Below are 922,746 nucleotides of genomic sequence, written 5' to 3' on the forward strand. Positions count from 1 at the left end.
ATTGGCATTCCAGGTTTCAAAATTGGCAATTACACGTTTATCTTCAATAACCACTAAATCAATTTTGTCGTTGCACCATTTTATTGCTTCTTCAAGTTTGTTCTCCGGAATATTAAAAGCAAAATGATACATAGAATTAAAATCAGGATTTTCTATAAATTTTAAAATAGAACTTCCCGCTTTAACGGTAACCGATTGTGATGTTTTTTCTATAATTGGCAATTCGAGAATATCTCTGTAAAATGCCGTAGTTTCGGGAATATTGTTGGTTTGAATTTGAATATGCTGTAGTTTCATAATAGTAGGCTTTTATAGGGAAGCAAAGGCTTCATTTTGTTTCAAACAAATTTAAAAAACGGTTATAGAATTCTGATTAAGAAACTATTTTATACTTCAATGAAAGAATAAGAAATTATTATAAGAAGAAGTATCGTGTTAAAAAAGAGCTTTTAAATTATTATTAATGATAACACGAATAAATAATTTTTAGTATGTTTGAAAGTAAAAACGGATGAATGAATATCTAAAGAATTATTATAATATTATAAAAGAGAACATAACTATGTTTGCTATCGTGCCAACAATATTAGGCGGAATATGGCAAGTATGGATGTTAGGTTCTATTTCATCAAATATGATTCGTTTTTTTTCAATTTCACAATTGATTTCTGATGGTTTACTTGTTTTAGGTTTTTTTGTTTTTCCAGTTTCAATTGTTTTTCAAAATATTAAAAATAGAAGAAATTCTAAAACACCATTAACAGAAGCAAATACTAAATTCGAACATAACGTTGTAATTGTATCGTTGATTATTGCGATTATAATGATTGGATTGTTTTATGTTGCTATTGGTGATATTATGCAATTAAAAGATTTTAACTCTTTATGGAAGGCCTTGGTCCTTTTAAGCATTTTGACAAGTCTTATTTATGCATGTTTTGAAAAAATATTTGATAAAATGCTAACTTTTGGTCTATATGTATCGATTGTATTAATATTGAATATGACAATTACACTTATCTGTTTTTCGAAAGTTTCAAAAGATTTTTCAGGTATAGAAAATATTCAGGTTTTGCTTCATGATATTGAGAAAAAAGATTGTTATTCAAAAACTCCTGAAATCTTATATTTTAATGATAAATACATTTTTATTGCTTTAGAAAAGAAAGCCAAAAAGAGCATTTTGATAAAAAAGTTTGATGTTCTGTTTGAAGAGTAAACGTTATCCAAATAAAAAAAGTTTCAATAACTGTCACAAAAACAAAAAAGTAGCGTCTATTATATTTGAAAACCATTTGCTATGACAAAACTATTTATTTCGCTTACCGCAATTTTATCCTTTTCGTTTTTAACAGCACAAGAACAGACAAAGACAACAAAGGAATCAAGTGCTAAGATTGATCAATATTTAACTGAGGTTACAACCAAATATAGTATGCCCGGAATTGCTGTTGCGGTAATTAAAAATGGCAAGATCATTCACCGAAATAATTACGGAAAAGCAAATATTGAGTTTGATATACCAGTTTCTGATAAATCTATTTTTAGAATTTATTCTTTGACAAAAACGATTATTGTTACAGGAGTTTTTCAATTGATTGAACAAAACAAACTGGCATTAGAAGATCCTATTTCAAAGTATCTTCCTGATTTGCCAGCAACATGGAATTTTGTACAAATAAAACATTTAGTTTCACATTCTTCAGGGCTTCCGGATATTGTAAATTATGAACAATTGCAGGAAAATGAGGCTAAAGCAAAAGTTTTTGCTGATGCTATTCAATTTGAGAAAGGCGAAAAATATGAGTACAATCAAACCAATTTTTGGTTGCTTCAAAAGATTATAGAAATCATAAGCAAGCAAAATATTGAAACTTTTATAATTGAAAATCAGTTTGGAAGTCAAGCGGATAATAAAGATGTTTTTTTCTCTACAGATTCTCGAGATATTTTTGCAAACAGAGTTACGCCTTACAATAATTTTTCGGGCGGTAAAATGCAAATCGGACTTTCTAATAACGGAAGTTACTTGAATAGCTGTAATGGTATAAATATTACTATGGCTGAGTTTATAAAATGGGATAGTAAATTCAACGAAAATAAACTCATTAATGAGAAAACTAAAAACACAATGTGGACTTTATTTCCGTTCACAAAAACAGATTATAAATTTACTTTAGGTTGGGATGAACGCAATATAAACGGTCACATATCATATGGTTTTTCGGGAGGAAGAAGAGTTGCGTACAGAAATTTTCCGAAAGATAATTTGAGTATTATATTCCTGGCAAACGGAATTGGAAGTGATGCAAATGTCGAAGATATAATCAATCATATTGCTAATATTGTTGATAGTGATATCATAGATTATGGTTTTGTGGCGTATGAAACTTTAATGAAAAGTGCACAGGAAAACGTTTCAGGCTTAAAAAATACTTTTAATGCTTTAAAAAAAGATCCAAAATACGCTAATGTCAATTTAGAAGAACATCTTAACAGAATTGGATATGTACTTTTATATCACGATCAGAAAGTGCCCGAAGCAGTTTCGGTTTTTAGTCTAAATGCAAAAGAATATCCAAAATCAAGTAATGTTTATGATAGTTTAGCAGAAGCTTATGAAGTAAATAAAGATCTAAAAAATGCTTTATTGAGTTATACAAAAGCAGCAGAATTAAATACTGACGCAGATTATCGCACCAGAATTAGCAAGAAAATAACAGAGCTAAAACAATCGCTTAAATAAAACGGAAACTCAAATTTAGAGTTCAGTTCTAAAATAAAAAGCCTATTTCCAAGATTCGTAAATAGGCTTTTTTATTTTAATTCTGCAGCAATTAAGAAATTTTTAATGTGCTGCAATATTCCTTAATCATTTGTCTGACACGTCTGAATTCGCTTAAAATTTCTTCTTCAGTTCCTGTCGCTTTTGCAGGATCAGGAAAGTTTTGGTGTAGTTTTTTAGCTTTTGTTGGCAAAAACGGACAGCGTTCTTTGGCATTGTCACAAACGGTAATTACAATATCAAAATCAATATTTTCATATTCATCAACATGATTCGATGTATGATTTGAGATATCAATTCCATCTTCTTTCATCGTTGCAATCGCTCTTGGATTTACACCGTGTGTTTCGACTCCGGCGCTATAAATTTCGGCTTTATCATCAAAAAAATGCCTTAAATAAGCTTCGGCAATTTGACTTCTGCAACTATTTCCGGTGCAAAGTACGAGAATCTTCTTTTTCATAATTTTAAACTAATAACCAAATGATATTGATAATGCAAAACTTTGGTTCAAAGCCAAAAATAAGCTGCAATACAATAACAGATGCGGTGATGATAATTGGTTTTTTGTATTTAATTAATAGGTCGAACATATTCAAATCAAAATTTTGAAGGTTTTTTTATGCCTTTAAGCACAACATATTGGTAAAAAAATAAATCGGAAATGTATCTAGCGTGTCGTAGGTACGCAATGGTCATCGTTTTGTTTCGTACCTACGGCACGCTGTTGCGTTTTTAATCTAAATTACTACCAATATATAATGCCTAAAGGCATATTTTAATTCTTGATTTGAAAATATAATTAACAACAACCCGAATCTGGTGAACAAGAATTTCCTGAGTCTGTATGCAATTGAGTCAAGCTTATTTTTTGCTTTTGCGAAGGAATTCCGCACGCATCTTGCGCTAAACAAGCTGTAGTTTTACTTTTCAGAATAAAATTTTTACCATTGAATTCTAAATCATATCTGCCAATTGTTTCGCTTTGATATTCGACTTCGATCTCTAAATCTTCAATGTTTAATTTTTCTTCAGAAAGAGTAATGATATTCAAAAGTTTGGTTGGTTTTAATCGATGTTCAAAATCATCTGCATTCCAAAGCTGAAAGTTTACTGCTTTTTCATGACGAATTACGCCGCCACAATCAATAAAGTTTTTTGAGATCATTCCAACTTCTGTAACATGGAAATGTTCTGGAACAAAAGTCCCGTTTTCTAATTGAAATTCTACGTTTTCAAGTGTTGGAAGTATACGTTTAATGTCTGATAGTTTCATTGTTTTTGTTTTATAGGTTTAATGCAATATTACGATATAGATAATAAAAAAAATGTTTTAGCAACATTTCTGATCTTTAGTGACAGTAATAATATTCGAAAAATAAGCTTTTAGAACATCAAAAGTTTCCTCGTTGATGCAATAACAAATGGCATTTCCTTCGATATTACCTTTTATAAGTCCGGCATTTTTAAGTTCTTTAAGATGTTGAGAAACGGTAGGTTGCGCAAGTGGCAATTCGTTTACAATATCACCACAAATACATTCGTTTACTTTCAAAAGATATTCTATAATGGCGATTCTTGCTGGATGTCCTAATGCTTTAGCAATAGTTGCGATTTGGTTTTGCTTATCTGTAAAATGTTCTGTTTTAGTCGCTCCCATTGCTTTTATTTTTATATTGCAATATTACGATATAGTTTTTGAAATACAAATATTTTAAACAGTAATTTTTATTCGGAAATAATTTAGTTGTGAATAAAAAATAAAAAAGCCCATTTCAAATTAATGAAACGGGCTTTGCAGGTTTGAAATTTTATGGGGCAAATTACAAACTAAATTATTTCGGTAATGTTGGAATTATAATTCTTCGGGTTGGTGTACTCAACGTTTCTATAAAAGCCAAAAGATCATTAATTTCTTCTTTGTTTAAATCCAGTTTTTTAAGCATTGGATCCACTTTTGGAATCAAAGAATCGCGTTCTGTACCCAGATATTTTTTCTGAACAGGCGAGGGATTTCCTAAATTGTATAATTCTACAACATCCAATAAAGACGGAAAATGCCCGTGATGCATCCATGGTTTTGTGTTTACGACTTCACGCAGCGTTGGCGTTCTGAATTTTCCAATATCTGCTTTGTTTTTGGTAACATTATAACGCCCGAAATCTTCATTTTTTGTTCCAAATAAAGTTTGTCCGTCATTATGAAATTGATTGTCACTAAAATAAGGTGTATTATGACAATTGATGCATTGCGCTTTGGTTCTGAACAAATGCAAACCTTTTACTTGTGAGTCTGTATAAGCATCAGATTTTCCGGTAATAAACTGATCAAATTTACTTTTGGGACTATTTATTGATCTTTCAAAAGTTGCAATGGCATATTGTATGCGTTGCAGCGATACTTCTTTATTTCCAAAAGCAGCTTCAAAAAGAGTGTTATAGCCTTTAATTTTCGCAATTTTATCAACGGCAATTGTTAGTTTTTCGTTCATTTCAAGAGGATCTCCAATCGGAAATTGTGCTTGATCTTCTAAACTTTTTGCACGTCCGTCCCAAAATAAAGATGTGGCATACGCCGAATTTAAAATCGTCATCGAATTTCGTTTTCCCGTTTGGCGATCATGACCAAAAGAACGCGTTAAATTATCTGTCCAGCCCAATTCCGGATTATGGCAGGAAGCGCACGCAATTTGTCCGCTTGTCGATAACCTCGGATCAAAAAACAATATTTTACCCAGACTTTCTTTTTCCTTAGAATACGGATTATATTCAGGATAAGGCACAGCAGGAAGCAGTCCAATATCACGGAATGCTTTTTTGTCTATATTTTTATCCAATTCAGGCGTTGGCCAAGTAGATGGATTTCCGCTTGAATATAATTTTCGCAATTCCTGAACATCGATATAATCCGGTTGATCAATGCTTTTGTAAGCCGTTAAACTTAATAGGAATAAAAGAAGGATTATTGTTTTTTTCAATTTCATTTTTGTTTTTTTAGACGTAAACCTTTGTCAAAGTTTTAAACTCTGACAAAGGTGATTTGCGTTTAACTGCGACCGAAAATTTAAATTACGGCAAAGTAACTTCCTTAGGACAAGACTCGTTTAAAGGCGCTAATTTTGGATATGTTTTATTGTTATACATTCTGTATTGACATGAAACTGTTCCTCCAAAAAGTAGTTCGTTTGTTAGTTTTAATTCAAAAGAAATCTCAAACAAACCGGCGCTTATTTCTTTATAAGTTCCTTCTCCTGAAATCTCGATAACATGACCGGGTTTATCTTTTCCGTCAGGACCTTTTCCGCTTGGTGCAATTGTTATCGATTGCGGATTTACAAGTACGCTTCCATTGGTTTTACTAGTTCCGTTTTCTGGAAAAAATTCAAGCGCTGATGTGATATTAAGTCCGGGAGAATTTGCTCCGTTTACATTTTCGTTTGTAAACCATCTTTTTAAGTTAAAGGAATTTGTAGTCGAATTTCCGGTAACTACGTTAAATCCAATTTTAAAAGCATCATGATAGATATCATCATTTGTATTGCTTGTGCCGTTATCGCTATATAATATGGCATTTTCTGAATCTTTTGCTACGACAACCGGAAACGTAAACGCATTATAAGATTGCCAGCCGCAAGTACCACTTTTATCAAACCAGTTTTCGCCATAAGTCAGGTAAAATTTATTCGATAAATCGTAAAATTTAGAAGCCGGATTAGTTTGTATATCTCGTGGTGATTTGATTGGTTTTATGATTTGTAAAACGGTATTTCCGGTTGCGATATAATTTGTGGAATTAATCAGTGTAATTTTGGTTTCAAACCTCACATCATCGTTTTGTATGTCTTCTAAAAGTGTCAAATGATAGGTAACAGAACTTCTGTTATCACCAAATTCGTCATGACTTAATGCATATTCAAAACCATTTACAAATTTAAAAATAGATTGATTTTCAATTTCCGATGGAATAAATCCGTTAGGGAAATTTACTTTAAAATCGACCTTTTCGCCAGCAATTCCTTTTATGGTAATTTGTTTGTCAGGAATGGTATAAGTTGTGCTTATTTCTGCCAAATTAATGGTAAAAGTATTATTTGGTGCCGCTGTATTCAGGTTTCCAATATGAATTGCAGGATCAGAAGTATTTTCTAATTTTAAGGTTATAGCTTGTTTGTCTTTCCATCTTTTATCAAACGAAAGATAAATTGTATCGGTCAGTTTATTGCCTTCAAACAATAATTGATTTTCGGGTTCCACGCTAAAAGTATTGACATCGCCGGATGTTGCTGCGCTAAAATTGACTGTAACAGGCGATTTTAATGTTGTGGAAGTTAGCGTTACCGGAACTTTTAATTTCTTAATTGATTTATTGTCATAAGTTGTGGCTGGAGCCAAAGTTGTACTTACAGCAGGATATTCAAGCGGAACTCCTGCAGCAGTTGCCAGAAAATTGAAGCGTACAAAAGGTTCAACATTTTTAGAATCTAACCTGTAATCGTCCTTAGAACAAGATGCAAATAAGGCAACAACAATACTTAATACGGATATAATTTTAGTATGATTCATTTTGTTTCAAGTTTGGATTAAGGTTAATGTTGTAGCGTGGTATTGGCATTATATATTTTGGCGACGGATAGGTAAGTGAGCAATTAAGCGAAATACAACCGTCATTGCGTGAAATGTCTTTTTTGTTTCTGGCAATGTCAAAAAGTAAATGACCTTCAAAGCATAATTCTTTTCTTCTTTCTAGAAATAAAAGCTCTTCGAGATTGTTTGTGTCGGTCAATAAAGTTGCATTAGATCTTGCTCTGATTGTATTAATATCCGTTTTTGCCTGCTCCGGATTATTAAGTTTTAAGGCTGCTTCGGCGCGAATTAAATATTGTTCACTTAATCTAAAGGCAACATATCCGGGATTTCCCTGAAATTTTCTGGTAAAATAATATTTCAGGTTTTCGAATTGTAAATTGACAAGAGTTGGAATTGTTTTTTCCAGAAATAATTGTTTTCTGATATCATTACTTTCGTATAAATCCAATAAATCCTGAGAGGCAGCATAATCGCCATAAACAGTTGCAGAAGTATATCCGAAAGGAACAGATAATGATCCGCTGGCAGTTCCGTCAGTAGTTTTAGGAATCGTAAATTCAAGTAAAATTTCAGAAACAGGCAAATCCGGTTGTTCCCATTGTGCGATATAATCAGCTGAATTTACTAAGCTTACGCCTGAGTTTAAAATAATATCATTGGAAGTTTCGTAGGCGTTTTTCCAATCTTTTTTAGACAAATAAACCCTTGCCAATAATGCTTTTGCACTTGTTTTATTAAAATAAGAATAAGCGGGACCAGTCAAAAGCGAAGCTTCAGCATATAGATTTATTGCTGTTGTAATATCAGCGATTATCAAAGCATAAGTATTAGCAACAGTTTCTCTCGCCGGATAAGTAAGACCTTGTACTAATGAAGCTTTGTTGTAAACAATTCCTAAATGTGATGCGTCATCTGTATAACCGTAATTTTGGCTGTAAACTTCGCTAAGTAAAAAATGAGAATAAGCTCTAACAGTCAAGGCTTCGGCTTTTATTTGATTTTTTTCAGCTTCTGTAGCATCCGGCAATGCATCGACAAATTCTAAAATTAAATTCGATTGATTGATTGTGCTGTAACTATTGCTGTAAAAAGACGAAAAATTAGAATTATCAGATTGATCTTCAAAAGAATAAAGATTTGTAATAGGCGACGGAATACTAATTAAACCTAGCGAACTAGCTGTTGTTGAAGGTGTAAATTTTAAATTTCCGCCCTGAACATCCGCATAAACAGGGAAAACGCCTCCACGTACATTAGCTTCAAGACCTCGATACATACCATTTACGGCTTGTAGCATACCTTGTTTGTTTTTTAGCTGTTCTGTAATCGAAATTTGTGTACCAGGTTCTTGCTCCAGAAAATCACTACAGCCTTGCAAGGAACAAAGTAAGGTGAAAAGCAGTGCAAATTTAAATGCTGTTCTATTTTTAAAATATTTCATCTTTTTAAAATTTAGTATTAATTCCGCAGGAGATTGTTCTGGCTTGCGGATAAGTGTAATTAAATTCTCTGATACCATTCATTCCCGCCGGACTCTTTTCTTTGTACCAATACAATGCGTTCGAAACATCTGCAAAAAGGGTTAAAGTATCCAGAAAAGTATTTTTTAGCGGAACATTATAACTCAGGTTTATATTGCTGATTTTGATATAAGTAGCGTCATAAACATATTTACTCATATTAGATAATAAAGTATTGTTGCTAGGCGCAGGCTGCGAAACAACATCGCCCTGATTTCTCCAGTAATCGTATGCATTTACAGACATATTTCGGTTTGAAGTTGTTCTGGGTTTTGAAATCATTTCATCAGAAATCAATTTATCGCCACCCCATTGAAAAGCGCCTGTTACAGATAATGTAATATTGTTTAGCGTAAAACGATTGCTAAAACCTCCAAAAGCTTTAGGTTGTGTATCACCAATTGGTTCCCAATCAGCATTGGTAAACAATCTGCTGTAAGTTGCAGCATCATAAACTTGTCCATTTTTTTTAACCAAATCCCTTCCGGTTGCGGGATCAACGCCCACCCAATTTATACCCCAAATAGTTGAAGTACTGTAACCAATTTTTTGAGCAAGAGCAATATTAGCCAATGAATAATCGCTTCCTAAACCTACCAAATCCGTTACTTTATTGTCTACCGTTGAGATATTGAAAGAAGAAGTCCATTTGAATTTTCCTTTTTGAAACCATTTGATTCTGGTCGTAAACTCAAAACCTTTATTATACATATCTGCCGCATTTAATTGCACAGAATTATAACCTGTTTCGGTTGGAATATCCCGTGCAACAATCAAATCAGATAAACTATCATAATAATATTCTAATGAAAGTTCGATCGTATTGAATACATTAAAATCGATTCCGGTATTGAATTTTACGTTTTTCTCCCAACTTAAATTTCCGTTAGGAGAAACGCTTGATGAAGCACTTGTATCGCCATTATAACCATTTTGCAAAACAGTATAAAGACCTTTTGATCTATAAGAACCTATTCGAGAATTTCCGGTTGAACCATAACTTATTTTCAATTTTAAGAAATCAATCCATGAATTTGATTTTAAGAAATCTTCGTTGCTCGCAATCCACGCTAAACCCGCACCGCTATTGTAAGCAACATTTGTATCATCGCCAAAAACCGAACTTTCGTCACGTCTGAAATTGACTAACGCATAATATTTTTTCTTGTAATTGTAGTTGATCTGCGAGAACAAAGAAACTCTTGAATTGTAATTAATGTCAGATCCGTGAACCTGTCTCGTTTTACTTTCATCAACCAAAGGAGTTGCAGGATTATCATCTTGCATCGCATCTTCAACGCGATTAATTACGTTAGGATTTACAAATCCTGAAGCCGATGAATAATCAAAATTGGCTTTTTCTTCAGAAAGTTCAAAACCTACAACACCGTCTATCGCATTGTTTTTATTGATTTCTTTATTAAATAACATTTGTCCCTGCCAGTTCCATTTGGTAGCATTTCGATTATTTATAAGACGTCTTCCCCAATTGGGATATGTTTTTTCGTTCAGGACGAAAGTTCCATTGTTTTGCCCGCTTTCATTTTCTCCGGAAAAATAACGATCCTGAACTTTATCAATATAATCCAGACCAAATAAAGTCCCGAATTTTATATTTTTATTTAATTCATAACCTAAATTCAAACTTCCTAAGATTCCACGGCTTTCAGTTTCATTCTTATTTTGTTCAATTGCAGCCAAAGGATTTCCTCCGGTATTTCCTCCCGATACACCAAGATTTGAGTAAGATCCGTCTTGATTATAAGGCGAAATTGTTGGCAAATAAGCAAAATCATAATAAATATTAGGAGCATCTTTTTTGATATAACTTGGGTTTAATGACAAATTAATATCCCATTTTGAATGTCTATATCCTAAATTAATTCCTCCGTTAAGCTGTTTTGTAGTATTCCCTAATTGCGGTTCATCAATATTTAGATAGGTAATTGTGCTTCGATACGAGAAATCCGATGTAGCTCCGGAAACGCTAAAATTATATTTATTATAAATCCCGCTTTGGTTCAATAATCCAAACCAATCCGTGTTGATTCCATTGTAAGGAACCGGAACATAATCTGTAGAACTGTTTTTTAAGTAATCATTTCGCAAGTCCGTATATTGCGCGCCATTCAAATATTTAATTTGATTAATAGCCGATGAAACTCCAAGTTGGTTCGAAAACCCAAATTGAACTTTTCCTTTTTTACCCTTTTTTGTCGTAATCAAAATCACACCATTTGCACCATCAGCACCATAAATTCCAACAGCCGCGGCATCTTTTAAAACCGTAAAATCTTCAATATTATCAGGCGAAATCATTGCTAACGGATTCGATAATCCCTCAGACAATCTTCCTCCGTTAAAATATTCATTATCAATACCCGCTTGTTCACTCATAATTACGCCATCAACAATAATCAAAGGCTGAGTAGAAGTACCTAAAATAGAGTTAGATAAAGATTTTAAAGTTCCCTGACCACGAATATTAATTTTAACCGGACCACCAATTCCCGAAACATTTTCGACCAAAACCCCGGCAATTTGTCCTTCGACCATTTTATCAATACTTTCTGAGGCTTGTTGAACCGGAATATCTTTGGCGTTTAAGCTCGAAATACTTCCAACAACTTCCTCTTTAAGTTTTTTAGTTCCGTAAGAAGATGTAATGACAACCTGATTTAGCTCATCTGTAAATTCTTCCAGATAAAATGTAAACTCTTTTTTATTATCTGCCTTTATAGCTTGAGATTCCATGCCTAAAAAGCCAGCTTCAAGCACTATATTATTGATATTATTTCCTTTTAACTGATAAACAAATTTTCCGTTAAAATCAGTTATAGCGCCCATTCCGGTACCTTTTATGCGTATTGTTGCTCCGGCAAGCGGTTGTTTTTCTTTGGCACTATAAACGATTCCACTAATAAATCTTTCCTTCTCATCAGGATTTGAAGAAGTTGGAGCAGGAGTAGAGTTCGTTAATAAAACCTGCTTTTTCTGTATGTAAAAAGAAATGTTTTTGCCGCTAAATAATTGCGTTAATACAACTTCTAAAGATGCATTTTGTACATTAATATCCGCAAGTTGATCGGCATCAATTTTTCTTGCATTATAAATGATTCTAAAATCAGTTTGATCTTCAATTGATTTGATAATGAAGCTAATAGGTTTGTTTTTTAGCTGTAATGTTATGCCATTATTCTGAGAAAAACCTTTAAAACTGGATATGAGAAGCGCTAGGAAAAATAGAATTTTCCTGAAATTTGGTATCGTAAAAGTCATGTTTTATTTAGTTATGGAAGGATTGGTAATAGTAATAGTATTTTCTTCGATCGAATAATTAAATGGCGTGTCACGTTTTAGAAGTTCTAAAATGTTTTCGACACTTGAATCACTAATTTTAATCGTACCGGTAAAATTCTGTTTGGCCAAAACAGTATTTTCATTGATGATTTCGACATCATAAGTACGTTGAATTATTTTAGTGATCGTTGAAAATGGAGTATCTTTAAAAGCAAGTTCGCCCTTTGTCCATGCCGAATAAAAACTTGGATCAACTGCTTTTGTTGTAATTTTTTTAGCGTTATTTTGCCAGGTCGCCATTTGATTTGGAAGAAGTAAAACCAAATTTTCTTTGTTTTCAACTTCATACATCTGAATACTTCCTTCGATCAAAGTACTATTAACCGTTGGGTTTTCAGGATATGCACTGATATTAAATTTTGTTCCAAGAACTTCAATATCAACCTTATTGGCGTTTACAATAAACGGATGCTGTTTGTCTTTTGCGACTTCAAAAAAAGCTTCACCAGTTAGAAATACATTTCTTTTACCGTTGATACCAAATTGTTCCGGATAACGCAAAGTTGTTCCCGAATTTAAACTCACAATCGTTCCGTCAGAAAGTGTAAGTTTAAATCGTTTTCCGTAAGGAACTTTAAGTGTATTGTAAACCACTTTCTGATCCTGAACTTTTCCGAAGTAAATAATATGGTTTGGAAATTTCTTTGCAACCAAACTTCCTTTGTCATTTATAACCTGAGTTTGATTGTTTTTTGCGATGATTTCAGAACGTCCATCAGCCAATTCTAAAACAATTTCTTTAGATGATTTTGTTTTTTGACTAAAGTCGAAAGCCAGTTTTCCTAATCCGAATAAAACTAAAAATACCGCGGCATATTTTAAATACTGAATCGCATTATTTTTTGGTTTCATCGAAATTACCGAAACGGATTCAGTCGTAATTACATCCGAAAGAGTTGCTAAAGCCCAAGTTTTCTTTAAAGATATAAAGTGCTTTTTGTTTTCTTCAGAAGCATCAATCCAATCAAAAAGAGATTGAACTTCTTGTTCTGAAGCTTCATTAGAAAGATATTTATAAATAAGTTCTGATGTCATTATTTTGGTTTTAAACTTCTGGTTATAGTAAGTACACTTCAGAAATAAAATACCCTACCTTTTATTTTTAATTATTACAAATAAGGATAAAAATTAAGAATAAATAATCCGATAATTTGGTTTTTAAAATCTTCAAAGCCTTTGTCATGTGGGCTTCAACGGCTTTTAGCGATACTTGCATTTCTTCGGCTATTTCTGCATTTTTTTTATTCTCGAAACGCTTTTTTATAAAAACTTCTCTCGTTTTTGGCGGAAGGTCGCTTATTGATTCCTGAATTAAACGTTCTAATTCGGTTAATTCTAAAGTATCAAATTGTACCGAATTTAAGATTTCGATATCCAATTCACGCTCTTTCTGATTTAAAACCTCACTTTTAAATTTATCCTTCACTTTATTATGCCGAATCATGTTCAGACATTTTGATTTTGCATAAGTGTACAAGAAAGATTGTATTCCGTTTATCGATTCTACGGTTTCTCTGCTTTGCCATAAATGCAAAAAAGCTTCTTGCGCGAGATTTTCAGCTTCATCTTTATCGTAAATAAACTGAACGCTAAAAGCGGTAATTCGACGGAAGTATTTGTCGTAGAAATAAGTGAAAGCAGTTTCGTCTCCTTCTTTGAAAGATTCAAAAAGATTTAATTCGAAACTGTTATTAATGTTCATCAAACGAAATTTACTTTGGAAAAGCAATATCGGTAAAAATAAAAAACTACCAAGATTTGCCAAGAAAGCGGCAAATATAAAAGTTTATTTATATTAATTCTAAATAAAATTAAAATAAAGATTGTTTGAAAAAATATTAGTCAGAATTGGAGTAATTTTTTAAACCATATAAGTTATATAAGACAATATAAGTCACTTTGCTTAATCTTTTTAAATAATGAAACCATATAAGTGATGTAAGTTATTTAAGCGTAAAACGATACTTTTATATGAACTTATATCACTTATATGGTGAAAAATTATATGTTTTGGTTTCTAAAATTCCTCCATCCAAAACCAATCAACAACAAATTGAAAAGCAATAAAGGCAAAAATGCTTTCATAAAACTTATTTCTGAAGGATCATTGAATGTTTCAACTTTAAATTTAGACCAGTTTTCTTTGCTAACATCAGCATTATCAAAGATTTTTGGATAGAAATACAAACGCATTTTTTCATGGAAATGTTTGGTTTCTTTCAAAAATAAAAGCTGATTTCCTAAGTCAGATTTGGCAATTTCGTTCAACTGAATCTGAGTATGTAAAGTGGGAATAAATTGCGCAATCAATTGACTGGCTTTGTTTCGTTGTTGCAATTTAGTTTCTAATTCTCTCGATTGTTTTGCCGAATCGTCGTCGCCCGCTTGTTGCATTGCATAATACCAAAGCCAGCTAAACTCGGCGTTTGGCAAAGGATAATGTTTGAATTGTGGATAATGATGATAGAATTTATCCATCGTAATTTTTTTATCCATATCCCATTTTTCATGATAAGCATTTCGTTGTTTTACAGTCAATTCGAGAGCTTCTGGAATTGGATATTTATTTACAATATAAGTATTGATTGTTGCCGGTAAAATAATAATCAGAAACAACCAAATCGTCAATAAAATAACCGCATTAAAGTTCGAATGTTGTTGTAATGAAACAATAAAAAAACTTACCGCAAACCAAAATAAAATATAAAGAATTCCAAGTCCGTAAAAAGTGAAAAGTGATTTATCAAATGGAATATTCAGAAACAATATTGCTATAAAAAGTACGATCGTTAATAATGCAATCAGAGTTAAAATTCGAATATAAAATAACTTCAGAATGTATAGAAAGGTGTTTTGGCTTTGCGTCGCGACAATTTTCCAGGTTCCGCTTTCTTTTTCTTCCGAAATCAAATTATAAGAGAAAGCAATAATCAAAAGTGGAAAAAGATAAATCAATACAAATCCAAAATCGATATTTCCGGACAAAAGATTATTCGGATTATTGAGTTCTGAATCATATTTCTGAGCTTCAAGACCACGAATCGTTACACTTTGAATCGACGGATTTACATCGCGTTGACCAATTGCCAAACTATTAATTGGCAATGTTTTATTGACTAAAGAAAACTTGATATAATAGAGTAGAAGTCCAATTTCGTCTTTATGAAAAGCAGCATTTCTTGCAATATGTTCTTTTTGATAAATTGCCGCTTCGGTGATATTATTTTGTTGTTTTTGCTGAAATTGTTGTCCAATTAAAAGACTTATAAAACAGATAATCAACAGAAAAAAGAGTCCAATTTTGGTTCCTTTTGATCGTATGAAATTTTTAAAAAGTAATGCTAACATATTAAATGGCTTTAAGGTTTTTAGCGGCAATTCGAATGAAAATAAACAACAATATAATCCAGAGAAAAATGGAGATAAGAGCAATAATTTCAGATTTTAAAACATCCTGAATTCCTTTTGGTTCATAATGAAATTCTTCCAGATCGGCCCAATGTTCTTTGCCAATTGTCAAAGGTTTATCCGTTGGTTTTGGTTTATTATTACTGATATATTTTACCTGCAATGCATTCATTTTTTGCGCCATTTTATAGCGATAATCTTCGGCTTGTTTCTGGAAATCGATATACGAATCATAATCTGTATTGGACAATCCCATCGATAAGTTTTTGATAGCGATGTACGGATTTATAAAGGAAATTGTCTTAGAAAAACTGTTTTGCTTTTCATAAACCTTCAATAAATTTTCTAAATGCTGATTGTAGATTTTAGAGCTTATTTTCTCGCCTTCGGTCATAATAAATCCCGAATAATTAAAAGGAAGTTTCTGCACAGAATCGACTTTGTAAACACGCAAAAGCGAATCTTTAATAGCTTTATAATGCAAATCATTTGGATTATGACTGTCGCCTTGTTTCAGAATATCTTTCTCAATATCGCTATTGAATTGAATTTTTGAAGGCGCTTCATAAATATAAGCTCCAATTGCCTGAGTGGTTCTTGGCAGAATTATCGTGAAAACAAGCCAAATTCCAATCAATGAAATCAACGCTTTTTTGGATGTTTTGCTTGACGCCGAAATTAAAACGGAAATAACGCAAAAGAACATCAGATATATAAAATGAAACAGAATAAACAATACCATTTTGATTGTTTCATCGGCAGAAATGCTAAAATTTTGAAGCAATAACCAGATAAAAACAAGTACGATAATTGTTGGCAGAAAAAGCATCATAATAACAGAAGCGATTCCTAGTGTTTTACCAATTAGAAGCTGTTTCCAATTGATTCCCTGACTTAAAAGCAGTTTTAAGGTTCCGTTTTCTCTTTCGGCTGCGACCGAATTAAAGCCTAAGAAAAAGATCAATAAAGGCAATAAAACCTGTAAAACCATCGCAATACTGATTTCGCCAAAACGAAGCATACTGTTTGAAAATCCTGCTTCAGAGAAATTGGCGGTGTTTTGTTTGTGCGCTTCCAAGAATATGGCATTTCCGAAAAACGGTTCCATTCCAAATTCAAAAATACTTAAAGGCGTGCTTTTTCTAAAGGCAAAATTTCCGTAATGCGCCATTCTGTGTGGATTTTTGTCTGGATTTTTTAGCCAGTCTTCTCTCGATTCATGTTGGTATTTCTCACTGGTTTCGTTTTGATTGGTATAATTTTCCCAACCCGAAAACGCAGCATAAAGCAAAATAATACCAATGAAAAGCGTGATAATAAATACCGCTTTATTTTTAAAAACGGAGTTCTTTAAATGCTTGGCGATTAAAATTTCTATGTGTAATGATTTCATACCAATTAAAATTTATAAGTTACGGTAAGGCTGAAATTTCTTGGTGCTCCGGGAAATAATCTCAAATAATTTTGTGCGCCTAACCAATATGTTTTATTGAATAAATTGCCCGCATTCAAAGCAATTTGCATATTACTTTTGTTGGGTTTGTAATATAAAGCAGCGTCAAAAACGGTGAAATCAGGAAGCGTAAAAGCTCTTGTAAACCAAGGCACTTTGCTGCTTTGATATTGCATCCCAAAACCAACGCCCAAATCCTTCAAACCTGAATCGGAATTGAAATTATAGCGCGTCCATAAATTGGCGCTATTTTTTGGCGTGTTTTGTTTTCTGGCACCAATTAATGAAGGATCACGATCGTTAGTGATTTTGGCATCGATATAACTGTATGAAGCATTTATTTGCCAATCCGGAGTGATATAACCCGCAAGATCACACTCAAAACCACGGCTTCTTTCGGCGCCTCTTGTGACCAATAAATCCGGATTTGCAGCATCATTGGCATTCATTAGAATATTGCGCTGATTGATTTCGTAAACTGCTGCATTAAAACTCATTGAATTATTAAAGAATGTCGCTTTTACACCAACTTCTTTCAGATTACTTTCAAGCGGATCAAATAGACTTCCGGCGGGTAAACTTCCCGTTTGAGGCATTAAAGTCACCGTATTCGATTGTGGCTGATAACCTTCAAGATAAGTCGTGTAAACGTTGATTTCGTTGTTAATCGCATATGTAAGTCCCACGCGTGGCAACAATGCCGTTTTTTTTACCGTCAATTCCTTGTTGGTTTCATAATTGGTAATATCCTCAAACCATTCGTTTCGCAAACCCAATAAAAAAGTGAATTTTTCCCACTGAATCTGATCCTGAATATAAATTGCATTGGTAGTCGTCAACGCAGATGGCAACGCAGTTCTAACATTTAACGTGTAATCTTCAGGGCTTGTTAAGGTGTAAACAGGATTGTTTAAATTGAAATAATTGACATTTGGTTTTGGCAAAACAACTCCGTCAATTGTTGTAGTTTGGTAATTGGCAGCGTTTGCGGCAACAAAAGTACTTGCCACAGTTCCGTCTTTTAGCAAATAACCTCTTGCAGCATTTTGTCCGCCGCCTTTGGTTTTGTTCCAACTGCTTAAATCGTAACCTGCCAGTAGTTTATGTTTGAGTTTTCCGGTTTTTAAATCAAAATTAAAATAAGTACTTAAATTGTCAATGTCCCAATATTGCTGACGTTGCACAAATTGCATCATCGCCAGACTTGTAACAGGTTTATTGTTCATATCGACCGCAAAAGCATTTGTAGTTCTGTGTTCCTGAAGGTTTTCCGTCCAGGTTTGTTTCATATATTGAGCATTAAATCCAATTTTTGAATTGAATTTATGAGTGAAATTCGTCATCAAAATCATTTCTTTCGATTTAAAATAATCACTTGGAGCGCCCAGATTTAAACTAATTGGCGTTTGATTTAGATTCGTAACTCCGGCAACAGCACCAAAAATAGGTTGTCCGCGATCGAGAGTTCCCGTCATGTTGCTTAGAATTAATTCAGTATTAATTGCTGTTTTCTCATTCGGAATATAACTGAATGATGGAGAGATCAAAAACGATTTATTACTCACCAAATCCCGAAATGATTTTGCTTCCTGATACGCTCCGTTAACACGATATAATAAGGTTTTAGATTCGTTTAGCGGTCCTGTAAAGTCAAGAGTTCCGCGTAAAGTGCTAAAACTTCCTACGCTCAAACTCACTTCTTTTCGGTTTACTGCGAGAGGTTTTTTAGTCACCAAATTAATACTTCCGCCGGGATCAACTGACGAAAATGTAGCGCTCGAAGGACCTTTTATAACCTCGACACGTTCGATATTATTGGTTAAAGGCTGTAGAAAATAATACTGTCGTGTTCGCATTCCGTTTACAATCTGACCTTCTTCGTTTTGACTAATTCCGCGAATTGTATATTGATTGTAATAACTCGCCGGAATTACGCCACTTGCCATTTTTACAGCATCAGCAAGATAAAAAGCGCCTTTGTCAGCAATTAATTCCTTTGTGATTGTCGAGATAGATTGCGGAATATCTTTATTTAATGCGGCTGTTTTTGTCGCTGCAAAAGAATAATCGCTATTGTATTTTTTAGTCGAACGACCAATGATTTCAACAGTTTGAAGTTCATTTCGTTTAATAGAATCCTGGGCAATACTATCGTTTACTTTTTTATTTATGTTTTGCGATTGAATAAACTGCGAACTGCTGAATACTAATAGCATTAAAATTATATGTTTCATTTTTTTGGTTGGTTTTGAAAATGCTATTTCTTTTATACAGTTTGTAAATACAAGTTTTCGAGTTCGTTTGCCGATATTTTATCAGCTTCGATAACCGTTACTAAATTGCCTTGTTTCATGATTCCTATGTGTGTAGCAACTTCTCTGGCTCTGAAAATATCGTGTGTTGCCATTAATATTGCCGTTCCGTCTGCCGAAAGTTCTTTCAGGATTTGAGAAAATTCGTTTGAAGCTTTCGGGTCTAATCCGCTTGTGGGTTCGTCTAGTAATAATACTTTGGCTCTTTTGGCAATCGCAATCGCAATACCTACTTTTTGGCGCATTCCTTTAGAATATCCGCCAAGATTCTGGTCGTGCGCTTTGAGCTGTAAACCAGCTTTCGAGAGAAAATAAGTCAATTCTCCAGATGAATATTTAAATCCCGCCAGAGAAGAGAAGAATTTCAGGTTTTCTAAACCGGTAAGATTTGGGTATAACATTACAGTTTCAGGAATGTAAGCGACATATTCTTTGGTTTTTGAAGCATTTTCTATAACCGATATATTATTGATTTTCAGTTCTCCGTCTGTTGGTTCGATAAAACCTAAAAAGAGATTAATTGTTGTTGTTTTTCCGGCACCATTCTGACCTAAAAGCGCAAAGATTTCGCCTTGTTTAATGGTTAAATTCAATTTATTTAAGGCAACATAGTCGCCGTATTTTTTCGTAAGATTCTCAGCTATAAGCATGTTTTTATGTATTTGGGTGATTTTTTAGTTTTCGATCGCAGGATTTCAATCGCTGTTTTTGATACAACAACGACTTTAAAAATGGAGTAGGAGAAATGGATAGTTTACAACTATTGTGATAGAAGAATATCTATGTGAATTTGAAAAATAAGAATGCCTTTTTGGAAACTAAATGATAAGTCACTTTCTTTTGTATAGAAAGGAAATCAAATAGATTCACGAATAAGTTTGCCTAACTTCTATATTGAAGAATAGGTAAATTGCTTTTAATTTTTCGAATAAAATGTAGTAAACTATAAAATAGAAGGTGGTGCTCTAAGGGCAAAAAGACTGCCTTTAAAGAAGTTTGAAGCCATTTTTGTATAAAAGAATACATAAGAGGTTTCAGTAATTACTTTATGAAATGATAAAGTTTGAAATGAATTGGGAATAAAAGTGCTAAACGCAAAATGACAAACGTGACAATTATTGTCTACAGAATGGCTGTGTGTAATTTGCTTTTGCCCATCGACAGCATTGTGATGACACTGTTTTTCTGTTAGTTGTCGGTAAACATGCTCGTAAGAATGTATGGTCTGAAACAGCATTGCGAACAATACGGTTAAAGACATAAAAAGATTAATTAAGACAATTTTCTTTTTCATTCCTGTTTTGGCAATCAGCGTGTTTACTCGACTTCGTGAGTTATTAACTAACGCAACTTGGTTGCAAATATAGTTTTCTTATTTAGAAATACACTAATATAAAATATTATTTTACTTTTCACATGAATAATTTTAACACATAGAAACATAGATTTTTTAATTTCAATAAAGATCAAAATAAGCAAATCTTTGCTTCACATAGCTTTGCGATTTTGCTATGTGGTAATATTCAAATTGAAACGCCTTTTACACAATTTAAAACCTATGTTTCTATGTGTTAAAAGAAAAATCTAGAAATTACTATACAACAATTGAAGCGTATGAAAATCTGAAGAACCGTCAAAATATTTGTCCAATACTTCTTCAAATAATGGTTCTGAGTTTTGAATACTGGCAAATAATGTCATGCAAGATTGCAATTTTTCATCGTCTGGATTTCCGAATATATCTGCAGCAGTTTTTTCGTCTGTTTTGATTAATTCAGATGTAATTTCCAGAAGATGTTTCCCCAGAATTGGATGTTCTAGAAACGCGATTGCTTCGTCGGCATTTTTAATTTCGTAGAACTTTGAGGTATCGCAGGAACCAAGTCCTTTTATCTGAGGAAAAATAAACCACATCCAAGGAGATTCTTTTTTACCTTTTTTAATTTCGGAAAGTGCCGATAGGTATAATTTATTTTGTGCGTCTAAAAAACGTACTAATTCTTTATTGTTGTAGGCCATTATTTACTGATTTTATTTGGGGTCAATCAGGTCGTAAAACTACTGAAAATATGTTAAGTTGTACATTCTGATCAGCATTTTTGCATCTATTTTTTCAAAATATATTAAGTAAATAATATCCTGTAGTATTAATCGGAAAATTTTATTTTAATGTCAAAGATTAAAAGGATTTTTAGTGATTTATGATAATCTCGCAAAGTCGCAAAGACGGAAAGTTTTTATTGTAAGTTATAACTTGGCGTCTTTGCGGCTTTGCGCGAAATTCTCGGTGCTACGTCAAAAAAACTTAATAAAAAATCTCGCAAAGACGCTAAGTCGCAAAGTTTGTATTATAAGTAGCAAACTTGGCGTCTCTGCGACTTTGCGTGAAATTCTCGGTGCTACGTCAAAAAAACTTAATAAAAAATCTCGCAAAGACGCCAAGTCGCAAAGTTTTTTTATTCTAGATTGTAAACTTAGCGACCCTTGCGAAAAACCTTTGCAACTTTGCGGTTAAAAAAATTCACAATATTATTCCTGTTAACAAGGCTCTTTTTTGTTACAAAACTCAATAATCGTTAGTGTTCCCGTGATAATATCCCTATTTTTACTAATAGAGGATAATTATCAACTTAGATAATAATTAAATTTTTGATTTGACATGAACTTCAAAATATGTCAATTTCTATTAACGAGCATATCGCTCAATAAAAAAATAAATTATGAAAATAGGACTAATCGGATTCGGAAAAACTGGAAAATCAGTAGCATCAATACTACTCGAAAACAACAAATTTTGCCTGGAATGGGTTTTAAGACAAAGCACTGTTTTAGAACACAGATCAGTTCCGGAATTTTTTGGAGTTCAGTCAGACGAACCCGGATTAATTTACTCTAGTTCCAAAACTTCGGTAGAAGAATTGCTGGACAAACATCCGGTCGATGTGATTATCGATTTTTCGTCAAGCGAAGGAATCTATACTTATGGCGAAATTGCAGCGAATCGAAAGGTTAAGATTATTTCCGCAATTTCTCATTATAAAGATAAAGAACTACAATTATTAAAGAAATTAGCGCATAAAACGACCGTTTTTTGGTCTCCAAATATTACTTTGGGAGTGAATTATTTACTTTTTGCTGCCAAGTTTCTAAAGAAAATTGCGCCTTGGGTTGATATTGAAGTAAATGAAGAACATTTTAAAAAGAAAGAAGGAACTTCAGGAACGGCGGTTAAAATTGCAGAAGCTTTAGATGTTGACAAAGACAATATAAACTCCGTTAGAGCTGGCGGAATCGTTGGTAAACATGAAGTTATATTTGGATTTCCGTATCAAACAGTTCGTCTTATTCATGAATCGATTTCAAGAGAAGCATTTGGTAACGGAGTTGTTTTTGTTGCCGAAAACTTAGAAAACAAGAAAAAAGGATTGTATAATTTTGAAGATATTCTGACGCCTTACTTTGTAATTTAATGCTTTACACAATAAAACCCGACAGGTTTTTAAAACCTGTCGGGTTTACTAAAAGTTTAAAAAATATTTATTTAACACATAGAAACAGAGCGAGTATGGGGCAAAAAGGCTTCAAAAAAAGAACTGCATTTCTCTCAAAAAGATTGTTATGCTTATTTTTATTAATTGAAATGCCATTTTTTGAGTTACAATATCAATGTTTCTATGTGTTTTAAATAAATAATATGTTGTTATTTTCTAAAAATTAAAGCTTTAGCATATTCTGAATTCATTTTTGCAATGGAAAGAATAGAAATACCTTGCGGACATTCGATTTCGCAAGCTCTTGTATCTGAGCAATTTCCAAAACCTTCAGCATCCATTTGACTTACCATCGTTAAAACTCTTTTTGAAGCTTCTATTTTTCCTTGCGGAAGCAAAGCCAAATGTGTGATTTTTGCTCCAACAAACAATGCGGCACTTGCGTTTTTGCAAGTTGCAACACAAGCCCCACATCCTATACAAGCCGCGGCATCAAAGGAAGCTTCGGCAGTTTCATAAGATATCGGAATACTATTTGCTTCGGGAGCCTGACCCGTTGAAGCGCCAATAAAACCGCCGGCTTCAATTATAGAATCAAAAGCAGATCGATTGATTTTTAAATCTCTCAAAACCGGAAAAGCTTTTGCACGAAAAGGTTCAATATAAATCGTATCGCCATCTTTAAAACTTCTCATATGAAGTTGGCAAGTTGTAGTATTTTTTAATGGTCCATGCGCTCTTCCGTCAATCATAACGCCACATTGACCACAAATTCCTTCTCTGCAATCATGGTCAAATTCTATAACACGTTCTTTTTTCTGAATAAGAGATTCATTTAAAAGATCGAGCATTTCGAGAAAAGACATGTGCTCAGAAACATTATCAATTTCATAATCTACCATTTCTCCTTTGGAAGAAGTATTAAGTTGTCGCCATATTTTAAGATATAGTTTCATAGTTAATTATTAATTGTAAGTTGTTAATTATGAGTTTTTTGTAAGCTGTGAAATTGAGTTTTATTGATTGTTAATTAATAATTTACAATTAACAATCAATAATAATTATTTATAACTTCTAACTGCCAATTCAACTGATTCAAATACTAAAGGCTCTTTGTGTAATTCCGGTATTTGTTGTTTTCCTTTCCATTCCCAAGCCGAAACGTAACAGAAATCTTTATCATTCCGAACTGCTTCGCCATCAGGAGTTTGGTATTCTTCACGAAAGTGTGCGCCACAGGATTCTTCTCTTTGCAAAGCATCGTGACACATTAATTCAGCAAGTTCTATATAATCTGCAATGCGTCCGGCTTTTTCAAGTTCGCTGTTAACTGTGTCATCTCCCGTAATTAAAAGGTCTTTTTCAAAAGAAGCTTTTAGTGATTTGATTTCGTTTAAGGCGTCTTCAAGTTTTTCTTTACTTCTCGAAAGACCGCATTTTTCATAAAGTAATCTTCCAATTTTTTTATGGAAATAATCTGTCGAAAGTGTTCCTTTACTATTCAGAAATTTATCTAATTGTGTTCTTACTGAAGTTTCGGCTTCTTCAAAAGCAGGATGATTTATATCTAATTTTGGAGCATTTAATTCTCCTGCCAAATAATTCGGAATTGTGTAAGGCGCAATAAAATAACCGTCTACACATGCCTGAAGCAGCGAATTTGCACCAAGTCTGTTAGCGCCATGATCGGCAAAATTAGCTTCTCCAAGAGCAAATAATCCGGGAATCGTACTCATTAATTCATAATCAATCCAAAGTCCACCCATTGTAAAATGCGCCGATGGCGAAATCAGCATTGGTTCTTTGTAGGCATTGATTCCTGTAATTTTCTCGTACATCGCAAAAAGATTGCTGTATTTGGCTTCGATTTTATCTTTTCCCTGCGTTTTTATAGCATCGGAGAAATCCAGATAAATAGCATTTTTCATTGGTCCAACGCCATGTCCGGCATCAATTTGTTCTTTTGCAGCTCTTGACGAAATATCGCGCGGAGCAAGATTTCCAAAAGAAGGATATTTGCGTTCCAGATAATAATCGCGTTCGTCTTCGGGAATTGTATTTGGATCTCGGTCGTCTTTGGCGGTTTTCGGAACCCAGATTCGGCCGTCATTACGCAAAGATTCCGACATTAAAGTCAATTTAGACTGATTTTCTCCGTGTTGCGGAAGTGAAGTTGGGTGAAACTGAATCCAGCTTACACCAGCCATATAAGCGCCTTTTTTGTGTGCCCGCCAAATTGCAGAACTATTACAGCCCATTGCCAATGTTGACAGATAATATACTTTGCCATAACCTCCGGAAGCCAATACTACAGCATCAGCAACGTGACGCTCGAGTTCTCCGGTTTCAAGATTTCGCGCAATAATACCTTTGGCTTTTCCATCAATAACGACTAATTCCAGCATTTCATGTCGCGTGTACATGGCTACTTTTCCTAATGAAACCTGACGCAATAAAGCCTGATAAGCTCCCAATAAAAGTTGTTGTCCCGTTTGTCCGCGGGCATAGAAAGTTCTCGAAACCTGAACTCCTCCAAACGATCGATTATTAAGATATCCGGCATATTCTCTGGCAAAAGGAACACCTTGTGCAACGGCATGATCAATTAAATGTGCAGAACATTCCGCCAGACGGTAAACATTTGCTTCGCGAGATCTAAAATCACCGCCTTTTATGGTGTCGTAAAACATTCTGTAAGTGCTGTCTCCGTCGTTTTTGTAGTTTTTTGCAGCATTAACTCCGCCTTGAGCGGCCACAGAATGGGCTCTTCTTGGAGAATCCTGAAAACAAAATGATTTGATATTGTAACCTTGTTCAGCCAATGATGCAGCGCACGAAGCTCCTGCAAGACCAGTTCCTACGACTATAATGTTTAGTTTTTTTCTATTTGCGGGGTTTACAAGCTTAGCTTTTGCTTTATAATTATTCCATTTTTCAGCTAGAGGACCTTCAGGTATTTTTGAGTCGATCATTTTGGTTTTATTTAAAATGAAACTTGTATTAAGAAGCTGTAATTTACTACAAAAAAATGAATTTTAAAAGAAAAAAAGGTTATGATTTTAAAAATGCCCTGAGAAAAATAAGAATTCTTCACAGGGCATTTTTGGTATTTAGAAAAGTAAACTATTATTGTTTGCCTATCGAAATTGCTTTACTGGCGGCATTTGTTTTTACAAAATAGATTCCTGTTGGATGTTCTGAAATCGAAATTACACTTCCGCTTCCTTGTTTTATTTTAGTTCCTGAAGCCGAATAAACAGTCCATTCCAACTCTTTTGATAAATGGAATATTCCGGTTGATGGATTCGGAAAAACAATGATTTTATTCGATTCTTGATTTGGGTTTTCAATACCAAGGTTGCAATTGTGTACCATATATGCAACTTCTTTTTTATTGTCTCCAGCAGTATTACTAACGGTTAAAGAAACTGTTTTTGTTCCTTCGGTTGAATAAATTACGCTATGAGGACCAATTCCTGTTGCGGTTGGAGGTGTTTCGCTTTCGCCAAAGTTCCAAAGATAATTATCAACGGTTCCAAGTGAAACAGACGTAAAAGTAACGGGCGTATTCAGACATCCCATTTGAGAATTAACTTCAAAATCTGCAACCGGAGCTGTTGTACTTCCGGTTAGTACAAATTCCATTCTATTGACGTTGATATCTCCTTCTTCAAAAAATAAAGTAATAACACGAGTTCCCTGCGTTAAAGCAATATTAGGAATTGTAACGGTTTGCCACGCCTGAAATCCTGTAGTATTTGGGATATTTACGGTTCCTGTAATATTTACGCCGTCAACTTCAAGATGTAATTTTCGATTGGCATAAGGCGATGCAATTCTTAAATGGATACTATAATTTCCGGTAGTATTTACTTTTGAAGTGTATTTAAGCCATTCGTTTTTGCCAACATAAGCAAGGTTATATCCGCCTTCGCTACAAGCTTCAGTTCCTACGCCATCTCCGGCTCTGTAAACGGTATCGCCACCGCCATTAATGTCAAGAAAAGCGCTTGGACCAACATCGTAATTTTCGGCTTCAATTGTACCCGGAATTTGCGCTACGGTTCCTAAATATGGCGCATTAGGAAGTGTTGTTGCAGTATAAACCGCGGTATAAGTTGCCGTTCCTGTTGCCGGAGCTTTGAAGGTTTGATTGGCAGCTCCGCCATGATCCCAATGGTCAAAATCATATCTGATATTATTGATGTATTGTGGAGTAGGAGCGTTTAAAGTCTGTAATGCTGCATTTGCCACAACTTGTTTTGTTGATGGCGCTGTAACAGGTTTCTGATTGAATTCAAGAGCCAATAATGCCGGAGAACTTGTAACTGTTACATCGACTAAATTAGGTTTAATATCAACAAAAGTCGAAGCTGTTAAACCATTGCTATCAGTGACTTTTACTGTAAATCGATACCAGACATTTGGCGTTTTTTCACCTTGATTTGATGCTGTAAAATCACCTGATTTTGTGCCTTGCGGACTTGCTCCGGGATGCGAATGACCTGAACCCGGAATATCTTCGTGAAAAAGGTCAATATTCCATGAAAAAGCACTTGCAGGTAACGTTCCGTCTTCGATATCTGTTGCTGTTGCTTCAAAGTGGATCAAATCATCAGCATTCCATTTTAAAGTTGGCAAAGGCGAAACGATAGTAACTGTTGGCGCATTGCTAAAAGGTGTCACCGTTAAAGTCGCAGGATTACTGGTTTCATTGCCCGCAGTATTAGAAACTATAACGCGATAATCGCCTGCATTTGCATTGGTTACATTAGCAATTGTATATGTTGCGGCGTTTGCTCCGGGAATATTTACATTGTTGAATTGCCATTGATATGAAAGCCCAACGCCACTTGCAGAAACTGTAAAAGTTACCGGAGTTGTTTGCATAATGGTTTGCGAAACAGGATGATTTACAATCGTTGGCGCGGCAGTTGCAATATAATCCAGCTTAATTAGTGAACCGTTATTTCCGTAAGCACAATAGTAAATGTAGCCATCGTTGCCCAACATCATTCCGAGTGCTTGTTGCTGTGGCGCCGAATAAAATTCGGTAGAAACAGGATCAGCAACATTTGGATCAAACCAACGAATTGCATTTCGAACAAAATCTTTGATAATAAATTTCCCCTGAAGATCTGGATAACGAGAAGTTGTCGGGTTATAAAGTACGCCGTTTGTTAAAGCATTTCCAATACTTCCGGTTGCATATGTAAAAATCGGATTGGTAAATAAGTTGGTTTCAGTTTGTTTTCCGTCACCGCCTTGAGGATGTCCCCACGCATAGTTGCGAATTGTGGGATTGCTAATTTCGTTGATTTCCTCCCACGAAGTTCCAACATCCAAAACAAATAATTTATTGGCCGTTTTATTGGCTACAAGTCTCCACGGATTTCTGAAACCATAAACCCAGATGCTTTGTCTTTGCACAGAACCACTTCCGTAGAAGGGATTTCCGGGCGCAGGTTGTCCGTCTTCGGTTAAACGGAGGATTTTACCTTTGTACGTGTCAAGATCCTGAGAATTTGTGTTTTGCTGACTGTCTCCAACGGTTACGTAAAGAAATCCGTTAAAGAATTTTAGATCGCCGCCATTATGAAAACCGCCACCAATAGGTTCTAATAATAAAATCTCCTGTCGGCTGACAACCTGATTGGCATTGTCGATTTTTATTCTTTCGATTCGATGTCTGATTACGCCATCATTTATAGAGTAAAAGACATAAATATAGCCGTTTGTAGCAAAATCAGGATGCAAAGTTAAACCAAGTAAACCTTGTTCATTATCTGTTACGGTTTGAACGGTAAAAACGGTTGAAACGGCATTGTTTTGAAATACTTTGACAATTCCGCCTCTTTCTGCAATAAAAATTCGTCCATCAGAAGATTGTTCCAGCGAAAGTCCTTCTTTAATAACCGCTGTAGGAGCAAGGTTTTGTGTGATGTATTGGCAATTTCCCTTTAGGGAAAGCAATAAAAAGAAAGCACACAATAAAGGCGTTAATATTCGCCTCTTTAGAAAATAAGCAAGTAGATTTTTTTTCATAATTATTAAGAATGAATTTATAATTTGGGTAATCAAATGTAAACTTTTCTTAATAATTATTTTAGTTTCTTATATTATGTTTTTATGTAATTTATTGATTATTAGGTATTTTTGGTGATGTTGTGTAAGGATTTGATGTATTCTTTAGCTGAAAATATTATTTGATAAATTTTTCTACATTCGGAATTTTCTCTAATGATTTGGTGTTTTCCTCGAGAATTTTGGCTGCAGACTGATTTATTTTGCTTGCCGGAATTGTTTTCCATTTGTCTAAGTTTTTTTCGTAATCAACATTAAATAAAAAGCGTGATAAATCTCTGATTACACAATAAGCTGCAATAGAATGACCATTATCGCTATCGTAATTTCCGTTATTTATAAAAGACTGAATTCTTTTGTAAAGTCCGTCTTCAGAATAAAGGGATAATTCCGTCAATTTTCCTCTGTATTCTAAATCAGCAGAACCAACGCCTTTTAGTTTTGGGAATAATTTATAATCTGCAAAATGTCGTCCTTCATGACCAATATAACTTACTCTAAAGTTTTCCGATTTTAAATCGTATGCTTTTTTTACGCAAAACAAAGCTTCCTGAGTTGTCCAACCTGCTGGATAATAACGTCCTAAAGTGGCATATTCGCTCCAGGCTAAAGTTATAAAATCGTCCATAAAGTAGATTTTAATTGGAGTTTCTTTTCCTTCATAATTCACTTTATAGATCGTATCTTTTTCTGTTTTCCAAACTAATAAATCATAAAGTCCGCCGGTTTTTCCGAATCCAGTTGTATTATAACCTAAGTCTGAGATGTATTTTTTTTGGTAGACATTGATACTGTCTTCGTTAAGCGTTAAGTTCTTTGCAGCCGGAAGATTTGCTTTTAGAAAATTGGCGACATTTTTCATAATCAACGTATCGGTTTTCTTTTCTTTATTTAAGAAAGAGAATCTCCAATAATCTCGATAAATTTTTAAAAGCGCGTCTATTTTTGATTTTCGGGTTTCCAGGAAATCGCTTTTATCTGTTGCAAACTTAAATCGATTTTCGAAATTGGTTTTGAATTTTAAGTCTTTCTGCGCTATTTTTTTAGTGGGATCAATTTCGAGTAAAGGCAAAGCTTGTTTAGGATTTCCGTCTAATGCAAGGGCATAAATTTTAGTATAATTGAGTTTTATACTGTCATTTGGAGTAGTTTGCGCATTTATTTTCGAAAATGAAAAGAAATTGATTATCAGTACTGTAACTAGTTTTAAGATTCTCATAATAAAAATATCAAGTTAATTTTATAATGACTTTTTTATTATAGAGACGACTTTTTAGATTTTGTTACACTTTTGATTCTTATTTTATTGAAAAATTAAACCCGACAGGTTTTTAAAAGCTGTCGGGTTTGGATTTTGTTCATTATTAATGTCCAATGATCTCTTTTCTATGCAAAGTTCCCCATTCATTCAATGCGCCAATAACATTGTATAACGTGTGGCTGTGTTCAGTTCTTGCGTATTCTACAGTTGGCGGAAAAGTATCATAAACAGTTCTTGTAACCAGTTTGTTTATTTCCAGATCTTTAAGCTCTTTCGAAAGCATTTTATCTGTAATTCCGTTTATATCTTTAGAAATTTCCTTAAATCGTTTCGGTCTGTTTGATAATGCGATTAAAATGGGCAATTTCCATCTTCCGCTTAAAACTTCCAAAGCATCTCTTACGGGTAATAATGCTGCTAGACATTCTTCCGGTTGGTGCCCACAAGGCATTTCTTCTGTTAATTCACTCTTTGTTTTCATATGTATTGCGTTACTATCCTCAAGGATAGCGCTATCCTTGAGGATAGTACTATAAAAGAGATAGCAAATGTAGATAAGTTTGTATCGTAAACAAAATAATTATAAAAATGAGTAAAAAGATTCTGAATATAGTAACAAGCATCAAAGGAGATGCTTCATTTAGCAACAAATTATCGAATGCTATTCTTGATAAATTGAAAGCGGAATACAGCGAAATCGAGATTCAAACGCTTGATCTTTCTAAAACGCCTTTGCCTTATTTGAGCGAATTGGATATTAGTGCTTTTTATACTCCGGCAGATCAACATACAGAAGCTCAGAAAGAGACTCTGAAATATTCTGATGCTGCGACAAAAGATGTTTTAGAAGCTGATGTTATCGTTATTGGTGTGCCACTTTACAATTTTGGAATTCCGGCAGTTTTAAAAGGTTGGATCGATCAGGTTGCGAGAGCAGGAAAGACTTTTAGTTATGATGAGAATGGACCAAAAGGATTATTGACGAATAAAAAAGTGTTTTTAGCAATTGCTTCGGGCGCAATTTTTTCTGAAGGACCTTATAAAAGTTATGATTTTTCTGAGCCTTATTTACGCGCTGTATTAGGTTTCTTAGGCATAACCGATGTTACAGTTTTTCGCGTAGAAGGAACTGCAATTCCTGATTTTGCCGAAAACGCTTTACCTAAAGCGTTGTCTGCAGTAGAAGAATTTGCTTTTTAAAAGTAAAAATTACGAGAGTTGGACATTTTCGTATGTAGTAAACCCGACAGGTTTTTGGAACTTGTCGGGTTTTGTTTTTTATCAAATAAGCGTGTTAACCTTGGATTGTAACTTCCAGTAAACCCGACAGGTTTTTAAAACCTGTCGGGTTTGTCGCAGAATATGATGAGATCTTCGATTGCGAAATCTTTGTCAAAGTTTTAAACTTTGACAAAGATAATTACGTCTACAAACCGCAGTAAACCTGACAGGTTTTTAAAACCTGTCGGGTTTGAATATCGAATAGATTATTATTTCTCAATAATCATTGTAACGCCTTGTCCTCCGGCGGCACAAATCGAAATAAATCCTCTTCCGGAACCTTTTTCGTTTAATAATTTAGCCATTACGCCAATTATTCTTCCGCCTGTTGCAGCAAAAGGATGCGCGGCAGCAAGACTGCTTCCTTTAACGTTTAGTTTTTCTCTGTCGATTGCACCAAGAGGTTTTTTGAGTCCTATTTGAGCGCTTAATTCCGGACTTTCCCAGATTTTTAGAGTTGCAAGAACTTGTGCTGCAAAAGCTTCGTGAATTTCATAATAATCAAAATCCTGCAATGTCAAACCTGCTTTTTCGAGCATTCTGCTGGCTGCAAATAATGGTGCCAATAAAAGGTTTTGCTGATTTTTTACGTATTCAATTGCTGCAATTTCGGCAAAAGAAATATAAGCCAAAATAGGAAGTCCTTGCGCTTTTGCCCATTCTTCGCTTGCCAAAAGAATGCACGATGCACCATCTGTAAGCGGAGTAGAATTTCCTGCTGTCAAAGTTCCGTTTATTTTATCGAATGCGGGTTTTAGTTTTGCCAGTTTTTCAATTGTGCTGTCTCTTCGAAGGTTATTATCTTTTTCAAGTCCGCTAAACGGAGTTATCATATCATCAAAAAAGCCTTCATCGTACGCTTTTGTCATATTCAAATGGCTTCTTAGCGCGAAGTTATCCTGATCTTCACGAGAAATTTGATAATGTTTAGCCGTAATTTCGGTATGACCGCCCATCGAAAGTCCGGTTTGTGATTCTTCATTTTTAGGAACTAATGGCGACAAATCTTTTGGACGAAGTTTTAGAAACAACTTGATTTTTTCGCCTAATGATTTTGCTTGTCTGGCATTCAATAAAATCTTTCTAAGTTTTTCGCTTACCGCAATTGGCATATCACTAATCGAATCAACACCGCCGGCAATTCCGGATTCTATTTGTCCGAGAGCAATTTTGTTGGCAATATAAACGGCACTTTCTATTCCAGTATCGCAAGCTTGTTGTAAATCACAAGCCGGAGTTGCGGGATCAAGAGCGGTTTTCATGACACATTCTCTGATCAAATTATTATCATAAGTATGTTTAATTACAGCTCCTCCGGCAACTTCGCCTAACAATTTACCTTCGAGATTGTATTTGGTAATAAGTCCGTTTAAGGCAGCGGTCATCATTTCTGTATTTCCAACTTCGGCGTAAGCGGTATTTGCCCTTGCAAACGGAATTCGATTGTAACCTACAATAGCTACTTTTCTAACTGTATTGGTATTATTCATAATATGAGATTTGTTTTTGGAAGTTCTCTTTTTAAATTTTTCAAGTTTAAAGATAAGCAGACTTATTTATAATTGGAGTTTTTGTAAGATAATATTGTTTTAACTTTTTGAGAAGGTCACAAGTATTTGTTTTTATTTAGAATAATTAAAAATAATCTTGTTTAAGAAATATTTAGCATTTACTTTTGCACGAAAATCAAAACCAATTAAAAATGAATATAATGACCCTAAAAAAAGTTTTACTTAGTCTTATGTTTCTAACCTTCATTGCAAATGATGAGTCAGGAACTTGGAAAAGTAACAGGAAAGGTTTCGCTAAGCGGAAATGTTCCTGCTGAGAATATTACAGTTGTTCTGAAAGGAACAAGATATGTTGCCACGACCAATGAAGATGGACAATATGAGATTAAAAACGTAAAACCGGCAACTTATACAATTATCATAAGATCTGTTGGAATTCATAAAGTTGAAGACCAAATTGTGGTTACAGCAAAGCAAACGACGACTAAAAACTTTATGCTTTCTGAAAGTCAGGAAGATCTTGATGAAGTTGTGATTACAAAAAATAAATACAAACAAGATAAGCCTTCATTGTCTTTAAGATTGCAGACTCCTGTTTTGGAAATTCCTCAAAATATTCAGATTGTAAGCGCGCAGACTTTAAAAGATCAACAAATTACGAGTATGAGTGATGGAGTTATCAGAAACGTGAGTGGAGCGGTGCGTTTGGAACACTGGGGAGATTTGTATACTAATATTACGATGCGTGGTTCTCAAATTCAGGCTTTTCGTAACGGTTTTAATGTGGTTTCTTCTTTTTGGGGACCTCTTACTGAAGATATGAGTTTTGTAGATCATATTGAATTTGTAAAAGGACCGGCAGGATTTATGCTTTCGAGCGGTGATCCAAGCGGACTTTATAATGTGGTTACTAAAAAACCAACAGGAATTACTAAAGGTGAAGTTTCTGTTTTAGGCGGAAGCTACGATTTTTACAGAGTTAGCATCGATTTTGACGGAAAATTAGATAAAAAAGGAAAATTATTATACAGATTCAACGGAGCGGCTCAAAATAAAGGTTCACATCGTGCCTTCGAACACAACAATCGTTACGTAATTGCTCCGGTAATTTCATACCAAATTGATGATAAAACAAAGCTTACGGCTGAATATAATTTTCAATATGCAAACATGACTGAGGTTGGTTCTTACTATGTATTTGGTCCTAAATCTGAAGGTTATGCAACTTTGCCAGTTGGATTTACAATGACACAGCCAGGATTGCCTGATACTAATATTCAGGATCATAGCGGATATCTTATGTTCGAACATAAGTTTGATGATAACTGGAAACTGACGGCTCAAACTTCTTATTTTAAATATCTTCAGCAAGGGTATAGTTCTTGGCCAAGTGCTGTTGGATCAGATGATAATGCGCTTGGAAAAGGAAATATCATTAGAAATGTTGGAATCTGGGATGCAGAAAGTAATATGTATCTAGGTCAGATATTTGTAAACGGAAAGTTCAATACAGGATCAATTACACACAAAATATTAGGTGGTTTAGATTTAGGAAGCAAAGATTATATGGCAGATTGGGGACAATCTCATGATCTTGATACTGCTGCAAATCCGTTTAATGTTTATAATCCAAATTATGGAACTCCTTCGAATGGTTTTCCTAATTTCGATCATACAACACCACTTTCAGTGAGAGCTGGCGGGAAAATGAGTTCAGAGTATTCGGCGGCATATATTCAGGAAGAAGTTGGCTTTTTTAGAAATAGACTTAGAGTTACTGTGGCAGGAAGATATACCTGGATTAGCCAGACAAGCTGGGGAGAAACTCAGGCAGATAGTCATATTACGCCACGTATTGGTATTAGTGCTTCTATAACTGAGGATCTTGCAGTTTACGGATTATACGATCAGGCATTTTTACCGCAATCGGGTATTATTAAAAATGGAGATAAAGTAAAACCGTTAACTGGAAATAATCTGGAATTTGGTGTTAAAAAAGATTGGTTTGACGGATCTTGGAATACTTCATTATCTGTTTATCGCATTACAAAAGAAAATGAACTTACAGCTGATCCTACAAATGGTCCAAATGATATTTACAAAATTGTTTTGGGAGAAAAAAGAGCTGAAGGTGTTGAATTTGATGTTAGAGGAAGATTATTGGACGGACTTAATCTTGTTGCAAATTACGCTTTTACAGAATCTGTAGTAACAAGTTCAGCTATTTCGACTATAAGCGTAGGTTCTGTTGTTCCGGGATATGCTAAACATACTGCAAATGCATGGCTAAATTATACGCTTCAAAGCGGAAAACTTAAAGGTTTTGGCGCTTCCATTGGAGGAACTTATCTTGTAGGACGTCAAACGGATACATGGAGCGCAGGAGCTGAGAAGTTACCAAACTATTTCAAACTTGACGGTGGATTATCTTATGAAACCGGAAAGATAAAAGTTACGGCAAACGTATTTAATATCTTGGATAAATACCTTTACAGCGGATCTTATTATGAGTGGCTTTCTGCTTATTATTGGCAAACAGAAGCACCAAGAAACTTTAGAGTTGGTGTAACTTATAAATTCTAATATTTTTTTTAGCCCACGGATTTGGCGGGTTAAACGGATTTTTACTGATTTTTTTAATGTGAATCTTTGTCAAAGTTTTAAACTTTGACAAAGATATCGCGCAATCCTGAAGCTTTGGGACGTAAAGAAATTCGTTAATGTATAGCAAACCCGACAGGTTTTAAAAACCTGTCGGGTTTCGTTGTGTAATCTTTGTCGGATTACTAGTGTGATTTACTTCGTCTGTTCGCTATCGCTCGAGTCTTCTTTTGTTGAAAATAATAATAAAAAATCAGTAAAAATCCGTTTAACCCGCCAAATCCGTGGGCAAATTCGCAAAGAGTTTATCCTTTGCGTATCAACGGAATCACTTTTGAACCTATAAGTTCTATTGCGTTCATTAATTGTGTATGTGTAAGTCCTGCATTATCCATTTGAAATGTAAATCTTGAGATTCCGCCGAGTGCTTCGCTGTGTCTTAAGATTTTCTCGGCAACACGTTCCGGACTTCCTACGATTAAAACGCCTTGATCGTCAATAAGTCCGTCAAATTTCGCTTTTGTAACTGGTGGCCAACCGCGTTCGAGTCCTAGTTTTGTCCAAAGTTCAGCATAACCAGGATAATATTCTTCGACTGCTTTTTCGGTTGTGGTTCCAACAAATCCGGGAGAATGTAATCCTACTTTAAGCTCTTCTGGTTTGAAACCTGCAGCTTTTCCGGCTTCATGATATAAGTCGATTAAAGGGCGAAAACGATGTGTTTGTCCTCCAATAATAGCTACCATTAAAGGTAAACCAAGACTTCCGGCTCTCACAAAAGATTCCGGAGTTCCGCCAACGCCAAGCCAAACCGGTAATTTTTCTTGTATTGCTCTCGGATAAATAGGAAGATTATTCAAAGCAGGACGAAATTTCCCTGACCACGTCACAAATTCATTGTCTCTGATTTGTAGAAAAAGATCTAGTTTTTCTTTAAAAAGCGCATCATAATCATTCAGATTAAATCCAAAAAGGGGATAAGCTTCAATAGAAGATCCGCGGCCTACGACGATTTCTGCTCTTCCTTTCGAAATTAAATCCAAAGTTGCAAAGCTTTGATAAACTCTGACAGGATCTGCAGCACTTAAAACTGAAACGGCGCTTGATAATCGAATACGGCTTGTTTTTGCAGCAGCAGCACTTAATATTACAACTGTAGCCGAATCTAAAAACTCTTTTTTATGATGTTCTCCAATTCCAAAAACGTCAAGTCCTGCTTGATCTGCCAGTTCAATTCTTTGCAATAATTGCTCCATTGCATCAACACTGCTCAACGTATTATTGTCTCCGTACATTGCCGAAGCAAAACTGTCTATTCCTATTTCCATATTTTTTTATTTAGCTTTAAGCTTTAGGCAATATGCTTTAAGCTTTATAGCGTTTACGATTAGTTTAAAGTTTTAAGCAACATATTTTAAGCGTTTCCAAAGAAGCTTATAGCCTAATGCTTAAAGCCTACAGCCTTATCAATGTGAAAAACCAAACGAGACACTAATTAAAATGATCACAATCACAATTAGTGTAATGCCAACATAAAGATAATCTTTTTCTAAAAGGAAAGAAAATAAAGAAAGTAACACACGTAAAACGGGCGTTAGAAAGAGAAGAATAATTCCCACAAAGATCAAAGATTCCCCATTTCCCTGAATTGCACCATTATAAACTGCAGAAATTACTTCGAATATATTGCGGTCATTTTCATGAAATACCGAGTAGTTTTCAATATCTGTACTATGTCCGAATAAATAGACGATTCCGCCAATAAAAGCGACAGACAATGAAGTCCAAACGCCATAACGCAATAAATTACCAATTATATATTGAAAGTCTTTTTCTCCAAATTTTTCGTTTTGCATAACCTTAGATTTTTCCATTAATTCCGTTATAAATCATATTCACTGCAAGTACAAAAATCAGGCAGGCAAAAAATATTCTTAGTTTTTTAGGGTTTGTTCGCACTAATACTTTGGCTCCAGCCATAGCTCCAAACAAAACTCCAATCACAACAGGCATACAAATTCCGGGTTCAATATAACCTTTTTGAATATAGATTACAGAACTCGCCATTGCGGTAACTCCCATCATAAAATTACTGGTTGTGGTAGAAACCTTAAACGGAATTCGCATAATATTATCCATCGCAATAACTTTAAAAGCACCGGAACCAATACCTAATAATCCCGACATCATTCCGGCAATTCCCATCATACCAAAACCTCCAACGACGTTTTTAGTTCCGTAACTTACAATTTCACCATCATGCGTGGGATAAGTTCCGTTTAAGCGTAGTTTTTTGGCCAAAGGACTCGATTCTAAAACAATATGTTCTTCTTTCTTTCGAAGAGAATTTATAGCTGAGAAAATTAAAGTAAGACCAAATAATATGGCTATAAATGAAGTTGGCGCAATTGTAGAAAGCAAAGCTCCGCAAACGGCACCAATTGTTGTGGCAATTTCGAGAAAAATTCCCAGTCGCATATTTGTAATTCCTTCCTTGACATATGCAGAAGCCGAACCTGAAGAAGTTGCAATTACCGAAACCAAAGCGGCTCCAATTGCATAATGAATGTCAACACCAAGAACGACCGTTAGAAGTGGAATAATTATGATTCCGCCACCTAAACCTGATAATGAGCCAATAAAACCTGCTAAAAAAGCACCAAGAATCATAATCAGGGTAAATGTAAGTACTGTCATTCGAATAAATTTTGTTTGGCGCTAATTTACGAATAGAAATTTGGCAGAAGGATATTTATGGGCTTAAAAAATCCTTAAAAAAGGAAATAGTAAATAAATCAGATAGTTAGGTTTGGTAATATTAAGAGAATTAAGCTTTTATAAATGTTTACATAATTTTAATAATATATTATAGAATTCCCATGTTATGAATATAAATGATTGGTAGTCTCGTAATTGAATAATATTTTGTTTTAATTCTGTACCGTTAGGTACTAAATATTGGTAGAAAAAATAAATTAGAATAAAATTAGCGTGCCGTAGGTACGTAACTATTATTGTTTTGTTGCCTACCTACGGCACGCCGCAGAATGTTGAATCTAATGTTCTACCAACATTTAGTACCTAAAGGCACATTTTGATTTTTGGGTTATATTAAAATTAAAATTTTACTTCGGATTGTGTTTGTTATCTAAAGCAAAAGATGTTTTGCCAATTGCAGAAAGTAATAATGCGGCAGCAGAACTTGTAAAAACCGAATAATCAAAAGGTGCTTTTATAGAAATAGAAATCGCCATACTAAGAGCAAAAAGCAACATTAATCCCGAAGTTCCTAAAGCTACGATTCGGGTTTTGAATCCGATGATTAAGAATAAACCAAACAGAATCTCAAAAAAGGTAGCCAAAGCACCTAATATTCCGGCTACAGATTTACTGGCAAAAGAGTTTAGTGTTTGTGTATAAGCAATAAAATTATCCCAGTTTCCCCATGCAACACCTGGATCTCCGGGCGCGCCCCAAAGTCCGAAACGATCTGCAACTGCTGATAACATTGTGATTCCTAAAATAATTCTTAGAATTAAACCTGCTTGTGGTATTGTTATATTTTTCATTTTGATAAATTTTTATGTAAATGTAAAAATATGTTGGGTAACTTTACAGGCCAATTTATATAAAAACCACAGCCCAGATGTTGCCGTATAAAACTCTAATTCTAATTGATCGCGAATCGTCAGTGACACTTTATATACAAGTGTGCAATACTTTTATTTCGTTGATTACCAATGGTACTTTGAAACCATCGGATGCATTGCCAAGTTCGCGTGTTTTATCGGAACTAATTGGTATTAATAGAAATACGGTTAAATTGGCTTACGAAGAATTAATTAGTCAGGGTTGGGCAGAATCTATAGATCGGAAAGGCGTTTTTGTACTTTCGAAATTGCCTATAATTTCTAAAGTAAAATTACCTGAAACCAACAAAAATCAGTTTCAGGAAGGTTTTATCTGGACGAATACTTTTGAGAAAGAAGTAGAATCTTACGGAAAAAATATTCACAAAGATCCAATTGTTATTGATGATGGTTTTCCTGATGTTCGCTTGGCGCCAATAGACCAATTGATGCGCGAATACCGAAGTTTATCCAGAAAATTCTATGGGAAAAACTTTTTGAAATATGGCAGTACTTTAGGATCTGAAAATCTTAGAATTGCGATTTGTAATTATCTTTCGAACACGAGAGGATTAGTAGTTTCGCCTGAAAATATTATCATTACAAAAGGCAGTCAAATGGGAATTTATCTGGCGTCTCAGTTAATTTTAAATCCAAATGATACGATCGTTGTTGGTGTTTCAAGTTTTGCAACTGCCGATGATACTTTTAAATATTGTGGCGCAAATTTAGAACGAGTTCCTATCGACGATAACGGAATGGATGTTGATTATTTGCAGGAAATTCTGAAGCATAAAAAGATTAAAGCCGTTTATATAATTCCGCATCATCATTGTCCAACTGGCGTAACGATGAGTATGGAACGCCGTTTAAAGCTGCTGAATCTTGCGAAAGAATATCGTTTTGCGATTATAGAAGATGATTACGATTTTGATTTTCACTATGATAACAAGCCTTATTTGCCATTGGCGAGTATTGATCATAATCAAAATGTGATTTATATTGGCTCAATTTCAAAGACTTTTGCGCCCGCTTTGCGAATTGGTTTTATGGTTGGATCTCCAGCTTTTATTGAAGCAGCGGGATCTTTAAGAAAAATGATCGACAGACAAGGCGATACGCTTCTAGAAGAAGCTTTTGCAATTATGTATGAAAATGGAGAAATGGAAAGGCATTTTAGAAAATCATTGAAAATCTACAAACAACGCCGAAATCATTTTTGCCAAATTCTGAGTTCTGATTTTAAAAACGAAATAGATTTTAGAATTCCCGAAGGCGGATTGGCGGTTTGGGCGAATTTTCATGAGAAAATCAATTTGATAAAAATGTCTGATGAAGTTGGTAAAAAAGGACTTTCGATCAATAATGGCAATTTTTATAAAAACGATAAATTCTCTCCAAATGCTATTCGAATGGGTTTTGCTTCTTTGGCAGAAAATGAAATGGAAAAAGCGTTGGCAATCCTTAAAAGCGTACTTTAATAAGACTTCTGGACCACTATCGATTTTAGAATTGGGGTATTTTAGATCCTGATTACTGTTTTAATTTTGTATAAAAAACACATAATTATGGAGTCTATTTATCAGATTAAAAAAATCGAAACAACATCAGAAATCGAGAAATGTTGGGATGTCGCTTATGTATTAAGACCACATTTGAATAAAAATAACTGGAATGCGACGATTACAGAAATGATGCAAAACGAAAAGTACAGCATCGCCGGAATCATGGACGAAGATAAGGTTGTAGCTTTTGCAGGATATCGCGTTATGACTTCTTTGCACAGCGGAAACATCATTTATATTGATGATTTATGTACGTTAGAAAATTACAGAGGAAAAGGTTTTGCGACTCAATTACTAGATCATGTAAAAGAAATTGCTATTTCGCTTGGTAAAGAAGCTGTAGTTCTTGATACTGGTTTTACAAATAATACAGCCCAAAAAATATATTTAAAAAACGGATTTGAACTGACTGCGGTTCATTTGTCAAATAGATTAGATAAATAATAGAATTAAAAAGCTTTTTTGTCATTTCTGTAAAGGTTAGATATTTCGGTAACAAAATTTAACTTTAATAAATTTTGTTACGATGAGAAATAATAGTCAGGATTCCACTTTAGAACGAAACTATTTAGAGAAGTATCGTTTTTTAATAAAAGAATATGAGCAGGTAAAAAATAAAACTCATCCTTTGTATAAAAAGGTAATGGATTTTTATGCAGCAAATGACACTTGCCGCAAGAGTTTTTTAAAGTATTATAATTGATATAAGCAAAGTGGGAAATCATTGGATCTGCTTCCTCAGAAACGAGGTCCCAGATATAAAACCAGAAGACCGCTAGCTTTTATAGAGCAGAAAGTAATTGAATTACGAGAAAAAGGAAACAACAAATATGAAATTGTTAGTATCTTAAGGCCCAAATTAGGAAAGCATACACCATCATATTCTGGAGTTTATAATATTTTAAAACGTAATAAAATCAATAGATTAACTCCGAAGATTAAAAAGAATCATCAAAAAATAATCAAGGAAAGAATGGGAGAACTTGGGCATATTGATTGTCATCACTTAAGTAAAAGTATCATAAGAGGAGAAAGTAAAAAACGATATTTAGTTTGTGTAATTGATGATTACAGCCGGATTGCCTGGGCTGAAGTGATTCCTGATATTACCGCTTTAACCGTTATGTTTGCCACATTAAAATGTTTAAACATCCTGAGTGATCATTATGAGATAAAATTTGAAGAAGTATTGTCTGATAATGGACCTGAATTTGGAATCAAAACAAGTAAACAAAAATATCAGCATCCTTTTGAGAGAATGCTGATGGAATTAGGAATTACTCATAGGTACACAAAACCTTACAGACCACAGACAAATGGCAAGGTTGAACGTTTCTGGAGAACTCTCGAAGATGATTTATTAAGGGATACGGATTTTGATTCTCAAGAAGAATTAAAAGAAGAGCTATTGCAATATTTATATTATTATAACCATGAAAGACCACATCAAGGTATTGACGGAAAAAGACCAATTGAAATGATAAATCCGTTACCGAAATAAGTGACTTTTACAATTTCGACGGAGGAGAAATCACACGCGTAATTCGACAAAGATTGGCGATTTTAGGCATGAAGTTTCTTGTGTGATTTCTCCTCCGTCGAAATGACAAGATTGTGGTTCTGATATGTTTTATATTACAAAAAAAGCCTTCATAATTTGAAGGCTTTTTTGCATTTTATAGAAACTAATTCAATTCTTTGTCGATTAAATCTCTTATCGCTTGATGCGAATTATTTATAGATTCCTGATATTTTTCGGAATCAAAACTTTCTCCGTTTACAGCTACTGTGTGAATGTTGGTAATACCTATAATATTAAAAACGGTTTTTAGATAATTGCTTTGAAAATTCATATGCTCGTTATATTCTCCTTTTTCATAACCTTGAGCGCCTCTTGAAAGCAACAGAAATACAGTTTTATTTTGAAGTAAACCAATATAAGGATTCTGCATATTCTCCGGATTTAGTTTCCAGGTTTCGTTGACTCTTAAAACCTGATCAATGTAAGCTTTTAAACTACTTGGAATAGACCAATTGTACATTGGCGCACCAATTACAATTATATCGGCTTCACGCAATTCGGCAATATATTCGTCACTTGTTTTTAAAGCTTCAATTTCTTCCAAAGATCTTAGGTTTTCTGGTTTGAAAGCTGCTGCAATCCAATTTTCGTTGATATGAGGAACATGACTTTCACCTAAATCACGATAATTAATAAGGGCATTATTTTGGATGCTTTTCCAATGATCTGTAAATACTTCGGTAAGTTTTCTGCTTTTAGAATTTTGTTTTCTGGCACTTGAATTTACAACTAATACTTTCTTCATTTGAATAAATTTTTAAGCAAAAGTAAAATTATAGTGGACTGATTTTCTATACCAATTTATATAAAAACTACAGTCCAGATGAAGTGTCGCTAAACCCGTCTTCTTTGTCCTTAAAAGCCCAAGTTGCCATCGCTTCTATAACCGGCATTAAGCCATTTCCTGCGGCACTCAAACGATACGTTACATAAGGAGGAACAACAGGTTTGGCTTCTCTGATAACAAGATTATCGGCTTCAAGCTGCTTTAAATGCTGAATCAACATTTTCTCGGTTACGGCCGGAATTGCTCTTTTTAATTCGCTATAGCGTTTACTTCCGCCAGAAAGATGATAGATAATAATGGGTTTCCAATAGCCGCCAATTTTTTCCATAACATATGTTACAGGGCATTTTTCTAAGGCATATTGCTTATTTTCCTGAATAGTCGAAGATTCTTTAATTGCTGTCATTTGTGCATACTTTAGGGTAAGTACTTGTATAAAAGTAAGTACAAATATACCTTTGTTTCAGATAATAAAAAAATATAAAGCTATGAAAATTACAATTTTAGGTTCATTAGGAAATATAGGAAAACCTTTGACTCAAAAACTTATTGCGTCAGGAAATCAGGTAACAGTTGTGAGCAGTAACTCAGACAGAGTAGCAACTATCGAGGCTTTGGGAGCAAAAGCAGCAATAGGATCTGTTAGTGATGCTGACTTTTTGAAAAATACATTTGCAGAAACTGATGCTGTTTTTGCATTGACACCGCCAAATATGGGAGGATCAAATGTGATTGCGAATACTATAGATGCAGGAAAAGCGATCGCAACAGCAATTGCAGCAGCGGGAGTAAAACGTGTGGTTATGTTAAGTAGTATTGGTGCCGATTTACCTGAAGGAACTGGTCCAATTAAAGGGCTTTATAACATCGAGAAAATATACGAAACATTAGAAAATGTATCGGTTACTTTTCTTCGTGCCGGATTTTTCTACAATAATTTATATGCGAATGTTCCGATGATAAAAGGAGCGGGGATTATTGGTTCAAATTATGCAGCAGAAACTGTAATTCCATTTGTACATCCTGAAAATATTGCAACTGCAGCGGCCGAAGAGTTGGTAAAAACTACATCAGGAAAAAACATTCGTTATATTATTAGTGATGTTCGTACGCCAAATGATGTTGCAAAGGTTTTAGGTTTAGCAATTGATAAACCGGAATTACCGTGGATAGAATTTACAGATGAACAATCTCTTGGCGGAATGAAAGAAGCCGGAGTGCCGGAAGAAATAGCCGGATTATATACTGAAATGGGATCTGGTTTAAATAGCGGTAAGATTCAGAATGATTTTTTAAGCAATAAATTTTCTGTTGACGGAACAACAAAACTGGAAGATTTTGCAAAAGAATTTGCTGCGAATTTCTAATTAACACAAAAAGAGCTGATTGTAAAAATCAGCTCTTTTTATTTATAAGAAGTTTTTTGTTTTCGTAATATAAATAAAATAATGTAGTATTATTTTTACATATATTTTGTGCTATATTTGCACTTTTTTAAAATAGCATGAAATTATTATTTGTATTCGGAATTTTTATATTGTCTTTTTCTATAAATGCACAATCAGTTAATGGAGTTGTTAATGCTGAGGATGGAAAGCCTCTTACGGATGTAATGATTCGGAATTTAAGCTCTAAAACGCACGCACATACAGACATAAACGGAAAATTTATACTCGAAGGAGTTCAATTAGAAGATAGTTTACAAGTATCGAAGCAAGGCTATATTACTCAAAAAATCCAGGTTGCTAATTATGATTTTATAAATATTTCGCTTGACGAAAAACCTTTTTTGCTAGAAGAAGTAAAGATTACCAATAGCTTAAAATATTTAAATACTATTTCTAAAATAGATTTAGAAATTCAGCCCATTTCTAATTCACAGGATTTAATGCGCAAAGTGCCTGGACTTTTTATCGGACAACATGCGGGCGGAGGAAAAGCAGAGCAAATTTTTCTAAGAGGATTTGATTGTGATCACGGAACAGATATTAATGTTTCTGTGGATGGAATGCCTGTAAATATGGTTTCTCACGCTCACGGACAAGGTTATGCCGATTTGCATTTTGTGATTCCGGAAACGGTAGATAAAATAGATTTTGATAAAGGAGCTTATTTTGCCGATAAAGGCGATTTTAACACCGCAGGATATATAGGATTTAGTACTAAAAATGCGTTAGATAATAGCACTGTTTCTTTTGAATTGGGACAGTTTAATACTTATAGAACTGTTGCTTTATTTAATTTGTTGAATAAAGAAAATCAATCCGCTTATTTTGCCGGAGAATACATGATGACAGACGGTTATTTTGATGCTCCGCAGAACTTTAACCGAATCAATTTATTTGCTAAATATTCGGTTAAAATCAATAATGGCGATAAAATAGCAATCTCATTATCACATTTTACAAGCCAATGGGATGCCAGCGGACAAATTCCGGATCGTGCCGTTAATAGTGGCATGATTTCTCATTTTGGAGCTATTGATTCAAACGAAGGCGGAAACACTGGAAGAACGAATTTTAATTTGCAATATGATTCAAAAATTGATGAATATTCTCAAATTAAAAACACAGCATATTTAAGCAAATATGATTTTGAATTGTATTCTAATTTTACTTTTTTTCTAAATGATCCTGTTAATGGTGACCAAATTAGACAAAAAGAAAACAGAACAATAATTGGCTTTCAATCTGAATATGATCGAAAATTAAATGAAAAGTGGGTTTTTAAATTGGGCGCAGGATTGCGAAATGACAATAATAAAGATATTGAGTTGTCGCACACTTTAAATCGTAAAACAGTTTTAGAATATTTAAGTTTGGGTAATATCAATCAGAGCAATCTTTTTGCTTATACAAGTTTTGATTTTACGTCTGGAAAATGGTTAATTAACTCTGGTTTACGAGTGGATTATTTTAAATTTGGTTATGAAGATCAATTACTTCCGGTTTACAGTAATCAAACTCAAAGTAAATCAATAGTAAGTCCGAAGCTTAACTTTTTGTACACACAAGACAATACTTTGCAATATTTTCTTAAACTCGGAAAAGGCTTTCATAGTAATGATACTCGCGTTGTTGTGGCTCAAAAAGGACAAAAAATCCTTCCGGAAACCTATGGCGCTGATTTAGGAATCAACTGGAAACCTTTTCCAAGAATGATAATTAACTCGGCGATTTGGTATTTATATTTGGCGCAAGAGTTTGTTTATGTTGGCGACGAAGCAGTTGTAGAACCAAGTGGTAAAACACAGAGAAAAGGATTTGATTTTGGTTTTAGATATCAATTTACCAATTGGTTATTTTGGAATACTGATTATACATATACGCATGCACGCTCACTTGACGAACCTAAAGGAAATGATTATTTGCCGCTTGCTCCGGTTAATACGTTGACAAACGGAATTTCGGTCAAAGATTTAAAAGGTTTCTCAGGAAGTTTAAGAACTAGAATTTTGGGAGATCGACCTGCAAACGAAGATAATTCAGTAGTTGCAAAAGGATATTGCATCACGGATTTCTCAGTGAATCATCAAATTAAAAAAGTCTCAATTGGAGTGAATATCGACAATATATTTAATACAAAATGGAAAGAAACTCAATTCCTGACTGAATCAAGATTGAAAAACGAAACAGATCCTGTAGAAGAAATTCACTTTACGGCAGGAACTCCTTTTAATGCAAGATTAATTTTAAAATATAGCTGGTAAATTGTGCCGTTAGGTACAACACGTTGGTAGAAAAATAGAAATTCGAATGTATTTAGCGTGCCGTAGGTACGCAATGGTATTATTCGTTGTTGTGTTTCTACCACACACGAACGAGTTTCGCAATTTATGATTACCAATAATTAGTGTTTGAAAAATTATATTTCCTCTGTATATCCTACAGAATACTTCTCAAGTATATTTTTTACATTGCTAATAAAATTTTCTGTGTTTTTGATTTCGGGCTTAATTTCATGATCATAAGAGGATAAATGAAAGCGCTCCAACATATCTCTTTTTAAGTATTTTATCAAAGAATCAATACTTCGGGTATCATTTTGATGCTCTCTTTTTAATTCTCGTTGTTTGCTTTCCAGATAATCTAAAGCTTTTTTTAACTGCTGAACGTCTAATTCCTCCAATATATTACAATTTAAAATTTAATAAAAAACGATAATCTGGAGTGTGATAAAATTCAATATGCTCCAAAAACCAATACCATTTGAACCTATACCATTCCAGACTATCGTATTTCCCTACATACGTTGAATTTGACAGTTTAGTTTTACCTAAAAGCGTTATTTAACAGACTTTTAGCGTAAAATTAAAGTCTGTTTTTATGTATCTATTTGATTTTTAGTCTATTTGGTGATTTTTGTATTTTAAATGAGGTCTAAAAAAGAATATAAAATCTTTGATTTTTTAACAATTCTTCAATGTTTAGGTTGTATTAATCTATTACATTGATAGGATAATAAAAGTTTTATCGTTTTTTGCATAAAAATTAAAAATAACTCTTTAAATTTGCCCCAGAAATGAAAAACAATAACCAGAATAGAATGTATTATAGCTGCAGCATGATGATGTGCTGTGATTTTGCTATGCGTATGTTTTGATCTGGCTGATATAAAAATTAATTTATTTTAAGGCCTTTCATAAACAATTGAAAGGTCTTTTTATTTTAAAATTTATCAAATTCTAAAGCAATGAAACATTTTATTGCTCAAAATAAACCTGAATAAAAAAAATGATTGAATTAAAAAATGTAACTAAAAATTTCCATCAGAAAAACCGAATTGTTTCGGCTTTATCAGATGTTTCATTAAAAGTTCCTCCAGGGAAAATCTTTGGTGTAATTGGAACTTCCGGAGCAGGAAAAAGCACATTAATTCGATGTGTAAACTTATTAGAAAGACCAACTTCGGGAGAAATTATAGTAGATGGAAAATCGTTAATACAACTTTCAAATGCGCAGCTTGCAATTGAAAGAAGACAAATTGGAATGATTTTTCAGCATTTTAATCTGCTTTCATCCAGAACTGTTTTTGAGAATGTTGCTTTTCCGTTGGAATTAGTAGGAGTTTCAAAATCAGAAATTAAAACTCGTGTTTTAGAATTACTTCAATTAGTTGGTTTGGCCGAAAAAGCAAACGATTATCCTGCAAGTCTTTCCGGAGGTCAAAAACAAAGAGTTGCAATCGCGAGAACATTAGCCAATAATCCAAAAGTGCTATTATGCGATGAAGCCACCAGCGCATTGGATCCGGCGACAACAAGATCGATTTTAAATCTATTAAAAGATATCAATCGCCGTCTTAATATTACCATTTTATTGATTACACATCAAATGGAAGTTGTAAAATCTATTTGTGATGAAGTTGCTGTAATCAGTCATGGAAAACTAATAGAGCAGGGAAGTGTTGGTGAAATTTTTGCAGATCCAAAGCATGAATTGACAAAAGAGTTTATTGCGTCATCATTACATCTTGATATTCCAACGGTTTATCAGGAAAAACTTCAAAAGGAAGACGGCGAAGGTTTAAGTCCTTTATTAAGACTTGAAATGACCGGAAAATCAGTAAACGAACCTGTTATTTCTGAAGTTTCGAGATTATTCGATACCAATTTTAAAATTGTCAGCGCACAAATGGATCAGGCCGGAGATGTTAATTTCGGAGTTATGCTGATCGAATTGTCCGGTAAACGTGAAAATTACGAAGCTGCAATCCAATATTTTATTTCTAAACATATTAAAACTGAAATCATAGGTTATGTCTGAATCCATTTTTGAATTATTATTAAAAGGCACTTGGGAAACTATCGTTATGACCTTTGTCTCTGGTTTTTTTGGCTTTGCGCTGGGACTTCCAACAGGAATTTTGCTTTTTCTAACCAGAAAAAATCAAATCTTAGAACAACCTGTTTTAAATAGAACTTTATCAGTTTTGGTTAATATTTTTCGTTCAATACCTTTCATTATTTTGATCGTTTGGATGATTCCGTTTACACGCGCACTTGTAGGAACCTCGATTGGTGTTAGTGCAGCATTGGTTCCGTTAAGTATTGGAGCAGCGCCATTTATAGCGCGACTTGTAGAAAATAGTCTATTAGGTTTGCCTGCCGGATTAATTGAAGCTGCAAGAGCTTTGGGCGCAACTCCATTTCAAATTGTTTATAAAGTTTTACTTCCTGAGGCTTTACCATCATTAATAAACGCAGCATCAATCACATTGATCACACTTGTAGGATATTCGGCAATGGGTGGAGCCGTTGGAGCAGGCGGTTTAGGACAAGTTGGGTATCAATACGGTTATATTGGATATGATGCGGTAACGATGAATTCGGTTTTGGCATTGCTTGTAATATTGGTGTTTTTGATACAATTTGTTGGTGATTTTTTATCAAAACGATTTGATCATAGATAGGATTCAATTAAAAATTGAGAATTAAAAATTAAAAGGTAGAGGAATAGCTTTGAGATTTTACCGCAAAGTGCGCAAAGGTTTTACTCTTCTAAGTTTGTTAAAAACACAAAGTACGCAAAGCTTTGTGTTCTTTATAATGTGTTTTACACAACCAAATCTTAGTGAACTTTGCGAAAATCTTTGCGCACTTTGCGGTAAAAAAAACACATAGATTTCAATTAAAATTGAGAATTAAAAATTAAAAAATAGGAGAATAGCTTTGAGATTTTACCGCAAAGTGCGCAAAGTTTTTTTGATATGCTATGCTTGTTAAAAACACAAAGTTCGCAAAGCTTTGTGTTCTTTATAATGTGTTTACACAATCAAATCTTAGTAAACTTTGCGTAAATCTTTGCGCACTTTGCGGTAAAATACACACAGTGAACAGATAAATTAAGAATTAAAACACACACAACAGATAATAATTAAATTAAAAAATAAAAGAATGAATACAAAACTAAATTTTTTAAAAGCAGCCGGAATCATAGCCTTGTCATTATCATTGGCTAATTGCGGAAAAAGTAAAAACGACGATCCGCATCATATAAAAGTTGGTGTAGCTGCAGGACCGGAATATGCTGTGGCACAAGCAGCGCAAAAAGTAGCCAAAGATAAATATGGTTTAGACGTAGAATTGGTTTCGTTTAACGATTACGTAATTCCAAACGAAGCTTTGAGTCAGGGAGATATCGATGCAAATGCTTTTCAGCACAAACCTTATCTTGATGAGCAATCAAAACAACGCGGATATAAATTGGCAATTATTGCAAAAACCTTCATTTATCCAATTGCGGCTTATTCTAAGAAAATCAAAAACCTTTCAGAATTAAAAAACGAAAGCACGATTATTATTCCAAATGATCCAACAAACGGAGGACGTTCTTTGTTGCTTTTGCAAAAAAACGGATTGTTGAAATTGCGTCCAAATGTTGGTTTATTGCCTAAAGTAACTGATATCGTAGAAAATCCTAAAAACCTTAAGATTTTAGAACTTGAAGCGCCACAATTGCCAAGAGCTTTAGACGATCAAAACGTAACGATTGCAATTATCAACAATACATTTGCTTCTCAAGCCGGATTAGTTCCTTCGCGTGATGCTTTGTTTGTTGAAGATAAAGATTCACCTTATGTAAATCTTATCGTAAGTCGTGAAGACAATAAAAAAGAAGAGAAAATACAACAGTTTGTAAAAGCTTTTCAATCTGCAGAAGTAGAGCAAGCAGCCGTTCGCGAGTTTAAAGGCGGAGCGGTAAAAGGCTGGTAATTTCTTATTTACTATATGTTTTCAATTTAAAACTCATCATAATCTGATGAGTTTTTTTGTTTGTAATCACTTGAAATGAAGTCATGATTTGAAGATCTGATTTTCTTTAAAATTAAATAAAAGTTAAAATGTTTGTTTATTTAGACCGATCGGTCTTATCTTTGTCTCGTTAAATTTAAAGTCATGAGTAAAGCAGAACGTACCAGACAATTTATTATCGAGACATCGGCACCTATTATTAATAAAAAAGGAATGGCCGGTACTTCGTTGAGCGATATTATGGAAGCTACAAAGCTTGCGAAAGGCGGTATATATGGTAATTTTGAGAATAAAGAAGAAATCTGTACCGAGTCATTTTTGTATCTAAGATCACAATTAGCAGCCAAATTGGACGCTGCAGTTGCTCAGGGAATTTCGGCTAAAGCCAAATTTATAAACCTACTTGAAGCTTACGGAGATGATAAAAATACCGTTGGCGGTTGTCCGATTTTGAATTTTGGAGTAGAAGCAGACGACACAAATCCGGTTATTAAAGAATATGTGAAAAAATCGATTCATTCTGCTCAAAAAAGATTTTCAACTATTATCGAAAATGGTATTGCCAACAACGAATTATCCTCAAACATAAACCCCGAACATTTTGCCATAAAAGTTTTTGCAATGATCGAAGGCGCAATTTTATGTCGTGAAATATTGAATAATAATGAACAAATGAATATTATCCTGGATAGTATCAAAACTGAATTTGAAAGCTACGTATTGTAGTTTTTTTTTAACCATTTTTAGACCGATCGGTCTATTTATTAATAATTAATTTTTTGAAAATGAGAAATTTAAAAGAAAATCATAAAGGCTTTAGTACCTTTTTAGCTCTTGCCCTAATTCCTTTATCTGGTTTTGCAACCGATATTTATTTGCCGTCACTTCCTGCGATGGCAAAAGACTTGAATGTTTCGGCGTCAGCCATTCAGCTTTCACTCGTATTTTTTATGTTTAGTTTAGGTGTCAGTCAGATTTTTATAGGAAGCATACTCGATAGTTTCGGGCGTTTTAAGATTAGTATTGTTTCACTTGCTGTATTTTCTTTAACCAGTTTTGTTATTGCCATTGTGCCGGATATTTATGTAATATATGCGATGAGAATTATCCAGGGAATCGCCATTGCCTTTATTGTGATCGCTAAACGAGCGTATTTTGTAGATCTTTTTTCGGGCGATAAGCTAAAAAGTTATATTAGTTTATTTTCGATTATTTGGGCGTGTGCACCAATTATGGCGCCGTTTTTAGGAGGATATTTACAAAATATATTTGGCTGGAGATCTAACTTTTATTTTCTTGGCGGATTATCATTATTATTTCTGATTTTAGAACTTCTTTACAGCGGAGAATCCTTAAAATATTTTCATCCTTTTAAATTAAAAAATATTGCACAAACTTATGCAGGAATGATCAAAACGCCAGATTTTACATTAGGAATCGTAATTTTGGGTATTTGTTTTGGTCTGGTTGTTATTTTCAATTTGTCAAGTCCATTTATTGTAGAACGTGTTTTAGGATATTCCGCAGTTACAACAGGATATAGTTCTTTATTGTCTGGTTTATCTGTAATGACAGGCGGAATTATCTCGAAATCACTTATTCATAAACCTTTGGGCAAAAAAGTAACTATAGCAGTTTCTTTGCAGGCTGTTTTGGTATTACTTATGATTTCTACGGCTCCAATGCTTAGTAATATTTATACTTTGGTAGGTTTTACAATGGGAATAAATATTTGCGGAGGTTTTATTTTCAATACGATTTATGGATATTGTCTAAGTCTATTTTCTAAAAATGCCGGCGTAGCAAGCGGATTAACGGGTGGAGCAACTTATATGGTAAGTTCAGTATTCAGTTATGGATTTGTGAATTTATATGCCGTAAAAAGCCAATTATTGCTTGGAGCAGCAAACATTTCATTAATCATTTTTATCAGCGTTCTTTTTATCATTTTCAATAGATACAGATTAAATAGCATCCTTAGTAAAAGTCTTAGTTTCCAGAATAAATAAGAAGAATTTGATTTTGAATATATAAAGCAATAAATCAAAATATTGGCTGCGCAGAGATTCTTTTGATTTTTGCGCAGTTCTTGTATTTATAATATATAAATACGGTTCAATTTAGATCGTATTTTTTTATGCATTAGAAATTGAAAAGGATTATATTTGAGAGACCGAAATCTATTTTAGGTTAAAAGCCTTTAGACTATAATTATCAAATACAGAAAGTAATTTATGAAGCTCTTTTTTTCGAAAACACTATTATTTTTAATGTTCTTAACGTTATTTTCCTGCGAATCCAAAAAGCAAAAAAAGGAGCCAAAAGACTATAAAGCGGGAGTTATTTTGTCTTTTGATGATGCATATGTAGATGAATGGTATATGGCGGATCAGGCTTTGAAAAAATACGGTTGGAAAGCTACTTTTAATGTGTGCCGAATAGATTCGATTGGTGCTCCGGAGATCAAAAAACTGCTTCAAATGCAAAAAGAAGGGCACGAAATTGCGGGTCACGGATATCATCATTACAATGCTGTAAAGTTTGTGAAAAAACATGGAATCACATCCTATATGAATCAGGAAATTGAACCGATGATCGAGTCAATGAAAAAACATTCGTTTAAGGTGACCACATTTGCTTATCCTTATGGAGAAAGATCTGATGCGTTGGATAAAGCATTATCTGCTAAATTTAAAATTATCAGAGGAAGAGCTTTTGGCGGTGAAGTTCCTGAGAAGCAAGATAGTTACTTTAATAATTCAAAAATTGTATTTGCGTTTGATATCGATAACAGCCACATTCATTTTAGTATTCCGTATCTTTTAGAATTATTGGATTATGCCAAAAAGAATGATAAAATTTTGCTTCTTTGCGGTCATAAACCAGTCAAAAATGTAACTGGAAATTATCAGACAAAAATTGAAACTTTAGAGTTTATCTGCAAATACATGAAGAAAAACGATCTTAAATATTACACAATATCTGATTTAGAAAATTTGCTTCCGCAGAAGTAAATTGAATAAAAAAAATCAGCCTAAATCCGCGTTTTCGCTTTAGCGAATCTGTTCCATCCGTGTATAAATTTTGAACGCAGATGACGCGGATTTGCAAGCAAAAACGCGGATTTTAACTGATTTTTTATGGTTTTGTTTTTAAAGAATTAAGGTTTTATCACTTTAGCTAAAATTCTAGGTATTTGAATTAAATCATAATCGTCTTCAAAAACAATATATTGATTGTGCCACGAAGGAGAAAATTTATCTTTGAAGTTGCGTAAACCTTTATAATGAGAAAACGATTTTACTTTTTCATAAGCATATTTCATTGACTTTTCCTGAATGGTTTGCGGATTTTCGATTCCGCTCATTGGCGCTAGACCAAGATCGACATAAGTAATGTCTTTTGATTTAAGATAATTAAAAAGCGCGACCATAATAAAGTCCATAATGCCATTTGGAGCATCATCGGTTTTTCGGATTAAGTCATAAGTGCTTTCATTTTTTGCGTAATCGGGAATGATATTTATAAAGGCAAGAATTTTTCCTTCGCTGTTTTCGACCGTAATAATGGTTTGTTTTTTGAGTTCTTCCCATAGAAAAATTCCCTGCGAAAAAAGGATTTCTTTTCTCGAAGTTTCCTGAAGCCATTGATCGCTAACCGCTTTAATTTGCTGCAATAATCCGTCTTTTATTGGAGGTTCATTTACGATAGATTGCAAACCAAGATCTGTAATTTTCTTTAAACCATTTCGCAATGATTTCCGATTTTGCCCTTCGAGATGAAATTCTCGAAGATCAACAACCGCAGCTTGACCAAGAAAGAAGTATTTTTTGCCAATATCAGTGTAAACATTCAAACTTGTTTCAGGAATTCGGTAATACATACTTCTAAGTCCAAAATCGTAACAGAATTTATCAAATTCAAGAATGCAAAGTTTAATTTCTTCGGTTGAACTTCCAACAGGATTTTCTAAAGCAACAGCAAAATTCCCTGCTAATCTGTACGAAATAAAGGCATTTTTACTTTTCGAAATAAAGAAAGATTTATCAAAATAGGTTTTAAAATAACCCAGACTTGAGTTTCCGTATTGCTGCATTAAATTAGTTGCAATCTCTTTTTCTTCGTCTGTTGGAGTATTTCTTAAGATCGAAGGTTTTACCAAAGTATAGATTAAAAAGCCAAAAGAAAGGAATCCGCTAATCTTGAGCGAAATTAGAAAATGTGTCGCAAAAGTTCCCGTTGGATGCAGATTTTCGCTACCAATCAAGAAATAATTCTGAAGCGTATATCGAATCGATTCTCCTAAACTAAAATCGATATTAAAATGTTTTTTATCAAAGAAATAAAAACCAAGAATACCATAAATTAGAACGGCAAGAATGCTTAATAGCGAAGTTTGCAAACCAATAAGACCAAGCTTTGGATTTGTTTTTATATAATATTCTTTTCTCGTGGCGATTAAAACAAAAAGAACCAGAAGTGCAATAGTAGATTCCTCAAAATCAATTGCTTTTGTTAGATTTCCTATTAGAGAAATTACAGATAAAAAGATAGCAAACCACCACGCCATTCGGAGTCCTTTTAGCATAAATGCCGAAGTAACTAATAGAAATAATCCGGTTGTAAATACCAGATAATTTGAAGTACTTATAGCTTCAATAGGCAGGAAACTTTTAAGAATATGTAATCTGCTATGGATTGCGGGCGTGAGTACGGAAATAATATTGATAATACCAAGAATCAGCAAAAGCAAGGCGGGAATAACACGCAATAAGAGCTTCTGGATTTTGGAAACAAAAAGAATAATCCCTGCAAATAAAGGAAGCCAGAATTCAAAAAAGCGATAAAATAAAGTGATTGCAACTGCTTGCATATTATCAAAACCATACCGAATTAAAATATATCCCATAGAAACTTCGACTGCGCCCAAACCTCTTAAAAATGGGGAAATAATCAGGAAAATCACCGCAACAACATAAGCCATTGTTGCAGCAAAAAGAGACGACTCAAATTGAAGCGCTTTCATGGCAATGTAAATGTGCAGAATGCCAACGGCATCAATTACTACGGAACATAAGACTATTTTGAAAAAGCCATTTCTGTTTATTTTGTGTTCTTGTAAATCAAGTAAAAACGGTTCGATTTTAGGAAAATTTCTCAAGATAAATCTATAAAGTTTTCCTTTTTGAAGTAAAGAATTAAACAATAGAAAAAACAACGGAATAATGACGATTACAAGACCAAAAAACAACCATTCGTTATAACCAATATCTCCTTTTAACAAAGAAAAAAGAAATAATGGTATTGCAAAAAGAATTACGGAAAGAATTCCTGTAAAACCATAAATTGCTGAGGCTAAATGAACATCTGTTTTGGTTACGCCTTTTTTTAGCAAAGGTTCTGTGAAAAACAGAAGCGAGGTAATACCGCCAGCAGGAATAAATACACTGATAAAATTACGTTTCAGAAACAAATTTGTAGCATCTTTCAACGTGATTTTGGCGCCAATCGCTGTAAACGAAACGACATACATTAATCCTTGCAGAAAGATATAAGAAATAGTGACTAAGAAACCAATTAATATCCATAACGGGCTTGCTTCTGTAATGCTGTTTTTGATTTGATAAAGTTCAGTTCGTTCTTGTTTTATAAACCAAAAAGCAATTAGAAAAAAAATAAGCGTCAAGACAATCTGACCTAATAATTTGCCCTTTTTCGAAAAGAAATTAAACACTCCTTTTTTGAAAAAGGTTAGTTTGTTATTCGTGTCTTTTGGTTCTGTCATAATAAGCTTACTTATTTACTTTGTTATAAAAATACCACAATTATTTGTTATTTAAGAGACTTGATTGTTTAAAAGTCAGTCAATTAAGAATTATATAAGGAAAATTGGTGTTTCAATATGAATTAGGATCAAATTTTATATTTACAACGTAAAAACTTGTTAATACATCGGAAATGAATTAATAGAATAAAATTTTTGGTGTACATTTATACATCAATTTTGAGAAGATTATGGAAGATAAAAAACAAGTATTTCAGACGGAAACGAAATTGCGCTGGCGAACTTTTCAATGGTCAACGCGATTGATTATTTTTTTCTTATTAATGTTAATTCCTGTCTTTATTATCACACTGCAAAGAGGTTTGAAACCTGTATTGCCAATTTTGGGTAATGATCCTTCGACACAAAAATTATTAAGTCCAACTATTCCACAGGAACTTAGTGCAAAAGATCTTAGAAAATACAAAGGTTTTGATAGCTTTTTGAGATCAAAATCAAAAATGGAAGAGTTGAAAAAACAAAATCAGGCGGTTGATTTTCAGGAAATCAGAGCGGCTTTTTATGTAGATTGGGATCCGCAGAGTTTGTTTTCGCTTCAAAAAAATATTGATAAACTCAATATGGTAATTCCCGAATGGTTTTTTATAGATCCTAAAACTGATTTACTTCGGACTGAAATTGATACGGCAGCTTTAAAGATTATGAAGAAAGCCGGAATCAAAATTATTCCAATAATCAACAATATTAATGAATCGAAAGGTGGAGATTTTGATGGCGATTTGGTGCATCGAATTCTGCATGACAATGTAAAAAGAGAAAGGCTGATAAATGATATTGTAAAGAACCTGAAGCAATATAAACTTCAGGGAATTAATATTGATTTTGAAGAATTTAAAGAAAGTAGCGATGAACCAATAATCGCTTTTCAAAAAGAACTTTACGAAAAATTGCATGCACAAGGCTTAATTGTCACGCAGGATATTATGGCTGACAATGGTGATTTTAATATAAAAGCATTGGCAAAATACAATGATTATATGTTTCTGATGGCATATGATGAGCATTATGCAGGAAGTGTTCCGGGTGCAATAAGCAGTCAGAAATGGACAGAAAGAATCCTCGATCAGATTGCGAAAGAAATTCCATCGAACAAAATTATTCTCTGTTTTGCAGGATATGGATATGATTGGGAACAAAATAAAGAGGCAATAACGGTTACTTATGATGAAGCATTATCGCTCGCAAAACAATATGGCGCAACGATTACTTTTGACAATAATACTTACAACAATTCTTTTAGTTATAAAGACGGAAGAGGGAACAAACATCAGGTGTATTTTACAGATGCGGCGACCAATTTTAACACCATTCGTTTTGCAGATGAATACGGAACTGCCGGTACAGCATTATGGCGATTAGGCAGTGAAGACGGTAGATTGTGGCATTATTATAATCGAAGTTTGACAAACGAAAGTGTGGCAAAAAACGCATTCGATTTTAGAACTTTAGAAAAAGTACACATGATTTTTTCGACTCCGGATTATATTGGAGAAGGAGAAGTTCTGAATGTTTTGACAGATCCTCAACCGGGAAAAATTAAACTTCAAACTGATCCGAAAGAATCGATTATAACTGAGGAAAGTTATCTTGAATTGCCAACAAAATATGTAATCAGCAAGTTTGGAAATGTACATAATGAGGTTGTTTTAACTTTTGATGATGGTCCGGATCCAACTTATACACCACAAATTCTGGATATTTTGAAGCGTGAAAAAGTACCTGCAACTTTTTTTGTTGTGGGACTTCAGGGCGAGAATAATATTCCGCTTTTGCAGCGAATTTATACTGAAGGACACGAAATTGGGAATCATACTTTTACACATCCAAATATTGCATTGGTAAGTAAAGAACGAGCTTCGGCAGAAATGGAAACCACGCGTTTGTTGATCGAAGCAGTTACTGGCAGAAGTACCGTACTTTTTAGAGCGCCATACAATGCAGATGCTGAACCTACAACTGAAGCTGAACTTAGACCTGTTGCATTGAGTAAAGCCCAGAATTATTATACGGTTGGAGAAAGTATCGATCCCAACGATTGGGAAAAAGGAATTATCGCGGATAGTATTTACGCCAGAGTTATTAGAGAATATGAAGAAGATCCAAGCAAAGGGATAATTTTGCTTCATGATGCGGGCGGAAACAGACAACAAACTGTAGAAGCGTTACCGCGAATTATTAAATATTTTAAAGACAAAGGCGTTCGGTTTACGACAGTTTCTAAGTTGTTGGGGAAAAGTAAAAATGAAATTATGCCTAAAGCCAAAGGTAATTTAATGACGCTTGACAACATTATTTTTGGTCTTGGATATTGGTTTGGACACTTTATTACGGCTGTTTTCTGGATTGCAATTCTGTTGGGATTCTTTCGCATTTTGTTGATGGCATTCATGGCTTTTTACAAGAAATGGAAAGACCACAAACATCCTTTATCCTATACTACAGAAGGAGAAAATTATCCTAAAGTAAGTATTATTGTTCCGGCGTATAATGAAGAAGTAAATGCTGTAAAAACAATTCAGAATTTGCTGCGACAAGATTATCCAAGTTTCGATATTATTTTTGTAGATGATGGCTCAAAAGACAGCACTTTTTCTAAAGTCGATTTAGAATATAAAAATCATCATATTGTAAAAGTTCACACTAAAGTGAATGGCGGAAAAGCGTCTGCTCTTAACTACGGAATTTCTATTACAAACAATGATTTTGTGGTTTGTATTGATGCCGATACGCAATTAAAAACTGACGCACTTTCGCAATTAATGAAGTGTTTCAGGCTACAATTCAAAAACAATCAACAAGTTGGCGCCGTTGCCGGAAATGTAAAAGTGGGTAACGAAAATACGATGTTGGCAAGATGGCAAAGTATCGAATATACAACCGCGCAAAACTTCGACAGACGAGCTTTTGATTTGGTTAACGGAATTACGGTTGTGCCCGGTGCAATTGGAGCTTTTAGAAAAGAAGCGATAGAAATTGCCGGAGGCTTTACAACAGATACTCTTGCCGAAGATTGTGATTTGACCATTAGAATTTTGCGAAACAATTATCGCATTGTCAATTGTGTTGAAGCTGTTGCGGTTACAGAAGCTCCAGAAACTTTGAATGAGTTTATGAAACAGCGTTTTCGCTGGAGTTACGGAATTATGCAGGCATTCTGGAAAAATCGTGATGCTTGTTTTAATCCAAAGTATAAAGGTTTGGGAATGATTTCGCTGCCAAATGTGCTGATATTTCAGATTCTGCTTCCAATATTTGCTCCATTGGCAGATTTAATTTTGATTCTAAGTTTAATCTGGAATCATAACGATCCGGACAGTCTTCACAAAATCGCGATTTATTACCTGGTTTTTATGCTTGTCGATATGTTGGTAAGTGTAATTGCTTTTGTATTCGAAAAAGAGCGATTAAGCAAGTTAATATGGCTTATTCCGCAGCGATTTGTTTATCGTCAATTGATGTATGTAATATTGTTCAGAGCCATCAGAAGAGCCATAAAAGGAGAAAGTCAGAGTTGGGGAGTATTAACCAGAACCGGAAATGTGGGTTCATTAGATTAGTTTCTAAGAGGTTAGTCTTTTATAACAAAAATCTATACTAAAGTAACAATTCAAACGTTTTTTTATTTTCAAATGGTCATTTAAACTATATATTTGGATCGTGATATAGCAGGGTTTAGAAAAGGAAATTAGGTTAATAATAAAGCAATAAAAATGGTAGTTTTAGGAGACAAAGAGTATTATAAAGGAATTGGTAAAATCAATTTTGAAGGAAAGGATTCAGACAATCCTTTGGCTTTTAGATATTATAATCCTGACCAAATTGTTGCAGGCAAAACTATGCGCGAACATTTTAGATTTGCGATATCTTATTGGTATAGTTTCGGAGGTGCAGGATCAGATATTTTTGGACAATCAACTCAAACTCTTGCCTGGAATGAATTAAGGGAACCTATTCAGGCTGCAAAAAATCGCGCCGATGCTGCTTTTGAATTTATAAGCAAAATGGGATTTGATTATTATTGTTTTCACGATCATGATTTAGTTCAGGAAGGACAATCTTTTACCCAGTCGGAATTGCGATTGGCAACCATGACAGATTATTTGAAAGAAAAACAAGCAGTTTCAGGAATTAAAGCACTTTGGGGAGCTGCCAATTGTTTTTCGAATCCAAGATATATGAACGGCGCCGCTACAAATCCGGATTTTAAAGTAGTTGCGAGAGCTGCGGCTCAGGTAAAATTAGCGATGGATGTGACTATTGCACTTGAAGGCGAAAATTATGTTTTTTGGGGAGCGCGCGAAGGTTATTTGAGTTTGCTAAATACAGACATGAAACGTGAACTGGATCATATGGGAATGTTTCTGACTAAAGCAAGAGATTATGCAAGAGGGCAAGGTTTTAAAGGGAATTTCTTAATAGAACCAAAACCTATGGAACCGTCTAAACATCAATATGATTTTGATTGCGCAACGACAATTGGTTTCTTACGTGAACATGGTTTAGAGAAGGATTTTAAAATAAATATTGAAGTAAATCACGCAACATTGGCACAGCATTCTTTTCCGCATGAACTTGAAGTGGCAGCAATGGCTGGAATGTTAGGAAGTATTGATGCCAATCGAGGTGATCAACAAAATGGCTGGGATACTTCTCAATTTCCAAACAACATTCAGGATGTTACAGAAGCGATGTTGGTATTTCTTAAAGCAGGCGGAGTTAACGGTGGCGGTATAAATTTTGATTCGAAAATTAGAAGAAATTCCACAGATATGGAGGATATTTTTCTGGCACATATTGGTGGCGCAGATGTTTTTGCAAGAGCTTTATTGACTGCTGATAAAATTATTACTTCGTCGCAATATGAAAATTTAAGAAAACAACGCTACAGTTCTTTTGATAGCGGAAAAGGAAAACAATTTGAACAAGGCAAACTGAATTTTAAAGATCTATACACGATTGCAATCGAAAACGGTGAACTGGAATTACAAAGCGGAAAACAAGAGTTTTTTGAGAATATTATCAATCGTTATATCTAGTTTAGAAGAGTCATAAAAACACGAATTACACTAATTTTCACAAATTTTAAGGATTTGCTTCGTTTGTGAAATTAATTACACAAACTAATTAGTGGCAATTAGTGAAATTCGTGTTCAAAATCAAAAATCCCATTCACAGAAGCGAATGGGATTTTAAGTTTATAATTAAGGCAAATTGTAAACTTTAATTTTTAACGAATTTAAAGTTTTGCACCGAATTACCTTCTGTTGAAGCTTTTATCATATAAATACCTTTTGCAAGACCATTTACAGGAACTTCAGAAGTAATCATGTCTTCGGCAATAATAGTCGTTTTCCAAACTTCTTTTCCTGCTATATCGTACATAGAAAGCGCAACTGGACCATTTATGGTATGATCAAATTTTATTCTGAAAGTACTTGATGCCGGATTTGGAAACACATAATTGGTTGCAGCCGTTTTAAAATAATTAGGCGTGCTTAAATTTGTTGCTACCGAAATTGCATACAAAGCAGCATCAGCCTGAGGCAATTGAACACTTAAAGTTCCTTGCGATGTACTTGTCGCACCAGAATACAATTCTTTGACCGTATAATTTCCGGAAGCCAAGCCAAGACGGCTTAAATTGACATTGTTGGTTACTGCAGCATTGCTATAATTAAACACGGCAACATAAGTAACGCCGTTTTTTGTAGCCGAAAAAACATTGGCAGCATTATAACCCGTATTTCCATCAGCAGGACGAAATTGAATATCAGCGCGGGCAACATTCATAACATCATTATTTTGTAAAAGACTTTGTGCTTTTGCTTTCCATGCTCCCGCAACAGAGAAATCGTCACCAGTTGTAATCGTTCCTGTTACGACACTGCCTAAAAGTCGCGCACGATTTTCTCCCGCAGTAACAGTTCCAAACACAACATGATCCGCATCCAGATAATCATAAATTTGATTTTGCCACCAGCCATAAGTCGTGCTGTTAAGCGTATAATCGCTATCACCAATACTGCTGTAAGCATCGCAGGCAATACGGCGCATATGCACGTAAGGTCCCGTCGCAATATTAGGCGATATCGCAGCTTCGACTAACATTGTACCATTAATTTCGTCTACTAAATATTTCATTCCTTCCTGATAAGCCTCCATTCCGGTATGCAATTGGTAATTCACAAAACTATCTGCTTCGATACTGGCGTGCGTCAAAAAGTCGACTTTTACCATTTCAAAACCAGCGGCTTTAAAACGATTGATGAAATAATGTATTCTCGCCTTAGTTCCCGGACTTGTAGGATCCATGGCATATGCGCCATCCAATTCAAAAGGAGCGCCATTAACCGTAGTCCAACATTGATTGTAGTTGTACGAACTGCCTTCGACTTGACGATTGTATTTTCCCCAATCTACAAACGGAGCCCAATAAATACCTGCTTTAAAACCTTTGCTTTTAGCATAAGTAACAAATTGCGCCAATTGTGCGTCAGTCATATTATCCCAATACGAATCAAGATCTATAAATAGAGTATTGTCTTCGGTTTTAAAAGCCGGACAATCATTCTTAAAAAAGTCTACAACTGCATTAACCTTCGTTAAATTAATAGAAGTTTGCATTGCGCCCCAACTATTCCAGCCCATAGGTTTTGGTGCCGTCCAGTCAAAAATATATTTAGGTTGAAGCGCTGCATTTGCCTGAGCAAATTCCTCAAAACCAGTTCGCCAATCGTCATTTGCACTTATAATTACTTTAGGTGAAGGACAGCTTGTTTGACCAACATTTACCCAACCATGACCACGAGTATCTCTGGTAACTTCTTTTTTTGTCCATCCCGCAATAACCGAAACATAGGCAGATGAGGTTCCGCCACCATTTACGGTAATTCCTGTTTTCCATTTTGTGTGTTCAAGAGAACCAATAACCAATCCTTTTCGGTTTGTATTGTTGTAAATATTAGTAACCTCAGATGCAGTAAAATCTGCAGCATTAAGCGGATAAGCATTGTAACGAACCCATGCATCATTATCATAAGGCACAAAAACCGCTCTGGTATCTCCTGTGCCAAAGTTTGGTGTAACCTGATTACTTGTCAAAGGCGACATTTTGTAGCAATTAGAGCCATTTCCCGTAAGGACAACCTGAACGGCAAGGTAATTTTTGTTGGTATAAGTGTAGAAAATCTGCTGCATTCCCAACGTATAATTTCCACTTAAAGTGAAAATATGCTTCGTACCGCTTCCAATATTATCCGTAAAAGATTCTGTAGAATAAACCGCCGAAGCAAAATTGCTACTTACATATTGTTGATCGCTTGAGGCATAAGCAGATGCATTAGTAATTACTGTAGCGCCATTAAATTTTACGCTATACGTTTTGTTGGTTAAATTGTAAACGACGCTGTTATTTGTCCCAAAATTCACGGTTTGATTACTTGACGCCGCCATTGGAGTCAAAACAAACTTATCTAAATTTGGCGCCCAGGAATTTGTGTTATCCCAAAGCAGAGTAGTGGTTCCGCTGTTTAAATAAACACTAATGTTTTGCGAAGCTGCGGTACTCCAGCCTCCGCTAGGATCACACGGAATCGAAATTGCCGTTGCCGAACCTGCCGTTAAACGAATGGTTCGCGGATCTCCTGTACAATAAAACAATTGCAGTTTGTACCAGCCAGTTGTCGCCACAGAAACGTTTACCGAAACGCTGCTGTCACCGCCCAAATTTCCAACTATTTTGCCGGAACAGGCATCACAGTTTTGTATGTTGGCACTATTGGTGCGCGTGCCATTTTCGAATTCATAAGTTTGGGCCGAACTGCATAAGGCAAATAATAATACTATGACGGTAAGAAATGCTTTAACCGAAAATTTTTCTTTTGTAATTTTTTCTTGCATAATAATTTATTTTAAATAGTTAAGATGCAGTACTATACTATACTGTGCTACAATGATAAGAAAAATATTAATATGATGTATATAATGTTAAAAAATAAATGATTTAATTGTTTTTTAATGACTTAATTACGGTATTTGTTTATTGATAATGTTTGAAGAAGAGATATTTCGAGCGGGCCTAAAAAGCGAGTAGGACAACGCAAAACAAAATAATCCATGAAACAGATCTGTTTTTGACCAAATACAGGTAAAATTAATAACCAGTAATTATCAAAGGAAGCGGTTTTAGGGATATTTCAAAACATCTTAAACAAAGTAAATCAGTTTGATAAAATATTGATTTTTATTTTGTTAGTTAATTGAAAAACAAGTATTTATACTTGATTTGGATCGCTGTAAATGAATTAAATTTGATTCGAAAATTAATCAGGTTTTTAAAAAGCAGAACCTTTAACTACAAATAAAATCTACAGAGGTATTTTGATAGAGGTTCTATTTTTTAATAGTAGTAAAAAAGATTCATCCCCGAATCATTTTGAAATAATTAAGTGTAACCCCTAAAAAATCAAATTATGTTCTACACAGTAAAATCCGGCGACACGTTGTCAAAAATCGCTAAAAAGTTTTCGATTTCTATTGAGTTAGTATTGGCATTTAATAAGAATATTAAAAATGTCGATCATATTTTTATTGGTCAGCTCATTCAAATTCCGAATTTAGAAGATGTTCCTGAAAAGGAAGTAATTCCTATAACCGAAAGTCCCAATAAACTCATACAAAAGGCAAGAACGGCTGTTGGTAAAAAAATAAAGTATAAGTTAGGCGAGGGCGGAATAAATCCTTCTTTGGCTTTACCAACGTCTAATAATGAATGCGATTGCAGCGGCTTTATTTGCTGGGTTTTAGGATTATCCAGAAAGACCACAATTCCGTTTTATCAAAAATATGGCGGATGGATCTTTACGGATTCAATGGAAAAAGATGTTATTAGTAGCGCAGGTATTTTTGAAAAACTAAATATTCCCGAAGTGGGATGTATTGTGGTTTACGGCGCAGGTCCAAAAATTGGTCACGTAGGTATTGTATCTGAAGTTGAAAACGAAAAAATGAAGAAAGTGATTCATTGCAGTTCCGGAAATTATTCGAAATTTAATGATTCAATTTTGGAAACCGTGCCAACAGTTTTTAATCGCGCAGATGCTTTATGGGGAAGATTCTCAGGAATTTGATATAATTAATCTCGCAAAGGCGCAAAGGCGCAAAGTTTTTGTCATTTCGATTTCTGTGAAAAAACTATTTTTTAGGAGCTAATCCCGCTATCCGTTTCAATCTTTTGCGTCCGCCGCAGCGGACACAAAAGGATTTCCACTTCTATCGGGGCTAGGACAGTCGTTTTCATAATAATATTTTCGTCTAGTTTGTCATTTCGACGGAGGAGAAATCTCCACAAGTAGCTCCGTAATTAAAATCACCAATCTTTATCGAGTACTAAATTTATTGAATAGCCTCCTGCTTTAGCTGGAGGTTTTTAATTTACGCAACAATAAGGCTTTAGCCAAATTAGATATTTTTGGCTAAAGCCATCTCAGATTGATTTTATAAAAACTCCAGCTAAGGCAGGATCTAATAATCTAGTTTTATTTTTAAGATATTCATTTTTAACTATATAGGTTTCTGTTTTTTGTTTTTTTTAAGAAATTAGATATTAACTGATGTGTTTATGTATCTTTGCGCTCGCAATGGTTTAGCTATTCTTTTCGAGTTTAGCTGACGAAGAGGGAATCAGGTGCAAATCCTGGACAAGCCCGTTACTGTAAATTCCATGCAACATTTTGACTGATCCAATCGCTTTTTTAAGCTTTTGAAATCGAATCTTTTGCCACTGCATTTTTTCTGAATGTGGGAAGGCTGATCAAAATGGGAATAAGTCAGGAGACCTGCCAATGCTTATAATTTCAAACTCTCGTGGACCAGAGTTTTGAGACAAACACAAATATCAAACTAACATTTGATTTCGATTTTACCGTTAACAACTATTTAGTTAAATAGAGTATTTTTTATGCACTTATGTGAACATAGGCGTTTGCGTCTAATACATAGTGGATTTTTTGTACTTGCATGGATTTTATTTTTGAATCCGATGTATGGACAAGATAATCCTCTGAAAAATAATAAGGACTTAGATTCTTTAAAGAAACATCAATTGAATGAGGTTATTGTAACCACAAGCAAGCGTGAATTTAAAGTTGAATCTCCTATGCCTGTCCAAATATTGTCAGGAAAACAGCTTGAAAAATTAAATAGTCTTTCTGTTGCAGATGCTGTGCGTTATTTTTCGGGTGTTCAATTGAAAGATTATGGCGGAATTGGCGGTCTGAAAACTATAAATGTCAGAAGTTTAGGAAGCGCTCATACGGCGGTTTTTTATGACGGAATGACCGTTGGAAATGCGCAAAACGGACAAGTAGATCTTGGAAAATATTCATTGGATAATATTGAAGCGATTGAATTGTATAACGGACAAAAATCAACTATTTTTCAGCCTGCGCGTGGTTTTTTCGCTTCGAATACACTTTTCTTAAAAACAAAAATTCCTGATTTCTCCTCCGGAAGAACTACAAAAATAAGAGTTGGCGTAAAAACAGGTTCGTTCGGACTTTTTAATCCTTCTTTTCTGTATCAACAAAAATTATCCTCTAATTTCTCTCTTACAGCAAGTACAGAATGGCTTAAAGCCGATGGAAAATATAAATACAGATATCAAAAGACGAATGGTTATGATACAACGGCTGTCAGGCAAAATGGTGATATCACGGCTTTAAGAAGTGAATTAACATTACAGGCAAAAGTTGGAACTATGGGTCAGGCTTCGTTAAAAGCCTATTATTATGATTCTGAACGTGGACTTCCGGGAGCGATTTTAGCCAATAAATATGAATATGTGCAGCGACAATGGGACAGAAACTTCTTTGTTCATGGTTCTTTTCAAAATTCATTTTCGAAGAAATACGAACTACTTGCGAATATAAAATTCAGCAGAGATTATAATCGGTACATTGATCCTGATTATAAAACATTGCAAGGCGCACTGGATAATAAATATTATCAAAATGAATTTTATGCTTCTGTTGTAAATCAATATACGATCAAGGAATGGTGGAAAGTTTCTCTGGCTACAGATTTTTCGATCAATACACTTACTGCTAATTTATACCGATTTCCATATCCAACCCGATATTCTTATTTGGGCGCATTGTCTACAGAAATGCATTGGTCAAGGCTTGATATTCAGGCAAATTTGTTAGGCGCTTATGTCGACGAACAGGTTAAATATTATCAGCAAGGTGACAGTCAGCATGTTTTTTGTCCGGTTGTATCGGCTTCTTATCAACCTTTCGATACTAAAAATTTCAGAGTTAGGGCATTTTATAAAGAATCTTTCAGAATGCCAACTTTCAATGATTTGTATTATACTTTTATCGGAAACAGCTCTTTAAAACCTGAATTTACTACACAATATGATTTTGGTTCCACCTATATTATTGAACCGAAAAAGTTTCTACAATCAGCTTCTTTTCAGGCTGATGTATATTATAATCACGTAAAAGATAAAATTGTTGCGATGCCGTCTGCCAATTTATTTCGCTGGACGATGATGAATCTTGGTGAAGTAGATATCACAGGTTTTGAATTGAATACGAACTTCGTTTTACGTTTTCCGGAAGAAATATTTCTGGATTTGGGCTTGAGTTATACGTATCAAAAAGCAATTGATGTTACGCCAAATGGCACAACTTACGGAGATCAGATTCCGTATACGCCAATGAACAGCGGAACTGCAACTTCGTCTATAAGCTGGAAAAACTGGCAGTTGAACTACAGTTTTATTTATACCGGAGAACGATACAGTCAGAAAGCGAATATTCCTGTAAATTATGTAAAGCCTTGGTATACCAGCGATATGGCTTTGATTTGGGATGGAAAATTCCTAAAACTTCCAACAAAAATAGGAGCGGAGGTCAACAATATTTTCAATCAATATTATGATGTGGTTTTAAATTTTCCGATGCCGGGAAGAAATTATCGCCTGAGTATGTCGGTAAATTTTTAATGTAAAAGATATTAAATAATTAAATTTTCTATTATGAAAACAAACTTCAAGTTTTTGATCGTATTGGTTTTAATAGCCATGAGTTTTCAGGCGTGTCAGCAAGATGATCCTATTATCCCAGAAGAGGTGGTTGTTTTGCCTCCGGAAACGGTTACAACAGTCGACGGATTTTATCTTCTTAACGAAGGAAATATGAATATGAACAAATCGTCATTAGACTATTATGACTATAAATCCGGGACTTACAGACGAAATGTTTACGGTCAGGCAAATCCGGAAGCGACTTTAGGTTTGGGAGATGTGGGAAATGATATTGGTATTTACGGATCAAAAGTTTATGCTGTAATCAATAACTCAAATAAGATCGAAGTTATGGATGCTGCGACAACTAAACGTCTTAAAGTTATTGATGTGAAAAACTGCCGTTACGTGACTTTTGCAAACGGAAAAGCGTATGCAAGTGCTTACGATGGTGAAGTACAATTGGGAGAAAATTCTCCAAATGGTTTTGTTGCCGAAATTGATACGACATCACTTAAGATTACAAGAACGGTAAAAGTGGGACGTCAGCCTGAGGAAATGGCGATTGTTGGTGACAAATTATACATCGCAAATTCAGGCGGATATAGTCCGCCAAATTATGAAAGAACAGTTTCTGTAATTGATTTGAAAACTTTTACAAAAATCAAAGATATTGACGTTGCGATCAACCTTCACAGACTTAAAGCAGACGCTGACGGAGATATTTATGTAAGTTCTCGTGGCGATTATTACAATATTCCTTCAAAACTTTTTGTAATCGATACGAAAACGGATAAAGTCAAGAAAACCTTTGATATTGCTTGTGCCAATCTTTCTATTGTTGGAGATAAAGGTTATATAATTGGATCAGAATTTAGTTATGTCACTTTCAAATGGAAGATAAATTATTCTATGATCGACGTAAAAAACGAGACTTTACTTGAAGGAAGTTTTTTGCCTAAAGCAGTTAGCGATCAAATTAAAACACCTTACGGACTTGCAGTTGATCCTTTTTCGTTAAATGTTTACATAACAGATGCCGGCGATTATGTTTCGCCTGGAAAATTGTATTGTGTCGATAAAAACGGTGAAACTAAGTTTACTGTTATTACGGGAGATATTCCGGCTCACTTTGCCTTTAAACTCAAAAAAACAATCAAAAACAATCAATAACCTTTAAAATTAAAAAAAAAGAATGAAGAAGATTTTATTTACCTTGTCAATTGTCCTGTTTTTGGCGGGATGTTCTAAAGATGATGATGCTGTACAGAGTCCTCCGAAAATTGAAATTACGATTCCTGCAAATGGTTTCGTTACAGATAAAATGCAATGGTTCAGTGTTAAACCTCAAGTAGGGACCGATATAGAGAATACCTATAAATGGGTCGTAAATGGCAAGGAAGTGTCAACAACTGCTGATTTATCTTATGTATTTGCAGCAGCTGGAACTTATAATGTTGAATTTAAAGCTAAAAATGGAGTAGGCGAAAGCTCGAAATCATTTACTGTTACGGTAAACGATAAAGTGTATTTGAACAGAATCAAAAATGTGTTTGATTTTTTTCCGGCGCCGGGACAATTCACCAATGGTTTACCTGAATATGTTGCGGGAGATACTGATGAAATCATGCGCGCAAAAGCTGAAAAAGCAATCACGACCGATAATAGTATGATTACTCTTGGAGGATTTGGAGGTTATGTGACTTTTGGTTTTGACCATACGGTTGTTAATAAAGAAGGAAATGATTTTATCGTACTTGGAAATGCATTTTCAAATTGGGCAGAACCTGGAATTATAATGGTTTCTATCGATGCTAACGGAAATGGAAAACCGGATGATGAATGGTTCGAAATTGCAGGTTCTGAGCATAGCAAAGCAACTACAATTAAAAACTACGAGATAACGTATTATAAACCAGCTACAGAGCCGGAAGATCCAAGTGAACCAAATTATATTCGCTGGACGGATAATCAGGGAAAAACAGGTTATGTTTCGAAAAATCCTTTCCACAGTCAGCCATTTTATCCATCATGGAAAGGAAGTACGATTACTTTTAAAGGAACATTTTTGCAATCTAATGCCTTTGATCAATCAGGAACGGGAAGTTATTGGGTTTGTCCGGCATATGATTGGGGTTACGCAGATAACTGGTCTAATACTGATGACAAAGCGCAAATTAATATCGATTGGGCTATAAACTCAAAAGGAGAACCTGTAAAACTAAAAGGTATTGACTTTGTAAAAGTTTATAATTCGAATCGTGCAGAAGCGGGTTGGTTAGGAGAAGTTTCTACGGAAGTAACAGGATTTAAAGATTTGAATTTACCGTAAATTATTATTATTATTATTATTATTATTATTATTCAGAATCTTATTAAAGGAAATTAAATAGTAAACCCGACAAGTTTTTAAACGCTTGTCGGGTTTGTTTTTTTTTAGATTTCGGAATAAATTTATTCTTTATACAATATAATAGTTGCCTTATAACCAGTTCCAACATTCCATTGGCTGGCTTTGATTACTTCGCCTTTTTCATCATAAACCTGAAACTCGGCTGTATTTGGTGATGCAGAACCTTCGTTTAAGGCTTCAAAATCAATTTTGTTGATTCCTTTTACCAAAGTTATTTTGAATCCCTGAAATTCACCATTTAAACTTACTTCTTTTTCAATCACTTTATCATTCAGATAAACTCTGATTTTGTCGCCATCTACAAAAGCAGCATCACGATATCGAACTGACGAAACGGTTGTATTGGTAACATAACCGCCTAAATATTCATTTCTTCTATAAAAAATTCCTTCAACATTAGCTTCTTTTTTATAAAGACTATTGTTTTTGTAAAGGTCATCCGGATTAATTTTTAAAACCGTTGGATCTTTTACCGGCGGCGTATCTGTATTTGGAGGTATTTCTGTTGGTGGTAGATTTTCTTTTATTTCAGAATTGTTGGCCGGAATTGGCTTGTATTTACCATTTACTTCTTTTTGCGCATATCCATGTAGAGAAACCCCGGTTATTATAATTATAAACAATATTTTTTTCATACTTCCTGTAATTAATTTTAAAGCATTAAAAACGTATTAATGCCTATGTAGATAACATTTATTGATAGGTGTTTATTGCATTCGGCAAAAATTAATTGTCTTGTAAAGGAGACTTTTCATCAAAAGAATATTACCTGAACTTATATTCTAAAGTTAGTAAATTTTTGAATACGAATGTTTTATAAGTATAAGTCCAATTGAAGTTGTATTTATCCGAAGTTCTATTTTTGGTTTCTTTTTGTTTGTGACGAGATATCAATACTCTTTAAGATATTATAGCGAAATGTGACAATTGCAAGAAATGATTTTAGTCTAAATATCCCTTTTATAAAGAGATTTTAATCATGGCACATATGTTGGCTAAAAATAATTAGAAAATAGCAACGCAAATTTTTTGAATCAATATTGAGCAAAGTGCTATAAAAGACAGGCTTTTATTAAAATTAGAAATCAATATTATAAATTTTATTTATAAGACTACAAAATTATCAATTTGATTAATGAAGATAACCACCATACATTTGTCTCATCAAATCAGAACAATTATTTGAAAATCAAAAATTTATAACATTAAAAACTTTAGTCATGAAATTTACAAGAAACGCAAACGCAAACTGGAAAGGTACAGGAATGGAAGGAAATGGAACCATTACTACTCAAAGTACAACATTAAACAATGCACAACTGTCTTTTAAAACTCGTTTTGCAGAAGGAGTAGGAACAAATCCTGAAGAATTGATCGCTGCAGCACATGCAGGATGTTTTACAATGCAATTGAGCTTTTTATTATCAGAAGCAGGTTTTGTACCAGAAGATTTAAATACGGTTGCAAAAGTCACTTTTGAAGATGGTACAATTACCTTAATCACTTTGGAACTTACAGGTTCAGTTCCTGGAATTTCAGTTGAGGATTTTGAAAAAACAGCTCAAAAAGCAAAAGAAATTTGTCCAATTTCAAAATTACTTAATACTGAAATTGTTTTGAAATCAACTCTAGTTTTTTTATAATCAGTAGTTTAATAAAATTTAATAACTTTAATACACCTAATCATCCACATCTTAAATAATAAAAACATGAAAACAGCAATTTTAAAAAGACAATTGAATCGTTTATTCTTGTCTGCAGCATTAATTTTAAGTCTTTTGGTAGTAACAAATGCAAGTGCACAAACAGCGCCAACAAAGGTTAAAAATGTAGTTTTGGTACACGGAGCTTTCGCCGATGGTTCCGGATGGAGAAATTTATATGATATACTTTCGAAAAAAGGATATAAAGTGACAATCGTTCAAAATCCTTTAAGTTCTCTTGAAGATGATGTTGCAGCAACAAAAGTAGTACTTGACAATCAAGACGGACCAACAATTTTGGTAGGACATTCTTGGGGAGGAACTGTAATTACAGAAGCTGGAAATCACCCAAAAGTTGTTGGATTGGTTTATGTAGCGGCTTTTCAGCCTGATAACGGAGAAAATACTGTACAATGGTTACAAACTGCACCTCCAGCGCCAGAAAACGGTGTTTTGCCTCCAAACGATAAAGGAATTGTTTATTATGATGAAGCTAAATTTCACGCAGGATTTTGTGCTGATGTAAGCAAAGAACTAGCTGCATTTATGTACGCATCTCAAGGTGCTTTTTATGCAAAAGGATTTGGAACTCCTGTAACAAAAGCAGCATGGAAAGATAAACCTGCTTATGCAGTTCTTGCAACACAAGATAAAAGTATTGATCCTTCGATTCAACGTGCAATGTACAAACGTTCAAATACTAAAGTTACTGAAGTAAAAGGAAGCCACTGTGTTTTCATTTCTCAACCCGATGCAGTTGCTAACGTAATCATTGGTGCAGCCAAAGATTTAAGCAAAAAATAATACAAACATCTTACTCCCTAAAAAAGCCAAAATGCTGTAAAGTATTTTGGCTTTTTTTATGGTTTATAAGATTCAAGAGTTGGAATGTGCCTTTAGGTACATAATGTTGGTAGAAAACAGGATTTTTTTATGATTAAGATAAATTGAGAATTGCATTGTGCCGTTAGGTACATAATGTTGGTAGAAAATATGAATTGGGAACAGATTTAGCGTGCCGTAGGTACGCAACGAGTTTCGTTTCGTTTTGTTGCGTACCTACGGCACGTCAAAGAAGCTCTGCCTTAATGGTTTACCAACATTTAGTGCCTAAAGGCACATTATTTTGACTCTCGATCTTTGATTTGACATCTTTAACTTTTCTACCAACGTTTTGTGCCTAAAGGCACAACCCAATTCTTGATGAACGCAATTTGACTTCCGTTAAAAATTATCTCGTCGTTGCTTTTATAAAATAAGGAGAATCATTCCATTTGATTTTTTTATAGGCAAAATTTTGCTGTAAGGATTCCGGAAGGCAATTCCAGATTGCTTCATTCATTTTTTCGAGAAGTAATTTTTTCGAAAAAGTATCAGAAACTACAAGACTGATTTCGCGAACGGGTTTCGGTTCTTTAAAATGCTTAAAAAGTCCCGTTTCGACTTCATTAATCATCGAAAGTTCCGGTATTATAGCAAATCCTAATTGTGCTCTTACCAGATTTTTTAAGGTTTCAATTGAACTAATATCATAACTGAATTGTTCTTTTATTTTCCCCGGATTTTTAATGTCGCAAATATCCAGAAGTTGTGCATTATAGCAATATTCATTTTGGAGTAAAAGTAATTCGGCTCTGTCTGACGGCTGCAATTCATAATGAGATTCTGCTGCCATTGGATGTACAGTATTTAAATAAGCAACAAAAGGTTCTTTGAAAACCGGATGTTCTATTAAATGCGGATTTCCTGTTGGAGTTGCCATAATTGCGACATCAAGTGCTCCGGTCATAACATCATTCATAAGCTGACCTGTATTGGCTTCTTTTATAATGAATTGCATTTTGGGAGTTGCCTTTTTCATTGCCTTAATAAAAAGCGGAATCAAATAAGGCGATAATGTCGAAATAATACCGATTTTGACTTCTCCTTCAAGTTTATTCTTTTCATTGACCACAAAATCCCTGATTTCATCAGCTTCACGAAGGATTTTTTTGGCACGGTTTATAATCTCAATTCCAAGTAAAGTAGGAGTTAAGGGCACTTTATTTCGATCAAAAATTTTGATTCCAATTTCTTCTTCCAGATTTTTCAATTGAATCGTTAGTCCGGGTTGTGTTACCATACAAACTTCTGCAGCTCGTGCAAAATGGCGTTCTTCGTCTAATGCTACAATATATTTTAACTGCTGAATGGTCATCTTTATTAAATTTTTATATAAAGATAGAAAAATATTACTTTAAGTTATATTATTTACTATTTTTCAATGCATCTAAAAGTACTATCATATCAACAATGGCGTAAGTCGAAGAATAATCGGATACCGCATAAGGCAAAATCAAACTATTATTGTGAATAATTGCGCCACATGAATACACAACATTTGGTACATAACCTTCACGTTCGTCTTCTAATGGCGAAAGTAATGGCTCTTTAAGTCTTCCAATTTCTTTCGTTGGATCATCAAGATCAAATAACGAAGCGCCTATGCAATAACGTCTCATTGTACCAACGCCGTGCGTAATTACAAGCCAGCCTTCTTCGGTCCAAAGTGGAGATCCACAATTTCCGATTTGTGTAAATTCCCAAGTATAACGCGGTTCTTGGAGCAAAACAGGATTATTCCATTGTGTAACTCGATCAGAATACATGATGTAATTATTTACGCCATCGATTCTGGCGAGCATAGCAAATTTGCCTTTTATTTTCTTTGGAAATAACGCTAAGTTTTTATTTTGGGCACCGATACCATGCAAAGGCATTACTCTAAAAGTGTAGAAATCTTCGGTTGAGATAAGTTTAGGTAATATCGCATGACCGTTGTAAGCCGTATAAGTTGCCATAACTCGGGTAGAACCATCATCATCAGTAAAACGGACAAAACGGGCATCTTCGATACCGCGGCTTTCAGATTCAGAGATTGGAAATATAACACGTTCCGTAATATCAGAATCGTGCTTGAATTCTAAATCGTAGAATGATTTCGCCAGCCACATTATTTCGTTTAGAGCGATTCTTCTTTCTTCGCGAATCGAAGGATCACTTAAAGCTGTAGTAACCAGATTTTTCAATACAGCATACTCAAAATCATTTGGTAATTCCTGCATAATCTGCGTGATGTATTTGTCCTGCGTGTGCATTTCGGACAATTTCGATAAGAATCGTTCTTTATTGAAAGTTGATTTATGATTAATCTCGGCTTTATCAATATTATGACCAATTTTCATAACCTGCAGATTATTGTTTCTATCGAGAATTCCTCGTCTAAAAACAATTGATGAAATATGACCTTCACCCGTGGCTCTAAAAGAAATAATAACACGTTTTTCGCCTTCTTCAAGTCCTGACTGATCAAAATCTTCGACAATAGACGGATTAAAAATGGCAGCAGATTCTATCGCATATTCCATTGTGCAATAAGAACCTATAAGCATTTTTCTGTCCAGAGACATTGCTTCATAATCAATTTGTAAAGCTTCTATTAAAGGTCTTATTCGTTCGCAATGTTTAAAAAATATAGCCGAAATATTTCGATGACGTCTGGCAAACTCGCGAAGTGTTTGTTCTAAGGTTTCTAGAACTTGTTTTTCATCGAGCATCATTATGCGCAGGACCATTTGTTGGGTTCGTTCATCACCATTCATAAAATATCGGGCAACAACTCTTTTAGAATCTGGGCAAAATAATATATTTTTTCGGATGACTGGTACTCGCATAATAAATCTTTTTTTAATGTTAGAAAAATTACTTCAGATATACTACGTACAATTTTGTTCTGGAAAAAGTGGGGAAATAGAAAGAATTAAAACAAGATTAATACTATATATTGTAGTAATTATATACAAGTTAGTGATTTTGTTAAAGAAAAAAAAACTTTATTTTTTTATTCTTTTTCGATTTGTTAATCCCGTAGCTTCGAAATTAATCGATTCTTAGTATACAGAATAGCTCATTTTTGTCTTTTCGACAGAGGAGAAATCACACTAGTAGCTCGACAAAGATTGGTGATTTTGATTGCGATGGACGGATTAAAATCCATCCCTACAAAATAAATCGTTCCTGCGGAACTTTTTTAAGAGAACCGAAGGTTTGGAGAATATTGTAGGGATGGATTTTAATCCGTTCATCGCAAAGTGAGCACAATAATGTTATATTACTCCTCACTAATCTCGTAGCGCATTTCGGTCATTATTTTTTTGAAGCCTGCTTTTTCATAAGCACGAATAGCGGCTTCATTATTGGAGTAAACTTCAAGTCGGACTTCGGTGATTCCTTTTGATAAAATCCATTTCTTAAGATCGTTCAATAATAAATTATTGATGCCTCTTCCTCTAAACTCCGGTTTTACATACATAAAACCAAGATATCCATAAAGCTCATAATTTTTATAAGGTTTTGCAGATCGAATTTGCGCATATCCGCATCCAATAATTTCATTATTTTCTTCGATTACCAAAAGTTCTGTTTTTTCATCTGAGATAAAATCCTGAATATTATAATAGAAAATTTTCCCTTCTTTTAAGGTTGGATCAAAAGGACGTTCTGCTTCAACGAGAGATTGCAGAAATTCATTAAGTTTCGGCAAATCTGTGTTTGTAGCAGGTCTTGTAATTATGTTTTTATTATCTATATCCATATCTCAAATGTATTTAAAATAATTAAAAAGGAAAATAAAGCTGTGATGTGATTTGGATTTTTGCTAGACTTGATTTGCAATAACCAAATATAATTCGGCATAATGACTAATAAGATCGTCTATGGTAAATCCTCGATTCAAACCACTGGGATTTGGTAAAACCCAAACTTTGGAACCACAGAAATCTTCTTCTTGTAAACCCCATAAAATTTGCTTTTTGCCTGAAAAAGCTTTGTAAGCCGCTTTGCCAAGAAACGCGATATATTGTGGTTGAAATTGATTTATTTTGTTTTTGAAAATTTGGATAGAATCGCTAAACTCCTCTTTAGAAAGTTCATCTGCACGAGTTGTTGGTCTTGCGACCGCAGTTGTTAATCCGTATCCTAATTCCAAAATTGCGAAGTCGTTTTCGGGTTCGATTTGTTGTGGCGTAAAACCAGCCTGATGTAAAACTTTCCAGAAACGATTGCTTCTTCCGGAAAAATGATGACCGTCTAAAGCGGATTTTAAACCGGGATTAATTCCGCAAAAAAGGACTTTAAGATCTTTGTCAATAATATCGGTTAACATTGGTTATTGTTTGATTTTAATAATTTAAAACTTGTTAGGCTTGCTCACATATTTGTTGTCTTTTATACAAAAACGCCACGGCAAGAGTGCGTCTTCCTGAGCATATGCAACACCTACACGAGGAACAGCCACGATTTGATCATCAGTATATCGAATTCCGTGATCTTCGATCCAGATTTCTTCTCCGGCTAAATCTTTTCCGTTAAAAGAGCGATCAATTCCTAAAGCTTTGGCAGCAGAACCCGGACCAGATGAAATTGCCGCTTTAGTAATCGCCATTTTACGTCTTAATTCTATAATATCTTTGCCAATTAAAGGTTCAATTGCCCGAATTAAAACGGCATGTGGTTCTCCTTCAACAGAACTCACAATATTAAACAGATTATGGATTCCGTAGCAAAGATAGACATACGAAATTCCGCCCTGATTGTATAAAGTTTCCGTTCGATCCGTGCGTCGGCCACCGTAAGCATGTGAAGCTTTATCCTGAACACCAAAATAAGCTTCGGTTTCTACGATTATGCCCGCAGTTATTTCTCCGTCGATTTGGGTGAAAAGAACCTTACCTAAAAGGTCTTTAGCCAGAAAAAGCACATCCTGATTGAGGTAGTAAGAAAATTGTAGTTTCAAATGTTTTGTTTTTCAGATCACGAAAGTTAAAAAATAAATAGCAAAGTAGATAATGTTGTAAAGTGGTCTTTTAAAAAGAGAAATATTAAAAGTAACTTATCGTACTCATTAAATAAAAAACATCCCAAAAGAAATTTTCTTAATGGGATGTTTTTGTAATTTATAAATATCTGAAATCGATTATATGCGTATTTTAGTTTTCGCAGAAATCACCAATTTGCTGTAAATGTTTCTCTGTTTGGTATTTATTAAAGTTATCCCATTTAGGCGGCGAACTTGTTTTTTGTCCGTACATAGCATCCAGACAAACGTTGTTGTCTTTGTATTTATCATGTAAAACAGCAAGAATTTTAAAGAAAAATTCGTCTAATAAAACGATTGCTTCAAATTCAGATTTTAGAGTGTCATAATTAGAATCTGAAGGATTTAGTATTTGTAATAAATCTAAAACTTCTTTCTTTTCTTCGTCATTAATTTCAGTCGAATAACCCATTTTTAAGGTTTTAAAAACTAAATTATTCCAGGCTTTACTATCATGTGCCCATTGAACATCAGGCAGATTTAAGGAATGCTCACAAATCAAAATAATAGAAAAAAGAACATCATTTAAATATTCCGCAGGAAACTCATCAAAACTTCTGAATTCGAATCCACTTTGGTACATTTTTTCCTGATTAAAATCCAAACCAACTTCAGACAGCATTTCATATTCCATATCAGCTTCAATCTGATCGCGCCACCAAATGTTTTCTTCTTTTTCGAATTTTAGTAATTTTCTAAAATCATCAACTTTATAAGTTAGAATTTTACCTTTTGGCATTGCTTTATTATAAGTTCCAACGCCAATGTAACGTGACATCGCGTTTCTCATCGAACCCAAAGTAAATTTTTTGTCCAGACTATATTTATTACTTATAACTCCCATAATATCAGGACTTCCAAGCGTTGCAATAAAGAAAGGTTCAAACCATTGCAGTAAATAAATTGCGTTACCATGCGTTTTATTAAACTCATTATAATCAACAATTCGGCTATCTTCTGTCAATGACGGCAATGTAATATGAAAATGGTACGTTCCGTTGTTGAACAAAACAAGATTTTCCTGATTTGTCATGAACATGTTAAGACCATTGTTGTAATCCGGAAAGCTTAATTTTCCATCTAAAACAGCAGATTCATTGATTTTATCAAGAAATAGTTTTTTGGTAGCTTTTAATTCTTTGCAAGAATCAGCTATTGTTCTATTTTCAAAATATTTAGTTACAAATTCGATCGAATCACCATCAAAATGTACAGAACCCATAGTTTTGTTTCTTTGGGTAATCATACTTTGAATGTTATAAGGCTGATCTTCAAGAAAAACTTCCATGATAGATTGACCTAGATAATCAGGATTTTCGATTGGTTTTGCAATCACTTCACCAGTTTCAGTGTCTATTAATGGTTTTATTGGCGATAATGTTTTATGCTGAAAATTAATATCCAGTTTTTCAAGCGAATGACTGTTCATCATTCTGCTTACTGTGTAATTTTCGTTTATGTCAAAAGCTTTTTTCAAAACAGGAGTTAAACTCTCTGGTTTGTAGCATTTTCTGTAGTCGATACTATATTTCTCAAAGCCAATTTTTTCTTGTATAAATTCACCAGAGACAATTAGGGATTCTTCAAATTGCATGTAGGTTTCGTTTTCTAATCCTATTCCCCAATAATATTTTTGTGTCTGATTGTCTTTCATTTATACTAATTGTCTTTTTATAGTTAATTTAATTGTTTAAAATCACTGCTTTTTATTCGGAAAAATAAAACTAATCTACTAACAATCAGAGGCAAGAAATCTTTTAACGGATAAAGCATAATTGGTTGCATCCATTAAAAAAGTCTTGATTTACTTTTAAAATTGTATGAATTTATATTAGTTTTTAGAAATTTTCACTTGTATCGACTGAATCATTGATAAAATCAATATAATTTTATAAGTAGGTTATAAAATTAGTATTGATGTTAATTGCTTTTATATCAATAATTTAAGAAGATGAATAGCCGAATGACAACTTTTACTATTCCTGTTTTTTCCAAGTTGCAAAAGTAGTTTTTTATTATGTGATTTACAAATAGTTAACACATTGAAAATCAATAAAGTTTTTAGAGGTTTAAACAATTAAGGCAATTGTTTTTATTTATTCATGGTAATATAAGACATAAGAGGAATATAGCTCGTCATTCCACCAGTCTTCTCTAACTTCTGCAAAGTAATTATAATTTAGTTTTCCGGCTTGTGATTGTAGCGGATATACTACTTCGCCATTTTCTCGATATGCTTTATGCAAATCTGTTTCGGGAACAACGGGAACAATATGACCAGAAAGTCCTTTTTCTTTTCTTTTGGCACAAATAATTCCAATTCCGCCATTAGCGTTTACCTTATTTTGAAGTTCATCAACGGTAAATATTCTTTGCCAGCCAAAACTAACTCCCCATTGCAAAAACCAATCGTGTATAGCGCTGGAATAAATACGATCGACAGTTTGCTCAAAAACGGGTTCAACTTCTTGACCTTGTAAAACTTTTTCAAGAGATTCATCTGTCCACCAAACCGTTGGAAGATACACTTTCGAAAAATAACAATAATCGTAAGAGTAAACATTGCAATACGTATCTTCTACAGTTCTTTGATATCTAATATTGGTTTCAACATCAAGTTTTTCAATCAGTTTGGCAATGCTTTCTTTTTTAGTCGCAACATTTGTTAAATCTCTAAACGGAATAGTAGAATCCATAAGAGGTTTTTCTTTCATTTCCATAGAATCTAAGCGAGATTCAGGATCTGGTAATAAATCGACTTTCTTTATTTTATCGTTGGGTATTGTATTATCCTCTAAAGTTGATGACACTACTGATACGTTATATTTTTCCATTCTGACTTCTTAAAATTAATTGGTTTAACGGTGCGATAATTCATTATTTGTGACACGTTATTCTATTAACCAAAACGTAAATATATTTTAATCTTTTTAAAGAGCTGTATAAAAAGGCAAATTTTAGAAAACTTTTACAATTAATAGCGTTGGTTTAGGAGTTTCAAAACTGCTAAAAACTACTTTTATTAAGTGATTAAACACTTAATAAAAGTAGTTTTAATACTAATCAAGAGTTGAAAGTCTATAATTTGTGCCGCTAGGCACTAAATATTGGTAGAAAATATGAATTGGAATAAATTTAGCGTGCCGTAGGTACGCAATAGTTATCATTTTGTTGCGTACCTACGGCACGCCAACGTATTTTGAATATACAATGACTACCAATATTTAGTGCCTAACGGCACATTTTAACCTTGGGTTTATTTCTAATAAAAACCTCTATCTGATACTATTTTCCTGTTATTTTTAAGCTTTTGCCCAATGCTAATAACTCGCTACTTATTTTATTCCATTTTTTTAATTCAGAAATACTTACAGAATATTTTCTTGCGATGCTGCCCAAAGTATCTCCTTTTTGAATAACGTAATATTTTCCTTTTTCAATTGGTGCAGATTTTTTTGAGTTTGAAGTTTTAGATGCAATCATCATAGAATCCTGAGAAGGTTTCTCGCGCAAATTTGCTTGATATTCGGCGTAAGCATAAATTTTTTCTTCATTTGAAGTAAAAACAGCTATTTTATCCTGTGGCAATTTTAGATAATGTTTTTGTTTTTCATAAACAGGAACAATATTCAGTTTATACGAAGGATTTAATAATTCTAATTGCGCGATTGGAATATCGATCAAATCAGAAATTTGCTTGAAACTCATTTGCTTTTTGATCATTATAGTATCTGTTGCAAAATGTTTTACTAATGCTTTTTCGGGTTTAATTCCGTGTTCAGCATGATATTCATAAAGGTACATTGTAGCAAGAAAAGCAGGAATATAACCTTGTGTTTCTTTTGGTAAATTTTTTCGAATATTCCAGTAATTTTTTTGTCCGCCAGAACGGTTAATTGCTTTAGAAACGTTTCCTGGTCCAGAGTTATAAGCTGCCAAAACTAAATCCCAATCACCAAAAGCTTTATACATACTATTCATGTATTTTGCAGCAGCTTCTGTAGATTTTAGAGGATCGTGACGTTCATCAACATAAGAATCTATTTCTAGTTTATATTGTTTTCCGGTATTATACATAAATTGCCAAAGTCCTGTTGCGCCCATATTTGAAACTGCTTTTGGATTTAAAGCAGACTCTACAACGGCAAGATATTTGATCTCTAACGGAATTTTTTCTTTTGCTAAAGCTTCTTCAAACAAAGGAAAATAGTATTCTGAAGCAGCCATTAATCTACCAAATGATTTCTTTCTGTATTTTAGAAATGATTTAATAACGGTTTCAAGCTGTGGATTATATTCAATATTAAAAGGCGATTTTGCATTCATCGCGGCTAATCTCGATTTAAGTAATTCAGTAGGTAATTCTAAATCAATTTTTTGATCCAGAGCACTGTTTTCAATATCGGTCGTAAGCGTATTAGAAGTATCCAGAGTTGTTAATTCCTTCATCCATAAGCTATCAACGCGCGCAGACATATTGTTCTTGACAAATGTCTTTTTTACAGAGTCGAGATAAGTATTGTTTTTCTCTTTTAAAGTGATTGCCTTATTCTGACCAATTACTTGTGAAAAGAATGGAATTAAGAATAGGATATAAAAGTACAGTGTGGTATTTTTCGTTTTCATAATTTATAAGAGTTAATGCTTTGTTATTTAGGTTATTGCTTATGTAATTTCCTTTTTATTATAACGGCGCAAAATTACAATGTGTCTGCTTTTTATTATACCCATTATAAGCCATAAAACAATCAATATCAGACTTTTGTTAATTTATTCTGTTAAAGGTTTAAAATTGATTTAGCGTTAATATTTATCTAATTAGCTTTATGATTGAAGCATTAGTTTGAAATTAGAGTTTTCTCTATCTTTGCGCTTCAAAAAATTCCTCATGAATTCCTCAATCAAAGCCATTCACCCAATCTACAATCTGCAATTTGGATTAGTTTGTTTAAGTTCCTTACTTTTTTCAGCGAGTTTTAATATGTTGATCCCGGAGCTTCCAGAGTATTTGAGTAATATGGGCGGAGCTGAATATAAAGGATTGATTATTGCACTTTTTACTTTAACGGCTGGGATTTCAAGACCTTTTAGCGGTCGTTTGACAGATACTTTAGGCAGAGTTCCTGTTATGGCTGTTGGATCGATTGTTTGTTTTGTATGCGGTATTCTTTATCCGGTTTTAGGAACAGTTTCCGGGTTTTTATTCCTGCGTTTGATTCATGGATTTTCTACAGGATTTAAACCTACGGCAACGGCAGCTTATGTCGCAGATATTGTTCCTAGAGAGCGTTGGGGAGAAGCTTTAGGATTGCACGGACTTTGTTTTTCGATAGGAATGGCTTTAGGACCAGCGATTGGAAGTACCATTAAAATATATTCTTCGATGAACATGCTTTTCTATGCATCTTCTGTTTTTGCCTTGATGTCGATCGTAATTTTGATGAACATGAAGGAAACTTTAAAAAACAAACAGCGTTTTAGTTTGCGTATTCTAAGGATTTCAAGAAATGATATTATAGCCGTAGAAGTATTGCCGGCAGCTATTGTAACGTTTCTTTCTTATATGGCTTATGGCGTGATTTTGACATTAATCCCGGATTGGAGTCAGCATTTAGGAATCGCTAATAAAGGTTTGTTTTTTATGGTCTTTACGATTACTTCGGTAATGATTCGATTTGGAGCCGGAAAAGCATCTGACAAATACGGTCGTTTGCATATAATAGCAATTGGATTATTCTTTTTGATTATATCACTTTTCATTGTTGGATTCTCAACTTCGATCACAGGACTTTTAGTTGGATCTGCACTTTACGGAGTTTCTACCGGAATTGTTTCTCCGGCTTTAAACGCCTGGACGGTTGATATGAGTTTCGCTGATCATCGCGGAAAAGCTATGGCAACAATGTATATTGCTCTTGAAGCAGGAATTGGCCTTGGAGCACTTATTGCAGGATGGATGTATCAGGATGTGATTGCCAAAATCCCAATGCTTATGTACGCGAGCGCAGCAATGGTTTTTCTGGCTTTAGGATATGTTTTGATTCGTTTGCGAAAAGTCGAAAACGCTTAATAAATTCTAAATCTAATATTTAAATCCATTCTCCATCAGCATTATATTCATTTGGTAAATAGGTAAGATACTGAACCATTCTTGGATTTTTTCCCTTGTTTGCTGTAGCACAATGCGGTAAAGTATTATTCCAGATTATAAAATCGCCGGCATTTCCCGCAATAGGTTTCGGTTGTAATGTTGCAATAGCTTTATCTCGTGGATTTTCGTCTGGTTGGAGATTGTCAAGCCAATGATTTATCTCATTGTGAAATCCCGGAACACAATGAAAAGAACCTTCATCAATGCTGCAATCCGTGAGATAGAGTAGTCCCTGAAGTCCAAATTTTATTGGTTGTTTTAAACTCGTATCCCAATGAAGCGGACTTCCCAAAAAAGTAAATTCTGAGGTTTCAGGAGGATTGAAGCTTACTTTATCAATGGTTTTGTAAATTTTATCTGTTTTATAAAGCTGTTCGTATGCTTTTTTTATTCTTGGCGAAAGTCGGTTTTTATTTAAAGTTTCATGATCCGAAAAATTAAGCATTAAGCCTTTTTGATTTTCATGTCTGTTATACCAGGTTTCTTTTTTATTGGGATCCATTTCTAAGAAATCCCAAATTGCTTGTTGCGTAGCTTCGCAATCTTCTTTTGAAATCGCGTTTTTTACAATTACATAGCCGTTTTTATCCCAAAATTCAAGATCTTCTTTTGAAAGAACATCAGTAGTAAAACCGTCAGATTCGGAATTATTGCTTTTGTTTTTATTGTTTGCCCAAGTTTTAAATGTTTCTAAATCAGGATTTTCAAAGTATAAAAATTGCAGCGCATCTTCCATACCAATACCCAATTGATATAAAGCTTTTATTTCGTCGTCCCAGTTTTGAATTTCATTCGTTGAAGAAGTATTGGAAGGATTTAAAGTACGTTCCCATAATTTTTCAAGAATAGTAAAAGACTCTTTCATTTGGATAGATTTATAGTAAGAATTGGCTTATTCAAAAATAGCAATTATTAGTTTTCTATCTAAAGTATAAATACCTGTTTTAGTTTCTGAATAAAATTCCTCAATTATAAGAATAAAACTTTTGTTGATTAAATGACTGAAAAAACAGGTGTATTTACTTATGAAAGAATGCTTTTTATTGTATATACTTGCTCTGTTTTTTAGAGTTAATCGATTGATTACTAGTTGTTGTGTGTTGGGTTTTGGCAATGTCAGTAAAATAAAGAATTTGTTTTATATAAATCGAATAAGGAGTAAGCTAAAAATCCTTTAAAGAGTAGGCAAAACTTTAAAATTTAGAGATAATGGATGTAAGTTTTTTTTCTTCTACAATTGTTCAGGTTGCTCTTTCGATAGTCATTAGTTGGGCTTTATTTGCACTTCTTTGCAGTATGATTCTTGAAGTAGGAGTACAGATAAAAAGTGAAAGAGGGAGGTTTTTCAGAAACAAAATTATTGAAAAACTGTTTGATTTTTCTAATCAGATTAATTGGGGATTACTGATGTACAATAACAGTAATATTAAATTATTGACTAAATCTGAAAAAGCTCCTCCAACAGAAATCTGTTCCAAAACTTTGGCGGAAGTATTAATTGATACGGTTGCAAATGTTCAGGCTGCCAAAATACTTCGTCCAAACGATCCGGCTGAAACACCAAAATACACTAGTGATTTACTGAACAATTTCGAATTCTCTGTTACTTATTTAGGGCAAAGTGATTTGATTATAATGTTGAGAAATGCTCTCACAAAAGCAAAACTTAAAGCCGTAAATAATGACGGCTGCAATGAAACAACACTTTATGATCAATTGGTTACCGAAGTCACAACTTGGTTTGACCAATTCAACGACAGAACGAGTGCCTGGTATAAAAAGCTTTCCAGAAAACGCTTGTTTTTTATTGGTCTTTTTGTAAGTCTTGCGGTTAATGTTGACAGTATTGCTTTGTTTAAATATTATGAAAGTAATCCAACGGGAAGAGCAGGAATGATTAATTATTATTTAAAGAATCAAGTGCAATTAGAAGGTCTTAGCGCAAAATATGACACGATGAAAAAAGTTACTATTGTCAATAAAGCCGCCATCGATTCGACTAAAAAAGACATTAAAAACTTATCGAAACAAATAGATAGTTTAAAAAACAATCTTGATTTGCCTCTTGGCTGGAAAAAACCTATCTGTGAGAATATCAAAGACACTACAAAATGTGCTTGCAAACCTGCAAAAATTAATACAACTACTTCAAATAAGGAATCAGAAGAAAAGACGACATTATGTTCTAAACACGAGATTACGTTTTCCTGTATTTTGCTTAAAATATTAGGTTTGATTATTTCGGCATTTGTGGCAAGTTTGGGAGCTCCTTTTTGGTTTGATCTTTTAAGAAAAGCAACTTCTACAGCCCAAACAGTAATTAAACAAGTATAAATCATGAAGGATACTTATAAAAATGCTCACACGCATATATTCACAATGAATAATGCACCAAAAGATTTTCTGAAATTATATTTACCTTCAGCTTTGGTAAAACCAATTGATACTTTTACTAATACTGATCTGGGCGCCTGGATCGTAAGAGGTATTGCCGATAGTAGGATAGTAAAAGCTAAAAGATATGCAACGTTTCTGCAAATTGGCAAAAGCAAAGATCAGACGACAGTTTTTGAAAACCTTATGTCCCGATATCCTAATGAAACATTCGAATTTGTTACGCTGTGCCAAAACATGGAATATCTTGGTGTTGGCAGATCTGCAAGCGGATTTGAAGGACAAATTGAAGAAGTGATTCAGATAAAAAGAACTTACCCAAACAATATTTTACCATTTTTCGGACTTGATCCGAGATGGAAAGGCAGTGAGGATGAAATTCAAAAAACCGTAGAACGTTATTTTGAAACCCAAATTGAAGTTGCGGGAACTTATGTTTATCCTTTTCAGGGATTAAAAATCTATCCAAGTACTGGTCATTATGCTTTTGACAAAAAGCTAAAAAAAACCTTTGAATGGGCTGCCGCTAATGGCGTTCCTGTAATGACACACACGTATTATCTGGGTGGAATTTATAATTCTGATAAAAGTCATATCATTAATAATCTTAACCCAATTGATCCTTACACGGGAAAGGTTTATGGAGTACCTAAATTTATTACTGAAAAGGCAAGTTTAAGAGCTAAACTTTTGGGATTGGAAGAAAAACAAAATTGTAAATTGAGTTGTTCTTATTTCTTAGAACCACATTCTTATGAATCGATGCTTAGCAGTATTAAAGATCTTAAAATATGTTTTGCACATTTTGGCGGCGTACCTCAAATAAAAGAAGCAACTGATCCTAATAAAAAAAATATATACGCTAAACCTTATGGAGTTTTGGGTAAAAATTGGTTCAATCAAATACAAGATTTGATGACTCAATATCCAAATGTTTATACTGATATATCTTATAATTTGGCCGAATGTCTGGCAAAAGAAAATAATGGACTTTATAAGGAGTTTTTTAATGAGGCAGGTAAATCTTATGGGAATCAAATACTTTTTGGTACAGATTATTTTATGACTGAAAAAGATAATTTGGAAGAAGAAGCCGTTAAAGGTTTTAGAAACTTTGCTTCGGAATCTAAGCTTTCAGATGGAAAATCGCTTTGGGATAAAATGGCAAGAGACAATATTAACAGTTATTTGAAAAGCAAATATTATCCTTGATAGAAAGTATTTTCGAAATAAATAAAATGAAAAAAGCCTAAATCAGAACAGAATTTCTTTTGTTCCGATTTAGGCTAATTTATTATATTAAAAATAAATCCGTTGGGTGTAATTCAAAAAATAATCTAACACATAGAAACATAGATTTTATACTTAAAAAAGGAGACAAAAAGAAACACGTTTCTTTCACATAGCGTGACTATGTGTATTTAAAAAAAGTGAAACGTCTAATTTTCGACTCTATAAGCTATGTTTCTATGTGTTGCAAATAATTACACCCAACGGCTTAAAACAATTATTGCTTAATAACCGTAATTGCTTTTTGCATTCCCGGATAAGTAATAAAATAGATTCCGGTTTTTAAATCATTAAAATCAAATGTGTTTAAACCTTTTGTAACCGAATGTATTTCTTTTACAAGCGCACCGTTTTGGCTGTAAACCGAAATGCTTTCAGACGCAAGATCATAAAAATCGATATTTAGTACAGAAGTAAAAGGATTTGGATACGCGATTACTTCATTTGCTGTAATTTGAGCAATAGATTCTTCTTGAACAAGAGCTTTTTTAGCAGTCAACGGAGCGCTTACGCTAATAGTTGACGTTAAAAACTTACGGTGATTTGGCTCCACAACGTCCTTATTTTCTAAACCATCATTATACGGAATATCTGAACCCAAATCTGATACTAAATCTAAAGTAAATGATCCCGAAATATCAGCCGGAACATCAACAATACCTTCCGGTTTAAGGCTTGCTAAATTAGCATTAAGTAAAACTGGAGCAGTTGCACTTTGACCATTCCAAGAGTATAATTCAAACGTTCCTGTAGCAGCATAACTTCCGGCTACAATGATATAATTATTTGAAGCATTTTTGCCTAAACTTCTAATTCCGTGATTGTTCAGATTTAATTCGATTGGAGAACCAAAAACAGGATTAGCAGAAGGACTTCCGTTTCCAAACCAAGATTCAAAATTTTGCAAAGGACAAATTAACGCTTTGTTAGTTCCGCTTCCAACATACGGCGCTCTAAAACCAATATATAAAGTTGTTCCGTCAGGACCCATTTCCAAACCTTCAATATTAAAACCGTCTATACGTTTTGGTTCAATTCCTGTGGCAGCTTTTGCCGTAAAATTGTAACCATTATTATTTCCCCAAGTAATAAGTTTACTTCTAAGATTACTGTAATATCCAACAAAAACCAGCGTTGCATTAGCTCCGGTTCCCACAATATCCGTAGCAAAAATTCGGTTTCTGTCCGCTCTTGCTTCTCCAGATTTAGAATTACTCAAAGAACCAATCCAGTAAATACGATTTGGTTTAGTTGTACTTCTAAAAGACGCTTCAATATCAACTTCAGTTCCGCTTAAAGCTAAATATTGATTCACATCAAATTGATAAACAGAAAGTCCTGAATTGTTTCTGCTGAATAATTTAATCACATTTGTTTCATCATCAGCAGCAAACATATAATTCTCATCAATAGGAATTGCAGTCGAACCATCGGCAACACCAGCGTGATAAATATCTTTAAGAGAAGCTGTAGCCAATGCCTGAGAAACGGCTACGTTTACCGTTATAGATTTATTTCCGCCTTGAGCGTCAGTAACTTTTAAGGTTAAAGTCGAATATCCAACTCCTGTTGGGTTAATTCTGAATTTACGTGCATTACCAGTTCCCGTTACCGTAAAATTAGCATTTGGAACCACGCTTGTTTTAGAACTCGTCATAGAGAATGTTAATCCGTCAAGATTATCATCCGTCACCGTAATATCAAGACCGGAAACGATAAAAGGATCAGTATTGTTATTCATTACACAGCCCACTTTTGCAGAAGTAGTTGATAAATTCACAAATTTTGAAGCTGTAGTATTAAAAACTAAAGTTGGCGCCACATTTACAGCGCTATTTACCGTTACCGTTTTAACAGAAGAAACCGTTGTATTATTGCTATTATCAGTTGCTTTTGCAGTAATCGAATAAGAACCCGCAGCAACATTTGTCCAGGAATATGTATATGGAGAAGAAGTTACAGAAGCAAGCAAAGTAGATCCGTTAAAGAATTCAACTTTAGAAATTGTTCCGTCAGAATCTGTTGCAGTTGCAGATAAACTAACAGTTGCAGGAGCATTTCCGGAAACTGTTGGCGTAGCCAAAGTTACTGTAGGCGCAGCATTTGTTGGAGTTCCGTTATTTACCGTTACAGATTGAACTGATGAAGTTGTTGAAGCGCCACTATTATCAGTTGCTTTTGCAGTAATCGAATAAGAACCTGCGGCAACATTTGTCCAAGAATATGTATATGGAGAAGAAGTTACAGACGCAAGTAAAGTAGATCCGTTAAAGAATTCAACTTTAGAAATCGTTCCGTCAGAATCTGTAGCAGTTGCAGATAAACTTACTGTTGCAGGAGCATTTCCTGAAACTGTTGGTGTTGCCAAAGTAATTGTTGGATTAACATTCTCAACTGGCGTTCCTGCAATAGTTATTGAAGTCGAATTATAACTTGTAGTACTTGTTAAAGCCCAAGTACGAGCCGTTGTAAAAGTATTAGTTGAGGTATTGTAAACACCAGAAGTTGCTTTTACTAATTGATCGCTTCCAGGATCTGGCGCCAAATAAGAAGAAGTTTGTAGTTTTCCTCCATTATATTTTTCATTTACAGGCAATTGATAACCAGAACTAGAGCTTTTGAAAGCGCTTCCTACAGCATCACCAAAAAACAAAGCATCAACAGGAACTGTAGAAGACGAAATTGAAGAAGCTGTTACATCAAATACCGCAACAGCATCGGCATTGCTGCCGCCGTTTCCTAAAACTCCGGCAGTATTTTTAGAACCAAAACTATCTCCGGCAGTTGTTCCGGTGTTTTTAGTTTTTAAAGCAATTCCACCTTGGCTTAATGGCAACATCGAAGAACCTCCAACATAAACAACTTGTCCAGCCGTAACTGAACCTGAGTTGATTAAGAAAGCATAAGTAACAGAACTTCCAGCTTTCCATCCGTTTGAAGTTGCAGTACCATTATCTGTAAAAACAACTGTATAAGGTGTAGTTGCAAAATTAATTGTAGTTGTGGCTACAAGTTCAACATATTCTAAAGGAGAATCATCGCCATTAGGATTCGTCAGAATTTCTGAGATAAGCAAACCTTTTTGTGAAAAGGCATTATTGCAAATTAAACAAATTGCAAAGATTAAGAGTAGTTTTAGTTTCATTTTTGACAGTTTTTTTGTGTTATTTAAGTTGCGAAGATAGAATCGCAACATTACCTTAATAACATGAACTGATTAATGTATTGTGTTTGTAATGTTAAATTTTAATAGATTTTATATTCGAATAAGTAAATATTGAAAGTATGTTTAAAATTTTAAGATTTGTTCATCTTTAGTTTGTCTATTACTTCTGTTTATGCCTGTTTAGATAAAATTATTATTGAATTATAGAATTGTTAAGAATATGATTTTGTTCGAAATGATTCCGCCTGACGCTACTATTTGCGTTATTTATGATTCGCAGAATTCGTTAACTTTTAATTAAAAATTAAACAACCTTAGGTTAATATGCCTTTAAAAAAAGTGATTTCTTCCTATTTGGGAACATTTTTTTTCATTCGAAATCTAAAAAAAGAATAAGAACCTCTTCATTATTAGAAATTTATTATTTTCTAATAATTATATTTAAGTTATTGATTTACTTAGTTTTAGTAGCTTTGTGAAGCGCTTTTTTTATAAAAAATCAATCCAATTACTAACTTATTAGTAAAAATACTAATCAATTAGTTTGTCTACTAATTAATTAGTAGTATCTTCGTAAAAAGATTTAACCATGATAAAACTAGCCAAAAGAGAAGAACAAATCATGCAAGTGTTTTGGGATTTAGACAAAGCCTTTATAAGAGATATAATTCCATTATTGCCAGATCCAAAACCACACTATAATAGTGTAGCAACAATAGTCAAGATTCTTAAAGACAAAGGATTCCTGAATAGTGAAACTGCAGGTAATATGCACTGCTTTTTTCCGGTGATTAGTAGAGAAGAATACCAACAATTTGCATTGAAGGATATTGTTAGTCAATATTTTGATAATTCGTACCCAAGAATGCTTGCCTTTTTTGCAAAAGAACAAAAGCTTACAGAAAATGATTTAGATGAAATCGTAGACATTATTAAAAAAGGAAAAATATGATACCATATATTTTATACACAGCCCTTATTCTTGCAGCGTGTTTAGTGTTTTATAAACTGCTTTTGCAAAAAGAGACTTTCTTTTATCTCAACAGATATATATTATTGGCCTGTATGATTATGGCTTTTATTTTGCCACTTGTTCCGATTCCTCAGCAATTATCATTGAGAAAAACTGCAGTAGAAAAACCTGTTGTAGTTGCCAAAACTCCGGTTAATAAAATTGAAACGACAAAACCTCAAATACAATCCGTAGAATCAACAGTTGTAGAACAAACTAAGGAAACTTTTAAGATCGAATCAGTTATTCAATGGTTGGTTTATTTGTATTGGTTTGGCGTAATAGTTTTTGCACTTAACTTTTTAATGCAAGTTGTTTTATTGCTTTACAGAGCCTATTCTCAATCAGTTATTCAAGATGGGAAATTCCGTATTATCGAAATAACTGGTGACAAAGCGCCGTGTTCTTTTGGTAATAATATCTTTATCAATCCGGAGAAATATGAATGGGAAACCTACAATCAGATTTTGCTTCACGAAAAAATTCATATTGAGCAAAAACATACCATCGATCTTTTGCTTGCAGAGATGGTTTTGATCTTTCAATGGTTTAATCCGTTTGCCTGGCAATGGAGAAAAGCATTAGAAATTAATCTTGAATTCTTGACAGATGATCAAATGCTACAGCAAGATACTGTCGAAAAAGAAAGCTACCAATTTAGTTTACTAAAAGTAGCCGCGCCACAATTCCCTTTGAGTCTTACAACCAACTATAATCAATCATTATTAAAAAAACGAATCATCATGATGAACTCGAAAAAATCAAACGTGCACACCACTTGGAAATATTTTTTCCTATTGCCAATATTGGTGTTGTTTGCGTGCCTTTTTAATCAACCGGCAGCGCAAAGTCAAACTCTTACTTCTAAAGTAGAAGAACCAAAAGAGAATACAAACATTCAAAAAGGTATAAGAACCGAAGGAGATTGGTTTGCTACAATTAAAGAGAATACAATCAATATTCAATTTAAAAGTGACGAACATGACAATTCTAACAGCACTTTTCAATTGAGTGAATTTTCAAATTTACCAAGAGATAAAGAAGGTACATTTACCTTAACACGCGAAGCAGGAACAATGACTTTTGTGGGTAAATTTGAAGGAAACAAAGGAATGGGAACCTATAAATTTACGCCTAATAAAGATTATAGTCAAGCAATGTCTAAAGAAGGAGTTGTACTTAATGACGACAATGATCTTATGGTTTTCTTTATGATAAACATCAAAAAATCATATGTTCAAATGCTAAAGAAAAAAGGTTTCGATAATATTGACAAAGATCAGGTTATTCCACTTGCGGCTTTAGACGTAAATGAAGCCTATATTACATCGATCAAACAAGCGATTCCGGATATTGATTTAGACAATTTAATTCCTTTGAAATCATTAGATGTAGACAAAGCCTTTATCGAAGAAATCAGAAAAGCGGGTTATAAAGATGTTAGTCCAAGTAATATTATAGCATTAAAATCTCAGGGAATTGACGGGAAATATATTTCAGATGTTCGCAATTCTGCAGGAGCAGATAAAGACAAAGATGTAGATGAAGATATCATTGCTTTTAAATCTATGAATATCGATCAGGATTTTATTAATTCGTTTAAAAAATTAGGATATAATAATATTTCAAACAGTGATTTAATCGCAATGAAATCTTTAAATGTAACTGCCGAATATGTAAGCGGTTTTCAAAAAGCAGGTTATAAAGACATTAAAATAGACGATTTAATCGCAATGAAGTCCTTAAATGTAACGCCTGAATATGTTAGTAATTTTCAAAAAGCAGGATATAACAACATAAAACCAGACGATTTGGTTGCTTTGAGATCTCAAAATATTACACCGGAATTGCTGCAACAATATAAAGATCTTGGTTTCAATAATTTGGATATTGACGATATTATTGGTGCTAAAGCAACTGGCACAACGCCAACTTTCATAAAATCGATGAAAGGTAAAGGACATAATTTTAATGACTTACAAAAGTATATCGAATTAAAAACAGTTCTGGGTTATTAATAAAAAACAATCAGAGTTGTAAGACTATAAAAAGCCCAAACCGAAAGGAATGGGCTTTTTTAATTCTAATTATTTTCAACACATAGTAACATAGCTTTTAGAGTGGAAAATTAGACGTTTCACTTTTTTAAAATACACATAGCTATCTATGTGTTAGAAACAAGTTTCTTTTCCCCTTCTTTTTTGATAAAGAAAATCTATGTTTCTATGTGTTAGATTTTTTTTTTGAATTATACCTAACAGGTTATTTAAAGTAAAAAATGATATTATGAACCTAAAAATTGTTTTGGGTCATAAAAAAACTTTTCCTTCTTTATAAGTTCATTTTCCCAGATTTGATAGGCGATTTCTTCAATTTCAGAAACACGTCCATCTTTCCATTCAAATCTAAAAAACCATTGAATAACAACAGAATCACCATTAACAAAATAGGGGCGAACACATTTAGATTCTAATGATTTAACCTTCAGAAGAGTATTTTTTTCGTTTGCAACAAGAAGATCTCTGCCAATTCTTGGTTCAGATTGATTTTCCTGCATCGAAGCATCAATTGTATAAAATTTTTCAATCGCATTGTCATGTTCGTTAGATTCGACCATTGCGATAAATTGTTCTATTGTTTCTAATTTAGGCATGAGTTCTGGCTTTTAAATTTTGAATAGTTTCTAAATATCTATTTTCAAAAATGGATTGATTTATTGGAACAACAACAGATTGAAAGAGTTTCATTAAATCATCAGAATGATTTGCCGCTTTTTTTGTCTGAACATTATACGGAATAAACTTTATCCATAAAATAGCCTTTAATTCAGTTTCGTTTTCATTCCACATTTTCATTTCAACCAGCAAAAGATTATCAGTATATTGAATCAATTGCGACTCAATTAATACGGTTTCCATTGTAAAAGCCGGTTTTATATAACTGATTTGATTCGAGGCAACAACCCAACTAAGTCCGGTTGTATGCATGTATTTAAACACATCAAGATCATAATGTTCTGCAATTTGATCTTCGCGCGTATTAAGGAAATATTCTAAATACTTGGAGTTGTTTAAATGATTAAAAGGATCACAATCCTGAAATCTGACTTTTCTTTTTGTTTTTAATACTTTTTCCATTTTCTAAAATATATTACATCAAATACCGATCGGTATCTGAAAAGTTAAATTTTTTTTCTACTTCCTAATGCTTTCAATTAATGTATTATCTATAAAATCCATCGCGTTGTTTATATAGCTTTGGTCATTATGAGTAAAAGCAAGAAGCGAACTTCCTTCGATAAGCGATAAAATTATTTTTGAATATTTGACAGCATCTGTATTAGGTTGAATTTCATTATTAATAATACCATCGTTAAGAATAGTAGTTAATCCTAAAGTAAATTTTTGAGATAAATTTTGCGCCGCTTCAAATAGTAACGGATTATTAAATTTGGTATCAACACCAACACGCAACATTGGACATCCGCCTCTGTCTTTGACTAAATCATAATAGTTTCGCTGGTATTCTGTTATAGCATATAATTTATTTAGAGATCCTTCTGTACTGGCAACAATTTTGAATAAAGGTATTATTGCGATGCTTATATTGAGTTGAAATGACTGTAATGCTAAATCTTCTTTATTAGAAAAATTACAATAAATAGCCCCTTTTGTAAGACCGGTTGCTTTTGTTATATCTGTTAAACTAGTTCCAATATATCCTTGTTTATTGAAAATAGGCGCCACTTTATCCAGTATAAAATCGGAAGTATTCATAATTTTTATTTTAGAAATAAATAAGATCAGAACAAATATAAACATAAATACCGATCGGTATTTGAAAAATTTTATTTAATGTTTAAAAAAATATTCGATAGATTAAAAATAGAAAAGTAACGATACCATAATGATAAAATCGTATCATTTTGATAGTCTTATAAACAAGGAATAAAAGCTTGTTTACTTCGTAAGTTCAAGATAAACAAGTAGTAACGCTTATAGTTTCAGTATGATATAATTGTGGTATGTAGTTTGAATATTCAGTTTTATATTTCCAAATATCAAATATGAAACTCGAACTTCCCCCCATAGATTTTTCAGGCAAAGTTTTTTCATTGCCTAATTCAATTCCGAATAAAACAATTTTATTTCCGGACAATCAAATTCCCGAAGAATTACTCGATTTTACGATTGAGATTGCAAACGTAAATCATGTTTTTTGGGTAAAAGAAATTTGCGACACAACATTATCTTCTGCTTTAGCGCGGGGAACAGGAATCTCCGGTCGTTCTCCCGAATCACTCGAATCAAAAATAAAAAATGGTGAAGCCGTTATTGCTTTTGCGCCAGACGGATCTTGGGCAGGATTCTCGTTTATTTCTTCTTGGGAAAATGACAAATATGTTTCAAATTCCGGATTAATAGTCGCGCCACAATTCAGACATACAGGACTTGCAAAAAGAATTAAAAGAAAAATTTTCGAATTAAGCCGTCAAAAATATCCCGAAGCAAGCATCTTCAGTTTAACCACAGGATTGGCAGTTATGAAAATGAATCACGAACTTGGTTTTGAACCCGTTACTTATTCAGAATTGCCAAATGATGAGGTTTTCTGGGAAAATTGCAAATCATGCGTCAATTGCCCAATTTTGATGAGCAAACAAAGAAAAAACTGTTTGTGCACAGCGATGTTATATAATCCTAAAAATAAATAATAGGGTTTGTTTTTGGTCGCGAAGCAAAAAATTAAACACATAGAAACATAGATTTTCTTTATCAAAAAAGAAGATAAAAAGAAACTTGTTTCTAACTCATAGATATAGCTATGTGTATTTAAAATAAGTGAAACGCCTTTTTTAAGCAATCAAATACTATGTTTCTATGTGTTAAAATAATTGCATTTCAAGAGTTTTGTTTGATTTAAAGCTAATTAGAATAAAATAACAGCTATTTTGTTAAAAAGTTAACAATAAGTTAATATTCAATATTTAGAAAAAAATAGATTTTAGCTTCTATTTGGCAAATGTTAATTTTTAATAGCTAAAATGAAAAGAGCATTTTATTTGATAATAGGTTTTGTAGGTTTACTTACAGCGATTTTAATTTCGAATGTTTATGAGTCCAAAAAAGAATATGCAATTGACTATAATTTCGAAATTAAAAAAATTGATATTAAACAAAATGGATATATAATATTTTATGATAGCATTAGAAATGAATATGCTTTTACAAGCTATATTTTTGATAAAAATGATTGTATTGAAGAAGGAGATAAAATCGTAAAGAAAGCCAATTCAAAGCTTTTATATGTATTTAGAAAGAACAGGAACAATTATAAATACGAACTTTTTTTAACTAAAAAGGCAAAGAATTTTTTTGAATAATTTATTTATTGAATAGACTCTATTTAATAAACGTATTAAGCACAATCTTAAAAAGTTCCGTTTCTGCTTTTTCCAGCCATTCAAACGCAAGCATATCTTTGGTAATTATTTCGGCGCCATTTTGCTGCATTCTTTGTAATGCTCTTTCTTTATCAATTGGATTTCGGGTTCCCACAGCCGAATCCAATATAAAAACTTTATACCCTAATTCCAGAAAATCCAAAACCGTTTGTTGTACGCAAATATGAGCTTCGGTTCCTGCGACAATAATTTGTTTTCTTTCTTTTTGAATATGTTCCAGAAGATTTCCTTCGCGAACTGCCGAAAAATAAGTCTTTGTTACAATATCATTTTCTTCAAATTTTTCTCTGATTATCTCTGGTGTAGTTCCAATTTTTTCCGGAGAATGTTCCGTTAAAACCATTGGAATACCAATTGTTTTAGCCAAATCAATTGCCCAGATTACATTTTTCATTACGTCTTGATTTTCATAAATCTTTGGTAATAATTTTTCCTGTACATCAATGACAAGCAACGTAGAATTTGATGGTAAAATCTTCATGTACTTTAGTTTTTGGTTAGACAATTCAACCAAATTTAGTAAAAAAGTCGATTGCTTCACTTGCATTAATTAGTAAAGTGTAGTTCCTGAAGGAAATGCCATTAAGTTAAGCTTTTAGAAAATTAAATCCGTTTTTATCTGCGTTTTTACGAAGTAAATCTGTTTTATCCGCGTCAAAATTAGACGCTGATTTTACTGATTCGCTAAAGCGAAAACGCTGATAAAAACGGATTTTTCTAATTACTTTCCGGATTAAACAGTTAAGTAATCAAAAGCAAGGATATGACGGTTGATTTTGATGTCTTTTCGCAGAATGCATTTTTTTGTTATATATCATAAAAGGGAATAAAAATTAGCGAAATGTAGCGAGAAATAAAATATGTTTTAATGTTTAATGTATTGATAATTAGTATTTTGTATATTTGGCTTAATGATTGCCTGAATTTTCGAGATTGCAAAATTAAGGGCATAATTAGACTGATTTATTCTAAGAAATATCAGAGTAATAATTTGAACTTAAAAAACACACATCGTCATTGTCCATACTTTATTACTCATTAAATATTAAATCTTATGACAAAATCAAAATCCATAATTCTTATTCACGGAAATTTTGTAAACGACCTCACTTGGGCAAAATGGAAAACGCATTATGAACAAAAAGGGTACACGGTTTACACACCAGCTAATCCGGGACACGAAGGAGTTCCGGCAGATTTAAGAAATCAGGTTCATCCTGCACTTACCAGAACAGGATTTATAGATGTGATAAATAATCTTCTGGAGCTAATTAAAACCTTGCCGGAAAAACCATTAGTTATAGGACATTCTATGGCAGGAATGGCAGTAATGAAATTGCTTGAACTAGAGAAAGTTTCCGCAGCAGTAAGTATCGACGGCGCACCGCCAAAGAATGTATTTCCTCCGTTATCGACTTTAAAAGCAGCACTTCCTGCATTTGGTTTTTTTTCCAGCAAAAAGTATTTTTTGGGTAGCCGCGATTGGTACGATAAAAACTTTTTCAACACATTGCCGGAATCCGAAAGAGCAAAAGCTTATGATGCCGTTGCAGTGCCGGAAAGTTTTAAAGTAAACAGAGAATTGGTATTAAACTCTTTTTCTAACATTGATTTTAAAAAACCACATCAGCCCATTTTATTTATTGGCGGCGGAAGTGATAATATATTTTCGCCTGCGCTTACAACCACTTTAGCAAATAAATATTCAGATAAAAATAGTCGTGTCGATTTGAAGATCTTTCAAGGAAAAAGCCACTTTATTTGTGGTGAAAAAGGTTGGGAATCCGTTGCAGATTATATTTTAGATTGGTACGAAGGATTATAAAATTCTACAAAACACTTTAGTTTAGAAAACAAAGTTAAGTAAGACAAATTCAATTTTAAATCATTAATAAACCCATTAAACGAAATTAAAATGAGCAAGTTTACAGTAAAAGACGGAACAGAGATTTATTACAAAGATTTGGGAACAGGACAGCCAATTTTTTTTCATCACGGTTGGCCATTGTCTGCAGACGATTGGGATGCACAAATATTTTTTTTCTTAGAGCAGGGATATAGAGTAATTGCTCACGACAGACGCGGACACGGCAGATCGACACAAACTGCGACAGGAAATGAAATGGATACTTATGCTGCTGATGTTGATGAATTGACAACATTTTTGGGCTTAAAAGATGTAATACACGTTGGACATTCAACCGGAGGCGGAGAAGCGATACATTATGCAGCAAAATACGGAAAAAACAAAGTTTCGAAAGTTGTACTTATAAGTGCCGTAACGCCTTATATGATTGTTGATGACAATAATCCAAACGGAGTTCCATTGGCGGTTTTTGACGATATTCGTTTTAATACAGCTAATAACAGACACCAATTTTATATCGACATAACATTTCCGTTTTACGGATATAATAGAGAAGGAGCCGATATCAAAAAAGGGATTCAGGACAATTGGTGGCGTCAAGGAATGAATGGCGGAATTAAAGCGCATTATGATTGTATAAAAGCTTTTTCGGAAACTAATTTTACCGAAGATCTTAAAAGCGTTGACTTTCCTGTGTTGATATTGCACGGAGAAGACGATCAGATTGTTCCGTATGCAACGACAGCTTTGAGCGCAATCAAGCTTTTAAAACACGGAAAAATCATTACTTATCCTGGTTTACCGCACGGAATGCCAACAACTCATGCAGATACAATCAACGCAGATTTATTAGCATTTATTAAATCTTAGCAATCAAAATTCAAAACAACAAATACTTCTTGTTGTTTGTTTTTGTAATATCAAAACCTCTTCATTCCGAAGAGGTTTTTTGTTTTTGTTACTTTCACGGAAGTGATTTTTGATTTTAGGACACGATTTATTAAAGTATAATTTTCTGTTAAATAATTCCAGAATAAAATTTATTTCTGTTCTTTGCACCTTAGGATTTATTAAGAAAATGATTAAGGTAGTCTTAAGACGTTGCTTTTATAATGCAATATTATAAGAGACAACGAGTTTAGACTAATTATCATATTTAAGTTATGGACAATAGAAAGTTTATATTAAGTTTAAAAAAAGGTAATGAAGCTTCTTTCAAGGAAGCTTACCTTAATTACTATGATAAACTGATCAACATTGCCAGACGATTTAACTTCACAGTTCTTACTCCGCAGGATTTTGTTCAGGAAACTTTTTTAAGACTTTATAATAAAAGAGAATTACTTAACGAAGACGTTTTGTTTGACAAACAATTGTTCACGATTTGCAAGAACATTATCATCAATCACGTCAATCGAGAGAACAAAATCATTCAGCTTGATACTTTTCACGGTCAAGCCGAAGAAGAAGACACAGAAACCGAAGTTTTTGAAGAAAGACAAGAAATATTATATAATTTCATAAATCTTCTTCCGGAGCAACAGCAAAAAATATATACACTACATAAACTGGAAAACCTTAGCTATAAGGAGATTGCAGCAATGACAGAACTTTCTGAAAAGACAATTGCCAATCATATTTATCTCGCCAGTAAATTTATTCGAAAAAAAATCGAAAACCATTAGGAACTTTTGTGATCTCGTTTGTTATATATAAAAACGACATCATGAAAACCAATATAGAAGCTTACAAAACAGATATTACAACCAAGGAAGACGCACGTTTTATTGTAAGGCTTCTTCAATTTGTTATTTCTGATTGTATCATGAATTTTGATTTAGAAGATTCTAATCATGTTCTAAAAATCGAAACCACAAGAGAAATTAAAGAAATGGTTTATGGTGTTTTTAATAAACAAGGATTTTATTGTCAGAAACTTTAACGCCCCAAAGATATGAGTGATAAAAAAATAGAAGACGAATTAAAAAAGATCTGGGACGAAGTTCCTGTTTCGCACTCTGATAGTGAGAAAGAAGCTTCGTGGGAAGATTTTCAATCTAAAGCTTTTTCGGCAAAGAAGCCAAAATTTAAGATTTGGCGTTATGCGGCAGCGGCGGCAGTTTTAGTATTTGCATTGATTGGAACCGGAATTTATTTTAACAGAGATTCTGTAACGCAAAATACAATAGTTGCTACTAATGTAATTGAAAACACAACGTCGAAAATAAAAACGGTTTTCTTACCGGATAGTTCCAGAGTTGAGTTAAGTCCTAATTCTAAACTTACGTATGCCAATAATTTCCAGGCAAACAGAAAAATAGAAATTGAAGGAGAAGGATATTTTCAGGTTCAGAAAGACAAGAAACATCCTTTTCAGGTTTTTTGCAAAGAAACGACAACAACAGTTTTAGGAACTTCATTTACCGTAAAAGGAAATTCAGAAAACAGCGTGAGTGTTTCACTTTTTGAAGGAAGCGTTGAGATGAGCGTTAAAAATCAGGATAAAAAATGGATTCTCGTTCCGGGCGAAACATTTACCTATGCAAACAATACGGCCGAAGTAACTGAGTTTAGCAGGTTTGTAGATTTTGATAACCAAAAATTAACCGATGTAAGTACTTATATTCAGGAGAATTACGGTTATAAAGTGATAATTCCGGCAGAATATTCTAATCAGCGAATTACGGTAAGAATCAATAAAAAAGAAGATTTAAAAATAATTGTACAATTAATATCAGAAATGTATAACCTAAACTTTGAAATAAACGATGAATTAAAAGAAGTTACTTTTCAATAGAAAAGAAAAGGATGCACTAGCCGCGAAACTACACATCCTCCTCATAGTAAGGATAGTATGAAACTATTCCATTTAATAATATTCAAAAATACAAAATTTCATGAAGCATATAATTTCCGCATGCTTTTTTTTATTCGGTTTGAGTGCGTTCTCCCAAAACGTTACAGTAACGGTAGATAAAACGGTATCTTTAAAAGAATTCTTTAAACAAATTGAAAATCAAACCGATTTTAAATTTGCTTTTACAGATCAAGTTAATACAAGTCAGCATTATTTTACCCACCAAAAAACATATAAAAATATTGAAATAAAAGATCTTGTTAATGAATTAAATAAAACTGCAACAGTTCAGTTTTCGATCGTTGGCAACAACATTTTTGTGAAGCAAAAAGCAACGAAAACAGCTAAAAAAAAAAACAAGCTGACCGGACAGGTTTTTGACGATAATAATGAACCTATTATTGGTGCCAATGTTTATATAAAAGAACTGGAAACAGGCGTTACAACAGACAGAAACGGAATGTTTGCTATAGATCTGGATAAAGGAAGTTATACGGTTGCGATTAGTTATATTGGTTTAAAAAATAAAGAAACGAAAATTACCGTATCTGATGATTCAAGGATAAATTTTACAATGGACTCTGACAGTCAGGAGCTGGAACAAGTGATCATAACCTCTAGTAAAGCTGTTGATGTAAAGAATACTCAAATGAGTGTTAGCAAGCTTTCGATGGCAGAGATTAAAAGAATTCCGGCCGCTATGGGCGAGCCGGATCCTTTAAAATCATTATTGACATTGCCCGGAGTTACAAATGCCGGAGAAGCTTCGTCAGGATTTAATGTTCGTGGAGGTGCGGCAGATCAGAATTTAATTCTTTTGGATGGCGCTCCCGTATATGGCGATTCTCATATGTTTGGATTTTTCTCCATTTTTAATGCAGATATGATAAGCGGAATAGAATTATACAAAGGTGGAATTCCGTCTAAATATGGAGGACGCGTTTCTTCTATTCTTGATGTAATACAACAAACAGGTGATTTTGAAGAGTATAAAGTAAACGGAGGAATTGGTTTAATATCAAGCCGACTTTTGGTACAAGGACCAATCCAGAAAGGAAAAGGTTCATTTATAGTTGCGGGACGTACTTCGTATGCACATTTATTTTTGAAACTGGCAGATAACAGTAATTCTGCTATGTTTTATGATCTTAATGCCAAATTTAATTACCGTTTTAACGCAAATAACTCTATTGCTTTTTCGGGATATTTTGGGAATGATGTTTTTGATATCGATAATCGTTTTACGAGTACTTTTGGAAACACTATGGGAACCTTAAATTGGAAACATAAATTTTCGGATAACTTAAACACCAATTTATCCGTTTTCTATAGCGATTACAGATTTAATCTTGGCTTGCCTACAGAATTCTTTAAATGGAATAATAACATTCAGACTTCGGGACTTAAATATGCATGGAATCATACTGTATCAGAAAAGTTAAAACTAAACTACGGAATCGACGGTCAATATTATAACTTCAATCCGGGAACGGTAGAACCTACAAATTCAAGTTCACAGTTTAATTACAAACAATTAGATCGAAAATATGCTTTTGAATCTTCGGTTTATTTAGACTTCGAACATCAGATTACAGAAAAACTTAATTTAAGATACGGACTTCGCTACAGCATGTTTTATCGTTTAGGAGGCGAGGAAATAAGCACGTATGAAAATGGTCAGGCAGTAGTTTACAATCCGTTATATCATATTTATGAAAAAGGAACTCCAACGGGAACTATCTCTTATAAAAGCGGAGAAACGATCAGCAAATTTGATAATCTGGAACCGCGTGCAGCATTATCATACGCTTTTAACGACAATACATCTGTAAAAGCAAGTTACAATAGAATGGCACAATACATTCATATGTTGTCAAATACACAATCGCCTTTGCCAATGACAATCTGGACACCAAGCGGACCTTTTACAAAACCACAGATTCTGGATCAGTACGCAGTTGGATATTTTAAGAATTTCAAGGACAAAGATTATTCTTTTGAAGGAGAATTGTTTTATAAGAAAATCCAAAACCGTATTGATTATATAGACGGAGCAGATATTCTGGCAAATAATAATATAGAACAAGTAATCCTGAATGGTAAAGCGAGATCATACGGTATGGAATTATCGTTGAGAAAGAATACCGGACGTTTTACAGGTTGGGTTTCCTATACTTTATCAAGAGCAGAGCAAAAAACACCTGGAAGAACTCCTGAAGAACCAGGTATTGCAAATGGAGATTGGTATTTGTCAGGATACGACAAATTGCACAATTTGAGCATTGTAGGAAGTTATGAATACAGCCCAAAATGGTCTTTTAATGGAAATTTCACGTTGCAATCTGGTCAGCCGGTGACATATGCAAACGGATATTATGAGTTTGGCGGAATCAATATTCCTAATTTCTCTCTTAGAAATGAAAACCGTTTACCACTTTTTCACCACTTAGATTTGGCGGCAACTTATACGCCAAAACCGGACAAAAAGAAAGGATGGCAAAGCTACTGGGTTTTCAGTCTTTATAACGTGTACAATAGAAAAAATGCTGCGTCAATCACGTTTACAACAAATGATGATACAGGAGCAAATGAAACCAGAAGACTATCAATTTTTGGCGTAGTTCCTGGAGTTTCTTATAATTTTAAATTTTAATAAATATGCAAAGGATTAGAAAGTATAATTTTAAAAGTAAAGCGCTGTTTTTTTTAAGCCTTCTTTCGGTGTTGTTTTTTTCATCTTGTGAAGATGTTGTAAAACTTGATTTAGAAACCGGCGAAACAAAACTAGTTGTCGATGCAGAAATTATCTGGCAAAAAGGAACCACAGGAAATGTACAGGTTATTAAAGTCAGTAAAACCGCACCATATTATAATAATACAACACCAAAAGTTTCCGGAGCGCAAGTAAAAGTTGAAAATAGTAATGGAGACGTTTTTACATTCAATGAAACAGAACCAGGATCTTATGTATGTAACAATTTTGTTCCAGTTCTCAACATGGATTATACACTTTCTGTAACCGCAGAAGGACAAAGTTTTAAAGCAACCGAAAAACTAACATCTGTAACACCAATTGACAGAGTAGAGCAGGAAATCCATAAAGATGCAGTAGGAGACGAGTCGATCGAAATTGTATTTTATTATAAAGATCCAGTTGATCAGGCCAATTATTACCTGACAGATTACAGAGCTGATTTCCTTTTGTATCCGGAATATACACTTACAGACGATGAATTATATAACGGAAATACAATAAATAATCGATATACAAACGACGATGACAAAATACAGCCGGGAAAAACGATTAATATTACACATCGCGGTATTTCTAAAAATTTCTATAATTATATGAACCTAATTTTAGAAATATATGGCGGAAGTCCATTTTCAATTCCTCCCGGAAATATCAGAGGAAATATAGTAAATACTACCGATCCAAATAATTTTGCCTTCGGATATTTCAGACTTTGCGAAGCAGATAAAGTAGCATATCTGGTTAAATAACAACCCAATGCTTAAACACAATATTGTCATTTCGACGAAGGAGAAATCTTAGCAAGTAACTCCGCAACGAAAATCCAATCTTTGTCGAGCTTCTCGTGGAGATTTCTCCTTCGTCGAAATGACAAAATCTTTCTGATTTTTCATCGTTGAGAGAGATTTCTTTAAATACTTTACCAAAAAAAAAATTAAATAAAAGGTTTAATTGTACGTTGATTTGTAATTACATCTGGCATATAAATATTTATGTCAGATGTTTTTTATTTACATAATTTCGAAATACTTACTTGGAACAAAACCATCTTCATTTTTTTGAATCAATTCCATTTCTATTTTGTTTGAATTGTATTTTTGACCTCTATAAATCCATCTGAAAATATTAGGATATAGACTATTGTTTACAATATCTCTTTTGGCTATAATTTTTTCTTCTTTTAAATCATAAATAAAACAAAGATTAGAAAAAGCCTGAATAATTTGAATTTGCGTTGGATTAATAAAATAGGCCCATTCGATATCAACATCTTCAGTAAATTTTATTCTTTTCTTTTCTAAAGTTTCCAAATCGGTAACAACCAAACTCCTTTTATTGATCGCTAAATGATAATCAGGATAAAAAAAACTTCCAACCAACGAATCCATAACCATAGATTTATCAACTCTGTGATACGTATCTAAATTTGTTTTATGATAAGTAGAAATGTTTATTAAAAAAGAACCAAGGCTTGCAAGAAACGCAAAACTTTTAGTTGGATGTTCAACTTCAATCTTTTCATTTATAAAACATTGAATCCTTTTTTCTCCAAATAGTTCCTGCGTTCGGTTAAAATCATCAATCAAAACAGCATAATAAAAAATTACCAGACCATTATGAGGTTCTTCCCAACCCAAATATTTCAATTGTATTCTGTTGTTTAGATTTTTAATTAAACTTAAACTTTCAATTTGTTTTACTTGTATCATTTATTTATATCAGAAGCATTTTATGATTATAAAATTTATATCTTAAGAATTGACAATCTTAGTTTTACGGACAGTTTTTTAATTGAAAAAATCTCAATAATGCCAGTAAAAATAAGGAAAATCTACCTTTTTAGCTTTGCAATTATTTCATCCGTTAATAAAGGATTTTCCCAAAAACCTAAAACATACGTAATATTTTCGCCAAGCGAATCTTCCCCAGCAGATCTTGGTTGATATTCGAATTCCCAGCGATTAAATTCGATTCTTAAATACTCTTTATCATCTTCTTCGATAAAAATTATATCTGCTGAACTGTTATAAAGCGGATGAATTTTTAAAACACTCGTAAAATATCCTTCATACCTATCATGTTCGGCAATATCGAATTTATAGGTTTCCGAAAGAAAAAGAAATTCCTCTTTAGTAAAAGATTCATCTGCATTAATATAAGGATTTGCGATCAACCTTTTGCTAAAAATACGCGAGTTTCCACTAACGTCACTTTTACCAATAATACTAATCAACGGACGTTTTAATTCTTGTTTGACAGAAACGATTCCTTCCTCGACAATCTTTTCAGATCCATCGCCATATCTTTCCGTTTGAATACAATAAAATTGCTCTATTAGTTTCATTTATAATTGTTTATTGCTTTTTTTTAGAAAATTTCAAGAAAAGAATATTGCTCCATAATTTTCTCATAATTAACGGCGGGAGTTAAACCTTCTAAAAGTAGTTTTTCCTTCATTATTACAATTTCCTGAAAAACTTCTAAATCATAAAAGTGTACAATATCTTCTATAAGTTCTCTTTCGTTGATATAAAAAGTATATTCTCCACGATGTTTGAAAAAATCAAAAAGCAGTTTTTTTTCTTCAATACTAAATTCAGTATTATTGAACAGATATTTAAAAGGATCAACACCAATAATTCCGTTTAAAACTAAAATATCACAGTAAGATCCGGAATTTATTTCCTTAAAAGAATGTTTATTAAACTCTTCACGAGGAAACATTTTTGTCATCAATATTGTCCAATCTTTTATATCGAAATTTTTCCATATAATTGGACAAGAAAGAATTAAAGAAATATTAAATCCTTTATCATAGCTTTTGAAACAATAGGCAAGGAGATCAATCTTTTCAGCATTAGACAAATCATGAAGTTCATTTTCTAAACTATCTTGAAAACCTTTCAATAAAGGCGATGATTCGTATATTTTATGCGCTAAAACTGTTATTTTTTCCATCAAATCGATTATAAAAAAGCATGAATTTCTGTATTCTAAATTATTTCAGTTTCTTAGATTTTATCAGCTTAATTATTTCAAATATAAAGTTATTTTGATAGTGCCGGCAAAAAATAAAAGTAAATATAGTTTTGAGATTACTCCATAAAAAAAACACTCAGTACAAATTTTGCACTGAGTGTTTTTCTATAAAAGATAAAACCTAGGAATTAGACTTTAGTTTAAATTACCATTTTATGTACATACTTCCCCAAGAGAATCCTGCACCAAAAGCAGTTACGATGATATTATCACCTTTTTTGAAATCGTTTTTAAAATCCCAAAGGCATAAAGGAATCGTTGCTGCTGTAGTATTTCCGTATCTCTGAATGTTTATTTTAAACTTGTCAATACCAATACCAATATCCTCACTTACAGCCTGAATAATTCTCAAGTTTGCCTGATGTGGAATAACCCAGTCAACCATTTCAGGAGTTAAAGAAGCTTTTTCCATTAATTCCTTAGAAGTTCCACTCATGTTTTTTACAGCTTGTTTGAACACAGTTCTACCTTCTTGTTGTACAAAATGCTGTTTGTTATGAATCGTTTCTTCAGAAGTAGAAAGTAGAGAACCTCCGGCACGAACCGTAAGATATTCAGCTCCCGTTCCGTCAGTTCTAAAAATGTTTTGTTGAATTCCTCGTCCTTCAGTATTTGGCTGTAAAAGTACCGCTCCGGCTCCGTCACCAAAAAGAATACAGCTATTTCTGTCTTCATAATTAACGATAGAACTCATTTTGTCAGCACCAATAACGATAACATTTTTATATCTGCCGCTTTCAACGAAACTTGCACCAACAGAAAGTGCGTACAAGAAACCGCTGCAAGCAGAGTTAAGGTCAAATCCCCAGGCATTTTTCAAGCCCGCTTTTTCGCATACCAAACTGGCTGCAGGAGTTAAAATACGATCTGGTGTAGAGGTTGCCAAAATAAGACAATCAATATCAAGCGGATCTATTGCGTAGTTTTCAATTAAATCTTTAACAGCAAAAGAAGCCATATCTGAAGTTGCCAAAGCAGGATCGTCAAGTATTCTTCTTTCTTTTATACCCGTGCGTGAAGTAATCCACTCATCTGAGGTATCTACCATTTTTTCTAAATCAGTATTGCTTAAAACCGTTTCCGGTACATATCCCCCAATAGCAATAATGGAAGCGTTAAGTGTATTCATTTATTTATTGTTTCTCTATTGTGTTTTTTTTATTTTGATTCCCTGAGCAGTATTTCGCTTAGGTGATTTCTCAAAGTCAGATAAAGAAACTGTGAAGTAAAGAGAAGTTTTGTTTTTCTCTAATCAAAGTCATTCTTATAGTTATTTTTAATCAGGACAGTGAGAGGATTATTTCGCAGTAAAAACTAAAAAGATTTTACCCGAAACAAAAAAACTTTAACTCATAAACGAGCCTTATTTTTTTGGTGCAAAGATAGAAATGTAGTAGGAGCAAACCTAAATTTATTTGGCTGAAGACCTGCTTTACAGTATTAAAAAATTGTTAAACAGGCAAAATAATCAAAGTTCGGGGTCTTTTGGTCTGTAGTTTTATCAATACTTCTTATCGCGAAATCGATTTCTTAAAATGTGACTTTAACACTTTTGTTGTTTCAGAAAAAACTTAAAGAGCTTTATTTTAATTTTTGAAATTACTAAATATTTTTAAACACATAGAAACATAGTCCGGAAGCATCGTGATAAACTTAAAAAAGGCGTTTCACTTATTTGAATGCACATAGTTAGCTATGTGAAAGAAATGTATTTCTTTAATGTCTCCTTTTTTACACATAAAATCTATGTTTCTATGTGTTTAATGTTTTTTATAAATACACTTAATTGATTAAGAAGAAAGAAAGTGCTAAATGGAAATATTTAGCGCTTTTTTTCATTTTTTAGGGATTTAGAATTTCACTAAAAAACATGAAATGATCTTTAAATATCAGATGAATTATTTGGATAAATAGCCAGGCAGAAATCATAGAAATTCCCATAATTTTCACAACATAAAAGGCATTAACAGTCCAGCTTCTTAAGTATTTGAAGTAAACAATTGAAGTATTGAATTGGAAATCTATTTTAGTAATTATAAAAGAAACCCCAAATAGAATTAACCAACAGAGAAAGATTTTAGTTTCCATTTTATTCTATAGGTTTAAAAACTAGTTGAATAAAGTAAAATTACAAAATTTAATCCGTTTTTATTCTCTTGTTAAGTGAAGTTTGTTTTATGATAATGTAAACTTTTAAGACTCTTTCTATTTAGTGAATAGTCTCTTTTTCTTTAGAATTTTATTTTTAAATTTGATAGAAAATAACCAATAAAAACCAAGTATGAATCACTCGCAAAGCGTAACCGACTATCCAAATAATAATACCATTTTTATGGTTTGGAAATTTAAAAATGAGGCCAATATAAAGCCTGCATTTGAGAAAATTTGTGCATTGGTAAGTAATTTAAACAATTCTTATACAATTAGAATTCCAGACGGAAGAACAAGTTGCGTTATGGGAATTGGACACGATGCGTGGATAAAGCTTGGATTACCAACGCCTTTGCCTAAAGAATTAGTGAATTTTGAATCAATTGTAGGCGCAAAACATGCTGCAATTTCAACAGTTGGCGATCTTCATTTTCATTTAAGAGCTCAAAATGCGGCGATTTGTTTTGATATGGCAATGGCAATTTCAAATGTATTAGAATTTGTAGCCGAATGTCTTGAAGAAGTTCATGGTTTTAGATATTGGGACGGTCGTTCAATCATTGGTTTTGTTGACGGCACCGAAAATCCGATAGGCGAAGAAAGAGATTTTTTTGGCGTAGTAGGAGAGGAAGATTCTGAATATAAAGGAGGAAGTTATTTATTTGTTCAGAAGTATTTTCACAACATGAAAAACTGGGAAAATCTATCCACAGAAGATCAGGAAAAAGTGATTGGAAGATCTAAAATGAATGATATCGAAATGGCTGACGACGTAAAACCTACAAATTCGCATAGCGCACTTACCGCAATAACAGACGAAAATGGCGAGGATTTAAAAATTGTTAGAGATAATATGCCTTTCGGAAATCCCTCAAAAGGAGAAGTCGGAACTTATTTTATTGCTTACGCAAGCAAATTCAGCACAACAAAAAAGATGTTAGAAAACATGTTTCTAGGTAATCCTCCGGGAAATTATGATCGAATATTAGATTTTAGTACAGCACAAACCGGAACGTTATTTTTTGTGCCAACATTTGATTTATTAGATGATTATTCTGCGGAATAGAAGTTTTTGTTGTGAATGAATCTCACGTCGTGAATGAATCTCGCAAAGACGCTAAGTCGCAAAGTTTTTGTTGTTTCTCCCAAAGGGAGAAATGACACAAGAAACTCGTCAATCAAAATCGCCAAGGTTTTGTCATTTCGACGGAGGAGAAATCTTCGCAAGTAACTCCTCAACGAGAATCCAATCTTTGTCGAGCTTCTCGTGAAGATTTCTCCTCCGTCGAAATGACAAGATTGTGGTTAAGCTTTGCAAATTACAATCGACCTATTCGATCATAAATTTTAGGATCGTGTTTTTTGATTTTAATCTTCACATACTTTGATGCTGGCATATTACTATCCTTCACAACATTATTAACCGAAACCAGAACATTTGTTTCCGGAAAATAAGTAACCGTATTTTTCTCTGGTATTTGATACGAAACAATTATAAACAAAGGCGCAATTCGTTCGATATCGTCATCATAATTGAATAAATCGACTTTATCACCAGCTTTAAATCCTGCCAGATCAATATCTTTTTGATTCATAAATATTACTCTGCGTTCGTTTTTTATACCACGATAACGGTCGTCCAAACCATAGATTGTAGTGTTGAATTGGTCGTGCGTTCGTGTTGTCGCCATCATATATTCCTCAGGCGAAAGTTCATTGTTTGGTATTGTAGTTAAAGTAAAAGGCGCTCGATCACCAAATCTTTTCGTAATAAATTGTCCGTGTCGTGCGGCATTTGGCAGATAGAAACCGCCTTTTTCGCGTACACGTTTATTATAATCTTCAAAACCCGGAATACATTTTTCGATATCATCTCTTACCGCGTCATAACTGTCGTGATAACGTTTCCAGTCAATAACAGATTTGCTTCCTAAAGTTGCCATTGCCATTTTGCATACAATCTGCGTTTCATTAATAAGAGTATCAGAAACCGGTTTGAGCATTCCTTTTGATGACTGTACAACGCCCATAGAATTTTCTGTGGTTATAAATTGTGCTTCACCATTTACAATATCAATATCGCTTCGGGAAAGAGTGGGTAATATAAGTGCTTCTTGCCCGTGAATTAAATGACTGCGATTGAGTTTAGTAGAAACATTAACCGTTAAATTAAGTTTTCTTAAAGCACTCGCGGTATAAGTCGTGTCTGGCGTAGCTGATAAAAAATTTCCGCCCATGCAAAATAATAATTTCACTTTTTCTTCCTGCATTGCTTTAATAGCTCGAACGACATCATAACCGTGACTTCTTGGAGGATTAAAACCATAAAACGCCTGAAGGCGATCAAGCTGTTCGTCCGTTGGTTTTTCGTCAATCATCATCGTTCTGTTTCCTTGCACATTACTGTGACCACGAACGGGACAAACTCCTGCGCCGGGTTTACCAATACTTCCTTTTAGCAATAAAATATTTAGAATTTCTCTAATCATTTCGACGCCGTTGGGTTGTTGCGTAAGTCCCATTCCCCAACAAACAATAATTCGTTTTTTGAAAGCAATAATTTCAGCAGCTTCATAAATTGCTTCTTTCGAAACGCCTGAAAGCGAGACAAGATCATCAAGATTATAATCGTCAAACTGTTTCATAAAGTCTTCATATCCAGTCGTTTTCTCTTTGATGAAATCATAATCAAAGACTTTCTCAGGATTTTTATTTTCGAGTTCGAGTAATATAATTTCAAGAGCTTTTAGCAAAGCCATATCGCCGTTTATTTTTACAGGCAAATAAAGATCGGCAAGTTTAACGCCGCTTCTAATAATACCATTAATTTCCTGCGGATTTCGGAATCCCATTAATCCCGCTTCCGGTAACGGATTTATAGCAATAATTTTTGCTCCGTTTTTTTTACCTTTAGATAAAGCGCTCAACATTCTTGGCGCGTTGGTTCCGGGATTTTGTCCAATAATTACGATAACATCGGTGTCATAAAAATCGTCTAATGTTACGGTTCCTTTTCCAATACCAATTGTTGGTCTTAAAGCAGATCCGGAGGTTTCGTGACACATATTCGAACAATCGGGCATATTATTAGTGCCGTATTCTTTCGCAAAAAGCTGATAAAGAAAAGACGTTTCATTACTTGTTCTTCCCGAAGTGTAAAAAGCAGCTTCATTTGGAGATTCTAAAGCATTAAGATGTTCTGCTATTTTTTTGAAAGCATCATCCCAACTTATTGGTTGATAATGTGTAGCATTTTTAGGCAGATACATAGGTTCTGTCAATCGACCCATTTTACCAATCTGATAATCGTCTAATTTGGCAAGATCGTAAACGGAGTTTTCTTTAAAGAATTCAGCTGTAATTTTTTTGGTCGTTGCTTCTTCGGCAAGCGCTTTAGCACCGTTTTCGCAGTATTCGCCAAGCGGAGATCTCTCGTCATCTGGATCAGGCCACGCGCAACTTGGACAGTCAAAACCACCAACCTGATTCATCTTAAACAGCGCTTTTGTTCCTCTAACAAGCGTTTTTTCTTCGATAAGATCACTAAAAGCAGATATGACAGCAGGAACTCCCGCAGCCCAGTTTTCGACTTTGGTTAATTTCAGGTCTAAAAGTCTGTATGGATTTTCAGGATCCGGTAATTTTTGCGGGTCAGTATTTTTATCGTGTTGATCTTCTTTCATAGCTTTTCTATTTAATTAACACAGGAATAAAAGTGTTGAATAATGATTATTTTACTTTTTTTGGGATGATGATCTTCAATAAGTTTTTCAGTATTGATGCGAAGTTTCTATTATCACGTCATCACTGGAATTATAGATATTAAAACGATCTTCTTTCAGAAATCCCAAAAGTGTAATATTAAATTCTGTGGCTAATTCTACCGCAAGACTTGACGGAGCGCCAATTGCAGCGACAATCGATATTCCAGCCATAGCCGCTTTTTGAATTAACTCAAAACTGGCTCTTCCGCTAAGGAGTAAAATATGTTGGTTTAAAGGCAGTAAATCTGATGCCAAAGCGGCGCCAATTAGTTTATCCAAAGCATTGTGACGTCCTACATCTTCCTGCAAAAGCATAAGATTTCCTTCAATAGAAAAAAGTCCGGAAGCGTGAATTCCTCCAGTGGAAGCAAAGTCACTTTGGGCTAATCTTAATTTTTGCGGTAATTGATGTAAAATATCTATCGAAAGATTTAATTGAGGTCTGTTTTTGTGACTAAAAGAACTAACGGTTTTTATGGATTCAATCGAACCTTTTCCGCAAACTCCACAACTTGAAGAAGTATAAAAATTACGATCTGCTTGCATTAAATGCGGAATAAAATCTTCTTTAAGTTCAACAAGAATATTATTTTTCTTTTCGAATTTACATCCGGTTTGTAAATGAAAAGCATTTTTTACAACTTGATAAGACGAAATTATTCCTTCGGTAAATAAAAAACCTATGGCAAGTTCCGCATCATTTCCGGGAGTTCGCATCGTTACAGAAACGTTCTTTTGTATCCTTTGATTTTCCGGTCCGTATTCGATTTTTATTTCCAAAGGTTCTTCTACAGAAAGAATATCCGATACCGTTGAACTGCTGAAACCATTGACCTTTTTAATTAGTACTTCCTTAATGGAAACTAATTCCAAATTATTCATTTCCATCTAAGTTGATTATAAAAAGCTTAGTAAATTTAAGAAAATAAATCCTTAAATAATAAATCTTGCTTCTTATAATTGAATGTTATAAAGACGAAATATTAAGTGTCTTTTCGCTTTAAACAACGACCTCGAGGTTCGTCGCCTTCATGAAGTACAATATCAGAATGTAGAAATTGAGCGGCGTCGGCTGAATCTTTTACTTTGGTGGCGCTTCGTTCCAACATTTCGGCTTCAAATTCGGTTAAGACATTTTTTCTTATTCCGAGTTTTCTCCATTCAGATGAAGGTCTGCAACCTTTTGAAATTCCGCGAGCGAGCATAAGTGCATCGAGTAAAGCTTGGTTTGCACCTTGTCCTTTAAACGGACTCATAGGATGTGCGGCATCGCCAATTAAAGTTATTGAACCTGCGTTTTCCAACAATTCAGGCTGAAGTAATTCACGATCATAAACAGGATATCCTGAAATTTGAGCTTCGGCAGTTGCCAGTAAAATTTGCGGAATTGGATCGTGCCATTGTGTTCTTAAACATGCTTCTTCTTTAAGTGCTTTTGGACCTTTGGCACTTAACGCTTTAGCTTCGTATTCAGGCATCGGAAAACTAAGTTGCCACATTACAGAATCCGATTTATAAGGCATAATATAAATTCGTTCATTGCCATTTGCAGTTTGAAAAACCGTAGCAGAATCTAATAAAGAATTATCAAAATTTTCAAGCGCATTTAATGGACAAATACCCAAAATTACAATACAATCCAGATAACGTAAAGGAGCAGATTCTTCGCCAATAAGCAAGTTTCTGATCGAACTTCGAATACCATCTGCACCAACAACAAGATCGGCTTTGATGTTTTTTATTTCGCCATCGACTTGAAAGTTTAGCGCAATACTTTCGTCTTCACATTTTTTATAATCAATTAATTGATGTCCCCATTTTACGGCATTATCTCCGCCAAGTTGTTCCAATAAAGCCAAACGCAGCGATTGACGTGCGATATGCATATTAGAACGTTTTGTAGAAGTTTTCTCGTCTGATTGAATCCATTTTCGAATTCCCCATTCTCCAATAACTTTACCTTCAATAGTATGTACCAAATGTCTTGTTGAAATAACGCGGTCTTTTAGCGAAAAAATTCCTAACCCTTCGATGGCTTTACTCGCTTGTTGCAAAGTAAGTCCGTAACCTTGAGATCTGGCGTCAAAACTAGTATCACGTTCATAAATCGTAAAAGGAATTTTTCGATGTAAACAAGCTACAGCCAGAGCAACTCCGCCAATTCCGCCGCCAATAATAGCAACGTGCGGGTAGTTTTCTGTATCTGCAACAGGAGGATTTTCGGAAGGAATTAATCCAGAGCCGGAACATTTCGGGCAAATGTGTTGGTGTCCTTTTGGAGGAATTGGAGCGCTTGTTTCGCCATTTGTTCTTTCAAATTCGGCTAACGCATTTTGATAGCGAAGTTTTGCTTTTTTGGTGATTCCACGGCTTTTTTTGCCGCGTCCCTGACATTCTTCACAAATGATCCAACTCGTTCCTTTATTTTCTACTTCCACTTTATTTTGCCTGATCCAGACTCTCGTTATTTATATTTTCCAACATTTTGCTGTTTGTCACGGCTGTGCAAATTTAATATAAAAGATTGCGAGTACAAAAACTACTTTAGAACGCAATTTTCTAAAGCTTCAGTAAATCTTATATCTTTGATAGAGAAAATGAATAGTAGAAAACCCTGAAAAGATTATAATAATATGTTTGAATCACTTTTTAATTATTTAGAACTTTTTCAAAAAATACCTTCGGAAGATAAAAACAGCATTGAACAGATTTTAGAATATAGAACTGTAAAAGAAGGTGATATTCTACTTGAGGAAGGAAAAATTGCAAACGAAATTTTTTTTGTTTGTAAAGGTGTTTTGAAAATAGTAAGTATTAATGACAAAGGGAATGAAATTATCCATTTCTTTTTTAGTGAAAATCAGTTTTGTACGATTTTAAAAAGCTTTACTGAAAATATGTTTTCAACAGATAGAATTCAGGCAGCTTTTGACGCAGAAGTAATTGTTTTCAAGAAAAATAAATTAGAACTTTTGTATCAGGAATTGCCTTATTTCAAAAGCATTTTAGACAATATATTTCAACAGTCTTTGCTTAATAAAGTTGAATTACGTAATTTTTATCTTGGTGAAGATGCAACTTCACGTTATCAAAAATTTATTGTGAGACAAGCTAACATTGCGTCGAGAGTTTCACAAACCGACATTGCTTCTTATCTGGGAATTGCAAAACAATCCTTAAGCCGAATTAAAAAAAATACACTCTAAATTTGCTTTTTAACAATTGTTAAATCCTTTGTTTATCCCGCTTTCTACTTTTGTCCGACTAAAAAATAGTCAGGAACATTAAAAAAGTAAAAAATGGAAAATCTAAAAGGCAAAAAAGTAGTAATTATTGGCGGAAGCTCAGGAATTGGTTTGGCTACGGCAAAATCAATTGTTTCAAAAGGAGGAAATGTAATCATTGTTTCGAGTAATCAAGGGCGTATAGATAAAGCTTTACAAGAAATAGGCGCTGAAAGTATCGGATATGTGGTTGATGTAACAAATGAAATTCAGGTCAAAAATCTTTTCGAAAAAATTGGTTCATTTGATCATTTAATCTTTACTGCGGGAGAAAATCTTATTCTTTCAAATGTTGAAGATACTACTTTGGAAAATGCCAGAAATTATTTTAATATTCGTTATTGGGGCGCTTTTGCGGCTGTAAAATATGCTGCAAAGTTTATAAATCCTAAAGGTTCAATTGTTTTAACCAGCGGTATTGCAAGTAACAGACCCAATAAAGGTTGGGCTTTGGGCGCGAGTATTTGTGCTGCTATGGAAGGTTTTACAAGAGCAATGGCTATGGAATTAGCTCCAATAAGAGTAAATATTGTTTCGCCGGGAGTTGTAAAAACAGAACTTTGGGGCGGTATGTCAGAAAGTGACAGAGAAGCTATGTATGCCAATATCGGAAATGCATTGCCTGTTAAGCGAGTAGGTGAGGCGGAAGATATTGCTAAAACATTCCTGTATTTATTAGAGCAGGAATATGGAACCGGGCAAACATTAATTATTGACGGCGGTACTTCATTAGTGTAAACTACATTAGAAATAAATCTAAAACAACCTTCGGGTTGTTTTTTTATAGTATTAAATAGATGGATTCTATATGATTTTTATTATTTGGTTTTGAAAAAGAGAATCTACTAGAAATGATGTTAATTTTTTCTCATATTCTTATCATTATAGCTTTAAAATACAGACTTCATATCTATATTAATTCTTGATTTTTTATTTATTGTAAAATATTAAAGTATTGATTATTAGATTTTTAATATAACGAAAACGATATATTAACCTCGATTTTTAATCTATATTTTTTATTTGCTCTTTTTTAAATCTAGTTTCGTTGTACCCTTTTTTTAGGAACTAACTTACTAATTTTAAAAAACCGAAAAATTATGAAGAATCCATTACATTTTAATTTTTTTAGAAGAGAGAAATATTTCCATATCATATGGATTTTTTTTGTGCTCTTAACCTCAGGTTTGTATGCGCAACGAGGTTATTATGATGCGGCGTATAAAAGGTACGAAGCAAACGTTGGACAATTGTCTAACGGCGCTGCAACTACTTCAAAATCATACATTCAGTCAGATCTTCAATCTGAAGCGACGGATCAGCAATGTGTGAATATGTCTGCGACAAATGCAACAGTTCAATGGACGCTTACTGAAGCCGCAGATGGACTTGTAATTCGCTACAGCGTTCCTGACGGACAAACGGCGACTTTGGGCGTGTATAATGGGAACACAAAAATTACCACGCTAACTTTGACTTCAACTTGGTCTTGGGAATATTTGTGGAGCAACGGAAATCCTAATAATAACGGAATCACGAATCAAAATCCAAGAATGCGATTTGACGAAGTACGTTATAAACTTCCGAGTAAAATCGCGGTTTCGGGAACTTTAAAATTGGTACGCGAATCAGGGAATGTTCATGTAGATTTTGCTGAGATAGAACCAGTGGCAACAGCTCTTACAGCTCCGTCTGGTGCAGTAACTTATACCGGAAACGGAAGCGATCTTCAAACGTTTATTGATGCAAACGGCGGAAAAAAGATTTTTCTTCCAACTGGTGTTTATAGCGTAAATCGCGAATTGTATTTTGGTGTTGCCAATACTTCTTTGATAGGCGCGGGAATGTGGTATACTCAAATTAATTTTACGAATACGAGCAGCTTAAACGGAGGATTGCGTGCTAATGCAGCAGGAATTTCATTTACGGATCTTTATTTAACTACAAATTCGGCATCGAGAAGTAATTCTTATAAAGGTATAAATGGAGTTTTTACAGCTTCTTCAATTGTAAAAAATATTTGGGCAGAACATTTTGAATGTGGCGCCTGGATTGCACAATACAATACCGGAGGTCCTGCAATTGCTGATGGTTTTACGCTATCTCACTGTCGTTTTAGAAACAATTATGCTGATGGAATTAATCTTTGCAAAGGAACTGCAAATGCAATTGTAGAGCATTGTAATTTCAGAAATAATGGTGATGACGATCAGGCGATTTGGTCTGCCGATGGACTGGAATGTATCAATAATACGTTTAGATACAATACTTCAGAAAACTGCTGGCGTGCTTGTGGGCTTGCTATTTATGGCGGAAAAAATAACAAAGCTTACAATTTAATTATAAAAGACAATCTTGAAGCGGGTATTCGTGTGAGTAATAATTTTCCGGGAGCACCATTTAACAATGACGGAATGCACGAAATTCATGATATCACGGTATCAACATGCGGAACTTTTAATGATACTTACAACAATCCTGTAGCGGCGGTAGATATTTTCAGCGCTACAAATGCGGGAAGTCAGGTTAAAAATGTTCAGCTTTATAATATCGATATTGTGGATTCAAGAAACGATGCAATTTCGATAAGCAAAAGATCTGGAGACGGTATTTATAATCTTAGTTTCAAAGACATTACGGTTAACGGAACGGGTAAGGAATATCCAAACAATAATGCGCTTAACAGAAACTGGGGAAGAGGATATTTTGTACTTATCGCGGGTTCTCCTGCCGGAAACGGAACGTATTGCAACATGAATTATTCGAATAGAGGAGGAAATGCTGCAGCAAATGAAGAAATTAGTGCGATTGGTACATTCTCCTGGACAGCAGGAAGTAATTGTTCAAGTACGCCAGTTGCAGTAACAGGAGTAACGATTTCACCAACTACAGCAACTTTAGGCGTTGGTGCTACACAACAATTAACACCAACTGTAGCTCCGGCAAATGCTACAAACAAAACGGTAACGTATAGTTCTAATAATACAGGTGTAGCAACGGTAAATGGTTCAGGATTAGTTACTGCAATTGCTTCTGGATCTGCAACAATTACAGTTACAACTCAAGACGGAGCAAAAACTGCAACGGCTGTAATTACTGTAAATTCATCAAATATTGCGGTAACAAGTGTGAGTTTAAGTCCAACAACTGCATCATTAGCAGTGGGAGCAACGCAACAATTAACGCCAACAGTTTTACCTTCAAATGCAACGAATAAATCGGTTAGTTATGCCTCAAATAATAATGGCGTAGCAACGGTTAATGCTTCTGGTTTGGTGACAGCGGTTTCTAACGGAACGGCAACAATTACAGTAACAACTGTAGACGGAAGCAAAACAAGTACTGCTGCAATTACGGTTAGCACGGCAACAGGAAACTATTTTACAATCAAAAATAAATGGACTGGTAATTATTTATATGATGCCGGAGCGAATGTAGGATATGGTCCAACTGTAGCAAATAATAACTACAAATGGGAAAAAGTTGCGGTTGATGCTACTTATTATATTCTAAAAAATGTTGGTACAGGAGATATGATGAATATCGAAAACTTAACAGGAGCAGTGCAATGTAATGTTGGTTCTTCGGGTTGGTATAGTGCACAATGGTCAAGCGAAAATGTTGATGGAACTTGGGTAAGAATTAAAAACAGATGGCAAACCGGAAGTATGATTCATATCGAAAACCTGAATGGTTCTGCTCAATATGCCGGAGGTCAAAACAACTGGGAAAGTGCGCAATGGCAATTCCAAAGTACTTCGACATCAAAAAGAATAAATGGTATTGAAACAGAAGTAACAGTAGAGAATAATTCGCTGTTTAGTCTTTATCCAAATCCTTCGATCAACAATGAGTTTAATGTTGTTTTTCCGGAATTAAAAGCTGGTAATCAAGCAACAGTAACGGTTACGGATATAAACGGAAGAAAGGTTTTGGTAAACAAATTGAATGCATCTGCAAAAATTGACCATCATTTAACTTCAGGAGTATATATTGTTACCATCAGTTCTAATGAATTTAATGTTTCTAAAAAACTGATTGTGAAGTAATAATTTGAAATAGTAATAAACAGAAAATGCCAGAATTTTTGATCTGGCATTTTTTATTTACTTTTTAATCAATCGTATTACAATTGTAATTCTTTGGATGTTTTGACGTCTAAATAATCCCAGATATCGGTATCAAAATCAAAATGATTTTCGCCTCCATTTAGTTTATTTCCCCATCTTCCAATTAATGCAAGTCTGGCTGAATCTGATTTATTTACAGAAGCTGAATGCAAAATCAAGGAATGCCAAAGCATCAAATCACCTGCTTTACCAAAAAAAGGAACGGCTTCGTTTGAAATCGTATTTTTTATATTAGCAAATATCATGTCTTGGCTAAGAACGCCTTGAGCCATATAATCTTGTGGATTTTTCCTAAAATAATTCCAGGAAGCGATGTGACTTCCAGGCCAGTACATAAACGGCCCGCCAAACTCTGAGACATCTGATAAATAAAAAACAGAATTAACTAAAGTTCGAATAGCATCATAAACCGGAAAATCAAGATGTGGCGCTCTTGCACCTAACCATTCTGCTTCCTTGTCCGGCGATCTAGCTACAACTTCATTCTCACCGTGCCATAAAATGCTATCGGACAAACAATCGTATAAGCTTTTCATTTTGTAATGGAGCGTTGGCAATGGTTCATTCTCCAGAAAAAATTGGCTTGAAGGGATATTCTTCAAAGAATTAAACCAATCTTCATCAGAAACCGGATTCTGAAAATAGTTTAATACTTGTTTTTTCCATTCAGCAATTTCCTCCTGAACAAAAAAGTCTTTAATAATCAAAACTCCATCTCTTTTAAATTGTTCTATTTGATTAGCTGTTAACATAATTCAAGTTTTTATTTGATTAAAATGTTTATGAGAATTAAATATTTGGGATATTAAATTGTTTTTATCATTGTTTAATTCATATAAAGTCCATAAAACCTGAATCGCTGTTTCTAGTTTTATTTGGAAGATTGTATTTTCTCCGTTGGCTTCATTTTTTACTTCAGAAAATGCCGTTTCAAAATCTCCAAAACTGCCATCTGTACATTGTTGGTATAGTATAAAATCTAATCCTGTTTGAATTGCAAGTGACTCTTTACATTTTAAATAATTTAAAACTCGCAAACTTCTCATTGCTAATTCAAGATCATATAATCTCATAGTATGTATGGCCATTCCTTCAATTTTACTATTAAATACAGGATTATATTCGACTTCACAGGTTCCAAATTTTGATTTTATTTCTATTTGAGTAAGAACATTATTTATCATTTTGATGATATCCAGTTCAAATAGTGGAACTTTAAAATTAAGCGGAGAGATTTCATTTTTATCATTATCATCATCAAAAACGCAATTTAATAACACTCCATTTACAGAATTAGGATTGGCATCTTTGATTTCGTATAAAATGGAAGAATATTCTAAAGCAGCTTCTATCTGACCAATGCTGCCAAAATCCAGTATTAAAGAATTGGCTAAAATGCAATTAAACAAACTTTCTGAACGATAGTCAATTGGATTATTATTTCTAATAAAGTTTTGGATGAATTTTATTTCTTCTTCATTTCGATTTTTATCGATTAAAGTAATTAATTTGAGCAAAGCCAGAACTTTAATTACATTATCAGATTGTTGTATAGCATTATTTGAACGAATCCAGCTATATAAGTTTTCCGTGATTTTTTTGATAGAATTTTCCATAAATCAATTATTAATAAATTCGCAATCCAGCAATATTAAAGTCACAATTGTAGGATGATAAACATCATCAAAAAGAGGTAAGTTTTCTTCTAATGATTTGCCATCTTGTCTTTGTTTTACCCAATTTCTCCCGGGAATAAAGCCGCTTGTTTGCTGACTTTTGCACAATGTTGAAGCAATATCGCGATCTATTTCTGTAAATTGTTTTCGCAGGCAAAATTGATTAATTAATAATTCGGCAGTCAAATCCCAGTCTTGTTTTATTATAGACATAGACGTCGATAAATCAACATATTTTTGAACATTTTCATAATGCACTCCTAAAAATTGTTTCATATCTACTGATCCAAAATCCGAAAAGTGAAACAAAAGGTGCGTTAAACCATATAAATCCATGTTTTGGATATAAGACAATTTAGGAAGATTTATAAGGGAAGAATTTAATAATAAGTCGTCGTTGTTTGAAAAAGAATGCTTTAAATCGCAAGCTTCGATATAATATTTCATATCGAGTTTATCCCAGGCACTTCGTTCAACACGATCTAAATAGCCTCTGTCTAAAACCGTTTGTAAATCATTTGAAACTTCTTGTTCATTTATTCCAAAAGATTTAAGAACGGAACAAGCAACAACTCTATGTGGGAACAATTGGATTCTTCGTCTCGAATCAAAGAAAAAATTCTGACTATTAACAATAGAAATCCATGCTTGTTTTAGTTTTTCAATTTTAGGATGCTTCTTTAAAACAGAAGATCTTTGAGCAAGTCTTAAAGCTAATCCTAACTCAATTAATGCTTTTCTTGATAAATCGGCTTTAATATTTTCCGGCAGAATACCTGTGATAGAATCTTCGGCAGGTGTTTGAAATTTTTCCATATTAGAGTCAAGCCAATCTAAAACTCCTTCGAGCATATTATCTCGATCACTAGTACTAAAAAGTTTATTCATGATGTTATTTAGATTTAGGGGAAATGAAAAAAATAATGAGTGAGATTTTACTTCTCACTCATTAGTAGGTAGTTAATGACTTACAAAACCATGTTGGTAGACGATTGCGCTGTTAACTACAGGTCCGTTAGCATCACCATCTTTATGGGTTTTTTTAACTAAGAAGTTTGCAAATTCGTCCAAATTTGTTACGCCTTCTTTTTTCAACTGGCTAAGGATCTCTTCTTTACTGATTTTAATTTCTTTGCTCATGATTTCTAATCTTTACTTGTTTTTTCTTACTCATAAGGTTTTTCAGATTCCACCCCGTTTTTATAGTGGTTTCTGAACTCCACTGTTTTATATTATAATTTTTATAATGCTTTGATATAGCTCATATTATCTTTGAAGTATTATTTTGAAATAATATCATAAATAAATGAGAATAGTTTTATATTTATATTATAAAGCTACTGATTTGTAGTATTTTACAGATGTAAAAAGTCACGAGAACGACATTTTTTATACATGAGAAAGGAAATTCATGTTACGAGTTTGTTTTGTGAGTTTATTTTTACGATTAAAAATTGAATTGTCTGATATTCAAAAACTTAAAATATTGAATAGAAAAGCAATGTTATCTGAAACAGATTATTTTGAAGAAGTTTATTTCGAGCCTAGATTTATATTAAACTATCGAGAATATGTTGAAGAGAAGAAAAGATAAGCGAATGTATTTATTAATGACAGCTTGTTTGATTGTATAAAAAAAGCCAAATCTTCTGATCTGGCTTTTTTATTTACTGTCTATAATGTACACTGAAAAATGATTTTTCTAATTAGAAGTATAGATTCAATTTCCTTTTAACAAGTTGATACTTACCGTAGCGATATTAGCATCCGGAAATTGTTTGGCAAACGAATTATCGGGAAATAATCCTGCTTCTGCAGCAATTTTATTAAACACAGGAAGTTCAACAATATATTGATCAGAAAAACCGTGTGTAGCGTCGTAAGCTGTTGCAGGAGTTTTTCCTAAATTATTGGCTGCAAGTTTTGGATCTATGGTATGTAACTCAATTAGAAGTAAACCAAATTTGCGAACATATGGCGACCATTTTTGTAAATGTTCGAGAAGATTATCTTCGACCAGATTGTTGCTGATTCTTTTTCCTCTAAAAGCAAATGCACCGGTAGATTTACTGATTCTGTCTTTGTGAATCTGTTCCGGATCTGCCCAAATTCTATTGTGATCTAGAAAAGTTCTCACGTTAAGCAAGTCTTTCAAATCGATGTTATAATTTTCTTTTAAATCATCAGAAAGTAAATCGGGACGACCAATATCTCCCCAAATTACTTTTGCCCAAATATCTGCTTTTATAAGATTAGCTCTGGTTACTTTTAGCGCAGCCTGATTATAATCGGCGCCAACTAGAAATAATGGATAATCATCGAGCATTTTTCCTCTTAAGGTTTGTCTTTCGATTACTTCATAAATATGTTGTAGAAAAGCACCATTACCACAACCCATATCCAGAATTCCCTTGGGTTGTTGTTCAATTGGGAGATTAAAAAGACTAATAATAATTTCATCTACCACTTTAAAATAAGTATCGTGAGCACCGCCGCTTCCCCAAACATTCATTTCGCGATCAACGTGAATTTCATTTTCGCCATCATTTGTGGTTCTTAAAACGTTGGGATCTCCAAAAATTAATTCTTCAATTTTGGCAAATGTTGGTAAATACGAAACGGTAACGCCATAAGCACTGGCTCTTTTAGCAAAAAACAAACCGACTTCGGTAAATTGATAATTACCGTTTTTTTCAAGAAACCATCCAAGATGAACAAAAAAGTCTAATATCTTTTTGAAATTTTCAGGAGATTTATGAAATTCTTCCGGTCTGAAAGAAGTTTCCATAAAGTACTTATGAAACATTCCGTTCATCGCCAGACGAACAATTGTTGGACCAATCAAATATCCTTCTATATGTTTTAAAACTTGTTCCTGAATGCTATTTTTCAAAGCATCATCAGAAGGTTCTATTCCGTAATTTTTTTTATATTTTTCGAAAATAATATTGAGTTTTTCAAAGGGCGCATCATCAAAAAGACGGGAATGAAATTGGGTAGAAAAGTGCAATAAATCAACCACATCCTGATAAAGATGAAACATTGAAAAAGCTATTTCTGTTTTTTCATTTACAGAAATCTTAATTTCCTGTGTTTCGTTATTGACCTCATATTCTAAAAAGGCTTGCGAAGCCAAAATTCTCAAAGCAACATTCAGATAACCTTCATTTGCTTTAAAAGTAGTGACAAGCTCAGATAATTGAGTTTGTTTTTTTTCTAAGATAAATTCTAAAACGCCGTGATTCTTCAATGCGATTGCTACCGGAGCAACAGCTAAACCGTCAAGATGTCTGAAAATGGAGCTTCGGAGTTGTGATTTATCTGTCATAGTAAGAGATTGAATGTTTACTAAAAATAGTAAATTTTTTTAAACTGAGGATAGTCAGTTTTGTAGTATCTAAATATTATGATTTATTATTAAGAACTTATAATTGTCATTTACTCAGAATTTTATTCACATAGAGATAATTTTTTCCAATTTAGTACGGAAAAATTATACTATTGTCAACCTAATAATAGTTAGTATTATGGCAAAGTTGATTAAGGTTATGGATAGAAGAATACGGCTATAAATTAGTCATCTTTTTTATTTCGATCATTGAAATAAAGAATACCGATTACTATCAAAACTAGTATTGGTGTAATTAGACTATATATACTTTTAACAACAAATAAATTGTATAATAAAAGCGAAATACTAAGAATAGTAATAAGTATAAAAAAGTGATTTTTGTTCATGATAATTGTTTGCTATTCGTCCTTCACATCGTTATAATTTGTCAGTTTCGATTTTTATTCTCCCTACGTGGTTTCTTTTTATGAAATGAACCATAAACAAGATGCTTAAAAATGATAAACTAACCAATGATAAAGTAATATTGAACATATTCTTATTTGTAAAAGGGACAGTTGTAAATGTAGTTGTAATTAAAATGTTTAATATGCATAGAAGAATAAAAAATTTTCCTTCGTAAAAGGAGTTTATTAAAATCGAGATTATCAATAAATTTAAAAAAGCAAAAAAAAGAAAAACGATATTTATACAAGTAAAAACTGTAATATCTATTTTATGATTTAATAAAAAGAATAAAGGAAAACAAAATAATAAAATGGTACATGGTTGTTTTAATATATAAAGAAGCTCGTTTATTGTTTGTGTTGTCTTTTTATTGACTCTTGAGTTACTAATACAAAAAAAATTATATTTTTCACTTGGACTTGATGCAATAGTTTTGATTGCAATAAACCCATATATCACAGGAAAAGTTATAATATTAAATAAACTCGTAAGCAATATAATATCGATTAATTCTGAATGAATATATTTCATGAAAATTAGGTCGATAAAAATAATTGTCAGTACAAAAGCATAAAGGATAACAGATTTCATAATTTATTTTTTAGTTGTTTTACCCCAGCTCAAATGAGCCAGCTTATTTTAATTAATTAACAAGATGTAGCTGTCATTCATTTTAAACCAAGCTCTGTTTCTTCCATAAATTAAAATATTTTTCTTTTTTTGCTAATAAAAGATGATGATTACCGGACTCTATTATTTTTCCGTTTTCCATTACTAATATCTGATCCGCATTTGCTATAGTACTTAATCGGTGAGCAATAATAATTATTGTTTTACCTTGCTTTTTGAAATCATCTATAGTTTGTTTAACTATCATTTCTGAGTTTGTATCTAATGAAGATGTTGCTTCATCCATTAGTAAAATTTCAGGATCTTTGTAAAGTGCTCTTGCAATGGCAATTCTTTGTTTTTGACCTCCTGACAACATCGTGCCATTTTCACCAATCTGAGTTTCGAAACCATTTGGTAATTTTTCTACAAATTCAGTAATTCCTAATTGTTTGGATAAATCTAATATTCTGTGAATGTTTGGAAAAGAATCTCCTAAAGCTATATTTTCAATAATATTACCTGAAAATAAGTTAAGTTGTTGCGGAATTACTCCTATAGTTTTTCTTAAACTTCTATAATGTATAAATTGAGTATCATAATCACCAATATAAATTTTACCTTCTTTAATAGGATATAAATTTTGTAATAATGATATTAAAGTTGTTTTTCCGCTACCACTTTCTCCAACAATTGCGGTGGTCTCATTATTTTTAAATACGGCATTAAAGTTCTTAAACACTTCGATTCGGGAACCATATCTGAAACTCACATTTTCAAATTTTATATCTCCTGAATTTTCTTTAGGTAACTCAATTTTATTTTCTGTTTGTTCACGTTCTAAATCCATGATTTCAAAAAGTCTGTCAGCTGCAATTAATGCATTTTGAGCCGTTTTATTCATGCCAATCAAAGAAGCAACGGGAGATGTAAAATAGCCAATCAAGGCATAAAATGAAAACAATTCTCCCGGAGTAATAGCTCGGTCAATTACATAACCTGATCCAATCCACATTAAAATTATTGTAAAAGCAGAAGCTAAAAATTGTGTAGAAGTAGTAGCGAAAATTCCATTTAAACCAGATTTAAAGGTTGTAAATAATAGCTTTATAAATGAATTCTCCGTTTTTATATTTGAAAACTCTTCTATGCCAAATTCTTTAATAGTACGTATGTGTGTAACACTTTCAACCAATTGTGTTTGCAAACCGGCTGCATTTTCCATAATATTTCGTTCTACTTTTTTATTGAATTTATTCAAAACAAAATAAATTATCATATAAAACGGAATTACAAGTAAAATGACTAAAGCCAATTTCCAATAATAAGTGAACATTAAAGCGAATGAAAAAATTACTATAAAAATGTTTACAATCATATCAATTGCAACTTCATTAATGAATGTTCTAATTTTTACAGCATCATTTATTCTGGAGGTAATTTCTCCTATTTGCATCGTGTCAAAAAAGCGCTGTGGCAAATGCAGTAAATGTTTATAATATCCTAAAATTAGTTTGGCATCAATTAGTTGTCCCGTTTTCATTACAAAAATGCTTTTTTGAGAACCAATAAAGCCTTGTAATAAAATTACACCAATCATTGAAATACTCAATAAATTAAGTAATTTTCGATTGCCTTCGACTAGAACGTAATCTGTAATTTTTTGGATATAAATTGACATTGCCAATCCCAAAACTGTAAAAATAATTGCGCCCGTTAATGCCTGAATTAATATACTTTTATGAGGTTGAATCAAATGCCAAAAACGGGTGATAGGTGATGTTTTTTCATTGTAAGATCTAAAATCATCATTTTTAGCAAAAAGAATTAAAATACCTGACCAAATCTTTTGAAATTCTTCAAAAGTATAGACTTCCATTTTTCCAACACCTGGATCCATTACTGTAATTTTGGACTGATTTTCAACTTTTGATTTCTCAACTTTATAAATCACTACATAATGTTGTAGTTGTTCTTTTATAACTACATGCGCAATTACCGGTAACGGAATTTTATCTACAGAATCCAGACCTCCTTTTACTCCCTTTGCTGTAAATCCCATTTTTTCGGCAGCTTCAATAATGCCAAGAACATTGGTGCCACGTTTGTCTGTGTTAGCATATTGTCTAATTCGCGCTATAGGAAGATTAACTTGGTAATGATTTCCAATAGATGCCAAACAAGCAGCACCACAATCTTTAATATCATGTTGTTTAATTTTTATTGATGCCATTTTTTAGAATTAATTATCGATTGACAATTGTTTGGGATTAAGCCAGTCATCTACTTTGTCAAATAATAAATCAAAGAGACTTCTTCTGGTTATGATGTAACGTGTGGTGAGAGTCATTCCTTTTGAAACATTGGTTTTGTATCCCGATTTTAGTTTCATTTCGGTAGTATTTAATTCGCTTCGTACTTTAAAAAAAGTTTGATTTTCCTGAACAGATATATTGTGATCAATATCAATAACTTTCCCTTCGAGTAATCCCCATTGATTATAGTTGAATGCATCAAGCTGAAATTTAACTTTTTGATTACTATGAATAAGTCCAATATCATTTGGAGAAACCATACTTTCTACAATTAAATGGTCAATTGCTGAAATAGTCATTATAGATTGAGTTGCATTTAAAAATGATCCTATTTGCAGACCCGAAAAATTTTCAATCGTACCTGAAATAGGTGCTGTAATAACATAATTATTTTCCTCGACTTTAATTTTTTCGATACTTCCATTTAAGTTTTTGATTCGCTCTTCGAGATCTCTTTTTTGATTTTCCCAAGCTGCTTTTTGTTCACTTATATAACTTTTCAGAGCCTCATTAGCTGAACGTAATTCATATTCGTACTTTTCATATTCTACTTTTGCAATAATACTTTTATCATATAAACCTTTATTACGACTGAAGTTAATTTGTGCCTGTGAAACTTTACTCTGCAATTCATTTTTGCGAGATTGAAATTTTAAGAAATCTTCTCTTGCTGTTGAAGTTTTTAAAGTCGTTGTTTTACCTGATAAGATAGAATTTACATCTTGCAAAAGTTCAATAACAGAATTAGATACTAAATTTTGAGTTCTTTTCTCAGTCTCAAGGTTTTGCTTTGCAATTTTTAAAAGTGTATCACCTTTTTGTACTACAGCATTGTTTTTTAGATTCAACCAAATAATACGACCGCTTACAATAGCAGTAACAGGAACATTGTCTGTAGTGCTTCTTACGATTCCACGGCTTTGACTAGTAATGTCAACTTTTATAATGGGTAATAAAATCAAGAAAATGATAATCGTCAAAATGATAACTAAATAAATGGAAAAGCTTTTAGTTTTATTTTTAGAGATTAAATTTTCGAGAGTGTTTATAGGATCCGAACTGAAATTCATATGTTTATTTTAAGATATAATCATTTGTGCTGAATGTAAATAATAGTATATTACTTGTTAATTTTTGTTTTATTAAAGCCATTGCTTCTCTCAAAATTCATTATTTTTCAGCCCCGTAGCTATATATACATATAACTAGTTCCTTCAATAAGATTTTTTGAAAAATTGATTAGTTTTCAAATGAAATTTAAAAAGATTGCACTTAAGAACTAAATAAATACATTTTGATATTTAAAGAGATTCTTAGATTCTTCCTTTCATATGATCTCAATCCAGAAAGAATGATTTAATATTAGGGTAAAAATCTGTCAGAAATTTTACCAAATATATTATAATTAAAAATTTTAGAAATAATATCAAACGATGTTTTGTTTTTGTTGAAATATCCATAGTAGTAAAATAATATTTAAAATTGAGAAATTTTTATTACGCTTAAACCTTATTTATTTTTTAATGGGTTGCAAAATACAATGCCTCACCAAAAAATTTTCCAGCAAAATAAAACACCAAAGAAAATAGTATACACGTGTAAATTATAGTCAATTGTTTTTTATGCTTCTTACCTAAAAAAAGAACTTCAATAATAGATTCCTTATTTTTCATTTTCTAACACATTAATAATAACCATATATCTTGGTTAATGAATTTACATAAGTAATGTATAAGGGAATATATCCGCTTATACAGATTAACTACTCTATAATCAATACTATTATTTTGCCAATGTTCTGCCAAGAATTTCTCCTTTATCAAAGACATAAGCTAGTAATACCATGATAAGAAAAGCTGCAAATAAAATATAAAACGAGTTGCTCTTGTAAAACTTCATATTATGCTCTTTTTGTTATCAATATTAATTTTTAAATCGTGTTTTGCACATTGACTTCCCAAGTAAAATGCTAATGAAGCACCTAAAACTATAAGAATAAATAACTTGATGATTTTTTTTTCTCTCATATTAATAATAATTATAAATGATGTTTTTTGTCATATGATTCTTGTATTTCCTGAGTATTAAGCTTTATCAAATTTAAATTTTCGATTATGTTTTCTTGATCTGAACTGAAATACATTTCTTTTAAATTTTTTTAAAGGATTCATTGGCTTTAAAAGATATAAAAACGCGCAAGACATTAAAAACAACAATGTAGTTATAATGGATCCTTCAAATCCAAAATCTCCTCCGCTTAAAAAAAATGGTTTTTGAGGAACATATTCTAAAATGCTTATGACTTTAATACCACTGATATTACTACCCAATAGACAGCCAATTGAAAAATTCCAAAAAGCATGTATAAAACTTGTCAATAAAATAGAATTACTTTTTAAGTATATCAAACTAAAAAAAACACCCGCTATCGCAACATTAACCAACCCTACAACATTAATATTAGGATTGAATAAATGAAAAAAACTAAAAAGTAGAGAAACTAATAATACATCTTTTATTGAAATGTCATTAACCAAAACTTTGTACGGAATAAATCTGAAAAGAATTTCTTCTAACAATGCCGAAAGAAATATTAAAATAAAATAAACAATAATTTCAATATCCCAATTACTATAATTATAGACCTTGATTAATTTAAATCCAACAAGGAAAGAATATATAATAAAAGGTATCAAACAGGTAATCAAAATGGCATTATTATATAAACCTTTACCAAGAAAATTAGTTTTAAAGGTGTTAAATAATTTTTCTTTTCTGAACAGATAAAGTATATATATAAATTGAGGAAAGAATGTAGCTATCCATATTTTGTAACTGAATATTTTTGTATTTAAATCTTCAAAAACAATAAATATAAAAGGTATTGATATAAAAGAAATGATTAAAAATGCTTTTATGTAAAAGTTAAATATTTTTTTCATGTTGTGAATAAAAATAGTAGTATGCTTCAAGTTTTCACTAAAAGTTTAATACTGGTGCTTATTTTAAGATATGACCTGTAAGATATCCCAGTAAATAAATTGATACTGCTATCCAAATAATAATGCTGATGCGTTTTAATAATTTTTGATCATAATTCATAAGTTCTAAGGTATATGTTAGTTTAATAAATAAAATAATGCTTCACCATACATTTTATGTGTAAGGCATAAAAATACATACAGATTAATATTGTGTAAATTAATTATAATAAGCATTTATTTGTGTTTTATATCTGAAAAATCTCATTTATTTTTATTTGATTTCATAGATACATTAAATCTGGAGTATCATTTTTTTGAAAACTCCCATATTAATAAATTTAAGCAATACTCACCTTCTGATAAAAACGAAGGAGAATATTGCTTAACTGATAAAATTATTTTTTATAAATAGAACCAATAATGTACCCTAATACATATATAAATAAGGAGAGTATTATTACAATTCTTATTGTTTTTAATAATTTTGATGATTCCATAAAGTAATTTTATTAATTATATATTTTTATAAAACAACGCTTTTAATGTGTCGCATTATAATATCCCATAGCAAATAAACCTGGGGCAAATCCTAACAAAAAAGCACCCGCAACCATCCATTTTTCTGCTCGTGTACCTCCCTCAGTTACCATCATTTCATTAATTGTTAATTCAATAACCTCGGTTTTTTTTTGATCTAAATAATTTTCCATGATTCTTTTTATATTAATGTTTCGTAAAATATCCTATCGCATAACCTGTAGCATAGCAAGCACCTCCAATTTCAATAATTGCCAAAAGTAAAGGTAAAAATCCACCATCAACTTCTTGTACTTCCTGAGCATTAAGCTCTACTAAATTTAAACTTTCTAAATTCATAATATTTTTTTAATGTTAAATAATTTGTGACAATCTCTGCCACACATTCCTTAATGTTTTTCCGAGTAAACTTAGTTACGGAATCAACCCAGGTAATTGGCCAATTACATTTAGAAAAACGAGCTACTTCTTATCGTAACGTCTTACTGTAAAAAATGTCTCACTTTTCTGAAGTCAAAACTAGCTAAACATCGTACTGCTCGCAAATGTTGCCTATCGAAATTCAGGAATCCCGATACTTAATTCAGGAATTTATTGAAAATAAGAAGGTAATTATCTTTAAATGAATTAGTTATAAAATGCCTAAAAATACCTAATTTATCATTATAATTCTGTAAAGATGCTCTATTTTTGTAAGAAACCTTAATATATGTTTCTGCATAAACTTCAAAGAATCTTACTATTATTACTACTCCCTGTTTTTTTGGTTGCTCAGTCTACAAAAAAAGATCTTACAAAATTGTCTTATGATGAATTGCATCAATTATATTTTAAAAATGTAGGTAATCAAAAAGAACAAATACAATATACAAATGCCTATATGACTAAGGCAATAAGAGAAAATAATAACATTAGAAAAGCTAAAGCTAATTATCAAATTGCCTTGTTTTATTATAAGTCTAATGAGAATAAAGCGATTCAATATCTTGATAGTGTTATAAAATATTCGAAAGGAACAAATGATAAATTTTTTCCAGCCGCTGCTTATTGTGAAAAAGGTAATTTTCTCAAATACCAATTTAAGTTTAAAGAAGCCATGATTAATTATAATCTGGCAGAAAAAGTGGCACTGCAAACCAATATTGATTATTATTATACAGTAAGAGAATATATTGGTATTACCAAATCTGAAGACTTAGAAGAATATGATGAAGCATTAGAAATTTATAAGGAATGTTATCGATATTATAAAAGCAAAGACGTAAGAAGTTCAAAATATGCTGAAGATTATCAAAGTATCATTTTTGGAATCGCAGATTGTTATAAATCTTTAGAGAATACAGATTCAACTTCCTATTATAATGCACTTGGATATAACGAGTCTAAAGCAACAAAGAATGAAGAATACAAATATCTTTTTGTTTTAAATGAAGGTGCAAATCAAGTTTTAAAAAAGAATTACAAAGCAGCATTGGACAGTATTAATATAGCATTGCCTAAAATGATTGAATATGATAATATTGGTAATGTGCTGGCCGGGTATTATTATTTGGGGAAATCTTATGACGGATTAGGAAAAAAAGCAAAAGCGGCAGCAAATTATATTAAAGTAGATTCTATCTACAATATAACAAAGGAAATAAGTACAGAGTTTGTAGATGGGTATCCTTATTTGATTTCTTATTATAAAAATTTGGGTGATAAGGAAAATCAATTAAAATACATTACAGTTTATATGTCCATTGACAGTATTTTAAAGAAAAATTATCGGGAACTAAATAAGTTGGTATACAAAGAATATGATACTCCGCGTTTAATTTCTGATAAAGAAAGTCTTATTACTTCTCTCAATAATGATAAAATTAAAACCTACTGGGGATTAGGATTCTTATTACTAGCTACTATTGGTTTAGGAGGTTTTGCTGTACATCAATATAAAAGTAAAAAACGATATCGATCAAGATTTGAAAAAATAATAGAAGAAGCTAAAATTAAGGAGAATCCTGAATTTAAAAATGAAGATATAATAAAAGTGGATTCTATTAAAATCGAAGAAATTGGTATTGCCGAAGAGTTGGTAAATCAGATTTTAGAGAAGCTCAGTCTTTTTGAAACTAACAAAGGATATTTGGAATCGAATCTTACTGTACAATTGTTATCATCAACATTTGATACCAATAGTAAATATGTTTCTAAGATAGTTAATCTATATAAAGGAAAATCTTTTACACAATATATTAATGAATTAAGAATTGAGAATGCTATTAATCAATTGCAAAAAAATAACAAACTAAGGAAATATACCGTTCAGGCTCTGGCATTGGAATTTGGTTTTAATAATGCTGAATCTTTTTCGACCGCTTTTTATAAAAAAACAGGTATAAAACCAACCTATTTCATTAAAGAATTGGATTTGAACACAACTACTTGATAAGTTGTGTTTTAGTAAAATGCAGGAGATCGAAATTCCTGAATTCCGACAAGTAAATCAAATTTTTTGTTAGTTCAATGAGCAGAGGACTATATATTTGCGATCATATTTAGTAATCCAAAAAATAAATTGTAAGATGAAAACGAAAAATGAAAAAAAAAGTATAAATAAATTTGGTATTGAAAGATTTGAAGTAGCCAAATTAAAAAGTTTAAATTCAATAGTTGGAGGAGGAAAGACCACTACTGTTAATGACGATCCGTCCGATACAAATGATCATAAAGGAAAACAAAACTCAACTGAAAAATGCAATGGTTAGTATTTTAAATTTAATATTGATTCATGATTAAATTATTTTACATAATTATTCTATTTTTCCTTCTTTTAGTAAGTTGTAAATCTACTATAGAACCTAGTAATTTTTCTAAAATAACTATATTAAAAAAAGAACTTACAGCTACAGAATTAAAAATCTGGTATCGAAAAGATTATAAAGAAGACACTATTCCAGGTATTTCGTTAGATAAATGGTATCGTTTAAATAAAAAGCGCCCTAAAAGCAAAAGTATTATTGTAGCTGTAATAGATACTCAAATTGATATAAATCATGAAGATTTACAAGGACAACTTTGGACAAACAGCAAAGAAATTCCAAATAATGATATCGATGACGACCATAATGGTTATCTTGATGACATTAACGGCTGGAGTTTTACAGGAACCAAAAGCGGAGGTTATGTAGTTTGGAATAGATATGAATATGTTCGCATTATGCAGGAATGGGGACCATTATTTAAAGATAAAACAGAAGCTGAAATTGATTCTAAAGATCTTTATAAATACAAGGAATATCAAAGAGCTTTAAAAAAGTATCGAGAAAAAGAAAAATATTCAAAAAATTGGTTGAAATCCTTAAATCATGATGTCGCAGTTTATCCTTTGGTAAAAGATACTTTAAAGTACTTTTTTCCTAAAGAAGATTACACCTACAAACAACTGGATAGTTTGTATAAAATATATAAAATAAATGATAAAAGATACAAACAAAGACGTGATGATAATGATAGAGATCTGGGAGCGTTAATATCTTATATGATGGTTAATTTGAATACTGACGAAAGTACTTTAGAAGAATTAGTAGATCAAAAAACTCAGCTTGATTCTATTGTAAATAAAAACCTGAATTTAGATTACAATGAGCGTCTGTTAATAGGGGACAATCCTAATGTTTTAGAAAAAGGTTACGGCAATAATAATGTCAGTAATAATAAAGCAGGACATCGATCTATTCAGGATCATTGCACAAAAATGGCAGGAGTTATTGGCGCTAATAGAGAAAACAATATAGGAATAAAAGGGATTGTTCAAAACGTTAAAATCATGCCTTTGAATATTTCTCCATCAGGAGATGAACATGATAAAGATATTACCATGGCTATACGCTATGCTGTAGACAATGGAGCAAAGATTATTAATATGTCTTTTAGTAAGCAGTTTTCTTTGCATCAGGAATGGGTTACAGAAGCTTTTAAATATGCTGAAGAACATAATGTACTATTAATTCGCAGTGCTGGTAATGAAGGTGATGATCTTGATAAGGTAAAATATTATACAACAGATACTAATTTTGAAGATAACAAAGAATTTTGCTCCAATTTTATGGTAGTCGGATCTGTCAGCCATAAATTAGATAGTACTTTTGTTTCTGATTATTCTAATTACGGAAAACAAAATGTAGACTTATTTGCTCCGGGAGACGAAATATACTCGACTGGTGCAGGTAATAGTTACAAATTTGATTCTGGTACTTCAATGGCTGTTCCGATGGTTTCAGGAACTGCAGCGTTAATTTGGCTTTATTATCCAAATCTAACTGTTGCACAGGTAAAACAAATCATTATGGATTCAGGAACATCTTATGATTTGCAAGTTATAGTTCCAGGTACGGAAAATAAAAAAGTACCATTTTCGGAATTATCCAAATCAGGAAAAGTATTAAATGTTTACAATGCAATGCAACTTGCCGATAAGGTCAGTAAAAAGAAAAAAACAACGTCTAAATATTAAATAGACTTCAATTTAAGAAATGCTAAAATCAATTTATTTAATTCTTCTTTCAACCTTATTTTTAGTTAGTTGTAAACCTGTAAAACAATCAGATATTCCTTTTAAGAAAGACATTAAAAAAAAACTTACAGCTACAGAATTAAAAACCTGGTATCAAAAAGATTATCAAGAAGATGCTATTCCAGGTATTTCACTAGATAAATGGTATCGTTTAAATAAAAAGAAGCCTAAAACCGAAGTTATTGTAGCCGTTATAGATACTCAAATTGATAAAAATCATGAGGATTTGCAAGGACAACTTTGGACAAATAATAAAGAAATCCCTAATAATGGTATAGATGATGATGATAATGGGTACGTAGATGATACACAAGGATGGAATTTTACTGCAAAAAAAGATAGCTATATTGTTTGGGGAAATTTTGAATATGTTAGGCTAATAAGAGATTTTCAAGGCAAATTTGAAGGTCAAAATGAAACTACAGTTTCTAAAGATGATTTATTAAACTTTAAAGAATATTTACGAGCAAAAAAGAAGTTAGAAGAAGAAGTAACTTATTATAAAAAAAAGGAAGTATCTCAAAAATACGGTGTTAGTGTTTTTCCTATTGCTAAAGACAGTTTAAGACATTATTTCCCTAAAGAAGATTATACTATTGAGCAACTAGATAGTTTGTACAAGATTTATAAAATAAACGATAAAACATTGCGCCAACGTCGGGAAGATAATGACAGAGACTTAGGAGCAATGATTAGCTTTATGAAATTTAGGTTTGAAGTAGGTGAAAAAAGCTTATCAGATGTTATTGATTTTGAAATTCAAATAGATTCGATCTTAAATAAGAATTTAAATATAAATTTTGATGAAAGAAAATTTATAGGAGATAATCCCAACATTCTAGAAAAAGGATATGGCAGCAAGAATATAAGTATTTCGAAAGAAGGGCATAGATCTTTTCAGGATCATAATACAAAAGTATCGGGCATTATTGCAGCTAATAGAAACAATAATCTGGGAATTAAAGGAATTGCAGAGAATGTAAAAATTATGCCACTTACTATTTCTTACTCAGGAGATGAACATGACAAAGATATTGCAATGGCAGTATATTATGCCGTTGATAATGGCGCAAAAGTGATTAACATGTCGTTTACAAAAGAATTTTCCTTAAAACAACAATGGGTTTCAGAAGCTTTTAAATATGCAGAAAAACACAATGTTTTATTGGTTCATATTTCTGGAAATGAAAGTTTTGATATTGATAAAAATCCCAGTTATCCTAGTGATAATAATTTTGACGGAACTGGAGAGATTTGTAATAATTTTATTAATGTTGGGGCAACTTCAAATCGGGTAGACGGTACATTTCTTTATGAATTGTCTAATTATGGAAAACAAAATGTCGATTTATTTGCTCCGGGTGATGATATTTATTCGACTGCCGCAGGTAATACTTATGAATATGATTCCGGTACTTCTCTGGCAGCTCCAATGGTTTCCGGGACAGCTGCACTTATTTGGTCCTATTATCCTGAACTTACAGCTGCTGAGGTAAAACAAATTATTATGGATTCAGGTACATCTTATGATTTACAAGTTATAGTGCCGGGAACAAAAGATAAAAAAGTACCTTTTTCTGAATTATCCAAATCAGGAAAAGTTTTGAATGTTTATAATGCAATGCAACTAGCCGATAAGGTCAGTAAAAAGAAAAAATGATATCAACTTTTAAGATTACGTCTTTTTCTTCCTATGTATTAAGAACTCCTTTGTTGCCTTTGCCTTTGTATCTTAGCACAATTGAAAATTATTCAGAAGAAAAAGTAAAAGAGCTTTATCAAAATTCTTTAATCAAAGAAGCTATGAATTTGGCTTCGCCTGATTTAAAAAAAGAACTGGATAAATGGGAAAAAAAAGATTCCAATTTATCTGATGAAAAAGCAAAAAAGCTAGAGATTACATTTATAAAATATTTAGCCAGAATGTCTTCTAGATGTACACCTTTTGGTCTCTTTGCAGGTTGCTCAATAGGGGAAATAGTTGCCGAAACGAATATTATTCTGGAGGATTCGGTCAATTCTAAAAGATTTACTCAGTTTGATATGCAATTCTGGGTGGCTTTATTGCAAAATATTGCTAAACGAGAAAAAGCAATTTCTTACTTAAGATATTTTCCTAATTCTTCTATTTACGAATTTGGTGATTTCTACAGATATATAGAATACAAATACATAAAAACGACTCGAGAACATACTATTTCGGCATTGCGAAAATCCGACATACTTCAGGAAATAATACTCAAATCGAAATCAGGATTAACTATTGATGAAATGAATTCTTTTTTGGCTGAAAATGATTCTGAAAAAGAGGAAGCAGCAAATTTTATTCATCAACTGGTCAAATTTCAGTTTCTGGTAAGCGAATTAGATGCAGTTGTAACTGGCAATAACGAATTTGACAGGATCTTATCAATTTTAAGGAATATACCTGATTTAGAAAAAGAATATCAATTTTTAGAAAAGATAAACAAACAGGTTTTAGATCTCGATATTTCTTTAGTTCCAACAGAAAATCAATACTTAAATATCAAGAAAAGGATACATGAAGAAGGATTTGATTGTGATGAAAAATATCTTTTCCAAACTGATTTAAATACTGCGACAATAGCAAATAGCTTAGATAGAAGTACGGTAAAAAAAGTAACTCAAGGACTTTATTTTTTAAATGGAATACAGCCTAAAAAAGAATCTAAGAATCTAAAAACTTTCGCTAGAGAATTCTCCAAAAGGTATGAATCACAAGAAATGCCGCTTATGAATATCTTAGATACCGAAGCGGGATTAGGCTATCCGATAAATCATGATATGAGCGATTCTCATGAAATTTTAGAAGGCTTTTCTTTTAAACAAAAGAAAGAAAAAAACGAGAATCAAATCTGGAATTCATATGATTTAATACTAGAAAAAAAGCTTCAGGAATGTTTTTCAAATAATCAAACCACAATTACTTTATCCGAAAATGATTTCCCTGATTTTGACGCTGCTTTTGATAATACTCCTGTCACATTTTCGGCACTTATCGAAATTTATGAGGATGAAAAAATAGCTATAGAATCTTCAGGAAATGTAAGCGCTGCAAAATTATTAGGTAGATTTTGCAACGGAAATCCGGACATTCATAATCTGACTAAAGAAATTGTTGCGAAAGAGGAAGCTTTTCATCATGATAAAATTTTAGCCGAAATTGTTCATATTCCACAATCCAGAACAGGAAATATTCTACGCAGACCTGTTTTAAGAAATTATGAAATAGTTTATCTGGCAAATTCAGGTGTTGAAAAGGAAAATGTAATTGATTTAAATGATTTATTTGTATCGATAAAAGGCGATAAAATAATACTCCGTTCTAAAAAACTGAATAAAGAAATTATTCCTTGTTTGTCAAATGCTCACAATTTTTCTAGTGATTCATTACCTCTGTATCATTTTTTATGTGATTTGCAGGCTCAAAACATGAAACCAATCTTTAATTTTGATTGGGGGATTTTAGAATCTCATTATAATTATTTTCCAAGAGTAGAGTATAAAGAAATCATACTTTCAAAAGCAAAATGGATTATAATGAAAGAAGATATAATTCCTTTTCTTAAAGTAAATAATACTGATTTGTTTGAAGTATTTTCAAATTGGAGAATAGATAAAAACATTCCATATTTAGTTAATTGGGTGAATTTTGATAATACATTATTATTAGATTTTCGAACAGAAATTGGAATTCAGCTATTTTTAAAATCCACACAAAATAGAACTAAAATTATCTTAGAAGAATTTTTATTTGAAAATAATTCGATTGTAAAAAACAGCTCAGGAGAAGATTTTAGCAATCAATTTATAGTATCATTTTATAAAGAACAATCTTAAAAATGCAAAGAGTTTTTTGTTTAGGAAGCGAGTGGCTCTATTATAAAATTTATACAGGAGTTCAGACAACAGATCTTATTTTGTTTGAAAAATTTTATCCGATTATTTTACAATTAGAAAAAAGAAAAATCATCCAAAAATGGTTTTTTATTCGATATAACGATAATGATGCCCATTTTAGAATTCGCTTTTTAATAGAAGACAAAAAGAATTTATCAAAAGCTATTAATATGCTTTTTCCGGTTCTAAACGATCTGCTTCAGGAGAATTTAGTATGGAAAGTTCAAACCGATACTTATCAAAGAGAACTGGAAAGATATGGAGAAAATACAATTGAAGATTCTGAGTTTTTGTTCTGGAAAGATAGCGAAATGATAATTCAATATATTTCATTAAAAAAAGCATTTTCTGAAAAAGATATGGCGCTTTTATTCAGTTTCTGTTCGATAGATTCTTTTTTAAATTCTTTTGGTTTATCAATCTCAGATAAACTTAATTTAATGAACAGTTTGCAAATTTCTTTTAAAGAAGAATTTGAGGCAGATAAAACATTAAAAAGTCAACTTGATAAAAAGTATAGAGAATTACTGCCTACAATTGAGCATTTTTTTTCAGATATATCCAGAAAAGATTTTCCTGATTTTTTTGAAATAATTGAAAAAAAAGAAAATCAGATTGTAGAAAAAGTATTAGAAATTAAAGCTTCAATTCAAATTCCGATTCACGATTTTTTGGCAAGTCATATTCACATGATGCTTAATAGACAATATACTTCTAAGCAAAGAATGTATGAATTGGTTGTTTATGATCATTTATACAGATATTATAAAACTTTAAATTATAAGAGATTATACAAAAAGTCTTTATAAGATTATTTAAACACAACATTGTCATTTCGACGTAGGAGAAATCTCCATGAGAAGCTCGACAAAGATTGGCGACAATATTGAACGCGGATGACGCGGATTCGTTTTGCGAAAACACAGATTAAAACGGATTTTATTAGCTTAATATTCATTTCTACTCCATCGAAATTGTAAAACCTTTGCGATTTTGCAAGAGATTTATTAACCATTACAATATAGAATTTCCTTATACTTAATTACATTGCCTATTATTCTTCAATGCCATTTCTTTCCTTTTTTCTGATAAATCACTTCAGTTTAAACCCAAAATTTTCACCAGTATTTTATCATCCAAATAAAAATACATCATAATAATTCCCACAAAAAACAATCCATTTTTAGAGCATTTGCAAAATATTGTAATCCAAAACTATAATGATTTCAGAAGAAATTTGAAGAAAGTGGAGGTCAAATTATCATTTATTCAACAAAAAACGAGGTTCCTTTTATTAAATGCAGGATTTAAAACTATAGATTTTTCTGGTTTAAAGCAGTCAAATTACAATATTTCTTACAGGTGTTAAAAAAAGGAAATAGGTATTAACTCTTTTGTTTTTAGCGTTTTAAAGTTTTAGTAAAATTTTAATTAACATTTTTTTTGCAAAAAAAACGATTAAACTTTTGGAGTTAATATTTTTAACATACTTTTGTTCTATCAAATTAGTAGAGTTTAAAAATAAAGTAAATAAAAAAAGATTAAAGGTTAAGAAATACAATTCATTTTTTGAGCAGGCAAGAACCATTCGGTACTATATCCCTTCTGATTTTTCGGTGTTAAAAAACTCTTCAATCTCAAATTCATATAATTTTTCAATAAAGACGGACCTGAATTTTAGGGTCGAAATCTTGTAAAGACCAAATCAAAATAATAGTAATCCAAAAAAAAAAGAAAATGAAAAAACGAATGCAATGCAGTTAAAAAAAAACCATTTCTGTTGCAGCAGAAATGGTGAAGCTTAAAGAAATTGTACATCTCTCTATAAGGAAAGTGGGAGTGGAGTAAATCCTTCCGGACTTGCCTTATTTATTAAACCAAAACAAAGTAATGAAAAAAAAATTAAATAGATATGCATACCTATGCATTTTGTTAATTTCCATAGGGGTTAAGGCTCAGGAAACCAAACCGTTAATTCAGTCCAAGCTAGAAGGTATAGTGATTGATGCTGCTACAAAGGAGCCGGTTATTGGAGCTTCAATAAATATAAAAGGTACTACACACGGAGTTCAGACAGATTTTGACGGGAAGTTTTATTTCCAAACCGGACAAAAATTTCCTTATACTTTAATCGTAAGCTTTTTGGGATATAAAAGACTGGAAACTGTAGTTAATCAAAATTCGGTTGTAATTGAAATTACTCAGGAACAAAATGCACTTTCAGAAGTTGTAGTTACTGCATTGGGAATTTCAAAAGAAAAGAAATCTCTGGGATATACCACTCAGGCAGTTAAAGGGAAGGATTTGGGAGAAACTAAAGAAACGAACTTCCTGAATAGTCTTAGTGGTAGATTGGCTGGTGTACGTATCACGAATTCTCAAGGAGATATGGGATCTTCGCGTATTGTGATTCGTGGAGAAACGTCAATCGCTGGAAATAACCAACCTTTATTTGTGGTTGATGGAGTTCCGGTTGATAACTCACAATTAGGAAGCGTTGGTGGAGCAACCCGTGATTTCAAAAATGCGATTGCAGATATTAATCCACAAGATATTGAATCATTAACAGTATTGAAAGGTCCAAATGCTGCGGCACTTTATGGATCTCGTGCTGCGCATGGTGTTGTTTTGATTACTACAAAATCAGGAAAAAATCAAAAAGGACTTGGTATCACAGTTAATACTGGTATCACGGTTTCTGAGGTTACAACTTTACCTCGTTTTCAAAATTCATATGGTCAGGGATCAAACGGAAAATTTAGCTTTGTAGATGGTAAAGGTGGCGGAGTAAATGATGGTGTTGACGAAAGCTGGGGGCCAAGATTAGACGGACGTCTTATTCCGCAATTTAATTCAAATGGTGTAGCGGTTCCTTTTATCGCGCATCCTGATAATGTGAAGGATTTCTTTAATACAGGACTTACTTATGATAACAGTATTTCTATTGCAAAATCAGATGATAAATCAGATTTTCGTTTAGGAGTAAACAATCAAAAACAATTGGGAACTGTACCAAATAGTGAAGTAAACAAAACAAACTTTACAATTAATACGAATTACCAAATTTCAAAAGGTGTTAGAGTTGGTGTAAATGCCAATTATATTGTTACTGATGCTCCGGCACTTCCGGGTGGTCCATCTGGAAACCGTGCTGCGGGTGTAATGCTTCAGTTTCTTTGGTTTGGGCGTCAGGTAGATACTGAAGAACTTCAAAGAAACAGAGATGTAAACTGGAATAACAGCTATTATAGTAATCCATATTGGAATGCGTATTACAATACTACAAGTCAACAACGTAACCGTTTGATTGGAGATATCCATTTGGATGCAAAACTTGCGGAAGGATTTAATTTTAAATTCCGTACAGGAATTGATTATTACAATGATCGTAGAAAATACCAGATTAAATACGGTACAAACGGAACTCCTTTTGGATCATATGCTGAAGACGCTTATACTGTAAGCGAACAAAATACTGAGGGTATTTTTACTTATACTAAAAAATTAAACGATGATTTTAGTTTAGACGCTCTTGCGGGATTCAACGTTCGTACACATAGTGATGCAAACAATTATCAAAAAGCGCCACGTCTTGCTGTACCGGATTTATATACTTTGACGAATTCACGTGATCCGTTAACTTCATCAAATACGTATTCAAGATTAAAAGTTTATAGTGCATATGCATCGGCACAATTTGGTTTTAGAAATTATGCATTTTTAAACGTAACAGCTCGTAACGACTGGTCATCAACATTGCCAAGTAATAACCGTTCTTATTTTTATCCTTCTATTAACGGAAGTGTGATCTTAACAGATGCTTTGAATTTGAAAAGTAATACGCTTGATTTCTTAAAATTACGTGGTGGTTGGTCTGAAGTAGGAAACGACGCAGATCCATATCAATTGTCTACAGTTTACAATTTTCAAACGGCATTTGACGGAAATCCAATTCAAACTTCTTCTCAAAAGAAACTTAATAATAATCTGAAACCAGAAACTACACGTTCTACGGAAGTTGGTTTAGAAGCTTCTTTTTGGAAAAACAGACTTCACTTTGATTTTGCTTATTATAACACAAACAGTTTAGATCAGATTTTAGAAATCAAAACAACTGCTGCGAGTGGTTATAATTCACAATTAATCAATGCTGGAAAAATAAACAATCATGGTGTAGAAATTCAATTGGACGGAAATCCTGTTCAAACTGAAAATTTCAAATGGAATGTTGCTGTAAATTATGCAAAGAACATAAGCAAAGTTGAGATTTTGGATTATGACAAACAAATTCAAAACTACACAATTGGTTCTTCTGGAGGTGTTGATGTATTGGCATCTGTAGGTCAGGCTTACGGAGCGCTTTACGGAACTGCTTATTTACGTGACGCAAACGGAAACATTGTAGTTGGTGCAAATGGATTGCCAAAAGCAGATCCGCAAAAGAAAGTATTAGGACATTATACTCCGGATTATACTGGTGGTGTGACAAATACATTGACATACAAAAATCTTGAACTTTCATTTCTTGTTGATGCAAGTGTAGGTGGACAGATTTTCTCCGGAACAAACAGAACAGGTAATTATACAGGAGTATTGGCTCAGACTCTTTATGGTCGTGGTGCAGAAAATGGAGGTTTAAATTATTATGTAACAGGTACTACAAAAACTTTATTACCTGCAGGAACAACTGCTCCAACTGGTTCAGTAGTTTATGATGACGGAATGATCTTTAATGGAGTATATGCTGATGGAACGCCAAATAAGACATTACTTAGTGCGCAGGAATATTACAAAGCTTCATACAATATTAGCGAAGCTTACCTTTATAGTTCCACTTACGTGAAATTAAGAGAAGTAAAACTGACTTATAATGTTGATAAAAAACTAGTTAAGAAACTGGGATTAGCCGGAGCAAGTTTTACAGCTTCAGGTCGTAACCTGTTCTTTATTTACAAAGACGCACCAAATATCGATCCGGAATCGGCTTTTAACACTGGAAATGCACAAGGTTTAGAGAGTTTGTCTCTGCCAACTACCAGAAGTTTCAGTCTTAATGTTAATCTTAAATTCTAAAAACACGAAATCATGCTAAAAAAAATAGCTTATATAACTCTATTTGCATTGTCGCTGACTTCTTGCAGCAACGATTTGGATGAAATAAATAAAAATCCAAATGCAACCGAAACGCCATTGGCACCTTACCTGTTAACAGGATCATTAAAACAAGGCGCTGACTTATATTGGGGTTCAACAAATAACTTTGATTCGTCGTTATTGTTTGTTCAGCATTGGGCAAAAATTCAATATACAGAACCGGACAGATTCGATGTATCTAACACGTCTTTTACGACTTTGTGGAATACAGGATATGCAACTTTAATTACAGATTTGAACACGATTCTGAATTTTACAGATCAACAGGCAAATTCAAATTACAAAGGAATTGCACTAACATTGCGTTCATGGACATTTTTGTTGTTGACAGATGCTTACGGAAGCATTCCTTATAAAGATGCAGGTCAAAAAGTAACACCAACTTATAATACTCAAAAAGAAGTTTATACAGGATTACTTGAAGATTTGAAAAAAGCGCAGTCTTTGCTTGCTACAACAAACGGTGCTGTAACTGGAGATTTAGTTTATAAAGGTGATATCTTAAAATGGAAGAGATTTGTAAATTCACTTCGTTTGCGTATTGCATTGAGAATTTCAGACAGAGAACCTGCTTTGGCTAAACAAGCTGCAATTGATGCAACAACAGATCCAGCAGGAGTTTTGAGCAGTAATACTGATACTTTTCAGTTTGTTTACATCAGTTCTCCGCAACAAAATCCAGCTTCGGCATGGTTTGAAACGAGAGATGATTACCGTATTTCAAAAACATTAGTAGATAAATTATATGCATTATCTGATCCGCGTTTGCCAGTTTATGCACAATTGCCATCTGATGCAACTGTAGGTAAATATGTTGGTGGCGCTAACGGATTATCAAACAGTGATGCTAATAGTCAAGGTTTTGCCAAAACATCAAAACCAGGTAAATATTTCTTAACGTCAACTTCACCGGCTGTAATTGCTTCTTATTCTGAAACATTATTCAATCTTTCTGAAGCCGTTGCACGTGGATTTATTTCCGGAGATGCAGAGCAACTTTACAAAAATGCAATTACTGCTTCATTGAATCAATTTGGAATTAACGATGCAACAGTAGTTTCAAATTATCTTAATCAGGCAACTGTAAAGTACGATGCAACAAACTATGCTAAATCAATTGGTACTCAAAAATGGATTGCATTCTACGGACAAGGCCTTGATGCTTTTGTAGAGTGGAGAAGACTTGATTATCCGGTATTAACCGCTGGTCCTGCTACAGTTTTGGACGGACAGATTCCTTCACGTTTCTTTTATCCGGGTACAGAGCAATCGCTAAACGGAACTAGTTACCAAGCTGCAATCGCAACTCAAGGAAAAGATTTGTTGACTACAAAACTATGGTTTGATATAAAATAAGCCTGTTGTTTGTATGTCATAAAAAAAATATTAAACACATAGAAACATAGATTTTTTTAAGCAAACAAATACTATGTTTCTATGTGTTAAAATAATTACACTCGATTTTAGTGCTTACTAATAAAATCAAATAATGAAAAAATCCGCAAATGTCTATTATTGACTTTGCGGATTTTTTTATGTTTTTCAGATGATAAAGTTGATAAATTATAGCACTTAAAACTGAATTAACCAGTCTACAGAAAAAGCAATAATGATAAAAATATTGTGTACAAATACAAGTTGCAAATAATAACCTTTAAAGTTTTTAGTATGAGTTGAAGGTATAATTTCAACAAGAAAAGTCCAGCTTATAATTCGGATTAAACCATTTATGAAACCAATAAAAATAGTTGTCATCCATGAAATTTCTGCAAATTCGTTATACCAAAGCAAATAATAAATAGCGGCAAAACAAAGTCCAAAGCTGTGATGCAATATCTTTCCGGCTTTTACTTTCGCTTTAAGCGGTAAATTTATATCAATAGCAAAAAGAAGACTTGTAAGCAGAGCAGGTTCACGATAAAATTCATTGTCTGAGTTTGATAACGCCGTGTTGAATATTTTGAGAATACAACAGGTTAACAACCAGGAAATCAGAATTTGAAAAAGTAGGTATAAGATCATAAAAGGGCGTAAAATTTTTTACGCGGCAAATATAAGCATGAAAGTGATAAGAATAAAATTAAAATGGTTAGAATGACCTTTTCCTTTAAATATTCAATTAAACTAACGTCTTATTTTATTGGCATGAAGTACTAAAAATCACACCAGAATCTTTAAACCATCTCGAAGAAGGAAAGTCTGTTTTATCAACCTGAATGCATTTGAGATCATCATTTTTAAGAGCAGAAACATAAGATATAGTACTATTATTTCCGTTTTTGAGATTAAGAGAAGTCAATTCATTCGAAGAACAAGTTAAGCTAAGCAATGCGGTGTTATTGGATAAATCGAGAGTTTTCAGCCTGTTTTCTTCACATGAAATTCTGGTCAATTGGAGATTGTGAGACAGATCTAAATTTTCAAGTCCATTTTGCTCACAATGAAATTCTTTCAAAGCTGTATTTTTAGTTATATCCAAAGTTTTCAATAGATTAGAATTGCATTCAAGATACATTAAAAGAGTATTTTGACTCGGATCCAAACTAGTCAGTTTATTTGAACTGCAATTAAAATTCCACAAAACCGTATTTTTAGAGACATCCAAAGTAGTTAGCTGATTTGATACGCAGCTAAAATTATTCAGTACTTTGTTTGAGCTGAGATCCAATGTTTTTAATTTATTCTCATTACAATACAACAGTCTTAAATCTTTATTTTTAGTAATATCCAGATTTGTCAATTGATTATTGGCACAACCAAATTTTTCCAATTTCGGATTCAGACTTACGTCTAAAGAAGTTAAGAGATTATTACTGCAAAACAACTCGTCTAAAATTGCATTTTTAGATAAATTCAAAGTTGTTAATTTATTGTTGTCACATCGCAAAATTGTCAAAGCAGTATTTTTAGAAACATCTAAATCCGATATTTTATTAGATTGACAATCAATATAATCCAAAAGTAAATTTTTGGATAAATCGAGGTTTGTTATTTGATTGGCATAACACCCCAATTCGATTAATGAAGTATTTTTAATAACACTTAATTCCGTTAAGAAGGTATTGGCACAATATAAAGTAGTCAACGCATTATTTTCAGAAACATCTAAAGTTGTCAATTTATTACCATTACAATTTAAATTGGTTAGCAATTTATTTTTAGACACTTTCAAAGATTTCAAATTGTTATACTCACAATTCAAAGTCAGCAACGCTTTATTTTGGCTAATATCTAAAGAAGTTATATGATTACGCTGACAATTTAATAAAGTAAGTGCTTTATTATGAGAAACATCTAAATCAATACTATTGGCTTCACAATCTAATTCTTTTAAAGCCTTATTTCCGGAAATATCCAAAGTATTAAGATAGTTTTCCTCGCAATAAAGCGCAGTTAGATTTTTATTATTGCTTACAATTAAGGAATTTATTAGGTTTTTAGTGCAAACTAGTTTTGTCAAAGCTTTATATTCAGTAATATCAAGATTTTGAATTTGATTTTTAGAGCAGTTTAAGGTTTTTAAAGCGACAAAATCCTCCAAACCTTTTAAGTCTTTGATTTCATTATTCGAAACATCCAAATCTGTAATAGAAGCAATATTTGCTGTAAAGACTCTTCCGTCCGGTTCACCAGAATCATATTTTAGTGCAATTAAAGCTTTCTCAAAATTAAGATCCGGAATTACCGTATATCCGGGTTCAATTTCGGCACATATTATTCTGCATTTTGAAAAATCTGACCTATCATTTATATGATAAGGTTGACCATCAAAATCTGCGCTAATACATTTTAGATCAGGATTTTCCTCTGTAAACATATAACTTATAAGAGGACAATTTTTAATATTCAAATCAGTTAATTGATTTTGGGAACAATCAAAACCTTTTAAAGAAAGACTGTTTGATAAATCCAATGTTTTTAACTGATTTCCACGACATCCCAAATCTCTCAAAGCTTTGCTTGAGCTAAAATCCAATGCAGTCAATTGATTGTTGGAACAGTCAATTTCAATAAGAGCATTATTTTCCGAAAAACTTATCGTTGTTATTTGATTATCATAACATTGTAAAGACCCCAAATTAATATTCTGAGTTAAATTCAATTGGGCTAATTTGTTATATTGGCAATACAAAGTATTTAGATTTGTATTTTGGCTTAAATCCAAAAAAGTCAATTTATTATTAAAGCAATGCAAATATTCTAAAGCAATATTTTGACTCAAATCCAATGAAACCAATGCGTTGTGATCGGTAACTAACATGTTTAAAGAGGTGTTTTTACGTACATCTAAATTTGCTAATTTGTTGTTGGAACAATGTAACTGATTTAGTTGAATATTTTGCGTTACATCTAAAACCTTCAATTGATTATTATAACATATTAAGTGAGTAAGAATTGTATTTTTGGTTACATTCAATGATTTTAATTTGTTTTCGGAACAAGATAAAAAAGTCAAAACGGTATTTTTGCTAAGATCCAGTTTTGTTAATTTATTTTCGTAACAAGTTAAATTATCTAATGCTTCAAAATCTTGGATTCCAGTTAAATCAGAGATGTTTTTGTTTGAAATATTTAGTGATTTTACATTAGAAATTGCTGCGGTCAATACTTTTCCGTCAGGTTTACCAGAATCATATCCCAAATTTATAAGGCACTTTTCAAAATTAGAGTCGGGGATTAAGGTATATCCGGTTTTGGCTTGCGAAAACAAATTATTTGACGCGCAACAAAGCAAAATAACAAATAGTATTCTTTTCATAAATGTCTCTTTTATACCAATGGGAATTACTGAATATGATTTTTCAAACATAAACAGGTATAATAATTTTTGATGCTAATTTATTTCTGAATAATGAATGGAGTAGTATAAGCACACCTTACTGCTTTTCCTTTTATCTGTCCCGGAATCCATTTTGGCATTTTATTCAGGACTCTCAAAGCTTCTGCGCCTGAACCATAACCATAATCTCTCAGTACTTTTTGATTCGTAATTGTTCCGTCTTTTTCGATTATAAAATACAAATAAACTTTTCCCTGAAGTCTTTCTCCCTCGTCTTTTGGTGCCTTAAAGTTTTTATCTATAAACTTATTTCTTGCAGCCATTCCTCCGTTATAATCTGGCAGTACATCCAGGTCTACTGTATTATAAATCCAATTTTCGAGTATAGTTTCAGGTGTGATTATTGCTGGAGGATTGTATAGAGTACCAATATTTCCTGTGCCTTCGATTGGTTTATTGCCTAAATATTTAATCGTAACTATATTTGAAATTAGAGCAAGCCAATATCCTTCATCATTTTTAAGAAAATAATAATCAGATAAAGGAGTTGTATCTAAACCACAACCGGGTCTGTTTCCTGCTATAACCGCTAATATTTCGACATTCTTATTTTTTATTACTTTATTGGCGCCACTGTAGATATAATCTTTGTCTGCCAGAAAATTAAAAAATGGCTTAACGCTTTGTGCATCAATACCTTTTATTGAAATAAGCTTATCACTTCTATAATAAGTGTAAACATTATTTTTGTCTTTGTAACAATTCAGAATTCTTTCAAAAGTCTCAGCATCTGCAGTTGTTTCTTTACCATTGATATAAATTTTCTTATCAGATTCATACAACTGATATTCGTAAAGTTTCTTTGTTGTTGAATTGAAGATGTCTGTTTTAGCGTTTTTTGCAGCATTGATTTGCGTCTGAGATAGATTTTTATACATTTTCTTTTTAGAAAGATCGTAAGCCTGATTTTCATATATCAAATAGCGATAGGCTTGGCCAAGAAAAGTATTTTTGGACGAGACTTTTTTAGTATAAACAAATGGGAATTTTTTCGCTTCAGATTTTTGTGTTTTTTCGTTCCATACACGTTCATAAATTCCATTTTTATCAAAGTACCAATCTGAAAACGGAATAAGTCCAAAAGTTTTGGCGTCAACGTCAGGAAATGGATAATTTGCACCCGCATAAACCATTTTTCCATCAGAAATAAATCGGCTGTTTGCCTGATCCCAAGCTTTAATATTTTCTGGATTTTTTGCTGTCAGTATTGTTTTTTCACCATCATAATACACAAAATTCTTATCTATAGAATAATGTTGGGACAATGGTCGAATGGTATTTGCATCAATATTTGGAACAACAATCCAGCCTTTTAATGTCAATACTTCTTTTGAAGTTTTCATTAAATAATCATTTACAGAACGAAGCGTATCACCATTATGCAGACCAATCTCGCCATTTATATAAACATAGTTTTTGTCATAAATAATAGCTTCAAAAGTTTCTGAAAGTGAATTTACATCAGCATTTTTTATCTTTTTAAAATTGTAATAAAGATGATTTTTATCTTTAAAATAAAGTGTTGAATAATAACTGGCTGATCTGTAACTTTCGATATCAATATCTTCTGTAATTTCGATATTGTTTTTAAAAAGTTTATACTTTGTTTTCCATACCAAATCCGGGCGACCAAGGTATTCTGTATTCCTGATTTCGGCCAGGATTTTAAATCCGGTTGTATCAGTTGCTATAAAATCTCCATTATAATAAACACCATTTTTATCTAAAGCAAAAAGGCCATTATCATTATATCTTGGAAATGTAAAAGATTCAACATCTGCGTCTTTTAGAATTTTTCGCTCACTCACATTTTTTTGAAAAACAATATAATTTTTGTTTTTGATGTAAAGCGGAGCCATATAACCTGCACTTGGATATATTTCAAAAGTAGAATCTACAACAGGATCTATTACAGAAAAAGAATCCGGCGTTTGTGCACAGCTTAAATTTGAAAGCAATAAAATTGATAATACTAAAAGGTAATATTTATTCATGTTGTGGTATCTATTATGGTTTTTCGGTTCTCTTTATTATATAGATATATTAAAATCTAAAAAGGTTGGGAGAGGAGAAACTTTTTTTATTTTATCAATTATTGTGCTGTTAAAAATGCTAATATATAGATTAGTTTGCTAAAGTTTATTGTTTAATTTGCTGATAATAAAAGTTAATAAATGAGAAATGATTCCACCTGATTCTAAATCTTGAATTGACTTTATTTTTTAATTTTAGTTGTACGGAAAAAGTATAAAGTGACTTACATTTGGGTGAAAAATAAAGGTTATTTTTGATATTATTGTAAGTTGGCGATCTATAACAGCTTCTTAAAATTATTTTATGAATTTAAAAACTACATTTTTGTACAGATTACTTTTACCAATGTTGCTTTTTATTTTCATGCCGGCTATTCAGGCTCAAACCGCGTTGCAATTGAATTGGGTTAATGCATTAGAATCTAATGATGTATTTTCGGTTAGTGCTAAAAATATAAAAACTGATGCCATAGGTAATATCTATGTTGTAGGAACTTTTACTGGTACAGCCGATTTTGATCCAAGTGAAGCAATAGTCAATTTAACAAGTGCAGGGGAAGAAGATGTTTTTCTGGCAAAATATGATGCAAACGGAAAATATATATATGCCTGTGTCATAGGCGGAATCCAAACTGATAATTGTACAGCTCTTACTGTTGATCGTTATGGGAATGCATATATATCGGGAGTTTTTGAAGAGAAGATAAGTTTTACTTCTACAAAAAAAACAATAAAAAAGATTAGCGCCGGTGATTTTGATGGTTTTATTGCGAAATATGATCCTGATGGAAGATTGTTGTATGCAAATACATTTGGTGGTGTGGATCACGATTATGGAAAGGCCATTGCAGCAGACGATAATGGAAATGTATATGTCACTGGTAGTTTTACCGGAATCTGTGATTTTGATTTCGGAAAAGGAACAGCCAATCTCTCTAGTGAAAATGGTGCTCATTTGTTTTTTGCCAAATACGATGCAAGTGGCGAGTATGTATATGCAAAAAACATAAATGGCGTTAGTACCGGAATTGCTAATGATGATAAAGGCAACGTGTACCTTACCGGATATTATGAAAGTACTGCAGATTTTGATCCCGGAAAAGGAGTTGCAGCTATGAAAACTATTTATGGTCAGAATATTTTCTTTGCTAAATATGATGAGTATGGGAATTTCGTTTTTGTAAAAAATATTGGAAGCGACAGATCAAGAGATCTGAGCAATGCTATAGCTCTTGATCGTAGTGGTAATATTTACCTTACTGGGTTTTATGAAAACGACGCAGATTTTGATCCCGGAACAGGAGCCGCTATTTTATCTGCACCCAAACCATGCGCAATGTTTCTTGCGAAATATAATGCTGACGGAAATTATATTTATGCCAAAAGTATGTCCGGTGGAAAAGGTGTAATTGGTAATGCTGTGGCGGTAGACATTAGTGGGAATGCATATGTTACCGGTTCTTTTGAAGGTACGGTTGACTTTGACCCAGGTCCGGAATTCGCCAAGTTGACAAGTCCGGGGCGTACAAAAGAAATTTCAGGTTATGAAGGTGATATATTTCTGGCAAAATATGATATTTATGGAAATTATATTTATGCGAAATCTATGGGAGGCAAGGAGTATGATATGGGAAATGGTATTGCGCTTAATCCTGATGGAAGAATTTACGTTGCAGGGACATTTGACAGTCCGGCAAATTTTGACCCGATGAATAATGACAATGTTGTAAAATTAAAGAAGATGCCTTACGGTTCATTTGTAGCTTGCTATAGTGAATGTAATGTCAATGAAAATGAGATAATACAGACCAATTAGAATAGTTTTGATTTGATAGAAACCAACTTTCTACATCATATTTTATTATAATAAAACCAACCAAAAACCAAGTCATCCTTATGAAAGTAAAAATTTCATTGCTTATTTTTTTCATGTTTTTTACCGTAGTTGCTTTTTCGCAAAATATTACCGTTCAAACTAAAGTTTCTAAAGACACCATTGGCTATTTTGATGTCTTAAGAGTAAGCTTTGAAGCAAATAGTATTGGAGTTACACTTAGAGAACCTTATTTTGAAGATTTTACAATTTATAAGGGTAGCGACACAAAAATAGAACAAAGTTATATAGATGGTAAAAAAACGTCTAAAACGATTATTTCTTATCTTTTAAAACCTAAAAGAACTGGTAAATTAGCGATAGACAAGGCAGTTTTTGAGTATGATGATAAAATTTTTACAACAGATCCGGTTACAATAGTAGTAAAAGGAGATACCTTGACAAACGATCCTTCACAAAAAGACAGTAAGATATTTGTTTCTGCGCAAGTTTCCAATTACACACCATTTTGTTATCAGCCAGTAATGGTAGAATATAAATTGTATTTTGACGAAGATATCAAACCTTCAACAATTAGCTTTGATTTTAAGAAAGAATACACAGATAAATTTTTAATTTATTCTCTTAGTTCAGATGAATCAATTACTAAAGAAACAATTGGCGGAAAAGAATACAATAGTATTATCATAAAGAAAGACATAATTCGATTTAAAGATAAAGGTGAAACTTCTATTAATAATAATGTCGTAGTCGAATACAAAACAAGTAAACCGACGAAGGAAGATGAAAACTTTGAGCAGATTTCAGTAAAAAGTTTGCCAGTAATTTCAAAGAAAATTAAGTCGAAAAAAATGGAGAAAACGCCTAAGTTTCCTCATGATATTCAATCGTATGGCGATTATAAACTGGACGTGATTTATCCTGAATTCGCAAAAATCAGAAAGAATAAAATTTTCGAAATTACAGTACAACTTTACGGAGAAGGCTATATTGAAGATGAAATTTTACCACAACTTAGCATTCCAAAAGGATTTGAAGTTATTTCGAATATAATCGCAAATGATCCGGTCATGGAAGACGAAAAAATAAAATCTGTAGCGACAAGAACTTATAAAATAAAGCCTTTAGCAATTGGTAATTATAAATTTCGTCCTCTTAGTTTTTATTTCTACAATGAAAAGACAAAACAAAGAAAAGCTGCTTCGTCTAAAGAATTTACACTTACAGTGAAATAAAATCGGCGCTAGAAGATTTAGAAAATTGGCTTTTGTATTTCGATGAAAAGATTAACGTAATAACTTGTTTATTTTAGTGACTCCTTAGTCTTTACAAGCTTATCTCTTGTTCCCGTGGGTGCGAGCCACATATATTTTTTAAGAATTGTATCGTACATTTTTTTAATTGAATCAGGATCTTTATCGTCTGTTTTTTTAATGAGATTTTTTAATTCATCAGCATTACCATAAGTTGGTCTTTGTTGATATACTTCCGTAAAACAATTCAATGCTTCCTTCAAGTCTTTTTTATTTAGCGCATCAAAACCCTGAGCATAAATTACTTCTACGGTGGCTATAATGGCATTATCCTCTTTTAATTTTGAGTTTACTTCTTCTTTAAAATTATTTGGAGAATAAGTATAATTTAAAATATTGAGATATCTGCTTAGATCGTTAACCCTTTTATCAATATCATACAACGTTTTTCTTTTAGCATTTTTAAGTGTAATTTCCTCTTTTAAGGATTCATTAATTATTTTCTGAATATTTGCAATTTCGGGATCAGTAATAGAATCTGAAACTTTTGATACTTGCTTTTCATATTTTTTCTGAATAATTTTTAATTCGTCAAAAACAGCAGTATTTATGTCTGAAATTGAGGTTCTGTATTCGTCCATTACCGGTATTAATTGTGGTTGTGCATGAACAGTTGTTGGATCTCCAATGGAATTTCTTATAAACTCAATTACAGTTTTATATTCACTATATGTTTTGACATCAAAGGATGCATTTACTGGTATATTTAATCTCGCTTTGGTTCCTGTTATACCAATTGTTTTCATTGAAAGATCAACTTTAATTTTTCCAAATTCCACTTTTGCTGCCAGCTTTTCCAGACTTAAACTATTCTCTTCATTATCTTTATTAAGTTCAATTACAGAGATTCTAAATTCACTTCTTATCCCAACAGCATATCTTATTTTGGGTAAACCGGTACAGTTACAATCGTAATATTGCAAGTAATCAATTACGTTATAGAGATCTGAAGTTTTTAGTTCGTTATTTATTATCCCAAAAGCTTGCAGAGCAGTTCTATTGTCTCCTCTAAATAAATAGGTTCGGAATTGAAAGCCACTTGTCAGATCATCTACCTTTTCAGGAACAACTATTTCGCAGGGAGCAACACCTATTATATCGAGTATACCATTTCTAAGCGACAAATTATTTCCTGCTCCAAAATCAAATAATTTAATAATATGTTTGCCATTATCTAAGAAGATTTTTTCTTTTGCAGGACCTTTTGCCTGATTATACATCCTCCTGTATATTGGAGAAGTTTTTGGAATATCAAAAGTATCTTTTCCTGTTTTTGCAATAATTTGTTTCACAATCAAAAATTCCAGAATTGCCTGTGAGTAATAATTTTTATCAGCAACAATAGCGTTTAAGCCTAGAATACTTTTGTTTTTTTTGGAGAACTTTTCCCAATCTTCATTTTGACTATAAAGAGCCTGAATCAACAAAACGAATAATAATAGTAGACGTGCTTTCATAATAATAAGGTTTTGTGATTAGTTATTTGGTAATCATAAAGTTATGAAACAAAGCGCCTGTCAAACAACACGTATTTATACTGTTTTTTAGTCTTATAGAAAAGTTTAAGAATGATGTGTTTTTAGAAGTGATAGTGTTTCTAATGTAGCTAAAAACAAAAAAGTTTATGCTTTATGGGCATAAACTTTTTTAATATAACGTTCTAAAAAGAGTTTCTTAGTTTGTTCCCGCAGCGCTTTTATCCACAAGAAATAATAATTCTCCTGAAACTGGTTTAATTAACTGCATTGGGTAAGTTTCAGGATTATAATTTCCTGTTGTTACTTCCTTTAAAGCGTGTGCTTTTTTCTCTCCAAAAGCTACAACTACAATTTTTTCGGCTTTGTTTATTAATGGTGCCGTAAGTGTAATTCGGTGCATTTTTTGAGGTTCAAGATAATAAGCATCAACCCATTTTGTTTGTTCTTCTAAAACTGCTTGTCCAGGAAAAAGCGAAGCTGTGTGTCCGTCATCGCCCATTCCTAATAAGATAAGATCAAATTGGCCTTCATCGCCCAGAACTTTTCTAATAGATTGCTCGTAAGATACCGCATAATCTTCTGGTGTAACACCATCTTTATACATTTCAAAAATGTTTTCCTTCGGAACAGGAACGTGGCTTAATAATGCAGCATAAGACATTTTTGCATTGCTTAAATCATCATTCAAAGGTACCCAACGTTCATCGCCCCAAAATACGAAAACTTTACTCCAGTCTATTTTTGTTTTGTAAGCATCAGAAGCTAATAATTTGTAAATCCCTGCAGGAGAAGAACCTCCCGTAAGTACAACTGTGAATTTGTCTTTCTCTGCAATTGCTTTTTGTGCAGCTGTTACGAAAATATCGGCAGCTGTAGTATTAATTTCTTCGGTATTATTGTAAATCTTTATCATCTAAAATTTCTTCTTTCGTTTGTATGTTTGGAATCCATTTGTGACCCTGACGCGCCAAAAGTTCGTCAGCTTCTTCAGGTCCCCAGCTTCCTGCTTTGTAATTAGGGAAATTGGTTGGCGCCGTAGTTTTCCAAACTTGCTGAATCGTATCAATTGCATCCCAAGCTTGTTCTACCTGATCCCAACGCATAAATAGAGTAGGATCTCCTGCCAAAGCATCGGCGATAAGCGTTTCATAAGCTTCCGGTGACATTGTAGAGCAAGAGAAATAATCAAAAATCATTTCTGCAGGTCTTAATGAAAGTGACAGTCCAGGTTTTTTGGTCATAAACTGCAATTTGATATCCATTGCAGGCTGAATATTGATAATCAATCTGTTTGGTGTCATTCCTTCTTTTCCATAAGAAAATGCAGAATGCGGAACTGGTTTAAACTGTATAATGATCGAAGATTGTTTTTCCTGCATTCTTTTTCCGGTGCGTAAATAAAACGGAATTCCCTGCCATCTCCAGTTATCCAGGTAGATTTTCATGGCAACGTAGGTTTCGGTATTAGAATCCGGAGCAATTCCTTTATCTTCACGATATCCTACAACCGGTTTTCCTTTTATCAATCCTGCATCATATTGACCGCGAACAATATAGTGATCTACTTCATCAGGTTTAATGCGGCGAATTGATTTTAAAACATCAGCTTTTCGGTTTCTAATATCATCCGCTTCTAGTGAAGCCGGAGCTTCCATCGCTGTCATACATAAAATTTGAAGCAAATGGTTTTGAATCATATCTTTTAATGCGCCAACGCCTTCATAAAAGCCACCGCGTTCTTCAACGCCAACTTCTTCGGCAACTGTAATTTGAACAAAATCAATAAAATTACGGCTCCATAAAGGTTCAAACATCGAATTTCCAAATCGGAAAGCCAAGATGTTTTGTACCGTTTCTTTACCTAAATAATGATCGATTCTATAAATTTGTTCTTCTTGAAAAGTCTGCGAAAGCATTGCATTCAATTCAATTGCAGAAGCTTTATCGTAACCAAAAGGTTTTTCGATAATAATTCGATCTTGTTTTGGATTAGCTGCAAGACCAATTTTTTTAATATTACTTGAAATTGTAGTAATGAAAGAAGGCGTAATCGAAAGGTAAAATAAACGATTGGCACGTTCTCCAAACGCTTCATCGATACTGTTTATCTTATCGTTTAAACTTTGATAAGATTCTTCTTTGTCAATATCAAGACTGTGATAACTTATATGTGAAAGAAATTTTTGAGTTTCAGGATCTGAAAGTCCTTTTTTTCTTGAAAAGGTTTCCAGATTTTCTAAGACATAACTACGGAATTCTTCATTGCTTTTTTCGGCTCTTCCCAGTGCGATAATCTCAAACTTATCAGACATACGTCCGTCAAGATAAAGATTTTGAAATGCAGGAAAGAGTTTTCTTTTCGCTAAATCTCCGGTTCCTCCAAAAATCACAATGATTGTTGGATTTATATTTTTGAACTTACCCATTTGTGTGTGTTGTCGTTGTGTTGTTTAAAGTTCTTTATTCAGACCATTTTGTATGAAATACACCCGGAACATCTGTACGTTCGTAAGTATGCGCTCCAAAATAATCTCTTTGTGCCTGAATTAAATTTGTTGGAAGATTTTCTGATCTGTAAGCATCAAAATAAGCCAATGAATTCATAAGTCCGGCTACAGGTAATCCTTTTTGAACAGCAAATTGAATAACTGCTCTCATTCCTGCTTGGTTATTTGTCAATTCTGAAGCGATTCCAGAATCTAGAAGTAAGTTTGGTAAATCAGATTTTGCAACATAAGCTTTTCTGAAATCTTCTAAAATTGCAGCACGAATAATGCATCCACCGCGCCATATTTTGGCAACAGTTTCAAGATTTAATCCGTAATTATATTCTTTAGAAGCAGTATGAAGCTGTGCTAATCCTTGTGCATAAGTCACAACGATAGAAAAATATAAAGCCGATTTTAATGCGGCAATTGCTTCAGTTGTATTTACATCAGTTTTGGCAGCATCCCAAGTTAATTTTTTAGCAGCTTCAATTCTTTCCGGTTTAGTTTTAGACATATCGCGCATAAAAACTGCAGCATCGATCGTAGGAATTGGAACTTGCAAATCCATTGCGTTTTGAGAAGTCCATTTTCCTGTACCTTTAGATTTTGCCCAATCCGAAATTTTATTGATTAACGGGCTTCCGTCTTCGTCTTTTTCTTTTAAGATGCTTCCGGTAATTTCGATCAAATAAGATTTAAGCTCGTGTGATTGATTCCATTCCTCAAAAGTTTTCTGAATCGTCTCTTCATCAAGATTATAACCTCTTTTCATCAAGTCATAAATCTCAGAAATCAACTGCATAATTCCGTATTCGATACCGTTGTGAACCATTTTTACATAATTTCCGGCAGAACCGTTTCCTAGATATTCTACACAAGGTTCTCCATCAACTTTTGCTGCAATAGCTTCAAAAATAGGGCGAAGTCTTTCGTATGCTTTCTGATCTCCGCCCGGCATCATTGCAGGACCAAATCTCGCACCTTTTTCTCCGCCTGAAATTCCCATTCCAAAGAAGTGAATTCCCTGAGCAGATAATTCTAAAAATCTTCTGTCAGTATCTGTATAAAAAGTATTTCCACCATCAATTATAATGTCTCCCTTATCAAGATGAGGCAGTAAACTTGCTATTGCGCTGTCAACAGGTTTTCCCGCAGGAACCAGCAACATAATAGCTCTTGGTTGTTGAATAAGCGATACAAAATGTTTAACATCTGTAGTAGCTTCAATTATATGATCAGGATCAGCTTCCTGTTGAAGTGAATTAACTTTCTCAGTATCTAAATCTAAACCTGCTGCAGCAAAGTTATGACTCGCAATATTCAAAAGTAAATTACGCCCCATTACACCGAGTCCTACAATTCCAAAATCAAATTTGTTCATAGTTTTCAATTAACTAAAATTATTATAAAATGCTTTTCTAAATAGAAACCAAAGAAAATAGTAATCCATTTTCTTTCAGTTCGTTATCAAAAAAAGTTAGTTTTAATCTTATATTTTAAGATCTACAGCGCTAAGTTAGAGAAAAATGGTGAAATAAGAGGTGATTAATAATCCACTTTTAGGCTTATTATCATACTTTTTTTCTTGTGGAAATAAAAATTCAAAATCTGCAGTATTTCTATTTGTTCAAGATTTTCAAAAGCAAAGCTTAAACACAATTTTTTTGAATAGGCTCCAGCTTTAGCTGGAGTTTATATAAGATCAATTTGAATGGCTTTAGCCAAAACTCTGGCAAAGACGCAAAATCGCAAAGGTTTGTCATTTCGACGGAGGAGAAACCACACTAGGAACTCCGCAAAGAAAATCACCAATCTTGGTCGATGTGCGCGTGTGATTTCTCCTCCGTCGAAATGACAATATTGTGTTTAAACTTTGCGTCTTAGCGCCTTTGCGAGATTAAAAACATAGTAGAAAACAGCTTTAAAAAATCACTTCGATAGTAGTTCCTTTTCCTGGTTCAGATATTATTTTCATTTCTCCGTTTAGTGATTTTGCTCTTTCTTTTATGTTTCTCAATCCAATACCTTCTTTTATTTTTTCGACATTAAAACCAATTCCGTTATCCCAAATACGAATCGTGATTTTATCTCCAGTTTTTAAAAGCATTATATAACATCTTTCAGCATTCGAGTATTTATTACTGTTTTGCAACGCTTCCTGAATAATGCGATAAATATGTATTTTATTAGAACTTGAAACTGGCGACCAATCGATAAGTTTGTCAACCGAGAAATCAAATTTTGTATTAAACTGATTTTGTTGAGATTCTACCAGATTTTTTATTACATCAGTAAAACTATTATCTTCAAAAAGTTGGTTTTGTGTCAAGTTATGAGAAACTCTTCTAATTTCATTTTCCGTTTTTTCGAGCTCTTTTACAAGCTGTTCTTTTTTATCATCTTGAGTTGAATCCAGCTGAATTAAATTAAAACGCGTGGTAAAAACACTGTTTACAATTCCGTCGTGAAGTTCCATCGCAATACGATTTCTCTCTTCATTACGCACACATTCCGTTTCTGATTGTTGTTTTAATAAAAGCTGATAAATTCTTTCATTAGCTTCTTGTTGTTCTTTGATAAAAGAAAGCTCTTTGTTTTTTACTCTTAAACGATATATAATTATAAAGATTCCTAAAAAGAGAATTATAACCGCAGAACTAATGATAATAATGGTATTTCTACGAGATAAAATCTCATTTTTTTCCTCTACCTGATCCGTTTCGTATTCTATTCTTGCAAATTTGTCTTTTGTAATTCTTTCGACTTTCTGCAGACTGTCATTAATTTTTAAATATTGAGAAGTATAAAAGTTTTTGTTTTCTAAATCATTCGCCATCAATAACTTCAATGATTCAATGGTATGCAGATTGCTTTTGATTTCTTTAGACAATTTAAGACCTTCTTTCAGATAAGTCAATCCTTTGTTTTTATCCTTTTTATAAAGATAATATTCCCCAAGATTAATTTTACTCGATGCAATACCAATTGATACGTCAAGACTATCTCTTATTTTTAAGGATTCAAACAGAAGCTTGTCAACTCCTTTAAAATCGCCAATTTTCATTTTTGAATAAGCAAGATTATCCAATAACATCGCGTAAGATTTTGGATGTCTGTTTTTTATATCCTTTATTATCAAGCCTTTCTTGTACAAACGAATTGCTTCGGGATAGTTTTTTAGTTTTTCATAAACTCGTCCGATATTGTTAAAACAAGATATTCTCGATCTTTCAATTTTACTTTTAGGATAACCTTCTTTTTCTTGTTTTTCTAATTGTTTTAGAGCGAGATCAAAATATTTTAGAGATTCTGTGCTGTTATTAAGCTCTTTTAGCGAAATCGCCAATATTACATAACATTCATAAATTAGTCGTGTATTATTAGTTTTTATAAGTAATCTCAAAGCTTCTACAGCTTGTGCTTCACTTTCGGAAAAGATCCCGGCATCAAACAAAATTCCGGCTTTGTATAATTTTGTTCTGCCAATGTTTAGCGTATCTTTTATTTGAGAATATACTTTTTCAGATTGAGAATAGTAATTAAAAGCGCTGTCCAATTGTGATTCTTCATCATAATAATCTCCAAAATAATACAATGATTTTGCGATATGAGAATCGTCTTTTGCTTCGACAGATAAATTATGGACTTTTTTTACAGTAGTCAGGAATTTACTGTATTTATCGATACTATAATATTTACTTGCAATTTTGAAATAAAGATTTCTATTGATAGAATCGTTTTTGTGTTCTAATAATTGATTGTAGAGCGTGTCAATTATTTTATCTTTTTCGTCATTTCCAGCTGATGAAGAATCAAGATTTTTTAAAGCGATAGTAACATTTTTTTTTAATTCATCAGTTTTGTGTGCATCTTGGCACGCTGATATTTGAAAAAAAATAATTAGCAGTACTATTTTTAAGCTTGCTTTCAATGGTTTTTGGACATAGTGGTTATACTTCCAAAAATAAATATTAATAACCAGATAATAATAGTATTATCTGGTTATTAATTAAAAAATTTTAGCCTTGAGCTTTGTCTTTATCATCGACTCCATCAGCAGCCTTAGACGCATTATTTGTTGTATCGCCAGTAGTTGCTGACGGAGATAGCTTAGTTTCTTTTTTTAGAGCTTCAGTATTTGGTCCTTCAACACTGTCTGCAGTACAAGATGTCATTAAAATAATCGCTGTTAAACAGCCGAAAGTAGTTATTAGTTTTTTCATTAGAAAATAGTTAAAAATTAGAAAATGGTTTATTGTGGCATTATCCTAAATGGAATACCTTTTTTAGAAAAGTCGGGAATTGACCATTCTGAAATATTAAAAATGACATTGCATTGAGCAGATGTTCCCCCATTTTCAATACCAAATTTTAGAAGCTTCTTTGGTTAAAATCTGTTGCAAATTAAACGGATATGAGAGATAGAATAAGGAATTTCAGGCACGTTATAGTGAGCCTGTTTATTAGAATAGTTTTAAGTAGAATCTGCGTGGTGAAATAGGAGTATTTGAAATCTAAATATTGATTTTCCTGATTATTGCATCAACATTGTCTTTGTAAGTCAATGAAAACGGCAATATTTCATTGTAATTAAGATAACATTTTGATTTGCTCAAATGTATTCTCGATACATGATTGATGTTTACGATGTAGCTTTTGTGAATTCTCAGAAAGTAAAATGGCAAAGTGCCTTCAAAATGTTTCAGCGTTTTATAGGCATTAACCGTTTTGCCATTATCCATCTGAATATCTGTAGTATTATTATCTGCTTTTAAATAAGTAATATTTTGTAAATCAACAAATTGATAATCGCTATAGGATTTTATACAAATTGTAGAAACAACATTTGGAGGATTTCTTTTTTCGAATTTAAACAACATTTTTCCCAATTCATGCAAATGCAAAGGTTCAATCATATAATCTGAAAATCCTGATTGTATAGCAGTTAAGGCATAATCTGGCGTTGAAGCCAAAGCGATGAAATACGGAATGTAATCCAGATATTGAAACAACTCTGTTACCGTTTTAAAAAATGTTTCGGTATCTTTTGATTTAGCAGAAATGCGAAAAAATACCAATTGTGGTTTTATTTTTATAATTTGGTTTATCGCCGATTGACTATCTTTGACAACACCTGCGCAGAAATAATTAGGGAAATTGTCAAAGAGTTCCAAAGTTCCTTTGACATTAGTGGCATTGTCGTCGATAAGAAGAAAAGAAAATCGCATTAAATTACAGTAAGAATAAAAAGCTGCAAGCTAGGCAAGTAAATATTTTTTTTGTTGCAGAAAAACTGCTTGTTTTGTTAAAGTTTAAAAAAATATTTGAATGAATGTACTCATAGTAGATGATCATCCAATGACCGTTGAAGGTTATATAAATGCACTCTCAATGGCACCTTTTGCATTAAATTCTCCTATTTTTTCAAAAGCCCATAATTGCGAGGAAGCGTACAATTGCCTGACGAAAAACTCGTTGGCCAAAGGATCATTTGATATTGCTATAATAGATAAAGGTTTGCCGGGATATGAAGAAAAATCTATTCTGTCAGGAAGCGATTTGGCTGGATTTATTAAAGAAATCATGCCCAATTGCAAAATTATTATGATCACCGCACATACCGAAGTTCTCGTTGTTTATGAACTCTACAAAAATGTGCGATTGGACGGACTTATCATCAAAAACGATATTACGCCTGAGAAATTACAACAAGCTGTAGCAGAGGTTTTACAAGGCAATTCATATAAAAGCATTACAGTTCAAAACTGCATTAACGACATCTGGAAAAAAGAGTTGATGGTTGAAGATTATAACCGTCAGATTCTATTTTATTTATCCAAAGGTTTTAAAGTAAAAGAGTTAGAAGGAGTTATCTTTTTGACCACAAGTGCAATCCAAAAACGCATTATCAGAATGAAAAGAGCTTTTGACGTAACAGACGATTCCGGTTTGGTCAAAGAAGCCATAAAACAAGGGTTTATTTAAAACCACTTTCCAAAAATTAACAATATTTATCTAAAAACAACCTTCTTTGTTAAAGGTTGTTTTTGCTATGTATACAATTCATCTCTTCTTTATATGTTTGATAAAAATATCAATTATTTGCTTTTTTAACAGAAATCAAGTGCACATGATTAATGATGGAGAAGTGTTGGTTGCAATTTTTTAGAATTGAGGGAACATAAAGGAGAAAACCTTAAACCGGATAGCCACGTTAAGGTCTATTATAAACAACCTAAAACAAATAACATGAAAAAAGTAAAATTCGTTGGAAAATTAAGTTTAAACAAAGTTACAGTTGCAAAATTAAATAATGACCAAATGACTAAAGTTGTTGGTGGTGGAGACGAGCCTAAAAAACCTTCTACAACAAAGTTAACTAACAACACTTGTGGTTATTTGTGTACTTACTAAGACTTTTTAGTTTTTAATACTTTGTAACACCTTCCTGTTTTATCCTTGAAAAATGGGAAGGTGTTAAATTATAAGATCAGATGAAAATGAAATTATAATATTTCTTTAGAAAATGTGAATGCCCATATTTTTAATATTGATAGCATCATTAAAATTGTTTTAAGAATTCAGTGATATTTAATTGTATAACAAATGTGGAATAAAATTATAAAAGACGAGGATTTAGTAAGTAAAGTGGAGAAAAAATTAAAGGAAATTTCAAAATCCTTCGACACTTACGATGAATCAGATTGTTCTTTGTTTTTAGGACAATCAGGATTGGTATTGTTCATGGCTTATCATTCTAAGCATAAAGAACGCCTGAATGAAAGTGAAGCTTATGTTCAGGAATTATTTGATTATTTTCAAGAGCCGGATAACTTGAATTTCTCTTTTGGAATCGCCGGAATTTTACATACACTTTATCATTTAGAGAAAGAAGATTTTTTTGATTTTGAGGATAATATCAGCGATTTTGATTACTCAATTTTTCATGAATTTATTTCTAATGATACTTCTTTAGATTTTTTACATGGCAATACAGGCGTTGTATTTAGTCTTTTAGAACAAAATATTGGATCAAAATATGATTATTTATTTGATGCCTGGATAGCTTCTATAGATAAAATAAAAGAAAATGATCCAAATTTTTTAAAATGGAAAGTTGATTTTACATTGGCAAAAGATGAACATCCTACAGAAGGATATTCTTTTGGACTCGCGCATGGAGTTCCGTCAATAATTCTTGTTTTGCTAAAATTATTTGACAGAAAGAAAGATTTTAAACTATTACAATATTTAAATAAAAGCATTGACTTTTTGCTAAGCGTTAGATTTGATGCTTCGTCAGAATTTTATTTTCCAAGTCAATTAGTAAATAATGACAAAACGGACAGTAATCTGGCTTGGTGTTATGGCGATTTGGGAGTTGCAATGGCAATTTTTCAATATGCTAAATACTTTGATAAAAGAGAATTAGTAGAATTTGCATTAGAAATATTTACCAAGCATTCCTCAAAAAGAGATGTTCATACTTATACGGTTGTTGACGCAAGCATTTGCCACGGAAGCGCCGGTATTGCACATATTTACGCAAGAATTTATAACTATACTAATATCGAATTATACAGAGAAACGGCTGAATATTGGTACGGAATCACTTTAGAAAAAGCCGAATATCCAGATGGAATAGCCGGATATAAGCAATTTCACGGTAAAGATGAGCCATTAGTAAATGAATTTGGTTTGTTTGAAGGAGTTTCCGGCATCGGACTTTCTTTGATTAGTGCAATCAGCAATATTGAACCAAAATGGGACAGGACATTATTATTATCATAATTATATGAAATTTCATTCTAACTTTATTTTTCGCTCGCCATTTTATAGCTCAGAACAAAAAATTAATGAAACTAATTTTTTGGAAGCACTATATGTGGCCTCGCCGGCATTTTATGAAGAATTTCGAAAACATCTTAATAAACCTATTACTGATAATAAGGATCTAAAGAAAATCAATAATTCGTTATACAAATATCAAAGTCGTGCAAGTAATCGCTGCACACCATTTGGTTTATTTGCAGGTTTGAGTATTGGTAATTGGTCTGATGAAAACAAGATTGTACTTAATAAAGATTTAAGTAAAACCTTGAATAGAAGAACACGTCTGGACATGAATGTTCTTTTTTGGATCGCGCAGGAAATAACAAAACAATCTTTTATAAAACCTCATTTAAGATATTTTCCTAACGCAAGTATTTATTTAGTTGGCGATACTTATCGTTATATTGAATATTATTATCTTAATAACCACCGTTTTCATAAATTAAATAAAGTTGATTATTCGCCTTATTTGGATCTTATTTTAGAACAAAGTAAAAACGGATTAAATCAGGATGAACTGGTTGATTTATTGATTAATGACGAAATTAGTTTTGAAGAAGCCAATGATTTTGTTGAAGAAATAATTTCTTCACAATTGCTTATAAATGAATTTGAACCAACAATTACCGGAGAAGATTATTTCTCGAGATTACTCGAAAATCTGGACAATATCTTTAAAATAAATCCTGGAAATGAGCTAAAACATTTAATTAATTTGTTGGATTCAGTCGATGAATTAATCGAAATTAATGATGCATCAATTTTCAATTCTATTGATACGTATAAAAGCATACATCAAAAATTAAAAATCATTCTGCCGGAATTAAGCGAAACAAATTTGTTTCAAATTGATTTGTATAAAGAAGCTGAGACTGCGACTTTGAATAAATCAATACAAACACAATTACAGAATGCGATTTCGTTTTTGAATAAAATTACGCCACCGGAAATAAATTCAAATCTTGAGAATTTTAAAACCAGATTTGACGATTATTACGAAGGCAAGGAAATACCATTATTACTGGCATTAGATACAGAAACTGGAATTGGATATCCGCAAAAAGACAACGATGGAATTAACGATTTAATCGATACTATTTATGCAGATGTAGCAAGCAAGAAAGAAGAAATAAAATGGGATTCTGTACAGCCGCATTTACTGAAATTAATTATTAGCAGCATTAAAGAGAATAAAAAAGTTATTGAAATTAGCGAATCAGACTTTAAAGGAATCGATTTTTCAGATTCATTATTGACTTCTTCGTATTCAATAATGTTCAAAGTACTTAATGCCGAAACTAATAAAATTGCGATTTCGGGTACAGGTAATAGCAGCGCCATAAATTTGTTAGGGAGGTTTGCCGGAGGAAGTAAAAAACTGGAAAGTATTGTAAAAGAAATTGCAGTATTTGAACAACAACAAATGCCGGATAAAATCCTGGCAGAAATAGTGCATTTACCCGAAAGCAGAACCGGAAACGTTTTGTCACGACCAGCTTTTCGCGATTATGAAATTCCTTATTTAGCAAAAAGTTCTGTTGATGACGAATTTCAGGTTAAAATGGAAGATTTAGTGCTGAAATTAAGAGACGATAAAATTATTTTATTCGACAATCGTCTAAAAAAAGAAATTATTCCCCGTATGGGAAATGCACACAATCACAGCAATAATAGTTTACCGTTATATCATTTTTTAGGCGATTTACAAACTCAATATTTTACAAAAACAGCTTTAGGTTTTAATTGGGGAGTTTTAACGAATCAATTTAGCTTTTTGCCAAGAGTCGAATATCAAAATACCGTTTTATCTCCGGCAACATGGCAATTAAAAAAGCATGATTTAGAACCATTGCAAAATAAAACAGCAACAAATATTGAAAAACAAAAGCTCTTTTTTGATTTAAAAGAACGAATTGAATTGCCAAACAAGTTTTTAGTAATTGAATATGATAACGAATTATTGATTTCATGCGATAATCCAATTGCGGTTGACACCTTTATAGATCTTATAAAAAATAGAAATCAATTGACCATATTTGAATATTTATTCGAAAAAGATTCGGCATTAATTAAAGACACAGAAGGAGCAGAGTTCACAAACGAATGCATTGCAATTGTACTAAATGAAGCGACTAAAAAAGAATCGCCAAAAGTTATAGAAAAGAAAACTTTTGCAAGTAAACAAACATTTGGGATTGGAAGTGAATGGCTGTATTATAAAATTTATTGCGGTGTAAAAACAGCGGATTCTATTTTATCGGAAAAAATAAAATATATAACCGAAAAGCTTTTAAGCGAAAATAGTATTGATAAATGGTTCTTTATCAGATATGCAGATCCTGATATTCATCTAAGATTTAGATTGCATATTACTAATTTCGAAAAGTATGGCGAAATATTACAGCTCATAAATGCCGAATTAGAACCTTTATTAGACCAACATATTATATCTAAAATTCAAGTTGATACATACAAACGAGAATTAGACAGATATGGCGATAATAGCATTGAACTTGCCGAAGAATTATTTTATAATGACAGCGTATTTGTTACAGATATGTTGGAAATGATTGATGCTGATCATGGCGGAACAATTAGATGGCAAATGGCGATTCGATCCGTTGATGAATTTTTGAATGATTTTAAATTGACATTAGAAGAAAAATATAATTTGATAGAAATGCTAAGTAATTCTTTTTTTCAAGAACACGGTGGAAAACAAGAGTTGAAAACAGCTTTGAATCAGAAGTTTAGAACATTACGAAGTCAATTAGAAGATATACTTGATTCGAATAATGAAGAAGAAAAAGAATATTATCCAATTGTAGAATTACTTCAAATCCGAAGTCAATCTAATCAATTAATAGTGGATGAAATTCTAAAATTAAGAGATCAAAACGAGCTAAAAGTAAAATTGGGCGGATTACTTTCAAGTTTGTTGCACATGAATTTAGACAGACTTTTTATGGGACGCAATCGCACTAACGAGTTTGTTGTTTACGATTTATTGGCAAGACATTACAAAGGTAAGTTAGCAAGATTAAAATTTGATCGTAAAACTTCTTTAATAGATTCTGAACTTATGCAATTGCGTTAAAGTTAAAAAATTAAAAAAAGCCTTTCGTTTTGGAAGGCGCATCTTATCATTTTGATAAGAAAATATAAAGTATATAAAGATTTGGTTTTGTAATTATTTATTAGTCAGTAATTTGAGGTGTTTTGGAGTGGTTTGGCATAGCGTTTGTTTTTTATGGTTTTGAAATGAACTTATTGTCCCAAAACACCATCAAATTATTAGAAATATGAAAGCAAATAAAACAAGAAACAAAGAGATTACAAAACTTTATATGTCGAATAAATCACTGAAAAATAAAGATCGGACGATCAACTTAATGGTATTTTCTATCGTCTTTTTTATCGCTGTTTTACTAATCTCTCAAATAGTTTAGATAATATTTAATGTAGTTTATTTCAGAATGATAAAATTTTATTATTTTGGCAAAAACTTTTACTATATAATTTACTAAACCGAATACAACCAAACCATTATGAAAATTATAAACCCCATTATTGATCCAAAAATCAATCTAACATCGAAAAAAAGTTTCTTTTCAAGCTTATTTCAAAACAAAACAGAAGAACCTATTAATGCTACAATAGAAAAGCCAAATAAAGAAGTTCGTAAGAATAAATAAATTAAAAACCTCCAAATCAAACGACTTTGGAGGTTTTTTTTATTTTCTAAAATTATTTCTTTGCATATTGCCAGAATCTGCCTTTTCCTTCCGCAATCCATTCCAGAGATTGTTCAATTCGTTTTTGTCTTGTAGCATCAGTTTTAGCGTCGATTATCCAAACTAAATAATCTTTGCGATAAGCATCTGATTTCGATTCCCAAATCTCTTTTGCTTTTTTATTTGCGTTAAGCGCTTCAACTAAATAATCAGGCGTTTCGATCACTTTTGGTTTGTCAGATACAGGTTTTTCTTTTTTGATTCCATTCTCATTAATTGTCATTGCTTCTTTAAGGAGTGAAACCAAAACATCTTTTGATGGTAATTCAGACACAGATTTCAATTTATCCATGTAACCAAATTTCTTTCCCGCTTTTACACTTTCTGCGATTTCTTTGTCTTTTATAAATTCGGCTTTATAAATACTAAAGGAACAATGATTTTTGAAACCTGCAATCATACATAAATGATCGCCTTTATAAGAATAATGAGGCGTTCCCCATTTTATATCTTCCGCTGCATCCGGACAAGTTTCGTGAATAATTTGTCGTAAATATTCCAGAATTGGCTTCGCAAAACCTTCAGATTTTGCAATATATTCGTCTACTTTTGAATTTAATTGTGCCATTTTAATTTTGTTTTTATAATGGGAAATCCGCTGCTAAAGATAATCCGTATTTTTAAATTTCTCAAAATAATCACATTAATAAATGCAAAATAGCATTGATATCCAGATGGTTTTATTCAAGGTCTAATTTTTTTTATTAAGATATTCAAATGTTAATGGATAATTAAAATGTGAGATATTTAGCTTAGTTATGATACAATTTATATATTGTTTAAGTCTAATTAGTTCTTTTTCAGTTTTGTACTGTTAAATTTGATATATTTACACGAATAAATTAATTATATTAAGATGCAAGAAGGTACAGTAAAATTCTTCAATGAAGAAAAAGGTTTTGGTTTTATTACACCAAAAAATGGTGGTAGTGAAATTTTTGTTCATGTTTCAGGTTTATCAGAAAATATCCGTGAGAACGATGAAGTACGTTACGACGTAGCAGAAGGTAAAAAAGGACCTAATGCAGTAAATGTTGTGGTAGCCTAATACATTAGGACAAAGAAAAAAAAGCACCTGTCGAAAAACAGGTGCTTTTTTTTTGATGAAAAAACATTTAGATATACCTAGTTTTTATAATGGATTATTTGAAAACTTGATAGCGTTCAAATCAATAGTTTCAGGTTCCTGATCACTTATTTCAAATGAAACTTCGATTTCATTTTCAGATACAAATTTTATTGTTTTGCCACATCCGTGATTACAAGATTCTACAATTATGGGAAAATACAATTTTTTGTTTTTATCGTATCCGAGAATGTTATTTCGAAAATAACTGACAATTTTGAAAGAGTCATTTTCGATAAAGTCATTTTTATCATAGTTTCCATTAAATTTAAATAAATCTTCTGTATAATAAGTACTTGTAATAATATCAGGTGATTTTCCGTTTTTTGGCGCATTATCAGAATACCATTTATTCTCAAAATTTTTATAATAATTAATATCTTTTTCTTTTCCGGTTGGCGTGTAAATCCATTTGCTTTTGTTTGCAAACTCATACAATTCTTTCTTGATCTCAGGATTAGAATCCAAAATTTTATTTTCAGCAAAATCACCTTCAAGGGCTTCTCCGGATACTAAACTATGTTCCCCAATATATTGTAAAGTATAAAATTTTAGAGTATCCATATTTAACATTATAAAAATCAAATACTTACTAGGATCTCCATTGCCTAAAGGAGATTCCATAAACGAAAATAGAAAATAGTCTACGTTTTGAACCTTCTTTCTTACTCGACGCTTCGAATTAGAATCCATATATACATAATTGTAATCGCTTACAAGTAAAGTATCGGTCTTAATAAGTTGAAGTTTTTCTTTGTTTCTTTTATATTTTGAAGCTATCAGTACATTTTTATCACCATCAAGCAAAAATTCATCATCATCGCTGGCTTCGCTTCCTGATATTTCAATAGTCTCAGTATCATCCTCATTATTTATAGAGAATAAAGTTATTGTTTTATCAGTTACAGCTATTTTGGAGCTATCTTTTTTAGGAGTTGTATTTGCTTTATTATCAGCTTTTTTTTCATCATTCTTGCAAGAAGAAAAAGTAATAAGAGCTAAAAGAATTATGGCAAGTTGGTTTTTAATTGCTTTCAATTAATTGACAGTTTTTGGTTGATGGAAAGATAAAATTTATTTTATGATTTAAAAATAAAGTAGCCAAAGTCTTTTTAAAATTTTATAATTATTGCTTTAATATCTTGGAGTTGACAACTAAAATTTGCTAGTTTTACTTAAAAACAAATTGTGGTAAAAAAAGCACTATTCCTATTTCTTATTTCAATTCTTACAACATCGTGCAAACAAGAAATGAAAGAACCAATTAAAAAAATCCCCAAGGAAACTCAGAAAGTTGCTGAAGATAAAATTGAACCAGTAATTAATGATCAATTAACTGATTTTGTTGGATTATATGAATATGAAGATAAAGATAATCCAAAGGAAAGTCTTTTTCTGGTTTTGAAAATAGTTGACACTAAAAGCATTGCCAATTTTGAAGGATATGCGTGGGAAGAAAAAAATGAAAAAGGAGAAGTAGCTGAGAAAACATTAGCGGGATTACTTTACGGAAATACCGATTTGTTTCAGGATGTTAGAGAAGGTTATGCTCCGGGGTTTTTTGTTGCCAATGTACAAGTTGAACCATTTCGTAATACTGAATTAAAAGTAAGTATAGATGGAGATTCTTCGGCTATTTTCGAAGATCCTATTCCGCTAAGTATTAAATCAACCAAAGAAGCTTTAGCAAAAGGATATAAAATATGGGAAGTAACAGAAATGGATATTGCCAAAAATTTAATTTTTGAAGTAAAAAATTCTAATGAATTAATATTGAAATCTGATCTTGGTTCAGATGAAAAAACATTCAGTAAGACAAAATAATATTTAGAGAATTAAAATATGAACGAGCAACTTACTGAAATCATAAAGCAGGTTTATCATAAGAAAAACAGAAATCTCTTTACGTTTTTAACCGGCGCCGGAATTTCTGCAGAAAGCGGTATTCCGACTTATAGAGGAGTTGATGGAATCTGGGTAAAAGGAACGAAATTTCATAAACCGGAGGAATTTGGAACGTTTAAATATTTTAAAGAAAATCCCGAAGAAGTTTGGCAATATTCACTCTTTAGAAAAAAGATGTTTGAAAATGCGCAGACCAATAAAAGTCATCATGAAATTGCAGAAATTGAAAATTTGTTGCAAGACAGATTTCACTTAATAACTCAAAATATAGACAATTTGCACAGGCGTTCCGGTGTAGAAAGAATATACGAAATACACGGAAATAACAGAGAAATTAAATGCTCGAATGGTTGTAAAGAAATCGAGTTTTTGCCCGCAGAAATTGAAGGTAAAAACATAGATGAAGATCTCACAGAAAAAGATATCGAATTACTGAAATGCAAAGAATGCGGAAGTTGGATGAGATCAAATATACTTTGGTTTGATGAATATTATGATGAAAAGACAAACAAAAAATTCAGTTCTTTAAAAATAGCCAAAAACTCTGGAATTCTTTTTATTGTGGGAACATCCGGAGCAACAAATTTGCCAATGGCAATTGCAGAAACTACATTAAAATACGGAGGAACTATTGTTGATATTAATACTGAAGACAATTTATTTACAGCACTTATTAAAGACAAGAAAAATAAAATTATCATTCGGGAAACTTCAACCGAAGCTTTGAAAACAATTCGGGAAATATTAGAAAATATAACAAAAGAATAAACTGTTTTAAATGTAAAATTTATGTGCGAAACCGGAAAAGAAATTAAGCTTTGTACTTGCTTTCCAGCGACTATGAATAAGATTGTGCACCACAAAAATTCCAGAAAATCCAAAAATAAAAGGCGTAACGATTTTACTTGGACATTAAAAAGATGTTTGGGATTTAGTAACTCTACAATGGATGGAATGGGATATATGCCAGACGAGACTTTATCAGAAGATTTGACAAATGAAAAAATGCTTATTGATCTAAATAGCAGAAATTGTTTCGATTTTGATTATAAGCCTAGTGAAGGAGATAATCTCCAAATTTTTGGTCCGGAAATTTATGGGGGAAGACACTTATCTTTTATTTTTGAAAATGAAGAATGGATAGCTGATTCTTATTTAGCTTTCATGTATGAGCTGGAAAAAATAAACTATGGAAAAGTAACTTTTGAAGATAAAACGGAGAATAAAAATGATTAAAAAAATACTACTATTATTAATAACTTCTTTAATTATTACAAGCTGTAAAAATGAAAAAGAAGAGAATAAAGTTATAGTTACAAAAAGCGATAACAGTAAAAATTCGGAAGACCTTTTAGAAAAAGACAAAGATTCTAAAACCTTAGATTTACAGGATGAAAATAGCGAGGAACCACCTAAAGAATCACTTTTTAAATGCAAACAAAATGACAACGGTGTTTCAATATATGACGATCCTCTAAATAAAACATGTGTCTGTAATGAAAGCACCTTTGACAGCGCATATGAAATTTTTTATAAGGAATCACCGGATTACATTCAGCATAATTTATTAAAAAATTTGCCACAAGAAAATCACGTATGGAAAGCTGCCGATGCCGACGTTACTTATACTTGGATTTTGCAGGATACTTTAAAAATAAATATGTTTTTTCAAGGTGGCGAAAACAATTATGTGTTTTACAAAAACAGCGACGATAAAATGGAATACAAAGAATATTTATCGCTTCCTTAATTGAAATTTAATCGCAACTTAAACCATACAAATCTAATCCGCCTAGAAGTATCGTGTTGAATTTGTTGTTTTTTTGCTGAACCAGAACTCTTCTTTCAGGGAATTTACATTTTGACAGTTTTGAATTTTTCCCCCATAAGAAATCATCATTATAAGTAAAATATGCCGGACCATTATTAGCAAAAATTTTTACTTTGGTTGGATCGGTATCAAAATATCTATAAACCAAACTATCATCTATTTTTTGAATTTTATTTTGAACGGCATAATAATTCTTCCCGTAAGTTAGTTTTAATGGTTTGATGGAGCAGAGAAGAGGTTTACCATTTTTTGCGGTATCAAAATTTTTAATAGTCAAGCCAATAAAATTTTCTCTGCAATCGTCGATTCTGCAAACTACTTCATCGACAGTTACTTCTGAGAAACCTTTGGTTCCGTAAACATAGTATTTAGGCTCGATAATTTTCTTAATCTCTTTTTCTAATTCTTTACTTTTAATAAGCTGAACGATTCCTAAAGTATCATAATATTCGAACTTTCGTTTTTTTGCAGACCAATGATCATAAAAACCAGTTTCTAACGAATCGGTTTCGTTTATTGTGCGGTAGATTTTTTCGTATTCAGGATTTTTACCAGAATCAAATATTTCAACAACAATTGCTGTAGTATTATTTGCCAGATTGTAGACAGGATAAATCGTGTTATCTGTTATTTCTGCTTCTAGTTGTTTAGTATCGTTAGTCACATTTTGTAATTGAATATTCTTGATTTTGTTGTCTTTATCTTTACAGGAAATGAATAAGGAAAATGAGATAATGAATATTATAATAGTTGTTTTATGCATTGAAGACTTTTTTTAAATATTGTATGATTAAAAAAACAGAAAGATGATTAACAACAACCTATTATATCAACCGCTTTTTTTAGTTTTTTTGAATACCCAATATAAGTGGTATCTTCTTCTCCAAGTGAAATTATGAATAAAGGTCTTTTATCATTTTGACAATCAATAAAGGCATCATAATCTAGAAAATCGTCTTTTGATTGTCCAAAAATATCATCTTTTTTCATTTCATTTTTATCAGATACATTCTGAAATGATTCTTTACTTAATACGTCTTTAGCTTTAGTTAGAATATATTTTTCCAGTTCGGCATCACTTTTAATAAATTCTAAATCATAACCATTTATCAAATAATAAGTTTCGAATGATTTTTCATAAATCATTTCGCCAGCATTATTAAAAATTTGTAATACAGATGTGGTTTTGTTTATATTTCCTTTTGGAACATTAAATATAAATTTATCATCAGTCGATAAATCTGAAAATTTTGCAAAGAGAGAATCTCTAAACTCTTCTTTGAGTACAGTATTACTAGCATCATAATACACTGTTTCAGATGTTTTTACTACAGAATTCAAAGTGTCTTCTTTTGGTTCTATGTTTTTCAAACTATCACTTGCTATTGAAGCTTTTTCGGTTTGTTGTTTTTCAGCTCGATTGCAGGCATAAAAACATAAAATAGTAACAAGACAAATTAGAGTATTTCGAAGCATTATTGGCGATTGTATTTTGGTTATGGTTAATCCAAATATACAGAAGTATTTTAAAAAAAATCATCAGTTTTATAAAGATATTTAGTGCCTAATGGCACATTACAGCTCTTGATTTACATTATAAATAAAAAAAGGATATGCAAACAAGAATATAGTTGAGTGTTATATTTTCATTTGCATATTCAAGATAAAAAAGAAATTTTGCGGACACAAATATTATAAATAAATTTCAAACACGAATTGCACGAATTAGCACAAATTCTAATAAGTTAACCTTGTTTGTGAAATTAATTTCACAAACAAATTAGTGACAATTAGTGCAATTTGTGTTTTTCATATTTGTGTACACACGGTAGTTTATAGAGCAGTAATTTTTACAGAACTGGCTTTGTCATTAAAACTTCCTAAACAGCTATTATTTCCCGTTATTACAACAGATTCACCTCCATAATTATCGTTTTGATACATGGTGATTTTGTATCCGCTTTCTAATCGAACAGAAGACAAATCATCATTTACAATTCCGTAAGATTTTAGCTGAGCCAATGTATAATTACCAACAGGCAAAGCGATTGCATAACCTGTATAATTGCAATTTTGGTAAAGCGTTACAATACCTCCAGCCGAAGCATTGTATTTATTATCGGTATAAATGCGCGAAAGATTGCCTACGCCATCAAAATAATTATCAGCTAGTTTTGCAGGATCTGTTGCAAATTCGCCACCTTGTACAATCGCATCATTTCCATCATTCCATGCCCACGGAGCGTTTGCGCCGCCGGTTTTAAAATCATTTCCTGTAAATCCTCCGCCTGGACTAGAAAACAATTGTGTATTAAATCGTTGATCCCATAATCCGCCGCTTTCAAAAATATCGACAAGTTTATATTCCACATAATTATCATAATTATCAGCTGGTATTTGCGCCACTCCGCTTGAAGATGGATAATAGATAATTCCGTCTCCGTCAATATCGTGCTGCGGCCACGCTTTAAGACTATGGCCTTTAGAATCTTGTGCCGTAACAGGATGCAATTCTCCGTTAAAATCTCTCATTTGCAAAGTTCCGTCAATGCTTTCCAAACCGCTTACAAAAGAACTTCCGGACGGAACATACGAAAAGAAATCAGAGTGACTTACAGTAACCGCTCCTTTTAAAGTTCCATAAGTTGAACCATTTTTTTCTACAATCATTAATACACCTTCCAAATCATTTTCGTGCTGATCTAATGAATACAAAAGCGGATTATCTGTCCAATCTCTTGGAGAGAAAAAAGCATACGTAATGAACCAATGTGTGTTTGATTCTACTATCGAATAGTAACAATGTGCCGCTAAAGAATTGGCATAAGCCGGAAGATTATTCCAGTTGTTTAAGCCATTCCAGTCATTGTCGTAATTAATAGCCGTAAGATAATCTGATTTTCCTCCTTCGGAATACGTTCCTGTTGCATCTACATCTTTGTAATGAATTGGCGCCCATCTTCTTGCCAAATCAGAACTTGCAGCTGAACTCATTTTTTTGAAGCTTTTTTGTTCTTTTACCACAGCGGTAGTTTCTGCTTCGTCCAATGTCGTGTCCTGACAAGAGAATGTAATTGCAGATAATGCAATAATTAAGACTTTACTTAAAATCTTTTTTGGATTCTGTTTTTTCATAATTCTAGGTTTAATGGTTTATAATAGATTTAAATACACTGATTTTTATAAATTATGGATTAGCATTAGAAACTTGTTTTTGAATTATAATTCTTACTACTTGTAAGTACTGTAAAAGAGAAATCGTACTATCTGAAGGATATTATAATACCGTTAACAAAAAGTTAATAAGATTAAGATTATTTATTGCTTGCAAAGTCAGTAAAAGCGCTGAAGTATTTTAAGTAGATATCGCAGTTAGAATGGCGCGTGCATACAAGTTATAACCGTGATATTGGGAAGATTAAGATATGTTACCGATAAATTAAATTATGGTTAACTGGTTGTGTTTGATTCTATTTTAATGTAATTAATTCTCAAATTTACAAACGTGTCAATAAAGCATAAAACAATTTATTCTCTTATAATAGTACCTTAATAAACGTGCAAAACTACCTTATACCTTCAGAGATTTCATGGCTTTCTTTCAACAATTGTATTTTGGATGAAGCAAATGATGCCAATAATGCATTATACGAACGAATCAAGTTTTTAGCGATTCATTCCTCAAATCTGGATGAATTTTTTAGAGTTAAAATCAGAAAATTGCTGGTCAAAAATTCAAAGAAAAACAAAGATTTACTGGATAAGATTTTAGCCGAAATTAATCTTCAGCAAAATAGATTCGGAGCAATCTGGAACAATTCGATTGTGCCGGAATTATCGGCAAATAATGTAGTTTATTATGAAAATCAAGAGCTTTTAGAAGAACATTTGCATGAGATTGAATATTATTTTAAAAGTATTATTTTGTCTTATATTCAGGTAATTTATATAGCAGTAAACCTTCCAAAAACTTATTTTTTAAACAATAGAAGTTTATACTTTTTAGTCAAGCTAAAAGATTCGGCGGGCAATTATCATTATGCTTATTTAAATATTCCATCGGATAAACTGGATCGATATAAAAAATTGCAAAGTCTGGGAGATACACATTATATTATTTCGATTGATACTATTATAAAGAAATGTTTGTCACTAATATTCCCAACCGGAAAAGTAGTTTCATGCAATGCTATAAAGCTAAACAGAGACGAAAATTACCTTATAGAAGATGAAAATTCAGGAGATTTAATTGCAAAGATTGAAGCAAAAATCGAAGAACGAAAACGAGGTTCATCGACACGATTTTTGTACGATTATAATATGGATGCCGAAACAATTTCGGTATGTAAAAAAGCTTTCAGACTTCATAATAATGAAATGATAAAAGGAGGAAGTCATCACAATCTTTATGATTTATTTAAGTTTCCAAATCCTGTAAAACCAAATCTTCAGGGAGCAAATTATCCAGGTCTTCAACATTTGCCTTTTGAAAGCAATAAGTCGGTTTTTGAAATAATTGACAGACAAAACCAATTGCTTCATTTTCCGTATCAATCGTATTATTATGTGCTTCAGTTTTTTAATCAGGCAGCAATTAACAGAAATGTTCTTGAGATAAAAATTACTTTATATCGTATTTCATCAGAATCATTAATTGCAAATGCTTTGATAAGTGCTGCAAAAAATGGCAAAAAAGTAACTGTTTTTGTAGAAGTTAAAGCGCGTTTTGACGAATACAATAATTTATTCTGGTCGAGAGAAATGAAAAATGCCGGAATAAAAATTATTCAAAGTATGCCGAATTTAAAGGTTCATGCCAAAGTTGCAATGGTTACCATGAAAGATAAGTATGGAAACAAGAAACATTATAATTATATGTCGACGGGAAATTTTAATGAAAGTACGGCAAATATTTATTCTGATTTTGGATTTTTTACTTCCGAAAAAAGATATACAGATGATTTGAAAAAAGTCTTTGCATTCTTAAAAAGCAAGAAGAAAGCAGAAGCTCCAAAACATATTATGGCGGCAGGTTTTAATATGAAAGAGAAATTAATAGAATTGATTGATGACGAAATAAAAAACAAAAAAGAAGGAAAAGAAGCTTACATCTTTTTGAAAGTAAATGGAGTTGACGAAAAGGATATTATTGATAAACTTATTGAAGCAAGCAAAGCTGGTGTTGATGTAATCATGATCGTACGCGGAATTTGTACGTTGTTACCGGGAATTAAAAATGTATCCGAAAACATCGAAATTTACCGCATTGTAGATATGTTTTTAGAACATTCGAGAATATACAAGTTTGCAAATAATGGTCAGGAAAAAGTCTATTTGTCATCGGCAGATATGTTAAGTCGAAATTTAAACAGAAGAATAGAAGTTGCTTTCCCGATATATGATCAAAGAAATATCGCCGAAATAAATAAGATTATTGAATTACAATTGGAAGACAATACAAAACGCCGAAGTGTAAATAGCGAAGGAATTAACGAATTGGAAATCTTAGATTCCGAAATTCCTAGACGCGCTCAAACTGAAATTTATAATTGGATTGCTGAGAATAATAAAGAGGAATCTCAAGACTTTTAATTATCAAAAAACACCAAGATATTATATTAGTTTCATAAGAGAATTGGATCGTTTTCTATCCTTCTAAATTGGTTTTTTTGAAGTCTTATGCTTTTTATTTGGTGAAGACATTCATTCACGAGATTTTTTATTTCGAAGTAAGTGACATTATGAATTGAAGTAATCGAACTTTTGACCATGTCTATATAATTTCCGGCATCAATTAAATCTGTTTCGAGATTTTTAAGAATAGGTTTTTCGATACTTTTGCTTTTTTTGTAATAGTAAATGCAATTATGAAGATCTTCAATTTGACCTTGTAAATCAAATACTGCATTTTTTGAAATGGCACGTCTGTAATAATTCGAAAACTCTAAAGGATTTTCTTCGATCAATTTATCAAAATCTTCAATTGCCCGCGAATGTTTATTTAACTTTTGAAGACACTTTGCTCTTAACTTAAAGACTTTTAAATCAAATCTGGAATTTAACGAATTATCAAAGTATAGTAAAGCCTCACTGAATTTGTTCGACAAATAAAGTTTTTTCCCTTTTTTTAAATCGATCAATTCCTGCGAAGACTTCGATTTAAAAAAGGTAGTCTTAAGTTTTGCTTCCAAGTTGTTAAACCATTTCATATGCCAAAAAATTAGATGGTTAAAATTTTACTGACGCAATTAAATTTTTTTCGGGGATCTAAATTTAGTTGTTTTTTTTCAATCTGATAGCTTTTAGATAAAATTAAATTTACAATTACTTTATAATTAATGTGTTAGAGATAGCTTGAAAGAGAGTTTTCTTGTCCGGAATCATCAAGAAATGCGCCTTGTAATAATCTAATAGCAGCATGTAACATGAGATACTTTTTTAGCATAAAATGTTAAAAATGTGATTTTTATGTGATTTTTCTTAAATATAATAACTATCTTTAATGATATTAACCCGTTACACGGATATAATTCGATCGTTTATCGATTTTCAATAGCTTATATATTATATAAACATTTGCAGATTTCTAAATTCTTGTCTTATGTTTTTGCAATATAAAATATACAGCAATGTCTTTAAATAATACCAATTATCAAAGATCTATTTTTTTAGCAGATGATGATGACGATGATAGAATCATGTTTGTCGATGCCCTGCTTGAAGTAGATCAAAATGTAATTTTAACGCAGGCCGAAGATGGCAAGCAGTTAATAGATATCCTTCAAACGCAGCCAGATTCTTTACCGGAAATTGTTTTTCTCGATATAAACATGCCAAAACTTGATGGTTTTGAATGTTTGCAGGAAATTAAAAAAGATAGCAATTTGAAAAAATTATTTATAATAATGCTTTCAACCAGCAGTGATCCGCTAACTATTGATAAAGCGCTTGAATATGGCGCATCATTTTATGCGGTGAAACCCAGTTCATTTAGCGGATTAAAATCACTTATAAAACAAGTTTTACAGATGGACCCGATTGCGCTGAGCCAAAGTAAAAAGCATTTTAGATTAGTTTAATTTTGTAAATCATTAGAACAAAAAAAATCTGCATAAACTGCAGATTTTTTATTTTTAAAGTAAATATAAGTTATTCAGCGGCCACAATATTCACCGCGTTTAAGGCAATTTCATTCAACAGACAATCCGCTTCTTTTTCTTCGGAAAGAGTCTGTGTTAATAATTTTGCAATATCATTTTCTCCAAGTGTTTTCGCAAAAGCTACAAGAGTTCCATAAGTTGCAATTTCATAATGTTCGATCTTTTGAGAAGCAGCGATAATTCCTGCATCTCTTACAGCTCCAGGTTCTGTTTCTTCCAGAATACTATCTCCTTCTTTTAAAAGTCCTGCCATTGCTTCACATTTTTTTCCTTCTGCTTTATGTTTCAGGAGATCAAAAATTTGGTCTAAACGAGTAACTTGATGCTTTGTTACGACATGATGTTCCTTAATACTTGAAGCAAGCGATGCAGAAGTTGCGTTGGCTGCCATTTTTGGCAATGCCTTTACTAATGCATTTTCTGCCCAATAAATATCTTTCAGGCTGTCAATAAATAGTTCTCTTAATTTTGTTGCAGCATCTTTGGCAGGTTGAACAATTGTTTCTTTACTATTGTTAGCCGATTTTGTATCGTTTGTTTTTTCTGAATTTTTCATAATAATTATTTTAAAAAATTAATTGAATAGGTTAGGTTCGCGATCCCAGAATCTGTGTTTCCCCATAGCGGCAGTAAATTCTTTGGCAAAGCTTTCGGTTGCTACATCGCTTGATATTATTAAGCCCAGATCTTCATTTGTGATTTTTGATGCAAAAGGCGCTGCACTTAATACAGCCGAAGCCGCACCATCGGCACCAATGACTTTACAATGTTTGTAAGCATCGTTTAAAAACTCGTTTACTTCATCGCTGTCAACAAGTACGTTTAGGCCTAATCCATCAGGAACGTAAACAGCGTCAAATAATACTGAAGATGCAGTTAAGAAGCTAAAATCTACATGAAGTTCTCCATCAGTATCGGTAATGATAGATCCTAAATGTGGTGCAATAATACAACCTTTGGCATCTTGTTGTAGCAAAGCATTTTTGATATTTGCAACTGCGGCTTCAGATACTCCGTCGGCACATATAATAGCAACTTTTCTTGAAGCAATTGTAGGGGAGTTGGTGGGGTTATTGAGCATAGTTAATGCATCCGATGACGGTACAGAAGATTCAATTGTTTTAGATTCTTGCTTTCCGTTTTCGTTCTCCGGAGAGACACCATGATTTAGAGGTTTTTCTAGAACTATTGGCACAGTCATTCCCAAACCAATAGCTACTTTTTCTGCTAAATCCTGGTCAACCTGAGATAATAACCCAAGCATTCTCAATCGAATTGCAGCAGTTTCGACCTTACCAAGTTCAAAACGTAAAGCTTTGATGATATGACTTTTTTCGGTCTTTGTCTGGCTATTAAAGAATAGTTTTGCCTGCCCAAAATGATCGGAAAAACTTTCGCTTCTTTCTCTAACTTTATGCGCATCTACACGTTCTTCAAAGCTTGAAAATCCACCTTCGGCAATTTTAGCCTGATAAGGACAACCGCCACCAAGCGAATTTGGATGATAACTTACACGGCCTTTATTAATTTCCTGTCGCATCTGTCCATCACGCTGATTATTGTGTACAGGCGCAATGCTTCGATTAATTGGAATTTCATGAAAATTAGGACTTCCTAATCGTGATAATTGTGTATCTGTATAAGAGAATAAGCGGCCTTGTAATAATGGATCATTAGAGAAATCAATTCCGGGAACAACGTGTCCGGGATGAAAAGCAATCTGCTCTGTTTCTGCAAAGAAATTATCAGGGTTTTTATTCAATACCATTCTTCCCACTATAGTTACCGGCACAAGTTCTTCAGGAACCAGTTTTGTGGGATCAAGTAAATCAAATTCGTATTTGTTCTCATCTTCTGATGGAATGATTTGTACACCTAATTCCCATTCAGGAAAATTACCGGTGTCAATTGCTTCCCAAAGATCTTGTCTATGAAAGTCGGAATTTTTTCCTGAAATTTTTTGAGCTTCGTCCCAAGCTACAGCATGTGTTCCTAATTTAGGTTTCCAGTGAAATTTTACAAAAGAAAATTCTCCTGCAGCATTAATTAATCTAAAAGTATGAACTCCAAATCCTTCCATCATACGATAACTTCTCGGAATGGCCCGATCAGACATTACCCACATTATCATGTGCATCGATTCCGGCATTAATGAAATAAAGTCCCAAAAGGTGTCATGTGCAGACGCAGCTTGCGGAATTTCATTGTGAGGTTCCGGTTTAACTGCATGCACAAGATCTGGAAATTTGGAGGCATCCTGAATGAAAAAAACAGGAACATTATTCCCAACTAAATCATAGATTCCTTCCTGAGTATAAAATTTTACAGAGAATCCGCGAACATCCCGTGCTAAATCTGTAGAGCCACGTGATCCTGCAACAGTTGAGAAACGTGTAAAAACAGGGGTTTTAAGTCCGGCTTCTTGCAAAAATCCGGCTTTTGTTAATTCAGGAATTGGGTTTGTTACTTCAAAAAATCCGTGAGCACCTGAACCTCTTGCATGTACAATTCTTTCAGGAATTCTTTCGTGGTCAAAATGGGTGATTTTTTCCCTTAAAATAAAATCTTCTAATAATGACGGACCTCTTTCGCCTGCCTTTAGAGAATTATTATCATCATTAATTCTAACACCTTGGTCTGTGGTCAAAAACTTATTGGTGCCGTCAGATTTGTTGATAGACAGATCTCTCTGCTTTTCATCCTGCAAATTTTTCATATTGTTTAGTTTTATTGGTTAAAAAAACCTGAAAAAAAAGTTCCCATAAAGTTTATTTCCTATAAAAAATGAAAATAAAACATTATGTAATAATCAGGGTTTTCAAATGTACTCTTACTCTTGTGGCTGTAGTTATAAGATTATAATTCTTACATTATACAATTGCCATTAAAGTATAATTTATTGTAAATCAATATATTGATAGCTGTTTTATTTCGTAAGAAAAACAAGTAATAATATAATAATGCTTTAGAATAATGTAAATAATTTGAATAATGTGCGAAGTAATTTTATCATATTTCAAGGAGAAAAATGAAAAGGTATTATCTGTGCTGATTAACTTCATAAACATAAAATAATTATGAAAACCTTTATACGTAACAATGGGCTTTCCATTTGCTTTTTTGCATTATTTGTGGCGACTTTTGTGGGACAAATTATCTTCGGATTTAAGGAACACAATAAAGAACTTATTGAAAATGGCGCTTCATCGATAACTTTAATAACTTATTTTTCGACTGGGCATTTTATCGAATCTACTTTTGAGAATTGGGAAAGCGAATTTCTTCAAATGGGACTTCTTGTTGTATTAACTATTTTTCTACAGCAAAAAGGATCTTCAGAATCTAAAGATTTTGATAAAGAAGAGGAGGTAGACAGAGAACCTTCGTCTAGTAAAAAAAATGCTCCGTGGCCAGTTAAAAAAGGTGGATGGATTCTGGCAATCTACAAACATTCGCTAACTATTGCATTGCTTTTATTATTTCTGCTATCGTTTTTGGCTCACTTTTACGGAAGTTTAAAAGACGAAAACGAACAGCTTTCCTTAAAAGGTATGCCTTTAGAAAAAGCTTCTCAATATATCGCTGATTCCAGATTTTGGTTTGAATCATTTCAAAATTGGCAAAGTGAGTTTCTTTCGGTATTTGCCATTATAGTTCTTTCTATTTTTCTGCGCCAAATAGGTTCATCTCAATCGAAACCTGTAGATGCTCCTCATACAAAAACAGGTGAATAATTTTTCTTTTTTATCTGATATTTTAGCACTGTCACTGCTTTTTTTGGTGTTTGAAGTGCTCATAATGTTTTGTTTATTAAGTTTTTGTGCGCGACAAGAGTGCAAGTGAAGCCACGGCCAATGATTGCTGAAAACCTTAAATCAGCAGAACAACTTATATAGATAATTAGAGAGATAAAGAGAAATATATCATTAACTCTTTATTAACCATTAATACGGGAAACCGTATTAAAAAAGTAAAGTTTTTTGGTATGTTTGTACCGATTTGATATTTTCATTTCGCTGAGATTCTTATCCTTATCAAATTATTATAAATAAAAATACCACTAGTCTATGAAGAAAATTCTACTCTTTTTTTGTGTTTTACAATCTTTAATAACTTTTGCCCAAAACCCTGCTGATATCGAGCACACCTTTGGACCAGGACCCGGATTTGGAGGTATTGTAAATTGTATGGTAACGCAACCAGATGGAAAAGTAATTATAAAAGGATCTTCTGTTTATAGAGGTGCGATCACAAAATTATTGATTCGTATTAATCCTGACGGAAGCGTCGATCCTACTTTTGATTATTACGGGGAGAATACTTTTGACATAAAAACAATTGTTTTACAGCCTGATGGAAAAGTACTTGCAGGAGGTCTGGATGTATATCAAAAAAATCTCGTAATACGCTTAAATGCAGATGGTAGTAAAGATACTTCTTTTCAGTTTGGAGCCGTGCAGGAGATTGGTGTTTTTGTTAATCTTATAACATTACAACCCGATGGGAAAATACTTTTGGTCAATAAAAAGCAAGCTGTAGAACCTAAGAGACGTTTAGTTCGTTTGAATGCTGACGGAAGTCTTGATACAACTTTTGATATAAAAACCGGATTTGATACTAGTCCTAATGCAGTTGCTGTTCAATCTGACGGAAAAATAATTGTAGGTGGTAGTTTTAGCACTTATCAAGGAGTAGCCCAGAGTTATTTGATTCGTTTAAATGCAGATAGTACAAAAGATACTTCATTTAATATGGGATCTGGCTTCGCCGGTAGTTCGGTTGCGTCTATTGTAATGCAAAATGATGGAAAAATAATTGTAGGCGGTGGTTTTACACGCTATCAGGGAATAAATCAGAAATTTTTAGTCCGTATAAATCCAGACGGAAGCATCGATACTTCATTTATCAGTCCACCTAGTTTTATTTACATAACTAATGAAAGTGTGAATAATATATACTTGCAGCCTGATGGAAAATTACTTGCAAACCTTTATAGATCTAATGGTAATGACGCTGTTTATCGTTTTAATACTGACGGAACTACAGATACCACTTTTTCAATCCCTTCTTTTAGCGAGAGTGCAAATATTCTTACCGGAGCGGCGAATGCGGATGTTAACGCTATAACACTTTTAAATGATGGACGAATCCTTATTGGAGGAAAATATACTTACTGCAGACAAATTATTGATAAAGGTATCGTTTGTCTAAATGCCGATGGAACCAGAAATGCTGCTTTTAACAAAGATACAGGTCTTGACGCTGCGGTGTTTTGTTCGGCGGTACAAACTGATGGAAAAATGCTGATAGGAGGATTTTTTGACAATTATCAGGGAGTAACACAAAAAAAGTTGATTCGTTTAAATGTTGATGGAAGCAAAGACACTTCATTTAATCCTGATTATACATTCAATAATGAAGTGAGTTCAATACTATTACAAGCGGATGGAAAAATATTAGTAAGAGGAAAATTTACGGATACAAGTAATGCAGGCAGAAATTCTCTGGTTCGGTTAAATCCTGATGGTTCGCTGGATACTTCCTTCATTAAAAGATTTGAATATGAGGTTGAAGAAATGGCTTTGCAGCCTAATGGCAAAATAATCGTAAGTGCTTTTGTGGATAGTTATCCGAGCTTACCTTATAGAAAATTATTTCGTTTGAATATCGATGGAAGTGAAGACAAATCTTTTAAACCCGGAAATGGTTATGATTTTACCAAAGCTTTAATTTCGTCTATTGTAGTACAACCAGATGGAAAAATACTTTTAGGAGGTTCATTTACTACTTTTAACGGAGTTGCTGAAAAGTATTTGATTCGTTTAAATCCTGACGGAAGTAAAGACACTTCCTTTAATATCGAAGCGCTGCATGATACTGCAATTAATGTTAGTGATATAGTCTTACAGCCTGACGGGAAAGTAATTGTAAACGTTGGATTTTCTACCGCTCAGGTAAATTATCAAAATTATTTGACTCGTTTAAATTCAGACGGAAGTAAAGATGCTTCATTTACTCCGGGAGCTGTAACTGAAAATGTGGGAACAGGATATGCTGGTACCATTAATTCTGTGATTTTGCAACCTGATGGAAAAATACTTTTAGCAGGAGAATATAATACTTATCAAGGCGTTACTCAAAACCGTTTAACACGTTTAAATACGGATGGAACGATAGACAATACCTTTGACGCAAAAACAGGATTTGGAAGTCCGGTTTACACTTTATCTTTATTTCCTGACGGAAAAATTAATGCAGGCGGAGTATTTTCAGGTTATCGAGGTATTGCGACTTCTTATTTTATTCGTCTGAAAGGTACTTATGTCAAACCTACCGTAAACGCAACAACGATCCAAACCAATTTAACCTGTCCTGGCAATCAATCCGGTTCAGCTTCGATAGTAACAGTTTACGACGGAAAAAGTCCTTATACTTATCTTTGGTCAACTGGCAGAACAACAGCGACCGCTACCGGATTACCAGAAGGAAATTATTGGTGTAAAATAACAGATGCCAATTCGGAAACAGTAACGAAGAATTTTGTCATAATTACAGATTCTGATATTGAAAAACCTACTATTATTGCTCCTGAACCTGTAACCGTAAATTTAAATACAGGTTGTACAGCAACACAAGTTTCATTAGGAACTCCTGTAACAAGAGATAATTGTACTATAACTTCGGTGACAAATGATGCTCCAACAGAATTTCCGTTAGGAAACACAACAGTAATCTGGACAGTAAAAGACGCAAACAATAATACTTCAATCGCAACTCAAACAGTTACAGTAAAAGATGTTACTTTGCCTACGATTACAGCACCGGCGCCTGTAACGGTGGAAGTTGGAGAATATTGCAGCGCTAAAGATGTAGTATTAGGAACACCAACAACGGCTGATAATTGTTCTGTCGCTTCAGTGAAAAATAACGCTCCAAAAAGTTTCCCTTTAGGAAAGACAACCGTTACCTGGACTGTAACTGACGGAAGCAATAATAGCGCAAAAGCAACACAAATAGTAACCGTAAAAGATACAACTCCGCCAACTATAACAGCTCCTGCAGATGTCGTAGCAGAAATGGAGACAAATTGCAGCGCAATAAACGTTGCATTAGGATATCCGGTAATAACAGATAGTTGCGCAAATGTTTCAGTTACAAATAATGCTCCCGGAAGTTTTCCTGTCGGAAAAACAACAGTAACCTGGACAGCAAAAGACATAAGTAATAACATTGCCACAGCGACCCAAATAGTAACCGTAAAAGGTATTGATGTAACAATTACATACAATGCAGGCAAACTATCTGTTGCCGAAACTGGTGCTACATATAAATGGATGACATGTAATAACGGAACATTTGCACCTATTGCAAATGAAACTAATCCTGTTTTTACACCAAAGCAATTAGGAAGTTATGCTGTTGAGGTTACAAAAAACGGATGTTTAGCAAGAAGTATTTGTTTTGATGTTACAGTTCTGGGAACAAAAGATTTCGAACTTCAGAATTCATTCAAATTGTATCCAAATCCGGTTAAAGATTTCATTACAATTGAAACAAATTCATCAGATAATTCAAAATTGAATGTATTTGATATAAATGGTCAAATTATCTTATCGAAAGAATTAAAAGCAACATCGACAAAACTAAATATATCTAATTTACCAACTGGAGTTTATATGTTTCAGATTTCAAATGAAGCGGGAATTGTAACCAAAAAAGTAATTAAAGATTAAGTTTAATACTAATATAAAAGTTTAATCTTCTTTGAATAGAAAAAGCCGAAAATCAATGATTTTCGGCTTTTTTATTATGATCTCTTGTTCTAAAAAGAATGCAAAAAGAAATACATTTTTACAAAATTACTTAAAAGTTTAATTAAGAAAGTAATTAGAAAAATCCGTTTTTATCAGCGTTTTCGCTTTAGCGAATCCGTAAAATCAGCGTCTAATTTTGACGCGGATAAAACAGATTTACTTCGTAAAAACACGGATAAAAACGGATTTTATTTGCAATAATTTTATTTTAAAATCTAAAAAGTAACGCTTAGTTCTTTGAAAGTGTTTCAGAAATTTTATCTCCCAACGCTTTTAATTTCTCAAAGGTTTCATTAGAAATTAATTCTTTATCAATGTTAACCCTTAATTTTCCTTCTTTTAATACAAAAGAATAAGCGGTTTGACCATCATTATCTTTCTTCCAGATTTTGCTGCCATTTTTAGTAGATTCCATTGTGTTGTCTAAGTTATCAGACAATAATTTCTCTATTTTTTTACTTTTCGAAGCATCGAAATTTGCCAATAAAGAATAAGAATCATCTGAATTAGAAATCGAAACAGATGAAGAAGATCTTGTCGTTTTTGTTTGTGTCGAAGGCGCTTTTGCAACAGCAGTTGTATTTCCCGTAGTTGCCGTTGCTGTTTGTGCGTGAGCTAAAGTTCCCCAAATTAAAAGGGTTAAAAATAAGATGAATTTCATAATATAAGTTTTAAGTTTTTATTCGTTGTTAGTAGTAAATTTAAATCCCAAACCTCGAACGCTTGGAATAGAAATGTCCGGATCTTCACTAAAATATTTCCGAAGACGGCTGATAAAAACGTCCATGCTTCGTCCAGAAAAGAAATCGTCATTGCCCCAGATTTCTTTCAGAATCTCTTCGCGTTTGAGCAGTTTATTTTTATTGGCATACAAAAACCGAATTAATTTTGCCTCTTTTTCGGTAATTTGATGTGTTATTTTTTCATGCGAAAGTGTATAATTATCACCATCAAAAACATATTTTCCAATAGAAAATACCATAAGTTCCGGCGTGTTTTTTACGGCAGTTTTTTGACTTCGCCTTAGAATGTTTTGAATACGCAATATCAATTCTTCGACTTCAAAAGGTTTTACAACATAATCATCGGCGCCAAGACGCAAACCTTTTATTTTATCCTCTTTAAAACCTTTTGCCGTTAAAAAGATAAAAGGAGTTTCGGCATGTTTGTCGATAATGTTTTCAGCCAGCGTAAAACCATCCATGTGAGGCATCATGACATCCAGAATACAGATATCCGGTTTCGTGTCCGGAAATATTTTCAAAGCTTCCTTACCGTCTTTTGCCCAGGTTACATTAAAACCCGAAAATTCAAGATATTGTCTTAATATAGAAGCATAATCAAAATCGTCTTCGACTAATAAAATATGATGTTTCATACCGGAATTGTAATGGTGAATAATGATCCTTTTTGTTCTTCGCTTTTAACGCTAATAGTTCCTTTATACGTTTGCACCAATTGTTTTATGTAGAATAATCCAAGACCAAGACCTTTGTTATTGTGAATATTCCCTTTTTCGACTCTGTAAAATTTATCAAAAATCGAAACCTGTTCCTGAACCGGAATACCTTTTCCGTTGTCAGTTACAGAAAGAATGAAGTTTCCTGTGGTTAATTTTAAATCTACCAAAATTTTAAAAGCGCCATATTTTACCGCATTATCCAGAAGATTTATCAAAATCGTATTAAAGTGAAAACGATCCATTGAAATAGAAAAAGCTTCTTTTTGGCTTGTAAATTCAATAGATATATCTGGTCTGGAAAGCTCAAAATCTGCAATCATATCTTTAATTTCTTCACTCGTAACCTGAATAATATCTTTATTGGCAATAGGCGCTACAGAAGCTTCAGTTACCTGACGAAATAATTTTTGCAGTCTTTCATTTTGCCTTGCAATCATCGCCAGCGTATTTTTATAATGTTCCGGAGTCATTTGTGCGTCTTTTCGCTGCAATGTTTTGATTGCGAGATCCATTGTAGCAAGCGGCGTTTGAAACTCATGCGTAATATTATTGACAAAATCCGTTTTGATATCTGCAATTCGTTTTTGAGTGATGAGGTTTTTGAGTGACATATAATATAAGAAAACCACAAACGCCATCAATAAAACAGAAAAGATTAATAAACCCGCCATTTTCGAAATAATAGTTTGCTGCAATTTTTCAAAATTATAATAACGATCACTTTTTACAACCATCGTAAGTTCGTCTTCCGTATTTTGAGTTTCCCAACGTCCCATCGAAGAGAGAATTTGGTTCTTTTTTAGAGTATCATTCGCCAGAACTAATATTTTTCCTTTAAATAAAGTCTCTGGTTTTCCATGATTTATAATAGTAACTGAATTGATATAAACCGAATAACTAATGGGATAATCTTCAGGTTGCGCCTTCCTTTTCATGTAAGCATTCATAGCTCTAGAAAGCGAATCTCTGTTGCTGATAATGTATTTGGTATAATCTTGCTTTGTTGCATTTCCTTTCACATATTCCTTTACATATTTTTTTGATTGATTTATCCATGTATCGTTCAGATTTTCGCATTCATCAGTATCTTCCAGACGCGCAATTTGTTTTTTAATGGCCGTATTTATCTCCTTTTCATTTAATTTATAAGTATTGTAGATAAAATAGCCTTGAATTGTAGCCAAAGCAATTACTGTAAAAATACAGGCACCAATTAAAAGCATTATTTTTCTTTTCATCTATTTTCAATGTTTTGATTAAGAAAGGAAATCAGTTTGTTTTACTAAAGCAAAGCTATTGCATTTTTGGCTTTTTCAGATTAAAAATACTACCGTTAACCGTACTTTAACCAAATCTGTAAACCATAAATCAGGCAAACCCGCGTCACGATTAAAATGCCTTTACCAAAAGCTTTTTTGCGTTTACAAACTGCTTTTCAACTTCTGGTGTTTAACCCTTCGTTAACCCTATATTAACCATTTTTGGAAAATGATTTAAAGAGATTTGCATCAAATAAATCATCAATGAAAAAAATAATCATGTTACTGTTGTGGGGGTCTTTTGCGGGATATTCGCAGGAAGTTTCCCTTTCTGGAAAGGTAATCAACGGCTCTAATCAAGCCGTACCTTTTGCAGATGCTTTGCTTTTGCAGACAAAAGATTCTGTAAGTTATAAAGAAACGCAGACAAACGAATCCGGTGAATTTCGCTTTAGCGGAATAACAAAAGGAGATTATCTGCTAAAAGTAAAAACGGTTGGTTTTGAAGAATATTTCAAAAAGATAACCATTCAAAAAGATACCGTTTTAGGAATCCTTTCTTTAAAAGAAATTTCGAACAATCTTGACGGAGTTACCATTACCACAAAAAAGCCAATTGTAAAACGACTAACAGACAGACTCGAGTTTGCTGTAGAAAATTCATCACTTTCTTCAAACAATGCCTGGGAAATCCTAAGTAAAACACCAAGCGTAACGACAAGTTCTACCGGAGCAATTAGCATTCGCGGAAGCCAAAGTATACTGGTAACAATCAATGACAAAAAAATCTATTTGAGCGGAGAAGAATTAAAACAATTTCTGGAAAACACGAGTGGAGAAGAGGTAAAATCGATAGAAGTAATTACCAATCCGCCTGCGAAATATGAAGCGCAGGGAAGTGCCGTTTTGAACATTAAACTAAAAAAGAATCTTTCATTAGGTTATAAAGGTTCTGTCAATACCGCATACATACAATCTATTTATCCAAAAGGAGTTGCATCGACAAACCAGTTTTATAAAGGAAAAAAATTGTCTCTTGCAGGAAGATATGGCTTTGGAGCTGGCGTCTATGTCAATGAAGGAACAGATGTTGTGCATTATCTAAAAGAAGACGGTTCGATCGATTCACGCTGGGAAAGCATTATGAGGCGCAAATCAAAATCATTGCAACAACATTCGTATCGACTTCAGGCTTCTTACGAAATTGATTCTCTAAATACGATTTCTGCCGGAGGAACAGGATTTATAGCACCAAAACAAATGGGAGATTTTACTGTTCCAACGTTTATTTATGGTTCTAATGGCGCTTTGGATTCCCTTTATGTAACCCGAAATAATCGTAGAACTCCGTTACGAAATAATGCCTATAATATGTCTTTTGATCATTTGTTTAATGCAAAAGAGAAAATATCCGTAACGGCAGATTATACTGCATATTGGCATCAGGAACGTCAGGATATTGCTTCTGAATTTTCACTTCCTGAAGAAAGTCCTTATCGCACAACACGTTTTATAAGTGATAATGTGCAGGATATTCAGCTTTTTTCGGCTCAGACCGATTATTCGAATGAAAAAAACGGCACATTTGAAGCAGGATTAAAATTCGGAAATGTACAAGCAAAAAGTAATCTTGATTATAAAGACGAAATCAATGGCGATTTCGTGAATAATCCAAACCGAACAAGTCTTTTTCTTTATGATGAATCTATTTTGGCAGGATATACAAGTTATGACAAAGAATTTGGAAAATGGAGTCTGAAAGCCGGTTTACGTGGCGAATACACAAGTTTGAGAGGAAATTCGGTGACAACTTTTGAAGTTAATGAACAGCATTATTTTAAGCTTTTTCCAACAATCTACGGACTTTATAAACCTGCAGATGGTCATGAAATTGGTATTTCGTACGGAAAACGAATTGCGCGACCGCAATACAGCCGATTAAATCCATTTCGTTCCTATTATAATTCATATTCTTATTTTACGGGCGATCCAAAATTATTGCCAACAATAAGTCACAATCTTAGTTTGCTTTATACGCTGAAAAACAAATACAATTTTGACCTTTTTTACCGTTTAGAAAAAGATCCTTCGATGGAAATTTCTTATCAGGATTATGAAACCAATATGCTCGTGTATCATTTTACGAATATTAAAAAAGATTTTGCTTTTGGACTAGAATTTAATACGAATCTAACTTTATATGATTTCTGGGAATCCGGAATTCAAGCAGGATTAAGTTATGTCGAAGATAGTTTTCAGGGCAGAGACGGGAATTTACATAAAAACGGAAAACCTACATATAATACAAGTATTAGCAATCATTTTGTTCTGAATAAAAAGAAAGAATTAACCGCAGAACTAAACTTTCAATACAATTCTTCATCAGTTCAGGGGACTTTTGTTTTTAGTCAAACCTCAAATCTTTCGGCTTCTATTCGAAAGAAAATATGGAAAAGCAATGGCGAAATATATGCGATCCTTTCAGATATTTATCGTGGCGAAAAAGAAAAAGTCGCTACAGATTATGCAGATCAATACAATTATTTCTTGTCTTATGGCGACACTCAAAGTATTAGAGTAGGTTTCAAATATAATTTTGGAAACCAGAAGTTGGAAAACAAAAAGAAAGAAGGTCAAACCGAAGAACAACAAAGATTATAGTTAACCAAGTCCATTTTTAACGAAATGGACTTTTTTGATGTATTAAAATTTATAAAATTGATATATTGTATTTAAAATACTATTAAAAATAATTCTCAAATTAGTAAGACCTCAATATTTTATAACGTTTAGTAAGATAAATAAAATATCTATTTGCTAATATTAGAAAATTGATAAAACTTGCTTAGATCTTCCTTAAGCTTTGGGATTTTTTCGACACATGAGTTAAATTTGTGAAGTGCGAAAAGTTATTATCTACATATTCATTTTTCTAATCGTATCCAATATTGGGTTCTTTCAGCAATTTTATAAATTGCCAATCCTAATCGAACATTACAATGAACATCAGCAAAGACAAAATGTGAGCTTTATTGATTTTCTCGAAATGCATTATTGGGGCGAAGATTTAAACGATAATGATAATGATCGCGATATGCAGCTTCCTTTTAAGCATATTTCCAGCGCTTCGTTTCAGCTCGTTTTTGTTCCTGCCGAAAAACACACATTCGATATTCTTTTTAATAGTGATTTTTCAGAATCACGCATAATTCCGTTTACTTCAAACTTATATTCTGATCCCGCTTTATTTTCGGTATTCAGACCTCCTTTGGCATAATTTAATTTTCGAAGATTTTTATTGTGGTTAAGGCATTTTGTGCTTTGATCACAACATTATTATTTCAAAAAAATTAAATCAAAAGATGCTTAATAAGATCATTCAATTTTCAGTTAAAAATAAACTGGTAATTGGGGTTTTCACTTTGCTGTGGATTATCTACGGCGTGTTTGAAGTTACCCGTTTACCAATTGATGCCGTTCCTGACATCACCAACAATCAGGTTCAGATTATTACAACAGCGCCGTCTTTGGGCGCAGAAGATGTAGAACGTTTAATCACTTTTCCGATAGAACAAGCGATTAGTAATATTCCGCAGCTTAAAGAAAGCCGTAGTATTTCCCGTTTCGGACTTTCGCTTGTAACCATTGTTTTTGCCGATGATACCGATGTTTATTGGGCGCGTCAGCAAGTATCTGAACGTTTGCAAAAAGTAGAAATTGCAGAAAATGCCAGTATTCCTGAAATGGCTCCGGCAACAACAGGATTAGGCGAAATTTACCAATATGTTTTAAAACCACAAGCCGGTTATGAAACTAAATATTCTCTCGAAGATTTACGCACCATTCAGGATTGGACGATTCGAAGACAACTTCTTGGAACTCCCGGAATTGCTGATGTAGCGACCTTTGGAGGAAAGCTAAAACAATATGAAATTGCCGTAAATCCGTCGAGATTAAAAGCGCAAAACTTAACGATAAAAGAAGTTTTTACGGCATTGAGCAGTAATAACGAAAATACCGGTGGAGCTTATATCGAAAAAGGACCAACCGTATTATACATCCGAAGTGTGGGTTTAACCCGAAATATTAAGGATATCCAGAATATTATCGTCAAAAATACACAAGCGGGAACTCCAATTTTAATAAAAGATATTGCCGAAGTAAAAATGTCTTCAGCAATACGTTACGGCGCTTTAACAACAGATGATATTGGAGAATCTGTTGGTGGAATTGTCATGATGCTTAAAGGTGAAAATGCCAATAATGTTATCGTTAATGTAAAAAAACGTGTTGCCGAAATTGAAAAGATTTTACCAAAAGGTTTAAAAATTGAACCGTTTCTTGATCGTACAAAAATGGTCGATAACGCAATTGGAACGGTTCAGAAAAACTTAATCGAAGGCGCACTAATTGTAGTTCTGGTTTTGGTACTTTTTCTTGGGAATTTACGCGCCGGATTTATCGTCGCTTCTGTGATTCCGTTAGCGATGTTGTTTGCCATTATTATGATGAACACCTTTGGCGTAAGCGGAAATTTAATGAGTCTTGGAGCGCTAGATTTTGGTTTAATTGTCGATGGCGCCGTCATTATTGTCGAAGCCATTTTACATCATATTCATAGTGCCAAAAAATACAAAGGAATCGATACTATTTCGCAGGAAGAAATGGACAAAGAAGTGACAGGTTCTGCAGGACGAATGATGAATGCTGCGGTTTTTGGACAAATCATTATTCTGATTGTTTATCTGCCAATATTATCCTTAGAAGGAATCGAAGGAAAAATGTTCAAACCAATGGCACAAACTGTTGCTTTTGCGATTTTGGGAGCATTTATTCTTTCGCTTACTTATGTGCCAATGGTTAGCGCCTTATTTATCAGTAAAAAGATCAGCCATAAACCGAATCTTTCTGACCGAATCATGATAAAATTAGAAGGTTATTATGAAAATTGGTTGTCTAAAGCTTTAAAAGTTAGAAAAGGAATCGTCGTTTCGGCATTTGTTTTATTCGGAATTGCATTGTTGCTTTTCAGTAGAATGGGAGGAGAATTTATTCCGCAACTAGAAGAAGGTGATTTCGCAGTAGAAACCCGATTATTGTTAGGAACTAATCTTTCGACGACAACAGAAACGATTCAGAAAATTTCATCTGAACTTAAACGTAAATATCCCGAAGTCGAAAAAGTAGTTTCGAGAATTGGTAGTGCCGAAATTCCAACTGATCCAATGCCAATTGAAGGCGGAGATATGATTATTGTTTTAAAAGACAAATCAGAATGGACAAGCGCTTCTTCGTTTCCGGAACTCGCAGATAAAATGACCAAAACGGTAAAAGAAGTTGCGCCCGGAGTTACAACAGGATTTCAGTTTCCGGTACAAATGCGTTTTAACGAATTAATGACGGGAGCAAAACAAGATTTGGTTTGTAAAATTTACGGAGAAGATCTTGATAAACTGGCGAAATACGCCGAACAATTGGGTGCGATCAGTAAAACGGTCGAAGGCGCAACAGATCTTTATGTCGAAAAAGTAACAGGAATGCCACAAATCGTAATTGATTATGATTGGGCAGAAATGGCGAAATACGGCATTTATGTTTCGGATATTAATCAAACTGTAAATGCTGCTTTTGCAGGAGCTGTAGCCGGAAGTATTTACGAAGGAGAAAAACGTTTTGATATGGTCGTAAGAGTAGAAGCAAGCGGAAGAAAAGACATTTCTGACGTTCGAAATCTATTAATTTCTACGCGCTCCGGAATGCAGATTCCGTTGTATCAAGTGGCTTCGGTAAAAGAAGTTGAAGGTCCAAATCAGATTCAGCGTGAAGATGCAAAACGTAGAATTATTGTTGGTTTTAACGTAAGAGGTCGCGACGTAGAATCGATCGTCGAAGAATTACAGAAAAAAGTCAATAGCCAGATCAAATTCGATCCAGGATATTATATCACTTATGGTGGAACTTTTGAGAATCTGCAACAGGCAAAATCACGTTTAGGAGTTGCAGTTCCGGCGGCTTTGTTTATGATTTTGGCGTTGTTATACTTTGCTTTCAGATCTTTTAAAGAAGGAATTATCATTTTTACCGCAATTCCATTATCGGCAATTGGTGGAGTTTTTGGATTGGCGTTGCGCGATATGCCTTTTAGTATTTCGGCCGGAGTTGGTTTTATTGCCCTTTTTGGTGTGGCGGTTTTAAACGGAATTGTTTTAATATCTGAGTTCAACCGAATACAGAAACAGGGCGAAATTACAGATCCGTTTCAGATTATCATTACAGGAACAAAAAACAGATTACGTCCCGTATTAATGACGGCTGCCGTGGCATCTTTAGGATTTTTGCCAATGGCTTTGAGTAACGGAGCAGGAGCAGAGGTTCAACGCCCGCTGGCAACAGTAGTTATTGGCGGTTTGATAACGGCAACTTTGTTGACACTTTTTGTACTTCCGGCGATTTATTTAATGACGTATCACACGAAGGTATTTTCGAAAAAAATCAAAAAACATAAAATGGATAAATTGACTTTGTTGCTTGTCGCTTTGTTTGTTACAGCTTCAGTTCAGTCGCAACAAAAGCCTGTTTCTTTAGACGAATCTTTGTCAATTGCGCTTCAGAATAATCGAAGAATTAAATCGGCGCAATTGAACGAAAGATCAAAAGAACAATTGCAAAAATCAGCGTATGATATTCCAAAATTGACTGTTGATGCAGATTACGGTCAGTTTAATAGTGGCGTTAATGATACGAGATTTGGCGTGAGTCAGACATTTGCTTTTCCAACACTTTACAGCAATCAGAAGAAAGCTTTACAGGAAAATTATAATGTGGCAAAAGCAGCGTCGCAACTGACTTCGCAACAAATTAAATCGAATGTTCGAAGCTTGTTTTACTATTATATTTGGCTGAATAGTAAAAAGGAATTATTGGCTTACGCCGATTCTATTTACAGATTGATGGAACAAAAATCGGATTTGCGTTATAAGGTTGGAGAAACTAATGTTTTGGAGAAAAGCGCTTCACAATCGGCAAGACAATTTTATACCAATCAGCTTACGATGGTCAATAAAGATATTGCGATTACGCTGAAATCATTCAATACTATACTCCAGGATAGTATCGTTCATGTTCCAACTTCGGGAAATATCAAAACCGATTTTAATCTTTCGTTAAACGAAAAAATAAATACGGCTGAACTTCCTCAAATCCAACTTTCGAATCATGAAGCCGAAGCCGCAAAATGGAAATGGAAAACGGAACAATCAAAACTAATGCCGGATATTACGGTTGGTTATAATAATCTGAGTATTATTGGTGCACAAACCAATTCTGCGGGACAAGAAGTGTATTATAATAGCAGTGACAGGTTTAGTTATGTGAATTTTGGATTGTCGATTCCGTTGTTTTTTTCGAGTCAATCTTCTCGTAATAAAGCGGCTAAAATTGAATATGAAAATTATAAAATGATGGCAGAATCGGTGAAAGTAGAAATGACTACAGAAATTGCCAATGCCGTAAGCGAAGCCGAAAAGTATAAAGAAAGCCTGAATTATTACGAAAACGAAGGTCTTAAAAATGCCACGGTAATTATTGACGCAGCAAATAGTCAACTAGAAAACGGAGACATTGATTATTTGCAATGGGTTTTGGTCGTTAATCAGGCGATTACCATCAAAAATGAATATCTCGACAGGATAAACGACTATAATAAAGCGATTATAAACCTGCAAACTCTTAATAATTTATAAAATAATGAAAACATATATCAGCGCAATTTTTGGTCTTTTATTTTTGGTTTCCTGCCATGATAAAAAAGAACTGCAAAACACAGCAGAAGTTAAAAACCAGGAAAATAGTATTCAGTTAACTGCTGAACAAGTAAAAAATGCAGGACTTATTATAGGAACTCCTGAAGAAAGAACGGTTAAGGGGATATTAGAACTTCAGGGAACGGTTACGGTTCCGCCAAAAAGTGTAGTTTCAGTTAGTATTCCGCTTGGCGGCTATATCAAAAAAACGGATTTAATGGCGGGAATGCACGTTCGAAAAGGGCAATTATTGGCCGTTGTAGAAGACATGCAATACATACAATTGCAACAGGATTATCTTACGGCAAAAGAAAAATTTCAATTGTCTAAAAGTGAATACGACCGACAAAAAGAACTGAATGCCAAGAAAGCAAGCAGTGATAAATTGTATGAACAAACGGCTACAGAAATGCAAACACAACGCATTTATATGTCTTCTTTGGCACAAAAACTTTCTTTGTTGGGAATTAATGTAAAGACACTTTCGGCTTCTAATATTAGTAAAACGGTAAGTATTGTTTCGCCAATAAATGGTTTGGTTTCTAAGATTAACGTAAACGTAGGAAAGTATATTGCGCCAACAGATATGCCTTTTGAATTGTTAGAAATGAGCGATATTGTACTTGTTATGAATGCTTTTGAAAAAGATGTTCATTTGCTTTCGGTAGGGCAAACGGTTACGGCTTTTACGAATGCAAAACGGTCTAAAAAATACACAGCAAAAATTGCTTATATCAATCAAAGTCTGAACGATGATCGTGCTGCCGAAGTAGTTTGTAAAGTCAATCAATATGATAATTCACTAATTCCGGGACTTTTTATTAATGCTGAAGCTGAATTTGAAAACGAAAAAGCGATTACGGTTCCGGAAGACGCGGTTGTAAGATGGCAAGGCAAGTTTTTTGTTTTCGCTTTAAGCGGCAATAATCAATACAAAATGGTTGCTGTAGAACCGGGAACGACAACAGATGGTTTTCGTCAGATAAAATCTTCTGCGATTGATAAATCTTCAAAAATTGTAACTAAAAATGCGTACACACTTTTGATGACTTTTATGAATGGTGGCGATAGTTAAGGGATAATTTAACAGAACTTCATAAAAAGGAATAGTCTTTAGAAATATTGATTATTCCTTTTTTCTTTACACATTGTTTTATGCTTAGAAGTTAAGATATGCGTATATTTGAAATAGTAAATAATAACAATGCTATCTATGAAAAATATAGGATTTTTATCTTTTGGGCATTGGGCGAATCATCCTTCCTATAAAGCTCGAACGGCAAGCGATACACTACTTCAGTCTATTGATTTGGCGGTTGCTGCAGAAGAAATTGGTTTGGATGGCGCTTATTTCCGAGTTCATCATTTTGCGCAACAGTTGGCATCGCCATTTCCTTTGCTTTCGGCAATTGGAGCTAAAACGAGCAAAATAGAAATTGGAACTGGCGTTATCGATATGAGGTATGAAAACCCTTTGTACATGGTAGAAGATGCCGGAGCCGCTGATTTAATTTCAGGCGGACGTTTGCAATTAGGAATCAGTAGAGGATCACCGGAACAGGTTATTGACGGTTGGCGCGCTTTTGGTTATGAACCTGAAGAAGGTGAAACAGACGCAGATATGGGACGCAAAAAAGCTTTGGAATTTTTAGAAAGACTGAAAGGCGAAGGATTTGCGGATCCAAATCCATTTCCGATGTTTCCTAATCCTCCTGGTTTATTGCGCCTTGAACCTTATTCTGAAGGATTAAGAGAAAGAATTTGGTGGGGAGCTGCGTCTAATGCGACCGCTGTTTGGGCTGCTGAAAACGGAATGTATTTGCAAAGTTCTACTTTGAAGTATGACGAAAACGGTAAGCCTTTCCATATTCAGCAAGCCGAACAAATCAGACTTTATAAAGAAGCATGGAAAAAAGCTGGACATCAACGTGAACCACGAGTTTCTGTAAGCCGTTCGATTTTTGCATTGATGAACGATCAGGACAAAATGTACTTTGGCGATCAAGGTCGAGGTTCTGATAGTTTTGGTAATATAGAAAGAGATAAACGCGCAATCTTCGGAAAAAGTTATGCTGCTGAACCTGATAAACTCATCGCAGAGTTAAAACAGGACGAAGCAATTCAGGAAGCTGATACGTTGTTGCTGACAATACCAAATACTTTGGGCGTTGACTACAATGTGCATATATTATCGTCTATTCTGGAACATATTGCTCCGGAAATGGGTTGGCGATAAACGATTTCAAAAGAAACATAAAAAAAGCTCTCTTAAAAAATTAAGAGAGCTTTTTTGCATATTATTTTTTTAAAAGTTTGTCTTATTTAAGAGCATAATTGATATAACCTCCGTCAACTACGATTTCAGTTCCCGAGATAAAACTCGCTGCATCTGAAGACAGGAATAATACCGTTTTGGCTATTTCGCTCGGATCTCCTAATCTTTGAAGTGCGACAGCATTTGCAAGATATTCTTTTGCTTCAGCAGGAACGACGCTATCTAATCCTGGAGTTGCGATAGGCCCGGGACTAACAATGTTGACACGGATTTTTCGTTCTGCAAGTTCATTTGCTGCAATTTGAGCAATTTTATTCAATGCTCCTTTTGTGGCAGAATAAATACTGGTTGATAAATTTGCAGCGGTTGCGACCGTTGACGAAGTAAAAACAACCGATGCACCGTTTGCTAAATAAGGAAGTAATTTTTGCAGCGTAAAAAAGTGACCTTTAACATTGGTGTTAAACTGAGCGTCAAAATCGGCTTCTGTAACCTGATCAATTGTTGTGAATGTTCCAATTCCTGCATTTAGGAAAAGGACATTTAATTCTCTTTTAGTTTCTGAAAAAGCATTTACCAAAAGAGATATATCTGCCAAATTTGAAGTATCTGAAACTACAGTCGTCAATTTAGAACTGTTAATTTCGGTTGCTGCTTTTTGAAGATTTTCTTTATTTCTCCCTGTAATCCAAACGTTTGCGCCTGAATTTATAAATTCTTTAGCAGTTGCTAATCCAATTCCTGTAGTTCCGCCAATTATGATGACATTTTTGTTTGTGAAATCCATTTCTATGTAATTTTTAGTATTAATAGAGCAAAGTTAGTACAGGTAAATTTATTTTAGTTACTTTGTAACGAAAAGTAACAGTAACATTTGAGTAACAAGGTAACTTATGGAAGAATATGAATGTCAAGTAGGACATAAAAAAGAGATTATGGCTGTCCACGATGCAATGGATGTGCTGAACGGAAAATGGAAAATTTCGATTATTTCCTCTATCTGTTATTATAACAAAAGAAGATTTTCTGATATTTTAAGCGATGTTAGCGGTATTTCGAATAAAATGCTAAGTAAGGAATTAAAAGATCTGGAGATGAATCAACTCATAACCAGAACTGTTTTAGATACTCAACCTATAAGTGTTCAATATCAGCTAACAGATTATGGTATGACATTAAAAGAGATCATAAACAAACTTACTGCTTGGGGAATAGAACATCGAAAAATGATTACAGGAAACAGATAAAACTTCTTCTTCTTTTAAAGCATTTGAGTATTATTATCAATGATTTAGATTGTTGATAATCAGTATTTATACTGCTTTTACATTCCAAAATATTTTTTAATTTTATAAGTATAAATCATACACTTATTAATCAAATATTAAATTACTTTATTATGGAAAAAAGAATATTTATTATTGCTATTCTCATGATGGTGTCTTGCGGAAAAGAAACACCGTCATCACAAACACAAGTGCAAAATGATACTGTAAATACGGTGTCAATAAAAAAAGATCACATCTTAGTGACTGAACCTCTCACAGCAGAAGAACAGGCAAAACTAAAACCAATCGATGTGATTAATCGTTTAAAACAAGGAAATAAAGATTTTGTAGAAGATAATTTAACCGTTCGAAATACTACTGAACGTGTTAGAAATGCTTCGTTAGGCCAGTTTCCTAAAGCGGTTGTATTATCCTGTCTCGATTCCCGCGTTCCGGTTGAAGATGTATTTCATAGCGGTTTAGGCAATTTGTTTGTTGCCAGAGTTGCCGGAAATATTGTCAATGATGATATATTGGGAAGTCTTGAATATTCTTGTAAAGTTTCTGGCGCAAGAGTAGTCGTTGTATTAGGTCATGAATATTGCGGAGCAGTTATTTCAGCCATTAAAAATGTAAAACTTGGAAATATTACCACTTTATTGGATAAAATTCAGCCTGCAATAGCAATAGCTAAAAAAGATTTCAAAGGCGAACCTAAAGCCGAAAATGAGGAGTTTGTAGAAGCAGTTTGTGACGCAAATGTTTATCATTCGATAGCGGAAATTAGAGAAAGAAGTCCAATTTTGAAAGAGATGGAAAAAAAGGGCGAAATAATTATCTGCGGAGCTGTGTATAATATGAAAACGGGTAGAGTAGAATTTTTAAAATAACGAATAATCTACCTCAATATTGTCATTTCGACGGAGGAGAAATCTTCGCAAGTAACTCTGCAATCATAATCGACAATCTTTGTCGAGCTTCTCGTGGAGATTTCTCCTCCGTCGAAATGACAAAATCTTCTCGATTTTGTGTCTTTAATATTATTAGAATGCCTATTTTACAATTTACTATACTGTTTCGGTTTAACACCAATATGAGCAGCAAAGACTTTCGAAAAATGACTTAAATTCGTGAATCCTAATTTGTATCCAACATCAGAAACAGATAAATCTCCTTGTTTTAAAAGTATTGCAGCTTCTTTCATTCTAAATTCCTGATAATAATTGAAAATACTATTCCCGAAAATCTGCTTGAATAAATTCTTCAGTTTGGTCGGACTCATATTTGCAGAAACGGCGAGATCATTAATCACAGGCGGAATACTTAGATTTTCAAGCATTTGCTGTTTTACTTTATAAATCTTCTCAACATCATTATTGTTTAAAGTATAAAGTTGTTTTGTATCTCGCTTTTCTAATTCAATTAATAATCGGCAAATCAGTTCTTCTGCTTTTATTCTTAGAAAAAGTAATTTGAACGTTTTAGAAATAGATTCTGATATAATTTCATTTACAATTTTTTCTAAAGAAGGATACATCATTTGTTCAAACAACAAAGGCTGTTTATTCTGTAGCAGATTATATAAAATTGTTGATTCTTCGGAAATTTCGAAAAGTTCACTCAAATAATCAGCATTTATCTCAATATTGATAGTCGCAGTATTCGTATGAATTGGAATTACGGTATCGGTATTTAAACTGCTGGTTCCAATTAAAACTGACGGAAGCATTTTTGTTTTTGATTCTTCAGCTAAAGTTTCTGTTGCAGGAAATATATTCTGAAACTTAAAAAATAACGTCTTCTTTGAATGATCTATATCTATATTTTCGACAATTATATCTTCATTAAGTTCATAATTAGAAATGATCATTCTGATATTGGTATTGAATCGAAAACCAATGCAATATCCTCTTCCAAACTTTTCAGGAATTTCCAGTTTCCAATCTTTTATTTCGGTACTCAATAAATGAGCAAATGCTTTTAGAACATTTGGCACCGTTTGCTTTTGAATCATAAAATGTCTTTTACGGCTATTTTTATGCCTAATTAGATTATTTTAACTCTAATATACGGAATAAATTTGTGCCATAATTGAAAAAGTATTTAAAATCATGAAATCTAAGAAATATAAATTGTGGATTATTATCGGAATCGTTCTTTTGAATTCCATTGGGTTTTCTATTGTATTGCCGCTTCTGCCTTTTTTGATAAGCAAGTATTTACCGTCTCAACAAGTAGTTTTAGGCATGAGTTTACTGATGTCAATTTTCGCTGTTTGTTCTTTTTTTTCGGCACCGGTTTTTGGAGCATTAAGTGACAGATACGGAAGAAAAAATATCCTTTTGATAAGTTTGCTTGGTTCCGTAATTGGCTATGTTTTGTTTGGAATTGGCGGCGCATTATGGATTCTGTTTTTGGGAAGAATAATCGACGGACTTACAGCAGGGAATATCAGTATTTTATTCGCTTATATAGCTGATACAACTGAACCAAGCGAAAGAGCGAAATGGTTTGGATATATTGGAGCCGTTATGGGAATAGGAAAAATAGGCGGACCTGCATTGGGCGGTTTATTAGGAAGTATTTCGATTGGATTACCATTTTTTATAACTGCAGCGTTGATATTTCTTTCGGGAATGGCGGTTTATTTTCTATTGCCTGAATCATTGGCTGCTGAAAAACGAACCAAACATTTATCGGTTTCGAGTTTCAATACTTTCTCTCATTTTAATGAAATTTTCAAACTAAAAGGACTGAAACCTTTATTGATTTTGGGAGTTTTATTCTATATCGGTTTAAGTATTTTTCAGTTTAATTTTACCCTTTTCTTAAAAGACATTTACCAATGGACTCCCGGATTTATTGGCGGAATCTTAACTTTTGTTGGTATTTGTGATATTCTTACCAGAGCGGTTTTATTGCCTTGGTTATTGAAACATTTCAACGAGAAAAATATCGGAATCGTGGGTTTGATTATTTTGGGAATTGGTTTAGGATTAATTCTGTTAAGCGTTTATGTACATTCGACAGTGCTTATTTCGCTTGCGGTAATCTGTATTATTTCGGGCGAAGGATTATTTGATCCAACATACAATGGCAAATTATCGCAATCTGTAAAAGAAAGTAAACAAGGGAAATTACAAGGCGTAAACCAAAGTTTGCAATCGGCGATTAATGTGTTTATTCCTTTGTTGGCGGCGGCTATTTATTATTATAGTCCAAGTATATTGTATGCAACTGCGGCATTTATTGTGCTCTTGGCAGTAATGATGTATGCGAAATATAAACCTAAAAATTAATCAGGAAAAATTAGCTTAAAGCTGCTCGGTTAAAACCTATTGTATCTCTGTACAATTGTGGTGAAATATCAGTTTTACCTTTAAATACACGGCTAAAATAATATTCATCATCATAACCAAGTTCGTAAGCAATCTGTTTTACGGTTTTGTTTGTGAGATATAATTCTCTTTTTGCTTCGACAATGATTCTTTCGGTTATCAAATCAGAAAGTGTCATGTTGAAGTGATTTTTTGCTGCTCGCGCAAGAACAACAGGCGTTACATGCAACATATCGGCATATTCGCTTGCAGAATGTTTAGTTCTGAAATTATCCTCGATTGCATTCCTTAAGTTTTGTATAATGAGCAATTGTTTGTCATTACGAACTTCATCATTAACAGTTTGTTGTTCGAGTTTTATTCTGGTCGCGAGGACTAAGAATATTTTCAGATAAGAAACCAAAACCTCATCTTTTCTTAAAGCTTCCATTTTCAATTCGGCGATAATTTCTCCAACGATGTTCAGCAAAGTTTGTTTGTTGTTTTGATCCAGAAGTATAAAAGGTTGCTGATAGATATTATTGAACAAAATACCATTTGCAGCGATCTCTTTATGATTTCTGTATATGCAGAAGAAATCATGATGAAACTGGATCGAAATACCTGTCAAAACTCCTTCTGAAGCCAACATGAAAGGCTGATAAGGATAAAAAGCAAACAGCGTATTTTCTTTAAAACTATATTCGGAAAGATCAACTTTTGCTAATCCTTCGCCTGACGTAATAAGAATCAACGTAAAGTAATTATTGCGCTGAATATGATCGAAATAACTACTGTTATCAAATTCAAATACTTTGAATGATAAGTTGCCATTTTGCTGATTAACGAGCGTATATACAGATTGTGATAACATAACGATTCACGATTTGTTTAATAATTCTAAAAATTGAGCATTAAGAACATTACATTCTTCGATGCAAATATCGCCGATTATTTTGGGTTTAATTCCCCATTTCGGTACATCTTCAGCCGCCAAAACATTGTATTTCGATGTAAAACCTCCAATATAAGGAACGCTTGTGCCATAAACAATTTCAGGTATTTTATGATGGCGTATCATATAAGAACACATAATGCAAGGTTCGTGTGTTGTGTACATACTTGCCAAATGCAGTTTATCCGAATATCCATTTTTGAGAGCATCTCTAATCGCCATTATTTCAGCATGATTGGTAATATCTCCGGTTGATTTTCCTGATTCGATACCTGTACCAATAACTTTTTCATCTAAAACAATAATTGCTCCCACTGGCGGATTACCTTCTGCCAAAGCAGTTTTGGCTAGATCCAAACATTGATGCATATAATCTTGAAATTCCTTTTGCATAATTTATAATTTAAAGGTCATTTACGTTTGATTTTATAAAGGTATATTTTTTTAACACATAGAAACATAGCTTTTGTTTACTAAAACAAGGCGTTTCACTTAATCTAAATACACATAGTAAGCTTTATGTGAAAGAAATGTATTTCTTTTTGTCTCCTTTTGTTGCACATAAAATCTATGTTTCTATGTGTTTAACATTTTTTGCATGATTAAAAACTGCCCTCTCAGTAAATAAGAGGACAGTTTAAAAATTGAATTAGAAAATTAAAATTTCGTAACCTTCTTTTCTAAGGTTCACAAAACTTGGTAAACCCGGAGTTCCAGGAACTGCATTATCGTTCAATAATTCATAACCCGAAACTTCGGTACCAAATACGGCAACACAACCTTTAGAAAGACCATGAACGTGATCTTTTACTTCGTTATAAAGAGCATTAACCGGATGCTCAGGTTTTTCTAATTGTTCAGGCCATCTGATTCCTGCGCCCTGAAAAATAATTTTTACATCTTCACCTTCGTGTTTAAATTCATATGCCGATGCTAAAGCATTGAATACACGTCCTAACGCTTCTTCTGAACCCGCTTTTGGATCAGAAAGAATAATAATAGCTGTTTTTTTCATTTGATTAATTTTTATTAACAAGGCAAAGATCTGGCAGCAATTGTCGCCAAAGAATGGATGAAATTTACTTTATGATGGAGAATTTTTTCATCATCAGATTTTCTATTAAATAATGTTATAAGTAGGATTATGAAACTTTAAAAAATAAAGAATCAGTCAGAATAAGACTTTGAAAGATCAGGTTCAAAACGTCCATTATAAAGTAAAAATCATCCATTTCTTCCGAAGTAATCTCTGAGCAACTTTGCATCAGATTATAATTCACATAAGTAGAACTTAAAAAATAATAATATGTCTGTTTCTGATTTATTTAAACCGCTTACGCTGCTGCATGGTCCGGCAATGAGAAATCGTTTCATGTTGGCGCCGTTAACGAGTCAGCAAAGTGATTTTGATGGCACAGCATCTGAATACGACCAATATTGGATGGAACAACTTGCACAAGGCGGCTACGGATTAATTCAAACGAGCGCTTCAACTGTCGAAGCGGGAGGTATTGCGTTTGAGCGTCAATTAGGAATTCATAGCGACGATCATTTATTTGGTTTAACCAAAATGGCAACTTCTATTCGAAATGGAGGCGGATTATCAGCTGTACAATTACATCACGCCGGACATCGCGCCAAACCTTCAATAGGAGGGATTCCAGCGCCGGCTTCGGGCAAAACAGTAGAAGGAATCAAAGCCATTACAACCGAAGAAGTTGAACGCATACGCGAAAGTTTTATCGCTGCTGCAAAAAGGGCTCAACTGGCAGGATTTGACGGAATTTCAGTTCATGGCGCTTTCGGATGGATCCTTTCCGAATTTATGTCTCCAAATTTGAACGATCGTACCGATAAATATGGCGGAAGTCTGGAGAATCGCGCTCGTTTTACAATTGAAGTTATTGAAGGAATTCGGGAAGCTTGCGGTCCTGATTTTCAAATAGGATGGAGGTTATCGATTGAACGATACGGATTACTTTTAGAGGAATTACGCGAAGTTACCGCTGAAATTTTTGATCGGGAATTAATCGATTATTTAGATTTAGCTTTATGGGATTCGGCTCAAATCGTTCGTGACGGAACTTTTAAAGGAAAAACAATGTTGAGCGTTTTTACCGAACTTCCCCGTAAGGGAGTACGTTTAGGCGCGGCAGGAAAAATTATGAGTGCGCAACGTGCCGGAGAACTTCTGGATGAAGGTTGTGATTTTGTACTTATTGCTCGTGCAGCCATTCTTCAGCGTGATTTTCCTCTTCAGGTAAAAGCAAACCCAATGTATGATAGTCCGCAGTTGCCTGTAATGGCAGATTATTTGCGTCAGGGCGGATTAAGTGAACGTTTTATTGATACCATGCGTGGATGGCAGACTTTTGTGAAAGCAGGTTCGTTATAAAAAAAATCCCATTTCAGAAGAAATGGGATTTTAATTTTGCTATTAAATATATCTAACACATAGAAACATAGATTTTTTTAGCTAAAAAGAATACAAAAAGAAATACATTTCTTTCACATAGTCCCGAAGCTTCGGGATCTATTTTAAATAAGTGAAACGCCTTTTTTGAAGGGCCAAAATCTATGTTTCTATGTGTTAAAATGTTATTATTATATAAAACTATTGCGCATCCCAAGAGGCGCTAGGATAAGTAATAGAACTTGTTACCGGAGCTTTCCAGTATTCCTGACTTCCGCCACGGAAAGTGTGAAGACTTACTGCATTTACATTTCGCTTAGAATCATTAGTTACCCAACGAATTGTTTGATTCAATAATTCTGTACCATTTACATAATATTTGACATATCCGTTAGTACTTGATCCGGTATTTAACTTAACAGATATTTGACAGTTATAAGTAACTCCTTCTTGTATGAAGTACTTTTTTCCGAAATCATTACCAAATTGTCCCGGCTGATCTTTGTAATACACATAAGGCTGAAGATAAGCTCCACTTCCTTTGGCAGAATTTGATCCGTTTGGACAATACCACATAAATCTTGCGCTACCGCCATTTCCGTCCCATCCCGGATCGCCACCAGTATTCTGATCACCAATTAATATTCCGTATCCGCATTTACCGCCTCGGCTCCAGTAAAATCCGGAATTAAATCTCATTTGGAACCAAACAGTATAAACGCCTTCAGACCAAACTCCAAACGACGTACATAAACCGCCTGGACACGATAATGTATTGGTTTGTAATGTGATCGTTCTCGATCCGGCACTTCCTGCTAATGCAGCAGCAACTGATGCGGCAGCTTTTTTAGTGTTTTCTTGTAATTCATTGTTAACGATTTTTAGCTCGTCTTTGTTAGTGCTTTGTGGCTCATTTGACGCTAGTTCCTTTTCGCAGGAAGTGAACACTAATGCTGTAATAAATAGCATACTTGTTAATCTTAATAATTTTTTCATTTTTAAAGGTTTAGGGTTAGTAAAAAAATAATTACATTGCTGATAATGAAATAGAAAGCTTTTTACAATTCTCAAAATCACTACCAATGCAATTAGTAATTGATATAGCAAAGTTGATTAATAACATTTTGTAAACGGATTAAAAAAGTACGATTTTGGGTACACAAAAATCCCGAAGTTGTATTTTATGTCTTATTTTTAGGGTTTTAGAAATGCTCTTAGATTCAGATCGGTAATATTGGTAAGAGATTCCGTAATACGTATAATAGTAGTATTGTAATTAGTTTGGAAATTTGCAAAAGAGAATTTTTAAAATCACAATAAGATGAATAATATAAAATTAAACAATGGTATTGAAATGCCCATTTTAGGATTTGGCGTTTTTCAAATGCAGGATATGGCAGAATGTGAACAGGCTGTAGTAGACGCAATTGAAGTAGGATATAGATTAATTGATACTGCTGCTTCTTATATGAATGAGGAAGCCGTAGGAAAGGGGATCAAAAGAAGTGGTATTGCAAGAGAAGAATTGTTTATTACCACAAAACTTTGGGTTAGTGACACGGGTTATGAAAATACCAAATTGGCTTTTCAGAAATCTTTGGATCTTTTACAATTGGATTATCTGGACTTATACCTGATTCATCAGCCTTATGGTGATATTTATGGTTCTTGGCGCGCGATGCAGGAATTATATCAGGAAGGAAAGGTAAAGGCTATTGGAGTTTCTAATTTTCATCCTGACAGAGTTATGGATTTAGTTGTTAATACTGGTTTTGTTCCGGCTGTAAATCAAATTGAAACGCATCCATTTCACCAGCAGAATGAAACTCAAAAATTCCTTCAGGAGAATAACATTCAAATTGAATCTTGGGGACCTTTTGCTGAAGGAAAAAATGATATTTTCCAAAATGAAATTCTAACAGTAATTGCTCAAAAATATAATAAATCAACGGCACAGGTTATTCTGAGATGGCTGACTCAAAGAGGAGTTGTTGCTATTCCGAAATCAGTTCGTAAAGAAAGAATGGCAGAAAATTTCAACATATTTGATTTTGAACTTTCAACTGAAGACATGAACGCAATCAAAACTTTAGATACAAATGCAAGTTTATTTTTTGATCACAGAGATCCTAATATGGTAAAATGGCTTAGTGAACGAAAAATAAGCAGATAAATTTAATTATACATCTAAATAGATACTGCTTCATAAATAAAAAAGCCTCCAAGATCAAATGATTTTGGAGGTTTTTTGATTTGGAAATTATGATGTTTTCTTTAGAATGCCTGTGTAAAGCTTACAGTTAATCGAGTACCGTTTTCCTTTACATAATTCATATTACTAGATTGCCATTGCGAAATAACGCTATAATAATCTTTATTGAATAAGTTTTCTACACCAAAACGGATCGTACTTTTTTCTTTGAAAGTATAACTCGAAGAAAGGTTAAATGCGGTAAAAGATTTTATAGGTCCGGTTCCATAAGTATAAGCTCCGTTAACAGGTTCAAATCTGTCTCTTCCTGTTGAGCTTATCATTTGTAAAAAGATTGACCAGTCTTCAAGCGGTCTAAAAACAGTATAAGCAGCTATTTTTGGCGGATTGATACGATCTCCTCCCAAATACACTTTTTTGTCTGCAAGTTCGCGTTTTCCTTCTGTAAAAGAATAATTAGCTCCAATATCAAGTTTTGGATGAAGACGATATTTTGCTGACAATTCAAAACCATAGATTTTTTCTGGTGAACGTGAAATCTGCGGATTACCATCCACATAAACATAAGATGCTCCTAATTTAGAAGTACTGTAATAAACAGCTCCTTCATACGAAAGTTTATCTAAAGCTCCAGAGAATCCAAATTCATAATTATTTGCCGTAACCGCTTTTATCGAAGTATTACTTACTGTATTTTCTTTTGCAGCACGTAGAACCAAACCTAAATCGGCTACACTGAAACTCTGAGAAAAACTTACAAAAGGTTTAAACAATGTCCATTTTGTATAACGTAATCCAGCGTTAAACATAAGCGCATTAAAATCTAATGCTCCGCCATTTACTGCAATTCCGCCTCCAACGTAAGTTCCGTTTACATAGTTTCGAATACCAATTGTAGTATAATCTGGTACATCAATGTTGACATTCTCCAATCTTAAACCTGTCTTTAAAACCAAATTTGGTCCAAACATGTTTTTAAGTTGGAAATAAGGCGCCAAATTGTTCATTTTCATTTCCGGAATAACTAATCTTCCGTCTGTAAGATGAGTATCTGTAATGTCCGAAAGAATATCCAATCCATAAGTTAAGTTACCGGATATAAGAGAACTGAATTCATATGGAGTATTTAAATTTAAACGAAAACCCAGTTTCTTACTTTGTGTTGCCGGTTGTCCGTTATTTTCAAAAAAGTCACTGTAATTAATTAGCGTTAGATAATCTTGAAAATAAAGAGTAGCATTCACATCCGTATTTCCAATTAAATTCTTTCCTATATAACTTAAACTTGCATTATGATTGTAAGGCGTTCCTTCCGGATCTCCAGGTCGTTGTCCTTTAACACCAATTGTTGGAGAATCAAAATTGCTGTAAACTCCGGCTTTAGCAATATAATCAGTATGTTGAGTACTTTGGAAATAGTTATACATTGCTTCAATGCGATTATTTGAATTTATATCATAACCAATTTTCGCAAAAGCGTTATAGTTTTTAAGATCGTTCATTCCGTATTCAGGAGAAAGTACGCGACCTTTTGCATCACGATAAAGACCAGTTTCTTCATAACGTCCGCTTACAACATAATCGATTTTGTTTATTTTTCCTGTAAAGAGTTGAGACACAAAGAAACCCGCAGTTCCTTTAGGCTGAATCAGAGAGAAATTAGTTCCTGCCTCAGTTGAGCCGCTTATTGCTTTGTCTGTATTTGCTTTTTTGGTGATATAATTGATCAAACCACCATCTGCGCCATTTCCATAAATTGCAGTTGCGCCTTTAATTACTTCGACACGATCTAAAACTGTAGGATCCAGAGATCGCATATCTTTTGCACCATCTCTAAGTGGTGTAGATTGCGGAATTCCGTCAATCATTACCAAAACTCGGCGTCCGCGTAAAGTTTGACCTAAGTTTTGTGTTCTATTAGTTGTAAATCCTAAACCGGGAACTGTTGCGCCTAAGATATCGCTAAGATTAGAACTTATACTTAATTGTTGTTGTATTTGCTTTTTGGATAATAAAGTAACAGAAGAAGGAACTTCGTCTAATATTTCGGCTTTTCTGGAAGCAGAAACTACAATTTCTTGTAATTCGTTATCGTTTTTTGATTTGTCAGGCAGAATTGTATCCTGAGTTTTTGTATTTGTTGTAGTAGTTTGTTGTGCAGAAAGTGAACTTATAGAGAAGAACACTAAAAGTAAAGCATAAATTCGCATAATTAATTTTTATTTGGATTTAATTAAAATAGCTGCAAATATAGCGAATCTAACGTATAAAATAAGAGTAGAAAAGGCTTTAATTATGGCATTTTTGCTGCTTATAACTGTGATTTCTGTTGGAAATACTAACGTAAAAAGTTATTTATCACAAAACCAGTTTAATAGTGTTTTTGACGTGATTTTAAAATGATTATCTTTTTCCAAATTTTTAAACTTGAAATGAATTATATCTTATAAAAAAACCTCCATTATTCCTAATGGAGGTTTTGTATTTAGTTTTTTGCAACTTCAAATTTAACTTGCATCGATTCAGGTTCTTTAAAAACTTCAATTCCTTTTTCGATTCTCGCCAAAACAATTAATCCCGCTTTTATTTCGTGATCGTCCTGATTGTAGAATACAGCAATTCCTCCGCCAAGCCAATATGCAAGATCACCTTTTTGAAAAGATGTTTTTATACTTCCATTCTTGGACAATTCTCTTGAAATTCCGCTGTATTTTTCTCTTCCACTCAAATCATTCATGTTTAATGTTAAGGGCAACATTTTTATAAAGTCTTTTGAAGTTTGACTATCTGTAAACTCCGCGTATAGAACCGTTTTACCAGTTGTTATTTTTAATTTTTGGCTTTGGCCAAAGGAAGAAACGGTACTTAATATCATAAATAGAAAAGCGATTAAATTTTTCATGTAAAGATTGTGTTTCAGATTTCAGGCAATTTATAACCTAATTTTAGCTTATAAAAATTTTGCATAAAATTGACTCAATTTAGTAACTGCTTGATTTACATATTCAGGTTTCCAATAGGTTTCGATATGCGTTGCACCTTCGATAAGGAATAATTCTTTGTTTTTTGAATTAGTTGCCTTTGCAAAAGCATCTTCTGTCATGTAATAAGAATCAGCTTTGCTTCCTGCAATCATCAATAAAGGTTGCTCAATTAAATCCATATTTGTTGATGCATCCCAAGTCATTAAATCTAATAAACTGCTTAAAGTATATTTTGCACTTGAATTTGGGTGTGAGTAAGTTATCGTATAATATTCGATTCCTTGTCTGTATAAATCCACAGGAATCTTGGCGATTTGTTCTTTTGTCATAGGCGTTGAACTATTGTTTGCATATAGAATTTCGCCTCCTGCAGCTTCTTGTGCTCTGGCATCTGAAGCTTGTTTTAATCTTTCCTGAATTGTTGAAAGTTGTGAATTCATATAGCCATTACGTCTTACAAGCCCGGAATTAAACATACTTAAAGTTGCAACTACTTTAAATCTTTTATCTGATTGTGCTGCTTTTAAAGAATAACCGCCGCCGCCACAAATACCAAGTAATCCAAGTCTTGATGCATCAACTCCTGCATATTGAGAAATGAAATCTGCCATAGAATATATATCTTCGATTCGATTTGCAGGTTTATCGACATTTCTTGGATAACCGCCACTTCCGCCTTGATAAGCTGCATCGGCCGTAATTGTAATATAACCTTGTTCTGCAAGATGTTGTGCATATAAACCAGCGACTTGTTCTTTTACACCGCCATTTGGATGTGCTATAACTATTGCCGGATATTTGTTTGCAGCATTATAATTTGGCGGTGTATAAACGTTGGCAACGATAGTAATATCTTTAATTTTATAACTAACCGGATTTATGTTTACTTTGCCTTTTACATTTTCGGTTATTGCGCCATCATAAACCAAAGTATAAGGATTTTGATTGCTTTTTATGGTTTCATTATTTTTCATGTAAATATTTTTTAAAATTTCTTTCATTGAATTTCTTTCTGCAGGACCAACTTTATTTTTAAGAATGTTTGCTATATCGTTTAGTTGGGTTTCTGTAATTCCGTTATAAATACCAACATTTATATGGGAACGTAATTGTGTTTCGGCATTGCCTAAACTTGCTAATGTTGCTATTGTAACTATTTCTCTGGTTTTAAAATCTAAAATATCACGACTGAAAATATCTGCAAAAAGATGTTCTTTTAAAAAAATATCAATTATTGGAGCAAAATCAGCAGTGCTTGTTTTCATTTCTTTGCCCAATAATTTAGTTTGTAATGCTGTTCCTTTTTTTAGTTTATTTTCATTGGTTGCAACAGGAGAAGCGTCTTTTCCTATTTCATCGTGAATTCCATTTTTTTTGCGTTCATCGAGAACTGTAATAAAGGTACTTAAAGCATTCAGCGTACGCGGAAAACCTGCATAAGCATAGATTTGCACCATTATTTCTTTGATTTCATTAATGCTTAAACCGGCATCTAATCCGCTGTTTAATGAAACTCTTAATTGTTGTGTTTCGCCTTTTGCAGTAAATGCTGCTATTGGCACTATGCTTTGTTCTTTTTGAGTTAATGATTGGTCTGATTTCATGCTTGTCTGGGCGCTTAATGAAGTTATAAATGCAAATTGAATTGTAATTATTAGCAGATACTTAATTGATTTCATACGTTTCATATTCAGATAATTAAATTGATAATGCAAAGTTCCATTAATTGAAAAAAAGATCGCTTATATCAATTACGGGATTACTTACCAATATTACAGATTGGCAGATGTTTAAGAAAAAACGGTGATTTATTTTATAGTTTTGTATAGAATTAAACCATATTTAAGATGGATGATATTATAAAATTTGATACAATAAGTCAATACAATACTTTTAATAAGCAGGAAACTTTGCATCCTTTAATAAGTCTTGTTTACTTAGATAATGCAGATCCAAGGCAGCATCGAAAATTGAATTATAGTTTTTATACTGTTTTTTTGAAACAAATCTATTGCGGCGATTTGCGCTACGGATTGAGTAATTATGATTATGAAGAAGGAACATTAATTTTTTTGGCTCCGGGACAAGTTATTGGTCAAAATAGCGACGAATATTATCAGCCTCAAGGTATTGCATTAGTATTTCATCCTGATTTATTGCTCGGCACATCATTGGGTAAAAAGATTCAGAATTATAGCTTTTTTTCTTACGCTTCAAACGAAGCATTGCATTTATCCGAACAGGAAAAACAGATAATTTTAGATTGTTTTACGAAGATTAATCACGAGTTGAAACATGCAATTGATAAACATAGTAAACACTTGATAGTTGCAAATATTGAACTGTTTTTAGATTATTGTACTCGTTTTTATGACCGACAATTTATAACCAGAGATACAGTACATAAAGGAGTTTTAGAAAGATTTGAAGATTTATTAAACAGTTATTTTTCTTCTGATAAACCTTTGAAAATGGGACTTCCTGCTGTTGCTTATTTTGCTGAAGAACTTAATTTATCGCCGAATTATTTCGGTGATTTAATAAAAAAAGAAACAGGAAAAACAGCTCAGGAATACATACAATCTAAAGTTATTGAAGTGGCTAAAGAAAGAATATTTGACCAGAGTAAATCTCTTAGCGAAATTGCTTATGCATTGGGATTTAAGTATCCACAGCATTTTACACGATTGTTTAAGCAAAGAGTTGGAGTTTCGCCAAATGAATATAGGCTCTTAAATTAATTTTAGAAATATAAAAAAAGAAACGCTTAAAATAGAATCTACTTTAAGCGTTTTTTTATAATAATAGTTATAATCAAAATATCATTGAATGTAATTCTAACACATAGAAACATAGCTTTAGCTCGCTTAAAAAAGGCGTTTCACTTATTTTAAACAAACATAGTTGGTTATGTTTTAGAAACCAGTTTCTTTTTAACTCCTTTTTCTTTTAATAAAATCTATGTTTCTATGTGTTGAAAAAATATTTATGACATAACTTATTGATACAATAAATAGTAATTACAACGATGACGTTTACTGCTATAATTTACGTTCAGATATGTTCCTGAAACTGGTTCTTTCCAATCTTGTCGAATGATATATAATCCTTTCATTGTTGGATAAAAAACAGCTTCACCATCTTTATTCAGAACCAATTCTTTCTCCCAATTCTCCGGATTAAAAACGCGAAGTTTTGTTCCCGATTTTGAAGGTTTTCCATCGAAAAAAGCTTTAACGGTTATTTTACCATTCTCAGAAATTGTTACTAAATCAAGCTTCTGAATTGGATTAATATCAATTGCTTTTGAATCACCAACATTATATACTGCTGCAATATAATCAACAGGCAAAACATTTTCTCCTCCCGATGCAGAGCGATCTACAACGGGATGTTTATCATTAATTCCGATAATTCGATATTGTCCTTCATTTTTTGGAATAAAAACGGCAAGCCATGAATCTTTTTTAAGTGTAAGCTTCAATTCCTGTTCATTGCCTTTATAATCAACAATTCGCATTTTAAAATCTCCTGCTAATTGAAGTTCTTTTCCGGTATCTCTATGTCGCACGCCATATTCGTCCATACTTCCATAGCATAATTCGATGTTTACGGGTTCATTGGCTTTGCCCGAACCTTTTACATCAATCCAATAAGCGCTTGCCATTATTTTGGGACTAACCAAATAGAGACAAAAACTAAAAAAGATCTTGATTAACAATTTGTTTTTCATCGGATATATTCTTTTAAATTGACTTAGAATTTCAAAGCAAAACTACCAATAAACTGAGCAGGAGCTTGAGGTGTTAGTCTCACGTTCCATGCTTTTTCACTGGTAAGATTATTCACTTTAAAGCTAATTCTGTATTTTGGCTGATCGTAATATAAAGCCGCATCAAACATTTTATATTCCGGAATTGTAACCTTTGTAGTTTGCGTATTGATAACGTAAGACATGCTTCCGTAATTACCACCAAAACCAGCACCTAATCCTTCAAATTTACCTTCAGGAATACGGTAACTTAACCACAAGTTCACTGTATTTGCAGGTCCGGAAAGAGCAGGGCGTAAGCCATTTACAGTTGCATCTGCTTTGGTATATTTACTGTCATTATAAGCATAACCTGCAATTACATTGAATCCTGAAAACGGATTTGCTGTAAATTCAGCTTCAAAACCTTTACTTCTTTGTGTTCCATCCTGAATCGAATATGTAGGATCTGTAGGATCTTGTCTTAACGAATTTGCAACCTGAATATCATAGTAGCTCAATGTACCAACAAGACGGTGCTCAAAAACATCTCCTTTTACACCAAATTCTAATTGATTGGCATGTTCCGGTTTAAAAGCAGTTCCATCAAGAGCTTGTCCGCTTTTATTTAAGAAACCATTCATGTAGTTCGAAAACAATGATAAATGATCTTTACTTAATTCGTAAACTAATCCCATTTTTTGAGAAAGTGAAGTTTGGTTGTATGGTCCTGCAGAAGTACCATTTGCACCAAGTCCGCCAGCAGTAACACCGGTTGCAATGTTGTAAACACCAAGATATTCGTAGCGGTCAACACGCAAACTTGCCATTGCTAATAATCTATCCGTTATATTAAAAACATCAGATACATAAGCTGCATAAGTATTGTCTCTGTTTTTTTCTTTACGCAATGTTCCTTTTCCAGCCTGAGCCATTGCATTTACAATTTGCAGATTTGTTCCTGAGTTTGCTGGTGGATTTACAAAATCAAAAGTATCAGTATTGATTGTTAATCGGTCAAAATCATTGTAATTATTGTAGTAATCTAATCCAATAACCATACGGTTTCTAAACTTTCCGATTTTAAAATCACCAATAAAATTCTGTTGAAGATCTGTAGCAATAAAGTTTGTGTTACCTGAAATTACCTGAACACGAGCTGTAGTATCACTCAATGCATTAATTGCTGTAATATTTCCGTCAATAGTAGATCTTGCTCTTGAGAAAATGGTTTGCGAAGTCCATTCTTCAGAAATTTTATAATTGATTTGTCCGAAGATATTTAACATCTGAGTATTGTAAACCAAATCATTACTCATGAAAGTTCTTTCGTAAGGAAAGGCAATGTCAACAATAGATCTCGTTGTATTACTTTTATTATATGGATTGAAACGCACTACAGAGGTACCTTCTTCCTGACCAAATTCTACATCAAGTAACAACGATAATTTGTCTGTTATTTGGTAAGAGAAACTTGGCGCAATACTGATGTTTTTAGTAAAACCAAGATCCTGAAAACTTTTTTGTTGTGTTGTAGCACCGTTAAGTCTGAATAATGCCGTTTTATCTTCATTTACCGGAGTATTCACATCTACAGTAAGGCGATTAAAATTGTAACTTCCACCAGAATAGGCAACTTCTCCGCCAAAATCATTGTAAGGTTTTTTAGTTACACGATTGTATACACCACCATAACTACTTGCTACACTTGCTCCAAACAAAGTTGCCGAAGGTCCTTTAATAGCCTCAATACGCTCTAAATTTACCGGATCTATTGAGGAGAAAGCTTGTCCGGCTACACCATTTCGTGCATTAGGTTCAGTTTCAAAACCACGAGAACGAAAGGTTACACGCCCTTGATTTGCCGTCATTGGAATACCTGCACCAGGAACGTTTTTTGAAATACTTCCCAAGTCAACAGCAGATTGTTCAATTATAACTTCTTTAGAAACTGTATTGTAAACCTGTGGATTCTCAAGATTTTTAAGAGGAAGACGCGCAACATATTTACTTTCTTTTTTAGAAAATCTGTTCACATCGCCAGAAACCGTTACTTCTTGTAAAGCCATAACATTTTCTTCCGGTAATTGATAATTAACAATTGCAGTTCCTCCTGCAGTTACAGTTGTTTCAATATCTTTTTCGGCAGCTCCAAGCGCCTGAATTTTTATATGATAAGTTGCAGCAGGAATATTTTTGAAGCTGTAATTACCATTCACATCAGTAAGAGTAGCACGGTTTAATTCGACTATAGAAACAGAAGCAGAGGCAAATGGTTGACCGTCAACAAGTTTAACCTGTCCGGAAATTACGCCCGTAGATTGGGCAAAAACAGTAGTTGTGCTTACTAGTAGAGTTACCAGAAAACAGTATAAAAATTTGTGCATAAAAATTTAATTGTAGGTGTTTATAAGAGCCGCAAAAATAAACAATTATTTAGATTCAGTCTTAATAAAAGCGTTTAAATAACGATAAATTAAACTTTGTTATAAAACATAAGAATTCAGAATTTGTACAAAAAGATTGTTACAGAGTTGCTTTTATTTTATGATAAAGCTTGTAAATATGATATTGAAGTTTGAATAAGAAACGTGTAATTTGAGATTCACATGTTGTTAGATTTTAAAATATAAGCGAAAATTATGTGTTTTTTAATATATTAAAGTAAACTAGAAATAGGCATTCGAAAAAGCTCATCAGAATATCTTTAAGACTCGTATTTTTTTAGTTTTTCTTTAAGTTCTTGGTTTTCTTTGGTCAGAAACTCAATTTTTTCCAATAAAGAAGCCGGAAGGATTTCGAATTGTTTATTGAGATTATGAGAGATTATATTTTTTCTAATATTAGCTTCAAATACATCTTCTTTATTTACGCCCAATACATCAGTAATCTTACTCCATTCTTCCTCAGTTATATCAATTACACCTCTTTCTTTTCGGCTATAGGTTGCCTGTGTCATGGCAAGACGATCTGCCATCACTTCCTGGGTTATGTCTCGTTCTAACCGTAATTGCTTTAATTTTATTTTCTTTTTCAATAAAGAGGACTTATAGAATTTAGTGTTTGTTGTGAAAATAAAAATATAGAAAAGTATCTGAAACTTATTTTTATCAGTGTTATCTTAAGCAGAAATTAATTTTAGCTTTAAAGCCAAATATTACATTTGTAATTTTTGTAATCAGCTGTATATGATTATTATAGTTCCTCCAATAATCATAATTACACCTATAATTCCAAGCGGACTAATTTTTTCGTTCAAAAATAATACCGAGAGAATTATGGCGATGGCGACACTTAATTTATCGACTGGCGCTACTTGCGAAACTTTTCCAATTTGTAAAGCTTTAAAATAAAATATCCACGATAAACCCGTGGCAATTCCCGAAAGGCACAAAAAAATCAGGTTTTGTTTCGTTAATAAATGAATTGAATTGGTACCGCCTCTAAAAAAAGCAATTCCCCACGCCAGAATCAGGATAATAACAGTTCTGATTGCTGTTGCCAAATCTGTATCAACACCTTTAATTCCCATTTTAGCAAAAATTGCCGTTAGTGCAGCAAAGAATGCCGAAAGCAACGCAAATATCCACCACATAATTCTTGATTTTTTGAATTGATTAAAAGCAAAGTAAATTCACGATTTAGTTTTAATTCTGAATTTTTGAAGTTTAGACCGTTTTTTTATCCGCAATTTTAATACAGTTCGAGTTTGGATATTAATAAAGCGTTATGAATTATTTTATTCAGGATAAATTCAGAATTAGGGCATTATTTTGCCGTATAAATTTTTGATATGCGTTATTTTATACTAAGCCTGATTTCATTATTCTCATTCGCAGTTGCTGCACAATCATCAAATACAAAAGGAAAAATCACAGGAAAAGTGATCGATGCCGAAACCAAAATTCCCATAGAAATGGCAATTGTAAGTGTCTATCGCACGGGAGAAACTAAAGTATTAAATGGTCAGACTACAGATCAAAACGGAGCGTTTGTTATTGAAAATCTTCCTGTTGGAGAATACAGAATCACCGTTGATTTTATAAGTTACAAAGAAGCTTCATTCAATACAATAAAAGTGAATTCCGATTTAGTAAATCTTGGAAATATTTCTTTAGCGCCTTCGTCGAATCAATTGGATGAAGTAAAGATTGTTTCAAAGACACAAACTGTTCAAAACAAAATCGACAAAATGATTTACAATACATCCAATGATTTGACAAGTCAAGGCGGTGTTGCCACAGATATTTTAAAGAATGTTCCGATGGTAAGTGTCGATATTGACGGAAATGTAGAGTTGCAGGGAAATCCTAATATTCGTTTTTTAATCAACGGAAAACCTTCAAGTATATTTGGCGCCAGTGTTTCAGATGCATTGCAGTCTATTCCCGCAAGTCAAATCAAAAGTATAGAAGTTATTACAAGTCCGGGCGCTAAATATGATGCCGCGGGAACTGGAGGAATTATAAACATTATTTTAAAAGAAAGCAAAGTTCAGGGAATCAACAGCAGCATCAATTTATCGGCTGGAACGCGTCTTGAAAATGGTTCTTTTAACTTAAATGCACGAAAAGGAAATTTTGGAATTGGAGTTTATTTTAGTGGAAACAAACAATTAAATACAAAAACAAAAAGTTCAAGCGATCGTATATCTTACAATGCAGAAAGAGACAGTATTAATAGATTGTATCAAAATGGTATAAGTCCTTTTACCAGAAGTGGATATCAAACTGGTATAAATGCAAATTGGAGTATATCACCAAAAGATGAATTAACGGCTACTTTAGGTTACAATCATTTTGAGAATAATTCTTCGGGAATGACATTTCAGGATCAGACTTCGTCTTTGTCTAACGGAACAGTTTTATCGGAAATTATCAGTGAAAGAAATTCAGTAAGTAATTTTAAAAATAATGCTACAGACTGGAGTTTAGGCTATAAAAAAGCCTTTGAAAGAGAAGATCAGGAATTGAATTTTCTGGTGACATCAAGTTATGGCAGAAGTCAAAATGATGCTTCACAACAAACTGCTTTTCAGGATAATGTTGATCCTGTTTCCGGACTAAGAAGTTATAATCCCGGGAAAGATCATCAAATTGATTTTTCTCTTGATTTTGTGCGTCCGCTTGCTAAAGGATTTATGCTTGAAATGGGATCAAAAGTTTCATTGGAGAAAATCGATAATAATGTTGTAACAGATACTTTGGCGCTTGATGGATCGTATGTAAATAATCAGGGACAAACCTATGCTTTTCAATACAAACGAAACATTTATGCCGCTTATTTATCTACTTCTTTTGCCTTGTTTAACAACTTTCTGGAAGGAAGAGCGGGACTTCGATACGAGCGCACCAATACAACTGCTGATTTCATTGGAGTTTCTATTCCGGGTTACGATACTTTTGCGCCGTCTTTTACGGTTCAGCATAAGTTTGGTGAAAATCAATCTATAAAATTCGCTTATAGTTATCGTATTGAAAGACCGGATTATGAAGAACTGAATCCGTTTTTTAATATCAGTGATCCACATAATATCAGTACGGGAAATCCATTTTTGAAACCTGAAATAGGCAATCGTTTTGAACTTGGCTACAGCAAAACATTTGCAAATAATGCCAATATTTATTTCTCAGGATATTACCGCAGAAATACAGATGATATACAAAGTTTTACCACATTTCATCCTGTTTTGGATGTCAACGGAACACAATATACAGATGTAACTTTAACGCAGCGTTACAATATTGGAACGCAAACTGATATTGGCGCAAGTATATTTGGGTCTATTAAAATTGATGATAAACTGAATATCAGAACCACTATTGAATTTGGAGATCGCACAACAACTAATCCGGCTTTGCCAACTGTAAGCGGCTTTAATTACAGAGCAAATCTAAATTTAAGTTATCAATTTGCACCTACAATGATGGGAGAAATTTTTGGAAATTACCGTTCTTCTCAGAAAAATATTCAAGGAGATCGTCCGGCTTCCTTTTTCTACAATTTGGCTTTGAGAAAGCAATTTTTACATAAAAACGCAAGTTTGGGCGTAACGATGGCGAACCCTTTTAATAAATATATGAGCCAAAGATCTACCAAATACGGAGCAAGTTTTAATCAGGTAAATATTAAGGAAATTCCGGTTCAGTCTTTTGGAATTTCACTTAGCTATAAATTCGGAAAACTGGAATTTAAAAAAGGAGAATCGGACAATAATAATGATCCGCAGCAGCCAACAATTTAATCCAAAACAGAGCAATACTTAATGCAATATTAAGATTCATAAAGGCCTAATTCAGAATTAATTCAGGATTGAGATTCAACTTTGTATTGAATTTAAATTGCTTATTATGAAATATTTATCGCTGATATTGTTTTTGTTTTTCGTTCCGTTTTTGAAGGCTCAAAATATAAAGTTTTCCAAAGAAATTAAAGTCGAAGGAGATTTGGGTTGGGATTATTTATCTGTTGATGAAACGTCACAAAGATTATTTGTTTCCCACGGAAATGTAGTGAATGTTATTGATCTAAAAACAGAAAAAGTAATAGGCAAAATATCCGATACTAAAGGAGTTCATGGTATTACAATTGCCAATAATCTTAATAAAGCTTTTATAACCGATGGAGCTGAAAATGCTGTAACGATAATCAACTTAAACACATTAGAACTTATTGAAAAAGTAGCGATCGAAGGTATAAAACCTGATGCTGTGCTTTATGATAAATTTTCAAATAAGATTTTTGTTTTTAATGCGAAAACTAACGATGCTACAGTTCTGGATGCAGCGACGAATAAAGTTGTAAAAACAATTCCACTTGATGGTAAACCTGAATTTTCGGCTACAAATGCAAAAGGATTGGTTTACGTAAATATTGAGGACAAAAATCAAATTAAAGTTATTGATGCTTCCAAATTAGAAGTAGTACATTCCTGGGATATTTCGCCGGGCGATGAACCTTCAGGATTGGCTTTTGATTCGATTAACAATAGACTTTTTAGTGTTTGTGGAAATTCAATTCTACTTGTAACGAATGCAGAAACGGGAAAAGTTATCACAAAACTGCCTATTGATGAAGGTTCTGATGGTGTTTTTTTCGATGCAAAAAGAAAACTGATTTTCAGCTCAAACGGATCAGGAACGCTGACGGTTATAAAACAAAAAGACAAAGATCATTATGCTGTTGTACAAACCGTAAAAACAGCTAAAGGCGCCAGAACTCTTACTATGAGCAAAGCTACAGGCGCTTTGTATCTTCCAACGGCTAGTTTTGGCAAAACTCCGGCTGCAACAAATGAGAACCCAAATCCTCGTGCACCAATTACGCCGGATTCTTTTAAGATTCTAGTACTAAAGTAGTTTCATATAATTCTTGAAATGCAAAAGATGAAAAGGTATTTTTTTTTCATACTTGTTTTGATTCTGATTGGTTCCAAATCTTTCTCTCAGGAGAAAGATTTGTTTTACTTCATCGACAAAGCAAGAACGAATTCGCCCTTATTGGCAGATTATCAAAATCAGATTAAAATATCAACTCTTGATAGTCTTTTAAACAGGGCTTCTTATAAAACTCAGGTAGCGGCAAATTTAAATGCAAATTACGCTCCTGTAATTAACGGTTATGGTTATGATACGGCTTTGAGTAACGGTCAGATGGTTTCGGCGCTTGTTGGTTTTAACCAAAGAATATTAGGCAAAGGTCAAATTAGTTCGCAAGCCGAATCTTTTAAGCTAATTAAAGACGCTCTTATTATTAATAAAAAAGTAGCAGTTAAAGATTTGGATAAAACTATAATCGCTCAATATATCACGGCTTATGGCACAGAAAAGCAAATGGTATTTAATAATAAGGTTACGAAGCTTTTAAAAGAGGAAGAAGTAATTCTAAAGAAACTGACCAAAAGTTCTATCTATAAACAAACAGATTATCTGATTTTTGATGCGACTATAAAACAGCAGGAACTTACCGCTTTACAGCTAAAACAACAATATCAAAACGATCTCGCACTTTTAAATTACCTCACAGGAGAAAAAGATACATCTGAAGTACAACTTAAATCGCCTGATTTAACCATAAAACCTGATAAAGAACAAAGCAATATATTTTTAAAACAGTTTGAAACTGACAGCTTAAAAATTAAGAATGCAGACAAACTAATTGATAATAATTACAAACCGTCGATTTCAGTTTTGGGCGATGCCGGATATAATTCGAGCTTTATTTATCAAGGATATAAAAACTTCGGTTTTAGTGTGGGTTTGGGAGTGAATATTCCTATTTACGATGGAAACCAACGAAGTCTTCAGCATCAAAAAAACAGTATGGCTTTGGCTACGAATGAAAGTTATACAAGGAATTTCAAAAGACAATACGAGCAACAATTGCTTCTTTTAAATCAAAAATTTAATCAAAGCACAGAGACTAATAAAATGCTTCAGTCTCAGCTTGTGGTTGCAGAAGCACTTATTGAGGCTAATAAAAAACTTTTGCTTACAGGAGATGCACAGATTACCGAATACATTATTGCGCTGAGTAATCTTATTTCGATTCAGAATGCGATTGCACAAAACAGTGTCAATAATCTTCAAACTATTAATGAAATCAATTACTGGAAATCCAATGAATAAATATATCTATAAAACGGCAGGATCTTTATTGTTTATGGCGCTTTTTTTAGGTTCCTGCAATAAAACTGCTCCGACAGAAACGCCTGCAGTTGTGAGTGTTCCGGTTACTGTAACCCATATTGATACTACAGCAATTGAAAGTTATATTGATTTGAATGCTACAACATCTTATTTAATTAAAAATACGATTAAGGCGAATACAACAGGATATTTGGAGGTTTTAAATGTGGCATCAAATGATTTTGTTTCGAACCATCAATTATTGTTTTCGCTTAAAACCCGTGAAGCAAAAGTTTTGGGAAATACCATTAATAAAATTGATTCAAGCCTGAATTTTGGCAGCGCAATACAAGTCAGAGCAACTTGCGACGGATATGTAAATGCGGTTAATGTTCAAAAAGGAGATTATGTTCAGGAAGGTGATGTATTGGCGATTATTAACGATGCGAATAGTTTTTCTATTGTTTTGAGTCTTCCGTATGAGCTCAGAAAATTTGTAAAGCTAAACCAAATATTGAATATCTATCTGCCTGACGGAACTACAATACAGACAAAAGTGGACAAATATATGCCAACTGTTGATCCGGCATCACAAACTCAAAATGTGATATTAAAAAGCATTAAAGCTGTCAATATTCCTGAGAATTTAATTGTGAAAGTTAGAATTGATAAAACAACTGATTCCAAAACAATAAGTCTTCCTAAACAAGCTGTTTTGAGTGATGAAACGCAAACTGATTTTTGGATTATGAAAGTTGAGAAGAATAATCTGGCGGTTAAAATTCCCATTAAAAAAGGAATCGAATCTTCCGATAAAATAGAAATACTTTCTCCAAAATTAAAGGCTACGGATCAAATTCTGCTAACGGGAAATTATGGAGTAGGAGACAGCATCAAAATAAAAATTATCAATAAATAAGATAAACTCATGATACCTTTTTTTGCAAGACATAAAAATGGACTCAGCACAATTATCTTCCTGATTTTATTGGGAGGTATATTTTCGTATTCCAAAATGCAAACCGGATTATTTCCTGAGATCACCTTTCCTAAAATAAAAATCATTGCCGATGCAGGTCAGCAACCTGTTGACAAAATGATGATTACGGTTACTAAACCTCTTGAAACTGCAATTAAAAAAGTACAAGGACTTCAAACGGTAAGAAGTACAACAAGCAGAGGAAGCTGTGAAATCTCAGCTTTTATGGATTGGAATGCTGATATTGACTTAAGTAAAACGAGAATTGAAGCGCAAATCAATCAGATAAAAAATGATCTTCCGCCAGATTTGCAAGTTACTGTAGAAAAGATGAATCCGTCAATTTTGCCTGTTATTGGATATGCAATTGACAGTAAAGATCGCTCAGCTGTAGATTTAAAAAAGATCGCCAATTATACCATAAAACCTTTTCTGTCTCAGATTCAGGGAACAAGTGAAATTAGAATTGTTGGTGGAAAAGAAAAAGAATATTGGCTTTCATTAGATTTCCAAAAAATGAGTGCTTACGGAATTACTCCGGCAATGGTAACTCAGGTTTTCACCGAAACCAATTTCATAAAATCCAACGGTTATTTGGCAGATTATCACCATTTGTATTTAACGATTACCGATGCACAATTAGATAAAAAAGATGAACTTGAAAATCTGGTTATCCGCAATAATAGTAAAGGAATAGTAAAGCTGAGCGACATTTGTCTGGTCGAAATCAGAGAAGCCAAAGAATATATTAAAGTTAATGCAAACGGAAAAGAAAGTATTCTGATTGCGGTTATCAAACAGCCGGACGCCAATCTTATTGAGATGTCTGATGCCATGAATAAAAAAATGACAGAACTGAAAGCTATTCTGCCAAAAGACATCACGATTAAGCCCTTTTATGAGCAAGCCAATTTTGTAAATGATGCTGTAAAAAGTGTTACAGACAGTTTACTTATCGGGTTATTTTTAGCCATTATTATTGCTGTTTTGTTTTTAAAATCGGCGAAAGCCAGTGCAACAATTTTAATCACTATTCCCGTTACGCTTTCGCTGACATTGATTGTGCTTTATTTTACAGGGCAAACATTCAATATTATGACACTCGGAGCCATTGCGGCTGCTTTGGGATTAATCATTGATGATGCCATTGTTGTAGTCGAGCAAATTCATAGAACCCACGAAGAACATCCTGACGAACCAACGGTGACACTGCTTCAAAAAGCGATGCAATATTTATTTCCTGCGATGGTAGGTTCTTCAATTAGTACCATTGTGATTTTTATTCCGTTTGTTTTGATGAGCGGAGTAGCGGGATCGTATTTTAAAGTATTGACAGATACCATGATTATTACACTGGTATGTTCGTTCTTGGTAACTTGGCTTCTGTTGCCTGTAATCTATTTATGGTTGTCACCAAAAAAAGGATCTTCAAAGAAAAAAGAAATTGTACATCATGAAGTTAAAACACAAAAATGGGTTTCTTATTTTATAGCAAAACCTGTTTTGAGTATTGTTTTCTGCTTAGTATTGTTGCTTTCTATATTTCTAATTCTTCCCAATTTAGAAACAGGATTTCTACCGGAAATGGACGAAGGAAGTATTGTTTTAGATTATGAATCTCCTCCGGGAACTTCTCTTGAAGAAACAGACCGAATGCTTCAGGAAGTTGAAAAAATAATCATTAAAAATCCCGATGTCGAAGCGTATAGCCGTAGAACAGGAACACAAATGGGCTTTTTTATTACAGAACCTAATACTGGAGATTATCTTATTCAGCTAAAAAAAGACAGATCAAAAACTACCAATGATGTAATTGATGATATACGACTTAAAGTCGAAAATAGTCAGCCTGCACTTCGTATCGATTTTGGTCAGGTTATAGGAGATATGTTGGGAGATCTTATGAGTTCAGTTTCACCAATTGAAGTTAAAATTTACGGAAGCGATCAAAACAAACTACATCAAATAGCACAAAAAGTTGCTGTACTTATTGAAAATACAAAAGGAACGGCAGATGTTTTTGACGGTATTGTACTTGCAGGTCCAAGTGTGAATATTGAACCTAATTATTCATTGTTGGCACAATATGGAATTACTCCGGCTGATCTTCAGTTTCAGATGCAAAGCCAGCTTGAAGGTAATATTATTGGTACTTTATTAGAACAGGAACAATCAACACCAATTCGCCTTATTTATAAAAATTCCGAAAAAAGAAGTCTGGATCAGATCAAAGGATTACAGGTTTTTCTTCCGATAGGACAATCTATTCCGCTTTCGAATTTAGTAAAGATTACACCTGAAAAAGGAAGTGCCGAAATACAAAGAGAAAATCTGCAAATGATGAGCGTTGTTACAGGAAGACTGGATAATAGAGGTTTAGGAACTGTAATGGCAGAAATCCAAAAAAATGTAAGCAAGAATATCGTATTGCCACAAGGCTATTACATAGAATATGGAGGCGCTTACAAAGATCAACAACAGGCATTTAGCGAATTGCTGCTTATTTTGGTTGCTTCGTCACTCTTAGTTTTTGGCGTAATTCTGTTTTTATTCAGGGATTTCAGGGCTGCATTGGTTATTCTTCTTATTTCCGTTTTGGGAATTTCAGGAAGTTATCTTTTGCTTTTCCTGACCAATGTTCCGCTGAATGTTGGAAGTTATACGGGAATCATCATGATTGTGGGGATTATTAGTGAAAACGCCATTTTTACATTTCTTCAATTTCGTGAAACCTATAAACAGACTTTGGATATTAATCAATCTTTGATTTATTCGATTTCAACAAGACTAAGACCCAAATTAATGACCGCAATAGGAGCAATTATTGCTCTGATGCCTTTAGCAATTGGAGTCGGAACCGGATCTGAACTTCACCAACCTTTGGCGATTGCCGTTATTGGCGGTTTTATCGTGGCAATGCCATTACTGTTAATTGTACTGCCGAGTTTATTGGCTGTTGTCTATAAAAAACCTAAACATCTTACTTATTTATTATGAAACAAAACTACGTTAGTCTGATTGTCAACGTAATATTAATTTCTAATTTTTCATAAAATGCTAAAACCTATTTTATTATTTCTCGTAAGCTTAACAGCTGTTAATGCGCAAAATACAGTGTCAGATTCTATTGTAGTTCTGGATACTGTGCAGAATTTGAAATTCAATTATAAACAACTGATTATTCCAGCTGTATTAATTGGATATGGTTTTATTGGGCTTGAAAGTGATCAGCTCAAGAGTTTTAATAATAATATCAGAGAAGAAGTAACGGAAGATATTGACAACAAAATCACGATCGATGACTTTTCTCAATATGCTCCGGCAGCATCTGTTTATGCACTGAATGCTATAGGAATTCAAGGTAAAAACAACCTTAAAGACCGTTCGATAATTTTGGCGACTTCTTATTTAATAATGAGTACTACAGTGTTTTCGCTAAAGCACATTACACACGTCGAAAGACCAGATGGAACATCCAACAATTCTTTTCCTTCGGGGCATACTGCGAATGCTTTTGCCGGTGCCGAATTTCTTTGGCAGGAATACAAAGATAAGTCTGTTTGGTACGGAATAAGCGGATACATTGTGGCAACAGGAACGGGATTATTCAGAATGTACAACAACAGACACTGGCTTACTGATGTCGTTGCCGGAGCCGGAATAGGAATCCTGAGTACTAAGGCTGCTTACTGGCTTTTTCCTTATGTAAAAAACACCATTTTTCCATCCAAAGAAAAGAAAGTCACTTCGATGATAGCTCCTTTTTATAATGGAAAACAAATGGGCGCCGGAATGGTTGTGCAGTTTTAGTTCCTTAAAAACACCAATTAGATTTAATTGTAATATTTAATACCACAAAGTTTCTCCAAGCTTTAAACCTTACTGTGTAAATGAAAATCTCAAAAAAAATAAACACTTTTCGCAGAAATACGATGCGATTTTTAACCAGGAACATTGGTTCTTCTCAAAAAACTTCTAAGAAGATTATAGAAGATCCGGCTGCAATAAAGCAAATTTTGATTTGCCGGCCAAATGCAAGACTGGGAAATCTTCTGCTTATTACTCCTTTGATTAAAGAGGTCAGTGCTGCTTTCCCCGAGGCTCAAATTGACCTTTTTGTTAAAGGCGGTCTAATGCCTGTTATTTTAGAAAATTACAATCAGATTGGTGAGATTATTATACTTCCAAAGAAACCTTTCAGTGATCTTTTTAACTATTTAAAAGTTTGGTTTAAAATAGAACGCAAGAAATACGATTTGGCCATAAATGTAGACAAAGATTCATCTTCGGGCAGATTGGCGGTAGAACTTTCTCATGCTGCTTTTAAATTTTATGGAGACGATCTAAACGAAAATGAGGTTAAACCAAAAGATTATCTGCATATTGCCAAATATCCGGTATATAATTTTAGGAATTTTTTGAAAAGTGTTTCACTAAATACGAGCAATAAATCTGTCTCAAAAACCGATCTTAAATTAAGCGAAAAAGAATTGGCTCAAGGCCAAAAAATTCTTCACGATAAGTTTGAGAATACCAAGCCAACGATTGCAATTTTTACCTATGCAACCGGTAATAAATGTTTCTCTGAATTTTGGTGGAAAGATTTCTATGAGATTTTAAAAACAAAATACGAAAGAGATTATAATATTCTTGAAATTTTACCGGTCGAAAATGTTTCTCAAATTAATTTTAAAGCAACAAGTTTTTACAGCAAAGACATACGCGAAATTGGCGCAGTAATTGCCAACACAACTTTATTTATTGGCGCTGACAGCGGTATAATGCATCTTGCAAATGCAGTTCATATTCCTGTAATGGGATTATTTTCGGTATCAAATCTTGAAAAATACAAACCTTTTGGGAATAGTTCCCGCGGAATAGACACTAATATTGTTGTTAGTAAAAATCAATATATTCTAATTATTGATGAGATTTTAATGGCGAAGAATAAGTAGGTTCGATAAAAAAAACTCTAATACTTAGACATAAAATCGTAAGATTTTGTCATTTCGAGGAACGAGAAATCTCCACAAGTAGCTCTACAAAGATTGGCGATTTTTCATTGCGGAGTTACTTGCGAAGATTTCTCGTTCCTCGAAATGACAATACTACATTTAAACTTTGCGTCTTAGCGACTTTGCGAGAGATTAATTCTATTTTCTAAATTAAAACTTATAACTATAACCAAAACGTATTACTTGCGTTTCATAATAATCCTTACTGATATAACTAAAACCTTCAGCTTTTATTTCTCTTCGTAAAACCAGTGTATTGAAAATATCCGTAGCATTCAAAAACACTTCTCCTTTTCCTTTTTGAACTGTTTTTTTAATTCCCAAATCGACTGAGAATCTCGAGTCAATTTTTCCTTGCGGAATAATATCAGGAGCAAGATAAATAACAGAAACTTGTCCTTTTAATGTTTTATCGAGTTGAAGCGTATTGTTCCATTTTAAGTTTCCTGAAACCATTTGCTGACGTTCGCCATTATAGATACTTGGAACAGGATATAAATTGGTAACCGTAAAAGCATCAATGGTATTTTGATACAAGTTTCCATTAATATTAAATGAATACCATGAAGTTACTTCTTGCGAATATACGGCTTCGATTCCGAGTGAAGTGCTTTCATCAGCATTCTGGAAAACATTGTAAATCAAAGTACTTCCTGGAACAGTCGTTGCAATTCGCGCTATCGTTCCGTTTATAATTCTATAATATATTGATGAGGTAAAATAACCTTTTGGCATTGTTTTTTTATATCCTATTTCAAAAGCGCTGGTAAATTGTGGACGAAGCGCAGGATTTCCAACTTTTATAATTTCGGCATCATCATATTTTGGAAAAATACGAATATCAACTTCCGCTGGTCTGTCAACTCTTCGATTATAAAAAGCTGTGATTTTATTTTTATCATCGATTTTATATCCAAAACGCACATTCGGAAAAGGTTCCGTATAATTATATCCGTTGCTTTTGTAAGTTGGATGATCCGGATTTACATCATATTGAAGCTTTACATATTCAAGGCGAATTCCAAGTTCTGCTTCAATTTTATCATTTTCAAAGATATAATTAGAATATAAAGCAGGAATTATTTCTTTATAATTTGCCCAACCTCCGGCATTTGCATCAATAGGAGAATTTTGTACCGGAAAAAACTGCATATTGGTCGGAATTTCTCTGTTTCTGAATTTAAATCCAGTTTCAAATCGTCCGTATTTCAAAGGTTTAATGTAATCAAGATTAATATCGATTACTTTTTCATCAGATAATAATTTAAAAGAATCTTGTCCAACAGAAGTTGGTAACGTATTGGTAAATAGATACTTTTCATCTTCGCGATGATATGTATAGTTGATTCCTGCATTTAATTTATGTCCCGGTTGTTTGAATTTATGTTCGTAAGACGCGCTCGCCATTACCGTAGTTTTAAGTTCATCTTCAAGAAATGACCAAAGACGTAATCGCTGAGAATAATCCTGATTAAAGAAAGGTTCGTCGCCGTTGTCTATAATTTTTTCACTCCCAAAAAGTCCTGAAAAAGAAAAGCTGTTTTGTTCGTTATAATTCCAGTCGATTCCGGATTTAAGAGTTGTAAATTGAGTATCACGATTTCTGACAGTTTGCTGATTGATAATAGTTCCATCATCATAAGTTCGGGTTACAAATTCATTTTTGTTGAGCGTTTCGGTATATAAATAATCTGCCTGAATGTAGGCGTTTATTTTATTCTTGCGATAATTTAGCGAAAGCGATGGATTCATTTTTGGCGTCATCTGATATTGCGGGCGAATAGTTGGCAGATTTGCTTTTCGTTCCCAAAGTGCTCCATATCCTGAACTGATTCCGACTTTTCCGTTGAATCCTTCTTGTTTGTTTTTTTTATAAATAATATTGATAATACCGGCATTTCCGTTGGCATCAAATTTTGCAGAAGGATTATTTATAATTTCAATTTTTTCAATGGCAGATGCCGGAATATTATCCAAACCAGACTGATTTCCAAAACCTGTCAGCGCGGTTTGTTTTCCATCAATAAGAACCATTACTTTATCATTTCCGCGAAGCTGCACTTTTCCGTCGTGAAGTGTTACGCCCGGAAGACTTTGCATGGATTGAAGAACAGAACCTCCGCTTTGCGTAATATTATCGGCTACAGAAAAGACTTTTTTATCCATTTTGGCGCTTACTTCTGAGGTTTTAGAAGTTACTACGACTTCAGATAATGTATTGATATCTTCTTCGATCTCGATAATATTGAGATCCAGAAAATCGGATAATGTGCCTACGAATACTTTTTGGGATTTGGTTTTATAACCTATAGAAGTAATTTCGAGAATATAATTTCCGGATGGAACGGCGGGAATATTAAAACGCCCTTCTTCGTTAGTTACTGTTCCGGCAAGCATTTTTTGATCTTTTGCCGTTTTTAAAACTACATTAATATAAGGAAGTATAGTTTTTGAGGTTTTATCTTTAATTAATCCTGAGATTGTAGCTGTGGTGTTTTGCGCCGTTACGTTGTAAATTTTCATTACAAGAAACGACAATACTAGTATTATCTTTAATTTCATTGGGATGGTTTTAATCTGCTATGCTTTTAATATAAGTTCCTTGTTTGTCAAAAATCAGGTCAATAGAAGTTACCTGAGCTTCAAAAGTAACGGTGCCATGAGCATCAGTTATTCTTGCAGCTTCTTTGATTTTCTTGTTTTTGTATGTTTTTTGAATGTAAGCCAGAGCTTTGGCAGGAAGTTTTTTTACGCTGATTTCTTCTTCAGTTTCCAGAATGTTTCCATCAGAATCTAAAAGCATCGCATGTTCTGTTTTGCCAATTGTAAAACTGGCTTCATAATTCTCTTTTTCCTTTTCCCATTTGACATGAGTTTGGTCGGGATAGGAAATTAAAAAGGTCGATTTTACAATATTAGGAATCTCTTTTTCGCTTACACGTTGCGCTATGGCAAAGGAAGAAAAAAGCAGAACTAAGCATGTTAGGATTGAATTTTTCATTTGTACTAATTTTTTTAATGGATTAAAAAATGTAGTACAAAGTTGAATTACGAATCTGTAGGAAGTTTGAATTTTCTAGAACTTCACGCTAAAACTATGTAAATTATTATAAAAACTATAGTTTATTTCCCAGTGATTCAGTTTTGTGATTTTTTTGATAATTGCCAAACCAAGTCCATTTCCCTGAGACGAAGGATTAGATTTTGCAAAACGGTTAAAGAGTTTTTCAATTTGTAATGGCGTTTTCTGACCTGTATTCAAAAATATCAATTCATTTTCGAGAGTTGTAATAATGATTTTGCCGTTTTTTTCATTGTGGCGAATAGCATTTAGAAACAAATTATTAATCAAAACTTCCGTAAGGGCAGGATTTCCGGTAATAGTTAAAGCTGCAGGAAATTCAGTTATAATAGTCAGGTTTTTTGCACTTGCTTGTTCGGTAAAAAAATCCAGATGTTTTTTAATATAATCGTTAAGAACAATCGTGGTTTTTTCGAGAAAACTCTCGTTGTCAATTTTCGAAAGCAAAAGCAAGTTCTTGTTAAGTCTGTTAAGTCTTGAAACATCTGTATTTAAGGAAGCAACAAGAAAAGATTGTTCTTTGTTGAGATCAAGCTGAGTCAGCGTATCGATTTTTGTTTGAAATAAAGCCAATGGCGTCTGAAGTTCATGCGCGGCATTTTCGACAAATTCTCTTTGACTTTTATAAATGGCTGTATTTTTTTCAATTAGTCTTTCCAGACTTTTGTTAAGACGATCAAATTCGTCAATATCAGTCGGAATAAAATGCGGCGGTTTATTTTTATCGATTTCAAAATCCTGAATTTGATTTAATGTATTATAAAAAGGACTCCATATTTTAGCCGCGGTAGTTTTTGAGATCCAGATAATTCCAATCAAAAGCACAACAATGATAAATAGAAACATGACGGCAATACTAAAGACCATTCCTTCCATTTCTACGAGATTTATTTTCTCCGTATAAGTATATTTCTTACCATTTATAGTTATAGGAGCATAAAGTACACGAAAAGGTTCTTTCTCTTTAGCAATAGAATCATAGAGCATTTTCCCAACAATAGAATCTTTTTTAATGCCCATATCAGGCACAATCATTACTTCATGATTGTATTTATTCCATAAGTCAATATCGGTTTGTGTAAATCCCTTATGGCTTTCCTTCGCAAAAGCGCCTTTGTGAAAATGGAGCACTTCATCAGTTTCATAAATATAAAGCTGTTGACTTATATAATAAAATAATGGCGCCGCAATCAATAGAATAATGATGGCAAAAGCAAGAAAGCTGTTGGTTGTCTTGTTGAGTAGTTTCTTTTTATTCATTTTCCCATTTATATCCCAAACCGTAAACTGTTTTAATGTAATCGCCGCTTCCCGCCTGGTGGAGTTTCTTTTTTAGATTTTTGATATGTGCATAAATAAAATCGTGATTATCGAGCATATCAGCCATATCTCCGGAAAGATGTTCAGCAATAGCGCCTTTAGATAATACCTTATTTTCGTTGCTAATTAAAAAAAGAAGTAAATCTATTTCTTTTTTGGTCAGATCTAATTTGATATCGTTTACCGATACCGATTTAGAAAATATATCAATTACGATTTCATTGAACGTTATACTATTACTTCCTTTAAAATTCTTTCTTCTGATAAGAGCTTGCATTCGAACCAAAAGTTCTGAGAGATGGAAAGGTTTGGTAAGATAATCATCGGCACCAAGATTGAATCCTTCCAGACGCGTTTCGAGAGTTTCCTTAGCCGAAACCACAATAACTCCGTCAGTTTTGTTTTTTCTTTTAAGTTCTCTTAGAATATCAAATCCGTCACCATCAGGCAGCATTAAGTCCAGAAGTATGCAATCATAATCATAGGAATCAATTTTGTTAAGTGCCAAATCATAGGTTTCGGCAGTTTCGCATTGAATTCCGTTGCTTCTAAAATAATTCTTGATGCTTTGAGCAATTTCCAGCTCATCTTCTATAATTAAAATCTTCATGCCGCAAGTTTATATATAAATTTTGTAGAAAAGTTGAATTGGAAATGATTTGCGTTTTTTTCTAGTAAAATCTAAGGTAATAATTTAAGGCTAGTTGTCGATTACAATTTTCGAAAAAAAAATGCTCAACATACAGAAAAACAGATTTTAAGCGCAATCAAAAATCTAAAAAAAACTTCCTCATATAATATGTCTTGTTGTATTACAAATAAAACTCTTGGAGACATTTGAGAAATTAGAAGTTTGATAATTTGCCAAAAAATAAGAACTGATGATTTTAGCTTATTTCATTAGAATAAATGACTGTTTATCTTCAGTTCTATTGTGCTGTAAATTAAGTATATGTTAAGCCAATACTATGAACTAGTTATGTTTTCTAACAAATTTAAATTATACGTTAAAAATAAATTGAATCCGGTAGAAATTCTAAATTTCTTCAGAATTGACCAATTATTTTACTTTTTATTAAAGCGTAAGAAATGAACAGTAAAATGAGATTAGCTAATCTTGCAGCCGGCAAATTTAATGGATTATTAACGGTTTTACCAAAAAGATGGATTGGTTCATAGGCAAGAAGAATTATCGTTTTTAGAGTTTTTAGATTGTTTTTCTTAAAGAAAGAAGAACAATATTTTAACCTGAAAACTATTTGAGAACCAAATAAAAGTAAAAAAATATTAATACAATTAAACATAATGAATACGTATATTATTAATAATTATTCAAGACTTAAACCTTTTCTGTTTTTTCTTCCATTATTTTTTTTAGCTGCCATCGTTTTATTTTTGTACAGTCGAAATGCTTTAAGCGCAGATCAGTACATACAAATTCAAAAAGACAGTTTCTATTTTATTAATCATCATTTGGGACATTATCCAGGTTTTGAATATAATCTTACTCAAATAGGAGACGCGCTTGTTTTTTTATCATTTTTAAGTGTTTTTATTGTTTATGCGCCTAAATTGTGGGAAGCTTTAATTTCTGGCTTACTGGTTTCTCTTTTATTTTCATGTCCGCTGAAAAAATTATTCTCAGTACCAAGACCTGCGGCTGCGTTTAACAATGAGACTTTTTTTATTGTGGGTAAAACATTGACCGGACATAATAGTTTGCCATCAGGACATTCGATTGTAATTTTTACCGTACTTACAATTTTACTTTTTGCTTTTATGCCTCAAAATTTCAAAATGAAAGTTTTATGGTTTTTTGCAATCGGAATTTTAGGATTGTTTATTGCATTTTCAAGAGTTGGAGTGGGAGCGCATTATCCTCTTGATGTTCTTACAGGAGGAATTATTGGATATATCTCGGGATTATTGGGTATTTTTATAAGCCGAAAATTTAGAATCTTCGCTTGGATTAACAATAAAAAAAGCTATCCTGTATTCGTTGTTTTGTTTCTTATTTGCGGTATTTGCTTAATCAACAAAATAATTAATGAAGATTTAATCATCTTTTATTTAGCATTCATTAGTTTAGCCGTTTCACTTTATAAAATTACTACCGTTTCCGTATATGAAATTACAGCCGTTTATGCCAAAAAGTAACTTGAAACTAACTCATTTTGCTTTATTAATGAGTTTATTAAATTTTTTATTCTTTCATTTTCCTTTTTTTAGCTACGTTTTCAACAACGTCGATTATAAAAGTTTAAGTGGTATAGTTTTGATTATTAGCTTGGTAATTGTAATGCTCATTGCAAATGCTTTTGTATTTTATCTGATATTTTTTCTCTCGCGTTACGTAGGTAAATTTTTGCTGGTAATATCTTTTATAATCAATTCGATTGCAGTTTACTTTGTTAATACTTACGGCGTTATCGTAGACGAAAGTATGATTGGTAATGTACTTAATACCAATTATTCAGAGTCTAGTAGTTTTTTCTCTTTTAAATTAATACTGTATATTCTTTTTCTGGGTATAATTCCGAGTATTTATATTATTAAAGTAAAAATCATAAATACAGATTTTAAGAGATTTTCGATTACTTCTTCGCTAACCTTATTACTTATTGTTGTTATAGCGTTTGCCAATGCAACTAACTGGCTTTGGATTGATAAAAACTCCAAACAATTGGGAGGTCTTGCAATGCCTTGGTCATATTCTGTAAATGTGTCGCTTTTTTATATTCATAAAGCCAAAAAGAATCAAAAAGAAATTTTACTGCCAAATGCCGTAATAAAAGACAATCAGAAATCTGTTGTGGTTTTAGTAATTGGAGAATCTGCCAGAAGCCAGAATTTTTCACTTTACGGATATAAGAAAAACACCAATCCGTTGCTTTCCAAAATACCGAATGTATTTCATTTTGATGCCAATTCTTGTGCGACATATACAACAGCTGGCGTAAAATGTATTTTGGAACATACCAATTCAGATGAATTATATGAAATCTTACCTAATTATCTTTACAGAAATAATGTAGAAGTTGTCTGGAGAACTTCAAACTGGGGAGAACCTCCGGTACATATTGAGAAATATCAAAACAGAGATATTCTAAAGAAAGGCTGTAAAGGCGAAGAATGCAATTATGACGAAGTTCTTTTAAGAGGATTAAAAGAGCAGATTTTATCCAGCAAGAAAAATAAAATACTGATTGTATTGCACACAAGTACAAGTCACGGACCAACTTACAGCAAAAAATATCCGCCTGCGTTTGAAACTTTTAAACCGGTTTGTAATAGTGTTGAACTGGGAAAATGTTCTCAGCAAGAACTCTTTAATGCTTATGATAATACGATTGTTTACACAGATTATATTTTATCAAAAGTAATTGAAGATTTAAAGGAATTAAAAGAGTATAAAAGTGCGATGATTTTTGTTTCGGATCACGGAGAATCTTTAGGCGAAAAGAATCTGTATATGCATGGAGTTCCAATAAGTTTTGCTCCAAAAGAACAATACCAAATCCCTTTTATAGTTTGGGTATCTGACAATTCAAAACAACTTAAGGCAAATAAATCAGTATCTCAAAATCACGTTTTTCATAGTGTTTTAAACTTTTTAAACATACAAAGTCCTGTTTATAAAGAGGAGATGAATATTTTTAAATAATCTGATTTTGCCGACTGAAAACACAAGCTTTATTGCTTAGAAGTCAAAGTTGATTAAATAGCGTAAAAAATATATAAAAGCCCATTTCGTTAGAAATGGGCTTTTATTTTGACACATTGATTTGAATTGTTCTTCAGATCCTTTTCTAATTTTGGATGTTTTTGGTAAGTTTTTTTTAATAGATTTGGACTGAAATTTGCAAATCTTATAACCCGTACAATTTCTTATTATTAATAAAAAGCACTCAAAAACAAAACTATGAATGCAAAAATTATAGTATTATTACTTTTTCCTTTATGGGGTTGTTTTGCACAAAAATTGAATATCCGTTATAGCGATACACTGGTGAAGTATGAAAAAGTATTGACGCAATGTATAAAAGAACATAATGATCATGAACTTGATTGCCGAAAAGAATATTATCATGCGCTGCAGGATTATGAATCTGATGTATTTTATGCGGTAAGAAAGGTCAAGGAAAAAACGAAGACTGCAGCAGAAATAGAGGCAATGAATGTGGCAGAGGGCGAATGGAAAAGATCATCGTACTGGTATATAGCCAAATTAATGAAGGAGTTTAAAGACAAACATCCAGGCAAATTTGTATGGGATACTGATGCGGATTTAAAAGCAGATATTAGGATATTCTATATAAAAACTGCCCAATATTTTACAGACAGAATGAACTATTTGTTAAGTTTAATAAAAGACAGCCAATAAATTTCGCAACTGATTACTATTACATAATTTTGTAATCTATGAAGTAACCAGTTTCTTAATATACTATGAGCAATACATTTTCTGACAACAGCCAAATAGGAATAGTTTCTACTTTCTCTGAGCTTATAAATACCGATTTCAAAGGAGAAATGAACGCATTATGCTGGCACAGAAATTTGGATGGCGATTTTAACGAAATTGTAGCCCAATTGTCTCTGGAAGAAAATATTACAGAAGTTCATCCCGAAGATTTAATCGCACTCCAATTATCCGAAAAAGGAAATATAGCAAGAGAAATAATCTTAAATGATCTACAATTATTAGCTGATTTTGGCGCTTCGCCTTCACTTAATTTACTGAAATGCTATGAACGTGATGACGAATTTGATTTCATATCGACAGATGTGTATTCGTTTCATGTTGATCGTTCGCCTATTGCAACAGATACTTTTTTATGCACGTATCACGGAGCCGCAAGTGATATTGTTTCTAATTCAGAAGCAGAACAAAAAATCCTGATTCCGGAAATCCGAACAAAGCTAAAAGAACTTCACGATGGACCAACAGAAGAATTCGAAGACTTTTTGAAAGAAAATTATTTTGATTTGCATTATCAGCTAAATGCTGACGCAGAACCTGTTAATTTAGGATTAGGACATCTTTGGCGATTGGCCGTAGATCATCCAAAACAAGAAGTTTTGCCTTGTATTCATAGAGCGCCAATAGAAAATGAAGGAGAATATAGGTTGTTGTTGATTTGTTAGAAGAAATTTTTGAATAATTGAATTGAGAAATGTGCCGTTAGGCACAAAATATCGGTAGAAAGTAGTTCAGCAGAATACATTGGCGTGCCGTAGGTACGCAACAAAACGATAATCATTGCGTACCTACGGCACGCTAAACTTCTTCCAATTCTTGTTTTCTACCAATATTTTGTGCCTAACGGCACATATCGCAGAATTTCAACTCTTGATAAGCTAGAAAACGTCCTTTAAAATCTCTTTAAGAAACACAACTATAATCTTCATGCTTGGCAGGATTTCTTTTTTAACTTATATTCGCTCTTTATACATTTATGAGTACATTTAACTCATTTAAAAAACTAATTTGTGAAAAATACACAAGAAGACACACAAGATAATCAGCTTAAACGCGGGCTGACGAATCGCCACATTCAGCTTATTGCTTTAGGCGGATCAATAGGAACAGGACTTTTCCTAGGTATTGGTCCAGCGGCAGTATTAGCAGGACCATCAGTTATTTTGGGATATGCTATTGCCGGAATTATCGCTTTTTTTATCATGAGACAACTTGGCGAAATGGTTGTCGAAGAACCTGTTTCAGGAAGTTTTAGTCACTTTGCTTATAAATATTGCGGTTCTTTTGCCGGTTTTGCATCGGGTTGGAATTATTGGATTTTATATATCTTAGTGAGTATGGCTGAACTTACAGCCATTGGTGTTTATGTGCAATTTTGGTGGCCCGAAATTCCGCTTTGGGCATCGAGTTTATTTTTCTTTCTCGTTATTAATGCTTTGAATTTTGCTTCTGTAAAAGTTTACGGAGAAACCGAATTTTGGTTTTCAATCATAAAAGTTGTCGCAATTATTGCAATGATACTTTTTGGAACTTATTTGCTAATAAGTGGAACAGGAGGAGAACACGCTACAATTCATAATTTATATAATGATGGAGGTTTCTTTCCAAAAGGTTTCTTCGAAAAAACTGCAACTGGTGATTTTCAAGGTTTATTATCTGCAATGGCGCTAATTATGTTCTCTTTTGGAGGTTTAGAACTTATTGGAATTACCGCTGCTGAAGCCGAAAATCCAGAGAAAAACATTCCGAAAGCGACAAATCAGGTTATTTATAGAATCCTTATATTTTATGTTGGAGCATTGGTAATTTTATTTGCTTTGTCGCCTTGGAGACAAATTACAACAGATAGCAGCCCGTTTGTAATGGTTTTTCAAAATCTAAACGGAATGGAATTTGAGCTATTTGGAACCAAAATATTTTTTACAAAGCTTATTGCTAATGTGCTTAATTTAATTGTATTAACCGCCGCTTTATCTGTATATAATAGTAGTGTATATAGTAACTCGCGTATGTTATATGGTTTAGCAGATCAGGGAAGTGCGCCTAAGTTTTTAAAGAAATTAAACAAACATTCAGTGCCAATTAATGCTATTTTAATTTCTTCGTGTTTTGCAGCGATCTGTATTTTAATAAATAAAGTAATGCCCGAAGAAGCTTTTAGTATTTTAATGTCTTTAGTTGTGTCTTGCTTAGTTATTAACTGGGTTATGATTTCGTATACGCATCTAAGATTTAGACTTTCGAAAGACAAGGAAAGCACAAAAACTAAGTTTCCTTCGTTATTTTATCCGGTAAGTAATTATATCTGTTTTGTGTTTTTATTTGGTATTTTATCCATCATGTGGATCACAAATATGAAGTTATCCGTAGAATTAATTCCTATTTGGTTAGGTATTCTTTTTATATGTTTTAAAGTTTTGAAAGCGAAAGAATAGTAACTTTTGTTATATATTTTAAAGGCATTGATTATCAATTTGTAGTTGATTTTCAATGCCTTTTTTTAATGTTATGTTTTTGTTTTAGTCTTAATTATAGTTATTTCTATATTTTGTATGGTTAATAAAATTGAGGATAAATTGTTTAATTTTTTAACTGCGCAAAATTACTGCGTACTATGGAAATAGCTTTGCTCAATAATTAATTAAAACATAAGAGACATGAGTGATTTTCTAGATTATAGTGCAATTAAACGTAAAATTGAAAGTGAAGTATGTGCAGGGCACAATGTTAGCCCTGAATTTATTAAAACAGCTAAAGGATTTCAAATAAATTCCTGTTGCGAAGAATTTAAGGATAAATTAGTTGAAAAAGCAAAAAAGAATATTGCTGAACAAACAAAGATAACTGTTGAGAAGATGTTAAAAAAAGCATTTAAAAGATAAATTATCATGAACATTTATCACGAAGAATTTGTATATTTTTTATAAATTCCTTTAATAATATTTTAATTAAGTTAAATCGATTTAGATATGTATAATGAACTTTAAAGAAATTAAAAAAAAATGGAAAATAACTTTGATAAATTACAAGAAATTGCAGGGATTAATACAAAGCTAAATCAGTTTGCTAAACTAGCTAACCCGATTCCAGAAAATATAAAACAAATTATTGAAATGCAAGATAAATTAAAACTTGCAATTCCTACTTTCGATTTTCCGAAAGTTGATTTTCCAAAAATGGATTTTCCAAAATTTGATTTTCCAAAATTTGATTTTCCAAATTTTGTTTTACCGAAAATAGAAATACCAAAATTTGATAATTTATTTAATGATAAATTTTTAGAAGCTTTAAAACAGATTTCTAAAATTCCGGAAAGAATAAAAAACAACCCTGAATTACAATTCGGTTTTATTAGTGATTTAGAAATACTAAATTTAAGATCTGCCGAAGAATTAAAAAACTCTTTAATATCTGATTTAACAGATATTGATATTGAAGAAAAAGAAGAGATTTTAAATGATAATCTAATACCATATTTAGAAAATCATAATCTTGAAAACCTTTGGATTGGAGCAGGGCAAGTTCTTGAATCCGAAAATAATCCCGATAGATTAAGGCAATGCTTAATTTCTTTAAGAACTATCCTTGAATATTTAATAGACGAAAAGTTGGCTCCGCTAGAGAAATTAAAAGACGCCGAAATGTTTGAAAGTAATTTCAGAAAATATCATTTAGGAAAGCAAAGAATAGAGTTGGTAAAAATTAAAAGAGAACAAAAGATAGAATATTTCACATCTAAATTTGAGTACGGAATGCTTGAAGATTTTACAAAAAATGAAATTCAATATGTTTGTAATTGCTACACTATTTTATGTAATGTTCATCAACCTAATATAGGATTAACAGAAAATCAAGTTAGAAGTTTAAAAGTAAAAACAGGAATAACAGTTTGGTTATTAGTTTATTTATATGACATTTTGGAAGAATAAAGGACGATGAACAAAGGACTATTAAATAAAATTAAAAAGAATAATTCAATTGGGAAATATAAATAATATAGAAGCACAACGTGAATCTGCAAAATTAGGTCTTCAAACTTTCTTCATGGATGTTGAAAATAATTTTCATGACAGGATTTCAGATGAAACAATTCATATTTTTGAAAAGAAGATTATTGATGCTAAAACTAAAGATCGATCTGATGAATATGAAAGAGGGGATTATTCCGGTCCAACTATGGAGATTTATTTTATGGAACAGGAGCTAAAAGCAATTTCAGAAATGAAAATTCTTTATGCTTATAAGCATTTTGAAAATAAATTAAAATTTTTATTAAGTGCAGCTTACGGTGCTTCGAAATCAAAAATGTTTAAATGGGAATTTGTGATTGAATTTTTAAAAGAGAAAAATATTGATATTAAAAGTATAAATTGTTATCCAGAAATAAATGAATTACGAAATTTAAATAATTGTATAAAGCATTCAGATGATATTAAAAATGATTCACGAATGACATCGATAAGAGAATTTCAGAAAAAAACATTTATCCAATATGAAGATATTTTATTTTTTTATAAACGAATTGAAAATGCTCCTTCTGCTTTCATATATTCCTTGTCTGATTATATATTTAAAGATTTATATGTTTTTGATGAAAACCGAATTGATCAAGAAGCAGAAAAAATTGCTCTTCGAATGACTAAAACCGAAGCATCAATTTTAATTGAAAAGCTTAAAAAGAAATATTGATATTATGCTTGCTAATAGAAACGCAATGTTGTAAGCAAGCAACCCCATAATCAAAAAAAAAACAGAACAAACATCGAAAATGGAACAATTACTATCAAAAGAAGATATTAAAGAAATTCTATGTAATAATAGAGAAAATCCTGTATTCAAATACTACGGTGTTCGATTAATGGCTACAGCTAAACATTCATTCAAAGAAGTTATAGCTATTTCAGAAAAACATAACCTTATTTTAATAAAAGGAAATAAAGATACAGGAAATGAACATATTAGAGAAAGACATAGCTTTTGGTCAACTAAAAAATATATAGTTGCAGATATTAATGGTAACTTAAGATTTCAAAATCAAAGTAAGTTTCCAATGGGAATTGCACCAATAGACTATTTGAAAATAGCTGACGAGATTTATTCAATAGAAAATCTGATCGAAAACAATTCTCACGTAATGGCAGAGCAGTTTGATTTGTATATTGGAGAATATTTATTTGACAAATCTAAAAAGGAAAAAGTTAAGCTTTTGTTTTATAAAGGAACTAAGATCGTTCATTCACTTTTTTTAGCAAGAGATTCATATAATCAAAAAAGAGCAAAAAAATTCCCGTATGCAAGAGGAGATGTCAAACTTAGAATGAAAAAAGGAATAGAAGAGACTTTTATCCCATATTATGATCTAACAAACAAACTCCGTTATGGAATTTCTATTGAAAAATATCCTTCAGAGGATATAGAGCATATTTATTTATTAATTTTCGATCCTGAAGATTATTCGCATAATAACTTTATTAGACTTGTAGAGAGAAAACTCACGTATTTTCAAACAAAAAAACACGAAGAAGTTACTTATCAATTTAATGATTTAAGTGAGATTGAAACATACATAATGGATATAGATTATGGAATAGCAAATGGATATTTGAAGTTAGGAAAACAATAATAAAAATGACGTTAATATACTTGAAAGATAATATTCCAAAACAAAAAGGAGACTCCCGCTCTCCAAAGTGTTCAACTGAAAAGCTGTACAATGTGTAAAGCTTTCAGGATTGTGCAACTTTTGTAAGGCATACTTTACCAAGCTGGAGTAACTGACCTAGCATGTTTTATAATGATTAAATTAATTTTGTATAGGCAGTTAATCATCTTTTGATGCTCAATAGAAAGTAAAAACAGGTATTTGTACGGTAGTATTTTCCTAGGAAAAGGAGTACTTTGCAAGCTTATGATAAGCTTTTGGAAAGTCGTAGAATTGAAAAAATCAGAATGGCTATCTTATTAAACTAGATTATTAATAGAAGTGGCATTTTTAGTATATAATAATTTTCCTGGAATTAAAAAGTAAAATAGATGAGTTTTTAGAATGCTATTAATATCGCAAACAGACATACTAATATATAAACATAATATTATAAGAAAGTAGAAATGGAAGAAGAGAATAAAATACAAGTTATTCAATCAGATAATTATGATGTGCAACTTCGAGATTTTGAAGGAGGACTTATTAATTTTTTAGCACAACACAACTTACCATCAGATGGAATTTTTGTTGGTGTTCCGGAAAGATTAAATGTTTTTAAAAATCTAGAAGGAGTGATTGTGCAAATAGAAGAAGAAGATAAACAACAATCTCTATATCTTTCAAAATTTATTGCAGGAGTTGCCTCAGGGCTTTTTGATGCAGCATTAAATTATTTGTGGGATGAGACAATTCTTCAGATTAGAAAAAGGGTTTCACAATATGATATTCAATATTTTTATGATAACGCAGTTACAGGTGATAAACGCAAAAGGTTAAATGATGAAAGTGACCTTAAAAAAGTTGATGATTATGATTTGATAAAAGGTGCGAAAGAAATTGGATTAATCTCTGAGTTAGGATTTAAGCATTTGGAATATATTAATTATATGAGAAATTGGGCAAGTGCGGCACATCCAAATCAAAATGAAATTACTGGATTGCAACTCATTTCTTGGTTAGAAACTTGTGTAAAAGAAGTTATTTCACTGCCTATATCAAATATTACAATCCAAATAAAGCAATTATTGGCTGGAGTAAAATCTACGTCTATCTCAGAGAAAGATGCGCAAGAAATAGCAGTTTTTTTCACCAACTTAGTTCAAGAACAAGTTAATAATCTTGCTGCTGGATTTTTTGGAATTTATATTAAACCCGAATCGGACAGCCAAACGTTGCAAAATATCAATAGATTATTACCATTACTATGGAGTAGAGTTGATGAAGATACAAAAGATTCTTTTGGATTGAAATATGGAAATTTCGTAGCGAATAACTATCAGCACGAAAAGAAATTATCTAGAGAATTTCTCCAATTAGTCGATGCTGAAAGCTATATTCCTGATGACTTAAGAATAGTTGAAATTGAAACTGCGATTGACAATTTACTTAATTCGCATAGAAGTTTTAACAATTTTTATAATGAACCATCTTTTGCAAGACAACTAAGACGCATTGTTGGAGATCCTCCTAAGTTACCAAAGGGAATATCAAAAAAATATGTGCTTGCTCTTGTTGAAACTTATTTAACTAATGGAAATGGAGTTGCGACTTCGGCTCAGCATATTTATCAAGAACTACTTTCAAATCTTGATTCACATCAAGCAAATATTGCAGTTCTATCGTTTAATGATACTGGAATTTCAAGTAAACTTCAGCATTCACTATGCCAAAGAAAATTTAGGGAACTTATAGAAATAGTTAAACCAATAGTTACAACTCCAGCTGTAAAAGATTTAATTCAAAATATTGAAGGATTTTCTATGCGATTAGACAATCTTAAAAATGATAAAACAATAAAACCTTTAGTTGAAAGTCTAAAAGTCTTACTTCGCTAAGCAACTTAAGGTATTGTATTTGAAATTTTATTTAATATTTTCAATTTACTAAAAATGACAGGCTGCAAAATATTAGTATTACGAAACAACTCATTTTAAATGAAACAATTTATAAAATTTAACGAACAGGAAATGAATAGCTATATTCCTATTATTCGAAAATTAGAAACTCCAGGTCGGTTAACTGTAAAATTGACGAAAGAGATTGTAGGATTACTAGTTACGTTAGATGGAGATGAAAATGAAATTGCAGCATATTTAAAATCATGGAGTGAAAATGGAATTGAAATCGAATTTTAATTTTAGTCCAAAAAAAACAGAGGTTTAATTAGATATAATGCAAAGAAAAAGTATGACTAGAAATTTCATTCTGATTATATTACTGACATTATTTGTTTTGTCTTTACAAGGACAAACATTACAAAATAGTGCAAGTACAACAAAACAGGTAGAAAAGCAAGTTGAAGCTCCGATTTATCAATTATTTCCAACTGAAAACTATTGGACTTTTATTAAATTGGATACCCGAAATGGAAAAATGTGGCAAGTACATTTTACTATTTCGGAAGATGGCTACGAAGGTGAATTAGTATTAAATGCAGATTCACTTGTATTGACAACAGAAGAAGTAAGCGGAAGATTTATACTTTACCCTACAAAAAACACATATAATTTCTTATTACTTGACCAAATGAACGGGAAAACATATCAAGTACAATGGAATAGTGCTAAAGAAAAGAGATTTGTCAGCCGTATTTAAAGCAGTTTCATTAATATAGCGAAATCGTCGATCAGAGAAATGGCGTTTAATTAACATACAAAAAGCACTAAGAAGTTTGACAAAAAAAACAAAAAAAGAGGCTTTCGAGCCTCTTTTTGAATAATATATCTTTTATAAATGATTATTTATTAATCAATTTCTCAAGCCTCACAATCATTTCATCTTTCTCTTTCAACATACGTTCAAACAAAACAATTTTTTCTTCGTGAAGTTTTTTGATTTCCGCAATCGGATTATTATTAAAAACTTCAATTTTGTTATTGAACATTGCATTATCCGAGAAATTACAAGAAATCAAATTCACCGCTTGTTCTTCGTCAAAATTCTGAAAAGCTTCAACTGGAATTTTTAATACTGCCGAAATTTGTTTCAACAGATTTTCTTCAATTACATCTTTCTGCTCAAGCATAGAAATTTTCTTCTGATTCCAGTCATTTCCCAGATCATAAGCTAATGCTTCCTGCTTTATGTTAAGCATTTCTCTGAAACGTTTTATGTTTCTTCCCTGATGTATTTTCTGTTCCATAATGAATATCAATTTTCTAAAGCTTCAAAGATAAAGCCATTTGGATTAAAAATCCGTGAGTTTCAAAGATAAAAAAATATCCCGTAAAACATCTCTTTTGTCAGATATTATACCAATTCTATTTATGCTTTACTTCGATGTTTTCTTGTATATTATCTGTATTTCGATTAGTTTATGCTTTTGAAAGAACTGAATTTCGCTCAAGAATTTTAAATCGCCTTAATATGAAAAAGAATAAAATATCCTTCGGAACTGACTTTTGTGCAGAATATGTGGCAGGAAATCCGTTTAAGGCAATTAAAGCTTTTTTTGACTTTGGACATCTGGATTATTACAAACAAAATTTAACTAAACTGGTAATTTGCAGCTATAAAACAAAAGTTTACGAACAAGACAACCCAAGCAATGCTTTTGTATTTTATACCGCTATCTTTTCTTTTCTCAAAGTCTGTTATTGCCTTCAGGAGAAAAGCAAAAAATGGAAAGTGAAAACGTCTTTGCGTTCTGAAACGGTTTTTCATCTTTCTTCGCTGACGAAGGAAGAATACGATAATCCTTTTATTGTATTTGAAAAAGCATTTGAAGAAAAAACGTTTAAAGAATTTGAATTCTTTCTATGTCTGATCCTCGAGCTTTCATTGTCTCCGTATGCCGAAGATCCTGAATCTGACTTGACGACGCCTTATATTCATTTAATTAAAATGCTCGATGCAGCCGGATTAATGCGAGAAAGGGGAGTTGAGAAAATCAGGAAAACCAATCTCATTGTTTCTTTATCGGAATAAATTTTCCCTTAATTACAAATCATCGGGATTATTTGATTTTGGAGGTTTTATAATTAAAATTTAATTCAGATTTCTATATTCTATAGGAGTATATCCGGTGTTTTTTTTGAACATTCGATTAAAATGTTGCGGATATTTAAAACCCAGTTCAAAAGCTATTTGACTCATAGATTTGTCAGTGTTAAAAATCCTTTCTTTGGCTAGACTTATTAATTTCAATTGAATATGTTCCTGTGCCGTTTTACCGGTTTCTTTTTTGATTAAATCACCAAAATAATTTGGAGAAAGATGTAAATGTTCTGCAAAATAACCTACAAGCGGAAGTCCGGTTTCTTGTGCAATTTCTGATTGAAAATAATCATTCAGCAGATTTTCAAATTTTGATAAAATATCAGTATTGATGTTTTCTCTGGTTATAAACTGCCTATCATAAAAACGAATACAATAATTAAGTAGAAGTTCTATATTGTTTGTGATGATACTTTTGCTGTGTTTGTCAATAGATTGGCTTAATTCGTACTGTAATTTATCGTATAAATCTTTAATAATCTGCTGCTCTTTTAAAGACAGATGAAGTGCCTCGTTTGAATCATATGAAAAAAAAGAATATTGATTCATTTGTTTCCCCAAAGAAGTTCCTTTTATTAAATCAGGATGAAACAGGAGCGCCATACCCGAAGGCTGATAATCAATTTGATTGTTGACTTCGATGACTTGTCCCGGCGCAATAAAAACCATTGTTCCATCGTCATAATCATAATTATTTCGTCCGTATTTTAATTCACCGCACTTTCCGTCTTTCAAAAAAATAGCATAAAGACCAAAGTGCATGCGGCTGTTATTTGGCAGTGCTTTTGTTGACGAATTATTGAAAACACTTATTAAAGGATGCTGTGTTTCAACGCCTTTAAGTTCGTTGTACTGCGAAACTTTTTCAACTTCTATAATGTGTCCCATTTTGCCTTCTTTTAATTTATTAGTACAAATATAGCACTCAGATTCTTAGTAAGTTAACCTGATTATGCAAATCAGTAAAAATGGTAATAATTACCGTAAGATGTATTATAAACATCATTTGGTATTGAAGGAAATTTGTATTGTCTTAATAATTAGATCTAATAATATAAAATAATACTAAAATGAAAACAAGAATATTAGGAACGCAAGGTTTAGAAGTTTCGGCTTTGGGAATGGGATGTATGAATTTGAGTTTTGGAACAGGAAAGGCTGCAGATATAAATGATGGAATCAAAGTAATTCGCTCGGCTTATGAAAAAGGCATTACTTTTTTTGATACTGCCGAAGCTTACGGACCTTTTACAAATGAAGAATTGGTTGGAGAATCGTTAAAACCTTTTCGCAAAGAGGTAATTATAGCGACAAAATTCGGAATGATTTCTGACACCGGAATTAACAGTAAACCGGAACATATTCGTAAAGTTGTTGAGGCTTCTTTAAAAAGATTACAAACAGATTATATTGATTTATTGTATCAACATCGCGTAGATCCTAATGTGCCAATCGAAGATGTTGCGGGAACAATTAAGGATTTAATTCAGGAAGGAAAAGTGAAATATTTTGGACTTTCTGAAGCTGGCGCAGAAACAATTGAGCGTGCAAATATTATCCAGCCTGTTTCGGCAGTACAAAATCAATATTCTATTTGGACAAGAGAACCCGAAGCTAAAGTTTTACCTCTTTGTGAAGCATTAGGAATAGGTTTTGTGCCTTGGGCGCCAATTGGAACTGGTTTTTTAACGGGCAAAATTACGCCTGATACTAAATTTGACAGTGATACTGATCTTCGTGCAGCTTTTCCACGTTTTACACCAGAAGCTATCAGAGCTAATATGCCAGTTGTAGAATTACTTACAAAAGTTGCCAATAGAAAAAATGCAACGCCGGTACAGATTGCATTAGCTTGGCTTTTGGCTCAAAAAACATTTATAGTACCAATTCCGGGAATGGATAAAATAGCGTTTTTAGACGATAATATTAAATCGGTTAGTGTTGATCTTTCTGTTGATGATTTAGAGGAAATTGAAGAAGGACTTTCAAAAATAACTTTTCAGGGAGCGAGACTAAATGAAGGATTACTTGGTTTGTCAGAAGAATAATAAGAACTTTATATTATGGTTTTTGATATTCATTTGGAATTCAAATATTTTTCATCCACAAACCCTGTTAAACCCACAAATTATTATGGAAGGTAATAAAATCGAGGCTGATAAAACAGCAATTTTAGAAACCGCCCGTCAGTTAACAAAACTTATGATTGCTGGGAATACATTAGAAATGAATAAGATTCTGGATGCCAATTTTACGCTTACTCATATCACAGGATATGTGCAGTCAAAAGAAGAGTGGTTTTTGGAAATTGAAAGTGAACGAATGAAATACTATTCTTATTCTGAGGTAAAAACTTCAGTAAATATTGATGGAGATAAAGCTGTTTTTATGTGTCAGAATCTTTTAAATGCGAGAATCTGGGGAATGCAAAATAACTGGCGCTTACAGCAAATCATGAATTTTGAAAAACGAAATGAAAAGTGGATAATTCTCAAATCTGTAGCAACCATATTTTAAAAACAAGTAAATTAAAAAATGAAAGCATGAGAAAAAAATCAGTTATTGTAGTTATTGGTGCCGGATCTATTGGTCAGGCAATTGCGCGCAGAGTTGGTTCAGGAAAATATATTTTACTTGCTGATCTTCATCAGGAAAATAATGATGCTGCAGCAAAAGTGCTCTCTGATGCAGGATTTGAGATAAGCACAGTAATTGTCAATATTTCATCTAGAGAATCAGTTCGGGCGCTTGTTGATACAGCAAAATCTATTGGAGCGATTACCGGATTAATCCATGCAGCTGGAGTTTCGCCATCCCAAGCATCGCCATCTACAATATTCAAAGTGGATTTGTACGGTACAGCTTTGATTTTAGAAGAATTTGGAAATGTCATTGAAGAAGGAGGATCGGGAGTTGTAATCGCATCACAATCCGGACATCGATTACCATCTTTAACCCCAGAACAGGATAAAGCGCTGGCAACGACACCAACAGAAGAATTATTATCACTTCCTTTTTTGCAATCTGATGCAGTTGATGGTTCATTATATGCTTATCAATTATCAAAAAGAGGAAATTCACTTAGAGTGAAAGCAGAAGCCGTGCGTTGGGGAAAACGAGGCGCACGAATCAATACGATTAGTCCGGGGATAATCATTACTCCGCTTGCCAATGATGAATTAAATGGACCAAGAGGAGAAGGTTATCGCAAAATGTTGGAGATTTCTCCTGTTGGAAGAGCAGGAACTCCTGATGAAGTAGGAGTGTTAGGAGCTTTACTTATGGGCAGAGATGGCGCTTTTATAACAGGAAGTGATTTCTTAATGGATGGCGGCGTAACATCGGCTTATTGGTACGGAGAACTTAATCCTAATGCAGAATAAAATAACAATTAAATATAGAATTTATGAGAAAAGTTATTATTATAGGCGCTGGCGGGAGTCTGGCAAAGTATGTAATTGGAGCAATAAAAGAACTTGGAAATATTGATCTTACCTTGTTTCTGCGGAATAAAAATAGCTTGTCAAAAAGTGAATCTGAAGATTGTACTATTATTGAAGGAGATGCATTGAATTACAATGATGTAAATAAAGCTATTGCGGGACAAGAGATTGTATACGTAAACCTTGCTGGAAATCTGGAGCCAATGATAAAAAATATTGTCAAATCGATGCAGGAAAATGAGATAACCCGAATCATTGCCATAAGTTCAATAGGTATTTATGATACACCTTTGAAACCTGTTTTAATTCCTTACAGAAAACTGGCAGATATTGTTGAGGAATCAGGTTTGGATTATACCATTTTACGTCCGGATTGGTTTACAAATGGCAATGAAATTGATTATATCATAACCAGAAAAGGAACTGCCGAAACGGGATCTGCAGTTTCCAGAAAAAGTATTGCGCTTTTTATTTCTAAAATCATTGATGAGCCTGATTTATACAAAAAAGAAAACTTAGGAATAAGCAGACCTGAATAATAAAAATCTTTTATTATTTGGTTAAATTTTATGTCTTCCCAACCTTTTCTCTTTTTTAGGTATCTTTCTTTATAGGAAGGAAATTTACTTTAAAGATTTTTGTTTCAGCACTCTTGTAATGGAATAAATTTTGTTTTTTTACTTCTGTATAATAGTTGAAAATACAAAGCCTTTCCACTAAACAAAAATCGATGATAAGAAAGTTTATTATAACCATTAGTTTCGGATTGTTATTGAGCTGTCAAAATAGTAGTATTCCGGCATTGGAAGATTCTGCATTAAAAGTAGAATACGGATCTGGCGGATGCAATTTTGTTGAAAGCCTAACGTACATCGTCAACAAAGATTATGTTGTTTATCAGGACTTTTGTACACATATGGTTATTTATCCTGATTTAGCTTCTTTTTCGATTAAAGAAAACGAAGAATCTGCTTTTGCATTTGATAAAAACGGAATCTATGTTAAAGGCGAATTTATTAAAACAGATACTTCAGGATTTACCGTTTTGGGAACGAATAAAGAAATGGATTTCCTGTGGAAAACAAAATATAAAGTATTCAAAAATTCCACCGAATTAAAAGATATTGATGTAGCAACTTTTCAGGCTAATCCGAGTAAAAATTTGAGTCGCGAGGATCAGGTTTTATATTTTAAAGACAAAAACTCTATTTATTATTTCGATAAAAAAATTGAAGGTTCTGATGGCGCATCGGCAAATACTAATCCGAATGATTTTTGCCACGATAAAAATCATATTTATTCTAAAGGCGAAATAGCTTCTTTTGGTAAAGAGCCGTATCAATATGTGAATTATGATTTCTTTAAAACAAAAAATTTCGTTTTTGATAGGGAACATTTGGTTGATAATATGAAACCTGACTCTTTACAAGCGCTTTCAGGAAGTTATACAAGATATAAGAACGACGTATATTATCAGGGAAGGAAAACACCAATGCAGCTTGACAAACATAGCAAAATTAAAGTCTGGAGTGTTGATAATCAAGATCGTTACATTACTGACGGAAAAAGTCTTTTTAAAGATGGCGAAGAAATCCATAAGAAAGTTGATTTGTCGTCTTTCGGATTCTTTTTTAATTCTGCTTGTTTTTATGATAAAAACGGAATTTATGAAATAGGATATGATCAAGAATCGAAAAAAGATGTAATTGAAAAATTGCCTTTTAATTACAACGAAAAAGTAAGCAGTGCGAATACTTCATACAACTATTTTTCAAAGATTGTATTTTATAAAAATCAGGCTTATGCAACTCGAACAAAATCTTTATACGAAAATTTAAGTCAAAAGCAGCTTGCATTGGCAAAAGAACAAAAGAAAGATATTGATGATTTTGATGGTTCTAATAAGGTTATTATCGATTTTAGTTTTTCTAAAATGAATGATCGCATTTATTGTAATGATAAAAAAACCGGATTTGATGCGGAGACATTTGTGGCAATGGATCAAAAAGCGAAATATTATAAAGATAAAAATGTTGTTATTTATTATGAGGAAAGAGATCACGAAATAAAAATATTAAAAGATGTTGATGCAAAATCTGCACGAACTTTGAATATATTTTTGATTGATAAAAACTTCTTGTATTGCCGAAATGTAAAGATTATCAAAAGTACAGATATAGAATTACTGGCTTGTTTTTCTGGATATAGAGGAGGTTTCTGCGGTAACGATTCAACACCGATTTCGGATTTTTATTTATTTAAAAATTCAGAAGGTTTTTGGCTTGTAAAAATCTCTGATGATATTTCGTATCGCTTTTTAGGAAAAGTATTTGACCGCAAATGGGATCCGGCTTTTGAACCGATTGATCTTGCTAAAAAGTATGGAAACAAGAGAACAATTGTACTTCAGAAACCTGTTATACTGGACAAAAAGAAACAGTTTGAGGAAAATCAGGTTTTTTCAGCTTCTGAAGTTGAGATAAACCCAACATTTCCGGGAGGAATTGAAAAGTTTCACGCTTTTTTAAAGAAAAATTATGTTGTACCAAAAGAAATACTTGACGAAGAATATTCGAGAGGCGCAGTTTTTGCAAGTATAAGAATTGAAAAAGACGGCAGTATATCTGAGATAAAAATTCTTCGTGATCGTGGTTATGGTTCAGGAAAAGAATTAGAAAGAGTCTTGAAATTATCTCCAAATTGGATTCCGGCGATGATAGATGGAAAACCAGTAAGATGTTTGTATAGTATTCCGCATTATATTCCGTAATTAAATACTATTTAGTCTTACCGATAAACTTTTTAAATCTTGCTCAAGAGAACGAACGGTGGCTTGGAGTTCATTTAGCATATTGGCTCTGGAATATAAATCGTCTGCGGTGTAAATTCCGCCATCATAGAAAAAAAGCTTTTCGGTTTCAGTGTCTATTTTTCCATCAAAATTGTATTGTAGCCATCTGTTTTTAATACTTTCCTGAAGATCATTTTTTCCGGAATTACTAAATTGTTTTTCGTTTAGAATCGCCCAGATAGAGTTGGGATATGCACCATCAGAATTATCATTGAACCAAATATTTCTCAGCAGATTTCTTTGCAGTTTTAAGTTGATTTTTTTTCCTTTGGGCGCTATCGTCAGCGCTCCTAATCCGGCACTTAATAATCCGCCGCTTACACCAACTATATCACTCGAATTATTGTTTTTAATTAAAACAGTTGCAACAGTGGTTAATGCTCCAATAGTTACAGAAGCGACCGTAAGATTTCTGGTTTGTTTAGTATTGATATCGTTTACAAAATTGGCTAGTTTATTGATCCGTTCGCCATTACAATCTAATTCCGAAGCCAATGCATTTATCTCTATACTGGTAAGAATTAAACGATCCGTGATTTTTTGTTTTAGTACTAATCTTTTTAAAGTGTCTTTTTTGGTTTGGAGATATTCTGTCAAATAGGTTTCAATACCAATAGCATTGCTTATTAATATATCATGCTGAGATAAATTGGCTTTTAGAATACTGTCGGGATTTGCTGATTTATTCGGGAAAACTTCGAGTTTAGAATAATCATAGTCAATTGTAGGCTGGCAATAATTACTTGTCAGATAATCAATTTTAGGACTATTCAAAACCGTTGAACATGATGACACAAAAATAGATATAACTAATAAAATAAATATTTGAAGCTGTTTCATATTGATTTTCTTTAACATTAAAATTACAAATTAACTTTTTACAGTTATCGATAAAATCAAATAAAAAAAGCCCATTCCGAGAGAAATGAGCTTTTAAACTTATGAACTTATAGATATTAGTAATAACTAATTGGGTGTAATTCAAAAAAAAAACTAACACATAGAAATATAGATTTTATGGATAAATACAAAAAACTGTGGAGAAACATAAAATATTTTGTATTGACTAATTATTTTAACCGCAAAGCACGCAAAGGTTTTTTATTCCTAAGGTTTTTATATAAACGCAAAGTTCGCAAAGCTATATTGATAAAGCTTTGCGAACTTTGCGTTTAATGAGCGTAATCTATAACAAAAAAACTTCGCGTGCTTTGCGGTTAAATTTATGCTTAATTTTTATAGCTCCACAGGTTTTCGTATTGATCCGATTTTATACTTAAAAAAGGAGACAAAAAGAAACATGTTTCTTTCACATAGTGGGCTATGTGCCTTTTAAAAAAAGTGAAACGTCTAATTTTCGACTCTAAAAGCTATGTTTCTATGTGTTGAAAATAATTATACCCAACGCGGTTAATAATGTTCATTTACATCATTTTTCCCTCTTTAGCATATTCTTTTTTAATTCCCTGAAGCAGATGATTTAAGTTGATACTTTCATTTTTATCTTCTAAAGTTCTCAGACAGGCATATTGAATAATATTGACAATATTAGCGCCGGTAATATCGTATTTTTTCGAAAGTTCATTTAGATTTACATCTTCAGCAATCTTGATTCCTTTAGGCAGATTGTTTTTCCAAAGCTGTAAACGTTCGCCGTAAGAAGGGACTTCAAACTCAATTATAGATTGAAATCTTCGGGTAAAAGCGGTATCAATATTGGTTTTAAAATTAGAAGCCAAAATCACCAATCCCGGATGATTTTCGATGCGTTGCAGCAAATACGAAACTTCCTGATTGGCATATTTGTCGTGTGCATCCCGAACATTTGTTCTTTTTCCGAAAACGGCATCAGCTTCATCAAAAAACAGAATCCAATCTTTATCTGCGGCTTTATCAAAAAGAGAAGAAAGATTTTTTTCGGTCTCGCCGATGTATTTCGAAATCACCATCGATAAATCAATTCGGTAAACATCTCTTTGAGTATATTTTCCTAAAAGAGAAGCCGTAAGTGTTTTTCCGGTTCCCGGTGTTCCGTAAAACATAACTCTAAAACCCGGTTTTATTTTGGCTTTCATATCCCATTCATGCAACAGAATTTCGTTGAATTTAAGCCATGTTTCTATTTCTTTTATCTGATTTAAAGTAGAAGTATTCAAAACCAAATCGTCCCAATCTAATTGCGTTTCTATTAATTGCGCAGGGAAAATACTGCTCAACTGAGGTTTCAGGATTTTTCCGGTTATGAATTTTTCAATGTATTCCTCTTCTAAGATTAATAAACCGCTTAGTTTAGGTTCGCCATTTGGAACGGATTCTATTTTTATAATGCCTTTATGATAAAGATAAGATTGATTGTGTAGGTAATTATAGAATGAAATTCGGTTTTCAAGATCATTTCCTGCAACTAAAAACTGAGCCGTTTCTCCGGTTGGTAAAATTCCGCGATGATTTTTTGTTTTTATTCCGCCAAACTCAGGCAATTCACCGCCATTTGGTAAATATTCTGCAATAATCGAACTCAAAAAATCAGGCTTCATATGCGGAACAAGAGATAATCCTAAGATAAGAATGTCAATTTCGGACAGACTATTTTCGATGATAAATTCATCAATAAAACCATTTGAATCAAGTTGATTTAAAACAGGTTTTTCGATTTGATTCTCAACCTGAAAAAGAGTATCAAGCTGAAAAGCGAATTGGTTTTTTAGGTATGTGAATATATTTTCCATTTTATACTAATAATTCGATTGAAAAAAAGCTATTTGATCGTTTGAAAATTCTGATTCTCTCTAAAATCTATTCATACATTCTAGCATCTTTGATGAATTTTGAAATTGCTTTTTCATCAATTATTCCGAAGTCATATTTATTTTTATCAATAATTTCCTTTACAACTTCAGAATCTACAGGGTTTATTTGAAATAAAATATTTAAAAGGCTTGAAATAAAAATATAATTTTCTTCATAATCTATAGATAAATCTTTAAAAACAGCCAGAACCGTATCCTTGTGTTCGGGATTTTGAATAGCAATGTTCACCAAAGCCTTAAAAATTATTATTTTAAAATTCCAGTCATTATTTTTATCATTTAAAAAGGAAATAAGCTTTGGTATAGCATCATCTCCAATTAATGATAAAACCTTGGGTAATTCAATTTGATATTCAAAAGCCTCTATATTTTTTTTATTAGTTAATGCTTTTAATAACGAATCAACTGCATTTAGAATTTTAAGCTGACCTATTGCTCTCCATGCATGTCTTGCTCCAAAATCTTTTATTGTAAAACCAGAAACTGCCCGACTAAGATCTGATGTGTTAATTATATCAATAAGTTCCTCTGAATTTTCTTCTTTTAAGTGTAATTCTTTTACATAGTTAGGCCAGGGACTTGAAAGATCCGCTTGACCATAAGAAAATAATTCTTCTACTTCTTTTGAATATTTTTTCATTTTATATAATAATTATTGTCTTTAGTGATTTCGCCATTGCCTATTAATACATTGATTGCTCTATTAGCTTCAGTTGTATTTTTCTGAACGCCAGGTGCTCTCGCAATTGCAACAAATGAAGTAAAGGTGGTTTTTGTATATGTTATTCCATTTTTTACAATTGTTTGACCAGGTATTTTATTGGCATTTAATAAATTTTGAATTAAAGTTTCTGTTGGAGTGGCTGGTACGGCTGCTATGTTAGGAAAAGTGCCAGGTACAGTTTGAGATGGATAAATAGGAACCACTGTTGTTCCGTTTACTTCGTCAACTTGAGCTGTCATTGATTCGGCGATATAAAAACCTAAAGCTAATGTGATTTCTGCAGGCGTTGGTGCTGGCAAGGCTAATAAATGATCATTATTTGTGTTTTGAAAATAGTTGACAGTTATTGAATATTTTAAATTTTTGGCTTTGTTAGTTTTTCCGGCAGTTTCAGGTCCAAGTTCCATACGAGTATTTAAAGATTGTGTACCAAAAACAATATTCCAATTTGCCCAAGGACCAAATAAGTGATGTGACAAAACGTGAACTCCTTTTACCTCTGATTGATTTCCTGCATTTTTAGCAACATGGGTATTTATAAAACTATTTCCAGCGACAACAGATCTACTGCCACTTTCCTGACTATTTGTATTCCCTGGAAGGTTTGTTAATGGAAATGCTAAAACCTGAGAAGGTCTTCCTTGGTTCATTGTATAAGTAACATTCGTCAATGCTGTATTAGTTGCAGGAATTGCATCTCCGTCGATTAAATCTTGTTTTATTAAATCTAATTTTGAACTTATATGAGCTTGTAGATTTGCTTCAGGAATACTTCCTGGGTCATTTGCTTTACTTTTTCTGATATCGTCTAATAGAACTCCTTTTTTAGTTAATGCCTGCGTTAATTTTTGATCTTGTACACTATTCAAAGGAGAAGTTGTTAATGCTCTTCTTTGAGTAATTAAATTGTCTATACTTTTTGGATTAGCACTCGCTACTATTATAATAGGTGCCGATTCGTTACCTTGGAAATAAATTTCATGTCTCTCTCCATTTGCCAGAGTAAATTCTCTTCTCAATCCTAAGAATCCCAAAATAGCATCTCTGGCACTTGCACCCATAGCCATAGCTCTGTCTAATAATGCCATTCCTGTATCTACTGCTTTATTTACAAGCCATGTAAGCGCTTCATCTACCAGTTGGCGAACAGAAATAATCATTTCACCAACTCTTGCGCCAATTCCGGTTAAACCAACTTGATTTGCTAAGAATCCTATCACGACAGGCATAGCTTGTCCCATCGTTCTTTCGAGATAATTTGCTGCTGTGCCAACATTTCCTCGGGCAATATCGGCAACTCCGTTGACAAACGAATTGACAACTTCGAGCATTTCACGTAAGTATTTTATAAAACTTTGTATCGCATTAAAGTAAGCCATAGCGCCGTTTATTACCGCCATGATTCCGGTTGGGTCTAACATGCTCAAAAGTCTTGCGGTTATTCTGTTAACAATGCGTTCCATGACAAAGTTTTTTACAGCATCGAGAACGGTATTCCACAAATTACTAAGTTGTTCTTGTATTTTATCCCAAATGGCAGCCATACCGCGTTCCTGAACATCTTTTATAAATGTCCAGATACCTTCGAGCGTATTAATCGCGCTGCGGATTCTGGCAACTCTTGCAGGACCAATTCTAGGATGTGCGGCAAGTTTTTCCCAGATTCTTTCCATCGAAATATTCAGCACTTCTAATACCCAGGCAATAACGCCGCGTAAAGAGAAATCAGTAAGTACCGGAATATTGGCATCTTTCAACTCGCTCATCAGCCAGCCAGTTACACCGTTTATTAAATGGGTTACAATATTGTCAAAGAACTGTATGAATCCTTGTTTAAGCGCTCTCAATATATTTTTCAAGAAACCAATTGGGTCTTTCTTGATGTCTTCAATAGCTTCTAATGCTCTTGTAATGATATTTCCGATGAGGTCAAAAGGGAAATTCATGATTTCGAGAATAGCAATAATTACAATTCTCACAATTTCTGCCACGAAAGCAATTAGTCTTCCTATAGGTTCTCCAAATTTTTCGATAATTCTAATGAAAGCATCTATCGGATGAATCAGATCATTGATCGTCATCGAATCCCAAATATCAGTAAAGAGTTGAATTATAGATTCTGGCGTCATGTTGAGCGTCGCAACTGCAGCTTCAATTTCGCCTGCAATTCTGGCTATTGCACCAGATTCAACCATTTGTGCATATTGTTCTTCTCCGCCTTCCATTAGGCTCATAAAACCTCGTATTAGATTCGGAATTGTGCGTGGAACAGCTTCTTGTGTAAAAGGATCTTTTCCAATAATTACTTTCACAAGAGAATAACCTCTTACAGTTGCGGCTTGAGAAGACAGCCATCCTAATAGTGACTCCTTAACAAGTTCTAATACTTTTAATGCTACGCCCGATGCAAAATCCCAAACTCGTTGTAGGAATCCTCCAGCCTGATCTGCAAGCGCAGAAAGACTATCGCCAATGTTTGCCAGATTTGCAGGTTGAATAGCATCCCAGGCTGCGGTTATTAGTCCGCGAAGTTCGCCCAATAACGAGTTGAAAGTTCCAACCTGAGTGTCAAGCCAATCGGCAGTTTTTTGCAGCGTGCCTTTTTCACGCATTTGTTCAAGCTCTGTTTGCTTGTCTATCAGTATTAAGAAATCTTCTAATATTTCGACTGTTGTTGCATTGACTTCTACATCACGAAGCGGATCGTATTTGATTATTTTTTTGATTAATGACCAAGCTTTGTTTTCTGCCAATAAAGGTTCAGCAACACCAATCAAAGCTTCTTTTATCCAGGTAATAACCTGATCAACAAGCGAAGTCGCAAAATTTGTTACTCGATTTACTAACTCATTAAATTTAGTTCTGGCAACATCTATAAAAGTTGTAACCGAAGATTCGTCCCAGGCATCCTGAACGAGTTTGAGTAACGAATCCATACTAAGACCCAATTCACTCAAACGAGAGTTGACCCAATCAAAAACACGATCTATAATACCATATTCTTGTAATTTATCAAATATGGCTGTTCCAAACGGAATCAATCCCATAAATCCTTCAATAAGATTAATGGCATTTCTTTCGACATTTACATCGTTCAAAGGATCGTAACCAGCTACAACTGTAAGAAGCGTATAACCGGGAACATGTCTGACGTTGTCTTTTATAAAATCAGGAATTGCAAAGGACAATAACGAACCCTGAATCATTTCTGGAGCAGAGGAAATTGGTTCCGCTTTTTTTCTAATAGCTGCTCCTTGTTGTACTGTATGTGTTAATTCGTGAGCGAGTAAATGTTTACCGTCTTTAGAATTTGGATTGTATTTTCCTTCGTTAAAATAGATATTATTTCCTGTTGCAAAAGCCTGCGCTCCCAATTGCTTATTCATTTGAACAGCATTCGAATCATTGTGAATACGAACTTTGCTGAAATCGGCTCCAATACCGGATTCCATTTCAGATTTTACTTTTCCGGATAGAGGAGAACCGCCGCCTTTACTGCTGTTTAAATTGGATTCTAAATTTGAATTATCGCTAGGATTAGCATCGCCGGAAGGACTTTTTTGTATTTGTTTATCCTCGTCTTTACCTTGTTTATCTTCTTCTTTTTTCTGTTGTACATTTTCTTCTTCTCCTTTATTTTTATTTTGGATTAAAGGTTTTAGTGAAAGTGTATTTTTTGAGGTCGTTTCTGTTTTTTTGACTTCTGTCTTATTCTGAATAATCTCTTCTTTTTTCTGAACTTTATCTTCGAGTTTATGCTGAATTAACGTTTTGGAAGAAAAAGCCGGATTGATTTCTCGTTTTTCCGGTACTCTTGAATCGAGTTTATTTTGAATTAATTCCTCTTTTAACTGTACAACTGGCGTTATGGTTTCGGCTACAGTTTTTCGCTGAATTTCTTTGTTTTGCTGTTCTTGTTTTTGAACATTTCCTGCCAATCTTTTTTGTACTACTGGCGATGGCGAAAAGAAAGTGTCTGCTTTTGCCGTTTGTTTATTACTAACAACTTGGTCTGCAACTCTATCGGCTTCAGCCTCAAATTTATCGTTAGATTTTCCTATATTCAATTTTGCCTGTACCCCAAAAAAAGATTCCTTCCCCTTGTCATGATGTGACGCGGAGTGCGAAGGATTCGTATTTGTTTTTTTGGTTAAGACTGGCATATTTTATTGACTTACACTGTAATTTGATTTTAAAGCCGAACTTGATCTTGAATATATTCTAATGAAATATTTATCTCCCGGAGTAACACTTGCGATCTTAAATTCTAAAGTAGAAGGAATATTATCCGGAGATAGTCTTTTTGAACCTATATTAGTGTCATCTATAAGACCACATTTTATAACCTGAGCACTGAAATCTTCTTTAACCCAAGAGCCAACAGGAGTCACATAATCTACATCAATAACTATTTTTAAAGCATCACTTTTAGAAGGAACAAAAGTTTCAGTATAACAGGTATTTTCAAATTCAGAACACGAGCCGGATAAATTTAAGGTTGTAGTTTTACCACAATCCGAATCAGATAGTTTTTGAACATTATTTGATGTCTTGCTGCCCGTTTGCTGAATCGTATGCGTGAGTTCATGCGCAAGCAAATGTTTACCTTCTTTAGATTCCGGGTTGTATTTTCCTTTATTGAAATAAACATCGTTGCCATGTGTGAAAGCTTGTGCGCCCAATTCTTCGCTCATTTGAACGGCTTTGCTGTCTGTGTGGATGTTTACATTGCTAAAATCGGCACCAAAACCAGATTCCATTTCTCGCTTTGTGTTTTTATCCATTCCATTTCCACCGCCTTTTGAGCTGTTGAGGTCACTTTCGACGCCTTCATTTACAGAGTTTGACTCGTTTAATTTTGCCTGAACTGGTTTTTTCTCTTCCTTTTTGTCTTCTTTCTTTTGAGCTTTTTTGTCTTCGCCTTCGCAATCAGCACATTTTTTTTGTACTTTCTTGTCGTCTTCTTTTTCTCCTTTTTTCTGAACTTTTTTGTCTTCGTCTTTATCGGATTTCTTTTGGACTTTCTTGTCTTCGTCTTTTTCGCCCTTTTTCTGAACTTTTTTTTCTTCTTCCTTATCAGATTTCTTTTGGACCTTTTTGTCTTCGTCTTTCTCGCCCTTTTTCTGTACTTTTTTATCTTCTTCTTTATCAGATTTCTTTTGTACTTTTTTGTCGTCTTCTTTTTCTTTGCCTTTTTTTTGCAGAGGTTTTTCTTGAGCCAAATCTTGTTTTTGAACAGTCGAAATGGTTTCTGAAATAGGTTTTTGCTGCACAGCTTCTTCACTTCTTGATTGCAAAAGTCCTCCAGTTTTACGTTTGTTAACGACTTTATCAGCAACATTATCGGCTTCGGTTTCAAACCTGTCTCCGGGAGTTCCTGTAGTTAGTTTCTTTTGAATTTTTGGTCCAAAAAAAGGAGAAGGAGAGGAGTTAGCTATTTTTTTTTGTTCAAATTCTCTCATGATTTATTATTTTACCATCTTGAATTAATAATTTGTTTCACTAAACAAACTGCAGATTATTCGCCACAACACCTTCTTTCTCTAATGCGTTTTTTATTTGCATATACCAATACGGAAATATTTTAGAGAGCCGAAGTTCAATCTCGTCAACAACATATTTTTCATATTTTTTCATTCCAAAAAAATGAGAATACCCAATATTATCGGCATATTTTCCTTGTTCTGTTATGTTTTCTCCTTTCAATAATATTGTAGGATTATTGTTTTTATAATTCAACAGCGATGCAAGCGTATATTGTTCGATTAAAATGCAAGTCTCATAACCTTCTTTTTTCAATACAGAAAAGTTGTTTTGGTTTTCAACGTATATTTTTTCCAAATCATAATAGCTTTTTATAAATTCATCGCGAAGCTTGAGATCGTTAAAACCAAAAATTCCGCAATTATAAGAATAGCCCAAATTGTTATGCCAATAAGGCAAGTTATTGGTGTATTTATTGAAAAATTCTACTTGCTTCTTATAATGAATTTCATAAGTATCTTCTTTGCGTTCTACTATTACATCATCAAAACTAAAATCAATTTTTTTCTTAATAAATATGTCAGTATCTACGTGAACAAATGGTTTCGTTTGTAGTTCCATAGCATTAATTTTAGATTTCATCCAAAGCTCAATTCTGTTGTCATTATTCACTTTGGTAACCGCACAAGGAAGCATATATAGAAACTTAAAGCCAACTTCATCTACATAAAGCTCAATTTCATCATACCATAAATGACTATATAAGACACTCAGCGCAGTCATATAGATAGTTTCCTTTAGTTTGTCTCCCATATTCCATCGATTATTTGTTATAGGACGCACATCAAGGCTATAAATCATCTTGTGTCTTTGTTTCATATATAGCTATTTATAGTTCAACACTTTAAGCATAATTGTTTTAACACATAGAAACATAGATTTTGTAACTTCGAAAGAAGGCGTTTCACTTTTTTTAAACACATCCCGAAGCTTCGGGACTAGCTATGTGAAAGAAATGTATTTCTTTATTGCATTCTTTTTTTTAAAGTGAAATCTATGTTTCTATGTGTTAAATTTCACGCATTACATTACACTCAACGTGTAGTTTTATTTTAAACAATACCTTCTTTCGCCAAGGCACTTTTTACTTCTTTGTACCAATACGGAAACAGTTTAGAAAGCCTGTTTTCGATTTCCTGAACAATCTCAATTCTGTATTTTTTTTGACCGGCAATATGTGTGTAACCAATTTTATCTGCAAGCTGACTGTTTTCGTACAAGTTTTTTTTCCAAAGCAATAATGTTGGTTTAACATTATTGTGATGTAATAATGCCGCAAGATTATATTGTTCTAAAACAATACAAGGTTCTACTTTTGTTATTCCCGGATTATTATTTTTTATAAAAATTTCCTCTAAAGCATAAAAAGCTTTTAGAAACTGATCCCGAAGTTCTAAGTCTCTAAAACCCAAAACTCCGCAGTTAAAAGCATATCCTAAATCTGGTTTCCAATACTCTAAATCCTGAGTAAACTGATTAAAAAAATCCAAACGATATTGATACATACTGTATAACTCGTAATCGTTTTGTTCGACAATTACTTTCTCAAAATCAAAATTTATTTTTTTCTTTATAAAGGCGTCATTATCAAGATGAATAAAAGGTTTAGTTTGTTTTTCGATTACATCAATTTTCGATTTCATCCAAATAACAGTGTCTTTATTACTGCTAATTTTACTAACTCTGCACGGAAGCATATATAGAAACTTATAAGCCGTTTCATCAGCATAAAGTTCGATATCCTTATACCACAAATGGCTATATAATATGCTCAATGCAGTCGAATAAATTGTTTCTTTAAATTTATTCCCTTCATTCCATCGATTGTTACTTATAGGAAATGCATCTAAGCTGTAAATTATTCTAGGCTCTTCCCTCATAATATTTTTTTTTTAATAGTATGAATTAAGTTTTTCTCTTCCAGAAAAGTTACATTGTTGTACAAAGAAGCTTTTCGGCTGTGTTTGTACAATCGTCTCCATTCATAATCGTTACCTTTTGCCTGTGAGGTGTTTAGATGTATTTCGTTATTGTGATTGTCTTTACTTTCTTCAAACGAAGTATGCCAGACCATTTTACCCAACAAAGGCGATTGTATATGAGTTTCATTAGAAAAATCCCTTGGAAAGCTGTCTATATTTATCGAAGTTTCTCCAACTCTGAATATATTTACCAACGCTTCACCATTTTTTGTTTTATAGAATTTAGACAGATATCTTCTTGTCGCCAATTTGGTTATCATGGGTTGTAAATCCTGTTCATTTTCAAAAATTATATCGATATCATTAATTGTAATGTCATAATATTCGCGAAGATTAATATAGTCTGCAATTCCTCCGCAAAAGACCACTTTAGACATGTTTACATTATTAAATAAAAACTCTAAAGCCATTTGCTGAAAGCCGCGAATATTTCTTTTATCGTATTCTAAAAAAGAGGTATTTTCAACATTCATATCTATAATTTTTACCAGTTAACATATATGATTCGTTTTTTCCAAGCCAATTTTATTATGCTCAAATTCCAGCTTAATTTGTCTAATAAAACATCTTGTGTTTTTCGTTCTATAATTATTGTGGGATTTTCGTCTCCAATAACACTCAGTTTTCCGGGACGTTGCAAAAACTCATTTTGTAGCAATTCTGCCGATGATTTTTTCATTATATCCCAATTATCCAATACCGCTTGGAGCATTTCTGACGCTTCTTTTTTCATTTCTTCAGATAGTATAATGTTTCTTTCAATAGGTTCGTCTATTGGAATATTACATAAGAATTTTTCGAAAGTCATAGCGTTTTCATAATCCTGTTCTTGTCCTGTAGCAACATAATGCAAAAGATGCGTGGCAACTTCGGGATCATTTATCGTATTGTCTTTATCTAGCAATTTGCAATTAACAAACAGCGATTTCAAAAAGGGATGAATCAGCATTAAACCTGCATTTTCAACATATAAACCGCTGATATCTGCTTCTAATATGTTTTCTTTTTTGTCAAGAGAAAGCTCTTTTTTATCGATTACTTTTTCGTCATTATTTGGCATTTTTTCTTCTGAATCATTTGATATTGATTCGATATTTTTCTCGTTGTTGAGAACAGTTTCTTCTTTATTTTTTATCGAAATAAAATCAGGATCGGGCGTTGTCGTTTCCTTATTTTCCGAAATTTTTTCTGCTTCGATTTCTGCTTCTATTTTAGTTTTATTTTTTGTCTCTGATTCTGTTTCAGGTTTTATTTGTGCTTGATTTTTTTGGAAAGTTTCTTTTTCCGATTCTTTTCCTTTTAAAATAATTTTGTCTAATTTTTTTTCGATATACAGAATAGTAGCATTGAGATTAGCCAACAATTTCAGTTCGTTTTGGTTTTCAATTTGATTTTCAATTTCCTTTAGAAAAAGTTCTGTGTGTTGTAAAAAGTTGTTCTTTTTATGAAATTCAAACACATTACAAATCAATCTGAAAAGCTTTTGTTTTAAAATTAAATCGCTTGTTTCCAAAAGACTAAAAATAACAATTTCCCACATTAAAAATCGTTGATTCGGAATCAATTGATTTTTTGAAATACGGGTTTCAATTTGTTTTTTTATCGCTTCAATCCTGATTATTTTGGAATTACCGTCAGCACTATTTTTTTTAAGTAATATTCCTTTTTTAATAATTGTTACAATTTGTTCGTCATTAAATTGTTTAATAAATCGTGTTCTTGCAATCGGTTTTCGTACTGTATTTTTCCATTTAAAAGAAAAGCTTTCATCGTTTAGTATTTCACCAAATACATGATCGTCAACTATTTTAAAATTATGATCTAAAGTTGTCCACCAAGCATTTGTGCCTGTTTCCAGGAAATAAAAAAAGCTTTCGATTTCTTTTTCTTGTGGTTTGATGACTTTGTAACCTTCTATATTATTTGAATCTTCTTTTTCAAAAACTTCTTCAACTTGTTTGGTGATTTTGTTTAGGATTTGCTCTTTAAAATCTTCAAAATTCAAATTTTGATTTATAGCAATATCAATGTTGAGTTTGTCTAATTGAATACTGTGCGAAGGATTTTTAGAATCCAATTCATCAAAGTAATTTTCTAAAACCTTGAATATTTCCTGTTGCAAAAACGCATCAATATTGTCCTTGAGATAATATCCCTTTTCTTTAGAATTGGTATTTATCTCAAGGAAAACTTTATTGATGATATGTTTATTTGAATTTAGCACTAGTTGTAAGTTCGTTTATTTGTACATTTAAATTAGTCAGTATAAAATCAACTTTTGGGAATACTTTTAGCATGCTCAACAAGAAGTCTTTCAATGCTCCGTTTGTATCGGTATTGAATTTTATTTCGGTGAAATTTTTAAATAAAGTATTAAAAAGCAATATTGTCGGGAAAATTTGTTTTTCTGCTGCTTTAAGCGTTTCCGGATCCTGACATCTCAAAATAGTGTAAAACAATGAAGTATTTAATTTTATAAGTGTTTGTACCGCAGTAATCTGGTTTAAATTTTGAAGTCTAATCGCAGCGGCAACAACTGTAGATATAGAATTAAAATATTCCTGTGTGAACATTTCAGCTATTTTATCATTTGACTTACCGTTGATATAATCCGGAAGGTTTTTTTGAACCTCAGTAAATCTTTTTTCAGTATCAGAAATGAAGTTAACAGTCTCCTTATTGAATTTATTTATATCGGAAGTTTCTTTTAAATTGGTAGTCGTTTCAATTGATTCTTTTACAAATAAATCAGCATTATCAAGACATAGATTTACTTCGGGTACTTTTTTAAACTCAATTAATTTAGGACCATCAGTTATTGAGCCACATTTGCCTTCGGCAGTCAATGCTACGAAAATAGAAGGTGCATTAAATGAAGAAACTAGCCTTGTTATTGGATCTTTTTTATCCGTACTTATTATTTCCTTATCAATTTGCCAAGTATAAGTTGCGGCATTTACAGAGTTGTTGGTTAGGGTTAGATTTCCCAATGGATCGATAACAAAAGCAAAACTTGCAGTAGGCAGATCTAAAAGCGTGATTGTAAGATTAGAGGGTTTTCCGTCTATCAAAATATTTACGCTTGAAACACCAGGAGAAACACTAGCGGGATTAAACTGAACTCCTGCTCTTGTTATTAGAATTACTCCTTCTCCGGAAATAACAGCTCCTTTTACATTTGGTTCAAGCGTAAGTATCACTGGTTTATCGTTTCTGCAAAAAGATATTTTATTCACTAATTTGCCATCTATCAGTACTTTTGGATCTTCAATTTCAAAACTTACTTGATGACTGATATGAAAACCACAATTACCATTATCTGCATTAAGAACAACATCAAATGTGAATTTTTTCTGTGATTCACTATTATACTTGTAAATGTGTTTTATTTCTGTTTTATCATCTGCGATAAGTTTGGTATTATCTCCAAAATCCCAGATATATTTATTGCCGGCAATATTATCTCCGGTTATGGTAAATGTAACTTCGGTTTCGTTAATTCCTGATGGTTTTAAAGGAACTGCGGTAAAATCGAATATTGGTTTTTCGAAAATGGTTATCGCACAATCCGTATCAAAATTATTAACTGTAAACGTTATGGTTTGACCAATTAATTCTTTGCTGACAAAATTTGGATCAAAAACAAGCGCTCCAAGTTCATTTACCGTTATTCCTCCGTTTTGATCGTATCTCACATTGGCTTTTACAAAACCTCCCGCCGGAGAAATTTTAAAAGGCAGAGGTGGTGTATTGCTGTCGAAACAAATTTTATCTACAGGCAAACTAAGACCAATATTGTTTTCGTCACAACATAAATAGGGAATCGAAAAATCAGCCACAATTGGATTTAAAATCGGAATTCCTTCAGCAAATTTTTCAAAATCACCTGTTAAAGATGGTCTTCGAGTATTGTAATAGTAATAATAAGGCACTTTTTCTTCCAGATAGATCATTATAAATGTACCTCCGGGAACTACGCCGGCTTTGTGCTCATAACCATGATTTTTGTTTAGGTAATATTTGGTGAAATTCTGAATGGTTTTATCCAGCTCATTAGCGTTTACCGCTAGAATCATTATGTTGAATCCGAGTCCGTTATCTAATCTAATTTGTTGAATAGCTTTTAGTGCTTCTTTGTAATTGCGTCCCTGATGTCCTTCGATTCTATAGAAATCGCTATCAAGATGAATTTCAAGTGGATTTTTAGTATCCAGTAAATCATCGTGATAACTAACATTGTTTTTTTCTAAGCCTAAAATGGTTTTATCAAAATCCCAAGCTTTAATAAGCGAATCATTTACATTGTTGTAAAATGGAATGGCTTTTTTACCCAATTTACCCAATTGCAAAGAGGGCGTAATTTTTATAAAATCAAATGCTGAGTTGTAGTTTTCTAATAATTGAGCACTTCTCAAAATAAGACTGTACATTCTTTGTTTGGCTGTGTTTTCGCCATAGCATAGTTGCAGTTCCTCTGGAGTTTCTTCTTTTTCCTTTTCCTTTTTTACCGAATCTTTAGAAGGAATTTCAGCATCTGCAAGACAATCATTGCAAGTAGTTAGGTTTTCTCCTGTAAGCAAAGGCGATTTGTAAAAAGCATGACGGAATTCAAAACAAGGTTCTGTTTTTATTAATTCTCCAAGCATTAAATGTTTTGGAAAAGCATTAATATCAGGAGAGCAATAACTATCGTCTATAGAAAGCAAAAGCGCTCTGATTTCGTTGTAAGTATCAACAAGATCGTTAAGCAAATCATACAGATATTGAAAATCGGCAGGAAGTACCGGATCTCCCTCAAAATTAAATAGTTCGTCTATCTTTTTTTGAATGGAATCTAAAACGGTTGGCATATTCAAGCCTTTCAGCAATTGAGTGTAGCCTTCCTGTAGATTTTTAACCACATTGTTTTTGAAAATGCCTTTGGTAAAAGTTTGTTTTATGGTTTCAAGATGTACAAAATCATCTGGTTTAAGTACAATTCTATTTGATTTTAGGTCTGGTAGTGAATAGTATAAATTAGAATAATTGATTTTGCCAATCATGCTGTCATGATTCATAATTTGTTTGGCAACGTCTTTGCTGACAATTAAAACTTTAAAATTGCCCACAATTTCTAATCCCTGATTGTCACACGAAAGACTTACGCAAAGGTCAGATTCTTTTTCATAAGACTCTAAATACAAAAGAATTACGGCATCTTTAAACTCAAATTTTGTATTTGCGCTAAATTCTGCTAAAGCAAAATTGGGATCTTTTTCTTTTTTTTGATCTTCTTTTGTCAAGAGTTCAAAAAGTGGCAATTGCTTGTTTGCTCCATCATAAAAGAAGGGTTTATAAGCTGCTTTTTTATTATCATAAATTTTGCAATGCGTATAGGTTTTGGAGTCAAAATCCATTTTTTTGTTTCCTAATACATCTGACTGATATAATTTAAAAAGATCACCATCTGTCGTTATACCATTTCCTTGTGTTATTGAAATGGTTTGTTGATCCGGATTATAAGCAGAATAAAATCCGCAAACTATACCAACGCCACTCAGGTAAATGCGGGAAAGGCGATCCTGATCGTCAAAAAAATCTACTACCTCATTAAGGTTTCCTTCTGTAAGTACCTGATTCTTTGTGAATCGGCGGTATTGTGTTGTTATTGTTGAAAGTTTTGCTGACATGGGAATAGTTTTTATAGTGATCCTAAATTCGTTTTTCCTAGTATAATTTTATCTGACAATCGCTCGTTTTCATCACTGCAATCAAACAGTCGTCCGGTTGGGTAAACATTATCCAGAACGGTTAACGCGTTAATAAAACTGATTAATTGTGGTTCCGGCTGCTCTTGATTCAAATCGGTTTTGGCGATTAAGTAGTCTTTGTATGTTTTTTCAAATTGAACAAGCTGGTTTTCTGCGGGATCTTTTACATCTTTTTCCCTATAGCCAATCCAGCATATTTTTGCCAGAACGTGAGCCGGCAATTCTTCCTTAATTATTTTTTCGATATAATTTCTAAAATCGGTATTGGCAAAACGCAACGTATATCCCGGTAATACAACACTCACACGGTAGGAGTAGGGATCTATTGGTTCGCAATTATCGCACTCATCGGCGCAGATTGGCATGAAACTATCCGGATTTACGGTTGTGAGATTTACATCCGGACGAAGCATCATATGTTCGATCAAAAACATTCCTTCCTCAGTAAAATCTTCTTTCATGAATTGAATTAATTCCAGAATCGATTTTTCTAAATCCGACAAATTAGTGTAGTATTCAAATCTACGGGCAATAATACGGTTTGGGTTTTTCTTGTCTTTAATTGCTGGATTTATAATGTCATAAGAATATTTTCCGGCATCTGATTGCTGAATTAAAATATTGTCAACAATGGATAAATCCGTTATTGTTCCGTTTTTAAAAGCCTCTTTTATTTTATATTCCCGAGTCTGAATAATTTGCAATACAGCAAAATAAAGCTCCTTATTTGCTGCAGAAGTATCAAAGTATTCTGCTGTTGAAGAAAGTACAATATTTTCATTCTTGTCTACAATACGCCATCTATAAACAGATTGATTGTCTGTATCTATAAAATTATACATTTGGACAAACGAATGAGAAAGGTTTCTACGACTGTAATCTCTAATACCAATGAGTCTTGAAATCCTTTTTTCGGCTCCTGAAACATTATTGGTATTCCATAAATTGGCAATAGGTTGTTTGTAATAATCGAAAGCATTGCCACGGTCTTTGCTTACTACTTTATAATCTTTCAAAAAGTTTTCTTTGTCACGTAATACAACCTGATCTGTAGTGTTGCCATAAATGGTTTTGTTAACAAATACGTATTCCGAGAAATTCTCTGCAAAACGTGACAAAAGATGGTCTAAAATTTGATTTCTTCGTTCGATATTATTGTCTTGTTGATCAAAAAGCAGTGCCGTAATCGTTTCATCGTCGTAATTTTCATATCCGTCAACAATGTCATTAACGCCTTCAATATCCTGAACGACTTGAGTAAAAAGAGTTCGGGACAAATTCCCACTTACAGAAAGTAATTCGCTTACCTGACCTAATTGTTTAAAATAACTTCCTAAAATCTGATCAAAAAATAAAAGATATCCTTTTAATTGTTTTGCTTTAGATTTACGTTCAACAGAAGCTCTCGAAGGAAGTCCCACTTCGCCGATTCCGTAAGTTTCAGGAAAATCATTTTGTATCGTGGTATAAAAATCAGTGTTAAGATATTCGCCATTTGGTATTTCTAATTCCTTATTTTGACTGGCGTTGGTTGTAGCTTTGTCTTTTTCGGCTTTTATGGCGTCTAAATAAATTTTTACCTGAGCCTGATTGATATTTAAAGGCAATAATCCTTTGTTGTAATTGAAAACACTTTTGGCACAAACAATAGGTTTTTGGTATTCTGAAAGGCAAATAAGCCATTTGTTTTCGAGATCATCACCGCCACAATTTCCTAACGAAATATCTTTAATTAGCAATACATCAGGAACCGACATTATTATTCTCATAATATCAGAAAGGCGTACTTCATTTCTCAAATCGGCGATAAGCAATTCTTTAGTATCAATAAAACCATTCTCTAAAACTGGTCCGTCAAAAATTTCCAAAGTCGAATATCCTTTGTCAATCATTTGCTTAAGCGAATAAAAATTGACCGTTGTCGATAAATAACTTTCAAGAGCATCCATGACATTTGCATGAACCAATTCTTCATCGGCTTCCGTATCTACTTCAATATCGGCACATATTTTTATTGGATAATCTACCACTTTTTTTATGTCAACAAGATCTTCACAAAGGTTTCTGTTAGCATGATATTGCTTTCTTATTTTTTCTTTAACGATTTCTATTTCTGCAGGTTTTGAGCTTTCAAAATCTACATAAAGATCATATAAACCATTAAGCTCGAATGATTTTCTTAATTTTGGAGTTGCTGATAAATCGTTAAAATCCTTAATATCATAAGAAAGTTTATCTTTTTTGCAATCTACATAAACTGTTTTTTCATGTTTTGCAAGCCAGCAATTCCTAACTCCTTTTATATCTATAAATAGTTTTCGGTAATCATTTTGCGTTACAGGACTTGATGATAATACTTCTGAAGCTTTAAAAAACTGTTTCGGAATGCCTTTATTAATGTCATTAGATTCTAATATATTTTCGATAGGAAGATTGAGTCTCATTCCAAGATCCGAAATAGCGTAGCAGAGCATTTCCAGCATCGTAATACCTGGATCGTGCTCATTAAAATCAGTCCAAAATTTACTGCCAAAAGACTCTATATATTCGATTCCTTTTTTTCTTAAATAAAAGAAATCCAAATCGTCATCAGTTGCTGATTTTTTAGGAATGGTGATATGTTGGTTTAGTATCGACATTTTTCAGGTTGTTCAGGGATTGGTTCTTTGCAAGTTTTTATATTGGTACCAATAATGTGGTTTTTAACAGAGACTAAAATGTTTTTTGGACTTGATGGCGAAAGTGTGTTTAAAAAGTCTAAAAGTTTTACATTGACCACATTATTTGCTGTATCTTCTAATGGTTTTGGTTGATCCTTATTTGTTTTTTTATCGATGTATATTGCCATTTCTAGCTGAGATAAAAAATCTACATAATATAAATTTTCGATATATTCTATAACGATACTTCGCTGAAGCTCAACTCCAAATATGATTTGCTTAGAAGTATCAAAAGCCCAAGGCGATAAAAATTTGATAAGATCTTCATTAAGCTGTTTTTTATAAAAATTCTCATCGTATTGTGGATAAAACTTCACATCCAGTTTTATGATAACTTTCTCGTAATCAGGATTAATTACTTTTGCAGACACTTGCATTGAATTTTTAGAATTAATAAAATTTTCTATGCTGTTCAATGTTGCTGTGCTTACTCTTGGCTCATAAATATCGAAAACATTTTTGTCTACGATATCCGGAATTACTACAAGCGTTACTTTTCCCGGAGATAAAAACGAAGTACTTGTACCCGAAATAAAAGTGTGATTAAGGCATTTTACTCTAAAAACACTTGGGAATTCCTGTAAAATCAAATGTTCATAATCCCAAAGTGTTATAGCTCTGTTTTTGTGGCGCAAACGCTCGCTTACGCGGAGATAATAGGAGGGATCTGACTCTAATGGTTTTCCGGAAAACGAATTAAAAGGCTGATCTATACTTTTAATCTGTGGAACTCTCGTAATTAATTTAGATATTGTTTTGGCTGGTAATGAGCTGTCTAAATGAGATAAATTATTGTTATTGTCGAAAAATTCTGCGGTAACAACCTGAGTTTTCACATCGATAACTTTGCAAACGGCATCATAATCTTTGTGCATTTTTGCTTTTACCCAAAGTGTATCGGCAGGAAATAACGTGTTGTCATTAGATGCCTGTTTTGGAATACTAAATTTTACGATACCCGATTTTAAAAAGTTATCGATACCATTTGCTAAAATATCCTTATCAAGATTTTTCCAGTAATTGTCGCATAATATGTACCATTCTACTTTTTGTTTTCCTGTAAAAGTAGGAACGCTGATATTTTCGCTTCCTTCTAATATTTGAAATAATAATGAAATTTGCTGCATGGTTTCAGCATCGTGAAGACCTACATAAAATTCACCTCCATTGCAATAATCCGGAACCAAAAAATTGGTAATTGAGGTTCCATTATCTAAAATCTCCTTATTAATGGCTTGTTGTTTCAGATAAGAATGTTCTTCACGCTGACCAAAAGGAGCTTCATGAAACAATTTTATTCGGTTAGATTCGTAGTGCGTAAAATCAATAGTTTCCTCAGCAGAATAATTCAGACTTATGCTTTCTGCAACTGGCGTATATGGCTCATTTGGAATAGGCGTTGTTGCATCTGTAGCCACATTCATTATTGCCAGAGTATATATTTTTGGATATAACGAATGCAAAAACGAATGATTTAATGTCAATCGTATCGGACCGCTTTTGTCAATCGCATAAGTGCTGCCATTTACATGGACATTAGTTTCAAATATTTTATCCTTATCAGGATCATCAAATAAATTGACAGCATTATTTTGTTCTTCCCAAACTTCTTTGTTTAAAACAGATAATGTTGCTTTAAAATAGCCGTCTACAACAATTGGATTGTTTGGGTTTATTGCAAGTTCATCGGGAGTTTCTGTAGTAGTTGTTGGTTCTGGGACGTTTCTTGGTTGTGTATCTATTCTTGGTTCTTTAGTAATTCTTGGTTCTGGTACGGCTCTTTTTGCAATTCCATCTTCAGGTTGATTGGCATTCAATCTGGTTACAGTACTATCATCGATGAAAATTGCATCAAGAAAAATCTTTTTACTTATGGTTTCAAGAAAACTATTTTTATAGGAAGCATAATGAGTTTCAAATGATAATGGAGTATTTTTCCACTTTATATTAATATCTGCATCTGTCCATTTTTTAGAAAAAATTTCAGGATAATTTATTATAAAGGAGCTGTTTTTTTCGGGTTGAGTTGTAAAAGGATAAAAGGGTTTTGTAGCATTCAATAAACCGTTATCACTTTCTAACAATAGAGATTTCACATCTTTAACTTCAACTTTTGCGGTAATACTGCTTATTGCTTTTGTCACTAAAGCTCTAAAAAGATTATGCCCTTTTGGATCTTCCGTATGGATTAAAAATCGAATTACAGGAAGTTCTGTTGAGAAAAATTCGCCTAAAACTTTCTGATCATAACCAACAATTGCCGGATCGTCTTTTGGTATCTGAAAAACCAATGTTAATTGTTTTCCACCAACGCTTGAAGATAGAGTTCCAGTTTTAAAAATGATGCTTTTGCTGAGTTTAAAATTTCCAATCCATGCTTTTTTTCCACTGTATAAAATACTGATATTTGCCAGAAGATCTTCTGCAGTAAATGGTTTATGAAAAGTTAAATCATGAGCAAAAGTAACTGTGATAGCAATATTTCTATCGCCTTCCTTAAGATTAAATAACTCTGAAGCTATTGCAAAACCTAATTTTGCATCGCCCAATTCCGGATATTTTTTTTCTTTGGATGTATATCCAAAAGGAAACCAATATTGAGCGTCTTCTTTTAAGGGTTCGCCTTTTCCGTCAAGCGAATTTGCAACGTCGCTGTATTTTATTTCGCCCAAATCAACGTCATTATACACGCTTTTTAGGTAGGCTATATTGGCTTTATTTGCAATAAATTCTTCTGTGGTTTTGTATATTAATTTTTTGCCATCAGGATCTTTTCCTGCATCAAGTTCTGTATTTACAGGGATTTTTTCTTCGGCAATTTTTTTTGCCAGTTCAAAAATGATACTAACCTTATCAGCTTTTGTAGGAAGTTTTTTGATTTGCAGTATGTCTTTATAGAAAAAATCTAAATGCTTTTTTGTAATAAGATTAAGTTTGTCTTGGGATAATTCCAATAATTTCAGGAAACACACAAACAATGTCATGTGAGGCGTAAGATCCTGATTGATATTGGCGTTCGATAATGTTTTGGTAATGTTTTCTTTTAAAGTAGCATATTCTTTTTCTGTTCTTTTTGGAATACCACCATCCGGAAGATTATCTTTTGAAAAACCGAAATAGTTAAAAAATTCCTGCCAATCGCCTTCCGGTTTTTTATCGTTATTAGTGTCGAAAAAGTTGACTTGTTTTGCAAAATTATAAGCAAATAACAACCAGTCTTCAATAGTAAAATCATGAAGTTTCAGGTTTTCAGGCTCTAGTGCGTCACTAAAGCGTTCTTCCTGATTGACTCCATTTCTTTTAAAAATAACATTGTCTATTTGGCTGCCGTCGGTATTCATAGCTTATAAACTTTTAAATATTAGTGCCTTCTCCTTTGTAAAACGGATAAACAAGATTGCTTCTTGAGTTTGTACTTCTTATTCTGTAATCGATTATGACTAATAATTCTCCTTCTAAATCGTCACTTTGTGTTATGTCAATTTTTTCGACATCAATTCGTGGTTCATAATATAAAATGGCCGTTTTTATTAATTCTGAAACATAGGTTTTTAGCGTTCTGTCTAATGATTCAAAAAGTAATTCGTCCATATTACAACCATATCTCGGCAGCATAATGCGTTCGCCAATTTTGGTAGAAAGCAATATCTCTAAACTGCTTTTAATATCTGCCTCATCAGATGTCATTACGACTGCTTTCGTATTTTTTTTAAACTCTGGCGGAAAACTCCATCCGGTACCTAAAAAAGCTTCTTTATTTTCCATAATTAGCCTATTAAAACAGTTGGACATCCTATTACAATTGTTCCGCCATGCGCAGTTGAATCTCCCATTCTTGCGGCTGGTTTTCCTCCAATAAGCACTGTACTTGAACCCGCTATAATACTATCAGGAGGTCCCGTGCAAACGATCATATCGCCTAAACAAGCTGCCGGTTGACCGCCTATAAGTACTGTAGGTGCGCCCGGAGGTAATATTGGTCCGCCTACATGAGGAACAGTTCCTGTTACCATTGGGCAAACGTGCATATCGTTGATTCTTGCGGCTGGTGCTCCCATGATTTTATTTATTCTTATTATTTATTCTTATTATTTATTCTTATTCTTTATTTTTAGCCTTTGATTTAAGTGTTTAAAGACTGAAAGTAATCGAAGAGATAAGTTAATTTATCTGTACAATACTTCCTTTAACTATCGCCACCGCTGCTGATGACATTTCTGCTCCGGCACTTCCTTCGGCTTTAAATTGAGCGGTTGCTTTTAGATTTACATTAGTGCCTTCAATTTTTACATCGCCTGTTGCTTTTATCGAAATATCGCCCGCACTTTCCATTTTTATTCCTGCGCTGTCAATTGTAATCACGTTCGAATTTTCATCTTCAATAACTATAGAACCTTTGTCTTCGTCGAGTGTTATTTTTTTTCCAGCGGGAGTTTCAATGGCGATTGATTTTTTATCATCATCAAAAAGTACTTTCATTTCACTTCTTGTAAAAATTCCTTTTTGATGATTATCGTCAGATGCTTTTAGCGGAGCAGGTTTTGCGCTGCTGTGAAGCATTCCTAGTACAATCGCATCATTAGGATCTTCGTTGATGAAGCCAATAATTACTTCGTCTTCAATTTCTGGCCTAAAAAAAGTTCCTCTATTGTCACCGGCATCGAGGGCAGCAACTCTGCACCAAATACCTTGTTCTTCGTTATTGATAATTGGTATTTTGACCAAAATTCTGTCTTCGCCGTCAGGATCGTCCTGAAGTTGGGTTACAATACCAATATGCAGTCCTTTTATGGATGGAATTATTCCGGAAGCCGATGGTGTATTGACATCATAAGTTTCAGAAAACCATTCCGGATTTAATCCAAATTGTGCGTTTACAGTCCAATTTCCGTTTGCAATTTCATGGAAAACTCCAGTAATATACGCTTTGCCATTAAAACGATCTCCAACGCCTTCAAGCATAATAATTGTGTTGGGTTTTACTGCGGGAATGCCTTGAAATTTCACTCTTCCGCGAACTTTTGACAGTTGTTGAAATAATAATTTTGCATCCGCCCAATCTTGCAATTCGGTATCGGTAACATGACCGCCATGACGTAATTCTAAGTTTTCGAGCTTTACGATATCGGATAAATCCGAAGGAGATAAATTTCCGTTTAGACTTACGCTTGGATCTTTGGCTTCAATTTCTAATAATTCCTGATTGGATGCATTCCAACTGAAAGAGGAAACTTTGGCAAACTGATTTCGAGCATCAATTTCGGCATCAAAATCCAGCATACTTGCACCAAAGGCAACTGTTTCTACTGCTTCTGAAGCTAAATCTGGTTTTTTAATCGAAATTTTGCCGTTTTCAACGAAACATAATTTTCCATTTGCCTGTGCACGAGAAACTATAAAATCCCAATCAGAAGTATTGTATTGCACTAACTCTTTATGACTATAATTAGTGCTTTCGACATCTTTTTCTAATCCGTAAGTGCCTATAATGTCTTCAAAAGCATCACTGTCTTTTACGTCATAAAAATATTTGCTTTTTCTGCCAATGGTCATTTTTACTGCTTCGTCTTTGCATTCCACAATTAACAGTGATGAATTGTCTTTTATTTTTATGGAATGTTTTACAACGATTCCTTTATAAATAGTTTCTTCGTCACTGTGATAACCGGCTTTTATTTCAATTTTTTTCCCCGGAATCAGCAAATCTTCGTTGCTTAATTTAAAATCTCTTGCAGAAGCATCTCCATCGGTCAAAATAATTTGCGCCATCGGTATTCTATTTACTTCGTTATGAACTACAATGCTCATTACTTGGTAAATACCAGATAGCTCATTTCCCTCAATGAGCAATTTGTGCGTTACTAAATCTGCACTTTTACTGGTTTGTATGACGCCGCTATTGTTCATCTATTGTTGTTTTTGAAGAGGAGGGAAGAATATTTTTTGACCAATTTTCAGCTTTCTAAAATTTATAATCTTATTAGCTTTTGCTACTTCAAGATAGTATTTTGAATCACCGTAGATTCTAAATGACATTAGCGGAAGCGTATCGCCTGCTTTTACAGTTCTGGTATGTGTTAAATCAGGAGATTGATTGTTTTGCTGTTTTGCCCTTAGCTCATCTTCAACAACTCCTTTAAACTTTCCTTTTGCAATTGCTCTAATTGGCGTTCCGTCTGGTCTGAAAAGTTTATATTCAATGGTCATTTCCGTAAGAGATCCTTTGAATAACAAACTTCCCCAGGCAATTTTCAAGTAATTTGGCTTGTGTTCTGTGCCATTATATTCTAAAATTACTTTTCTAAAATGCTCAATGTCTTCAATAACACCATTTTCGGTAGTTTCTTTTCCGGCAATAACGCCTGTTCGATCAAAAACAAAATCCAATTCTAATTCCTCCGGAGCAATCGCTGTAAATCTTGGTGCAGGACTGCTCGTTCCGGCGGCTTGGGTTGTATCTTGTTCTATTTTGTAATGAAAAGTATATTTCTCGGGATTCATCAAAGTAATAAACTCTTCAATATCCGAAACAGGATTGTTGAATTGAGGATCGCTGTAAGCAATGATCTTCAGCTTTTTTAATTCACCATTAGTCGTTGTCATATTAGCGTTCTTTTTTTCGTTCAATAATCTTCATTACTTGCTCGACACACTCAGCCACATTATCTTTTTCATTATTGGATGAAGAAGAAGAGGCAGGTTTTGCATTGGAATTTGAGTTTTCGTTCACGTTTATTTTAATGTGAAGCTCTTTGATTTCAATTGGCATGGTAAAATTATTTTTTGTGAAGAGTGAAATAATTATAAGTAAGCTCAAAGCTTTCAATAACAATTTTGCTTTCCAGAGCGCTAAAATCTTCAACTGCCCATTTTACGGGATAGGCATGTACAACTTTCCAGTGCATCAAAGGTTCGTGATCTTGATTCAAGAGTTTTACAGTTAAATCTACGGGCTTAAATTCGAAATTTTCTATTGCTTTTCTGCACCATTCAATTACGTCAGAATCAATAAGAATTCCTCTTTTGAGAACCAAATTTGGATATTTGGTTTTTACAGGAACTTTGTGTTTGAATCTGTTTTCTCCACCCTCGACAAATTCTTCCGTTTCAAGATCTACGGATAGTCCTGATACAGATTGAAATTGATGGTCTTTTTCTTTTGTTCCAAGTTGATCAAATTCAACCAGAAAATGAAAACCTACGGGTGGATAGTAATTAGCCATGATTAGTCATTTTGAATAGATAAACCTTCGTGAACCAATTCTATTGACTCGATAGCAACTTCGTTTCCATCGGCTTTTAAATCAGTTGACTGCACTTTTGTTGGCCACGCATTTTTTACTTTCCAGGTAATCACTGGTTCGTGTTCCTCGTTAAGTAATTTGATGGTGATATCCCTTCTTTCGATGGTGTTTAGTTTTACCGTATTCCACCAGGCATAATATTCATTATCGCTTTTAAAAGTGCCTCTTTTCATGGTAATGTTAGAGAACTTCTGCATTCCCGGCATCTTTATCTTGCTGTATTCCGGACTTGCGCCCTGACGGTATTCAATAACTTCAGTTTCTACATCTAATCCGGAAACCTCTGTAAAACCTATTTTTGTTCCACCCCAGTCAACTGAGAAATGAAACTTTGATAATGGATAACTCATGATCTATATATTTTTAATGATGATTATTTAATTAAGATTCCTGCATTTTGTGAGAGAAACGAAGGATGATAAACTCAGCCGGACGAACTACTGCCAACCCAATTTCGATTATCATTTTACCGTCTAAAATATCCACCGCAGACATGGTTTGTCCCAGTCCGATTCTTACATAAAAAGCTTGTTCAGGTTTTGCTCCCGCCAAAGCTCCGGCTCTCCATTGCAGAATTAAGAAATTCTCAATCATAGCTCTTACTCTTATCCAGGTATTGGCATCGTTAGGTTCAAAAACGAATTGTTCGGTTGCTTTTTTAATGGATTCTTCGGCCATATTAAAAAATCGGCGAACCGGAACATAACGCCATTCGCTATCGTTACCAGCTAAGGTTCTTGACCCCCAAACCAAGGTTCCTTTGCCGGTAAAAGTTCTAATAGCATTGATAGATTTACCTGCTACGGTATCAATATTCAATCCGTCTTGTATATTATTAGTGATTTTTACCGTAGGAGCTATGACATAGTTTAAACTAACATTTGCCGGTGCTTTCCATACGCCACGATCACCATCGACTCTTGCATAAATTCCTGCTATTGCAGAACTTGGTGGCAGCGTTATTGAAAGATTAGAAATTTCGGAAAGTATTTTATTGTAGGTAACATTATCAAGCTCTGTAATATCTGCTAAAAAGCGGCCATTCATGGCACCGTTATTTTGATCATTTGGTTTTGCGGTTGTTACAGCAGCAATAATTGCATCAATATTAGCGGTAATAGGTGCAAAAAGATCAACATCAATGGTGATAGCTGCCGGAAAGTCAAGGATAGAAGCTGGTGCTGTGAAATGCAAAATTTTTGGAATTTCTGAAAGTACAGTAGTAACTCCTGCAGCTCCTTTAACATTAGCGGTTATTTTTACTTTGGTATTTGCAGCTTTTGCTTTCCCTAATAAATCAGCCAAATTGGTTTTAACGCTTTCAATTTTATTAGCTAATTCAAAAGGATCAGTGAGATTTTTTAAGACAGCCTTAATAGCGTCTCTGGTTGGTTGGTCTTCTTCATCAGAAGCTATTGCTGCTAATGCTGCTTTTTTAATTTTTTCTTTTTCTCCTATAAGGTTGGCCAGATCTTTAGTCAAAGTTTCTAACAAGGGAATAAAGATCGTGTTTTTTGCAACCGTAAAAGTTCCTGCGGCTGCAGCTGCGGCATCTGCATCTGCTTGTGTTCCTCCTCCGGTTATAACTGCTTCTGCTGCTGTAGTTGCTGCTGCATTATTAAAGCCGGCTGCTGATTCAATAAACTTCAAAACTTCGGCTATACTTCCTGTTAGATTATCATTTGTTCCCGGAACTGTTTTTAGCTTATTGATTAATGGTGCAATTGCAGTTTTTGAACCTCCTAAATCACTTAATACAGTTGACATTGCATCAGGCGTAGGTGAGGTGAAATGCTTAATCGCAATTTCACTTGCATTGTATCTGTAATCTAGAATAGTCTCTAAATGCGGATAATAAGCAGCTCCATATTTTAAAGTATCTTTCTCTGAACTAATAACTCCTCTCAAATCATCAATGTTTGTATCTGTTGGGCTAGTAGCATCATAGCTAAGCGTGTCGATAATTGTAAATCGATCCTGCAGATTTCTACATTGGTTCAACGCATCATTATACAAACCATAAAAATCAGTTGTATTAATACCGGTAACTTGGGTAGCATCCGGAAAAAGGATAAGCGTTGGTTCATCCATTTTTTCTAATTCAAGCAAACCTTTTTTTAATTGAGAACTATCATTTATAGAAGTTACTTTTGTATCAGCGTCATCCAAATCTTCGCCATAACGGCCAACGGATATAATGTAACATGGACCGCCGCCATTTGCAAAAAACAATTGCATCGAATAATACATCAAAAAAGGCTGTCTGCTAGATGGTTGATTTACAATCACAGATCTTGCTGTCGAACCATTATCAACTATATCATTAATGGTAACACTAATTGTTGTCTCTGGTTTTGCAAAGCCAAAAAAGCGTTCGTATTCTAAAAGAGATGTTATTCTTGTTGGTTTCAATTTCAAATCTCCGTTAATCTTGTTCGTGGCTTTTTCGGTATAGCCAATAAAAGCAGGAATCGCTGTCTCTACCTGGGCAACAGAAGGAGGAAACTTTACGATTTCCTCAACATATACTCCAGGCGTTTTGTAAGTTGTTGCCATAATTGAATTGTTTTTTAATTATTAAATAAATATTTCTGAATAGTATTTACTATCGATTTTTGTTATTGATTTTACAGATGGATTTGGATATTGACTTTCTGCCGGTTCTGCCGGATTAAAGTCATTAAGCGGGTCAATTTCAACAAAACCGGAGCGCGTTAATGGTTTTGCTGTCTTGGTTTCAATTATAATTCCTGCTTTACGGTTGATATATTTCCAAAGAGTTTTTCGATTATCAAAATGAATTTTAAAGTTTGGACTTATCATTTTTCCCAAATCGTCTATAATGTTTCCTGAAATGTCGTCGCCTTTAGCGTTTATTGAAACAAGTCCAAAGACATTTTGTTGTTCTGACGGCTGAAGCGTAGAAATTAAATTGGCTGTGGTTTTTTCAGATACTAAATAGGCATTCGAAATAAGTTTGTTATCATTTATTTGTGGAAGATATTTAAAAGAAGCAGGTTCAGTCAATGGTTTTACATTACTGAAGAGATATACCTGAGTAAGAGCAAAATCAAGATTAGTATAATTTTCAAATTGATAGTCATTAATTTTAATTAAAAACTGTAGGTTCAGATCAGCAGGGACTTTTATAAATGGGTCAGATTCAGCCTTGACTTTAATGTATATTCCGAAACCTGTTCTGGTTTTTTTGAATATCATTTTGTAGTTTCTAAGTACAGTATTGGTTTCTAAAGTTGGCGTTATTGTCGAAAATGTATCTGTATCAAATTGCTGCAGCATTTTTGCTTTATCAGCATTTATCATACTTGCAAAAGTTTTTTCTCCATTATTCAAAAAATAATTATGAAAAAGCGTTACTTCAAATAACAATTCATATGTAGCAGTAAAACTCATGACTGTTCTTTTCTTTTGGTTGTTCCTGAAAATTCGCCAATAAGTTGTCCTTCTGCCTGAACAATATTGCGTTCGATTTGTATCATACTCACTTTATATAAAGCCGACGGAAGCTGTTTTCCGCCCAATGTTCCCCAGATATAATTCAATTCTTCAAAAGTGGGAGTGTAGAGTTCAACCGTAAATCTAAAATTGTCTACATTGCTCATAGCGCTAGTACTTCTGTTAAAGATGGTATTGGCTTGAGTAAAAAGCCTTTTCCCTTGAAAAAATTCAATAATTTTCGAAATATCCTTAAGTGAGTTGATGTATTTGTCTCGATTCGCGCTAAAAAGGATATACAGATTTAAATTGACGACACTATTTTTATAAATTGTTTTAGTATTTTCAACACTATGATTTGGGAAGTTTTTTAAAGTAGCTTCTTCGGCTAAATTGATTACAGTAAGTGCAACGCCATCTTTTAATGCTTCGCCTGTATCATCTTTTTGAGATTCCAAAAAAGCAATATTTTCAGGAACAACAGATTTCTCCAACCCAATTTCGGCTAGATAGTTGTTTACTTGTTCTGAAATTATTTGTATTACTTCAAAAATCATCTTTTGATAAAATTTATTATAAATACTAAATGAAATTAACTGAAAGGGATATGATTCTGGGCGCAGAGTATAATTAGAAATTGGGGGCTTCTGACTGTGCTTAAAACTTATGATAAAAACAGGGCTTTTAATATTTGACTAAATTAGATAAATGTAAGTGTACCATAAAAGGGGAAAATTCCCCTTTTTTTATTTATTTAAAATATTGGTTTTTAGTTAGTTGTAGTCTGTTTTTGATTCTTTGAAACCAGAAAGATTTTAAGCAAAAAAAAGCTCCAGATTTCTCTGAAGCTTTTGCTGTGTGACTTACATCCATCTCTCATCAATGAGTTCGGGTGTTTCAAAATCAACTATTCTTTCTTTAGGAAGCATTAGTTTTTCAATCTGATTTTGGTTGATATATTGTTTTTGTTCTTTGATAAAATCAGAAACATCTAATACAAAATCAATATTTTCTTTTATCAGTTTCTCAAAATCCTCTTTGTTTAAATCAAGTTGAATGGTTTGTCTTTCGAGTTGTTTTCCAAAATAATCATAGTCGGGATTCCATTTTGGTGTTACTTTTTGTAAAATCTCTTTAAAGACTTCTTTTTTTATCCAAAGAGCCAATACACTTTCCTGATTTTCTTTTTCTCTCGAGTTGTAATCGTGCATTATTGATAGAAAACTTAGTTGTAATGAATTCGCTTTTAGATAACTATAATCAGGTTTTTCAAGATCTTGGCTTTCTGTAATAGCGGCAGCTGTACTTTTTTCATTAGCAAGATATAATACAATATGCTCCTTTGATATATAACTATATGGCGGAGTATCAAGAGTATCAAGGTTTTTCATTAGATATCCTATTATATTTTGTCCATTTTGAGGCAACTCTTTTAGTCTGTCTGAATAACTTTCAAGTGCTATCGCAAAACTTTTATAGCTGGATTCTCCTAAAACAGGAGCTTTTCTTCTGAATTCAAAATCCCATAAAACTAGTCTTTTGGTGGCGTATTTAGCTATTGTTTCATTTGCCTGCGCTTCTATTTGTTCTAAATATTTTTTGGCCTCATTAGTACCAATGTCTGCAAGTGCCCAAGTACATTTTCTCTGTAAAGGAAAATACTCATTCCATCTAATGTATTCAAAGTCCGAAAATGCTACTTTAAACAAAGTTTCTGCCGTAATAGGATTTGAAATATCCTGAAAAGCACTGGCCATATTTTCATGATCCTTATGCCAGTCAGATTCGAAGATTTCACAAAGAAGTAAAAGAATTTCTTCGTCTTCTTTATAGCGATAAAAAAAAGGAATTTTGCTATTATAAAATCCATCACCGTCTTTCTCGGCTATAAATTTTTTTAATGTAATTAAATCAGTTTCTCTTTGGTTCATTAGTTTAGATGTTCTTTTCAATTAGTGTCATTTTTCCAAATATTTCATTTATTGCCTCAGACATAACTTTGGCTGTATCGGCTCCACTTTGATTACTAATAATAAATGCACCTAAATCGTATTTTGGAATTATATAAATAAAACATTGAGAACGTGGTACTCCACCGTGATGAATGTAGAAGGTTCCAAGTTTTTGATCATCTGTATCGATATTCCAGAAATAACCAATACTAAACTCCTTGCTAAATTTTACAATTGGTTGATGTGATTCGGCAACGATTTTATTATTTTCCAACTCAAACTTAATGTATTTAATCATATCAGGTACTGTTGATTTCATATTACCGGATGCTCCCCATGGCAATTGCGGCATTGGCGAAGTGATTACGCTATTATCACTATGATATCCTACTGCAAGCTTTTTGGTTTCCTGATTAGAAAGGTTGATTTTGGTGTTTTGCATTGCAATGTCATTAGTCAGGAAATCTGTTAATAGTTTTTCATACTTTGTTTTATAGACTTTTTCTAAAATAAAAGCCACAAGTAGGCTACCTGTACTTGAATAAGAATATTTATACCCCGGAACGGTATCAATTTTAACTTTATGAAGATCTCTTAAGAAATCTTTTTCTCCATAGTTTTTATAAAGTTCATCGATTTTTGCAGGAGTTTCATGATTTAAGAAATTTTGTAAAATTGTATTTGCTTCCAATGGAAGCATATTTGGTAATCCGCTTGTATGTGAGAGTAAATGTTTTATAAGAATAGGCTGGTTTCCATATTTTAAATTGGGATAATCTTCCGGTAAATACTTTTGGATTTCATCTTCAATATTTAATTTCTTTTCGCAGACTGCTTTTGCTGCTAATGTTCCTGCAAATGTTTTACTTATAGAACCTATTTCATAAATTGTTTTATTATCAGGACAATTTTTTTTTCCTTTTTCTAATTCTCCATAATGACCAATGAATTCTTTTCCCTGATAAACTATTGCGATTGAAGTAGAATGAATTAAGGGTTTTTTAATCATTCTATTTGCTACACTATCGATTAAAATTTGAATGTTTTCTGTTTTTGAGCTTTGAGCAAGGCAAAAGACAGAGGATAGCAAAAGAATTAAAAGGAATTTGTTTTTCATAGTTTTAAATGGTTATATTTTTTTATGATTAATTGATTAGATTATCGAACATATCTTTATAGAATGCAAAATAATTGGTTTTAGTCAACTTCACGAATCATTTGGAAAAGTAAGTATTTTACAGCAATAAATTTATTATCTAATTCTAAGATTATCTTTAACTGCGAAAATAATTGATGAAATTTTACCTTTTAGTTATTTTTAAAATTGCTTTTCAAATTCTGTTATTCTGATTCGAACAGTGACAAAAGAGTAAAAGAATTTCTTGGTCTTCTGCAGATATGAATAAAACAAAAAAGAGACTCGAAAGTCTCTTTATAGAATTAATATATCTTTAAAAATGATTATTTATTGAGTAATTTTTCAAATCTTGCCATCATTTCCTCTTTTTCTTTTAGCATTCGCTCATACAATGCAATTTTTTCATCATATAATTGAACAATTTTATCAATTGGATTAAATGTACAGTGTGGGTTAACTGCATTTAATGTTGATGTATCGTTACTTGTAAAAGTATTAGAAATAACATTTATAGCTTGTTCTTCATCAAAGTTCTTAAAAGCTTCAACTGGAATTTTTAATACTGCTGAAATTTGTTTCAACAGATTTTCTTCAATTACATCTTTTTGCTCGAGCATAGAAATTTTCTTCTGATTCCAGTCATTTCCCAAATCAAAGGCTAATGCTTCCTGCTTTATGTTAAGCATTTCTCTGAAGCGTTTTACGTTTCTTCCCTGATGTATTTTCTGTTCCATAATGAATATCAATTTTCTAAAGGCTCAAAAGATAAAGCCATTCGGATTAAAAAATCCTGAGTTTCAAAGATAGAAAAATATCCCTTATTCAAACTTTAAAAGCGATATAAAGAGTAAATATTATACTATAAAACTTTGTTCCATTTTATAATATGAAACGTAATCAGGGAATAATTAACAAAATAAGATTTTAGTTCATCATAAATTAGATTGAGTTTTTTTTAAGTAACTATTTCTAAATCAAATCTATGAAAAGAATACTGTTTTATCTCGGTTTACTTTCGTTTGTATTAATCAGCTGCAAAAAAGAAAGTACAAGTACAGAAAGTGTTGTTGATTCTAAAACAAATTCGGATGAATATGAATTTGTTGACGGATATCCAACAGAAGCGACAATTAAAAAAGCCTATGACGATGCTGATTTAGCACGTGCGATTCAGGCATATAAGTTTTTCTATCCCACAGTTTCGGGCGAAGCTCTTTTTAAAGGAAATGATAGTATTAATGTTAAACCAAATGTTTCATTTGGAGTATTAGATACAAAACCAACTCAAATTGGTTACACACTAAATTCAGATACACCTTACGGACCTATTTTAGTTGATTTATCAAAAGGACCAATTGTAATTGATGTTCCCAAAGGTCCGCTTATCGTGGTTGCAATGGATGTGAACCAGCGTTGGGTTGCTGATATGGGAATTCCGGGTCCAGATGCGGGTAATGGCGGAAAGCATTTACTTTTGCCACCAAATTATAAAGGTACAGTTCCGGGTTCCGGTTATCATGTTTGGAAATCATCTTCAGACAATCTTACTGTGGGCGTGCGTTCGCTTCCTGTTGGCGGCGATGTAAAAGCTGCATTGGAACGTATTAAAACCGTAAAAGTATATCCGCTAAACAAATCAGCAGACTGGAAAGAACCAACTTGGCTTGATCTTACGGATAAACATCAGAATAGCACACCGCTTGCATGGGAAACCAATTTTAAGTTTTGGGAAAATTTAAATGATGCCGTACAACGCGAACCTGCATATGACGGATACAGAGATTATTACGGAGAACTTGCGGTATTAGGAATTATTAAAGGCAAACCTTTTAAACCAGACGCAAGATTGAAAGCAATTCTTGAAAAAGCGGCCAAAACGGCTAATGCTCAAATGCGTGTACAATCATTTGCAGATCGCCGTCAGGATCGCGTGGTTTGGAAAGATCGCCAATGGGAATGGGTTGGATTGCGATTTGAAAACGGTGATTTTGATGCACCAACTTATGTAGATCTTGACGCTCGCGAAACATGGTTTTATCAGGCAATTGGTGCATCTCCGGCAATGTTTAGACGACAAGAAGGCGGAGGATCTCTATATTGGTTAGGATTGAAGGATAAAACCGGAAAATATGTAGACGGAGCAAAAACATATAAATTAACCATACCAACGCCAGTTCCGGCAAAATTATTCTGGTCTGTTACTATTTATGACGCTCTTACCAGAAGTCAGGTTGCTACAGATCAGAACAAAGCGGCGCTTCGTTCTTTATTTGAATTGAAAGACAAAATTGGAGGACAAAGTATTGATTTATATTTTGGCCCAAAAGCTCCCGCAGGAAAAGAAGGACAATGGATAAAAACAATTCCGGGAAAAGGCTGGTTTGCTTATTTCCGAATTTATGGTCCAACTGCTACGGCTTTTAACAACAGCTGGAAACCGGGCGATTTTGAAGAAGTGAATTAAGGGCAAAGTTTAATTTGTTTTGAATAGTAATAAAGGCATCTGATTTAGCAGATGCCTTTATTATTTAAATCAAGAGATAGGGAAGAGGCGGATAACCAATATGCACGTTGCACAACCTACAGTTTACAATTAATCTTTATATTTGATTTATAAAATTAATAAAATGAGCGAAAAAACTAAACCGTATGCCTTAATAACTGGCGCCAGCAAAGGCATTGGAAAATCTATTGCTTATGAATTGGCAAAACAAGGTTATCCGCTATTGCTTGTTGCAAGAAGCGAAGAGGATTTAAAAGCATTATCTAATGATCTTCAGGCTAAATACGGCATAAATGCTTCTGTTTTAGCGATTGATCTTTCGACGAATGATGCATCGCAAAAAGTAACGAATTGGATAAAAGAGAATAATTATCCTGTTGGTATTTTGGTTAATAATGCCGGTTATGGCGTTTGGGGCGATTTTAGTCAGTCTTCTCTAACCGATCAACTTGGTATGATGCAACTTAACATGAATGTAGTTATAGAACTTTCGCATTTATTAGTACCTATACTTTCACAACAAAAACAAGCCTATATTTTAAATATATCGAGTACGGCTGCATATCAAGCTGTGCCTACTTTGGCTGTTTATTCGGCAACAAAGGCTTTTGTTTTATCGTTTACGCGTGCCTTGCGTTTCGAACTTGCCCAAACTTCAATTTCCGTAACTTGTTTTAGTCCGGGTCCGGTTGATACTGGTTTTGCTTCAAGAGCTGGTTTAGACGCTTTTAGCAAAATGGCCGAAAAGTTTAATATGCAACCTGATGATGTTGCAAAATTGGCTGTAAAAGCCATGTTCAACAAAAAATCAGAAGTTATTCCGGGTTTCACCAATATTATTTCGGTTTATGCCAATCGCATACTACCAAAGGGTTTTATCGAAAAAACCGCTGCCGGAATTTATAAAATTTAATTTTTTTCGAAAAAAAATAAAAAAAATATTCTTTGCAAAAGAAAAATTATATTATGTTTGTATTAAATTCTACTAATTCTATAGAGTATGTCAGATAAAAGAAAAAATATGTTTAGTTTTCCTAAAGGCCGAATGCACACAAACATGCTAATGTATTGTTGTTGCTGTTGTTGCAGTCTTTTAGATAAAATTACAAACACTATTATTTCATTTATTAAATCTATATTATCATGGTATCTTCTTATAAAACCTTTACCCTTACTGAGCAATTAACTAATGAGCAAATTGCCTTTTTTAACGAACATGGTTTCATCCATTTCAAAAAATTTATAAATCCCGAAACTGTTTCATCAATCATTGATGCCTCAAAACAAGTAGAGCAAAATTGGATTGAAAATGATCTTCAAAAAGTAAACGGTGTTCCTATTAAATATGGAAAAGATTTAGACGGTTCTCCAATTGTACAACGTTTTGCTTTTATCAATCAACATCATCAAACTTTAAGCGGTCTTTTACTTGATCCAAGATTCGATGGTTTATTACCATTGGCAGGCGATGGCGCTAGATTAGGAACGGAAGAAAAAGACGGAATGGTTTTCAATCATTATATCAATGGGCCAGAAAGTAAGTTTACTAAAATGGGCTGGCATACAGATGGTTTAAGAGATATTTTTTATGGTGCAAAATTAAACCCAATGCTAAATGTGGGGATTCATTTAAGCACTTTAAAACCTGAAAATGGCGGTCTTAAAATCATTCCGGGAACTCATAAGCAAAGTATTTATCAAATGCTTTTCCGCAAAAAATACTTTTTAGATAATAAACCAGATGCAGAGGAAGTTGCTATCATTCCGGAAGCTGGAGATTTAACGATTCACGATGGTCGTTTGTGGCACAGAGTTGCAGAATCCTCTATTATAGGCGAAGAGAGTAGAAGGAGAGTTATTTATATTCCGATTATAGCCGGAAAATATGCTCCTAAAAATGAGAACAGTCCAACGGTTTTCTATCAGCGCTTTGCGGGAATTGTTAAATAATTATGCTTATTATCCTCGCATTTAGTTATCTGGTTAGATCAGGTAAACTAAAAAGTACGACCGATTTTTTAAAAAATAGTCAGAGAAAAGTAAAACTTAAAATTGCAAAACTAGAATTGGCTATACTTTCTGGCTTACAAATATTGCGCTATTAATGGGAAAAGAAATACAGATTGAAGATTACAGTGCAATTGCACAAAGAACATTTTCAGACCGTAAGCGAACTAATATTTTAAAAAGTGCAGAACAGTTAACGATTGTATTTTTGCTTCCAAAAGTGCCTAAATTCATTTCGCCAAACGTACTTACTTTAATTGGTACGTTTGGTTCAGGATTAATTTTTATAGCCTTTGTTTTAGGTACTTATTTAACAAGTTGGTATTTGCTTTTGGGTATTATCGGTTTGGTTATAAATTGGTTAGGCGATTCTTTAGACGGAAGATTGGCTTATTATAGAAATATTCCGCGTCGTTGGTATGGTTTTGCACTCGATATTATTGCCGATTGGATTGGTATTGTACTCGTAGGCTTTGGTTACTACATTTATGCTAAAAACGGCACAGAAATAGTAGCTTTTGCTTTTGTCGCATTATATGGTTGGTCTATTATTATCAGTCAGTTACGCTACAAAATTACAAATGAATACAGTATAGATTCCGGCTTTTTTGGTCCAACGGAACTTCGATTTATTATTGCTTTAATTTTAATTACAGAAGTTTTATTTCACGGATCAATTACTTATCTGGCTGGCTTAATTTCTATTATCTTATTTATAATCAATACTATTGATAGCTTTAAACTTTTAAAGTTAGGCGATTTAAAAGATAAAAACCAAGTCTGAAATGTTCCCGAAAAAATCTGTTTACACTTTTCTTCAAGCACAAGTTGCGGCATTTTTAGGTGGCATTACCGATTATGCTTTAATGATTTTATTAACAGAAGTATTTGAATTGCATTTTACTTTTTCTATTCTAATCTCCGGAACCATTGGCGCAATTATCAATTTTAGCATCAATCGATTTTGGGTATTTAAAACTCAATCCGGTTATAGCAGCCACATCAATAGTCAGCTTTTTAAATTTGCGTTGGTTGTGTTAGGAAGCATTTCCTTAAAATCATTTGGTACGCTTATTTTGCAAAAAGTATTTCAAATCGATTATAGAATCGGAAGATTAATCACGGACAGTTTTGTTTCGTATGGATTTAATTATCCGCTGATTAAATATTGGGTTTTTAAAGTAAACGAAAAAAGAATGTAATCGAATAAAATTAGAATATAAATAACCAATTAAGTGTTTTCTTCTAACACATAGAAACATAGATTTTATATGTAAAAGAAGAATACAAAAAGAAACTAGTTTCTCACACATAGCCAACTATGTTTTTTTGAATGAGTGAAATGCCTTTTTTAAGCGTCCTAAATCTATGTTTCTATGTGTTAAAAATAATTGTAACCAACAGGTTATATAAAAACTTCGATATGAATAATTTATCACTTAAATATTTTACAAAATCACTAATCGTAATAACGATCTTAGTAACTATAATTTCTGAAAATGTAAGGGCACAATCCAAAAATCCATCGCCATTAAATTTTCCAACGCCTAAAAACATAGATAATATGTTATTTTACATTCAGCGTGACCCAAATATAAATACTGCTATTTATGCCATAAATTATCAGGAAAATGGAAAAATAAACAAAAGCAATCCTATAAAAGCCTATTGGATTCGATATGCTGAGAATGGAGAAAAAAAAGATTTAAATTATATGCAACGCAAATTTGCATACGGCCTGGAAAGCAAAACCTTGAATAATGAGGAATTTGAACTTCAATTTGTATCGTATAAAAAGTTGCCTTTGACCTTGAAAAAGATAGATTCAGATCAAAAATATCATGTTTTTGTAAGTGTAAATCAGAAGAGAATTCAAGTAGAAAAAATATTCGTGCGTATTGAAGGAGGTTCTTTTTGGTTACCAAATGTAAAGTATGCCGAAGTTACCGGAGTTGAGACTTCTTCAAATAAAATAATTACGGAAAGAATGTTATTGAAATAAGATTCTATAATATCAGTTATTCTCAGGTATCCGAAGTTTCCCGACTTCGGATACTTTTTTTATGTCTAATATCATTTTAGCAATTTTGCTTTTACATCATTTTTTTAAATAAGATATAAAATCCAATTATCCCGGAAAAACTACCAATAAATATAGTGTAAGAGTTTTATAATCAAACAGAAAGCTGTTTTTTGAATTAAATCTACTGGGAATTTTGTAACATCCTAGCGGAATTAAATACTTCTTAGTCTTCTCTCATTTGTACCTTTAATACTGTTATTAAAACTATTATAAAATCAAAATAATTAAGTTATGGCAGAAATTAAAATTGAGAAGAAAAAACCAGTATGGCCTTGGATTGCAGTATTACTGGTTATTGGAGGAATTATATATTACATCTATTTTGTGGATCATGAAACTCCTGCCGAAAGCAGTACACAAATCGAAAATACCACAAGTGCACAATAGAACATAATGACTGGGAAATACTAAAGTTAAACCCAGTTGAAAAGTGAATATTAAAAAAAAGAAATTATGGAAAGTAAAGATAAAAATTTATACAGGTTAGACGAACTATCGGATTATAAAATCGCATCAAATTATTCTGATGTAAGAGGATGGAAAATTGTTGATTCTGATAATCAAACTATAGGCGAAATTGATAATTTGTGGGTTAATAAAGATATGCAACGTGTTGTATATTTAGATGTTAAACTAGACAAACGATTGTTAGAAGACAGCCGAAATGAGGTTAGAGATGTTATAGCAAATGACAACGGAAAAGAGTTTATTTATAAAGAAGGAGCGAGCCATATTATTATACCAATAGGATCTGTAAGTATAAATAAGGACACGAAAATTGTTATGGCGAACAGTTTAGGTTACGATACCTTTAGAAACACAAATAGATATGATAGACAGCACAATTTTGACAGGGAATATGAAAGAAGAGTAATGAATTCTTATTATCCTCAAAATAATCCTGATTCTGTGTATTATAGTGACGATGATTCCTTTTATAACCGCAGAGAATTTGACAATAAATAGTACTTTTTTCAGATTTCATGCAAACTGTTTAATTTAAAAAAAACGATCATGGAAACCCAAATCATTGAATTAGAAAAAAAATACTGGAAGGGAATGGAAAATCATGATTATGATACCGTAAAAAATCTTACGCTGTTTCCTTGTGTAATTGCCGGTAAAAATGGTGTACAAAGTGTAGACGAATCTAATTTTAAAAAGATGTTTGAATCCGGTGATGCCAACAAAATAAAAGTAGTAGCTATTTCTAATGTAGAAACCAAGTTAATTGCTGAAAATACGGCAATAATTGGGTATTTAATTGAACTAGGAACAGGAGATGACAAACAAAATCAATCCATGAAATGTGTCTGCACTTCTACATGGATTTCAAAAAATAATAACTGGGTTTGTGCACTTCATACAGAAACAGAATTGTCTCACTGAGATTCTAAACAAGAAAAATTAAACTAAAAAAAGCTCTAAATAAATCATTTAGAGCTTTTTTTTAGCTTGTTATTGTACCAATTAATTTACTTTTTCTATCAACATTTTTTTTGTTCCCATATCAATTTCCTGTTTCAAAATTTGATTGGTTTTAGAATCAATATAATAAGTATTTATCACTTTATTTTGCGAAATACCATCTGTCACAGTAACAATCCACACAGATTTTCCGGCAAGGAAACCTTTTTTTGTATTGGTTATATTTGCTTTAAGGATTGCAGCTTTTGTTGCAGGATTATAATCAAAAATCGTTATTTCTGTTTTATAATTTTCCTTTAACGGAAGCCAGCGAATTATTTGAGGATAAATATTACTGTCAAAAAAGTCGCCGGTTGTTTCTTCTTTGATATCTGTTTTTTTGTTATCCTTTTTATCCAGATAATAACCAGTTGTTTGTTTTCCGAAATTAAGGTTTATGTCTCTTTGAGTGTTGACAGAAGTATGTTGTACAGGATTTAAATTAGGAAGTTCCGCTATAGTTTCATCAATCCAGTCCGGCATATTTTTCATTTTTACCGTTGTAGTGATTTTTACTGTATTTTTTGTTTTAGAGATTTTAGTAAATACCTTTCCAATTTCAATTTTTGCAGTATCCCGAATTGCAAACCAATTCATTTCATACTCTTCATTTTTAATTAGTTTCTCAATAATTTCATTGTGACCAGGAGATTGTATTTTTTCTTGGGCATTTGCAGTAAAACATAGTAAAGAAAGACCTGCCGAAAGAAGAAATAAGGATTTCATAGATTTCATATAGTATATTTTTATACCAGTTAGTGTGCGAAAAGTAATAAAAGTTACAACAGACTAATTTGTTAACGTGACATATTGATACAGTTTTGCCGGGTTTTCTGCTTCAGTAATTAAGAACTGAGCAACATCGGCTCTTGAAATCTTACCAACTTTCATTCCTTTTTGAAGTTCTGATAATACTTTATAAGATAAAGTCTGATCTCCATTAGTAAGCATACCGGGTCTAATAATTTCCCATTTTAAAGCACTTTTGGTAATTAGTTCTTCCATCATTGTTTTATTGATGTATTGCTCTTTCAGGAATAGGGAAATCACTGTTCGCATAAAAAAGCTTAGATAGTTTTTACTTTCGCCTGCTCCAAAACCTGTAATTACGAGAACTGGTGCAACATAATTTATATCATCAGTAACCTTTATCAATGTTTTGGCAATATCAGAAAATAGGGTAGTTGCTTTTTTATTTTTTGTTCCAACGGTTATAAGTATCGTATCAGAACCTTTTATTGCATTTTTTAAATCAATTGGTGATGTTGCACTTCCGTTTATTTTGATGAGTTTAGGATGATTCGGGATTTGGTCTGTATTTGTTGATAATGCCGTAACGGTATGTCCGTTTTTAAGCGCTTGCATTACAGCTTGTAAACCAATTCCGGCGCCGGCTCCTATAATTGCTATGTTCATTTTAGTTTATTGATTTCGTTTGTAGATATTTTTCAGCAATGCTTTTTGGTGCGACTAATAAACTTTCGCTTCCCCATTTCCATTGAGTTCCCGTTGTTGTCAGGATTTGGGCTCCAGCTTCTTTAGCAATAAGTAAACCCGCAATCCAGTTATAAGTATCGATATCTTCCTGAACAAACAAATCGATTCTTCCTGCACCAACATAAGCTAATTGCAAACCGTGTGGTCCGTAATTTCTAATTATTCCAAAATTATCGAGTAGTTTTGTTACGGTCGAACCAATTTTTTGATTCAAATTATTATTTGATTTATCCTGATGTCCGTATTCAAAAACAGCCAGCATTACTGCCAAATCTGTTTTACGGCTAAGCTCTAATGATTTTCCATTCATAAAAGCGCCTTCGCTATCTTTTGCCCAAAATATTTCATTGGCTAACGGATCATAAATTACAGAAAAGAACGGTTTTCCATCGCGAATAAGTGCCAGGTTTACGGTCCATCCGGCAATATGCTGAAGATATTGTATCGCGCCATCCATGGCATCGCAAAGCCAGTATTCTTGCAGTTCAGCTGGATTTCTTTGTGAATTGGTATCAAACTCGTCGCCAATATGCCAGGGAGTATTAGGAAATTCGGGAGCTAAGTCATCTTTTAAAGAACTAAGACACAAATTGTCAATGTTTTCTAATTGTTTTAAAAGCTCATCCATAGTTTGTGGAATCGCATTTTGTTTGTAGTCTTTTAAAAAGACGTCGCCTATTTTTCGTACTGCATCCAGTACGATCGGAATATTAATTTCGTTTTGCATTTTGTTATCGTATTAATTACAATGCAAAGCTAGGCGGAGTATGGCTTTTAAAGTAGTTGCAATAAAGGGAATGATAGTCCTAATCACGGAATTTTTTCCGAAATTCAAGAGGAGTGAGGTTTGTTACTTTTTTAAAAAGTTTTCCAAAATAAACCGGTTCGTCATAACCCACTTCATAAGCTACTTCCTTGACATTTTTATCTGTAAAATACAGTAATCTTTTGGCTTCTAAAATAGAAGCTTCCTGAATATGAACCGATACCGGACTTCCGGTTAACGATTTTACGGTATCATTTAGGTGAGCCACGGAAATTGAAAGTGCCGCAGCGTATTGTGCGGGTTGTTTCCAGATTTTAAAATGCTCTTTGGTTAATTTTATAAATGTCTCCTTAATTATAATACTGCGGTTTTCCTTCTCTTTATCAACAGAGATATTTGAAACGAGTTCAGCGGCAATGAGGTTTAAAAGTGCATTCAATAAAGAATGAATACTTTTTTGAATGTAGTTGTTTTTATTTTCTAACTGTATTTTTTCTATTAAATCCATGAGAATACTCAGCTGCTGAAAGAAATTAGATTCTTGCTGAAGTAAAAAGGGATTTTCGATTTTATTTTCCAGAAGCTGCAATATTTCTTTACTGGCCAACGACGGATCAAAACTGATCATCCATCCTTTTGGATTTTCGACATCTATAATATGATGAACTTCTTCCGGAAATACACAAAGCAAGGCTGGAGCAGTAAATTCGACATTTTCAAAATCAATATTTAATTTGAATTTTCCGCTTAAAGCGAACATCAATTGACAGTGATCGTCCCGGTGTGGTTTCGAGATATCGTGTTCTTCAATTTCCCGATCTTCCATATTCACAATAATAATTCCTGCCTTGGCAAGAGGCGAAAGTTCAAATTGTGTAATAGTTTGGTTTTGATTTTTCAAGATTAGAATCGAAGTTTACAAAAAAATGGATTAGTTATAAGTTGTAAAAATAGAGATTAAAACATCAAATTTAAAATCAATTTTTTGTGGTTTGTTTTAATTGATGTTATTAAAATCTATCTCCATTTTTGAAACTTATCCTTATTAGTTTTTCCTTTTTTTAAGTTGAAATATATTTCCTTCCGGATCAATTCCGTCACAAAGCCAAAAGTTATAATCGTCAAAAGTTTTTAATTCTCGCATAGGAATGTTTTTTTCAATAAACTCTTTTCTAATCAGTTCTAAGTCGTCATCAATCTCAAAAACGATTTTAGTATTATTGTCAAATTGGTGATTGGGTTCAATTTGTTCCATGTATTTTTTTCCAATTTTATGAAACCCAATATTTACATTCCCTGCGTTGAGTAAAATCCAAATTTCATCTTCTTCAAGAACTTTCAAATTGAAGTTTTCGACATAGAAATTTTTAAGAAGCTGAATGTTTTTTACATATAGAATTATCGTGTCAAGTTTTGCATTCATTTAGTTATTGAATTTGTTGTTGTCTTAGATTGAGTTAGTTCAAAAATTGTCCACGATATTCTGTTGGAGTCAATCCGACTTCTTTTTTGAATAATCTTGAAAAATAAGGTGGGTTTTCAAATCCTAATTGATAGGCTGTTTCTGCTACAGTATTATCTGTGCTCACCAATAGATTTTTAGCCTCAGCGACCAAAGAAATATGAATGTGTTCTAAAGCTGTTTTGCCTGTTTCCTGTTTCAATAGATCACTTAAATATCTTGCAGATAAAGATAATTTTGATGCCATATATTTTACGGTCGGCAATCCTTCTTTTTGAAGCTTTCCACTTTCAAAATATAATTTAAGAATCTCCGTAAATCTGGTAATAATTGTTCCTGATAGCGTGGCTCTGTTTAAAAACTGTCTCTTGTAGTAACGCTGCGAATATTTTAGAATTGAATCGATATGAGTGAGCATAATATCTTTGCTGAAGTCATCCTGATTGTTGTAATATTCCAATTTTATTTTATAGAATAAATCCCAGATAGTTTCTTCTTCTTTAGGTGATAAATGCAAGGCTTCATTAACTTCATAATCAAAAAAGCCATATTTTTTAATTTCGGAATAAAGGTTTATATTCACTAAAAAATCTTCATCGATATAAATCATAAAGCCTTTTTCGGTAAGTTCAATGTCACTCATTGTAATTCTCTGACCAGGTTTTACAAAAGCCATCGAGCCATTGTCATGATCATATTTCGTCTTTCCGTATAAAATAGTGCCTGATTTTACTTTTTTTAAAGCTATTTTATAAAAATCCATTGTGAATTCTGTTTCAGCAAATGTGCATCCTTGCAATTCTTCAAAAGTTACCAGCCCAAGCAGAGGATTTTCCGGAGGCGGAAATCCGTTTGAGGTATAAAGCTCGCTTATCGTTTTATAGTTTTTCATGCTTAACAATTTTAGGCATTATAAATTTACATTTAAAAAGTTTATGTGATGTAAGCAATTTAAATTTCTTCAAGATAGGTCAATTCTGGCGGTGCAATAAGCTTTCCGTTTAGAAAAGTAAAAAAGCGTTTGATATAATCTTGTTCCAAATGCCAGTCATACGTTTCTTTTGAAGTATAAATCGCAAAAATTACTATGGTATTTGGCTCTTCGGTTTTTCGCATTAGAACAAAATTTTCACATCCTTCTTCGAGTAAAATATGAGCTTTTGTTTCAATTGCAAGCGGAAGCACTTCCTCGATGAACTCTGGATTAATTTTAAGTGCGGCATTTGTTATGACTTTATTCTTCATTTGCTTAATTTATTTCGATTATTTGATGCTTTTTAATATTGAACTTTCAAACATTTTTGGGGCAAAATGCTGTAGGAATACAATCATACCAGACATTTTTCCAACCGGATTACTGAATTTTGGTTCTTTTGTTCCAATTAATTTGGTAATAATTTTTGCCACTGCATCTGGTGATTCTGCTTCGTCTAAACCTTTTTGAGTAGCAGCATTGACTTTTTTTCTGTAAATATTGTAATCCGGAATACTTCCTGTTGAAGAAATGGCATTGTGCCCAAGATTGGTTTTAAACCAAACAGGTTCAACAACACTAACTTTAATATTAAAGGAATTTAGCTCGAAGCGAAGTGATTTGAAATATCCTTCAACTGCATGTTTTGAAGCAGAATAGTACGATAAATTTGGAGGTCCAATCAAACCAACAATAGAACTTACGGTTATAATTTGTCCAAATTTTTGTTTTCTAAAATAAGGTAATAATGCATTAGTAACCTTAACAGTTCCCCAAAAGTTGGTCTCAAATTGTTTTCTGGCTACATCTATAGGAGTTTCCTCTGCAATACCAGTAATCATAAAACCTGCATTGTTAACCAAAACATCTAATTGTTTTGTTTCAGAAGACAGTTTTTCTTTAAAGGCAAGAATTGAATTATCGTCATCAATATCCAGACGTATTAATTTAAAAGGAACTTTATATTTTTCCGGTTCACGACTGGTTCCAATTACATTAAATCCTTTCTTGTGAAGATCGTTTGCTAACATCAATCCAAAACCTGAAGATGCTCCTGTGATTAAAATTGTTTTGCTCATTTTTATTTCTTTATATGATTAATAATGAGGCAAAGTTAGAGTAGGAGTTTACGTTAGTGCTTATACAAAAGTGGGAAGACGTGATACATTCTTACGTCCATTTTAAAGCTTGACTTTATATAAAAAAATGCAATGAACTGCTTTCGCAACCTGACAATATTTAGTATTGCTATAAACTCAATTAATTTTTAAGTATTCATTTATTCTTGACAGTTGACTTTGTGAAGTATTGAGACAAACACGTTCGTGTGGTTTATGATGGAACAAATCCAAAGGAAACAAAAAAGCTAAAAAGTAACACTTTTTAGCTTTTTTATTTGATTCTTAATAAGTTCTATTCGATGGTTTTATTTGTTTTCGTAAGGTCAAAGTTTAAATTGGTATTCAATATAATTCCATTATTGTTTTGAAAAACATTTTTTCCGTCTATTTGTCTTCCCAACTGTACGATTTGATTTAGATAACCTCCTTCAATTCTTATGTTTTTATTAAATCTGTAACCTAATAAAATTCCAATTCTGTTTTGATCAAAAACGTTCATATTTACATTTTTTCCAAATCCAATAAAAATTTCGTCATAGAAAGCTAAATAAGGCGTTTTGTCTTTTATTTCATTTCCTTTTAAAGGCACCTGAACTCTTATCATATATCGCATTCGGTTCAATAACGGAAATTCGTCTTCTGTTGTCTCATTTATAGAACTATACCTGCCTACAAATCTTTGTTCTAACATAAATCTATGCGAGAAATCAACGATTCCTTCTTTATGATTTAGTTGTACCATTTCAAAAATTCTATGTTCTGTAAAATCTCTGCCCATTCCATTAATAGGTATTTCTCCATAAGGATAGGTTTCGATCCAGCCATAACCAACCCGGAATTGAACTCTTGAATTTAAGTTATAATTTAATCCAACCCTTAATAAGCTTTGCTGCCATTGGGTAATCATTTCATTTCTTCGCCATTGGTATTCAGTATGTATTCCAAATTTTTCTGAGATTTTAAATGTTCCAAAAAAGTTATACCATCCAATGCTGTTGTTTGTATTAATACGATTATTTTGCCCGATTACAGATTGTAAACTGCCAATTAAAAAAACGAGAATTAATACATATTTTTTTTTGTTCATTATTTTAAGAATTCAAGGGTTCCGTCTGTCAAATTATAAAACACACCTACGATTTTTATTTCTCCTTTATCTTCCATTTCTTTAAGAATTGGACTTTTTTTGCGAATTTGATCGATAGCATAAAGCACGTTGTTTTCTGAAACGTGTTTTACAAATTTATCATTTTTTGACGTTTTTTCACCATTAAAATCTTGACTCATTGCTACGGCAGGTTTTATTTTTGAAAGCATGGCTGTAATATTTCCCAATTTTACATCATCAATTGCGGCTTTTATAGCGCCACAGTGCTGGTGTCCCATTACTAAAATCAATTTTGCGCCAGAAACCTTACAGGCAAATTCCATACTGCCTAATAAGTCTTCGTTTACAAAATTTCCTGCTACACGTCCCACAAAAATATCGCCCAAACCCTGATCAAATACATCTTCGACTGGTACACGGCTATCGACACAACTTAATACAACCGCTTTAGGAAATTGTCCTGGTGCCGATTTTCGGGCTTGTTTACTATGGTCGCGAACCGTAGTGGTACCGCTCTGAAAACGCTTATTTCCTTCTATAAATTCCTGTAAAATTGCGTCAGGCGTAAGTCTGGTTTGTTCTTCCTTTGTCATTACATGAGAAACTACAGGTTTTACAGTTTCTTTTAAGGTAGAATTTGAATTTGATTTTTCTGTTTTTGTTTCGCCGTTACAAGCAATCAAAAGTGCCGCTGCGCATAGCATTACCAATGATTTTAATTGATTCTCCATTTCTTTATTTTAAATTAAATCTGCCTACTTTGTAAAACGGTGTTCGGCATTTCCGTTTAATATTCGTTCAGTACTTATATATAACAGGAAAAGAGGTTGTTTCCCTACTTGAAGAGTTTGTAAATTTAAATTTCACTTTGCTATTGTTGATATGTATTGGTTTATTCTCTCACATAGTCCCGAAGTCCTATGACATTGCGATTAAACATAGACGAAAAAATCTTTACTTATCAAAATGGTATCTATTGGTAATGCTTTGGTATCTGGTATCGTTACTCTAAGTTTTAATTTTGTCAGAAGTAAATTTTAAAATTAAAATAAAATGAATAAGGCATTATTATTAATTGATATACAGAAAGAATATTTTGAAAATGGAGCTTTAGAACTTGTAAATCCTATTGCTGCAAGTGAAAACGCCAAGAAACTATTGGAGCATTTTAGAAAAGAAAATGGGACTATTGTTCATGTTCAGCACATATCCGGAGAAGGTTCTCCAATTTTTGTTTCAGGTACAAAAGGGGTAGAAATTCATGAAAATGTAAAACCGCTGGAAGGAGAGAAAGTAATTACCAAACAATTTCCTAATAGTTTTAGAGAGACTGATTTATTGGAATATCTTCAGTCAAAGGAAATAACACATTTGGTAATCGCGGGAATGATGACTCATATGTGCATTGACGCGGGTACAAGAGCTGCAGTTGACTTTGGATTTGAATGTACTGTAATTGGAGATGCCTGCGCTACAATGAATCTTCAAATAAATGGTAATGACGTCAAGGCTGCAGATGTTCATAATGCATTTTTGGCGGCATTAGAATTCTTTTACGCAAAAATCACCACAACAGAAGATTATTTGCTTTTGTAAAATAAAAAGTAAATAAGGAATCACTTTTATAAAATGAGCCGTAATTTATTACTGCTCATTTTTTTTGGTTTGAAGTAATTTGTAAATGAAGTTGTAAATTTGCTTTAATTATAACATTATAACAAATCTTAAAAGCAATAGAAACGGATTTGAATAGGTTAACTAATTAAAGAAAATGGAAACAGTTAAATTTCATAAAACAGAATGTGGCGTTGAAATGCTTCTCAATGTATTACATGGCGATATGCTGAGTGAGAGATATTTGGAACGCGATACTTACAATACTGATTTTTTTGAAATATTGCTTTTTAAGACTGCCAAAGGATCCTTAATTTTAAATCAACAGAAAATCAATATAACAGATAATACGATTGTTTTTATTTCTCCTTTTCAAAAAAGGCAATGGACTTTGGAGAAAGAAGGATTGGATTATACTGCTCTGGTTTTTCAGGAAAATTTTCTTAATGATTTTTTTTCGGACAAATTCTTTACGTATCGGCTTCTTTATTTTTATCAATTGAATTATCCCTTAAATATTAGTATTGAAAAGGAAGAACTTCAAAAAGCGCTTGACAAACTTATGGAAATCAAATCTGAACTTGTCAATAGCAAAACAGACAGTATTCATATTATACGATCTCTTACTTATTACCTGCTTTTGAAGTTCAACAGAATTTATGCTGATAAAAACAATCTTTCAATTGATAGGGCAGAAAATAACTTTGGTTACCAATTCAAACAGTTATTGGAAATACATATCAGACAGAAACAGCGTATTGACTATTATGCCGATTTATTAAATGTGAGCAGGATTACAATTAACAATTGTGTAAAAAAGCAGTTTAATGTTACCGCAACAGAACTCTTAAAACAGAGACTGCTTTTTGAAATAAAGAATGACCTGATACATTCCGGAAAAACTATTGCTGAGATAGCCTATGATCTTCAATTTTCGGAACCCGGACATATGATGCGATTTTTCAAAACGCAAACAGGAATAACCAGCAGCCAGTTCCTTTCAGATTACCAAAATGGTATATTTTCATAGCATTTTCATAAGGTTATTACAGAATAAGATAAATTTACAACAAAGAATTGCTATGCTTTAAATGAAAGTTTAAGGTGTAACAATTTCAATCCATTAATCTGCTTTAAGGCAGTAAAATTTTTAATATGTTCAAACAATACAAATCCAATAAAATATATTACCAAAGTACAATAACACTAGCAGGACCTGTTGTAATTTCACAATTAGGTCATACTCTGGTGCAGACTTTTGATACCATTATCATAGGGCATTATGCCGGAACTATATCTTTGGCGGCAGTTTCTCTCGTTCATTCTGTTTTCATGGTCGTTTTGGTAATTGGATTAGGCGTTGCCTACGGATTGACACCTTTAATTGCGCAGGAAAATGGAAAATCAAATTTTAAGGAATGTGCTGAGCTTCTGTCAAACAGTTTATGGCTTAATGTAGCCGCTGCAATTTTTCTTTTTTTAATAGTATATTATGGTTCTATGTTTGCGATGCAACATGCAGATCAGGATCCTCAGGTTGTAGAAACAGCAAAACCTTACTTGCTTATTTTAAGTTTATCTATTCTGCCTTTAATGATATTTCAGACTTTTAAACAATTTGCCGAAGGGCTGGGTTTTACAAAACAAGCAATGTCCATAACGATATGGGGAAATGTACTAAATGTAATTATTGCAGTTATTCTGGTAAAAGGAATGTTTGGAATTGAGCCAATGGGAGTTCAAGGAGTAGGAATTGCAACATTGATCGATAGGGTTTTAATGATGCTTGTTATGATGTGGTATGTACTTCGTTCAGAGAATTTTAGGGTTTATATAAAACATTTCGCTGTTAAGTTTGTTGATTTTTCAAAAATTCTAAAAGTGGTAAAAATAGGATTGCCTGTGGCGATGCAGTATGTTTTTGAAATTGGAGTATTTGCAGTTGCAGCTTTAATGGCTGGCAATATAGGCGCAACGGAACAGGCTGCTCATCAAACAGCAATAACTCTTGCGGCAATGACTTATATGATGGCAGGAGGAATTGCATCGGCGGCAACTATTAAGGTCGGAAATAGTTTCGGAAATCAAAACTACAAAAGACTCCAGAAGTTTGCTTATGCATCTTACCATTTAGTTATCATTTTTATGATGTTCTTTGCGGTAATTTTTACACTCTTTAATCAATATCTACCTTACTTAATAACAAATGATGCAAGTGTTGTAGCGCTCGCTGCACATTTATTGATAATTGCTGCGCTATTTCAGCTCTTTGATGGTACACAGGTTGTTGGACTGGGAACACTAAGAGGAATGGGAGATGTAAACGTTCCTACTTTGATAACCTTTGTCGCTTATTGGCTTATTGGTCTGCCTGTGGCTTATGTTTTAGGAATTTATTTCGATGGAGGAGTAAAGGGAATCTGGTACGGTTTGACTCTGGGATTGTTGACATCATCTGCCTTACTGTATTTAAGATTTAGATATGTGATAAATAAAGTTTTGGAAAAATAATTTATAAATTCAATCATTAAAGTACAATGTCTGTTTAGGATTTAAGACATAAAAAAATCCCATTTCTAATAAAATGGGATTTTTTTTGTGACCTATAAAAAACAAATTTCAGTTTAAATATCTTAAGCAGATTGATAATTTATTATAGTAATTGGATTGTTAATATTAATGAAAGGTAATGTTAAAAATGCCATAACTTGAGTTGTAATATTAAGTTGTTTTTTTGATATAAAAATTTTTTTATGGAAAATAACAATGATTTAGGCAGAAGAAGGTTTCTTAGAAATTCTTTATTGGTTGCTGGAGGAGTTTTCATCGCTCCACTTATTGAAAGCTGCAACAACGATGACAATACGGATAACAGCGGTGCGCCAGACGGAATGAAAAATGAAGGGTTTGAGACAGGAGTAGCCAGTTTTGATCCTACTGAAAAAGGAGTGATTATCTGGACAAGATATTCAACAGGTTCAGATGCTGAAATTACCTGGGAGTTAAGTAAGGATGCCTCATTTTCTGAAGTAACAAGAAAAGGGCAGGTGGGAGCATCTTCTACAAATGATTTTACAATCGCGGTAGATGTTCAGAACATTCCTTCTAACACAAAATATTATTATAGATTTTATAATGCCAAAACCAAACAAGTAACTTTTACGGGAGAAACAAGAACGCTGCCGTCTAAAACAGATATTGTAAATGATGTAAAAATGGCAGTTGTTTCCTGTTCTAATTTTCCGGCAGGACTTTTCAATGTTTATGGAGCGATTGCTTCTTCAGATGCCGATGTAGTAGTTCATCTTGGAGATTATATTTATGAATATGCGCCGGGACAGTATGGAACAAATCCTTTTACCAACGCATTAGGCAGAGAACATAAACCAGCAAGAGAGATTCTAAACCTCAGCGATTACAGAGAACGATACAGACAATATAGAGGAGATAAAAATCTTCAGCTTTTGCATCAGAAAAAACCTTTTATATGTGTTTGGGATGATCATGAGTTTGCTAACGATACTTATAAATCCGGTGCAGAAAACCATCAGCCGTCTGAAGGAGATTTTCAGATGAGAAAAATGGCTGCTTTTCAAGCTTATAGCGAATACATTCCACTAAAAACAGGAAAAGACCTTAGAATTTACAGAAGTTTTAATTTCGGTACTATTCTTTCCCTTTATATGATGGATACCAGAGTAATTGCAAGAGATAAGCAAATGAGTTATGCTGATTATATTGATAATAGCGGAAATTTTGACCAGACAAAATTTAGAACAGATCTTTTAAGCCCAAGCAGAAAATTAATTGGAAGCGAACAAATGACTTGGTTAGGATCACAGATCAATGCAGATACTGCTAAATGGAAAGTGTTAGGTCAACAGATCTTAATGACAAAAATGCTTATTCCTGCAGAGTTGTTGCTGCTTTTGAACCAAATTTTAGCAGAAGTTGGTCAATTAGGAAGCGCACAACCGGCAACCATGCAGGCTCTTGTTAATACAATCTCTCAACTTGTTGTTATTAAAATGAGACATAAACAAAACGATCCTTCTTTGACTGCTCAGGAAATTGCGAGAGTTACCACAACTTTGCCATACAATCTGGATGCCTGGGATGGTTATTTTGTAGAAAGAGAACAATTGTATGCGATGCTTTCCGGAAAAAATGTTGTGGTTTTAGCAGGCGATACTCATAATGCATGGTTGGGTAAACTTACCGATATGCAGGGAAATCATATAGGAACTGAAATAGCTTGTAGTTCTGTTTCGTCTCCAGGATTGGAAGCTTATCTTGGAATTACCTCAGATCCATCAAAAGCGGTAGAGTTAGCACAGGCATTTACAGTATTGATTGATGATTTAGAATATGCAAATTTGTATAAAAGAGGTTATACGTATCTTAAATTTACAGCATCATCTTCTGAAGCTGAATGGAGATTTGTTGATAGTGTAACAACTGACACGATCACTACTGTTACAGAAAAAAAATATACTATAGCATAAAAACCTCATTCGGCACTGATTGAATTTTTTTGAAAAGTGTCAATAAGTACATTAATTAAATCGGAACAGGAGTAATCGTGTTCCGATTTTTTATATCATTATTTATCAGCATTATATGATAGTTCAGTTTTTGAAAACAACTTGCCTTCAAATCACACAACAAACAGACCGAATTTTAAAAGAATTCTAAACAAAAAAAGGAAACAGCGAGTAAACGCTGTTTCCTTTTTTATTAGTTTTTATGTAAAACAATTAGATTTATCTGCCGCTTGAAGCTGTTATTTTTCCTAATTGAAGTCTGTAGTCAGGTCTTTTTGTATTAAGTATGTCAACAAAAGTTTCTTTGTTATCAGTTTGTGAATAAACATTAAAGAATACACTGTTTCCGTACCAGTTTTCTAAATCTGCATTGTCAGCTTTGTTTTCTGTAAAGATATTACCGCTGCATTGATTAAAGAACATTTCTTCAAATCTGATTTTTTTAAGATTAGCATCATTGATTTCAGTTTTGCTGTCTATTAGTACTGCAGGATTAAAACCAGAAATTACAGTTCTTTTCATTTCCAAAGATGAATTCTCAGCAACATAAATAGCTTCTTTTATTAAACCTGACTGAATATCGGCTTTAATATTTTCACTGTCGTTTAACATTGTCAAGTTTGTAGCAGTAACAAATGTTGCTTTTTTAGTAAAGTCAGTTTCGTTTTTCTTTTCATATGTTTTTACTTCCATACATCTTGAACCGTCTTTGTTACTTGATAAATAAGATGATCTCAAGGCTAATGAATTAAATAAACGACATTGAATACCTTGTGTAAATTTAAAATCATCATTAATTGATTTATATGAAACTAGTTGAGAAGCGTTTACGTCTCCACCATAAAAGGCAAATGAATCTCCGCCTGAGTAACTTACCATGATGTTTTCCAAAATGGTTTTATTTCCTACTCCTGCAATAGTCAATGCATTAAAAGTATCTACTCCTTTTACTTTTTTACCGGCAAATTCAATTCGCACATATTTTAAAACTCCTGAATTGGCTGCAGGATTATTTCCTCCATATACAGTAAGTACAGGATCAAGATCCATGCTGTAAGAACCAACGTTTCCAAATTTATTTATCGGAGCATCACCAAGAATTACAACGCCTCCCCAGTCACCTGCTTTTTTCATGCTCTGGTTTGAAGTAAAAATAATAGGATCTGTTTCTTGTCCGACCGCCATAATTTGTGCTCCTTTTGTAATTACAAGTGTTCCTTTTGAAACAGCATCTCCAATAATTACTGTACCTGGCTCAATAGTCAACACAGCGTTATTCGTTACATATACATTTCCCTGAAGAATATATACATTCCTTTTTAGCAATTTTGTGTTTTCTGTGATATTTCCAGCTAAAATTTGATTTGCGTCTTTGGAGTCAGTCTTCTGAGGTTTGAATTCTGTCCAGTTATCCAGCCAGTTGCTGTATCCTATAATTCCTTTTTCCTGCTGTGCATTTACTAAAACAACTGTCATTAGTAAGCAAATAATTAAAGTAATTTTTTTCATAGTTTGGGGCTATTAGGTATTATAAATTCTTTAGGATCGCTAAAGCTCTTTTCTTGCAGAGCTTTTTCAAAAGTAGATAAACTTGTTTGAGTTTTAATAGACTTTACTTATATTTAACTATAAGGGAATAAAATTTAACACTACGCATTATTTCTCTTTGATCAACCATTAAATAAAAGACTTCGACCGATATATTACATCACTTTTTTAAAGTATCAATATTAACTTTCTACATCAATTATTCAATTTTAAAGTTAAATAAAAAATATGATAAATAAAGCTTTTTTTAAAGAATTATTTATCATCCATTTATTTAGCAGTTCGCACACATACTACAAAGTCTGCTAATAAATTGGTTACAAGTGCGTTGAGCTAGATTGCAAAAAAAATATTTTATGAACCTTTTATGCTATTGAGGTATTAAAATCTATTACAGAAGCTGGAAATGTATTGAAAATTCCAGTCTCATTTGAAGTTAAAGCTACTCTTATATAGTTTATTTGTTAGTTATAAAGTATTTTTTGAAATTTAAATGCAAATTATATTCATTTACTTTCGTGATTTTTAATAGATGGAGTAGAAGCAATTTCATAACTTTAAATTAAAATAAAAACTCTTTCAATAAATAGTACGTAAATGAATTAAGGTAAGTATTACAAAGGAGCTTATAATAGGAATATTAAAGTGTAAAATTAATCTTAAGGTATCTGTTTTTATATAAAATTAAATATGTTTTTTAATGAAAAATGTAAAAAGCAATTCGATATATACAGCGTTAATTCATTATTCTGAGAAATTTGATTTAAATTTTAAGATAAGCTAAATTTACATAGATTTGTTTTTTTGTATAATATTGGCTTTTAGATATTACTTTGGAAATAAATATTGTCTTAGCAGAACTTCAAAACCAAAACAAATCCGTTTATAAAAATGTCTTCAATCAATTTTATAAAGGGATGGTTCTTTATGCCAATAATTTTCTATTTGATCAGCAAGCCAGTGAAGATGTAGTTCAGGAAGTATTTATTTCCTTATGGGAAAATGCAAAAGATATTGAAATCAAAATTTCCCTAAAAGCATATTTGTATGCAATGGTTCGCAATAAATGTTTGAACTATCTTAAATCCTTAAAAGTTACAGACGATTTTAATTTAATTGATATAAGTTCGATGTTGACTATCGAAGAAGATTTGGATTTAATTTCTGAAGAAGAAAAAACAATTGTCTACGGTCAGATTTTAAAAATTGTCGAGACTTTTCCTGAAAGTATGCAGCAAATTTTTAAACTTAAATTTATTGAAAACTATAAATATTTAGAAATTGCTGAAGAATTAGGTATTTCTGTCAATACAGTAAAAACACAACTTTCAAGAGCAAAAACTAAAATCAATCAATCTTTGGTGGTTGTAATTGCTTTATTTGCAACCCGATTGTAAGAAAGTTATTTAGGTTTGAGTTAAATTTAATTTTTTCTTCATTTTTTCTTAAACTTTTGTCACCCATTATTCTGTTATGCTTGTCTTAGTTATAAATTACATCAAGTAATTGTTAATTTAAAGAGATTCTGCAAATGGAATTTAAACTGATCATAAAGAAAATAAACGATACTCTTTCCCCAAAAGAAGAATCAATTTTTGCTGCGTGGTACAACGAGTCGGACTCAAACAAAGAATACTTTGAAAGAGTAAAAAATAATTACGAAAGCGAAATCGAGGAAATAGATCTTGATCGAGCCTGGAAAGCAATTGACAAAAAAGTCAGCCCAAGAAAAAATAGAAAAGCCTATTACAAATATGCAATTGCAGCTTCTGTAGCATTATTAATTGGAGTTACTTATTTTAAATCTTCAACATCAACTTCTAATAAAGTCATTCCAACTGTTGTTGAAAAACCAGTTGATGGCGTAACCTTAACTTTATCAGACGGAACTAAAGTAGTTTTGAGCGATCACAAAAATGGTGTTATTGCCAATCAGGAAAATGCTGTTATTACCAAAGACGAAGAAGGACAAATTCGTTATGAAGGAAATAACACGGAACAAAAAGGAAAAGTTGCTTACAATACTTTAGTAACTGCAAACGGAAAAACTTTTCAGGTGCAATTGCCAGACGGAACCAATGTCTGGATGAACGCCGGATCATCATTAAAATACCCAACTTATTTTAGCGGAAGCGACAGAGCTGTAATCTTAACCGGTGAAGCATATTTTGAGGTTGCGCATAACGAAAAAATGCCTTTCAGAGTTTTCTCAAACGGTCAGGAAGTAGAGGTTTTAGGAACTCACTTTAATATCAAAGCCTATCTGAATGAGCCTGTAATGAAAACCACTTTATTAGAAGGTAAAATTAAAATCAGTGAAGGCGATAATAATATGCTCGTAAAACCGGGACAACAAGTTATTGTATCTCTGGGTAAACATGCGATGAATATTACGAGCGTTAATACGGAATCGGCATTGGCATGGAAAAACAGATTATTTTATTTTGAAAATGCTAAATACGATGAAATCATGCGTGAAATCGAAAGATGGTATGATGTCGATGTAGTTTATAAAGGAAAAATTCCGGATGAGCGTTTTGAAGGTGCAATCCAAAAAGACTTAAAATTAGATCAGGTACTTAAAATGCTTGAAAGTAAAGATGTTCACTTTAAAGTTTCAGGAAAGGAGGTGATTGTGACACAGTAAAAATGTGCTGCAAGAACTTAACACAAAAAAAATACCCAAAGCGTTCCCGCGCCTTGGGTAGTATAGTGTAGTTCTTAATAAAATATAAACCAATCCTATTTAATAACTAACCGTTCAAATGTAATGAATTTTTTAACTAATCAAAAATTAAGTAAACGCCGTGATTTTGACCAAAAAGGTAAATTCAGGCCTAATAAAGCAGATGTTTTGAAAAAAATGATTCTTCTATTGTTTGTATTTCTTTCGTATTCAGCGAGTGCGCAAAGCAATAAAACCGTTACCATAGAGGGAACAAATCTGACTTTTAAAAAAGTATTCGATAATATTACCAGACAAACAGGCTATGTTTTTTTCTATAATGTAAAGATTTTAGACAAAGCAAAACCAGTGAATTTGAATATTCAGAAAAAAAGTGTTTCAGAAACCTTAGGAATTCTTTTTGACAATCAGCCATTTGCTTTTACCATTCAGGACAAAACTATTGTAGTCACTTCTACAAGTCCTGATAATAAAACAGGTTCAATTGAAGTAAAAGGTAAAGTGCTAAATACAAAAGGAGATCCTTATCCGGGTATAAATGTTTGGGTAACAGGAACCAGAATTGGCGCTGTAACAGATTTTGACGGAAGTTTTACATTACACGATGTACCTTCAAATTCTGTAATTGAAGCTTCAGGATTAACTATCGAAACGGTAAGATTACACCTTGACGGTCGGTCCAATATAACAATTACTGCCAAAGAACAAGTTTTGCTTATGAATGAAATTGTGGTAAACAATGGATATCAAAAAGTAGACAAAAGACGTTCAACAGGTTCTGTAGCTGTACTTACGGCAAAAGACCTGGATAAAATTCCCGTTTCAAATATAATGCATCAGTTAGAAGGTCAGGTGGCAGGTTTGGCAATTGACGTTTTAGATTCTGATAATACATTCGTTTACGGAAATTTATATGGAGACGGAGCTGCAAAAACAAGTTATAATTTCAGAATCAGAGGACAATCTACTTATAATGCCAATAGTTTACCCTTGATTATTCTGGACGGAACGCCAACAGAATTGGACATCAGAACGATAAATCCAAAAGATGTTGAAAAAATTACCTTCCTTAAAGATGCTGCTGCCGCTTCTATTTATGGTGCAAGATCTGCTAACGGAGTTATGGTAATTGAAACTAAAAAAGGAAAAAAAGGGAAAACAAGATTCAGTGCTTCTCAAAATTACGGAATTGCCAACAAACCTTCTTTATCACGTTTACCATTAATGAACTCTTCTCAGGTTTTGAATCTGGAACAGGAATTAGTAGATAAAAGAATCGTTACAGATCCTTTATATGCTACTAATTTAAACAATTCAACCCCAATTAGTCAGGGAATGGAGTATATGTTTCAGGAACAAAGAGGAACTATTACAAATGCTCAGAAAAATGCGCAATTGGATATTTTGAGAGGAAGAAACAATTACGATCAGATTACACAATATTTAATGCGTCCATCAGAATCTAATTCTTATGATTTCTCTTTTAGCGGAGGCGAAAATGACTATACTTATTTTACATCAGCGTCTTTTTCTAACGAGAAAACACAATCTATAGGAACTGGCGGTAAACGTATGACATTTACTGTAAATCAGGATTTTAAATTATTGAATTATTTAAAAGTTAGTACAAGTTTAAAAGGATCTATTTTCAATTTCACTCAAAATGGTTTAGGATTATCTCCGCTTGGATCTTCATTGACAACCTTTTTGCCATACAACCAAATCGTGGATGAGAATGGAAATTCAGTTTCTTTTGAAAAACGTTTTTACAGTGCAGCCGAGCAAAATCTTCAAAATCAGGGTTATTTACCATGGACATATAATTATATAGACGAGTTGAATAACTCCAACAAAGGAGCAAAAGAGCAAAACTATTCTGCTAACATTTCGGTTACAGCGCCTTTATTAAAAGGTTTGGATGCAGTTGGTACTTATTTTATCGAAACATCCAGCGCAAACAATAGTGTTTTAAATAACGCGGATACTTTCTATGCCAGAGATATAGTAAATATGTACACCTATCTTAATCCTGCTTCAAATGAGCTTGTTTACGGAGTTCCGCGTGGAGGAATTTATCAAGGAATAAGATATGGTAAAGACAGTTACACAGGAAGAGGACAATTGAATTATAATAGCGTTTTGGGCGGTAAACATTCTATAGATGCATTAGGCGGAATTGAATTTAGAGAAACTAAAGAAGCGAACCAAACAGGAACATTATACGGTTATAATGAAAATTCACAAACGTCAATTGATCTTCCGGCAAATATTGCGAATACAGTTTACGGATATACATCTGGAATATCGTATAACAATTCACTAAAAAACCAAACACGTCGCTTTTTATCGTATTATGGTAATGCATCTTATTCTTATGATAATAAATATACCATTTCAGGAAGTGCGCGTCTTGATGATTATAACAATTTTGGTGTTGACAAAAGTTACAGAAGAACACCGCTTTGGTCAACAGGTGCAAGATGGAATATTACCAAAGAAAATTTCATGCAAAATGTAACCGCAATTAACAGTTTGACTTTAAGAACAAGTTATGGTTTCAACGGAAATATTAGTTTAACAGCATTTCCTTTCACTAATATAGCATTAGCAGATATTGACACTTTTTCACAACAACCTTATGCATCTATTAGTGCGGCTGCAAATCCTTCGTTGCGTTGGGAAAAAACTGGTATTTTAAATTTTGGACTTGATTTCAGTTTGTTCAATTACAGAGTAAACGGAACTATAGAATATTATAAAAAGAACAGTAAAGATTTAATTCAGGAATTTCCGGTTTCTCCGTTTTACGGATTACCAAACGGAAACTTAATTAGAAATACTTCAACACTTGAAAGTCATGGAATTGATTTCAACTTAAACGGAGTAATCATCAAAACAAATGATTTTAGTTTTGATATGAACTTAGTAACCTCTTATAACAAAAATTTAGTTACAGATTCAAGATTTACCAATTATTCTGTATATCTAAATGGAACAGGTTCTACACCGCCAATTGTTGGATATGGATTTAATAGTGTTTTTGCTTTTAGAAATGCAGGTTTAAATGCTGCCGGATCAACTCAGGTTTATGACAAAGACGGAAATATTGTGCAGGCAAATACACCTTTAAAAGATATGGCAGATATGAAATATATGGGAACTTCTACGCCTAAATATTATGGTAGTTTAAGTGCTAATTTAACCTATAAAAAAGTATCGCTTTATCTTTTGGCAACTTACAAATTAGATTATGTATTGTTTAAACCAACTTTTGATAACTACATAACCAGATATAATAGTTTTAAAGGATATGATTTAAATTCAGAGATTGATCAAAGATGGAGAAATCCTGGAGATGAAGCAACTACAAATGTTCCTGGTGTTCGTGGTATGGCGGGATATAGTTATCCGAGATATGTTTTTAGTGACAACCGCGTAATTGACGGAGATCATATTCGTTTTAAAGAAATTTCTTTGAAATATGATTTGTCTAATTTATTCGCCAATACTTTTATTGATGGCGCTTCTTTAACTTGTTCTGCAAGAAACTTAGGAATCATCTGGAGAAAAAACAAAGAAAATTTAGATCCTGATTTCTTGCCTTACACTGGGACATACATGAAATTACCGCCAACTGCAATGTATTCAATGGGATTCAATTTTAATTTTTAAAAGCTGAAATGATGAAAAAGTATTTAATATTTATTGGAATTTTATCTACGCTTTTAACAAGCTGTGATAATTATGTAGACATACAAACAGAAGGAAAATTAGTTCCTAAAGAAACAGGAAATTACAGGTATATTCTAAACAACACTTATACGTTTAATAATACTTATGATTTACTTGATGTAGCCTCAGATGATATTACCGTGAGAGATGATCATGCAAACTATTTTAATTTGTATTATGCAAATTCTGCTTATTATCAGCCTTTTATGCAAACCTACAAATGGTCAGATCAGATTATTCCGGTAGGAGAGCCAGATTATGCGATGAATTCTTTGTACACAGCTCTTTACAACTGTAATGTTATTATTACCGAAGTAATGAACAGCACAAATGGTACAGATGCAGAACGACTTGCTATAAAAGGAGAAGCTCAGGTTCATCGTGCTTATGTTTTTCTAACGTTAATTAATACCTTCGGAAAAGCGTATGATCCTGCAACTTCAGCTACTGATCCCGGAGTGCCGCTTTTTACAACGCCAACAGTAGATGCAAATATTACAAGAGCATCTGTAAAAGACGTTTACGATTTAATTGTTAAAGATTTAACCGAAGCAATTACCTCTGGATTAAAACCGGTACAAACGGGTAGAAATGTTGCTTTTCCTTCAAAAGCTTCGGCATATGCACTTTTGGCAAGAACCAATTTATACATGGGAAATTATGCCGATGCGCAAAGAAATGCAGAATCAGCTTTGGCTTTACAAAATAAATTATTGAATCTGGAAGATTACGAAAATGTAGGCGATTATTCATGGCCGTTAACATATGAGGATCCTGAAATTATACTATCCAAAAAATCTGGAGGATATCAATACGCGCCAACACTTCTTTCGCTAAGCGATGAATTATTAAATTCATTTGACACTAAAGATCTTAGATATCAATTGTACACAAGATCCGTAAGTGCTATGTCTTTTGGAAGCCTTACAGAAGGAAGAGCTTATTCAAAAGAATTACTTTCTGGCGATGGACGTAACGCAGGACCAACAGTTCCTGAATTGTATGTCATTAAAGCCGAGTGCGAAGCCAGAGCAGGAAACGCCGGAGCAGCAATGAATACCATTAATACATTACGTAAAACACGTTTTAAAGCTGCAGATTATACAGATTTAACAGCAACAGATGCCAATGATGCACTTATTAAAGTTCTGGCTGAACGCCGAAAAGAATTAATGGGAAGAGGCGGATTCAGATGGGCCGATTTAAAACGTTTGAACAGAGATCCAAGATTTGCAAAAACGATTACCCACAAATATCTTACTCAAACTTTTACCATTGAGCCGGGCGGAAATCGTTATCAGTTTCCTTTTGCAGAAATCTACTTTGATTACGCACCAAATCTGCAACAAAATAAATAAAACAATTGATTCAAATAGCACGTTCAGATTCAGCTGAACGTGCTTATAAAAACAAAAAAAATGAAAATATTAAAAATAGCAGCACTTTTTTTAGGTGTCAGCGCAGCTTCATATGCACAAGGTGAATCAAAAAAATTCGCTGTTTCTCCGGAAGTTCCAAAAGCAGGAGAGGAAATTACCATTACTTATGATCCATCAGAAACAGTTTTAAAAGATGCAAAACAAATTTCAGGCAGATTATACACACATGGAAGTTTTAAATGGAAAATTACCGATATAACTTTAAAACCAACTGCAGATAAAAAATGGCAGACTAAAATAAAATTGAATGATGACGCAGCACTTATTACCTGCGTTTTTAGCTCAGATACTTTAATTGACAAAGGCGGAAAAGAAACTTACAGCTGGATGCTTCAGGCTTCTCGTGGTTCGTATTCCGGTTGGGGATTGTTGAGAAATGAATCATTTGCAGATCAGCATCCAAATATGCTTGATCCAATTTCTAACATTAATGATACCATCAGCTTAATGTGGATTAAATACGAATTGCAGTATCATCCTGAAAGCCGTAAAGATATTTTTTACGAAGGATTAAAGCTTACAAAAAGTGTGAAACCAATTGATCTTACAAAACCTATCAAAAACGAATTACGATTTATTCTTGCAGATAATCTCGATAATGAACACCAATATAAAATTCAAAAAGCGTTAGATCTTCTAGAGCAGCCTGCAAATAAAGTTTTCGTTGATTCTGTTCAGCAAGTTTTACTTAAAAAATATCCTTACGGAGTTTTAGCACGAGACAATGAAATCAAAAAAATATTCTCTGAGAATGATTTCGATAAAAAAGTAGCATTATATAATGCATTTGATAAGAACTTTCCACAAAGCAAATTTCAGGATGTAAATACGGATACAGAAAGTCTTTTTTATGATAAGATGTTCAAATCAATTGCTTACAATTACATTGTAAAAAACAAAGATTACAATTTTGCCTTAAACAGCGTTAAAAACGTTTCGTACTTTAATTTATTAGATTATGCCTGGCATTTAATTTCAATTCCGTTTAACAGAGATGAAGAAGGAATCGAAAAAACGAATTTGGAAACACTAAAAAAATATGCCGATATTATAATTACAGAATTAGAAAGCAGAGAAAATACAATTCCAAAACAATTTGCTCAAAAAATATCTCCAAAAGAATGGCAAGCACAAGCCCTTGATTATGCTTCAAGAGAGTATTTTACCTATGCAAAACTTCAGGAAGCTTTTAAAAACTATGATTTAGAAAGAAAGTATTTAGATAAGATTAAGCCAATTTTTGGTTACAAAGATGCCAGTTTTAATGCAGTTTATACAAGAATGCTTTTAAGAGAAGGTAAAACGCTTGATGCTAAAGAATTATTGGCAATAAGTGTAAAAGAAAATAAAACAACACCGGAAATGTTAGCTTCTCTAAAAGAGATTTTCTTAAAAGAAGGAGGTAAAGAATCAGGTTATGAAGCGTATTTAAATTCATTCAAATCTGAAAGTAACATTGACGAACACAAAAAGAGATTGGTTTCTGAATTAATCAATCTTCCAATCGGCGGATTTGATATGGAAAGCAGCCGTGGCGGAAGAGCTAAATTGGCTGATCAAAAAGGTAAAATCGTAGTGCTTGATTTTTGGGCAATGTGGTGCGGACCTTGTAAAAATGCAATGCCGGGAATGAATATGGCAGTAAATAAATACAAGGCAGATGAAAATGTAAAATTCTTCTTTGTAGATACACAAGAATATATCAAAGACTTTAAAGCACAAACTCAGGCTTTCATCAAAGAAAAAGGATTTGATTTTACAATTCTGTACGATAATAAAAATCCGAAAACAGGGAAATATGATGAAGTGTATGAAAAATATGCAAAAGCGTTTCATTTCTCTGGAATTCCTGAAAAAATGATCATCGACCAAAACGGAAATTTAAGATGGATGTCAAATGGTTATTTTGGAAGTCCAAGCGAATTGGCTGACGAAATTTCGATCATTATTGAATATTTAAAAGCTGAGAAAAAATAATTTAGTTAAAAAGGTTACGTAATGAAAATTGTTAATTTTTTATATCTCAGTATTTTAGTATTGTGCTGTCAGATTGGTTTTTCACAAACCATCTGGCAGGGACAATATCACTCGTCCAGAATTATTGTTTCAGGTGATTTTGACAGCAAAAAAGATTCCCTTTTATTGAGTATTCCTGAAATGTCTTACGATTCTGTAAAAGTGGGAATTCGCAAAGTAAAAGACAGTATTTATTTTAAAAATCAAATGTTTGGTTTTTCTTTTAAAGGAAAATACAATGCAGATAAAACGGCTCTTTCAGGTGTTTTTGATAATTATTCATTTCCAAATGCTTCAATTATCCTAAAAAAACAAACAGAAATCAAGCCGTTGTTTTTTGCTCAGCATCCGCAAAAACCATATCCGTATGAAGTTAAAGATTTTACCTTTTCAGGGAAAAATACTAAGCTGACTTATGGCGCAACATTGACACTTCCAAAAAATAAAAAGAAATATCCAATTGCGATTTTAATTTCCGGAACAGGACAACACGATCGTAATTATACCTTTATGGGAAGGCAATCTTTTACCGTTTTGGCAGATTATTTAGCACGTCATGGAATTGCATCTTTACGTGTTGACGATCGCGGATTTGGTAAAACAACCGGAGATTTTGAAAACGCTACAACCGGAGATTTTGCTGATGATATTGAAGAAGAAATTGCTTATTTGAAAAGTGATAAAACAGTTGATGCATCACAGATTGGTTTAATTGGTCACAGCGAAGGCGGAATGATTGCCTCAATTGTAAGTGCGAGAAATAAAGATGTAAAATTCATGATTAGTTTATCAGGAGTTGGAGTTAGCGGTCTCGAAATGCTGAACCTTCAAAATACAGCAATTCTCAAAAGTTTCAATTTTACAGACGAAGTTGTTGGCAAACAAATGGAATTATACAATATTCTTTTCAAAGCCGTTTATGACACAAAAGATGAAGAATCTGCAAAACCTGTAATCGAGGAAAAGATGAAAGAATGGATGCAGAAACAAGATTCGGTTATGCTGAAAAAAGTACAACTTTGGGACGGCCGTGATCAGACTTTTCTATACCGATATTCTAAAGATGCCGACAGAAAATGGTATCGCTACACGATTCATTATAATCCGAAAGATTATTTGCCAAAAATTACCATTCCGGTTTACATAGCAAATGGCGATAAAGATATTCAGGTTCCGGCCGTTGAAAACATTGCTTCGTTTAAGAAATATCTGGGAACAAAAGACCTTACAACCAAAATTTATGCGGGATTAAATCATATGTATCAGCATTGTAAAACCTGTACACAATCTGAAATTAAAGATTTAGATGAGGTTTTTGCTCCTGAAGTTCTGGACGATGTTTCAAAATGGATTTTGGCTAGATATAAAAAATGATATTGCATGTCATCTTTGTCAAAGTTTAAAACTTTGACAAAGATTTGTAAGCTGCTTTTGTCACTCAATTATTGACAAAAATGAGATAAAAAATCTAAAATCTGAACTCTAAACTCTAAAATTCCCACCCTGTATCATGAAAAAAATATTCTTTTTTATCGCAATTTTCTTTGCGATACAGAATCTTACTGCCCAAATTTACGATCCAGTATCGTTTAAAACGGCTGTAAAAGAAATTGACAGCAAAACATATGAATTGAGTATTACAGCTCAAATTGAAAAAGGCTGGCACATGTATTCTCAAATAGTTCCGCCAAACGGACCAATGCCAACAAGTTTTAAATTTGAGAAATCTAAAAATTACAGCGCAAAAGGAACTGTAACAGAACCAAGCGGTCATGAAATTGATGATCCCGTTTTTGGAATTCATATCAAGCTTTTTGAAACCAAAGCTATTTTTACACAAAAAATAGAAAGAAAAAATAACGATGCTTTTAAAGTTAAAGCAACGATAGAATTTATGGTTTGCAACGACCAAAGTTGTTTACCGCCAAGCGAAAGAGATTTTGTTTTTAGTATACCAAAAGGTTCTGAAAAAGAGGAAATAAATGCAGTAACAGAAACAGTTCAAACCGATACAATTGCAACTGAAAAAGAAGATACGCTTAAAACAGAAGTTCCTGTAAAAACAGAAATCAAAAAAGATATTCCTGTAGTAAAAAATGTTCCGGCTCCGGCAGAACAAAATATCTGGAGTGTTTTTCTTTTAAGTTTTCTTGGAGGATTAGCAGCATTATTAACGCCATGTGTTTTTCCGATGATCCCAATGACGGTTAGTTTTTTTACCAAACAAAGCAAAAATAAAGCTGCAGGAATCAAAAATGCATTATTATACGGTTGCTTTATTATCATTATTTATGTGGCATTGGGAACATTAGTAACCACTATTTTTGGTGCTGATGCCTTAAATGCTTTGGCAACAAATGTGACTTTTAATTTGATTTTCTTTTTATTATTAGTCGTTTTTGCGATTTCATTTTTAGGTGCTTTCGAAATTGTTTTACCAAGTTCATGGTTGACCAAAGTCGATAATAATTCGCAGAAAAGTGGCGTAATCGGAATCTTTTTTATGGCTTTGGCTTTAGCCATTGTATCTTTTTCATGCACAGGACCAATTGTTGGAACCTTATTAGTTCAGTCGGCAAGTCAAGGCGGTTTAGCGCCAATTATCGGAATGTTTGGGTTTTCATTGGCGATTGCTTTGCCATTTACACTTTTTGCAGCTTTTCCGGGTTGGATGAATTCTTTGCCAAAATCGGGCGGATGGCTAAACTCTGTAAAAGTAGTTTTAGGATTTTTAGAATTGGCTTTAGCGTTTAAATTTCTTTCTAATGCTGATTTGGTTTTGCAATTGCATTTACTCGAAAGAGAAACATTTTTAGCCATTTGGATCGCTATTTTCTTTGCTTTGACACTTTATTTATTTGGGAAAATTCAGCTTTCGCACGATTCGCCTGTAACACATCTTTCTGTAGGAAGATTAAGTTTTGGAATCATGGTTTTAGCATTTACAATTTATTTAATTCCGGGATTATGGGGGGCGCCTTTGCAATGGATTAGCGGATTTCCTCCTCCAAAACAATACAGCGAATCTCCAAACGGAATTGGAATGTCGTCAACAACAACCAATAATGCTGAAATTCTGCCGGAAGGCGCAGAAGAAGGTCCAAACGGAATTACGGTTTTTCGCGATTATAAAACAGGATTGGCTTACGCCAAAAAAGTAAACAAACCCGTAATGCTTGATTTTACCGGATTTGCATGTGTGAATTGCCGTAAAATGGAAGAACGTGTTTGGCCTGATTCTCAAGTTTTATCACAATTAAAAAATGATGTAATCGTGATCTCATTGTATGTTGATGACAAAAGACCACTTGCAGAAAACGAACAAATAGTTTCAAAAATTAGCGGAAAGAAATTAAAATATATAGGACAAAAATGGAGCGAACTTCAAATTTTGAAATACAAAACCAATGCACAGCCGTATTATGTTTTAATTGATCACAAAGGCGAAAACTTAAATCAGCCAACAGCTTATAATCCGGATATTCCTTTTTATACCAATTGGTTGAAAGAAGGAGTAGGGAATTTTAAAAAGTAGTTTTAGAATTGTCACAGTTTTGTCATTCCGAGGAACGAGGAATCTCCGTAAGTAACTCTACAAAGATTGAAAAGCACATTTTTTGTAAACGCATTTTTGTCATTTCGACGGAGGAGAAATCACACGCAGGATTCGACAAAGATTGACGATTATAGGAACGGAGTTTCTCGTGTGATTTCTCCTCCGTCGAAATGACAAAAAGCGGGATTCTTGGACTTCGTTCAGAATGACAAAAAAACTCAAAAGCAACAAAAAAATAAAAAATATCAAATGAAAATCTTTCAATCAAAATACCTGCTTTTCATCTTTTTTATCGGATTGAAAAGTACTGCGCAATTTTCGAGTACAATTCCGCTTGACGGAAATGTGGCTTCGGGAACATTAAAAAACGGAATGAAATATTATGTCCTTCATAATGAATGGCCAAAAGATCGTGTTAGTTTTTATTTTGCACAAAATGTAGGTGCAATTTTAGAAAATGATGATCAAAACGGATTGGCGCATTTTCTGGAACATATGGCTTTTAACGGAACTCAAAACTTTGAAGGAAAAGGCATTATCGATATGCTGGAGAAAAAAGGTGTTCGTTTTGGTGCTGATATTAATGCTTATACAGCACAAGATCAAACCGTTTATAATTTGAGTAATGTGCCTTCTACAGATCCTAAACTTGTTGATTCGTGTTTGTTGGTACTTCACGATTGGTCTGGATTTTTATCTTTAAAAGATGCTGAAATTGATGCTGAACGTGGCGTAATCAGAGAAGAATGGAGAACAAGACGCGACTCTGAATTTAGACTTCGTCTAGAAACTGACAAAACATTATACAAAGATTCTAAATATGCAAAACGCGATGTTATTGGCGATTTGAATATCATCAATAATTTTGATTATCAGGTTCTTAGAGATTATTATAAAAAATGGTATCGTCCGGATTTACAAGCTGTTATTGTCGTTGGAGATGTTGATGTAAAAGAAGTAGAGCAAAAAATCATCCAACTTTTCTCGACTATAGAAATGCCAAAAAATGCCGCAGAACGTTATTATGTACAAGTTCCTAAAAACAAAGGAATGGAATATGTTCTGGCAAAAGACAAAGAAGCGCAGGAAACTTCGATTGTTCTTTATTGTAAAAAAGATTATGATAAAGTAAAAAATGAAGCCAGCATCAGAAAAGATTTGGTCGACAATATTTGTACGGATATGATCAACAGACGTTATCAGGAATTTATTCAAAACAATGAAACTTCTGTTTTGAAAATGGGTGCTGGACCTTATGAAGTTTCGAGATTAACCGGATCAACTTATTTTTATGTTATTCCAAAAAATAATAAGACAAAAGAAGGTTTCAAAGAAATGATGGTTGAAACTGAAAGAGCCGTTCGTTACGGATTTTCTCAAAAAGAACTGGATCGCAATAAAGAAGGAGTTTTGAGTTATTACAAAGATTTGCTTCAGAATAAAGATAAAATAAACAGCGATGATTTATCAGAAGAATTAGTCAATTATTTTTTGAAAGCAACTCCGTTTGAAAGTATCGAAAAGCAATATGAAGATATTAAAAAACGTTTGGGAACGATTACGCTTGCTGAAATAAATCAGGCAGTAAAAAAACTTCAGAATGTTGATAATGTGGTTTTAACAGTTACAGGTTCTGATAAAAGTGACGTAATTTATCCGTCAAAAACAGATTATGTTGATATCATGAATGCTGTTAAAAAAATGCCTTTAGAAAAATACAAAGAAACCAATACAGATCAGCCTTTAGTTGCTGCTGAATTAAAAGGTTCAACTGTTTCTAAGGAATTTTCCGTTGACGGAATTGCTGCTGCAAAAGGCTATATTTTAAGCAACGGAGCTAAAATTATTTTATATCCGACAACTTTAGCAAAAGATGAAATTTTATTTTCAGCTTTTAGCAAAGGAGGAAGTTCTTTGCTTAAAACGGAAGATATTCCGTCGTCGGAAATTGCGGTAAATTTGGTTGAAAATTCTGGTTTGGGTAATTTTAAAAGTACCGATTTAAGAGATAAATTAAACGGAAAAATTGTTACTCTAAAACCTTACATTACAGAATTGACAGAAGGATTTAAAGGTTCCAGCAATCAGAAAGATATGGAAACTTTAATGCAATTACTTTATTTATATTTTGAAAATCCAAGATTTGATAAAGATGCATATAGTAGAATGCTAACCAGTTTTAGTAATTCTTTGGAAAATTCAGCCAATACAAATCCGAAAATTTTTCAGGATACTATTTCGCAGTTAAATTCAAATCATAATCAAAGAGTTCCTTTGTTTAATGACGATTTTATGAAGAAGCTGAGTTTTGAAAAAGCTTCTGAAATCTATAAAAACAGAATTCAGAATGCAGCAGATTTTACATTTGTTTTCACAGGAAATCTTCCGGAGAATGCACTTTCATTAATTGAAAAATATATTGGAAGCATTTCATCGGACATTAATAAAAAAGAAAATTTTATAGACAATCATATTGATCCGGCGGCAGGAATTAAGAAACAATTGTTAGTTCGGGAAATGAATGTACCAAAGGCAAGTGTGTATATCAGATTTGTAAAACAGTTTCCGTACACCTATAAAAACGCATTTGTTATTCATATTTTATCAGAGTTATTGTCTAAAAAATACCTGGATTTAATTCGTGAAGAAGAGGGCGGAAGTTATGGCGTAAACGTGTCGTCAAGTACAGGAAAACTTCCATCAGATGAATATTCGATGACAATCAATTTTGACAGCGATCCTGAAAAAGAAGAAAAGTTAACGGAAATTGTTTACGAGCAAATTGATTTAATGCAGCAAAAAGAAGCAAAAACAGAAGATATTGAATCAGTAAAAAATACCATGCTAAAATTAAGAGCAGAAAATGTTTTGAATAATAGTTTCTGGCTGGGTAATTTGAATAATATGTTTTTGAATGATGAAAATTTTAAAGACGATGCTCTTTACAAGAAAACTTTAAACGAAATAACTCCTGAAGATATTAGAAGTTTTGCCAAAGAATTTTTGACACAACCCAAAACAGTTGAAGTAATTATGAAATCAAAAACTAAATCTACTTCAACAGTAAATTAAAAATACAATTGGTTTTTCATTGAATTTTATTTTTTAAGTATTTGAATTAGTAAGCTTGTATACTACTGAAAAACCTAAAAGAGCTGTTTTGCCAACAGCTCTTTTTTTGTTTTTTAATTATGCGAAATTTGCTCTATTTTGTATCCTGAAGCAGACGATCCTGCAATAAAAACGGTATAGACTTTTCCGTCAGCAAAATCTGTGGCTGGAAGCGTTGCCAGATTATCAAACGCTCCGGTTCCGCGTACCTGAATGCCAAATGAACCGGCATTAATCTCAGAATAATTGCTTTGGCTGTAGCGCGCAACATTTAATGCCAGATTATTTCCCTGAGCATCAAGAAAATCAATATTGGCGGGAGCTCCACTGCTTAAATGAATAAACTTTACTTTGGCTTTTCCACTTGACGGAGCCGTTATATTGTCTTCATAAAGTCTTACTTCTGCATCGCCTCTCGATTCTCCAGTAAGATATACGGTATATCTTTTATCATCACTTAAATCAAGTTCTTCACTGGCATACAAATCATTATCATTTTCATCTCTAAATTGGCTTACCAGATTTTTACCTACAGCAACGTCATGATAGGTTACTGAATGTTCTAAATAATCGAGATTACCAATGTATGGAATGTTTGCCATGACAAATTTTTGAGAACCTGAGTTGGGAGCCGCGTTTACTACTTTAAGGCGGGCAGAACCAAACGGATTTACTTTATTATTATCACAAGAGGATAAAAATATTAAGGCCAAAATAGCGATTGCTTTTACAGCAATTAATGGATTAAAGATTTTAGTTTTCATAATTTACTTCGGTTTTTAAGATGTTTATGCTGCGAAAGTAGGAGAGCAATTTCTTAAAAAGCGTAAAAAATAAAGTCAAACGGACAATTTTGCGGGTAAACCGTTATGCGTTTTTATTCGAAGATTGTGAAGTAAAAAATGAATCAGTTTTCTAGCCAAGCCAATACTTTAGATCTTTTTTCTCTGCTGACAAAAATATCTTTATGAAAAGGAAACGAAAGGTTAATTTTTAGCTTTCGCGGAAAATAATCTGTAACATCGGCAATTGCATTTCGGTTTACGAGAAGCTGCCTGTTCATTCTGAAGAAAAGCCTGTTTGTTCTTTTTTCGAGATCTTCAAGACTTTCTGTTAAGGTGTAACTTTTGCCATTATGAGCGAGCATAACTGTGGTTTCGGCTTCGACATAAAATAAAGCAATTTTGTCTAACGTAAAAGGAAGAAGCCGATCTCTATATTTTACCATTATGGTTCCGCTAACAGGTTGCTGAAGATTAGAAATGGTTTCCATCGCCTTTTGATATTGTTCCGCAATTTGCCCGCTCATCAGTTTCTGCATGTTATGAAATTTACCTAACGCACTTTTTAATTCGTTTGCACTAAAGGGTTTAAGAATATATTCTATACCATTTGCTTTAAAAGCATCAAGCGCATATTCATTAAAAGCAGTACAAAAGATTACCGGAACATTTAAAGGAACAGTTTGAATAATTTCAAAACTTAAACCGTCTCCTAATTGAATATCGCTAAAGATAAGATCAGGCTGCGGATTATTTTTAAAATAAGTAATTGCTTCTTTTACAGATCCTAAAAGGGCTATGATTTCGATTTCGGCATTGCAGTTTTTCAGGCTGTAAGCAAGATCTTCTGCTACGAGCGATTCATCTTCAATAATTATGATTTTCATCGGTATTTATTTTAAAGCTTACGGAGAAAGTTACGCCATCGTTGTTGATTATAATTTCATTTCCGGACCAAATTAAGCAACGTTCGGCTAAGTTTGCCAAACCACTTTTTAGAGAGATTTCGCTTGGTTCTTTTAGATCCATTGTATTAGATACTGATATGTATTGTCCTTTTTGCTCTATTGTAATCCGCAACGGATGTTGTTTGGTAAATCTATTATGCTTGATGGCATTTTCGGCCAATGGCTGAAGAGAAAATGTTGGGATATTAAATTTGAGTATTTCAGGATTATTGATTTTAATATCCCATTCTAAAGCTTCTGCAAAACGCATTTTTTGCATTTCCAGATAATTTTGACAAAAATCCAGTTCTTCCTGAAGCGTATTTACCATGCTATCATTAAGCGTTACCGCAGCTCTTAAAAATGCGGCTAATTGTATGAGATAATGTTCGCCAAGCGAAAGGTCTTTTTTGTAAAGCGCTTTTAAAGTATTGAGAGAATTAAATAAAAAATGAGGATGTATTTGTTGTTTCAAAAGCAAATTTTCGGCTTGTGCGGTGCGAAGCTGTAATCTTGAATTTTCAATTTCGGCTTGTGTTTTAGCCAATCTTATAATCGCAAAATCCTGAAGCAAAAGCACTAAAATAGAAATGAAAATAGCTTCCATTAAAAAAGTCATAATAAGCTCTAGATTGTAAGCACTCCACTCAACATGCGCCATATAAGCAAAAAAAGGCCACAATAACATTTGAAGTACTATAGCAGTACAAAAGCTTGCTCCATAACGCCAAAGTCTAAACTTAATAATATCATTTGGAAACTTAACGGCACAGAATTCTAATATTGCTGATAGTGAAAAGGTTACAGTAAAAATATAAAACAGACTTTTTAAGGTCATAAAAAGGATAAGAGTGGCTGAGTTTTTAAAAATAATAAGAAAAAATAAAGCAATCAACGAGATTAACAACGTCAAAAAAATGTTCATTTTATAAATTTCCCTCAAAATTAAAGGAGAGAAAGATTTAGCAATATTATTCATAATTATTGTTTTACATTTTTTGATTACAAACCACAATTCGTTTTAATTTCATGTCTTCAAAATTTAAGAAAAGTACAAAAAATAGTGATACTTTCAGGCAATTTTTAGGAACAAATAATACCACCTGTAAAAGCAGATGGTACTATTTTATTCTTAATTATAAAATGAAATTTAGCTGAGTTTAAAAAATGTAAAAAAGACTGACTTGTGCCATATGATTTTGAAAATCAGGATTTATTGTCGTTGATTTTGTTTTGCTTACATCTGTTAATCCCATATAATAACGTGCTCCAATACCTAAACCACTTGGAAGTTGATAGCCAATACCGCCAACTATTCCGGCATCAATTTTTTCTGCAAAATCAGCATCGCTATTGGTTAGTTTTTTAAAATCCTGAGACGCTAGAATTCCAACTTGAGGACCAGCTTCAAAATATAAACCAAAGTCGGTTTTGTATTTAACTACAATTGGTACAGAGATGTAGGATAATTTGATTTCTTTTCCATCAGATAATCCACCTTTTAATTTGGCGCCTTGTGTCGAATATAAAAAGTCTTCTTGTATAGACCAGTTTTTATTGATGTCGAAAGCTACAATTGCACCGGCATGAAATCCAGGCAAACCTTCGGTATCAAAATTGGCGTTGTTAAAATCACTGTAATTAGCACCGGCTTTCAGACCAAAATGAAGTCTGTCAAAAAGACTTTGACTAAAAGCGCTTGAGGATACCAGAACAATGCAGAGCAAAAATAAATTTTTCATGATTTACTATATTTTTTAATGTTATCAGGCAGAATGCCTTTGTTTATTTGATGGGACAAACATAAAAGTCATCAGCGAGAGAACGCTTAAAAAGTTGGCTCAAACGGACAAAATCCCGAGGGAAACGGTCTTGTACATTTCAGCGATATGCAAAAAGATATTAATTTTAGGAAAATTTATTCTGTATTGCTTCTCTCAAAAGCATTGAAATCGCCTTAAGTTTTATGAAAAAAAATATCTGATCCGATTTTTGGCTATCAAATTTGAAAGATTTTTACTCGAATATGAAAATTTCAACAAGTAAATGTATTTTTTGGCTGAATTATCTATTGGCTTTTAACATAAAAAATGTTTAATATTGCTTTTTGGTTCTTCACTTCGCTTAAAAAAATGCCTGTTTATAACAAATATGATGATCATACTTTAATTGTTCTTCTTAAGGAAGATGATCAATTAGCGTATACAGAAATTTTTGAAAGGTATTCCAGACTTTTAGTTAATCATGCTTATAAAATCCTTGGTAATCCTGATGAAGCAAATGATATTGTTCAGGAAATATTCTTAAGTATTTGGAACAAACGTTATGAATTAAAGATTACAGGTTCACTTTCTTCTTACTTGTACAAAGCAACAAAAAACAGAATATTAAATCATATCGCGCACGAAAAAGTGGTTTCGCGTTATGCAGATTCTATTTCGGATTTTATCGAAAGCGACTACATTTTAGCAGATTCTAAAATTAGAGAGCAAGAATTAGAAGCTATAATTGCAAAAGAAATTGCTTTGCTTCCTGAAAAAATGCGCGAAGTTTTTCTTTTAAGAAAAGTCGAAGAGCTTTCGTATGATGAAATTGCACTTCAATTGAATATTACAGATAAAACAGCCAAACAACAAGTTTATAATTCGCTAAAAATACTAAGAGAAAAACTCAAGTCTTTGGTAAGTGTTTTTATTTGGTAAATTATTCTAGTACTTATTGTTAATTTCTGTGATAAAATCTTCTCGTAACTTCCTTATTTGTAGTTATAAAATAACGTTGTTTTGATTTTATTAATAATATAATAATATTTTTTTAATTTTTTTTGGTCATTATCTATGACAAAAGTGGTTTCTAACTGTCTTACTTAAAACAGGACAAAATTTCGTGTTGTAATTATGAAGGAAAATGAAATTTTAGCATTGCTACAAAAATACCAGAAAGGTACTTTATCTCCTGAGGATCAGGATAAACTTGATGCGTGGTATTTGCACAAAGCTTCTAATAGCAATTTACAGCTTAGCGATTATGAACTTAACGATAGTTACGAATTGCTGAAATCGAAATTACCGTTGCAAAAAGAAACAAAAGTAATTCGCCTTTGGCCACGTGTAGCCGTTGCTGCTTCGATAGCTGTATTATTGGGTACGGGAATATTTTATTTTACTAAACCAAAAGAACAAATTATTCAGGTTGCAGCTAAACCACAGGAAATTGCTCCGGGCGGAACTCGAGGAATCCTGACGCTTTCAAACGGAAAGCAAATTATTCTGGCGAATATTTCGGCAAAAGATACCATTGCAAAAGAAGGAGAAGAAGTTACGATTAAAATGGGCGCAAACGGAGTTATTACATATATCATAAATCCAAATGGTGATACTTCAAAAAATAATCCTAATTCATTCAATACACTTTCAACACCAACAGGCGGACAGTATAATATTGTTTTGGCAGATGGTACAAAAGTGTTTCTAAACGCAGTTTCATCAATCAAATATCCAACTCAGTTTAATGGAGATACAAGAATGGTAGAGCTGGAAGGTGAAGCTTATTTTGAAGTGGCCAAGAATAAAAATAAACCCTTTATCGTAAAATCAGACAATCAGTCTATAGAAGTTTTAGGAACTCACTTTAACGTACACGCTTACGCGAATGAATCAATTGTAAAAACGACTTTATTAGAGGGAAGTGTTGCAGTAAGTTTTAAAAATCAAAAAGCGATTTTAAAACCCGGCCAGCAATCGAACATATCTGAGAATTTTTCTAAAATTAAAATTAGAGAAGTAGATACTGATGAAGCTATTGCCTGGAAAAATGGTCGTTTTAAATTTGATAATGCCGATTTAAAAACGGTAATGAGACAATTGGAACGCTGGTACGGAATTAAAGTAGAATATCGCGGCGATGTATCGGATGTAAGATTTAACGGCGGAACGTTTATGAATAAAAATTTGTCTGAAGTATTGAAAGTACTTGAGCTTAGTGATATAAAATTTAAAGTCGAAGGAAAAACAGTGATTGTATATCCGTGATTTTGAATTTACCCGATTATGCTGAAACTATAAAATAAAAAACCAGAGGCAGTTGCAATGCTTCTGGTTGTTAAAAAAGTTTATAGTCAGTATAAGTTGTCCACCTATTGTTTAACTAAAACCAAATGTAAATGTATGAAATTTAATTTACAACCAAAAAAACCTTACAAAAAAGTCGGGAAAAATATTTCCTGTCTTAATTTTTCAATCCCTTTATGGGCGTTTAGTGTCTTGTTTTTGCTGTTTTGCAGTTTTACAGTTCAGGCACAAAATATTACTATTAAATTTAAAGATGCATCACTTGAAACGGTGCTGAAAGAAGTGGCAAAACAGGCCAATTACGAAGTTTTTTATACGCAGAAATTGCTGAAAGATTCGAAACCTGTAACCATAAACGTAAAGAATTCTGCTTTGAAAGAAGTATTGAATCAAATTTTTAATGCTCAAAACTTAAAGTATTCCATTACCAATCAAACCATTGTGGTAACGGCTGCAAAAGAGGAGAAAGTGGGAAACGGATTAATCGGTATACGCGGAAGAATATTAAATAATAAAAATGAACCTTTTCCGGGTGTAAATGTAAATGTTTTAGGCACGAACATTCATGTTGTAACCGATTTTGACGGAGGTTTTTCTCTTGATAATGTGTCATCTGAAGCTATAATTGAAATCTCGGGATTAACAGTCGAGAAAAAATCTATTGCTATTAGCGGACGTACTCAATTGACAATTGTTGCAGAAGAAAAAGTTGCTATAATGAAAGAAGTTGTGATAACAGGTTATCAGACTCTTGAAAGAAAACATTCAACAGGAGCTATAGCAACTGTAGATGAAAAAGTCTTAAACGAAAACATTAATGCTGATTTAGGCAGTGCATTAGAAGGCCGTATAGCAGGTTTAATGTTTCAAAAAAATCCTAACGGATCTACAGCAGATAAACCTATTTTAAGAGGTATTGGTACATTTTCGTCTCTGCAAGTTGGTTATAGTCCGCTTATTGTAATTGATGGTTTGCCAACTGAATTGACTCTGGATCAAATTAATCCTTATGATATCGAAAGTGTAAATGTTCTTAAAGATGCCGCTGCAGCTTCTATTTATGGTTCAAGAGCAGCAAACGGTGTTATTGTTTTGAGTACTAAAAAAGGAAATGGTAATCTAAAAGTTACGGTAAATACCGATTTCTTTATTTCGACAAAACCAAATTTAAGAGATATGAACTATGCTTCAACAAGCGATGTAGTCGATTTTGAACAAGCAGTTTATAATAGAGAAAGAGCAAGGTTTAGTAACACTACAGACATGTTTAATATCTATGGAGATATCGGAAGCAGCAGTATGAAGTATTACAGTCCACTTTATCAGCTTAATCGTGATTTAGAAGAAGGAAAAGTAAGCAATGCAGATTATAACAGTACAATCGCTCAATGGAAAAAGAACGATTATTATAAAGATTATCGCGATAATGTATGGCAAGATGAATTTAGACAACGTTACAATGTTACATTTTCCGGAAGTACAAGAAAGCAAAACACCTATGTTTCGTTAAATTATGACGAATCAAAAGGTCGTATTAAATACAACACGAGTAATGCTTTTAATATATATGCAAAAAGTAGTTTTCAGGTAAATAACTGGTTGGAGGCGACAATTGGTATGAACGGAACTTTGAGCAATGATGATATAACGGATAGTGATTTTGGTAATTACGATATTCAAAAAAGATACGAACGTATTACTGATGATAACGGAAATCTGGTAATGTCGCCATTTGTTGGTCTTAATGATGGTTTTACTTCCAGTAGTGTTATAAATCCAATGGTTGCTCAAAAACTTGCAGCTTTAAGTGGTTTTAAATCAAATGAATTTAATGTTTTAAACTCACTTCAGGAAGGTATAAAAAATCAAAACTCATTAAATTTAAGGGCTTTTGCAAACATCAAAGCCAAGCTTTATAAAGGTTTGAGTTTTAATACGCAATTTCAATATGAAGCCAGAAGATATGAAAGCTCAGAATATAACGACATAAACTCGTATAAAATGCGTTATGCCATTAATGCATTAACAGGATATAATCCAACTACAAATGCTTACACTTACGTGGAAGGATTTTCTACAGGAGGCCGTTACAAACAATTGAGCAATCAAGGGAGTAACTATACTTTTAGAAACCAATTAGATTTTACTCAGGAATTTGGAGAAGGCAAACACTCTGTAAATGCAGTTGCCGGTTTTGAAATGAGAGAAAGCAGTTCTCCGCGAAATATCGAACAAATAAGATACGGTTATGATCCTGTAACACTTTCTTCTGCAGTACTTAATAGTTTGTCACTTAGTCAGACAGGAGTTGCAAGTTATATTTCCGGAAACAACAGAACATTAGCGGCTGTATCAAGAACGCAGCTAGAAAGCTTACACCGTTATTTTTCGGTTTTTAGCACTTTAAATTATACTTATTTGTCTAAATATAACCTAACAGGAAGTTACAGAGTAGACAGAGCAGATTTGTTTGGAGCAGATCCTAAATATAAAAACCGTCCGTTATGGTCAGCAGGTTTGGGATGGAATGCGAGCAGCGAAGATTTCATGAAAGAAATAAAATGGATTAGTGCTTTGAAAGTGAGAGCAACTTATGGAATTAACGGAAATATAGATCAATCTACAAGTCCATATGTAACGGCTACAAGAAGAAACGATAACTTATATCAATCTTTACAATACATCAATGTAACATCACAGCCAAATCCTATGTTAAGATGGGAGAAAACACAAACGACCAACTTTGGTGTAGATTACAGCTTGTTTCGCAGTAAGTTAAACGGAAGCATTGATATTTACCGTAAATACAGTTCAGATTTATTAGCAACAACAGATTTAGATCCTACGGTTGGTGCATTGACGAGAAGAATTAATGCTGGAGCTTTACTAAATAGAGGTATCGAATTCAGTTTAGGTTCTGAGTGGTACAATGATGGAAGTTTTCGTATTGGTTCAAACTTAATTTTTGGCTTTAATAAAACAACGGTCAAAAAGATTACCAGAGCAGAATCTACAGCTTCTAATTATGTAGGTTTTCCAGGAGATTACTTTTTAGAAAATGAAGTATACAATAGTTTATACGCTTACAAATATGGAGGAACTGTTAATGGATATCCTTATATTTTAGATGAAAACGGAAATCCGTCGATTACTTTCGATACTTCCGGAAATCCTGTACCAACTTCTGTAAAATCAGTAAACAATGTTGGCGCACTTGTTAATATGGGAAGTTTAATGCCAACGTATACAGGTTCATTATCACAACGATTTTCGTATAAACAGTTTGATTTGAATTTCTTGTTTATTTTCTCAGGAGGAAATGTAATGCGCAAAGAGACTATAGATATGAGTACAGATGCAGTAAATCTTTCGGGTATTTCAGATCGTTATACAGATACCAATCAAAATGGGAATACTCGTTTGTATGTAGATTTTGCCGAAAATGTTAGAAGTTATGCTTCAACAATAAGCAGTCAATGGAGAAACTCAGATGTAAATGTTGTCGATGGAGATTACATCAAATTAAGAAACATTTCTATGGCTTATAATTTGCCAAAACCTTTTGCCAATAAAATGAAAATAGCATCGGCTAAGTTTACATTTCAGGTAAATAATCTTTGGTATTGGAGTGCAGCCGGAAATCATATTGATCCTGAAGTTTATTCGGCTAATTCGGGTACACGTAATTTACCATTGCCTAAAACGTATTTATTAGGCTTTAATTTAACGCTATAAAAAATGAAACATATATATATAATAACGCTGTCGCTTTTGATGTTAACGGTAACATCATGCGAAGAATATACAGATGTAACGCCAAAAGGTGCTTTGGTTATCGAAACAGCAGCACAATTTTATGAAATGGTATCGCTGCCAAACAGAGGTTATCCCATCAGTAATTTTCAGTATCTGTCAGATGATCAATGGATGAAAGAAAGCAACGTAATAGGCGTAACTCCAAACGTTGATATTATTAATTTTACTTTTGATGAAACTACAGACAGAGTTTCTTTATTGAAAACTTCGAGTTTTTACAATCAGGCTTACGCGTATATCAACAGATGGAATACCATTATTACATTAATTGATGACAGTAAAGGAGATGAAAATACCAAAAAATTAGCAAAAGCAGAAGCTAAAATCAACAGAGCTTACGATCACTTTTTGTTAGTTAATACTTATGCAAAAGGATATAATCCGCAAACGGCGGCAACTGACGGCGGTATTTGTATTATGGATAAATTTGATCTGGAAGCGCAACCGGCAAAATCGACCGTAGCTCAGGTTTACGATTTTATTCAGAAGGATATAGAAGATGCATTGCCTTATCTTCAGGAAAAACCACTTGATGTTTATCATCCTTCGCTGGCATTTGCGTATGCTTTTAAAGCGAAAGTTCATTTGTTTAAACGTGAAATTGCCAAAGCAAGAGAAGCCGCAGAAAAATCATTAAGTTATAACAATCAAATTTTTGATATGGTAGCTTATAGTAAACAAGGCGGACCAACAGTAGTTACCGTTCCAGCAGCAAATAATGTAGAAGTATTGAGTTACCAATACATGACAGGTTATAATGAGATGAATTTTGCTTATCAATATGTTATAAGCCCGGAACTAAGAACTTTATTCGGGACAAATGATGCACGTTTTAATCTGTTTTTCAATACAACGAGCGCAACAAATTTAGATCAGGGTTCAAGTACGGCTTATTGGTCAACTGCGTATACGAGATTCTTTTATCCAACTGTTGGAATGAAAACGACTGAGGTATATTTAATGCAAGCTGAATGTTATGCCAGAGAAGATAAATTGGCAGAAGCTGTTGGTGTTTTAAACACATTAAGAGCAAAACGTATTGTATCCGGAACTGTAGATTTAGCGGTTCCAGCGACCAGAAAAGAAACTATGGAGTTGGTTATAAACGAACGCAGAAGAGAATTGCTTTTAGGTTTCAATCGTTTCTTTGATCTTAAGAGATTAAATACTGAAACTGATTATGCAAAAACCGTTACAAGAGTATTTCCGCTGGTAAACAAAACCGTTCCTCAAAAAACGTACACGCTACAGCCTAATTCAAGGTTATACGTTATTCCGTTTCCTTTGTCTGCCCTTACAAAAAATCCAAAACTTACATTAAATACAGACGAGAAACTTCCGTTTTAATTACAATGAAAAAAATATTCCTATTACTAATCATGCTGGTTGCAGGACACCAGCATGGTTTTGCTCAAACTCCCGAAAAAAAAGCAGATAGCACAAGTACGCCACCAAAAGGTATGCAGCCTTATAATAAAATAATTACTGATAAAGCTAAAACTAAATCAGGATTGTTCGTTGTTAGTCAGGTAGATACTAAATATTATTTGCAAATTCCAGACAGTTTATTCAACAGATACATGTTGGTTGTAACCCGATATCTTTCTACTCCTGAAGGTTTTGGACGTTTTGGCGGAGAAAAAGCCAACGAGCAGACTATCTATTTTGAAAAAGGAACAAACAATACCGTTTTTCTAAGATCGTTACAATATAGACAAGACGTTCGCAATGCTGATTCTATGTTGGCAAAAGCATTAGAAGGAAGCAACGAGAATCCAATTGTGGCAGCTTTTCCAATAAAAACAACCAATCCGGACACAGGAAATGTTGTCATTGAAGTAACAGATGCTTTCAAAAAAGAGAATGCAATGTTCTCATTAGGAAGTCAGGAAAAAACAGAAAAAAAATTAACGTCTCTGGCTGATGATAAATCTTTTATTGAAACGATAGATACATATCCGATTAACATAGAGGTTAAAACTACAAAAACCTATACAAGCACAACTGCAAGCAGCGGAACAATAACATTAAGAGTAAATACCTCGATTGTGTTATTGCCAAAAATACCAATGCGCAAACGTTTTGCCGATGAAAGAGTTGGTTTTTTTGCTAATAAATATGTTTTGTTTGATGATGATGAACAACGCGCTCAGACGAAATTTATAATTCAGCGTTATCGTCTGGAACCGAAAGACAAGGACATTAAGAAATATCTAAACGGTGAATTGGTTGAACCAAAAAAACAGATCGTTTATTACATTGATCCGGCAACACCAAAAAAATGGAGACCGTATTTAATTGCAGGAATCAACGACTGGCAAAAGGCTTTTGAAGCAGCAGGTTTTAAAAATGCTATTGTGGGTAAAGAATGGCCGGAAAATGATCCAACAATGAGTTTAGAAGATGCAAGGTATTCTGTTGTAAGATATTATGCATCAGAAACACCAAATGCTTACGGACCAAGAGTAAGCGATCCAAGAAGTGGAGAAATCATCGAAAGTCACGTTGGCTGGTATCATAATGTGATGAAATTAGTACAAAGATGGTACATGATTCAGGCAGGACCTTTGGATGCAAGAGCTAGAAAAATGCATTTAGATGATGAGTTAATGGGACAATTAATTCGTTTTGTTTCGTCGCATGAAATTGGACACACAATTGGTTTGCGTCATAATATGGGAGCAAGCAGCGCTACTCCTGTAGAAAAATTAAGAGATAAAAAATGGGTTGAAGCAAATGGTCATACAGTTTCTATAATGGATTATGCCCGTTTTAATTATGTTGCACAACCGGAAGATAATATTAGCCCAAAAGGAATTTATCCGCGTATTGGTGCGTATGACAAATGGGCTTTGAAATGGGGTTACAGCTATTTTCCAAAAGCTAAAGACGAATTTGAAGAAGAAGATATACTTGCAAAAATAACGACAGATAGTTTGAAAGCAAATCCAAAATTATGGTTTGGAGGCGAAGGAAAAGAGGAAGATCCCCGCAGCCAGACAGAAGATCTTGGAGATGATGCAGTTCTTGCGAGCGACTACGGAATTAAAAATTTAAAGCGTGTAGTTCCTAATCTTATCGAGTGGACGTATCAGCCAAACGATGCATATGATAATTTAGCGGATATGCATAAAGCAGTTGTAAGACAATATGGTTTGTATTTATATCATGTACTGAAATATATTGGTAATAATTATGTCACAAAAAGAACTGTTGATGAAAAAGGTGTAGTGTACCAGCCAGTTCCAAAAGCCAAAGTAAAAGCAGCCGTAGATTATGTAGGACGACAATTGTTTGTAGCTCCGCTCTGGATATATCCTCAGGATATTAGTCAATTAATTTCTTTAAAAGCCGAAGATCAAATTGCAGATCAACAAAATCAAATATTAAATATGTTGTTGAGTTCTGGTATTTTGTACAACATTAGTCTAAAAGCAATGCAGTTTGAAGGAGCTTATACGGTTCCAGAGTTTTTAAACGATTTAGAGCAAACGGTTTGGATTAAATTTAGCGGAGACGAAAAATTAGATTATTACAGACGCGCACTTCAGCGCAGCTACGTCGATAAGTTATACTTATTACTGTTACCAAAAGAGGCAGAAGGAAGCAGAGCTTTAAATACTGCACAACGAAGTGACGTAAGATTATATGCCAAACAACATCTTGTAAAATTAAGATCTGATGTTACAAAATTGATGATTGGAAGTACAGATTTAAATAAAGAACATTTTGAAAGTATTTTGATCGAAATTGACAAGATCACTTCAAAACTAAATAAAACAGATATATGAGAAAATTATTAGTTATAGCATTAATAGGATTAACTACTTTGGCAAATGCCCAAATAACATCAAAGCAGGAAGTTGCCCCGGAATTAGTTGCAAAACGTGAAGCACAGAAAAAGGAAATTACAGCCAAATATCTGGCTTTAAAGAATGATCTTCTTGTTTCGGATAGTCTTGCGGTGGTTAAAAATGCAACGGCTTTACAGCTTTCATTAAAGAATTTCAGATTTAAAAAATTAAACATCGAACAAATGAACGCCGCTACAATGGCAAGAAAAGAAATTATAGATCTTGCAGGCGAAGTTGCAGCAACAAAAAATATCAATAAGCAGCGTAAAATTTTCCAGACGCTTTCGGCTAAATTTTGGGATTTAGCACCTAAATTCAAAGCCGATGATATTGCATTAAATCTTCAGGTTTGCCCAATGACCGGTGCTATGTGGCTTAGTGATAGTAAGGAAATCAAAAATCCTTACTACCCAAAAAATATGTTGACTTGCGGTGAAGTAAAAGCAAGTTTATAAAGAGTGAATTGAATTAGTTGGATAAAATACGGTATTCTGAAAAGGTACCGTATTTGTCTATTTAACTAAAAAAGGAATATTTATGGAAGATTTAAAGAGATTGGCTTGCCTGAATGTTTAGTTTTTAATTTGAATTTTGAATTTTAAAAGTATAGGTTGTTACTTCCGTTAATGTGATTTTACACTTCTTATTAGAATAATATTTTTTTGTGATGTTTAATTCAAAACCTGCAAAAAGCATTGTAATTACTAAAGTCAAAATTATAGCTGTTTTTATTTCTTTATATTCCATTTTTAAGAAGTTTTAATTTATTCAATTGGAATACAAAAATCTACGATACTTATTTTTTCCGGATGCTCATTGAAATTATTATAATAAATTTCATAAGGATTTCGATCCGCTTTTTTATATCCGTTTTCGTTCATCCAAATAAAAAGGCCACTCCATGATTTCTCAAATTCATCTATTCTAATTTCAAAATGTCCTACAATAAATTTACCACTTTCAATTGTCGTTAAACCAATTTCTCCGTCAACATTAATTTTTTCTTTCAGGGAAATACAAGCACTCATTCTAACTTTATCGGGATCTGTAACTTTAAAACTGTCGTGATAAATAGTAATTATTTTTACGTTTTCATTTTCTAAAAGCCCTTTTGGAGTTGCCCACTTAATTAATTTTGTATAAGCATTATGCATTCCTTCGTGTCCAATTTGGGTAATATAGGCAAGATCTAATTTTGGTAATTCTTTAATTTCAATTTTTGCTTTCATTTTAATCCAATTTTTATGATTATTAATGTTGCAAATATATTCGTCAGTTATGCCATTTTCTTGTCCATTCTTGCTATCCGGTTTACCAATCTTGCTAAATTTGTTTGCGTGGTTTCTTCTGAAGTCGGAGGGACTTATTGCGTAAAATTTCTTAAAAGTTCTGGTAAAAGAAGAATTGCTGTTAAATCCATATTGTAATGAAAGTTCAGAGATTGTGATTTCTTTTTTATGTATAAGTATTAATGCAGCTTTTTCAATTCTTTTACGAGTAACGTATTGATTTATATTCTCGTTTGTGATTGCTTTAAAAATTCTGTGCAAATGGAATGGCGAGTAATTTCCAATTTTAGCGATAGTTTCCAAAGTCAGTTCCTGATCTAAATTGTGGTCAATAAATAGTAATATGTTATTAATCCTTTTTATGTAATCTTCTTTCATATTTCAGTTTTCTACCGTTCTAAATTAATCTTTTAATGAAATATCAATCAATAGTTGAATCAAAAATTATCAATTAAAAAACATTCCAGGAATAAACCAATTGCAAACCAAACTTCATTATTGGTCATTGAACAGCAATTGAAAACAATTTAGAATATTAAAGAGTCATAATTTCTCTTCTTTTCCTGTTGGGATTGATGGAAAATTGAGCAAGAAACGGATTCTTAATAAGAAGAACAGCATATAAATTTGTTTTTATTTAAAATATAAAAAACATGAAAAAATTTAAAATTGTTCCGTTGTCTAAAGAGTTTGTAAGTCAAATTCGGAAAACAAATATTGATAATTTTGGTAATCAGGTTTACGAGCAATTAGCAACGGGAAAAGGACCATGCCGAATTTCGTTGAAACCATTTAATGTCGGTCAGGATATTCGTTTGGTTTTTGCTTATAGTCCGTTTTCAGAAAACAATGCTTTTAATCAATCCGGACCTATATTTATTCACAAAAACGAAGTCGAGCAATATTCGGATATTTACAATTTCCCTAAAGAATTAAAAGCAGATAAAGAAAATTTTCCTTTATCGCTAATTGGCTATAGCAAAGAACAAAAAATGATTTTCACTAAATTAGTTGGCGACAATGATATCGATTTACTAATTGCAGAAATCTTTGAAACAAAAAGCGATGTTGAATATCTTCATGCAAGAAATTCAGAAGCTTGTTGTTTTATTTGTAAAATCGAAAGGGTGTAGTTGTGATCACTAATATGAAGTTATCCTTAGAATTAATTCCTATTTAGTTAAGTATTCTTTTTATATGTTTTAAAGTTTTGAAAGCTAAGAAATAGTAGCTTTTGTTATATTATTTTAAAGGCATTGATTATCAATTTGTAGTTGATTTTCAATGCCTTTTTTTAATATTATGTTTTTGTTTTAGGTCAATAGTAACTGTTTTTACACTTTGTTTTATGTTGATTGTTCGACAATTGTAACAGATTACTAATTACTTTTTTTATCCAAATTTTGAACAATTAAGCCGCCTTCAGAAATGACAAATGTTTGTTCTTCAAAAATTTTTTCCATTATTAGCCACACTTTATCAATAATTGAAAACGTCTTATTCTGATTTTTATCCTGAACGGTTAATAAGCCAGTGTAAGTAATACTTTTTATTTTTTGTATATTGTTTTGAAAACGTAGGTTTGAATTTTCATAATCATACGTTTTAGTCACTGTTACAAAAGGTTTCTGTTTATCTAGATATTCTTTGAATACCATTATTTCATCAAACAATCTTGTTCTTTTACCATTAACCTGCTCGATAAAAATATGATACTGATAGTTTTCGTTTACTTTTATTAGATTATCATCAAGATCCTTTGCAATAATATTAGTTACTTCGGGACGCCTGATATTCATTTTGATATTTACTATTACATCAAAAAAATGTAATTCTTTTTGTAGTTCTTTATCCTCTTTACCAGTTTCTCGTAAATGAACAATTAATATTTTATTATACTTAGCAAATTGTTGAGCATCGGCAGTATAACCACTTTTAGACACTATAATTCCTCGTTTTATATCGGTATCATTAATGATTGATAAAAGTTTCATCACTGTTTCTTTAGTGACTTTTTTATTCCAATATTTGCATTCTATAGCAGTTCTATACGTACCAGTATTATCAGTTTCCGAAGTTAACACGTCTACTTGATGCGTAACTCCTGAGTTACCCTTGATTTTACAGTTATTACCGTATCCTTCAATATTAATGTTATATTCTTTTCCTAAAGTTTCATAGATATATTTTGTTATAAACTCATAGGTTTTCCAGTCAAGTTTGTTTTGATCTTCCATTTAGCTTAGAATTTATTAAGTGTCAATTAATGCGATAAGATCTCCTACTATTATTCATTATTAGGCATTGATTTTAACTTATTGTTGATTTCAATGCCCTTTTTTTATTATTATTTTCCCGACATAATAAATTTAATATTTTTTGTTTAAGTAAATTATCTTTTCAATTTAAAATAAATATTTGAGAGTTCTGTATCTTCGTTTGCAATCAAGTACTTTTCCAGTGCCGTGATTATGTATTGATTTTTTCTAAATCGAGTTAAAAATATTTGATCAGAACAAATTTTCAGCCAACGAGGATCAAACTTCTCTTTTGAGTACCTCTCTGGGTTAAGAAGAAATTTGTAATATTCATTTTTAATTTTAGATCTTTCAATTTTAGATCTTTCAATTTTACCGAAATATAATAATCTAATAAAATTCAAAATCTGGATATTCTGATTTTTTCTGTAGTTATAATCACTTTTTAATTGCAAAAGAGAATTTATCTTGATTTTGTAAGTTTGTATAATCTCGTCTGTGACAAAATTTATGTTGTCAATTGCAAAACATAAATCAACTGTTTTAGCCTCACCTGATTTTAGAAATTCATGAAGTTTTGATATGAAGATTGTTTTATCGTTATCATTTAAACTGTTATAAATTGAGTCAATGTGTTGTATATTATTTTCAAAAGTTAAATTTTCTAAATTAAATGATTCTAAAGCAAAATTTTCGTTTTTAATTTTTAGTACATTCAGTAATAAAAAGTAAGTTTGATTATATCTATAATTAATATGAAACAGATCCATAGTTTTTTCCAAATGAGAAGATTCTATGTGCATATATTTTTTATCTATAACCATCTCTAAGTATTTATATTCAAATCCTTGAGAAAATTTTATATGCTTGATAAACTCATTTAACTTATTAATGAAGGTATTAATTTGATAGGCACTAAAATCAAAATGAGCTATTATTATGCATATGTTTTCTAGTTTAGTTTTTAATGATTGTGCAAAATAATCATCAGAAATTATCTCGGATATAAATTTTAATTCTGGCATAAATTCATAACCCGTTTCTTCAGTAGCAGAACTTAAGAAATTTGATACATCAAAAATAAAACTGTTTGCACTTTTATCAATTTCTATATTATTTAAATTATTCTCTTTTAAAAAGTCAAGTAAATCTTTAGGTTTAACATAATTTACAATCATTTTTAAAAGATAATTATCATAAGTGTTAAGTGCTGGAACGCCAAAGATTCGCGGAGAATCTGAGACATCAATTAATTTTATGGAATAAGCTGTTAAAAAAGCAGATATAGATTTTTCAATGGTTCTGTTAATTTTTGAAAAACCATTACCATACACAAAATTATATTCTCTAAAATTTTCTAGATCAACTATACCATGATATAGATTGGCTATATCGTTATTAGAACTAGAGCCGCCTAGTTTAATTAAATTTTTGGTTTTGAATATTTTAAAGTAGTTGTCATCAATATCATTACATAAATTCTGTATATATACACCGTTTTTAATTTCTCTGAGAAATTCAAACATTTTCTCATCAACAAAATATCTAATTTTATTCAATTCACGATCTAAGTCAATGCTTCTTACTTCATTTTTAATTGATTGCATTTCGTCATTAGTAAGATTTGGAGATATAAATGTTAAGTGAGTTTTTCCGATCCTGTACATATTATATTTGGCTAGGAAACTAACTTCGTACTTTTTAACTTTGTTGGCTTTTACAAATATCTGTTTAAATGCATAGAAGGATTTGTGATTTTTAAAAATACTTAATAATCCAAATGCATATGATAAATCATCAAATAAGTCAGAGGATTCGGAAATTATATATTTGTCAATTTGTTTTAGAGATTTTGCAAATTTATAGCTGCGAAGATTACAATTAATACAGTCACATGTTGCAGGTTTAGTTTTTTCTTGTAATGAAATTTTTGTTGAAAAGTCGCCTTTAAAAAAACTATGAGTAAGTTTGTTTAAAGGTTTTACTAAGTACTCTACACCAGACCAAATAAGTCTGTGAAGGCAGTATTTTATCTTTTCTTGCTGAGATTCACTAAAGTTTTCATCATCTTCTCCTTGGTATCTATTTATTAAATTAAATAAATCTTCATTATAACAAATGATACTAGCTTCTTTAACAATTAAATCATTGTTGGTTCCCTTGTAATATTTATTAAAAGGATAAAAATTAGCGATAAATTTTTCTGGCAGAACTCTAAAATAATAAAATCTATACATAGCATTGTATAATTCATCTATAATTTGATCATCCTTTAACTTTTCACCAGCATTGTATTTGTATTTATCTAAATCGAATTTTTTTAAATAATTTAATATTTTGTAAACTTTGGAACTGTGCTGACTCAATGAATCTTGGTTAATATCAAGGTAGTTATCAAGATCTAAAATCTCATTTTTAGCTTGATTATAATTTATAATATTTATCCCTAGGTTTTCGTAATAAATTTTTTCCGAATGAGAAACGGTATCGGATAAATTTATAATATAAGCTCTCTGATGATGTTTTTTTAGTAAATACTGCATTTCTCTATTTACTAATTTTAAGTTTATATCTGAAAAGCTATATCCAATAAACAATATAACTTTATTACTAAACAGAGATTTTATAAAAATTTCTTTTAAAGTATGATTCTTACTGAATTCTAGGTAATCAGTTTCTTTAAGGACAATATTATGATTATCAAAATCTCCATGATATTTAATTAAAAGATTTTTATGTTTGGCGTAAGGTAAGTCTTCATCTTTGACTACAAGCGAAAAAGGAAGCCCTTCATTTTCTATGATTTGTTCGAAGAAATTATCATAATTAGTGGTGACAATGTGCTGCGGATTAAGATTATAAATAATACTATGTATTGGATTATATTTATTGGTACTTTTTCTATATATAATTTCTTTTATAATGCTATTGTAATCTTTCTCTCCTTTTTCATTAAAAAGAAGCTGCGAAATTTTTAAAGCATCATTTTCGTATTCAGCATTAAAATTTAATTTTAATTTTATACCAGCTAACAAATCTTTCCAAACTGGTAAGCCAGAATCTACAGAGACTCCAGAACCTGCAAAAACCACTAGCTTATCATTATTAATAGCTTCTTTTAAAAATGCAATTTTATTTAAAATCTCTTTGTTATTATCCATCAATACAATTTTTTATTTGAGGACAATTTAATGATTTTTGGTAAGAAATATTAGCATTTTTTTATTGTATAAAATGTGTATGTTTATATTATGGTAAACATGTGCTATTTTTAAAGTGAAAAGCATCAAAATTTATCGATGATTATTTCGAAAATATATAAAGACATAACTTATAGAAGTAAAAGATCAGCAGCTTCAAAAATTAAAAAAACGGTAGTATTGAACAAATACTGTCAAAACAAAAAAAGAGACTTCAAAAGTCTCTTTTTAGAATTAATATATCTTCTATAAATAATTACTTATTGATTAATTTTTCAAACCTCGCCATCATTTCATCTTTCTCTTTCAACATACGTTCGTATAACGCAATTTTTTCATCATATAATTGAACAATTTTGTCAACAGGATTGAAAGTGGGTTGGTAGCTAAACCCGGAAGCGACAGCGTTATCCTTAAAATCTTGGAATGAATAAGTATTTGCAATCACATTTACCGCTTGTTCTGCATCAAAATTCTGAAAAGCTTCAACCGGAATTTTTAATACAGCTGAAATTTGTTTCAATAGATTATCTTCAATTACATCTTTCTGCTCGAGCATAGAAATTTTCTTCTGATTCCAGTCATTTCCAAGATCATAAGCTAATGCTTCCTGCTTTATGTTAAGCATTTCTCTAAAACGTTTGACGTTTTTTCCCTGATGTATTTTCTGTTCCATAATGAATATCAATTTTCTAAAGACTCAAAGATAAAGCCATTTTTTGAATTAAAACTCTGCGTTTCTAAAATTAAAAAAATTTCCTGTGAAACCTCGTTTTTGAAAACAGGTATTTATACGTTGTGCAAAGTTGTTTTGTTTTTGTAATTTCATTCTTGTTAATTAATTTAAAGCACTCAATCGCATTATCTAATAGGATGCTTTTCCTTAGTTATCAGTTTTACTTGATTTGTGCCTGTTTCACTTTAACAGATATGCCTTCAACACACCCACTTCTATACGCCATATTAATATAGTTAAAAATATTGTTACCTATATAATTGCATTTTATTTTAATCATTTAATCAATAAGCAATGGATTTAAAAGAAAAACTTAATCAAATTGGCCAACAGCCAGACCTAATTCTTATTATTACAGATGAGCAGCGTGCTACACAACATTTTCCACCTGGATGGGAGGAGGAAAATCTCCCAACTCTAACATTTCTTAAACAGAATGGTTTTAGTTTCGATAGAGCATTTTGCAATACCTGTATGTGTTCTCCCAGCCGCGCAACTTTATTTACAGGAACATATCCTGCCAAACATGGAGTCAGTCAAACTCTAACCGAAGGAGGTCTCTTATCTCCACAAGAGCCAACACTCAGTAATTCTGTTCCCAATATCATGAATGTGCTTTGGGCAGAAGGTTATGATGTGCAATACAGAGGCAAATGGCATATGAGTAAAGGAGTAGCGCCTAATGGTACTAAAACAAATTACGAAGATTTAACCGCTGCAGATATTTCGCTATATGGTGCAATGGGCTGGGTTGCTCCGGATGCCGGCGAAGATGTTAATCCGCTTAATTTTGGTGGCGGATATGCAAATCACGATGCAAAGTATACAGCCGAAGCCATACAATACCTAAAGGAAGTAAAAGCTCAAAGAGCTGCAGGAAATCATAAGCCGTACTGTCTTGTTCTTTCACTTGTTAATCCGCATGATGTATTAGCATATCCAAAATCGGCAGGAACTTCAGGATACCATTCGTCAACCTGGACCGGTAGAGAAATTGGACTTCCGGCTACTGTAAATGAAAATTTGCTTGAAAATAAAAAACCAATGGCTCAGGAACAAATTTTAGTGAATATGGCTTTAAGTCTGGGCGAAATAGCTAGTCAGGACGATAAACTAAACTACATTAATTTTTATGGTTATTTGTTAAGTCATGTAGATAAAGAAATTGGATATCTGATTAATGAACTCTATAAGGAAGATGAGCATGGAAATAAACTGGCAGATTCTGCAATTGTGACCTTAACCTCAGATCATGGAGAAATGGGGCTCGCTCACGGTGGATTGCGCCAGAAAACTTTTGTAGCCTATGAAGAAGCGTTAAGAGTGCCACTTGTTATTTCAAATCCAATATTATTTAAAGATCACAAGATAAAGCAATCAATAGCATTAGCGACATTGGTAGATATTATGCCCACTTTTATTGACATAGCAAATGTATCAAATCCGCCTACAGGACTTGCAGGTACAAGTTTACTTCCTGTAATGGAGAATAATACTCCCGTTCAGCATAGTATTTTATTTACTTATGACGACATTAAGGCTGGTTCTAATAGCAGCTGGACAGTTGTAAAAGCAGCTAATCGTATCCGTTGTATCAGAACAGAAAAATGGAAATTCGATTATTACTTTGATGCAGCAACAGCTTATTTCAAACAATATGAACTATATGATTTAATTAATGATCCATTAGAAATTACAAATCTTGCTTACGATCCGGCTTACAGCGAAATCAGAAGAGATTTAGAAGAGCAATTGCATCAGCTTGAGGTAGAAAAACTCTGGGTCAATATGCCAAAAGATGTTTATAGTACTACAACATTCAACTAAAGACTAAACAATAGTAATAACAATAAATCATAAATTATGTCACAAAGTATAAAATCAGAGGTTAGTAAAGTAAGTTATGCAGATTTTAATAATCCTGCGGGACAAACAACAATACAGGGAATAAGAGGAGTTTCAGAGTCTGAAAATGTATATATTGCAGGCAGTTTATTAGGTCAGAACAACCTTGTTCAGGGATTAATTTACGAAGGAACTCTTAAAGGAGGCGGTAATGAAGGAAAATGGCATATTGTTAATTTTCCAAGCACACCAGAAGCGGTAGTTAACAATACTTCTTGTTATGGACCTAATAACGGACATCATGGCACGATACAAATTGTCGGGTCTTATAAAATATCAACTTCTACAAGTAAAGCACCAAGCGGAAATCTCGGATTTTATTACGAAGGTCCTCTTGATGGCTCAGGAACGTGGATTCAGGTATCGCCTAATGGAGGAAATACCAATAATGTATTTGTTCACAGTGTAATGGGTGGTCTTGCAGTTGGAAATTATGATGTTGAAAATGATAAAAACGGATACGCATTTTTGTATGATGTTGCAAATAAAGAATGTACCGAATTCAAATTACCGGATTCATTAACAACTACTTTGTATGGTATTTGGCACAATGAAGGCGATAGTTATACGCTTGCCGGAGGATATACAACACCTAAATTTGGAAAAATAAGTCAAGCCTTTCTGGTTGATTACAATTCTAAAACTAAAAAAACTACTAATCTAAAGTCATTTAGTTACAACAATGAAACAGTTTTGTCTATAATTACGCATTTTGAAGGTATTACCATTTCTAAAAATGGTGGTTATAATATGCCATCGGATTGGGTTACCGTAAGCGGAGAAAAAACTGGAGCATCATTTGTTTCTGTAAATAGAAATTCTGACGGATCATTTGGAGAAGCAAATTGGATAGATATCGATTTTCCCAACTCAACTGCCACAAGCGCTAACACAGCTTATAAAAATAATATATTAGGTGTGTATGTAGCCGAAGATAGTGCTGGTACAAAAACTGTATCTTCTTTTGTTGCAAAAGTTAATATTGAAAAACAGATTGCATTGTAAACAAGTTTGTAATTACCAAAAAAAAGAACTCTATAATCCGAAGATTTAGAGTTCTTTTTTTTTAAAATAAATGTTTAGGAAAATACTAATACTTAATCTTTTAAATGCTGTTTTAGAAAATGAAGACTTCCTTTAGCCAATTCTTCTGCATTATGCGGAGATTTCTGCCATAAAGAAACCGCCTGCTGCATTCCCGGTACATCTGATGAAAAATTTTCCAAGACAAGATTTCCTTCAAAATCAATTTCTTTAAGAGCTTTAAAGAGTTCATTCCAATTAACAGTTCCTTCTCCGGGCATTCCACGGTTGCTTTCGGTAATGTGCATGTGTTTTAGTAATTTTCCGCAGTTTAAAATCGGATCATAAAAATTACTTTCTTCAATATTCATATGAAAGGTATCCAGATGAACTGCAAGATTTGATGCATTTGTTTTTTTTATGAGTTCGAGTACATTTTCTGCCGTATTGCAACAATAACTTTCATAACGGTTGATAGGTTCTATACCAATTGTAATTCCAAGTGTTTGAGCATATTGAGCAGCTTCTTGCCAAACATCTGTAATGATTTCTTTTTCATTATCTGTAATTGGATTTCCTGTAAATACTCCAATTCCTCCGTGAAGTACACCTCCTAAAAAAGTAGCATCCAAAGCAGCGGTTTTATCCAATGCTTTACAAATCAATGTTAATGCTTCTTTAGGATAAAAAGGAATATGTGCTTCTTTGGGCAGGTTTAAGGAACAGGCAACATCAAGATTATTTTCTTTAAGTTGTCTTTTTACTGTTATTGCATCAAAATCCATACTATTAGGAAGTAGGATTTCAATCATATCGAAACCAGTTTGAGCTGTTTTTTTTATAGCATAATGTCCAGCTTCGGCATTCCAAAGAGGTGTTATCCAGGATAGGAGAGAAGCTCCAAATTTTATTTTCATTGTATTATTTTTAAGTTAAAATATCCACCATTCAGATCGGACACCAAAATAAGTACCAAATCTTTTTTGACCTGCTTGTTGTAAAAAAGGTGAATACATAGCATTTTTTGCATAATCATTATAGCGGGAAACTTCGGCAATAAATCTCAAATGCGGTCGCGCCCACGGACTTCGCTCGGCAGTAGGAACGATAGTTGGAGCAAGCGCAAATTTTACCATTGAAGCTGTGGGATTATTACCGTCTTGACGTGCCGTATAATGCAGTTCAGAGACGAGATGAAACCAATTGCTCATGTAATAAATTACTCTTGTACCTATCGCTAAATCTGTTTTATAGTTGTAAATATCCCGGTTATAAAAATCAGGCGCTTTATCCATTCTGGCTGCTCCGCCTTTGCTTTGAGTATAAACAGCATATGGATTAACACTTATTCTATCGGAAAGATTCAGCATAAGATGCTCTACCATTGTAAAAGAATAAGCTCCTTTATAGGTTTTATCATCAGTTCCCGGAGCGCCAAAAGTACGCCAGGTTTGCGTATTTCCATTGTCTCCACCATTGGCAATTCCGGTTCCATAACGCATAGAAAACTGATTAAAAGATCCTATTTTTTTTGTTTCAAGCTCCGAATTTATTTTAATTCCTGCCACAAATCCATTATCAGATGGATAGGTGGGAGTTGCATTTTTAGTCACTGCCGGTACATGGTGATATTCTGCCAATAATTTTACAATATGTTTTCGCGATAAATTAAAACTATGTTCGGCAACCATAACTTCGCGTTGACGATAGGTTAGTGACTTATTGCCTGTTATAATATTAGAATAAGAATAAGGCGTTCCCATACCCGAAGATGTAGTATCAATAGCAGCGGGAAAAAACATTGAAAACGAGCTTTTTTTATATTTGATTCCAAATCCCTGAGAGGAATGATCGTCAAAATAAAAATAATCGGCAATGTGAACATCATCGTAACGCATGTATCTTGCTCCCGCCCAAACGCTCCATTGACTTCCAACAATATTACGCGCTTCTACAAATGCTTCGGGTAAACTAACAATCATCCCATCTGTAGATCCTGAATTTACGTTTCCTAAAAATGTACCGTTAGAAGAATAAAATGCAAGTCTTACCTGAAAGTCAATAGCCGTTTGCTCTTTATTAGCATTTACCGGCATAAAATGAAAGGCAGGCAGTAAATCTACATAATCGCCTTGATCCATTCTTCCGCCAAGAGAACCCTGATTTAAAAGATTCAACTGTCTTCCTGTGTGACCTTCAATGTCCGGAGAATAACCAAATCCTATTCTTCCGGTAGTTCCAAATGAGAAGTTTTTATTGCTGATAACAATCTGACTTTTAACAGAAATAGAAAATAACAGTAAGATTCCTAATGTTATAAACCTGTAAAAAACAGATATCATATACTGCTTTTATTTATTGCAAGTTCTCCTAATCCTAGTGTTTTTGGCTTGTAATATTTGACAGCAAATAACAGGATAACCACATAACAAACTATTGGTAAAAGATAAGCATAAGCAATATTTGTATTGGCTACAAATCCCATAATAGGAGGGAATACTGCTCCGCCAAACATTGCCATAACTAAGAAAGAAGAAGCTTGTTCTGTTTTATTCCCAAGTTTTTTTAATCCCAAACTGAAAATAGTTGGATACATTACACTTAAAAAGAAGTTAAGCATGATTAAAGCTCCAAACGAAACCCATCCGAAATTTTGTGAAATAATCACGCAAAGTAACATATTGCAAATGCTGTATAAAGCCAATAATTTGTTTGGCGCAATGTAGCGCATTAAAAATGTACCAATAAAACGCCCAATCATCATCATAGCCATACTTAATGAAAAATAGTAAGCCACCTGATTGTCAGGAAGACCTGTTTTTTCTACACCATAATTGATAAAATAAGCCCAAGTTCCGCCTTGTGCTCCAATGTTAAAGAACTGCGCAGCTACAGCCCACATAAAATGACGCTGACGATGTAATGGTGCGTTAGGTACTACATCGAGGTTTACTGAATCAATTGTGTTTTCTGCTTGTTCTGCATGCGGATCTTTTAGAGCTGGTACTTTTACAAACCAAAAAGCCAATGCGATAGCCAGAATTACAAAGCCAATAATCATGTAAAGTGTTTTAACAGATTCCAGACCTTCAGTACCTTTTGTATTTAGTATGAAAAAACCACCAACCAAAGGGCCAATTATAGCACCTAAACCATTAAATGATTGTGCAAAATTGATTCGCTGGTCGCTTGTGCGTTCGTCTCCAAGTGAAGCGACGAAAGGATGCGCTACGGTTTCAAGAGTTGCAAGTCCGGAAGCGAGTATAAATAAAGCAGCTCTGAAAAAAGAAAATGATTCGTTTTGAGCAGCCGGAATGAATAAAAAAGCACCTAAAGCATATAAAATTAGTCCTAGTAAAACTCCTTTTTTGTAACCGTATTTTTTCATGAACAAACCAGCCGGAATTCCCATAACGGCATAAGCGCCAAAAATAGACAATTGTACCAGTCCGGATTCTGATTTACTAATGTGTAAAACATTCTGAAAATGTTTGTTCAGTACATCTCCCATTGTAATGGCAATCGCCCAAAATAGAAATAATGAGGTTACAAATATGAACGTAATAGTATATTTTTTTTCTGTAAATTTAGCTTGTGACATCAGATAGTGAATTAAATTGAAGAAGAAATTAGTTTGTGATCTTGGCGGAAAGCATTAAAATCCGTTAAGGTATAAGAAGGGCAAGCGCCTTCTTTTGAAGTAATAAAACCTCCTAATGCAACGGCTTGTGCCATAATTTCTTCCGGACTTGAATTGGTAATTCTCTTAGAGAGAAATCCTGCCAGAAACGCGTCACCACTTCCTACAGTATCGGCTATTTTTACAGGAACTGCCAAAGCCTGATAATGATCGTCTCCGTTATAATAAATAGCGCCTTTACTGCCTTTACTTATCAGAACTTCATTTATATTAAACTCGTCTTGTATGTAGCGAATGCTATCATCTTCATTGACATAATCTCTTCCTAAAAATTCTAGTATAAGTCTCAATTCAGCTTTGTTCATCTTAACCAAATCTGCTTTATAAAGAAGTTCTTTGACCACAGGAACAGAAAAGAAAGGAGGTCTTATATTGACATCAAAAACTTTGAATTTAGCTATTTCCAAAAGCTGAAAAAGTGTATTTCTAGATTTTTCTCCTCTGGTAATAAGACTTCCAAAAACAAAGGCAGCAGCATTACTAACTTTATTAATTTGGTCGTCTCTATATTCGATAAAATCCCACGCAACAGGTTCTGTAATATCATAATGTGCTTCATTATGTTCGTCTATATGAGCCAATACAGTTCCGGTAGGATATTGGTTGTCGATTTGTGTATTTTCAGTAGCGATATTCCAGTCAGATAACTGTTTCATGAGATCGCGACCTAGTTTATCATTTCCAATTCGGCTTATCATGTGGGCATCGACTCCCATTCTCATCAAATTGTAAGCTACATTAAAAGGTGCTCCTCCAGCGCGTGCTCCGTCAGGGAATATATCCCAAAGTACTTCTCCATAGCAGTATATGGATGATTTAGTTGTTTGTTCTTTCATAAGTGGTTAGGTTAAACGTTTAAGCAAAGTTTTAAATAAAAAAGTATTATAGATTATTAAATTTTGAAAACTATATTAAGGTGCATTTGAATTTCTGGTATGTTGTTTTGTATCGTAATAAGTGGAATTTGTAATTTCATATGAGATTAGATTAAACGTTTAAGCAAAATGATAAATAAAAAAGTATTATAAATTATTGAATTTTTGAAGAGGCTTTAATGTGTATTTGAGCTTCTAGTGTAATATTTTGTACAGGAAGCTGCGGATCTTTAATTTTATTATGAAGGACTTCAACTGCTGAAATTCCAATATCAGTCAAAGGCTGACTTACGTAGGATAATGGCACGCTGAAAAGTTCGTATGCTTCCGTTTCATCAAAAGCCACAACAGCAAGATCATTGGGTACAGCAATTCCAAGTTTCATGATCTTTTTTAAGCCTGAAACCGCCAGTTTATTACTTACAAAAAATACAGCATCAGGTTTGGTATTGCCTTGAAATATAGTATTGAAACCTTTATCAATATCCTCATCAATGTGATCCTTGTTAATATTCAATATATTATGATCGTTGTAAGCTATGTTGTATTTCTTCAAGGCATCTTTAAAACCCTTTGTTCGTTGCATCAAATGATCCAGCGTTGAATCATAAGCTACGATAAGTATATTGCTTCGTTTTTCTTTGATAAGATGTTGCGTAACATTATAACTGATTTCATAATTGTTAATCTGAATATTGTCTGCCTTAATCTTTGGAAGATAACGGTCTATGAAAACAAACGGAATATTTTGCTTTTGTAATCTTTGCAAACAAGCTTCTGAATTTTCAACAGGCGCAATAATTAATCCTTCCGCTTGACGGTGATAAAACATGCTGACAAGACTTTCAAATTTTTCTTTATTTTCGTCAGAACTTCCTATAATAAGCGTGTATCCTTTTTTAGTGGCTTCGTTTTCTATTATTCGGGCTATTTGTGAGAAATAGGGATTGGCAATATCAGCCACAATAAGTCCGATAATATTAGTTCGTTGTGTTTTTAGATTTTTTGCAGCAGTATTGGCACGATAATTTAATTCTTCGGCTGCTTTGATAACCTTTTCTGTAGTTTCTTTTCCAATGCGGCCGTTGGGCTTATTATTAAGCACATAAGAAACCGAGGCGATAGACACACCCGCTTTTAATGCTACATCTTTTATGGAAACTTTTTTCACTACAACGTTTTCTTGAAGGGCAAATATAATAAAGTTAAACGTTTAAGCAAATTTATTTAAAAAATAATTTATGTTTTCGAAAAGATAAAATATTGATTAAAAAATAGATTGCCAGTATTTTGAATGTAATCTATACTAAAATCAGCCTTAGATTGAATTTCTATCATTATATATGCAATATAAATCGTCAGTTTTTTAAGCAGAAATGACTGCAATTTAATAGACTTTCATGAATGGGTTTTAAAACTTTTGAGTCTTACTTATTTATTCATTCTGCATTTATCACTACAATATTTAACTTCATCCCAAACTTTTTCCCATTTCTTTCTCCAGGAAAAAGGACGATTACAAACCGGACAGATCTTGGTGGGCAGATTTTCTTTTTTTAATTTTCGCATTAGAATTGGTACTATTTCAATTACTGGACTTTAATTTCTCCATTTTTTCTAATGTTCCAAATGATGGCGCTTGCATATTTTCTGGTTTCTTCAATATCAACTATCGGAAACGGATAATCTTTTCCAATTTCACATTCATACAATTGCTGATCAATCAAGCCCAATTTCCAAGGTTCATGAAGTAAATGAGGCGGAATATTTACGAGTTCCGGAACCCATTTTTTTATAAATACTCCTTCGCTGTCATGTTCTTCAGAATTTTTAATGGGATTGTAGATTCTAATAGTGCCTGTTCCTGTTACGCCCGCCTGCATTTGCAACTGCGGATAATGAATTCCGGGTTCATAATCCAGAAATTGTCGTGCTAAAAAATGAAGATCCCGCCAGTCTTGCCAAAGATTAAAAACAAAAAAAGAAACCACCAAAGCACGCATTCTAAAGTTGATAAATCCGGTTGCAATTAAACATCGCATACAAGCATCAACAATAGGAACGCCAGTTTTTCCTTCTTGCCACGCTTTTATGTAGATTTCATTTTTAGGTTTTATCAGTACGTCAAAGCTATGATCGATATTTTCAAACTCAATGCGGCAATCACTTTCAAATTTCTGCATAAAATGGCAATGCCAATGCAGTCTTGAAACAAAATTAAGCATCGCTTTTTGGTTTGGAGACGCTTCATAAAACTGATTCGTATAATGATATACCATTCTCATACTTACGTTTCCGTAGGTAAGATAGGGCGAAAGTCTGCTACAGCTTTTTCGGCTTAAGCTGGGTTTAGAAATGTGTTTGCTGTAATTTACATGACGTTCTTCTGCAAAACTTTTTAAATACCGCCAAGCCCAATATTCACCACCTTGCTGAAAGTTTTCATTGTGTTCCGTAATTTCTTTAGAAAGTGTTTTTCCTTTTAAGTTCAGATAAAAATCAGGATTTAAACTTTCAAAAGTGATAGTTTTTAAATCAATAATTTTTGGGTCTGCACGCATTACTTTTTCCCAGCGTTCGTCCCAATTTTCTCTGGATTTCAGTTTTCTTATTACACCATGTAATTGTGATTGTTTCCACAAAATGTTATGATTATTAAAAAAAGACTGCATGGCAATATCGCGGTCAAAGGTGGTTTTATTGCCAATTTCCTGATGCGAAAACACGGTTTTAATATCATAAATGCTGCATAATTGCTCAAAAACAGGTTCGACTTCATTGTGAAAATAATAAAGTTGCGCTCCAATTGCCTTTAACTTAGATTGCATTTCCTTCAAAGATTCATAAACAAACCTCCAATGGCGAACATCCGAATCATCGTGTGCCATTATTGAAGGTTCAAAAAAGTAAACCAAAAGCAGCGGAATATTTTCTTGCTGAGCCATAAAAAGAGGTTCGTGATCTGTAAAACGAAGATCACGTTTGAACCATATAATATTTATCTCTTTTTTGCTCAATTTTTAAGTTGTAATGAAGTCAATGTCTTTGTTAAGCAGAAGTTTTTATCTTCTCTTTGAAATTTTATTATTTGAAATAGCTCTTTGTCGGCTGCATTTAAAGCGATCTATTTCGACAGAACGTTTTGCCGAATGTTTGGTTTTGCAATTCTCTACACGTTTACGCCATAGTTTATAACTGCTAAATTTCAATTCTTTTTTCATTAAAGCCTTCACATCGGCTTCTGATAAATTAAACTGAAATTTTATAGCATCAAATGTAGTTCTGTCTTCCCAAGCCATTTCAATGATACGATCGAGTTCAAGTATAGAAAAGTTACTATTTTTTACATTCATATAAATGAGTTTTTTAGACTATTAAATGGAATAATTGTAAAGCTAAGATACTTAATTAAATTTATTTTGTTTAATCTTATTGTATAAAAGTTAAACAATAACTATCTTTAAGGTGTAAATCAGCTTTTTATTAAAGCTGATTGTAAATATTGAGAGATTAGACAGCGTTTTTAATTTAAAGATATTACAATGGAAAAAGTACTGGTTATTGGAGGAAGCAAAGGAATTGGCAGTGCAATAGTATTGCAGCAATTAGAAAATAAACAGGTTTACAACATCAGCAGAAATGCTCCTGATATTTCGCATCCTAATTTAATTCATTATAATGCAGATGTTTTAATTGATACACTTCCTGAAATTGAAAGTATCGATGCTCTTATTTATTGTCCAGGATCTATAAATTTAAAACCTATTTTGAGTTTAAGTATTGATGATTTTCGAAATGATTTTGAAATCAATGTCATTGGCGCTGTAAAAGTGATACAGCATTATTTGCCGGCTTTAAAAAAAGGAATAAATCCGTCGATTATTCTTTTTAGTACAGTTGCCGTAAAACTCGGAATGCCTTATCATGCCAGTATTGCTGTAGCAAAAGGCGGAGTAGAAGGTCTTGTGAAATCGTTAGGCGCAGAACTGGCTCCCACAATTCGTATTAATGGAATTGCACCAACGATTACCGAAACTTCATTGTCAGCTTCTATTTTGCGAAATGATCGTATGAAAGAAAATATGATCGAACGTCATCCGCTTAAGAATTATTTAAAACCTCAGGAAGTGGCGCAAATGGCAGATTATTTGATTTCTAAAGGCGCCGGATCAATCTCCGGACAAATTTTTCAAATGGATTATGGTTTGGTTAGTTTTAAAATGTAAACAACCCAATCCGCGTTTATCCGCGTCAAAATTAGACGCTGATTTTACTGATTTGCTAAAGCGAAAACGCTGATAAAACGGATCTTTATAATTGCTTTCTTAATTAAACTGTTAAGTAATTTTATAGATTTCCTCTTAACTTAATGACATTGCCCAACGGGTTATAAAAAATAAAAGCATGAAAATTCTATTAACAGGCGTAACAGGATATATTGGTAAAAGGCTTTTGCCTTTATTGCTGGATCAGGGACATGAAGTAATTTGTTGTGTGCGGGATAAAAAACGATTTTATTATCCTGAAAAAGCTTCAGTAAACATACAACTTATTGAAGTTGACTTTTTAAATCAGGAAAGTGTAGAAAAAATCCCGAACGATATTGATGCGGCTTATTATCTAATTCATTCCATGTCTGCTGCGGATAATTATGATGAATTGGAAAGAATTTCAGCTAACAATTTCAAGGAAAAAATAAACAAAACAAATGCCAGACAAATTATTTATTTAAGCGGAATTGTCAATGATAAATCCTTATCTAAACATTTATCTTCGAGAAAAGCAGTAGAAGAAATTCTAAAAACCGGAAAAATTCCAACTACCACTTTAAGAGCGGGAATTATTGTAGGATCGGGAAGCGCTTCTTTTGAAATTATTCGGGATTTGATTCATAAACTCCCAGTAATGATTACTCCAAAATGGCTTAACACCAAATGTCAGCCTATTGCTATTACTGATGTTTTGGAATTTTTAATAAAAGCATTGCTAAATCCTAAAACTTATAATGAGAGTTTTGATATTGGCGGACCTGATATTCTGACTTACAAAGAAATGTTATTGAGATTTGCTGATGCTAAAAACCTCAAAAGATACATTTATACGCTTCCGGTAATGACGCCAAAATTATCATCGTATTGGTTGTATTTTATTACTTCTACTTCTTTTAAATTGGCTTCGGCATTAGTGAGCAGCATGAAAGTTGAAGTGGTTTGCAGGGATAATAGAATTAATGAATTGCTGGATGTAAAACCAATTAGTTACAATCAGGCGTTGCAAAAGGCACTTGTAAAGATTGATGAAGATGCTGTAGCTTCGAGCTGGAAAGATTCACAAATTAGCGGACAGTTTAAAGGAAGTGTTTCTTATTATCTCAAGGTTCCCAAAAAGGATTGTTTTATTGATAGAAGAAAAAGAAAAATCATTGACCGTGATTCTACGATTGCCAAAATTTGGTCGATAGGCGGAGAAACGGGCTGGTATTATGGAGATTGGCTGTGGAGTTTACGTGGCTTTATTGATAAACTTTTTGGAGGAGTTGGCGCAAGACGAGGCAGAACAAACAAACATGAAATTCATGCTGGCGATGCACTCGATTTTTGGCGTGTGGTTTATGCTAATAAGGAACAGGGAAAATTAATTTTGTATGCCGAGATGAAACTTCCCGGAGAGGCATGGCTCGAATTTAAAATTTTTAATGACACATTATATCAGGCGGCAACTTTTAGACCTAAAGGAATATTTGGTAAACTTTATTGGTATTCTGTGCTTCCTTTTCATGGTTTTATTTTTAAAGGAATGATAAATAAATTAGTTTTAAAATAGGAGATAATCACAGTTTGTATGATATATCTTAACTCTTTTTTAATGTGCTATAATTAAAGTCTTTCAATTTTATTTTTGGAATATTTTTGTTAAAATTAATTTCAATTTTTATTTAGAATGAATAAAAATAAATTTATTTTTGGGCAAAATTTAACAACCAAAAGTAATGAAGAAAAAAATTGTAATAAGTAGTTTTTTCTGCTTAGTTAGTAATTTTATATTTTCCCAAACCTCAGGTATTTCAGGTACAGTTAAAACTGCAAACAGCAGTTCTGAAACGGTTAATATAAAAATTAAAGAAAATGCGGCAGCAACTGTAACAGACAGTCGTGGAGAGTATATCTTAAAAAATCTCTCAGCCGGTAATAAAATAGTAATAATATCAGCTGTTGGTTTTGAAACACAGCAAATCGCCGTAGAACTTAAGGACAATGAAATTACGCTGGTTCCTGAAGTTTTTTTAGTAGAAACAACAAACCAGCTTCAATCTGTAGAAGTTACCGGAAGAAAGAAATCATCGTATAAAAACGACAATACTTTTTCGGCAACTAAGTTAGAGATGAGAGTTATAGATGTGCCGCAAAGTATATCGTTTGTAACCAAAGAGCTGATTCAGGATCAACAGGCATTGCGCTTAAAAGATGTTGGGAAAAATGTCGCAGGTGTAAACGAATTTAGTACTTATGATGATATTACCATTCGAGGTTTTAGAAATAATGATAGTAACGGAAGGTTAATCAACGGTCTTCGAGGCGTAAACAGTTTTTGGACAAGTCCGCTACTTGTAAATATCGAAAGAGTAGAATACATAAAAGGACCGGCATCTGCTGTTTTTGCGAATTCAAGTCCAGGTGGAACGATCAATATGATTACAAAAAAACCGTTGGATGAAGCAAGACAGGCGATTCAGTTTACAACAGGAAGTTTCAATACTTTTAGAACTTCTGCTGATTTTACCGGTCCTGTAAACGATGATAAAACGCTTTTGTACAGATTGAATTTAGGATATGAAAATGCAGATACTTACAGAGATCAAATCAGTAATAAATCGATTGTAATTGCACCTTCTGTTTCCTTTATTCCAAAAGAAGGAACTCGTTTTAATGCCGATTTAGTATATACTAATCTGGACACAAAACTAGACAGAGGAAGAACTATTATTCAGGGAACTACTGATCTTTTTGCTACTCCAATTGGTTTTAATATTGCACAGCCAAATGATTATCTGAAAAGTAAAACATTAGCATTGACTTTGTCTTTCAGTCAGGTTATTAATGAGCATTTGACGTTTAATGCTTCTTATTTAAAAGTAAGATATGATGAAGAATTGAACGAACACGGTTTCAACGGTTACATTACGCCTACAATGATTGCCATGTATTTTAATGATCGTAAAACGATTCAGCAGGGAAATAATCTTTCGACTTACTTTTCTTCAAAATTTAAAACGGGAGAATTGGAGCATCAGGCAGTTGCAGGATACGATTATATTAATGGAGAAATTAATAAGTATGAAAGAGATGCAGAGAACGAATCCGGGAATGTGAGTAATTTTGATTTATTAAATCCTACTTATTTAATACGACCAATTGAAACGTATAAGTTTACTGCATCAGAAAATGAAATAAGTGAATATTATACTAACGGATTCTATGTTCAGGACTTAATCAAATACAAAAAGATTCAGTTATTGTTAAGTTTAAGACAAGAGTTCTATACTTTTCCTGAAAATAAAGCTGCAGGAATTACAGATGGTAAAAAATCAGAAAAAGCATTATTACCAAAAGTTGGACTTACTTATAGTGTTGCTGATAATATCAATGTTTACGGAACTTATGCCACTGGATTTGAAGCTCAGGACGCTTCGATATTTGGCAGCGCAAATTCAGGAGGACCTTTTGATCCTATGACCAGTAATTTATATGAAGTAGGTTCTAAAGGAGAATTCTTTAACAAAAGGCTTTTTGTGGGAACTGCGGTATATCAAATTACAAAAAACAATATATTGGTAAGTGCCAACGATGCTTCAAATCCGGATTTGTTAGAACAAAGAGGGCAGGAGAGAGCAAGAGGTTTTGAAGTTGAAGCCACAGGAAGAATTGATAATAACTGGAGTGTGAATTTAAGTTATGCTTATAACAATGCGATAATTACTAAGTCTACAAAAGATGATTCGGATAATAAAGTAGGACTTACAAAAGAAAATGCGCCAAAAAATATTAGCGGAAGCTGGATAAAATACAGCTTTACCGAAGGAAAAATAAAAGGATTAGGTCTTGCAATTGGTCACAGTCAGGTTTCTAAAAGAGAAACATTTGTACGCACGCTGCAACTGCCTTCTTATGTAGTTTTTAATGCTGCAACTTATTATAAAGTAGATCGTTTTACAATTGGAGTTAATTTCAATAATATTTTTGATAAGAAATATTTAGTTGGCGGTTATAATTATCAGCGAAATTTTACCGGAGCACCAAGTAATTTCCTTGTGAATGTTGGTTATACATTCTAATTTTTACAAGTATTAGATGAGAAAAACTTTAAATAAAATACATTTATGGCTCGGACTTGTGTCCGGGCTTGTTGTATTTATAAGCATGTTGGCGGCCAGTATTTTTGTCTGGGACGCAGAATTAACTTCTTGGTACCATAAAGACAAAGTTTTTGTGCCTGAAGTCAAGACTAATGTTGTACCACTGGACAGTCTTACTGCTGTTATAAAACAAAAACATCCGTTTTCAGATTATGCTATAATTGACAAGAACCCAGAAAAAAGTTATGTTTTTACCAGTTATAAAGAGAATACAAAACCGCATTGGACCGCATTTTCAGATTATGAAAATTACAGTAATATCTATATCGATCAATATACAGGTAAAGAATTAGGAGAAGTTGATTTAAGATACGATTGGATCTTTAATCTTAGAATATTGCATCAAAATTTGTTGCTGACTTATGAAATTGGTCATTATATCGTTGGGTTTTCGACCTTGATTATTTTTATGCTGATTTTAACCGGAATCTATTTATGGTGGCCCAAAAATAAAGCGGCATTAAAACAAAGGGTTTGGTTTAGATGGAAAAACACCACAAAATGGAAACGCAAAAACTACGATATCCATAATATTGGCGGTATTTATACCTTTATCTTTATCTTGATTTTTGCTATTACAGGCTTGGTCTGGACGTTTGACTGGTGGACGAACGGAATCTACAAAATCTTAGGAAATGATCCTGAAAAGGTTTGGAACAAAGCTCCGGAAATTTCGAAAGAAAGCAGTGCAAAAACCTTAAATCCGTTAGAATATATTGTAAAAGACACAAAAGAAAAAATCCCAAATTGGATTTCTATAGGTCTTTCATTACCTGAAAAAATCTCTAAAGAAGCAGTTCCTATTACCACTTTTGTAAAGCATGAAGGAAATTCCGGTTGGGATGAATCTGACAGTTATACTTATAATAGTCACTCGGCTCAGAATTATTATAAAGTAACACATAACGATAAAACACTTGGAGCAAAATGGCGAAACAGTAATTACGCCATTCATACAGGCAGTATTTATGGTTTACCAACCAAAATATTAGCTTCGTTTATTGCGTTGTTTTGTGCATTGCTTCCTGTAAGCGGTTTTTTGATTTGGTGGGGAAGAAACAAAAAGAAAAAATAGATTAAATTTCCAGTTTATTTTATTGAATTTTAAATGATTAGATGTTTTTGCATTTCTTTTAAAATAAAAAAACTCACAATTAAATTGCGCACAATTTAATTGTTCGTTATATTTGTGCTGTTGTTTTGATTCAAACAATTTTAATATTAGAATTTTTAATTTATAAAATAAGAAAGAATGTCGTTAATAGAAGATTTAAACTGGAGACATGCCGTAAAAGCATATGACTCAACAAAAAAAGTATCAGGAGAAGATTTAGATAAAATTTTAGAAGTTGCCAGATTAGCTCCAACTTCATCTGGTTTACAGCCTTTTCGTGTGATTGTGGTAGAAAATCAGGAATTGAAAGAGAAGATGGTTAAAGGTGCATTAAATCCGGAAGTTATGAGAGATTGTTCTCATGTATTGGTTTTTGCTGCATGGGAGAGTTACTCTAATGAGAAAATCGATAAAGTTTATGATCATCACACTGATGTAAGAGAGTTACCAAGAGGTCGTTTCAATAGTTACACAGATCAGATTAAGCAAATCTACGGAGCCCAAACTCCTGAGCAGCATTTTGCACACACAGCAAGACAATCTTATATCGCATTAGGTTTGGCAATGGCTCAGGCAGCTGAACTTAAGATTGATTCTACTCCGGCTGAAGGATTTAGCAATGAAGTAGTAGATGAGATTTTGAATCTAAAAGAATTAGGTTTAAAAAGTGTTACACTTTTATATTTGGGTTATAGAGACACCGAAAATGACTGGCTTTCTAAAATGAAGAAAGTAAGAATTCCTATGGAGGAATTTATCATCAGAAAATAGTTTTTTACTTTACTTTTTGTCAATAGATTATGGAAGATAACCATCCGCTGCAATTGGGAAACCAACTTTGTTTTCCGCTTTACGTTATTTCAAAAGAAGTTATCGGTTTGTACCGACCATTTCTTGATGAACTTGATATTACCTACCCGCAATATCTTGCGATGATGGTACTTTGGGAGAAAGATGGATTGACTGTAAATCAGATTGGCGAAAAACTGTTTCTTGACAGCGGTACGTTAACACCGTTATTGAAAAGACTTGAAGTCAAAGGTTTTATCATCAGAAAAAGAAAAAAAGAAGATGAAAGAGTCGTTGAAGTTTTTTTAGCTGATAAGGGAAGAAATTTGCAGCAAAAAGCGTGTGAAATTCCCTTAAAAATGCAGGAAAAACTAAATTTAACAACAGAAGATTTATTAGAACTCAAAGAAACTGTTCAGAAAATTTTAAATAAAATTCAAAAATAAAATGAAAACATTATATACAACAAGTGTTACTGCAAAAGGCGGAAGAAACGGACAGGTAAAAAGCGAAAACGGAATTTTGAACCTTGAAGTAAGAATGCCGAAAGCTTTAGGCGGAGCAAATGATGATTTTACCAATCCGGAAATGCTTTTCGCAGCAGGATATGCAGCGTGCTTTGATAGTGCATTAAATTTGATCATTAGTAAATCTAAAATTCAAACCGGTGAAACTTCGGTAGCTGCAAAAGTAAGCATCGGGCAAAATGAAGATGGTGGTTTTGGTCTTGCAGCAGAACTCGATGTGAATATTCCAGGAGTTTCTATTGAAGAAGCTCAGGAATTAACAGAAAAAGCGCATCAAATTTGTCCTTATTCAAATGCGACAAGATCCAATATTGAAGTTAAGCTTTCGGTGACCAATAACTAAGATTAATTTCTTCAAATTATATAAAATCTGCTTCTTTTGATGCAGATTTTTTTATGTTTTATTTTAAAAGCGACTTTAAGACCTGTTTATGTGACATTTTTTTTAGCATTCTCATTCAAAAAGCTAAATTTGCAAGTAAAAAATAATAGGTTAAATTTTAAAGAAATCATTCAATGAAACTTGAAATGGCAGAAAAAAGTAAGGTTCAAAGCATTCCTAAATTTATGATTGAAAAGCTTCGTTTTAATTCTATATTTTTCATCAGCGGTTTGCTATTTAACATTACATGGTGTATCTCATTATTAATTACGCATTCTATAGAGTTTTACATCATTGGGTTTTCTGCTTTTTTACTGATTATAAATGGTGGTTGCGAGATTTTTTTCGCTCTTGCCAATAAAAGAAAATTAGAGGCATGGGGATTATTCATACAGTCTGGAATACTTACAATAATTACTGGAATTTTAATTTTATTTGATCTTGTAAATATTCTAAATGTAAATGAAGTTTTTTTATCTTACTTTTTTATAGCTGGTTTCTTTAATCTTATCCTGGCAGGTTCACTGGCGCAATACGGAATGATAGATTGGAGCCGTTTTAGGAATTTAAACTGGGTTGTAATTTTAGTATCGGCATCAGCCTTATTAATGTTGGTAAGTGATTGGGGAAATACAGATATACTGCTTGGTATTACTTCTGTTTTGTTTGGATGCGGAAGAATGATTTTAACGGCTAATTTTTCAGAATTAAACACTTTTCCGGACAAAGTAAGCAGAGAGGTTTATCAAAAAATTGATGGAGTGAAAGTAGAATATTTTGAAGCTTTGGAGAAGAACTGGGATGCTGACAGTAATCTATTTCTTTAGGGATGATTCTTAGTATTTTTAAGAATTTTATAAGATTACGACAGATTAAATAGCAACAATTAGGTATAAAAAAATCCCATTTCGTTAGAAATGGGATTTTTTGTGTCTGTTAATGAATAATTTACAAACGTTTAACTTTTCTTGAAAATTTGGTATTTTGGTTTTTCGTAATCAGTTATGTCCAAAATAATATCATAAACGCCTGTTGAAATTTCAATATTATCTCCTTTTGGCATTATTCCGTCGCTCATATCTTTTCCAAAGTTTAAAGTCCAATCGTCATTAAAACGAAATTTAAGCTCTCCTGTTTTTAAAGTCACATTTTTAATTGTCCAAATTCCTTTTGTTTCAGTTTCAAAAAGTTTTGCATCAGGACCATCCCAGCCTTTTTCTGTGGCAGTTCCTACAATTCCCCAAGAAGGAAATATTTTTGTTGCTTTTTTTAGTTGATTTCCTACATGAAAACTTAATGACTCTATTTGTGAAGTCTTGTCTCTTTCAAAAATTACATCACCCATTAATTCTTCAGCGAAAAATAAATTTTCTTTTACAGGATATAGAATAGTTGTAGGCCCGTTTCCACTTTGCAATTTTAATTTATTGTTTTCAACTGTAAGGTAAATTACAAAATTGTCTTCTACTTGATAAGTTCCCACATATTGCTTTAAAGTTTCTGAGCTTACGTTGGCTACAATTGGAATTTTATAATCTTTATCATATAAATTATACAAAGTTTTTATAATAGCATAAGTGGCAGTATTTAAACCTCTTTCTGTATTTGTAAGCAGTATAATGCAGACATCATCTTGGGGAATTTGAACAAAATTGCTGCAAAAACCAGCTCCATAACCACTATGGCCAACTGTCATTTTTCCAAACATTTTCATTGTAATCCAACCATAACCATAATTTTTTTTGAAAGATGTATATGCTTTTTCTAAATTTTCTTTGGAGATAATTTTGTAATTTTTTAGTCCATTATAATATTTGTTTAAATCTTCAACAGTTGAGTATATTCCACCAGCTGCAAAAGGCATAGGTGGATCATAAACAATCGATGGTTTTTGTTCTTTTTCAGTAAAAATCTCATAGCCAATGGTTTTATTTTCACTTTTTAGATTTTTAAAAGCAAAACCACTTTGCTTCATTTTCAATGGTTTGAATATGTATTTTTCAACTGCTTTTTCGTAACTCATTCCAGTAACTTTTTGAATTACATAGCCTAGAAAATAATATCCCGAGTTAGAATAACTCCAATCGGTTCCAACTGGAAAATCCAAAGGTTTTGTTTTTTGAAATTCAATAAATGATTTTTCCGTTTGGTCTTTCATATCATTTCCTCTTGTATAGTCATAAACTCCAGAGGTATGGGTTAACAAACTTTCAATTGAAATAGCATTTGCATCGGGATAATCTGGATAGAACTTTGAAAGTTTATCCTGCAATGAAAGTTTTTTTTCTTCTACTAATTTTAAAATTACCGTTGCTGTAAAAGTTTTTGTAATGGAATATATTTGAAAAATGCTCTTAGCGTTATTTTCCTTTTTTAGAGCTACATTTGATAATCCATAACCTTTATCTAGTAAAGTTTCTCCTTTTTCAGAAATAAAAACAGAACCGTTAAATAGATTTTGTTGATTGTAAAATTCAAAAAGTTGTTCTAATTTTTCTTTCTTAGTTTGTGCAAAACCCAATTGTGTTATAAATAATAAAATAAAAGTGATTGATTGAATTGATTTCATGTTTTTTTTAGACTTTTTATTGAATTCTAACTAACAGTTTGCCCTTTGTGACAGTTGCGTAAATTTAGAATAAAAGATTACAAATAAAAATTCCGAACTGAATTTTCAAGCAAAATTCAGAGCACAATCCAAGTGTCGGGGATTAAACCAAAAATCTATTGATTTCTATACTATTTAGCCATTTTTTTTTATTTCAAAAAATGAATGTATTAAAAACCAAATAAATAGAAAAATTAATGTAAACTTTATCTTATTTATAAAAAATATTACATCTTTACAAAAACTTTAAATCATGAGAAAAATAGTATCACTGTTTTTTGTTTTGTTTCTGTTTGCTTCCTGCGATAAGGACGGTAGTATTTTTAACGGAGAAGCACAACTGCCCCCGGCAACAACTACCGGAGCAAACACTGTTGGATGTCTAGTCGACGGCAGAGTATTCTTGCCGCATCAAAGCGGCATTAATCCTTCAGTAAATTGTTTCTATCAAATTGAAGGAGGAGAACAATATTTCGTTCTGAATTTCGCTGATCTTCGCAACGAAAAAAGTGAAATGGTCGTGGTGATGCTCAGAAAAGTTGAAGTAAAAGAAGGAGAAGTGTACAAACTAAACAAAAAATTTTCTATAGCACCTGAACTCACCGGAGCAATAGGAGTTTACAGTACAGCGGATAGTCAGTTATATTATACTAATGAAATCGTGAAGGGTGAATTGAAAATAACGCGTTTAGATCTTTCAAAATCAATTATAGCAGGGACTTTCTGGTTTGACGCCGTTAGTGATAAAGGTGCAAAAGTGCAGATAAGAGAAGGACGTTTTGATTGGAATTATTAATGTTAAAAACAGTATATGATAAGAAAAATTACTTTTAACACATTTATTCTGTTTACTTTATTTAAAGAAATTAGCTTACTTTTAAGTTGATTTGCAGGATAATTATTTTAAATTTTTATTAGTAAACGGTTTGTATGTCCTGTTTGGGATTGATCAAAAAATCTATTTAATTTCTCAACTGTTTTTAAATGAAAATGATAATTTGTTTTAGTTAAAAGAATACCTGAACTCACGTTTGTAATAATTACACCCAACGGCTTCAATTAAACTTTTTTAATTAGTCTGTGATTAATTTGAATTTTACAGGTTGAAAAAATATATTTGAATTTTTCTCAAAATAAATTCCGTTTTCTTTTTTATCAAATTTTACTTTGTAATTATGAACTATGGTAGTTTGTGCAATTACATTTACCTGGTAAGTATCTTCAATTTTATTTACTTTGGATATATCCTGAACAATACCATTAATCACAACCGATTTAGGAACAACAGAAGTGTCATTTAATTTAAAACTAACTATATATCCTCTTTCACGATTACTGTTATAACTTTTATACGTTTGATTTTTAATATCTAAAAGCTGTCCGGAACAGGAAAAAAGAAAAAAAAGTCCAAAAGAAAATAATAAAAAGACGGCTTTAGGAATACTATTTTTCATACTTTTAGCGTTTTGCAACCACAAATTTAACTTAAATTAAACGATTGAAAAAATAATGAAATTAAAATACATTGTTAAAACATTACTTGTAGGATTGGTTTTTACAGCTTGCAGCAAAGATTCTGATTCTGACACTAAAGAAGCCACAACTACCAAGCCAGACGAGATTAACAACTTTGTTTGGAAAGCTATGAATTCTTGGTACTACTGGCAGCCCAATGTAGCCAATTTGTCCGACGACAAAATCACTTCTACCGAAGTATATAACAATTTAATCAACGGAAAAACTCCCGATGCGCTTTTTTATTCACTCCTATATCAAAGAGGAACTGTCGATAGATTTTCCTGGATTGAAAACAGTAATCAGATTGTGCGTGTTTCAAAAATTGCAGAAGTCGAAAAAATAGGTGGTTTTAATTACGCAATCTACCCAAAAGACGGATCAAATACAAATATGGTAGCCTTAATTAACTACATTGTACCTAATTCACCAGCAGCTTTGGCAGGATTGAAAAGAGGCGATGTTATTACAAAAATAAATGGAAGCCAGCTTACTTCAAGTAATTATAATCAACTGGAAAATACACAATTGACAATTACTTTGGCAGCAAGCGTGCAATTTACAAGCAGTAGTTTAGTTACTACTGACAAAGCAGGAACTGTTACTGTAACAACAACAGAAATTAATGAAAACCCAGTTGCTTATTACGAAAAGAAAGTATATGGGGCAAAGAATATTGGTTATCTGGTTTTTAATGGTTTCAAACCCGATTATAATGATGAACTCAATTTGGCTTTCGCTAAAATGCAATCGGATGGAATTAATGAATTGGTTTTAGATTTAAGATACAATGGAGGCGGTTCATTACAAACGGCAGTTGCTCTGGCTCAGATGATTAATGGCGGTTTTACTAATAAACCATATATTTATTTAGACTTCAATAATAAACACAATAGTGAAGACGGCTATCAAAATCTTTCCGACAAAGTAAACATTTTTAACTTGGTTGATAACGAACCAACTTTTCAGAGGCAAGAAAGTATAAACAGCCTTGCTTTGACAAAAATATATGTGCTGGTAAGTTTTCAAACTGCTTCTGCCAGCGAGCTCACGATACAATGTCTGAAAAAATACATTAACGTAGTTACAATAGGAGAAGAAACTGTTGGCAAATTTGTTGGCTCAAACACATTATACGATTCTCCTGCTACTGATTATACGTCCTATGCCAATCGAAGCACTAAGCACAAATGGCAATTGCAACCTATTACTTTTTCATATTACAATAAAGACAAAGACGCAAATCCAGCGAAAATTGTACCTGATTACGAAATCAATCCTTATATTACTTTCCTAAATCTGGTTGAATTTGGAAACGTAAAAGATCCTTATTTGAATAAAGCTCTCGAATTAATTACAGGGCAAACTATGCGAACTACAGCAAAAACCGCCAATTCTTCTTTTTTATTAAAAATTGACAATCTTGCTGCATTAAACCCTACAAATACTGCCAAAGGTTTATATATAGAGGATATTAAAAGGTTGAAAAATCAATAATTAGCAACGAAATTAAATTTACGAATTAAAGTAGAAGTAGTAAAAAAAATGGCGTCAATTGTATTCAATTGACGCCATTTGGATTTTGTGACGGGAACAGGACAAATTTCAACATCTTTTATGGATGATTTGAAGAAATTAGCTTACTATTTCCTCTAATAATTAACATATCTAATAGCATTAATAAACTTTCGTTATCATTTCATCTATAGGCAAACGAACTTTTTTGGTAGTTGCCATATAGTCTTTTTCCGAATCCCGATATCCTAAAGCGAGGATAACTGTAGAATGCAACCCTTTTTGTTTCAAACCCAAAACCCCATCGATAATGGCGGCACTAAATCCTTCGATAGGAGTGGCGTCCACTTTCAATTCTGCCGCAGCAATAAGTGCAGTTCCTAGTGCAATATAAGCCTGTTTTGCTGCCCAAAGTGCTTTTTGCTCTGCGTTAATAGCGCTAAAATAGGAATGCAATCCATTTCTAAATCCTGATAAGGCACCAGCATCAAGACCTCTTTGTTTTTCTGTCATTAGAATGTAATCGTCAATGTAACTCGAAGACATGTCATTGAATGCAGCAAAAACCAACAAATGAGAGCAAGAGCTAATCTGTCCATTATACGAATCAGCACCTAATTTTTTTTGAATTTCCGGATTGCTTACAACAAAAACACGGTAAGATTGCAGACCACAAGAAGATGCTGAAAGATTTATAGCCTCTAAGATCTGATCGACCTTTTCTTCTGTTACTTTAATGTTACTGTAAGCTTTTGTGGCGTAGCGCCATTTTAAATTTTCTATCAAATTCATTGCTATGTCTATCTTAATTTTTGGCAAATATAAATGATATTGTTTTCTTTTTCGAGTTTTTGAAGCGCCCTGGGAAACTCCAAATCCATAATCTTAGGCCACTAAAGAATATTTATCTGTTTTACTTCATTATTATATTTGTTTAAAGATTATTAATCTTTATAAATAAACTTTAAAAGAATAATTAACTGATTTTATGTGTAAATAAAAATATTTAATCTTTTATATTCAAATTTGCAAGGTAAAAAAACTAAACATTATCATCAGATGAAAGCGAACATACAAGAAAATAGGGGAATAAACGAAAAGAAGAATATTGAAAAAACTCAGAATACAATCCCGAATGATTTTGCATTCACACTAAAAAGCACTTGTTTAGATGAAAACTATCACCCCTCAAGTGAAACGCGTTTGACAACCAATTTTGCAAACCTGGCCAGAGGAGGTAATCGCCAACAAAACTTGCGTAATGCCTTAAATATGATTAACAATCGATTCAATGCGTTGGCTCATGTAGATAACCCAAAAGCTGATCGTTACCTTGTAGAACTTGAAATCATCACAGTAACGATGAGTATTGATGATAAGAATGGTATTAACAATCTGCCGTTGATTGAAGTTTTAAAAACGAATATTTTTGACCGCAAGACTAGCCAGCATATCGAAGGTATCGCCGGAAATAATTTTTCGTCTTATGTTCGTGATTATGATTTCAGTATTTTATTGATCGAGCACAATAAAAATAAATCTAATTTTTGCATTCCTGAAAAATTTGGTGATTTACACGGAAAACTTTATAAGTGTTTTGTAAGTTCAGCCACTTATAAAGAGCACTTTAAGATGTCGCCGATCATTTGTCTAAGTGTATCGAGCAACAAAACTTATACTCGCACTGAGTATCAGCATCCGGTTTTGGGCTTTGAGTATCTGCAGGATCAGTATTCTATCACTGATGAATATTTCTCTAAAATGGGCTTAAAGGTTCGTTTTTTCATGCCTCAGAATAGTGTGGCACCGATGGCTTTTTATCATTCCGGAGATCTGCTTGCTGATTATACTGATCTTGGATTAATCAGCTCAATCAGTACGATGGAGACTTTTCAGAAGATTTATCGCCCTGAAATTTACAATGCAAATTCAGTGGCTGGAAAAATCTATCAACCTACTCTTAAACACGAAGATTATTCACTGACTCGCGTGGATTATGACCGTGAAGAGCGCAGCCAATTGGCTGTTGAACAGGGTAAATATGCTGAAGAGTATTTCATTAAGCCTTACAAAAGTCTCCTGGAACAATGGTCTGCTAATTTTATCCTTTAATTGATTACAACGCATTAAAATTATACTACTTATGAAGAAATTATTATTACCCACCTCTATTGTTGGAAGTTTACCCAAACCTGCTTGGCTTGCACCACCCGAAAAACTTTGGTCACCATGGAAATTAGAAGGCGATCAGCTACTTGAAGGAAAACAAGATGCTTTACGCATTTCTCTACAGGAACAACAATTGGCAGATCTGGATATCATTTGTGACGGTGAGCAGACACGCCAACATTTTGTAACGACTTTTATCGAGCATTTAAGCGGTGTAGATTTTGAAAATCGTAAAACTGTAAAAATCCGTAACCGTTATGACGCGAGTGTTCCAGTGGTTGTAGGTGAGGTTGCACGTCAAAAAGCAGTTTTTGTTGAAGATGCTAAATTTTTACGTAAACAGACTAACAAGCCTATAAAATGGGCATTGCCAGGCCCGCTGACAATGGTAGATACCTTGTACGACGACCATTATAAAAGCAGGGAAAAATTGGCGTGGGAATTTGCGAAAGCACTCAACGAAGAAGCAAGAGAACTTCAAGATGCAGGGGTAGATATTATCCAATTTGATGAACCTGCATTTAATGTGTTCTTTGATGAAGTAAACGATTGGGGAATGGCAGCATTAGAAAGAGCCATTGAAGGTTTACACTGTCAAACTGCGATTCATATTTGCTATGGTTATGGAATACAAGCAAATACTGATTGGAAAAAGACATTAGGTTCGGAGTGGCGACAATACGAAGAAATTTTTCCGAAAATTCAAAAATCTAAAATTGATGTGGTGTCTTTAGAATGTCACAACTCCAATGTGCCTTTAGATTTAATGGAACTTGTTCGCGGTAAAAAAGTAATGGTTGGCGCCATTGATGTGGCAACCAACACTATCGAAACACCAGAAGAAGTAGCGAATACCCTGCGTAAAGCGCTTGAGTTTGTAGATGCCGAAAATCTTTATCCTTCTACAAATTGCGGTATGGCTCCGCTATCTCGAAACATAGCCAGAGGCAAGTTAAGTGCTTTAAGTGCAGGAGCAGAAATTATACGCAAAGAACTTGGGATTTAGTTCTCAATATATTAATAATGAAGTCCGTGCCTCCACGGAGGAATAATATTTAAAACACATTGAAGAAATTATTAGAAGTATTAAAAAAAGCAGGTTTCGACGGTTTCCTGTTAATGATAGCCACCATGATTCTGATGGCTTATTTTTTGCCAAAGCCGGGTATGGTCAAAGAACCTATTTCGCTGGAGGAGATTGCCAATGCTGGCGTTTCATTGATTTTCTTGTTTTATGGCATGCGACTGAGTGTTGAAAAACTAAAAGCTGGACTTTCCAACTGGAAAATGCACATTGTCGTCCAATTGACAACCTTTTTGTTTTTTCCGCTCATTGTTTTGGCATTTCGCCCGTTGTTTGTCAATAACGCCTTCGAGCTGCTTTGGCTGGGTGTATTTTTTCTGGCAGCATTGCCGTCTACAGTTTCCTCTTCTGTGGTCATGGTTTCCATTGCCAAAGGAAACATTCCTGCAGCCATTTTCAATGCAAGCATTTCCAGTTTGATCGGAGTAGTCGTTACACCTATCTGGGTTGGGCTGTTTATAGCTTCTGCTACAGGTGATTTTGATGTTACTCAAATCGTCATAAAGTTGATTCTTCAAGTATTGCTGCCTGTCATCATTGGCATAAGCCTTAATTCCCGTTTCGGCGCCATTGCCGAAAAATACAAGAAACAGCTCAAATATTTCGACCAGTCAGTTATTCTAACGATTATTTACACGTCGTTTTGCAAGTCATTTTCCGAACATCTTTTTGAAGGCTTCACCGCCCTTGAACTTGCCGGACTCGCTGCAGGGATGATGGCGTTGTTTTTTGCCGTATTCTTTTGTGTCGGACTAATTAGCCGTATGCTTGGTTTTTCTGATGAAGACCGTATTACTGTCTTATTCTGCGGGTCTAAAAAGTCATTGGTACACGGCACCGTTATGTCAAAAGTACTTTTTCAGCACAGTACCATCACCGGCATCGTATTGCTGCCGCTCATGCTTTATCATGCCTTGCAATTAATTGCCGCAAGTATTATCGCTCAGGGTATGGCCCGACGAAAATAAGTATAATTTTTTTATGACGCGGCCCTTTATCTTTTTTTGGATAAAGGGTAATAAAGATAACGCTTCCTGCTATAAAATAATGTCTTTTAGATTTTTATACTGTGAAGATGAAAGCTGCAGTATTTTATGTTTTTAACTTATGTAAAATAAGATCTTTGTATTGCTTTTGGTTATATTTGAAGAATTTTATTCTGTTTTAGGAATAAATTAAACCTGTTTAAAGTAAAAACGCTATGGAACAAATAGACGATATTGATCTTCAGTTATTAAATATATTACATGATAATTCTAAATACACTGTAAAAGAGCTTGCTAAAATGGTAAATCTTTCGGCATCGCCTGTTTTTGAGCGAATTAAAAGATTGGAGAACAGTGGTTATATTAAGAAGTATATAGCTTTGTTGGATGCAGAAAAACTAAACAGAGGGTTTATTGTTTTCTGTAATATCAAACTTAAACAGCACGATCGTAATATCGGGAATCAATTTGTTAGTGATATTATGAAAATAGAAGAAGTTGTAGAATGTTACAATATCTCAGGTGATTACGATTTTTTAATGAAAGTTTCTGCCAAAGACATGAAGCATTACCAAGATTTTGTATTTAATAAATTGGGATCAGTTGAAAGTATAGGGAGTACCCAAAGTACCTTTGTTATGTCGGAAATAAAAAATTTGTATGGATAATTTGTTTGTAATCAATTTTATTTAAATCTCAATAATTATTATAATTACAAGAAGATTACCCATGAAAAAGCAAACCTATATTATTTTCCTATTTTTTTTTATTAATCTAATTCAAGCACAAAAGAATAGTCCAGATTATTTTACATTAAAGGGCGTTTTAAAAAACAATTACAAAGGGTATTTATACGTTTCTTATGATGATAAAAATGATAGTTGTTTAGTAGAAAATAATAAATTTTCTTTCAAAGGGCATATACAAGGTAACATGACAAATGTATTTTTCGGGTTGAGAGGAAAGACTTGTGTAATGAAAAAAGAATTTTTTATCGAAAATAAAAATGTTAAAATCAACTTAGCTTTTTATGAAGAAATCCAAGACAAGGATACGACAGTTTTTTTTCATACAACTTCAATTGTGGGTACAAAAACAGCTCTAATACAGAATGATTACGAAAAATTTGCTGCCAGTAATTTATATGCTAAAAATCAGCATCAAAATTTATACAGAAAGCTAAACACAATGGCAGTTAAAAACCCAAAAAATTATTATGTGGGTAATTTAGTAGAGGAAATGTGTTGGGATAGTACCCTGGATAAAAATCAATTAAAAAAAATATATAGCAAATTAGATAAAAAAAATCAACGAGAAAGCACTATTTATATTATAGAAAAAAAACTGTATCCTAAAAACGATATAAATGTAAACGATATGGTCTATGATTTTGAATTGCCGGATGAAAACAATACTGTATTTAAAACAGCATCTTTAAAAGGGAAATGGTATCTGATAGATTTTTGGGCAACCTATTGTAGTATTTGTATCGCTGCATTTCCTAAATTGCAAAAGATTCATGATTTATATAAAGACAGGAATTTTGAAATTTTAGCAGTTTCCGTTGATAAAGATTTGAAACAATGGCAAAATTTCTTGAAAGAATATGATCTAAAATGGAAAAATTTGATTGAAAAAAGAGGTATTGACGATAGCGAAGCTGTAAAAAAATACATTTCTTTTACCCCATCAAATTTTTTAATTAACCCCGAAGGCAAAATAGTTGCAAGGAATATTAGTCCCGAAGATTTAGAAAAATTCCTCAAAAAAAATTTAAAATAACCCCTCGCTCTCCGAAGTGTTCTCATGAAAAGCTGCGCAAATGTCTCTGACTTTGTGCATTTTTTTTTGTTCCTTAGAAATTATAAATCTACTAGAAGTCTCCCGACTTTTTTACCGTTACTTATTATTATTGTCTTGGATTTTTTTAAATTCAGAAAAAATATTCTAAGAAAATTAGTTTTAAAGTCAGAAACTTCATGAGGTTTCTATTTTTCAATTATATTTGGTTAAAATGGCGCAAAGTCAGAGACATTTGCGCAGCGTAAAGAAGAACACTTCGTAGAGCGGGGAGCTTTTAAAAAAGACGGAATTGTAATTTTCCCTTTTTTTCTTTTAACTTAATAGTATTGAGTTAATTTTTCACGACTTGATTCTAAACGATATTGGAGAAATGCGGCATATTTATTAAATATATTTATAGAGTTTCCAGCAGGCTTTATTTCATTAAGTTTAATAAAGAATTTTTTTTCATCAAAATTAAATTCAACTTCTTCATCTAGACTAAGTTCAATGTTATTAATTATTAAATTCTCTGATTTTTCATCTACCACTGAAAGTAATATCTTGTTATTTTTTTTGTTTAATTCAATAATTCCAATTCTTAAACCGTTAAAACTTCGATAATAGTTTTCCTTTGTCCAATCAATTGTTGTATTGTTTTCGTACACATCAAACTTTCTCTGTTTGAATTTTATTACTTGACCCTTCATGCCAATGTAACTAATGCTTATAGTTTGATCTTCAGTTATAGAATCTAAAGTGAATTCCCCATCAAAATCGGTTTGAGTTCCACGTTTAGTCTCTTGTACGACTACTGAAACACCCGGTATAGGGATGTTATCATGACTAAAAATTTTACCTTTCAACGTTGATCCAATTAAATTTGTTAATACAATAAGACCACCTATATCAGAAGGGGGTTGATTTTTGACTTCTATGCTTACAGACGGACCATTCTTGGCTATTTTATTAAAAGATACAATATAGCTACCATGTACTGCGCCGATGTCTAAATTTCTATTAACAAGGCCGTAATCCATCCATATAAATCCTTTGTCTCCTACGGAGTCACCATGAGAATCCAGTACTTTAAAGGCTTTAATATCATCATCATAATCTACAATTACCATAGCATGTTCTTTGTTTGAGGTTGGGTTACGTTTAGTCCATCTTCCTTTTTTTTCTGAGACATACAGAGCATCATAAAAACCTTCGTCTAATTTAGTGGCAATGCAAATGGGATATCCTTGGTTTAATAAATACTTAAATTGATCGACACCAATATGTACAATATCAAAAGAGAATTTTCTATCAAGAAGTCGTTTGTTTAAAACCTCTTTTGGACAAGATTCGAAACAAAAATTTTTTGGCTTATCTTGTGGATAAGGATATGTATCCCAGTATACAATTTGATCTGTAAAAAGAGATCCAAATGCAGTTGAGTATGCAATTCCATTCTCAGAGCAATTCCTGTTAGAGTTTCCATCTCGATTACCCATTATCCAAATATAAGTAGGACTATACATTATTTGCTTCTTACCTTTTACTTGGTTTTTTGTAATTCCGTTTAAAAAATTTTCTCTTATTGATAATGCTTCGGCAACTGCAAAAGCGGTGCAAGATCCTTGATTTCCTTGATCATATACTTTAGGTAGATATTGATCAAGTGTTTCAGGTAATTTTTTACCAATTTTTAAGTTTGTTATCTTGGGGATTGATCCTGTATTTTTATTTTTTGTTAGATATGTTTCGTTCTCAGGAGCTAATCCAGTATAAAATGTAAATTTTTGTCCGTAGAAAAATTGGGATAAAAATATGAAAAACAATAATAAGAAATTTGATATAAATTTACTCATACGATTGTATTTATATTTTATTTCCTTTTGAAGCTTGTGCAAATACTGAGATTTCGCCTTTTGATGAGACTTTTACTATATTTGCGGAAGTCTTTTTAAATTTTAAATCGAAACCTATTTTATTTGTATCATCGATTGGCACAACATTTATGTTTAAACCATTTTCTAAAGTTGCCTTTAAACTTGTATTTATCGTGTCATTTGTTTCTATTTCAGCTTCAAAACCATAAATTTTAAGAACTTTTGTAAGGACAACATTTTTTTTACTTATAAGATGTTTACGATAATTAACGATTGCTGGATCAGTGGACGAATTAATATAGTCTAAAAAGGGGACTGTTTCTATGCTTTCAATTCTCCACGATCCGCTTTTTATTGTTATTTTTCTAGCATTTGAAACTAAAGCGCCTAGTTGTGCATTTACGGTTTTAAGAAAATTGCCATCAATCATCATGTCAAAAGCAGATTCATTCATTTTTGAAAGATCACATTGCGATACCATTGCGCCATTATTAATAAAGCTATTAAGTACGGAAGGGTCTTTACAAATCTTAAAGAAATCAATTTTATCGATAGATTTATCTTTTGATAAAATATACCCTAATCCTTTAGAGCTAGATGCTCCTAAGTATATAATATCCTTTTGGAATGTTTGGTTTTGTGAGCAGTTTTTGAACCATGCCTGCCAAGCTTTCCATTGCGTACCTTTTGATGCGGGCACCGATAAAGCTACTATAGTGTCATTAAACTCACTTGAAGTTACAACATTAATAGAATCTATAAGCCCCTGAGATGGTTCTTCTAATACAACATTTTTTTTCTCGCAAGAAACTGCACAAAGCACTATACAAAGAATTAACAAAATCTGAGTAATAATTTTTTTCATAATTTAAACGTCTAAAGGTTAAAAATAATCTGTTTTTGTTTTTGAGAATTGATCATTTATAATTTGTGAATTTAATTAATAGTTGTGATATGACGATAGGTATTTTTACTTGTTTTTTTTTGTGTAACTATCTTTATGTTAGTTTTTTATATTTATTTTGTTCATTGTAGAAAAATTGATAATATGATTCTACGTTCTCCAATTGTAAGTACGGAAATGCCTTAATTTAATTACTATGTTTTTAAAAAAAAAATATAGTGCGGAAGGCTTTAAGGTTTAATAATTATTTTTAGAGACCCTTTACAATAAAATTTCTTTTAATTGAAAAAAAAGGATTTATCTAATAACAATTTTTTAAAGATGAAGTTAATAGAATTACGTAATTAGGTAATGTTTTTCTAAATATTTTAAAGAATGTGCCTATTATATTTACGCAAATTATCTTTGTGAAAACAAGGGGGAATTATAGGGGAAAGAAAAGTGTCTAATATCGTCCATTAAAGTCTAGTAATGTCCAATAAAAAACCCGCTATTAGCGGGTTTTAATTTACTTAAGAATTATTCATTCTTCATTATTGTGACCTCGACTGGATTCAAACCAGTAACCTCTTGAGCCGTAATCAAGTGCGCTATTCAGTTGCGCCACGAGGCCTTTTTTGTTATCAATTCAGCTATTTTTTGTAGCTTTGTTGATTGCTTATTGCGGGTGCAAAGATAGGAACAAATGTGAGATATACAAGAGAAAAATAACATAAAATTAAAAAAAAATGCAGTTAGAAAATTATATACGTGATATTCAGGGTTTTCCAAAAGAAGGAATTTTATTTAAAGATATAACTCCGCTACTAAATGACCCAATTGCGACTAAAGAATGCCTTAAAATTCTGGTTGAATCTCTTAACGGACAAAAAATCGACAAGGTAGTAGGAGCAGAAAGTCGTGGCTTTTTCTTCGGAATGTTGTTGGCGCAGGAGTTAAATGCCGGTTTTATTCCCGTAAGGAAACCAAAAAAGCTACCGTATGAAACAATTTCTGCATCATATGAATTAGAATATGGCACTGATAGCTTAGAAATGCACACAGACGCAATAAAAAAAGGAGACAGGGTTTTGATCCATGACGACGTTTTGGCGACAGGAGGGACGGCAAAAGCAGTTTGCGAATTAGTAGAGAAATTAGGCGGCGAAATTGTGCAATGCAATTTCCTTATGGAATTAAGTTTCCTGAACGGAAGAGAAAAAATTAAAGAAAATCCAATTTTTGCTGCAATAACCTACTAAGCAGAACCAGAATAATCAAAAAACAAAATTGTCTTAGTTATTTTAAACTAAGACAATTTTATGTTTTATAGCATATAATACCAAACCTATTCGGGTTTTGATTTCTAGTTTGTCAAATAAACATTCCCGATAACCATCAATTGTTTTAGGACTTAAACACATTTCTGAGGCAATCTCTTTGTATGTTTTTTCGGTGCACGCATGTTTTATAAAAATGATTTCTTTATCCTTCAAATTGATTTTAGTCGAATCACTGTTGGCTTTTTTGACTAACATTCCGGATACCAATTCCGTAAAGTAAAATCCTTTTTCGATAACAGATGTAATTCCGCTTCTAAAAATTTCAGGAGATGTGTCTTTTAGCAAATAACCTTTGGCACCATTTGTCAGCATTTTAATAATGACTTCTTCGTCATCATTTACAGATAAAGCGATTACTTTAAGTGAAGGTCTGTTTTCTTTAATCCATTTCATGGCGCTTAAACCATCTAAAACAGGCATGTTTACATCTAACAAAATTAAATCAACTTCTAAGTCGACGTTTTCCTGTAAGTACGAAATGAATACTTTTCCGTTTTCAAAGCGGTTAATTACTTCAAAATCTTTAAAACTATTGATCAAAAGTTCTAGTGATTGTGAGAATAATAAATGGTCATCTACAATAATAATTTTGTTTTTAGGTTTCATCGGGTTCAGTTAAAGGATATTCTAGTGTTACAGCGGTTCCAGACGAATCTGAATTCATAATTAATGTTGCACCAATTAATTTGGCTCTCAATTTCATGTTGTTTAAACCTATTCCTGAATTTGTCTGGAGCGGATCATAACCAATTCCGAAATCTTTAATTTTTAAACAAAATAAATCATCGGTTGTGGTAATATTTACTTCAAACAAATCACTGTGCGAATGTTTTAAACTATTGTGCAGCGCTTCTTGAAAAATTCGGTAAATAAACAAATCATGTTCCTCGCAGATATGAGGAATTTCACCTGAAAGAGTATATTTATATTGAATTTTTTTAAGCTTCTTTATTCGCTCTAAATCCTGTTTAATGGCTTCGATAAAATTGCTTTGCAGTAAGTTGTCTTTATTTATAATTCGGGACAAAATTCTTATTTCATCCAGAGATTTGGCTAGAATTTCTTTAAGATCACGCAGTTCATTTGGTTGAATTACTTTCTCATTATTGATATGCATATTTAGCTGCATAATTCCAACAGAGATTATTTGGCCTATATTATCATGTAGTTCTTTGCTAATTTCAGAGAGCGTCTGATCTTTTATTTCAATTCGGGTTTTTATTAATTCAGATTGAAAATAAAGTTCAGATTCCATTTTATCAACCAGATAGCTATTTTTTTTCTTCAAAAAATAAAAGAATATAACGAGCAAAGTCACCAGTAAAGTTAAGAAAACAATACCTAATGAGATGACTAATAATTGTATTTCTTTTCGCTCCATATAAATCCAATTATAAAACAACTATGCGCCAGAAAATTTAGGATAAACAAAACCAAGCTAAATATGGATTCGTCTTGTCTAATCAAAAACCAGTTGATTGCCAGCATGAAAGGCAAAAATGGTACATGAAATACCAGAATACCCAGGATGTACCAAAAAAAAACTGATTTTTTGAAATTTAATATTTTGTCTGAATTGAAAATCTCTACCAAATATAAGCAAGATAATATCATAACTAACAGAACTCCAATTGCAAAGCTATAAATAAATGAATGATTGACGTTCTCTTTGAAGTACCAAATATTTAGAAAAAAAGAAACTATAAACAATATTAGAAATATATGACCGGCAAATCTGTAGGAGCGTTTCAATAAAATGCTCCGAATTAGTAGTATATAGGCAGAAAAACTTACGAACATATAGAAATTATAAACATAATAGTTTAATAAACCTGTCCATTGCGTAAAGTAGTAGCCGACTATTTCTATTAATACGGAGAACCAAATTAAAACAACTAAAAATTTAGCTTTTTTACCAGGCAGTTTGTTCAGTGAGAACAAACCGACAATACCTGATAATAAAGCTAAATAGACGATATAAGATCTTAAAAATTCAAACATAATTTTTTTAATATATTAAGCTAGGCGGTCTTCCAATGTTTCCATAATTCATTGGTGAAAGGCTTTCGACATCGCTTGAGGTTTGTTCTTGAACCAAAGCAAAACTTTGCACTTTTGCAATGGAAGTTACTGTTTTCTTTCCGGTTGGCACCAAAAATAAAGTGGTTAATCCGGCTTTTTCTCCGTGTTTTTCATCATCCGGATAAACTCCAAAGTAAAAACGGATTCCATCTACTGTATAACCATCTTCTAATCCTTGAGTTTTTATATAATGAATGTAGTTTTCCAGTTCTTCTAAGGAATACCAAATCGCATTTGCATCTTCTTTTTTAGCAGCTTTGGCGGCCAGACCAGCTCTCTTTTTATTATAATTTAAATTCAGCTGTTTAGCGAATTCCTTAGTAATTAATTGACTCGGTTTTGCGGGAGGATTTTTCATGATTTTAGTTTTTATTGGTTGGTTAAAATATTAGTCATCGAATACTTTAAAATATTCATGCCAAAATTATTTCAATCGTTTCATCAGAACAAGGGTGAAAACCCCCTTTTTTTGTCCGGTAAATTTATTTGAAAAATGGGTTAAATTACTCTTTATTAATTATTTATAAATATTTAGTTTTACATCGTTAATTTTATACTCTTCTAAAACACGAAAATGCGATCTGCCATTATTCAGGCAGAAATAAAAGCCAAGCCACCACAACAAGCAAAATAACGATCGAATTGATTGTTCAGAAAACGGAAAATAAATTCAATATTGAACGTTTAAAATCTGAATTTTCAACGCCAATTCTGTTCCATTTTATCCTAAAAGAACAGTCTTAATCTCCATATTTTAATTTCATATAATATCAATTATTTGGACAAAAATGACAATCTGGGAAACTCCGGAAATAATGTTTTTGACTTCTTAACATCATCAAAAATAACCATAAATAAAAAAGCTATGAGAACTATAAAATTAGGCGTAAAATCAAGTGAAGTATATTATTTGAATGAACTTCTCTTAAAATTGAAATATAGTGTGCTGGTTTCTGATTCTTTTGGAGTTGCAACAGATAAAGCGGTGCGGGATTTTCAATTGAAAAATAGTTTAGTTGTAGACGGAGTAGTAGGTTTGAAAACCTGGTCTGCTTTGATCGAAAAAACGAAAGTTGGATTTTCTTCGAATAGTAAATTGCTTTCCGAACAAAATTTAATTGACTTCGCAAACGAACATAATCTTGAATTAGCCGTTGTAAAAGCTGTTAATGAAGTCGAAAGCGGAGGGAAGGGATTTCTTGTCGATGGACGCCCAAAGATTTTGTTTGAAGGTCACGTTTTTTGGGAACAACTTGAAGCGCGAAATATAAATCCTGTTACCTATCAAAATGCAAACACGAAGGATATTCTTTATGAGAAATATACAAAAAAATATTATTTGGGCGGAACTGCAGAATATACACGCTTAGAAAGAGCTATAAAACTCAATCCTGACAAGAAATTCAGTGATGCGGCAAAATGTGCTGCTTCGTGGGGTTTGTACCAAATAATGGGTTATAATTCGCTTAGTATTGGATATAATACAATCGATGAGTTTGTTGAAAAAATGTATTTGAATGAAGGCGAACACCTCAAAGCTTTCGGATTGTTTCTGAAAGCCAATAATCTTATTAAACTTCTAAAAGACAAAAAATGGGCTGATTTTGCCTTAAAATACAACGGAAAAGCTTATAAAACGAATAAATACGATGAAAAATTAATGAAAGCGTATTTGAAGTTTAAGGCTTAAAAGTTTTTTTTGTTCATGTTTCAAGTTTCATGTTTTCCTTAGTTTGAGCATAATTTTACCGCAAAGTTCGCAAAGATTTACGCAAAGTTTCGCAAAGCCTTGCGTAAATCTTTGTGAACTTTGCGGTTAAGTAAAACATTCCAACAAACGTGAAACCTGAAACAAAGAAAACCTGAAACAAAAAGAAAAACCCGACAAGTTTTTAGACCTGTCGGGTTTATATTATGAGAAGTTATGTTTTATCTTAAAACAGCTCCAATTTCAGTCTCAAAAGTTTGTTGCAATTTCGACATGATTTTATCAATTTGAGAATCGGTAAGTGTTTTAGTATTGTCTTGAATTGTAAAGCTCAAAGCATACGATTTTTTACCTTCCGGAAGTTTATCACCTTCATAAACATCAAATAAATTAACGTCTTTTAAAAGCGTCTTTTCCGTTTGTTTAGCCAAATTATAAATACGCTCATAAGTTGTACTTTGATCGATTAATAAGGCTAAATCTCTACGAACTTCCGGGTATTTAGGAATCTCGGTATATTTGATTTTTCCGGTAATAATTTTCAGAACTAAATCCCAGTTGAAATCAGCATAATAAACATCTTGTTTGATTCCGAAATGTTTCAATATTGATTTTTTAACCACACCCATTTCAACCAAAGTATCGTTGTTGTAGCAAATCGCAGTTCCTTCTGAGAAAATATCAGATTGAACCGGAGCATTTGAGATTTTTTCAATTCCTAAACGAGTAAGAATTCCTTTTGCATATCCCTTCAATAAAAAGAAATCTGTTACTTTTTGCGGATTTGTCCAGCTTTCTTTGTTTCTGTTTCCAGAAATCAACAAAGTAAGATGTTTGTGCTCTTCGTAACCGTTAAGATATTTATGGTATGATTTTCCGAATTCGAATAATTTCAAATCAGAATTTCTTCTGTTAATATTATAAGAGATTGCTTCTAAACCAGAAAACAACAAGGATTGACGCATTGTTGCCAAATCACTACTTAAAGGATTCAACATCGTAACATTATGTTCTTCTTTTAAAACAGTAGATAATTTTGCATAAGCTGCTGTTGTCAAAGAGTTTGCCATCATTTCATGGAATCCTTGAGAATTCAATTGTCCCGCAATTACATTCTGAACTTTATAATCTTCCGTTCTTGGAGAATTAGCAACCGTTGCATTGAATTTTTTAGAGAATTCGATGTTGTTATAACCGTAAACTCTCAAAATCTCTTCGATTACATCAATTTCACGCTGAACATCAACACGATAAGCCGGAATTGTTAATCCTAAACCAGAATCAGAAACACTGTTTACTTTAATATCTAAAGAAACTAATATTTTCTTAATTGTATCTTTTGGGATTTCTTGCCCGATGATTTTCGAAACGTGACTGAAATTCAATAAAACAGAGAAATCTTCTACTTTTTTAGGATAAACTTCTACAACATCAGATGTTAGTTTTCCGCCCGCAACTTCCTGAATTAAAAGTGCAGCACGTTTTAGTGCATATTCCGTAATTGTTGGGTCAATTCCTCTTTCAAATCTAAAAGAAGCATCTGTATTTAATCCGTGACGTTTTGCTGTTTTACGAATACTTACAGCGTCAAAATAGGCACTTTCTAAGAATATAGAAGTTGTTCCTTCAGTCACGCCAGATTTTTTTCCTCCAAAAACACCAGCAATACAAAGCGGTCCTTTTTCGTCACAAATCATTAAATCTTCTTTGTGTAATGTTCTTTCGACATCATCTAAAGTAGTGAATTTTGTGCCTTCCGGAAGTGTTTTTACGATAATTTTTCCGTTGATTTTTGCAGCATCAAATGCGTGCAAAGGTTGTCCTAATTCATGCAAAACATAATTAGTAACGTCGACAATATTATTTTTTGGAGTTAATCCAATAGCTTTCAAACGATCTTGCAACCAGCTTGGAGATTCATGAACAGAAATTCCAGAAATGGTAACACCGCAATATCTAGGCGCCAATAAAGGTTCCTCAACATTAACGTCAATTTTTAAAGTACGCATTTCAACTCTAAAATTACTTACAGATGGCGTAATCAATTCGATATTAACACCACGTTGAAGCATTCCTGCTCTTAAATCACGCGCAGTACCAAAATGACTCATTGCATCGGCACGATTTGGCGTTAATCCAATTTCGAAAACTTCATCATTAGCAATCTGAAACACCTCAGAAGCAGCTGTTCCCGGTACCAAAGCATCATCAAGAACCATGATTCCGTCGTGGCTTGTACCCAAACCTAATTCATCTTCGGCACAAATCATTCCGTGGCTTTCCATTCCGCGAATTTTTCCTTTTTTAATGGTAAATTCACCGCCGTCTTTATCGTATAAAATAGTTCCAATAGTTGCAACAGGTACTTTTTGTCCGGCAGCAACATTCGCAGCACCGCAAACAATTTGTATAGGCGCTTCCTGACCAATATTTACAGTTGTAACTCTTAATCTGTCAGCATCAGGATGTTTTTCGCAAGTAAGTACGTGTCCTACAACAACTCCTTCTAAACCGCCTTTAATCGATTGGTATTTTTCGACAACTTCAACTTCCAGTCCTAAATCTGTAAGTAATTCTGAAGTTTGTTCCGATGTCCAGTCTGTTTTGATGAATTGTTTTAACCAGTTGTAAGATATTTTCATGTGTAACTTTATTATTCTAGTATGAGGATACAAATATAAGGATTGCGTGTTGTAGTAAGAAACAATTTATTTGGTTTTTTTAAGCTGATTTTAATCGGCTGAAAATTAATTATTTCTGATTTTTATTCATTTTAGAATCATTATTTTAAGAATTAGACATTAAATGAATCTAGTATGGATTAATATGGTTTTTTAGCTGAAAAAAACTAACCAATAAGAAAAGTTTAAGCTAATTGTAAATCTTTAAAATAAGATAAAATGTAGTCATTAAAACTTTGTAACGAAGTTAATAGATCTTGCAGCTGCATTTTTCGCTATTTTCATTTAGCAAAGTATAAGTTAGTAAAAAGGTATGTGTACCATTGTTGTAACGGCTGAACTTGGTTATAGATTGATCGTAAGCATAACCAACTTTGAAATTATCAAATAAACGAACTCCAAAAAGAAGCCCGACACTTGAATTGTAGTCAAAATTTAAACTGGCAATATATTTTTCGTACCAATTGAGGTTAAGAGAAGTCAGAACACTAATTGGCGCGCCTTCTGTAACTCTGACCAAAGCTGCAGGAGTTAAAGTAATATCTCGTCGCAGTTCAAATTTATAGCCAGTATTGAGGTAATAATTGTTTTTACTTTTCGAAAGAGAACTAGAATTATTGGCATTGTAATATTTTGAAACCAATAGATTAGGAGTTGAAAGCCCGATGAAGAATTTATCAGAATAAAAGTTCAGTCCCAGTCCTAATATGAAGGATAAATTGTTCTCAAAATTTGAATTAAAAACTTGTTCGCCAGGTTGGTAAACATCTAGCTGATTGATGTCGACTTTATAAGAATGTAATCCGCTTTTTAGTCCCAACGCCAGTTTGTATTTGTCATTTACATCAATGTAATAGGCAAAATTTCCTTCGATATTATATTCTCTTGCCGGACCAATAGCGTCATGATACAAACTCAATCCAAGTCCAATTTTATTATAAGGCAATTTTGTATCTACAGATAAATATTGTGTTTTTGGAGCGCCATCAAATCCATACCATTGACTCGAATAAATTCCGGCTACATTTAATCCGTCAGCTGCGCCTGCAAAAGCTGGATTATAAATCAACGGATTATAATTAAATACAGATAATTTAGAGTCATTTTGTGATCTTACTATTAATGATAAAAGGAAGACTCCAGCAAAAACTATTATTTTTTTTGATTTGCTATTCATTGTTGCTGATATAGAGAAAACCTTTTTGCAAATTATTTTCTGATGAAATGTTCTTTTTAAAATTTATGACATAAAAATAAGAACCAGTTGGTAGTTTTTTACTTTTTTGAAATACTTCTCCGGCGTTTGCTTCACCATAAAAATAGTTCTCATTTACGCCATATTTTGAAGTGCGATAAACCAACTGACCAAAACGATTGTAAATTTCGACGGTATTTTCAGGAAAGAATTCTATATTTTTTACAACAAAGTGATCGTTTAAATCATTTCCGTCAATTGTAATTGAATTAAAAACAACTAATTGACATGGAACTACAGAAACTAAAACAGCAGATTTTTTTGCACTTTGACAATTGGTTTTAGAATCAAATACAGAAGCATAATATGTAGAACCATTGCTAATTGGAGTATTTTCTGAAAGAGGAATAACAGCGTTTTCTGAATCGTAAAAAATCATTTCAGTATTATTATCTCTCAAAGAACGTATCACTAATTCGTCGTCTAAGCATAATTGTTTCGTATAACTTGCAGGTAAATTATTTGCCGGATCTTCCAGAACGACATTAACTTTCAGACGATCTTTACTTTCGCATCCTGTTTGTAAATTAGTTTGTGCGGCATAATAAGTGGCATTGGTTAATGCTGTTGATGCAATTAAAGCGTTCGTATCTGTTGGGCTTTTAAACCATTTTATTCCATTACCTTTTACATCGATATCACTAATTGTGGGTTTGTTTATTGTACAGAAATATTGAATTGCATCACCAATTGGCGGAGGAAAATTCGATACAGAAGCAGTAAAAGCAATTCGGTTACTTGTGCAGCCATTATCGTACACAGCAGCATAATATGTTGTTTTGTCGATCAAAGCGGTTGAAACTGCTAATTCTTCTGTTGATGTTAAAGAGCTATACCATTTTAGATTTTGGCTGCCAACATTTATACTCCCAATTGTTGCATTTTGATTGCAGAAATTTTGATTTGGATTTAAAACAGGTTCTGAAATTGGGTTATTATTGATTAAAATGGATTCGCTAAAACTAAAGACACATCCGCTTTCGCTTGTTGCTGTTAGGCTTACATTATATCTTCCAGAATTTGCGAAAATGTGTTTTGGAGACTTTTCAATTGAAGTTAATTCATCACCAAAATCCCAATTCCATTTTACATTTGGTTCACTTGTAACAGTCTTATTTTCAAAAGTTATTGGATTGAAGGTAGTTTGAGATATATTACAAGATGTTATTGCTTCAAACAAAGGTGTGATTTTTGTTGGCTTTGTTAATAAGATCTCAATTTTTGATTCACAAACATTAGAATTACTATAAGCAGTCATTGTACATTCAAAAATTGCGCCTTCAGGATAATCTGCCACAGGTAAAGATGTAGTTGATGAATTTGTACCAACTTTTTTTCCTAAATAAGTCCAAAGATATTTGCTGAATCCATATGGAGCAATTAAATCAAAGGTTAGACTATTTGAACATACTTTTAAATCGGCTTTTAATTTATTGCATCTCGCTGAAATATAAGCATAGCCAAAGTGCTCTTTCAAAGCGCAATCTTTTGTAGTGAATTCTATCTTTACAGTCGTTCCCATATACGCAGATAAGTTCACACCAACGGTTTGCCAGTTAGTCCATTTTACGATCTTGTACTTGTCTGTTTTTGGATCTGTATATTCATAAGTGTTAAAATTTTGCCCAGGCTGACCCGCATAAACTTTATAATCACCACATAAAGGATCAATAATTTGACCATTGACATCTGTAATTGTAACACTAAATTGAGGTTGTTCTTTTGGTAGATGGTCGGGATCCTCAACAACAATAGCATATTTGTATAAAAAAATGCTGTTTTCAGGCGTAACATTCATGGAGTAAACTAGCACTTCTGCTTCACCGCCCGCGTTTTCATTTCCAAGTTTAGCCGCAAATTTTTCTCCAGGCGGTATTGTAGCCAGCATATTACCAGTTCTTGGATCTAATGTAGATTCCGTTAGGATTGTATGTCTGGTTTCTTTAAAACCTTTATCTCTTTTGGGACGAGCGTACGAACCGCTATAACCTTCCCAGCCAGAGAAAGTTCCTTCTGAAAAATCTGAATTATAGCATTCAGACTGACTGAATCCTAAATTTACAAACAGAATAAATAATAAAAAGAAGTTTTTGTTTAGCATATATTTTACTAATTTATTAAAATTAGAAAATATATCAAGATAATTAAGAGTTATTTTTAATTAAATCAGTTCTTCAACATGTTTTTTGATGTTTTCCGCAATCTTCTTTGTTGGTAAATCATTCTCGTCATTACCAAACGGATCTTCGATTTCCTCTGCAATAAGCTCTAAACTTGCTAATACATAAAAGATAAAAACAACCACGGGAGCAACAAGATATCCTAAACTAACAGAATAACCAAAAGGTAGTGTCATCGTATAAAAGAAAATGAATTTTTTTATAAAAGCGCTGTAAGAGTAGGGAATAGGTGTGTTTTTTATTCGCTCGCAAGCACCACAAATATCTGTAAACGCTTGTAATTCGTCATTTAAAATTATAAGTTGTTCTCCGCTAATTTTTTTTGCATCATACAAATCATTGATTTTATGATACATCATTCTCTTGATTTGATTCGGCTTGTGCTTATGATGATCAATTTCTAAATCAACATCATCAAAAAGCTGTTTTCCCGTATCTTCATCATGAAGATGTTTGTGCAAAATTGAAGCATATGCAGGAATAAATTTTCTAAAGAATTTACGATCATTTTCATCCTTTAATATTGCCGAAAGTTTAATCGCCAGATTGCGACTATTGTTTACAAGACCGCCCCATAATTTACGACCTTCCCACCAACGATCATAAGCGGTATTGGTTCTAAAAACAAGCAATAACGAAATTACAAATCCTAACATTCCATGCATTATTGGAATATTATGGATGTAATCATTTTTACCAACTTTGAAATAAGAAACTTCAAGATATCCGATAAGTGCAGAATAAAATCCGATAGCAATCATTATCGGAAACAACTTTCTAACAGTATCTGATTTATGAAAATGGAATATAAAAGTAAACCACTCTTTGGTATTATATGAGATCATTTATGTTCGTTTTGAAAACAAAAATACTTTAAAAATTAATATTTCCAGCTAATTCTTTCAAAGCAATTTCAGATAATTTCGCTTCATATTGAGCGTTGCTGTAACGTACTTTTGCGTTAACATAATTAAGCTGAGCCGTTCTAAAATCAAGCGTTGTAATAGTTCCAATTCTGAATTTATCCAACGTAATATCTAAGTTTTGCTTTGCGATTGCTTCGTTATCTTCTTCTAAACCAATTAATTCAAGATTGGTTAAATAGGTTTGAAAAGCAGTACTCAATTGTGTATTCAGAATCATGTTTTGTTGCTCGATTGCAATCTGAGAGTTCTCAATTTGAAGTTTTGCTACCTTTTCATTTCTGTGTTGGTTAAAACCGTCAAAAATGTTTAAAGTCGCATTAAAACCATAATTAAAACCTTTTGAAGAAGCTGAACTTGTAAAACCTAAACTAGATTGACTTTCTGTAAAAGTGTAGCCAGATGTCAGATTTACAACAGGATAACGATCTGCTTTTATTTGTTTAAGTTGTAATTCGGCAATTCGTTTGTTGATGATTTGAGATTCTAAACCAGGGTTTTGTTTCTGCGCCAAATCCATTAAATCTGCCAAAACTAATTTATCATCTACTTTAACCAAATCAGTTACGGTAAAATTTATTTTTGGATCACGCGCTAAATACTGATTCAGTAAAATCTTTGCATTTGCATACGATTCCTTTTGTCTCAAGAAAGCAACCTGATCAGAATTTAAATCTACCTGAGCATTTAAAACCTCTAATTTTGAAGCTTTTCCAATACTGAAACGATTTTGTGCCAATGTCAATCTTTGCTTAGAAATTACGATTGTAGTATCTAATGCTGATAATTGATGTTGTTGCTGAACTAAGTCATAATAAGCGGAATTTACCTGACCAATTTTTACCAGAATAGTTCTTTTTAATTCAGAATCTCCCAGTTTTTGCAACTCTTTTAATTGATCTAATTTGGCAAACATTTTCATACCGTCAAAAACTGTCCAGCCTAAACTTACACCATAATTTAAGTTATTATTTTTGGCATTGTTTAATTGTGTCGAAGTTCCGTCCTGACGTGTTTGAGAGGAGTTTGTAACGCTGTTATTGTCTGTGATTGAAGCTGTAGCTTGTGGCAGCATTCCTGCGTTTCCAACGGTTACATTTGTTTCACTAATTTTTGTGTTATTCTTAGCAATCTTAATTTCAAAATTATTTTCCAAAGCTATTTTCATAGCATCTTCAATAGTCAAGACTTCTTGTGCATTACTTTTTGCTATACAAAACAAAAATAAAACGAGACTTTTTAATAATATCTTAGTTTTCATATTATGAAGGATTAGCTTTGAATTTCAGTTTGTTAACTTAAAATTCAAAGCTTTTATTTTATTTCAAAAAAATTAGAATCTATACTTTGCTATCTCTTTCATATTCTTCAATATGATCAAACTCCGGATAATGTTTACGGGCTTTAGACCACATTAAATAAATAGCAGGAATTACAAATAGGGTCAAAGCCAAAGAGAAAATTGTTCCTCCAACGATTACAACTCCCATTCCAATTCTACTTGTAGACGCTGCTCCAAGTGACATTGCAATTGGTAAAGCTCCTAAAGCAATTGCTAAACTCGTCATCAAAATTGGACGTAAACGCGCTTCTGACGCTTCCAGAATTGCTTCTAATTTTGGTTTTCCCTGTTCTCGTAACTGATTCGCAAATTCAACGATCAAAATACCGTTTTTGGTTACCAAACCAATAAGCATTACGGTACCAATCTGACTAAAAATATTCCAGGTCTGATTGAATAACCATAACGAGAATAATGCTCCCGCAACCGCCATTGGCACAGTCAAAATGATAATTAACGGATCAATAAAACTCTCAAATTGTGCTGCAAGAATTAAAAAGATCAATAATAAAGCAAGTCCAAATGCGAAAGAAGTATTAGAACTACTTTCGACAAAATCTCTTGATTCTCCACTTAAATCTGTAGTGAAACTTTCGTCAAGAACTTTAGCTTTAATTTTATCCATTTCTTCAATACCGTCACTAATACTTTTTCCCGGAGCTAAACCTGCAGAAACTGTCGCAGACATATAACGGTTATTGTGGTATAATTGTGGCGGATTACTTTGTTCTTCAACCTTTACAACGTTGTCCATTTGGATTAATTCGCCTTTTCTGTTTTTTACAAACATCGAAGTTAAATCCAAAGGTTTAGATCTGTCTTTTTGATCAAATTGTCCAATAACCTGATATTGTTTTCCGTTTTTAATGAAATAACCAAAACGTTGTCCGCTTAACGAAAGTTGCAAAGTTTGGGCAATATCAATGATCGAAATCCCCAAGCTTTCTGCCTTTTCACGATCGATACTTACGTTGATTTCGGGTTTGTTGAATTTTAAATTTACATCGGTAATAGAGAAAACATCACTTTTACCAACTTCATCCATAAATACAGGAATTTTTTCTCTTAATTTTTCAAAATTCGGAGCCTGAATAATATACTGAATCGGTAAACCTCCACGTCTGTTTACGGCAATTGTAGGTTGCTGAATTACAGATGTTTTAGCGTCAGGATATCTTTTGGTCATTTTTGTCAATTGATCCGCAACCTCTTTTTGAGATCGTTTTCTTTCGTCAGGTTCTTTTAACGAAAGTCTGATAAAACCGGTATTTGTTGCCGAAGCTCCAAAACCTGGCGCTGTAATCACCAAACTTACTTTTTTCTCCGGAATAGAATCGTCTACCAATTTTGAGATTTCCTGCATAAAACGGTCTGTATATTCGTATGAAGATCCTTCTGGAGTTGTCATACGCATGGTTACAGAACTACGATCGTCATAAGGTGCAGTTTCTTTTGGAAGAATAGTAAAAAATAAATAAATCAATCCAAAACACGCAATCAAGATTGGAAAACTGATCCATTTTTTCTCCATAAAACGGCCTAAAGCATCGGCATAACCGCTATTTAATCTTTCGAAAAAAGGCTCAGTTCTAACGTAGAATTTTGATTTTTTTTGTTCGCCGCCTTTCATTAAATAAGCATTCAACATTGGCGTTAAAGTCAAGGATACAAAGGCAGAAATTAATACCGCAGCACCAATTACAACTCCAAATTCCCTAAAGAGTCGACCAACGAATCCTTCTAAGAAAATTACAGGTAAAAATACTGCTGCAAGTGTAACAGAAATCGAAATTACGGCATAGAAAATTTCATTAGAACCTTTGATTGCCGCTTCGATTGGCGACATTCCTTCTTCGACTTTCTTAAAGATATTTTCGGTAACTACAATTCCGTCATCGACCACCAAACCTGTCGCTAAAACAATTGCCAATAAAGTCAATACGTTGATCGAGAATCCGAAAAGCCACATGATAAAAAACGTAGCAATTAACGATACCGGAATATCAATTAAAGGTCTGAACGCAATTGCCCAATCTCTAAAGAATAAGTAGATAATAATGATTACAAGAATAATTGAGATTCCTAAAGTCTCAGCAACTTCAAGTACTGATTTCTTTACGAAAATGGTATTATCAAGCGCAATATTTAGTTTGATATCTTTTGGAAGATCTTTCTTTAAAGCTTCGTATTTTTTATAGAATTCTGCCGAAATGTCTAAGTAATTTGCTCCTGGCATTGGCACAATAGCCAAACCAATCATTGGTAATCCGGATTGGCTTAGTTTTGTTTCGATATTTTCAGGACCTAATTCAGCACCACCAATATCACTTAAACGAACGATTTTATCGCCGTCTGTACGAATGATAATATTATTAAATTCTGATGGTTTAGAAAGATTTCCAACCGTTTTTACCGTTAATTCAGTGTTGTTTCCGGTAAGTTTTCCAGATGGTAATTCGACATTTTGAGCATTAAGTGCATCACGAACATCAGAAACTGTACAACCATAAGCGGTTAATTTTACTGGATCGATCCATAAACGCATTGCATAACGTTTTTGTCCCCAAATTTGAACACCACTCACACCTGGAATTGTCTCTAATCGTTGCGAAATAACATTCTCTGCATAATCACTCAATTCAAGTGCGCTTCGGCTATCACTTTGCACTGTCATAGAGATAATTGCATCACTATCCGCATCTGCTTTTGATACTACCGGCGGTGCATCAATATCTTGCGGTAAACTTCTAATGGCTTGCGAAACCTTGTCACGAACGTCATTTGCCGCTTCTTCAAGATCTTTGTCTAAGTTAAATTCGATCGTGATATTACTACTTCCCTGATTACTTGAGGAAGTTATATTTCGAATACCATCAATTGCATTTACTGCTTTTTCAAGAGGTTCTGTAATTTGCGATTCGATAATATCGGCATTTGCTCCAGTGTAGTTTGTTCGAATTGAAACTTGCGCAGGATCAATCGAAGGAAATTCTCGAACACCCAAAAACGTATAACCAATGAAACCGAATAGAATAATTAAAAGATTCAGTACAATCGTTAAAACGGGTCTTCTTATACTTGTGGTTGATAAACTCATGTTTTGATTTAGGATTTTAGATTTTTGAGTGCAGATATTTAGATTATAGAATAAAGAAAATAGATTTTTCTAAATTCAAAACTCATAACTCAAAAAAACTATTTTTTTACTACAACTTTTATTGGAGCTTCGTTTTTTAATGACATAACGCCGCTGGTAATCAACGTGTCTCCGGCTTTTAATCCTGACAAAATCAAAATAGAAGCATCTGTTCTTGTTGTTGCATCAACTTTTACTTCTTTGGCTTTGCCCATATTGGCGATATAAACTTTTTTACCGTCTTGTATCGGGACAATGGCTTCTGAAGGAACTACGATTGCATCTTTTATAATGTTCAATGGTAATTTTACATCAGCAAAAGTTCCCGGGAAAAGTTTTCCATCGATATTATCAGCAATAGCGCGAACTTGTAATGTACGTGTTGCAACGGCTACTTCTGGTTCAATTGCATAAATTTTTGCAGAATAAACTTTATCAGATCCTGAAACCGAAAAATCTATTGTTGATCCAGATTTTACTTGTGAAGCATATTTTTCAGGGATAGAAAATGTAATCTTCAATTTTCCTGTATTAACTAATTTTGCTACTAAAATTGTTGGAGTAATATAAGTTCCCGGTGAGATAGAACGCAAACCAATTTTTCCAGAAAACGGAGCTTTAACAGAAGTTTTAGCAATTTGAGCTCTTATCAATTGACTTTGTGCTTGAGAAGACGCGTGATCTGCTTTTGCAACATCAAATTCTTCCTGACTTATAGCTTCTTTTTGAAGTAATAATTTCGCTCTTCTTTCATTCTCAGCAGCCAAACCTTCTTTGGTAACCGCTTGTCTTAATTGCGCTTTTAGCTCGATATCATTTACTTTAAAAAGCACTTGACCTTTGTTTACAAAACTACCTTCATTAAAGTAAATACCTTCGACAATCCCTGAAACTTCACTGCGGATTTCAATTTGTTCATTTGCTTCAATTGATCCTGATAATGATAGATTGTTATCAAAAGTAGAAGTGTTTACTACGATTCCCGTTACAGTTGTTGGAGTATCTTTATCGCCAAATTTTTTAGATTCGTCGTTTTTACTTTTATTAGATACCACTCTGTAGGCAATAAAACCTCCTAGAACGATAATTAGAAGGGCGTAAATTAGGTTTTTTACTTTCATAAAATTAGGGTGAATGTGTTTTGGTCTGTGTTTTTAGTAAGCTTGCAAATTTAACTTTTTGTTGTGAAAACGAAAGGTGTTAGCTTTTATTTAACACTTGTATGTACAAGTTTTTTAATTAATTCATGTCTTAGACTGCTTTACTTAACAATGGTTTAATGTTGATCGAAAAAAAAATTAAGATTATTTTTAGCGGTTTAAAAAAGAGTTAAAAAAAACGTCAATTTTTATGGATTCTTAACTATTTTGTAAGTTTTTACATTGTATTTGTGTAAATGTACGTATTTTTTATTACAGAAAAATCTTTCAATACTTCTTTTTAAAGTATTTTATCTGATTTATGTTGCACTTTATCGATTTTATTTGTAACATTGATAAGGTTAAACAAAATATATTTTTTGATACATAAAAACCTATATTTTTAATTCGTAAATCGGTAAAACATGAGAAATGGCGCTGTTTTTTAATCAAAAGTCTAAAATTTGCAAGTAATTGCGTTAACAAGTGTTTATCTTTTTTTTATTCCCTCACTAAGAAAATAATCAATTTATGAAGAAAAAAATACTTTTAGTCTTATGGTTTTCATTATTACTTGTTGCAATTTCTTTCTTGTTTTGGCAAAACGAATTTAAATATAGTTTACCAACACCAATTCCTCGTGATTATCAGGAGATAGCCATGGGAAGTAAAATTGATCTAAAATGCTGCACAACTGATCACAGACCGGTTTTTATTCATTTCTTTAATCCTGATTGCCCGTGTTCCCGCTTTAATATACCTCATGTAAGCGGATTGATTAAGAAATACGGAGATCGCATTAACTTTAAAATTGTAGTTATCAATAAGCAGAAGAGCTTTACAATCGAAGAAATCCAGAAAAAATTCGACGCTAATATCCCGGTTTATTTTGATGAAGGAATGGCAAAGAGTTGTGGCGTTTTTTCGACTCCGCAAGCCGTTCTTCTCGACGATTCTCAAAACTTATATTACCGCGGAAATTATAATAAAACAAGGTATTGCACCAATGCCGACAGCAATTATGCCCAACAGGCAATTGAGGCTTTGCTAAAACAAAATCATGCCCCTTCATTTGATGCTTTAGCTCTTAGAGCTTATGGATGTTCGTTACCAAAATGCACTAAATAAATCTATCCTTAACCTAATTATTTAATTTATGAAAACAAAAGCCAGTTTGAATGAACAAGATTATCTGTACAATTTTACGTCGACAATGACACAAAAATCAGATACAATTATCAATTATGTTCTTGCCGCTTATTTCCTTTTCGGAATTGCGTTAGCCTTTAAATACGATACTTTTGAAATAGGAGTAGGCGTTGGTACTTTGAATTTGTTACTGTATTATTCGGCAAAGTTTTTTGTCAAAAGATCCACTTTTTACCAATATGTATTGTCTGTGGTTTTAGCAATATTTATGGCGCAGTATATCTATCAAATGCACGGATTGTTTGAGATGCATTTTACAGTTTTTATCGCAAGTACCATTTTGATTATTTATCAAAACTGGAAACTTCAAATTCCGCTTACATTACTGGTAGTATTGCATCACGGAGCTTTGGCATACATGCAAAATTTTACTTTTACTGATCCAAAAGGTTTACAATTGTATTTTTCGCAGGTTAATTTTGACCTTGAAACTTTTGTAATTCACGTAGTTTTAGCAGCAGTTGTATTTTTCATGAATGGATATTGGGCGTATTATTTTAAGAAACACAGCCAAAATCATATTTCTAAAATTTCTGATGAATACGAATTAGAAAACATCAAACTGGCATCTGCAAAATATAGCTCTCAGAGCGCTACAAAAGACTATAATGATTTTATTCACAGAACAACTTTAGATTTAAAACTACCGGTAAATTCAGTTTTAAAACTTATTGATGTTTCAAAAGGACATACTGACAATGACAAACTGCTTAGTTACTTAGAAATGATGCGTGAAAGTGCTAAAAAGATCGACGATTTAGTAAACGATATTCATGTTAAATCGACAAACAGCAGGGGATAAAATTTAATAGAAACCAACTTCCAGATTAATTATTAAATCTATTTTATTTTATGTGTCAGTATGATTTTTAATCGGCCAGTCCAATGTGCTGATTACAAAAAGCATATTAATGATTTTAGAACCAGAGCTTAATTAGAATAAAGCTTTGAAAGAATTGAACTTTATACGCAGAAATATAACTGTATATTAATTTTAAAGACAAAAATTATGGATACCCGAACTAACCGTCCAACTCCATCAGATCGCGAAGTTGATTGGAATAAGAGTAAAGTATTACTCAGTAAAACAGATACAAAAGGGACGATTCTATACGCCAATGAAGATTTTATAGATGTATCAGGATATGATGAATTTGAGCTTGTTGGACAGCCTCATAATATTGTACGTCATCCTGATATGCCAAAAGTTATTTTTAAATTCTTGTGGGATAGTATTAAGTCAAGCCAAAATATTCATGTGATTATCAAGAATATGTCCAAAACCGGAAGGTTTTATTGGGTTGTCACCGATTTTAAAATCATAGCTGATGCTGATGGAGAAATCGTAGGATACTTTGGAACCAGAAAATCAGTTCCTGAGGATATTATCGTAAAGTTTATAGAACCTTTGTACAAAAAACTTCTGCATATTGAAGAAGTAAGCGGACTTCACGCTTCTGAAGAATACCTTGTAGGTTTTCTGGAAGAGCGCAAGAAAACTTATATGGAATATATAGATCATCTTATCGCAACCAAAAAAGATGATAAAAATAAAGTAAGTAAAGGTTTGTTCAATGGTTTATTTGAAAAGAAAGCACCTCCAAAAAAATAATAATACAATTAACTCTAACAATATGCTTCATTGCATCAGTCAGAATATTCAAAATTTAATATTTGGCCCCCAACAAATCTGAATCACCTTTAGAAATGGTAATTGAATATTCGAATCCTAAACATTGTTTAGGTATGATACAGTGAAGTATATTTTTTTTAGGACTTACTTGTAGAGATTTCACGTTCGAAATGATAATATTAAGCTGGTAAAATCCGTTTTAATCCGTGTTTTCGCAAAGCGAATCCGCGTCATCCGCGTTCTATATTGTCGCCAATCTTTGTCGAGCTTCTTATGGAGATTTCTCGTTCCTCGAAATGACAATATTAATGGAAAAGCTTTACGTCTTTTTAAAAGCTTAGCGCCTCAGAATCTCAGTACCTTAGCACCTTTAAAAAGAATTAGCTTATATAATTCCAGATATTTTTCTTTTTAGTAAGTTCAAGAAATACAGCTTTCAAAACTGCGTGTTCCGGTTTTTGCAACGGACCATCTTCTTTAAGAATTTTCATTGCATAATTTCTTGCAAGACTTAAGATTTCACGATCACGCACAATATCTGCAATTTGAAGATTTAAAACACCACTTTGCTGTGTTCCCATTAAATCTCCGGGACCACGAAGTTTAAGGTCGACTTCGGCAATTTCGAAACCATCATTCGTCTGAACCATCGTTTCCATTCGGGTTTTACTGTCGGCACTCAATTTATGACTTGTCATTAAAATACAATAACTCTGCTCAGCGCCACGACCAACACGGCCGCGTAATTGGTGAAGCTGAGACAATCCAAAACGTTCGGCACTTTCGATAATCATTACACTCGCGTTTGGAACATTTACACCAACTTCGATTACCGTTGTTGCGACCATTATATTAGTTTTGCCTTCAGAAAAGCGTTTCATTTCGGCATCTTTATCCGCAGGTTTCATTTTTCCGTGTAAGATCGAAATCGAATATTGAGGCAACGGAAAATCACGGGAAATACTTTCGTAACCGTCCATTAAATCCTTATAATCCATTTTTTCTGATTCCTGAATCAACGGATAAACAATATATATCTGTCTTCCAAGCGCAATTTCATCTCTTAGGAATTTCCAAACCTTCAAACGATTACTATCAAAACGATGCACAGTTTGAATAGGTTTTCGGCCAGGAGGCAATTCATCAATTACCGAAATATCTAAATCTCCATACAAACTCATTGCTAAAGTTCGCGGAATAGGAGTGGCGGTCATAACCAAAACGTGTGGCGGAATATCATTTTTCTTCCATAATTTAGAACGCTGTTCTACGCCAAATCTATGTTGCTCATCAATTACAGCCAAGCCCAGATTCTGAAACTTGACTTTGTCTTCGAGTAAAGCATGCGTTCCGATTAAGATATTTAAAGTTCCGTTTTCAAGTTCTTCGTGGATGATTTTTCGAGCCGAAGTTTTAGTTGAACCTGTAAGTATTTTGATGTTTATATTTAAGGTTTCTGCTAATTCTGATAAACCAATAAAATGTTGATTAGCGAGAATTTCTGTCGGCGCCATTAAACAAGCCTGAAAACCATTATCCATCGCCAAAAGCATGCTCATAAAAGCCACAATAGTTTTTCCGGAACCAACATCACCTTGCAGTAAACGGTTCATTTGAGCATTACTGCCCATATCTGAACGGATTTCTTTGATCACCCTTTTTTGTGCATTTGTAAGCTCAAACGGCAAATGATTCTGATAAAACTCACCGAAAAATTCCCCAACTTTCGAAAATGGATGTCCTTTTATTTTATGTTTCCGAATCAGATTTTTGGTAATTAATTGCAACTGAATAAAGAACAATTCCTCAAATTTAAGTCGGAATTGGGCTTTCGCCAAAATCTCAGTGCTTTTAGGAAAATGGATGTTGAATAAAGCCGCTCTTTTTGACATTAAATTTAATTCAGCGATCAAATAAGGAGGAAATGTTTCTGTAAATAAAGCTTGAGTTTCAATAAACAATTGCTCCATTATCTTGTTAATCGTTCTATTTGAAATTCCCCTGTTTGCCAGAGTTTCAGTCGAAGGATAAACAGGTTGCATTGCAGAACGAAGACTTTTTTCATGCTCGCTAAACAACTCAATTTCCGGATGCGCCATACTAAATTGACTTCCGTAAAGAGAACATTTTCCAAAAATCACACAAACTTCATTCAGCTTTAAACTTTCACGAACCCATTTATGTCCCTGAAACCAGTTTAAGTCCATTTGTCCCGTATCATCTACAAAAGTAGCAACAAGACGTTTTTTGTTTTTGGCAAACTCAACCGTTTTTATGTTGATAATTTTTCCAATAATCTGAACTTCTGAACCCGTATTCTGAAGTTCGTTTATCTTATAATAACGAGTTCTGTCAATATATCTATTCGGAAAAAAATTAACTAAATCACCATATTTATGAATTCCCAATTCCTTACGAAGCAATTGACCACGAGTTGGGCCAACACCTTTTAAGTATTCGATTTGAGTTTCAAGGAGATTATAGGACATTTTTTGTAGACTTCTTAAAATTTAGAGTATAGAAAATAGATTATAGAACATAGAGAAAAGATTATAGAAGCAAGATTATAGAATCAAGCAACATATTTTATCTATATTGTATGTTCTATAATCTTTTCTCTTTAAGAAAGCGAAGATAGATTTTAATTAGGAATTTTAAAAATGAGAGAATTTAAACTATAGAAAATAATATCTTTGAAGAATAAAATTTCAAAAAATGACTACACATTTAGCACTTTTAAGAGGAATCAACGTTTCTGGACACAATATGATGAAAATGGAGGCTTTGAAAGCAATGTTGGAAAATATTGGTTTTAAAAATGTGAGAACTTATCTTCAATCCGGAAATGTTTTTGTCGATACAGACGAAGAAAGTGCGTCGAAAGTTGGTTTTATGATCAAACAGGAAATTTTTAAAGTTTTTGGACACGAAGTTCCTACGATTGTGATCACAAAAGAAGATTTGGAATTATGTTTTAAAAATAGTCCGTTTTTGAAAGAAAAAGAAGTTGACACTAAAAAATTATACGTTGCTTTTGTTTCGATTGCTCTAAAAAGCGAAAACATAAACGACTTAAAAATAAGCCAATTTAAACCTGATGAAGCCAGTATTGATGGCAACAGAATTTTTATTAAATATGCTGTTGGCGCTGGAAAAACAAGATTTGATCAAAAATATATTGAGAAAAAACTAAACGTGACTGCAACAATTAGAAACTGGAATACGGTGACTAATTTATTGAATATGTACTCTGAATAATTAGAAAATGTGTCAATTAGAAAATGAGATAATTTATTTGAGTGTTCTAATAATTATCAAATTGACACATTATCTAATCATCTAATTTAGTTTTTAGGAACCAAATCACAATACCAAAATCCATAATCAAAAGCATCAGTTGAATTGGTATCACAAGCAGTATTTGAAGAATCTTTGGTTTTTGGTTTTTCATATTTTCGATAAACGATTTCTCCAATTTCGAATTTTATAGGTTCTGAAAAAATTGGTCCATCAAAAGTAAAAGTATGAAATTCGCCATTTTCGCCACAAACATCTACATTTTCAGGTAAATCATTTATAAAGATTTGATCGATTACACGTCCAACAAAGCTTTTGTCCAGATAACGCTCGTTTACACAAACCACAATAGTTTTGAAACCTAAGGAAATAAACTCATGAATCAAATCGGGAGTAGGGATTTTCCAGATTGGGAAAACGCCTTCAAATCCTAGTTTAGCCAATTGATCTTCGCGATATTTTCGCAAATCTTCCAGAAAAATATCTCCAAAAACCGAATGTGTAATACCTTGTTCTCTTAATTCTGTTAAGGATTTGGTCATTACATCTTCGTAAACTTCCATTGTAGGCATTTCCGGAATTTGTAAAATTTTCAATGGTAAACCAATACTTTTTGCTTGCGCTTCAAGTAATTCAACACGAACACCATGCATCGAAATGCGTTGGAATTGTTGGTTGACACTCGTCATTAAATATTCGATTTTAAAATCAGGATTCTGTAAAATTTTATATAAAGCAAGTGCAGAATCTTTTCCGCTGCTCCAGTTAAATAAGGCTTTTTTGGGCATTGACACGATAATGTAATTTTCTGTTGGTAAACTTACAAATTTCGTTCGATTTGTTGGCGAAACCTTTGTAACTTTGGATCTTTGCCACAAATTTATCCTTAATGAAATATATTCTTCTCTTTTTTACCACTTTCATTTTTGCACAACAAACTCAATTTGTCGATTTCAAATCGGTTAAAGGCCAATTGAAATTAGATGCATCAGACAAAACAATCGCCGGTTCAGTAGAATATCAGTTTGATGTTTTGAAACCAACTGATACGATTAAAATTGATGCCAAAAACATGGAATTTACCAAAATCCGAATCAATCAAAAAGAAGTCAATTTTGTAAATACTGGCAAAGAATTGCAGTTAATTGATAATTTTCAGAAGGGAAAAAACACATTGACTTTTGATTATTGGGCAAAGCCAAAACAAGCGCTGTATTTCATTGATATGGAAAATTCAGAAGTTCAGATTTGGACACAAGGACAAGGAAGATATACGAGTAATTGGTTTCCGAGTTTTGATGATGTAAATGAAAAACTGATTTTTAATCTCGGAATTACTTTCAATAAAGACTATCAGGTAATCTCAAACGGAATTTTAAAAGAAAAAACGACAAAAGATGATTTAACCCAATGGCAATACGGAATGGAAGAACCTATGAGTTCTTATCTGGCAATGCTTGCGATTGGGAAATATGATAAAAAAGAACTGAAAGCAAAGTCAAAAATTCCATTAGAATATTATTTAGAAAATAAAGATGTTAATCGTTTTGAATCAACATATCGCTATTCAAAACGAATATTTGATTTTTTAGAGAAAGAAATAGGCGTAAAATATCCGTGGGAAATTTATAGAGAAATTCCGGTTCGTGATTTTTTGTATGCAGGAATGGAAAATACAACTTCAACACTTTTTGCGACGCGTTATGTTGTTGATTCAATAGGTTTTGAAGATAGAAATTATACAAATGTTGATGCGCATGAGTTGGCACATCATTGGTTTGGCGATTTAATTACCGCCGAAAGTAGCACGCATCACTGGCTTCAGGAAGGTTTTGCAACTTATTATGCTTTGCTTGCTGAGCGAGATATTTACGGTGAAGATTATTTTTATTCGAAATTATATGATTCTGCACAACAAATAAAATTTGCTTCCAGAACAGATTCAGTTCCGGTTTTGAATGCCAAAGCAAGTTCTCTGACTTTTTACGAAAAAGGAGCTTGGGCGTTGTTTGTTTTAAATGAAGCAATTGGAGATAAAGCATTCAAAAAAGTGATAAAAAATTACTTGAAAAAGTATTCTTATCAAACCGTAAATACCCAAAATTTCTTTGACGAAATAAAGAAAGTTTCTGATTTTGATTTAGACAAATTTCAGAAAACATGGTTAGAATCTCCAGCTTTTGATACGCCAACAGCAAATGCTTTATTAAGTAAAAACAAGGCAATTCAAACACGTTTAGAAGTTGATAAATTAAAGAAAACGCCTTTGGCTGAAAAAGAAGTTTTTCTGAAGAAAACTTTAGAATCAGATGTTTATCAAGGTGTGAAACAAGCAATTGTCGATCAATTAGCAAATGAAAAATACGAAGCCAAAAAAGATCTTTTACTCACAGCTTTAAAAACGAATAATGTTCAAGTCCGACAAGATGTTGCGAGTACTTTGACTAAGATTCCCGAAGATTTTAGATTAGAATATGAAACTTTGCTTGACGATAAATCATATCAAACGCAGGAAATTGCTTTGTTTTGGTTGTGGAAAAACTTTCCGGATCATCGCTCAGAATATCTTGATAAATCAAAAAACTGGATCGGTTTCAATGACTATAATCTTCGTACAATGTGGCTTTCGTTAGTTTTATCCACACCAAATTATAGTGATAATTCAGAAGCTTTGGTTACAGAATTAATTTCTTTTTCTTCAACGAAATACGAAGCTACAACAAGACAAAATGCGCTTGAAAAACTCATTTCCTTTAAAATTATTAATGATCAGGTTCTGACTAATTTAGTATCGGCAACAACGCATCATATGTGGCAGTTTTCTAAGTTTGGAAGAGATACAATTCGGTTTTTATTAAAAAATTCAGAAATGCGTGTTTCATTTGAAAGAATTTTGCCTAATTTGACCCCTGATGAACAATTTCAATTGGATCGTTTGTTGAAAGAGAAAAAAGAGTAGAGAAGAAAGAAGCAAGATTATAGAAGAAAGATGTTAGAATAAAGAGAATAGAATAAAGAATATAGATTTATAGAAGAAAGATGCAAGAAGCAAGAGTAAGGATTTTTTACGTGTAAAATAAAGTCTTGGTTCTTTGCTCTAGCATCTTTCATCTTCTAAAAGCCAAAAAAAACAAATACAAATACCTACAATATATTTATGAGAGCATTGGTTATTTCTGGTGGAGGAAGTAAAGGCGCATTTGCTGGCGGTGTGGCGCAATATTTAATTGAAGAAAAAAATCACGAATATGATTTGTTCATCGGCACTTCTACCGGAAGTTTGCTGATTCCGCATTTAGCGTTGGGACATATCAAGAAAATTCATTCCGTTTACACGAATGTTACAATGGGAAGTATCTTTAATATTTGCCCATTTGTCGTTAAAAATAAAGACGGAGTTGATATTGTAACTATAAATCACTTCAATGTTTTACGTCAGTTTTTTAAGGGAAAGCGAACTTTTGGAGAAAGTAAAGGATTAAGGAAATACATCCAGAATAACTTCAGTCTTTCGGATTTTAATAAATTGAAAAAACTGAATAACGACGTAATAATCACCGTAACCAATTTTACCAAAAATGAGTCAGAATACAAGTCTATAAAAGATTGTAGTTACGAAGAGTTTTGTGATTGGTCCTGGATTTCGAGTAATTATGTTCCGTTTATGAGTTTGGTAGAGAGAAATAATTCTGAATATGGAGATGGCGGATTTTCGAGTTTGGTTCCTATTCGTGAAGCTATCAATCGCGGCGCAACAGAAATTGATGTAATTATCCTGGAAACAGAAGTTAATATGGATAAAACAGTTATTGGCAAAAATCCATTTTCTTTAATGATTGATTTGTTTAGAATTGCTTTAGATCAGGTTGAAAAACACGATATTGCTATAGGAAAACTTATGGCAACGAATAAGAATGTGAAACTTAACTTATATTACACACCAACAAAACTGACCAATAATGCGCTTATTTTTAATAAAGAAGTGATGAAAGTTTGGTGGGAACAAGGTTATGAATATGCTCAGAATAAGTCTGAAATTATGAGTGATAACAGATAATATAAGAAGTTAAAAATCAAGAATGAAGAAATACTACGGAATTATATTTGCTGTTGTTTATGCAATGCTTTTTAGGGTTTTAGTCGAATTTAATGTTATTGAATTTAATTCACTCGATTATCTGATTATTGTTCCAATCATAATGGGATATTTACCTTTTGTAATCGATCCTAAAGTTTTTGCAGACAGTTGCTTAAAAGCAATACTTTTTCCGTTGATAAGCTCATTTCTATTTTTATATTTTGCTTTTAGATCAAGATTTGAAGACTTAGGATGTTTGATTATTTTACTTCCGCCTTACGTAGTTTTTTCTGTTTTGATAAGTGTTATTTTTAGATACGTTATTAAATTTCGAATAGAAAAGGAAAAAGAAAACACCAATAGAAATAGTTTGTTATTAGTCTTGATTCCAATCGTTTTAGGGAATATTGAAAAATATGTAGAAAAAAAAGAATCGAGTTTTCAGGTTTCCCAAACAGTAGAAATTAATGCTTCGAATGAGTTTGTTTGGAACAACTTAGCTTCAGTTCCTGAACTTACGAATGATATAGATAATTCCGTTTATAATTATTTAGGTTTTCCAAATCCGGTAAAATCCGACTATAATTCCAAGACAAATACAAGATTAGGATATTTTGATAACGGAATAGTTTTAAATGAGAAAATTATAGAATTAGATAAATTCAAGAAAATGTCTTTTGCTATTAATGTTGATAAATCAAAGCTCGAGAATAGTCAAACATTTAAGCATGTTCTTAAGAATAAAAACTTGGTTTTTAGTTCTATAACATATGAACTTGAAAAAATAAATGAATCGAAAACAAAACTAACGCTTGTTTGTGATTATAAAGTGAGAACAAATGTTCCGCTTTATGGAGAATTTTGTTCGAAGAATATAATTGCTGATTTTGAAAGCAAATTGCTGAATGCTTTAAAGAAAAATCTTGAGCTTAAAGAAAAACAGATTTAAATAAGATTGATGTAGATTATGATAATATCTTTTGATCTGGACGATACATTGATTTCTAAAAATAAATTTCAATTAGAAAAAACAAATTTTCTTCAGCGAATTTTTGGAATTGAATCTCTAAGAAAAGGAACAATAGATTTATTTAAAGAGCTAAAAAAACAAAAGCATCAAATTTATATTTACACAACTTCCTGCAGAAGTGAATCAAGAATAAAAGGGACGTTCTGTTCTTATGGAATTTCTGTTGATTATGTAATTAACCAACAGAAACACCAAAAAAAGAGTAGTAAAACAAATATTCGTTGTTCAAAATTTCCTCCAATGTTTCATATTGATATCCATGTAGATGATTCAATTGGAGTTGAAATGGAAGGTCAGAAATTTGGTTTCAAAACCATTATAATTTCTGAAACAGATGAAAACTGGACTCAAACAATCTTGAGTAAAATAGATTTACATCAAGAATTGTAATTTACCAAAGTTCGGCTACTTCATTTTTAATATATGCCAAAGCTGCATTACTTGGAGATTGTTTCTCTAGTAAATCATTCAAAATCTTTTCGCGTAATTTATCTGCATTGTCAACACGATCGCTCATGGCAGCTTTACGAATGATTTGTATCGTTGAGTTTTTTGCTGTTGTAATAATTGTCCAACATTCATCAGACATGTAAATTTGTTGCGTCAAATTGTGCTCAAATTCTTGTTCGATTTGATCGATTACAAAGTTTTCATAATCGTGTTTTTCGTTAGAAATCGGAGCAATTCTAATCAATAATTTCGTAAGGTTGATACGCTCTAAATACAGAGTCATACGCTCGTAAGCCTGTAAACGTATTGGTAACGATTGTTTTTGATATTCTCTGTTTAATAAAAAGTTACGCTTTTTATCATTGTTTTTAATGTGTAGTTCAAAAAAACTATAAGCCACAAATCCGGTAACGATGGCTGGTAAAGTGTAACTGGCTAATTCTATAATTCTATTAAAATCCATTTGGTTCAATTTTTCAACAAAAATATACTTTTTGAGGAGAAATCCGCTCTAAATTTATTGTAATAAACAAAATGGAAGTTTACTTTTGTTTCCTTCTTCTAAAACCTACTGAAACACAACATTAATGGATTCATACATTATACTTTTCCTTTGTTTAGCAGCTTTTGCAGCTGGATTTATTGATGCAATTGTAGGCGGCGGCGGATTGATTCAAACTCCAATGGGATTGATTTTATTACCTAATCTGCCTGTTTCGACCGTTATTGGAACACTGAAATTACCAGCTTTTAGCGGAACTGCTTTTGCAGCTTTTCAATATTTGAAAAAAGTAGTAATTCAGTGGAAGTTGCTTTTGATAATGATGTGTTTGGCAGTTCCGTCGGCATTTTTGGGTTCTACTATATTGACAATGGTAAGCAATGATTTTATGAAACCACTTTTATTGGTCGTTTTATCGTTGTTGTTTATTTATACGTATGCAAAGAAAAATTTTGGTCAGCATGAAGCCAAAGATCATTCGGCTACAACGCAAATTATTTATGCGGTAATTATCAGTGTAATTGTTGGTTTCTATGACGGATTTATTGGTCCGGGAACGGGAAGTTTTTTTGTAGTTGCTTTTATTGCTTTGTTGGGTTTCGACTTTTTGCACGCTTCTGCAAATGCTAAAATGGTAAATCTGGCAACCAATTTTGGTTCGATTTGTTTGTTTATGATTAAAGGAAAAATCATTTGGTCAATCGCAATTCCTATGGCAATTAGTAACGGACTTGGCGGATGGCTTGGAGCAAAATTGGCAATTAATAAAGGAAATGGTTTTATTCGGATTTTCTTTTTGGTTGTTGTAATTGGTACTTTGATACGATTTGCCTATGATGTATTTTTTAAGTAAAAGGTTCTAAGAGACTAAGTTGTTAAGGTTCTGAGTTTTTTTTAATATAAGTGAATGGTTTTTAGGTTGTGATTATCAAATTATAGACTATCTTTGTATCAAAATTAATAACTTAAAGTATCATAAAATGATAGAAATAGTTGAGAATTACGAGAACTACATTAATAGTATACCAGAATTGATAGGCAAATCTTATTATAAAGCTGAGTTTTTTATGCAAAAACTGGGTTTAAAACATGCTACATATTATAGAAAATTGAAATCTAAAAATTTTACTCATCAAGAGGTTAAATTAATTACAACTTTATTATTTCCTGAAGAAATATTGATGCAGGAGTTGCAAAAAAGTGAAGAAGATATAAAAGCAGGTAGAACTATTAATTTTGAAGATTTTAAACAAAAACTAATAACTAAGTATAACATCTAGTTCAGCTGGATTTCGTTTATTATCCCAGAATAAAGCAATATATATTGTTTGATTTTCGATTGTATAAAATAAATAAACTTTATTTGATATTAAAAACTTACGAAAGCAAGTTTTTTTATACTTAGAACCAATATGAATGTTTTGCGCGATCATTTGCATTATTGAAATAGTTTGGTTTGAGAATTTAGTTGATTTAGAGTCGTTATACTTGCTAATAATTTGAAAAAAAGTTTTCTCGGCAGTTTCGGTTAATTCTACATTCATTTGTGAATTTAATAAGTTTTACAAATATATAATATTTTAAGGATTTTTCTTTCAAAATTAAAAAGCACTTGTTTTTGATCTAGCCCCGATAGAGGCGGTATCCTCGCAGTGAAACGGAGAGATATAGCCGAAAGCGGGAACTATGTTTGTTGAAAAAACCAATTGTTTTGCTTCAAAAAAAAACTTAGAAACTTATAATCTCAGAAACTTAGTATCTTAAAAAAAGGTAGTAGCTTATTCAATCATTAATTCTTATTTTTGCATAATATGGAGAAAAATTTCATGCAAAAGTACATTGATCAACTCAATGAAGCGCAACGACAACCCGTGCTGAAAAAAGACGGGCCAATGATTATTATTGCTGGTGCAGGTTCTGGAAAAACCCGTGTTTTAACTATTAGAATTGCTTATTTGATGGCGCAAGGAATTGACGCTTTCAATATTTTATCGCTTACGTTTACGAACAAAGCTGCTCGTGAAATGAAGCATAGGATTTCGGATATTGTGGGTGCATCTGAGGCAAAAAATCTTTGGATGGGAACTTTTCACTCGATTTTTGCGCGTATTCTTCGTGCAGAATCGGATCATTTGGGATATCCATCCAATTTTACCATTTATGATTCTCAGGATTCGGCGAGACTGATTTCTTCTATTATTAAGGAGATGCAGTTGGATCGTGATATTTATAAACCAAAACAGATTTTAGGCCGTATATCTAATTATAAAAACAGTTTAATTACGGTAAAAGCGTATTTCAATAATCCTGAATTGGTAGAGGCCGATGCGATGGCTAAAAGACCACGTTTAGGAGAAATTTATCAGCAATATGTAGAGCGTTGTTTTAAAGCAGGCGCGATGGATTTTGATGATTTGTTATTGAAAACCAATGAGTTATTGACTCGTTTTCCTGAGGTTTTGGCAAAATATCAGAATCGTTTCAGATATATTTTGGTTGATGAGTACCAGGATACAAATCACTCTCAGTATTTGATTGTTAGAGCTTTATCTGATAAGTTTCAGAATATTTGTGTGGTTGGTGATGATGCGCAGAGTATTTATGCTTTTCGTGGAGCAAATATTAATAACATTCTGAATTTCCAGAAGGATTATGAAGGTGTAATAATGTTCCGTTTAGAGCAAAATTACCGTTCGACAAGAAATATTGTTGAAGCGGCAAATACGGTGATGGAGCATAATAAAACAAAATTGGATAAAGTTGTTTGGACTGCAAATGATTTTGGTCAAAAGATAAAAGTACACCGCAGTTTGACAGACGCCGAAGAAGGTCGTTTTGTTGCAAGTACGATTTTCGAACAAAAAATGCAAAATCAATTGCATAATGGTTCGTTTGCGATTTTGTATCGTACCAATGCGCAATCTCGTGCAATGGAGGACGCGTTGAGAAAGCGTGATATTCCGTATCGAATTTATGGAGGTTTGTCATTTTATCAACGTAAGGAAATCAAGGATGTTTTGTGTTATTTACGTTTGGTAATTAATCCAAAAGATGAAGAAGCGTTGGTTCGTGTAATCAATTATCCGGCACGTGGAATTGGTGATACTACTGTTGAAAAACTTACGATTGCTGCAAATCATTACAAACGTTCGATTTGGGAAGTGATGGTGAATATTGATAAAATCGACTTGAAATTAAACGCGGGAACGAAGAATAAAATCAATGATTTTGTTACGATGATTCAGAGTTTTCAGGTAATTGATCAAAATCAGGATGCTTTTTATATTACAGATTATGTAGCTAAAAAAACTGGTCTTGTTCAAGAATTGAAGAAAGATGCAACTCCGGAAGGAATGGCGAAGATTCAGAATATCGAAGAGCTTTTGAATGGTTTAAAAGATTTTACTGAAGGACAAAAAGAAATTGATGGCGCAAGAGGAGCTTTGTCGGAATTTATGGAAGATGTGGCGCTTGCAACTGATTTAGATAAAGATACGTCTGATGAAGATCGTGTTGCTTTGATGACGATTCACTTGGCAAAAGGACTTGAATTTCCGCACGTTTTTGTGGTGGGAATGGAGGAAGATTTGTTTCCGAGTGCGATGAGTATGAGCACCAGAAGTGAATTAGAGGAAGAACGTCGATTATTTTACGTAGCTTTAACTCGTGCAGAGCATCAGGCATATTTGACTTACGCACAATCTCGTTATCGTTGGGGGAAATTGACAGATAGTGAACCGTCACGTTTTATCGAAGAAATTGATGGACAATATTTGGAATATCTAACTCCTGCGGAAACTAATTATAGATATAAATCGCCAATTGATGGTGACATTTTTGGTGATATAGATAAATCTAAATTGCGTCTGGCAAAACCAATTGGTTCAACGCCACCAAAGCATGTTACAGATAATCATCCAAAACCGGATTTGAATATTCGAAAACTAAAACCTGTTACAGGAACTAATCCGAATACTCCAAGTGCACCAAATTTATTCGACAATAAATTGACAATCGGAAATGTTGTAATGCACGAACGTTTTGGAAAAGGTGAAGTTGTAAATCTGGAAGGTGTTGGTGCGGATAAAAAAGCCGAAATAAAATTTGAAGTTGGAGGTCTTAAAAAGCTTTTACTTCGTTTTGCTAAATTGGATGTTGTAGGGTAGAGAAATGTTTCAAGTTTCAGGTTTCAGGTTGCTTGACTTTGAGTATAATTTTAACCGCAAAGTTCGCAAAGATTTACGCAAGGCACACAAAGCTTTGCGAAACTTTGCGTAAATCTTTGCGAACTTTGCGGTTAGACTACACAGCTATGAAATTTAAACCTGAAACAAAATAAACTTTAAACAAAAAACAAAATGGCTGAGTTCATAAAAATATATCCGGATAAACCTAGTGAAGCTGCAATTGCCAAAGTGGTAAAAGTGCTTCAGAATGGAGGATTGGTAATTTACCCAACTGATACTGTTTATGGTTTGGGCTGTGATATTACAAATTCACGTGCGTTGGAGAAAATCGCAAAAATTAAAGGTGTGAAATTAGAGAAAGCAAACTTCTCATTCATTTGTCATGATCTGAGTAATTTATCAGATTATGTTCGTCAGATTGATACATCTACTTTCAAGATTCTGAAAAGAGCTTTACCGGGACCTTATACTTTTATTTTACCTGGAAATAATAATTTACCAAAAGAGTTTAAAAAGAAAACGACTGTTGGTATTCGTGTTCCTGATAATAATATTATTTTGGAAATTGTTCGCCAATTAGGAAATCCAGTGGTTTCAACTTCGATTCGAGATGAAGATGATGTAATTGAATATACTACAGATCCTGAATTAATTTTTGAAAAATGGCAGAATATTGTCGATTTAGTTATCGATGGTGGTTATGGCGATAATGTTGGTTCGACTATTATTGACTTATCAGATTACGAACCAGTTATTGTGAGAGAAGGTAAGGGTGATATTGGTATTTTGTAAATAAATACTGAAACTGTATAATAGTTAAAAATAAATAACTAACTTTAGTATAGTTAAAATTTAGTTAGTTAATTTAAAATAATGCTATTCTTGATTTATATTTAATTGGTTATTAAAAAAATTAAGGATACATAAAAGCAGGTCAATTGACCTGCTTTTTCTGTATTATAAAGTATGTAAAACTAAGATTATTTAGCTTGTTTTTTCATTTCTTTTTCAATCATATCATAGAATTGATCGATTTTTGGCATAACCACAATACGAGTTCTTCTGTTACGAGCTTTGTTTTCTGGAGTATCATTAGCAACTAATGGTACGTAAGAACTTCTACCAGCAGCAATTAATTTTGCAGGGTTAACTCCAAGATCGTTTGTTAATACACGTACAATAGATGTAGAACGTTTAACACTTAAATCCCAGTTGTCTAAGATAAATCCGTTGCTTTTGTAAGGAACGTCATCTGTGTGACCTTCAACCATACATTCGAAATCTGGTTTGTCATTTACCACTTTTGCAACTTTAGCCAAAACAGATTTTGCTTTGTCGCTTACGTCGTAGCTTCCGCTTTTAAATAATAATTTATCTGCAATAGAGATAAATACAACTCCTTTTTCTACGTTGATTTCGATATCTGGATCGTTAATACCAACTGCTCCTTTTAAACTAGTAACTAAAGCAAGTGTAACACTGTCTTTTTTAGTTAAAGCATCTTGAAGTCTAGATATTTTTAAATCTTTCTCTTTTAAACTTTCTAAAGATTTTTCAAGATTTTCAGCTCCTTTAGTAGTTAATACAGTTAAATCTTTAGAGCTATTGATTAAGTCTTGATTATGTGCTTTGTAGCTTTCAGCTGTAGCAGCAAGTCCAGCTTTTTCTTCAAGACAAGAATTTAATTTTACGGTGCAAGAGTTTAATAAATCCTGAATCTCTTTGTTCTTAGCTTCTAATGCTGCATATTCTTTTTTCGATACGCACGAAGTTAAGGCCATTAATACTGTTAGTGCGATAACTATTTTTCTCATAGGTATTATATTTAATTAAACGTTGATTACAAATTTAGTTTTTAATATTTTGTTTAGTGTTAAAGATTTCTTTAAAAACACCCAATTTCCTGATGTAATATAGGTAAACGATACTTTTGACGGTATAGTATTGTTGTATTTGAAAATCTTTTCTTTTACTTAGATATTTTAAAGATAGGCAATAAAAAGAGAAGTGCGCCTTTAAAATAGCAAAAGTATGGCTGAACTTACCTTGTGTAAGAAAGCGGATACCGGCAATACCATCTAAAACCATTCGGAAGAAAATCACAAAAAATAGTCCCTTTTTAGGTAAGTTTTTGACAAGCATTAATAGTGAATTTCTAAAATTCAAAAATGTCTTTTTCGGATTCCCTTGTTGCAATGTGGCGCCTCCAACGTGATATACAACAGATCCCGAATTGTATTTTATAATATGTCCTTCATTTGCAGCTCTCCAGCATAAATCGATTTCTTCCTGATGCGCAAAAAACGTTTCGTCAAAACCTTTTAATTCATGATATACTTTGCTTCTGATAAAAAAACAAGCTCCGGAAGCCCAGAATAATTCGCAATTATCGTCGTATTGCCCGTTGTCTTTTTCGATAGTATCAAAAATTCGGCCACGACAGAAAGGGAAACCGTATTTATCAATAAATCCTCCGGCTCCACCAGCATATTCAAAGTATTCTTTATTTTTAAAATCAAGAATTTTAGGCTGAATTATTGCCGTTTGTATTTCGGTATCAAAAGTATGAATTATGGGTTGAAGCCAATTTTCTGTCACTTCAATATCTGAATTTACTAAAGCGTAAATCTCAGCATCTATATATTGTAAAGCATCATTATAACCTTTTGCAAAACCATAATTTCCACTATTCTGAACAATTTTAATAGTAGGGAAGTTTTGTTTGACGAAATTTATAGAATCATCTGTAGAAGCATTATCTGCGACATATATAGTGGCTCCTTCTGAAAATTGAACGACCGAGGGTAAAAATTGTTCCAACAACTTTACACCGTTCCAATTTAAAATGACAACAGCTATTTTATCCAAAAGTAAAATTTATTTGTTTTTAGTATTCTTTATTTCTTATAATCTGGCAAGTCTCTTAAAAACTGGTATTTTTCGTTTTCAAAATCCATCTGACAAAAAAAATGGCTGAGACCATTCGTTACATTCAAAAACCGTGCCTTCATTGTCATGTTATAACGGGCAATTTGATCAAAAGTTGCCTGAGAAATTTTTACTTCAGGCGCTTTGCACTCTACTAATATATGTATAGAACCATCAGAATTGAAAACAACAACATCGTATCGTTTTCGTAATCCGTTGACAGTTAAAACTTTTTCTACATTAATAAGTGATTTGGGGTACTTTTTTTCATTCATTAAAAAATGAACAACATGTTGTCGGACCCATTCTTCAGGAGTAAGAATGATAAATTTTTTCCTGATTTCATCAAAAATAGACACTTTATTTTCGCTATTTTTGAATCGGAAAGTATAAGTAGGAAAATTTAATTGCTGCATACTACAAAAATATTAAAATAGTTTAAAGTTTCATGTTTAAAGTTTCAAGTTGTTGGAACCAGAACCTGAAACCTTCAACTTGAAACAAAAGATTGAATGGACGAAGTTGTAAAAATTGTTAACGATATAAAGGCCGGAAATATCAAACCGATATATTTTTTAATGGGTGAAGAACCTTATTATATAGATAAATTATCGGAGTATATTGAGCAAAATGTTCTTTCGGAAGAAGAGAGAGGATTTAACCAAACGGTTTTATATGGTAGAGATGTTTCTGTAGAAGATATTGTTTCAACGGCCAAGCGCTATCCTATGATGGCTGATCGTCAAGTTGTTATCGTAAAAGAAGCGCAGGATTTATCAAGAACAATTGATAAAATAGAATCGTATGTCAATAATCCGATGGAAACAACTGTTCTTGTTTTTTGTTATAAATATAAAACACTGGACAAACGTAAAAAAGTAACTAAATTACTTGCTCAAAACGGAATCGTTTACGAAAGTAAAAAGCTTTATGAAAACCAAGTTGGTGATTGGATAAAACGTGTTCTTGCCGGAAAAAAATACACAATTGATCCTAAAGCTAACGCTATGTTGGTGGAGTTTTTAGGTACGGATTTGAGTAAAATCAATAACGAATTAGAGAAATTACAGATTATTTTGCCACAAGGAACTGTAATTACGCCACAACATATTGAAGAAAATATTGGTTTTAGTAAAGATTATAATGTTTTTGAACTTAGAAAAGCTATTGGAGAACGTAATCAGCTAAAAGCGTATAAAATTGCAGAGAATTTTGCGCATAATCCAAAGGAATATCCATTGGTAATGACAACAGGTTTGGTTTTTGGATTTTTTGTTCAGCTTTTAAAATACCACGGATTAAAAGATAAAAATCCTAAAAATGTAGCTGCTGCGATTGGTGTAAATCCTTATTTTTTAAAGGAATATGATTTAGCAATAAAAAATTATCCTATGCGAAAAGTAAGTCAGATTGTTGGTGCCTTGCGAGATGTTGATATCAAAAGTAAAGGAGTAGGAGCGAATGCATTACCACAGTCAGATTTGCTAAAAGAAATGCTTTACAAAATATTTAATTAAGCCGTGGAAATTCACGATATTTGCACTTCTAAAAATAAATCACATTAAAAAATAATTATCACAATTATGGGAATGAATAAAAATACCGTTTTAGGATGGGCTACTTTTATAATGATACTTATGGGATTGTTACTTATAGGTCTTGGAGCTTTTAGATACAGAGATGTATCAGGTTGGGGATTTGTAGCCGTTGGTGTTGGCTTTTTTGCGAATGCCTGGGTTTTTAATGCGTTGAAAGGTAGAGTTTAAGCCATTTCAAGATTCAATATCAAATTCAATTCAAAAGATTAAAAAAATTAGAAGAAAAAATTGACTAGATAAACTACTGAGGATTTGAAATGATCATTTTAGAAGGTTGACTTTCATTTTCGATTTCCTTTGCAATTTTTAAATATTTTATAATATCTTCTTCTTTCCAGTCTTTTTTTTGAAGATCTAAATATTCATCTAAAGCACTATCGAAATCATTTTCAAAATCAGTCAATTTTAAAGAAAACCCGAAGTCTGTTTGATAATTCAAAAAACCAACATAATCACCTAGCCGACAAATAAGATAGCAATTTTGTTTTTTATCTTCAATTGTTTTTAAAAGGCTAACAGTTTTATTAAACCCATAAACCAATTTGAAATTTTCTACAACTTGGATAGAATTCGTTACTATTCCATGTTTTACATTATCAGTTGTAATAATTCTGTTAACTTTAAAATCTAACATAATAGTTTATTTTTAAATGTTTAATCGATTACTTTTTGTTTTGCTAACTATCGGTGAAGTTTATTAAATACAAAATAAGACTTTATTTTTAATAATACAGAAAGAATTCTTTATAAATGTTGCAGACGGCTTTTAGTTGGGAGGATAAATAGCTTTAAAATGCATAAAATTCACCATATCAAATAAAAGCATATTCTTAACAAAATACCTCTATTTGAAAAATTGTTTAAAATTTCTAATTCATTTATTTTTTCTCGATTATGTTTTTTAAACAATAGCTTATATTTGTGAGAAATTATTCAAAATAGTATGTGGAAAAAAACATGGAATGATCCTGTTGGAAGTAAATTAATTTCGGTTGGTCTTGGAACAATAATTGCATTCTTATTAGCTTTTATTTATAGTAGATATACTAATGAAACCTTTGAGGTAGTTTTTGAAAAAATTGTTTTTTATAAACTTGAAATCGAGCTATATATAGCAATATTAATAATATTTGGATTCCTTATTGCACAGGCAATTATAAGAAAAATTATTAGATTTTTTAAAAATGGAAGTCCTGAAAAGATAGATCCAATTCAAAAATCTAATCAATTAAAAATAGATGATTTTATAAAAAGAAACCATATAATAAGATACTCAGACGGCTTTACATGTAGATATATAACCCAAAAGAGTAAGTATGATGTGTTACCATTTATACATACTTTGAGTTTTTTTTGTGATTTACATGATGCTCCATTAAAACTTTTTGGAGATAGATGCCCAGACCTTTCCTGCGAAAATAATAAACGAACTGTTAATAAATATTTAGCAAAAAATAACATCGAATCTTCCGTGTTAAACGATTGGTATTCAATTGATTTTGACTGATTGAGTTAGTATTATTTTTTTTTTTTTAGGATTTTTAAAAATTCTCCCAATGCTACCAATAGAATAGCTGGATTTATTAAAGTTATTCATCATGAATTTCTTTTTCTTCATTTTGTTTCTGTTGTAATGTAAAATCAATTCTTATACGGCATACGGCCTGGATTAGTTCGAGGACCTTTAATTAAAAGAATACTAATGCTTGAATTCCTACTATTTCACAATCATCTTTTGAATTCTTTTTATTTAAAACTATCTTTGTTATCATAATCTCAGATAAAGTATTATAATTTACTGGTTATAATATTTTAATTTATAGTGGGGACAATAGATATGGAGTTTGGATATAAAATTTTGAAAAATAGCATAGACACAATAATTATAAAACGCATTAAATAAATTAACAAATTATAAATCATAACAAATGTCAGACGATAAGAAAGTAATTTTCTCAATGCAAAAATTGAGCAAAACCTATCAGGGAGCAGACAAACCAGTGCTTAAAAACATTTATTTAAGTTTCTTTTATGGAGCTAAAATTGGTATTCTTGGACTTAACGGTTCTGGAAAATCTTCTCTTTTAAAGATTATTGCCGGAGTAGATAAAAATTATCAAGGAGATGTTGTTTTTCAACCAGGTTACACAGTTGGTTATTTAGAGCAAGAGCCAATTCTTGATGATTCTAAAACAGTTATCGAAATTGTTCGTGAAGGAGCTGCAGAAACAATGGCAGTTTTAGAAGAATACAACCAAATTAATGATTTATTTGGTCTTGAAGAGAACTACTCAGATCCAGATAAAATGGATAAATTGATGGATCGTCAGGCAGCATTGCAAGATAAAATCGATGCTCTTGGTGCTTGGGAAATCGATACAAAACTTGAAATCGCAATGGATGCGTTACGTACTCCAGAAGGAGATACGCCTATCAAAAACCTTTCAGGTGGAGAGCGTCGTCGTGTAGCTTTATGTCGTTTGTTGTTGCAACAGCCTGATGTACTGTTACTTGATGAGCCTACCAACCACCTTGATGCTGAGTCGGTTCTTTGGTTAGAACAACACTTAGCGCAATATTCTGGAACTGTAATTGCTGTAACGCACGATAGATATTTCTTAGATAATGTTGCTGGTTGGATTCTTGAGTTGGATAGAGGAGAAGGTATTCCATGGAAAGGAAATTATTCTTCTTGGTTAGACCAAAAATCAAACCGCATGGCGCAAGAAGAAAAAGTAGCTTCAAAACGTAGAAAAACTTTAGAGCGTGAGCTTGACTGGGTTCGTCAAGGAGCAAAAGGTCGTCAGACAAAACAAAAAGCGCGTTTACAGAATTACGATAAATTATTAAACGAAGATCAAAAGCAACTAGATGAAAATTTGGAAATCTATATCCCGAACGGTCCGCGTTTAGGAACAAATGTTATCGAAGCTAAAAATGTTGCGAAAGCTTTTGGAGATAAATTGTTGTATGATAATTTAAACTTCACTTTGCCACAAGCCGGAATTGTTGGAATCATTGGACCAAACGGTGCTGGTAAATCTACTATTTTCAAAATGATTATGGGTGAACAAGCTACGGATAGCGGAGAATTTTCAGTTGGAGAAACTGTAAAAATCGCTTATGTAGATCAATCACACTCTAATATTGATCCGAATAAATCTATCTGGGAAAATTTTGCAGATGGTCAGGAATTAATTATGATGGGAGGAAAGCAAGTAAATTCTAGAGCTTACCTTTCACGTTTTAACTTTGGTGGAGGTGAGCAAAATAAGAAAGTTTCAATGTTATCAGGTGGTGAGCGTAACCGTTTGCACTTAGCAATGACGTTGAAAGAAGAAGGAAACGTACTTTTACTGGATGAGCCTACGAATGATTTAGATGTAAATACACTTCGTGCACTTGAAGAAGGTTTGGAGAATTTTGCCGGTTGTGCCGTAATTATTTCGCACGACAGATGGTTCTTGGATAGAATTTGCACACACATTCTAGCTTTCGAAGGAGATTCTGAAGTTTACTATTTCGAAGGTGGTTTCTCTGAATACGAAGAAAACAAAAAGAAACGTTTAGGTGGTGATTTAACTCCAAAACGTTTGAAATACAGAAAGTTAATCAGATAATAATTCTGGATAATTTTTAAATTATAAAATCCCAAATTCGAATTGATAGATTTGAATTTGGGATTTTTTGTTTAGCGTAAAGTTTGTCATTTCGAGGAACGAGAAATCTTCGCAAGAAACTCGACAAAGATTATACTTTTCGTTGCGGAGCTACTTGCGAAGATTTCTCGTTCCTCGAAATGACAATATTGTGTAAAAATTGGAATACTATATTTTGAAATTTTACAAAAACTTACTCTTCAATTCAGGAGTTGGAATCATACAGCTTTCTTTTTTACCGTACCATTTGTAACGATTCTTCGCAATGTAATCGTAAATATAATTTCGAAATTTTTCCGGAAATATTTTAAAAACAGAAATCAAACTATAAATTCCTCCAAGTTCTTCAGCGATTTTAATTGCAGCTGTAGATTTGTAATAATACGCAACACCAGGATTGTATAAAATTATACTATCGATTTTAGTTTGATCAACGCCAATATAATTGCAAATCTCAATTCCTAATTCTGATTGCAAAGCCACAAAACGAAAAATATCTTTCTTATCATTTTTGATGATAAACTGAACAGCGCCGTTGCATAAATTGCAAACACCGTCGAAGAGGATTATTTTTTTGTTTTCTGGAAGGTTTTGCATTTTGAGGAAAAGTTTAAAAGTTTCAAGTTTCAGGTTTTAAGCTTTGTCAAAGTTTTGAACTTTGACAAAGCTGTAACATCTAGTTTGTCATTCCGAGGAACGAGGAATCTCCGCGGCAAAATTCTACAAAGATTAGAAAAACTTTGCGGAGCTACTTTCGGAGATTCCTCGTTCCTCGGAATGACAAATAGGAGTATAATTAATGCTATAAAAATAATTTATAAGAATGTAAAAAGCAATAATTTTTTCAAATCAAAAACAGCTTTCATAAATTGCTTTTAAGCTATTTTTGAAAAATATCCATCTTCGATATCGTATTTTTAAAAACGATTAACTAAATAGCTTTGTTTTCGTTTTGGACCATTTTTCATGTTTTTAAAGACTGAAAAACGCCGCTGAAAACTAAAAACTTACTTCTTTCCGGCTTCGACAAATTCCAATTCATCTAAACTTACTTTCGAAGTAAAGATTCCGTAATTGACTGTTGCCTTGTTTTTTTCGATAGAATCAATGCTTCCAACAGATCTTCCGTCGAGCATTCTCACGCGATCTCCAACTTTTAGAACTGGTTTTGGCTTCTCGATAACAGGTTTAAGTTTCTTTTCTTTTTTCTCTTTTCGAATTTCTTCCACCTGAACGGTTACTTCTGCAATGACTTCTTTTTTCTTTTCGATTATCGCTTTGGCTTCCTTCGGAGTTGCTTTTTTACGCTTTGAATTTTCGATTTCAATAATTTTCAAGAATTCACCAATAAGTTCCTTCTTGTTTTTATTGTTGAAATATTTCTCAGAGATATCTTCAATTTTCTGACCAATGTAAATTGTCTTTTGATTACTATCATATAATTCCTGATAGCTTTCCAATTTCTGTTTGATTTTTACATTGATGTTTTCCATCTTTTTGCTTTCCTCACGCGCTCGGGTTTCTTCTTCTTTAAGATTTATAGAAGTTTTTTCGAGTTTAGATCTTTCTTTCTGAAGCGTTGCAATCGTTTTGTCAAAACGAACTTTACCAACTTCAATCTTCTTTTTGGCACGATTAATTAATCCAAACGGAATTCCGTTTTTCAATGCAACTTCAAAAGTAAACGAACTTCCGGCTTGACCTAATGCCAACTTATACATCGGTTCCAATGATTTTTCGTCAAACATCATATTTGCATTTGTAGCAAAAGGCAATTCGTTTGCGAGAATCTTTAAATTTGAATAATGCGTTGTAATAATTCCGAAAGCTTCACGATGGTAAAATTCTTCTAAGAAAATTTCCGCTAAAGCGCCACCTAATTCCGGATCAGAACCTGTACCAAATTCATCAATCAAAAACATGGTTTTCTTGTTGCATTTCTTCAAGAAATAATTCATGTTTTTCAGTCGGTAACTATAAGTACTTAGATGATTTTCAATAGATTGATTATCACCAATATCAGTTAAAATTCTATCGAATAAAAAAGTTTCACTTCGTTCGTGAACAGGAATCAGCATTCCTGATTGTAGCATCAATTGTAATAAACCAACTGTTTTAAGCGAAATTGTTTTTCCTCCGGCATTTGGACCAGAAATTACAATGATTCGGTTATCTTGTTTTAATTCAATAGTTTGCGGATGTGTGACTTCGTTTTTTTGCTTGTTATTTAAATACAAAATCGGATGATATGCTTCTCTAAAGAACAATCTCCTTTCTTCGGTAATTGTTGGTAAGATTCCGTTTATTCTATTTGCGTATTTTGCTTTTCCGGCAACAACATCAATATCACTTAAAAATTCCTGATACTCAATTAATAAAGGTAAGTACGGACGAATTTGATTTGATAATTGCTTTAAGATTCTGGTAATTTCTTCTTTTTCTTCGTACTCAAGATTAGCTAATTCACGAGAATATTGCAGAGTCGCTTCAGGTTCAATGTAAGCGATACTTCCAGTTTTGGAACTTCCTAAAATTGAACCTTTTACTTTTCGACGATACATTGCAAGAACTGCTAAAACTCTACGGTTTTGAACAAAGCTTTCCTTGATATCATCTAAGTAACCAAGGCTATTATTGTGAGTAAGTGCAACGCCAAAACTTTGATTTACTTTGCCGCGAACAATATTCATGTTTTGGCGAATACTTAATAAAGCTGGTGAAGCGTTGTCTTTTATTTCTCCATATTTGTCTACAATAGCATCAATTAAAGTTACAATGTCTTTGGTATATTCAACCCTTGAAGCTCTTGCGTTTAAGTTTGGATAATAATCATCGAATTTTTTAAGGAAATTCAGTAAGAAATTCGATGTCGAAGAAAGTGTTGCAATTTTTCTAAAACTTCCTACTTCAAGAAAGCTATCTTCAATTGCTAAAAACTTAATTTCGTGTGTTATAGCGTCAAAACCATGATTTGGAATTGCGTTGTTATTTTCAAAAGACGAAACATACTCTGATGTCTGCATTAAAGCTTGCATCAAAGTTTCTTTGTCTCTAAATGGTGTTATTTGTAAAGCTTTTTCTTTTCCAATATCAGTATTACAGCCTGCTGAAATGGTTTCGAGTACTGTTGGAAATTGTAAATCTTGTAATGTTTTTTCGGTAATGGATATCATTATATATCGTAAGTTGTAAAATTCAAAGTTACAAAGTTTTAAAACTAAATAGCACTATTAATTGGTACTTTGGAAAAAACTTTGCGTAATTTGTATAAAATTTAGTAAAATGAAAATTAATCTTTCTCCAGAGTGGCAAGCAATTTTAAAAGACGAAATCCAAAAGCCTTATTTCAATGAATTGATGTTGGCTTTAGACGTCGAATACAAAACTCATACTTGCTATCCTCCGGCAGAATTAATTTTCTCGGCTTTTAACAACTGTTCTTTTTCAGATCTAAAAGTTGTTATTATTGGCCAGGATCCTTATCATGGAGAAGGTGAAGCCAATGGTTTAAGCTTTTCTGTAAATGATTCAGTTAAAATTCCGCCTTCATTGCGTAATATTTTTAGAGAATTAAATGATGATTTTGATTCCATTTTTATGCCAACTTCTGGCAATTTAGAAAAATGGGCTCAACAAGGTGTTTTACTTTTAAATGCTTCATTAACAGTTCGCAAAGATAGTCCAAATAGTCATAAACACTTAAAGTGGAATCTTTTTACAGATGCTGTAATTCAGGCAATATCTGATCAAAAAGAAAATGTTGTCTTTTTGTTATGGGGAAGTTTTGCTCAGAAAAAAGGTCTCAAAATAGATCGTTCAAAACATTGCGTTTTAGAATCTGGTCATCCTTCACCAATGAGTGCTAATCAAGGGAAATGGTTTGGGAATAAACATTTCAGTAAAACAAATGACTTTCTACAATCAAAAGGAATTAAAGAGATTGAATGGTAGATTTAAACCATATAAGTGATGTAAGTCAAATATAAGATTGATCTTAAAAAATTATGTTTGCCAATCTTTGTCGAGTTTCTAGTGTGATTTCTCTCTTCGGTCGAAATGACAAAAAGAACTACTGTTTCTCGGCTGGTTTCTTTACAATCTCGTCTAAAATCGCTTTATCTTCGTAGTTAATTACTTTAAGAATGATCTCTTGGTTTTTAACTGTTTTTCCTTCTATAATGTATAGTTTTCCTTTTTTGAAAGGAACATTACTTTGATCAAAATCAACGTCTCCGTATGTTAATGTGTTTTTAATATCTAAAGTATCAACCCATTTTTCGTTTAAAGTCTGGATTGCTGCAGGAGAATATTTAAAAGGTTTTGTTCTTAAATTATTCAAAACTCTGGCGTTCGGAAAGTAATTGCAACGAGTATCTTTTCCACTAAAAACAAGGGCTACAAAAAAGCATCCCATAATCAAACCAATCAAATAATATGCAAAACGATGTACGAACTTCATGAAATAAAATTTTTGCAAAGGTACGCTAAAGTTCCCTTAAAATACAAGTAAATTAATATCGTTATCAGGCAAATCAAACCATTCGCCAATTGCTTTGTTGGTAAGGATTCCGTGGTATAAATAAATTCCGTTTTTTAGGCCTTTATTACATCTGATTGCGCTCTCTAAACCACCATCTTCAGCTATCTGAAGTAAGTACGGTGTTAAGATGTTACTGATTGAAAGTGAGGCAGTTTTAGAATATCTTGATGGAATATTTGGTACACAATAATGCAAAACATTACTTTTTATAAAGGTTGGTTTTTCGTGAGTTGTAACTTCTGAACTTTCGAAACATCCTCCTGTATCTATACTAACGTCAACAATTACAGCACCTTTTTTCATATGTTCAACCATAGTTTCTGTCACTACAATCGGACAACGTTCTTTTCCGCGCATCGCACCAATAGCTACATCACAGCGTCTTAAGGCTTTCAATAATGCTTTTTGCTGAATGGTAGATGTAAATATTCTTTGGTTTAAATTGTTTTGCAAACGGCGTAATTTGGTAATCGAATTATCAAAAACTTTAACGTTTGCTCCAAGACCAATTGCGGTTTTAGCAGCAAATTCGCCAACAGTTCCGGCACCAAGAATTACGACTTCGGTAGGAGGGACGCCGGTAATGTTACCAAATAAAAGTCCTTTTCCAAATTCGTCCGTAATCATTAATTCGGCAGCAATAAGTATGGAAGCAGTTCCGGCAATTTCGCTTAATGATTTTACTGCGGGATATGAACCATCTTCGTCCTTAATATATTCAAACGCAAGCGCTGTTATTTTTTTCTGAGCTAAGGCTTCAAAGTATGCTTTTCTTTTTGTCTTTAACTGAATTGCTGAAATAATAATCGTTTCGGGATTAATCATTTCGATTTCAGCTAACGTTGGAGGCTCAACTTTAAGTAACATTGGACAGCCAAAAACTTTTTTAGTGTCTTTTGTTACTTCTGCACCAGCATCTGCATATTCTTTATCAGAATAGCTAGAGCTTTCTCCGGCACCAGATTCAATCATAACACGATGACCTTCGTAAGTCAAAGAGTTTACCGCGTCTGGAGTCAGGCAAATACGACGTTCCTGGTAACTTGTTTCTTTAGGAATTCCTATAAAAAGTTCACTTTTGAATCGGCCAATTTCAAGTTTTTCTTCTTGTGGCAACAATTGTTGTTTCGTAAATGGAGTTAAGGTAATTGACATGGGTTGTGCAAAATATTAAGAGTACAAATTACGTAAAAAGTTTTAAAATCAATGTAAAAATTGTGCTAATACTGTTTTAATAATTAGGGCATTATTTTTTCCATTTTAATGTCGGCTCTTTCGTAAATCCCATCTTCCAAAGGAATTTCTTCAAAACCAAATTTTCTATAGAGATGAATTGCGGGAAGTAATTTTCGGTTTGAATATAAAAGTACTTTTTTAATACCGTTTTCTTCGGCGAAAGCCAGACAATGAATTAATAGTTTATTCCCAATTCCAAGACCTTGCGCTTTGTCAGAAACTGCCATTTTACTCAATTCAAATGTTGTATCGTCAATCTTCATTAAAGAAGCCGTTCCAATAATTTCGTCATTATATTTAGCGTAGAAAATAAGTCCGCCTTTATCAATAATTTCTTCTTGCGGATTTGAAAGCACTATTTCATCTTTTTCTTCGACTCTAAAATACTTTTGAAGCCATTCTATGTTTAAGGTTTTGATGTGGTCTTTTAAATCTTGAGAAAAAGGAATTATTTCTACTATATTTTGGGTATTCATTCAGTCTAATTTTATTCGTAAATTACTTCTACTTCAAACAATTCTTCTGAACTTGCCTTATTGCCATTACTATTCAAATATAAAACTTTGAAGGAAGATTTTTTTCTTTTTGGATCCATCAAAAACATCACGGGGAATGTTATTGGATTTCTACTGCCAATATTCTTTCCAGCCATTGTAACTTTATTATCTTTTGATTTTAGCATTATTCCTGTCAAGCAATCTTGACATGGAGTGTCTGAATAATATTTTACTGTAATAGAATCGCCAATTTTGTAATCACTTGCTTTTAAAATAAGGGGTACTTTATTGGTGCTTTCATTATATTCTTTGATTTTTATTTTATTATAAAAAACATGCCAAACACTTATTGTATCTGAAGCCTTGCAAAAGCTAGAGATTAGAAAAAAGGCTATAAGAATATTTAATTTCTTCATGTTTTTAAATTAAATCTAAACTTCTTTTTCCATCTGCCAATAACTCAATATTAATTGTAGAAGTTTCTTGTGGAAGTAAATTCGCAATTTTTTCAGACCATTCGATAAAACACCAATTTCCCGAATATAAATAATCGTCAACACCCATATCGAGCGCTTCGGTTTCTTTGTTTAATCGGTAAAAATCAAAGTGATAAACGATTTGATTGTTCGAAGTAGAATATTCATTTACAAGTGAAAAAGTTGGGCTGCTTGTCGCGCTTTCGACTCCTAAACTTCTGCATAATTGCTTGATAAGAGTAGTTTTTCCAACGCCCATTTCTCCATTAAAAAGGATAATCTTTTTAGGATTTGAGGCTAAAATTTGTTCTGCTACTTCTTGAATTTGATCTAATGAAAAAACGATATTCATTTTTTTTAAAGTTACAAAGGCTCAAAGAGGCAAAGGTTCAGAGGTTTTTCCTCTTTGAGGCTTTGGTTTATATTATTCTTTTTATATTTTTTTTTGCCACGAATTTCGCTAATTAAAAAATCTTTTAAAAATAAATTCGTGCTAATTAGTGAAATTCGTGGCAACTTTTTTATTGAAAACTGCGACTGAAAACTTTTTTATTTCGGATTAAAAACCAAAAACGGAATAATCATTTCTTCTAACGAAATTCCTCCGTGTTGATACGTATTTCTGTAATAACTTACATAATGATTGTAGTTGTTTACGTAGGCCAAAAAGAAATCATTCTTAGCAAAAATAAACGAACTACTCATATTTATAGCCGGTAAACCAATATCTTTTGGCTCTTTTACAACATAAACATCTTTTTGCTCGTACGTTAAACTACGACCTGTTTTGTAACGCAAATTTAAGCTTGTATTTTTATCTCCAACAACTTTCGAAGGATTTTTTACATTAATTGTCCCGTGATCTGTGGTCAAAATCAGTTTGAATCCTAAAAGTTGTGCTTGCTGAATAATCTCTAAAAGCGGAGAATTCTTAAACCAGCTCAAAGTCAATGAACGATAAGCTTTATCGTCAGAAGCAAGTTCTTTTACGACTTCCATTTCAGTTTTGGCGTGCGATAACATGTCGACAAAATTGTAAACAACTGTAACTAAATCATTTCCTTTTAAGGCTTTGAAATTTTCTGCCAGTTTTTTTCCGCCAGCGTAATTTGTGATTTTAAAGTAATCTTCCTTAATATTTAATCCTAAACGCTTTAATTGTGCCGAAAGAAATTCGGCTTCGTAAAGGTTTTTCCCACCATCTTCGACATCATTTTTCCAATATTGAGGGAACTGTTTTTCCATTTCAATTGGCAATAATCCAGAGAATATCGCATTTCTGGCATATTGTGTTGCTGTTGGAAGAATGGAGAAATACGGAACTTCTTTTTCTAATTTATAATAGTTAGAAACCACTGTTTCAAAAGATTTCCATTGATCATAACGCAAATTATCAATAACAACAAACAAGATTGGTTTGTCTTTCTTTTTAAGTTCCGGAACTACTAATTCTTTAAATAAATTATGAGATTGAATTGGTTTATCGGCTTTTGGAGCAAACCAATCTTCGTAGTTTCTTTCGATATATTTTCCGAATTGTGAATTGGCTTCAACCTTTTGAGATTCAAGAATTTCGATCATTGCCTGATCGTTAATATTTTCAAGTTCAAGTTCCCAAAAGATCAGTTTTTTGTACAATTCAACCCAATCTTCAAATGAATTAACCATCGCTAATTCCATAGAGATTTTACGAAATTCTTTCTGATAATCTAAAGTAGTTTTCTCTGAAATCAATCTTGAATGATCCAGATTTTTCTTCAAACTCAACAAAATTTGATTCGGATTTACAGGTTTTATAAGGTAATCGGCGATTTTAGAACCAATCGCTTCTTCCATTATATATTCCTCTTCACTTTTGGTAATCATAATCATCGGGATTGCCGATTTCTTTTCTTTCATTTCCGAAAGCGTTTCCAAACCACTCATTCCTGGCATATTTTCATCTAAAAAAACAATGTCAAAATTGTCTTCTTCAAATAAAGAAATAGCGTCAAGGCCGTTATTACAAGTAGTTACAGCGTAGTTTTTTTTCTCCAGAAATAATATATGTGGTTTCAAAAGATCGATCTCATCATCGACCCAAAGTATTTTTATCTTATCCATAAACGATTTTATTTTTATTGCAATTTAGAAGTATAGAACTTAAAAAGTATTAAAAATAGTATAAATTTCAGAATAATGATTTATGATTTTTATGGAATATCTTTTTTTTATTTTGTTACTATATTGAGAATCAGGCTGAATAATTGTTCATTTTTAAGTGAAAAACACGAAGTTGATTATAGTTATTTACTTATATTTGTTGATCTAAAAATAACCAAATAGTGACTCAGATCAATAAGTTAAAAATATTCAATGATCCCATTTATGGATTTATTACCATCCCGAACGAACTTATTTACGACTTAATCCAACATCCGTATTTTCAGCGTTTACGCCGCATTTCGCAAATGGGATTATCGTATTTGGTTTATCCCGGTGCAAATCATACCCGTTTTCATCATGCGTTGGGATGTATGCATTTAATGCAGAAATCTGTAGAGACTCTTCGTTTTAAAGGAGTTGCGATTTCTTCCGAAGAAGAAAATGCTTTATTCATTGCTATTTTACTTCATGATATTGGTCATGGTCCGTTTTCGCATGCAATGGAAAAGAGTATTGTTGAAGATGTGAATCATGAGGCTATTTCGTTATTGTTTATGAATCAGCTTAATGAAGAATTTGATGGAAAATTGAGTTTGGCTATTCAGGTTTTTAAAGGTGAATATCACAGAAAATTCATGTTGCAATTGATTTCAAGTCAGTTAGATATGGATCGAATGGATTATTTGAAACGTGATAGTTTTTATACCGGAGTTGCAGAAGGAAATGTGAATTCTGAACGTTTGATTCAGATGATGAATGTTGAGAATGATGTATTGGTTATTGAAGAAAAAGGAATTTATTCAGTAGAAAAATTTCTGCTTTCACGAAGATTAATGTATTGGCAGGCTTATTTGCATAAAACAAGTTTGGTGGCCGAATTAATCTTAATGAAAGTTTTAAAAAGAGCTAAAGAATTGACTTTAAAAGGAGTTGCTTTGCCTTGCAGCGAGCCTCTCTTATATTTTATGCAAAACAAAGTTGCTTTGGAGGATTTTGATGCCGAAAAGCTTGATTTGTTTTCTCAATTAGATGATTTTGATATTATTAGCGCTCTGAAAGCGTGGCAGAAAAATAGCGATTTTATACTTTCGACTTTAAGTAAAATGATCATTAACAGAGATTTACTTAAGATAAAATTGAGTGCAGAAAAAATTCCGATGGAAGAATCACAATCTTTAAAAGAAGAATTTGCAGAAGCACATCATATTTCGGCTGTTGATGCCGGATATTTCATTTTTAGAGGTAAAATAAAAAATCAGGCTTATAGTAAAGAAGCTGAACCAATACGAATTTTGAAAAAAGATAAAACAATTGAGGATGTTGTAGAAGCGTCTGATCAGCTGAATTTGAAATCGTTATCTAAATTGGTGACAAAATATTACATCTGTTTCCCAAAACAACTTATCTAAAATTAACATTTAAAATCTATTTTTTATATTTTTGTCGCAATGAAATTTACAGCAGAACAAATAGCAGGAATTTTAGAAGGAGAAGTTGTTGGGAATCCCAATGCAGAAGTTTCTCGGCTATCTAAGATCGAAGAAGGCGAGGAAGGTTCACTTACTTTTTTGGCTAATCCTAAATATATCAACTACATATATACTACCAAAGCTTCGGTGACAATTGTTAATGATAGCTTTATACCTGAACAAGAAGTTACGACAACTTTAATAAAAGTAGAGGATGCTTATGCTTCCTTTTCGAAGCTTTTACACTTTTACAATCAAGTAAAATTGAATAAAAACGGTATCGAACCACAATCTTTCATGACTGAAGGAACTAAACACGGAGAGAATCTTTATTTGGGAAGCTTCAGTTATATAGGACAAAACGTGGTTTTAGGTGATAACGTAAAAATTTATCCAAATAGTTTTATTGGTGATAATGTTGTTATTGGCAATAATGTATATATTTTTGCAGGCGCTAAAATTTATTCTGAAACTATAATAGGAAACAATTGCACGATTCATTCAGGAACTATTATTGGTGCTGATGGTTTTGGTTTTGTGCCTAATGAAGAAGGAGTATATAGTAAAGTGCCTCAAATTGGTAATGTTATCATCGAAGATAATGTTGATATTGGAGCAAATACGACAATAGACAGAGCAACTCTAGGTTCTACAATTATTAGACAAGGGGTTAAATTAGACAATCAGATTCAGGTTGCTCACAATGTAGAAATTGGTAAAAATACTGTGATCGCAGCGCAATCTGGTGTTGCAGGTTCTACTAAAATTGGAGAAAACTGTATGATTGGCGGGCAAGTTGGTATCGCAGGTCACTTAACAATAGGTAATAATGTGAGATTGCAAGCTCAGTCAGGAGTTGCAAGAAACATCAAGGATGGTGAGATTTTGCAGGGGACGCCGTCACTTGGATATACTGATTTTAACAAATCGTACGTTCATTTTAAGAACTTACCTAAAATCGTAACCGAAATTGAAGAATTAAAAAAACAAATAATAAACCCAAAAAATGGAAATAATGGTTAAACAGAAGACCATCAAAAATGAAATTTCACTAACAGGCGTTGGATTACACACTGGAAAAGAAGTTACAATGACTTTTAAACCAGCTCCAATTAATAATGGTTTCACTTTTGTAAGAGTAGATTTGCAAGGTCAACCAGTCATTGAGGCTGATGCTAATTATGTTGTTAACACGCAAAGAGGTACTAATTTAGAAAAATTAGGTGTAAAAATTCAAACACCAGAACACGTTTTAGCTGCTTTAGTTGGATGTGATTTGGATAATGTTATCATTGAATTAAACGCTTCTGAGCTTCCAATAATGGATGGTTCTTCAAAATATTTTGTTGAAGCTATTGAAAATGCGGGAATCGAAGAACAAGATGCTAAACGTAATGTTTATGTGGTAAAAGAAGTTATTTCGTTTACTGATGAAACTACAGGAAGCGAGATTTTGGTTATGCCAAGTGATGATTATCAAGTAACTGCAATGGTTGATTTTGGTACTAAGGTTTTAGGTACTCAAAACGCAACTATGAAAAGTATAGCCGATTTTAAAGATGAAATCGCTAATTCTAGAACTTTTAGTTTCTTACATGAATTAGAATCTCTTCTTGAAAACGGATTAATTAAAGGTGGAGATTTAAACAACGCTATTGTATATGTAGATAAAGAAATATCTGATTCTACAATGGAAAATTTAAAGAAAGCTTTTGGAAAAGATAAGATTTCTGTTAAGCCAAACGGAGTTTTAGACAACCTTACTTTACATTATCCAAACGAAGCTGCAAGACATAAATTATTAGATGTTGTTGGAGATTTATCTTTAATTGGAGTTAGAATTCAAGGAAAAATTATTGCTAACAAACCTGGACACTATGTAAATACACAGTTTGCCAAAAAATTAGCAAAAATTATCAAAATAGAGCAAAGAAATCACGTTCCGGTTTACGATTTAAATCTTGAGCCGTTAATGGATATTCATAAAATTATGGCTGTATTGCCACACAGACCTCCATTTTTGTTAATTGACAGAATTATTGAAATGTCTGATAGCCATGTAGTTGGAATGAAAAATGTAACAATGAATGAGAATTTCTTCGTTGGGCATTTTCCTGAAGCTCCGGTTATGCCAGGGGTTTTAATTGTGGAAGCAATGGCACAAACAGGTGGAATTTTGGTTTTAAGCACAGTTCCGGATCCTGAAAATTATTTGACATATTTCATGAAAATTGATAATGTTAAATTCAAACACAAAGTATTACCTGGTGACACCTTGATTTTCAAGTGTGAATTGATTTCTCCTATCAGAAGAGGAATCTGTCATATGCAGGCAAATGCTTACGCAAACGGTAAATTAGTAACTGAGGCAGAATTAATGGCTCAAATTGCTAGAAAACAATAATCATTTAATCGATTTTATTGTTTACGTTTGTTGCCCAAATTAGATTATTTTAAATTTAAAATATAAAACATACAGATGAATCAACCATTAGCATATGTTCATCCCGGCGCCAAAATCGCTAAAAACGTTGTAATAGAGCCTTTTACAACAATTCACAATAATGTTGTTATTGGTGATGGTACTTGGATTGGTTCAAATGTGACCATCATGGAAGGTGCTCGTATTGGTAAAAATTGTAATATTTTTCCAGGAGCTGTAATTTCTGCGGTGCCACAAGATTTAAAATTTGGAGGAGAAGATTCTCTTGCCATTATTGGAGACAATTGTACGATTAGAGAATGTGTTACTATAAACAGAGGTACAGTTGCGTCTGGGCAAACTATTCTTGGTAACAATTGTTTAGTTATGGCATATGCACATATTGCGCACGATTGCGAGATTGGTAACAATGCCATTATCGTAAACGGAGTTGCTCTTGCAGGTCACGTAGTTGTTGGTAATCATGCCGTAATTGGTGGTTTGGCAGCAATTCATCAATTTATTCACATTGGTGATCACGCAATGATTTCTGGTGGATCTTTGGTTCGAAAAGACGTTCCTCCTTATACAAAAGCTGCAAAAGAGCCATTATCATACGTAGGAATCAATTCAGTAGGTTTAAGAAGAAGAGGTTTTAGTACTGAGAAAATCAGAGAGATACAAGAAATCTACAGAATTTTATACCAAAAGAACTATAATACAACACAAGCTTTAAGTATTATTGAAGCCGAAATGGAAGCAACTCCTGAGAGAGATGAAATTCTTGATTTTATCAGAAATTCATCACGAGGAATTATGAAAGGTTATTCAGGAAACTATTAGATAAAAGTTAAATCGTTTATTTGTTTGTCGTTAAATCGAAAACAGATAAACGATTTAACGATTCAACAAAATATTAAACAAAAAAGAACAAAATGGCATCTACATCAGATATTAGAAACGGATTGTGTATTAAATTCAATCATGATATTTATAAAATCGTTGAATTTCTTCACGTAAAACCTGGAAAAGGTCCAGCTTTCGTAAGAACAAAATTAAGAAGTTTAACTACAGGAAGAGTATTAGATAATACATTTTCTGCAGGTCATAAAATCGACGTTATTCGTGTAGAAACACATAATTATCAGTTTTTGTATGCTGAAGGAGATGAATTTCATTTCATGAACACAGAATCTTTTGAGCAAATTTCTTTGAATAAAAACATTCTAGATGCTCCGGGATTATTAAAAGAAGGAACAAGTGTAATGGTTCAGGTAAATACTGAAACTGATTTGCCTTTATCTGTAGATATGCCATCTTCTGTAGTTCTTGAAGTTACTTATGCTGAGCCTGGAGTAAAAGGAAATACAGCTACAAATGCTACAAAAAATGCAACAGTAGAAACTGGAGCATCAGTAAACGTTCCGTTGTTCATCAACGAAGGTGATAAAATTAAAATTGATACAGCTTCAGGTTCTTACATGGAGCGTGTAAAAGAGTAATTTTTAATTAGATAATTTGTCAATGAGTCAATTAGAAAATTAATGCTTACGCAGAAATTGAATAATTTTTATTTTCTAATTGACTCATTTTCTAATTGACACATTCTCTAATTGACAAATTTTCTAATTTAAATATATGAAATTTCCAAAGATTCATTCTTTACAAGAAATTGCAAATTTGCTTCAATGCGAATTTATTGGTGATGAAAACTTTCCGGTTTCAGGCATGAACGAGATTCATGTTGTTGAACCTGGAGATATAGTTTTTGTAGACCATCCAAAATACTACGATAAAGCTTTACAATCAGCTGCAACTATTGTTTTGATCAACAAAAGAGTAGATTGTCCGGAAGGTAAAGCACTTTTGATTTCTGATGATCCTTTCAGAGATTTTAATACTCTTACGAAACATTTTAGACCTTTTCAAGCTACGAATGTATCAATCGCTCTTTCTGCAACTATTGGAGAAGGAACTGTAATACAACCTAATTGTTTTGTTGGAAACAACGTTACAATCGGTAAAAACTGTTTGATACATCCTAACGTTACCATTTACGATCATACCGTAATTGGGGATAATGTGATGATTCATGCCGGCACTATTTTGGGTGCTGATGCATTTTATTATAAAAAACGTCCGGATGGTTTTGATCAGTTAATTTCTGGCGGAAGAGTTGTAATTGAAGATAATGTTGGTATTGGTGCGCTTTGTACGATTGACAAAGGTGTAACAGGCGATACGACAATTGGAGCAGGAACAAAATTGGATAATCAGGTGCATGTTGGACATGATACCGTGATTGGAAAAAAATGTTTAATAGCTTCACAAACTGGTATTGCAGGTTGCGTTGTTATTGAAGACGAAGTTACGATCTGGGGACAAGTAGGAACAACTAGCGGAATCACAATAGGAGCGAAGGCTGTTATTATGGGGCAAACAGGTGTTACTAAGTCAGTTGAAGGTGGGAAATCTTATTTTGGAACTCCTATCGAAGAATCAAGAGAGAAGCTAAAACAATTAGCCAACATCAAGAAAATTCCTGAAATTTTAAATAAATTGAAATAATATGTCTATTAAAGAATTTGTTCAAAAATTTTACAAGTCAGATGCCTTAATCGATAGCGAAATCATGAAAACATATTTACATCCCGATGTAAAGTTAGATTGGAACAGCACGAAAGGATTGATCGAGATGGATTATAATTCGATGTTAGATATGGCAAATGAGTTAAGTCGTGCTTATGTGCGTTCTAAAGTCAGAATTAGCCATATTATTGCCGAAGAAGACTTAGTTTCAATTCGTTATTCTCATTTTGTGAAAACGATTGAAAACCCAAGAGAAGAGATGTTATTGGCCCATTTTGCTACAATTTGGCAAATAAAAGACGATAAATTATATCGTGGTTATCAAATGAGTCAATTTTCTTAATTTTTTTGAAGACAAAAAGGTTAAAATACGTTACAAAACCTTACTTTTGCATCACAATTTTAAAAACTACATAAAATATATATCATGAGTGTTTTAGTTAATAAAGATTCCAAAATAATTGTTCAAGGATTTACAGGAAGCGAAGGAACTTTCCACGCTTCTCAAATGATTGAGTACGGTACTAATGTTGTTGGTGGTGTAACTCCTGGAAAAGGAGGAACTAGCCATTTAGATCGTCCGGTTTTTAACACAGTAAAAGACGCTGTTGACCAAGCTGGAGCTGATACATCTATTATTTTTGTACCGCCAGCTTTTGCTGCTGATGCAATTATGGAAGCTGCTGACGCTGGAATTAAAGTAATTATTGCTATTACAGAAGGAATTCCTGTAGCAGATATGATTAAAGCAAATAATTATGTTAAAGAAAGAAATTCTAGATTAATTGGACCAAACTGTCCAGGAGTTATTACTCCGGGTGAAGCTAAAGTTGGTATTATGCCAGGTTTCGTTTTCAAAAAAGGTACAGTTGGAATCGTTTCTAAATCAGGAACTTTAACTTACGAAGCTGCTGACCAAGTTGTAAAACAAGGTTTAGGAATCACTACAGCTATTGGTATTGGTGGAGATCCAATTATTGGAACTACAACTAAAGAAGCTGTTGAATTATTAATGAACGATCCAGAAACTGAAATCATCATTATGATTGGTGAAATTGGCGGTCAACTTGAAGCTGATGCTGCAAGATGGGTAAGAGCTGATGGTAACCGTAAACCAGTTGTTGGTTTTATCGCTGGAGAAACTGCTCCTGCTGGTAGAACAATGGGTCACGCAGGTGCTATTGTTGGTGGTTCTGATGATACTGCTGCTGCTAAAAAACAAATTATGAGAGACAACGGAATTCACGTTGTTGATTCACCAGCTGAAATTGGTAAAAAAGTAAAAGAAGTACTTGGATAATCTCCAATATTCAAAATAAAAATTCCAGAAAAAAGTCTCAATATTTTGTTGAGACTTTTTTCCATTTTTAAAATGCCGGAATATAAATTAAAAACTTAGCAACTTAGAACCTTAGTTTCTTAGAAGCTTAAAATGAGAAATATGTACAAAGAATTAGAAAAGTTTAAAGTAAGTAATAGTTTTACTTTTACCATTGAAGATAGTTTAGAACAAACTTGTAATGCTCCGGAATCTGGTGCAGGAGTTTTTGTAGTTTATGCTGTTGAAGGAGATGCAAAAGAATTAATCATGGTTGGTTCTACAGGAACAGTTCAAAACGATGGAACTTTAAAAAGTAAAAACGGTGGTTTATATGATAAAATCGTAAACGGGCACCAATTTGCAAAAACAGGAAGAAAATATTCTTGGCCAGCACAAATGAAGTTAGAAAACATTACTGCTCTTGAAGTAGTTTGGTACGAAACTTTTAATGCTGATGTAAAAGGAATTCCTACTACGGTTGAAGGACAAGTTTTGCAAAACTTCTTAGATGAAAATGCAAAATTACCAAGATGGAATGTAGCTTTCTAAAAGCAATTTCAAATAAAAAAACATCAAAAGCCTTACTATAACTTTAGTAAGGCTTTTTTTATTAAGTCATAGGTTTTGTTTTCCTGTTTTTATACATTTATAGTCCAAAAAACAAATCAAAACCTATGGTAAAAAACTACTTACTACTATTAGCATTATTTTCTTTTTCTTGTGTTACTGCACAAACTATTACTTTTTCTGATCCAAATTTCAAAAAGAAACTATTGTCATTGGATGGTTATAATAATATTGCAAAAGATAGCGACGGAAACAATATTAAAATTGATAAAAATAACAATAAACAAATAGAGGAAAGTGAAGCTTTATCAGTAAGCTCATTAAAAATAACCTGTAATGGATGTACTAATGCCGAATTAATTACAAATCTTGCTGAAATAAGTTATTTTACTAATCTAAAAGATCTGGATTGTTCTCATAATCTTTTAGTTAATCTTGATTTCACAAAACTGCAAAATCTCGAGACGTTAGTTTCATCTTATAACTACACGAAGAATTTACAAGTAAAAGGTTTAACAAAACTTAAAACTTTATCAGTAGGAATAAATATGTTAGAAAGCATTGATGTTTCCGGATTAACAAATCTGGAAAGTTTATATGTAAATGCTAATCTTTTAAAAACACTGAAATTAGAGCAACTTCATAATTTAAAAACCGTTAGTGGCTTTGGAAATCAGCTGACTTCTATTGATATCATTGATTCAAATAATTTAGTAAGTCTTGAAGTTACCCGAAATTTATTAACTGAATTAAATTTACCGCAATTAAACCTTCTTAAGGATTTAGATTGTAATGAGAATAAGATTACCAGTTTAGATTTGTCAAAAATTCCGAATATTATAAACCTAAATTGCTCTAGTAATAAAATAACGAGCTTGGATTTTAAGAATTTAAAAACCGAAAAAATAACTTGTAATTTAAATGAACTTACAAAGTTAGATTTAAAAGGATTAAAGACATTAAATTATTTGCAATGCGCATCAAATAAATTAACAAATTTAGATTTGGCAGATCAACCAAAATTGCAATTTTTAGATTGTAGTTATAATCTTTTTACGGAATTAAATTTTAATAACTGCTTGGGCTTAAATAATTTAGTATGCGCAAATAATAGCGAATTAATTGCAATTCTTATAAAAAATAAAGTTCTTTCTTATAATTTAAACTTTGATGCTAATCCTAAATTAAAGTATATCTGTACAACGGACGATTACATTGATCATTACAAAAAACTTTTAGCTGACAAAGCTTCATCTGTTGAAGTTAACTCGTATTGTACATTTGATCCGGGCGCTACTTTTTATACTATTCAGGGAAATCAAAAATACGATGCAGACAATAAAGGATGTGATGTATTAGATGGAGCATTTCCAAACTTAAATTTTAGTATTACAAATGGGGCGAAAAAAAGCAATATAATTTCGGACATTTCAGGAAATTACAATATTTATTTAGGAAGCGGAGATTATACCATAAATCCAATTCTTGAGAATTCTAAATATTTTACCGTTTCACCGGAATCTTTAAAAGTTACTTTTCCAAATGATGGAAAAACATTTACTCAGGATTTTTGTATTGTACCAAATGGCGTGCATCAGGATGTTGAGATAACAATTTTGCCAACAGTACCTGCGAGACCAGGATTTGATGCCGTTTATAAAATTGTTTACAAAAACAAAGCAACAAAAGCAGTTTCAGGTTCGGTTACACTTGATTTTAATGATGGAGTTTTAGATTATATTTCTTCTGTTCCAAATACTACAAGTCAAAATACAAACAAATTAGTTTGGGATTATGTTGATTTAAAGCCTTTTGAATCGAGAGAAATCGTGGTGACTTTAAATGTAAATTCTCCAATGGAAACTCCTCCTGTAAAAAACAATGATCGTTTGAGTTTTAATGCTTTAGTAACTCCTGTAACCGGTGATGAAAAACCAGTTGATAACTCATTTGCATTGCGACAAATAGTTGTTGGTTCTTTTGATCCTAATGATAAAACATGTTTGGAAGGTGATGTTATTACACCAGAATTAATTGGTGAATACGTTCATTATTTAATCCGATTTGAAAATACAGGAACTTATCCTGCCGAAAATATTGTTGTAAAAGACATCATTGATACTTCAAAATTTGATATTTCGACATTGGCAGTTATGGACGCAAGTCATTCTTACATAACTAAAATTTCGGATGGAAATAAGGTGGAATTTATCTTCGAGAAAATAAATCTTCCTTTTAATGATGCCAATAATGATGGTTATATAACTTTTAAAATCAAAACACTGCCAACATTATCAGTAGGAGATTCTTTTACAAATGAAGCCAATATCTATTTCGATTATAATTTCCCAATTTTAACCAATAAAGCAACTTCCACTTTTAAAACTTTAGGAACTCAGGATTTCGAATTTGCAAATTACTTTAGTATTTATCCAAATCCAGTAAAAGAAACTTTGAATATTACCGCCAAAAACAACATAGAACTAAAATCAATAGCTATATATGATATTTTAGGACAATTGGTTATTGCAGTTCCAAATGCTCAAGATGTATCCAAAGTTGATGTTTCGAATTTGCGAACTGGAAATTATATTTTAAAAGTAAAAACAGATAATGGAACTTCTGGCGTGAAGTTTATTAAATTATAAAATTATTTTAATGAAAAGAGAATACATCACGATAGTAATGTTATTTATTATTACGGTTCTTAAAGCGCAGGTTATCAATATTCCTGATGCTACATTTAAGGCAAGATTATTAAAATCAAGTTACACCAGCGAAATTGCAAAAGGAATTGACGGGAGTAAAATTAAGATTGATCTAAATAATAACGGAGAAATTGACTTGGACGAAGCGTTAAATGTTTATGAATTAAATTTAAGTCAGCCTTTTTTTGATGATAACTATATTACAGATTTAAAGGGTGTTACCAGCTTTACGAATCTTCAAAACTTAAATTTTCATGGTAATAAAATAGTGAATTTTGATTTGACAGGATTAACAAAATTAACAGATATTACTTGTAGTACTAATCTATTAACGAATCTGGATTTAAGCTACTTAACAGGATTGAAAACCATAGATTGCAGTTATAATCAAATTGAGAATATTGTACTAAAGGGATTTAAAAATTTAACTGTACTGGAGTGCGCTTTTAATAAATTAAAAAATGTAGATACTTCCTTATTAGCTAAATTAGAATTTTTAGATTTTCACTCAAATTTGCTTACTTCGCTAGATGTATCAAATAATGTTAAAATAACCTATTTTTCATGCAGCGCCAACCAACTTTCAAGTCTTGATGTAACTAATTTAAAAAAATTGGAGCGTTTTGTTTTTCAGGAAAATAAATTAACTGAATTAGATTTATCGGCACAAGAAAATTTGATAGAGATTCAAGGTAGCAATAATCAATTAACATCAATTGACCTTAGCAATGTAAAATCTCCCATATTTATTGAATTTAGAAAAAATAACTTTAAATCTATTTATATGAAAAATGGATTTGTAGAAAATTCCAGAATGATATTAGATGACAATCCTAATTTAAGTTATATATGTTGTGATGAGAATGAAATTGAAAATATAAAGGTTCAATTAGGCTATTTAGGATATTCTAATTGTTCAGTAAGTTCATATTGTTCTTTTAATCCTGGCGGAATTTATTATACGATAGAAGGAAATCAAAAGTTTGATGCTAATAATGATGGTTGTGATGCATTAGATTCTAAATTTTCTAATCTGAATTTTAGTATAAGTAACGGAACAATCAAAGGAAATATAATTTCGGACGCTTCAGGAAACTTTAGGATTCCAGTTAAAGAAGGCACCCACACCATAACACCAATTTTGGAAAGCTCAGATTATTTTGCAGTTTCTCCTGAGTCAGCAACCGTAACATTTCCTTCGGCTACAAGTCCGTTTACTCAAAATTTTTGTGTTACTCCAAAGGGAGAACATCAGGATGTAGAAATTACTATTTTGTCGACACTTCCGGCTAGACCTGGATTTGATGCCGGTTATAAAATTATTTATAAAAATAAGGCAAATAAAACGGTTTCAGGTTCGGTTACACTAGATTTTAATGACGTAGTTTTGGATTTTGTCTCTTCAAATCCTGTTGTTTCAAGCCAAAATACAAATAAGTTAATTTGGGATTATAGTGACTTAAAAGCATTAGAAACACGTGAAATTAATGTTACTCTAAATGTTAATTCTCCAATGGAAACTCCAGCGGTAAATATCAATGATCGTTTGAGTTTTAATGCATTAATAACTCCTGTAACCGGTGATGAAAAACCAGTTGATAATTCTTTTGCTTTACGCCAAATAGTTGTTGGTTCATATGATCCAAATGATAAAACTTGTCTGGAAGGTGATGTTATTACACCACAATTAATTGGTGAATATGTGCATTATCTAATTCGTTTTGAAAATACAGGAACTTATCCTGCAGAAAATATAGTGGTTAAAGATTTGATTGATTTATCAAAGTTTGACATTAACACATTGGTTCCTATAAAAGCAAGTCATCCTTATGTGACTAAAATTTCTGAAGGAAACAAAGTAGAATTTATCTTCGAAAAAATTAATCTTCCTTTTAATGATGCAGATAATGATGGCTATATTTCTTTTAAAATTAAAACTTTGCCAACATTGTCAGTAGGAGATTCTTTTACAAATGAAGCCAACATTTATTTTGATTATAATTTTCCAATTTTGACTAATAAAGCAACTTCGACTTTTAAAACTTTAGGAACACAGGATTTTGAATTTTCAAATTACTTTAATATTTACCCTAATCCTGCAAAAGAAATATTGAATATTACCACCAAAAATAGCATAGAACTAAAATCAATTGATATATATGATGTTTTAGGACAATTGGTTATTGCAGTTCCTAACGCTGAAAATGTCTCTAAAGTTGATGTTTCAAATTTGCGAACAGGAAATTATATTTTAAAAGTAAAAACTGATAACGGAACTTCAAGCGCGAAGTTTATTAAAAAATAATCTCTAATCAATATCATAAAAAAAAGGTCTGAAGTATTAATTTTAGACCTTTTTTTATTAATTACAAATCTATCTTTTTAATGAAAAATGAGATTTGAATTCTTTCTTGATGTTGTTTTCTGTAAAAATGACTTTAAACCAATAATCAGAAGAAGGCATTGGTTGTCCGTTAAAATTTCCATCCCAACCCAAAGCTCTTGAATTCATCTGTTTTAATAATTTTCCATATCGATCAAATATGAAAATAGTATCATTTTGAAGATCTTCAAAACCTATAATATTCCAGGTATCATTAAAAGTATCACCGTTTGGCGTAAAGAATTTAGGATATCCCAAGACTATAACTTCTCTGGTTAATTTAATGCAACCGTTAATTTCCTGAGCATTTATAATATGTGTTCCGGGAGCAACATCTTTAAATTGATTTGATGTTTGAAAATTTTGATTGTCTAATTGATATTCAAATAATCCATTTGTGTTTTTGATATCTACAATTATTGTAGAATTTTCAGAAAAGGATTCCGATTGTGTAATGCTTATTTCTCCGGAATCACTTTTGGTATTTGTAACTTCAGCATTAACAATATCCGAAATACAACCAGTAGTTTTATTTGTTGCTATTACAGCATATTGCCCGGATTCGAGCGCTTCCAGAATGTTATCAAACTGATTTTCAATTTTATTTCCGTCTAGAAACCATTCAAAACTGTATAAATTATTATTAAGTTGCGTATCTAAAATATAAGATTGAAGCAGTTTATTGGTTCCAATCTCAATACATATTTTGCCATCCTGAATTTTTGGTTTTGGCTTAGGATTAATTTCTATTGTTAATTTTGTAGAATTAGCACATTGTCCTGAATTTGGAGTAAAAGTGTATTGAGTTGTTGTTAGATTATTAATTGTTGGCGACCAAGTTCCTGTTATTCCGTTGTTTGATAATACAGGAAGTTCTTCTATCGTTTCGCCTTCGCAAACGGGATTAACAGAAGTAAAAACGGGTAATATTTTTTGATTAACGACAATTGTCAACTGTGTTGGTTTAGCGCATTGTCCAGGATTTGGAGTAAAAGTATATTCAGTTGTAATTGAATTATTTATAGCTGGAGACCATGTTCCTGTTATCCCATTATCTGATTTTAAAGAAAGTTGAGATATATTTTCTCCTTCACAAACAGGATTAATAGGAGTAAAGACAGGAGTAGTTTTTTGATTTACAGCAATCGTTAATTGAGTTGCAATTGCACATTCTCCTGAATTTGGAGTAAAAGTATATTCAGTCGTTGTTAGATTATTTAATGCGGGCGACCAAGTTCCTGTTATTCCGTTATTTGATACTAAAGGAAGCGGATTTATAATATCGCCTTCGCAAACAGAATCAATAGGAGCAAATACAGGAGTAGTTTTTTGATTGACCGTAATTGTCATTTGAGCGGTATTAGCACATTGTCCGGAATCAGGAGTAAATGTGTATGTAGTTGTTGCCGAGTTGTTTATTGCTGGCGACCATGTTCCAGATATTCCATTAATTGATTTTATAGGAAGCGCACCAAGAGTTTCTCCTGTACAAATTGGTGCAATTGCAGAAAATGTTGGGTTTGTTTTTGCATTTACAACTATTGATCCGTTAATATTTGCATTTGTGCCGCAACCGCCTGAGGTAGAAATAGTATAGTTAAATGTTCCTGTTGTAGTTGCAATTCCTTTAATAGTAAATTTATCGCCATTGAGAACGGTAGTAATTCCGGAAGGTAAACCACCTGAAGTTATTGCCGCATTTGTAGCGCCTCCAGCAATTGTTAAAACGATGTCTGAAATAGCTGTGTTTTCGCAAATCTGTTGAGAAGTCTGACCTTGATTTAGTGTCAATGTAGGTACATCGGCACAAGTATCAAGTATACATGATATAGAATTTGGACCAAAACATTCTGCAGGCAATGCTCCTGTAGGCGTTACTGTTATTACAACATTTTCGCCATGTGGCACATTATTAACTGTATATGAAAATGTTTTCCCAACAAATCCAACATCTACAAGGGCATTAGTTCCTATTTTGTAAGCAACGGAAAACTCTGTAAGTCCTAAAGCCAACCAATCAAAAGTGATAGAATTAGCAGTCTTTTTTCCACAATAAAGATAAGGTTGTGCAACAGTACCAAATTCTAGCTTAATATCATCAGAAACCGGACATCCTGTTCCAATAGGAGTTGCTTTTACCGCATACGTTCCGGATTGATCAACGGTTATTTCAGGGCCAGTTTGAAGCGGAATAACCACTCCGTTAAAAGTCCATTCATGTATTACCGAAGGATCTAATCCTGTTTTTAAAGTGTAATTTTTAGTTGCGCATATTTTTTGATCTTCTCCTAAATTAATACCTGAAGCGCTAAAACTCGCACCTTCAATAAATACCGCCGAATCATAATTGTTGTCAGATACATTGGCAATTGCAAGTTTTATATGATATGTTTTTCCACATTCGACATCAGAACTGGCTTGTATACTTTTTGTAAATCCGTCATATTGTATTGTAGCTCCATTTTCGTTATTTACATAATATTGGCAATATTCACATGGTCCAGCATTAGAAACGCCATTGTTCAGATTATTAATCGAAACAGGCACAGAAGTATTTGGAATTAAGGCAATGTTTTTGGCATTTCCGGTATAAGGACCAGTTATTCCCGGACCACTTATAAAGAAACCAAAATTGTCATTATATAAATCATTTACAAATTCGGGATATTCATCAGAAGCAAAAACAAAATTAAAAGTCAGTTTATTTCCAACGGGAACAAAATCAAATTCAAGAACTGCTACGTTTCTGATTGGCTGATTATTGGTTAAAATAGATAAATCGGCATCACCTTCAAAAGGATTTGAAGTTGGAAGTGTGGCTAATGAACGATCATTTGGTCCTTTGGCAATAATCGCATTTCCGGTACTTAATATTAAGCCTTTTTTTATGCCAATATTTGTTGTTGAACCGTTATCAAACACAGCAATTTGGTCGCTTATAGTAGTTGCAGCAGATCCGTTAAATTTTATGTTTGAAATATTGACACCTTGTCCAAGTAATACATTTTGTGCCAGTTGCTGCGGAGTGAATGTGGTATTGTCAATCGTTAATTGCGCTTTTGCAATGTTTGACGCTAGAAATATTAAAAAGACAAAAAGTATTTTTTTCATTTATAATTTTAAAGAAATGCAGTTTCAGAACAAATATAATTAACGAATTGTACAGATTTTGATTTTATTAAAAAAAATCATAATAAATTAATTTTGGGAAGAATAATTTGATTCCCTAAAATGCTATATTTACTTCTTCAAATACCACTTTATGAAGAAAAACTACTTTTTATTATTTGCATTTTTTTTGTTAGTCAATATAAATGCACAAGTTATTGAATTTAAAGATCCTAACTTTAAAACAAGGTTACTACAATCGAATGGAAGTAACATTATTGCTAAAGATTTACAAGGAAATTTATTTAGAATTGATACTAATGGAGATTACGAAATACAAGTGTCAGAAGCTCAAAATGTTAGTTGGCTGAATTTGGGTAACTCTTTAATTTCAGATTTAGCGGGAATCGAAAATTTTACGCAATTAAATTATCTGGAATTAAGTAATGAAGGCGGCGTTAATTATAATGATATTAAATCTTTAGATATCAGTATGCTTACTAAACTTCAATATTTTAATTGTAAGGCTAATTATAATCTGAAGAGTTTAAATTTTACTGGTTGTACAAATCTTGTATCATTAAATTGTAGCGGTACAAGTTTTGGTTCTTTAGACTTAAGAAACTTTACAAAATTAGAAACTATCGAAGCTGATAGTGCTTATTTAACCATATTCAATGTAAGTGGTTTAGCAAATTTAAAGTCAATTTTGGCAAGCGGTAATCAATTTACAAACCTGGATTTAACTACTTGCAAAAACTTAGAGGAGATTATTATGCATAACGGTGAGCTTATCACTCTAGACGTAAGTGGTTTGAGTAAGCTCAAAAAAATGAATGTTTATAATAATAAGTTAACATCATTAAAGATATCCGGCTGTTCAAGTTTATCCGAATTAGATGCCTGGATTAATAAATTGCCGGCATTAGATGCTTCAAACTTAAATAATCTTAAACGTATCGATGTAAAATCTAATGAATTAGAAGTTTTAAATATTGAAAATTCAAATAATCTTGAAGATATAAACTGTGATAGTAATAAAATAGGATCTTTAGAAGTAACGAAATTAGCTAATCTTAAAAGTTTATCATGCTCTCGTAATAATTTAACTTCCATAGACGTAAATAATTTAAAAAAACTGGAATGGCTCATTGTTAGTTTTAATAAATTAGAAAATCTGGATATCAGCACTTGTCCAATGCTTGCAAGTATTCATATTAATAACAATAATCTAATATTTGTTAATCAGAAAAATGGAATCAAGAAATTAAATTATCAATATTACGGCAATGACAATTTAAAATATATTTGTTGTGATGAGGATGAACAGGATTACTTGTTTCCAACTAATAATGCACCATATCCGTTTTCTCTAAATACATATTGTTCATTTACGCCAGGAGGAACTTATTACACCATTAAAGGTCAGGCAAGATTAGATATTAATAATAATGGTTGTGATGCTAATGATAATGCATATTCTAATTTGAATTTTTCAATTAGTAATGGTTTGCAAAAAGGAAATTTTATTTCTAAGAATTCTGGAGATTATGATATTCCAGTTGGTGAAGGAACTCATACTGTAACTCCAATTATAGAAAATTCAAATTATTTTAAAGTTTCTCCGGAATCAATTTCAGTGACTTTTCCATCAGAAGCAAGTCCGTTTACTCAAAATTTTTGCATTACTCCAAATGGTAATCATCAGGATTTAGAAATTACATTATTATCTATAATTCCTGCAAGACCTGGTTTTGATGCAACTTATAAATTAGTATATAAAAACAAAGGAACACAAACAAAATCAGGTTCAGTTTCGCTTGATTTTAATGATGCTGTTTTAGATTTTATCTCGGCAACACCTTTAATTACAAGTCAGGTAACAAACAAATTGTCTTGGGATTATGAAAATCTACAGCCTTTTGAAACCAGAGAAATAACGATTGTTTTGAATGTTAATTCTCCAATGGAAACTCCTGCCGTGAATATCAATGACAGATTGAGTTTTAACGCTTTAATTTTGCCAGTTACTGATGACGAAAAGCCTGTAGATAATTCTTTTGCTTTACGCCAAATTGTTGTTGGTTCTTATGATCCAAATGATAAAACATGTTTGGAAGGCGATGTTATTACACCAGAATTAATTGGAGAATATGTACATTATTTAATTCGTTTTGAAAATACCGGAACTTATCCAGCTGAAAATATCGTGGTAAAAGACATGATTGATTTATCAAAATTTGATATTTCGACTTTAGTTCCTACCGACGCAAGTCATTCATACATTACTAAAATTTCAGGTGGAAATAAAGTGGAGTTTATCTTCGAAAAAATAAATCTTCCGTTTGATGATGCTCATAATGATGGGTATATCGCTTTTAAAATCAAAACATTGCCAACTTTAGCGGTTGGAGATTCATTTGAAAACGAAGCTAATATTTATTTCGATTATAACTTTCCAATTTTAACGAATAAAGCAGTTTCAACTTTTAAAACGTTAGGAACAAAGGATTTTGAATTTTCAACTTATTTTAATGTTTATCCGAATCCTGTTCGTGATGTTTTGAATATTTCGACTAAAAATGATATAGAAATAGAATCAGCTTCAATATATGATGTTTTAGGTCAGTTGGTTATCGCTGCTCCAAACGCAAAGAACATTTCTACAATTGATGTTTCTAAACTTAATGTTGGAAATTATATTTTAAAAGTAAAAAGTAACAAAGGTAGTTCTGCAATGAAGTTCATCAAAAAGTAAACTATAGTTTATAGTAGTAAAATCCCACAATTAATATATTTAACAAATTAAAATTAAGATATAAATAACAAGGATTATATTAACTAAACCACGCAAAAGAAGCAGTTTTCTAATATTAGGAAACTGCTTCTTTTATGTAAAAAAATTTGTTTTAAACTTTTGCTTTTATATATTTATCGAACAAAACGAAAAGATAATGTTAAAAAAACATATTCTTTATATTAAGTAAAAGAGTTTCTTTTAGAATATCAGCCACTATTACCATGAAAACCTCAATCTTAGAATTTAGCACCTTTGATGATATTACCCTTTGGACTAACCTGAAAGTGGGAGATGAAAAATCCTTCTCGATGTTGTTTGAAAGATATTATGCAGATTTAGTGAGTTATGGAAATTCACTTTCTCCATTTCATGAAAAAGTACAAGATTGTATTCAGGATGTTTTTACTGATATTTGGGTTTATCGCAATTCATTACAGTCGTCTGTGGTTGTAAAAGCTTATTTATTATCAAGCGTACGCAAGAGAATTGCGAGACTTCATGAACGTGATCATATTTTTAGAAAAGCAACAAACACAGATTCTATTGCGTTTTTGCTGGAGTTTTCTGTAGAGCACGAACTTATAGATGATGATTATGCAACTAAAGAAAAAGTTACTTATCTCAATAAATTATTAAATGATTTACCGCCTCGTCAAAAAGAAGCTTTGTATTTAAGATATCATCAAGGACTTACTGTAGAACAAATTGCTGAAATGCTTGATGTTAATTATCAATCGGCTAGTAATTTATTATATCGTGGTTTAATGGCACTTCGCAAAGAATGGAAAGGTAGTTTTTCGTTATTTCTACTACTATCTTCAAGTACTTTTTAATTTTTTTAAAAGAAATATAAAAAAAATCACAATTTGGTGAGTATATAATCAAAGAAGTGTCCTCTATGTTTTTGTAACCTTATTTTTAGATGCAAAAACGTAATACATATACCGAAATAGAGGATTTTTTATCTGACGAATCCTTTCAATCATGGATTTTATTAAAAATCGATAATGATGGTTGGGAAGAGTGGACTTTAGAAAGTCGTCAACGTGCCAAATTAGTCGAAGACGCGAGGCATTTATTGTTGGCAATGAAAGTTCCGGATTCAAAATTATCAACCTCAGATATTCGCAGAGCGTTAGAAACAACGTGGTTGAAAATCGAGGGAAAAGAAAATCAAAATAATTTATCTGAAAACTCAAATAGTCGATTCGTTAGAAAATGTTTTCTTGCCGGAGTCGCAGCAACTTTAGTTTTTGGATTAATATCTACTTGGTTTTACAAAAATAACTTCCAGACAGAAAATAAAGTTGTCACTTACAAAGAACTTATTGATGAAAATAGTGAAGGATTGGTGGAACAAACCAACAATTCTGATAAACCGCAAATTATCACATTATCTGATGGTAGTTCGGTTTTATTACAACCCAATAGTAAATTAAGTTACCCTAAAATCTTTACCGGAAACGAAAGAAAGGTGTATTTATCCGGCGAAGGTTTCTTTGAAATTAGTAAAAATCCTAAAAAACCTTTTTACGTTTATGCAAACGAGATTGTCACAAAGGTAGTTGGAACTAGTTTTAGAGTTAAAGCTTATTCTGATCAGCCTGATGTCGAAGTTCTTGTTCGCACCGGTAAAGTTAAGGTTAGGTCTAACGAAATGGTTTCGAAATCAGAACATGAAGAGATCGTTTTACTTCCCAATCAGGCATTGCGATTTGTGCGTAATGATCTAAAGTTCAATAAAATTACAAATATCACTGAAGATGTTGAACTGGCTCAAAGTGTTGGAAACATCGAACAATTAAGTTTTGAATTTAGCGATATTCCGGTTTCTCAGATTTTTCAAACTATCGAACAAGCTTATTTGGTTGATATTGATTATCCTAAAGACAAACTAAAAGATTGTCATCTCACAACTTCATTGAGCGATCAGCCATTGACAGAAAAATTGAAAATTGTCTGTAAAAGCATTGGCAATAATACCAGTTTTGAAATGAACGGAAATCAAATTACTATAACATCAGAAGGCTGTAATTAATTTGCTTGTTTAACTGTAATTAAACAAGAGAAAATCAGGCTCTGAAAAACAAAATTTTGAAGTAAATACTTTCTTTTTTGAACAAGAATGTAATTTATTTCTTTTGAAACAAACCAAAACCAAATTATAAACTAAAACCAAAAAAAAACCAAAAATGCCTATGTAGAAGACAATGCATAAAAAAAGTGCCGAAATGCTGTAACATTCCGACACTTATTAAAATTGAATTTCTCTCTGTAAAGAGTTATTCAGTACGTTTCTTAAAATACACTCGAATCAGTATTAATCAAAACAAACCAAAATTATGAAAAAACCAGTTGTTAAACAACGATTACTCCATCGAATCATGAAAATAACACTATTTCAGTTTGTCCTTGCGCTTGTGTTTTCAAGTGTTGCAATGGCGAACGATGTAAATGGGCAAAAAAAATTAGATACCAAAGTCACAATTACAGTTGAAAATTTGACATTGGATAATGCATTATCTAAAATTGAAAAGTCTGCACATGTAAAATTTTCCTATAATTCCAGATTACCACAATTGAACCAAAAGGTTAGTATTGAGGCAAATCAGGAAACATTATCCAGTATTCTGGACAGAATATTGCTTCCGTTTAATATAACATTTGCAGAAGTTAGTAACCAGATTATTTTGCAAAAAAATGTTAGTAATCCATTTGCAAATTCAGATAATCATGATTCATTATTTGAAATATTAGTAGGCCCAACTATCAAAGGAAAAGTTACTGATTCAGCTGGAAATCCTTTGCCTGGAGCAACAGTAATGGCAAAAGGAACTAAAACAGCAGTATTAACGGATTTTGATGGTAATTTTACTATCGAAGTACCCGCTAATAGCGATAGACTTGTGATTTCTTATGTAGGTATGGAGACAAAAGAAATTGATACAAACAATACAACACCAACTATTGTTTTAAATGAAGTAGGACAAAACCTGAAAGAAGTTGTCGTTACTACTGGTTACGAAAAAACTTCTAAAAGAACATTTACCGGAGCAATTAGTAAAATCTCGGCAACTGAATTGAAAGTTGATGGTGTAGTTGATGTGAGTAGAATGATTGAAGGAAAAGCAGCAGGGGTAACGGTTCAAAACGTAACTGGAACTTTTGGTACAGCGCCAAAAATCACGGTTCGTGGATCTTCATCAATCTTTGGAGATACAAAACCTTTATGGGTTATTGATGGTGTTGTTCAGGAAGATATCATTAATATTTCGTTTTCTGATTTAGCTTCGGGTAACTCTGAAACTTTGTTGAGTTCTTCTGTAGCAGGTTTAAATGCTAATGATATTCAGAATATAGAAATCTTAAAAGATGCATCGGCAACTTCTATTTATGGTTCAAGATCATTAAATGGAGTTGTGGTTGTAACTACAAAACAAGGACGTAGAGATTCACCTTTAAAAGTGAGTTATTCTGTTGAAAATACAGTAAGAACAGTTCCAAGTTATTCGCAATATGACATTTTAAATTCTCAGGAATCTATGAGTATTTTAAAAGAATTAGAAGGATATGGCGGAGACGGTAAAGGATTCCTTGAAATTGCATCATCGCTTAACGGAAGATTTGGTGGAGTTTATAATATTTTAGCAAAACAAATCGACACTTACAATACATCAGGAGGTAAGTTTGGAGTTAGAAATGACGAAGTTAGCCGTAATCAATTTTTAAAGAAATACGAATTAGGAAATACAGATTGGTTTAGCGTTTTATTCAGACCTTCGATCACTCAAAATCACTCTTTGAGTTTTTCAGGCGGTGGAAAAAACAATACTTTCTACGCATCTCTTGGTTATTATACAGATCCGGGATGGACTATTGCTGATAATGTAAAACAATTGACTTCTAATATAAAAGGTACTTTTTATATCAATGACAGATTAAATCTTACTTTATCTACAATGGGTTCGATTCGTAATCAAACTGCACCGGGAAGTTACGAAAGCAAATCAGATCCTGTATACGGAAGCGTAAACAGAGAATTTGACATCAATCCGTTTAAGTATGTTTTAAATACAAGCAGAACTTTAAGACCTTATGATGATAATGGAAATTTAGAATATTACAGAAATAACTGGGCTCCAATGAATATTATCAATGAGCTTCAGAATAATACTTTGGATATAAAAGTAAATGATATTCGTTTTCAATTGGATTTAGAATATAAATTAAACAATCATTTAACTTATAATCTTACAGGTTCAGCAAGATATGCTAATACTTCAAGAGAGCACAAAATTTATGAAGATTCAAACGTTGCTGCAGCTTACAAAGCCGGTACAGCGTTGAGTTCTGAAGGTGAAAATGCAATTGTTCAGGATGCAAATATCTTTTTATACCGTGATCCGGATAATTTGACTGCACCAAAAGTTTCTGTACTTCCAAATGGTGGATTTTTAAGAAAATTTACAAACGATATGACTTCTTATAACATTAGAAATAGTGTTAATTATAGAAATACATTTAATGATAAACATGAAGTGGAAGGTTTCTTTGGTACAGAGCTTAGATCTGTAGACAGAAACAGCGATAATTTTACAGCTGTAGGACTTCAGTTTGACCGCGGACTTACACCTTTTATAGATCCAAGATTGATTTCTAAAATCGTAAATGATGGTGATTCTTATTATGGTTTTGATGCCGAAAGAGAAAGAACTGTTGGTTTCTTCGGAAAAGTAGGATATACTTATGATCGTCGTTATACTGCGTCTCTTACAGGTCGTTATGACGGTTCTAACAGACAAGGAAACAGCGGTTCTAACAGATGGTTGCCAACTTATACTGTAAGTGGAAAATGGAATATTACTGAAGAAAATTTCATGAGAAATGTTAAGTCTATCAACAATTTAGCATTAAGAGCTTCTTACGGACTTACAGCAACTGCTGGGCCAGCGACAAACTCATTGGCGATTTACAAAAGTTTCATCACAGACCGTCTTTTTCTTGCAAACAGAGAATCTAAAATTTCAATTGATGAATTGCAAAATGGTGATTTAACTTGGGAAAAACAATACGAAACTAACATTGGTTTAGACTTGGGAATGTTTAACAACAGAGTACAATTTGTAACAGATGTTTATACTCGTAATGCTTTTGATTTAGTTGATTTTGTGACAACTTCTGGTGTTGGAGGAGAAAGTATCAAGCAAGGTAATAATGCTGATATGAGAACTAAAGGTATTGAGGTAGGTTTCACGACTCAAAATATTGTAACTAATAATTTTAAATGGTCAACAACACTTAATTTCTCTGTTTATGATCAAAAAATTACAAAATTACAGAACAAACCATCTGCTTTTAGTTTAGTAAACGGAAACGGTGGAAATGCATTAGGAAGCCCAAGAAATTCAATTTATTCTTATGAATTTACAGGATTAAATAATCAGGGATTACCAACTTTTAAATTGCAAGACGGAGCTGAAAATAATATGACAGATGCAGATTTTCAAGATACAAAAGATGTAACTAAATATTTGAAATATGAAGGTTCTATTGAACCAAATAAATCTATTGGTTTAGCAAATACTTTTACGTATAAAAACTGGTCATTATATGTATTTATTGTTGGTTCAGGAGGAAATAAAGTTCGTTTGAATCCAGTTTATGACAGCGTTTATGATGATTTGACAGTATTTACAAAAGACTTCACAAATCGTTGGATTAATCCTGGAGACGAAAACATTACAAATGTTCCGGTTATCGCAGACAAAAGATTAATTGAAAATAATGGAGGAGAGCGCACATTAGCAAAAGCTTACAACACTTATAACTATTCTGATGTTAGAATTGCTGATGGTGATTTCGTGAGATTAAAAAACATCTCATTAGGTTGGGAATTTCCTAAGGATTTCAAGAGAAAATTAGGAGTTAGCACATTTACATTAAAAGGATCAGCAGTAAATCCTTGGTTAATTTATTCAGATAAAAGACTTAACGGTCAGGATCCTGAATTCCGTAACACAGGAGGTGTAGCTTTTCCAATTACATCACAATATACATTCGCCATAAACCTTTCATTCTAATATAATTGATTATGAAAAATATAAAAATAGCTTTATCACTATTAATACTTGTTGGTTTTAGTAGTTGCGATGATTTCCTTTCGGAAACACCAGATAACAGATTACAGATTGATACACCAGAAAAAATATCAGAATTATTGACAGACGCATATCCGGACGGTACTTATATCGATATTGCCGAAACGATGACTGATAACGTATCTGATAATAAAAGTTCACTTGTAAACATAAACAATGCTCAAAATTACAATTGGGAATTGCAAGATGATCAAACTGGTAGAGATACTCAGGGTTTTTACTGGAATGCCGCTTACAAAGCAATTGCAACAGCAAATCAGGCTTTAGCATCAATCAAAGAACTTGGAGACGGTCCTAACCTAAATCCTCAAAAAGGAGAAGCATTGCTTGCAAGAGCTTACGCTCATTTTATGTTGGTTTCAATTTGGTCAAATCGTTACAATCCGGCAACAGCAGGAACAGATTTAGGAATTCCTTATGTAACTGAACCAGAAAAAGTTTTAATTGCAACCTACAAACGTAATTCAGTAAGAGAAGTTTTTGAACTAATCCAAGCAGATATTGAAGAAGGATTGAAATATGTTACGAATGATTACAGAACTGATTATTTAAAATATCATTTTAATAAAGAAGCTGCAAAAGCTTTCGCAGCAAGATTTTATATTGCAAAAGGAGATTGGAAACGTGTATTAGAACTTACAGACGGATTAGGAAATAAACCAGTTGGAAAACTTAGAGACTGGGTTGCTTATAACTCTTATGATTTTCCTAATAAACCAATCGAATATGCTAAGAATACACAAGTTACAAACCTATTAATAGGATCTCCAAGTTCAATTTGCGGAAGAGCAACAACTTCAAACAGATTTGCTTTTACAAGAGCAAACGAAAGAGATCAGATACTTGGCAGCGATACTAATATATTCAACAAAGATTGGTTAATTGATATTTCAATTCAAGGAGCAAGCGGAGCAAATGTGGCAGTATATAAATTCAATGAGTATTTTAAATATACAAATGTAACGGCGCAAATCGGTCTTCCATTTACAGGAGTTGTACTTTTTTCGAACGACGAAATGTTCTTAAACCGTATCGAAGCTCACGTTATGACAAATCAATTAGATGTTGCTACAGCAGAGTTAGAATATTTCCTTGGAACAAGAACAGACGGATATGACAGCACTACAGATGTATTGACAAAAGATATGGTGTTAGAAAAATATCCTGTTATTGCTAATGAATATACACCTTTTTATTCTTTATCTCCAGAGCAAACTTCTTATATCAAAGCAATTACAGAAGCAAGAAGAAGAGAGTTTTTACACGAAGGACTAAGATGGTTTGACATCAAGAGATTCAATTTGGTTGTAGTACACAATACTTATAATCCACAAGGACAAATAACTAAGAACAATGTCTTGGTTAAAGATGACAAGCGTCGTGCGGTACAAATACCACTAAATGCATCTAATAATGGAATTGAACTAAATCCGAGATAAATTTAATTTAAGCGATTATGAAATTAATTAAACAATATAAAAATATAGTACTGGCTGTTGGTATTTTGACACTTGCATCTTGTTCTCAGGAAGATCAGCCAAAGGAAAGTTTATTGGATTTTACTCCAAAAGTAAAAACTGATTTAGACAAATGGATCGATCAAAACTATATCGATCCTTATAATATAAGTGTACAATATGAGTGGAATCAAAATGTTGTAGATAATAATAGATTTTTATTTCCGCCAGAGGTTGACAAAGTACAGCCAGCATTAGAAATAATCAAAAAAATATGGATCGATAGTTATACAACAATCGGAGGAAAAGATTTCGTTAAGATCATTGCGCCAAGAGATTTTGTTTTGGTTGGAGGAGTAAACGTGAATCCTGATGATGTCTCAAATACTTTAGGTTTGGCCGAAGGAGGAAAGAGAATCTCTCTTTTTCAGGTTGATTATGTAGACAAGAAAAACCGTGCTAGTGTAACGGAATTTGTTCATACAATTCAGCATGAATATGTGCATATTTTAAATCAAACTAAAATTTTTGATGTAGAAGCCTGGGCAAAAATAACGCCTAAAGATTATACCTCAGATCCATTTAGTATTTCAGATGGAGAAGCTCAGGAACTTGGTTTTATTACCGCCTATGCAAGATCAAATTATACAGAAGATTTTGCAGAAACAGCAGCGATAATTTTACTTAGTTCAAAAGAAGAATATGCGGCTTTGCTTGCAAGTATTGTAAATCCGGCCGGAGTTGATGCTATTAAGAAAAAAGAAGCACTTGTAGTTCAATACTATAGAGACGCTTTTAATATAGATTTTTATGAGCTAAGAGACGAAGCACAGAAGAATACCACAGATGTTCTAAATGATTAAAAATTTAACAAAGAAAAATTATGAAAACTAAAAATATATTTAAGTATATACTGCTTATTATTTTGATGTTGCAAGTAAATAGTTGTGTTAGTACAGATGCTGAACAAAAGTTTGACGAAACGCCAACTGAGCGACTAAACAAGCAAAAAAAGGAACTAAATGATTTATTACTTTCTTCTGATCAAGGATGGAAAGCAGTTTATTATACAGATGATAATCAATTAGGAGGATTTACACATCTGTTTAAATTTCTTCCTAATGGAAAAGTAACTATGGCTTCGGATTTTGATGATGATACAAATAAGCATGATAGTCAGTATGAAATTCAATTAGGAAGTACTGTAAGTGTGGTTTTTACGACAAAAAATAAAATCCATTTATTGTCAGATTCAGGTAATTCTCCACTTGCTCCGGGAAGAGGTTTTTTAGGTGATTTTCAGTTTTTATTTTACGGAGTAGAAAATGGAGACCTTGTTTTCAGAACCAATAGAACTGTAAAAGAAGTTCGTTTTGTAAAAGCAACAGCTCAAGATTGGGATGATTTAGCAGGAAATACAATCATGAACAAAAACCTGACAGGTGATATTAATAGCCCGTTATTCAGAACGCTTGAAACTACAGACGGAACAACAGTTAAAAAATACGAGCTTAACTTTAATCCAGTAGTTCGATTTGGAACAGCATCTCCTTTAGAAGCTGGAAATGCCGAAACGCTTAAATTGGCAGTTGCCTATACACCAACTGGAATAACTGTAAAACCTGCAGTTACTGTTGGATCACAAAAATTATCGGCTTTCGCTTATAATGAAACCGATGATAACTTTGTTGCAACTGGAACAGGCGGCGCAAAAGCTACAATTCAATTTACAAATGCACCACCAAGATTAACAGATGATTATAAACTGTTTTTAGAAGGCGGAGGACAAATTACAATAGGATATATAGCTGCGAATTTAGCAAATGCCGGTACCAATTCACCTTACGCTAAAGCAATATTAGCGAAAGTAAACGCTAGTTTGCCTGCAAATCAAAAAATTGCGAGAGTTCAGATAGCTTTTAATGATCCGTTGAATGGTAATTACATTGCGTATACATTTACTGGAGGAAAAGCATCGATTTATCACTTTTTCACCACTACAGAAGATGCAGTAAATAAGACCATTATCTTAACTGATGACGGTTGGATAGGAACTCCGGCAGCAAGAGCATTCTTGAAAATCTTAGATGACGAAATCACAAATCCTAAAGGATTATACCTTAAAAAAGAATCGTTTACAATCTTCTATACGAATGTTATTTACACTTATGCAAGTGCAGCTGCACCGTTTAGATTGACAAACTACAAGTTTTAAAAGAAGAGTTTTTTTAGTTTTGTTTTTAATTTTGGAAAAAAAGCGGCTCCAATCGAGCCGTTTTTTTTAAAACAAAGTCAATTTTAAGAACATAATTAATTTGCTTTTTTGTCTGTATGTCAAAAAAATAATGAATCCATTTATTGTTACGTCTGAAACTCAACAGACATAAAATGATTGAGAATACAAATATTAAACAACCGAATTATTATGTTAGAAAAAATTTTAAACCTTAGAGGAGTTGAAGTACTTAGTATTAGTGAACAAAAAAATGTAATGGGTAGCGGAACTGTCAGATGTACAATTCCTTGGACTCCATTTCCTTATAATGGACCATGTATTATGGAACCACAAATCTTTCCGGTTGAACCAATATGCAAAGCAACAATCGATGGTATAGAATGCTTGTAATAAAGTCATTTATATTAGAACCGTTTCACGAATTGTGAAACGGTTTTTTTATTCTTTTTCATTTTAAAGAAGCGTTCTTCTTCATAAAATATACTATTGTTATTTTTTTAAAAAGGGAATTATCATATATTTGGCAAGTCATTCATAGCCCTGATAGAAGCGGTATCCTTTTACTGGCTTTTTTTGCCAGAAAAAGATACAAGTGGATAGCAGGAATAGCTACAAATAATTATTAAAATTAATTTTGAATATGAAATTACTAGAAGGAAAAGTTGCCATCATTACGGGCGCTAGTCGTGGAATTGGAAGAGGAATCGCTGAAGTTTTTGCTAAACATGGTGCAAACGTTGCTTTTACATACAGCTCATCTGTAGCATCTGCAGAAGCGCTGGAAGCTGAGTTGAACAGTTTAGGAGTTAAAGCAAAAGGATACCAGTCAAATGCGGCCGATTTTAATGAAGCACAAGCTTTTGTTGAAGCTGTTTTAGCTGATTTTGGAACAGTTGATATTTTGATTAACAACGCCGGAATTACAAAAGATAACCTATTAATGCGTATGTCTGAGGCTGATTTTGACCAGGTTATTGATGTCAATTTGAAGTCAGTATTTAATATGACAAAAGCAATTCAAAAAACTTTCTTAAAACAACGCGCAGGTTCTATCATCAATATTAGTTCAGTTGTTGGAGTATCAGGAAACGCAGGACAAACGAACTATGCAGCATCTAAAGCTGGTGCAATTGGTTTTACAAAATCAGTAGCATTAGAATTAGGTTCACGTAATATTCGTTGTAATGCAATTGCTCCGGGATTTATCGAAACTGAAATGACAGCAAAATTACCGGAAGATGTAGTAAAAGGATGGAGAGAAGGAATTCCGTTGAAACGCGGAGGAACAGTAGAAGATGTAGCAAATGCTTGTCTTTTCCTTGCTTCAGATATGAGCGCATACGTTACAGGACAAGTCCTTAATGTTTGCGGAGGAATGTTGACATAAGGAACTAAGGTTCTAAGTTGCAAAGGTTCAAAGGTTTTATTTTGAGATCTTTGAAATATTAAATATTCCCAATCACTAAACTATAAATATGACTACAAACACGATACTATTATTATTGCTTTCATTAGTAATAGCGGGAGGTTTGTCGTATTTTCAATACTTTTTTAAAGCCAAAAACAAATCCAATGTGATTTGGTTTTTGGCTTTTTTACGTTTTTTAGCCATTTTCGGGTTATTAGTCTTATTGATAAATCCTATAATGACCAAGAATTCACTCGAAATAACCAAAACTCCATTAGCAATTGCAGTCGATAATTCGAGTTCGATTTCGGTTTTGAAATCAGATAAGAAAGCTGCTGAATTGTATCAGAAATTAATTTCGAATCCTGCACTTCAGGAAAAATTTGAGATTCAACCTTACCAATTTGATGTAGATTTTAAACCTTTGGATAAATTAGATTTCAAAGGAAAACAAACCAATCTGGACGAAGTAGCCAAAAATCTAAAAAGCATCAACAAAAACCTGATTTTCCCAACGGTTGTAATTACTGACGGAAATCAAACTACAGGAAACGATTATGTATATCGATTTGATCCTGTCAATAAAGTTTATCCTTTGGTTGTGGGAGATACAACCACTTTTCTTGATTTTAAAATCAATCAGCTTAACGTAAATAAATACGCTTTTCATAAAAATAAATTTCCAGTTGAAGTTTTTCTTCAATATTCAGGAGATAAAACCACAAATGCCGATTTTACAATTGTGCAGGGAAATTCGGTTGTAGCCAAAGAGAAAGTTTCTTTTTCACCTTCTAAAAAAACAGCGACTTTAAATTTGCTTTTACCCGCAGATAAAGTTGGATTGCAAATTTTTAAAGCCAGTATTTCATCTGGAACAAAAGAGAAAAACAGTTACAATAATGTAAAGAATTTTGCAGTCGAAGTCATTGATCAAAAGTCAACAATTGCGATTGTTTCGGCTATAAATCATCCGGATATTGCTGCATTAAAACGCGCAATTGAAGTTAATGCACAACGCAAAGTAATTTTGGTTAAACCAAATGATATTAGTCAATTACAAGATGTTTCGGTTTTAGTTTTATATCAGCCAACATCAGCATTTAAAGCGATTTTTGACAATAATAAATTAGCAGGAACAAATACCTTTATAATTACAGGAAACAACACCGATTTTAATTTTCTAAACCAACAACAAAATAGTTTGGTTTTTAAAATGAGCGGACAAAGAGAAGATTACTTATCAGAATTTCAATCGCAGTTTAATTTGTTTGCGATAGATAATATAGGTTTTGAAAATTTTCCGCCGTTGCAAAATTTATTTGGAACTGTTACCACAAACGGAAATGTTTCTGTTTTACTTTCGTCAAAAATTAGAAATGTTTCTACAAATGCGCCTTTATTGGCTTTCGCCGAAAATCAAGGAAAAAGAACCGCTTTTCTTTTAGGAGAAAACAGCTGGAAATGGCGTTTGCAAAGTCATATTGACAATCAATCATTTGAAAAATATGATGTTTTTATTGATAAGATAATTCAATATTTAGCCTCAACAACTTCAAGAAAATCACTTGTTGTAACACACGAAAGTTTCTATAATTCAGGAGAAGCAATTGTAATCAATGCGCAGTACTTCAATAAAAACTATGAATTTGACGAGAAAGCGAGATTAACAATTACAGTTACAAACGCTGAGACAAAACAAGCGAAAAACTACGATTTACTAAAAGGAAACAATTCTTTCTCTGTAAATCTGGATGGTTTAGTTACCGGAAAATATAATTTTACAGTAAAAGAACTAAATACAAATACATCATATTCAAGTCATTTTGAGATTTTGGATTTTGATATCGAAAAGCAGTTCGTAAATCCAGATGTTACAAAACTAAAACAATTAGCGCTTCAAACTGGCGGAAAAGCATTCTTTGAAAATCAAGCCGATAATTTGATCAATACACTTCTTGAAAATAAGGAATACAAATCAATAGAGAAAAATATTTCAACCAAAACTCCCTTAATTGATTGGGTTTGGTTGTTGATTTTAATCGCAGTTTTCTTAACAACTGAATGGTTTGTTAGAAAATATAATGGGTTACTTTAGAAAGGGACAAAGGTTCAGAGGAACAAAGACACAAAGTTTTACTTACTTCAAAACATAATTAAATGAATGATATTCAAAGTATTTTAGATGAAATATTCCCATTTGTGGAGAGTTTGCTAAAAGAATATGGAGAATTTTATCCAGTATCGGCAGTTGTAGATATTGAACAAAAAGTTAAACACATAATACTTGAAGAAGACGAAGAAAATGATTTCCCAGAATCGACTTCAGTAATAGCGGAATTAAAAAAAGAATTGCGCTGGAGAAGAGATGAATTTATTGCAGTAGCTATTTTTTATGATGTTAAATTAAAAGAAAAGCAAACTGATGCTATTGCTGTTTTTGTTGAACATAAAAATGAAATGGAAGCTTATACATTTTATTATTCCTATGAATTAATTGATAATGATTTAATATTTGGAGAATCTTGGAAAGAAATTGCAGATAAGCAAATTTTTGAGAATTAGAAATATTTAGGTGAAAGCAGAAGCAAATAAGCTTAAATTAAATAATGTTAGCAATGAAGAATAAAATAAAATTCGAGCTTTTAACTTCGGAATTATTCATTCTGGGTATTTTGCTAGTTCTCGTAAATGATTTTTATTTAAAATATGCTTTTTCAAATGCAATTACCGGAAAGCTAAGTGATTTTGCTGGACTTTTTATTTTTCCCTTTTTCATTTCCATATTTTTACCAAAACATGCCTTAAAAATTTATATTTCAACGGCTTTGTTTTTTGTTTTCTGGAAATTAGAAATTTCAACTAGTTTTATCAATTATATTTCCCAAATTTCAAACCTTGCATTCTATAGAACCGTTGATATTTCTGATCTTATTGCTTTGTCCGTTTTACCTTTCTCTTATAAATACTTTAAAAAAGAAAGTATCGTAGATAAAAAATCATATTTTATTATAAATTCGGTAATTGGAACACTTTGTTTTTTTACAATTCTAGCAGATAGTCAACCAAGACAAAGAGTAGGCAAGAAAATTAAATCTGATAAAGTTTATACGATTTCAATTAGAAAGGAAAAGCTTTATAAAGAACTTAATTCACATGAAGCAGGTTTATATTTAGGAGAATCTGATAGTTTAATTTATTTCTATTTTGAAATTCCAAAATATAACGCAAGTGCAACTGCAAAAGTTATGATTAAAGAAGATTCAGAAAGAAACACAATTGTCAAAATTGATAGTATTTCTGATATTACTATAACAGGAAGATTATTTTTTGGGATAAATAATAGTAATGTTGAAAATTGTAAAAATTTAAAAAAGGAAGAATTAGAAAACTTTTTCAAAGAAAACTGTATTGATAAATTATTAATAACAGAAGATACTAAATACCCAACTTATGCAGTTGTAAGTGGAATGTACTAAATCAATAATTTTTCAATAAACATAATATATGGATTTCAGGCTAAAAGTATTCTATACCGTTGCGCTCCGTTTAAATTTTACAAAAGCGGCTACAGAATTATATATCTCGCAGCCAGCAGTTTCGAAACACATTCAGGAACTGGAAGAAACTTATAAAACAAAGCTTTTCGAACGTAATGGTTCTAAAATTGCCTTAACTCCTGCCGGAGAAATTCTATTAAAACATACCAAAAATATCTTCGAAATTTATCGTGAAATTGATTTTGATATGAGTTCGTTTATTAACGAACGTCAGGGTTTATTGCGTTTGGGAGCAAGTACAACAATTGCACAATATTTAATTTCTCCAGTTTTGGCTCGTTTTCATCAAAAGCAAAAAGATATAAAAGTCAATTTGTTAAACGGAAATACTGAGCAAATCGAAAATGCTTTAATCAATAAAGAAATAGAAATAGGAATTGTAGAAGGACAATCTAAAAACCAATCTATTAAATATATTCCGTTTTTGAAAGACGAGTTGGTTTTGGTATGTAATGTCAATAATCCTTTTGCAAAGAAAAATGAAGTTTCGGTTGAAGATTTAAAAGCAATGAAATTCATAACTCGTGAACGTGGTTCTGGAACACTTGAAGTTATAGAATTTGCTTTGAAACAAATTGGTTTTAAAATAACTGATTTACAAATCGAAATGCAATTAGGAAGCACAGAAAGCATAAAATCATATTTATTAAATTCTGATTGTTTTGCTTTTATGTCAATACACGCAGTAGATAAAGAGCTTAAGAATAACGAACTTATGGTTCTTGATGTAGAAAATTTATCTGTCGAAAGGTATTTCTATATCATCACTTTGCTAGGAAAAACAGATTCATTGTCAGAACTTTTTATTCAGAGTATTTCTTCTTACTATAACTTAGTGTTATAGTCGATTGCAATTTACGATTAGTGATTATGATATAAACAGCAGACCTTTGTAAAAGAAATATCAAATCAATTATTTTGAAAACGAAACAACATACAACCTCACATTTATTAGAAGTTAACCTTTATATACAACAAGCAATTTTTGTTTTGATTATTGCTCTTTGCTTATTTTCTATAATTTCTCCGCCAATTGCATTATTATTAGGAGTTATAATGGTAAATATTTTCGGAAATCCATTTGTTGAATTCAATAATAAAGCGATTACCTATTTATTACAATTTTCAGTAGTTGGTTTAGGTTTCGGAATGAATGTTTCCAGCGCACTTTCTGCCGGAAAAGAAGGTTTTTTATTGACTATATTTTCTATTTTCATTACTTTAATATTGGGTACATTTCTAGGAAAATGGCTCAGAACGGATAAAAAAACATCACATTTAATCTCTTGCGGAACTGCTATTTGTGGAGGAAGTGCGATTGCAGCCATTTCACCAGTTATAAAATCTAATGAAAATCAAACCTCAATTGCTTTAGGCGTAATTTTTATTCTGAATTCAATCGCATTATTTGTTTTTCCGTTTATCGGACATCAGCTTGATTTATCTCAAAAAGATTTCGGATTATGGTGCGCAATTGCCATTCATGACACAAGTTCTGTAGTTGGCGCAGCAAATAAATACGGAGCCGAAGCTTTGCAAATTGCAACAACTGTAAAATTAGCAAGAGCATTATGGATTATTCCAATTTCGATTTTGACCGCCGTAATCTTTAAAAGTAAAAACTCCAAAATCAAAATTCCTTACTTTATAGGATTATTTATTCTTGCGATGCTTTTTAATACTTATGTGCCGGCAACTGCTATTATTGCGCCTCATATTGTGGGAATTGCAAAAATTGGATTAACAATCACATTATTTCTGATTGGAGTAACCTTAAATATAAATACTTTAAAATCAGTAGGAGTGAAGCCGTTATTACAAGGCGTTTTGCTTTGGATATTTATTGCTTGTTTAGGATTAGCTTCAATATTGTACTTTCATTAAAAGAACAAAACTATTTTACATTCGAAAATTTAACAATTGGTTTATCAACCATTTTGTAGAGTTTTCCTTTAAAGGTAAAATGCTTTTCGATCTCGAAGCTAAACTTTTTCTTCGTTTTAGCCATTGTAGCTATTTCTTCAGGTAAATTAACTTCAAATTCATCATTAGCTTGCTCAGCTTTATCAAAAGTACCGTTTGTTTTAATTATAATATCTCTAAAATGTTTTTTAGTATTGTCGTTTACAACAGTATAAGAACTTGACCAGGTCACACTCGCAACATTCGTAAGTTGATAATCATAAACTTGCATGATTGGTTGGTATTTACCTTCAAATCCGGCAACAAGATATAGAATACCTTCAAACGGACCACCGGCGCCACCATTAACATGTAATAAGGTAAAAGCATATTGATCTTCGCCAATTTCGACAAGTTTGGGTTTTGGTGCTTGCGCAAATGCTCCAAATCCAGCCACTGCAGGCTGAAAAGATCTCATTTGCCAAACCTTGTCATTTTTTGCAAACTTAGCAACACCAACAAGACCTCCGGAAAATCTACTGGTCTGTAAGCCGTCTTCATCATAAATAGAATGATTGAAAAACAACAATTTAAATTGATTTCCTTTAGAATCTTTATAATCGATGTTTTCCAAAAGTCTGGTTGCAACGCCTTGTGTATAAGGAAATATTTGATCGCCATCGATCTCATTAACATCTTTAAATGCAGTAGGTTTACAGCTTTTGCAATTCCAACTTATGAAAGTATTATGATCTGAAAGATTGTATAATTTGCCCGGAAAAAGCTTCTGCATTGTTTTTACAGCATCCAACGGATCAGAAAGCTGCAATGCTCTTTTAGTATTTAAAATAGTATCGCTAACATTTTTTAGTTTCACAATATCTTGTGCTTTGCAGGAAAATAGTATCAGGAAATAAAAAACAATAGAGGAAATCGATTTCATTATGTGCGAGGAATTATTTTGAAAATCAAATTTACATAGTTTTATCAAGTAAACTTATAATAATCTTACCTTTTTAAAATTAGTTAGTGTTTATGAGCCTTTATCTGATAATGTAGAAGAAAAAACTATTGTGCTTTTCGATCTAATTAAGTTCTATTGATTGTAATTACTTTATTTTTTTAACATAAATTATGTTGTAAATTTATTTTAAATAATTAAAAATGTATTTTTCGTATTGTAGTTTGATGAAATAGCATCAGTTTTATCCTACTGAAAACTAAATATTTGTATTGAAGATTTTAATGGCCATAAAAACTTTGTTAACTATTAAAAAAAACTTATGTATGAAAAAAACACATTTTATTAAACAAAGCTTAAAAGGAGTAAATGTTTTGTTTTTAGCTTTAAGTATAACATTTTTAGCTAGTTGCTCACAAGCTGAAACGGAAAGAACCTCACTATCTGCAAAAACTGAAACTGTTTCTCTCGAAATTTCGGCAGTATTAAAATCCGGTTCTACTGCAAAAACGACTTCAACTTTTGGCGATATTGGCAATGGCGTCAATTTGCAGCCCTCTTATTACAACGGTGGAAATTGCGATTTGGGTTGGAATCTAATGAAGCAAAATACCAAAATAAAAACCGTTCGCATTGAAGTAGAACCAGGTCAGGAAACGAATGCTAAAAGATGGATTTCTGAAGCCAAATCAAACGGATTTACGGTAATTGTTAGTTATCATAAATCGAGCGTATTAGGATCTGATAGTACAGCCGAATTAAATGCAGCGGCTACTTGGTGGAAAAACAACTATAGTTTTTTAGGAGGTAATTTTATCATAAATCTTATAAATGAATGGGGAAGTCATAATATTACGCCAGCAACATATGCAGCAGCTTATAATGCAGCCATTACAGAAGTTCGCAAGGTTTATAGTGGTACTATTATTATCGATATTCCGGGCTGGGGGCAAGAAACCGCTACTGCTGCCTGCGCTGTAAAAGGCTGCTCAACAGGACAAACCGTAATCAAAGACACTAAAATTATTCTTTCTGCACATATTTATCCGGGAGCTTATAACCAAGGTAAAGGACGTTATATGAACACATCAGACATCGATGATTTAGCTTCGTCAGGAAGACCGTGCATGATTGGTGAATTTGGAAATAGTGGAGGATCTGGTGCAGATTGGTCCGCAATTGTCGATTATGCTAAGAATAAAGGCTGGACTATTTTAGGCTGGGCTTGGAACGGTGACGGAGGTCCTATGAATATGATTACACCTCAGTTTCAATCTTATACAAGCGGAGTCGCAAAAACGTATAACAAATCGTCTTATTTTGATGTTGTTTACAATAAACTATAAATAAAGATTTTTTTTCAGTCACGGATACATTAAACATCTGTGACTGAAAATCTCAGAATAAAGTTTTTTCAATTTTTAAATTAATTTATAACAATATTAGGCAGTATTGTTTCGAATTCACTTTAAATGAGATAAATTTGCCCCCTCAAACAAATCTATAAATGAAAAACTTTAAAATGAAACCAAAACTAATTGCTTTTTTTGCATTAGGAATTGGATTTTTGACATTATCCTGGGGAATCGTTGGACATGAACGTATTAACAAAGCAGCGGTAATGGCTTTACCTCAATCGATACAAGTGTTTTTTTACAATCACATTGATTTTATTACTCAGGAAGCTTCTGTACCGGACATTCGAAAATATGCTTTAAATTATAAAGACGAAAATCCAAGACATTATTTTGACATGGAAAGTTTTGGTCCAGCAGATAGTTATCCAAAAACTTTAGAAGAAGCAAAAGCTAAATATGACGCTAAATTTTTGAATGAAAATGGTATTTTACCTTGGTATATCGAAGATATGATGGTAAAATTAACTAAAGCTTTCAAAGAGAAAAACAGAGCTGAAATTTTATTCCTTGCAGCAGATTTAGGTCATTATATTGGTGATGCACACATGCCATTGCATACTTCTGCAAATCATGACGGACAATTAACGGACCAAAAAGGAATTCACTCACTTTGGGAAAGCAGATTACCTGAATTATTTGCTAAAAACTACAAATTAAATGTACCACAAGCGCAGTATTATGAAGATGTTCACAAAGCAACTTGGGACATGATTAATGATACTCATAGTTTAGTGGAGCCTTTGTTAGCAGTTGATAAAAAACTAAGAACTGCAACTCCTGAAAATCAGGTTTTTGAAATGGATGCCGATGGTAAAATTTCTAAAACTAAATACAATACAGCTAAATTCTCTGAAAAATATGCTGCTAAATTGCACCAGGAATTAAACGGAATGGTTGAAAGCCAAATGAAAAAAGCAATTGCTGCAACAGCAAGTTTTTGGTATACTGCTTGGGTAAACGCTGGAAAACCAGATTTAAGCAAGTTAGATTCATTTGAAGTTACACAACGTAACAATGAAGCTTTGAAACAAGATCAAAAATTATATCAGGACGGATATTTATTCGGGATGAAGAATCAGAATGACTAATTAAGTTTTTTTAGTTTCAGGTTTCATGTTTCAAGTTGAAATGTGGTAAATGAAACTTTAATAATTCTCATTAATAAAAAGAGCCTCAAATTCATTTGAATTTGAGGCTCTTTTTTATGTGTCGATTTTGTTAAACAAGTTGAGTTAAAATTATAAAAAATTAGTGTAAACCCGTTTAATCCGCGTCATTCGTGTGCCATTTTTCAACAACCTTTCATTAACTTCAAACATGAAACAAAAATTATTTCTGATATTTCTTTTTCTTCAACATATCTGAAGCCGTTTGATAGAATGAAATAGTTTCATTAACCAAATCAGTTCTTTCTTTATTCGTTGGAATTTCATTGTAATCTATCTGAAATTCAGGAGCAAGACCCGGTTTTGGATTGATTTCTAAATCAAACTGTTTCACTTGCTGTTTAGGAGATAAAATAGTTAAAACATTATCCTTAATCAAACCTAAATCTTGGTAAGTTGCAATAAAAGCTCTTGGTTTGTAATCAGGTTTTAAAACATCCTGACCAAAGAATTTGCTTTCATAACTAAAATTCAATAATCCAAAAAGCGTTGGCATAATGTCAATTTGCGACATTGTCTTATTGTATTTTTCAGGTTTTGCACCAGGCGTATAAATAAAACCAGGGATTCTGTATTTATCTAACGGAAGTTCCGTTTTTCCTGCACTTGAAGCACAATGATCAGCAACAATTACAAAAACTGTATTTTTGAACCAAGGCTGTTTACTCGCCATTTCAAAGAATTTTCTCAATGAATAATCCGTATATTTTACTCCGCCATCACGAGATTTAATATCTCCTGGAATATCAATTTTATTATTTGGATAAGTAAAAGGCCTGTGATTACTAACAGTCATAATATGGTTGAAGAAAGGTTTGTTTTCCTTCGCTTCGGCATTCATAACCTTAATTGCCTTGTTGTACATGTCTTCGTCGCAAACACCCCAAACATTAGAAAACGTAATTTCTTCAGGAGAAAAACTTGATTTGTCTACAATTTGGTAACCATTTCCGCTGTAGAAATCCTGCATATTGTCAAAGAATGCATCTCCGCCATACATGAATTTTACATTGTAACCTTTTTGTTTGAAGATTGCTCCGGTTGAGAATTTATTCTTATTATCTTCTCTTTTTACAACACTTTCTCCGGCAGTTGGAGGCAAACATAATGTTACTGCTTCAAGTCCGCGAACCGTTCTGTTTCCGGCAGCGTATAAATTAGTAAACACCAAACTTTTCTGAGCCAAACTATCTAAGAAAGGAGTAATATTTTGCTCGTTTCCGTACATTTTCATGAATTCGGCGCTATAACTTTCGATAGTAATTAATACAACATTTTTGTGGTTTTCAAGAGAATCACTCGTTATTTTACGTAATGTGTTTCCGCTGGAAATAGTAGGAAATTGTTGTTTTAATAACGAAAAAGCTTCCTGCTCAGGTAAAGTTTTATAGAATTTAAAATAATCTAATTTATTATTCTGAAAAGCCAGATAGAATTTATACAATCCATTAGCTTGTAATTCATTAACAAAAACATTTTTAGAATTTTCGGTCTTAGCCAAAGTAGGAATTGCGATCAGAGAAACTATGAACAAGGTTATATAAACTGCGCTGATTTTTATTTTCTCACTAAAAGAAGGAATCTCGTTGATGAAATTTTTAGATTTCTTTAAAATAAGATAAGTAATGATTCCGGTTATTAAAAACAAAGCCGAAAATATTGGAATAACAGGATAAGACTGCATAATATTCCCGATAACTTCATTGGTATAAATTAGATAATTAACAGCGATAAAATTGTATTTAACTCCAAATTCATTCCAGAAGAAATACTCACTTAAACCATTTTGAAGAATTAATAAAACATACAAGAAAACCACAAAAGCAAATAACCAATATCTGATTTTCTCTCTTTTTTTAGGAATAAAAAGTAAAAGAGCAAAAAGAGCCATTTTAATTCCAATAAAAATTAAAACAATATTTGGCAAAGCTCCACCATATTCCGTAACGATACTTTTTCCCGAAGCAACATAAAGGAATAGTGTTATAAAACCACCTAAAATAATGTAACCCCAAGGTTTGTTGTATTTAGTATTAGAAACAGTAATTAAATACAGCCATAAAAAAACACCCGCAACTACAAAAACAAAGAAATCTGAAACAAGTCCTAATGAAAAGATTTTCAGGCTTTCAAGGATCGTGAATGAACTTTGAGTTATAGGATGAAAAAACAAAACAATTCGTAAAATAAAGCTTACTATAAAGTAAAACAACGCAAGATTGAAAAGTGGGGAAAATTTCTTGTAAAAACTCATCTTATTTATTTTTTTTGCAAAATTAATTCCAATTCATTAGTTCCAGATTAAGTTCGACTTTTACCTTACTTAATGTTTTCTTAATATTAGCTTAAGATTAATTTCTTGTCTGTATTCTTATGGTTGTAAGCGGTTTCTGAACTCAAAATCTTTATCTTTGAATATTAAATTTAGAGTTTTAATTTAAAATTTACAATTAAATGCACATTTTAATAGTTGAAGATGAACTAGGTATCGTTCAGTTTTTACAGCAAGGTCTACAAGAAGAGGGATATCAAATTACGACCGCAAACGATGGTTCAAAAGGTTTTGAATTGGTTCAGGAAAACAAGTTTGACTTAATTTTGTTGGATTGGATGTTACCAAAAATCAATGGTTTGGACTTGTGTAAAGCTATAAGAATCAAGGATCAAACAACGCCAATTATTTTTCTGACCGCAAAAGATACAGTGCAGGAAACGATTGAAGGTTTAAAAGCTGGCGCAAACGATTATATCAAAAAACCTTTTAGTTTTGAAGAACTCGTAGAACGTATTAAGATTCATTTTAGAAATCAAAAAAAATCAGAAATACTTACTTTAGGAACCATTACAATTGATCTTTCAAAACACGTTGTCTTAAAAAATGCCGAAGAAGTTTCTCTTACACAACGTGAGTTTGAATTACTGACTTATCTTATTAAGAATAAAGGAAAAGTTTGTACGCGAAATCAAATCTTAAAAGATGTTTGGGAGATAAATTTTGAATACGATACCGGCGTAATTGATGTTTTTATGAATGCAATCAGAAAAAAACTCAATTTAAAAATTGAAGAAGATTATATTAAAACAATTCGCGGTATAGGATATATCGCTAACGACTTATAAATGTTGCAACTTTCTTTTAAAAACAGAATTGCCTTAAACTATATTATCACGACAGGTTTGTTGATTTTGGTAGTTTTCTCTATTATATATTCCATTGTAAAACATACTGTTTACAGCCATATTGACGAAAACATCAATGTAGAAATTAAAAACCATTTAGAAGAGTTAAAGGTTGTAAATGGAAAAGTGATTTTTATTGACGCCGAAGAATGGAAAGAACGTGAACATAATACTGTTGACGTGAATCCGGTTTTTGTAGAGTTTTTAGATTTGAACAAAAAAGTAATAGAAAAAGCACCAAATCTAAAAAATGAAACACTTGAATTTAAAGATTCCGTAGAAGATTTTAAACTATTTGATACTAAATTAGGCGATCATGCCGTGCGACAAATTCAGGTTCCGCTTCATATTGATAATAAGAAAATAGGATATGTAATTGTTGCAATGTCATTGGCAGATTCTAAAATGGTGTTGAATAATTTGTTTGATATAATGTCTTTATCATTTCTTGGAATTTTAATTCTGTTGTTTTTTCTGGCAAGATTTTTTGCCGGCCGAAGCATAAAACCAATTAATGCGATTATTAATACTTCAAAAACAATCACCAAGGATAATCTGAAAACTCGTATTCCATTGCCCAGAACACGAGATGAATTATACACAGTTTCTAAAACCATAAACAATTTATTAAACCGAATTGAAGATGCAATGGAACGTGAAAAACAATTTACATCTGATGCTTCTCACGAATTAAGAACACCTTTGACAGTAATAAAAGGAACACTTGAAGTTTTGATTCGTAAACCTCGTGATAATAAGGAATATGAAGAAAAAATAAATTATTGTATTAAAGAAGTTGATCACTTAAATATGTTAGTTGATCAACTCTTATTAATGGCTCGTTTTGAGAATCAAAAGAAAGGCATAAGTCCGGAAACGGTTTATTTAAACGCCATGATTTTGGATGTTTTAACGCTAAATTCTGAGAAGATAAACAATCTGAATATCGATATTAAATTTGATGCTTTAGAAGATTATTACATCAAATCAGATAATTTCTTAGTAGTGACAATTCTTAGAAATATTATTTCGAATGCAATAAAATACACTAAAAAAGACGGAGCAGTTTCGATTTTACTTTCGAAGCAAAATGAAAAAATAATCTGCAAAATTTCTGATAACGGAATCGGAATTGCCAAAGAAGATCTGGAAGCAATTTTTAATCCTTTCTTTAGATCAAATTCAACAGATCATCCTGAAATTAAAGGAACTGGATTGGGATTGTCGATTGTAAAAAGAATTACAGAATTGCTGCATATTAAGTTTAAAATCGAAAGCGAAATAGGAGTAGGAACAACTGTTTTTTTGAGTTTTAATGAAAATCAGAAATCGTTATCGTAGAATTAAAAAATGTAATAAAAACGGCATAGATTACGTTTTTTAACAATAAACTATCGTTAAGTTAAATTAAAAATTGCTTTTTTATTAAATTAACTGTTATATTTGCAACCGAATCAAAGAATTAAAAAACAAACCAAGTTATGATTTCTATTCAATTACATCATCATCATTTTCATTATTGCTCTCAAGCGATGTGTTAATGGTATGCATGTAAATCATCATATTTTAAAACCCGTTTGAGTACATCAAACGGGTTTTTTTATACCAATTCTTTGTACTCAGACTATTAATCCAACAAAAACTAAAAAAAATGAGTACATTAAAAATTGCAATTCAAAAATCTGGTCGTTTAAACGAAGACAGCATTCAAATCTTAAAAGATTGCGGTATTTCGATCAACAACGGAAACGACCAATTAAAAGCTGAAGCTTCAAATTTTCCATTAGAAGTTTTATACCTGAGAAATTCAGATATTCCTCAATATTTAATTGACGGAGTTGTAGATCTTGCTATTGTGGGAGATAATTTATTGGTAGAAAAAGGAAAACATATTGAAGTAATTCAAAAATTAGGATTTTCTAAATGCAAAGTTTCTGTTGCAGTTCCTAAAGCCTTCAATTACAACTCAATTCAGGATTTGGCAGGTTTGCGTATTGCAACTTCTTACCCAAATACAGTTAATGAATATTTCGATTCTTTTGGATTAAAAGTTGATATTCACCAAATTTCAGGTTCTGTAGAAATTGCGCCAAATATTGGTCTTGCAGATGCCATTGTAGATATTGTTTCTAGCGGAAGTACTTTATTCAAAAACAACTTAAGAGAAGTAGAAGTTATCCTGAAAAGTGAAGCAGTTTTGGCGGTTTCTCCAAAAGTTTCACCGGAAATTCAGAAGCACATCGATACTTTAAAATTCAGAATACAATCCGTTTTAAGAGCAAGAAACTCAAAGTATATTTTGATGAACGTACCAAATAATAAAATTGATGAAATTGGTAAAATATTGCCGGTTTTAAGAAGTTTAACCGTTTTGCCATTAGCACAAGAAGGTTGGAGTAGTGTTCATTCAGTAATTGACAAAGATACTTTCTGGGACGTAATCGATAAATTAAAAGAGGCTGGAGCCGAAGGAATTTTAGTTTGCCCAATTGAGAAAATGGTACTTTAATGCGCTTTGCGCGCTTTAGGCAATAAGCTTTAAGCTTTACGCCAAAAACAAACTCAAAGTTACTAAAGCTTAAAGCCTACAGCTTATAGCATAAAGCATAAAAAAAATGAATAAAATAGACAATCCAAAACCAGAAACCTGGTCAGAAATATTAAAAAGACCAACCAAAACTATCGATGATATCGAAGTTACGGTAAAAGAAATTTTTAAAGAAGTTCAGAAAAAAGGAGATGAAGCTGTTGCAAAATACACTTCGATTTTCGACGGAATCACTTTAGAAAATTACGAAGTTACAACTGAAGAAATTCAGGAAGCAATTAGTTTGATTTCTGATGAATTGAAAGAAGCAATTCAATTAGCAAAAGCAAATATTCTAAAATTTCACACCGCACAAAAAACAGAGAGAATTTCGATCGAAACTACCGAAGGAGTTAATTGTTGGCAGGAAAAAAGACCAATTCAAAAAATTGGACTTTATATTCCGGGAGGAACCGCGCCTTTGTTTTCAACAGTTTTAATGTTGGCCGTTCCTGCTGAAATTGCAGGTTGCAAAGAAATCGTATTATGTTCGCCACCAGATAAAACGGGAAAAATAAATCCTGCAATTTTATATGCAGCCAATTTATGTGGCGTAACTAAAATCTTAAAAGTTGGTGGAATCCAGGCAATTGCAGGAATGACATTTGGGACAAAATCAATCCCGAAAGTTTATAAAATCTTCGGACCTGGAAATCAATTTGTAACGGTTGCAAAACAATTAGCAACACAATTTGGAGTTGCGATCGATATGCCGGCAGGACCATCTGAATTATTGGTTGTTGCTGATGATACTGCGGTTCCGGCTTTTGTAGCTTCAGATTTATTGTCTCAGGCAGAACACGGAACAGATAGTCAGGTAATTTTAGTTTCGACTTCAAAAAGATTAATTGATGCTGTCGAAAACGAGATTCAGACTCAAATTGAAGCGCTTCCGCGAAAGGAAATAGCTAAAAAAGCAATCGAAAACTCAAAATTAATCTACGTTGAAAACGATCAAATTGCTTTGGAATTAATCAACGAATATGGACCGGAACACTTTATTATCTGTTCAGAATTTGATGATTTTTATTGCAACGGAATTGTAAACGCAGGTTCGGTTTTTATTGGGAATTATACTCCGGAAAGTGCTGGAGATTATGCTTCTGGAACGAATCATACTTTGCCAACAAACGGATACGCCAAGAATTACAGCGGCGTAAATCTTGATAGTTTCATGAAATCAATGACTTTTCAGAAAATATCCAAAGAAGGAATTCAAAACATTGGTAAAGCAATTGAAATCATGGCTGAAGCCGAAGGTTTGCAAGCGCATAAAAATGCTGTGACTTTGAGATTGAAGAGTTTGGAAGAAAGAGAATAGATTATAGAATAAAGAGGCAAGAAGCAAGATTAAAGAAGCAAGAAGCAAGATTTATGGGATTAGATTTGAGTATTTTCTCTTGTCTCTTGCATCTTTCCTCTCCTTAAAAATAAAAAAAATGGAATTCGATATAAATACAATAACGCGTGAAAACGTAAAAATATTAAAACCTTATTCGTCTGCGCGAGATGAGTTTGAGGATTTTGATACTGCTGAAATGATATTTCTGGACGCTAATGAAAACCCGTTTCAGAATGGTGTGAATCGTTATCCGGATCCGCAACAGAATTCGGTTAAAGCGATTTTAGCGAAGAATAATAACGTGAAATCAAGTCAGATTTTATTAGGAAACGGAAGTGATGAAGTTTTGGATTTGCTTTTTAGAGCTTTCTGTGAGCCAAAAACGGACAATATTATTTCGTTGCCGCCAACTTACGGAATGTACAGTGTTCTGGCGAATATTAATGCGGTAGAAAATAGAGAAGTTTTACTTTCTATAGATTTTCAACCACAAGTAGAGAAAATTTTAGATGCTGTAGACGAAAATACAAAAATCATCTTTTTATGCTCACCAAATAACCCAACGGGAAATTCTTTTTCGGATGAAAGTGTGGTGAAATTGCTTCAGAATTTTAAAGGTTTGGTTGTAATTGATGAAGCTTATATTGACTTTTCGGATAAAGAAAGTTGGCTGACAGAAATGGATGAATATCCAAATTTAGTGATTACACAAACGCTTTCTAAAGCTTATGGTTTGGCTGGAATTCGTTTAGGAATTTGTTATGCTTCAGAAGCTGTAATTTCGGTTTTAAATAAAATAAAACCTCCTTATAATGTAAACGAATTAACGCAGCAAAGAGCGATTGCTCGTTTGAATGATTCGGATAAAATAAAACAAGAAATATCTTCTATTATTGAGCAAAGAGAAGAATTACTTAAAGTTTTACTAGAAGTTAATTTTGTAGAGAAAGTTTATCCGACTGAAGCTAATTTTGTCTTAGTGAAAGTAGATAATGCGAATAAAAGATACGACGAATTAATTGCAAAAGGAATTGTAATTCGTAACAGAACGACTCAGCCTTTATGCGAAAATTGCCTTCGTTTTACGATTGGAATTCCAGAAGAAAATGCAGTTTTGATTAAAGAATTGAAGTTGTTGAAGTAAAAATATTAGCCACAGATTAACACAGATTAAACGGATTTTTTCACGCAGATTTTAAAAGATTAAAGCAGATTTAATTTTGATTTCTAATTATGAATTAATCTGCGTGAATCTGCTCAAATCTTTTAAAATCTGCGTGAAATAAGAATTAGTGAAAATTTGTGCAATTCGTGGCAAAAGAAAAAATCATTTTAATCTGTGAAATCTGTGGCAGAACAAAAATATAATTTATGAAAAAAGTACTTTTTATCGATCGTGACGGAACGATTGTTTTAGAACCAGAAAATTATCAATTAGATGCTTTGGAAAAAGTAGAATTTTATCCAAAAGCTTTTCAATATTTGGCTAAAATTGCCAATGAATTAGATTACGAATTGGCGATGGTGACCAATCAGGACGGATTAGGAACGGATAGTTTTCCGGAAGATACGTTTTGGCCAACGCAAAATTTTATTTTAAAAGCTTTTGAAAATGAAGGAGTTTTGTTTGATGATATTTTTATCGACAGATCTTTTCCGGAAGATAATGCGCCAACACGCAAGCCAAGAACGGGAATGTTGACGAAATATATTAATAATCCGGAATATGATTTGGCAAATTCGTTTGTATTAGGAGATCGTTTAACCGATGTTGAATTAGCGAAAAATCTTGGCGCAAAAGCGATTTTCATCAATGATAATGACGGAATTGGAAGCAACGAAATTTCATCGAAACGCGAGGAATTAGATGAAACGATTATTCTTCAAACAATGAGTTGGAAAACTATTTATGAGTTTTTGAAACTTGAAGCGCGTTCCGCTTCGATTACGCGTAAAACTAATGAAACAGATATTTTCATTAATTTAAATCTTGACGGAACCGGAAAAAGTAAAATCGAAACCGGAATTGCTTTTTTTGATCATATGTTGGATCAAATTTCGCGTCACGGACAAATGGATTTGGAAATTCTGGTAAAAGGCGATCTTGAAGTTGATGAACATCACACAATTGAAGATACTGCAATTGCTCTTGGAGAAGTTTTTGCCAAAGCTTTAGGAAATAAATTAGGAATAGAACGTTATGGTTTCTGTTTGCCAATGGACGATTGTTTAGCGCAAGTTGCAATTGATTTTGGCGGAAGAAACTGGCTAGTTTGGGAAACCGAATTTAAACGCGAAATGGTGGGTAAAATGCCAACAGAAATGTTTTTTCATTTTTTTAAATCATTCTCAGACGGCGCAAAAGCGAACATCAACATAAAAGCCGAAGGAACGAACGAACATCACAAAATTGAGGCGATTTTTAAAGCTTTCGCGAAAGCAATAAAAGTAGCGGTGAAAAGAGATACAGAGAAAATGATTTTGCCTTCGACAAAGGGAATGCTTTAATTAAGTCAAAAGTTGAAAGTCATAAAGTCGAAAGATTTCTAATATTATGGATATCAAAAAGCGACTTTAAGACTTTGGACTTTAGACTTTAAGACTAAATAAATGAAAATAGTAATTATAAATTACGGAGCGGGAAATATTCAGAGCATTATGTTTGCTATTGAAAGGCTTGGTTTTAAAGCTGTTTTGAGCAATAATCCAGATGAAATTTTGGCGGCTGATAAAGTGATTTTCCCTGGAGTTGGAGAAGCGAGTTCGGCTATGAAAAAGCTGAAAGAAAGTGGTTTGGATGGTTTGATTCCGAATTTGAAACAACCGGTTTTGGGAATTTGCCTCGGAATGCAATTAATGTGTAAATCATCTGAAGAAGGAAATACCAAAGGTTTGGGGATTTTTGATGTTGATGTGATTAAATTTACTTCAAAAGTAAAAGTGCCACAAATGGGTTGGAATCAGATTTATGATTTAAAATCGGATTTGTTTAAAGGAATTTCTGAGAATGAATTTATGTATTTGGTGCATAGTTTTTATGCTCCAGCTTGCACTGAAAGCATTGCAACAACAAATTATGAACTGGAATATGCATCGGCTTTGCAAAAAAATAATTTTTACGGAACTCAATTTCACCCAGAGAAAAGTGGTGCTGTTGGAGAGAAAATATTAGAGAATTTTTTAAAAATGTAAAAAGATTAAAGACTTTACGACTTTAGACTTTCTAACTTTAAGACATAAATAAAATGAGAATAATACCTGCCATAGATATCATTGACGGAAAATGTGTTCGCTTATCAAAAGGGGATTATGATACCAAAATAATTTACAACGAAAATCCGCTTGAAGTAGCGAAATCATTCGAAGCACATGGAATTGAATATTTACATTTAGTAGATTTAGACGGTGCAAAATCGAGTAAAATCGTCAATTATAAAATATTAGAGCAAATTGCAACGCAAACGAGTTTGCAAATTGATTTTGGGGGAGGTTTAAAATCTGATGATGATTTGAGAATTGCTTTTGAAAGTGGCGCAAGTCAAATTACAGGCGGAAGTATTGCTGTAAAAAACAGAGCAATTTTCGAAAAATGGATTTCGGAATATGGCTCAGAAAAAATTATTCTTGGCGCTGATGCTAAAGACGAAAAAATTGCCGTTTCTGGTTGGTTAGAAAATTCGGATGAAGATTTGATTCCGTTTATACAAGAATATCAAACTAAAGGAATTCAGTATGTTATCTGTACAGATATCGCAAAAGACGGAATGTTACAAGGTCCAAGTTTTGATTTGTACAAGAAAATTTTGGCAGAAGCAAATGGTTTAAAATTAATTGCTTCGGGTGGAATTTCAACTTTCGACGAACTTCCTAAATTAGCTGAATTAGGCTGCGAAGGAACTATAATTGGAAAGGCGATTTACGAAAACAGAATTACCTTGAAACAACTAGAGAACTATATAATTAGAAAATGAGATAATTAGTCAATTAGATAATTCTTTACGTTGCGCTTAAAATTATCTAATTATCTAATTCTCAAATTAACACATTAGATTAATGTTAGCAAAAAGAATCATTCCTTGTTTGGATATAAAAAACGGAAGAACTGTAAAAGGTGTTAATTTCGTTGACTTGCGCGATGCTGGTGATCCGGTTGAACTGGCGGAAATTTATTCGGCTGAAGGTGCAGATGAATTGGTTTTTCTGGATATTTCGGCTACTGAAGAACGTCGTAAAACGTTGGTCAATATGGTACGTAGCGTTGCGGAAAAAATCAATATTCCGTTTACAGTTGGCGGTGGGATTTCGTCTGTTGAAGATGTAGAAATTCTGCTGAATAATGGAGCTGATAAGGTTTCGATAAATTCATCGGCAGTAAAAAATCCGCAGTTGATCAATGATCTGGCTCAGAAATTTGGAAGCCAATGTGTTGTTGTAGCGATCGATGCTAAACAAATTGACGGACAATGGATCGTACATTTAGTTGGCGGAAAAGTGCCTACAGAACTTAATTTATTCGATTGGGCAATAGAAGTTGCAAAACGCGGCGCAGGGGAAATTCTATTTACTTCGATGGATAATGACGGAACTAAAAATGGCTTTGCAAACGAGGCTTTGGCCAAATTATCAACTTTAATTAATATTCCGATTATTGCTTCTGGTGGTGCAGGAAATATTCAGCATTTTGTGGATTCTTTTAAAGTAGGAAAAGCTGATGCGGCTTTGGCTGCGAGTGTTTTTCACTTTAAAGAGATTGAGATTAAGACTTTGAAGGAAGAACTTAGAGATAATGGAATTGAAGTTAGACTTTAGAAAAGAAAATAGAAGCAAGAAGAAAGAAGCTAGACTTTAGAAAATAGAACAAAGAATCAAGAAGAAAGAAATAAAAATATAGAATTCAGCAATCTAAAATCTGAACTCTAAAATCTATAATAATTATGGACATAAATATAAAAAGTGCACACGGATTGATTCCGGCAATTATTCAGGATTCTGAAACAAAAAATGTTTTGATGCTGGGATATATGAACGAAGAATCTTTGCAAAAAACAATAGAGACCAAAAAAGTAACTTTCTTTAGCAGATCGAAACAAAGACTTTGGACAAAAGGCGAGGAGAGTGGGAACTTTTTAAATCTTGTAGATATTAAAAACGACTGCGATGGTGACACACTTTTAATTCAGGCAAAACCTGTTGGACCAACTTGTCACACTGGCGCTGATACATGTTGGCAAGAAGAGAATAAAGAAAATTATGGTTTTATTTCTCAATTAGAAAATACGATCAAAACCAGAAGAGAAAATGCCGATTCTGAGAAAAGTTATGTAGCTTCTTTATTCGAAAAAGGTATCAATAAAATTGCCCAAAAAGTTGGCGAAGAAGCTGTAGAAGTGGTTATTGAAGCCAAAGATGATAACGATGATTTATTCTTAAGCGAAAGTGCGGATTTATTATTTCATTACTTGATATTGCTTCAGGCAAAAGGCTTTCAGTTGAATGATGTTGTTGAAGTCTTGAAGAAACGCCAGAAGTAACACAATCTTAATTTTATATTGTCATTTCGAGGTACGAGAAGTCTCCGCACAGAATGTTACCAATCTTTGTCCGAGCTACTTGCGGAGATTTCTCGTTCCTCGAAATGACAAATACTGTGGTTACTTTTTTGATGACAAAAATTGCGATAAATAAAAAAGAGAATAAAAAATCCGTTTAAATCCGCGTTTTCGCATAGCGAATCCGTGTCATCCGCGTGCCATCTCAACGCTACTCCACAAACTCAAAAACAGCAAATTGATCAGGTTGATGAAACCCAAATCTTCCGCTTTTATAGGGCTGTAATGCAAGATATTCAGTTGTGTTACCGTAATCAATTCTAAAAGTATTTCCCCTCCATTTTGTGCCTGTTTTTGGCTTGCTGAAATTACCATTTTGAATGGTTTCTAAACTTGAAAACGGAATCTTAATTTCTGTAGTAAAACCTTCGGGAGTTATTTTGCTTTGCGCTTCCATTCCGGTAATGTTAAATGCCATAGAAGTATTCCAACCGCCACAAAGAGGCGAAATACATTTAAGTAGCATATCATAATTGGTTGAAAATGCGTTTACTCCAATTTCAACATAATTTTGACCGTCGCCATCTGGATCTATAAAAATTTCAACTAAATCATCTGTACTGAAAATCTGGGTATCCTTTTTTTGTGCTGAACCTATAATTTTAGAATCAGCAGATTTGTAGGCTATATATAGATTTTCTTCATTCCACGAAAGTGAAACCATTGTACTTTGTGTTGCTTTTTCGCCTGAATTATGAATTACAAACGGACCTAAAAAAGGTGTTTTCCAATCGGATAAATCTCCATCAATAATTAATTTTTCGTTTGTTTTGTAAACAGGAATATTTTGCGAATAAGTTGTTATCGAACACACAAAACATACAAAAGCTGCAATTTTTCTAATTTTCATATAGAGCAGAAATTTTTTTGATTTGCTAATGTAGAAAAGAATAAGTGAATTTTAACATTAAATTTTCGGAATAGAAATTGTAAAATCATTTGAAACTTAATAGGATTGTTTACATTTGTTGAAGATTAAGCTGGTTTAATTACCTTATTTATTACAAATTTATAAATAATGAAAAAATACTTCGGTGGCGTTTTTATCGCCTTTTTAGTTGGTTTTACAGCCAATGCGCAAGGACTTCTTAATAAGTCTGAAACGGTTTTTACACATCAGGACACTTTACGCGGAAGCATTACTAAAGAAAGAGCTTGGTGGGATTTGAAATACTATCATTTAGATGTAAAAGTAAATCCAAAAGATAAGACTATTACAGGTTCAAACACTGTTCGTTATACTGTTTTGACGCAGAATAACAAAATGCAAATTGATTTGCAGCAACCTATGCAGATCTACAAAGTAACGCAAGATGGAAAAGAATTGAAGTTTAAAAGAGACGGAAATGTTTTTTTTATTGAATTAACTGCAGCTCAAAAAGTTGGTGAAACAAAAGAGATCATTATTTCTTTTGGTGGTGTACCTAAAGAAGCTATCAAACCACCTTGGGATGGCGGAATTACATGGAAAAAAGATAAAAACGGAAAAGATTTTATTGCTTCATCTTGCCAGGGTTTAGGCGCAAGCGTTTGGTGGCCTTGTAAAGATCATATGTATGATGAAGTGGAAAATATGTTGATTAGCGTGAATGTTCCGGGCGATTTGACTGATGTTTCAAACGGAAGATTACAAAGCGTTAAAAAAGAAAAAGATGGAACAAAGACCTTTAATTGGTATGTTTCGAACCCGATTAATAATTATGGCGTAAATATTAATATTGGTGATTACGTTAATTTCTCTGAGAAATATAAAGGAGAAAAAGGCGAATTAGATTGTAATTACTACGTTTTGAGAGATAATTTGGCTGTAGCCAAAGAACAATTTAAGGACGTTCCTAGAATGTTGAAAGCTTTCGAAAACTGGTTTGGACCTTATCCTTTTTATGAAGATAGTTATAAATTGGTCGAAGCACCTTATTTAGGAATGGAGCACCAAAGTAGTGTTACTTACGGAAATGGCTTTAAAAACGGTTATTTAGGACGTGATTTAAGCGGAACTGGTTGGGGATTAAAATTTGACTTTATTATTATCCACGAGTCTGGACACGAATGGTTTGCTAACAATATTACTTATAAAGATATTGCAGATATGTGGGTTCACGAGAGTTTTACCAACTATTCTGAAAGTTTATTTCTAGAATATTACTACGGAAAAGATGCCGCAGCTGAATATGTAATTGGTTGCAGAAAAGGAATCAGCAACGATAAACCAATTATTGGTCATTATGATGTAAATAACGAAGGATCAGGCGATATGTACCCAAAAGGAGCGAATATGCTACACATGATTCGTCAGGTTATTAATGATGATGCAAAATGGAAATCGATTTTAAGAGGTTTAAACAGTACTTTTTACCATCAAACGGTTACAGGAAAGCAAATTCAGGATTATATAAATGAAAAATCTGGAATTAACTTTAATAGAGTTTTTGCACAATATTTGACCACAACTCAAATTCCGGTTTTTGAATATATGTTCAAAAATGGCACTTTCGGATATCATTGGACAAATTGTGTTGCCAAATTTGATATGCCGGTTAGGGTAAAAATTAATGGTGTTGAAACTTGGTTAAAACCAACAACAGAATGGCAATCTGAGAAAACTACAAATGAAGATAGAAAGCTAGAAGTTGATAAAGATTTTTATGTAACGACCTCTAATATTGTAGAATAGCGTTTTTTCTAAATTCAATTTATTACAATTAGTAAACCCGATAGGTTTTTAAAACCTGTCGGGTTTGTTGTTTCTACGAAAGTTTGAAATATTAGATTTCTTGAATGTTAAATAGCTTTATTTGTACGAATATTACCGTTTTATTTTTCTACTTTAGATTCTATTAATTTGAAAATGAACGAATAAAGCGTAATCCGAAAAGCTAATAGAGTAGGAAACAAATCAAAATCAAACTATTTATGAAAAATTTAAAAAACCTAAAAAATGTGGAATTCCTAACGAAGAATGCTCAAAAAAATATTTTTGGAGGTCAACTTCCATACGTAAACCCTACAATTGGTTTGTGTGATAGATTATGCGGTGAAGCCGGAGGAGTTCTTTCAAATACACCAGGAAGAGGAGATGTTTGTCTGGCGGGAACTTCTACTTGTTGTTATTGCAGATAAAATATTCTGAGGAACGAATTAAACTCACAATTTCGTTCTTAAAAGTAAACCCGACAGGTTTTTAAAACCTGTCGGGTTTGTTGTTTGTAGATTATCTTGTTACTCGTAATCTTTGTCAAATTTTTAATATTCCTTAGGAATATCTCATAGGTAAAATAATAATATCGTTTTGCGTTGTGTCCTGTAGGGATACCTGTTTTTAAAAATACATGTGTAACGTAACGTTAATCAAACGTTCCCATGGAACGTACACCTACAATTCAAATTTACTACCAACGATACATTCCTATGGAATGTTTTTTTCACTTGAATTTTAAATTTAACGACTATTCAATTTTGCTTTCTCTTTAATTATATCAGCAATTTTTCGGTTTTCGATTTTGCTTTCGAGCCATGAAATAATGTCAAGATATAAAAAGGCTCTTTTTTCGTAGGTATTTTTTTCAAGTTCTACAAAACGAGCGTGCATTTTAATGAATTCTTTCTTAATATCGGCTGGATATAAGTTGTTTAGGTTTCTTAAGAACTTAATGATTTCCTTTTGAACTTCATGTAAGTCGTTCATTTTAATCAGGAATTTATAAGTGTTTTTAAGGTGATTTTCTAAATAATAATCTTTCCCTAATTCATAATGTGCAATCAACGACAAAAGTCTCGCAAAGCACATTAAATCCTCGCGCATACTTAAGTTTTTGTTGTTTATGATTTTGTCTAAGTAAGCAATACATTCGTTGTATTTTTCACTTCCAAAATAAATAGAAGCAATCTTATAGAAGAACAACATCTCGTGATGTTCATCAAGATGTTCGCTGTGTAATTTTATCTTTTCCAGAATCTCAGGAATCAAATATTCGCTTTCGGCAAAAGTACCTTCGAGGATATGTAAATTCAATTTGTTGTTGTAAACGTATAGAAATGATAGGGATGCAATGTTATCGTTTACAGGAAATTTAGGATCTTCAATCGTTTCTTCTAAAAGCGTTAGATATTTCTTGAAATTCGATTTGTATTTCAACATATATAAGGACTCCAAAAAGTAATGATTTCCTTTTAAGAAAAATACAGGATTCTGAATAATCATATTTGGATTATCATAAAACAAACGAACCCATTTATAAGCGTATTTGTAACTGGCAAGAAAGTCCTGAACCAAGAAACTACGCCATAAATTTGCATTATAAAACCAATATTTTTCACGGAAACCAAACTTGCTTTCGTCTAATTTGGATATATGTTTGTTGAAATAATCATCAATATATTTATATTCTTCATCGCTTTTTACGTAGCCGGTTTTTAGCATTATTCCGTATAACTGAAGCGATAAATTAGATAATTTACTTGAAATAGTATTTCTGTAATTCAATTCTTTTGCCTGAATCACTAATTCATCGGCTCGACCTTGAATACTTCGGGTAATATATTGTGATTCGATTAGTTTTTCGAATTCTACAATTTCATACGCCATATATTTTTCATCATTTTCAAGCGCAATGATTTTTGTTTTATCCAGAATTTTTAAACTCTGTTTGTATAGTCCTTTATTATATAAAATAACGGCAAAATCTATTTGTTCGCGCAATTGATAACGAATGTTCTGACTAGGAATATTCAATCGAATACTAACCAGAATTTGCTTGTATAAATATGATTTTAAGTTAGATAGCTGTACTTTCTTGATGATTCCGCTCTTTAAAATGAGCTTTTCGTCATAGTTTTCAGACTTGTCCAGAATATTAAACAATTCGATAAATTTCGTGTTAGAACTGGTTTCTAAGCGGCTTGCAAAAATTTTAAACTGTCTTTTTTCAGATTTAGAAAGTGATTTTATTAATACAAATAAGAAATCTTTTTGATGGTTAGCCATTGTAAAATATAATAATGTAACTTATTGATTTTAAGTTGATTAATGCGTTATAAATTGTGTTATGAACAGTATAATTTCATTAAAATGAATTTCGTACTGAAGAAGTACAATATATATTTGTTATCAAGATGTGAAATTACATTAAATAAATGAATATGAATAGAGAGAAAGTTCAAATTTTTGACACCACTTTGCGCGACGGCGAACAAGTTCCAGGATGTAAGTTAGATACTAAACAAAAATTAGTTATCGCAGAACGACTTGATAAAATGGGAGTTGACGTTATCGAAGCAGGTTTTCCTGTGTCAAGTCCGGGCGATTTTTTATCGGTCTCTGAGATTTGTAAAATTGTAGAGAATGCAACCGTCTGCGGACTAACAAGAGCTGTAAAAAACGACATTGATGTTGCCGCAGCTGCTTTAAAGCATGCTAAAAAACCTAGAATCCACACTGGAATCGGAACATCTGAATCTCACATACTCCACAAATTAAATACCACAAGAGAAGATATTATTGCAAGAGCAAAATTTGCTGTTTCTCACGCAAAATCTTATGTAGAAGACGTTGAGTTTTATGCTGAAGATGCTGGTAGAACTGATAATGCTTTTCTTGCACAAGTTTGCGAAGAAGTGATTAAATCCGGAGCAACTGTATTGAATATTCCTGATACAACAGGATATTGTTTGCCAGAAGAATACGGAGCAAAAATTAAATATTTGAGAGAAAACGTAAAAGGAATCGAAAACGTAATCCTTTCATGTCACTGTCATAATGATTTGGGGATGGCAACTGCAAACTCTATCGCAGGTGCTATAAATGGAGCGAGACAAATAGAATGTACTATTAATGGTATTGGTGAAAGAGCCGGAAATACTGCGCTTGAAGAAGTTGTAATGATTTTTAAACAACATCCTTACTTAAATCTTGATACAAATATCAATACTAGAGAATTGAATGAAATGAGCCGATTAGTTTCTGAAAGTATGGGAATGATCGTTCAGCCTAATAAAGCTATTGTTGGAGCAAATGCTTTTGCACATAGTTCTGGTATTCACCAAGATGGTGTGATCAAAAACAGAGCAACTTACGAAATTATGGATCCGCTTGATGTTGGGGTTAATGAATCTTCAATTATTCTAACAGCAAGAAGCGGAAGAGCAGCATTGGCTTACCGCGCTAAAAAAGTAGGTTACGAATTAACAAAAGTACAATTGGACATTGTATATATCGAGTTCTTGAAATTTGCTGATATTAAAAAAGAAGTTGTTGATGCTGATATTCATCAGATTATTGAGGCTTCTAAAATTCAGGGCGAGTTAATTAGAAGCTAGTTCTTGAGAAGAGAATAGAAAATAGAAGAAAGAGCAAAGAAGAAAGAAAATAAACAAAAATAGGGTTTAAATACATAAAGAACGAGACGTTATGAATTTGAAAATAGCAGTTTTACCAGGAGACGGAATTGGACCAGAGGTAATTTTACAAGCCAAAAAAGCCTTATATGCAATAGGCGAAGTGTATAATCATGAATTTGTTTTTGAAGAGGCGCTTATGGGAGCGATCGCTATCGATAAAACAGGAAGTCCGTTGCCGGAGCAAACGCTAAATCTGTGTTTGAATACAGATGCAGTTTTGTTTGGTGCAATTGGAGATCCTAAATATGATAATAATCCAAATGCAAAAGTTCGTCCGGAGCAAGGATTATTGAAGCTTCGAAAAGAACTGGGTTTGTTTGCTAATATTCGTCCTATAAAACCTTATAAATCATTGCTTGATGCTTCTCCTTTAAAAAGAGAAATTATCGAAGGTGCTGATTTTACAATTTTCAGAGAATTAACTGGTGGAGCTTATTTTGGAGCTAAAACTCTAAATGAAGAAGGAACTCACGCTTCAGATTTATGTGAATATTCAGAAGAAGAAATTACAAGAATTGCACATTTAGCTTTTAAATCGGCACAAAACCGACGCAAAAAACTAACAATGGTGGACAAAGCAAATGTTTTGGAAACTTCTAGATTGTGGAGAAAAGTCGTTCAGAATGTGAGCGTAAACTATCCGGATGTAGCTTTAGACTTTTTATTTGTGGATAATGCAGCAATGCAGATTATCTTAAATCCGAAGCAATTTGATGTGATTTTGACAGAGAATTTATTTGGAGATATTTTATCAGATGAAGCAAGTGTAATTACAGGTTCTATCGGATTATTAGCTTCGGCTTCTTTAGGAGAAAAAAATGCTTTGTTTGAGCCAATTCACGGTTCTTATCCACAGGCAAAAGGAAAAAATATTGCGAATCCAATTGCTTCAATTTTATCAGCAGCAATGTTGTTAGAGCATTTCGGATTGTTTGCAGAAGCAAATGTGATTTATAAAGCTGTTGAAAAAGCAATTGAATACAAAGTTGTTACGGTTGATTTAAAAGCAGATTCAAAATTTGGCACAAATGAAGTAGGGGAGTTTGTTTCTAATTTCATTTTTAGCAAAGATGACTTGTTATATTTCAATAATGACAATGTAAGTATCGGTCAATCTACAATAGTTTAGATTTTTTATTAAAATAATGAATTAAATAACAAGAAGTATGTAAAATGTTGAGATTTTATTTTTTTAGTCCTATAAGTTTTCATACTTTTGTGACACTAAAAAATAAAAGATGCAAATCTCAATTATTATTACTTCTGTCGTTGTTGTCAATGTGTTTAGCACATCTGCATCGGGAATGGTATAAATATAATTGAAAAACTATATTACAAACCTTCCAAATACTGGAAGGTTTTTTTTTGAATAAAAATTAAAATAAATAATACAATAATGGAATTAAATAAGTACAGCAAAACCATCACTCAAGATCAAACACAACCTGCTGCGCAAGCGATGTTGTACGGTATTGGTTTAACTGAAGAAGATTTAGCAAAAGCACAAGTTGGTATTGTGAGCATGGGTTACGATGGTAATACATGTAATATGCACTTGAACGATTTAGCAAAAGATGTTAAAAAAGGTGTTTGGGATGTAAATCTGGTCGGACTTATTTTTAATACCATTGGTGTCAGTGACGGAATTTCAAACGGAACTGAAGGAATGCGTTATTCATTAGTTTCTCGTGATGTAATTGCAGATTCTATCGAGACAGTTGCGGGAGCACAATGGTACGATAGTATTATTGCAATTCCTGGTTGTGATAAAAATATGCCTGGAGCGTTGATCGCAATGGGAAGATTAAACCGTCCGTCTCTTATGGTTTACGGAGGTTCAATTCACTCTGGAAAATGGAAAGGTGAAACACTAAATATTGTATCAGCTTTTGAAGCTTTAGGAAAAAAAGTAAAAGGAGAAATTACTCCTGAAGACTTTAAAGGAGTTATTCAAAATGCTTGTCCAGGAGCTGGCGCTTGTGGCGGAATGTATACAGCAAACACAATGTCGTCTGCAATTGAAGCATTAGGAATGAGTTTGCCATACAGTTCTTCAAATCCTGCTTTGAGTCAGGCAAAAAGAGATGAATGTCTTGCTGCAGGAGCTGCAATTAAAATTTTATTAGAAAAAGATATTAAGCCAAAAGATATCATGACGCGCAAAGCTTTTGAAAATGCTATTACAATTGTAGCAGTTTTAGGAGGTTCTACAAACGCAGTTATGCACTTAATTGCAATGGCACATTCTGTTGGTATTACAATTACTTTGGATGATTTTCAGGCAATTAATGACAGAACACCAGTATTGGCAGACATGAAGCCAAGTGGTAAATATATGATGGAAGATATTCATGAAGTTGGAGGAATTCCTTCTGTAATGAAATATTTATTGAAAGTAGGCTTAATTCATGGAGATTGTTTGACTGTAACAGGAAAAACAGTTGCTGAAAATTTAGCTTCGACGCCGGATTTACAAGACGGACAAGAGGTTATTCACGAAATTCAAAAAGCGCTGAAACCTACAGGAAATATTCAGGTTTTATACGGAAATCTTGCTTCTGAAGGTGCTGTAGCAAAAATCAGCGGAAAAGAAGGAGAATATTTTGAAGGTCCGGCTGTTGTATTTGAAGGTGAATTTGAAGTAATTCCAGGTCTTGAAGCCGGAAAAATAAAACCAGGTAATGTAGTCGTCATCAGGTATTGTGGACCAAAAGGTGGTCCGGGGATGCCTGAAATGCTGAAGCCTACATCTGCGATTATTGGAGCCGGATTAGGTAGCACTTGTGCTCTTATCACAGACGGTAGATTCTCTGGAGGTTCACATGGCTTTGTCGTAGGACACATCACACCAGAGGCTTATGATGGTGGTGGTATTGCTTTAGTTAAAGATGGAGATTTAATCGCGATCGATGCTGTAAATAATACAATCAACCTGAAAATATCTGACGAAGAATTTGCAGCAAGAAAAGCGGCTTGGGTTCAACCGCCATTAAAAGTTACAAAAGGAGTTTTACTTAAATATGCAAGATCGGTTTCAAGCGCTTCAACAGGTTGTGTTACCGATAATTAATTTACAAAACATATCAAAAATCAATTGCAATTTTAATTGAAGTTGCAATTGATAAAAAAAATATACTATGAGAATATCAGGGGCAGAAGCCGTTATAAGATGTTTGTTAGAAGAAGGAGTAGATTTGGTTTATGGTTATCCAGGTGGAGCAATCATGCCGGTTTACGACGAATTGTATAAATTTCAAGATCAGTTGCACCATGTTTTAGTACGTCATGAACAAGGTGCAACACATGCAGCTCAAGGTTATGCAAGAGCTACAGGAAAAGTAGGAGTTGCTATTGCGACTTCTGGACCGGGAGCAACAAATTTAGTTACAGGAATCGCTGATGCTCAGATAGATTCAACTCCGCTAGTTTGTATTACAGGACAAGTAGGCAGGCATTTATTAGGTTCTGATGCTTTTCAGGAAACGGATATAATCGGAATTTCGACTCCGGTAACCAAATGGAATTTTCAGATTACTGAAGCTTCTCAAATTCCTGAGATTATTGCAAAAGCCTTTTATATCGCGCGTTCTGGACGTCCGGGACCTGTTTTGATCGATATTACAAAAAATGCTCAGTTTGATGAGTTTGATTTTAGCTATGAAAAATGTACAGGAATTAGAAGCTACATTCCGGTTCCAAAATTAAATTTAGATAAAGTTGCCGAAGCTGCTGCTTTAATCAATAGTGCTAAAAAACCTTTTATTGTTTTTGGTCAGGGAATTATTCTTGGTCAAGCCGAAGAACAATTAAAAGCTTTTATCGAAAAATCTGGAGTGCCTGCTGGTTGGACTATTTTAGGACTTTCAGCTTTGCCAACAGATCATCCGTTAAATGTTGGTATGCTTGGAATGCACGGAAACTACGGTCCAAATATGTTAACTAACGAATGTGATGTTTTAATTGCTTTAGGAATGCGTTTTGACGACCGTGTTACAGGTAAATTAAGTACATATGCAAAACAGGCAAAGGTTGTTCACTTTGAAATTGATCCTGCCGAAGTTGATAAAAACGTAAAAACAGAAGTTGCCGTTTTAGGAGATGTAAAAGAAGCTTTGAATGCAATATTACCTTTAATTGAAGCAAAATCACACGATTTATGGCACAATGAATTTAAAGAATTACACAAAATCGAAGTTGAAACGGTTATAAATGAAGAATTAAACCCAACGAATGGTAAAGGAATTTCGATGGGAGAAACGCTTGAAATGATTAATAAACACTCAAAAGGTGATGCGATAATTGTTTCAGATGTTGGTCAGCACCAAATGTTTGCTTGTCGTTATGCTAAATTTAATTCAACCAAAAGTAATATTACTTCTGGAGGTTTAGGAACAATGGGATTTGCTTTGCCGGCTGCAATTGGAGCAAAAATGGGTAGACCAGATCGTGAAGTTGTTGCTATTATTGGAGACGGTGGTTTTCAGATGACAATTCAGGAATTAGGAACTATTTTCCAGACACAAGTTCCGGTAAAAATCGTGGTATTAAACAACGAGTTTTTAGGAATGGTACGTCAATGGCAAGAATTGTTTTTTGATAACAGATATGCTTCAACAAAAATGATCAATCCAAATTTTGTGGCTATTGCCGAAGGATATCATATCAAATCTAAAAAAGTAACAGAAAGAGATGATCTTGATGCAGCTGTCGCAGAAATGATGGCTTCAAAAGATTCATATTTCTTAGAAGTTATGGTAGAAAAAGAAAACAATGTTTTCCCAATGATTCCAACAGGAGCATGTGTTTCTGAAATTAGATTAAGCTAGAAAAAAGTTTCAGGTTTCAAGTTTTTTGAGTTTCAAGTTGTAGAACGTGAAACCTGAAACTTGAAACAAAATAAACTAAAAAACAAATGGAAGATAAAACATTTACCATATCGGTATATTCAGAAAATAACGTGGGCTTGTTGAATAGAATATCAGGAATATTCTTAAAGCGTCACATTAATATATTAAGTTTAAACGTTTCAGAATCAGAAATTGAGAATGTTTCAAGATTTATCATTGTAGTAAATACAACTGAGAAATGGGTTCAGAATATTGTTGGGCAAATTGAAAAACAAATCGAAGTTATAAAAGCTTTTTATCACACAGACGAAGAGACAATTTATTTGGAAAATGCATTATTCAAAATTGCTTCAAGTTTGTTATTCGATGAGAAACAAATTCAGAATATCATCAAAGACAGTCAGTCTACAATTGTAACTGTTTCTCGTGATTTCTTTGTGATTTCGAAATCAGGAAGACGTTCAGAAATTGAAGATTTGTACGAAAAATTTAAACCTTACGGTATTATGCAATTCGTGCGTTCAGGAAGAATATCAGTTTCTAAAGAAAAAATGGAAATTTCGACTTTGTTAGAAACATTCAAATAGTATCATTTTATACATATTAATCAATTATTAAATTACAACATCATTAAATATTAAAAAAGAATGGCAAATTATTTCAACACATTACCACTTAGATTACAATTAGAACAATTAGGAGTTTGCGAATTTATGGAGCAATCTGAATTTTCAGACGGAATTGCTGCACTTGCAGGAAAAAAAGTTGTCATCGTAGGTTGTGGTGCACAAGGTTTAAATCAAGGTTTAAACATGAGAGATTCTGGTCTGGATATTTCTTATGCATTGCGTGCAGATGCAATCGCTGAAAAAAGAGCTTCTTATAAAAATGCTACTGAAAACGGTTTTAAAGTAGGTACATATGAAGAATTAATTCCAACTGCTGACTTAGTTTGTAACTTAACTCCGGATAAGCAACATACTGCTGTAGTTACTGCCATTATGCCATTAATGAAACAAGGATCGACATTATCATATTCTCACGGTTTTAATATTGTTGAAGAAGGAATGCAGATTCGTAAAGATATCACAGTAATTATGTGTGCTCCTAAATGTCCTGGTTCTGAGGTTCGTGAAGAATACAAAAGAGGATTTGGTGTACCAACTTTAATCGCAGTTCACCCTGAAAATGATCCAAACGCTTTTGGTTTAGATCAGGCAAAAGCTTACGCTGTAGCAACTGGTGGACATAAAGCAGGAGTTTTAAAATCATCTTTCGTAGCCGAAGTAAAATCGGATTTAATGGGTGAGCAAACTATCCTTTGCGGATTGTTGCAAACCGGATCTATTTTATGTTTTGATAAAATGGTCGAAAAAGGAATCGATGCTGCATATGCTTCAAAATTAATTCAATACGGATGGGAAACTATCACAGAAGCTTTGAAACATGGTGGAATCACAAATATGATGGATCGTCTTTCAAATCCTGCAAAAATAGAAGCTTATGAACTTGCTGAAGAATTAAAAGACATAATGCGTCCGTTATTCCAAAAACACCAAGATGATATTATTTCTGGAGAATTCTCAAGAACTATGATGATTGACTGGGCTAATGACGATGTGAATTTATTGAAATGGAGAGCTGCAACCGGAGAAACTAATTTCGAAAAAACAGCTCCACAAGAAGCTCCAATCTCTGAACAAGAATATTTTGACAATGGAGTTTTAATGATTGCTATGGTTAAAGCGGGTGTTGAATTAGCTTTTGAAACAATGACTGAAGCAGGAATCATTGAAGAATCAGCTTATTATGAGTCATTACACGAATTGCCTTTAATCGCAAATACAATTGCAAGAAAAAAATTATTCGAAATGAACCGCGTTATTTCGGATACAGCTGAATATGGTTGTTATTTATTTGACCACGCTTGTAAACCATTATTGACTGAGTTTATGAAAACGGTTGAAACTAATATTATAGGAAAACCATTTTCGACTTCAAATGGAGTAGATAATGCTATTTTAATTGCAGTAAATAAAGAGATTCGTCAACATCCTATCGAAGAAGTAGGAGCATGGTTGAGAGAATCAATGACTGCAATGAAAAAAATTGGATAATAAATTGGGAATTACCACACATTCGGGTGTGATGGGATTTTGCACTGTATCTCTTTTTATATAATATTTTGAATTAGTAAGCACTTATTAAAAAAAATTGGATATAGATGCATTCTGCATTCACTTAACTTCTGTGAGTAAGTAAGTTAAGTGAAGCTAATCCCTAAATTAAGGGAGTATGTTTTGAAAAAAATATACTTGCTGAAGTTTCATTTTTAATTAATAAAGATGCTTCTATTTTCAAAATAGAGTAAAGCATTGTAATGCAGAATTACAAAATTAATTGTTATTGAAATTGTTAAAATTAAAAAGGCGTGGTATTTATTTATTACGCCTTTTTTGCAATATGTAATTTTTCTTCAAAAACGAAAAAATTATGTTATAGATAGAAAAAGACGATATTTTTTTTAATATGTGTTTTTTTTTGCTGAAATTTATGAATTAAATAATTTTAAGAATACGTTGATATTTAATACATTTATAAAAAAAATTCCAAAAACATATGAGTTATTATAAAATTGAAAATTTAGAACAATATTTTAAACATTACAATAAGTCAATAAGAGAACCAAGGAAATTTTGGGGAAAAATAGCTGAGGAAAATTTCACTTGGTATCAACAATGGGATAAAGTAGTTGATTTTAATATGGCTGATGCCGAAGTAAAATGGTTTACTGAAGCTAAAGTTAATATTACTAAAAACTGTATCGATAGACATTTAAGCAAAAGAGGAGAAAAAACGGCGATTATTTTTGAACCGAACGATCCTTCTGAAGAAGCTTTACATATAACATATAATGAATTATACGAACGCGTTTCAAAAATGGCAAATGTTTTGCGTGAGCAAGGCGTTCGTAAAGGAGACAGAGTTTGTATTTATTTGCCAATGATTCCAGAATTGGCAGTTTCAGTTTTGGCTTGTGCAAGAATTGGAGCAATTCACTCAGTTGTTTTTGCAGGATTCTCAGCATCAGCAGTTTCTGCGAGAATTAATGACTGCGAATGTAAAATGGTCATCACATCTGACGGAGGTTACAGAGGAAATAAAACAATTGATCTAAAAGGAATCGTTGATGAAGCATTAGATACTTGTCCATCTGTTTCTCAAGTTTTGGTTGTAAAAAGAACCAATACTGAAATTAAAATGAAAGAAGGACGTGACGTTTGGTTGCAACCTTTATTAGATGCAGCTTTAGACAATAGTGTTGCTGAAATTATGGATGCCGAAGATCCTTTGTTTATCTTGTACACTTCTGGTTCTACAGGAAAACCAAAAGGAATGGTGCACACTACAGCTGGATACATGGTTTATACAGCTTATACATTTAAAAATGTTTTTAGTCACGAAGAAAATGATATTTTCTGGTGTACTGCAGATATTGGTTGGATTACAGGTCACTCTTATATATTATACGGACCATTATTAAATGGAGGAACAACCGTAATTTTTGAAGGAGTTCCATCTTATCCTGATTTCAGCCGTTTTTGGGATATTATCGAAAAACATAAAATCACACAATTTTATACAGCCCCAACAGCAATTCGTTCGTTAGCAAAAGAAAGTTTAGATTACATTCAAAAATACCCGCTTAAATCACTAAAAGTTATTGGATCTGTTGGAGAACCAATCAACGAAGAAGCTTGGCACTGGTTCAATGACCACGTTGGAGACAAAAGATGTCCGGTGGTTGATACTTGGTGGCAAACAGAAACTGGCGGAATCATGATTTCTCCAATTGCTTTTGTAACACCGACAAAACCAACATATGCAACTTTGCCATTGCCGGGAATTCAACCAGTTTTAATGGATGAAAAACGCAATGAAATCGAAGGAAACCAAGTTGTAGGTAGTTTATGTATTAAATTTCCTTGGCCTGGAATCGCCAGAACTATTTGGGGAGATCACCAACGTTACAAAGACACTTATTTCTCTGCTTTCCCTGGAAAATATTTCACTGGAGACGGAGCTTTAAGAGACGAAGTTGGATATTACAGAATTACCGGTAGAGTAGATGATGTTGTAATTGTTTCGGGTCATAATTTAGGAACAGCTCCTATTGAAGACGCGATCAACGAGCATCCTGCAGTTGCCGAATCTGCAATTGTTGGATTCCCACACGATATTAAAGGAAATGCATTGTACGGTTTTGTAATTCTAAAAGAAACCGGAGAAGTTAGAGATAGAACTAACTTAACAAAGGAGATCAATCAATATATTTCTGACCACATTGGACCAATTGCAAAATTGGATAAAATTCAGTTTGTGTCTGGTTTACCAAAAACTCGTTCAGGAAAAATCATGCGTAGAATTTTACGTAAAATAGCTGAAGGTGATTTCTCTAATTTTGGAGACACTTCAACATTATTGAATCCTGAAATTGTAGAAGAAATTATGAAAAATAAAATCTAAAGATTTTAAATACATAGAAACAAAAAAAGCCTCTTAATTTAAGAGGCTTTTTTTTATGCGATTTTTAATTACATCCACAATAAGTTTTAATAGTATTAAAATAAGGTAAAAAATTATCTAAAGATTTTAATGTATTTTTTTTTTCATATATATAAATTGAAATTTTAATCTTAACCACAATAAGTTTTAAAACTATCAAATTAAGATAAAAGAACTGTTTTAAAATTTTCGCCAGAAATTTCTATATAAAAGTTGTTTTTAAAAATATCCCTAATAAGTTTTAAAAATATTAAAATAAGGTAAAAAATAATTCTGCATTGTTTCTAACCTAGATTGATGAACGATAAAATCTAATGATTAATTGAAAACAAAAAAAAAAGCCTCTTAAAATTAAGAGGCTTTTTTTATATTATAATATTTGTGAGACTTCAATTTTGCTCAGTCCAATCTCTGGCTAAAAACTTAAATTTTCTTATATAACTTATATGGTTAAAAAATTATTTAATTCCCAATCTGGATTTAAGCTTCAAAAACAAAAGAGCAATTTTATAAGCATCTTCAGCAGATGAATTTCGATCACTTTTCGGAATTTTGAATATTTCCGTTAAATCGTCAAGCGAAAATTGTTTGTCATTGATATCAGTTAATTTCCTGTACATCATATCAACGTCTAAAGCTTCATTTTTCAATCTTCCACAATCAAGACGTTCTAATGCAGCATTCAGCATTTCGATGTCAAAATTAATGTGATGACCAACCAGAATTGAATTGCCTATAAAATTCACCAAAGCTTCAATAGCTTCAGGTTCAGGCATTTTTAGCATTTTACTTTCGATAATGAATTCATTTGAAAGACCATTATCCTGTAAAAATTTGTATTGCAACAAAACCGCTTCAAAATTATCCTTTATTATAATGCTGTCGTCAACTACAGAAAAAGCACCCAAAGATAAAATAACATCTTTATTTGGGTTTAATCCTGAAGTTTCAGTCGATAAGACTACAAATCTATTAGGTTTTGTTTCGAATTTAGTCAGGTAATCTTTCCAGAAATCCGGATATTCCTTATTGATATTTTTAATCCAGTCTAGCATATTTTATGAAAATTGGGTCAATTGAAATTTACTTTTAATTAATTCCTCAAGATCTTTCATTGGAGTTAATGCATTTTTTAACTTCTCTTTGTCAGTTTTAGACATTTCTCTCAAATTTATAAATTGACCAGAATCGTCATTTTTTAAACCTTCAACAGTTCTAAATTTTGATAAAGTTAAAAAAGCTTCCGCACAACTTAAGTATATCTCAGCATTTTTAGAATCTGTTATTGCTAATTGTTTGAATCTTAAATATGTATTCTTAATTCCCTTGATATTCGAATTTAAAATTAATAAACGCGCACCATCAATCAAAGGCATTAATGCACGAGTTTTTATATCAAATTTTCCTTTTTCCGGACCTTCTTCTTCAACAATGAATTTTTTGAAAAAACTCAAAGGAGAATTCTTTTTCAAAGCATCATTTCCTAAAAAGTCAAAGAATAAAGTATTGTTAACAGCATTTTTGAATATGACATTCTCAATAACTTCTTCAATTTTAGGTTCTCCAAAAACGATCTCGTAATCAAAGAAAATACTGCTCAAATCATTACTGTTTTCACCTGGAGTATTCATCCAGCTGTTGTATTGTTTTGTCCAGTCAGTCAATGACTTACACCAAAGCATATTGCTTCCCATGTGACCGTTTGGACAAAATTCATAACCAACTTTTTCTAGTATTGATGTAGCTCTTTTTGCCAATCTTAAGAAATAATCTTTTACTTCTCTGTATTTTTCCGGAGCAACATCTTCAAAAATCAAAATACTATCCTGATCTGTCAATAAAAGTTGTTCCTTACGCCCTTGACTACCAATGCTTAACCAAGCAAAACGTGCAGGAGGGGAGCCTAAATCTAAAATTGATAATTCGACAGCACGTTTAATGATTGCCAGATTAATTTCGCTTACAATATTACTAATATGCGAAATTGGAATATTCTTCTGAATCGAATTTTGAATCAAATCAGACAAACGATCACGTATTTGTTTTAGATCTTTTGGCAGTTGAGAACGTTTAATTTCTTTAATTAAAACACCAGGGTTACTAGCTTGAGCTACAATTAGATCGTGCTCAGAAATTATTCCTTTTACAGCAGATTTACTTGTACCGTCTTTTGTAACACATAAGTGCGTCACATTGTGTTTTAGCATTAGTAATTGTGCTTCGGCAAGAGAAACATTCTCAATTACGGTAACTACAGGTGATGACATTATTTTGTCAATTGTCTCTGTAATAGGATAACGTCCTGTCGCTATCTTAGAGGCTAAATCTGTAGCTGTAACAATGCCAATTGGGCGATTTTTTTCGCATACAATGACATTATCCATCATAGAATCAGTCATTAATATCGCAACATCCTTAACAATGTGACTTGCGTCAGTCGTTAAAGGTGAATTATTATAGTTAAGAGACTGAATATATTGCATTTCTGATTGCTGATCTACATAAAATGAAGTATCAGAAATCATTTTTCCATTAGAACTAACGCTATCTTTTGTATGCCTTGAATTTGTAGCGAAACTTTCTAATAAAAAGTTCAAAACATCTGAATTATTGGCAACAAAAGGCCTGAAAACAGCAATAGGAATTGCATAAATAATACTTTCTTCACGAGCTTTGGCCGTCATCATGTAGTTATTCTTAGCAAAAAACGGACGTAATCCAAAAATATCACCTTCATGACATTTGTTAATAATCGTTTCTTCGGCGTCGGCAATTGTTGTTAAATTTATGATACCAGAAGCTACAACATAAAAACTGTCGTGAAGTAAATCATTGTTTTGAAATAATACTGCATGTTTTTCTAAATTTATAACACGAATATTGGTTGCAATATCAGATAATTCCTGAAAAGTTAAATTATCAAATGGCGGGTATTCTTTTAAAAAATCTGCAATATGCTCAGCTATTGTATTCATATATTTTGATAATTTTTTTAAAGTATCGAATGTAAAAATAATAAAATAAACTCTTACAACGAAAGCATCTTTGTGAGAATCTAAATATTTTAAAAAATTACAAAAAAATATTTAATTCTAAGGCTTAAAAAGCATTTAAATATTTTTAAAGGTTTAAAAAAGAAGGGATATTCGGCAGAAATAAAATTTGTTTAAAGAATATCGCAAGGAAACTGAACAAGAGGATTTTCTTAAATATTCTATTTTACATAATATAAATTATAGTTCAAAATATATACGCTTTTAAAAGCGCTTTTAATCGTATAACTTAGTCAGAATCGTTTCTTTTGGAATTATATCAGATCCGCCTCTTTTATTGAATTCTAATTTTCCTTCGTTCATAAATAATGCTGCGCCTGCAGATGAACCATTTTTGGACTTAATATTGATTTGTGCTTTTTCGCCAAATTTATAAACATGTCCTGAAACTTCCATAATACCAGAATTTAGTTCTTTGTTGTCACTCGTAATTTCTGCAGTTCCAAATATCTGATCATTTGATTCTGCTAAATTTAATTTCAAAATATATTTTTTACTACAATCCTTGCAATTTTCATTGCTCCAGGTTCCTGTAAAACGATTTTGAGAATACGCTGTAAATGATATAAATACGGCTAATAAAATAAACTTTTTCATTAAATAATTTTTTTAATAAACATGTATCAAATATAAACTAAAAAAAAGCACACGTATTGTGCGTGTGCTTTTTCTATATTATAACTGTAACATTTATTGTTTTATTTTATTTTTTTTGTGTAAACTGATTTACCATTTAAAGAAACGTTTATTTCATTATTTTTTTCAGAAAAAGTTGTTCTTAAAGCATTTCCTTTAAAAATTGTAACGTCACCATAAACTTTTCCGGTTTCATCAGAAGAATATTCAAATAATAATTTTTTATTATCCGGCTCAAGTCCAATTTTGTAAGTTGAGAATTTTGAAGTTGCTAAATCAAATTCCTGGTGCGTGTCAATAATATTTCCATCGGCATAAAAGTTTGTAACTGTTTTGTTTAAGGTAATGTCGGGATAATATTGATTAACTTTTTGCAGTAAGGCATACTGCTCTGGGCTTGCGTCTTCTTTTTTAGACACGATTGTTTGTGCGAATGAAATTGTTGTAAAAATAAGTGTGAATAGTAAAATGTAATTTTTCATAATTTTAAATTTAAGATTAGTGTTTAAACGATTTTTTGCAATCTAACTAATGCGTATTGGAATCAAACTTTTATTAAAAAAGGTTTTAATTATACTACAAGGTATGAAATCTTTACCTTTGTAAAAAATTAAAAGCACTTTTTTAAGAAAATGACAACAAAAAAATACATTCAATTAATACTTATTTTAGGTTCTTTAACCGCTCTTGGTCCTTTTTCAATTGATATGTATTTACCTGGATTCTCGGGTATTGCCAAGGATTTAAATACAACTGTTGCCAAAGTTTCTATGACTTTATCCAGTTATTTTATCGGAATTTCGGCTGGACAATTACTTTACGGTCCTTTATTAGATCGTTTTGGACGCAAAAAGCCTTTATTTATTGGTTTGATGGTTTATATTCTAGCTTCATTAGGTTGTGTTTATGTTGCCGATATTGACACTTTTATACTTTTACGTTTCATTCAGGCAGTTGGGAGTTGTGCTGCAACAGTAGCTTCTGTAGCCATGGTTCGTGATTTATTTCCTGTAAAAGATATTCCAAAAGTATTCTCGCTATTAATGCTTGTTCTTGGGCTTTCGCCAATGTTAGCGCCAACAATTGGCGGATATGTTACGGAAGATTATGGCTGGCATACCGTATTTTTTATTTTAATGTGTATGGGAATCGTGATTTTAATTGCTTCACAAATTGGCTTGCCAAATTCTTATAAACCAGATACTTCGATATCTTTAAAGCCGAAACCAATTATCACGAATTTCTTAAAAGTACTCAAAGAACCTCAGTTTTATACGTATGCATTTACCGGTGCTATAGCTTTTTCGGGTTTATTTACATATGTAGCGGCCTCTCCGATCATTTTTATGGATATTTACCATGTTGATGCTAAGATATATGGATGGATTTTTGCTTTTATGTCCGTGAGTTTTATAGGTTCAAGCCAGTTAAACTCAATTTTATTGAAAAGATTTTCTAGCGAACAAATGATTTTTGGCGCATTAATTTTACAATCTGTTATTGGAATTGTGTTCTTAATATTAGCATTAAATAATTTGTTGGGATTATACCAAACTAGCGCAATGTTGTTTTTATTCCTCGGTTGTTTAGGAATTTCAAATCCAAATACTGCCGGACTTACAATGGCTCCTTTTGCCAAAAATGCCGGAAGTGCTTCAGCTTTAATGGGCGCAATTCAATTAGGTTTGGGTGCGTTGGCTTCTTTTGCAGTTGGAATTTTTGTTAAAAACTCAGTTGTACCAATGGTTTTAATCATGACTACAACTACAATTATAGCTTTCATTGTTTTAAATATTGGTAAACGTTTTATCAAACAAAAAATCGAAATTTCTGAAAATGAAGATGTTGTAGTTGGGCACTAAATAAAGTAAATCCAAAATTTTCACGCATTTTTGTCATTTCGACAGAGGAGAAATCACACACGGAATTCGACAAAGATTGACGACTTTAGGAATGGAGCTTCTTGTGTGATTTCTCCTTCGTCGAAATGACAAATGAAACGTATAAAAAAAGCCTGAATCATTGTAGATTCAGGCTTTTTTATTTAATATATTTTGAAATTTAAAAGATTGGAATTTAAATTTCTTTATCTTCTAAAGATCTTTTTTCTGGTCTGATAATCATTCTTAGAGATTGATCTCTGGCAAAATAAGCAACCATCCAATTCCAGAAAGTATTCAATCTGTTTCTATAAGTAATTAAGGAAATTAAATGGATAAAAAGCCAAATAATCCACGCAAAGAAACCTTTGAAATGCCATTTTGGGCTTGGTAAATCAACTACAGCTTTATTTTTACCAATAATTGCCATAGAACCTTTGTCATTGTAAGCAAAAGGTTTAAGCGGTTTATTTTGAACTAATGCTTTAAAGTTTTTAGCTAAGTTTAATCCTTGTTGAATTGCGACCTGAGCCACTTGCGGATGTCCGTCTGGGAAATTTTTATCTCCGGCTAAAATCGCTGTATCTCCAATTGCATAAATGTTTTCGAAACCATTTACTTTATTATATTGATCCGTTGTCATACGTCTTCCTCGACCATAACTTTCTTTCGGGATTCCGTCAAAAAGTTTGGCGGAAACTCCGGCTGCCCAAATTAAATTTTTGGTTTTAATGGTTTCTCCGTTTTCAAAAAATACGGTATCATCAACATAATCAGTTACTCTGGTGTGTAATTTAACTACAACGCCAAGTTTTGTCAATGCTTCTAAAGTGTCTTTTTGAGAAGCTTCACTCATAGGCGAGAGTAGTGCGTCTCCCCCATCGACCAAATAAACATTACTGGCTGAAGTTTCTAATTCTGGATATTCTTTTAATAGAATGTTTTTTCGCATTTCGGCAAACATTCCAGAAACCTCTACTCCTGTGGGGCCGCCTCCCGCAACAACGATCGTCAATAATTTGCGACGTTTACGCATATCTTTTGTAATAGCGGCTTTTTCAAGGTTTTTTAGCAACGCATTACGCATTTCGATGGCATCATTTAAGGTTTTCATCGGAATAGCGTTTTTCATAACGTTTTCCATACCAAAATAACTTGTTTCGGCTCCGGTAGCAAAAACTAGGTAATCGTATGTTAATTCGCCATTACTGAGAATTATTTTATTCTCGGCAGGAACTACAGAAAGTAATTCGCCCAAGCGAAATTGAAGGTTTTTTTTGCCTGCAAAGAATTTTCTAAAAGGATAACTAATGCTTGACGGTTCTAAAAATGCGGTTGCAACCTGATATATTAGTGGCGGAAAAAAGTTATAATTGTTTTTGTCTACAAGTGTTACTTGTATTTGAGGATGGTTTACAAGCTCTTTTGCGAGATTGATCCCTGCAAAACCACCTCCTATAATGACTATCTTCATATATATTGCTTATTAAGTAGGATTTATGAGTGAAACTATTTTTGCTTTTGCAGTTCTATAAATTTAACATTATAATTTCAAATAAAAAATCCATTTAAGGTTTTCTTTTGATTCTTAAAAAATTAATTTATAAGTTTGAGTTTCATCATAATATCGGTCTGTTCATCATTTCCAAGTTTAAAAATGTGTTTGTCAAATTCGACAAAACCATTCTTTTTGTAAAAACTTAAAGCTCGATGATTTTCTTCCCAGACACCTAACCAAACATAGTCAACATTCTTGTTTTTGGCTATTTGAATCGCTTTTTCGTAAAGTATTTGTCCGACTTTTTTACCATGAAATTCTTTGGAAACATAGATTCTCTCTATTTCCAAAGCTTTGTCATCTTGTAATTCGGTTTGAGATTCGCCAAAATTTACTTTTAAATAACCAATCACATTATTCTCAAGCGTTGCAAAATAAAATTCAGAATCCTTATTGTTAAGTTCTTCGGTTAATTTATTGCTGGAGAATTTTTCGTCAAGATACTTTGTCATATTTTCTTCATCATTTGATTCTGAAAATGTTTCCTGAAAAGTTTTTCGGCCAATTTCTTTTAATTGGTCAATCTCCTGTATTGTTACTCTTTTTATTTCAATAGTTTCCATAGGTAACTTCCTGTTGTTTTTTTAAGGTTTAGAATACCCTATAAAAATACAACAGAAACTACGAAATGTAATAATTCAGAATGTTACTTTTTGAATTTTTTAACAGGTTTTTCAGTTACTTCAACTTTGTTTTGTAAAACGTAATTTGCCATCAGTTTTTCTATTAATTCATCTTTTGTAAGGTGATGAAAAACTGTTTTTACCTTTGTTTTTAAATCTACTGAAATATCGTGATTGGGCTTCGTTTTAAAGATTTGTTTCGCCCATAAAAGCGTATTGTTTTCTTCTAAACTTACAACTGAAGGTTTTTGGAATTTAGTAAATTTTATTCCTAATTCTTTTTCGAATTCAGGAATTTCAACAACTTCTTCCTCTTGTAAAACCGTTAAAGAAAGTCCTTTTGCTCCAGCTCTTGCAGTTCTTCCGCTTCTGTGAACGTAAGTTTCATAAGTGTCCGGTAAATGATAATTTACAACATATGAAATTTCTTTTATGTCAATTCCTCTCGCAGCTAAATCTGTAGCAACCAGAATATTAATGTGTCCTTCACGAAATTGCTCCATGATTCTGTCTCTGATTCCTTGTGATAAACTACCGTGAAGCGCTCCTGAAGAAAAACGGTTTATGGCTAAGTTTTTAGCCAGTTTATTTACTGCAGCTTTAGTTTTACAGAAAATGATTCCGCGTTCGCCTTCTTTTGAATTTAGAAAATGCATTAAAACATCCAATTTTTCGATTGGATCAACAACAATATATTCGTGATCAATTCCTTGGTTACCAACAGTTTCCATGTTTGCGCTAACCTGAACTACATTTTTATTTAAGTAATTCTGAATCAATTGTTTAATTGTTCCCGGTAAAGTTGCTGAAAACAATAATGTGCGGTGTTTTTTAGGAAGTTCGGCTACGATTTCGTCTAAGCTTTCTTTTAGAATAGAAACCATTTCATCGGCTTCGTCCAGAACTAAATATTCAGCTTGTTTTAAGTCAATCGCTTTACGCTGAATCAAATCGATCAAACGTCCCGGCGTTGCTACAACAATATGCGTTGGTTGTGTAAGGCGTTCAATTTGTGGCTTAATGGGGATTCCACCACAAGTTGAAGCTATAGAGATATTTGAAATATGTTTTCCAAAATCCTCTAAATTTCTGAATATTTGCTGTCCAAGTTCTCTGGTTGGAACCAAAATAACGGCTTGGACAACAGAAGATTCTGTATTGATTAATTGCAATAATGGCAATCCGAAAGCGGCAGTTTTACCGGTTCCGGTTTTGGCTAAACCTACAACATCATGACTTTCAGATAAAAGTAACGGAATTGTTTTTTGCTGAATTTCTGTTGGTTCAACAATATTCAATTCGCTTAATGCTTTTAAAATTGGTGCTGAAATTCCTAATGATGAGAATTGTTTAGACATCTTTTATTTTTGTTTATTTTGTTTTTATTTGTTTCAAGTTTCAGGTTGCTTTGAAAACTTAAAAATGAGTTTCTAGTAATTTGCAAAGGAGAAATCGCAATAGAATAAATTACTCTAAAATGCTATTTCTCCTTTATAAGAACATAATTTTGTCTAGATTCCAAAAAAAACTTGAAACCTTAAACCTGAAACAACTTTCTATTCGTCCGGTTCGTTCATGATTTTTTCACGATACTTTTTACCAATTAACAAAACTAGTTTTAGTTTGTAATCGTCAACCAGCCATTCGCGGTAGTTTTTACTACATTGGCTCAAACATTTTGCATAACGTTTGATACGGCATTCGATATCGTCATCAAGCTCTTTTCCTAATGATTTTGCTTCTTGTAATGTTTCTGTATTGTCGACACACATTGCTGCATGTTGCTCTAATGATTTGTCTAATACAACTTTAGAACGTAAATTTTGTTTGATGATTAATTTATGTTCTTCATCAACATCAAAAGTTACATCGGCAGTTTTGCTGAATTTAGCTCTTAATTCCGGCGGCATGCTGTATTTAAAATACAATTCAATTTCGGTATCATCACGTAAGTTCTCCAAATAAAACTCAGGTGATTTAAAAATGTGCTGCCAGTTTACAGGCTCGCTCCACAGACCAAAACGTGCTGCATTATTTCCTAAATCGATTACTGTAAACTCGTCTTTACCAGGTAATTTACGAGATCCACGACCAATCATTTGGTAGTATAAAGTTAACGATTTTGTTGCTCTGTTCAGGATAATTGTTTCAACTGTAGGTTCGTCAAAACCAGTTGTTAAGATTCCTACCGAAGTTAAAATTGCATCCGGAGTCTTTTTAAACCATTGTAAGATGTCTTTACGCTCTTCAGAACTACTTGTATTGTCAAGGTGTCTGATGTCGTAACCGGCTTCTCTAAACGTTTCATATACATATAATGAAGTATGAATACCGTTGTTGAAAATCAACGTTTTCTTACCCAACGAACGTTCTGTATACGCATGCAAAAGTTTTTCCTGCATGATAGTATTCGTATATAAATCATCTGATGATTTTACGGTATAATCTCCGTTGATACCAACTTTTAGCGATGTCAATCCCACATCATAACTATAAGTTGTAGCGCGAGCAAGGAAACCTTTGTCAATCAATGAACTAATGGTGTCTCCCACAATAAGTTCATCGTAACTCTGGTGCATTGGTAATTTTATATTCGAACTCAAAGGTGTTGCAGTTACTCCAAGAATAAAAGCGTTTTTGAATGAGTTTAATAATTTTCTGAATGAATTGTAATGTGCCTCATCAATAATAACCAAACCAATGTTGTCAAGATGTAATTTCTCGTCGTTGATACGGTTTTTCAAAGTTTCTACCATCGCCACAAAACATGAAAAATCGTTTTGATCCGGTAATTCCTTTACTTTACTATTGATAATTTTATTAGAAACGCCAAACCCTTTCAACATTTTTGAGGTTTGTTTACAAAGCTCGATACGGTGCGTTAAAACAACCACTTTTTTATCATTATTAGCTAAATAACGACGCACGATTTCGGAAAAAATCACTGTTTTTCCGCCACCTGTAGGCAATTGGTATAATAAATGATGTTTCGAAGGAGCATTGTCTAAACGTTCAAAAATGGCGTCAATATCGCCTTTTTGGTATGCATAAAGTTCTTTTTTCTCTTCTCTTTCTATTTCTAAAGTGTTTTGAGACATTGTTTATTTTTGGATTTTTGCAAAAATACACCTAAAAAACAGTTATTCATCTTATTTTAACCTAAAATAAATGTTTTTTTTAAATAAGATTTTTTATGAGAAGTACTTTTTTTAGTCGATTTTGTCTAAAATTGCTTCAAAATCGTACTTATTTTTCCATTTTTGTTGAATAGTTTCTTGTTCGACTGCGATAATTCGTTCTCTGAAATCAGATAAAATTCCGTTTGAAATAGAAAAATTTACAGCTTGTTCAAATGAGTTAAACATACTTTTGTAAAATAATTCCTGCTTTACAAAATTTTGCGACGAATAAGTTTGCGCAATTTCGATGTTATAAAGCATAATATCAGCAATTACAAAAGGATCAACGCCCAATAAAATGAAATGTTTAATGTATTTCTGTGCCACAGAACGACGCATTTTGGCTTTCGGACGTCGTTTTGAATTGGGCTTTTTAATTGGAAAATATTCCTGCGAGATTTTGACTTTGCATTCCTGCAGTAATTTGTCTTCTTTTGGGTTGAAAACAAAATCATAATAGACTTTTACAGGACTAAACTTTTCATACAACTCAATTATTTGTTCTTCGAGTTGTTCTTTGCTCAATTCACCCAAATATTTTTTTAAATCGCGTTTACTCATTATCAAAGTTTAAGATTACAAAAGTAAATTACTTTCCTGATTCATGTCGCAAAAACCAACGATAATACTTAATTTTGCTTCAATAAACTCAAAAAATATATACATGCTCAAGATTTTCAAAGTTACTGCAATTTTAGAGGGAATCTCTTATTTAGTGTTATTTACCAATATGCTTTTCATTAAAACCAACAATCCTGAACTTTACCATACCTTATTACGTCCGTTAGGAATGGCGCACGGCGTATTATTTATAGGATATGTTTTGTTGGCATTTTTACTTAGAAAACCTCAAAACTGGGATTTAAAAACTTTCGCAATTATTCAAATAGCTTCTCTTATTCCTTTTGGAACTTTTTATATCGAGAAAAAATATTTAGAAAATAATGCCTAATCTTTTGAATAAAATATTCAACTTTTTATACCCTCTTTTTAGAGACTGGGGAATGAGCCGTAATTTTGCGTCTTATGTTAGCCTTGTCTTTAATATTGCCATAATGGTCGTTTTGGCTTATGCCATTTATTATATGGCAAAATTTGTTTTGGTAACCTTAACGGCAATTTTTGCACAAAAGACCAAAACAAAATTTGACGATTATTTAATTCACAATAAAACCACAAAATACACCGCGTATTTAATTCCGTTTTTCTTTATTTATAAAGCAGTTCCAATTATTCTGGACAAATATGAATATTGGGAAACGCTTTTTGGAAAAATCGTTGGTATTTATATCGTTCTCATCAGTTTATGGATTATCAGAACGATTTTTAATGCTTTACGAGATTATCTAAAGCAGAAACCGGAATACAGCGATAAGCCTATCGACAGTTTCGTTCAGGTTATTATGATTGTGCTTTGGATTTTTGGTGTTGCCATGATTATTTCGACTTTATTCGGAATCAAACAAGGTGAATTATTGACGATTTTAGGAACACTTTCGGCAATTATTATCTTGATATTCAGAGATACTATTTTAGGATTTGTATCAAGCGTTCAGGTTGCGATAAACGATATGGTTCGTATTGGTGACTGGATTACGATGGATAAATTTGGTGCTGATGGTGACGTAATCGAAATTAATCTGACAACGGTTAAAGTTCGAAATTTCGACAACACGATTACTACAATTCCAACTTATGCTTTAAGTTCAGACTCGTTCCAAAACTGGCGCGGAATGCAAAAATCTGCCGGAAGACGTATTAAAAGACACGTTTTGATCAAAAGCAGCAGTATTCGTTTCTTAACGGATGAAGATTTGGATCAGATGAAAAAAGTACAACTTCTAAGTAATTATATCGAAACCAGACAATCAGAAATTGTAAAATACAATGATATTCGTGGCGTAGACAAAACTTTGGCGCTTAATGGCCGAAATATGACTAATCTGGGATTATTTAGAAAATATATCATTCAATATTTAATCACACATCCGGGTTTAAATAAAGAAATGCATATGATGTGTCGTCAGTTACAATCGACTGCGCACGGAGTTCCGTTAGAAATTTATGCTTTTTCAAGTGATAAACGCTGGGCAAATTACGAATATATTATGGCCGATATTTTTGATCACGTTATGGCTTCTGTAGAATATTTTGACCTTGAAATCTTCGAATTACCATCGAAAATTGGGCATTTAGATTAGGAATTTTGTTTCAGGTTTTCTTTGTTTCAAGTTTAAAAAATGTTCTTAACCGCAAAGTTCGCAAAGTTTTACGCTATGAACGCAAAGTATTGCCTTGCGCTCTTTGCGAATAAAAACTTTGCGAACTTTGCGGTTAAATTATGCTCAAAGTCAAGCAACCTGAAACCTGAAACAAAGAAAACCTGAAACTATTTTTTAACTTCCTCAAAAACAAACTCAGCTTTATTATATTCTATCGGTTGATCCGGCATAAAAAGCGGAAGATTAAAATAAGTTCCAATTACTCCTTTTCCCAGAAAAAGTTTGTTTTCTTTTTTCAAGATTGCAATCGGAGTTCTTTTCCAGCTTCCTCCATTCGATATATAATGAAAATCACCTCGTAGCGTATCGCCTTTTATATCTCCCCTAACATCTCCGGAATCTTTACCGGTTTTATAATACGAGATTTCATAACGTCCGTAAAAGCGTTTGTCGTTTATATTCAGGTTCAAAATAGCGGTATCTTTATTATGTATAGCGCGATACATAACCTGATTATATTGACTTTTATCTTCCTTATTATTGCAGGAAATCAGAAACATAATCGACAAAGAAACCAGTATAATTTTTTTAGTCATTTTTGAGAAGGATTTTTAACCATTTAAGTTATGTAAGTTCATTTTAGCTAGACTTATAATTACTTAAATAACTTATATGGTGAATAAATTATAAACGATCTTTTACGAATTCGATTTGAGTTTTTCCGTGCGCTTTTGGTTTTCCGTTTTCGTCAAGATTAACCATTGTAGTTTGATCGATTGTAATAATGATTTCGCGAGTCATCATATTTCGAACAGCACAAGTTAAAACTAAAGAAGTATTTCCGAATTTCACAACATCAATTCCAATTTCGACAATATCGCCTTGTCTCGCCGAACTCTTAAAATTAATCTCAGACATGTATTTCGTTACTATTCTGGTGTTTTCTAATTGAATAATCGTGTACAACGCCAGTTCTTCGTCGATCCAGGCCAATAATTTTCCGCCAAATAAAGTTCCGTTTGGATTTAAATCTTCGGGTTTAACCCATTTTCTGGTATGAAATCGCATAATTTTAGTTTAAATAAAAGTTTTTGTATTGGAATTTTTTCTAAATTTAAAGAAAAAACATGGAAGATAGAGATGCTTTTTTAAGAGAATTCAGAGGAGAAACTTTAGGAACTGTAAGCGCTCAATCTTCACCAGATGAGTTGTTTCAAAATCAAACGATTAGACCAATTTTAAAACTTCAAAACGATTTGTTTATTGCCGTTTTTATAAACTATGTAAATAAAAACAAGGCCGATTTCTATTCTTATACAGTTGAGAAAAAACTTCAGGTTATCGAAAATTCCATTCAAAAAGACATTAAGTTCAGAAATTCCCTTAAAGGAATTGTCATGGCGCTTTTTACAATTGAAGAATATGAAAATTATATTCAAAACTCGTCAAGCTTAAATAAAAGAATGATGAATTTATTAATCGAAAGATTGAAAAGTCAGGTTCAATTGTTTGAATTAGAATCGAATTCGAACTAAATATTCTAGATGGAAATAGATATTCGTTATGCTAAAAAAGGAGGTTTAGAAGCGTATAATAATGAGGAATTATTATTTTATTCAACAGTAAATCACAATCTTTTTAGCAGAAATATAAAAGTATTCAGTAACGATGATATTTTGGTTTTAGAATTAAAAATTTCAGATTTAATTTTCACAAACCATTATAAGATATTATTTCAGAATAATGATTTCATAGATCCTATCGAATGGATTGATGTTGGTCATATTTATTTTAGCAAAAATAAAACCTTAATAAAACGGTATAATCATAGAATTATATCGTTTTACTGGAATTACTATTATATTTATGAAGATGTTAAAGTTGCTCAGATAAAGCATAATGTAAAATATCATCCATCAAAAATGATCGTGATTATAGAAGATCAAAATGCTAGTTTTCTTAATAAAATTTTAATTCATGTTTTAGCAATGAGAACTGCTGATCCTAATGATGATTAATTATCAGATGGATATCAATGTGTCATTCAAATAGATAATTCAATGTTTAGCCAATTCCGAAATAAATTTCCATTAACTGATGAAAAGTGGATCGAATATACCAACTATTTCAAGCGTCTTGAAGTTCCCGCAAAATCAGTTCTTTTAGAAGAAGGCGAAATCTCGAAAAGGCTTTTTATTATCGAAAAAGGCTGCATAAGAGTTTGGTTTAATAATAACGGAAAAGATTTGACAACTCAGTTTTTTTTCGAAAATCAGAGCGTGGCTTCTATCGAAAGTTTCATGAAAAAGTTGCCAAGTCTCGTGGTTGTTGAAACTATAGAATCTTCTATAATTTGGTGGATTTCTAAAAATGATTTGGATAAAATTCTCGAAGAAATAAAAGAAATTCCTGCGTTGAGAGATCGTTTTATAGATATGCTTTTTCAGCGTACATTCGATTATATGAAGTATTTTGTTTCATTTATAAAGGACTCTCCTACTCAGCGTTATCTTAACTTAATTGAAGAAAGACCTCAAATCATTCAGCGAGTTCCACAACATTATATTGCTTCTTATTTAGGAATTACCACAGTTCATTTAAGCCGAATAAAAAGTAAATTAGTACACAAAAAATAGTAAGATTTTAAACCATATAAGTTATATAAGAAATTATAAGTCAAGCTTAAATGGACTTATATAACTTATATGGTTTATAATTTCATTTGATAACAAATGTTATCGTCTACCCATAAATGTCTACCGAACTTTGCATCATAAAATTTAATAATTATGAAAGCAGCAGTAGTTTATACAAAAGGCGAAATGCCAAAATATGCAGATTTTGCAGAACCGATTCCGCAAAACGAAAACCAGGTTTTACTTTCAGTTAAAGCCGTAGCGATTACAAATCTCGATAAAGGAAAAGCCAGCGGTAAACATTATTCTTCAGAAAATCACAATCAAAATGGTTTTGTAATTGGAAGTGATGGCGTTGGTTTACTCGAAAACGGAACAAGAGTTTATGCTCGCGGAATTAGCGGTACAATTGCCGAAAAAGCGATTATCGATAAAAACATTTTAGTACCATTACCTGACGGAATTAGCGATACAATTGCGGCTTCATTGCCAAATGCGGTTGCAGGATCTGCAATGGCGTTAAAATTTAGAGCCGGAATAAAAGAAGGCGAAACGGTTTTGATTAATGGCGCGACAGGTTTTACAGGACAAATGGCGATTCAGCTTGCTAAACATTATGGCGCAAAGAAAATAATCGTAACCGGAAGAAACGAAAAAACACTTCAAAGTCTTCTGGATTTAGGCGCTGACGAGATTATTTCGCTTAAGCAAAATGACGAAGCATTTATCGCACAACTTAAAGAAATTCATTCCGCTACTCCAATCGATATTATTCTGGATTATTTGTGGGGACATCCTGCAGAACTGATTCTTAATGCTTTAAAAGGAAATGGTTCTTTCACAAACAAAGTGAGATACGTAAATATTGGCGGAATGGCAGGCGATTCTATTCAATTATCAGCTGGTATTTTAAGAAGCGTAGATTTGCAATTATCTGGTTCCGGTTTAGGAAGTTGGTCTAAAGCTGAAGTGAAATTATTATTCTCAGAAATACTTCCGGAAATGTTTCTTTTGGCAGCTGAAAACAAACTAAAGGTTAATATTCAGGAAGTTAAAATAGCTGATATCGAAGAAATGTGGGCAAAAGAAGCTCTTGATGGTCAACGATTGGTGGTTATTATATAATTATCCTATTTGCTAACCGTTTAAACCCGACAGGTTTTTAAAACCTGTCGGATTTGCCAATCTTTGTTGAGTTTCTTGTTTTGTAGAGAATAATCTGTGTGGTTTATCTTTGTCAAAGTTTAAAAACTTTGACAAAGATTTACGAGTATTAGAATCAGCCCAATCTTTGTGATTTCTCCTCCGTCGAAATGACAAGATTGTGGTTAATTACTTCTGTTCCATTAGTTTTTTTGGTGCAAAACCAAATAACTTTTTAAAAGCAAACGAAAAATGAGACAAATCTTCAAAGCCTAAATCAAGATAAATATCGGAAGGTTTTTTGTCTTTTTTCTCAATTAGAAAATAAGCTTCTTCCAATCGTTTTTGTGTTAACCAATGACTTGGTGTTGTATTGAATATTTTGACAAAATCCCTTTTAAAAGAAGATAGACTTCTGCCAGTTAAATACGCAAAACGTTCTAAACTCACGTTGAATTTGTAATTGTGAAGCATGAATTTCTCTAGATTAATTTTCTCAGGAACAGTAAAATCAAAGAAAATTGTAGCTAATTCTGGTTTTAGCTTTAGCAGAATAAAAACTAATTCTTCTCTCTTTATATCCGAAAATGTATCGTCTATATCGCCCGTTTGATTATAATAAGGCGACAAGGACTGAATGAAATTTGGAATTAAATCATTCTTTTCGAATGTTATAAAAGCTTCTGTTGGTTTAGAATTTGAAACCTGTATTTGATGTCTGTCTTTGATCTTTTTTAGAAATTGTTCATCGAGAACTACAACTACTTTTTCGAATTCTTCATTCTCTTTTTCTTTGTTATATCTGGCGAGATAGTTTTTGCGCACAATACAATAATCTCCTGATTTTAAGGTGTAATTTTTATTGCCGTCGTAACCATGAACAGTACCTTTTGCGAGATACAAAAAGAAATGTTCAGCGATGAATTGCTCTGGCGAAATCTCAGGCCCGATATAACATGATTTTATTTCTGTAATTTTCATTATTCACAAAAAATTAATTGACATTTTCCCACCAACGCTTAAATTGCTGCTGATTATTGTTCAGATCTACTTCCTGACCAATCATTGGCGTCACTAATCGATAAGGTTTATTTAGAGACAATTGTGTAATTTTTTTCAAAGGTTCGTCCCAAGCATGTTTTCCTAAAGTAAATTTTGAATTATGCACCGGAATCATGTTTTTTGCACCTAAATCTAGGGCTGCTTGCGCAACTTCTTCGGGCAAATTATGAACAGATTGCCACGCTTTGTCGTATTGACCACATTCTAAAATCGCCCAATCAATTGGTCCAAATTTCTCACCAATTTTTTTAAATCGGTCATCAAAACCTCCGTCTCCGCTAATGTAAATTTTTAAGCTTGGAGTTTGAATCAAATAAGACATCCACAAGGTTTTACCACGCACAAATCCCCTACCCGATTCATGATGTGATGATTCTGTAAAAATAGTAAAGTTATGATCTAATTCGATTTTTTGATTCCAATCTTTCTCGATTATTTGCTTTGGTTTATAACCCCAACGTTCAAAATGTGCTCCTACTCCAAGTCCGCAAACAACATGTTTTACTTTGTCTTTTAAGCCAATAATAGTTTCATAATCTAAATGATCGTAATGATCGTGAGAAATGAATAAATAATCAATTTCAGGCAAATCGGCAACAGTATAAATATCGCTTCCTTTATAGGCGCGAACTCCCCAAGGTAATGGCGATGCTTTACCGCTAAAAACAGGATCAATCAGGATTTTTTTGCCTTCAAGCTGCATGAAAACCGACGAATGTCCAAACCAAACCAGTGCATTTGAATCAAGCGGAATATTTTTCAAATCTGTTTTTATAGATGGCAAAGAATCTTTCGGTTCTCTTCTTGGATATTCTTTAAAAACGACATTGTATAATTCGCCTAACATTGTATATCCCTCTGATAATGTTGGTCTTTCGACTAAATTATTGAATCTGTCATTTTTAAAATGAGCCGATTTTTCGATTTCAACAAGTCGTTTTCCGGATGGATTTTCGCCAAATTGTGGTAGCTGCAAGTACAAAAAATGTAATAGTTGCAAGCAGAAATATAATAATAAAAAAAGTGATCATAATTTTCTTGAATCTTTGTATGGATTTTTTCATTTAGAGTTATTTTGCAGCGATTTTTATATCATCGATTTCGAGTATATTTTTCGAATATCCACGAATTACGCAGTTTATCATTGCTTGTCCTACTTGTTTTAAGGTTAATGATTTTGTGGGAAGTAAAATCGGAAACAAGAAAATCAGCGGTTTAAAAAAGGCCTTTACATTTTTTTGTCCTTTGAATGGTTTCATAAAACCCGGTCTAAAATTGTATGCTTTTTTAAAAGGCAATTTCAATAAATCATTTTCAGTTTTTCCTTTAACTCTCGCCCACATTACTCGACCTTTTTCGGAGCTATCTGTATGACTTCCTGAAACGTAAGTAAAAACCATATTTGGGTTTAAAGAAGCCAGTTTACTCGCAAAACTTATTGTTGTATCATAAGTTATTTGTGTGAATTTTGCTTCGTCCATACCAACAGAACTTATTCCTGCACAATAAAAACAAGCGTCATAACCTGTAAGCTGAGCTTCAAAAGCATTTAAATCCATGAAATTTGGAACAATTAACTCTGTTGATTTTAGGTGTTTTACAGGCGATGGTTTTCTGTTTACCATTAAAACCTTTTTTACTGTGTCGTTTTCAAGGCATTCAAACAAAACGCCTTCACCAACCATTCCTGTTGCACCAGTTATAATAACTTTCATATCTTTTTAAATTAAATTTTTACTCCTCCAAATTGAAATAAACTTTCGGCAGAAGCCAATAATGCTTCCTCGCTCGTTCTGGGTTTCCAGTCCAAAGTTGTTTTAGCTTTCAGATTACTTGCATTTTTTATTCTGTTCAATTGTGGCACAATATTTTTGGCTTTATTATTAAATAAAGCAATAATACGAACCGCCCAATTGGGTAAAATTGTTGTTGAAACTTTGCTGGCTTTATTTCCTAATTTATTCTTTAAAAGATGAGCGATTTCAGGCAATGAGATTATTTCTCCTGAAAATGCCAGAAAACGTTCTCCGTTTGCAGCGGGATTTATCATAGCGCGCAAATGCAAATCGGCAACATCACGAACGTCTACAATCCCAAAAGAAATTTTAGGAATCGCTTTCATTGATCCGTCTAGCATTTGTTTTAAAACTTCAAAACCACTCGAGATATCCGGTCCTAAAGATGGTCCAAAAATCCCCATTGGATTAATTACAGAAAGTTCTAATCCTTTTCCTTCGTTTGCGATATAATTCCAGGCTGCTTTTTCGGCAAGAGTTTTTGATTTTAAATACGCCGAAAGTGTTTTGTCAGTTGGGTCTGTCCAGGATTCTTCGGTAATTAAAGTTTTAGGATCATTGTGGCTGTAGCCAACGGCAGCAAAAGATGAAGTCAGTACAACTCTTTTTACGCCGGCTTGTTTTGCTGCTTTCAAAACTCTTAAAGTTCCTTCGACAGCGGGTAAAATCACATCGTTTTCGTCTTTTGGAACTTCCAGCGAGATTGGTGTTGCAACGTGCAAAACATAATCACAATCTTTTACGGCTTCGCTCCAATTATCGTCTTTTGAAAGGTTTGTTTCTATAAAAGACAAATTTTCGAAGGAAGAAATTCCGCCAAATCGCAACATATTCTTCACTTCTTCTTGTCTGTTCATAGAACGAAGTGTTGTTTTTACTGTATAGCCTTGTTCGAGCAATTGCAAAATACAATGTATGCCCACGAAACCGGAGCCGCCTGTAACCAGAACTATTTTATCTTTATTTGAATTTGTCATTTTAATACGAATTAATAATGCAAATTTCATTATAAAATCAATTGTCAACTTTGTTTAAAAGTCCAAACTTAGTTTGTTTAAAAGTTCAAAAAAGAATGTCTAATAATTCAATTATATAATTTGTATTTCGACCGAAGGAATTTAAGCAACAGCGAACAAACGAAGTAAATCATACGCGAATTTGCGCACTGTTTAAACCCGACAGGTTTTTAAAACCTGTCGGGTTTGCTAATACAGTATTCCAATCTTTGTCGAGTTTCATGTGTGATTTCTCCTTTCGTCGAAATGACAAACTAAACGAAAAGATTCTTATGAAAATGATTGCCCTAGCCCCGATAGAAGTGAAAATCCTTTTGTGGCGGGGTTCGCCATAAAAGATTGAAATGGATAGCGGGATTAGCTTCTAAAAAAAAGCCTATCAGTTTATCACTTGATAGGCTTTTGAATTTATTCTTTAGAAAGCATTAATTCTTTTATGTATTTTACTGGAGCACTTCCAAAACTCAGGAATTTTTCATGAAATTTTTTCAGATTGAATTTGTCTCCTTCTTGTTTTTTAAGTTCTTCTCTCAGGTTATAAATCTCAGTATATCCTGTAAAGTAAGAACATAATTGAACTTGAGATAAAGTGACACGTTTCCATTTTCCATCAGCTTCAGCTTGTTGTTGAAAAGCTTCTTTGGTCAATAATTTCAATGCATCTTCTTTAGACATATTTTTTGTGTGAACGCTAATGTCAAGAATCGTATTGCAAGTTGCTCTTAAATTCCATTTGTAATACATCAACCACATTTCATCAGAATTTTTATAACCACTTTCCAGCATCATTCTTTCAGCATAAACTGCCCAACCTTCAATCATAGCGCCGTTTCCTAAGATAGATTTTATAATACTTGGCGATTGATTGCTGTAAACTAATTGTGCATAATGTCCAGGAATTGCTTCGTGAATATTAAGAATCTGAAGAATATAATTGTTGTATTCACGCAAATAACTTTCGGCATTTTCCGGAGTCCAGCCAGACATACTTCCTACATTATAATATGTATTTGCATTTTTGTCGTAAGGTCCAGGCGAAGAAATTGAAGCGCCGGCAACTCCAGCCATATAAGCCGGTTCTTTACGCACCACAAGAGGTTTTGACGGATCGATGTACAATAAATCTTTAGCTTTTACATAAGCCGCCAATTCAGGAATTTGTTTCTCAATCTCTGACTGAAATTTCTCTGGCGTTGTATGTTGTAATGAGATTTTGTCGATTACTTGCTGAATTAACTCCAGTTTATCAGCAGGTTTTGCTTCAGTTCCTTTGTATTTTGTCCAAAGTTTATCAGCAAGAACGAACATTTTATCATGTAAATCTTTTTTGTGATCTACTGCAATTTTAAAAATTTCATCAGAAGAATATCCTGATTGAATGTCATAGTTAAATTTCTTAGCATATAAAGCTGCTCCAAGTCTAAAAGAACGAGGCGTTTTATTTGGTAGATTTTTCAACCAATTTGCATAATCAGTAATTGCTTTTAGAGAAACTTGAGCTTTGGCAAGCATTTCTTTTTTCTCGGTATCAGTTAATTTACTTTTATCTAATGCCGTTTTTAATTCATCCTGAAATACAGTTGAACCGCCAAGGTTTTGAGCTATAGCAAGTTCTGTATGTTCAATTGTTGGATTTTTAATATTCTTTTTGGCAGCTTCATAATAAGCCGGAATATTATTCATTTTTGCGTTAAAAGCGCGTAAACGAATTTCTGGAGTTTCGTAACTTCCATTTAAAATTTCGGCAAAAGCACCGCAAACATTATAACTGGAAGGATCCCACTCGCCTGCTTTTAATTCAGTAAAGCTGAAAATATCGCTTTCGAGTTGGTTTTTAATCAAATGAAAATCGGTTTTGTTATTATCCGATAATTCATCAATATTGAATTTCTTTAAAGAATCTAATTGTGCATTGACAAACTCAAGCGTTATTTTTTTCTGATTTTCATCTGGAATAGTCAAAACACTATCTAGTTTGTGATAACCAACACTTGAAGCCCAATTTGGACTAATTTTCCATAAAGCGGTTACGTATCCATCTTTATAAGTATCAAATTTTTGATCTAAAGCTTTATCTTCATTAGACTTAGTACTTTTATTACAAGAAAAAAGTAAAGTCATTGCGAAGAAAGAAACGAATAGTTTTTTCATAAATTAATTTTTTAATTGTTTAAAGATAAAAAAAATGTTGTTTATGCAAAACTATTTACTATTTCCGTCTAATATTTTAATAAATCTAATAAAACATTCTCAAAACGATCTTTTGGTAAAAACTGATCTTCCAGCGCTTTAGTAAACGGAATTGGCGAATCTAAACTTGCAACTCTTTTTACCGGAGCGTCAAGATATTCGAAACATTCTTCCATAATTAATGCCGAAATATCACTTGCAATTCCGCCAAACAAAGTATCTTCTTGATAAATAATGACCTTTCCTGTTTTTTTGACCGAAGCAAAAATAGTTTCAGTATCTAAAGGTTGTAAAGTTCTTAAATCGATTAAATCTGCTTCAATTTCAGGATATTTTGCTAATGTTTCTAATGCCCAATGTACCGGAGCACCAAAAGCAATTATGGTTATAGCATTTCCTTCTTTTAATAAAGCCGCTTTTCCTAACGGAATTGTGTAATAATCTGTTGGAACGTCTTGATAAACGCTTCTGTATAATTGTTTATGTTCGAAAAATAAAACGGGATTTGGATCATTTATCGAAGTATTTAGTAACCCTTTTGCATCATATGGAAACGCTGGATATACCACTTTTAAACCCGGAGTTTTGGTAAACCAGGCTTCATTTGTCTGTGAATGAAATGGTCCTGCCTGAGTTCCGCCGCCGCAAGGCATTCGAACGACAACATCGGCTTTTTCGCCCCAGCGATAATGTGATTTTGCTAATAAATTCACAATTGGATTAAATCCTGTAGAAACAAAATCGGCAAACTGCATTTCTACAATTGCTTTATATCCGTTAATAGATAAGCCCATTCCGGCAGATATTACAGCGCTTTCGCAAATTGGAGTATTGCGCACGCGCTCTTTTCCAAACGTTTCAACAAAACCTTCTGTAATTTTGAAAGCGCCGCCATATTCGGCAATATCCTGACCCATAATAATCAGGTTTTGGTGGCGTTGCATTGATTGGTCTAAACTGTTTCTGATAGCGTCTATAAACCGAATATTTTTAGATTCTGATTCTGTATTAACTTCTTTATATTGAAAAGGTTTATATACATCGTTTAATTCTTCACTATAAGTTGGAATAATTTCAGGTTCGGCATTTGCAATAGCCCAATTTTCTTCGATTTCATGTTTAATTTCTTCATGCAAAGCTGCGTCGTATTCTTCGGTTAAAATGCCTTCTTCCAGAAGAAACATTCTGTAATTATCGACAGGATCTTGCGTTGCCCACTTTTTCATTAATTCATCCGGAACATATTTTGTGCCACTCGCCTCTTCATGCCCACGCATTCTAAAGGTTTTAAATTCCAATAAAACCGGATGCGGATCTTTTTGCATGTGCTCTTTTAACCGTATTATTTTGTTGTAGACTTCCAAGATATTATTTCCATCAATAATATAGCTTTCGATTCCGTAACCAATACCTTTATCGGCAAGATTCTCGCAGAAATATTGTTCGTTTGTTGGAGTCGAAAGTCCGTAACCATTATTTTCGATGATAAACATTACAGGCAATTTCCAAACGGCAGCAATATTTAATGCTTCATGAAAATCTCCTTCGCTTGTAGCGCCTTCGCCAGTAAAAACAGCTGTAACTTTTTTATTATTCTGAAGTTTATCGGCAAGAGCGATTCCGTCTGCGATCCCTAATTGCGGGCCTAAATGCGAAATCATTCCGATAATATTGTATTCCTGAGTTCCAAAATGAAAACTGCGATCTCTACCTTTTGTAAAACCATTTGCTTTTCCTTGCCATTGCGAGAATAATCGATGCAACGGAATGTTTCTGGTTGTAAAAACACCTAAGTTTCGGTGCATTGGCAAAACATATTCATTGTCTTCTAATGCAGCGGTAACTCCTACAGCAACTGCCTCCTGCCCGATTCCGGAAAACCATTTTGAGACTTTTCCCTGCCGAATCAGAATCAGCATTTTGTCTTCGATTAAACGAGGTTTTAGAATTTTTTTATATAAGTCTAGTAATTGAGTATCAGAAAGGTTCTGTTTGTAGAAAATCATTTGATCCGCTGTTTAAGTATTTCAAATATAGAAAATTATAACACTTTTATTTCTTTTTGTTAGATATTTTTAATTTTATTCTAACTTTTAAAATTCAAATATAAAATATTCTCTACCTTTGTTATTGAAAGGTCTTAATTGACCTTTTATCTTTAAATAAAAATGTAAAGTATGCAAAACATTCCTAGTGTAGACTTACGTGATTTCCTTTCGGACGACCCGAAACGTAAACAAAAATTTGTAAATGAAATCGGCAGTGCATTTGAAAACATTGGCTTCGTAGCCCTAAAAGGTCACTTTTTAGATGATCAATTGGTAGACGAGCTTTATGGCGAAATTAGAAAATTTTTCGCTTTGCCAGTGGAAACTAAGCATAATTATGAAATTCCCGGTATTGGCGGACAACGAGGTTATGTATCTTTTGGAAAAGAACATGCTAAAGGACGCAAAGAAGGTGATTTGAAAGAATTTTGGCATTTTGGCCAATATGTTGATGCTTCTTCAAAATATGCTTCGGAATATCCGGACAATGTTGAAGTTAAAGAATTACCTCGTTTTAATGTTGTAGGTAAAGAAGCGTATCAAATGCTTGAAAAAACAGGTGTTTATGTATTAAGAGCTTTGGCTTTGCACTTAGGTTTAGATGAATTTTATTTTGACCAATATGCAAAAGAAGGAAACTCTATTTTGAGACCAATTCATTATCCACCAATTACTTCTGAGCCAGAAAACGCAATTCGTGCAGCGGCTCACGGTGATATTAACCTGATTACCTTATTAATGGGTGCTCAAGGAAAAGGATTGCAAGTTCAAAATCATGATGGCGAATGGATTGATGCAATCGCTGAAGATGATGAATTAGTAATTAATGTTGGAGATATGTTGTCAAGACATACTAATAACATACTAAAATCTACGATTCACCAGGTTGTAAATCCGCCTAGAGAATTATGGGGAACTTCTCGTTATTCGGTTCCGTTTTTTATGCATCCGGTAAGCGATATGCGTCTGGATTGTCTTGAAAACTGTATCGATGCTGAGAATCCTAAGAAATTCGAAGATATTACAGCGGGAGATTATTTATATGAACGTTTAGTAGATTTAGGTTTAATTAAAAAATAAACTTTTAAAGCTTCAATTTTTTAAATTCCAAATTCCAATGCTAACTTTGGAATTTGGAATTTAATTTTTACAAACTATATTTATTGAAATTTATTTTCAGAATAAAAATTCTATGGACTTACAAGATCAATTAAAAAACTTATTTCCGGATCATGTTGAATCAAATGAGCCTGAGGAAATTCAGGAGCAAGATCATGTGCTTTACATTCAAAAAGAGCCTATGATTTGCAAATTTGAAAAACGAAAAGGAAAAGCCACCACGATTATCGAAGGTTACGAAGGATCTGATGAAGATTTTAAAGTTCTAGCCAAAGAAATTAAAACCAAATTAAGCGTTGGCGGAACTTTTAAAGATAGTTCAATCATCATTCAAGGCGATTACCGAGACAAAATAATGGAAATCCTAAAAGCAAAAGGATTTAAAACGAAACGTGTCGGAGGATAGAAAAAGTTTAAAATTCTTTCAGGTTTCAAGTTTGTTGTTGAGACTTAAAATAATTATAACTATTTAACCGCAAAGTTCGCTAAGAATTATTATTTGGAAGCTTTAATAAATCACAAAGCTGTGGGCATAAAAAAAGACGCACTGCTGTGCGCCTCTACGGGAAATTTTAGAACCTCAAAAGAAAAAAAATAAATCAGTGACAATCTGTTCAATCTGTTAAATCTGCGGGCAAAAAAAGACGCAAAGTTATACGTCTCCAAAGAAAACCTCAGGACCTTAGCAACTCAGTCACTTAGAACCTTTAAAAAAATGATACAAAACTCAGAATTAATACTAAATCCAGACGGAAGCGTTTACCACTTAAACCTTCGTCCTGAACATATTGCTCACGATATAATTTTTGTTGGAGATCAAAACAGAGTCGAAAAAATCACTCAGTTTTTTGATTCTATCGAATATTCAACTCAAAAAAGAGAGTTTAAAACGCAAACCGGAATCTATAAAGGAAAAAGAATATCTGTAATGTCAACCGGAATTGGTCCTGACAATATTGATATTGTTGTGAATGAATTAGATGCTTTGGTAAACATAGATTTAGAAACACGTTTGCCTAAAGAAAATCTGACTTCGCTTAATATTATCAGAATTGGAACTTCGGGTTCTTTGCAAACTGATATTCCTGTGGATAGTTTTGTAATGTCTAAATTTGGATTAGGATTAGACAATATGCTTCGCTCCTATTTGATCGACGAAGTTTCGAATGCAGCTGTCGAAGATGCATTTATTGCGCACACAAATTGGGATATTAGAAAAGGAAAACCTTATGCAATTGCGTGTTCTGAAAAACTGGAAAAAATCATTGAATCTGATAAGATTTTCAAAGGAATTACTGCAACTGCCGGAGGATTTTACGGGCCACAAGGACGTGTTTTACGCTTGAATATTCAAGATGAAGAATTAAACAATAAAATGGATAATTTTAATTTTGATAACCAAAGAATCACTAATTTAGAAATGGAAACGGCTGCGATTTACGGGCTTTCTGCACTTTTAGGACATAATGCTTTGTCTTTGAATGCTATTATTGCAAATCGTGCATCAGGAACTTTCAGTGAAGATCCTTATAAAGCTGTTGATGAATTGATTACTTATACATTGAACAAACTGGCTCAGCAATAATTAGATAATTAGTCAATTTGATAATTAGTCAATTTGATAATTAGATAATTTTAATTAGCTATTTTAAAATAATTTATGTGGCATTTATTTCAACATGTATTAGAAGCTTTCTTTCTTGGGATTGGAGGTTTGTTTAGATGGAGCATTTTTCAGTTAATTAATGTTGCTGTCGAAGAAAAATACGCGAAAGATTTGGAATATTATTTAGATCAAAAAGATCAAACGGTAGATAAAAATGGTTTTACAACAGCCCAGAAAAATTTTCTTACCGGACTAATCATCTTTATAAGCTTTATATTTTTAATTAATAGAATAGAAGGTTGATCTGAAATCAATAAAAATAACCATTCATGCAAGAAGCTATTCTTAAATTTGAAAGATTATTGTTGGAAAATGTTTCTTATTTTCCAACAATAAATCAAAATACTTTAGAAGAAAGAAAACCAGGAAAATGGTCTAAAAAAGAGGTTTTAGGACATTTGGTTGATTCTGCAATTCATAATCTGGTTCGTTTTACAGAAATAAATTATGTAGAAAAACCTTATCAACACAGGCCATATAGTCAAATAGATTTGGTAAATTTAAACCAATATCAAACAATGGATATTGACGAGTTGACACAGTTGTGGTTTGTTCTTAATAAACAGATTGTCAGACTTATGAAATCTGTTGATGAGAAAGCTTTAGATTATGAAATTGTGCTAAGTGACGGTTCTGTAATTGATTTAAAGTTTTTGATGACAGATTATGTTGAACATTTAGAACATCATATAAACCAGATAAAAGCTTAAGATTATGTTTTTGAGAGTTGCCCGACATACTGATGATTTAGAAAGAATTGTAAACTTTTATGTTGATATTCTAGGTTTTGAACTATTAGGAGACTTTCAGAATCATAATAATTATGACGGTATTTTTGTTGGGAAATCCGGTTTAGACTGGCATTTTGAATTTACAAAATCACACGAAAAAGCCAATCATACTTTTGATCAGGACGATGTTATTGTACTTTATCCAAAATCAATTATAGATTATGATGTATTGGTTAGTAATCTGTTACATAACAACATTTCAATAGTAACTGCAAGTAATCCGTTCTGGAATGAAAACGGAAAAATGTTTCTCGATCCAGATGGTTATCGCATTGTTATATCACCGTTGAAAGCAATAATAAATGAAATTAACTAATTAGATAATTAGTCAATTTGAGAATTAGATAATGATTCTAATTCTTAAGCTTAAAAAATATTACAAAAAATATAATGGCAGAAACACACAAAAAAATCTTATTTAAATATTACAGTACTTATCTGGAAGAAATAGTTTCAGAAACCATGTGGGCTGAAATTATAGATTTAGAAAAAGGATATTTTAAATTGGATAATATTCCGTTTTTTGGACCTTTGATTGCAACGGATGATATTTTTCGTGCAGAATATGATGAGACCGAAAAATATTTTATTCACAGAGAAACACTTGAAAGCTCAGGAAATTCAATTGTTCAGATTTTAATTTTAGAAGAAGGTTTTGATAAAGAAATAATCAGAGAAAAATTAAAGTCAATTAATTGCATATCAGAAAGCCTGAACGATACTTTTCTTGCTGCCGAAATTGTAAAAGAAGTAGATTATTCGATCGTAAAAAGCATTTTGGACGAGTATGAATCAAATTCAATAATAGAATTTGCAGAACCTTGTCTTTCTGAAAAACACCGTGCCGATTTATTAAAAAACTAAACCCAAATAAAACACAAACAAACTTATAATACGCATACCAAACTTAACTTAAACTTAAACTATAATGAAAACTGTAAAAATTGTAGGTGTTCCCGAACACTTCAATTTGCCATGGCATCTATGCATCGAAAATGGCGAATTTGAAGCTGAAAACATTGATTTGCAATGGAAAAATATTCCTGAAGGTACTGGTAAAATGTGTCAGATGCTGCGTGATGGAGAAGCTGATATAGCGGTTATTCTAACGGAAGGAATTGTTAAAGATATTGTTGCCGGAAATCCAAGTAAAATTGTTCAAATTTATGTGCAATCGCCTTTAATTTGGGGGATTCACGTTGCCGAAAAATCAGATTTTCATACTATAAATGATCTTAAAGACAAAAAAGTTGCGATTTCAAGATTAGGTTCAGGCTCTCAGTTAATGGCGTATGTAAATGCACATGAACAAGGCTGGGAAACTGATAATTTACAGTTTGAAATCATTAATACTATCGATGGCGCGGTTGAAGCGTTAACAAACGGAACTGCTGATTATTTTATGTGGGAACGTTTTATGACGAAACCTCTTGTTGATAAAGGTGTTTTTAGAAGAATTGGCGACTGCCCTACTCCATGGCCTTCATTTGTGATTACCGTTCGCGATGAATTCTTGAAAAAGAATCCAAAAACTGTTGAGAAAATTCTTGAAATTATAAATAATACTACCCACGATTTTACTCAGATTCCTGGTATTGATAAAACTTTATCAGAGCTTTTTAATCAAAAACTAGAAGACATTCAAGAATGGTTAAAGCTTACACAATGGTCTCAGAAACATTTGAGCGAAAAAGCATTTATTAAAATCCAAAATCAATTATTTGACCTAGGTATTATTGATAAAAAAAGTACTTTTGTTGAAACGGTAAAAGCACTGTAAAAAAACTGCTTTTGATTCTTATGATAAAATTCCCTAAAATTGACTTTCCGCAATTAAAATCCAAGTTACAGGTGAAATCACCTTGGGATAGGGTTATTATTATGATATTGAGTCTTTTGATCACAATCCCAATTTTTATCATTTTACACCAGAATTTAATTGATTTAAATTGGGCTTTTAACTTAGATCGTGTATTCATTTTTATATTTGTTTTTGCTGCAGTTTTCTTTCTTTTAATGCTGTTGCGAACGATTATAATATTGTGTATCGCCGTTTATTTGTTGATTTTAGTTTATGGAACCGTTATCGGGAATTATGGATTCAGTGAGATTTCCGAAGATTATAATTCGATGATTTATACAATGTCAGACAATCCTTTTCCGCAGGATATTATTGTGGCAAAGTTGCTTCCGTTTCCAAATAAATCAAAAATCATAAACGCCATAGAATATCAGAATCCAAAGGTTCGGAATTTTGCTATTATGGCAACTACAAAGCATTTTAAAGGCATAAAAGGATATTCTGACTACAGAACCATTATTCAGTGTTTTGCGGTCTTTAAAGAGATTAATAGCCGTTGGAATTATGTCAACGACCCAAAAGAAGGCGATTATATTGCAACAGCAAGCGAATCATTAGAATATTTCTCCGGAGATTGTGACGATCATTCTATTTTAATGGCTGCTGCAGTACGTTCTATTGGCGGAACTCCAAGATTAATTCATACCAAAGGGCATATTTATCCAGAAATATTAATTGGCTCTTTAATCGATTTAGAGAAAGTCAACTATTTGATTAAAAACGTGCTTTTTGTTAAAGAAAGTTACGGTAAAAAAATACATTATCACGTTGATGATCGCGGTCAGGTTTGGATGAATCTTGATTATACAGCGACATATCCCGGAGGACCATTTTTGTACGAAGAAATTTTGGGAGCTCTTACTTTAAATTAAGGTGCAAAGGTTCTGAGAAACAAAGGGACAAAGGTTTTTCTGTAGAGGCGCACAGTAGTGCGTCTAATCTGTCTGTTCTATTTTCCAATGTATTTTTTTCGTGCGTTCAATCTTTGCGTAGACGCACTGCTGTGCGCCTCTACGTTTATTGGTGGCTATAAATAGAATTACGCTAATGTTCTCTTTTCTATATGTTTATAAAAAACGTCATTTTGATTTAAAATTCCATATTCAATCCTGGTTTCTTTATAAATATTTGATTTTTAGATTTTTAATTAGAAAAAATTTTGTAATTTTCTGTAGTTTAACTTTAATCACAAAATCATGAAAAAATCTAAATTATTTATCTTCGGAATTGCAATGGTGGCAGTATTAATGATTTCATGTCATAAGAGTAGAAATGAATTGGTGAACTCTTGGAAAGTTACCGCTGTTGAACCTAAATTGCCTCTCTCTGATTCATTAAAAAATGTAATTCTAACTCAGGGAACATTAACCTTCACAAAAGACGGGCATGTAACTGGATATTTGCAGAGCGAAATCAATAATGGTACTTATGCTTTGACAAAAGGAGGAAAAAGTTTAGTAATTAAAGATGAAACAGGAACTCCATATCCTTGTGAAAGTACAATAACAGATGAAACACTGGTATTGGACAGTAAAGAAATGAAGCTCACGCTTAGCAAAATATAACCATAAAAGTTCATTATTTATGAACTCAAAATATTTAACCAACAAACCATATTGTACCCAAAAGCAATATGGTTTTTTGTTTTATATATAAAAAGAGTTTGCCACGAATTAATTTTTTGACAATAAATATTTAAAAAAGATCTGTTTAAATCTGCCTAAATCTGTGGCTAATTTTTTAAGCAGTTTAAAAATAAAAATTCGAGAAAATTCGTGGCAAAAAAAACTTTTTATCACTCTTTGCAAGCTTTCGCATAAAATTATATCTTTGCAAAGCTTATAACTAAAGCATTAATTTATGTGAAAAATAATTTCTTTCAGGCAATTTAGAGAGTAAACCGCAATTTGTGGTGGCTCAATTTATTCATCTTTAGAGAAAGAAATTATGCTTATTCTACAAAACATTTCATATAAACACAATAACAAGGAATTGTTATTTGACAACATCAGTTTTACTGTAAACAATCACGAAAAAATTGCATTAATTGGTAATAACGGTTCGGGGAAATCGACTTTGCTAAGGATTATTGCAGGCGAATCAGAACCTTTAAACGGAGAGTTGAGATTGAGTTCTGAACCTTATAATATTCCGCAGATTTTTGGGCAATATAACGAACTTACAATTGCCGAAGCATTGCGTATTGCCGATAAACTTAAAGCATTTAAAGAGATAATCGACGGCAATGTTACCGAAGAAAATCTAAACATTCTAAACGATGACTGGACAATTGAAGAGCGTTGTAATAATGCTTTAAAATATTGGAATCTAGAATATTTAGATCTAATGGCAAAAATGAATACTTTAAGTGGCGGACAAAAGACAAAAATCTTTCTTGCCGGTATTTTAATTCATCAGCCAGAGCTGGTTTTAATGGATGAACCCAGCAATCATCTCGATACTGCTGCAAGAGAATTATTGTATGATTTTATAGAATCTACATCGAGTACTTTATTAATTGTGAGTCACGACAGAAGTTTGCTAAACAAACTCAATACAACTTATGAATTAAGCAAACATGGCGTTGCTGTTTATGGCGGGAATTATGATTTTTATGCTGAGCAAAAGCAAATCGAAATAAATGCTCTAAATCAGGATTTGCATTCTAAAGAAAAAGCACTGCGAAAAGCCCGCGAAAAAGAAAGGGAAACATCAGAAAGGCAGCAAAAACTAGACGCTCGAGGTAAAAAGAAACAAGAGAAATCCGGGGTTGCAAGAATCATGATGAATACGCTGCGCAATAATGCCGAAAATAGCAGTTCGAAACTAAAAGGAGTTCATGCAGAAAAAATCGATGGTATTTCACAGGAATTACGAGAGTTGCGCTCTTCGATACCAGATGTTGATCAAATGAAAATAGGTTTTGATAATTCAGCCTTACACAAAGGAAAAGTACTTTTTAAGGCTGATGATATTAATTTTAGATATAAAGAACAACTTCTTTGGAAAGAAAATCTAAATATCGAAATCATAAGCGGAAATAGAATTGCGTTGAAAGGTGCGAATGGTTCTGGCAAAACGACTTTGATAAAAATAATATTGGGAGTACTCGATCCGCAAATAGGAACAGTTTTCAGAGCCGAAAACAAATCAATTTATATCGATCAGGATTATTCTTTAATTCAAAATCAGTTTAAAGTTTATGACCAGGCGCAATATTTCAACACATCCGGATTGGAAGAACATGAAATCAAAATGCGTCTTAATCGCTTCTTGTTTTCCAGAGAAGATTGGGATAAACCTTGTTTCGCTTTAAGCGGAGGAGAAAAAATGCGATTAATGCTTTGTTGTCTTACCATAAACAAACAATCTCCAGATCTTATTATTTTAGACGAACCAACAAACAATTTGGATATTCAGAATATTGAAATCCTGACCAAAGCAATTAATGAATATCAAGGTTCGCTAATTGTGGTTTCGCACGATTCCCATTTTTTGGAACAAATTAATATTGAGAATTTTATAGCATTATAAATTAACGTAATAGATATTCTGTCATAAATGAAACAGAAAATTTAAACTTTAGAATAAAAAAAATAGCCTCCAAAATCCAAGGTTAAGGAGGCTTTCGATTTAGCGATTAGTGGTTGAAATCCTCTAAATCAAAGAAATAAGTTATTTTGATAGTATTACCTTAGTATATTCTGAAATATTGAGATTATTATATTTTTTTAAAGCGTTTTTAGAAGTGTTGCAATAGCAATTTCCATCTTTTTGTAATCCTTTCTTACAGTGTCTGTCATTTCACTTTTGCGATCACCGGAAAGGCTCATTGTGATAAATCTTTTTGATAAACCGTATTTTTCTTTGATACGATTAAGGATTTCTGTGTTGTAAATGTTTTTCTTTTTCGTTTCTTTGTCCATTGCCTTGTCTGTTCCTGTTGTGGGAACAAATATATAAACAATAGTCTATAAAACAGCAAGGTTTAGTAAATATTTTCTTATATTTTATGAAAGCAATTAAAAGACTCTATCAATACCTTGACTATAAAGGAATTAAGCCAGCTCGATTTGAGAAGGAGAATGACTTGTCCAATGGATATTTAGGTACCCAATTAAAAAGAAATGGAAATTTAGGAGAAGATGTCTTCAATAAGATAATAGACAATTGTTTAGATTTAAATCCGGTCTGGTTGCTTACAGGAAAGCAAAAAATGATCAAAAATCAAATTTATAGTGAAAATATAAATAACGAACATAATAATTTTGTAAATGAATCTCAGTTAGAAGAAGACGAATATCAAAAGCAAAATATTCCACTTTTTGAGGTTCACGCATCCGCTTCAACATTATTCGAAGACGAAAGTACGGAGAAGCTAATTGATCAGATTACGGTGCCAAATTTGCCAAAATGTGATGGCGCAGTTTATGTAAGCAGCGATAGTATGTATCCGCTGCTAAAATCGGGAGATATCATTATATATAAAAAAATTACGACTTCGATCGGGAATATTTATTGGGGCGAAATGTACCTGGTTTCCTTAGTTAATGACGAAGGTGAGGAATTTGTAATGGTAAAATGGATTCAAAAATCTGAGAAAGGTGACGAATTTATTAAGCTCGTTTCCGAGAATAAACACCATCAGCCAAAGGACTTCCATATTGCTGCTGTAAAAGGCCTGGCGCTTATAAAAGCTAGTATCAGAATAAATGCTACTTATTAACTATTACTTCTGCCCTAACCTGTTGGGTATATAGAAATCCGTTTTTATCAGCGTTTTCGTTTTAGCGAATCAGTAAAATCAGTGTTTAATTTTGACGCGGATAAAACAGATTTACTTCGTAAAAACACGGATAATAACGGATCAATACAAAAAACCGTGGAGAAACATAAAATATTTTGTTTTGACTAATTATTTTAACCGCAAAGCACGCAAAGGTTTTTTATTTCTAAGGTTTTATATAAACGCAAAGTTCGCAAAGCTATATTGATAAAGCTTTGCGAACTTTGCGTTTATTGAGCGTAATCTATAACAAAAAAACTTTGCGTGCTTTGCGGTTAAATTCATTCCTTAATTTTTTAGCTCCACAGGTTTTCGTATTGATTTATAATAACTGTTTTTATTTTTAAGCTTAACTTAATGAAATTGCGGTTAACAGGTTTTTATTCTGCTCTTTTTCAATGATTTAATTTTGGGTTTTTAAAATTATTTTAAGGTTTTACTTAAAAAAAGTCTTCAAAAAATTTGTGCAGTCAAATAACTGCATTATATTTGCAGTCAAATAACTGCACAATGGAAATTAGAAGAGACGTTTTTCAAGCAATAGCAGATCCTACTCGCAGAGCAATCTTGAGTTTGGTTGCGCTTCAGGCTATGACACCAGGTACAATAGCGGAGAATTTTAGTTCGTCACGACAAACTATTTCAAAACACATTCAGATTTTAAGTGAATGCGAATTATTACATCAAACACAAAACGGAAGAGAGATTTATTACCATTTAAATCCCGAAAAGATCAAAGAAATTGACAATTTCATAGAGCCTTTTAGAAAAATGTGGGACGAAAAGTTCAATAAACTCGAAGCCATAATGAAGAACTATCAACCTAAAAAATAAAATTCATGGAACCAAAAACTAAAATTCATGCCGAAAATGGCAAACAGGATTTAGTAATTACGAGAGAATTTGATTTGCCTCTTGAATTACTTTTCAAAGCTTATGTAGAGGCTGAAATTGTTGAACAATGGATGGGAACAAAAGTTTTAAAACTTGAAAATGTAAAACATGGCGGTTGGCAATTTGAAACCACTGATGCTAAAGGAAATGTTGTATTTCAGGCAAATGGCGTTATTCACGAAATAATCGAAAATCAAAAAATCACGAGAACTTTTGAGATGGAAAATACTCCTTTTCCGGCGCAGCTTGAGTTTTTAGAATTCACAAAAGTTTCAGATCAAACGAGCGCACTTACAATGCAAATCGTTTACAAATCACCGGAACTTAGAGATCAAATGTTGAAACTTCCGTTTGCTCAGGGTATTAATATGGCACACAATCGTTTACAGGATTCTGTAAATAAATTAAAATAACTAACAACTAATTAAATCAAGTAATTATGACTAAGAGAAACAAGATTATCTATTGGGTTACAACGCTTTGGCTTGCATTAGGAATGACTGCAACTGGAATTGTACAATTTATAAAAGTAAAAGATCAAGGTGATATGATGGCCCATTTGGGATATCCGCTGTATTTTTTAACACTTTTGGCTGTTTGGAAATTTTTGGGCGTTATTGCGATTCTCATTCCAAAGTTTGCGTTGTTGAAAGAATGGGCTTATGCAGGTTTTTTCTTTGCAATGTCTGGCGCTGTTTTCTCTCACGTAGCAAGCGGAGATGCTGCCAAAGAACTTTTTGGACCACTATTATTAATCGTTTTAACAGTAATATCGTGGTATTTTAGACCTGCAGATCGAAAAACAGTTTTGGCTTAATTACGTTTAAAACTGAAATATATATAAAACTCCATTGTATTTGATGGAGTTTTTTTATTGCCTTTACAAATCGTTTGCTACAATAATATATACAATAATATAAAGATAATTGAATTTATAATTTCTATTTTCGTCTGACAAATATTTCGCTAAAAGAAGATATAAAATATAATATATGGAATCGGTAACTTATAATTTGACAGAAGATATTCAGGTTTCTTACGAGAATATTTTAAAAATGCATTTTATTCCGAATTCGAATAAATTGGCATTGCTTAAAGTTAATCCGTCTTATGAGTTATTTATTGAAATTATCGATTTTAATAGTTCTTTAAAAACAATAATTACGTTCGATAAAAAGCTCAGTATTTATTATCATGAACTCAATCATAATATTTTTGTTGATTACCGCATGGATTTGGATCAATTGGAAGAGTTTTCTTTTAAACATATTTTTGAGTTTTATTTATCTGAAGATTTAGAATTGATTTATTTAAAAGCCAGATTAAACAATTCTGCTGAGCAAATTTGTCATTTTAAAATTGATTTGAAAGGAAAAGTAGTTCTTGAAAAATTAGAAAATGAACCCCATAATTCTCTGGAAGAATATTGTTTTTTGAAGAAATATCTTGTAAGCGATAATTTTGTTTTTTTAGATTTAGAGGACTTTAGCGAACATGATTTAGCAGATTTTTTTGATACTATTTTTGATAAAGACGATTTTTTATACTTTGGATTCAATGATGGCAGATATTCAATATTTACTTCGCCTGATAAAAATCTTTTTGGGCTAGTTTTTTTCGACAAAGACGGTAATTATCCAAGAGGAAGTTTTAATATTTTTAGAATTAATGATATTAAAAAACCTGTGCTCCTGTTTTCTTATAGAATCGATGAATTTGGAAGTAATCATATTTTTAATTCTAGTGGAAATAAAATAATGTATTACAATCATATAGATTTATGTGAGATAAAAATTAAAATAAGAGAACTGTCTAAAAATGATTTTGAGAATGCAATTGAGTTTACGCTTTCGTATTCAAAAGAGGATTCAGCTCCGCATGAACTTTTTTTATCTGATACCAATTTAATTTTATTGGTTTTTTACGATAGAATTGAAGTTTATAACATTCATACATTAGACCGGATTTCTATTTATAATCGTGATATAGGAACTTCGTATTGTTTTGATAAGAATAAGTTATTCTATATTTATTTGAATAAATTAAAAATGGAGATTTTGGCTTAAAAGAATTCTTGATTAAAGATGCCAATTTTTGAGCATTATTTTTTTGAATAGCCTCCAGCTTTAGCTGGAGTTAATTAATATGGACAATATAAGGCTTTAGCCAAATTCGACATTTTTGGCTAAAGCCTTTTAGATTTATTTTATGTGAACTCCAGCTAAAGCTGGAACCTATTCAAAAAAATGGATTGCTTTGCTCCTAAAAATTCTCATCAAATAATTAAATATCTTTGTATAAAGAAGCAAAATCATAATGTCTAAAAAAGCAAAATCAATTCCTGTAAATCCTGCGGCTGGTGAATTTGAAGCCGGAATTGCAATTATTGGAAGAATATCCGTTAAGGATTTAGATTCTTTTGAGGAATTTGAAGAGTCACATCGGGATAATTTTCATTTGTTTCTTTTGCAGGAAAGCGGAACTACGGGCATCGAAATTGATTTTCAGACGTATAAAATTCAGCCTTCTTCCCTACTCTATATTCATCCCAATCAGATACATCGCTTAATAGGTTTCGAAAATGTGACTTTTAGCGGTTGGGCAATTGACAACGAAAATCTGAATCCTGAATATCTGAAATTGTTAGAGGATATTACGCCCGTAAAACCTTTATTGATAAACGAGGAAACATTTTCTTTAATTTCGGAAACTGTAGCTCTTTGTGTAAATATCTCCGAAAGAAACCACGAAAAGTTATATCATTCAATACTTAAAGACAGTTGTAATGTATTAATTGGATTGGTTATTTCGCAGTATTTAGAACAAACCAAAACCACAGATTCACTTTCCAGATTTGATACGATAACGAAGGCTTTCAAAGGACTTTTGGAAAGCAATTATATTTCGATCAAAAAACCTGTGGAATATGCTGAAATGCTAAATATATCAACGGCTTATCTTAACGAATGCGTAAAAAATACAACAGGTTTTTCTGTTACATATCACATTCAGCAACGAATTATTCTTGAAGCAAAACGAATGTTATATCACTCAGATAAATCTGTAAAAGAGATTTCGGCCGATCTGGGTTATGATGATTATCCGTATTTTTCGCGATTATTTTCTAAAGTTACCGGAATAACGCCTTTAGCTTTTAGAAATAAAAACCACGAATAGTCCAATACATACTTTGTTTTGATATTTTACATTCCGTTTAAGCGCCATTTCTTTGCATTACAAATAAAAGGTATCAAAAATGGAAGCATTAAAAGGAATAAATTTAATAGAAAATAAAAGTATAGCAATTATTGGCGGTGGTCCTGGCGGACTTACTTTAGCAAGACTTTTGCAGCTTAAAGGCGCAAACGTAAAAGTATACGAAAGAGACGAAAACCGACATATAAGATTGCAAGGCGCGACGCTCGATTTGCACTTTGAATCGGGATTAAAAGCAATTGAAACTGCCGGTTTACTGAACGCTTTCAAAGAAAATTACAGGCCTGACAACGACAAATATCGTGTTGTGGATCAAAACGGAATCATTTTTCATGACGATCATCTGAAAGAATCTACGGGCGATTTTGGTGACGAATGGTTTAGACCAGAAATCGATCGCGGACCTTTGAGAGATATTTTACTAGATTCACTTGAACCTGAAACGGTTGTTTGGGACAGTCATATTGTTTCGGTAGAAAATATTGAGAATGGGTGGCAAATTGTTTTTCAAAATGGAAACATTGCAAACGCCGATATTGTAATTGGAGCTGATGGCGCAAATTCTAAAATTCGTCCGTTTGTTACGCCAATCAAGCCTGTTTATTCGGGCGTTACTTATTTGGTTGGAAATATTGAAAACTCAGAAAAAAATACTCCGCAAATTAATTCCTTATTGAAAGGCGGAAAAATATCGGCAATGGCAGATTCTAAAACCTTGTTTTTAAGCGCTAAAGGCGACGGAAGTTTAGATTTTTATATTGGATGGAAAACGGATGAAAATTGGGCAGCAAAAAGCGGCATTGATTTTAAAAATGCCAAACAAGTTCAGACTTGGTTTAAGGAAGAATTCAAAAATTGGTCAAATATTTGGCAGGAATTATTCAAGGAAAACGAAACAACTTTTGTTCCAAGACCTTTATACGGAATGCCTTCGGATCAAAATTGGGAAACGCAATCGAATATTACTTTGCTTGGTGACGCGGCGCATTTACTGCCTCCAAATGGTGAAGGTGTAAATGCAGCAATGCTTGACGCTCTTGAATTGAGCGAAAATCTAACCAATGGAAAATTTCTGAATCTAAAAGAAGCAATTGCTGATTATGAAAAAGAAATGTTTGAAAGATTTGTCAAGGAAGAGAAAGTAACCGAAGATTTTCTGGATTTTATGTACTCGCCAAAAGGTTTGGAAATCATGGTCGAAATGTTTCATGAATTACCAAATTGATTTTGTAATTTAAAAGTTATTCTTTCGTCAAAATTTACTTCTGAAAGTGAGATAAATTCTATCTTAGCATAAGTATATAAACTCCTAAAAATGCCATCTGACGAAATTCAATATAAAAAAAACTTGCCTGACGAATATATAACGGATTTTGTTGAGTGTTTTTGGATGGTTAATAATTCGACCGGAGTTGAAAAAGAAGTTATTGTAATGCCGGACGCTAATTTTGATTTGGTTTTTTCGAAAGATAAAGACGAACCATTTCAGATTTATTTGCTTGGACTTGGAACTTTATACGACAAAAGAAATATTGAAGCTAATACTAAAATGTTCTTTATTAGCTTCAAACTTTTGGCTGCTGAATATATTTTTCATCAATCTATAGCGCATCTATTAAATGAGTTTCAGTTATTGTCAAATGATTATTTGGGTTTTGAAGAAAGTGATCTTGATGATTTTGATTCTTTTTGTTTGAAAGCAAATCGCATTATAAAAGAATTGATTCCAAAAACGATCGACAGCCGAAAACAAAATCTTTTTGAGTTAATTTATACTTCAAATGGAGAAATGTCAATTAAAGAATTCTCAGAAAAAACATTTTGGGAAAGCAGACAAATAAACCGTTATTTCACAAAGTATTTTGGGATTTCTCTGAAAGTTTATTGCGGGTTTCTGCGCTTTCGGGTTTCATTCGATCAAATCAAAAAAGGAGAACTTTATCCTGAACTTAATTTTTCTGATCAGGCTCATTTTAGCAGAGAAGTTAAAAAATTATCTGGTGTGAATCCTCGTGAATTATCCAGGAATGAAAACGACCGATTTATTCAAGTTTCCGCTATAGACAACAAGTAATTTTGTGCTGTAAATATTAAATACAGCAAATTATGTTATTAAAAGATAAAAAAGTAGCAATCATAGGCGGCGGACCTGTAGGCTTAACCACAGCAAGACTTTTGCAGCAAAAAGGTGTAGATGTAACCGTTTATGAATGGGATAAAAATGCACAATCAAGAATTTCCGGAGGAACTTTGGATATTCATAAAGGTTCCGGTCAAATGGCGCTCGAAAAAGCAGGTTTACTTGAATTATACTATCATTATGCAAGACCAACCGGAGAACGCAGTTTAGATATTCAAGCCAATATTCTCGAAGAAAGTTTGCCTACGGAAGAAAATAAGTTTGATCGTCCGGAAATTGACAGAAATCATCTGAGAAAAATTCTGCTTGACAGTTTGGATAAAAATACGGTTGTTTGGAACAGTCAATTGACAGAAATTGAAAAAGTTGACGATCAATATCGTTTGCATTTTGAGAACGGAAAAACTGCTTTGGCTGATTTTGTAATCGTTGCAAATGGCGGAAAAAGCAAAGCAAGACAAATGGTTACAGATATTGTTCCGCAATATACTGGTACTTATATTATTCAGGGAGAAGTTCTTGATCCCGAAAAAAGCTGTCCTTTGTTTAAAAAGCTTTGTGGCGAAGAAAATACAATGGCTCTTGCCGAAAGAAAAATGCTTTTTTGTCAGGTAAAATCTAATGGCGCTTTGAATTATTATCTTTCGTTTAAAATTGATGAAAATTGGGTTGAAAAAGAAAATATGGATTTCTCTAATAAAGAAACGGTTCTTAATTATCTGGATAAACTTTTTGTGAATTGGGATTCGACATTCAAGGAATTGTTTAATGCAACTGATAATTTTGTTGGTTTGCCAATGCGCAGAATGTTTTTGAACGAACCTTGGCAAAGTCAAAGCAATATTACGTTGGTTGGTGACGCTGCGCATGTAATGCCTCCATTTGCAGGAATTGGCGTAAATATTGGTTTATTAGACGCTTTACATTTGGCTAAAAGCCTAACTGAAGAAGATTTTCCTGATCTGCTTTCTGCCGTAAAAGATTACGAACGAAAAATGATTGCTTATGCCAGCGAAGCGCAAGAACAAACGCAAATGGCGGAAGAAGGAATACATTCTGATGAAGGTTTTGAAGAAAACAGAAAAGCTAAAGAAGATTGGGATCAAAAAATATTAGAACCAAAAGAGATAAAATAGTAAAGCGTTAAAATCATTTAACACATAGAAACATAGTTTTTTCTTTATTTAAAAGAAGATTGAAAGAAACTAGTTTCTAACACATAAGTTATGTGAATTTAAAAAAAAGTGAAACGCCTACTTTTAAGTGCTCAAAAGCTATGTTTCTATGTGTTAATATTAGTTAGCATTAAGGAATTGATAATCCATTTTTCAATAAAAAGCCTCCAAAGTCATCAGATTTCGGAGGCTTTTTGCTTTATATTTCATTACTTCCTTTATTATTGATTTTTGTCGTTAATTTTGAAAAACGTTGTGGTAATTGTTTAATAAGCGCTAATATTATCTTTGATTAACTAATTATTTAACATAAATATATTTTTTATATTCAATAAAATAATACTAATTTTATAAAAAAAATCCTTATAATTTTAAATTATCGAGATTGTTTTATTTCTATCCAAAAATTAACTAATAACCCAAAAAGCCACAATGTTCAAAAACAATCTCTACTCCAGAAAAGGAACAACTATTTTAACGTCATTACTTTTTATTTGCCTTGCTTCTACTCCAACTTTCGCACAATTATCATCGCAAAAAATTGATTTATTGATGGAAGATGCTTTGGCAAAATTTAAAGTTGCCGGTGCTTCGATAGCAATTGTCAAAGATGGAAAAATAATTCACCAAAAAGGATACGGCGTTGCTTCTATTGAAACTAAAAAAGCGGTAAACGAGAACACAAATTTTCAAATTGCATCAAATAGTAAAGCATTTACAACTGCGGCACTTTCTATTCTTGAAGACGAAGGAAAATTGAAATGGACGGATAAAGTAAAAGATCATATTCCTGAGTTTAAAATGTATAACGATTATGTTACAGAGAATTTCAATATTCAGGATTTGTTAACGCATCGCAGCGGACTTGGTTTGGGCGTTGGTGATTTGATGTTTTTTCCTGACGGTTCAAATTTTACGATTAAAGATGTATTGAATGGTTTTCAATATTTTAAACCGGTTTCTGCTTTTAGAACACAATTTGATTACGATAATTTACTTTATGTTGTTGCAGGCGAATTGATTGCGAGAACAAGCGGAATGAGTTATGAAGCATTTGTGCAAAAGCGAATTATTGAACCTTTGCAAATGAATAATAGTTTTGCTGCAAGTAGTTTAATCAAAGACAAAAGTAATTTGGCAGTACCACATTCCTCTGAATCCGGAACTATAAAAACAATAGAAAGTTTTGGAGTTCAAATGAATAGCGCTGCAGGAGGAATAATTTCGAATGTTGCAGATATGGCAAAATGGATGACGGTTTCTATGAATAAAGGACAATATGGGCCTGATTTGAAAACTACATTATTCTCTGAGAAAAATCATAACGAAATGTGGCGCATTCATACTGTTGAAGAAGCAGATCAAAATCCAAGATATAATTCTCATTTTAGAGGTTATGGTCTAGGTTGGGAATTAGCAGATATAAAAGGAAATCTGGAAGTATCTCACACTGGAGGTTTACCTGGAATGTTGTCGATTGTAAAAATGTATCCGGATCAGAATTTAGGAATTGTAATTTTAACCAATACTCAAAACGGCGGCGCCGGACTTTTTATGGCGGTTTCAAATACTATTTCGGACAGTTATTTAGGTTTGGATGATTTTGGTTGGACAGATAAAATGGCTACTTGGATGACTCAGGATGAAGCTAGTGGAGACGATGTTACTAAAAAAGTTTGGCAAAAAGTAGCATCTTCAAAGAAAGTTAAAATCAAAAATGAAGATTTTATAGGTGTTTACGCAGACAAATGGTTTGGAGAAATTGAAGTTTTCGAAAAGAATAAACAATTATGGTTTAAATCATATCGTTCGCCTAAATTAAATGGTCCAATGGCTTTTTATAACGCTAATACATTTGCTATAAAATGGGAATATCAAGCAATGAATTGTGATGCATTTGCCATGTTTTCACTTGATGAAACTGGTAAGGCTCAAGCTATTAAAATGAAAGGTATTTCTCCAAATATTGATTTTAGTTTTGACTTTCAGGATTTGGACTTAAAAAGAGTTCAGAAATAAAGAGATTTCGCATAGATTCAGGATCAGTATTTTTAAGGCATCAAGCTATGACAGCAAAAGATTTATTATACAAAATATTAGACTATAATTATTTGTGGTCTTCACCGGAAAGAAGAAATTCTAAACCTGCAAAAATTAGACTTTCGCAAATCGAGACACTTTTAGAAGCTTTTGAGTTGACAAAAAAATATGTCAATCCGTTAGTGCAAATAAAATACTCATTTACTGGTAATACTGAAAAACTTACCAGAGCGCAGCATCTAAATAAGTTAACGAATCTTGAATATGTTTTATCAGGAGAATTTCTTCATGACAGAGAAAAAGACGCGAACAATGAATTATCAGATAAAATAATTACACAAATAACGGCTTTATATTCTGATCCGGATCTTCTTGATCATATCAGACACAGAACGGTTGATATTGGTTGGCTTTTTAGTGACTTGATGAATTTTCGAGAAGAAATTTATAAAATAACGCTTCCTGAAAACGGAATGTCTGAAGGTTTTTCAAGCGGATTGCATTATAGTTTTTATTTAAAAAGGCAACTGAAAGAGATCATAAAAACAAATCTTTCAGACATTGACGAAACGCTTTGGGAAATCCTGGATCCTTATAAAAGAGAAGTTAGCAAAGAAGAAATCAATTATCACGATGTAAACTTAGATATTATTGACCATGAATGGATAATCGATAATTATTAAAATTTTCGGCATAAATAAAAACTTTATTTTTTTTCGGATAAACTTTTTTATATTAGCCGAAAATACCAGTATTATTTATACTTAAGGCAATTTGAATTGAAGCTATTGGAGTCAATTTTATTGTTAGTCTAAACATTTTGCATTATGCTCAATGAAACTACTGGACAAACAATAAATACCACAAAAATAGACTAAAAACATGCTTTTTAATTCCATAAACTTTGTTCTCTTTTTACCATTTGTTTTTATATTATATTGGTTTATTGCAAAAGGAAATTTAAGGCTTCAGAATATAATTTTACTTGTTTCGAGTTACTTTTTTTACGCTTGTTGGGATTGGAGGTTTCTATTTCTTCTCGTTTTTTCGACATTATTAGATTATTATACCGGCATCAAAATGTGTGATGCAAAAACAGAGAAAGCAAAGAAATTTTGGTTCTGGTTAAGTATTTCTGTTAATCTTGGTTTTCTTGGAGTTTTTAAATATTATAACTTTTTCATCGAATCTTTTTCAGAAGTTTTAAGTAGTATTGGATTAAAGTTTGATGTCTGGACTTTAAAAATTATTCTTCCCGTCGGTATTTCATTCTACACCTTTCACGGTTTATCTTATGTAATCGACATTTATAAAAATCGAATAAAAGCAGAAAAGAACTTTATCGATTATTCTCTTTTTGTGAGTTTTTTTCCACTATTAGTTGCGGGTCCAATTGAACGTGCGACGCATCTTTTGCCACAAATTCAGAAAAAGAGAACTTTTGACTACGCAAATGCTGTAGATGGTTTAAGACAGATTTTATGGGGATTATTCAAGAAAATTGTCATCGCAGATCAATGTGCGGAATATGCAAATCAGATTTTTAATGGTTCTGAAGCATATTCTGGAAGTGATCATGTTTTAGGCGCTATTTTCTTTACGTTTCAAATTTATGGTGATTTCTCCGGTTATTCTGATATAGCTTTGGGAACGGCGCGTTTGTTTGGAATCGAATTATTAAGAAACTTTGCTTTTCCATATTTTTCAAGAGATATTGCCGAGTTTTGGCGACGTTGGCACATTTCGCTTTCTACGTGGTTTAGAGATTACTTGTATATTCCGCTTGGCGGAAGCAAAGGAAGTATGCTGATGAAAGTTCGAAATGTTTTCATCATTTTTATTGTCAGCGGATTATGGCATGGCGCAAATTGGACTTTTGTCGTTTGGGGATTCCTAAATGCGCTATATATTATGCCTTCGATAATATTAAATTCGAATAGAAATAACCTCGAAATTGTTGCAAAAGGAAAATATTTGCCAAGTTTGAAAGACTTATTTTCTATCGGAATTACATTTAGTTTAACCGTTTTTGCCTGGATTTTCTTTAGATCCGAAAATTTAAGTCGCGCAGTAGAATATATTTCTCAAATATTTTCAAAATCCTTATTCTTAATTCCTACTGTAAGACCATCATTTTTGTTTGTTTTGCTATTCATTTTTATACTTATCGAATGGTTTGGCAGAGAAAGAGAATATGCAATTGCTCGTCTTGGTTTAAAATGGAATCGAGGTTTTAGATACGCAATGTATTATGCCATTATTATCGCGATATTTTGGTTTGGAGGTAAAGAATCACAATTTATTTATTTCCAATTTTAAGCTATGAGAAAATTTATCTTCAAAACGTTACTATTTACGCTGCCTTTTCTGGCTTTATATAGCTTTACATATTTGTTTTATTCTACGGCAGAAAGCCCTGATTTATTGCGACTTGGTTATATACCAAATATTTATAAGAGTTACAGAGAAGTTTTTGATTTTGATAAGGCTAAAAAATTTGAGTTATTGTCAAAGTCCTCAAATAGAAAATTTGAAATTCTTACCATTGGAGATTCTTTCTCTGAACAAAATGTTATTGGATATAAAAATGAACTTGCGAATGATTTTACGGTTCTGCATGTTGACAGATTTATTTCGCACAATCAAATTCAGACGTTAATGAATTTGGTAAAAGGCGACTTTTTTGACAAATACAAAATTAAGTATGTCGTACTTCAAAATGTGGAACGATATATTATCGATAATAGCGAAGAAATCGATCCTAATTGTACGTTAACAACGAATGATATTGATACTTTGGTTGCTAATCATAAAGCAAAAGAAGAAGTTTTTAAATATGGTTTTTTCTCTCGCGCAACGCTAAAATTCCCTTTATCATCGGCTAAGTTTTTCTTGAAGAATAATTATATTTCAAATGAAGTCGTTTATAATGTTCAGCTTAATACGAAGTCTTTGTTTAGTAATAATTCGGATAAACTGTTATTTTATTTCCAGGATCTTGCGAAAGTCGAAAAGAATAATTTGGTAGAAAATTCCAAAAATCTAAACGATATTTTAAATACGATATCGGAAAAACTCCAACAAAAAAATGTAAAACTAATCGTGTTGCCATCGCCGGACAAATACGATCTGTATTATGATTATATCCTTGATAAAAAGAATTTTACAAAGCCTTTATTCTTTGATAACTTTAAGAAATTAAAGAAAGATTATATCTACATAGATTCCAAAGAAATATTGTCTGAAAAAATGAAAACTGAAAAGGATATTTACTTTTTTGATGACACGCATTGGTCACCGGTTTCATCAAAATTAATCGCAAACGAAATAAAAAACAGTATAAAAAAAGCTCCATAATTTAATGGAGCTTTTTTTATGAAACGATTATTCTTTGGCTTTTTTCTTTAGTATTCTCTTTCCTATTATATAAAGAAAAACCAATACTAAAAAGTGAATTAAATACGATTTAGGTTCGCTGTTTCCGTTTACGACAGAGAAAATACGATTCCATCTTATTTTGTTCAAGCCGCTTCCCTCCTTGTTCCAGCTAAACCAAATAAATACCGGTTTGCCCAATACGTGATCAAAAGGAACATATCCCCAGAATCGTGCATCTAGAGAATTTTGACGGTTATCTCCCATCATCCAATAATAATCTTGTTTGAAAGTATAACTGTTGCTTACTTTTCCATTGATTATAATTTCGTTTCCAATTATTTTTAAAGTATTTTTTTCATATTCCTGTATAATTCGCTTGTAAAACGGAAGAGTTTTTAAATCTAATTTGACAGTTGCGCCCTTTTTTGGAATATAAATTGGACCAAAATTGTCAACATTCCAACCTAAAGAAGCGACGTGCGGAAATACGTCTTCATTTTGTCCTTTTGGTGACAAATATTTCTTAACGCTTTTTACAACCGAATTATTTGCAAGTTTCTTTGCTTCGTTATCCGTTAAAGTTAGAAAATATTCTCCGTTACGGGTTTGAGCAAAATCTCCGTTTTCATATTTCATGCCATCTTTAGCGCCATAATAATTTACCAGTACATCCTGATTTATAGGAACTCCTTTGGTATCAACTATATAATTAAATTGAGGTTTAGCGCTTTGAGGTAATATGCTTAATTTTCCGTTAATGTAAATATCTCCATTCTTGATTTCCAGAGTATCGCCAGGAATTCCGACACATCTTTTTACTAGATTTGTTTTTTTATCAATTGGTTTGTAATAATTTCGATCCGGTTTAAAATTATCCATATCACGAAGCGTATCAGCTGGTTGATTGAATACAACAATTTCGTTTCGTTGGATTGTTTCTATCGCCGGAAATCTAAAATATGGCAATTGTAACTTGTTTAATATCGATGTTTCCTTTTTAGTAACATCATCATTAAACATATAAGATTTTAATCCGATAAAAGGAATTGTATCATGAACCATAGGCAATGCAACGGTAGTCATGGGAGTTCTTGCTCCAAAATTAATTTTACTGACAAACAAATAATCGCCAATCAATAATGTCTTTTCTAATGAGGAAGACGGAATCGTAAAAGGCTGAATCACATAAGTATGAACCAATGTTGCAACAATAATCGCAAATAAAAGAGAACTTATTGTATCGCCGGTTTTTGTTCTTGGCGTTAGATCTCTATTTTCAATGTAAGTGAGATCTTTAGAAGTGTAATTCAAAAAAGTAATATAAAAGCCAAATGTTAGCAAAACTGCTGCAGTATCAAAAGTGGAATTTTTTCCGAAACTTCTAATGGTTTCTATCCAAACTACAGGAATTACGATAAGATTGATAATTGGAATAAAAAGTAGAAAAAACCACCAACGAGGCCGATTTATAATTTTCATTAAAACAACCAAATTATAAATTGGAATAAATGCTTCCAGAGGTTTTCTACCTGCTTTTGAGTAAAGTTTCCAAGTCGATAAACCATGAATAAATTGCATGATTAAAATAAAAACGAGCCATTCTGATACATTCATAGGTTGAGTTTTATTAGTTATTTCTAAAATTTGAATTATTTAAATCAATCTAATTATATTGTCATCTATATGTATGATTTTAACTAATATGTTACAGAATGATTCAAAATATTTTAATTCTCATTCATAAGATCTTTAGTCTTTGTTAAAAAACATTTATTATAACAATGTGTGTTTTGAATTATTTAGAATAAAAATTTTCTTATATTCGCTCTTAGTAAATTTAATTTTAGGATTCGAAATCGGCTAAATCAAAGTCAATTAGAAACATGTTATTCCGATTATTAAATGAGCTAAAATCATCAATCAATCACTTCAATCAATCAAAAAATGAAAAAATTACTTCTTTTAGCGCTTGTAATAGCGTCGCAGTCCTTTTACGGACAAAACAGTGTTGTTAAAAAACCAGAATATGTAATATTGGTTAACAACGAGATTTCTACACAAGAGCAAGTCGAAAAATACGGCGCCGAAGGTTATATCAAATCTATGAGCAAAGGAGTTTCTGAAAAAGAAAGAGACGAATTAGCGAAAAAGTATGGGGATAAAATCGGAGACCGAGAATTTATCATGCAAATTGAGATTTACACAGAGCAGGAAAAATTGGAGAATGATAAAAAAGCCAAAGTTCAGGCAATAGAATCCAAAAAGAAAGCTGAAGTGAAAAGCGAATTTATTTTGAATGTAGAAGATAAAGCAAAAGATTTTACATTAAAATTAATAGACGGTAAAGAAGTTAAATTATCTGATTTAAAGGGTAAAGTTGTTCTTGTAAACTTTTGGGCAACTTGGTGTGCGCCTTGTTTAATGGAGTTTTATGATATTCCAGAGAAAATTATTAAGCCAAATAAAGACAAAGATTTTGTGTTTCTGGCAATCTCAATTGGAGAAAAAGAAGCTGTAGTTTCGAAAAAAGTGCAAAAATTAAGAAAGGACGGAATTGATTTTAACTTTGGACTTGATCCAAATTCAAAAGTATGGAATGAGTTTGCAACTGGTTCAATTCCTAAAAGTTTTATAATTGACAAAGAAGGCGTTATAAAATTTGTTTCAATGGGAAATACGCCGAATAATATAGAAAACATGGCAGCAGAAATAGAAAAATTGCTGGCTAAATAAAAAATTGGAAATTGATTTTAATGAAAGACACAACAAAGAAGAAGTTAGAGGTTATCTTATATGCGTTATTGATGGGTTTGCTGTTTTATTTATTTAAAGATAGATATAAGGAATTATCGCAAAAAATAGGATATCTTATAATTCCTGTATTTAGTGTAATAATGTACGGCGTAAACGCAAACAGAATTTTATATTTTAATCTTGTAGATGATGTCTTGATTACTCGTCAAATATTCTCAAAACAGAAACAATATAGCTTAAAAGCTGTTTCAAGCTGGACTGAAACTCAATATAATTTGGGAGAAGTTAATACATCTTTAGTAATAGCTTTAAAAATGAATGAAGGGACTAAACTAAGGTTGTCTAAAAGGAATTCTAAAGATTTTGAAAAGCTTTCAAGCTATTTGAATGAAAATATTCCTGATGCGTTTGAAAACAAGTAAGAATGCTTAATTTTCTTTGTAAATAACAAAAAACCTCCAAATCTAGCGTACTTAATTTGGAGGTTTTCTTTATTCTAGAAGGCAATTCCAAATTGAAAACCAACCGTAAAAGTGCCGGGATGATCATTGCCAAAACGAACTGGCAACGGAACCGCGACATAATAACTGCAATTGGTGCTTTTGATGATTGTTTTATTGAATACAGGCGTGAATCCATATCTTCCGCTAGTTTCAAAAGCAAGTCTTCCGGCAAAAGTGTACCCTTTTCCTAATGCAACCAAAACTCCGGGATGAAACAACAAATTGGTTACTTTGCTTGTTCCGTTATCGTCTTTTATATTGGGAACAAATTCAAGTGAAAATCCAATTTTTTCGTTTTTCCAGATATTAATTCCAGTCGGAAATCCTACGGCATAATAATCTCTGAAATTTAAAGTCGTTTCGTCTTCGCTGAAAGTTACAATTGGATGCATAATCCCGAAATAACCCGTGATTTTAGGATATGTAGTTTGCGAAGAAACATTTAAACTCGAAAATAATACGGTAATAAGGAAAGTTAATTTTAAATACATGGTTTTTAGTCTTAGTTATAAAAACAAAGCTAAAAGTCAAGGCGCATTTAAAATAGAACCTTATTTACCTTTTGTATCTGGATTACTTTTTTGAGTTTTTTTTCGATAAGAAGACGGATTTTTCCCTGTATGCGCTTTAAAAATTCGAGTAAAATGACTTTGATCTGAAAATCCTGTCATGTACGCTATTTCGGTTAAAGAATGAGTAGAAGTTGAAATAAGATTGATTGCTTTTTCAATTCGGAGTTTTCTAACGTATTCGCCAAAATTCAGATCTTCAAAATGTTTCGAAAATTCTCTTGATAAATATGAAGGATTTAAATCTAATTCGTTGGAAATTTTCTTTAAATCGAATGCAAATTGCGCATCGATTTGGTCTTGAATTATTTCTTTTAAATCTTTGACCCAAGTTGGTGTTTTGGCTGCAGATTTTTTGTCTTTCAGGAATTTATTATAAACTTCATGAAGCAAATTCTCAAAAGGACTATTTTGCAAATGATTTTGTTTATAAAGATGCGTTGCCCAACTATATAAGGCATCATACAGAATCATTCCGCTTTCCAGTAATTTATAATCGTCAATTATATTATAAGAAAGTCCCGCAGAAATTGCCCAAAGTCCCGCCGATTCTTTGGCGATATCGTGGCGATCTGTATCTGCGCCGCGAACAATTCCGGCAATAATTAGAATTGCAGGATCATTGATTTCATACTTTTTAACGATGTAATCAAATGTACTTTGATCATTATAATGCGTAAACTCAACATCTGGAATATCAAACGGAATTGCATTTAATTCTTTGGCTTTGTCCAAAACAAGACTAAAAGGCACATAAATAAATTCTGCTTCCTGGTCAACAAATTTTTTAATTAACCAAGGACATGCAATTCGATCTATTTTTGGTCGTTCTCGGGTAATCCACTTCATTTTAAAAGATTAAAGGTGTTTTGCTTCTCAAATCTACTTTATTTTTATTTATAAATTTAATCTTCAAAAATTTAAATATTCTCATGCCAATCATGTCCACATCCGTTTTTACATTCCGTTTCGCGACGTTCTGTATCTGTGATTTTAAAAATCCATAGAAGCGAAATAATTATTTTTTCATATTCATTTTCGGGTAATTCCCTTAATTTCTGGAAGGCAATTTTAGTTGGGAATTTAGTAAGTAAAACTATCGGAGTAAAAGTTTGTTTTAGTGGAGTACTAGAAATCGCTTTCTGATAAGAAGGAGTGCTATAAGTGGCCTTTTCTGGAATAGAATTAAAAATGAAAAAAATTAGAGTATTGAATGTTTTCTTAAAATCGAAGTCTGAATTGTTTAAGATTAACGCTACTCCCTCATTAAATTCTATTCTGTTTTGAGCTATTAAATTTATTTGTTTTTCGATTATATCCATTTAATAAAAACGTAAAATTTTATATAAAAAAGCCACTTCTATATCGGAAATGGCTTTTCTTTTTTATTGTCTAATTTTCTTTACAAATGCGCTATAAGCATTGTCTTTAATAGAAGTTCGGAGATAAACTTCGTTTTCGTCTTTTGTTTTAAATTCAAACTGAATTAAAGCTGCATCAGAATAATAAAATAAGGAATCATCATTTGCAAACTCAAGATTTGAAATAGGTTTTGTGGTTAATTTTGCCTCAAATGCTATTTCGCCATTCGTAATGTCAATTTGAAAAAGTTTTGCTTTATGCGTATATCCAAATATATTATCACTTTCCTCAAGAATGTATTCGATATTGTCGTCTTTAAAATCCGTTTTCCAAAGCTGAGTTCCTGTTTTAGAATCTAACGCATATAGAGAAGAAACAGTTGTTCCTTGCGCTGCAAAATATATTTTTTTGTCTTTGCAAACGATACGATCTTTAATATTAGATTGATTTTCATCTAATTTAAATTGCCATAAAATATCCGGTTTATTTGGACTTAAAGCATAAACTATATCTTTTTCATTTGCAATAAATACATTTTCACCATCAGTTACAGGTTTTCCGTGTATAGGTTCTTCAAAGCTTTTTTGGTAAATAAGTTTTCCTGTATTTGCTTCAAAACTATAGAATTGAGTTCCGCTTTGAGTAAAAACTTTATTGTCAAAATAGAGAACCGAAATATCATTGTTTGTAGAATCTAATTTATAGTTCCATATTAAACTACCATCTTTTAGATCAAGCGCATAAATATTATTATTTGGACTTTGAGTTGTAATAAACAGTTTTCCGTCATGAATTACAGGAATTTGATCTTTTAGTATAATTTGATCAGTAATATTTCCTAATCTTGTTTTCCAAAAAATGGCTCCGGTTTGATTATCAATTGCAAAAATTTCACCATTAATAAACGGAACGTACACTACTCCATCTAATAATGTTATTTGATTTGCACACATTTCGGTGTGATTATCTGTAGCTTTTACGGTCCAGGCGATTGTCTCAGATTCTAAATCAAATGCAAAAAGAGAACCATCGTAATCGTAAATTAAAACCAAAGCTTCGTCTAATGGAACTTTTGTAACAGGTTTTATTGCTTTATTAGTAACGATATCATTAACGGTTAATTCTTTATTGTTTGAATAACTGTTTTTGCCAATTTTTGAAGTGCTTGGCGCTTGCCCAAAAGTATTTACGACTGTAAATACAAGTAAAAGAGTTATTAGATTTTTTTTCATTTGCAAAATTTGGGGTTCATGATTTGATCTCTTTTGTTTGACAATAAGCTTGCCAAATAAAATAATATCTATGCCAAATGTAGTGAAAAATCATTTTAGCATTTTAGATGATATTATACTTCATTTGTTTTTTTGAATCTCCTTGGTCTTAAACAGTATCAAGTATTGTATTTGTTTGATTTTTTGTTATTTTTACAGTCAATAATAAAACAAATATGAACAGAAAAGGTTGTCTTCCTCCGCCAAGATTTTAATATTTCTTAGAAATTTAAAAGTATGACTCGAATATTTTATTCGCTGTTTTGTTGTACTTAGAATTCTCGATTAAATTTTAATTTTAAAATCTTGTCCTTAAACGGATTGGTAGATACTTTTTTATGAAAAAATCATATTTATTATTACACTTTGCTGTAATACTAGCCGGCTTTACCGGTATTTTTGGAAAACTCATTTCCCTCAATGAAGCTTTATTAACTTGGTACAGAGTATTATTTTCGGCCGTTATTCTATTTTTAATTCTAAAACTTTTCAAAATAACTAATCGAACTACATTAAAAGGAAAGTTTGATATTGCAAAAATAGGTTTACTAATCACGATACATTGGGTTTTCTTTTATGCAAGTATTAAATATTCTAATATTTCTATAGGCGTTATTTGTTATTGTTTGACAAGTTTTTTTACTGCGATTTTTAAACCTTTGATTGAAAAGTCGAAGTTTAAAATCACCGAATTATTATTAAGTGCGTTGACATTGTTTGGTATCAGTCTGATTTTTCATTTTGATAGTTCTTATCAGTTGGCGATAGCGTTGGGTGTTGTTTCATCGGCTTTTGCAGCACTTTATACAATTTATAATGAAAGATTAGTGAAAGTTCACAATTCCATGATTATCAATTATTATCAAATGATTGGCGGAACAATTGGTTTAGGTATTTTACTTCCGGTTTACCTTTGTTTTTTTCCTGTAGAAAGTTTTATTCCAGATTTAAAAGATACCTTTTATCTGCTTTTGTTATCACTTTTCTGTACAGTTGGCTTGTATGTTTCTTTTGCCGAAGTATTAAAAAAGATTCCTGCTTTTACTGTTAATCTAAGTTTCAATCTTGAACCCATTTATGCCATTATTTTAGCATTTATGTTTTTTGATGAAAGCAAGGAAGTAAATAGTTCATTTTATATCGGATTGCTTTTTGTTATGATTTCGGTTGTTCTGCAATCGATAATTTCTTTAAGGAAAAGCAAATAGATTATAAAGTAATAATTTGCTTAAAAGGCACAAGTATTCAGTTCTTGTGCCTTTTTTTGTTTTAGATTTAAATTCTGTTTTCAATTATCGAGTTATAAATTATTGAAATATTTTTCAGCTAGTTTTCCAACCTTTTCTATCTAATTGTTATCAATAAATAATAACGATGAATATTCGGGTATTTCATTTAATAATCTATATTTTAGACTTTTTAATTCTTATTTAAGCAAGTAATATATGTTGAAAACAAAAGGATTGATTCTGTTTTTTTTGATGCTGTTTAATTATACATTTGCTCAGCCGGGATATGTACAGATTAATAAGAATCTGAATGATTTTTCAGAAGCTGAAATTGGGCAGGGTAAAAATGACCCTTACCGTTACTATAGGTTTACTTTTATTATCGATTCGACAACCAATTTAGACAGATTAGAGCTTTTATCCTCCTTTCGATCGTTAACTTTTGTAATTGATCTTCCGGCGATTCCAAAAGAATTTAGTGCTGTGGAATTTGAGAACTTATCATCTTTAAATATTCGACTTGGGACTAATTTTGTTAGTTTAAAAGAGTTTTCGAATATAAAAGCTAAAAATCTCGAAAACTTAACTATTAGTTTCAAATCCAATCTTCAGGATCTTGACGGATTACAACATCTTACAAATTTAAAATTCTTATCAATATTTAATTTTAAAGGAAAAAACCTTCCGGATGAATTTGAAAAACTTACTTCGTTGTCTTCTATAAGGTTTGATTTATCAGATATAGAGAATATTGACGTTCTAAGTAAGATGGAGAAATTAAGTAGTATATATTTAAAATGCGGGAAACTTAAAAGCTTTCCTCGATTTAAATTAAATAATACTATTGAAGAACTTGATTTATACACTGGATCCGGTTTTAATGATTATGACAACATTAGCACATTGCAAAAACTAACCAGACTAACTATTTTTGATGGTGCTATGACAAATTTTCCTTCTAATTTAAGTAAAGATCTTCGAACCGTAAGTTTATATAATTTGCGATTATTAGAGGATATTTCAGAACTTGCAAAATATCAAAAACTTTCTTCAATTCATTTATATAAAACAGGATTAAAAAAATTAAGAGGTGATTTTTCGGCACTAAAATTATATGATTTCACGATTTCAGAAAACGATTCCTTAAGCTCTATAGAAGCATTATCAACCATAACGTCATTAGATAAAATCGAGATTAAAGATTTACCATCTTTAGAAAAAATTGATTTTGACATGAGTAAATGCAATTTCAAAAGAATATCTTTATCACATCTTCCTAATCTTAAAAATATTGATGGAATTTGCAGTAATATTTCTTTAGAATATTTGTCACTATCCAAAACTGGAATGAAAGATTTACCGACAAATTTTTATAAATTAGAAAAGCTTAAAGGTGTATATTTTGCTTATAATGATCAATTAACAGATATTTATAATCTGCGAGATATGAAATCCTTAGAGAAAGTGGAGTTCTACCAATGTCATCAATTGAAGAATATTCCATCTTCATTTTCAAGCAATTCGAATTTAATAGAATTAAGACTTCAATTGATGAAAGGATTGATTAATGTGGGCGGAATTTCAAATTTAAAAAGTTTAAAAAAATTGCATATCAGTTCGCTTAATAAGGCTTTTTCTTTACCTGTAGATTTAGAAAAATCAAAAAAAATCGAAGAAATCGCTATTAGTGGAACTGATAATATTTCGATGATTAAAAATTTAAAAGAATTAAAATTTTTAGCGTTTAATGGTTTATCAAAAATTCCAGTTTCTCTTTATACAAACGAAAATCTCGAATTTTTTGAACTTTATAACAGTCCTATAAAAGATCTGTCTTCTTTAATACAATTCAAAAAACTGAAAGAACTACGTTTAGGAGAAAATCCTAATTTGGTAAAAATTCCTGATCTGAAAAAGTTTAAGTCTTTGAATAAGATTTATATTGTACGGAACAAAAAATTAAACATTCCAAAACACTATAATGATATATATGATGGAGATGTATACGATAATGGACGTCAAAAAAAACAATAATAAAACAAGAAAATAGATATGAAGAAATATGAATTGTATTTCAAGGAAACTTTAATTGGATCTTTGACGGAAACAAACTGGGAAATGAGAAGTTATGGAGACATAATCTTTGCTTTTGATTATTTGGCAGAATTTCCTGAGAATCCACGTTTGGCTGACTTCATCAAGCTTTCTATTGAAGTAAGCCGATCTATAGACGAAGGAAATGAAGAAGAACAAGACAGATTGGTTGAGGAAGAAAATAACTATCTTGATCTAATATATAGCTCAGATTGGTTGTTGTTGAATGATAAAGGCGAAACTGAAAAAACGCTCTGCCCAATGTTTCATGAAAATAATGAAATTACTTGGCAAGTAGATTTTAAGTAAATTCCTGTATTAGAGACTTAACAAAAATAATAAATGAAAAAAATATCTCTCCTGCTCCTATTGTTCTTATTTGTTTCATGCAATTCTAATAGAAATATTTGCGGAACTTATAGATCTAATTTTGCGCAGCTTGGCTTTTTTGTAACTACAATAAAATTTAATGCCGATAGTACGGTGAAATATAAAATGGCTGGAGATTTAATGAATGAAGAATTGACAGGAAAATATAAAATCTCAATAAATATTGTCTATATAAAGTTTGATAAACTAAAATACGATACAGCAGCAGATACTTTATCATTTGATGAATTGATGGAAATGCCAATTGATACAAATCAGTATAAAAATACGCATTTGTATGATTTAAAACATGAAAATGGAATTCCGTATCATCTAAAATATAAAATAAAACACAATAAACTTTTGGTTTATCATATGCAAACAGGCAAAATTGTTCGACGAGCTAAAGGTTCAAAAAGAATTGCAAAATTTTATTTAAGAAAACTCCCTAATTAATATATTTAGTTTGATTTAAAATTACAATAAATACAAAGTCACATAATGAATATAGAACTGCCAATAATGTTTAGAATAGAATTAAAAGGTAAAACTGGCGAGGAATATCTGGATCATATTACAAATATTTTAGACAATTATTGCAGAGAACGAAAGCTATTATTTTTTGTGCAACAAGGTATAGACTTTATAGAGGGATTTGTAGACTATTCTGTAAATCTGGGAAGAAGAACTGAATTAATTGAAGATTTTAGAAACGAAATAGAAAAGATAGACAACAAAATAGAGATTGTATATTGTCACTAATCGTAATAAGCCTTATAGAAAAATGAAAAAAAGTATTGCAATATTGATTTTAGTAACAATCGGGCTTTTTTCCTGTAAGCAGGATAGTAAATCAACGTCAGATTCGGTAAAAAATGCCCAAAGTAAAAAACTGGATAAAAATGTTTACACTAAATATGTATATACAGATTCTGACGGCGGAAGTGTAACAATACAAAACAGTTTTCCAAAAGGCGGAATAAGATATACAGATTCTAAAGGCGATGTATATGTTTACGCTGTATTTTGGACCCAAATAAGCAATCAAACTGATAATCCTCTTGAACTGAATATTGACTTTCCTCCAGATTCATTTGAGATTCCGACATTTCCGGGTAAATACTTTAAAGTATTGATTCCTAAAGATAAGATGACGCTTGAAAAAGTGCCTTTGTATAATTATGGTTTGACAGATTTAAATACTTTTTTTGATAAAAATATTGATAAATCGTCTTCGCTGAAAAAAACTATTAACCCAAAAGAATCGAGTGCTTTTTATGTCGTAACGCTCCGCTTGTTTAAAGGAGTTGGTGGTGTTTTGCGAACAGAACTTAGCCTAAAAGGGCAAAATCTTTATTATAAAATAAACGATAAAGAAATTCAGTGCGGAATTATTAATTTAAAAAATTTAATATTAGAAAAATAAATATACAGTATTACAGAAAATAAAAAAGAGACGAATAAAGTCTCTTTTTTGAATTAATATATCTTGTATAAAAGCTTATTTATCTTTTAATAATTTCTCTAAAGCTTTAATATGCTCCTCTTTAGATTTTAAAAGTTCAAGATTTAATCTTTTAATTTCTTCTAAAGCTTCGATCCATTTATCTACTGGATTTATATTGAAATTTGGATAATAATTATATCCATTAGAATGATCATTAAAAGTATTAGAAATGATATTTATTGCTTGTTCTTCGTCAAAGTTCTGAAACGCTTCAACAGGAATTCTCAACGCGCCCGAAATTTGTTTCAACAGATTATCTTCAATAACATCTTTCTGCTCGAGCATAGAAATTTTCTTTTGATTCCAGTCATTTCCCAAATCAAAAGCCAATCCTTCTTGTTTGATGCCAAGCATTTCTCTAAAACGTTTTACGTTTCTTCCTTGATGTATTTTTTGTTCCATAATGAGTATCAATTTTCCGAAGGCTTAAATATAAAGCCATTTAGGTTAAAATTTTGAATTTCAAAGATAAATAAATATCCCGTAAATTATCTATTTGTCAGATATTATACTAATTCTATCTATGTCTTACTCCAATGTTTTCTTATGTAATCATAAATACTAAAATAGTAAATCTAGTTAAGAGCTAGTTCTCTTTATGATATTTCAGAATTTATATCCTTTGCATTAGGAAGCTCAGGAATAAATTCTATTCTTAAAATGGTTCCATTATTATTCTCCAAAGAAAATTTTCCTTCCAAATCATCAGTAAGCCCTTTTATTAAACTCATTCCAAATGAGCCTGGCTTAACCTTATTAAAATCAATATCAATACCAATTCCGTTATCTGAAATAGTGAGTAAATATTTATCATTTGATGCTTCTAAAGAAACATAAATAAAGCCTGTGATATCATCTGGAAATGCATATTTAATTGAGTTTGTAACAGCTTCATTTATAATAAGTCCCAGAGGTACAGCCTGAGATACATGTAGTTCTATAGGATCGACTTTTACTTCAAAACGTATTCGCTGTCCGAGTAAAAAAGATTCTTTTAAATAAGCAACCAGCTCTTTTATGTAATTGGGCATATTTATAGTCGCAATACTTTCTGTGCCATAAAGTTTTTGATGAATTAAAGATATTGAATGTATTCTATGCTGGCTGTTTCTAATCGCTGAAAGTGCTTTTTCATTATCCAGGTAGGCAGACTGCGAATTTAGAAGTCCTACCACCATATGAAGATTATTTTTTGTTCTATGGTGAATTTCACGCACAAGCCATTCTTTTTCGATCAACATACTTTGAAGTGTTGTGTTTTTTTGGTTGATTTCTTCTTGTTGTACTTCCAAAATCCTGTTTGTTTTCTTCTTGAACTTATAACTCTTGTAAAGTAAACCAAGAATTATGATCAAAAGTATCATAAAAGTGATCATGGAATTTCGTAGAAAAGTAGCCGTTTTAAGTTCGTTTTGCTGAAGTAGAGCCTTATTCTTAAGAATGATAATGTCCTTGTTTTTCTTTTCTGTATCATACAGTACATTCAATCTTAAGCTAACGCTAGAAACAAAATCGTCGTCTTCAAGATTTGCTGCCTTGTATAAAACAACAGCTTTTTGTAATGAAGTCATAGCTTTTGGAAAGTCTTTGTAACGATAATATAATTCGCCAATCTCTCTATAACAATCGCTACATCTTTTATTGTTTCCGGACAGTTTGAATAAGGCTGCAGCATTACGAATCGGAATAAACTTTTCTGCCATTGGTGCATCAATACGCATTTTGGCAGACCAAACCATTACCCATGCTTCTGCCAGATCATCTTTCTGATTTGTTTTGGATAACATAGCAATTGCATTTCTTGCATATCTTTCTATCATTGCATTGTTATTACTTAACTGATAAAGCATTGAAAGTTGCAAATAACATTTGCCAATATATATATCAGAATGTAATGATTGGCTTAGATTAAGTGCTTGATTAACATGGTAAAATGCCTTTTCTAATCCTTTTGGCATATAATAATAAGTTTCATACATGTCACTTAATTCTAGTAGAGCCTTGATTTTATCGACGCCTCGTAATCCATTTAAAGACCATTCTTTTTTTTTGAAATCCACTGCCCTATAATTGGGTATCTGAGAATTTATACTAAAAGAATTGCCTAATATTAGCATGATAATAATAAAGTAGTTTTTACAGCTACATGGTTTCATCGATCAATTATAAAAGTTAAAATACGGATAACAAAGTTATTATAAATTGATTATAATATTAGAAATTCTATTTTTAAGGCTTACGATAGTAAAGTATTTTGTCTCTTGCTCTTGAAAACTTTGAATCAATAATCTTATATAAGATGGGAACTGTCATTTTTGAATCAAAAAAACTTCAAAATCAGATTAATTTATAGATTTCTAAATTATCGTATTCCTTACAAAACTATTTGCGAACTTTTTTCTGAAGGATTTGAAGAAAACGCTAAGTAAAATAGTCTGTATTTGCATTATTTTAACCTCAGAATTTAAATAGAGATATTTCTTATATTAGCACAAAAGGAAATCTAATTCATGACACAAAGCTCATGTAGTTTTCAAGTGTTGCAGCGATTTTAAAACAATATAAAAAAATGGGAGTTGATTTAAGAATTATATTTGGACATAATCTAACATCAAAAGAGATTATCGAATTTCCTTATTCGTTGAGTAAATCCAAAGAACTTAAAGATGTTTATATCGAAGAAATTCAAAGCAAAATAGATCATGATAGTACTATTGAACGTGTATTATCAAGTCTTGAGAAAGAATATAAGTGGGAAAATATTACGGAAAACGATCTCTTAGATTCCTGGGAAAATAACGAAAACCCGGAATTAGTTGATGAAAATGGCTTTATGGCGCATTCCTTAAGTACTTATTTTGGACTATTATATTTCAATAGACGAACTGTTGAAATTTTATATTTACCGGAACACAAATACGCAAACTTGCACTATGAGTCGCACAGGAAATTTATATTTAATTTTAGTAAAGCATTTGCTAAGTTTTTAGGATCTGAAAAGATTGTTTATTTTTCTGACACTTTTGAAACTCAAATTATTGAAGATTGGGCTCAAGAAGGAATAACAATCGAGTCAATAATAGATTTAGCGATAGCTAAATTTGGTAAACCTTCAGAAATATTAGAAAAAGCAATAGAAAACAGATTTATAATTGGCGATGTAACAAATCCTTATTTGGAAACCTTTAAAAGATAACAGTGAAGCAGACATTTTGTATGTTTTTATTGATTTTAATACTTCTTGGTTGTAATCGAAATAGTAAAAAGAAAGTCTACCACGCTCCTATTTCTGCTAATAAAGACACGATTATTAAACTTAGTAAATTGCAAAAACTATTTGTAATTGGTGATTTTGATGGAAACGGAAAGCAAGACACGCTTTTTCAGCATAATTTTTCAAAAAAAACGCAAACTGAAATCGAGAAATCTCCTGATGTTTTTCAAAATGATTGGGATAATGTAGTAAAATGGTTTTACAATCAGGATTCGGATTTATACTTGACCACAAATCAAAATAATAGCGATACTTTGCATCTTGGCGAAGCGCAAGGACTTTATTGCTTAATTAATATTGGAGATAATAATGGCGATAATAAAGACGAAATCGCATTAGTAATTGATAAATTAGACTTTAGCAGAGTCAACAATTGTGAAATATATTCTCTTTGTAATGAAAAATGGACAGAATTAAAGCATTTTGGAATTCACGAAGGTTCGTTTGATTTTAATACCGAAAAAGTACCTGTTTTTAGCAAAATAACAGATTTCCTTGAAAACCAAAATGGCAAATGGGTTTATCGAGACTATTTACAAGACACTTATGAAAACGAAGAACAAGTTGGAAAGATGAAAAGACTAAAACTTGAGAAATGTAATTAATGTTCGTATGTGTCTTAAAAAGGTCAATAAATTAGAGTAAAATATTTTTTATATTAGCTAAATAAAAATCAAAAACTTGCAAACCTTCCCCATTTTAATCACTGATAGATTTACGCTTCGGAAACTTTCAAAAAATGATTCCGCGGAAATATTACAATTACGTTCTAACAAAGAAATAAATAAATTCCTTGGCAGAAAACCCAGCAAAACACTAGAAGATGCCTTAAATTTCATTAACAATATAATTGAAAATGAAAATGATGAACTTTTTTATTGGGCAATTACAAAGACTGGCAAGGATAAACTAATTGGTACAATTTGTCTCTTTGACTTTGCAGAAGATTCAAAGAAATGTGAAATTGGATATGAACTTCTTATCGAATATCATGACCAAGGAGTTATGATTGAAGCAGCGAGAAAAGTCATCGATTATGCCAGTAAAACACATGGAATAAAGATAATAGATGCACAAACGCATAAAGACAATCAAAGTTCAACTAAACTTCTTCAGAAATTAAATTTTGAAATAATGGAGGATATAGTCGAAAACAATCCAAATCTTATTTTATTTAGGTTGACGATTTAGTGTTATTAAAGCTCTACTTTAAGAAGGTTTTGGTGAAATATAAACATAAAAAAAACTCCTTAATTTCTTAAGGAGTTTTTTGTGGGCGATGAGGGGTTCGAACCCCCGACCCCCTCGGTGTAAACGAGGTGCTCTGAACCAGCTGAGCTAATCGCCCTATTTTATTAGGCTGCTATCATTTTGTGATTGCGAGTGCAAATATACAGCTAGATTTTGTATTTGCAAGTGTTTTTAGAAAAAAAATGAAATAATTATTCATAATCGCATTTACCAGCGTTGTGTGGCGCTTTTCATGCATTGCAAGTTTAATTTGTATCCTATTAAACTCAATATTCTAAAACTATTTTTTTACTTTTAAACGTTTTTTGGTAACTATCGGGATGGAAAATTATCTAATTTAAGATGAAGAAAAAATATATAAAATTTATAGTGCCTGATGATCCGAAAGATTTGTCTATGTATGATTTTTTGAAGTATTTAAATGAAAATTATATGCAACATGAAGCTTCTTTCCCTGAAGTTTCTGAATGGTTAATAGAATTTTCTGAGTTGGGTTTGCCTCTGCGTGAAATTGTTTTTTTTAAAGGTGAAGCAATTTTGAAAGCTCCTTACAATAATACTCCCGCATTTTGGTCAAAAACACAGCTTAAAGAAAATTACTTGAAAATGTTTTTTAATACTTCAGTAATGTCTGAAACGTTTTTTCAAGAAAGCTGGGAAAGTGTGCAAAGGATAATTCCTGACTTTCAAATTGAAGTTAAAAATTTTAGATATATTCTTAATATGGATGATGAAGATAATTATAGTTATTTAAAAACGATTATCAGATTTAAAAATAAAAGGAGGATATTAAGAATATATTTTTCAGATGAAAATGAAGAAAACACAATTAGTGAGTATAATTTTTTTAGTTATACTGAACTAAGAATACGTGGGGAATTGAATAATTATGGCATTGATGAAGATTTGTATCTGCTTAAATCAGAGCTTTTGAATAATGTTTAAAGAAGATAACAAAGAACCTAATCTTGCTTTCGCTAAATAAAATGTAAACTATAAAATCCATAAAATGTATATAAAGCAAAAAACTCCAAAATCTAATGACTTTGGAGTTTTTGGAATTTTGTGTTCCTTAAGAACCTTTTTTTACAAGATTTAAAGAAATTAAAAGTTAAATAAAGTACATGTTTTAGTTGTATAAATTCCATAATTTTGGATAGGTTGTGGGTAAATCTTCTTCTTTCCAATCAACTCCTTTTGTTGGCGGTGCTCCAAAATCATAATCTAAGCCTTTTTTGATTGCAACAATCCTAGGGAAGCTTTCATCTTCTTCTTTTTTACTTGTTTTTATTTTATATGCATTTGTTGCAACATACATTAATCCTTCAAAAAATGATTCCTCATCTTGACTGATATTTTCTGATAAAAAATCGGGGTTTTTCAGAGTTTCCGTATAAATTTTTTGTCCTTTTCCAATTAACCAACAACGAAAATAGAGATAGCTATCATCAGATACATAATCCACAATAATTTTTTGTGCTGCCTCAATTTTAAAATCATCTGCTTGAATAATTAATTGTCTTAAAATTATTTCAAATTCAATAATTTGTTCAGGGGTGTACGTTGATAATTTTCCAATAATAATTTTTTCTTGTTCTAATTTATCGTCATTAGATCTTGCAATTGAATATTCTATTATTTTCCAAAATTCAGCCTTATCCATTTTGTTGCTTTTTACAAATCCTTTCATTTCAGATTTAGATATTTTTTCGGAATTATTTTTTTTTGATTGTCCACATGACACAATTGTCAATATTAAAAACAGTATAAATTTATATTTTTTCATTCTTTTTTATCAAAATTATTAAACGAAGAGTTATTATAAAATGCGAATGTTTAGATTTCGTACTTAAGTTATAAATTTTTAATATTAACAAAGTATAAACATAAAAAAAACTCCTTAATTTCTTAAGGAGTTTCTTGGTGGGCGATGAGGGGTTCGAACCCCCGACCCCCTCGGTGTAAACGAGGTGCTCTGAACCAGCTGAGCTAATCGCCCTATTTTACTAGGTTGCTATCGTTTGTGATTGCGAGTGCAAATGTACACCTAGATTTCGTATTTGCAAGCATATTTTAGAAAAAAATGAAATACTTTTTGCAGATATTTTTTAGTAAACTCTTTTCCAGCTTCTTAAAAGTAAAGAAAAATTTAAAATTTATTTACTTTTAGTTAAAAACAGGAATACGAAAGCCTAATTCATAATATTCTTTTGTAATCATTTGCTATAGTCATACATTTGCATATCTTAATTGTATACTCAAATGGCAAGATTTCAAGAAAATGATTTACCTAAGGCTAAATTAGACTCTAATTCACTTCAAAAAGCTTTCAGAATTTTTAAATACGGCAAAGGTCATAAATGGAAATTTTTCCTGGGTTTGATCTTCTTATTATTAACGAGCGCCACTGCCCTCGCCTTTCCTAAATTAATGGGAATGTTGGTTGATTGTGTTACCAACAAAAATCTTAACAGAGCAAACGAAATCGCTGTTGGATTAATGGTGATTCTTACGCTTCAAGCGGTTTTCTCTTTTTTCAGAATTTCTCTTTTTGTAAATTTTACTGAGAATTCGTTATCTAATATTCGTTTTGCATTATATGAAAATCTGGTAAAACTACCAATGTCTTTTTACTCTCAAAAACGTGTTGGAGAATTAAATAGTAGAATCAGCGCTGATATTTCGCAATTGCAAGACACTTTTACGACTACAATTGCAGAGTTTTTACGTCAATTAATCCTGATTATTGGAGGATTTGTTATTCTGGGAAGTATTAGTCCAAAATTGACTTTAATGATGTTGGCAATTGTTCCAATAGTTGCTGTTGCTGCTGTTATTTTTGGAAGATTTATTCGTAAATACGGAAAGAAAACACAAGATAAAGTAGCCGAAAGTCAAGTTATTGTTGAAGAAACACTTCAGGGAATTAGTAACGTAAAAGCTTTCGCTAATGAATGGTACGAAATTCAGCGTTATAAAAACAAAATAAAAGAAATTGTAAAAATCGCGATCAAAGGTGGTCAATACCGTGGTTATTTTGCTTCGTTTATCATTTTATGTCTTTTTGGTTGTGTTGTTGCAGTAGTTTGGTACGGAATTACATTGACTATAAAAGGTGAAGTTGAAGGCGTTGGAGATTTAATTTCATTCGTACTTTATACAACATTTATTGGAGCATCTTTTGGTGGAATTGCCGAGATGTACGCTCAAATTCAGAAAGCAGTTGGAGCAACAGAACGTGTTTTTGAATTATTAGAAGAAACACCGGAAGCAATCAATGCAAATCCAAAAACATCTCCTATTGAGAAAATAAAAGGTATTGTTTCTTTCAAGAATGTAGCATTTAGTTATCCTTCAAGAAAAGAAGTTCAGGTTTTGAAAGACGTAAATTTCTCTGCAGAATTTGGACAAAAGATTGCGATTGTTGGCCCAAGTGGAGCCGGAAAATCTACAATTTCTTCGCTTTTATTACGCTTTTACGATATCACTTCAGGAGAAATTCTTGTTGATGGAAAAAATATCTACGATTATGATTTAGAAAATCTTCGTGGAAACATGAGTATTGTGCCTCAGGATGTTATTTTATTTGGAGGAACGATCAAAGAAAATATTGCATACGGAAAACCTGATGCAACAAATGAAGAAATTATGCTGGCTGCGAAACAAGCAAATGCTTTGAACTTTGTAGAAGGATTTCCGGAGAAATTTGAGACTTTGGTTGGAGAACGTGGCGTAAAATTATCTGGAGGACAACGTCAGCGTATTGCGATTGCAAGAGCATTGCTTAAAAATCCAAGTATTTTGATTCTGGATGAAGCAACTTCTTCATTAGACAGTGAAAGCGAGAAACTGGTTCAGGAAGCTTTAGAAGTATTAATGGAAGGAAGAACAAGTATCATTATTGCACACCGTCTTTCGACTATTAGAAACGCTGATAAAATTTTAGTTCTCGATAACGGAATAATAACTGAAGAAGGAACACATCAGGAATTAATAAATCTTGAAAACGGGATTTATAAAAACTTAAGCAATTTACAGTTTAGTAATTCTTAATTAAATTTCAATTTTAGAAATTTCAAATTCCAATAAAAAAGGCCTGAAATAGTTAAAACTATTTCAGGCTTTTTTTTGTCATTTCGAGCAAAGGGAGAAATCACACACGGAATTTGATAAAGATTGGCGATTCTGGGTACGGAGTTTCTAGTGTGATTTCTCCTTCCTCGAAATGACAAACTGGACGAAAATATAGTTATGAAAATGATTAGCTCCCGAAAAAAAGGTTTTATCATATAAATCAAAATGAAAAACTATTGCGATCATCTATTACGACATCAAACCCGACAGGTTTTAAAAACCTGTCGGGTTTAAATAATAGTAATGCATAAAAAAAGCTCCAATATAGAATTGGAGCTTTATATAAACTGAAACTGAAAATTATTTCCCTTTTCTACGTTTGCGTTCTGCTTTAATCATAGACAATTCGCGACTTGTTTGACCGGCAACCGAAGTATTTTCTTCAGCACGACGAATCAAGTACGGCATAACGTCTTTTACAGGTCCAAATGGAAGATATTTAGCAACATTATAACCGTTTTCGGCTAAATTATAGCTAATATTATCGCTCATTCCGTATAATTGTCCAAACCAAATTTTATTATCGTTTTTGGCAATTCCTTTTTCCTGCATCATTTCCATCAATTTATAAGAACTCAATTCGTTGTGAGTTCCTGCAAAAATTGACATAATATCTAAATGCTCTAACATATAATGTACAGCAGCATCATAATTAACATCTGTAGCTTCTTTAGAAACACAAATTGGCGAAACATAATTTTTCTCTTCCGCTCTTTTGTTTTCTTTTTCCATGTAAGCGCCACGAACTAATTTCATTCCGATAAAGAATCCTTCGTTTTTGGCAACTTCATGTAATTTTTTCAAATAATCTAAACGATCCCAACGGTACATTTGTAAAGTATTGAAAACAATTGCTTTCTCTTTATTGTACTTACGCATCATATCTGTAACCAGATCATCAGCAGCATCTTGCATCCAGCTTTCTTCACCATCAATCAATAAAGCAACATCTTTTCTGTGCGCTTCACCACAAACATGATCAAAACGGGCTACTACTCTATCCCACTCAGCTTGTTCTGCCGGAGTTAACGTTTGTTTTTCTCCTAATTTTTCATACAATTCAAAACGACCAAAACCTGTTGGCTTAAAAACAGCAAACGGAATCGCTAAACGTTCTTTAGCAAATTCAATGGTTTTTAAAGTCATTTCTAAGGCAGCATCAAATTGCTCTTCCTCTTCTTTTCCTTCAACTGAATAATCTAAAACAGATGAAACACCTTTTGTAAACATTTTGTCTACCACTGTAATACAATCGTCTTCGTTTACACCACCACAAAAATGGTCAAAAACAGTTGCACGAATTAATCCTTCTACCGGAAGATTTGCTTTAATAGCAAAATTGGTAACAGCAGTTCCTATCCTCACTAAGGGTTGACTGTCGATCATTTTAAAAAGAAAATAAGCTCTATCAAGTTCCGTATCGCTTTTTAGTGAAAATGCAACTTGAGTGTTATCGAATATTTTTTCCATTTTAGGTTATTTTTTGTGCAAATATAGACAGAGTTTTGAACATTATTTAGTTAAACAGGGCATATTTTACGTTCAATACTGTTAAAAAGCAAAATTTAGCTTTAACATAAAACCGCTAAGTTGTTATCGTTTTCTTCCTTATTTATAAATTATTTGGATTGTATTAAAAGTCAAACTTGAGTTATCTTATAAATTGTCTTTAATAATTATGTATAAGCGTTTTTCTTTGATCTTGACAGTGATTTTTCGATAATAAAGTATAACTTTAAGCTAATTAAAGATTTAGCTTTTTTTGGAGTAATAAAATTTTAAGTAAAAATGAAATTTCCTTATTTAATGTCATTTTATTTAAGCTGTTTTTAAAACAAATTAGAGCTAAAGATTGAATATTATTTCCTTAAAAATGCCTTATTTTGCGGTTTCAATATAACTACACATCTATGCAATCTATTCAAGCCAATAATTATCTCGTACATTTTAACCAAAATGCATACGAAGCCCTAAATAATCATTTAAAGGAAACTAAATACTCTAATTTGTTTATTATAGTTGATAATGAGACAAATGAATATTGCTTACCTAAATTTTTACCACTTCTTGAAACTGATTTAACAATCGAAATTATTGAATTTGAATCTGGTGAAGCCAATAAAAATATTGAAACTTGTATTGAAATCTGGAATGTTTTAACTGAACTTGGAGCTGATAGAAAATCACTTGTAATTAATCTTGGCGGCGGTGTTGTTACAGATTTAGGTGGTTTTGTGGCTTCTACTTTTAAACGTGGAGTTGATTTTATAAATATTCCAACTACTTTATTATCTATGGTTGATGCTTCTGTTGGCGGAAAAACAGGAGTTGACCTAGGAAATCTTAAAAACCAAATTGGCGTAATTAACGTACCTCAAATGGTATTAATTGATACGCAATATCTTGATACTTTATCGCAAAGCGAAATGCGTTCTGGTCTTGCAGAAATGCTAAAACATGGTTTAATCTATGATGCAGCTTATTGGAGGCAGTTTTTAGACTTGAAAGCGATTGATTTTGCTGATTTTGACGCATTGATTTATCGTTCTGTCGAAATTAAAAATGATATTGTAATTCAGGATCCAACAGAAAAAAACATTCGTAAAGCTTTAAATTTCGGACATACATTAGGGCACGCAATCGAAAGTTACTTTCTGGAAAGCGAAACTAAAACAACATTATTGCATGGTGAAGCTATTGCAATTGGAATGATATTAGAAAGTTATATTTCGTTACACAAAGGTTTAATTACGGCCGAAGAATACGCTGAAATTAAAACTGCCATAAAAGGGATTTATGATGATGTAAAAGTGGAAGAAAATGACATCGATCCGATTCTTGAATTGCTAATTCACGACAAAAAAAATGAGTACGGTTTAATTCAATTTGCATTAATTGAAGGAATCGGAAAAATAAAAATTAATCAATCCGTTGAAAATAAATTGATTCTAGACGCGTTTCAGGATTATAAATCTTAAACTTTTTTTAATAAAAAGCTTTGCTTTGGGTATATTTTATTTTTTACATTTGCCACGATGAAAACAAACAAGAAACAACAACAATTTAGCTCTTATAGAAACCGGCTCAACAGTTCCTTACTAAGGATGTTGAATCGTTTTTATAATAGTAAAAGTCCGTTTTGTTTTGATGTTTTCCTTTGCTCGAAAGCAGAACATGAAAAACTGCAAATAGTATTTGCAAATATTAGGGTTTGAATTTAAGATTTAGCACAGTTTCCTAAATTAAAAATCACAATCTATAATATTTAAAAATAAATGAATACAAAATATTCTGATCTAATTAATCAAACTTACTATTTCCCACAAGAGGAATTCAAATTAAATAAAGACAACTTACAATTTCACAACATCGATTTGATGAAATTAGTTGAACAATATGGTACACCATTAAAATTTACATATTTACCGCAGATTTCTGAGAATATTAATAAGGCAAAAGCTTGGTTCAGAAAATCAATGGAAAAGAATAAATACGATGCAAAATACTTCTATTGTTATTGTACAAAAAGCTCTCATTTTGAATATATTATGAATGAAGCTTTCAAGAATAACATTCACATAGAAACGTCTTCAGCATTTGACGTTAATATTGTAGAGAATTTGCTTGAAAATGGTAAAATCAACAAAAGTACTTATGTAATTTGTAATGGTTTTAAAAGAGACGAATACATTAGTAATATTGCACGATTAATCAATAGCGGACATAAAAACACTATTCCGATTATTGATAATTATGAAGAATTAGATTTGCTTCAGGCTGAAATTAAAGGGAAATTCAAGATTGGAATCCGTATTGCAGCTGAGGAAGAGCCTAAATTTGAGTTTTATACTTCAAGATTAGGAATTGGATATAAAAACATAGTTTCGTTTTATAAAAAACAAATTCAGGAAAATGACAAATTAGAGCTTAAAATGCTTCACTTTTTCATTAATACCGGAATAAACGATACATCATATTACTGGAATGAGTTAGTAAAATGTATTAAAGTATACATTGCACTTAAAAAGGAATGCCCTACTCTTGATGGTTTGAACATTGGAGGTGGTTTTCCGATTAAAAACTCACTTGCATTCGAATATGATTACCAATATATGATTGATGAAATCATCAATCAGATTAAAATTGCATGCGATGAAGCTGAAGTTGACGTTCCAAACATTTTTACAGAATTTGGATCATTTACAGTAGGTGAAAGCGGTGGCGCAATCTATCAGATTTTGTATCAAAAACAACAAAATGATAGAGAAAAATGGAACATGATTGATTCATCATTCATTACCACTTTGCCGGATACTTGGGCTATAAATAAACGTTTTATTATGTTGGCGGTAAACCGTTGGAATGATACATACGAGCGGGTTTTATTAGGAGGATTGACTTGTGATAGTGACGATTATTACAACTCAGAACAAAATATGAACGCCATTTATTTGCCTAAATACAGCAAAGAAAAACCATTATATATCGGTTTCTTTAATACTGGTGCGTATCAGGAAACTATTGGAGGATATGGTGGTTTACATCACTGTTTGATTCCGCAACCTAAACATATTTTAATCGATCGTGATGAAAATGGCATTTTAGCGACTGAAGTTTTCTCAGAACAACAAACTTCTGACGACGTATTGAAAATTTTAGGTTACAGAAAAAAAGCATAAAAAAAAACTTGCAAATTAAATGTTAATAAAATTAAAATTATTAATTTGCAGTATCATGTAAAAGGTCAAACTTTTAATTCAAAAAAAGAAAAACAAAAAACAAAACAAATGAAAGGACCAATCAGTCAGTTTATTGAAAAACATTATTTACACTTTAACTCTGCTTCTTTAGTTGATGCTGCAAAAGCATACGAACAACAATTGGCAAATGGTGCAAAAATGATGGTAAGTATGGCTGGCGCTATGAGTACAGCAGAAATTGGTAAAATTTTTGCCGAAATTATCAGACAAGATAAAGTTCAGATTATTTCATGTACTGGAGCCAATCTAGAAGAAGACATCATGAATTTAGTGGCACACTCTCACTACGAAAGAGTACCAAACTATCGTGATTTGACACCAGAAGACGAGTGGGCTTTACTTGAAAGAGGATTAAATCGTGTTACTGACACTTGTATTCCTGAGCATGAAGCTTTCCGTCGTTTACAAAAACACATTTACAAAATCTGGAAAGATGCAGATGATAAAGGTGAGCGTTATTTCCCACATGAATTCATGTATAAAATGCTATTATCTGGCGTTTTAGAAGAATATTACGAAATAGATCTAAAAGATAGCTGGATGTATGCTGCAGCAGAGAAAAATTTACCTATTATTGTTCCGGGATGGGAAGATAGTACAATGGGAAATATCTTTGCTTCATACGTAATCAAAGGAGAATTAAAAGCTTCTACCATGAAATCAGGAATTGAATATATGACATTCCTTGCAGATTGGTATCCAAAAAATAGCACTAACGGAATTGGATTTTTCCAAATTGGTGGTGGTATTGCAGGAGATTTTCCTATTTGTGTGGTACCAATGTTGTATCAGGATATGGAAATGCATGATATTCCGTTTTGGAGTTATTTCTGCCAGATTTCAGATTCAACAACTAGTTACGGATCATATTCCGGAGCAGTTCCAAACGAGAAAATCACTTGGGGTAAATTAGATATTAAAACCCCTAAATTTATTATTGAGTCGGATGCTACAATTGTTGCACCGTTAATTTTTGCTTATTTATTAGATTTATAGGATATTTATGAAAAGAGTTATAGTAGACTACGCTAAACTTACCAACGAAATTTTGAACCTTTTAGTTGAGAAATTTCCTGATGGTTATGATGATTCGGATGTAATCCGTTTTAGAAATGCTAAAAACGAATTGATCGAAGCTGTTGAAGTTCGTACTGAAGACACTATTTATTTAGTAAAAATTAGTACTAAACTTGCTGACAGAATTGAGAACTACGATGAAGATGACGACATCGATCTTGATGTGGACACAATCGAACCAGTAAAAGGTCTTGATCTTGATGATGATAGCGATGAAGATGACGACGATGATGCAATAGACAAACCGGATACTGATGGCGGAGACGATGATGATGACGATGACAAAGATCCGGATGATATCGCTGACGAAGATGATGATGAAGACGACGAAGATTAATTTATATCTTTCAAAATAAATTAAAGGAACTCAATTTGAGTTCCTTTTTTTATGTAATTAATAATTGAGGGTAAGATATTTAATTTATAAGAAAATTAGTATATTTAATATTTTTACAGCACTTAAAACAATGATAAAAATATCTGCCAAATGAATTCAGAAATATTACACGCCAAACTAAAAGAGAATTTTGGTTTTGAAAAATTCAGGCCAAATCAGGAAACAATCATAAATACAATTCTTTCTGGTCAGGATACTTTGGCGATTATGCCAACTGGTGGCGGGAAATCAATTTGTTTTCAATTACCGGCTTTAGTATTACCAGGAATTACAATAGTTATATCTCCATTAATTGCCTTGATGAAAGATCAGGTCGATAGTTTAAAAACCAATGGAATCAATGCTTGTTACATAAATAGTAGTCAATCAAGTGAAGAACAGCAGTTTTATATTGACAATTTAAAGTCTAATAAATTCAAACTTGTTTATATAGCACCGGAAAGTTTATCTTATCTTGATGTAGTATTTAATGAGTTGACAATCAGTTTGATTGCAATTGACGAAGCGCATTGTATTTCGTCTTGGGGACATGATTTTCGTCCGGCGTATACAAATTTAGGATATCTAAAAAGCCGCTTCCCTTCTACTCCAGTTCTAGCTTTGACCGCAACTGCTGATAAAGCAACGCGTACAGATATTACAAAACAATTAAAATTAAGAAATCCAAAAACCTTTGTAGCTTCTTTTGATCGAAAAAATTTAAGTTTAGAAGTTCGTCCGGCATTAGATCGAGTAAAACAAATCATTGATTTTGTCGAAAAGAAACCTAATGAATCGGGAATTATCTATTGTTTAAGCAGAAAAACTACTGAAGAACTTGCTGAGAAACTTAAAAAAAGTGGTGTAAAAGCCAAAGCATATCACGCCGGTTTAGAAAATAAACTTCGTGCAAAAACTCAGGATGAATTTATTAATGATGATTGTCAGGTAGTTTGCGCTACAATTGCTTTCGGAATGGGAATTGATAAATCGAATGTTCGATGGGTAATTCACTATAATTTACCTAAAAATATAGAAGGTTATTATCAGGAAATTGGTCGTGCAGGTCGTGATGGTTTAGCAGCCGAAACTGTTTTATTCGAAAGTTACGCTGATGTAATTCAGCTTCAGAAATTTGCCTCAGAAGGATTGAACTCAGATGTACAGTTAGCAAAATTAGAAAGAATGAAACAATATGCGGATGCATTAAGCTGCCGCAGAAAAATTCTACTTTCTTATTTCGGAGAATTGGTTAATGAGAATTGCGGAAACTGCGATATTTGCAAAAATCCTCCAAAATTTTTCGATGGTACGATTCTCGCGCAAAAAGCATTGTCAGCAATTAGCCGTTTACAGGAATCTGAGCCTTTGGCTGTAATTGTGGATTTTTTAAGAGGCTCGAGAAACGCGTATATCTACGAAAAAAATTATCAAGACCTAAAAACGTATGGAATTGGCGATGACATTTCATGGTACGATTGGAATCAATATCTAATTCAGCTAATAAATCTTGGATACTGCGAAATTGCGTTTCATCAACACAATAAAATTTTGCTAACTCCTTTTGCAAAGAAAGTTTTGTTTGAAGGTGAAAAAGTAAAACTGACAACCGTTGTTAAAAAAGTAATAGACAAAAACGAAATCAAAGAAGCGAAACCTAAAGCTGCTAAAAATTCTCTTTTTGAAATACTTCGAAAATTACGCTATGAAATTTCTAAAGACGAAGAAGTTCCAGCATATGTAATTTTTAGTGATGCCGCTTTAAGGCAAATGGAAACATTGCGACCAACGAGCGATGAAGAATTTCTTGCCATTGATGGTGTTGGAAAAGCTAAACTTGAAAAATATGGTCAGGAGTTTATAGATGCTATTACTTATTATGAAAAAGTAAAAAAAGAAAAAGCAAAAGTTAAAAAAGAAAGCAACACTTATAAAACAACTTTAGCATTTTTTAAAGAAGGAAATAGTATTGAAGAGATTGCCGGAAAAAGAAATTTAGGACAATCAACAATTGTTTCTCATTTAGCAAAATTATATGTAGATGGCGAAGATTTAGATTTAAGCCAATTTGTTACGAATACCGAAGTTAAACAATTGCACAAAGCTCAAGTAGAACTTGAATATCCAACGGCTTTAAAACCTTATTATGATCATTTTGAAGAAAAATTGTCTTATGATAAGATTCGTTTTGGATTAGCTTTTATTGAAAGATACAAAAATGACGATGAAAAACTAAAAATTAAAGCTTATTCAGTGGATGAGAAAAGATTAGAAAATCCTGAAGCCTATAAAAAATGGAGTTCAGAGGAAGATTCAGATCTTGTTCATAATTTTTATCAAGGAAAGAAAGTGAAAGAAATAGCGCTTTTGTTAGGAAGAAATGAAGGCGCAATAAACTCCAGATTGAAAAAATTAGAATTGAAAAAATAATTTTCTCGGTTTTTTTTGTCATTTCGACGAAAGGAGAAATCATACTAGTAATTCGACAAAGATTGACATCTTTAGGAGCGGAGTTCCTTGTGTGATTTCTCCTTTCGTCGAAATGACAAGATTATAAACAAAAAATCCTGTGAAATTTACTTCACAGGATTTTTTTATGTCTATAAGAAAACTATAAATATCTTTCTTTAAAAACTTTTTGGTGATGCTTTTGATGTCCAATTATTACAAAACCCAAAGCGCGAACAGAAATTTGATTGTTTGATGCTGTTCCAATTCTTTTTAGTTGTTCTTCAGATAAACTTTTGAAGAATAACAAATTAGAATGCCTTAAAGCTGATAATTCAGTCAATAAACTTTGAATGCTTCTGCTTCCTGAATCTGTACTATTTGCATAATCATCTTCTTCAAAACTTGGTAAAGGAGTTTTATCGTTTCTTGAAAATCGTAAAGCACGATAAGCAAAAATTCGTTCGCAATCCATTATGTGTTGGATAATATCTTTGATTGTCCATTTTCCTTCAGCATAACGATAATCAAATTTATCCATTGGAATATTTTGAACAAATTTTATAAAATCATGCAAAGAGATTTCTAATTCTTCAAACAAATTTACATTTCCGGCTTCTTTAATATAATTAGCAAATCCGCCTGAATACTCATTTTCTGTTAATTGATCTCTATTCATTTTTTACCAATTTTTATATTATAATTTTATTATGCTGAGTTTCTACTTGCGTTTGTATTTCCGAAAAGAGATCTTGTAACGATTTTTTCATATACTTTGATTAGATCTTCATTTGGACTATTTTCTTTGTTTAACTCATTAATTCTTAACAAAGCAAATTGTTGTATTGTTAAGAGTGGCAATACAATACGCTCTCTTACTTGAATTGATGCTATACCATCAGGATAATTTTCCATCAAAGTTTTATGTCCTGCAATTTTCAATAAAAGACGCTTTGTTTCTTGAAATTCATCAAAAATAATTTGCCAGAATTCACCAAACTCAGGATCGTTTCTCATGTAAGCTGTTAATGGTAAAAATGATTTGGCCAATGACATCATACTATTTTCAAGCAGCGTTTTAAAGAATAATGAATTATGATATAAATCGTGTACTTTATCCCACTGACCATTTTCTTCAAAATATTTTAAAGCTGTACCTACTCCAAAAAATCCTGGTACGTTTTGTTTTAATTGACTCCATGAACCTACGAATGGAATTGCTCTCAAATCAGCAAAATCTAATGATTCTGATTTGCTTCTTTTTGAAGGACGGCTTCCAATGTTTGTTTTAGAGTAATATTTCAACGTACTCATTTTCTCCAAATAAGGAATGAATTTAGGATGATTCTTGAAACTTAAATATTTCTCATATCCTAAATCTGCTAATTGTGTCAGGATTTGAGTTTCATCAGCGCTTAATTCATTTTTTCCTTTACTAAAAACCTGATTTGTTACTCCGGCCGTTAATAAATTTTCGATATTATAACGACAAGAATCCAAAGTTCCAAAATTAGAGCTAATCGTTTGTCCCTGAACTGTGATTTGAATTTCGTTATTTTCAATTTTCGGACCTAAAGAAGCATAAAATTTATGTGTTTTTCCACCACCACGTGCTGGAGGTCCACCACGGCCATCAAAGAAAATAGCTTTTATTCCGTATTGTCTTGAAATTTCTGTAAGTGCAATTTTTGCCTGATAAATACTCCAGTTAGCCATTAAATAACCACCATCTTTAGTTCCGTCAGAGAAACCTAACATGATCGTTTGCTTATTTCCTCTCGCTTGTAAATGTTTAGAATATTCAGGATTAGTATACAATTGCTCCATTATTTGGTGTGCATTTTGTAAATCATCAACTGATTCAAAAAGCGGAATAATATCTACAGAAGGATTTTCCCAGTTGTTCAAACGAATCATTGCAAAAGTTTCCATTACGTTTAACGCACTTTCGTTATTACTAATAATATAACGATTTGCACCAAACTCACCATTTGCGTTCTGAATTGTTTTAATTGCCTGAACAGATTCTAAAGTAGATCTTGTAATTTCGTTTTCAAAGTCAGCCGGATTTAATTCTCCTTTAACATTCGATAAAACAACTAATTTTTCATTTTCAGATAATTCAAAATAATTCTTTGGAAAAACATCTGAACCAGAATTCAAATAATAATCTACAACATCTTTAAAAACGATATTATGAATTTTACTATTCTGACGAATATCTAAAGTTGCAAAATGAAATCCGAATAAATTAATTTTTACTAAGAAAGCTTCCAATTCATCTAAATATAATGATTGATGTTTCTCAATAATAATGTCTCTTATTTTGTTTAATTGCGATAATAATTCTTCTAAAGTGATGTAAATTTCCCCTTTAGAATAAAATACTGAACGATAAAGTTTATGTTCAAGTTCAGCTACTAAAGTATCTACTCCTGAGAAAGTTAACTTACGTTTTAAACTTCTCATTTCGATATAATAACATTTTAAGATTGAGGTTCTTAAACGGTCTGCAACTTTCAAAGTAATTTCGGTAGTTACAAAAGGATTTCCATCACGATCTCCTCCTGGCCAGAATCCAAGTTTTATTAATTGATTTTGAATTGCATTTCCGTCAAGGATATTTTTCTGTAAATAGTGAACAATTTCTCCTGAAGTTGCATAAAATACGTTCTCTAAATACCAGATTAAACTAACCGCTTCATCATATGGATTTGGTTTTTCATTCTGGATAAAAGGTGTTTTACCTAATTGCGCTAACAATTGTTTTATTTTTAATAAATCATTTAAACGAATTGCATCGGTCAAATCATTTATAATTCCTAATACAGGACCAGGATAAAACTGTGTTGGATGCGCTGTTAGAACAGTTCTAACATTAAAATTCTCAAGAAATTCGATTAATTGATCGTCTTTTTCTTTTGCATCTGATTTTTCTTTGATGTCACGCAAAGATCCGCGTCCTTCCATATTGTTAACTTCTGGAAAAGCAGCATCTTCGATAGCATCAAATAATACAATCTGACGTTCGATATATTGAATAAATCGGAACATTAAATCAATTTTCTCTGATTCTGATGCATTGTTTAAGTATCTGTCAGAGAAATAATTAAAAATTTCTTTAGGAGTTTCCTGTTTTTTAAATCCCGTTTCGCAAGTTTCTGTAAATAAAGGAAGTAAAGCTCCTGTGTTATCTATAGAATCAAATGGTAATGTTATAAAAACACTATTATAAATGTGGTATTTAGAAAGAACATCTTGATTAAAACGTTCGATTTTTGGTAACGTGTACATAATTGTGTTGTAGTTGGTTGGTTAATTAGTCATAAAAAAACCCCAAGAATAAACTTGAGGTTATATTTTAATATAGCATTCAAGAAAATATTACATATTTTTAAAAATAGTATGCATCAAACGCTTCTTATCGTTTATACTTTCTTCTAATGAAATCATTGTTTCTGTTCTGTAAACACCTTCAATATCGTCAATCATAAAGATAACTTCTTTTGCGTGCTTAGTATCTTTTGCTCTAATTTTGCAAAAAATATTGAATTTACCAGTAGTTACAGATGCTACTGTAACGAAAGGAATTTGATTGATGCGCTCTAATACAAATTTAGTTTGAGACGTATTATTAAGGAATACACCTACATAAGCAATAAATGAGTACCCTAATTTATCGTAATCTAAGGCCAATGAAGAGCCCATTATTATTCCGGCGTCTTCCATTTTTTTTACTCTAACATGTACTGTTCCAGCAGAAATCAATAGTTTTTTTGCAATGTCAGTAAACGGAACTCTCGTATTGTCTATTAACATATCTAAAATCTGGTGATCTACTTCATCTAAACGAAATTTACTCATAATTCTTTAATTAATATTACTAATTGCTATTACAAAGTATAAAAATATATATAAAAAACAACAAATTCACATAAAAATTAACTTTTTATCAATCCGTTAACAAATTTAACATTTTTATCTAAACAAAAATCTGCTTTTTGATTCATTTTCGGAAAATTTGTAAAGTCATCTGAATAAAGTGCTCCTTTTGCATCGTATTCATAATGTCCAAAATAATTTTCCAACTCACCTACTTCAACTATGTAAGCGTTGAAATGAATCTTATTTTCAATCAATTCTTCTTTGTATTGTGCGACAAAATTCGTAATAATTTCGATACCATCATAATTTATTTTGATATTTTTATACATAAAATCATAAAAAACCACTTTATTTTGTGAAATATTCAAATAATCATGAATTCTATTATCAACTAAATCGTTTTCGCCGATCAGTTTGAAACTCGTAATAAGTGAGAAAAATAAGAGCTTTCGGGTTATTTCTCTATCGTAATCATTAGGAAAATGTCCGCCTTCAAACAAAATTGTTGGTACTCCTAAAAACTGAAAAGTATCTCCTATACAATTGATATTGAACGAATCATCAAATCTACCAACCTGTCCAGGAATGTATTTTTGCAATACATCGTTGATTCCGGCGATCACATTTATAGCTTTTAATCTGTTCTCGTTAATCTCTCTTTCTTCATTATATGAAGGCGCTAAAAATGATACTGTTGCTGGTTTTCCAGTTTCTCCTGCGCCAAAAATAGTTCGCTGATCATGAAGGTTAAAACAATAATGAGGCTTGAAAGTTTCAAAAACTTCTCTCAAGACCTTGCTTTCTGGTTGAGTCAGGTTTTGAGAATCGCGATTTAAATCAATTTTATTGGCGTTTTCGCGTGTATAAAGTCTCGCTCCGTCAGGATTTAATATAGGAATACTATAGAAAGTAAATGTTTTAAGCATTTTCTCCGCAAATTCTGATCCGCTATTTAATACATTAATGAAATCAAATAATGCTTTTGTGGTCGTGCTTTCGTTTCCGTGCATTTGCGACCAAAGATAAATACGCGTTTCTCCGGTTCCAATTTCGTAACTATATATAGGTTCTCCTAAAACAGATGTGCCAATAACTTTGACTTGATTATTTGTATTTAGTTTTTCTAATAATGGCGTAATATGGTCTATAGTCAAGTAACGTCCTGCTATAGATTGTTCTTTGTATTGGTCAAATAGTTCTTCTAAATTCATTGTCTTTCTGATTAGTTTACAAAAGTAAACATCTTTATTTTTACAATTGTAAACAGTTAAAATTAAGGATAATTTAGAAATGTAAACAAGAAAATAGGCTTTTATGGAATCCTAGATTCAATTATAGTTGACAAATGTTATTACTTTAAACAAATAATTATAACTTACATAATATTAGTATAATATGATTTATTATATAAAGTATTAGTTATAATATATCCAGCTTTAAAAATCAATTTACAACTGTAAAATAGGTTATCTAATCCTTTTTAATTACATTTGTAAACATGAGAATTAATTATAATAATTTACAATGGTAAACATCGATGATTTTGTAAAAAGACTGGAAATTATATTGGATTACTATGGTATTAATGCCTCTTCTTTTGCTGATAGAATTGGCGTACAACGTTCCAGTATGTCTCACCTACTTTCGGGAAGAAACAAACCTAGCTTAGATTTTGTCATGAAAATATTAGATGTTTTTCCTGATGTAGATCTTTATTGGCTTTTGAATGGAAAGGGAAATTTTCCTAAAAATGAAGAAGAAAATAGTAAAGTCAAAAACTATGAAACTTTAGAAACTGAAAAAACAAACTCCCCTATTTCATCAAATGATAATTTTGGAGCAGTCGATTTGTTTTCGCAAATAAATTATAAGGAAGAAGAAAAACTTCCGATTAGATATTCAACGGAAGTAAAAAATCAAAATCAAATTCCGGAAGAAGGGGAAATTGAAAAAATAGTTATTTTTTATAAAAATGGGACATTTAAGGCATATGCCCCATGATTTATAAAAATCGCGTATTTGAAAATTTTTTAAATTATTTTTTATTTAAGGGATTCTCACGCAATTGAAAAAACATCGAAAATTTACAGTTGAAATCCGTTTTCAGGAATTTTACCAATAACTCCGTCATAATGTTTTTTCAAAACCTGTAGATCGGCTTCGTAATCACCAGTTGGGAAAAATGGCTTTCCTAAATTAACTTCTTTTTTGCCCCAATCAAATGCAACGGGAACAATTGGCACATTTGCTTTGAGCGCTATATAATAAAATCCACTTCTAATTTCTTTTACCTTTTTACGAGTTCCTTCAGGAGCAACCGCTAATCTAAAAACTTCTTTGCGTTCGAAAATTGCAGCAATCGAATCCACTTTATTCAAACCGCCTGAGCGATCTAATGGTTCTCCTCCTACACTTCTGAAATAATATCCGAAAGGAAATTTGAATAATTCCTTTTTTCCAACCCAGTTCATTTCCAATCCAGAGATTCCACGAGTGAAAATTCCCAAATAAAAATCATGATTACTAGTATGTGGCATCACCATTAGTATACATTTCTTAACTTCGGCATTTTCTATTCCTACTATTTTCCAGCCCATTAGCTTAAAAAAGATGAATTTATAGAATTGTTTTTTCATTAAAATTTATTTTTTCATGCAAAATAAAAGATTTAAAGTGGTAATTTTGAGTAAAAGCCCGTAAAATGATTCAAAAGTTATTCAGTTATTTAATTCCAATTAAAATATTTAAAAAAAAATCTGCCAGAAGTAAAATAATTGAAGTTACTTGGGCAAATGGAGAATTGGTTTTAGATTCTGAAAACACAAATTATTCATACGGAAGTTTGCAACGTATATTAAGGTACGGACTCAGAAATATTGGATATAAAGCAATTCTCGAAATGGACCACGTTTTATTGCTTGGAGTCGCCGGAGGAAGTGTCATAAAAACTTTGGTTGACGAAGTGGAATATAAAGGTAGAATTACTGGTGTCGAAATTGACGCTGATATGATTCAAATTGCAAATGATTATTTCAACCTTAATCAAATAAAACAGCTGGATGTTATTATTGATGATGCTTTTGAGTTTGTTTTAAAAACAAAAGAAAAGTACGATTTGATAATCATTGATATTTTTGAAGACATTAATATGCCAAACTTTTTGTTTGAGAAGTTTTTTAGCGATCGTGTTTGTTCACTTTTAAAAGATCAGGGTTTTGTTTTATTCAATACCATGATTCTGGATGAAGCGCATAATGTTCGAAACAGAAAATATATTGCCGAAATTAACGCCGAATTATTTACTTCGAAAATGCTGCCCCGCATAGAAGTGCATAATGAATTAATAATAATTGAAAAAGTCGCCTAAATTTTAAATTTTATGAAACCTCTTGCCTCTATTTTAAAAACATTACCACCTACTAAAGTAATTGATTCAAGTATCGATTTTTCAAAATATCTAGCTTTGGATTTATCGGTTACGAATCTGGAATTAATGGAATCTAAGCCTGAAAACGCAGCCGAATTTGAGCTTTTTATTTCTAATTATCTCGAAAAAAATAATGCCGAAGTCGCTTTTGGAGGATATATTGAAGGACGGACTTTGTATCAAAGAAGTACAATTTTCAAAAACGATTCTATTCCGGAACGTAATATTCATATTGGTTTGGATTTGTGGACAAAAGCAAATACGGCTGTACTTGCTCCGCTTGACGGAAAAGTTCATAGTTTTAAAAATAATGAAGGTTTGGGCGATTATGGCCCGACGATTATTTTGGAACATGAAATTGAAAATGAAGTTTTTTATACTTTATACGGACATTTATCGTTAGAAAGTATAGAAAACCTTAGCGTTGGGACTGTATTTAAAAAGGGAGATAAAATTGCTACTTTAGGAAAATCAGACGTTAACGGAGATTATGCGCCTCACGTACATTTTCAAATTATAAAAAATATTGAAGAATATTGGGGAGATTATCCTGGAGTTTGCAATACAAATGACCTTAATTTTTATATAGAAAACTGTCCCGACCCTAACTTATTATTAAAAATTACTTAAATAGTTATGAAGAAAGCAGGATTGATTATATGTTTGTTGTTATTAATTGGATGTAAATCTAAAACCATTACCAGAGATACAGAAGATTTAAAAGTAAAGAAAGTTTCCGGCGCAGAAATTAACGCGAATCAGCAGAAAAAAGCGTACGAATTAGGCAAAAGAGTTTTGGAAACTTGCAATACCTCAAAATTTAAACCTTTTAATGAAACTGAAGTAACCCAATCGGTTATGGAAAATACGACCGAAGAACGATTGACTAAAACTTGTACAAGATTTAGACAATATTACGGAAGTTTTATTGACTTAAAATTAGATGGCGTTTACAAAACAAAACAAGAAGTTATATATCGATATCATGCTTTATATAGCAAGAAAGTAGCTAACAAAGAGTTGCGTGTTTTTGTAAACGAAGAAAATCTAATTTCGGCAATAAAATCAATGGATTGGGATGAAAAATTTGATTCAAAAATAACAGATCAATAAACTAAAACTATGAATTTAAGACTACCGCTATTTGTATTATTGCTAATTTCTAGTTTTGCAAATGCTCAGGAAAAAATGATTGTAAATAATTCAAAACCTTTTCCGGCAACGCAAAATTATACTTTCATTTGTGAAAAATATGCCTTTACCGGCGAAGCAAATGTTCAGATTGCAAAAACAGATAAAGGCGGAGTTTTAAAGGTAACAGTTTCAACAGCAAATGATAAAGCAAGAATTGCAGGCGGTCTATATGTAGATTTAGCCAATGCAGATGTAATTCCTTGCGTTGATAAAAATGTAAAGGAAAGTTCTGATGGAAAGACTTCGGCATATTATTACTTCACTCCTGCCGAATTTGCAAAGCTTAAAAAAACGGATATTTATGCTGTTCGATTTATCATTTCAGGAGGTCCGACGACTTTTGGAAATCAAACCGGATATTTTACAGCACATAATAAAATGAATTATTTTTCGACTGCATACGATAAATCAAAAAAGTCGTATGATACCGCAAAAGAAATTAGTCTTTTATAGTAAGACATTTATTAAATTAAATCTTATATTTATAATCTAATTCTTTTTATATGAACGCCAACGAAGCTTTAATTACAAAATTCTATACCGCTTTTGCAAACGCCGACGCTAAAACAATGGCAGAATGTTATCATCCAAAAGTTCATTTTATAGATCCGGCTTTTGGTTTATTAAAAGAAGAGCAAGTTTCTAAAATGTGGGAAATGTTGCTCTTGAAAAGCAAAGGAAACTTAAAAATTGAATTTTCAAATGTTAAAGCTGATGATTTTATAGGTTCTGCAAATTGGGTTGCGACTTATAATTTCAGTAAAACAAACCGAAATGTAGTTAACCGAATTGCAGCAGAATTTTCCTTTCAAGACGGATTAATCATCAAGCACACAGATAGTTTTGATGTTTGGAAATGGTCAAAACAAGCCTTTGGACCAACCGGATATTTATTAGGTTGGACAGGTTTCTTTCAAAAGAAAGTTCAGCAACAAGCCTTGTCATCACTGAGAAAGTTTGAGGAATCCAAATAATTTTCTTAAATTGAATATTCTAAATATACACATTAGCTAAAACATACTTTTAGTTCTATTCATTCTATCTGCCTTTTTTAAGAATTTGTTTGTCTGTTACTATTTTTATTGTGTTAATCGTGTTTTAATCCTGAATATCGATGAAAGAAATTGTACACAAAAAATTAAATCAATTACAAGCAACAGCAATTTGCGGCAACGACATAAGCTCTTCCTGTTTATACGTTTCAGCGTTAACGATTCTATATGCAGGTCAATATGCTTGGATTTCATTACTAATTGTTGCAGCAGTTTTATTTCTTTTCAGACGAATTTATGGCGAAGTTGTTGGCGCAATTCCTTTAAATGGTGGCGCTTACAATGTTTTATTAAACACTTCAACCAAACGATTAGCTTCTCTGGCGGCAACATTAACCGTTTTGTCTTATATGGCAACAGCGGTAATTTCGGCCTCAGAAGGAATGCATTATTTACATGGAATTTTCGAAACCTTAAATGTAACCATCGCAACAGTTGTGGTTTTGGTCTTATTTACCGGACTTGCTATTTTAGGAATCGGAGAATCTGCATTTGTTGCCGTAATTATTTTTATCACACATCTTGCAACTTTATCCCTACTCGTTCTAGCTTCGCTATGGTTTATTTTAAATAATGGATTAGAAACTTTTCATGTAAATTGGGAAACTCCAATTGCTTATGGAAATATAAAAACGGCACTTTTTCTAGGATTTTCTGCCGCAATGCTTGGGATTTCAGGTTTCGAAAGTTCAGCTAATTTTGTTGAAGAACAAGAACACGGAGTTTTTCCAAAAACATTACGAAATATGTGGGCGATCGTAAGTTTCTTTAATCCTGTAATTGCGATTTTATTAATTAGTGTAATTCCATTAACCGAAGTTGGCGCAAATAAAGAATCCCTTTTGGCACATTTAGGACAAACAACCGGAGGATCCTGGCTCGCCTGGTTAATTTCTATAGACGCTGTGTTAGTTTTATGTGGAGCCGTATTAACCTCATTTGTTGGGGTTTCCGGATTATTAAACCGTATGACTTTAGATCGAATTCTGCCAAATTATTTTTTAAAGAAAAACAAAAGAGGATCACATTATAGAATTGTAATAAGCTTTCTTATTTTGTGTATTTCTGTACTTTTTGCCACAAGAGGACATTTAGAATCGTTAGCAGGAGTTTACACGTTTTCGTTTTTGGCAGTAATGGCATTATTCGGGATTGGAAATTTATTGCTGAAATTCAAACGTAGCAAATTACCAAGACCAGAACGTGCACGCGGAATTGCAGTCGTAGTTGCAGTTTCTTTTATTATTGCTGCTTTCATCGGAAACATGAAACTCAACATCAATGCATTCTATACCTTTTTGAAATATATGGTTCCATCGTTAGTTTTTATAGGAATCATGCTCAATCGCGTTATTTTGATAAGACTCATGATCCAGGCTTTAGAATATTTCTATCAGCCACTCCGCAGATTCGTTATTCTCAGTAATCGGTATTTACAGAAAATGAGTGTTGAGATTAATTCGCAGGAATTTGTCTTTTTTACCAAAGGCGACGATATTGCAATTCTCAACAAAGTACTTCAATATGTCGAAAATAATGAAACTACAAAAAAGCTAAAAATCGTTCATGTAAAAAATGATTCTTCAAATAACGAAGCCCTAATAAAAGATCTCGAAGTTTTAGATCGTGCATACGATGACATCGATATTGAATATCTCGAAATTCAAGGCGTTTTTGGTCCCGAAATCATAGACGAACTTTCTCAAAAGTGGAAAATTCCAAAAAACTTTATGTTTATAGGTTCTCCCGGAAATAAGTTTTCATACAGAGTTTCAGATCTTGGCGGCGTTCGATTGATTATGTAAAGAATTTTTAGAAGCAGAACATTCAGATTTTCCAAGACCCGAAGTCCCGCTATCCCTTTCAATCTTTTATGGCGAACCCCGCCATAAAAGGATTTCCAGTTCTATCGGGGCTAAACCAGAAATATATTTTTTTCAAGACAAAGCTTTGCGATTAGTTTTAAAACGACAAACCCGACAGGTTTTAAAAACCTGTCGGGTTTACTTTGCGAACTTAAAAAAGACAAAGTAAACACAACAAACTTAGTGTCCTTCGCGAAAAAACTTAGCGAACTTTGCGGTTAATTCTCAATCCAATAAACTCAGCAACTTTTAAAAACTTGTCGGGTTTACTTTGCGAACTTAAAAAAGACAAAGTAAACACAACAACCTTAGTGTACTTCGCGAAAAAACTTAGCGAACTTTGCGGTTAATTCTCAAACCAATTATAAATTAAAAACCTTAGCTAAATGCTTAGGATAATTTTCAAGATCATTTTCTATCGTTCCGCCTTTAAAAATATCAAAACAATTATAATCCGGAGAAATATCAAAACCACAAAAACGATAACTACTTGAAATATTCAAAAACAAATCTGACGTCGTTTTACCTTGCATAAATTCTTGAGACGGATTTCCGAAAGCTTCTTCTGGAGCATTCCAAGTAGCAGAAATCATAAACTTCTTTCCTTGTAATTTTCCACCGCTTCCATATTGTTTTGTCAAGTCTTCACGCATTCTTCCGTCTCCCGAAAGGAATTTTTGACTGTGCAATCCGCTGTTAAAAACTTCGTCAGTATATTTTTTGTAAATCCATGGCGCGCCAAACCAGTTTACTGGCGTTTGCACAATAACAATATCGGCACTTAAATGTTTTTCAACTTCTTCATCGGCATTATATCCATTTTCAACTTTTGTTTCCAGAACTTCATAATCCCTCGATTCAAAAAAATGTTTTGCCACTTCTATAAAAGAATTGTTTAATTTTCCTTCCGTCCAATTTGGGTAAGTTAGATGTGTATTGATCAATAATACTTTCTTTTGTTTTTTCATTTTAATAATTTTTACTCTGCAAAAGTAAAAAGGGATCATTGGGCGGAAAGAGACAAATTACCAGTAAAAAAGAAACAAATTACTGATAACAAAAAAGCACTTAAAAAGTGCTTTGAAAATATTAAAGATTTGTGTTTTTTATTTGTTCCCGATATTCTTTGGGAGTAAGATTTACCTGTTTCTTGAAAAATTTAGAAAAATAATTCGGATACTCAAAACCTAGTTCATAAGCTACTTGAGTATTATTCATCGAGTCATTTTTTTCTAATAACTCTTTTGCTTTTTTAATTACAAATTCATGAATATTCTCCAGAGCAGATTTATTTGTAAAATGCTTAATAATATCTCCCAAATAATTAGGCGTTAAATCCAATTGATTAGCAAAATACTGAACATTAGGAAGTTGTTTCACGGGCTGATTATAATAATCCTTTAAACTTTGTTGAAAGTCAGTTACAATCCGATTGTACTGTTTTGGATTTGTAGAAAATTGTCTGTTATAAAAAGCTTCAATTACAGAAATCAATACATTCGCATAAGAAAGCAAAACACCGAAATCTTGTTTTTCGCTTTTATAGTATTTATACATCAAACCAAAAAGTGTATTTATTTCTTCTACTTCACTTTCGGTTAAATATAAGGCTTCGTGCTGTCCATAATCCAGATAAGTTTTAAATAAAAACCGATTTTCATCTATTATCTTTTTAGAAAGCTGCACATACATTCCGGTATAATTTGGTTCAACATTCCATCCATTTACCATATCCGGACTGCTGAAAAAGATTGCAGTTATAGGTTTTGGAACAGGCAATGATTTATCTGTATAATTAATTTTGATAGAAATACGATAGAAATCAGCTTTTACTGGTTCCGATTGTGATCGCATATTTGGAGAATCATAATAACCAATATCGATATCATTATCGATTGGCTTTTTTAATCCAACATATTCGTTAAACGACTCAAAATCTTTAAAGACTATCATTATACAAGTTTTAACAAAGATTAGAAAAAAAACAAGAAACTAAAAACTCAACAACCAATTAAAATTTGTACTTAACTCGCAAAACCAACAAACCCGACAGGTTTTAAAAACCTGTCGGGTTTAGAATGCTTTGAAACTTTAGGCAATCGAATCTTTGTCAAAGTTTAAAACTTTGACAAAGATAAACTTAGTGTTCTAAGCGTAAAACTTAGCGAACTTTGCGGTTAGAAAAAAATTAAGATTTAAACCAACCAGCAACCAATTCATCTTCAAAAGAATTAGCATTTTTATGAATAAACTCGTTTGTTTTTTTATTATAAGAATAATCTAAAGCCCATAATTTATGGTTTTTAGCTAAATCTTTAATGCTTTCGCAAACATAAGCGATTTCTTTATCAGTAGTTGTTGGATGAATAGACATTCTAATCCATCCCGGTTTTTTGATTAAATCACCAATAGTAATTTCATTAACCAATTTATTCGAAGTTTCCTGATCTACATGCAGTAAAAAGTGTCCGTAAGTTCCGGCACAACTGCATCCACCTCTTGTTTGAATTCCGAATTTATCATTCAGCAATTTTACACCTAAATTAAAGTGAAGATCTTCAATAAAAAATGAAATTACGCCCAAACGATTTTTATGTTGACCAGCCAAAATTTTAATATTCTCAACTGGATCTAATTCATTAAAAACAAAATCAACAATCTCGTGTTCGCGTTGCAAAATGTTCTCAATACCCATTTCTTCTTTAAGCTCAATTGCCAATGCAGTTTTAATAACTTGCAAGAAACCAGGAGTTCCGCCATCTTCACGATCCTCGATATTATCAATATATTTATGTTCGCCCCAAGGATTTGTCCAGCTTACAGTTCCTCCGCCAGGACAATCAGGAATCATATTATTGTATAGTTTTTTATTAAAAATCAAAACTCCGGAAGTTCCGGGTCCACCTAAAAATTTATGAGGAGAAAAGAAAATCGCATCAAGATAAGCTTCAGGATCTGAAGGATGCATGTCGATTTCTACATAAGGTCCTGAACAAGCGAAATCTACAAAGCAAACACCGTTATGTTGGTGCATTAATTTTGCAGCTTCGTGAAACGGAGTTTTTAAACCCGTAACATTTGAACATGAAGTAATTGAAGCAATTTTTATCGTTCTGTCGGCATATTTTTCAAGCAATAAAGCCAAATTATCCAAGCAGAAAAGTCCTTTTTCGCAAGAAGGGATAATTTCAACATCAGCAATAGTTTCCAACCAGGAAGTTTGATTAGAATGATGTTCCATGTGCGAAATAAAAACAATAGGGCGTTTCTCAGCAGGAACTATAGTGCAATCCTTCAGGTTTTCTGGGATTTTTAAACCTAAAATACGTTGAAATTTATTGATAACGCCAGTCATTCCGGTACCATCATTAATTAAAACATCATCATTATTGGCATTCGTATGACGTTTTATGATGTTTCTTGCATGATGATACGCTTTTGTCATGGCAGTACCTGACACAGTTGTTTCTGTGTGAGTATTGGCAACAAAAGGTCCAAATTCATTCAAAAGTTTCTCTTCAATAGGTCGATACAAGCGTCCGCTGGCAGTCCAGTCCGTATAAACGATTTTTTTTCTGCCATATGGAGAGTCAAATTCCTGTCCAATCCCAACAATATGCTGTCTAAAATCCTGAAAATAAGTCTCAAGAGTGATGGTATTATTTTTGCTATTCATTAGTGTGCCTGAGTTTGATTGCAAATATATTGCTTTTTTATAGAATTGCGAATTTATCAATTGTAAACTTCAAACATTACACAACTGATCAGTATATTTATATAAATTACCTTTTTATTGATAATTTGTCATAATATTCTATCGGATTAATGGGGCAATAGAACTTAAGGAGAAGTGTTTTATGAAAAACTTACAAGTAGCCACTTTTGGTGGTGGATGTTTTTGGTGTATAGAAGCTGTAATTCAGCGTTTAAAAGGTGTAGAATCTTTAAAATCAGGTTTCTCGGGTGGATTTATTAAAAATCCTCCATATCGTGAAGTTTGTACAGGCAGAACCGGCCATGCAGAAGTTATAGAAGTAACTTTTAATCCTGACATAATTTCATATCACGATTTGATTTTTATATTCATGACAAGTCACGATCCAACAACTTTAAATCGTCAGGGGGCTGATGTTGGAACACAATATCGTTCGATTATTTTATATCATGATGCTGAACAAAAAGCGATCGCAGAACAAGTTATTGAAGAAGTTAAACCATTTTATGAAGATCCAATTGTCACTGAATTAAGAGCTTTTGAAGTATTTTATAATGCCGAAGAAGATCATCAAAATTATTACAACAACAATCAGGAAGCGCGTTATTGCCAGATTGTAATTGATCCGAAAGTGCAAAAATTGAAAAAAATGTACACCGATAAATTAATTGACTAAATAAAAGTTTTAGCTGCTTCAGATAACTATCGGGATAAAAGGAGGAGAATGGTTTTCCTTACTTACTTTTAGATCTCATAGGTTTAAAAAGAATCATTTAAATCTTCGAATCCCGATAGTTATTGGGAGTGGCTTAAAAAATAATCCAAATGAAAAATTTAAAAATAAATAACAGATTTACTGCTGAATTGCCTGCGGATCCAAACGAAGTAAATGAAGTTCGTCAGGTATCTAATGCGCTTTTTTCTTATGTAAATCCAACAAAACCATCAAATCCTAAATTAATTCATGCTTCTCAGGAAGTTGCTGAATTGATTGGTATTACGGCTGATGAAATTCAATCTGAAGCTTTTTTGAATACCTTTTCAGGAAAAGAAGTTCTTCCTGAAACGCGTCCTTATGCAATGTGTTATGCTGGACATCAATTTGGAAATTGGGCTGGACAACTTGGTGATGGTCGTGCAATTAATTTGACCGAAGTAGAAAATAAAAATGAGTTTTTTACACTTCAATTAAAAGGTGCCGGAAAAACTCCATACTCCAGAACTGCTGATGGTTTGGCGGTTTTACGATCTTCTGTTAGAGAATATTTATGTGCCGAAGCAATGTATTATTTGGGAGTTCCCACTACCCGATCGCTTTCGCTGATGTTATCCGGTGACGAAGTTTTGCGTGATATTTTGTATAATGGAAATCCAGCTTACGAAAAAGGAGCAATTGTTTGTCGTGTTGCGCCATCGTTTATTCGTTTTGGAAGTTTCGAAATGTTGACAGCGCGAAATGAACTCAAAAATCTAAAACAATTTGTTGAGTACAATATCAAGCATTATTTTCCTGAAATAAAAGGAGAGCCAAAAGAACAATATTTACAATTCTTTAAAACCGTTGCAGATAAAACACGCGAAATGATTTTGCATTGGCAACGTGTAGGTTTTGTACATGGCGTGATGAATACTGATAATATGTCAATTCATGGAATAACGATTGATTACGGACCTTATGGCTGGTTAGAAAATTATGATCCAAATTGGACACCAAATACAACAGACAGTCAAAACAGAAGATATCGTTTTGGGAATCAACCCCAAATTGCACAATGGAATTTGTATCAATTGGCAAATGCAATTTATCCATTAATTAATGAAGCGAAACCTTTAGAAGATATACTTGAATCTTTTATTACAGATTTTAATTCTGATTATAAAATCATGTTTTTAAGTAAATTAGGATTGTTTACTTCTAGTAAAACTGATGATGAATTAATTGATTCTCTGGAAACTACTCTACAATTATCTGAAACAGATATAACGATCTTTTTTAGAAATTTAAGCAAGATTCAAAAATCAGATTCTGTTGAAAAAGCAATTGAAAAAATTCAGGATTCTTTTTATATCACTGAACAAATTTCTGGTGAAATATTAGATTCCTGGGAAAAATGGTTTACTCTTTACATCGAAAGATTAAATCAAGAAAAACTTTCGGATAAAGAACGTTCAGAGAAAATGAATGCAATTAATCCAAAGTATGTTTTAAGAAATTATATGTCTCAATTGGCAATTGATGCAGCAGATCAAGGTGATTATTCTCTTATAAACGAGTTGTATTTACTGTTGCAAAAGCCATATGATGAACAACTGGAATATGAAAAATGGTTTGCAAAACGACCGGATTGGGCACGATCTAAAGTTGGTTGTTCAATGCTTTCTTGTAGTTCTTAAAAGTATTTTTTGCCACGAATTTCACGAATTTGTACTAATTTTTTTATTGAAATTGTATGTCACATTGAGCGAAGTCGAAATGCATACAAAGTGTTTTCGACTTCGCTCGAACTGACAATAATAATTCGTGAAATTCGTGGCAAACTTTTTCAATTTCTATTTTGAAGTAATATAATCTACAATCATATTTGCATGAATGCGTGAATTTTCGATAAACCATTTGTGAGTATGCATTCCGCCACAAACAACTCCTGCCAGAAATAATCCTTCAACATTTGTTTCCATAGTTTCCGGATTGTAAGTTGGCGTTTTTAGTTCATCTTCAGATAATTTAATTCCCATTTTTTCAAGAAAAGTCAAATCAGGTTTATATCCGGTTAACGCCAGAACAAAATCATTTTCTATAGTAACTTTTCCATTTGGAGTTTCAATTTCGACCTCATTTTCTCGAATTTCCGTAATATTCGATTCAAAATAAGCTTTGATACTTCCTTCGGCAATTCGGTTTTCGATATCTGGTTTTACCCAATATTTTACCCTGCTATTTATTTCATTTTTACGAATAACCATTGTTACATTCGCTCCTTTTCGCCAGCATTCTAAAGCGGCATCAACAGATGAATTATTGGCGCCAACAACAAGAATATTTCGAAAAGCATATTCATGCGCTTCTTTATAATAATGTCTGACTTTTGGCAACTCCTCGCCTTTTACATTCATCACAATTGGAATATCATAAAAACCTGTTGCAATGACTACATTTTTTGCTTCGTATAAAGCTTTATCCGTTGTAATAGTAAAGGTACCGTTTTCTAGTTTTTGTACTTCAGTTACTTTTTCAAATAAATGAATTGAAAAATTAAAATAACGATGAATATTTCTGTAGTATTCTAATGCTTCCTGACGTCCCGGTTTTGGCGCTAAGCAATTAAACGGAATATCGCCAATTTCAAGCCTCTCTGCAGTAGAGAAAAAAGTCATGTACAAAGGATAATTGAAAATACTATTTACAATAGCTCCTTTTTCAATAATTAAATAACTTAGATTTTTCTTTTGAGCTTCAATTGCACAAGCCAATCCAATTGGACCGCCGCCAACAATGATCAAATCATATTCTTTCATAACTTTATTTCTCCCAGTATTTAAAAGGATTTTTACTCAAATAAGCATTATAATATCTTGGATCATTTGTAACTTCTTCTCCCAACCAATCCGGTTTTTCAAAAGATTCTGTTTCAGATTCCAATTCGATTTCGGCCATCACTAAACCTTCGTTTTCACCATAAAATTCATCAATTTCAATAGTGTGATTTCCTGATTTTACTTCAAAACGAGTTTTTTCGATCTTGCCTTTTTCGCATAATTTAAGTAATTCCAATGCTTCGCCAAGCGGAATTTCATTTTCCCATTCAAAACGAGACATTCCTCCTTGCTGCCCAATTCCTTTTATAGTTATGAATCCTCTTTCGCCTTTAACTCTAACTCTGACAGTTCTTTCTGGTACAGAACTTAAATATCCTTGAGCTATTCTGTTTTGGGTAAAAGCTTGTTCTTTAAAATCATCTGATTTTACAAGAAACTTTCTTTCTATTTCGAGCATTTTGTGTTTAAATTAATTTTTTAATGCAAGTTACTCAATTTCATTAAAACAATCGAATTCTTTAAACTTCATCTTTTGAAGCAATTTTTTATATTAAACTTCCATAGCAAAACACTCAGAAATATCTTATTTGATATAAAAATAACCTACTGATAAACAAGTACATAAGTTTTTATTTATTAAATTTGATAGAACTTTAAATCAATTTTTTATGTCTAAAAAAGCACTTTACCTATTAGGCATTGCAATAACCATTATATTAGGTACATTTTTATACCTCAAATTTTGTTGCAATTGCAATGTAGAAACGCCACCAGTTGATACTGAAAAGGTTACAAATGTAATAGTCAAGGACACCAATTTTGTTCCTTTTGTTCTTAGTGGTACAGGAATTGACTATCATACAAATGACAATCTCAAGTTCCTGAAAAACAGTTCGGCATTAATTACGCCAGTAAGTGATTCTGTAAATGTTGGAATTGAAAATCTTAAAACATTTTTAGCTGCAAATGCAAAGCAAAAAGTTACGATAACGGGTTACGCTACTTCTGATGAAACCAATACGACTAGTTTTGAAAATCTAGGTTTAGCGAGGGCAAACGATATTAAAAATTATTTTGTTTCTAAAGGTTTATCAGCGGCTCAATTTGATACTAAAGGTGAAGTTATTGATAAATGGAAAACAAGTGCTGACACTCTTTTAGGTCCTGCCGAATATAAGTTTGAAGCTATTGATACAACAGCTGTTGCAAGTGATGAATGGACTGCTTTGAAGGATTCAATCAATGCTGATCCTTTGGTTTTACACTTTAATACCAATAAATCAAGCAATAATTTAACTTCTGTCGAAAAATTAAAAGTTGCGGCTATTGTAAAATATACAGGACATGTAAAAGAGGCTGTTGTTTTAATTGTAGGGCATAGTGATAATGTTGGAAATCGCGATTCGAATGTTGTTCTTGGACAAAAACGTGCTGAATTTTCTAAAAAATATTTATCGAAAAACGGTATCGATGCTTCCCGAATTACAACAGAATCAAAAGGTCCTGATGAGCCGGTTGGTGAAAATACAACTGCTCAGGGAAAAGCAAACAACAGAAGAACCGTAATTACAATCAAATAATTAATCAAAATATACTATTATGAATATACCTTGTATCTTAATACCTGCGCTAGTGGGATTAATCTGTGGAATTTTAGGTTACTTACTAGGAAAAATGAATTCTAAAGGAGATGATTCTCTTGCCTTGTCACTACAAGCAGATTTAGATGCTTGTAAAGCAAATACACGAAATTTAACAGCTAAAATTGCTTCATTAGAAGCTGATTTGGCTGCAAAAGCAAAAATAGCTCCATCAGTACAATCATTTGCAGCCGCCGCAGCGCCAACAATACTTTTTGATAGCGCATTAGCAGCAACTGTTTACGGTAAAAAAATAAAAGAGAACGATTTAAAAATCGTTGAAGGAATCGGACCAAAAATCGAAGCTTTATTTAATGATGCCGGAATCAAAACCTGGTATGAACTTTCTCAGGCTTCTACTGAAAAACTTCAATCTATTTTAGATAGCGGCGGCGAAAATTATGCGATTCACAATCCTGGAACCTGGGCAAAACAAGCTTTACTTGCTTACGAAGGAAAATGGCAAGAGTTGAAAGACTGGCAAGAAGGTTTATTAGGAGGGAAAGAATAATACCACGATCAAAATAACCTTGAAAACTGGCTTTACGGCCAGTTTTTTTTATGCTTTTTCCAGAAAAGAAGAATCCCAGTTTTTAGCTTTATTATACCATAATTGCCCTTGTGAAACTTCAAGCGGACAATCAAAATTATTGGTATAAAGTGCTCCGGTTCCTAAACCTTGTGGCATTTCAGAATTTTGCAGAAAAGTCCATTGTGCGATTGCATTTAATCCAATATTGCTTTCTAAAGCCGATGTAATCCACCAACCAATATTATATTGATTTGCTAGATTTATCCATTCCAAAGTTCCTCTGAAACCGCCAATAAAACTTGGCTTTAATATTATATATTGAGGTTTGATTTGAAGCAGTAATTTTTCTTTTTCTTCTAATGAAAATACACCAATTAATTCTTCATCCAACGCAATTGGAAACGGAGTGTTTTTACATAAATCAGCCATTGCTTCAATGTTTCCTTTTTTAATTGGCTGCTCTATACTATGTAATTGGAATTTATTAAGTTGTTCCAGTTTATTTAAAGCTTCATTTAAAGGGAAAGCGCCATTCGCATCTACACGAATTTCTATTTCTTCGGCTGAAAAATGGCTTCTGATAAAGTGTAATAATTCCAGTTCTTTTTCAAAATCTATAGCGCCAATTTTAAGTTTTACACATTTAAAACCATTGGCTATTTTTTCTTCGATTTGCTCTTTCATGAAAGAAGCTTTTCCCATCCATACTAAACCATTTATAACAATCGATTTTGAATTATTGGTAAAATCTGATGGAAATAATACATATGGATTTTCGCTTTTGAGTGATAAAAAAGCCATTTCGATTCCAAATTGAATTGAAGGAAATTCTAATAAAGCTTCCCAAAGTACTGTTTCTCCCAAATGAATATTTTGGCAAGCCCATTTCAGCTTTTCTTCATAATCGTCTCTATCGTCAGCACTCAAACCACGAAGTATTCCGCACTCGCCTATTCCTTTTTTACCATTCTCTTCAAGAACGATAAACCAGGTTTCTTTCTCGGTCATAATGCCTCGCGAAGTTCCTGAAGGACGCTTAAACTCGAGCATGTATTTATGGTAAGTTGCTTTCATATTGCTTTTTAAACCATATAAGTGATATAAGTTCATTTAAACTGTGTGTATAAATCCGAAATTAAAATTTAATTATCTTAATTATTAGACGTGCTACAATTTAAATGAGCTTATATCACTTATATGGAGAAATTTTAATTATATAGATTCAAAACTTTTTCAAAGTCTTTTGATGGTAAACCTGCTTTTTGAAAAACGGTGAAATCTTGTTTAGTTTTTTCTTTCCAGCTCAAACTGTCTGTAACGTTTTGAGTTTGGTATTTCTTATAGATCGCTTTTGCTTCGCTATATTCGTCATTTACCAAATAAACGTGTGCTAAATTTAATTTTACCAATAATTCTGTATCGTCAAGTTTCTCGCCTTCTTTAAGGAATTTGATTGCTTTTGCGTATTGTTTGGTCAAAATATAGCAATATCCGATAGAACTGTAATCTACCGCCGTTGCTTTTCCGTCGTTTATAATTGTGTTTAATTTCGGGATTGCTTCGTTGTATTTTTGAGCTTTTATTAATGATGCAATCTGAGTTCTTAAATCATTAAAAACGTTTTTAGAAATGTCAGCGTCTTTATAACACGTGTTCCCGAAATCTTTGTAAACCTTAGTTTTTTCGATTGCAAGCAATTTCTGAAATTCGGTGTAACGATATTGTTTCATGATTTTATCCAGAATACAAACACAAAAATCATCAGAATTGGCCATTTTTTGTGCCATTGTCGATGTTTTACAAAGACTTATGATTTCGTTTTTGTTGTCTTGATTCCAACCACGATTTAATTTTGTGTCTACCCAAGGCACAACTTCCAAAACTATTTTCTGGTTTAATAGCCAGTTTTTACTGTGGAAACCAAACCAAATTGTGCTTGTATTATCTCCTAAACAAGATGATTTATCAATTGATAATCGCTTTGCATCTTTGCTTAATGGTTCTTCCTGAGCGAAACATGCTTTATCTGTTTTTCCGTCATCGACATACTTTTTAGCACTATCACTTGACGTAAAAAGCGCATATGAACAAGTATCGTCACCAGAAATTTTTGACATTAAAAAAACTGCTCCGGCTGAACCCTGACTGATTCCGGTAGGATCCGGAATTGCTTTTAGTACTGAAACTAAACTATTTGTCATTTGTTGGTTTTCGTCGAGAAGTGTGATTCTGTATACAATTTCAGTGGTTCCAACGGGCAAATCTTCAGTTTTAAGAATGATTCGGTCACGGGCAGAAACTATAATCTCTTTTGTAGTGGCGCGTTCTTTGTCCCAATAACCGTCTTTTTGGGCATATGAACTATAAGAAACTGCAATTAAAAGAAACAGGGCAACTTTTTTTAAATTCATTTTATAAAATTTAGTTTAAATGTCTTATACAAATTTCAGGCCTAATTTTTTAACATTTCCCTAATTCTTTTTTCAGCTTCTTCTTTTGTGATTCCTTCGTAATAATCTTTTACAAAAGGATGGTCAAAATCTTGATGTGGAAAAATTTCGGGTCTGTCGTTACCGCTTTTGGTAACAACGGTTGTTGGAATACTATTTGAGAATTGGTATTGTGAAATATAATTGGAAAGCCATCCAAAATATTGCGTTTCATGATTTTCATTATCAAAGTTTTCAAGATAATCCTTAAAGCTTGTTTCGCTTAAGGAAACCCAGAAACCATATTCTAAATCTTCGCAATGGTCGTTAACTTTCTGAATTAAAACGCATCTGATAAAGCGATTTATTTCCTGATCTGAATATTTTATAACACAAAAATCCTGATCGATTACTGCTATTTCTTCTTTTTCCTGATTGGAAAGGTTATGATAACTATTTGGGGAATTGTACATAAGTGCGGGCCAGCTAACATGTTCTTCTCCGCAACACTCACAAATAAATTTAATTTCGTCCATTTTTATAAACGTAAAGGTGTTTTTAGCCCCGATAAAGGCGGTATCCTTTTTTGAGACAATTTTTCTTTGTCTCAAAAAAGATATAGCCGAAAGCGGGATTAGCTCCTTATTATAATTCTATTGATTCTCCGATTTCAAGAAGCATCAAATCTTTTCCTTTATCAAAGAATTTACGGATTGATTCTTCGTGATCGATTTTGATGTAACCAAAAGTATCGAAGTGATATCCTAAAATTTTGTCGCATTCTACAAAATCCGAAGCAATGATAGCGTCTTCAACATCCATTGTAAAATTATTTCCGATTGGAAGTATTGCTAAATCCAGTTTTGTACGCATCGGAATTAGTTTCATGTCCATTGTCAATGCAGTATCTCCGGCAATATAGATGTTTTTGTGCTCGCCTTCGATTACGAAACCTCCTGGATTTCCTCCGTAAGTTCCGTCAGGGAATGAACTTGAGTGTATTGCGCTTACATATTTTACTTTTCCGAAGTCAAATTGCCAGCTTCCTCCGTGATTCATTGGATGCGCTTTGAATTCTCTTTGAGCGTAGTAACTTGTGATTTCGGCACCAGAAACGATCGTTGCATTTGTGCGTTTTGCAATCGCTTCGACATCAAGAACGTGATCGCCATGTGCGTGTGTAAGCAAAATATAATCTGCTTTTAAAGTATTTATGTCGATTGCCGATGCATGTGGATTTCCGGTAATGAAAGGATCAACAATAATATGTTTTCCTCCAACTTCAATGCCTAAAGAGGCGTGTCCGTAAAATGTGATTTTCATTTTTATATAAATTTAAAGTTGAAACTTAATTTTATCTACCTCCTAAAAATAGATTAACAATAATGTCTGAAATCAATGAGATCATACAAACTGTTAATAGTATTGAAAGTAAAAATGTGCTAAGCGCCAGTTTTTTTAATTCTGGATCTAAAAGCTTAGGGTTTTGGTTTTTATAAACGGTAATTAAATGTTTAGTTAAAGGTATGTAAGCCAATAAAAACAAATATTGATCGAAATTATAATCGCTTAAAAAGGCAAAAATAACTACCAGAAGCATTGCTGTAATTATCAATGCAAAGTGATAAATCTTTGCTTTTGCTCCGCCAATTTTAACTACGATTGTGTTTTTTCCTGATTTTCTGTCTGATTCTTCATCGCGCATATTGTTCAGGTTTAAAACGCCAACGCTTAATAATCCGATAGAAATTGCCGGTAAGATTAAAAGCGGATCTACTTCTTTTGAATACAAAAAGTTTACGCCCAATGTACTTACAAGTCCGAAGAATATGAAAACGAATAAATCTCCAAATCCTCTATATCCGTAAGCTGAGTTTCCTACTGTATAACGAATTGCTGAAACAATTGCAGCGATTCCAAGTAATAAGAAAAAGATTGAATATGCGAAATTAGTCTCTCCAAAAGCAAAATAAATCAGGATTATAGCTGATAATAATGTCAAAACAGACGTAATTATAATTGCTTTTTTCATGGCCTGAGGCGTAATAACACCACTTTGAATTGCTCTTTGCGGACCAACTCTGTCAGCATTATCAGTGCCTTTTACTCCGTCTCCATAATCGTTTGCAAAATTGGATAAAACCTGTAAACCTAATGTTGTTAGTAGTGCAAAACCAAAGATTTTCCAGCTAAATACTTCTGTTGGTGTATTTATGGTTTCTGTTGGGTTTGATAAAGCATAAATACTTCCTACTATAATTCCCGAAACTGATAAAGGTAATGTGCGCAAACGTGCGGCTTCAATCCAATGTTTCATTATGTTTTGTTTAGTTAATTTTTTGTTTCAGGTTTCGAGTTTCAGGTTCGTGACTTGAAACCTGAAACTTGAAACTATTTTTTTAAACTTTTTATGGAAGCCATTTGTTTTCGCCAAAATTTGGTTTTCTTTTTTCTAAGAAAGCGTTTCTTCCTTCTTTAGCTTCTTCTGTCATATAAGCAAGACGTGTAGCTTCTCCGGCAAAAACTTGCTGTCCAACCATTCCGTCGTCTGTTAAATTCATGGCGAATTTTAGCATTTTTATAGAAGTTGGTGATTTTTGCAGAATTTCCTGTGCCCATTCATAAGCTGTGTCTTCTAGCTCATCATGCGGAATTACAGCATTTACCATTCCCATATCCATAGCTTCCTGAGCAGAATAATTTCTACCTAAAAAGAAAATTTCACGTGCTTTTTTCTGTCCAACCATTTTAGCCAGATAAGCAGATCCGTAACCACCATCAAAACTAGTTACATCAGCATCTGTTTGTTTGAAAATTGCGTGTTCTTTACTTGCCAAAGTCATATCGCAAACTACGTGCAAACTGTGTCCGCCGCCAACTGCCCAACCCGGAACAACTGCAATAACAACTTTTGGCATAAAACGAATTAATCGCTGAACTTCAAGGATATTCAAACGATGTTGTCCGTCTTCACCAACATAACCTTGGTGTCCGCGTGCATTTTGATCTCCTCCGCTGCAAAATGAATATACGCCATCTTTGGTCGACGGACCTTCGGCAGAAAGCAAAACAACGCCAATTGACGTATCTTCCTGTGCATCGTAAAAAGCCTGGTATAATTCTGAGGTTGTTTTTGGACGGAATGCATTTCTAACATTTGGTCTGTTAAAGGCAATTCTGGCAACTCCGTTACATTTTTTATAGGTTATATCTTCAAATTCTCTGGCAGTAATCCAATCCATTTCTATTTGTTTTATTTTAAATAATTATAGTGTAAAAATAAAGCATTTTTATATTTTTACCTACTCAATTTACTTTAAGTCTGTGCTAAAATTACTTTGAATGTTAACAAATAGGATTTACTTACAAAAAATAACATTTTTTAACATTAGTTTTAAAAAATAATATTTAATTTTACACCCTAGAAATCAATGAGATACATTTTATTTCATTGATATAAGATTGATTTTCTTTCACTGATTTATTAACCTAAAAAATGATTTTTTTGAGAAAATTTAAAAAATTTGTCGCTCATTTTTTTACGGTTTTTATTCATAAACCTGTGATAAATGGGCAAATGATTTATTCGTTTGTTGAAACTTCAAAAAGGAAATAGTAACACCTAAGGTTAAACGCTAGAATTGTTTAGTAATTAGTATAAAATTGATTACGAAAAGAGGAAAAAATGCTAACTAAAACTTTCTATAAGTTATTTTATCAAACCAAATGGACTAGCCGTGAACTTAAATTTTTGCTTTTAATATGAATGTATATATTGTTTAAAGACATACCGTTTCAGGAAGTAATTTCTAAAATTTTTAAAGCTATTATTTTTTGAATGGATTCGAATTTATTTTATTTCTGTTTTTTTTTAATTACAATTTTTTTTAAAACTAGAATAAAAAGGGAAAGGCTGCTTGTAATGAGCAGCCTTTCTTGTTATATATATTGTTATTTTTTAATCCTGATCAATTTTACCGGAACTTTGTTTGAATAAATAATTCCGTCAAATAAAACATATCCATTTTCTTTTATCTCTTTTTTACGATCCTGACTTAATCTTTTATTCGTAAAAACAGAATCATTTTTTAAAGAAAGTGAACCTAAATTTGGTTTCTTCTTATCTATATTCGAAAACCACATTTGACTATTTCGGTAAGGTAAATTAGTTACTGAAGTAAAATATTTTGTTTCTCCGGGCTGAAGAAAATAACCTTGTAATGATTCATCGATATCATTAACATATTCTAATTGGTATTTTCTAAAAATTCGGTTCTTTCTTAAAAACTTAGAAACTATAATATCTAGCTCTTCAATTTTCATTAGTTCAAAACCATTACCGCACATGTTTTCAGCCCTTGTGGAACTTCCATCTAAAATAGAATCGTTTTTATACATGCTAAAGCCAATCGAATTATAAGTATAATCTTTTCGCCCTAAAGCTTCTCTGTAAAGATCTCGCTCGACAGTTCCAAGATTATTTTCGTTGAGCATTATAAAATATTTTTTATCTGAAATATTGGTTATTTTATAATGAAGAATATTTTTTGAAAGACTGTCGTACTGTTTATTTGGTTTATAAAAAATTTCCCGAAAATCATTCATATAGACATTTTCTACGCAAACAATCTCATTTGTAAGCAATTCAAGCTTTAAATCTTTTTTATTTTTTTCGCATGAAAACAGAATCAAAAACAAAAAACTTAAACAGATCGTTTTTCTCATAAACTTTAAGCGTTTTAAATTCCAATAATTTATTTAAATCTCAATAAAAAAAATCCAAATTCCAAAACTTTGTAAAGCATTGGAATTTGGAATTTAAGAAATTTGGAATTTACTATGTTGGGATGAATCTCAATAAAAAAATCCAAATTCTAAAACTTTGTAAAGCATTGGAATTTGGATTTTAAGAAATTTGAAATTTTAAAGAGACTATTCTTCTTTTACCAGATAAATTCCGTCTTCTTTGATTTCGATGAGTTTGTCTTTATATAAAGCTCCAATTGCTTTTTTAAAGGTTTTTTTACTCATTTTTAGTACTGTTTTAATGTCTTCCGGATGCGAAGCGTCATTTAGACGTAAAAAACCACGATTAGCTCTTAATTCATCTAAAATCTTTTCTGCATTTGGCTCAATACTTTGATATCCTTGTACTTGCAATGCAACATCTATTTTATTATCAGGACGAATATTTTTGATAAAACCACGCATTCTGTCTCCGGTTCTTATCGCATCGTCATAAACTTCGTCTTTGTACAATAATCCTTTGTGTTGCTCATTGATGATTACATTTATACCTAATTCGGTGATATGTGAAACGATCAAATCAACTTCTTCTCCTTTTTCAACCGTTAAATTTTCATTGCTTAGAAATTGGTTCAGTTTACTTGAAGCTACCAAACGATTGGTTTTTTCATCCATATAAAGGTAAACTAAGTAACGTTTTCCTTTTTCCATTGGACGCGCTTGCTCTTTAAACGGAACAAGAATATCTTTTTCCATTCCCCAATCCATAAATGCACCAACCTGATTGATGTAATTTACTCTTAAAAGTGAAAATTCATTCAATAAAATGTATGGTTCCAGCGTTGTTGCAACCGGACGTTGTTCGTGGTCCAAATAAACGAAAACAATAAGCTCCTCGCCTATTTCAAATTCATTTGGAACGTATTTGTTTGGTAATAAAATGTCGTGAATTCCTTCAGGATCTTTTTCAGGATTTCCTAAAAATAAACCAACTTTGGTGTCACGTAGTATAGTAAGGGTATTGTATTTTCCTATTTCAATCATATTCTTGCGGTTCTAAGCTCTAAAGTAGCTGAGTTTCTAAGGTGCAAATGTACGAAGTTTGAAAATGGTACAACGAAAAAAGTTTTAGATAAAATCAGCTAAAACATCTTTTTAAGGTTTTTGCTTTTTTTAAGTAAATTTGAGAATCTAAATTAATTCCAAATCAATGAAAAAGACCTTTTTTTATGCTGTATTTGCTTTTCTGTTTTTTACGCAAATTACCTTTTCTCAAGTTGCAGAAGATTCTGAAATAAAAAAAATGATTACCGAAATTAAAGCCGAAAACCTTGAAGCTACTGTTCGAAAGCTAGTTTCTTTCGGGACGCGACATACTTTAAGTGATACTAAAAGTAAAACCAAAGGAATTGGCGCTGCACAACAATGGATAAAATCTGAATTTGATAAATATGCTTTGGAATCCGGCGGAAGATTAACCGCTTCAATTGATTATTTTGAAGTTAAAGCAGACGGAAAGCGCATCAACAAAGACAGTCAGCTTGGGAATGTAATGGCGACTCTTAAAGGAACTGACCCAACTGATAATCGTGTTCTTATTATAAGCGGACATCTTGATTCGAGGGTTTCTGATGTTATGAATATAAAATCTGACGCTCCTGGTGCCAATGATGACGCTTCCGGAGTTGCGGCTGTAATGGAATTGGCCAGAGTAATGAGTAAAAGATCTTTCTCTGCAACTATTATTTTTGTGGCTGTAGTTGGTGAAGAACAAGGACTTATTGGTGCTCGCCATCTTGCTGAAACTGCAAAAGAATCGAACTGGAATATCATGGCAATGCTTAATAATGATATGATTGGTAATAGTTTATCGAGCGGAACTAATTTAAGAGACAATACTCAGATTAGGGTTTTTAGTGAAACGATTCCGTTTTTAGAAACCGAAGACGAAGCTAAAATACGTAAAGCAACAAGTCGCGAAAATGATAGTCCGTCGAGATTATTGGCGCGTTACATTAAAACGGTTACAGAGCAATACGTAGATCAATTAAAAGTAAAATTAGTATATAGAAACGATCGTTTTTTACGTGGTGGCGATCATACTCCGTTTAGTCAAAATGGCTTTACAGCAGTTCGTTTTTGCGAAATGAATGAGAATTTTGATCACCAACATCAGGATTTAAGGACTGAAAACGGTATTAAATATGGTGATTTAGTTGAATTTATGGATTTTGAGTATTTAAGAAAAAACACTTGTTCTAATTTAGTAACTCTGGCCAATTTAGCATGGTCACCAAAAGCGCCAACAAATGTAGGAATCGAAGTTAAAAACCTTTCTAATTCATCTGCATTCTCCTGGACAGCTCCGGAAGGAAAAATACCTTACGGTTATCAGATTTTAATGAGAGAAACGGCTTCTTCGCATTGGGAGAAAACATTTTTTGTAAAAGATACCAAAGCCGAAATACCATATTCTAAAGACAACTACTTTTTTGCAATACAAACTGTAGACGAGTTAGGTCATGCAAGTTTACCTGTGTTTCCGGTTCCAATTCGTTAATATCAGAAAATATAAAAAGCACCAATAACGGTGCTTTTTGTATCTATAATAATAGAAATTTATTTATTGTAAACACTTTCTTTTTTAAAGTGTACTGTCAATAGATAATAAACTACAGCTCTGTATTTATGTTTATTCGAATGTCCGTATTTTTCAAGAACTGCATGAATTGCAGCTTCTAATTCCGGTCCATTTGATAAGCCTAATTTTTTAATTAGGAAATTATTTTTAACTGTATCTATCTCAGAATGTTGTGTTGCTGCAACTGTTGATGCATCTGCATTGTATATTGACGGTCCGCAACCAATAGTTACTTTTGTCAGCAAATCCATGTTTGGTGTTACGCCACATTTATCCTTTAAGTCAGCTGCGTATTTTTTAATTAATTCTTCTCTTGCGCTCATAATTTTTATTTAATGATTTTTCTTACTTTTTGAAGCTTCAAATCTAAAACAAAAAATTAGCAATACATAAAAATTAACATTATTTTTACTACAATTTAAATTAATTCTTTGAAATACCTTTTCAAAATCACATCATTTTCAAGAGTTGGAGTAAAAACTTCCAAAATAGTTGGTGCATCATTATTGCTGTAGAGCAATTCCAGACTCTTTTCTAACGAATTTGTGTCTAATGCTGTAAAATAGTTCAACTTGTACATTTTAGCTAAATGTTCAGCAGTTAAATGATGAGATGTTTCAAAAAATGTATTAAAAACGGGCTTTTCTTCATGTCCCGGCAAAATTCTAAAAATTCCTCCTCCTCCATTATTAATTAAAATAATTTTGAAATTTTTAGGGATGTAAGAATTCCACAAAGCATTACTGTCATACAAAAAGCTTATATCTCCCGTGATAAAAACGGTTTGTTTGTCGCTTACTACCGATGCGCCTATTGCTGTTGACGTACTTCCATCAATACCACTTGTTCCGCGGTTGCAATATACTTCGATTGAAGTATCAATTTCGATTAACTGTGCATAACGAATGGCTGAACTATTACTAATTTGCAGCTGACTATTTTTAGGAAGTGATTCTATTACTTTTTCGAATACTTTAAAATCAGAGAATGTAATTTTACGCAAATATTCCTGTTTTCTGATTTTTCTTAAATCGTAAATTTTATCTATTTTCGGGAAGTATTTACTCGAAACAAATGCTGTTTTTGGAAGCAGTTCTTGGAAAAAATCCTCCGGTTCCATTACAAAATGTTTACTTAAAGCGTTAAATGTATCGTAAGCACGTAAAGTATCTATATGCCAATGATGTACAGGTTTGTATTTACGTAAAAAAGCTTTAATCCGCTTAGATACAATCATACCTCCAAAAGTGATTAAAACTTCCGGTTCTAATTCTTTAAAATCAGCATCATCAAATGGTGTAATTAAAGTATCAATACTATTAATAAAACTTGGATCATGCAAATTTGATGTTGTCTCCGTAAGGACTACAATTGATGGATCTTTGGCAAAGTTTTCGAGAATTTCTTTACTAACAGAATTGGCTTCGTTTATGCCACCAATAAGAATTAATTTTCTTTTTGAGGTATTCCAAACAGCAGCTACATCATCAATATTTTCAATAATTTTAGTTCCAAGAATTTCTTCAGAATGTGTGATTGTTGATTGAACCAAAAGTTCTTCAACTGTTTCATACAAAGGTTCTTCGAAAGGTGCATTAATATGAACCGGACCTTTTTGAAGAATTGCTGTTTCTATGGCTTTATTGATTTTTAAATCATTTTCTAAGGAAGCGTCTTCGGTTAAATTGGCATTGAAAACAGAATGATTCTGAAAAACATTTTCCTGACGAATCGTTTGTCCGTCTCCAATATCAATTTTGCTTTGCGGACGATCTGCAGAAACTACAATTAACGGAATCTGACTGTAAAATGCTTCAGCTACAGCCGGATAATAATTTAATAAGGCAGATCCTGATGTACAAACAATTGCAGTTGGCTGTTTGGTTTGTTGTGCGATTCCTAATGCAAAAAAAGCCGCGCAACGTTCGTCAGCAATGCTGTAACATTTGAAGTCTGAGTTTTGAGCAAATCCTATTGTTAAAGGTGCGTTTCTTGAACCTGGAGAAATTATGATGTTTTTGATTCCTTTTGCAGAAAAAATTTCGATAATGCTTTGAGCAAGCGCTATTTTGGGGTAAATCATTCGTATGGTGTATTACTTTTTAAAGAAAAGCTTAATGTCTAAGTTTTTTCTTTTTGATAGTACAAAGTTACAAACTTCGCATTGGATTTAACTTATAAATAGGAAGATATTAAGACCGTTTATAGAAAAAGGGAATATATTTGTAGTAGCCAATTTTTGATTAAAATAAACTCGATATGCGTTTTATATATATACTCTTTCTTTTTTTGTCATTACAAACTGTAAAGTCTCAAAATCAATTTGTTCCGGACGATACTCCTTATAAAACTGCCTTAGAAACTGCAAAATTGCAAAACAAACCTCTTTTTGTAATGCTTTACGCAGATTGGTGTCCGCATTGTAATCAAATGAAAAAAGAAGTTTTCACCGATCCAAATGTGATGGATTTTCTGAAAGAAAACTACGTTTGTGCCTGGAAAAACATTGAAAAAGAAGAAGGAATCGCTCTTAAAGACAAGTATAACACCAAATCTTTGCCTACTTTCTTGTTTATTGATCCAAATACCGAAACGCTTTTATACGCTTTAAAAGGTGAAATGAAAACACCGGAATTTATGACAGAAGTAAAATATGCCTTGAATTCCAGAATGCAATTGCCATATTTAGAAAAGGAATTTCTTACTGATCCAAGTAATTCAACTAAGTTTTTTGCGTATTTAAATACATTGAAAAAAGGAAAAGACAGAACTGATTTATCGATTCCAACTCATATTTATCTTAATACACAATCTGATGCTCAATTAGTTTCGGAAACAAATTGGCGCGTTATAGCAAATGGCGTTACAGATATAAAATCGAGAGAATTTCAATATGTTTTAAAACATCAGAAAGATTTTGCAGCCGTGGCTTCACAAAATCGTGTAGATCGAAAAATAGAAAGTATTGTAACGGAATTACTTCGTCCTTATGTTGACAATTTAGATACTATAAATTACTATAAACAACGTGAAATTGCAAAATCTATTAAATTACAAAAAACAGATTCTCTTGTTTTTAAGTTTGATTTGACATTGGCAGAAAGAACTGAAAAATGGCAATTTTATAAAAAAGTAACGCTTGAAGATACTCAGAAACTGGTTTGGAATGACGCTAGTTTCCTTAAAGATATTGGACAAACTTATCTAAAACATATTTCTGATACCGAGAGTTTGAAAAAATCTATTTTCTGGGTGAAACATTCTTTAGAATTAAATGATTCTTACGACGGAAACTTACTCTTGGCGAGGCTTTATAACAAAATAAAGGATAAAAAGTTAGCTTTACAATATGCTAAAGATGCAAAGGAAATTTGTACCGAAATGACCTGGAGCACAAAAGAAGTTGATACTTTATTAGCAGAATTAGGATCTAAATAAAATTCCAAAAAATAAATTCCAAATTCCAATTGCCTTAATTGTGCTTAAATTTTTTAATAAATTGATTTTAAATTGTAAATAATAATGAGCCTTAATCTTAGACCTGCAACTACAAACGACTTAGAGAAAATTCTGGAAATTGTAAATCATTCTATTTTACATACTACAGCAAATTATAGTTATGAGGTTCAGACTCTTGATGTTCAGACAAAATGGTTTGAAGACAAAAAAGCAAAAAATCTGCCTATTGTTGTAGCTGATTTAGATGGCGAAGTAGTTGGTTTTGGAAGTTATGGGCAATTTCGCGAAAAAATTGGCTATCAATATACCGTAGAACATTCTGTATATGTGGTTGATAATGTAATAGGAAAAGGTATTGGATCTAAATTGCTTACAGAATTAATTCGATTGGCAAAGGAACAAGGTTTTCACGTTATGATTGGCGCTATTGACGCTGATAATGCGGGAAGTATTGCTTTTCATGAGAAATTTGGATTTGTTGCAACCGGAACAATTCGCGAAGTAGGTTATAAATTTGATCATTGGCTGGATTTAGTTTTTATGCAGCTTATACTGGTTTAAGGTTTATTGGCTAGCGCATATTAGCTATGTCTATTAGCACGCGGATTACACGGATTCGCTAAAGCGAAAACGCGGATTAAAACGGATTTTTTTATTTTGACGAAAGGATATATAACAAAAGTTTGCAAAATCTCTGTCCCTTTGAACCTTTGCCTCTTTGAACCTAAAAAAAATCCACAAATTTGAAACTCAAATTTGTGGATTTTTTTGATTTAAAAAGTTTTATTTAGCTTTTGATCCAGTTTATAACTTCTGGTTCCGTTACTAATGTTTTTGGTTTAATTACTTTTACCAATTCTCCTTTTTCGTTGATTAGGTATTTTTGAAAATTCCACTCTACTTCAGAATCTTGTAAACCGTTTTTAGATTTTTGAGTAAGGAATTTGTAAACGTCACACATATCATCTCCTTTTACAGAAACTTTATCCATCATTGGGAAAGTTACTCCGTAATTTTGTTGACAAAACGTTTCGATTTCTTTGTTTGTTCCCGGTTCCTGAGAAGCAAAATTGTTAGCAGGAAAACCTACAATTACAAAACCTTTGTCTTTATACTCTTTATAAACAGCTTCAAGATCTTTGTACTGAGGCGTTAATCCGCATTTTGAAGCGGTATTAACGATCAAAATTTTCTTTCCTTTCAAAGATGCAAAATCAAATGGATCTCCTGACAAATCTGTTACTTTAAACTGATAGATTGTTTCTTTTGTCATCACTTTATCTGTTTTAGATACTTTAGTTTTACTTGTTTGCGCCTGAAGTTGAGAACTCAGGAAAAAGACCACGCTACAAGCTATAAATGCTATTTTTTTCATTGTTTAATTTTTTATAAAATTAGTTAAAAACTGATTACAGAAACTCTTTGCCTCTATTATTTTGTATTAAAGATTAGTTAAAAAAATGAAGCCTAACGTTAATCAGACGTTAGGCTTCCCCCCATACAAACAAATCAAACCATGAATTTACTGTTGTGCTTTTATGCAATTTCTTTAGAATTATAGTTGATGCCTCGGTTATGTTGAACTTTTACTGAACTAAAATATTCTCAATTACTATTTTTTAAATGGCGTGGATTCTGACTAGTTTACTAATTCATGTACGAGTGTAATTTCGAGTATCTGTGTAATTCTTTAAAACGTTCGGCTGGAAGTCCGAAGACATCAACTATTTCATATCTTTAAATCTTATTTATTTTTATAATTTATCTTTTTCGTTTGATGAAAAATTAGTCAACAAATAGAAAGATCTTGTTTTCTCTTCTTTTAATTTTTCTTTTCCAAAATTGGTAAGTGCCAGAACCGTGGTTAAACCAACGATCAATATTTTTAGGCTATTTATCTTACTCATAACTATTTTGTTTTTGTTTATTGAAAATTTTGCTTTACCAATTAGTTTAAACAAATGTTAAATTCTACATTTTCTAAAATCCTGAATAAGCTTTTAATAATCAACTAAAAAGCTTTTTTTGATGGTTTCTGCTATTTTTCTAAATAATCATTTTATGTTATAATAGCATTTACGTAAATGGATTGCTTTTGGTTTTAAAAAAATGAAAAAAAATTAAACTTTTTTTCAAAAGCCCTATTTTACTAGGGTTACAGCTACAAAAAAAAATATAAAATTCCCGAAAAAATAAATTATCTTTATCTTCAGTAATGAAATAATGTTTAATATTTTTTGTTTAAACTTTAAAATCCAAATCTATGAGTCAAGAAGAATTGCTAGTTTTAATTTACAAGAAAGACGAAAGAGCTTTTACCCATTTGTACGACATGTACTCTAAAAGTTTGTTCTCTGTAATTAATGTTCTTATTAAAAACCGAGAAGAAGCTGAAGATGTTTTACAGGAAGTTTTTGTTAAAATCTGGAAAAACATCGATTCTTATAATGAAAGTAAGGGGCGTTTTTATACGTGGATCCTTAATATTGCTAGGAATACTTCGATCGACAAGCTGAGATCTAAAAATTTTAATAACAGCCAAAAAAACCTTTCCTCAGATAATTTCGTAAATCTGTTAGACGACAGTAACAAACTCGTTAATAAAATTGATACAATAGGTATACAAGAATTTGTAAAAAAATTAAAACCAAAATGTATTGAAATTATCGATTTGTTATTTTTTAAAGGATATACCCAACAAGAAGCTTCAGAAGAATTGGCAATGCCATTGGGAACTATCAAAACGCAAAACAGAAACTGTATTAACGATTTAAGAAATTATCTAAAAATATAATGGAAGCACAAGAATATATTGAATCAGGAACTCTAGAACTTTATGTGTTTGGTCTGTTGACCGAAGCAGAAAATTTAGAAATAGCCGAAATGGCAAAGAAACATCCAGAAATGGATGAGGAAATTATAGCGATCGAAAAAGCTATTGTGGCTTTATCATCAAGCTTCTCTCCTTTTCACTCAGTAGCAAATTTCGAGAAAATAAAAGCTCGTTTAGAACTGAAGCATGGCAAAGTAGTCGACATGAAACCAGCATCAAACTGGTCTCAATATGTGGGCTGGGCAGCTGCAGTATTATTGCTTTTGGGTCTTGGCTACCAAACTTTAGAGTTGACAAAAACAAAAGAAGCAATCGCTACTGTTGGAACTGAAAAAAGTAAAATCGAAAGAGATTATGCTTTCTTAGATCAACAAAATAAGCAAACTGAGAAGAGTTTAACTATTGTTAGAGATATCAAAAATACTGGTGTAACTCTTGGCGGACAAGCGGTTTCTCCAACTTCATTTGCAAAAGTGTATTGGAATAAAGACACTAAAACAACTTATATCGATGCTGCAGGTTTACCAAAACCTCCAAAAGGAATGGTTTATCAAGTTTGGGCTTTAAAATTAAGTCCTGTATTGACGCCAACAAGTATTGGTTTACTTGCCAACTTTGATGAAAATTCACAAAAAATATTTGCTGTAGATCAAACACAGTCTGCTGAGGCTTTTGGAATTACTCTAGAGCCAGCCGGTGGAAGTTTAACACCTACAATGACTCAATTATATACTTTAGGAAAAGTTTAAAATTAAACTGGTCATAAAACTTAAAACGCGTATTATACTTTAATACGCGTTTTTTTGTTATTTTTAATTCAACTAACACTAAAATAACTATGAACGGAACTTTACTTTTGAGAATTGCTGTGGCAATTATCCTTTTGACTCATTCTATTTTTGGAATTTTTGATAACGGAATAAACGATTTTGGAAATTTATATCTCAATCAAATTGGCTTTGCTCCTTTTGGTGTCGCTATTGCCTGGAGTATTAAATTATCGCATGTCGTTGCTGCTGTACTTTTAATATGGAATAAATACATAAAGTTGGCTGGATTTGTTACCATTTTTGTTCTGATTATGGGAATTATTTTAGTGCATTTTCAAGAAGGTTGGTTTGTTGTTGGCGGCGGACGAAATGGTGTAGAATATAACTTTTTACTGATTATCGTTTTGTTGGCAATCATATATCCTGACGGATTTAAAAGAACCAAAATCTAAAAGTAAAAAATCTGATTGCAAAAATTAATATTCAAAACAAGATAAGAATGGAAATAATTTGCAAAAACTGTAAGCATGTTTTTCATGGAAAATATTGTAACAATTGCGGACAAACGGCTGAAACGCACAAAATAAATGCGCATTTTTTGTGGCACGATATTCAGCATGGATTATTGCATTTTGACGTTGGAATACCATATTCTTTAAAACAATTATTTACAAGACCCGGACATTCTATACGGGAATTTATCGAAGGAAAACGCGTCAAGCATTTTAAACCTTTGTCGCTCGTTGTTGTATTAGCAACGCTTTATGGTTTATTGTACCATTATTTTCATATCAATATTTTTGCAGATTCTGATAAAACTGAGTTTGATTACGATACTTTTAATGAATGGATGGCGACGCATTTTTCATGGACAACAATTGCGACTATTCCTATTTATACGATTGGAACTTCTATTGCTTTTAGAAAACAAGGTTATAATTTTGTTGAATATTTTGTGCTGAATACTTTTAAAGCTTCACAGAGAATCTTTGCGCAAATTTTGATGTTTCCTATTCTATTGTATTCAAATAGTGTGTCGCATCTTCAGTGGTATTCGAATTTGACTTATGTAATTGGTATGATTTTAATTTTTTGGACTAACATTCAATTCTTTAATAAAATCTCAAAAACTAAGGCGTTCTTTTTGACTTTGTTGAGTCATTTTATCTTTTTGATTTGTTTCACTCTGATTTTTATTTTAATTCTGGCGATAAAATCAATATTGTGAAGTTGGTTTCAAGTTTTAGGTTTTCTTTGTTTCAGGTTTCATCTTTAGAGTTTTGTTTACTTTGAAATTTCTGTTGAAAACGATTGTCCTAGCCCTGATGGGAACGGCATCCTTTTATGGTGGGGTTCACCATAAAAGATATAGTGGACAGCAGGAAATAGCTCCTAAAACTTATTCTTCGAAATCTTAATTTATAGCAATAAAAAAAGGTTCAACTTGACGTTGAACCTTTTTTACGAATTAATAATTACTGCTGAATTATTTATTTTTTAACCTTTTTTACTTTTTTGGTTTTATAGTATTTGTGGTATTTAGGATACGTTAATACTCCAATTAATGTAATTGTTCCTAATGAATAATAAACCCAGCTTAATGAATGTGCTTCTCCGCTTGCGTAAGAGTGAAGTCCAACTAAGTGGAAGTTTACTCCATAATACGTGAATAAAATCGACACAAAAGCATACATTGTCATTAAATTGAAGAACCATTTTCCTCTTAAAGACGGAACAAAACGAGCGTGAATTACAAATGCGTAAACCATAATCGAGATTAAAGCCCAAGTTTCTTTTGGATCCCATCCCCAGTAACGTCCCCAGCTTTCGTTTGCCCATTGTCCTCCTAAGAAGTTACCAATAGTTAACATAATCAAACCAATTGTAATTGACATTTCGTTGATGTAAGTAATCTCTTTGATGTTTAGGTCCATTTTGGCTTTGTTTTTCTCATTGGTAAAGAAAATCAATATCAGAGCCACAAAACCTAAAATCATTCCAAGTGCAGTTGGTCCGTAACTTGCTACAATAACGGCAACGTGAATCATTAACCAATATGAATTTAAAACTGGTTGTAAATTTGCAATTTCAGGATCGATCCAGTTTGCGTTTGCTGCCATGAAAATCATCGCTGTTACAAATGCTGCAGATGCAACGGTAAGTTTTGATTTTCTATCAAAAGCCAATCCGAAGAACATTGTTGACCATGCAACATATACAATTGCTTCGTAAGCGTTACTCCATGGCGCGTGTCCAGAAATGTACCAACGTGCAATTAATGTTATTGTATGAAGTACGAATATTAAACCTATTAATATGTGGAAACCATTTACAGTGATTCTCAACCATTTTTTATCGAAAAATATACTGAAAAGTGTAAAAATCAACATGAAGATTCCTGAAAGAGAATACCAGTAAAACATTTTTGGTAAAATATTATAGGTATTATAAGCAATCTCAAGATCGATTTTTTGCTCACTTGGACGTACTTTATTTCCGAATTTCTTCTGGAAACCGTTGATACTTTCTACTAATTGATCTGCGGTTTTAAAATCTTTAGAAATAGCTCCATTGTTTAAAGCGCTAAAATATAAAGGTAAAATTTGTTTGACATAAGTAGAATCCATGCCTTTTAATCCTGCATGATCTAATTCCATGTATGAAATCCATTTGTTGTTTGGATCATTTGGAATTGGGAAGATTCTCAAAATACTTCCGCTTAATGCAGATTCCATTAAGTTTACTTTTTTATCTGCTTCGATAAAATCTTTCTCGAAACTATTTGGATTTCCTGCTTTATAAGCAGAATCTAAATAAGGAGCAAGTTTATAATTTCCGTTTTCATCAAAGAATTTTACAAAAGGTGCGAATTTCATTCCTTTTTCAATACCAATGATTTTACGAATACTATCATCTTTTGTATTAAGATAAATAATAGGAACTTGTATCCAAACCTGAGCATATTGCGTCATTGACAAAAATACCTGATCAGAATTCATTCCGTTATAAGTATCGCTTTGACTTACTTTACGAAGCAATTCAGATGAAAAAGTATTGATTGGCTTCATTCTACCTCCGGCGTCCTGAATAATCAAACGTCCAAATTTAGCTGCGTGCGCTTCCGGTGCTTTATAAATAGAAAGTAAAGAATCTAATTGTTTTTGACTTGGTGGAGCCGTTACGTGATTTGCGTGATCATTAGGATCTGTTGAATGATTGTGATCGTGTCCAGGTGTATGAACGTGAGGCGCTTGTGCAAAACCACTCAAACCAATCATTAAAACCAAAATGGTAATTAATTTTTCTTTTTTCTTTTTTACAACGTCTAATTTGCGTTTTAAATCTCCGAAACGAGAGTGTTTTGTAAACATAATTGCCATTAATCCAAAAAACAACATAAAATATCCTAAATAAGTGATAGAAGTTCCCCACCAATCGTGGTTTACAGATAATACAGTTCCTTTTTCGTCCGGATCAAATGAAGATTGAAAAAATCTGTATCCTTTATGGTCTAATACGTGGTTCATGTAAATACGGGCGTCAAAAGTTTCTGAAGAATCCTGAACGGTTACTTTACTTTCAAAAGAAGAATAACTTTTCTCAGTTCCCGGATATTTTGTAGCGATAAAATCGTTTAGTTTTACTTTAAAAGGCAGGATATAAGCTTTACTTCCGTAGAATAAACTATATTCTATATTTCCAATTTTTACGGTTTGAGGCTCGCCTACGCTTCCTTTTGAACCAAGAAGTCTTACTTCTTTTTCTTGTCCTTCAGCTTTAACTTTTACAATTAAAGCATCATGATGAGATTTTGCTTTATAATCGTTATTTGATTCATAATCAACAATTCCTCTTACTGCAGGATCTGGAAAAACGATTCTAATATCGCCAATACTGTACAAAGAACGCATCATAAGCGGTTGCACATTATCTTTGGTTACAGCACCTTTTAATTTATCTGCCATTCGCATAAATTCTCCTTCAAAAGGAGTTTGAATGGTATATTTTTCGCCAGTTGTATTGATATTAATTGCTCCGGCCGTTTGCTTGTTTAATGCAAATAAAACATTGTGAATGTTTTGAACTTCACCTTCTTTCAGGAAATGTTCTTCACGTCCGCCGGCGCCAGCTTCAACCAATTTTAGGTATAAAGTCCCGTTTGGACTTGGTTTTATAGTTTCCTTCGCTCCCATTATATAGTTAACATAAGTAACTTCAAAAGGAGTTTCGTCAAATTTACCTGAAAGTGTAAAATCGTTATTTGTTACTGGCGAAAACAATAGATTTTTTTCAAAAACTCTACGTTTCATTTCGCCTTTGTATTCTCCATCTGCAAAAACAGTTAGGAATGTTTTATCTGAAAAAATTTGATTTTCGGCAGCACCTTCACGAATTGGCATCATACCTTCGTAGCTTATATAACGTGTAACAAAAGCTCCTATAAGAATGAAAATAAAAGCAATATGAAGCAATAAAGTTGCCCATTTTTCTTTTTTATGTAGTTGGTAACGTTTGATGTTTCCGAAGAAATTGATCAGGAAAAAGACCATTATAGCCTCAAACCACCATGTATTGTAAATTAAAATTCGGGCTGTATCTGTATTGTATTTACTTTCGATAAAAGTTCCAATACCCATTGCGATCGCAAATGTTAAAAAAAGAACAGACATTAAGCGTGTAGAAAACAAAAAAGAGAATATTTTTTTATCCATTTTTAAGGAATTACATTGTATAAAAGTGGCACAAAAGTACTTAAAAATGTTGAGTTTCAATATTTGTCGTTTGTTAATAAAAACTAAAAAAGGAACATTTCTTGAGAATAAATTTAACAATTCACAAGAATATATTTACAAATAAAATAGAATCAAACAATCGCTTTGTTTGTGAATTATTTTTTATATGTTTGTGTAATCGATTACAATATCATTTTATTGTTTTTGAAGCCTTGTTATTGAATTGTTAATGAAAATCAAAGCTACAAAATATCATTACTAAAGCTATTAAGACCAAATAATGAAACTAAAAACCACATCAACCAACCTTTTTTACCTCATTTTGACCCTTTTACTTATTAGTTGGTCAAAAGATATGATTGCTCAAAATTCAAAAGATATTTATGCAGGAATTGAATTTAAAATGTCTAAAATCAAAGAACCTGTAATTCCTAAAAACACGGTAAATATAAAAGATTTTGGTGCTGTAAATGGTGGTTATGTTTTAAATACAAAGGCTTTCGCCGATGCAATTGCTGCAGTTTCAAAAAAAGGCGGCGGAAAAGTGATTATTCCTCCAGGAATCTGGCTTACAGGACCAATTATCTTGAAAAGTAATCTTGAATTGCATGCCGAAACTGGCGCTTTAATAAAATTTTCGACAGATAAAACTTTATATCCTATTATAGAAACCAGTTTTGAAGGTTTAAATACCTGGCGTTGCATCTCTCCTATTTACGGAAAGAATTTAGAAAATATTGCTTTTACAGGAAATGGCGTTTGGGATGGTTCCGGTGAAGCTTGGCGTCAGGTCAAAAAAAATAAACTGACTGAAGAACAATGGAAAAAATTCGTTGCTTCAGGTGGAGTTCTTAACGATAAAAAAGATTCCTGGTATCCATCTGAGCAATATTTAAAAGGTTCTAAAGGTGCAGATCAAAACATTCGATTAGATCTAAAAACCAAAGAAGATTTTGAAGCAATTCACGATTTCCTTCGTCCGGTTTTGGTAAGTATTCAAAATAGTAAAAGAGTATTATTTGACGGACCGGTTTTTCAAAATTCGCCTGCATGGAATATTCATCCTTTGATGATTGAAGATTTAATTGTTCGAAATATCACCGTTAGAAATCCTTGGTATTCACAAAATGGAGATGGTTTGGATGTAGAATCCTGCAAAAATGTAATTATCGAAAATTCTAGTTTTGACGTTGGCGATGATGCAATTTGTATTAAATCAGGAAAAGACAAAGATGGACGTGATCGTAATATTCCATGCGAAAATATTATCGTAAGAAATAATATTGTTTATCACGGACATGGAGGCGTAACGGTTGGAAGTGAAATGTCCGGAGGCGTAAGAAATCTGCATGTTTCAAATTGTACTTTTATGGGGACTGATGTTGGTTTACGCTTTAAAAGTACGCGTGGACGTGGCGGAATTGTAGAAAACATTTATATATCGGATATTTTTATGACTGATATTCCATCTCAGGCAATTTCGTTTGACCTTTATTATGGTGGAAAATCTATTGCAGAAACTTTAGCGGAAGGCGGAAATAAAATTAATACTAAAATAGTTCCGGTAAATGAAGAAACGCCTCATTTTAAGAATATTTCGATCAAAAATATTACAATAAAAGGCGCTTATCAAGCTGTTTTTCTACAAGGTTTACCAGAAATGAATCTTAAAAACATCGAAATTTCCAATTTAATTGCAAAAGCAGAAAATGGTTTTTCGATTATTGATGCTGACGGAATTAAACTTAGTAATATTAAATTAGACATCGAGAAACCAACCGTTTTTGAAATCTATAACGGAAAAAATATGTCTTTTAAAAACATTGAATTCAATTCGGTTTCAGATAAAGCAATTTCGATTAATGGAGAAGTTTCTAAAAATATCGAGTTTACTTCTTCTCCAAAATTAGATTTTTCGAAAATTACAACGATTAATGAAGTTGTCCCGAAAGATGCTGTAAAATTCTAAACAAATAATAATCAATAATCTAAATCCGTTGTTTTCAATTATAAAAATTAATTGGTTACAACGGATTTTTAATTTCAATAAAATCTAAAGTCAAAATCGTATCAAAAAGAGATTCTGAGCGAATGACAAACGAATCAAAAGCAATAGACATTAAAAAAATAATGCTAATTTTGCGCTATGACTCGAATAACGATAATTGGTTCCGGAAATGTCGCGCAACATTTGATAAAAGCTTTCACTAAAAGTGAACTTATTGAAATTGTTCAGGTTTTTTCGAGAAAAAAAGAGGCTTTGTCTTCTATAATTGATTACAATAAAATTGTAAATGATTTTGAGGAATTAATTGAAGCTGATTTATATATTATCGCGGTTTCGGACAAAGCTATTTCTGAAGTTTCTTCTAATTTACCTTTTCAAAACCGAATCGTGGTTCATACTTCGGGAGCGGCTTCGCTTGATGTTTTAGATCCAAAAAACAGAAAAGGCGTTTTTTATCCGCTTCAAACATTTTCTAAAAAGAAAGAGATTGATTTTTCAACTATTCCGATGTGTTTGGAAGCCGAAAATACATTTGATTTTCGCGTTTTAGAAACTGTTGCAAAAAGTATTTCGAGTGCTGTTTATCCTATAAATTCTGATCAAAGGAAAGCTTTGCACGTTGCCGCCGTTTTTGTAAACAATTTTTCGAATCACTTATATCAAATTGGACAAGAAATTTGTAACGAACATCAGGTTCCGTTTGAAGTTTTGAAACCTTTAATTCAGGAAACTGCGGAAAAAATCAAAACTCTCGATCCAATTGATGCTCAAACCGGTCCTGCAAAACGCAAAGATTCTAACACAATTGAAGCGCATTTGGAATACTTATCGAATGAAAATCAAAAGAATATTTATAAAATACTAACACAATCTATACAGAATAATGGCAAAACATTTTAAAGAGATAATGAACGACATCACAACTTTTGTTTTTGATGTAGATGGCGTACTTACAGACAGTTCCGTTTTTGTAACCAATGAAGGAGAAATGCTTCGTACGATGAATATTCGTGATGGTTATGCAATGAAAGCGGCTGTTGAAAGTGGTTTTAATGTTTGCATTATTTCTGGCGGAAGCAACGAAGGCGTTCGCATTAGACTTCGTAATTTAGGAATCAACGATATTCATTTAGGAGTTCCTGACAAGGTTGCGACTTTTAAGGAATACACAGAAACTTACAATATTAAACCAGAGCAAGTGTTATATATGGGAGATGATATTCCTGATTTTCATGTTATGAAATTAGTAGGATTACCAACTTGCCCGCAAGATTCAAGTCCTGAAATCAAGAATATTTGCCGTTATGTTTCGCATGTAAAAGGAGGAAAAGGTGCCGCGCGTGACGTTATCGAGCAAGTAATGAAAGTACAAGGAAAATGGATGGAACATTTTAGTGGGAAACACGATTGATAATTGTGAATTGTTAATTGTGAATTATTAATTATTTGTGATAATTTTTAATCGTAATACTATCTTTGTCAAAGTTTTAAACTTTGACAAAGATTCTCAAAAAAACCTTAGAACCTTAGCCTCTTAGAACCTCAGAACCTAAAGAAAAAATGAAATTCCTCAAACTCATTCGTTATCAAAATTTACTGATGCTTGCTTTTATGCAGGTTTTGTTTCGTTATGCTTTTTTAAAACAGCAAAATATTCCTTTGGCGCTATCTGATATTCAGTATGGATTATTGGTTTTAAGCACTGTTTTATTGGCTGCAGCGGGTTATGTAATCAATAATATATATGATGTTGCAACGGACACAATAAATAAACCTCAGGATGTTGTAATTGGCAAAGGAATATCTGAAACTGCGGCCTATAATATCTATTTTGGATTGAATATTACCGGAGTTGCGATAGGTTTTTATTTATCGAATGTTATTTTGAGACCTGGTTTTGCAACAATCTTTATTCTGATTGCTTCAATGCTTTATTTTTATTCTACAACATTAAAACAAATTATGATTGTAGGTAATGTTGTCGTGGCATTAACGCTTGCTTTGAGTGTTATTATCATTGGAGTTTTTGATATTTTCCCTGCAATCAATGCTGAAAATAAACCGCAAATGGCAAGTTTATTTTCGATCCTGACGGATTATGCTTTGTTTGCTTTTATGATTAATTTCATACGCGAAATAGTTAAAGATATTGAAGATGTAGATGGAGATTATAATCAAGGAATGAATACATTACCAATTGCAATTGGTAAAGACCGTGCAGCGAAAATTGCATTAGGATTTGCTATAATTCCGTTTATTTTGTGCTTGCTTTATATCAATACCTATTTCTTTAAAAACAATCTTATTTTTGTTACTCTTTATACTTTTGCTTTTGTTTTAGCGCCGTTATTATACTTTATAGTTAAAATATTTGGAGCAAAAACTCAAAAAGAATTTCATCATTTGAGTACGGTTTTAAAACTGATTTTGTTTTTCGGAATTTTATCAATTCTGGTTATCACCTTAAATATTCATTACAATGCTTAAAGAAAAACTAAAAAAATATACCATAATTCTTGCATCGGGATCACCAAGAAGACAACAATTCTTTAAGGACTTAAATCTTGATTTTGAAATCAGATTAAAAGATATCGAAGAAATATATCCGCCGGAATTAAAAGCGGTAGAAATCACCGATTATTTAGCCGAATTAAAAGCAAGTGCGTTTGAAGGTGAACTAAAAGAAAGCGAAATCCTGGTAACAAGCGATACGATTGTTTGGCACAACGATAAAGCTTTAGGAAAGCCAAAAAATGCAGATGAAGCTTTTGCAATGATCAAATCAATGTCGAATGCGACACACGATGTAATTACTTCTGTTTGCTTTAAAACAAGCACTACTTCTACCCTTTTGCATGATATTACAAAAGTTACTTTTAATGATTTGTCTGACGAAGCAATTTTATATTATATCGAAAACTACAAACCTTATGATAAAGCCGGCGCTTATGGAATTCAGGAATGGTTTGGTTTTATGGCAGTTGCAAAAGTCGAAGGTTCTTACACCAATGTTATGGGATTGCCTACGGCTAAAGTTTACGAATATTTGAGTACTTTAGTGTAAAAATTTATTTATGTTTTCTTTTAAAGAATATAGCGAGGAAATTCTAAGCACCATAATTGTCTTAATTGCTTTGGTCGCGTTAAGAATTATTATTGCAAAATTAATCCGACGCTACGCAAGTTCAAGTCAGTTATTAGAACATCGAACCAATTTGGTAATCAAGTACATTCATATCCTTATGAATATACTCGTTACGATTAGTCTGATTGTAATTTGGGGCGTTGAAACTAAGGATATTTTCATTACAGTTTCATCAATTGCAACCGTTATTGGTGTTGCAATGTTTGCGCAATGGTCCATTTTGAGCAATATTACTTCGGGAATGATTTTGTTCTTTTCATTTCCTTTTAGAATTGGAGATACAATCAAAATTCACGACAAAGATTTTCCTATCGAAGCTGAAATCGAAGATATTAGCGCTTTCCATGTCAATCTGAAAACAAAAGAAGGCGAAAGAATTATTTTTCCAAACAATTTATTATTGCAAAAAGGCATTTCGATTATGCCGTCACACTACGAAGACAAAGAGTTTTTTGACTAAAACATTTGAATGGGAATTTTATAAACTATAAGAAAAAAGCTAAAACATTATTACTGAAATAAAGTATAATATTTGCTTAACCAAAATTATAGTTTTACAAAAACTCCATAAAAATGATTCAGCCAATTAAGTTGCCATTCTATGCAAAAATTGCATGCATACTAATAAGTTTAATTTCTTTTGCCTATATATTTTGTATCGCAAAAGATATCATTACGCCAGTTTTAATGGCCTTTTTGTTTGCTGTTTTATTGCTTCCGGTATTTACTTTTCTAAAAACAAAATTGAAATTCCCAAGGCATCTTGCCGCGATTTGCTGTGTTTTGCTTTTTGCTGCCTTTATCATCGGAATATTAGTTTTTATATCCTATGAAGTTACGGATATGGCAAATGATTTTGATACTATAAAAAAGAACGCAAATGCTTTTATAACGGATATTCATAAGTTTATTAAAGACAATTTTCACGTAAGTATTGGTGAACAGAAAAAATATCTGGATAATGTCACAAAAGATTCTGTTCAGAATGGGAAAGCTACAATAGGTTCTGCAATTGTTTCTATTACAGATTTGCTTTTGGATTGTACAATTATTCCAATTTATACCTTTCTGTTTTTATTGTATAAAGATCATTTCGTGCTTTTTCTTGCCAAATTGATCGACAAAGAAAATCATAGCACTTTAAAAGGTATTTTGTCTCAAATCAAAGTTTCGATAAACAATTATATCGTAGGTTTAATTTTTGAAATGGCTGTTGTATCGGTATTAACGAGTTTGGGGCTTTGGATTATTGGTATTAAATATTTTATTCTGTTAGGATTAATAACCGGAATTCTAAACGTGATTCCATATATCGGAATCTTAATCGCGGGAGTTATTACTGTTTTAGCTTCTTTAACAGGATCTGCCGAAACATCTATTATTCTGGGAATTCTTATCGTAAATATTATTGTTCAATTAATCGATAATAATCTAATTGTGCCCTTAATTATCAATTCTAAAGTAGAAATTAATGCTTTTGTATCAATTATTGGAATTATAATTGGCGGTGCTGCCGCAGGAATTTCGGGAATGTTTTTGGCTATTCCACTTTTAGCGATCTTAAAAATTATTTTTGACAGAATAGAATCACTGGAACCGTGGGGTTATGTTATGGGAAATCATATGCCTAAAAAATTTACATGGAGAATCAGGAAAGTTAAAGCTGAGAATTAAAAATTAACTCATTTGCTAAATTTAAGCTTATAATTTTCTTACCTTGATCTAAGAATCATTTGTAAGCCAGTCAAAAATCATCTAAATGTTTGTGAACAGAAAAATAGTTGTTTTTATTATCTTATGCTTTTGCTTACAAGGTACTTATGCTCAGGTTAAAACCGAGAAGAAAGACAGTACTGATATTTATAAAAAAATACGTAATTATTCGAAAAAGAATAAATTTACTCAAAATCTTCACAAACTTTTTTTCAGAACAAATAAACCCAAAAAAAAGGAAGAACTTCTTATTACGGATACAACGGATTACAGCGGGAAAATTATCCGAAACATTAATATAGTTACGCTCGATCCTTTTGGTCATTCTATTACAGATACTACTCAGGTTCCTAAAAACTGGGGAGAAAGAACGGGAAACCGATTGCATTTGAAAACTAAAAAAATAGCAATTTATAATCTTCTTTTATTCAAAAGAAACACGCCTTATAATGCTTATAAAGTACAGGAATCTGAACGTTTGATTCGTGCCCAAAAATATGTGACCGCCGTTAGAATTTCGAATAAACTGGCAAGCAAGGAATCTGATTCTGTAGATGTTACTATTCGGGTTTTAGATTCGTGGAGTACAATTCCTAAGTTTTCAATATCAAGCAATCAGGTTTCATTTGGAGTAAAAGAAAAAGACTTTTTTGGTTCAGGGCAACAACTTGAATATCGATTTACGAATAGATTTAGTGACGGCCAAAATGCCAATGAAGCCACTTATACGATTCCAAATATAAAAAACACGTATATCAAAACCATTTTGAATTATAAAATGGATTTGGATAATAACTATAGCAAAAGTATTAATGTAGAGCGTGATTTCTATTCTCCTTTAACCAAATGGGGAGGCGGAGTTTTTGTGGGACAAAATTTTAGAAGAGACAGTTTACAAGCACCAGATTTAACGTATGCATTTCAACCTTTTAAATATAATTTTCAGGATTTATGGGCAGGAAAAGCGTCAAAAGTTTTTGAAGATGATTCAAACGGAATCACAAATTTGATTGTTTCCGGAAGGTTTTTAAATGTAAATTATACCGAAACTCCTTCGGAACTTTATGATCCAACGCATTTTTATTCGGATGAAAAACTCATTTTAAGCGGAATTGGAATCAATACTCGTAAATTTATCAAAGACAGTTATATTTTTAGAAATGGCCAAACGGAAGACGTTCCCGTTGGACGGATTTACGGCATTACATTAGGTTATCAGTACAAAAATATGATGTGGAGGCCTTATTTTGGCGCACAGTTTTCATTTGGAAATTATTATAAATGGGGATTTTTAAGTACCAATTTCGAAGCAGGAACTTTTCTTCATGATTCAAAAACATATCAGACTGCTTTTCTATTCGAATCAAATTATTTTACAAAGCTCTTTACAATAGGAAGATGGAAATTGAGACAGTTCGTTAATCCTGAAATAGTTATAGGTGTAAATCGTGAAAATATTATTGGAGATCAGCTTAATATAAATGAACAAAATGGTTTGGCTGGTTTTAATAGTGCCATTTACGGAACTAATAAAATGGTTTTGTCTTTACAAACCCAAACCTACTCGCCTTATTCTGTATTAGGATTTCGTATGAATCCGTTTTTTAATTATTCGATTGCAGTATTAGGGAGTCCAAATAATGCGATGGCGCGAAACAAAGGATATTCAAAAGTGACAATAGGATTATTAATCAGTAATGACTATTTAGTATTTAGTTCCTTTCAGCTTTCGTTGTCATATTACCCGACAATTCCGTTTCAGGGAGATAATGTATTTAAAACCAATACATTTGAAACTACTGATTTTGGTTTGCAAAGTTTTGAGCTGGCTAAGCCAAGAATTGTTGAATATAAATAACAGAAAAAAAATATCTTTTTTTTTCTAAATTCTACACTTTTCAAAACTCATTAAAAATCAAAATATTACATAAATATTAGCGAATTATCACTCGTTAAAAAGCATCATTTATCCGACGAAATGCATTTGGTTTTAATTTTTGGCACAGTATATGAATATTACCAAACAGAACAAATTAAAACTAAAAAAAATGAAAACAATAAAAATAGCAATCGTTGGATTATTCCTTTTGGTTGCAAGTGCCACACAAGCTCAGGTATCAATAAACGTTAATATAGGAACTCCTCCGGCTTGGGGTCCTGAAGGTTATGCAGAAATGGAATATTACTATTTGCCGGACATTGAAGCTTATTATGATGTTAGAGCTTCTCAGTTTATTTATTTTGGAGGAGGAAGATGGGTTAGAACAACTTATTTACCAAGACAATATAGAAACTATGATTTGTACGGAGGTTATAAAGTAGTTTTGAATGATTATCACGGTAGAACTCCTTACACTTATTTTGATCGTCACAGAGTAAAATACTATAAAGGATATCACGGAGCACCACAAAGATGTTACAGACCAAGACCGGTAGCGTATGGTTATAATGATCGTCGTGATGATCGTAGAGATTACAAACATTATGATAAAAGACGTTATGACAAACACGATAGACACGACAGACATGATGATGATCACGATCACGATGAACACCGTGGACACGGAAGACGTTAATATAATTGCTAAATAACTAATTTTCAGCACAAAAGAGTATCAATAATTTGATACTCTTTTTTTATGCACGCATAATACTTTGATTATGCGTTAATTTATTGAGTATTCTTTAAATATATACTAATAAATTAACAATTAGTTAAACTATTCTTAATCATTACCTTATTTTAATATAAATATGTCGTATCTTTGCAAAAAATATAAGCACAGATAGAATATGAAAAAGAGAGTTTATTTATTTTCGTTAGTAGCAATGTCACTTTTTACATTTTGTACTAATAATGACGAATCCAATACGGATACGCAGGCAAAAGACAATAATATTCAAATTAACAACGATGTTACTTCTTTGAATAAAAGACTGGATTATACCAATTCAGGAGTAATTTCGATTGCAAATTCATCAACTTCAAAATTATTACGCAGTGAAGCTGCAACAGATGCTTTGCCATTAGTGCAAATCGCCGAAGTAAATCCGCCAAAAGATAGTAACGGAAGAACTTTGCAAGCAAATCACGTAGCTGTAAATGGTAATTTTGCATATGTTGCTTATACAATGATGGGCGAAGTTTATTCAGGAGCGATCGATGTTATTGATGTTTCTGATCCTTATAAGCCTAAATTAATTACATCTGCATTAATTGCAAATACAGATATTACATCACTTACCTACTCAAACGGAAGCTTGATTATTGGTGCTGCAACAGATATTGATAAAAAACCGGAATTGACAAATCCTTCAATTGTTATAACAATGCAATTGAGTTCAGGTTTGCTTACGGATAACTATACAATCACAAATCTTGAAGGAAAAGTAACTACAGATGTTGCTGCAAATTCAAGCTCTTATTTTGCCGTAACCGGAGATCAGGGAAGTTTATTCAAAATAAACAGCTCGTCTAAAGTTGTTTCAGGAAAAGTAACTGTAGAAGATTTACGTTCTGTAGCAATTAGCGGAGACAAAATTGTTACGCTAAGCGGAACAAAAGGTGTAAATATCTATAACGAATCTACTCTTTCTTTGCAAAAAAGCTTTACAACTTCTACAGATGTTAGCGCTGCAAAAAGAACAATGGATTTTGATGGTACAAAATTATTAGTTTCTGAAGGATATAATGGTTTAGGGGTTTATGATATCAATAGCGGTTCTAAACTTCAAAGTATTCCATTGGCAACTCCAGGCGAAGACAATGTTACAAATGCAGTTTCTGTAAACGATGGATATACATTTGTTGCAAATGGTGCAGCGGGTTTAAATGTTTATAAAACAGGTTCTCAGCTAAGTTTATTAGGAACAGTTGGTATTGTAGGTTCATCAAACTATGTGAAATCTAGTGGCGATTATATCTATGTTGCAAGTGGAAAAGGTGGTTTGAAAATCATTAAAATGGAAAAACCAAACACTACTTTTGCTGGTTGTTCTGGATACGGAACTTATAATCAAGGTCAAAACCTGATTTTAAATTCAAATGAAATTAAATCATATTCAGGTTCTACGGCAATTAATTCGGCAATGATAAATTCAGGTGCAGTTTTAACACATTGTGGTTCAATTACAATACAAAATGGTGTAACTTTAAACAGTGGAGGAACTTTCAATATGAGAGGAACCATGGCTCAAGGAAAATACCAACAACAAAATCCAACAGAATTAATCATAAATAGTAATGCCTTATTGCAAATTGAAGGTACTGTAGTAATTTGGGGAGATTTGAGATTAAATAGTGGTGCGAAAATCAATTTTATTGGTAACGATTCGTCTATTACTATTTACGGAAAAGTAACCAAAAACAGCAATGTAACTATTACAGGAAACTATAAAGACACAGAGAACAAATTGAAATAGTTTCTGTAATCCTAGGAAATACCGCTTGATTTAATTTTTATTAAATCAAATTATCTTAAAGCTGTCAGATTTGATCTGGCAGCTTTTTTTTTGAATCGTTTTTCTTAAAAAAGCTAATCAATAACCAAACATTAACATTTCATTTAAATACTGTTCAAAGATATAATTACTACTTTTGAAGCTCTTTCAAAACATTTAACTACGCTATGCGAAAAATTCAAATACAAATTCTTCTTATTTTTCTAACAGGAATTTCCTTTTCTTTTGCACAACAACCACAAAAACCAAGTTCTGTAGAAATTTACAATCAAATCAAAAAATTAAATTTTTTAGGTTCTGTTTTGTATTTGGCAGCACATCCAGACGACGAGAATACCCGTTTAATCTCGTATATGGCAAACGAAATGAATGCAAGAACCGGATATTTGTCTTTGACACGCGGCGATGGAGGTCAAAATTTAATTGGTCCGCAATTGCGCGAATTACTTGGCGTAATAAGAACTCAGGAATTAATCGAAGCCAGAAAAATTGATGGCGGAGAACAGTTTTTTTCGCGTGCCAATGATTTTGGTTATTCTAAAAATCCAGATGAAACTTTGGAAATTTGGGATAAAGACAAAGTTCTTTCTGATGTGGTTTGGACTATTCGAAAATTTCAGCCAGACGTAATTATAAACCGTTTTGATCATCGGTCGCCGGGAACAACACACGGACATCATACGTCATCGGCAATGTTGAGTGTCGAAAGTTTTAAGCTTACAAACGATCCTAAAATATATCCGGAACAATTAAAATATGTAAAACCGTGGCAAGTAAAACGTACATTTTTTAATCCTTCATGGTGGTTTTACGGAAGTCAGGAAAAATTTGACGCTGCTGATAAATCAAAATTTACAAGATTAGAAACAGGTGTTTATTATACCGGAATTGGAAAATCAAATCAGGAAATTGCTGCTTTAAGCCGTAGTCGCCATCAATCGCAAGGTTTTGGAAGTACCGGAGCTCGTGGTCAGGAAACTGAATATCTTGAACTTATAAAAGGAGAAAATCCTATTGACCGTGATAATTTATTTGACGGAATCGACACTTCATGGAATCGTGTTAAAAACGGAAAACCTATTGGTGATTTAATTACAAAAATTATTTCTAAATATGATTTTAGCAATCCATCTGCAAGTATTCCTGATTTAGTAAAAGTCTATTCAATGATTGAAGCTTTAGACGATGATCATTGGAAACCTCTAAAAGCTGCTGCCGTAAAAAATATAATTGCATCGTGTTCAGGATTATATCTTGAAGCTGCTGCCTCTGAACAAGAAGCAACTCCCGGAAGTACCATTAAAGTAAGTATTGAAGCAATCAATAGATCGCCTGTAGAAATGCAATTGATCAACGTAACTTCATTACCGGACAATAAGAATACAGCTCAAAATATTGCGCTAAAAAATAATAACGATCAAAGATTAACGCTTAATATTCAAATTCCTGAGAATATCGAATATACGCAACCTTATTGGCTAAAAGAAAAAGCAACCGTTGGAATGTATACCGTTTCAAATCAGGAAAACATTGGAATACCGGATATTATAAGACAAGTAAAAGTTGTTTTTAATGTAAAAATAAGTGGAATCGAAATTCCGTTTGAGCGCACAGTTGTTTACAAATATAATGATGGTGTAAAAGGTGAAATGTATAATTTTCTGGATATAGTTCCAGAAGTTACAACATCAGTTCTGGAGAAAGTGCTAATATTTGGAACTACCAAAAGTAAAATGGTTCCTGTAAAAGTTCGTGCCGGAAAAGACGGAATTAAAGGAAACTTACAATTAGAATTGCCAAAAAGCTGGGATGTTTCACCAAAAGAAATTCCGTTTACATTAGAGAAAAAAGGAAATGAGCAAATCTTTTATTTTGAAGTTACACCGCCCGTAAATCCTGAAGAAGTTGTTGCAAAAAGCATTGCAATTGTAGACAATAAACGTTTTGATAAAGACCAGACTATTATCGATTATCCGCATATTACCAAACAGATGGTTTTGAAACCTGCCGAATCAAAATGCATTAGAATTGATCTAAAAACAAACGGAGATGCAATTGCTTATATTATGGGCGCAGGCGACGAAGTTCCGGAAAGTTTAGCGCAAATGGGTTATAAAGTTTCAATTATAAAACCAGAAGAAATCACGCCTGAGAAATTAGATTCTTTTAATGTAGTAATTACCGGAGTTCGCGCTTATAATACCGTAAATGCTTTGGCAAACAAACAAAACATACTTTTTAATTTTGTAAAAAGCGGTAAAAACATGATCGTGCAATACAATACTCCCGGTAAAACCGTAACCGAGCAAATTGCACCATATTCATTAAAAATCTCAAATGATCGTGTAACCGAAGAAAATGCAAAAGTTACTTTTCTGGCGCCAAATCATCCAATTTTGAATGTGCCGAATAAAATTAGCACCAAAGATTTTGAAGGCTGGAAACAAGAACAAGGTTTATATTATCCAGATCAATACGATCCTGCCTTCACTCCTATTCTATCGTCGCATGACAAAGGAGAATCGCCTAAAGATGGAGCATTATTGGTAGCGCCATATGGAAAAGGATACTATATTTACACCGGTTTAAGCTTTTTTAGAGAATTACCAGAAGGAGTTGCAGGTGCCTATAGACTATTGTCTAACATGATTTCCTTAAAGCAGCCAATAGAAGCTCCAAAACCAGAATTAAAGAAATAAAACATTCACAATGGAAGCTAAAAAAGTAAAAAAATGGAAAAAAAGCTACACTTATGTTTTGGTAGCTAATGCAATTTACATTTTGATTTTTTTCTTAATCATGCAATTATACTCATAACTTATGCAACTATTTGATTGGATCGTACTAATTGTTACACTTTTATTTATTGTTGGGTACGGTTCCTGGAAAACCAAAGGAAGTAAAAATGTCGAAGATTTTATCCTAGGCAACAACGAAACACCTTGGTATACCGTAGGACTTTCGGTAATGGCCACACAAGCCAGCGCAATTACATTTCTTTCAACACCGGGACAAGCTTATCACGACGGTATGGGTTTTGTGCAATTCTATTTTGGATTGCCAATTGCTATGATTGTTATTTGCTTGACTTTTATACCATTATATCACAAAAATAAAGTATTTACGGCATACGAATTTCTGGAAAAGCGATTTGATTTAAAAACACGTTCACTCGCAGCAATTCTATTTTTGGTACAAAGAGGTTTAGGAACCGGATTAACCATTTATGCTCCGGCCATTATTTTATCAGCACTTTTGGGTTGGAATTTAACCTTGATGAACATCATGATTGGTGTTCTCGTGATTATATACACCTTTTCAGGCGGAACAAAAGCCGTAAACGTAACGCAAAAACAACAAATGTTTGTGATTATGTCCGGAATGTTCATCACCTTTTTCCTGATTTTACACTACTTACCAAACGATATGACTTTTACAAGCGCATTGCATATTGCTGGTGCAAATGATAAAATGAACATCGTGGATTTCTCTTTTGATCCCGAAGAAAAATATACTTTTTGGAGCGGAATCACCGGAGGTTTTTTCCTTGCCCTCGCCTATTTTGGAACCGATCAATCACAAGTTGGTCGTTATTTATCCGGAAAATCAGTTCGCGAAAGCCAAATGGGATTAATAATGAACGGACTTTTAAAAGTGCCAATGCAATTCTTTATTCTGTTAACCGGAGTTATGGTTTTTGTGTTTTTTCAATTCAATCCAGTTCCTTTGAATTTTAATCCGAATAATAAAATTGTCATTGAAAAATCGGCTTATAAAGAAGAATATCACGCTTTAGAAAAGAAATTAAGCACGCTTTCAGAAGACAAAAAAGTAATAAACTTATTGTATATCGATCAGTTGAATCAGGATTTTGACAATCCAATTTTGCGAAAAGAATTGGTTACTTTATCCAATAAAGAAAAAGATTTACGTGATCGCGCCAAAGAAATTATTCTAAAAGCCGATAGTACAAGCGAAACGAATGATAAAGATTATGTGTTCTTTCACTTTATTCTGCATTATTTACCAAAAGGACTTATTGGTTTATTATTGGCGGTAATTCTTTCGGCAGCAATGTCGTCAACTGCTTCGGGATTAAATGCTCTTGCTTCTACAACTGCAATTGATATTTATAAACGAAATCTGAAAACCGAAAAATCAGAGAAACATTATCTAAATGCGACAAAATTCTTCACTTTATTCTGGGGAGTTGTAGCAATACTTTTTGCTTGCGTCGGAACCTTATTTGAGAATTTAATTCAGTTAGTAAATATCATTGGATCTATTTTCTACGGAACCGTTTTGGGAATCTTCCTCGTTGGATTTTACCTGCGTCGCGTAAAAGCAAAAGCGATGTTTTATAGCGCTATTATAAGCCAGACAACCATTTTTGTAATCTACTATTTCATGATTTACAAAGAAGAAAAACTAGGTTATTTATGGCTGAATTTTATTGGAGCAATGTTAACTATTGTTCTTGCTTTGCTAATGCAAGTTGCGTTTTTCAAAAATGAACCGGATTCTGAGGAAGTTGTTTTAGAGTAATCGATAAACTAATAATTTATTAAAATTGTTTTATAGCTGTAAAATAAATGAAGGAAATCTTTCTGTTTAAATCTTTTATTCTAATAATAATTATAAGAGGATTTATTGTTGTTTTACATGAACTTGGGCACGCAATTCCTGCTATTCTGCTAAGTCGAAAGAAAGTTTCAATTTATATAGGTTCGTATGGCGATTCTGAAAAAAGTTTTAATTTCAGAATTGGCTTATTAGACGTTTGGCTAAATTATAAAATGATGTCTTGGAAAAACGGTTTATGTATTCCATCTACACAAGATATGTCAATAAACAGACAAATTGTTTACATAATATCAGGACCTATATTTTCTTTTATATTGTCTTCTATATTTCTTTATTTAACATTGTCAATGGATCTGAGTGATTCTTATTTGCATTTTGCGGTAATTTTTTTCTTTATGGCAATATTTGATTTATTTAGAAATTTAATCCCAAATAAAAATCCCATCTTCCTATATAATGGAGAAACAACATATAATGATGGTTATTCGTTAGTTAGACTTTTTAAGTTTCGAACTTTTAAAAATGAATTCGAACAAGCTATCGATTTATACAATAAGAAAGAATATCAAAAAGCTGCTATCCTTTTCGATTTCTTAATTAAATCAAATATTACAGATGCTACTATTTATCGACTAGCTATTTTCGTAAATATCACAATTAAAAATTTTGAAAGAGCTAAAATAATATTTGATGAATCATTAAAAGAATTCAAATTAACTTTGACTTCAGATGATTATTCGAATGGAGGTCTTATTTATAGTAGACTAGACTTAAATGAAGAATCTTTGGGATTTTACGATAAATCACTTGAATTAAACCCAAAGAACATTTATTCTTTAAATAATAAAGGATTTACATTAATAATATTGAATAGATTTTTGGATGCAATTCCTCTTTTTGATAAAGCTTTAGAAAATGACGAACTTTTTGCGTATTCATATAACAATAGAGGTCTTTGTAAAATCAAAACAGGAAATCCGACTGAAGGTTTACTAGATATTGAAAAATCACTAAAACTTGATGAAAATAATTCATATGCTTATCGAAATTTAGGTATTTATCATTTTGATAATAACGAAATTAATAAGGCTAGAGAACTATTCTTAAAATCTAAAGAATTAGATTCCGATACGTATAAGATTGATGAATTAATTTTATCAACTGAAGGGTTTTAGTTTTTTTATAATTCATCTATTGAATGTTTGTAATAAAAAGTACTTTTTAAAATAGTAAATTAAAGTTTTAATGAAAAACGTTTTATGCATTCTGTTTTTACTAAATCTAAGCTTTTCCTATTCGCAATTTGCAATTGTTAAGGATTCTGATGGTTATGTTAATGTCCGAAGTTCGCGAGAAATAGCTAATAATATTTCGGACAAACTAGATAATGGATTTATAATTTATTATTTTGAACCAAAAGAAAATTGGGCAAATATTAATTATAAAAAAAACGGAAAAGAATTAAACGGATATATTTATAAAGGCAAAATTAAATTCATAGGCGATTTTACAAATATTCCTTTAAAATTAAATCAAGTCACAGAAGTTTTATTTGATAGTCCAAATGTGAAAGTTAAAATAACCGAAAGTCCTTTCGTTAAAGAGAAGCATAAATTACAATTTATAAAAGAAGATTCAGATATCCTTAAAAAAATTGATAATTTAGATTTTTTAGGAACGGACGGAGAAATACCTAAAAGACAATATAAAAGTATAGAAGTTCAAATAAATAATATAAAAGTCCCGATACCAAATGAGGCTTTAAAAAATCTATACGAACCCAGTTTATCCGACTCTAAAATAAATTATGATAAAATAAATGATATCTTATACATCCAATCTTCAAATGGTGATGGTGCCGGAGGTTATGAGATTATCTGGGTTATTGAAAAAAAGAAATATAAGAATAGAATTGAAATGTCCGCATTTTAAAATTTTCGTATGACTAATTTAAAAAATTATGAGAATTAAATTTTACTTTACTTTTGTTTTCGCTTCAATATTTCTAAGCGTTAATGCTCAGAAAATCAATTCAGTTAAAATAGATAGTTTATTTACAGAGTTTAAGAAAAACTCGTTTTACGGATATATATATCCCGCGAAAAAAGAACTTGAAAATTACCAAAAAGCTATTATTCCTGAATTAATTGCGCTTTTAAAAGACACTACTTTTTCAAAATTAACAGGTACTGCTGATCTAATTTATCCAGGAACTACAACATATTATGGTCACGGAGAGTATTTACCGTATAATATAGATTGGATTGCTATACGATCAGCTTGGTTGCTTGAGGATATAACATTTCAAGATTTTGGTTATAAAAACATTGATGTAACTGATGAAACATTAATGAAGCTTTTGAAAGAAAACTATAATTATTATATAAAAAACGGGAACTATGAATTGGATTGGAAAAACAAAACCATCGAAGAAAGAACCGCGCAATACAGAAAAAATCTTTCATTAAATGCTAAAAAATGGTGGAAAGAAAATCACAAAAAATGGAATAGAATTTCTGCAATTAAAGAGGCCTTAGAATCTAATAATGAAAATAGACTAAGCAATGTTTTTGAATATTTAAGATTTGGGGAATCAAAATGTGATAATTTGACTGTTGAAATATATAAAAATGAAATAAAACCAATAATATTGGCTTTAAAGACGACAAACAAACTTCCTGAAATACAAGAACAAATTGAATTAATTTTAGTCGAATCTGTAAATTCAAAAATATTAGACTTATCGAAAGTTCAATAAAGAATATTTTAGGCTATTTTAAATTGTAGAATTTCTAATATTAGAACATTTAAGAAATGACAAAACAAGAGTTCTCATTCCGTTTAAAAAATGCCAGTTTTATAGCGCTTGATTTTGCTGAACGTTACGTTTCAGATAAACTGAAACCCAATTTTAGATACAATGTGATCTTTACTTTCCCAAACCATGATAATAATGTTAAGTTCGATATTTATCCCGAAGACGAAGGGATTATAAAATTAAATTTAACTAATATTGAAGTAATTGATTTGCTTTATCGAAAGAATAAAGTTCCGATTTGGATTGATATAAATGTTCTGAAATCAAGTAGAAATACTACAACTTTTAACCTTCTTTGCGCCGGAAGATATAGTGATGACGATGATGAATTATATTATAATGAGGATCACGCGGGACCATTTGGCATTAAAAGTCCAACATTTCCAATTGGTTATAAAGAAGGTGAGAAATTTAAATTAGAAAAAACTAATATCTTTAGGGAATTATATTCCAAAATAAAACAGTTATGTTTCAAAAAATCATTCTAATTGTATCACTTTATTTTTCTGTTCAAATTCAAAGTCAAAATTCCGTTGAGGATGAAAGGACTGTAGAAAATTCAATCTCTGATCAACTTTACACAAAATGTTTTGAAAACCTAAATCATGGTGTTGAAATTATAGAAAATAATTCCAAATGGAAGGATGCAAAACCTTGTTCTCTATTGTATTGTATGATGCTTTTGGGATTAGAGGACAAAGAAGCGCAACAAATTGGAGAAGGCCGCTTAGTAGGAATTGCAACACAACTTTATCACGAAGGAAATCCCGTTATATTAATTATGGGAATGGAAAGTTATCTGGAAGCGGAAAAGAGAAATCAAAATCTCGAAGACGACGATCACATAGTTTATATCAGCTATGGTGAATGTACAAATCCACCATTTCTGCGCAAAGCTGCTGAAATTGTAAACAAACAAACGATGACATTAATTCATCAAAATAAATCCAACTAATTATAATCTATTTATAAATTACAAATGAAAAAATATCTTTGGTTGCTGCTTACAGTATTCAGTTTGAACATTTATTCTCAGGAAATATTAACTAAAAATGACATTTATACAAAAGACAGTTTAGTGTATAAATTACAAGACAATAAACTTTTTACGGGTAAAGTTCAAAACTTTAAGCACAAAACTCATTTAGTTTCTGAAATTGAATTTGTTGATGGAATTTTATACAAAACCTCTGTTTATGCTAATGGAAAAGAAGTCATAGTTTTGGATGAAGATTATTACTATGAGAAAAGCCCTCAAATTAAAAAGAAAGTTAGATATCTTGACCACAAAATAATGTTGACAACTTATTACGAAAAAAACGGAAATAAAAAACTCGAAGAAGAGTTGAAAGATGGAGTTTTAATTTACAGTTGTCCTTATACCAATAATAAAAAAAATGGAAAGCTTTTTTCAATAGATAAAAACGGAGAAAAGAAAGAATGTCTTTTTGAAAATGGCAAATTTATTAAAAACATATAGATTCCTTTATTGAATATTTGTAATAAAAAAGTACTATTTTAGTATACGCCAAAAACAAACCATTTAATGAAATATTCAGAGGAAATACAAAAACTACTTCCCCTAGGTTACATTTATCTTGTAATATTAGGAATACTCAAAGAGAGCATCTTTTATTATCAATTAGGAATAAATATTCTGAAATACTCAACGATCATGGACATTTTGATTAGTCCAATTGCTGAGTTTACTTCAAATCCAATTACACTATTATTTATAGTTTCCCTTTTTGTATTTCATTATTATTTGCCGCGAATCTTCCAGAAATACAAGAACAATAAGACACTTCAAAAAATATTTGAATTAAAATCCACAAAAGAATTATCAGAAGAAGAGCTTAAAAATTATTATCTTTTTGCTTCTTTCAAAGCGTTTGCCTTCACCCTATTGTCATTCTTCATTGGTACAGGACTCGCTGGCGGCTACTCTAATATGGATCGTATCAAGCACAATAAAGTAAATTATAATACTACTTTAAATTATACTAGTGGCGAATCTGAACAAGTTTACATTATTAACTCCAATAGCATTTATTATTTTTACGTGCAAAAAGGAAAGAAAACCATCAAAATTGCGCCAATTGGTGCCATAAAAAATATTGAGAGAAATCTAAAAATTGGAATACTCGCAAAATAAAAATTAAGTCTTTCTCTCAAATTAAAGCAAAAACAGATCTTATAAATCAGCTTTCTTAATCAATTAAAATACCACATTATGAAAGATTTAAAAAAATACAGCAATAAAACCAAGGCTGCTTATATTTTGCTTGTTGTGATGCTAATCATTTTATTGGGAAATTTTAATACGCTTCGAAATTCAAAAAACGTAAACGAAAATATTAATGCCATTTTTAATGATCGATTGGTTGTGGCGCATTATATCTTTCAATATTCTAAAGAACTACATTTCATAAAAGCCGAAGCTGAAAAACTAGGTCTAAGCGATAATACTAAAAAAGACGAAATTATTCATACGCTGGACATCATTCATAACATTGATGATTTGTATGCTAAAACAGTTTTAACAAATAAAGAAAAACAGTATTTTGATACTTTTTTGATTTCCTGCAAAGAAATAAACAATCATGTTGCCAGCAAAAACTGGGGCAAAATTGTTGCTTTGAGTCAGCAAGCTTTAACAACATTAGAATCTTTATCACAAATACAGATTCAGGAAGGAAAAGCTAAATTGGCAAGCGCTAATGCAATGTATAATAAAAACAATAGTCTGGGACAATTGCAAATTGCTTTACTCATAATTCTGGGCGGAATTACGTTCTATCTTTTAATTGTAAAAAAGATTAAGCGAAATATCAAAATACCGGAACCGCCAAGTTTAAATTAATTATCTTAATTTTCTGTCCTCTTCCTTAATGGCAAGATCGTTTATACTGGCAAATCTTTTTTGCATTAAACCGTTTGCATCAAATTCCCAATTTTCGTTTCCGTAAGCTCTAAACCAATTTCCTTCGGCGTTTTGATATTCATATTCAAATCTAACGGCAATTCTGTTTTCGGTATGAGCCCAATATTCTTTTTTTAGCTTATAATTTTTCTCTTTTTCCCATTTTTTAGTCAGGAAAGGGATGATTTCTTCTCTTCCGTTTACAAATTGGTCTCTGTTTCGCCATTCGCTGTCTACGGTATAAGCTTTTGAAACTCTCTCTGGATCTTGACTATTCCAAGCGTCTTCTGCTAATTGAATTTTTTCTAATGCCGTTTCATACGTGAAAGGAGGCAATGGTAATTTCTGTTCCATTTTTATAAAATTAAAGTTTGAATGATTTTTTTAGATTGTTCTATAAGATTATTTGATTTAAACAATTGACTTTCGATAATGCAACTTTCAAAAAGTAAATAAACATGATCTGCTGTGAGTTCATTATTAATCAGATTTTTAAAGTAATTTCGAAGATCAGATTTATGACTTTGAATTACATTTAAAACTTTTACATTATCCGAAGGAATTTCAGAAAGTATGTTCAAAAAACTACAACCTCTAAAGTTTTCTTTCTGATTCATAAATATCAAAAAATCAAAAGAAGCCACAACTCTTGATTTTGAGTCTTTTTCATTTAAAACAAATTTCTCCAATTGTTCAAACCAAAAGCCATGACGCTGATTCAAAAAAGCCACACATAAATCTTCTTTAGATTTAAAATGCTGATAGAAACTCGCTTTTGCCACTTTTGCTTCGTCAATAATCTGATTTATACCCGTAGCATTATATCCCTGTTTATGGAATAAAACGGAGACTGTATCTAAGATTCTTTCTTTTGGTTGCATTTGTAATGAATTAGAAGTACAAATGTATAAATAAAAACAATATATACAGACAAGTCTGTCTATTTAATTTGCACGTGTGAGCTTTGTCAAAGTTTTAAACTTTGACAAAGCTTTGCAGTCAACACGACAAAAAAGCACAAAACAAAAAAATCCAAATCCCAATATTAATTGGAATTTGGATTTTCTAAAATTTGGAATTTAATAATTCTAAAGAATTATTATCTGCTCCACTCAGCGATACTATCTTTGTTCAATTTTACGTAATCTTGATTGTTTGCAGCTTCAGCAGCAGCAAGTGACGCTTTTGCAGTTTCAACAGCTCCTTTTTTATCACCTTGTTTTGCTTGAATCTGAGATTTTAATCTTAAAATGAAGTATGGTTTTTCAGTGCTCATATCCAAAGATTTATCAACGTAAGTTCTTGCACTTTCGATATTTCCGTTAGATTGGAATAAATATTGAGCTGCAGCAAAATAATCATTTGCACTTGGTCCGCCTAATACTTTTTCGATGCTAGCTGTAGCAGTTTTTGCAGTTGGAACTTCAAATTTTAAAGCAACATGAGAGTTTTCCCAAGCCATTTCTAAATATCCAAAGTTAGGATCTAAACCATTGATTCCAATTGTAAAAGTCTCAACAGGAGTTGATAAAGCGTTCTCTTTTACAGTAGTTCTTAAAGCAACATATGCATCACTCCAGTTTTCTGGTAATCCCCAGTTGTCTGTAGAAAGGTAAAAAATAACTTCCCAGCTTTCGATTTTAGGAATAGTATATATTGCATATTTCCCTTTTTTCAAAGTCTTACCATCAATCACAACATCATCGCTAAAATTGATGATTGTATTTTCATTAGCTCCAGTTCTCCATAATTTCCCAAACGGAACTAAATTACCAAATACTGCTCTACCTCTGGCGCCTGGTCTTGAATAAGTAACTTCAACATCAGTCAAACCAACTGTTTGCTTAATATAGCCTTTCGGACTCGCTTGTGGGGTTTTTATTTGTGCTTCTGTAGCAAAAGGAGCCAAAATAATGGCTAATGCAATAAGTAGTTTTTTCATGTGTGAGTTTATTTTGTTTGTTCAAATTTACAAATTCAATTAGGTAACAAATGTTAAATTTTATATAATTCAAGCGCCTAATTGTGATATTTTTTGTGCGTTTAATTCGTTAAAATGATTAATAATTAAATCAGCATCAGACAGATCTTGCAATTTAGAATGTAGACTATTATAACCAACACAATAAATCCCTGCAGCTTTTGCCGCTTTTACTCCGTTTGTACTGTCTTCTATGATAATACAATTTTCTTTTGGTGCTTTTGACAATGAAGCTGCGTGCACAAAAATCGCCGGATTTGGTTTTGACTGCGGAAAATCTTCACCACTCACAATATCTGTAAAATATTGGTGCAGATTAAATCTCGTAAATACACGCTCAATCGTAACTTTCGAAGCCGAAGAAGCCAAAATCAACTGTATTCCGTTAGCGTACAAATCTTTAATCAAATCTTCTACACCATCTAACAGATACAAATCTTCTTTGGTATCAAAAGCATCATTAAAAATAGTTCTCTTTCTCTGAATCAAATCTTCTACTTCATGCTCTATAGTCGGAAAAAATCCTTTTAAAGCCTGGAAAGTATTACGAGTCGAAAATCCGGTAAACGAAGTGTACATCTCCTCGCCTACGGTAATATTTAATTCCGAAAATTGTTTGTAATAAGCATAACGGTGAACTGGTTCAGTGTCTACAATTACACCATCCATGTCAAAAATTACTGTTTTAATCATTTTTTTTAAAGGTACTAAGGTTCTGAGATTCTGAGGTTCTAAGGTTTTCTTTTGGAACCGGATAGTCTGTGTGTTTTTTACTTTGTAATTATTTTTCTTTTGTTTCAGGTTTCTTGATGTTTGTGTGGAAACTTTGTCAAAGTTTAAAACTTTGACAAAGTTCACGTACGTCCAGAATTTGAAACATTTTTCAAGGCTTTAAGATTCTCCGATTTTCAGTTGCAAGCTTAGTAACTTAGCATCTCAGAACCTTAGAGCCTTAGAAACTATTCTTTAGTAAGTAAATGTCTAATCACTGTTTCGGCAACATGAAGACCAAATAATCCTGGCATATAACTGTTGGTTCCGTAGAATGATTTTTTGAAATTTTTACCGTCTGTTAATTTCAAGCTTTTTTCATCTTGAATTTCAGAAGAGAAAACTACTTTTAACTTGTTGATTTTTTCAACTTTTAAACGTTTTCTGATAGTTTTAGAAAAATAACAGTTTATTGTTTTAGAAATATCTGTCACTTTTACTTTTGAAGCCAACATTTTTCCGCCAGCGCCCATACTGCTTATGATTTTTACTCTTTTGCGTTTTGCAGCAATAATCAAATTTAATTTTGGAGTAATACTATCGATACAATCCAAAACGTAATCAAACTCCGGAGAAACAATTTCAAATGCTCTTTCAGGAGATAAAAATTCCTGAACGCGAGTTAGTTTCAATTCCGGATTAATATCCATTAAACGATCTCCAACAATTGTAATTTTTGGTTGACCAACAGTCGAATGCAAAGCCGGTAATTGTCTGTTAATATTCGTGATATCAACCACATCTCCATCTACAATTGTCATGCTTCCTACTCCGGCTCTTGCCAAAAATTCAGCTGCAAATGATCCAACGCCACCTAAACCTACAACCAAAACATTTGAGTTCTGTAAGTTTTCTAATCCTTTTTTAGTAAATAAAAGCTCGGCTCTTTCTGTCCACTCTGCCATATCTTAATTTTGTTTCTTTTGTTTAATTTTAAAATTTTGTTTCGAGTTTAAAGTTTCAGGTTCTAAATCTAGATTTATCACTTTCAACTTTCCACTTTTTATTTTTTTACTTCTCAAATACTACTGTAAAATTACTTGAGATAATCTCTTGCAATTCTTTGATTGTTATATTTTTATATTCTGATGCTAAATCATAAACCTGATTAATTCCTTCTTCAATTGTATCTGTTTCCAGAAAAAATCGATCATTTGGTACATTCAGAAAAACCGATTTTAATTCCGGGTTTCTAAGTAAATATTTTCCAAACGAAATATAAAATCCTGCTTTGATAAGCTGTTCTGCGATTTGGCTATTTTTAGAAAAACCGTGAATAATCATCGGAACCGAAATCTTTAGTTTCTTTTTAATTGCAATCACTTCCTGAAAAGCTGCAACGCAATGAATTACAACAGGTTTTTTATATTTTTCGGCTAAAGCCAATTGATTTTCAAAAACTAAAATTTGATCTTCAAATAGAATCTCAATTCGTTTGTCTAAACCACATTCTCCAATTGCAAGACAATTTTTGGTTTGCAATTTTTCTTCAATAATTTTCAAATCGGCTTCAATTTGATCTTCCTTTATATACCAAGGATGAATTCCAATCGAATAAAATGGAATTGAAGCATCAAATTCTTGCGGATATTGATTGACCAATTCTAAAATATTGGGTTGATTTGTAAATTGATGCGTATGAAAATTAAAGAATTCCATTAATGAAAAGTTTTTACACCGGCTTTAATTTCCACTTTCAAATCGTTCTCTAAAGGAACCAACGGACATGAATACTTATGATTATAAGCACAATATGGATTGTAAGCTTCATTAAAATCTACTGCAATCGTGTTTCCTTTCGGGATTTTCAAATCAATATATCTTCCTCCGATATAACTTTCTTTACCGCTTGTCAAATCTGAGAATGGCAAGAATAAATGATCTTTATATTCTTTTGTTTTTGAAAGTTCAATATTTCGGTAAACATTTAATTTCAAATCAACGCCGTCTATGGTAAAATACAATGTTCCGTATTTAATATATTTTGGCGTTCTTGTTCCTGTTGTTTTCATTTCGAAAACTTTCTCGTCTTGTGCTTTTTCAAATTTTGCAACAACAAAATATTTACCTGAAATTGGGAAGAAATCCAAAGTTTTAAAGTTCTTTAAATCTTCAGCCATTAACGGACTTGTCTTAGCATCAGCATATTCTGAGTTAATTTTGTCCTGAAATTTTTTCGCATCATTCTGGTCAAATTTCTTTTGGCCAAAGCCAAAATTAAAAGCCAATATTAAAGCAAGTACGATAGCATTTTTCATCTTAGAAATTTTCAGCAAAAATAGTTTAAAAGTAACAATGCGACAACCACTATACGTGACAAAGTTTCCTAACTTTGTTGCAAATAACTTATTTATAATGCTCAAAACTGCTTTTAACCATTACATCAACAACTTTAAAGGATTTTCAAGAGAAATTTGGATACTTACAATTGTTACTTTTATCAATCGCGCCGGAACAATGGTGCTTCCTTTTTTGTCAAAATATCTAAAAGAAGATCTTCAATTTACTTATAATCAAGTTGGTTGGATAATGGTAGCTTTTGGACTTGGATCGATGTTAGGTTCGTGGTTGGGCGGAAAATTATCCGATAAAATTGGATTCTACAAAATCATGATTTTTAGTTTATTTACATCAGGAATTTCGATGTTCCTTATACAATATGTTACAACATTTTGGGCATTGTGCTTCGCGATGTTTGTTTTAATGACAATTGCAGATATGTTCAGACCTGCAATGTTTGTTTCGCTTGGCGCTTATGCAAAACCCGAAAATAGAACACGAGCATTGACTTTGGTGCGTTTGGCGGTAAATCTTGGTTTTGCTGCAGGACCAGCTTTGGGAGGTTTGATCATTATGGGAATTGGATATTCGGGTTTATTCTGGGTTGATGGTGCGTCTTGTATTATCTCTATTTCGATATTTGCATTATTAGTTAAGGAGAAGAAAAAAGTTATTCACGAGGATAAAATCGAAAGTGCAGCAGAAATAAAATCCGTATTTCACGATAAAATCTTTTGGGTCTTTTTATTTGTGAGTTTTGTTACGGCAATGATTTTCTTCCAGCTTTTTACAACGCTTCCTTTATATCATAACGAGAAATTTGGCTTAAGCGAATTTCAAACGGGATTATTAATGACTCTAAACGGACTTTTAATCTTTGCCTTAGAAATGCCAACAGTTGGTTTTATGGAAAGAAAAGGCTTTCCGAAAATAAGAATTATAATTCTCGGATCGTTTGTTATGGCATTAAGTTTCTTTCTGTTACTAATTAATGTTTGGGCAGGAATTTTGGTTATAAGTATGATTTGTATTTCGATTGGTGAAATCCTAACTTTTCCTTTTTCAAATGCATTTGCGTTAAGTCGAGCGCCACGAGGACAAGAAGGCCGATATATGGCGCTTTATACAATGAGTTTTAGTTTGGCGCATATTGTTAGTTCGAAAGTTGGTTTCGAAATCATTTCTCGTTTAGGATATCAAATCAATTGGCTTTTTATGGCGTGTATTGGAGTTTTTGCAACTCTGTGCTGTTTTTGGATTAAGAAAGCGCTATATAATGAGAGAATTAGTTAGAACTTTCTATTCGATATATATATTTAACCGCAAAGCGCGCAAAGTTATTTTTGTTTTGGATTGTGGTTAGTAAACGCAAAGTTCGCAAAGCTTGGTGAGAAATAGCACGCGGATGACACGGATTTTAACGGATTTTTTTGTCTTTTCGAGCGAAAAGAAATCACAAGCGAAACTCGACAAATGTTGATGATTTTAGATACGTAGTTAGTTAATTAAATTTATATGTTTATACAGGTTTTTCTACAAACGCAAAGTTCGCAAAGCTATATCAACATAAAGACTTGCGAACTTTTTTCGATAGAAAAACAACTTCCCGCAAAAAGCCTAAATCTTTCCGGACTTTGCGAAAAAACTTTGCGCGCTTTGCGGTTAAATTTTTCATTTCGATAAAGAATAAAATAAAAAATCCGTCAAAATCCGCGTTTTCGCTTTAGCGAATCCGTGTCATCCGCGTTACATTCTCAATAATCCTCAAAAACTTCATATTTATCTAATAAAAAAACTTTTCAAGATTTACGCCCAATTTATAGGCTTCAACAGCAGTTTTTCAATTCGAAAAAATCATTCAAACGCTTTTTTTAGTTAAATAACTAGTTTTATAGTTGCGTAACTAGAAAAATAGTTGTAGGTTTGAATTAAAATTAGAAAACATGCAAAAGTTAACCAATAAAGAAGAGGAAATCATGCATATTTTATGGAGGCTTAAAAAAGCTTTTGTGAAAGAAATCCAAGCAGAAATTACCGAAGATCAACCGCATTACAATACACTTTCGACGATTGTTCGTAATCTTGAAGAAAAAGGTTTTGTGGGACATAATGCTTTCGGAAATACACATCAATATTATCCTGCAGTTACGCTTGAAGCTTACAGTAAAAAGTTTATGAATACTGCTATTGATAATTTTTTCAATAGTTCTTATAAAAATATGGTTTCCTTTTTTGCTAAAGAAGAAAAAATTTCTGCAGCCGAATTAAGAGAAATCCTTGCAATGATTGAATCTCCAAAAGAAGAAAAATAATCGTTTATGGAAGCACTTTTTATATTTATAGCAAAATCAAGCGGATTATTACTTTTGTTTTTTTGTGCGTATATCTTTTTATTACGCAAAGAAACATTCTTCAATAGTAACCGATGGTTTTTAATGGCAGGTTTAATTACTTCTGTTGTATTGCCGTTTTTGGTTTACACCAAAGTAGTATGGATTAATCCTACTCCGCTTTCGAATATAAATTATTTAGAGCTTCAACCACTAAACACAGAAAATAACTCTTTTGAAATCAATTGGAATCTTGTCTTTATAGCTGTTTATATTCTTGGTTTTATTGGTTTTCTAATCAAATTTGGAATCGATTTTTACAGTTTAAATACTATTATAAAAGGTAAAAAAATACAACAACAAGCTGATTTTAAATTTATAGATGTAGAAGAAAACATTGCTCCTTTCTCCTATTTTGATTATATCGTGTACAACTCATCAATGTATACGGCAGTAGAATTAGAGAGTATTCTGGAACATGAAAAAGTTCATAGTGACCAAAACCACTCTGTTGATGTTCTTATTTCCAGAGTATTTTGCATCTTGTTTTGGTTCAATCCTATAATGTGGTTTTATAAAAAATCAATCGTTCAAAATCTTGAATTTATTGCTGATAAAGAAGCTGCTCAAAAAATTTCAGATAAAAAAGCATACCAATACACGCTTTTAAAAATCACGACACACGAGAATTGTCTCGCTATTACCAATCATTTTTATCAATCATTAATCAAAAAACGAATCATTATGTTAAACAAAAATCAATCAAAAAAGAGTAATTCATGGAAGTATTATGTTGTAATTCCAGCTCTGGCGGCATTTGTATTATTATTTCAAGTGGAAGTAATTGCAAAAGAAAAAAGAGAAACTCCTGTTAAGGTTTCTAAAAAAGAAATTATGGCTGTTGATGTTTTTAAAATCAAAAAAACCAGTACAGATCATGACTTAAAAGTCATTGCAGAAAAATTAAAACTAAATCACAATGTTGATTTTACAATTGCAGAATTAAAACGAAATTCTCAAAACGAAATAACTGCAATAAAACTTCACGCAAAAAGTGGTTCTGAGCAAGTTCAGGAATATGAAATTCTTGGCGACAAAGGAATTAGAGATTGCGGAATCATGATTACAACAAATGATGATGGTTCTAAAAAAATCAGTTTAGTTGCCGATAATAAAGTTGCTGATTCTAGTGACAAAGCAAAAAAAGTTGAAATAATTAAAATTCAAAATTCTAAAACTAACACCAATGTTAACACTAATTCTAATAATAGCACAAAAGCTGATTGCAATGTTAGTGTCGTTACTAATACTGCTGTAAACACGAATGTAGACGAAAAAACAAATACAAAAGTTATCGTTAAAAGTGTTGGATATCAAACTTTAAAAGTAAATACTGATCCGCTTTATATTGTTGACGGAATAGTAATTGGGAATATCAGCAAAGAAGATTCTAATATTATTGATGTCAATGATATAAAATCAGTAAATGTTCTTAAAGGTCCGGAAGCCAAAGCTAAATATGGTGAAGAAGCTATAAATGGAGCTGTTATTATTGAGACAAAAAAATAATCTCATTGCGTTTAGCATTTAAAAACTAAAATTATGCAAAAGCTGACCAACAAAGAAGAAGAAATTATGCATATTTTATGGAAGCTTAATAAAGCTTTTGTAAAAGAGATTCAAACAGAAATTACTGAAGATCAACCGCATTACAATACACTTTCGACCATTGTTCGCAATCTGGAAGAAAAAGGATATGTGGGACATAATGCTTTTGGAAATACGCATCAATATTATCCAATTGTAAGTATTGAAGATTACAGTAAAGGTTTTATGAGTACGGCAATTGACAATTATTTCAATAGCTCTTATAAAAGTATGGTTTCATTTTTTGCTAAAGAAGAAAAAATTTCGGCGGCAGAATTACGCGAAATCCTGGCTATGATCGAAACTCCACTTGAAGTAAAATAACGTTATGGAAGCACTTTTCATTTTTATCGCAAAATCAAGCGGATTACTGCTGCTGTTTTACTTTGCTTATTTTTTATTATTACGCAAAGAGACTTTTTTCAATAGCAATAGATGGTTCTTGCTTGCCGGACTAATTACTTCAGTTGTATTGCCTTTTTTGGTTTACACCAAAATTGTTTGGATCGATCCAACTCCAGTGACAATGTCTGCAATAGATTATGCCAGAGCTTATACTCCGCGTGCGATTAAGCAGGAATCTTTTCAAATTAACTGGAATTATGTAGTTCTTGCTATTTACAGCATTGGTTTTATTGCTCTGATAATCAAATTTGCGCTTGATTTCTATAGTTTAAATTCTGTCTTAAAAGGAAAAAAAGTTCATCAACAAGCTGATTTTAAATTCATCGATATTAGCGAGAATATTGCTCCTTTTTCTTATTTTGATTATATCGTCTACAACTCATCAATGTATACAGCTTCAGAATTAGAAAATATTATCGAGCATGAAAAAGTGCATAGCGATCAAAATCATACTATGGATGTTTTGATTTCAAGAGTTTTTTGTATGCTTTTTTGGTTTAATCCAATTATTTGGCTGTACAAAAAAGCAATTCTTCAAAACCTTGAATTCATTGCTGACAGTGAAGCTGCCAAGAAAATCTCAGACAAAAAAGCGTATCAATATACGCTTTTAAAAATCACAACGCACGAATCATGCGTTGCAATCACCAATCATTTTTATCAATCATTAATCAAAAAACGAATTGTCATGTTAAACAAAAATCAATCAAAAAAATGGAACTATTGGAAATATTATGCCATAATTCCTGCACTTATTGCTTTTGTACTATTGTTTCAAATTAAAACTATTGCTCAGGAAAAAAGTCAGTCTCAGGAAATTACTAAAAATGATGATTCTGTAGCCGTTTTTAAAATTCACAAAAACACAACAGATCAGCAATTAAAAGTAATGGCCGAAAAGCTAAAACAGAATCATAATGTTGATTGTGCAGTTTCTGATGTAAAAAGAAATTCAAAAAACGAATTAACGGGTATTAAAGTCAATATAAAAAAAGGTTCTAAAGAAGTACAAACTCTTCAAATTGAAGGCGATGAAGCAATTAAAAGCTGCGGAATTATTGTTACGACTGAAAATGATGGCTCAAAAAAAGTAGGCATTCTTACTGACGATGAAATTGAAAAACCAATGGTAATCAAAAATCGTGTAGTTGAAGTTAGGCAATATAATGGTCAGGACATGCCTGCTCCTCCAGTTCCTCCTACTCCGCCAACAACAGCGGCATTTCCACCAGCACCTGTTGCTCCGGTAATGCCTGTATTGCCAAAAGACTTAGAACTTCCTCCAGTGCCAAATATGTCAAAAATGCCAAAACCTCCTGTGCCGCCAAGAAACACTTCGGACAAAATAGCTATGAAAGATTTTGACAAAAAGATGGCTGAATTTCAGAAAAAAATGGACGAATTTCAACCAAAAATGGATGCTTATCAAGATCAAGTAGACCAGATCATGTCTAAACGTGAAAGTGGTGTATACGGCAAAGAAATGGAAAAGTATGAAATTGCTATGGATAAATTTGGTGAAGAAATGGATAAATATGCTGCACTTATTGACCAGCAATTTGGGGCAGATTTTGAAAAGAAAATGGAGCAATTTGAAAAGGACATGAAAGTTTATGAGAAAAACATGAAGGAGCAAGAAAAAAACTTCAGAAAAATTGAAAAAGATAATAAACGATCTTAATGCGGAAATAAAATTAAAGCCAGTGTATTGAAACACTGGCTTTTTTTATTGAAAAGATATAATTATTCCATAAATCTATAAATGACCAAAAAAGCGGTATAAATTATATTAACCGTAGAAAATAGTACAAATAAAAACTGAGTATTAAAGTTCAAGTAACCTTTTAATAATCAATACCAAAAGACTTTGCTAAACCACAAGGTCTTTTTTTATATCTTTGCCAAAAATTAACCTACAATGTATAAAGTTTTAGCCAAAATCAACAAAGTTCTTTTACCAAGTTTTACGAAACAAGGTTTGGATATTTCGAAAGCAAAAAAATGGCAAATGGCTATTATTGGTTACCGGGCTTTTGTTACAAAAAGAGCTTTAGAATAGTCCGAAAAACACCTTTTAATATCGTTGAAATTTACGTTCAACAACACTTTCTTCTAAGAGATAAAAGATTGATTCCGATTCATCTTTTATTATCTACTACTTTATAATTATCATGAAAAATAAAGATTTTAATATACCGCCTGTTTATGCAGTACTTTTAGCTATTGTAAGCGTACAATGTGGCGCCGCAATTGCAAAAACCTTATTTCCTGCAATTGGAGCTGCGGGAACAGCATCAATACGAATTGGGGTTTCGGCTATAATTTTACTGATAGCTTACAGGCCGAATTTAAAGCAAATAACAGCTGATCAATGGAAAATTGTTGTTCCGTATGGTTTGGCTTTAGGTGCAATGAATTTGATTTTTTATATGGCAATAGAAAGAATCCCAATTGGACTTGCTGTAACATTAGAATTTATAGGTCCATTAGTGGTAGCTATAGTTGGTTCGACCCGTTTAGTTGATTATTGCTGGGTTTTGCTCGCAGCAATCGGGATTGTGCTTATTGCGCCCTGGTCAAATAATAGTATCGATTCATTAGGGGTTTTATATGCTTTATTGGCAGGAGCTCTTTGGGCTGCTTATATTGTTTTGGGCGGAAAAGTTTCTAAAATAATGCATGGCGGTCAGGCTGTTGCAACCGGAATGTTGTTTGGTGCAATTTTAATACTTCCGTTTGGTTTTTACGAAAACGGATTGTCAAATCTAACTCCAAAACTTTTTGGAATGGGTGTTGCACTTGCACTTTTGTCAAGCGCTATTCCGTTTACACTCGAAATGAAAGCTTTAGGTCAGCTTCCTCCTCGTACTTTTAGTATATTAATGAGTTTAGAACCTGCTGCAGCTTCAGTTTGTGCTTTTATATTCTTGCAGGAATACTTGACTTTATATGAAATATTAGCCGTTTTTTGTGTTGTCATAGCTTCTGTTGGCTCGACATTAACAGCAAAAAAATAGTTTAAATATGAAGAAAAGTTTTTTTGAGTTCTTTAAAATTATAGACGGAATATATATAATTTCCTTTCTGATCAGGATACCATTTTTATTTTTCTATGATGGAATATTTGTTATTGATGCATTAAGATTAGCATTTTTCTTCCTATTCAGTCAAATCATTCTTTTATTTGGTTGTGCAATTTTCTATTTTTTCACAAAAAACAGGCTTTTAATTGAAGAACAGATTAAATATGGCCTGATAACACTGATGTTAATATACGACGTATTTTACCTAAAAAGGACGATGGACCATACCGATCATATTGCACAACTAACTTTTACATTTTTATTTAATATATTATCTGTATTCTACATTTTAAAAAAAGAGGAATCATAAAAAAAGCCCTGTATTAACAGGGCTTTTTTCGATCGTAGGTTTTTGTTTAGGAGATTATTATTTTGTTTTTGGCAACAATACTGTATCAACTACATGAATTACACCATTAGATTGGTTTACGTCAGCAATTGTAACTTTTGCTTTGTTTCCGCTTTCGTCGCTAATGTAAAGATCTTTTCCTTTCATCCAAGCTGTTAAAGAACCACCACTTACAGTTTTAAGAGTTGCTTTTCCTTTACCTGCTTTAATTGCTTTTGCAATATCAGAAGCATTCCATTTTCCTGCAACAACGTGATAAGTCAAAATTGTTTGCAAAGTTTTGATGTTTTCAGGTTTCAATAATGTATCAACAGTTCCTGCTGGTAATTTTGCAAATGCTTCATTTGTTGGAGCAAAAACTGTAAAAGGCCCTTTTCCTTGTAATGTTTCTACCAATCCTGCAGCTTTTACAGCGGCAACCAATGTAGTATGATCTTTTGAATTTACGGCGTTTTCAATAATATTTTTGTTTGGATACATTGCAGCTCCACCAACCATTTTAGTTTTTTGTGCAAATGATGTAAATCCAAATCCTAATGCTAAAATTGCTACTGCTAAAAATTTTCTAGTTTTCATAATGAATGTTTTAAGTTATAAGCTCATTTACGGGATAGTTTTCGATTTGGTTTTATTAAAAATTCAAAAAAGTTTTAAAATTGTTGAAAAATCCTTAAAAACAGTTGTAAAACAACACATTAAAAGATTAATTTATTTTCAATTATTTTTAAAATCATCAAAGTCTTTGTATTACTTTTATTATTAACTTTAGTACAAAATTGACTGGATATGGAAAATCTACCTAAGAAAATAAGAAGTAAAAAATTAAGTACAAGAGTTGATTTAACCGCAATGGTTAGCGTTTCTTTTTTGTTGATTATATTTTTTATGGTGACAATTGAGCTGGCAAAACCAAAAGGGATTGGTTTAGGTTTACCTGACAGAGAAAGAGGATGCGGTGAACCAATTCCTGGATGTTATAATGGAAATCGTTTTTACACCGTTTTATTGGGAGAAAATGATAAATTAATAACATATGCTGGTCTACTAGATAACCCGTTAGAGAAACCAAGAGAAACAAATTATAGTAAAAAAGGTTTTCATACTGACCTTAAAATAGTTAACAAAAGAATACTTGAACATTCTGCTGCTGTTGGCAAACCAAATCGAGGTTTAATTGTTTTTATAAAACCATCCAGCAAAAGTAATTACGGAAATCTGGTTGATATACTTAACGAAATGAAACTTGCAAACATCGAGGCTTATGCTATTGTAGATGAATTCACTCCGGAAGAAACAAAATTATTGGCTTCTAATTAAAAATATTTCAAACATGGAAAATCTACCTAAGAAAATAAGAAGTAAAAAATTAAGTACAAGAGTTGATTTAACCGCAATGGTTAGTGTTTCTTTCTTGTTAATTATATTTTTCATGGTTACTATTGAGTTGGCAAAACCGAAAGCGGTTGATTTAAGTTTGCCTGCAAAAGATCTGGATGAAAAATGGGAAAATATAATTACCTGTGGTTCAGATCCGAGTCGTACTATTACAATTTTACTTGATGATAATGATAAAATGGTCGCTTATTCCGGGCTTTTATATGCTCCAATTGCAAAACCAAAAGAGTTTAATTATGGAAAGAACGGAATTCGTGAAGAACTGTCTAATAGAAGAAAAAACATTTTGGAATATTCGTCAGCAATGGGAAAATCAAGCAATGGTCCAATTGTAATTATAAAACCAAGTAAGAAATCAAACTTTAAAAATTTGGTTGATATTTTAGATGAGATGGCAATTGCTAAAATTGAAACTTATGCAATTGTAAATGATTTTACTCCGGAAGAATCTAATCTTTTAGCTTCAAAATAAGTATCAACTTAACTAACCAAAATAACTATGCAAAATCTCCCTAAGAAAGTTAGAAGTAAAAAATTAAGTACAAGAGTTGATTTAACCGCAATGGTTAGTGTTTCTTTCTTGTTGATTATATTTTTCATGGTTACGATTGAATTAGCAAAACCTAAAGCTTTAATTTTAGATTTCCCAGATCATGGTTGTTGCGATTGTCCGCCTTCTTATCGACATGAAGGCGAAAATAGATCAATAACTGTAATGTTAGGAGAAAACAACAAATTAATATATTATATAGGGCTTTTAGAATCTCCTATCATTTTTCCCAAAGAAATAAAATACGGTAAAGACGGAATCCGAAGAGAATTATTGCAAAGAAAAAATAATCTGCTTAAATACGCTTCTAAAGGTGTAAAACCCCAAAATATAACTGTAATTATAAAACCAAGTCAGAAATCCAATTATAAAAATCTAATTGATATTCTAAACGAAATGGAAATTGCAAAAATAAGCACTTACGCAATCGTACCTGAATTCACTCCTGAAGAATCAAGATTATTAGCTTCTAATTAAAATAACATGGAAAATCTACCGAAGAAAATAAGAAGTAAAAAATTAAGTACGAGAGTTGATCTAACCGCAATGGTTAGTGTTTCTTTCTTGTTAATTATCTTTTTTATGGTTACTATTGAGTTAGCAAAACCGAAAGCTTTAGAACTAAATATGCCTGACAATGATCCTATATGTGGTGGCATAGGTTGTGTAGATGCAAATCGCATCTATACCCTATTACTAGATGATAATAATAAAATTGTTGCGTATTCAGGTCTTTTGTCCTACCCGCTGGAAAATCCTAAAAAAGTTAGTTACAATTCAGATGGTATACATAGAGAATTAACCCGTAAAAAAGAATCAATTTTAGAATATTCAACCAGTTTAGGAAAACCGAAAAATGGTCCAATTGTCATTATAAAACCCAGCGAAAAATGCAATTATAAAAATTTAATAGATATTCTGGAAGAAATGAGAATTACAAACATTGACACTTATGTCATTGTAAACGAATTCACTCCTGAAGAAACAAAACTGTTAGCTTCTAAATAAAAAAAACTTCTTTTGAAAATGATTGCCATAGCCCAGATAGAAGGGAAAATCCTTTTTTGTCCGCCGCGGCGGACAAAAAAGATTGGAATGATAGCTGGAAATAGCTCCAGAAAACTAAACTTGAAACAAAAGACATAAAAAAAATCCCACATTGCTGTGGGATTTTTTATTTAAACAAGGTTTTTATAGTTTTATAAACTTGATACTTGAACTTCCTTTATCTGATTTTACTTTTATAAAATAATTTCCTGTTCTTAGTTTTGAAACATCAATATTAGAAACTGATTTCGCATTTGGAATTGCGATAACCAATTGTTCCAAAATATTATAGATTTCATATGAATCTATTTCTATAGCTTGAGTTGCTGCAATATTCAAAACATTACTAGCGGGAATTGGGTATAATTTAAAATAGCTTGAAAATTCAAAATCCTGAGTTCCTAAGCTTTTAAAAGTAGAAATTGCTTTATTCGTTAAAATTGGAAAATTATAATCAAAATAAATGTTGGCGTCATTTGTAAACGTATCTCCTACTACTAATGTTGGTTTTGTCTTGATTTTAAAAGCGATATAGCCGTCATTATTAGCGTCGTCAAATGGTAAATTAATATTCTCGAAGATAAATTCTACTTTATTTCCTTCTGAAATTTTAGTTACAAAAGAATGGTTTGAACTTGTTGGAATCAAAGTCGAAATATCAAATTTAGACAAATCAATCATGTCTTTTACTACAATATTTTGAGCAGAATAAGTTCCTGTATTTTCAAAACGAATCATATAATGGACGTACTCGCCTATTAAACTTGGCGTGATTACTTCTCCTTCTAAACATGTTTTGTCATTTGGATCAAAAGAACCAACAACAGTTTGATTTAACGTAAATGTGTTATCATTTGGAGTTTCGTCATTATCTTGCAATGAAATTGATGCTGTAAGATTTAAAATATCTCCGATATTTACCGCAGGAGTTTCCGTTGGTCCATTTAAATTTAAAGTGAAGAAGATTTCGCGTATTTCAAAAGGCTGCAAATTGGTAAAATTCCAAGTTAAACTATTAGTGTTTTGAGTTGAAGCAATTGGATTAGCTGTAACTAAATTTAATATTGCTCCATTGAATTTAACATTTACCGCCCCTGATTGAGTGTTATTACCTTTGTTTTTATAAACTATTTTATATTTTGCATCAAAGCCTGGCCTTGCTCCTTGAATAGGTAAAAGCGAAACTTCCAGATCAGGATGAACACCATTTGCTGTAACACAAAAGTCTTGAATAAATGGACTTGCTTGTGTTGGAAAGGTAATATCTATCGTTGTTGGGGAAATATTAAAATAGGTAGGATTTTCTAAGATTGGGATTATAGTGTGCGTGCCTTCCTTAACGCCAATAGCAAATGATTTGTTTTGATTTGTACTAATTTGTTCTTTTTTATCTTTACTATTAATCAGATAATTAATTCCTTTTGTAAAATAATCATCAGTATCGCAGCCATTTTTTTCATTGTCAAATTTTGTGTTTCCCTGTATAACAAAAAAATCTCCTCCAGGATTAGAAGTGCAATATGTATTTATTTCATAAGGTCTTATTTGTGCCTTTGATAGCATTTCTTTTACGTCTTCAATACGATTGTCGTCTACACAAACATAATTTAAATAATAAGAGTATTGCAAAAACTCTAAATTGGTTTTAAATCCGTTTTTCATATTTATAATTGAAGAAGAACAAGCTAGACTTTTTAATTTAGTCAACGGACTAACATCAAGTGAATAAATAGCACAAGTTAACGTATTTAGTTCTTCTAAATTTTTCGCATTAGCAGTTTCTAAAGACTTTATCTGAGTTCCTGCGCAGTTTAAATAATTTAGATTTATTGAATGACTGATATCTAGCTCCGTTAATTGATTGTTTGCGCAATCTAAATATTTCAGAAAAACAGAATTAGTTAAATCTAAAACAAATATATTATCATAACTACAAATTAACTTTTCTAAATAAATTAAGTTCTTTATATCTAAAACCTGCAACTCATTATTATGACTACAATCGATATATTTTAATTTTGATAAATTGGTTACATCCAGATGATCTAAATTATTACTAGTACAATCTAAATATTCTAAATTTATAAAATTTGATATACCATTTAAATCTCTTAAAAATACATGATCAACTAAATTTAAATAACTAATATTTTTCGCTTCATCAATTTGAATTTGCTGGTCATGATTAACATCTATAGTACAATACTCTCCTGATAAGTTTTTTGCAATCATATTTTGAGGAGTTGCACTTAATAACATCTCTTTAAATTCTGTATTTGGCATATTAGCAATCTGTGCTTTTGAAGTCGAAAAAAAACATAAAGCAAGAATCAAAAAGTAGATTTTCTTCATATAATGAAATTTTTAAGTAAAAATAACTTTTTAAGATTATAACACAACTTTATTTGTTAAATTTTCTTAAAATCAAAAGTATAGCGCAAAAAAAAGTCCCACATTTCTGTGGGACTTTCTATTTAGAGGAAACTAACAATTATTTTTTCTCAGTTTTTTCCATTTTAGCTTTTAATGCAGCTAATACATCATTGTTATCTCCTAAAGTTGCAGCTGGTGCATTTGTAGATGATGCAGATGAAGTATTTTCAGTTGCAGCTTTCACGTTTTTCTCTTCTTCTTCACGGAAGATAGCAGTGTGAGAAGCAACTACTCTTTTGAATTCTTTGTTAAATTCGATTACTTTGAAATCAGCAGTATCACCTTTTTTCAATTTCTTTCCGTCTTCTTTTTCAAGGTGACGAGTAGGAATGAAAGCAACGATATCATCTCCGAATTCTACAGTAGCTCCTTTGTCAACGATTTCAGAAATTTCACCATTGTGGATAGTTCCTACAGCGAAAGAATCTTCGTATTGATCCCAAGGATTAGCAGTAGTTTGTTTGTGACCTAAAGATAATTTACGTCCTTCAACATCTAATTCTAATACAACTACATCAAGTTTCTCACCAACATTTACAAATTCAGATGGGTGTTTGATTTTCTTAGTCCAAGAAAGGTCAGAAATGTAGATTAATCCATCAATTCCTTCTTCTAATTCTACGAAAATACCAAAGTTTGTAAAGTTTCTAACGATACCTGTATGTTTAGAACCTACTGGGTATTTAGAAGTGATGTCAGTCCATGGATCTTGAGTCAATTGTTTGATACCTAATGACATTTTACGGTCATCTCTATCTAAAGTTAAGATAACAGCTTCAACAACATCTCCAACTTTTACGAAATCCTGAGCAGAACGTAAATGAGTTGACCATGACATTTCAGAAACGTGGATTAAACCTTCAACACCTTCAGCAACTTCGATAAATGCACCGTAATCAGCGATTACAACTACTTTACCTTTTACTTTATCACCAATAGTTAAATTAGCATCTAAAGCATCCCATGGGTGAGCGTTTAATTGTTTCAATCCTAATTGAATTCTTGTTTTCTCATCATCGAAATCAAGGATTACAACGTTTAATTTTTGGTCTAATTCAAGAACTTCACTTGGGTGGTTGATTCTACTCCAAGAAAGGTCAGTAATGTGAATTAATCCGTCAACACCACCTAAGTCAATGAACACACCATAAGAAGTAATGTTTTTAACAACACCTTCTAATACTTGTCCTTTTTGTAATTGACCGATGATTTCTTTTTTCTGTACTTCGATATCAGCTTCAATAAGCGCTTTATGAGATACAACAACGTTTTTGAATTCGTGGTTAATTTTTACCACTTTGAATTCCATCATTTTGTTTACATATACATCGTAGTCTCTAATTGGCTTAACGTCAATTTGAGATCCAGGTAAGAAAGCTTCAATTCCAAAAACGTCAACGATCATACCACCTTTAGTTCTGCATTTTACAAAACCATTAACGATTTCTCCTGTTTCGTTTGCAGAAATAACTCTATCCCATGATTTAATAGTACGTGCTTTTCTGTGAGATAATACTAATTGACCTGTTTTGTCCTCACGGATGTCGATTAATACTTCTACTTTGTCACCTACTTTTAAGTTTGGGTTGTAACGGAACTCGTTTAAAGAAATAACACCTTCAGATTTAGCATTGATATCAACGATAACGTCTCTATCTGTAATTCTAACAACAACTCCTTCAACTACTTCTTCTTGATCTGTAGCGATGAAAGTTTTAGATACTAGTTCTTCAAACTCTTGTAAGTTTTTCTCATCAACTGCATCAATTCCTTCTTGGAAGTTATGCCAGTTAAAATTTGCTAAAAACTCTTCTTGTGATTTTAATTGTTCAGACATGCTGATAAAAAATTTGTATTCTGTTTTTCTTGAGTTTCTTAAAGCGATAGAAAAAACAGAAGTTGTTTTACATAAATAGTTGATCCCTAATGGAAACTCTTCTCTGCTAAAAGGTTTGCAAAATTAATACATTTTTTTGTAATAGCAAAACAATTCTAAATGATTATCAGTCATTTGTTCAGAAGCAGATCTTGTAAGACTTTTTAATAACTTTAGTCCCGCTTTCACCTATATCTTTTTCTGTCCGCTGTCGCCAACAAAAAAAGGATACCGGCTCTATCGGGGCTAGATTAGATCTTTATGTTTTTTAAGCACATATTGCGACAAATTCAAAAGGTTTTATCCCGAAGCTTCGGGACTGTTGGGGTTGCTATTCACTGCTATCTTTGTCAAAGTTTTTAAACTTTGACAAAGATTTACAACCTAAAAAACTTCCCCAGGTTCTACAACAAACCCGACAGGTTTTTAAAACCTGTCGGGTTTAGTATATCAATATAACTAATCTAAAACTAACTCAAACAACTTCGGATTTTCAAATTTACTTTCGTCTAATTGACCGTCTTTATCATAAAATTTCCAAGGAGAATTAGCGAAAAAATATACTTTGTTTTTGATTAAAGTAGCCAAAGCTGGCTCGTCAAAAACTTTCCTATTATTATCCAAAACTGTAAAATCAACTATTTTAGTTTGAGATTCATTCAGTTTATAACGTACAATTCTTATTGGCACTACTCCATTCTGAATTGCAATTAATGAATTATTATAAAAAACCAATCCGTCAATTCCTTTTTTAGAAGCATTATCCGGAAATTCCAGCCAATTTTCTTTTTTACTTTTTATATCAATAGACAGGATTCCTTTTAAATAATCTGCAATAAATATTTTAGATTCATTTGCATTTAATGTAATTCCTTGCAAGTTAAAAGCTTCTTTTCGAAGATCTTTCCATAAAACCAAGCTTTCATTTTCAATCTTATAGATTATCGCTTCGGCACTATCTGAAATGTAAACATCATTATTTTTAGTTATTACAAGATCTCCAAAAACATGATTTCCTTCAATTACATAACGTTTTACAAGCTTTCTTGTGTTTATATCAATTTTCAGAATCTCGCTTTTTCCTTCCATTTCCTTCGAAAAACCTTTCATTTCAGGAATTGCCGAACAAGCTATCCATAAATACTTCTCTTTATAATCTGCTTTTATTGCAAATACCGAATATGAACAATCTATGAACCAATCAGAACAATTGCCTTTTTCATCAAAGGAAACTACTTTTTTATTCCGAATACTTGACGATAACCAAAGTTTATGTTTCTCTAAATAAAGCAAACCTTCAGGATGCAAATCTTTTTCGGAAAGGCTAAATTTCTCTTTTGAGTTTTCGATTGTTTTAGATTGAGAAACTTTCAGTTCTAATAAATCCTTAAAGCCTTTTTCGTTTTTAATTCCATCAAAATCCGAATCACCTTCAAAATCTATGGTGTTATTTGCGAGAACAACAGTTTTTAGAACCCGTAAAGACTCTTCTTTTTTACCATTTAAAGAATATGCCGAAGCTAGATTATAAGCAAAAGTAGGATGCATTGGACGAATACTATCTAATTGCTTTGCTAATTTCAAAAACAAAACATAGTCTTTGCTTTTATAAGCTTCTACACTTTGATTGTACAAAACCTTAGTTTGAGAAAATGCAGAAATTCCAAATAAAAGCAACGCAAACAGTTTAATTTTCAGCATCGTTTTGTTTTTAAAAATGAAGAATAAAGTTATTGCTTTTTATTTAAATAGAAACCTTTAAAAAACGACAAACCCGACAGGTTTTTAAAACCTGTCGGGTTTACTATGTGCATTCTGCAATTAGTAAAATTTGCGTTAAAAAAATTTCCCATGTCTTGAATTCTCACTTGTTTGCGTCCAAACTTCAGCTCTGGCAAACTTATGATTTTCAAAATGCAATTCTAAATTTGGTAAAATATAGAATAATCGTTTAGTCCCAATATCAAATCTTAAACATAAATGACTGGAATTAAAAGCATTACTTTCTCCTGACCAAAATAAATTTAAAGTTGAAAAATTAATTTCAGGAATCTTTTTTAGTTTTTCCTGAGGAACATATAAACTTTTACCTTTAAAAGCAATTTTAAATGATGTCCAGTTTTTTCCATCAAATTGAACAGTTACAATTTCTCCTGTTTTATAATACAATTGAACTTCTGAAATTTCTTTTTTTCCACTAACAATTTCGTTACAGAATTCTTTCAGTTTCGAATCAAGAGATTCAAACCGAATTACATCATTGCTTTTTAAAATAAAAACAAACTTTTCAGGAACTTCAATTCTATCTTTATGAGCGTAAATTACACCCGAAGTAAAAAGTATCAGAATCACCAAAATCGACTTAATATTCTCCATAATAAAATATTCAATTTTAATTACATATTCTTAAAAAAAATAAACCCGACAGATTTTTTAAATTCTATCGGGTTTAAAATATTATATAAATCTTTTAATGACTCAAATTCTCAATTTCTTTTGGATCATGTTTATGTTTAAATAAAACAGCAAAAGCAATAGCAATTACCAAAGCATAAGCTGCGAATGACAACCAGATTGTATGCCAGTCTTTCATTAAAATTGGATTTGTAAAAATTCCGTCTGTAGAAATTGTATTTCCCTGACCCTTTACAAAATCAAGCATTTTTGAGTTTGTAGTATCAGTTTGTAAAAATCCAGCTAATTCAGTTGTATTGTGGAATGATTTTGTAAAGAAACGATCAATTGCCCAACCAGAAGTTAAACTTCCTAAAACTGCTCCTACTCCATTTGTCATCATCATGAATAAACCTTGAGCTGATGAACGAATTTTAGAATCAGTATTACTTTCTACAAATAAAGAACCTGAGATATTAAAGAAATCAAATGCCATTCCGTAAACGATACATGACATAATAATCATCCATAATCCTCCAACAGGATCTCCAAAAGCAAATAATCCGAAACGCAATACCCAAGCCAACATACTAATCAACATAACTTGTTTGATTCCAAAACGTCTTAAGAAAAAAGGAATCGCCAAGATAAATAAAGTCTCAGAAACCTGAGAAATCGACATAATAATAGTTGAATACTTAATTACGAATGAATCTGCATATTTTGGAAAATGCTTAAATTCATCTAAGAATACATCTCCATAAGCATTTGTCAATTGCAAAGCGCCTCCTAAAAACATAGAAAACACAAAAAACAAAGCCATTTTATAATTTCCGAATAATTTAAAAGCTTCTAATCCTAAAGTTTCAGTCAATGAAGCATCTTCTTTAGTCAAACGTTGTGGTTCACATTTTGGTAATGTAAAAGCATAAATCCCAAGAATTAAAGCGCCAACTCCAGCAATATAAAACTGATATTCGGTTGCTTTACTTCCGCTTAAATTAGTAATCCACATTGCGGCAATAAAACCAATAGTTCCCCAAACACGAATTGGTGGAAAATCTTTTACAATGTTTTTATTGTTTAATTTCAGTGAAGTGTACGAAATCGAATTACTTAATGCAATTGTTGGCATATAGCAACACATTGCGGCAAACATTACGTAAATAAAATTGTCAGGAGTTGTTACATGTGCAATACTAAACAAAACTACTGCATATATTATATGTAAAAAACCATATAATTTTTCAGCATTTATCCATCTGTCAGCAATGATTCCTGTTAATGTAGGCATGAATAAAGAGGCAATTCCCATGGTTCCGAAAACAAGACCAAACTGAGTTCCTTCCCAATTTTTAGTACCAAACCAATAATTTCCAATTGTTATAAGCCACGCTCCCCAAACAAAAAATTGAAGAAAGCTCATTATAATCAACCTGTTTTTAATTCCCATATGATGAAATTGTCTTTTAGTAAAAATGAAGCGGTAAAACTACCATTAAAAATGATATCTACAAAAAATTAAGCAGTTTTAACAACATCATTTACTAATTCTAAAACAGCTGAAAATTGTTCTTCTCTATTCAGGTAAGAATTATCTATTTCTATAGCATCATCTGCAATCACCAAAGGAGAATCTTCACGATGCGTATCTATATGATCTCTTTCTACAACATTTTTCAAAACATCTTCATAAGAAACATTATCACCTTTTTGCTGCAGTTCGTCAAAACGTCTTTGAGCACGTGTTTCTGCACTCGCAGTCATGAAAATTTTAAGTTCAGCATCTGGAAAAACTACTGTTCCTATGTCTCTTCCGTCCATAACAATAGCTTTATTTTTTCCCATTTCTTGTTGTTGTTCTACTAATTTAGAACGCACTTCAGAAACTTCGGCTACTTTACTTACAAAATTAGAAACTTCAATAGTTCTAATTTGTTTTTCGACATTTTCACCATTCAAATACATCTCAGCAAAACCAAGATCAGCATTAAATTTAAATTCTAATTGAATATTTGGAAGTGAATCTACTAAAGTTTTTTTATCAAAAAAATCAGCTTTAATAAGCTCATTCTGCATTGCAAAATAGGCAACAGCGCGGTACATTGCTCCGGTATCTACATAAACATATTCTAGCTCTTTTGCTAATTGTTTGGCCAAAGTGCTCTTTCCTGTTGATGAGAATCCATCAATTGCAATGGTAATTTTTTTCAATTTTTTATTTTTTAAATTTTAATTTCTTTACTGCTTTAATCTGATCTTAATAATAAATACTCATCAGAATATCTGACTCTGAGTTATCTATTATTTGTGCTATCCTGTCAAAGTATTTTTTATTAACCATGGGACAACCGTAGCTGTTGCAAATATAACCATCTTTCTCTTTATACGGAACATCAAAGTAGTAATGAAAAACAATATCTCGCTCAAATGCATTACTATTTGTTGAGTCTAATCCGTATAGTTTATAGGCTTTCCCGAATCTTCCGTTGTAATGATTTCCTATAGCATATTTTCCTAATGAAGTACTGAGCGAATTTGGAATATTACTGAATCTCAATTTCCCTTTTACACCAGTTTCAGATCCGGAACCATGAGCAACTAATCCTTTGTCTATGATTTTATTAGCTTTTAAATCATAGACAAAAAAGCGATTTTTACCAGAAGGAATTTTCATGTCAATAAAAAATGCAATCCTATTATTGTACTTCGAATTACTGTTTATTACTTTCTTGACTTCGTTAATTTGCGCTATATCAATTTTCTTTTCAGCTAATAAAATAACTTTTTCGTCTTTCCAGAAAATTTTAAATCCGATGAAAAACAACAGCGCTACAAAAAAAGCGAAAATGATCTTCTTCATATTAAACTGTTGGTTTGACGAGCTAAAATTTAAGTGTGGGAAATTTATATAATTTCAAAAAAAATGCTGTTGAAAAATTTACAACAGCAAAAGCTTAATTATATTGAAATTATACGAAATGTTATTTTAGTAATAAATATCCAAGATGATATTCGACTTAGAACTATCAATTATTTTTTCGATTCTTTTAAAGAATTGCTCATTTACCATTGGACAGCCGTGACTATTACTGATATAATAATCTTGCTCTTCATAAGGAACCGCTGAATAATAATGTAGAACTATCGCTCTTTTTAAAGCATTATTGTTTGTTTCGTCTAAACCTTCTAGTTTATATGATTTTCCAAAACATCCTTTATAACATTTTTCTATAGAATATCTGCCCAAAGCTGTGCAGTTTGAGTTTGGTGTATTGCTAAATCTTAAACTTCCTTTTATTCCGGTTTCAGATCCTGAACCGTGTGCCACAAGACCCTGGTCGATTATTTTATTGTTTACTAAATCGTAAACAAAAAAACGATTTTTACCGGAAGGTATTCTCATGTCCACAAAAAAAGCGATTTTAGTATTGTATTTGGGATCAATACTCATCATGTTTCTTATCTCGCTAACTCTTGTATTAATCCTCTCTATTTCCATAGTGGTAATAGAAGTTTCTTCTTTGTAGTAGTGTTTTGAACCCGTAAAAAAACCTACTGTCATAAACAAAAACAAACTAAATATTTTCATATAACTACTGAAAATTTAAAATTAGACCAAAAAGACTCGTATTTGCTGCCAATGTATATCTAGAGTATGAATAATTAAACTTTAACTTATTCATCTTTAAACCAAAACCTAATGAAACTCCTGAAAAATTGCGTTGATCTACCACTCTTAATTCTTCACCTCTTCTAAAATTATATCCTAAACGCAAATTAAATGCCCTTTTGGGGAACAGCTCCACACCAAAAACAACGTGTCGCAAAGCATTATTTACAAACGAAACCTTCTCGCTATTTGTTGATCCATCAATGTTGGTTTCTCCGCGAACGGGATTCGAAAAAGAAATATTCCATTGTTGCAAATTTTCTAATGAAAGATGCCAACGAATTGGAACGTGCTCTAATTCCTGAGAAACTCCTGCAATGATTTCAAACGGTAATTTTTCCTGTATACCGGAATAAGTTGTAAACTGTGTTCCTATATTACGAAATACCAGTGCCAAATTTACATCATTTTTTTCAATTTGATACATAATTCCCACATCAATTGCACCACCAATTGAATTATAACTTTCTAAAGTTGAAGTTATTAGTTTAGCTGTGGCTCCAATATGTAAATCTGTAAAAGGAACATTATACGCGTAGCCCAATGATAGCGCGCCTTCGCTACCTGAAAAGCTGGATGTTGCCTGACCATTTTCGTCATATCCTTCAAATGAACCATAATTTACATAACTCATTCCGGCGTAAAACGTCTGCACGTGTCTATCGTAAGTATAAGCGTACGAAGCAGTTCCGTAAGAAGCCTCGCCATAATAACTACCATAATTCATTGCTAAATGGTTATCCATATCTTCATTTAATGCTGCCGGATTAGACATTACCTGATTCACGTCTTCATCGTATATTGTAATCGTTTCACCTCCTAATGCAGCTTGTCGCGGTGAAGTCGTTAAATTTAAAAACTGATAAGTATATCGACCACCAATTTGCCCGTAAGAAACCGAACAAACTAAACTAAAAAAAAGTAAAACAAATCGTTTTAACATGCTTTTGGGGCGATTCCTATATGGGAATAACGCAAATGCGAAGATAAAATTATATAACTTATAAAATAAAATTTATTATAAATTAAATTCCAATAAAAAAATTCAAATTCCAAAACTGAAATCGAAGTTTAAAAACAATCAAGTTGCCAGTAAATATTGAGCTTAATAAAAAATTCCAAACTCCAAAACTGAGTTATCAGATTGGAATTTGGAATTTTAAAAATATTCGTATTTAACTTTAAAATCTTATTTTAAAGTTTTAGCATTTTTTACATTTTGGTCTGTCAAAGCCAAAGCTAAAACTTCGCTCATTTCTTTCACATAATGAAAACTCAAGCCTTCTAAGTATTCTGCTTTTATTTCGTCAATGTCACTTTTGTTTTCGTGACATAAAATAATTTCTTTAATACCAGCTCTCTTCGCAGCTAAGATTTTCTCTTTAATACCGCCAACTGGTAAAACTTTTCCACGAAGCGTGATTTCTCCAGTCATTGCTAAGCTTTTCTTTACTTTCTTTTGTGTTAACAAAGAAACCAAAGAAGTCAACATTGCAATACCTGCACTTGGTCCGTCTTTTGGCGTTGCTCCTTCCGGAACGTGCAAGTGGATATTATATTTTTGGAAAAGCTCAACACTTAAACCTAATTTCTTAGCATTTGCTTTAATGTATTCTAATGCAATTGTAGCTGATTCTTTCATTACAGTACCTAAATTTCCTGTAATACTTAAAGAACCTTTTCCTTCAGAAATTAAAGATTCAATAAACAAAATATCACCACCGACACTTGTCCATGCAAGACCTGTTACAACTCCTGCAATATCATTATTCTCGTATTTGTCACGCTCTAATCTTGGCACACCCAAAACGGTTACAATATCTTCGTCGGTTACTTTTTTATTGTATTCCTCCTCCATTGCAACTGCTTTTGCAGCGTTACGAATTACCTGAGCGATTTTTGTCTCTAAATTACGAACACCAGATTCACGTGTATAACCTTCTACGATTTTTTCTAATTGTTTTTTGCCAATTGTCAAATCTTTAGTAGTCAATCCATGCGCTTCCAATTGTTTTGGGAAAAGGTGTCTTTTTGCAATTTCAACTTTCTCTTCAATTGTATAACCTGACATTTTGATTACTTCCATTCTGTCACGCAATGCTGGCTGAATTGCCGACATATTATTAGAAGTTGCAATAAACATCACTTTAGATAAATCATATCCCATTTCAAGGAAGTTATCATAAAAAGCACTGTTTTGCTCCGGATCTAAAACCTCCAATAAAGCAGAAGATGGATCACCGCTATTTCCGTTTGACAACTTGTCAATTTCATCCAGAATAAAAACAGGATTCGAAGTTCCGGCTTTTTTCAAACTCTGAATAATTCGTCCTGGCATTGCACCGATATAGGTTTTTCTATGTCCGCGAATTTCAGCTTCGTCACGTAAACCACCTAACGAAATACGTACATATTCACGTCCAAGAGCTTCGGCAACTGAACGTCCAATAGATGTTTTACCAACTCCCGGAGGTCCTGTGAAACAAATAATTGGCGATTTCATATCGTTACGAAGTTTCAATACTGCCAAATGTTCAATCATTCTTTTCTTAACTTCTTCAAGTCCAAAATGATCTTTATCTAATATTTTCTGAGCATGTTTTAAATCGAATTTATCTTTAGAATATTCGCCCCAAGGCAATTCTAAAAACAACTCTAAATAGTTACGCTGAATTCCAAAATCAGGAGATTGTGGATTCATACGACGCATTTTTGACAATTCTTTTTCGAAATGTTTCTGCGTCTTTTCGTCCCATTTTTTAGTTTTCGCTTTCAGTCCCATTTCGTCCATTTCTTCCTCTTGCGAAACGCCTCCCAATTCTTCCTGAATGGTTTTCATTTGCTGATGCAAGAAATATTCACGTTGCTGCTGATCTAAATCAAAACGAACTTTTGACTGAATGTCATTCTTCAATTCTAATTTTTGCAACTCAACGTTCATATAACGTAAGGTTTCTAGCGCTCTGTCTTTTAATCCGTTGATAGACAATAAACCTTGTTTTTCTTTTACGGATAAATTCATATTAGAAGAAACAAAATTGATCAAAAACGACTGGCTCTCAATGTTTTTAATCGCAAAAGTAGCTTCTGACGGAATATTTGGACTTTCTTTTATAATTTGAATTGCCAACTCTTTTACAGAATCTAAAATAGCTGTAAATTCCGTATCATCTTCTTCCGGACGTTCTTCGGCAACCTCTTTTATAGTTGCAGTAATATAAGGTTCTTCTGAAACTACTTCGTCAATTTCAAAACGTTTTTTTCCTTGTAAAATAACCGTAACATTTCCGTCAGGCATTTTCAAAACGCGCAAAATTCTCGCTACAGTTCCTATTTTATGAATATCGTCTTTTGACGGATCTTCGTCTTCTTCATTAATTTGAGAAACTACACCAATAATTTTTCCGCCGGCATTGGCATCATTAATTAGTTTGATTGATTTATCTCTTCCTGCCGAAATTGGAATTACAACTCCCGGAAAAAGAACGGTATTACGCAAAGGTAAAATTGGCAACGAAAGCGGAAGCTCTTCGTTGTTCATTTCTTCTTCGTCCTCTGGAGTTAATAATGGAATTAATTCGGCTTCTGAATCAAATTCTTGAAGTGACAGATTGTCAATAGTAAGTATTTTATGGTTTGACATAATAATATATAAGTCGTTTTGTCATTAAAAGTTTAATCCTAACTGCAAATTCATCCAAACGCTCTGTAGTTTTTAGTACAACTTCATTAAGTGTTTGATTTACATGATAGGCAGTAAAAATAGACAATCATTATGCCAAAACCAAAAAAGAAAGTTTTCAAATGTCACTTTTGGTATTTTAAATTATCAAACAACATTAATTACAAAGAATAAAAAACCCGAAATCACTTTCGGGTTTTAAATACTAATAAGTTATTATTTCTTGACAACATATGATTTTAAAACACTTACAACATCTCCTGCTGTAAATTTTATAACTCCAATATCTTTAGCTAACCAATATTCTGCATCTGATGCACTCGAAGGCTGACCTTCGATTTTTACTTCCTGATGAAACTTGAATTTTATGACATCATTATAAGTAACTCCATTTACAATAGCAGTAGAAGCTTTCTCTAAAATAGTTCCTGTATAACTTACATTCATTTTAATAGCAGGAAATTCAGCAATACTAAAAGAAGTTTCCTGTACAAAATTTCCTGTCCATGTTTTATTAACATCTAAATAATCTTTAAAGAAAATAAATTCATAACCAGAACTTTTACCTGTTATTCCTTGTCCGTAATCAAATTTAAGTTCGTCTATTTTTATAGAATAATCTCCTTTAACCTTTTTTAAATAAACAGATGCACTTCCTGTTACACCTTGACCCATTCCTGAAAATTGATCAAATTTAAAATAGTCATTTTCCGAAGAAATAATTTTCATTGAAACACTTTGTCCGCTTTGGTCCAAAACCCACTGATTTCCTACTGCTGTAGGCCAATAGTCTCCAGACGAAGCTTGTGCTGTGTCACCAGAATCACTCTGGCATGAATTTAATAAAAATAGCGATAGAAAGAATGTCGCAAAAATGGTAAATTTTAATCTTTTCATAGTTTTAGATTTGTTAATGGTATATTGTAAGTAAATTTCTAACCAAAAATAAACCGATCATTTTATTTTTCCTTACGGCTTTGCGTAAAAGAAAAAAAATAAAAAAAAGTTTATGAAAAGTGTAACAAACCAAAAAAAGCAAAGTCATTATAAAAAACTAGCAATCAAAACTTGAACATAACCAATCAAAATATCGAAGAATTAATCGCTCTTTGTAAAGAAAACAATCAAAAGGCTCAATTCGAAGTTTACAATCGTTACTGTAAAGCTATGTATAACGTGGCTTACCGTATTGTGAAGGACGAACATTTTGCACAAGACGTCATGCAAGAAGGCTTTTTGAAAGCGTTTACAAAAATCAATGACTACAAGCAGGAAGTCGCTTTTGGAGCGTGGCTAAAAAAAATAATTATCAATTATAGTATTGATTTTTACAAAAAAAATAACGCGTTTCAAGTCGAGGATTTGAGTAAAACACTTTATAAAATAGAAGAAAATGACAGTTTCTTTTCTGAAAATATAGATCTGAATTCACTTAAAGTGAAACAGGTTTTGGATACCATTTTATCATTAAAAGATAATTATCGAATGGTTTTGACGCTATTTTATATTGAAGGTTATGATCAGGAAGAGATTTGCGAAATTTTGAATATTAGTTATGCCAATTGTAGAACAACTTTAAGCAGAGCTAAAGAAAGTCTACGAAAAAAATTAGAGGAAATATGAAAAAGGAAAATGACAATTTAGACCAATTATTTAACAAATTTGAAGATCAATGGGATATTCAGGAAATGAATTCTGACCATCAGGTTGATTTCTTAAACAAATTAAATAAAAAGCAATCCAAAAGGAAATATTGGTTTGTAACAGCTGTTGCTGCTTCAATTGTATTGATGTTAGGAATATCTGTTTTTTATAAAAATGACAAACCAAAAGAATTCAAGTTTGCATCTAATGAAACCAAACGTACTGATTCTATTTTCAGCATTTTAATCGATAATGAACTTGTAAAACTAAAAGAGAAAAATTCGCCTGAAAACGAACAAATTATTAATGATGCGCTAAAGCAAATGAAAGTTTTTGATGCCGATTATGCAAAAATCATAAAAGAGCTTCAGAAAAATGGCGAGAACAAACAAATTATTTACGCCATGATTAGCAATCTGCAAACGCGAATCTCTTTTTTACAAACTGTTTTAAAACGAATTGAAGAAAACGAAAATCTAAAAAACACATCTGATGAAAAAACATTATAACTTACTTATTCTATTCATTTTAATACCTTTACTAGGGTTTTCAAATGATGATAATTACATTTCAAAACAAAAAAGTATCAAAAAAACCTATATCGTAAATTCGAATGCAGGAATTGATATTACCAATAAATATGGGAACATCACAGTATCAACTTGGGACGAAGATAAAATTGATATTGACATTACAATAAAAGTAACCGGCGGAAATGAAAACTGGGTTAACGAAAAACTAAACAGTATCGATGTTGATATTACAGCCTTAAAATCATTGGTTACAGCTGTTACAAATATTGGAAGCTCATCGTTTAAAAGTAAAGGAAGCAGCAATAGTTTCGAAATTAATTATGTGATTAAAATCCCGAAAAACGGTTCTGTGAAACTCGAAAACAAATACGGAAATATAACTACTCTAAATCTTGAATCTACGACTGATATTACTTGTAAATACGGAAAAGTGAATTTGGCAAGATTAAATGGATCAAACAATACTATTCATATCGAATATTGCGAAAGTTCTGCAATTGATTATATTAAAAATTCGAATATAGAAGCACGTTATTCAAATTTAAAAATTAATGAATCCGGAAATATTAATCTTGATGCTAATTATAGTGATTTGATTGTTGGAGAAAGTCAGAATATTAAATATGATTGCAATTATGGAACCATAAAATTTCAAAAAGTAAATTCTTTTTCCGGATCAGGAAATTATCTGACAATATTGATTTCTGAACTTTCAAGCAATCTGACTTCGGATATTACTTATAGCAAATTGAGTGTTGGAACTATAAATGACAAAGCTGGCAATGTTAATATAAACTCGAGTTATTCTGATGTTTCATTAGGATACAGTCCAAATTATTCTTTTGATTTTGATATCGCAACAAGATATGGAGGCATTAAAACAGGTGCTGATTTAGAAATTTCGGTAAGCGAAAGTAAAAGCAGCGCTAAAAATATAAGTGGTTATCATAAAAGAAAAGGTCAAAATAAAATTCAAATAGCATCGAGTTACGGAAACGTATCATTAATCAAAAAATAATAACTTAAAATTTTAAACAATGAAAAAAGTAGTACATCTTATAGTTTTTGGAGCATTTTTAGTTGGTTTTATAGCAAATGCACAATCAAACAAAATAAACGGAAATGGTAAAGTTGTTACCGAAACCAGAACTACAGCCGAATATGACGGCATAAAAGTATCAGGCTTTTATGATGTTGATTTAGTTGCTGGAAAAGAAGGTAAAATCATCATCAAAGGAGAAGAAAATATTCTCGCAGCTATTATTATTGAAGTTGAAGATAATACGCTTAAAATTCACAATAAAAGCAATACGAACTTACGTCCAAGTATGGGCAAAAAAGTTCAGTTGACAATTCCGTTTGATAAAATCTCAGAATTAGCATTGGCAGGTTCAGGAGATATTCAGACTAAAAATCCAATTAAAAGCGATAAGTTTCTGGCAAAATTATCTGGTTCAGGAAACTTTAATTTAGCTGTAGATTCAAATTCTTTAGAACTTAATTTAAGCGGTTCAGGAAATGTACGTTTAAAAGGAACTGCTGATAATTTCACCACAAAAATTTCAGGATCAGGAGATATTGATGCTGCCGGTTTAAAATCTAAAAACGTAGATGTTAACGTTTCAGGTTCTGGAAATAGCCGTGTTAATTGTACCGAAAGTTTAACAGCAAGAGTTTCTGGTTCAGGAGATATAAAATATAGCGGAAATCCAGAAAAACGCGATGTAAAAGTTTCCGGTTCAGGAAATATTTCAAAAGCATAATGTTGATTAAAGCTCAATAATAAAAGAATTTTCGAAAATCATCAAATCAAAAAACAAACAGAATATCTTTTTTTATTATTGAGCTTTTTATTTCAATCTTCAATCAAAAAAAAATATCTTCAAGAAGAATTTCACCTGATAATTAAGGTATTTAGTATCACACTTCCTTATATAATGTCGGTTTAAACAAATTATTAAACTTGACAACGACATTAGATCACACTTCAAAGATTTACTGAAACATAGAATTTATATTGTAAATTCTATACCTTAATTCAACTCAATCTCTTAAAACTAAAAATAATGAGACGGACAATATTAATTATCCTTCTGGCATTTTCTTGTGCCTTATCTTTTGCACAAAAAAAGGAAGATATAAATAAGATTAAAGTTTTTGAAGATCTTAAAAGCAGCACTTCGGAAATGATGTTAAAGTATAATCTTAAAGGTTTGAGCGTTGTTGTATTTGAAAATTATAAAATAATATGGACAAATCAATGGGGAATAAAAGCTACTGATTCTAATGAGAAAATCGATGAAAACACGGCATTTTCGACTGCTTCGATTTCAAAACCAATAACGGCAATTGTTTGTGCAATGCTCGAAGAAAAAGGATTAATAAACCTTGATGATCCAATTGAAAATTACCTCGAAAGATGGAAACTTCCTAAAAGTAATTTTACAAAAGATACTAAAGTAACCTGGAAACAACTTTTATCTCACACTGCCGGAACTAGTCAAGGCGGTTTTGAAGATTATTACGAAGGTGATTCTATACCAACTATTGTAGAAAGTTTACAGGGAAAATTACTTCCGAGATCAAAAAAACCAATTGAATTTCTTTTTAAACCGGGAACAAACTTTGAATATAGCGGTGGCGGTTATGTAATTATTCAATGTGCGCTTGAAGATCATTTTCAAAAAACGTTAGCACAAATCGTAAAAGAAACGCTTCTTGATCCTTTGCAATTGCAAAACTCAACGATGTTGCAACCTAATGAAAAAGGTTTCTTAAACAATATTGCCAAAGTTCATAATAGCAAAGGCGAAATCATTAGAACCGGAATACCAATTACTCCGCAGGTTGCACCATCAGGTTTATGGTCTACTCCTACTGATTTAGCGTTGATTGCGATCGAAATGCAAAAAGCATTATTAGGAAAAGGAAACAAAACAATTTCAACGGCTGTTGCCAAAAAAGTAACTAATATTGCCTCTATGAATGGTCCTCGCGGTTGGAGTTATGGCTGGCAACGAAGTTTAGGTTTTGGAAATCTGGAATGGTTCTCGCATGACGGTTCAAACACCGGAACCGGAGGAGATTTATTAGCTACAATGACAGACGGCAACGGAATTGCAATTTTGGCAAATGGAGACAAACCAAATCGTTTGCCTGTAATGTGTTATTTAGATAAAGAAATTATCACAAAACTTCATTGGACAAAAACAATTAATAATCATGATAATCAACAAATTCCTAAGGCTTTAAAAGAAGTTATAAAAGGATATTATACTGAGATACTTTATGGTTACGATAGATTAGGTGTTACCAAAATCGTTGAAGAAAACAATCATTTATATCTTAATTCTCCTTATCTAAAAGATAATTTTAATGTCGAAAAAAACGAAATGTATTATATTGGCGATAACTCTTTTAGAATTGAAAATTATCCCAATATAATTCGGTTTAACCTAAATAAAAACGAACTAAAAGGACTGACTATTTCACGACCAAAATATACGTCCAAAGAATTAGTTCTCACATTAGATCAAATAAGAACGTCACAAACTCAATTGATTGAAATTTTTAGCGAGAATACTTTTGAAACAGCAGTAAATCAATTTAAGAAACTAAGATTAAAATATCCTGATTATAATTTTGAAGAAAGTCTCAATAACTTAGGATATAGCTATTTTAATAAAAAGGAAATCGATCTTTCGCTTCAAATTTTCAAACTTAATTGTAGCGAGTATTCTGAATCTGCAAATACTTATGATAGTTTAGGTGAAATTTATGAAGCTGTCGGAAAACTGGAACTTGCCAAACAAAACTATCAAAAATCATTAGACTTAAATCCTAAAAATAAAAATGCTGCGCAAATGATTGCAAAAATCGATGCGCAGCTAAAATTAAAATAATTTATTATAAGGCGCTTTTAAAGTGCCTTTTTATGTACTCGTCTCAATAAGAAAATTGCTGTAACAAAGAAAACTCCTAATATTACAATTGCTGCGCGAGGGCTTCCGGTAATTTGATCGATAATACCATAAACGCACATTCCGATTACGATTCCTATTTTTTCTGCTACATCATAAAAACTAAAAAATGAAGCTGTATCTTCGGTTTCTGGTAATAATTTTGAATAAGTAGAACGTGATAAAGCTTGGATTCCGCCCATTACAAATCCTGCAACAGTTGCCATAACATAAAAATGTATTGGTAAAGTTATAAAGAAAGCCAAGGCACAAAATACTGCCCAAACGCTATTAATGACAATTAAGGTTGGGATATTTCCAAATTTAGCAGAAGCTCTTGAAGTCAAAACTGCTCCAATAACTGCAACTAATTGTATAATCAGAATGCAAATAATTAATCCAATAGTTCCTTCTTCTTTTGATGACCATTGAATTTCCTGAGCGCCAAAATAAGTAGCAACAAGCATAACGGTTTGTACTGCCATACTAGAAACGAAGAATCCGCCTAAATATCTCTTCAACGGAATATTTTCTTTCAATAACGACCAAACTTTCTTAAGTTCTTTGAAACCATTAAAAACAACAGATTTTGTCAATTTCTCGCCTGTTTCTTTGCTTCCTTTTGGTAAATAATAATAAGTGTATTGGCTAAATAATATCCACCAAACTCCTACCATTATAAAAGAATAACGCATTGCTTTCATCGCCGCTTCGCCATCTGTTCCGGTGATTCCAAAAAGTTTTGGTTTCATAATCATTGCAAGATTGATAATCAATAAAATTACACTTCCAATGTAACCTAACGAATATCCTTTGGCACTAATTCTGTCTTGTTGTTCTTCAAATGCAATGTCTGGTAAATATGAATTATAAAAAACCAAACTTCCCCAATATCCAATTAATCCAAGGAAATAAAATGCTAATCCAAGATAAATATTCCCAAGATCAAACCAATATAATCCCATACAAGATAAAGCTCCCAAATAACAGAAAAACTTCATAAAGGACTTTTTATTCCCAACATAATCAGCAATTCCTGATAATAATGGAGAAATAAAAGAAACCACTAAAAATGCAAAAGCAGTGGTAAAACTAATTAAAGCTGAATTTTTAAGATGCATTCCAAAAACATCTATATAATGATCGCGATCAGAGAATAAAGCTTCATAAAAAATAGGAAATACTGCCGAAGCAATTGTAAGGGTATAAACCGAGTTCGCCCAATCATAAAACGCCCAGGCATTTAGTAATTTTTTATCTCCTTTTTGTAGGTTTTTCATAGAAATGGTTTTGTTAGTGCGCTACGAATTTATCTAATTTTTATCATAAACAGCTAGATTTTAAAAAATTCCTGTATTATTAAATTATGAACAATCCGGAAACCAGCACGTATTATATCACAATAAAAAAGCTACTCTAAAACTAGAATAGCTTTTTTATTTATCTAATGATTTTCTTTATTTTATAATACCAACTTTAAGCGCTGTCGCTCTGGCTTCTGGTATTAATGCTTTTAAATTTGCAATTCTCGTTGCATCAGATGGGTGCGTACTCATAAATTCCGGTGTTCCTGCACCTCCTGAATTAGCTGACATTCTGGTCCAGAATGCAATTGCATCATCTGGATTATAACCTGCTATTGCCATTAATGTTAATCCAATTTTATCGGCTTCACTTTCGTTGCTTCTGCTAAACGGAAGCATTACTCCTACTTGTGTACCCATTCCGTAAGCTTGCGAAAATATTTCTTTAGTTTGTGCTGATTTATTACTTGTTGCAGCATCTAAAACTGCGCCTCCTATTGATTGCAATTGTGCAGCACTCATTCTCTGTGCTCCGTGATTGGCTAATGCGTGCGAAACTTCGTGTCCCATAACCGTTGCTAATCCAGATTCGTTTTGAGTTACAGGCAAAATCCCTGAGTAAACGACAATTTTTCCTCCTGGAAGACACCATGCATTTACTTCTTTGTTGTCAACTAGTTTATACTCCCAACGGTAATCTTTTAAATACTGAGATTGCCCTAAATAGTTTAGATATTTTTCGGCAGCAGACTTGATTTTTGATCCTACCAAATCAACTCTTTTTGCATCAGCAGTTCCTGTAATAACTTTGTTTTCAGTTAAAAAAGTACTGTATTGCTGAAATGATGTTGGAAATAATTCGCTGTTAGAAACAAAGTTTAAATTTTGTTTTCCCGTAATTGGATTGGTTGCACATCCGGCTAAAACGACTGCAAATAGGCCTATTATTAAATGTTTTTTCATGATTTTGATATTTTACAACACACAAAAATACAATTATTATTAATTTCCAATTTATATAATTTTCATAAAATTTATCAGAATTTACTTATTCTCCTATTATATGCAATTCAGTAAACTCTTTATCAACAATTAAGAACTTATTCTCCTCAAAAGCTATTTTGTCAAACACTACATTTTCATTGTCAATTTCGATTTCAGTAACTTTAAAAGGTAATCCAATCAAATTAATTTTATACTTAGTATAAGGTGTATCATATTTTCCTTCTTTATGAAGCTGAACAATTAGTTCTTTTTCTTTTCCCACTGTAGTGAAAGATAAAAAGCTATAACGTCCTTTTTTATAATCGTAACCGTCTTGAGCATCTTCATAAACTACTGATTTCTCTTTTCCGTTTTTAAAGTACAAATCAAGAACCAATTCATCAAACTCAAGCTCACCAACATATTGCTGTACCGGATATTTTGGAATTATCGCGCCTGCTTTTACAAACACCGGAATCTCATCAAATTTGGTATCAACCCAAACTTCTCTTCCTCCTGTCGAAAACTCATTTGTCCAATAGTTATACCACTCACCTCTTGGAATATACATACGTCTACCTACAGCATTAGGTTCAAGGATTGGGCAAACCAAAATCTGGTTTCCAAAGATGAATTCGTCGTTACGATAATGCGTTTGTGTATCGTCCTGATCGTAATAAACTAATGGCTTTAACATAGGAATTCCTTCTTCAATATATTGCCAGAACATGGTATATAAATAAGGTAATAACTGGTAACGCAAACTCACAAATTTGCGGGTAATATTAATCACTTCTTCGTCAAAAGCCCAAGGTTCCTGATTTCCATGATCTCCGGAAGAGTGCGTTCTACAAAACGGATGAAAAACACCTAATTGAATCCAACGTGCATATAATTCTCCCGTTGGCTGTTCAGCAAAACCTCCAATATCAGAACCTGTGAATCCCATTCCTGAAATACACATTCTTTGTACCTGAATATTTGCAATCCATAAATGCTCCCAAGTTGCCACATTATCACCTGTCCAGGACGATGTATAACGTTGTGCTCCTGAATAAGCAGATCTTGTGATCACAAATGGACGTTTTGGATATGCAAATCGCTTAACACCATGATAAGTTGCGCGCGCCATTTGTGTTCCGTAAATATTATGTGCTTTTCTATGACTACAAGGGTTTCCGTCGTAAACGTGACGAACATCCATTGGGAAAGTTTTATTTGGAACCTCCATAACGGCAGGTTCATTCATGTCATTCCAAACTCCTTTTACTCCAAAGTCTGAAATTAATTCTTTAAATAATCCCGCCCACCATTCTCTTACAACGGGATTTGTGTAATCTGGAAAGTTACATTCTCCTGGCCAGACTTTACCTTTCATATAAGGTCCATCGGCTCTTTTGCAGAAATAATCTTTTTCTAAAGCTTCTTTATAAACCCAATAATCCTTGTCGATTTTAATTCCCGGATCGATGATTACAACAGTTTTAAAACCGTCTTCGGCCAATTCTGCGACCATTCTTTTTGGGTCAGGAAAATATTCTTTATTCCATGTAAAACATCGAAATCCTTCCATATAATCAATATCCAGATAAATGGCGTCACAAGGAATTTTTAGTTCTCTAAATTTCGAAGTAATTTCTTTTACTTTACTTTCCGGATAATAACTCCATTTACATTGATGATAACCCAAAACCCAAAGTGGCGGTAACTCCGGTTTACCAGTCAAATCAGTATATGTAGTGACCACATCTTGCATTTGTGGTCCATAAATAAAGTAATAATTCATTTCGCCGCCTTCAGCCCAAAAGCTGGTAACATTTCTTCTTTCCTGACAAAAATCAAAGAAAGTTCTAAATGTATTGTCAAAGAAAATCCCGTAAGATTGCTTGTTATGCAACCCAATATAAAACGGAACTACTTTATATAATGGATCTTGCTCTTTTTGATAAGCATATTGGTCAGTGGCAAAATTTTCTAATCTTTTACCTTTTAAATTCATTTGAGTTGCCTTGTCACCAAGACCGTAAAAACATTCTCCGTCTTTTGACGATTTACTCATTTTTACAATATTTCCGCCATATTCATAGCTTTCTTCCCAGTGAAAACCAAGTTCATCTTCGAGAATCAAAAGATCATTTAAATCATAAATAGACAAACGAAGATCTGATTTTTGAATCTTACATTTGACTTTACTCGTTCTAATCTGGAAATAAGTTTCCTCTTCTGTAAGTTCTAAAAAATTATAACCGTGAAGCTGTGTTTTATCAATTGCATATGAAAAATCGTTGCTAAAATACCCTTTTGTAGTAAAACGAAATCGGATTAAACTATCTCTAAGAATAGTGACTTTTAAGATTACTTTATTGTCAGTATGAAAAAAGATAGAATCGCCTTCATGCTGAAATGAGACAATTTTTGATGGATATAAATCGCCTTTATATTCTAATGATGTATTTGTAATCATATCGCTAATGAATTAATTGTAGATCGCTAATCTTTATTTCAAACATACAAAAAAAGTAGATAAACCTCTATGAATAAAAGGATTATTCACGAAAACGTTTTTTCTGAATGAGTACTAAATAACGGCTCAAAAAATCACCAATTCGACAATTTTAAAACACTAAACTGACAAAATGATATTCTAAAAAAATAATTAATATTTTTTATGCAAACGAATAAACGGTAACGCTTAAAGGCGGTAAAATTAATTCGACTGAAAAATCTCTGCCATCATAAGGTGTAGCTTCTATTTTTATTGTTTTAGAATTTCCAATACCACTTCCTCCGTAGATTGCTGCGTCGCTATTAAAAATTTCTTCGAGCTTTCCTTTCTGCGGAATTCCTATTCTGTAATTTTCTCTTACCACTTGCGTGAAATTACAAACTACAACTAGATTTTCATTAGCGTTATTTCCTTTTCGGATATAAGATAAAATTGCATTTTGATGATCTGAGTAATTAATCCACTCAAAACCTTCGCCAGTAAATTGCTTTTCATACAATGCCGGACGGGATTTATATAAGTGATTTAAATCTGTAATTACTTTTTTTATTCCCGAATGATAATCATACTGAAGTAAATGCCAATCTAAACTTTTCTCAAAATTCCATTCATCACTTTGACCAAATTCAGATCCCATAAACAATAGTTTAGTTCCCGGATGCGTGAACATATAACCGTAGAGTAATCTTAAATTGGCAAATTTCTGCCATTCGTCTCCGGGCATTTTATTGGCAATAGATTTCTTTCCGTAAACTACTTCGTCATGAGAAAATGGTAGCATAAAATTCTCCGTAAAAGCATATGTCATCGAAAAAGTCAAATCGTTTTGATGGTATTTTCTATAAACAGTTTCCTTCTGAAAGTATTTTAAAGTATCGTGCATCCAACCCATCATCCATTTCATTCCAAAGCCTAAACCGCCAGTAAATGTTGGTCTTGAAACCATCGGAAAAGAAGTGCTTTCTTCAGCAATAGTTTGAACTCCATAAAAATTAGCGTAGATTACCTCATTAAACTCTTTAAGGAAGCTTATGGTTTCAAGATTTTCTCTTCCGCCATAAATATTAGGTTCCCATTCGCCATCATTTCTCGAATAATCCAGATACAACATCGAAGCAACAGCATCGACTCTCAATCCATCAGCATGATATTGCTGAAGCCAAAAAACAGCATTACTAATTAAGAAAGCACGAACTTCATTACGTCCGTAATTAAAAACCAAACTTTTCCAATCCGGATGATACCCTTTTCTGCGATCTGGATGTTCATACAAATGAGATCCGTCAAAGAACCCTAAACCATGCGCGTCATCAGGAAAATGTGACGGAACCCAGTCTAAAATTACGCCAATACCAGCCTGATGTAATTTATCAACCAGAACCATAAAATCCTGCGGTTTTCCAAAACGAGAAGTTGGCGCAAAATATCCCGTTAATTGATAGCCCCACGAAGGATCATATGGATATTCCATAATTGGCATGAATTCTACGTGCGTAAAACCCGTTTCCTTAACATATTTCACTAAATCGTCTGCCAATTCCAGATAAGTCAAAAAACGATTGTTTTCGGCACGTTTCCAAGATCCTAAATGCACTTCATAAACGGAATATGGTTTATCGAGAGCATTATTTTCCTGACGGGATTGCATCCAATTTTCGTCTTTCCAATTATAATCCAAATCCCAGACAACAGACGCTGTATGAGGCGGTTTCTCACAATACAAAGCAAATGGATCAGCCTTTTCGGTTACGATTCCGTTTATATTCGATTGAATTTTATATTTATAAAGCGCTCCTTTTGTAATATCCGGAATAAATCCTTCCCATATTCCAGAAGAATCCCAACGAACTTGCAACAAATGTTCGCCTTGAGTCCAATAATTAAAATCACCAACTACCGAAACAGATTCTGCCGTTGGAGCCCAAACCGCAAAATAAACGCCTTTTACTCCGTTAACTTCAATTAAATGCGCTCCTAATTTTTCGTATAATTTGAAGTGTTTTCCGGCTTTGAATAAATCAATATCAAAATCAGTAAATAGAGAATGCGTGATAACTTTATTCATATTTGGTTTTTAAGGCAACAATTAATTTTTTGGTATTTTTATTCTATTCTAAAATTATCAGCGAGAATAGCTCCTTTTTTAATGACAACAATTCCGTCTTTTATACTATACAATTCATTCGTGAAATTATCCAAATGTTTTCCGCCGCTAATATGAACGTTGTTTCCTATTCGAACATTTTTGTCAACCAAAGCATTGTGTATAAAGCAGTTTTCGCCAATTCCTACATGAATTTTATTGTCGCTGCTTTCCTGATGCATTTCATCAAGATCCTGATAAAAATCGTTACCCATTACGTAACAATTTTCAATAACAGTACCTGCGCCAATTCTGGAACGAATACCAATAACAGATCTTTTAATTTCTTTGGCGTTTATAATGCAGCCCTCAGAAATCAGAGATTGATTTATAATTGAATTTCTAAATTTTGATGGGGGTAATAATCTTGGCCTTGTAAAAATCTTGTTCTCATTATCAAATAAATTAAACTCCGGAATATCATCAGTTAAACCGATATTAGCTTCAAAAAAAGATTCAATGTTTCCAATATCTGTCCAATATCCTTCGTATTGATAACTTAAAATTTTATGTTTATTAACAGCCTCCGGAATAATTTCTTTTCCAAAATCCTTCGTTTCAGGATTACACATTAAATCAACCAACAATGATTTATTAAAAATATAAATACCCATCGAAGCCAGGTATTTTTTACCTTTTTCGCGCATTTGATCACTTACTTCAGATTCCCATTCAGGTAATAATGAAGCATTTGGTTTTTCTATAAAAGCCTGAATACGATTTTCATGATCTGTTTTAAGGATTCCAAATTCTGGAGCATCTTTAGCATTTACCGGTAAAGTTGCAATAGAAATTTCAGCATCGGCAGCAATATGAGCTTCTAACATTGCGTTAAAATCCATTTGATACAATTGATCACCTGATAAAATCAAAGCATGATCAAATTCATGTTTCAAAAAATGCGGCATACATTGTCGAACAGCATCTGCAGTTCCCTGAAACCAAGTTGGATTATCCGGAGTTTGCTCAGCTGCCAAAATATCAACAAATGATTGGCTGAAAATACTAAAATTAAAGGTGTTTTTGATATGGGCATTCAAAGATGCCGAGTTAAACTGTGTCAAAACAAATATTTTAAAAATATCAGAATTGATACAATTTGAAATAGGAATATCAACCAATCGGTATTTTCCACCAATCGGAACTGCTGGTTTTGATCTTGTTTCGGTTAATGGAAACAAACGTGATCCTTGTCCTCCTCCTAAAATAATAGCAACTACATTTTTCTTTTTAAATTTCATTTTTCTCAATTATTAGGTTGTATATCTCGATATATTCTTGGCAAACTCTTTCCCAGGAATGATCTATTGCCATTCCCTTCTTTACTATTTTATTGAAATTTATTTTATCGTCATACAACTTGACCGCACGATTTATAGAGTAACAAATATCACCAACTGAAGCCTGATCGTGACAAATTCCGTTTCCATCGTCACCAAAATCAATCACAGTATCTCGTAATCCTCCCGTTCTTCTCACAATTGGAACCGTTCCGTAACGCAAAGCATACATTTGATTTAATCCGCAAGGTTCTACTCTTGACGGCATTAATATATAATCTGAACCTGCATAAATCAAATGAGCCAATTCTTCATTATAACCAATAAAAACATTATAATTTCCATTGTAATCATTTCGTAATTGCACCAATTGTTCTTCAATTAATGAATTTCCTGAACCTAAAATTAAAATATTAATGTTTTCGAAATTTTCTGATAATGCCAATGCTGAAGCTTGCGGCAATAAGTCTCCACCTTTTTCTTCAAATAAACGACCAATGAAACTGAATAATGGTTTTGTGGGATCTAATTCAAATTGCTCACATAATTTTTCTTTATTCTTTTGTTTTCCTGTTTCGAAAGTTTCAACAGAATAATTTTCAGCAATCATTACATCTTTCGAAGGATCCCAAACCTCAATATCAATTCCGTTTAAAATTCCTCTTGATTTATAACGCACAGAATTAAACAATCCCTCTAATCCATTTGCGGAGATATTTATTTCGTTCAAATAACTTGGAGAAACCGTCGTTACGGCATTCGCACATTTAATTCCGACTGCCAGAGAATTTAAAGAATTATTCCATTCTAAAAATCCAACATGAATCAAATCAAATTCCGGCAAATAATGTAATTTATCGAAACCAAACCAACCTTGATACAATCCATTATGAATTGTAATTACCGTTTTTACATTGGCTAAACTTTCATATTTATAAGCATATTTAATCATAAACGGAATTACTCCTGTATGATGATCGTGGCAATTAATAACATCCGGAACAGTTTTTCGTGCCAGAATCCAATCTAAAGTTGCAATTTGAAAAGATAAAAAACGCTCAATATCATCTTCATATCCATAAACATTGGGGCGATTGAACAATTCATTAATTTCTATCAGATATAATTCATACCCCAGCTTATCTGTAGTTTCTTTTAAAACACTAAACGGAAAATTAAAATTTCCCAACTTAACACTTCCCCAATGAACACATTCAAAGTCATTTTCTTTTCTGAATTTAGTATCATAACAAGGTACAACAACTCTCACCTGATGACCGGCATTTGTTTGATATTTAGGTAAAGCGCCAACTACATCTGCCAATCCGCCAACCTTTGCCATTGGGTAACATTCTGCACTGATATGAAATATTTCCATGCTAAAATTTTATAATCGTATTAAATAGTAATTTGTGAATTATTTTTTTCAGTAAACATTCATTAATATGCTACTTTTATGTTTTTTAAATTTAGAAAAAAAATAAGCAAAACTAAGCCCTCAGAAAAAATTTATTGATATGACAAAAAAGGTAACTAATCCTACTAAATCATTAGAAATTCCTCAGTTTATAATTATATCCTGTAAAATATGCGCTTTTATTTCAACCAAATTAGTTACGTCATACGCAGCAAAGCTATTCACCACACCAATAAAACATAAGATTCCCAAACGAGAGTTTGAGATGGATCAAAAATGTACTCAAAAAACTGTTTACGTTCCGGCTATTAATCAAAACGTTGTGACTTATCACTACGGACAAAGTGATAGAAGGATTCTGTTAGTTCACGGCTGGTCAGGACGAGGAACACAATTATTTAAAATAGCAGATGAACTTTTAAAAAATGGATATTCAACTGTCAGTTTTGATGCTCCTGCACACGGAAAATCAAAAGGAAAAACAACAATAATGTCAGAGTTTATTGCTTCGATTTTAGAAATTGATAAACAATATGGTCCGTTTGAAATCGCAATTGGACATTCGTTAGGCGGAATGTCAGTTCTGAATGCAATAAAAGACGGGCTAAAAGTAAACAAAGCAGTAGTAATAGGAAGTGGAGATATTGTTCAGGATATATTAGATGATTTTATTGTAAAACTTGGTTTAAAACAAGAAATAAGTGACCGACTTCGAGATCTTTTTGAGGATAAATATCAAGTAAAAATGGATGACTTTTCAGCTTATAGAGCAGCGCAAAAAGTAAAAATTCCAATATTGGTAATACACGATAATGATGATCCTGAAGTTTCTGTAAAAGCAGGAATTCATATTCATCAACAACTTGAAAACGGAACTTTGTATCTAACCGATGGATTAGGACATAGAAAAATACTTGGAAATCAAAATGTTATTAAAAAAACACTAGAATTCATTAAAACTAACTAATTTTGTTATAGTTACAGTTTTGATTATTAAATTCTAAAGGAAAATAAAATGGATTTATTTGGAGAAACATCTAATTGGGAAACGAAACTTACGCCTATTTTAGACAAATATAAAGGCAAAACACATCCTTTAGAATATCAAAATACATATCAGTTATTGGTTATGGTTGTTTTATCTGCGCAGGATTCTGATGCCAATATTAATAAAATTGCACCAGCTTTATTTGAAAAATATCCAACTTTAAATAGTTTGTCTAAAACTGATCCAGAAACTTTTATTCCTTATATTAGTAAAGTTCGAAATTATCCAACGAAAGCGCAATGGCTTTTGGAAATTGCTAAAACTATTCAAAATGACAAAGATATTCCTCTAAACATGAAGGATTTGACCGCTTTAAAAGGGATTGGAAGAAAATCTGCGAATGTAATCCTTAGAGAAACTCATAAACCTGCTGAAGGAATTATTGCTGATTTACACGTAATTCGTGTAGCTCCGAGAATAGGGATAATAAAAGAAGTTAAAGACGGAATTAAAGTCGAAAAAGACCTGATGCAAGTTTTACCGAAAAATATCTGGTCAGAAATTGGAATGGCAATCTCTTTTTTAGGACGAGAAACTTGCCGACCAAAGCCAAAGTGCGAAGAATGCATAATTGCCGACTCTTGCAATTATTATCTAACAGAAGTTATCTAAAAAACTACTTTCTTCTCGTGTCAATCAGATAAATAATCTTCCAGGAATCTTTTTCTTTAAATAAAGTAAAAGTATTTACACCGGAATGACTCAGTTTATCGTTCAGATAAAATTCATAAGGAGCCCAAACATGCGCCATCGAGCCATCAATTTGAATATTATAACTTAAAATCTTTTCATTAAATTTAAGATTAGAAGGGATTGTTCTAATAGAATTATAAAACTCTTTTGCGCTTTCATCAGTTAATTTATTTCCCTTGGTTTTACTCTCACTAATAGATTGCAGAATAATCTTATCAGAACAAACCGATTTCAGTTTAATCGTATCTTTTTGATGAAATCCTTCAAAAAAAGACTCAATAGTTTTCTGAACATCTTGTTTCTGCGCATTTGCAGATAACCCAAACGATAATGCAATTAATAAAATATATAATCTCATAAAAATCAAATTAAAAGATACAATTTAAACACCAAACTGACTCAAATGATGTTCCAGATGTTTGCTGAACATATTATTCCATTCTCCTGAATGCAATTTTCCAAAAGAAAGAGATTCTTTTCCTTCAAATTCTCCTTCTCCCAATTCTTGAGTTTTATTAATGTAAGCAATTAAGCGATCCTTTTCGATATCAAAATTTCGATCTCCTTTTATTATAAACTGAGGTGCAGTTCCATTATTTCTAGCGTAAGGTTTATCATCTATCACTTTATTTTTTACAAGTAATTTTAATATAAATCTAAAAAAGGTATTAGGTTTTGGATGAATATTGTCATAAACCATTTCATAAGACACATTACAATGAGCCAGCATTTGCGAAACATTCATTTTTCCCCAAAGTGCTTTTGACTCTGGAGTTAGTTTATTGATTCGATTTATAAATTCATTACAAACTTCTTTATCAAAAATGTTTTTCATAATTTACTCTAGTATAAAATTTTGGTATTGATAGTGTCACAAAAATATAAAATCTAACATAAATAAGCATTACGCTAGTAATTTAATTACTTCGCTGAGAATCTCTTTATCACAATAAGTATAAGATAATTTTCAAATAAACGATTCTCAAGCCGTTACTTTTCCACTTTCTAATCAGGGATCCCGAATAATTCATTGTATATTTTATAAACAAAAAAATCCTCATCAAGTAAATGATGAGGATTTTTCAAAAGAAAGGCGACGACATACTCTCCCACATAACTGCAGTACCATCTGCGCAGGCGGGCTTAACTACTCTGTTCGGGATGGGAAGAGGTGAGCCCCGCCGCAATAACCACCTTAAGGTCGTTAGTTGCTTTAGGCAACTTCTGCATTTAATTAAAAATTTAGAATTAAAAATTAAAATTGCAGTAATATCTTAACATACTGAGATAAAGAAAAGTACTTTTATTTACTATTTTAGAAAGTTTCTCCCCGCACCTTGCGGTGCGGGAAAAGGGTGTACATAAGCTTACGGATTATTAGTACTACTCGACTATGACATTACTGCCTTTACATCTATAGCCTATCAACGTGGTCATCTTCCACGATCCTTAAAAGAAATCTCATCTTGTGGTGGGTTTCGCGCTTATATGCTTTCAGCGCTTATCCCTTCCAAACGTAGCTACTCTGCGGTGCCCCTGGCGGGACAACAGATACACTAGAGGTTTGTCCAATTCGGTCCTCTCGTACTAGAATCAGATCCACTCAAATTTCTAACGCCCACAGTAGATAGAGACCGAACTGTCTCACGACGTTCTGAACCCAGCTCGCGTGCCACTTTAATGGGCGAACAGCCCAACCCTTGGGACCTTCTCCAGCCCCAGGATGTGACGAGCCGACATCGAGGTGCCAAACCCCCCCGTCGATATGAGCTCTTGGGGGAGATCAGCCTGTTATCCCCGGCGTACCTTTTATCCTTTGAGCGATGGCCCTTCCATGCGGAACCACCGGATCACTATGCTCTACTTTCGTACCTGATCGACCTGTATGTCTCTCAGTCAAGCTCCCTTATGCCATTGCACTCTACGCACGGTTACCAAGCGTACTGAGGGAACCTTTAGAAGCCTCCGTTACTCTTTTGGAGGCGACCACCCCAGTCAAACTACCCACCAAGCAATGTCCCCCGGTTTCCGGGGTTAGGCCTCAGATAAACAAAGGGTTGTATTTCAACAATGACTCCACAACGCCTGGCGACGCCACTTCACAGTCTCCAACCTATCCTACACATCATTTATCCAAGGTCAATACTAAGCTATAGTAAAGGTGCACAGGGTCTTTTCGTCCCACTGCGGGTAAACGGCATCTTCACCGTTACTACAATTTCACCGAGCTCATGGCTGAGACAGTGTCCAGATCGTTACACCATTCGTGCAGGTCGGAACTTACCCGACAAGGAATTTCGCTACCTTAGGACCGTTATAGTTACGGCCGCCGTTTACTGGGGCTTCAATTCAATGCTTCTCCGAAGATAACATCTCCTCTTAACCTTCCAGCACCGGGCAGGTGTCAGGCCCTATACTTCATCTTACGATTTTGCAGAGCCCTGTGTTTTTGATAAACAGTCGCCTGGACCTCTTCACTGCGGCCAGCTTGCGCTGGCGACCTTTCTCCCGAAGTTACAGGTCTATTTTGCCTAATTCCTTAGCCATGAATCTCTCGAGCACCTTAGGATTCTCTCCTCAACTACCTGTGTCGGTTTACGGTACTGGTACTAATTACCTGAAGTTTAGAGGTTTTTCTTGGAAGCCCTTAGGCGCACTATCTCTTTGTCCGAAGACTCCGAGTACTATCGTATTTCCCCAAAAGATGTGGATTTGCCTGCATCTCTTATAGGTAGGTACTTCAACGAACTATTCCGTCAGTTCGCGGCGCTTTCATCACTCCGTCACCCCATCACAGTAATTAGTAGTACGGGAATATTAACCCGTTAGCCATCGACTGTCCCTTTCGGGTTCGCCTTAGGACCAGACTAACCCACAGCTGATTAGCATAGCTGTGGAAACCTTAGTTTTTCGGTGTGCGGGTTTCTCGCCCGCATTATCGTTACTTATGCCTACATTTTCTTTTCTAACCAGTCCAGCATACCTTACGATACACCTTCAACCCTGTTAGAATGCTCCCCTACCACTTACAATTGCTTGTAAATCCATAGCTTCGGTAATACGCTTATGCCCGATTATTATCCATGCTCGTCCGCTCGACTAGTGAGCTGTTACGCACTCTTTAAATGAATGGCTGCTTCCAAGCCAACATCCTAGCTGTCTGGGCAGACAAACCTCGTTCTTTCAACTTAGCGTATATTTGGGGACCTTAGCTGATGGTCTGGGTTCTTTCCCTCTCGGACTTGGACCTTAGCACCCAAGCCCTCACTGTTATGAAACATTATATAGCATTCGGAGTTTGTCAGGAATTGGTAGGCGGTGAAGCCCCCGCATCCAATCAGTAGCTCTACCTCTATATAACTTTAAGCATAACGCTGCACCTAAATGCATTTCGGGGAGTACGAGCTATTTCCGAGTTTGATTGGCCTTTCACCCCTACCCACAGGTCATCCGAAGACTTTTCAACGTCAACCGGTTCGGTCCTCCACTGTGTGTTACCACAGCTTCAACCTGCCCATGGGTAGATCACACGGTTTCGCGTCTAACACTACTGACTAAAGCGCCCTATTCAGACTCGCTTTCGCTACGGATCCGTGGCTTAACCACTTAACCTTGCCAGCAACGTTAACTCGTAGGCTCATTATGCAAAAGGCACGCCGTCACCCCACGAAAGGGCTCCGACCGCTTGTAAGCGTATGGTTTCAGGATCTATTTCACTCCGTTATTCACGGTTCTTTTCACCTTTCCCTCACGGTACTGGTTCACTATCGGTCTCTCAGGAGTATTTAGCCTTAGCGGATGGTCCCGCCAAATTCAGACAGGGTTTCACGTGCCCCGCCCTACTCAGGATACCACTATCTATTATACTCGTTACCCATACGGGACTATCACCCTCTATGGTGTCACTTTCCAGTAACTTCCGGTTCCTTGTACATAAAATATCGTGGTCCTACAACCCCAACAATGCCGTAACATCATTGGTTTGGGCTAATCCGCGTTCGCTCGCCACTACTTACGGAATCACTTTTGTTTTCTTCTCCTCCGCCTACTTAGATGTTTCAGTTCAGCGGGTTTGCCCACCTATCGGTGTACTATGTCTTCAACATAGTGGGTTGCCCCATTCAGGTATCTACGGATCAATCGGTGTGTGCCCGTCCCCGTAGCTTTTCGCAGCTTATCACGCCTTTCATCGCCTCTGAGAGCCAAGGCATCCCCCATACGCCCTTATTTTGCTTATTGTACCAATCATAAAATCAATTATGACCGTTTTTTTTTGTCTTTTGTTACTTGTATTACTACTATAACAAAAAACGCTTTCTACTTTTTATTATTTTCTTATCTCAATATGTCAATGAACTTTTATTTACTATCTTCACAGTAAATCAGTGGAGAATAACGGAGTCGAACCGTTGACCTCCTGCGTGCAAGGCAGGCGCTCTAGCCAGCTGAGCTAATCCCCCATTTTTAAATGATGAGTTATAAATTATGAGTTATGAATGCTCATAAACGCTCAACTTCTAAAATTTCCTTTTTTTTAAGTATCTCAGTCTTTTTAACTTGTTTTTTATAACTTATAATTCATAATTTATAATTAACAATTTAAATAGTAGTCCCGGGCAGACTCGAACTGCCGACCCCTACATTATCAGTGTAGTACTCTAACCAGCTGAGCTACGAGACTCTGTTTTACTTAAAATTTATTATTTGAATTAACAGCAAGAGTAATTGAATCCTTAAATTCAGAATACACCTTAATAGCATCTTTTTTCCTCAACGTGTTGATAAATCAACTAACATTTGAGGCTCTAGAAAGGAGGTGTTCCAGCCGCACCTTCCGGTACGGCTACCTTGTTACGACTTAGCCCTAGTTACCAGTTTTACCCTAGGCAGCTCCTTGCGGTCACCGACTTCAGGCACCCCCAGCTTCCATGGCTTGACGGGCGGTGTGTACAAGGCCCGGGAACGTATTCACCGGATCATGGCTGATATCCGATTACTAGCGATTCCAGCTTCACGGAGTCGAGTTGCAGACTCCGATCCGAACTGTGACCGGTTTTATAGATTCGCTCCTGGTCGCCCAGTGGCTGCTCTCTGTACCGGCCATTGTAGCACGTGTGTAGCCCAAGGCGTAAGGGCCGTGATGATTTGACGTCATCCCCACCTTCCTCACAGTTTGCACTGGCAGTCTTGTTAGAGTTCCCGACATGACTCGCTGGCAACTAACAACAGGGGTTGCGCTCGTTATAGGACTTAACCTGACACCTCACGGCACGAGCTGACGACAACCATGCAGCACCTTGTAATTTGTCTTGCGAAAGATCTGTTTCCAAATCGGTCAAACTACATTTAAGCCTTGGTAAGGTTCCTCGCGTATCATCGAATTAAACCACATGCTCCACCGCTTGTGCGGGCCCCCGTCAATTCCTTTGAGTTTCATTCTTGCGAACGTACTCCCCAGGTGGGATACTTATCACTTTCGCTTAGCCACTGAAATTGCTTCCAACAGCTAGTATCCATCGTTTACGGCGTGGACTACCAGGGTATCTAATCCTGTTCGCTACCCACGCTTTCGTCCATCAGCGTCAATCCATTAGTAGTAACCTGCCTTCGCAATTGGTATTCCATGTAATCTCTAAGCATTTCACCGCTACACTACATATTCTAGTTACTTCCTAATAATTCAAGTTTAACAGTATCAATGGCCGTTCCACCGTTGAGCGATGGGCTTTCACCACTGACTTATTAAACCGCCTACGGACCCTTTAAACCCAATGATTCCGGATAACGCTTGGATCCTCCGTATTACCGCGGCTGCTGGCACGGAGTTAGCCGATCCTTATTCTTACGATACCGTCAAGCTCCTTCACGAAGGAGTGTTTCTTCTCGTATAAAAGCAGTTTACAATCCATAGGACCGTCATCCTGCACGCGGCATGGCTGGATCAGGCTTGCGCCCATTGTCCAATATTCCTCACTGCTGCCTCCCGTAGGAGTCTGGTCCGTGTCTCAGTACCAGTGTGGGGGATCTCCCTCTCAGGACCCCTACCCATCGTAGCCTTGGTAAGCCGTTACCTTACCAACTAGCTAATGGGACGCATGCTCATCTTTTACCGTTGTGACTTTAATTATAAAATGATGCCATTTCATAATACTATGAGGTATTAATCCAAATTTCTCTGGGCTATCCCTCTGTAAAAGGTAGATTGCATACGCGTTACGCACCCGTGCGCCGGTCTCTAATTCCGAAGAACTATACCCCTCGACTTGCATGTGTTAAGCCTGCCGCTAGCGTTCATCCTGAGCCAGGATCAAACTCTTCATCGTATATTTTAATATTATATATTCGACGCTATCTCTAGTGGTTCTTTTCAAATCTTACGATTCTATTACTCTTATTCTTTTGTTTTAACATCTCTGTTAAAACGGCTGTCAATTCAATATGTCTACGAACGTGTTTCTTTCTTGTTTCGCCTGTATCTCAAAGCGGGTGCAAAAGTAGAAAACTTATTTCTAACTGGCAAATGTTTTTTGAAGTTTTTTTTAAGAAAATTTTCTTCTCTCTAACTTCTCAAACCTGCCAATCTTTCAATGAACTTTCCCTGTTTTGCGGGGTGCAAATGTAATATCCCTTTTCGAATCTCACAAGCTTTTTTAAATCTTTTTTTGAAAATAAATTTTCAGTTTCAATTCCTTTGCTTGCCAGTATTTCTGTGAACGTATATCGCTGTTGCGGGTGCAAAAGTAGGTAGTTTATTCAGTTAAACAATACCTTTTCCAAACTATTTTTATTCTTTTTTCTAACTGACTGGTTTCGCGTTTTTTACACATCAAACTTTTTTTGAGGTTTTGCCAGTTTTGAGCGTTTTTGCCGTTTTTCGGTGGTTTGCCGTTAAAATACTAAGATGCAAAGGTTCTTTTTTCTGCGGTTTTGCTCAGGTTTTTTAATCGCGCAAAGACGCTAAGGCGCTAAGTTTTCTCTTTTGGAACGTATTTTCTTCTCAAATCCTCTGCCCTAGCCCCGATAGCAGGGGAAATCCTTTTGCTTTTTTCTTTAAAAAGCAAAAGATTGGAACGGATAGCGGGAAATAGCTCCTTATTCCAATAATGCTTCTTGAGAACCTTCGGTTCATTCAGAGGGATGAAACTTTCTCTTATATATAGAGTGGATCTTTGTCTTTATATATTAGGTACCAAAAATAAACCCGACAGGTTTTGAAAACCTGTCGGGTTGTGGGATGATATTCTTCCTTATATATAAGGAGTGAATTATTTTTTAGTTTGTGTCTTCGCTTTTTCTTCCCAAGTATTCATCAAATCATTGTAGTCTATGGGATTCGCTGGTTTTTGATTCGCTAATCTACCAGATTCGAAAGCGCGTTGAAGGATGGTTTCTATTAAATAGTCTTCGTTTACTTCAAACGGTTTATATTCTTTCTTTAAACTTATATCGAATAAATTGGCTGTTGTATTAGAAACAAAGGCTTTGAATCCGCTTTTTAAGGTTCGGATTAATTCATACGTTGTGATTCCGGTTTGTCGATTGATTAACTTTACAAGTATTTGACCTTGTCTGCGGGACAATTTCTTTAATCTGTCTTCAAATTCATTATTAAGATAGTCTTCAACAATCTTGAAATACTTCTTTTTTTCGCGATTGGTTTTTAATCGTGCCATTCCCTGATTTAATGCCGTCAATCTATCTGCTGCAAGTTTAGCATACGGATATACTTTATAGACACGGTTTTGAAGTATCAAAAATTGCTTTTGTGCTTCGGGATCGAGCTTTTCTTTAGAAATAATAATCTCAGGTAATTGAATTGTATCGTTCAAAATAGAATCCTGCTCAGTTAATATATAACCCATTTCCTCATTTGGTTTTGGGGTAACCTGAGCTTGACTTGTAAACGAAATCAATGTAAAGAATAAAATAATGTAGGTAAATCTCATTGAGTCATAATTTAAATGTAAAATTATATATTTATATACAACTCTAATACCAAATTTATAAATTAGCAAAAAAATATTTTTATGAGTACTGAATCTATCTTAAAAGATACCTCTATTGCTTTCCTGGAAAGCTACCTAAATAATGCCTCGCCGACAGGATATGAAAGTGAAGGCCAGAAACTTTGGATGAATTATTTAAAGCCTTACGTTGATACCTTTATCACTGATACTTATGGAACTGCTGTTGGTGTTATTAATCCTGATGCGCCTTTTAAGGTTGTAATTGAAGGTCACGCAGATGAAATTTCATGGTATGTAAACTATATTACTGACGATGGTTTGTTGTATGTAATACGTAATGGTGGTTCTGATCATCAGATTGCGCCTTCTAAAAGAGTTAATATTCATACTAAAAAAGGAATTGTAAAGGGTGTTTTTGGATGGCCGGCAATTCATACTCGTTTACGTGACAAGGAAGAATCTCCAAAAATCAGTAATATTTTTATTGATTTGGGTTGTGAAACCAAAGAGCAAGTTGAAGCAATGGGTGTTCATGTAGGTTGTGTGATTACATATCCTGATGAATTCATGATTTTGAACGAGAATAAATTTGTTTGTCGTGCGATCGATAACAGAATGGGCGGTTTTATGATTGCCGAAGTAGCTCGTTTATTAAAAGAAAACAAAAAAGAATTACCTTTTGGTCTATATATTGTAAACTCTGTTCAGGAAGAAATTGGTTTGCGTGGAGCTGAAATGATTGCTCAAACTATCAAGCCAAATGTTGCTATTGTAACTGATGTTTGCCACGATACGACTACTCCAATGATTGATAAAAAAGTTGAAGGTGATCTTAAAATGGGTCGCGGTCCCGTTATTGCTTACGCTCCAGCGGTTCAGAACAGACTTCGTGATTTAATTGTTGATACTGCGGTAGAAAACAAAATTCCGTTTCAGCGTCATGCAACTTCACGAGCTACCGGAACTGATACTGATGCATTTGCTTATAGTAATGGCGGAGTGGCGTCGGCATTGATTTCTTTGCCTTTGCGTTATATGCATACAACTGTAGAAATGGTTCACAGAGAAGATGTTGAAAATGTGATTCAATTGATTTATGAGTCATTATTGAAGATCGAAAACAATGAAACTTTCTCTTATTTTAAATAAAAAACAGCATTAAAACATCAATTCGGTTGTTTTAGTAATAACCGAATTGATTTCTAAAAAAATATGAAGCTACTATTACTCGAAGACGATTTTACTTTGTCCAAAGAAATCTCAGCGTTCTTTACTTCAAAAGAATTCGAGTGTTTTCCTTATTATGACGGTTCTTTATTATTAAAAAAGTACTTTCCTTATGAATACGATTTAATTATTCTGGATATTAATGTTCCCGGGATTAATGGCATCGAAGTTTGTAAAGGGATTAGAGAAATCGATAAAAAGACTCCAATAATTATGCTAACGGCTTTTAGCGAAATCGAAGACAAACTTGCTTCTTTTGATAATGGTGCGGATGATTATTTGGTAAAACCTTTTCATTTTGAAGAATTATATGCTCGAGTTTCTTCTTTATTACGACGAAAAGATATTCCGCAGCAAAGTGAAAAGAAATTATTGATTCAGGATTTGGAGATTTTAGAAGATGATATGAGAGTTTATCGCTCTGGCGAAGAAATAAAACTTACTCCAAAAGAATTTAAATTGATTTTGATTTTGGCTCATGCCAAAGGAAAAGTTTTGTCCAAACAATTTATTGCAGAGAAACTCTGGGATTATCATATCGAAACAAATCAGAATACGATTGAAGTTTATATTAACTTTCTAAGGAAAAAAATAGACAAAGACCACGAAACAAAACTTATTCGGACCAAAATTGGATACGGATATTATTTAAGCGATCAGGAATGACTTTAAAAAATCGAATATCATTATTAGTTAGTTTATTATTTACAATCCTTTTTGGGTTGGCTTCTACTTTGATATTTGTTTTGTATTCTAATTTTCGAAAGGAAGAATTTCGCGATCGTCTGGAAATAAAGGCACTTTCGAACATTAAACTTTTAGTGAATGTAAAGGAAGTCGACGATCAACTTTTGAAAATGATCGATCAAAATTCCATCAATAAATTATATGACGAGAAAACGTTGGTATTCGATTCTCACTACAAACTTATATATAGCAGTATTGACGATGCCAGAATCAATTGGTCTATTGATGATTTAAAATACCTGAAAAAGCATAAAACTTTCTTTAAACAACAAGGTAATTATGAAGTTTATGGTGTTTTTTATGATACTAAAGACAGAGATTTTTATGCCTTAATATCAGCAACAGACGATTATGGTCAAAGAAAACTTTTATTCCTGAGATATACGCTCGTAATCTCTTATATTTTCTTTACGTGTATTTGTTGGGTTTTAACGTCTTTTACAGTCAAAAAAGCGATGAATCCGTTAAGTTCTTTTCATCAGAAAATTAAAAATATAAACGAGAATAATCTTGATACCCGAATTGCATCTAAAAGCAATAAAAACGAAATTGACTTGATTGCAAATGAGTTTAACTTTATGATGGATCGGATTGAGATTTCTTATCAAAAACAAAAAGAGTTTACCGCGCATGCTTCTCATGAACTCAGAACTCCGTTGTCGAGAATTACTTCGCAAATTGAGAATATTGTAGCTAATGATAAAACTCCGCCCGAAAGTAAATCGTTTCTAAAAACAATTTTATCCGATGTAAATCAATTAACTGAGCTTATTAACTCGTTGCTTGTTTTATCTAAAATTGATTCGAAAAATTTCAAAAATAATGAAGTTCATCGCATTGATGAGATTCTGTTTTCGGCAATAGAAAAATTAAATAAAAGCTTTCCGGATTTCGTTATTCTGTTTGAAATCGAAGAAAATGACAATTTAGATACCGCATTAGAAATCGAAGGAAATAAAAATCTATTAGAAATCGCATTAAGTAATGTTTTGAAAAATGCTTGTGTTTACTCTGATAATAAACAAGCAAAAGTTAAAATTAGTACTGAAGAAAATCATCTAGTTATTTCGGTTTTAAATACTGGTAAAACGTTAAATGAAACGGAACAGCAAAATCTTTTTGAGCCCTTTATGCGTGGCGAAAACTCAAAGGGAACTACTGGTTTTGGATTAGGATTGCGTATTGTACAGCGTATTCTAAATCTTCACGACGCAACTATAACTTACACGGCTACAGATATTAACACGAATTTATTTCAATTATTTTTTCATTTATAATTTATTTTAAGGTATTTTTAAGGTAGAATTTAAGGCGTCTTAAAGTCTGCTGATAGAATATTTGTATAAAATAAATTTGATACAATGAGAAAACTATGTGCACTTCTATTGCTTGTATTATTCAATCAAGCGATTACGGCTCAAAAAACGGTCACACTTCAGGATTGTGAGAGTCAGTTTCTTAAAAAGAATCTTTTTTTGTTGGCATCACAGTATAATATCGATGCTTCGAAAGCACTAACCATTCAAGCCCGTATTTGGGACAATCCCACGATCAGCGCAGAATTAAATGCCTACAATCCCGAAAGAAATCAATATTTTGATATTGGAAAAGAAGGACAAAAAGCATTTGGCATTGAGCAGCTAATTTACTTAGGCGGAAAAAAACGTAACGAAGTTAAACTGGCTCAAACCAATGAACAATTGGCCGAATTGCAATTTAATGATTTACTGAGGACTTTAAAATTGCAGCTTCGCAAAAGTTTTTACACTGTTTACTACAACACAAAGAATCTTGAAACTACAGACAAGCAGATCGCGCACATTGAAGATTTGATCAACTCCTACTCTGTTCAGGTTCAAAAAGGGAACATTGCGCTAAAAGATTTGGTTCGTTTACAGTCTTTGTATCTAAATTTTAAAAACGAACGAATGGAAGTTGTCAATGATAATATTGAAGAACAGGCAAATTTGAAATTACTATTGAATGAAACCGAAACTGTCGTTCCAAGCGTTCCTGATGGTGAGTTTAATAAATACTTAAAAACGATTGCTTTTGATTTAAAGTCTTTCGAAAGTGATGCTATTCTTAATCGCCCGGATTATTTGGCTAAACAAAAAGAAATTGACGCTAATACATTAAATGTAAAATGGCAAAAATCTCTTTCTATTCCAGATATAACTGTTGGTGCAAACTACGATCAACGTAGTGGTGCTTTTAATAAAGAAGCTAATTTGACTTTGGGGATTCCGTTGCCACTTTGGAATAAAAACAAAGGAAACATTAAATATGCTCAAACAATTCTGGAACAATCTAAAGTTGATAAACAAAATTTTGACTTGCAATTACAAACCGAAATTACATCAGCATGGAATAAATGGGATGAATCGCGTAAAAATTATGTGGTTATAAAACCAACCGTTAATTCTGATTTTGAAGCGGTTTACAATGGAATGCTAAATAATTTTCAGAAGCGAAATGTTAGTTTATTAGAGTTTACTGATTTTATGGAAAGCTACAATCAAGCTTCAATTCAAGTAAATGAATTAAAGAAAAAAGTAGTGCTTTCAGGCGAAGAATTAAATAGTACAATCAACAAAGACTTATTTTAAAACCAAATAAAGATGAAACATAAACTAATCATAGCAATTGCAATCGTAAGTCTGTCAATTGCAAGCTGCAAAAAAGAAGTTGAAAATCCAGACACAAATGCCTCTTTTGCTTTAAGCGATGCGATGCTGAAAACTACAAGAATGTCAGAAGCTCAAAATCAGCCTGTAAAAAATCAATTGAGTTTTTATGGAAAAATTACTGCCGATAATAATAAAGCCATCGATGTTTATCCGCTAGTTGGCGGAAGCGTTATAAAGGTAAATGTAGAACTTGGTGATTATGTAAATAAAGGACAAGTTCTCGCAACAATTAGAAGTACTGATATTGCAGATTTTGAAAAACAAGCCATTGATGCAAAAAGTGATTTATTGGTAGCCAAAAACAGTTTGAAGGTTGCTCAGGAATTATTTGACGGAAAATTAAATTCTGAAAGTGATGTTCTTCAAGCGAAATCAGAAGTAAATAAAGCACAATCTCAATTGAATAAAATTCAGGAAACTTATAAAATTTACAACATCAAAGCGGGTTCTATTTATGAAGTTACCGCGCCAATAAGTGGTTTTATAATTCAAAAAAGTATCAATCAGGATATGCTTTTGAGAAACGACCGTTCTGAAAACATTTTTGATATTGCAGAAATCAGTGAAGTTTGGGCAATGGCAAATATTAACGAAATGGATATCAATAAAGTAAAACTTGGAATTGATGCCGATGTAACTACTTTAAGTTATCCTGATAAAGTTTTTAAAGGAAAAGTTGATAAAATCTTCAACGTAATTGATCCGGAAACTAAAGCGATGCAAGCCCGAATCAAATTGCAGAATCCCGGTTATATGTTGAAACCAGATATGAATGCAAGCATCAAATTATCGTTTAATGAAGATAAATCGATGATTGCAATTCCTAGTAAAGCAATTGTTTTTGATAAAAGTAAAAACTTTGTAATGGTTTTTAAAGATCGCCATAATATAGAAACCAGACAGGTCGAAGTTTACAGAGTTGTTGGCGACACAACTTATATTTCTAGCGGTTTAAAAGAAAATGAAAAAGTAATTACCAATAATCAACTGTTTATTTATCGCGCTTTAAACGACTAACAAGATGGAAAAGTCTGTAAACATATTGAGTTTTGCAACGTTGTTTTTTTCAGCGTTATCATTTTCACAAGAAACAGATTCGATACGAAAATATAGTCTGAAATTTCAAATGACTTCTATTTATCAATATCATCCAGGTTTTAGCGCCAATTATTCCGGAACAAATAGTATGAATCCCAAAGAAGAAAGTGCGCTGTCATTGACTTCAACTTTATATCTTGATGTTCCGCTTTGGAAAGGTGCTACTGCAACTTTCAATCCTGAAATGTCAGGAGGACAAGGTTTATCACAAGCCAGAGGATTAGGAGGTTTTCCTAACGGAGAAACTTTTAGAATTGGAGACACAAAACCTGTTGTTTATGTTGCACGAATGCTTCTGGAACAAAAGTTTAAGCTTGGCGATAATAAGGCATTGCAATTGGTTTTCGGAAAGTTTGGATTATCAGATTACTTTGATGACAATACATATTCACATGATCCCAGAACACAATTTCTAAACTGGTCTTTGATGACGCACGGAGCTTGGGATTATGCCGCGAATACTCGAGGATATACAGATGGATTGTATGCTAATTATCAATTTGATAGCTGGCAAGTGCGAGCTTCTTTGACTGCCTTGCCAACATATGCCAATGGTCCAAATGTCGAGTTTAGTTTTAAAGATTCAAATGCTATAAACGTAGAAATTGAAAAGAAAATAACTTTCAAAAACAATGATTCCGGTAATATCAAATTGTTAGGTTTCCGAAATGTAGCCGGAATGGGAAATTATGATGAAGCGTATTCAAATTTTACTACAATTCCAGATATTAAAAGTACAAGACAAAATGGTCGTACTAAATATGGCATTGGTTTAAATATGGAATATACGCACAGCGATACTTGGGGACTTTTTGCAAGAATGAGTTATAATGATGGTAAAAACGAAACCTGGGCTTTTACAGAAATTGACAGATCGGCACAATTAGGTATTAGCTTAAAAGGAAAAATATGGAACCGTCCTGACGATTTTGGCGGTATTGCTTTAGTTGCAAACGGATTATCGAATCCGCATGAAGAATATCAGAAACTTGGAGGAAATGGTTTTATGATTGGTGACGGAACTTTGAATTACGGAATCGAACAAATCGCCGAGGTATATTATTCTTTTTTAGTTCCTAATACACATATTTGGCTTTCGCCCGATTATCAATTTGCCATGAATCCTGCTTATAATAAAGATCGAGGTCCGGTTAGTTTTTTTGCAATACGATTTCATACAGAATTCTGATCTTGAATTGCAATCAGAATTTATACTAAGAATGCCAATATTATAATTAAAAAATAAAAATTCATCATTAAAAATACTTTTTAAAATGAACAAATTCATACGAAATATTATTGCTTTTTCACTTAAGAACAAAGCATTTACATTTTTTTGGGTGGGAATATTGGCAGTTGCCGGATTTATTTCTTTCAAGAATATGCCTATTGACGCTTTTCCGGATGTAACTAACACACAGATAATTATCATTACACAATGGAATGGTAAAAGTGCCGAAGAAGTAGAGCGTTTTGTCACCTCGCCTATTGAAATCTCTATGAATTCGGTACAAAAAAAGACCAGCGTTCGTAGTATAACGATGTTTGGTTTATCTGTAATCAAGATTATTTTTGATGATGGTGTCGATGATACATTTGCGCGTCAACAAGTAAATAATTTATTGAAAAATGTTTCTCTTCCAGATGATGTCGAACCAGATGTTCAGCCGCCTTATGGACCAACCGGAGAAATTTTTAGATATATTGTCAAAAGTGACAGTAGAGACAGTAGAGAATTACTAACGTATCAAAACTGGATTATTGACAAACAATTGCGTTCAGTTCCTGGTGTTGCAGATTTGAATGTTTTTGGTGGTCAGGTTAAAACGTATGAAGTTGGTGTTGATCCTATAAAATTGGCTAAATATAATATTACGCCGTTACAAGTTTATAATGCTGTAAATGCCGGAAACTTGAATGTTGGTGGAGATGTAATCGAGAAAAATGGACAAGCATTTGTGGTTCGTGGTGTCGGGCTTTTGAAATCAATTCCTGATATCGAAAATATTATTGTTGATGATGCGCACGGAAATCCAATTTTAGTAAAAAATGTTGCTTCAGTTTATGAAAGTTCAATGCCTAGAGTTGGTCAAACCGGAATTGGCAAAAATGATGATGCCGTTGAAGGAATTGTTGTAATGCGAAAAGGTGAAAATGCTCAGGAAACACTTGCATTAATTAAAGATAAAATAAAGGATTTAAATGAAAATGTACTTCCAAAGGATATAAAAATTGAGACTTTCTACGATCGTGATAATTTGATGAATTTCACGACCGAAACGGTAATGCATAATTTATTCGAAGGAATTATTCTGGTTACTTGTGTCGTATTTCTTTTTATGGCCGATTGGAGAACAACATTCACCGTTTCGATCGTTATTCCGTTATCCTTATTGTTTGCGTTTTTATGTCTCAAAATGATGGGAATGAGTGCGAATCTATTAAGTTTAGGTGCAGTCGATTTCGGAATTATCATTGATGGAGCTGTCGTTATGGTCGAAGGTTTGTTTGTAGTTCTTGATCATAGGGCGCATCAACTTGGAATGGCAAAATATAATAAAATCGCAAAAGGTAGTTTGATTAAAAAAACCGGAACTGAAATGGGTAAAGCCATCTTCTTTTCTAAACTTATTATTATTACAGCGTTATTACCAATATTTTCATTCCAAAAAGTAGAAGGAAAAATGTTCTCTCCTCTAGCCTACACTTTAGGTTTTGCCTTAATGGGAGCTTTACTTTTTACTTTGACATTGGTTCCTGTGCTATCACATATTCTTTTGAATAAAAATGTAAAAGAGAAAAACAATCCTTTTGTGAATTTTTGGGACAGAATAGTTGGTAAAGGTTTTGCGTGGACTTTTAAACATAAAGTAAAAACACTTATTGCTTCTGTATCTTTATTGGCAGTGGTTTTCTTCTCGGCAACTTTTCTGGGAACTGAGTTTTTACCACAATTAAATGAAGGCGCATTATGGGTAACTGCCGAATTGCCAATGAGTACTTCGTTGCCTGAAAGTGTACAAACGGCGTCAATGATTCGAAAAGATCTTGAAAGTTTTCCTGAAGTAAAAAATGTTTTATCACAAACCGGAAGAAGTAACGATGGAACAGATCCAAATGGTTTTGGTTTTATTCAGCTTCAGGTAGATTTAAAACCTAAATCAGAATGGAAACGAAAAATTAATATGGACGAACTGATCAACGAAATGGATCAGAAACTAAAAGTTCATCAGGGAATTACCTATAATTATTCGCAGCCTGTTATTGATAATGTCGCTGAATCTGTGGCTGGTTTTAAAGCTTCAAATGCAGTTAAAATATACGGAGACGATCTTGATAAACTAGATGAATTATCGAATGAAGTTCTGGCAAAAATCAAGGATATTCCTGGAATAAAAGATGCCGGGATTCTTAGAAATGTCGGTCAGCCGGAAATCAGTGTGGTTCTGGACAGAGAAAAAATGGCTGCTTACGGAGTTACTTTAAGCGATGCTCAAGCCGTTCTGGAATTGGCTTTTGGAGGAAAAACTGCCACTCAAAAATATGAAGATGAGAAAAAATTTGATGTACGAGTTCGTTTCTTAAAAGAATACCGTAAAGACGAATTCGATCTTGCCGAATTAAAAGTGCCAACAATAAGTGGCGTAAAAATTCCGCTTAAAGAAATTTGTGATATTAAAACCGTTACAGGTCCCGCTTTTATTTACAGAGATAATACGAAACGTTTTATTGGTGTAAAATTCTCTGTTCGTGATCGAGATTTAGGAAGTACAATCGCCGAAGCACAGAAAAAAGTGTCTGAATTAAAAATGCCAACAGGTTATACAACTGGCTGGACTGGAGAATTTGAAAATCAAGTTCGTGCCAGTGCACGTTTGGCACAAGTAGTTCCAATTAGTTTAATCGGGATATTTGTTCTGTTGTTTATTTTATTCGGAAACATCAAAGATTCTCTTTTAGTTCTTGCGAATGTTCCTTTTGCAGTAATTGGAGGAATCATCGCTTTACATCTTACAGGAATGAATTTTGGAATCTCGGCAGGGGTTGGTTTTATTGCTTTACTTGGAATTTGTATTCAAAACGGAGTTATTCTAATATCCGAATTCCATCATAATCTCAAAGCGAAATTCACACTCGAAGAATCCATATTTATGGGAGTAAAAGCAAGAACAAGAGCTGTAGTTATGACTGCTTTAATGGCTTCTATAGGTTTAATGCCGGCAGCAATATCTACCGGAATTGGTTCTGAATCACAAAAACCATTAGCAATTGTTATTATTGGTGGTTTGGTTACAGCAACAATTCTGACGTTATTGGTATTCCCAATTTTATTTTGGGTATTCAATCGTAAAAAACATATCAAAATTGAGTAAAATATTGAAGAGTATTAATTGGTTAAAATTAATTTGATTCGGTTAAAAGAGAAAGCATCATTATTTTAATGGTGCTTTTTTGATTCTGGTATATTTTAGTTTGATATCTTGCGTACAATCTTGTCAAACTGAGCGAAGTCGAAGTTCCAATTGTTAAATCACGTTGCGGGACTTCGACTTCGCTCAGTCTGACAAAAATGAAAATAACACAAAATAACTATGAAATACATCTATTCTCTACTCGCCATTTTTACAATTTCTTTAATAGCTTCGGTTATAAATCCAAAAGAGGGATTTACTTGCTTTCTTGAAATTATTCCGGCAATTATTGGATTCTTAATTTTGGCTTTTACATTCAAGAAATTCCGCTTTACCAATTTTACATACACTTTGATATTGATACATTGTATTATTCTCTTCATCGGCGGACATTATACGTATGCCGAAGTTCCTTTTTTTGACTATATAAAAGAGGTATTTCATCAAAGCAGAAATAATTATGATAAAGTGGGACATTTTGCACAAGGATTAGTTCCTGCAATGATTATCAGAGAGCTTTTTATTCGCAAAGAAGTAATTAGTAATAAAAGTTTCTTCAACTTTATTATCGTTTGTATTTGCTTGGCAATTAGTGCGACATACGAATTTATAGAATGGTTTGTTTCGCTAGCAACTGGCGACGGAGGTGACGCCTTTTTAGGAACTCAGGGATATGTTTGGGACACACAATCTGATATGTTGTTTGCTACAATTGGTGCAATTGTTGGGTTAATTTTATTCTCCAAAATTCAGGATAGACAAATTCAGAAAATCAATTTTTAAGCTTTTTCACAATTGATTACCATATACTCAATTTATCTATTAACGTTAAATGTAATTACTCCGTTGTTTATTGTAGGCGAAAAAAACATTTAGCACATAGAAACATAGTTTTTCTTCGTGCAATAAAAGGAGATCAAAAGAAACCAGTTTCTAACACATAGTGTGCTATGTGAATTTAAAAAAGTGAAACGCCTACTTTTTTAATTTTCAAAAGCTATGTTTCTATGTGGTAAAATAGTTTCTACCAATTTATATAAAATAAAAACGACCTTCTGCTCAAGGAAGGTCGTTTCAATTACTAACTCAAAACTCTTTTAAACTTTTAGCTCAAAACGTTTATTTTTTATTTTAAATCTTTTAAGATTGCAATTGCATCTGTTGCATTAGATAATTGCGCATATTTTAATGCAGTATATCCTTTGTCGTTTTTATCACTTGGACGTGCACCACTTGCTAATAATACTTTTAAGATTTCTACTTTATTGTAGCGAGCCGCTACCATTAAAGGAGACATATCTTCTGATATCTGATTTACATCAGCTCCATATTCGATAAATTTTTTCACGATTTCAACATCTCCTTTGCTAACTGCAACGTTTAATGGAGATACGAAATAAGTTCTAAATTCAACTGTGTTTTTCACAGCTGGTGTGTGATTTGCTGCCATTGAAACATTTGCAAATGCTACTAAAGCTACTCCTAAAATAATTACTGATTTTTTCATGTTGATTGATTATTTAATTGATTGATAATGATGATTTTTAATTTCTATGTAAATGTACTCTATTTTTTGTATTATGTATTGCAAGGTACCATGTTTTAACTAATTCTTAACATTCCGTTAATAAATGGGTTTCATATTAAAACTTAATGTTTCCAAAATTTCAACTTGCTTTACTAATAGACGCTACAACTATCGAAATGTTACAGTAAAATCGAAAAAAATATAAAAAAATTCATCAAAAAATTTCAAACCCAACAAATTCAAGGCTTTAGTTTTTTAACTTTACTGTAAAATGAAAGCAAAAAAGAATATCAAACCAGAACAGAACCTAATTTTTAACCTTTAAACTAGAGAAAATGATAATTATTAAAAGAATTTTGGTAGTGTTGATTTTAATTATATCGATTGTATTAATCGCGGCGTATTTTATGCCAAAAGAATATGCAATAGAAAGAGAGATTGTAATCGACAAACCAGCCGATAGTATTTTTAAATATGTGAAGTATTTAAAAAACCAAAATCAATTTAGTGTTTGGGCAAATATCGACCCGAAAATGAAATTAACTTACAAAGGAATTGATGGAACTGTTGGCTCTATATCTTCCTGGGAAAGCAAAGTAAAAGAAGTTGGTGTTGGCGAACAGGAAATCACAAAGATCACTGAAGGAAAACGTATAGATTTTGCTTTACGTTTTAAAGAACCGATGAATGATACTGCTGTAGGTTTTATGTCTACAGATGCAATTGCAGCGAATCAAACTAAAGTAAAATGGGGAATCAATGGCGTTTTTCCTTATCCGATGAATATAATGATGCCAATGATGAATATGGACAAGATGATTGGAAAAGATCTCGATAAAGGTCTTGAGAATCTAAAAACAAACTTAGAGAAGTAATTAAGCAAAAAAGCATCATTAATTGTAATGATGCTTTTTACTACACTTTATTTTAGATTTTTCAAAATAGCAATAGATTCATTTGCTTTTGAGTACTCTGCGTAATTTAATGCTATAAAGCCTTTTTCATTTTCCATGTCAGGATTTGCTCCGTTGGCAAGGAGAATTTTAATGATTTCAACCTTATTAAAACGTGCTGCCAGCATTAAAGGCGACATGTCTCTGGATAACTTATTTACATCGTCTCCATATTTAATGCATTTTTTAACGGTTTCAATATCTCCGTCACATACTGCGTAATGCAATAGTGATGCTGCGTAAGCAGAAGAATTAATTTGATTTTTTACAGATAACTTCAAATTAGAAGCTTCTGATACATTTGTTGATATAGCCAAAGCTATACCCAAAATAATGATTGATTTTTTCATGATGATTGATGATTAAATGATTGATGATTTTTGTAAAAATTAAATTAATGCATAAAACTATTTTTTAGAATTCTTTACTACTTACTATATAGACGTATAAATGACCCAAAACGTTGCACTTAAATGAAAAAAAAACAAAATAAAAAAGTGCAACTCAGTCAAAAGCTGAATTGCACTTTTTTTTATTTCTGCAAAGTCTTTATTTTAAACTATTTTTTTTGCGCAAACATTCTTTAAATCATTTTAAACAAAGAATTAGAATCCTTATAAAATGTAACATTATCAATTTGCGCAAAAAGAAAATGCCCTGCCTTTATACAAATAAAGAGCAAGGCATTTTTTATGTTTTATAATATTCATGGTTTAAATAATTAGTTTAAACCCAAAAATCACTATTTAGAAGCAAGATATTCTATTACATTTTTCTCGATGCGCTGATCGATATTAGCGATATCAGCTTTTACAAATTTCTCTCCAAGAATATTTTCATATAATTCAATATATCTTTCAGAAACTGATTCAATATAAGCATCTGTCATATCTGGAATTTGTTGTCCGTCTTGTCCTTGAAAACCATTTTCGATTAACCAACGACGTACAAATTCTTTTGAAAGTTGCTTTTGCTCCTCCCCTTTTTCTTGTCTTTCCTGATATCCATCAGCATAAAAATAACGAGAAGAATCTGGTGTATGAATTTCATCAATCAAAACAATAACTCCGTCTTTAGTTTTTCCAAATTCGTATTTAGTATCAACTAAAATCAAACCACGACTTGCAGCAATTTCAGTTCCTCTTTGAAATAAAGCACGAGTATATTTTTCTAAAACCAAATAATCTTCTTCAGAAACAATTCCTTTAGATAAAATATCTTCACGGGAAATATCTTCATCATGAGAACCGTTATCAGCTTTTGTAGTTGGCGTAATAATTGGTTCCGGAAATTTATCGTTTTCCTTTAAACCTTCTGCCATTGTAACTCCGCAAATTTGTCTTTTTCCGGCAGCATATTCGCGCGCAGCATGACCTGAAACATAACCACGAATAACCATTTCTACTTTAAAAGGATCACATAAATGTCCAACTGCTACGTTTGGATCTGGTGTTGCAATTAACCAATTTGGAACAATATCCTGAGTTAACTCCATGAATTTTGTTGCAATCTGATTTAAAATTTGTCCTTTGTACGGAATTCCCTTTGGTAAAACCACATCAAAAGCCGAAAGTCTATCCGTTGCAACCATTACCAAAAGTTCGTCATTAATATTGTAAACTTCTCTAACTTTTCCGCGGTAAACTGATTTTTGATTTGGGAAATTAAAATTTGTTGTTGTAATTGTATTGCTCATTATCCTTAGTTGTGTTGTTTTTTTATGATTGCAAATTTAAAACTAATTAAAAGAGCAAGCAAGAAAGTATTCAGTTTTCAGTCGCGGTTTTCAGTTTTCAGTCGCAGTCTCAGTTTGCGCTAGCTTTGTCAAAGCTTCAAGTTGCATTTTTAGACAACTGTAAAACTGAAAAACTTATTTTTCTAACAAAGTCGAATTAAATAAATTCAAAATTCTACTGTATTCATCAATCCACGAGTATGTTTCTTTAAATCCGTGTGATTCTACCGGAAAAGTAGAAAGAGTCCAATTCTTCTTTTGTAACTCAATAAAACGTTGAGATAAACGAACAACATCTTTATATTCGACATTATCATCAACCATTCCGTGCAACATAACAAGATTTCCTTTTAAATTATCTGCGAAATAAATCGGAGAACTTTTCTTGTAAGCTTCAGGATCTGTTTCTGGAAAATTCAAAATATTTCCTGTATATCCGTGATTGTAATGTGCCCAATCTGTAACAGAACGCAATGCAGCGCCAGATTTAAATTCGCCAGGAGTCGTTAACATTCCCATCAAAGTAATAAATCCACCATAAGATCCACCGTAAATACCAACTCTGTTCGCGTCAACTCCGTATTTTTCAACTAGATATTTTTTTCCGTCAAGCTGATCAGATAAATCTTTTCCTCCCATAAAACGGTAAATTCCAGTTCTAAAATCACGTCCGTAACCATCACTTCCTCTGTAATCAATGTCTAAAACTGTATAACCTAAATCAGTCAACAAATTATGAAACATATATTCTCTGTAATAATTACTCCAAAAATTATGTGCGTTTTGTAAATAACCTGCGCCGTGAACAAAAATTACGGCAGCTTTATTATTACTTTCTGCTTTTGGCGTATATAATCTCGCATTTACAGGAGTTCCGTCTTGCGCTTTGAATGTAATTACTTCCGGTTCTCTCCATTTATACTGTTTGAAACTCTCAGAAGGCGAAGAAGAAATTTGTTGTAATGTCGTGTTCTTTTTATTATCGGCAATATAAAAATCCCATGGAATATTTTTATAAGAATAACGTACCAAAAGCGATTTTTCATCTGGTGAAACCACAACTTCATGTGCGCCATCTTTAGTCAAAATTGGTTCTAAAGCGCCACCAATTGCAGGTAATTTATAGAAATTTCTATTTCCCGGATTTGTTGTATTTGTCGTTAAATAAAACGTCTTTTTATCTTTAGACAATACTACGTCACGAACTTCCCAATTTCCGGTTGTTAATTGGGTTTTCTTGTTTGACTTTAAATTATAAGTATATAAATGTGAATATCCTGTAACTTCAGATTGGAAATAAATCGTTTCGTTATCTGCTAAGAAACCAAGAATTCCAGATTCAAAAGAATACGATGGAATTCCAGGACCACCAATCCACGCTTCATCATATTGATGTTCAATTTCTTTAAAAGTTCCGTTTTCAAGGTTTAAACTTATCAGCCATCTATCTTTATTATCCTGACTTCTAATATCGACAATTGCCAGCGTTCCGTCTTCGTTATAAACCGGAGCAAGAGTTGTAATTAGTTTATCTTCTTTGGCTTTATTTTTTAAATTATCGTAAGTTTCATAATACTTTGGAGAATCCTGAATATGACTTAAAGTCGAAAAATTCACATAATAAACAGTATCTTTTGCTACAGAATAAATTCCGAATTTCGTTTTTACCAAATTTGCTGTAGAAACTTTTTCTTTAGTATCCGGCGTTTGATTATAACCGTCATCCGTTATAAAAACTTCCATTTTTTCTTGTTTGATATCTGCTGCTTCAACTAAACTAAATGTCGCAAAATTTCCATTTGGATTAGCTTTCAGATTATACAAATTGTCTTTTCCATAGAAATACTCTTTAGCAAAATCAGATTTAGTGGCTTTAGCTTTAGCAAGATTCCATTGTTTTTTTGCTTCCTTATCTCTAATAAACTGAAACAACTCTTTTTGTTGTGTTACTAAAAATGAGTCTTTATCTGTAGTTTTCTCTTTTTTAACTCCTTTAGAAAGGTTGGTTATTTGCAAAACTGTTCCTTCTTTAGCATTGTATTTGAAAATATTACCATTTTGTTCGAAAAAAACAATTCCTGCAGTTGTTCCTAATTCCAAATTTGAAATATCGCTGCTTTGCTGAATAATTTTCTTAACTGCTTTTGTACTATTTGTATAAGAATATAAAGCTCCTTTATCTACATAATAAAAAACATCAGAACCAGTTTTACTTTTAAAATCAAGTTTAGAAAAACTAGCTTCTTTAGGTTCAACCAAAACAGGTTTTGCGGCTCCTTTTTGCCAAGAATAAGTGCTTTCGCCTAAATCATTCGTTGGATTCCATTCAAAATACACTTTTTTCCCATCCAAAGACCAGCGTCCGTTTGTTGGTTGATTTCCAATAAAAGACTCGCCTTTCATTATTTCTTCGAGTTTCAAAATTTGGCTATTGCCCAATATTGAAAAAATCAAAAAGGCAAGGATAAAAAAGTTTTTTCTCATGGTATTTTTCGTTTAAGAAAACAAAAATACACTTTGCAGATTATTAAAAAAATGTTTCTGCAATTTGGTTACAAAATCCTTAGTATTTTATTCGTTTCATAAAAAAATCCCTGAAGAATTATCTTCAGGGATTCTATTTTTGTTAAAAGTCTAAAAATTACAATTTAAATAATAATAATAATAATAATAATAGACTTTCTATTCGTATTTGCTTTTAAAAATTAACTCTGAACAAATTCTTTATCCAAAATTTTTGAAGCTATATATCTTGCAACACCATCTTCGGCATTTGTTTTAATTACTTCTAAGTTTGGCAAAGTTTCCTTTAATAAATCTGGAGCATTTCCCATAATTAAACCTTTTCCTGTTGAAGACAACATTTGAACATCGTTAAAACCGTCTCCAAACGAAATCGCTTCTTCTAATGAAAACCCTTCTTTTTCCAGAACTTTCTCGATTGCAACTGCTTTATCTACAGATTTATCCATAAACTCCAGACAAGTTGGTAAACTAAAAGCATGATGTAAATCCTGAGAAGAATTTGACATAATAGCGTCTTTTAAAGCTACTAATTTTTCATGATTATCATGAGAAAAGAATATTTTAATAGCGCCAAAATCTTCCAGTTTTTTATAATCAACCAATTCCGGAGCGTATCTTAATTCTTCCTGAAAAGCATTTAATCTTTCGCTTATTCTATTGGTTTGCCAAACATTTTCTTTAAATAAAACTACTGTAATTTCCGGATCAATTTCTACGTTTAAAGCTGCTTTTACAACGTCACTTTCTAAGTTAAATGCAAAAAGTTCTTTTCGCTCAGGCGAATGAATTCTTGCTCCGTTTGAGCTTACTAGATAAACCGGAACTTCCAATTTTTCAATAATTGCCATTGCATCAAGATGATGACGTCCTGTGGCAACAACGATAAGAATATTTTGATTGTGTAATTCCTGAAAAATAGATTTAGTATAATCTGATATTTTGTGGTGTGGGTTGAGTAAAGTTCCGTCTAAGTCCGTTACAACAACTTTTATATTTTTAAGTTTCGAAGTCATATTAAAAATCAAGTATTTATGATTTGCAAATTTACGTCTTTGCACGCACAAGAACAAAGATTGCAAGTCATAAAAGCCCGAAATACGCCAAGTTTATTATTTATTTAACTATTTCGTTAAATATTGTTTTATAAGTATTTTAAACTTGAATAATTCCTAATTTATATAAATTTATTGCTTTCTGTATAATGTCTTCAATTTGTTCCAAAGGCAAATCTTCATTTATATCAAAAAGCATAATTTTCATTCTCGACCGATTTTCCTGAAGTAAAAAATCTTCGTCAAAATGTTTTCCTTCGACAATTCCTATATAAGGTTGTTTGTACTTTTTATGAAGCCACAAATAGCAGAACATCTTTCCTTTATAGCAAAAGAAAGGCATTCCGTATTTTAAAACATTTGTAATATCTGTATCTTGTTTCAGAATAATTTCTTTCAATACAAGAAATATCCCTTTTATGGGTTCTTCTTGTTTTAAATAGAAATCATCCAATTGTGTCATTTTTTACTTTTTGGAGTTCTTGCAAAAGAAATTTTGAATCTATTAGGGCATTTAGCAAATTTTTTACGCTTGTAGATCAATGAATCATTTTTGATATAAAACTGTTCTTTATCAATAGTAACAAATGACATATCCATATCAGGCACGCAACCTGGTATTGTCGTTAAAACATTACTGGTTTTATCAGCATAATTACAATCTGAAAAAGGAAAAACATTGTAACAATCTTCCATTTTTGCGCTACTTAATTCTATTGTATCTCCAATCATTTTCCAAGTTCCGTTAGAGAAACCTGTCCACGAACTACTTCCGCCATTATATAAAAAGGTATTATCAGGAAGTATATTTAAAATTGTTTTATTCTCAGCTTCGTATCCGGTATCATACCAAGTGCCGGTAAAATTCTTTGGATTGCTTTCAGTCTTTTTGCACGAAATAGAAAAAATAAGTATTGCTAAACTCAATGTTTTAATTGTCATCAAATAAAATTTTAATTTTCAAAATTATCAAAAAAAATATTCGTTTTACACATTTCTACTGAAAGATATGTATAAAACGAATATTAATAAATGTCAAAACACATTACACGATTTACATTTGACACTTTATAAAATTAATCGTGATTTTCTATTTGTTTATAAGCGTCAATTACCTTTTTGACTAATCTGTGACGTACGATATCTTTATCATCAAGATAAATAATCCCGATTCCGTCAACGTCTTTCAAAACCAAAATAGCTTCTTTAAGACCAGAAATAGTTCTGCGTGGTAAATCGACCTGTCCAGGATCACCCGTAATCATGAATTTGGCATTTTTTCCCATACGGGTCAAAAACATTTTCATTTGCGAGTGTGTCGTGTTCTGTGCTTCATCGAGAATTACAAAGGCGTTATCAAGCGTACGACCACGCATAAATGCAAGCGGCGCAATTTGTATAATTCCTTTCAAAATATAATCTTCGAGTTTTTCGTTAGGCAGCATATCGCGCAAAGCATCATAAAGCGGTTGCATATAAGGATCTAATTTTTCTTTCATATCGCCGGGTAAAAAACCAAGATTTTCTCCTGCTTCTACCGCTGGTCGCGTTAGTATTATCCTTTTTACTTCCTTGTCTTTAAGCGCTTTCACCGCCATTGCAACACCCGTATACGTTTTTCCGGTTCCCGCAGGACCAACTGCAAACACCATATCATTTTTCTTGATGGTATCTACCAATAATTGTTGGTTAGGCGTCATTGCCTTAATTATTTTACCGCCAACACCATGAACTAATATTTTGTCATGATCGTATGATTTTCTTTCATCCTGACCATCACTCATTATTACACGTTCAATTACATTATCGTCAATGTTGTTGTATCGGGTAAAATGAAGCATAAGCCTCTGAAATCTTTTTTCGAATTCATCTAGAACTTCTTTTTCGCCAAATGCTTTCAAAGTGGTACCTCTCGCTACTATTTTAAGCTTTGGGTAATACTTTTTAATTATTTCAAGATGAGTGTCTTGAGCGCCCCAAAAGTCTTTTGGAGCGATGTCTATGAGCTCGATAATTCTTTCGTTCAAATGAGATAGTTTTAAATTAAAAATAAATCAGTTTTTATAATTTAGTGGTTGTCGGGTCTTTTTTATACTTGCAGTTTTTGTGCCAGTTTTCCATAATTGCCATTGTGGCTGATAGCTGAGACTATTATTGCAAATTGTCTTTTCTTTCTTTCATTTTGCAATTACTATTATTAGCTTTGCATTTCTCAAATTTAATGAAAATTAGATTTAAATACTACCAATAGTTATAAACAAAATTATGTCAATAATTACCCTTACTACCGATTACGGCTTAAAAGACCACTTTGTTGGTTCGCTAAAGGGTAAAATATTATCAGAGTATCCAGAGGTTACAATTGTGGATATTTCGCATGACATAGATCCATTCAACACTGCTGAAGCAAGTTACGTTGTTGGCGCATCTTATTTGAGTTTTCCAAAAGGAACTGTACACTTAATTGGAGTCGATATTGAACGCAATAAAGAAAACCAGCATATTGCAATGGAATGGAACGATCATTTCTTTATTTGTGCCGATAATGGTATTCTAAGTATGCTTACGCAGAAGATTGTTCCGCAAAAAATTGTTTCTATCAATATACATGACCGTTTTCCGAGTGAATTCAGCGATTTGGATATTTTTATAAAAGTAGCTTCTCATATTTCTAAAGGCGGATTACTAAATGTCATCGGAAAAGAAATCTCGGAAATTAAACAAATTACAGAACTGCAACCTGTGATTTCAAACGACGGAACTTCTATAAAAGGATATGTGATTTACATCGATCATTTTGGAAACGTCGTAACAAATATTTCGAAAAAGCAATTTGTAGAAATCGCAAAAGGACGTCCGTATGAAATCGTTATGAAGCCAAAAAGTATTAAAACTATTTTGCCAAATTATTCCGCTATTGCAACATCAGATAAATATCCTATAAAAACATATGAAGGAGAAAAACTTGCCATTTTTAATGAAGCTGGTTTTCTAGAAATTGCCATTTTTAGGAGTAATCCTTCAAAAGTTGGTTCTGCAAATAGCCTTTTAGGATTGAATTATCGTGATGTAATAACGATTAAGTTTTTGTAGAAATTTTAGATTCTTTGATAACGCAAAAATCGCTCGTAGATTAAACTGATTTAACAGATTTACACGGATTTTTTCTTTTTTTTTGTCATTCCTGGCAATGACAAAATTGTATCAAAAATTAGCTTTTAGAATATTTTACTTTTTAATAAAAAGAACAATCTATTTTGGTATTTTTGCGCACCTGAAATAATTTTAGACTTCAATAAAAAATCTAAAATCAGCAATCTAAAATCTAAAATTAAAATATGTTTGTTCGAATAGTCAAAATGAGTTTTCACGAAGAAAAAATTCCTGATTTTCTGGAGAATTTTGAATCCGTAAAAGACAAAATACGAAAAGCAGATGGAAATCGTTTTTTAGAATTGTATCAGGATAAAAACGACAAATGCATATTTTTTACTTATAGTTATTGGGAAACCGAAGAAGATTTAAAAAATTACAGACAATCTGAGCTTTTTAATACAGTTTGGAGTTTTACAAAGCAATTGTTTAATGCAAAACCTGAAGCTTGGAGCGTGGATAAATTAGTTTCTTTAGTTTAAAGTTTCAGGTTTCAAGTTATTGTTGAAACTGAAAATTGGAATGAATTAACCGCAAAGGGCGCAAAGATTATATTTAATAAGGTTTAATGAAACGCAAAGTTCGCAAAGCTAGACTTGAAACATGAAACCTGAAACAAAATAAAACTCTAAACAATAACTAAGATGAAATCTGAAATTGTATATGTTGAAAATAAAACTGAAGCAAATCACAATGGAAAAGCGTGGATTGGAAAATGTTTTTTCTCCAAAACGAAGCAAACGATTTATTTCAATGGAAACATTTACAAAAAAGGAAAAGGAATCTCAAGTAACTATTTTGACCTTGAAACCGGAATTAATTATTGGATTTCAGGAGTTAAAAAAAATGGGGATGATAGACATAAGTCTGGAAAAGGTGTAATTGAAATTGATACAAGTATTATTGAAGAGTATCTTAATATAATTGGCGAAAAAGAATTACAAAAGAATAAATTCAAAATTGCAGAGCTGAATAATGTTCCGGCGAAAGAAAAAGCAACAGAAATATTAAATGAAAAATATGAAGGAACTTTTGATGATTCAATCAAATTCAAAGAAATAAATGATTTAACAGATAATGAACTTACCGACTTGATTGAATATTATACTGAAATGGATTTTACAGAAATGTATAAAAAAAACAGAAAGTCATATATTGAACATTTTGAAGAACTAAAATCAGAGCAAGAAAAACGAGAACTAATTTAGTTTACTAAGTTTTTCAAAACCTGAAACATGAAACTTTAAACAAAAAATACAAATAAAACGATTAAACAACAATTAAATGAAATCAATCATTTTACGAGAAATAAAATCCTTTTTTGGCTCTCCTATTGGCTATTTAGTCATTGCTATTTTCCTAATTAGCAACGGACTATTTTTATGGGTGTTCGAAGGAGATTACAATATATTAAATACCGGTTACGCAGATTTGACTCCGTTTTTCACATTAGCGCCATGGATTTTGATTTTCCTGATTCCGGCGGTTACAATGAGAAGTTTCTCTGACGAAAAAAAACAAGGAACATTAGAATTGCTTTTAACAAAACCATTATCAATTTGGGAAATCGTAAATGGAAAGTTTTTAGGTTCTCTCCTATTGATTATTCTAGCAATTATTCCAACATTTATATATGTAAAAGTAATTTCTAATTTAGGTTCGCCAGAAGGAAATATCGATATGGGAAGCACAATTGGTTCTTATTTTGGATTATTGTTTTTGATTGCTGCTTATTCTGCAATTGGGATTTTTACTTCTACCCTATCCGAAAATCAAATTGTAGCTTTTATAATTGCTGTTTTTATATGCTTTTTCTTTTATTTTGGATTTGAAGGTTTAGCTTCATTAATTCCGGGATCTTCGACAATTGTTTCGGCTCTTGGTATGCAGGATCACTTTAAAAGTATGAGTCGAGGCGTAATTGATACTCGCGATGTTATCTATTTTTTGAGCATCACCGTATTATTTCTGTCTTTTACAGTTTATCAATTAAAATCTTTTAAAGCCTAATGAAAGCGTCTACTCAACAAAATATCAAAACATTAGGTATTACTGTTTTTGTTTTAATCGTTTTAAATGTATTAGGAAGTTTATTTTTCCACCGATTTGATTTAACAAAAGACAAAAGATATACTTTATCCGAAACCTCTTTACAGATTGTAAAACAGGTTAAAAATCCGTTGTCGATTAAGATTTATATGCAAGGTGATTTACCCGCAGATTTCAAACGTTTACAACAAGAAACCAGACAATTACTAGAAGAATTTCAAGCTTATAACAGCAATATAGTTTTCGAATTTGTAAATCCAATGGAGAACAAAGACGAAAGCATGGATGTTGTAAAATCTTTGTATCAAAAAGGTCTTACGCCAATAAACATAACTGTTGACGATAAAGGAAAGCAATCTCAGGCGATGGTTTTTCCTTGGGCAATTGCAGTTTATAACAATAAAGAAGTTAATATTCCTTTGTTGAAAAACATAATGGGCGCTTCGACTACACAGAAAGTAATTGGATCGATTCAGCATTTAGAATATTCAATTGCCGATGCCATTAATAAAATTAGCAAAGACAGACAAAAGAAAGTTGCAATCATAAAAGGAAATGGAGAATTGAACGAAATTCACATTGCCAAAATGCTGCAGCAAATTCGCGAAAGCTATTATATTGGACCTTTTACATTAGATTCTGTAGCCAAAGATCCAAACGGAACTTTAAATGCTTTAAAGAAATATGATCTTGCAATTATCTCAAAACCAACAGAAACTTTTTCTGACGAAGAAAAGCAAGTTTTAGATCAATATATCATGAACGGCGGAAAAACGTTATGGTTAATCGATCAGGTTGCAGCAGATATGGACAGTTTGTACAATCAATCCGGAGCAACTTTAGCCTATCCAAGAGATTTGAATCTAAACGATATGTTCTTTAAATATGGATTCAGAATTAATCCTGATTTAGTAAAAGACGAACAAGGAAGTCCAATAAAATTAGCGACCGGAGAACAAGGAAGTGCTACACAATATCAGGAATTCTTTTGGAAATATGCTCCTGTCGTAGTTCCAATCAGCAGTAATCCTATTGTAAAAAATCTAGGTCAGATTAAGTTTGATTTTGCAAGCCCGATCGATACTTTAAAAAACGGAATCAAAAAAACAGTTTTATTACAATCGTCTCAATATTCGAAAGTAATTGGAACTCCAACAGAAATCAATTTAAACATTGTAACAGAGAAAAGTTCTCCACAGGATTATTTAAACAAAGGAAATATTCCACTTTCTGTTTTATTGGAAGGTTCTTTCCATTCGGCTTTTGAGAATCGCGTTTTACCTTTCAAGGAAAATTCATTTTTAGCAAAAGGAAAACCAAACAAAATGATTGTAATTGCTGATGGAGATCTCGCGAGAAATCAATTAGACAAAAACATGATGCCTGTTGAATTAGGTTACGATCAACGTACAGGAAACCTATACGACAACAAAGATTTTATGATGAATTGTATTAATTATTTGTTGGATGATACAGGACTTATTAACATTAGAAGCAAAGATGTCAGCTTACCGTTATTAGACAAAGAGAAGGTTTACGAGAATTATACGATGACGCAATTCATAACTATCGGACTTCCAATTCTAATTTTATTAGTTTTTGGAATCGTATTTACTTACTTGCGAAAAAGAAAATACAGCAAATAGATGTTAATAAAAAAATTGCGAAACTAAGATTGTTTACGATATATTTGTAAAACCTATCTTAGTTGAAGAAATACTAAGGAAAAGTGCAAAAAAATAAAACAAAAGAGATGAAATTTATAGTATCGAGTTCGTACTTATTAAAACAATTACAAGTTTTAGGTAGTGTAATCAACAGTAACAATACGTTGCCTATTTTAGATAACTTTTTATTTGAACTAGACAATAGTGAGTTGACAGTTTCGGCTTCAGATCTTGAAACTACAATGTCGGCTACATTATCAATCGATTCTACAAGTAAAGGAAGTGTTGCTGTGCCAGCTAAACTTTTGCTTGAAATTTTGAAAACGTTTCCAGAGCAACCTTTAACTTTTACAGTTGAAGAAAACAATACAGTCGAAATTAGTTCAAACTCAGGAAAATATGCATTAGCATACGCTGCAGGAGAAGAATTTCCTAAAGCAGTAAGTCTTGAAGATCCTTCTGTTACGCTTGTTCCTGCAGATGTTTTGGCAACTGCTGTAAGCAAAACTATTTTTGCTGCCGGAAACGACGATTTACGTCCGGTAATGTCTGGAGTTTTCTTTCAGTTCTCACCAGAAGGATTGACTTTTGTAGCAACAGACGCTCATAAATTAGTAAAATATGCCCGTACAGATGTAAAAGCGTCTCAGGTTGCTGATTTTATTATGCCTAAGAAACCTTTGAATATCTTAAAAAGTATCCTTGGATCTTCTGATGCCGAAGTAAAAATTGAATACAACGATTCAAATGCGACTTTCTCATTTGACAATTATATCTTAATGTGTCGTTTAATTGATGGAAAATACCCTAATTATGAAGCGGTAATTCCAAAAGAAAATCCAAACAAATTAATGATTGACCGTTCTTTATTTTTAAGTTCAGTTCGTCGTGTGGCAATTTTCTCAAACAAAACAACGCACCAAATTCGTCTAAAAATCGCCGGAGCTGAATTAAATGTTTCTGCGGAAGATATTGACTATTCAAACAAAGCTGAAGAAAGATTGACTTGTGATTATCAAGGAGATGATCTTCAAATTGGTTTCAACTCTCGTTTCTTAACGGAGATGTTAACTAACTTACAATCTGATATGATTATGTTAGAAATGTCATTGCCTAACAGAGCCGGAATCCTTACGCCAGTTGATGGTTTAGAAGAAGGTGAAACCGTTACAATGTTGGTAATGCCTGTAATGTTAAATAGTTAACATCAAAAGTTCTTTTTGTTACAGGGATTTTTTTTAATTTCAAATTAAAGACATATCATTGTAAAAAAAAATATCGCTATTAACCAACCATTTTTTATACCTAGAAACCGCAATTCCTATAAAGAGTTGCGGTTTTTTATTTGGAACACTTTTTTGTTTCAGGTTTAAAGTTTCAAGTTGAAATGCGATTATAGATTGGGCTGATTTTTACCGCAAAGCGCGCAAAGTTTTTTTGATATAGCTTGTACTTACAAACGCGAAGAACGCAAAGCTTTGCGAACTTTGCGAAAAACCTTAGCGAGCTTTGCGGTAAAAAACACAATACAAGCAAACTTGAAACATGAAACAAATAAAACCTGAAACAAATTTTCTTTAACTTTGTAATATGAAAATAGAAATTTGGTCGGACATCATGTGTCCGTTTTGTTACATCGGAAAAAGACAACTGGAAACAGCCTTAGCTGAGTTTCCAAATGGAGAATTTGAAATTGAGTGGAAAAGCTTTCAACTTGACCCAACTATCACACCACAATCAGGTAAAGATGTTTATACGTTTCTAGCCGAACGAAAAGGTATTTCTATTGAACAATCAATAGAAATGCATAAAGGTGTCGTAGAACGCGCAAAAAGCGTTGGTTTGGATTATCATTTTGACAAAGCTATTATCTCAAATTCTTTGACTGCACATCGCATTATACATTTGGCTAAAGCCAAAAAATTAGGCGACGAAATGGAAGAAATCTTTTTTAAAGCTTATTTCACTGAAGGAAAAGATTTAAATGACAATCAAACCTTAATAGAATTAGGTGTTCAGGCAGGTTTAGATTCAAAAGAAGTACAAGAAGTTGTAGAAAATGAGAATCTTTATTTAAGCGATGTTCACACTGATATTCACGAAGCAAATGAAATTGGAGTACAAGGTGTTCCGTTTTTTGTTTTTGATAGAAAGTATGCGGTTTCAGGAGCGCAACCAGTTGAGGCTTTTGTACAGACTATTAAAGAAGGATTGAAGTAAGATTTTAGAAGAAAGAAGCAAGAGGCAAGATTATAGAACATAGAAAATAGATTATAGAGTAAAGAATAAAGAATAAAGAATAAAGAATAAAGAGTATAGATGCTTTTCTTTGTGATTACGTTTTGCTCTTCGACTTCGCTCAGAGTGACAAGCGATATTTGTCATGCTGAGCGAAGTCGAAGCAGTCAAAGTGAATCAACCCTAACTTTAGATTCAATCTTAAAGACAATCAACATAAAAATCTAAAATCTTGACTCTTGCATCTTGCTTCTATGATCTAATATTCTATGTTCTATAATCTTGCTTCTAATATCTTTCCTCTTTTTAAATCACTCCCATTTTCTGCATTAAAAACGTTGCGCTTTTATTCTGGCAGATTCCGTTGCGGAGTTTATAATCAAAGTGAAGTTCATTGTTTTTAATTTCGACTTCAAAGCATTGATTCGTTAATATATCCGGATATTCATTTGTTGTTAAACACACTTCGATATCGTGCGTTGCGATTGCTCCAATAGCTTTTTTTGCAATGATCTTTTTTACAACCTCAATTGTTCCGTTTCGTTTATCGTCAGAGTTTGTTCCTCTTAGAATTTCGTCCAATAAAACAAACGCTGGTTGCTCTTCTAATGCGTCCATAATTTGCTTTAAACGCTTAATTTCCGCAAAGAAATAAGATTCGCTATCTGCTAAAGAATCCGATAATCGCATTGAAACTAAAACTGGAAGTGGATGAATGTTAGCTTTTGAAGCACAAACAACTGAACCTACTCCGCCTAAAACCATATTGATTCCTAAACTTCTTAAGAAAGTACTTTTCCCAGACATATTAGAACCCGTAAGAATCATAAACGATTCCGGATAAAAATGAGTATCATTCCCTACTCTAGTTGCCGGATTTAACAACGGATGACTTAAATCTGAAAATCCAATTTTATACTCTGAATTGATTTCAGGAAAAACAAAATCCTGGTTATTGTAGGCCAGGTTTGCATAACTATTTAAAGCTTCAAATTCTCCAATAATTTCGATCCATTTTTCAAGTTCGGTAGAATAGTTTTCTTTCCATTTTAATAATGCTTTTAAAACGTGAAGATTAAACAAAAAGGTTCCATTAAATACTATCGCGGTTACAAAATTATTAATGGTGTCCATTCTCGAAAATAATTCCGAAAGATCATTCAAATGTTTACTTGCAGTTTCTTTTCTAAAAATAAACTGTTGTTGTAAATCAATCAGTTTCTTGGATTGAAAAGTTTCATTTTCAATTTTCTTAACTAATAAACTATATTGTTTAATGGTTTTATCAATATTATCAGCCTTTGCAATTTCTGATTGTATTCTCTTAAATGATTGTCCTAACACGATCATATTAGCTATAAAAATATAAGTAACATATGATAATAAGATCGTTTTTGATGTTATAAAATATGCTATTAAAAAGCCGAAAAATAAAGTTGGAAGGATAATGGAAAGTGCAACTAAAACTTTAGGTAAATGATTATTTTTAAATGAATTCCAATAGATTAAAGAATCATATGAGTTTTTACTGTCATTACTGACAATTGCTAAAGCCAGGAAATCCTGACGCCAATCAATTTTAGTCTTTAACTCATTAATTGCTTCTTGATTTTCCAGAATTGTTTCATTAGGCAACAACTTCAATAATTGATTTGCCAATGTTTTTTTTCCGATAAAAGTTGCTGTTCTATTTATATTTTGAAATAAAGAATGATCTCCAAAAATATCTAAATCGTAAGCATAAGGATGATGAAAATCATTGAATTCAATTCCGTTTTCAAAAGGGATTTTCTCTCTTTTTAAATACGTAATCTCATTTTTATTGATTTTTAAAATAGCTGAAGTAAGTTCTTTCTGGAAAGACAATTTTGAATGAATTCGCATCAAAAAAATAAAACCAACAAAAGATAGAAAAGCAAAAACTACGTAAAGAATTTCACTGGTTTTTATGTAATAAAACAACATAAACAAACAAAGAAAAACGGTTAAAAGACGCAGAATACTTATGCTATTGTATCTTTTATTGATTTTATGAAAAAGTGCAGTATAGTGTTCAACTTTATTATTGTATGCTTCCATTTTTAGAATTTAATGAAATACAAATATAGGTTTTAGACTTACAAAACACCATCAATAGTTATTAGATTTTAGGTTTCGTGCATTACCAAAACCGGAATTGAAACTTCTTTTGTAATTTTCTTAGAAAAACTGGATTCAAAAATACTCTCAAAGAAAGATCTTTTGTGCGTTATTGTCGTTAAAACATCAACATCTTTATAAAGTATAAAATCAAGAATTGTCTCTTTTACTTCATCACTTGGCAAAACCAGAAATTCGACATTCTCGTTTGCAAATTCTCTTTCCCATTCTTTAATTGTAGCGTCTGAAACATCTGAATTAGAAGTCCTAACATATAAACTTTTTACTTTTGCTTTTGTTTTATTTGCAATTTCAAGAACTTTTCTCAACTCTGTTTTATCTTTTTCACGATAGCGTGTTGTGAAACCAATTATTTTAATTTTCTTGAATTTTGCATCAGCAGGAACGCATAGAACCGGAACTTTTACTTCTGAAATTACAGAGCTTGTATTTGATCCCAAAAAGAATTTTGTCCAGTCCGTAACTCCGGAAGTTCCCATTATTACAAAATCTATTTTATCTTCTTCGACTGCATTTTTTAAATTATAAATTAAATCACCGTCCATTAAGCGATGTTTTATTACAATATCGTCTAATTTTCGTTCTGTGGCGATAGCTCGAAGTTTTGGAATTTCATCCTTAAACATTTCAAATTTTGCTAATTCTATTGAACTATAAATCGAGGCATAATTCTCAGGAAAAAATTGGCTGTCATAAACCGGAATCTCAAAAGTATGCAACAAAACAAGTTCTGCATTAACAATTTTAGCAAATTCTAAAGCATGAACAAAAGCATTTGTGGCTGCTTCAGAAAAATCTGTTGGAAATAGTATCTTTTTCATTTTGACTGAGATTTAGTGGTTTGTTTCTCAAATTTAATCATTATAAAAACAAATCAACCTGATAATTATCAGTATTTTAACATTTAATATTACCTCAAAAAAACATTTAATTGAACCAAAAAAACTGATTTTCAGCTTCAGTTGTCAGTTGTTATCTTTCTGCCTTTTTTATACCTTTGCAACATGATAAATCAAGATTCTATAGTTGCATTGGCTACTCCATCCGGAGCTGGAGCTATTGCTATCATTCGTATTTCGGGTTCTGACGCTATTACCATTGGAAATTCGGTTTTTAAATCCATAAAAAACAAAGACTTAACGCAGCAAAAAACACATACTTTGCATTTGGGTCATATTGTCGATGATTCGAAAACACTTGATGAAGTTTTGGTTTCTGTTTTTAAAGGACCAAATTCTTATACTGGCGAAAATACCATTGAAATCTCTTGCCACGGATCAACTTATATTCAGCAGCAAATTATTCAATTATTATTGAGAAAAGGCTGTAGAATGGCTGATGCGGGTGAATTTACGCTTAGAGCTTTCCTTAACGGGAAGTTAGATTTATCACAAGCAGAAGCTGTTGCAGATTTGATTTCGTCAGATAATGAAGCTTCACACCAAATTGCGATGCAGCAAATGCGTGGCGGTTTTAGTAATGAAATAGCAAAATTGCGTGAAGAACTTTTAAACTTTGCTTCGTTAATCGAATTGGAATTGGATTTTGCAGAAGAAGATGTAGAATTTGCTGACAGAACTCAATTTCATGAATTACTGAACAGAATTGAATTTGTTTTGAAACGTTTAATTGATTCGTTTGCAGTTGGAAATGTGATTAAAAACGGAATTCCTGTTGCGATTGTTGGTGAACCAAATGTTGGAAAATCGACTTTGCTTAATGCTTTATTAAACGAAGAACGCGCCATTGTTTCGGACATTGCGGGAACAACTCGTGATACTATTGAAGATGAATTAGTAATTGGCGGAATTGGTTTTAGATTTATTGATACAGCAGGAATCCGCGAAACGAAAGACGTTGTAGAAAGCATCGGAATCAAAAAAACTTTTGAAAAAATCGATCAGGCACAAGTTGTAATTTATTTATTTGATGGTTTAAAGTTTCAGATTTCAAGTTCTGAATTTGTTTCTGAAATTGAGCAAATCAAGAATAAATATCCACTGAAACCTTTGGTAATTGTGGTAAATAAAAAAGATATATTGTCCGCTGATGAAGTTTTAAATATTACTACAAAGCTTGAAAACTTAAACGCAAAACTTTTATTGATTTCTGCTAAAGAGAAAATTGGTGTTGATGATTTAAAGAATGAATTACTTTCTTTTGTAAATACCGGCGCTCTTAGAAATAATGAAACGATCGTAACAAATACAAGACATTATGATTCATTACTTAAAGCTTTAGACGAAATACAAAAAGTAAAATATGGTCTTGAAACAAATCTTTCAAGCGACTTAATTGCTCTGGATATTCGCGAAGCTTTATACCAATTTGGACTTATTACGGGTCAGGTTTCTAATGATGAATTACTGGGGAATATTTTTGCCAATTTCTGCATCGGTAAATAATAATAGTAATAGAAAAAAGGGTTTGACTTTTTAATTAAAGTCAAACCCTTTTTTTAAACTTCACACTTTTAGAATAGTGCCAAATATTGAATGTTTATTCTTTAATAAATGTTTTGCTTACTACGTCATTTCCTCTTTGAATGTGTAATACATAAACACCGGCAGGCAAATTACTAGAATTGTATTGAATCTCAATTCTACCAACTTCGTAAACTTTATCTGCAATTGTGGCGATTTTTTGTCCGTTAATACCAAACAATTCAATAGTTGTTTTATCCTGTTCCGTTTGCAAAAAGGTTATATTCAGATTGCTTTTTGTTGGATTAGGATAAACACTTAGATCTACTTCGGTTTCAAAAACTGATTTATTAGTTGCCAGCGTAGTTACAGTACAGTTTGGTGTGGTACTAAAAGCCATTTGCGCAGCTGTAAAGTTGGTAAATGTTGAGTTGATATCAATATTAGAAGTATCGCTCGCTCCTTTACCATCGCAATTATCTCTTCCGTTTCTCCAATAAGGAAACTGCAAATAAACTCCTGGCGTCGAGCAACTTCCAATTTCTGCATCACCACCAACTACAACTGAACTTCCGAAATTACCGGCAAACAACATCGCATTTCCTTTTATATTAGCAGTATTGGCTACTGATCCGCCTTCCATCCAGGCATTACCTTCTACAATAGCACTATTTGATATAGTCGCGTTGTACACGCACGCATTTCCTCTTACAATCGCGCTTCCATTTATAGTTCCTCCATCTACCATAGCGTAGTCATCTATACGGGCATTTCCTGAAACATTTCCGGCTCTAACAATAGCATAAGGACCTACGTAAACTGTCGATGCTACAGTTGCGGTATTAGATACCCATCCGCCTCCGTTTGTGTGTAAATGTCCGTTTGTTTTAAGAAAACTTCTAAAACTAGCTGCAGGCTGAAATCCTTCAGGAGTAGCATTTGCAATTTTTACTTCATAAGGATATCTTCTTTGTTTTGGGTAACCAACATCCATGTTGTAATTAACATGAACTTTTGGTGCTGCAAAAACTACTAAATAAATATTGGCTTCTGTCGATGTATTAAGCGTAAATGAAGCTTCACCATCCGTTTTATACATTGGACTATAACGCGAAATAGTACCATCGGTTTTTGTAGTAACAAAACCATATCTCCAGCCAGCCTGAGTTGTATTAACTTCTGTATGTCCTTTAAATTTAATAGTAACTTTCTTTTGAGTTCCTGTACAAGTTGGGTATAAAGGGATTACATTCATTCCGTAATCTTGTGGAGCCCAGTCATTATTGGTGTAATATTGATCAGTTGTGCCCGTAACTTTTGTCAGCAAAGTGTATTGTCTGCTGGTATAACGAGGCATATTTGTTTTTATGGTGTTGTAAACATTTCTGATGGTTTTTCCGAAATTACTTGTCGTATTTATTTGAGAATTCCACTGAATAGGATAATCGAATGCCGGTTGTCGTTGCGCATATCCCCAAAGATAATCATCGAGTTGGTCTTGTGTAAAACCTTTTAATCTCTTAATAGTTTCAAGCGGATGTTCTTCATTTATCGATTCTGCCCACATTCTTCTTGTAAAATCAAAACCTTCTTTTTCCTGCACATAATACATTAAATGGAAATTGGTGTAATGATGTCGATTAGAAGACCACATAAAATGTTTCGTCTGAATCCAGCGGGTCAGAGTTCCGTCAATTTCTGCCCATTGAGAATAGGCTTGTGCACGCATAAAATTGGCATGTCCTTCAAAAAACGGCCCTGCCCAATCATATCCGGAAAAAGCTTTTCCCGCACCTGGATTTTCCTGAATGGTCATCATCATTTGCAACGTATGCGCAAACTCATGTGATAATGCTCCACCATCTCTTGTAGCTTCAGGATGTACAAACATTGCACCAATTGTACCACTAAACGAACTGGCTTGTGCAAAAGCTTCTAATCGTGGATCTGTAGAATTCCAAGTGTTCATCATCATAATAATGATCTTGTATTTTCCAAAATTTGTTGTTGGTGCATTATTTATAAAATGCAAATCGGTAATGTAGCGTTTAAAGCTAGTCTCAAGCGTATCTGCAACCGATTTTGGAGTAAATCTTAGTGCTGTATCAGAGTACGTTGCAGGATTTGTACCCACTTTATCTCCCCAGTAAACTACAAAGTTCGTAGACTCGTACTTTCTGGTGTTGGACACTTTATTATAAAATTCATTGTTGGGGTCACTCCATTCTGTGGGAGTAAAAAGCGTTTTCTGTGCAATTGCAAAATAACTGGATAGAAAAACGACAATCAGTAGTAATAGTTTTTTCATAGTTTATTTAATTAATAGGTTAAGAAATAGCATTCTTTTGTAAATGTAAAAACTACACTAATTATTTTATAAGAGAATATTAACTACATTTAATACTATTTTACCTATTATTTAACTATACTATTCTGTTATACAATTAGTTATAAACTATTAATTCTCACATTAGATAAACAGAAAATTTTAAAAAACAAACCTTCAAATCGGTATTAGTTGTCTTGAATGCAATTGTTTATTAATCCCGTTGTAAACCTATAAATGCTTACCAAAAGAATTACATCAAATTTTAAAACTAATTTTAATGGTTTACCCCTTTGAGTGTAATTACTAAATATTTTATTTAAACACATAGAAACATAGATTTTATACTCAAAAAGAATGCAAAAAAGAAGCATATTTCTTTCACATAGCTAGTCCAAAAACCAATATAGTTAAGATAAAACACAATATAACAAGTTGTTAAGGATAATATCCCCTCAGGTTTTTTGTTTATTAGAAAATAAATCAATTTCATTATTAAAAAAACCTGTTTTTTGCTTTTTGTTCCATCGGAACATCTCGTCGGTAGTCAAATAAATACGGCATTTTTTACGTTCCATAGGAACGTTTGATTTTATAAATAATGACAGCGAAAATACATACAGATTACACACAATTTGTCAAACGTCCTTACAGGACGATGTTTTTCACAATCTTTTTTTTTCTACAAACGAGATGTTCCGATGGAACAAAATTGTTATTGACAATAGTTTAATGCTATTTTATTTGTTCGACATCAGTAATCTCAAGTACAACACTACTTTCTTGTCTGGAAGAAGAAACTTTTAATCCTATTTTCATCAGGAAATCACCGGAATAAATAGTACCGGATTCTTCAAAAGTATTTCTACTCTGAGGCATCAGATTAATTTCTTTAACGCTATATTTTTTTGAAGCGTCAAGTCCTTCGAGTTTTACCAAACTATAATTTGGATCTGTAAGTGGATGCAACGTATAAGAAAAAAGCACCGATTTAGTTTTGTTTTCATTCACGTACATCAAAACGGCTCTACTATCTTCATAAGGAGAAATTAATCGGAACAAATTTCCTTGCCAAATCACCGGACTTAATCTTTTATAATTAGAAACAGCTTCCTGACAATATTTCAATTCGTTTTCTTTTAAACCTCCAACATGAATATCAAAACCTAATTTGCCCATCATTGCGACATCGGTTTTAAATTTTATCGATTGATTTCCCATCGAAGTTACGTGGTTGCAAGTCGCCAATGCAGGATAAAAATTAGAATATCCCCATTGAATAAATACGCGGTCAAAAGGATCTGTATTATCACTTGCCCAAAACTCTGTAAAATAATTCAGTAATCCGTAATCGACTCTTCCGCCGCCGCCGGCACAAAGCATCATAGGCAAATTTGGATATTTACTTTTTATTCTGTCCAAAACTTTGTACAATCCTTTTGTATATTCAATAAACAAATGCGATTGCTCATTCTTTAAATAAGTAGAATAAGCACTTGTCATCATTCGGTTGCAATCCCATTTAAAAAAAGCAACACCAGATTCTGTTTGCATAATATCGTCGACAACTTTAAAAACAAAATCCTGAACTTTTGGATTGCTTAAATCCAAAACCAATTGTGTTCTATAAATACTCTTTTCGCGATTTGGTAAACTTAAAACCCAATCCGGATGTTTTTCATACAGTTCGCTTTTTTCATTAACCATTTCAGGCTCAATCCAAATACCAAATTTTACGTTAGTATTTTTAGCTTGTTGCATTAAAAACCCAATTCCGTCCGGTAATTTTGATTTTGTAGCCTGCCAATCTCCCAAACCTGAAACAGAACCACTTCTTGGATATTTATTCCCAAACCAACCGTCGTCAAGCAAAAACATATCGACGCCTAAGGTTTTAGCGTCTTGAAACATATTGCTCAATTTCGCCTGATCGAAATCAAAAAAAGTGGTTTCCCAATTATTCAATAAAGTCAAACGTGGTTTTTCGCCATCTTTGATTCCGTATTTTTTTGCCCAAGTATGCAAATTTCTACTCGCCTGCCCTTTTCCTTTATTCGAAAAAGTATAAATAAAAGCAGGTGTTTTGAATATTTCTCCGGGTTTTAAATTGTATTCTGAAGCAAATTCATTTATTCCCGAAACGATTCTTAATTCATTGTTATTATCAATTTCAAACGTATGCTTAAAATTACCCGACCAAGCAATTGTTCCAGCGATTACTTCTCCTGTATTTTCTGTAGATTTTGAATTTAATGAAAGAAAAAAACTTGGCGATGCAAACATATTCGTTCTAACTCCCAGCTTCGAATCAATAGTTTTAGCGCCTCTGACAAGCTGAGTTTCCTCCATTCTCATTTCTTCTACAACATCACTATAAAACTGAGTCAGCCAGTATTTATCTGAATCTAAATGCAATGCAACCGAAGCATAATTATAAAGTACAACTGATTTTTTTTCCTGATGCTGAATTTCTGTCCAGGTTTCTATTACATTTTCTGAGTAGAATATTTTATAATGAAGATTGACAAAAACCGGATATTGCGGATCTTTTAACTTGATTATAATTTCCGAAATATCGTCCGTTACTTTTTGAGATGTATGGTTTTGATATTCTAATTCTAAAGATGGATTTCCGTCATTATGAGTCATCCTGATTGCAGGTTCAAACAAATTGTCTGTTCCAAAAGTTGGATAAGCCAAATGACGCAAATCGATTAAAGGATTACCATCATTTACTACAAACTTTTTTGTATTTTCTTTCGAAACAAATTCATATTCTGAACCATTATCAAGCTTTGTTCCCAAATACGTTTGATACAATTTCTTGTTTTTACCTACTTTTAAAACCAAAGCTGAATTTTCGGTTTCAATTTTAATTATAGAACTTTCCTGCGCCTGAACACCAGAAAAAACAATTGTAAATAGTAAAAGTAATAATCGGTTCATCTTTTATTTTTTATTTTTTACTTGTGTCTTTCATCAGTTTAACTAAATCCTGCTCATTAAGTGCATAATCATACAAACGCAAAGAAGCCATAAAACCCGAGAAATTTTCTCCAATATCAGATGCTCCAATTATAATTTTGGCTTTATCAATTGCCGATGATAAAAGCATATTCTGCGAATTGTCCAAAACGCCATCGACATATACTTTTTCTACAACGCCATCAAAAGTTAAAACAATAAAATGCCATTTATTAGCTTCGGGAAGTTTATTGTATTTCATATCAAAATGACCGTCAAGATGTACTCCTGCGCCATAACTTCCACTATTATAAGCTAATGTATTGTATGAATTGGCTAAGCCAAATTCGTTTCTGTCACACCACGATAACAAAATATCTCCTTCTTTTGGTATTTCAGGATTTTTAACCCAAGTTGCAACAGTATAAGAACCGTTCCATGCTAATGTTTTTGGCACCGCTTTATCTAAAGTAAAAGCGCCGTTTTTAAAATTGAAAGCTTTTATTCCGTCTACATTTTCTAAAGAAACTTCGCCACTTTTTACAAAAATTCCGCCAAGAGATCCTTTATTTGCAACTGAATTTATAGCTGCATTATTTTGAATTTTACTGGCGTCAAAATCTACCAATAATTTCTTAGAACTTTTTAAAGCCGGACTTATTTTCGATTCTTTGTTGTGCAATTGCAACGGAATTTCAAATAATGAACTGTAGACTTTAATATTCCAAACTGCGCCATAAAGTCCTGTTTTTTCTGTGCCTAGAACGGTTAATTTTATGTAACGGGTTGTTACGTCATTATCATCAATCATTGGACTTCCGGCTGTACGATTTTTGGATTTATCAGCAAATAAATTCCATTTTTTTCCATCGGTAGAATATTCCAATTTATATTGGTAATAATAACTCGCAAATTCAAATTGAGTCATTATTCTTTTTACTTTCTTTTCAGAACCTAAATCAATAATTAAATGTTGCGCCGAAGTATTATCAGCCGCTTTCCACATTGTAGCATTATTATCATCCGTCGCATACGAAGGTTTATATTCATAATCGTATTGCGTAGATTTTAAATGATAAAATGATGAAGCGGTAGTTTTTGCTCCAAAAGCAATATTTTCCGGAACTTCAGACTTTACTAAATCAGCTATTCCTTTGCTTGAAGGAACAACTTTTTTGATCGTCGAATCGTTTTCAAAAATCATTTTATCAATACAAACTTGTCTCGCAAGTCCGCCTCGAGTCATTGGAAAATCATGTTTATGGTAAACGATATAATAATCATCTTTTTCTTGTAAGATCGAATGATGACCAGGACCATGAACGGTTTGATCTTCATTTGTACTCAAAATCGGATTGTTTTTTCCGGGCGTAAAAGGTCCGTATGGCGAATTCGAATAAGAATAACGAACATTGTATGTTTCATCATGACAAGACGCTCCGGAATACATCAGAATATATTTAGAACCTTTTTTCATCATATAAGCTGCTTCAAAAGGTGCTGGCGTTTGCTCTAACGGAATATTGGTCGAATGCATCATTTCGCTCATATTATCCTTATTTAATTCGCCAACAGCATATCCGCCATTATAATGTACCCAAGTTCCCCAATAACTATATATTTTTCCATCTGTATCTGTAAAAAACTGTGCATCCAGAGATGGAAAATTCTCTTTCGGATATCCGTTTGAAATCACCGGAGTATCATTTTCGCTCAATTTTTTCCAAGGTCCAACAGGAGAATCTGAAACATAACCATAGATATTACAGCCTATTTCGCAATTTCCAAAATACAGATAATATTTGCCATCTTTTCCTTCAATAATATCGGGAGCCCAAAAATTGGTAATCGATTTTGCCGAAAAAGAAGGGATTTCCATGATATAATTATACCAGTTTTTAAAATCTTTACTGTACCAGACTGTAGGAGCGCCTGATGCCAGCATTTCGTTGTCTGTGGTGGCATAGATGTAATATGTATCTCCAAATTTCTTAATTGTAGGATCAGCAAACCAACCCGGCAAAATAGGATTTTTGGTTCCCGGTGAATTTATATCTACATCTTTTTGAGCAAGAATAGTTCCTGTAAAAATAAGTATACTTAGACAGTAAAATAATTTCTTTTTCGGCATTGAATCTTATAATTTAATTTCAACAGGTTTATTTTTCAAAGCAATTTTATAAGCGCCTCTCACTTTTTCATACGATAATTTAACGTCTTGATCTACTCTTAAATAAGCATTTGGCGTATAAGTTGTTTTTGGATCCAAAGTAATTGTGATTGCACCAGTTTTAGTATTGTAAGCTACTTTGTTAAAAGTTCCTGCGTCTAATGTTAACCATATTTTTTTAGGAGCGATAAATACTTTAGATTTTGCTGCAGTAGTAATATCAACTACAATTTCATCTCCTTTTTCTTTTACATTTCCTCCAAAAGCAACCCAGCCATAATCCTTTTCATTCGTAATAAAAGTGGCCGTATTAACAGCGTAACCAAAGAAACCAGAACCATAATCTCCTGATAAATAATCGATTCTTAAAGTTTCAGGATAAGAGTGAAAAGCCGCAGCTCCAAAACCGTCTTCGGTAATATTCGAAATTCCGCCTAATAATCCTCCGTAACCAACTTTTAATAAATGGAAATCTTCAGGTGTTTTTCTAAATTGTTCCAAAACCGGAATCGCATTCAAAGTCGATCCATAATGATGAATCTGACGCTCTACTCTTGACAATTTTCCTCCGTATAAAAAGTCCCAATATCTACGCGCATTTCCGTTGTAAGCCCAGTGTGGCATTGTAGGCATGTAAGCCAATATCGCGTCTAAAGTAATCTTTGCTTTATCTGTATATCCAAAATAATCTGACCACATATAAACTTCTTCCTGACCTGTAGAATCCCAAGGCATTTCACTTCCAAAAGGATAATTTAAGGTTCTCCAATGATCTGCTCTTTCTTTCATTTTGGCTTCCAGAATAGTAGCCATTTCTGTGTAACCTTCTGTTTTTAAATCTTTCAAAATCAATAAAAAGACCGTTCCTTCCATTTGTCCAAACTGCGCATAATATGGCGCTAATCTTGTCATTGCGATACTGGTTTCGTATGCATTTTTTAGATACCAATCCCAAGCATGATTTGTAACCAAACCGTCATGATATCTCGCCAAACGATACATTGTCCAATAAGCTGCGGCAACGTGCGGATAATTATAAGATCTTCCCGGATCATCAGCGCCTTTTTTGTCCCAAGCAGCCCATGTTTTATAATTAACATCTTTGCTGTAAGTTCCTTCCGGCATTAAAGTTGGTTCATAATAAAAAACACTCTTTTTAACTCCGTATTTAAGCGTATCAGCCGTATTATACTGAATACTCCCCCATAATGTTTTATCAACAAACTGCTGTAATTTTTCTATTTCTTCCTTTTTCGGTTCAATTAATTGCTTCATTACTGCACCAAGCCATCCTCCTGCTCCACCTTCGTCACTTAAACCTGAAATCCAGACACGACTGTCCTGTGTTACTTGTTTTTTAGTTTCATAATCATAAGAGATTACCGAAGGATTTCTATGAAATGGATCGTTTTTTTCGTCAAACCATTGTGCTGTTGTCAGGAAATTTCCAAAATCAGCTACAACATTCGTTTCTGATTTTATTACTTTATAATTAATTGTTTGCTGTAATCCGTCTTCATATACAACGGTTAATCTTGCTCTTCCCCATTTTTTTCCGTGAACAGCATATTGAAAATAACCATTTTTATTTTTTGATTTTTCCTCTATTGTCAAAGCACCTTCCGGTTCAACATTAAAAGATTTTACTGCTTTAGTATATTTTAGAAAAAGTTGACCGTCAACATCCTGAGGCAAAACATAACCCGGAACTCCAACTGCAACCGGACGATCGTTTTGAACTAAACTATTTTGAATATTTTCGATTTGATCTACCAATACAAACTTCAGTGAAAAACTTTTAGTTTCTCCCGCCTTAAGCACTAATGAAGTTGGTGTATTCCATTGATCAGCTGATTTCCATTCATTATCGGCGTAAGCTTTACTAAATGGCATCCATTCATGAAATCCTTCAAAAACAATACTTCTTGGCGTTTCATCATCCAATAAAGGACGATACGCTTCAAAAGGCATATTTGCTTCCGGAAGCACCAACAATGCCGGACCATGACCGCTTAATCTTTTTACTTCAAGATAACCTGCGTCTTTACCAATATATGGATCGAAAAATACATTGTGAACGTGTGTTTCGTCTAATGTTTTTCCTTCCAAAATGTTATTAAAAACCATCGGAACACCTAAAGCTCCAATTTCCTGAGTAGCATTTGATTTGTTTGTTATTTCAAAACGCAAAATTAAATTCCCGTCTTTTTCTTCGTAAAAACGTTTTATCGTTACCGGAATATCTGTTGGTAAACTGTTCGAAAGATCGGCTGCAGCCAAAATATTTCCCGAAACATTTAGCGGAGTTACAGAAGCTCTTTTGGCCGCTGTAGAATAACTTTTCCAAGTTCCATCAGCAGCTTTTACCCGAAGATTAATATCTCCCAATTGATAAAGTCCGTCTTTATCACGAATCGAAAGTCTTTCTCCCGGTGTAAAATCAAAAGTTTTATCTGAAAGTGGCGATAATGCCGCTACCGTTTGAGAAGATTTTAATATTTTTAATTCAAATGATTTTGTATTCAAAACTGTAAATCCTTTGTCGACTTCAAGCGTTGATTTTTTAGCTTTAATTCGATCCCAATATTCTTGTGCCTGCACATTAGTCGAAGCTATTGTGCAACAAAATACTAAAGCCAAAAGTTGTATTTTCTTCATAATTCTTATTATTTTAAGAGCTAAATCAATTCAATTTAGTCTCTTAGTTATACTTTTTTAAATGATAAAATCTAAACTATTTTCATTATTTGAAATCCGTCGAAAATTTCCAATTCGTTTTATAATCTTCAGAAACCGGTAAATCTTCTAATAAAACCCGAAGCATTTCAACCGGCATTATATTCTCTTTTAAAACGCGATCGTGAAACTGCTTTTCTGTCCATCCTTTTGCTAACAATTCATTTCTCAAAGCATAAAATTGCAAACCTCCGGTCATGTAAGCAACTTGATATAATGGTGCGTCTCCGCTGGCAAAAGAACGTCTGACTTCAGCTTCAGCATTGGCTTTTTCGTGTCCAACTTCATTTACCAATAAGTCAATACATTGTTGTGGCGTCAATTCTCCTAAATGATATTTTAAAGAAAAAATGATTCGGGCACAACGGTGAATTCTCCAAAATAACATTCCTAATTTTTGTTCCGGAGTTTGCGGAAATTGTTTGTTCCAAAGTATGATTTCCCAATATAAAGCCCAACCTTCCATCCAAAACGGAGTATCAAAAGGCTGACGATAAGACTTATAACGGCTGTTCATGAAGAACTGCAAATTATGTCCCGGAAGTAATTCGTGTTGTACGGTTGCAAAAGAAAAATTAGGATTGTTACCGCGCATGCTCATCAATTTGTCTTTCTGATCCATATCCTGAGTTGGATACGAAATACTGATTTCCCAACCTCCGGTAAAAAACGGATTTACTTTTTGACGTTCCGGCGTCATCATAATCATTTGCCAGGTTTCTTTTGTCAAATCCGGCAACGTAATTAAATCTTTGTCTTCAATAAATTTGATCGATTGATTGTAAAGACTCGTAATCGCTTGCGGTTGTTCGCCTGCGGGAACATAAGTATCTTTAACGTGTTCTAAAGCTTTTTTCCAATCGTTTCCATAACCTAATTCCGTTGAAGCTTTGATCATTTCTTTTTTGCACCATTCAAATTGACTTTGTGCGGCTGCAATAAGTTCTTCGGGAGAATATGGAATATATTCGTAAGACAAACTTTTGATTACTGCTTCTCTTCCAATTGGTTTTCCAATAATACCGCTTCCATCGTCTTTTATGCTCGTTTGAGAATAATTTGTTTTTAAAAAATCTTCATAAGCTTTCAATTTCTCTGATAACTTTTTATAAGGTTTTTCCATCCACCATGTAAAATCGGGATCGTAACTATAATAAAATTCATAAGCTTCTTTAACTGATTGGTTAAAATAAGCTACAGATTTTGCTGCTTTATCGGCGGCAAACCAATCTTTAAAAGGTTTGGTTTTTAAAGATTCTGTCTTTTTATCAATATTATTTGCTGCAACATCAAAAGCTTTCGCTAATTGATTAGAAACCGGATGTTTTCCTCTTCTTCTTTCTTTGATAAAAACGTTTATATCATCGGAGAAATCCAAAACCGAAGCGACTTCTTTATATCCTTTGTATTCTATTTGCAAAAAATAATTCTCTTTACTAATCAGATTTTTCAATAATAAATAATCAACTTTTCCGTCTTTGGATAAACTTTTAAAATCAATATTTTTTACTGTTTTTTCCCAATCAGCATAAAACTTAGAAAAACGCACATAATATTCATCCGATTCTCTATTGGGATAAAAATTTTGCAAAGCGGTTTTGTCTGCCTGAAAAGTATTTACAACATCTATAAGTTCACTGGAAAATGAAGATGTTACCGTAAATAAAAATAAAATAAGGCTTAGAATTGATTTTTTCATGTTTTTGGTTTGATGATTCTAAAGGTTTTTTTGAACTTAACTTTACATATAAAAACTTAGCGTCTCTGTGTCTTTGCGCGCAAAATTCTTTTGCTAAGAAAACTTTATATATTAATCTCGCAAAGACGCAAAGTCGCAAAGTTTTTAAATCTGCTTGCCTAACTTTTTAAATATTATTTTAATGTAACATCCAGATAAACAGAATGGCGTCCGTAGGTTTCGTAAAACGGTTTGTATGAAACTCCGTCTATTGTAAACTCTAACTTTTTAGGATTTCCTTGTATTGCTTTGCTGATATCATTTGCATCAAAAGTTACTTTGCGCCAATCTTTTCTTGGTTCCGTTTCTTGTGCCGCCAATAAAATTGGTCCGTAAAATAAACTCGCAATATTTTGCTGATCCATAACCGGTTCCAAGTGAAATTGAAATGGCATACGCAATTCCACTATATCGCCATCTTTCCATTTTTTATTCAATGAAAGATAACTTCCCGGTGTTGCTTTTACTTTTTCTTCTTTACCATTTATTTTTACAAAGAATCCTTTGGTTGCCCAATGTGGCACGCGGACTTTTAGATCAAATTTGCCATTTCCTTTAATCTTTAATTTGGTAAAATCTTCATTAGGAAAATCTGTTGTTTGTTCTACAGTTATATTTTTTTCTGTCCAATTTAAAGTCGAAGGCACATAAAGATTTACGTAAAGCGCATTATTATCGGCACTTTTAAAATAAATTGAATTTTGAAATTTGGTATTGCTTTCAATTGCTGTACCGTTACAACATGTAAAACCAGTCATATGAGCATTTCCAAATTGTTTTACAGAACCTGGTCTTAACGGAACATGATATGTATTTGCAGGACTATTTTCGGCTACAGATGAAAGAATGTGATTGTATAAACCACGCTCATAATAATCCATTAATTCGCCACGTTGCTCATATAGAAATAAATCTCCGGTTAGTTTAAGCATATTATAGGTTGCGCAAGTTTCATTTTGTCCACCTGAAGAAAAACCATTTTCATAAATCGTTGCAGGCTGACTGATAAAACATTCAGCGTTTGCAGGATTTCTAGCTCCGGCAACTCCGCCAATTGTGTACATATAATCGTTTACGGTTTTGTACCAAAAATTATCAGCTACACGATAATAATCCGGTGTGTTTGAATCGCGGTACATTTCAAGCGCTCCCATAATTTGCGGAATATGCTGATTGGCGTGTAATCCTCTAAAAGTGTCTACATTTTTGGCTAATCCGTGAGCGTGATTTGCGTCGCCATAAAACACTTTTATATTATCGAATAACTGAGCTACTTCAAGATAGTGCGGATCTTTTGTGATTCTGTACAATCTTGCCATTGCCTCGTTCATTCCGCCAAATTCTCCCGCAATATATCGGTTCCACATGCTTATAAGTGTTTCCGTTGGAAGCTTTTTCATACGAGCATAAACCCAATTTCCCATTCCTTTTGCCGTTTCTAATGCTTTTTCGTTTCCACTGACTTCGTAAACGTCCATTAATCCCGCAAGAATTTTATGTAAAGTATAATAAGGTGCCCAAATCTGCGTTTTTTGTCCTCCATACATTGCACCATTTTCCAGCATTATAAATTGATCCGGCGGATAAGCGCTGATAAATCCTGTTCCCCAATTTTCATAATCAGTACGGATTCCTTCCGGACTTAAATCAGAATCGTAAGCTGTTTTGCCCGGACCAAAGGGAACAGCAGTTGGATCTGACACAAATTTTCCTCCTGCTGTTTTTGGTTTGCCCGAAAGCTGAGATAACTGGTACAGTGTATTTACCATATACTCCATTTTATTGGCAAAATTTGCCTGAAGTGTTTTGTCATAACCTGTGCTTGCATATGCCTGAGCAATTGCAGTTAAATAATGTCCTGTGGCGTGACCGCGTAATTTTGTTTCCTGCGTATCCCAAACGCCAAGTGGTTCGGCTTCTTTTGGTTGTTGTTGCCCAAAAGCATTACGAAACATATATAAGAACGAATCCGGATCTGTTGTGGCTAATGTGGATAAAAATTTATCGCGATTTTCTACAAATTTAGTCTCGTGTCCGTCAGCATCAGAATTCAATACAACTTGCTCTAATTTAAAAGCTTCCAGTTTGCGTTCTGGCGTTGCAGCTTCTTTTGCATCTTTTACTGTTACAATTGCTTTTGGTTTTAAATCTGTTCCAGAAACTGTTCCAGTTACAGTATATTGTCCACTTTTAAGTACTTGATTATTATCTTTCGGCGAAGGCCAAATCACACGAACTTCCGGGCCTTGAATTCCATTTTTGTAAACTCCTTTGATATAACTTGGCAATCTTGGAAGCGATCCTACAGCGGTTTCTACTTTTACATCAGAAACACTTGTCAGGAATTGATTGTAAAGTTGTGGCGTTCCAACAGGAAACTTTGGTAAATCTGTGGCTTGTTCTTCTCCAGATTCTTCTTCCTGACCTTCTTTCAATGCATTATTATAAATTCTCGTAATTTGTTTATCCGTTAAAGGAACTCTGTAAATTCTGAAATCATGAAGTTTTGCATTCAGATAAATATTTTCATCACCAAGCGATTTCCCAATATAAAGTTTATTTTTTTCTGCCGAATTATAATCGAATAATTTAGCCAAATCCAATTCTATATTTTTGGTTTCACTTACCAATAAACCATTCACAAAAGTGCTGATTGTCTTGGAAGGAATATTGATTACAACTGCAACATGATTCCATTTTCCGGTTTCTAAAGCTGTACCTTTTGTCTTGTACTTTGCTCCTGTTTCGGTGCTAACTTCAGTCTGAATTCCGTCTTCAGTTTGTGTTCCTGTTGGTGCAAAAAACCAATGTGAATTTGTGTTTTTTCCGAAATCAAAAAAGCGTTGATTTTTTTGTGCCGATCTTAAGAAAATCCATCCCGAAATACTCAAAGATTCTTCGCCAATTAATCCGTCACCAGGAATTGAAACGAAAGCTTTACTGTCTGCAGGCAAAGAAAGTACAGTGCCAAATAGTTCGTCATTTACAAACTTGGCTTTTGTATCCTGAATTTTTCCATGCAAATTATTTCGCGACCAATCTTTTGGATCGCCATCAAAAACATAACGTGCAATTAATCCCGTTTCTCCAATTCCGTCTAAAATCTGGTCGCCGTTTTGTGCGCGTAAAGTTGTGGTACACGAAGCCCAAAAACTTAATATTACACAAATAAATAACTGATATTTTTTCATCACTACTTCTTTTTCTTATGATTTACAAAACTCCTTTTTCTCTATTTCTGAGGAATTTTCTACTTATAAATTTCTTCCCACGTTGGCGGAATAACGCCTAATAAATGCTGTACAAAATAATCTCTTCGTTTGCGTTCTCCAAAATCTCCTCCCGCCGAATGTCCCATTCCGGGAACGGTTACTAACTCGAAGTTTTTATTGGCTTTTATCAAGGCATTTGCAAATTGCATCGTTGAAGCCGGATCAACATTATCGTCTAATTCTCCCACAATCAACATTAAATTTCCACCCAATTGTGCTGCATTTGCTGTGTTAGAACACGCTTCATATTCTGGCCCAACCGGATATCCCATCCATTGTTCATTCCACCACATTTTATCCATTCTATTGTCGTGACAACCACAAGATGCTACGGCAACATCATAAAAATCAGAGTTAAAAACCAAAGCTGCTCCGGCGTTTTGTCCTCCTGCCGATGTTCCGTGAATTCCAACTTTGTCAATATTCATATAAGGATATTTGGCTGCAGCCGCTTTCATCCAAAGTTTTCTATCTGGAAAACCACCATCTTTTAAGTTTTTCCAACATACATCATGAAATGCTTTTGAACGATTTGAAGTTCCCATTCCATCAATCTGAACCACGATAAATCCTAATTCTGCCAGCGAAGACATTGCCCAATAATAAGGCTGAAAATTCTTTGGAACAAATGAATCCTGAGGCCCGGCATAAATATATTCGATAATTGGATATTTGCGATTTGGATCAAAAGTTGTTGGGCGAACAATAACTCCCCAAATATCAGTTTTGCCATCTCTGGCTTTTGCTGTAAAAACTTCCGGTGCAATCCATCCTGTTTTTTGTAATGCCGAAATATCTGCTTTTTGTAACTCAACAATTGTCTTTTGAGAATCAATATTTTTCAAAACCGTAATTGGCGCTGCATCAACTCTTGAATATTGATCGACATAATATTTACAATCCGGTGAAAAAGTTACTTTATGATTTCCGTTTTCTGTCGTTAATCTGGTAAAGTTTTTTCCGTTAAAATCAATTCGGCAAAACTGCAATAAATACGGATCCTGATTGCTGTCTAATCCGCTGGCGGTAAAATAGATTTGCTTTTTTTCTTCATCTACTTTTAATACTTCTCTTATTGGCCAATTTCCTTTAGTAATCTGATTTTTTACTTTCCCCGAAAGGGCATCGTATAAATACAAATGATTCCAGCCGTCACGTTCAGAAGCCCAAATAATTTCATTGCTTTTTTTAAGGTCATAACGGTATCTTTTTCCGCTATAATCTACAAATGTTGGACTGGTTTCTTCTATAATTACTTTTACTTTTCCAGTTGTTGCATTTACTTCCAAAACACGATAAACCTGATGTCCTCTTTGATTGTATTCGAAAGTAAAAGCGCTGCTGTCGTCTTTCCATTCGATTCCGCTCAACTCATATTGCTCCTGAAATAAATCGGTTGCAACCGAAATTTGCTTTTTTGAATCCACAACAAACAATTGCGGACTTTTAAATGGCAATTGATCTCCAGGTTTTAAATAATCTCTGGTTTGCAATTTTGGCTGAAACTGATCTGACGGACTTGATTCTATAAAATAAATTTTATGATCTTCTCCAGGTCGCACTTTATAAGCCATTATTTCCTTGCTATTTGGCGACCATTGCAAATACGAAGAATAATAAAAGCCTTTTGAACCGTCGTAACTTAACTGAGTTTCTACTTTTGTTTTCTTATTCTTTATATATAAATTATAGTTTTTTATAAAAGCAACATTCAAAGAATCCGGAGAACCAACAGGTTTATTTCCTAATTCATCAAAATTACCGCCCCAATAATCATCTGTTTTTAATGGCTTTTTATAAGGTCCAATTTTAGCAATTTCATACGTCTTTAAATTACAAGAAACCTTAATTGTATCTGTTGTAAAAACTAAGGTTGAAAGGGTTTTATCAAATTCTAAATTTTCAATTGGTAAATCAGTTGATTTTACTTCTTTTCCTAAAATTTTCGATAAAGATTGTCCCAGTTTATTATGATCAAAAGCTTGTGTTTGTTTCTGTTCTTTGGTATCAACCAAAAGAAATTCTTTTCCTTTTAGCAGATTATTACTGTACCACACATAATCATTTCCAATCCAATGAAATTCTTTTGGAGTATTGATAACTTTATTTTTAAATAAAGAATCTACGGCATTTGCCTTCTTATATTCCTTCAAAGTTCCTTGAGAGTGAGTTATCAAACACCATGAAAGTGTTAAAAACACACTTATTTTTTTGCTAGTTGTTCCCATAATTTAAATATTAATAAAAATAGACATAATTAATCGACAACTATAGGCTAATATTAACTAAATGTAGTATTATATTATCCATCAAAAACGATGAATTGTAAAAAAACAGTTATTAAATACTAACCTAAAGCCTTAATCGATTGTTTTAACACATTGAGGCAGAATGTTCTGAAAGTTCTTATTGAAATCATTTTAATAGAAAAATAGCTTTTAATCACAATGATTTCAATCTTATAAAATCACAAAACAATTAATGTGAATCTTTTTCTTTTATTAAATAGTAAACAGGAATTCCAAGTAACATAATTAAGACTCCCCAACCGCAAGTTGAAAATTTCGTAAACAATAACGAAACACAAACAGCCGAAGCAATTATGATATAAAAAATCGGTAAAAAAGGATACCCAATTGCTTTGTACGGACGAACAGCGTCTGGCATTTTTTTACGTAAACGTATAATTCCGTAGATCGTCAGGATATAAAAAATCAAAACAATGATGATTACAAAGTCCAATAAATCGCCATATTTTCCGGTAAGACATAAAACAGAAGCCCAAATACATTGCGCCCAAAGTGCCCACGCAGGAACGCTTGCGCTATTTAAGTTCGCAGCTTTTTTAAAGAACAAACCGTCATTTGCCATGGTATAATAAACTCTGGCTCCCGCCATAATTAATCCGTTATTGCAGGCAAATGTCGAAATCATAATCATAAGCGCAATAATTAACGTTCCAATATCTCCAAAAATATAATCTGAAGCGACCACCGCTACTCTATCCGATTTTGCTGTTGCAATTTCGGTTAACGGAATAACTGCGACATACATTAAATTAGTCAATACATAAATGATTGTTACGATTAAAGTTCCCAGAAACATGCTTAATCCAACATTTCGTTTTGGATTTTTTATTTCTCCTGCAATAAAAGTAACTCCTGTCCAGGAATCGCTGGAAAATAAAGTCCCAACCATTGCAGCTGAAATCCCAGAAATCAAAGCCGTAGTATTTATAGGAAGCCAAGAACCTGTTTCTGCACTAAAAGAACGTGGCGTCCAGGCGTCTGTCCAGTTTGCATTCCAAATAGAAGCTTTTGCCGCTAAAGTAAATCCGAAGATGATTAATCCTGAAATAGAAAGTATTTTTATAATCGTTAAAATAGTTTGTAGAATCTTGCTGTTTTTAACTCCACGAGTATTTAAATACGTTAGAAAAATAATGGTTACAATAGAAACAATTTGAGCGACATTGAGTTTGAAATTTCCTATTTCATATAAGATATTTTCGTCGCTAACGGCAGGAATTAAATAAGCTGCAAATTTTGAAAATGCTACTCCAACCGCTGCAATAGTTCCGGTTTGAATTACAGCAAAAAAACTCCAGCCATACAAAAAGGCAATTAATTTATTATACGCTTCTTTTAGATACACATATTGTCCGCCTGCATTAGGAAACATCGCGCTTAATTCGCCATAACTTACCGCCGCGATCATGGTAATTATCCCCGAAAGCAGCCAAATTAAAATAAGCCATCCTGTTGAACCAACTTGTCTGGCAATATCAGCACTCACAATAAATATTCCGGATCCTATCATAGAACCTACTACAAGCATGGTTCCGTCTAGAAGTCCTAATTCTTTTTTAAATTCTTCATGATTCTGGTCTTTCATTTTTTGGTTTGTTTTTGTTTTTTGTTTGAAAATGCGATAATCATTTTTAATTCTAAATGTGGTAAGTATTTAGAATTTTGTAATGTGAGTTTTGCTTTTATTAATAGTGAGTTATAATAAAATGTAAAGCTCCAGAGGCTGAAAATTGAATTTGATAATTAGTTTTTCTCTCTCGCAGATTTGGCAGATTGAGCAGATAATTAATAAATATACTCAAAAATGGAATCCGCTCAATCCGCCAAATCTGCGAGAGAAATAAATCATGTTTCTTTTTTATTTCTAGACAAACTTTAATAACGAATTCACAATATTGTCATTTCGACGGAGGAGAAATCTTCGCAAGTAACTCCTCAATCAAAATCGTCAATCTTTGTCGAATCCCGCGTGTGATTTCTCCTTCGTCGAAATGACAAGATTAAGTTGATAAAATCCGTTTTAATCTGTGTTTTCGCAAAGCGAATCCTTGTCATCCGCGTTCAATATTCTCTCCAACCTTTGTCGAGCTTCTCGTGAAGATTTCTCGTTCCTCGAAATGACAAAATCTTTACGATTTTATGCCTATTAATAAAAAAAATCAGCTTCAATTTTAATTAAAAATGAAGCTGATTTTTTAGAGTTGAAACATTTGCGTATCTACAGAAGTTGCTTTACCTGAAATAATTTCTTCAACAATTTTTCCCGTTGCAGGAGCCAGACTTAATCCCATCATGGCATGTCCTGTAACTAAAGTTAAATTTTTAAGTTTTTTATCTCTCGCAATAATTGGCATTCCCGAAGGTGTACAAGGTCTGAAACCAAACCATGTATCTTGTTCTTTTGGCATTGCAATTTTTAAATCCGGATAAAAATCATTGATTGAGTTGACAATTCCCTGTAGTCGGTTTTGATTGATTTTGGTGTCATTGGTGTGCGTTATTTCCATTGTTCCTCCAAAACGAATATCATTATTCATAGGCGTTACAGCAACTTTTCCTTCGCATAAAATTGTCGGAATTGACGGTTTATGGCTTTGATCATTTAGCGTGAAGCTGTAACCTTTTCCAGGTAAAATCGAAATATTTACATTCAGTTTTTTAGCAATATGCGGACTCCAGGATCCTGTTGCCAAAACTACTTCATCTGCTGCAAAATTGCCTTTGTCTGTTATGATTTCTGCAATTTGATTATTCTTTAAAACAAAATCATTTACGGTGGTTTGCGAATGAATTTTTACATTTAATTTTTTCAATTCTTCTTTAAGAAATTGCATGAATTTTTGAGGATATACATGTGCATCGCTTTTGTAATGTACTCCGCCAATTACGTTTGTAGCAGTTCCGGTTTCTAATCTTGAAACTTCTTCTTTCGAAAGAAAATCAACTTCCAATCCTAATCTTTCTGCCAGAATTCCTTCGTGGTGAATTTCTTCGCCTGTTTTTTCGGTTTTATAAAGCATTAAAAGTCCTTTTTCTTCATAAAAAAAGGAGTTGTTTTGTTTTGCAAAATCCTGATACAAGTCTTTACTCAAAAGCGATAAATTGCAAAGTGCCGGCATTGCTTTTTCTACATGCTTTAAATTGGCATGTTTGTAGAATTGTAATCCCCATTTCATTAAATCCAAGTTTAATCTGGGTTTTACATAAAACGGACTTTGGCTATCAAACATCCATTTTATTCCTTGCGCAATCATGCCGGGTTGTGCCAGCGGAATTATATGCGATGGAACTATCATTCCGGCGTTTCCGTAAGAACAACCGTCGCTCATATCTGATTTATCGAAAACAACTACTTCATAACCTTCTTTGGCTAAATAATAAGCTGAACATAAGCCAATTATTCCTCCGCCAATTATACTTACTTTTTTCATTAATATTATAAATTTAAAAAATCATTGGTAAGAAGTTTTTCTGTAAACCAATGATTTTTTTATATTATCATTTTTTTTTTTAAATCACTTGAAAACCAAAAGCATACGGATCATCATCTTCATCAATAATGATATTGTTGTAACCGTAAACTTTTGCCCAACCCTGAATACTTGGTACAATGGCTTTGATATCTCCTATAGATGTTTCTTCTTCGACTCTGCCAATAAACTTACTTCCAATAAAACTTTCGTGTATATAATCTTCTCCTTTTTTTAGTTTCCCTTTAGCGTGAAGCTGTGCAATTCTAGCCGAAGTTCCAGTTCCGCATGGCGAACGATCGATTGCTTTGTCGCCATAAAAAACGGCGTTTCTTCCCGAAGAAGTTGGATCGATTGGATCTCCTGTCCACAACATATGACTCACATCGCGAATTGTATCATTTTCAGGATGAATAAACATATTTGGATATTTCTCGTTGATACGTTTGCGCACTTCCTGACTGTACTGAACAATTTTTCCGGCTGTAAAATCCTGTATTCCTGAGAAATTCTTTTGCGGATCTACAATCGCGTAATAATTTCCTCCGTATGCCACATCAAAAACAATCTCGCCTAATTCCGGACAATCAATAGTTAAACCTTCGGCAGCCAAATATGATTTTACATTCGTCAATCTTACCCAATCCACTTTTTTACCGGTTTGCTGATATTCGATCTGAACAAGTCCTGCCGGCGCTTCCATTTTGATTTTTCCGGGAACTTTTGGTATAACCAATCCTTCTTCGATCGCAATTGTTATGGTTCCGATAGTTCCGTGGCCACACATTGGCAAACAACCCGAAGTTTCGATAAATAGAATTCCAAAATCATTTTCAGGATTGCTTGGCGGATACAAAATACTGCCACTCATCATGTCATGACCGCGGGGTTCAAACATAAGTCCTTTACGAATCCAGTCGAATTCTTTTAAAAAATGTTGTCGTTTTTCGCTCATGTTGTTTCCAACCAAATTGGGACCACCACCAGCGACAACTCTTACCGGATTTCCGCACGTATGTGCATCAACACAAAAAAAGGTTTTTCTTGGCATAAATTATATAGCGTTCTTTGTTAGTATATCGTTTACAGTTCTGGTAATATTTAAAGGATTTTTATCCTGTAAAGCGCTTGGTAATAATTGATCCGGCCAATCCTGAAAAGTTACCGGACGAACCCATCTTTTAACCGCTGTTAATCCTACAGATGTAAATTTACTGTCTGAACTTGCAGGAAATGGCCCGCCGTGAGTCATTCCGGAACAAACCTCTACTCCTGTTGGAACATTATTAAAAATCAATCTTCCAACTTTGTTTTTAAGGTTTTCGATTGTCTCTTTAAATTTATCCCATTCTTGCAAATCAGCATTTAAAACTGTTCCTGTCAATTGTCCTTCCAATTCCAGAATAATCGTGTTGAGTTGCTCTACATCATCACATTTGACAACTACAGAAAAAGGTCCAAAAACTTCCTTATGAAATGTTTTGTTTTTTAAGAAGGTTTCACCATCCACTGCAATTATATTTTGCAATGCATAATTTGGTTTTACAACTTTCTCTAAACTAGTTTCCTGTGTATATCCTTCTTGTCCAAGCACTTCTGATTTTAGACTTTCGTATTGCTTTTTTATATTAGGATGAAGCATACAAGTGGCGTCTAATTTATCTGTCTCTAAAGCTAAAATAGTAATAAAATTATCTAAGTCGGCGCTTTTTATTCCTAAAATAAGCCCCGGATTTGTACAAAATTGTCCTGTTCCTGCTACAATTGAAGCAGCATAATTTTTAGCCCATTTTTCACTTTCTAATTTTAATGCAGAAGGTAAAATAAGTACAGGATTTATACTTCCCATTTCGGCATAAACCGGAATTGGAATAGATCTGTTGGCTGCAATTTTACAAAGTGCTGTTCCGCCTTTTATGCTTCCGGTAAAACCGACGGCTTTTACAGACGAATGTTCTACTAAAGCTACTCCAACTTCAACACCACTGCTGTTTAGGTTTGAGAAAACACCATTTGGCATTCCGGTTCTTTTGGCTGCTTTTATAACAGCCGAAGCTACCAATTCGCCTGTTCCCGCATGAAGCGGATGCGATTTTACTATTACAGGACAACCTGATGCCAATGCGCTCGCTGTGTCGCCACCGGCAGTAGAAAATGCAAGCGGAAAATTACTTGCTCCAAAAACAACTACGGGCCCAATTGGAATCTGTAATCTCCGGATATCCGGTTTTCCTTCTGATTTATTGATAATTGCTTCAACCCATGAACCTTCTCGAAGCATTGTTGCAAATACTCTTAATTGTCCGGTTGTTCTGCCTCTTTCTCCATTTGCTCTTCCTGCCGGAAGTCCTGATTCCTGGATATAAGTCGCTAATAAATCTTCGCCCAAAGCTTCGATTTCTTCGGCAATTGCGTCTAGGAAATCTGCTTTTTTTACGTCTGCAATTGTTCCGTAAATTTTAAAAGCTTCTTCGGCTAATGCTACGGCTTGCGAAATTTCTTCGGCTGTAGCTTCATAAAAAACAGTTTCATTCTCCGAGTTTAATTCGGGATTTATTGTTTTGTAAGTCGTTTTACCTTTCGCGGAAAGCACATCTCCAATATAATTTTTTCCTGTAGTCATCGCTTTCTTTTAATCTTTAATTAAATAGTTTTATAGGCTGGCAATACGGGTCTGCTTTTCATTGCAACATCAATAATCGACAAAACGCGTTCTCTTTCTTTTCCTTGCAACGGAAGTCTTGGTGCTCTTACATTTTCTGTTCCAAGTCCTGTTGCTACTTCGGCAAGTTTTATGTTTTGAACTAATTGCGGAGAAATATCTAATTCTAATAATGGCATAAACCATCTGTAAATTGCTAGTGCTTCCTCTACTTTTCCAGCTTTTACCAATTCATAAATTGCTACGGTTTCGGCAGGATATGCTACTACAAGACCTGCAACCCAACCATCGGCTCCAGCCACTAAACTTTCAAGTGCCAAAGTATCTACGCCACAAAGAACTTTTAATCTATCGCCAAAACGGTTTCTGATTCTTGTTACATTGCTTATGTCTCTGGTTGATTCTTTTACGGCCTGAATGTTTTCAAGTTTCAAAAGCTCTTCAAACATATCAAGTGTTACCTCGATTTTATAATCTACAGGATTATTGTAAATCATAATTGGCAAAGAAGTACTTTGAGCAATTTCCTTAAAATAAACAACAGTTTCATGATCTGTAGCTTTGTATCGCATTGGCGGCAAAAGCATTAAACCATTTACACCTAACTCTTCAGCGCGTTTTGCCAGAGTAATTGCTTCGCTTGTAGTTTGCTCAGCAATATTTACAATAACCGGAATTTTTCCTTCGACTATTCTTAAAGTGTTGTTTATTAAAATCTCTTTTTCTTCTTTTGTCAATGTACTTGCTTCTCCAAGAGTTCCTCCCAAAATAATTCCATTAACTCCAGCTTCAATTTGTGCTTTAATATTCTTCTCGAACATTACAAGATCCAGTTGACCTTCTGCTGTAAACTTTGTTGTTACAGCTGGCATTACGCCATCCCATTTAATTTTCATATTCTTAATTTTTATCAAAAATAAAGCTTAAAAAAAAGTAGTTCTGTGTCATTATTAGCCTTTATCAGTACTATATTACCAAATCTTTTGTATAATCTGTTTTTTTTGTTAATATTTACATATCTAAAAAACATTACGTTGAAAATCCTACCTTTTAAAATACCTAAAACAGAAAGAGAAGCTCTAATTTATCAGGAAGACATCGAAAGTGTTTTCTATGATCAATTGCACCAACATGAAGAAATTCAGATAAGTTATATTGCAAAAGGTTCGGGAACTTTAATCGTTGGAGATTCTATAAATGATTATAAAGAGAACGATATCTTGGTAATTGGCGAGAATGTTCCTCATGTTTTTAGAAGTAATGTCGAGGCTAGTCCGGAATCTGTAATGCTGACTTTGTTTTTTACTAAAACTTCTTTTGGTAAAGATTTTTTTAGTCTGAATGATATGAGTTCTGTAGATGATTTTTTTAAAGAGTCTGAGTATGGTATGAAGATACTTTCGAATCATAAGAAGATTACGCATCACTTTAATAAACTCAAAAAACAGAATAAAATACAGCGAATTGCTTCTTTCCTGAAAATTATAAATATTATTATTTCTTCGGAAAAAACGCCTCTTTCTTCTTTTGTTTACAAAAAGAAATATACTGATGATGAAGGTCGCCGAATGAGTGCGGTTTTTGAATATGCCATCGAATTGTACCATCAGAATATTACTCTTGATGAGGTTGCAGAAAAAGCTAATATGAGTAAAAATGCTTTTTGTCGATATTTTAAAAAACGCACTAATAAAACTTTTTTTCAGTTTTTGATTGAAATCAGAATTGAAAATGCCTGCAAATTACTTCATAATAAAAAAGATCTTTCAATTGCTTCTGTATCTGAGCTTTGCGGTTTTCAGGATATTGCTAATTTCAATAGAAAATTTAAGGAATTGAAAGGGATTTCGCCTTCGCATTATCGTGCGCAGTTTTAAGTTTTTTTTGTGGGGATTTTTTTTAATCGCGCAAAGACGCAAAGTCGCAAAGTTTTTTTTGAATAGGCTCCAGCTTTAGCTGGAAGCTATTCAAAATTGGTAACCGCATTTTTGTCATTTCGAGGAACGAGAAATCTTCACAAGAAACTCGACAATCAAAATCGCCAATCTTTGTCGAATCCCGAGTGTGATTTTTCCTTCGTCGAAATGACAAACTAGTCCAAAATAATCACAATTTAAAAATAGATTTTCTGATTTCTAATTGTAGTGCTGAAGCTTCTGGGGATTCTTTTATTTCAAAATTTCTTTCGATTGGATTATCCTTTTTTTCATTAGAATTTATCGGACTTAAATCGATTTGAAGTCCTGCGTATTTTAAATATTTCTGATAATCAATTTCGTTTACGGTATCAACATAGGATTTTATTTCTGTTAAAGGCTTTCCTGCAATTTGTTCAGAAGCTTTCCAGAATTCGGCTTCGGTGAATCCTCTTTTGTTTTTTTCGTAATATTCATTGTATAAAAAACGCATTACATCGTCTAATGATTTTTGGTTTTGAGTATTGTTTCTGATTTCTAAATCTAATAAGAATCCAATAATTGGTCCTTTGTTATAATAAGAAATTGTAGTTTGTTTGACGTTGCTTTCGTTATTAAAAAAGTTTAGCCAAATATCAAAACTCGATCTTGACAACGACATGTGTTTACTGCCTTCGATATTTTCGTAACGTTTTATCGATTCTGTAATATATTTTAGGGCTTCTTTTCCGTCGAGTAAACCTGCTTTCATCATAATGATGTATTCGTAATAAACGGTAAAACCTTCTGAAACCCATAACATGGTCGTATAATTTTCTTTACTATAATCGAAAGGTCCTAATTCTATTGGGCGAATGGCTTTTACATTATAAAGATGAAAATATTCGTGTGTTACAAAATTCAAAAAATCTGTGTATTCATCAGGAGATTTAAAATCGAAAGTTCCGTTGGTGAAAATCGCTTGTGAATTTGAGTGTTCAAGCCCTCCGCCTCCGGATTCCATCATAATATAACTGTAATAATCGTACGGAACTTTTTTCATTATTGCCGTTGTTGCGGTCATTATTTTTTTGAGATCTGTGGTGAACTTTTCTTCGTTTAATCCTTCGGGAGTTGCAATTCCTAAGGAATATGATTTTCCTTCATGTTCGAAATTTATTATTTTTTGATTTCCCAAATAAATCGGACTGTCATAAAATGCATCAACATTTTTGGCTGAGAAAATATATTCATTTTCATGAATTGGTTTTAATCCGGTTGAGACTTTTTTCCAGTTTTTATGCGGATTAATGGTCAGTGTAACAGGATTATTTAACGCGTTTTCTACATGCATAAAAATGGTATTCGGCATTAAAAAAGCTTTATCGGCATCGACGTAAGATTCTGCTACAGATTTTTTGTTGGCGAAAACTTTATATTTTACTTTGATTTTAGAAGTTTTTCCGTTTTCTACAATCCAGCAATTTTTAGATTTTTTATGCCATTTTATTTTATTCCCATTTATATCTTCTACGTCAAAATCTACAATATATCTTGGTGTATCGAGGATTAAATAATAACCTGGTGTCCAAACCGGAAGTACTAAATTTGTTTTGTTCGATGATAAATTTTCAAAATCCAGAGCAACTTCAAGATAATGAGATTCAGGATTTTGTGAAGCGATCGAGAAATTCATTTTCAAATCTTTATTCTTCGTTTGGCTTATTACTTTCGAGGAAAAAAAAGATTGAAAAACGATCAGAAAAAAACAGGCTTTTATAATTTTTGATTTGTATTTCATAATTGTTTGATTTAAAAATGAAAAGCCATTCCTAAACAAGGAACAGCTTTTCACACACTTATAATTACAAGCAACCAACTTGTAAAATCTTTATATTATTTTCTAGTATCCAGGATTTTGTTTCAAGTTGCTATTCTTTACCATTTCTGACTGTGGAATTGGAAAAATAGCTCTAAAATCTCCACTTGGATCTGCTTTTTTAGAGAACCATGATTTTTTTGAATATACTCCAAATCGGATTAAATCTTGTCTTCTGTGTGCTTCTCCAACAAATTCCCAAGCTAATTCGTCAAGGAAACCACCGTATTGAATATCTGCTCCTCCTTCGTAATCTGTAATTACTCCAGCCTGATAAGTTCCGTATTTATAAACACTTCCTCCCATAAGTTTTGCGCCTGTTACTGTTGCTTTTGCAGGATTGGTATTTTTAAAATCTCTTTGTCGTAATTCTGTAACAATTGCTGCAGCTCCGCCAGCGTCTCCTTTTCTTAATAGACATTCTGCTTTGATCATCATAGCATCTGCTAATCTGTAAAAAGGAACATCATTACTTGCTTGTCCTACAAGACCGGGACCAATTTCATATTTAACCATTCTATAACCTTCATTTGGCTCACAACCATCAACGCTAGTCATATAATTGATATATTCAAATTGTGTTACTTTATCGTCCAACATTATTGGTTCTCCTTTACTTGTAAACTGCTTTCCTCCTAACCAACAATCTTTTAACCTTTGATCATCCGGATCATAAGTATCTATAAATTGAGGGATTCCGCCGGTTCCATTCCAAGGTCCTCCAGCTAAATCAAAAGTTGCCTGACTTGCAGCTGCCAATGTTCTGTACGGCCAGCTTGTTCCCGGAGCTTTTATCTGATCATAAGGAATCGATAATATTTGCTCTGTAGAAAATTCATTTTTTATGATGAAATTGTCTCTGTAATTTGAGTTCAGTTTAAACCCTCCGTTATTGATTACATCATTAACCTGAGCCAAAGCTTCGTCCCATTTTGGTGTTCCTAAATAAACTCCGGCATTCAGATACAATTTTGCCAAAGTCATTTTTACAGCCCACTGATTAATTTTACCATAAGTCGAAGAATTATTCTTGTCGCTTAAGTAAGGTAAAGCTGTTTTTAATTCTTTTTCTACAAAATCATAAACTTCTTTTCCGGTATTTTGAACTGGCAAATATCCAGGAGGATTGATATATGAAGTTACAATAGGAACATTTCTAAAATTATCTAATAGCAAATAATAATAAATTGCTCTTAATGCTTTTAATTCCTGAATAACATTTTCTTTGTTTTCAACTCCTTCTAATTGCTCAACTTGGTATATGGCGCGATTGACTTTATTTACTCCTGTATACATATAATACCAGTTACCTTCTGCCATAGGGAGCGCTGTACCCCAACTATGTTTATGCATTGTGATGTAATAATCTCCCCAACCAATACCGTTTCTTTGCGGCGTTACCATTAAATCTGACGAATCTTCATACAGGTTAAAAATAGCATCCCAATCTGAATAAATTTGTCTAAAAGAGTTGTAAGCCGGAGCAATAATACTCGCTAAATCATCTGCAGTTAATTTAGTATTCTCGGCACTTACCTGATCATAAACGGTCTCATCAAGATTTGTACATCCTGTTCCTAAAAGGAATAAGCCCGAAATAAGAATTTTATATACTATATTTTTATTTTTCATTTTGATTTAATTTAAAAAGTTACATTTAAACCTAGTGTAATACCTCTTGTGCTTGGATATTTATCTCTTCCATCCATTCCTTGTGACAAAGGATCTGCTCTTTTTATCTCAGGATCCAATCCTTTGTATTTTGTAATTGTAGCTAAATTATTTCCAGATACATACAATCTCATTGCATTGATAATTTTCAATGGTTTTACATCAAAATTATACGAGAAGGTTACGTTGTCTACTTTTACATAATCTCCTTGTTCGATATAATAACTTACATAAGTTTGATTGTAGTTTAGTACTGACTTATCATACACTTTATCATATGCACTGTCTAACATATTGTAAGCAATTGTTGGATTTTCATAAAACATACGTTGTGTATTTAAGATTTGAAAATCAAAAGCTCCTATTAATACAACACTTAAATCAAATTTTTTGTATGAAAAAGTATTCGTCCATCCAGCATAATATTGCGGAATACCGTTTCCTAAATATTGCTTATTCGCATCATTATACATTTCTGTAGTAAGTGTTTTTCTTGTTCCGTCCGGCAATTCAACAATCCATTTTCCATCAGTCGTAATATCTACAGATTTTAATCCCCAGAAATTACCTATTGATTGTCCTACTTCTAATCTATGTGTTTCAAACGAAATTGGATCTCCTGTATTTCCGGTATTCAAAAAGTCTCCTTCAATTTTATATAAATCATTAGAAAGACTCGTCAGCTTATTTTTATTGTGCGAAAAAGTCATTGAAGAGTTCCAAAGGAATTTATCTGTCTTAACAGGAATTGTGTTAAGAAGAATTTCAAATCCTTTATTTTCCATTTTTCCAACATTTGCCGTAATTTGAGGGAACAAATAAGGAGGAGTTGGTACAGCATAATCCCATAACATATCGCTTGTTTTTTTATTATAGAAATCAATGCTTCCGCTAATTCTATTATTGAAAAATCCAAAATCAAGACCAATATTTACCTCTGCTGTTTTCTCCCAACGCAAATCAGGATTTGGATTACTCACCGGTTCTAAACCTTTAACCCATTTTCCGTTACTAAAGAAATATCCATCATATTTGTATAATGTCATTGACATATAAGGATCATTAGGTATTACTCCTGTTTCTCCATAACCTGCTCTTAATTTTAAAGTATTTACAGCCGTAGCGTCTTTAAGAAAAGATTCTTTGTTAATACTCCATCCTGCAGAAACTGCTGGGAAATTACCCCATTTGTGATTGTTTCCAAACTTAGAAGAACCTTCTCGTCTGATACTAAATAACAAATCGTATTTACTGTTAAAGTTGTAGTTTAACCTACCAAAGAATCCAATTAATTTACTGTCATTTTTATAACTATCCATAGATGCAGTACCATCTGACAAACCATTTCCTGCTTCTAAATTATTATACGAAAATGCATCCGTTGGAAAATCAGAATTACGGGCAGAAAATCCTTCATTAATAGTATATTGATAACTATAACCTCCTAATACTGTAAAGTCGTGGTTTCCTAAAGTCTTGTGGTATTTTGATGTTATCTCAACATAATCATTATCTGTAGCTCCAGTATCTCTTGAAGCAACACCATTTCTACCATTTATTGTATTTGAATAATGTTTTTTAGTTTCAGCATAACCATTCAAAGCTGTATTTTTATTTTTTGAAAGCTGTGCACCTACATCCCATCCCGGTAATAAATCCAAAGTTAAATTAGCGGTAAATCTTTGCCATGTACTGTTTCTGTCTTGTGTCGTTTCATTCAAAATTGCAACTGGATTGTAATATTGAAGCTTGTTTCTATCTTCATTATAAGTACCATTTGGGTTATATACAGGAGCCGTAGGATTTCTAATCATTGCTTGTCTGTAAGCATATGCAGCAATATCTTCGCTAATACCCATATCGCGTGTTCCGTTTAATAAGCTTAAATTAATTTTTAACTTATCATTGAACATGCTATGATTTACATCAAATGAAAATCTGTATTCTTTATTATAAGTATTATTAAAAACCCCAGTTTGATTGACATAATTAAGGTTTACGATATAGTTTGTTTTAGCAGTTCCGCCTTTTAAAGCTAAATTATGATTTTGAGATAATCCTGTTCTTGAGATTTCATCTAACCAATTTGTGCTTGCGCCGCCATCAGTAAAAGGCAATGTAACACCTTGAGAACGTAAAGCTCTTTGTTGACTGGCATCTATAAACTTAGCCTTTTTAGCAAAATCAGATGTTGTAGTAAATGTTGAGTACGTAATTGTTGGCGGTATATCGCTATTTACTGTTTTAGTTGTAATAAGAATTACTCCATTTGCCCCTCTTGTTCCGTAAATTGCTGCCGCCGATGCATCTTTCAAAACATCTATCGAAGCAATTTCATTTGGAGCAACCGTATCAATACTTCCCGGAACACCATTAATTAAGACCAAAGGACCATTATTACCTTTTAAACTTGAAAATCCACGTAATGTAATATTTGGCGATGAACCCGGATCTCCAGAACCGTTACTAATAGTTAGACCCGCAACTTTACCTTTTATAAGATCAGAAGCGTCATTGATTGCTCCTCTTGTAAAATCTTTTTCTTTTACACTGGCTATCGCACTTGTAATTCTTGATTTTTTCTGAGTTCCGTATCCAACAACAACTACTTCATTTAATTCTTGTTTACTTTCCTGAAGAACAATATTTACTACATTCTTATTTGAAACAGAAATTTCCTGAGTTATAAAACCTAAATAAGTAAAAACTAATTTTGAATCTTTATTTTTAAGTGTAATCTGAAAATTTCCATCGAAATCACTTACAGCGCCATTAGAGGTATTTTTCTCTAAAACTGATACTCCCGGAATAGGAATCTTATTTGCATCTGTTATTTTTCCGCTAATTTTCTGTTGTGAAAATGAGCTAAAAACAACAAACAAAAACAAAATCGTATAGAACAACTTTTCTCTTTGAGAAGATGTTCCTGTACTTTTTAAAACATGCGTGGCTGGTTTCATAATTTAACAATTTGGTTAGTGTATTTTTAACACTTGTAAAATTATGTTAAACCTGAGTTAAGAAAAATGCCGATATTACCACATGATAGTATTATATTATCCCTTTTTTGATTAAGTATTTGTTTATTTAAAAATATACCACTATTTTAACAATATTTTATGTATATTTTTCAAGTATCAATAATTATAAACCAAAAACAGAAGTTATAATGTTATCCATAATTGAGTGTTGATTTACATTTTGTATCGGGAAGTTGCAGAACAAAAAAACGAGTTGAAATATTGTTCCTTAATATTTCAACTCGTTTTTTATATCTGAATATCTTTATTTTAAATCTCCAAATTCGAGATATAATTGTCTTAATAAAACTATTGGGTATTTTACTTTATTGATCGATATTTCAATTTCGTTTCCATTTACTCCAAGAACTGAATTTTCGATTAAATCTGTATTAATGACAACATTGTTCTTTTCTTTAAGTATAGTTTCAATTGGAGCTTTCACTTCTATAATCTGATCAAAATCTGGTTTATTGGTCAGCAAATGAGCCATAAACTGCTCTTTTTCATTTCCAAATAATATGAAACTGCTTAAAGCAGAACGTCTCTCATCACTTTTAAATTTGTTGTAAAACAAAACTTCTTTGATTGCAACTTTAATCTTTGAAGCAATTTTTTTTCCGCCTCTTTCAAAATGACCTCGATACAAATCAACCATAAACGAATTTCCTTTTGCAATCATTTGAGGCAAAACAAAAGTTTCTGGCTCAATTGTATAAGTTGCATATTCAGGATTGTTTTTCTGATCTTCGATAAATAAACTTTTCGCTGTCTCAGCTAATTCAAGTTCCAAAATTATCTGATAATTGTGCGGACTATGAAACATCGGGAGATGATAAGCATAGATTTTATTTTTTCCAAAAATCAACATTCCATGAGTAGAAGCTTTATCCGAAGTTTCCATAACATGTTTTTCCTGTGAATTTGACACAATTGGAAACAGAAGAAATACGAAAAGAAGCTTAAAGAATTTCATTGGTTTTGATTTTTTATACGAAGGTAATAAATCTCCTTAAATAGTATTAATCGAAATATTCCTCTCTAACCGAATCTTATATTCTAAGAAAAAAGTTTTAAAGTCAAACATCTTATGATTTTTCCATTTTTAAATTATATTTGTTTAAGATGGCTCAAAGTCATAGAAATTTTTAAGAATTGAATCGTACTCCGTAGATGAATGATCTACCTTAATATTAAAATAAAAACATGTTATATAAATCAAACCGATATTTTAGAATTTGGATTTATATCGTTAGTCATAGCTCTTTACTTTTAAGAAGTGAAATGTTATATTCTGATGATAAAGATTATTCACCAGAATACTCCTTTAATATTGATATTGAAATATGGGATGTACAATATATAGGAATTCCTACCTCTATAGATAATCTAGAAATTAAAGAAATAGCAATAGAATTATTACCATTAGATATAGACAAAGATTTATGCAAATTCGGCAGAAAAGCATTTGAAATCAGCTCTAATAATAAAAAATACTACATTATAGCAGGAGGCTTAATAATTGCAACCAATCATTGGGAAAAAGAGGATCGAATATTCAATTATAATCTTAATTTAAAACATGATAAAATAATATTCTCAACAAACCCACACCTGGATTAAAGTAAATTGAGCTTGACATTTATTAGACATTTTAATTTCCTAGTTCACATCAAATTATACTTTCTCGTATATTTATTAAAACCCCATTAAAATAATACAAAATGAAAAATAGAATATTAATTATTTTTTTAATATGTTTAATATCATGCAATAAGACGGTTAATACAGATATCGAGATTAATGCTGTTCAACAAGTTTTAAACTTTTATAATGGAGTCTGCATAAAATATAAAGGCTTTGAAGTAAAAAACGAAATCAAAAAACAATATTTTGAATTAGAAATTAGCAAAAGTGATTTACTTGAGAATAGTATTCACAATATTGAATCACATTCAGCAAATATTGCTTATCTATTTTACTCTAACCTAAAAAATGAAAAATTAAATTATGACGAAATAAGAGTAAAAATAAATTTAAAAGAATCTACTCAGGAATTCAAATATTCCGCCAAAGAATTAGAAGAAGTTGAAAAATTACAATCAGATATTAATAAAATTAACAATTATATAATTTCCAAAGATTATAATAGTTTACAACAGAAATTTAGCACATCAATTAATATTAAAACAGAAAATATTAAACAACTATTTACTTTAATTGAAAATAAATATGGTGTTGTAAAAAAAATTCAGTTTCAAGGTTTTAGATTTGCTCACACAGACTATGGTGACGTAATAATTTTTAACGAAGCATTGTGCTTGGAAAAAATTAATGCTGAAATTAATCTAATTATTAAAAGAGATAACAAGCAAATAATTTCGATTGAGATACCATAGAATATCGGGCCTGTAAAAAGAGCTAATCAAAAAAAACTTTCTTTAGCATTATAAAAATCAATACATTTGTCGCACATTAGAAATACAAAATGAAAAACTTAATTAACATCACTATTATTAGCAGCATTATTATCATTCGATAATGATCAGGGATGTTATATAAATAAGTACACAGATACAATTTAAAACCTCCCTTTTCGGGAGGTTTTTTTATTTAAAATACACATGAAAAATTCAGTACAAATTATCATTATCGCAATTATCATTATTCGTCTTTTATGACGAGGCAGGATTCTATTGTATAATAAAAACCTTTCTCAGTCATAAATGAGAAAGGTTTTTTTATTTCCGGAAAACACTAACTACTAATAATTCAAACAATTTAGACACACATTTCAAATGAAACAAGAATATACTTTAACAGCCTACACCGAAGATCAAATGGGATTACTCAATAAAATAACCATTATGCTTACGCGAAAAAAAATCAGTATAGAAAGCCTCAATATCTCTACTTGCGAAATTGACAAAATGTACAGATGTACGCTCGTTATAAATGAAACTTTTGAAATCGCCAGAAATATTGCGCTTCAAATCGAAAAAATCATCGAAGTTTTTAAATGTTATTACAGCACAAATGAAGAAATTGTCTGGAAACAAATGGGATTATTTAAAGTAAAGACTTCTAGTTTTATCAATGAAGAAAACATAAATCAATTACTTAGAAAATACAACGCAAAATTTATACTAATCGAAAAAGATTTCACTGTTTTTGAAGCAACAGGACAAGAAGATGAAATCAATAATTTGGCTTCCGAATTAAAAAACTTCGGATTAATCGAATTTATAAAAACTCCCAGAATTGCTCTCGCACTAACCAGCGAAGCTTTCGAGCTATAACCTATATATAGTATTAAAATAAATAAAGCCTATAATCTCCCCTTTTTTAGCAGAGATTATAGGCAATAGTTATCAAATCGCACAGATTTTTAATTGTGCTTTTTTATGAAATAATTCGATTATAAAAACGAAGTTCCGAATCGCTCAAAATGGCAAGTATAACCATTTGGATTTTTCACAAGATAATCCTGATGATATTCTTCGGCAGTCCAGAATTTTGAATAAGGTTCCAGCGTCGTAACAACTTTGCCCGGCCATTTACCCGAATCATCAACAATTTTAATTACTTCATCAGCATCTTGTTTTTCCTCCTCATTCTGAATAAATATCGCAGATCTGTAACTTGAACCTCTGTCATTACCTTGTCTGTCTACAGTTGTTGGATCATGCATTCTGAAAAAATAATCTAATAATTCTTTAAACGAAGTTTCGTTAGTGTCGTATGTAATTTCTATTCCTTCGGCATGTCCCGGATGATTTGGATAGGTTGGATTTTCGTTGTCTCCGCCAATATAACCTACTTCAGTATCTTTTACTCCAGGTCGTACGCGAAATAAGTCTTCCATTCCCCAAAAACAACCTCCGGCTATGTACGCTTTTTTTAAATTTTCCATGGTATTTTATTTTTAAAATCATCAAGATGAGACGTTAATACCTATTTTAAATATCTACTCTCATCCTATCTTATTTGAGCAGTTAAATTAATACTATATTTTTAGAACATTCGCATTTCTTAATAAAATTAAAGAGAACTTTCACAAACATTTTTGTAGAAGTATATTCTTATTTTATTCTTCAAATAGTATAATTTCCCCTCTAAAATAACGAAATAATCAGTTCTGAGCCATATTTAACATATGTTTATATCACATTCTCTATACTTTTGTACTTTCCTTATTGACTGAATGAATAATCTACTACAACCTTTACCTAACAACGAGACAGAGCGACTTGCGGCATTAAAGCGTTACAATATTCTCGATACTTTGCCTGAATATGCTTTTGATGATGCAACAGCACTTGTTGCTTATATCTGCGGTGTGCCCATTGCACATATTTCTTTTATAGACGAAAACAGACAATGGTTTAAATCTGAAATTGGAATTGGAGTAACAGAAGTTCCTCGTGATATTAGTTTTTGCAGATATACAATCATGCAATCCGAATTGGTTGAAATATCCGATACTTTTTTAAGCGAAAGATTTAAAGACGATCCAAATGTTCTTGATGGTTTTAAAGTGAGATTCTATGCCGGAATTCCGCTTACAACGCCAGATGGTTATAATATTGGAACTATTTGTGCAATCGACCATGTTTCAAAAGAGTTGAATGAAAATCAACGAAATGCACTTTCGATTGTTGCAAAGCACATTATCAATCAATTAGAATTAAGAACAAAAAATATTGACCTTGCAGCTCAGAAAAAAATTGCCGAACGCGCAGTTTTGGCAAAAGATAATTTTCTGGCTAATATGAGTCACGAAATCAGAACGCCATTAAATGCTATTATTGGTTTTACAGATCTTTTGGCACAAACTTTTCTGGATACAATTCAGCGTGATTATGTTAATAGCGTACAAATTGCCCAAGAGAATTTACTTTTAATTGTAAATGATATTCTGGATCTTTCTAAAATTGAATCCGGAAACCTGACTATTGATGCGGAACCATTTCATTTAAAAAATACGCTGAAACACGTTTATGATTTACTAAAAGTAAAAGTTTCTGCAAATGTCGAATTCAATCTTTTTCTCGATGCCGATATGCCAGAAATGGTAATTGGCGATCAGGGAAGATTGAATCAAATTCTGGTTAACCTTGCGGGAAATGCACTAAAATTTACAGAAGAAGGTGAAGTTACCATTTCTGTCAAAAAAATTAGTGAAACTAATGATCAATATTCGCTTAGATTCTCTGTAAAAGACACCGGAATTGGTATTAATGAAGCTAAACTTAAAAGTATTTTCGAAAGATTTACGCAAGCCGAAGAAAGTACAACACGAAAATTTGGCGGTACAGGACTTGGTCTTAATATTGTAAAACAACTTATTGAATTGCAGAATTCTGAGATTCATGTAAAAAGTAAACCCGGATTTGGTTCCGAATTTTTCTTTACTCTTACTTATAAAAAAGCAAATCATATTGAAACCACAGTTGAAACTACAACTGCTTATAATCCCGGAAATCTTAAAATACTTCTTTGCGAAGACAACGCTTTGAACCAAAAACTGGTAAAAAGTGTTATTCATAATTTTGGTTTTAAATTGGATATTGTTGGAAATGGTGAAGAAGGAATCGCTCTTTTATCCAAAAATAAATATGATTTAGTGTTGATGGATCTTCAGATGCCAGTAAAAGATGGTTATCAAACGACAGAATACATCAGAAACGAAATGAACTTAACAGTTCCTATTATTGCAATGACCGCGCATTCTCTTGTGGGCGAACAGGAACTTTGTTATAAAATTGGAATGAATGCTTACGTTCCTAAACCTTTCAAACAAGAACAACTTTTAGAAGCTATAAAAACAGTTATAACTAAAGATGTTGATCCGATACAAAAGAGAATAATCGATTTTTCTTTTATTGATGAGGTTTCAAGCGGTGAAGCAGATTTTAGAAAAGATATGATTGATCTTTTTCTGGAAAAAATTCCTAACGAAGTTATAGAATTAGGTAAAGCAATTCGCAATAACGATTATAATACAGCAATGAGAATTTGCCACAATATGAAATCCAGTCTGGATATTTTCATGCTAAAAGATCTTAGTAATTATTTATCTACTATTGAAAAAGAAGCCAAACACGAGCATTTTAATTCTAAAACAATAGAAAAAATAAAAGCCTTAGATTATGAAATTGCCGAAGTCTTCAAGATTTTAAAGGAACTTCGATAGAAAAGCATTAAAATTCTACACAAAATACCTTCCAAAAAAATACTAACCTCTATGAGATTAGTATTTTTTTTGTTTTACTACCATTCAAAATAAGATTTCAGGTTATAAATACAGTCTTATTTTCTAATTCAGCTCAAACTTAAAGAGCTGAAAAACTAATCCATTTTATATAATTTATATAAAATCATAATCTCCGATTAATAATTTTACGAAATACCGTAAAATAAAAATCACTCCAAAAATCACAATTCCTTTAAAAACAACCGCTTAACTTCAACGGCACATTGTTTGAAAATTACTCTGCGTAAAATAAATAATATTTAAAAATGCAGAACGTGAACATGTCAATTTCGGGATTATTTTTTTTCTTAATCTAGGTTAACTGACAAACTTTCGAAACTGCTGTAAGTTTGTCAAAGAAATCAAACAACATCAATAAAATCAAAATAACAATTAATTATAATTCAAATTTTAACAATTATATGAACAATTTAATAATCTAAAACTATAACAAGATGAGCACATTTAAAACACAAGACGGAACAGAAATTTTTTACAAAGATTGGGGAACAGGAACACCAGTAGTTTTTCACCACGGATGGCCTTTATCAAGCGATGATTGGGATGCTCAAATGATGTTTTTCCTAAAACAAGGATACAGAGTTATTGCACATGATCGCCGCGGACACGGTCGTTCTGGTCAAAGTTCAGAAGGAAACAACATGGAAACTTACGCATCAGATATCGCAGAATTAACTGCATTTCTTGATTTAAAAGATGCAATTCACGTTGGTCATTCAACCGGAGGTGGTGAAGTAATACGTTACGCAGCAAAATACGGAAAATTACGTGTTGCAAAAGCAGTAATTATTAGCGCTGTAACACCAATTATGATTCAGAACGAAACAAATCCTGAAGGAGTTCCATTATCAGTTTTTGACGAAATCAGACAAGGAACAGCTTTTAACAGAGCACAATATTTTTATGATTTCCCAATTCCATTTTACGGATGGAACCGCGAAGGAAAAGCAGTTCAGGAAGGAATTAGACACAATTGGTGGCGTCAGGGAATGATGGGTTCAGTTTTGGCACATCATGATGGAATCAAAGCTTTCTCTGAATCAGATTTTACAGAAGATCTTAAAAGTTTAGATATTCCGGTTTTGGTTTTACACGGAGAAGATGATCAAATCGTTCCTTACGGTCAGGCACCAAGAGCAGCAGCACTTTTGAAAAACGGAAAATTAATTTCTTATCCTGGTTTTCCTCACGGTATGCCAACTACAGAAGCAGAAACAATTAACAACGATATTTTGGCTTTCATTAAAGCGTAAGTATTTATCACAAATCAAAACTGCCTTTATTGGTTCGCTTTTACAGGCAGTTTTTAAACTTTCAAACCATGAGTTCTATTCAACAACCGTCTTTTGATACTGTTACAGAAGCTTTACAATGGCTGAATCAGCAAGGTTTTACCGAAAACTTTAACCTTGACGAAAACTGTATTCGTTACAACAATAACAAACAAACGATGTCACCGGAAGAATTCAAAATCGAATATTTATTCCGTTTTGAAGGAGATACAGATCCCGGAGATGAAGATATTGTTTACGGAATTATATCTGAAATCTACAACATAAAAGGTGTTTTGACCAGCGCTTTTGGAATCTATGCCGACGCCGTTTCTGCTGAAATGATCCGTAAACTTTCAACACATTCTTTATAAATTTCAATAAAGCGATAATAAATCTACGAAATATCGTAACCAAAAAATATCGTTTTATCTCATACATCCCAATATAATAGCCAATTACAGATTTGGCATCTTGTTAGCTTAACTAATAATATTAAATATCAAACTTATGAAACCATCAGTAAACTTATTATCACCAGACAATCACGCATTAGTATTAATTGATTTCGAAGGACAAATGGCATTTGCTACAAGCAGTATTCCGTTAAGCGAATTGCGTAATAATGTTGCTATTGTTTGCGGCGCATCAAAAATCTTCAATGTTCCAACAATTGTAACTACTGTTTTTGAAGAAAGTTTTGCAGGACCAGTTTTTCCGGAAATTGAAGAATATTATCCAATCGCAACTTCGGGATATATCGATCGTACAACAATGAATACATGGGAAGACGAAAATGCTTATAAAGCCATTACAGGAACTAAAAAACAAAAACTGGTTCTTGCTGGATTATGGACAGGAGTTTGCATTGTGGGTCCGGCTTTATCTGCCATTGAAGAAGGTTATGAAGTTTATGTAATCACAGATGCCTGCGGAGATGTAAGCACCGAAGCTCACGAACGCGCGATACAAAGAATGATACAAGTTGGCGCGCAACCTATAACTTCTATCCAATATATATTAGAACTTCAAAGAGACTGGGCGCGTCAGGAAACGTATGTTCCGGTAACGAATTTGATGAAAAAACACGGCGGTTCTTACGGTTTAGGAATTCATTATGCACACAACATGTTGAAACACTAATTCATTTCAACCTGAAACCTGAAACTTCAAACCTAAAACAAATAAACAAAACCCTCTTAAGCTTCATTATCTTGGAATCATCAAAATCCATATCGCCAAAAAACAAGAACTTCGGAATCATCGTAATGTGTTTTCTTTTAATGGGAAGCATTACATCGGCACAAAATTTTAAACTTTTGCGTTATGACGAAAACTACGAATTTCTAAAAGATTCAAGCAGAAACTTTTATGAGAATCTAAAATTCATTCCGTTAAACAAACAGAAAGATTTTTATATGTCTCTTGGAGGTGAAGCAAGATATGAATACGTTGATTTCAATAATGAAGATTGGGGAAGATTAAATATTGGTCACAATAACTTTTTTCTGCAACGTTATGATCTTCATGCCGATGTTCATTTAGGAAAAACCTTTAGAGTATTTGCACAATTAAGAAGCGCTTTGCAAGACGGCAGAATCAACGGTCCAAGAGGAATTGACGAAGATCAGTTGAATGTTCAGAATCTTTTTTTAGATGTAAATCTCTATCAAAAAGAAGATAAAAAACTGACCATTCGTGCCGGAAGACAAGAACTTGATTATGGTTCCGGAAGATTAATTTCGGTAAGAGAAGGTCCAAATGCGAGACTTTATTTTACAGGAGTAAAAATAATGTACTCTTCTGCCCGATTATCAATTGACGGTTTTGCTATGATGGCCGATACGATTTACAAAGGCGTTTTTGATAATAAAATGTCGAAACAAATCAATTTATGGGGCGCTTATTCCAAAATAATATTCCCAAAAGCAGGAAATCTGGATCTTTATTATCTCGGAATCAACAGAAAAGAATCTCTTTTTGAAGAAGGAATTGCTCCCGAAAAAAGACATACAATAGGTACAAGATTCTGGAAATATGGCGGTGGTTTTATTTATAATCTGGAAGCTGCTTATCAATTTGGGAGTTTTGGTTCGGGAAATATCAATGCCTGGACGGCTTCTGCAGATTTAGGTTATTCCTTTGAAAACATAAAATTCAAGCCAACGATAAACCTTCGAAATGATTACATCTCCGGAGATCAAAATCAAGGCAATGGAAACCTGCAAACGTTTAATCCGTTATATCCAAAAGGAGGATATTTTGGTTTTAGTCCGCAAGTGGGTCCCGTAAACCTTATCGACATTCATCCTTATGCCACGATGGATTTATTGCCACAATTAAAGATGCAGGTCGATGTGGTTTTTAACTGGAGATATTCACTTCAAGACGGTGTTTACAGGCCAAGCGGAACCTTAAATCTTCCCGGAAGTGCTTCAGACAAACGATACATTGGGACGGCTTATCTTGCCAATTTTACCTATAGCGTCAGCAAATATATATCAGTCGTAAGCGGAATTCAATATTTTAAAACAGGCGCTTTTATCGACGACATCATACCAAATTCTAAAGACGGCGTTTTCTTTAATGCCCGACTCGGATTTAAATTTTAAAAACAACCATTGAACATAATTAATTAACACATAGAAACATAGATTTTGTAATTTTAAAAAGGCGTTTCACTTGCATTAATACACATAGCTATGTGTGAGAAACTAGTTTCTTTTGGATACTCTTTTTTATTCATTTCAAAATATAAATCTATGTCTCTATGTGTTAAAAAAAATTCACGATGACATCAACATTAACTAAATTAACAACAATGAAAAATTCATTAATTTTCTCAACATACAGACTTAGAAATTCTCTAATTCTTTTTATCACATTATTTTTTGCTAATGCATCATTTGCACAAACAGCAGCACTTGGATCAACAACCACTTGGGGAAAAGTTGACGGAGTTTCCATAAACGGATTAGTTCAGGGACCATCTTCAGCCGAAGCAGAATTACAAGTTGCCTGCGTTTTCGAATATACTGAAGGTGACATTTTTAACCCTCCTGCCCTTCCTGCAAACCTAAACGGAATGGTACATTTAGACGATGCCTTAAAAGGAATTATTACCGAATTACGCAAAAGCGGAAAATTCACCGGACATTCTCTTGAAACTTTATTGATTACACCCCCAAAAGGAACTTTGGCAGCCAAACAATTATTGCTTATTGGTCTTGGTGATCGCAATAAATTCACACCAGATTTAATGATAAGTGTAGGAAGTGTTGCCACGCGCGAAGCTTTGCGTTTAGGCGTTTCTAACTTCGCTTTTGCAAGTGATATTAAAGATGCAGGAATCGATTCTCCAACGGCTTTAATAGCAACAAATGTAGTTTTAGGTTCTTTTGAAGCTTACAGAACCCAAACTTATTTAAAAGATAAAAAATTATCAGATTATAAGCCATTGACAAAAATCACTTTACTTGCCGGACCATCATTCTACAATGTTGCAGGCGAAGGAATTAAAGAAGCAATTGCAAAACTTAACGCTAAATAATTGAATTATGAAAGCAGATTTAATTTTATTCAATGGTAAGATTCATAGTTTCAATGCCGAAACGCCAAATGTTACAGCTGTAGCAATCAAAGACGGAAAATTTATTGCAGTTGGAAACGACAGCAACATAATGGAATTTGCATCTGAAGAAACCAAAATAATCGATCTTCAAAATAAACGAGTGGTTCCCGGAATCAACGATTCGCACATTCACCTTATTCGTGGCGGTTTAAATTATAACTTAGAATTACGTTGGGATGGCGTTCCTTCGCTTGCAGATGCACTTCGAATGTTAAAAGAACAAGTTGATCGTACACCAAATCCGCAATGGGTTCGTGTCGTTGGCGGTTGGTCTGAGTTTCAATTTGCTGAACGCCGAATGCCAACTTTACAGGAAATTAATGCAATTGCTCCCGAAACTCCTGTTTTTATTCTGCATTTATACGACAGAGCGATTATGAACAGAGCTGCATTAAAAGCCGTTGGTTATACTAAAAATACGCCAGCGCCTCCCGGAGGACAAATTGAACGTGATTCAAACGGCGAACCAACCGGACTTATTATTGCTACTCCAAATGCCATGATTTTGTATTCTACTTTGGCAAAAGGACCAACGCTTTCGTATGAGCATCAAATCAATTCGACGCGTCACTTCATGAAAGAGTTGAACCGTTTTGGGATCACAAGCGTTATCGATGCCGGAGGAGGTTTTCAGAATTTTCCCGATGATTATAAAGTCGTAAACGAACTAAACGAAAAGAAACAATTAACGGTAAGAATCGCGTATAATCTTTTTACACAAAAACCAAAACACGAATTCGAAGATTTTGAAGATTGGATTGATACCGTAAAATTATATCAGGGCGATGATATGTATCGTCATAATGGTGCGGGAGAAATGTTAGTTTTTTCTGCTGCTGATTTTGAAGATTTCCTTCAGCCAAGACCAGATCTTCCTGAAAATATGGAAGCAGAATTGGAAAAAGTAGTTCGCCTTTTGGTAGAAAATCGCTGGCCTTTCAGACTTCATGCGACTTATAACGAAAGCATTACAAGATTTTTGAATGTATTCGAAAAAATCAATAAGGAAATTCCGTTTAACGGATTACCGTGGATATTTGATCACGCCGAAACCATTGACGAAAGAAACATCGAACGTGTCAAAAATTTAGGTGGAGGAATCGCAGTTCAAAGCAGAATGGCGTATCAAGGTGAATATTTCACAGATCGATATGGCGCAAAAGCTGCCGAAAATACGCCACCAATTAAAAAAATGCTAGAAATGGAAGTTCCCGTTGGCGGAGGTTCAGATGCAACAAGAGTAAGCAGTTACAATCCGTGGGTTTCAATGTATTGGATGACAGTTGGAAAAACAGTTGGAGGTTTGCAATTGTATAATGAAAGCAGATTAAGTCGAGAAACGGCACTAGAATTATACACCAGAGGAAGCGCATGGTTTTCTCAGGAACAAGCCAAAAAAGGAGATATCAGAGTTGGAATGTTTGCAGATTTGGTAGTTTTAGACAGTGATTATTTTTCTATTCCTGATGAAGACATTAAAAAAATCGAAGCTGATCTAACCATTGTCGACGGAAAAATTGTGTATGCAAACGGAGATTTCTCTTCCTTTTCACCGCCTCACATTCCGATATTACCGGATTGGTCGCCAACAAATATTTACAACGGTTATCCAACCAAAAGTAATTTGCAAAGTGCGATCGAAAAGAACTCAAAAGCAGACGCAAAACCAAGTCTGACTTCTCAAATTCACAGTTGCTCCGGAAGCTGTGATGTTCATGCTCACAGTCATGATATTGCCAGAATGAGCAACGTGCCGGTAAATAACTATAACGCATTTTGGGGCGCTTTGGGCTGTTCCTGTTTTGCCTTTTAAATTTAAAAAAGATGAACGAAATTATCAAACAAATCCTTTACTCAGATTTAGGAACATCCTTCAACAATGCGGCACTTTTAGTATTTAGAGTATTACTTGCAGTTGAGCTATTCAGAGTACACGGAATGAAGAAATTCAGAGTTGAAAATGGACAAAGAGAACACGTTCCAAATCCGTTGCATTTACCAGAAAAACTAAACGGATTAGTCGCTACTTTTTCTGATACTGTAGTTCCATTTCTTATCATTTTAGGTATCGGAACCCGACTTGTTGTCTTACCAACTATTGGCGTTACAGCCGTAGGATATTTTGTTGTACACAGAAAAGATTCACTCGAAGTACGCGACGTTCCTTATATGTACACGCTGTCTTTATTATTAATTCTTGCGCTTGGAGCAGGAAAATATTCACTTGATTCTTATTTATTAACATTCTTAAACAATTAATTTAAACAGATAGAAGCATAGTTTTTGTTTCACGCAGATTTTGCAGATTAGAGTAAATTTAATTTTAGATTTTTATCAATTAATCTGCGCTTATCAACTTAAATCTTTTTAAATCTGCGTGAAAAAATATCCAGTACATAAATTTAAAATGATTACTTATTAAACCTTATATAAAATGAAAGCAAACATCGGAATTAAACAAGAAAGCATCACAAAAGTTGTAGATGTATTGACTAAAGTTTTGGCTGACGAATTTGTACTTTATACCAAAACAAAAAAAGCACATTGGAATGTAGAAGGTCCGGATTTCTACAACAAACACATCTTCTTTGAGCAACAATATGAAGCGCTTGACGAAATCGTAGATGCTGTTGCCGAAAGAATCAGAACTTTAGGTCATTATGCGCCCGGAACTTTAAAAGAATATTTGGCATTAACGCATTTAACTGAAGAATCAAGAGAGAAAAACGACAGCACAGGTTACATCAAAGAATTATTGGCAGATCACGAAAGCATTTTAATTCACTTACGTGAAAACATCAATAATTTTGCTGCCGAACTTCACGACGCCGGAACCAGCGATTATATTACCGGACTTTTAGAAAATCACGAAAAAATGGCATGGATGCTTCGTGCACACCTGAAATAATCAAAATTATGGAAATACAAAAAAACATTTGGTACGTAACCCTGCTTCTAACCATGATTGCAGGGTATTGCGATACCGTAACATTTGTTGCGGCAGATTCTATATTTTCGGCACACGTTACGGGCAACTTTATTGTCTTTGCTTATCAGATCATCAAAGGTTCTGATGTACATGCATGGATAAAATTACTGACATTTCCGGTATTTATTATGGCAGTTATTACCGGAGGAAGAATCGCCTTAAAAAACACAAATCATTATACAATCTTATTTTGGGAAGGTATCGTGTTGGTTTTAAGCGGAATTGCTTCTTATGCTTTTGGCTTTTTAGAGATTTTTTCAGAATGGACGATTTATACCATCGCAATGGCAACCGTTTTTGCAATGGGCCTTCAGAATGCTTTTGGAAAATTATATGCCAAAGAAACGCATGGTCCAACAACTATGATGACCGGAAATGTAACACAAGCTTCTTTGGATTTAGGCAGCATATTAAAAAACGGATTAAAAGATGCTGAAATCCTGTTAAGTTTTAAGAAACAAGTAGTTACTATTATGGGATTTTTGACAGGATGTTTTTTAGGCGCAATTGCAGGAAAGTTTTTTGGTTTAGGAACTCTAATTATTCCGGGAATTGCAATGCTAATATGTTACCATTATCACCGCGAAAAATAAGCAAATTTAACATACAGATTTGCAGATATCTGATAATAGATTATCTTTAAAAAATGAATAATAGTCCCCATTTAGCAGTCAAAAACCACAAATGCATTCTATATACCATAGCTGCATTTCTGTTCCTGATTACGCACACAAATGCGCAGTCAAAAGAAGATCCTGATCAATTAAAAAAGAAAATAGCTTCGGCTAAAAGTGACAACCAAAAAGTGGAGTTACTTTTAGCTTTAAGCAATTATTATCTCACCAAACCAGGCGAATTTAAAGCGGATCTTGACAATGCAAATGCGATAAATACCGAAGCAAAAAATCTAAGCAATAGTTTAAATTATAAACTTGGTAAAGGGAAAGCAATTCTATTAGAAGCTCAGATTTTCAGAGAAAAAGGAGATTCAAAAAACGGACTAAAAAAGACGAAAGAAGCACTCGCCTATTTTCAGAAAAATAATTTAACCGAACAACAAGGTGATAGTTATGCTGAACTTGCTATTTATGAAAATGATCTGGATAAAAAAGCCGAATTAAAAACAACGTCTATCGAATTGTTCAAAAAATCAGGCGCAAAAGAAAAGCAAGCAACTGCATTAAAAGAACTTGGCGAATTATACAGCAGCAACGAAAATCCGGATAAAGCAGATCCTATTTTATTGGAATCATTGGCGCTTTATAAAACCATTAAGTTCAGGGAATTACAAGGCGTTTATAATATTCTTTCTCAGGTTTATACCCAAAAAGGAAATTATCCCGAAGCTTTAAAATATGCTTTATTGGCCGAAAAAACAGCTCTTGCAATGCGCGATAATTCCTTGCAATTGAGTTCGATTTATAATCGTGCAGCTTTGGTTTATTATTACTTACGACAAAATAATAAAGCAGAAGAATATTGGTATAAAGCGCTAGAAATCGCCAAATATTATAAGGATACAGATTATGTAAGAACCATTGCTGAGAACCTTTGTTCATTGCTTATTCGTCAGAAAAAACAAAATGATGCGCTTAAATTGATAAAAGAAATGCAGGTTAATTTTCCGACCACGAATATTGAGCGTCAAATGGTCGAAAATTATCTTTTATTTAATATTTACAGACTAAAGAAAGATAATGCTACAGCAGCAATTTATTATAAAAGACTGGTCGCTTATTATGGCGAAAATGCAGAGAGAAACGGAAATAGTATTGCGGTTTTAAGAAGTTATTCTGCTTATCATCTTCAGGTTAAAAAGTATGATGATTTCTACAGAACCATTAAACTTTTAGATTCCTGCGCGGCAGCAACCGGAAACAATAATATTAGATCTGAAAGTTATTTAGTTTGGTTTAAAGCCGATTCTGCAAGAGGAGATTATCTCAATGCAATCAAACATTATCAGCTTTATAAAAGCCTTTCTGATTCCGTTTTTAAAGGCGAAAAAAGCAAACAAATTAATAGTCTTCAGGTAGAATTTGATAGCGAAAAAAAGGACAAAAATATCGATTTGCTTACGCAGGAAGCAAAATTGCAAAAGATACAAATTCATAATGCCACAATTGTAAGATACGTTTTTATAGGAAGTGTTGTGGTTTTGATCCTTTTTCTGGCGTTTTTGTACAATAGTTTCAGATCCAAAAAGAAAAAAAACGAAGAACTAGAAATTCAGAGACAACAGATTAACGAACAAAACGAACTGAACAAAAAAATGCTGATCGAGAAAGAATGGCTTTTAAAAGAAATTCACCATCGTGTCAAAAATAATCTTCAGATTGTTATTAGTTTATTAAACACACAATCAGCTTATTTAGATAACGAAGATGCTTTAATGGCGATTCAAAATAGTCAACACAGAATGCATGCGATGTCATTGATTCATCAAAAACTATATCAATCTGATAATCTGGCTAATATAGATATGTCATGGTATATTTATGAATTAATCAATTACATGAAAGAATGCTTTGATACTGATAAAAATATTCTTTTTGTTTTAGACACAGAAAAAGTATATCTTGATGTTGCTCAAGCAGTTCCGTTAGGATTAATTATAAATGAAGCGATAAATAATGCTATTAAATATGCATTTCCTTCAGACAGAAAAGGTGAAGTACATGTTTCGCTAAAAAACACAGAAGGAAATCAATATCAACTTATTATAGACGATAATGGCGTTGGACTTCCGGCAGATTTTGAAGATACCGAAAGAGATTCTCTTGGTATGAATTTAATGATTGGTTTAAGCGATCAAATTGATGGAATTTTTGATATGAAAAGTGATAAAGGACTGAAAATCAAAATTACGTTTACCAGAAACACAGAGTTTGAAGGATCATCTGATAATGCTGAAATTATATAATTTTAAGAAATGAAGGAGAAAATTCTAATTGTTGAAGATGAATTTATAGTAGCAAATGACTTAAAAATCATGTTGTTAAAAGCGGGTTATCAAATAGTTGGCATTGCTTCTTCTGTGGTTCAAGCTCGAAAATTAATCGAAGACAAAAAACCGGATTGGGTTTTGCTTGACATTATGCTTAAAGGCGACCTTACGGGAATTGACCTTGCTTGGGAACTACGCGAAATACAATTGCCATTTCTATATATTTCAGCAAATACCAACCAAACTACACTTGAAGCTGTAAAAGCAACGCATCCGTATGGTTTTATGGTAAAACCGTTTAGAGAAAGAGATCTTATTGTGATGCTTGACATTGCCAAATATAGATTTGAACAGGAAAAAGGAACTTTTACCGAAATAAAAACGGAAAACGGAAATCAGGAAATCGACGGAATCATCGGCGAAAGCCATCTTTTGAAAGAAGTAATCGAAAAAATAAAAATTGTAGCTCCAGCAGAAACTTCTGTATTAATTCTTGGCGAAAGCGGAACAGGAAAAGAAAGAGTTGCGCATGCTATACACGATCTTTCGGGACATAAATCAAATCCAATTGTGATCGTCAATTGTGCTGCTTTGCCTCATTCTCTTATAGAATCAGAACTTTTTGGGCATGAAAAAGGCGCTTTTACAGGAGCAAATGCTTTAAGAATCGGGAAATTTGAACAAGCCAATAACGGAACTATTTTCCTTGACGAAATTGGCGAATTACCGCTAGATTCTCAGGTAAAATTATTGCGTGTTTTACAGGAAAAAGAAATTCAGAGACTTGGAGGAAATAAAACCATTAAAATCAATGTTCGAATTGTGGCAGCAACCAACAGATCTCTGGAAAAAGAAGTTGCCGAAGGACGATTTAGACTGGATTTGTATTACAGATTAAATGTTTTCCCGATACAATTACCAACTTTAAAAGAACGTAAAGAAGATATTGAAGCTTTGGCAAATTATTTTCTAAAGAAATATTCCGCGAGTTCCCGCAAAAATGTCAACAGTATTAGCGCCGAAGCTTTAGAGCAATTGATGCAATACAACTGGCCGGGAAATATCAGGGAATTAGAACATTTGATAGAACGTAATGTACTGCTTGCCAAAACAGATGAAATCAAAAAATTTGATCTTCCGTCAAACACAGTAAATTCTATTTTAGAAAATACAGGAAAAATGAAATCCATGGAACAAATGGAAAAAGAACATATTATGAACGCTTTACAATCCTGCAACGGTAAAGTTTCGGGCATAGGAGGCGCGGCAGAACTGTTGCAAATACAACCACAGACTTTGTATTCAAAAATGAAAAAATTAGGTATAAAACAAGATTATAATTAATCTACATTAAGTAGACTTAACTCCTAGTTTAACGAACTTTGTAATTCTAAACCAAGACATAAAAAATAAATATGGAAACAATAAAACTAGAATTAGACGAAAAAAAACACGGCGCTTTTAATCTTTATGTTGATGAAAAAAAACTAGGCGAAATGACCGTAAGTATCAAAGATGATTTGTTAACGGTTTACCATACTGGAGTTGAACCGGAAGCCGAAGGAAAAGGTTATGCAAAGAAACTTCTGGAAGAAATGGTTTCTTATGTTCGTGCGAATAACATGATGGTTTTGGCGCTTTGTCCTTATGTTCATGCGCAATTCAAAAGACATCCGGATGAATATGCAGATATCTGGAAGAAATAATTGAGTAACGGTAGATTTTAATAATATGCTTTTAAAAACTTTGCGACTTTGCGTCTTTGCGAGATTAATTTTTTTCTAAGCAGCGAGAAATTTGCGCGCAAAGACGCAAAGTCGCAAAGTTTTATATTCCTGTTTGAACAACACTACTCAACAACATTAATTAAAAAACAAAACTCATGAATACAGACGTTATAACCGAAGGTATCCCCTTAAACGAAGCCAAAAAAGCCCTAATCATGATACACGGACGTGGCGCTGGTGCTCACGATATTCTTTCAATTGCGAAACATCTTAAAGTTGAAGATTTTGCATTAATTGCGCCTCAGGCCGAAAACAGAACCTGGTATCCGTATTCGTTTTTAGTGCCATTGGAAGAAAATGAACCTTCTTTCTCAAAATCATTAGAAGCCATTCATCAGGTTGTGGTTGCTATTCAGCAAAACGGAATTGAGAAAGAGAACATCTACTTTTTAGGTTTTTCGCAGGGAGCTTGTCTGGCTTTGGAATTTACGGCTAGAAATGCTGCTAAATATGGCGGCGTTGTAGCTTTTACAGGCGGACTTATTGGCGATAAAGTATATGAAAATCATTACGCAGGAAATTTCGAAAATACTCCAATTTTCATCGGAACAAGCGATCCTGATTATCATGTTCCCGTTGAAAGAGTAAACGAAACCGAAGCACTTCTTGAAAAATTAGGCGCAGACGTTACTAAAAAAATCTATCAAAATATGGGACATACCATCAGTCAAGATGAAGTGGATTGTGCAAATGCGCTTATTTTTTCTAAGAAATAATGATTACGATAACCCGGGTTTACAGCGACGAAAATGGCGAAAGTCATTTTGAGGATTTTGAAGTTCCGTTGAAAAACAATGGCGACATTGGATTTTTATCAGATAATGAACCTGTGAGATCAATTGTTTTTAGAGAAGTCAAACCTTCTTATGATTACGATTTTCATAATGCACCGGATCGGCAGTACATTGTTTTATTAGAAGGTGGCGTAGAAATCGAAACTTCGCTTGGCGAGAAAAGAACTTTTGAAACTGGTTCTATTTTATTGGTTGAAGACACTACAGGAAAAGGACACAAAACTAAAAATATTGAAACGAAATTGCGAAAATCAATATTTATAAAACTATAGATTAAGAAAAAATTTTACCGCAAAGTTCGCAAAAGTTTTTTCTTACTGTTAATCGAGTTTGTGAATAAAAAGTTCGCAAAGCTTTGTCTAAAAACTTTGCGAGCTTTGCGTAAACCTTTGCGAACTTTGCGGTAAAAAATATTAACCGCAAAGTTCGCAAAAGTTTTTTCTTACTGTTAATCGAGTTTGTGTATAAAAAGTTCGCAAAGCTTTGTCTAAAAACTTTGCGAGCTTTGCGTAAACCTTTGCGAACTTTGCGGTAAAAAATCACACAGAATTACAAAATTATAAAATGGAAAAAGAAACCGTACGAATCGAGAATTTCAGTGATGCTGTTTTTGCCATTGCAATTACGCTTTTGGTTTTGGATCTTCATGTTCCGGACACAAATATTATCAAAAACGGTTCAGATCTTTTGGTTTATCTAAAAGGCGAATGGACATCATATCTGGCTTTTACGCTTTCTTTTTTCAGTATTTTTATCATGTGGGTCAATCATCATAAGATTTTCAAACAAATTTACAGCCGCAATACTGCCATTATGTTTGCAAACGGATTGATTCTTTTTCTGGTTTCTGCTGTATCATTTCCAACCGCTTTATTAGCTCGTTTTTTTGATGGAGAAGCCTCCAATATTGCCGTGGCGCTTTATACAGGAATCTTTGTATTAATCAATATTTCGTACAATCTTTTGTGGTTTATTGCGAGTAAAAACAAAAAACTTTTGCGTCCGGGAATTACAAATTCGGCAATCCTGAAAATCAGAAATAACTACTTATACGGACTTCCAACGTATATAATCGCATTTGGAATTTCTTTTCAGTTTCCGGCAATTGCTTTGGCGATCTGTATGATTTTGCTTGTTTTCTGGGCTTTTTCTTCTGGAAAGATAAATGTTGTACAAGAATAAATCAACTTAAAAAGTGTTCTTTTTTAATGCCTAATTTCTGCATTTTCGAAATTAAAGTTGTTCCGGGCAAGTCTAATAAAATAGCTGCGCCTTGCGGACCAGAAATTCTTCCGTTGCATTTTTTTACGACTTTCAAAATATGTTCGCGTTCTACTTCCTGCAATGTTTTTAAGTACAAATCAGTTTCAGTATTCGATTCTGTTATAAAAACTTGAGGAAAAGTCATTTCGCTTATAACATCGTTTTTGGCAAACAAAACACTTCTTTCTACCATATTTTCTAATTCTCTCACATTTCCCGGCCACGCATTTGCCGTCATGCTATTAAGGACTTTTTTAGAAAAACCTTTAATCTTTTTTCCAATTTTTCCAGCGTGTCTTTCTAAGAAAAAATTCCCTAAAACGGCAATATCTTCCGGACGATCGCGCAAAGCAGGCAAAGGAATCGGATATACATTTAGTCGGTAATATAAATCACTTCTAAAACGATCTTCGGCAACTTCTTTTTCAAGCGATCTGTTTGTGGCTGCAATAACTCTTGCATTTACTTTTATGGTTTTATTTCCGCCAATTCTTTCAATCTCTTTTTCTTGTAAAACACGAAGCAGTTTTCCTTGAAGTTCTAAAGGCAACTCTCCTATTTCGTCTAAAAAAATCGTACTGTCTTCGGCTTGTTCAAACTTTCCAATTCTTTGTTCTGTTGCTCCCGTAAAAGCGCCTTTTTCATGTCCGAATAATTCACTTTCAATAAGATTTACAGGAATCGAAGCACAATTTACTTTAATCATTTTTTTATTCGAAACCAGCGACAAATCATGAATTGCACTTGCCACCAGTTCTTTCCCAGTTCCGGTTTCACCAAAAATCAAAACCGTAGATTGCGATGGCGCGACTTGAGCAATTAATTCATAGACATTTTGCATAGCATTGCTGTTACCAACAATTCCGTGAAAACCTTCATCATTTAGGTTCGAAACTTCAGCTTTTTTTTCGCCTAAATTTTGTTTTAAAACCTTCAATTCAGCAATGTTATTTTCGTATTCTTCCGTCATCAAAATATTTCTGACAGTAATAGAAAGTTGCATTGCGATTCCACGAATAATTCGGTTGGATTCTCTGCTAAAAGTCGTAGCGTTTTTAAAGAAAAGAAAAAGCACATTCCGATTTCCCTTTATATAAGGAAGACAAATTCCAATTCCGTTTTTAAAACCTTTATTATTTACCGTACTTATATAAGGAGGAAAATTGTTCTGTTTTTCGTTTATTGTTTTTAGATCGAAAATAACAGCTTCGGCAGAATCCAGACAAACGTCAAAAAAGCCGTCATTAATAGTCTGTTTTTGGGACGTTCCATTTTTATTTAAAAATTGATAAAAGACATGGTATTCGGTTTCTTTTTCATCGGCGGAAGCCAAAATAAAATCATCAAAACTAAAATGTTCCTTTAATAAATCATTCACAACATTATTAAATTCTTCTTTGGATAAAGCCTGAGCAAGCGCACTGCAAATAGACAAAATAAGCATTTGTTCTTTTTCTCTTTCCTGCAATCTATTCATAATAATTGCGGTCTGATCTGTCGGCTTTTCCATAAACGATAATTGGTGTGGTATTTTGATATTGTAAATCGTTGAGCTTAATTTTAACGCATAGAAACATAGGTTTTGTTTACTTTAAAAAAGGCGTTTCACTTCTTAAAAAAACACATAACAATCTATGCGAAAGAAATGTATTTCTTTATTATTTCCTCTTTTACACATAAAATCTATGTTTCTATGTGTTTAATGTTTTTTACGAATTACAAGCATCGGATTATAACCGTAAATTTAAGAAATAGCCTTTATTAAAATACTATTGATTTTGTAAATAAAACAATTTCCATCCATAAAATTACGATATATCGTATAATTAAAAATCACTCTACATCTTTAAAACACTAATAAATAAGCAATTAAACAGAACGGAATATTATTTGGTTATTCTTATGCGAATGAAAAAATAACGGCTTTTTTATTTCTTAATCTAGGTTAATCGATAGACAGCCATAACCGAAGTAAATTTGTATAAGAAAATCAAAACAACTAAATAAATAAAAAACATCATGGAAAATAAAATTTTAGGCTTACACCATATTACTGCAATTGCTGGTGACGCAAAACGTAATTTCAACTTTTATTCTAATATATTAGGATTAAGATTTATTAAAAAAACAGTGAATTTTGATGATCCCGGAACATACCATTTTTACTTTGGTGACGAAGTTGGAAGCGCGGGAACAATCTTAACTTTTTTCCCTTGGGGAGAAGGAATTCAACAAGGAAGAAAAGGTTCTGGAATGGCAACAGAAATTGGATATTCTGTACCAAAAGGAAGTCTTGATTTCTGGCAAGAACGTTTCGAAAAATACAATGTAATTTATAATAAACCGGCTGAAAAATTCGGAGAAAAATACCTTACTTTCTTAGATCCGGACGGTTTAAAATTAGAATTAATCGAATCTAAAACTGGCGATAACAGAAAAGCATGGGAAACTGAAGAAGTAAAAGCTGACGTTGCCACAAAAGGTTTTCATAATATCACTTTGACTTTGAATAGTATCAAAGCTACTGCTGCAATTTTAACAGATATATTTGGTTACAAATTGATTGACCAAGACGTAAACAGATATCGTTATGCAACAGATGCGGTAGAAAATGCTGCGATTGTTGACTTGGTAGAATTACCGGAAGAAAAACGCGGTTTAGGAGCAAACGGAACTGTTCATCACGTGGCTTTCAGAGTAGAAAATGACGAAATTTTAATGCACTTCCGTGAAAAAATCGAAGAATACGGATTGCAAATTACGCCACAGATTGACAGAAATTATTTCCACTCTCTATATTTCAGAGAACCAGGAGGTGTTTTGTTCGAAATTGCTACAGAAAACCCTGGATTTACTGTTGATGAACCGTTAGAAGAATTAGGTAAAAACTTGAAACTTCCAGCGCAATATGAATCTGACAGAGCTGCAATTGAAGCACATTTGGTTAAAATTAATTAATTCTAAAAACTGAATTAAATAGATAAAAAAAGGCGTTAATTTAATATAATTAACGCCTTTTTACATTTAAAAAATCTTATTCCAAAATAAACCATTCCTTAACATCTTCGGCAATAGTTTCCTGATTTATAATACTCTCGAACTCATTGTTTGTTGGATTGTATTTATAAACTTCTTGCCATTGTTTATAATAAACAGTTATTTTTTGGATGGCATCACAAATAAATAAAAGTTCATCGTTAGTCATTGTTGGATGCAAAGAAATACGAACCCAACCCGGTTTATTGGTTAAGTTTTTCTGAAGAAGTTCTTTTGTCATTTCTGCAGATTCTTCCCGATTAATACCGAATAAATAATGCGCATATGTACTCGCACAAGACCAACCGCCACGAACCTGAATTCCGAAGCGATCATTTAAAATACGGACAATTAAGTTATAATGAATGTTTTCAATATTAAAAGAAACGCAACCAATTCGTTCTGTATTTAAATAACCCAGAATAGAAATTCCTTCGATTTTTTGAAGTTTTGAATAACATAAATCCAGTAATTCCTTTTCTCTGTTTTTCATGTTTTCGACGCCCATTTGCTCTTTCAATTCTAAACACAAAGCCGTACGAATTACTTGTAGAAAACCGGGAGTTCCGCCATCTTCTTTTACTTCTATCGCATCATTATAATGATATTCGCCCCACGGATTGGTACATTTTACGTTTCCACCACCGGGATTATCAGGAAAACTGGATTTGTATAATTTCTCATTAAAAACCAAAACTCCACAAGTTCCTGGTCCGCCTAAAAATTTATGAGGCGAAAAGAAAATTGCATCCAATTGCGCTTCAGGATCTTCGGGATGCATATCAATCGAAACATAAGGTGCCGAAGCCGCAAAATCAACAAAACAAAAACCACCATTTTGATGCATGATTTTGGCTAATTCATAATACGGCGTGATAATTCCTGTAACGTTCGAACAAGCCGTAAACGAACCAATTTTTAAACTTCGTTTTTTATATTTTTCAAGTTCTGAAGACAAGATTTTTGGATCAACCAAATTGTTCTCATCTGCAGGCAAAACCACAACATCGGCAATGGTTTCATACCACGGAACCTGATTAGAATGATGTTCCATATGTGTAATAAAAACAACTGGTCTTTCATCATCAAATTGCAATTTTACATTATAAATATTATCCTCAGAACGAAGTCCCATTATGCGCTGTAATTTTGATAAAGCTGCTGTCATTCCGGTTCCGGTCGTTACCAGACAATCTGATTCATTGGCATTTACGTGCTTTTTAATTATTGCTCGCGCGTGTTGATACGCATATGTAGATGCTTTACCGGTTTCGCTTGAAAACGAATGCGTATTGGCAATCATCGGACCTATTTTATTGAGCATTATCTCTTCAATTGGAAAGTATAATCTTCCGCTTGCGATCCAATCTGCGTACAATATTTTCTGTTTTCCGTAAACTGATTCAAAAAAATGATTAACGCCAATTGTATTTCCTCTAAATTTAGAAAAATAATGTTCTAATTCTGTTGTCGCTGTTTTTTCTATAATAGATTCCATGACTATTTTTTCTAAAAACAATTATGATTTGAAGTTTTTGATTCCCGTATTCAACCAATTGTAATAATCTTCGATATCAGGATTATACGCCGAAGGTTCCGTTAAGTTTGCACTGTTTTGATCTACAATTACATAAAAAGGCTGCGCGTTTGCTTTGTAGGTTTTGATTTGTAAATCGCTCCATTTATTACCTACCGTTTTAATCTTTTTGCCCGTTGTTTCAGAAACATATTGTTCGTTTTCCGGAAGCTCTTTTTTGTCGTCTACATACAATGAAATCAAAACTACTTCATTTTTCAAAACACCTAAAACCTTTGGATCTGACCAAACCAATTCTTCCATTTTTCTACAATTTACGCACGCATAACCTGTAAAATCTAATAAAACAGGTTTTCTGTTCTTCTTTGCGAATTCCATTCCTTTATTATAATCATGAAAAGTGATTATATTTTGCGGACCAAATTCTGCGCCTTCCGGTAAAGCCGACTTTGTTTCGCCAACACTTTTAGAAGCGCCAAATCCGTCTGGCGACTCACTGTATTGCATTGGAGGCGCAAATCCGCTGATTAATTTTAAAGGTGCGCCCCAAAGTCCCGGAATCAAATAAATAGTAAACGATAAAACAATTAATCCAAAACCTAATCTTCCAACTGAAATATGGTTTAATGGAGAATCGTGCGGTAATGTTATTTTTCCGAATAAATAGAAAGCTAAAGTTCCAAAAACGGCAATCCAAATCGTTAAAAACACTTCTCTTTCCAGCCAATGCAATTGCAAAACCAAATCAGCATTTGATAAAAATTTGAAAGCTAAAGCCAATTCTAAAAAGCCTAAAACAACTTTTACGGTATTCAGCCATCCGCCAGATTTTGGCAAAGCATTTAACCAACCCGGAAATGCAGCAAACAATGAAAACGGCAAAGCGATCGCAGTCGAAAATCCTAACATTCCAACAATTGGCGCGATTCCTCCTTTTGAAGCTGCTTCGACTAATAATGTTCCCACAATTGGTCCCGTACAAGAAAATGAAACAATGGCTAAAGCCAAAGCCATAAAGAAAATCCCGATTAATCCTCCTCTATCCGCTTGTGAATCGACTTTATTTGCCAATGCATTTGGAAGCATAATTTCGAAAGCTCCCAAAAAAGAAACGGCAAAAACAACCAATAAAATAAAGAAAATAAGATTGAACCAAACATTCGTTGAAAGCGCGTTCAGAGAATCGGCACCAAAAACGGCCGTTACAATTGAACCCAATAAAACATAAATAATGATGATTGAAAATCCATAAATCAAAGCGTTTCTAATTCCTGCCGCTTTGGTTTTACTTTGTTTAGTAAAATAACTCACTGTCATTGGAATCATCGGAAAAACACAAGGCGTTAATAAAGCTGCAAATCCTGATAGAAATGCAATAATAAAAATGCTTATTAAACCTCTTGAATCTTTCTTTTTAGCTGGACTTTCAATTTGTGTTTCTACTTTTTCAGCTGTTTTTACTGTCACTTTTTCTTCTGTAATAGCTGAATCTTTTACAATTGCTGTTTCTTCGGCGGAAGCCAACTTTTTCGAATTCGGAATTTTAAAAGATAATTCTTCTGATGATGGCGGTAAACAATTGCTGTCGTCACAAACCATAAATCCAACTTCGGCTGCGATGTTTGAAATTTGATCTGATTTGAATTTTATTTTCTGCGTAAAAAGGGCTTTATCTTCAAAATATTTAATTTTCATATTGAAGATTTTATCCACGACTTCATGCCCTTTTCCTTCGGTAGTTTTACCCACTAATTCAAAGTTATTTTTTGGATTTTTAAACGAAAAAGCTGTCGCCGATGGTCCGCCTTCTTCGATATATTGTCCGTACAAATGCCAACCGGACTGAATCGCAGCTTCGGCTTTTAAAATATATTCTTTATCTGATATTTTTTCTACAGAAGTAGTCCATTTTACCGGATTATACATTTGTCCAAACATACTGCAACTCACAAGCAATAGTAAGGTTATGATGAATTTTTTCATTGTTTTTTTGTTTTGATATTTTAAGTTTGATTTAAAAAAAGAGCTGTCGGCATAACAGCTCTTTTGGGTCTTTCACAAAAAATTGCTTACTAATTCAGATTTAAAAATGAAAGACAACTATTAAAATTGGTTTTTTTATTTTTTATTTTTTGTTTCAGGTTTCAGGTTTCAGGTTTCAGGTTTCAGGTTTCAGGTTTCAGGTTTCAGGTTTCAGGTTTCAGGTTTCAGGTTTCAGGTTTCAGGTTTCAGGTTTCAGGTTTCAGGTTTCAGGTTTCAGGTTTCAGGTTTCAGGTTTTGGATTGCGATAACTTTGTCAAAGTTTAAAACTTTGACAAAGTTGAGTCACAATCTTGCTTCTAACCTCTTACCTCTAACTTCTTAAAAAACTACTTCAAAGGATTCCCATCTTTATCTAATGAACCTGCTTTTACGATAATCATTTTGTCTAGCTGAACATACTTTTTGATAGCGTCATTTACTTGTTTCAACGTTACTTTTTCAATATCTTTTGGATATTGATCAATGTAGCTTGGTTCCAAACCTCTTTCTATAAAGCCTAAAATTGTTCTCGTCATTCCGTTTGTGGTTGCCATTCCAACTTTAAAACTTCCAATTAAATTGGTTTTCTTGTTTTCTAATTCTTCCAAAGTAATTCCGTCGTTTACCCATTTTTTCACCTGAACCATTGTTGCGTCCAATCCTTTTTGGAATAAAGTTGGATTAAAAGATGCATTTACCATCCAGTAACCACCAGTTGCAATATTTCCGCCTGTTCCAGATGAAATGTTGTATGTTAAACCGTCATTATCACGAACTGTTTGCATCAAACGACCAGCAAAACCAGCGCCCAAAGTATAATTCCCAATGTAAAACGGAATATAATCTGCATCGGTTCTTTTTAAACCTGTGTATTGTCCAATGTACAATTCAGCGCTTGGTTTCTCAGGAATTGTAATAACTTCTGTTTTAGAATTTGCTTTTACAGCTTCTTCAAACTTCATGTTTTCGATTACACCACCATTCCAGTTTTTGAAAGATTTACTTAATGAAATATTCAAATTAGCGCCTTCAGTATCGCCAACAATAACCAAATGCATTGAAGCTGGTCCAAAATATTTTTTATGGAATGCTTTTACTTCTTCCAAAGTTGCTTTTTTTACATTCGATAAATCTTCTTCAACACTTAGATCATGATTCGGATTTGCTTTTGGATAAATAGCTTGTGTCAACGCAATATTTCCTCTTTCTCCCGGATCATTCAGATTTTGCTGAATACTACCGGTAAATTGCTGCTTTAAATTTTCGAATTCTTTGGCATCAAATAATGGGTTTCTTAATTCTTCTGCCAATAAAGTAATGACTTGATCTAAATCTTTTTTCAGACATTTAAAACCAATATTTATTTTAGTTGTAGAAGCATTTACGTTAATATTTACACCTAATTTTTGAAGCTTTTCTGAGAATTTAAATTTATCGTTCAGCGTTGTACCTTTTGACAACATTGAAGCTGTTAAAGACGGAATTGCCAGATTTTTGTTTTCATTGGCATAATTTCCTAGCGAAATACTTGCTGCAACGGTCACAAAATCTTTAGCCGAAGTTTTTACAGAAACTACATCAATTCCGGCTACTTTTTCTCTTTTGTAAGCCGAAGCTGTTTTTTCAATTAAAGTTTCATCTTCTAAAGCAAGTAGTTTGGTCGTAGTTTTTTCTTCAGATAAATGAACTTCAGAAGCTTCATTATGAACATGTCCGCTTTCTGGATGTCTGTAATAAAATGGTCCATTCTCTGGCATAAAATTATTGGCTTGCGCCGATTCCTGATTTTGACCTCCATTTTGCTTCGGAACAAAATATCCGGTTGTGCTCTGATCTTCAACTAGATATTTTTGAGCAACACGCAAAACATCTGCTGGCGTTACTTTTTTCAATCGGTCAACTCCAGTAATATAATCTGTCCAATCTCCTGCTGCAATGGCTTCGTTTAATTGTGAAGCTATTACGCCAGAACCGTCACGCCCCAAAATAGTTTGCGCGCTGATATTGGCTACAACACGATTTACTTCTTCTTGCGTAACGCCATCTTTCTGAATTTTGGCTACAACTTCACTAATTTTAGCATCGATATCTTCGTGCTTTGAAGTCGTTGGAAAACCAACTCCAATATTAAAAAGTCCAACTTCTTTAAAATTTGTTGCGCTTGAATACGCATAAATTCCTAAACGTGTGTCTACAAAAGTTTTGTTTAAAATAGCCGATGGACCTGAACCTATAATTTCTGCCAGAATATTCAAAGCTGGTAAATCTTCGTGTAAAGCTCCGGGAATTTTATAAGCTTTGTTGACAACGCCCAATTCTCCAGGCTTTTTAACTACAATTTTGCGAGGTCCATATTGTTCTGGTTCTTCCGTATATGGCTGAGGCATTGCGTTTGGTGCTTTTGTAATTTTACCAAAATACTGTTCGATTAAATCAAAAACATTCTCTTTTTTGAAATCACCAATAATCGTCAAAGTGGCGTTATCAGGCCAATAATAAGTGTTGTAGAAATTGCGTAATACTTCAATTGGCGCTTTTTCGATATCAGACTTCCAGCCAATTGTAGAATGATGATAAGGATGTGCAATATATGCAGCTGCCCAAATTTCTTTGTCTAATAAACTGTTTGGATCGTTTTCTCCGCGTTCAAATTCGTTGCGAACAACTGTCATTTCAGCGTCTTTATCTTCTTTCAATAATAAAGAATTACGCATTCTGTCGGCTTCAATTTGTAATGCTAACGCAATTTTGTCACTTGGCAATGTTTCAAAATAATTGGTTCTGTCATACCAAGTCGTTGCGTTGAGTTGCGCTCCGGTATTTTGAAGAACATCTGTAATTGTTGTTCCACTTTTTTTGTTGAAACTTGGCGTTCCCTTGAACATTAAATGTTCTAAAAGATGCGTTGATCCCGTGTTTCCTAAAACTTCGTTTTTAGAACCAACACGATATACAATTTGCACTGTTGCAACTGGCGAAGCATTGTCTTGCAAGAGTAAAACATTCATACCGTTTGGTTGGTACAAATACTCTTCTATTCCACCTAATTCTTTGATTTTCTTAAAATTAACTGATTTATTTTGCGCTGAAATAAGCGTACAGAAAGCTAGTGAGCAATAGCCCACGAAGATGTGTTTTTTCATTTTTTGTAATTGAGATGTTTTTTTTAGCGTGAAGTAACTTTGTCAAAGTTTAAAACTTTGACAAAGTTTGACTGCTACTTTTACTTTTTAAGATTTACTAAAAATCTCTTTTAGTTTAGCTTGAAGTGCTTCTTCTCTTAGATTTTTAGCTACTATTTTTCCGTCTGGTCCAATTAAGTAATTGGTTGGAACTAGTTTTACTCCGTATAAAACGGCAACATCATTTTTCCATCCTTTTAGGTCAGAAACGTGTGTCCAGCTTAAGCCATCTTTTTCGATTGCTTTTTCCCAAAGATTCTTTTTATCGTCTAATGAAACGCCTAAAACTTCAAATCCTTTATCATGATAAGCTTTGTAAGCTACAACTACGTTTGGATTTTCTTTTCGGCATGGACCGCACCAGCTTGCCCAGAAATCAACCAAAACGTATTTGCCTTTATAATCAGATAATTTTACCACTTTTCCGTTTACATCAGTTTGAGAAAATTCCGGAGCTGCAACGCCTACAGCGGTTTTATCGTTAAGTGCAATTCCTTCTTTTATTTTTTTACCAAAATAAGATTTCTGAACTTCAGGGCTCAAAACTGCAAAATATTCTTTTACTTGTTCCGGAGTTCCGTATGTTACTAAACGATCGTCCAGAACTAAAGCTCCGGCAATCTGATCTTTATGAGATTTAATAAATTTAAAAGTAAGATCATCTGCCAACTTTTGTAAATCTGCCCAACGTTTGTCCATCATTGCTTTTTGTTCCGGAGTTAGTTTTACTTTTCCGTTTTGACTTATAGAATCAGATGTTTTGTAAACCGGACCTGCAATTTTCTGGATCTTTGTAAATTCGTTTTTGTAATAAGACATATAAATCGAATCCTGAATCGCTCCGGTCAATTTTGCATTAAAAATACTGTCTTTATTACCAACAAGATTTATAGTTTCATTTGATAAAACAAAAACTCTTCCAAATTCCTGTCCTTTTAGTTTGATGCTGTATCTCAAAGGTTCGTCTACTTTTCCTGCAAAAGTAAATTTGCCGTCTACAATTTTAGCAGAATCTTTTACAACATTTTTATCTCCATCCTGAAATTCCAGATAGGCCATTCCGTCTTTTTGTCCGACAATATTTCCGTTTATTGTAAATCCTTCTTCTTTTTTAGAACAGGAACTAATTGTGGCTGTTAGCGCTAAGGCTAATAAACCTGATTTTAAGATTGTACTTTTCATGTTTGATATTTTTTTATTTTAAGAATGCTTTGTCTGTTTTAACACATAGAGACATAGATGTTGAAAGTTTAAAAAAGGCGTTTCACTTGTTTAAACTAACATAGCTGTGTGACTATTTTGGTTTTTAATTTTTAACTTTTAATTCTCAATTTTTAATTGAAATTTTAATTGAAATTGAGAATTATGATTTCAAAAGTTCTTTTAATTTGGCTTCTAATTCTGCACCTCTTAAATTATCACCAATAATTACGCCTTTGCTATCTACTAAATAAGTTGCCGGAATTGCTTTTACATTAAATGCATTACTTACTTTATTGTCATCCAAAAGATTGTGCCATTGCATATTTTCTTGTGCTAAAGCTTTTTGCCATGCTTTTTCGTCTTTATCGATTGATATACTTAAAATTTCAAATCCTTTTCCTGCATATTCTGAATAAGCTGTTTTTAAATTTGGAATTTCTTTACGACATGGTCCGCACCAAGACGCCCAAAAATCAATCAGAATGTATTTTTTTCCTGCAACAATGTCTTTTACATTATAGGCTTTTCCGTCTTTGTCTTTTAGACCGAAATTGGCAACGCTTGTTCCGATTAAAGACTTTGGGTTAAGATCTTTATCTACCAATTGACCGTAATAACTTTTCTTTGCTTCTGGAGAAAATTGCTCATAAATTGACTTTTGATCCGGTGTGAAATAACTGTATTGTGTGATCATAAAAAACGGTCCCCACCAAGTTGCTTTATTTCTTGTAATTAAATCTGCTGTAGTTTTTTCGACTTTATTAAAGAATGCTTTTTCTTTTACTTCGAAAGATTTCCATGCAGGAGAATTTCCAATAGAATCCATCAGTTTTTTGTTTCCTGAAACTCTTGCTTTTCCGTATGCTTCTGCAACTTCTTCACTTCCTTTGTGGTATTCTTCGTAATCTTTGTTTAATTCTTCTCTAAAAGCGGTTTCTTTTTTAAAATAATCGTTGGATTTTGATCCTGAAACCACTTCATTTTTAAAGTTGATTTTTCCTTCTTCTTGTTTTAAAACTTCGGCTTCAGCTGTTAATTTTATTTTAGAATTTTCTATTAAAACCGGAATGTATCCTTTGTTTTTTCCGAATTCAAGATAAAACAAACGAGGTTCATTTAATTTTCCTGTAAAGGTAAATTTGCCATCTTTAATTGTAGTTTCTGCAACTGCAGATTCTGATGAATGTGTTGCTCCGGGAATTAATTTTATGGTCGTTCCGTCTTCAAGTCCGGTTATATTTCCTTCAAGATTATAAGAGGTTTCTGCAACTGCAGGCTTTTTCTTTTGCGCCTGAATATTGTTGGAAAATGCAAATAAACAGATGCATAATCCAATTACTTTAAATTTAATTGTGTTCATTTTTGATTGATATTTTAAGTAAAAGCTTCCTTTTCGAAAGTCCTAATCAGGAAGCTTTAAAGTTTTTATTTTGCTACGTTTTGAGTTATAGTTCCGTTTCCTGGATTTTTTGTAGCTCCTTGAGGAAATGGCATTGTCCATAAATGAGAATCTGGTGCTAATGCGTAGTTTACTCCACCAGAAGTTTTTGATAAACTCAATTTATAAGTACCTTCAGCATTAAGACGACGTGCATCTGCAAAAGGAATAATTGTCAGGATAAGTTCGTTATACTTCGTTTTGAAAATAGCATTTAGGGCAACTGTTTTATCTGCAGTTACAATATCCTGATAAGCAGATGGTTCAATACGAGTTTTTCGTACTTTATTTAAAACGTCTAATGCATCGCTGATTTGTCCTGCACGAGCCAGACATTCTGCTTTAATTAAATATACTTCTACAGTTGTGATTCCGCCGTAATTAAACATTCCTGATAAGGTTCTTCTGTAATAAGTATCTGCACCAACTGTTCTTAATTTCCAACGAGATTTAAAACGAACATCTCCAACTTCAAAACGTTGCGCACGTTCTACCGGAATACTATATTCTGTAGATAAATAGGTTCTTTCGCCATGACGAAATGTATAATTCTCAACATAATCAAATCCCATTGGAGATGGCGTTGCCGTATAAGAATTTGGAATATCGATAATCGCTTTATTAGCATTATAATAGGCAACCCAATCGTACAGTTTATTATTTTCGGCTAGAGCCAAATCAGCGTATTTCAAGGCTTCTGTATAATTATTCATTTGCAAATAAACACGGGAATAAAATGCATAACCTGCTCCTAAATTTGGATGCAAAGCTGTTTGAGAAACTTTTGGTAAATATGGCAATGCATCTTTTACATCGGCCAAAATAAAATCGTACAATTCCTGAATCGTTACTTGTTTACTTGGCGCGTTAATATCGGCACTTGTAATTAATGGCACAGATAATTTTGTTTTTGCAGTTGAAGCCACATAAGTATCTGCATAAAAATTAACTAAGTTATAGTACGACATTGCACGTAGAATTTTTGCTTCTGCCCAAATTACTCTTTTTTGATCTTCTGTTGCTTCTGTTGTTGTTAAAGCATTTGCAATAATCAAGTTAAAGGTCGAAATACCTGCATATTGTCCATAATATTGTCTTTCGTCTGCTTGATTTAATTGGATACGATCTGCGGTTTCATCCCACATATAGTTGGCTTTTGTCAAACGCTGCGCTGCCAGAGTTGCTATATCGATAAATTTATCGTTGATCAAGGTCGAAGCTTGTGCAATATCTACGCTTTGATTGGTGTATTCGTCACGAATAAAAGCTTCATAATCTGCCAATGTTGTTGGGATTTTAGATCCTTTTGGTGCATCATCTAAATAGTTGGAGCAAGATGCTGAAACCAATCCTAATGCTAAAACGCACAGTATATTTTTATATATATTTTTCATCGTGTAGTCTTTTTAAATTAGAAATTAATGTTAACACCAAAAACTAAACTTGGAGATTGAAAGCCATTTAAAAGATATTTAGCGTCTCTGCTTTTAGCGAATGTATAGACATTTTCTGCATTCAGATTGAAGCGAACATCTTGTAATTTTACTCTTTTTATAATAGACGAAGGCAAATTATAAGCTAAAGAAATATTGCTTAATCTGATATTTGAGGCATCTAGAATATTAATATTCGCATAACGATAAATGTCGCGAGAATCTGATGTAAAATCGGCTTCGTACTCGTAAACCGCGCGAGGAATATTGGTAAAAGCTTCATCGCCTGGTTTTTGCCAACGGTTTTCGATATTTTTATTTACAGTTGTAATATCTGTTACATAACTACCTATTCCAGCCGAATAATTGTTCTCTAACATTGGTAAAAATGTATTTCTGATTTTATGTCCTAACTCATAAATAAACAATGCCGAAAGTGAAAAATTCTTGTAGTTTACAGCCGTATGAAACGATCCACTGTGTGTAGGAACAGTTGAGCCATAATCATGAATTGCATTTAAATCTGCCGGATTGTAAATTACTTTTTCGCCTTTTGCATTATAAACCTGAGGCAAACCTTTATCGCTCAAACCTGCCCATTCGTAACCGTAAATCGTATTGTAATTTTTACCAACTTTAGGATAAGCATCTGGAACGTCTAACTGTAAGTAATATACCGGAGCTTCGACTTTTACGTAATCGACTTTGTTTTTATTATAGGCATATAAAACTGAAGCATCCCAAGAGAAAGAACCCGTTTTTACGATTGTTCCTCTCAAAGTGGTTTCAATACCTTTGTTGGTCATTTCTCCATTGTTAATTTTATAGGTCGAATAACCAAATCCTTCTGTTGGGATTCCGTTACTGTTTGCTAATAAATCTTGTCCTTTTTTGTTGTAAACATCAAAAGTTCCGCTTAATCTATTTTTGAAGAATGAAAAATCGACACCAATATTGGTTGTTGTTGTTTTCTCCCAAGACAATTCAGGATTTGGTCTTTGGTTAACATATCCTTGATTTCCGCCTACATTTGGATTTGCATAATAAGAAGCTGTTAAATAAGGTGCTGCGTCTTTGGCAACATTTCCGCCAATACCATAAGAAGCGCGAAGTTTAAGTGAGTTTACCCAATCAACTGCAAAAAACGATTCTTTATCAATATTCCACGCTGCTCCTGTAGACCAAGTTGGTTTGTTTTGATATTTATTGTTTGTTCCCCAAAGGTTTGAACGATCCCAACGCAAACTTCCTGTAAATGAATATTTTTTGTTATACGTATAACCTCCTGTTGTATAGAAAGAAACGTAACGGTTTACCAATTCACGATCTGCTGCAAAATCATCTAATCTCATTGAACCTCCAAAAACAGATCCGTAAACTTTTAGTAAATCTGCCTGATTAATTGGTGTGTACGATAAAGTTTGTTCGTCCCAGCCATAACGAGTTTTATCTCCGTATTCTATTTTTGAATGACGGATTTCCATACCTGCAATTGCGGTTACGTCGTGTGCATTATTAAAAGTCTGATCAAAATTCAATTGCTGACGAAAGTTGTAAGCATTAGAAAATTGATTTGTTTCTTTTAAGATATCGCCATAAGGCAAATTATAAACGGCTTTGTTATTACTATCAATAGTTACTAAACCATTTACTTCATTTCTAACACTATAAGATTCTTTTTCTCTTAATAAACTGCCACGATCAACTCCATATTCGTACTGAAACATTGCATTGTATGTAAGTGCTTTATTGAATTTTACATTAAACTTTGCAAAAGTTCTGTTCAGAAAGTTTTTAGTTTCATTTACATTTCGCCCTAATTCATCCATTGGCGTAATATCCATATTATAAAGACCATAAGTCTTCATAGATTGAAGCGTAAAATTATTGTATCGAGATGCGGCTGTAGAAGTATAATTAGATCCGTCGTCATTTACCAATTGGTTGTACATCTGAGTCTTATAATCTTGTTGAGTAAGAGGATTATAAGTTTGTGTATTACTTTCGCCATAATTGATATAAGTTCCTAAATCTAAAGTCAACCAACTTGTAATATCTGTAGAGTTTTTCAAGTTTAAACCAACAGATTGATTATCAGAATATATATCTTCAAATTTATTTCCTTTATAAGTCAACGAAGCATTAAATGTGTTTGATTCTGTTGCTTTGCCTAAACTTACGTTATGCTGAATAAAATATTGATCTCGTTTTGCATATTTCGCAACATCATCATAATATTTATAACCTTGAGAACCCAATTGAGTCAAACGATTATTCATTTCTGTTTGCGAAATATTTCCGGCATAACCGTTTAACAAAGTCTGCATTCCCTGACTTGTAAATACGGCATTGTTTAACAAAGATTGTGCATATGTACTTGCATTTGCGCCTTTTAAACTTGGATTTGCATCTGCCCAACCTTTTTCAAGACCAATAATATCGCCAGCATCAGTAAGATTTCCGGTGTAATTTCTATATGGAGTTACGGTCAAATTGCTTGAAAACGAAATATTAGTTTTTCCGGCTTTGGCTTTTTTAGTAGTAATTACTACAACTCCATTTGCTGCACGTGCACCGTAAATAGACGAAGCCGCTGCATCTTTTAGAACTGTAATCGTTTCAATATCTTCTAAATTCAGATTCGGAAGATTTTCTTCCAGACCAAAATACTGATTATATTTTGTGTTTTCTATCGGGAAACCGTCAATTACATATAGCGGAGTCGTTAAACCATTCATAGTCGTTGTTCCACGAATTTTTCCGTCCTGATAACCAACAATACGTCCTTCTAAAATTTTGTTTAAACTGCTCAAACGCTGTTCTTGAAAATCTTTTGCCTTCAAACTAGAGAAAGATCCGGTCGCTTGTTCAGATGAGATATTTTGATAACCTGTAGTCAATACAACTTCGCCTAATTCAAGTGTATCTTCTTTAAGGACAACATTAATAACGCTTCTTCCGGCAACTTTAATTTCCTGTCTCACAAATCCTAAATAAGCAAATGCTAAAGTAGTTTCCTTTCCTACAGTAATAATCTGATATTCACCATTAAAGTCAGTCTGAACACCGTTTCCAGAACCATTATCCGAAACTGCTGCGCCAGCCAAAGGATTCCCTTTTTCGTCTGTAACTTTACCTTTTACAATAAAATCCTCGGCTGCTTTTTGCACTACAACAGCTTTTTCTGCAGGAGCTTTTTTAGGAGTCAAAATAATATGAGTTCCTGATATTTTAAAATCAGTTCCTGTATTATTAAAAATCGTATTTAGAATCGTTTCCATAGATGCATTGCTTAGGCTCACATCTATTTTTCGATCTAAATCAACTGATCTTACATTATAAACAAATCTGTAATTTGTTGTGTATTCAATTTTTTCAATTATTTTTCCAACGGTCATGTCGCTGGCATTAAATGACATAGTTGGCTTTTGGGAATAAGTAACTCCCGCCTGCATCACTGTCAAAGTGGTCAATAAAAATAATGTAGTCAATTTCATCTTCAAATCAAATTTCAAAAAAGGCTTGTCGAACCTGATTTTGTTCAATAGTTTTTTCATACTTTTAAATGTTTTTAATTGTGGTTGGTTAGTTTACCGATCGCATCTTATCCTACCGGAAAATGTTGGCGCATTTTCCGGTTTTTTTATAAAATAACGATCCATTTTTCGTGGAACTTTTTGTTACATAGGCTTGTTTAATTTTAGATTTATGATTGTTGATTTTAGATTGTAGACTTTTGTCTATAAATCTATTCTCTTCATTTATGATTGTTTATATTTAATTTTAATTCCAGATTGTAAACTTTAGTCTATAAAATATAATCTTGCATCTTGCATCTTTCTTCTATATTCTATTCTCTATAATCTATATTCTATTCTCTAAAAACTCTAATTAATCGTTATCACATCTTCATTAATCTTATAATCAATAGCATAACTGTCGCTAAAATATTTCAGTACAACTTCGATAGGTTCATTATCAAAACGGGCGTTGAAAATTTCCTTTCCAAGTTTTTTGTTTTTATTGATGAAAGTCACATTATAATGACGTTCTAACTTTTTAATGATCGACTCAAAAGAAGCGTTTTTAAATACTAAACTTCCTTTTACCCAAGCCGTATAATAATCAGTATTAACACTTTCTGTCGAAATTTTCTGTTGACCGTGCGTGTTTGAACCTTTTAATCCCGGCGTCAGATAAACTTGATTTTCGGTAGTTTTTTTGTCTTTATAAAGCGAAACTTTTCCTTCGACCAAAACTACATCTGTACTTACATCTTCTGTATACGAATTGACGTTGAATTTGGTTCCTAAAACTTCAACATCAACCTCTTGCGTATTTACGGTAAACGGATGCGCTTTGTCTTTTGCAACTTCAAAATAAGCTTCACCGGTTAAATAAACTTGTCGGTTTTGATTCTTTATAAACTGAACTGGATATCGCAATGATGTTCCCGCATTTAAATGAATCACAGTTCCGTCAGACAATTGAACTTCGAACTTTTTTCCGTACGGAATTTTCAATGTATTGTAAACCAACTTTCCATTATAAGAAGCATTAGAATATACTAATCTGTTTTTTTCCTGTTTTCCAATTATTCTTCCTTCTTTATCCGTTAAATTTTTTGATTCAGATGTATCAATTGTTTCTGATGATTCATTTTCTGATTGAAGTACAATTTCATCTTGTCTTGGAACTACAACATTTCCTTTCGAATGAAATAAATTTGAATTTTTATAAAAATAGAAACATCCTAAAGCTACAATCAAAATTGCTGCATATTTATAATAAGATGAAAATCTTCTTTTCTGAAAAACATTATTTTCTTTCTGAATTCTTTCTGATAATTGTTTTCTCACTTCAGTTGAATCAAAAGTATTTACAACAGAATCTATTGCATAATTGGTTTTTACAAAATCCTTAAATACAATTTGATTCTCTTCTTCCTTAAGCCATTCCGTCAAGGTTTCTATTTCTTCCTGACTGGCTTGATTCGTGATGAATTTCACGATTAATCGCTCTGACTTTTTCACTGTCATTTTACTCTTTTTAAATATTATTACGAAGCTAAAAAACAAAACCCTAACAATTTGATAATCTTTTTTTCATTTTAGTGATTTTTTTATTATTTGAAATATTTTTCTTTCAATATAAATTTTCAAAAACTCTATTAATCACATAGAATTAATAAACAATTTAATATACCTTTGCATTTTCAAGTGATTTTCTATTTGTAATAAAATTCAATAGAAAACAGAAAAACGCAATGTTTTTGGCAAAAAAACTATCGTTTTGGGTCGTAAAAATTATAAATTTATATATTTGTTTCTATGAAAAGCGAAGATTACAACGATAACGATATATTAATCGAATCTCTAAAAAACGGAGACGAGAAAGCGTATACTTATTTGATCGACACGTATCATCACAAACTTTGTGTTTATGCCAATAGTCTGGTAAAAAATGTTTACAGTGCCGAAGATATCGTGCAAAATGTATTTATAAAAGTTTGGGAACAACGTACTCGCTTAAAAACAAATCATGCAATTAAGAGCTTTCTGTATAAATTAGTTTACAATGAGTTTATTGATTTGTATCGAAAAAATCAATCTTTATTTTCATTAGAAAAATCTTATTACGACGCCTTAAATTCAATTGTTCTGGAAGATGATTCAGAATCTTTGCAACATGTCATAAATGCCGTTAATAAAGAAATTCAAAACCTTCCGCCAAAATGCAAAGAAGTTTTTATTTTGAGCAAAAAAGAAGGTTTAACCAATATAGAAATTGCGGAACATCTTGACGTTTCGATAAAAACCGTTGAAGCTCAAATAACTAAAGCATTTTCGATTTTACGATCTTCGCTTGACGAGAAAATAAAAAACTTCTTGTTTTTACTGTTTTCTATAAAGAAAAATTTACGCTTAAATACTTAAAAGCGTTATTAATTTCTTTATTGAAAAACAGTGTAGTTTTTGGATGTATTTACTTTAAGATCTTGGTTTTGGCAAGTTTCTGTCGTACATAATAATAGTTCCTGCAACGGCTACATTCAAGCTTTTTATAGATTTAAATTTCACCAAATGATGGCATTTTTCCATTGCTTTTAGCGACAAGCCATGATCTTCTGCACCTAATAAATAAACGCAACGTCTTGGATGTTCAAAGGTTTCTAAATCAGAAGCTTTGTCGTTTAATTCAACGCCAACTAATCGCGCTCCTTTTGGCAAATTTTCATAGAAATCTTCAAAATTTTCATAATGAAAATAAGGTATTGCTTTTACCGCATCATGAGTATCGCAAGCTTGTTTGGCATATCGATTACCAATGGTAAATATAAAAGTAGCACCCAGATTTTGAGCTGATCGCCACAAAACACCCAAATTTTCAGGCGTTTTACCATTTTGTATTCCTATGCCAAAATATTCGTTTATAAAATTATCATTCATAAGTGCAAAAATACAAACTGCAAGCACATGAGTCAATTTTAATTGAGATCAAACGAAAGTCTTGCATTTGTTATTACAATCTTGAAATTTCAATTAAATAAATTTCATGTTTCAATTGAAAAATAAGTTTTGTTTGCCTTATTTTGCTCAAATTTGTATCAAAAAATAAATGATTATAGAAGAATTAATCGGGAATTATGCCATTTCCGGAAGTAATCAGGATGAAAGTTTTGAAATGACTTACAAAGGTATTTTGAGTTTATCATTAGATAATGATAAGCGCGTTATTGCTAAATGGCTCATTAACAACACTCAGGAACAAAAAGGCTACGGTTTCTTTAAAGACAATATTCTGGTTATTAATTTCAGCTATAAAGGCGAAAATAATAAAACTTACAAAGGCGTTGCTGTTTACAGATGCATCACCAAAGATGTATTGGAAGGTTTTTGGTCTGAAAAACATGGAAATCCCCTATTTCTTGGAACTGAACATTGTTTGAGAATGGAAAGTACCGAGAAACTAAACTAGATTTTGTCTCTAAATTATTAGCTGAATTTTATTTCTAATTACAAATTCAAAGACAATTTACCTGAATATTATTTGTAAAGCGTAATTGTGTCGGCAAGATTTTCTTTACTAATAAATGCTGCAATATATTCCTGCACTTCATTTTTAGTTTCAACCGGTGTTTCGAAGGAATTGATGTGAAATTCATCATCCTGATCCAGAATATGTATAATTTCTGTGTAACCAAGGGAAATTAAACTTCCTTTTAATTTAATGATATTAAACTGCTGTTTGCCATCTAATTCCTTGCGTACTTTTAGTTTTATAGCTTTATCCATAGTAAAATATTTTAAATTAATAAGTCAGTTACTTATTCCAAATATAAAATTAATTCTTTGAAACCACTGTTAAAAAAGATGCTTTAACAGATTATTTATCAACACATTAATAACAATTTCGTAAGATAAAAACAACATTTATTTCCCGAAATTTTACGTTTAATCAAAATGAAATTCGTTGCAGAATTTTAGTTAATTCAGCCATTTTTTTCGTTTAAACCATATTAACGGAACTACAAAACATAAAAGTATTAGCGTAATCGCAAAAACATATCCGTATTCCCAATCCAATTCTGGCATATTTTTGAAGTTCATTCCGTAAATTCCTGCAACAAGCATTGGCAAAGAAATGCACATTGTTATTATCGTCAAGGTTTTAAAAATCTTATTTTGCTGAAGATCTATTCTCGTTGACACATAATCTTTAAGATCTTCCAGACGCTCAAAATTATTCTGAACATATTCGTTGATTACCGTTAAATCCGTCAATTCTAATAAAATTGCATCTTTAACTTCAGCTTCCAGTTTTTCGCTTTTTCTAAGCATCAATAAAATTCGCCTAAACTCATTAAGAGATTCTTTAATTATAAAATTATTGAACTTCAAAGCAGTTATTTCATTTAATCCTTGTTCAGAAAAGTCATTTTCCTTTTGTAATCTCAAATAAATTGTTTTGATATTCTTTGAAATAATCTCCGTTAAATCCGCAAAATAATCGGGAACAATTCCAATCATCATTTGTAGAAATGTATCTATTGTAAAAGGCAGATTTTTTATTTTATCGAAATGTTCTTGTTTTTTATTTTCAGGAATAAACTTCTCAAAATTAATATCCATAAACGAAAACATGATTTTTTCTTTAAGAATAAAGGAAACAATCACTTCTTCGACTTTATTTTGTGGCGTAAAATAAGGGAACGAAAAATTAAATGCCAGCTGATTTTCTTTTTCTAAATAATGCGAACTAATTTCAATATCCTCGCTATTGTTAAGAATTGTGGTATCGATATCAAAAAGCTTTTCAAAAACCGGAACGTCTTTCTTGGCGTAATTTACAACCTGAACACTATTTATTCCCTTCAGATCTTTCGGAATTTCATCGATGCTTTTTACTCTTGTAATATTTTTATTGGTATCTAAAAGTTCAATAATCATAGATGAAGTTTTATGTTGTAGTTTGGCTTTTATACCTTTTACTACTATTGGTTTTGAACTAATTTAAGTTCAATTTATGGATTATCCTAAATTTATAAGCTTCTTAAAAACCGAATATTTCTTTCAGTTCAATAATAAAAGTTCCATTTGGTAATTTTTTCGGCGCTTTTGCTAATTTCTCCGCTAATAAAGCTGTTGGTAAAGGTTTGTATTTTTTCAGAATCCCAATTGAATTAAGCACATTTAGAACAGGTACCATTATTTTTTCGCCCAAACGATCTGTTCCGGTTCTTAAAAGTAATCCAGGTCTGAAAATAATATATTGTTCAAAATTCAGTTCAGCAATTTTGTCTTCGAGTTTTCCTTTTATCTGAGAATAAAAAATCTTGCTTTGCGCAGAAGCTCCGTAAGCAGACAACAAAACAACCGAAGAAACTCCGTTTTCTTTGGCTAAACTGGCGAACTTTGCCGGAATATCAAAATCTATTTTCAATTGATTTTCTTCTGAACCTGCAGCTTTTAAAGTTGTTCCTAAACAAGAGAAAAAAACATCTCCAACTATCAGATCTTTAAACGATTCGATATTTGAAAAATCGACAATTTGCTCGACTAATTTAGGATGTTGTTTCCCAATTGATCTCCTTACAAAAACTGTAACTGTTGTATAATCTTTGTCTTCTAAAAGTTGGTCAACCAGAAATTCTCCCGTTGCACCTGTTGCGCCAATAACTATTGCTTTCATGTTATAAATTTATAAATATTCCTTGTAATACAGCCGACTTTAAAAATTAAAATCTACTGTATAAAGTTGCATTGGTTTTGCTTTTCCTCTTAAAAGTATTTCTCCCTGATGGCTGTAATCTACCTGAGAATCTTCCGGTAATACTTCTTTTATTGCTTCTGAAACCACAAAATCATGGTTAAAATCATTGCACTTACATTGAATTCTGGAAGTTGTATTGAGAAGATCGCCATGATAAACGATCTCTTTTTTTACTTTTCCAACCCAAGTTGTTATTGCTGTACCAATATGCATTCCTGCTTTAAATTTTGGAACAATATTATAATGTTCCAGATAATATTCCTTTTTGCTTTCTATACTTTGCCTCAAAAGATAAAAACAATACAGGCAACGTTTGTCTTTTAATCCGGATTTTGTTTTCCATGTCAATATAATTTCATCTCCCGCATATTGATAGATTTCTGCGCGCGAAGCCATAATTGCATCGGTAAAATCGTTGAATAAATCCTGCAACATTTTACTGTAAAGAAGATCTCCCAATTGTTCCGCCAATGTTGTGGACGATTTTACATCGACAAACATAAAAATTCGTTCTTCCTGCATTGGACGATGATATTGGCCTGTAAAATAATTATAGAAAAATCGGCTGTTTAATAAACTGCTAACTTCCAGAAAAAGAATTAAAAATATAGATGCTCCAAACGAAAATATAAAATCTTCGATCAAACGATCTTTAATGTAACTTTTGATTACTTCCTGATAAGTCAATTTGCCCAGAATTTCTTCAAAAAGTACGATACAAAGAAGCAAAAAAAGCAAGATAGCAATGCTGTAAAGAAATGCTTTAAGAATAATGGTTTTCAAAAAAGAGTATTTATTCAGCTTGACAGATCTTTCGAAAGTTATAATGATAATGCTGATGAAAATTCCAATCATTGTCCCTGGCAAAAACCTTAAATAAGCATAACCAGAACCTGCATTTGTAAAAACAGCATAAAGCAAACCTAATATTCCGCCTACAATGATTGCTTTATAAGTGAGACTGTATTTTCTATAAAAAGGTATTTTTGGCAATTCCATAACGACATTAGCTTTAGTTTGAGACGGGCTAAAAATGCAAAAAAAGTATTCTAATCAAAAGTAATACAGAACGTTAAGGATAAAAAATTATTTTTTTACTATTATAATATTCTGATAGCGAAGAAACTGTACTTCTCCACTATCAGAACTTATTATAATTATTTTTTAACTAACCAGTTTTCAACGGCTCTCGAAAAATCAGCTACATCAATTGGATGTCTGCTTGTTACTATGTTTCCGTCTGTTACAACAGTTTCTTCAAGCACGATTCCGCCAGCATTTTTCAAATCTGATTGAATGTTCCAATATCCAGTTAATTTTCTTCCTTTCAAAATATCTGCTGATGCTAATACAACTGGCGCATGACAAATTGCAGCTATTAATTTCCCTGATTTATTGAAATCCTGAACGAATTTAATAACGTCTTTGTCATATCGAAGATTATCCGGATTCCAAGCTCCACCCGGAATAAACACGGCATCATAATCACTTACTTTTATTTGATCTGCAGTTCGGTCAAATTTTATCCAGCCAACTGGTTGCAAATATTGAATTGCCATTACGTGCGTTTTTGCCATTTCAGGAAATGCAAGTCCATATCTTTCCGGAGCAGGATTGTATTTTGGAGCGACAATTTCTACCTCTGCTCCCAGTTCTCTAAAATACCAAACCGGACCAGTTAATTCAATTTCTTCAAAACCATCTGCTACAAGAACAGCGATTTTCTTTCCTTTTAGAACGGTTTTGTCTTTTACGGGAGTAAAAAAGAATGCTTTTAAAGCTTCATTTCCCGGTGCGTCTAATAATTTTGTTACGGGCATATTTACCACTGCCGATTGAGTAGATAATTGATTTACAACTGCTAACTCGTTACTGTAATTTGTTTTCATTTCTTTAGTTTTAACTTTTACTTGAGATTCTACATTTGCTACAGCAAGTACACTTATTATACTTGCAACGATCATTTTATTTATTGTTTTCATTTTCTTTAGATTTAAGTGTTTATGAGGATTGTTTTTAATTTTTGTTATTCTCGAGTAAGCGGTGCAAACTCAATTAGATTGTGAATTCCGTCTTGAAATGGTTGTTTTTTAATGCTGGTATTCAGATATTCAATTACTGGCTGAATGGGCGGAAAATTCAAATGATACTCAAATGCATCTTTGCTTCGGAATTTCTCGAAAGTCACAAATTGGGTTTTATCTTCTTCTAATTGTGACAATTGATAGCTTACAACTCCTGGTTCACTTCTGAATTTTGGCATTGCCGTGTGATAGATATTTTTGAAGCTTTCTTCGGTTCCTGATTTTGCATCTACAAAAAGCATTATTGTTAATTGATTGTCTTCTTTTTTGCTGACTTTTCTCCAATCTTGTTTAGAAATAGGCTCTAAATCTTTTATATCAATTATTTTTTCAGGTTTAACCAAAGCCGTTTTTCCGAGTTTAATTACTGCTTTGGATTTTGAATTACTTCTAAAATTCTTCATCGTTTTTTTATTCGACCAACGTTCAAATAACCAAAGCACTGATGGATTATCTTGTTCGAAATACGCTTCTGACATAATATTATTTTCATCAGAAAGAGATTCTAATACATAATCAATCAATATCTTACGGAACTTCTCCTGATATTCTTCTTTAACTTCATAACGTGTGATTGTAGCAGCTATTTCTTCGCTTTTAAATTCTTCAGCTAGAGTTTTATGTGCAGCTTTGGCTGATGCAGATAATGAAAATGCTGAAAAAGCTACTATTGCAGTGAGCATTTTAGGGATTCTTTTTTTCATATCATTTCGTTTTATAATTAGTGCTTACTTTTTTTGACGGTGTTCAGCTTTTCCGTTTTTAAATTGTTTTTTTACTTCTGAAAACTAAAACTCCCAGATAATGAAACAATAAACCGGTTCCCCATGCAGCGGTTTGCCACAAAGGCCATAAATACGTTCTGTCTGTAAAAAACCAGATCAACCAAATGGCTGGAATACTTAATACGAATACTAATAAGTGAATTCTGAAACCTTTTTCCGGATTGATTTGAGCAACTTTTTGCTCGTTTGCTAAATGTCTCATGATGTTGATTTTATAATTTTTTGAATATTTATTTAAATTGTTATTTTGAAAAAAATGTATTGGTATAATCCTTACGGGATATTTTATCTGGCGGGTCTTTTATTTTTACTACCAACCTTTAAATTCTGGCGGATTATCTTTTTTACTATTCTATTTATTTAAGTTGTTTTCCTAATTTCTCTACTTTTTTTAGCCATTTATTTCGTTGACTTTCAGTTGATTTTCGCATAAAACCAAATGTTGAAAATCTGATTGGATCAAATCCTACGTAACCAAAAACAATGTTTTTAAGGATCTGATATTGTGAGGCTCGGTAAATGAGATAGAACCACCATTTTGGCGTGTCCATTGTAACAAGAAGCCTTAAGCTTTTTCCTTTTAAAAGTTTTTCGGGGAATATTTTTCCGGAATGGTGTTTGAATGCAAAGTCAGGAAGTAGGATTCTGTCGATGTATCCTTTGGTGATTGCTGGCATAAAACCCCACCAGTTTGGGTAGCATAAAACAACGTGATCTGCCCATTTGATAAGTTCTTGCGAATGGACTAAATCTTGTTCGAGTTCAAGAGTTTCTCCGTTTTTATATCCGTCAGAAAGATTTACATTAAAATCAAGTCTTGAGATATAAATCGTTTTACAATTTGCTCCTGTACTTTCTACTCCTTTTCTGTAAGCGCCTAATAATGCGTTACAAAAAGAATTTTCAGATGGATGCCCAAGTATAAGTAAGATATTCGTTTTCATTGCAGTTCATTTAATTTGACACTGCAAAGATTTTAAATAATAGAAAAGGGTTCGTGACACAAATGTGTCAAAATATTATTGATGCGCTAATTTTTGCCTAATTCTGGTAAGTGATTGTCTTTCAATGCCCAGAAAGCTACAAAGATGAGAAACAGATATTCTGTTAAAGAGATCTGAATGGTGTTTTATAAAATCAATATATCGCTCTTCGGCAGTTTGAAATATGAAGTTTTCAATACGGGATTGTTGTCGTTTTAGGATTTCTTCGGCAACTAAACGTCCGTATTTTTCAAAGCTGGGCAAATTTTTGTAGATCCATTGCAAATCTTCATAAGAAAGACAAACCATTAAAGTTGGTTCTAAACACTGAATGGAATATTTACTAGGTTGTTGTGTTATAAAAGCTGGATAATGTGTAGCATAATCGCCTTCTGAATAAAAACCGACCGTGATTTCATTGCCTTCATTATCTACAAAAGATGAACGAACTAATCCGCTTGCAATAAAACCTATCGATTTTTGGACTTTACCGACTTGTAGAAAAAAGTCTTTTTTATTGAGTTCTTCAAATGTCAATCTCAAAGCATATTGAGACATTTCGGCGTCAGTTATTTCAGGACAAATTTCCCTAACTGATTTTAAAAGTATCTCTGCTCCTAATTCCATCTTAAGACTTCTTTTTGATGATGTATTTAAGCTTTTCTTCCGTAAAGTAAAATTCTTTTAAAGGCATAAATCGCAGGAAGTTTTGGGAAATGTTCTGCAATTCTCTCTTTAAATGTGCTGACAAAATGTTTCTGTTGTTCTTTATCAAGACGCTCTATATACGGAATCAGGGCTGAACCGGAAATAAAATTATAAAGCGCTTCATGATCATTATCCTGTGCAATCATAGGATAAATTTTCTGCATAACCTGAATATCTTCAAGTTCGCCATCGAACATAATTTGCGCATATTGATCGATGGTCAAAACCGGGGAATCTCTTCTCCAATCGTTCAAATAGGTTTTAAAAGGTTCTTCGCCTGCTAATTGATATAAAATCTTGTTTAGTATATTTTCATTCTGAACAGGCATTTGAACTGCAAATTGACCTTTTGGATTAATCAAATCGATCAGTTTAGGAAACAATACTTCATGATTGTCTGACCATTGTAGCGCTGCATTACTAAAAATCAAATCCCATTTTTGATTTGATTCTGCTATATCTTCTACAGTTGCGCGCTCAAAACGAAGATTTTTTGCGTCTAAAGTTTTTGATTTGTCCAGCATTTCTGCAGATGAATCAATACCCATAAAATCAGTTTTACTGAATTTTTTCGCCAATATTGCGGTTTGTTCTCCTGTTCCACACCCTAAATCGATTGCCTTTATAGCTTTTGATTCTTTTATAAAATCCATCAGATCATAAAACGGTTTATTTCGTAGTTCTTTAAACTCATTGTATATTTTGGGATTCCAAGGCATAAAAGTCAGTTTTAAAATTTTATTTGCTTCTGAAAGTATTTAAAATGTAATTCAGCTAATTTACAATATAATTTTAAATTATAAACTTTTGAAATTAATGTCGTCGTTTTTGTCATCCCAAAAAAAAAGGCAATGTCATTAAGTTAAGCTTTTAGAAAATAAAATTAATCTCGCAAAGTCTCGAAGTCGCAAAGAAAGTTTTTAAACTTGACGCCTTTGCGCCTTTGCGAGAATTTTTTTCAGTCATACTTATCAAAAAAAACCTCTAAAATCAAATGACTTTAGAGGTTTTAAATTTTATATTTTATTGTTTTACAATTAGTTCAAGTCGTTGAACTCGTGTAATGATTTCAATGTGCTTTCGTAGAATAAGATTGCAGCAATTAAATTTCCTTTGTCTGAGTAAGGCATCATTTTTCTTTGAAAATCTACTGTTGTATCCAAAAATAATGTTGTTCCCTCTGCTTGCAAATCTAATACTTTTTTGTGTTCAGAATCGTCCGGAATACCTAAATCTGCCATAGTAACACCTGGCTTAGTAACCAAAGCGATATAAGGAAGAGTTTTTACAAGAACTTTAATACGTTCAATGTATAATTCTAAAAGTTCTCCTTTTTGCATAGCACTAAGTTCTTTTTGATCATGATATTTACGGATTAATGCCGTTGTACTGATGATACTTCTTGGTGCATTTTTTGCTTGTGCTGAGATAGCTCCTGTAGTCAAAAAGAAAAGGATACTTAGTATAAAAATCTTGCTCTTCATTTTCATAATGTAATTGGTTGTTAATGAAACAAAAATATATAATTAAACTTAAATTACAAGTTTATTGATTTCTTTTTTTTAATAAAATTTTAACTTTTCGTAACACGCTATTTTAGACGCCTCTAGAGGCTATTATAGCCGATTTATATTACTTTTCTAAATCAAAAAATCGTTAAGAAATCTATTTTAGGACTGTTTTGCAACGAATAATAAGTGTAATTATTGTTATTGTTTTTCAAATCCCACAATATTTACACTCATTTTTCCAAAATTTATTATGACTTGATTACTCTAAAACGACCTGGATATTTTATCCATATGCTTTTTTTGTTGCCGTAATAATCCATAAATTCTTCGCAAACAAAAACGGCATGTGCAGATGACCAAGCAACAACTCCACAAAATTCACTTCCGGATTCTCGCTTTAGTTTTTGTATTTGCTTTCCTAATTTGAATCCTAAATACTTGTAGATTGTTGGCGTATAAACTGCACCGTCTTCCAGATCTTCTAAGGCTCTGTCAAAAGTTGATTCTTTGTCTACAATTTGCTTGTATTTTGCCATCACGGCATAAGTCAACACAGCGTAATCGGTTATTTTTTCGCTGTCGCAATTGTCTTTGATAAATACAAATCCGGCAGATTCTTTGGCTTTGCTTAATTCCTCATTATTAAGGTTAAATGATGCGCCGTTTTTTAATGTTATTTTATGCAGATTCTCATCGATTTGCTGATATTCAAAAAGATTATCCAATCCGTAAATATTTAAAGAAGCTTTGATAAAAGCAATCGACGAACAATTTGTGCGTTCTCCTTGTTTAAAGCTTTCGAATATTTTATCTGCACTTAATTGTGAATAAGAATTAGAACACACCAAAAATAAGAACAAAAATATTGAAGTAACAGATTTCATCGGCATTAGATTTTATAATTGTATCCCAACTCATTTTTGGGAATAAAACATTATACAAATCTATAAAAATCAAGTCATAATTGCTTTTTTACTTCTTAACTTTTATTATTTTTTTAAAGACAACTATAATTCAGATCTTTAGGAAGCATTATTGTTTTGATTAGATGCTGTATATATGTATAAAATTAAATATTAACAGCTAAATATTATCAAATAGATCTCTTGGAAAGACGCAAAGCTTAGACATAATGTTGTCATTTCGAGGAAGGAGAAATCTTCGCTAGAATTTCGGCAAAGATTGGCGACAATATTGAACGCGGATGACGCGGATTCGCTTTGCGAAAACACAGATTAAAACGGATTTTATCAGCATAATCTTGTCATTTTGATCCCGAGGCTTCGGGATCGAAATCTTAGCAAGTAACTCCGTAACGAGAATCCAATCTTTGTCGAGCTTCTCGTGGAGATTTACTTCGTCTGTTCGCTATCGCTCGGGTCTCCTCCGTCGAAATTGTAAAAGTCACTTATTTCGGTAACGGATTTATCATTTCAATTGGTCTTTTTCCGTCAATACCTTGATGTGGTCTTTCATGGTTATAATAATATAAATATTGCAATAGCTCTTCTTTTAATTCTTCTTGAGAATCAAAATCCGTATCCCTTAATAAATCATCTTCGAGAGTTCTCCAGAAACGTTCAACCTTGCCATTTGTCTGTGGTCTGTAAGGTTTTGTGTACCTATGAGTAATTCCTAATTCCATCAGCATTCTCTCAAAAGGATGCTGATATTTTTGTTTACTTGTTTTGATTCCAAATTCAGGTCCATTATCAGACAATACTTCTTCAAATTTTATCTCATAATGATCACTCAGGATGTTTAAACATTTTAATGTGGCAAACATAACGGTTAAAGCGGTAATATCAGGAATCACTTCAGCCCAGGCAATCCGGCTGTAATCATCAATTACACAAACTAAATATCGTTTTTTACTTTCTCCTCTTATGATACTTTTACTTAAGTGATGACAATCAATATGCCCAAGTTCTCCCATTCTTTCCTTGATTATTTTTTGATGATTCTTTTTAATCTTCGGAGTTAATCTATTGATTTTATTACGTTTTAAAATATTATAAACTCCAGAATATGATGGTGTATGCTTTCCTAATTTGGGCCTTAAGATACTAACAATTTCATATTTGTTGTTTCCTTTTTCTCGTAATTCAATTACTTTCTGCTCTATAAAAGCTAGCGGTCTTCTGGTTTTATATCTGGGACCTCGTTTCTGAGGAAGCAGATCCAATGATTTCCCACTTTGCTTATATCGATTATAATACTTTAAAAAACTCTTGCGGCAAGTGTCATTTGCTGCATAAAAATCCATTACCTTTTTATACAAAGGATGAGTTTTATTTTTTACCTGCTCATATTCTTTTATTAAAAAACGATACTTCTCTAAATAGTTTCGTTCTAAAGTGGAATCCTGACTATTATTTCTCATCGTAACAAAATTTATTAAAGTTAAATTTTGTTACCGAAATATCTAACCTTTACAGAAATGACAAACTAAACGAAAAGATTCTTATGAAAATGTTTACCCTAGCCCCGATAGAAGTGGAAATCCTTTTGTTCCGGGGTTCGGAACAAAAGATTGAAATGGATAGCGGGATTAGCTCCTAAAAAAAATCGGTATTATCATAGAAATCGAAATGACAATATTGTGTTTAAGTCTTTGTGGTAAATGTCTTTAAATAAAAACAGGCGTTAACTTTCTTAAGCTTTTATTGATGATGCTTCGGGTCGATTTCTTTTTGATTTCATAATCTTCGCTGCACTTTTTCAACTCCACAAATAATACCTGAAACTTATCGTAGAGTGCATCAAGTTCTTGCATGGCTTTTCGTGTGTTAGCATCTTCGCTTTCCTCTATTTTGTTCTTGGAAATCGTAGCCATATATTCAAATTTTCGAAATGCTGCTAACAAAATACGATGCTCTGAAGAATTTATTCCTTGCATAATTAAGATACTCTAATATAAATAATATTTAAAAATTTGAATTTAAGGCTTAACCAATAACGGATCAGCATCGATATAAATTTTTGATAATGGTAATGATCTTGCCGTTGTAACTTTTATTTTACTGGTATTTCCGGATTGCATATTTATTGCTGTACTCAACAAAAGTTCTGAACGATTGCCTAACGGAAATATCTCCGGTTCCTGCAATTCATCAACGGCAATCGAAGGATTTATTCCGCTTGAATAATCGCCTTCGTGTTTTGCATTGAATAATTTATAGATCGAAGGATATAAAATCCAGCCTTTAGTATTCGGAATTCTGTCGTCTTCTATTGGAAAACCTGCTACATCTTTACCAACGGTTTTTTCGCCAATCGTAATAACCTCCATAAAAGGACGAAGATTATTAATCATTATTTCTGAAGCAGAAGCGGTTCGTTTTCCGCATAATATATAAAGTCTCTTAATATCCGGATGTGCATTTTTGAGAACTTCAAAACTTACATTGGGCTCGTTACTTTCTAAGGCTTGCTGAAAAGATTGTTTTACAAGTCCTCCGTTTTTATTTCCTTCAAATTGTATAAAAAGATCACTCGCTTTTATATTTGGCGCAATAATTATACTCAAAGCTGTTGCCGATGATACGTCTCCTCCTCCATTATATCTGAGATCTAAAACTAATTCGGTTATATTCTGAGTTTTTAATTCCTGAAAAATCTGCTGGAATAATTTGGCTTGACCAACATCAAAATGCGGAATTTCTACATATCCAATTTTAGTATTATTGTTTGTAAATACTTTCGGAGAAATAGGCTGAGAAAAAGAAAATCCTTGTGATAAAGAAACTGATTCCGGTTTAGAAAAACCCGTTTCTTTTGAATAGGAAACTACTTTTAAATCTAAATGATTAGTCGATATTATGCTTTTATAAATCTTCTCATAACTATTCAAATTCAGTTCTTCTCCATTAATATCAGTTATTAATTGTCCTCTTAATAATCCGTAATTTTTAGCTGGAGAATCTTCTAAAGCATATAAAATCACGCCATAAATTTTGCTTTGATATTCCACAAACGAAATATCAAATCCAAAATTCCTGCGCAAACTCTGCGGAACGGTTTCTGGCAAATTTGGATTTACAGCATACGAATACGCATCGGATTTATATAATAATCTGTTGAAATATTCTTTTGGATTTATGGCTAAATCTCCCTTATCAGGCATTGTTTCATTCCATTTATAATACTTTTTCATTTGATTGTAAATCCAATCATTTGTGTATTTATTGGAACCTTCTTCATATACTTCCGGTTTGTCATCGACTTCACAGGAAATTAAAAATATACCGAAAAAAAGAAAAAAAAGGATTCTGATAAGAGAAGAATATTTCATTTTAAACTTTTAAAATTATGGAACCTAAACTCTTAAAATAATACTATTAGAATTCAAAAAAATCCACCAGATTCAAGGATCCATCTACACCTGAAAATTGACCATTATCTGCCTTTTTTTCATCGAGTACAATCAATCTTGATTTATCTTTTGTCATTAACATCACAACAAAAATTTGCTTTCCTGCAATATAAGATTCTGTTGTGCCGTGTTTTACCAATTCCATTTTTATAATTGGAGGCAATGAAGCCGGAAATTCAACGAAAGTACTGTATTGATTTTGTCCAATATTCTGTGCTACAGCAACAGTTTGTCCGTCTAAATTTCGTATAATTCCGTCCAAATTTCCTTTATATGCAGTATTTGAATATTTATTGATTGTTGGGAAAATAAATTTGAAACCTGCATTTCCTGCCTTTGTTAATACTCCGGGTTTTGTTGCTAAAACATTGTCAACCCATAAATCTTTCTTGTGATAAAACGAAATTGTATCAATGCTTTTATTGCTTGTTATGTGGTAGGAATGCAAAATTTCTTTGCTTCTTTTATTTGTAATCACAACATCTTTGGGCGCATTTTCATAGATCACAAAATCATAATCTCTGACAATATTTTTGACGAATGCATTCTTATTTCCAATTTTTATTAGTTTGCCATTAACAGCAATCTGAATAGAATCTGCGCGTGCATTATAACCTCTAATAACTAACTTTCCCGCTTTTTGTTCTTGATAATAAGGAACCAATTCGTCATTTGTACAAGACTCTAAAAAGAGAACTGCTATTAAAAAAAAAAGTGCGTTTACAATCTTGTTTTTCATTTTATATATGTAATTAGCAACTGTTTTTGTTCTTCGATAAAAACAATTACTTATTTATTTTTAGTTTTTGATAAATTTTAGTTTTTAGAAATATCTGTTTTAGTTTGACTTAGGTGCTTTTTTTGAAACGTTTTCTAAAAGTGCTCCGGCAGTAATCCATACTTTGTCAATTTCATAGCCTACAAAGCTTGTGTTTTCATTTACGAATGAAATATAAACATTATGACTGCCTTTAAATTCTGAAATATCTAATGTATAATCTGCAAAATATGCTGCATCTATTGTGGTTCCTCTAGTCAATAATATTGTTCCCAAAAGTTTGGCTTCAGCCGAATCTGGTGAGGTAGATCCATAAACTAAAATATTGTAATTTCCACTGTAAACAGAAGGCTGTGCTGTGAAATTGAGTTCAATTTTTTCTCCATAATAAGATAAATCTATTGGAGGCATGATCGCCCAATTTTGCTCTATTTGTTCAAGAGGTGCACCATTATTAAGATCTACATTATAGTTTCCTAAAATATTTATATCCCCTCCAACTATAGCACCGGTATTTAGGTCTAATTGAATATTTTTTCTGGCAATCCAATTACTGTTATTTCCATCTTTATCCAGCAAAACCCAATCAGAAACGTCTCCGTCTTCAAAATCATCTTCCCATATTGTGAATTTACCACTTACAGGTTCTTCAGGAGACTCAGGTTCAGGCTCTACTACCACTGGAGGAGAAGAATCAAAGTGATCATCATTTTGACAAGAAATCGCAATCAGAGCTATAATTGCCAATAAAAAAAAGTTTTTCATAATAAATTAATTAGTGCGTATTTCGTAAATACTTTTTTAAAAATTATTCTGCTTTATTGCCAGAGGTTTACGCGTTATCAATCGGATAAAACCCAATCTGAAACTTCTTGATCCTCAAAATCATCTTCCCATATTGTGAATTGGGCAGATGAAGCAGTTATAATCATTAGTAAAATAAATCGTATCGTTTTTTTATTTTTTGTTTTTAAAAAGCATGGGCAAAAATGCTGCCCATGCTGAATTAAATATTTATTAACCTGACAATTAGAAATTTGTAAACCTAGTCCAAGTGTTAGTCCAGTTAGCTTCTGTTTTGAAAGCTCCTGTAGCACCTGATAAGTCTAATGTACCATTGTTAAAGAATGGTTGAGTAAGTCCCCAAGCTGTAGCTGGATTTACTGTTGAAGTTACATTTCCAAGACCTAAACTTGTTGTTGTAGGCAATACTGGATTAACAAATCCGTGGATTGATAATCCTGTCCAAGTAGAGTTACTTGACAATGAAGGAGCTTCCCAGTAGATTCCTTTATTGTATCCTGTTACAGTAACGTTAGTAAGACTGATTTGTCCTAATCTACGAACGTGGATTGCATTTTCGTATAAATTAGCTGTTGTAGCAGAGCTAACTCCAATGATAGACAATTGATTAATTACCGGACGAGTGATTAATGTTGTTGTAGTACCTCCAGCATTATTATCTAATTCGATACCGTTTGAATCCGGGCTTAATGTAGATCCACTACCTGAAGTACTGTGAGTAGAATTACTGTCTGCAATTGCAATAGCTTTTGTAACTGTTCCTGTGTAACCAAGATCAAAATCAAAGTTATCATCATCTGGAGCAAAAGAAACTAAATGGTTTACATTTACTGTTCCTCCAAAAAATTCGAATGAATCATCTCTTCCGTAAGAAACCTGAACGTGATCAACTACAGTAGCAGAACCAGCACCACCAAAAGTTAATCCGTTGATTTCAACTCCTGTTGCAGCATCAAGAATACGTCCTGCAAATTCGATACGTACATAGTTTATAGCTCCACCATTGTGTGTAGAATTTGCTCCTCCATAGTAGAAATCAGAAACATTAGGCTGATCTCCTAATCCTTCGATAACGTTTGTAGTTAAACCATTGTTTACCGGAGCGTCTCCTAAAACAACAACTCCACCAAAATCTCCAGGAGTTGCTTTTGTAGTTGCGTTACCATCTAATAAATTGTAACTTGTAAAGATAACCGGAGATGCAGCAGTTCCTTGTGCGTCGATTTTACCTGTTTTAGTAATTACAAGAACTCCTGTAGCAACACCTGCAGCAAGAGGTTTTGCTTTAATATAAGTACCTGCCTGAATTGTTAATGTAGCACCAGATTTTACTCTTACTACTCCGTTGATTTCCCAAACTTTGTCACTTGTCCAAGTTGTGTTTACAGTAATATCTCCACTTACAGTTTGTACTGTTGCCGGGTATCCTGAGTAATCAGCACCAGCAGCTTTCATAGAAAAAGAAGAATCAGCAGAAGAATCATCATTTTGGCAAGAAGTAACAGCAAGAGCTATCATTGCACATAGAAAAAATTTTTTCATAATAATTGGAATTATTGCTATATTTGCTGCTATTAAACTAGGCCTTTGGAGAGAGCAGCAAAATATCTTTCCTTAGGTCTTTCTCTTTTTTGGTAAATTCTTTTTCTTCAATAAACGATTCCGCTTTACCGCCGGAGGTTTACGCCTACTTCCATCTTTCATTATAGGATTGATCTAATGAAAGGATCAGGGTCAAATTCTCATTTAAATTTTAGAATAAATAAAAAGCTAGATGTTTATGGATATGATAAACCTAATGCCGCTTTATGGTGATTTGGCTTTGTATGAAGATTCCGAATATCTGCAACCTTTACTATTTTATTTATTTAAAATTTATCAAAGAACTTTTTTTATAAAAACTCTCCCTCAAAAAAGAGTCTTTAAAGAAAACCTATTAAGTATCGTGTTGTAAAATCTCCCCTACACAATCACAGTACTTACTAAGTATTAGATTTCAAAAAAGCAAAATATCATGCTTAAATTTATTGTTAACGGTTTCTTAATATTACATAACAGATAAGCAACCGCATGTTTTAAAAAGTTTATTAAAACATATTTTTTCTTCCTTTTTACTAACTTATAAAAATCAGAAATTATTAAACTTGGTCCATGTATTTGTCCAGTTTGCCTCTGTTTTAAATGCTCCCGTATTTCCAGAAAGATCTAATGCTCCATCGTTAAAAAAAGGCTGTGTTAGTCCCCATTTTGGAGCAGGATTTACGGTTGAAGCTGTGTTACCAAGACCTATAAATGTTCCTGCTGGTAAAATTGGAGTATCAAATCCATGAATTGATATTCCAGCCCAAAAGGATGCAGATTGCAATGATGGAGATTCCCAGTAGACACCTCTATTGTAACCTGTTACAGTAACATCAGTAAACCTAATTTGTCCTAATCTGCGTACGTGGATAGCATTTTCGTATAGGTCAGCAACGGTAGTTGAGCTAACTCCAATTATAGACATTTCAGAAATAACCGGACGCGTTATAAGTAATGTTGTAGTTCCTGAAGCGTTGTTATCTAATTCGATACCATTTGAATCTGGGCTTCCTACGCCTGAACCGGCAAAACTGTGAAGAGAATTACTATCCGCGAGTGCAATAGCTTTTGTAATTGTTCCTGTGTAACCAAGATCAAAATCAAAGTTATCGTCATATGGGGCAAAAGAAACTAAATGAGAAGCATTTACAGTTCCTCCAAAAAATTGAAATGAATCATCTCTAGCGTACGAAACCTGTATATGATGTAGTACTGTGCCGCTACCTACTCCTGCCAACGTTAAACCATTAATTTCAACGCCCAAATCTAAAATTCGACCGGCAAATTCGATACGTGCATAATTTAAAGCTCCGGCATTATGGGTATTATTTGTTCCTCCATAATAAAAATCATTAACATTAGGCTGATCACCTAATCCTTCGACAACATTAGTAGTCACCCAAGTGTTAACTTCAGCATCACCCAAAATTACTACACCTCCAAAATCACCCGGATAACCAGTTGTTGCCGCGTTTCCGTCTAATAACTTATAGCTGGTAAAAATAATAGGTGCAGTTGCGGTTCCTTGTGCATTAATTTTACCTGTTTTAGTAATTACAAGAACTCCTGTAGCAACACCTGCAGCAAGAGGTTTTCCTTTAATAAATGTACCAGGCTGTATGGTTAATGTAGCTCCGGATTTTACACGTATTACTCCGCTAATTTCCCAGACCCTGTCATTTGTCCAGGTTGTATTAGTTGTAACATCACCGCTAACCGTTTGTACTGTAACTGGATATCCGGAGTAATCAGCGCCAGCTGCTTTCATGGAAAAAGAAGAATCGGCAGTATCATCACTTTGGCAAGAACTCATAAATAGAGCTGCGATTGCAAATAGAAAAAAGTTTTTCATAAAGAATTAATTATTATTAAAATTATCCGTTAAAGCAAAACTCAGAAGTAAGTAAAATGCTTTTCTAAGGTTTTTGTTTTTATAAAATGTTTAATCGACTAATGATTTAATTTTGCAACTTTAAAACCTATAATTAAGAGATATACTTATTGTCCTGCCACTTTTAGCTTTAAATACAACCTGATCAATATCTTCATCGTACTTATTTGTTGCTCCTGCTCCCAGATTAAATTGTTCTCTTGGATTTGCCCCATAAATGAAATCCGTAGTTTTACTATAACTATTATTGTTATTATAAGTTTCTATGCCAGTATCAAACATGTTCTTCATGCTGCATTTTAATTCCAGATTTCTTTCTTTAAAAAATTTGTAACTTACCTGAGCATCCGTTATCGCATATGGCATACGAATTTCTTCGGCCCTGTATTCAAATCCTACCAATATATATTGATCTCCAATCGCATTCTGTCTAAGACTAAAACCAAAACGGTCACCCACATAATCTAAACCAAGATTATAAGTATAAGGTGATTGCCCATACAAAGGCCTGTTAGCTTGATAAAGTCCTCCCGTTCCATCTATATTAATATAAGAAGTCACTTTTGTATCATTGAAAGAAGCATTTCCATAAACAAAAAGATCTTTTAATATTCCGCCTTCTCCTAAGAAAGAAAGATTTTTATAAAACTCAAATTCAACTCCCCATAGTTTGGCATTGTTTGAGTTCAAAACGTAGATATCTCTTCCATCTGAAGGATTACGGAAACCAACTGATTCGATTGGATTATCAATGTCTTTATGATAAATACCAAAAGACAAAATCTCACCTCCTGATGGAAACCATTCTAATTTAAGATCATAATTATTAGCTACACTCGAAACCAATCCATTTGAGTAATTGTAGACTTTAGCCGAACGAATTGGATCGTAATAAGGAATACCCAAACGCTCTGCAAATTGTGGGCGCAAAACAGATTTATTATACCCCAATCTAATATTCATTTTATTAGTTGGACTAATTATTAAACTTGCCGATGGCAGAAATTGCCACATTTTATCATTACCCTGGTCTTTTGCTAAACCATCAGGATATTCTGATTGACTTTGTATTTCGGTATAAATGTAGCTTTCGGCTCTTACTCCCCAAACCAACCTTACATATCGGCCAATTTTATCATCGAGCATTAAAAATGGAGAATGTATTTTTACGTTCCCTTCATACTTATTACCGTATACACCATAATCCTGCCATCCAAAACCTCCCCAATAATAATTTGATCCGTCTAAGAATTTAGAAAGCGGTTCATAAATAACAGCGCGATCAGTTGGCTGACCAACCGTTATTAATTTAGCTGATTCTTGTTGATTTGTTGCTATTTTGTAAGTTCCAAAATAGCCTCCTTTAAGATCATTTGTAAAAGAATCTCCAAAATTAAAAGTGTATTTTAAATTAATGGCCCAGTTATAATCAGCCTCATCATTAGTAAAATTGCTTCGGCTAAACGGAAATCTCGTCTCAGCATTATAAACACTATAAGATCTCAGTATATCATCGCCAACTTTTTCCTGGCCAATAGTTACAAATGTTGCGTCCTTGGTATCTTTTGCTACATTTCCATAAGCTCCATACCAATTAACTTCAAGGTTATCGAATTTGTGATTTCCTTCAATTTTATTCTGAATAAAAGTGGTGTAAACAGGATAATTAGACTCTGTAGTAGTTGGGAGTATGCTGCCGTCTAAAATCCCATCTACAGAATCGTCATTTCTCCAGCCTGTAATTTGGGTTAATTGATTGTTATAAATATGCATAACAGTATTGCGCACAGTGATTTTATGATTCCCCAACTGAATACCCGCATTAAACATACCGCCCAAAGTCGAATTGTAAGTATAATTGGCTCCTGCATTTTTAAAGCCATATTTTGTAAAAGTGGAGTACAATGCTTTATCGCTCTCCGGCGTAAAATCAGTATTGCTTCTAAAATTTCTTTCCGTATGCTCAATTTCTAGTGTTTCCTGTGTATTCTTAAAAATCGCTGAACCAACAAATCCCCATTTATTATTGTCTTTTAACTGATAAGTTCTTCCTATACCAAATTGCAATGTTGTTCCGGGAGCACCATACGTTTTATAAGTAGAAAAATTATCCTCAGTAAATAGTCTACTATAATCCAAAAACGGACCTGATTCCGCCTCAGTTGTTGGAGGATCTATTGTGGGACGATTAGATGGATAATCACGTCGACCGTCATCAAATCCCCAATAATCATAATCGCCTTCCTGTTTTGTCAAACGCTCTTTGAAAGCACTTTTACTGTTATAAGAATTACTAATAGAAAAATTGGTAAAATTTTCTTTAGGAATATCCATTGTCTTAACCTCTACATATCCTCCGGCAAAATTGGCGTACATATCCGGCGTTGCAGATTTGCTCACCACAATACTTTCAACAATAGCCGTTGGAATAATATCAAAAGAGAAATTTTGCTGATACGCATCTGTACTTGGCAAAGCGATTCCGTCCATAACCGCCTGATTCCATCTTTCGCCCATAGAACGCACCACAACATATTTATCGCCAATTGTCGTTACACCCGTAATACGTTTTAACGAACTCGCTACATCTCTGTCTGGTGTTCTGGCGATTTGTTCTGCCGAAATACCATCAGAAAACTGAGCCGCTTTTTTCTGTTGCAATAACATACCTCCAACTGAAGCTGTTGCTTTTTTATAATCCTGAATAATAACCACTTCATTCAAAGATTCTGCATCTTCTTTTAAAGAAACTACAAGCGGAGTTTCGCCATTTTCAAGAACTTTAACACCTGTAATTTTTTGCGTTTGAAACGAAATAGCACTAATTTCAATCGTATATTCTCCCGGTTCTAATTCCAAAACATAGTTACCATCAATATCAGATTGAGCGCCAATACTCAGTTCAGCTACTTTTATATTTACACCAGGTAACGAAAGTCCTTTGACATCTACGACTTTACCTGTAATTTTTCCCTTCTTTTTTTTTTTGTCGCCGTCTTTACTATTTACGGCTATATTATTTTCATTTCGTCTGAAATTTAAGTTGGTCATGTTTTGCAAATCACTTAAAATTTCGTCTATCGAAACATTATCTTTTTTTAGTGTAACCAATGGTAAATCCAGATCCAGATCTTTTTGATAAACAAATTGATAAGGCGTGCGCGATTTTAGATTATCTATAATTTTTTGTGGTGAAGAATTTTTAAAATCAACCGATACAGTTCCGGTTTGTGCATAAATTGAATTTGTTCCGAAGAAAACCCCGAAAAATAAAATCCATAAGGCAACGACAAATCGCCTCGAAAATTCATTGTTCATAATTGATGATTGTTAGTGTTTATTAGAATTCTTTTTATATAATATTGTGGACAAATATTTTCAGTTTAAAGCGAGCGATTCCTGACAACTTCTCTTAAATCATTTTTTTTAGATTTAATTCAGTTGTAAATTATTGTTTCAAAATGTTTAGAAACTATTATCTGCTAATGAGAAAAGTATTGTTTCCGGTAGTTTGAATCTTGATTTCCAAAGCAAAAGCAATTGTCTGAAGCATTCCATAAAAACCTTGTCTCGTATCAAGAGTTCCCTGAATTTTAAGATTCTTTAAATCTTCGTCTAAATATGTTACCGAAAAATGATTGTTTACCTTCAGCTTTTCCAGAACTTGGGCCAATGTTAATCCGTCGACATAGATTAAAACCTTTTTCCATTCTGGTTCAAGAACAAGAGTTTTTTGTTTATTTAGCATCGAAGTTTCTGCTTGATAAATTGCTTTATCTCCTCTTTCCAGCAATACAGTATTTTGTGAACTTTCGACTTTTACTTTTCCAGTTCTTACATTTACTTCAGGTTGATTATCGGCGTAAGCTTTAATATTAAAGGAAGTTCCAAGAACAGTCGTTTTTATAGCTCCGGAACTAATCACAAACGGATGTGACGGATCGCGTTTTACTTCAAAAAAAGCTTCTCCTTTTAAAGTAACCGTTCTTTCTTTTCCAGTAAAACTTTTAGGATATTCGATTTCAGAATTTTCGTTTAACCAAACTCTCGTTCCGTCAGGCAAATTTAAAAGTCGCACATCTTTACCAAATGTTGCCGTTGTAGTAATTTCAGGTTTAACAAAACCAGACTTATTAAAAGCCTGATAAGCGCTAAAAGAAAGGATAATTACAGCACTTGCAGCAGCGGTCCAGTTATAAAAACTTCTATATTTATCAACTGTCGTTTTGCGTATCGTATTCCACATACGAGTTGTGCTTTCATTTGGCAAAATACCTCTATTGGGTATTGCGTCCCACTCTTCTCTTAATTTTCTGGATTTCATTAAAATCAACTTTAGTGTTTGGAAAATCATACACGAATCTCCACGATTCAACTACATTAGATTTCCAATGATTTAAATATCACGGGTAGTCGCATCTATTAATGTTTTCTTAATGTAGAAGAACATTTACTTAACTTTGACTTCAATGCAAAAAATGAAATATTGGCGCTAAAACAGGAGAAATTAGCCCAATTAAAAGACTAAAACACAAGTTAGTTTTAAGATATAAATTCAGCCTGACTCACAAAAAAAAGCGCAAACCAATACAGTTCGTGATTCTTAATCGAATTCTTTTTAAGGAATTGCAATGTCTTGGAGATTTGGTTTGCAACGGCACTTGGAGACATATCCATTTCTGCAGCGATTTCTTTGTAACTGCGATCTTCAAACTTATGAAGATTGAAAATTTTTCTTCTTTTGGCTGGGATTTTATTCAGCAGATATTCTATTTTTTCCAGTTTAAAACTAATATCATCGTCGACTTCAACAACATAGTCAAGTTCATTAATCAACTGATCATTTTCTACAGAAAAAATTCTGTTTTGTTTCTTGTACCATTTTGAAATTTCCTGCTTTGAGCTTTTAAACAAAATGGCTTCCAACTCCACATTCGGATCTAATTTTGTTCTGTATTTCCAAAGATGGATAAAAACATTTTGTGTCACATCTTCTGAATCTGCAAGCTGTGCAGTATATTTTTTTACAAAACAAAATATTTTAAAATGATATAAATCGTAGATTTCTTTAAAAGAGGAATCATCTCCATTTCGTAACCTTACAACCAAATTAGAACTCATAATGCAATTTTAAATTGTTAAAGAAGACCCTTACAAAAGTAAGGCAAACCGCAATCGATATTTTTTGCGATTCGCTCATTTAATAATTTATTAATATTACCCAATTGGCATATCATCAAGATGCAGCTTAACCACAATATTGTTATTTCGATTTCTATGATAAAACCAAATCTTTTTTTTAAGGAGCTAATCCCGCTATTCATTTCAATCTTTTATGGCGAATCCCGCCATAAAAGGATTTCCACTTCTATCGGGGCTAGGAAATTCGTTTTCATTAAGAATCTTTTCGTTTAGTTTGTCATTTCAAGGAAAGGAGAAATCTCCACGAGAAGCTCGACAAAGATTGGAGACAATATTGAACGCGGATGACGCGGATTCGCTTTGCGAAAACACGGATTAAAATGGATTTTATCAGCTTAATCTTGTCGTTTCGACGAAGGAGAAATCCCCACGAGTAACTCGACAAAGATTAGATTCTCGTTGCGGAGTTACTTGCGGAGATTTCTCCTTCGTCGAAATGACAAAAATGAAAGTGAGTTTCTCGCAGATTCGGCAGATTAAGCAGATTTTTTTGTAATGTTTATGTCTAGTTTGTCATTTCGACCAGAGGGAGAAATGACAAACTTAAGCTCATAAAATCCGTTTTAATCTGTGTTTTCGCAAAGCGAATCCGCGTCATCCGCGTGCAATTTTGAGCTTTTTATTGCAAAACATTCTCCGTAATAGTGTTTAACAAATTCGATCTCATTTTTGAATTTCTTTTATCAAGAAGAATTATGATTCCCCAATTTTTAGCTCTGTTATAACATATTATAGAAGATTGTCCCATTGAATCACCAGATTTCATATAAAGTGTGTTTTTATCATTTGAATCAATATTTACGGCCAATCCTAATTCTCTGTTGTCAACTTTATAAAATGTTTTTTCCGTAATTAATGCCGCTTTTCCAACCGTAGTTTCTTTGTTTAAAACCGCTTTTAGATATTTAATCATATCCGTAGCATTCGATTTTACTAATCCCGCAGGCGCAGTAACATTCCATTTGAAAAATTCCTGAATTCCGCCTTCTGGATTGTGACCAGTAGTTCTGTTTTTTACATCAAAATCTTTTGTTAGCGTATTATTCATATGTAACGGATTTATTATTTTTTCTCTAATAATTTCATCAAAAGTCTTATTGTATGCTTTCTCTAGTATTTGCCCCAATAAAGTAATTCCAATTGTAGAATAGCGGTATTTACCATAATCTTTAAGTTCAGTGCAATTATTGATAATATCTGCTAATGTTTTTTCGGTTACATTATTTATAGGTTGCTGCGGATCTAGAGCAATTAATTTTCCGAAATCTATATCAGACAAACCAGATTGATGAGAAGCCAAGTCTGAAATTTTGATTTTGTTTTTCAGATTCTCATTCAAAACATATTGTTTAGGAAGATAATTGTCGATATAATCGTCCAGTTTTATTTTGTTATCCAAAACCGCTTGTGCAACTAAATTTGCAGTTAAAATCTTGGTGATAGAAGCAATTTCGAAAATAGAATTTTTATTAATTTCTGTTTTGCTTTCAGCATTCAATTTTCCATAAGAAGTATAGAATTCTTTGTTATTTTGGATAAAACCAACGCTAATACCTACATCAGGATTCTTTTGATAATTGTCTCTAATTATGGAATCAATTTTTCTTGTAATGTCTTGTCCAAAAGAAAAAGTGCTTACTAATAATACTGCTGCTAATAATTTTAGGGAAGTTTTCATGGTATCGTTTTTTAAGGTTAGAAATTTATTCTGATACAAATCTCAGAAAGAAACCATTCCTGCGCGACCGAATAAAAACACTCGTACTCATTTGTTTCTAAAAATAAGTACGAATAATAAAACCAAGAAGTACGAGTAATTACAAAATACTGTTTTACAATATTTTAAAATAAAAAACTTCATACTAATTCCTATAATATTGGCAATATAAAGCCAAGAAATTAAAGCTGAATTTCTTCGGAAAATTTACTCGTACGGATTAAAAAAAAATATTTTTACTGATCTATTTGATTTATTTAATCGCTTTTTTTGCCAAAAATTAAAGCGCAACACATCTGTTTAATTTATTTTAATTGAGCATATTTGCATCTTGAAAATAAAATTTTAATGATAAAGATTAACAACGAGCAATCCTTTGCTTTAGAGAATGTACTTTTTTCGTTTGCTTTAGCAGTTGAAGCTGCTGATGTTTTTGATGGACATAACACATTAATCACCGGAATTGGAAAAGTAAATGCTGCTTATGAACTTACAAAAGCTATACAGTCCAAAAAGCCGTCTCTTATTGTTAATCTTGGATCAGCCGGAAGCAGTCACTTTAAAAAAGGCGATGTCATTTGTTGTACCAAATTTGTGCAACGAGATATGGATGTTCGCGGATTGGGATATGCGTTATACGAAACTCCACTTTCTGATTTACCTGTAATTTTAGAATATGGTTTGACAATGCCAGAACTACAAATCGGGATTTGCGGAACCGGCGATAATTTTGAAATGGGACACGACGCAAAAATATATGACGTCGTAGACATGGAAGCTTACGCGCTTGCTATGATTGCGATGAAAGAAAATATTCCGTTTTTGTGTCTAAAATATATTTCTGACGGCGCAGATGATAACGCTGCAGACGACTGGATGATTCAGGTTCATAAAGCCGCTGAAGCTTTTGGAGAAATTTTGAATTTAAAAAAGTAATGATTCTTCTGTTTAATTCTCACTATAAATACTAACTATTTTTAGCATAATGTAAATTTCAAGTTTACAATTAATAACTTCTTTTAGTTCATCTATAGCGTTTTGATCGTCTTCTTCCTCTAAATATAAGTTCATTTTTTTGATTAAATTCAGATAAGTTTCTGGTGTTTTTAGTTCTTCTAAAAGTATTTCGTCAACTTCATCTAATTCAAAAGGAGCTGAATCAATATTTTTTTTATCTATTTCAAGGACTTTAACTTCTTCCTTTTCGACAGTTTTAAATCCTGGTAACAAAACAATTTTAAAGTCAGTTTCTTTATCCAAATAATCGTGATAAACTTGATTCAAACCAACATTATTAAGATCTCTCTTTAATAAAAAATCTGAAATCGAAAACTCATTTTTGATCAATTCTAACTCGAATTCTTTAAGGAAATCCTGTACAATTTCTTCATTTAAGGAATGTTTCTTTTCCTTATTATTTTCATCTTTATTCAGAAATTGCATTAATTTAGAATTATAATCAGGATAAAACCTCATTACATATCTTTCCAGCGCTTCACATACTTCTGGGTTTCTTTTAAAATTTCCTAGTAAATGCAAATAGGTCCTTTGATGCGGAACATGGTGAAAATCACCAAATCCCGGATAGGAATCATCTGTCCAGATTTCTGAAAACAAATATTCGATAGGAATATTATCCATTTCAATCATTTTGTAAAAAAGAACCTGCTCAAAAAAAATATTAAAATTGGACAAATTAATATTGCTCCAGATTGGCTTGTTTTTTTCAACAAATTCAAAAGCTTTTTTGGCGTATTCTTTATAAAATGCAACATTTACTCCTCCTGTAATGCCCATGTTAGCACTTAGATTAGAAATATTCTTTTCGAAAAACTGAATTTCCCGAGGTTTATATTCCAGAAAAGGAGCAATATTTGTCCACATAAGAGAATGATAATTTGTGGTTTTCTCCATATTCTGAGCGATCAGATTTGCCGTGTCAAAACTATTAGGAAATTTATCCCAGATAAAAACATCGCCATCAACATGCAGAAATGGTTCTTCCTGCATTGAATACACTTTTATCTTGGCTAAAGCCCAAAGATCAGCAGGATAATGATTAAGTTCATTCAAAACAACATGAACTTTTGTATAAGGCAAAGCAAGTTTATTAATTAGTATTTCATAACCAAAATCATCCGTATAAAGTTCGACCTTATCATAATACTTAACCAAATGATTTACGCTGAGTATCCATCCCAACCAATGAGATTTTGAATCGTACCAACCGTAATTTCCATCTATTTTATTTTGATTTCCGGACCAGAAACTTTGTATAATTTTCATTTAATGCAAATAATTCTTAGTTATTAAATCCAGATCTTAAACCTGTTCAAAAATGCTCTTGAACTGATACAGAATTCTTTCGATAAGTCTCAAATCTTCGGTTACGATTTCAGCGCTTCCTTTCATTTCCTGTTGAAATACAATTTGCTTTTTATAAGAAGTTTGAAGTCCGTTTGGAAGTGCAACGTCAAGAAGTATATTTCCGTCTTTGTCCGGAACCAAAGAAATGTTTCTGATTTTCCCTCTTAAAACACCAAATTCTCTGTCAGGGAAATTCGCCAATCTGATATTTACCTTTTGACCAACTTTTATTTTTCCTGAATTCAACGCCGGTGCTTTCACTTTTCCAACAAAACCATTTCTGGCATCGGGAATTATAGAAAAAACATTATCGCCAACATTTATCGTTTGATTCTCTGTCCAAACCTGCAAAAACGTAACAACACCGCTTACAGATGTTTTTAGCGTATAGGCCATTTCCCAGTCTTTTATCACTTTTTTGAGCTGATAAAACGATTGTGCCATATTGCGTCCCAGATTAACTTCTTCTTTGGTGCTGTTTATCTGCGAACTCTGACTTGATTTTGTATTATCGATCAAAGTGGATTTTAATTGCGAAATCGACGACAACAAGCTTCTATAACTCTTCTGAGCCTGCAAGTAAGTCAGTTTCTTGGCTTCCATTTCCTGTGCCGAAATAATACCTTTATTGAAAAGGGTTTCAAATCGTGCAATTTCATTTTTCTGAAGCTGTAATTCGCTCTCGTTTATCACTTTTTGCTGTTGCAGAATTTCCAGTCTTTCCTTTATCTGAACTTTCTCTGAAATCTGTGCTCTGTTCTCGACTTCAAAAGGCTGTAAATCTTCATTTAATTGTTCGGCCTGATAATCTTTTTGGAAAACTGCAAATGCGCTTTCTATCTCTCCCAACTGTGCATTTTTAAGCAATGCAAACGGAAATGCTTTTTTTGAATCGTTGACATTGTATTTATCAACGATACTTTTTAATAAAAAAACATCTTTATAATTGGCCGTGTTTTCGATTATCGCCAATGTGGTATTTTTAGCAACTATGGCTTTATCCTGAACCAAAATAGCTTCAATTCGCCCCGATGATTTTGAGACGATTTTCTCTGGCGGAATATTGGTTGTGATTATGATTTCGGTATTTACAACGTCCGGATATTTAATGAACCAGGACACAAAAAACAGCAAAAATATAATGGCAAATATCACAACAGTTCCCCAGCGTATCATCCAATGTGGAACTTTGGTGAGAATGTCCTGTACTTCTTCACTTCTTAATTCAAATGTATCTTCTGCCATGTTTTAATTTCCTAATTGTAATTGATTGCGAACCAATTCAAAATAATTTCCTTTTTGTTGTACTAATGCCGAGTGTGATCCTATTTCGATAATTTTTCCTTTATCCAAAACCACAATCTGATCTGCGTTCATAACCGTGCTTAAACGGTGTGCGATTACTACGACGGTTTTTTCTTTGAAGAAAATATCGAGTTTTCGCATAATTTCTTTCTCATTATTGGCATCTAATGCTGATGTTGCTTCGTCAAAGAATAATATTTCAGGGTTTTTGTAAACCGCTCTTGCAATCAGTAATCGCTGTTTTTGTCCGGTACTCATTCCGGTTCCTTCTGAACCAATTTTTGTATTATAACCCAGTGGTAAACTCGAGATATATTCTTTTATATTGGCTACATCTGCGGCATATATCAAGCGTTCTTTATCGACTTTATCTACTCCAATGGCGATATTATTGGCGATGGTATCATTAAAAATAAAACCTTCCTGCATTACAGCGCCAATATTGGATCTCCAGGCTTTTTGCGAAATATTTCTCAACTGTGAATTCCCAATATTGATTTCCCCTTTTTCGGGTTCGTAGAATTTAAGAAGCAATTTCATTAGAGTGGTTTTTCCGCTTCCGCTAACACCAACTATTGCCGTTACTTTATTGGCTGGTATTTTAAGGGTCAGATCATCCAAAACCGGAATATCAGATCCTAAATAACGATACGAAAGGTTTTTTATCTCAATATCTGAATCATATGGAACTTCGTGGGTTTGATGTTCCTCCTGGTCGGTTTCATCTTCTTTTTCGTGAATTTCAGACAACCTTGCCAAAGAGATTTTTGCATCCTGAAGTTCTCTCACAAATTCGATAAGCTGAGTGATTGGCCCGTTTAAACTTCCAACAATTGAGCTGATCGCCAACATCATTCCCAGAGTTATCGATCCGTCAATTACTAGTTTTGTAGATAAGAATATGATAAAAATATTCTTCAATTCGTTGATTACTGAGGAACCAATGGTTTGGGTTTGTTCCAAAATCAATCCTTTTATCGAAACTCTAAAAAGTCTTGCCTGAACATATTCCCAACCCCAGCGTTTTTGTTTTTCGGCGTTGTGGAGTTTGATTTCCTGCATTCCGTTGATAAGTTCCATCACTTTGCTCTGTTCTTGCGAAACTTCGGCAAAACGTTTATAATCCAGTACTTCTCGACGTTTTAAAAACAGGGTAATCCATCCGAAGTAAAAGATACTTCCGACAAAAAACACAAAGAAAATCTGCAGGTTAAAGTAAGCCAAAACACCTCCCATAACAAACATATTGATCACAGAAAACAAAACGCTTATAGACGAAGTGGTCAGAATTTTTTCGATTCTTCGGTGATCGTTAATACGCTGCATGATATCTCCGGTCATTCTCACATCAAAGAACGAAATAGGAAGATTCATTAATTTTATAAAGAAATCTGAAATCAGCGAAATGTTGATTCTGGTCGAAAGATGCAATAATATCCAGCTTCTGATAAGCTCTAAACCAATTCTTCCGGCAAAAAGAAATAATTGCGCAAAAAGAATTAAATAAATAAAATGTATATTCTGATTCTGAATCCCAATATCTACGATACTTTGGGTCAAAAACGGAAAAATTAGCTGCAGCAAACTACTGGCAAATAATCCGATGCTTAACTGAATCAGAAACGATTTGTATCTCAGAACATATTGAGACAATAATCTGAATCCTAACCCTTTATTTTCTTCTTTATCAAATTCTGATTGATAAAATTTTGGCGTTGCTTCCAGTAAAAGTGCTATTCCTTCTTCTGTAGTTTCATCAGCGTTATTACCGATCCAAAGCTTAAGAAAGTATTCTTTATCGTGTTCGATTAAACCAAAAGCCGGATCAGATACAAAATACTTTCCTTTCTTTATTTTATAAAGCACTACATAATGGTAGTTGTTCCAATGCAAAACACATGGCAAAGGAACCTCTTCCAGTTTCTCCAGACTTAATTTTGCTCCTAATGTTCTAAAGCCAATTTTCTCAGCAGCGTCACTTAAAAAAAGCAAGTTACTTCCCTCACGAGTTGTTTCGCTAATGTCTCTTAATTCCTGAATATTGATTGTTTTACCGTAATGTTTTGCAATTATTTTTAAACATGTTGGACCGCAATCTTTGAAATCAGCTTGTATATAATTCGTGAATTGTTTCAATTTTTTATTCTATTTTAATCGGCATTATTTTATTCTAAATCTATTTTTTATGCTTAAGCTGATTCAAATAACATTTTGTTAAATAATACATTTTGAATTCATTAAATCTTTGTTGCTCATTAAAGTGCCTGTTCATACTCATGTGTATTAACAACCAAGTATATGATGATAAATTTACTTTGGCAGTTGAATTGAATTTTTGAGTAAACTCATTTTTCAATACTTCATTATCAAGAAAATTATCATATTCATAACCTTCTATTTCAAATTTTAAAGCGGCATAATCTTTATTAAAATCTTTTCTTAACAGAGCAGTAAGTTCAAACTCTTTGGAGTAATTTTTTATAGCATTTTCGCAATTATTAATCATTCCATCCAAATCATATCCTAAGAAAGTCAGGTAATTTTTGATTTTCAAAATGGCAATCATCTCAATAGTTTTTTCATCTAAATCATTGTTCACGATATTAGTTAGAAAATCTCTACTGTCAAGATCAAAAAGAATCTCTGAAAACTCCATCATTTCGGCACCTCCGTATCTGTCAATTTCCTGATCGTAAGGTAAAATATGGTATTTACTAATGATATTTCTCACTTTAAGCTGATGAACTGCATTAATAATATCTTGCTTATTATCTATAGATTTAGTTTTAAATCTCAATCGTAAATGTCTATCTGGATTAGCATAATTAACAAAGAAAAATTGATCTGCTTTGTTTTCTAAAATAATTTGATTGTAAACTACTTTAAAAATCTCAGAATCTGCGTAACTATTGCAAAATAATTCTAAATACAACCAATCAGAAACTACTGCCGTATTATGAGATTCTGTAACAGTAATATTCATCTTACTGTAATCAAGACTAGGTCTTTTGTAGTGCGGATTTTTTACGCTCACAATTAATTCATGGGCAAAATTTTCGTTACCACGTTTTATTTCCGGATCAAAACTATGATATAAAAATTCTGCGATATAAATCTGTTTCGTACTTTTTACTTTATCATATAGTAAAGCAACATGTTCTTCATTTTCAGAATCCAAAATAACTTGTCTTTGTCTTTCTGTAATAACTAACTTTTTTGAAAATGAATACTCTTCTATTTTCCCAAATAAATATTCACGGAATTCTTTTAGATTTTTACTCGTGTCAACTAATAATATCTGTGCAGGACCAACTAGAATTCCTTTTTCCAAGTAAACTCTTGGAACATAAGGCAAGCGTTGTTTATATGCGTTAAAATTAAAATTAACTGCATACAACTCCTGATTGTAATATTCGAAATCACATAAGAAATTATAAACATCTGATTCTAAAAGCTTTTGATTGATGGCTGAAACTTTTTTAGGCAAAACCTGTTTTTTATGTTCTTTTGATACCAAAGAAAAAGTATTTTGATATAAATGAACATAAATATCAGACAACAAAACCGGATTATTCTCGGCATTATAAGCTGTATTTATTGGTAAACTATAACTATAGCGTTGTTCTGTAGAAGCAACGTTTATACTTCTTAAACTACCAACACAACTTATATCAGCAATAATTTTGTCTTTATGGACTTCTTTTTCATAATTAATAATATCCTGACAAGCATCGTGAGCGATATCACTAAAACGCGAAATAATATTTAAAGACGACGGATCACCCATTCCATGAACATACATAACCGGCTCACCGGTTTTTTTGCAGGTTAATGTTTCTATCATTAAATTAAATGTAGAAGGAAGTTTGTTTGCTTTAATATCAATATTCTCATCAGAAGGCATGTTCAAAAAAAGCTCACTATCTGATGATGTCAAAATTTTCATCACGATATCCTGATGTAATTTTAACTCATTTTCTGTTTTAATATCGCTATAGCTAATTCCTGAATATGGATTAAAAATAGTATTTAAGGGTATAAAACCTTCATTATATTCACCTCTGACTTTATTAATAAACTTTTCTAAATGATTGTTTATAGCAGTTGTTTGAGAATTATAATGTACAGCAAAGTCAATATATTTTTTTACTTTTTCCTGGATATCAATACTAAGAGTTCCTTTTCCTATATCAAAAGAATTGATGGCATAGAAATCTTTAGGATTATTTTTGTCTTCAAAGAGAGCGTCCTGCTCTTTTATATAAGCTTGGATAAAATCTTCGGTATCTTTTTTATTTTCTAATAAGTGTTCTTTTTTAGCAACTAATGATGACAAATAAGGTAAAAACGGATTGTACAGTTTATTGGTATAAGCATCAAATAAAAATGTTTCGATGATAAGTCCGGTTTCAATTGTTTCTAATAAAAACTCTTCTACCTCACTTCTTTCAAATCCTTGCTCAATAAGATCTTCAATTACTAATTCTATCTTTTTTCCATCTTTAAACTGACTTAATAACCATTGCAAATCTTCATCGACATCAATTTCTGTGTAACTTATGCCTATTTTGTCTCTAACCTGATTCTTTGATTTGTAGAAAGCTAATTTTTCATCACTTAAATAATGGATTGAAGGATTGGAACAGTACGTTAAATTGTGCCAATCATTGGCAATACTTTCATTAATTTTTGAGGATAAGAATAAGTTATCATACTTAACCATTAAACGTAAAGTCTCTGATTTAGGAATATCTGTTGTAGTATCCCAATGCAATACTCCAACACTATTGAAAACACCAAAAGGTGTAGGATTAAAATGCGCTCTTGTAAAATAATTGGCCAAAGAACCCTGAGTTTTTTCAGATTTACTTTTTTTTACATCATTATACAAACTGTTTGAAGCGGTTAAAACACAGAGTTTAAATAATTCATTTTTTTCAAAAAAATCAACTAAATCATTTTTATTCGCATCATATGATTGAACTGAAAAATTAGTTACTCGCTTAACTATGGTATCAAAAAAAATCATTCTTATATAGTTTTTTATTAGTAAAGGAAAATTATAGTTGTCAGATTATGTTTAATGTAAATTAAACATCTCTAACCAATTGGTGCTTATTTTATCTTCGACGGTCAATAGTGTTAACCCTAATCCTACGGCGCCCACAAGCAAATTCATCTCTGGAAAATATTTTTCTTCGCGATTGCTGTACCAAGGATATTCTTCAAAATTGCTGGTTTGCTCTTTTAGGATTTCAAACCAATAATCGATTTTTTGACTGTAATCAATGTTGTACTTTTTTTGCGCGAGATAAAACTGAATTAAAACACCTGAAGAGCCATGACAAAAGCCAAAATCATTAATATAAGAATTTTTAAAATCCAGCGAAACGCTATGATTCATTAATTCTATGGCTTCATTTATTAAAGAATCGTCATCAAGAAAAACACCGGTATTATATAATGCATTTGAAACTCCCAAATCGCCTTGACACCAAGAAAGTCTCGACGGAATAAAATTCTTTGACGTCAAAGAATAGACATTGGCGTAATATTGGTTACTGCGATCGTCAAATCCTTTATATGAAAAAAGGAATTCTCTACAGGTTCTTAAAGCTTTTTTAATTTCTGTGTCTGATGTTGGGAAATGTTTATGGAAATAAAGTAAAAAATTTAAATATCCTGCAACACCATGTGCCAGGCCTAAAGAATAATAATCTCCTCTATTTTCATCATTTTTGATAAGAACATTTTTAAAATCCACATTAATTTTATGAATTAAATCTTTGGCAAAAGTGTTCAAAATAGCAGCTATCTTATCGTCTTTGCTTATTTTATATCTTTCTATAAAATACATTGAAATTCCTATAGCTTCATGCATAAAATCAAATCCGTTATTACTGCATAACAGTTCAAACTCTTCAATTAAAATCTGATCTATAGTTTCAAAGTATTCCAGATCAATATCAATACTTTTATTTTTTAGTCGTAATAAAATTAATCCGTATCCGGCAACGCCAGTACAAAGAGTCATAGAATCTTGTTTTGTCTCAATCACTTCATTGACTTTCTCTATAACTTCGAGTAACTTGTTTTCATATTCTTCAATAGGATATGCTTCAAAAAGAGAATCATAAAAAAGAATAAGTCCGGATAATCCAACGTATAAACCTATATTATCTGTATCTTTTTTTATAAAATCGTCCCAAATATTTTTTTCAATTTTAAGTAATTTTTCGTCTTGCATTTTAAAATAATAAACTTTTTAAATTCGTTAATTCCAATAAACTATTTTCCGGTTTTTATAAACTCTTTTGCTCTGTCAAGCACTTCATCCTTTCCTTGCTGAATTCCCAATATTGTTGGTTTTACTTCAACATCAATTGCAATACCCACGCGTTGTGTTTCTTTTTTATTTGGATAAAAAACACCTTGAGAAGTAAATGAAGAAGAGAATCCTTTGATAATGTCAAAAGGATAATTTGCACCATCAGCGCCAGATGTCTGACTGCCAATTACTGTAGTATTTGGTGCCGTTTGAAAACTCATTGTAGTATATTCGGCATGACTTAATGTTACTTCGTTTACAAGCACAATTACTTTTCCTTTGTAATAATCAGGATTTAATTTACCGCATACATCATTCTCTTTTCTCCAAATATATCGGCCCGGAAAACTCAAATCCTGAATAATAAAGCTTGAAATAACTTTAGGTTCCGGATTCAAATATTCATTAATATAACGATGTGTTTCTTTGGGTCTGTTTCGGATATCAAAAATAATGGCTTTGGCATTCTTGAACTCGTCCATCATACTTTTTACTTCCTTTACTTCAAGGCGACCCATATTTACGTATCCAATATTATCTTCAAGAAACTTCCATTTTGGATCCGTATTCGGTTTTCTTTTAATGTCTTTTGGATTGTAACGATGTACTTTTTTAACTCCCGTTTGATTGTCACGGATATATTCAATTTCTACTTCATTTGTATTTCCGCTAAAGGTAACCCACGCCAAATCAGGTAAAGCTGCAGATTTATTGGATCCCGGTATATATTTTTCGTTTTCTTTTAAAACATCATGAATTGTTTTTCCGTTAAATTTGGTCATAACATCGCCTACTTTCAAATCATCGATTTTTGCAAGAGAATCATTTGCAACTCTGGTTATCACAGCTTTTTCGTCAATAATTTTAACTGAAAAAGCTAAGAATTTTTCGCCACCAAAAAACTCTGACATTTTATCGCTGTAAGTAGAAGCATGAGTATCATTTAATTTTACTGATAACTCGCGCATTGTCATAACAAAGTCCTTCTCTGAGTTTGGAGCATAAATATTTGGCAGAACTTGAGCTAAAGCTTCATCCCAGTTTTGATCCATTTGATATTTATACGGAAAAAAATATTCTACATAATTCCAATAACGGAATAATGCCAAAATTCGAAGATTTTTATCTGTCCATTGAAAATTAGGATATCCTGATTCGTTCACAAACTCAATTGGATAAGGAGAATCTTCTTTAGATATTATATAGTGATTGATTCCTTGAAATCTATTTTCGACTATAAATTGTAGTTTTTTAGAAAGTTTTTCTGAAAAGAAATTTTTATTTTTTATCCAATCTAAATTTAGATTTTTCAAAAAATAATTTGAATCAGAATCTTGCGCTACATTTTTAGTTAATGCAACTGCGCCAAGATCATCAATCCAGGTTTCTATTGTTTTAGAAAATTCTTCTTTAGTTTTGGCTTTCTCAATTTGCGGTAAAACTTTGAAGAGTTGTTCATCCCAATTTGTTTTTCCGCTGGCAACTTCGGGATGATAATATTTTAAAAATCCCCATATTTTACAGGTTTCAACTAATTTTTGGTTTTCAGAAAATTTAGTCTGACTTAATGCAATTTGGGATAATAACAAAAAAAATAGTAGGTAACTTCTTTTCATTGATGGTCTTATTAATAACTGGCTGGGGTCTAAAAATAGTAGCAACTTTTGTTTTACCAAAAGCTGCTACTGATATAATTAATTAAAAGCTATAAATATTTTTAATTAAAGAATATAAGTCTGTAGATTGCTACTAGCAACCGTGGCACCAAGAAACGTATGGTCCTGATGTTGCATTGCATTCGCCTGAAGTTTTCCATGGTGCAATATATCCACCACTAACAGTTTTTTTCTCTTCTGGAGTTAATGTAATAACTTTCAGGTTTTTTAATTTCAATTTTTTCATTGTTACTTTTTTTACAATTAAACTAATTTGTGAGTTAAAAAATATAAGAGATTAGTACTAGCAACCGTGGCACCAAGAAACGTATGGTCCTGATGTTTCATTGCATGGGTGTGAAGTAGTCAAATCTTGAATTTTTCCACCTTCAACAACTTTTTTCTCTTCTGAAGTTAATGTTATAACTTTAAGATTTTTTAATTTTAATTTTTTCATGGTTATATTTTTTGTAATTATTAAAATTTTTTAGTTTAAAAATTAGAAGTGACTACTATTCGCAACCGTGGCACCAAGAAACGTATGGACCTGATGTTCTATTGCATTGCCCTGAAGTATCCCATTGTACGTATCCGCCGTTAACAGATTTTTTCTCTTCAGAAGTTAATTTTACAACTTTAAGATTTTTTAATTTCAATTTTTTCATGGTTATATTTTTTGTAATTATAAAATTTTTTAGTTTAAAAATTAGAAGCGACTACTATTCGCAACCGTGGCACCAAGAAACGTATGGACCTGATGTTCTATTACATTGCCCTGAAGTATCCCACTCAATCTGAGTTCCACCTTTAATAGCTTTTTTAGCTTCAGAATCCAATTTTACAACTTTCAAATTTTTTAATTTCAACTTTTTCATTGTTACTTTTTTTTAATGGTTAATAATGTATTTATGGTTTAAAAATCATCTCACAATATTTTATTTCAAAATATATGTGCACCTAAAATTTCAAAACAAAAGTGAGATAAACTTTACCAAATGTAGAATTAAAAATCACAAAAAAAAATATTTAATTAAAATAATATGATAATTTTTTGTAGCTTTTGTATTATTTTAATTAAAAAAAAGAGCATTTTATAAATAATTACTTAAAAAGACAAACAATAAATGTAAGTTTTATACTTATAAATATTCATAATTATTTAATAGTCTTTAACTTATTAAATAGATAAATCACTATTTTAATATTTGATAGTTAATTCCTGCAATCCGACAAAAAATTAAAAAACAATATTTTTTTTATAAAATGCTTAAGTATCTATCGATTTCAAAAAAGTCAGACTATTTTGTCAAATATAAATAGTCTGACTTTTATAACATTACGGTTTCCCACATTCTCTAAATTTATAATGTTTTGCATTTCTGCCGAACCATAAATTCAAAGGCTTTTTTACTATTTTGCTACAAAAAGTTATAACAAAAAATTATTGGCAACTATGACACGATGAATCATAAGGTCCTGTTGTAGCACCAGGACATACTGCAGAAGTTGGCCATTCCGCCATATTTCCACCTTTATATACTTTTTTATCTTCATTGCTTAATTTGATAACCTTCAAATTTTTTAATTTTAGTTTTTTCATGTTTATTGTTTTAAATAATTTTATTGATCTTCGTCTCCACATCCATGACACCAAGAAATATAAGGTCCTGAAATAATACTGTCACATGGTGCTGACGTATCCCAACCGCCACCTTTTACAGTTTTCTTTTCTTCTTTAGTCAATTTGACCACTTTCAGGTTCTTTAATTTTAATTTTTTCATGTTTATTGTTTTAAATAATTAATAAATTGTACAAGTCAAATTTTAAAAAAGACTTTCTAAATCCTGAGTTGTTGAAAGATTACACAAAATCAAAAGATAATTGCGCCATCTTCTGATTCACAGAAGAACACATTTTAAAACTGTCCTAGTCAATTGGTGGTTCGCAACCATTACACCACGAAATATATGGGCCTGATGGTTTATCTGAACTTACTGTTGTGCAACCTTCACCTTTTACAGTTTTCTTTTCTTCCTTAGTCAATTTGACAACTTTCAAATTCTTTAATTTTAATTTTTTCATTTTTACGGTGGTTTATAAATTAGTGATCTTCTTCTCCACAACCGTTACACCATGAAATATAAGGTCCGGATGGCGGTTCAGAACTTACTGTAGTGCAATTACCTCCTTTTACAATTTTCTTTTCGTCTTTAGTCAATTTGACAACTTTCAAATTCTTTAATTTTAATTTTTTCATTTTTATTATGTTTTAAATAATTAATAATACTAATCTATATCGACCATAATAAGGTTATATGAATCTGGACTTATCCAAAAAATGGCGCAAAATCAAAAAGACAATTGCGCCATTATTTTCCTTATTTTTTTATAAGATCTCTTTTTAAGATTGTTTTAATCAATTGGCACTTCACAACCATGACACCAAGAAACATATGGTCCTGATGTTCTATTGCATTCGCCTGAAGTTGGCCAGGCACCACCAGTAATAGTTTTCTTTTCGTCTTTAGACATTTGAACAACTTTCAAATTCTTTAATTTTAATTTTTTCATTTTTATAATGTTTTAAATAATTAATTAATGCTAATCTGTATAGACTATAATAAGGTTTTATACACCTGGACTTATCCAAAAAATGGCGCAAAATCAAAAGACAATTGCGCCATTTTCTTATTATTGCAAAACTTCGTTTAAAATTATTGTTGAGCTGGTTCTTGTTCACAACCATGACACCAAGAAACATACGGTCCTGATGTTCTATTGCACTCACCTGAAGTTGGCCAACTACCACCGGCAATAGTTTTCTTTTCCTCTTTAGTCATTTGAACAACTTTCAAATTTTTTAATTTTAATTTTTTCATTTTATTATATTTTAAATGATTAATAATACTATTCAATAAGGTTTAATCTACTGCTTCACAACCATGACACCATGAATTATAAGGTCCTGTTCCAGGACCAGGACATACTGCAGAAGTTGGCCAATCACCACCCTTTATAGTTTTCTTTTCGTCTTTAGTCAATTTGACTACTTTCAAATTCTTTAATTGTAATTTTTTCATTTTTATTACGCTTTAAGTGATTAATAATACTAATTAAAAAGATTTACTTATCTTCTAATTCACAACCATGACACCAAGAGATAAATGGTCCTGAAGTAGCATTACATCCGTTAGAAGTATCCCAACCACCACCTTTGATAGTTTTCTTTTCTTCTTTACTTAAGCTAACAACTTTCAAATTCTTTAATTTTAATTTTTTCATTTTTATTATATTTCTAAATGGTTAATGATATTAATGTGTTTGGGTTATAATGACTTTTTCTAAGTCATTACTTATTGAAAAAATGGCGCAAAATCAAAAGATAATTACGCCACTTTCTTATTCTTATAAGAACTCCTTCAAAGATGTTCTAATCAAGAAGATTTACTGATTAATGATCTTCTTCTTCACAACCATGACACCAAGAAACATATGGTCCAGAAGTCATGTTACATGGCTCAGAAGTTGGCCAACCACCACCTTTAACAGTTTTTTTCTCTTCTCCAGTTAATTTAACAACTTTTAGGTTTTTTAATTTTAGTTTTTTCATCATTACTTTTTTTAGATGATTAATAAATAATTTGGGTACTAATTATGACCTCATTTTATCCTTCTATTTTAACCATGTGCACTTAGTTATTTCGAGAATAAAAGTGAGATTATTTGGATCAAAAATAGAATTATAAATTATAAAAAAAAATAAATTTTTAAAATAATTTCACAATAAAATAAGCTATTATTTAAATTTTAAGCAAATAAAACAACACTTAACAAATAATTTCATAAAATACAGAATTATTTGAAAAGCATTTCTGAATAATTTTACCTGTGTAATTAACGAGATATAACTCGTTAATTACAATAAATAAAAAATGCCCGAGTACAAAGAAATTGCACGGGCTAAAAAATTATATGGTTCTTATATAAGTATTAATTAGAACAACCATTACACCAAGAAATATAAGGGCTTGACATATCGTTACATGGTATTCCACTATTATCAGGTGGACGAGTCCCACCTTTAACTACTTTTTTCTCGTCGGCACTTAATTTTAATACTTTCAAATTTTTTAATTTCAATTTTTTCATCGTTACTTTTTTTTTTCAAATAATTAATAAATAATTTAATGTTTAAAAAATTCTCCCTTATGTATTTTAATTGAATATGTGCACCAAGAGTTCAAATAAAAAAGTGAGATTATTTTCTCAAATGTAAATTGCCTACTCGAAGAAACCTTACGGCTTTCCTCAATAATATATTTTTTTTTACAAATAATCTTAATCTTTTAGAAGCAATCCCATATTTTTCTGGGTTTTTAATCTTAATTTTTCATTCATATAATTAAAAATTTAACATAATTGCTTATTTAGAAGCATCCAAAAGTATAGCCAATTGTATGCAAGGAAAATCGGATCGATTACTCCACGCATGATTCGTTCCTCTTTGTATGACAATATCTCCAGCTTGTAATAAAGTTTCGCCTTCGTCTACAATCAAATAAATTTCTCCCGAAAGAATAATGACATAATCCAGAGTTTCTGTTTGATGCATTAAAGGATGTGGTTGATTTTCTGGCGTTACTATTCCCAAATCTTTATCAGGCGGAATCTGTACATATCTAAAATAACTTCCGTTTAAAGGTGTATTGGGAAAAGCTGTATTCTCTATAATTTTCTCTTCAAATTTTGCCGGAGTACTATCTGTTGACCAAATATCAGAAATTATCAAACCCGGAAAATGTTCTGAAACATTTGTTACTAAAGAATCTTCTTCGATTATTGATTTTCCGTTTTGTAAGCCTGTTACGATTCGTCTTGGAATTGTTTTCATATTGTATTGATTTGCATTACTAATTTCTTTCCTTGTGTTTTATTTTCACGTAATATTGAATGTGCAGTTGTAACTGTAGAAACCTCTAAACTTCCAACAATTTGAATTTCTGGCGGTGAGATTATTCCGTTTTGCAACAATAATCTAAGCTCATTTAATCCGTTTTTGTAATAATCATAGCGTTTTTCAAGTCCGTAAACGTAATTCGAGATATTTAAAATTGTAGCGCCGTTAGTAAAAAGAATTCCGCGCGATTCAGCTGTCGAAAAATTAGTCACATCTACATAAACTCCGTTTGTTTTTAGAAGTTTCGCTCCAATTTCTGCTGTGCTATTCCCTACCAAATCCACAACAAAATCAAAATTTTTATTTTCGTTTAAAGAAAATGCGGTTTCGTAAATCTCCTCTTTTTTATAGTTGATGATTTTTTCTGGTTTTACACCAAGACTTAGTAAAGCATTAATACTATTATCATTTCCTGCCGTAACAATAAAATTCTCATAATCATTTGCAATCAATAATTTCAGAAGCATATTGCCTACTCCGCCCGCAGCGCCAGTAATTAATATTGAATCCGAAAGAGAAACATTCATACGATTAAAGGATTGCAAAGCCGTTAAACCTGCAGACGGAATTGCTGCAGCTTCTTCAAAAGAAATATTCGAAGGTTTATGTACCGCAATTGCTTCGGGAATACAAATATATTCGGCGTAAGTTCCGTTAGTTCCCATACTTCCTGATCCGCAGAAAGCGGAATCTCCTATTTTAAAATCGGTTACGTTTTTGCCAATTGCCGAGACAATTCCGGAAAACTCACGTCCGAGAATTGGAGAACGCAAAAGCTTTCTTTCTGAACCGTCTTCAGTCATTTGATAATCGATCGGATTAAAACCTGAAGCTATAATTTTTACCTGAATTTGATCGTTTTCAGGTTGTGGAATTTCTATTTCTTCCACAAGAAACTCTCTGTTTTGTTGTAGTACAATTGCTTTCATTTTTATTGTTTTATTATACAAAAATATAGCGCTAAAGCCTTATTTTTGTTATGGGTTAACCCGAGGTAACCGGTTACCAAATAGAAACTAGTATGGCAAAAATTAATGATAACGGAATACTTCGTGAAGCCAATTGTTCAGAAGAACTTATGGCGATGCGCGACAGTTTGGATGTATTGGGAGGAAAATGGAAACTTATGATTCTGCGTTTCTTAACAAACCGAACGCATCAAACTATTCATTTTAAGAAAATGCAACGCGAAATTGGAGGAATCTCTGCCAAAATGCTCAGTAAGGAATTAAAGGAACTGGAAACAAATTTACTGGTAAGCCGAACGGAACAAGATACTAAACCTGCAACTGTAGCTTATGCAATTACAGAATATGGGAAATCTGTGCTTCCGGTAACCGAAACATTAGTAAACTGGGGAATTACACACAGAGAGAAAATTATCGAATCTTTAAAATAATTCTTTTTTTTTTTCGGAAACCAATTTCATTCCGTAGGAATGTTTGATCGGTAGAACCAAATTTGAATTGTGATTTATACGTTCCGTAGGAACGTTTGGTAAATGCCTATAATGTATTCTTGTGTCAGATGTCCTTACAGGACATAACTCCAAACAATACCATTTTTCTACCGACGAGATATTCCTATGGAATATTATCTATTAAAAACCCGACAGGTTTTAAAAATCTGTCGGGTTTACTTTATCAATGTTTATCTCATGTATTACTCGAAGTTAAACCATTCGTTTACTTCTTCGGCTATAGTTTCTTTAATTTCAGGGTTTTCAAATTCATTTGTAACCGAATTATACTCATAATCTTTCTGCCATTTTTTAGAATGTAAAGCAACTTGTTCAATTGCATCACAAACAAAAGAAACTTCATCATTTGTCATAATTGGATGCAATGATAAACGAACCCAACCTGGTTTATTAGTTTGATTTTTCTCTAAAAGTTCGTTTGTAATTATCGCTGATTTTTTCTCATTTATATTGAAAAGATAATGCGCATAAGTACTCGCACAAGACCAACCGCCACGAACCTGAATTCCGAAACGATCGTTTAAAAGTCGTACAATAAGATTATAATGAATGTCTTCGATTACGAAAGAAACACAACCTATTCTATCCGTTTTAAGGTCTCCTAAAATAGATAAACCTTTTATTTTTTGAAGTCTTGAAAAACAAAGATCAAGCAATTCTTTTTCTCTGTTTTTAATGTTTGAAACTCCCATTTTGTCTTTTAATTCTAAAGCTAAGGCAGTTCTTATTACTTGTAGAAAGCCTGGCGTCCCACCATCTTCTCTAACTTCTATGACCTCGCTATAACAATATTTCCCTAACGGATTGGTCCATTTTACATTTCCTCCGCCGGGATTATCCGGAAAATCAGATTTGTATAATTGTTCATTAAAAACCAAAACTCCACACGTTCCTGGTCCGCCTAAGAATTTATGAGGCGAAAAGAAAATTGCATCCAATTGCTGTTCTGGATCTTTTGGATGCATATCGATTTTGACATATGGCGCCGAAGCAGCAAAATCAACAAAACAAAGTCCGCCGTTTTCATGCATGATTTTGGCTAATTGATGATAAGGCGTAATAATTCCTGTAACATTCGAACAAGCCGTAAACGAACCTATTTTTATACTTCTGTCAGCATATTTTTTAATTTCTTCCGAAAGAACATTTGGGTCAACTAAATTATTTTCATCAGGATGCAGAATCACAACTTCGGCATTCGTTTCATACCACGAAACCTGATTCGAATGATGCTCCATGTGCGTGATAAAAACAACAGGTTTATCATTATCATCATTCGCTCGCAAACCCATTATTCTTTGCAATTTTGATAAAGCCGCCGTCATTCCGGTTCCGGTTGTAACCAAAACATCAGATTCGCTGGCGTTAACAGATTTTTTTATGACATCTCTAGCATATTGATAAGCATAAGTCGAAGTTTTTCCGGTTTGACTTGAAAGTGAATGCGTATTGGCAATCATTGGACCAATTTTATTAAGCATAATATCCTCAATCGGAACGTATAATCTTCCGCTGGCAACCCAATCTGCATACAGCAAATTCTGTTTTCCATAAACCGATTTAAAAGTGTGATCTACGCCTACTGTGTTTTCTCTGAATTTAGAAAAATAACACTCCAATTCAATTGGTTTCGTTTCTGTCTCAATAGCATTCATTTCCTTATCATTTAAATTAACTAAATTTATTATTGTTTGCATTTTTAAACACATAGAAACATAGATTCTATTCTAAATAAAAGATGTTTGAAAAAATCTAGATTTTCACACATAGTCCCAAAGCTCCATATCATTAAATTAAGCTTTAAACACAATCCCTTTGTGTTCTTAAAGCAAAGCATAATTCACAAAACTTTGCGTAATCCTTTGTGAACTTTGCGGTAAAATTTTCTTTGTCGAGTTACATACGAGGCTTCTCCCGAAGTTTCAGGATTTGTTAAAACGCCTCTCTAGATAATGAAAAACTATGTTTCTATGTGTTTAAAAAATTAATTTGCTTGTCCTAAAAGTGCTTTAAGCGTCGTTTGCAATTCTTCTCCGTGAAGATTTTTTGCTACGATAATTCCTTTTGAATCCACTAAATAATTCCCCGGAATTGCTCTTACACCATATAATTTAGCAACGGCGCTATTCCAGAAAAGTAAATCCGAAACGTGTGTCCAGGTCAAATTATCGTCCTGAATACCTTTGATCCAGTTTTCTTTCTTTTTATCCAAAGAGATTCCGATAATGTTGAATCCTTTATCGTGAAATTCTTTGTAAGCCGCTACGATATTTGGATTTTCTTTTCGGCAAGGTCCGCACCATGAAGCCCAGAAATCAACTAAAGTATAACCGCCTTTTAAATTTTCATAAAAGCGAACTGGTTTTCCTTCTGGATTAGTGCTGGTAAAATCGGGGGCTTTTTTTCCAACCGCCAATCCGTTCAAAACGGTAACCAGTTCTTTTAATTCTTTCACGTAAGTGGTACTTTGAAGGCTTTTATCAAGCAAAGCAATGTTTTGAGTAATTTGTTCCGGTGTTAATCTGTACGACCAATTTCTGTACAACACATAAGCAGAAACTATAGATTTAGGGTTTTCTGTAATGAATTTACTGATTTCTACATCTTTTGATTTTCTGTAGGTTTCGAATAAATTCTGAGATTCAGAACCTTCAACTACAGATCCACTATAGTATTTCTTTGGATTTAATTTTACTGTTATTGGACCTTTTTCAAGGAATATATATAAAGGACTATCTTCTGTATTTACGCTTAAACCGTATAATTCGGGAGTTTTTACTTTGGTTTTAAAACTAAAACTTCCGTCTTTTACTTTTACCGAATCAATTGTAGTAAACATTTTATTGTGGAATTTCTGCAGATATACATATTGCGCAACCGTATCTACAACAGTTCCTTTTAATTGCAAGCTGGTGTCTTGCGCCTGAGTTTGTGAAACTCCAAGAAATAAAGCGAAGCCTAATAGTATTTTCTTCATTTTGTTTTGATTTTTAAGTGATAATAAGATTTATATTTTAGTTGAAATTAGACAAAGGAATTCCTTTAACCCAATGTAAAATGGATTTTAGCAAATGCTATTTAAAAGGGAAATTGGATAGAGTTTAATGCTTTCGCATTCGGAAAACAGCAATACTATTTGCATCAAAAATTGAATTCAAAAATTCATAAGCCGCGTATAAAGTTGAGTCTGTTTTCATTTTAAAAAATAAAAAGGTTTTAACATTAATGATCTTATTCAGATTTTGAGGAAATCTTTCTTATCTGTCCCGCAAGGCAGGAAGGATTTAGCACCTTATTCGGTAACAGGTTGCTAAGACATCACTGGGCCTATTCCCTCAGTCTTTCTGGATAAGTATCATACAGAAGTTTTCTGTGATACAAATATATATACTAATTCTATAAAATTAGTATAGTTTAAGAATATTTTTTCAGAAATTATTTCAAAAGCTTATTTTTCATGTTATAAATTACTGTAAAACAAACATTTACCATTAAAAAAAATATTTTGAATTTTTCTTATTTTATAACAATAATTCATACACCTGATTGATGAAAAACATCAAATATGATTTTTATGTTGCAGAAAAAGCACAAAAAAACTCATTCCGATTTTGAAATGAGTTTGTATTATAGTGATATTATCGCATCTGTTTGCATCCCGTTTAAACCCGACAGGTTTTGAAAACCTGTCGGGTTTGTCGCGCTATTGTTTGCACAAGAAATAGCTATAACTTCAAACCTTCAAAATAAGCTGTAGTTTCTTCAATTAAAGAATGCATCAAATCCTTGGCTTTTGTGTGTTTTAAAATTGGCGAAATTTGTCCGCCCCAGAATAATATCATATCCCATTTTTGTTGATCGAGCGCTGCTTTTCGTAATGGAGATATAAAAGTAGTTTGTAACGGAAAAGGCAGAACATCTGATTCTTTCCCGATTATATCTTTTGCAATTCGGCTTGTGATTCCTCGTCCGAGTCTTCCGGTGTAAGCACGCGAAAGTGTTGTGTATTTTGCTGCATCCGAAAATAACATTTCTCTATGAATTGGTAATGCATTCGATTCATCGGTTGCTAAAAATGCTGTCCCAATTTGGACTGCGCTTGCGCCTAATGTCAAAGCTGCTGCGATTCCCTTTCCGTTTGCGATTCCGCCGGCGGCAATGATTGGTATTTTTATTTTCTCGCGCATTAATTGCAGTAAAACAAAAGTTCCAGTTAAGGATGATTCGGCTGAAGCCAAAAAAGAAGGTCGGTGTCCGCCTGCTTCAAAACCCGAAGCGATAATCATATCAACGCCTTTACTTTCCAGAAAAATACCTTCATCAAGTGTTGTGGCAACTCCTATTGTTACAATTCCTAATTTTCGACATTGTTCTAAAACATCATCCGAAGGAACGCCAAACATAAAGCTGAAAACTTTTGGACGAACATCTAAAATGACTTGTAATTGATTCTCAAATCTTGATTGAAATGGTGCTGGTTTTTCCGGTAACGGAATCCCAACTTCATCATAATAAGGTTTGAAAAGCGCTTTTGTTTTTTCAAATTCTTCATCGGTTAAACCGCCATTGGGAATATCATGATCTGAAACCCAAAGATTAATATTATAGGGTTTATTCGTGGCTGCTTTTATTTGTTTGTCTGCTTCATAAATTTCCTGCGGAGTTAAAGTATAAGCTCCGTAACCGCCTAAACCGCCAAGATTAGAAACTGTCGCGGTTAATTCTACGGTTGATAAATTACCGCCAAAAGGTCCTTGCAATATTGGATAATCAATTCCTAACAGTTCCTTCGCTTTTGTATTGTACCACATCGCTTTAGAGTTTAAATTATTCGCTAATGTCTGTCAACATTTTATTGACAATAATCCATTTGCCGTCAATCTTATGGAAAGATAAAAAATCCCGATAATTAAAGTCGTACATTTTAACATTAATCTCTGCAATCGCTATTGAATTCACGACTTTTATGTTTAGAATTTCGCCTTTAAAAGGTTTTCCGGAGTCTTTTGGACTTTGTCTGTTTTTTACGCCGTCCAAATAAAGATCTACAGTTTTGAAGTAAGGTTGTCCTTTTACATCGCCAAAAAGCAGTGATCCGGGATGAAAAATACTTCCCAACAACATTTCATCTCCTTCATAAATTCCTTTGAAATAGTAATTTTCTACTACATCAATAATTGCTTTTATTTCTACTTCTTGATTTTCCATTTTAATTTTATTTTGTGCTTTAAGTCCTGCCGTTAAGCAGGACATCAAAGCTATTACTATTGCAAAATTTTTCAACTTAATTTAAATTATGTCCGGCTGCTTTACCTCCGTCAACATTGATAATTGATCCGGTAATAAAGTTGCTTTTTGCCACGGTATAAACCATTTCGGCAACATCATCGATCTCTCCTACTCGATTTAATAAATGTAAACCTGCACTCTGATCTGCGTTTTCACCGTGCATTGGAGTTCTGATAACTCCTGGCGCAACGGTATTTATGCGAATATTTTGTTTTCCAAATTCAGCTGCCAATTGAATTGTCAACGCGTGAATTGCTCCTTTACTCGAAACCGGAGCCGAAGCTGGCCATCCGCCCAATCCGTGATTTACCAACGGTGTTCCTATATTGATTACGACACCGCCTTTTTGTTCTAACATTTGCGGAATTACGGCTTGTGTAGTAAAGAATGTTCCTTTTAGATTCGTTTTCAAAAATTTATCCAAATACGCTTCGTCAACTTCCAAAAATGGTTTGCTGTCAAAGATTCCTGCATTATTCACCAATACATCTGCCGATCCAAATTTTTGGATTGCTAAAGCAACTAATTGTTTTCCGGTTTCTACATTGCTCACATCGCCAGCAAACATTGCAAGATTATCTCCTGCTCCAAATTCATTAAAAGCATTTTCTAATGCGCTTGGCGTTAATGAATTTATGACAACATTATCGCCTCTGTCCAAAAAATATTTGGCGATTCCTTTTCCTATTCCGGATGCTGCTCCGGTAACTATTATGGTTTGTTTTTTCATGATCTTTATTTTTTATCGGCTGTAATGCCTTTTTCTCTTAATACTGATACTTGTTCTCCTGCGTAACCCCAATCGTCCAATTCGATTTCCTGAATTACAACGTGAGTTAGGTGCGGATCTTTGTTTAAAACGTCTGTAATCAAAGTGGTTATTCCGCTTATTAATTCCTGTTTTTGCTCGCGAGTTACTCCTTCGCGGGTCAATTCTATTTTTACGTAAGGCATGACTTTAGTTTTTAGATTGTTCTAAATTATATTGCTTGTGCAGTAATATTGAAATCCAATTCAAAATCATTGTAAATCAATGTATCACCCAAATCTTTGAAGAAATTCCCTGAACGGAATCTAATATCATATTTGGTACGATCAATAACCAATTTACCCGAAACTGTAATTGCATTTTCAACATTCTCTAAACTTGCTTCAAAACCAACAACATGCGAAATATCTTTTATAGTAAGATTGCCTTCAAGATAATAAGTGCTGTCTGCTACTTCTTTTACAGAAAGAATATCAAAAGATGCGGTTGGAAATTTTTCGATAGAGAAAAAATCATCCGAAGCAAGATGTCCTGCAAATTGTTCATTTGCTTCAATATCTGTAATGTCCAGAATTTTTATTGTAGAGGTATTAATAACGATATTGCCTCCTTTTACTTTTCCACCATTCAAGATGAAATTACCTTCTTTGATACCAATTGTACCATTATGTGCACCGGTAACTTTTCTACCAGTCCATTCTACGTTGCTATTTGAGCTTACGATTTTAAAATTTGTTGTTTCCATTTTTATTGTATTTAAGTGTGTTTAAAACTACAATACAAAGGAACGGCGGATATAAAAATTGGTTACGTGACCTAGATCACATTCTTTTTTTTTGAGGTTCAAAGGGACAAAGGTTTTAAAATCTATAGTATTATTCCTTCGGAATTTTTTAAGGCGTTCCGGAGGAACAAAATATATTGTAGAGATGGATTTTAATCCATCATACGCAATCAAAACCCACGTCGAAATGACAAAACTAGACGCAAACATTATAAAAAAATCTGCTAAATCTGCCGAATCTGCGAGAAACTCATTCTCATTTTTGTCATTTCTAGGAACGAGAAATCACACTAGAAACTCGACAAACATTGGCAATATTATAGACGTAATTTCTTCTGTGAACAATATGGCGCTAAACCCGACAGATTTTAAAAACCTGTCGGGTTTAAACTATGCGTAAATTCAAGCGCGATTTTGTTTGCGTCCCGAAGCTTCGGGATTGCGGAGATTCCTCGTTCCTCAGAATGACAAACTATGCGTAAAGACATAATAATAATAATAATAATAATAATAATAAAATACTATTTATGAGCTTGCAATCTACTTAGCGTTTCTCTTGAAACACCCAAATAAGCGGCAATCAAATGTTTGGGAACAAGATTATACAATTGAGGATATAATGCCAAAAGCTCTTCATAACGGGTTTTAACATTGTTATTCATAAAAGATAAAAGCCTTTTTTGTGAGGCGATATATCCTTTGTTGGTTCTCCAGCGAAAAAAATGCTCTACCTGATGGAATTCCTTACACAGTTCTTCGCGGTCACTATTAGAAATACAAAGTACTTCAGCATCTGTAATACAATCAATATTTATGGTTGCAATTGTTTGATTATATAAAGCATTATAATCCGAAGTCCACCACGTAGGCATGGCAAACTGAAGAATATACATTTTGATTTCGTCATTTATAAAAAAAGCTTTTAAACAGCCCGAAATCACAAAATATTCGCAATCAACATGATCTCCGGCGCTTACAATCGTTTGCCCTTTCTTGAACGACATTGGTGAAAAATGAGAAAAAAAGTAATCGAATTCCTCGTCCGTTAATGAAGCGGTTTTGGCAATATGTTCTTTTAGTAGTTCTTTGGCTCCCATTCTTATTGTATGAATTTCTGTTGTTGAGAAAGTATTTTTCAAAGTTACGAAATCGGATTACATCAAAACTTTAGTTCTCTGGAAAAGCTTAAAGTTTAGAATGTCTGATTCAAATCTCAAATTGTCCGTTTCGGCAAAAAAGCAATATGATTCCGAAGCCTTTCGTCGCAAATTTGTCCTGTTTAACAACTTAAAAATTAAAATCATGAACACAAAAACAACAAAAATTATTTATTGGACAGGAATTATTTTAACTTCTTTATGGTTTGGTGCCAGCGGATTTTTTGAACTTACTACAAATCCTGTAGTTTGGAAAATCACTCAACAACTAGGTTATCCAACGCACTTTATTTATTTGCTCGGCGTAATGAAAGTATCCGGAGTTATCACGCTTTTGATTCCGAATAAATTATTAAGGTTGAAAGAATGGGTATTTGCAGGCGTTTTCTTCGACATCATTTTTGCTTTCTTTTCAAAAGTAGCGGTATTAGGTTTTCCTGCTACAATCGATGCAATTATTGCCTTTATTATGGTAAGCGTAACGTACATTATGTTTAGAAAATTATACACTGCAACTTACGTTAAAAACGAAATCGAAGCTTAAAATTTCTCTTCATTTCAGAAAATAAAAAATATCAAACTAAAATGTCTGAAGGTTTATTTCAGACATTTTTTAGTTTATTCAAAACATTAAAATACATCTAATTATTTTGCTTTATATAAAGTAAAAATTTAAACTTTAAAAATCATGAAAAATGCACTTTTAATAGTTGCGGTAATCGCACTTTCGGTTCTCTTTTTTCTCAATTGTTTCATGTTTCCGGACAGTCACGAAGAATTAATTGGAGAGCCAAAATCTGAAAAAACAAATCTGGAAATCTCAACTAATAATAATAATAATAATAATAGCTTCGCTGTTGTAGAACTTTTTACTTCAGAAGGTTGTTCGAGTTGTCCTCCCGCCGATGAATTAATGGCAAAATTGCAACAAGAAACTGGCGACAAAAACATTTATTTCCTGGCATATCATGTTGATTATTGGGATCGTTTGGGATGGAAAGATCAATTTAGTTCGAATGAATTTACGAATCGCCAACAGAAATATCAGGATTGGCTTCACTTGTTTGTAATGTACACGCCTCAATTTATCATTAACGGAACTACTGAATTTGCGGGTTATAATGAATCTGCTTTAGAACAGAAAGTTTCAAATGCTTTAAAAGCCAAAACCACCGCAGATTTGAATCTGAATGCAAAATCAGATAAAGATTCTTTCGAAGTAGATTTTAAAACTAATTTACTGGAGAAAAATACTAGTTTGTTTGTTGCGACAATTCAAAAGCAAGCAACTTCTAATGTAATTCGGGGTGAAAATAAGGGCAATATATTACATCATGTTCAGATTGTGAGACAGCTTGATTCTTTTTCTTTAACTGAAAAGGAAGGAAAAATAAAGATTCTTAAACCTGGGAATTATAACTTGAAAGACTTTGAATTAATTGGGTTTATTCAAAATACGGTTACCGGAAAAATACTTATAACAACAAAAGCTGATTTATTGTAAATCAGCTTTTTTATTTGTCTTAATGTTATGATTAATAAAGTTTTTTGTCATTTCGACAGAGGAGAAATCTTCGCGAGAAGCTCGACAAAGATTGGAGATATTATACTCGCAATTTCTGTTACGAACAATATCGCGACAAACCCGACAGGTTTTAAAAACCTGTCGGGTTTAAACGTTGCGGAGTTACTTGCGAAGATTTATCCTCCGTCGAATATGACAATATTGCGGAGAAAACTAAAATTTAAAAGTTATTTATCTATTCTCTAACCAACTTAAAAACGCAGTGGCTTTCTCTTTTCCTACCAATAATTTTTCTTCTGTGGGAACGGTTAATTTTAGAATTAATTTGCGTGAAAAATAATGTTCAGCTTCTCTGATTGCTGAGAAATTAACCAAATATTGTCTGTTGATTCTAAAGAATTGCATTGTAGACAATAGTTTATGAACCTCATCAAGGGATTGTGTAATTTGATATTCGGTTTTATCAAATGTCATAATCGTTGGAGTTTCATTTTTGATGTAAAAAAAGGCAATATTCTCTGTTAGAACGGTTTGATATTTATTGTTTTTAAAAACCAAAAAGCTGCTTTTTCCTGTATTTTCGCCGGTTCTGGTTAATAAATATTCGAAATCAGGCATCATTTTTTTATTCCTTTGAAAGAAATTCTTTAACTCGCCTACTTTCTTTATTGCGTTTGCAATGCTTTCTCTCGAAAAGGGTTTTAGGACATAATCTACTCCGTTTGATTTAAAAGCTTCGATCGCATAATCGTCAAAAGCGGTACAAAATATAACGGGTGACAAAACCTCAACGTTTTTAAATATCTCAAAACATAATCCATCTGCAAGTTGAATATCCATGAAAATAAGATCTGGCTGATCATTTTCCATCAAATAACTTACGGCTCCGTCTATGCTTTGTATATACGACAAAATTTGAGCATCTGGTCTGATACTCAAAATAAGCTGACCAAGTGCTTTGGCCGTTTTAACTTCATCTTCAATTATTATGATAGTCATAGATCATTGGGATTTTTACTTTAAAAGTAGTTTCGGTTTTATGAATTTCTATTTCTTTATGAATCAGATGCATAAATCTCTGATTAATGTTTTCAAGACCTACGCCTGTCGATAATACGCCTTTTTTGAGTTGTATCTTATTTTCGATAATCAGAAAATCATCTTCTGAATATAAATTAATATGCAAAGGTTTATCGAGCGAAACAACGTTGTGTTTGATACAATTTTCGATTAATAATTGCAATGTAAATGGCGGAATTGCTGAGTCGTATTGCTTTTGATTAACTTCGTTTATTAGAACAAATCCATCTTCGAAACGGGCTTTTAGCAAATAAACGTATGAATCTAAAATTTGAAGTTCTTCGCGAAGTGGTATTAAATCTAATTTTCGGCTTTCGAGTGTAAAACGATAAAAATCAGATAGTTTTAGAATAAAATCAGAGCTCTGCGGATCCTGAATTTCTACCATAGATTTTAATGTATTCAAGCTATTAAACAAGAAATGCGGATTGACTTGTTGTTTCAAAAGTTCGTATTGCGCGCCAAGATGTATTGCGTGAGTACGTTCAAGCTCCATTCCCATTTGTTGTGTCTGATAATTTTGGAAAAGCAAATGCAGAAACATATATACAATCAAATTGATGAGAACGCCTCGTAATTCGAACATGATTGGAGCGTCCATTTTTGAAATCTGAAAAAGTTCTTGATGTCCAATTACGAGTACAACCATTATCAGAATTCCTAATATGACACTTAGCAACAATTTCCAATTGAACAAACTTTTATTGGTGCGTTGTGTTGAAAATTTTGGAAGACTATAAATGTTATAATACCATATAAAAATGGAAAACATCAACGTAATCGACGAATTGATGACAATATCTCCAGGTGTCGAATCGGCATCAAATAATTTGGGAATCGAAGCAAGAACTGCCAATGCTATAGAACTTCCCCAAATCACCTTACGGGAAACGTGAAAGCTTTTTACTTTTTCCATAATTTTTTATCTATTTTTTCGCTCTTGCTTTGTCAAAGATAGGATTTTTTGAAAGGCAATTTATTTCATTTTGACTTTTGAAACACAAAATAAATTGCTTTTTTGTACCTAAATTTTAACTTCATATAACGAATTTAAATCAACTGTTTTTCAATCATTAATAATTTAATATATAATTACTAATATTTGAAACTGTCATTTTGTCGACTTTATTTTTTACTAATTTTTATAAGGAAGGAACTTGAAAATTTGCTTTGTTTACGCCCAAAATACTTCCGGTCTTTGAATCTTGAATAAACCCAAGTACTTCAAAATCTTTTGTATTAAAATCTTTAGGTAAATGAAGTATCGCTATTCCGGATCTGTCTCTGTTTAAATTTACAGTATGCAAATGATGAACAATTTGATAGTGTGATAAAATACGATGTGCATTCTCTCCTCTTTTTACATTGCTTTTGGCTGATTTTTGAACTACTGCAATCAATAACTGACTGTTTTTTGAAGTTCCTTCTACATTATAATTTACTGCAAGTGTATTATTGTTTTCTACAGCTTCTAATGATATATTAGCAACAGCAGGTTTAGAAAGTGCATTTTTAATAGCGTTTCTCACAATAGTTTCTTGTGAAGCAATATAATCTGCTTTGCCATTTACGATTACTTGTGGTGTATAGATTGGTTCTTTTCCGAGGAATTTTGCGTATTCGTATTGTCTTTTGGTATAATCAGGATTGCTAAAGATGTCTTTCCAGCCTTGTTTATCCCAATAATCTACCTGATATGCCAAAACATAGACGTTATCGTCTTTATATTCGTTTTGGATTCTTCCCATTAATTCATCTGCCGGAGGACAACTCGAACATCCTTCGGAAGTATATAATTCTAATAAAGCAAAACCTTTTGTTGCTTTCTGCTCAGGATTGTTTTGGCTAAAAGCCATTCTTCCGATAAATAGCAGTAATAAGGTTAATAATTTTATTTTTTTCATGAGTTTATATTTTAACTGTTAAGTGATTCCTGCAAGGTTTCTAAAACCTAATAGGTATAGTTTGTTTAGAATAGTTAAATCCTCTTAATGCAAAATCAAACCTACAAGGTTTTGGAAACCTTGCAGGATGAGTAATTTGATGTTATAGGATATTAATTTCTACATTAATGTTTCCTCTTGTTGCTTTAGAATAAGGACAAGTCTGATGCGCTTCATGAGCCACAGCTTTGGCTGTTTCAGGATCTAAACCGGGAAGACTGATATTCAAACGTGCCTGTAATGAATAAGCTCCATCTGTTAGGCATAAATCTACTTCGGTATCTACGGCAGTATCAGCAGGCAATTTAATGTTTAGTTTTGAAGCTGCAATTCCCATTGCGCCAATAAAACATGCTGACCATCCCGCTGCAAAAAGCTGCTCTGGATTTGTCCCCGGACGTGAAGATCCCGGTGAACTTAGTTTAATATTCAATTGATCGTCTGAGCTTTTTGATACTCCTTCGCGACCACCAGTAGTGTGCGTTTTTCCTGTGTATAATACTTTTTCTACTTGAAAGATGTTGTTGTTTTCCATGACCTTTTTATAATTGTTAATTGTTGATTATTAATTGTTGATTGTGAAATATGAATTGATTTTTGATTTTTGATTTTTGATTTTTAATTCTAAAATTTTTATTTTTATTTTTTTCCAAAAGCGTCTACGTCTATAATTGCTTGGGCGAAAGCTTTTGGGTCTTCTTGTGGTACATTATGTCCGATGCCTTTTAGGATTCTGTGGGCATATTTTCCTGTGAATTTATCTGCGTAGGCTTTTCCATCTGCGTAAGCGCCGTCAAAGTCGCTTGCTATTGTAATCGTAGGAACTTTTATTGCTGGTCTTGTTGCTAAGCGTTTTTCTAAACTATCGTATTTAGATTCTCCTGCTTCTAGCGATTGACGCCATCTGTAGTTATGAATTACAATTGCTACGTGATCCGGATTATCAAAAGATTGTGCGGTTTGATCGTAAGTGGCTTTGTCAAAATTCCATAATGGAGATGCTATTTGCCAGATTTGTTTGTTGAATTCGTAAGTGTTTTGTGCGTAACCTGCTTTTCCTCTTTCGGTTGCAAAGTAATATTGGTACCACCATCCCAATTCTGCTTTTGGAGGTAATGGTTTTAAGTTGGCATCAAGATTTACAACCAAATAACCACTTACCGAAACTAGTCCTTGTAAACGTTCTGGCCAAAGTGCTGCCATTACAACTGCCGTTCTTGCGCCCCAGTCAAAACCGCCAATTATGGCTTTGTCAATTTTAAGTGCGTCCATCAAGGCAATAATATCAGTTGCTAATGCTGCTTGTTGTCCGTTTCTAAAGGTATCTTTTGAAAGGAAACGAGTTGTTCCTGATCCTCTTAAATATGGTGTGATTACTCTATAGCCTTTTGAAACTAAAATTGGAACGACTTCGTTATAACTGTGAATATCGTAAGGCCAACCGTGAAGCAAAATTACCGGAGTTCCATTTGAAGGTCCTGCTTCTGTGTAACCCACATTTAATAATCCTGCGTTGATTTGTTTTAAAGTTCCTAGTGAACTTTCTTGTTTTTCTGTTTGGGCAATTGCTACTGCATTTACTAAAAGGAAGGCAATTAATAAAACTGCATTTGTAAAACTGTTTTTGATTTTTAATATCGTTTTCATAATTATTAATGTTTTGATTAGTTGATTATCAGTTAATTTCTTCGTCAAAGGTATCTCGGCAATACTCTTTTTAAAAGATGAAAAAAGGTGAAGTGGACAAAGTAAAAGTTGAAATGGACAGTCTTTTAGTTATGAGTTATGAGTTATGAGTTTTTGAATTGTGAATTGTGAGTTGTGAATTGTGAGTTGTGAATTGTGAGTTGTGAATTGTGAGTTGTGAGTTGTGAATGAAATGCGGATAAATTAACCGCAAAGCGCGCTAAGGTTTACGCAATGTTCGCTAACTTATTTCGCGCAAAGACGCAGAGTCGCAAAGTTTATTTTCGCACAACTTTGCGAATTTTGCGTTTTTATAGAAACTTACGAGTAAAAAATCTTTGCGTGCTTTGCGGTTAATTTATTCGCATTTCAACCTGAAACTTCAAACTATTTCTTCAGAACTAAAATTGGTTTACCTTTCTCTACAACATACGTTGCCAATTCAGAAGCTTTTGCGTTTGTATTATTTTTTGCCGAATGAACTATTCCTGCGGGAATAAACAAAACTTCTCCTGCTTTTAACGTTACGGTTCCCTTACCTTCTACTTCATATTCTAATGTGCCTTCTAATACATAAATGATTTCTTCGCCTGGATGATAATGTTTTCCAAAAGCGGAATGTGCATCAAAATCAATTCTTGCCTGAACGGCTTCTCTTCCAGGAATACTTAGATCGTGTTTTTGTAAATCGGTACGTTTTATTCCTGATTGTTGTGCCGAAGCATTATTTGAAGCAAAAGCCATAAAAAGGAACATTGCAATTGTATATAAGCTGAAGTTTTTATTTGTTTTCATATTGTGTGTGTTTTAGATTGTGTGTAATTATTTAAACACATAGAAACATAGTTTTCCTGATACTCAAAAGGCGTTTCACTTTCCATGAATTCACATAGCTATGTGACGAAATTTTAATTTTCTATTTTATTCTTTCTTAAAAGATAAAACCTATGTTTCTATGTGTTAAAATATTTACATGTAATAGTTTTTTTATTTTCTCAATGATTTAAAAGCTGCACGAAGTTCTATTGTAAAAAGCTGTGGTTCTTCCCAAGAAGCAAAATGACCGCCTTTGTTTACTTCATTAAAATAAATCAGGTTTTTATACGCTTTTTCAGCCCATGTTTTTGGTGCCTGATAAATCTCTCCCGGAAATACGGTTACAGCAACCGGAATCTTAATTTCATTTGTTCTTTGCTCTACAGCATTAAAGTTGTTATTGTTGTTTTCCCAATATAAATTCGCCGAAGAATTGGCTGTATTCGTAAACCAGTATAAAGATATATCGTCAAGGATTTCGTCTCTTGTAAGCGATTTCTCTGCATTACCACCGCTGTAAGTCCAATCATTGAATTTGTCTAAGAAAAATGAAGCTAAAACAACTGGTGAATCTGTAAGTCCATATCCAATAGTTTGAGGACGTGTAACCATCATTCCGGCATATCCTGCGCCTCTGGTATATAATTTATTCAAAGAATTAAAAGCTGCTTTTTCTTTAACCGATAATCCTGCAGGCGCTGGATCTCCGTCTTGTAATGCTTTTGCAATATGAGCAGGAACTGTTGCCGGCATATTCAAGTGAATACCCAATAATCCTTCCGGAGCTTGACGCGCCATTGCATCTGCAATTACTGAACCCCAATCACCGCCTTGTGCTACATAATGTTTATAACCCAAACGTTTCATTAATACATCCCAGGCGCTTCCTATTTTTTCTACTCCCCAACCCGTTCCTGTAGGCTTTTCAGAAAAACCATATCCAGGCATTGAAGGAATTACAACATCAAAAGCATCTTCGGCTTTTCCGCCATAAGCAGTTGGATCTGTTAATGGTCCTATAACTTTTAGAAGTTCAAAAAAAGATCCTGGCCATCCATGAGTAATAATAATTGGCAAGGCATTTTTGTGTTTTGATTTTATATGGATGAACTGAATATCTAATCCGTCAATATTGGTTACAAACTGTGGTAATGCGTTTAGCTTAGTTTCTGTTTTATGCCAATCGTAATCTGTTCCCCAATATTTTACAAGACCTTGAATTTGTGCTAATTTCACTCCTTGTGACTGATCTTGTACAGTTTCTTTTTGTGGCCATCTTGTAGCATTTACACGATCACGAAGTTCTGTAATTGCATTTTCTGAAATACTAATATGATAAGGACGAATCGCTTCTGAATCTGTTTTGCTTTTTTCTAAATTCTTTTGTGAAAAACCTGTTGTTGTAAGCAAAAGGAAAGTTCCTATTGCAAAAATATTTGCGATGCTTCGTTTGTTTGTGTGAATTGTTTTCATTGTTTTTGATTTTAAATTATTTGTTTATCAGTTAATTTCTTCGTCAAAAGTATTTCGATAACCCTTCTTACGAAATCAGAAAACAGTCCAAACGGACGAAGTGATAGTTGAAACGGACAGTCCGGGAGTTAGGAGTTTTTGAATGCTGGTGATTTAACCGCAAAGTGCGCAAAGGTTATTGGCTTATTGGGACTTTGTAAAAACGCGAAGATCGCAAAGCTATGTGTGTAATAACTTTGCGATCTTTTGCTTAAAACTTTGTGAACTTTGCGTAAATCTTAACGCCCTTTGCGGTTAAACTTTAATTTATAATTAATAATTAATAATTCACCATTAACAATTAAACATTAACAATTAAGCAAGCACCATTCCGCCATCCATTAAGATATCTGCTCCGGTTATAAATACAGAAGCTTCACCGCTTAAATAGGAAACCATTTTTGCAACATCGGCTGCGGTTCCCATTTGTTTTAGCGGAATTCTTTCGACAACAACGTCCATAATAGATTTTACTGTTGCTTCGTCTAAACCGACTTTTTTCATTACTTCGGTTTCTGTTGGTCCCGGACTTACTGAATTTACTCGGATTTTTCTTGGAGCTAATTCAACTGCTGCAATTTTCATTATAGCATTAAGAGCTGTTTTGCTTGAAGAATAAATTGATGAACCGGCGCCACTCATACTTGCCGTATTAGAAGAAAGAAATACTACCGAAGCTCCATCTTTCAGAATTGGAATAAATCGGCTTAAAGTAAAATACGCTCCTTTTAGGTTTATATTCATAATATCATCGTATAAAGCTTCTGTTGCTTGCTCAATAGTTCCTAAACCTGCGATTCCGGCATTTATAAAAAGAATATCAACTTGTCCAAAATCTTCCTTTACTTTTAATGCTAAACGATCAATATCGGCAACACTCGATTGATCAGCAACAATAGCTGTAACGCCTAATTCTGAAGCTGCTTTTTCGATTGCTTCTTTTCTTCTTCCTGTAATAATAACTGTTGCACCTTGTTCTTTTAATTGTTTCGCAGTCGCATAACCAATACCGCTATTTCCGCCTGTTATTACTGCAACTTTATTTTTTAAATTGTCCATTTTTTATGTTTTAAATTAATGGTACAAAGTTAAAACGCAGAGTATATTACTTTTTCAGCGGTATCATTGAGTATACCAAATTTTCTATCCTATAAGTGATATAAGTTCATTTAAAGTATGCTTTTTACTAAGTGGTTAGCTTACTTTTTACATAATTCAAATCACAAAATCAGCATTTAAACTTACATATTCTTATATCACTTATATGGTGAAAAAAATTGTTTTTATATCTTAGTCTAAAATAAATTCTAATGGCAAGAAATCAGCAAGAAGAAGTTCGCGCGCTTCAGGATACGATATATGTTTTGGGTGGTAAATGGAAATTACCAATTATCAATTCGATTTGTAATGGAAATAACCGATTCAAAGAAATTCAGCAAAGTATTCCTGGAATTACGTCACGAATGCTTTCGAAAGAATTAAAAGATATGGAACTCAACAATCTTGTAAAAAGAACCGAAGACAGAGACGCAGAAATACCAATACTTTATGAATCTACAGATTATTGCCAATCATTTGGACCAATTATTACCGAAATGATTAAATGGGGAATATCTCATCGGGAACACATTAAAAACAAAAAAACTAACACATTATTACAGCTTTAAAACCTTAGAAATGAATGAATTAAGGAGCACAAAAAAAGGGTATTTATACCCTTTTTTCATTTCTTATATATTGATAAATTTGATTTAACAATTCTTTAATGTTTTACAAATCAATATCTTAGAACATTACTTCTACACTCTGCCTGGATAAAGAATAGTACTACACGCCTTTTTCTACTGTTTTGTAAAATTATCACGGAAAAACTAAAATAAGCTTAATGCTTTAACCAATTCTATAGAAAATGGAAGAGTCATCTAATACAAGCAAATCATTTAGAGAAAAACATGGTTATTCTGTAATAACAGCAATAATCATTGCTCTATTGACATGTGGTTATATCTTCTATATTCTTCCTGATAATAAGGCAAAAGAGGATGGGAAAAATATTGCCATTTTGCAAGGTATCGAACAGCAATTAACGGCATACATAGACGATCAGGTAAAATACATTAACAAAAAAAAGATGGATAGTCTGAAACTTTCAAGATTTGAGGGTTTACCGACTGTGTATATTGATACCATAATAATTAATAAAAAGGGATTTAAACGATTAGATGACGGAACAATCAAATTATCAAGGTTAATTAATTTATCAATATCATCTGAAGCTCTTAAAAAAAAACTTACGAAAAAGGACACAATCGTTAATGACAGTATTAGTATTGATCTTACCAGGTTTCTTACTAAAATTAATTCTACAACGCATTTCACTTCATTTTATATTTGTCCCATTGAAAACGGAAGCTGTCAAGCTAGTAAATCATTTCTAGCTCACAACGTAGGTCTGGCTGACCAAGATAGTTTAATTGAGAATAGTAGAAAAAATGGACCTTTTGGTTTCAAAGGATCAGCAAAACGATATTATGCCGATCAAATAAAAATTCCGAATACCAATTATTCAATATTCTTAGCCACAGGAATTGATAATACTGCTTTTCAATCTAATATTAGAGAAATCGAAACTAGTTTATTAATTATCAGCTTGCTTATAGTCATCATTTTGGTATTAGGAATAAATTTTATAAAACCAATTGTAAGCAGTTATAAAGAAAGACTCAGTCAAATGGATTTGGTTAGTGTTGCATTTTCTGTCGGAATTTTGATTGCTGTTTTAGTTGTTTTTGGGATAATAACTTACTGGGATAATGCTATAAAAACCAGAAACACGAAAGATTTAAAAGGGTTGGTAGAAAAAATTGATACTAATTTTAAAGATCAAATTAAATTTTACCAAGATTCAGCATCAAAATCAATATTAGGAAAAGAATGGAAAAATTCAAAAAATGAATTTGTTAAAATATATTTAGAAACAGATTCAAAAACAACTTCTGTAAATGGAGATTCCCTTACTAAAGATGATATTTTACTTCGTAAAGAAAAAAAGTACATAAATATTAAGAAGGGTGATTTACAAAAACAAACTAAAGATTCAACTAACCTTGCACATTTAGACAACTATTTTCGAATGGATGTTAACGGATTGATTACAAAAGACTTAAACACTTCAATTCCTGATATACGAAGAAAATATTCAGATAGGGGCTACTTTCAAAGACTTCAAAATAAAGAAAAAAAAATAACTAAATTACTAACGGCAGTTTTCTCGAGAGAAAATAATAGATATCAATGGATATATGCTGAAAAAAATCAGGAATCAGAAGAGAAAGGTATCAAAGGTATAGGTTTCAGAGAAAATTTCTCAGAGAAAATATTATTACCTCCAGGAACCGGTTATATGCTCATAGACAGATATGGAGAGGTGTTAATGCAAAATAATCGAAAAAAGAATTTATCTCAAAATTTACGTTACGGATCAAAAAGAAACCTTGAATTTATAACTTTATTATCAGGTATCGATCAGAAATCTTTTGAGACGGAATATCAGGGTACATTCTATCAGGTATATGCAAAAAAAATAGACATCAAAATTGATTCTCCGGTATATATTCTGGGAATCCGTGATTTGTCTCATCTGAATCGTTTATCAATATTTAGTTTCAGCAACGGATTTTTAATTTCTCTTTTCTATGGCTTTTTTATATTAGTAATCACCTATATTTATTCAATCTGTTTTTACGCTGGTCGTCTTAGTCTGTTTTCAAACCATCACTTTTACCATCTTTTTCCGGATAATAGCCGAACTTATCAATACAAGCAACTGTTAATTGTCAATTCTACTGCAATATTATTGGCAACTATCTTCTCATTACTATCTTCTCCTTCATTAGCATTAATTTTCTGTATGGTCATTGGTATTAACTTAGTGCTTATTAATTTAATCACACTAAATATTCGCACTTCAGACTACAAACTAGACTTTATAAGACTGGTCTCAGGTTTGTTTTTATTAGTGATTATTATACTCTTGATACTATACATTTCTGACAGTATATGGATTGCAATGGTAGTGTTTTTCGGGGTACATGGCTGGCTTTTATATTATTACAGAAACTGGAGAGAAAGAGAGGAAATTGATCTTGAAAAGAATGCTAAAGATCTGAACAAAGGGGTTAATAGAAAAGTTTATACCCGATTTCTAACCGCAAGATTATTATATCACTTTGCTGTGTTTCCATTTGTTTTGATTAGCGCATTTTATGTTAATGATCTGAATGATTTTACAAGTTTTTACTGCTCTTCAAATCAAATCAAAGAACAAAATGAAAATCCTATTAAAAAGGACATCATAAATACCTATAGCTGCAATTGTAAAGAAGAAACTAAAGAGAAACCGCTAATACTATTTCCAAACAGCAAAGATGATGTAGTGCAAAAGGCAAATATTGGTTTCCTCGATCCCCCGGCTATGTACGAAGTTAAAAATTTTACATTTAGCCCATTTATTAAAAAATATTACCTGAACTCAACAGCTATTGCGCAAGATGAAAATATAATGAGCAGCGTTTTTATAGTTTTGTCTCTACTTTTTGCATTCTCATTTCTTGCTATTATAGTCTATCATTTACTAAACTATTATAGTAACCGTTTCTTTTTTTATGATTTGATGCAGGCAGCCTGTAAAAAATATTATCCCTGCACGAAAAATCCATTCGCTAATCGTCATATTTTTATACCTATGGTGAATAATGATGACATTAAAGCACTTGTTCAAGACTCTGACAACGAAGAACTATTATTAGTAGATGGCGAAAAATGTGTTGATCGTGATATTCCTATCAAAGAAGTATTTGATAGTGATACAGATCATGAAATATCTCCTTATCTAAGAATGGACTTCATACTAAACTACAATAACGAGAAATTTGCTGATGAATATAATGACATTTGGGAATCATTACCAGAACATGACGAAACCCGTAATGTTCTTTACGATTTTGCTCAGGATCATTTTGTAAATTACAAAAATAAAGATATTCTTATGTCCCTTATGGAAAAAGGAATAATCGACTGTCATCAATTAACGGGAAGACTTAAGATAATGAGTCTCAGTTTTAGGGTATTTATTTTGTCAAAAAGTAAACTAGATGAGAAATTTATCAAAGAATTTAAAGCCGAAAGTAAAAATGGGACATTTAGTAAATTAAAAATCCCAATTTTTATTGTTGCTATTAGCGCATTACTATTATTGATGTACCTAAATAAAGATAGCTATGACAGAGTTGCCGTAATGGGAGGCAGTATTGTTTCCGTAATTGCTTTGCTTAATAAATTCCTTGAAGCCAATAAAACTCTTTAATCTATTTTAAATAAAAAACACCGGTTTAAAAGCCGGTGTTTATATTAATTCTTCTGAATAATAATAATAATAATAATAATAATAATAGATAATTACTTCGCAGAAATAACTTCCATAATCTTAGTATAAATCGCTGTGTTTTGATAAACTCCTGCAAAATTCTGAGCTCCTGGTCCATAAGCAAAAACCGGAACCGGAACTGCCGTATGATCGTTTGTACTGAAACTTCCGTGTACATATCCTTTCTCTATACTTCCGTCGATTAAAGAAAGTCCGCCTGTTTCGTGATCTGCTGTAACGATTAAAAGTGTTTCAGGATTTTTGTCTACAAATTCCATTGCTTGTCCAACTACTTTATCAAAATCAAGCATTTCGCGTACTACATATTCCACGTTGTTTTGGTGTCCGCCGTAATCGATTTGCGCACCTTCGGCCATTATAAAAAACGGATTCTTTGTTTTAGCAAAAGTTGATGTCGCTTTCGCTAAAGATTTAGTCAAAAAGTCTCCTCTGCCCGCTTTCATAGAAACTACTGAAGCATCTTCTAAAACAACAAATTTCGAGTTTTTGATGGTATCAAGACTGCTGAATTTATCCGAGAAAGTATATCCTTTTTCTTTTAAAAGCTTAGAAAGATCTTTACCGTCTTTTCTCGCATAAAACTCTTTTTGTCCTCCTCCAATTAAAATATCTGATGGATTTGATAAAAAATCATTTGCAATAGGTTCACTATAACTTCTCTCTGGCTGATGTGCATAAAATGCTGCCGGAGTTGCATCTGTAATATTTCCTGCTGAAATTATTGCCGTTTTGTAATTTTTCTTTACCAATTGTTGTGTGATTAATTCTAACGGTTTTCCGCTTTCATCAACACTAATAAATCTATTATTGGTTTTATGTCCCGTTGCCATTGCCGTTGCGCCAGCAGCCGAATCTGTAATATAACTGTCCGAAGATTTTGTAATAGACAATCCCTGAGTCGGAATATTAAATAAACTCAACTGCCCTTTATTTGCCGTATATCCGGAATAAATCTGAGTTAATCCCATTCCGTCACCAATTAACAGAATTACGTTTTTAGGCTTCTTTTTGGCGAAAGCCGAAACATTTTTAGGAACATAAGCCTGATGAAATTCTGTATTTTGAAAGAATGTCGTTTTGATATTATTTATGAATTGTGTCAATGTCGGAACATTATCTGTAGCAATAAAATCTACTTTTAGATTCATCAAAGTCATCCACGTATTTACATTGTCTGCTGTTCCCCAAAATCTGATTTTTTTATTCTGATCATGTACTTTTTTAATGATTTCCTGTACTTTTTCAGCATCAGCCTGAGTCATTACACCTTTACCGTTCCAAGGTGTTATTTCTTTTAAATCCTCACTAATCATTTCGACACGAGCTAATTGCTCCGGAGAATAATTCTCGTTTAATCTTCCGTCAAAATAAATAAACTCTGGATAATCTTTCCAGTTTGCCGGAGAAGGTCTGCTTCCTGAAATAACCACTTTTAGATTTTTATTCGAAATCAAATCTGGATACATTTTTAATTGTTGGGCAATTAATTTTAATGTTGGTTCAGCTTCCGTTTTGATATCAATCATCAAAATCAACGGTTTATTACTTGGATATGCTTTCCCATTTAATGCTTTTACTTTATTTGATAAAGGATCCAAATACATACTTCTAAGTGTATTAAAAGCTGAAATTTCCTTTGAAGTATGAGCAACTGGTAATTCATTATTTACTAAAAAAACATCGGCTTCGATAACACCGGCTTCATTAGAATAGGCATCATAAAAAGGGTTTTTGCTCGCATAATCATTATGCGAATGAATATTTGAAGAACTGTATTCCTGCGCTTGTGCAAACAGGAAAAAATGAAGACAAAAAAGGACTATTATTTTTTTCATTGTAATTGGGGTTTGTTCATTTTTAAAACTTTTAGGATTTGTCAATAATTAATTTTTGTCATTCCGAGGAACGAGGAATCTCCGCAAGAAACTCCGTCTGCTTAATCGCCAATCTTTGTAGAGCTACTTACGGAGATTCCTCGTTCCTCGGAATGACAATATTATGGTAACTTTATTTGTAATTCCAATCTTTGTCGAGTTTCTTGCGAAGATTTCTCATTCTTCGAAATGACAATATTGGGGTAACTTCCTTAAACACAAACCAGCCTTTTCCGTAAAAAAGACTGGCTGATTTTTTATATAATATTCATTTCTTTTTTTGTTACAACTGCAAGCTCCACAACAAGCTTGCAGTGTAAAAAAAAACAAACAAACTGAAACTAATTAATTGTTAATGACGAATTATAAATTCTGAATAGCTAATAATAATTCATAATTTACAATTCATAATTAAAATCTACCAACCTTTATTTTGAGTCAAAGCGCCTTTGCTTACTGCGATTTCATCTGGTGGTATTGGCCAAACGTGGTGAATTGCAGGGTTGAAATTACGAGCCGGATAAATCACCGTTCCGTTATAGTGGTGCAAAGGCTTTGCGTATGTTGCCTGAGCATCTCCCCAACGAACTAAATCAAAATGACGATCTGTCCATTCTCCAGCCAATTCGCAACGTCTTTCTCTTTTTAAATCTGTTAATGTTGCTCCTGAAATACTTGCTAAACCTGCACGATTACGGATCATATTAATTTCGGTGTCAGCGCTTAACCCTTTCATTAATTTGGCTTCAGCCAACATCAAAATCACATCGGCATAACGTAAAAGAGGGACATTTAAAGCTGTTGAAGGTTTATCTCCGTTTGCATTTACATAACGAATATCAATTCCGCCAGAATTTGTTTTCGGGTAACCGAATGGCTCCATATACTTTTTAAACTGATAACCTGTTCTGTTACTTGAACTTACAATATGTTTTCCTTCGTTAAAAGTTACTAATTCTCCAAAATACATAAACTGATCTCCTTTTTGTAAAATAGTAGCGCTTCGTCTTTTATCAGCCGGATCATAAGTGTCGAACAATTCTTTTGTAGGATAAAAATTTCCCCAACCATTGTAAACTCCCCAACCTTTATCTTCTAAACAAACACCTGGAAAAATAGATCCTAAACCTGTGTTTTCTGAACTTGAAGTTACTGACCAAATATATTCTGAAGACCAGTTGTTTTTAATTTTAAATACATCTTCAAAATTGTCAAGCAATTTGTGTTTTCCGCTATTTACAATCATGTTGGCATATTTGATTGCATTGTCCCAATCTTTAGCATACAAATACGTACGAACTAAATATCCCCAAGCTGCAGTTTTATGAGCACGTCCGTAATTATCTGACGTAAGCTCATTAAAATAAGGTAATAAATCTGCTGCTTTTACTAAATCTGCTGCGATATATGCGTAGTTTTCGGCAACATTTTTGGCACGTGGCACATAAACATTTGTTGGGTCATTACGATCCTGAATCGGGATTCCGGCGCGATCGTCTCCATAATGGTAAGCTAATTCTAAGTGCATTACTGCATGATTAAAATAAGCTTCTCCAAGCATCATATTTTTTGTTTTATCGTCTAAAGCAATTTTAGGAATGTTACGAATCACGTCATTACAACGTTTCATTACTTCGTAGTGCAATCTCCAAATATCTTTGGTATCAGATTCTGATCCGTCAACAATAAAGTTTTTAATACGTTCTGCATTTTGTCTTGGTTTTGTTCCAATATCGTCACTGGCATTATTCAGCCAGAAAAAACCACGACCATACATATTATCATCAGAATACAAAGCATAAATTGCATTTACTCCCGCTTTTGCATCTGCCGGAGTTTTCCAGAAGTTTCCGGTTGACGGCGCTCCTTGCGGAACAACATCAAGTTCACTTTCGCAAGCCGAAGTGCTCAATAAAAGCACAAAACTCAATAATAAAAGACTTAAATTTTTCATTTTATATGTTTTATATTTTTTTTAAAAAGTAGCATTTACACCCGTCATATAAATACGAGAAAGTGGATATTTACCTAAGTCAAGACCAAAGTTGCTAAGACCAACTTCAGGATCCATTCCAGAGTATTTAGTGATTGTAAACAAGTTTTGTCCCGAAATAAAGAATCTAAGTTTTGCTTTTCCGTTCAACCAACTATCCTTAACTGTATAACCAATCGAAACGTTTTTCAATCTTATGAAAGATGCGTCTTCGATATAAAAATCTGAGATTCTTCCGAAGTTATTATTGTTATCTGTTGATGAAAGAACTGGAATATTAGTGTCTGTATTTGTTGGCGACCATGCATTTTTAGAATCTGCCAATAAATTATATCCTGGGAAAGAAGCGTTTAAACCTGTATATTTTACTGCATTGAAAACTTTATTTCCTGCAACTGCATTAAAAAACACATTCATATCAAATCCTTTGTATCTAAAGTTTGCGTTCAAACTATAAGTCGTTTTTGGGAAAGGATTTCCAAGTACTACTCTATCGCTGTTATTGATTACGCCGTCTCCGTTTACATCTTTAAATTTAATATCTCCCGCAACTGCATTTGGCTGATATACTGCACCAGTACTGTTTACATATGCTTTTGCTTCGGCATTACTTTGAAATAATCCGTCTGTAGCATATCCGTAATAAGCGCCAACCGGGCTTCCAACCTGATAAATATTTGCTAAAGGCAAACTACGAACTCGGCTGATGTTTAAAGGTTCAAGAGAAGTTAAACCGTCTTTGATAGAAACAATTTTGTTGCTTAAAAATGCAGCATTTGCCGTTACATCAAACTTAAATTCTCCACGTGTTTTTTGGTACGTTAAACTTGCTTCAAGACCTTTGTTTTCAACATCTCCAGAGTTTACGATTCTACCTTGTGGCGTTCCAGAAACTCCAGGAAGCTGATCACGAACCAACATATCTTTGTTTTTCTTTACGTAAGCATCTACAGATCCTGTCAACATATTGTTGAACATTGTAAAATCTAAACCAATGTTTGTTTGCTCTGAGCTTTCCCATTTTAAGTTAGGATTTGACAATTCACCTTCGGCATAACCGTAATTAATTACCGGAGTCGAACCAATCAAAGCCTGAGTTTGATTTAATGGAACACTAAATTGGTATGGTCCAAGGTTTCCTAAGTTTCCTATTTGTCCCCAGCTTGCACGTAATTTTAAATTGCTTACAATTGGACTAATACTTTTCATGAATTCTTCTTCAGAAATTAACCAACCTGCAGAAACTGAAGGATAAACTTTCCAACGGTTTTCTGATAATAGTTTTGAAGTTCCGTCACGACGAACAATTCCTGAGAATAAATATTTTTGGTTAAAATCGTAATTCAACCTTCCAACATAAGACGAAATAATTTCATCAGATAATCCTGCTGCTGTTTGCTGAATTAATTTTGCATTTAGCAAATAACGTTGTGATGGATCTTCGTTATCAAAACCAGTTCCTTCAATTGTATAAAATTCTCTTTTTGTTTCCTGATATGTATATCCGGCTAAAGCTTTGAAATTGTGTTTCCCTAATGATTTTTCGTAAGAAATCGTTTGTTCTCCTAATAAATCAGTAGTTGTAATTGACTTTTGCGTTAAGCGGTTAAAGTCAAATATTTTTCCAGGTTCTGTAATTTTTACTGCAAAATCTTTTGCATTATCCTGAATTCTTGTGTAACCCCAGTTTGTTTTTACTTTCAAACCTTTAACAATTTCCCATTCAGCATAAGGATTGATCAAAATTGTCGAAACAGGATTTCTGTTATCTAATCTTTTCAAATAAGCAACAGGATTTATAACGTCTCCGTAAGAACCAATATATTTCTCTGGAACTCCACCAAATTGTCCTGAACCATCTTCTCTGTAAATTGTTGCATTTGGCGGATAAAAAATCGCAGCCAAAATTGCTCCCGTATATCCGCTTGACGTATTAGCACTTTGACCGTTTGTCAACGAATAAGATAAATTTTCTCCAATTGTAAAGTTTGGCGCTATTTTAAAAGAAGAGTTTGCTCTTGCTGTGTAACGTTCTCCAAAAGTATTTAATAAGATACCTTCGTTTTTTCTATAACTTCCTGAAACAAAGAAATTAGATTTTTCTGTTTTACCATTTATCGAAAGAGACAAATCCTGAATTTCTCCTGTATGGAAAATTTCATCCATCCAGTTTGTTTTTGTAGTTCTCGCTGTTGGTTCAAATGCTGGATCAAAAGCAGGAATTCTTGGCATACCAGCATTATCTCTTGCTAAGTTCATAGCATCAGCATATTCTGCAGCGTTAAGAACATCAAGTTTTTTGGCTACATTCTGGAAACCTCCCTGATAATTTACATTGATATTTACTTTCTCAGAAACTCCTTTTTTAGACGTAATTAAAATTACACCTCCAGAAGCTCTAGCTCCATAAATTGCTGCAGAAGCCGCGTCTTTCAAAACACTTATCGAAGCAATATCATTTGGATTTAAAGTATTTAGAGATCCGCTGTAAATGATTCCGTCCAAAACGATTAAAGGCGTTTCAGCATTCAAAGAACCAATTCCACGAATATTAATTGTTGGTTCAGCCGTTGGATCACCACCATTATTAAGTACTGTAACACCTGCAACAGTTCCTTGTAGTAATTCGGCAGCACTGTTGTAAGTTCTGCTTGAAGTTTCTTTCATAGAAACAGATCCTACAGATCCCAAAACTGCATTCTTTTTTACACTTCCATAACCCATAACTACAACTTCTTGCAGTTGTTTCATATCAGCTACTAATTTCACTTTTATGTTTTTATCTGCCGAAGTTACTTTAACCTCTTGATTAACATAACCTACATATGAAAAAACAAGTACAGCTTCAGATGAATTGATTTCCATCTTAAAAGTTCCGTCAAAATCTGTTGATGTAGCCGCGTCAGAACCTTTATCTTTAATTCCTACGCCCGGCAATGGCATTCCGTCAGTTCCGCTGTAAACAGTTCCTGAGATATTGATTTTACTCTGATCATTATCAGCGACTTTTTGGTTCTTTTTGATTACGATATTGTTGCTTACAATTTCATATTTCAACAAAAAGTTACTGCATATTTTGTCTAAAGCTTGTTCTAATGTAACATTGTTCAGTTTTAAACTAATTTTTTGATTCGTGTTAACCTGATTCGTTTCGTACATAAAATGCACATCAACTTGTTTTTCAATTTTCTGAAAAACATTTTTCATACTTTCATTTTCGACTTTTAGCGTAACTCTTTTGCCAATATCTACGCTGGCCGCTTTTGCTGTTAATCCGATAAAAAATAAAGCCGCAAAAGTAAGTGCTTTCTTCAATACAGATTTTTTAATGCTCTGACAGTTTTGGATAAACCGCATTTGCTTTTTAGTCATGTTTTTGAGTTTTAATTGTTCTTGATTATGATTGGTTTTCTACGTAGCTTGTTTTTAAATAATATTATAATCTGCTGTAATTATTAATCTTAACACATAGATTCTATGTTGATCTTTATATATGCCTTAATTTTTTTTCACGCAGATTTTTAATTTTTAATTCTCAATTTTTAATTCTTTTATTCTGTGTTAATTTTCTTCAGCTTATCGGATAATATAACCTCCCGATTCTTGTTTATAATCAGCATTAATAATATTGCACACTAAAGCAAGAACCTGATCCACTGGAAGTTCCTTGAAATAAGCACTAATTTTAAGATTGTTTAAATTCTTGTTTTCAATCTGAACATTTACATTATAATTGCGGTTAATTGTCGCAATCACTTCTGGTAAAGGAGAATCTTCAAAAACAATTATATTTTTTCGCCATAGCGAAATTGAATTCACCGGAATATCTGTAAACGCCTTTAGTTTGTTGCATTTTGATTTAAAAACCACTTTCTGCCCTGGCGTTACGTATACATTTTCTTCTGTTACGGTCGACTTTACATTTACTCTTCCGGTTAAAACCGAAACTTCCTGTGTGGCGTGATCCGGATAAGCTTGTACATTAAAACTAGTTCCTAGAACTTTGGTATCCATCTTATCCGTATGAATGATAAATGGATGTTTTTTGTCTTTGGCAACATCAAAAAAAGCTTCTCCGGTTAAATAAACTTCTCTTGTATCTCCTTTAAATTCTCCCGGATATTTTAATTTACTTCCGGCATTAAGCCAAATTTGAGTTCCGTCGCTCAAAACTACTTTGGCGCGTTCGCCCGACTTTGTAGTATATTGTTTGTTCATTATTTGTTCAGATGATAAATAAAAGAAACATGACAATCCCACTAATACAAGTAAAGACGCTGCCATAGCCCAATTTCTATTCTGAAGAAAAACAACTTTATTTGATTTCTTTATTTGTCTCAGTTCTCTATTTAATTTCGAACGATCAGATTTTATATTTTCGATGCTATCCAATATTTCTTCCGGATGATCGTACCATTTATTCCATAATTCTTCCCCTTTTGGAGAAGGTTTTCCTTCTAAAAAAAGTTTTATATCTCGATGTAATTTTTCAGGCATTATAATTTGTTTATCTCTTTAATAGTATGTCTTAGAAATATTAATTTCAGGTAGGCGGATAAGGTTACGCTTTTGTTAAGAAAACAAAACGCTAACCTCAATCCGGAAATCTTTTGTCAGTTGAACTCGCCCAAATAGCTGCGCATAAACTTTAGCGCATAAGCAATATGATACTTTACGGTTTCGTGCGAAACGTTAAGTTCTTCGGCTATCTCTTTGTTGGTGTAATGCTTAATCCTGCTCAGAATAAAAACTTCTTTGGCTTTTTTAGGAAGTAACGAAGCGGCTTTATCTACTGCTTCCTGCAATTCTTCATAATAAATAGAATCTTCTGTGGCATTTGTACTACTGTATTCGGCAGTATTACTATCCAGAACTTCTTTTATATATTGGTCTGTAATTGTGTGTGATTTGAAGTAATCTAAAGTCACATAACGAACTGAAGTATAGATATAAGCCGAAAATTTCTTTTGAATAACCAAAGTCTTTCGACGTTCCCAAATAGTGGTGAAAACTTCCTGAACAATTTCTTCAGAAACGGGAATCGACTTCATCCTCAAATAAACAAAGCGAACTAATAAATCCCGATATCGAAAATATAATTCATCAAACGCTTTGTCTTTTCCCTGTCTCAATAATTCGACAAGTTCTTCATCGGTAAATCTTTTATACATAATACGTCGCTTTTGTATTATTTGGCGAATAATTAAGGCTTGCCAAAACATCAGTTCCGATTATTTTCTTGCGATGTGTACTTAATTTAAAAAATGACATATTCTACAGTGTGTTGTGTTGTTTTATAATATGTCTCCAAAATTAGAAATGAGGGTAGGTGAACAAGGTTACGTTTATATTAATAAAATGTTCCGATTATAAAACATTGTATTAACATTTCATTTCTCAGATGTTATGACGGAAAGTTTAAAACTGAGATAATGAAGATTTTGTGATAATCAAGAATAGAAATGTGATGTTATATAAAAATATTTAGTAAATCAGAAATGTGCCGTTAGGCACTAAATATTGGTAGCCTAATAAATTTGCAATACGAAAGCGTGCCTTAGGTACGCAACAAAAACGCAATCTATTACGTATCTACGGCACGTTGAATCCTTCTCAATTCATTTTTTTTTTACCGATATTTTGTACCTAAAGGCACAACTTTGAGTTGTCTTTTTTAAGTTGTTTGTACAAAAAAAGGTGACATCAATAACGCAATCAATATTCAAAATGTGCCGTTAGGCACTAAATATTGATAGCCTAATAAATTTGCAATACGAAAGCGTGCCGTAGGTACGCAACAAAAACGCAATCTATTACGTACCTACGGCACGTTGAATACTTCTCAATTCATTTTTTTTCTACCGATATTTTGTACCTAAAGGCACAACTTTGAGTTGCCGTTTTTAAGCTGTTTATATAAAAAGATGAAATCAATAACGCAATCAATATTCAAAATGTGCCGTTAGGTACAAAATATTGGTAGCCCAATAAATTCACGATACGAAAGCGTGCCGTAGGTACGCAACAAAACGCAATCTATTACGTACCTACGGCACGTTGAATCCTTCTCAATTCATTTTTTTTCTACCGATATTTTGTACCTAAAGGCACAACTTTGAGTTGTTTGTACAAAAAAAGGTGACATCAATTAAGATATCACCTTTCTAAATATTTAAACTATTTTATTGTTTAACTACTTCACAAACTCAATTATAAATCCTCCTTTTGGAGCTAAATTATATTTCCAATTTGAAGTTAAAGGATACGTTTCTACTTTAAAATCCATTAAAGGGTCTTTGCCTTCAGAGATAATTCTGAATTTTGAAAAGCCTTTGCTGTATTTTTTAAGGTCGATTGAAACTGGCGTTGCAGAATTAGTTCCGTTGATCCCAACGATATACGAAAGGTTATCTTTTTTACGAGAAAGAACAATTGCTTTACCAGGTTCTGCAATTATACATTCGGTTTTATCCCAAGTTGCAGGCATTTCTTTTAAAAGATTCTTTAGTTCATTAGGTAATGAATTAAAAACCTCTTCAGAATCAGCAAAATGAATAACTCCAGAAGTATAAATCATCGCCATTGACAACTCATGAACTGCAGTATTTAAACGTGTATATTTTCTAAAAGTCAATGCAAAGGGCGTATAATCTGCAGGTCCTGCAACGTTTCTTGTAAAAGGTAATACGGTGTTTTGTTCCGCTGCTTTTTCTGGGAATCTTGGCTCATAAAAATAACTTTCGGTTCCTAAAATCGCTTCTGCCGTTACAAAATTCGGCCATGTTCTGTGCCATCCTCTTGGAATCGTTGTTCCGTGTAAGTTTACCAACAAATGTTGTTTGGCAGCATCTTCAAAAACCGATTGTAACGTTCCCATAACTTCCTGACGATCTGAACACCAAAAATCAATTTTAACACCTTTCACCCCCATATCAGCCAATTCTTTGAACCTTTTCTTTCTTTTATCCGCATCAAAATACTCAGCCGAATATCCCCAAACCAATGGTTGAACTCCTTTTGACAAAGCATAATCAATAATTTTCCCTTCTTTATTTGCCTTTTCCCAACCTGCATCAAAAAGCGTATATCTAAAACCAAAAGAAGCTGAAACATCTGTAAATTTATTATACATTTCCGGAGTAAAATCCTCTGGATGTGACCACCATGACCAAGCCGCTTTTCCTGCTATAATCCATGAAGTGTCTTCGATTTTTGAGGCTGGAGCCAAATCTGTAATCATAGTCGACAATAAAATATCTCCCGCTTTATCGCCAATCATAATCACTCTCCAAGGCATTGTCCACGGCAAATTTGATTCTGGATAAACTTCTTTATCCGGTAAAGGCAACGTAAATTTTTCGTCTTTTTTAGCGAAAGCTATGCTGTAAATTCCGCCTTTAGAATCTGGTTGTAAATGACATCCCGGAAATGAACCGTCTGTTCCGGATTCCGCAATCAGAACCCAATTTTTAGTATCATTTACATTAAAAAGTGCCGGCATACACCAACCAACAGATTCATTTCTCGCGCCACTTATTGGATCTCCCGATTTTACATTTACATAAAAATCTTCATAACCCGGCGTATAATCTCCGGCTTTATTATACGGTTGAAGCCAGCCTTTTGCATTTTGATCAATATGAAATCCTGTAATTTCATTTTTAAGAACTCTCTTTTGCGGTTCTTGATCTGTAAACTTATATCTAAAAGCAACTCCTTCTTCGCCCGCAATTAAATCAATTATCATTAAAGCGCCTTGGTTGTTTTTGAATGTGATGCTTTTACTTTCAAAAACATGATTTACAGCTTTATTATTCGAAACTTTAAGCTCGTATTTTTCGCGTTTCTCTTCCACAGCCGAAACATTTACAACCGACAAACCAGATGTAAAATCGTTATTTTCGAAAGTCAAACCAAGCGGAGAATCTAAAATCACGGTTTTATCCTTGCGCGTCACTTTATAAGACAACTTTCCATCTTGGCTTAAAGACAAAGTAATTTTATTTAGATTGTCCTTAGACTTCAGGTCAAGTCCTGTATTTTGAGCTTTACCACTTGTCAGTACAAAAAATACTGCGGGTATCAGCAAATTTAAAGATCGATGAAGAAACATTTTTTTCATTATATATAATTTAGAGGTGATAGTTCAATTTTATTGGTTAGTAAAGTTTTTTTAGCCACCAATTTCACGAATTATTTTTTCACGCAGATTTAAAAAGATTTAAGCAGATCAGTGCAGATTAATTTAATAAAAATCTAAAATTAAATTTGCTCTAATCTGCTAAATCTGCGTGAAACAAAATCATTTTAATCTTTATAATCTGTGACATATTTTTTTAAATTATCAAGAATTACAACATCAAAAGCATACGTAATCGTTTCGTTATAAACCTGTCCAGCTCCAAAAATTGTGTTCGGAAAATGAGCATGATTCGGGCTATCAGGATAATATTGACATTCTAAACAAAGTCCGTCAAAAGATTCATAATGTTTAGAATGCTCTCCAATTGTTGCACTGTTTAAATAATCTCCCGTATACAATTGTACGCCCGGATAAGACGTATAAACGCGCATTAATCGTCCTGATTTTTCTTCGAACAATTCACATACAGCATTTTCATTGGCCGAAATTCGATCAAAAACATAATAGATATTCAGTCCGTTATTTTGCATTACATCTGTTAGTTTGTAATTAAAAAACAAATAGTTATCTGCAGGGATAATTTTTCCTGTCGGAATATAATCTTCTGTACTTTCGAGAATTTTTGTTGACTGAATATTGAGTTTATGTTGACTTATTTTTTCGGTACAAGCCGATAAATTAAAATAAGAATGATTTGTAAAATTCAGTGGAGTTGGTTCATCGGCTACAGCCAAAAAATCAATTTTTAGTTCGTTTTTATCCGTCCATTTATAAATGACTTTTGTGTTTAAATTTCCGGGGAAACCGCCGTCTCTATTTTTATTTTCTAAAGTAAAAACTACTGAATCCTCTTTTATAATGAAATCAAAAACCTTGTTATTAAATCCAGCCGAACCACTATGGTTGTTGTTTTTACCATCGTTTTTATCCAGATGAAAGATTTTATTTCCGATCGAAAATTCGGCATTATTGATTCTGTTTGCAAAACGCCCAACCGTTGCTCCTATATAAGAAGTGTCTTTTAGATATCCTTCAAGAGTAGGGAATCCTAAAACTACATTTTCTTTAATTCCGTTTTTGTCCGGCACCACTATGGATTTTACTATGGCTCCATAATTAAGGAGTTCAACGTAGTTTCCGTGAACATTTGTCATTCGGAATATAAAGATTTCTTTGCCATTACAAACTCCAAAAGGTTCGCATACAATCTTATTAATAGGATTCATATTGTTTTTAAAAAAGGATTGAAAACATCTGTGTTATTCTAATATTTCAAATGTAGTTGTGATTATTATCATCAAAATGGACATTTTTTTTAAAAACATGGATTAAATTACGATATTTGAAAATTAGCAAACGGAAAATGAAGAATTCATCACAAAAGGAAAAAATAAAAGTTAGAGAAGGTTTTTTAGGCCAGCGTATGATCGTGATACCTAAAAACATACTTTCGAGCATTAAAAAAAATGCACTTATTGCCAGTTTGTATTTTACAGATATCGGCGTTTTCCCCAATGCAAGCCACCACTCGATGAAACGAAAACATGGCAGCAAACAATATATACTTATTTATTGTTATAAAGGTGAAGGCATTATTAGTAAGGAAAACAAAACCATAACGCTCAAGGCGAATACCTTTTATATAATACCTCCTGAAGTCGCGCATGATTATTATGCCTTAAAACAAAATCCGTGGAGTATTTACTGGATTCACTTTACAGGACCCCAAGCACCACATTTCTACGAAAAATTCATAACTGAATTTCCAGAAACAGCACCACAATTATCGCTTGAAGAAAGACGTATCGAACTTTTCGAAAATATACTTGATGTTATGGAAGATGGTTACAGCGCCAGCAATCTTGAATATGCGAATCTCTCTTTATGGCAATTATTGAATGCTTTTTTATATGAGAGATTTTTCATCAAAAAAAACAGGCAATTTTCAGAGGATAATACTATTGAGTCCGCAATTGATTATATGAAAAAACACTTGGATTTATCTTTAAAAATCAATGATGTCGCAGCTTATTTTAATTACTCGTCTTCGCACTTTTTTACCTTGTTTAAGAAGCAAACGGGCTATTCGCCAATACATTATTTCAATTACTTAAAGATGCAGAAAGCCTGTCAATATCTCAGCTTTACTACGATGAGTATTAAAGAAATAAGCTTTGCTTTGGGGTTTAATGATCCGTTGTATTTCTCCCGTTTATTCAAAAAAATAATGAGTACTTCGCCTATACAATATCGCACGGAATACAAGCAGTAACGCAATTGTTTTCGTATTTTAGCCAAAAGCTCAAAAAAATCGTATTATAATCCATCTATTCAAAAAAAATATCCATAAATCAAAGGTTCCTGTTCCGCTAATTTTACAAAAGCTATTAAAACCTTTTTATGAAAAATTATAATTATACCTTTTTATTATCAATTAGCCTTGTTGCGGCATTGGGTGGTTTACTCTTTGGTTACGACTGGGTTGTAATAGGTGGTGCAAAACCATTTTACGAAATTTATTTTGGCATTTCAGATTCTCCGGCTTTACAAGGATGGGCAATGAGCAGCGCGCTTGTAGGTTGCGTTGCGGGAGCGGCAATTGCGGGAAAATTGGCTGATACCTACGGAAGACGCCCTATGTTGATCGTTGCTGCAGTATTATTTTCCTTATGTGCGCTTGGCACAGGAGCTTCAGAAACTTTTACAGTATTTATTATCTGGCGTATTATTGGCGGAATCGGGATTGGGATTGCGTCGACAATTTCACCTTTATATATTGCAGAAATCGCTCCGCAAGAAACCCGCGGACTTTTCGTTTCGATTAACCAACTTACTGTTGTTATAGGTATTCTTGCCGCACAAATCACTAATATGTTAATTACCGAACTTATTCCGACAGGATATACACACGCTCAAATTCTTGCTTCATGGAATGGACAAACGGGCTGGAGATGGATGTTTTGGGCAGGATTTTTCCCGGCAGTTTTGTTCTTTATATTAATGTTTTTAATTCCTGAAAGCCCGAGATATTTGGCTAAAAAAGGAAAGAATGATACTGCCGAAGCAACACTTACCAAAATTGGTGGATTAGCTTACGGAAAAGAAGCTATCTCAAAAATCAAAGAAACTTTCACTGAGGAAACGGATCAAACCGATTTCAGAATGTTATTGGATAAAAAAGCTTTACCGATTCTGGTAATCGGGATTGTATCAGCTGCTTTCCAGCAATGGTGTGGTATTAATATCATTTTTAACTACGCTCAGGAAATCTTCGTTTCGGCGGGTTATAGTATCAATGATTTGTTCATGAATATTGTTATTACAGGAAGTATCAACCTTGTATTTACACTGGTTGCGATGGGAACTGTCGACAAAATTGGTCGCAAAAAACTAATGCTTTTTGGTTCTGGCGCACTTGCTGTAATTTATGCTTTGTTGGGTTATTTTTATTATACCAATGTTACCGGATTTCCTTTATTATTATTGGTATTATTAGCAATCGCTATTTACGCCATGTCCCTTGCTCCTATTACGTGGGTCATTTTATCTGAAATTTTCCCTAACAAAATCCGTGGTGTTGCGATGTCTGTAGCCACATTTGCACTCTGGATTGCTTCTGCACTTTTAGTACAAACCTTCCCTATTTTCAACGAATATCTTGGCACATCCGGAACTTTCTGGATCTACGGAATCATCTGTGCCTTAGGATTTGTGTTTGTATTCAAAAAACTTCCTGAAACCAAAAACAAAAGTCTTGAAGAGATTGAAGAACTGATGGTTTCTGATAAAAAATCAAAGAATATTCAATAATTTAAATTTCATTACATCATGCAAAAAGTAAATATTTGGAAGGAAAAAATAATCCTACCAACCTATGAGGTGGGCAAACCTGAAAAAAATCCTGTATTTATTGAGAAAAGAGTTTATCAGGGAAGTAACGGATCTGTATATCCTTATCCGGTTATTGAAAAAATCGCAGACGAAAAAATCGACAAAGAATATCAAGCCGTTTATCTTGAAAATGAGTTTGTTAAAATAATGATCTTACCTGAACTTGGCGGACGTGTGCATATGGCGTACGATAAAACCAAAGAACGTCATTTTGTATATTATAATCAAGTTGTAAAACCTGCATTAGTGGGACTTACAGGTCCGTGGATTTCGGGCGGAATCGAATTTAACTGGCCACAACACCACAGACCAACGACTTTTGATCCGGTAGATTTTACGATCGAAGAACATGAAGATGGAAGCGCAACTGTTTGGTGCAGCGAAGTTGAGCGTATGTTTAGAACCAAGGGTATGGCGGGTTTCCGATTATATCCTGATAAAGCATATTTAGAAATTAAAGCACAATTGTACAATAGAACATCGTTTCCACAAACCTTTTTATGGTGGGCAAATCCTGCGGTTAAGGTAAATGACGATTATCAATCGGTTTTTCCACCGGATGTAAATGCTGTTTTTGACCACGGTAAACGCGATGTTTCATCTTTCCCGATTGCAAAAGGAACGTATTATAAAGTAGATTATTCGCCGGGAACTGATATTTCACGTTATAAAAATATTCCAGTTCCAACGTCTTATATGGCGATTGCGTCTAAATATAATTTTGTGGGCGGATACGAAAATGATTCAAAAGGCGGGTTACTTCACGTAGCCAATCATCATGTTTCTCCCGGAAAAAAACAATGGACTTGGGGACATGGCGATTTCGGTCGTGCGTGGGATCGTAATCTTACTGATGAAGATGGTCCGTATATAGAATTAATGTGTGGCGTTTACACGGATAATCAGCCTGATTTTACGTGGATTATGCCGGGTGAACAAAAAGATTTTACGCAGTATTTCATGCCGTATCGCGATTTAGGTATCGTAAAAAATGCGACCAAAAATGCAATGGTCAATCTGGAAAGTATCGACAATAAATTAGTAATTAAAGCTTATACAACTGGCGTTTATCCGAAAACAACGGTTACTTTAAAAAACAACGATACTATTTTATTACAAAAACAATACGATGCTTCACCGTACAATTCATTCGAAGAAACAATTGATTTTGACAGCAATGCTTCTTTAGAAGGTTTGTCGATTTCAGTAACAGATGTTGATGATAAAGTTTTGGTAGATTGGGCTTACGAAGGACCAAACGAAGCTGAAATTCCTGAAGCTGCAAAACCTGCACTTGCGCCTGAAGATATTGAAAGTAATGAGCAATTGTTCCTTACAGCACAACATTTAGAGCAATACAGACACGCTACTTATAGTCCGATTCCGTATTATAAAGAAGCTATAAAACGTGATGCTGGCGATGTTCGTTCGAATAATGCAATGGGATTATGGTTGATGCGAAAAGCAAAATTTATAGAAGCTGAACCTTATTTTAGAGCAGCAATAAAAACTTTGACGCAAAGAAACCCAAATCCGTATGACGGTGAAGCGTATTTCAATTTAGGTTTATGTCTTAAATATCAAGATAAAAATAAGGAAGCTTACGACGCTTTCTATAAAGCAACATGGAATGCGGCCTGGCAAAACCAAGGTTACTTTTATGTAGCACAACTTGACGCATTAAATGGCGATTATGAATTGGCTTTGACGCACATCAAAAAAGCAATTTCTAAAAATACCGAAGATCATAAAGCGTTGCATTTGCAAGTTGCCTTTCTTAGAAAATTAGGTCAACAAGAAAAAGCGCTACAATTAGGAAATGATTATCTTGAAAATGATTGCTTCAATTTTGGATTACTTTTCGAGAAATATCTTTTAAGCAATGACAAAAAAGACCTTGTGTATTTTAATTCATTAATCAGAAACAACATTCATACTTATATAGAGTACGCATTAGATTATGCTGCTGCAGGTTTGTATCAGGAAGCTGCGAGTTTATTAAATGAAGGTTTAAAAGATGAAGAAACGTTTCCAATGGCATGGTATTTTGCGGGTTCTTTTTATGAAAAATTAAATGATTTTGGTCAAGCCGAAAAATGCTTCAAAATGGCGTCTCAGGCAAAACCGGATTATTGTTTCCCTAATCAAATTGAAGCTGCAATAGTACTTCAAAATGTAATTGAGAAACAAACCAATGATGCAAAAGCTTTGTATTATTTAGGAAACTTCTGGTATGCTTCAAAATTTTATGATGATGCGATTTCTTGTTGGGAACAATCTGTGGCTTTAGATAATACTTTCCCAACTGTACATCGTAATTTGGCTTTGGCCTATTATAATAAATTAGAAAACGAACAAAAAGCCCTTGCCAGTTTAGAGAAAGCATTCTCATTAGATTTACAAGATTCTAGAATTTTAATGGAACTTGATCAATTGTACAAACGTTTGAACAGAGATTTGGTTTTCAGATTGGCTTTCTTGGAGAAACATTTAGAATTAGTGATTCAGCGTGATGATGTTTATTTAGAAAGAGTTGCTTTGTACAATCTTTTAGGAAAACACGACAAAGCTTTAACCTTATTACAAAACCGAATTTTCCATCCGTGGGAAGGTGGCGAAGGAAAAGTAAGTGGACAATATCTGGTTTCATTAACTGAAATTGCCAAACAACAAATCTCCGAAGGGAATTATAATGAAGCAATTGAACTTTTAGAACAAGCACAAACGTATCCTGACAATTTAGGAGAAGGAAAATTACCGGGTGCACAGGAAAATGACATTCATTATTGGTTGGGCGTTGCTTTCGATAAAAAGAACAATCAGGAAGAAGCTAATAACTGTTGGAAAAAAGCAACTCAAGGACTTGAAGAGCCAACGGCTGCCATTTTCTATAACGATCAGCAACCTGATAAAATTTTCTATCAAGGTCTTGCTTTCTTGAAATTAAATGACATTTCTGAAGCTAATAAACGTTTCGAAAAGCTTGTTGCTTATGCTCAACAACATTTGAACGATCATGTTACGATTGATTATTTCGCCGTTTCACTTCCTGATCTTATGATTTGGGAAGATGATTTGGATAAACGAAATAAAATTCACTGCTTGTATATGCAAGGTTTAGGACTTCTAGGTTTGGATGAAAAAGCTGAAGCTGATGCAACTTTTACAACTGTTCTTTCTGAAGAAAAAAGTCATTCAGGAGTTACGATTCATTTGTCTTTATTGAAGAATGAGGAATCGGTTTCTGTTTAAAAATAATGGTTAGTGGTTAGTAATTAGCCCCGACAGGTTTTAAAAAACTTGTTGGGGCTTTTTTTGTAAATGAATATGGTACGCGGATGACACGGATTCGCTTTGCGAAAACGCGGATAAAAACGGATTTTTTTTATTTTGCTTGCACTGGTTATTTTCAATCTTGTCATCTCGACTGAGAAGATATCACACTCATAGATTGACAAAGATTGGGGCTTTTAGTTACGTAGCTTCTTGTGTGATCTCTCATCCGTCGAGCTGACAAAACTATTCAGAATAACTTTTAGGGCGAACCTTTGTCAAAGTTTTAAACTTTGACAAAGGTCATGAACCCTCCAACACTTTACATCAAAAAAAAAATGTCCTAATCTGATATTTTAATGCTTTTTTATGTTTTACGATATTTTATAGTGTGAAGTATTTTTGCATGTTTTTAATAAACAACGAATTGCTCCTAATTATATAAACAAAAATTAGCACGCTAATCGAACTTATTATTAAACCAAAAACACAATTTAAATTTTTAAAACAAACAAAATTATGGCATTATTAAGTAAAAAAGCAATGAATTTTGCTTATGGTATGGGAGCAGCAGTAGTAATTATAGGAGCATTATTCAAAATTACTCACTTTGAAATTGGACCATTAACTGGTACATTGATGCTTTCTGTAGGATTGGTAACTGAGGCGTTAATCTTTGCTCTTTCTGCTTTTGAACCAGTAGATCATGAATTAGACTGGACTCTTGTTTACCCGGAATTGGCTAATGGTCAAGCTAGAAAGAAAACAGACAAAGTTGAAACGCCATCTGATACACAAGGATCGTTGTCTCAAAAATTAGACAATATGTTGAAAGAAGCTAAAATTGACGGAGAATTAATGTCAAGTTTAGGAAACTCAATCAAAAATTTCGAAGGAGCTGCAAAAGCAATTTCTCCAACAGTAGATTCTATCGCTGGACAAAAGAAATATGCTGAGGAAATGTCTATGGCTGCTGCGCAAATGGAATCATTAAACAGCTTATACAAAGTACAATTAGAAAGTGCTTCAAGAAATGCACAAGCAAACAGCGAAATCGCTGAAAATGCTTCTAAATTAAAAGAACAAATGCAATCAATGACTGCAAACATCGCTTCTTTGAACAGTGTTTACGGTGGTATGCTTTCTGCAATGAATAACAAAGGATAATTAGTTTTTAACTATTATAATTTTATTAATAAAAACTAATTAGAAATAATGGCAGGAGGAAAATTAACCCCTAGACAAAAGATGATTAACCTGATGTATCTGGTTTTCATCGCAATGTTAGCAATGAATATGTCAAAAGAAGTATTATCTGCTTTTGGCTTAATGAATGAAAAATTTGAAAGTGCTAATACTTCTTCAGAGCAAACAAATGATGGTTTATTGAAATCTTTAGATCAAAAAGCAGCTGAAGCAAAAGGAGAATTCGCAACTGAGGCAGTTATTGCTCATAAAGTTAAAACAATTTCAAAAGAATTTTATACATATATCGGTTCTCTAAAAGGCGATATTTTAAAAGGATTTGAAACCGACAAAGAAACAGGAAAATTACCTTATGAGTCTATGGACAAAGGTGATACTATCGACAACTGGTTTACAGGTGAAGGATATACTGCTAAAGGTAACGAGGTAATTTCTAAGATTGAAAAATATAAAGCAGACATGAAAACTGCTTTGAAAGACAAAAAGTATGCAACTATTATTGCCGAAATTGAAAGCAAATTTGATGTTTCAGATGTTGCAAATAAAGAAGGTTTAAAAGATAAATATTTAGCTTATCACTTTAAAGGTTTTCCAGCTGTTGCTTCATTAGCTAAACTTTCGGCTTGGCAAAATGACGTTCAAAAAGCAGAATCTGATGTTTACAGTGCTGCTTTAGGGAAAGCTGCAATAGCAGAAGCTTCTTACAGTAAATTTCAAGCAATTGTTGTTTTAGATAAAAATGCTTATTTCCAAGGTGAAAAAGTTACTGGTAAAGTAGTTTTAGGTAAATATGATCCTAATGCTCAATTTAGTGACTTTAAAGGTCCTGGAAAATTAGTAAACGGTCAAGCTTTATTAGAAATGACCGCAGGTGGAATTGGAGAGCAAAAAATTGGTGGTTCGTTCAATTTTGTTGAAAATGGTAAACCAATCAATCTTCCTTTTAATGGAACTTATGTTGTAGTACCAAAACCAAATTCTGCTACAATTTCTGCAGACAAAATGAATGTAGTTTATAGAGGTGTTGTTAACCCAATCTCTGTATCATTCGCTGGTGTTGCGGATAACAAAGTTGTTGCTAGTGCTCCGGGATTATCTTCTGCTGGTAAAGCAGGAAAATATAACATGAGTCCTGGTTCAGGTACTGAAACGACTATTTCTGTAACTGGTACATTGCCAAACGGAGATCAGGTTACAGATAAGAAAACATTCAGAATTAAAGGTATTCCTGGGCCAACAGGAACAATTAGAGGTGAAATGGGTATCGTTAAAGGACCTAGATCTAACTTAGAAATTGCTACGATTGGTGCTAATTTACTTGATTTTGATTTTGAGGTTGGTTTAGAAGTTGTTGGATTTAACATGAAAATTGCCGGACAACCTACAGTTGTTGTTAGCGGTAACAAATTAAATGCACAATGTAAACAAGTTCTTTCAAGAGCAGGTAAAGGAGATCAGGTTACTATTTCTGAAATTAAAACTAAACTTGCTGGAGCTGGTAGTTATTTACTACCAAGAACTGCACCCGTAATTTACGAAATACAATAAGACAAATATTAGATCTGACACGATTTTAAACTGTTAGGTTTTTGGAAATAAAAAAGGTTTAATGATTAATTTCATTAAACCTTTTTTTATTGTTTTTTTTACAATCTTGTCATCCTTTGAATATAGTACGCGGATGACACGGATTCACTTCGTGAAAACGCGGATAAAAACGGATTTTTTTATTTTACTCGTAATGCTATTTGCAAATAATAAAATTAAAATCTGCGAAGACCCGTTCAATCCGCATAATCCGTGGGCAATTTTCATGAAATTTATTTAATTGGTCTGTCTTCTACTCTAGTTCCCCATTTCTTATTGGGTTTTGATCCCATTATAAATTCTAAAACTCCGCCATTATCAATATCTGATTGATTAATAAAGGTTTTACTATAACTTTTGCCATTTAATTTGGCGCTTTGGATATAAAAATTTTTATCAGAAACATTGTTTGCTATAACTTTAAAAATCTTTCCGTCTTTCAATTCAATAGAAGCTTCTTTTAATAATGGCGATCCGATAACATAAATACTACTTGCAGGATTAACAGGATAAAATCCCATTGCGCTAAAAATATACCACGTCGAAAGTTCTCCGCAATCATCATTTCCGGAATATCCTGATGAGGTTGTATTGTACATTTTTTTCAAAATCTCTGAAACATATTGTTGCGTTTTCCAAGGTTGACCAGCGTAATTATATAAATAAGCAATATGATGACTTGGTTCGTTTCCGTGTGCATATTGACCAATGAAACCGGAAGCATTGTCATTAACTTCTTCGGGTTTATCTTCTAAGGTGAAAAAAGTATCTAGTTTTTTCGTGAAAGCATTGTCGCCGCCCACTAAACCTACAAGCCCTTTTACGTCTTGTGGAACATACCAAAAGTATTGCCAGCCGTTGCCTTCCGTAAATGGATATCCGCCGTTTGCGCCATATTTTAATGGATCGAATGGACCAATCCAATTACCTTTATCGTCTTTAGCTCTGAAGAATCCAATTTGTTTATCGTATAAATTTTTATAGAATTGAGAACGTTTTGTAAAATGATTATAATCGTCTGTTTTGCCTAGTTTCTTCGCTAATTCAGCTACACACCAATCATCATAAGCCATTTCTAAAGTTAATGAAACGGACTGAGATTTTAGATTCTCCGGAATATATCCGTACTTTTCCCAAATACCAAATGGCGATCCCGGATGTTCACGCATCGCCGAATTCTTTACAGCTTCAAATGCTATTTCGGCATCAATTCCTGACAGATTTTTAAGCACGGCATCAACCACCACCGGAATGGCGTGATTGCCAATCATGCAATAATTTTCCTGTCCCCATAATTGCCAAATTGGTAAATATCCAAAAGCTTTATAATACGCCAACATACTATTTACAAAATCAACTGAACGTTCTGGTTGCAAAATAGTGTACAAAGGATGCGCGCCACGATAAGTATCCCATAAAGAAAATGTCGTGTAATATGGTTTTGATGAATTTCTGGTCGTAAAATCGGCTGATGGATAATCTCCGCTAACATCTGATAAAGTGTTTGGCTGAATACAAGTATGATATAAAGCGGTATAGAAAATTTGTTTTTGTTCTTGTGTTCCTTCAATTTTTATTTTTCCGAGTTCTTTTTCCCAAACAGCATCGGTAGTATTTACAATTCCTTCAAAATCCCAATTAGGAATTTCAGCCTGAACATTCAAACGTGCATTTTCGATACTGGTTGCTGAGATTCCAACTTTCACCAAAACTTCTTGTTGTTTTGAAGTATCAAAATCTAAAATTGCCCGAATTGCATTTCCGTTAACTATTTTGGGATTGTCATAAATATTTCCACCATCCGTTACATGATTATGGATTATAGGTTGCGAGAATTCAGCGTGGAAAAATACTTTTCGCATTGGCGCCCAACCTGTAATAACACGATAACCTTCAATTGTATGATCATTAGGAAATGAGATTTGTGATGCAATTATGCGCGTATTCCAATCTGATTTTTTCATCGAATGATCTAAATCGATCACAATATGTGCTTCTTTATTTTTAGGAAAACTGTATTTATGAAAACCTGCGTGTGTAGTTGCTGTAAGTTCTGCTTTTATCTGATAATCTAACAATTCGACGCTATAATAACCGGGTTTAGCCGATTCTTCATCATGAGAAAATTTTGATTGATAGGCATTTTGTCCGGCTTCTTCCTTAACTATTGCACCACTAAATGGCATCAACATAACATCGAATAATTCTGCAACGCCGGTTCCGCTTAAATGTGTGTGACTGAAACCTGCAATAGTGGTGTCGTTATAATTATAACCACAAGCAACGCTCCAATCTGGAGTATTTCTGGTATCTGGACTAAGTTGCACCATCCCAAACGGAACTGTTGCTCCGGGATAATTATTACCTGAAAGTGGCGATCCGTGTGCTGCTCCAGTTCCTATAAATGGATTGACATGCGACGTTATTTTTTCTGTTGTTTGCGCTCCCAGAATTATTGAACTTAGAAATATTCCGCAGAATAATATTTTATTTAAAGTCATTGTTTAGAATTAAATTAGTAAAACATGATTAGAAAACATTAGATCTGACAGGTTTTAAAAACCTGTCAGGTCTAAATAAACTTTATAGATTACAATTTAGAAGACGTAATCTCTTTCATTTCTCCGTTCACTTTCACTTTTACCTTTGTTGTTACAGGAGAAAAAACTTCATATTTCGTTACTTTACCTTTTTCCCATTTGATGTTTACCGTAAAGTTTCCTTCGGATTTAAGCCCTTTTACTTCGCCTTCGTTTAGCCAAACATCTGGCATTGCAGGCAATAATTCGATAAATCCTGCGTGACTTTGAATCAGCATTTCGCCGATTCCTGCTGTAGCTCCAAAATTTCCATCAATTTGAAATGGTGGTCCAGCCGAAAGTAAATTTGGATAAACTCCTCCTCCTGCTCCATAATTGATGTTTGTTGCCAATGTTGGTCTTAATATTGTTTTTAATAATTTATAAGCTCGGTTTCCTTCTTTCAAACGCGACCAAAACAACATTTTGTAAGCTATAGACCAACTCGGACCATCATCTCCTCTTATTTCAAGAGTTTTCTTAACTGCTTCTGCAAGTTCAGGAGTGCTTTCAGGCGTAATTAAAGATGCCGGATATAAACCGTATAAATGAGAAACATGGCGATGCTGCGGATCTGTTTCTTTATAAGGTTTTAACCATTCCTGAATTCTTCCATCAGGCGAAATTACTCCTGCCGGAGGCAATAATTTCAATCGTTTTTCGAGCTCAATTTTTAAATCCTTGTCCAATCCTAATTTTGTTGATGCTGAGATTACGTTATCAAATAATTCACGAACAATCTGATTGTCAATTGTTGGTCCCATACAAACGTGTGCTTCTTGTCCGTTTGGTAAGAAAAACGAATTTTCAGGTGATACAGATGGCGAAGTTACCAACCAACCTGTTTCGGGATCTTTTACCAACATACTGTTGTAAAACTGAGCTGCTCCTTTTATAACCGGATAAATTTCAGCCAAATATACTTTATCATTTGAATACAAATAATGGTTCCATAAATTGTTGCACAACCAACCAGAACCTGCTTTTGCAATTCCCCATGAAGCACTTTCGCCAGGTTCTGTAAAGCCCCAAACATTGGTAATTACGTGCGCCACCCAACCATCGGCATTGTAATAAGCTTTTACGGTTTTTTCTCCGTAAGGAACCATTTGTTTAACCAAATCTTTCAGCGGAAGATTCAATTCTGATAAATTTGCAGTTTCTAAAGCCCAATGATTCATCTGGACATTTACGTCAAGATGATAATCTCCATTCCAAGGTGTTTGCACTTGATGCGCCCATAAACCTTGTAAATTTGGTGGCAACAAACCAACTCTTGTACTGCTAATACTTAAATAACGACCATATTGGTAAAACAAAACCGGAAGTCCTGCATCTGAATCAGAATCTTTCATAAAAGCATCTAAACGCTCATTTGTGGGCAATGCTTTTTTGGCTGGTTTCCCAAAGTTCAAAGCAACGCGATTGAATAACTTCTGATAATTTTCGATGTGTGTTTTCTTCTGATCCTGATATTTCTTTTGCATCGCTGAATCCAGAATTTTATCTACTGAAACTTCGAAGTTTTTATCTTTAAAATCAGTTCCTGCAGAAATAAATAATACGACTTCTGTTGCATTTTTTATTTCGATTATATTATTAGTATATAAAGCATTTCCATCTTTTAATTGAGCTTTTACTTTAGCTTCATATTTCATTCCTTTTCCGTCGATTCCATTGTTTAATTGTCCTGACATTACAAGAGAATTATCGCTTCCATTTACGGTTTTAAAATGTTCTAGCCGATCTAACTGAACAGTGAAATTCAACTTTCCTTTTTTACTTGAAGTCAATTTGATAAAAGCGGCATCATCACCAAAACCTGCAAAATATTCACGTTTATACGTTACGCCATCAAGTGTAAATTGCGTTGCTGCAATTGCAGTTTGTATATTCAGATTTCTGCTGTAATTTGTAGCTTTTGATTGGGTTTTATAATTAAATTTTAAGGTCATATCTCCCAAAACCTGATAACATCCAAACTGCACATTTGCGCCGTCTCCACTTCCTGAACCCGGACCTGTACAGACAAAATTTTCATTGATTAGCTTTTCGGCATCGCTGTTTTTATTGGCTAAAAGCAATTCTCTGATCTGAGGCAAAAAAGTATATGCTTTATAATTGTTCGCATCTTGTGGTGATCCGCTCCATAAAGTTATATCGTTAAGAACCAATTTTTCAGTTGTGATTCCTCCATCGGGCATAATTCCCAAACGTCCGTTTCCTAATGGTAAGGTTTCTTCCCATTGAGATGCTGGTTTTGTATACCATAATTCTAACGGATTACTTTGCGAATAGCCTAAAAAAGGCAGTATTATAAAAAGTAATGATTTATATTTTTTGATATTCATAATTATTATTTTAAATTATTTTGCAATGTTTATTAAACCTGACAGGTTTTAAAAACCTGTCAGGTTTACGTTGAGAATAATTTCTTATTTATTATAAGGAATCGCTTTTATAACTGGTTTTTCTCCGTTTTTCAAAAGCGTTTCGTCAAATTCTATGATAACTTCTTTGCTTTCTCCTTTTAGCAAAGTAAAATAACTATCACTAACAATTGCCGGTAAAATTTGCGCTCCAGTTTTATCATTTAAAACTTGAATATGAATTCCAAATGCTAATCCTGAAGGACTTGAAACTTTAGATTTTATAACATATTTCCCATTTTGTTTTACAACTTTACTGGAAACAGTTACGTTTGTTTTTGGCAATTTATTCAAATCTGTGAAGTCTTTCATATTAGAACCTCTCCAATAAAAATTTTCGCTAACCAATTTGTTTTGAGCATCTTTTAATTTTAATCTGATAAAATGTACCGGACTCAAATCTGAAGTATTTGTATTGGTTTCGGCTCCAAAAATTTTGAAATCATAAAGCGAATATCCCCAACCTGAACCTCGTTTTATACCTAACATTCGAACATAACGCGCTTTTACTTCATCAAACGAAATGGTTTCAATACCTTGTTTTCCTTCTTTTATAACGCTTGCATCTGTCCAATTTTTTGCATCTGTACTAGTTTGAATTTTATATTCTTTTCCAAAAGCATTTTCCCAATTCAAAACCACACGATTTACAACATATTCGTTTTCAAGATCAACGTAAATCCATTCGTTATCTGTTGAATTACTTGCCCAACGACTGTTTGAATCTCCATCTGTAACGTCTCTCGTATTTCCTCCATCTGTTGAAGAAGCTGTTGCATTTTTCTGAAAAGCCAAATCTTTTTGATTCGAATAAAACGGAATCACAAAACTTTCTGTTGCAGTATTCGAATATGACTCTACAATCGCTTTTTGGTTAAATTTTGCAACTGATTTTCCATCTAAATTATAAACCGTTGCTTCGGCATTTAGATTTTTAAAATCAGTTCCTGTTGTATTAATTACTTTAACCGAATTATTAACTGGATTCCACTGAATGTGTAATGGTTCACAAGCCGATTTTACGCCCCAATATGCTCCGGTTAAATCGTAATAATAATCATAAGTCTGCCAAACCATACTTGGATATGACGATTGACTCATCCAGGTCATAATTCCCGAAGCATCTTCCCACATATGATCTAACCAGCCTTCGTACATGGCTTTGTTGGTTTCGATATTTAGCAATTGCGCTTTTGTGGTATATTCTTCCAGATTATTCGGTTTTCCGTAACGTTCTGTGATGCTTTTATCATAATTATCAGGCGAAGCGTTAAAGGCTTTTTGTCCAAAGAAATGTTTGTCCCACATATCATTTCGTGGCCACCAATCTTTTTCAGGTATAAATTTCTTGAAACTTTCGATATTAGGAAAAACTGCTGTACCAATTTCAGTTCTTAATCCCCAACCTGGTCCATCTCCGGTTCCTACATAAGTCGCAGGATATTTGGTAAAATAAAACCTTGGATCTTTATTTCCCCAAAGTCCGCTTCCGCTCAGGTTTCCTGTGTTTGAGCATGGCTGATAATATCTGTCATTATTATCGAAAGTTTTGATATTTTCGGCAATCCAACCGTTAAGCGGAGGTTGAGGAACTCCTTCATTATCTCCACACCAAACGGCTATACTTACATGATTTCTTACTCGTTTTATTTTTTCGACAACATTGTTATTAAAAGCATGAATATCTAATGGTAAATTAGGATTTGCATTTAGCCAAAAATCATCCCAAACCATAATTCCATATTTATCGCACGCTTCATAAAATTCATCATCTGTAGTTGAACCTAACCAGTTACGAATGATGTTGTAATTCATTTCTTTATGAAGTTTTACTTTTAGATCGTATTCATCTCCTCGGCAACGAAGCATATATTCGCTCATTCCCCAGTTTCCTCCTTTTAGAAATACTCGTTTTCCGTTTATCGAAACATGTAAAACGCCTCCTTCTGTATCATAGGTATATTTTTTAATTCCGAAAGTTACTTTTTGAGCGTCTGAAACAACATCTCCAATTTTAAAAGTAAATTGACAAGTATATAAATTAGGATCTCCGTAACCATTTGGCCACCATAATTTTGGATTCTGAATGGCTAATTCCGGAAATTGTTCTTTGCTTAGTTTTATGTTTGTAATGGCATTTGCATCCAAACTTATTTTTTTAGAAAAAGTAATATTTCCAGGCATTATAACTCCTGTCAAAACTCCTTCTTGATTTTGTGCCGAAGAATTTTTAAGATCTACTTTTATTTCAAGATCTGCGCGTCCGTTTGACGGTAAATCTGTATGAATCCAAGGATCTATAATGGTAATTTTATTGGTATTACTAAGAAAAACATCATCTGTAATTCCTGAGTTTAATCCCGGAACATACGGCATCCAATCCCAGCCTGCGCTCGAAATATAAGTTGGACTTCCGTAATTATTTAAAGGTTGTTTTGGAATACTTACCAAAATTGCCAAGACATTTTTTTCTTTGCGATGCACCAATTTGGTAATATCAAATTTACCACGTTGCATCATTCCACTTAAAGTGGCTATTTTTTTTCCGTTAAGGTAAATATCTCCTTCACGATTGATTCCTTCAAAATTTAGCCAGACAATGTCTTTTGTGAAATTCTCCGGAACAGTAAATTCAGAACGATACCAAAAACTACGATCATATTTTGATTTATCTACCTGATAGATATTATCGCCATAATTGGGATCTTTTTCTATTCCGCTTACGACATATGAATTAAAAATTGTGCCCGGAACAACGGCTTTTACCCAATTTGTATCGGAATAATTTGAAGTGAATATTTTAAGACTATCCTGCCCTAATTCTGCTTGTGGTTTTAGCTTCCAAACAATATCAGAAGAGTTTAAACTTACTTTGTTTTGAGAATAAACGCTGAACGATAAAGCATTTAAAATCAATAATATTGTATAAATCTGAATATTAATAAACTTCATATTGTTGCTTAATTGGTTTACAGATTGTAAACATTAGAAAATAAGAATGCCATTTTGGAATAAGTTTTTTCTAACAGAAAACTCACTTAGTACTGTTATTACCTAAATCCAAAATGGCATTACTAATCAAACTGTGATTAACCAAAAATCACGTGACCAAAAAAATAAAAAATTACATTAAAACTATTTTTAAGGATATTAATATCCTGGATTTTGATCTTCTGGTCCAATCTCATCATTAAGCTTAATTTCTCCTATAGGAATAGGATAAAGACTGTGAAAGGCAGCAATTGTAGCGTTTTGTTTTGCCCATTTATTGCGGGCCTTTACTAATTCTACCAATTTTCCTGTACGATTAAGATCCATTCTTCTCCAGCCTTCAAAAGCTAATTCGCGCATACGTTCATCAAGAATTTGATCTCTAAACTGAGTTTGAGAAAGTCCGCTCCACTTCATTGCTGCGGGTAATGTTCCTCCAAAAGCTCTTGTACGAACCTGATTTACATATCCTTCAGCTTCTGCTGTGTTTCCTAATTCATTTAAACATTCTGCGTAGTTAAGTAATACATCTGAATAACGAATGTATGGTTTGTTTTTTCCTGAATTCCAGAATGATTGCTTTCCTTGTACACGAATATCTTCAAACTTTTTAATGTGCGGATCCAACTCATCACCACCAAAACCTGCAGGAAGCGTTGGTGTAACTCCTTTATAAGTAAAATCATAACGAATACTTGCGTCTTTACGCACATCGCCTGGTTCCCATATTCCTCCATCCGTTTTATCTTTATAACAATATTGAGTAGGAAGTATCAGGTCATAACCACCAAAATAAGCATATTGGTCTATATTTGCCAAAACTCTTGAACCTGTTTGCCATTGAATCTGATTATTATCAGGCCAGTTATTAGTGTACTGCCATTCATATAATGATTCTGAAGAATTAGCATGATCCGGACTAAAAACATCTGCATAATTAGGCAGTAAACTGTACTTACCGGATTTAATAACTTCTTCAAACCATTGCTTTCCTTTTGCATAATCACGGTATCCTGACGCTTGAGGAGCATATAAATATACTTTTCCTAAAAGTGCCTGAGCCACACCTTTTGCAGGAAATGCAGGATTGCTTTGTGTTACAGGAAGTTTTTGAATTGCTCTTTCTAAATCGGCAACTATAGAAGCATAAACCAAAGTCAAAGGCTGACGTTTTAAACCATATTCTGCCGTTTTTGCTTTATCATTAATTGGTATTTCTCCCCAATATTGTGTAAGTTCAAACATTAATGTTGCTCTTAAAAAACTAGCTTCACCTAGTAAAAGATCGCGTTTTGCACTATCGTCTTCGGTATTGGTTCCTAATGCTCTAATAGTTTGTGCAGCTACTTCAATCACTGGCCATCTGTCATTCCACAATTGCCCAATTGCCTGATTCTCCTGACTTAGAAAACCATTGTATAAATCAAGTCCTGCCTGGTTTGCATCTCCGGTTACCTGCAACGCTCCTTGTTGTGCTTCATCTGTACCAAGAGAAGTATAAAGTCCTGCACGGTCTTTTTGCATATTCCTCCAATTCGTTATAGCTCCCAAAAGAACAGGCTCTATTTTACCTAAACTGCCATATGCCTGAGCAGCAGTAAGGGAGCTTTGAGGTTCTTTTTCCAAAAAATCTGAAGTACAAGAAGCTGATAATATTCCTAAGGCCATAAAGGCTATAATTTTTGCTTTCATAAAATAATTTTTTAAATTAATTTGATTAAAGAGATACATTTAATCCCATAACTAACATTCTGGAAATAGGATAAGAATCTCCTCCCTCTGGATCATAACCTTTATATTTAGTTACAATAAACAGATTAGATCCCGTTACATAAAACCTTAAGTTTTTAAGAAAAACACTTTGTGCAACTTTATCTTGTAATGTGTAGGATAATGTAAGTGCATTTAATCTTAAGAATGAAGCATCTTGTATTGCCTTATCTGTCTCGCCCAAAGTATATCTTCCTCCTCCATAATAGGCTCTTGGAATATCTGTATTGGTATTAGTTGGTGTCCAGCGATCCAAAAGATCTGTGTGTGCTGCACTCATTCCTCCTGAGTTCATATAGCTTTCGTAGGTACCACTTGGTCTCTTACCTCCTATTGAATATGAAAACACTGCATTTAATGCAAACCCTTTATAATTAAGATCTGTAGAAAAACCTCCATAATAATCAGGATTCAAATCTCCAACTACATATCTGTCTTTATCATTTATTACACCATCGCCATTGCGGTCTTTGATTTTAATATCTCCAGCCTGAACAGTTCTACTTCCATAATTTACTTTAGTAAGGTCTTCTCCCGTCTGTGCTATACCATCATATTCAAACACATAAACTGTGTTTACTGATTGACCTAAGAAAAAGTTTCCGGTACGTTGGATTTCATTGTTACTATAACCACCCAAATTGTATATCTCTGTTGCGTCTCCATAAAGTTTTGTAACCTTATTTTTTGCCGATGATATGTTGGCAGAAACATTCCATTTAAAATCTTTGTTTTTAATAATGTCTCCGCTAAGTTCTAATTCTATACCTTTATTAGTTGTAGAACCAATATTATCCAGCTTATATTTATATCCTGATGAAACCGGCATATTACGCAACATTAAAAGATCGTCATTATTTATATGAAAATAATTAGCGCTTGCAGTCAGCCTGTTTTTAAAGAAACCAGCATCTAATCCAACATTAAATTGCTTTTGTTTTTCCCATCTTAAATCAAAATTATCAATATAATTATCAGACACATAAGTTCCTGAATTATTGCTAACTTGTGCATTATATAAGGCAAAATATCTGTAAGCATCTACATTTTGATTACCCACCATACCATAACCTACACGAAGTTTAAGTTGATTTAATTTTTCAAATCCTGAAAGGAAATTTTCTTTAGAAATATCCCAACTTCCTGCTATCGAAGGAAAGGTTCCCCATTTGTTATTAGGGCCAAATTTAGAAGAACCATCTCTTCTTACTGTACCAGTAATATTATATTTACCATCATAAGTATAGTTAGCTCTTGCAAAATACGATTGGTTTGAATAATCCGTAAAATTCGAGCTTAACTGTGCATTATCTTTTTGATATGCTCCTGATAATGCCATGTATGTCAAATCATCACTAACAAATCCGCGAGCTCTTACGTCAGTACTATTACCTGAATTACTCATTACAGAAAATCCTCCCATAACACTTACGTCATGCTTTGCGGCAAAAACTTTACTATAGCTTACGGTGTTATCCCACTGATAATTGAATTGTGAATATCTGTAATGATGTGCTTCCCCATTCATAGAATTTCTAAGTGACTGTCCTGTATAACTTGGCACGTAATCAAAATTTGCCTGATCTGCAATATCTACAGACAAAGTAGTTCTGATATCAAGACCTTTTAATGGTTTTAAACTTAAAAAATTACTACTTGTAAGTCTATTACGTGTGCTTGAATTTATGATATCAAGACTTTTTATTGGGTTATAAAGATTTTGGTCAAACACTTCACCATATCTCAGATAAGTAGCTTTAGAATCTATTGGTAATAGTGGATTTGCTCCCAATGCCACACCAAAAGCACTACCTTCCTGATAATCGCTCTTGCTTCTTGAAAAAGTAGTATTGGTACCAAACTGCAGCCATGATTTTAAATCCTGCGTAAGGTTAATTTTTCCATTATATCTTTTAAAATCAGAGTTTTTAAGAAGTCCCTCTTGGTTAACATAATTAAAACTCACAAAATAAGTCCCTTTTTCTCCTCCTCCGCTAAAACTTAAATTGTGATTAGTCTGAAAACCTGAACGCGTTACCTGATCTAACCAATCATAACTTTTACCCGTTCTGTAAGATTCCAATTCATAAGGCGCAAATACAGTCGAACCATCTGACTTAATTTGATTAACATAAGCAGCACGATCAGCTCCAGGATGTTCATCCATATAACGATTTGCATAAGCATCAACTCTTAAATCAAATAATTGTTGACCATTCATCAACGGGATAGTTCTTGCAAATTCAGAAACACCCGTCCATGTATCATACTGTATTTTTGCTTCTCCTGATCTTGAACCTTTTTTTGTTGTAATTACGATTACTCCATTTGCAGCTCTTGAACCATATAATGCAGTAGCAGAAGCATCTTTAAGAACTTCCAGACTTGCAATATCGTCAGGGTTAATGTTTTCAAAATTGCTATCAGTAACCAAACCATCTATTACAAATATTGGATTACCGCCAAAGTTTAGAGAGTTATTTCCTCTAATTCTTATTGAACCTGTCTGACCAGGCACAGCACTTTGTTGTATATATACACCTGAAGCACGTCCTTGTAATGCCTGCACAACATTTGGAGTAGGAACTTCTCTAAGTTTATCACCAGAAACACTGCTTACAGCACCTGATAGATCTCCTTTTTTGATTGCGGCTCCAACTATTATAACTTCGCTTAATTCCTGAGAGCTTGGTTTTAAAGATGCATTTACAACTGAGCTATTCGCAGAAATACTAAGTGGAGTAAATCCGATGAAACTAAATTCTAAAATTGATCCGGCTTTAACATTTGTCAATTTGTAACTTCCGTCAATGTCAGTTGCGGTAGAATTTTGTGTACCTTTTACTATAACTGTAGCACCTGGCAATGGTAAATTTTCATTATCTGTAACTTTACCGGTGATGGTTTGGGAATAAAGTGTACCGGCGGACATCATAACTACTAAGAAGCATAAGTATCTTATTGCGATTCTCATAATGATTTGGTTTTTAGTTAATAAAATATTGAGTTAGTTTTTTTTTATATTGAGCATTTAAAATATCAGAAGACGAATTGACTTATACTATCCTATACTACAACAATACAAACATACAAATATTTTTATAACATCCAAATTTATGTTTTAAGAATTTGTTATTTTTTTAGTGGATTTTTTTCGGCATTTGTATAAATAATAAAGTTTAAAAAGAATAAAGAAAAAAAATCAACTTTAAATTAAAGAAATCTCAGACAAAAACTTACAGAATCACCTTTCTAAACAAAGAAAATAACCACTTTCATAGGATTTCTGTAGTAAAGGGCACATTTAGAAACAATTCGAAATAAAGAAAAAAAAACAGTATTAATTCATGAAATTATTAGTCCAACCATTACTAATAATTCTCGTAAAAGCCTGATTTTATATGTGTAAAAAAGACGCATTGATAAGGGGTTTAGCATTCTTAAACCTAACAGGTTTAAAAAAAATGTACCTTTAGGCACTACAGATCGGTAGAAAAAAAATGGTTTGAAATTCGTTTGCGTGCCGTAGGTAAGCATGATTAGCGTTTTGTTGCGTACCTACGGCACGCTATATATTAATCAATTGATATTTTCTACCAATCTGTAGTGCCTAAAGGCACAGATTTTTGGTTGCGGTTTTTATACGTAATCTATGCGGAGACGCACTGCTGTGCGCCTCTACGTTACAATCTTTGTCTTCTTCGCAAATCTTAGCGGTGTTAGACCTGACAGGTTTTTAAAACCTGTCAGGTCTATATTGAACACAAAAAAAGACGTAAAAAAAGACGCACAATTGCACGTCTCTACGTTACAATCATTGTCTTCTTCGCAAATCTTAGCGGTATTAGACCTGACAGGTTTTTAAAACCTGTCAGGTCTGTATTGAACACAAAAAAGACGTAAAAAAGACGAGCTCCTGTCCGTCTCTAAATTACAATCTATGTCCTCTTCGCAGATCTTAGCGGCGTTAGACCTGACAGGTTTTTAAAACCTGTCAGGTCTATATTGAACACAAAAAAAGACGTAAAAAAAGACGCATTACTTTGCGCCTCTACATTACAATCTATGTCCTCTTCCCAGATCTTAGCGGTGTTAGACCCGACAGGTTTTAAAAACCTGTCGGGTCTGTATTGAACACAAAAAAAGACGTAAAAAAAGACGCACTGCTGTGCGCCTCTACGTTACAATCTTTGTCTTCTTCCCTAATCTTAGCGGTGTTAGACCTGACAGGTTTTAAAAACCTGTCAGGTCTGTATTGAACACAAAAAAAACGCACAATTGTACGTCTCTATAATAAACCTTTGTCCCTTTGCACCTCAGAACCTTAGTACCTTCGATCAAGCTATTCCCCATTTTGAGAACAGAATAAAAATACTAATCATCCCTATTAAAAGCGCGCCAAAATACCAATAACGGTTTTTCCATGGTGCAAGTCCAACAGATTCAAGTTTGATTTCGGTGTATTTATAATTCGGATAAAACCTTGAAACCACCAACATGCATATTGTAGTCAAAACAAATAATACAGCCAGCATATGCAAGTAATGAAGTTTGATATCCAGAATATAATTAAAGATTACATAACTTAAAATAAAGAATATCATTCCGATTCTAGCGGCTTGTGGCGGAACTTTTTTCGATACAAAACCAACCAGAATTATCGTGAAAATTGGTACACAAAACATTCCTCCAAGCTGTTGTAAATATGTATAAAAACCAGCTTTGCTAAACATGATAAACGGAGCCGAAAACATGGCTAAAGCCGAAACAATTATTTCGAATTTACGTCCCGTATAAACCAGATGTTTCTCAGTAACTTCTTTATTTCTTTTTTCTAACCACGGTTTGTAGAGATTCAAAACAAAAAGTGTACTGCTGCTGTTTAAACCTGCATTAAAAGTACTTATTGCAGCGCCTAAAACAACTGCAGCGGTTAAACCAATTAAAAGCGTAGGCAACGTATCTTTTACTACTAATGGAAAAACCTCAGTAGTATTCTCAAGATTTTTATACAAATGAACGCCTATAAGCCCAGGAATATTGATAATAAACGGACATAACAATTTTCCTAAACAAGCCAATCCCATTCCTTTTTGACTGTGCGAAAGACTTTTTGCCGAAAGCGCCTGCTGAACAATAAACTGCTCCATTCCCCAATAATACAAGTTCATGATAAACATTCCAGTAAAAATCGTACTTAACGGAACTTCGTCAGTCGGGCTTCCAATAGCGTTGAGATGCTCTTTATTCTGCGAAAGCATGATATGCAAACCCTGAAACCAATCGCCATTACCAAGAAATTTAAATCCAAAATAAGGAAAAGCGATACCAATTGTCAATAATCCAATACTTAAAATAGTATCACTTATCGATATTGCGCGCAAACCTCCAAGAACAGAATAAGCACAACCCGTTAATCCGATCACCCAAACCATAATCCATATATTTTGCCAATATGTTAAGTGCAAAGGTTCTAAGAAATTGAACATTCCGGTTAACGCAACCGCTCCGCCATATAAAACTGCGGGAAGTAAATTAACGATATAACTGCATAAAAACACAATTGAAACCAATCTTTTGGTCGATTGATCGTAGCGTTTTCCTAAATAATCCGGAATCGTCATGGCTCCGGTACGAAAATAAATAGGCAAAAAGTATTCTGCAACCAATAACATTGCCAGCACAGAACTCACGCCCCATGCAATAACGCTCATATTATTGGTATAAATAGATTCGTTTTCGCCTATAAATTGATTCGCACTTATATTGCTTAACAACAATGCTCCTCCTACTATTAGGAAATTATTGTTGTGATCTGCAAAAAAAAGTCCACTGGTAGTTTGTACCTTTTTTTTACGTGTTTTTATTGCTGAAATTAGGGCAATAAGACCTGTAACTAATATAAAACTGACAATAGACCAAACACTCATAAACTACAGCGAATTTCTGTCAACCAAAACTGTTGGAATAATCTCCTGAATCTTTTTACGATTCAAAACAAAATTTGCCGCTTTTTTTCCCATTTCAGCGAAATCTGTAGAGAATGTGGTAACTCCGTCAAAAATGATCTCTTTTACAATATCATCATTATGCGAAATAAACCCAATGTCTTTACCAATTTTAAGCCCTTTTACTTTAGAATCTTTTAGCATTTCCCAAAGTTCAAGATTGTGAATCGTGAAATATACCTTCCCTTTTTCAAGAGATCCTGAAACATATTCTTCCTTAATTACACCTTTAATATCATAATCCTTCATGAATTTTTTAAACGAATTTAAAATTTCATCAGGTTCAGCAGACGATGGTTTAAAGAAGAAAATAATCTCATCATACTTCTTAATTTTATCTTTTAGCTGTACAAAAGCATTGTATGACGAATCGCCAAACTCTTGTGCAACAAAATTATAATCTTCGTCAGTTTCTATATAACGATCTACCAACAAAACTCTGTTCGTTGGTAATAATTTCAAAACAGGCGGAGTTTTAACACTCGGAATTGGAGCGATAACAAACATTCCGTATTTTCCTTTTATATTTTGAACAATGCTTTCGAAAGTATCAAAATTATTATGGTGAAAAAAGATATCTAACTGAACGTTTTTCCCAAGACCTTTTCTGAAATTTTCATAAAAAGTCTCCTGAAAAATATCAAATGCAAAGATCAATAAAGCCACTTTTAGCTCTTGTTTTACATCATTTGTCGCAACAAAATAACCCAATCGGTTTTTTGATTCGATAATTCCTCTGTGTACAAGTTCTTTATAAGCTTTGGCAATAGTTTCTCTGGCAAAACCTAATTCGCTTATAAAAGTATTTACCGATGGAAGTAAATCACCTTTTGTGACTACCTTTTCATCAATTGCATTAATTATTCCCTGAACCAATTGCTCATGTTTAGAGAAGGAATTTATAGATTCAAGATTTTTTATCTGTTGAATAATTTGCTTCATAAAACGGTTAAATAGGTATTTAATTAGAAATATATTACAAATATATACTAATGTTCGAGATTTAGTTTAGGCCTTAGTAATTTTTAGAACAACACTTGTATTTGAAGAATTTACATTTGGATTAATTCCAACCTGCATTAAAAAATCTCCAGAGTACGTTACCGTTTCTACCGCAGCTTTTTTATCTGGATAAACATTGATTTCTTCCACTTTATAGTTTTGTCCCGCTTCAAGTCCTTTTAATTTTATCGGAAGATGTGTTCCAGCTTCATATCTTGAATTTACCAAATAGCTAAAAACTACCGCTTCATTACCATTTTTATTCACAAACATTACAGAAGCTGCATCATTTCTCCAAGGATTTTGCAAACGATATTGATCTCCTTGCCAAATTGTAGTACTCAAAGCACCATAGTTTTTTATCGCTTGTTGTGCATAAGCTAAATCTTTATCATTTAGATCTTTAACCACAATATCAAAACCTAATCTTCCCATCATTGCAACATCAGTACGATATTTAATAGGTTGTTTTCCCCAATCTGTAACGTGCGCCGCGATAGTCAAAGCAGGATAAAAATACGAGTATTCCCATTGCATATACACACGCTCCAAAGGATCAGTATTATCACTTGGCCAGAATTCTGTAAAGTATTTCAAGGCTGCATAATCAACTCTTCCTCCACCTCCGGAACAAAGCATCATTGGCACTTTTGGATATTTTACACGAATACGTTCCAAAACTTTGTAAAGTCCGTTTACATAATCTGTGTAAAAATTATTCTGTTTGTCTTTCAAATTACTTGAATACGCGTTGTAAATCACAGCATTACAATCCCATTTGATATAAGCTAATTCCGGATTTTCTGTAAAAAGATTGTCTACAACACCATAAACAAAATCCTGAACTTTTGGGTTTGATAAGTCTAAAACCAATTGATTACGGAAATAATGCTCCGCTCTTCCTGGTTGTTTTACAATCCATTCCGGATGTTTTTTGTACAAATCACTCGCAGGATTTACCATTTCAGGCTCAATCCAAATTCCAAATTTCACCTGATTGTCTTTAGCCGTTTTCACTAAAGTTCCAATTCCGTTTGGTAATTTCTTTTTGTTCACATCCCAATCTCCAAGAGCCGCGTCATCATTGTTACGAGGATAATTGTTTCCAAACCATCCGTCATCCAATAAAAACATATCTACGCCCAGTTTTTTACTATCGGCGATAAGCACTTTTAATTTGTTTTCGTCAAAGTTAAAATAAGTCGCTTCCCAGTTGTTAAGCAATGTCATACGGCTTCCTTTTCCGTCTAATATTTTGTAATTTCTAGACCAATCGTGCAAATTACGACTTGCATTTCCTTTTCCTTTTGATGATAAAGTGTACCAAAATTTAGGCGTTGTAAAAACTTCATTTTTAGCCAATAAATAAGCTGCCGCAGCATTATTAATCCCCGAAATAACGCGAAGATTATTTAATGGATCTAATTCTAAATCAGTTCTGAAATTTCCTGACCATTCTAATCCTGCAAACAAAACTTTTCCTTCGTCTTCTGTCGCTGGTTTATCAAGAGAAACCATAAATACAGAAGGCTGAAATAAGTTAGCACGAGAACCTAATTTAGTGTCTAAAACTTTAATTCCGTGAGTTAATTTCGTTTCTTCAGGCTGCATTTCTTTTGCCCAATCACCGTGATATTGATTCAAATAGAAATTATTATATCCTTTAAGGTATAAATTTGCCGAAGCATATTTGTTTAAAGTAATATTTGATTTTTCAGAATGCTGAATTGTTGTCCATTGTTCAATCACATCAGTATCATAATACGATTGAATAAACATATGAACCTCAATTGGATATACATTATCTTTAAGCGTAATTTCAGTCTGAGAAATTCCTGTTGCGATCGTTTTTGTAGTGTGTTTTACGTATAATAAATCAAGCGAAGTATTTCCGTCAGCGTGCGTTACGGCGATTGCAGGTTCCAATAAATTTTTAGATCCTGATGGCGTATAAGCCGCATTATAAATCCCCGAATAATCTGTTCCCTGACGAAACTGACCTTGAATTTTTACATATTCAAAATCGTTTGCCAATTTTTCTCCTAAATAAATGGTATTCAATTCTTTTCCCGGAGTTACTTGCAAAACAAGTGCATTACTTTTGGTTTTAACCGAGATAATTTCTTGTGCCGTTATTGTGCTGCAATAACTCGTCAGAATAAAAAATGCGATCGTAAAAGACTGCCTTAAAGTTGTAAATTGTTTTTTCATTTTATTATGTGTTATTTTCTTATTTCTTTTCTTGTGTAATTCCTGCCCAAACATCAGTTCTAAAAGATGATGCCGGCAAACCAGATGCATTCGTTAAATTTCCGTCAGGATTATCAGCCCAATTGTAGCGCACTGCAACCGGATTTGTTACGCCTTGAGCGAAAACTTCGACTTTGCCATTTACTATTTTAGCATCGGCCCAATGAAATTTTTGATCAGATCCTGCAATCGAAAATCCTTTCAGCAGATTGTCTCTGGGTTTTATATTTTCATTGAAATCAAAATCAATAGTCACGACATTTTGCTTTATAGAATAAGATTTATAAAGTGGTCCCGAATAATCGATTTTGGTATTATACACTTTTGCCAAAGCTATATTTGCCAATCGACCACCAACATCTTGTTTGTTTTTTGGATGAATATCTGCTCCGTTTCCAATATCAGTTGTAACCGCCATTCCGGTATTTGGCAATCTCAAAGCTTTAAATTGTGCTTCTCTTAATTCTGCCCAATCAGAATCTCCTGGTTGTTGTTTTTGTTCTTTATAATTTGCCAATTGAACAAACAAAAACGGCAAATTTTTATCCTTGAATTTTTCTCTCCAATCGTTTATCAGCAACGGAAACAGCTTCTGATATTGATACGCTCTTTCGGCATTACTTTCTCCCTGATACCAGATTACACCTTTTATTTTATAATCTATAATAGGTGAAATCATCGCATTATAAATCGCGCTTGGTCTATTTTGGCCTTGAGCCAAATATGGTTTTACAGGCAAATCTTTACTATCAACACCAATATTATATTTCCAGTATCCAACCAATGAAATCGTTTCTTTACTTGATTTTAAAGCTATTTTTTCATCGCCATAAACTCCACCGTTCCCAGCTCCGTCAAAAACTCTTATTGTGATTGTGTTTTCGCCTTTTTTCAGAAATTTAGCTGGAATTGTATAATGACGTTCTACATTATAACCTTTAGTTTCGCCAATATAATTTCCGTTTATCCAAAGTATATCTTCATCATCTGCATAATAACTTAGACTAAAGTCTACATTATTCTCCTGAACCGTAATCTTTTTTCTAATCCAAACTACTCCATCAAAATTGCCCAATCCGTTGCTGTCAAAAAAAGATGGAAGTTTCATTGTTTTCCAAGTTGAATCATCAAAATTTGATGTTGCCCAAATTGCTTTTTCTTCCGAAAATCCTTTATCCGAAGTTGTCAAATTCTTTTCCCAAACCGCCATATCAGCATTATATTTTTGCAATAATGCAGCGTTATCAGTTTCAGATTTCATGGCTTGAATTTCAGAATCAAAATCATGAATTGTGGTTAACGCTCCAGAACTTGTCCAGGCTTCGATTAGCGTTCCTCCCCAAGAAGAATGAATTAATCCTATAGGAATCTTTTTTTCGTTGTAAATCTTTCTGGCAAAAAAATAAGCCGTTGCACTAAAATCTCCTATCGTTTTTGGACTACAAACATTCCAGCCATCGTGTTGTACTTTTAATGTATTTAATGGTAAAGTACTTTCGATATGCTCCGCTTGTAATAATCGTATTTGCGGATAATTTGCATTCTCAATTTCTTCTTTATAATTATTGATTTTTCCCCAACCTTCCAGAGGCATTTCCATATTACTCTGTCCGGAACACAACCAAACTTCACCAATCAAAACATTATTAAGCGTTTTTACAGTTCCATCATTTATTGTAATGGTATAAGGTCCGCCATAAACAGGAGTTTTCAAAATCACTTTCCATTTACCATTTTCTACCTTAGACGTATATGTTTTTTTATCCCAAGAAGTTATAATAGTTACAGATTTTCCGTCACTTTCTCCCCAAAACGGAACTGAACTTTTTTGTTGCAATACCATATTATCCGTAAAGAACGATGGCAATAATACTGTGGCATGAACGCTATTTGACGATAGAATAAACAATGCTAATACAAGCATCATATTCTTAAAAAGATGTTTTTTCAGCTGCATTTTATTAGTGATTTATAACTTTATACAAATGCGCATCTTTAGCGCCAAGAGTGACTTTTATAATGTTGTTTTTTACGTCAATATTTTCAGAAGTAAAAAGATCCTGCAATTTATAATTGCCATTTTTTATCCCTAATCTTTCTAGAGGAAGTTCAAAATTTTTGCTTGAAATGCCATAGTTTAAAACTGCGATATACCAATCATTACCTATTTTTTGTTCGAAAACTTCAGTCGTTAATTTTCCTGTATTTCCTTCTACCGGACGGAATGCAACACCATTTGCGACAATTTTTAAAAGCTCTTTATTTTGAAGCCATTCTTTTGCACGTTTGCTCCAGATTCCGTCTTTGCTATAATCATCACCAGTAATCAAAGTTCCCGTAATAACCGCCGAAATTAATCTTGCACGATTTTCGCCTTCTGTAACATCTGCAAAAACCACGTGATCTGCATCTATATAATCGTATGCATACGTTTGCCACCAACCATAATTAACGCTATTTAAGGTGTATTGTGTCTGCTCAATTGTTTTCCAGGCATCGCACGCAATACGACGAACGTGTGCATAACGAGAAGTTGCCATATTTGGAGAAATCGCAGCATAAATAAGCATTTGTCCGTCAAGAGCTTTTACTAAATGCTCCATTCCTACTTTGTACGCCTGCATTCCGGTAGTAACATTTTTATCATAAAACGAAGTAGATTCCGCAGCAGCGTGACCTAAAAAGTCGATTTTAATCATTTTAAAACCGCACGCTTTTAGTTTATTAATAACATAATCAACACGTTTAAGCGTTCCCGGATGCGTAGGATCAATGGCACGAGCGCCATCAAAATCAAAATAAGTATTTCCGGTTTTTGTCCACATTTCGCCAAAAGTATAATCACTTCCTTCTGCTTTGCGATTTGGACCATCTTTCCAACCCCAATCTGTAAAAGGCGCCCAATATGCCCCAGGTTCCAGACCTTTGCTTTTGCAATAATCTGCGAATTCTTTTAGTTTACTAAAATCTCCGGTAAATCCACCTTTGACCATATTATCCCAAAAAGAATCTAAATCAATAAAAGCAGTATTTCCAACACGAAATTGCGGAATTGAATTGGCAAAGAAATCAGCCACTTTTGTCGTATTATCATAATTGATTTTCTCCATCAAAACGCCCCAACTATTCCAGCCAACCGGAGTTGGTTTATCCCACGCAAAAACAAAAGGTTTCTCAACAATGCGATTCGTTTTGGCATATTCTTCCATTCCGTTTCTCCAATCAGAATAATATCCAACAAAGAATTTTGGAGACGAAACTTTATCACCTTTTACAATTCCGTGCGCAATACTATCACGCGTAGTTTCTTTTTCTGAATATCCTGCCCAAGCAGAAAATAATGGTTCCTTGTTTTTATTGATTGTTTTTACAGCACTTTTCCAAACCGTATGTTCAAGAGAACCAACGATAAAACCATTTCGCGAAGTATTATTAAAAAGAATTCCAACTTCTGCACTTGTATTTTGAGAAACTTCATCTAGTTTTTTCGAATCATAACTTATAAAAGCGTCATTATCATAAGGAACGAAAACAGTTTGTAGATTTTCGATTTTATCAAAACCAACTTTTCCTAAATCTAATGGCGAAATATAATTGGTTGCAATTTGATTTCCGTTGCCTAAAATTTCGATTTGAGTTATAAAGTATGACTGATTGTTATAAATTATAAAGCTCTGGATTAGCGTTGGATTATTTTTATCTTTATAAGTAAGCGTATATTTTAAACCTTTCCCTAAATTATCATTAATCGTTTCCTTTGATAAAACAGCTTCCGGATAATCGCTCAGAGAAATTGTTTTACCATTCACAATAACCGAAGCTTTTGCTCCAGAAAAAATGTTTTTTCCGGATTGACTTACAGAAATTGTTTTTTGTTGAACATCATAAGTAATAATTCCGCTTTTACCATAAGTCATTTTAATGCTTTTTTGGGCTTCCGCCGAATTGCAAAAAATGACCATAAATAAAACGGACAAAAACATGTTTTTTAACAGGAAATGATACTGTCTCATTAAATAAAGTTTTGGTTATTATACTATTCTATACTACAATAATACAAATTATAATTTATTCTGCAAGAACTTCAAAAAAAAATGTTCGCCAGTTCTTTTAGAAACCATGCTAAACATCACAAAATCAGCTATTTTAAAATTTCAATAATATTACACTTTTTTAGCCAAATAGTCAATTTGACAATAATTCTTTTTAAAGATATCCTAAAAGTTTAGTAAACGTATAGATTGTGTCTTTAAAATTTTAACACTTAAGTGAAAGAAATATTTCTACAACACTTATTATCGGAACAAAGGATTAAAAATCTGCAAAATCTGCGAGAGGAAAAAAGCACCTCACTTCAACACATAAAAAAAGGAGTCATAAACTCCTATTCTACTTTATAATTATAATCGATGAAATCAAAACTTATCCGTTTTTCAAATGTTTTGCTCTCAATCTGCTTAAAAACTCAGGCGTGATTCCCAAATAAGAAGCGATATATTGTTGCGAAACCCGCTGCGATAATGTTGGATATCGATTCAGAAATTCTACATATTGCTCCATCGCCGTCGAGGAAACGGTTTTGAACAAGCGCTTTTGCAATTTCGATAAATGCCTTTGAATCATTAATCGAAACATGCGCTCTAATTGCGGAACTTCATTGATTAGATTTTCTTTCGCTTGACGGCTTAAAACTAATAACTCACAATCTTCCAGCGCCTCAATATACATATCGCTTGGCACCTGATCCTCAAAACTCGTAATATCACTTACCCACCAATCTTCCGTTGCAAATTGCAATGTCAGTTCTATTCCGTCACGATCCACAAAATATTCTCGTATGCAACCTTTATTTATATAAGCTTCAAAATTGCAGATTTCGCCCGCGTGCAATAAAATTGTTTTCTTGGGAACTTTTCTAAACTCAAGATTATTTTCAAAAATTTTAATCTCTTGTTCTGATAGTCTGGCAAATCTGGAAAGATAATCGTGTATTTTCTCAAACATCTTAAAAACTGGTTTAGTAGGATTGCTTTTGGTAACAAGTCGTAAATATATGATATATTTATTTAACGTGTTTTTATAGACGATAAATATTCGCAGAGGCACACACCAGAATATCTCCACGAAAATCACGCATAAAAATTACGCCCTAAAATGTGCCTCTAGGCACATATCATCGGTAGAAAAAAAAATGGCGCAAAATTCGTTCGCGTGCCGTAGGTACGCATGATTAACGTTTTGATGCGTACCTACGGCACGCTATATTTATTTCGATTGATGTTTTTTTACCAATGATATGTACCTAACGGTACATTTTTTTGCAAATCTTAATTTGCTGTGTATTTCTACATTAAAAAATCAAAATACAATATTAATTTATAGACAACGAATATCCGTAGAAGCGCACGTCAATGCGTCTCCGCAAAGATTAAACACATAAAAATCACACCCAACAATGTGCCTCTAGGCACATATCATCGGTAGAAAAAAAAATGGCGCGAAATTCGTTGGCGTGCCGTAGGTACGCATGATTAACGTTTTGTTGCGTACCTACGGCATGCTATATTTATTTCGATTGATGTTTTTTTTACCAATGATATGTACCTAACGGTGCATTTTTTGCAAATCTTGATTTGATGCGCATTTCTACGTTAAAAATCAAAATATAATATTAATTTATAGACAACGAATATTCGTAGAGGCGTACAGCAGTGCGTCTCCGCATAGATTATACACAAAAATCACACCCAACAATGTGCCTCTAGGCACATATCATCGGTAGAAAAAAAAATGGCGCGAAATTCGTTGGCGTGCCGTAGGTACGCATGATTAACGTTTTGTTGCGTACCTACGGCATGCTATATTTATTTCGATTGATGTTTTTTTTACCAATATGTAGTGCCTAAAGGCACATTTCAATCACGTCTTCACATCTTCACAAATTCACATGATTCGTATTATTTTATTATTTCTTGATCTAGTTTAAGAAATTAGGCGATTTAATATTTGATCTTTGAAAATTAAACACACAATAAATTTATAATCAATGAAAGATCAAGTTCTCCATCTAAGAATTACACTGGCATTATCGGCAATTGACGATTTAATTCCATCTTATATGCAAGTTGAAGAAGACAAAGCAATTTCTAACGGAAACGTTGCAATTTGTATTATTGACGAAGAAGGTATGGTTTATGGCCGAATGTACGGAAATGACAAAGTTCGTAAAAGACAATCGTATAAAATTGCCTGGACAAAAGCGAGTCAGGTTTGGCTTACCGGAG

The 922,746-nt window shown here is 32.7% G+C and carries 756 protein-coding genes, 5 tRNA genes, 3 rRNA genes and 2 riboswitches (2 of these 766 only partly in view); of the genes, 372 read left to right on the top strand and 392 right to left on the bottom strand.

The window, feature by feature from the left end:
* Positions 1-297, bottom strand: the beginning of a protein-coding gene (locus WN975_RS03795) for a VOC family protein (RefSeq protein ID WP_337965290.1). 357 nt of this gene lie to the left of the window's left edge; the window shows 297 of its 654 coding nt (coding positions 1-297); the start codon lies at positions 295-297; its stop codon lies off the left edge, out of view.
* 214 nt (positions 298-511) lie between these two features.
* Between WN975_RS03795 and WN975_RS03800 the strand changes: the two genes are divergently transcribed.
* Positions 512-1,219, top strand: coding sequence for a hypothetical protein (locus tag WN975_RS03800; RefSeq protein ID WP_337965291.1), 708 nt, complete (start codon positions 512-514; stop codon positions 1,217-1,219).
* A gap of 81 nt (positions 1,220-1,300) precedes the next feature.
* Positions 1,301-2,746, top strand: coding sequence for a serine hydrolase (locus WN975_RS03805; protein ID WP_337965292.1), 1,446 nt, complete (start codon positions 1,301-1,303; stop codon positions 2,744-2,746).
* A 91-nt stretch (positions 2,747-2,837) separates the two neighbouring features.
* On the opposite strand, the gene WN975_RS03810 is transcribed toward WN975_RS03805, so the two are convergent.
* The 15 genes from WN975_RS03810 to WN975_RS03880 form a co-directional block, all read right to left on the bottom strand.
* Positions 2,838-3,248: an arsenate reductase ArsC gene (locus WN975_RS03810; RefSeq protein ID WP_337965293.1), complete on the bottom strand. Its 411-nt coding sequence runs from the start codon at positions 3,246-3,248 to the stop codon at positions 2,838-2,840.
* Positions 3,249-3,587: 339 nt separating this feature from the next.
* Positions 3,588-4,061: a DUF6428 family protein gene (locus tag WN975_RS03815; RefSeq protein WP_337965294.1), complete on the bottom strand. Its 474-nt coding sequence runs from the start codon at positions 4,059-4,061 to the stop codon at positions 3,588-3,590.
* Positions 4,062-4,118: 57 nt separating this feature from the next.
* Positions 4,119-4,445: a metalloregulator ArsR/SmtB family transcription factor gene (locus WN975_RS03820; protein WP_337965295.1), complete on the bottom strand. Its 327-nt coding sequence runs from the start codon at positions 4,443-4,445 to the stop codon at positions 4,119-4,121.
* A 175-nt stretch (positions 4,446-4,620) separates the two neighbouring features.
* Entirely contained in the window at positions 4,621-5,769 is a 1,149-nt protein-coding gene (locus WN975_RS03825) for a cytochrome c peroxidase (RefSeq protein WP_337965296.1), read from the bottom strand.
* An 85-nt stretch (positions 5,770-5,854) separates the two neighbouring features.
* Complete coding sequence (locus WN975_RS03830; protein ID WP_337965297.1) at positions 5,855-7,348, bottom strand: hypothetical protein; 1,494 nt, start codon at positions 7,346-7,348, stop codon at positions 5,855-5,857.
* Positions 7,335-8,813, bottom strand: coding sequence for a RagB/SusD family nutrient uptake outer membrane protein (locus tag WN975_RS03835; protein WP_337965298.1), 1,479 nt, complete (start codon positions 8,811-8,813; stop codon positions 7,335-7,337). Before WN975_RS03835 ends, WN975_RS03830 begins: the two co-directional genes overlap by 14 nt.
* Positions 8,814-8,817: 4 nt before the next feature.
* Positions 8,818-12,171: a SusC/RagA family TonB-linked outer membrane protein gene (locus WN975_RS03840; RefSeq protein ID WP_337965299.1), complete on the bottom strand. Its 3,354-nt coding sequence runs from the start codon at positions 12,169-12,171 to the stop codon at positions 8,818-8,820.
* Between the two features lie 3 nt (positions 12,172-12,174).
* The gene (locus tag WN975_RS03845; protein WP_337965300.1) at positions 12,175-13,287 is read right to left on the bottom strand and encodes a DUF4974 domain-containing protein; all 1,113 of its coding nucleotides are present in this window, start codon (positions 13,285-13,287) and stop codon (positions 12,175-12,177) included.
* A 67-nt stretch (positions 13,288-13,354) separates the two neighbouring features.
* Positions 13,355-13,954 (bottom strand): RNA polymerase sigma-70 factor, encoded by a 600-nt coding sequence (locus WN975_RS03850; protein WP_099711956.1) that lies wholly within the window; start codon positions 13,952-13,954, stop codon positions 13,355-13,357.
* 299 nt (positions 13,955-14,253) lie between these two features.
* Positions 14,254-15,600 (bottom strand): DUF3526 domain-containing protein, encoded by a 1,347-nt coding sequence (locus WN975_RS03855; RefSeq protein ID WP_337965301.1) that lies wholly within the window; start codon positions 15,598-15,600, stop codon positions 14,254-14,256.
* A gap of 1 nt (position 15,601) precedes the next feature.
* The gene (locus WN975_RS03860) at positions 15,602-17,053 is read right to left on the bottom strand and encodes a DUF3526 domain-containing protein (RefSeq protein WP_337965302.1); all 1,452 of its coding nucleotides are present in this window, start codon (positions 17,051-17,053) and stop codon (positions 15,602-15,604) included.
* 5 nt (positions 17,054-17,058) lie between these two features.
* The gene (locus WN975_RS03865) at positions 17,059-19,347 is read right to left on the bottom strand and encodes a TonB-dependent siderophore receptor (protein WP_337965303.1); all 2,289 of its coding nucleotides are present in this window, start codon (positions 19,345-19,347) and stop codon (positions 17,059-17,061) included.
* Positions 19,348-19,379: 32 nt separating this feature from the next.
* Complete coding sequence (locus WN975_RS03870) at positions 19,380-20,075, bottom strand: ATP-binding cassette domain-containing protein (protein ID WP_337965304.1); 696 nt, start codon at positions 20,073-20,075, stop codon at positions 19,380-19,382.
* Between the two features lie 293 nt (positions 20,076-20,368).
* The gene (locus WN975_RS03875) at positions 20,369-20,719 is read right to left on the bottom strand and encodes a hypothetical protein (RefSeq protein ID WP_337965305.1); all 351 of its coding nucleotides are present in this window, start codon (positions 20,717-20,719) and stop codon (positions 20,369-20,371) included.
* 290 nt (positions 20,720-21,009) lie between these two features.
* Positions 21,010-21,444, bottom strand: a complete 435-nt coding sequence (locus tag WN975_RS03880) for a DUF1810 domain-containing protein (RefSeq protein ID WP_337965306.1) — start codon at positions 21,442-21,444, stop codon at positions 21,010-21,012.
* A 701-nt stretch (positions 21,445-22,145) separates the two neighbouring features.
* Between WN975_RS03880 and WN975_RS03885 the strand changes: the two genes are divergently transcribed.
* Positions 22,146-22,895, top strand: coding sequence for a dihydrodipicolinate reductase C-terminal domain-containing protein (locus WN975_RS03885; RefSeq protein WP_337965307.1), 750 nt, complete (start codon positions 22,146-22,148; stop codon positions 22,893-22,895).
* A gap of 230 nt (positions 22,896-23,125) precedes the next feature.
* On the opposite strand, the gene WN975_RS03890 is transcribed toward WN975_RS03885, so the two are convergent.
* From WN975_RS03890 to WN975_RS03910, 5 genes are all read right to left on the bottom strand, one after another.
* Entirely contained in the window at positions 23,126-23,872 is a 747-nt protein-coding gene (locus WN975_RS03890) for a succinate dehydrogenase/fumarate reductase iron-sulfur subunit (RefSeq protein WP_337965308.1), read from the bottom strand.
* 105 nt (positions 23,873-23,977) lie between these two features.
* Positions 23,978-25,888, bottom strand: coding sequence for a fumarate reductase/succinate dehydrogenase flavoprotein subunit (locus WN975_RS03895; protein ID WP_337965309.1), 1,911 nt, complete (start codon positions 25,886-25,888; stop codon positions 23,978-23,980).
* A gap of 154 nt (positions 25,889-26,042) precedes the next feature.
* Entirely contained in the window at positions 26,043-28,961 is a 2,919-nt protein-coding gene (locus WN975_RS03900) for a PQQ-dependent sugar dehydrogenase (RefSeq protein WP_337965310.1), read from the bottom strand.
* A 157-nt stretch (positions 28,962-29,118) separates the two neighbouring features.
* On the bottom strand, positions 29,119-30,219 hold the full coding sequence (locus WN975_RS03905; RefSeq protein WP_337965311.1) for a hypothetical protein: 1,101 nt from the start codon (positions 30,217-30,219) through the stop codon (positions 29,119-29,121).
* A gap of 145 nt (positions 30,220-30,364) precedes the next feature.
* The gene (locus tag WN975_RS03910) at positions 30,365-30,742 is read right to left on the bottom strand and encodes a helix-turn-helix domain-containing protein (protein ID WP_099711967.1); all 378 of its coding nucleotides are present in this window, start codon (positions 30,740-30,742) and stop codon (positions 30,365-30,367) included.
* Positions 30,743-30,849: 107 nt separating this feature from the next.
* Between WN975_RS03910 and WN975_RS03915 the strand changes: the two genes are divergently transcribed.
* Positions 30,850-31,461 (top strand): NAD(P)H-dependent oxidoreductase, encoded by a 612-nt coding sequence (locus WN975_RS03915; RefSeq protein WP_337965312.1) that lies wholly within the window; start codon positions 30,850-30,852, stop codon positions 31,459-31,461.
* Positions 31,462-31,751: 290 nt separating this feature from the next.
* Here WN975_RS03915 and WN975_RS03920 read toward each other — a convergent pair whose 3' ends face one another.
* The gene (locus tag WN975_RS03920; RefSeq protein ID WP_337965313.1) at positions 31,752-33,032 is read right to left on the bottom strand and encodes an acetyl-CoA C-acetyltransferase; all 1,281 of its coding nucleotides are present in this window, start codon (positions 33,030-33,032) and stop codon (positions 31,752-31,754) included.
* Between the two features lie 273 nt (positions 33,033-33,305).
* On the opposite strand from WN975_RS03920, the gene WN975_RS03925 reads away from it, so the two are divergent.
* Positions 33,306-35,636, top strand: coding sequence for a TonB-dependent receptor (locus WN975_RS03925; protein ID WP_337965314.1), 2,331 nt, complete (start codon positions 33,306-33,308; stop codon positions 35,634-35,636).
* Between the two features lie 323 nt (positions 35,637-35,959).
* On the opposite strand, the gene WN975_RS03930 is transcribed toward WN975_RS03925, so the two are convergent.
* The 4 genes from WN975_RS03930 to WN975_RS03945 form a co-directional block, all read right to left on the bottom strand.
* Entirely contained in the window at positions 35,960-36,982 is a 1,023-nt protein-coding gene (locus tag WN975_RS03930; RefSeq protein WP_337965315.1) for an LLM class flavin-dependent oxidoreductase, read from the bottom strand.
* Positions 36,983-37,120: 138 nt separating this feature from the next.
* Positions 37,121-37,510, bottom strand: coding sequence for a DUF1634 domain-containing protein (locus tag WN975_RS03935; RefSeq protein ID WP_337965316.1), 390 nt, complete (start codon positions 37,508-37,510; stop codon positions 37,121-37,123).
* 4 nt (positions 37,511-37,514) lie between these two features.
* Positions 37,515-38,351 carry a sulfite exporter TauE/SafE family protein gene (locus tag WN975_RS03940; RefSeq protein ID WP_337965317.1) on the bottom strand — a complete coding sequence of 279 codons (837 nt, stop codon included), beginning with the start codon at positions 38,349-38,351 and terminating at the stop codon, positions 37,515-37,517.
* 428 nt (positions 38,352-38,779) lie between these two features.
* The gene (locus tag WN975_RS03945) at positions 38,780-39,223 is read right to left on the bottom strand and encodes a DoxX family protein (protein ID WP_337965318.1); all 444 of its coding nucleotides are present in this window, start codon (positions 39,221-39,223) and stop codon (positions 38,780-38,782) included.
* A gap of 77 nt (positions 39,224-39,300) precedes the next feature.
* Between WN975_RS03945 and WN975_RS03950 the strand changes: the two genes are divergently transcribed.
* The 4 genes from WN975_RS03950 (at position 39,301) to WN975_RS03965 (ending at position 42,349) form a co-directional block, all read left to right on the top strand.
* Positions 39,301-40,764 carry a PLP-dependent aminotransferase family protein gene (locus tag WN975_RS03950; RefSeq protein ID WP_337965319.1) on the top strand — a complete coding sequence of 488 codons (1,464 nt, stop codon included), beginning with the start codon at positions 39,301-39,303 and terminating at the stop codon, positions 40,762-40,764.
* An 87-nt stretch (positions 40,765-40,851) separates the two neighbouring features.
* The gene (locus tag WN975_RS03955; RefSeq protein WP_337965320.1) at positions 40,852-41,292 is read left to right on the top strand and encodes a GNAT family N-acetyltransferase; all 441 of its coding nucleotides are present in this window, start codon (positions 40,852-40,854) and stop codon (positions 41,290-41,292) included.
* Positions 41,293-41,374: 82 nt separating this feature from the next.
* A complete protein-coding gene (locus tag WN975_RS03960; protein WP_337965321.1) occupies positions 41,375-41,551 on the top strand; it encodes a hypothetical protein in 177 nt (58 codons plus the stop codon).
* A gap of 21 nt (positions 41,552-41,572) precedes the next feature.
* Positions 41,573-42,349, top strand: coding sequence for an integrase core domain-containing protein (locus WN975_RS03965; protein ID WP_337965322.1), 777 nt, complete (start codon positions 41,573-41,575; stop codon positions 42,347-42,349).
* Between the two features lie 184 nt (positions 42,350-42,533).
* Here the strand turns inward: WN975_RS03965 and WN975_RS03970 are convergent, their stop codons facing one another.
* Both WN975_RS03970 and WN975_RS03975 read right to left on the bottom strand, forming a co-directional pair.
* Positions 42,534-43,175 carry an NAD(P)H-dependent oxidoreductase gene (locus WN975_RS03970; protein ID WP_337965323.1) on the bottom strand — a complete coding sequence of 214 codons (642 nt, stop codon included), beginning with the start codon at positions 43,173-43,175 and terminating at the stop codon, positions 42,534-42,536.
* Positions 43,176-43,242: 67 nt separating this feature from the next.
* Positions 43,243-43,623, bottom strand: coding sequence for a helix-turn-helix domain-containing protein (locus WN975_RS03975; protein WP_337965324.1), 381 nt, complete (start codon positions 43,621-43,623; stop codon positions 43,243-43,245).
* 82 nt (positions 43,624-43,705) lie between these two features.
* Between WN975_RS03975 and WN975_RS03980 the strand changes: the two genes are divergently transcribed.
* Both WN975_RS03980 and WN975_RS03985 read left to right on the top strand, forming a co-directional pair.
* Positions 43,706-44,584 carry an NAD(P)H-binding protein gene (locus WN975_RS03980; protein ID WP_337965325.1) on the top strand — a complete coding sequence of 293 codons (879 nt, stop codon included), beginning with the start codon at positions 43,706-43,708 and terminating at the stop codon, positions 44,582-44,584.
* Between the two features lie 137 nt (positions 44,585-44,721).
* Positions 44,722-46,926, top strand: coding sequence for a TonB-dependent receptor plug domain-containing protein (locus WN975_RS03985; RefSeq protein WP_337965326.1), 2,205 nt, complete (start codon positions 44,722-44,724; stop codon positions 46,924-46,926).
* Between the two features lie 155 nt (positions 46,927-47,081).
* On the opposite strand, the gene WN975_RS03990 is transcribed toward WN975_RS03985, so the two are convergent.
* Positions 47,082-47,345, bottom strand: coding sequence for a hypothetical protein (locus WN975_RS03990; protein WP_337965327.1), 264 nt, complete (start codon positions 47,343-47,345; stop codon positions 47,082-47,084).
* 605 nt (positions 47,346-47,950) lie between these two features.
* Between WN975_RS03990 and metN the strand changes: the two genes are divergently transcribed.
* The 6 genes from metN to WN975_RS04020 all read left to right on the top strand — a co-directional run bounded on the left by metN (position 47,951) and on the right by WN975_RS04020 (position 53,984).
* Entirely contained in the window at positions 47,951-48,982 is a 1,032-nt protein-coding gene (gene metN, locus WN975_RS03995; RefSeq protein ID WP_337965328.1) for a methionine ABC transporter ATP-binding protein MetN, read from the top strand.
* Positions 48,975-49,628, top strand: a complete 654-nt coding sequence (locus tag WN975_RS04000) for a methionine ABC transporter permease MetI (RefSeq protein WP_099711983.1) — start codon at positions 48,975-48,977, stop codon at positions 49,626-49,628. The genes metN and WN975_RS04000 overlap by 8 nt, the downstream gene beginning before the upstream one ends.
* Before the next feature lie 484 nt (positions 49,629-50,112).
* Positions 50,113-50,931 (top strand): methionine ABC transporter substrate-binding lipoprotein MetQ, encoded by an 819-nt coding sequence (metQ, locus tag WN975_RS04005; protein WP_337965329.1) that lies wholly within the window; start codon positions 50,113-50,115, stop codon positions 50,929-50,931.
* Positions 50,932-51,114: 183 nt separating this feature from the next.
* Positions 51,115-51,696 carry a TetR/AcrR family transcriptional regulator gene (locus tag WN975_RS04010; protein ID WP_337965330.1) on the top strand — a complete coding sequence of 194 codons (582 nt, stop codon included), beginning with the start codon at positions 51,115-51,117 and terminating at the stop codon, positions 51,694-51,696.
* A 59-nt stretch (positions 51,697-51,755) separates the two neighbouring features.
* Positions 51,756-52,979, top strand: a complete 1,224-nt coding sequence (locus WN975_RS04015) for an MFS transporter (protein ID WP_337965331.1) — start codon at positions 51,756-51,758, stop codon at positions 52,977-52,979.
* A gap of 225 nt (positions 52,980-53,204) precedes the next feature.
* Positions 53,205-53,984, top strand: a complete 780-nt coding sequence (locus WN975_RS04020) for a polysaccharide deacetylase family protein (protein WP_337965332.1) — start codon at positions 53,205-53,207, stop codon at positions 53,982-53,984.
* Positions 53,985-54,130: 146 nt separating this feature from the next.
* Here WN975_RS04020 and WN975_RS04025 read toward each other — a convergent pair whose 3' ends face one another.
* Positions 54,131-56,755 (bottom strand): phosphatidylglycerol lysyltransferase domain-containing protein, encoded by a 2,625-nt coding sequence (locus tag WN975_RS04025; RefSeq protein WP_337965333.1) that lies wholly within the window; start codon positions 56,753-56,755, stop codon positions 54,131-54,133.
* Positions 56,756-56,985: 230 nt separating this feature from the next.
* Between WN975_RS04025 and WN975_RS04030 the strand changes: the two genes are divergently transcribed.
* Positions 56,986-60,372, top strand: a complete 3,387-nt coding sequence (locus WN975_RS04030; protein ID WP_337965334.1) for a glycosyltransferase — start codon at positions 56,986-56,988, stop codon at positions 60,370-60,372.
* A 153-nt stretch (positions 60,373-60,525) separates the two neighbouring features.
* Positions 60,526-61,851 (top strand): xylose isomerase, encoded by a 1,326-nt coding sequence (xylA, locus tag WN975_RS04035; protein WP_337965335.1) that lies wholly within the window; start codon positions 60,526-60,528, stop codon positions 61,849-61,851.
* 184 nt (positions 61,852-62,035) lie between these two features.
* Here the strand turns inward: xylA and WN975_RS04040 are convergent, their stop codons facing one another.
* Positions 62,036-64,714 (bottom strand): T9SS type A sorting domain-containing protein, encoded by a 2,679-nt coding sequence (locus WN975_RS04040; protein ID WP_337965336.1) that lies wholly within the window; start codon positions 64,712-64,714, stop codon positions 62,036-62,038.
* A 572-nt stretch (positions 64,715-65,286) separates the two neighbouring features.
* Here WN975_RS04040 and WN975_RS04045 point away from each other — a divergent pair.
* The 4 genes from WN975_RS04045 to WN975_RS04060 all read left to right on the top strand — a co-directional run bounded on the left by WN975_RS04045 (position 65,287) and on the right by WN975_RS04060 (position 71,178).
* Positions 65,287-65,943 carry a LysM peptidoglycan-binding domain-containing protein gene (locus WN975_RS04045; RefSeq protein WP_337965337.1) on the top strand — a complete coding sequence of 219 codons (657 nt, stop codon included), beginning with the start codon at positions 65,287-65,289 and terminating at the stop codon, positions 65,941-65,943.
* A gap of 494 nt (positions 65,944-66,437) precedes the next feature.
* A riboswitch (cobalamin riboswitch) is annotated at positions 66,438-66,674 on the top strand.
* Positions 66,675-66,971: 297 nt separating this feature from the next.
* Complete coding sequence (locus WN975_RS04050) at positions 66,972-68,825, top strand: TonB-dependent receptor (RefSeq protein WP_337965338.1); 1,854 nt, start codon at positions 66,972-66,974, stop codon at positions 68,823-68,825.
* A gap of 33 nt (positions 68,826-68,858) precedes the next feature.
* Positions 68,859-70,019, top strand: a complete 1,161-nt coding sequence (locus tag WN975_RS04055) for a YncE family protein (protein WP_337965339.1) — start codon at positions 68,859-68,861, stop codon at positions 70,017-70,019.
* Positions 70,020-70,041: 22 nt separating this feature from the next.
* On the top strand, positions 70,042-71,178 hold the full coding sequence (locus WN975_RS04060; RefSeq protein ID WP_337965340.1) for a PKD-like domain-containing protein: 1,137 nt from the start codon (positions 70,042-70,044) through the stop codon (positions 71,176-71,178).
* Positions 71,179-71,300: 122 nt separating this feature from the next.
* On the opposite strand, the gene WN975_RS04065 is transcribed toward WN975_RS04060, so the two are convergent.
* Entirely contained in the window at positions 71,301-71,894 is a 594-nt protein-coding gene (locus WN975_RS04065) for a hypothetical protein (protein ID WP_099712000.1), read from the bottom strand.
* A 585-nt stretch (positions 71,895-72,479) separates the two neighbouring features.
* Between WN975_RS04065 and WN975_RS04070 the strand changes: the two genes are divergently transcribed.
* Both WN975_RS04070 and WN975_RS04075 read left to right on the top strand, forming a co-directional pair.
* A complete protein-coding gene (locus tag WN975_RS04070) occupies positions 72,480-72,902 on the top strand; it encodes an OsmC family protein (protein WP_337965341.1) in 423 nt (140 codons plus the stop codon).
* A 66-nt stretch (positions 72,903-72,968) separates the two neighbouring features.
* On the top strand, positions 72,969-73,766 hold the full coding sequence (locus WN975_RS04075; protein WP_337965342.1) for an alpha/beta hydrolase: 798 nt from the start codon (positions 72,969-72,971) through the stop codon (positions 73,764-73,766).
* 427 nt (positions 73,767-74,193) lie between these two features.
* On the opposite strand, the gene WN975_RS04080 is transcribed toward WN975_RS04075, so the two are convergent.
* From WN975_RS04080 to WN975_RS04115, 8 genes are all read right to left on the bottom strand, one after another.
* The gene (locus WN975_RS04080; protein ID WP_337965343.1) at positions 74,194-75,159 is read right to left on the bottom strand and encodes a LysR substrate-binding domain-containing protein; all 966 of its coding nucleotides are present in this window, start codon (positions 75,157-75,159) and stop codon (positions 74,194-74,196) included.
* Between the two features lie 49 nt (positions 75,160-75,208).
* Positions 75,209-76,675, bottom strand: coding sequence for a glycoside hydrolase family 130 protein (locus WN975_RS04085; protein WP_337965344.1), 1,467 nt, complete (start codon positions 76,673-76,675; stop codon positions 75,209-75,211).
* 437 nt (positions 76,676-77,112) lie between these two features.
* Entirely contained in the window at positions 77,113-77,595 is a 483-nt protein-coding gene (locus tag WN975_RS04090; RefSeq protein WP_337965345.1) for a GNAT family N-acetyltransferase, read from the bottom strand.
* A 63-nt stretch (positions 77,596-77,658) separates the two neighbouring features.
* Positions 77,659-78,165, bottom strand: a complete 507-nt coding sequence (gene mug / locus WN975_RS04095) for a G/U mismatch-specific DNA glycosylase (protein ID WP_337965346.1) — start codon at positions 78,163-78,165, stop codon at positions 77,659-77,661.
* Between the two features lie 24 nt (positions 78,166-78,189).
* Positions 78,190-78,795, bottom strand: a complete 606-nt coding sequence (locus WN975_RS04100) for a DNA-3-methyladenine glycosylase (protein WP_337965347.1) — start codon at positions 78,793-78,795, stop codon at positions 78,190-78,192.
* A gap of 193 nt (positions 78,796-78,988) precedes the next feature.
* Positions 78,989-80,530: a hypothetical protein gene (locus tag WN975_RS04105; protein ID WP_337965348.1), complete on the bottom strand. Its 1,542-nt coding sequence runs from the start codon at positions 80,528-80,530 to the stop codon at positions 78,989-78,991.
* 442 nt (positions 80,531-80,972) lie between these two features.
* Positions 80,973-81,710 (bottom strand): hypothetical protein, encoded by a 738-nt coding sequence (locus WN975_RS04110; protein WP_337965349.1) that lies wholly within the window; start codon positions 81,708-81,710, stop codon positions 80,973-80,975.
* A 451-nt stretch (positions 81,711-82,161) separates the two neighbouring features.
* Positions 82,162-83,502 (bottom strand): transglycosylase SLT domain-containing protein, encoded by a 1,341-nt coding sequence (locus tag WN975_RS04115; protein ID WP_338140813.1) that lies wholly within the window; start codon positions 83,500-83,502, stop codon positions 82,162-82,164.
* Between the two features lie 262 nt (positions 83,503-83,764).
* On the opposite strand from WN975_RS04115, the gene WN975_RS04120 reads away from it, so the two are divergent.
* Positions 83,765-84,946, top strand: a complete 1,182-nt coding sequence (locus WN975_RS04120) for an MFS transporter (protein WP_337965350.1) — start codon at positions 83,765-83,767, stop codon at positions 84,944-84,946.
* A 19-nt stretch (positions 84,947-84,965) separates the two neighbouring features.
* Here WN975_RS04120 and WN975_RS04125 read toward each other — a convergent pair whose 3' ends face one another.
* The gene (locus WN975_RS04125; protein WP_337965351.1) at positions 84,966-85,892 is read right to left on the bottom strand and encodes a phytanoyl-CoA dioxygenase family protein; all 927 of its coding nucleotides are present in this window, start codon (positions 85,890-85,892) and stop codon (positions 84,966-84,968) included.
* Between the two features lie 344 nt (positions 85,893-86,236).
* Between WN975_RS04125 and WN975_RS04130 the strand changes: the two genes are divergently transcribed.
* On the top strand, positions 86,237-87,361 hold the full coding sequence (locus tag WN975_RS04130) for a hypothetical protein (RefSeq protein ID WP_337965352.1): 1,125 nt from the start codon (positions 86,237-86,239) through the stop codon (positions 87,359-87,361).
* Positions 87,362-87,364: 3 nt separating this feature from the next.
* Entirely contained in the window at positions 87,365-88,633 is a 1,269-nt protein-coding gene (locus WN975_RS04135; RefSeq protein WP_337965353.1) for an amidohydrolase family protein, read from the top strand.
* Positions 88,634-88,928: 295 nt separating this feature from the next.
* On the opposite strand, the gene WN975_RS04140 is transcribed toward WN975_RS04135, so the two are convergent.
* Complete coding sequence (locus WN975_RS04140) at positions 88,929-91,856, bottom strand: Ig-like domain-containing protein (protein ID WP_337965354.1); 2,928 nt, start codon at positions 91,854-91,856, stop codon at positions 88,929-88,931.
* A gap of 610 nt (positions 91,857-92,466) precedes the next feature.
* Here WN975_RS04140 and WN975_RS04145 point away from each other — a divergent pair.
* Both WN975_RS04145 and WN975_RS04150 read left to right on the top strand, forming a co-directional pair.
* Complete coding sequence (locus WN975_RS04145; protein ID WP_121331144.1) at positions 92,467-92,829, top strand: BlaI/MecI/CopY family transcriptional regulator; 363 nt, start codon at positions 92,467-92,469, stop codon at positions 92,827-92,829.
* Positions 92,826-94,907: a M56 family metallopeptidase gene (locus WN975_RS04150; protein WP_337965355.1), complete on the top strand. Its 2,082-nt coding sequence runs from the start codon at positions 92,826-92,828 to the stop codon at positions 94,905-94,907. The genes WN975_RS04145 and WN975_RS04150 overlap by 4 nt, the downstream gene beginning before the upstream one ends.
* Positions 94,908-95,173: 266 nt before the next feature.
* Here the strand turns inward: WN975_RS04150 and WN975_RS04155 are convergent, their stop codons facing one another.
* Genes WN975_RS04155 through WN975_RS04165 form a run of 3 tightly spaced genes read right to left on the bottom strand, consistent with a single transcriptional unit; the run spans position 95,174 to position 96,665 of the window.
* A complete protein-coding gene (locus WN975_RS04155) occupies positions 95,174-95,542 on the bottom strand; it encodes a nuclear transport factor 2 family protein (RefSeq protein WP_337965356.1) in 369 nt (122 codons plus the stop codon).
* Entirely contained in the window at positions 95,535-96,026 is a 492-nt protein-coding gene (locus tag WN975_RS04160) for an acyl-CoA thioesterase (RefSeq protein ID WP_337965357.1), read from the bottom strand. The genes WN975_RS04155 and WN975_RS04160 overlap by 8 nt, the downstream gene beginning before the upstream one ends.
* A gap of 57 nt (positions 96,027-96,083) precedes the next feature.
* The gene (locus WN975_RS04165; protein WP_337965358.1) at positions 96,084-96,665 is read right to left on the bottom strand and encodes a TetR family transcriptional regulator; all 582 of its coding nucleotides are present in this window, start codon (positions 96,663-96,665) and stop codon (positions 96,084-96,086) included.
* Between the two features lie 290 nt (positions 96,666-96,955).
* On the opposite strand from WN975_RS04165, the gene WN975_RS04170 reads away from it, so the two are divergent.
* Together WN975_RS04170 and WN975_RS04175 are read left to right on the top strand one after the other, a co-directional pair.
* On the top strand, positions 96,956-97,603 hold the full coding sequence (locus WN975_RS04170) for a GNAT family N-acetyltransferase (RefSeq protein WP_337965359.1): 648 nt from the start codon (positions 96,956-96,958) through the stop codon (positions 97,601-97,603).
* 330 nt (positions 97,604-97,933) lie between these two features.
* The gene (locus WN975_RS04175; protein ID WP_337965360.1) at positions 97,934-98,272 is read left to right on the top strand and encodes a hypothetical protein; all 339 of its coding nucleotides are present in this window, start codon (positions 97,934-97,936) and stop codon (positions 98,270-98,272) included.
* Between the two features lie 19 nt (positions 98,273-98,291).
* Here WN975_RS04175 and WN975_RS04180 read toward each other — a convergent pair whose 3' ends face one another.
* On the bottom strand, positions 98,292-98,834 hold the full coding sequence (locus tag WN975_RS04180) for an isochorismatase family protein (protein ID WP_337965361.1): 543 nt from the start codon (positions 98,832-98,834) through the stop codon (positions 98,292-98,294).
* A gap of 573 nt (positions 98,835-99,407) precedes the next feature.
* Here WN975_RS04180 and WN975_RS04185 point away from each other — a divergent pair.
* The 7 genes from WN975_RS04185 (at position 99,408) to WN975_RS04215 (ending at position 106,581) form a co-directional block, all read left to right on the top strand.
* Complete coding sequence (locus WN975_RS04185; protein ID WP_337965362.1) at positions 99,408-100,178, top strand: alpha/beta hydrolase; 771 nt, start codon at positions 99,408-99,410, stop codon at positions 100,176-100,178.
* Positions 100,179-100,268: 90 nt separating this feature from the next.
* On the top strand, positions 100,269-101,090 hold the full coding sequence (locus tag WN975_RS04190; protein WP_337965363.1) for an alpha/beta hydrolase: 822 nt from the start codon (positions 100,269-100,271) through the stop codon (positions 101,088-101,090).
* Positions 101,091-101,383: 293 nt separating this feature from the next.
* Complete coding sequence (locus WN975_RS04195) at positions 101,384-101,905, top strand: sigma-70 family RNA polymerase sigma factor (RefSeq protein ID WP_337965364.1); 522 nt, start codon at positions 101,384-101,386, stop codon at positions 101,903-101,905.
* Positions 101,906-101,946: 41 nt separating this feature from the next.
* The gene (locus WN975_RS04200) at positions 101,947-102,162 is read left to right on the top strand and encodes a hypothetical protein (RefSeq protein WP_337965365.1); all 216 of its coding nucleotides are present in this window, start codon (positions 101,947-101,949) and stop codon (positions 102,160-102,162) included.
* 12 nt (positions 102,163-102,174) lie between these two features.
* Entirely contained in the window at positions 102,175-103,017 is an 843-nt protein-coding gene (locus WN975_RS04205; RefSeq protein WP_337965366.1) for a FecR family protein, read from the top strand.
* 100 nt (positions 103,018-103,117) lie between these two features.
* A complete protein-coding gene (locus WN975_RS04210; protein WP_337965367.1) occupies positions 103,118-105,730 on the top strand; it encodes a TonB-dependent receptor in 2,613 nt (870 codons plus the stop codon).
* A gap of 5 nt (positions 105,731-105,735) precedes the next feature.
* Complete coding sequence (locus WN975_RS04215; protein WP_337965368.1) at positions 105,736-106,581, top strand: DUF4249 domain-containing protein; 846 nt, start codon at positions 105,736-105,738, stop codon at positions 106,579-106,581.
* Between the two features lie 261 nt (positions 106,582-106,842).
* Here WN975_RS04215 and WN975_RS04220 read toward each other — a convergent pair whose 3' ends face one another.
* The 4 genes from WN975_RS04220 to WN975_RS04235 form a co-directional block, all read right to left on the bottom strand.
* A complete protein-coding gene (locus tag WN975_RS04220) occupies positions 106,843-107,541 on the bottom strand; it encodes a hypothetical protein (RefSeq protein ID WP_337965369.1) in 699 nt (232 codons plus the stop codon).
* Between the two features lie 122 nt (positions 107,542-107,663).
* Positions 107,664-108,176 (bottom strand): hypothetical protein, encoded by a 513-nt coding sequence (locus WN975_RS04225; protein ID WP_337965370.1) that lies wholly within the window; start codon positions 108,174-108,176, stop codon positions 107,664-107,666.
* Between the two features lie 23 nt (positions 108,177-108,199).
* Positions 108,200-108,790, bottom strand: a complete 591-nt coding sequence (locus WN975_RS04230) for a hypothetical protein (protein WP_337965371.1) — start codon at positions 108,788-108,790, stop codon at positions 108,200-108,202.
* Positions 108,791-109,016: 226 nt separating this feature from the next.
* Positions 109,017-110,000 (bottom strand): beta-ketoacyl-ACP synthase III, encoded by a 984-nt coding sequence (locus tag WN975_RS04235; RefSeq protein ID WP_337965372.1) that lies wholly within the window; start codon positions 109,998-110,000, stop codon positions 109,017-109,019.
* A gap of 1,152 nt (positions 110,001-111,152) precedes the next feature.
* Here WN975_RS04235 and WN975_RS04240 point away from each other — a divergent pair.
* Entirely contained in the window at positions 111,153-112,088 is a 936-nt protein-coding gene (locus WN975_RS04240) for a Dyp-type peroxidase (RefSeq protein WP_337965373.1), read from the top strand.
* Between the two features lie 253 nt (positions 112,089-112,341).
* Here WN975_RS04240 and WN975_RS04245 read toward each other — a convergent pair whose 3' ends face one another.
* The 3 genes from WN975_RS04245 to WN975_RS04255 all read right to left on the bottom strand — a co-directional run bounded on the left by WN975_RS04245 (position 112,342) and on the right by WN975_RS04255 (position 117,224).
* Positions 112,342-114,705, bottom strand: coding sequence for an FdhF/YdeP family oxidoreductase (locus WN975_RS04245; protein WP_337965374.1), 2,364 nt, complete (start codon positions 114,703-114,705; stop codon positions 112,342-112,344).
* A gap of 87 nt (positions 114,706-114,792) precedes the next feature.
* On the bottom strand, positions 114,793-115,674 hold the full coding sequence (gene fdhD, locus WN975_RS04250; protein ID WP_337965375.1) for a formate dehydrogenase accessory sulfurtransferase FdhD: 882 nt from the start codon (positions 115,672-115,674) through the stop codon (positions 114,793-114,795).
* A gap of 95 nt (positions 115,675-115,769) precedes the next feature.
* The gene (locus tag WN975_RS04255; RefSeq protein ID WP_337965376.1) at positions 115,770-117,224 is read right to left on the bottom strand and encodes an NAD(P)/FAD-dependent oxidoreductase; all 1,455 of its coding nucleotides are present in this window, start codon (positions 117,222-117,224) and stop codon (positions 115,770-115,772) included.
* A gap of 195 nt (positions 117,225-117,419) precedes the next feature.
* Here WN975_RS04255 and WN975_RS04260 point away from each other — a divergent pair, with 195 nt between their 5' ends.
* The 3 genes from WN975_RS04260 (at position 117,420) to WN975_RS04270 (ending at position 122,119) form a co-directional block, all read left to right on the top strand.
* Positions 117,420-117,992, top strand: coding sequence for a Crp/Fnr family transcriptional regulator (locus WN975_RS04260; protein ID WP_337965377.1), 573 nt, complete (start codon positions 117,420-117,422; stop codon positions 117,990-117,992).
* Between the two features lie 93 nt (positions 117,993-118,085).
* Positions 118,086-118,808: an SDR family oxidoreductase gene (locus WN975_RS04265; RefSeq protein WP_337965378.1), complete on the top strand. Its 723-nt coding sequence runs from the start codon at positions 118,086-118,088 to the stop codon at positions 118,806-118,808.
* A gap of 362 nt (positions 118,809-119,170) precedes the next feature.
* The gene (locus WN975_RS04270) at positions 119,171-122,119 is read left to right on the top strand and encodes an Ig-like domain-containing protein (RefSeq protein WP_337965379.1); all 2,949 of its coding nucleotides are present in this window, start codon (positions 119,171-119,173) and stop codon (positions 122,117-122,119) included.
* A gap of 77 nt (positions 122,120-122,196) precedes the next feature.
* Here the strand turns inward: WN975_RS04270 and WN975_RS04275 are convergent, their stop codons facing one another.
* The 10 genes from WN975_RS04275 to WN975_RS04320 form a co-directional block, all read right to left on the bottom strand.
* Positions 122,197-122,952: a phytanoyl-CoA dioxygenase family protein gene (locus tag WN975_RS04275; protein WP_337965380.1), complete on the bottom strand. Its 756-nt coding sequence runs from the start codon at positions 122,950-122,952 to the stop codon at positions 122,197-122,199.
* A gap of 3 nt (positions 122,953-122,955) precedes the next feature.
* Positions 122,956-123,816 (bottom strand): hypothetical protein, encoded by an 861-nt coding sequence (locus WN975_RS04280; protein WP_337965381.1) that lies wholly within the window; start codon positions 123,814-123,816, stop codon positions 122,956-122,958.
* Between the two features lie 3 nt (positions 123,817-123,819).
* Positions 123,820-124,764 (bottom strand): hypothetical protein, encoded by a 945-nt coding sequence (locus tag WN975_RS04285; RefSeq protein ID WP_337965382.1) that lies wholly within the window; start codon positions 124,762-124,764, stop codon positions 123,820-123,822.
* Positions 124,765-124,836: 72 nt separating this feature from the next.
* Positions 124,837-125,016, bottom strand: a complete 180-nt coding sequence (locus WN975_RS04290; RefSeq protein ID WP_337965383.1) for a hypothetical protein — start codon at positions 125,014-125,016, stop codon at positions 124,837-124,839.
* Positions 125,017-125,596: 580 nt separating this feature from the next.
* Entirely contained in the window at positions 125,597-127,204 is a 1,608-nt protein-coding gene (locus WN975_RS04295) for a class I SAM-dependent methyltransferase (protein ID WP_337965384.1), read from the bottom strand.
* Positions 127,205-128,348: 1,144 nt separating this feature from the next.
* On the bottom strand, positions 128,349-130,517 hold the full coding sequence (locus WN975_RS04300) for a peptidase domain-containing ABC transporter (protein WP_337965385.1): 2,169 nt from the start codon (positions 130,515-130,517) through the stop codon (positions 128,349-128,351).
* A gap of 9 nt (positions 130,518-130,526) precedes the next feature.
* Complete coding sequence (locus WN975_RS04305) at positions 130,527-131,669, bottom strand: HlyD family efflux transporter periplasmic adaptor subunit (protein WP_337965386.1); 1,143 nt, start codon at positions 131,667-131,669, stop codon at positions 130,527-130,529.
* Positions 131,670-132,683: 1,014 nt separating this feature from the next.
* Positions 132,684-133,541 carry a CPBP family intramembrane metalloprotease gene (locus WN975_RS04310; RefSeq protein ID WP_337965387.1) on the bottom strand — a complete coding sequence of 286 codons (858 nt, stop codon included), beginning with the start codon at positions 133,539-133,541 and terminating at the stop codon, positions 132,684-132,686.
* Positions 133,542-134,122: 581 nt separating this feature from the next.
* Positions 134,123-134,293, bottom strand: coding sequence for a hypothetical protein (locus WN975_RS04315; RefSeq protein WP_337965388.1), 171 nt, complete (start codon positions 134,291-134,293; stop codon positions 134,123-134,125).
* Between the two features lie 13 nt (positions 134,294-134,306).
* Complete coding sequence (locus WN975_RS04320) at positions 134,307-134,459, bottom strand: class IIb bacteriocin, lactobin A/cerein 7B family (protein ID WP_337965389.1); 153 nt, start codon at positions 134,457-134,459, stop codon at positions 134,307-134,309.
* A gap of 370 nt (positions 134,460-134,829) precedes the next feature.
* Here WN975_RS04320 and WN975_RS04325 point away from each other — a divergent pair, with 370 nt between their 5' ends.
* From WN975_RS04325 to WN975_RS04360, 8 genes are all read left to right on the top strand, one after another.
* Entirely contained in the window at positions 134,830-136,551 is a 1,722-nt protein-coding gene (locus WN975_RS04325; RefSeq protein ID WP_337965390.1) for a helix-turn-helix domain-containing protein, read from the top strand.
* Positions 136,552-136,687: 136 nt separating this feature from the next.
* A complete protein-coding gene (locus tag WN975_RS04330; protein WP_337965391.1) occupies positions 136,688-136,870 on the top strand; it encodes a hypothetical protein in 183 nt (60 codons plus the stop codon).
* A 23-nt stretch (positions 136,871-136,893) separates the two neighbouring features.
* On the top strand, positions 136,894-138,618 hold the full coding sequence (locus WN975_RS04335; RefSeq protein WP_337965392.1) for a S8 family peptidase: 1,725 nt from the start codon (positions 136,894-136,896) through the stop codon (positions 138,616-138,618).
* Positions 138,619-138,637: 19 nt separating this feature from the next.
* Positions 138,638-140,338, top strand: coding sequence for a S8 family serine peptidase (locus WN975_RS04340; RefSeq protein WP_337965393.1), 1,701 nt, complete (start codon positions 138,638-138,640; stop codon positions 140,336-140,338).
* Positions 140,335-142,539 carry a lantibiotic dehydratase family protein gene (locus WN975_RS04345; RefSeq protein WP_337965394.1) on the top strand — a complete coding sequence of 735 codons (2,205 nt, stop codon included), beginning with the start codon at positions 140,335-140,337 and terminating at the stop codon, positions 142,537-142,539. The genes WN975_RS04340 and WN975_RS04345 overlap by 4 nt, the downstream gene beginning before the upstream one ends.
* Before the next feature lie 2 nt (positions 142,540-142,541).
* Complete coding sequence (locus WN975_RS04350) at positions 142,542-143,408, top strand: thiopeptide-type bacteriocin biosynthesis protein (RefSeq protein ID WP_337965395.1); 867 nt, start codon at positions 142,542-142,544, stop codon at positions 143,406-143,408.
* A 1,081-nt stretch (positions 143,409-144,489) separates the two neighbouring features.
* On the top strand, positions 144,490-147,672 hold the full coding sequence (locus WN975_RS04355) for a SusC/RagA family TonB-linked outer membrane protein (protein WP_337965396.1): 3,183 nt from the start codon (positions 144,490-144,492) through the stop codon (positions 147,670-147,672).
* 12 nt (positions 147,673-147,684) lie between these two features.
* Positions 147,685-149,109, top strand: a complete 1,425-nt coding sequence (locus WN975_RS04360; RefSeq protein WP_337965397.1) for a SusD/RagB family nutrient-binding outer membrane lipoprotein — start codon at positions 147,685-147,687, stop codon at positions 149,107-149,109.
* 216 nt (positions 149,110-149,325) lie between these two features.
* On the opposite strand, the gene WN975_RS04365 is transcribed toward WN975_RS04360, so the two are convergent.
* From WN975_RS04365 to WN975_RS04375, 3 genes are all read right to left on the bottom strand, one after another.
* The gene (locus WN975_RS04365; protein WP_337965398.1) at positions 149,326-149,775 is read right to left on the bottom strand and encodes a hypothetical protein; all 450 of its coding nucleotides are present in this window, start codon (positions 149,773-149,775) and stop codon (positions 149,326-149,328) included.
* 115 nt (positions 149,776-149,890) lie between these two features.
* The gene (locus WN975_RS04370) at positions 149,891-152,512 is read right to left on the bottom strand and encodes a hypothetical protein (RefSeq protein WP_337965399.1); all 2,622 of its coding nucleotides are present in this window, start codon (positions 152,510-152,512) and stop codon (positions 149,891-149,893) included.
* A gap of 80 nt (positions 152,513-152,592) precedes the next feature.
* On the bottom strand, positions 152,593-154,587 hold the full coding sequence (locus WN975_RS04375; RefSeq protein WP_337965400.1) for a DKNYY domain-containing protein: 1,995 nt from the start codon (positions 154,585-154,587) through the stop codon (positions 152,593-152,595).
* Positions 154,588-154,930: 343 nt separating this feature from the next.
* Between WN975_RS04375 and WN975_RS04380 the strand changes: the two genes are divergently transcribed.
* Both WN975_RS04380 and WN975_RS04385 read left to right on the top strand, forming a co-directional pair.
* The gene (locus tag WN975_RS04380) at positions 154,931-156,442 is read left to right on the top strand and encodes an SBBP repeat-containing protein (protein ID WP_337965401.1); all 1,512 of its coding nucleotides are present in this window, start codon (positions 154,931-154,933) and stop codon (positions 156,440-156,442) included.
* A gap of 80 nt (positions 156,443-156,522) precedes the next feature.
* On the top strand, positions 156,523-157,695 hold the full coding sequence (locus WN975_RS04385) for a BatD family protein (RefSeq protein ID WP_337965402.1): 1,173 nt from the start codon (positions 156,523-156,525) through the stop codon (positions 157,693-157,695).
* 68 nt (positions 157,696-157,763) lie between these two features.
* Here WN975_RS04385 and WN975_RS04390 read toward each other — a convergent pair whose 3' ends face one another.
* From WN975_RS04390 to WN975_RS04420, 7 genes are all read right to left on the bottom strand, one after another.
* Positions 157,764-159,197 carry a hypothetical protein gene (locus tag WN975_RS04390; RefSeq protein WP_337965403.1) on the bottom strand — a complete coding sequence of 478 codons (1,434 nt, stop codon included), beginning with the start codon at positions 159,195-159,197 and terminating at the stop codon, positions 157,764-157,766.
* Positions 159,198-159,447: 250 nt separating this feature from the next.
* Entirely contained in the window at positions 159,448-160,164 is a 717-nt protein-coding gene (gene pgl, locus WN975_RS04395) for a 6-phosphogluconolactonase (protein WP_337965404.1), read from the bottom strand.
* Positions 160,145-161,677 carry a glucose-6-phosphate dehydrogenase gene (gene zwf / locus WN975_RS04400; RefSeq protein WP_337965405.1) on the bottom strand — a complete coding sequence of 511 codons (1,533 nt, stop codon included), beginning with the start codon at positions 161,675-161,677 and terminating at the stop codon, positions 160,145-160,147. Before zwf ends, pgl begins: the two co-directional genes overlap by 20 nt.
* A gap of 34 nt (positions 161,678-161,711) precedes the next feature.
* The gene (gene gndA / locus WN975_RS04405) at positions 161,712-163,121 is read right to left on the bottom strand and encodes an NADP-dependent phosphogluconate dehydrogenase (RefSeq protein WP_337965406.1); all 1,410 of its coding nucleotides are present in this window, start codon (positions 163,119-163,121) and stop codon (positions 161,712-161,714) included.
* Between the two features lie 540 nt (positions 163,122-163,661).
* Positions 163,662-165,671 carry a sensor histidine kinase gene (locus tag WN975_RS04410; protein ID WP_337965407.1) on the bottom strand — a complete coding sequence of 670 codons (2,010 nt, stop codon included), beginning with the start codon at positions 165,669-165,671 and terminating at the stop codon, positions 163,662-163,664.
* Between the two features lie 88 nt (positions 165,672-165,759).
* Positions 165,760-165,963: a hypothetical protein gene (locus WN975_RS04415; protein WP_337965408.1), complete on the bottom strand. Its 204-nt coding sequence runs from the start codon at positions 165,961-165,963 to the stop codon at positions 165,760-165,762.
* Between the two features lie 291 nt (positions 165,964-166,254).
* Complete coding sequence (locus WN975_RS04420; protein ID WP_337965409.1) at positions 166,255-166,968, bottom strand: LytTR family transcriptional regulator DNA-binding domain-containing protein; 714 nt, start codon at positions 166,966-166,968, stop codon at positions 166,255-166,257.
* Positions 166,969-167,068: 100 nt separating this feature from the next.
* Between WN975_RS04420 and WN975_RS04425 the strand changes: the two genes are divergently transcribed.
* The 5 genes from WN975_RS04425 (at position 167,069) to WN975_RS04445 (ending at position 173,268) form a co-directional block, all read left to right on the top strand.
* Positions 167,069-167,725 carry a response regulator gene (locus WN975_RS04425; RefSeq protein ID WP_337965410.1) on the top strand — a complete coding sequence of 219 codons (657 nt, stop codon included), beginning with the start codon at positions 167,069-167,071 and terminating at the stop codon, positions 167,723-167,725.
* A 264-nt stretch (positions 167,726-167,989) separates the two neighbouring features.
* Complete coding sequence (locus tag WN975_RS04430) at positions 167,990-168,154, top strand: class I lanthipeptide (protein ID WP_337965411.1); 165 nt, start codon at positions 167,990-167,992, stop codon at positions 168,152-168,154.
* A gap of 192 nt (positions 168,155-168,346) precedes the next feature.
* Positions 168,347-169,531, top strand: a complete 1,185-nt coding sequence (locus tag WN975_RS04435) for a lanthionine synthetase LanC family protein (protein WP_337965412.1) — start codon at positions 168,347-168,349, stop codon at positions 169,529-169,531.
* A 79-nt stretch (positions 169,532-169,610) separates the two neighbouring features.
* Positions 169,611-172,670, top strand: a complete 3,060-nt coding sequence (locus WN975_RS04440) for a lantibiotic dehydratase (protein WP_337965413.1) — start codon at positions 169,611-169,613, stop codon at positions 172,668-172,670.
* Positions 172,671-173,121: 451 nt separating this feature from the next.
* Positions 173,122-173,268 (top strand): hypothetical protein, encoded by a 147-nt coding sequence (locus WN975_RS04445; protein ID WP_337965414.1) that lies wholly within the window; start codon positions 173,122-173,124, stop codon positions 173,266-173,268.
* Between the two features lie 52 nt (positions 173,269-173,320).
* Here the strand turns inward: WN975_RS04445 and WN975_RS04450 are convergent, their stop codons facing one another.
* Complete coding sequence (locus WN975_RS04450) at positions 173,321-173,935, bottom strand: YdeI/OmpD-associated family protein (protein ID WP_337965415.1); 615 nt, start codon at positions 173,933-173,935, stop codon at positions 173,321-173,323.
* A gap of 288 nt (positions 173,936-174,223) precedes the next feature.
* Between WN975_RS04450 and WN975_RS04455 the strand changes: the two genes are divergently transcribed.
* Positions 174,224-174,415 carry a cold-shock protein gene (locus WN975_RS04455; protein ID WP_056194237.1) on the top strand — a complete coding sequence of 64 codons (192 nt, stop codon included), beginning with the start codon at positions 174,224-174,226 and terminating at the stop codon, positions 174,413-174,415.
* A gap of 84 nt (positions 174,416-174,499) precedes the next feature.
* On the opposite strand, the gene WN975_RS04460 is transcribed toward WN975_RS04455, so the two are convergent.
* Positions 174,500-175,531 (bottom strand): hypothetical protein, encoded by a 1,032-nt coding sequence (locus WN975_RS04460; protein ID WP_337965416.1) that lies wholly within the window; start codon positions 175,529-175,531, stop codon positions 174,500-174,502.
* Between the two features lie 213 nt (positions 175,532-175,744).
* Between WN975_RS04460 and WN975_RS04465 the strand changes: the two genes are divergently transcribed.
* The 4 genes from WN975_RS04465 (at position 175,745) to WN975_RS04480 (ending at position 178,148) form a co-directional block, all read left to right on the top strand.
* Positions 175,745-176,317 carry a hypothetical protein gene (locus tag WN975_RS04465; RefSeq protein WP_337965417.1) on the top strand — a complete coding sequence of 191 codons (573 nt, stop codon included), beginning with the start codon at positions 175,745-175,747 and terminating at the stop codon, positions 176,315-176,317.
* An 18-nt stretch (positions 176,318-176,335) separates the two neighbouring features.
* Positions 176,336-177,166: a Sir2 family NAD-dependent protein deacetylase gene (locus WN975_RS04470; protein WP_337965418.1), complete on the top strand. Its 831-nt coding sequence runs from the start codon at positions 176,336-176,338 to the stop codon at positions 177,164-177,166.
* A 156-nt stretch (positions 177,167-177,322) separates the two neighbouring features.
* Complete coding sequence (locus WN975_RS04475; protein ID WP_337965419.1) at positions 177,323-177,634, top strand: hypothetical protein; 312 nt, start codon at positions 177,323-177,325, stop codon at positions 177,632-177,634.
* A complete protein-coding gene (locus WN975_RS04480; RefSeq protein WP_337965420.1) occupies positions 177,627-178,148 on the top strand; it encodes a hypothetical protein in 522 nt (173 codons plus the stop codon). Before WN975_RS04475 ends, WN975_RS04480 begins: the two co-directional genes overlap by 8 nt.
* A gap of 7 nt (positions 178,149-178,155) precedes the next feature.
* On the opposite strand, the gene WN975_RS04485 is transcribed toward WN975_RS04480, so the two are convergent.
* From WN975_RS04485 to WN975_RS04495, 3 genes are all read right to left on the bottom strand, one after another.
* Entirely contained in the window at positions 178,156-178,992 is an 837-nt protein-coding gene (locus tag WN975_RS04485) for a hypothetical protein (protein WP_337965421.1), read from the bottom strand.
* A 47-nt stretch (positions 178,993-179,039) separates the two neighbouring features.
* On the bottom strand, positions 179,040-179,705 hold the full coding sequence (locus tag WN975_RS04490) for a hypothetical protein (RefSeq protein ID WP_337965422.1): 666 nt from the start codon (positions 179,703-179,705) through the stop codon (positions 179,040-179,042).
* A 357-nt stretch (positions 179,706-180,062) separates the two neighbouring features.
* Positions 180,063-181,364 (bottom strand): hypothetical protein, encoded by a 1,302-nt coding sequence (locus WN975_RS04495; RefSeq protein ID WP_337965423.1) that lies wholly within the window; start codon positions 181,362-181,364, stop codon positions 180,063-180,065.
* Between the two features lie 423 nt (positions 181,365-181,787).
* On the opposite strand from WN975_RS04495, the gene ppk1 reads away from it, so the two are divergent.
* Positions 181,788-183,821 (top strand): polyphosphate kinase 1, encoded by a 2,034-nt coding sequence (gene ppk1, locus WN975_RS04500; RefSeq protein WP_337965424.1) that lies wholly within the window; start codon positions 181,788-181,790, stop codon positions 183,819-183,821.
* A 32-nt stretch (positions 183,822-183,853) separates the two neighbouring features.
* Here the strand turns inward: ppk1 and WN975_RS04505 are convergent, their stop codons facing one another.
* The gene (locus WN975_RS04505; protein ID WP_337965425.1) at positions 183,854-184,438 is read right to left on the bottom strand and encodes a hypothetical protein; all 585 of its coding nucleotides are present in this window, start codon (positions 184,436-184,438) and stop codon (positions 183,854-183,856) included.
* Between the two features lie 420 nt (positions 184,439-184,858).
* On the opposite strand from WN975_RS04505, the gene WN975_RS04510 reads away from it, so the two are divergent.
* Positions 184,859-185,308 carry a response regulator gene (locus WN975_RS04510; protein ID WP_337965426.1) on the top strand — a complete coding sequence of 150 codons (450 nt, stop codon included), beginning with the start codon at positions 184,859-184,861 and terminating at the stop codon, positions 185,306-185,308.
* Positions 185,309-185,378: 70 nt separating this feature from the next.
* Here the strand turns inward: WN975_RS04510 and WN975_RS04515 are convergent, their stop codons facing one another.
* Both WN975_RS04515 and WN975_RS04520 read right to left on the bottom strand, forming a co-directional pair.
* A complete protein-coding gene (locus tag WN975_RS04515) occupies positions 185,379-185,945 on the bottom strand; it encodes a ferritin-like domain-containing protein (protein WP_337965427.1) in 567 nt (188 codons plus the stop codon).
* An 18-nt stretch (positions 185,946-185,963) separates the two neighbouring features.
* The gene (locus WN975_RS04520) at positions 185,964-188,105 is read right to left on the bottom strand and encodes a catalase (protein WP_337965428.1); all 2,142 of its coding nucleotides are present in this window, start codon (positions 188,103-188,105) and stop codon (positions 185,964-185,966) included.
* 361 nt (positions 188,106-188,466) lie between these two features.
* Between WN975_RS04520 and WN975_RS04525 the strand changes: the two genes are divergently transcribed.
* Together WN975_RS04525 and WN975_RS04530 are read left to right on the top strand one after the other, a co-directional pair.
* Positions 188,467-189,123: a hypothetical protein gene (locus WN975_RS04525; RefSeq protein ID WP_337965429.1), complete on the top strand. Its 657-nt coding sequence runs from the start codon at positions 188,467-188,469 to the stop codon at positions 189,121-189,123.
* Between the two features lie 333 nt (positions 189,124-189,456).
* Entirely contained in the window at positions 189,457-193,122 is a 3,666-nt protein-coding gene (locus WN975_RS04530) for an HYR domain-containing protein (protein ID WP_337965430.1), read from the top strand.
* A gap of 310 nt (positions 193,123-193,432) precedes the next feature.
* Here WN975_RS04530 and WN975_RS04535 read toward each other — a convergent pair whose 3' ends face one another.
* Genes WN975_RS04535 through WN975_RS04545 form a run of 3 tightly spaced genes read right to left on the bottom strand, consistent with a single transcriptional unit; the run spans position 193,433 to position 195,903 of the window.
* Entirely contained in the window at positions 193,433-193,864 is a 432-nt protein-coding gene (locus WN975_RS04535; RefSeq protein WP_337965431.1) for a hypothetical protein, read from the bottom strand.
* An 18-nt stretch (positions 193,865-193,882) separates the two neighbouring features.
* The gene (locus WN975_RS04540; protein ID WP_337965432.1) at positions 193,883-194,581 is read right to left on the bottom strand and encodes a response regulator transcription factor; all 699 of its coding nucleotides are present in this window, start codon (positions 194,579-194,581) and stop codon (positions 193,883-193,885) included.
* Positions 194,578-195,903 (bottom strand): HAMP domain-containing sensor histidine kinase, encoded by a 1,326-nt coding sequence (locus tag WN975_RS04545; RefSeq protein ID WP_337965433.1) that lies wholly within the window; start codon positions 195,901-195,903, stop codon positions 194,578-194,580. Before WN975_RS04545 ends, WN975_RS04540 begins: the two co-directional genes overlap by 4 nt.
* Before the next feature lie 285 nt (positions 195,904-196,188).
* Here WN975_RS04545 and WN975_RS04550 point away from each other — a divergent pair, with 285 nt between their 5' ends.
* The 5 genes from WN975_RS04550 (at position 196,189) to WN975_RS04570 (ending at position 205,962) form a co-directional block, all read left to right on the top strand.
* Positions 196,189-198,585 (top strand): outer membrane beta-barrel family protein, encoded by a 2,397-nt coding sequence (locus WN975_RS04550; RefSeq protein ID WP_337965434.1) that lies wholly within the window; start codon positions 196,189-196,191, stop codon positions 198,583-198,585.
* Positions 198,586-198,898: 313 nt separating this feature from the next.
* The gene (locus WN975_RS04555) at positions 198,899-199,201 is read left to right on the top strand and encodes a hypothetical protein (protein ID WP_337965435.1); all 303 of its coding nucleotides are present in this window, start codon (positions 198,899-198,901) and stop codon (positions 199,199-199,201) included.
* An 85-nt stretch (positions 199,202-199,286) separates the two neighbouring features.
* Positions 199,287-203,666 (top strand): CusA/CzcA family heavy metal efflux RND transporter, encoded by a 4,380-nt coding sequence (locus WN975_RS04560; protein ID WP_337965436.1) that lies wholly within the window; start codon positions 199,287-199,289, stop codon positions 203,664-203,666.
* Positions 203,667-203,670: 4 nt separating this feature from the next.
* Positions 203,671-204,801 (top strand): efflux RND transporter periplasmic adaptor subunit, encoded by a 1,131-nt coding sequence (locus WN975_RS04565; RefSeq protein WP_337965437.1) that lies wholly within the window; start codon positions 203,671-203,673, stop codon positions 204,799-204,801.
* A gap of 138 nt (positions 204,802-204,939) precedes the next feature.
* Positions 204,940-205,962: an LLM class flavin-dependent oxidoreductase gene (locus WN975_RS04570; RefSeq protein WP_337965438.1), complete on the top strand. Its 1,023-nt coding sequence runs from the start codon at positions 204,940-204,942 to the stop codon at positions 205,960-205,962.
* Positions 205,963-206,044: 82 nt separating this feature from the next.
* On the opposite strand, the gene WN975_RS04575 is transcribed toward WN975_RS04570, so the two are convergent.
* Positions 206,045-206,788 carry an SDR family oxidoreductase gene (locus WN975_RS04575; RefSeq protein WP_337965439.1) on the bottom strand — a complete coding sequence of 248 codons (744 nt, stop codon included), beginning with the start codon at positions 206,786-206,788 and terminating at the stop codon, positions 206,045-206,047.
* 106 nt (positions 206,789-206,894) lie between these two features.
* On the opposite strand from WN975_RS04575, the gene WN975_RS04580 reads away from it, so the two are divergent.
* The gene (locus WN975_RS04580; protein ID WP_337965440.1) at positions 206,895-207,248 is read left to right on the top strand and encodes a helix-turn-helix domain-containing protein; all 354 of its coding nucleotides are present in this window, start codon (positions 206,895-206,897) and stop codon (positions 207,246-207,248) included.
* Between the two features lie 152 nt (positions 207,249-207,400).
* A complete protein-coding gene (locus WN975_RS04585; RefSeq protein WP_337965441.1) occupies positions 207,401-208,159 on the top strand; it encodes a carbonic anhydrase family protein in 759 nt (252 codons plus the stop codon).
* A 167-nt stretch (positions 208,160-208,326) separates the two neighbouring features.
* Here WN975_RS04585 and WN975_RS04590 read toward each other — a convergent pair whose 3' ends face one another.
* Positions 208,327-209,283, bottom strand: coding sequence for an AraC family transcriptional regulator (locus tag WN975_RS04590; RefSeq protein WP_337965442.1), 957 nt, complete (start codon positions 209,281-209,283; stop codon positions 208,327-208,329).
* Positions 209,284-209,380: 97 nt separating this feature from the next.
* On the opposite strand from WN975_RS04590, the gene WN975_RS04595 reads away from it, so the two are divergent.
* A complete protein-coding gene (locus WN975_RS04595) occupies positions 209,381-210,568 on the top strand; it encodes an MFS transporter (RefSeq protein ID WP_337965443.1) in 1,188 nt (395 codons plus the stop codon).
* 10 nt (positions 210,569-210,578) lie between these two features.
* Here WN975_RS04595 and WN975_RS04600 read toward each other — a convergent pair whose 3' ends face one another.
* The 3 genes from WN975_RS04600 to WN975_RS04610 all read right to left on the bottom strand — a co-directional run bounded on the left by WN975_RS04600 (position 210,579) and on the right by WN975_RS04610 (position 212,556).
* Positions 210,579-211,460, bottom strand: coding sequence for a helix-turn-helix transcriptional regulator (locus WN975_RS04600; RefSeq protein ID WP_337965444.1), 882 nt, complete (start codon positions 211,458-211,460; stop codon positions 210,579-210,581).
* 6 nt (positions 211,461-211,466) lie between these two features.
* A complete protein-coding gene (locus WN975_RS04605) occupies positions 211,467-211,934 on the bottom strand; it encodes a nucleoside deaminase (protein WP_337965445.1) in 468 nt (155 codons plus the stop codon).
* Positions 211,935-212,190: 256 nt separating this feature from the next.
* Complete coding sequence (locus tag WN975_RS04610) at positions 212,191-212,556, bottom strand: DsrE family protein (protein ID WP_337965446.1); 366 nt, start codon at positions 212,554-212,556, stop codon at positions 212,191-212,193.
* Positions 212,557-212,847: 291 nt separating this feature from the next.
* Here WN975_RS04610 and WN975_RS04615 point away from each other — a divergent pair, with 291 nt between their 5' ends.
* Positions 212,848-213,936: an NADH:flavin oxidoreductase gene (locus WN975_RS04615; RefSeq protein WP_337965447.1), complete on the top strand. Its 1,089-nt coding sequence runs from the start codon at positions 212,848-212,850 to the stop codon at positions 213,934-213,936.
* A gap of 219 nt (positions 213,937-214,155) precedes the next feature.
* Here WN975_RS04615 and WN975_RS04620 read toward each other — a convergent pair whose 3' ends face one another.
* Positions 214,156-214,950 carry a hypothetical protein gene (locus tag WN975_RS04620; RefSeq protein WP_337965448.1) on the bottom strand — a complete coding sequence of 265 codons (795 nt, stop codon included), beginning with the start codon at positions 214,948-214,950 and terminating at the stop codon, positions 214,156-214,158.
* Positions 214,951-215,275: 325 nt separating this feature from the next.
* Between WN975_RS04620 and WN975_RS04625 the strand changes: the two genes are divergently transcribed.
* Positions 215,276-216,127: an aldo/keto reductase gene (locus tag WN975_RS04625; RefSeq protein ID WP_337965449.1), complete on the top strand. Its 852-nt coding sequence runs from the start codon at positions 215,276-215,278 to the stop codon at positions 216,125-216,127.
* 101 nt (positions 216,128-216,228) lie between these two features.
* On the opposite strand, the gene WN975_RS04630 is transcribed toward WN975_RS04625, so the two are convergent.
* The 3 genes from WN975_RS04630 to WN975_RS04640 all read right to left on the bottom strand — a co-directional run bounded on the left by WN975_RS04630 (position 216,229) and on the right by WN975_RS04640 (position 220,829).
* Positions 216,229-218,376, bottom strand: coding sequence for a TonB-dependent receptor (locus WN975_RS04630; protein WP_337965450.1), 2,148 nt, complete (start codon positions 218,374-218,376; stop codon positions 216,229-216,231).
* Between the two features lie 275 nt (positions 218,377-218,651).
* Complete coding sequence (locus tag WN975_RS04635) at positions 218,652-219,068, bottom strand: cyclophilin-like fold protein (RefSeq protein ID WP_337965451.1); 417 nt, start codon at positions 219,066-219,068, stop codon at positions 218,652-218,654.
* A gap of 48 nt (positions 219,069-219,116) precedes the next feature.
* Positions 219,117-220,829 (bottom strand): carboxymuconolactone decarboxylase family protein, encoded by a 1,713-nt coding sequence (locus tag WN975_RS04640; protein WP_337965452.1) that lies wholly within the window; start codon positions 220,827-220,829, stop codon positions 219,117-219,119.
* A gap of 168 nt (positions 220,830-220,997) precedes the next feature.
* On the opposite strand from WN975_RS04640, the gene WN975_RS04645 reads away from it, so the two are divergent.
* Positions 220,998-221,891 carry a helix-turn-helix domain-containing protein gene (locus tag WN975_RS04645; RefSeq protein ID WP_337965453.1) on the top strand — a complete coding sequence of 298 codons (894 nt, stop codon included), beginning with the start codon at positions 220,998-221,000 and terminating at the stop codon, positions 221,889-221,891.
* 257 nt (positions 221,892-222,148) lie between these two features.
* Here the strand turns inward: WN975_RS04645 and WN975_RS04650 are convergent, their stop codons facing one another.
* From WN975_RS04650 to WN975_RS04665, 4 genes are all read right to left on the bottom strand, one after another.
* A complete protein-coding gene (locus WN975_RS04650; RefSeq protein ID WP_337965454.1) occupies positions 222,149-222,817 on the bottom strand; it encodes a hypothetical protein in 669 nt (222 codons plus the stop codon).
* An 89-nt stretch (positions 222,818-222,906) separates the two neighbouring features.
* Positions 222,907-225,288 (bottom strand): TonB-dependent receptor, encoded by a 2,382-nt coding sequence (locus WN975_RS04655; protein WP_337965455.1) that lies wholly within the window; start codon positions 225,286-225,288, stop codon positions 222,907-222,909.
* Positions 225,289-225,608: 320 nt separating this feature from the next.
* A complete protein-coding gene (locus WN975_RS04660; RefSeq protein WP_337965456.1) occupies positions 225,609-225,938 on the bottom strand; it encodes a helix-turn-helix transcriptional regulator in 330 nt (109 codons plus the stop codon).
* A gap of 141 nt (positions 225,939-226,079) precedes the next feature.
* Positions 226,080-226,496, bottom strand: a complete 417-nt coding sequence (locus tag WN975_RS04665; RefSeq protein WP_337965457.1) for an EamA family transporter — start codon at positions 226,494-226,496, stop codon at positions 226,080-226,082.
* A gap of 198 nt (positions 226,497-226,694) precedes the next feature.
* On the opposite strand from WN975_RS04665, the gene WN975_RS04670 reads away from it, so the two are divergent.
* From WN975_RS04670 to WN975_RS04700, 7 genes are all read left to right on the top strand, one after another.
* Entirely contained in the window at positions 226,695-229,145 is a 2,451-nt protein-coding gene (locus tag WN975_RS04670) for a TonB-dependent receptor (protein WP_337965458.1), read from the top strand.
* Between the two features lie 106 nt (positions 229,146-229,251).
* Complete coding sequence (locus tag WN975_RS04675) at positions 229,252-230,259, top strand: YncE family protein (RefSeq protein WP_337965459.1); 1,008 nt, start codon at positions 229,252-229,254, stop codon at positions 230,257-230,259.
* 27 nt (positions 230,260-230,286) lie between these two features.
* Complete coding sequence (locus WN975_RS04680; RefSeq protein WP_337965460.1) at positions 230,287-231,528, top strand: TolC family protein; 1,242 nt, start codon at positions 230,287-230,289, stop codon at positions 231,526-231,528.
* On the top strand, positions 231,497-232,447 hold the full coding sequence (locus tag WN975_RS04685) for an efflux RND transporter periplasmic adaptor subunit (RefSeq protein ID WP_337965461.1): 951 nt from the start codon (positions 231,497-231,499) through the stop codon (positions 232,445-232,447). The genes WN975_RS04680 and WN975_RS04685 overlap by 32 nt, the downstream gene beginning before the upstream one ends.
* A 9-nt stretch (positions 232,448-232,456) precedes the next feature.
* Positions 232,457-235,504: an efflux RND transporter permease subunit gene (locus tag WN975_RS04690; RefSeq protein WP_337965462.1), complete on the top strand. Its 3,048-nt coding sequence runs from the start codon at positions 232,457-232,459 to the stop codon at positions 235,502-235,504.
* A 57-nt stretch (positions 235,505-235,561) separates the two neighbouring features.
* Positions 235,562-236,317: a phosphatase PAP2 family protein gene (locus WN975_RS04695; RefSeq protein WP_337965463.1), complete on the top strand. Its 756-nt coding sequence runs from the start codon at positions 235,562-235,564 to the stop codon at positions 236,315-236,317.
* A gap of 80 nt (positions 236,318-236,397) precedes the next feature.
* Entirely contained in the window at positions 236,398-237,462 is a 1,065-nt protein-coding gene (locus tag WN975_RS04700; RefSeq protein ID WP_337965464.1) for a glycosyltransferase family 9 protein, read from the top strand.
* A 210-nt stretch (positions 237,463-237,672) separates the two neighbouring features.
* Here the strand turns inward: WN975_RS04700 and WN975_RS04705 are convergent, their stop codons facing one another.
* From WN975_RS04705 to WN975_RS04720, 4 genes are all read right to left on the bottom strand, one after another.
* The gene (locus WN975_RS04705; RefSeq protein ID WP_337965465.1) at positions 237,673-240,084 is read right to left on the bottom strand and encodes a TonB-dependent receptor; all 2,412 of its coding nucleotides are present in this window, start codon (positions 240,082-240,084) and stop codon (positions 237,673-237,675) included.
* Positions 240,085-240,094: 10 nt separating this feature from the next.
* Complete coding sequence (locus tag WN975_RS04710) at positions 240,095-240,523, bottom strand: hypothetical protein (protein WP_337965466.1); 429 nt, start codon at positions 240,521-240,523, stop codon at positions 240,095-240,097.
* A gap of 75 nt (positions 240,524-240,598) precedes the next feature.
* A complete protein-coding gene (locus WN975_RS04715; RefSeq protein WP_337965467.1) occupies positions 240,599-241,864 on the bottom strand; it encodes a HAMP domain-containing sensor histidine kinase in 1,266 nt (421 codons plus the stop codon).
* Positions 241,857-242,534, bottom strand: a complete 678-nt coding sequence (locus WN975_RS04720; RefSeq protein ID WP_337965468.1) for a response regulator transcription factor — start codon at positions 242,532-242,534, stop codon at positions 241,857-241,859. The genes WN975_RS04715 and WN975_RS04720 overlap by 8 nt, the downstream gene beginning before the upstream one ends.
* Before the next feature lie 695 nt (positions 242,535-243,229).
* Here WN975_RS04720 and WN975_RS04725 point away from each other — a divergent pair.
* The 12 genes from WN975_RS04725 to WN975_RS04780 all read left to right on the top strand — a co-directional run bounded on the left by WN975_RS04725 (position 243,230) and on the right by WN975_RS04780 (position 254,706).
* Complete coding sequence (locus tag WN975_RS04725; protein WP_337965469.1) at positions 243,230-244,081, top strand: phosphatase PAP2 family protein; 852 nt, start codon at positions 243,230-243,232, stop codon at positions 244,079-244,081.
* A complete protein-coding gene (gene eptA / locus WN975_RS04730; protein WP_337965470.1) occupies positions 244,068-245,588 on the top strand; it encodes a phosphoethanolamine--lipid A transferase EptA in 1,521 nt (506 codons plus the stop codon). The genes WN975_RS04725 and eptA overlap by 14 nt, the downstream gene beginning before the upstream one ends.
* A 258-nt stretch (positions 245,589-245,846) precedes the next feature.
* Positions 245,847-246,308, top strand: coding sequence for a hypothetical protein (locus WN975_RS04735; protein WP_337965471.1), 462 nt, complete (start codon positions 245,847-245,849; stop codon positions 246,306-246,308).
* A 65-nt stretch (positions 246,309-246,373) separates the two neighbouring features.
* On the top strand, positions 246,374-247,072 hold the full coding sequence (locus WN975_RS04740; RefSeq protein WP_337965472.1) for a DUF1826 domain-containing protein: 699 nt from the start codon (positions 246,374-246,376) through the stop codon (positions 247,070-247,072).
* Between the two features lie 345 nt (positions 247,073-247,417).
* Positions 247,418-248,842, top strand: coding sequence for an amino acid permease (locus tag WN975_RS04745; RefSeq protein WP_337965473.1), 1,425 nt, complete (start codon positions 247,418-247,420; stop codon positions 248,840-248,842).
* A gap of 222 nt (positions 248,843-249,064) precedes the next feature.
* Positions 249,065-249,289, top strand: coding sequence for a hypothetical protein (locus tag WN975_RS04750; RefSeq protein WP_337965474.1), 225 nt, complete (start codon positions 249,065-249,067; stop codon positions 249,287-249,289).
* A gap of 120 nt (positions 249,290-249,409) precedes the next feature.
* Entirely contained in the window at positions 249,410-250,336 is a 927-nt protein-coding gene (locus WN975_RS04755; protein WP_337965475.1) for a hypothetical protein, read from the top strand.
* Positions 250,337-250,385: 49 nt separating this feature from the next.
* A complete protein-coding gene (locus tag WN975_RS04760) occupies positions 250,386-251,096 on the top strand; it encodes a hypothetical protein (RefSeq protein ID WP_337965476.1) in 711 nt (236 codons plus the stop codon).
* A gap of 79 nt (positions 251,097-251,175) precedes the next feature.
* On the top strand, positions 251,176-252,030 hold the full coding sequence (locus WN975_RS04765; protein ID WP_337965477.1) for a hypothetical protein: 855 nt from the start codon (positions 251,176-251,178) through the stop codon (positions 252,028-252,030).
* Between the two features lie 485 nt (positions 252,031-252,515).
* Complete coding sequence (locus WN975_RS04770; RefSeq protein WP_337965478.1) at positions 252,516-253,946, top strand: hypothetical protein; 1,431 nt, start codon at positions 252,516-252,518, stop codon at positions 253,944-253,946.
* Positions 253,947-254,078: 132 nt separating this feature from the next.
* A complete protein-coding gene (locus WN975_RS04775; protein ID WP_337965479.1) occupies positions 254,079-254,246 on the top strand; it encodes a hypothetical protein in 168 nt (55 codons plus the stop codon).
* Between the two features lie 52 nt (positions 254,247-254,298).
* Positions 254,299-254,706: a hypothetical protein gene (locus WN975_RS04780; RefSeq protein ID WP_337965480.1), complete on the top strand. Its 408-nt coding sequence runs from the start codon at positions 254,299-254,301 to the stop codon at positions 254,704-254,706.
* A 142-nt stretch (positions 254,707-254,848) separates the two neighbouring features.
* On the opposite strand, the gene WN975_RS04785 is transcribed toward WN975_RS04780, so the two are convergent.
* Positions 254,849-255,253 (bottom strand): helix-turn-helix transcriptional regulator, encoded by a 405-nt coding sequence (locus tag WN975_RS04785; RefSeq protein ID WP_337965481.1) that lies wholly within the window; start codon positions 255,251-255,253, stop codon positions 254,849-254,851.
* Between the two features lie 224 nt (positions 255,254-255,477).
* Between WN975_RS04785 and WN975_RS04790 the strand changes: the two genes are divergently transcribed.
* On the top strand, positions 255,478-256,038 hold the full coding sequence (locus WN975_RS04790; RefSeq protein ID WP_337965482.1) for a hypothetical protein: 561 nt from the start codon (positions 255,478-255,480) through the stop codon (positions 256,036-256,038).
* A 60-nt stretch (positions 256,039-256,098) separates the two neighbouring features.
* Here WN975_RS04790 and WN975_RS04795 read toward each other — a convergent pair whose 3' ends face one another.
* Entirely contained in the window at positions 256,099-256,995 is an 897-nt protein-coding gene (locus WN975_RS04795; RefSeq protein ID WP_337965483.1) for a helix-turn-helix domain-containing protein, read from the bottom strand.
* Positions 256,996-257,177: 182 nt separating this feature from the next.
* Here WN975_RS04795 and WN975_RS04800 point away from each other — a divergent pair, with 182 nt between their 5' ends.
* From WN975_RS04800 to WN975_RS04820, 5 genes are all read left to right on the top strand, one after another.
* On the top strand, positions 257,178-258,155 hold the full coding sequence (locus WN975_RS04800; protein WP_337965484.1) for an aldo/keto reductase: 978 nt from the start codon (positions 257,178-257,180) through the stop codon (positions 258,153-258,155).
* Between the two features lie 85 nt (positions 258,156-258,240).
* Complete coding sequence (locus tag WN975_RS04805; protein ID WP_337965485.1) at positions 258,241-258,624, top strand: nuclear transport factor 2 family protein; 384 nt, start codon at positions 258,241-258,243, stop codon at positions 258,622-258,624.
* Between the two features lie 26 nt (positions 258,625-258,650).
* A complete protein-coding gene (locus WN975_RS04810; RefSeq protein WP_337965486.1) occupies positions 258,651-259,490 on the top strand; it encodes an SDR family oxidoreductase in 840 nt (279 codons plus the stop codon).
* A 23-nt stretch (positions 259,491-259,513) separates the two neighbouring features.
* Positions 259,514-260,089, top strand: coding sequence for an NAD(P)H-binding protein (locus WN975_RS04815; protein WP_337965487.1), 576 nt, complete (start codon positions 259,514-259,516; stop codon positions 260,087-260,089).
* Between the two features lie 191 nt (positions 260,090-260,280).
* Positions 260,281-262,320: a DKNYY domain-containing protein gene (locus WN975_RS04820; RefSeq protein WP_337965488.1), complete on the top strand. Its 2,040-nt coding sequence runs from the start codon at positions 260,281-260,283 to the stop codon at positions 262,318-262,320.
* On the opposite strand, the gene WN975_RS04825 is transcribed toward WN975_RS04820, so the two are convergent.
* The 25 genes from WN975_RS04825 to WN975_RS04945 all read right to left on the bottom strand — a co-directional run bounded on the left by WN975_RS04825 (position 262,321) and on the right by WN975_RS04945 (position 296,515).
* Positions 262,321-263,241 carry a hypothetical protein gene (locus WN975_RS04825; protein WP_337965489.1) on the bottom strand — a complete coding sequence of 307 codons (921 nt, stop codon included), beginning with the start codon at positions 263,239-263,241 and terminating at the stop codon, positions 262,321-262,323.
* A 584-nt stretch (positions 263,242-263,825) separates the two neighbouring features.
* Positions 263,826-265,130, bottom strand: coding sequence for an ATP-binding protein (locus WN975_RS04830; RefSeq protein ID WP_337965490.1), 1,305 nt, complete (start codon positions 265,128-265,130; stop codon positions 263,826-263,828).
* Positions 265,131-265,197: 67 nt separating this feature from the next.
* On the bottom strand, positions 265,198-265,851 hold the full coding sequence (locus tag WN975_RS04835; RefSeq protein ID WP_337965491.1) for a hypothetical protein: 654 nt from the start codon (positions 265,849-265,851) through the stop codon (positions 265,198-265,200).
* Positions 265,848-270,098: a DUF4157 domain-containing protein gene (locus WN975_RS04840; RefSeq protein ID WP_337965492.1), complete on the bottom strand. Its 4,251-nt coding sequence runs from the start codon at positions 270,096-270,098 to the stop codon at positions 265,848-265,850. The genes WN975_RS04835 and WN975_RS04840 overlap by 4 nt, the downstream gene beginning before the upstream one ends.
* Before the next feature lie 3 nt (positions 270,099-270,101).
* A complete protein-coding gene (locus WN975_RS04845) occupies positions 270,102-271,397 on the bottom strand; it encodes a DUF4157 domain-containing protein (protein WP_337965493.1) in 1,296 nt (431 codons plus the stop codon).
* 40 nt (positions 271,398-271,437) lie between these two features.
* Positions 271,438-272,298 (bottom strand): hypothetical protein, encoded by an 861-nt coding sequence (locus tag WN975_RS04850; protein WP_337965494.1) that lies wholly within the window; start codon positions 272,296-272,298, stop codon positions 271,438-271,440.
* A gap of 233 nt (positions 272,299-272,531) precedes the next feature.
* The gene (locus WN975_RS04855) at positions 272,532-273,359 is read right to left on the bottom strand and encodes a hypothetical protein (protein WP_337965495.1); all 828 of its coding nucleotides are present in this window, start codon (positions 273,357-273,359) and stop codon (positions 272,532-272,534) included.
* Positions 273,356-273,934 carry a hypothetical protein gene (locus tag WN975_RS04860; RefSeq protein ID WP_337965496.1) on the bottom strand — a complete coding sequence of 193 codons (579 nt, stop codon included), beginning with the start codon at positions 273,932-273,934 and terminating at the stop codon, positions 273,356-273,358. Before WN975_RS04860 ends, WN975_RS04855 begins: the two co-directional genes overlap by 4 nt.
* Positions 273,935-273,945: 11 nt before the next feature.
* Entirely contained in the window at positions 273,946-275,685 is a 1,740-nt protein-coding gene (locus tag WN975_RS04865; RefSeq protein ID WP_337965497.1) for a contractile injection system tape measure protein, read from the bottom strand.
* Entirely contained in the window at positions 275,669-279,130 is a 3,462-nt protein-coding gene (locus WN975_RS04870) for a hypothetical protein (RefSeq protein WP_337965498.1), read from the bottom strand. The genes WN975_RS04865 and WN975_RS04870 overlap by 17 nt, the downstream gene beginning before the upstream one ends.
* Positions 279,131-279,141: 11 nt before the next feature.
* Complete coding sequence (locus tag WN975_RS04875; RefSeq protein ID WP_337965499.1) at positions 279,142-281,850, bottom strand: hypothetical protein; 2,709 nt, start codon at positions 281,848-281,850, stop codon at positions 279,142-279,144.
* Positions 281,838-285,272, bottom strand: a complete 3,435-nt coding sequence (locus WN975_RS04880) for a baseplate J/gp47 family protein (protein WP_337965500.1) — start codon at positions 285,270-285,272, stop codon at positions 281,838-281,840. The genes WN975_RS04875 and WN975_RS04880 overlap by 13 nt, the downstream gene beginning before the upstream one ends.
* A gap of 13 nt (positions 285,273-285,285) precedes the next feature.
* Positions 285,286-285,696, bottom strand: a complete 411-nt coding sequence (locus WN975_RS04885) for a GPW/gp25 family protein (RefSeq protein ID WP_099712139.1) — start codon at positions 285,694-285,696, stop codon at positions 285,286-285,288.
* 2 nt (positions 285,697-285,698) lie between these two features.
* Positions 285,699-285,989, bottom strand: a complete 291-nt coding sequence (locus WN975_RS04890) for a PAAR domain-containing protein (protein ID WP_337965501.1) — start codon at positions 285,987-285,989, stop codon at positions 285,699-285,701.
* Between the two features lie 103 nt (positions 285,990-286,092).
* The gene (gene vgrG, locus WN975_RS04895; protein WP_099712141.1) at positions 286,093-287,838 is read right to left on the bottom strand and encodes a type VI secretion system tip protein VgrG; all 1,746 of its coding nucleotides are present in this window, start codon (positions 287,836-287,838) and stop codon (positions 286,093-286,095) included.
* Positions 287,839-288,534, bottom strand: a complete 696-nt coding sequence (locus tag WN975_RS04900; protein WP_337965502.1) for a LysM peptidoglycan-binding domain-containing protein — start codon at positions 288,532-288,534, stop codon at positions 287,839-287,841. It lies immediately after the preceding gene.
* Position 288,535: 1 nt separating this feature from the next.
* The gene (locus tag WN975_RS04905) at positions 288,536-288,700 is read right to left on the bottom strand and encodes a DUF5908 family protein (RefSeq protein ID WP_337965503.1); all 165 of its coding nucleotides are present in this window, start codon (positions 288,698-288,700) and stop codon (positions 288,536-288,538) included.
* A gap of 7 nt (positions 288,701-288,707) precedes the next feature.
* Positions 288,708-289,154: a phage tail protein gene (locus WN975_RS04910; RefSeq protein WP_099712143.1), complete on the bottom strand. Its 447-nt coding sequence runs from the start codon at positions 289,152-289,154 to the stop codon at positions 288,708-288,710.
* Positions 289,155-289,156: 2 nt separating this feature from the next.
* Entirely contained in the window at positions 289,157-289,585 is a 429-nt protein-coding gene (locus WN975_RS04915; protein WP_008463601.1) for a phage tail protein, read from the bottom strand.
* 31 nt (positions 289,586-289,616) lie between these two features.
* Positions 289,617-291,791 (bottom strand): phage tail sheath C-terminal domain-containing protein, encoded by a 2,175-nt coding sequence (locus tag WN975_RS04920; RefSeq protein ID WP_337965504.1) that lies wholly within the window; start codon positions 291,789-291,791, stop codon positions 289,617-289,619.
* 21 nt (positions 291,792-291,812) lie between these two features.
* Positions 291,813-292,649: a hypothetical protein gene (locus tag WN975_RS04925; RefSeq protein ID WP_337965505.1), complete on the bottom strand. Its 837-nt coding sequence runs from the start codon at positions 292,647-292,649 to the stop codon at positions 291,813-291,815.
* Positions 292,646-293,248, bottom strand: coding sequence for a DUF4255 domain-containing protein (locus WN975_RS04930; RefSeq protein WP_337965506.1), 603 nt, complete (start codon positions 293,246-293,248; stop codon positions 292,646-292,648). Before WN975_RS04930 ends, WN975_RS04925 begins: the two co-directional genes overlap by 4 nt.
* Before the next feature lie 306 nt (positions 293,249-293,554).
* Entirely contained in the window at positions 293,555-294,622 is a 1,068-nt protein-coding gene (locus WN975_RS04935) for a DUF4291 family protein (RefSeq protein ID WP_337965507.1), read from the bottom strand.
* Positions 294,623-294,626: 4 nt separating this feature from the next.
* Positions 294,627-295,760 carry a serine hydrolase domain-containing protein gene (locus WN975_RS04940; RefSeq protein WP_337965508.1) on the bottom strand — a complete coding sequence of 378 codons (1,134 nt, stop codon included), beginning with the start codon at positions 295,758-295,760 and terminating at the stop codon, positions 294,627-294,629.
* A gap of 344 nt (positions 295,761-296,104) precedes the next feature.
* Complete coding sequence (locus WN975_RS04945; protein WP_337965509.1) at positions 296,105-296,515, bottom strand: helix-turn-helix transcriptional regulator; 411 nt, start codon at positions 296,513-296,515, stop codon at positions 296,105-296,107.
* 248 nt (positions 296,516-296,763) lie between these two features.
* On the opposite strand from WN975_RS04945, the gene WN975_RS04950 reads away from it, so the two are divergent.
* The 9 genes from WN975_RS04950 (at position 296,764) to WN975_RS04990 (ending at position 303,763) form a co-directional block, all read left to right on the top strand.
* A complete protein-coding gene (locus tag WN975_RS04950) occupies positions 296,764-298,245 on the top strand; it encodes a DUF1254 domain-containing protein (RefSeq protein WP_337965510.1) in 1,482 nt (493 codons plus the stop codon).
* 163 nt (positions 298,246-298,408) lie between these two features.
* Complete coding sequence (locus tag WN975_RS04955; protein WP_337965511.1) at positions 298,409-299,197, top strand: SDR family oxidoreductase; 789 nt, start codon at positions 298,409-298,411, stop codon at positions 299,195-299,197.
* Positions 299,198-299,427: 230 nt separating this feature from the next.
* Complete coding sequence (locus WN975_RS04960) at positions 299,428-300,234, top strand: phytanoyl-CoA dioxygenase family protein (RefSeq protein WP_337965512.1); 807 nt, start codon at positions 299,428-299,430, stop codon at positions 300,232-300,234.
* Between the two features lie 154 nt (positions 300,235-300,388).
* The gene (locus WN975_RS04965; protein WP_337965513.1) at positions 300,389-301,075 is read left to right on the top strand and encodes a CDP-alcohol phosphatidyltransferase family protein; all 687 of its coding nucleotides are present in this window, start codon (positions 300,389-300,391) and stop codon (positions 301,073-301,075) included.
* A gap of 1 nt (position 301,076) precedes the next feature.
* Positions 301,077-301,493, top strand: a complete 417-nt coding sequence (locus tag WN975_RS04970; protein ID WP_337965514.1) for a GtrA family protein — start codon at positions 301,077-301,079, stop codon at positions 301,491-301,493.
* A gap of 221 nt (positions 301,494-301,714) precedes the next feature.
* Positions 301,715-302,293 carry a DUF4833 domain-containing protein gene (locus WN975_RS04975; protein WP_337965515.1) on the top strand — a complete coding sequence of 193 codons (579 nt, stop codon included), beginning with the start codon at positions 301,715-301,717 and terminating at the stop codon, positions 302,291-302,293.
* Between the two features lie 312 nt (positions 302,294-302,605).
* On the top strand, positions 302,606-302,761 hold the full coding sequence (locus WN975_RS04980) for a hypothetical protein (protein ID WP_337965516.1): 156 nt from the start codon (positions 302,606-302,608) through the stop codon (positions 302,759-302,761).
* A gap of 66 nt (positions 302,762-302,827) precedes the next feature.
* The gene (locus WN975_RS04985) at positions 302,828-303,340 is read left to right on the top strand and encodes a PRC-barrel domain-containing protein (protein WP_337965517.1); all 513 of its coding nucleotides are present in this window, start codon (positions 302,828-302,830) and stop codon (positions 303,338-303,340) included.
* Positions 303,341-303,388: 48 nt separating this feature from the next.
* Positions 303,389-303,763: a DUF4440 domain-containing protein gene (locus tag WN975_RS04990; RefSeq protein ID WP_337965518.1), complete on the top strand. Its 375-nt coding sequence runs from the start codon at positions 303,389-303,391 to the stop codon at positions 303,761-303,763.
* Positions 303,764-303,844: 81 nt separating this feature from the next.
* On the opposite strand, the gene WN975_RS04995 is transcribed toward WN975_RS04990, so the two are convergent.
* The 10 genes from WN975_RS04995 to WN975_RS05040 form a co-directional block, all read right to left on the bottom strand.
* The gene (locus WN975_RS04995; RefSeq protein ID WP_337965519.1) at positions 303,845-304,576 is read right to left on the bottom strand and encodes a hypothetical protein; all 732 of its coding nucleotides are present in this window, start codon (positions 304,574-304,576) and stop codon (positions 303,845-303,847) included.
* Positions 304,577-304,630: 54 nt separating this feature from the next.
* A complete protein-coding gene (locus WN975_RS05000; RefSeq protein ID WP_337965520.1) occupies positions 304,631-305,257 on the bottom strand; it encodes an SDR family oxidoreductase in 627 nt (208 codons plus the stop codon).
* Between the two features lies 1 nt (position 305,258).
* Positions 305,259-306,065 carry an inositol monophosphatase family protein gene (locus WN975_RS05005; protein WP_337965521.1) on the bottom strand — a complete coding sequence of 269 codons (807 nt, stop codon included), beginning with the start codon at positions 306,063-306,065 and terminating at the stop codon, positions 305,259-305,261.
* Between the two features lie 79 nt (positions 306,066-306,144).
* Positions 306,145-307,005 (bottom strand): helix-turn-helix transcriptional regulator, encoded by an 861-nt coding sequence (locus WN975_RS05010; protein WP_337965522.1) that lies wholly within the window; start codon positions 307,003-307,005, stop codon positions 306,145-306,147.
* 144 nt (positions 307,006-307,149) lie between these two features.
* Positions 307,150-307,527: a hypothetical protein gene (locus WN975_RS05015; RefSeq protein WP_337965523.1), complete on the bottom strand. Its 378-nt coding sequence runs from the start codon at positions 307,525-307,527 to the stop codon at positions 307,150-307,152.
* A gap of 34 nt (positions 307,528-307,561) precedes the next feature.
* On the bottom strand, positions 307,562-308,458 hold the full coding sequence (locus WN975_RS05020; RefSeq protein ID WP_337965524.1) for a helix-turn-helix domain-containing protein: 897 nt from the start codon (positions 308,456-308,458) through the stop codon (positions 307,562-307,564).
* A 59-nt stretch (positions 308,459-308,517) separates the two neighbouring features.
* Complete coding sequence (locus WN975_RS05025) at positions 308,518-308,811, bottom strand: putative quinol monooxygenase (RefSeq protein ID WP_337965525.1); 294 nt, start codon at positions 308,809-308,811, stop codon at positions 308,518-308,520.
* An 18-nt stretch (positions 308,812-308,829) separates the two neighbouring features.
* The gene (locus WN975_RS05030) at positions 308,830-309,618 is read right to left on the bottom strand and encodes an SDR family NAD(P)-dependent oxidoreductase (protein ID WP_337965526.1); all 789 of its coding nucleotides are present in this window, start codon (positions 309,616-309,618) and stop codon (positions 308,830-308,832) included.
* Positions 309,619-309,952: 334 nt separating this feature from the next.
* The gene (locus WN975_RS05035) at positions 309,953-310,747 is read right to left on the bottom strand and encodes a DUF2490 domain-containing protein (RefSeq protein ID WP_337965527.1); all 795 of its coding nucleotides are present in this window, start codon (positions 310,745-310,747) and stop codon (positions 309,953-309,955) included.
* Entirely contained in the window at positions 310,747-311,499 is a 753-nt protein-coding gene (locus WN975_RS05040; protein ID WP_337965528.1) for a carbonic anhydrase family protein, read from the bottom strand. Before WN975_RS05040 ends, WN975_RS05035 begins: the two co-directional genes overlap by 1 nt.
* Before the next feature lie 322 nt (positions 311,500-311,821).
* Between WN975_RS05040 and WN975_RS05045 the strand changes: the two genes are divergently transcribed.
* The 4 genes from WN975_RS05045 to WN975_RS05060 all read left to right on the top strand — a co-directional run bounded on the left by WN975_RS05045 (position 311,822) and on the right by WN975_RS05060 (position 316,887).
* Entirely contained in the window at positions 311,822-312,364 is a 543-nt protein-coding gene (locus WN975_RS05045) for a cysteine hydrolase family protein (protein WP_337965529.1), read from the top strand.
* A 175-nt stretch (positions 312,365-312,539) separates the two neighbouring features.
* Positions 312,540-313,412, top strand: coding sequence for a helix-turn-helix transcriptional regulator (locus WN975_RS05050; RefSeq protein WP_337965530.1), 873 nt, complete (start codon positions 312,540-312,542; stop codon positions 313,410-313,412).
* A 125-nt stretch (positions 313,413-313,537) separates the two neighbouring features.
* Entirely contained in the window at positions 313,538-314,893 is a 1,356-nt protein-coding gene (locus WN975_RS05055; RefSeq protein ID WP_337965531.1) for an MATE family efflux transporter, read from the top strand.
* A gap of 242 nt (positions 314,894-315,135) precedes the next feature.
* Positions 315,136-316,887, top strand: a complete 1,752-nt coding sequence (locus WN975_RS05060; protein ID WP_337965532.1) for an alkaline phosphatase D family protein — start codon at positions 315,136-315,138, stop codon at positions 316,885-316,887.
* A 258-nt stretch (positions 316,888-317,145) separates the two neighbouring features.
* Here the strand turns inward: WN975_RS05060 and WN975_RS05065 are convergent, their stop codons facing one another.
* Positions 317,146-318,435, bottom strand: a complete 1,290-nt coding sequence (locus WN975_RS05065; protein ID WP_337965533.1) for a hypothetical protein — start codon at positions 318,433-318,435, stop codon at positions 317,146-317,148.
* A gap of 872 nt (positions 318,436-319,307) precedes the next feature.
* Between WN975_RS05065 and WN975_RS05070 the strand changes: the two genes are divergently transcribed.
* The 8 genes from WN975_RS05070 (at position 319,308) to WN975_RS05105 (ending at position 334,975) form a co-directional block, all read left to right on the top strand.
* Positions 319,308-319,871 (top strand): RNA polymerase sigma-70 factor, encoded by a 564-nt coding sequence (locus WN975_RS05070; protein ID WP_337965534.1) that lies wholly within the window; start codon positions 319,308-319,310, stop codon positions 319,869-319,871.
* 134 nt (positions 319,872-320,005) lie between these two features.
* Complete coding sequence (locus tag WN975_RS05075; RefSeq protein ID WP_337965535.1) at positions 320,006-321,121, top strand: DUF4974 domain-containing protein; 1,116 nt, start codon at positions 320,006-320,008, stop codon at positions 321,119-321,121.
* Positions 321,122-321,244: 123 nt separating this feature from the next.
* Positions 321,245-324,832: a SusC/RagA family TonB-linked outer membrane protein gene (locus WN975_RS05080; protein ID WP_337965536.1), complete on the top strand. Its 3,588-nt coding sequence runs from the start codon at positions 321,245-321,247 to the stop codon at positions 324,830-324,832.
* Positions 324,833-324,843: 11 nt separating this feature from the next.
* Positions 324,844-326,250, top strand: a complete 1,407-nt coding sequence (locus WN975_RS05085) for a RagB/SusD family nutrient uptake outer membrane protein (RefSeq protein WP_337965537.1) — start codon at positions 324,844-324,846, stop codon at positions 326,248-326,250.
* A gap of 60 nt (positions 326,251-326,310) precedes the next feature.
* Positions 326,311-328,308, top strand: a complete 1,998-nt coding sequence (locus WN975_RS05090) for a TlpA disulfide reductase family protein (RefSeq protein WP_337965538.1) — start codon at positions 326,311-326,313, stop codon at positions 328,306-328,308.
* Positions 328,309-328,329: 21 nt separating this feature from the next.
* Entirely contained in the window at positions 328,330-329,721 is a 1,392-nt protein-coding gene (locus WN975_RS05095) for an alpha/beta hydrolase (protein ID WP_337965539.1), read from the top strand.
* A gap of 136 nt (positions 329,722-329,857) precedes the next feature.
* On the top strand, positions 329,858-331,882 hold the full coding sequence (locus WN975_RS05100) for a protein-disulfide reductase DsbD family protein (RefSeq protein ID WP_337965540.1): 2,025 nt from the start codon (positions 329,858-329,860) through the stop codon (positions 331,880-331,882).
* A gap of 270 nt (positions 331,883-332,152) precedes the next feature.
* A complete protein-coding gene (locus WN975_RS05105) occupies positions 332,153-334,975 on the top strand; it encodes an insulinase family protein (protein ID WP_337965541.1) in 2,823 nt (940 codons plus the stop codon).
* A gap of 113 nt (positions 334,976-335,088) precedes the next feature.
* On the opposite strand, the gene WN975_RS05110 is transcribed toward WN975_RS05105, so the two are convergent.
* The 4 genes from WN975_RS05110 to WN975_RS05125 form a co-directional block, all read right to left on the bottom strand.
* Positions 335,089-335,778 carry a DUF4397 domain-containing protein gene (locus tag WN975_RS05110; protein WP_337965542.1) on the bottom strand — a complete coding sequence of 230 codons (690 nt, stop codon included), beginning with the start codon at positions 335,776-335,778 and terminating at the stop codon, positions 335,089-335,091.
* A 143-nt stretch (positions 335,779-335,921) separates the two neighbouring features.
* Positions 335,922-336,683 carry a LytTR family DNA-binding domain-containing protein gene (locus WN975_RS05115; protein WP_337965543.1) on the bottom strand — a complete coding sequence of 254 codons (762 nt, stop codon included), beginning with the start codon at positions 336,681-336,683 and terminating at the stop codon, positions 335,922-335,924.
* Positions 336,664-337,581: a histidine kinase gene (locus WN975_RS05120; RefSeq protein ID WP_337965544.1), complete on the bottom strand. Its 918-nt coding sequence runs from the start codon at positions 337,579-337,581 to the stop codon at positions 336,664-336,666. Before WN975_RS05120 ends, WN975_RS05115 begins: the two co-directional genes overlap by 20 nt.
* A 322-nt stretch (positions 337,582-337,903) precedes the next feature.
* A complete protein-coding gene (locus WN975_RS05125) occupies positions 337,904-338,485 on the bottom strand; it encodes a porin family protein (RefSeq protein WP_337965545.1) in 582 nt (193 codons plus the stop codon).
* A gap of 390 nt (positions 338,486-338,875) precedes the next feature.
* Between WN975_RS05125 and WN975_RS05130 the strand changes: the two genes are divergently transcribed.
* The 6 genes from WN975_RS05130 to WN975_RS05155 all read left to right on the top strand — a co-directional run bounded on the left by WN975_RS05130 (position 338,876) and on the right by WN975_RS05155 (position 348,938).
* Entirely contained in the window at positions 338,876-339,445 is a 570-nt protein-coding gene (locus WN975_RS05130) for an RNA polymerase sigma-70 factor (protein WP_337965546.1), read from the top strand.
* 195 nt (positions 339,446-339,640) lie between these two features.
* Positions 339,641-340,774, top strand: coding sequence for a DUF4974 domain-containing protein (locus WN975_RS05135; RefSeq protein WP_337965547.1), 1,134 nt, complete (start codon positions 339,641-339,643; stop codon positions 340,772-340,774).
* 135 nt (positions 340,775-340,909) lie between these two features.
* The gene (locus WN975_RS05140) at positions 340,910-344,548 is read left to right on the top strand and encodes a SusC/RagA family TonB-linked outer membrane protein (RefSeq protein WP_337965548.1); all 3,639 of its coding nucleotides are present in this window, start codon (positions 340,910-340,912) and stop codon (positions 344,546-344,548) included.
* Positions 344,549-344,551: 3 nt separating this feature from the next.
* Complete coding sequence (locus WN975_RS05145) at positions 344,552-345,976, top strand: RagB/SusD family nutrient uptake outer membrane protein (protein WP_337965549.1); 1,425 nt, start codon at positions 344,552-344,554, stop codon at positions 345,974-345,976.
* 5 nt (positions 345,977-345,981) lie between these two features.
* The gene (locus WN975_RS05150; RefSeq protein ID WP_337965550.1) at positions 345,982-348,420 is read left to right on the top strand and encodes a zinc-dependent metalloprotease; all 2,439 of its coding nucleotides are present in this window, start codon (positions 345,982-345,984) and stop codon (positions 348,418-348,420) included.
* A complete protein-coding gene (locus WN975_RS05155; protein ID WP_337965551.1) occupies positions 348,417-348,938 on the top strand; it encodes a DUF3347 domain-containing protein in 522 nt (173 codons plus the stop codon). Before WN975_RS05150 ends, WN975_RS05155 begins: the two co-directional genes overlap by 4 nt.
* A 124-nt stretch (positions 348,939-349,062) precedes the next feature.
* Here WN975_RS05155 and WN975_RS05160 read toward each other — a convergent pair whose 3' ends face one another.
* Positions 349,063-349,230 carry a hypothetical protein gene (locus WN975_RS05160; RefSeq protein ID WP_337965552.1) on the bottom strand — a complete coding sequence of 56 codons (168 nt, stop codon included), beginning with the start codon at positions 349,228-349,230 and terminating at the stop codon, positions 349,063-349,065.
* A gap of 17 nt (positions 349,231-349,247) precedes the next feature.
* Positions 349,248-350,150: a GyrI-like domain-containing protein gene (locus tag WN975_RS05165; protein ID WP_337965553.1), complete on the bottom strand. Its 903-nt coding sequence runs from the start codon at positions 350,148-350,150 to the stop codon at positions 349,248-349,250.
* Positions 350,151-350,425: 275 nt separating this feature from the next.
* Between WN975_RS05165 and WN975_RS05170 the strand changes: the two genes are divergently transcribed.
* On the top strand, positions 350,426-350,905 hold the full coding sequence (locus WN975_RS05170; RefSeq protein WP_337965554.1) for a DUF1203 domain-containing protein: 480 nt from the start codon (positions 350,426-350,428) through the stop codon (positions 350,903-350,905).
* 246 nt (positions 350,906-351,151) lie between these two features.
* On the opposite strand, the gene WN975_RS05175 is transcribed toward WN975_RS05170, so the two are convergent.
* The 3 genes from WN975_RS05175 to WN975_RS05185 all read right to left on the bottom strand — a co-directional run bounded on the left by WN975_RS05175 (position 351,152) and on the right by WN975_RS05185 (position 355,906).
* Positions 351,152-352,009 (bottom strand): restriction endonuclease, encoded by an 858-nt coding sequence (locus tag WN975_RS05175; protein ID WP_337965555.1) that lies wholly within the window; start codon positions 352,007-352,009, stop codon positions 351,152-351,154.
* 155 nt (positions 352,010-352,164) lie between these two features.
* On the bottom strand, positions 352,165-355,191 hold the full coding sequence (locus tag WN975_RS05180; RefSeq protein ID WP_337965556.1) for an SIR2 family protein: 3,027 nt from the start codon (positions 355,189-355,191) through the stop codon (positions 352,165-352,167).
* Between the two features lie 295 nt (positions 355,192-355,486).
* Positions 355,487-355,906, bottom strand: coding sequence for a helix-turn-helix transcriptional regulator (locus WN975_RS05185; RefSeq protein WP_337965557.1), 420 nt, complete (start codon positions 355,904-355,906; stop codon positions 355,487-355,489).
* 354 nt (positions 355,907-356,260) lie between these two features.
* On the opposite strand from WN975_RS05185, the gene WN975_RS05190 reads away from it, so the two are divergent.
* Both WN975_RS05190 and WN975_RS05195 read left to right on the top strand, forming a co-directional pair.
* A complete protein-coding gene (locus tag WN975_RS05190; RefSeq protein ID WP_337965558.1) occupies positions 356,261-357,793 on the top strand; it encodes a sulfatase-like hydrolase/transferase in 1,533 nt (510 codons plus the stop codon).
* A 36-nt stretch (positions 357,794-357,829) separates the two neighbouring features.
* Complete coding sequence (locus tag WN975_RS05195; protein WP_337965559.1) at positions 357,830-358,876, top strand: hypothetical protein; 1,047 nt, start codon at positions 357,830-357,832, stop codon at positions 358,874-358,876.
* Positions 358,877-358,968: 92 nt separating this feature from the next.
* Here the strand turns inward: WN975_RS05195 and WN975_RS05200 are convergent, their stop codons facing one another.
* The 8 genes from WN975_RS05200 to WN975_RS05235 form a co-directional block, all read right to left on the bottom strand.
* Positions 358,969-359,811, bottom strand: a complete 843-nt coding sequence (locus WN975_RS05200) for a sugar phosphate isomerase/epimerase family protein (protein WP_337965560.1) — start codon at positions 359,809-359,811, stop codon at positions 358,969-358,971.
* Positions 359,812-359,826: 15 nt separating this feature from the next.
* Positions 359,827-361,236 (bottom strand): carbohydrate porin, encoded by a 1,410-nt coding sequence (locus tag WN975_RS05205; RefSeq protein WP_337965561.1) that lies wholly within the window; start codon positions 361,234-361,236, stop codon positions 359,827-359,829.
* Positions 361,233-362,495 carry a sugar MFS transporter gene (locus tag WN975_RS05210; RefSeq protein WP_337965562.1) on the bottom strand — a complete coding sequence of 421 codons (1,263 nt, stop codon included), beginning with the start codon at positions 362,493-362,495 and terminating at the stop codon, positions 361,233-361,235. Before WN975_RS05210 ends, WN975_RS05205 begins: the two co-directional genes overlap by 4 nt.
* A gap of 11 nt (positions 362,496-362,506) precedes the next feature.
* Positions 362,507-363,430: a carbohydrate kinase gene (locus WN975_RS05215; protein ID WP_337965563.1), complete on the bottom strand. Its 924-nt coding sequence runs from the start codon at positions 363,428-363,430 to the stop codon at positions 362,507-362,509.
* Between the two features lie 193 nt (positions 363,431-363,623).
* Entirely contained in the window at positions 363,624-364,640 is a 1,017-nt protein-coding gene (locus tag WN975_RS05220; RefSeq protein ID WP_337965564.1) for a LacI family DNA-binding transcriptional regulator, read from the bottom strand.
* A 260-nt stretch (positions 364,641-364,900) separates the two neighbouring features.
* Positions 364,901-365,038 carry a DUF2256 domain-containing protein gene (locus tag WN975_RS05225; RefSeq protein ID WP_337965565.1) on the bottom strand — a complete coding sequence of 46 codons (138 nt, stop codon included), beginning with the start codon at positions 365,036-365,038 and terminating at the stop codon, positions 364,901-364,903.
* A gap of 20 nt (positions 365,039-365,058) precedes the next feature.
* Entirely contained in the window at positions 365,059-366,486 is a 1,428-nt protein-coding gene (locus WN975_RS05230) for a deoxyribodipyrimidine photo-lyase (protein WP_337965566.1), read from the bottom strand.
* Positions 366,487-366,531: 45 nt separating this feature from the next.
* Positions 366,532-366,822, bottom strand: a complete 291-nt coding sequence (locus tag WN975_RS05235; protein ID WP_337965567.1) for a TIGR03643 family protein — start codon at positions 366,820-366,822, stop codon at positions 366,532-366,534.
* Between the two features lie 189 nt (positions 366,823-367,011).
* Between WN975_RS05235 and WN975_RS05240 the strand changes: the two genes are divergently transcribed.
* The 8 genes from WN975_RS05240 to WN975_RS05275 all read left to right on the top strand — a co-directional run bounded on the left by WN975_RS05240 (position 367,012) and on the right by WN975_RS05275 (position 375,521).
* Positions 367,012-367,695: an SDR family oxidoreductase gene (locus WN975_RS05240; protein WP_337965568.1), complete on the top strand. Its 684-nt coding sequence runs from the start codon at positions 367,012-367,014 to the stop codon at positions 367,693-367,695.
* Between the two features lie 178 nt (positions 367,696-367,873).
* Positions 367,874-369,292 carry an SDR family oxidoreductase gene (locus tag WN975_RS05245; RefSeq protein WP_337965569.1) on the top strand — a complete coding sequence of 473 codons (1,419 nt, stop codon included), beginning with the start codon at positions 367,874-367,876 and terminating at the stop codon, positions 369,290-369,292.
* A gap of 166 nt (positions 369,293-369,458) precedes the next feature.
* The gene (locus WN975_RS05250; protein ID WP_337965570.1) at positions 369,459-371,801 is read left to right on the top strand and encodes a TonB-dependent receptor; all 2,343 of its coding nucleotides are present in this window, start codon (positions 369,459-369,461) and stop codon (positions 371,799-371,801) included.
* A 16-nt stretch (positions 371,802-371,817) separates the two neighbouring features.
* On the top strand, positions 371,818-372,957 hold the full coding sequence (locus tag WN975_RS05255) for a PepSY-associated TM helix domain-containing protein (protein WP_337965571.1): 1,140 nt from the start codon (positions 371,818-371,820) through the stop codon (positions 372,955-372,957).
* 177 nt (positions 372,958-373,134) lie between these two features.
* Positions 373,135-373,767 carry an NAD(P)H-dependent oxidoreductase gene (locus tag WN975_RS05260; protein WP_337965572.1) on the top strand — a complete coding sequence of 211 codons (633 nt, stop codon included), beginning with the start codon at positions 373,135-373,137 and terminating at the stop codon, positions 373,765-373,767.
* A gap of 29 nt (positions 373,768-373,796) precedes the next feature.
* Positions 373,797-374,231 carry a MarR family transcriptional regulator gene (locus tag WN975_RS05265; RefSeq protein ID WP_337965573.1) on the top strand — a complete coding sequence of 145 codons (435 nt, stop codon included), beginning with the start codon at positions 373,797-373,799 and terminating at the stop codon, positions 374,229-374,231.
* A gap of 1 nt (position 374,232) precedes the next feature.
* Entirely contained in the window at positions 374,233-374,655 is a 423-nt protein-coding gene (locus tag WN975_RS05270; RefSeq protein WP_083694602.1) for an organic hydroperoxide resistance protein, read from the top strand.
* A 185-nt stretch (positions 374,656-374,840) separates the two neighbouring features.
* On the top strand, positions 374,841-375,521 hold the full coding sequence (locus WN975_RS05275; RefSeq protein WP_337965574.1) for a hypothetical protein: 681 nt from the start codon (positions 374,841-374,843) through the stop codon (positions 375,519-375,521).
* Between the two features lie 131 nt (positions 375,522-375,652).
* Here WN975_RS05275 and WN975_RS05280 read toward each other — a convergent pair whose 3' ends face one another.
* Entirely contained in the window at positions 375,653-377,263 is a 1,611-nt protein-coding gene (locus WN975_RS05280; RefSeq protein ID WP_337965575.1) for a serine hydrolase, read from the bottom strand.
* 292 nt (positions 377,264-377,555) lie between these two features.
* Between WN975_RS05280 and WN975_RS05285 the strand changes: the two genes are divergently transcribed.
* Positions 377,556-378,098 (top strand): hypothetical protein, encoded by a 543-nt coding sequence (locus tag WN975_RS05285; protein ID WP_337965576.1) that lies wholly within the window; start codon positions 377,556-377,558, stop codon positions 378,096-378,098.
* Between the two features lie 277 nt (positions 378,099-378,375).
* Here WN975_RS05285 and WN975_RS05290 read toward each other — a convergent pair whose 3' ends face one another.
* Positions 378,376-378,756 carry a hypothetical protein gene (locus tag WN975_RS05290; RefSeq protein WP_337965577.1) on the bottom strand — a complete coding sequence of 127 codons (381 nt, stop codon included), beginning with the start codon at positions 378,754-378,756 and terminating at the stop codon, positions 378,376-378,378.
* A 55-nt stretch (positions 378,757-378,811) separates the two neighbouring features.
* Between WN975_RS05290 and WN975_RS05295 the strand changes: the two genes are divergently transcribed.
* Complete coding sequence (locus WN975_RS05295) at positions 378,812-380,314, top strand: S41 family peptidase (protein WP_337965578.1); 1,503 nt, start codon at positions 378,812-378,814, stop codon at positions 380,312-380,314.
* A 180-nt stretch (positions 380,315-380,494) separates the two neighbouring features.
* Here the strand turns inward: WN975_RS05295 and WN975_RS05300 are convergent, their stop codons facing one another.
* Complete coding sequence (locus WN975_RS05300; protein WP_337965579.1) at positions 380,495-381,124, bottom strand: nitroreductase family protein; 630 nt, start codon at positions 381,122-381,124, stop codon at positions 380,495-380,497.
* A gap of 267 nt (positions 381,125-381,391) precedes the next feature.
* On the opposite strand from WN975_RS05300, the gene WN975_RS05305 reads away from it, so the two are divergent.
* The 5 genes from WN975_RS05305 (at position 381,392) to WN975_RS05325 (ending at position 386,353) form a co-directional block, all read left to right on the top strand.
* Positions 381,392-382,444: a DUF1852 domain-containing protein gene (locus tag WN975_RS05305; protein ID WP_337965580.1), complete on the top strand. Its 1,053-nt coding sequence runs from the start codon at positions 381,392-381,394 to the stop codon at positions 382,442-382,444.
* 31 nt (positions 382,445-382,475) lie between these two features.
* On the top strand, positions 382,476-383,507 hold the full coding sequence (locus WN975_RS05310; protein ID WP_337965581.1) for a methionine synthase: 1,032 nt from the start codon (positions 382,476-382,478) through the stop codon (positions 383,505-383,507).
* 59 nt (positions 383,508-383,566) lie between these two features.
* Positions 383,567-384,553 (top strand): bile acid:sodium symporter family protein, encoded by a 987-nt coding sequence (locus tag WN975_RS05315; RefSeq protein WP_337965582.1) that lies wholly within the window; start codon positions 383,567-383,569, stop codon positions 384,551-384,553.
* A gap of 233 nt (positions 384,554-384,786) precedes the next feature.
* Positions 384,787-385,239, top strand: a complete 453-nt coding sequence (locus WN975_RS05320; protein ID WP_095929232.1) for an Lrp/AsnC family transcriptional regulator — start codon at positions 384,787-384,789, stop codon at positions 385,237-385,239.
* 61 nt (positions 385,240-385,300) lie between these two features.
* Positions 385,301-386,353, top strand: coding sequence for a TlpA disulfide reductase family protein (locus WN975_RS05325; RefSeq protein ID WP_337965583.1), 1,053 nt, complete (start codon positions 385,301-385,303; stop codon positions 386,351-386,353).
* Between the two features lie 338 nt (positions 386,354-386,691).
* Here WN975_RS05325 and WN975_RS05330 read toward each other — a convergent pair whose 3' ends face one another.
* From WN975_RS05330 to WN975_RS05340, 3 genes are all read right to left on the bottom strand, one after another.
* Positions 386,692-388,209, bottom strand: coding sequence for a carboxypeptidase-like regulatory domain-containing protein (locus WN975_RS05330; RefSeq protein ID WP_337965584.1), 1,518 nt, complete (start codon positions 388,207-388,209; stop codon positions 386,692-386,694).
* Between the two features lie 10 nt (positions 388,210-388,219).
* The gene (locus WN975_RS05335; RefSeq protein ID WP_337965585.1) at positions 388,220-389,095 is read right to left on the bottom strand and encodes a hypothetical protein; all 876 of its coding nucleotides are present in this window, start codon (positions 389,093-389,095) and stop codon (positions 388,220-388,222) included.
* A 578-nt stretch (positions 389,096-389,673) separates the two neighbouring features.
* Positions 389,674-389,747: transfer RNA gene (locus WN975_RS05340), tRNA-Arg, on the bottom strand.
* A gap of 115 nt (positions 389,748-389,862) precedes the next feature.
* Here WN975_RS05340 and WN975_RS05345 point away from each other — a divergent pair.
* On the top strand, positions 389,863-390,375 hold the full coding sequence (locus WN975_RS05345; protein ID WP_337965586.1) for an adenine phosphoribosyltransferase: 513 nt from the start codon (positions 389,863-389,865) through the stop codon (positions 390,373-390,375).
* A 42-nt stretch (positions 390,376-390,417) separates the two neighbouring features.
* On the opposite strand, the gene WN975_RS05350 is transcribed toward WN975_RS05345, so the two are convergent.
* From WN975_RS05350 to WN975_RS05360, 3 genes are all read right to left on the bottom strand, one after another.
* Positions 390,418-391,062 carry a response regulator transcription factor gene (locus tag WN975_RS05350; protein ID WP_337965587.1) on the bottom strand — a complete coding sequence of 215 codons (645 nt, stop codon included), beginning with the start codon at positions 391,060-391,062 and terminating at the stop codon, positions 390,418-390,420.
* Positions 391,052-391,744 (bottom strand): histidine kinase, encoded by a 693-nt coding sequence (locus tag WN975_RS05355; RefSeq protein ID WP_337965588.1) that lies wholly within the window; start codon positions 391,742-391,744, stop codon positions 391,052-391,054. Before WN975_RS05355 ends, WN975_RS05350 begins: the two co-directional genes overlap by 11 nt.
* A gap of 720 nt (positions 391,745-392,464) precedes the next feature.
* Positions 392,465-392,896, bottom strand: coding sequence for a hypothetical protein (locus WN975_RS05360; protein WP_337965589.1), 432 nt, complete (start codon positions 392,894-392,896; stop codon positions 392,465-392,467).
* A gap of 507 nt (positions 392,897-393,403) precedes the next feature.
* Here WN975_RS05360 and WN975_RS05365 point away from each other — a divergent pair.
* A complete protein-coding gene (locus WN975_RS05365; protein ID WP_337965590.1) occupies positions 393,404-394,228 on the top strand; it encodes an N-acetylmuramidase family protein in 825 nt (274 codons plus the stop codon).
* A gap of 239 nt (positions 394,229-394,467) precedes the next feature.
* On the opposite strand, the gene pheT is transcribed toward WN975_RS05365, so the two are convergent.
* The 7 genes from pheT to WN975_RS05400 all read right to left on the bottom strand — a co-directional run bounded on the left by pheT (position 394,468) and on the right by WN975_RS05400 (position 406,884).
* Positions 394,468-396,888 (bottom strand): phenylalanine--tRNA ligase subunit beta, encoded by a 2,421-nt coding sequence (gene pheT / locus WN975_RS05370; RefSeq protein ID WP_121330935.1) that lies wholly within the window; start codon positions 396,886-396,888, stop codon positions 394,468-394,470.
* Between the two features lie 286 nt (positions 396,889-397,174).
* On the bottom strand, positions 397,175-398,104 hold the full coding sequence (locus WN975_RS05375; RefSeq protein ID WP_337965591.1) for a type IX secretion system membrane protein PorP/SprF: 930 nt from the start codon (positions 398,102-398,104) through the stop codon (positions 397,175-397,177).
* A complete protein-coding gene (locus WN975_RS05380; protein WP_337965592.1) occupies positions 398,097-400,283 on the bottom strand; it encodes a gliding motility-associated C-terminal domain-containing protein in 2,187 nt (728 codons plus the stop codon). Before WN975_RS05380 ends, WN975_RS05375 begins: the two co-directional genes overlap by 8 nt.
* 60 nt (positions 400,284-400,343) lie before the next feature.
* Positions 400,344-401,207, bottom strand: a complete 864-nt coding sequence (locus WN975_RS05385) for a bestrophin family ion channel (protein ID WP_337965593.1) — start codon at positions 401,205-401,207, stop codon at positions 400,344-400,346.
* A gap of 28 nt (positions 401,208-401,235) precedes the next feature.
* Positions 401,236-402,546, bottom strand: a complete 1,311-nt coding sequence (locus WN975_RS05390) for a TolC family protein (protein ID WP_337965594.1) — start codon at positions 402,544-402,546, stop codon at positions 401,236-401,238.
* Between the two features lie 79 nt (positions 402,547-402,625).
* A complete protein-coding gene (locus WN975_RS05395; protein WP_337965595.1) occupies positions 402,626-405,724 on the bottom strand; it encodes an efflux RND transporter permease subunit in 3,099 nt (1,032 codons plus the stop codon).
* Between the two features lie 98 nt (positions 405,725-405,822).
* Entirely contained in the window at positions 405,823-406,884 is a 1,062-nt protein-coding gene (locus WN975_RS05400) for an efflux RND transporter periplasmic adaptor subunit (protein ID WP_337965596.1), read from the bottom strand.
* A gap of 549 nt (positions 406,885-407,433) precedes the next feature.
* Here WN975_RS05400 and WN975_RS05405 point away from each other — a divergent pair.
* The 3 genes from WN975_RS05405 to WN975_RS05415 all read left to right on the top strand — a co-directional run bounded on the left by WN975_RS05405 (position 407,434) and on the right by WN975_RS05415 (position 409,723).
* A complete protein-coding gene (locus WN975_RS05405) occupies positions 407,434-408,030 on the top strand; it encodes a redoxin domain-containing protein (protein ID WP_337965597.1) in 597 nt (198 codons plus the stop codon).
* Positions 408,031-408,058: 28 nt separating this feature from the next.
* Positions 408,059-408,913, top strand: a complete 855-nt coding sequence (locus WN975_RS05410; protein WP_099712345.1) for a hypothetical protein — start codon at positions 408,059-408,061, stop codon at positions 408,911-408,913.
* A gap of 207 nt (positions 408,914-409,120) precedes the next feature.
* Positions 409,121-409,723, top strand: a complete 603-nt coding sequence (locus tag WN975_RS05415) for a PAS domain-containing protein (RefSeq protein ID WP_337965598.1) — start codon at positions 409,121-409,123, stop codon at positions 409,721-409,723.
* Positions 409,724-410,124: 401 nt separating this feature from the next.
* Here the strand turns inward: WN975_RS05415 and recG are convergent, their stop codons facing one another.
* Positions 410,125-412,233: an ATP-dependent DNA helicase RecG gene (gene recG, locus WN975_RS05420; protein ID WP_337965599.1), complete on the bottom strand. Its 2,109-nt coding sequence runs from the start codon at positions 412,231-412,233 to the stop codon at positions 410,125-410,127.
* Between the two features lie 226 nt (positions 412,234-412,459).
* Between recG and WN975_RS05425 the strand changes: the two genes are divergently transcribed.
* The gene (locus tag WN975_RS05425) at positions 412,460-413,002 is read left to right on the top strand and encodes a DUF1697 domain-containing protein (RefSeq protein WP_337965600.1); all 543 of its coding nucleotides are present in this window, start codon (positions 412,460-412,462) and stop codon (positions 413,000-413,002) included.
* Positions 413,003-413,088: 86 nt separating this feature from the next.
* Here the strand turns inward: WN975_RS05425 and WN975_RS05430 are convergent, their stop codons facing one another.
* Positions 413,089-413,829: a diphthine--ammonia ligase gene (locus WN975_RS05430; RefSeq protein ID WP_337965601.1), complete on the bottom strand. Its 741-nt coding sequence runs from the start codon at positions 413,827-413,829 to the stop codon at positions 413,089-413,091.
* 101 nt (positions 413,830-413,930) lie between these two features.
* On the opposite strand from WN975_RS05430, the gene WN975_RS05435 reads away from it, so the two are divergent.
* The 4 genes from WN975_RS05435 (at position 413,931) to WN975_RS05450 (ending at position 418,539) form a co-directional block, all read left to right on the top strand.
* Positions 413,931-416,000, top strand: a complete 2,070-nt coding sequence (locus tag WN975_RS05435; RefSeq protein ID WP_337965602.1) for a M1 family metallopeptidase — start codon at positions 413,931-413,933, stop codon at positions 415,998-416,000.
* A gap of 198 nt (positions 416,001-416,198) precedes the next feature.
* Entirely contained in the window at positions 416,199-417,098 is a 900-nt protein-coding gene (locus WN975_RS05440; protein ID WP_337965603.1) for a patatin-like phospholipase family protein, read from the top strand.
* A gap of 22 nt (positions 417,099-417,120) precedes the next feature.
* Positions 417,121-418,068 (top strand): hypothetical protein, encoded by a 948-nt coding sequence (locus tag WN975_RS05445; RefSeq protein WP_337965604.1) that lies wholly within the window; start codon positions 417,121-417,123, stop codon positions 418,066-418,068.
* Between the two features lie 18 nt (positions 418,069-418,086).
* Positions 418,087-418,539 carry a hypothetical protein gene (locus WN975_RS05450; RefSeq protein ID WP_337965605.1) on the top strand — a complete coding sequence of 151 codons (453 nt, stop codon included), beginning with the start codon at positions 418,087-418,089 and terminating at the stop codon, positions 418,537-418,539.
* Between the two features lies 1 nt (position 418,540).
* Here WN975_RS05450 and WN975_RS05455 read toward each other — a convergent pair whose 3' ends face one another.
* Entirely contained in the window at positions 418,541-419,062 is a 522-nt protein-coding gene (locus tag WN975_RS05455) for a hypothetical protein (protein WP_337965606.1), read from the bottom strand.
* Between the two features lie 124 nt (positions 419,063-419,186).
* Here WN975_RS05455 and WN975_RS05460 point away from each other — a divergent pair, with 124 nt between their 5' ends.
* From WN975_RS05460 to WN975_RS05475, 4 genes are all read left to right on the top strand, one after another.
* Positions 419,187-419,954 carry a TSUP family transporter gene (locus WN975_RS05460; RefSeq protein ID WP_337965607.1) on the top strand — a complete coding sequence of 256 codons (768 nt, stop codon included), beginning with the start codon at positions 419,187-419,189 and terminating at the stop codon, positions 419,952-419,954.
* A gap of 127 nt (positions 419,955-420,081) precedes the next feature.
* Entirely contained in the window at positions 420,082-420,381 is a 300-nt protein-coding gene (locus tag WN975_RS05465; protein WP_337965608.1) for a hypothetical protein, read from the top strand.
* 546 nt (positions 420,382-420,927) lie between these two features.
* Entirely contained in the window at positions 420,928-423,267 is a 2,340-nt protein-coding gene (locus WN975_RS05470; protein ID WP_337965609.1) for a 3'-5' exonuclease, read from the top strand.
* A 192-nt stretch (positions 423,268-423,459) separates the two neighbouring features.
* Positions 423,460-424,080 carry an L-threonylcarbamoyladenylate synthase gene (locus WN975_RS05475; RefSeq protein WP_099712356.1) on the top strand — a complete coding sequence of 207 codons (621 nt, stop codon included), beginning with the start codon at positions 423,460-423,462 and terminating at the stop codon, positions 424,078-424,080.
* 188 nt (positions 424,081-424,268) lie between these two features.
* Here WN975_RS05475 and WN975_RS05480 read toward each other — a convergent pair whose 3' ends face one another.
* Genes WN975_RS05480 through WN975_RS05490 form a run of 3 tightly spaced genes read right to left on the bottom strand, consistent with a single transcriptional unit; the run spans position 424,269 to position 426,632 of the window.
* Entirely contained in the window at positions 424,269-425,102 is an 834-nt protein-coding gene (locus WN975_RS05480; RefSeq protein ID WP_337965610.1) for an OmpA family protein, read from the bottom strand.
* 34 nt (positions 425,103-425,136) lie between these two features.
* Entirely contained in the window at positions 425,137-426,156 is a 1,020-nt protein-coding gene (locus WN975_RS05485; RefSeq protein WP_337965611.1) for a glycosyltransferase family 2 protein, read from the bottom strand.
* A gap of 29 nt (positions 426,157-426,185) precedes the next feature.
* A complete protein-coding gene (locus WN975_RS05490) occupies positions 426,186-426,632 on the bottom strand; it encodes a type I restriction enzyme HsdR N-terminal domain-containing protein (RefSeq protein ID WP_337965612.1) in 447 nt (148 codons plus the stop codon).
* Between the two features lie 96 nt (positions 426,633-426,728).
* Here WN975_RS05490 and holA point away from each other — a divergent pair, with 96 nt between their 5' ends.
* Positions 426,729-427,733: a DNA polymerase III subunit delta gene (holA, locus tag WN975_RS05495; protein WP_337965613.1), complete on the top strand. Its 1,005-nt coding sequence runs from the start codon at positions 426,729-426,731 to the stop codon at positions 427,731-427,733.
* A gap of 66 nt (positions 427,734-427,799) precedes the next feature.
* A complete protein-coding gene (locus WN975_RS05500) occupies positions 427,800-427,982 on the top strand; it encodes a CAL67264 family membrane protein (RefSeq protein WP_035666747.1) in 183 nt (60 codons plus the stop codon).
* Between the two features lie 73 nt (positions 427,983-428,055).
* Here WN975_RS05500 and WN975_RS05505 read toward each other — a convergent pair whose 3' ends face one another.
* The gene (locus tag WN975_RS05505; RefSeq protein ID WP_337965614.1) at positions 428,056-428,448 is read right to left on the bottom strand and encodes a hypothetical protein; all 393 of its coding nucleotides are present in this window, start codon (positions 428,446-428,448) and stop codon (positions 428,056-428,058) included.
* A gap of 309 nt (positions 428,449-428,757) precedes the next feature.
* On the opposite strand from WN975_RS05505, the gene WN975_RS05510 reads away from it, so the two are divergent.
* Positions 428,758-429,321, top strand: a complete 564-nt coding sequence (locus WN975_RS05510) for a hypothetical protein (RefSeq protein ID WP_337965615.1) — start codon at positions 428,758-428,760, stop codon at positions 429,319-429,321.
* A gap of 421 nt (positions 429,322-429,742) precedes the next feature.
* Complete coding sequence (ettA, locus tag WN975_RS05515; RefSeq protein WP_055092340.1) at positions 429,743-431,434, top strand: energy-dependent translational throttle protein EttA; 1,692 nt, start codon at positions 429,743-429,745, stop codon at positions 431,432-431,434.
* Between the two features lie 222 nt (positions 431,435-431,656).
* Here ettA and WN975_RS05520 read toward each other — a convergent pair whose 3' ends face one another.
* Together WN975_RS05520 and WN975_RS05525 are read right to left on the bottom strand one after the other, a co-directional pair.
* Positions 431,657-432,070 carry a DCC1-like thiol-disulfide oxidoreductase family protein gene (locus WN975_RS05520; protein ID WP_337965616.1) on the bottom strand — a complete coding sequence of 138 codons (414 nt, stop codon included), beginning with the start codon at positions 432,068-432,070 and terminating at the stop codon, positions 431,657-431,659.
* A gap of 410 nt (positions 432,071-432,480) precedes the next feature.
* Positions 432,481-434,646: a DNA mismatch repair protein MutS gene (locus tag WN975_RS05525; RefSeq protein WP_337965617.1), complete on the bottom strand. Its 2,166-nt coding sequence runs from the start codon at positions 434,644-434,646 to the stop codon at positions 432,481-432,483.
* 109 nt (positions 434,647-434,755) lie between these two features.
* Here WN975_RS05525 and WN975_RS05530 point away from each other — a divergent pair, with 109 nt between their 5' ends.
* Positions 434,756-435,424, top strand: coding sequence for a uracil-DNA glycosylase (locus tag WN975_RS05530; RefSeq protein WP_337965618.1), 669 nt, complete (start codon positions 434,756-434,758; stop codon positions 435,422-435,424).
* Between the two features lie 118 nt (positions 435,425-435,542).
* On the opposite strand, the gene WN975_RS05535 is transcribed toward WN975_RS05530, so the two are convergent.
* The 6 genes from WN975_RS05535 to WN975_RS05560 form a co-directional block, all read right to left on the bottom strand.
* A complete protein-coding gene (locus WN975_RS05535; protein ID WP_337965619.1) occupies positions 435,543-435,932 on the bottom strand; it encodes a DUF4258 domain-containing protein in 390 nt (129 codons plus the stop codon).
* Between the two features lie 36 nt (positions 435,933-435,968).
* Complete coding sequence (locus tag WN975_RS05540; RefSeq protein ID WP_337965620.1) at positions 435,969-437,168, bottom strand: alanine dehydrogenase; 1,200 nt, start codon at positions 437,166-437,168, stop codon at positions 435,969-435,971.
* Between the two features lie 83 nt (positions 437,169-437,251).
* A complete protein-coding gene (locus WN975_RS05545) occupies positions 437,252-437,725 on the bottom strand; it encodes a GNAT family N-acetyltransferase (protein WP_337965621.1) in 474 nt (157 codons plus the stop codon).
* Positions 437,726-437,736: 11 nt separating this feature from the next.
* Positions 437,737-438,162: a hypothetical protein gene (locus WN975_RS05550; protein ID WP_337965622.1), complete on the bottom strand. Its 426-nt coding sequence runs from the start codon at positions 438,160-438,162 to the stop codon at positions 437,737-437,739.
* Positions 438,163-438,166: 4 nt separating this feature from the next.
* Positions 438,167-438,574, bottom strand: a complete 408-nt coding sequence (tsaE, locus tag WN975_RS05555) for a tRNA (adenosine(37)-N6)-threonylcarbamoyltransferase complex ATPase subunit type 1 TsaE (protein WP_337965623.1) — start codon at positions 438,572-438,574, stop codon at positions 438,167-438,169.
* A gap of 197 nt (positions 438,575-438,771) precedes the next feature.
* Positions 438,772-440,325, bottom strand: coding sequence for a bifunctional response regulator/alkaline phosphatase family protein (locus WN975_RS05560; protein WP_337965624.1), 1,554 nt, complete (start codon positions 440,323-440,325; stop codon positions 438,772-438,774).
* Positions 440,326-440,546: 221 nt separating this feature from the next.
* Between WN975_RS05560 and WN975_RS05565 the strand changes: the two genes are divergently transcribed.
* The 11 genes from WN975_RS05565 to WN975_RS05615 all read left to right on the top strand — a co-directional run bounded on the left by WN975_RS05565 (position 440,547) and on the right by WN975_RS05615 (position 453,748).
* A complete protein-coding gene (locus WN975_RS05565) occupies positions 440,547-441,776 on the top strand; it encodes an HD domain-containing protein (protein ID WP_337965625.1) in 1,230 nt (409 codons plus the stop codon).
* A 39-nt stretch (positions 441,777-441,815) separates the two neighbouring features.
* Positions 441,816-442,859 (top strand): UDP-3-O-(3-hydroxymyristoyl)glucosamine N-acyltransferase, encoded by a 1,044-nt coding sequence (lpxD, locus tag WN975_RS05570; RefSeq protein ID WP_099712373.1) that lies wholly within the window; start codon positions 441,816-441,818, stop codon positions 442,857-442,859.
* Positions 442,852-444,240 (top strand): bifunctional UDP-3-O-[3-hydroxymyristoyl] N-acetylglucosamine deacetylase/3-hydroxyacyl-ACP dehydratase, encoded by a 1,389-nt coding sequence (locus WN975_RS05575; RefSeq protein ID WP_121331434.1) that lies wholly within the window; start codon positions 442,852-442,854, stop codon positions 444,238-444,240. Before lpxD ends, WN975_RS05575 begins: the two co-directional genes overlap by 8 nt.
* A 75-nt stretch (positions 444,241-444,315) precedes the next feature.
* A complete protein-coding gene (lpxA, locus tag WN975_RS05580; protein WP_029270176.1) occupies positions 444,316-445,101 on the top strand; it encodes an acyl-ACP--UDP-N-acetylglucosamine O-acyltransferase in 786 nt (261 codons plus the stop codon).
* A gap of 92 nt (positions 445,102-445,193) precedes the next feature.
* A complete protein-coding gene (gene efp, locus WN975_RS05585; protein WP_337965626.1) occupies positions 445,194-445,760 on the top strand; it encodes an elongation factor P in 567 nt (188 codons plus the stop codon).
* Between the two features lie 136 nt (positions 445,761-445,896).
* Positions 445,897-446,826 carry a UDP-3-O-(3-hydroxymyristoyl)glucosamine N-acyltransferase gene (locus tag WN975_RS05590; protein WP_337965627.1) on the top strand — a complete coding sequence of 310 codons (930 nt, stop codon included), beginning with the start codon at positions 445,897-445,899 and terminating at the stop codon, positions 446,824-446,826.
* A 1-nt stretch (position 446,827) separates the two neighbouring features.
* The gene (locus WN975_RS05595; RefSeq protein WP_099712376.1) at positions 446,828-447,190 is read left to right on the top strand and encodes a nuclear transport factor 2 family protein; all 363 of its coding nucleotides are present in this window, start codon (positions 446,828-446,830) and stop codon (positions 447,188-447,190) included.
* Between the two features lie 84 nt (positions 447,191-447,274).
* Positions 447,275-448,147, top strand: a complete 873-nt coding sequence (sucD, locus tag WN975_RS05600; protein ID WP_089351425.1) for a succinate--CoA ligase subunit alpha — start codon at positions 447,275-447,277, stop codon at positions 448,145-448,147.
* 141 nt (positions 448,148-448,288) lie between these two features.
* Positions 448,289-448,717, top strand: a complete 429-nt coding sequence (locus WN975_RS05605) for a hypothetical protein (protein WP_337965628.1) — start codon at positions 448,289-448,291, stop codon at positions 448,715-448,717.
* A 125-nt stretch (positions 448,718-448,842) separates the two neighbouring features.
* Positions 448,843-451,383 carry a T9SS type A sorting domain-containing protein gene (locus WN975_RS05610; protein ID WP_337965629.1) on the top strand — a complete coding sequence of 847 codons (2,541 nt, stop codon included), beginning with the start codon at positions 448,843-448,845 and terminating at the stop codon, positions 451,381-451,383.
* Positions 451,384-451,393: 10 nt separating this feature from the next.
* Positions 451,394-453,748: a T9SS type A sorting domain-containing protein gene (locus WN975_RS05615; protein ID WP_337965630.1), complete on the top strand. Its 2,355-nt coding sequence runs from the start codon at positions 451,394-451,396 to the stop codon at positions 453,746-453,748.
* Between the two features lie 69 nt (positions 453,749-453,817).
* Here the strand turns inward: WN975_RS05615 and WN975_RS05620 are convergent, their stop codons facing one another.
* Positions 453,818-456,937, bottom strand: a complete 3,120-nt coding sequence (locus WN975_RS05620; RefSeq protein WP_337965631.1) for a choice-of-anchor L domain-containing protein — start codon at positions 456,935-456,937, stop codon at positions 453,818-453,820.
* 151 nt (positions 456,938-457,088) lie between these two features.
* On the opposite strand from WN975_RS05620, the gene WN975_RS05625 reads away from it, so the two are divergent.
* The 14 genes from WN975_RS05625 to WN975_RS05690 all read left to right on the top strand — a co-directional run bounded on the left by WN975_RS05625 (position 457,089) and on the right by WN975_RS05690 (position 476,434).
* Positions 457,089-459,692 carry a T9SS type A sorting domain-containing protein gene (locus WN975_RS05625; protein WP_337965632.1) on the top strand — a complete coding sequence of 868 codons (2,604 nt, stop codon included), beginning with the start codon at positions 457,089-457,091 and terminating at the stop codon, positions 459,690-459,692.
* Between the two features lie 263 nt (positions 459,693-459,955).
* Positions 459,956-460,567 (top strand): sigma-70 family RNA polymerase sigma factor, encoded by a 612-nt coding sequence (locus tag WN975_RS05630; RefSeq protein ID WP_337965633.1) that lies wholly within the window; start codon positions 459,956-459,958, stop codon positions 460,565-460,567.
* 89 nt (positions 460,568-460,656) lie between these two features.
* Positions 460,657-461,772 (top strand): FecR family protein, encoded by a 1,116-nt coding sequence (locus WN975_RS05635; protein WP_337965634.1) that lies wholly within the window; start codon positions 460,657-460,659, stop codon positions 461,770-461,772.
* Between the two features lie 304 nt (positions 461,773-462,076).
* Positions 462,077-465,814, top strand: coding sequence for a SusC/RagA family TonB-linked outer membrane protein (locus WN975_RS05640; protein ID WP_337965635.1), 3,738 nt, complete (start codon positions 462,077-462,079; stop codon positions 465,812-465,814).
* Positions 465,815-465,825: 11 nt separating this feature from the next.
* The gene (locus WN975_RS05645) at positions 465,826-467,331 is read left to right on the top strand and encodes a RagB/SusD family nutrient uptake outer membrane protein (protein ID WP_337965636.1); all 1,506 of its coding nucleotides are present in this window, start codon (positions 465,826-465,828) and stop codon (positions 467,329-467,331) included.
* A gap of 17 nt (positions 467,332-467,348) precedes the next feature.
* Positions 467,349-468,212, top strand: a complete 864-nt coding sequence (locus WN975_RS05650) for a putative zinc-binding metallopeptidase (protein WP_337965637.1) — start codon at positions 467,349-467,351, stop codon at positions 468,210-468,212.
* Positions 468,213-468,232: 20 nt separating this feature from the next.
* Complete coding sequence (locus tag WN975_RS05655) at positions 468,233-469,564, top strand: DUF4302 domain-containing protein (RefSeq protein WP_337965638.1); 1,332 nt, start codon at positions 468,233-468,235, stop codon at positions 469,562-469,564.
* A gap of 177 nt (positions 469,565-469,741) precedes the next feature.
* Positions 469,742-469,975, top strand: a complete 234-nt coding sequence (locus WN975_RS05660; RefSeq protein WP_337965639.1) for a hypothetical protein — start codon at positions 469,742-469,744, stop codon at positions 469,973-469,975.
* Positions 469,976-470,225: 250 nt separating this feature from the next.
* Positions 470,226-470,972, top strand: a complete 747-nt coding sequence (gene fabG / locus WN975_RS05665) for a 3-oxoacyl-[acyl-carrier-protein] reductase (protein WP_121330885.1) — start codon at positions 470,226-470,228, stop codon at positions 470,970-470,972.
* Between the two features lie 88 nt (positions 470,973-471,060).
* Positions 471,061-473,088 (top strand): hypothetical protein, encoded by a 2,028-nt coding sequence (locus tag WN975_RS05670; protein ID WP_337965640.1) that lies wholly within the window; start codon positions 471,061-471,063, stop codon positions 473,086-473,088.
* Positions 473,089-473,150: 62 nt separating this feature from the next.
* Positions 473,151-473,555: a hypothetical protein gene (locus WN975_RS05675; protein WP_337965641.1), complete on the top strand. Its 405-nt coding sequence runs from the start codon at positions 473,151-473,153 to the stop codon at positions 473,553-473,555.
* Positions 473,556-473,608: 53 nt separating this feature from the next.
* Entirely contained in the window at positions 473,609-474,469 is an 861-nt protein-coding gene (locus WN975_RS05680; RefSeq protein WP_337965642.1) for a hypothetical protein, read from the top strand.
* Between the two features lie 28 nt (positions 474,470-474,497).
* A complete protein-coding gene (locus WN975_RS05685; protein ID WP_337965643.1) occupies positions 474,498-475,394 on the top strand; it encodes a LysR family transcriptional regulator in 897 nt (298 codons plus the stop codon).
* 74 nt (positions 475,395-475,468) lie between these two features.
* The gene (locus tag WN975_RS05690) at positions 475,469-476,434 is read left to right on the top strand and encodes a putative sulfate exporter family transporter (protein ID WP_337965644.1); all 966 of its coding nucleotides are present in this window, start codon (positions 475,469-475,471) and stop codon (positions 476,432-476,434) included.
* 10 nt (positions 476,435-476,444) lie between these two features.
* On the opposite strand, the gene WN975_RS05695 is transcribed toward WN975_RS05690, so the two are convergent.
* Positions 476,445-477,395 carry a hypothetical protein gene (locus tag WN975_RS05695; protein ID WP_337965645.1) on the bottom strand — a complete coding sequence of 317 codons (951 nt, stop codon included), beginning with the start codon at positions 477,393-477,395 and terminating at the stop codon, positions 476,445-476,447.
* 344 nt (positions 477,396-477,739) lie between these two features.
* Between WN975_RS05695 and WN975_RS05700 the strand changes: the two genes are divergently transcribed.
* Positions 477,740-478,759, top strand: a complete 1,020-nt coding sequence (locus WN975_RS05700) for a glycoside hydrolase (RefSeq protein WP_337965646.1) — start codon at positions 477,740-477,742, stop codon at positions 478,757-478,759.
* 161 nt (positions 478,760-478,920) lie between these two features.
* A complete protein-coding gene (locus WN975_RS05705) occupies positions 478,921-479,919 on the top strand; it encodes a zinc dependent phospholipase C family protein (RefSeq protein ID WP_337965647.1) in 999 nt (332 codons plus the stop codon).
* A gap of 241 nt (positions 479,920-480,160) precedes the next feature.
* On the opposite strand, the gene WN975_RS05710 is transcribed toward WN975_RS05705, so the two are convergent.
* Complete coding sequence (locus WN975_RS05710) at positions 480,161-482,251, bottom strand: sulfatase-like hydrolase/transferase (protein ID WP_337965648.1); 2,091 nt, start codon at positions 482,249-482,251, stop codon at positions 480,161-480,163.
* Positions 482,252-482,451: 200 nt separating this feature from the next.
* Here WN975_RS05710 and WN975_RS05715 point away from each other — a divergent pair, with 200 nt between their 5' ends.
* The 10 genes from WN975_RS05715 to hisIE all read left to right on the top strand — a co-directional run bounded on the left by WN975_RS05715 (position 482,452) and on the right by hisIE (position 492,637).
* Complete coding sequence (locus tag WN975_RS05715; protein WP_337965649.1) at positions 482,452-483,117, top strand: response regulator transcription factor; 666 nt, start codon at positions 482,452-482,454, stop codon at positions 483,115-483,117.
* Complete coding sequence (locus tag WN975_RS05720) at positions 483,118-484,518, top strand: HAMP domain-containing sensor histidine kinase (RefSeq protein ID WP_337965650.1); 1,401 nt, start codon at positions 483,118-483,120, stop codon at positions 484,516-484,518.
* Between the two features lie 310 nt (positions 484,519-484,828).
* Complete coding sequence (gene hisG, locus WN975_RS05725; RefSeq protein ID WP_337965651.1) at positions 484,829-485,686, top strand: ATP phosphoribosyltransferase; 858 nt, start codon at positions 484,829-484,831, stop codon at positions 485,684-485,686.
* A gap of 106 nt (positions 485,687-485,792) precedes the next feature.
* On the top strand, positions 485,793-487,085 hold the full coding sequence (gene hisD, locus WN975_RS05730) for a histidinol dehydrogenase (RefSeq protein WP_337965652.1): 1,293 nt from the start codon (positions 485,793-485,795) through the stop codon (positions 487,083-487,085).
* Positions 487,086-487,203: 118 nt separating this feature from the next.
* Positions 487,204-488,250, top strand: coding sequence for a histidinol-phosphate transaminase (gene hisC, locus WN975_RS05735; protein ID WP_337965653.1), 1,047 nt, complete (start codon positions 487,204-487,206; stop codon positions 488,248-488,250).
* A gap of 227 nt (positions 488,251-488,477) precedes the next feature.
* Positions 488,478-489,614 (top strand): bifunctional histidinol-phosphatase/imidazoleglycerol-phosphate dehydratase HisB, encoded by a 1,137-nt coding sequence (gene hisB / locus WN975_RS05740; protein ID WP_337965654.1) that lies wholly within the window; start codon positions 488,478-488,480, stop codon positions 489,612-489,614.
* Between the two features lie 102 nt (positions 489,615-489,716).
* Positions 489,717-490,298 (top strand): imidazole glycerol phosphate synthase subunit HisH, encoded by a 582-nt coding sequence (hisH, locus tag WN975_RS05745; RefSeq protein WP_337965655.1) that lies wholly within the window; start codon positions 489,717-489,719, stop codon positions 490,296-490,298.
* 53 nt (positions 490,299-490,351) lie between these two features.
* Entirely contained in the window at positions 490,352-491,077 is a 726-nt protein-coding gene (gene hisA / locus WN975_RS05750; protein ID WP_337965656.1) for a 1-(5-phosphoribosyl)-5-[(5-phosphoribosylamino)methylideneamino]imidazole-4-carboxamide isomerase, read from the top strand.
* Between the two features lie 82 nt (positions 491,078-491,159).
* On the top strand, positions 491,160-491,915 hold the full coding sequence (gene hisF / locus WN975_RS05755) for an imidazole glycerol phosphate synthase subunit HisF (RefSeq protein ID WP_337965657.1): 756 nt from the start codon (positions 491,160-491,162) through the stop codon (positions 491,913-491,915).
* Between the two features lie 125 nt (positions 491,916-492,040).
* Positions 492,041-492,637, top strand: coding sequence for a bifunctional phosphoribosyl-AMP cyclohydrolase/phosphoribosyl-ATP diphosphatase HisIE (hisIE, locus tag WN975_RS05760; RefSeq protein ID WP_337965658.1), 597 nt, complete (start codon positions 492,041-492,043; stop codon positions 492,635-492,637).
* Between the two features lie 229 nt (positions 492,638-492,866).
* On the opposite strand, the gene WN975_RS05765 is transcribed toward hisIE, so the two are convergent.
* Positions 492,867-493,565 carry a carbohydrate-binding family 9-like protein gene (locus tag WN975_RS05765; protein ID WP_337965659.1) on the bottom strand — a complete coding sequence of 233 codons (699 nt, stop codon included), beginning with the start codon at positions 493,563-493,565 and terminating at the stop codon, positions 492,867-492,869.
* Positions 493,566-493,733: 168 nt separating this feature from the next.
* Here WN975_RS05765 and WN975_RS05770 point away from each other — a divergent pair, with 168 nt between their 5' ends.
* The gene (locus WN975_RS05770; protein ID WP_337965660.1) at positions 493,734-495,389 is read left to right on the top strand and encodes a M1 family metallopeptidase; all 1,656 of its coding nucleotides are present in this window, start codon (positions 493,734-493,736) and stop codon (positions 495,387-495,389) included.
* A 239-nt stretch (positions 495,390-495,628) separates the two neighbouring features.
* Positions 495,629-495,835, top strand: coding sequence for a hypothetical protein (locus WN975_RS05775; RefSeq protein WP_337965661.1), 207 nt, complete (start codon positions 495,629-495,631; stop codon positions 495,833-495,835).
* A gap of 319 nt (positions 495,836-496,154) precedes the next feature.
* Here the strand turns inward: WN975_RS05775 and WN975_RS05780 are convergent, their stop codons facing one another.
* Complete coding sequence (locus WN975_RS05780) at positions 496,155-497,699, bottom strand: hypothetical protein (protein ID WP_337965662.1); 1,545 nt, start codon at positions 497,697-497,699, stop codon at positions 496,155-496,157.
* 155 nt (positions 497,700-497,854) lie between these two features.
* On the opposite strand from WN975_RS05780, the gene WN975_RS05785 reads away from it, so the two are divergent.
* The 7 genes from WN975_RS05785 (at position 497,855) to acs (ending at position 508,485) form a co-directional block, all read left to right on the top strand.
* Complete coding sequence (locus tag WN975_RS05785; RefSeq protein ID WP_337965663.1) at positions 497,855-499,030, top strand: 2-isopropylmalate synthase; 1,176 nt, start codon at positions 497,855-497,857, stop codon at positions 499,028-499,030.
* A 91-nt stretch (positions 499,031-499,121) separates the two neighbouring features.
* Positions 499,122-500,240, top strand: coding sequence for a 3-isopropylmalate dehydrogenase (gene leuB / locus WN975_RS05790; RefSeq protein ID WP_337965664.1), 1,119 nt, complete (start codon positions 499,122-499,124; stop codon positions 500,238-500,240).
* A 267-nt stretch (positions 500,241-500,507) separates the two neighbouring features.
* Positions 500,508-502,181 (top strand): dihydroxy-acid dehydratase, encoded by a 1,674-nt coding sequence (gene ilvD, locus WN975_RS05795; RefSeq protein WP_337965665.1) that lies wholly within the window; start codon positions 500,508-500,510, stop codon positions 502,179-502,181.
* Between the two features lie 67 nt (positions 502,182-502,248).
* A complete protein-coding gene (gene ilvB / locus WN975_RS05800) occupies positions 502,249-503,937 on the top strand; it encodes a biosynthetic-type acetolactate synthase large subunit (protein WP_337965666.1) in 1,689 nt (562 codons plus the stop codon).
* A gap of 86 nt (positions 503,938-504,023) precedes the next feature.
* Positions 504,024-504,545 (top strand): acetolactate synthase small subunit, encoded by a 522-nt coding sequence (ilvN, locus tag WN975_RS05805; protein ID WP_099712414.1) that lies wholly within the window; start codon positions 504,024-504,026, stop codon positions 504,543-504,545.
* A 60-nt stretch (positions 504,546-504,605) separates the two neighbouring features.
* On the top strand, positions 504,606-506,075 hold the full coding sequence (gene ilvC, locus WN975_RS05810) for a ketol-acid reductoisomerase (protein ID WP_337965667.1): 1,470 nt from the start codon (positions 504,606-504,608) through the stop codon (positions 506,073-506,075).
* Positions 506,076-506,577: 502 nt separating this feature from the next.
* Positions 506,578-508,485 (top strand): acetate--CoA ligase, encoded by a 1,908-nt coding sequence (gene acs / locus WN975_RS05815; RefSeq protein WP_337965668.1) that lies wholly within the window; start codon positions 506,578-506,580, stop codon positions 508,483-508,485.
* A 497-nt stretch (positions 508,486-508,982) separates the two neighbouring features.
* On the opposite strand, the gene WN975_RS05820 is transcribed toward acs, so the two are convergent.
* The 4 genes from WN975_RS05820 to WN975_RS05835 form a co-directional block, all read right to left on the bottom strand.
* Positions 508,983-509,579 carry a 3'-5' exonuclease gene (locus WN975_RS05820; RefSeq protein ID WP_337965669.1) on the bottom strand — a complete coding sequence of 199 codons (597 nt, stop codon included), beginning with the start codon at positions 509,577-509,579 and terminating at the stop codon, positions 508,983-508,985.
* A gap of 3 nt (positions 509,580-509,582) precedes the next feature.
* On the bottom strand, positions 509,583-511,499 hold the full coding sequence (locus tag WN975_RS05825) for a DUF294 nucleotidyltransferase-like domain-containing protein (RefSeq protein ID WP_337965670.1): 1,917 nt from the start codon (positions 511,497-511,499) through the stop codon (positions 509,583-509,585).
* A gap of 294 nt (positions 511,500-511,793) precedes the next feature.
* Positions 511,794-512,174: a hypothetical protein gene (locus tag WN975_RS05830; RefSeq protein WP_337965671.1), complete on the bottom strand. Its 381-nt coding sequence runs from the start codon at positions 512,172-512,174 to the stop codon at positions 511,794-511,796.
* A 101-nt stretch (positions 512,175-512,275) separates the two neighbouring features.
* A complete protein-coding gene (locus WN975_RS05835) occupies positions 512,276-512,695 on the bottom strand; it encodes a hypothetical protein (RefSeq protein WP_337965672.1) in 420 nt (139 codons plus the stop codon).
* 150 nt (positions 512,696-512,845) lie between these two features.
* Between WN975_RS05835 and WN975_RS05840 the strand changes: the two genes are divergently transcribed.
* On the top strand, positions 512,846-514,075 hold the full coding sequence (locus WN975_RS05840; RefSeq protein WP_337965673.1) for a multidrug effflux MFS transporter: 1,230 nt from the start codon (positions 512,846-512,848) through the stop codon (positions 514,073-514,075).
* Positions 514,076-514,289: 214 nt separating this feature from the next.
* Here the strand turns inward: WN975_RS05840 and WN975_RS05845 are convergent, their stop codons facing one another.
* The 5 genes from WN975_RS05845 to WN975_RS05865 all read right to left on the bottom strand — a co-directional run bounded on the left by WN975_RS05845 (position 514,290) and on the right by WN975_RS05865 (position 520,014).
* Positions 514,290-515,567 carry an NAD(P)/FAD-dependent oxidoreductase gene (locus tag WN975_RS05845; protein WP_337965674.1) on the bottom strand — a complete coding sequence of 426 codons (1,278 nt, stop codon included), beginning with the start codon at positions 515,565-515,567 and terminating at the stop codon, positions 514,290-514,292.
* A gap of 122 nt (positions 515,568-515,689) precedes the next feature.
* Positions 515,690-516,214: a GNAT family N-acetyltransferase gene (locus WN975_RS05850; RefSeq protein WP_337965675.1), complete on the bottom strand. Its 525-nt coding sequence runs from the start codon at positions 516,212-516,214 to the stop codon at positions 515,690-515,692.
* Positions 516,215-516,297: 83 nt separating this feature from the next.
* Positions 516,298-517,632 carry a DEAD/DEAH box helicase gene (locus WN975_RS05855; RefSeq protein ID WP_337965676.1) on the bottom strand — a complete coding sequence of 445 codons (1,335 nt, stop codon included), beginning with the start codon at positions 517,630-517,632 and terminating at the stop codon, positions 516,298-516,300.
* Between the two features lie 198 nt (positions 517,633-517,830).
* Positions 517,831-519,372 (bottom strand): DEAD/DEAH box helicase, encoded by a 1,542-nt coding sequence (locus WN975_RS05860; RefSeq protein ID WP_099712438.1) that lies wholly within the window; start codon positions 519,370-519,372, stop codon positions 517,831-517,833.
* Between the two features lie 111 nt (positions 519,373-519,483).
* On the bottom strand, positions 519,484-520,014 hold the full coding sequence (locus WN975_RS05865; RefSeq protein WP_337965677.1) for a DUF6155 family protein: 531 nt from the start codon (positions 520,012-520,014) through the stop codon (positions 519,484-519,486).
* Between the two features lie 103 nt (positions 520,015-520,117).
* Here WN975_RS05865 and WN975_RS05870 point away from each other — a divergent pair, with 103 nt between their 5' ends.
* On the top strand, positions 520,118-520,405 hold the full coding sequence (locus tag WN975_RS05870) for a DUF3817 domain-containing protein (protein ID WP_337965678.1): 288 nt from the start codon (positions 520,118-520,120) through the stop codon (positions 520,403-520,405).
* A complete protein-coding gene (locus tag WN975_RS05875) occupies positions 520,398-521,654 on the top strand; it encodes a mechanosensitive ion channel (protein WP_337965679.1) in 1,257 nt (418 codons plus the stop codon). Before WN975_RS05870 ends, WN975_RS05875 begins: the two co-directional genes overlap by 8 nt.
* A 188-nt stretch (positions 521,655-521,842) precedes the next feature.
* Here the strand turns inward: WN975_RS05875 and WN975_RS05880 are convergent, their stop codons facing one another.
* Positions 521,843-522,271: a hypothetical protein gene (locus WN975_RS05880; RefSeq protein ID WP_337965680.1), complete on the bottom strand. Its 429-nt coding sequence runs from the start codon at positions 522,269-522,271 to the stop codon at positions 521,843-521,845.
* Between the two features lie 88 nt (positions 522,272-522,359).
* A complete protein-coding gene (locus WN975_RS05885) occupies positions 522,360-522,743 on the bottom strand; it encodes a hotdog domain-containing protein (RefSeq protein ID WP_121330838.1) in 384 nt (127 codons plus the stop codon).
* Positions 522,744-522,802: 59 nt separating this feature from the next.
* Here WN975_RS05885 and WN975_RS05890 point away from each other — a divergent pair, with 59 nt between their 5' ends.
* From WN975_RS05890 to WN975_RS05905, 4 genes are all read left to right on the top strand, one after another.
* A complete protein-coding gene (locus tag WN975_RS05890) occupies positions 522,803-523,210 on the top strand; it encodes a glyoxalase (RefSeq protein WP_337965681.1) in 408 nt (135 codons plus the stop codon).
* 9 nt (positions 523,211-523,219) lie between these two features.
* Positions 523,220-523,693, top strand: coding sequence for a hypothetical protein (locus WN975_RS05895; protein ID WP_337965682.1), 474 nt, complete (start codon positions 523,220-523,222; stop codon positions 523,691-523,693).
* Positions 523,694-523,735: 42 nt separating this feature from the next.
* Positions 523,736-524,311 (top strand): Crp/Fnr family transcriptional regulator, encoded by a 576-nt coding sequence (locus WN975_RS05900; protein WP_337965683.1) that lies wholly within the window; start codon positions 523,736-523,738, stop codon positions 524,309-524,311.
* 153 nt (positions 524,312-524,464) lie between these two features.
* Complete coding sequence (locus WN975_RS05905; RefSeq protein ID WP_337965684.1) at positions 524,465-525,436, top strand: zinc-binding alcohol dehydrogenase family protein; 972 nt, start codon at positions 524,465-524,467, stop codon at positions 525,434-525,436.
* 207 nt (positions 525,437-525,643) lie between these two features.
* On the opposite strand, the gene WN975_RS05910 is transcribed toward WN975_RS05905, so the two are convergent.
* The 6 genes from WN975_RS05910 to WN975_RS05935 all read right to left on the bottom strand — a co-directional run bounded on the left by WN975_RS05910 (position 525,644) and on the right by WN975_RS05935 (position 533,524).
* Positions 525,644-526,435: an AraC family transcriptional regulator gene (locus WN975_RS05910; protein WP_337965685.1), complete on the bottom strand. Its 792-nt coding sequence runs from the start codon at positions 526,433-526,435 to the stop codon at positions 525,644-525,646.
* Between the two features lie 13 nt (positions 526,436-526,448).
* Positions 526,449-527,492, bottom strand: a complete 1,044-nt coding sequence (locus WN975_RS05915) for an MBL fold metallo-hydrolase (RefSeq protein WP_337965686.1) — start codon at positions 527,490-527,492, stop codon at positions 526,449-526,451.
* A gap of 94 nt (positions 527,493-527,586) precedes the next feature.
* Positions 527,587-528,231 carry an NAD-dependent epimerase/dehydratase family protein gene (locus tag WN975_RS05920; protein ID WP_337965687.1) on the bottom strand — a complete coding sequence of 215 codons (645 nt, stop codon included), beginning with the start codon at positions 528,229-528,231 and terminating at the stop codon, positions 527,587-527,589.
* Between the two features lie 11 nt (positions 528,232-528,242).
* Complete coding sequence (locus WN975_RS05925) at positions 528,243-529,289, bottom strand: aldehyde reductase (protein WP_337965688.1); 1,047 nt, start codon at positions 529,287-529,289, stop codon at positions 528,243-528,245.
* A 447-nt stretch (positions 529,290-529,736) separates the two neighbouring features.
* Positions 529,737-531,479 (bottom strand): DUF885 domain-containing protein, encoded by a 1,743-nt coding sequence (locus WN975_RS05930; RefSeq protein WP_337965689.1) that lies wholly within the window; start codon positions 531,477-531,479, stop codon positions 529,737-529,739.
* 68 nt (positions 531,480-531,547) lie between these two features.
* Positions 531,548-533,524, bottom strand: a complete 1,977-nt coding sequence (locus tag WN975_RS05935) for a dehydrogenase E1 component subunit alpha/beta (RefSeq protein ID WP_337965690.1) — start codon at positions 533,522-533,524, stop codon at positions 531,548-531,550.
* A gap of 171 nt (positions 533,525-533,695) precedes the next feature.
* On the opposite strand from WN975_RS05935, the gene WN975_RS05940 reads away from it, so the two are divergent.
* From WN975_RS05940 to WN975_RS05990, 11 genes are all read left to right on the top strand, one after another.
* Positions 533,696-534,646, top strand: coding sequence for a 2-oxoglutarate and iron-dependent oxygenase domain-containing protein (locus WN975_RS05940; protein ID WP_337965691.1), 951 nt, complete (start codon positions 533,696-533,698; stop codon positions 534,644-534,646).
* Between the two features lie 112 nt (positions 534,647-534,758).
* The gene (locus WN975_RS05945; RefSeq protein ID WP_121330827.1) at positions 534,759-535,091 is read left to right on the top strand and encodes a translation initiation factor; all 333 of its coding nucleotides are present in this window, start codon (positions 534,759-534,761) and stop codon (positions 535,089-535,091) included.
* Between the two features lie 309 nt (positions 535,092-535,400).
* Positions 535,401-536,270: a nucleoside phosphorylase gene (locus tag WN975_RS05950; RefSeq protein ID WP_337965692.1), complete on the top strand. Its 870-nt coding sequence runs from the start codon at positions 535,401-535,403 to the stop codon at positions 536,268-536,270.
* A gap of 75 nt (positions 536,271-536,345) precedes the next feature.
* Complete coding sequence (locus tag WN975_RS05955; protein ID WP_337965693.1) at positions 536,346-536,594, top strand: hypothetical protein; 249 nt, start codon at positions 536,346-536,348, stop codon at positions 536,592-536,594.
* Positions 536,595-536,620: 26 nt separating this feature from the next.
* A complete protein-coding gene (locus WN975_RS05960; RefSeq protein WP_337965694.1) occupies positions 536,621-537,061 on the top strand; it encodes a DinB family protein in 441 nt (146 codons plus the stop codon).
* A 4-nt stretch (positions 537,062-537,065) separates the two neighbouring features.
* Positions 537,066-537,458, top strand: coding sequence for a VOC family protein (locus tag WN975_RS05965; RefSeq protein WP_337965695.1), 393 nt, complete (start codon positions 537,066-537,068; stop codon positions 537,456-537,458).
* A gap of 74 nt (positions 537,459-537,532) precedes the next feature.
* The gene (locus WN975_RS05970; RefSeq protein WP_337965696.1) at positions 537,533-538,006 is read left to right on the top strand and encodes a DUF4265 domain-containing protein; all 474 of its coding nucleotides are present in this window, start codon (positions 537,533-537,535) and stop codon (positions 538,004-538,006) included.
* Positions 538,007-538,070: 64 nt separating this feature from the next.
* Positions 538,071-538,922: a substrate-binding domain-containing protein gene (locus WN975_RS05975; RefSeq protein ID WP_337965697.1), complete on the top strand. Its 852-nt coding sequence runs from the start codon at positions 538,071-538,073 to the stop codon at positions 538,920-538,922.
* 20 nt (positions 538,923-538,942) lie between these two features.
* On the top strand, positions 538,943-539,875 hold the full coding sequence (locus WN975_RS05980) for a transglutaminase (protein ID WP_337965698.1): 933 nt from the start codon (positions 538,943-538,945) through the stop codon (positions 539,873-539,875).
* A gap of 324 nt (positions 539,876-540,199) precedes the next feature.
* Positions 540,200-540,568 (top strand): hypothetical protein, encoded by a 369-nt coding sequence (locus tag WN975_RS05985; RefSeq protein ID WP_337965699.1) that lies wholly within the window; start codon positions 540,200-540,202, stop codon positions 540,566-540,568.
* 382 nt (positions 540,569-540,950) lie between these two features.
* Positions 540,951-542,537: an ABC-F family ATP-binding cassette domain-containing protein gene (locus WN975_RS05990; protein ID WP_337965700.1), complete on the top strand. Its 1,587-nt coding sequence runs from the start codon at positions 540,951-540,953 to the stop codon at positions 542,535-542,537.
* Positions 542,538-542,734: 197 nt separating this feature from the next.
* Here the strand turns inward: WN975_RS05990 and WN975_RS05995 are convergent, their stop codons facing one another.
* Positions 542,735-542,929 (bottom strand): hypothetical protein, encoded by a 195-nt coding sequence (locus tag WN975_RS05995; protein ID WP_099712463.1) that lies wholly within the window; start codon positions 542,927-542,929, stop codon positions 542,735-542,737.
* Between the two features lie 86 nt (positions 542,930-543,015).
* On the opposite strand from WN975_RS05995, the gene WN975_RS06000 reads away from it, so the two are divergent.
* From WN975_RS06000 to WN975_RS06060, 13 genes are all read left to right on the top strand, one after another.
* Complete coding sequence (locus tag WN975_RS06000) at positions 543,016-543,729, top strand: S24 family peptidase (protein ID WP_337965701.1); 714 nt, start codon at positions 543,016-543,018, stop codon at positions 543,727-543,729.
* A gap of 570 nt (positions 543,730-544,299) precedes the next feature.
* A complete protein-coding gene (locus tag WN975_RS06005) occupies positions 544,300-544,623 on the top strand; it encodes a metalloregulator ArsR/SmtB family transcription factor (protein WP_099712465.1) in 324 nt (107 codons plus the stop codon).
* A 5-nt stretch (positions 544,624-544,628) separates the two neighbouring features.
* The gene (locus WN975_RS06010; protein WP_337965702.1) at positions 544,629-545,096 is read left to right on the top strand and encodes an SRPBCC domain-containing protein; all 468 of its coding nucleotides are present in this window, start codon (positions 544,629-544,631) and stop codon (positions 545,094-545,096) included.
* Positions 545,097-545,122: 26 nt separating this feature from the next.
* Positions 545,123-545,500: a DoxX family protein gene (locus tag WN975_RS06015; protein ID WP_337965703.1), complete on the top strand. Its 378-nt coding sequence runs from the start codon at positions 545,123-545,125 to the stop codon at positions 545,498-545,500.
* Positions 545,501-545,675: 175 nt separating this feature from the next.
* Positions 545,676-546,749, top strand: coding sequence for a hypothetical protein (locus tag WN975_RS06020; protein WP_337965704.1), 1,074 nt, complete (start codon positions 545,676-545,678; stop codon positions 546,747-546,749).
* A gap of 250 nt (positions 546,750-546,999) precedes the next feature.
* Positions 547,000-547,860, top strand: coding sequence for a helix-turn-helix transcriptional regulator (locus WN975_RS06025; protein ID WP_337965705.1), 861 nt, complete (start codon positions 547,000-547,002; stop codon positions 547,858-547,860).
* A 79-nt stretch (positions 547,861-547,939) separates the two neighbouring features.
* On the top strand, positions 547,940-549,124 hold the full coding sequence (locus WN975_RS06030) for an FAD-dependent monooxygenase (RefSeq protein ID WP_337965706.1): 1,185 nt from the start codon (positions 547,940-547,942) through the stop codon (positions 549,122-549,124).
* A gap of 90 nt (positions 549,125-549,214) precedes the next feature.
* Positions 549,215-549,973 carry an AraC family transcriptional regulator gene (locus tag WN975_RS06035; protein WP_337965707.1) on the top strand — a complete coding sequence of 253 codons (759 nt, stop codon included), beginning with the start codon at positions 549,215-549,217 and terminating at the stop codon, positions 549,971-549,973.
* 32 nt (positions 549,974-550,005) lie between these two features.
* Positions 550,006-551,175, top strand: a complete 1,170-nt coding sequence (locus tag WN975_RS06040) for an NAD(P)/FAD-dependent oxidoreductase (protein ID WP_337965708.1) — start codon at positions 550,006-550,008, stop codon at positions 551,173-551,175.
* A gap of 471 nt (positions 551,176-551,646) precedes the next feature.
* Positions 551,647-553,233, top strand: a complete 1,587-nt coding sequence (locus tag WN975_RS06045) for a serine hydrolase (protein ID WP_337965709.1) — start codon at positions 551,647-551,649, stop codon at positions 553,231-553,233.
* Positions 553,234-553,280: 47 nt separating this feature from the next.
* The gene (locus WN975_RS06050; RefSeq protein ID WP_337965710.1) at positions 553,281-553,937 is read left to right on the top strand and encodes a hypothetical protein; all 657 of its coding nucleotides are present in this window, start codon (positions 553,281-553,283) and stop codon (positions 553,935-553,937) included.
* Between the two features lie 199 nt (positions 553,938-554,136).
* Entirely contained in the window at positions 554,137-555,573 is a 1,437-nt protein-coding gene (locus WN975_RS06055; RefSeq protein WP_337965711.1) for an MBOAT family O-acyltransferase, read from the top strand.
* A gap of 3 nt (positions 555,574-555,576) precedes the next feature.
* The gene (locus WN975_RS06060) at positions 555,577-556,611 is read left to right on the top strand and encodes a hypothetical protein (RefSeq protein WP_337965712.1); all 1,035 of its coding nucleotides are present in this window, start codon (positions 555,577-555,579) and stop codon (positions 556,609-556,611) included.
* 27 nt (positions 556,612-556,638) lie between these two features.
* Here WN975_RS06060 and lepB read toward each other — a convergent pair whose 3' ends face one another.
* Positions 556,639-558,246, bottom strand: a complete 1,608-nt coding sequence (gene lepB, locus WN975_RS06065; RefSeq protein ID WP_337965713.1) for a signal peptidase I — start codon at positions 558,244-558,246, stop codon at positions 556,639-556,641.
* A 330-nt stretch (positions 558,247-558,576) separates the two neighbouring features.
* On the opposite strand from lepB, the gene WN975_RS06070 reads away from it, so the two are divergent.
* Positions 558,577-559,365 (top strand): TlpA disulfide reductase family protein, encoded by a 789-nt coding sequence (locus tag WN975_RS06070; protein WP_337965714.1) that lies wholly within the window; start codon positions 558,577-558,579, stop codon positions 559,363-559,365.
* A 20-nt stretch (positions 559,366-559,385) separates the two neighbouring features.
* The gene (locus WN975_RS06075; RefSeq protein WP_337965715.1) at positions 559,386-559,808 is read left to right on the top strand and encodes a hypothetical protein; all 423 of its coding nucleotides are present in this window, start codon (positions 559,386-559,388) and stop codon (positions 559,806-559,808) included.
* Between the two features lie 74 nt (positions 559,809-559,882).
* On the opposite strand, the gene WN975_RS06080 is transcribed toward WN975_RS06075, so the two are convergent.
* The 4 genes from WN975_RS06080 to WN975_RS06095 all read right to left on the bottom strand — a co-directional run bounded on the left by WN975_RS06080 (position 559,883) and on the right by WN975_RS06095 (position 563,052).
* Positions 559,883-560,380 carry a hypothetical protein gene (locus WN975_RS06080; protein ID WP_337965716.1) on the bottom strand — a complete coding sequence of 166 codons (498 nt, stop codon included), beginning with the start codon at positions 560,378-560,380 and terminating at the stop codon, positions 559,883-559,885.
* Between the two features lie 60 nt (positions 560,381-560,440).
* A complete protein-coding gene (locus WN975_RS06085; protein ID WP_337965717.1) occupies positions 560,441-561,307 on the bottom strand; it encodes a chromate resistance protein in 867 nt (288 codons plus the stop codon).
* Between the two features lie 71 nt (positions 561,308-561,378).
* Positions 561,379-561,780, bottom strand: a complete 402-nt coding sequence (locus WN975_RS06090) for a DUF5958 family protein (RefSeq protein ID WP_337965718.1) — start codon at positions 561,778-561,780, stop codon at positions 561,379-561,381.
* Between the two features lie 63 nt (positions 561,781-561,843).
* Complete coding sequence (locus WN975_RS06095; protein WP_337965719.1) at positions 561,844-563,052, bottom strand: PQQ-binding-like beta-propeller repeat protein; 1,209 nt, start codon at positions 563,050-563,052, stop codon at positions 561,844-561,846.
* 377 nt (positions 563,053-563,429) lie between these two features.
* Here WN975_RS06095 and WN975_RS06100 point away from each other — a divergent pair, with 377 nt between their 5' ends.
* The 6 genes from WN975_RS06100 (at position 563,430) to WN975_RS06125 (ending at position 568,209) form a co-directional block, all read left to right on the top strand.
* Complete coding sequence (locus WN975_RS06100; RefSeq protein WP_337965720.1) at positions 563,430-564,299, top strand: DMT family transporter; 870 nt, start codon at positions 563,430-563,432, stop codon at positions 564,297-564,299.
* Positions 564,300-564,536: 237 nt separating this feature from the next.
* Positions 564,537-566,354: a hypothetical protein gene (locus WN975_RS06105; protein ID WP_337965721.1), complete on the top strand. Its 1,818-nt coding sequence runs from the start codon at positions 564,537-564,539 to the stop codon at positions 566,352-566,354.
* Between the two features lie 18 nt (positions 566,355-566,372).
* Positions 566,373-566,723 (top strand): hypothetical protein, encoded by a 351-nt coding sequence (locus WN975_RS06110; RefSeq protein ID WP_337965722.1) that lies wholly within the window; start codon positions 566,373-566,375, stop codon positions 566,721-566,723.
* A gap of 33 nt (positions 566,724-566,756) precedes the next feature.
* Positions 566,757-567,239: a hypothetical protein gene (locus WN975_RS06115; RefSeq protein ID WP_337965723.1), complete on the top strand. Its 483-nt coding sequence runs from the start codon at positions 566,757-566,759 to the stop codon at positions 567,237-567,239.
* Between the two features lie 45 nt (positions 567,240-567,284).
* Positions 567,285-567,545 (top strand): hypothetical protein, encoded by a 261-nt coding sequence (locus WN975_RS06120; protein ID WP_337965724.1) that lies wholly within the window; start codon positions 567,285-567,287, stop codon positions 567,543-567,545.
* Between the two features lie 22 nt (positions 567,546-567,567).
* Positions 567,568-568,209: a hypothetical protein gene (locus WN975_RS06125; protein WP_337965725.1), complete on the top strand. Its 642-nt coding sequence runs from the start codon at positions 567,568-567,570 to the stop codon at positions 568,207-568,209.
* Between the two features lie 75 nt (positions 568,210-568,284).
* On the opposite strand, the gene WN975_RS06130 is transcribed toward WN975_RS06125, so the two are convergent.
* Positions 568,285-568,692, bottom strand: coding sequence for an XRE family transcriptional regulator (locus tag WN975_RS06130; RefSeq protein WP_337965726.1), 408 nt, complete (start codon positions 568,690-568,692; stop codon positions 568,285-568,287).
* A 194-nt stretch (positions 568,693-568,886) separates the two neighbouring features.
* Positions 568,887-570,350, bottom strand: a complete 1,464-nt coding sequence (locus WN975_RS06135) for a sensor histidine kinase (RefSeq protein ID WP_337965727.1) — start codon at positions 570,348-570,350, stop codon at positions 568,887-568,889.
* 509 nt (positions 570,351-570,859) lie between these two features.
* Here WN975_RS06135 and WN975_RS06140 point away from each other — a divergent pair.
* From WN975_RS06140 to WN975_RS06150, 3 genes are all read left to right on the top strand, one after another.
* Positions 570,860-571,486: a hypothetical protein gene (locus tag WN975_RS06140; protein ID WP_337965728.1), complete on the top strand. Its 627-nt coding sequence runs from the start codon at positions 570,860-570,862 to the stop codon at positions 571,484-571,486.
* Between the two features lie 2 nt (positions 571,487-571,488).
* Entirely contained in the window at positions 571,489-572,169 is a 681-nt protein-coding gene (locus tag WN975_RS06145; RefSeq protein ID WP_337965729.1) for a hypothetical protein, read from the top strand.
* Positions 572,170-572,245: 76 nt separating this feature from the next.
* Positions 572,246-572,755, top strand: a complete 510-nt coding sequence (locus tag WN975_RS06150) for a GNAT family N-acetyltransferase (protein WP_337965730.1) — start codon at positions 572,246-572,248, stop codon at positions 572,753-572,755.
* 82 nt (positions 572,756-572,837) lie between these two features.
* Here the strand turns inward: WN975_RS06150 and WN975_RS06155 are convergent.
* A tRNA-Val gene (locus WN975_RS06155) sits at positions 572,838-572,912 on the bottom strand.
* 245 nt (positions 572,913-573,157) lie between these two features.
* Between WN975_RS06155 and WN975_RS06160 the strand changes: the two genes are divergently transcribed.
* Complete coding sequence (locus WN975_RS06160; RefSeq protein ID WP_337965731.1) at positions 573,158-573,760, top strand: hypothetical protein; 603 nt, start codon at positions 573,158-573,160, stop codon at positions 573,758-573,760.
* Positions 573,761-573,944: 184 nt separating this feature from the next.
* Here the strand turns inward: WN975_RS06160 and WN975_RS06165 are convergent, their stop codons facing one another.
* On the bottom strand, positions 573,945-574,601 hold the full coding sequence (locus WN975_RS06165) for a DUF4240 domain-containing protein (protein ID WP_337965732.1): 657 nt from the start codon (positions 574,599-574,601) through the stop codon (positions 573,945-573,947).
* 135 nt (positions 574,602-574,736) lie between these two features.
* Positions 574,737-574,814, bottom strand: a tRNA-Val gene (locus tag WN975_RS06170).
* 263 nt (positions 574,815-575,077) lie between these two features.
* Here WN975_RS06170 and WN975_RS06175 point away from each other — a divergent pair.
* The gene (locus WN975_RS06175) at positions 575,078-576,868 is read left to right on the top strand and encodes an ABC transporter transmembrane domain-containing protein (RefSeq protein WP_337965733.1); all 1,791 of its coding nucleotides are present in this window, start codon (positions 575,078-575,080) and stop codon (positions 576,866-576,868) included.
* 381 nt (positions 576,869-577,249) lie between these two features.
* Here WN975_RS06175 and WN975_RS06180 read toward each other — a convergent pair whose 3' ends face one another.
* Entirely contained in the window at positions 577,250-578,419 is a 1,170-nt protein-coding gene (locus tag WN975_RS06180; RefSeq protein ID WP_337965734.1) for a proline dehydrogenase family protein, read from the bottom strand.
* 440 nt (positions 578,420-578,859) lie between these two features.
* On the opposite strand from WN975_RS06180, the gene aroB reads away from it, so the two are divergent.
* The 5 genes from aroB (at position 578,860) to recQ (ending at position 585,592) form a co-directional block, all read left to right on the top strand.
* Positions 578,860-579,927, top strand: coding sequence for a 3-dehydroquinate synthase (gene aroB / locus WN975_RS06185; protein ID WP_337965735.1), 1,068 nt, complete (start codon positions 578,860-578,862; stop codon positions 579,925-579,927).
* Between the two features lie 297 nt (positions 579,928-580,224).
* Positions 580,225-581,628 (top strand): arginine decarboxylase, encoded by a 1,404-nt coding sequence (locus WN975_RS06190; protein ID WP_099712507.1) that lies wholly within the window; start codon positions 580,225-580,227, stop codon positions 581,626-581,628.
* A 108-nt stretch (positions 581,629-581,736) separates the two neighbouring features.
* Positions 581,737-582,705 carry a deoxyhypusine synthase family protein gene (locus WN975_RS06195; protein WP_035681188.1) on the top strand — a complete coding sequence of 323 codons (969 nt, stop codon included), beginning with the start codon at positions 581,737-581,739 and terminating at the stop codon, positions 582,703-582,705.
* Between the two features lie 7 nt (positions 582,706-582,712).
* The gene (locus tag WN975_RS06200) at positions 582,713-583,123 is read left to right on the top strand and encodes a DNA primase (protein ID WP_337965736.1); all 411 of its coding nucleotides are present in this window, start codon (positions 582,713-582,715) and stop codon (positions 583,121-583,123) included.
* Positions 583,124-583,273: 150 nt separating this feature from the next.
* The gene (recQ, locus tag WN975_RS06205; RefSeq protein WP_337965737.1) at positions 583,274-585,592 is read left to right on the top strand and encodes a DNA helicase RecQ; all 2,319 of its coding nucleotides are present in this window, start codon (positions 583,274-583,276) and stop codon (positions 585,590-585,592) included.
* Positions 585,593-585,773: 181 nt separating this feature from the next.
* Here recQ and WN975_RS06210 read toward each other — a convergent pair whose 3' ends face one another.
* The 4 genes from WN975_RS06210 to WN975_RS06225 form a co-directional block, all read right to left on the bottom strand.
* Positions 585,774-586,289 carry a DinB family protein gene (locus WN975_RS06210; RefSeq protein WP_337965738.1) on the bottom strand — a complete coding sequence of 172 codons (516 nt, stop codon included), beginning with the start codon at positions 586,287-586,289 and terminating at the stop codon, positions 585,774-585,776.
* A 29-nt stretch (positions 586,290-586,318) separates the two neighbouring features.
* On the bottom strand, positions 586,319-588,904 hold the full coding sequence (locus WN975_RS06215; RefSeq protein ID WP_099712511.1) for a phosphoenolpyruvate carboxylase: 2,586 nt from the start codon (positions 588,902-588,904) through the stop codon (positions 586,319-586,321).
* Positions 588,905-588,994: 90 nt separating this feature from the next.
* Positions 588,995-589,474: a winged helix-turn-helix transcriptional regulator gene (locus WN975_RS06220; RefSeq protein ID WP_007805990.1), complete on the bottom strand. Its 480-nt coding sequence runs from the start codon at positions 589,472-589,474 to the stop codon at positions 588,995-588,997.
* 77 nt (positions 589,475-589,551) lie between these two features.
* Positions 589,552-590,706 carry a M14 family metallopeptidase gene (locus tag WN975_RS06225; protein ID WP_337965739.1) on the bottom strand — a complete coding sequence of 385 codons (1,155 nt, stop codon included), beginning with the start codon at positions 590,704-590,706 and terminating at the stop codon, positions 589,552-589,554.
* A gap of 313 nt (positions 590,707-591,019) precedes the next feature.
* Here WN975_RS06225 and WN975_RS06230 point away from each other — a divergent pair, with 313 nt between their 5' ends.
* Positions 591,020-591,496, top strand: a complete 477-nt coding sequence (locus WN975_RS06230) for a helix-turn-helix transcriptional regulator (RefSeq protein WP_337965740.1) — start codon at positions 591,020-591,022, stop codon at positions 591,494-591,496.
* An 83-nt stretch (positions 591,497-591,579) separates the two neighbouring features.
* Here the strand turns inward: WN975_RS06230 and WN975_RS06235 are convergent, their stop codons facing one another.
* Positions 591,580-592,131: a 1-acyl-sn-glycerol-3-phosphate acyltransferase gene (locus tag WN975_RS06235; RefSeq protein WP_099712514.1), complete on the bottom strand. Its 552-nt coding sequence runs from the start codon at positions 592,129-592,131 to the stop codon at positions 591,580-591,582.
* Positions 592,132-592,196: 65 nt separating this feature from the next.
* On the opposite strand from WN975_RS06235, the gene WN975_RS06240 reads away from it, so the two are divergent.
* The 6 genes from WN975_RS06240 to WN975_RS06265 all read left to right on the top strand — a co-directional run bounded on the left by WN975_RS06240 (position 592,197) and on the right by WN975_RS06265 (position 596,973).
* A complete protein-coding gene (locus tag WN975_RS06240) occupies positions 592,197-592,862 on the top strand; it encodes a fused MFS/spermidine synthase (protein WP_337965741.1) in 666 nt (221 codons plus the stop codon).
* Positions 592,863-592,874: 12 nt separating this feature from the next.
* On the top strand, positions 592,875-593,552 hold the full coding sequence (locus WN975_RS06245) for a peptidoglycan DD-metalloendopeptidase family protein (RefSeq protein ID WP_337965742.1): 678 nt from the start codon (positions 592,875-592,877) through the stop codon (positions 593,550-593,552).
* A gap of 6 nt (positions 593,553-593,558) precedes the next feature.
* Positions 593,559-594,035, top strand: coding sequence for a hypothetical protein (locus WN975_RS06250; protein WP_337965743.1), 477 nt, complete (start codon positions 593,559-593,561; stop codon positions 594,033-594,035).
* A 9-nt stretch (positions 594,036-594,044) separates the two neighbouring features.
* The gene (locus WN975_RS06255; protein WP_337965744.1) at positions 594,045-594,569 is read left to right on the top strand and encodes a hypothetical protein; all 525 of its coding nucleotides are present in this window, start codon (positions 594,045-594,047) and stop codon (positions 594,567-594,569) included.
* 50 nt (positions 594,570-594,619) lie between these two features.
* The gene (locus WN975_RS06260) at positions 594,620-595,090 is read left to right on the top strand and encodes a nuclear transport factor 2 family protein (protein WP_337965745.1); all 471 of its coding nucleotides are present in this window, start codon (positions 594,620-594,622) and stop codon (positions 595,088-595,090) included.
* A gap of 140 nt (positions 595,091-595,230) precedes the next feature.
* A complete protein-coding gene (locus tag WN975_RS06265) occupies positions 595,231-596,973 on the top strand; it encodes an APC family permease (RefSeq protein WP_337965746.1) in 1,743 nt (580 codons plus the stop codon).
* 422 nt (positions 596,974-597,395) lie between these two features.
* On the opposite strand, the gene WN975_RS06270 is transcribed toward WN975_RS06265, so the two are convergent.
* The 3 genes from WN975_RS06270 to WN975_RS06280 form a co-directional block, all read right to left on the bottom strand.
* Positions 597,396-598,001, bottom strand: coding sequence for an NAD(P)H-dependent oxidoreductase (locus WN975_RS06270; RefSeq protein ID WP_337965747.1), 606 nt, complete (start codon positions 597,999-598,001; stop codon positions 597,396-597,398).
* Positions 598,002-598,122: 121 nt separating this feature from the next.
* Positions 598,123-598,986, bottom strand: coding sequence for a helix-turn-helix domain-containing protein (locus WN975_RS06275; RefSeq protein ID WP_337965748.1), 864 nt, complete (start codon positions 598,984-598,986; stop codon positions 598,123-598,125).
* A gap of 235 nt (positions 598,987-599,221) precedes the next feature.
* Complete coding sequence (locus WN975_RS06280; protein WP_337965749.1) at positions 599,222-600,709, bottom strand: aminotransferase class V-fold PLP-dependent enzyme; 1,488 nt, start codon at positions 600,707-600,709, stop codon at positions 599,222-599,224.
* 181 nt (positions 600,710-600,890) lie between these two features.
* Between WN975_RS06280 and msrA (WN975_RS06285) the strand changes: the two genes are divergently transcribed.
* Complete coding sequence (gene msrA, locus WN975_RS06285; RefSeq protein ID WP_337965750.1) at positions 600,891-601,424, top strand: peptide-methionine (S)-S-oxide reductase MsrA; 534 nt, start codon at positions 600,891-600,893, stop codon at positions 601,422-601,424.
* Between the two features lie 149 nt (positions 601,425-601,573).
* The gene (locus WN975_RS06290; RefSeq protein WP_337965751.1) at positions 601,574-603,142 is read left to right on the top strand and encodes a YdiU family protein; all 1,569 of its coding nucleotides are present in this window, start codon (positions 601,574-601,576) and stop codon (positions 603,140-603,142) included.
* Positions 603,143-603,298: 156 nt separating this feature from the next.
* On the opposite strand, the gene WN975_RS06295 is transcribed toward WN975_RS06290, so the two are convergent.
* Together WN975_RS06295 and WN975_RS06300 are read right to left on the bottom strand one after the other, a co-directional pair.
* On the bottom strand, positions 603,299-604,264 hold the full coding sequence (locus WN975_RS06295; RefSeq protein WP_337965752.1) for a YpdA family putative bacillithiol disulfide reductase: 966 nt from the start codon (positions 604,262-604,264) through the stop codon (positions 603,299-603,301).
* Positions 604,265-604,268: 4 nt separating this feature from the next.
* Positions 604,269-604,742, bottom strand: coding sequence for a CYTH domain-containing protein (locus WN975_RS06300; RefSeq protein WP_337965753.1), 474 nt, complete (start codon positions 604,740-604,742; stop codon positions 604,269-604,271).
* A gap of 211 nt (positions 604,743-604,953) precedes the next feature.
* Here WN975_RS06300 and WN975_RS06305 point away from each other — a divergent pair, with 211 nt between their 5' ends.
* Entirely contained in the window at positions 604,954-605,865 is a 912-nt protein-coding gene (locus WN975_RS06305; protein WP_337965754.1) for an OmpA family protein, read from the top strand.
* 19 nt (positions 605,866-605,884) lie between these two features.
* A complete protein-coding gene (locus WN975_RS06310; RefSeq protein WP_337965755.1) occupies positions 605,885-606,436 on the top strand; it encodes a hypothetical protein in 552 nt (183 codons plus the stop codon).
* 48 nt (positions 606,437-606,484) lie between these two features.
* Here the strand turns inward: WN975_RS06310 and WN975_RS06315 are convergent, their stop codons facing one another.
* From WN975_RS06315 to WN975_RS06350, 8 genes are all read right to left on the bottom strand, one after another.
* The gene (locus WN975_RS06315; RefSeq protein WP_337965756.1) at positions 606,485-607,531 is read right to left on the bottom strand and encodes an o-succinylbenzoate synthase; all 1,047 of its coding nucleotides are present in this window, start codon (positions 607,529-607,531) and stop codon (positions 606,485-606,487) included.
* 134 nt (positions 607,532-607,665) lie between these two features.
* Positions 607,666-608,868, bottom strand: a complete 1,203-nt coding sequence (locus WN975_RS06320; protein ID WP_337965757.1) for a tetratricopeptide repeat protein — start codon at positions 608,866-608,868, stop codon at positions 607,666-607,668.
* A 41-nt stretch (positions 608,869-608,909) separates the two neighbouring features.
* Positions 608,910-609,422, bottom strand: a complete 513-nt coding sequence (locus WN975_RS06325) for a DUF2199 domain-containing protein (RefSeq protein WP_337965758.1) — start codon at positions 609,420-609,422, stop codon at positions 608,910-608,912.
* Between the two features lie 109 nt (positions 609,423-609,531).
* Positions 609,532-610,209: a metal-dependent hydrolase gene (locus WN975_RS06330; protein ID WP_337965759.1), complete on the bottom strand. Its 678-nt coding sequence runs from the start codon at positions 610,207-610,209 to the stop codon at positions 609,532-609,534.
* A 31-nt stretch (positions 610,210-610,240) separates the two neighbouring features.
* A complete protein-coding gene (menA, locus tag WN975_RS06335) occupies positions 610,241-611,203 on the bottom strand; it encodes a 1,4-dihydroxy-2-naphthoate octaprenyltransferase (RefSeq protein ID WP_337965760.1) in 963 nt (320 codons plus the stop codon).
* A 91-nt stretch (positions 611,204-611,294) separates the two neighbouring features.
* Positions 611,295-612,128: a 1,4-dihydroxy-2-naphthoyl-CoA synthase gene (locus WN975_RS06340; RefSeq protein WP_035681238.1), complete on the bottom strand. Its 834-nt coding sequence runs from the start codon at positions 612,126-612,128 to the stop codon at positions 611,295-611,297.
* A gap of 709 nt (positions 612,129-612,837) precedes the next feature.
* A complete protein-coding gene (locus WN975_RS06345) occupies positions 612,838-613,611 on the bottom strand; it encodes a hypothetical protein (RefSeq protein ID WP_337965761.1) in 774 nt (257 codons plus the stop codon).
* Between the two features lie 207 nt (positions 613,612-613,818).
* Positions 613,819-614,676 carry a S1-like domain-containing RNA-binding protein gene (locus WN975_RS06350; RefSeq protein ID WP_337965762.1) on the bottom strand — a complete coding sequence of 286 codons (858 nt, stop codon included), beginning with the start codon at positions 614,674-614,676 and terminating at the stop codon, positions 613,819-613,821.
* A gap of 166 nt (positions 614,677-614,842) precedes the next feature.
* On the opposite strand from WN975_RS06350, the gene WN975_RS06355 reads away from it, so the two are divergent.
* Entirely contained in the window at positions 614,843-616,192 is a 1,350-nt protein-coding gene (locus WN975_RS06355) for a M20/M25/M40 family metallo-hydrolase (RefSeq protein ID WP_337965763.1), read from the top strand.
* A gap of 59 nt (positions 616,193-616,251) precedes the next feature.
* Here WN975_RS06355 and WN975_RS06360 read toward each other — a convergent pair whose 3' ends face one another.
* Together WN975_RS06360 and menD are read right to left on the bottom strand one after the other, a co-directional pair.
* The gene (locus WN975_RS06360) at positions 616,252-616,596 is read right to left on the bottom strand and encodes a DUF2853 family protein (protein ID WP_337965764.1); all 345 of its coding nucleotides are present in this window, start codon (positions 616,594-616,596) and stop codon (positions 616,252-616,254) included.
* A gap of 95 nt (positions 616,597-616,691) precedes the next feature.
* On the bottom strand, positions 616,692-618,356 hold the full coding sequence (menD, locus tag WN975_RS06365; protein ID WP_337965765.1) for a 2-succinyl-5-enolpyruvyl-6-hydroxy-3-cyclohexene-1-carboxylic-acid synthase: 1,665 nt from the start codon (positions 618,354-618,356) through the stop codon (positions 616,692-616,694).
* A gap of 176 nt (positions 618,357-618,532) precedes the next feature.
* On the opposite strand from menD, the gene WN975_RS06370 reads away from it, so the two are divergent.
* Together WN975_RS06370 and WN975_RS06375 are read left to right on the top strand one after the other, a co-directional pair.
* Positions 618,533-619,711, top strand: coding sequence for a thioredoxin family protein (locus tag WN975_RS06370; RefSeq protein WP_337965766.1), 1,179 nt, complete (start codon positions 618,533-618,535; stop codon positions 619,709-619,711).
* An 84-nt stretch (positions 619,712-619,795) separates the two neighbouring features.
* A complete protein-coding gene (locus WN975_RS06375) occupies positions 619,796-620,293 on the top strand; it encodes a GNAT family N-acetyltransferase (protein WP_337965767.1) in 498 nt (165 codons plus the stop codon).
* Positions 620,294-620,519: 226 nt separating this feature from the next.
* On the opposite strand, the gene WN975_RS06380 is transcribed toward WN975_RS06375, so the two are convergent.
* Together WN975_RS06380 and WN975_RS06385 are read right to left on the bottom strand one after the other, a co-directional pair.
* Positions 620,520-621,107 (bottom strand): glutathione peroxidase, encoded by a 588-nt coding sequence (locus tag WN975_RS06380; RefSeq protein ID WP_099712540.1) that lies wholly within the window; start codon positions 621,105-621,107, stop codon positions 620,520-620,522.
* Between the two features lie 379 nt (positions 621,108-621,486).
* Positions 621,487-621,639: a hypothetical protein gene (locus WN975_RS06385; RefSeq protein ID WP_337965768.1), complete on the bottom strand. Its 153-nt coding sequence runs from the start codon at positions 621,637-621,639 to the stop codon at positions 621,487-621,489.
* A gap of 356 nt (positions 621,640-621,995) precedes the next feature.
* Here WN975_RS06385 and WN975_RS06390 point away from each other — a divergent pair, with 356 nt between their 5' ends.
* From WN975_RS06390 to WN975_RS06405, 4 genes are all read left to right on the top strand, one after another.
* Complete coding sequence (locus WN975_RS06390) at positions 621,996-622,526, top strand: sigma-70 family RNA polymerase sigma factor (RefSeq protein ID WP_099712541.1); 531 nt, start codon at positions 621,996-621,998, stop codon at positions 622,524-622,526.
* On the top strand, positions 622,526-623,314 hold the full coding sequence (locus WN975_RS06395) for an anti-sigma factor (protein WP_337965769.1): 789 nt from the start codon (positions 622,526-622,528) through the stop codon (positions 623,312-623,314). Before WN975_RS06390 ends, WN975_RS06395 begins: the two co-directional genes overlap by 1 nt.
* Before the next feature lie 89 nt (positions 623,315-623,403).
* Entirely contained in the window at positions 623,404-623,787 is a 384-nt protein-coding gene (locus WN975_RS06400; protein WP_337965770.1) for a DoxX family protein, read from the top strand.
* Between the two features lie 47 nt (positions 623,788-623,834).
* On the top strand, positions 623,835-624,563 hold the full coding sequence (locus tag WN975_RS06405; RefSeq protein ID WP_337965771.1) for a DUF3667 domain-containing protein: 729 nt from the start codon (positions 623,835-623,837) through the stop codon (positions 624,561-624,563).
* Between the two features lie 262 nt (positions 624,564-624,825).
* Here the strand turns inward: WN975_RS06405 and ccsA are convergent, their stop codons facing one another.
* A complete protein-coding gene (ccsA, locus tag WN975_RS06410; RefSeq protein WP_337965772.1) occupies positions 624,826-628,047 on the bottom strand; it encodes a cytochrome c biogenesis protein CcsA in 3,222 nt (1,073 codons plus the stop codon).
* A 301-nt stretch (positions 628,048-628,348) separates the two neighbouring features.
* On the opposite strand from ccsA, the gene WN975_RS06415 reads away from it, so the two are divergent.
* The 20 genes from WN975_RS06415 to WN975_RS06510 all read left to right on the top strand — a co-directional run bounded on the left by WN975_RS06415 (position 628,349) and on the right by WN975_RS06510 (position 649,660).
* Positions 628,349-630,037 (top strand): glycoside hydrolase family 28 protein, encoded by a 1,689-nt coding sequence (locus WN975_RS06415; protein ID WP_337965773.1) that lies wholly within the window; start codon positions 628,349-628,351, stop codon positions 630,035-630,037.
* 177 nt (positions 630,038-630,214) lie between these two features.
* Positions 630,215-630,976, top strand: a complete 762-nt coding sequence (locus tag WN975_RS06420) for a DUF2520 domain-containing protein (protein ID WP_337965774.1) — start codon at positions 630,215-630,217, stop codon at positions 630,974-630,976.
* A complete protein-coding gene (locus WN975_RS06425; protein WP_099712548.1) occupies positions 630,960-631,487 on the top strand; it encodes an HAD-IIIA family hydrolase in 528 nt (175 codons plus the stop codon). The genes WN975_RS06420 and WN975_RS06425 overlap by 17 nt, the downstream gene beginning before the upstream one ends.
* 149 nt (positions 631,488-631,636) lie before the next feature.
* The gene (locus WN975_RS06430) at positions 631,637-632,563 is read left to right on the top strand and encodes a geranylgeranylglycerol-phosphate geranylgeranyltransferase (RefSeq protein WP_337965775.1); all 927 of its coding nucleotides are present in this window, start codon (positions 631,637-631,639) and stop codon (positions 632,561-632,563) included.
* Positions 632,556-633,140: a Maf-like protein gene (locus tag WN975_RS06435; protein ID WP_337965776.1), complete on the top strand. Its 585-nt coding sequence runs from the start codon at positions 632,556-632,558 to the stop codon at positions 633,138-633,140. The genes WN975_RS06430 and WN975_RS06435 overlap by 8 nt, the downstream gene beginning before the upstream one ends.
* 10 nt (positions 633,141-633,150) lie before the next feature.
* Positions 633,151-633,681: a mechanosensitive ion channel family protein gene (locus tag WN975_RS06440; RefSeq protein WP_337965777.1), complete on the top strand. Its 531-nt coding sequence runs from the start codon at positions 633,151-633,153 to the stop codon at positions 633,679-633,681.
* 113 nt (positions 633,682-633,794) lie between these two features.
* The gene (locus WN975_RS06445) at positions 633,795-634,895 is read left to right on the top strand and encodes an AI-2E family transporter (RefSeq protein ID WP_337965778.1); all 1,101 of its coding nucleotides are present in this window, start codon (positions 633,795-633,797) and stop codon (positions 634,893-634,895) included.
* Positions 634,896-634,980: 85 nt separating this feature from the next.
* Positions 634,981-636,792, top strand: a complete 1,812-nt coding sequence (locus WN975_RS06450) for a hypothetical protein (RefSeq protein ID WP_337965779.1) — start codon at positions 634,981-634,983, stop codon at positions 636,790-636,792.
* A gap of 190 nt (positions 636,793-636,982) precedes the next feature.
* Positions 636,983-637,510 (top strand): hypothetical protein, encoded by a 528-nt coding sequence (locus WN975_RS06455; protein ID WP_337965780.1) that lies wholly within the window; start codon positions 636,983-636,985, stop codon positions 637,508-637,510.
* 217 nt (positions 637,511-637,727) lie between these two features.
* Complete coding sequence (locus WN975_RS06460; protein WP_337965781.1) at positions 637,728-639,356, top strand: hypothetical protein; 1,629 nt, start codon at positions 637,728-637,730, stop codon at positions 639,354-639,356.
* A gap of 206 nt (positions 639,357-639,562) precedes the next feature.
* A complete protein-coding gene (locus WN975_RS06465; protein WP_337965782.1) occupies positions 639,563-642,094 on the top strand; it encodes a PIG-L family deacetylase in 2,532 nt (843 codons plus the stop codon).
* 121 nt (positions 642,095-642,215) lie between these two features.
* Positions 642,216-643,940: a sodium:solute symporter gene (locus tag WN975_RS06470; protein WP_337965783.1), complete on the top strand. Its 1,725-nt coding sequence runs from the start codon at positions 642,216-642,218 to the stop codon at positions 643,938-643,940.
* Between the two features lie 47 nt (positions 643,941-643,987).
* A complete protein-coding gene (locus tag WN975_RS06475; RefSeq protein ID WP_337965784.1) occupies positions 643,988-645,154 on the top strand; it encodes a tetratricopeptide repeat protein in 1,167 nt (388 codons plus the stop codon).
* A 70-nt stretch (positions 645,155-645,224) separates the two neighbouring features.
* The gene (locus WN975_RS06480; RefSeq protein WP_337965785.1) at positions 645,225-645,911 is read left to right on the top strand and encodes a hypothetical protein; all 687 of its coding nucleotides are present in this window, start codon (positions 645,225-645,227) and stop codon (positions 645,909-645,911) included.
* Between the two features lie 28 nt (positions 645,912-645,939).
* A complete protein-coding gene (locus tag WN975_RS06485; protein WP_337965786.1) occupies positions 645,940-646,737 on the top strand; it encodes a hypothetical protein in 798 nt (265 codons plus the stop codon).
* Positions 646,738-646,793: 56 nt separating this feature from the next.
* Positions 646,794-647,285 carry a hypothetical protein gene (locus WN975_RS06490; RefSeq protein ID WP_337965787.1) on the top strand — a complete coding sequence of 164 codons (492 nt, stop codon included), beginning with the start codon at positions 646,794-646,796 and terminating at the stop codon, positions 647,283-647,285.
* A complete protein-coding gene (locus WN975_RS06495) occupies positions 647,264-647,752 on the top strand; it encodes a hypothetical protein (RefSeq protein WP_337965788.1) in 489 nt (162 codons plus the stop codon). Before WN975_RS06490 ends, WN975_RS06495 begins: the two co-directional genes overlap by 22 nt.
* A gap of 24 nt (positions 647,753-647,776) precedes the next feature.
* Complete coding sequence (locus tag WN975_RS06500; protein WP_337965789.1) at positions 647,777-648,277, top strand: hypothetical protein; 501 nt, start codon at positions 647,777-647,779, stop codon at positions 648,275-648,277.
* 66 nt (positions 648,278-648,343) lie between these two features.
* Positions 648,344-648,952 carry a hypothetical protein gene (locus WN975_RS06505; protein ID WP_337965790.1) on the top strand — a complete coding sequence of 203 codons (609 nt, stop codon included), beginning with the start codon at positions 648,344-648,346 and terminating at the stop codon, positions 648,950-648,952.
* Between the two features lie 78 nt (positions 648,953-649,030).
* Entirely contained in the window at positions 649,031-649,660 is a 630-nt protein-coding gene (locus WN975_RS06510; RefSeq protein WP_337965791.1) for an MCP four helix bundle domain-containing protein, read from the top strand.
* On the opposite strand, the gene WN975_RS06515 is transcribed toward WN975_RS06510, so the two are convergent.
* The 7 genes from WN975_RS06515 to WN975_RS06545 all read right to left on the bottom strand — a co-directional run bounded on the left by WN975_RS06515 (position 649,661) and on the right by WN975_RS06545 (position 654,730).
* Positions 649,661-650,074 carry a nuclear transport factor 2 family protein gene (locus WN975_RS06515; protein WP_337965792.1) on the bottom strand — a complete coding sequence of 138 codons (414 nt, stop codon included), beginning with the start codon at positions 650,072-650,074 and terminating at the stop codon, positions 649,661-649,663.
* 2 nt (positions 650,075-650,076) lie between these two features.
* A complete protein-coding gene (locus WN975_RS06520) occupies positions 650,077-650,601 on the bottom strand; it encodes a TetR/AcrR family transcriptional regulator (protein WP_337965793.1) in 525 nt (174 codons plus the stop codon).
* Positions 650,602-650,819: 218 nt separating this feature from the next.
* A complete protein-coding gene (locus tag WN975_RS06525) occupies positions 650,820-651,662 on the bottom strand; it encodes a DUF2911 domain-containing protein (RefSeq protein WP_337965794.1) in 843 nt (280 codons plus the stop codon).
* A 69-nt stretch (positions 651,663-651,731) separates the two neighbouring features.
* Entirely contained in the window at positions 651,732-652,394 is a 663-nt protein-coding gene (locus WN975_RS06530; protein WP_337965795.1) for an HAD family hydrolase, read from the bottom strand.
* A 266-nt stretch (positions 652,395-652,660) separates the two neighbouring features.
* Positions 652,661-653,377, bottom strand: a complete 717-nt coding sequence (locus WN975_RS06535) for a tRNA threonylcarbamoyladenosine dehydratase (RefSeq protein ID WP_337965796.1) — start codon at positions 653,375-653,377, stop codon at positions 652,661-652,663.
* Positions 653,378-653,483: 106 nt separating this feature from the next.
* Positions 653,484-654,131: a TatD family hydrolase gene (locus WN975_RS06540; protein ID WP_337965797.1), complete on the bottom strand. Its 648-nt coding sequence runs from the start codon at positions 654,129-654,131 to the stop codon at positions 653,484-653,486.
* On the bottom strand, positions 654,131-654,730 hold the full coding sequence (locus tag WN975_RS06545) for a DUF1684 domain-containing protein (protein ID WP_337965798.1): 600 nt from the start codon (positions 654,728-654,730) through the stop codon (positions 654,131-654,133). The genes WN975_RS06540 and WN975_RS06545 overlap by 1 nt, the downstream gene beginning before the upstream one ends.
* A 97-nt stretch (positions 654,731-654,827) precedes the next feature.
* On the opposite strand from WN975_RS06545, the gene WN975_RS06550 reads away from it, so the two are divergent.
* The 7 genes from WN975_RS06550 to WN975_RS06580 all read left to right on the top strand — a co-directional run bounded on the left by WN975_RS06550 (position 654,828) and on the right by WN975_RS06580 (position 662,151).
* Positions 654,828-656,045, top strand: coding sequence for an MFS transporter (locus WN975_RS06550; RefSeq protein ID WP_337968977.1), 1,218 nt, complete (start codon positions 654,828-654,830; stop codon positions 656,043-656,045).
* A gap of 650 nt (positions 656,046-656,695) precedes the next feature.
* Positions 656,696-657,064 carry a BlaI/MecI/CopY family transcriptional regulator gene (locus WN975_RS06555; protein ID WP_121330716.1) on the top strand — a complete coding sequence of 123 codons (369 nt, stop codon included), beginning with the start codon at positions 656,696-656,698 and terminating at the stop codon, positions 657,062-657,064.
* A 6-nt stretch (positions 657,065-657,070) separates the two neighbouring features.
* The gene (locus tag WN975_RS06560; protein WP_337965799.1) at positions 657,071-658,651 is read left to right on the top strand and encodes a M56 family metallopeptidase; all 1,581 of its coding nucleotides are present in this window, start codon (positions 657,071-657,073) and stop codon (positions 658,649-658,651) included.
* A 33-nt stretch (positions 658,652-658,684) separates the two neighbouring features.
* Positions 658,685-659,053 (top strand): BlaI/MecI/CopY family transcriptional regulator, encoded by a 369-nt coding sequence (locus WN975_RS06565; RefSeq protein WP_337965800.1) that lies wholly within the window; start codon positions 658,685-658,687, stop codon positions 659,051-659,053.
* A gap of 4 nt (positions 659,054-659,057) precedes the next feature.
* A complete protein-coding gene (locus tag WN975_RS06570) occupies positions 659,058-660,815 on the top strand; it encodes a M56 family metallopeptidase (protein WP_337965801.1) in 1,758 nt (585 codons plus the stop codon).
* A gap of 237 nt (positions 660,816-661,052) precedes the next feature.
* Positions 661,053-661,193: an SsrA-binding protein gene (locus WN975_RS06575; protein WP_337965802.1), complete on the top strand. Its 141-nt coding sequence runs from the start codon at positions 661,053-661,055 to the stop codon at positions 661,191-661,193.
* Between the two features lie 112 nt (positions 661,194-661,305).
* A complete protein-coding gene (locus tag WN975_RS06580; RefSeq protein ID WP_337965803.1) occupies positions 661,306-662,151 on the top strand; it encodes a DMT family transporter in 846 nt (281 codons plus the stop codon).
* A 433-nt stretch (positions 662,152-662,584) separates the two neighbouring features.
* Here the strand turns inward: WN975_RS06580 and WN975_RS06585 are convergent, their stop codons facing one another.
* The gene (locus WN975_RS06585) at positions 662,585-663,142 is read right to left on the bottom strand and encodes a fasciclin domain-containing protein (RefSeq protein ID WP_337965804.1); all 558 of its coding nucleotides are present in this window, start codon (positions 663,140-663,142) and stop codon (positions 662,585-662,587) included.
* Between the two features lie 210 nt (positions 663,143-663,352).
* Here WN975_RS06585 and WN975_RS06590 point away from each other — a divergent pair, with 210 nt between their 5' ends.
* The 4 genes from WN975_RS06590 to WN975_RS06605 are packed head-to-tail and all read left to right on the top strand — an operon-like array spanning position 663,353 to position 665,519.
* Entirely contained in the window at positions 663,353-663,883 is a 531-nt protein-coding gene (locus tag WN975_RS06590) for a biopolymer transporter ExbD (protein WP_337965805.1), read from the top strand.
* Positions 663,884-663,896: 13 nt separating this feature from the next.
* Positions 663,897-664,433: a biopolymer transporter ExbD gene (locus tag WN975_RS06595; protein WP_337965806.1), complete on the top strand. Its 537-nt coding sequence runs from the start codon at positions 663,897-663,899 to the stop codon at positions 664,431-664,433.
* Between the two features lie 27 nt (positions 664,434-664,460).
* On the top strand, positions 664,461-664,988 hold the full coding sequence (locus WN975_RS06600; RefSeq protein WP_337965807.1) for a biopolymer transporter ExbD: 528 nt from the start codon (positions 664,461-664,463) through the stop codon (positions 664,986-664,988).
* Positions 664,989-664,994: 6 nt separating this feature from the next.
* Positions 664,995-665,519 (top strand): biopolymer transporter ExbD, encoded by a 525-nt coding sequence (locus WN975_RS06605; RefSeq protein WP_337965808.1) that lies wholly within the window; start codon positions 664,995-664,997, stop codon positions 665,517-665,519.
* Positions 665,520-665,702: 183 nt separating this feature from the next.
* Here WN975_RS06605 and WN975_RS06610 read toward each other — a convergent pair whose 3' ends face one another.
* The 11 genes from WN975_RS06610 to WN975_RS06660 form a co-directional block, all read right to left on the bottom strand.
* Entirely contained in the window at positions 665,703-667,910 is a 2,208-nt protein-coding gene (locus WN975_RS06610; RefSeq protein ID WP_337965809.1) for a T9SS type A sorting domain-containing protein, read from the bottom strand.
* A gap of 139 nt (positions 667,911-668,049) precedes the next feature.
* The gene (rpsA, locus tag WN975_RS06615) at positions 668,050-669,828 is read right to left on the bottom strand and encodes a 30S ribosomal protein S1 (protein ID WP_089354646.1); all 1,779 of its coding nucleotides are present in this window, start codon (positions 669,826-669,828) and stop codon (positions 668,050-668,052) included.
* Positions 669,829-670,326: 498 nt separating this feature from the next.
* A complete protein-coding gene (locus WN975_RS06620) occupies positions 670,327-671,568 on the bottom strand; it encodes a hypothetical protein (protein ID WP_337965810.1) in 1,242 nt (413 codons plus the stop codon).
* A gap of 135 nt (positions 671,569-671,703) precedes the next feature.
* Complete coding sequence (locus tag WN975_RS06625) at positions 671,704-672,243, bottom strand: hypothetical protein (RefSeq protein WP_337965811.1); 540 nt, start codon at positions 672,241-672,243, stop codon at positions 671,704-671,706.
* A gap of 94 nt (positions 672,244-672,337) precedes the next feature.
* Positions 672,338-673,714: a nucleoside permease gene (locus WN975_RS06630; protein ID WP_337965812.1), complete on the bottom strand. Its 1,377-nt coding sequence runs from the start codon at positions 673,712-673,714 to the stop codon at positions 672,338-672,340.
* Positions 673,715-673,782: 68 nt separating this feature from the next.
* Positions 673,783-674,475 (bottom strand): (d)CMP kinase, encoded by a 693-nt coding sequence (cmk, locus tag WN975_RS06635; protein ID WP_337965813.1) that lies wholly within the window; start codon positions 674,473-674,475, stop codon positions 673,783-673,785.
* A 46-nt stretch (positions 674,476-674,521) separates the two neighbouring features.
* On the bottom strand, positions 674,522-675,124 hold the full coding sequence (locus WN975_RS06640) for a murein L,D-transpeptidase catalytic domain family protein (RefSeq protein WP_337965814.1): 603 nt from the start codon (positions 675,122-675,124) through the stop codon (positions 674,522-674,524).
* A 126-nt stretch (positions 675,125-675,250) separates the two neighbouring features.
* Positions 675,251-675,853 (bottom strand): murein L,D-transpeptidase catalytic domain family protein, encoded by a 603-nt coding sequence (locus WN975_RS06645; RefSeq protein WP_337965815.1) that lies wholly within the window; start codon positions 675,851-675,853, stop codon positions 675,251-675,253.
* 4 nt (positions 675,854-675,857) lie between these two features.
* The gene (gene porQ, locus WN975_RS06650) at positions 675,858-676,877 is read right to left on the bottom strand and encodes a type IX secretion system protein PorQ (RefSeq protein ID WP_337965816.1); all 1,020 of its coding nucleotides are present in this window, start codon (positions 676,875-676,877) and stop codon (positions 675,858-675,860) included.
* 246 nt (positions 676,878-677,123) lie between these two features.
* On the bottom strand, positions 677,124-679,577 hold the full coding sequence (gene lon / locus WN975_RS06655; protein ID WP_337965817.1) for an endopeptidase La: 2,454 nt from the start codon (positions 679,575-679,577) through the stop codon (positions 677,124-677,126).
* Positions 679,578-679,832: 255 nt separating this feature from the next.
* Complete coding sequence (locus tag WN975_RS06660; RefSeq protein ID WP_337965818.1) at positions 679,833-680,513, bottom strand: hypothetical protein; 681 nt, start codon at positions 680,511-680,513, stop codon at positions 679,833-679,835.
* 171 nt (positions 680,514-680,684) lie between these two features.
* Between WN975_RS06660 and WN975_RS06665 the strand changes: the two genes are divergently transcribed.
* The 5 genes from WN975_RS06665 (at position 680,685) to WN975_RS06685 (ending at position 685,695) form a co-directional block, all read left to right on the top strand.
* Complete coding sequence (locus WN975_RS06665) at positions 680,685-681,239, top strand: RNA polymerase sigma factor (RefSeq protein ID WP_337965819.1); 555 nt, start codon at positions 680,685-680,687, stop codon at positions 681,237-681,239.
* A complete protein-coding gene (locus WN975_RS06670; RefSeq protein WP_099712594.1) occupies positions 681,236-681,769 on the top strand; it encodes an anti-sigma factor in 534 nt (177 codons plus the stop codon). Before WN975_RS06665 ends, WN975_RS06670 begins: the two co-directional genes overlap by 4 nt.
* Positions 681,753-682,811 (top strand): hypothetical protein, encoded by a 1,059-nt coding sequence (locus WN975_RS06675; protein ID WP_337965820.1) that lies wholly within the window; start codon positions 681,753-681,755, stop codon positions 682,809-682,811. Before WN975_RS06670 ends, WN975_RS06675 begins: the two co-directional genes overlap by 17 nt.
* Before the next feature lie 19 nt (positions 682,812-682,830).
* Positions 682,831-683,556, top strand: a complete 726-nt coding sequence (locus WN975_RS06680; protein WP_337965821.1) for a head GIN domain-containing protein — start codon at positions 682,831-682,833, stop codon at positions 683,554-683,556.
* A 303-nt stretch (positions 683,557-683,859) separates the two neighbouring features.
* A complete protein-coding gene (locus tag WN975_RS06685; RefSeq protein ID WP_337965822.1) occupies positions 683,860-685,695 on the top strand; it encodes a serine hydrolase in 1,836 nt (611 codons plus the stop codon).
* 17 nt (positions 685,696-685,712) lie between these two features.
* Here WN975_RS06685 and WN975_RS06690 read toward each other — a convergent pair whose 3' ends face one another.
* The 6 genes from WN975_RS06690 to WN975_RS06715 form a co-directional block, all read right to left on the bottom strand.
* A complete protein-coding gene (locus WN975_RS06690) occupies positions 685,713-687,032 on the bottom strand; it encodes an MFS transporter (protein WP_337965823.1) in 1,320 nt (439 codons plus the stop codon).
* A gap of 177 nt (positions 687,033-687,209) precedes the next feature.
* Positions 687,210-688,019: a M48 family metallopeptidase gene (locus tag WN975_RS06695; RefSeq protein WP_337965824.1), complete on the bottom strand. Its 810-nt coding sequence runs from the start codon at positions 688,017-688,019 to the stop codon at positions 687,210-687,212.
* 85 nt (positions 688,020-688,104) lie between these two features.
* A complete protein-coding gene (locus WN975_RS06700; RefSeq protein ID WP_099712600.1) occupies positions 688,105-690,504 on the bottom strand; it encodes a glycoside hydrolase family 31 protein in 2,400 nt (799 codons plus the stop codon).
* A gap of 202 nt (positions 690,505-690,706) precedes the next feature.
* Positions 690,707-692,611 carry a 1,4-alpha-glucan branching protein GlgB gene (gene glgB, locus WN975_RS06705; protein WP_337965825.1) on the bottom strand — a complete coding sequence of 635 codons (1,905 nt, stop codon included), beginning with the start codon at positions 692,609-692,611 and terminating at the stop codon, positions 690,707-690,709.
* Between the two features lie 38 nt (positions 692,612-692,649).
* Positions 692,650-693,930 (bottom strand): glucose-1-phosphate adenylyltransferase, encoded by a 1,281-nt coding sequence (locus WN975_RS06710; protein WP_099712880.1) that lies wholly within the window; start codon positions 693,928-693,930, stop codon positions 692,650-692,652.
* Positions 693,920-695,347, bottom strand: a complete 1,428-nt coding sequence (locus WN975_RS06715) for a glycogen synthase (RefSeq protein ID WP_337965826.1) — start codon at positions 695,345-695,347, stop codon at positions 693,920-693,922. Before WN975_RS06715 ends, WN975_RS06710 begins: the two co-directional genes overlap by 11 nt.
* A gap of 139 nt (positions 695,348-695,486) precedes the next feature.
* Between WN975_RS06715 and WN975_RS06720 the strand changes: the two genes are divergently transcribed.
* Together WN975_RS06720 and nth are read left to right on the top strand one after the other, a co-directional pair.
* Entirely contained in the window at positions 695,487-696,353 is an 867-nt protein-coding gene (locus tag WN975_RS06720) for an alpha/beta hydrolase (protein ID WP_337965827.1), read from the top strand.
* A 48-nt stretch (positions 696,354-696,401) separates the two neighbouring features.
* On the top strand, positions 696,402-697,046 hold the full coding sequence (nth, locus tag WN975_RS06725; RefSeq protein ID WP_337965828.1) for an endonuclease III: 645 nt from the start codon (positions 696,402-696,404) through the stop codon (positions 697,044-697,046).
* A gap of 4 nt (positions 697,047-697,050) precedes the next feature.
* Here the strand turns inward: nth and WN975_RS06730 are convergent, their stop codons facing one another.
* From WN975_RS06730 to WN975_RS06765, 8 genes are all read right to left on the bottom strand, one after another.
* A complete protein-coding gene (locus WN975_RS06730) occupies positions 697,051-697,485 on the bottom strand; it encodes a nuclear transport factor 2 family protein (protein ID WP_337965829.1) in 435 nt (144 codons plus the stop codon).
* 24 nt (positions 697,486-697,509) lie between these two features.
* Positions 697,510-697,962 carry a DUF1569 domain-containing protein gene (locus tag WN975_RS06735; RefSeq protein WP_337965830.1) on the bottom strand — a complete coding sequence of 151 codons (453 nt, stop codon included), beginning with the start codon at positions 697,960-697,962 and terminating at the stop codon, positions 697,510-697,512.
* Between the two features lie 253 nt (positions 697,963-698,215).
* Positions 698,216-698,325 (bottom strand): 5S ribosomal RNA (rrf, locus tag WN975_RS06740).
* A 159-nt stretch (positions 698,326-698,484) separates the two neighbouring features.
* Positions 698,485-701,366, bottom strand: a 23S ribosomal RNA gene (locus WN975_RS06745).
* Positions 701,367-701,513: 147 nt separating this feature from the next.
* A tRNA-Ala gene (locus tag WN975_RS06750) sits at positions 701,514-701,587 on the bottom strand.
* 147 nt (positions 701,588-701,734) lie between these two features.
* A tRNA-Ile gene (locus tag WN975_RS06755) sits at positions 701,735-701,808 on the bottom strand.
* Between the two features lie 128 nt (positions 701,809-701,936).
* Positions 701,937-703,450, bottom strand: a 16S ribosomal RNA gene (locus WN975_RS06760).
* Together the 16S, 23S and 5S rRNA genes with 2 tRNA genes alongside form the textbook arrangement of a ribosomal RNA operon.
* Before the next feature lie 942 nt (positions 703,451-704,392).
* Positions 704,393-705,073: a DUF4294 domain-containing protein gene (locus WN975_RS06765; protein ID WP_337965831.1), complete on the bottom strand. Its 681-nt coding sequence runs from the start codon at positions 705,071-705,073 to the stop codon at positions 704,393-704,395.
* Positions 705,074-705,154: 81 nt separating this feature from the next.
* On the opposite strand from WN975_RS06765, the gene WN975_RS06770 reads away from it, so the two are divergent.
* The 8 genes from WN975_RS06770 (at position 705,155) to WN975_RS06805 (ending at position 716,051) form a co-directional block, all read left to right on the top strand.
* The gene (locus WN975_RS06770; protein ID WP_099707949.1) at positions 705,155-706,243 is read left to right on the top strand and encodes a M42 family metallopeptidase; all 1,089 of its coding nucleotides are present in this window, start codon (positions 705,155-705,157) and stop codon (positions 706,241-706,243) included.
* A 63-nt stretch (positions 706,244-706,306) separates the two neighbouring features.
* Positions 706,307-706,987, top strand: coding sequence for a response regulator transcription factor (locus WN975_RS06775; protein WP_337965832.1), 681 nt, complete (start codon positions 706,307-706,309; stop codon positions 706,985-706,987).
* Entirely contained in the window at positions 706,984-708,345 is a 1,362-nt protein-coding gene (locus WN975_RS06780) for a HAMP domain-containing sensor histidine kinase (RefSeq protein WP_337965833.1), read from the top strand. The genes WN975_RS06775 and WN975_RS06780 overlap by 4 nt, the downstream gene beginning before the upstream one ends.
* Positions 708,346-708,429: 84 nt before the next feature.
* A complete protein-coding gene (locus WN975_RS06785) occupies positions 708,430-709,677 on the top strand; it encodes a TolC family protein (protein ID WP_337965834.1) in 1,248 nt (415 codons plus the stop codon).
* A gap of 12 nt (positions 709,678-709,689) precedes the next feature.
* Positions 709,690-710,775: an efflux RND transporter periplasmic adaptor subunit gene (locus tag WN975_RS06790; protein WP_337965835.1), complete on the top strand. Its 1,086-nt coding sequence runs from the start codon at positions 709,690-709,692 to the stop codon at positions 710,773-710,775.
* Positions 710,776-710,779: 4 nt separating this feature from the next.
* Complete coding sequence (locus tag WN975_RS06795; RefSeq protein ID WP_337965836.1) at positions 710,780-712,045, top strand: carbohydrate porin; 1,266 nt, start codon at positions 710,780-710,782, stop codon at positions 712,043-712,045.
* 85 nt (positions 712,046-712,130) lie between these two features.
* Positions 712,131-715,229: a CusA/CzcA family heavy metal efflux RND transporter gene (locus WN975_RS06800; RefSeq protein WP_337965837.1), complete on the top strand. Its 3,099-nt coding sequence runs from the start codon at positions 712,131-712,133 to the stop codon at positions 715,227-715,229.
* 219 nt (positions 715,230-715,448) lie between these two features.
* Positions 715,449-716,051 (top strand): DUF2238 domain-containing protein, encoded by a 603-nt coding sequence (locus WN975_RS06805; protein ID WP_337965838.1) that lies wholly within the window; start codon positions 715,449-715,451, stop codon positions 716,049-716,051.
* A gap of 343 nt (positions 716,052-716,394) precedes the next feature.
* Here the strand turns inward: WN975_RS06805 and WN975_RS06810 are convergent, their stop codons facing one another.
* On the bottom strand, positions 716,395-716,775 hold the full coding sequence (locus WN975_RS06810; protein WP_337965839.1) for an ankyrin repeat domain-containing protein: 381 nt from the start codon (positions 716,773-716,775) through the stop codon (positions 716,395-716,397).
* A 356-nt stretch (positions 716,776-717,131) separates the two neighbouring features.
* Here WN975_RS06810 and WN975_RS06815 point away from each other — a divergent pair, with 356 nt between their 5' ends.
* Positions 717,132-717,671 (top strand): SRPBCC family protein, encoded by a 540-nt coding sequence (locus tag WN975_RS06815; protein WP_337965840.1) that lies wholly within the window; start codon positions 717,132-717,134, stop codon positions 717,669-717,671.
* Between the two features lie 47 nt (positions 717,672-717,718).
* On the opposite strand, the gene WN975_RS06820 is transcribed toward WN975_RS06815, so the two are convergent.
* From WN975_RS06820 to WN975_RS06850, 7 genes are all read right to left on the bottom strand, one after another.
* Positions 717,719-718,099, bottom strand: coding sequence for an ankyrin repeat domain-containing protein (locus WN975_RS06820; protein ID WP_337965841.1), 381 nt, complete (start codon positions 718,097-718,099; stop codon positions 717,719-717,721).
* A gap of 392 nt (positions 718,100-718,491) precedes the next feature.
* Positions 718,492-719,445, bottom strand: coding sequence for a phosphoribosylaminoimidazolesuccinocarboxamide synthase (locus WN975_RS06825; protein WP_337965842.1), 954 nt, complete (start codon positions 719,443-719,445; stop codon positions 718,492-718,494).
* A gap of 174 nt (positions 719,446-719,619) precedes the next feature.
* Positions 719,620-721,968 (bottom strand): prolyl oligopeptidase family serine peptidase, encoded by a 2,349-nt coding sequence (locus tag WN975_RS06830; RefSeq protein ID WP_337965843.1) that lies wholly within the window; start codon positions 721,966-721,968, stop codon positions 719,620-719,622.
* Positions 721,969-722,189: 221 nt separating this feature from the next.
* Positions 722,190-723,023: a Cof-type HAD-IIB family hydrolase gene (locus WN975_RS06835; protein ID WP_337965844.1), complete on the bottom strand. Its 834-nt coding sequence runs from the start codon at positions 723,021-723,023 to the stop codon at positions 722,190-722,192.
* A 139-nt stretch (positions 723,024-723,162) separates the two neighbouring features.
* Positions 723,163-723,525 (bottom strand): DUF1801 domain-containing protein, encoded by a 363-nt coding sequence (locus WN975_RS06840; protein WP_337965845.1) that lies wholly within the window; start codon positions 723,523-723,525, stop codon positions 723,163-723,165.
* The gene (locus WN975_RS06845; RefSeq protein WP_337965846.1) at positions 723,522-724,004 is read right to left on the bottom strand and encodes a hypothetical protein; all 483 of its coding nucleotides are present in this window, start codon (positions 724,002-724,004) and stop codon (positions 723,522-723,524) included. Before WN975_RS06845 ends, WN975_RS06840 begins: the two co-directional genes overlap by 4 nt.
* Before the next feature lie 134 nt (positions 724,005-724,138).
* Positions 724,139-725,089, bottom strand: a complete 951-nt coding sequence (locus WN975_RS06850; RefSeq protein WP_056190794.1) for a PhoH family protein — start codon at positions 725,087-725,089, stop codon at positions 724,139-724,141.
* Positions 725,090-725,327: 238 nt separating this feature from the next.
* Here WN975_RS06850 and WN975_RS06855 point away from each other — a divergent pair, with 238 nt between their 5' ends.
* The 7 genes from WN975_RS06855 to WN975_RS06885 all read left to right on the top strand — a co-directional run bounded on the left by WN975_RS06855 (position 725,328) and on the right by WN975_RS06885 (position 732,151).
* Positions 725,328-726,155: an SAM-dependent chlorinase/fluorinase gene (locus WN975_RS06855; RefSeq protein WP_337965847.1), complete on the top strand. Its 828-nt coding sequence runs from the start codon at positions 725,328-725,330 to the stop codon at positions 726,153-726,155.
* 245 nt (positions 726,156-726,400) lie between these two features.
* On the top strand, positions 726,401-726,697 hold the full coding sequence (locus WN975_RS06860; protein ID WP_337965848.1) for an antibiotic biosynthesis monooxygenase family protein: 297 nt from the start codon (positions 726,401-726,403) through the stop codon (positions 726,695-726,697).
* 162 nt (positions 726,698-726,859) lie between these two features.
* Positions 726,860-727,423 (top strand): hypothetical protein, encoded by a 564-nt coding sequence (locus WN975_RS06865; protein WP_337965849.1) that lies wholly within the window; start codon positions 726,860-726,862, stop codon positions 727,421-727,423.
* 76 nt (positions 727,424-727,499) lie between these two features.
* Positions 727,500-728,225, top strand: coding sequence for a gliding motility-associated ABC transporter permease subunit GldF (gldF, locus tag WN975_RS06870; RefSeq protein ID WP_337965850.1), 726 nt, complete (start codon positions 727,500-727,502; stop codon positions 728,223-728,225).
* On the top strand, positions 728,225-729,910 hold the full coding sequence (gene gldG / locus WN975_RS06875; protein WP_337965851.1) for a gliding motility-associated ABC transporter substrate-binding protein GldG: 1,686 nt from the start codon (positions 728,225-728,227) through the stop codon (positions 729,908-729,910). The genes gldF and gldG overlap by 1 nt, the downstream gene beginning before the upstream one ends.
* 107 nt (positions 729,911-730,017) lie before the next feature.
* A complete protein-coding gene (gene dnaN / locus WN975_RS06880) occupies positions 730,018-731,136 on the top strand; it encodes a DNA polymerase III subunit beta (RefSeq protein ID WP_099712608.1) in 1,119 nt (372 codons plus the stop codon).
* 385 nt (positions 731,137-731,521) lie between these two features.
* Positions 731,522-732,151: a DsbA family oxidoreductase gene (locus tag WN975_RS06885; RefSeq protein ID WP_337965852.1), complete on the top strand. Its 630-nt coding sequence runs from the start codon at positions 731,522-731,524 to the stop codon at positions 732,149-732,151.
* A gap of 324 nt (positions 732,152-732,475) precedes the next feature.
* On the opposite strand, the gene WN975_RS06890 is transcribed toward WN975_RS06885, so the two are convergent.
* Together WN975_RS06890 and WN975_RS06895 are read right to left on the bottom strand one after the other, a co-directional pair.
* On the bottom strand, positions 732,476-734,248 hold the full coding sequence (locus tag WN975_RS06890; protein WP_337965853.1) for a DNA mismatch repair protein: 1,773 nt from the start codon (positions 734,246-734,248) through the stop codon (positions 732,476-732,478).
* A 68-nt stretch (positions 734,249-734,316) separates the two neighbouring features.
* Positions 734,317-735,150, bottom strand: a complete 834-nt coding sequence (locus WN975_RS06895) for a universal stress protein (protein WP_337965854.1) — start codon at positions 735,148-735,150, stop codon at positions 734,317-734,319.
* A 183-nt stretch (positions 735,151-735,333) separates the two neighbouring features.
* On the opposite strand from WN975_RS06895, the gene mnmE reads away from it, so the two are divergent.
* Positions 735,334-736,734, top strand: a complete 1,401-nt coding sequence (gene mnmE, locus WN975_RS06900) for a tRNA uridine-5-carboxymethylaminomethyl(34) synthesis GTPase MnmE (protein ID WP_337965855.1) — start codon at positions 735,334-735,336, stop codon at positions 736,732-736,734.
* A gap of 94 nt (positions 736,735-736,828) precedes the next feature.
* Here mnmE and WN975_RS06905 read toward each other — a convergent pair whose 3' ends face one another.
* The 12 genes from WN975_RS06905 to WN975_RS06960 form a co-directional block, all read right to left on the bottom strand.
* Positions 736,829-739,060 carry a DUF6055 domain-containing protein gene (locus tag WN975_RS06905; protein ID WP_337965856.1) on the bottom strand — a complete coding sequence of 744 codons (2,232 nt, stop codon included), beginning with the start codon at positions 739,058-739,060 and terminating at the stop codon, positions 736,829-736,831.
* 753 nt (positions 739,061-739,813) lie between these two features.
* A complete protein-coding gene (locus WN975_RS06910; protein WP_337965857.1) occupies positions 739,814-742,024 on the bottom strand; it encodes an alpha-galactosidase in 2,211 nt (736 codons plus the stop codon).
* A 10-nt stretch (positions 742,025-742,034) separates the two neighbouring features.
* Positions 742,035-744,173 carry a family 43 glycosylhydrolase gene (locus WN975_RS06915; RefSeq protein WP_337965858.1) on the bottom strand — a complete coding sequence of 713 codons (2,139 nt, stop codon included), beginning with the start codon at positions 744,171-744,173 and terminating at the stop codon, positions 742,035-742,037.
* A gap of 6 nt (positions 744,174-744,179) precedes the next feature.
* Complete coding sequence (locus WN975_RS06920) at positions 744,180-746,870, bottom strand: DUF5695 domain-containing protein (RefSeq protein WP_337965859.1); 2,691 nt, start codon at positions 746,868-746,870, stop codon at positions 744,180-744,182.
* A gap of 85 nt (positions 746,871-746,955) precedes the next feature.
* Positions 746,956-748,647, bottom strand: coding sequence for a DUF885 family protein (locus WN975_RS06925; protein WP_337965860.1), 1,692 nt, complete (start codon positions 748,645-748,647; stop codon positions 746,956-746,958).
* A 173-nt stretch (positions 748,648-748,820) separates the two neighbouring features.
* Entirely contained in the window at positions 748,821-751,877 is a 3,057-nt protein-coding gene (locus WN975_RS06930) for a glycoside hydrolase family 127 protein (RefSeq protein ID WP_337965861.1), read from the bottom strand.
* 59 nt (positions 751,878-751,936) lie between these two features.
* Positions 751,937-754,186, bottom strand: a complete 2,250-nt coding sequence (locus WN975_RS06935; protein WP_337965862.1) for a DPP IV N-terminal domain-containing protein — start codon at positions 754,184-754,186, stop codon at positions 751,937-751,939.
* Positions 754,187-754,436: 250 nt separating this feature from the next.
* Positions 754,437-755,852: an amino acid permease gene (locus WN975_RS06940; protein ID WP_337965863.1), complete on the bottom strand. Its 1,416-nt coding sequence runs from the start codon at positions 755,850-755,852 to the stop codon at positions 754,437-754,439.
* A gap of 610 nt (positions 755,853-756,462) precedes the next feature.
* Positions 756,463-757,698, bottom strand: coding sequence for an FAD-dependent oxidoreductase (locus WN975_RS06945; protein WP_337965864.1), 1,236 nt, complete (start codon positions 757,696-757,698; stop codon positions 756,463-756,465).
* A gap of 79 nt (positions 757,699-757,777) precedes the next feature.
* Positions 757,778-758,788 carry a 4-hydroxyproline epimerase gene (locus WN975_RS06950; protein WP_337965865.1) on the bottom strand — a complete coding sequence of 337 codons (1,011 nt, stop codon included), beginning with the start codon at positions 758,786-758,788 and terminating at the stop codon, positions 757,778-757,780.
* Positions 758,789-758,791: 3 nt separating this feature from the next.
* Positions 758,792-760,360, bottom strand: coding sequence for an aldehyde dehydrogenase (NADP(+)) (locus WN975_RS06955; RefSeq protein ID WP_337965866.1), 1,569 nt, complete (start codon positions 760,358-760,360; stop codon positions 758,792-758,794).
* Positions 760,361-760,380: 20 nt separating this feature from the next.
* A complete protein-coding gene (locus WN975_RS06960; protein WP_337965867.1) occupies positions 760,381-761,295 on the bottom strand; it encodes a dihydrodipicolinate synthase family protein in 915 nt (304 codons plus the stop codon).
* A gap of 138 nt (positions 761,296-761,433) precedes the next feature.
* Here WN975_RS06960 and WN975_RS06965 point away from each other — a divergent pair, with 138 nt between their 5' ends.
* Positions 761,434-762,276, top strand: coding sequence for an AraC family transcriptional regulator (locus WN975_RS06965; RefSeq protein ID WP_337965868.1), 843 nt, complete (start codon positions 761,434-761,436; stop codon positions 762,274-762,276).
* Positions 762,277-762,505: 229 nt separating this feature from the next.
* On the opposite strand, the gene WN975_RS06970 is transcribed toward WN975_RS06965, so the two are convergent.
* The 4 genes from WN975_RS06970 to WN975_RS06985 all read right to left on the bottom strand — a co-directional run bounded on the left by WN975_RS06970 (position 762,506) and on the right by WN975_RS06985 (position 769,840).
* A complete protein-coding gene (locus WN975_RS06970; RefSeq protein WP_337965869.1) occupies positions 762,506-763,990 on the bottom strand; it encodes a hypothetical protein in 1,485 nt (494 codons plus the stop codon).
* Positions 763,991-764,197: 207 nt separating this feature from the next.
* Positions 764,198-765,805 carry a RagB/SusD family nutrient uptake outer membrane protein gene (locus WN975_RS06975; protein ID WP_337965870.1) on the bottom strand — a complete coding sequence of 536 codons (1,608 nt, stop codon included), beginning with the start codon at positions 765,803-765,805 and terminating at the stop codon, positions 764,198-764,200.
* 11 nt (positions 765,806-765,816) lie between these two features.
* Positions 765,817-768,804 (bottom strand): TonB-dependent receptor, encoded by a 2,988-nt coding sequence (locus tag WN975_RS06980; protein WP_337965871.1) that lies wholly within the window; start codon positions 768,802-768,804, stop codon positions 765,817-765,819.
* A 325-nt stretch (positions 768,805-769,129) separates the two neighbouring features.
* Positions 769,130-769,840 carry a hypothetical protein gene (locus WN975_RS06985; protein ID WP_337965872.1) on the bottom strand — a complete coding sequence of 237 codons (711 nt, stop codon included), beginning with the start codon at positions 769,838-769,840 and terminating at the stop codon, positions 769,130-769,132.
* A 230-nt stretch (positions 769,841-770,070) separates the two neighbouring features.
* Here WN975_RS06985 and WN975_RS06990 point away from each other — a divergent pair, with 230 nt between their 5' ends.
* The 3 genes from WN975_RS06990 to ilvN (WN975_RS07000) all read left to right on the top strand — a co-directional run bounded on the left by WN975_RS06990 (position 770,071) and on the right by ilvN (WN975_RS07000) (position 772,163).
* Positions 770,071-770,487, top strand: coding sequence for a hypothetical protein (locus WN975_RS06990; RefSeq protein WP_337965873.1), 417 nt, complete (start codon positions 770,071-770,073; stop codon positions 770,485-770,487).
* A 101-nt stretch (positions 770,488-770,588) separates the two neighbouring features.
* The gene (locus WN975_RS06995) at positions 770,589-771,263 is read left to right on the top strand and encodes a hypothetical protein (protein WP_337965874.1); all 675 of its coding nucleotides are present in this window, start codon (positions 770,589-770,591) and stop codon (positions 771,261-771,263) included.
* Positions 771,264-771,662: 399 nt separating this feature from the next.
* The gene (gene ilvN / locus WN975_RS07000; protein ID WP_337965875.1) at positions 771,663-772,163 is read left to right on the top strand and encodes an acetolactate synthase small subunit; all 501 of its coding nucleotides are present in this window, start codon (positions 771,663-771,665) and stop codon (positions 772,161-772,163) included.
* A 119-nt stretch (positions 772,164-772,282) separates the two neighbouring features.
* On the opposite strand, the gene msrA (WN975_RS07005) is transcribed toward ilvN (WN975_RS07000), so the two are convergent.
* The gene (msrA, locus tag WN975_RS07005) at positions 772,283-772,777 is read right to left on the bottom strand and encodes a peptide-methionine (S)-S-oxide reductase MsrA (RefSeq protein WP_337965876.1); all 495 of its coding nucleotides are present in this window, start codon (positions 772,775-772,777) and stop codon (positions 772,283-772,285) included.
* A gap of 291 nt (positions 772,778-773,068) precedes the next feature.
* On the opposite strand from msrA (WN975_RS07005), the gene WN975_RS07010 reads away from it, so the two are divergent.
* The 16 genes from WN975_RS07010 (at position 773,069) to WN975_RS07085 (ending at position 789,742) form a co-directional block, all read left to right on the top strand.
* On the top strand, positions 773,069-775,060 hold the full coding sequence (locus tag WN975_RS07010; protein ID WP_337965877.1) for an ATP-binding protein: 1,992 nt from the start codon (positions 773,069-773,071) through the stop codon (positions 775,058-775,060).
* 515 nt (positions 775,061-775,575) lie between these two features.
* Positions 775,576-776,394, top strand: coding sequence for an alpha/beta hydrolase (locus WN975_RS07015; protein ID WP_337965878.1), 819 nt, complete (start codon positions 775,576-775,578; stop codon positions 776,392-776,394).
* 68 nt (positions 776,395-776,462) lie between these two features.
* On the top strand, positions 776,463-776,786 hold the full coding sequence (locus WN975_RS07020) for a phosphoribosylpyrophosphate synthetase (RefSeq protein WP_337965879.1): 324 nt from the start codon (positions 776,463-776,465) through the stop codon (positions 776,784-776,786).
* A gap of 136 nt (positions 776,787-776,922) precedes the next feature.
* On the top strand, positions 776,923-777,555 hold the full coding sequence (locus tag WN975_RS07025) for a hydrolase (RefSeq protein ID WP_337965880.1): 633 nt from the start codon (positions 776,923-776,925) through the stop codon (positions 777,553-777,555).
* 71 nt (positions 777,556-777,626) lie between these two features.
* Positions 777,627-779,024 (top strand): alginate export family protein, encoded by a 1,398-nt coding sequence (locus WN975_RS07030; protein ID WP_337965881.1) that lies wholly within the window; start codon positions 777,627-777,629, stop codon positions 779,022-779,024.
* Between the two features lie 179 nt (positions 779,025-779,203).
* Entirely contained in the window at positions 779,204-779,962 is a 759-nt protein-coding gene (locus WN975_RS07035; RefSeq protein WP_337965882.1) for a M17 family peptidase N-terminal domain-containing protein, read from the top strand.
* A gap of 7 nt (positions 779,963-779,969) precedes the next feature.
* Complete coding sequence (locus tag WN975_RS07040) at positions 779,970-781,856, top strand: amidohydrolase (RefSeq protein WP_337965883.1); 1,887 nt, start codon at positions 779,970-779,972, stop codon at positions 781,854-781,856.
* An 11-nt stretch (positions 781,857-781,867) separates the two neighbouring features.
* Positions 781,868-782,302 (top strand): DoxX family protein, encoded by a 435-nt coding sequence (locus WN975_RS07045; protein WP_337965884.1) that lies wholly within the window; start codon positions 781,868-781,870, stop codon positions 782,300-782,302.
* 175 nt (positions 782,303-782,477) lie between these two features.
* Positions 782,478-782,951, top strand: a complete 474-nt coding sequence (locus WN975_RS07050) for a DNA starvation/stationary phase protection protein (protein ID WP_337965885.1) — start codon at positions 782,478-782,480, stop codon at positions 782,949-782,951.
* Between the two features lie 8 nt (positions 782,952-782,959).
* Positions 782,960-783,625, top strand: a complete 666-nt coding sequence (locus tag WN975_RS07055) for a YoaK family protein (protein WP_099707991.1) — start codon at positions 782,960-782,962, stop codon at positions 783,623-783,625.
* A gap of 53 nt (positions 783,626-783,678) precedes the next feature.
* On the top strand, positions 783,679-785,955 hold the full coding sequence (locus tag WN975_RS07060) for a histidine kinase dimerization/phosphoacceptor domain -containing protein (RefSeq protein ID WP_337965886.1): 2,277 nt from the start codon (positions 783,679-783,681) through the stop codon (positions 785,953-785,955).
* Positions 785,956-785,964: 9 nt separating this feature from the next.
* Positions 785,965-787,323 carry a sigma-54 dependent transcriptional regulator gene (locus WN975_RS07065; protein WP_337965887.1) on the top strand — a complete coding sequence of 453 codons (1,359 nt, stop codon included), beginning with the start codon at positions 785,965-785,967 and terminating at the stop codon, positions 787,321-787,323.
* Positions 787,324-787,394: 71 nt separating this feature from the next.
* The gene (locus WN975_RS07070) at positions 787,395-787,685 is read left to right on the top strand and encodes a GNAT family N-acetyltransferase (protein WP_337965888.1); all 291 of its coding nucleotides are present in this window, start codon (positions 787,395-787,397) and stop codon (positions 787,683-787,685) included.
* A gap of 176 nt (positions 787,686-787,861) precedes the next feature.
* A complete protein-coding gene (locus tag WN975_RS07075; RefSeq protein ID WP_337965889.1) occupies positions 787,862-788,482 on the top strand; it encodes a dienelactone hydrolase family protein in 621 nt (206 codons plus the stop codon).
* Positions 788,482-788,832, top strand: a complete 351-nt coding sequence (locus tag WN975_RS07080) for a hypothetical protein (RefSeq protein ID WP_337965890.1) — start codon at positions 788,482-788,484, stop codon at positions 788,830-788,832. Before WN975_RS07075 ends, WN975_RS07080 begins: the two co-directional genes overlap by 1 nt.
* A gap of 292 nt (positions 788,833-789,124) precedes the next feature.
* Positions 789,125-789,742, top strand: a complete 618-nt coding sequence (locus tag WN975_RS07085) for a TMEM175 family protein (protein ID WP_337965891.1) — start codon at positions 789,125-789,127, stop codon at positions 789,740-789,742.
* A 1-nt stretch (position 789,743) separates the two neighbouring features.
* Here WN975_RS07085 and WN975_RS07090 read toward each other — a convergent pair whose 3' ends face one another.
* Complete coding sequence (locus tag WN975_RS07090) at positions 789,744-791,333, bottom strand: sigma-54 dependent transcriptional regulator (protein WP_337965892.1); 1,590 nt, start codon at positions 791,331-791,333, stop codon at positions 789,744-789,746.
* 509 nt (positions 791,334-791,842) lie between these two features.
* Here WN975_RS07090 and WN975_RS07095 point away from each other — a divergent pair.
* Positions 791,843-792,781 (top strand): ring-cleaving dioxygenase, encoded by a 939-nt coding sequence (locus WN975_RS07095; RefSeq protein WP_337965893.1) that lies wholly within the window; start codon positions 791,843-791,845, stop codon positions 792,779-792,781.
* Between the two features lie 76 nt (positions 792,782-792,857).
* Here WN975_RS07095 and WN975_RS07100 read toward each other — a convergent pair whose 3' ends face one another.
* Together WN975_RS07100 and WN975_RS07105 are read right to left on the bottom strand one after the other, a co-directional pair.
* On the bottom strand, positions 792,858-794,357 hold the full coding sequence (locus WN975_RS07100; RefSeq protein WP_337965894.1) for an aminotransferase class V-fold PLP-dependent enzyme: 1,500 nt from the start codon (positions 794,355-794,357) through the stop codon (positions 792,858-792,860).
* Positions 794,358-794,378: 21 nt separating this feature from the next.
* A complete protein-coding gene (locus WN975_RS07105) occupies positions 794,379-796,379 on the bottom strand; it encodes a cytochrome c biogenesis protein CcdA (protein WP_337965895.1) in 2,001 nt (666 codons plus the stop codon).
* A 149-nt stretch (positions 796,380-796,528) separates the two neighbouring features.
* Between WN975_RS07105 and WN975_RS07110 the strand changes: the two genes are divergently transcribed.
* On the top strand, positions 796,529-796,687 hold the full coding sequence (locus WN975_RS07110) for a hypothetical protein (protein ID WP_337965896.1): 159 nt from the start codon (positions 796,529-796,531) through the stop codon (positions 796,685-796,687).
* Between the two features lie 78 nt (positions 796,688-796,765).
* Here the strand turns inward: WN975_RS07110 and WN975_RS07115 are convergent, their stop codons facing one another.
* The 6 genes from WN975_RS07115 to WN975_RS07140 form a co-directional block, all read right to left on the bottom strand.
* A complete protein-coding gene (locus WN975_RS07115) occupies positions 796,766-799,561 on the bottom strand; it encodes a pitrilysin family protein (protein WP_337965897.1) in 2,796 nt (931 codons plus the stop codon).
* A gap of 87 nt (positions 799,562-799,648) precedes the next feature.
* Positions 799,649-800,782 carry a TlpA disulfide reductase family protein gene (locus tag WN975_RS07120; RefSeq protein WP_337965898.1) on the bottom strand — a complete coding sequence of 378 codons (1,134 nt, stop codon included), beginning with the start codon at positions 800,780-800,782 and terminating at the stop codon, positions 799,649-799,651.
* A 181-nt stretch (positions 800,783-800,963) separates the two neighbouring features.
* A complete protein-coding gene (locus tag WN975_RS07125; RefSeq protein ID WP_337965899.1) occupies positions 800,964-802,163 on the bottom strand; it encodes a TlpA disulfide reductase family protein in 1,200 nt (399 codons plus the stop codon).
* Between the two features lie 65 nt (positions 802,164-802,228).
* Positions 802,229-803,635 carry a RagB/SusD family nutrient uptake outer membrane protein gene (locus tag WN975_RS07130; RefSeq protein ID WP_337965900.1) on the bottom strand — a complete coding sequence of 469 codons (1,407 nt, stop codon included), beginning with the start codon at positions 803,633-803,635 and terminating at the stop codon, positions 802,229-802,231.
* A 17-nt stretch (positions 803,636-803,652) separates the two neighbouring features.
* A complete protein-coding gene (locus WN975_RS07135; RefSeq protein WP_337965901.1) occupies positions 803,653-807,231 on the bottom strand; it encodes a SusC/RagA family TonB-linked outer membrane protein in 3,579 nt (1,192 codons plus the stop codon).
* Positions 807,232-807,561: 330 nt separating this feature from the next.
* Positions 807,562-808,713 carry a FecR family protein gene (locus WN975_RS07140; RefSeq protein WP_337965902.1) on the bottom strand — a complete coding sequence of 384 codons (1,152 nt, stop codon included), beginning with the start codon at positions 808,711-808,713 and terminating at the stop codon, positions 807,562-807,564.
* A 291-nt stretch (positions 808,714-809,004) separates the two neighbouring features.
* Between WN975_RS07140 and WN975_RS07145 the strand changes: the two genes are divergently transcribed.
* Positions 809,005-809,610 carry an RNA polymerase sigma-70 factor gene (locus tag WN975_RS07145; RefSeq protein WP_337965903.1) on the top strand — a complete coding sequence of 202 codons (606 nt, stop codon included), beginning with the start codon at positions 809,005-809,007 and terminating at the stop codon, positions 809,608-809,610.
* A 54-nt stretch (positions 809,611-809,664) separates the two neighbouring features.
* Here WN975_RS07145 and WN975_RS07150 read toward each other — a convergent pair whose 3' ends face one another.
* Positions 809,665-810,123: an RNA methyltransferase gene (locus WN975_RS07150; protein WP_337965904.1), complete on the bottom strand. Its 459-nt coding sequence runs from the start codon at positions 810,121-810,123 to the stop codon at positions 809,665-809,667.
* Between the two features lie 169 nt (positions 810,124-810,292).
* On the opposite strand from WN975_RS07150, the gene WN975_RS07155 reads away from it, so the two are divergent.
* The gene (locus WN975_RS07155) at positions 810,293-810,652 is read left to right on the top strand and encodes a hypothetical protein (RefSeq protein ID WP_337965905.1); all 360 of its coding nucleotides are present in this window, start codon (positions 810,293-810,295) and stop codon (positions 810,650-810,652) included.
* Between the two features lie 68 nt (positions 810,653-810,720).
* Here WN975_RS07155 and WN975_RS07160 read toward each other — a convergent pair whose 3' ends face one another.
* The 23 genes from WN975_RS07160 to WN975_RS07270 form a co-directional block, all read right to left on the bottom strand.
* Complete coding sequence (locus WN975_RS07160; RefSeq protein ID WP_337965906.1) at positions 810,721-810,969, bottom strand: hypothetical protein; 249 nt, start codon at positions 810,967-810,969, stop codon at positions 810,721-810,723.
* Positions 810,970-811,161: 192 nt separating this feature from the next.
* On the bottom strand, positions 811,162-812,124 hold the full coding sequence (locus WN975_RS07165; RefSeq protein ID WP_337965907.1) for a CorA family divalent cation transporter: 963 nt from the start codon (positions 812,122-812,124) through the stop codon (positions 811,162-811,164).
* 103 nt (positions 812,125-812,227) lie between these two features.
* The gene (locus tag WN975_RS07170; protein ID WP_337965908.1) at positions 812,228-812,866 is read right to left on the bottom strand and encodes an NAD(P)H-binding protein; all 639 of its coding nucleotides are present in this window, start codon (positions 812,864-812,866) and stop codon (positions 812,228-812,230) included.
* Positions 812,867-812,905: 39 nt separating this feature from the next.
* A complete protein-coding gene (locus WN975_RS07175) occupies positions 812,906-813,946 on the bottom strand; it encodes an adenylate/guanylate cyclase domain-containing protein (protein ID WP_337965909.1) in 1,041 nt (346 codons plus the stop codon).
* 158 nt (positions 813,947-814,104) lie between these two features.
* Positions 814,105-814,929, bottom strand: a complete 825-nt coding sequence (locus WN975_RS07180; protein WP_337965910.1) for a type 1 glutamine amidotransferase domain-containing protein — start codon at positions 814,927-814,929, stop codon at positions 814,105-814,107.
* Between the two features lie 44 nt (positions 814,930-814,973).
* Positions 814,974-815,735 (bottom strand): antibiotic biosynthesis monooxygenase, encoded by a 762-nt coding sequence (locus tag WN975_RS07185; RefSeq protein WP_337965911.1) that lies wholly within the window; start codon positions 815,733-815,735, stop codon positions 814,974-814,976.
* 58 nt (positions 815,736-815,793) lie between these two features.
* Positions 815,794-816,018, bottom strand: a complete 225-nt coding sequence (locus WN975_RS07190; protein WP_337965912.1) for a 2TM domain-containing protein — start codon at positions 816,016-816,018, stop codon at positions 815,794-815,796.
* Positions 816,019-816,172: 154 nt separating this feature from the next.
* On the bottom strand, positions 816,173-816,760 hold the full coding sequence (locus WN975_RS07195) for an NAD(P)H-dependent oxidoreductase (protein WP_337965913.1): 588 nt from the start codon (positions 816,758-816,760) through the stop codon (positions 816,173-816,175).
* Between the two features lie 75 nt (positions 816,761-816,835).
* A complete protein-coding gene (locus tag WN975_RS07200) occupies positions 816,836-817,426 on the bottom strand; it encodes a Crp/Fnr family transcriptional regulator (protein ID WP_337965914.1) in 591 nt (196 codons plus the stop codon).
* 26 nt (positions 817,427-817,452) lie between these two features.
* On the bottom strand, positions 817,453-818,226 hold the full coding sequence (locus tag WN975_RS07205; RefSeq protein WP_337965915.1) for a methyltransferase domain-containing protein: 774 nt from the start codon (positions 818,224-818,226) through the stop codon (positions 817,453-817,455).
* 318 nt (positions 818,227-818,544) lie between these two features.
* Positions 818,545-818,991: a hypothetical protein gene (locus tag WN975_RS07210; RefSeq protein ID WP_337965916.1), complete on the bottom strand. Its 447-nt coding sequence runs from the start codon at positions 818,989-818,991 to the stop codon at positions 818,545-818,547.
* Between the two features lie 275 nt (positions 818,992-819,266).
* Positions 819,267-819,902 (bottom strand): hypothetical protein, encoded by a 636-nt coding sequence (locus WN975_RS07215; RefSeq protein ID WP_337965917.1) that lies wholly within the window; start codon positions 819,900-819,902, stop codon positions 819,267-819,269.
* A 524-nt stretch (positions 819,903-820,426) separates the two neighbouring features.
* Positions 820,427-821,401 (bottom strand): integrase core domain-containing protein, encoded by a 975-nt coding sequence (locus tag WN975_RS07220; protein ID WP_337964803.1) that lies wholly within the window; start codon positions 821,399-821,401, stop codon positions 820,427-820,429.
* 246 nt (positions 821,402-821,647) lie between these two features.
* Positions 821,648-821,854, bottom strand: a complete 207-nt coding sequence (locus tag WN975_RS07225; RefSeq protein WP_337965918.1) for a hypothetical protein — start codon at positions 821,852-821,854, stop codon at positions 821,648-821,650.
* A 105-nt stretch (positions 821,855-821,959) separates the two neighbouring features.
* Positions 821,960-823,312, bottom strand: coding sequence for a S41 family peptidase (locus WN975_RS07230; RefSeq protein WP_337965919.1), 1,353 nt, complete (start codon positions 823,310-823,312; stop codon positions 821,960-821,962).
* 46 nt (positions 823,313-823,358) lie between these two features.
* Entirely contained in the window at positions 823,359-824,132 is a 774-nt protein-coding gene (locus WN975_RS07235) for a hypothetical protein (RefSeq protein ID WP_337965920.1), read from the bottom strand.
* Between the two features lie 99 nt (positions 824,133-824,231).
* A complete protein-coding gene (locus tag WN975_RS07240) occupies positions 824,232-824,936 on the bottom strand; it encodes a hypothetical protein (protein ID WP_337965921.1) in 705 nt (234 codons plus the stop codon).
* A gap of 264 nt (positions 824,937-825,200) precedes the next feature.
* Positions 825,201-826,517 (bottom strand): hypothetical protein, encoded by a 1,317-nt coding sequence (locus WN975_RS07245; protein WP_337965922.1) that lies wholly within the window; start codon positions 826,515-826,517, stop codon positions 825,201-825,203.
* 586 nt (positions 826,518-827,103) lie between these two features.
* Positions 827,104-828,408 carry a hypothetical protein gene (locus WN975_RS07250; protein WP_337965923.1) on the bottom strand — a complete coding sequence of 435 codons (1,305 nt, stop codon included), beginning with the start codon at positions 828,406-828,408 and terminating at the stop codon, positions 827,104-827,106.
* A gap of 120 nt (positions 828,409-828,528) precedes the next feature.
* Positions 828,529-831,765 (bottom strand): TonB-dependent receptor, encoded by a 3,237-nt coding sequence (locus tag WN975_RS07255; RefSeq protein WP_337965924.1) that lies wholly within the window; start codon positions 831,763-831,765, stop codon positions 828,529-828,531.
* Positions 831,766-831,922: 157 nt separating this feature from the next.
* On the bottom strand, positions 831,923-832,771 hold the full coding sequence (locus WN975_RS07260) for a FecR domain-containing protein (protein WP_337965925.1): 849 nt from the start codon (positions 832,769-832,771) through the stop codon (positions 831,923-831,925).
* Positions 832,772-832,989: 218 nt separating this feature from the next.
* The gene (locus WN975_RS07265; protein WP_337965926.1) at positions 832,990-833,568 is read right to left on the bottom strand and encodes a sigma-70 family RNA polymerase sigma factor; all 579 of its coding nucleotides are present in this window, start codon (positions 833,566-833,568) and stop codon (positions 832,990-832,992) included.
* A gap of 700 nt (positions 833,569-834,268) precedes the next feature.
* The gene (locus WN975_RS07270) at positions 834,269-835,327 is read right to left on the bottom strand and encodes a serine hydrolase domain-containing protein (RefSeq protein ID WP_337965927.1); all 1,059 of its coding nucleotides are present in this window, start codon (positions 835,325-835,327) and stop codon (positions 834,269-834,271) included.
* 387 nt (positions 835,328-835,714) lie between these two features.
* Between WN975_RS07270 and WN975_RS07275 the strand changes: the two genes are divergently transcribed.
* Positions 835,715-836,302, top strand: a complete 588-nt coding sequence (locus tag WN975_RS07275; protein WP_337965928.1) for a nucleosidase — start codon at positions 835,715-835,717, stop codon at positions 836,300-836,302.
* A 12-nt stretch (positions 836,303-836,314) separates the two neighbouring features.
* Here WN975_RS07275 and WN975_RS07280 read toward each other — a convergent pair whose 3' ends face one another.
* The 21 genes from WN975_RS07280 to WN975_RS07380 all read right to left on the bottom strand — a co-directional run bounded on the left by WN975_RS07280 (position 836,315) and on the right by WN975_RS07380 (position 852,908).
* Entirely contained in the window at positions 836,315-837,652 is a 1,338-nt protein-coding gene (locus WN975_RS07280) for a hypothetical protein (protein WP_337965929.1), read from the bottom strand.
* A gap of 36 nt (positions 837,653-837,688) precedes the next feature.
* Positions 837,689-838,978: an HlyD family efflux transporter periplasmic adaptor subunit gene (locus WN975_RS07285; protein WP_337965930.1), complete on the bottom strand. Its 1,290-nt coding sequence runs from the start codon at positions 838,976-838,978 to the stop codon at positions 837,689-837,691.
* Between the two features lie 3 nt (positions 838,979-838,981).
* Entirely contained in the window at positions 838,982-841,174 is a 2,193-nt protein-coding gene (locus WN975_RS07290; protein WP_337965931.1) for a peptidase domain-containing ABC transporter, read from the bottom strand.
* Between the two features lie 40 nt (positions 841,175-841,214).
* Positions 841,215-844,067 carry a thiopeptide-type bacteriocin biosynthesis protein gene (locus WN975_RS07295; RefSeq protein ID WP_337965932.1) on the bottom strand — a complete coding sequence of 951 codons (2,853 nt, stop codon included), beginning with the start codon at positions 844,065-844,067 and terminating at the stop codon, positions 841,215-841,217.
* 51 nt (positions 844,068-844,118) lie between these two features.
* Positions 844,119-845,285: a lanthionine synthetase LanC family protein gene (locus tag WN975_RS07300; protein ID WP_337965933.1), complete on the bottom strand. Its 1,167-nt coding sequence runs from the start codon at positions 845,283-845,285 to the stop codon at positions 844,119-844,121.
* 41 nt (positions 845,286-845,326) lie between these two features.
* Complete coding sequence (locus WN975_RS07305; RefSeq protein WP_337965934.1) at positions 845,327-846,982, bottom strand: S41 family peptidase; 1,656 nt, start codon at positions 846,980-846,982, stop codon at positions 845,327-845,329.
* A 133-nt stretch (positions 846,983-847,115) separates the two neighbouring features.
* Positions 847,116-847,268, bottom strand: coding sequence for a hypothetical protein (locus tag WN975_RS07310; protein WP_337965935.1), 153 nt, complete (start codon positions 847,266-847,268; stop codon positions 847,116-847,118).
* Positions 847,269-847,325: 57 nt separating this feature from the next.
* Complete coding sequence (locus tag WN975_RS07315; protein ID WP_337965936.1) at positions 847,326-847,478, bottom strand: hypothetical protein; 153 nt, start codon at positions 847,476-847,478, stop codon at positions 847,326-847,328.
* Positions 847,479-847,533: 55 nt separating this feature from the next.
* Positions 847,534-847,686 carry a hypothetical protein gene (locus WN975_RS07320; protein WP_337965937.1) on the bottom strand — a complete coding sequence of 51 codons (153 nt, stop codon included), beginning with the start codon at positions 847,684-847,686 and terminating at the stop codon, positions 847,534-847,536.
* Between the two features lie 54 nt (positions 847,687-847,740).
* Entirely contained in the window at positions 847,741-847,896 is a 156-nt protein-coding gene (locus WN975_RS07325; RefSeq protein ID WP_337965938.1) for a hypothetical protein, read from the bottom strand.
* A 566-nt stretch (positions 847,897-848,462) separates the two neighbouring features.
* Complete coding sequence (locus WN975_RS07330) at positions 848,463-848,597, bottom strand: hypothetical protein (RefSeq protein ID WP_337965939.1); 135 nt, start codon at positions 848,595-848,597, stop codon at positions 848,463-848,465.
* A 44-nt stretch (positions 848,598-848,641) separates the two neighbouring features.
* On the bottom strand, positions 848,642-848,764 hold the full coding sequence (locus tag WN975_RS07335) for a hypothetical protein (protein WP_337965940.1): 123 nt from the start codon (positions 848,762-848,764) through the stop codon (positions 848,642-848,644).
* A 184-nt stretch (positions 848,765-848,948) separates the two neighbouring features.
* Positions 848,949-849,080, bottom strand: coding sequence for a hypothetical protein (locus WN975_RS07340; protein WP_337965941.1), 132 nt, complete (start codon positions 849,078-849,080; stop codon positions 848,949-848,951).
* A 43-nt stretch (positions 849,081-849,123) separates the two neighbouring features.
* Positions 849,124-849,279 (bottom strand): hypothetical protein, encoded by a 156-nt coding sequence (locus WN975_RS07345; protein ID WP_337965942.1) that lies wholly within the window; start codon positions 849,277-849,279, stop codon positions 849,124-849,126.
* A 155-nt stretch (positions 849,280-849,434) separates the two neighbouring features.
* Complete coding sequence (locus WN975_RS07350) at positions 849,435-849,593, bottom strand: hypothetical protein (protein WP_337965943.1); 159 nt, start codon at positions 849,591-849,593, stop codon at positions 849,435-849,437.
* Positions 849,594-849,736: 143 nt separating this feature from the next.
* Positions 849,737-849,901, bottom strand: a complete 165-nt coding sequence (locus WN975_RS07355; RefSeq protein ID WP_337965944.1) for a hypothetical protein — start codon at positions 849,899-849,901, stop codon at positions 849,737-849,739.
* Between the two features lie 42 nt (positions 849,902-849,943).
* Entirely contained in the window at positions 849,944-850,102 is a 159-nt protein-coding gene (locus WN975_RS07360; protein ID WP_337965945.1) for a hypothetical protein, read from the bottom strand.
* 43 nt (positions 850,103-850,145) lie between these two features.
* Positions 850,146-850,280, bottom strand: a complete 135-nt coding sequence (locus WN975_RS07365) for a hypothetical protein (protein ID WP_337965946.1) — start codon at positions 850,278-850,280, stop codon at positions 850,146-850,148.
* Between the two features lie 193 nt (positions 850,281-850,473).
* The gene (locus WN975_RS07370) at positions 850,474-850,632 is read right to left on the bottom strand and encodes a hypothetical protein (protein ID WP_337965947.1); all 159 of its coding nucleotides are present in this window, start codon (positions 850,630-850,632) and stop codon (positions 850,474-850,476) included.
* Positions 850,633-851,445: 813 nt separating this feature from the next.
* Positions 851,446-851,913, bottom strand: coding sequence for a cupin domain-containing protein (locus tag WN975_RS07375; RefSeq protein WP_337965948.1), 468 nt, complete (start codon positions 851,911-851,913; stop codon positions 851,446-851,448).
* Positions 851,910-852,908: an NADP-dependent oxidoreductase gene (locus tag WN975_RS07380; protein ID WP_337965949.1), complete on the bottom strand. Its 999-nt coding sequence runs from the start codon at positions 852,906-852,908 to the stop codon at positions 851,910-851,912. The genes WN975_RS07375 and WN975_RS07380 overlap by 4 nt, the downstream gene beginning before the upstream one ends.
* Positions 852,909-853,000: 92 nt before the next feature.
* On the opposite strand from WN975_RS07380, the gene WN975_RS07385 reads away from it, so the two are divergent.
* Positions 853,001-853,378 carry a helix-turn-helix domain-containing protein gene (locus WN975_RS07385; protein ID WP_099708038.1) on the top strand — a complete coding sequence of 126 codons (378 nt, stop codon included), beginning with the start codon at positions 853,001-853,003 and terminating at the stop codon, positions 853,376-853,378.
* A 263-nt stretch (positions 853,379-853,641) separates the two neighbouring features.
* Here the strand turns inward: WN975_RS07385 and WN975_RS07390 are convergent, their stop codons facing one another.
* From WN975_RS07390 to WN975_RS07420, 7 genes are all read right to left on the bottom strand, one after another.
* Entirely contained in the window at positions 853,642-855,114 is a 1,473-nt protein-coding gene (locus WN975_RS07390) for an aminotransferase class V-fold PLP-dependent enzyme (protein ID WP_337968978.1), read from the bottom strand.
* A 329-nt stretch (positions 855,115-855,443) separates the two neighbouring features.
* Entirely contained in the window at positions 855,444-856,436 is a 993-nt protein-coding gene (locus tag WN975_RS07395) for a TlpA disulfide reductase family protein (RefSeq protein ID WP_337965950.1), read from the bottom strand.
* Positions 856,437-856,713: 277 nt separating this feature from the next.
* Positions 856,714-856,814, bottom strand: a riboswitch (SAM riboswitch).
* Positions 856,815-857,184: 370 nt separating this feature from the next.
* Entirely contained in the window at positions 857,185-858,270 is a 1,086-nt protein-coding gene (locus WN975_RS07400; protein ID WP_337965951.1) for a nitronate monooxygenase, read from the bottom strand.
* A 16-nt stretch (positions 858,271-858,286) separates the two neighbouring features.
* Positions 858,287-858,667: a nuclear transport factor 2 family protein gene (locus WN975_RS07405; RefSeq protein WP_337965952.1), complete on the bottom strand. Its 381-nt coding sequence runs from the start codon at positions 858,665-858,667 to the stop codon at positions 858,287-858,289.
* Positions 858,668-858,743: 76 nt separating this feature from the next.
* Positions 858,744-859,478 carry an SDR family oxidoreductase gene (locus WN975_RS07410; protein ID WP_337965953.1) on the bottom strand — a complete coding sequence of 245 codons (735 nt, stop codon included), beginning with the start codon at positions 859,476-859,478 and terminating at the stop codon, positions 858,744-858,746.
* A 5-nt stretch (positions 859,479-859,483) separates the two neighbouring features.
* Entirely contained in the window at positions 859,484-859,702 is a 219-nt protein-coding gene (locus WN975_RS07415; protein WP_337965954.1) for a 4-oxalocrotonate tautomerase family protein, read from the bottom strand.
* Positions 859,703-859,728: 26 nt separating this feature from the next.
* Entirely contained in the window at positions 859,729-860,262 is a 534-nt protein-coding gene (locus WN975_RS07420) for a YceI family protein (protein WP_337965955.1), read from the bottom strand.
* 226 nt (positions 860,263-860,488) lie between these two features.
* On the opposite strand from WN975_RS07420, the gene WN975_RS07425 reads away from it, so the two are divergent.
* Positions 860,489-860,701, top strand: coding sequence for a hypothetical protein (locus tag WN975_RS07425; protein WP_337965956.1), 213 nt, complete (start codon positions 860,489-860,491; stop codon positions 860,699-860,701).
* A gap of 121 nt (positions 860,702-860,822) precedes the next feature.
* On the opposite strand, the gene WN975_RS07430 is transcribed toward WN975_RS07425, so the two are convergent.
* Complete coding sequence (locus tag WN975_RS07430; RefSeq protein ID WP_338140814.1) at positions 860,823-861,440, bottom strand: Crp/Fnr family transcriptional regulator; 618 nt, start codon at positions 861,438-861,440, stop codon at positions 860,823-860,825.
* Positions 861,441-861,603: 163 nt separating this feature from the next.
* Between WN975_RS07430 and WN975_RS07435 the strand changes: the two genes are divergently transcribed.
* Both WN975_RS07435 and WN975_RS07440 read left to right on the top strand, forming a co-directional pair.
* The gene (locus WN975_RS07435; protein ID WP_099712618.1) at positions 861,604-862,002 is read left to right on the top strand and encodes a DoxX family protein; all 399 of its coding nucleotides are present in this window, start codon (positions 861,604-861,606) and stop codon (positions 862,000-862,002) included.
* Between the two features lie 144 nt (positions 862,003-862,146).
* Positions 862,147-862,962 carry a DUF1223 domain-containing protein gene (locus WN975_RS07440; protein ID WP_337965957.1) on the top strand — a complete coding sequence of 272 codons (816 nt, stop codon included), beginning with the start codon at positions 862,147-862,149 and terminating at the stop codon, positions 862,960-862,962.
* A gap of 252 nt (positions 862,963-863,214) precedes the next feature.
* Here the strand turns inward: WN975_RS07440 and WN975_RS07445 are convergent, their stop codons facing one another.
* The 8 genes from WN975_RS07445 to WN975_RS07480 form a co-directional block, all read right to left on the bottom strand.
* The gene (locus WN975_RS07445) at positions 863,215-863,982 is read right to left on the bottom strand and encodes a LytTR family DNA-binding domain-containing protein (RefSeq protein ID WP_337965958.1); all 768 of its coding nucleotides are present in this window, start codon (positions 863,980-863,982) and stop codon (positions 863,215-863,217) included.
* Entirely contained in the window at positions 863,963-864,979 is a 1,017-nt protein-coding gene (locus WN975_RS07450; RefSeq protein ID WP_337965959.1) for a histidine kinase, read from the bottom strand. Before WN975_RS07450 ends, WN975_RS07445 begins: the two co-directional genes overlap by 20 nt.
* A 226-nt stretch (positions 864,980-865,205) precedes the next feature.
* Positions 865,206-865,967: a DUF1223 domain-containing protein gene (locus tag WN975_RS07455; RefSeq protein ID WP_337965960.1), complete on the bottom strand. Its 762-nt coding sequence runs from the start codon at positions 865,965-865,967 to the stop codon at positions 865,206-865,208.
* Positions 865,968-866,109: 142 nt separating this feature from the next.
* Positions 866,110-866,541 (bottom strand): organic hydroperoxide resistance protein, encoded by a 432-nt coding sequence (locus WN975_RS07460; RefSeq protein ID WP_337965961.1) that lies wholly within the window; start codon positions 866,539-866,541, stop codon positions 866,110-866,112.
* Positions 866,542-866,645: 104 nt separating this feature from the next.
* Complete coding sequence (locus WN975_RS07465; protein WP_337965962.1) at positions 866,646-867,653, bottom strand: alpha/beta hydrolase; 1,008 nt, start codon at positions 867,651-867,653, stop codon at positions 866,646-866,648.
* Between the two features lie 426 nt (positions 867,654-868,079).
* The gene (locus WN975_RS07470) at positions 868,080-868,487 is read right to left on the bottom strand and encodes a cupin domain-containing protein (RefSeq protein WP_337965963.1); all 408 of its coding nucleotides are present in this window, start codon (positions 868,485-868,487) and stop codon (positions 868,080-868,082) included.
* Between the two features lie 192 nt (positions 868,488-868,679).
* Entirely contained in the window at positions 868,680-869,981 is a 1,302-nt protein-coding gene (locus WN975_RS07475; RefSeq protein WP_337965964.1) for an epoxide hydrolase, read from the bottom strand.
* Positions 869,982-870,335: 354 nt separating this feature from the next.
* A complete protein-coding gene (locus WN975_RS07480; protein ID WP_337965965.1) occupies positions 870,336-871,079 on the bottom strand; it encodes an SDR family oxidoreductase in 744 nt (247 codons plus the stop codon).
* Positions 871,080-871,330: 251 nt separating this feature from the next.
* Here WN975_RS07480 and WN975_RS07485 point away from each other — a divergent pair, with 251 nt between their 5' ends.
* The gene (locus WN975_RS07485) at positions 871,331-871,687 is read left to right on the top strand and encodes a helix-turn-helix domain-containing protein (RefSeq protein ID WP_337965966.1); all 357 of its coding nucleotides are present in this window, start codon (positions 871,331-871,333) and stop codon (positions 871,685-871,687) included.
* 242 nt (positions 871,688-871,929) lie between these two features.
* Positions 871,930-875,385 carry a hypothetical protein gene (locus WN975_RS07490; RefSeq protein WP_337965967.1) on the top strand — a complete coding sequence of 1,152 codons (3,456 nt, stop codon included), beginning with the start codon at positions 871,930-871,932 and terminating at the stop codon, positions 875,383-875,385.
* 92 nt (positions 875,386-875,477) lie between these two features.
* Here the strand turns inward: WN975_RS07490 and WN975_RS07495 are convergent, their stop codons facing one another.
* The 7 genes from WN975_RS07495 to WN975_RS07525 form a co-directional block, all read right to left on the bottom strand.
* Positions 875,478-877,301, bottom strand: a complete 1,824-nt coding sequence (locus tag WN975_RS07495) for an alkaline phosphatase (RefSeq protein ID WP_337965968.1) — start codon at positions 877,299-877,301, stop codon at positions 875,478-875,480.
* A 457-nt stretch (positions 877,302-877,758) separates the two neighbouring features.
* Positions 877,759-879,294 (bottom strand): RagB/SusD family nutrient uptake outer membrane protein, encoded by a 1,536-nt coding sequence (locus tag WN975_RS07500; RefSeq protein WP_337965969.1) that lies wholly within the window; start codon positions 879,292-879,294, stop codon positions 877,759-877,761.
* Positions 879,295-879,315: 21 nt separating this feature from the next.
* Positions 879,316-882,705, bottom strand: coding sequence for a SusC/RagA family TonB-linked outer membrane protein (locus WN975_RS07505; protein WP_337965970.1), 3,390 nt, complete (start codon positions 882,703-882,705; stop codon positions 879,316-879,318).
* A gap of 204 nt (positions 882,706-882,909) precedes the next feature.
* On the bottom strand, positions 882,910-883,830 hold the full coding sequence (locus WN975_RS07510; protein WP_337965971.1) for a FecR domain-containing protein: 921 nt from the start codon (positions 883,828-883,830) through the stop codon (positions 882,910-882,912).
* A gap of 116 nt (positions 883,831-883,946) precedes the next feature.
* Positions 883,947-884,504: an RNA polymerase sigma-70 factor gene (locus tag WN975_RS07515; RefSeq protein WP_337965972.1), complete on the bottom strand. Its 558-nt coding sequence runs from the start codon at positions 884,502-884,504 to the stop codon at positions 883,947-883,949.
* 1,022 nt (positions 884,505-885,526) lie between these two features.
* Positions 885,527-887,455 carry a glycoside hydrolase family 97 catalytic domain-containing protein gene (locus WN975_RS07520; RefSeq protein ID WP_337965973.1) on the bottom strand — a complete coding sequence of 643 codons (1,929 nt, stop codon included), beginning with the start codon at positions 887,453-887,455 and terminating at the stop codon, positions 885,527-885,529.
* 185 nt (positions 887,456-887,640) lie between these two features.
* The gene (locus WN975_RS07525) at positions 887,641-888,702 is read right to left on the bottom strand and encodes an aldose epimerase family protein (RefSeq protein ID WP_337965974.1); all 1,062 of its coding nucleotides are present in this window, start codon (positions 888,700-888,702) and stop codon (positions 887,641-887,643) included.
* Positions 888,703-888,839: 137 nt separating this feature from the next.
* On the opposite strand from WN975_RS07525, the gene WN975_RS07530 reads away from it, so the two are divergent.
* The 5 genes from WN975_RS07530 (at position 888,840) to gldM (ending at position 897,394) form a co-directional block, all read left to right on the top strand.
* The gene (locus WN975_RS07530) at positions 888,840-889,748 is read left to right on the top strand and encodes an AraC family transcriptional regulator (protein WP_337965975.1); all 909 of its coding nucleotides are present in this window, start codon (positions 888,840-888,842) and stop codon (positions 889,746-889,748) included.
* 128 nt (positions 889,749-889,876) lie between these two features.
* Positions 889,877-891,286, top strand: coding sequence for a sugar porter family MFS transporter (locus WN975_RS07535; protein ID WP_337965976.1), 1,410 nt, complete (start codon positions 889,877-889,879; stop codon positions 891,284-891,286).
* 18 nt (positions 891,287-891,304) lie between these two features.
* Positions 891,305-894,619, top strand: coding sequence for a DUF5107 domain-containing protein (locus WN975_RS07540; RefSeq protein ID WP_337965977.1), 3,315 nt, complete (start codon positions 891,305-891,307; stop codon positions 894,617-894,619).
* A 540-nt stretch (positions 894,620-895,159) separates the two neighbouring features.
* On the top strand, positions 895,160-895,807 hold the full coding sequence (gene gldL / locus WN975_RS07545) for a gliding motility protein GldL (RefSeq protein WP_337965978.1): 648 nt from the start codon (positions 895,160-895,162) through the stop codon (positions 895,805-895,807).
* A gap of 48 nt (positions 895,808-895,855) precedes the next feature.
* Positions 895,856-897,394 carry a gliding motility protein GldM gene (gene gldM, locus WN975_RS07550; RefSeq protein WP_337965979.1) on the top strand — a complete coding sequence of 513 codons (1,539 nt, stop codon included), beginning with the start codon at positions 895,856-895,858 and terminating at the stop codon, positions 897,392-897,394.
* A 272-nt stretch (positions 897,395-897,666) separates the two neighbouring features.
* On the opposite strand, the gene WN975_RS07555 is transcribed toward gldM, so the two are convergent.
* The 11 genes from WN975_RS07555 to WN975_RS07605 all read right to left on the bottom strand — a co-directional run bounded on the left by WN975_RS07555 (position 897,667) and on the right by WN975_RS07605 (position 921,466).
* Positions 897,667-899,934, bottom strand: coding sequence for a GH92 family glycosyl hydrolase (locus WN975_RS07555; protein ID WP_337965980.1), 2,268 nt, complete (start codon positions 899,932-899,934; stop codon positions 897,667-897,669).
* A gap of 89 nt (positions 899,935-900,023) precedes the next feature.
* A complete protein-coding gene (locus tag WN975_RS07560; protein WP_337965981.1) occupies positions 900,024-902,363 on the bottom strand; it encodes a glycoside hydrolase family 95 protein in 2,340 nt (779 codons plus the stop codon).
* Positions 902,364-902,447: 84 nt separating this feature from the next.
* Positions 902,448-905,393 (bottom strand): discoidin domain-containing protein, encoded by a 2,946-nt coding sequence (locus WN975_RS07565; protein ID WP_337965982.1) that lies wholly within the window; start codon positions 905,391-905,393, stop codon positions 902,448-902,450.
* Between the two features lie 198 nt (positions 905,394-905,591).
* Positions 905,592-907,124 (bottom strand): RagB/SusD family nutrient uptake outer membrane protein, encoded by a 1,533-nt coding sequence (locus tag WN975_RS07570; RefSeq protein WP_337965983.1) that lies wholly within the window; start codon positions 907,122-907,124, stop codon positions 905,592-905,594.
* Between the two features lie 25 nt (positions 907,125-907,149).
* Positions 907,150-910,176, bottom strand: a complete 3,027-nt coding sequence (locus tag WN975_RS07575; RefSeq protein WP_337965984.1) for a TonB-dependent receptor — start codon at positions 910,174-910,176, stop codon at positions 907,150-907,152.
* A 1,363-nt stretch (positions 910,177-911,539) separates the two neighbouring features.
* Positions 911,540-913,132, bottom strand: coding sequence for a solute:sodium symporter family transporter (locus WN975_RS07580; protein ID WP_337965985.1), 1,593 nt, complete (start codon positions 913,130-913,132; stop codon positions 911,540-911,542).
* 3 nt (positions 913,133-913,135) lie between these two features.
* Positions 913,136-914,152: a GntR family transcriptional regulator gene (locus WN975_RS07585; protein WP_337965986.1), complete on the bottom strand. Its 1,017-nt coding sequence runs from the start codon at positions 914,150-914,152 to the stop codon at positions 913,136-913,138.
* A gap of 66 nt (positions 914,153-914,218) precedes the next feature.
* On the bottom strand, positions 914,219-916,423 hold the full coding sequence (locus WN975_RS07590) for an alpha-galactosidase (RefSeq protein ID WP_337965987.1): 2,205 nt from the start codon (positions 916,421-916,423) through the stop codon (positions 914,219-914,221).
* A gap of 19 nt (positions 916,424-916,442) precedes the next feature.
* Positions 916,443-918,419, bottom strand: coding sequence for a sialate O-acetylesterase (locus WN975_RS07595; RefSeq protein ID WP_337965988.1), 1,977 nt, complete (start codon positions 918,417-918,419; stop codon positions 916,443-916,445).
* Positions 918,420-918,423: 4 nt separating this feature from the next.
* Positions 918,424-920,379: an alpha-galactosidase gene (locus tag WN975_RS07600; RefSeq protein ID WP_337965989.1), complete on the bottom strand. Its 1,956-nt coding sequence runs from the start codon at positions 920,377-920,379 to the stop codon at positions 918,424-918,426.
* 505 nt (positions 920,380-920,884) lie between these two features.
* Positions 920,885-921,466 carry a Crp/Fnr family transcriptional regulator gene (locus tag WN975_RS07605; protein ID WP_337965990.1) on the bottom strand — a complete coding sequence of 194 codons (582 nt, stop codon included), beginning with the start codon at positions 921,464-921,466 and terminating at the stop codon, positions 920,885-920,887.
* A 1,042-nt stretch (positions 921,467-922,508) separates the two neighbouring features.
* On the opposite strand from WN975_RS07605, the gene WN975_RS07610 reads away from it, so the two are divergent.
* Positions 922,509-922,746, top strand: the 5' portion of a protein-coding gene (locus tag WN975_RS07610) for a heme-binding protein (protein ID WP_337965991.1). It continues 203 nt past the right edge of the window; the window shows 238 of its 441 coding nt (coding positions 1-238); the start codon lies at positions 922,509-922,511; its stop codon lies beyond the right edge, outside the window.

The organism is uncultured Flavobacterium sp. (assembly GCF_951805225.1).
Taxonomy (GTDB): domain Bacteria; phylum Bacteroidota; class Bacteroidia; order Flavobacteriales; family Flavobacteriaceae; genus Flavobacterium.

Coding starts and splice junctions, on each gene's coding strand:
- WN975_RS06990 (WP_337965873.1), top strand. CDS start 770,071: ATGTTATATAAATCAAACCGATATTTTAGAATTTGGATTTATATCGTT.
- ilvN (WP_337965875.1), top strand. CDS start 771,663: ATGAAACAAGAATATACTTTAACAGCCTACACCGAAGATCAAATGGGA.
- WN975_RS05345 (WP_337965586.1), top strand. CDS start 389,863: ATGCAGTTAGAAAATTATATACGTGATATTCAGGGTTTTCCAAAAGAA.
- WN975_RS05625 (WP_337965632.1), top strand. CDS start 457,089: ATGAAGAAAAACTACTTTTTATTATTTGCATTTTTTTTGTTAGTCAAT.
- WN975_RS05300 (WP_337965579.1), bottom strand. CDS start 381,124: ATGAATTTGATAGAAAATTTAAAATGGCGCTACGCCACAAAAGCTTAC.
- WN975_RS04900 (WP_337965502.1), bottom strand. CDS start 288,534: ATGACAACGACTAATGGTGAATTAAAAAAGCTGAAGATCATTGCTTAC.
- WN975_RS04490 (WP_337965422.1), bottom strand. CDS start 179,705: ATGCTTCGAAATACTCTAATTTGTCTTGTTACTATTTTATGTTTTTAT.
- WN975_RS04855 (WP_337965495.1), bottom strand. CDS start 273,359: ATGAGGGAAGAGCCTAGAATAATTTACAGCTTAGATGCATTTCCTATA.
- WN975_RS05545 (WP_337965621.1), bottom strand. CDS start 437,725: ATGAATACCCAAAATATAGTAGAAATAATTCCTTTTTCTCAAGATTTA.
- WN975_RS06785 (WP_337965834.1), top strand. CDS start 708,430: ATGAGAAAACTATGTGCACTTCTATTGCTTGTATTATTCAATCAAGCG.
- WN975_RS07040 (WP_337965883.1), top strand. CDS start 779,970: ATGAAAGCAGATTTAATTTTATTCAATGGTAAGATTCATAGTTTCAAT.
- WN975_RS03900 (WP_337965310.1), bottom strand. CDS start 28,961: ATGAAAAAAAATCTACTTGCTTATTTTCTAAAGAGGCGAATATTAACG.
- WN975_RS03855 (WP_337965301.1), bottom strand. CDS start 15,600: ATGTTAGCATTACTTTTTAAAAATTTCATACGATCAAAAGGAACCAAA.
- WN975_RS04145 (WP_121331144.1), top strand. CDS start 92,467: ATGATAAAACTAGCCAAAAGAGAAGAACAAATCATGCAAGTGTTTTGG.
- WN975_RS05560 (WP_337965624.1), bottom strand. CDS start 440,325: ATGGATAAGATAAAAATACTTTGGGTCGATGATGAGATCGATCTTTTG.
- WN975_RS05100 (WP_337965540.1), top strand. CDS start 329,858: ATGAAAAAAATATTCTTTTTTATCGCAATTTTCTTTGCGATACAGAAT.
- WN975_RS06120 (WP_337965724.1), top strand. CDS start 567,285: ATGAATATAGAACTGCCAATAATGTTTAGAATAGAATTAAAAGGTAAA.
- WN975_RS04015 (WP_337965331.1), top strand. CDS start 51,756: ATGAGAAATTTAAAAGAAAATCATAAAGGCTTTAGTACCTTTTTAGCT.
- WN975_RS04765 (WP_337965477.1), top strand. CDS start 251,176: ATGGAACAATTACTATCAAAAGAAGATATTAAAGAAATTCTATGTAAT.
- WN975_RS07010 (WP_337965877.1), top strand. CDS start 773,069: ATGAATAATCTACTACAACCTTTACCTAACAACGAGACAGAGCGACTT.
- hisF (WP_337965657.1), top strand. CDS start 491,160: ATGTTAGCAAAAAGAATCATTCCTTGTTTGGATATAAAAAACGGAAGA.
- WN975_RS06020 (WP_337965704.1), top strand. CDS start 545,676: ATGGAATCGGTAACTTATAATTTGACAGAAGATATTCAGGTTTCTTAC.
- WN975_RS05525 (WP_337965617.1), bottom strand. CDS start 434,646: ATGATATCCATTACCGAAAAAACATTACAAGATTTACAATTTCCAACA.
- WN975_RS05395 (WP_337965595.1), bottom strand. CDS start 405,724: ATGAGTTTATCAACCACAAGTATAAGAAGACCCGTTTTAACGATTGTA.
- WN975_RS07475 (WP_337965964.1), bottom strand. CDS start 869,981: ATGAAAACAATTCACACAAACAAACGAAGCATCGCAAATATTTTTGCA.
- WN975_RS04330 (WP_337965391.1), top strand. CDS start 136,688: ATGAAAACGAAAAATGAAAAAAAAAGTATAAATAAATTTGGTATTGAA.
- WN975_RS04705 (WP_337965465.1), bottom strand. CDS start 240,084: ATGAAATTAAAGATAATACTAGTATTGTCGTTTCTTGTAATGAAAATT.
- WN975_RS05885 (WP_121330838.1), bottom strand. CDS start 522,743: ATGCGATTTCATACCAGAAAATGGGTTAAACCCGAAGATTTAAATCCA.
- WN975_RS07390 (WP_337968978.1), bottom strand. CDS start 855,114: ATGAATGCTATTGAGACAGAAACGAAACCAATTGAATTGGAGTGTTAT.
- WN975_RS07375 (WP_337965948.1), bottom strand. CDS start 851,913: ATGAAAACAATTCCAAGACGAATCGTAACAGGCTTACAAAACGGAAAA.
- WN975_RS03865 (WP_337965303.1), bottom strand. CDS start 19,347: ATGAAACATATAATTTTAATGCTATTAGTATTCAGCAGTTCGCAGTTT.
- WN975_RS04430 (WP_337965411.1), top strand. CDS start 167,990: ATGAAAAAAGTAAAATTCGTTGGAAAATTAAGTTTAAACAAAGTTACA.
- WN975_RS04045 (WP_337965337.1), top strand. CDS start 65,287: ATGTTCTACACAGTAAAATCCGGCGACACGTTGTCAAAAATCGCTAAA.
- WN975_RS05480 (WP_337965610.1), bottom strand. CDS start 425,102: ATGAGAAAAATAGTTATCGCACTAACAGTATTAATGGCCTTAACTTCG.
- WN975_RS05980 (WP_337965698.1), top strand. CDS start 538,943: ATGATAAAATTCCCTAAAATTGACTTTCCGCAATTAAAATCCAAGTTA.
- WN975_RS07370 (WP_337965947.1), bottom strand. CDS start 850,632: ATGAAAAAACTAAAATTAAAAAACCTAAAAGTTGTTAAATTAACTGGA.
- WN975_RS05005 (WP_337965521.1), bottom strand. CDS start 306,065: ATGCAAAACGAAATTAATATTCCGATCGTACTGGATGCAGTACGAAAA.
- WN975_RS05845 (WP_337965674.1), bottom strand. CDS start 515,567: ATGAAGATAGTCATTATAGGAGGTGGTTTTGCAGGGATCAATCTCGCA.
- holA (WP_337965613.1), top strand. CDS start 426,729: ATGGACGAAGTTGTAAAAATTGTTAACGATATAAAGGCCGGAAATATC.
- WN975_RS04545 (WP_337965433.1), bottom strand. CDS start 195,903: ATGAAAAGAAAAATAATGCTTTTAATTGGTGCCTGTATTTTTACAGTA.
- WN975_RS04980 (WP_337965516.1), top strand. CDS start 302,606: ATGGCAGAAATTAAAATTGAGAAGAAAAAACCAGTATGGCCTTGGATT.
- WN975_RS06195 (WP_035681188.1), top strand. CDS start 581,737: ATGAAAGGACCAATCAGTCAGTTTATTGAAAAACATTATTTACACTTT.
- dnaN (WP_099712608.1), top strand. CDS start 730,018: ATGAAATTTATAGTATCGAGTTCGTACTTATTAAAACAATTACAAGTT.
- rpsA (WP_089354646.1), bottom strand. CDS start 669,828: ATGTCTGAACAATTAAAATCACAAGAAGAGTTTTTAGCAAATTTTAAC.
- WN975_RS07490 (WP_337965967.1), top strand. CDS start 871,930: ATGGAAGAGTCATCTAATACAAGCAAATCATTTAGAGAAAAACATGGT.
- WN975_RS06200 (WP_337965736.1), top strand. CDS start 582,713: ATGAAAAGAGTTATAGTAGACTACGCTAAACTTACCAACGAAATTTTG.
- WN975_RS07220 (WP_337964803.1), bottom strand. CDS start 821,401: ATGAGAAATAATAGTCAGGATTCCACTTTAGAACGAAACTATTTAGAG.
- WN975_RS05450 (WP_337965605.1), top strand. CDS start 418,087: ATGATAATATCTTTTGATCTGGACGATACATTGATTTCTAAAAATAAA.
- WN975_RS05050 (WP_337965530.1), top strand. CDS start 312,540: ATGGAAACAGTTAAATTTCATAAAACAGAATGTGGCGTTGAAATGCTT.
- WN975_RS05955 (WP_337965693.1), top strand. CDS start 536,346: ATGTGGCATTTATTTCAACATGTATTAGAAGCTTTCTTTCTTGGGATT.
- WN975_RS06395 (WP_337965769.1), top strand. CDS start 622,526: ATGGAAGCACAAGAATATATTGAATCAGGAACTCTAGAACTTTATGTG.
- WN975_RS04240 (WP_337965373.1), top strand. CDS start 111,153: ATGAATCACTCGCAAAGCGTAACCGACTATCCAAATAATAATACCATT.
- WN975_RS07195 (WP_337965913.1), bottom strand. CDS start 816,760: ATGAAAACGAATATCTTACTTATACTTGGGCATCCATCTGAAAATTCT.
- WN975_RS05880 (WP_337965680.1), bottom strand. CDS start 522,271: ATGACTAAAAAAATTATACTGGTTTCTTTGTCGATTATGTTTCTGATT.
- WN975_RS04080 (WP_337965343.1), bottom strand. CDS start 75,159: ATGACCATTCAGCAGTTAAAATATATTGTAGCATTAGACGAAGAACGC.
- pgl (WP_337965404.1), bottom strand. CDS start 160,164: ATGATAAAGATTTACAATAATACCGAAGAAATTAATACTACAGCTGCC.
- WN975_RS05825 (WP_337965670.1), bottom strand. CDS start 511,499: ATGAATACAATAGCTGAGCATATTGCAGATTTTTTAAAAGAATACCCG.
- WN975_RS05720 (WP_337965650.1), top strand. CDS start 483,118: ATGTTGCAACTTTCTTTTAAAAACAGAATTGCCTTAAACTATATTATC.
- WN975_RS05025 (WP_337965525.1), bottom strand. CDS start 308,811: ATGAAGAATAAAGTCATAACAAATGCCGCACTTAAAATTAATCCAGAG.
- WN975_RS06935 (WP_337965862.1), bottom strand. CDS start 754,186: ATGGGAACAACTAGCAAAAAAATAAGTGTGTTTTTAACACTTTCATGG.
- WN975_RS04310 (WP_337965387.1), bottom strand. CDS start 133,541: ATGAAAAAAATATTTAACTTTTACATAAAAGCATTTTTAATCATTTCT.
- WN975_RS04860 (WP_337965496.1), bottom strand. CDS start 273,934: ATGAATGTTGAAAATACCTCTTTTTTAGAATACGATAAAAGAAATATT.
- WN975_RS07570 (WP_337965983.1), bottom strand. CDS start 907,124: ATGAAAGCAAAAATTATAGCCTTTATGGCCTTAGGAATATTATCAGCT.
- WN975_RS05595 (WP_099712376.1), top strand. CDS start 446,828: ATGTCTATTAAAGAATTTGTTCAAAAATTTTACAAGTCAGATGCCTTA.
- WN975_RS05890 (WP_337965681.1), top strand. CDS start 522,803: ATGGAAGATAGAGATGCTTTTTTAAGAGAATTCAGAGGAGAAACTTTA.
- lpxD (WP_099712373.1), top strand. CDS start 441,816: ATGAAATTTACAGCAGAACAAATAGCAGGAATTTTAGAAGGAGAAGTT.
- WN975_RS04425 (WP_337965410.1), top strand. CDS start 167,069: ATGAATGTACTCATAGTAGATGATCATCCAATGACCGTTGAAGGTTAT.
- WN975_RS04685 (WP_337965461.1), top strand. CDS start 231,497: ATGAAATCAATTACTGGAAATCCAATGAATAAATATATCTATAAAACG.
- WN975_RS04525 (WP_337965429.1), top strand. CDS start 188,467: ATGAAAACCTTTATACGTAACAATGGGCTTTCCATTTGCTTTTTTGCA.
- WN975_RS05540 (WP_337965620.1), bottom strand. CDS start 437,168: ATGTCAATTACCTTAACTCCATTTACGAAACAACAATTGTTGCCACAA.
- WN975_RS07485 (WP_337965966.1), top strand. CDS start 871,331: ATGGCAAGAAATCAGCAAGAAGAAGTTCGCGCGCTTCAGGATACGATA.
- WN975_RS03950 (WP_337965319.1), top strand. CDS start 39,301: ATGTTGCCGTATAAAACTCTAATTCTAATTGATCGCGAATCGTCAGTG.
- WN975_RS06920 (WP_337965859.1), bottom strand. CDS start 746,870: ATGAAGAAAATACAACTTTTGGCTTTAGTATTTTGTTGCACAATAGCT.
- WN975_RS06910 (WP_337965857.1), bottom strand. CDS start 742,024: ATGAACCGATTATTACTTTTACTATTTACAATTGTTTTTTCTGGTGTT.
- WN975_RS06495 (WP_337965788.1), top strand. CDS start 647,264: ATGTTTCAAAAAATCATTCTAATTGTATCACTTTATTTTTCTGTTCAA.
- WN975_RS04600 (WP_337965444.1), bottom strand. CDS start 211,460: ATGTTATCACAATCTGTATATACGCTCGTTAATCAGCAAAATGGCAAC.
- WN975_RS05685 (WP_337965643.1), top strand. CDS start 474,498: ATGGATTTCAGGCTAAAAGTATTCTATACCGTTGCGCTCCGTTTAAAT.
- WN975_RS06035 (WP_337965707.1), top strand. CDS start 549,215: ATGCCATCTGACGAAATTCAATATAAAAAAAACTTGCCTGACGAATAT.
- WN975_RS04965 (WP_337965513.1), top strand. CDS start 300,389: ATGGGAAAAGAAATACAGATTGAAGATTACAGTGCAATTGCACAAAGA.
- WN975_RS06080 (WP_337965716.1), bottom strand. CDS start 560,380: ATGTATTTAAAATTAACTTTCCTTATTACCGTATTATTTTCGAGTTTA.
- WN975_RS04675 (WP_337965459.1), top strand. CDS start 229,252: ATGAAATATTTATCGCTGATATTGTTTTTGTTTTTCGTTCCGTTTTTG.
- WN975_RS04540 (WP_337965432.1), bottom strand. CDS start 194,581: ATGAAACATCATATTTTATTAGTCGAAGACGATTTTGATTATGCTTCT.
- WN975_RS05865 (WP_337965677.1), bottom strand. CDS start 520,014: ATGAGTAAACGCGATTTAAAAAAATATTTGGGTGAATTGAGCAAAGAA.
- acs (WP_337965668.1), top strand. CDS start 506,578: ATGAGTTATTATAAAATTGAAAATTTAGAACAATATTTTAAACATTAC.
- WN975_RS06790 (WP_337965835.1), top strand. CDS start 709,690: ATGAAACATAAACTAATCATAGCAATTGCAATCGTAAGTCTGTCAATT.
- WN975_RS07115 (WP_337965897.1), bottom strand. CDS start 799,561: ATGAAAAAACACATCTTCGTGGGCTATTGCTCACTAGCTTTCTGTACG.
- WN975_RS07035 (WP_337965882.1), top strand. CDS start 779,204: ATGACATCAACATTAACTAAATTAACAACAATGAAAAATTCATTAATT.
- WN975_RS05905 (WP_337965684.1), top strand. CDS start 524,465: ATGAAAGCAGCAGTAGTTTATACAAAAGGCGAAATGCCAAAATATGCA.
- WN975_RS04455 (WP_056194237.1), top strand. CDS start 174,224: ATGCAAGAAGGTACAGTAAAATTCTTCAATGAAGAAAAAGGTTTTGGT.
- WN975_RS05290 (WP_337965577.1), bottom strand. CDS start 378,756: ATGAAAAATAGTATTCCTAAAGCCGTCTTTTTATTATTTTCTTTTGGA.
- WN975_RS05195 (WP_337965559.1), top strand. CDS start 357,830: ATGTCACAAAGTATAAAATCAGAGGTTAGTAAAGTAAGTTATGCAGAT.
- WN975_RS04510 (WP_337965426.1), top strand. CDS start 184,859: ATGTCTTTAAATAATACCAATTATCAAAGATCTATTTTTTTAGCAGAT.
- WN975_RS05410 (WP_099712345.1), top strand. CDS start 408,059: ATGAAAACAAAAGCCAGTTTGAATGAACAAGATTATCTGTACAATTTT.
- WN975_RS07560 (WP_337965981.1), bottom strand. CDS start 902,363: ATGAATATCAAAAAATATAAATCATTACTTTTTATAATACTGCCTTTT.
- WN975_RS05990 (WP_337965700.1), top strand. CDS start 540,951: ATGCTTATTCTACAAAACATTTCATATAAACACAATAACAAGGAATTG.
- lepB (WP_337965713.1), bottom strand. CDS start 558,246: ATGAATGTATCAGAATGGCTCGTTTTTATTTTAATCATGCAATTTATT.
- WN975_RS04105 (WP_337965348.1), bottom strand. CDS start 80,530: ATGAAAGACAATCAGACACAAAAATATTATTGGGGAATAGGATTAGAA.
- WN975_RS07270 (WP_337965927.1), bottom strand. CDS start 835,327: ATGAAAACTTCCCTAAAATTATTAGCAGCAGTATTATTAGTAAGCACT.
- WN975_RS05920 (WP_337965687.1), bottom strand. CDS start 528,231: ATGAAAGTTATTATAACTGGTGCAACAGGAATGGTTGGTGAAGGCGTT.
- WN975_RS07275 (WP_337965928.1), top strand. CDS start 835,715: ATGATAAAGATTAACAACGAGCAATCCTTTGCTTTAGAGAATGTACTT.
- WN975_RS04170 (WP_337965359.1), top strand. CDS start 96,956: ATGAAACTCGAACTTCCCCCCATAGATTTTTCAGGCAAAGTTTTTTCA.
- WN975_RS06115 (WP_337965723.1), top strand. CDS start 566,757: ATGAAAAAAATATCTCTCCTGCTCCTATTGTTCTTATTTGTTTCATGC.
- WN975_RS05400 (WP_337965596.1), bottom strand. CDS start 406,884: ATGAAAGTAAAAAACCTAATTTACGCCCTTCTAATTATCGTTCTAGGA.
- WN975_RS04195 (WP_337965364.1), top strand. CDS start 101,384: ATGGACAATAGAAAGTTTATATTAAGTTTAAAAAAAGGTAATGAAGCT.
- WN975_RS07395 (WP_337965950.1), bottom strand. CDS start 856,436: ATGAAGAAAATACTATTAGGCTTCGCTTTATTTCTTGGAGTTTCACAA.
- WN975_RS04780 (WP_337965480.1), top strand. CDS start 254,299: ATGACTAGAAATTTCATTCTGATTATATTACTGACATTATTTGTTTTG.
- WN975_RS06055 (WP_337965711.1), top strand. CDS start 554,137: ATGCTTTTTAATTCCATAAACTTTGTTCTCTTTTTACCATTTGTTTTT.
- WN975_RS04270 (WP_337965379.1), top strand. CDS start 119,171: ATGAAGAATCCATTACATTTTAATTTTTTTAGAAGAGAGAAATATTTC.
- WN975_RS05020 (WP_337965524.1), bottom strand. CDS start 308,458: ATGAAAAACTATAAAACGATAAGCGAGCTTTATACCTCAAACGGATTT.
- WN975_RS06570 (WP_337965801.1), top strand. CDS start 659,058: ATGGAAGCACTTTTCATTTTTATCGCAAAATCAAGCGGATTACTGCTG.
- WN975_RS06340 (WP_035681238.1), bottom strand. CDS start 612,128: ATGGATTGGATTACTGCCAGAGAATTTGAAGATATAACCTATAAAAAA.
- WN975_RS06540 (WP_337965797.1), bottom strand. CDS start 654,131: ATGGAATTCTTTAATTTTCATACGCATCAATTTACAAATCAACCCAAT.
- WN975_RS05460 (WP_337965607.1), top strand. CDS start 419,187: ATGGATTCATACATTATACTTTTCCTTTGTTTAGCAGCTTTTGCAGCT.
- WN975_RS07090 (WP_337965892.1), bottom strand. CDS start 791,333: ATGGAAAAGCCGACAGATCAGACCGCAATTATTATGAATAGATTGCAG.
- WN975_RS05650 (WP_337965637.1), top strand. CDS start 467,349: ATGAAATTAATTAAACAATATAAAAATATAGTACTGGCTGTTGGTATT.
- WN975_RS04505 (WP_337965425.1), bottom strand. CDS start 184,438: ATGAAATGGTTTAACAACTTGGAAGCAAAACTTAAGACTACCTTTTTT.
- WN975_RS05060 (WP_337965532.1), top strand. CDS start 315,136: ATGGAAAATAACAATGATTTAGGCAGAAGAAGGTTTCTTAGAAATTCT.
- WN975_RS04435 (WP_337965412.1), top strand. CDS start 168,347: ATGTGGAATAAAATTATAAAAGACGAGGATTTAGTAAGTAAAGTGGAG.
- WN975_RS04720 (WP_337965468.1), bottom strand. CDS start 242,534: ATGAAGATTTTAATTATAGAAGATGAGCTGGAAATTGCTCAAAGCATC.
- WN975_RS04655 (WP_337965455.1), bottom strand. CDS start 225,288: ATGCACAAATTTTTATACTGTTTTCTGGTAACTCTACTAGTAAGCACA.
- WN975_RS05630 (WP_337965633.1), top strand. CDS start 459,956: ATGAAAACCTCAATCTTAGAATTTAGCACCTTTGATGATATTACCCTT.
- WN975_RS06580 (WP_337965803.1), top strand. CDS start 661,306: ATGAAAAATAAAGATTTTAATATACCGCCTGTTTATGCAGTACTTTTA.
- WN975_RS04875 (WP_337965499.1), bottom strand. CDS start 281,850: ATGTCGATACTAAACCAACATATCACCATTCCTAAAAAATCAGCAACT.
- WN975_RS04800 (WP_337965484.1), top strand. CDS start 257,178: ATGAAAACAAGAATATTAGGAACGCAAGGTTTAGAAGTTTCGGCTTTG.
- WN975_RS05965 (WP_337965695.1), top strand. CDS start 537,066: ATGTTTTTGAGAGTTGCCCGACATACTGATGATTTAGAAAGAATTGTA.
- WN975_RS04835 (WP_337965491.1), bottom strand. CDS start 265,851: ATGAAAAAATATTCAAAAGAAGTAGAAGAATTATTTTCTTATGGTCAA.
- WN975_RS05930 (WP_337965689.1), bottom strand. CDS start 531,479: ATGAAAAAACTATTCGTTTCTTTCTTCGCAATGACTTTACTTTTTTCT.
- WN975_RS05330 (WP_337965584.1), bottom strand. CDS start 388,209: ATGAGTAAATTTATATCAAATTTCTTATTATTGTTTTTCATATTTTTA.
- WN975_RS04150 (WP_337965355.1), top strand. CDS start 92,826: ATGATACCATATATTTTATACACAGCCCTTATTCTTGCAGCGTGTTTA.
- WN975_RS06445 (WP_337965778.1), top strand. CDS start 633,795: ATGATTCAGCCAATTAAGTTGCCATTCTATGCAAAAATTGCATGCATA.
- WN975_RS06325 (WP_337965758.1), bottom strand. CDS start 609,422: ATGGACGAAATTAAATTTATTTGTGAGTGTTGCGGAGAAGAACATGTT.
- WN975_RS04740 (WP_337965472.1), top strand. CDS start 246,374: ATGAGCAATACATTTTCTGACAACAGCCAAATAGGAATAGTTTCTACT.
- WN975_RS05040 (WP_337965528.1), bottom strand. CDS start 311,499: ATGGAGAATCAATTAAAATCATTGGTAATGCTATGCGCAGCGGCACTT.
- WN975_RS05260 (WP_337965572.1), top strand. CDS start 373,135: ATGTCGTTAATAGAAGATTTAAACTGGAGACATGCCGTAAAAGCATAT.
- WN975_RS07130 (WP_337965900.1), bottom strand. CDS start 803,635: ATGAAAAATATATATAAAAATATACTGTGCGTTTTAGCATTAGGATTG.
- WN975_RS07480 (WP_337965965.1), bottom strand. CDS start 871,079: ATGGACAATTTAAAAAATAAAGTTGCAGTAATAACAGGCGGAAATAGC.
- WN975_RS06620 (WP_337965810.1), bottom strand. CDS start 671,568: ATGCTGAAAATTAAACTGTTTGCGTTGCTTTTATTTGGAATTTCTGCA.
- WN975_RS05765 (WP_337965659.1), bottom strand. CDS start 493,565: ATGAAAATTAGAAAAATTGCAGCTTTTGTATGTTTTGTGTGTTCGATA.
- WN975_RS04205 (WP_337965366.1), top strand. CDS start 102,175: ATGAGTGATAAAAAAATAGAAGACGAATTAAAAAAGATCTGGGACGAA.
- WN975_RS04000 (WP_099711983.1), top strand. CDS start 48,975: ATGTCTGAATCCATTTTTGAATTATTATTAAAAGGCACTTGGGAAACT.
- WN975_RS07205 (WP_337965915.1), bottom strand. CDS start 818,226: ATGCCTTGGAATCCCAAAATATACAATGAGTTTAAAGAACTACGAAAT.
- WN975_RS05635 (WP_337965634.1), top strand. CDS start 460,657: ATGCAAAAACGTAATACATATACCGAAATAGAGGATTTTTTATCTGAC.
- WN975_RS06845 (WP_337965846.1), bottom strand. CDS start 724,004: ATGACAATTAAAACATTGAGTTTAGCAATACTTATTTTTTCTATTTCG.
- WN975_RS06975 (WP_337965870.1), bottom strand. CDS start 765,805: ATGAAAAATAAAAATATAGTATATAAAATTCTTATTTCGGGCTTATTC.
- WN975_RS04695 (WP_337965463.1), top strand. CDS start 235,562: ATGCTAAAACCTATTTTATTATTTCTCGTAAGCTTAACAGCTGTTAAT.
- WN975_RS06585 (WP_337965804.1), bottom strand. CDS start 663,142: ATGAAAACTAGAAAATTTTTAGCAGTAGCAATTTTAGCATTAGGATTT.
- WN975_RS03820 (WP_337965295.1), bottom strand. CDS start 4,445: ATGGGAGCGACTAAAACAGAACATTTTACAGATAAGCAAAACCAAATC.
- WN975_RS03825 (WP_337965296.1), bottom strand. CDS start 5,769: ATGAAATTGAAAAAAACAATAATCCTTCTTTTATTCCTATTAAGTTTA.
- WN975_RS06245 (WP_337965742.1), top strand. CDS start 592,875: ATGAAACCTCTTGCCTCTATTTTAAAAACATTACCACCTACTAAAGTA.
- WN975_RS04340 (WP_337965393.1), top strand. CDS start 138,638: ATGCTAAAATCAATTTATTTAATTCTTCTTTCAACCTTATTTTTAGTT.
- WN975_RS07025 (WP_337965880.1), top strand. CDS start 776,923: ATGAAACCATCAGTAAACTTATTATCACCAGACAATCACGCATTAGTA.
- WN975_RS06560 (WP_337965799.1), top strand. CDS start 657,071: ATGGAAGCACTTTTTATATTTATAGCAAAATCAAGCGGATTATTACTT.
- WN975_RS06735 (WP_337965830.1), bottom strand. CDS start 697,962: ATGAAAAACATTTTTGATAAAGAAGTTTGTAATGAATTTATAAATCGA.
- WN975_RS04415 (WP_337965408.1), bottom strand. CDS start 165,963: ATGAAAAAACTAATAACTACTTTCGGCTGTTTAACAGCGATTATTTTA.
- WN975_RS06475 (WP_337965784.1), top strand. CDS start 643,988: ATGAAGGAAATCTTTCTGTTTAAATCTTTTATTCTAATAATAATTATA.
- WN975_RS04360 (WP_337965397.1), top strand. CDS start 147,685: ATGCTAAAAAAAATAGCTTATATAACTCTATTTGCATTGTCGCTGACT.
- zwf (WP_337965405.1), bottom strand. CDS start 161,677: ATGGGTAAGTTCAAAAATATAAATCCAACAATCATTGTGATTTTTGGA.
- WN975_RS06345 (WP_337965761.1), bottom strand. CDS start 613,611: ATGAGAAAAACGATCTGTTTAAGTTTTTTGTTTTTGATTCTGTTTTCA.
- WN975_RS06105 (WP_337965721.1), top strand. CDS start 564,537: ATGTTGAAAACAAAAGGATTGATTCTGTTTTTTTTGATGCTGTTTAAT.
- WN975_RS04700 (WP_337965464.1), top strand. CDS start 236,398: ATGAAAATCTCAAAAAAAATAAACACTTTTCGCAGAAATACGATGCGA.
- WN975_RS06450 (WP_337965779.1), top strand. CDS start 634,981: ATGTTTGTGAACAGAAAAATAGTTGTTTTTATTATCTTATGCTTTTGC.
- WN975_RS07425 (WP_337965956.1), top strand. CDS start 860,489: ATGACAAAACTAGACGCAAACATTATAAAAAAATCTGCTAAATCTGCC.
- WN975_RS03895 (WP_337965309.1), bottom strand. CDS start 25,888: ATGATCGACTCAAAAATACCTGAAGGTCCTCTAGCTGAAAAATGGAAT.
- WN975_RS06825 (WP_337965842.1), bottom strand. CDS start 719,445: ATGAGCAATACAATTACAACAACAAATTTTAATTTCCCAAATCAAAAA.
- WN975_RS07405 (WP_337965952.1), bottom strand. CDS start 858,667: ATGGAAAATCAAGAAGTAGAAATAAAAGCAATTATTGATGTAGTAGAA.
- WN975_RS06010 (WP_337965702.1), top strand. CDS start 544,629: ATGGAACCAAAAACTAAAATTCATGCCGAAAATGGCAAACAGGATTTA.
- WN975_RS06500 (WP_337965789.1), top strand. CDS start 647,777: ATGAAAAAATATCTTTGGTTGCTGCTTACAGTATTCAGTTTGAACATT.
- WN975_RS04445 (WP_337965414.1), top strand. CDS start 173,122: ATGAAAATTATAAACCCCATTATTGATCCAAAAATCAATCTAACATCG.
- WN975_RS04380 (WP_337965401.1), top strand. CDS start 154,931: ATGAATTTAAAAACTACATTTTTGTACAGATTACTTTTACCAATGTTG.
- WN975_RS03955 (WP_337965320.1), top strand. CDS start 40,852: ATGGAGTCTATTTATCAGATTAAAAAAATCGAAACAACATCAGAAATC.
- WN975_RS07410 (WP_337965953.1), bottom strand. CDS start 859,478: ATGAAAAAACAAACCATAATAGTTACCGGAGCAGCATCCGGAATAGGA.
- WN975_RS06240 (WP_337965741.1), top strand. CDS start 592,197: ATGATTCAAAAGTTATTCAGTTATTTAATTCCAATTAAAATATTTAAA.
- WN975_RS06830 (WP_337965843.1), bottom strand. CDS start 721,968: ATGAGAAAAAACTTTTTTATCCTTGCCTTTTTGATTTTTTCAATATTG.
- WN975_RS06315 (WP_337965756.1), bottom strand. CDS start 607,531: ATGAAAGCAACTTACCATAAATACATGCTCGAGTTTAAGCGTCCTTCA.
- WN975_RS06770 (WP_099707949.1), top strand. CDS start 705,155: ATGAGTACTGAATCTATCTTAAAAGATACCTCTATTGCTTTCCTGGAA.
- WN975_RS06280 (WP_337965749.1), bottom strand. CDS start 600,709: ATGAATAGCAAAAATAATACCATCACTCTTGAGACTTATTTTCAGGAT.
- WN975_RS07455 (WP_337965960.1), bottom strand. CDS start 865,967: ATGAAAAAAATAAAATTATTAACCTTATTACTGCTATTTATCGGAAGA.
- WN975_RS05135 (WP_337965547.1), top strand. CDS start 339,641: ATGAAGGAAAATGAAATTTTAGCATTGCTACAAAAATACCAGAAAGGT.
- ilvN (WP_099712414.1), top strand. CDS start 504,024: ATGGAAGATAAAACATTTACCATATCGGTATATTCAGAAAATAACGTG.
- gldM (WP_337965979.1), top strand. CDS start 895,856: ATGGCAGGAGGAAAATTAACCCCTAGACAAAAGATGATTAACCTGATG.
- WN975_RS07355 (WP_337965944.1), bottom strand. CDS start 849,901: ATGAAAAAATTAAAATTAAAAAATTTGAAAGTTGTTCAAATGACTAAA.
- WN975_RS06275 (WP_337965748.1), bottom strand. CDS start 598,986: ATGATAGTCTTTAAAGATTTTGAGTCGTTTAACGAATATGTTGGATTA.
- WN975_RS06300 (WP_337965753.1), bottom strand. CDS start 604,742: ATGCTCGAAATAGAAAGAAAGTTTCTTGTAAAATCAGATGATTTTAAA.
- WN975_RS04995 (WP_337965519.1), bottom strand. CDS start 304,576: ATGAAATCTATGAAATCCTTATTTCTTCTTTCGGCAGGTCTTTCTTTA.
- WN975_RS04495 (WP_337965423.1), bottom strand. CDS start 181,364: ATGAAAAAACAGAATCCAAAAAAGATTTTAAGTAAAGTCTTAATTATT.
- WN975_RS06270 (WP_337965747.1), bottom strand. CDS start 598,001: ATGAAAAAACAAAAGAAAGTATTATTGATCAATACACATCTAACTTAC.
- WN975_RS03960 (WP_337965321.1), top strand. CDS start 41,375: ATGAGAAATAATAGTCAGGATTCCACTTTAGAACGAAACTATTTAGAG.
- WN975_RS05900 (WP_337965683.1), top strand. CDS start 523,736: ATGTTTAGCCAATTCCGAAATAAATTTCCATTAACTGATGAAAAGTGG.
- WN975_RS06005 (WP_099712465.1), top strand. CDS start 544,300: ATGGAAATTAGAAGAGACGTTTTTCAAGCAATAGCAGATCCTACTCGC.
- WN975_RS04635 (WP_337965451.1), bottom strand. CDS start 219,068: ATGAAAAATTTAATCGCTTTTCTATTTATGATATTAAGTACCGTTTCT.
- WN975_RS04070 (WP_337965341.1), top strand. CDS start 72,480: ATGAAATTTACAAGAAACGCAAACGCAAACTGGAAAGGTACAGGAATG.
- WN975_RS05205 (WP_337965561.1), bottom strand. CDS start 361,236: ATGATATCTGTTTTTTACAGGTTTATAACATTAGGAATCTTACTGTTA.
- metQ (WP_337965329.1), top strand. CDS start 50,113: ATGAATACAAAACTAAATTTTTTAAAAGCAGCCGGAATCATAGCCTTG.
- WN975_RS04790 (WP_337965482.1), top strand. CDS start 255,478: ATGAAAAAGAATAAAATATCCTTCGGAACTGACTTTTGTGCAGAATAT.
- WN975_RS05280 (WP_337965575.1), bottom strand. CDS start 377,263: ATGAAATCAATTCAATCAATCACTTTTATTTTATTATTTATAACACAA.
- WN975_RS05970 (WP_337965696.1), top strand. CDS start 537,533: ATGGCAGAAACACACAAAAAAATCTTATTTAAATATTACAGTACTTAT.
- WN975_RS06180 (WP_337965734.1), bottom strand. CDS start 578,419: ATGGAAAAAATATTCGATAACACTCAAGTTGCATTTTCACTAAAAAGC.
- WN975_RS07450 (WP_337965959.1), bottom strand. CDS start 864,979: ATGGAAAAAGTAAAAAGCTTTCACGTTTCCCGTAAGGTGATTTGGGGA.
- WN975_RS04605 (WP_337965445.1), bottom strand. CDS start 211,934: ATGCAAAAGGAATTTCAAGATTATATGCATCAATGTTTGGATCTAGCC.
- WN975_RS04335 (WP_337965392.1), top strand. CDS start 136,894: ATGATTAAATTATTTTACATAATTATTCTATTTTTCCTTCTTTTAGTA.
- WN975_RS07265 (WP_337965926.1), bottom strand. CDS start 833,568: ATGAGTTCTAATTTGGTTGTAAGGTTACGAAATGGAGATGATTCCTCT.
- WN975_RS04830 (WP_337965490.1), bottom strand. CDS start 265,130: ATGGAAAATATATTCACATACCTAAAAAACCAATTCGCTTTTCAGCTT.
- WN975_RS04985 (WP_337965517.1), top strand. CDS start 302,828: ATGGAAAGTAAAGATAAAAATTTATACAGGTTAGACGAACTATCGGAT.
- WN975_RS04690 (WP_337965462.1), top strand. CDS start 232,457: ATGATACCTTTTTTTGCAAGACATAAAAATGGACTCAGCACAATTATC.
- WN975_RS04265 (WP_337965378.1), top strand. CDS start 118,086: ATGGAAAATCTAAAAGGCAAAAAAGTAGTAATTATTGGCGGAAGCTCA.
- WN975_RS04715 (WP_337965467.1), bottom strand. CDS start 241,864: ATGAATAAAAAGAAACTACTCAACAAGACAACCAACAGCTTTCTTGCT.
- WN975_RS05035 (WP_337965527.1), bottom strand. CDS start 310,747: ATGAACAAAAAAAAATATGTATTAATTCTCGTTTTTTTAATTGGCAGT.
- WN975_RS04905 (WP_337965503.1), bottom strand. CDS start 288,700: ATGCCAATTGAAATCAAAGAGCTTCACATTAAAATAAACGTGAACGAA.
- WN975_RS04065 (WP_099712000.1), bottom strand. CDS start 71,894: ATGAAAAAAATATTGTTTATAATTATAATAACCGGGGTTTCTCTACAT.
- WN975_RS05265 (WP_337965573.1), top strand. CDS start 373,797: ATGGAAGATAACCATCCGCTGCAATTGGGAAACCAACTTTGTTTTCCG.
- WN975_RS07345 (WP_337965942.1), bottom strand. CDS start 849,279: ATGAAAAAATTAAAATTAAAGAATTTGAAAGTTGTCAAATTGACTAAA.
- WN975_RS06255 (WP_337965744.1), top strand. CDS start 594,045: ATGAATTTAAGACTACCGCTATTTGTATTATTGCTAATTTCTAGTTTT.
- WN975_RS06435 (WP_337965776.1), top strand. CDS start 632,556: ATGCTTAAAGAAAAACTAAAAAAATATACCATAATTCTTGCATCGGGA.
- WN975_RS07600 (WP_337965989.1), bottom strand. CDS start 920,379: ATGACTTATGGTAAAAGCGGAATTATTACTTATGATGTTCAACAAAAA.
- WN975_RS04585 (WP_337965441.1), top strand. CDS start 207,401: ATGGAAAAAAGAATATTTATTATTGCTATTCTCATGATGGTGTCTTGC.
- WN975_RS04550 (WP_337965434.1), top strand. CDS start 196,189: ATGAAAAAAATAATCATGTTACTGTTGTGGGGGTCTTTTGCGGGATAT.
- WN975_RS04770 (WP_337965478.1), top strand. CDS start 252,516: ATGGAAGAAGAGAATAAAATACAAGTTATTCAATCAGATAATTATGAT.
- WN975_RS06110 (WP_337965722.1), top strand. CDS start 566,373: ATGAAGAAATATGAATTGTATTTCAAGGAAACTTTAATTGGATCTTTG.
- WN975_RS05455 (WP_337965606.1), bottom strand. CDS start 419,062: ATGGATTTTAATAGAATTATAGAATTAGCCAGTTACACTTTACCAGCC.
- WN975_RS05200 (WP_337965560.1), bottom strand. CDS start 359,811: ATGAAAATAAAATTTGGAGCTTCTCTCCTATCCTGGATAACACCTCTT.
- leuB (WP_337965664.1), top strand. CDS start 499,122: ATGAATTTGAAAATAGCAGTTTTACCAGGAGACGGAATTGGACCAGAG.
- WN975_RS06045 (WP_337965709.1), top strand. CDS start 551,647: ATGTTCAAAAACAATCTCTACTCCAGAAAAGGAACAACTATTTTAACG.
- WN975_RS04570 (WP_337965438.1), top strand. CDS start 204,940: ATGAAAAATATAGGATTTTTATCTTTTGGGCATTGGGCGAATCATCCT.
- WN975_RS04520 (WP_337965428.1), bottom strand. CDS start 188,105: ATGAAAAATTTGCAGGATGAAAAGCAGAGAGATCTGTCTATCAACAAA.
- WN975_RS05910 (WP_337965685.1), bottom strand. CDS start 526,435: ATGAAAATTACAGAAATAAAATCATGTTATATCGGGCCTGAGATTTCG.
- WN975_RS04625 (WP_337965449.1), top strand. CDS start 215,276: ATGAATAATATAAAATTAAACAATGGTATTGAAATGCCCATTTTAGGA.
- WN975_RS05505 (WP_337965614.1), bottom strand. CDS start 428,448: ATGTTAGATTTTAAAGTTAACAGAATTATTACAACTGATAATGTAAAA.
- WN975_RS07215 (WP_337965917.1), bottom strand. CDS start 819,902: ATGAAATCTGTTACTTCAATATTTTTGTTCTTATTTTTGGTGTGTTCT.
- msrA (WP_337965876.1), bottom strand. CDS start 772,777: ATGGAAAATTTAAAAAAAGCGTACATAGCCGGAGGTTGTTTTTGGGGA.
- WN975_RS05700 (WP_337965646.1), top strand. CDS start 477,740: ATGAAAAAAACACATTTTATTAAACAAAGCTTAAAAGGAGTAAATGTT.
- WN975_RS05870 (WP_337965678.1), top strand. CDS start 520,118: ATGCTCAAGATTTTCAAAGTTACTGCAATTTTAGAGGGAATCTCTTAT.
- WN975_RS05435 (WP_337965602.1), top strand. CDS start 413,931: ATGAAATATATTCTTCTCTTTTTTACCACTTTCATTTTTGCACAACAA.
- WN975_RS05285 (WP_337965576.1), top strand. CDS start 377,556: ATGAGAAAAATAGTATCACTGTTTTTTGTTTTGTTTCTGTTTGCTTCC.
- WN975_RS07565 (WP_337965982.1), bottom strand. CDS start 905,393: ATGAAGTTTATTAATATTCAGATTTATACAATATTATTGATTTTAAAT.
- WN975_RS07180 (WP_337965910.1), bottom strand. CDS start 814,929: ATGAAAACAATAAATAAAATGATCGTTGCAAGTATAATAAGTGTACTT.
- WN975_RS04645 (WP_337965453.1), top strand. CDS start 220,998: ATGGATGATATTATAAAATTTGATACAATAAGTCAATACAATACTTTT.
- WN975_RS05605 (WP_337965628.1), top strand. CDS start 448,289: ATGTACAAAGAATTAGAAAAGTTTAAAGTAAGTAATAGTTTTACTTTT.
- WN975_RS04970 (WP_337965514.1), top strand. CDS start 301,077: ATGTTCCCGAAAAAATCTGTTTACACTTTTCTTCAAGCACAAGTTGCG.
- WN975_RS07360 (WP_337965945.1), bottom strand. CDS start 850,102: ATGAAAAAATTACAATTAAAGAATTTGAAAGTAGTCAAATTGACTAAA.
- WN975_RS05095 (WP_337965539.1), top strand. CDS start 328,330: ATGAAAATTGTTAATTTTTTATATCTCAGTATTTTAGTATTGTGCTGT.
- WN975_RS06060 (WP_337965712.1), top strand. CDS start 555,577: ATGAGAAAATTTATCTTCAAAACGTTACTATTTACGCTGCCTTTTCTG.
- porQ (WP_337965816.1), bottom strand. CDS start 676,877: ATGTTAAAACGATTTGTTTTACTTTTTTTTAGTTTAGTTTGTTCGGTT.
- WN975_RS04885 (WP_099712139.1), bottom strand. CDS start 285,696: ATGGAAAATAAAGAAGCTTTTTTAGGTACCGGATGGAGTTTTCCGCCA.
- WN975_RS05145 (WP_337965549.1), top strand. CDS start 344,552: ATGAAACATATATATATAATAACGCTGTCGCTTTTGATGTTAACGGTA.
- WN975_RS07230 (WP_337965919.1), bottom strand. CDS start 823,312: ATGAAATATTCTTCTCTTATCAGAATCCTTTTTTTTCTTTTTTTCGGT.
- WN975_RS07170 (WP_337965908.1), bottom strand. CDS start 812,866: ATGAAAGCAATAGTTATTGGCGCAACAGGTGCAACGGGAGAATTTCTG.
- WN975_RS07505 (WP_337965970.1), bottom strand. CDS start 882,705: ATGACTAAAAAGCAAATGCGGTTTATCCAAAACTGTCAGAGCATTAAA.
- WN975_RS07460 (WP_337965961.1), bottom strand. CDS start 866,541: ATGGAAAACAACAACATCTTTCAAGTAGAAAAAGTATTATACACAGGA.
- WN975_RS06085 (WP_337965717.1), bottom strand. CDS start 561,307: ATGAAGTGGATTACCCGAGAACGACCAAAAATAGATCGAATTGCATGT.
- WN975_RS04175 (WP_337965360.1), top strand. CDS start 97,934: ATGAAAAGAGCATTTTATTTGATAATAGGTTTTGTAGGTTTACTTACA.
- WN975_RS04075 (WP_337965342.1), top strand. CDS start 72,969: ATGAAAACAGCAATTTTAAAAAGACAATTGAATCGTTTATTCTTGTCT.
- WN975_RS06250 (WP_337965743.1), top strand. CDS start 593,559: ATGAAGAAAGCAGGATTGATTATATGTTTGTTGTTATTAATTGGATGT.
- WN975_RS06865 (WP_337965849.1), top strand. CDS start 726,860: ATGAAATCTGAAATTGTATATGTTGAAAATAAAACTGAAGCAAATCAC.
- WN975_RS07325 (WP_337965938.1), bottom strand. CDS start 847,896: ATGAAAAAGTTGAAATTAAAAAATTTGAAAGTTGTAAAATTGGATTCT.
- WN975_RS05940 (WP_337965691.1), top strand. CDS start 533,696: ATGCAAAACATTCCTAGTGTAGACTTACGTGATTTCCTTTCGGACGAC.
- WN975_RS06295 (WP_337965752.1), bottom strand. CDS start 604,264: ATGAAAGAATATGATTTGATCATTGTTGGCGGCGGTCCAATTGGATTG.
- WN975_RS05465 (WP_337965608.1), top strand. CDS start 420,082: ATGATAGAAATAGTTGAGAATTACGAGAACTACATTAATAGTATACCA.
- WN975_RS06025 (WP_337965705.1), top strand. CDS start 547,000: ATGTCTAAAAAAGCAAAATCAATTCCTGTAAATCCTGCGGCTGGTGAA.
- WN975_RS04620 (WP_337965448.1), bottom strand. CDS start 214,950: ATGAAAAAATTATTAAGATTAACAAGTATGCTATTTATTACAGCATTA.
- WN975_RS06645 (WP_337965815.1), bottom strand. CDS start 675,853: ATGAAAATATTTAGTTTGTTTTTGTTTATGACAGTAGGTTTTTTTACG.
- WN975_RS05935 (WP_337965690.1), bottom strand. CDS start 533,524: ATGATTTTCTACAAACAGAACCTTTCTGATACTCAATTACTAGACTTA.
- WN975_RS05855 (WP_337965676.1), bottom strand. CDS start 517,632: ATGTCTAAACAATTCTCATCATTAGGAATTTCAGCACCAATTTTAAAA.
- WN975_RS07380 (WP_337965949.1), bottom strand. CDS start 852,908: ATGAAAGCAATTGTACTACAACAAAACAGAGAGTTTCTTGTGGAAGAA.
- WN975_RS05270 (WP_083694602.1), top strand. CDS start 374,233: ATGAAAACATTATATACAACAAGTGTTACTGCAAAAGGCGGAAGAAAC.
- WN975_RS04050 (WP_337965338.1), top strand. CDS start 66,972: ATGCCTGTCCAAATATTGTCAGGAAAACAGCTTGAAAAATTAAATAGT.
- WN975_RS06800 (WP_337965837.1), top strand. CDS start 712,131: ATGAACAAATTCATACGAAATATTATTGCTTTTTCACTTAAGAACAAA.
- WN975_RS06460 (WP_337965781.1), top strand. CDS start 637,728: ATGAAAAAGAGAGTTTATTTATTTTCGTTAGTAGCAATGTCACTTTTT.
- WN975_RS04010 (WP_337965330.1), top strand. CDS start 51,115: ATGAGTAAAGCAGAACGTACCAGACAATTTATTATCGAGACATCGGCA.
- WN975_RS07105 (WP_337965895.1), bottom strand. CDS start 796,379: ATGAAAAAATTCATCATAACCTTACTATTGCTTGTGAGTTGCAGTATG.
- WN975_RS05960 (WP_337965694.1), top strand. CDS start 536,621: ATGCAAGAAGCTATTCTTAAATTTGAAAGATTATTGTTGGAAAATGTT.
- WN975_RS06625 (WP_337965811.1), bottom strand. CDS start 672,243: ATGGAGAATATTAAGTCGATTTTGGTGATTCTGATACTTTTTACTTCG.
- WN975_RS05390 (WP_337965594.1), bottom strand. CDS start 402,546: ATGAAAACTAAGATATTATTAAAAAGTCTCGTTTTATTTTTGTTTTGT.
- WN975_RS06945 (WP_337965864.1), bottom strand. CDS start 757,698: ATGAAAAAAGTAAGTATAATTGGCGGAGGAATAATTGGCTTATGTTCA.
- WN975_RS05490 (WP_337965612.1), bottom strand. CDS start 426,632: ATGCAGCAATTAAATTTTCCTACTTATACTTTCCGATTCAAAAATAGC.
- WN975_RS06840 (WP_337965845.1), bottom strand. CDS start 723,525: ATGACACAATTGGATGATTTCTATTTAAAACAAGAAGAACCCATAAAA.
- WN975_RS05170 (WP_337965554.1), top strand. CDS start 350,426: ATGAAAAAATTTAAAATTGTTCCGTTGTCTAAAGAGTTTGTAAGTCAA.
- WN975_RS06885 (WP_337965852.1), top strand. CDS start 731,522: ATGAAAATAGAAATTTGGTCGGACATCATGTGTCCGTTTTGTTACATC.
- WN975_RS06765 (WP_337965831.1), bottom strand. CDS start 705,073: ATGAGATTTACCTACATTATTTTATTCTTTACATTGATTTCGTTTACA.
- WN975_RS05695 (WP_337965645.1), bottom strand. CDS start 477,395: ATGAAATCGATTTCCTCTATTGTTTTTTATTTCCTGATACTATTTTCC.
- efp (WP_337965626.1), top strand. CDS start 445,194: ATGGCATCTACATCAGATATTAGAAACGGATTGTGTATTAAATTCAAT.
- WN975_RS04040 (WP_337965336.1), bottom strand. CDS start 64,714: ATGCAAGAAAAAATTACAAAAGAAAAATTTTCGGTTAAAGCATTTCTT.
- WN975_RS03915 (WP_337965312.1), top strand. CDS start 30,850: ATGAGTAAAAAGATTCTGAATATAGTAACAAGCATCAAAGGAGATGCT.
- WN975_RS05360 (WP_337965589.1), bottom strand. CDS start 392,896: ATGAAAAATCCTCCCGCAAAACCGAGTCAATTAATTACTAAGGAATTC.
- WN975_RS05610 (WP_337965629.1), top strand. CDS start 448,843: ATGGTAAAAAACTACTTACTACTATTAGCATTATTTTCTTTTTCTTGT.
- WN975_RS04285 (WP_337965382.1), bottom strand. CDS start 124,764: ATGAATAAACTTTTTAGTACTAGTGATCGAGATAATATGCTCGAAGGA.
- WN975_RS07020 (WP_337965879.1), top strand. CDS start 776,463: ATGAGTTCTATTCAACAACCGTCTTTTGATACTGTTACAGAAGCTTTA.
- WN975_RS03800 (WP_337965291.1), top strand. CDS start 512: ATGAATGAATATCTAAAGAATTATTATAATATTATAAAAGAGAACATA.
- WN975_RS05075 (WP_337965535.1), top strand. CDS start 320,006: ATGGAATTTAAACTGATCATAAAGAAAATAAACGATACTCTTTCCCCA.
- WN975_RS04940 (WP_337965508.1), bottom strand. CDS start 295,760: ATGAAAAACAAATTCCTTTTAATTCTTTTGCTATCCTCTGTCTTTTGC.
- WN975_RS04355 (WP_337965396.1), top strand. CDS start 144,490: ATGAAAAAAAAATTAAATAGATATGCATACCTATGCATTTTGTTAATT.
- WN975_RS05365 (WP_337965590.1), top strand. CDS start 393,404: ATGAGAACTATAAAATTAGGCGTAAAATCAAGTGAAGTATATTATTTG.
- WN975_RS06525 (WP_337965794.1), bottom strand. CDS start 651,662: ATGAAAAAACTACTTATTGCATTAGCCATTATTTTGGCTCCTTTTGCT.
- WN975_RS06465 (WP_337965782.1), top strand. CDS start 639,563: ATGCGAAAAATTCAAATACAAATTCTTCTTATTTTTCTAACAGGAATT.
- WN975_RS04025 (WP_337965333.1), bottom strand. CDS start 56,755: ATGACAGAACCAAAAGACACGAATAACAAACTAACCTTTTTCAAAAAA.
- WN975_RS07065 (WP_337965887.1), top strand. CDS start 785,965: ATGAAGGAGAAAATTCTAATTGTTGAAGATGAATTTATAGTAGCAAAT.
- WN975_RS06310 (WP_337965755.1), top strand. CDS start 605,885: ATGAATATACCTTGTATCTTAATACCTGCGCTAGTGGGATTAATCTGT.
- WN975_RS07240 (WP_337965921.1), bottom strand. CDS start 824,936: ATGAAAAACTTTTTTTTATTGGCAATTATAGCTCTGATTGCGATTTCT.
- WN975_RS05830 (WP_337965671.1), bottom strand. CDS start 512,174: ATGAAAAAGTTTATTTTATTAGCCGTATTTATATCATTTACAGCGTAT.
- WN975_RS04930 (WP_337965506.1), bottom strand. CDS start 293,248: ATGATTTTTGAAGTAATACAAATAATTTCAGAACAAGTAAACAACTAT.
- WN975_RS04725 (WP_337965469.1), top strand. CDS start 243,230: ATGAATACGTATATTATTAATAATTATTCAAGACTTAAACCTTTTCTG.
- WN975_RS04565 (WP_337965437.1), top strand. CDS start 203,671: ATGAAAACATATATCAGCGCAATTTTTGGTCTTTTATTTTTGGTTTCC.
- WN975_RS06810 (WP_337965839.1), bottom strand. CDS start 716,775: ATGAAAAAATCAGTAATTATTTTAGGAGTAGCTTTAGTAGCATTTGCA.
- WN975_RS04200 (WP_337965365.1), top strand. CDS start 101,947: ATGAAAACCAATATAGAAGCTTACAAAACAGATATTACAACCAAGGAA.
- WN975_RS06430 (WP_337965775.1), top strand. CDS start 631,637: ATGAAATTCCTCAAACTCATTCGTTATCAAAATTTACTGATGCTTGCT.
- WN975_RS04755 (WP_337965475.1), top strand. CDS start 249,410: ATGGAAAATAACTTTGATAAATTACAAGAAATTGCAGGGATTAATACA.
- WN975_RS04935 (WP_337965507.1), bottom strand. CDS start 294,622: ATGAACCAAAGAGAAACTGATTTAATTACATTAAAAAAATTTATAGCC.
- WN975_RS07125 (WP_337965899.1), bottom strand. CDS start 802,163: ATGAACACAATTAAATTTAAAGTAATTGGATTATGCATCTGTTTATTT.
- WN975_RS04785 (WP_337965481.1), bottom strand. CDS start 255,253: ATGGAACAGAAAATACATCAGGGAAGAAACATAAAACGTTTCAGAGAA.
- WN975_RS04165 (WP_337965358.1), bottom strand. CDS start 96,665: ATGAATACTTCCGATTTTATACTGGATAAAGTGGCGCCTATTTTCAAT.
- WN975_RS06350 (WP_337965762.1), bottom strand. CDS start 614,676: ATGATTGAAATAGGAAAATACAATACCCTTACTATACTACGTGACACC.
- WN975_RS05055 (WP_337965531.1), top strand. CDS start 313,538: ATGTTCAAACAATACAAATCCAATAAAATATATTACCAAAGTACAATA.
- WN975_RS04920 (WP_337965504.1), bottom strand. CDS start 291,791: ATGGCAACAACTTACAAAACGCCTGGAGTATATGTTGAGGAAATCGTA.
- WN975_RS07580 (WP_337965985.1), bottom strand. CDS start 913,132: ATGAGTGTTTGGTCTATTGTCAGTTTTATATTAGTTACAGGTCTTATT.
- WN975_RS04135 (WP_337965353.1), top strand. CDS start 87,365: ATGAAGGATACTTATAAAAATGCTCACACGCATATATTCACAATGAAT.
- WN975_RS06030 (WP_337965706.1), top strand. CDS start 547,940: ATGGAAGCATTAAAAGGAATAAATTTAATAGAAAATAAAAGTATAGCA.
- aroB (WP_337965735.1), top strand. CDS start 578,860: ATGCAATCTATTCAAGCCAATAATTATCTCGTACATTTTAACCAAAAT.
- WN975_RS07185 (WP_337965911.1), bottom strand. CDS start 815,735: ATGAAAAAAAGAATCCCTAAAATGCTCACTGCAATAGTAGCTTTTTCA.
- WN975_RS05835 (WP_337965672.1), bottom strand. CDS start 512,695: ATGAAAAATTACATTTTACTATTCACACTTATTTTTACAACAATTTCA.
- WN975_RS04910 (WP_099712143.1), bottom strand. CDS start 289,154: ATGGCTAATTACTATCCACCCGTAGGTTTTCATTTTCTGGTTGAATTT.
- WN975_RS06640 (WP_337965814.1), bottom strand. CDS start 675,124: ATGAAGAAGATCATTTTCGCTTTTTTTGTAGCGCTGTTGTTTTTCATC.
- WN975_RS05045 (WP_337965529.1), top strand. CDS start 311,822: ATGAATAAGGCATTATTATTAATTGATATACAGAAAGAATATTTTGAA.
- WN975_RS07605 (WP_337965990.1), bottom strand. CDS start 921,466: ATGTTTGAGAAAATACACGATTATCTTTCCAGATTTGCCAGACTATCA.
- WN975_RS04650 (WP_337965454.1), bottom strand. CDS start 222,817: ATGGCAAGCGCTTATTGGATTGATGTAAAAGGTTCGGGCAAAGCCAAT.
- WN975_RS04840 (WP_337965492.1), bottom strand. CDS start 270,098: ATGCCAGTCTTAACCAAAAAAACAAATACGAATCCTTCGCACTCCGCG.
- menD (WP_337965765.1), bottom strand. CDS start 618,356: ATGATTTACCCCAAAATAGCGCTTGCTCAAAGCATTATCGAAATTTTT.
- WN975_RS05235 (WP_337965567.1), bottom strand. CDS start 366,822: ATGAATGTAAAAAATAGTAACTTTTCTATACTTGAACTCGATCGTATC.
- WN975_RS05160 (WP_337965552.1), bottom strand. CDS start 349,230: ATGGAATATAAAGAAATAAAAACAGCTATAATTTTGACTTTAGTAATT.
- WN975_RS07050 (WP_337965885.1), top strand. CDS start 782,478: ATGAAAGCAAACATCGGAATTAAACAAGAAAGCATCACAAAAGTTGTA.
- WN975_RS04060 (WP_337965340.1), top strand. CDS start 70,042: ATGAAGAAGATTTTATTTACCTTGTCAATTGTCCTGTTTTTGGCGGGA.
- mnmE (WP_337965855.1), top strand. CDS start 735,334: ATGATAAATCAAGATTCTATAGTTGCATTGGCTACTCCATCCGGAGCT.
- WN975_RS06160 (WP_337965731.1), top strand. CDS start 573,158: ATGAAGAAAAAATATATAAAATTTATAGTGCCTGATGATCCGAAAGAT.
- sucD (WP_089351425.1), top strand. CDS start 447,275: ATGAGTGTTTTAGTTAATAAAGATTCCAAAATAATTGTTCAAGGATTT.
- WN975_RS06915 (WP_337965858.1), bottom strand. CDS start 744,173: ATGCCGAAAAAGAAATTATTTTACTGTCTAAGTATACTTATTTTTACA.
- WN975_RS05775 (WP_337965661.1), top strand. CDS start 495,629: ATGAAAAATTTAAAAAACCTAAAAAATGTGGAATTCCTAACGAAGAAT.
- WN975_RS04315 (WP_337965388.1), bottom strand. CDS start 134,293: ATGGAAAATTATTTAGATCAAAAAAAAACCGAGGTTATTGAATTAACA.
- WN975_RS04955 (WP_337965511.1), top strand. CDS start 298,409: ATGAGCGAAAAAACTAAACCGTATGCCTTAATAACTGGCGCCAGCAAA.
- WN975_RS04515 (WP_337965427.1), bottom strand. CDS start 185,945: ATGAAAAATTCAGAAAAAACAAACGATACAAAATCGGCTAACAATAGT.
- WN975_RS06130 (WP_337965726.1), bottom strand. CDS start 568,692: ATGGAACAAAAAATACATCAAGGAAGAAACGTAAAACGTTTTAGAGAA.
- WN975_RS07045 (WP_337965884.1), top strand. CDS start 781,868: ATGAACGAAATTATCAAACAAATCCTTTACTCAGATTTAGGAACATCC.
- WN975_RS04665 (WP_337965457.1), bottom strand. CDS start 226,496: ATGTGGTGGATATTTGCGTTGCTTTCGGCATTCTTTGCTGCACTAACG.
- WN975_RS05710 (WP_337965648.1), bottom strand. CDS start 482,251: ATGAGTTTTTACAAGAAATTTTCCCCACTTTTCAATCTTGCGTTGTTT.
- WN975_RS04615 (WP_337965447.1), top strand. CDS start 212,848: ATGTCTGTTTCTGATTTATTTAAACCGCTTACGCTGCTGCATGGTCCG.
- WN975_RS06680 (WP_337965821.1), top strand. CDS start 682,831: ATGAAAAAAGTAGTACATCTTATAGTTTTTGGAGCATTTTTAGTTGGT.
- WN975_RS03940 (WP_337965317.1), bottom strand. CDS start 38,351: ATGACAGTACTTACATTTACCCTGATTATGATTCTTGGTGCTTTTTTA.
- WN975_RS06510 (WP_337965791.1), top strand. CDS start 649,031: ATGAAAGATTTAAAAAAATACAGCAATAAAACCAAGGCTGCTTATATT.
- WN975_RS06895 (WP_337965854.1), bottom strand. CDS start 735,150: ATGAAAAAGATACTATTTCCAACAGATTTTTCTGAAGCAGCCACAAAT.
- WN975_RS03890 (WP_337965308.1), bottom strand. CDS start 23,872: ATGAAACTATATCTTAAAATATGGCGACAACTTAATACTTCTTCCAAA.
- WN975_RS04945 (WP_337965509.1), bottom strand. CDS start 296,515: ATGGAACAGAAAATACATCAGGGAAGAAACGTAAAACGCTTCAGAGAA.
- tsaE (WP_337965623.1), bottom strand. CDS start 438,574: ATGAATATCGTTTTTTCATTAGATCAAATTCAAGAAGTAGCAGAACAA.
- WN975_RS06955 (WP_337965866.1), bottom strand. CDS start 760,360: ATGACTACAGGAAAAAATTATATTGGAGATGTGCTTTCCGCGAAAGGT.
- hisH (WP_337965655.1), top strand. CDS start 489,717: ATGAAAATAGTAATTATAAATTACGGAGCGGGAAATATTCAGAGCATT.
- WN975_RS07465 (WP_337965962.1), bottom strand. CDS start 867,653: ATGAAAACGATATTAAAAATCAAAAACAGTTTTACAAATGCAGTTTTA.
- WN975_RS05475 (WP_099712356.1), top strand. CDS start 423,460: ATGGCTGAGTTCATAAAAATATATCCGGATAAACCTAGTGAAGCTGCA.
- hisD (WP_337965652.1), top strand. CDS start 485,793: ATGAATAAAATAGACAATCCAAAACCAGAAACCTGGTCAGAAATATTA.
- WN975_RS06565 (WP_337965800.1), top strand. CDS start 658,685: ATGCAAAAGCTGACCAACAAAGAAGAAGAAATTATGCATATTTTATGG.
- WN975_RS05670 (WP_337965640.1), top strand. CDS start 471,061: ATGACTACAAACACGATACTATTATTATTGCTTTCATTAGTAATAGCG.
- WN975_RS06995 (WP_337965874.1), top strand. CDS start 770,589: ATGAAAAATAGAATATTAATTATTTTTTTAATATGTTTAATATCATGC.
- WN975_RS06100 (WP_337965720.1), top strand. CDS start 563,430: ATGAAAAAATCATATTTATTATTACACTTTGCTGTAATACTAGCCGGC.
- WN975_RS06215 (WP_099712511.1), bottom strand. CDS start 588,904: ATGTACACGTTACCAAAAATCGAACGTTTTAATCAAGATGTTCTTTCT.
- WN975_RS06220 (WP_007805990.1), bottom strand. CDS start 589,474: ATGAGTAAATTTCGTTTAGATGAAGTAGATCACCAGATTTTAGATATG.
- WN975_RS05820 (WP_337965669.1), bottom strand. CDS start 509,579: ATGCTAGACTGGATTAAAAATATCAATAAGGAATATCCGGATTTCTGG.
- WN975_RS04815 (WP_337965487.1), top strand. CDS start 259,514: ATGAGAAAAGTTATTATTATAGGCGCTGGCGGGAGTCTGGCAAAGTAT.
- WN975_RS04465 (WP_337965417.1), top strand. CDS start 175,745: ATGAAAGAACCAATTAAAAAAATCCCCAAGGAAACTCAGAAAGTTGCT.
- WN975_RS03985 (WP_337965326.1), top strand. CDS start 44,722: ATGAAATTATTATTTGTATTCGGAATTTTTATATTGTCTTTTTCTATA.
- WN975_RS03830 (WP_337965297.1), bottom strand. CDS start 7,348: ATGAATCATACTAAAATTATATCCGTATTAAGTATTGTTGTTGCCTTA.
- WN975_RS05985 (WP_337965699.1), top strand. CDS start 540,200: ATGAAAAAATCTAAATTATTTATCTTCGGAATTGCAATGGTGGCAGTA.
- WN975_RS03850 (WP_099711956.1), bottom strand. CDS start 13,954: ATGAACATTAATAACAGTTTCGAATTAAATCTTTTTGAATCTTTCAAA.
- WN975_RS05715 (WP_337965649.1), top strand. CDS start 482,452: ATGCACATTTTAATAGTTGAAGATGAACTAGGTATCGTTCAGTTTTTA.
- WN975_RS07500 (WP_337965969.1), bottom strand. CDS start 879,294: ATGAAAAATTTAAGTCTTTTATTATTGAGTTTTGTGCTTTTATTGAGC.
- ccsA (WP_337965772.1), bottom strand. CDS start 628,047: ATGGATAAAAAAATATTCTCTTTTTTGTTTTCTACACGCTTAATGTCT.
- hisIE (WP_337965658.1), top strand. CDS start 492,041: ATGGACATAAATATAAAAAGTGCACACGGATTGATTCCGGCAATTATT.
- WN975_RS06545 (WP_337965798.1), bottom strand. CDS start 654,730: ATGAAAAATGCTATCGTACTTGCTTTAATATTGGCTTTTAATTTTGGC.
- WN975_RS04140 (WP_337965354.1), bottom strand. CDS start 91,856: ATGAAACTAAAACTACTCTTAATCTTTGCAATTTGTTTAATTTGCAAT.
- WN975_RS05120 (WP_337965544.1), bottom strand. CDS start 337,581: ATGACCTTAAAAAGTCTGTTTTATATTTTTACTGTAACCTTTTCACTA.
- WN975_RS06960 (WP_337965867.1), bottom strand. CDS start 761,295: ATGAAAATTAAATGGGATGGCGTAATGCCAGCTGTAACAACAAAGTTT.
- WN975_RS07350 (WP_337965943.1), bottom strand. CDS start 849,593: ATGAAAAAATTAAAATTAAAGAATTTGAAAGTTGTTCAAATGTCTAAA.
- WN975_RS06600 (WP_337965807.1), top strand. CDS start 664,461: ATGCAAAATCTCCCTAAGAAAGTTAGAAGTAAAAAATTAAGTACAAGA.
- WN975_RS03880 (WP_337965306.1), bottom strand. CDS start 21,444: ATGGCCTACAACAATAAAGAATTAGTACGTTTTTTAGACGCACAAAAT.
- WN975_RS07060 (WP_337965886.1), top strand. CDS start 783,679: ATGAATAATAGTCCCCATTTAGCAGTCAAAAACCACAAATGCATTCTA.
- WN975_RS07055 (WP_099707991.1), top strand. CDS start 782,960: ATGGAAATACAAAAAAACATTTGGTACGTAACCCTGCTTCTAACCATG.
- WN975_RS07245 (WP_337965922.1), bottom strand. CDS start 826,517: ATGAAAAAATTTTTTCTATGTGCAATGATAGCTCTTGCTGTTACTTCT.
- ilvB (WP_337965666.1), top strand. CDS start 502,249: ATGAGAATATCAGGGGCAGAAGCCGTTATAAGATGTTTGTTAGAAGAA.
- WN975_RS07210 (WP_337965916.1), bottom strand. CDS start 818,991: ATGAAGAGCAAGATTTTTATACTAAGTATCCTTTTCTTTTTGACTACA.
- WN975_RS05380 (WP_337965592.1), bottom strand. CDS start 400,283: ATGCTAAACAAAAACTTCTTTTTATTATTTATTCTGTTTGTAAATTTA.
- WN975_RS04990 (WP_337965518.1), top strand. CDS start 303,389: ATGGAAACCCAAATCATTGAATTAGAAAAAAAATACTGGAAGGGAATG.
- WN975_RS04670 (WP_337965458.1), top strand. CDS start 226,695: ATGCGTTATTTTATACTAAGCCTGATTTCATTATTCTCATTCGCAGTT.
- WN975_RS04365 (WP_337965398.1), bottom strand. CDS start 149,775: ATGATCTTATACCTACTTTTTCAAATTCTGATTTCCTGGTTGTTAACC.
- WN975_RS03910 (WP_099711967.1), bottom strand. CDS start 30,742: ATGAAAACAAAGAGTGAATTAACAGAAGAAATGCCTTGTGGGCACCAA.
- WN975_RS04120 (WP_337965350.1), top strand. CDS start 83,765: ATGAATTCCTCAATCAAAGCCATTCACCCAATCTACAATCTGCAATTT.
- WN975_RS07120 (WP_337965898.1), bottom strand. CDS start 800,782: ATGAAAAGTACAATCTTAAAATCAGGTTTATTAGCCTTAGCGCTAACA.
- WN975_RS05575 (WP_121331434.1), top strand. CDS start 442,852: ATGGTTAAACAGAAGACCATCAAAAATGAAATTTCACTAACAGGCGTT.
- WN975_RS04735 (WP_337965471.1), top strand. CDS start 245,847: ATGAATGCAAAAATTATAGTATTATTACTTTTTCCTTTATGGGGTTGT.
- WN975_RS05385 (WP_337965593.1), bottom strand. CDS start 401,207: ATGATCTCATATAATACCAAAGAGTGGTTTACTTTTATATTCCATTTT.
- WN975_RS06000 (WP_337965701.1), top strand. CDS start 543,016: ATGAAAGCAATTAAAAGACTCTATCAATACCTTGACTATAAAGGAATT.
- WN975_RS04055 (WP_337965339.1), top strand. CDS start 68,859: ATGAAAACAAACTTCAAGTTTTTGATCGTATTGGTTTTAATAGCCATG.
- WN975_RS07305 (WP_337965934.1), bottom strand. CDS start 846,982: ATGAAAAGAAGTTACCTACTATTTTTTTTGTTATTATCCCAAATTGCA.
- WN975_RS05000 (WP_337965520.1), bottom strand. CDS start 305,257: ATGAACATAGCAATTATAGGAGCCGGCGCCGGAATTGGTTTACAAGCT.
- WN975_RS06795 (WP_337965836.1), top strand. CDS start 710,780: ATGGAAAAGTCTGTAAACATATTGAGTTTTGCAACGTTGTTTTTTTCA.
- WN975_RS03980 (WP_337965325.1), top strand. CDS start 43,706: ATGAAAATTACAATTTTAGGTTCATTAGGAAATATAGGAAAACCTTTG.
- WN975_RS04345 (WP_337965394.1), top strand. CDS start 140,335: ATGATATCAACTTTTAAGATTACGTCTTTTTCTTCCTATGTATTAAGA.
- WN975_RS06940 (WP_337965863.1), bottom strand. CDS start 755,852: ATGAAAGACCAGAATCATGAAGAATTTAAAAAAGAATTAGGACTTCTA.
- WN975_RS07280 (WP_337965929.1), bottom strand. CDS start 837,652: ATGAAAATTATACAAAGTTTCTGGTCCGGAAATCAAAATAAAATAGAT.
- msrA (WP_337965750.1), top strand. CDS start 600,891: ATGAAAAACTTACAAGTAGCCACTTTTGGTGGTGGATGTTTTTGGTGT.
- fdhD (WP_337965375.1), bottom strand. CDS start 115,674: ATGGAAATGAATAATTTGGAATTAGTTTCCATTAAGGAAGTACTAATT.
- recQ (WP_337965737.1), top strand. CDS start 583,274: ATGAATTCAGAAATATTACACGCCAAACTAAAAGAGAATTTTGGTTTT.
- WN975_RS04215 (WP_337965368.1), top strand. CDS start 105,736: ATGCAAAGGATTAGAAAGTATAATTTTAAAAGTAAAGCGCTGTTTTTT.
- eptA (WP_337965470.1), top strand. CDS start 244,068: ATGCCAAAAAGTAACTTGAAACTAACTCATTTTGCTTTATTAATGAGT.
- WN975_RS04130 (WP_337965352.1), top strand. CDS start 86,237: ATGGATGTAAGTTTTTTTTCTTCTACAATTGTTCAGGTTGCTCTTTCG.
- WN975_RS04610 (WP_337965446.1), bottom strand. CDS start 212,556: ATGAAAAAAACAGCTATTATTATTCTTTCTGATCCAAAAGCGGGTTCA.
- WN975_RS04590 (WP_337965442.1), bottom strand. CDS start 209,283: ATGATTCAAAAGCAAACGGTGCCAAATGTTCTAAAAGCATTTGCTCAT.
- WN975_RS06980 (WP_337965871.1), bottom strand. CDS start 768,804: ATGAAACCAGCCACGCATGTTTTAAAAAGTACAGGAACATCTTCTCAA.
- WN975_RS04710 (WP_337965466.1), bottom strand. CDS start 240,523: ATGAAAAATTCAATCCTAACATGCTTAGTTCTGCTTTTTTCTTCCTTT.
- WN975_RS05030 (WP_337965526.1), bottom strand. CDS start 309,618: ATGAGCAAAACAATTTTAATCACAGGAGCATCTTCAGGTTTTGGATTG.
- pheT (WP_121330935.1), bottom strand. CDS start 396,888: ATGAAAATATCTTACAACTGGTTAAAACAATTCATCAAAACAGACTGG.
- WN975_RS04245 (WP_337965374.1), bottom strand. CDS start 114,705: ATGAAAGAAGATCAACACGATAAAAATACTGACCCGCAAAAATTACCG.
- WN975_RS06385 (WP_337965768.1), bottom strand. CDS start 621,639: ATGAGTAAGATAAATAGCCTAAAAATATTGATCGTTGGTTTAACCACG.
- WN975_RS06225 (WP_337965739.1), bottom strand. CDS start 590,706: ATGAATTTAGAAGAACTATTTGACCAATACAAAGAACAATCTATAGCA.
- WN975_RS07100 (WP_337965894.1), bottom strand. CDS start 794,357: ATGGAATCTATTATAGAAAAAACAGCGACAACAGAATTAGAACATTAT.
- WN975_RS06425 (WP_099712548.1), top strand. CDS start 630,960: ATGGCAAAACATTTTAAAGAGATAATGAACGACATCACAACTTTTGTT.
- WN975_RS06125 (WP_337965725.1), top strand. CDS start 567,568: ATGAAAAAAAGTATTGCAATATTGATTTTAGTAACAATCGGGCTTTTT.
- WN975_RS06590 (WP_337965805.1), top strand. CDS start 663,353: ATGGAAAATCTACCTAAGAAAATAAGAAGTAAAAAATTAAGTACAAGA.
- WN975_RS05175 (WP_337965555.1), bottom strand. CDS start 352,009: ATGGAAGATCAAAACAAACTTGACTGGAAAACCTATGAGTTTATAACA.
- WN975_RS06890 (WP_337965853.1), bottom strand. CDS start 734,248: ATGGAAGCATACAATAATAAAGTTGAACACTATACTGCACTTTTTCAT.
- hisB (WP_337965654.1), top strand. CDS start 488,478: ATGAAAAAAGTACTTTTTATCGATCGTGACGGAACGATTGTTTTAGAA.
- WN975_RS04295 (WP_337965384.1), bottom strand. CDS start 127,204: ATGACAGATAAATCACAACTCCGAAGCTCCATTTTCAGACATCTTGAC.
- WN975_RS05335 (WP_337965585.1), bottom strand. CDS start 389,095: ATGAAAAAAATTATTACTCAGATTTTGTTAATTCTTTGTATAGTGCTT.
- WN975_RS05225 (WP_337965565.1), bottom strand. CDS start 365,038: ATGCGAAAATTAAAAAAAGAAAATCTGCCCACCAAGATCTGTCCGGTT.
- WN975_RS06695 (WP_337965824.1), bottom strand. CDS start 688,019: ATGAAAAAACATTTAATAATAGGCCTATTTGCAGTCGTTTTAGCCGGA.
- WN975_RS04450 (WP_337965415.1), bottom strand. CDS start 173,935: ATGGCACAATTAAATTCAAAAGTAGACGAATATATTGCAAAATCTGAA.
- gldL (WP_337965978.1), top strand. CDS start 895,160: ATGGCATTATTAAGTAAAAAAGCAATGAATTTTGCTTATGGTATGGGA.
- WN975_RS04385 (WP_337965402.1), top strand. CDS start 156,523: ATGAAAGTAAAAATTTCATTGCTTATTTTTTTCATGTTTTTTACCGTA.
- WN975_RS07135 (WP_337965901.1), bottom strand. CDS start 807,231: ATGAAAAAACTATTGAACAAAATCAGGTTCGACAAGCCTTTTTTGAAA.
- WN975_RS05785 (WP_337965663.1), top strand. CDS start 497,855: ATGAATAGAGAGAAAGTTCAAATTTTTGACACCACTTTGCGCGACGGC.
- WN975_RS05530 (WP_337965618.1), top strand. CDS start 434,756: ATGAAAATTAATCTTTCTCCAGAGTGGCAAGCAATTTTAAAAGACGAA.
- WN975_RS05085 (WP_337965537.1), top strand. CDS start 324,844: ATGAAAAAGTATTTAATATTTATTGGAATTTTATCTACGCTTTTAACA.
- WN975_RS05860 (WP_099712438.1), bottom strand. CDS start 519,372: ATGTCTCAAAACACTTTAGAAATAGAAAGAGAAGAGAAAAAAGAACTT.
- WN975_RS06775 (WP_337965832.1), top strand. CDS start 706,307: ATGAAGCTACTATTACTCGAAGACGATTTTACTTTGTCCAAAGAAATC.
- WN975_RS04320 (WP_337965389.1), bottom strand. CDS start 134,459: ATGAATTTAGAAAGTTTAAATTTAGTAGAGCTTAATGCTCAGGAAGTA.
- WN975_RS04125 (WP_337965351.1), bottom strand. CDS start 85,892: ATGAAAGAGTCTTTTACTATTCTTGAAAAATTATGGGAACGTACTTTA.
- WN975_RS05190 (WP_337965558.1), top strand. CDS start 356,261: ATGGATTTAAAAGAAAAACTTAATCAAATTGGCCAACAGCCAGACCTA.
- WN975_RS07440 (WP_337965957.1), top strand. CDS start 862,147: ATGAAAAATGCACTTTTAATAGTTGCGGTAATCGCACTTTCGGTTCTC.
- WN975_RS04290 (WP_337965383.1), bottom strand. CDS start 125,016: ATGAGCAAAGAAATTAAAATCAGTAAAGAAGAGATCCTTAGCCAGTTG.
- recG (WP_337965599.1), bottom strand. CDS start 412,233: ATGTCCTATAATCTCCTTGAAACTCAAATCGAATACTTAAAAGGTGTT.
- WN975_RS04090 (WP_337965345.1), bottom strand. CDS start 77,595: ATGGATATAGATAATAAAAACATAATTACAAGACCTGCTACAAACACA.
- WN975_RS05130 (WP_337965546.1), top strand. CDS start 338,876: ATGCCTGTTTATAACAAATATGATGATCATACTTTAATTGTTCTTCTT.
- WN975_RS06455 (WP_337965780.1), top strand. CDS start 636,983: ATGAAAACAATAAAAATAGCAATCGTTGGATTATTCCTTTTGGTTGCA.
- WN975_RS06605 (WP_337965808.1), top strand. CDS start 664,995: ATGGAAAATCTACCGAAGAAAATAAGAAGTAAAAAATTAAGTACGAGA.
- WN975_RS06370 (WP_337965766.1), top strand. CDS start 618,533: ATGCGTTTTATATATATACTCTTTCTTTTTTTGTCATTACAAACTGTA.
- WN975_RS06355 (WP_337965763.1), top strand. CDS start 614,843: ATGAAAAAGACCTTTTTTTATGCTGTATTTGCTTTTCTGTTTTTTACG.
- WN975_RS05090 (WP_337965538.1), top strand. CDS start 326,311: ATGAAAATATTAAAAATAGCAGCACTTTTTTTAGGTGTCAGCGCAGCT.
- ilvC (WP_337965667.1), top strand. CDS start 504,606: ATGGCAAATTATTTCAACACATTACCACTTAGATTACAATTAGAACAA.
- glgB (WP_337965825.1), bottom strand. CDS start 692,611: ATGAATAAAGTTATCACGCATTCTCTATTTACTGATTTTGATATTGAT.
- WN975_RS04975 (WP_337965515.1), top strand. CDS start 301,715: ATGAATAATTTATCACTTAAATATTTTACAAAATCACTAATCGTAATA.
- WN975_RS03870 (WP_337965304.1), bottom strand. CDS start 20,075: ATGCTTATAGCTGAGAATCTTACGAAAAAATACGGCGACTATGTTGCC.
- WN975_RS04535 (WP_337965431.1), bottom strand. CDS start 193,864: ATGAAATTCATCTTATTTTTAACCCTTTTAATTTGGGGAACTTTAGCT.
- WN975_RS04280 (WP_337965381.1), bottom strand. CDS start 123,816: ATGGAAAATTCTATCAAAAAAATCACGGAAAACTTATATAGCTGGATT.
- WN975_RS06405 (WP_337965771.1), top strand. CDS start 623,835: ATGGAAATAATTTGCAAAAACTGTAAGCATGTTTTTCATGGAAAATAT.
- WN975_RS07075 (WP_337965889.1), top strand. CDS start 787,862: ATGAATACAGACGTTATAACCGAAGGTATCCCCTTAAACGAAGCCAAA.
- WN975_RS04030 (WP_337965334.1), top strand. CDS start 56,986: ATGGAAGATAAAAAACAAGTATTTCAGACGGAAACGAAATTGCGCTGG.
- WN975_RS06360 (WP_337965764.1), bottom strand. CDS start 616,596: ATGAGCGCAAGAGAAGAATTAATTAAAAAATACGCAGCTGACTTAAAG.
- WN975_RS05950 (WP_337965692.1), top strand. CDS start 535,401: ATGATACAAAACTCAGAATTAATACTAAATCCAGACGGAAGCGTTTAC.
- WN975_RS03815 (WP_337965294.1), bottom strand. CDS start 4,061: ATGAAACTATCAGACATTAAACGTATACTTCCAACACTTGAAAACGTA.
- WN975_RS06470 (WP_337965783.1), top strand. CDS start 642,216: ATGCAACTATTTGATTGGATCGTACTAATTGTTACACTTTTATTTATT.
- WN975_RS04210 (WP_337965367.1), top strand. CDS start 103,118: ATGAAGCATATAATTTCCGCATGCTTTTTTTTATTCGGTTTGAGTGCG.
- WN975_RS05995 (WP_099712463.1), bottom strand. CDS start 542,929: ATGGACAAAGAAACGAAAAAGAAAAACATTTACAACACAGAAATCCTT.
- WN975_RS04325 (WP_337965390.1), top strand. CDS start 134,830: ATGTTTCTGCATAAACTTCAAAGAATCTTACTATTATTACTACTCCCT.
- WN975_RS04020 (WP_337965332.1), top strand. CDS start 53,205: ATGAAGCTCTTTTTTTCGAAAACACTATTATTTTTAATGTTCTTAACG.
- WN975_RS06400 (WP_337965770.1), top strand. CDS start 623,404: ATGAACGGAACTTTACTTTTGAGAATTGCTGTGGCAATTATCCTTTTG.
- WN975_RS05945 (WP_121330827.1), top strand. CDS start 534,759: ATGGACTTACAAGATCAATTAAAAAACTTATTTCCGGATCATGTTGAA.
- WN975_RS04160 (WP_337965357.1), bottom strand. CDS start 96,026: ATGGAAAAAGTATTAAAAACAAAAAGAAAAGTCAGATTTCAGGATTGT.
- WN975_RS05125 (WP_337965545.1), bottom strand. CDS start 338,485: ATGAAAAATTTATTTTTGCTCTGCATTGTTCTGGTATCCTCAAGCGCT.
- WN975_RS06015 (WP_337965703.1), top strand. CDS start 545,123: ATGACTAAGAGAAACAAGATTATCTATTGGGTTACAACGCTTTGGCTT.
- lon (WP_337965817.1), bottom strand. CDS start 679,577: ATGTCAAACCATAAAATACTTACTATTGACAATCTGTCACTTCAAGAA.
- mug (WP_337965346.1), bottom strand. CDS start 78,165: ATGTTAACCGATATTATTGACAAAGATCTTAAAGTCCTTTTTTGCGGA.
- WN975_RS05645 (WP_337965636.1), top strand. CDS start 465,826: ATGAAAAATATAAAAATAGCTTTATCACTATTAATACTTGTTGGTTTT.
- WN975_RS06925 (WP_337965860.1), bottom strand. CDS start 748,647: ATGAAAAAATCAATTCTAAGCCTTATTTTATTTTTATTTACGGTAACA.
- WN975_RS06235 (WP_099712514.1), bottom strand. CDS start 592,131: ATGAAAAAACAATTCTATAAATTCATCTTTTTTAAGCTAATGGGCTGG.
- WN975_RS05305 (WP_337965580.1), top strand. CDS start 381,392: ATGAAAGCGAACATACAAGAAAATAGGGGAATAAACGAAAAGAAGAAT.
- gldF (WP_337965850.1), top strand. CDS start 727,500: ATGAAATCAATCATTTTACGAGAAATAAAATCCTTTTTTGGCTCTCCT.
- WN975_RS04155 (WP_337965356.1), bottom strand. CDS start 95,542: ATGCCTAAATTAGAAACAATAGAACAATTTATCGCAATGGTCGAATCT.
- WN975_RS05655 (WP_337965638.1), top strand. CDS start 468,233: ATGAAAACTAAAAATATATTTAAGTATATACTGCTTATTATTTTGATG.
- WN975_RS05110 (WP_337965542.1), bottom strand. CDS start 335,778: ATGAAAACTAAAATCTTTAATCCATTAATTGCTGTAAAAGCAATCGCT.
- WN975_RS06230 (WP_337965740.1), top strand. CDS start 591,020: ATGGTAAACATCGATGATTTTGTAAAAAGACTGGAAATTATATTGGAT.
- WN975_RS03845 (WP_337965300.1), bottom strand. CDS start 13,287: ATGACATCAGAACTTATTTATAAATATCTTTCTAATGAAGCTTCAGAA.
- WN975_RS04630 (WP_337965450.1), bottom strand. CDS start 218,376: ATGCGAATTTATGCTTTACTTTTAGTGTTCTTCTCTATAAGTTCACTT.
- WN975_RS07495 (WP_337965968.1), bottom strand. CDS start 877,301: ATGAAAAAAATAATAGTCCTTTTTTGTCTTCATTTTTTCCTGTTTGCA.
- WN975_RS03835 (WP_337965298.1), bottom strand. CDS start 8,813: ATGAAATATTTTAAAAATAGAACAGCATTTAAATTTGCACTGCTTTTC.
- WN975_RS07540 (WP_337965977.1), top strand. CDS start 891,305: ATGCAAAAAGTAAATATTTGGAAGGAAAAAATAATCCTACCAACCTAT.
- WN975_RS04850 (WP_337965494.1), bottom strand. CDS start 272,298: ATGAAACAAAGACACAAGATGATTTATAGCCTTGATGTGCGTCCTATA.
- WN975_RS03930 (WP_337965315.1), bottom strand. CDS start 36,982: ATGGAAATAGGAATAGACAGTTTTGCTTCGGCAATGTACGGAGACAAT.
- WN975_RS07250 (WP_337965923.1), bottom strand. CDS start 828,408: ATGAAAAACTTTTTTCTATTTGCAATCGCAGCTCTATTTATGAGTTCT.
- ilvD (WP_337965665.1), top strand. CDS start 500,508: ATGGAATTAAATAAGTACAGCAAAACCATCACTCAAGATCAAACACAA.
- WN975_RS04805 (WP_337965485.1), top strand. CDS start 258,241: ATGGAAGGTAATAAAATCGAGGCTGATAAAACAGCAATTTTAGAAACC.
- WN975_RS04825 (WP_337965489.1), bottom strand. CDS start 263,241: ATGAAACAGCTTCAAATATTTATTTTATTAGTTATATCTATTTTTGTG.
- lpxA (WP_029270176.1), top strand. CDS start 444,316: ATGAATCAACCATTAGCATATGTTCATCCCGGCGCCAAAATCGCTAAA.
- WN975_RS06320 (WP_337965757.1), bottom strand. CDS start 608,868: ATGAATTTAAAAAAAGTTGCCCTGTTTCTTTTAATTGCAGTTTCTTAT.
- WN975_RS06860 (WP_337965848.1), top strand. CDS start 726,401: ATGTTTGTTCGAATAGTCAAAATGAGTTTTCACGAAGAAAAAATTCCT.
- WN975_RS04230 (WP_337965371.1), bottom strand. CDS start 108,790: ATGGAAAAAATAACAGTTTTAGCGCATAAAATATACGAATCATCGCCT.
- WN975_RS07165 (WP_337965907.1), bottom strand. CDS start 812,124: ATGATTATTGAACTTTTAGATACCAATAAAAATATTACAAGAGTAAAA.
- gldG (WP_337965851.1), top strand. CDS start 728,225: ATGAAAGCGTCTACTCAACAAAATATCAAAACATTAGGTATTACTGTT.
- WN975_RS07225 (WP_337965918.1), bottom strand. CDS start 821,854: ATGGCTACGATTTCCAAGAACAAAATAGAGGAAAGCGAAGATGCTAAC.
- WN975_RS04560 (WP_337965436.1), top strand. CDS start 199,287: ATGCTTAATAAGATCATTCAATTTTCAGTTAAAAATAAACTGGTAATT.
- WN975_RS06675 (WP_337965820.1), top strand. CDS start 681,753: ATGAAAAAACATTATAACTTACTTATTCTATTCATTTTAATACCTTTA.
- WN975_RS05215 (WP_337965563.1), bottom strand. CDS start 363,430: ATGAAAGAACAAACAACTAAATCATCCATATACTGCTATGGAGAAGTA.
- WN975_RS05680 (WP_337965642.1), top strand. CDS start 473,609: ATGAAGAATAAAATAAAATTCGAGCTTTTAACTTCGGAATTATTCATT.
- WN975_RS06820 (WP_337965841.1), bottom strand. CDS start 718,099: ATGAAAAAATCAATCATTATTTTGGGTATAGCTTTGGCTATATCAACA.
- WN975_RS03945 (WP_337965318.1), bottom strand. CDS start 39,223: ATGAAAAATATAACAATACCACAAGCAGGTTTAATTCTAAGAATTATT.
- WN975_RS07435 (WP_099712618.1), top strand. CDS start 861,604: ATGAACACAAAAACAACAAAAATTATTTATTGGACAGGAATTATTTTA.
- WN975_RS05320 (WP_095929232.1), top strand. CDS start 384,787: ATGGAACAAATAGACGATATTGATCTTCAGTTATTAAATATATTACAT.
- WN975_RS07535 (WP_337965976.1), top strand. CDS start 889,877: ATGAAAAATTATAATTATACCTTTTTATTATCAATTAGCCTTGTTGCG.
- WN975_RS05430 (WP_337965601.1), bottom strand. CDS start 413,829: ATGCCCAAAAAAGCCTTATTTAACTGGAGCAGCGGAAAAGATTCTGCA.
- WN975_RS05415 (WP_337965598.1), top strand. CDS start 409,121: ATGGATACCCGAACTAACCGTCCAACTCCATCAGATCGCGAAGTTGAT.
- WN975_RS07260 (WP_337965925.1), bottom strand. CDS start 832,771: ATGAAATCCAGAAAATTAAGAGAAGAGTGGGACGCAATACCCAATAGA.
- WN975_RS05240 (WP_337965568.1), top strand. CDS start 367,012: ATGGAAAAAGTACTGGTTATTGGAGGAAGCAAAGGAATTGGCAGTGCA.
- WN975_RS04750 (WP_337965474.1), top strand. CDS start 249,065: ATGAGTGATTTTCTAGATTATAGTGCAATTAAACGTAAAATTGAAAGT.
- metN (WP_337965328.1), top strand. CDS start 47,951: ATGATTGAATTAAAAAATGTAACTAAAAATTTCCATCAGAAAAACCGA.
- WN975_RS03805 (WP_337965292.1), top strand. CDS start 1,301: ATGACAAAACTATTTATTTCGCTTACCGCAATTTTATCCTTTTCGTTT.
- WN975_RS06165 (WP_337965732.1), bottom strand. CDS start 574,601: ATGAAAAAATATAAATTTATACTGTTTTTAATATTGACAATTGTGTCA.
- WN975_RS05255 (WP_337965571.1), top strand. CDS start 371,818: ATGAGAAAAACTTTAAATAAAATACATTTATGGCTCGGACTTGTGTCC.
- WN975_RS05325 (WP_337965583.1), top strand. CDS start 385,301: ATGAAAAAGCAAACCTATATTATTTTCCTATTTTTTTTTATTAATCTA.
- vgrG (WP_099712141.1), bottom strand. CDS start 287,838: ATGAACAATAGCGGCGTCATACAAACCAGTAAAAGTGCAGATTTAGTA.
- WN975_RS07140 (WP_337965902.1), bottom strand. CDS start 808,713: ATGACAGTGAAAAAGTCAGAGCGATTAATCGTGAAATTCATCACGAAT.
- WN975_RS06710 (WP_099712880.1), bottom strand. CDS start 693,930: ATGAAATTTAAAAAGAAAAATGTAGTTGCTATTATTTTAGGAGGAGGA.
- WN975_RS06440 (WP_337965777.1), top strand. CDS start 633,151: ATGTTTTCTTTTAAAGAATATAGCGAGGAAATTCTAAGCACCATAATT.
- WN975_RS07420 (WP_337965955.1), bottom strand. CDS start 860,262: ATGGAAACAACAAATTTTAAAATCGTAAGCTCAAATAGCAACGTAGAA.
- WN975_RS03905 (WP_337965311.1), bottom strand. CDS start 30,219: ATGAGAATCTTAAAACTAGTTACAGTACTGATAATCAATTTCTTTTCA.
- WN975_RS07285 (WP_337965930.1), bottom strand. CDS start 838,978: ATGGCAGAAGATACATTTGAATTAAGAAGTGAAGAAGTACAGGACATT.
- WN975_RS06715 (WP_337965826.1), bottom strand. CDS start 695,347: ATGGAAATATTTCATATCAGTGCAGAATGTTACCCAATGGCAAAGGTT.
- WN975_RS04375 (WP_337965400.1), bottom strand. CDS start 154,587: ATGAATAAATATTACCTTTTAGTATTATCAATTTTATTGCTTTCAAAT.
- WN975_RS06530 (WP_337965795.1), bottom strand. CDS start 652,394: ATGATTAAAACAGTAATTTTTGACATGGATGGTGTAATTGTAGACACT.
- WN975_RS04810 (WP_337965486.1), top strand. CDS start 258,651: ATGAGAAAAAAATCAGTTATTGTAGTTATTGGTGCCGGATCTATTGGT.
- WN975_RS06490 (WP_337965787.1), top strand. CDS start 646,794: ATGACAAAACAAGAGTTCTCATTCCGTTTAAAAAATGCCAGTTTTATA.
- WN975_RS06330 (WP_337965759.1), bottom strand. CDS start 610,209: ATGAAAATCACATTTTACGGACACGCCTCTTTAGGCATTGAAGTTGGA.
- WN975_RS05925 (WP_337965688.1), bottom strand. CDS start 529,289: ATGACAAATTCAAATAAAGATAAAATAGTTCTGGTTACAGGCGGCTCC.
- WN975_RS06630 (WP_337965812.1), bottom strand. CDS start 673,714: ATGGGAATTAAAAACAGGTTGATTATAATGAGCTTTCTTCAATTTTTT.
- WN975_RS07445 (WP_337965958.1), bottom strand. CDS start 863,982: ATGACTATCATAATAATTGAAGATGAAGTTAAAACGGCCAAAGCACTT.
- WN975_RS06690 (WP_337965823.1), bottom strand. CDS start 687,032: ATGAAAAACCTACAAAAAGGAGATAAAAAATTACTAAATGCCTGGGCG.
- WN975_RS07085 (WP_337965891.1), top strand. CDS start 789,125: ATGGAAAAAGAAACCGTACGAATCGAGAATTTCAGTGATGCTGTTTTT.
- WN975_RS03885 (WP_337965307.1), top strand. CDS start 22,146: ATGAAAATAGGACTAATCGGATTCGGAAAAACTGGAAAATCAGTAGCA.
- WN975_RS07530 (WP_337965975.1), top strand. CDS start 888,840: ATGAAGAATTCATCACAAAAGGAAAAAATAAAAGTTAGAGAAGGTTTT.
- WN975_RS06855 (WP_337965847.1), top strand. CDS start 725,328: ATGTCAATAATTACCCTTACTACCGATTACGGCTTAAAAGACCACTTT.
- WN975_RS06090 (WP_337965718.1), bottom strand. CDS start 561,780: ATGGATATAATCGAAAAACAAATAAATTTAATAGCTCAAAACAGAATA.
- WN975_RS03975 (WP_337965324.1), bottom strand. CDS start 43,623: ATGACAGCAATTAAAGAATCTTCGACTATTCAGGAAAATAAGCAATAT.
- hisC (WP_337965653.1), top strand. CDS start 487,204: ATGGAATTCGATATAAATACAATAACGCGTGAAAACGTAAAAATATTA.
- WN975_RS07555 (WP_337965980.1), bottom strand. CDS start 899,934: ATGACTTTAAATAAAATATTATTCTGCGGAATATTTCTAAGTTCAATA.
- WN975_RS05115 (WP_337965543.1), bottom strand. CDS start 336,683: ATGAAAATCATAATTATTGAAGATGAATCGCTCGTAGCAGAAGATCTT.
- WN975_RS06905 (WP_337965856.1), bottom strand. CDS start 739,060: ATGAAAAAACTATTACTACTGATTGTCGTTTTTCTATCCAGTTATTTT.
- WN975_RS05250 (WP_337965570.1), top strand. CDS start 369,459: ATGAAGAAAAAAATTGTAATAAGTAGTTTTTTCTGCTTAGTTAGTAAT.
- WN975_RS05275 (WP_337965574.1), top strand. CDS start 374,841: ATGGCAGAAAAAAGTAAGGTTCAAAGCATTCCTAAATTTATGATTGAA.
- WN975_RS04925 (WP_337965505.1), bottom strand. CDS start 292,649: ATGAGTTTTACTGCTACATATGAATTGTTATTTGAAGTAACGCTTTTT.
- WN975_RS06380 (WP_099712540.1), bottom strand. CDS start 621,107: ATGAAAAAAATAGCATTTATAGCTTGTAGCGTGGTCTTTTTCCTGAGT.
- WN975_RS03935 (WP_337965316.1), bottom strand. CDS start 37,510: ATGCAAAACGAAAAATTTGGAGAAAAAGACTTTCAATATATAATTGGT.
- WN975_RS05615 (WP_337965630.1), top strand. CDS start 451,394: ATGAAAAGAGAATACATCACGATAGTAATGTTATTTATTATTACGGTT.
- WN975_RS03875 (WP_337965305.1), bottom strand. CDS start 20,719: ATGAAAAAGAAAATTGTCTTAATTAATCTTTTTATGTCTTTAACCGTA.
- WN975_RS06415 (WP_337965773.1), top strand. CDS start 628,349: ATGAAACTAAAAACCACATCAACCAACCTTTTTTACCTCATTTTGACC.
- WN975_RS05405 (WP_337965597.1), top strand. CDS start 407,434: ATGAAGAAAAAAATACTTTTAGTCTTATGGTTTTCATTATTACTTGTT.
- WN975_RS05640 (WP_337965635.1), top strand. CDS start 462,077: ATGAAAAAACCAGTTGTTAAACAACGATTACTCCATCGAATCATGAAA.
- WN975_RS07255 (WP_337965924.1), bottom strand. CDS start 831,765: ATGAACAATGAATTTTCGAGGCGATTTGTCGTTGCCTTATGGATTTTA.
- WN975_RS04950 (WP_337965510.1), top strand. CDS start 296,764: ATGAAAAGAATACTGTTTTATCTCGGTTTACTTTCGTTTGTATTAATC.
- WN975_RS05470 (WP_337965609.1), top strand. CDS start 420,928: ATGCAAAAGTACATTGATCAACTCAATGAAGCGCAACGACAACCCGTG.
- WN975_RS06290 (WP_337965751.1), top strand. CDS start 601,574: ATGAAAAATTTAAAAATAAATAACAGATTTACTGCTGAATTGCCTGCG.
- WN975_RS05150 (WP_337965550.1), top strand. CDS start 345,982: ATGAAAAAAATATTCCTATTACTAATCATGCTGGTTGCAGGACACCAG.
- WN975_RS07585 (WP_337965986.1), bottom strand. CDS start 914,152: ATGAAGCAAATTATTCAACAGATAAAAAATCTTGAATCTATAAATTCC.
- WN975_RS07415 (WP_337965954.1), bottom strand. CDS start 859,702: ATGCCTTACGTAAAAATAGAATTGACCCGCGAAGGAGTAACTCGCGAG.
- WN975_RS04305 (WP_337965386.1), bottom strand. CDS start 131,669: ATGAATTTCAGTTCGGATCCTATAAACACTCTCGAAAATTTAATCTCT.
- WN975_RS04190 (WP_337965363.1), top strand. CDS start 100,269: ATGAGCAAGTTTACAGTAAAAGACGGAACAGAGATTTATTACAAAGAT.
- WN975_RS07175 (WP_337965909.1), bottom strand. CDS start 813,946: ATGGAATTGCCAAAAATACCTTTTTATAGAAAATACAGTCTCACTTAT.
- WN975_RS05500 (WP_035666747.1), top strand. CDS start 427,800: ATGGGAATGAATAAAAATACCGTTTTAGGATGGGCTACTTTTATAATG.
- WN975_RS07235 (WP_337965920.1), bottom strand. CDS start 824,132: ATGAAAAACAAGATTGTAAACGCACTTTTTTTTTTAATAGCAGTTCTC.
- WN975_RS04880 (WP_337965500.1), bottom strand. CDS start 285,272: ATGAATACCGACGGCAGCCAAATAGACAATGTTATTTTTAAAAGAAAT.
- WN975_RS05590 (WP_337965627.1), top strand. CDS start 445,897: ATGAAATTTCCAAAGATTCATTCTTTACAAGAAATTGCAAATTTGCTT.
- WN975_RS07160 (WP_337965906.1), bottom strand. CDS start 810,969: ATGGATAAAGCTATAAAACTAAAAGTACGCAAGGAATTAGATGGCAAA.
- WN975_RS07400 (WP_337965951.1), bottom strand. CDS start 858,270: ATGTGGTACAATACAAAAGCGAAGGAACTGTTAGGAATTGATTATCCA.
- WN975_RS06985 (WP_337965872.1), bottom strand. CDS start 769,840: ATGAAATTCTTTAAGCTTCTTTTCGTATTTCTTCTGTTTCCAATTGTG.
- WN975_RS05535 (WP_337965619.1), bottom strand. CDS start 435,932: ATGAAGTTCGTACATCGTTTTGCATATTATTTGATTGGTTTGATTATG.
- WN975_RS06780 (WP_337965833.1), top strand. CDS start 706,984: ATGACTTTAAAAAATCGAATATCATTATTAGTTAGTTTATTATTTACA.
- WN975_RS05550 (WP_337965622.1), bottom strand. CDS start 438,162: ATGAAGAAATTAAATATTCTTATAGCCTTTTTTCTAATCTCTAGCTTT.
- WN975_RS04915 (WP_008463601.1), bottom strand. CDS start 289,585: ATGAGTTATCCATTATCAAAGTTTCATTTCTCAGTTGACTGGGGTGGA.
- WN975_RS05015 (WP_337965523.1), bottom strand. CDS start 307,527: ATGAATGCAAAACTTGACACGATAATTCTATATGTAAAAAACATTCAG.
- WN975_RS04300 (WP_337965385.1), bottom strand. CDS start 130,517: ATGGCATCAATAAAAATTAAACAACATGATATTAAAGATTGTGGTGCT.
- WN975_RS06595 (WP_337965806.1), top strand. CDS start 663,897: ATGGAAAATCTACCTAAGAAAATAAGAAGTAAAAAATTAAGTACAAGA.
- WN975_RS04115 (WP_338140813.1), bottom strand. CDS start 83,502: ATGAAAACGAAAAATACCACACTGTACTTTTATATCCTATTCTTAATT.
- WN975_RS05520 (WP_337965616.1), bottom strand. CDS start 432,070: ATGCAAAACCTTCCAGAAAACAAAAAAATAATCCTCTTCGACGGTGTT.
- hisA (WP_337965656.1), top strand. CDS start 490,352: ATGAGAATAATACCTGCCATAGATATCATTGACGGAAAATGTGTTCGC.
- WN975_RS06835 (WP_337965844.1), bottom strand. CDS start 723,023: ATGACTTCGAAACTTAAAAATATAAAAGTTGTTGTAACGGACTTAGAC.
- WN975_RS06515 (WP_337965792.1), bottom strand. CDS start 650,074: ATGGAACAGAAATTACCATTGCCTCCTTTCACGTATGAAACGGCATTA.
- WN975_RS06805 (WP_337965838.1), top strand. CDS start 715,449: ATGAAATACATCTATTCTCTACTCGCCATTTTTACAATTTCTTTAATA.
- WN975_RS06970 (WP_337965869.1), bottom strand. CDS start 763,990: ATGAATTTCTCGATCGCTTCACAAAATCCTGAATCTCATTATCTTGAA.
- WN975_RS04185 (WP_337965362.1), top strand. CDS start 99,408: ATGACAAAATCAAAATCCATAATTCTTATTCACGGAAATTTTGTAAAC.
- WN975_RS04480 (WP_337965420.1), top strand. CDS start 177,627: ATGATTAAAAAAATACTACTATTATTAATAACTTCTTTAATTATTACA.
- WN975_RS07200 (WP_337965914.1), bottom strand. CDS start 817,426: ATGGAATTAGGAGCAGAGATACTTTTAAAATCAGTTAGGGAAATTTGT.
- WN975_RS04680 (WP_337965460.1), top strand. CDS start 230,287: ATGAAAAGGTATTTTTTTTTCATACTTGTTTTGATTCTGATTGGTTCC.
- WN975_RS06930 (WP_337965861.1), bottom strand. CDS start 751,877: ATGAAAAAATATCAGTTATTTATTTGTGTAATATTAAGTTTTTGGGCT.
- WN975_RS03925 (WP_337965314.1), top strand. CDS start 33,306: ATGATGAGTCAGGAACTTGGAAAAGTAACAGGAAAGGTTTCGCTAAGC.
- WN975_RS04640 (WP_337965452.1), bottom strand. CDS start 220,829: ATGAAATCAATTAAGTATCTGCTAATAATTACAATTCAATTTGCATTT.
- WN975_RS06730 (WP_337965829.1), bottom strand. CDS start 697,485: ATGAGATTATATATTTTATTAATTGCATTATCGTTTGGGTTATCTGCA.
- WN975_RS07520 (WP_337965973.1), bottom strand. CDS start 887,455: ATGAAAAAAATGTTTCTTCATCGATCTTTAAATTTGCTGATACCCGCA.
- WN975_RS07295 (WP_337965932.1), bottom strand. CDS start 844,067: ATGATTTTTTTTGATACCATAGTTAAGCGAGTAACTAATTTTTCAGTT.
- fabG (WP_121330885.1), top strand. CDS start 470,226: ATGAAATTACTAGAAGGAAAAGTTGCCATCATTACGGGCGCTAGTCGT.
- WN975_RS05375 (WP_337965591.1), bottom strand. CDS start 398,104: ATGAATAGCAAATCAAAAAAAATAATAGTTTTTGCTGGAGTCTTCCTT.
- WN975_RS06070 (WP_337965714.1), top strand. CDS start 558,577: ATGAAAAAATTACTTCTTTTAGCGCTTGTAATAGCGTCGCAGTCCTTT.
- WN975_RS05770 (WP_337965660.1), top strand. CDS start 493,734: ATGAAAAAATACTTCGGTGGCGTTTTTATCGCCTTTTTAGTTGGTTTT.
- WN975_RS05620 (WP_337965631.1), bottom strand. CDS start 456,937: ATGAAAAAAATACTTTTTGTCTTTTTAATATTTCTAGCGTCAAACATT.
- WN975_RS06175 (WP_337965733.1), top strand. CDS start 575,078: ATGGCAAGATTTCAAGAAAATGATTTACCTAAGGCTAAATTAGACTCT.
- WN975_RS04370 (WP_337965399.1), bottom strand. CDS start 152,512: ATGAAAAGAATACTATTTGTTATTTTGCTTTGTTGCGCGTCAAATAAT.
- WN975_RS03920 (WP_337965313.1), bottom strand. CDS start 33,032: ATGAATAATACCAATACAGTTAGAAAAGTAGCTATTGTAGGTTACAAT.
- WN975_RS05975 (WP_337965697.1), top strand. CDS start 538,071: ATGAAAACTGTAAAAATTGTAGGTGTTCCCGAACACTTCAATTTGCCA.
- WN975_RS07525 (WP_337965974.1), bottom strand. CDS start 888,702: ATGAATCCTATTAATAAGATTGTATGCGAACCTTTTGGAGTTTGTAAT.
- WN975_RS04485 (WP_337965421.1), bottom strand. CDS start 178,992: ATGCATAAAACAACTATTATAATATTCATTATCTCATTTTCCTTATTC.
- WN975_RS07070 (WP_337965888.1), top strand. CDS start 787,395: ATGGAAACAATAAAACTAGAATTAGACGAAAAAAAACACGGCGCTTTT.
- WN975_RS05510 (WP_337965615.1), top strand. CDS start 428,758: ATGTGGAAAAAAACATGGAATGATCCTGTTGGAAGTAAATTAATTTCG.
- menA (WP_337965760.1), bottom strand. CDS start 611,203: ATGAAACATTGGATTGAAGCCGCACGTTTGCGCACATTACCTTTATCA.
- WN975_RS06520 (WP_337965793.1), bottom strand. CDS start 650,601: ATGCAACCAAAAGAAAGAATCTTAGATACAGTCTCCGTTTTATTCCAT.
- WN975_RS06950 (WP_337965865.1), bottom strand. CDS start 758,788: ATGCCAAGAAAAACCTTTTTTTGTGTTGATGCACATACGTGCGGAAAT.
- WN975_RS06075 (WP_337965715.1), top strand. CDS start 559,386: ATGAAAGACACAACAAAGAAGAAGTTAGAGGTTATCTTATATGCGTTA.
- WN975_RS04220 (WP_337965369.1), bottom strand. CDS start 107,541: ATGATACAAGTAAAACAAATTGAAAGTTTAAGTTTAATTAAAAATCTA.
- WN975_RS06535 (WP_337965796.1), bottom strand. CDS start 653,377: ATGGCAGAGTGGACAGAAAGAGCCGAGCTTTTATTTACTAAAAAAGGA.
- WN975_RS04870 (WP_337965498.1), bottom strand. CDS start 279,130: ATGTCAGCAAAACTTTCAACAATAACAACACAATACCGCCGATTCACA.
- WN975_RS06210 (WP_337965738.1), bottom strand. CDS start 586,289: ATGAATAGAGATCAATTAACAGAAAATGAGTATTCAGGCGGATTTGCT.
- WN975_RS03810 (WP_337965293.1), bottom strand. CDS start 3,248: ATGAAAAAGAAGATTCTCGTACTTTGCACCGGAAATAGTTGCAGAAGT.
- WN975_RS06505 (WP_337965790.1), top strand. CDS start 648,344: ATGAAATATTCAGAGGAAATACAAAAACTACTTCCCCTAGGTTACATT.
- WN975_RS06700 (WP_099712600.1), bottom strand. CDS start 690,504: ATGATTACAAATACATCATTAGAATATAAAGGCGATTTATATCCATCA.
- WN975_RS05895 (WP_337965682.1), top strand. CDS start 523,220: ATGGAAATAGATATTCGTTATGCTAAAAAAGGAGGTTTAGAAGCGTAT.
- WN975_RS04960 (WP_337965512.1), top strand. CDS start 299,428: ATGGTATCTTCTTATAAAACCTTTACCCTTACTGAGCAATTAACTAAT.
- WN975_RS07095 (WP_337965893.1), top strand. CDS start 791,843: ATGGAAAATAAAATTTTAGGCTTACACCATATTACTGCAATTGCTGGT.
- WN975_RS07155 (WP_337965905.1), top strand. CDS start 810,293: ATGATTATAGAAGAATTAATCGGGAATTATGCCATTTCCGGAAGTAAT.
- WN975_RS07315 (WP_337965936.1), bottom strand. CDS start 847,478: ATGAAAAAATTAAAATTAAAAAATCTTAAAGTTATAACATTAACTTCA.
- WN975_RS07385 (WP_099708038.1), top strand. CDS start 853,001: ATGGCAAAAATTAATGATAACGGAATACTTCGTGAAGCCAATTGTTCA.
- WN975_RS07470 (WP_337965963.1), bottom strand. CDS start 868,487: ATGAAAACAAATAAAAACTTCAGCTTATATACAATTGCAATGTTCCTT.
- WN975_RS06265 (WP_337965746.1), top strand. CDS start 595,231: ATGAAAGAAATTGTACACAAAAAATTAAATCAATTACAAGCAACAGCA.
- WN975_RS06550 (WP_337968977.1), top strand. CDS start 654,828: ATGCTCAAAACTGCTTTTAACCATTACATCAACAACTTTAAAGGATTT.
- WN975_RS07320 (WP_337965937.1), bottom strand. CDS start 847,686: ATGAAAAAATTGAAATTAAAAAATCTTAAAGTTGTAAAATTAACTTCT.
- WN975_RS07310 (WP_337965935.1), bottom strand. CDS start 847,268: ATGAAAAAATTGAAATTAAAAAACCTGAAAGTTATTACATTAACTCCA.
- WN975_RS04595 (WP_337965443.1), top strand. CDS start 209,381: ATGAAATCTAAGAAATATAAATTGTGGATTATTATCGGAATCGTTCTT.
- WN975_RS05180 (WP_337965556.1), bottom strand. CDS start 355,191: ATGGATAATAACAAAGAGATTTTAAATAAAATTGCATTTTTAAAAGAA.
- WN975_RS05675 (WP_337965641.1), top strand. CDS start 473,151: ATGAATGATATTCAAAGTATTTTAGATGAAATATTCCCATTTGTGGAG.
- WN975_RS04110 (WP_337965349.1), bottom strand. CDS start 81,710: ATGGAAAAATATAACGTATCAGTAGTGTCATCAACTTTAGAGGATAAT.
- WN975_RS06420 (WP_337965774.1), top strand. CDS start 630,215: ATGACTCGAATAACGATAATTGGTTCCGGAAATGTCGCGCAACATTTG.
- WN975_RS07575 (WP_337965984.1), bottom strand. CDS start 910,176: ATGAGAATCGCAATAAGATACTTATGCTTCTTAGTAGTTATGATGTCC.
- gndA (WP_337965406.1), bottom strand. CDS start 163,121: ATGAACAAATTTGATTTTGGAATTGTAGGACTCGGTGTAATGGGGCGT.
- WN975_RS06480 (WP_337965785.1), top strand. CDS start 645,225: ATGAAAAACGTTTTATGCATTCTGTTTTTACTAAATCTAAGCTTTTCC.
- WN975_RS03860 (WP_337965302.1), bottom strand. CDS start 17,053: ATGAAATCATTACACATAGAAATTTTAATCGCCAAGCATTTAAAGAAC.
- WN975_RS05425 (WP_337965600.1), top strand. CDS start 412,460: ATGACTACACATTTAGCACTTTTAAGAGGAATCAACGTTTCTGGACAC.
- WN975_RS06390 (WP_099712541.1), top strand. CDS start 621,996: ATGAGTCAAGAAGAATTGCTAGTTTTAATTTACAAGAAAGACGAAAGA.
- WN975_RS04225 (WP_337965370.1), bottom strand. CDS start 108,176: ATGAAACTAATAGAGCAATTTTATTGTATTCAAACGGAAAGATATGGC.
- WN975_RS04420 (WP_337965409.1), bottom strand. CDS start 166,968: ATGCGATTTTCTTTTCTTCTTATCGACGACAATGCCACTAATGTCAAA.
- WN975_RS06670 (WP_099712594.1), top strand. CDS start 681,236: ATGAAAAAGGAAAATGACAATTTAGACCAATTATTTAACAAATTTGAA.
- WN975_RS06685 (WP_337965822.1), top strand. CDS start 683,860: ATGAGACGGACAATATTAATTATCCTTCTGGCATTTTCTTGTGCCTTA.
- WN975_RS04845 (WP_337965493.1), bottom strand. CDS start 271,397: ATGAGAGAATTTGAACAAAAAAAAATAGCTAACTCCTCTCCTTCTCCT.
- WN975_RS07510 (WP_337965971.1), bottom strand. CDS start 883,830: ATGCCTGAAAAATTACATCGAGATATAAAACTTTTTTTAGAAGGAAAA.
- WN975_RS06260 (WP_337965745.1), top strand. CDS start 594,620: ATGAACGCCAACGAAGCTTTAATTACAAAATTCTATACCGCTTTTGCA.
- WN975_RS06555 (WP_121330716.1), top strand. CDS start 656,696: ATGCAAAAGTTAACCAATAAAGAAGAGGAAATCATGCATATTTTATGG.
- WN975_RS05705 (WP_337965647.1), top strand. CDS start 478,921: ATGAAAAACTTTAAAATGAAACCAAAACTAATTGCTTTTTTTGCATTA.
- WN975_RS04235 (WP_337965372.1), bottom strand. CDS start 110,000: ATGAATACACTTAACGCTTCCATTATTGCTATTGGGGGATATGTACCG.
- WN975_RS04530 (WP_337965430.1), top strand. CDS start 189,457: ATGAAGAAAATTCTACTCTTTTTTTGTGTTTTACAATCTTTAATAACT.
- WN975_RS05440 (WP_337965603.1), top strand. CDS start 416,199: ATGAGAGCATTGGTTATTTCTGGTGGAGGAAGTAAAGGCGCATTTGCT.
- WN975_RS05350 (WP_337965587.1), bottom strand. CDS start 391,062: ATGAAACCTAAAAACAAAATTATTATTGTAGATGACCATTTATTATTC.
- hisG (WP_337965651.1), top strand. CDS start 484,829: ATGAGTACATTAAAAATTGCAATTCAAAAATCTGGTCGTTTAAACGAA.
- xylA (WP_337965335.1), top strand. CDS start 60,526: ATGGTAGTTTTAGGAGACAAAGAGTATTATAAAGGAATTGGTAAAATC.
- WN975_RS06190 (WP_099712507.1), top strand. CDS start 580,225: ATGAATACAAAATATTCTGATCTAATTAATCAAACTTACTATTTCCCA.
- WN975_RS06720 (WP_337965827.1), top strand. CDS start 695,487: ATGACAAAAAAGGTAACTAATCCTACTAAATCATTAGAAATTCCTCAG.
- WN975_RS03970 (WP_337965323.1), bottom strand. CDS start 43,175: ATGAAGAAAGTATTAGTTGTAAATTCAAGTGCCAGAAAACAAAATTCT.
- WN975_RS06575 (WP_337965802.1), top strand. CDS start 661,053: ATGTATAAAGTTTTAGCCAAAATCAACAAAGTTCTTTTACCAAGTTTT.
- WN975_RS07015 (WP_337965878.1), top strand. CDS start 775,576: ATGAGCACATTTAAAACACAAGACGGAACAGAAATTTTTTACAAAGAT.
- WN975_RS04470 (WP_337965418.1), top strand. CDS start 176,336: ATGAACGAGCAACTTACTGAAATCATAAAGCAGGTTTATCATAAGAAA.
- WN975_RS03840 (WP_337965299.1), bottom strand. CDS start 12,171: ATGACTTTTACGATACCAAATTTCAGGAAAATTCTATTTTTCCTAGCG.
- WN975_RS04795 (WP_337965483.1), bottom strand. CDS start 256,995: ATGGGACACATTATAGAAGTTGAAAAAGTTTCGCAGTACAACGAACTT.
- WN975_RS04085 (WP_337965344.1), bottom strand. CDS start 76,675: ATGCGAGTACCAGTCATCCGAAAAAATATATTATTTTGCCCAGATTCT.
- WN975_RS06040 (WP_337965708.1), top strand. CDS start 550,006: ATGTTATTAAAAGATAAAAAAGTAGCAATCATAGGCGGCGGACCTGTA.
- WN975_RS07590 (WP_337965987.1), bottom strand. CDS start 916,423: ATGAAAAAACAATTTACAACTTTAAGGCAGTCTTTTACGATCGCATTT.
- WN975_RS07150 (WP_337965904.1), bottom strand. CDS start 810,123: ATGAATGATAATTTTATAAACGAATATTTTGGCATAGGAATACAAAAT.
- WN975_RS06305 (WP_337965754.1), top strand. CDS start 604,954: ATGTCTAAAAAAGCACTTTACCTATTAGGCATTGCAATAACCATTATA.
- WN975_RS07190 (WP_337965912.1), bottom strand. CDS start 816,018: ATGAGACATTTAGCAAACGAGCAAAAAGTTGCTCAAATCAATCCGGAA.
- WN975_RS06050 (WP_337965710.1), top strand. CDS start 553,281: ATGACAGCAAAAGATTTATTATACAAAATATTAGACTATAATTATTTG.
- WN975_RS04275 (WP_337965380.1), bottom strand. CDS start 122,952: ATGTTAACAGCTAATCAAATAGAACAATTTAAAAGAGATGGAGTTTTG.
- WN975_RS05780 (WP_337965662.1), bottom strand. CDS start 497,699: ATGGCTAACCATCAAAAAGATTTCTTATTTGTATTAATAAAATCACTT.
- WN975_RS06095 (WP_337965719.1), bottom strand. CDS start 563,052: ATGAAAAAAAATCTAATAACTCTTTTACTTGTATTTACAGTCGTAAAT.
- WN975_RS06610 (WP_337965809.1), bottom strand. CDS start 667,910: ATGAAGAAAATCTACTTTTTGATTCTTGCTTTATGTTTTTTTTCGACT.
- WN975_RS04580 (WP_337965440.1), top strand. CDS start 206,895: ATGGAAGAATATGAATGTCAAGTAGGACATAAAAAAGAGATTATGGCT.
- WN975_RS07145 (WP_337965903.1), top strand. CDS start 809,005: ATGAAAAGCGAAGATTACAACGATAACGATATATTAATCGAATCTCTA.
- WN975_RS04180 (WP_337965361.1), bottom strand. CDS start 98,834: ATGAAGATTTTACCATCAAATTCTACGTTGCTTGTCATTGATGTACAG.
- ettA (WP_055092340.1), top strand. CDS start 429,743: ATGTCAGACGATAAGAAAGTAATTTTCTCAATGCAAAAATTGAGCAAA.
- WN975_RS04350 (WP_337965395.1), top strand. CDS start 142,542: ATGCAAAGAGTTTTTTGTTTAGGAAGCGAGTGGCTCTATTATAAAATT.
- WN975_RS05210 (WP_337965562.1), bottom strand. CDS start 362,495: ATGTCACAAGCTAAATTTACAGAAAAAAAATATACTATTACGTTCATA.
- WN975_RS06485 (WP_337965786.1), top strand. CDS start 645,940: ATGAGAATTAAATTTTACTTTACTTTTGTTTTCGCTTCAATATTTCTA.
- WN975_RS05295 (WP_337965578.1), top strand. CDS start 378,812: ATGAAATTAAAATACATTGTTAAAACATTACTTGTAGGATTGGTTTTT.
- WN975_RS05445 (WP_337965604.1), top strand. CDS start 417,121: ATGAAGAAATACTACGGAATTATATTTGCTGTTGTTTATGCAATGCTT.
- WN975_RS05155 (WP_337965551.1), top strand. CDS start 348,417: ATGAGAAAATTATTAGTTATAGCATTAATAGGATTAACTACTTTGGCA.
- WN975_RS06375 (WP_337965767.1), top strand. CDS start 619,796: ATGAGCCTTAATCTTAGACCTGCAACTACAAACGACTTAGAGAAAATT.
- WN975_RS05245 (WP_337965569.1), top strand. CDS start 367,874: ATGAAAATTCTATTAACAGGCGTAACAGGATATATTGGTAAAAGGCTT.
- WN975_RS04890 (WP_337965501.1), bottom strand. CDS start 285,989: ATGGGAGCACCAGCCGCAAGAATCAACGATATGCACGTTTGCCCAATG.
- WN975_RS07595 (WP_337965988.1), bottom strand. CDS start 918,419: ATGCAGCTGAAAAAACATCTTTTTAAGAATATGATGCTTGTATTAGCA.
- WN975_RS06140 (WP_337965728.1), top strand. CDS start 570,860: ATGGGAGTTGATTTAAGAATTATATTTGGACATAATCTAACATCAAAA.
- WN975_RS07080 (WP_337965890.1), top strand. CDS start 788,482: ATGATTACGATAACCCGGGTTTACAGCGACGAAAATGGCGAAAGTCAT.
- WN975_RS05875 (WP_337965679.1), top strand. CDS start 520,398: ATGCCTAATCTTTTGAATAAAATATTCAACTTTTTATACCCTCTTTTT.
- WN975_RS07300 (WP_337965933.1), bottom strand. CDS start 845,285: ATGCAAGACGAAAAATTACTTAAAATTGAAAAAAATATTTGGGACGAT.
- WN975_RS05140 (WP_337965548.1), top strand. CDS start 340,910: ATGAAATTTAATTTACAACCAAAAAAACCTTACAAAAAAGTCGGGAAA.
- WN975_RS05105 (WP_337965541.1), top strand. CDS start 332,153: ATGAAAATCTTTCAATCAAAATACCTGCTTTTCATCTTTTTTATCGGA.
- WN975_RS04575 (WP_337965439.1), bottom strand. CDS start 206,788: ATGGATTTCACAAACAAAAATGTCATCATAATTGGCGGAACTACAGGA.
- WN975_RS05165 (WP_337965553.1), bottom strand. CDS start 350,150: ATGAAAGAAGATTACATAAAAAGGATTAATAACATATTACTATTTATT.
- WN975_RS05065 (WP_337965533.1), bottom strand. CDS start 318,435: ATGAAAAAAATTACTTTAATTATTTGCTTACTAATGACAGTTGTTTTA.
- WN975_RS07515 (WP_337965972.1), bottom strand. CDS start 884,504: ATGTATAAAAGATTTACCGATGAAGAACTTGTCGAATTATTGAGACAG.
- WN975_RS05310 (WP_337965581.1), top strand. CDS start 382,476: ATGAAGAAATTATTATTACCCACCTCTATTGTTGGAAGTTTACCCAAA.
- WN975_RS04820 (WP_337965488.1), top strand. CDS start 260,281: ATGATAAGAAAGTTTATTATAACCATTAGTTTCGGATTGTTATTGAGC.
- nth (WP_337965828.1), top strand. CDS start 696,402: ATGGATTTATTTGGAGAAACATCTAATTGGGAAACGAAACTTACGCCT.
- WN975_RS05080 (WP_337965536.1), top strand. CDS start 321,245: ATGAATTTTTTAACTAATCAAAAATTAAGTAAACGCCGTGATTTTGAC.
- WN975_RS06660 (WP_337965818.1), bottom strand. CDS start 680,513: ATGAAAAGATTAAAATTTACCATTTTTGCGACATTCTTTCTATCGCTA.
- WN975_RS05850 (WP_337965675.1), bottom strand. CDS start 516,214: ATGGAAACTATTGAAATAAAAAGAGTAACAATACAGGAGATTGACCAA.
- WN975_RS05185 (WP_337965557.1), bottom strand. CDS start 355,906: ATGGAACAGAAAATACATCAGGGAAAAAACGTCAAACGTTTTAGAGAA.
- WN975_RS04260 (WP_337965377.1), top strand. CDS start 117,420: ATGTTTGAATCACTTTTTAATTATTTAGAACTTTTTCAAAAAATACCT.
- WN975_RS05840 (WP_337965673.1), top strand. CDS start 512,846: ATGACAACAAAAAAATACATTCAATTAATACTTATTTTAGGTTCTTTA.
- WN975_RS04775 (WP_337965479.1), top strand. CDS start 254,079: ATGAATAGCTATATTCCTATTATTCGAAAATTAGAAACTCCAGGTCGG.
- WN975_RS06815 (WP_337965840.1), top strand. CDS start 717,132: ATGATAATTATTAAAAGAATTTTGGTAGTGTTGATTTTAATTATATCG.